This window comes from Pseudomonas sp. BNK-15 (assembly GCF_047456105.1).
Lineage (GTDB): Bacteria > Pseudomonadota > Gammaproteobacteria > Pseudomonadales > Pseudomonadaceae > Aquipseudomonas > Aquipseudomonas putida_E.
Window position 1 is genome coordinate 3,104,925 of the sequence record NZ_CP179898.1, and the last position, 903,226, is coordinate 4,008,150.

772 protein-coding genes, 27 tRNA genes, 3 rRNA genes, 14 pseudogenes and 2 riboswitches (2 of these 818 only partly in view) are annotated in these 903,226 nt (G+C 62.3%); of the genes and pseudogenes, 443 read left to right on the forward strand and 373 right to left on the reverse strand.

Annotated elements, in window-relative coordinates; translation table 11 throughout:
* The 7 genes from ACMGF5_RS14190 to pdxJ form a co-directional block, all read left to right on the forward strand.
* A protein-coding gene (locus ACMGF5_RS14190; RefSeq protein ID WP_196998204.1) for a DegQ family serine endoprotease crosses the window boundary here: on the forward strand, nucleotides 1-858 show its 3' portion. 549 nt of this gene lie to the left of the window's left edge; the window shows 858 of its 1,407 coding nt (coding positions 550-1,407); the start codon falls outside the window, past its left edge; it ends in the stop codon at nucleotides 856-858.
* A gap of 182 nt (nucleotides 859-1,040) precedes the next feature.
* On the forward strand, nucleotides 1,041-2,840 hold the full coding sequence (lepA, locus tag ACMGF5_RS14195) for a translation elongation factor 4 (protein ID WP_046787795.1): 1,800 nt from the start codon (nucleotides 1,041-1,043) through the stop codon (nucleotides 2,838-2,840).
* 5 nt (nucleotides 2,841-2,845) lie between these two features.
* Complete coding sequence (gene lepB, locus ACMGF5_RS14200; RefSeq protein ID WP_115273697.1) at nucleotides 2,846-3,700, forward strand: signal peptidase I; 855 nt, start codon at nucleotides 2,846-2,848, stop codon at nucleotides 3,698-3,700.
* Nucleotides 3,701-3,861: 161 nt separating this feature from the next.
* A complete protein-coding gene (gene rnc / locus ACMGF5_RS14205) occupies nucleotides 3,862-4,551 on the forward strand; it encodes a ribonuclease III (RefSeq protein ID WP_012312992.1) in 690 nt (229 codons plus the stop codon).
* Nucleotides 4,544-5,446: a GTPase Era gene (era, locus tag ACMGF5_RS14210; RefSeq protein ID WP_414156888.1), complete on the forward strand. Its 903-nt coding sequence runs from the start codon at nucleotides 4,544-4,546 to the stop codon at nucleotides 5,444-5,446. Before rnc ends, era begins: the two co-directional genes overlap by 8 nt.
* A 53-nt stretch (nucleotides 5,447-5,499) precedes the next feature.
* On the forward strand, nucleotides 5,500-6,183 hold the full coding sequence (gene recO / locus ACMGF5_RS14215; protein ID WP_012312994.1) for a DNA repair protein RecO: 684 nt from the start codon (nucleotides 5,500-5,502) through the stop codon (nucleotides 6,181-6,183).
* Between the two features lie 61 nt (nucleotides 6,184-6,244).
* Nucleotides 6,245-6,967: a pyridoxine 5'-phosphate synthase gene (gene pdxJ / locus ACMGF5_RS14220; protein ID WP_217433418.1), complete on the forward strand. Its 723-nt coding sequence runs from the start codon at nucleotides 6,245-6,247 to the stop codon at nucleotides 6,965-6,967.
* Nucleotides 6,968-7,066: 99 nt separating this feature from the next.
* Here the strand turns inward: pdxJ and cmoB are convergent, their stop codons facing one another.
* The 7 genes from cmoB to ACMGF5_RS14255 form a co-directional block, all read right to left on the reverse strand.
* Nucleotides 7,067-8,023 carry a tRNA 5-methoxyuridine(34)/uridine 5-oxyacetic acid(34) synthase CmoB gene (gene cmoB / locus ACMGF5_RS14225; RefSeq protein WP_046787790.1) on the reverse strand — a complete coding sequence of 319 codons (957 nt, stop codon included), beginning with the start codon at nucleotides 8,021-8,023 and terminating at the stop codon, nucleotides 7,067-7,069.
* On the reverse strand, nucleotides 8,020-8,763 hold the full coding sequence (gene cmoA / locus ACMGF5_RS14230) for a carboxy-S-adenosyl-L-methionine synthase CmoA (RefSeq protein WP_046787789.1): 744 nt from the start codon (nucleotides 8,761-8,763) through the stop codon (nucleotides 8,020-8,022). Before cmoA ends, cmoB begins: the two co-directional genes overlap by 4 nt.
* An 89-nt stretch (nucleotides 8,764-8,852) precedes the next feature.
* Nucleotides 8,853-9,245 carry a protease inhibitor I42 family protein gene (locus ACMGF5_RS14235; RefSeq protein WP_046787788.1) on the reverse strand — a complete coding sequence of 131 codons (393 nt, stop codon included), beginning with the start codon at nucleotides 9,243-9,245 and terminating at the stop codon, nucleotides 8,853-8,855.
* A gap of 108 nt (nucleotides 9,246-9,353) precedes the next feature.
* Nucleotides 9,354-11,774 (reverse strand): endopeptidase La, encoded by a 2,421-nt coding sequence (gene lon, locus ACMGF5_RS14240; protein WP_046787787.1) that lies wholly within the window; start codon nucleotides 11,772-11,774, stop codon nucleotides 9,354-9,356.
* A 134-nt stretch (nucleotides 11,775-11,908) separates the two neighbouring features.
* Nucleotides 11,909-14,320, reverse strand: a complete 2,412-nt coding sequence (locus ACMGF5_RS14245) for a glucose/quinate/shikimate family membrane-bound PQQ-dependent dehydrogenase (RefSeq protein WP_115273701.1) — start codon at nucleotides 14,318-14,320, stop codon at nucleotides 11,909-11,911.
* 28 nt (nucleotides 14,321-14,348) lie between these two features.
* Nucleotides 14,349-15,695, reverse strand: a complete 1,347-nt coding sequence (locus ACMGF5_RS14250; RefSeq protein ID WP_119688354.1) for a carbohydrate porin — start codon at nucleotides 15,693-15,695, stop codon at nucleotides 14,349-14,351.
* Nucleotides 15,696-15,910: 215 nt separating this feature from the next.
* Nucleotides 15,911-17,962: a TonB-dependent receptor gene (locus ACMGF5_RS14255; RefSeq protein ID WP_414156889.1), complete on the reverse strand. Its 2,052-nt coding sequence runs from the start codon at nucleotides 17,960-17,962 to the stop codon at nucleotides 15,911-15,913.
* A 169-nt stretch (nucleotides 17,963-18,131) separates the two neighbouring features.
* Here ACMGF5_RS14255 and ACMGF5_RS14260 point away from each other — a divergent pair, with 169 nt between their 5' ends.
* Both ACMGF5_RS14260 and ACMGF5_RS14265 read left to right on the forward strand, forming a co-directional pair.
* Nucleotides 18,132-18,353 (forward strand): VF530 family DNA-binding protein, encoded by a 222-nt coding sequence (locus tag ACMGF5_RS14260; protein WP_046787783.1) that lies wholly within the window; start codon nucleotides 18,132-18,134, stop codon nucleotides 18,351-18,353.
* A gap of 1 nt (nucleotide 18,354) precedes the next feature.
* The gene (locus tag ACMGF5_RS14265; protein WP_115273704.1) at nucleotides 18,355-19,035 is read left to right on the forward strand and encodes a Pr6Pr family membrane protein; all 681 of its coding nucleotides are present in this window, start codon (nucleotides 18,355-18,357) and stop codon (nucleotides 19,033-19,035) included.
* A gap of 9 nt (nucleotides 19,036-19,044) precedes the next feature.
* Here ACMGF5_RS14265 and ACMGF5_RS14270 read toward each other — a convergent pair whose 3' ends face one another.
* The 3 genes from ACMGF5_RS14270 to ACMGF5_RS14280 all read right to left on the reverse strand — a co-directional run bounded on the left by ACMGF5_RS14270 (nucleotide 19,045) and on the right by ACMGF5_RS14280 (nucleotide 23,568).
* Nucleotides 19,045-19,803, reverse strand: a complete 759-nt coding sequence (locus ACMGF5_RS14270; RefSeq protein ID WP_115273705.1) for a siderophore-interacting protein — start codon at nucleotides 19,801-19,803, stop codon at nucleotides 19,045-19,047.
* Nucleotides 19,796-20,341, reverse strand: a complete 546-nt coding sequence (locus tag ACMGF5_RS14275) for a PadR family transcriptional regulator (protein WP_039603315.1) — start codon at nucleotides 20,339-20,341, stop codon at nucleotides 19,796-19,798. Before ACMGF5_RS14275 ends, ACMGF5_RS14270 begins: the two co-directional genes overlap by 8 nt.
* An 89-nt stretch (nucleotides 20,342-20,430) precedes the next feature.
* The gene (locus tag ACMGF5_RS14280; RefSeq protein WP_346640828.1) at nucleotides 20,431-23,568 is read right to left on the reverse strand and encodes a transglycosylase domain-containing protein; all 3,138 of its coding nucleotides are present in this window, start codon (nucleotides 23,566-23,568) and stop codon (nucleotides 20,431-20,433) included.
* A 393-nt stretch (nucleotides 23,569-23,961) separates the two neighbouring features.
* Between ACMGF5_RS14280 and ACMGF5_RS14285 the strand changes: the two genes are divergently transcribed.
* On the forward strand, nucleotides 23,962-25,380 hold the full coding sequence (locus tag ACMGF5_RS14285; RefSeq protein ID WP_115273707.1) for an amino acid permease: 1,419 nt from the start codon (nucleotides 23,962-23,964) through the stop codon (nucleotides 25,378-25,380).
* A 99-nt stretch (nucleotides 25,381-25,479) separates the two neighbouring features.
* Here ACMGF5_RS14285 and ACMGF5_RS14290 read toward each other — a convergent pair whose 3' ends face one another.
* Complete coding sequence (locus ACMGF5_RS14290) at nucleotides 25,480-27,099, reverse strand: FMN-binding glutamate synthase family protein (RefSeq protein WP_046787779.1); 1,620 nt, start codon at nucleotides 27,097-27,099, stop codon at nucleotides 25,480-25,482.
* 101 nt (nucleotides 27,100-27,200) lie between these two features.
* Nucleotides 27,201-31,475 (reverse strand): DEAD/DEAH box helicase, encoded by a 4,275-nt coding sequence (locus ACMGF5_RS14295; protein WP_414156890.1) that lies wholly within the window; start codon nucleotides 31,473-31,475, stop codon nucleotides 27,201-27,203.
* A gap of 116 nt (nucleotides 31,476-31,591) precedes the next feature.
* Between ACMGF5_RS14295 and ACMGF5_RS14300 the strand changes: the two genes are divergently transcribed.
* The gene (locus tag ACMGF5_RS14300; RefSeq protein ID WP_115273710.1) at nucleotides 31,592-32,005 is read left to right on the forward strand and encodes an NUDIX hydrolase; all 414 of its coding nucleotides are present in this window, start codon (nucleotides 31,592-31,594) and stop codon (nucleotides 32,003-32,005) included.
* Here ACMGF5_RS14300 and metR read toward each other — a convergent pair.
* Nucleotides 31,989-32,906, reverse strand: a complete 918-nt coding sequence (metR, locus tag ACMGF5_RS14305; protein WP_012313012.1) for a transcriptional regulator MetR — start codon at nucleotides 32,904-32,906, stop codon at nucleotides 31,989-31,991. The two genes, ACMGF5_RS14300 and metR, sit on opposite strands and share 17 nt — an antisense overlap.
* Nucleotides 32,907-33,102: 196 nt before the next feature.
* On the opposite strand from metR, the gene ACMGF5_RS14310 reads away from it, so the two are divergent.
* Nucleotides 33,103-34,098, forward strand: a complete 996-nt coding sequence (locus tag ACMGF5_RS14310; RefSeq protein WP_119688358.1) for an alpha/beta fold hydrolase — start codon at nucleotides 33,103-33,105, stop codon at nucleotides 34,096-34,098.
* 30 nt (nucleotides 34,099-34,128) lie between these two features.
* Here the strand turns inward: ACMGF5_RS14310 and ACMGF5_RS14315 are convergent, their stop codons facing one another.
* The 6 genes from ACMGF5_RS14315 to ACMGF5_RS14340 all read right to left on the reverse strand — a co-directional run bounded on the left by ACMGF5_RS14315 (nucleotide 34,129) and on the right by ACMGF5_RS14340 (nucleotide 40,637).
* Nucleotides 34,129-35,457: a sigma-54-dependent transcriptional regulator gene (locus ACMGF5_RS14315; RefSeq protein ID WP_046787775.1), complete on the reverse strand. Its 1,329-nt coding sequence runs from the start codon at nucleotides 35,455-35,457 to the stop codon at nucleotides 34,129-34,131.
* Nucleotides 35,454-37,358 (reverse strand): sensor histidine kinase, encoded by a 1,905-nt coding sequence (locus tag ACMGF5_RS14320; protein ID WP_046787774.1) that lies wholly within the window; start codon nucleotides 37,356-37,358, stop codon nucleotides 35,454-35,456. The genes ACMGF5_RS14315 and ACMGF5_RS14320 overlap by 4 nt, the downstream gene beginning before the upstream one ends.
* Nucleotides 37,359-37,427: 69 nt before the next feature.
* Nucleotides 37,428-38,162 (reverse strand): amino acid ABC transporter ATP-binding protein, encoded by a 735-nt coding sequence (locus ACMGF5_RS14325; protein WP_174142054.1) that lies wholly within the window; start codon nucleotides 38,160-38,162, stop codon nucleotides 37,428-37,430.
* Nucleotides 38,159-38,830, reverse strand: coding sequence for an amino acid ABC transporter permease (locus ACMGF5_RS14330; protein WP_012313017.1), 672 nt, complete (start codon nucleotides 38,828-38,830; stop codon nucleotides 38,159-38,161). The genes ACMGF5_RS14325 and ACMGF5_RS14330 overlap by 4 nt, the downstream gene beginning before the upstream one ends.
* On the reverse strand, nucleotides 38,831-39,577 hold the full coding sequence (locus tag ACMGF5_RS14335) for an amino acid ABC transporter permease (RefSeq protein WP_046787772.1): 747 nt from the start codon (nucleotides 39,575-39,577) through the stop codon (nucleotides 38,831-38,833).
* Between the two features lie 142 nt (nucleotides 39,578-39,719).
* Nucleotides 39,720-40,637 (reverse strand): glutamate/aspartate ABC transporter substrate-binding protein, encoded by a 918-nt coding sequence (locus tag ACMGF5_RS14340; RefSeq protein WP_414156891.1) that lies wholly within the window; start codon nucleotides 40,635-40,637, stop codon nucleotides 39,720-39,722.
* A gap of 303 nt (nucleotides 40,638-40,940) precedes the next feature.
* On the opposite strand from ACMGF5_RS14340, the gene ACMGF5_RS14345 reads away from it, so the two are divergent.
* A complete protein-coding gene (locus ACMGF5_RS14345) occupies nucleotides 40,941-41,276 on the forward strand; it encodes a hypothetical protein (RefSeq protein WP_414156892.1) in 336 nt (111 codons plus the stop codon).
* 36 nt (nucleotides 41,277-41,312) lie between these two features.
* Here ACMGF5_RS14345 and glpD read toward each other — a convergent pair whose 3' ends face one another.
* The 4 genes from glpD to ACMGF5_RS14365 all read right to left on the reverse strand — a co-directional run bounded on the left by glpD (nucleotide 41,313) and on the right by ACMGF5_RS14365 (nucleotide 46,277).
* A complete protein-coding gene (gene glpD, locus ACMGF5_RS14350; RefSeq protein WP_115273714.1) occupies nucleotides 41,313-42,842 on the reverse strand; it encodes a glycerol-3-phosphate dehydrogenase in 1,530 nt (509 codons plus the stop codon).
* Between the two features lie 173 nt (nucleotides 42,843-43,015).
* Complete coding sequence (gene glpR / locus ACMGF5_RS14355) at nucleotides 43,016-43,771, reverse strand: DNA-binding transcriptional repressor GlpR (RefSeq protein ID WP_115273715.1); 756 nt, start codon at nucleotides 43,769-43,771, stop codon at nucleotides 43,016-43,018.
* A 113-nt stretch (nucleotides 43,772-43,884) separates the two neighbouring features.
* Nucleotides 43,885-45,384, reverse strand: a complete 1,500-nt coding sequence (gene glpK / locus ACMGF5_RS14360) for a glycerol kinase GlpK (protein ID WP_046787768.1) — start codon at nucleotides 45,382-45,384, stop codon at nucleotides 43,885-43,887.
* A gap of 41 nt (nucleotides 45,385-45,425) precedes the next feature.
* Nucleotides 45,426-46,277 carry an MIP/aquaporin family protein gene (locus tag ACMGF5_RS14365; RefSeq protein ID WP_414156893.1) on the reverse strand — a complete coding sequence of 284 codons (852 nt, stop codon included), beginning with the start codon at nucleotides 46,275-46,277 and terminating at the stop codon, nucleotides 45,426-45,428.
* 300 nt (nucleotides 46,278-46,577) lie between these two features.
* Here ACMGF5_RS14365 and ybaK point away from each other — a divergent pair, with 300 nt between their 5' ends.
* A complete protein-coding gene (gene ybaK / locus ACMGF5_RS14370) occupies nucleotides 46,578-47,048 on the forward strand; it encodes a Cys-tRNA(Pro) deacylase (protein ID WP_046787766.1) in 471 nt (156 codons plus the stop codon).
* 38 nt (nucleotides 47,049-47,086) lie between these two features.
* On the opposite strand, the gene ACMGF5_RS14375 is transcribed toward ybaK, so the two are convergent.
* Complete coding sequence (locus tag ACMGF5_RS14375) at nucleotides 47,087-48,196, reverse strand: ABC transporter ATP-binding protein (protein ID WP_046787765.1); 1,110 nt, start codon at nucleotides 48,194-48,196, stop codon at nucleotides 47,087-47,089.
* Nucleotides 48,193-49,113, reverse strand: coding sequence for an ornithine carbamoyltransferase (argF, locus tag ACMGF5_RS14380; RefSeq protein WP_046787764.1), 921 nt, complete (start codon nucleotides 49,111-49,113; stop codon nucleotides 48,193-48,195). Before argF ends, ACMGF5_RS14375 begins: the two co-directional genes overlap by 4 nt.
* Before the next feature lie 362 nt (nucleotides 49,114-49,475).
* On the opposite strand from argF, the gene ACMGF5_RS14385 reads away from it, so the two are divergent.
* Both ACMGF5_RS14385 and grxD read left to right on the forward strand, forming a co-directional pair.
* On the forward strand, nucleotides 49,476-51,584 hold the full coding sequence (locus ACMGF5_RS14385; RefSeq protein ID WP_204919889.1) for a molybdopterin oxidoreductase family protein: 2,109 nt from the start codon (nucleotides 49,476-49,478) through the stop codon (nucleotides 51,582-51,584).
* Nucleotides 51,585-51,675: 91 nt separating this feature from the next.
* Nucleotides 51,676-52,011 carry a Grx4 family monothiol glutaredoxin gene (grxD, locus tag ACMGF5_RS14390; protein ID WP_012313029.1) on the forward strand — a complete coding sequence of 112 codons (336 nt, stop codon included), beginning with the start codon at nucleotides 51,676-51,678 and terminating at the stop codon, nucleotides 52,009-52,011.
* 57 nt (nucleotides 52,012-52,068) lie between these two features.
* Here grxD and bfr read toward each other — a convergent pair whose 3' ends face one another.
* Complete coding sequence (bfr, locus tag ACMGF5_RS14395) at nucleotides 52,069-52,542, reverse strand: bacterioferritin (protein ID WP_046787762.1); 474 nt, start codon at nucleotides 52,540-52,542, stop codon at nucleotides 52,069-52,071.
* Between the two features lie 200 nt (nucleotides 52,543-52,742).
* On the reverse strand, nucleotides 52,743-52,964 hold the full coding sequence (locus ACMGF5_RS14400) for a bacterioferritin-associated ferredoxin (RefSeq protein ID WP_039601808.1): 222 nt from the start codon (nucleotides 52,962-52,964) through the stop codon (nucleotides 52,743-52,745).
* Between the two features lie 213 nt (nucleotides 52,965-53,177).
* On the opposite strand from ACMGF5_RS14400, the gene ACMGF5_RS14405 reads away from it, so the two are divergent.
* Entirely contained in the window at nucleotides 53,178-53,780 is a 603-nt protein-coding gene (locus ACMGF5_RS14405) for a peroxiredoxin (protein WP_012273884.1), read from the forward strand.
* Nucleotides 53,781-53,903: 123 nt separating this feature from the next.
* Here ACMGF5_RS14405 and rnt read toward each other — a convergent pair whose 3' ends face one another.
* Nucleotides 53,904-54,578 (reverse strand): ribonuclease T, encoded by a 675-nt coding sequence (gene rnt / locus ACMGF5_RS14410; RefSeq protein WP_046787761.1) that lies wholly within the window; start codon nucleotides 54,576-54,578, stop codon nucleotides 53,904-53,906.
* Nucleotides 54,575-55,621: a dihydroorotase gene (pyrC, locus tag ACMGF5_RS14415; protein ID WP_046787760.1), complete on the reverse strand. Its 1,047-nt coding sequence runs from the start codon at nucleotides 55,619-55,621 to the stop codon at nucleotides 54,575-54,577. Before pyrC ends, rnt begins: the two co-directional genes overlap by 4 nt.
* 130 nt (nucleotides 55,622-55,751) lie before the next feature.
* On the opposite strand from pyrC, the gene ACMGF5_RS14420 reads away from it, so the two are divergent.
* Together ACMGF5_RS14420 and ACMGF5_RS14425 are read left to right on the forward strand one after the other, a co-directional pair.
* Nucleotides 55,752-56,726 (forward strand): flagellar protein MotY, encoded by a 975-nt coding sequence (locus ACMGF5_RS14420; RefSeq protein WP_046787759.1) that lies wholly within the window; start codon nucleotides 55,752-55,754, stop codon nucleotides 56,724-56,726.
* A gap of 127 nt (nucleotides 56,727-56,853) precedes the next feature.
* Nucleotides 56,854-58,071 (forward strand): argininosuccinate synthase, encoded by a 1,218-nt coding sequence (locus ACMGF5_RS14425; RefSeq protein WP_241804875.1) that lies wholly within the window; start codon nucleotides 56,854-56,856, stop codon nucleotides 58,069-58,071.
* 295 nt (nucleotides 58,072-58,366) lie between these two features.
* Here the strand turns inward: ACMGF5_RS14425 and ACMGF5_RS14430 are convergent, their stop codons facing one another.
* Nucleotides 58,367-58,825, reverse strand: a complete 459-nt coding sequence (locus ACMGF5_RS14430) for a hypothetical protein (protein ID WP_115273718.1) — start codon at nucleotides 58,823-58,825, stop codon at nucleotides 58,367-58,369.
* A gap of 362 nt (nucleotides 58,826-59,187) precedes the next feature.
* On the opposite strand from ACMGF5_RS14430, the gene ACMGF5_RS14435 reads away from it, so the two are divergent.
* Complete coding sequence (locus ACMGF5_RS14435) at nucleotides 59,188-59,814, forward strand: response regulator transcription factor (RefSeq protein ID WP_046787756.1); 627 nt, start codon at nucleotides 59,188-59,190, stop codon at nucleotides 59,812-59,814.
* 45 nt (nucleotides 59,815-59,859) lie between these two features.
* On the opposite strand, the gene ACMGF5_RS14440 is transcribed toward ACMGF5_RS14435, so the two are convergent.
* From ACMGF5_RS14440 to metG, 7 genes are all read right to left on the reverse strand, one after another.
* The gene (locus ACMGF5_RS14440) at nucleotides 59,860-60,036 is read right to left on the reverse strand and encodes a PA3496 family putative envelope integrity protein (RefSeq protein WP_046787755.1); all 177 of its coding nucleotides are present in this window, start codon (nucleotides 60,034-60,036) and stop codon (nucleotides 59,860-59,862) included.
* A 104-nt stretch (nucleotides 60,037-60,140) separates the two neighbouring features.
* Complete coding sequence (gene nth, locus ACMGF5_RS14445) at nucleotides 60,141-60,779, reverse strand: endonuclease III (protein WP_046787754.1); 639 nt, start codon at nucleotides 60,777-60,779, stop codon at nucleotides 60,141-60,143.
* A 4-nt stretch (nucleotides 60,780-60,783) separates the two neighbouring features.
* The gene (locus tag ACMGF5_RS14450; RefSeq protein WP_046787753.1) at nucleotides 60,784-61,308 is read right to left on the reverse strand and encodes an Rnf-Nqr domain containing protein; all 525 of its coding nucleotides are present in this window, start codon (nucleotides 61,306-61,308) and stop codon (nucleotides 60,784-60,786) included.
* Nucleotides 61,301-61,903 (reverse strand): RnfABCDGE type electron transport complex subunit G, encoded by a 603-nt coding sequence (locus ACMGF5_RS14455; RefSeq protein ID WP_046787752.1) that lies wholly within the window; start codon nucleotides 61,901-61,903, stop codon nucleotides 61,301-61,303. The genes ACMGF5_RS14450 and ACMGF5_RS14455 overlap by 8 nt, the downstream gene beginning before the upstream one ends.
* The gene (locus tag ACMGF5_RS14460; RefSeq protein ID WP_414156894.1) at nucleotides 61,900-62,871 is read right to left on the reverse strand and encodes an RnfABCDGE type electron transport complex subunit D; all 972 of its coding nucleotides are present in this window, start codon (nucleotides 62,869-62,871) and stop codon (nucleotides 61,900-61,902) included. The genes ACMGF5_RS14455 and ACMGF5_RS14460 overlap by 4 nt, the downstream gene beginning before the upstream one ends.
* 8 nt (nucleotides 62,872-62,879) lie before the next feature.
* On the reverse strand, nucleotides 62,880-63,428 hold the full coding sequence (locus tag ACMGF5_RS14465; RefSeq protein WP_115273721.1) for an Rnf-Nqr domain containing protein: 549 nt from the start codon (nucleotides 63,426-63,428) through the stop codon (nucleotides 62,880-62,882).
* A gap of 92 nt (nucleotides 63,429-63,520) precedes the next feature.
* On the reverse strand, nucleotides 63,521-65,566 hold the full coding sequence (metG, locus tag ACMGF5_RS14470) for a methionine--tRNA ligase (protein ID WP_115273722.1): 2,046 nt from the start codon (nucleotides 65,564-65,566) through the stop codon (nucleotides 63,521-63,523).
* A gap of 156 nt (nucleotides 65,567-65,722) precedes the next feature.
* On the opposite strand from metG, the gene apbC reads away from it, so the two are divergent.
* A complete protein-coding gene (gene apbC, locus ACMGF5_RS14475) occupies nucleotides 65,723-66,817 on the forward strand; it encodes an iron-sulfur cluster carrier protein ApbC (protein WP_414156895.1) in 1,095 nt (364 codons plus the stop codon).
* Nucleotides 66,818-67,018: 201 nt separating this feature from the next.
* Here the strand turns inward: apbC and ACMGF5_RS14480 are convergent, their stop codons facing one another.
* Nucleotides 67,019-67,228 carry a cold-shock protein gene (locus ACMGF5_RS14480; protein WP_012273869.1) on the reverse strand — a complete coding sequence of 70 codons (210 nt, stop codon included), beginning with the start codon at nucleotides 67,226-67,228 and terminating at the stop codon, nucleotides 67,019-67,021.
* Between the two features lie 330 nt (nucleotides 67,229-67,558).
* Here ACMGF5_RS14480 and dcd point away from each other — a divergent pair, with 330 nt between their 5' ends.
* Both dcd and ACMGF5_RS14490 read left to right on the forward strand, forming a co-directional pair.
* On the forward strand, nucleotides 67,559-68,125 hold the full coding sequence (gene dcd / locus ACMGF5_RS14485) for a dCTP deaminase (protein WP_012313046.1): 567 nt from the start codon (nucleotides 67,559-67,561) through the stop codon (nucleotides 68,123-68,125).
* 98 nt (nucleotides 68,126-68,223) lie between these two features.
* Nucleotides 68,224-68,451, forward strand: a complete 228-nt coding sequence (locus ACMGF5_RS14490; protein ID WP_046787747.1) for a hypothetical protein — start codon at nucleotides 68,224-68,226, stop codon at nucleotides 68,449-68,451.
* 13 nt (nucleotides 68,452-68,464) lie between these two features.
* Here ACMGF5_RS14490 and pdeM read toward each other — a convergent pair whose 3' ends face one another.
* From pdeM to ACMGF5_RS14545, 11 genes are all read right to left on the reverse strand, one after another.
* The gene (gene pdeM / locus ACMGF5_RS14495) at nucleotides 68,465-69,124 is read right to left on the reverse strand and encodes a ligase-associated DNA damage response endonuclease PdeM (protein WP_414156896.1); all 660 of its coding nucleotides are present in this window, start codon (nucleotides 69,122-69,124) and stop codon (nucleotides 68,465-68,467) included.
* Nucleotides 69,121-71,574, reverse strand: coding sequence for a ligase-associated DNA damage response DEXH box helicase (locus tag ACMGF5_RS14500; protein WP_174142049.1), 2,454 nt, complete (start codon nucleotides 71,572-71,574; stop codon nucleotides 69,121-69,123). The genes pdeM and ACMGF5_RS14500 overlap by 4 nt, the downstream gene beginning before the upstream one ends.
* Nucleotides 71,575-71,642: 68 nt before the next feature.
* Complete coding sequence (locus ACMGF5_RS14505; protein ID WP_046787744.1) at nucleotides 71,643-72,758, reverse strand: succinylglutamate desuccinylase/aspartoacylase family protein; 1,116 nt, start codon at nucleotides 72,756-72,758, stop codon at nucleotides 71,643-71,645.
* A gap of 97 nt (nucleotides 72,759-72,855) precedes the next feature.
* Nucleotides 72,856-74,517, reverse strand: a complete 1,662-nt coding sequence (locus ACMGF5_RS14510) for an ATP-dependent DNA ligase (protein WP_174142048.1) — start codon at nucleotides 74,515-74,517, stop codon at nucleotides 72,856-72,858.
* Nucleotides 74,514-75,530: a ligase-associated DNA damage response exonuclease gene (locus ACMGF5_RS14515; RefSeq protein WP_414156897.1), complete on the reverse strand. Its 1,017-nt coding sequence runs from the start codon at nucleotides 75,528-75,530 to the stop codon at nucleotides 74,514-74,516. The genes ACMGF5_RS14510 and ACMGF5_RS14515 overlap by 4 nt, the downstream gene beginning before the upstream one ends.
* A gap of 106 nt (nucleotides 75,531-75,636) precedes the next feature.
* The gene (locus tag ACMGF5_RS14520; RefSeq protein WP_414156898.1) at nucleotides 75,637-75,975 is read right to left on the reverse strand and encodes a hypothetical protein; all 339 of its coding nucleotides are present in this window, start codon (nucleotides 75,973-75,975) and stop codon (nucleotides 75,637-75,639) included.
* 108 nt (nucleotides 75,976-76,083) lie between these two features.
* Entirely contained in the window at nucleotides 76,084-78,525 is a 2,442-nt protein-coding gene (locus tag ACMGF5_RS14525; RefSeq protein ID WP_414156899.1) for a penicillin acylase family protein, read from the reverse strand.
* A gap of 173 nt (nucleotides 78,526-78,698) precedes the next feature.
* A complete protein-coding gene (locus ACMGF5_RS14530; RefSeq protein WP_012313055.1) occupies nucleotides 78,699-78,902 on the reverse strand; it encodes an SEC-C metal-binding domain-containing protein in 204 nt (67 codons plus the stop codon).
* Between the two features lie 7 nt (nucleotides 78,903-78,909).
* Entirely contained in the window at nucleotides 78,910-79,386 is a 477-nt protein-coding gene (locus tag ACMGF5_RS14535; protein WP_414156900.1) for an LEA type 2 family protein, read from the reverse strand.
* A gap of 2 nt (nucleotides 79,387-79,388) precedes the next feature.
* On the reverse strand, nucleotides 79,389-79,865 hold the full coding sequence (locus ACMGF5_RS14540) for a YchJ family protein (RefSeq protein WP_046787738.1): 477 nt from the start codon (nucleotides 79,863-79,865) through the stop codon (nucleotides 79,389-79,391).
* Between the two features lie 3 nt (nucleotides 79,866-79,868).
* A complete protein-coding gene (locus ACMGF5_RS14545; RefSeq protein WP_046787737.1) occupies nucleotides 79,869-80,363 on the reverse strand; it encodes a DUF6231 family protein in 495 nt (164 codons plus the stop codon).
* A 159-nt stretch (nucleotides 80,364-80,522) separates the two neighbouring features.
* On the opposite strand from ACMGF5_RS14545, the gene ACMGF5_RS14550 reads away from it, so the two are divergent.
* From ACMGF5_RS14550 to ACMGF5_RS14560, 3 genes are all read left to right on the forward strand, one after another.
* Entirely contained in the window at nucleotides 80,523-81,215 is a 693-nt protein-coding gene (locus tag ACMGF5_RS14550) for an OmpA family protein (protein ID WP_012313059.1), read from the forward strand.
* Nucleotides 81,216-81,302: 87 nt separating this feature from the next.
* Nucleotides 81,303-82,016 carry an OmpA family protein gene (locus ACMGF5_RS14555; RefSeq protein WP_046787736.1) on the forward strand — a complete coding sequence of 238 codons (714 nt, stop codon included), beginning with the start codon at nucleotides 81,303-81,305 and terminating at the stop codon, nucleotides 82,014-82,016.
* A gap of 19 nt (nucleotides 82,017-82,035) precedes the next feature.
* Complete coding sequence (locus tag ACMGF5_RS14560) at nucleotides 82,036-82,311, forward strand: DUF1145 domain-containing protein (protein ID WP_012313061.1); 276 nt, start codon at nucleotides 82,036-82,038, stop codon at nucleotides 82,309-82,311.
* Nucleotides 82,312-82,327: 16 nt separating this feature from the next.
* On the opposite strand, the gene ACMGF5_RS14565 is transcribed toward ACMGF5_RS14560, so the two are convergent.
* On the reverse strand, nucleotides 82,328-82,792 hold the full coding sequence (locus ACMGF5_RS14565; protein ID WP_046787735.1) for a CopD family protein: 465 nt from the start codon (nucleotides 82,790-82,792) through the stop codon (nucleotides 82,328-82,330).
* A 98-nt stretch (nucleotides 82,793-82,890) separates the two neighbouring features.
* Here ACMGF5_RS14565 and dinG point away from each other — a divergent pair, with 98 nt between their 5' ends.
* The 6 genes from dinG (at nucleotide 82,891) to ACMGF5_RS14595 (ending at nucleotide 91,052) form a co-directional block, all read left to right on the forward strand.
* A complete protein-coding gene (gene dinG, locus ACMGF5_RS14570; RefSeq protein ID WP_115273732.1) occupies nucleotides 82,891-85,035 on the forward strand; it encodes an ATP-dependent DNA helicase DinG in 2,145 nt (714 codons plus the stop codon).
* An 81-nt stretch (nucleotides 85,036-85,116) separates the two neighbouring features.
* Nucleotides 85,117-87,384, forward strand: a complete 2,268-nt coding sequence (locus ACMGF5_RS14575) for a beta-galactosidase (RefSeq protein ID WP_414156901.1) — start codon at nucleotides 85,117-85,119, stop codon at nucleotides 87,382-87,384.
* A gap of 107 nt (nucleotides 87,385-87,491) precedes the next feature.
* Nucleotides 87,492-88,637 carry a serine hydrolase domain-containing protein gene (locus tag ACMGF5_RS14580; protein ID WP_046787732.1) on the forward strand — a complete coding sequence of 382 codons (1,146 nt, stop codon included), beginning with the start codon at nucleotides 87,492-87,494 and terminating at the stop codon, nucleotides 88,635-88,637.
* A 99-nt stretch (nucleotides 88,638-88,736) separates the two neighbouring features.
* Nucleotides 88,737-89,720: an OmpA family protein gene (locus tag ACMGF5_RS14585; RefSeq protein ID WP_174142046.1), complete on the forward strand. Its 984-nt coding sequence runs from the start codon at nucleotides 88,737-88,739 to the stop codon at nucleotides 89,718-89,720.
* 19 nt (nucleotides 89,721-89,739) lie between these two features.
* On the forward strand, nucleotides 89,740-90,387 hold the full coding sequence (pdxH, locus tag ACMGF5_RS14590; RefSeq protein ID WP_414156902.1) for a pyridoxamine 5'-phosphate oxidase: 648 nt from the start codon (nucleotides 89,740-89,742) through the stop codon (nucleotides 90,385-90,387).
* Between the two features lie 200 nt (nucleotides 90,388-90,587).
* Nucleotides 90,588-91,052 carry a glycine zipper 2TM domain-containing protein gene (locus tag ACMGF5_RS14595; RefSeq protein ID WP_012313068.1) on the forward strand — a complete coding sequence of 155 codons (465 nt, stop codon included), beginning with the start codon at nucleotides 90,588-90,590 and terminating at the stop codon, nucleotides 91,050-91,052.
* 77 nt (nucleotides 91,053-91,129) lie between these two features.
* On the opposite strand, the gene ACMGF5_RS14600 is transcribed toward ACMGF5_RS14595, so the two are convergent.
* The 7 genes from ACMGF5_RS14600 to ACMGF5_RS14630 all read right to left on the reverse strand — a co-directional run bounded on the left by ACMGF5_RS14600 (nucleotide 91,130) and on the right by ACMGF5_RS14630 (nucleotide 98,683).
* Nucleotides 91,130-92,737, reverse strand: coding sequence for an NAD(P)/FAD-dependent oxidoreductase (locus ACMGF5_RS14600; protein WP_115273735.1), 1,608 nt, complete (start codon nucleotides 92,735-92,737; stop codon nucleotides 91,130-91,132).
* A 103-nt stretch (nucleotides 92,738-92,840) separates the two neighbouring features.
* Nucleotides 92,841-93,515, reverse strand: a complete 675-nt coding sequence (locus ACMGF5_RS14605; RefSeq protein ID WP_115273736.1) for a COG3650 family protein — start codon at nucleotides 93,513-93,515, stop codon at nucleotides 92,841-92,843.
* 223 nt (nucleotides 93,516-93,738) lie between these two features.
* Nucleotides 93,739-94,440 (reverse strand): ABC transporter ATP-binding protein, encoded by a 702-nt coding sequence (locus ACMGF5_RS14610; protein ID WP_046787727.1) that lies wholly within the window; start codon nucleotides 94,438-94,440, stop codon nucleotides 93,739-93,741.
* Nucleotides 94,441-95,208: a high-affinity branched-chain amino acid ABC transporter ATP-binding protein LivG gene (gene livG, locus ACMGF5_RS14615; RefSeq protein ID WP_039604710.1), complete on the reverse strand. Its 768-nt coding sequence runs from the start codon at nucleotides 95,206-95,208 to the stop codon at nucleotides 94,441-94,443.
* Nucleotides 95,205-96,461 (reverse strand): high-affinity branched-chain amino acid ABC transporter permease LivM, encoded by a 1,257-nt coding sequence (locus ACMGF5_RS14620; RefSeq protein ID WP_125924211.1) that lies wholly within the window; start codon nucleotides 96,459-96,461, stop codon nucleotides 95,205-95,207. Before ACMGF5_RS14620 ends, livG begins: the two co-directional genes overlap by 4 nt.
* The gene (gene livH / locus ACMGF5_RS14625) at nucleotides 96,458-97,381 is read right to left on the reverse strand and encodes a high-affinity branched-chain amino acid ABC transporter permease LivH (protein WP_008097482.1); all 924 of its coding nucleotides are present in this window, start codon (nucleotides 97,379-97,381) and stop codon (nucleotides 96,458-96,460) included. Before livH ends, ACMGF5_RS14620 begins: the two co-directional genes overlap by 4 nt.
* A gap of 186 nt (nucleotides 97,382-97,567) precedes the next feature.
* On the reverse strand, nucleotides 97,568-98,683 hold the full coding sequence (locus tag ACMGF5_RS14630; RefSeq protein ID WP_251961966.1) for a branched-chain amino acid ABC transporter substrate-binding protein: 1,116 nt from the start codon (nucleotides 98,681-98,683) through the stop codon (nucleotides 97,568-97,570).
* A gap of 359 nt (nucleotides 98,684-99,042) precedes the next feature.
* Here ACMGF5_RS14630 and ACMGF5_RS14635 point away from each other — a divergent pair, with 359 nt between their 5' ends.
* The gene (locus ACMGF5_RS14635) at nucleotides 99,043-99,357 is read left to right on the forward strand and encodes a DUF2288 domain-containing protein (protein ID WP_046787726.1); all 315 of its coding nucleotides are present in this window, start codon (nucleotides 99,043-99,045) and stop codon (nucleotides 99,355-99,357) included.
* A gap of 160 nt (nucleotides 99,358-99,517) precedes the next feature.
* Nucleotides 99,518-100,405, forward strand: coding sequence for an NAD(P)-dependent oxidoreductase (locus ACMGF5_RS14640; RefSeq protein WP_174142044.1), 888 nt, complete (start codon nucleotides 99,518-99,520; stop codon nucleotides 100,403-100,405).
* On the opposite strand, the gene ACMGF5_RS14645 is transcribed toward ACMGF5_RS14640, so the two are convergent.
* Nucleotides 100,305-102,569, reverse strand: coding sequence for a putative bifunctional diguanylate cyclase/phosphodiesterase (locus ACMGF5_RS14645; protein WP_414156903.1), 2,265 nt, complete (start codon nucleotides 102,567-102,569; stop codon nucleotides 100,305-100,307). The two genes, ACMGF5_RS14640 and ACMGF5_RS14645, sit on opposite strands and share 101 nt — an antisense overlap.
* Before the next feature lie 201 nt (nucleotides 102,570-102,770).
* Nucleotides 102,771-105,617, reverse strand: a complete 2,847-nt coding sequence (gene rapA, locus ACMGF5_RS14650; RefSeq protein WP_125924208.1) for an RNA polymerase-associated protein RapA — start codon at nucleotides 105,615-105,617, stop codon at nucleotides 102,771-102,773.
* A gap of 130 nt (nucleotides 105,618-105,747) precedes the next feature.
* On the opposite strand from rapA, the gene ACMGF5_RS14655 reads away from it, so the two are divergent.
* The 7 genes from ACMGF5_RS14655 to ACMGF5_RS14685 all read left to right on the forward strand — a co-directional run bounded on the left by ACMGF5_RS14655 (nucleotide 105,748) and on the right by ACMGF5_RS14685 (nucleotide 110,616).
* On the forward strand, nucleotides 105,748-106,443 hold the full coding sequence (locus ACMGF5_RS14655; protein ID WP_414157856.1) for a M949_RS01915 family surface polysaccharide biosynthesis protein: 696 nt from the start codon (nucleotides 105,748-105,750) through the stop codon (nucleotides 106,441-106,443).
* Between the two features lie 108 nt (nucleotides 106,444-106,551).
* The gene (locus tag ACMGF5_RS14660) at nucleotides 106,552-106,881 is read left to right on the forward strand and encodes a hypothetical protein (RefSeq protein WP_046787722.1); all 330 of its coding nucleotides are present in this window, start codon (nucleotides 106,552-106,554) and stop codon (nucleotides 106,879-106,881) included.
* A gap of 78 nt (nucleotides 106,882-106,959) precedes the next feature.
* Nucleotides 106,960-107,121, forward strand: coding sequence for a hypothetical protein (locus ACMGF5_RS14665; protein ID WP_174142042.1), 162 nt, complete (start codon nucleotides 106,960-106,962; stop codon nucleotides 107,119-107,121).
* A gap of 135 nt (nucleotides 107,122-107,256) precedes the next feature.
* Entirely contained in the window at nucleotides 107,257-107,373 is a 117-nt protein-coding gene (gene ccoM, locus ACMGF5_RS14670) for a cytochrome c oxidase subunit CcoM (protein WP_008097462.1), read from the forward strand.
* Between the two features lie 180 nt (nucleotides 107,374-107,553).
* Nucleotides 107,554-109,545, forward strand: a complete 1,992-nt coding sequence (locus ACMGF5_RS14675; RefSeq protein WP_414156904.1) for an FUSC family protein — start codon at nucleotides 107,554-107,556, stop codon at nucleotides 109,543-109,545.
* Nucleotides 109,532-109,738 carry a DUF1656 domain-containing protein gene (locus tag ACMGF5_RS14680; protein WP_414156905.1) on the forward strand — a complete coding sequence of 69 codons (207 nt, stop codon included), beginning with the start codon at nucleotides 109,532-109,534 and terminating at the stop codon, nucleotides 109,736-109,738. Before ACMGF5_RS14675 ends, ACMGF5_RS14680 begins: the two co-directional genes overlap by 14 nt.
* Nucleotides 109,739-109,749: 11 nt before the next feature.
* A complete protein-coding gene (locus tag ACMGF5_RS14685; protein WP_115273742.1) occupies nucleotides 109,750-110,616 on the forward strand; it encodes an HlyD family secretion protein in 867 nt (288 codons plus the stop codon).
* A gap of 49 nt (nucleotides 110,617-110,665) precedes the next feature.
* Here ACMGF5_RS14685 and ACMGF5_RS14690 read toward each other — a convergent pair whose 3' ends face one another.
* Nucleotides 110,666-111,847, reverse strand: a complete 1,182-nt coding sequence (locus tag ACMGF5_RS14690; protein ID WP_115273743.1) for a GAF domain-containing sensor histidine kinase — start codon at nucleotides 111,845-111,847, stop codon at nucleotides 110,666-110,668.
* 185 nt (nucleotides 111,848-112,032) lie between these two features.
* Here ACMGF5_RS14690 and ACMGF5_RS14695 point away from each other — a divergent pair, with 185 nt between their 5' ends.
* On the forward strand, nucleotides 112,033-112,356 hold the full coding sequence (locus ACMGF5_RS14695) for a DUF2025 family protein (RefSeq protein ID WP_115273744.1): 324 nt from the start codon (nucleotides 112,033-112,035) through the stop codon (nucleotides 112,354-112,356).
* 14 nt (nucleotides 112,357-112,370) lie between these two features.
* On the opposite strand, the gene ACMGF5_RS14700 is transcribed toward ACMGF5_RS14695, so the two are convergent.
* The 3 genes from ACMGF5_RS14700 to ACMGF5_RS14710 are packed head-to-tail and all read right to left on the reverse strand — an operon-like array spanning nucleotide 112,371 to nucleotide 114,576.
* Complete coding sequence (locus ACMGF5_RS14700) at nucleotides 112,371-113,456, reverse strand: diguanylate cyclase (protein WP_414156906.1); 1,086 nt, start codon at nucleotides 113,454-113,456, stop codon at nucleotides 112,371-112,373.
* Between the two features lie 48 nt (nucleotides 113,457-113,504).
* Nucleotides 113,505-113,630, reverse strand: coding sequence for a hypothetical protein (locus ACMGF5_RS14705; RefSeq protein WP_414156907.1), 126 nt, complete (start codon nucleotides 113,628-113,630; stop codon nucleotides 113,505-113,507).
* Nucleotides 113,631-113,679: 49 nt separating this feature from the next.
* Nucleotides 113,680-114,576 carry a formate/nitrite transporter family protein gene (locus tag ACMGF5_RS14710; protein ID WP_012313088.1) on the reverse strand — a complete coding sequence of 299 codons (897 nt, stop codon included), beginning with the start codon at nucleotides 114,574-114,576 and terminating at the stop codon, nucleotides 113,680-113,682.
* Between the two features lie 456 nt (nucleotides 114,577-115,032).
* Between ACMGF5_RS14710 and ACMGF5_RS14715 the strand changes: the two genes are divergently transcribed.
* The 11 genes from ACMGF5_RS14715 (at nucleotide 115,033) to ACMGF5_RS14765 (ending at nucleotide 129,954) form a co-directional block, all read left to right on the forward strand.
* Nucleotides 115,033-116,569 (forward strand): 16S ribosomal RNA (locus ACMGF5_RS14715).
* A gap of 318 nt (nucleotides 116,570-116,887) precedes the next feature.
* Nucleotides 116,888-119,779, forward strand: a 23S ribosomal RNA gene (locus ACMGF5_RS14720).
* A gap of 131 nt (nucleotides 119,780-119,910) precedes the next feature.
* Nucleotides 119,911-120,026: ribosomal RNA gene (gene rrf, locus ACMGF5_RS14725) — 5S ribosomal RNA — on the forward strand.
* Together the 16S, 23S and 5S rRNA genes form the textbook arrangement of a ribosomal RNA operon.
* 282 nt (nucleotides 120,027-120,308) lie before the next feature.
* The gene (locus ACMGF5_RS14730; RefSeq protein WP_039604766.1) at nucleotides 120,309-121,952 is read left to right on the forward strand and encodes an acetolactate synthase large subunit; all 1,644 of its coding nucleotides are present in this window, start codon (nucleotides 120,309-120,311) and stop codon (nucleotides 121,950-121,952) included.
* Nucleotides 121,953-122,457: 505 nt separating this feature from the next.
* Nucleotides 122,458-123,354 (forward strand): nitrilase family protein, encoded by an 897-nt coding sequence (locus tag ACMGF5_RS14735; protein WP_414156908.1) that lies wholly within the window; start codon nucleotides 122,458-122,460, stop codon nucleotides 123,352-123,354.
* Between the two features lie 10 nt (nucleotides 123,355-123,364).
* Complete coding sequence (locus ACMGF5_RS14740; RefSeq protein ID WP_414156909.1) at nucleotides 123,365-124,519, forward strand: hypothetical protein; 1,155 nt, start codon at nucleotides 123,365-123,367, stop codon at nucleotides 124,517-124,519.
* Nucleotides 124,516-125,505, forward strand: coding sequence for an asparaginase (locus ACMGF5_RS14745; protein WP_174142613.1), 990 nt, complete (start codon nucleotides 124,516-124,518; stop codon nucleotides 125,503-125,505). Before ACMGF5_RS14740 ends, ACMGF5_RS14745 begins: the two co-directional genes overlap by 4 nt.
* Nucleotides 125,506-125,586: 81 nt before the next feature.
* A complete protein-coding gene (locus ACMGF5_RS14750; protein ID WP_414157857.1) occupies nucleotides 125,587-126,150 on the forward strand; it encodes a UPF0149 family protein in 564 nt (187 codons plus the stop codon).
* A 174-nt stretch (nucleotides 126,151-126,324) separates the two neighbouring features.
* Nucleotides 126,325-126,948, forward strand: coding sequence for a glutathione S-transferase family protein (locus ACMGF5_RS14755; RefSeq protein WP_161872278.1), 624 nt, complete (start codon nucleotides 126,325-126,327; stop codon nucleotides 126,946-126,948).
* Nucleotides 126,949-126,975: 27 nt separating this feature from the next.
* Entirely contained in the window at nucleotides 126,976-129,006 is a 2,031-nt protein-coding gene (locus ACMGF5_RS14760) for a pyridoxamine 5'-phosphate oxidase family protein (RefSeq protein ID WP_414156910.1), read from the forward strand.
* A gap of 51 nt (nucleotides 129,007-129,057) precedes the next feature.
* Nucleotides 129,058-129,954 carry a LysR family transcriptional regulator gene (locus ACMGF5_RS14765; protein ID WP_414156911.1) on the forward strand — a complete coding sequence of 299 codons (897 nt, stop codon included), beginning with the start codon at nucleotides 129,058-129,060 and terminating at the stop codon, nucleotides 129,952-129,954.
* A 2-nt stretch (nucleotides 129,955-129,956) separates the two neighbouring features.
* Here the strand turns inward: ACMGF5_RS14765 and ACMGF5_RS14770 are convergent, their stop codons facing one another.
* From ACMGF5_RS14770 to ACMGF5_RS14805, 8 genes are all read right to left on the reverse strand, one after another.
* Nucleotides 129,957-130,874: an aldose 1-epimerase gene (locus tag ACMGF5_RS14770; RefSeq protein ID WP_414156912.1), complete on the reverse strand. Its 918-nt coding sequence runs from the start codon at nucleotides 130,872-130,874 to the stop codon at nucleotides 129,957-129,959.
* A gap of 24 nt (nucleotides 130,875-130,898) precedes the next feature.
* A complete protein-coding gene (locus ACMGF5_RS14775) occupies nucleotides 130,899-131,819 on the reverse strand; it encodes an EamA family transporter (RefSeq protein WP_115273008.1) in 921 nt (306 codons plus the stop codon).
* Nucleotides 131,820-131,978: 159 nt separating this feature from the next.
* Complete coding sequence (locus ACMGF5_RS14780; RefSeq protein ID WP_046787478.1) at nucleotides 131,979-133,259, reverse strand: TRAP transporter large permease; 1,281 nt, start codon at nucleotides 133,257-133,259, stop codon at nucleotides 131,979-131,981.
* Nucleotides 133,260-133,787 carry a TRAP transporter small permease gene (locus ACMGF5_RS14785; RefSeq protein ID WP_115273007.1) on the reverse strand — a complete coding sequence of 176 codons (528 nt, stop codon included), beginning with the start codon at nucleotides 133,785-133,787 and terminating at the stop codon, nucleotides 133,260-133,262.
* 68 nt (nucleotides 133,788-133,855) lie between these two features.
* Nucleotides 133,856-134,827, reverse strand: a complete 972-nt coding sequence (locus ACMGF5_RS14790) for a TRAP transporter substrate-binding protein (protein WP_012313102.1) — start codon at nucleotides 134,825-134,827, stop codon at nucleotides 133,856-133,858.
* 65 nt (nucleotides 134,828-134,892) lie between these two features.
* Nucleotides 134,893-135,771, reverse strand: coding sequence for a glucurono-1,5-lactonase (locus ACMGF5_RS14795; protein ID WP_046787476.1), 879 nt, complete (start codon nucleotides 135,769-135,771; stop codon nucleotides 134,893-134,895).
* Nucleotides 135,772-135,797: 26 nt separating this feature from the next.
* Complete coding sequence (locus tag ACMGF5_RS14800) at nucleotides 135,798-136,604, reverse strand: NAD-dependent epimerase/dehydratase family protein (RefSeq protein ID WP_119688385.1); 807 nt, start codon at nucleotides 136,602-136,604, stop codon at nucleotides 135,798-135,800.
* A 281-nt stretch (nucleotides 136,605-136,885) separates the two neighbouring features.
* Nucleotides 136,886-138,124 carry an OprD family porin gene (locus tag ACMGF5_RS14805; RefSeq protein ID WP_174142608.1) on the reverse strand — a complete coding sequence of 413 codons (1,239 nt, stop codon included), beginning with the start codon at nucleotides 138,122-138,124 and terminating at the stop codon, nucleotides 136,886-136,888.
* A gap of 438 nt (nucleotides 138,125-138,562) precedes the next feature.
* On the opposite strand from ACMGF5_RS14805, the pseudogene ACMGF5_RS14810 reads away from it, so the two are divergent.
* Nucleotides 138,563-139,216 (forward strand): annotated as a pseudogene (locus tag ACMGF5_RS14810) (type II toxin-antitoxin system HipA family toxin); the annotation flags it as partial.
* Between the two features lie 961 nt (nucleotides 139,217-140,177).
* Here the strand turns inward: ACMGF5_RS14810 and ACMGF5_RS14815 are convergent.
* Complete coding sequence (locus ACMGF5_RS14815) at nucleotides 140,178-141,428, reverse strand: ribonucleotide-diphosphate reductase subunit beta (protein WP_012313106.1); 1,251 nt, start codon at nucleotides 141,426-141,428, stop codon at nucleotides 140,178-140,180.
* Nucleotides 141,429-142,005: 577 nt separating this feature from the next.
* The gene (locus ACMGF5_RS14820; RefSeq protein ID WP_046787472.1) at nucleotides 142,006-144,885 is read right to left on the reverse strand and encodes a ribonucleoside-diphosphate reductase subunit alpha; all 2,880 of its coding nucleotides are present in this window, start codon (nucleotides 144,883-144,885) and stop codon (nucleotides 142,006-142,008) included.
* Nucleotides 144,886-145,565: 680 nt separating this feature from the next.
* Here ACMGF5_RS14820 and ACMGF5_RS14825 point away from each other — a divergent pair.
* Both ACMGF5_RS14825 and ACMGF5_RS14830 read left to right on the forward strand, forming a co-directional pair.
* The gene (locus ACMGF5_RS14825) at nucleotides 145,566-146,264 is read left to right on the forward strand and encodes a response regulator transcription factor (RefSeq protein WP_039604244.1); all 699 of its coding nucleotides are present in this window, start codon (nucleotides 145,566-145,568) and stop codon (nucleotides 146,262-146,264) included.
* On the forward strand, nucleotides 146,261-147,868 hold the full coding sequence (locus ACMGF5_RS14830) for an ATP-binding protein (RefSeq protein WP_119688393.1): 1,608 nt from the start codon (nucleotides 146,261-146,263) through the stop codon (nucleotides 147,866-147,868). The genes ACMGF5_RS14825 and ACMGF5_RS14830 overlap by 4 nt, the downstream gene beginning before the upstream one ends.
* A gap of 3 nt (nucleotides 147,869-147,871) precedes the next feature.
* Here the strand turns inward: ACMGF5_RS14830 and ACMGF5_RS14835 are convergent, their stop codons facing one another.
* Both ACMGF5_RS14835 and ACMGF5_RS14840 read right to left on the reverse strand, forming a co-directional pair.
* Nucleotides 147,872-148,573, reverse strand: coding sequence for a 4'-phosphopantetheinyl transferase family protein (locus ACMGF5_RS14835; protein ID WP_414156913.1), 702 nt, complete (start codon nucleotides 148,571-148,573; stop codon nucleotides 147,872-147,874).
* A 64-nt stretch (nucleotides 148,574-148,637) separates the two neighbouring features.
* Nucleotides 148,638-149,429, reverse strand: a complete 792-nt coding sequence (locus tag ACMGF5_RS14840) for a dienelactone hydrolase family protein (protein ID WP_414156914.1) — start codon at nucleotides 149,427-149,429, stop codon at nucleotides 148,638-148,640.
* Between the two features lie 129 nt (nucleotides 149,430-149,558).
* Here ACMGF5_RS14840 and ACMGF5_RS14845 point away from each other — a divergent pair, with 129 nt between their 5' ends.
* From ACMGF5_RS14845 to ACMGF5_RS14860, 4 genes are all read left to right on the forward strand, one after another.
* The gene (locus tag ACMGF5_RS14845; protein WP_012313112.1) at nucleotides 149,559-150,164 is read left to right on the forward strand and encodes an outer membrane beta-barrel protein; all 606 of its coding nucleotides are present in this window, start codon (nucleotides 149,559-149,561) and stop codon (nucleotides 150,162-150,164) included.
* Nucleotides 150,165-150,313: 149 nt separating this feature from the next.
* On the forward strand, nucleotides 150,314-150,991 hold the full coding sequence (locus ACMGF5_RS14850; RefSeq protein WP_046787467.1) for a response regulator: 678 nt from the start codon (nucleotides 150,314-150,316) through the stop codon (nucleotides 150,989-150,991).
* Complete coding sequence (locus ACMGF5_RS14855; protein ID WP_115272989.1) at nucleotides 150,988-152,334, forward strand: ATP-binding protein; 1,347 nt, start codon at nucleotides 150,988-150,990, stop codon at nucleotides 152,332-152,334. The genes ACMGF5_RS14850 and ACMGF5_RS14855 overlap by 4 nt, the downstream gene beginning before the upstream one ends.
* 323 nt (nucleotides 152,335-152,657) lie before the next feature.
* Nucleotides 152,658-153,980, forward strand: coding sequence for a dicarboxylate/amino acid:cation symporter (locus ACMGF5_RS14860; protein ID WP_046787465.1), 1,323 nt, complete (start codon nucleotides 152,658-152,660; stop codon nucleotides 153,978-153,980).
* A 72-nt stretch (nucleotides 153,981-154,052) separates the two neighbouring features.
* Here the strand turns inward: ACMGF5_RS14860 and ACMGF5_RS14865 are convergent, their stop codons facing one another.
* On the reverse strand, nucleotides 154,053-154,547 hold the full coding sequence (locus tag ACMGF5_RS14865) for a SprT family zinc-dependent metalloprotease (RefSeq protein WP_012313116.1): 495 nt from the start codon (nucleotides 154,545-154,547) through the stop codon (nucleotides 154,053-154,055).
* A 140-nt stretch (nucleotides 154,548-154,687) separates the two neighbouring features.
* The gene (locus tag ACMGF5_RS14870) at nucleotides 154,688-155,287 is read right to left on the reverse strand and encodes a Yip1 family protein (protein ID WP_012313117.1); all 600 of its coding nucleotides are present in this window, start codon (nucleotides 155,285-155,287) and stop codon (nucleotides 154,688-154,690) included.
* A gap of 262 nt (nucleotides 155,288-155,549) precedes the next feature.
* Here ACMGF5_RS14870 and ttcA point away from each other — a divergent pair, with 262 nt between their 5' ends.
* Both ttcA and ACMGF5_RS14880 read left to right on the forward strand, forming a co-directional pair.
* Nucleotides 155,550-156,374, forward strand: a complete 825-nt coding sequence (gene ttcA / locus ACMGF5_RS14875) for a tRNA 2-thiocytidine(32) synthetase TtcA (protein ID WP_046787463.1) — start codon at nucleotides 155,550-155,552, stop codon at nucleotides 156,372-156,374.
* Nucleotides 156,375-156,378: 4 nt separating this feature from the next.
* Nucleotides 156,379-157,050, forward strand: coding sequence for a DNA-3-methyladenine glycosylase I (locus ACMGF5_RS14880; RefSeq protein ID WP_125924970.1), 672 nt, complete (start codon nucleotides 156,379-156,381; stop codon nucleotides 157,048-157,050).
* 32 nt (nucleotides 157,051-157,082) lie between these two features.
* Here ACMGF5_RS14880 and ACMGF5_RS14885 read toward each other — a convergent pair whose 3' ends face one another.
* Genes ACMGF5_RS14885 through arsC form a run of 3 tightly spaced genes read right to left on the reverse strand, consistent with a single transcriptional unit; the run spans nucleotide 157,083 to nucleotide 158,444 of the window.
* Entirely contained in the window at nucleotides 157,083-157,496 is a 414-nt protein-coding gene (locus tag ACMGF5_RS14885) for a DUF2069 domain-containing protein (RefSeq protein ID WP_046787461.1), read from the reverse strand.
* A complete protein-coding gene (gene wrbA / locus ACMGF5_RS14890) occupies nucleotides 157,489-158,094 on the reverse strand; it encodes an NAD(P)H:quinone oxidoreductase (RefSeq protein WP_115272987.1) in 606 nt (201 codons plus the stop codon). Before wrbA ends, ACMGF5_RS14885 begins: the two co-directional genes overlap by 8 nt.
* On the reverse strand, nucleotides 158,091-158,444 hold the full coding sequence (gene arsC, locus ACMGF5_RS14895; protein ID WP_161871763.1) for an arsenate reductase (glutaredoxin): 354 nt from the start codon (nucleotides 158,442-158,444) through the stop codon (nucleotides 158,091-158,093). The genes wrbA and arsC overlap by 4 nt, the downstream gene beginning before the upstream one ends.
* 85 nt (nucleotides 158,445-158,529) lie before the next feature.
* On the opposite strand from arsC, the gene ACMGF5_RS14900 reads away from it, so the two are divergent.
* Nucleotides 158,530-158,994: a TlpA disulfide reductase family protein gene (locus ACMGF5_RS14900; RefSeq protein ID WP_046787458.1), complete on the forward strand. Its 465-nt coding sequence runs from the start codon at nucleotides 158,530-158,532 to the stop codon at nucleotides 158,992-158,994.
* 76 nt (nucleotides 158,995-159,070) lie between these two features.
* On the opposite strand, the gene ACMGF5_RS14905 is transcribed toward ACMGF5_RS14900, so the two are convergent.
* The 4 genes from ACMGF5_RS14905 to ACMGF5_RS14920 all read right to left on the reverse strand — a co-directional run bounded on the left by ACMGF5_RS14905 (nucleotide 159,071) and on the right by ACMGF5_RS14920 (nucleotide 163,845).
* Nucleotides 159,071-159,475: an META domain-containing protein gene (locus ACMGF5_RS14905; RefSeq protein WP_046787457.1), complete on the reverse strand. Its 405-nt coding sequence runs from the start codon at nucleotides 159,473-159,475 to the stop codon at nucleotides 159,071-159,073.
* Nucleotides 159,472-159,909, reverse strand: a complete 438-nt coding sequence (locus tag ACMGF5_RS14910; protein WP_039602107.1) for a hypothetical protein — start codon at nucleotides 159,907-159,909, stop codon at nucleotides 159,472-159,474. Before ACMGF5_RS14910 ends, ACMGF5_RS14905 begins: the two co-directional genes overlap by 4 nt.
* A gap of 31 nt (nucleotides 159,910-159,940) precedes the next feature.
* Nucleotides 159,941-160,930 (reverse strand): 2-hydroxyacid dehydrogenase, encoded by a 990-nt coding sequence (locus tag ACMGF5_RS14915; protein ID WP_204919968.1) that lies wholly within the window; start codon nucleotides 160,928-160,930, stop codon nucleotides 159,941-159,943.
* Between the two features lie 155 nt (nucleotides 160,931-161,085).
* Nucleotides 161,086-163,845 carry a response regulator gene (locus tag ACMGF5_RS14920; RefSeq protein WP_414156915.1) on the reverse strand — a complete coding sequence of 920 codons (2,760 nt, stop codon included), beginning with the start codon at nucleotides 163,843-163,845 and terminating at the stop codon, nucleotides 161,086-161,088.
* A gap of 194 nt (nucleotides 163,846-164,039) precedes the next feature.
* On the opposite strand from ACMGF5_RS14920, the gene ACMGF5_RS14925 reads away from it, so the two are divergent.
* The 7 genes from ACMGF5_RS14925 (at nucleotide 164,040) to ACMGF5_RS14955 (ending at nucleotide 172,325) form a co-directional block, all read left to right on the forward strand.
* Entirely contained in the window at nucleotides 164,040-164,756 is a 717-nt protein-coding gene (locus ACMGF5_RS14925; protein ID WP_115275445.1) for a response regulator transcription factor, read from the forward strand.
* Nucleotides 164,757-164,759: 3 nt separating this feature from the next.
* Nucleotides 164,760-166,151 (forward strand): sensor histidine kinase, encoded by a 1,392-nt coding sequence (locus tag ACMGF5_RS14930; protein WP_204919970.1) that lies wholly within the window; start codon nucleotides 164,760-164,762, stop codon nucleotides 166,149-166,151.
* A gap of 117 nt (nucleotides 166,152-166,268) precedes the next feature.
* The gene (gene cysM / locus ACMGF5_RS14935; RefSeq protein WP_115272981.1) at nucleotides 166,269-167,168 is read left to right on the forward strand and encodes a cysteine synthase CysM; all 900 of its coding nucleotides are present in this window, start codon (nucleotides 166,269-166,271) and stop codon (nucleotides 167,166-167,168) included.
* Nucleotides 167,169-168,527 carry a 23S rRNA (uracil(1939)-C(5))-methyltransferase RlmD gene (gene rlmD, locus ACMGF5_RS14940; RefSeq protein ID WP_414156916.1) on the forward strand — a complete coding sequence of 453 codons (1,359 nt, stop codon included), beginning with the start codon at nucleotides 167,169-167,171 and terminating at the stop codon, nucleotides 168,525-168,527.
* A 95-nt stretch (nucleotides 168,528-168,622) separates the two neighbouring features.
* Nucleotides 168,623-170,863 (forward strand): GTP diphosphokinase, encoded by a 2,241-nt coding sequence (gene relA / locus ACMGF5_RS14945; RefSeq protein ID WP_046787452.1) that lies wholly within the window; start codon nucleotides 168,623-168,625, stop codon nucleotides 170,861-170,863.
* A gap of 62 nt (nucleotides 170,864-170,925) precedes the next feature.
* Nucleotides 170,926-171,759: a nucleoside triphosphate pyrophosphohydrolase gene (mazG, locus tag ACMGF5_RS14950; protein ID WP_012313133.1), complete on the forward strand. Its 834-nt coding sequence runs from the start codon at nucleotides 170,926-170,928 to the stop codon at nucleotides 171,757-171,759.
* A gap of 26 nt (nucleotides 171,760-171,785) precedes the next feature.
* Entirely contained in the window at nucleotides 171,786-172,325 is a 540-nt protein-coding gene (locus ACMGF5_RS14955; protein ID WP_012313134.1) for a DUF2058 domain-containing protein, read from the forward strand.
* 173 nt (nucleotides 172,326-172,498) lie between these two features.
* Here the strand turns inward: ACMGF5_RS14955 and ACMGF5_RS14960 are convergent, their stop codons facing one another.
* The 4 genes from ACMGF5_RS14960 to purM form a co-directional block, all read right to left on the reverse strand.
* Nucleotides 172,499-172,681 carry a hypothetical protein gene (locus tag ACMGF5_RS14960; RefSeq protein WP_119688400.1) on the reverse strand — a complete coding sequence of 61 codons (183 nt, stop codon included), beginning with the start codon at nucleotides 172,679-172,681 and terminating at the stop codon, nucleotides 172,499-172,501.
* Between the two features lie 165 nt (nucleotides 172,682-172,846).
* A complete protein-coding gene (locus ACMGF5_RS14965) occupies nucleotides 172,847-173,557 on the reverse strand; it encodes a DUF3108 domain-containing protein (protein ID WP_012313136.1) in 711 nt (236 codons plus the stop codon).
* Nucleotides 173,558-173,565: 8 nt separating this feature from the next.
* Entirely contained in the window at nucleotides 173,566-174,219 is a 654-nt protein-coding gene (gene purN / locus ACMGF5_RS14970) for a phosphoribosylglycinamide formyltransferase (RefSeq protein ID WP_414156917.1), read from the reverse strand.
* Nucleotides 174,219-175,277 carry a phosphoribosylformylglycinamidine cyclo-ligase gene (gene purM, locus ACMGF5_RS14975; protein WP_125924965.1) on the reverse strand — a complete coding sequence of 353 codons (1,059 nt, stop codon included), beginning with the start codon at nucleotides 175,275-175,277 and terminating at the stop codon, nucleotides 174,219-174,221. Before purM ends, purN begins: the two co-directional genes overlap by 1 nt.
* A gap of 319 nt (nucleotides 175,278-175,596) precedes the next feature.
* Between purM and ACMGF5_RS14980 the strand changes: the two genes are divergently transcribed.
* From ACMGF5_RS14980 to ACMGF5_RS15070, 19 genes are all read left to right on the forward strand, one after another.
* The gene (locus tag ACMGF5_RS14980) at nucleotides 175,597-176,670 is read left to right on the forward strand and encodes a DUF2066 domain-containing protein (protein ID WP_414156918.1); all 1,074 of its coding nucleotides are present in this window, start codon (nucleotides 175,597-175,599) and stop codon (nucleotides 176,668-176,670) included.
* Nucleotides 176,671-176,682: 12 nt separating this feature from the next.
* Nucleotides 176,683-177,756 carry an AI-2E family transporter gene (locus ACMGF5_RS14985; RefSeq protein WP_046787448.1) on the forward strand — a complete coding sequence of 358 codons (1,074 nt, stop codon included), beginning with the start codon at nucleotides 176,683-176,685 and terminating at the stop codon, nucleotides 177,754-177,756.
* Between the two features lie 132 nt (nucleotides 177,757-177,888).
* Entirely contained in the window at nucleotides 177,889-178,596 is a 708-nt protein-coding gene (gene hda, locus ACMGF5_RS14990; protein WP_039601502.1) for a DnaA regulatory inactivator Hda, read from the forward strand.
* Between the two features lie 126 nt (nucleotides 178,597-178,722).
* Nucleotides 178,723-179,367: a C40 family peptidase gene (locus ACMGF5_RS14995; RefSeq protein WP_046787447.1), complete on the forward strand. Its 645-nt coding sequence runs from the start codon at nucleotides 178,723-178,725 to the stop codon at nucleotides 179,365-179,367.
* A 136-nt stretch (nucleotides 179,368-179,503) separates the two neighbouring features.
* Nucleotides 179,504-180,037: a C40 family peptidase gene (locus ACMGF5_RS15000; RefSeq protein ID WP_115272978.1), complete on the forward strand. Its 534-nt coding sequence runs from the start codon at nucleotides 179,504-179,506 to the stop codon at nucleotides 180,035-180,037.
* A 125-nt stretch (nucleotides 180,038-180,162) separates the two neighbouring features.
* Nucleotides 180,163-180,383, forward strand: a riboswitch (cobalamin riboswitch).
* 118 nt (nucleotides 180,384-180,501) lie between these two features.
* Entirely contained in the window at nucleotides 180,502-181,113 is a 612-nt protein-coding gene (gene cobO, locus ACMGF5_RS15005; RefSeq protein ID WP_196997613.1) for a cob(I)yrinic acid a,c-diamide adenosyltransferase, read from the forward strand.
* Nucleotides 181,110-182,405, forward strand: coding sequence for a cobyrinate a,c-diamide synthase (locus ACMGF5_RS15010; RefSeq protein ID WP_414156919.1), 1,296 nt, complete (start codon nucleotides 181,110-181,112; stop codon nucleotides 182,403-182,405). Before cobO ends, ACMGF5_RS15010 begins: the two co-directional genes overlap by 4 nt.
* Entirely contained in the window at nucleotides 182,402-183,052 is a 651-nt protein-coding gene (gene bluB, locus ACMGF5_RS15015) for a 5,6-dimethylbenzimidazole synthase (RefSeq protein WP_125924961.1), read from the forward strand. Before ACMGF5_RS15010 ends, bluB begins: the two co-directional genes overlap by 4 nt.
* Nucleotides 183,049-183,957, forward strand: coding sequence for an adenosylcobinamide-phosphate synthase CbiB (cbiB, locus tag ACMGF5_RS15020; protein ID WP_115272975.1), 909 nt, complete (start codon nucleotides 183,049-183,051; stop codon nucleotides 183,955-183,957). Before bluB ends, cbiB begins: the two co-directional genes overlap by 4 nt.
* Nucleotides 183,950-184,942 carry a threonine-phosphate decarboxylase CobD gene (gene cobD / locus ACMGF5_RS15025; protein WP_346640975.1) on the forward strand — a complete coding sequence of 331 codons (993 nt, stop codon included), beginning with the start codon at nucleotides 183,950-183,952 and terminating at the stop codon, nucleotides 184,940-184,942. The genes cbiB and cobD overlap by 8 nt, the downstream gene beginning before the upstream one ends.
* The gene (locus ACMGF5_RS15030) at nucleotides 184,939-186,393 is read left to right on the forward strand and encodes a cobyric acid synthase (RefSeq protein WP_119688406.1); all 1,455 of its coding nucleotides are present in this window, start codon (nucleotides 184,939-184,941) and stop codon (nucleotides 186,391-186,393) included. The genes cobD and ACMGF5_RS15030 overlap by 4 nt, the downstream gene beginning before the upstream one ends.
* 1 nt (nucleotide 186,394) lies before the next feature.
* Complete coding sequence (cobU, locus tag ACMGF5_RS15035) at nucleotides 186,395-186,916, forward strand: bifunctional adenosylcobinamide kinase/adenosylcobinamide-phosphate guanylyltransferase (protein WP_046787440.1); 522 nt, start codon at nucleotides 186,395-186,397, stop codon at nucleotides 186,914-186,916.
* Nucleotides 186,913-187,968: a nicotinate-nucleotide--dimethylbenzimidazole phosphoribosyltransferase gene (gene cobT / locus ACMGF5_RS15040; protein WP_115272972.1), complete on the forward strand. Its 1,056-nt coding sequence runs from the start codon at nucleotides 186,913-186,915 to the stop codon at nucleotides 187,966-187,968. Before cobU ends, cobT begins: the two co-directional genes overlap by 4 nt.
* Entirely contained in the window at nucleotides 187,965-188,534 is a 570-nt protein-coding gene (gene cobC, locus ACMGF5_RS15045; RefSeq protein WP_046787438.1) for an alpha-ribazole phosphatase family protein, read from the forward strand. The genes cobT and cobC overlap by 4 nt, the downstream gene beginning before the upstream one ends.
* Before the next feature lies 1 nt (nucleotide 188,535).
* Complete coding sequence (locus ACMGF5_RS15050) at nucleotides 188,536-189,270, forward strand: adenosylcobinamide-GDP ribazoletransferase (protein WP_115272971.1); 735 nt, start codon at nucleotides 188,536-188,538, stop codon at nucleotides 189,268-189,270.
* A 63-nt stretch (nucleotides 189,271-189,333) separates the two neighbouring features.
* On the forward strand, nucleotides 189,334-189,738 hold the full coding sequence (locus tag ACMGF5_RS15055) for a MarR family winged helix-turn-helix transcriptional regulator (protein WP_039601514.1): 405 nt from the start codon (nucleotides 189,334-189,336) through the stop codon (nucleotides 189,736-189,738).
* A 62-nt stretch (nucleotides 189,739-189,800) separates the two neighbouring features.
* Complete coding sequence (locus tag ACMGF5_RS15060) at nucleotides 189,801-191,003, forward strand: MFS transporter (RefSeq protein WP_046787435.1); 1,203 nt, start codon at nucleotides 189,801-189,803, stop codon at nucleotides 191,001-191,003.
* Complete coding sequence (locus ACMGF5_RS15065; RefSeq protein ID WP_256345742.1) at nucleotides 191,000-191,122, forward strand: hypothetical protein; 123 nt, start codon at nucleotides 191,000-191,002, stop codon at nucleotides 191,120-191,122. Before ACMGF5_RS15060 ends, ACMGF5_RS15065 begins: the two co-directional genes overlap by 4 nt.
* A 46-nt stretch (nucleotides 191,123-191,168) precedes the next feature.
* On the forward strand, nucleotides 191,169-191,720 hold the full coding sequence (locus tag ACMGF5_RS15070; RefSeq protein ID WP_161871344.1) for a glutathione peroxidase: 552 nt from the start codon (nucleotides 191,169-191,171) through the stop codon (nucleotides 191,718-191,720).
* 197 nt (nucleotides 191,721-191,917) lie between these two features.
* Here the strand turns inward: ACMGF5_RS15070 and ACMGF5_RS15075 are convergent, their stop codons facing one another.
* The 3 genes from ACMGF5_RS15075 to ACMGF5_RS15085 all read right to left on the reverse strand — a co-directional run bounded on the left by ACMGF5_RS15075 (nucleotide 191,918) and on the right by ACMGF5_RS15085 (nucleotide 194,285).
* Nucleotides 191,918-193,183: an OmpP1/FadL family transporter gene (locus ACMGF5_RS15075; RefSeq protein WP_115272967.1), complete on the reverse strand. Its 1,266-nt coding sequence runs from the start codon at nucleotides 193,181-193,183 to the stop codon at nucleotides 191,918-191,920.
* A 146-nt stretch (nucleotides 193,184-193,329) separates the two neighbouring features.
* Entirely contained in the window at nucleotides 193,330-193,812 is a 483-nt protein-coding gene (locus tag ACMGF5_RS15080) for a hypothetical protein (RefSeq protein ID WP_012313161.1), read from the reverse strand.
* A gap of 248 nt (nucleotides 193,813-194,060) precedes the next feature.
* Nucleotides 194,061-194,285, reverse strand: coding sequence for a hypothetical protein (locus tag ACMGF5_RS15085; protein WP_012313162.1), 225 nt, complete (start codon nucleotides 194,283-194,285; stop codon nucleotides 194,061-194,063).
* 953 nt (nucleotides 194,286-195,238) lie between these two features.
* Between ACMGF5_RS15085 and ACMGF5_RS15090 the strand changes: the two are divergent.
* Nucleotides 195,239-195,583 (forward strand): annotated as a pseudogene (locus tag ACMGF5_RS15090) (sel1 repeat family protein); the annotation flags it as partial.
* A 170-nt stretch (nucleotides 195,584-195,753) separates the two neighbouring features.
* Nucleotides 195,754-197,127 (forward strand): DNA recombination protein RmuC, encoded by a 1,374-nt coding sequence (gene rmuC / locus ACMGF5_RS15095; protein WP_414156840.1) that lies wholly within the window; start codon nucleotides 195,754-195,756, stop codon nucleotides 197,125-197,127.
* On the opposite strand, the gene ACMGF5_RS15100 is transcribed toward rmuC, so the two are convergent.
* Both ACMGF5_RS15100 and ACMGF5_RS15105 read right to left on the reverse strand, forming a co-directional pair.
* Complete coding sequence (locus ACMGF5_RS15100) at nucleotides 197,099-200,575, reverse strand: hybrid sensor histidine kinase/response regulator (protein ID WP_125924953.1); 3,477 nt, start codon at nucleotides 200,573-200,575, stop codon at nucleotides 197,099-197,101. The genes rmuC and ACMGF5_RS15100 overlap by 29 nt on opposite strands.
* A 154-nt stretch (nucleotides 200,576-200,729) precedes the next feature.
* Nucleotides 200,730-201,467, reverse strand: coding sequence for a GntR family transcriptional regulator (locus ACMGF5_RS15105; RefSeq protein WP_115272964.1), 738 nt, complete (start codon nucleotides 201,465-201,467; stop codon nucleotides 200,730-200,732).
* A gap of 166 nt (nucleotides 201,468-201,633) precedes the next feature.
* On the opposite strand from ACMGF5_RS15105, the gene ACMGF5_RS15110 reads away from it, so the two are divergent.
* On the forward strand, nucleotides 201,634-202,467 hold the full coding sequence (locus ACMGF5_RS15110) for an amidohydrolase family protein (protein WP_115272963.1): 834 nt from the start codon (nucleotides 201,634-201,636) through the stop codon (nucleotides 202,465-202,467).
* 32 nt (nucleotides 202,468-202,499) lie between these two features.
* Nucleotides 202,500-203,801 carry an SLC13 family permease gene (locus ACMGF5_RS15115; protein ID WP_119688416.1) on the forward strand — a complete coding sequence of 434 codons (1,302 nt, stop codon included), beginning with the start codon at nucleotides 202,500-202,502 and terminating at the stop codon, nucleotides 203,799-203,801.
* A gap of 65 nt (nucleotides 203,802-203,866) precedes the next feature.
* Here the strand turns inward: ACMGF5_RS15115 and ACMGF5_RS15120 are convergent, their stop codons facing one another.
* Both ACMGF5_RS15120 and ACMGF5_RS15125 read right to left on the reverse strand, forming a co-directional pair.
* Nucleotides 203,867-204,730 (reverse strand): methyl-accepting chemotaxis protein, encoded by an 864-nt coding sequence (locus ACMGF5_RS15120; RefSeq protein WP_371926624.1) that lies wholly within the window; start codon nucleotides 204,728-204,730, stop codon nucleotides 203,867-203,869.
* Nucleotides 204,722-205,855: pseudogene (locus ACMGF5_RS15125) on the reverse strand (methyl-accepting chemotaxis protein); the annotation flags it as partial. The pseudogene ACMGF5_RS15125 and the gene ACMGF5_RS15120, both read right to left, overlap by 9 nt.
* 198 nt (nucleotides 205,856-206,053) lie before the next feature.
* Here ACMGF5_RS15125 and ACMGF5_RS15130 point away from each other — a divergent pair.
* The gene (locus ACMGF5_RS15130) at nucleotides 206,054-207,931 is read left to right on the forward strand and encodes a 1-acyl-sn-glycerol-3-phosphate acyltransferase (RefSeq protein WP_346640979.1); all 1,878 of its coding nucleotides are present in this window, start codon (nucleotides 206,054-206,056) and stop codon (nucleotides 207,929-207,931) included.
* 10 nt (nucleotides 207,932-207,941) lie between these two features.
* Here ACMGF5_RS15130 and sugE read toward each other — a convergent pair whose 3' ends face one another.
* Both sugE and rdgC read right to left on the reverse strand, forming a co-directional pair.
* On the reverse strand, nucleotides 207,942-208,259 hold the full coding sequence (gene sugE / locus ACMGF5_RS15135) for a quaternary ammonium compound efflux SMR transporter SugE (protein WP_012313171.1): 318 nt from the start codon (nucleotides 208,257-208,259) through the stop codon (nucleotides 207,942-207,944).
* A gap of 186 nt (nucleotides 208,260-208,445) precedes the next feature.
* A complete protein-coding gene (gene rdgC / locus ACMGF5_RS15140) occupies nucleotides 208,446-209,366 on the reverse strand; it encodes a recombination-associated protein RdgC (protein ID WP_046787424.1) in 921 nt (306 codons plus the stop codon).
* Between the two features lie 215 nt (nucleotides 209,367-209,581).
* Here rdgC and ACMGF5_RS15145 point away from each other — a divergent pair.
* The 4 genes from ACMGF5_RS15145 to ACMGF5_RS15160 all read left to right on the forward strand — a co-directional run bounded on the left by ACMGF5_RS15145 (nucleotide 209,582) and on the right by ACMGF5_RS15160 (nucleotide 210,083).
* A tRNA-Val gene (locus ACMGF5_RS15145) sits at nucleotides 209,582-209,657 on the forward strand.
* 13 nt (nucleotides 209,658-209,670) lie between these two features.
* Nucleotides 209,671-209,747: transfer RNA gene (locus ACMGF5_RS15150), tRNA-Asp, on the forward strand.
* Nucleotides 209,748-209,917: 170 nt separating this feature from the next.
* Nucleotides 209,918-209,993: transfer RNA gene (locus ACMGF5_RS15155), tRNA-Val, on the forward strand.
* A gap of 13 nt (nucleotides 209,994-210,006) precedes the next feature.
* Nucleotides 210,007-210,083: transfer RNA gene (locus ACMGF5_RS15160), tRNA-Asp, on the forward strand.
* An 86-nt stretch (nucleotides 210,084-210,169) separates the two neighbouring features.
* Here the strand turns inward: ACMGF5_RS15160 and map are convergent.
* Nucleotides 210,170-210,946, reverse strand: a complete 777-nt coding sequence (gene map / locus ACMGF5_RS15165; protein ID WP_161871212.1) for a type I methionyl aminopeptidase — start codon at nucleotides 210,944-210,946, stop codon at nucleotides 210,170-210,172.
* A 333-nt stretch (nucleotides 210,947-211,279) separates the two neighbouring features.
* Here map and ACMGF5_RS15170 point away from each other — a divergent pair, with 333 nt between their 5' ends.
* The 4 genes from ACMGF5_RS15170 to pcaQ all read left to right on the forward strand — a co-directional run bounded on the left by ACMGF5_RS15170 (nucleotide 211,280) and on the right by pcaQ (nucleotide 219,657).
* Nucleotides 211,280-215,053 carry a molybdopterin-dependent oxidoreductase gene (locus ACMGF5_RS15170; protein ID WP_414156920.1) on the forward strand — a complete coding sequence of 1,258 codons (3,774 nt, stop codon included), beginning with the start codon at nucleotides 211,280-211,282 and terminating at the stop codon, nucleotides 215,051-215,053.
* 302 nt (nucleotides 215,054-215,355) lie between these two features.
* Nucleotides 215,356-217,908 (forward strand): nitrite reductase large subunit NirB, encoded by a 2,553-nt coding sequence (gene nirB / locus ACMGF5_RS15175; RefSeq protein ID WP_115272958.1) that lies wholly within the window; start codon nucleotides 215,356-215,358, stop codon nucleotides 217,906-217,908.
* Nucleotides 217,908-218,270 (forward strand): nitrite reductase small subunit NirD, encoded by a 363-nt coding sequence (nirD, locus tag ACMGF5_RS15180; protein WP_414156921.1) that lies wholly within the window; start codon nucleotides 217,908-217,910, stop codon nucleotides 218,268-218,270. The genes nirB and nirD overlap by 1 nt, the downstream gene beginning before the upstream one ends.
* Nucleotides 218,271-218,724: 454 nt before the next feature.
* Nucleotides 218,725-219,657, forward strand: a complete 933-nt coding sequence (pcaQ, locus tag ACMGF5_RS15185) for a pca operon transcription factor PcaQ (RefSeq protein WP_414156922.1) — start codon at nucleotides 218,725-218,727, stop codon at nucleotides 219,655-219,657.
* A 63-nt stretch (nucleotides 219,658-219,720) separates the two neighbouring features.
* Here the strand turns inward: pcaQ and ACMGF5_RS15190 are convergent, their stop codons facing one another.
* Nucleotides 219,721-221,043, reverse strand: a complete 1,323-nt coding sequence (locus ACMGF5_RS15190) for a hypothetical protein (RefSeq protein WP_414156923.1) — start codon at nucleotides 221,041-221,043, stop codon at nucleotides 219,721-219,723.
* A 361-nt stretch (nucleotides 221,044-221,404) separates the two neighbouring features.
* Here ACMGF5_RS15190 and ACMGF5_RS15195 point away from each other — a divergent pair, with 361 nt between their 5' ends.
* The 4 genes from ACMGF5_RS15195 (at nucleotide 221,405) to ACMGF5_RS15210 (ending at nucleotide 223,693) form a co-directional block, all read left to right on the forward strand.
* Complete coding sequence (locus ACMGF5_RS15195; RefSeq protein ID WP_012313179.1) at nucleotides 221,405-222,169, forward strand: FKBP-type peptidyl-prolyl cis-trans isomerase; 765 nt, start codon at nucleotides 221,405-221,407, stop codon at nucleotides 222,167-222,169.
* Between the two features lie 279 nt (nucleotides 222,170-222,448).
* Complete coding sequence (locus ACMGF5_RS15200) at nucleotides 222,449-222,889, forward strand: YkvA family protein (RefSeq protein WP_012313180.1); 441 nt, start codon at nucleotides 222,449-222,451, stop codon at nucleotides 222,887-222,889.
* Nucleotides 222,890-222,989: 100 nt separating this feature from the next.
* Complete coding sequence (locus ACMGF5_RS15205; RefSeq protein ID WP_046787417.1) at nucleotides 222,990-223,328, forward strand: helix-turn-helix domain-containing protein; 339 nt, start codon at nucleotides 222,990-222,992, stop codon at nucleotides 223,326-223,328.
* Nucleotides 223,325-223,693: a hypothetical protein gene (locus tag ACMGF5_RS15210; RefSeq protein WP_012313182.1), complete on the forward strand. Its 369-nt coding sequence runs from the start codon at nucleotides 223,325-223,327 to the stop codon at nucleotides 223,691-223,693. Before ACMGF5_RS15205 ends, ACMGF5_RS15210 begins: the two co-directional genes overlap by 4 nt.
* A gap of 111 nt (nucleotides 223,694-223,804) precedes the next feature.
* Here the strand turns inward: ACMGF5_RS15210 and ACMGF5_RS15215 are convergent, their stop codons facing one another.
* On the reverse strand, nucleotides 223,805-225,886 hold the full coding sequence (locus tag ACMGF5_RS15215; RefSeq protein WP_012313183.1) for a carboxy terminal-processing peptidase: 2,082 nt from the start codon (nucleotides 225,884-225,886) through the stop codon (nucleotides 223,805-223,807).
* 142 nt (nucleotides 225,887-226,028) lie between these two features.
* Between ACMGF5_RS15215 and ACMGF5_RS15220 the strand changes: the two genes are divergently transcribed.
* Nucleotides 226,029-226,991, forward strand: coding sequence for an NAD(P)H-quinone oxidoreductase (locus tag ACMGF5_RS15220; protein ID WP_046787416.1), 963 nt, complete (start codon nucleotides 226,029-226,031; stop codon nucleotides 226,989-226,991).
* A 100-nt stretch (nucleotides 226,992-227,091) separates the two neighbouring features.
* On the opposite strand, the gene ACMGF5_RS15225 is transcribed toward ACMGF5_RS15220, so the two are convergent.
* The 6 genes from ACMGF5_RS15225 to ACMGF5_RS15250 all read right to left on the reverse strand — a co-directional run bounded on the left by ACMGF5_RS15225 (nucleotide 227,092) and on the right by ACMGF5_RS15250 (nucleotide 232,362).
* Nucleotides 227,092-227,745: an HAD family hydrolase gene (locus ACMGF5_RS15225; RefSeq protein WP_012313185.1), complete on the reverse strand. Its 654-nt coding sequence runs from the start codon at nucleotides 227,743-227,745 to the stop codon at nucleotides 227,092-227,094.
* Nucleotides 227,746-227,758: 13 nt separating this feature from the next.
* Nucleotides 227,759-228,748: an ABC transporter ATP-binding protein gene (locus ACMGF5_RS15230; protein WP_119688425.1), complete on the reverse strand. Its 990-nt coding sequence runs from the start codon at nucleotides 228,746-228,748 to the stop codon at nucleotides 227,759-227,761.
* Nucleotide 228,749: 1 nt separating this feature from the next.
* Nucleotides 228,750-229,556, reverse strand: coding sequence for an ABC transporter permease (locus tag ACMGF5_RS15235; RefSeq protein WP_046787414.1), 807 nt, complete (start codon nucleotides 229,554-229,556; stop codon nucleotides 228,750-228,752).
* On the reverse strand, nucleotides 229,546-230,385 hold the full coding sequence (locus ACMGF5_RS15240; protein WP_039602573.1) for an ABC transporter permease: 840 nt from the start codon (nucleotides 230,383-230,385) through the stop codon (nucleotides 229,546-229,548). The genes ACMGF5_RS15235 and ACMGF5_RS15240 overlap by 11 nt, the downstream gene beginning before the upstream one ends.
* Entirely contained in the window at nucleotides 230,382-231,188 is an 807-nt protein-coding gene (locus ACMGF5_RS15245) for an alkaline phosphatase family protein (RefSeq protein ID WP_046787413.1), read from the reverse strand. The genes ACMGF5_RS15240 and ACMGF5_RS15245 overlap by 4 nt, the downstream gene beginning before the upstream one ends.
* Before the next feature lie 109 nt (nucleotides 231,189-231,297).
* On the reverse strand, nucleotides 231,298-232,362 hold the full coding sequence (locus ACMGF5_RS15250) for an ABC transporter substrate-binding protein (RefSeq protein WP_414156924.1): 1,065 nt from the start codon (nucleotides 232,360-232,362) through the stop codon (nucleotides 231,298-231,300).
* 341 nt (nucleotides 232,363-232,703) lie between these two features.
* Here ACMGF5_RS15250 and ACMGF5_RS15255 point away from each other — a divergent pair, with 341 nt between their 5' ends.
* Nucleotides 232,704-233,417, forward strand: coding sequence for a UTRA domain-containing protein (locus ACMGF5_RS15255; RefSeq protein WP_046787411.1), 714 nt, complete (start codon nucleotides 232,704-232,706; stop codon nucleotides 233,415-233,417).
* Between the two features lie 15 nt (nucleotides 233,418-233,432).
* Here ACMGF5_RS15255 and ACMGF5_RS15260 read toward each other — a convergent pair whose 3' ends face one another.
* The gene (locus ACMGF5_RS15260) at nucleotides 233,433-235,589 is read right to left on the reverse strand and encodes a mechanosensitive ion channel family protein (RefSeq protein WP_125924314.1); all 2,157 of its coding nucleotides are present in this window, start codon (nucleotides 235,587-235,589) and stop codon (nucleotides 233,433-233,435) included.
* Between the two features lie 44 nt (nucleotides 235,590-235,633).
* On the reverse strand, nucleotides 235,634-235,801 hold the full coding sequence (locus ACMGF5_RS15265) for a hypothetical protein (protein ID WP_012313193.1): 168 nt from the start codon (nucleotides 235,799-235,801) through the stop codon (nucleotides 235,634-235,636).
* Nucleotides 235,802-236,014: 213 nt separating this feature from the next.
* Here ACMGF5_RS15265 and ACMGF5_RS15270 point away from each other — a divergent pair, with 213 nt between their 5' ends.
* Together ACMGF5_RS15270 and ACMGF5_RS15275 are read left to right on the forward strand one after the other, a co-directional pair.
* Nucleotides 236,015-236,446: a hypothetical protein gene (locus ACMGF5_RS15270; protein WP_148708292.1), complete on the forward strand. Its 432-nt coding sequence runs from the start codon at nucleotides 236,015-236,017 to the stop codon at nucleotides 236,444-236,446.
* Nucleotides 236,447-236,498: 52 nt separating this feature from the next.
* Complete coding sequence (locus ACMGF5_RS15275; RefSeq protein ID WP_115272954.1) at nucleotides 236,499-237,236, forward strand: hypothetical protein; 738 nt, start codon at nucleotides 236,499-236,501, stop codon at nucleotides 237,234-237,236.
* Between the two features lie 44 nt (nucleotides 237,237-237,280).
* Here the strand turns inward: ACMGF5_RS15275 and ACMGF5_RS15280 are convergent, their stop codons facing one another.
* The 5 genes from ACMGF5_RS15280 to minC all read right to left on the reverse strand — a co-directional run bounded on the left by ACMGF5_RS15280 (nucleotide 237,281) and on the right by minC (nucleotide 241,394).
* Nucleotides 237,281-238,570 carry a M18 family aminopeptidase gene (locus ACMGF5_RS15280; protein WP_039603106.1) on the reverse strand — a complete coding sequence of 430 codons (1,290 nt, stop codon included), beginning with the start codon at nucleotides 238,568-238,570 and terminating at the stop codon, nucleotides 237,281-237,283.
* 123 nt (nucleotides 238,571-238,693) lie between these two features.
* The gene (locus tag ACMGF5_RS15285; RefSeq protein WP_012313196.1) at nucleotides 238,694-239,329 is read right to left on the reverse strand and encodes an RluA family pseudouridine synthase; all 636 of its coding nucleotides are present in this window, start codon (nucleotides 239,327-239,329) and stop codon (nucleotides 238,694-238,696) included.
* Between the two features lie 141 nt (nucleotides 239,330-239,470).
* Complete coding sequence (minE, locus tag ACMGF5_RS15290; protein WP_012313197.1) at nucleotides 239,471-239,725, reverse strand: cell division topological specificity factor MinE; 255 nt, start codon at nucleotides 239,723-239,725, stop codon at nucleotides 239,471-239,473.
* A 3-nt stretch (nucleotides 239,726-239,728) separates the two neighbouring features.
* Nucleotides 239,729-240,541: a septum site-determining protein MinD gene (minD, locus tag ACMGF5_RS15295; protein ID WP_115272953.1), complete on the reverse strand. Its 813-nt coding sequence runs from the start codon at nucleotides 240,539-240,541 to the stop codon at nucleotides 239,729-239,731.
* A 100-nt stretch (nucleotides 240,542-240,641) separates the two neighbouring features.
* The gene (gene minC, locus ACMGF5_RS15300; RefSeq protein WP_046787408.1) at nucleotides 240,642-241,394 is read right to left on the reverse strand and encodes a septum site-determining protein MinC; all 753 of its coding nucleotides are present in this window, start codon (nucleotides 241,392-241,394) and stop codon (nucleotides 240,642-240,644) included.
* Nucleotides 241,395-241,505: 111 nt separating this feature from the next.
* Between minC and ACMGF5_RS15305 the strand changes: the two genes are divergently transcribed.
* Nucleotides 241,506-242,441 carry a lipid A biosynthesis lauroyl acyltransferase gene (locus ACMGF5_RS15305; RefSeq protein WP_046787407.1) on the forward strand — a complete coding sequence of 312 codons (936 nt, stop codon included), beginning with the start codon at nucleotides 241,506-241,508 and terminating at the stop codon, nucleotides 242,439-242,441.
* Between the two features lie 66 nt (nucleotides 242,442-242,507).
* On the forward strand, nucleotides 242,508-243,656 hold the full coding sequence (locus tag ACMGF5_RS15310) for a patatin-like phospholipase family protein (protein WP_204920141.1): 1,149 nt from the start codon (nucleotides 242,508-242,510) through the stop codon (nucleotides 243,654-243,656).
* Between the two features lie 153 nt (nucleotides 243,657-243,809).
* Here the strand turns inward: ACMGF5_RS15310 and ACMGF5_RS15315 are convergent, their stop codons facing one another.
* A complete protein-coding gene (locus tag ACMGF5_RS15315; protein ID WP_281868134.1) occupies nucleotides 243,810-244,634 on the reverse strand; it encodes a VacJ family lipoprotein in 825 nt (274 codons plus the stop codon).
* On the reverse strand, nucleotides 244,627-245,925 hold the full coding sequence (locus tag ACMGF5_RS15320; RefSeq protein ID WP_039603299.1) for a serine/threonine protein kinase: 1,299 nt from the start codon (nucleotides 245,923-245,925) through the stop codon (nucleotides 244,627-244,629). Before ACMGF5_RS15320 ends, ACMGF5_RS15315 begins: the two co-directional genes overlap by 8 nt.
* 194 nt (nucleotides 245,926-246,119) lie before the next feature.
* Here ACMGF5_RS15320 and ACMGF5_RS15325 point away from each other — a divergent pair, with 194 nt between their 5' ends.
* Nucleotides 246,120-246,488, forward strand: coding sequence for a hypothetical protein (locus ACMGF5_RS15325; RefSeq protein WP_174142142.1), 369 nt, complete (start codon nucleotides 246,120-246,122; stop codon nucleotides 246,486-246,488).
* Between the two features lie 118 nt (nucleotides 246,489-246,606).
* On the opposite strand, the gene ACMGF5_RS15330 is transcribed toward ACMGF5_RS15325, so the two are convergent.
* Nucleotides 246,607-248,172 carry a beta (1-6) glucans synthase gene (locus ACMGF5_RS15330; RefSeq protein WP_414156925.1) on the reverse strand — a complete coding sequence of 522 codons (1,566 nt, stop codon included), beginning with the start codon at nucleotides 248,170-248,172 and terminating at the stop codon, nucleotides 246,607-246,609.
* Between the two features lie 197 nt (nucleotides 248,173-248,369).
* On the opposite strand from ACMGF5_RS15330, the gene ACMGF5_RS15335 reads away from it, so the two are divergent.
* The 9 genes and pseudogenes from ACMGF5_RS15335 to ACMGF5_RS15375 all read left to right on the forward strand — a co-directional run.
* Nucleotides 248,370-249,230, forward strand: a complete 861-nt coding sequence (locus tag ACMGF5_RS15335) for a glycine betaine ABC transporter substrate-binding protein (protein WP_046787404.1) — start codon at nucleotides 248,370-248,372, stop codon at nucleotides 249,228-249,230.
* Nucleotides 249,231-249,474: 244 nt separating this feature from the next.
* Nucleotides 249,475-249,786 carry a DUF485 domain-containing protein gene (locus tag ACMGF5_RS15340; protein ID WP_039604303.1) on the forward strand — a complete coding sequence of 104 codons (312 nt, stop codon included), beginning with the start codon at nucleotides 249,475-249,477 and terminating at the stop codon, nucleotides 249,784-249,786.
* Complete coding sequence (locus ACMGF5_RS15345; protein ID WP_046787403.1) at nucleotides 249,783-251,447, forward strand: cation acetate symporter; 1,665 nt, start codon at nucleotides 249,783-249,785, stop codon at nucleotides 251,445-251,447. The genes ACMGF5_RS15340 and ACMGF5_RS15345 overlap by 4 nt, the downstream gene beginning before the upstream one ends.
* A 193-nt stretch (nucleotides 251,448-251,640) precedes the next feature.
* Entirely contained in the window at nucleotides 251,641-252,120 is a 480-nt protein-coding gene (locus ACMGF5_RS15350; RefSeq protein WP_046787402.1) for a CS1 type fimbrial major subunit, read from the forward strand.
* A gap of 79 nt (nucleotides 252,121-252,199) precedes the next feature.
* On the forward strand, nucleotides 252,200-254,677 hold the full coding sequence (locus ACMGF5_RS15355) for a CS1-pili formation C-terminal domain-containing protein (protein ID WP_414156926.1): 2,478 nt from the start codon (nucleotides 252,200-252,202) through the stop codon (nucleotides 254,675-254,677).
* A gap of 87 nt (nucleotides 254,678-254,764) precedes the next feature.
* A complete protein-coding gene (locus ACMGF5_RS15360; protein ID WP_237860389.1) occupies nucleotides 254,765-255,499 on the forward strand; it encodes a molecular chaperone in 735 nt (244 codons plus the stop codon).
* Nucleotides 255,500-255,504: 5 nt separating this feature from the next.
* Nucleotides 255,505-256,686, forward strand: a complete 1,182-nt coding sequence (locus ACMGF5_RS15365) for a hypothetical protein (protein WP_237860386.1) — start codon at nucleotides 255,505-255,507, stop codon at nucleotides 256,684-256,686.
* 30 nt (nucleotides 256,687-256,716) lie between these two features.
* Nucleotides 256,717-257,343 (forward strand): response regulator transcription factor, encoded by a 627-nt coding sequence (locus ACMGF5_RS15370; RefSeq protein WP_115272946.1) that lies wholly within the window; start codon nucleotides 256,717-256,719, stop codon nucleotides 257,341-257,343.
* A 177-nt stretch (nucleotides 257,344-257,520) separates the two neighbouring features.
* Nucleotides 257,521-260,433 (forward strand): annotated as a pseudogene (locus tag ACMGF5_RS15375) (transporter substrate-binding domain-containing protein); the annotation flags it as partial.
* Nucleotides 260,434-260,517: 84 nt separating this feature from the next.
* Here the strand turns inward: ACMGF5_RS15375 and ACMGF5_RS15380 are convergent.
* Nucleotides 260,518-260,670, reverse strand: a complete 153-nt coding sequence (locus ACMGF5_RS15380) for a DUF3309 family protein (protein WP_003252624.1) — start codon at nucleotides 260,668-260,670, stop codon at nucleotides 260,518-260,520.
* Between the two features lie 206 nt (nucleotides 260,671-260,876).
* On the opposite strand from ACMGF5_RS15380, the gene ACMGF5_RS15385 reads away from it, so the two are divergent.
* Nucleotides 260,877-261,692, forward strand: a complete 816-nt coding sequence (locus ACMGF5_RS15385; protein WP_161872986.1) for an SDR family oxidoreductase — start codon at nucleotides 260,877-260,879, stop codon at nucleotides 261,690-261,692.
* A 120-nt stretch (nucleotides 261,693-261,812) separates the two neighbouring features.
* Nucleotides 261,813-262,001 carry a carbon storage regulator CsrA gene (gene csrA / locus ACMGF5_RS15390; protein ID WP_046787397.1) on the forward strand — a complete coding sequence of 63 codons (189 nt, stop codon included), beginning with the start codon at nucleotides 261,813-261,815 and terminating at the stop codon, nucleotides 261,999-262,001.
* A gap of 54 nt (nucleotides 262,002-262,055) precedes the next feature.
* Here the strand turns inward: csrA and ACMGF5_RS15395 are convergent, their stop codons facing one another.
* The 5 genes from ACMGF5_RS15395 to mnmC form a co-directional block, all read right to left on the reverse strand.
* Nucleotides 262,056-262,283: a YheU family protein gene (locus ACMGF5_RS15395; protein ID WP_039603187.1), complete on the reverse strand. Its 228-nt coding sequence runs from the start codon at nucleotides 262,281-262,283 to the stop codon at nucleotides 262,056-262,058.
* Between the two features lie 61 nt (nucleotides 262,284-262,344).
* Nucleotides 262,345-263,529, reverse strand: a complete 1,185-nt coding sequence (locus ACMGF5_RS15400; RefSeq protein ID WP_046787396.1) for an osmoprotectant NAGGN system M42 family peptidase — start codon at nucleotides 263,527-263,529, stop codon at nucleotides 262,345-262,347.
* 118 nt (nucleotides 263,530-263,647) lie between these two features.
* A complete protein-coding gene (ngg, locus tag ACMGF5_RS15405; RefSeq protein WP_414156927.1) occupies nucleotides 263,648-265,393 on the reverse strand; it encodes an N-acetylglutaminylglutamine synthetase in 1,746 nt (581 codons plus the stop codon).
* Between the two features lie 3 nt (nucleotides 265,394-265,396).
* Nucleotides 265,397-267,184: an N-acetylglutaminylglutamine amidotransferase gene (locus ACMGF5_RS15410; protein WP_414156928.1), complete on the reverse strand. Its 1,788-nt coding sequence runs from the start codon at nucleotides 267,182-267,184 to the stop codon at nucleotides 265,397-265,399.
* Between the two features lie 216 nt (nucleotides 267,185-267,400).
* Nucleotides 267,401-269,374 carry a bifunctional tRNA (5-methylaminomethyl-2-thiouridine)(34)-methyltransferase MnmD/FAD-dependent 5-carboxymethylaminomethyl-2-thiouridine(34) oxidoreductase MnmC gene (gene mnmC / locus ACMGF5_RS15415; protein WP_414156929.1) on the reverse strand — a complete coding sequence of 658 codons (1,974 nt, stop codon included), beginning with the start codon at nucleotides 269,372-269,374 and terminating at the stop codon, nucleotides 267,401-267,403.
* A 156-nt stretch (nucleotides 269,375-269,530) separates the two neighbouring features.
* On the opposite strand from mnmC, the gene pap reads away from it, so the two are divergent.
* On the forward strand, nucleotides 269,531-271,024 hold the full coding sequence (pap, locus tag ACMGF5_RS15420) for a polyphosphate:AMP phosphotransferase (protein WP_046787392.1): 1,494 nt from the start codon (nucleotides 269,531-269,533) through the stop codon (nucleotides 271,022-271,024).
* Nucleotides 271,025-271,143: 119 nt separating this feature from the next.
* Complete coding sequence (locus ACMGF5_RS15425) at nucleotides 271,144-272,106, forward strand: DMT family transporter (RefSeq protein ID WP_414156930.1); 963 nt, start codon at nucleotides 271,144-271,146, stop codon at nucleotides 272,104-272,106.
* A 166-nt stretch (nucleotides 272,107-272,272) separates the two neighbouring features.
* On the opposite strand, the gene ACMGF5_RS15430 is transcribed toward ACMGF5_RS15425, so the two are convergent.
* The gene (locus ACMGF5_RS15430; RefSeq protein WP_046787390.1) at nucleotides 272,273-273,667 is read right to left on the reverse strand and encodes a class II fumarate hydratase; all 1,395 of its coding nucleotides are present in this window, start codon (nucleotides 273,665-273,667) and stop codon (nucleotides 272,273-272,275) included.
* Between the two features lie 155 nt (nucleotides 273,668-273,822).
* Between ACMGF5_RS15430 and ACMGF5_RS15435 the strand changes: the two genes are divergently transcribed.
* The 7 genes from ACMGF5_RS15435 to ACMGF5_RS15465 all read left to right on the forward strand — a co-directional run bounded on the left by ACMGF5_RS15435 (nucleotide 273,823) and on the right by ACMGF5_RS15465 (nucleotide 281,650).
* A complete protein-coding gene (locus tag ACMGF5_RS15435) occupies nucleotides 273,823-274,344 on the forward strand; it encodes a DUF2059 domain-containing protein (RefSeq protein WP_115272938.1) in 522 nt (173 codons plus the stop codon).
* 10 nt (nucleotides 274,345-274,354) lie between these two features.
* Entirely contained in the window at nucleotides 274,355-274,654 is a 300-nt protein-coding gene (locus tag ACMGF5_RS15440; RefSeq protein ID WP_012313276.1) for a BolA family protein, read from the forward strand.
* 203 nt (nucleotides 274,655-274,857) lie between these two features.
* On the forward strand, nucleotides 274,858-275,790 hold the full coding sequence (locus ACMGF5_RS15445; RefSeq protein WP_046787387.1) for a rhodanese-related sulfurtransferase: 933 nt from the start codon (nucleotides 274,858-274,860) through the stop codon (nucleotides 275,788-275,790).
* A 4-nt stretch (nucleotides 275,791-275,794) separates the two neighbouring features.
* Nucleotides 275,795-276,427 carry a DsbA family protein gene (locus ACMGF5_RS15450; protein ID WP_204920188.1) on the forward strand — a complete coding sequence of 211 codons (633 nt, stop codon included), beginning with the start codon at nucleotides 275,795-275,797 and terminating at the stop codon, nucleotides 276,425-276,427.
* Nucleotides 276,420-278,252 carry an ABC transporter ATP-binding protein gene (locus ACMGF5_RS15455; RefSeq protein ID WP_046787386.1) on the forward strand — a complete coding sequence of 611 codons (1,833 nt, stop codon included), beginning with the start codon at nucleotides 276,420-276,422 and terminating at the stop codon, nucleotides 278,250-278,252. Before ACMGF5_RS15450 ends, ACMGF5_RS15455 begins: the two co-directional genes overlap by 8 nt.
* Nucleotides 278,253-278,368: 116 nt before the next feature.
* Nucleotides 278,369-280,825 (forward strand): EAL domain-containing protein, encoded by a 2,457-nt coding sequence (locus ACMGF5_RS15460; protein ID WP_414156931.1) that lies wholly within the window; start codon nucleotides 278,369-278,371, stop codon nucleotides 280,823-280,825.
* 39 nt (nucleotides 280,826-280,864) lie between these two features.
* Nucleotides 280,865-281,650, forward strand: a complete 786-nt coding sequence (locus ACMGF5_RS15465) for a TenA family transcriptional regulator (RefSeq protein ID WP_161872978.1) — start codon at nucleotides 280,865-280,867, stop codon at nucleotides 281,648-281,650.
* Between the two features lie 135 nt (nucleotides 281,651-281,785).
* Here ACMGF5_RS15465 and ACMGF5_RS15470 read toward each other — a convergent pair.
* Nucleotides 281,786-281,944, reverse strand: a pseudogene (locus tag ACMGF5_RS15470) (YciK family oxidoreductase); the annotation flags it as partial.
* 3 nt (nucleotides 281,945-281,947) lie between these two features.
* Between ACMGF5_RS15470 and ACMGF5_RS15475 the strand changes: the two are divergent.
* A pseudogene (locus ACMGF5_RS15475) lies at nucleotides 281,948-282,211 on the forward strand (TenA family transcriptional regulator); the annotation flags it as partial.
* Between the two features lie 135 nt (nucleotides 282,212-282,346).
* Here the strand turns inward: ACMGF5_RS15475 and ACMGF5_RS15480 are convergent.
* Nucleotides 282,347-282,505: pseudogene (locus tag ACMGF5_RS15480) on the reverse strand (YciK family oxidoreductase); the annotation flags it as partial.
* 3 nt (nucleotides 282,506-282,508) lie between these two features.
* On the opposite strand from ACMGF5_RS15480, the pseudogene ACMGF5_RS15485 reads away from it, so the two are divergent.
* Nucleotides 282,509-282,772 (forward strand): annotated as a pseudogene (locus tag ACMGF5_RS15485) (TenA family transcriptional regulator); the annotation flags it as partial.
* Nucleotides 282,773-283,038: 266 nt separating this feature from the next.
* Here the strand turns inward: ACMGF5_RS15485 and ACMGF5_RS15490 are convergent.
* Genes ACMGF5_RS15490 through ubiG form a run of 3 tightly spaced genes read right to left on the reverse strand, consistent with a single transcriptional unit; the run spans nucleotide 283,039 to nucleotide 285,195 of the window.
* Entirely contained in the window at nucleotides 283,039-283,779 is a 741-nt protein-coding gene (locus ACMGF5_RS15490; RefSeq protein ID WP_046787383.1) for a YciK family oxidoreductase, read from the reverse strand.
* 43 nt (nucleotides 283,780-283,822) lie between these two features.
* Nucleotides 283,823-284,494 (reverse strand): N-acetylmuramic acid 6-phosphate phosphatase MupP, encoded by a 672-nt coding sequence (mupP, locus tag ACMGF5_RS15495; RefSeq protein WP_012313283.1) that lies wholly within the window; start codon nucleotides 284,492-284,494, stop codon nucleotides 283,823-283,825.
* Between the two features lie 2 nt (nucleotides 284,495-284,496).
* Nucleotides 284,497-285,195, reverse strand: coding sequence for a bifunctional 2-polyprenyl-6-hydroxyphenol methylase/3-demethylubiquinol 3-O-methyltransferase UbiG (gene ubiG, locus ACMGF5_RS15500; protein WP_046787382.1), 699 nt, complete (start codon nucleotides 285,193-285,195; stop codon nucleotides 284,497-284,499).
* 110 nt (nucleotides 285,196-285,305) lie between these two features.
* Here ubiG and mtnA point away from each other — a divergent pair, with 110 nt between their 5' ends.
* The 24 genes from mtnA to ACMGF5_RS15620 all read left to right on the forward strand — a co-directional run bounded on the left by mtnA (nucleotide 285,306) and on the right by ACMGF5_RS15620 (nucleotide 318,081).
* On the forward strand, nucleotides 285,306-286,382 hold the full coding sequence (gene mtnA / locus ACMGF5_RS15505; protein ID WP_039602966.1) for an S-methyl-5-thioribose-1-phosphate isomerase: 1,077 nt from the start codon (nucleotides 285,306-285,308) through the stop codon (nucleotides 286,380-286,382).
* Nucleotides 286,383-286,696: 314 nt separating this feature from the next.
* Nucleotides 286,697-289,468 (forward strand): DNA gyrase subunit A, encoded by a 2,772-nt coding sequence (gene gyrA / locus ACMGF5_RS15510; RefSeq protein ID WP_404601297.1) that lies wholly within the window; start codon nucleotides 286,697-286,699, stop codon nucleotides 289,466-289,468.
* Between the two features lie 252 nt (nucleotides 289,469-289,720).
* Nucleotides 289,721-290,806: a 3-phosphoserine/phosphohydroxythreonine transaminase gene (gene serC / locus ACMGF5_RS15515; protein WP_039604670.1), complete on the forward strand. Its 1,086-nt coding sequence runs from the start codon at nucleotides 289,721-289,723 to the stop codon at nucleotides 290,804-290,806.
* A complete protein-coding gene (gene pheA / locus ACMGF5_RS15520; protein WP_039604669.1) occupies nucleotides 290,806-291,900 on the forward strand; it encodes a prephenate dehydratase in 1,095 nt (364 codons plus the stop codon). Before serC ends, pheA begins: the two co-directional genes overlap by 1 nt.
* A 1,702-nt stretch (nucleotides 291,901-293,602) precedes the next feature.
* Nucleotides 293,603-295,843: a bifunctional prephenate dehydrogenase/3-phosphoshikimate 1-carboxyvinyltransferase gene (locus ACMGF5_RS15525; RefSeq protein ID WP_196914245.1), complete on the forward strand. Its 2,241-nt coding sequence runs from the start codon at nucleotides 293,603-293,605 to the stop codon at nucleotides 295,841-295,843.
* A complete protein-coding gene (gene cmk / locus ACMGF5_RS15530; RefSeq protein WP_046787379.1) occupies nucleotides 295,840-296,526 on the forward strand; it encodes a (d)CMP kinase in 687 nt (228 codons plus the stop codon). The genes ACMGF5_RS15525 and cmk overlap by 4 nt, the downstream gene beginning before the upstream one ends.
* Nucleotides 296,527-296,649: 123 nt before the next feature.
* Complete coding sequence (rpsA, locus tag ACMGF5_RS15535) at nucleotides 296,650-298,326, forward strand: 30S ribosomal protein S1 (RefSeq protein ID WP_012313291.1); 1,677 nt, start codon at nucleotides 296,650-296,652, stop codon at nucleotides 298,324-298,326.
* A 695-nt stretch (nucleotides 298,327-299,021) separates the two neighbouring features.
* Nucleotides 299,022-299,318, forward strand: a complete 297-nt coding sequence (gene ihfB, locus ACMGF5_RS15540; protein ID WP_012313292.1) for an integration host factor subunit beta — start codon at nucleotides 299,022-299,024, stop codon at nucleotides 299,316-299,318.
* Between the two features lie 20 nt (nucleotides 299,319-299,338).
* A complete protein-coding gene (locus tag ACMGF5_RS15545; protein WP_039601301.1) occupies nucleotides 299,339-299,602 on the forward strand; it encodes a lipopolysaccharide assembly protein LapA domain-containing protein in 264 nt (87 codons plus the stop codon).
* 103 nt (nucleotides 299,603-299,705) lie between these two features.
* Nucleotides 299,706-301,133, forward strand: a complete 1,428-nt coding sequence (locus ACMGF5_RS15550; protein WP_414156932.1) for an MBL fold metallo-hydrolase RNA specificity domain-containing protein — start codon at nucleotides 299,706-299,708, stop codon at nucleotides 301,131-301,133.
* 209 nt (nucleotides 301,134-301,342) lie between these two features.
* Nucleotides 301,343-302,407, forward strand: coding sequence for an LPS O-antigen chain length determinant protein WzzB (locus ACMGF5_RS15555; RefSeq protein WP_414156933.1), 1,065 nt, complete (start codon nucleotides 301,343-301,345; stop codon nucleotides 302,405-302,407).
* Nucleotides 302,408-302,587: 180 nt separating this feature from the next.
* Nucleotides 302,588-303,925, forward strand: a complete 1,338-nt coding sequence (locus ACMGF5_RS15560) for a Wzz/FepE/Etk N-terminal domain-containing protein (protein WP_414156934.1) — start codon at nucleotides 302,588-302,590, stop codon at nucleotides 303,923-303,925.
* 401 nt (nucleotides 303,926-304,326) lie between these two features.
* Nucleotides 304,327-304,926 carry a hypothetical protein gene (locus ACMGF5_RS15565; RefSeq protein WP_414156935.1) on the forward strand — a complete coding sequence of 200 codons (600 nt, stop codon included), beginning with the start codon at nucleotides 304,327-304,329 and terminating at the stop codon, nucleotides 304,924-304,926.
* A gap of 205 nt (nucleotides 304,927-305,131) precedes the next feature.
* Complete coding sequence (locus tag ACMGF5_RS15570; RefSeq protein WP_414156936.1) at nucleotides 305,132-306,403, forward strand: hypothetical protein; 1,272 nt, start codon at nucleotides 305,132-305,134, stop codon at nucleotides 306,401-306,403.
* 91 nt (nucleotides 306,404-306,494) lie between these two features.
* Nucleotides 306,495-307,544: a hypothetical protein gene (locus ACMGF5_RS15575; RefSeq protein ID WP_414156937.1), complete on the forward strand. Its 1,050-nt coding sequence runs from the start codon at nucleotides 306,495-306,497 to the stop codon at nucleotides 307,542-307,544.
* A gap of 394 nt (nucleotides 307,545-307,938) precedes the next feature.
* Nucleotides 307,939-309,261, forward strand: a complete 1,323-nt coding sequence (locus tag ACMGF5_RS15580) for a UDP-glucose dehydrogenase family protein (RefSeq protein WP_414156938.1) — start codon at nucleotides 307,939-307,941, stop codon at nucleotides 309,259-309,261.
* Between the two features lie 25 nt (nucleotides 309,262-309,286).
* Complete coding sequence (locus ACMGF5_RS15585) at nucleotides 309,287-310,342, forward strand: Gfo/Idh/MocA family protein (protein WP_414156939.1); 1,056 nt, start codon at nucleotides 309,287-309,289, stop codon at nucleotides 310,340-310,342.
* The gene (locus tag ACMGF5_RS15590; protein WP_414156940.1) at nucleotides 310,343-310,801 is read left to right on the forward strand and encodes an acyltransferase; all 459 of its coding nucleotides are present in this window, start codon (nucleotides 310,343-310,345) and stop codon (nucleotides 310,799-310,801) included.
* Nucleotides 310,802-310,806: 5 nt separating this feature from the next.
* Complete coding sequence (locus ACMGF5_RS15595) at nucleotides 310,807-311,922, forward strand: DegT/DnrJ/EryC1/StrS family aminotransferase (RefSeq protein WP_414156941.1); 1,116 nt, start codon at nucleotides 310,807-310,809, stop codon at nucleotides 311,920-311,922.
* Nucleotides 311,923-312,167: 245 nt separating this feature from the next.
* Nucleotides 312,168-313,448, forward strand: coding sequence for a glycosyltransferase (locus tag ACMGF5_RS15600; RefSeq protein ID WP_414156942.1), 1,281 nt, complete (start codon nucleotides 312,168-312,170; stop codon nucleotides 313,446-313,448).
* A gap of 19 nt (nucleotides 313,449-313,467) precedes the next feature.
* Nucleotides 313,468-314,064 (forward strand): sugar transferase, encoded by a 597-nt coding sequence (locus ACMGF5_RS15605; RefSeq protein WP_414156943.1) that lies wholly within the window; start codon nucleotides 313,468-313,470, stop codon nucleotides 314,062-314,064.
* Nucleotides 314,061-314,681, forward strand: coding sequence for a NeuD/PglB/VioB family sugar acetyltransferase (locus ACMGF5_RS15610; protein WP_414156944.1), 621 nt, complete (start codon nucleotides 314,061-314,063; stop codon nucleotides 314,679-314,681). Before ACMGF5_RS15605 ends, ACMGF5_RS15610 begins: the two co-directional genes overlap by 4 nt.
* A gap of 82 nt (nucleotides 314,682-314,763) precedes the next feature.
* On the forward strand, nucleotides 314,764-315,942 hold the full coding sequence (locus ACMGF5_RS15615) for a DegT/DnrJ/EryC1/StrS family aminotransferase (protein WP_414156945.1): 1,179 nt from the start codon (nucleotides 314,764-314,766) through the stop codon (nucleotides 315,940-315,942).
* Between the two features lie 141 nt (nucleotides 315,943-316,083).
* Nucleotides 316,084-318,081 (forward strand): polysaccharide biosynthesis protein, encoded by a 1,998-nt coding sequence (locus tag ACMGF5_RS15620; protein WP_204920302.1) that lies wholly within the window; start codon nucleotides 316,084-316,086, stop codon nucleotides 318,079-318,081.
* A gap of 82 nt (nucleotides 318,082-318,163) precedes the next feature.
* Here ACMGF5_RS15620 and ACMGF5_RS15625 read toward each other — a convergent pair whose 3' ends face one another.
* Nucleotides 318,164-318,745, reverse strand: a complete 582-nt coding sequence (locus ACMGF5_RS15625) for a hypothetical protein (protein ID WP_414156946.1) — start codon at nucleotides 318,743-318,745, stop codon at nucleotides 318,164-318,166.
* Between the two features lie 180 nt (nucleotides 318,746-318,925).
* Between ACMGF5_RS15625 and rfbB the strand changes: the two genes are divergently transcribed.
* The 3 genes from rfbB (at nucleotide 318,926) to ACMGF5_RS15640 (ending at nucleotide 321,492) form a co-directional block, all read left to right on the forward strand.
* Entirely contained in the window at nucleotides 318,926-319,996 is a 1,071-nt protein-coding gene (rfbB, locus tag ACMGF5_RS15630) for a dTDP-glucose 4,6-dehydratase (protein ID WP_414156947.1), read from the forward strand.
* A gap of 95 nt (nucleotides 319,997-320,091) precedes the next feature.
* Nucleotides 320,092-320,973: a glucose-1-phosphate thymidylyltransferase RfbA gene (gene rfbA / locus ACMGF5_RS15635; protein ID WP_414157858.1), complete on the forward strand. Its 882-nt coding sequence runs from the start codon at nucleotides 320,092-320,094 to the stop codon at nucleotides 320,971-320,973.
* Between the two features lie 186 nt (nucleotides 320,974-321,159).
* Nucleotides 321,160-321,492, forward strand: coding sequence for a ComEA family DNA-binding protein (locus tag ACMGF5_RS15640; RefSeq protein ID WP_125924347.1), 333 nt, complete (start codon nucleotides 321,160-321,162; stop codon nucleotides 321,490-321,492).
* Nucleotides 321,493-321,543: 51 nt separating this feature from the next.
* Here the strand turns inward: ACMGF5_RS15640 and ACMGF5_RS15645 are convergent, their stop codons facing one another.
* The gene (locus tag ACMGF5_RS15645; RefSeq protein WP_012313328.1) at nucleotides 321,544-321,711 is read right to left on the reverse strand and encodes a DUF2897 family protein; all 168 of its coding nucleotides are present in this window, start codon (nucleotides 321,709-321,711) and stop codon (nucleotides 321,544-321,546) included.
* A 180-nt stretch (nucleotides 321,712-321,891) separates the two neighbouring features.
* Here ACMGF5_RS15645 and pyrF point away from each other — a divergent pair, with 180 nt between their 5' ends.
* A complete protein-coding gene (gene pyrF, locus ACMGF5_RS15650) occupies nucleotides 321,892-322,593 on the forward strand; it encodes an orotidine-5'-phosphate decarboxylase (protein ID WP_125924348.1) in 702 nt (233 codons plus the stop codon).
* 123 nt (nucleotides 322,594-322,716) lie between these two features.
* Nucleotides 322,717-323,913: an O-antigen ligase family protein gene (locus ACMGF5_RS15655; RefSeq protein WP_414156948.1), complete on the forward strand. Its 1,197-nt coding sequence runs from the start codon at nucleotides 322,717-322,719 to the stop codon at nucleotides 323,911-323,913.
* On the opposite strand, the gene ACMGF5_RS15660 is transcribed toward ACMGF5_RS15655, so the two are convergent.
* Complete coding sequence (locus ACMGF5_RS15660) at nucleotides 323,910-324,800, reverse strand: glycosyltransferase family 2 protein (protein WP_414156949.1); 891 nt, start codon at nucleotides 324,798-324,800, stop codon at nucleotides 323,910-323,912. The genes ACMGF5_RS15655 and ACMGF5_RS15660 overlap by 4 nt on opposite strands.
* A 484-nt stretch (nucleotides 324,801-325,284) precedes the next feature.
* Between ACMGF5_RS15660 and ACMGF5_RS15665 the strand changes: the two genes are divergently transcribed.
* Both ACMGF5_RS15665 and ACMGF5_RS15670 read left to right on the forward strand, forming a co-directional pair.
* Nucleotides 325,285-325,566 (forward strand): hypothetical protein, encoded by a 282-nt coding sequence (locus ACMGF5_RS15665; RefSeq protein ID WP_414156950.1) that lies wholly within the window; start codon nucleotides 325,285-325,287, stop codon nucleotides 325,564-325,566.
* 13 nt (nucleotides 325,567-325,579) lie between these two features.
* Nucleotides 325,580-325,843, forward strand: coding sequence for a DUF3077 domain-containing protein (locus ACMGF5_RS15670; protein WP_125924351.1), 264 nt, complete (start codon nucleotides 325,580-325,582; stop codon nucleotides 325,841-325,843).
* Nucleotides 325,844-326,238: 395 nt separating this feature from the next.
* On the opposite strand, the gene ACMGF5_RS15675 is transcribed toward ACMGF5_RS15670, so the two are convergent.
* The 4 genes from ACMGF5_RS15675 to ACMGF5_RS15690 form a co-directional block, all read right to left on the reverse strand.
* Complete coding sequence (locus ACMGF5_RS15675; RefSeq protein ID WP_414157859.1) at nucleotides 326,239-326,892, reverse strand: hypothetical protein; 654 nt, start codon at nucleotides 326,890-326,892, stop codon at nucleotides 326,239-326,241.
* Between the two features lie 262 nt (nucleotides 326,893-327,154).
* Nucleotides 327,155-327,997: a 3-deoxy-8-phosphooctulonate synthase gene (kdsA, locus tag ACMGF5_RS15680; RefSeq protein ID WP_012313334.1), complete on the reverse strand. Its 843-nt coding sequence runs from the start codon at nucleotides 327,995-327,997 to the stop codon at nucleotides 327,155-327,157.
* A 36-nt stretch (nucleotides 327,998-328,033) separates the two neighbouring features.
* Complete coding sequence (locus tag ACMGF5_RS15685) at nucleotides 328,034-328,873, reverse strand: lipopolysaccharide kinase InaA family protein (protein WP_414156951.1); 840 nt, start codon at nucleotides 328,871-328,873, stop codon at nucleotides 328,034-328,036.
* A gap of 135 nt (nucleotides 328,874-329,008) precedes the next feature.
* Nucleotides 329,009-330,010 (reverse strand): NADP-dependent oxidoreductase, encoded by a 1,002-nt coding sequence (locus ACMGF5_RS15690; RefSeq protein ID WP_177010602.1) that lies wholly within the window; start codon nucleotides 330,008-330,010, stop codon nucleotides 329,009-329,011.
* A 337-nt stretch (nucleotides 330,011-330,347) separates the two neighbouring features.
* Here ACMGF5_RS15690 and ACMGF5_RS15695 point away from each other — a divergent pair, with 337 nt between their 5' ends.
* The 4 genes and pseudogenes from ACMGF5_RS15695 (at nucleotide 330,348) to ACMGF5_RS15710 (ending at nucleotide 333,696) form a co-directional block, all read left to right on the forward strand.
* Nucleotides 330,348-331,109, forward strand: coding sequence for an SDR family oxidoreductase (locus ACMGF5_RS15695; protein WP_115272902.1), 762 nt, complete (start codon nucleotides 330,348-330,350; stop codon nucleotides 331,107-331,109).
* Between the two features lie 122 nt (nucleotides 331,110-331,231).
* Nucleotides 331,232-331,513 carry a hypothetical protein gene (locus ACMGF5_RS15700; protein ID WP_012313338.1) on the forward strand — a complete coding sequence of 94 codons (282 nt, stop codon included), beginning with the start codon at nucleotides 331,232-331,234 and terminating at the stop codon, nucleotides 331,511-331,513.
* Between the two features lie 1,097 nt (nucleotides 331,514-332,610).
* Nucleotides 332,611-332,835: pseudogene (locus ACMGF5_RS15705) on the forward strand (HAMP domain-containing protein); the annotation flags it as partial.
* Nucleotides 332,833-333,696 (forward strand): methyl-accepting chemotaxis protein, encoded by an 864-nt coding sequence (locus tag ACMGF5_RS15710; RefSeq protein ID WP_414157860.1) that lies wholly within the window; start codon nucleotides 332,833-332,835, stop codon nucleotides 333,694-333,696. The pseudogene ACMGF5_RS15705 and the gene ACMGF5_RS15710, both read left to right, overlap by 3 nt.
* Nucleotides 333,697-333,819: 123 nt before the next feature.
* Here the strand turns inward: ACMGF5_RS15710 and ACMGF5_RS15715 are convergent, their stop codons facing one another.
* Nucleotides 333,820-335,010 (reverse strand): benzoate/H(+) symporter BenE family transporter, encoded by a 1,191-nt coding sequence (locus ACMGF5_RS15715; RefSeq protein ID WP_414156952.1) that lies wholly within the window; start codon nucleotides 335,008-335,010, stop codon nucleotides 333,820-333,822.
* A 144-nt stretch (nucleotides 335,011-335,154) separates the two neighbouring features.
* On the opposite strand from ACMGF5_RS15715, the gene ACMGF5_RS15720 reads away from it, so the two are divergent.
* Nucleotides 335,155-335,757 carry a glutathione S-transferase family protein gene (locus ACMGF5_RS15720; protein WP_115272899.1) on the forward strand — a complete coding sequence of 201 codons (603 nt, stop codon included), beginning with the start codon at nucleotides 335,155-335,157 and terminating at the stop codon, nucleotides 335,755-335,757.
* Between the two features lie 920 nt (nucleotides 335,758-336,677).
* On the opposite strand, the gene ACMGF5_RS15725 is transcribed toward ACMGF5_RS15720, so the two are convergent.
* From ACMGF5_RS15725 to ACMGF5_RS15745, 5 genes are all read right to left on the reverse strand, one after another.
* Nucleotides 336,678-337,049 carry a glutaredoxin family protein gene (locus ACMGF5_RS15725; RefSeq protein ID WP_115272898.1) on the reverse strand — a complete coding sequence of 124 codons (372 nt, stop codon included), beginning with the start codon at nucleotides 337,047-337,049 and terminating at the stop codon, nucleotides 336,678-336,680.
* 57 nt (nucleotides 337,050-337,106) lie between these two features.
* A complete protein-coding gene (gene folE, locus ACMGF5_RS15730; RefSeq protein ID WP_012313343.1) occupies nucleotides 337,107-337,652 on the reverse strand; it encodes a GTP cyclohydrolase I FolE in 546 nt (181 codons plus the stop codon).
* A gap of 70 nt (nucleotides 337,653-337,722) precedes the next feature.
* Nucleotides 337,723-338,283, reverse strand: a complete 561-nt coding sequence (locus ACMGF5_RS15735; RefSeq protein WP_046786622.1) for a Smr/MutS family protein — start codon at nucleotides 338,281-338,283, stop codon at nucleotides 337,723-337,725.
* A 96-nt stretch (nucleotides 338,284-338,379) separates the two neighbouring features.
* Complete coding sequence (locus tag ACMGF5_RS15740; RefSeq protein ID WP_046786621.1) at nucleotides 338,380-338,700, reverse strand: hypothetical protein; 321 nt, start codon at nucleotides 338,698-338,700, stop codon at nucleotides 338,380-338,382.
* A gap of 89 nt (nucleotides 338,701-338,789) precedes the next feature.
* Nucleotides 338,790-339,380 carry a cysteine hydrolase family protein gene (locus tag ACMGF5_RS15745; RefSeq protein ID WP_012313346.1) on the reverse strand — a complete coding sequence of 197 codons (591 nt, stop codon included), beginning with the start codon at nucleotides 339,378-339,380 and terminating at the stop codon, nucleotides 338,790-338,792.
* Nucleotides 339,381-339,559: 179 nt separating this feature from the next.
* Here ACMGF5_RS15745 and prmB point away from each other — a divergent pair, with 179 nt between their 5' ends.
* Nucleotides 339,560-340,468, forward strand: coding sequence for a 50S ribosomal protein L3 N(5)-glutamine methyltransferase (gene prmB / locus ACMGF5_RS15750; RefSeq protein WP_046786619.1), 909 nt, complete (start codon nucleotides 339,560-339,562; stop codon nucleotides 340,466-340,468).
* A gap of 82 nt (nucleotides 340,469-340,550) precedes the next feature.
* Here prmB and ACMGF5_RS15755 read toward each other — a convergent pair whose 3' ends face one another.
* Nucleotides 340,551-341,339, reverse strand: a complete 789-nt coding sequence (locus ACMGF5_RS15755) for a hypothetical protein (RefSeq protein WP_196997670.1) — start codon at nucleotides 341,337-341,339, stop codon at nucleotides 340,551-340,553.
* An 81-nt stretch (nucleotides 341,340-341,420) separates the two neighbouring features.
* Nucleotides 341,421-342,383, reverse strand: coding sequence for an alpha/beta hydrolase (locus ACMGF5_RS15760; RefSeq protein WP_115272895.1), 963 nt, complete (start codon nucleotides 342,381-342,383; stop codon nucleotides 341,421-341,423).
* A gap of 141 nt (nucleotides 342,384-342,524) precedes the next feature.
* Between ACMGF5_RS15760 and aroC the strand changes: the two genes are divergently transcribed.
* From aroC to ACMGF5_RS15775, 3 genes are all read left to right on the forward strand, one after another.
* The gene (gene aroC, locus ACMGF5_RS15765; protein ID WP_046786616.1) at nucleotides 342,525-343,616 is read left to right on the forward strand and encodes a chorismate synthase; all 1,092 of its coding nucleotides are present in this window, start codon (nucleotides 342,525-342,527) and stop codon (nucleotides 343,614-343,616) included.
* Nucleotides 343,617-343,765: 149 nt separating this feature from the next.
* A complete protein-coding gene (locus tag ACMGF5_RS15770) occupies nucleotides 343,766-344,920 on the forward strand; it encodes an MFS transporter (protein ID WP_046786615.1) in 1,155 nt (384 codons plus the stop codon).
* Nucleotides 344,920-345,456, forward strand: coding sequence for an oxidase (locus tag ACMGF5_RS15775; RefSeq protein ID WP_414156953.1), 537 nt, complete (start codon nucleotides 344,920-344,922; stop codon nucleotides 345,454-345,456). Before ACMGF5_RS15770 ends, ACMGF5_RS15775 begins: the two co-directional genes overlap by 1 nt.
* A gap of 117 nt (nucleotides 345,457-345,573) precedes the next feature.
* Here the strand turns inward: ACMGF5_RS15775 and ACMGF5_RS15780 are convergent, their stop codons facing one another.
* Nucleotides 345,574-345,846 (reverse strand): DUF3509 domain-containing protein, encoded by a 273-nt coding sequence (locus ACMGF5_RS15780; RefSeq protein ID WP_012313353.1) that lies wholly within the window; start codon nucleotides 345,844-345,846, stop codon nucleotides 345,574-345,576.
* A gap of 269 nt (nucleotides 345,847-346,115) precedes the next feature.
* Here ACMGF5_RS15780 and ACMGF5_RS15785 point away from each other — a divergent pair, with 269 nt between their 5' ends.
* Both ACMGF5_RS15785 and ACMGF5_RS15790 read left to right on the forward strand, forming a co-directional pair.
* On the forward strand, nucleotides 346,116-346,640 hold the full coding sequence (locus ACMGF5_RS15785) for an ankyrin repeat domain-containing protein (protein ID WP_119688484.1): 525 nt from the start codon (nucleotides 346,116-346,118) through the stop codon (nucleotides 346,638-346,640).
* Nucleotides 346,641-346,699: 59 nt separating this feature from the next.
* Nucleotides 346,700-347,230: a hypothetical protein gene (locus tag ACMGF5_RS15790; protein WP_115272889.1), complete on the forward strand. Its 531-nt coding sequence runs from the start codon at nucleotides 346,700-346,702 to the stop codon at nucleotides 347,228-347,230.
* Nucleotides 347,231-348,928: 1,698 nt separating this feature from the next.
* On the opposite strand, the gene ACMGF5_RS15795 is transcribed toward ACMGF5_RS15790, so the two are convergent.
* Entirely contained in the window at nucleotides 348,929-349,867 is a 939-nt protein-coding gene (locus tag ACMGF5_RS15795) for a ZIP family metal transporter (protein ID WP_119688487.1), read from the reverse strand.
* A 126-nt stretch (nucleotides 349,868-349,993) separates the two neighbouring features.
* Between ACMGF5_RS15795 and ACMGF5_RS15800 the strand changes: the two genes are divergently transcribed.
* The 4 genes from ACMGF5_RS15800 (at nucleotide 349,994) to ACMGF5_RS15815 (ending at nucleotide 353,321) form a co-directional block, all read left to right on the forward strand.
* Nucleotides 349,994-350,188 (forward strand): PLDc N-terminal domain-containing protein, encoded by a 195-nt coding sequence (locus tag ACMGF5_RS15800; protein WP_039604611.1) that lies wholly within the window; start codon nucleotides 349,994-349,996, stop codon nucleotides 350,186-350,188.
* A gap of 148 nt (nucleotides 350,189-350,336) precedes the next feature.
* On the forward strand, nucleotides 350,337-352,409 hold the full coding sequence (locus ACMGF5_RS15805) for an LTA synthase family protein (RefSeq protein WP_414156954.1): 2,073 nt from the start codon (nucleotides 350,337-350,339) through the stop codon (nucleotides 352,407-352,409).
* Between the two features lie 167 nt (nucleotides 352,410-352,576).
* Nucleotides 352,577-352,813 (forward strand): hypothetical protein, encoded by a 237-nt coding sequence (locus ACMGF5_RS15810; protein WP_115272887.1) that lies wholly within the window; start codon nucleotides 352,577-352,579, stop codon nucleotides 352,811-352,813.
* Nucleotides 352,814-352,988: 175 nt separating this feature from the next.
* On the forward strand, nucleotides 352,989-353,321 hold the full coding sequence (locus tag ACMGF5_RS15815; protein WP_115272886.1) for a ribonuclease E inhibitor RraB: 333 nt from the start codon (nucleotides 352,989-352,991) through the stop codon (nucleotides 353,319-353,321).
* A 58-nt stretch (nucleotides 353,322-353,379) separates the two neighbouring features.
* On the opposite strand, the gene ACMGF5_RS15820 is transcribed toward ACMGF5_RS15815, so the two are convergent.
* Nucleotides 353,380-354,180 carry a cytochrome c gene (locus ACMGF5_RS15820; RefSeq protein ID WP_177011139.1) on the reverse strand — a complete coding sequence of 267 codons (801 nt, stop codon included), beginning with the start codon at nucleotides 354,178-354,180 and terminating at the stop codon, nucleotides 353,380-353,382.
* A gap of 526 nt (nucleotides 354,181-354,706) precedes the next feature.
* Here ACMGF5_RS15820 and ACMGF5_RS15825 point away from each other — a divergent pair.
* Nucleotides 354,707-355,441: an amidotransferase gene (locus ACMGF5_RS15825; protein ID WP_119688488.1), complete on the forward strand. Its 735-nt coding sequence runs from the start codon at nucleotides 354,707-354,709 to the stop codon at nucleotides 355,439-355,441.
* Nucleotides 355,442-355,473: 32 nt separating this feature from the next.
* On the opposite strand, the gene ACMGF5_RS15830 is transcribed toward ACMGF5_RS15825, so the two are convergent.
* From ACMGF5_RS15830 to ACMGF5_RS15840, 3 genes are all read right to left on the reverse strand, one after another.
* The gene (locus ACMGF5_RS15830; RefSeq protein WP_046786610.1) at nucleotides 355,474-356,445 is read right to left on the reverse strand and encodes a magnesium and cobalt transport protein CorA; all 972 of its coding nucleotides are present in this window, start codon (nucleotides 356,443-356,445) and stop codon (nucleotides 355,474-355,476) included.
* A 63-nt stretch (nucleotides 356,446-356,508) separates the two neighbouring features.
* A complete protein-coding gene (locus ACMGF5_RS15835; RefSeq protein ID WP_046786609.1) occupies nucleotides 356,509-357,228 on the reverse strand; it encodes a lysophospholipid acyltransferase family protein in 720 nt (239 codons plus the stop codon).
* A gap of 117 nt (nucleotides 357,229-357,345) precedes the next feature.
* Complete coding sequence (locus ACMGF5_RS15840; protein WP_046786608.1) at nucleotides 357,346-358,035, reverse strand: crotonase/enoyl-CoA hydratase family protein; 690 nt, start codon at nucleotides 358,033-358,035, stop codon at nucleotides 357,346-357,348.
* A 290-nt stretch (nucleotides 358,036-358,325) separates the two neighbouring features.
* On the opposite strand from ACMGF5_RS15840, the gene ACMGF5_RS15845 reads away from it, so the two are divergent.
* A tRNA-Ser gene (locus tag ACMGF5_RS15845) sits at nucleotides 358,326-358,415 on the forward strand.
* Nucleotides 358,416-358,464: 49 nt separating this feature from the next.
* Here the strand turns inward: ACMGF5_RS15845 and ACMGF5_RS15850 are convergent.
* From ACMGF5_RS15850 to ACMGF5_RS15890, 9 genes are all read right to left on the reverse strand, one after another.
* Entirely contained in the window at nucleotides 358,465-359,370 is a 906-nt protein-coding gene (locus ACMGF5_RS15850) for a DUF1932 domain-containing protein (RefSeq protein ID WP_115272884.1), read from the reverse strand.
* A 76-nt stretch (nucleotides 359,371-359,446) separates the two neighbouring features.
* Nucleotides 359,447-360,673: an OprD family porin gene (locus ACMGF5_RS15855; RefSeq protein ID WP_115272883.1), complete on the reverse strand. Its 1,227-nt coding sequence runs from the start codon at nucleotides 360,671-360,673 to the stop codon at nucleotides 359,447-359,449.
* Nucleotides 360,674-360,742: 69 nt separating this feature from the next.
* Nucleotides 360,743-362,059 carry a dicarboxylate/amino acid:cation symporter gene (locus ACMGF5_RS15860; RefSeq protein WP_012313369.1) on the reverse strand — a complete coding sequence of 439 codons (1,317 nt, stop codon included), beginning with the start codon at nucleotides 362,057-362,059 and terminating at the stop codon, nucleotides 360,743-360,745.
* Nucleotides 362,060-362,111: 52 nt separating this feature from the next.
* Nucleotides 362,112-362,975, reverse strand: a complete 864-nt coding sequence (locus tag ACMGF5_RS15865) for an amidohydrolase family protein (protein WP_119688490.1) — start codon at nucleotides 362,973-362,975, stop codon at nucleotides 362,112-362,114.
* A gap of 81 nt (nucleotides 362,976-363,056) precedes the next feature.
* Entirely contained in the window at nucleotides 363,057-363,965 is a 909-nt protein-coding gene (locus ACMGF5_RS15870) for a LysR family transcriptional regulator (protein WP_119689129.1), read from the reverse strand.
* 149 nt (nucleotides 363,966-364,114) lie between these two features.
* A complete protein-coding gene (locus ACMGF5_RS15875) occupies nucleotides 364,115-366,253 on the reverse strand; it encodes a TonB-dependent siderophore receptor (RefSeq protein ID WP_414156955.1) in 2,139 nt (712 codons plus the stop codon).
* Between the two features lie 122 nt (nucleotides 366,254-366,375).
* A complete protein-coding gene (locus ACMGF5_RS15880) occupies nucleotides 366,376-366,756 on the reverse strand; it encodes a hypothetical protein (protein WP_046786606.1) in 381 nt (126 codons plus the stop codon).
* A 95-nt stretch (nucleotides 366,757-366,851) separates the two neighbouring features.
* Nucleotides 366,852-368,045 carry an MFS transporter gene (locus tag ACMGF5_RS15885; protein ID WP_046786605.1) on the reverse strand — a complete coding sequence of 398 codons (1,194 nt, stop codon included), beginning with the start codon at nucleotides 368,043-368,045 and terminating at the stop codon, nucleotides 366,852-366,854.
* Between the two features lie 80 nt (nucleotides 368,046-368,125).
* Nucleotides 368,126-368,875 carry a 3-oxoacyl-ACP reductase family protein gene (locus ACMGF5_RS15890; RefSeq protein ID WP_119688492.1) on the reverse strand — a complete coding sequence of 250 codons (750 nt, stop codon included), beginning with the start codon at nucleotides 368,873-368,875 and terminating at the stop codon, nucleotides 368,126-368,128.
* 117 nt (nucleotides 368,876-368,992) lie between these two features.
* Here ACMGF5_RS15890 and ACMGF5_RS15895 point away from each other — a divergent pair, with 117 nt between their 5' ends.
* Nucleotides 368,993-369,928 carry a LysR family transcriptional regulator gene (locus ACMGF5_RS15895; protein WP_414156956.1) on the forward strand — a complete coding sequence of 312 codons (936 nt, stop codon included), beginning with the start codon at nucleotides 368,993-368,995 and terminating at the stop codon, nucleotides 369,926-369,928.
* Between the two features lie 329 nt (nucleotides 369,929-370,257).
* Here the strand turns inward: ACMGF5_RS15895 and ACMGF5_RS15900 are convergent.
* The 4 genes and pseudogenes from ACMGF5_RS15900 to ACMGF5_RS15915 all read right to left on the reverse strand — a co-directional run.
* A pseudogene (locus tag ACMGF5_RS15900) lies at nucleotides 370,258-370,437 on the reverse strand (GreA/GreB family elongation factor); the annotation flags it as partial.
* Nucleotides 370,438-370,536: 99 nt separating this feature from the next.
* A pseudogene (locus ACMGF5_RS15905) lies at nucleotides 370,537-370,716 on the reverse strand (GreA/GreB family elongation factor); the annotation flags it as partial.
* 99 nt (nucleotides 370,717-370,815) lie between these two features.
* Entirely contained in the window at nucleotides 370,816-371,286 is a 471-nt protein-coding gene (locus ACMGF5_RS15910) for a GreA/GreB family elongation factor (protein WP_115275583.1), read from the reverse strand.
* Between the two features lie 2 nt (nucleotides 371,287-371,288).
* The gene (locus ACMGF5_RS15915; protein ID WP_414156957.1) at nucleotides 371,289-371,681 is read right to left on the reverse strand and encodes a hypothetical protein; all 393 of its coding nucleotides are present in this window, start codon (nucleotides 371,679-371,681) and stop codon (nucleotides 371,289-371,291) included.
* A gap of 130 nt (nucleotides 371,682-371,811) precedes the next feature.
* Between ACMGF5_RS15915 and earP the strand changes: the two genes are divergently transcribed.
* Both earP and efp read left to right on the forward strand, forming a co-directional pair.
* A complete protein-coding gene (gene earP / locus ACMGF5_RS15920) occupies nucleotides 371,812-372,945 on the forward strand; it encodes an elongation factor P maturation arginine rhamnosyltransferase EarP (RefSeq protein WP_414156958.1) in 1,134 nt (377 codons plus the stop codon).
* Between the two features lie 48 nt (nucleotides 372,946-372,993).
* A complete protein-coding gene (gene efp, locus ACMGF5_RS15925) occupies nucleotides 372,994-373,563 on the forward strand; it encodes an elongation factor P (protein ID WP_012271109.1) in 570 nt (189 codons plus the stop codon).
* A gap of 58 nt (nucleotides 373,564-373,621) precedes the next feature.
* Here efp and ACMGF5_RS15930 read toward each other — a convergent pair whose 3' ends face one another.
* From ACMGF5_RS15930 to ACMGF5_RS15940, 3 genes are all read right to left on the reverse strand, one after another.
* Entirely contained in the window at nucleotides 373,622-374,050 is a 429-nt protein-coding gene (locus tag ACMGF5_RS15930; protein ID WP_039605055.1) for an organic hydroperoxide resistance protein, read from the reverse strand.
* A 143-nt stretch (nucleotides 374,051-374,193) separates the two neighbouring features.
* A complete protein-coding gene (locus ACMGF5_RS15935) occupies nucleotides 374,194-374,649 on the reverse strand; it encodes a MarR family winged helix-turn-helix transcriptional regulator (RefSeq protein ID WP_046786599.1) in 456 nt (151 codons plus the stop codon).
* Between the two features lie 55 nt (nucleotides 374,650-374,704).
* A complete protein-coding gene (locus ACMGF5_RS15940) occupies nucleotides 374,705-375,661 on the reverse strand; it encodes a LysR family transcriptional regulator (RefSeq protein WP_237859627.1) in 957 nt (318 codons plus the stop codon).
* Between the two features lie 113 nt (nucleotides 375,662-375,774).
* Here ACMGF5_RS15940 and ACMGF5_RS15945 point away from each other — a divergent pair, with 113 nt between their 5' ends.
* Nucleotides 375,775-376,524, forward strand: coding sequence for a sulfite exporter TauE/SafE family protein (locus ACMGF5_RS15945; RefSeq protein ID WP_237859646.1), 750 nt, complete (start codon nucleotides 375,775-375,777; stop codon nucleotides 376,522-376,524).
* An 18-nt stretch (nucleotides 376,525-376,542) separates the two neighbouring features.
* On the opposite strand, the gene ACMGF5_RS15950 is transcribed toward ACMGF5_RS15945, so the two are convergent.
* Nucleotides 376,543-377,394 (reverse strand): LysR substrate-binding domain-containing protein, encoded by an 852-nt coding sequence (locus ACMGF5_RS15950; protein ID WP_012313384.1) that lies wholly within the window; start codon nucleotides 377,392-377,394, stop codon nucleotides 376,543-376,545.
* 96 nt (nucleotides 377,395-377,490) lie between these two features.
* Between ACMGF5_RS15950 and ACMGF5_RS15955 the strand changes: the two genes are divergently transcribed.
* On the forward strand, nucleotides 377,491-377,709 hold the full coding sequence (locus ACMGF5_RS15955) for a DUF1127 domain-containing protein (protein WP_414156959.1): 219 nt from the start codon (nucleotides 377,491-377,493) through the stop codon (nucleotides 377,707-377,709).
* A gap of 69 nt (nucleotides 377,710-377,778) precedes the next feature.
* On the opposite strand, the gene ACMGF5_RS15960 is transcribed toward ACMGF5_RS15955, so the two are convergent.
* Nucleotides 377,779-379,125, reverse strand: coding sequence for a class II 3-deoxy-7-phosphoheptulonate synthase (locus tag ACMGF5_RS15960; protein ID WP_039603334.1), 1,347 nt, complete (start codon nucleotides 379,123-379,125; stop codon nucleotides 377,779-377,781).
* A 118-nt stretch (nucleotides 379,126-379,243) separates the two neighbouring features.
* On the opposite strand from ACMGF5_RS15960, the gene ACMGF5_RS15965 reads away from it, so the two are divergent.
* Both ACMGF5_RS15965 and ACMGF5_RS15970 read left to right on the forward strand, forming a co-directional pair.
* A complete protein-coding gene (locus ACMGF5_RS15965; RefSeq protein ID WP_161872952.1) occupies nucleotides 379,244-379,999 on the forward strand; it encodes a spermidine synthase in 756 nt (251 codons plus the stop codon).
* 434 nt (nucleotides 380,000-380,433) lie between these two features.
* Nucleotides 380,434-382,147: pseudogene (locus tag ACMGF5_RS15970) on the forward strand (DEAD/DEAH box helicase).
* A gap of 112 nt (nucleotides 382,148-382,259) precedes the next feature.
* Here ACMGF5_RS15970 and ACMGF5_RS15975 read toward each other — a convergent pair.
* The gene (locus ACMGF5_RS15975) at nucleotides 382,260-383,027 is read right to left on the reverse strand and encodes a DODA-type extradiol aromatic ring-opening family dioxygenase (RefSeq protein ID WP_125924371.1); all 768 of its coding nucleotides are present in this window, start codon (nucleotides 383,025-383,027) and stop codon (nucleotides 382,260-382,262) included.
* Between the two features lie 101 nt (nucleotides 383,028-383,128).
* Here ACMGF5_RS15975 and ACMGF5_RS15980 point away from each other — a divergent pair, with 101 nt between their 5' ends.
* Nucleotides 383,129-383,776, forward strand: a complete 648-nt coding sequence (locus tag ACMGF5_RS15980; RefSeq protein WP_414156960.1) for a thiopurine S-methyltransferase — start codon at nucleotides 383,129-383,131, stop codon at nucleotides 383,774-383,776.
* A gap of 144 nt (nucleotides 383,777-383,920) precedes the next feature.
* On the opposite strand, the gene htpX is transcribed toward ACMGF5_RS15980, so the two are convergent.
* Both htpX and ACMGF5_RS15990 read right to left on the reverse strand, forming a co-directional pair.
* Nucleotides 383,921-384,808, reverse strand: a complete 888-nt coding sequence (gene htpX / locus ACMGF5_RS15985; RefSeq protein WP_115275592.1) for a protease HtpX — start codon at nucleotides 384,806-384,808, stop codon at nucleotides 383,921-383,923.
* Nucleotides 384,809-385,097: 289 nt separating this feature from the next.
* Nucleotides 385,098-386,309: a pyridoxal phosphate-dependent aminotransferase gene (locus tag ACMGF5_RS15990; RefSeq protein ID WP_060508805.1), complete on the reverse strand. Its 1,212-nt coding sequence runs from the start codon at nucleotides 386,307-386,309 to the stop codon at nucleotides 385,098-385,100.
* Nucleotides 386,310-386,477: 168 nt separating this feature from the next.
* Here ACMGF5_RS15990 and msrB point away from each other — a divergent pair, with 168 nt between their 5' ends.
* Together msrB and ACMGF5_RS16000 are read left to right on the forward strand one after the other, a co-directional pair.
* The gene (msrB, locus tag ACMGF5_RS15995; protein ID WP_046786590.1) at nucleotides 386,478-386,879 is read left to right on the forward strand and encodes a peptide-methionine (R)-S-oxide reductase MsrB; all 402 of its coding nucleotides are present in this window, start codon (nucleotides 386,478-386,480) and stop codon (nucleotides 386,877-386,879) included.
* Between the two features lie 2 nt (nucleotides 386,880-386,881).
* Nucleotides 386,882-387,370, forward strand: coding sequence for a glutathione peroxidase (locus ACMGF5_RS16000; RefSeq protein ID WP_012313394.1), 489 nt, complete (start codon nucleotides 386,882-386,884; stop codon nucleotides 387,368-387,370).
* On the opposite strand, the gene ACMGF5_RS16005 is transcribed toward ACMGF5_RS16000, so the two are convergent.
* Nucleotides 387,360-389,717 carry a response regulator gene (locus tag ACMGF5_RS16005; RefSeq protein ID WP_196997686.1) on the reverse strand — a complete coding sequence of 786 codons (2,358 nt, stop codon included), beginning with the start codon at nucleotides 389,715-389,717 and terminating at the stop codon, nucleotides 387,360-387,362. The genes ACMGF5_RS16000 and ACMGF5_RS16005 overlap by 11 nt on opposite strands.
* 76 nt (nucleotides 389,718-389,793) lie before the next feature.
* Between ACMGF5_RS16005 and ACMGF5_RS16010 the strand changes: the two genes are divergently transcribed.
* On the forward strand, nucleotides 389,794-390,681 hold the full coding sequence (locus tag ACMGF5_RS16010) for an ATP-binding protein (protein WP_046786587.1): 888 nt from the start codon (nucleotides 389,794-389,796) through the stop codon (nucleotides 390,679-390,681).
* Nucleotides 390,682-391,164, forward strand: coding sequence for a GAF domain-containing protein (locus tag ACMGF5_RS16015; protein WP_115275595.1), 483 nt, complete (start codon nucleotides 390,682-390,684; stop codon nucleotides 391,162-391,164).
* Nucleotides 391,165-391,257: 93 nt separating this feature from the next.
* Here ACMGF5_RS16015 and ACMGF5_RS16020 read toward each other — a convergent pair whose 3' ends face one another.
* Nucleotides 391,258-392,025, reverse strand: coding sequence for a hypothetical protein (locus ACMGF5_RS16020; RefSeq protein WP_046786585.1), 768 nt, complete (start codon nucleotides 392,023-392,025; stop codon nucleotides 391,258-391,260).
* Between the two features lie 318 nt (nucleotides 392,026-392,343).
* Between ACMGF5_RS16020 and ACMGF5_RS16025 the strand changes: the two genes are divergently transcribed.
* From ACMGF5_RS16025 to ACMGF5_RS16045, 5 genes are all read left to right on the forward strand, one after another.
* Nucleotides 392,344-392,419: transfer RNA gene (locus ACMGF5_RS16025), tRNA-Glu, on the forward strand.
* Between the two features lie 2 nt (nucleotides 392,420-392,421).
* Nucleotides 392,422-392,497: transfer RNA gene (locus ACMGF5_RS16030), tRNA-Gly, on the forward strand.
* Nucleotides 392,498-392,588: 91 nt separating this feature from the next.
* Nucleotides 392,589-392,664, forward strand: a tRNA-Glu gene (locus ACMGF5_RS16035).
* A gap of 3 nt (nucleotides 392,665-392,667) precedes the next feature.
* Nucleotides 392,668-392,743: transfer RNA gene (locus tag ACMGF5_RS16040), tRNA-Gly, on the forward strand.
* Between the two features lie 85 nt (nucleotides 392,744-392,828).
* Nucleotides 392,829-392,904: transfer RNA gene (locus ACMGF5_RS16045), tRNA-Gly, on the forward strand.
* Between the two features lie 107 nt (nucleotides 392,905-393,011).
* On the opposite strand, the gene ACMGF5_RS16050 is transcribed toward ACMGF5_RS16045, so the two are convergent.
* The 4 genes from ACMGF5_RS16050 to ACMGF5_RS16065 all read right to left on the reverse strand — a co-directional run bounded on the left by ACMGF5_RS16050 (nucleotide 393,012) and on the right by ACMGF5_RS16065 (nucleotide 402,471).
* Nucleotides 393,012-394,094: a fimbrial protein gene (locus ACMGF5_RS16050; RefSeq protein WP_281868436.1), complete on the reverse strand. Its 1,083-nt coding sequence runs from the start codon at nucleotides 394,092-394,094 to the stop codon at nucleotides 393,012-393,014.
* Nucleotides 394,091-396,670, reverse strand: a complete 2,580-nt coding sequence (locus ACMGF5_RS16055) for a fimbria/pilus outer membrane usher protein (protein WP_115275597.1) — start codon at nucleotides 396,668-396,670, stop codon at nucleotides 394,091-394,093. The genes ACMGF5_RS16050 and ACMGF5_RS16055 overlap by 4 nt, the downstream gene beginning before the upstream one ends.
* 257 nt (nucleotides 396,671-396,927) lie before the next feature.
* Nucleotides 396,928-402,009, reverse strand: coding sequence for an RHS repeat domain-containing protein (locus ACMGF5_RS16060; RefSeq protein WP_414156961.1), 5,082 nt, complete (start codon nucleotides 402,007-402,009; stop codon nucleotides 396,928-396,930).
* A gap of 27 nt (nucleotides 402,010-402,036) precedes the next feature.
* Nucleotides 402,037-402,471, reverse strand: a complete 435-nt coding sequence (locus ACMGF5_RS16065) for a hypothetical protein (protein ID WP_115275599.1) — start codon at nucleotides 402,469-402,471, stop codon at nucleotides 402,037-402,039.
* A 303-nt stretch (nucleotides 402,472-402,774) separates the two neighbouring features.
* Between ACMGF5_RS16065 and ACMGF5_RS16070 the strand changes: the two genes are divergently transcribed.
* Nucleotides 402,775-404,571 carry a hypothetical protein gene (locus tag ACMGF5_RS16070; protein ID WP_414156962.1) on the forward strand — a complete coding sequence of 599 codons (1,797 nt, stop codon included), beginning with the start codon at nucleotides 402,775-402,777 and terminating at the stop codon, nucleotides 404,569-404,571.
* 83 nt (nucleotides 404,572-404,654) lie between these two features.
* Here ACMGF5_RS16070 and ACMGF5_RS16075 read toward each other — a convergent pair whose 3' ends face one another.
* Nucleotides 404,655-405,674, reverse strand: coding sequence for an IS30 family transposase (locus ACMGF5_RS16075; RefSeq protein ID WP_237858433.1), 1,020 nt, complete (start codon nucleotides 405,672-405,674; stop codon nucleotides 404,655-404,657).
* 161 nt (nucleotides 405,675-405,835) lie between these two features.
* Here ACMGF5_RS16075 and ACMGF5_RS16080 point away from each other — a divergent pair, with 161 nt between their 5' ends.
* From ACMGF5_RS16080 to ACMGF5_RS16105, 6 genes are all read left to right on the forward strand, one after another.
* On the forward strand, nucleotides 405,836-408,334 hold the full coding sequence (locus tag ACMGF5_RS16080; RefSeq protein WP_414156963.1) for a hypothetical protein: 2,499 nt from the start codon (nucleotides 405,836-405,838) through the stop codon (nucleotides 408,332-408,334).
* Nucleotides 408,335-408,336: 2 nt separating this feature from the next.
* Nucleotides 408,337-411,153: a hypothetical protein gene (locus ACMGF5_RS16085; protein WP_115275602.1), complete on the forward strand. Its 2,817-nt coding sequence runs from the start codon at nucleotides 408,337-408,339 to the stop codon at nucleotides 411,151-411,153.
* Nucleotides 411,154-411,211: 58 nt separating this feature from the next.
* Entirely contained in the window at nucleotides 411,212-414,928 is a 3,717-nt protein-coding gene (locus ACMGF5_RS16090; protein ID WP_115275603.1) for an RHS repeat domain-containing protein, read from the forward strand.
* A 273-nt stretch (nucleotides 414,929-415,201) separates the two neighbouring features.
* A complete protein-coding gene (locus tag ACMGF5_RS16095) occupies nucleotides 415,202-417,202 on the forward strand; it encodes a hypothetical protein (protein ID WP_115275604.1) in 2,001 nt (666 codons plus the stop codon).
* Between the two features lie 170 nt (nucleotides 417,203-417,372).
* Nucleotides 417,373-419,565 (forward strand): autotransporter outer membrane beta-barrel domain-containing protein, encoded by a 2,193-nt coding sequence (locus tag ACMGF5_RS16100; protein ID WP_204920417.1) that lies wholly within the window; start codon nucleotides 417,373-417,375, stop codon nucleotides 419,563-419,565.
* A gap of 66 nt (nucleotides 419,566-419,631) precedes the next feature.
* Complete coding sequence (locus ACMGF5_RS16105; protein WP_196997696.1) at nucleotides 419,632-421,095, forward strand: hypothetical protein; 1,464 nt, start codon at nucleotides 419,632-419,634, stop codon at nucleotides 421,093-421,095.
* A gap of 14 nt (nucleotides 421,096-421,109) precedes the next feature.
* Here the strand turns inward: ACMGF5_RS16105 and ACMGF5_RS16110 are convergent, their stop codons facing one another.
* The 3 genes from ACMGF5_RS16110 to ACMGF5_RS16120 form a co-directional block, all read right to left on the reverse strand.
* Complete coding sequence (locus ACMGF5_RS16110) at nucleotides 421,110-421,847, reverse strand: molecular chaperone (RefSeq protein ID WP_174141829.1); 738 nt, start codon at nucleotides 421,845-421,847, stop codon at nucleotides 421,110-421,112.
* A gap of 57 nt (nucleotides 421,848-421,904) precedes the next feature.
* Complete coding sequence (locus ACMGF5_RS16115; protein WP_115275608.1) at nucleotides 421,905-422,444, reverse strand: fimbrial protein; 540 nt, start codon at nucleotides 422,442-422,444, stop codon at nucleotides 421,905-421,907.
* Between the two features lie 218 nt (nucleotides 422,445-422,662).
* Complete coding sequence (locus ACMGF5_RS16120; protein WP_115275609.1) at nucleotides 422,663-423,073, reverse strand: PA2817 family protein; 411 nt, start codon at nucleotides 423,071-423,073, stop codon at nucleotides 422,663-422,665.
* A gap of 211 nt (nucleotides 423,074-423,284) precedes the next feature.
* Between ACMGF5_RS16120 and ACMGF5_RS16125 the strand changes: the two genes are divergently transcribed.
* A complete protein-coding gene (locus tag ACMGF5_RS16125) occupies nucleotides 423,285-424,814 on the forward strand; it encodes a hypothetical protein (RefSeq protein WP_119688511.1) in 1,530 nt (509 codons plus the stop codon).
* A 60-nt stretch (nucleotides 424,815-424,874) separates the two neighbouring features.
* Here ACMGF5_RS16125 and ACMGF5_RS16130 read toward each other — a convergent pair whose 3' ends face one another.
* Nucleotides 424,875-427,322, reverse strand: a complete 2,448-nt coding sequence (locus ACMGF5_RS16130) for an acyl-CoA dehydrogenase (protein WP_115275611.1) — start codon at nucleotides 427,320-427,322, stop codon at nucleotides 424,875-424,877.
* Nucleotides 427,323-427,521: 199 nt separating this feature from the next.
* Here ACMGF5_RS16130 and ACMGF5_RS16135 point away from each other — a divergent pair, with 199 nt between their 5' ends.
* From ACMGF5_RS16135 to ACMGF5_RS16145, 3 genes are all read left to right on the forward strand, one after another.
* Entirely contained in the window at nucleotides 427,522-428,145 is a 624-nt protein-coding gene (locus ACMGF5_RS16135; RefSeq protein ID WP_046786572.1) for a glutathione S-transferase, read from the forward strand.
* Nucleotides 428,146-428,277: 132 nt separating this feature from the next.
* Nucleotides 428,278-429,210 (forward strand): ABC transporter ATP-binding protein, encoded by a 933-nt coding sequence (locus ACMGF5_RS16140; RefSeq protein WP_039601023.1) that lies wholly within the window; start codon nucleotides 428,278-428,280, stop codon nucleotides 429,208-429,210.
* Entirely contained in the window at nucleotides 429,207-429,986 is a 780-nt protein-coding gene (locus ACMGF5_RS16145; protein ID WP_012313417.1) for an ABC transporter permease, read from the forward strand. Before ACMGF5_RS16140 ends, ACMGF5_RS16145 begins: the two co-directional genes overlap by 4 nt.
* Here the strand turns inward: ACMGF5_RS16145 and ACMGF5_RS16150 are convergent.
* Nucleotides 429,870-430,496, reverse strand: coding sequence for a DUF2062 domain-containing protein (locus ACMGF5_RS16150; RefSeq protein ID WP_414156964.1), 627 nt, complete (start codon nucleotides 430,494-430,496; stop codon nucleotides 429,870-429,872). The genes ACMGF5_RS16145 and ACMGF5_RS16150 overlap by 117 nt on opposite strands.
* Before the next feature lie 141 nt (nucleotides 430,497-430,637).
* Between ACMGF5_RS16150 and ACMGF5_RS16155 the strand changes: the two genes are divergently transcribed.
* From ACMGF5_RS16155 to murB, 8 genes are all read left to right on the forward strand, one after another.
* A complete protein-coding gene (locus tag ACMGF5_RS16155) occupies nucleotides 430,638-432,851 on the forward strand; it encodes a DNA internalization-related competence protein ComEC/Rec2 (RefSeq protein ID WP_414156965.1) in 2,214 nt (737 codons plus the stop codon).
* Between the two features lie 111 nt (nucleotides 432,852-432,962).
* Nucleotides 432,963-433,598 (forward strand): MotA/TolQ/ExbB proton channel family protein, encoded by a 636-nt coding sequence (locus tag ACMGF5_RS16160; RefSeq protein ID WP_039601022.1) that lies wholly within the window; start codon nucleotides 432,963-432,965, stop codon nucleotides 433,596-433,598.
* Nucleotides 433,595-434,029 carry an ExbD/TolR family protein gene (locus ACMGF5_RS16165; protein WP_012313421.1) on the forward strand — a complete coding sequence of 145 codons (435 nt, stop codon included), beginning with the start codon at nucleotides 433,595-433,597 and terminating at the stop codon, nucleotides 434,027-434,029. The genes ACMGF5_RS16160 and ACMGF5_RS16165 overlap by 4 nt, the downstream gene beginning before the upstream one ends.
* The gene (gene lpxK / locus ACMGF5_RS16170) at nucleotides 434,029-435,039 is read left to right on the forward strand and encodes a tetraacyldisaccharide 4'-kinase (RefSeq protein WP_119688514.1); all 1,011 of its coding nucleotides are present in this window, start codon (nucleotides 434,029-434,031) and stop codon (nucleotides 435,037-435,039) included. The genes ACMGF5_RS16165 and lpxK overlap by 1 nt, the downstream gene beginning before the upstream one ends.
* A gap of 44 nt (nucleotides 435,040-435,083) precedes the next feature.
* On the forward strand, nucleotides 435,084-435,269 hold the full coding sequence (locus ACMGF5_RS16175; protein WP_003247142.1) for a Trm112 family protein: 186 nt from the start codon (nucleotides 435,084-435,086) through the stop codon (nucleotides 435,267-435,269).
* A complete protein-coding gene (kdsB, locus tag ACMGF5_RS16180) occupies nucleotides 435,266-436,030 on the forward strand; it encodes a 3-deoxy-manno-octulosonate cytidylyltransferase (protein WP_046786568.1) in 765 nt (254 codons plus the stop codon). The genes ACMGF5_RS16175 and kdsB overlap by 4 nt, the downstream gene beginning before the upstream one ends.
* Nucleotides 436,030-436,494 (forward strand): low molecular weight protein-tyrosine-phosphatase, encoded by a 465-nt coding sequence (locus ACMGF5_RS16185; protein WP_115275614.1) that lies wholly within the window; start codon nucleotides 436,030-436,032, stop codon nucleotides 436,492-436,494. Before kdsB ends, ACMGF5_RS16185 begins: the two co-directional genes overlap by 1 nt.
* A complete protein-coding gene (gene murB / locus ACMGF5_RS16190; RefSeq protein ID WP_174141824.1) occupies nucleotides 436,491-437,510 on the forward strand; it encodes a UDP-N-acetylmuramate dehydrogenase in 1,020 nt (339 codons plus the stop codon). The genes ACMGF5_RS16185 and murB overlap by 4 nt, the downstream gene beginning before the upstream one ends.
* Nucleotides 437,511-437,591: 81 nt before the next feature.
* Here the strand turns inward: murB and rne are convergent, their stop codons facing one another.
* Nucleotides 437,592-440,804 carry a ribonuclease E gene (gene rne, locus ACMGF5_RS16195; RefSeq protein ID WP_414156966.1) on the reverse strand — a complete coding sequence of 1,071 codons (3,213 nt, stop codon included), beginning with the start codon at nucleotides 440,802-440,804 and terminating at the stop codon, nucleotides 437,592-437,594.
* Between the two features lie 811 nt (nucleotides 440,805-441,615).
* Here rne and rluC point away from each other — a divergent pair.
* Genes rluC through ACMGF5_RS16210 form a run of 3 tightly spaced genes read left to right on the forward strand, consistent with a single transcriptional unit; the run spans nucleotide 441,616 to nucleotide 444,284 of the window.
* Nucleotides 441,616-442,572, forward strand: a complete 957-nt coding sequence (gene rluC / locus ACMGF5_RS16200) for a 23S rRNA pseudouridine(955/2504/2580) synthase RluC (protein WP_115275617.1) — start codon at nucleotides 441,616-441,618, stop codon at nucleotides 442,570-442,572.
* A 3-nt stretch (nucleotides 442,573-442,575) separates the two neighbouring features.
* Nucleotides 442,576-443,256, forward strand: a complete 681-nt coding sequence (locus tag ACMGF5_RS16205; protein ID WP_414156967.1) for an HAD family hydrolase — start codon at nucleotides 442,576-442,578, stop codon at nucleotides 443,254-443,256.
* 2 nt (nucleotides 443,257-443,258) lie between these two features.
* Complete coding sequence (locus tag ACMGF5_RS16210; RefSeq protein WP_046786562.1) at nucleotides 443,259-444,284, forward strand: S49 family peptidase; 1,026 nt, start codon at nucleotides 443,259-443,261, stop codon at nucleotides 444,282-444,284.
* A gap of 78 nt (nucleotides 444,285-444,362) precedes the next feature.
* Here the strand turns inward: ACMGF5_RS16210 and ACMGF5_RS16215 are convergent, their stop codons facing one another.
* Nucleotides 444,363-444,941, reverse strand: a complete 579-nt coding sequence (locus ACMGF5_RS16215; protein WP_115275619.1) for a Maf family protein — start codon at nucleotides 444,939-444,941, stop codon at nucleotides 444,363-444,365.
* 96 nt (nucleotides 444,942-445,037) lie between these two features.
* Between ACMGF5_RS16215 and ACMGF5_RS16220 the strand changes: the two genes are divergently transcribed.
* The 12 genes from ACMGF5_RS16220 (at nucleotide 445,038) to ACMGF5_RS16275 (ending at nucleotide 454,840) form a co-directional block, all read left to right on the forward strand.
* On the forward strand, nucleotides 445,038-445,565 hold the full coding sequence (locus ACMGF5_RS16220; RefSeq protein ID WP_012313431.1) for a YceD family protein: 528 nt from the start codon (nucleotides 445,038-445,040) through the stop codon (nucleotides 445,563-445,565).
* A 13-nt stretch (nucleotides 445,566-445,578) separates the two neighbouring features.
* Nucleotides 445,579-445,761 (forward strand): 50S ribosomal protein L32, encoded by a 183-nt coding sequence (rpmF, locus tag ACMGF5_RS16225; protein WP_010223221.1) that lies wholly within the window; start codon nucleotides 445,579-445,581, stop codon nucleotides 445,759-445,761.
* Nucleotides 445,762-445,764: 3 nt separating this feature from the next.
* A complete protein-coding gene (gene plsX, locus ACMGF5_RS16230) occupies nucleotides 445,765-446,775 on the forward strand; it encodes a phosphate acyltransferase PlsX (protein WP_080952128.1) in 1,011 nt (336 codons plus the stop codon).
* A gap of 127 nt (nucleotides 446,776-446,902) precedes the next feature.
* The gene (gene fabD / locus ACMGF5_RS16235) at nucleotides 446,903-447,841 is read left to right on the forward strand and encodes an ACP S-malonyltransferase (protein ID WP_119688516.1); all 939 of its coding nucleotides are present in this window, start codon (nucleotides 446,903-446,905) and stop codon (nucleotides 447,839-447,841) included.
* Between the two features lie 16 nt (nucleotides 447,842-447,857).
* A complete protein-coding gene (gene fabG / locus ACMGF5_RS16240; protein WP_008096412.1) occupies nucleotides 447,858-448,598 on the forward strand; it encodes a 3-oxoacyl-ACP reductase FabG in 741 nt (246 codons plus the stop codon).
* Between the two features lie 203 nt (nucleotides 448,599-448,801).
* Entirely contained in the window at nucleotides 448,802-449,038 is a 237-nt protein-coding gene (acpP, locus tag ACMGF5_RS16245; RefSeq protein ID WP_039603098.1) for an acyl carrier protein, read from the forward strand.
* A gap of 174 nt (nucleotides 449,039-449,212) precedes the next feature.
* Nucleotides 449,213-450,457 carry a beta-ketoacyl-ACP synthase II gene (gene fabF, locus ACMGF5_RS16250; RefSeq protein ID WP_046786557.1) on the forward strand — a complete coding sequence of 415 codons (1,245 nt, stop codon included), beginning with the start codon at nucleotides 449,213-449,215 and terminating at the stop codon, nucleotides 450,455-450,457.
* A complete protein-coding gene (pabC, locus tag ACMGF5_RS16255; RefSeq protein ID WP_204920468.1) occupies nucleotides 450,457-451,272 on the forward strand; it encodes an aminodeoxychorismate lyase in 816 nt (271 codons plus the stop codon). Before fabF ends, pabC begins: the two co-directional genes overlap by 1 nt.
* A 4-nt stretch (nucleotides 451,273-451,276) precedes the next feature.
* Nucleotides 451,277-452,407, forward strand: a complete 1,131-nt coding sequence (gene mltG, locus ACMGF5_RS16260) for an endolytic transglycosylase MltG (protein WP_046786555.1) — start codon at nucleotides 451,277-451,279, stop codon at nucleotides 452,405-452,407.
* Between the two features lie 9 nt (nucleotides 452,408-452,416).
* Nucleotides 452,417-453,049, forward strand: coding sequence for a dTMP kinase (tmk, locus tag ACMGF5_RS16265; RefSeq protein ID WP_046786554.1), 633 nt, complete (start codon nucleotides 452,417-452,419; stop codon nucleotides 453,047-453,049).
* Entirely contained in the window at nucleotides 453,042-454,028 is a 987-nt protein-coding gene (locus ACMGF5_RS16270; RefSeq protein ID WP_414156968.1) for a DNA polymerase III subunit delta', read from the forward strand. The genes tmk and ACMGF5_RS16270 overlap by 8 nt, the downstream gene beginning before the upstream one ends.
* A gap of 29 nt (nucleotides 454,029-454,057) precedes the next feature.
* Nucleotides 454,058-454,840 (forward strand): TatD family hydrolase, encoded by a 783-nt coding sequence (locus tag ACMGF5_RS16275; protein ID WP_414156051.1) that lies wholly within the window; start codon nucleotides 454,058-454,060, stop codon nucleotides 454,838-454,840.
* A gap of 272 nt (nucleotides 454,841-455,112) precedes the next feature.
* On the opposite strand, the gene ACMGF5_RS16280 is transcribed toward ACMGF5_RS16275, so the two are convergent.
* Nucleotides 455,113-456,246 (reverse strand): aminotransferase class V-fold PLP-dependent enzyme, encoded by a 1,134-nt coding sequence (locus tag ACMGF5_RS16280; RefSeq protein WP_204920472.1) that lies wholly within the window; start codon nucleotides 456,244-456,246, stop codon nucleotides 455,113-455,115.
* Nucleotides 456,247-456,317: 71 nt separating this feature from the next.
* Here ACMGF5_RS16280 and ACMGF5_RS16285 point away from each other — a divergent pair, with 71 nt between their 5' ends.
* The 4 genes from ACMGF5_RS16285 to ACMGF5_RS16300 all read left to right on the forward strand — a co-directional run bounded on the left by ACMGF5_RS16285 (nucleotide 456,318) and on the right by ACMGF5_RS16300 (nucleotide 459,271).
* Complete coding sequence (locus ACMGF5_RS16285; protein ID WP_046786550.1) at nucleotides 456,318-456,953, forward strand: TetR/AcrR family transcriptional regulator; 636 nt, start codon at nucleotides 456,318-456,320, stop codon at nucleotides 456,951-456,953.
* Nucleotides 456,954-457,060: 107 nt separating this feature from the next.
* Nucleotides 457,061-458,029, forward strand: a complete 969-nt coding sequence (locus ACMGF5_RS16290; protein ID WP_414156969.1) for a GTP 3',8-cyclase MoaA — start codon at nucleotides 457,061-457,063, stop codon at nucleotides 458,027-458,029.
* Between the two features lie 65 nt (nucleotides 458,030-458,094).
* Nucleotides 458,095-458,700, forward strand: coding sequence for a DUF4823 domain-containing protein (locus ACMGF5_RS16295; protein ID WP_012313444.1), 606 nt, complete (start codon nucleotides 458,095-458,097; stop codon nucleotides 458,698-458,700).
* Between the two features lie 10 nt (nucleotides 458,701-458,710).
* On the forward strand, nucleotides 458,711-459,271 hold the full coding sequence (locus tag ACMGF5_RS16300; protein WP_046786547.1) for a DUF1285 domain-containing protein: 561 nt from the start codon (nucleotides 458,711-458,713) through the stop codon (nucleotides 459,269-459,271).
* A gap of 61 nt (nucleotides 459,272-459,332) precedes the next feature.
* Here ACMGF5_RS16300 and ACMGF5_RS16305 read toward each other — a convergent pair.
* Both ACMGF5_RS16305 and ACMGF5_RS16310 read right to left on the reverse strand, forming a co-directional pair.
* Nucleotides 459,333-459,408: transfer RNA gene (locus ACMGF5_RS16305), tRNA-Asn, on the reverse strand.
* Between the two features lie 74 nt (nucleotides 459,409-459,482).
* Nucleotides 459,483-460,679 (reverse strand): amino acid aminotransferase, encoded by a 1,197-nt coding sequence (locus tag ACMGF5_RS16310; RefSeq protein ID WP_115275625.1) that lies wholly within the window; start codon nucleotides 460,677-460,679, stop codon nucleotides 459,483-459,485.
* Between the two features lie 287 nt (nucleotides 460,680-460,966).
* Here ACMGF5_RS16310 and uvrB point away from each other — a divergent pair, with 287 nt between their 5' ends.
* The 13 genes from uvrB (at nucleotide 460,967) to ACMGF5_RS16375 (ending at nucleotide 469,244) form a co-directional block, all read left to right on the forward strand.
* Complete coding sequence (gene uvrB / locus ACMGF5_RS16315; protein ID WP_046786546.1) at nucleotides 460,967-462,982, forward strand: excinuclease ABC subunit UvrB; 2,016 nt, start codon at nucleotides 460,967-460,969, stop codon at nucleotides 462,980-462,982.
* 146 nt (nucleotides 462,983-463,128) lie between these two features.
* On the forward strand, nucleotides 463,129-464,610 hold the full coding sequence (gltX, locus tag ACMGF5_RS16320) for a glutamate--tRNA ligase (RefSeq protein ID WP_119688524.1): 1,482 nt from the start codon (nucleotides 463,129-463,131) through the stop codon (nucleotides 464,608-464,610).
* 246 nt (nucleotides 464,611-464,856) lie between these two features.
* Nucleotides 464,857-464,932, forward strand: a tRNA-Ala gene (locus tag ACMGF5_RS16325).
* Nucleotides 464,933-465,004: 72 nt separating this feature from the next.
* Nucleotides 465,005-465,080 (forward strand) — tRNA-Glu (locus tag ACMGF5_RS16330).
* Nucleotides 465,081-465,132: 52 nt separating this feature from the next.
* A tRNA-Ala gene (locus ACMGF5_RS16335) sits at nucleotides 465,133-465,208 on the forward strand.
* A 42-nt stretch (nucleotides 465,209-465,250) separates the two neighbouring features.
* Nucleotides 465,251-465,326: transfer RNA gene (locus ACMGF5_RS16340), tRNA-Glu, on the forward strand.
* Nucleotides 465,327-465,390: 64 nt separating this feature from the next.
* Nucleotides 465,391-465,466, forward strand: a tRNA-Ala gene (locus ACMGF5_RS16345).
* 42 nt (nucleotides 465,467-465,508) lie between these two features.
* A tRNA-Glu gene (locus ACMGF5_RS16350) sits at nucleotides 465,509-465,584 on the forward strand.
* A gap of 169 nt (nucleotides 465,585-465,753) precedes the next feature.
* On the forward strand, nucleotides 465,754-466,293 hold the full coding sequence (locus ACMGF5_RS16355; protein ID WP_115275628.1) for a TetR/AcrR family transcriptional regulator: 540 nt from the start codon (nucleotides 465,754-465,756) through the stop codon (nucleotides 466,291-466,293).
* Between the two features lie 23 nt (nucleotides 466,294-466,316).
* Nucleotides 466,317-467,150 (forward strand): alpha/beta fold hydrolase, encoded by an 834-nt coding sequence (locus ACMGF5_RS16360; RefSeq protein ID WP_119688525.1) that lies wholly within the window; start codon nucleotides 466,317-466,319, stop codon nucleotides 467,148-467,150.
* 43 nt (nucleotides 467,151-467,193) lie between these two features.
* The gene (locus ACMGF5_RS16365; RefSeq protein ID WP_046786542.1) at nucleotides 467,194-467,628 is read left to right on the forward strand and encodes an acyl-CoA thioesterase; all 435 of its coding nucleotides are present in this window, start codon (nucleotides 467,194-467,196) and stop codon (nucleotides 467,626-467,628) included.
* Between the two features lie 51 nt (nucleotides 467,629-467,679).
* On the forward strand, nucleotides 467,680-468,651 hold the full coding sequence (locus tag ACMGF5_RS16370) for a tRNA dihydrouridine synthase (protein WP_046786541.1): 972 nt from the start codon (nucleotides 467,680-467,682) through the stop codon (nucleotides 468,649-468,651).
* Nucleotides 468,652-468,800: 149 nt separating this feature from the next.
* Nucleotides 468,801-469,244, forward strand: coding sequence for an Hsp20 family protein (locus ACMGF5_RS16375; RefSeq protein ID WP_012313453.1), 444 nt, complete (start codon nucleotides 468,801-468,803; stop codon nucleotides 469,242-469,244).
* 119 nt (nucleotides 469,245-469,363) lie between these two features.
* Here the strand turns inward: ACMGF5_RS16375 and ACMGF5_RS16380 are convergent, their stop codons facing one another.
* Entirely contained in the window at nucleotides 469,364-472,660 is a 3,297-nt protein-coding gene (locus tag ACMGF5_RS16380; protein ID WP_115275631.1) for a PAS domain S-box protein, read from the reverse strand.
* Between the two features lie 60 nt (nucleotides 472,661-472,720).
* Nucleotides 472,721-473,599, reverse strand: coding sequence for a LysR family transcriptional regulator (locus tag ACMGF5_RS16385; protein ID WP_414156970.1), 879 nt, complete (start codon nucleotides 473,597-473,599; stop codon nucleotides 472,721-472,723).
* Nucleotides 473,600-473,729: 130 nt separating this feature from the next.
* On the opposite strand from ACMGF5_RS16385, the gene leuC reads away from it, so the two are divergent.
* The 21 genes from leuC to ACMGF5_RS16490 all read left to right on the forward strand — a co-directional run bounded on the left by leuC (nucleotide 473,730) and on the right by ACMGF5_RS16490 (nucleotide 493,737).
* Nucleotides 473,730-475,163: a 3-isopropylmalate dehydratase large subunit gene (gene leuC, locus ACMGF5_RS16390; RefSeq protein ID WP_046786538.1), complete on the forward strand. Its 1,434-nt coding sequence runs from the start codon at nucleotides 473,730-473,732 to the stop codon at nucleotides 475,161-475,163.
* Nucleotides 475,160-475,804, forward strand: a complete 645-nt coding sequence (gene leuD / locus ACMGF5_RS16395) for a 3-isopropylmalate dehydratase small subunit (protein ID WP_414156971.1) — start codon at nucleotides 475,160-475,162, stop codon at nucleotides 475,802-475,804. Before leuC ends, leuD begins: the two co-directional genes overlap by 4 nt.
* 138 nt (nucleotides 475,805-475,942) lie before the next feature.
* On the forward strand, nucleotides 475,943-476,707 hold the full coding sequence (locus tag ACMGF5_RS16400) for a class I SAM-dependent methyltransferase (RefSeq protein WP_125924773.1): 765 nt from the start codon (nucleotides 475,943-475,945) through the stop codon (nucleotides 476,705-476,707).
* A 54-nt stretch (nucleotides 476,708-476,761) separates the two neighbouring features.
* Nucleotides 476,762-477,844 (forward strand): 3-isopropylmalate dehydrogenase, encoded by a 1,083-nt coding sequence (leuB, locus tag ACMGF5_RS16405; protein ID WP_115275634.1) that lies wholly within the window; start codon nucleotides 476,762-476,764, stop codon nucleotides 477,842-477,844.
* A gap of 63 nt (nucleotides 477,845-477,907) precedes the next feature.
* Nucleotides 477,908-479,020: an aspartate-semialdehyde dehydrogenase gene (gene asd / locus ACMGF5_RS16410; protein ID WP_414156972.1), complete on the forward strand. Its 1,113-nt coding sequence runs from the start codon at nucleotides 477,908-477,910 to the stop codon at nucleotides 479,018-479,020.
* A 142-nt stretch (nucleotides 479,021-479,162) separates the two neighbouring features.
* On the forward strand, nucleotides 479,163-480,167 hold the full coding sequence (locus ACMGF5_RS16415) for an aspartate-semialdehyde dehydrogenase (protein ID WP_115275635.1): 1,005 nt from the start codon (nucleotides 479,163-479,165) through the stop codon (nucleotides 480,165-480,167).
* Between the two features lie 70 nt (nucleotides 480,168-480,237).
* Complete coding sequence (locus ACMGF5_RS16420) at nucleotides 480,238-482,922, forward strand: FimV/HubP family polar landmark protein (RefSeq protein WP_414156973.1); 2,685 nt, start codon at nucleotides 480,238-480,240, stop codon at nucleotides 482,920-482,922.
* Between the two features lie 98 nt (nucleotides 482,923-483,020).
* Nucleotides 483,021-483,875 (forward strand): tRNA pseudouridine(38-40) synthase TruA, encoded by an 855-nt coding sequence (truA, locus tag ACMGF5_RS16425; protein ID WP_046786531.1) that lies wholly within the window; start codon nucleotides 483,021-483,023, stop codon nucleotides 483,873-483,875.
* Nucleotides 483,876-483,935: 60 nt separating this feature from the next.
* Nucleotides 483,936-484,556 carry a phosphoribosylanthranilate isomerase gene (locus ACMGF5_RS16430; protein WP_174141813.1) on the forward strand — a complete coding sequence of 207 codons (621 nt, stop codon included), beginning with the start codon at nucleotides 483,936-483,938 and terminating at the stop codon, nucleotides 484,554-484,556.
* A gap of 223 nt (nucleotides 484,557-484,779) precedes the next feature.
* Nucleotides 484,780-485,673, forward strand: a complete 894-nt coding sequence (gene accD, locus ACMGF5_RS16435) for an acetyl-CoA carboxylase, carboxyltransferase subunit beta (protein WP_119688535.1) — start codon at nucleotides 484,780-484,782, stop codon at nucleotides 485,671-485,673.
* The gene (gene folC, locus ACMGF5_RS16440; protein WP_174141812.1) at nucleotides 485,673-486,959 is read left to right on the forward strand and encodes a bifunctional tetrahydrofolate synthase/dihydrofolate synthase; all 1,287 of its coding nucleotides are present in this window, start codon (nucleotides 485,673-485,675) and stop codon (nucleotides 486,957-486,959) included. The genes accD and folC overlap by 1 nt, the downstream gene beginning before the upstream one ends.
* 4 nt (nucleotides 486,960-486,963) lie before the next feature.
* Entirely contained in the window at nucleotides 486,964-487,623 is a 660-nt protein-coding gene (locus ACMGF5_RS16445; RefSeq protein WP_115275640.1) for an SPOR domain-containing protein, read from the forward strand.
* A 117-nt stretch (nucleotides 487,624-487,740) separates the two neighbouring features.
* Nucleotides 487,741-488,298, forward strand: a complete 558-nt coding sequence (locus tag ACMGF5_RS16450) for a CvpA family protein (RefSeq protein WP_012313468.1) — start codon at nucleotides 487,741-487,743, stop codon at nucleotides 488,296-488,298.
* 42 nt (nucleotides 488,299-488,340) lie between these two features.
* A complete protein-coding gene (gene purF, locus ACMGF5_RS16455; RefSeq protein ID WP_046786528.1) occupies nucleotides 488,341-489,846 on the forward strand; it encodes an amidophosphoribosyltransferase in 1,506 nt (501 codons plus the stop codon).
* A 16-nt stretch (nucleotides 489,847-489,862) separates the two neighbouring features.
* Nucleotides 489,863-491,074 carry an O-succinylhomoserine sulfhydrylase gene (locus ACMGF5_RS16460; protein ID WP_414156974.1) on the forward strand — a complete coding sequence of 404 codons (1,212 nt, stop codon included), beginning with the start codon at nucleotides 489,863-489,865 and terminating at the stop codon, nucleotides 491,072-491,074.
* Nucleotides 491,071-491,844: an SDR family oxidoreductase gene (locus tag ACMGF5_RS16465; RefSeq protein ID WP_046786527.1), complete on the forward strand. Its 774-nt coding sequence runs from the start codon at nucleotides 491,071-491,073 to the stop codon at nucleotides 491,842-491,844. Before ACMGF5_RS16460 ends, ACMGF5_RS16465 begins: the two co-directional genes overlap by 4 nt.
* Before the next feature lie 220 nt (nucleotides 491,845-492,064).
* Nucleotides 492,065-492,140 (forward strand) — tRNA-Val (locus ACMGF5_RS16470).
* Nucleotides 492,141-492,220: 80 nt separating this feature from the next.
* Nucleotides 492,221-492,297 (forward strand) — tRNA-Asp (locus ACMGF5_RS16475).
* 101 nt (nucleotides 492,298-492,398) lie between these two features.
* Nucleotides 492,399-492,475 (forward strand) — tRNA-Asp (locus ACMGF5_RS16480).
* A gap of 139 nt (nucleotides 492,476-492,614) precedes the next feature.
* Nucleotides 492,615-492,691, forward strand: a tRNA-Asp gene (locus ACMGF5_RS16485).
* 188 nt (nucleotides 492,692-492,879) lie between these two features.
* Nucleotides 492,880-493,737 carry a DUF2242 domain-containing protein gene (locus ACMGF5_RS16490; protein ID WP_119688538.1) on the forward strand — a complete coding sequence of 286 codons (858 nt, stop codon included), beginning with the start codon at nucleotides 492,880-492,882 and terminating at the stop codon, nucleotides 493,735-493,737.
* 220 nt (nucleotides 493,738-493,957) lie between these two features.
* Here ACMGF5_RS16490 and ACMGF5_RS16495 read toward each other — a convergent pair whose 3' ends face one another.
* From ACMGF5_RS16495 to ACMGF5_RS16505, 3 genes are all read right to left on the reverse strand, one after another.
* On the reverse strand, nucleotides 493,958-495,043 hold the full coding sequence (locus ACMGF5_RS16495; RefSeq protein ID WP_046786525.1) for an AraC family transcriptional regulator: 1,086 nt from the start codon (nucleotides 495,041-495,043) through the stop codon (nucleotides 493,958-493,960).
* A gap of 4 nt (nucleotides 495,044-495,047) precedes the next feature.
* Nucleotides 495,048-496,166: a nitrilase-related carbon-nitrogen hydrolase gene (locus tag ACMGF5_RS16500; protein ID WP_046786699.1), complete on the reverse strand. Its 1,119-nt coding sequence runs from the start codon at nucleotides 496,164-496,166 to the stop codon at nucleotides 495,048-495,050.
* 103 nt (nucleotides 496,167-496,269) lie between these two features.
* The gene (locus tag ACMGF5_RS16505) at nucleotides 496,270-497,586 is read right to left on the reverse strand and encodes a chloride channel protein (RefSeq protein WP_414156975.1); all 1,317 of its coding nucleotides are present in this window, start codon (nucleotides 497,584-497,586) and stop codon (nucleotides 496,270-496,272) included.
* Nucleotides 497,587-497,885: 299 nt separating this feature from the next.
* On the opposite strand from ACMGF5_RS16505, the gene ACMGF5_RS16510 reads away from it, so the two are divergent.
* Complete coding sequence (locus ACMGF5_RS16510) at nucleotides 497,886-499,859, forward strand: BCCT family transporter (protein ID WP_115275644.1); 1,974 nt, start codon at nucleotides 497,886-497,888, stop codon at nucleotides 499,857-499,859.
* Nucleotides 499,860-499,888: 29 nt separating this feature from the next.
* Here ACMGF5_RS16510 and ACMGF5_RS16515 read toward each other — a convergent pair whose 3' ends face one another.
* From ACMGF5_RS16515 to ACMGF5_RS16530, 4 genes are all read right to left on the reverse strand, one after another.
* Nucleotides 499,889-500,305, reverse strand: coding sequence for a DUF1850 domain-containing protein (locus tag ACMGF5_RS16515; RefSeq protein ID WP_414156976.1), 417 nt, complete (start codon nucleotides 500,303-500,305; stop codon nucleotides 499,889-499,891).
* Nucleotides 500,302-502,329, reverse strand: coding sequence for a TRAP transporter permease (locus tag ACMGF5_RS16520; protein ID WP_414156977.1), 2,028 nt, complete (start codon nucleotides 502,327-502,329; stop codon nucleotides 500,302-500,304). Before ACMGF5_RS16520 ends, ACMGF5_RS16515 begins: the two co-directional genes overlap by 4 nt.
* Before the next feature lie 30 nt (nucleotides 502,330-502,359).
* On the reverse strand, nucleotides 502,360-503,310 hold the full coding sequence (locus ACMGF5_RS16525; RefSeq protein WP_046786521.1) for a TAXI family TRAP transporter solute-binding subunit: 951 nt from the start codon (nucleotides 503,308-503,310) through the stop codon (nucleotides 502,360-502,362).
* Between the two features lie 105 nt (nucleotides 503,311-503,415).
* Nucleotides 503,416-504,870 carry a TrkH family potassium uptake protein gene (locus tag ACMGF5_RS16530; RefSeq protein ID WP_115275646.1) on the reverse strand — a complete coding sequence of 485 codons (1,455 nt, stop codon included), beginning with the start codon at nucleotides 504,868-504,870 and terminating at the stop codon, nucleotides 503,416-503,418.
* Nucleotides 504,871-505,118: 248 nt separating this feature from the next.
* On the opposite strand from ACMGF5_RS16530, the gene ACMGF5_RS16535 reads away from it, so the two are divergent.
* Together ACMGF5_RS16535 and ACMGF5_RS16540 are read left to right on the forward strand one after the other, a co-directional pair.
* Nucleotides 505,119-507,155 (forward strand): NADPH-dependent 2,4-dienoyl-CoA reductase, encoded by a 2,037-nt coding sequence (locus ACMGF5_RS16535; RefSeq protein WP_115275647.1) that lies wholly within the window; start codon nucleotides 505,119-505,121, stop codon nucleotides 507,153-507,155.
* A 71-nt stretch (nucleotides 507,156-507,226) separates the two neighbouring features.
* Complete coding sequence (locus tag ACMGF5_RS16540; RefSeq protein ID WP_414156978.1) at nucleotides 507,227-508,126, forward strand: 1-aminocyclopropane-1-carboxylate deaminase/D-cysteine desulfhydrase; 900 nt, start codon at nucleotides 507,227-507,229, stop codon at nucleotides 508,124-508,126.
* Here the strand turns inward: ACMGF5_RS16540 and ACMGF5_RS16545 are convergent.
* The gene (locus ACMGF5_RS16545) at nucleotides 508,117-508,662 is read right to left on the reverse strand and encodes a cytochrome b (protein WP_119688545.1); all 546 of its coding nucleotides are present in this window, start codon (nucleotides 508,660-508,662) and stop codon (nucleotides 508,117-508,119) included. The genes ACMGF5_RS16540 and ACMGF5_RS16545 overlap by 10 nt on opposite strands.
* Before the next feature lie 138 nt (nucleotides 508,663-508,800).
* Nucleotides 508,801-509,829 carry a DUF1853 family protein gene (locus ACMGF5_RS16550; protein ID WP_237859589.1) on the reverse strand — a complete coding sequence of 343 codons (1,029 nt, stop codon included), beginning with the start codon at nucleotides 509,827-509,829 and terminating at the stop codon, nucleotides 508,801-508,803.
* Between ACMGF5_RS16550 and ACMGF5_RS16555 the strand changes: the two genes are divergently transcribed.
* The 10 genes from ACMGF5_RS16555 (at nucleotide 509,828) to ACMGF5_RS16600 (ending at nucleotide 521,524) form a co-directional block, all read left to right on the forward strand.
* Nucleotides 509,828-510,718 carry an NAD(+) kinase gene (locus tag ACMGF5_RS16555; RefSeq protein ID WP_012313480.1) on the forward strand — a complete coding sequence of 297 codons (891 nt, stop codon included), beginning with the start codon at nucleotides 509,828-509,830 and terminating at the stop codon, nucleotides 510,716-510,718. The two genes, ACMGF5_RS16550 and ACMGF5_RS16555, sit on opposite strands and share 2 nt — an antisense overlap.
* Nucleotides 510,718-511,689 (forward strand): metallophosphoesterase, encoded by a 972-nt coding sequence (locus ACMGF5_RS16560; RefSeq protein ID WP_046786515.1) that lies wholly within the window; start codon nucleotides 510,718-510,720, stop codon nucleotides 511,687-511,689. The genes ACMGF5_RS16555 and ACMGF5_RS16560 overlap by 1 nt, the downstream gene beginning before the upstream one ends.
* Nucleotides 511,686-512,564 carry a rhomboid family intramembrane serine protease gene (locus ACMGF5_RS16565; protein WP_346640354.1) on the forward strand — a complete coding sequence of 293 codons (879 nt, stop codon included), beginning with the start codon at nucleotides 511,686-511,688 and terminating at the stop codon, nucleotides 512,562-512,564. The genes ACMGF5_RS16560 and ACMGF5_RS16565 overlap by 4 nt, the downstream gene beginning before the upstream one ends.
* 13 nt (nucleotides 512,565-512,577) lie before the next feature.
* On the forward strand, nucleotides 512,578-512,838 hold the full coding sequence (locus tag ACMGF5_RS16570; RefSeq protein WP_196997725.1) for a YeaC family protein: 261 nt from the start codon (nucleotides 512,578-512,580) through the stop codon (nucleotides 512,836-512,838).
* Nucleotides 512,835-513,665, forward strand: coding sequence for a DUF2797 domain-containing protein (locus tag ACMGF5_RS16575; protein ID WP_042111277.1), 831 nt, complete (start codon nucleotides 512,835-512,837; stop codon nucleotides 513,663-513,665). Before ACMGF5_RS16570 ends, ACMGF5_RS16575 begins: the two co-directional genes overlap by 4 nt.
* A gap of 13 nt (nucleotides 513,666-513,678) precedes the next feature.
* On the forward strand, nucleotides 513,679-516,336 hold the full coding sequence (gene pepN / locus ACMGF5_RS16580; protein WP_115275651.1) for an aminopeptidase N: 2,658 nt from the start codon (nucleotides 513,679-513,681) through the stop codon (nucleotides 516,334-516,336).
* A 249-nt stretch (nucleotides 516,337-516,585) separates the two neighbouring features.
* Entirely contained in the window at nucleotides 516,586-517,626 is a 1,041-nt protein-coding gene (locus tag ACMGF5_RS16585) for a WD40/YVTN/BNR-like repeat-containing protein (RefSeq protein WP_115275652.1), read from the forward strand.
* Nucleotides 517,623-520,019, forward strand: a complete 2,397-nt coding sequence (locus tag ACMGF5_RS16590) for an efflux RND transporter permease subunit (RefSeq protein WP_414156979.1) — start codon at nucleotides 517,623-517,625, stop codon at nucleotides 520,017-520,019. Before ACMGF5_RS16585 ends, ACMGF5_RS16590 begins: the two co-directional genes overlap by 4 nt.
* A gap of 118 nt (nucleotides 520,020-520,137) precedes the next feature.
* On the forward strand, nucleotides 520,138-520,428 hold the full coding sequence (locus ACMGF5_RS16595) for a DUF5629 family protein (RefSeq protein ID WP_080952127.1): 291 nt from the start codon (nucleotides 520,138-520,140) through the stop codon (nucleotides 520,426-520,428).
* Nucleotides 520,394-521,524 (forward strand): lactonase family protein, encoded by a 1,131-nt coding sequence (locus ACMGF5_RS16600; protein ID WP_414156980.1) that lies wholly within the window; start codon nucleotides 520,394-520,396, stop codon nucleotides 521,522-521,524. Before ACMGF5_RS16595 ends, ACMGF5_RS16600 begins: the two co-directional genes overlap by 35 nt.
* An 8-nt stretch (nucleotides 521,525-521,532) precedes the next feature.
* On the opposite strand, the gene ACMGF5_RS16605 is transcribed toward ACMGF5_RS16600, so the two are convergent.
* Genes ACMGF5_RS16605 through ACMGF5_RS16615 form a run of 3 tightly spaced genes read right to left on the reverse strand, consistent with a single transcriptional unit; the run spans nucleotide 521,533 to nucleotide 527,005 of the window.
* Nucleotides 521,533-522,129 (reverse strand): glutathione S-transferase, encoded by a 597-nt coding sequence (locus ACMGF5_RS16605; RefSeq protein WP_414157861.1) that lies wholly within the window; start codon nucleotides 522,127-522,129, stop codon nucleotides 521,533-521,535.
* Nucleotides 522,126-525,770, reverse strand: a complete 3,645-nt coding sequence (locus ACMGF5_RS16610; protein WP_115275440.1) for an AAA family ATPase — start codon at nucleotides 525,768-525,770, stop codon at nucleotides 522,126-522,128. Before ACMGF5_RS16610 ends, ACMGF5_RS16605 begins: the two co-directional genes overlap by 4 nt.
* Nucleotides 525,767-527,005 (reverse strand): exonuclease SbcCD subunit D C-terminal domain-containing protein, encoded by a 1,239-nt coding sequence (locus ACMGF5_RS16615; RefSeq protein ID WP_414157862.1) that lies wholly within the window; start codon nucleotides 527,003-527,005, stop codon nucleotides 525,767-525,769. Before ACMGF5_RS16615 ends, ACMGF5_RS16610 begins: the two co-directional genes overlap by 4 nt.
* A 308-nt stretch (nucleotides 527,006-527,313) precedes the next feature.
* On the opposite strand from ACMGF5_RS16615, the gene ACMGF5_RS16620 reads away from it, so the two are divergent.
* Nucleotides 527,314-527,745 (forward strand): DUF2628 domain-containing protein, encoded by a 432-nt coding sequence (locus ACMGF5_RS16620; RefSeq protein ID WP_046786507.1) that lies wholly within the window; start codon nucleotides 527,314-527,316, stop codon nucleotides 527,743-527,745.
* A gap of 85 nt (nucleotides 527,746-527,830) precedes the next feature.
* Here ACMGF5_RS16620 and ACMGF5_RS16625 read toward each other — a convergent pair whose 3' ends face one another.
* From ACMGF5_RS16625 to ACMGF5_RS16650, 6 genes are read right to left on the reverse strand one after another with little or no spacing between them, the layout of a single operon-like run.
* Nucleotides 527,831-529,456, reverse strand: a complete 1,626-nt coding sequence (locus ACMGF5_RS16625; protein ID WP_281868473.1) for a BatD family protein — start codon at nucleotides 529,454-529,456, stop codon at nucleotides 527,831-527,833.
* Nucleotides 529,453-531,171, reverse strand: a complete 1,719-nt coding sequence (locus ACMGF5_RS16630; RefSeq protein WP_414156981.1) for a vWA domain-containing protein — start codon at nucleotides 531,169-531,171, stop codon at nucleotides 529,453-529,455. Before ACMGF5_RS16630 ends, ACMGF5_RS16625 begins: the two co-directional genes overlap by 4 nt.
* The gene (locus ACMGF5_RS16635) at nucleotides 531,168-532,244 is read right to left on the reverse strand and encodes a vWA domain-containing protein (RefSeq protein ID WP_115275435.1); all 1,077 of its coding nucleotides are present in this window, start codon (nucleotides 532,242-532,244) and stop codon (nucleotides 531,168-531,170) included. The genes ACMGF5_RS16630 and ACMGF5_RS16635 overlap by 4 nt, the downstream gene beginning before the upstream one ends.
* Nucleotides 532,237-532,731, reverse strand: coding sequence for a DUF4381 domain-containing protein (locus ACMGF5_RS16640; protein ID WP_046786503.1), 495 nt, complete (start codon nucleotides 532,729-532,731; stop codon nucleotides 532,237-532,239). Before ACMGF5_RS16640 ends, ACMGF5_RS16635 begins: the two co-directional genes overlap by 8 nt.
* Nucleotides 532,728-533,672: a DUF58 domain-containing protein gene (locus tag ACMGF5_RS16645; protein WP_046786502.1), complete on the reverse strand. Its 945-nt coding sequence runs from the start codon at nucleotides 533,670-533,672 to the stop codon at nucleotides 532,728-532,730. Before ACMGF5_RS16645 ends, ACMGF5_RS16640 begins: the two co-directional genes overlap by 4 nt.
* A gap of 4 nt (nucleotides 533,673-533,676) precedes the next feature.
* Entirely contained in the window at nucleotides 533,677-534,636 is a 960-nt protein-coding gene (locus ACMGF5_RS16650) for an AAA family ATPase (RefSeq protein ID WP_039601915.1), read from the reverse strand.
* 219 nt (nucleotides 534,637-534,855) lie between these two features.
* On the opposite strand from ACMGF5_RS16650, the gene ACMGF5_RS16655 reads away from it, so the two are divergent.
* Entirely contained in the window at nucleotides 534,856-536,163 is a 1,308-nt protein-coding gene (locus ACMGF5_RS16655) for a T6SS phospholipase effector Tle1-like catalytic domain-containing protein (protein ID WP_115275432.1), read from the forward strand.
* A 48-nt stretch (nucleotides 536,164-536,211) separates the two neighbouring features.
* Here ACMGF5_RS16655 and ACMGF5_RS16660 read toward each other — a convergent pair whose 3' ends face one another.
* From ACMGF5_RS16660 to ACMGF5_RS16675, 4 genes are all read right to left on the reverse strand, one after another.
* On the reverse strand, nucleotides 536,212-537,540 hold the full coding sequence (locus ACMGF5_RS16660; RefSeq protein WP_012313502.1) for an MFS transporter: 1,329 nt from the start codon (nucleotides 537,538-537,540) through the stop codon (nucleotides 536,212-536,214).
* 44 nt (nucleotides 537,541-537,584) lie between these two features.
* A complete protein-coding gene (lhgO, locus tag ACMGF5_RS16665; protein WP_115275431.1) occupies nucleotides 537,585-538,778 on the reverse strand; it encodes an L-2-hydroxyglutarate oxidase in 1,194 nt (397 codons plus the stop codon).
* A gap of 104 nt (nucleotides 538,779-538,882) precedes the next feature.
* Nucleotides 538,883-539,593 carry a FadR/GntR family transcriptional regulator gene (locus ACMGF5_RS16670; RefSeq protein WP_012313504.1) on the reverse strand — a complete coding sequence of 237 codons (711 nt, stop codon included), beginning with the start codon at nucleotides 539,591-539,593 and terminating at the stop codon, nucleotides 538,883-538,885.
* A 167-nt stretch (nucleotides 539,594-539,760) separates the two neighbouring features.
* On the reverse strand, nucleotides 539,761-540,114 hold the full coding sequence (locus tag ACMGF5_RS16675) for a hypothetical protein (protein WP_012313505.1): 354 nt from the start codon (nucleotides 540,112-540,114) through the stop codon (nucleotides 539,761-539,763).
* Nucleotides 540,115-540,362: 248 nt separating this feature from the next.
* On the opposite strand from ACMGF5_RS16675, the gene ACMGF5_RS16680 reads away from it, so the two are divergent.
* Nucleotides 540,363-545,228 carry an NAD-glutamate dehydrogenase gene (locus tag ACMGF5_RS16680; protein WP_046786499.1) on the forward strand — a complete coding sequence of 1,622 codons (4,866 nt, stop codon included), beginning with the start codon at nucleotides 540,363-540,365 and terminating at the stop codon, nucleotides 545,226-545,228.
* Between the two features lie 210 nt (nucleotides 545,229-545,438).
* Here ACMGF5_RS16680 and ACMGF5_RS16685 read toward each other — a convergent pair whose 3' ends face one another.
* Nucleotides 545,439-546,257, reverse strand: a complete 819-nt coding sequence (locus ACMGF5_RS16685) for a pyruvate, water dikinase regulatory protein (protein WP_012313507.1) — start codon at nucleotides 546,255-546,257, stop codon at nucleotides 545,439-545,441.
* Nucleotides 546,258-546,432: 175 nt separating this feature from the next.
* On the opposite strand from ACMGF5_RS16685, the gene ppsA reads away from it, so the two are divergent.
* The 8 genes from ppsA (at nucleotide 546,433) to ACMGF5_RS16725 (ending at nucleotide 554,587) form a co-directional block, all read left to right on the forward strand.
* Nucleotides 546,433-548,808 (forward strand): phosphoenolpyruvate synthase, encoded by a 2,376-nt coding sequence (ppsA, locus tag ACMGF5_RS16690; protein WP_177010820.1) that lies wholly within the window; start codon nucleotides 546,433-546,435, stop codon nucleotides 548,806-548,808.
* A 101-nt stretch (nucleotides 548,809-548,909) separates the two neighbouring features.
* Complete coding sequence (locus tag ACMGF5_RS16695) at nucleotides 548,910-549,902, forward strand: alpha/beta fold hydrolase (protein WP_414156982.1); 993 nt, start codon at nucleotides 548,910-548,912, stop codon at nucleotides 549,900-549,902.
* A gap of 139 nt (nucleotides 549,903-550,041) precedes the next feature.
* Nucleotides 550,042-550,533 carry a ribonuclease E activity regulator RraA gene (rraA, locus tag ACMGF5_RS16700; RefSeq protein ID WP_012313510.1) on the forward strand — a complete coding sequence of 164 codons (492 nt, stop codon included), beginning with the start codon at nucleotides 550,042-550,044 and terminating at the stop codon, nucleotides 550,531-550,533.
* Nucleotides 550,534-550,560: 27 nt separating this feature from the next.
* Nucleotides 550,561-551,556, forward strand: coding sequence for a zinc transporter ZntB (locus ACMGF5_RS16705; protein WP_046786497.1), 996 nt, complete (start codon nucleotides 550,561-550,563; stop codon nucleotides 551,554-551,556).
* A 112-nt stretch (nucleotides 551,557-551,668) separates the two neighbouring features.
* Entirely contained in the window at nucleotides 551,669-551,932 is a 264-nt protein-coding gene (locus tag ACMGF5_RS16710) for a CrfX protein (RefSeq protein WP_115275429.1), read from the forward strand.
* A 2-nt stretch (nucleotides 551,933-551,934) separates the two neighbouring features.
* On the forward strand, nucleotides 551,935-552,759 hold the full coding sequence (locus ACMGF5_RS16715; RefSeq protein ID WP_012313513.1) for a mechanosensitive ion channel family protein: 825 nt from the start codon (nucleotides 551,935-551,937) through the stop codon (nucleotides 552,757-552,759).
* Between the two features lie 113 nt (nucleotides 552,760-552,872).
* Nucleotides 552,873-553,439 (forward strand): RNA polymerase sigma factor SigX, encoded by a 567-nt coding sequence (gene sigX / locus ACMGF5_RS16720; RefSeq protein ID WP_039603739.1) that lies wholly within the window; start codon nucleotides 552,873-552,875, stop codon nucleotides 553,437-553,439.
* A 110-nt stretch (nucleotides 553,440-553,549) separates the two neighbouring features.
* On the forward strand, nucleotides 553,550-554,587 hold the full coding sequence (locus tag ACMGF5_RS16725; RefSeq protein WP_039603738.1) for an OmpA family protein: 1,038 nt from the start codon (nucleotides 553,550-553,552) through the stop codon (nucleotides 554,585-554,587).
* A gap of 97 nt (nucleotides 554,588-554,684) precedes the next feature.
* Here ACMGF5_RS16725 and cobA read toward each other — a convergent pair whose 3' ends face one another.
* From cobA to ACMGF5_RS16750, 5 genes are all read right to left on the reverse strand, one after another.
* Entirely contained in the window at nucleotides 554,685-555,425 is a 741-nt protein-coding gene (cobA, locus tag ACMGF5_RS16730; RefSeq protein WP_204920569.1) for a uroporphyrinogen-III C-methyltransferase, read from the reverse strand.
* A 27-nt stretch (nucleotides 555,426-555,452) separates the two neighbouring features.
* Nucleotides 555,453-557,120, reverse strand: coding sequence for a bifunctional protein-serine/threonine kinase/phosphatase (locus tag ACMGF5_RS16735; protein ID WP_119688552.1), 1,668 nt, complete (start codon nucleotides 557,118-557,120; stop codon nucleotides 555,453-555,455).
* Between the two features lie 9 nt (nucleotides 557,121-557,129).
* Nucleotides 557,130-558,341 (reverse strand): nitrate/nitrite transporter, encoded by a 1,212-nt coding sequence (locus tag ACMGF5_RS16740; RefSeq protein WP_046786493.1) that lies wholly within the window; start codon nucleotides 558,339-558,341, stop codon nucleotides 557,130-557,132.
* Between the two features lie 165 nt (nucleotides 558,342-558,506).
* Nucleotides 558,507-559,082 (reverse strand): ANTAR domain-containing response regulator, encoded by a 576-nt coding sequence (locus ACMGF5_RS16745; RefSeq protein WP_039602393.1) that lies wholly within the window; start codon nucleotides 559,080-559,082, stop codon nucleotides 558,507-558,509.
* An 11-nt stretch (nucleotides 559,083-559,093) separates the two neighbouring features.
* Nucleotides 559,094-560,296, reverse strand: a complete 1,203-nt coding sequence (locus ACMGF5_RS16750; protein ID WP_414156983.1) for a CmpA/NrtA family ABC transporter substrate-binding protein — start codon at nucleotides 560,294-560,296, stop codon at nucleotides 559,094-559,096.
* A 128-nt stretch (nucleotides 560,297-560,424) separates the two neighbouring features.
* Here ACMGF5_RS16750 and ACMGF5_RS16755 point away from each other — a divergent pair, with 128 nt between their 5' ends.
* Nucleotides 560,425-561,450 carry a quinone-dependent dihydroorotate dehydrogenase gene (locus tag ACMGF5_RS16755; protein WP_115275426.1) on the forward strand — a complete coding sequence of 342 codons (1,026 nt, stop codon included), beginning with the start codon at nucleotides 560,425-560,427 and terminating at the stop codon, nucleotides 561,448-561,450.
* A gap of 98 nt (nucleotides 561,451-561,548) precedes the next feature.
* On the opposite strand, the gene rmf is transcribed toward ACMGF5_RS16755, so the two are convergent.
* Nucleotides 561,549-561,764, reverse strand: a complete 216-nt coding sequence (rmf, locus tag ACMGF5_RS16760; RefSeq protein WP_003248687.1) for a ribosome modulation factor — start codon at nucleotides 561,762-561,764, stop codon at nucleotides 561,549-561,551.
* 562 nt (nucleotides 561,765-562,326) lie between these two features.
* Between rmf and rlmKL the strand changes: the two genes are divergently transcribed.
* Both rlmKL and ACMGF5_RS16770 read left to right on the forward strand, forming a co-directional pair.
* Nucleotides 562,327-564,519 (forward strand): bifunctional 23S rRNA (guanine(2069)-N(7))-methyltransferase RlmK/23S rRNA (guanine(2445)-N(2))-methyltransferase RlmL, encoded by a 2,193-nt coding sequence (rlmKL, locus tag ACMGF5_RS16765; RefSeq protein ID WP_046786490.1) that lies wholly within the window; start codon nucleotides 562,327-562,329, stop codon nucleotides 564,517-564,519.
* Nucleotides 564,520-564,613: 94 nt separating this feature from the next.
* Nucleotides 564,614-567,004 carry a diguanylate cyclase gene (locus tag ACMGF5_RS16770; protein WP_414156984.1) on the forward strand — a complete coding sequence of 797 codons (2,391 nt, stop codon included), beginning with the start codon at nucleotides 564,614-564,616 and terminating at the stop codon, nucleotides 567,002-567,004.
* Nucleotides 567,005-567,067: 63 nt separating this feature from the next.
* Here the strand turns inward: ACMGF5_RS16770 and dacB are convergent, their stop codons facing one another.
* On the reverse strand, nucleotides 567,068-568,531 hold the full coding sequence (dacB, locus tag ACMGF5_RS16775) for a D-alanyl-D-alanine carboxypeptidase/D-alanyl-D-alanine-endopeptidase (protein ID WP_414156045.1): 1,464 nt from the start codon (nucleotides 568,529-568,531) through the stop codon (nucleotides 567,068-567,070).
* 187 nt (nucleotides 568,532-568,718) lie between these two features.
* On the opposite strand from dacB, the gene ACMGF5_RS16780 reads away from it, so the two are divergent.
* Nucleotides 568,719-569,063 (forward strand): YggL family protein, encoded by a 345-nt coding sequence (locus ACMGF5_RS16780; RefSeq protein WP_012313525.1) that lies wholly within the window; start codon nucleotides 568,719-568,721, stop codon nucleotides 569,061-569,063.
* Nucleotides 569,064-569,102: 39 nt separating this feature from the next.
* On the opposite strand, the gene ACMGF5_RS16785 is transcribed toward ACMGF5_RS16780, so the two are convergent.
* The 6 genes from ACMGF5_RS16785 to ACMGF5_RS16810 form a co-directional block, all read right to left on the reverse strand.
* Complete coding sequence (locus ACMGF5_RS16785) at nucleotides 569,103-572,705, reverse strand: transporter substrate-binding domain-containing protein (protein ID WP_414156985.1); 3,603 nt, start codon at nucleotides 572,703-572,705, stop codon at nucleotides 569,103-569,105.
* Nucleotides 572,706-572,713: 8 nt separating this feature from the next.
* A complete protein-coding gene (locus tag ACMGF5_RS16790) occupies nucleotides 572,714-573,334 on the reverse strand; it encodes a response regulator transcription factor (protein ID WP_046786486.1) in 621 nt (206 codons plus the stop codon).
* A 279-nt stretch (nucleotides 573,335-573,613) separates the two neighbouring features.
* Nucleotides 573,614-574,945 carry a deoxyguanosinetriphosphate triphosphohydrolase gene (locus tag ACMGF5_RS16795; protein WP_046786485.1) on the reverse strand — a complete coding sequence of 444 codons (1,332 nt, stop codon included), beginning with the start codon at nucleotides 574,943-574,945 and terminating at the stop codon, nucleotides 573,614-573,616.
* 162 nt (nucleotides 574,946-575,107) lie between these two features.
* The gene (locus tag ACMGF5_RS16800) at nucleotides 575,108-575,437 is read right to left on the reverse strand and encodes a hypothetical protein (protein WP_046786484.1); all 330 of its coding nucleotides are present in this window, start codon (nucleotides 575,435-575,437) and stop codon (nucleotides 575,108-575,110) included.
* Entirely contained in the window at nucleotides 575,434-575,808 is a 375-nt protein-coding gene (locus tag ACMGF5_RS16805) for a phage holin family protein (protein WP_115275423.1), read from the reverse strand. The genes ACMGF5_RS16800 and ACMGF5_RS16805 overlap by 4 nt, the downstream gene beginning before the upstream one ends.
* Nucleotides 575,809-575,817: 9 nt before the next feature.
* Nucleotides 575,818-576,132 (reverse strand): DUF883 family protein, encoded by a 315-nt coding sequence (locus ACMGF5_RS16810; RefSeq protein WP_012313531.1) that lies wholly within the window; start codon nucleotides 576,130-576,132, stop codon nucleotides 575,818-575,820.
* Between the two features lie 313 nt (nucleotides 576,133-576,445).
* Between ACMGF5_RS16810 and ACMGF5_RS16815 the strand changes: the two genes are divergently transcribed.
* The 5 genes from ACMGF5_RS16815 to ACMGF5_RS16835 all read left to right on the forward strand — a co-directional run bounded on the left by ACMGF5_RS16815 (nucleotide 576,446) and on the right by ACMGF5_RS16835 (nucleotide 579,820).
* Nucleotides 576,446-577,654: an ammonium transporter gene (locus ACMGF5_RS16815; RefSeq protein ID WP_119689136.1), complete on the forward strand. Its 1,209-nt coding sequence runs from the start codon at nucleotides 576,446-576,448 to the stop codon at nucleotides 577,652-577,654.
* Between the two features lie 74 nt (nucleotides 577,655-577,728).
* On the forward strand, nucleotides 577,729-577,968 hold the full coding sequence (locus tag ACMGF5_RS16820) for a glutaredoxin family protein (protein WP_039603811.1): 240 nt from the start codon (nucleotides 577,729-577,731) through the stop codon (nucleotides 577,966-577,968).
* A 104-nt stretch (nucleotides 577,969-578,072) separates the two neighbouring features.
* Complete coding sequence (locus tag ACMGF5_RS16825) at nucleotides 578,073-578,504, forward strand: D-Ala-D-Ala carboxypeptidase family metallohydrolase (protein WP_125924840.1); 432 nt, start codon at nucleotides 578,073-578,075, stop codon at nucleotides 578,502-578,504.
* Nucleotides 578,505-578,575: 71 nt separating this feature from the next.
* A complete protein-coding gene (locus ACMGF5_RS16830) occupies nucleotides 578,576-578,884 on the forward strand; it encodes a hypothetical protein (protein ID WP_039603809.1) in 309 nt (102 codons plus the stop codon).
* 51 nt (nucleotides 578,885-578,935) lie between these two features.
* Nucleotides 578,936-579,820, forward strand: a complete 885-nt coding sequence (locus ACMGF5_RS16835) for a pseudouridine synthase (protein ID WP_046786480.1) — start codon at nucleotides 578,936-578,938, stop codon at nucleotides 579,818-579,820.
* A gap of 40 nt (nucleotides 579,821-579,860) precedes the next feature.
* Here ACMGF5_RS16835 and ACMGF5_RS16840 read toward each other — a convergent pair whose 3' ends face one another.
* Together ACMGF5_RS16840 and acnA are read right to left on the reverse strand one after the other, a co-directional pair.
* Nucleotides 579,861-581,426 carry a methyl-accepting chemotaxis protein gene (locus ACMGF5_RS16840; protein WP_115275420.1) on the reverse strand — a complete coding sequence of 522 codons (1,566 nt, stop codon included), beginning with the start codon at nucleotides 581,424-581,426 and terminating at the stop codon, nucleotides 579,861-579,863.
* Nucleotides 581,427-581,686: 260 nt separating this feature from the next.
* Nucleotides 581,687-584,428: an aconitate hydratase AcnA gene (acnA, locus tag ACMGF5_RS16845; RefSeq protein WP_414156986.1), complete on the reverse strand. Its 2,742-nt coding sequence runs from the start codon at nucleotides 584,426-584,428 to the stop codon at nucleotides 581,687-581,689.
* A 223-nt stretch (nucleotides 584,429-584,651) separates the two neighbouring features.
* Between acnA and rlmM the strand changes: the two genes are divergently transcribed.
* From rlmM to pdxB, 3 genes are all read left to right on the forward strand, one after another.
* Nucleotides 584,652-585,719 carry a 23S rRNA (cytidine(2498)-2'-O)-methyltransferase RlmM gene (gene rlmM, locus ACMGF5_RS16850; protein ID WP_046786477.1) on the forward strand — a complete coding sequence of 356 codons (1,068 nt, stop codon included), beginning with the start codon at nucleotides 584,652-584,654 and terminating at the stop codon, nucleotides 585,717-585,719.
* An 849-nt stretch (nucleotides 585,720-586,568) separates the two neighbouring features.
* A complete protein-coding gene (gene tusA, locus ACMGF5_RS16855) occupies nucleotides 586,569-586,811 on the forward strand; it encodes a sulfurtransferase TusA (RefSeq protein WP_012313540.1) in 243 nt (80 codons plus the stop codon).
* 60 nt (nucleotides 586,812-586,871) lie between these two features.
* A complete protein-coding gene (gene pdxB / locus ACMGF5_RS16860; protein WP_414156987.1) occupies nucleotides 586,872-588,014 on the forward strand; it encodes a 4-phosphoerythronate dehydrogenase PdxB in 1,143 nt (380 codons plus the stop codon).
* Between the two features lie 68 nt (nucleotides 588,015-588,082).
* Here pdxB and ACMGF5_RS16865 read toward each other — a convergent pair whose 3' ends face one another.
* Complete coding sequence (locus ACMGF5_RS16865) at nucleotides 588,083-588,256, reverse strand: PA1571 family protein (RefSeq protein WP_414156988.1); 174 nt, start codon at nucleotides 588,254-588,256, stop codon at nucleotides 588,083-588,085.
* 203 nt (nucleotides 588,257-588,459) lie between these two features.
* On the opposite strand from ACMGF5_RS16865, the gene ACMGF5_RS16870 reads away from it, so the two are divergent.
* The 3 genes and pseudogenes from ACMGF5_RS16870 (at nucleotide 588,460) to ACMGF5_RS16880 (ending at nucleotide 592,030) form a co-directional block, all read left to right on the forward strand.
* Nucleotides 588,460-590,223 carry an ABC transporter transmembrane domain-containing protein gene (locus ACMGF5_RS16870; RefSeq protein WP_414156989.1) on the forward strand — a complete coding sequence of 588 codons (1,764 nt, stop codon included), beginning with the start codon at nucleotides 588,460-588,462 and terminating at the stop codon, nucleotides 590,221-590,223.
* Nucleotides 590,224-590,986: 763 nt separating this feature from the next.
* Nucleotides 590,987-591,145 (forward strand): annotated as a pseudogene (locus tag ACMGF5_RS16875) (HAMP domain-containing protein); the annotation flags it as partial.
* A gap of 171 nt (nucleotides 591,146-591,316) precedes the next feature.
* Nucleotides 591,317-592,030 carry a methyl-accepting chemotaxis protein gene (locus ACMGF5_RS16880; protein ID WP_414157863.1) on the forward strand — a complete coding sequence of 238 codons (714 nt, stop codon included), beginning with the start codon at nucleotides 591,317-591,319 and terminating at the stop codon, nucleotides 592,028-592,030.
* A 53-nt stretch (nucleotides 592,031-592,083) separates the two neighbouring features.
* Here the strand turns inward: ACMGF5_RS16880 and ACMGF5_RS16885 are convergent.
* Together ACMGF5_RS16885 and ACMGF5_RS16890 are read right to left on the reverse strand one after the other, a co-directional pair.
* Nucleotides 592,084-592,160: transfer RNA gene (locus ACMGF5_RS16885), tRNA-Pro, on the reverse strand.
* Nucleotides 592,161-592,242: 82 nt separating this feature from the next.
* Nucleotides 592,243-592,464 carry a YgdI/YgdR family lipoprotein gene (locus tag ACMGF5_RS16890; protein ID WP_046786473.1) on the reverse strand — a complete coding sequence of 74 codons (222 nt, stop codon included), beginning with the start codon at nucleotides 592,462-592,464 and terminating at the stop codon, nucleotides 592,243-592,245.
* A 176-nt stretch (nucleotides 592,465-592,640) separates the two neighbouring features.
* Here ACMGF5_RS16890 and moaB point away from each other — a divergent pair, with 176 nt between their 5' ends.
* Nucleotides 592,641-593,180 (forward strand): molybdenum cofactor biosynthesis protein B, encoded by a 540-nt coding sequence (gene moaB / locus ACMGF5_RS16895; RefSeq protein ID WP_039604205.1) that lies wholly within the window; start codon nucleotides 592,641-592,643, stop codon nucleotides 593,178-593,180.
* Nucleotides 593,164-594,390: a gephyrin-like molybdotransferase Glp gene (gene glp / locus ACMGF5_RS16900; RefSeq protein WP_080952126.1), complete on the forward strand. Its 1,227-nt coding sequence runs from the start codon at nucleotides 593,164-593,166 to the stop codon at nucleotides 594,388-594,390. Before moaB ends, glp begins: the two co-directional genes overlap by 17 nt.
* On the opposite strand, the gene ACMGF5_RS16905 is transcribed toward glp, so the two are convergent.
* Entirely contained in the window at nucleotides 594,379-595,626 is a 1,248-nt protein-coding gene (locus ACMGF5_RS16905; protein WP_115275415.1) for a glycosyltransferase family 4 protein, read from the reverse strand. The two genes, glp and ACMGF5_RS16905, sit on opposite strands and share 12 nt — an antisense overlap.
* Before the next feature lie 457 nt (nucleotides 595,627-596,083).
* Between ACMGF5_RS16905 and yegS the strand changes: the two genes are divergently transcribed.
* The gene (yegS, locus tag ACMGF5_RS16910; RefSeq protein ID WP_217433355.1) at nucleotides 596,084-596,965 is read left to right on the forward strand and encodes a lipid kinase YegS; all 882 of its coding nucleotides are present in this window, start codon (nucleotides 596,084-596,086) and stop codon (nucleotides 596,963-596,965) included.
* Here yegS and ACMGF5_RS16915 read toward each other — a convergent pair.
* From ACMGF5_RS16915 to ACMGF5_RS16925, 3 genes are all read right to left on the reverse strand, one after another.
* Nucleotides 596,949-597,608, reverse strand: coding sequence for a response regulator (locus tag ACMGF5_RS16915; RefSeq protein ID WP_046786470.1), 660 nt, complete (start codon nucleotides 597,606-597,608; stop codon nucleotides 596,949-596,951). The genes yegS and ACMGF5_RS16915 overlap by 17 nt on opposite strands.
* Entirely contained in the window at nucleotides 597,605-598,495 is an 891-nt protein-coding gene (locus ACMGF5_RS16920) for a sensor histidine kinase (protein ID WP_115275414.1), read from the reverse strand. Before ACMGF5_RS16920 ends, ACMGF5_RS16915 begins: the two co-directional genes overlap by 4 nt.
* A 461-nt stretch (nucleotides 598,496-598,956) precedes the next feature.
* Entirely contained in the window at nucleotides 598,957-599,382 is a 426-nt protein-coding gene (locus ACMGF5_RS16925; protein WP_196997744.1) for a hypothetical protein, read from the reverse strand.
* A 354-nt stretch (nucleotides 599,383-599,736) separates the two neighbouring features.
* On the opposite strand from ACMGF5_RS16925, the gene ACMGF5_RS16930 reads away from it, so the two are divergent.
* Nucleotides 599,737-600,672 carry a chemotaxis protein CheV gene (locus ACMGF5_RS16930; protein ID WP_046786468.1) on the forward strand — a complete coding sequence of 312 codons (936 nt, stop codon included), beginning with the start codon at nucleotides 599,737-599,739 and terminating at the stop codon, nucleotides 600,670-600,672.
* A gap of 55 nt (nucleotides 600,673-600,727) precedes the next feature.
* The gene (locus ACMGF5_RS16935) at nucleotides 600,728-601,531 is read left to right on the forward strand and encodes an MOSC domain-containing protein (RefSeq protein WP_161872362.1); all 804 of its coding nucleotides are present in this window, start codon (nucleotides 600,728-600,730) and stop codon (nucleotides 601,529-601,531) included.
* Between the two features lie 54 nt (nucleotides 601,532-601,585).
* Here the strand turns inward: ACMGF5_RS16935 and ACMGF5_RS16940 are convergent, their stop codons facing one another.
* Nucleotides 601,586-603,514 (reverse strand): transglycosylase SLT domain-containing protein, encoded by a 1,929-nt coding sequence (locus tag ACMGF5_RS16940; protein WP_046786466.1) that lies wholly within the window; start codon nucleotides 603,512-603,514, stop codon nucleotides 601,586-601,588.
* 221 nt (nucleotides 603,515-603,735) lie between these two features.
* Here ACMGF5_RS16940 and ACMGF5_RS16945 point away from each other — a divergent pair, with 221 nt between their 5' ends.
* Complete coding sequence (locus ACMGF5_RS16945) at nucleotides 603,736-605,664, forward strand: ATP-binding cassette domain-containing protein (protein ID WP_046786465.1); 1,929 nt, start codon at nucleotides 603,736-603,738, stop codon at nucleotides 605,662-605,664.
* Between the two features lie 88 nt (nucleotides 605,665-605,752).
* Here ACMGF5_RS16945 and ACMGF5_RS16950 read toward each other — a convergent pair whose 3' ends face one another.
* The gene (locus ACMGF5_RS16950) at nucleotides 605,753-606,193 is read right to left on the reverse strand and encodes a universal stress protein (RefSeq protein ID WP_012313557.1); all 441 of its coding nucleotides are present in this window, start codon (nucleotides 606,191-606,193) and stop codon (nucleotides 605,753-605,755) included.
* A 108-nt stretch (nucleotides 606,194-606,301) separates the two neighbouring features.
* On the opposite strand from ACMGF5_RS16950, the gene ACMGF5_RS16955 reads away from it, so the two are divergent.
* The 7 genes from ACMGF5_RS16955 (at nucleotide 606,302) to ACMGF5_RS16985 (ending at nucleotide 614,546) form a co-directional block, all read left to right on the forward strand.
* Entirely contained in the window at nucleotides 606,302-606,739 is a 438-nt protein-coding gene (locus ACMGF5_RS16955) for a hypothetical protein (RefSeq protein WP_039601787.1), read from the forward strand.
* Between the two features lie 486 nt (nucleotides 606,740-607,225).
* Complete coding sequence (gene fadB, locus ACMGF5_RS16960; RefSeq protein ID WP_125923171.1) at nucleotides 607,226-609,373, forward strand: fatty acid oxidation complex subunit alpha FadB; 2,148 nt, start codon at nucleotides 607,226-607,228, stop codon at nucleotides 609,371-609,373.
* 40 nt (nucleotides 609,374-609,413) lie between these two features.
* The gene (gene fadA / locus ACMGF5_RS16965) at nucleotides 609,414-610,589 is read left to right on the forward strand and encodes an acetyl-CoA C-acyltransferase FadA (RefSeq protein ID WP_003248768.1); all 1,176 of its coding nucleotides are present in this window, start codon (nucleotides 609,414-609,416) and stop codon (nucleotides 610,587-610,589) included.
* Nucleotides 610,590-610,669: 80 nt separating this feature from the next.
* Nucleotides 610,670-610,921 (forward strand): DUF1653 domain-containing protein, encoded by a 252-nt coding sequence (locus ACMGF5_RS16970; RefSeq protein ID WP_115275412.1) that lies wholly within the window; start codon nucleotides 610,670-610,672, stop codon nucleotides 610,919-610,921.
* A gap of 100 nt (nucleotides 610,922-611,021) precedes the next feature.
* A complete protein-coding gene (gene topA / locus ACMGF5_RS16975; RefSeq protein ID WP_046786461.1) occupies nucleotides 611,022-613,631 on the forward strand; it encodes a type I DNA topoisomerase in 2,610 nt (869 codons plus the stop codon).
* Between the two features lie 115 nt (nucleotides 613,632-613,746).
* Nucleotides 613,747-614,262, forward strand: coding sequence for a DUF6586 family protein (locus tag ACMGF5_RS16980; RefSeq protein ID WP_119688575.1), 516 nt, complete (start codon nucleotides 613,747-613,749; stop codon nucleotides 614,260-614,262).
* 50 nt (nucleotides 614,263-614,312) lie between these two features.
* Nucleotides 614,313-614,546, forward strand: a complete 234-nt coding sequence (locus tag ACMGF5_RS16985; RefSeq protein WP_003248777.1) for a hypothetical protein — start codon at nucleotides 614,313-614,315, stop codon at nucleotides 614,544-614,546.
* Between the two features lie 38 nt (nucleotides 614,547-614,584).
* Here the strand turns inward: ACMGF5_RS16985 and sulA are convergent, their stop codons facing one another.
* Both sulA and lexA read right to left on the reverse strand, forming a co-directional pair.
* Nucleotides 614,585-615,061: an SOS-induced cell division inhibitor SulA gene (sulA, locus tag ACMGF5_RS16990; protein WP_115275410.1), complete on the reverse strand. Its 477-nt coding sequence runs from the start codon at nucleotides 615,059-615,061 to the stop codon at nucleotides 614,585-614,587.
* 13 nt (nucleotides 615,062-615,074) lie between these two features.
* A complete protein-coding gene (gene lexA, locus ACMGF5_RS16995; protein WP_012313564.1) occupies nucleotides 615,075-615,683 on the reverse strand; it encodes a transcriptional repressor LexA in 609 nt (202 codons plus the stop codon).
* A 220-nt stretch (nucleotides 615,684-615,903) separates the two neighbouring features.
* On the opposite strand from lexA, the gene ACMGF5_RS17000 reads away from it, so the two are divergent.
* From ACMGF5_RS17000 to nagZ, 3 genes are read left to right on the forward strand one after another with little or no spacing between them, the layout of a single operon-like run.
* Entirely contained in the window at nucleotides 615,904-616,611 is a 708-nt protein-coding gene (locus tag ACMGF5_RS17000) for a TetR/AcrR family transcriptional regulator (protein WP_119688577.1), read from the forward strand.
* 40 nt (nucleotides 616,612-616,651) lie between these two features.
* The gene (locus ACMGF5_RS17005) at nucleotides 616,652-617,173 is read left to right on the forward strand and encodes a L,D-transpeptidase (RefSeq protein ID WP_115275409.1); all 522 of its coding nucleotides are present in this window, start codon (nucleotides 616,652-616,654) and stop codon (nucleotides 617,171-617,173) included.
* A 25-nt stretch (nucleotides 617,174-617,198) separates the two neighbouring features.
* Nucleotides 617,199-618,197 carry a beta-N-acetylhexosaminidase gene (nagZ, locus tag ACMGF5_RS17010; protein ID WP_414157864.1) on the forward strand — a complete coding sequence of 333 codons (999 nt, stop codon included), beginning with the start codon at nucleotides 617,199-617,201 and terminating at the stop codon, nucleotides 618,195-618,197.
* 88 nt (nucleotides 618,198-618,285) lie between these two features.
* On the opposite strand, the gene ACMGF5_RS17015 is transcribed toward nagZ, so the two are convergent.
* From ACMGF5_RS17015 to mfd, 3 genes are read right to left on the reverse strand one after another with little or no spacing between them, the layout of a single operon-like run.
* Nucleotides 618,286-621,612 (reverse strand): DEAD/DEAH box helicase, encoded by a 3,327-nt coding sequence (locus tag ACMGF5_RS17015; protein ID WP_115275407.1) that lies wholly within the window; start codon nucleotides 621,610-621,612, stop codon nucleotides 618,286-618,288.
* Between the two features lies 1 nt (nucleotide 621,613).
* A complete protein-coding gene (locus tag ACMGF5_RS17020; protein ID WP_115275406.1) occupies nucleotides 621,614-622,186 on the reverse strand; it encodes a CsiV family protein in 573 nt (190 codons plus the stop codon).
* Nucleotides 622,187-622,195: 9 nt separating this feature from the next.
* A complete protein-coding gene (gene mfd / locus ACMGF5_RS17025) occupies nucleotides 622,196-625,645 on the reverse strand; it encodes a transcription-repair coupling factor (protein ID WP_115275405.1) in 3,450 nt (1,149 codons plus the stop codon).
* A 168-nt stretch (nucleotides 625,646-625,813) separates the two neighbouring features.
* Here mfd and ACMGF5_RS17030 point away from each other — a divergent pair, with 168 nt between their 5' ends.
* The 3 genes from ACMGF5_RS17030 (at nucleotide 625,814) to sthA (ending at nucleotide 630,099) form a co-directional block, all read left to right on the forward strand.
* A complete protein-coding gene (locus tag ACMGF5_RS17030) occupies nucleotides 625,814-627,277 on the forward strand; it encodes a glyceraldehyde-3-phosphate dehydrogenase (protein WP_012313571.1) in 1,464 nt (487 codons plus the stop codon).
* A 224-nt stretch (nucleotides 627,278-627,501) separates the two neighbouring features.
* Nucleotides 627,502-628,500 carry an FAD:protein FMN transferase gene (locus ACMGF5_RS17035; protein WP_204920593.1) on the forward strand — a complete coding sequence of 333 codons (999 nt, stop codon included), beginning with the start codon at nucleotides 627,502-627,504 and terminating at the stop codon, nucleotides 628,498-628,500.
* Between the two features lie 204 nt (nucleotides 628,501-628,704).
* Nucleotides 628,705-630,099 (forward strand): Si-specific NAD(P)(+) transhydrogenase, encoded by a 1,395-nt coding sequence (sthA, locus tag ACMGF5_RS17040; protein ID WP_012313573.1) that lies wholly within the window; start codon nucleotides 628,705-628,707, stop codon nucleotides 630,097-630,099.
* Between the two features lie 48 nt (nucleotides 630,100-630,147).
* Here the strand turns inward: sthA and ACMGF5_RS17045 are convergent, their stop codons facing one another.
* Entirely contained in the window at nucleotides 630,148-630,864 is a 717-nt protein-coding gene (locus ACMGF5_RS17045) for a glycerophosphodiester phosphodiesterase (protein WP_046786451.1), read from the reverse strand.
* Nucleotides 630,865-630,895: 31 nt separating this feature from the next.
* Nucleotides 630,896-631,480 (reverse strand): PilZ domain-containing protein, encoded by a 585-nt coding sequence (locus ACMGF5_RS17050; RefSeq protein WP_115275403.1) that lies wholly within the window; start codon nucleotides 631,478-631,480, stop codon nucleotides 630,896-630,898.
* Nucleotides 631,481-631,573: 93 nt separating this feature from the next.
* Between ACMGF5_RS17050 and ACMGF5_RS17055 the strand changes: the two genes are divergently transcribed.
* Genes ACMGF5_RS17055 through ACMGF5_RS17065 form a run of 3 tightly spaced genes read left to right on the forward strand, consistent with a single transcriptional unit; the run spans nucleotide 631,574 to nucleotide 634,813 of the window.
* A complete protein-coding gene (locus ACMGF5_RS17055; protein WP_115275402.1) occupies nucleotides 631,574-632,824 on the forward strand; it encodes a lipoprotein-releasing ABC transporter permease subunit in 1,251 nt (416 codons plus the stop codon).
* A 7-nt stretch (nucleotides 632,825-632,831) separates the two neighbouring features.
* The gene (gene lolD, locus ACMGF5_RS17060) at nucleotides 632,832-633,515 is read left to right on the forward strand and encodes a lipoprotein-releasing ABC transporter ATP-binding protein LolD (protein ID WP_172655298.1); all 684 of its coding nucleotides are present in this window, start codon (nucleotides 632,832-632,834) and stop codon (nucleotides 633,513-633,515) included.
* Between the two features lie 56 nt (nucleotides 633,516-633,571).
* Entirely contained in the window at nucleotides 633,572-634,813 is a 1,242-nt protein-coding gene (locus ACMGF5_RS17065; protein ID WP_115275401.1) for a lipoprotein-releasing ABC transporter permease subunit, read from the forward strand.
* Between the two features lie 126 nt (nucleotides 634,814-634,939).
* Here ACMGF5_RS17065 and ACMGF5_RS17070 read toward each other — a convergent pair whose 3' ends face one another.
* Nucleotides 634,940-636,277: a heavy metal sensor histidine kinase gene (locus ACMGF5_RS17070; protein WP_281069930.1), complete on the reverse strand. Its 1,338-nt coding sequence runs from the start codon at nucleotides 636,275-636,277 to the stop codon at nucleotides 634,940-634,942.
* Complete coding sequence (gene cinR, locus ACMGF5_RS17075) at nucleotides 636,277-636,957, reverse strand: two-component system response regulator CinR (RefSeq protein ID WP_115275399.1); 681 nt, start codon at nucleotides 636,955-636,957, stop codon at nucleotides 636,277-636,279. Before cinR ends, ACMGF5_RS17070 begins: the two co-directional genes overlap by 1 nt.
* A gap of 153 nt (nucleotides 636,958-637,110) precedes the next feature.
* On the opposite strand from cinR, the gene ACMGF5_RS17080 reads away from it, so the two are divergent.
* Nucleotides 637,111-637,614, forward strand: a complete 504-nt coding sequence (locus tag ACMGF5_RS17080) for a plastocyanin/azurin family copper-binding protein (protein ID WP_046786447.1) — start codon at nucleotides 637,111-637,113, stop codon at nucleotides 637,612-637,614.
* A gap of 68 nt (nucleotides 637,615-637,682) precedes the next feature.
* Complete coding sequence (gene queF, locus ACMGF5_RS17085) at nucleotides 637,683-638,513, forward strand: NADPH-dependent 7-cyano-7-deazaguanine reductase QueF (protein WP_414156990.1); 831 nt, start codon at nucleotides 637,683-637,685, stop codon at nucleotides 638,511-638,513.
* 105 nt (nucleotides 638,514-638,618) lie between these two features.
* On the opposite strand, the gene ACMGF5_RS17090 is transcribed toward queF, so the two are convergent.
* On the reverse strand, nucleotides 638,619-638,882 hold the full coding sequence (locus ACMGF5_RS17090) for a DUF4404 family protein (protein ID WP_012313583.1): 264 nt from the start codon (nucleotides 638,880-638,882) through the stop codon (nucleotides 638,619-638,621).
* Between the two features lie 123 nt (nucleotides 638,883-639,005).
* Nucleotides 639,006-639,569 (reverse strand): hypothetical protein, encoded by a 564-nt coding sequence (locus ACMGF5_RS17095; protein ID WP_046786445.1) that lies wholly within the window; start codon nucleotides 639,567-639,569, stop codon nucleotides 639,006-639,008.
* Nucleotides 639,570-639,757: 188 nt separating this feature from the next.
* Between ACMGF5_RS17095 and ACMGF5_RS17100 the strand changes: the two genes are divergently transcribed.
* Nucleotides 639,758-640,465, forward strand: coding sequence for a VacJ family lipoprotein (locus tag ACMGF5_RS17100; RefSeq protein ID WP_012313585.1), 708 nt, complete (start codon nucleotides 639,758-639,760; stop codon nucleotides 640,463-640,465).
* A 51-nt stretch (nucleotides 640,466-640,516) separates the two neighbouring features.
* On the opposite strand, the gene ACMGF5_RS17105 is transcribed toward ACMGF5_RS17100, so the two are convergent.
* Complete coding sequence (locus ACMGF5_RS17105; RefSeq protein WP_125923182.1) at nucleotides 640,517-640,816, reverse strand: PilZ domain-containing protein; 300 nt, start codon at nucleotides 640,814-640,816, stop codon at nucleotides 640,517-640,519.
* A gap of 269 nt (nucleotides 640,817-641,085) precedes the next feature.
* On the opposite strand from ACMGF5_RS17105, the gene rssB reads away from it, so the two are divergent.
* Both rssB and rssC read left to right on the forward strand, forming a co-directional pair.
* Complete coding sequence (rssB, locus tag ACMGF5_RS17110) at nucleotides 641,086-642,270, forward strand: two-component system response regulator RssB (protein ID WP_039602919.1); 1,185 nt, start codon at nucleotides 641,086-641,088, stop codon at nucleotides 642,268-642,270.
* On the forward strand, nucleotides 642,267-642,749 hold the full coding sequence (gene rssC, locus ACMGF5_RS17115) for an anti-sigma factor antagonist RssC (RefSeq protein WP_039602918.1): 483 nt from the start codon (nucleotides 642,267-642,269) through the stop codon (nucleotides 642,747-642,749). Before rssB ends, rssC begins: the two co-directional genes overlap by 4 nt.
* Nucleotides 642,750-642,816: 67 nt before the next feature.
* Here the strand turns inward: rssC and ACMGF5_RS17120 are convergent, their stop codons facing one another.
* The 3 genes from ACMGF5_RS17120 to dusA all read right to left on the reverse strand — a co-directional run bounded on the left by ACMGF5_RS17120 (nucleotide 642,817) and on the right by dusA (nucleotide 647,003).
* Nucleotides 642,817-644,676 (reverse strand): alkaline phosphatase D family protein, encoded by a 1,860-nt coding sequence (locus ACMGF5_RS17120; RefSeq protein ID WP_414156991.1) that lies wholly within the window; start codon nucleotides 644,674-644,676, stop codon nucleotides 642,817-642,819.
* 144 nt (nucleotides 644,677-644,820) lie between these two features.
* Nucleotides 644,821-645,747 (reverse strand): transaldolase, encoded by a 927-nt coding sequence (gene tal, locus ACMGF5_RS17125; protein WP_046787893.1) that lies wholly within the window; start codon nucleotides 645,745-645,747, stop codon nucleotides 644,821-644,823.
* A gap of 248 nt (nucleotides 645,748-645,995) precedes the next feature.
* Nucleotides 645,996-647,003: a tRNA dihydrouridine(20/20a) synthase DusA gene (dusA, locus tag ACMGF5_RS17130; protein ID WP_046787894.1), complete on the reverse strand. Its 1,008-nt coding sequence runs from the start codon at nucleotides 647,001-647,003 to the stop codon at nucleotides 645,996-645,998.
* A gap of 558 nt (nucleotides 647,004-647,561) precedes the next feature.
* Between dusA and ACMGF5_RS17135 the strand changes: the two genes are divergently transcribed.
* From ACMGF5_RS17135 to ACMGF5_RS17175, 9 genes are all read left to right on the forward strand, one after another.
* Nucleotides 647,562-648,161, forward strand: coding sequence for a DUF2491 family protein (locus ACMGF5_RS17135; protein ID WP_414156992.1), 600 nt, complete (start codon nucleotides 647,562-647,564; stop codon nucleotides 648,159-648,161).
* 12 nt (nucleotides 648,162-648,173) lie between these two features.
* A complete protein-coding gene (locus tag ACMGF5_RS17140; RefSeq protein ID WP_115275394.1) occupies nucleotides 648,174-648,599 on the forward strand; it encodes a DUF350 domain-containing protein in 426 nt (141 codons plus the stop codon).
* Nucleotides 648,600-648,625: 26 nt separating this feature from the next.
* Entirely contained in the window at nucleotides 648,626-649,327 is a 702-nt protein-coding gene (locus tag ACMGF5_RS17145; protein WP_174141772.1) for a DUF1190 domain-containing protein, read from the forward strand.
* Nucleotides 649,328-649,329: 2 nt separating this feature from the next.
* The gene (locus tag ACMGF5_RS17150) at nucleotides 649,330-650,487 is read left to right on the forward strand and encodes a glutathionylspermidine synthase family protein (protein WP_414156993.1); all 1,158 of its coding nucleotides are present in this window, start codon (nucleotides 649,330-649,332) and stop codon (nucleotides 650,485-650,487) included.
* 235 nt (nucleotides 650,488-650,722) lie between these two features.
* On the forward strand, nucleotides 650,723-651,205 hold the full coding sequence (locus tag ACMGF5_RS17155) for a formate dehydrogenase subunit gamma (RefSeq protein WP_046787901.1): 483 nt from the start codon (nucleotides 650,723-650,725) through the stop codon (nucleotides 651,203-651,205).
* A complete protein-coding gene (locus ACMGF5_RS17160) occupies nucleotides 651,199-652,758 on the forward strand; it encodes a formate dehydrogenase beta subunit (RefSeq protein ID WP_414156035.1) in 1,560 nt (519 codons plus the stop codon). Before ACMGF5_RS17155 ends, ACMGF5_RS17160 begins: the two co-directional genes overlap by 7 nt.
* Complete coding sequence (gene fdhF, locus ACMGF5_RS17165; RefSeq protein WP_115275390.1) at nucleotides 652,755-655,634, forward strand: formate dehydrogenase subunit alpha; 2,880 nt, start codon at nucleotides 652,755-652,757, stop codon at nucleotides 655,632-655,634. Before ACMGF5_RS17160 ends, fdhF begins: the two co-directional genes overlap by 4 nt.
* Nucleotides 655,631-655,834, forward strand: coding sequence for a formate dehydrogenase subunit delta (locus tag ACMGF5_RS17170; protein ID WP_046787904.1), 204 nt, complete (start codon nucleotides 655,631-655,633; stop codon nucleotides 655,832-655,834). Before fdhF ends, ACMGF5_RS17170 begins: the two co-directional genes overlap by 4 nt.
* A 193-nt stretch (nucleotides 655,835-656,027) precedes the next feature.
* Nucleotides 656,028-657,845: an ABC transporter ATP-binding protein/permease gene (locus tag ACMGF5_RS17175; protein WP_414156994.1), complete on the forward strand. Its 1,818-nt coding sequence runs from the start codon at nucleotides 656,028-656,030 to the stop codon at nucleotides 657,843-657,845.
* A 16-nt stretch (nucleotides 657,846-657,861) separates the two neighbouring features.
* Here ACMGF5_RS17175 and ACMGF5_RS17180 read toward each other — a convergent pair whose 3' ends face one another.
* The 3 genes from ACMGF5_RS17180 to ACMGF5_RS17190 all read right to left on the reverse strand — a co-directional run bounded on the left by ACMGF5_RS17180 (nucleotide 657,862) and on the right by ACMGF5_RS17190 (nucleotide 661,596).
* Nucleotides 657,862-658,551, reverse strand: coding sequence for an SOS response-associated peptidase family protein (locus tag ACMGF5_RS17180; RefSeq protein WP_115275388.1), 690 nt, complete (start codon nucleotides 658,549-658,551; stop codon nucleotides 657,862-657,864).
* A gap of 315 nt (nucleotides 658,552-658,866) precedes the next feature.
* Nucleotides 658,867-659,733, reverse strand: a complete 867-nt coding sequence (locus tag ACMGF5_RS17185; protein WP_414156995.1) for a copper resistance protein B — start codon at nucleotides 659,731-659,733, stop codon at nucleotides 658,867-658,869.
* Between the two features lie 120 nt (nucleotides 659,734-659,853).
* A complete protein-coding gene (locus ACMGF5_RS17190) occupies nucleotides 659,854-661,596 on the reverse strand; it encodes a copper resistance system multicopper oxidase (protein ID WP_414156996.1) in 1,743 nt (580 codons plus the stop codon).
* A gap of 297 nt (nucleotides 661,597-661,893) precedes the next feature.
* On the opposite strand from ACMGF5_RS17190, the gene dmeF reads away from it, so the two are divergent.
* Nucleotides 661,894-662,889 carry a CDF family Co(II)/Ni(II) efflux transporter DmeF gene (gene dmeF / locus ACMGF5_RS17195; protein WP_414156997.1) on the forward strand — a complete coding sequence of 332 codons (996 nt, stop codon included), beginning with the start codon at nucleotides 661,894-661,896 and terminating at the stop codon, nucleotides 662,887-662,889.
* Here dmeF and ACMGF5_RS17200 read toward each other — a convergent pair.
* The gene (locus ACMGF5_RS17200; protein WP_414156998.1) at nucleotides 662,813-664,096 is read right to left on the reverse strand and encodes an arsenic transporter; all 1,284 of its coding nucleotides are present in this window, start codon (nucleotides 664,094-664,096) and stop codon (nucleotides 662,813-662,815) included. The two genes, dmeF and ACMGF5_RS17200, sit on opposite strands and share 77 nt — an antisense overlap.
* 242 nt (nucleotides 664,097-664,338) lie before the next feature.
* Between ACMGF5_RS17200 and ACMGF5_RS17205 the strand changes: the two genes are divergently transcribed.
* From ACMGF5_RS17205 to ACMGF5_RS17220, 4 genes are all read left to right on the forward strand, one after another.
* Nucleotides 664,339-666,579 carry a TonB-dependent siderophore receptor gene (locus ACMGF5_RS17205; protein ID WP_281868518.1) on the forward strand — a complete coding sequence of 747 codons (2,241 nt, stop codon included), beginning with the start codon at nucleotides 664,339-664,341 and terminating at the stop codon, nucleotides 666,577-666,579.
* Between the two features lie 125 nt (nucleotides 666,580-666,704).
* Entirely contained in the window at nucleotides 666,705-666,992 is a 288-nt protein-coding gene (locus ACMGF5_RS17210; protein WP_174141759.1) for an iron transporter, read from the forward strand.
* Nucleotides 666,989-668,503, forward strand: a complete 1,515-nt coding sequence (locus ACMGF5_RS17215) for a PepSY-associated TM helix domain-containing protein (protein ID WP_119688592.1) — start codon at nucleotides 666,989-666,991, stop codon at nucleotides 668,501-668,503. Before ACMGF5_RS17210 ends, ACMGF5_RS17215 begins: the two co-directional genes overlap by 4 nt.
* Nucleotides 668,500-668,832, forward strand: coding sequence for a DUF3325 domain-containing protein (locus tag ACMGF5_RS17220; RefSeq protein WP_046787912.1), 333 nt, complete (start codon nucleotides 668,500-668,502; stop codon nucleotides 668,830-668,832). The genes ACMGF5_RS17215 and ACMGF5_RS17220 overlap by 4 nt, the downstream gene beginning before the upstream one ends.
* Nucleotides 668,833-668,884: 52 nt before the next feature.
* Here ACMGF5_RS17220 and ACMGF5_RS17225 read toward each other — a convergent pair whose 3' ends face one another.
* Nucleotides 668,885-669,484, reverse strand: a complete 600-nt coding sequence (locus tag ACMGF5_RS17225; RefSeq protein ID WP_125923197.1) for a biliverdin-producing heme oxygenase — start codon at nucleotides 669,482-669,484, stop codon at nucleotides 668,885-668,887.
* Between the two features lie 141 nt (nucleotides 669,485-669,625).
* On the opposite strand from ACMGF5_RS17225, the gene ACMGF5_RS17230 reads away from it, so the two are divergent.
* Entirely contained in the window at nucleotides 669,626-670,165 is a 540-nt protein-coding gene (locus tag ACMGF5_RS17230) for a histidine phosphatase family protein (RefSeq protein ID WP_119688594.1), read from the forward strand.
* Between the two features lie 57 nt (nucleotides 670,166-670,222).
* Here the strand turns inward: ACMGF5_RS17230 and ACMGF5_RS17235 are convergent, their stop codons facing one another.
* From ACMGF5_RS17235 to ACMGF5_RS17245, 3 genes are all read right to left on the reverse strand, one after another.
* Entirely contained in the window at nucleotides 670,223-671,008 is a 786-nt protein-coding gene (locus tag ACMGF5_RS17235) for a sulfite exporter TauE/SafE family protein (RefSeq protein ID WP_012313625.1), read from the reverse strand.
* Nucleotides 671,009-671,169: 161 nt separating this feature from the next.
* Nucleotides 671,170-673,050 carry a methyl-accepting chemotaxis protein McpA gene (mcpA, locus tag ACMGF5_RS17240; protein WP_414156999.1) on the reverse strand — a complete coding sequence of 627 codons (1,881 nt, stop codon included), beginning with the start codon at nucleotides 673,048-673,050 and terminating at the stop codon, nucleotides 671,170-671,172.
* Nucleotides 673,051-673,190: 140 nt separating this feature from the next.
* Entirely contained in the window at nucleotides 673,191-674,069 is an 879-nt protein-coding gene (locus ACMGF5_RS17245) for a LysR family transcriptional regulator (protein WP_414157000.1), read from the reverse strand.
* Nucleotides 674,070-674,170: 101 nt separating this feature from the next.
* Here ACMGF5_RS17245 and ACMGF5_RS17250 point away from each other — a divergent pair, with 101 nt between their 5' ends.
* A complete protein-coding gene (locus ACMGF5_RS17250) occupies nucleotides 674,171-674,599 on the forward strand; it encodes a PACE efflux transporter (RefSeq protein ID WP_012313628.1) in 429 nt (142 codons plus the stop codon).
* A 14-nt stretch (nucleotides 674,600-674,613) separates the two neighbouring features.
* Here ACMGF5_RS17250 and ACMGF5_RS17255 read toward each other — a convergent pair whose 3' ends face one another.
* The 7 genes from ACMGF5_RS17255 to ACMGF5_RS17285 form a co-directional block, all read right to left on the reverse strand.
* Nucleotides 674,614-675,675, reverse strand: a complete 1,062-nt coding sequence (locus ACMGF5_RS17255; protein WP_119688597.1) for a hypothetical protein — start codon at nucleotides 675,673-675,675, stop codon at nucleotides 674,614-674,616.
* 75 nt (nucleotides 675,676-675,750) lie between these two features.
* A complete protein-coding gene (locus tag ACMGF5_RS17260) occupies nucleotides 675,751-676,431 on the reverse strand; it encodes a GntR family transcriptional regulator (protein WP_012313630.1) in 681 nt (226 codons plus the stop codon).
* A 16-nt stretch (nucleotides 676,432-676,447) separates the two neighbouring features.
* A complete protein-coding gene (locus ACMGF5_RS17265) occupies nucleotides 676,448-677,152 on the reverse strand; it encodes a FadR/GntR family transcriptional regulator (RefSeq protein ID WP_115275376.1) in 705 nt (234 codons plus the stop codon).
* Between the two features lie 44 nt (nucleotides 677,153-677,196).
* On the reverse strand, nucleotides 677,197-678,507 hold the full coding sequence (locus tag ACMGF5_RS17270) for a C4-dicarboxylate transporter DctA (protein WP_046787920.1): 1,311 nt from the start codon (nucleotides 678,505-678,507) through the stop codon (nucleotides 677,197-677,199).
* A 288-nt stretch (nucleotides 678,508-678,795) separates the two neighbouring features.
* Nucleotides 678,796-679,281, reverse strand: coding sequence for an Lrp/AsnC family transcriptional regulator (locus ACMGF5_RS17275; RefSeq protein ID WP_251962200.1), 486 nt, complete (start codon nucleotides 679,279-679,281; stop codon nucleotides 678,796-678,798).
* Nucleotides 679,282-679,385: 104 nt separating this feature from the next.
* Entirely contained in the window at nucleotides 679,386-680,450 is a 1,065-nt protein-coding gene (locus ACMGF5_RS17280; RefSeq protein WP_046787922.1) for an ornithine cyclodeaminase, read from the reverse strand.
* Between the two features lie 143 nt (nucleotides 680,451-680,593).
* The gene (locus ACMGF5_RS17285; protein ID WP_414157001.1) at nucleotides 680,594-682,351 is read right to left on the reverse strand and encodes a sigma-54-dependent Fis family transcriptional regulator; all 1,758 of its coding nucleotides are present in this window, start codon (nucleotides 682,349-682,351) and stop codon (nucleotides 680,594-680,596) included.
* A 223-nt stretch (nucleotides 682,352-682,574) separates the two neighbouring features.
* Between ACMGF5_RS17285 and ACMGF5_RS17290 the strand changes: the two genes are divergently transcribed.
* From ACMGF5_RS17290 to ACMGF5_RS17315, 6 genes are read left to right on the forward strand one after another with little or no spacing between them, the layout of a single operon-like run.
* Entirely contained in the window at nucleotides 682,575-683,669 is a 1,095-nt protein-coding gene (locus tag ACMGF5_RS17290; protein ID WP_119688601.1) for an ABC transporter ATP-binding protein, read from the forward strand.
* Nucleotides 683,669-684,766 carry an ABC transporter ATP-binding protein gene (locus tag ACMGF5_RS17295; protein WP_174141615.1) on the forward strand — a complete coding sequence of 366 codons (1,098 nt, stop codon included), beginning with the start codon at nucleotides 683,669-683,671 and terminating at the stop codon, nucleotides 684,764-684,766. Before ACMGF5_RS17290 ends, ACMGF5_RS17295 begins: the two co-directional genes overlap by 1 nt.
* Entirely contained in the window at nucleotides 684,763-685,626 is an 864-nt protein-coding gene (locus ACMGF5_RS17300) for a carbohydrate ABC transporter permease (RefSeq protein ID WP_039603432.1), read from the forward strand. The genes ACMGF5_RS17295 and ACMGF5_RS17300 overlap by 4 nt, the downstream gene beginning before the upstream one ends.
* A 3-nt stretch (nucleotides 685,627-685,629) precedes the next feature.
* Nucleotides 685,630-686,430, forward strand: a complete 801-nt coding sequence (locus ACMGF5_RS17305; RefSeq protein ID WP_237859934.1) for a carbohydrate ABC transporter permease — start codon at nucleotides 685,630-685,632, stop codon at nucleotides 686,428-686,430.
* A gap of 12 nt (nucleotides 686,431-686,442) precedes the next feature.
* On the forward strand, nucleotides 686,443-686,715 hold the full coding sequence (locus ACMGF5_RS17310) for a DUF2160 domain-containing protein (RefSeq protein ID WP_119688603.1): 273 nt from the start codon (nucleotides 686,443-686,445) through the stop codon (nucleotides 686,713-686,715).
* 38 nt (nucleotides 686,716-686,753) lie between these two features.
* A complete protein-coding gene (locus tag ACMGF5_RS17315) occupies nucleotides 686,754-688,493 on the forward strand; it encodes an ABC transporter substrate-binding protein (RefSeq protein WP_119688604.1) in 1,740 nt (579 codons plus the stop codon).
* Nucleotides 688,494-688,591: 98 nt separating this feature from the next.
* On the opposite strand, the gene folD is transcribed toward ACMGF5_RS17315, so the two are convergent.
* Nucleotides 688,592-689,446: a bifunctional methylenetetrahydrofolate dehydrogenase/methenyltetrahydrofolate cyclohydrolase FolD gene (gene folD, locus ACMGF5_RS17320; protein ID WP_039603436.1), complete on the reverse strand. Its 855-nt coding sequence runs from the start codon at nucleotides 689,444-689,446 to the stop codon at nucleotides 688,592-688,594.
* A gap of 259 nt (nucleotides 689,447-689,705) precedes the next feature.
* On the opposite strand from folD, the gene ACMGF5_RS17325 reads away from it, so the two are divergent.
* From ACMGF5_RS17325 to ACMGF5_RS17375, 11 genes are all read left to right on the forward strand, one after another.
* Nucleotides 689,706-689,782, forward strand: a tRNA-Arg gene (locus ACMGF5_RS17325).
* A 42-nt stretch (nucleotides 689,783-689,824) separates the two neighbouring features.
* Nucleotides 689,825-689,900: transfer RNA gene (locus ACMGF5_RS17330), tRNA-His, on the forward strand.
* Nucleotides 689,901-689,954: 54 nt separating this feature from the next.
* Nucleotides 689,955-690,039: transfer RNA gene (locus ACMGF5_RS17335), tRNA-Leu, on the forward strand.
* Between the two features lie 36 nt (nucleotides 690,040-690,075).
* A tRNA-His gene (locus ACMGF5_RS17340) sits at nucleotides 690,076-690,151 on the forward strand.
* Nucleotides 690,152-690,390: 239 nt separating this feature from the next.
* Nucleotides 690,391-690,690 carry a DUF6388 family protein gene (locus ACMGF5_RS17345; RefSeq protein WP_046787928.1) on the forward strand — a complete coding sequence of 100 codons (300 nt, stop codon included), beginning with the start codon at nucleotides 690,391-690,393 and terminating at the stop codon, nucleotides 690,688-690,690.
* A gap of 246 nt (nucleotides 690,691-690,936) precedes the next feature.
* Nucleotides 690,937-692,250: a trigger factor gene (gene tig / locus ACMGF5_RS17350; RefSeq protein ID WP_046787929.1), complete on the forward strand. Its 1,314-nt coding sequence runs from the start codon at nucleotides 690,937-690,939 to the stop codon at nucleotides 692,248-692,250.
* Nucleotides 692,251-692,341: 91 nt separating this feature from the next.
* Nucleotides 692,342-692,983, forward strand: a complete 642-nt coding sequence (gene clpP / locus ACMGF5_RS17355; RefSeq protein ID WP_009683825.1) for an ATP-dependent Clp endopeptidase proteolytic subunit ClpP — start codon at nucleotides 692,342-692,344, stop codon at nucleotides 692,981-692,983.
* Nucleotides 692,984-693,091: 108 nt separating this feature from the next.
* A complete protein-coding gene (clpX, locus tag ACMGF5_RS17360; protein ID WP_012313645.1) occupies nucleotides 693,092-694,375 on the forward strand; it encodes an ATP-dependent Clp protease ATP-binding subunit ClpX in 1,284 nt (427 codons plus the stop codon).
* Nucleotides 694,376-694,531: 156 nt separating this feature from the next.
* Nucleotides 694,532-696,928, forward strand: a complete 2,397-nt coding sequence (gene lon, locus ACMGF5_RS17365; RefSeq protein WP_174141616.1) for an endopeptidase La — start codon at nucleotides 694,532-694,534, stop codon at nucleotides 696,926-696,928.
* 152 nt (nucleotides 696,929-697,080) lie between these two features.
* Nucleotides 697,081-697,353 (forward strand): HU family DNA-binding protein, encoded by a 273-nt coding sequence (locus ACMGF5_RS17370; RefSeq protein WP_012313647.1) that lies wholly within the window; start codon nucleotides 697,081-697,083, stop codon nucleotides 697,351-697,353.
* A gap of 183 nt (nucleotides 697,354-697,536) precedes the next feature.
* Nucleotides 697,537-699,408: a SurA N-terminal domain-containing protein gene (locus ACMGF5_RS17375; protein WP_125923208.1), complete on the forward strand. Its 1,872-nt coding sequence runs from the start codon at nucleotides 697,537-697,539 to the stop codon at nucleotides 699,406-699,408.
* Nucleotides 699,409-699,488: 80 nt separating this feature from the next.
* Here ACMGF5_RS17375 and ACMGF5_RS17380 read toward each other — a convergent pair whose 3' ends face one another.
* Nucleotides 699,489-700,529 (reverse strand): patatin-like phospholipase family protein, encoded by a 1,041-nt coding sequence (locus tag ACMGF5_RS17380; RefSeq protein WP_046787954.1) that lies wholly within the window; start codon nucleotides 700,527-700,529, stop codon nucleotides 699,489-699,491.
* Nucleotides 700,530-700,682: 153 nt separating this feature from the next.
* Here ACMGF5_RS17380 and ACMGF5_RS17385 point away from each other — a divergent pair, with 153 nt between their 5' ends.
* The 3 genes from ACMGF5_RS17385 (at nucleotide 700,683) to ACMGF5_RS17395 (ending at nucleotide 702,629) form a co-directional block, all read left to right on the forward strand.
* The gene (locus tag ACMGF5_RS17385) at nucleotides 700,683-700,961 is read left to right on the forward strand and encodes a hypothetical protein (RefSeq protein WP_012313650.1); all 279 of its coding nucleotides are present in this window, start codon (nucleotides 700,683-700,685) and stop codon (nucleotides 700,959-700,961) included.
* A gap of 14 nt (nucleotides 700,962-700,975) precedes the next feature.
* Complete coding sequence (locus tag ACMGF5_RS17390; RefSeq protein WP_414157002.1) at nucleotides 700,976-701,755, forward strand: CHAD domain-containing protein; 780 nt, start codon at nucleotides 700,976-700,978, stop codon at nucleotides 701,753-701,755.
* Between the two features lie 76 nt (nucleotides 701,756-701,831).
* Entirely contained in the window at nucleotides 701,832-702,629 is a 798-nt protein-coding gene (locus tag ACMGF5_RS17395) for an acyl-CoA thioesterase (RefSeq protein WP_046787934.1), read from the forward strand.
* 3 nt (nucleotides 702,630-702,632) lie between these two features.
* Here the strand turns inward: ACMGF5_RS17395 and ACMGF5_RS17400 are convergent, their stop codons facing one another.
* From ACMGF5_RS17400 to ACMGF5_RS17410, 3 genes are all read right to left on the reverse strand, one after another.
* Nucleotides 702,633-703,001 carry an Mpo1-like protein gene (locus ACMGF5_RS17400; RefSeq protein ID WP_125923210.1) on the reverse strand — a complete coding sequence of 123 codons (369 nt, stop codon included), beginning with the start codon at nucleotides 702,999-703,001 and terminating at the stop codon, nucleotides 702,633-702,635.
* A 75-nt stretch (nucleotides 703,002-703,076) separates the two neighbouring features.
* Nucleotides 703,077-704,555 (reverse strand): methyl-accepting chemotaxis protein, encoded by a 1,479-nt coding sequence (locus tag ACMGF5_RS17405; RefSeq protein WP_196997773.1) that lies wholly within the window; start codon nucleotides 704,553-704,555, stop codon nucleotides 703,077-703,079.
* Nucleotides 704,556-704,670: 115 nt separating this feature from the next.
* The gene (locus ACMGF5_RS17410; protein WP_281868536.1) at nucleotides 704,671-705,468 is read right to left on the reverse strand and encodes a TatD family hydrolase; all 798 of its coding nucleotides are present in this window, start codon (nucleotides 705,466-705,468) and stop codon (nucleotides 704,671-704,673) included.
* Between the two features lie 158 nt (nucleotides 705,469-705,626).
* Here ACMGF5_RS17410 and ACMGF5_RS17415 point away from each other — a divergent pair, with 158 nt between their 5' ends.
* The 4 genes from ACMGF5_RS17415 (at nucleotide 705,627) to greB (ending at nucleotide 708,590) form a co-directional block, all read left to right on the forward strand.
* Complete coding sequence (locus tag ACMGF5_RS17415) at nucleotides 705,627-707,033, forward strand: transglycosylase SLT domain-containing protein (RefSeq protein ID WP_115275364.1); 1,407 nt, start codon at nucleotides 705,627-705,629, stop codon at nucleotides 707,031-707,033.
* Between the two features lie 114 nt (nucleotides 707,034-707,147).
* On the forward strand, nucleotides 707,148-707,582 hold the full coding sequence (locus ACMGF5_RS17420) for a DoxX family protein (protein WP_046787939.1): 435 nt from the start codon (nucleotides 707,148-707,150) through the stop codon (nucleotides 707,580-707,582).
* Between the two features lie 214 nt (nucleotides 707,583-707,796).
* Nucleotides 707,797-708,105, forward strand: a complete 309-nt coding sequence (locus tag ACMGF5_RS17425) for a hypothetical protein (RefSeq protein ID WP_046787940.1) — start codon at nucleotides 707,797-707,799, stop codon at nucleotides 708,103-708,105.
* Nucleotides 708,106-708,116: 11 nt separating this feature from the next.
* A complete protein-coding gene (greB, locus tag ACMGF5_RS17430; protein WP_115275363.1) occupies nucleotides 708,117-708,590 on the forward strand; it encodes a transcription elongation factor GreB in 474 nt (157 codons plus the stop codon).
* 56 nt (nucleotides 708,591-708,646) lie between these two features.
* Here greB and ACMGF5_RS17435 read toward each other — a convergent pair whose 3' ends face one another.
* Nucleotides 708,647-711,154 (reverse strand): FtsX-like permease family protein, encoded by a 2,508-nt coding sequence (locus tag ACMGF5_RS17435; protein WP_119688609.1) that lies wholly within the window; start codon nucleotides 711,152-711,154, stop codon nucleotides 708,647-708,649.
* Nucleotides 711,154-711,837 (reverse strand): ABC transporter ATP-binding protein, encoded by a 684-nt coding sequence (locus ACMGF5_RS17440; protein ID WP_012313661.1) that lies wholly within the window; start codon nucleotides 711,835-711,837, stop codon nucleotides 711,154-711,156. Before ACMGF5_RS17440 ends, ACMGF5_RS17435 begins: the two co-directional genes overlap by 1 nt.
* A gap of 10 nt (nucleotides 711,838-711,847) precedes the next feature.
* Here ACMGF5_RS17440 and ACMGF5_RS17445 point away from each other — a divergent pair, with 10 nt between their 5' ends.
* The 3 genes from ACMGF5_RS17445 to ACMGF5_RS17455 all read left to right on the forward strand — a co-directional run bounded on the left by ACMGF5_RS17445 (nucleotide 711,848) and on the right by ACMGF5_RS17455 (nucleotide 713,902).
* On the forward strand, nucleotides 711,848-712,453 hold the full coding sequence (locus tag ACMGF5_RS17445) for an arylesterase (protein WP_046787322.1): 606 nt from the start codon (nucleotides 711,848-711,850) through the stop codon (nucleotides 712,451-712,453).
* 58 nt (nucleotides 712,454-712,511) lie between these two features.
* Nucleotides 712,512-712,793, forward strand: coding sequence for a hypothetical protein (locus tag ACMGF5_RS17450; protein WP_039601335.1), 282 nt, complete (start codon nucleotides 712,512-712,514; stop codon nucleotides 712,791-712,793).
* Nucleotides 712,794-712,924: 131 nt separating this feature from the next.
* Nucleotides 712,925-713,902 carry a L,D-transpeptidase family protein gene (locus ACMGF5_RS17455; RefSeq protein ID WP_046787321.1) on the forward strand — a complete coding sequence of 326 codons (978 nt, stop codon included), beginning with the start codon at nucleotides 712,925-712,927 and terminating at the stop codon, nucleotides 713,900-713,902.
* Between the two features lie 139 nt (nucleotides 713,903-714,041).
* On the opposite strand, the gene ACMGF5_RS17460 is transcribed toward ACMGF5_RS17455, so the two are convergent.
* The gene (locus ACMGF5_RS17460; protein WP_003250288.1) at nucleotides 714,042-714,293 is read right to left on the reverse strand and encodes an Lpp/OprI family alanine-zipper lipoprotein; all 252 of its coding nucleotides are present in this window, start codon (nucleotides 714,291-714,293) and stop codon (nucleotides 714,042-714,044) included.
* Between the two features lie 517 nt (nucleotides 714,294-714,810).
* Here ACMGF5_RS17460 and ACMGF5_RS17465 point away from each other — a divergent pair.
* Nucleotides 714,811-715,092, forward strand: coding sequence for a GNAT family N-acetyltransferase (locus ACMGF5_RS17465; RefSeq protein ID WP_046787320.1), 282 nt, complete (start codon nucleotides 714,811-714,813; stop codon nucleotides 715,090-715,092).
* A 62-nt stretch (nucleotides 715,093-715,154) separates the two neighbouring features.
* Here ACMGF5_RS17465 and ACMGF5_RS17470 read toward each other — a convergent pair whose 3' ends face one another.
* Nucleotides 715,155-716,231 carry a 3-deoxy-7-phosphoheptulonate synthase gene (locus ACMGF5_RS17470; protein WP_046787319.1) on the reverse strand — a complete coding sequence of 359 codons (1,077 nt, stop codon included), beginning with the start codon at nucleotides 716,229-716,231 and terminating at the stop codon, nucleotides 715,155-715,157.
* 233 nt (nucleotides 716,232-716,464) lie between these two features.
* On the opposite strand from ACMGF5_RS17470, the gene ACMGF5_RS17475 reads away from it, so the two are divergent.
* The 3 genes from ACMGF5_RS17475 (at nucleotide 716,465) to cysB (ending at nucleotide 719,118) form a co-directional block, all read left to right on the forward strand.
* The gene (locus tag ACMGF5_RS17475; RefSeq protein WP_237859941.1) at nucleotides 716,465-717,412 is read left to right on the forward strand and encodes a putative 2-dehydropantoate 2-reductase; all 948 of its coding nucleotides are present in this window, start codon (nucleotides 716,465-716,467) and stop codon (nucleotides 717,410-717,412) included.
* A 104-nt stretch (nucleotides 717,413-717,516) separates the two neighbouring features.
* Entirely contained in the window at nucleotides 717,517-718,014 is a 498-nt protein-coding gene (locus tag ACMGF5_RS17480) for a universal stress protein (RefSeq protein ID WP_012313668.1), read from the forward strand.
* Between the two features lie 129 nt (nucleotides 718,015-718,143).
* Nucleotides 718,144-719,118: an HTH-type transcriptional regulator CysB gene (cysB, locus tag ACMGF5_RS17485; protein WP_119688611.1), complete on the forward strand. Its 975-nt coding sequence runs from the start codon at nucleotides 718,144-718,146 to the stop codon at nucleotides 719,116-719,118.
* Nucleotides 719,119-719,219: 101 nt separating this feature from the next.
* Here the strand turns inward: cysB and ACMGF5_RS17490 are convergent, their stop codons facing one another.
* The 5 genes from ACMGF5_RS17490 to ACMGF5_RS17510 form a co-directional block, all read right to left on the reverse strand.
* Entirely contained in the window at nucleotides 719,220-719,954 is a 735-nt protein-coding gene (locus ACMGF5_RS17490) for a phosphoadenylyl-sulfate reductase (RefSeq protein WP_046787316.1), read from the reverse strand.
* Nucleotides 719,955-720,073: 119 nt separating this feature from the next.
* On the reverse strand, nucleotides 720,074-721,417 hold the full coding sequence (gene pabB, locus ACMGF5_RS17495) for an aminodeoxychorismate synthase component I (protein ID WP_414157003.1): 1,344 nt from the start codon (nucleotides 721,415-721,417) through the stop codon (nucleotides 720,074-720,076).
* Between the two features lie 131 nt (nucleotides 721,418-721,548).
* A complete protein-coding gene (locus ACMGF5_RS17500; RefSeq protein WP_115275358.1) occupies nucleotides 721,549-722,529 on the reverse strand; it encodes an alpha-L-glutamate ligase-like protein in 981 nt (326 codons plus the stop codon).
* Nucleotides 722,529-724,064, reverse strand: a complete 1,536-nt coding sequence (locus tag ACMGF5_RS17505) for an inactive transglutaminase family protein (protein WP_012313673.1) — start codon at nucleotides 724,062-724,064, stop codon at nucleotides 722,529-722,531. Before ACMGF5_RS17505 ends, ACMGF5_RS17500 begins: the two co-directional genes overlap by 1 nt.
* 5 nt (nucleotides 724,065-724,069) lie before the next feature.
* Nucleotides 724,070-724,606 carry an ATP-dependent zinc protease gene (locus ACMGF5_RS17510; protein WP_046787313.1) on the reverse strand — a complete coding sequence of 179 codons (537 nt, stop codon included), beginning with the start codon at nucleotides 724,604-724,606 and terminating at the stop codon, nucleotides 724,070-724,072.
* Nucleotides 724,607-724,900: 294 nt separating this feature from the next.
* Between ACMGF5_RS17510 and ACMGF5_RS17515 the strand changes: the two genes are divergently transcribed.
* The 6 genes from ACMGF5_RS17515 (at nucleotide 724,901) to prpD (ending at nucleotide 733,442) form a co-directional block, all read left to right on the forward strand.
* The gene (locus tag ACMGF5_RS17515) at nucleotides 724,901-725,605 is read left to right on the forward strand and encodes a GntR family transcriptional regulator (protein ID WP_046787312.1); all 705 of its coding nucleotides are present in this window, start codon (nucleotides 724,901-724,903) and stop codon (nucleotides 725,603-725,605) included.
* Between the two features lie 8 nt (nucleotides 725,606-725,613).
* Complete coding sequence (prpB, locus tag ACMGF5_RS17520) at nucleotides 725,614-726,504, forward strand: methylisocitrate lyase (protein WP_012313676.1); 891 nt, start codon at nucleotides 725,614-725,616, stop codon at nucleotides 726,502-726,504.
* Between the two features lie 167 nt (nucleotides 726,505-726,671).
* Nucleotides 726,672-727,799, forward strand: coding sequence for a 2-methylcitrate synthase (prpC, locus tag ACMGF5_RS17525; protein ID WP_119688613.1), 1,128 nt, complete (start codon nucleotides 726,672-726,674; stop codon nucleotides 727,797-727,799).
* Between the two features lie 101 nt (nucleotides 727,800-727,900).
* Nucleotides 727,901-730,489, forward strand: a complete 2,589-nt coding sequence (gene acnD, locus ACMGF5_RS17530; RefSeq protein ID WP_119688614.1) for a Fe/S-dependent 2-methylisocitrate dehydratase AcnD — start codon at nucleotides 727,901-727,903, stop codon at nucleotides 730,487-730,489.
* A gap of 139 nt (nucleotides 730,490-730,628) precedes the next feature.
* Nucleotides 730,629-731,819 carry a 2-methylaconitate cis-trans isomerase PrpF gene (gene prpF, locus ACMGF5_RS17535; protein WP_196914183.1) on the forward strand — a complete coding sequence of 397 codons (1,191 nt, stop codon included), beginning with the start codon at nucleotides 730,629-730,631 and terminating at the stop codon, nucleotides 731,817-731,819.
* Nucleotides 731,820-731,957: 138 nt separating this feature from the next.
* Entirely contained in the window at nucleotides 731,958-733,442 is a 1,485-nt protein-coding gene (gene prpD / locus ACMGF5_RS17540; protein ID WP_115275354.1) for a 2-methylcitrate dehydratase, read from the forward strand.
* A gap of 63 nt (nucleotides 733,443-733,505) precedes the next feature.
* Here the strand turns inward: prpD and acnB are convergent, their stop codons facing one another.
* Nucleotides 733,506-736,115 (reverse strand): bifunctional aconitate hydratase 2/2-methylisocitrate dehydratase, encoded by a 2,610-nt coding sequence (acnB, locus tag ACMGF5_RS17545; RefSeq protein ID WP_046787308.1) that lies wholly within the window; start codon nucleotides 736,113-736,115, stop codon nucleotides 733,506-733,508.
* A gap of 405 nt (nucleotides 736,116-736,520) precedes the next feature.
* Between acnB and ACMGF5_RS17550 the strand changes: the two genes are divergently transcribed.
* Together ACMGF5_RS17550 and ACMGF5_RS17555 are read left to right on the forward strand one after the other, a co-directional pair.
* On the forward strand, nucleotides 736,521-736,988 hold the full coding sequence (locus ACMGF5_RS17550; RefSeq protein WP_046787307.1) for a DUF1289 domain-containing protein: 468 nt from the start codon (nucleotides 736,521-736,523) through the stop codon (nucleotides 736,986-736,988).
* A 67-nt stretch (nucleotides 736,989-737,055) separates the two neighbouring features.
* Complete coding sequence (locus ACMGF5_RS17555; RefSeq protein WP_174141623.1) at nucleotides 737,056-737,817, forward strand: hypothetical protein; 762 nt, start codon at nucleotides 737,056-737,058, stop codon at nucleotides 737,815-737,817.
* 27 nt (nucleotides 737,818-737,844) lie between these two features.
* Here the strand turns inward: ACMGF5_RS17555 and queD are convergent, their stop codons facing one another.
* Together queD and ACMGF5_RS17565 are read right to left on the reverse strand one after the other, a co-directional pair.
* The gene (gene queD, locus ACMGF5_RS17560) at nucleotides 737,845-738,201 is read right to left on the reverse strand and encodes a 6-carboxytetrahydropterin synthase QueD (RefSeq protein ID WP_012313684.1); all 357 of its coding nucleotides are present in this window, start codon (nucleotides 738,199-738,201) and stop codon (nucleotides 737,845-737,847) included.
* Between the two features lie 51 nt (nucleotides 738,202-738,252).
* Nucleotides 738,253-739,332 (reverse strand): hypothetical protein, encoded by a 1,080-nt coding sequence (locus ACMGF5_RS17565; protein WP_196997787.1) that lies wholly within the window; start codon nucleotides 739,330-739,332, stop codon nucleotides 738,253-738,255.
* Between the two features lie 154 nt (nucleotides 739,333-739,486).
* Here ACMGF5_RS17565 and ACMGF5_RS17570 point away from each other — a divergent pair, with 154 nt between their 5' ends.
* The 5 genes from ACMGF5_RS17570 (at nucleotide 739,487) to ACMGF5_RS17590 (ending at nucleotide 743,459) form a co-directional block, all read left to right on the forward strand.
* Nucleotides 739,487-739,795, forward strand: a complete 309-nt coding sequence (locus ACMGF5_RS17570) for a PepSY domain-containing protein (RefSeq protein WP_046787304.1) — start codon at nucleotides 739,487-739,489, stop codon at nucleotides 739,793-739,795.
* On the forward strand, nucleotides 739,795-740,109 hold the full coding sequence (locus ACMGF5_RS17575) for a PepSY domain-containing protein (protein ID WP_119688616.1): 315 nt from the start codon (nucleotides 739,795-739,797) through the stop codon (nucleotides 740,107-740,109). The genes ACMGF5_RS17570 and ACMGF5_RS17575 overlap by 1 nt, the downstream gene beginning before the upstream one ends.
* Nucleotides 740,110-740,778: a response regulator transcription factor gene (locus ACMGF5_RS17580; protein WP_115275350.1), complete on the forward strand. Its 669-nt coding sequence runs from the start codon at nucleotides 740,110-740,112 to the stop codon at nucleotides 740,776-740,778.
* Entirely contained in the window at nucleotides 740,775-742,094 is a 1,320-nt protein-coding gene (locus ACMGF5_RS17585) for a sensor histidine kinase (RefSeq protein WP_115275349.1), read from the forward strand. Before ACMGF5_RS17580 ends, ACMGF5_RS17585 begins: the two co-directional genes overlap by 4 nt.
* Nucleotides 742,095-742,301: 207 nt before the next feature.
* Nucleotides 742,302-743,459 (forward strand): HPP family protein, encoded by a 1,158-nt coding sequence (locus ACMGF5_RS17590; RefSeq protein WP_125923220.1) that lies wholly within the window; start codon nucleotides 742,302-742,304, stop codon nucleotides 743,457-743,459.
* Here ACMGF5_RS17590 and ACMGF5_RS17595 read toward each other — a convergent pair.
* Complete coding sequence (locus ACMGF5_RS17595) at nucleotides 743,433-744,299, reverse strand: LysR family transcriptional regulator (RefSeq protein WP_039602801.1); 867 nt, start codon at nucleotides 744,297-744,299, stop codon at nucleotides 743,433-743,435. The two genes, ACMGF5_RS17590 and ACMGF5_RS17595, sit on opposite strands and share 27 nt — an antisense overlap.
* A 180-nt stretch (nucleotides 744,300-744,479) precedes the next feature.
* On the opposite strand from ACMGF5_RS17595, the gene ACMGF5_RS17600 reads away from it, so the two are divergent.
* Nucleotides 744,480-746,369, forward strand: coding sequence for a propionyl-CoA synthetase (locus ACMGF5_RS17600; RefSeq protein WP_204920601.1), 1,890 nt, complete (start codon nucleotides 744,480-744,482; stop codon nucleotides 746,367-746,369).
* Between the two features lie 34 nt (nucleotides 746,370-746,403).
* On the opposite strand, the gene zapE is transcribed toward ACMGF5_RS17600, so the two are convergent.
* Together zapE and ACMGF5_RS17610 are read right to left on the reverse strand one after the other, a co-directional pair.
* Nucleotides 746,404-747,489, reverse strand: a complete 1,086-nt coding sequence (gene zapE, locus ACMGF5_RS17605) for a cell division protein ZapE (protein ID WP_414157004.1) — start codon at nucleotides 747,487-747,489, stop codon at nucleotides 746,404-746,406.
* Between the two features lie 105 nt (nucleotides 747,490-747,594).
* Nucleotides 747,595-747,837, reverse strand: coding sequence for a hypothetical protein (locus ACMGF5_RS17610; protein ID WP_039602799.1), 243 nt, complete (start codon nucleotides 747,835-747,837; stop codon nucleotides 747,595-747,597).
* Between the two features lie 269 nt (nucleotides 747,838-748,106).
* Between ACMGF5_RS17610 and ACMGF5_RS17615 the strand changes: the two genes are divergently transcribed.
* Nucleotides 748,107-748,181 (forward strand) — tRNA-Gln (locus ACMGF5_RS17615).
* A gap of 124 nt (nucleotides 748,182-748,305) precedes the next feature.
* Here the strand turns inward: ACMGF5_RS17615 and ACMGF5_RS17620 are convergent.
* Genes ACMGF5_RS17620 through ACMGF5_RS17630 form a run of 3 tightly spaced genes read right to left on the reverse strand, consistent with a single transcriptional unit; the run spans nucleotide 748,306 to nucleotide 753,455 of the window.
* A complete protein-coding gene (locus ACMGF5_RS17620) occupies nucleotides 748,306-750,693 on the reverse strand; it encodes a hybrid sensor histidine kinase/response regulator (RefSeq protein ID WP_115275346.1) in 2,388 nt (795 codons plus the stop codon).
* 14 nt (nucleotides 750,694-750,707) lie between these two features.
* A complete protein-coding gene (locus ACMGF5_RS17625; RefSeq protein WP_046787299.1) occupies nucleotides 750,708-751,169 on the reverse strand; it encodes a response regulator in 462 nt (153 codons plus the stop codon).
* 15 nt (nucleotides 751,170-751,184) lie between these two features.
* On the reverse strand, nucleotides 751,185-753,455 hold the full coding sequence (locus tag ACMGF5_RS17630; RefSeq protein WP_414157005.1) for an ATP-binding protein: 2,271 nt from the start codon (nucleotides 753,453-753,455) through the stop codon (nucleotides 751,185-751,187).
* Between the two features lie 264 nt (nucleotides 753,456-753,719).
* On the opposite strand from ACMGF5_RS17630, the gene ACMGF5_RS17635 reads away from it, so the two are divergent.
* The 7 genes from ACMGF5_RS17635 to ACMGF5_RS17665 all read left to right on the forward strand — a co-directional run bounded on the left by ACMGF5_RS17635 (nucleotide 753,720) and on the right by ACMGF5_RS17665 (nucleotide 760,073).
* Nucleotides 753,720-754,247 (forward strand): spore coat U domain-containing protein, encoded by a 528-nt coding sequence (locus tag ACMGF5_RS17635; RefSeq protein WP_119688620.1) that lies wholly within the window; start codon nucleotides 753,720-753,722, stop codon nucleotides 754,245-754,247.
* 29 nt (nucleotides 754,248-754,276) lie between these two features.
* Nucleotides 754,277-754,813 (forward strand): spore coat U domain-containing protein, encoded by a 537-nt coding sequence (locus ACMGF5_RS17640; RefSeq protein ID WP_039602589.1) that lies wholly within the window; start codon nucleotides 754,277-754,279, stop codon nucleotides 754,811-754,813.
* A 19-nt stretch (nucleotides 754,814-754,832) separates the two neighbouring features.
* A complete protein-coding gene (locus tag ACMGF5_RS17645) occupies nucleotides 754,833-755,366 on the forward strand; it encodes a spore coat U domain-containing protein (protein ID WP_414157006.1) in 534 nt (177 codons plus the stop codon).
* Between the two features lie 9 nt (nucleotides 755,367-755,375).
* Nucleotides 755,376-755,879 (forward strand): spore coat U domain-containing protein, encoded by a 504-nt coding sequence (locus tag ACMGF5_RS17650; RefSeq protein ID WP_115275341.1) that lies wholly within the window; start codon nucleotides 755,376-755,378, stop codon nucleotides 755,877-755,879.
* A gap of 43 nt (nucleotides 755,880-755,922) precedes the next feature.
* Nucleotides 755,923-756,699 carry a molecular chaperone gene (locus ACMGF5_RS17655; RefSeq protein ID WP_115275340.1) on the forward strand — a complete coding sequence of 259 codons (777 nt, stop codon included), beginning with the start codon at nucleotides 755,923-755,925 and terminating at the stop codon, nucleotides 756,697-756,699.
* Nucleotides 756,700-756,780: 81 nt separating this feature from the next.
* The gene (locus tag ACMGF5_RS17660; protein WP_414157865.1) at nucleotides 756,781-759,105 is read left to right on the forward strand and encodes a fimbria/pilus outer membrane usher protein; all 2,325 of its coding nucleotides are present in this window, start codon (nucleotides 756,781-756,783) and stop codon (nucleotides 759,103-759,105) included.
* The gene (locus tag ACMGF5_RS17665) at nucleotides 759,102-760,073 is read left to right on the forward strand and encodes a spore coat U domain-containing protein (protein WP_414157007.1); all 972 of its coding nucleotides are present in this window, start codon (nucleotides 759,102-759,104) and stop codon (nucleotides 760,071-760,073) included. Before ACMGF5_RS17660 ends, ACMGF5_RS17665 begins: the two co-directional genes overlap by 4 nt.
* A 58-nt stretch (nucleotides 760,074-760,131) precedes the next feature.
* On the opposite strand, the gene ACMGF5_RS17670 is transcribed toward ACMGF5_RS17665, so the two are convergent.
* Nucleotides 760,132-761,280 carry a M14-type cytosolic carboxypeptidase gene (locus ACMGF5_RS17670; protein WP_161872319.1) on the reverse strand — a complete coding sequence of 383 codons (1,149 nt, stop codon included), beginning with the start codon at nucleotides 761,278-761,280 and terminating at the stop codon, nucleotides 760,132-760,134.
* A 328-nt stretch (nucleotides 761,281-761,608) separates the two neighbouring features.
* Between ACMGF5_RS17670 and ACMGF5_RS17675 the strand changes: the two genes are divergently transcribed.
* The gene (locus tag ACMGF5_RS17675) at nucleotides 761,609-762,784 is read left to right on the forward strand and encodes an MFS transporter (RefSeq protein ID WP_414157866.1); all 1,176 of its coding nucleotides are present in this window, start codon (nucleotides 761,609-761,611) and stop codon (nucleotides 762,782-762,784) included.
* A gap of 43 nt (nucleotides 762,785-762,827) precedes the next feature.
* Here ACMGF5_RS17675 and ACMGF5_RS17680 read toward each other — a convergent pair whose 3' ends face one another.
* Both ACMGF5_RS17680 and ACMGF5_RS17685 read right to left on the reverse strand, forming a co-directional pair.
* A complete protein-coding gene (locus tag ACMGF5_RS17680; protein WP_414157008.1) occupies nucleotides 762,828-763,343 on the reverse strand; it encodes a DUF4880 domain-containing protein in 516 nt (171 codons plus the stop codon).
* A 435-nt stretch (nucleotides 763,344-763,778) separates the two neighbouring features.
* Nucleotides 763,779-764,090, reverse strand: coding sequence for a DUF6124 family protein (locus ACMGF5_RS17685; protein WP_012313708.1), 312 nt, complete (start codon nucleotides 764,088-764,090; stop codon nucleotides 763,779-763,781).
* A 130-nt stretch (nucleotides 764,091-764,220) separates the two neighbouring features.
* Between ACMGF5_RS17685 and ACMGF5_RS17690 the strand changes: the two genes are divergently transcribed.
* Nucleotides 764,221-764,883, forward strand: a complete 663-nt coding sequence (locus tag ACMGF5_RS17690) for a LexA family protein (RefSeq protein WP_115275336.1) — start codon at nucleotides 764,221-764,223, stop codon at nucleotides 764,881-764,883.
* Nucleotides 764,884-764,987: 104 nt separating this feature from the next.
* Here ACMGF5_RS17690 and ACMGF5_RS17695 read toward each other — a convergent pair whose 3' ends face one another.
* Genes ACMGF5_RS17695 through ACMGF5_RS17710 form a run of 4 tightly spaced genes read right to left on the reverse strand, consistent with a single transcriptional unit; the run spans nucleotide 764,988 to nucleotide 770,546 of the window.
* A complete protein-coding gene (locus ACMGF5_RS17695; protein ID WP_414157009.1) occupies nucleotides 764,988-766,940 on the reverse strand; it encodes a biotin carboxylase N-terminal domain-containing protein in 1,953 nt (650 codons plus the stop codon).
* Nucleotides 766,937-767,752: a gamma-carboxygeranoyl-CoA hydratase gene (locus tag ACMGF5_RS17700; protein ID WP_161872316.1), complete on the reverse strand. Its 816-nt coding sequence runs from the start codon at nucleotides 767,750-767,752 to the stop codon at nucleotides 766,937-766,939. Before ACMGF5_RS17700 ends, ACMGF5_RS17695 begins: the two co-directional genes overlap by 4 nt.
* Before the next feature lie 3 nt (nucleotides 767,753-767,755).
* The gene (locus ACMGF5_RS17705; protein ID WP_115275334.1) at nucleotides 767,756-769,363 is read right to left on the reverse strand and encodes a carboxyl transferase domain-containing protein; all 1,608 of its coding nucleotides are present in this window, start codon (nucleotides 769,361-769,363) and stop codon (nucleotides 767,756-767,758) included.
* Between the two features lie 19 nt (nucleotides 769,364-769,382).
* Nucleotides 769,383-770,546 carry an isovaleryl-CoA dehydrogenase gene (locus ACMGF5_RS17710; protein ID WP_012313713.1) on the reverse strand — a complete coding sequence of 388 codons (1,164 nt, stop codon included), beginning with the start codon at nucleotides 770,544-770,546 and terminating at the stop codon, nucleotides 769,383-769,385.
* A 216-nt stretch (nucleotides 770,547-770,762) separates the two neighbouring features.
* Here ACMGF5_RS17710 and ACMGF5_RS17715 point away from each other — a divergent pair, with 216 nt between their 5' ends.
* Nucleotides 770,763-772,445, forward strand: a complete 1,683-nt coding sequence (locus tag ACMGF5_RS17715; protein ID WP_414156027.1) for an AMP-binding protein — start codon at nucleotides 770,763-770,765, stop codon at nucleotides 772,443-772,445.
* 86 nt (nucleotides 772,446-772,531) lie between these two features.
* On the opposite strand, the gene ACMGF5_RS17720 is transcribed toward ACMGF5_RS17715, so the two are convergent.
* Entirely contained in the window at nucleotides 772,532-772,693 is a 162-nt protein-coding gene (locus ACMGF5_RS17720) for a hypothetical protein (protein ID WP_012313715.1), read from the reverse strand.
* A gap of 139 nt (nucleotides 772,694-772,832) precedes the next feature.
* Between ACMGF5_RS17720 and ACMGF5_RS17725 the strand changes: the two genes are divergently transcribed.
* Genes ACMGF5_RS17725 through glgB form a run of 3 tightly spaced genes read left to right on the forward strand, consistent with a single transcriptional unit; the run spans nucleotide 772,833 to nucleotide 780,422 of the window.
* Nucleotides 772,833-774,851, forward strand: coding sequence for an alpha-1,4-glucan--maltose-1-phosphate maltosyltransferase (locus ACMGF5_RS17725; protein WP_414157010.1), 2,019 nt, complete (start codon nucleotides 772,833-772,835; stop codon nucleotides 774,849-774,851).
* Nucleotides 774,852-774,893: 42 nt separating this feature from the next.
* The gene (gene treS, locus ACMGF5_RS17730; RefSeq protein ID WP_281868565.1) at nucleotides 774,894-778,211 is read left to right on the forward strand and encodes a maltose alpha-D-glucosyltransferase; all 3,318 of its coding nucleotides are present in this window, start codon (nucleotides 774,894-774,896) and stop codon (nucleotides 778,209-778,211) included.
* Nucleotides 778,212-780,422, forward strand: coding sequence for a 1,4-alpha-glucan branching protein GlgB (glgB, locus tag ACMGF5_RS17735; RefSeq protein ID WP_414157011.1), 2,211 nt, complete (start codon nucleotides 778,212-778,214; stop codon nucleotides 780,420-780,422). It abuts the gene before it with no gap.
* A 56-nt stretch (nucleotides 780,423-780,478) separates the two neighbouring features.
* On the opposite strand, the pseudogene ACMGF5_RS17740 reads toward glgB, so the two are convergent.
* The 12 genes and pseudogenes from ACMGF5_RS17740 to ACMGF5_RS17795 form a co-directional block, all read right to left on the reverse strand.
* Nucleotides 780,479-781,554 (reverse strand): annotated as a pseudogene (locus ACMGF5_RS17740) (autotransporter domain-containing protein).
* A gap of 418 nt (nucleotides 781,555-781,972) precedes the next feature.
* Nucleotides 781,973-784,126, reverse strand: a complete 2,154-nt coding sequence (gene glgX / locus ACMGF5_RS17745) for a glycogen debranching protein GlgX (protein ID WP_046787286.1) — start codon at nucleotides 784,124-784,126, stop codon at nucleotides 781,973-781,975.
* A 144-nt stretch (nucleotides 784,127-784,270) separates the two neighbouring features.
* On the reverse strand, nucleotides 784,271-784,555 hold the full coding sequence (locus tag ACMGF5_RS17750) for a DUF2934 domain-containing protein (RefSeq protein WP_046787285.1): 285 nt from the start codon (nucleotides 784,553-784,555) through the stop codon (nucleotides 784,271-784,273).
* Between the two features lie 14 nt (nucleotides 784,556-784,569).
* The gene (locus tag ACMGF5_RS17755; RefSeq protein WP_414157012.1) at nucleotides 784,570-787,344 is read right to left on the reverse strand and encodes a malto-oligosyltrehalose synthase; all 2,775 of its coding nucleotides are present in this window, start codon (nucleotides 787,342-787,344) and stop codon (nucleotides 784,570-784,572) included.
* Nucleotides 787,341-789,410: a 4-alpha-glucanotransferase gene (malQ, locus tag ACMGF5_RS17760; RefSeq protein ID WP_414157013.1), complete on the reverse strand. Its 2,070-nt coding sequence runs from the start codon at nucleotides 789,408-789,410 to the stop codon at nucleotides 787,341-787,343. Before malQ ends, ACMGF5_RS17755 begins: the two co-directional genes overlap by 4 nt.
* A complete protein-coding gene (treZ, locus tag ACMGF5_RS17765) occupies nucleotides 789,407-791,149 on the reverse strand; it encodes a malto-oligosyltrehalose trehalohydrolase (protein ID WP_115275325.1) in 1,743 nt (580 codons plus the stop codon). Before treZ ends, malQ begins: the two co-directional genes overlap by 4 nt.
* Nucleotides 791,150-791,163: 14 nt before the next feature.
* Nucleotides 791,164-792,723, reverse strand: coding sequence for a glycogen synthase GlgA (glgA, locus tag ACMGF5_RS17770; RefSeq protein ID WP_115275324.1), 1,560 nt, complete (start codon nucleotides 792,721-792,723; stop codon nucleotides 791,164-791,166).
* A gap of 535 nt (nucleotides 792,724-793,258) precedes the next feature.
* Complete coding sequence (locus ACMGF5_RS17775; protein WP_119689142.1) at nucleotides 793,259-794,089, reverse strand: alpha/beta hydrolase; 831 nt, start codon at nucleotides 794,087-794,089, stop codon at nucleotides 793,259-793,261.
* A 14-nt stretch (nucleotides 794,090-794,103) separates the two neighbouring features.
* A complete protein-coding gene (locus ACMGF5_RS17780; RefSeq protein ID WP_346640193.1) occupies nucleotides 794,104-796,431 on the reverse strand; it encodes a TonB-dependent siderophore receptor in 2,328 nt (775 codons plus the stop codon).
* 65 nt (nucleotides 796,432-796,496) lie between these two features.
* Complete coding sequence (locus tag ACMGF5_RS17785; protein WP_119688635.1) at nucleotides 796,497-797,426, reverse strand: DUF4880 domain-containing protein; 930 nt, start codon at nucleotides 797,424-797,426, stop codon at nucleotides 796,497-796,499.
* A complete protein-coding gene (locus ACMGF5_RS17790) occupies nucleotides 797,423-797,932 on the reverse strand; it encodes a sigma-70 family RNA polymerase sigma factor (RefSeq protein WP_414157014.1) in 510 nt (169 codons plus the stop codon). Before ACMGF5_RS17790 ends, ACMGF5_RS17785 begins: the two co-directional genes overlap by 4 nt.
* Before the next feature lie 127 nt (nucleotides 797,933-798,059).
* Entirely contained in the window at nucleotides 798,060-798,227 is a 168-nt protein-coding gene (locus tag ACMGF5_RS17795; RefSeq protein ID WP_168216561.1) for a DUF6026 family protein, read from the reverse strand.
* A gap of 167 nt (nucleotides 798,228-798,394) precedes the next feature.
* On the opposite strand from ACMGF5_RS17795, the gene gnd reads away from it, so the two are divergent.
* The 4 genes from gnd to ACMGF5_RS17815 all read left to right on the forward strand — a co-directional run bounded on the left by gnd (nucleotide 798,395) and on the right by ACMGF5_RS17815 (nucleotide 803,501).
* Nucleotides 798,395-799,414 (forward strand): phosphogluconate dehydrogenase (NAD(+)-dependent, decarboxylating), encoded by a 1,020-nt coding sequence (gene gnd, locus ACMGF5_RS17800; protein ID WP_323613676.1) that lies wholly within the window; start codon nucleotides 798,395-798,397, stop codon nucleotides 799,412-799,414.
* Nucleotides 799,411-800,916, forward strand: coding sequence for a glucose-6-phosphate dehydrogenase (gene zwf, locus ACMGF5_RS17805; protein WP_115275321.1), 1,506 nt, complete (start codon nucleotides 799,411-799,413; stop codon nucleotides 800,914-800,916). Before gnd ends, zwf begins: the two co-directional genes overlap by 4 nt.
* A 47-nt stretch (nucleotides 800,917-800,963) precedes the next feature.
* Nucleotides 800,964-802,760 (forward strand): glycoside hydrolase family 15 protein, encoded by a 1,797-nt coding sequence (locus ACMGF5_RS17810; protein WP_119688637.1) that lies wholly within the window; start codon nucleotides 800,964-800,966, stop codon nucleotides 802,758-802,760.
* Between the two features lie 120 nt (nucleotides 802,761-802,880).
* Nucleotides 802,881-803,501, forward strand: a complete 621-nt coding sequence (locus ACMGF5_RS17815; RefSeq protein WP_012313733.1) for a TetR/AcrR family transcriptional regulator — start codon at nucleotides 802,881-802,883, stop codon at nucleotides 803,499-803,501.
* A 77-nt stretch (nucleotides 803,502-803,578) separates the two neighbouring features.
* Here the strand turns inward: ACMGF5_RS17815 and preA are convergent, their stop codons facing one another.
* The 3 genes from preA to hydA form a co-directional block, all read right to left on the reverse strand.
* The gene (gene preA, locus ACMGF5_RS17820; protein ID WP_115275318.1) at nucleotides 803,579-804,853 is read right to left on the reverse strand and encodes an NAD-dependent dihydropyrimidine dehydrogenase subunit PreA; all 1,275 of its coding nucleotides are present in this window, start codon (nucleotides 804,851-804,853) and stop codon (nucleotides 803,579-803,581) included.
* Nucleotides 804,854-806,221 (reverse strand): NAD(P)-dependent oxidoreductase, encoded by a 1,368-nt coding sequence (locus tag ACMGF5_RS17825; RefSeq protein WP_119688638.1) that lies wholly within the window; start codon nucleotides 806,219-806,221, stop codon nucleotides 804,854-804,856. It lies immediately after the preceding gene.
* Between the two features lie 164 nt (nucleotides 806,222-806,385).
* Complete coding sequence (gene hydA / locus ACMGF5_RS17830) at nucleotides 806,386-807,825, reverse strand: dihydropyrimidinase (protein WP_414157015.1); 1,440 nt, start codon at nucleotides 807,823-807,825, stop codon at nucleotides 806,386-806,388.
* 616 nt (nucleotides 807,826-808,441) lie between these two features.
* On the opposite strand from hydA, the gene ACMGF5_RS17835 reads away from it, so the two are divergent.
* Together ACMGF5_RS17835 and ACMGF5_RS17840 are read left to right on the forward strand one after the other, a co-directional pair.
* Entirely contained in the window at nucleotides 808,442-809,944 is a 1,503-nt protein-coding gene (locus ACMGF5_RS17835; protein WP_119688639.1) for an NCS1 family nucleobase:cation symporter-1, read from the forward strand.
* Between the two features lie 13 nt (nucleotides 809,945-809,957).
* Nucleotides 809,958-811,241 (forward strand): Zn-dependent hydrolase, encoded by a 1,284-nt coding sequence (locus ACMGF5_RS17840; RefSeq protein ID WP_115275315.1) that lies wholly within the window; start codon nucleotides 809,958-809,960, stop codon nucleotides 811,239-811,241.
* A gap of 76 nt (nucleotides 811,242-811,317) precedes the next feature.
* Here the strand turns inward: ACMGF5_RS17840 and ACMGF5_RS17845 are convergent, their stop codons facing one another.
* Nucleotides 811,318-812,283, reverse strand: a complete 966-nt coding sequence (locus ACMGF5_RS17845; protein WP_046787269.1) for a ribonuclease Z — start codon at nucleotides 812,281-812,283, stop codon at nucleotides 811,318-811,320.
* A 62-nt stretch (nucleotides 812,284-812,345) separates the two neighbouring features.
* Nucleotides 812,346-812,912 (reverse strand): lipocalin family protein, encoded by a 567-nt coding sequence (locus tag ACMGF5_RS17850; RefSeq protein ID WP_080952155.1) that lies wholly within the window; start codon nucleotides 812,910-812,912, stop codon nucleotides 812,346-812,348.
* Nucleotides 812,913-813,118: 206 nt separating this feature from the next.
* Here ACMGF5_RS17850 and ACMGF5_RS17855 point away from each other — a divergent pair, with 206 nt between their 5' ends.
* A complete protein-coding gene (locus ACMGF5_RS17855; protein WP_115275314.1) occupies nucleotides 813,119-813,931 on the forward strand; it encodes a crotonase/enoyl-CoA hydratase family protein in 813 nt (270 codons plus the stop codon).
* A gap of 33 nt (nucleotides 813,932-813,964) precedes the next feature.
* Complete coding sequence (gene nudC, locus ACMGF5_RS17860) at nucleotides 813,965-814,795, forward strand: NAD(+) diphosphatase (RefSeq protein WP_119688642.1); 831 nt, start codon at nucleotides 813,965-813,967, stop codon at nucleotides 814,793-814,795.
* Here nudC and ACMGF5_RS17865 read toward each other — a convergent pair.
* From ACMGF5_RS17865 to yegQ, 9 genes are all read right to left on the reverse strand, one after another.
* Complete coding sequence (locus ACMGF5_RS17865; RefSeq protein ID WP_115275313.1) at nucleotides 814,763-815,542, reverse strand: TSUP family transporter; 780 nt, start codon at nucleotides 815,540-815,542, stop codon at nucleotides 814,763-814,765. The two genes, nudC and ACMGF5_RS17865, sit on opposite strands and share 33 nt — an antisense overlap.
* A gap of 208 nt (nucleotides 815,543-815,750) precedes the next feature.
* Nucleotides 815,751-816,581, reverse strand: a complete 831-nt coding sequence (locus ACMGF5_RS17870) for an alpha/beta fold hydrolase (protein WP_119688643.1) — start codon at nucleotides 816,579-816,581, stop codon at nucleotides 815,751-815,753.
* Between the two features lie 118 nt (nucleotides 816,582-816,699).
* Nucleotides 816,700-818,055, reverse strand: a complete 1,356-nt coding sequence (locus ACMGF5_RS17875) for a glutamine synthetase family protein (RefSeq protein ID WP_281868581.1) — start codon at nucleotides 818,053-818,055, stop codon at nucleotides 816,700-816,702.
* A gap of 9 nt (nucleotides 818,056-818,064) precedes the next feature.
* A complete protein-coding gene (locus ACMGF5_RS17880) occupies nucleotides 818,065-818,616 on the reverse strand; it encodes a helix-turn-helix domain-containing protein (RefSeq protein WP_012313746.1) in 552 nt (183 codons plus the stop codon).
* Nucleotides 818,609-819,898, reverse strand: a complete 1,290-nt coding sequence (locus ACMGF5_RS17885; RefSeq protein ID WP_281868582.1) for an NAD(P)/FAD-dependent oxidoreductase — start codon at nucleotides 819,896-819,898, stop codon at nucleotides 818,609-818,611. Before ACMGF5_RS17885 ends, ACMGF5_RS17880 begins: the two co-directional genes overlap by 8 nt.
* A gap of 252 nt (nucleotides 819,899-820,150) precedes the next feature.
* Entirely contained in the window at nucleotides 820,151-821,149 is a 999-nt protein-coding gene (locus ACMGF5_RS17890; protein ID WP_119688646.1) for an alpha/beta fold hydrolase, read from the reverse strand.
* A 75-nt stretch (nucleotides 821,150-821,224) separates the two neighbouring features.
* Complete coding sequence (locus tag ACMGF5_RS17895) at nucleotides 821,225-821,662, reverse strand: YqaA family protein (protein WP_039604685.1); 438 nt, start codon at nucleotides 821,660-821,662, stop codon at nucleotides 821,225-821,227.
* Nucleotides 821,662-822,090, reverse strand: a complete 429-nt coding sequence (locus ACMGF5_RS17900) for a DUF411 domain-containing protein (RefSeq protein ID WP_115275308.1) — start codon at nucleotides 822,088-822,090, stop codon at nucleotides 821,662-821,664. The genes ACMGF5_RS17895 and ACMGF5_RS17900 overlap by 1 nt, the downstream gene beginning before the upstream one ends.
* A 116-nt stretch (nucleotides 822,091-822,206) precedes the next feature.
* Nucleotides 822,207-823,568, reverse strand: a complete 1,362-nt coding sequence (gene yegQ / locus ACMGF5_RS17905) for a tRNA 5-hydroxyuridine modification protein YegQ (RefSeq protein ID WP_115275307.1) — start codon at nucleotides 823,566-823,568, stop codon at nucleotides 822,207-822,209.
* 128 nt (nucleotides 823,569-823,696) lie between these two features.
* Here yegQ and ACMGF5_RS17910 point away from each other — a divergent pair, with 128 nt between their 5' ends.
* Nucleotides 823,697-824,761 carry an AI-2E family transporter gene (locus ACMGF5_RS17910; protein WP_414157016.1) on the forward strand — a complete coding sequence of 355 codons (1,065 nt, stop codon included), beginning with the start codon at nucleotides 823,697-823,699 and terminating at the stop codon, nucleotides 824,759-824,761.
* A gap of 28 nt (nucleotides 824,762-824,789) precedes the next feature.
* Here ACMGF5_RS17910 and ACMGF5_RS17915 read toward each other — a convergent pair whose 3' ends face one another.
* Complete coding sequence (locus ACMGF5_RS17915) at nucleotides 824,790-826,856, reverse strand: TonB-dependent receptor family protein (protein WP_414157017.1); 2,067 nt, start codon at nucleotides 826,854-826,856, stop codon at nucleotides 824,790-824,792.
* 230 nt (nucleotides 826,857-827,086) lie between these two features.
* Between ACMGF5_RS17915 and ACMGF5_RS17920 the strand changes: the two genes are divergently transcribed.
* Nucleotides 827,087-827,335 (forward strand): response regulator transcription factor, encoded by a 249-nt coding sequence (locus ACMGF5_RS17920; protein ID WP_119688648.1) that lies wholly within the window; start codon nucleotides 827,087-827,089, stop codon nucleotides 827,333-827,335.
* Nucleotides 827,336-827,342: 7 nt separating this feature from the next.
* On the forward strand, nucleotides 827,343-827,705 hold the full coding sequence (locus ACMGF5_RS17925; protein WP_115275305.1) for a hypothetical protein: 363 nt from the start codon (nucleotides 827,343-827,345) through the stop codon (nucleotides 827,703-827,705).
* Here the strand turns inward: ACMGF5_RS17925 and ACMGF5_RS17930 are convergent.
* Nucleotides 827,702-828,088 (reverse strand): helix-turn-helix domain-containing protein, encoded by a 387-nt coding sequence (locus ACMGF5_RS17930; RefSeq protein WP_119688649.1) that lies wholly within the window; start codon nucleotides 828,086-828,088, stop codon nucleotides 827,702-827,704. The two genes, ACMGF5_RS17925 and ACMGF5_RS17930, sit on opposite strands and share 4 nt — an antisense overlap.
* A 201-nt stretch (nucleotides 828,089-828,289) precedes the next feature.
* Between ACMGF5_RS17930 and ACMGF5_RS17935 the strand changes: the two genes are divergently transcribed.
* The gene (locus ACMGF5_RS17935) at nucleotides 828,290-828,565 is read left to right on the forward strand and encodes an ogr/Delta-like zinc finger family protein (protein WP_080952154.1); all 276 of its coding nucleotides are present in this window, start codon (nucleotides 828,290-828,292) and stop codon (nucleotides 828,563-828,565) included.
* Nucleotides 828,566-828,639: 74 nt separating this feature from the next.
* Here the strand turns inward: ACMGF5_RS17935 and nuoN are convergent, their stop codons facing one another.
* The 18 genes from nuoN to ACMGF5_RS18025 all read right to left on the reverse strand — a co-directional run bounded on the left by nuoN (nucleotide 828,640) and on the right by ACMGF5_RS18025 (nucleotide 850,022).
* The gene (gene nuoN, locus ACMGF5_RS17940; protein WP_115275303.1) at nucleotides 828,640-830,109 is read right to left on the reverse strand and encodes an NADH-quinone oxidoreductase subunit NuoN; all 1,470 of its coding nucleotides are present in this window, start codon (nucleotides 830,107-830,109) and stop codon (nucleotides 828,640-828,642) included.
* Between the two features lie 7 nt (nucleotides 830,110-830,116).
* Nucleotides 830,117-831,649 (reverse strand): NADH-quinone oxidoreductase subunit M, encoded by a 1,533-nt coding sequence (nuoM, locus tag ACMGF5_RS17945; protein WP_046787247.1) that lies wholly within the window; start codon nucleotides 831,647-831,649, stop codon nucleotides 830,117-830,119.
* Between the two features lie 40 nt (nucleotides 831,650-831,689).
* Nucleotides 831,690-833,543 (reverse strand): NADH-quinone oxidoreductase subunit L, encoded by a 1,854-nt coding sequence (nuoL, locus tag ACMGF5_RS17950; protein ID WP_046787246.1) that lies wholly within the window; start codon nucleotides 833,541-833,543, stop codon nucleotides 831,690-831,692.
* Nucleotides 833,540-833,848 (reverse strand): NADH-quinone oxidoreductase subunit NuoK, encoded by a 309-nt coding sequence (gene nuoK, locus ACMGF5_RS17955; RefSeq protein WP_003251446.1) that lies wholly within the window; start codon nucleotides 833,846-833,848, stop codon nucleotides 833,540-833,542. Before nuoK ends, nuoL begins: the two co-directional genes overlap by 4 nt.
* 3 nt (nucleotides 833,849-833,851) lie before the next feature.
* Complete coding sequence (nuoJ, locus tag ACMGF5_RS17960) at nucleotides 833,852-834,352, reverse strand: NADH-quinone oxidoreductase subunit J (RefSeq protein ID WP_012313764.1); 501 nt, start codon at nucleotides 834,350-834,352, stop codon at nucleotides 833,852-833,854.
* 10 nt (nucleotides 834,353-834,362) lie between these two features.
* Entirely contained in the window at nucleotides 834,363-834,911 is a 549-nt protein-coding gene (nuoI, locus tag ACMGF5_RS17965; protein WP_003251442.1) for an NADH-quinone oxidoreductase subunit NuoI, read from the reverse strand.
* 11 nt (nucleotides 834,912-834,922) lie between these two features.
* Nucleotides 834,923-835,930: an NADH-quinone oxidoreductase subunit NuoH gene (gene nuoH / locus ACMGF5_RS17970; protein WP_012273297.1), complete on the reverse strand. Its 1,008-nt coding sequence runs from the start codon at nucleotides 835,928-835,930 to the stop codon at nucleotides 834,923-834,925.
* On the reverse strand, nucleotides 835,927-838,641 hold the full coding sequence (gene nuoG, locus ACMGF5_RS17975) for an NADH-quinone oxidoreductase subunit NuoG (protein ID WP_046787245.1): 2,715 nt from the start codon (nucleotides 838,639-838,641) through the stop codon (nucleotides 835,927-835,929). The genes nuoH and nuoG overlap by 4 nt, the downstream gene beginning before the upstream one ends.
* A 132-nt stretch (nucleotides 838,642-838,773) precedes the next feature.
* Nucleotides 838,774-840,135: an NADH-quinone oxidoreductase subunit NuoF gene (gene nuoF / locus ACMGF5_RS17980; RefSeq protein ID WP_039602696.1), complete on the reverse strand. Its 1,362-nt coding sequence runs from the start codon at nucleotides 840,133-840,135 to the stop codon at nucleotides 838,774-838,776.
* Nucleotides 840,132-840,629 carry an NADH-quinone oxidoreductase subunit NuoE gene (nuoE, locus tag ACMGF5_RS17985; RefSeq protein ID WP_012313767.1) on the reverse strand — a complete coding sequence of 166 codons (498 nt, stop codon included), beginning with the start codon at nucleotides 840,627-840,629 and terminating at the stop codon, nucleotides 840,132-840,134. Before nuoE ends, nuoF begins: the two co-directional genes overlap by 4 nt.
* A gap of 2 nt (nucleotides 840,630-840,631) precedes the next feature.
* A complete protein-coding gene (gene nuoC, locus ACMGF5_RS17990) occupies nucleotides 840,632-842,413 on the reverse strand; it encodes an NADH-quinone oxidoreductase subunit C/D (RefSeq protein ID WP_115275302.1) in 1,782 nt (593 codons plus the stop codon).
* 79 nt (nucleotides 842,414-842,492) lie between these two features.
* Nucleotides 842,493-843,170: a NuoB/complex I 20 kDa subunit family protein gene (locus tag ACMGF5_RS17995; protein ID WP_012313769.1), complete on the reverse strand. Its 678-nt coding sequence runs from the start codon at nucleotides 843,168-843,170 to the stop codon at nucleotides 842,493-842,495.
* Between the two features lie 10 nt (nucleotides 843,171-843,180).
* Nucleotides 843,181-843,594 carry an NADH-quinone oxidoreductase subunit A gene (locus tag ACMGF5_RS18000; RefSeq protein ID WP_003251427.1) on the reverse strand — a complete coding sequence of 138 codons (414 nt, stop codon included), beginning with the start codon at nucleotides 843,592-843,594 and terminating at the stop codon, nucleotides 843,181-843,183.
* A gap of 728 nt (nucleotides 843,595-844,322) precedes the next feature.
* Entirely contained in the window at nucleotides 844,323-845,432 is a 1,110-nt protein-coding gene (locus ACMGF5_RS18005; RefSeq protein ID WP_414157018.1) for a hypothetical protein, read from the reverse strand.
* A gap of 163 nt (nucleotides 845,433-845,595) precedes the next feature.
* Nucleotides 845,596-846,060 carry a DUF1348 family protein gene (locus tag ACMGF5_RS18010; protein WP_046787243.1) on the reverse strand — a complete coding sequence of 155 codons (465 nt, stop codon included), beginning with the start codon at nucleotides 846,058-846,060 and terminating at the stop codon, nucleotides 845,596-845,598.
* 124 nt (nucleotides 846,061-846,184) lie between these two features.
* Complete coding sequence (locus tag ACMGF5_RS18015) at nucleotides 846,185-847,366, reverse strand: MFS transporter (protein ID WP_115275301.1); 1,182 nt, start codon at nucleotides 847,364-847,366, stop codon at nucleotides 846,185-846,187.
* Nucleotides 847,367-847,441: 75 nt separating this feature from the next.
* Nucleotides 847,442-848,245: a 2,5-didehydrogluconate reductase DkgB gene (dkgB, locus tag ACMGF5_RS18020; RefSeq protein ID WP_414157019.1), complete on the reverse strand. Its 804-nt coding sequence runs from the start codon at nucleotides 848,243-848,245 to the stop codon at nucleotides 847,442-847,444.
* A gap of 199 nt (nucleotides 848,246-848,444) precedes the next feature.
* A complete protein-coding gene (locus ACMGF5_RS18025) occupies nucleotides 848,445-850,022 on the reverse strand; it encodes a hypothetical protein (protein ID WP_196997824.1) in 1,578 nt (525 codons plus the stop codon).
* A 151-nt stretch (nucleotides 850,023-850,173) separates the two neighbouring features.
* Here ACMGF5_RS18025 and ACMGF5_RS18030 point away from each other — a divergent pair, with 151 nt between their 5' ends.
* Nucleotides 850,174-855,408 carry an NEL-type E3 ubiquitin ligase domain-containing protein gene (locus ACMGF5_RS18030; protein ID WP_414157020.1) on the forward strand — a complete coding sequence of 1,745 codons (5,235 nt, stop codon included), beginning with the start codon at nucleotides 850,174-850,176 and terminating at the stop codon, nucleotides 855,406-855,408.
* Between the two features lie 72 nt (nucleotides 855,409-855,480).
* On the opposite strand, the gene ACMGF5_RS18035 is transcribed toward ACMGF5_RS18030, so the two are convergent.
* Both ACMGF5_RS18035 and ACMGF5_RS18040 read right to left on the reverse strand, forming a co-directional pair.
* Complete coding sequence (locus ACMGF5_RS18035; protein ID WP_115275297.1) at nucleotides 855,481-855,975, reverse strand: DUF934 domain-containing protein; 495 nt, start codon at nucleotides 855,973-855,975, stop codon at nucleotides 855,481-855,483.
* Nucleotides 855,959-857,611, reverse strand: coding sequence for a nitrite/sulfite reductase (locus ACMGF5_RS18040; RefSeq protein WP_414157021.1), 1,653 nt, complete (start codon nucleotides 857,609-857,611; stop codon nucleotides 855,959-855,961). The genes ACMGF5_RS18035 and ACMGF5_RS18040 overlap by 17 nt, the downstream gene beginning before the upstream one ends.
* A 215-nt stretch (nucleotides 857,612-857,826) precedes the next feature.
* Between ACMGF5_RS18040 and ACMGF5_RS18045 the strand changes: the two genes are divergently transcribed.
* Complete coding sequence (locus ACMGF5_RS18045) at nucleotides 857,827-858,903, forward strand: ABC transporter substrate-binding protein (protein WP_414157022.1); 1,077 nt, start codon at nucleotides 857,827-857,829, stop codon at nucleotides 858,901-858,903.
* Nucleotides 858,904-859,169: 266 nt separating this feature from the next.
* Here ACMGF5_RS18045 and ACMGF5_RS18050 read toward each other — a convergent pair whose 3' ends face one another.
* A complete protein-coding gene (locus ACMGF5_RS18050) occupies nucleotides 859,170-859,388 on the reverse strand; it encodes a DUF2970 domain-containing protein (RefSeq protein WP_115275295.1) in 219 nt (72 codons plus the stop codon).
* Nucleotides 859,389-859,465: 77 nt separating this feature from the next.
* On the reverse strand, nucleotides 859,466-863,173 hold the full coding sequence (gene metH / locus ACMGF5_RS18055) for a methionine synthase (RefSeq protein ID WP_414157023.1): 3,708 nt from the start codon (nucleotides 863,171-863,173) through the stop codon (nucleotides 859,466-859,468).
* A gap of 169 nt (nucleotides 863,174-863,342) precedes the next feature.
* Between metH and ACMGF5_RS18060 the strand changes: the two genes are divergently transcribed.
* The 5 genes from ACMGF5_RS18060 (at nucleotide 863,343) to ACMGF5_RS18080 (ending at nucleotide 868,743) form a co-directional block, all read left to right on the forward strand.
* Nucleotides 863,343-865,643 (forward strand): fatty acid cis/trans isomerase, encoded by a 2,301-nt coding sequence (locus ACMGF5_RS18060; RefSeq protein ID WP_414157024.1) that lies wholly within the window; start codon nucleotides 863,343-863,345, stop codon nucleotides 865,641-865,643.
* Between the two features lie 112 nt (nucleotides 865,644-865,755).
* Nucleotides 865,756-866,790, forward strand: coding sequence for an acyltransferase family protein (locus ACMGF5_RS18065; protein ID WP_161871547.1), 1,035 nt, complete (start codon nucleotides 865,756-865,758; stop codon nucleotides 866,788-866,790).
* Nucleotides 866,791-866,848: 58 nt separating this feature from the next.
* Nucleotides 866,849-867,433: a Fe-S biogenesis protein NfuA gene (nfuA, locus tag ACMGF5_RS18070; protein ID WP_012313787.1), complete on the forward strand. Its 585-nt coding sequence runs from the start codon at nucleotides 866,849-866,851 to the stop codon at nucleotides 867,431-867,433.
* 213 nt (nucleotides 867,434-867,646) lie between these two features.
* Nucleotides 867,647-868,255, forward strand: coding sequence for an SCO family protein (locus ACMGF5_RS18075; RefSeq protein WP_012313788.1), 609 nt, complete (start codon nucleotides 867,647-867,649; stop codon nucleotides 868,253-868,255).
* Nucleotides 868,255-868,743 (forward strand): copper chaperone PCu(A)C, encoded by a 489-nt coding sequence (locus tag ACMGF5_RS18080; protein WP_046787231.1) that lies wholly within the window; start codon nucleotides 868,255-868,257, stop codon nucleotides 868,741-868,743. Before ACMGF5_RS18075 ends, ACMGF5_RS18080 begins: the two co-directional genes overlap by 1 nt.
* Nucleotides 868,744-868,776: 33 nt before the next feature.
* Here the strand turns inward: ACMGF5_RS18080 and ACMGF5_RS18085 are convergent, their stop codons facing one another.
* On the reverse strand, nucleotides 868,777-869,004 hold the full coding sequence (locus ACMGF5_RS18085) for a hypothetical protein (protein WP_012313790.1): 228 nt from the start codon (nucleotides 869,002-869,004) through the stop codon (nucleotides 868,777-868,779).
* Nucleotides 869,005-869,453: 449 nt separating this feature from the next.
* On the opposite strand from ACMGF5_RS18085, the gene ACMGF5_RS18090 reads away from it, so the two are divergent.
* The gene (locus tag ACMGF5_RS18090) at nucleotides 869,454-870,668 is read left to right on the forward strand and encodes an MFS transporter (RefSeq protein ID WP_414157025.1); all 1,215 of its coding nucleotides are present in this window, start codon (nucleotides 869,454-869,456) and stop codon (nucleotides 870,666-870,668) included.
* A 133-nt stretch (nucleotides 870,669-870,801) separates the two neighbouring features.
* Here ACMGF5_RS18090 and ACMGF5_RS18095 read toward each other — a convergent pair whose 3' ends face one another.
* The 7 genes from ACMGF5_RS18095 to ACMGF5_RS18125 all read right to left on the reverse strand — a co-directional run bounded on the left by ACMGF5_RS18095 (nucleotide 870,802) and on the right by ACMGF5_RS18125 (nucleotide 876,210).
* Nucleotides 870,802-871,704 (reverse strand): AraC family ligand binding domain-containing protein, encoded by a 903-nt coding sequence (locus ACMGF5_RS18095; RefSeq protein WP_414157026.1) that lies wholly within the window; start codon nucleotides 871,702-871,704, stop codon nucleotides 870,802-870,804.
* Nucleotides 871,701-872,015: an AzlD domain-containing protein gene (locus tag ACMGF5_RS18100; protein ID WP_012313792.1), complete on the reverse strand. Its 315-nt coding sequence runs from the start codon at nucleotides 872,013-872,015 to the stop codon at nucleotides 871,701-871,703. The genes ACMGF5_RS18095 and ACMGF5_RS18100 overlap by 4 nt, the downstream gene beginning before the upstream one ends.
* The gene (locus ACMGF5_RS18105; RefSeq protein WP_046787357.1) at nucleotides 872,012-872,713 is read right to left on the reverse strand and encodes an AzlC family ABC transporter permease; all 702 of its coding nucleotides are present in this window, start codon (nucleotides 872,711-872,713) and stop codon (nucleotides 872,012-872,014) included. Before ACMGF5_RS18105 ends, ACMGF5_RS18100 begins: the two co-directional genes overlap by 4 nt.
* Before the next feature lie 96 nt (nucleotides 872,714-872,809).
* Entirely contained in the window at nucleotides 872,810-873,463 is a 654-nt protein-coding gene (locus ACMGF5_RS18110) for a sel1 repeat family protein (protein WP_217433349.1), read from the reverse strand.
* A 198-nt stretch (nucleotides 873,464-873,661) separates the two neighbouring features.
* On the reverse strand, nucleotides 873,662-874,756 hold the full coding sequence (locus ACMGF5_RS18115) for a hypothetical protein (RefSeq protein ID WP_115275288.1): 1,095 nt from the start codon (nucleotides 874,754-874,756) through the stop codon (nucleotides 873,662-873,664).
* A gap of 42 nt (nucleotides 874,757-874,798) precedes the next feature.
* The gene (locus tag ACMGF5_RS18120) at nucleotides 874,799-875,425 is read right to left on the reverse strand and encodes a LysE family translocator (protein ID WP_039604614.1); all 627 of its coding nucleotides are present in this window, start codon (nucleotides 875,423-875,425) and stop codon (nucleotides 874,799-874,801) included.
* A 2-nt stretch (nucleotides 875,426-875,427) separates the two neighbouring features.
* Nucleotides 875,428-876,210 carry a YqcI/YcgG family protein gene (locus tag ACMGF5_RS18125; RefSeq protein WP_115275287.1) on the reverse strand — a complete coding sequence of 261 codons (783 nt, stop codon included), beginning with the start codon at nucleotides 876,208-876,210 and terminating at the stop codon, nucleotides 875,428-875,430.
* 159 nt (nucleotides 876,211-876,369) lie between these two features.
* On the opposite strand from ACMGF5_RS18125, the gene ACMGF5_RS18130 reads away from it, so the two are divergent.
* From ACMGF5_RS18130 to ACMGF5_RS18140, 3 genes are all read left to right on the forward strand, one after another.
* Complete coding sequence (locus ACMGF5_RS18130; RefSeq protein ID WP_046787225.1) at nucleotides 876,370-877,290, forward strand: LysR substrate-binding domain-containing protein; 921 nt, start codon at nucleotides 876,370-876,372, stop codon at nucleotides 877,288-877,290.
* A gap of 73 nt (nucleotides 877,291-877,363) precedes the next feature.
* On the forward strand, nucleotides 877,364-879,724 hold the full coding sequence (locus ACMGF5_RS18135) for a DNA polymerase II (RefSeq protein WP_414157027.1): 2,361 nt from the start codon (nucleotides 877,364-877,366) through the stop codon (nucleotides 879,722-879,724).
* 246 nt (nucleotides 879,725-879,970) lie between these two features.
* A complete protein-coding gene (locus tag ACMGF5_RS18140; RefSeq protein ID WP_115275285.1) occupies nucleotides 879,971-880,522 on the forward strand; it encodes a DUF4174 domain-containing protein in 552 nt (183 codons plus the stop codon).
* Nucleotides 880,523-880,595: 73 nt separating this feature from the next.
* Here the strand turns inward: ACMGF5_RS18140 and ACMGF5_RS18145 are convergent, their stop codons facing one another.
* The 4 genes from ACMGF5_RS18145 to ACMGF5_RS18160 all read right to left on the reverse strand — a co-directional run bounded on the left by ACMGF5_RS18145 (nucleotide 880,596) and on the right by ACMGF5_RS18160 (nucleotide 883,928).
* Nucleotides 880,596-881,099, reverse strand: coding sequence for a DoxX family protein (locus ACMGF5_RS18145; RefSeq protein ID WP_174141655.1), 504 nt, complete (start codon nucleotides 881,097-881,099; stop codon nucleotides 880,596-880,598).
* A 15-nt stretch (nucleotides 881,100-881,114) separates the two neighbouring features.
* Nucleotides 881,115-881,735: a ferric reductase-like transmembrane domain-containing protein gene (locus ACMGF5_RS18150; protein ID WP_251962221.1), complete on the reverse strand. Its 621-nt coding sequence runs from the start codon at nucleotides 881,733-881,735 to the stop codon at nucleotides 881,115-881,117.
* 169 nt (nucleotides 881,736-881,904) lie between these two features.
* Nucleotides 881,905-883,191, reverse strand: a complete 1,287-nt coding sequence (locus ACMGF5_RS18155) for a sensor histidine kinase (protein WP_046787221.1) — start codon at nucleotides 883,189-883,191, stop codon at nucleotides 881,905-881,907.
* Entirely contained in the window at nucleotides 883,188-883,928 is a 741-nt protein-coding gene (locus tag ACMGF5_RS18160; RefSeq protein WP_039603377.1) for a response regulator, read from the reverse strand. The genes ACMGF5_RS18155 and ACMGF5_RS18160 overlap by 4 nt, the downstream gene beginning before the upstream one ends.
* A 217-nt stretch (nucleotides 883,929-884,145) precedes the next feature.
* On the opposite strand from ACMGF5_RS18160, the gene ACMGF5_RS18165 reads away from it, so the two are divergent.
* Nucleotides 884,146-884,421, forward strand: a complete 276-nt coding sequence (locus ACMGF5_RS18165) for a DUF2790 domain-containing protein (protein WP_115275282.1) — start codon at nucleotides 884,146-884,148, stop codon at nucleotides 884,419-884,421.
* Nucleotides 884,411-884,947: a thioredoxin family protein gene (locus ACMGF5_RS18170; RefSeq protein ID WP_046787219.1), complete on the forward strand. Its 537-nt coding sequence runs from the start codon at nucleotides 884,411-884,413 to the stop codon at nucleotides 884,945-884,947. Before ACMGF5_RS18165 ends, ACMGF5_RS18170 begins: the two co-directional genes overlap by 11 nt.
* A 51-nt stretch (nucleotides 884,948-884,998) precedes the next feature.
* Here the strand turns inward: ACMGF5_RS18170 and ACMGF5_RS18175 are convergent, their stop codons facing one another.
* The 4 genes from ACMGF5_RS18175 to ACMGF5_RS18190 all read right to left on the reverse strand — a co-directional run bounded on the left by ACMGF5_RS18175 (nucleotide 884,999) and on the right by ACMGF5_RS18190 (nucleotide 888,693).
* The gene (locus ACMGF5_RS18175) at nucleotides 884,999-885,847 is read right to left on the reverse strand and encodes a shikimate dehydrogenase (protein ID WP_115275280.1); all 849 of its coding nucleotides are present in this window, start codon (nucleotides 885,845-885,847) and stop codon (nucleotides 884,999-885,001) included.
* Entirely contained in the window at nucleotides 885,844-886,293 is a 450-nt protein-coding gene (gene aroQ / locus ACMGF5_RS18180) for a type II 3-dehydroquinate dehydratase (protein ID WP_046787217.1), read from the reverse strand. Before aroQ ends, ACMGF5_RS18175 begins: the two co-directional genes overlap by 4 nt.
* 186 nt (nucleotides 886,294-886,479) lie before the next feature.
* The gene (locus tag ACMGF5_RS18185; protein ID WP_115275278.1) at nucleotides 886,480-887,817 is read right to left on the reverse strand and encodes an MFS transporter; all 1,338 of its coding nucleotides are present in this window, start codon (nucleotides 887,815-887,817) and stop codon (nucleotides 886,480-886,482) included.
* A 192-nt stretch (nucleotides 887,818-888,009) separates the two neighbouring features.
* Nucleotides 888,010-888,693, reverse strand: coding sequence for a FadR/GntR family transcriptional regulator (locus ACMGF5_RS18190; protein ID WP_046787355.1), 684 nt, complete (start codon nucleotides 888,691-888,693; stop codon nucleotides 888,010-888,012).
* Nucleotides 888,694-888,971: 278 nt separating this feature from the next.
* Between ACMGF5_RS18190 and ACMGF5_RS18195 the strand changes: the two genes are divergently transcribed.
* From ACMGF5_RS18195 to ACMGF5_RS18210, 4 genes are read left to right on the forward strand one after another with little or no spacing between them, the layout of a single operon-like run.
* Entirely contained in the window at nucleotides 888,972-889,757 is a 786-nt protein-coding gene (locus ACMGF5_RS18195; RefSeq protein WP_046787215.1) for a transporter substrate-binding domain-containing protein, read from the forward strand.
* A gap of 22 nt (nucleotides 889,758-889,779) precedes the next feature.
* Nucleotides 889,780-890,445, forward strand: coding sequence for an amino acid ABC transporter permease (locus ACMGF5_RS18200; RefSeq protein ID WP_039604080.1), 666 nt, complete (start codon nucleotides 889,780-889,782; stop codon nucleotides 890,443-890,445).
* Nucleotides 890,446-891,093 (forward strand): amino acid ABC transporter permease, encoded by a 648-nt coding sequence (locus ACMGF5_RS18205; RefSeq protein WP_346640181.1) that lies wholly within the window; start codon nucleotides 890,446-890,448, stop codon nucleotides 891,091-891,093.
* The gene (locus ACMGF5_RS18210) at nucleotides 891,080-891,814 is read left to right on the forward strand and encodes an amino acid ABC transporter ATP-binding protein (RefSeq protein ID WP_115275277.1); all 735 of its coding nucleotides are present in this window, start codon (nucleotides 891,080-891,082) and stop codon (nucleotides 891,812-891,814) included. Before ACMGF5_RS18205 ends, ACMGF5_RS18210 begins: the two co-directional genes overlap by 14 nt.
* 21 nt (nucleotides 891,815-891,835) lie before the next feature.
* Here the strand turns inward: ACMGF5_RS18210 and ACMGF5_RS18215 are convergent, their stop codons facing one another.
* From ACMGF5_RS18215 to ACMGF5_RS18225, 3 genes are all read right to left on the reverse strand, one after another.
* Nucleotides 891,836-892,612, reverse strand: a complete 777-nt coding sequence (locus ACMGF5_RS18215; RefSeq protein ID WP_237860448.1) for a ParA family protein — start codon at nucleotides 892,610-892,612, stop codon at nucleotides 891,836-891,838.
* Nucleotides 892,613-892,708: 96 nt separating this feature from the next.
* Nucleotides 892,709-894,292 carry a sensor domain-containing diguanylate cyclase gene (locus tag ACMGF5_RS18220; RefSeq protein ID WP_046787210.1) on the reverse strand — a complete coding sequence of 528 codons (1,584 nt, stop codon included), beginning with the start codon at nucleotides 894,290-894,292 and terminating at the stop codon, nucleotides 892,709-892,711.
* Between the two features lie 86 nt (nucleotides 894,293-894,378).
* The gene (locus ACMGF5_RS18225) at nucleotides 894,379-894,858 is read right to left on the reverse strand and encodes a hypothetical protein (RefSeq protein ID WP_115275274.1); all 480 of its coding nucleotides are present in this window, start codon (nucleotides 894,856-894,858) and stop codon (nucleotides 894,379-894,381) included.
* A 117-nt stretch (nucleotides 894,859-894,975) separates the two neighbouring features.
* Here ACMGF5_RS18225 and ACMGF5_RS18230 point away from each other — a divergent pair, with 117 nt between their 5' ends.
* The gene (locus tag ACMGF5_RS18230) at nucleotides 894,976-895,476 is read left to right on the forward strand and encodes a GNAT family N-acetyltransferase (protein ID WP_414157028.1); all 501 of its coding nucleotides are present in this window, start codon (nucleotides 894,976-894,978) and stop codon (nucleotides 895,474-895,476) included.
* Between the two features lie 86 nt (nucleotides 895,477-895,562).
* On the opposite strand, the gene ACMGF5_RS18235 is transcribed toward ACMGF5_RS18230, so the two are convergent.
* From ACMGF5_RS18235 to ACMGF5_RS18265, 7 genes are all read right to left on the reverse strand, one after another.
* Nucleotides 895,563-896,900: an OprD family porin gene (locus ACMGF5_RS18235; RefSeq protein WP_414157029.1), complete on the reverse strand. Its 1,338-nt coding sequence runs from the start codon at nucleotides 896,898-896,900 to the stop codon at nucleotides 895,563-895,565.
* Nucleotides 896,897-897,331: a pseudoazurin gene (locus ACMGF5_RS18240; RefSeq protein WP_046787206.1), complete on the reverse strand. Its 435-nt coding sequence runs from the start codon at nucleotides 897,329-897,331 to the stop codon at nucleotides 896,897-896,899. The genes ACMGF5_RS18235 and ACMGF5_RS18240 overlap by 4 nt, the downstream gene beginning before the upstream one ends.
* 16 nt (nucleotides 897,332-897,347) lie before the next feature.
* Nucleotides 897,348-898,136 (reverse strand): ABC transporter ATP-binding protein, encoded by a 789-nt coding sequence (locus ACMGF5_RS18245; protein ID WP_115275270.1) that lies wholly within the window; start codon nucleotides 898,134-898,136, stop codon nucleotides 897,348-897,350.
* Nucleotides 898,133-899,149: a FecCD family ABC transporter permease gene (locus ACMGF5_RS18250; RefSeq protein ID WP_204917605.1), complete on the reverse strand. Its 1,017-nt coding sequence runs from the start codon at nucleotides 899,147-899,149 to the stop codon at nucleotides 898,133-898,135. The genes ACMGF5_RS18245 and ACMGF5_RS18250 overlap by 4 nt, the downstream gene beginning before the upstream one ends.
* Nucleotides 899,149-900,159 (reverse strand): ABC transporter substrate-binding protein, encoded by a 1,011-nt coding sequence (locus ACMGF5_RS18255; RefSeq protein ID WP_414157030.1) that lies wholly within the window; start codon nucleotides 900,157-900,159, stop codon nucleotides 899,149-899,151. The genes ACMGF5_RS18250 and ACMGF5_RS18255 overlap by 1 nt, the downstream gene beginning before the upstream one ends.
* A gap of 110 nt (nucleotides 900,160-900,269) precedes the next feature.
* Nucleotides 900,270-900,468: riboswitch (cobalamin riboswitch) on the reverse strand.
* Between the two features lie 28 nt (nucleotides 900,469-900,496).
* The gene (locus tag ACMGF5_RS18260; protein WP_115275267.1) at nucleotides 900,497-901,663 is read right to left on the reverse strand and encodes a DUF1624 domain-containing protein; all 1,167 of its coding nucleotides are present in this window, start codon (nucleotides 901,661-901,663) and stop codon (nucleotides 900,497-900,499) included.
* Nucleotides 901,664-902,084: 421 nt separating this feature from the next.
* Nucleotides 902,085-903,226, reverse strand: partial view of an ABC transporter ATP-binding protein gene (locus ACMGF5_RS18265; RefSeq protein ID WP_115275266.1) — the 3' portion only. It continues 7 nt past the right edge of the window; the window shows 1,142 of its 1,149 coding nt (coding positions 8-1,149); its start codon lies off the right edge, out of view — the gene reads right to left on this strand; its stop codon occupies nucleotides 902,085-902,087.

A 903,226-nucleotide genomic window follows, 5' to 3' on the forward strand; every position in this document is an offset into this window, starting at 1 on the left:
GCCAAAGGCCGCACCCTGCCCAATGACACCTACGTGCCCTTCATTCAGACCGACGTGGCCATCAACCCAGGCAACTCCGGCGGGCCGCTGTTCAACATGAATGGCGAAGTAGTGGGTATCAACTCGCAGATCTTCACCCGTTCGGGCGGTTTCATGGGCCTGTCGTTCGCCATCCCGATCGATGTCGCGATCGATGTCTCCAACCAGTTGAAGAAGGACGGCAAGGTCAGCCGCGGCTGGCTGGGCGTGGTCATTCAGGAAGTCAACAAGGACCTGGCTGAATCCTTCGGCCTCGACAAGCCGGCCGGTGCCCTGGTGGCGCAGGTGCTTGAAGATGGCCCGGCAGCCAAGAGCGGCCTGCAGGTGGGCGACGTGATCCTGAGCATGAACGGCCAGCCGATCGTCATGTCGGCCGACCTGCCGCATCTGGTAGGCACCCTGAAGGCTGGCGCCAAGGCCAAGCTTGAGATCATCCGTAATGGCAAGCGCCAGAACCTGGATGTGACCATTGGTGCGATGCCTGATGACGATGCCGATATCGGTACTGGTACGGGTGCCGATGGCAGTGCAGAGCGCAGCAGCAACCGCCTGGGTGTTTCCGTCTCTGACCTGACCGCCGAGCAGAAGAAATCGCTGGAGCTCAAGGGTGGCGTCGTCATCAAAGAAGTCCAGGATGGCCCGGCAGCCATGATTGGCCTGCGTCCGGGTGACGTTATCAGCCACTTGAACAACCAGGCGATCGCCTCGGCCAAGCAGTTCACCGAAATTGCCAAGGACCTGCCGAAGAACCGTTCGGTATCCATGCGCGTGCTGCGCCAAGGCCGGGCGAGCTTCATCACCTTCAAGCTTGCTGAATAAGCCGGCTTGCCGGTTGCAAAGGGCAGCTTCGGCTGCCCTTTTTCATGAGAGTTCACAATTCTTGGCGGGAGTCAGCCTGTATCGTGCGTCAGAGGAATCTCCCATATCCCTGCTGGTTGAGGTACAATTCCCGGCTATTTTTCGGCGGGCGTCCGGCTCGCAGCCTTTTCGAGTGTTGACCCGTGAGTGATTTGAGTCATATCCGCAATTTCTCCATCATCGCCCACATCGACCATGGCAAGTCGACGCTGGCCGACCGTTTCATCCAGATGTGCGGTGGCCTGTCGGCACGCGAAATGGAAGCTCAGGTTCTGGATTCCATGGACCTGGAGCGCGAACGCGGGATCACCATCAAGGCCCACAGCGTCACGCTTCACTACAAGGCGCAGGACGGCAAGACCTACCAGCTGAACTTCATCGATACGCCCGGCCACGTCGACTTCACCTATGAAGTCTCGCGTTCGCTGGCGGCCTGCGAAGGTGCGCTGCTGGTGGTGGACGCCGGCCAGGGTGTCGAAGCCCAGTCGGTGGCCAACTGCTACACCGCCATCGAGCAGGGCCTTGAGGTCATGCCGGTCCTGAACAAGATGGACCTGCCTCAGGCCGACCCTGATCGGGTCAAGGACGAGATCGAGAAGATCATCGGCATCGATGCTACCGACGCGGTGGCGTGCAGTGCCAAGAGCGGCATGGGCGTCGACGAGGTGCTCGAGCGCCTGGTCCACACCATTCCCGCGCCTGTGGGCGAGATCGATGCCCCGCTGCAGGCGTTGATCATCGACTCCTGGTTCGACAACTACCTGGGCGTGGTTTCGTTGGTGCGCGTGCGTCAGGGCCGCGTCAAGAAGGGCGACAAGATCCTGGTCAAGTCCACCGGCAAGGTGCACCTGGTCGACAGCGTGGGTGTCTTCACCCCGAAACATACCCAGACCGCTGATCTGAAAGCCGGTGAAGTAGGCTTCATCATTGCCAGCATCAAGGACATCCATGGTGCGCCGGTCGGTGACACCCTGACCTTGTCCTCGACTCCCGAGGTCGAAATGCTGGCCGGTTTCAAGAAGATCCAGCCGCAGGTTTATGCCGGCCTGTTCCCGGTCAGCTCCGACGATTTCGAGGACTTCCGCGACGCCCTGCAGAAGCTGACCCTGAACGACTCGTCGCTGCAATACATGCCCGAAAGCTCCGATGCACTGGGCTTCGGCTTCCGTTGCGGCTTCCTGGGCATGCTGCACATGGAGATCATCCAGGAGCGCCTGGAGCGCGAATACGACCTGGACCTGATCACCACGGCTCCGAGCGTGATCTACGAGCTGGAACTCAAGACCGGCGAAACCATCGTTGTCGACAACCCGTCGAAGCTGCCTGATGTTTCGGCTGTCACGGACTTCCGCGAGCCGATCGTCACCGCGACCATCCTGGTGCCGCAGGAGCATCTGGGCAACGTCATCACCCTGTGCATCGAGAAGCGTGGCGTACAGCGCGACATGCAGTTCCTCGGCAGCCAGGTGCAGGTGCGTTATGACATGCCGATGAACGAAGTGGTGCTGGACTTCTTCGACCGCCTGAAGTCGACCAGCCGCGGCTATGCTTCGCTGGACTATCATTTCGATCGCTACCAGTCGGCCAACCTGGTCAAGCTGGATGTACTGATCAACGGCGACAAGGTCGATGCCCTGGCATTGATCGTGCACCGCGACAACGCGGCCTATAAAGGCCGTGCGTTGACCGAGAAGATGAAGGAACTGATCCCTCGGCAGATGTTCGATGTGGCGATCCAGGCAGCCATTGGCGGCCAGATCATCGCGCGGACAACCGTCAAGGCGCTCAGAAAGAACGTACTGGCCAAGTGCTACGGTGGTGACGTCAGCCGTAAGAAAAAGCTGCTGGAGAAGCAGAAGGCCGGTAAGAAACGCATGAAACAGGTGGGCAACGTGGAGATTCCACAAGAAGCCTTCCTCGCCGTGCTCAGGTTGGATAGCTAGGTCCTATGTCGCTAAATTTCCCGCTGTTGCTAGTCATCGCCGTAGCCGTTTGCGGTCTGTTGGGCTTGATCGACCTGCTGTTCCTGGCCCCGCGCCGGCGGGCGGCTGTCGCCAACTACCAGGGTAGCGTCACCCAGCCAGAAATGGCCGTGGTCGAGCGCCTGAACAAGGAACCGCTGCTGGTCGAGTACGGCAAGTCGTTCTTCCCGGTGCTGTTCATCGTACTGGTGCTGCGCTCGTTCCTGGTAGAGCCGTTCCAGATCCCCTCGGGGTCGATGAAACCGACCCTGGAAGTGGGCGATTTCATCCTGGTGAACAAGTTCTCGTACGGCATTCGCCTGCCGGTGATCGACAAGAAGGTCATCGAGGTGGGTGACCCGCAACGCGGTGATGTGATGGTGTTCCGCTACCCAAGCGACCCGAACGTCAACTACATCAAGCGTGTGGTGGGCCTGCCAGGTGACCAGATCCGCTATACCAGCGACAAGCGGTTGTTCGTCAATGGCCAGCCCATTGCCGAGCAATTGGTCGGTGCCGAGCCCGGCACCCTGGGCAGCGCCGAGCTGTACAAGGAAAAGCTGGGCGAAGCCGAGCACCTGATCCGCAAGGAAATGACCCGTTATCGCATGCCGCCGGACCAGCAGTGGACCGTGCCGGCCGGCCATTACTTCATGATGGGCGACAACCGCGACAACTCCAACGACAGCCGTTACTGGGATGACCCGAACATTCCCAAGGAACTGCACGGCATGGTTCCGGACCGGAACATCGTCGGCAAGGCCTTCGCGGTCTGGATGAGCTGGCCAGAGCCCAAGCTCAGCCACTTGCCCAACCTGTCGCGGGTCGGCCTGATCCATTGATACCCTTCGGCGCTGTCCAGCAGACAGCGCCGAATGCATTTCTGACATAGGCTGTGTTCTCAGGGATCGAGAGATTCGTCGCTCGCCGCGACGGGCCACAGCCAAACAGTCTTTCAGGATGTTGATTTGAACAACGCGTTGAACAACCAACGGGTGGCTGCATGAGTGCTTCCCTTGCCCGTCTCGAGCGCAAGCTCGGTTACACCTTCAAAGACCAGGACCAGATGGTGCTGGCCCTGACCCATCGCAGCTACGCCGGGCGCAACAATGAGCGCCTGGAGTTTCTCGGCGATGCCATTCTGAACTTCGTGGCCGGCGAGGCGCTGTTCGAGCGCTTCCCGCAGGCCCGCGAAGGCCAGCTGTCGCGCTTGCGTGCGCGCTTGGTCAAGGGCGAGACCCTGGCCCGGCTGGCCCGCGGTTTCGACCTGGGTGAGTACCTGCGCCTGGGCTCCGGTGAGCTCAAGAGCGGCGGTTTCCGCCGCGAGTCGATCCTGGCCGATGCCCTCGAAGCCCTGATCGGCGCCATCTACCTTGATGCCGACATGCAGACCGCCCGCGAGCGCGTGCTGGCCTGGCTGACCGACGAGTTCGAAAGCCTGACCCTTGTCGACACCAACAAAGACCCGAAAACCCGCCTGCAGGAGTTTCTGCAGTCGCGTAGCTGTGAGCTGCCTCGCTACGAGGTGGTGGACATCCAGGGCGAACCGCACTGCCGTACCTTCTTCGTCGAATGCGAAGTGGTGCTGCTGAACAACAAGAGCCGTGGCCAGGGCGTGAGCCGGCGTATTGCCGAGCAAGTCGCCGCCGCCGCCGCATTGATCGCCCTGGGCGTGGAGAATGGCAATGACTGAGAACAATCCGACCCGCTGCGGTTACGTGGCCATCGTCGGCCGCCCCAACGTGGGCAAGTCGACCTTGCTCAACCATATCCTCGGCCAGAAGCTGGCGATCACCTCGCGCAAGCCACAGACTACCCGCCACAACATGCTCGGCATCAAGACCGAGGGTGATGTGCAGGCCATCTACGTCGACACCCCCGGCATGCACAAGGCCAACGACAAGGCCTTGAACCGCTACATGAACCGCAATGCCTCGGCGGCCCTGAAGGACGTCGATGTGGTGATTTTCGTGGTCGACCGTACGCGCTGGACCGATGAGGACCAACTGGTGCTCGAACGCGTTCAGTACGTGACCGGCCCGCTGATCATTGCAGTCAACAAAACCGACCGCATGGACGAAAAAGCCGAGCTGATCCCGCACCTGCAGTGGCTGCAGGAGCAACTGCCCAATGCCGAGGTCGTACCCATCTCTGCCCAGCAGGGGCACAATCTGGACGCGCTCGAGGCGCTGATTGCCAAGCACCTGCCGGAGAATGATCACTTCTTCCCGGAAGACCAGATCACCGACCGCAGCAGCCGCTTCCTGGCCGCTGAACTGGTGCGCGAGAAAATCATGCGCCAGCTGGGTGCGGAATTGCCGTACCAGATCACCGTGGAGATCGAGGAGTTCAAGCAGCAGGGCCATGTGCTGCACATCCATGCGTTGATCCTGGTGGAGCGTGACGGCCAGAAGAAGATCATCATTGGCGACAGGGGCGAGCGCATCAAGCGCATTGGCTCCGACGCGCGCAAGGACATGGAAACCCTGTTCGACGCCAAGGTCATGCTCAACCTCTGGGTCAAGGTCAAAGGCGGCTGGTCCGATGACGAGCGTGCACTGCGCTCGCTGGGCTACGGCGACCTGTAACCCCTCCAGCGGCCCGGATCTCTCCGGGCCGCTCTGCTTTCAGGCCACACTTCATGGAACAACCTGTCGGCCAGCCGGCCTACGTGCTGCACAGCCGTGCCTACAAGGAAACCAGCGCGCTGGTGGACTTCTTCACGCCGCAGGGGCGCGTGCGCGCGGTGTTGCGCCGTGCAAGGGGCAAGGGTGGCAGCCTGGTGCGGCCGTTCGTGCCGCTGGAAGTGGAACTGCGCGGCCGCAGTGAGCTAAAAAACGTCGGGCGCCTGGACAGCATGGGCATCGCGGCCTGGCTGCACGGCGACGCACTGTTCAGCGGCCTCTACCTCAATGAACTGCTGATGCGCCTGCTACCTGCCGAGGCACCACAACCGGAATTGTTCGAGCACTACGCCCTGACCTTGCAGGCCCTGGCCGCCGGGCGCCCGCTGGAGCCACTGCTGCGCTCCTTCGAATGGCGCCTGCTGGAAGACCTGGGTTACGCCTTTGCGCTTGACCACGACGTCAGCGACGAGCCGATCGAGGCCGACGGGCTGTACCGCTTGCAGGTCGATGCCGGCCTTGAACGCGTTTACCTGGTTCAGCCTGGCTTGTTCAATGGCGCCGAGCTGTTGGCCCTCGCCCAGGCCGACTGGGATGCACCTGGTGCGCTGCTCGCGGCCAAGCGCCTGATGCGTCAGGCGTTGGCGGTCCATCTGGGGCCAAAACCGCTGGTCAGCCGGGAACTGTTTCGCAAGCGCTGAGCTCGTCGTATGCTGTGGGGCTAAATCTTCAGGAGAGCCTTTCGTGACTCACAGCAACCGCATGCTTCTCGGCGTCAACATCGACCACGTGGCTACCTTGCGCCAGGCCCGCGGCACACGCTATCCGGACCCGGTCAAGGCTGCGCTGGATGCCGAGGAAGCAGGCGCCGATGGCATCACCGTGCACTTGCGCGAAGACCGCCGGCACATCCAGGAGCGCGATGTGGTGCTGCTCAAGGACGTGCTGCAAACCCGCATGAACTTCGAGATGGGCGTCACTGAAGAGATGATGGTGTTCGCCGAAAACATTCGCCCGGCGCATATCTGTCTGGTACCTGAAACACGCCAGGAGCTGACCACCGAGGGCGGCCTCGATGTGGCTGGGCAGGAGGCACGCATCAAGGCTGCGGTAGAGCGCCTGTCGCGCACTGGCGCCGAAGTGTCGCTGTTCATCGACGCCGACGAGCGGCAGATCGAAGCCTCGCGCCGTGTGGGTGCCCCGGCCATCGAGCTGCATACCGGTCGTTATGCCGATGCCCAGACGCCGACTGAGGTGGCTGAGGAGCTCAAACGGATCGTCGACGGCGTCGCTTTTGGCGTCGGTCAGGGGCTGATCGTCAATGCCGGGCATGGCCTGCATTACCACAATGTCGAGGCGGTGGCGGCAATCAAGGGCATCAATGAATTGAACATTGGCCACGCTTTGGTGGCCCATGCACTGTTCGTAGGTTTCAAGGCGGCGGTGGCAGAGATGAAGGCGCTGATCGTCGCAGCTTCGCGCTGATCATCTGCGCTGCGTTATGCAGGCGGCCCATCGCCGGCAAGCCGGCCCCCACAGGTACAGCGCAGGCCTCAAGAGCTGCGCTGTACCTGTGGGGCCTTTTCATTTGCGCGCCAACAGCGTGGCGCGGCGTGGGGCGGGCAACCCCTCGATGGTCTTGCTATGGTCGTTCGGGTCGAGGAAGTCTCCCAGCGACTGGTAGCGCATCCATTCGGTGCTGCGCTGCTCCTCGACGCTGGTCACACTGACATCCACGCAGCGCACATCGCTGAAACCCGCACGGCGCAACCAGCGCTCCAGCGCCGGGACCGACGGCAGATACCAGACATTGCGCATCTGCGCGTAGCGGTCTTCAGGCACCAGTACCTGCTGCTCGTCGCCCTCGACCACTAGCGTCTCCAGTACCAGCTCACCCCCTTTGACCAGGCAGTCCTTGAGCGCCAGCAGGTGCTCGATGGGGGAGCGGCGATGGTAGAACACCCCCATGGAAAACACCGTGTCGAAACCTTCCAGGCTGGCTGGCAGTTCCTCCAGCGCAAACGGCAGGTGCCAGGCCGGCAAGCCGGGCAGGTACCGCTGCACGGCCTGGAACTGGCAGAAGAACAGCCAGTTGGGGTCAACCCCGATGACCATGTCGGCGCCTGCACCGAGCATGCGCCATTGGTAATAGCCGTTGCCGCAACCGACATCGAGCACACGCTTGCCCTGCAGGTCCAGGTGCGGTGCCACGCGCGACCACTTCCAGTCCGAGCGCCACTCAGTGTCGACATGCACGCCGAACAGGTCGAACGGCCCTTTGCGCCAGGGCGACAGGCCCATCAGGGCCTGGCGCATCTGCGCGCGGGTGGCGTCGTCGCAGTCACAGTCCAGACGCAGGCCGTCGGCCAGGTCGATTTCGCTTGGCTGCAGTGCCGGCAGGGCGTCCAGCGCACCGCGCCAGCGCTCGAGGTCGCCGTGGCCTTTCTCCAGCTTGGCTTGAAGTTGTGCTTGCAGGCCTTGCGACCATAAAGCCAGTGGGGTGCCCGCCAGGCGGCGGACGAGGGGGGACAGATCGATCATGGCAGGGCTATCAGCGAGGCGAAATTAAGGCATTGGAACCAAGGCACCACCTTGCTGAAGCCCGCCGCGCGCAGGCGCTCGGTGTGGGTGTGCAGGGTGTCGGGTTTCATCACGTTCTCGATGGCGCTGCGCTTCTGGGCGATTTCCAGTTCGCTGTAGCCATTGGCACGCTTGAAGTCCAGGTGCAGTTCATTGAGTAGGGTCTGCTCCTGGTCATCGGCGAAATGCAGTTTCTCCGAGAGGATCAGCGCGCCACCGGGCAGCAATGCCTGACGGATGCGGCCGAGCAACGCCAGGCGCTGTTCAGGGGCGATGAACTGCAGGGTGAAGTTCATCGCCACCACCGAGGCAGGCTCGAAGGGCAGGGCCAGGATGTCGGCGTCCAGTACCTGAACCGGCAGCAGTTCCTGGAACATCGAGTCCTGCGCGGTGAGGTACTGGCGGCAACGTTCGACCATGGCCGCGGAGTTGTCCACCGCGATCACCCGGCAGCCCTCGCTGCGCACATGGCGGCGCAGCGACTGGGTAACGGCGCCAAGGGACGCGCCGAGGTCATACAGGGCGGTATCGGGCTGGGCGAAGCGCGCCGCGAGCACACCAAGGTTCTCGACGATGGTCGGGTAACCGGGCACCGAGCGCTTGATCATGTCCGGGAACACGCGCACCACGTCTTCGTTGAACACGAAGTCGGGAACTTGCTCCAGAGGCTGGGCGAAAAGGCGGTCGGGTTGTTTGCTCACGGTGAATCCAGGCGGCTGACAATTGGCAGGGCCGGCATTCTAGCCAAACCGCGCCAAGGATGCATGGTCGGCTGACCAGCGCTGTGCGTTCAGTTGACCTGCACCGCGCAGTCGAAGGTCTGTACAGGCCGAACTTCCGGGGCCCAGGGCTGCTGGTAGACCAGCACCAGATGGCCTTCGCCTGCGGCACGGGCTTCGAAGCGCCAGGTGGAAATGCCCGCGCTGCCGACGATGCCGGCTTCCTCGGGGGCGCTGTAGACCTCGGGGCCGAGGCTGCGCAAGATGTTCGAGGCCGGGTTCTGCACCAGCCAGCGGTAGCCGGTGGAGGGGTTGCTGGGCAGGGTCAGGGTGAGCGCCTGGCCGACCTGCATGCGCTTGGGGCATTCGCTCTCAGCGTCCAGTTCGACGGTTTGCCTGGGCTGCTGGGCGCAGGCGGTAAGCAGGACGAGGCTCAGGGGAACGAGCAGACGAGGGACAGTCATGGTAGCTCCAGAGGCTGGCGAAGGCCTGAGGATAACCGATGATAGATGGGTTTTGTGCTATCAGTGCCGCCCTCATCGCCGGCTTGCCGGCGATGAGGGCGTTGCGGGTCAGAACAGCACTTTAGCCACGTCGGCAAAGCGCTTGGCAAAGTGCACGGTCAGCCCTTCACGCAAGTACTCAGGCAATTCTTCGAAGTCCCCGCGGTTGGGCTCGGGCAGGATGAGTTCGAAAATCTTCTGCCGCCGCGCTGCGATGACCTTCTCGCGCACACCACCAATCGGCAGTACCTGGCCGGTGAGGGTCAGCTCGCCGGTCATGGCCACCCCTTTTTTCGGTGCCTGGTCACGGGCCAGCGACAGCAGTGCGCTGGCCATGGTGATACCGGCGCTCGGCCCATCCTTGGGCGTGGCGCCTTCTGGCACGTGCAGGTGAATGAAGGCTTCGTTGAAGAAAGCCGGATCACCACCAAATTGCTTGAGGTTGGAGCTGACGTAGCTGTAGGCGATCTCGGCAGATTCCTTCATCACGTCACCCAGCTTGCCGGTGAGCTTGAAGCCGCGATTGAGCGTGTGGATGCGGGTTGCCTCGATCGGCAATGTCGCGCCACCCATGCTGGTCCAGGCAAGGCCGGTAATCACGCCTTTGCCTGCCAGCACCTGTTCACTGCGGAACACGGGTATGCCGAGTGCGGCCTCCAGGTCCTTGGTGCCGATCTTGAGCTTGGCATCCGGGGCTTCGAGCAGCTTGACCACGGCCTTGCGCACCAGTTTGCCCAGCTGTTTTTCCAGCTGGCGTACGCCGGCTTCGCGGGCATAGCCCTCGATCACGGCGCGCAGGGCGCTATCGCTGATGGCCAGGCTGGTCTTGGCCACGCCGGCCTTTGCCAGCTGTTTGGGCCACAGGTGACGCTTGGCGATGGCCAGTTTCTCTTCGGTGATGTAGCCGGAGAGGCGGATCACTTCCATACGGTCGAGCAGAGGGCCGGGGATCGAGTCCAGCGTGTTGGCGGTACACACGAACAGCACCTTGGACAGGTCCAGGCGCAGGTCCAGGTAATGGTCGAGGAAGTCGACGTTCTGTTCGGGGTCCAGGGTTTCCAGCAGCGCCGAGGCCGGGTCGCCCTGGTAGCTCTGGCCCATCTTGTCGATTTCGTCGAGCATGATCACCGGGTTCATCACCTCGACATCCTTCAGCGCCTGCACCAGCTTGCCTGGTTGGGCGCCGATGTAGGTGCGCCGGTGCCCCTTGATCTCGGCCTCGTCGCGCATGCCGCCGACGCTGAACCGGTAGAACGGGCGCCCAAGCGATTCGGCGATGGACTTGCCGATGCTGGTCTTGCCCACGCCTGGCGGGCCCACCAGCAGCACGATCGAACCACTGATCTCGCCCTTCCAGGCGCCCACGGCGAGGAACTCCAGGATGCGTTCCTTGATGTCATCGAGGCCCGCGTGATGCTGGTCGAGCACCTTGCGCGCATGCTTGAGGTCGAGCTTGTCCTTGCCATATACACCCCAGGGCAGCGCACTGGCCCAATCCAGGTAGTTGCGGGTGACGGCGTATTCGGGGGAGCCGGTTTCAAGAATGGCCAGCTTGGCCATTTCTTCATCGATGCGCTTTTTTGCCTGCTCCGGCAGGGTCTTGCCTTGCAGGCGCTGTTGGAACTGTTCGAGGTCGGCACTGCGGTCGTCCTTGGTCAGGCCAAGCTCCTGCTGGATGACCTTGAGCTGTTCCTTGAGGAAGAATTCGCGCTGGTGCTCGCCGATCTGCCGGTTGACCTCGGCGGAAATCTCATTCTGCAGGCGCGCAACTTCGACCTCTTTGCGCAGCATCGGCAGGACCTTTTCCATACGCTTGAGCATGGGCACGCAATCGAGCACTTCCTGCAACTGGTTGCCGGTGGCCGAGGTAAGTGCGGCGGCAAAGTCGGTCAGTGGCGATGGGTCGTTGGGACTGAAGCGGTTGAGGTAGTTCTTCAGCTCCTCGCTGTACAGCGGGTTGAGCGGCAGCAGTTCCTTGATCGCATTGATCAGGGCCATGCCGTAGGCCTTGACCTCGTCGGTCGGCTCGCTTGGCTGGCGTGGGTATTCGACTTCGACCAGATAGGGCGGGCGATGGTGCTTGAGCCAGGTGCGGATGCGTACACGGGTCAGGCCCTGGGCGACGAACTGCAGCTTGCCGTTTTCGCGGCTGGCATGGTGCACCTTGACCAGGGTGCCGTACTCCGGCAAAGCCGCAGTGTCGAAATGGCGGTGGTCTTCGGGAGGGGTGTCCATGAAGAACAGGGCCAGGCAGTGGTCCGGTGTCTTGGCCACCAGGTCGAGGGTTTCGGCCCAAGGCTCTTCGTTGACGATGACCGGCAGTACTTGTGCTGGGAAGAACGGGCGGTTGTGGATCGGAATCACGTAGACCTTGTCCGGCAATTGCTGGCCGGGCAGGGCGAGGGCGTGGCCGGTTTGGGCCTGACCATCAAGGTGTTCGATTTCGCTGTTTTCGTCGGGTTGTTCCGGAAAATCCTGCTGGTCGCTCATGGGGCACCTGCGTGAATGGCTATGGTGCTTAGATGGGGCGCGGGGGAATGGGTTTCAAGCTTCAAGCTGCAAGCTTCAAGCCGCAAGAAAAAAGCGGGACCTCGCAGGCCCCGCTTTCGCTTGTAGCTTGCCGCTTAGTCGGCGAGTTTGTAAGCGATGATGTAATCGCCCATTTTGGTGCCCAGCGAACCGTGGCCGCCGGCGACGATCAGCACGTACTGCTTGCCGTCCTTGCCGGTGTAGGTCATCGGCGTGGCTTGGCCGCCCGCTGGCAGGCGGGCTTTCCACAGCTCCTTGCCATTGTTCACGTCATAAGCACGCAGGTACTGGTCCAGAGTGCCGCTGAGGAAGCCGACACCACCGGCAGTGACGATCGAGCCGCCCATGCTCGGCACGCCTACCGGCATGCCGATCGGTATCGGCGTGCTGTCACGGGTGGTGCCGTTCTTGCGCTTCCACACCACTTTGTTGGTGAACAGGTCGATGGCCGCCACGTAACCCCAGGCCGGTGCCTGGCACGGCACGCCCAGCGGCGACATGAACGGGTGCATGATCACGGCGTAAGGCGCGCCGGTGTTGGGCTGCACGCCGCTGGTTTCGCTTTCGCGCTTGCTGCCGGCGGCAACCTGTTCGCGCGGCACCATCTTCGACACGAAGGCCATGTAGTTGGGCGAGGTGAACAGCAGTTGGCGCACCGGGTCGACCGAGACGCCGCCCCAGTTGAACACACCCACGTTGCCTGGGTAGACCAGCGAGCCTTGCTCGGACGGCGGGGTGTACTGGCCCTCATAGCGCAGTTCGCGGAACTGGATGCGGCACAGCATCTGGTCGAACGGTGTGGCACCCCACATGGCCTGTTCGGTCAGGTCCGGGCCGAGCAGATTGAGGTCGGAGCGGGCCTGGGTCGGTGCAGTGTGGTCACCCTTGACCGCACCTTGCGGTACCGGGATCTCGCGGATCGGCACGATGGGGGTACCGTCGCGGCGGTCGAGCACGTACAGGCTGCCCTGCTTGGTCGGTACGATGATCGCAGGCTTGACGCCTTCCTTGGTCTTCAGATGAACCAGGGTGGGCTGGCTGCCAACGTCCATGTCCCACAGGTCGTGGTGGGTGAACTGGTAGTTCCAGCGCGCCTTGCCGGTAGCAAGGTCCAGGGCGACCACGCCTGCGCTGTACTTCTCCGCACCCGGGGTACGGTTGGCGCCATACTGGTCGGGTGTCTGGTTGCCCAGCGGCAGGTAGACCATGCCCAGGTCTTCATCGACGCTGGCCAGCGACCACATGTTGGCCGAGTTGCGGCTGTAGGTCTTGCCCGGGGCCAGTGGCTGGGTGTCTTCAGGGTTGTTGCTGTCCCAGTTCCAGACCAGGCGGCCATCGTGCACGTCATAGGCGCGGATCACGCCGGAAGGCTCGTTGGTCGACTCGTTGTCGGTGACATGGCCGCCGATGATGACCAGGCTGCGGGTGACCGCCACCGGCGAGGTGGAGTAATAACCGCCGGCGGTGAACGGGCCGATACCGGTGGTCAGGTCGATCGCGCCCTGGTTGGCGAAGCCTTCGCAGACCTTGCCGTTGTCGGCATTGATGGCGATCAGGCGGGCGTCGGCAGTCGGCAGGTAGAGGCGGCGCGGGCAGGCTTGGGCCACGGCTTGGCCTGCGTCGGAGACTTTCGGTGCCGGGCTGCCGTCGCGGCTGACGTAGTTGTTCTCGTCATAGTACGAAACGCCGCGGCAGGTCATGTGGGCGAAGCCCTTGAACGTACCCACCGGGGTCTTGATCTGCGGGTCGTAGCGCCAGATCTCGGCACCGGTGTCCGGGTCCAGGGCCAGCACCTTGCTGTGGGCGGTGCAGGCATAGAGCATGCCGTTGGCCTTCAGCGGGGTGTTTTCGTTGGTCAACTCGACCGGGTCGTTGTCCGTTGGCAGGTCACCGGTGCGGATGCGCCAGGCTTCTTCCAGGCGGTAGGCATTCTGCGGGGTGATCTGGCGCAGCGGCGAATAACGGTCACCATGCTCGGTGCGGCCATAGGCTTGCCAGTCGCCGTCGGGCATGGCCGGTGCAGCACTGCCCATTTCGCTGTTGTCGCGGCCCAGTTCGCCAAACACTTCGCCCGGGTGGGTGAACTGGCTGCCCAGCGCGCAAGCGCCAGAGGCGATCACGGCAATGCTGAGCAGGGCGGTATTGGCCTTGTTGCCCGGGCCGGTCAGCGGGCGGCGTGCCCAAGGCAGCAGCAGCACAACGCCGATGGCGAACCAGATGGCCAGGCGTGGTACCAGTTGCCACCAGTCCAGGCCCACTTCCAGCAGTGCCCATGCCGTGCTGCCCAGCAGCACCAGGCCGTACAGGCCCAGGGCAAGTCGGCGCTGAGCCAGCAGCAGTGCGCCCGAAACGGCAAAGCCGATACCGGCGATCAGGTAATACAGCGACCCGCCGAGCTGGCTGAGCTTGATGCCGCCCGCCAGCAAGGCCAGGCCCATCAATAGCAGCAGTACGCCCATCAGGCGCGGTAGCCAGCGGCTTCCATTCTTGGCACCGTCAGTGCTCATCGTATGTTCTCCGTTAGGTGAAGGGTTGTCAGAAAGTGCTTTGGATCTTCAGGCCGCCGATCAGGGCGTCGTCCACCTGCGACACCCCGCCCGGATGGCGGATGTACTGCAGGTTCGGGCGCACCGTGAGCCAGTCGGCCAGGTGAATGCCGTAATAGAGTTCAGCGCTGTACTCGGTGTCCTGCACGGGCAGGAAACCCGGATTGTCGTAGTCGTCGAGGCCGGCCGCCTGGTTGGCCAGGCGGGCGTTCTTGCGGTAGGCGGGGTTGACGTGCACGCGGGCGAGGGCGAAACCGATGTCGTCCTTGGCGCGGGCATCGAAGGGGCCCTTGTATACCAGTCCTGCCTGCACATAGTTGTCGATGGCATTGGTCTTCTTGTCGTGCATTGTGGCGTTGGCGAACAGGCTCAGGCCGCGCGACTGGTCAGTGGCCAGCGAGGTAACCTGCTGCTGGGCGCCGATCCACAGGCCGTGCTTGCTCGAACTGCTACGGTAGGTGGCGCCACTGATGGCGGCCGGCTGGCCGTTGCTGTCCTTCAGAACATCCTGTGCCTTGGCATTACTGTAGTAGTACCCGGCGCGATATTCCCCTTTCAGGCCATTGACCCGCGGGCTCCACACCAGTTCGATCGGCATTACCGCACCCTGGGTACCGCTGCCGCTGAGTTTGAAACCGTTGCCGGATTCGAGGTTGGAGGGGTTCTGCTCGAACACCCCGACCTGAGCATAGAGGGCGTCGTTTATGTTGTAGCGCACACGTAGCGCCCACTGGCTGACCGGCCAGTTGTACCAGATGCCCCCGACCCAGTTGCCCACCTGCGAGCCGCAGAAGGCCAGGTTCTGGAAGTCGCAGGGGAAACTGTTGAAGTCCTCGCCTTCACCGAAGCGGCCGAATTTCACGTCCAGGGCGCCATCGAAGTATTTCTGCCTGATCCACATCTGGGTCAGCCGCCAGGTTTCACCTCGGCCCCAGACTTCCTGGGCCGAAGTGAAGCCGCCGACCCGCGGGTCGTTGATGCGGTCGTTGCTGATGTTGTCCCCGTGGCGTTCGGTGATGGTCAGCTGCAGTTCGGTGTCTTGCCAGCCCAGGATCTTTTCCAGGTCCAGGTGGCTGCCAAAGGTGAACTGGTCGCTGTAACGCGCGGTGCGGTCGTGGTCGTAACCGCCGTGTAGGTTGCTGCCCATCTCGCCGGTGTAGCCAAGGGTGAAGTCGTAGCCTTTTTCCAGCAGCTCGCTGCGGGTGCCGCCCCAGTCACCAAGCATCCACGGTGAGTCGCTGGCGAACATTTCACTGGCGCTGGTGGTGGACGAAAAACAGGCGGCCAAGGCAATCAGGGCGGTGCCGGTGTAGCGAATGTTGGGCAGTAAGAACATGAGATAGCGCTATCTTTTGATTGTCGAAAAAACGGCAAACGCACCGATGAGCGAGCTCTTCGATGGAAATGGCGACAGGAAAGGTGAGTGAAGCGATTCAGCTTGCGGCGGGGAGGATATAGGGGAAGTTGTAAGAAAAAAAGACAAATTGTCGCAGTTGATTGTTACGCCCACGGTAACAGTGCGGGAATGGGGCGCACAGCGCCCCTTGAAGATCAGAAGGTCGTGCGCAGGCCTACTTCCACACTACGCCCCGGCGCCGGTGCGATATCGCGCAGAATCGAGCTGGCGTAACGCACGGTCTGATCCGTCAGGTTCTCACCGCGCACGAACGCCAGCCACTGGCTCTGGCCGATATCGAAGCGATAACCCACACTCGCTCCCAGGGTGGTGTAACCATCGGTGCTGGTCTCATTCGCCGGCTTGCGATGCTGCGACGCGGCATGCTGCACATCAACGCGTGCCTGCCAACGGTCCAGCTCCCAGACCAGTCCGCTGTTCAGCCGCAAAGGCGCAATGCGCGGCAGCGGCTCGCCACTGTCGAGGTTCTTGGCCCGGGTGTAGTCGCCCGAAAGCTCGAGGGCGAAACTGCCGTAGCGGTTCTCGACCAACTGCCAGCGATCCTGGGCCTCGATGCCGTAGAAACGCGCCCGCACGCCCTGGTACTGGTACTCAGGGAACCCGCCGTCGTCGTGATCGTGATCGTGGCCATGATCATCGTCGCCATGGTCGTGGTCATGGCCCTCTCGCATGTTGCCCGTGCCGATCAGGCCGATGTAGTTGCGAAAATGGCTGTAGAACACCCCGACGCTGCCCTTGTGGGTGCCATTGTCGAAGCGCAGGGCCAGGTCGGCGGAGATGGCTTTTTCCTTGTTCAGGCTGGCATCACCGACTTCATAAGCCCCGGTGGCGACGTGGGCGCCGTTGGCGTACAGCTCGTAGAAGGTCGGGGCACGTTCGGTGTAACCGACGTTGGCAGCGAGCGCCCAGACCGGGTCGAGTTGGTACACCGCCCCCGAAGACAGGCTCAAGGCATTGAAGCTGCTGGCGCTGTCGGCATCGACGAAGTTTTCGTTGCCTTTGGCATCCGGGTCGACGCGGGTGTGTTCCAGGCGCGCACCCAGGCTCAGGTCGAGGCGCTCGGTGGCCTGCCATTGCTCAAGCATGAACAACGCCAGGCTATCGGTATCGGTGTGCGGCACGAAGGCTTCTTCACCCAGTGCCGAGAATTCATTGCGGCTGACCTGGGCGCCGATCACGCCTTCCAGCGGGCCGATTGGTTGGTGCCTGGCCTCGATACGCGCCTCATAGCCCTTGTTCTTGAAGGTGGTGTGCACTTCGCCTTCTTCGATTTCGCTGTGCTGGTAATCGGTGTAACCGGCATCGACCTTGACCGAGCTGAAGGGACCCTCGAGGTCACGCAGTTCGGAGGCGAAGCCGTAGTGATCCTGCTTCATGTCCAGGCGCACGCCGGACTCGGCCACCGAGCCGTAGTTACTGTCGTAGCGGCTGTAGGACAGGCCCGCATAGCCGTGATCCCAGTGGTAGGACCCGCCCACTGCGCCGCCATCCTGGCGTCCGTCGCTGTTTTCCAGGCGGTGCTTGCTGCCGGGCTCATCAGCGTCGCGCACCTTCGAGCTGCGGGCGTAGCCTGGGATGCGCAGGTCGTTGAACTGGCGGCTGTTGGCATCCAGGTGCAGGGCGAAGGTGCCGTCACCGGCTTCCAGCTTGCCGGCACTGCTGCGCGTGGTATCGGCACCGCCGTAACGCAGTTCGCCGGCACCGTGAATGCCCTCGATGGGCGCGTCGGGGATGCGGTTGTCGAAGGTATTGACCACCCCGCCGATGGCGTTGCCGCCGTAGAGCAAGGCGGCGGGGCCACGGACGATTTCGACGCGCTCGACGGTGACCGGGTCCAGTGGCACGGCATGGTCGTAAGACAGCGCCGAGGCGTCGAGGGCGCCGACGCCGTTACGCAGGATGCGGATACGGTCACCGTCCAGGCCGCGAATCACCGGGCGGCTGGCGCCTGGGCCAAACCAGGTGGAGGCGACACCGGGCTGTTTGTTGAGGGTTTCGCCCAGGCTGCCGTGCTGTTGCTGCAGCAGGTCGTCGCCTTCGAGCACGGTGCTGGGGGCAGCCAGCTCGCGGTTGCCCAGTGGGTTGGCGGTGATGACCTGGGGTTCGAGTTCCACGGCCTGGCTGGGTGATGAAGCGAGCCAGAGGGCGACGGCGAGGGGAGAGAGGCGTAGGGGAGAGTACAACATGGAAAGTGACGGTCCTTGGCAGAGTCTTTTATATTGTTACTGTATAACATCACTATTTCAGCACAGAGGTTTCAGCGTTTGCCAGCGGTTTTTGTATTGACGGTGCCGCGCCCCCTTCATCACTACACTCGTGTAATGTGCGCATCTTTTTATCCGCGGGAGTACTGGCATGAGCACGGCCAACCACAACGCGCTGCACGGCAAGACCCTCGAGCAGATCCTCACCGAGCTGGTGGCGCACTACCAATGGCAGGGCCTGGCCGAGCGCGTGGATGTGCGCTGCTTCAAGAGCAACCCGACCATCAAGTCGAGCCTGACCTTCCTGCGCAAGACGCCCTGGGCCCGGGAAAAAGTCGAGCAGCTCTACGTGAAACTGCAGCGCAACGCCTGAGATGCCGCGTCATCCCTGGCTGACCCTGGCTGCAGTGCTTGGCTGGCTGGGCCTGGCTGTGCAGGTGTACCTGGTGCTGCTGGCGCGCTGGCAGGAAGCGGCGAGCCTGATCGGCGGGCTGATCAATGTGTTCGGCTATTTCACGGTGTTGACCAATACCTTGGTGGCGACGGTGCTCAGCTATGCGGCGTTCGGCAGGGAATCAGGCGCCAAGCGCTTCTTCCTGTCGCCCTCGGTAAGTTCCGCCGTGGCCGCCAGCATCGTGCTGGTGGCGCTGGCCTACAGCGTGTTGCTGCGGCATCTGTGGCAACCCGAGGGGTGGCAATGGCTGGCGGACGAACTGCTGCACGACGTGATGCCGGCACTGTACATTGCGTACTGGTGGTTCGCCGTGCCCAAGGGGCATTTGCGGCTCTGGCACCTGGGGCCGTGGGCGCTGTACCCGGCGGTGTATTTCGGCTACGCACTGTGGCGGGGGAGTGAGATCGGGGTCTACCCGTATCCGTTCATCGACGTTGCAAGCCTTGGCTACGGGCAGGTCATGCTCAATGCCTTGGGCGTACTGGCGGGGTTCTGGGCAATTGCGCTGGTACTGCTTGGGCTCGATCGCTGGCGCGGGCGGCGGCTTGCTCGGCCTGTGCAGGCCCCTTCGCGGGTGAAACCGCGAAAGGACCGGGCCTGACGACGCACATCACTCGTCGTCCGCTGTCCCTTCTGCCCGCCAGTAGGCAGCCGCTTTGAGGGCATCTTCCGGCGCACCTTTCTCCAGCAGCAGCGCCTTGGCCTGCCGGGTCAGCGATTTCTCCAGTGCCACCCAGCTGTACAGCTTGCCCTCAGGCAAGTTCAACCCCTGCACCAGCGCCAGTAAATCCTCATCCCGCTTCACCCAGATGACTTCCACTTCAGCCTTGCTCGGCAGAGGTTGGCGCTCCTGCTCATCCTCGATCTGGATGACCGCCAGCACCCGCCGGCCTGCTGGCAGTTCTTCAAGGCGTCGCCCGATGGCCGGAATGGCTGTTTCGTCACCAATGAGCAGGTAGCTGTCGAAGATATCCGGGACCACCATCGAAGCCCGTGGCCCGGCAATGTTCAGCGTCTGCCCCGGTGCAGCCTGTGCAGCCCAGGTTGATGCAGGGCCATCGCCATGCAGGACGAAATCGATGTCCAGTTCATGATTGACCAGGTCGATGCGCCGCGGCGTGTATTCGCGCATGGTAGGCCGCGCGCCGCCGTCGCGGCCCATATTGCGGGCGTCGATGGCCTGTTGTTGTTCGGCTGTTTCGGCGAACAGCAGCTTGATGTGGTCGTCACTGCCCAGGCTGGTGAAGCCTTCCAGCTCGGCGCCTTTGAGGGTGATGCGGCGCATGCGTGGGGTGAGGTCGGTAACCCGCAGTACCTGCAGGCGGCGCTGGCGGATTTCGTGATTGACGCGGTGGATGGTGTCACTCATGGAGGTTCTCCGTGGCAGGGGCGGCCGGCCCGGCGGCGATGGCCTTGGCAGTGTCGTTGAGCAGGGTGCGGACCCGTTCGATTTCTTCCGCTGTCCAGCGGCCGCTGTGCATGTGCAGGGCATGGCGCAGGTTGCCGACCGCTTCGTGAATTTCTGGCGGGCGGTCGTGGCCACGCAGGGCGCGCTTGCTGACTTCAATGCGCATGCGCACGCCGTCCAGGGCCACGGCTTGATCAGCCAGGGCGGTGCGGCCGGCCTGGGTAATGGCGTAGAGCCGTTTGCTGCCTTGCACCTGGCCGCTGATCAGCTCTGCTTCCTCGAGAAAGTTGAGGGTGGGGTAGATAACCCCGGGGCTGGGCGTGTAGCTGCCATCGAACAAGTTCTCGATCTGGCGGATCAGGTCATAGCCGTGGCCAGGTTGCTCGGCCAGCAGCGACAGCATCAACAGCTTGAGGTCGCCGGGGGCGAATACCCTTGGACCGCGTTCACCCCGGCCGGGGCGGCGTTCGAAGGGGTCGTGGGCGGAATGTTCACGCATGGCAGCGAGGCTCCGTGTGTTTAGATATATCGCAAGATATTACTCAAGATATATCTAAACACAAGCGGTCAAATGCCGATGGTTATCATTTAAATTTTAGATGGGTCACTCGCAAGCATCGCAACCTGCGGCGGTTTGCACGCGTTCGGATTGCCAGGCTCAAGGTACGGCATGAGGATGGGCGCCATCCCCTTGAGCACCTGCACAGGCAGCGCCGAGGTGAACTTGAACGCCTCCGCAGAGCGCCCTGGCACGAAGGCGGTCAGCGTGCCGAAGTGGTTGTCGCCGAGGAAAAACACGAAGGTGGCGGTGCGGTTCAGCGAACGCGAGCCGATCAACCGGCCCCCGGCGCCGAAGCTTTCGATGCGGTTGTCGCCTGTACCGGTCTTGCCGCCCATCACCAGCGGGGTGCCGTCCTGCAGCTTGAAGCTGCCGGAAATACGCCGCGCCGTACCTGCGTCGACCACTTGCGACATGGCGCCTTTGAGTGCCCGGGCCACTTCCACCGGGAGAATTCGCTGGCCACGGTCGGGGTCGCTGTTCAGCCTGGTTTCGTAGGGCGTATCGGCGGCGAAGTGCAGCGTATCGATGCGCAGTGTGGGCAGGCGCACACCGTCGTTCTGAATGATGCCGACCAGCTCGGACAGAGCCGCAGGACGGTCGCCGGAGCTGCCGATGGCGGTGGCCAGTGACGGCACCAGGTGATCGAAGGGGTAACCCACGCTCTTCCAGCGCTGGTGAATATCGAGGAAGGCTTCGATTTCCACCATGGTGCGGATACGGCTGTCCCGGGCACCCTGGTGGCGGCTCTTGAACAGCCAGCCATAGACTTCCTGACGCTCGAAGCGGCTGGCGTTGACCATCTCGGTCAGCGAGGCGCTCGGGTTCCTCAGCAGGTAGCCGAGCAGCCACAGGTCCAGCGGGTGAACCTTGGCGATGTAGCCTTGGTCAGGCAGGTCATATTTGCCGGGGCCGTAGGCCTCGTACATCTCTGCCAGACGGCCATCGGTGAGCCTGTTCAGGGCGACCTTGTTTTCCTTGATATGCGCGCGAACAAATGCATTGAAGGTTTCCTGGCCAGCCGCCGGGAACAGATAGCGGTGTACTGCGGCCAGGCGCTGCGGCGTGACGCGCATGCTGTCGAGGAACGTATCCAGGCGTTGCTGGGAGGTTTTGCGCTGGTACTTCCTCCAGAAGCGCATCAGGTAGCTGGTGCCTTCCTTGTCGGCAAAGCGTGCCAGGTATTCCTGGCGGCGCGGGTCCGAATCGTCCTTGAGCAGCGGCACGCGGTTGAATGGCTGCTGGTAGGTCACGTAGCGCACCAGGTCGCGCATCAGGCGAATGAAGGGCAGGTTGATCGACTCGCGCAGGGCTTCTTTGAGGGTCGGGTTGCGCCTGTTGTCCTCCTTGCGGAAGTTGTTGAACACGTGCATGCCGCCGCCGGTGAAGAACGCTTCGCCGGTGTTGGCCGAGTACTTGCGCTCCAGGGCTGCGTCGAGCATGGCATCCAGGCTCTGGTTCTTGCTGTTCAGCGCCAGCCATTCCAGTGACCATTGGGTGATGCGATCGAGCTCGGCGACCTCGACCTTCTTCAGCTCGGCGGCGGGCATGCCAGCGTACTTGTCGTGCAGTTCGGCGATGATCTGCAGATAGGTGGTGAGCACCCGCAGCTTGGCCGTCGAGCCCAGTTCAAGCTTGCTGCCTTCGTTGATGTCGAAGGGCTGGTCGGTGCTGTCAGTCTGTACCCGCACCCGTGAGCCATCGACGGTGCGTTCGAACAAGGTGAAGCTGTAGCGCACTTGGTCGGTGGTCTTGCTGGTCAGCAGGCGCTCACCGATCAGGCCGATCTGCGCAGCGAATTCAGGGTCGGAGAGGTTCTTCAGGTACTGGCTGACCTGAAGCTGAAGGTCGGCCTGCAAGGTGCTCGTTGCCGAGAGGTCAAGGCGGTCCAGGTCATACAGCGGGCGGTTGAGCATGCCTGACAGGCGGTTGCGAGCCAGGCTGATGCCTTTGTTGGTGATGATCGGAACGATGGTCGGCTGTGCCACCCAGTCGCGGTACAGCGCCTTGCTGGCCAACGCTGCGTCGGCCAGGGCGCGCTCGATGATGCCGTTGGCAGCGAGCACGCGGATGTGCGAATCAGTGAGTTCGGCCAGTTCGACGCGGCCCTTGGTCAGGTAATGCGAGGGGCGGCGCTGGGCGATCATCAACGACAGCACCTGACGCAATGCCAAGCCACGTGCGGCCATGCTTTCGGGGTCTGTCGCGGTCGAGGTGAGGGCCTGGTTGACCTGGTCGAAATCGGCGCCGTACCACACACGCAGGCCTTCGGCCATGCCATGCACTTCACCATGGCCGGGCACCGCCGACAGCGGCACGCTGTTGAGGTAGTCGCGCACGATGCGCTGGCGTGCCTCGGTGGTATCAGGCCCGCCCTGGTAGGCGCGCACGCTGGCGGAAATCATCTGGCGGATCTTCTCGGCACCGGAGACCGTCAGGCCGTCCGGTGAATGGCGGTATTTTTCCAGCTGCGTGGCCAGCGTGCTGCCACCGGCGGACTGGCCGGGCAAGGCCAGGTATTTGGCCACCTGGCTGTAGGCGGCCTTGGCGAAGCGCGGCCAGTCGACTGCCGGGTTGTTTTTCGGGTCCTTGGGGTCCAGCAGGTCGCGGTTTTCGATGAACAGCAGGCTGTTGACCATCACCGGTGGGATTGCGGCGAAGTTCGGATACAGGTATTGCGGGTAGTTGTACTGGTACAGCGTGTCGCCGCGGCAATCGATGATCGACAATCCGGCCTGGATTTTCTCGATGTAGGGCGCGAACAGGCCGTGGTCCACGTAGTTCATCAAGGCAGGCGAAAACCGTACCTGCTCGCTGATCAGGTAGTCGCGCTTGAGCAGGCGCGGCAGGAACTCGCCCAGCGCGCTATAGCCCAGACGTTTGTCGAACGGCCCCTCGCCGGGGTAGACGATGGCGTCACTGGGCCCCGGCTGCAGTGAATAGGTAAGGGTGCTGGCCAGCTTGCTGAACTCGCGGGACTGCAGGTCGGACGTACGGAACTCGTCATAGGCGGCAAAGCCGATGGCGGTGATCGCCACCAGCAGGATCAGCAGGATCAGCCGCCACCAAAGCCGACGCTGACGTGGGGACTTTGGCTGCGGCGTGTCGGCCAGAGGTGTTTCGGGTGCTTCCGTTCTGGATGGTTCCGATTGCCACAGTGCGCCCATAGTCTTCAATCCGGCCAGGTATTTTCGTCTTGCTTGTCTGAAGCTTAGACGTTGAAGGCAGTAGGTGAAAAATTTGTAGAAAGTGCAGAAACCCCATGTGGGATATGCGCCTTTGGTGTGGGTTTCTTCTTACAACCAAGTTGCTAGGGTAGTGGGGGTGAGCCAGGAGGCAGCGGTAGGTCTGCGGGTTTCTCTCCAAATTTTGAGTTATTTATAGTGAAAAGCCCTACAGCGAGCTTCCTATACTGCTCGGCCCCTTCGCCCTGCCGGGCCGCTCTACACCGGCACACGGGCCGGCCCACAAGGCCAGCCTGGCAAGCCAACGCCACGCCTATCGGCATGGCCGGCGCTGCACGAAGGTCAAATCCAATAACAAAATGAGGTTGTATTGCTATGCCCGTCGGCAACCACCCTGCCCATGGCGAGACCGCACAAGGCGGCCCGCTCAAGCGTGAACTGGGCGAACGGCACATCCGTCTGATGGCGCTGGGCGCCTGTATCGGCGTCGGTCTTTTCCTCGGTTCGGCCAAAGCCATTGAGATGGCCGGCCCCGCGATCATGCTTTCCTACATCATCGGTGGCCTGGCGATCCTGGTGATCATGCGTGCCCTCGGCGAGATGGCCGTGCACAACCCTGTCGCCGGTTCGTTCAGCCGCTATGCCCAGGACTACCTTGGCCCGTTGGCGGGCTTTCTGACCGGTTGGAACTACTGGTTCCTGTGGCTGGTGACCTGCGTCGCGGAAATCACCGCCGTGGCCATCTACATGGGCATCTGGTTCCCGGACGTGCCACGCTGGATCTGGGCCCTGGCGGCGCTGGGCAGCATGGGCGCGGTGAACCTGATCGCGGTCAAGGCTTTCGGCGAGTTCGAATTCTGGTTTGCCTTGATCAAGATCGTCACCATCATCGCCATGGTCCTGGGCGGCATCGGCATCATCGCCTTCGGCCTGGGCAACGACGGTGTGGCAGTCGGTATCTCCAACCTGTGGAGCAATGGCGGGTTCATGCCCAATGGCGTGACCGGTGTGCTGATGTCGCTGCAGATGGTGATGTTCGCCTACCTGGGCGTGGAAATGATCGGCCTGACTGCCGGCGAAGCCCGCAACCCGCAAAAAACCATCCCGCAGGCCATTGGCTCGGTGTTCTGGCGCATTCTGCTGTTCTACGTCGGTGCCTTGTTCGTGATCCTGTCGATCTACCCGTGGAATGAAATCGGCAGCCAGGGCAGCCCGTTCGTCATGACCTTCGAGCGCCTGGGTATCAAGACAGCAGCCGGCATCATCAATTTCGTGGTGATCACTGCCGCGCTGTCGTCCTGCAACGGCGGTATCTTCAGCACCGGGCGCATGCTCTACAGCCTGGCGCAAAATGGCCAGGCGCCAGCCGTCTTTGCCCGTACTTCGAAAAACGGCGTGCCACGTAACGCGCTGCTGCTGTCCATCGGTGCCTTGCTGCTGGGGGTGCTGGCCAACTACCTGGTGCCAGAGAAGGTGTTCGTCTGGGTGACGTCGATCGCCACCTTCGGCGCGATCTGGACCTGGGTGATGATCCTGCTGGCGCAGCTCAAGTTCCGCGCCGGGCTGTCGGCCGCCGAGCGCAAGGGCTTGAAGTACCGCATGTGGCTGTGGCCGCTCAGTTCCTACCTGGCGCTGGGCTTCCTGGTGCTGGTGGTTGGCTTGATGGCGTACTTCGAGGATACCCGTGTGGCGCTGTACATTGGCCCGGCGTTCCTGGTGCTGCTGACGGTGCTGTACTACGCGTTCCGCCTGGCGCCGAAAGAACTACAGGGTGTAGCCGGTAACGCTTCCTGATGTGAGATAGCCGTGGCCGCTTTGCGGCCCTTTCGCGACACATCCCGGTAGATGCCGTCTTGTGTCGCGAAAGGGCTGCGCAGCAGCCCCAGGGGTCTATCAGGCCGCCACCTCACTGTGCGGCTCGAAGCTGTCCGCCCGCGCCAGCTGCCACATCCGCGAATAGAACTGCCCGTCCACCTCGCCAGTCAGCAACTCCCCCGGCTTCAAGAACACATGCATCTGCGAGAACAGCTTGATTTCGGTAGCCGACACGCGCCGCACCAAGTGCTTGGCTTCCAGTTGCGCGGGGTGTTCCAGGCCGGCCGCTGCGAGCATTTCTGCCAGGGCGCGCAAGGTGTTGTGGTGGAAGTTCACGACCCGCTGGGCTTTGTCCGGGACCACCAGCGCACGCTGGCGCAACGGGTCTTGTGTGGCCACGCCCGTGGGGCATTTGTTGGTATGGCAACTCTGCGACTGGATGCAGCCGATGGCGAACATGAAGCCGCGAGCAGAGTTGGCCCAGTCGGCACCGATGGCCAGCACGCTGGCGATGTCGAAGGCGCTGACGATCTTGCCGCTGGCGCCAAGCTTGATCTTGTCGCGCAGGTTCAGGCCGACCAGGGTGTTGTGCACGAACAGCAGCCCTTCGCGCAGCGGCACACCGATATGGTCGGTGAACTCCACCGGTGCGGCACCGGTACCACCTTCCTTGCCATCGACCACGATGAAGTCGGGCAGGATGCCTGTTTCCAGCATGGCCTTGGCGATGCCCATGAATTCCCACGGGTGGCCCAGGCAGAACTTGAAGCCCACCGGCTTGCCGCCGGACAGCTCACGGAGACGGGCGATGAACTGCATCATCTCGATGGGTGTGGAGAACGCGCTGTGGCGGGATGGCGAGATGCAGTCCTCACCCATGAGAATGCCGCGGGTCTCGGCGATTTCCCGGGTGACCTTGTGCTTGGGCAGGATGCCGCCGTGGCCGGGCTTGGCGCCCTGGCTCATCTTGATCTCGATCATCCGCACCTGCGGGCTGCGCGCCTGGGCGGCAAAACGCTCGGGGTCGAAGCGCCCGTCCGCTGTGCGGCAGCCGAAGTAGCCGCTGCCCAGTTCCCACACCAGGTCGCCGCCGTGTTCGCGGTGGTAGGGGCTGATGCTGCCTTCGCCGGTGTCATGGTGGAAGTTGCCCAGCTTGGCCCCTTGGTTGAGCGCGCGGATGGCATTGGCACTCAGCGAGCCAAAGCTCATGGCGGAAATGTTGAAGATCGATGCCGAATAGGGCTGGCTGCACTGCGGTCCGCCAATGATGATCCGGAAGCTTGAGGGGTCGGCCAGCGGGGCCGGGCGCATGGAGTGGCCGATGAACTCGAAGCCAGACTCGTACACGTCGATCAGCGTACCGAAGGGCTTGTCCGACGCTTCGTTCTTGGCCCGCGCGTACACCAGCGAGCGCTGGGCGCGGGAGAAGGGCAGGGCATCGCTGTCGGCTTCCAGCAGGTACTGGCGGATCTCCGGGCGAATGCCCTCGACCAGGTAGCGGATGTTGCCCAGTATCGGGTAGTTGCGGCGTACCGCGTGGCGTTGCTGCAGCAGGTCGAACAAACCGATCAGGCTGAGCACGGCCGTAATCAGGGTGAACGGCCACAGCCATTCATGGTTCAGGAACGGCAGGCTCGCCACGGTGAACAGAACACAGGCGGCAAACACGGCATAGCGACTGAGAAGTGACAGGCTCATACGGGGTCCTTACGATGGCGCGGTCAGGCTCAGGGCCTGGGGCAAACCCCGACCATAGCCCGGTTGCGCAGCGCTGAACATGAAAATCGGGGTATCGAAAATCATTCGCGCAGCAGTTTCTGCCGCCACCGTTGCTGCTCTTCATTCGTCGCTTGCACCAGGTAGGCGTAGCGGTTGGCAACTCGCACTGCCACCGGCACGCCATCGCGGTACAACACACGATTGCCACCGGCCGCCGGCACCTTCGCTCCGGGCAGCAGCGACCCGATCAGGTTCAGTGGGTCACTGGCACTGACCACCACCAGCGCGCCCTCCATCTCGCGCCGGCGTACCTGGCGCAGCAGCCCGACCGCTTCGGGCAGGGCGAACTGCTCCCCGGCCAAGCCGGCGATGAAGCGCCCGCCGCGAATCTCGCCGCGCGCCTCAAGCCGGTGGCAGCAGCGCAGCAGCTCACGCCAGGGTGGCAGCACATCACTCTCGCGCTCCAGCAGCCGCCAGCAGATCACGCCATAGCGTCTTAACAGGGTGCGGGCGAGGTGTTCCAACCGTTGCCCGTCGTCCACTTCGGCATTGCCCCTGCGTAACAGCGCCCAGCGCCCGGCGTGCGCCATGCTGGTGGAAATCGGCGCATGGCCGCGCCGGCTGTTGCGCGATGAGCGTTTCGCCGCCGGGGTGATAAGGCTACGCAGCCCGGTAAAGCTGTCGGCACTTGCAAGGCCCGAACCGACCAATTCCTGTAACGCCGTTTCCAGCTCGCTGGGCAACAAGTGGGCTTGCTGGGTCAGTTCGTCGAAGAACAGAGCGCCATGCGCCTGCAATACCTGATGCACACGTTGCGCACGCGGGCTTAGCTCGTCCAGAGCCGGCGCAGGTACAAGGCTGCGCCACAAGCCCAGGTGTTGACGTGGCAACAGCACCAGCGGCGTACTCGCCAGCGTACTGCTCGACACTTTGCCCGCCAGGCGGCTCCAGGCGAACTGCCCGCTACGGCACGCCTCGTCGAGCCAGTGAATGCTGTAGTCCTTGATCCGTGCCGGCAGCAGCTCTGCCTCCCAGGCGCCGGCCGCGGCTGGGAAACCCTGCAACTGCTCAAGCACCTCGGCCACAGCGTGCGGCCCACGCAATTTTTCGTCGGCCGCAAGGTGCTGCCAGTCAAACACAAAGCGCATGAAGTCCTGCAGGCTTACCGGCTCGATCTCCCGGCGCAGGCGTTTGACTGTGTAGCGATGGATACGCGCCAACAGGTGGCGTTCGCACCATTGCCGTTGCACCTCACCTGGGCTGAACTGGCCGCGCAGTACGTAGCCCTCTGCTTCCAGGCGGGCCAGTGCCTGTTCGATGGCTGCCTGCGGCTTGCCCAGTGGTGCCGCGATCTGCGCCAGGGTCAGCGGGCCGTGGCCGCTCAGGCGGGCGCGCAGCAGCTCGCTCAGTGCACTGTCCGGGTCCAGGGCCTGGTCGAAGCCGGGGAGCACGTGGAGGGCGGGCTCCAGACGTGCATCCGGATACAGCGCTTGGAGCAGGCTCAGGCGCTCGCGGGCCAGCCACAGGTGTTCGTCGGGCAAGCGTAGCGCCCGGCCCGCCTTGGCCAGTTGCCTGAGCAGCAAGCCCCAGGTCGGGTTGGCCTGGACTTCGTGCTGGCTGATGGCGCCCAGGGTCATCAAGGCTTCGTGCATTTCGTCGGCGCTGCCGGGTTGCGGCCAGGCCTCTGCCTGGACAGCGCTGATGGCATCGGCGTCCAGCGCGCCCAGGTCGTCGCCACTGTGCACCTCGTTCCAGCGTCGGTTGAGTACCGCCTGGGTTCGGCGCTCCTCCAGCGGTGCATCATCAAGGAAAGCATATGGCCTGGCGTTGAGGATGGCCGAGGCCAGCGGCGAGGGGGCCGGCAGGTCGCGGCTCAGCAAGCGCACCTGGCCACTTTCCATGCGCCTCAACAGTGCCATCCAGCCCTCGCTGTCCATGGCTTCGTGCAGGCAGTCGTCGAGGGTCTGCTCGATCAGCGGGTGATCCGGGATTTGCCGTTCACCGACGATGTTTTCCAGGCAGGCGATCTGGTCGGGGAACACGGCGGCAATCAGGTCTTCGCTTTTCATTCGCTGGATCTGCGGCGCCACCTTGCGTCCCCCGACGTAGCGCGGCAAGGCCATTGCCACTGCCGCGTTCCAACGCCAGCGCACCCCGAACAAGGGCGCATCGAGCAGGGCCTGGATGAGAATGTGCTCGGCGTTGCGGCTGGACAGGTAGCGCCAGACTTCGTCCAGCTCGAAACTGTGGCTGGTCGACAGTGACAGCACGATGGCGTCCTCGCTGGCTGCCGCCTGCAATTCGAAATTGAACGTGCGGCAGAAGCGTTTGCGCAGCGCCAGGCCCCAGGCGCGGTTGATGCGGCTGCCGTAGGGCGAATGGATGATCAACTGGGTGCCACCGGACTCGTCGAAGAAGCGCTCCATCACCAGCGTGTGTTGCGAGGGCAGGGCGCCCAGCACTTCACGGGTACGCCCCAGGTAATCGAGCAGTTGGCTGGCGCAGGCCTCGTCCAGTGCATAAGTACTTTGCAGCCATGACAGCACTGGGGCGAAAGCGCCGTTACTCAGCCCCAGTTGCTCATCGAGACGTGCCTGCAGGCGGGCAACGGCGGCGGACAATTCGTCACTGCGTCCCGGCGCCTCTCCTAGCCAGAACGGAATGGTCGGCGGCAGGCCGTGGGCGTCTTCGACCCTTACCCGGCCGGGTTCCACCCGCAGGATCCGATAGGACGCATTGCCCAACTGAAAGATGTCGCCAGCAATGCTCTCCACGGCAAAGTCTTCGTTGACGCTGCCGATGTTCAGCGCCTGCGGCTCCAGCAGCACAGCGTAGTCGGCGGTCTCGGGGATGGTGCCGCCGCTGGTGAGCGCGGTCAGCTGGCTACCGCGGCGCCCGCGCAAGGTGCCGCTCACCGCGTCGCGGTGCAGGTAGGCGCTGCGAATGCCTTGGCGTCCGTTGTAGCCTTCGGCGAGCATGCTTAGCAGCGCTTGGTAATGCTTGGTGTCCAGCTCGGTGTAGGGCGTTGCCTTGCGCAGGCAGTCGAACAATGCCTGTTCCTGCCACGGCTGGTTGCTGGTTTCGGCGACGATCTGCTGGGCCAGAACGTCCAGTGGCGCATGGGGTATGTGCAACTGCTCGAGCTCGCCCTGTTGCACACAGTCGAGCAGGGCCGTGCACTCGATCAGGTCATCCCGCGAGGTGGCGAACAGGCGCCCTTTGGGGATGCCTTCGACCTGGTGCCCGGAGCGGCCGACCCGCTGCAAGAACGCGGCGATGGAGCCTGGCGAGGCGATCTGGCAAACCAGGTCGACATCACCGATATCGATACCCAGCTCCAGGGAAGCCGTGGCTACCAGCACCTGCAACTGGCCGTTTTTCAGGCGCTGCTCCGCATCCAGGCGCAGCTCCTTGGCCAGGCTGCCGTGGTGTGCGGCCACGGCCTCTTTGCCAAGGCGGTCGCTGAGGTGGCGGGTGAGGCGTTCGGCCAGGCGCCGAGTGTTGACGAATACCAACGTGGTGCGGTGTTCACGGGCCAGAGCTGCCAGGCGATCGTAGACCAGGTTCCACACATCCGTGGCCATGACCGCGCCCAAGGGCACGGGGGGCACTTCAAGGGCAAGGTCGCGCTGGCGGGCGTGGCCGATATCGACGATTGCGCAAGGGCGTTGGTGGCCGGCCAGAAACGCGGCCACGCGCTCCACCGGGCGCTGGGTGGCAGACAACCCTATGCGCCGCAGCCCCCGCCCGGTGAGCGCTTGCAGGCGCTCCAGCGTCAGTGCCAGGTGGGCGCCGCGCTTGTTGCCGGCCAAGGCGTGAATCTCATCGACGATCACCGTGTGCACGCCGCTCAAGCCAGCGCGGCCCGAGGCAGAGCCCATCAGCACGTAGAGCGACTCAGGCGTGGTCACGAGGATGTGCGGGGCCAGTTTGCGCATGGCCGCGCGTTCTTTTTGTGGCGTGTCGCCGGTGCGTACGGCAGTGGTGATGCGCGGCGGCGTCAGCCCCTGGTCTAGCAGTGCCTGGCTGATGCCTTCGAGCGGCGCCTGCAGGTTCAGGCGAATGTCATTGGACAGTGCCTTGAGCGGCGAAACGTACACTACCTGGGTTTGCGCGGGCAGTTCGCCGTTGTGTTCAAGGCCCTCACGGAACAGCTCGTCGAGCACCGCGAGAAAGGCGCTCAAGGTTTTGCCCGAGCCGGTCGGCGCGGCCAGCAGCATCGATTGGCGGGCGTGAATCAACGGCCAGGCGCGGGCCTGGGCGTCGGTGACCGTGGCGAAATGGCGACGGAACCAGGTGCCGATGGCGGGGAGGAACAGCTCAAGCACCGGGTGCTGTTGGGCAGGCAGGTTCATGAGAAGGTTATGGAGGGTCGCTGGCAGATTGGCAAGGGACCGTTCGTCTGTGAAGCCGGCTTGCCGGCGACAGGGCTCCATGGGATCCTCACGGGCTTTTCTGAGTGAGCCTGACCATGCCCAATGTTATCCGCATCGCCGCTGCCCTGTTGATCGACCCACTGGGTCGAACCCTGCTGGTACGCAAACGTGGTACTCAGGCGTTCATGCAGCCTGGGGGCAAGATCGATGCGGGTGAAACGCCGCTGGACGCACTGGTGCGCGAACTGCATGAGGAATTAGGGTTGCGCATTGACCCTGCTCGGGCCATCCCGCTGGGCCGTTTCAGCGCACCGGCCGCCAACGAGCCCGGCTTTGAGGTGCAGGCCGAGCTGTTCCGGGTCGACAGCGCCGAGGCCGTGGTCCCGGCGGCGGAAATCGAGGAAGTGATCTGGCTGGCCGCTGACCAGGCACCGATGCCTGAGCTGGCGCCGCTGACCCGCGACCTGATACTGCCGCTCTACCGCAAGGCTCTCAGCGTACCGCGCTGACCCCATCGAGCGTGGCGAACGAGGTGTCCTTGGCGGTGAGCAGGAAGTCGCGCATGTAGGGAGCGTCGAGCATGTCGGTGCGTACTCCCGCATAGAGTGTGGCGAACAGGCCTTTCTCGCCCAGGCGCTTGCCCTTCACATACCCGCGCGAACTGTACTCATGCAGCGCCCAGTGCGGCATGCCACACACTCCGCGGCCGCTGGCCACCAGTTGCATCATCATCACCGTCAGCTCCGAGGTGCGTACGGCCGCCGGCTCGATGTCGGCTGGTTCCAGGAAGCGGGTGAAGATGTCCAGCCGGTCGCGCTCCACCGGGTAGGTGATCAGCGTCTGGTCGAGCAGGTCCTGGGGCACGATGTAAGGCTTGCTGGCCAGCGGGTGCTGGTTGGCCACGGCGAGCATGGCTTCATAGGTGAACAGCGGCACGTAAGTGATGCCGGCAAGGTCCAGTGGGTCGGAGGTCACTACCAGGTCCAGGTCGCCACGGGCGAGGGCGGGCAGCGGCGCGAATGCGAAGCCCGAAGCCAGGTCCAGCTCCACTTCCGGCCAAGCATCACGGAACTGGTCGATGGTGGGCATCAGCCATTGGAAGCAGCTGTGGCATTCGATGGCCATGTGCAGGCGCCCGGCAGTACCCCCGGCCAGGCGGGCGATGTCACGTTCCGCACCACGCAGCAGCGGCAGGGTGGCATCTGCCAGTTGCAGCAAGCGCAGGCCGGCGCTGGTGAAGCGGATAGGTTTGGTCTTGCGTGCGAACAGCGGCAGGCCCAGGCGTTCTTCAAGCTCCTTGAACTGATGCGACAGCGCCGACTGGGTCAGGTGCAGACGCTCGGCAGCCTCCACCAGGCTATCGGCCTCGCGCAGGGCATGAAGGGTTTTCAGGTGGCGGATCTCCAGCACGGCTGACTCCGAGAGCATAATTTGAGTGAACAGAGAATGAGTTGAGTTTCCCTCATGTTGGTCCCGCTGTCGACTGGACCTTGCGCCGCACCACTGGGCGGGCTTCATCAAACTGTCACGGAACTGTGGCAGCGCGCCCGAACGATTTTCATCAGACTCGCGCTCTACTGGGGATCTGCATTCTGGTGTTTCTTTCATGCGGGCTTTTTTGCTTTTTTTCTTGTTCCTTGTCAGCGTGCCGGCGAGCTTCGCCGATCAGCGTTGTGACACTCAAGTACCGGTCCAACGGGCCGAAGCAGGCGATCTGAGCCTGGTTTACCAAAGTGTCGGCGCGCCACGGGACCCGGCTTTGCTGCTGGTCATGGGCTTGGGTGGGCAACTGATCCACTGGCCGGATGATGTGGTCGAGGCCTTGTGTCGACAAGGCTTTCGGGTCATTCGCTACGACAACCGTGACGTTGGCCTGTCGCGCTGGAACCAACAGCCTCCCTCGGCCAATCTCACGGTCGAGCTGTTGCGCTACAAGTTCGGCCTGCCGGTTGCCGCGCCCTATACGCTGACCGACATGGCGGGTGACGGGCTGCGCCTGATGGACACATTGGGGATTGGTCAATTCCATGTTCTGGGTGTCAGCATGGGTGGGATGATCGCCCAGCACATGGCTGCAATGGCGCCGGAGCGGGTGCGCAGCCTGACACTGGTCATGTCCAGTTCTGGCGCTGCAGGCCTGCCGGCGCCAGCCCCAGCGCTGGTGCAGTTGCTGGCCCGGCGCAGTGCGCCGACTCGGGAAGTGGCCATCGAGCAGCAGGCCGACCTGCTGGCGGCGTTGGGCAGCCCCCAGGTGCATGATGACCGGGCCGCTTTGGTACAGCAGGCCGCGCAGGCCTATGACCGGGCGTTCAACCCTGAAGGTGCCAAGCGTCAGATCATGGCGATCCTGGCCGAGCCAAGCCGGGTAGCGCTGCTCAACCAGCTGCGCGTACCGACATTGGTGGTGCATGGGACGGCTGACCCTTTGTTGCCGGTGATGCATGGGGTGCACCTGGCGGCGCATATCCGCGGTAGCCAGCTGCGGCTGATCCCGGGGTTGGCACATCGGTTCCAGGAGCCCTTCAAGGCACCGTTGCTGGGGGCCGTGCTGCCTTACCTGCAGTCACATCGCGAGGACGTGACACATATTGCCGGGTTATGAAAGTGGCGTAGGCCTTCCTCTCGCAGACGTTCAGCCCAGCCCGTACTTTTTCACTTTGTCGAACAGCGTGGTCTTGGCCATGCCCAGCTCCTGGCTGGCCTGGCTGAGGTTGCCGCCGGTGCGTTGCAGGGCATCGCTGAGCAGATTGCGCTCGAACGCCTCTACCGCTTCGGCAAAGCCCAACCCTTGGCTGGCGCCACCGCTCGGGCCTTTCTTGAACGCTGGCAGGCCCAGGGCATAGCGCTCGGCAACGTTGCGCAGTTCCCGCACATTGCCGGGCCAGTCATGGGCCATCAGGCGCGACAGGGTCTGGCTGTCCAGTGTCGGCATGTCCCGGTCGAAGCGCAGCGCCGACTGCTGCAGGAAGTGTTCGAACAGTTGCAGGATATCTTCACGGCGCTCGCGCAGTGGCGGCAACTCCAGGGTTACCACGTTGAGGCGGTAGTACAGGTCGCTGCGGAACTGCCCACTCTGGCCGAGCTGGTCGAGGTCGGCCTTGGTTGCGGCGATCACCCGGCAGTCCACCGCAATGCTCTGGTTCGAGCCCAGGCGCTCCAGGGTGCGCTCCTGCAGTACCCGCAGCAGTTTGATCTGCAGGTTGATCGGCATGCTCTCGACTTCATCGAGGAACAAGGTACCGCCATTGGCGTGCTCGATCTTGCCGATACGGCGCTTGCCTGCGCCGGTGAAAGCGTTGGCCTCGTGGCCAAAGATTTCGCTCTCGAACAGGTTTTCCGGCAGGCCGCCACAATTGAGCGCCACAAACGGTTGGTTCTGGCGCCGGCTGAAATCGTGCAGGCAACGGGCGACCAGCTCTTTGCCGGTACCGGTCTCGCCTTCGATCAGCACGTTGGCCGAGGTGTCGGCAACGTTAGCGATCAGCTCACGCAATTGCTCCATGGCGGGCGAGCGGCCGATGATGCGGCCTTCCAGGCTGCTCTGTTCGGCCAGTTGGCGGCGCAGGGCCAGCACTTCGCGCGATAGCCCGCGCTGTTCGAGCGCGCGGCGCACCACGTCGACCAGGCGTTCCGGCGAAAAGGGCTTCTCCATGAAGTCGTAGGCACCATTGCGCATGGCGCCGACGGCCATGTCGATATCGCCATGGCCGGTGATCAGTACCACCGGCAGGCTGCGGTCGCGCGCCTTGAGGCGGTTGAGCAGTTCCAGGCCGTCGATGCCCGGCAGGCGGATGTCACTGACGACGATGCCGGCGAAGTCATCACCGATCCGTTCCAGCGCCTGTTCGGCGCTACCGACACCCTCGCAGGCGATGTCTTCCAGGGCCAGCGCCTGCTGGCAGCCGAGCAGCACATGCGGGTCGTCTTCAACGATCAGGACGGTAAGAGGCGCTTGGTTCATGGGAGCTCTGCCGATTCATTAGGGGGGGACACCAGCGGCAGGGCGAGAACGAAGGCCGTTCCGCCACTGACAGGGTGCTCGACGTTGAGGCTGCCCTTGGCGGCGGCGGCAAGGCTCGCCGACAGGGTCAGGCCCAGGCCCAGGCCGTGTTCGCCCGGTTTGGTGGTGAAGAAGGGTTCGAACAGGTGCTTGCGCGCCTCGTCATCGATGCCGTGGCCATTGTCGCGTACCCGCAGGCGGTACTTGTCGCCTTGCAACTCGCCTTCCAGCCAAAGCTCAGGTGCCGGCTGGGCAGCCATGGCGTCCAGGGCATTGCCGATCAGGTTGACCAGAATCTGCTCCAGGCGGGTCTGGTCAATGGCCAGTTGCAGGTCGTCGAACTGGCTGTGCAGCTTCAGGTGGCAGCCACTGATGCGACTGGCCAGCACCTGCAAGGTGGCCTCCACGGCCTTGGCCAGCGATGCCTGGCCGCGGTCGTCACCACGCCGGGCGAACGAACGCAGGCTGGCGGTGATGCGGCCCATGCGGTCGATCAGTTCGTTCATGGTGCGCAGGTTGGTACTGGCGGTGTCCAGCGCGCCGCGTTCGAGAAAGCGCACGGTGTTGCCGGACAGTGTCCGCAGCGCCGCCAGCGGCTGGTTGAGCTCGTGGGCGATGCTGGTGGACATCTGCCCGATGGCTGCCAATTTGCCGGCCTGAACCAGTTCGTCCTGGGCGTGGCGCAGGGTTTGCTCGGCGTGACGGCGTTCACGGATCTGCCCCTTGAGCCTTTCGTTGCTGGCGCGCAGGTCGGCGGTGCGCTCGGCAATGCGCCGCTCCAGCTGGCTGTTGGCTTCTTCGAGCGCTTCGCGTGCAGCCAGGCGGGTGGCGATCACCTTGCGCCGCTCGTTCCAGGCGATACCCAGGATCGCCAGCAGGGCGAACGCCACGCCTACCAGAATGCCTTGCACCATCGATTCGCGGCGCAGGTCCTGCAGGGGAGTGAGCAGGGTGAAATGCCAGGGGGTATCCACCAGGCGCCGGGTTTGCGCCAGGTAGGCCACCTCCTGCGCTTTGCCGTGGGCGGTTTCACTGTTGGCCGGGAAGGTCAGCTTCTCTACGCCATCGGCCAGCGTCTCGCGGGCCAGCGGCTGCAGCTCGTTCAGCGGCCACCAGTAATATTGCAGGCTGCGCGCCAGGCGCTCCTTGATCTGCGGGGTCATGGGGCGCACCGACTTCAGGCGCCGCGCCGGGTCGCTGGAGAGGATGATGATGCCGTTTTCGTCGCTGACGAACGCTTCCAGGCGGGCGCGTTGCCAGCGTTCTTCCAAGGTGTCCAGGCGCACCTTGATCACCGCCACGCCGATGATCTTGCCGTGTTCTTCCAGGCCATGGGCCAGGTAATAGCCGGCCTCGCCGGTGGTGCTGCCAATGCCGTAGAAACGGCCCGGCTCGCCGCGCACGGCGGTCTGGAAATAGGCGCGGAAGGACAGGTCTTCACCGAGGAACGAGTCGGCATCGCGCCAGTTGCTGGTGGCCTGTACCCGGCCATTGGTATCGAGCACGAAGATAGCCCGGCTGCGGCTGCGGCGGTTGAGGCCTTCGAGGTATTCGTTGACGGCCTGGCGTGAGCCGCCGTCTGGGTCGGTGAGCAGGTGCGAGACGCTGTCTTCCAGCTCCAGCAGGCTCGGCAGGTAGGTGTACTTGCTGATTTCGCTCTCGACCGTACGCGCGTGCAACTCCAGCTGGCGCTCGCCGTTTTCACTCAGGGCGCGTATGCCATTGCTTTCGCTGATCAGGTAGCCAGCCAGGCCTAGCCCGACCATCAGCAGGATGATCAGGGGCGGCAGCAGCAATTGGCGGATCAGGCGGGATTTCACGGCAGGCTTGGCAGGGAGAAGTAGCGAGGGGTCGCATTTCATCACAGTGGCCTTGTCACGACCAGCATCCGCTGCCCGGTGGGGCCCGGGGCAGCAGATACTGTGGCCGGCTTAGTGTTGCAGGATCTTGCTGAGGAAGTGCTGGGTGCGTTGGTCGCGGGTACCCTGGTCACCGAAGAACTCTTCCTTGGTGCAGTCTTCGATGATGCAGCCCTTGTCCATGAAGATGACCCGGTTGGCGACCTTGCGGGCGAAGCCCATCTCGTGGGTCACGCACATCATGGTCATGCCTTCGTTGGCCAGCTGCACCATCACATCCAGCACCTCGCTGACCATTTCCGGGTCCAGCGCAGAGGTCGGCTCGTCGAACAGCATGACGATCGGGTCCATGGCCAGGGCGCGGGCGATCGCCACACGTTGCTGCTGGCCACCAGAGAGCTGGCCGGGGTGCTTCTTGGCATGGGCGCTGAGGCCGACCCGTTCGAGCAGGGCCAGGCCCTTCTTGGTGGCCTCCGCTTCGCTGCGGCCCAGTACCTTGCGCTGGGCGATGGTCAGGTTCTCGGTGATGGTCAGGTGCGGGAACAGCTCGAAGTGCTGGAACACCATGCCGACCCGCGAGCGCAATTTGGGCAGGTTGGTCTTGGGGTCGGCAATCGAGGTGCCATCGACCACGATGTCGCCCTTCTGGAACGGCTCCAGGGCGTTGACGCACTTGATCAGCGTGGATTTACCCGAGCCCGAAGGGCCGCACACCACCACCACTTCACCTTTCTTGACCTCGGTGCTGCAGTCGGTCAGTACCTGGAAGTCGCCGTACCACTTGTTGACGTTCTTGATGGAAATCATACGGTGATCCTTTTTTGCAGGCGCTTGACCAGCCACGAAGCGGAGAAGCTGATGAGGAAGTAGACGACCCCGGCGAAGATCAGGAACTCATGGGAGCGCCCGATGATGTCGCCGTTGGAACGTGCCGAGTTGAGGAAGTCCACCAGGCCCACGGTGTAGACCAGCGAGGTGTCCTGGAACAGGATGATGCTCTGCTGCAGCAGCAGCGGGGTCATCTTGCGGAAGGCCTGGGGCAGGATGATCAGGCGCATGGTCTGGGCGTAGTTCATGCCCAGTGCCTGTGCCGCGCCCATCTGGCCTTTGGAGATCGACTGCACGCCGGCGCGGACGATTTCGCAGAAGTACGCGGCCTCGAACATCATGAAGGCGACCACGCAGGAGGTGAAGGCACCCACCGGGGTGTCCTCGCCGGTGATCCAGCGCAGCACGAACGGCACCGCCAGATAGAACCAGGTGATCACCAGCAGCAGCGGGATCGAGCGGAAGTAGTTGACGTAGGCACCGGCGATGTTCGAGAGCAGCTTGTTCGACGACAAGCGCATCAATGCCAGGAGTGTGCCCAGCACGATACCGCCGATCACGCCCATGACCATCAGCTTGAGGGTCATGACCATACCTTCCCAGAGGGCAGGCAGGGCCGGGATGATTTCGCTGAAATCCATTTCCATTTACTTGCCCCCCACGGAAATCAGGCCAGGCACGGCGACTTTCTTCTCGACCAGACGCATGAGCAGCATCAGGCCCATGTTCAGGGTGAAGTAGATCAGCGTAGCCAGGGTGAACGCCTCGAACAGGTTGGCGGAAAACTCAGCGGTCTGCTTGGTCTGTGCCAGCAGCTCCATCAGGCCGATCAGCGAGGCTACCGAAGAGTTCTTGAACACGTTGAGGAACTCGGAGGTGAGCGGCGGAATGATGATCCGGTACGCTTGAGGCAACAGCACGTTGTTGTAGATCTGCGGCAGGCTGAAGCCCATGGCGCGGGCGGCAGCTTCCTGACCGCGCGGCAGTGCCTGGATGCCGGTGCGTACCTGTTCGCAGACGCGGGCAGCGGTGAACAGGCCCAGGCAGATGACCACACTGATCAATGCCGAGGTGGTCGGGTTGAGGTCCTGCTTGAACCATACCTGCAGGCCCTCAGGCAGCAGGTCTGGCACCAGGAAGTACCAGATGAACAGTTGCACCAGCAGCGGCACGTTGCGGAACAGCTCCACGTAGGCGGTTGCGATACCCGATACCAGGCGGTTCGGCACGGTACGCATGACGCCAAGGAGCGAGCCCAGCAGCAGCGCGATGATCCAGGCGGAAATGGCGATGGCGATGGTCCAGCCCAGGCCGGTGATGTACCAGTCCAGATAGGTTTCGCTGCCCACGCCGGTGGACTTGAAGAACACGCCCCAGTCCCAGTTGTAATTCATCGGGATTTCCCCTCAGACGGTTGTTTCACGGGCACCTTCGAGCATCCGGGGGCGCTTGGCGCCCTCGGATGAAAGGTTAGACACTAATGAGTGGCTTGCAGCGTTGATTCGTGCGCTTGCGCACCAGGCCACTAACTGAGGATCAGGATTTCTTCTCGTCTGCGGCCTTGTCGGTCGGCTCAGCGATCAGCTTTTTCAGTTCGTCGCTCATCGGGAACTGAAGGTTCAGGCCTTTTGGCGGAATCGGCTGCTGGAACCACTTGTCGTAGCTCTTGTTGACTTCGCCCGACTTGAAATAGCCCACGATGGCATCGTCGACGGCTTTCTTGAAGGTATCGTCACCCTTGCGCATCATGCAGCCATAGATCTCGTAAGACTGTGGCGTTCCGGTGATGACCCAGTCCGCAGGCTTGCGCGCTTTGGCCATTTCACCGGCCAGCAGAGCGTCGTCCATCATGAAGGCCACGGCACGGTTGCTTTCAAGCATGTTGAAGGCTTCACCGTGGTCCTTGGCGGAAATCACGTTCATCTTCATCTGCTTGTCGGCGTTCATCGCCTTGAGGATGCGCTCGGAGGTGGTGCCGGCGGTGGTCACCACGTTCTTGCCGGCCAGATCCGGGAAGTCTTTATAGGACGGCTGACCATCCTTGACCTTGGTCAGCAGGCGCGTGCCGACTTCGAAGATACCCACCGAGAAGGCGACCTGCTGCTGGCGCTCGACGTTGTTGGTGGTGGAGCCGCATTCCAGGTCGACGGTGCCGTTCTGCACCAGCGGGATACGGGTTTGCGAAGTGACCAGGTTGTAACGGACCTTGATGTCAGTACCCAGTTGTTTCTTCAGGGCTTCGACCACTGCCAGCTGGATGTCATGGGAGTAACCCACGGGTTGCGGCTTGCCAGCCAGGTAGGAAAACGGAATGGAGGAGTCACGGTGCCCCAGGGTGATGGTGCCCGACTCCTTGATCTTCTTCAGGGTGCCGGTCAGCTCCTCGGCCATGGCGGGCGAAGCGATGACTGCAGCCGCGATGGCGGCCCCCAGCAATTGACGAACGATACGCATCAAATTTTCCTCGACGTGTTTGTTTTTTTTATGGAGCCGTTGGCGGACTCTTTCGTTCAACGCATGCAGCATGAAGCGTTGTGCATTCGGCTTCCAAGTGTAGAGCATGACTCGTGCCAAGCTCTCACAATGATCATAACCCCGCGAAAAGCCTGGGCATGAACCCTATATGAAGGTTTTTGCGCAAAGCCACGTGGTCGGAACGCCGAATGAGTGCCTCTATTGCGTTCGGCAATCCGAACGGTGGGCGCCTCGCAGAGTCCGTGGCGTCAGCTTTAAATAACACCCCTGCATGAAAAGCACATGTTGAGCTTGCTGCCTCTTTATCAGGAGCTCACGCGCACACGGATCATGCGGGCGGGCAATACCGTCATCGCCGGTGAAAACATCGACGTGTTAAGCAATGCACTGGCGCAACGAGAGTTTTGGCAAGGGTTTGTGCGCAATCTCAATCCCGAGCGCTTCGAAGCCCTGGCCGCGCCGTATCATGAACAGCTGGAAGCCTATGAGCGTCAGGCTGGCGAGTCGGGTGAGCAGCAGTACCTTGAGCACGCTGCGGCATTGATGGAAGCGCTCAATAGCGAGGAACGGGCCCTTTACCTGGCATTGGCAAATGAGGCGTATGGGCGGGAAGCCTGAGCGTAGGGCGACCGCCATGCGGTCGCCCTACAAGGTTCAGGCGGCGTTGCTGCGTGCGTTGCCCTGTGCCAGGTAGTCAGCCAGTGCGCGCTGTTCACTCTCGCTGGTGAACAGGCCCAGCTTGGTCCTGCGCCAGAGAATATCCTGACTGCTGACGGCCCATTCGGTTTGGCGCAGGTAATCGACTTCACGGGTGAAGAGGCCACCCCCAATCGCTTGGCCCAGATCCTGCGGGCCGCTCACACCTTCCAGCAGTTGCCAGGTGCGGCTGCCGTAGGTTACCGCCCAGCGCTTGGCGATGTCCGGCGCGAGCCATTGATGGCGCGCAAGCAGGTCGTCGACCAGTGCCTGAGGTGTACTCATGTCTTCACCACCTGGCAGTGTGGCGCTGGCTGTCCAGCTTTTGCCCATCTGGGTGAAGAACGGCTTGAGTTCTGCCATGGCCGATTCTGCAAGCTTGCGGTATGTGGTCAGCTTGCCGCCAAACACGGACAGCAACGGCGCCTCGCCTTGGGTCGTGGACAGCGCGAGGGTGTAGTCACGCGTGACTGCGGACGGGTTGTCCGATTCGTCGTTGCACAGCGGCCGCACGCCAGAGTAGGTGTGCAGGATATCGCTGGGGCTCAACTGATGATTGAAGTGTGCGTTGACCACTTTGAGCAGATAGTCGGTTTCCTGCCCGGTGATCGCCACCTTGGCCGGATCGCCGCTGTATTCGCGATCGGTGGTGCCGATCAGGGTGAAGCGGTCCAGGTAGGGGATGCAGAAGACAATGCGTTGGTCCTCGTTCTGCAGGATGTAGGCGTGATCCCCCTCGTACAGGCGCGGCACGATGAGGTGGCTGCCCTGGATCAAGCGTATGCCGTACGGTGCATCGAGTTTGAGGTCATCCTTGATGAACCGGGCGACCCACGGACCGGCGGCGTTGACCAAGGCACGCGCGCGAATCGTCTGCAGGCTGCCGTCGGCATGCTGCAGCTCTACCTGCCACAGGCCATCGACACGTTCTGCGCGCAGGCAGCGGGTGCGGGTATGAATGTGCGCACCTTGCTCGCGTGCAGCCATGGCATTGAGTACTACCAGGCGGGCGTCGTCTACCGCGCAGTCTGCATATTCGAAACCGCGGGTGATGGCCGGCTTGAGCGGGTAGCCCGGGCCAAAGCGCAGGCTGCGCGAGGCGCCCAGGCGCTTGCGCTTGCCCAGGTGATCGTAGAGGAACAGGCCGGCACGGATCATCCAGGCCGGGCGCAGGTGCGGGCGGTGCGGCAGCACGAAGCGCATTGGTTTGACGATGTGCGGTGCCTTGGCCAGTAGCACTTCGCGCTCGGCCAGGGCCTCGCGGACCAGGCGGAATTCATAGTGTTCCAGGTAGCGCAGGCCGCCATGGATCAGCTTGCTGCTGGCCGAGGAGGTGTGCTGGGCCAAGTCGTCCTTTTCGCACAGGAAGACCTTGAGGCCACGCCCGGCGGCGTCGGCAGCAATGCCCACGCCGTTGATGCCACCGCCGATCACGGCAAGATCATAGCAATCGGCAAGTAGGGGCTGGGACGAAACGGGCTGGGACACGGGCAAGGCCTCCTGGGGCTGTTCACATCGAATATGAACATTAATGTTCGTTTCCGAAAATACTAGCGCAACAGAACGGCCATCGCCAGTCAGTGTTTATAGAAAAAACTGATGAGATGACAATAAAATGAACAATATCGAAAATCGCGGGCCCTTCTGGACCCGCTTGCGGTTTAAACCACCTCGAGCCGGATCTTGTACTGGTTGAGCAACTCACCCAGTGCAGGGGATGGCTGCTGGTCGGTCACCAGGCAATCGACCAGGCTGATCGAGCCCAGGCGTACCATGGCGTTACGCCCGAATTTGCTGGAGTCGGCAGCCAGGATGACCTGACGGGCGTTGGCGATGATTGCTTGGGAAACCCGTACTTCCTGGTAGTCGAAGTCCAGCAGGCTGCCGTCTTCATCGATACCGCTGATGCCGACCAAGGCGAAGTCGACCTTGAACTGGCTGATGAAATCGACGCTCGCCTGGCCAACCACGCCCCCGTCACGGCGTACTGTGCCGCCTGCGACCAATACTTCGAAATCATCCTTGGCGGCAAGGATCGCAGCAACGTGCAGGTTGTTGGTGATGACCTTCAGGTGGTTGTGGTTGAGCAGCGCCCGGGCAATCGATTCGGTGGTGGTGCCGATGTTGATGAACAGCGAGGCATGGTCAGGAATTTGCCGGGCCACGGCGTCGGCAATACGCTGTTTTTCGTCGCGCATCTGATCGGCGCGCATGGCGTAAGCAGTGTTCTCGATACTCGAATCATAGGCGGCGCCACCGTGGTAGCGGCGCAGCAGATTGAGCTCGGCGAGCTGGTTGATGTCGCGACGGATGGTTTGCGGGGTGACGACGAACAGCTGCGCCATTTCTTCGATGCTGACGTAGCCGCGTTCGCGCACCAGCTCGAGGATTTGTTGTTGGCGTGGGGGCAGATTCATGGGCGGTCCTTATGGGCTGCCGGACAAATTCTGCAATGATGCCGTAGGAAAGGGACTACGGCCAGTAGGCCGTGGGGTGACGGGGGCCGCGAAGCAGCCCCTGCCCAGGGCGATCAGGCCTCGTGATCTTCCCAGTCGCGGGTACGCTCGACGGCTTTGCGCCAGCCGGCGTACAGTTTTTCCTTCTTCGCTTCATCGAGTTGCGGGCTGAACTCGCGCTCGATGATCGCCTTGTCACGCAACTCGTCCAGGCCACTCCAGAAACCACAGGCCAGGCCCGCCAGGTAAGCGGCGCCAAGGGCAGTGGTTTCGCGCATTTTCGGGCGTTCCACACAGGTGCCGAGAATGTCGGCCTGGAATTGCATGAGGAAATTGTTGGCCACCGCGCCACCGTCGACACGCAACTCGGACAGGCGTTGGCCGCAGTCCTGCTGCATGGCGTCCAGTACGTCGCGGGTCTGGTAGGCGATCGACTCCAGCGCAGCACGGATGATGTGGTCGACTTTCACCCCGCGCGTCAGGCCGAACAGCGCGCCGCGGGCGTAAGGGTCCCAGTACGGTGCGCCCAGGCCGGTGAAGGCGGGCACAAGGTAAACCCCGTTGCTGTCCTTGACCTTGCTGGCGAAGTACTCGGTGTCCAGGGCATCGTTGACGATCTTGAGTTCGTCGCGCAGCCATTGCACGGTGGAACCACCGTTGAACACTGCGCCTTCCAGGGCATAGGCCACTTCGCCACGTGGCCCGCAGGCAATGGTGGTCAGCAGGCCGTGGGAGGAGGTTACGGCTTTGTCGCCCGTGTTCATCAGCAGGAAACAACCCGTGCCATAGGTGTTCTTGGCCTGACCGGGTTCCACGCACATCTGGCCGAACAGCGCGGACTGCTGGTCACCGGCGATACCGGCAATGGCTATGCCGCTCTTGGTGTGGCCGTAGACTTCGGAAGACGGGCGCACCTGGGGCAGCATCTGGCGCGGGATGCCGAGAATGTCGAGCATCGTTTCATCCCACTGCAGGCTGTGGATGTTGAACATCAACGTGCGCGAGGCATTGGTGTAGTCGGTGACATGCACCTTGCCGCCGGAAAACTTCCAGATAAGCCAGGTATCCACGGTACCGAACAACAGTTCGCCGCGTTCGGCCCGCTCACGTACGCCCTCTACATTGTCGAGGATCCACTTGAGCTTGGTGCCGGAGAAGTACGGATCGGTGACCAGGCCGGTGGTTTCGCGAATGTATTGTTCATGCCCGTCGCGCTTGAGTTGTGCGCAGATCTCTGTACTGCGCCGGCACTGCCAGACGATGGCGTTGTACACCGGGCGGCCGGTTTCCTTGTCCCATACCACTGTGGTTTCACGCTGGTTGGTGATGCCCAGTGCGGCGACCTGCGCATGGCTGATGCCGGCCTGTGCCAAGGCTTCGACCATGGTCGCGCTCTGTGTGGCGAAGATCTCCATCGGGTCGTGTTCGACCCAGCCGGCTTGTGGATAATGCTGGGCGAACTCGCGCTGGGAGGTGCCGACCACATTGGCGTCGCGGTCAAAGATGATGGCCCGCGAGCTGGTGGTGCCCTGGTCCAGGGCGATGATGTAGTTCTTGTCCTGGGTATCTGTCATGGTCATAGGCCTTGCAAAATGAGGAAGTCAGGGCGCCAGCATCAGTTGGCTTGAGTATCGCCCTGGCGATTGCCGTTTGTCTCTGGGTTCGCGCTTGGTGCCGTCGGCAGGTTGCGGGCGATCAAGCCACGATAGGTCGCAGCACCCAGGCAAGCGCCGAAGATCGGCGCGAACACCGGAACCAGGAAATAAGGGATATCCCGACCGCCAGTGAAGGCGATTTCGCCCCAGCCGGCCAGGAAGGTCATCAGTTTGGGCCCGAAATCGCGGGCCGGGTTCATCGCAAAGCCGGTCAGCGGGCCCATGGCGCTACCGATCACGGCGATCAACAGGCCGATCAGCAGCGGTGCCATCGCACCACGGGGCAGGCCGTTGTTGTCGTCGGTCAGGGCCATGATGACCGCCATCAGGATTGCAGTGATCACCACTTCGACCAGGAACGCCTGTGCGGTGGAAAGCGAAGGGTGTGGGTAGGTGGAGAACACCGCCGCCAGTTCCAGGCTTTCGCTACTGCCGCGCAGCATGGCATGGGTTTGTTCGAAATCGAAGAACAGGGTGCTGTACAGGGTGTAGACCAGCGCCGCGCCGCAGAAGGCGCCGCAAACCTGGGCCAGCATGTAGAACGGCAGTTTGCGTTTGTCGAAGCTTGCGAACAGGGTAAGGGCGATGCTGACGGCCGGGTTCAGGTGCGCACCTGATATACCGGCGGTGAAGTAGATCGCCATGCTCACGCCGACGCCCCAGATGATGCTGATTTCCCACAGTCCAAAGCTGGCGCCCGCGACCTTGAGGGCGGCGACGCATCCTGTGCCGAAAAAGATGAGCAGCGCCGTGCCGAGGAATTCGGCCAGGCATTGGCTGGACAGCGTAGGTTCGCGTAGAGCAGTCGTCATGTATGACCTCTTTTTTTTTGTTGTGAGGCGCTAAGCGCTCGACAGCAAAGCCCGGCGTCCATCCCCATTGACCCCGGGCGCATGTAGGAATGCACTTAAAAAGTGCACCATTTATTCAGAAACGAAAAAATATAGACAAGAAACGCTTATGTCAAAGGTCGAAAGTGAACGATCGGTCACGATATGAGCGTTGAATGCGGGCGCGAATCCCACGCTAGAGCGGCGTGTCAGCTGTGAACTGGCTGGAGTGTAGGATTTGTCCTAAAGTAGCCGCCGAATTGTCTCGGAGCGGAGCACTGCATGACCCCGGCCCTCGATCTTTTGAAAAAGGCGCGCGCGCAACATCGCGTGCACAGTTATGAACACGATCCAAAGTCGGCGTCTTATGGGCTGGAGGCGGCTGAAAAACTGGGGCTGGAACCGCAGCAGGTGTTCAAGACCTTGTTGGCCTGTAGTGAGAAGGGCGAGTTGCTGGTGGCCGTGGTGCCTGTTGTGGGCACGCTGGACCTCAAGGCGCTTGCCCATGCCGCAGGCGTGAAGAAATGCGAGATGGCCGACCCCGCGGCAGCTCAGCGTGCCACAGGTTACCTGGTGGGCGGAATCAGTCCGCTGGGGCAGAAAAAGCGTCTGCGCACCTTCATCGACGATTCGGCGCAGAACTTTGCCACCATCCATGTCAGTGCCGGGCGACGGGGGTTGGAAGTGGAACTGGCTGCTGCTGTACTGGCCGAGCAGACCCAGGGCACCTTCGCCGGTATCGGTCGGGGTTGAGCTGCGCAGGGGTCGCCTGGCAGCCCCACGTTGCTGAATCAGGTCGCCGAGCTGTAGCGACGCACTCCGTTTTCCTGCCGTGGCAACTGCGCCGCGACACTGCCGGGTACCGGGAACAGCACCAGGTGGTCAGCTTTGACGGTAATGCCGACCTGCTCGCCAATTTGGTGATCGATATGGCTCGGGAAGATCGCTTCCAGCTGGCTGCCTGTCGGCAATTGCAGGCGGTACAGTGTCGATGCGCCCAGGAAACTCTTGCCGACGATGCTTGCGCGCAGTGCGCTGTCGGCGTCAGGGACGATATCGTCAGGGCGCAGCAGCACGTCTACCGAGCTGCCGGGGGCCATGATGTAGGCGCGGTTACCCCGCAGCTCTCCGAGCTCGGTGTTGACTGACTCATGGCTGCTCATCTGGCCACGGATGAAATAACCCTGGCCGATGAAACTGGCGACGAATGGCGTCTGCGGCTCATGGTAGAGGTTGTAGGGCGTGTCCCACTGCTCCAGGCGGCCTTCCTTGAACACGCCCACATGGTCGCTGACCGCGAAGGCTTCTTCTTGGTCATGGGTAACCAGAATCGCGCTGGTACCACGGCTTTTGAGGATGTCACGGACTTCGTGGCTCAGGCGTCGGCGCAATTCGACGTCCAGGTTGGAAAACGGCTCGTCCAGCAGCAGCAATTGCGGCTCTGGGGCCAGCGCCCGGGCCAGGGCCACGCGCTGTTGCTGGCCGCCTGAGAGCTCATGCGGGTACCGCCCGCCGAGGCCACCGAGCTTGACCAGCTCGAGCATTTCTTCGACCACCTGCCCCTGGGATGGGTGCTTGGCGATGCCGAAGGCGATGTTTTGCGCCACGGTCAGGTGCGGGAACAGCGCATAGTCCTGGAACACCATGCCTATGCGGCGCTTCTCCGGGGACAGGGTAAAACCGGCGCGGGAAATGACTTCGCCCGCGAGCTGGATCTCACCTTCGTGTACCGGCTCGAAGCCGGCGATGGCGCGCAGGGTGGTGGTCTTGCCGCAACCCGACGAACCCAGCAGGCAACCGATGTCGCCTGCGTTCAGGTGCAGGTTGAGGTTCTGGACGATGCGCTGGTCGCCGTAGCCGCAGGCGAGGTTGCGCAGGTTGAGCAGTAGGGGTTGACTCATGCGTGGTGGTAAGCCGGTTCGACAAGGAATTCGAGAAGGGCCTTCTGTGCATGCAGGCGGTTTTCAGCCTGGTCCCACGCGACCGAACGGGGGTCGTCGAGCAGGTCATGGCTGATTTCCTCGCCGCGGTGGGCGGGCAGGCAGTGCATGAACAGGGCATCGGGTGCCGCCAGGTCAAGCAGTTCGCGGGTGACCTGGTAAGGCGCGAAATGCGCCAGGCGCCGTGCAGTTTCCTCTTCTTGGCCCATGGAAGTCCAGACATCGGTGGTCACCAGATGCGCGCCACGTACGGCTTCACGTGGATCGCGGATGATCTGCACGCGGTCTGCGCCCAGTGCCATGAAGCGTGGGTCAGGGTCATAACCTTCCGGGCAGGCGATGCGCAGCTGGAAATCGAACTGCCGGGCAGCCTCGATGTACGAGTTGCACATATTGAAACCATCGCCGATCCAGGCCACGGTCTTGCCCTGGATAGCGCCACGGTGCTCGTGGAACGTCTGCATGTCGGCCAGCAATTGGCAGGGGTGCGACTCATCGGAAAGGCCATTGATCAGCGGTACGCGTGAATTGGCGGCGAACTCGGTGAGGGTGCTGTGCGCGTGGGTGCGGATCATCACCGCATCGACCATGCTCGACAGCACGATGGCGCTGTCGCTGATCGGTTCGCCCCGGCCCAGCTGTGTGTCGCGTGGCGACAGGAAGATAGCCTGGCCACCGAGCTGGATCATGCCGGCTTCGAACGACACCCGGGTCCGGGTGGAGGATTTTTCGAAGATCATGCCCAGGACACGGTTTTTCAGCGGTTCGAACAGCACGCCGCGCTTGCGCAGGTCCTTCAGCTCGATGCCTCGGCGGATCACACCGAGCAATTCGTCGGTGGTGAAATCCAGCAGGGAGAGAAAGTGCCTTGCGCTCATGATTGACTACCTTATCTGCAACGGTATGCAGGTCGACCGTATGGTTTTTTTGACAACGGGAGTGACCTGCGGCGTAAGCCGCACGGGGCGGACGAAATAGGGAAAGGCGCAATACTATAATTAAATGTCGCCTAAAACCAAGAGGGGGAACAGCGGCTCTGTTGCAAAGGGTGTCATTACCCCTTGAGCCTGCGCTGTTTTTTATTTGCTACAGAGGTTGTACACGGCTTGCTGGCAATTTGGCAAATGGCTGTCGCAAATCGTGCGCCTGATGTCGGGAGATTCACGCTGCGAAGCGCGCTGGCAGGGTGCAAGGGCAGGGGGCATAGTCGGTTTTCAACAATTGCAAGGCAGAGGCAGCCATGACCAAGACCCTGCATCACCGTGCCTGCCACCTGTGTGAGGCGATCTGCGGGCTGAACATCGAAGTCAGCCATGAAAGCGACGGGGAGGCGCGCATCAGTGCAATCAAGGGCGACCCCCAGGACCCGTTCAGCCGTGGCCACATCTGCCCCAAGGCCGTGGCTTTGCAGGATATCCAGGATGACCCGGACCGCCTGCGCCAACCGCATCGACGGGTGGGTGAGCGATGGCAGGCCATCAGCTGGGAGGAGGCTTTTGCCTTGGCCGCCGATAAGCTGTGGTCGATACAGCAGGCACATGGGCGTAACGCGGTGGCGGTTTACCAGGGTAACCCGAGCGTGCACAACTACGGCTTGATGACCCACAGCAATTACTTCCTGGGGCTGCTCAAGACACGTAACCGTTTTTCCGCCACCTCTGTGGACCAGTTGCCTCAGCACCTGACCAGCTACCTGATGTATGGCCACGGCCTGCTGTTGCCGATCCCGGACATCGATCACACCGATTTCATGCTGATCCTCGGTGGCAATCCTTTGGCCTCCAATGGCAGCATCATGACCGTGCCGGATGTGGAAAAGCGCCTCAAGGCCTTGAAAGCGAGAGGCGGGCAACTGGTTGTGGTGGACCCGCGACGCAGTGAAACTGCCGCCATGGCCGACCGGCACCTGTTCGTGCGCCCCGGCGGCGATGCGGCGCTGCTGTGCGGTTTGCTCAATACCCTCTTCGATGAAGGCCTGGCGCGTGGTTCGCATCTGCCGGTCAATGGCCTGGAGCAGGTGCGCACGGCGATCAAGCCGTTCACCGCCGAGGCCATGAGCGCCCAGTGCGGCATCGATGCTGCCAGCATTCGCCAGTTGGCACGGGATTTCGCCGCTGCCGACAAGGCGGTCTGCTATGGCCGCATGGGCGTGTCGACACAGGCTTTCGGCACCTTGTGCCACTGGCTGGTGCAAGTCATCAATCTGGTAACCGGCAACCTGGATCGTCGAGGCGGTGCGCTGTGCACCGAGCCTGCCGTGGACCTGGTGGCGAGCACCTCGGGCGGGCATTTCAATGCCTGGCAGAGCCGCGTGTCGGGGTTGCCCGAATACGCTGGTGAGCTGCCCGTGGCGGCCCTGGCCGAGGAAATGCTCACGCCCGGCGAGGGGCAGGTGCGGGCCCTGGTGACCGTCGCCGGTAACCCGGTGCTGTCCACCCCCAATGGCAGGCAGTTGGATGCGGCGCTGCAGGGGCTGGAGTTCATGCTCAGCATCGACCTTTACATCAACGAGACGACCCGCCACGCCGACCTGATCCTGCCGTCTACTTCGGCACTGGAAAACGACCATTACGACAGCACCTTCAACCTGCTGGCTGTGCGTAATGTCACCCGCTTCAACCGGGCCATACTGGCCAAGCCTGCAGGCGCCTTGCACGACTGGGAAATTTTCGTTGGCCTGGCGCAAGCCTTTGCCAAGCGTGCAGAACTGGAACTGAAACCGACCATGGCACCTGCGCAGATGATCGACCTGGCGTTGCGCAAGGGCCGCTATGGCGACGAAAGTCCCCGCAAGCTTTCGCTTGAAACGCTTGATCAATACCCTCATGGCCTCGATCTGGGCCCCTTGGGCGCTAATCTGCGAGGGCGCCTGGCGACTGCCAGCAACGCCGTCGAGGCGGCGCCCCAGATTGTGCTGGAGGACTTGCGCCGGTTGGCCGAATGCGTACCGGCAGTAGCGGGTGATTTGCTGCTTATCGGGCGTCGCCATGTACGCAGCAACAACTCGTGGATGCACAACTACCATCGCCTGGTCAAAGGCAAGCCACGCCATCAGTTGTTGATGCATCCGCAGGACATGCGCCAGCGGCAGTTGGAGGATGGCCAGCGGGTACGCATCCGTTCGCGCACCGGTGACCTGGAAGTCGAGGTGCAGGCCTGTGAGGACATCATGCCTGGTGTGGTCAGCCTGCCGCATGGTTTCGGTCATGGCCGCCAGGGCGTCAACCTGCAGATCGCCCAGGCGCAACCCGGCATCAGTGCCAATGACCTGACCGATGAGCGTCTGCGTGACGCTGTTTCCGGGAATGCGGCGCTCAATGGCGTACCCGTGCACGTGAGCGCCGCCTGAGCACCGGCAATGCCGAGCATTAGGCTCAGGTTTCCGATACAATGCGTCACCGTGCCGACCATCGAGTCGGAAAGTTCAGACGAGGTGTTCCATGGATATCATCGAAACGATCAAAGAGCAGATTGCCAACAACACCATTCTGCTTTACATGAAGGGCTCGCCGAATGCCCCGCAATGCGGGTTCTCGGCCAAGGCATCGCAAGCTGTGATGGGTTGTGGCGAAAAGTTTGCTTACGTGGATATCCTGCAGAACCCGGAAATCCGCGCCAACCTGCCTAAATACGCCAACTGGCCGACCTTCCCGCAACTGTGGGTAGCTGGCGAGCTGGTCGGCGGTAGCGACATCATGCTGGAGATGTTCGAGAACGGTGAGCTGCAGACACTGATCAAGGACGCCGCTGCCAAGGCCAAGGCTTCCGAAGCCTGATCTTTCGGCAAGCATAAAAAAACCCGCTCATGGCGGGTTTTTTTATGGGGCCGGAATTTACTCTTCGCCCATCTGCGACTGCAGGTAGTTCTCGATGGTGATCTTGTCGATCAGGCTCAATTGAGTTTCCAGCCAGTCAATGTGTTCTTCCTCGGATTCGAGGATGTCTTCAAGCAGTTCACGCGAGCCGAAGTCACCGACGGTTTCGCAGTGGGCGATGGCGGCTTTGAGATCGACCAGGCCTTTCTGCTCGATCTTCAGATCGCATTCGAGCATTTCCTTGGTGTGCTCGCCGATCAGCAGCTTGCCCAGGTCCTGTACGTTCGGGATGCCTTCTAGGAAGAGAATACGCTTGATCAACTTGTCAGCGTGTTTCATCTCATCGATGGATTCCTTGTACTCGTGCTTGCCGAGCTTGTTCAGGCCCCAATCTTCGTACATGCGTGCGTGCAGGAAGTACTGGTTGATCGCGACCAGCTCGTTTCCGAGGATCTTGTTGAGATGCTGGATGACGCTTACGTCGCCTTTCATTGCGGGTTCCTGCCCTGAGAAGTGTGCCGATACAGGGAAGTTTGAGCCTGATACTTAGGGCTGTCAAACCTAAGTTCTTGAATAATAAGTGAAAATTAATAGGAATAAGAATGTTTGTGAACCGCGTTGGGACGCTAACTTATTGAATTGTAGGCATAAAAAAACCGGACACGAGGTCCGGTTCTTCGAATTGGTCGATATCAGGCGGCAGTAAATTCCACCGGATAGGGCAGGGCGGCTTGCTGGCTCACCTGAAGCTCGGTCAGGGTCTCGCGGACTACCTGCTTGGCCAGGCACGCGCATTTGCCACATTGGCTGGCGACATTGGTCGCGGCTCTGACGTCCTTGTAGCTGCAGCATCCTTCATAGATCGCATCGCGGATCTGTCCGTCGGTCACGCCGACACAAAGACACACATACATAAAGTCGGACCATCGCTGGTTGAGTCGATGGGTGGAGAGTAATGGTAATGAGAATGCTTGTCAAAACACTTTCTGTAAGTGCCGTGCTTGAGCGACCGGCGGTTGGATTCGGCCTGTCACCGGAAGCCGTGTATGATGGTCGGCCTTTGTTGGATGTCGGGCAAGCCCGCCTTGGCCTGGCAAACGGTTCTTCACCCTCATCAGGAGATTGCAATGAGCGTACTCGTTGGCAAAAAAGCCCCCGACTTCACCGTCCCGGCTGTACTGGGCAATGGCGAAATCGTCGACAGCTTCAACCTGGCCTCGGCCATCAAGGGCAAGTACGGCCTGGTGTTCTTCTACCCACTGGACTTCACCTTCGTATGCCCGTCCGAGCTGATCGCCCTGGACAACCGCATTCCGGACTTCCAGGCCCGCAACGTTGAAGTGATCGGCGTTTCGATCGACTCGCACTTCACCCACAACGCCTGGCGTAACACCCCGGTCAACAATGGCGGTATCGGCCAGGTCAAATACACCCTGGCAGCCGACATGACCCACGAAATCTGCAAGGCCTACGACGTCGAGTCCGAAGGCGGCGTGGCTTTCCGTGGTGCCTTCCTGATCGACACCAACGGCGTTGTCCGTTCGCAGATCATCAATGACCTGCCGCTGGGCCGTAACATGGACGAGCTGCTGCGCCTGGTCGATGCCCTGCAATTCCACGAAGAGCACGGTGAAGTCTGCCCGGCCAACTGGAAGAAAGGCGACAAGGGCATGAACGCTTCGCCAGAAGGCGTTGCTGCTTACCTGAGCGAGAACGCTGGCAAGCTGTAATTGCCGAGCGCATAAAAAAACCGGCCTTCGTGGCCGGTTTTTTTTTAGCTGCAAGCTTCAAGCGAAAAGCAGAGCGCATGCGGGCTGCTCTTTCTTGCAGCGTGCAGCTTGCCGCTCTGTGCCTCAATCGTTGAAATCGCGCCAGCCGCCCATCTCTTTCCAGCGGTTGACGATGCCGCAGAAGAGTTCGGCTGTCTTCTCGGTGTCGTAACGTGCCGAGTGCGCCTCACGGCCGTCGAAGTCGATGTCCGCGCTCTGGCAGGCCCTTGCGAGCACGGTCTGGCCGTACGCCAGGCCAGCCAGGGTGGCGGTGTCGAAGCTGGAGAACGGGTGGAACGGGTTGCGCTTCAGATCGTTGCGCGTCACCGCCGCATTCAGGAAACCCAGGTCGAAGCTGCTGTTGTGGCCGACCAGGATCGCCCGCTTGCAGCCGTTGGCCTTCAGTGCCTTGCGCACGCCGCGGAAGATGTCGGTCAGCGCGCTTTCCTCGCTCACCGCCATGCGCAGCGGGTGGTCCAGCTTGATGCCGGTGAACTCCAGTGCGGCAGCCTCGATATTGGCCCCCTCGAACGGCTCCACACGGTAGAAGTAGGTGTGCTCCGGGAACAGGAAGCCCTTCTCGTCCATACCGATGGTCACCGCGGCGATTTCCAGCAGGGCATCGGTGGCGCTGTTGAAACCGCCGGTTTCGACATCCACCACTACCGGCAGGTAGCCACGGAAGCGCTCGGCCATCGGGTGGCGTGAACCGCTGCTGGCCTGGCCGTCCTGCTCGTCTTCGTAGAGGTCTTCGCTCACGCGTTGTCCTCCAGCAGGCGCCAACGCAGTTTTTCACCGGCGCGCAGCGGGATCACGGTCTGCTCGCCAAACGGCAGGCTGTCCGGGGCAGTCCATTCTTCACGGACCAGGGTAATCGTGTCGGTATTTGCCGGCAGGCCGTAGAAGGCCGGACCATGCAGGCTGGCGAAACCTTCCAATTTGTCCAGCGCATTACGCTGTTCGAAGGCTTCGGCGTACATCTCGATGGCCGCATAGGCGGTGTAGCAACCGGCACAACCGCAGGCAGCTTCCTTGGCGTGGCGGGCGTGGGGTGCCGAGTCGGTGCCGAGGAAGAACTTCGGGTTGCCACTGGTGGCCGCGTCCAGCAGCGCCACCTGGTGGGTGTTGCGCTTGAGAATCGGCAGGCAGTAGAAATGTGGCCGAATGCCGCCAACCAGCATGTGGTTGCGGTTGTACAAAAGATGCTGTGCGGTGATGGTCGCACCGACGTTGGCAGGCGCCTCGGTGACGAATTGCGCTGCATCGGCGGTGGTGATGTGTTCGAACACCACTTTCAGCGTGGGGAAGCGCTCGACCAGGCGACGCATGTGTTCGTCGATGAAGCGTTTTTCGCGGTCGAACACGTCGATCTCGCTGCGGGTCACTTCACCATGCACCAGCAACGGCATGCCGACTTCAGCCAGCGCTTCGATGGCCGGGAAGATATTGTCGATGCTGGTCACCCCGGAATCGGAGTTGGTGGTGGCGCCGGCCGGATACAGCTTGGCGGCGTACACGATGCCGCTGGCCTTGGCCGCGCGGATGTCCTCGGGGCTGGTGCGGTCGGTGAGGTACAGCACCATCAACGGCTCGAAGCGGCTACCGGCCGGACGGGCACTGAGGATGCGCTCACGGTAGGCCCCGGCTTCGTCGGCATTGCGTACCGGAGGAACCAGGTTGGGCATGATGATGGCACGGGCGAAAGTACGCGCCACATCGCCAACGGTATGGGGCAGGACGGCACCATCGCGCAGATGGATGTGCCAGTCGTCGGGACGCAGGAGGGTCAGGCGATCGGACATTGGGGATTCCAGGCGGGTCGAACTCAGGCGCCAATGCTACCGGAAAACCCTCGCCCGAGCACGGCTATCAAGTTTTCCGGCAAGCGTCCGATAGCCTGCCTGTAAGCCGTCAGAATTAGTGGAGCCTCCCGTGCGCCAGCGTTACCTAGCCCTGTTGACCCTGTTCGCCAGCCTGCCGGCCGGTGCATTGACCTTCCAGACCCGCATGGAAAACATCGCCTGGAAAGTCGAGGGTGATCAGTTCGAATGCCGCCTGATTCAGCCGATCGATGGTTTCGGCAGTGGTGAGTTCGTGCGCCGGGCGGGGGAGCAGCCAGTGTTCCAGCTGCGTTCTGGCAGTAATGTGCTGGGGGCCGGTTCCGCTACGCTGCTGGCGGCTGCGGCCCCTTGGCAGCCGGGCCGTGGCGATATCAACCTGGGGGCGGTGCGGCTGGCGCGCACTGGGGTGCTGTTCAGTTCATCCCAAGGCCAGGCCAGCCGCTTGATCAATGGCCTGCTCGATGGCCGCAGTACGGTGGTGCGAAGCTATACCGGGGAGGCGGGGCGGCCGATCGAAGTGCGTGTGCTGCCGGTGAGCTTTGCCAAGGCGTGGAGTGATTATCAGGCGTGTGCCGGCAAGATGTTGGCGATGAACTATGACCAGGTGCGCCAGACGCAGGTGGGGTTCCCTGGAGGGGGCATCGACCTGGATGCCGCGGCGCGGGCGCGACTGGATGTGGTCCTGGATTACTTGAAGGCCGATCCGACGGTCAACCATATCGAGCTCAATGGCCACTCCGACAACAGCGGCAATCGCTTGACCAACCGTGATACCTCACGGCGCCGTGCGTTGGCGGTTGCTGATTACTTCAAGGCCCATGGGGTACCGGAGGAGCAGATCACCGTGCGCTTCCATGGCGAACGTTATCCGTTGGTTAAGAACAACAGCGCCGCAAACCGCGCACGCAACCGGCGCGTCAATATCGAACTGGATCGTGTCACGCCGGTCGAGAAACCTGCGGCCCAACCTGTCCAGCATCCGGCCCCAGCGACGGCCCCCGCTACGGCGCCTGCGCCAGGCCCCGCCAGCGCTGCTCCTGTGCCGCCTGCTGCGAAACCTTCCTGACGCTGCAGGGCGTCGCCCCTTTGACAGTTCCTGTCGCTTTGTCGTCAGAAGCTGTCGCCCCACTGTAAATTTATCCGCAACGCCGGTAGAATCGACCCCTTTCCGTACAACCCCGTGGAGTGATGGCATGGCGGACGTAAAAAAGGTCGTACTGGCGTATTCCGGCGGCCTTGATACTTCGGTGATTCTCAAGTGGCTGCAGGATACCTACGACTGCGAAGTGGTGACGTTCACCGCTGACCTGGGTCAGGGCGAAGAAGTCGAGCCGGCTCGCGCCAAAGCCCAGGCAATGGGCGTCAAAGAGATCTATATCGACGACCTGCGCGAAGAGTTCGTGCGTGACTTCGTCTTCCCCATGTTCCGCGCCAACACCGTCTACGAAGGCGAGTACCTGCTGGGTACTTCCATCGCACGTCCGCTGATCGCCAAGCGCCTGATCGAAATCGCCAACGAAACCGGCGCTGACGCCATTTCCCACGGCGCCACCGGCAAAGGCAACGACCAGGTCCGTTTCGAGCTGGGTGCCTATGCACTCAAGCCGGGCGTCAAGGTCATCGCCCCATGGCGCGAGTGGGACCTGCTGTCCCGCGAGAAGCTGATGGACTACGCCGAGAAGCACGGTATCCCGATCGAGCGCCACGGCAAGAAGAAGTCGCCGTACTCGATGGACGCCAACCTGCTGCATATCTCCTACGAAGGCGGTGTTCTGGAAGATACCTGGACCGAGCACGAAGAAGACATGTGGCGCTGGAGCGTCTCGCCGGAGAATGCTCCGGACCAGGCGACCTACCTCGAACTGACCTACCGCAATGGTGACATCGTCGCCATCGATGGCGTCGAGAAGACCCCGGCCACTGTCCTGGCCGACCTGAACCGCATTGGCGGTGCCAATGGTATCGGCCGTCTGGACATCGTCGAAAACCGTTACGTGGGCATGAAGTCGCGCGGCTGCTACGAGACTCCGGGCGGTACCATCATGCTCAAGGCTCACCGTGCAATCGAGTCGATCACTCTCGACCGCGAAGTCGCTCACCTGAAAGACGAGCTGATGCCCAAGTACGCCAGCCTGATCTACACCGGTTACTGGTGGAGCCCGGAGCGTCTGATGCTTCAGCAGATGATCGATGCTTCGCAGGTCAACGTGAACGGTGTTGTGCGCCTGAAGCTGTACAAGGGCAATGTCACCGTGGTCGGCCGCAAGTCCGACGACTCGCTGTTCGATGCCAACATCGCGACTTTCGAAGAAGATGGCGGCGCCTACAACCAGGCCGATGCTGCGGGCTTCATCAAGCTCAATGCACTGCGCATGCGTATCGCTGCCAACAAAGGCCGCGCGTTGCTCTAAGGCTTCAAGCGTATTGCATGAACCCCGGCTTGGGGCTAATGCCAGTCAGTTAGCGTCATTAGGGCTGCTACGCAGCCCATCGCCGGCAAGCCAGCTCCTACAGGTACAGCGCAGACCTCAAGTACTGCGCGGCCCCTGTGGGAGCTGGCTTGCCGGCGATGGGCCGCAAAGCGGCCCCATATGGCTTAACTGACTGGCATTCGGCCCCGGCCGGGGTTTTTGTATGCACTTCCCAATACCCACCTGCCCGACAATCCGTGAAGAAGTTTTCCTCGGCTGCAAGATCGTGTACCGCTCAATTTCTCAGGTGTGTCGCGTTTTCCGGTAACTCACAGACCGACACGCGAAAACACTGCTGCTTGTCCAGATTGCAGTATATCCAGGTGCCCCCTGTAACTTGAGGTTGTGCAAGCGTCCTCAGTACATGTTGCTCGATCATTCTTTGCGCATCAGGGCCCGAGAGCATGACCGTTACAGGTTCTGCTTCGAAAGTTGTCGGTTGCGGCGTACTGGTTGCACCGTCAACGGAAGTACTTTCGGGCTTGTAAAGTGATTTGTAATTGAAGTTGAGTGTCAGGAAAAATAGCCCCGTCAGAAAAAATGGAAAGCCCACTAAAAACCAGGTATAGAGACTCTGACTTTTTTCGCTGAGAAACGGAAGTGTTGCCAGTGCAGAGGCCTCGATGATGCCTGCAAAGATGGCGATGATCGTCATTGGGGCGGTGGGTTGGGCGGTGGGTTGGTTTGCAGCCATGATGTTGGCCTCCTGCGTTTTTGCAATCAATACCCTACCGAGCCGCTCAACCAAATTATGCACCGTTTCCGGGGGGGGAAATTGATCCCGGCATTTCGGAATGTCTGAAACAGGTTTTTATTTTGATGTTGGATTGATTGTTGAATTATGCAGGTTTTCATCTCTGTTTCGAGGAAGAATGCGCTTCTGCGGCTAAACAGGTATTCCTATTGGATGATTAGTTGTGCTTTGTAGGAAAATTCCTAAACCGACGTAAGGTTCATCTATTCATGTGTTTGCGCGGAGAATTGGCGCGCCATAATGCGTGCTGCTCGGTTATGGTGGCGCGTCGTCAAAGCAAATAATGAATGAATGGATATCGCATGAATAAAGTCCTTATCGTGGATGATCATCCTGTCATACGCTTGGCAGTGCGCATGCTGATGGAGCGGCATGGATACGATGTGGTCGCGGAAACCGACAACGGCGTGGCAGCTTTGCAGCTAACCAGGAAGCACCTGCCCGATATCGTGGTGCTGGATATCGGCATTCCCAAGCTCGACGGGTTGGAGGTCATTGCCCGCATGGCCTCGGCAAGCCCGGGCAGCCGGGTGCTGGTGCTTACCTCGCAGGCGCCCGGGCATTTCTCGATGCGTTGCATGCAGGCGGGGGCTTCAGGGTATGTGTGCAAGCAACAGGAGCTCACCGAACTGCTCAGTGCGATCAAGGCCGTGCTGTCTGGTTACAGCTATTTTCCCAACCAGGCATTGCACAAGTCGCGCGGCCGGGTTGGGGGAGCCAGCGAGACGGAGATGGTCGATCGCCTGTCGGCACGGGAAATGATGGTGCTTCAGCAACTTGCCCGGGGCAGGTCCAACAAGGAGATAGCCGACAGCATGTTCCTCAGCAACAAGACGGTCAGTACCTACAAGACCCGTTTGCTGCTCAAGCTCAATGCTCACTCGCTGGTGGACTTGATCGAATTGGCCCGGCGCCATGGCCTGACGTGACCCTGAATACAGATAGCCTCCTTGAGGGAGGCTTTCTCGGTGTCGTTACAGGTCGTAGTCGAAATCGGCGAGTTGCCGTTGCAGGCGCCGCTCTTCGAGGAGGTTGTCAATGGTGCGACGCTTGCTCAGGTTGGTCTTTGCGGTTTCAACCAGAGGTTCGGCGTCGTCTTCAGCTGTGACAAAGTCTTCTTCGATCGACAGTTCGTCTTTATCGGTACTCATGAGTCGCTCCAAGCCAAGGGGCCATTGGCCGTCCTTATAGCGAGAAAGCGAAGTTTGGTAAAAAAGATTTTTTCAATCGGGACGTGCATGAAGTCGCTATCGAATCAATCGTCCGACGTCTTCTGCTTGAACTCGCACAGGTCTTCGATCCGGCAACTGCCGCAACGTGGCTTGCGTGCCTGGCACACGTAACGCCCGTGCAGGATGAGCCAGTGATGGGCATCGAGCAGATAATCCTTGGGTACGAACTTGAGCAGTTTTTTCTCGACTTCCAGCACGGTCTTGCCCGGCGCGATACCGGTGCGATTGCTGACCCTGAAAATATGCGTGTCGACCGCCATGGTGGGCTGGCGGAAGGCTGTATTGAGTACCACGTTGGCGGTCTTGCGGCCAACACCGGGCAGCGCCTCTAGCGCTTCACGGCTTTGCGGAACTTCGCCTCCATGCCGTTCGATCAGCAAGCGGCAGGCTTCGATCACATTCCTGGCCTTGCTGTTATACAGCCCAATGGTCTTGATGTACTCGCTCAGGCCTTCGACCCCCAGTGCGTAGATGGCGTGGGGGGTGTTGGCGACCGGGAACAGGCGGGCAGTGGCCTTGTTGACGCCGACGTCGGTGGACTGTGCAGACAGTGTCACGGCCACGAGTAGTTCGAAAGGGGTGGTGTAAGCCAGCTCTGTCTTGGGGTCGGGATTGTCTTCGTGCAGCCTGCGAAAGATCTCCAGGCGTTTTGCGGCATTCATGGGGTCAACGCTTTCCTTGACGACGTGAGAGGGCGGGGCCCGGGCGTAGACGATTGTACAAGGCCAGCAGCATGCCGAGCAGTATCAGTGCGCCGGGAGCAAGACTGGCCAAGGGTATGCCCAGCCCCTCGGTCAGCCACTGACGGATAACGCCAAGCGACAGGCAGAGGCCCATCAGGCCGGTCATCTGCAGGCAAAGTTGACGCCAGCGGTCCTTGTCTACCAACAGGTGGTCCGTAACCAGGCACTGCAGGCAGATCAGCGCCGGGAAGTAACCCAGCGCCAGGGCAAGCGGCAACGCCCAGGCGCGCAATGCCATCTGCAGGCAACTGACAAGGGCCGCTAGCAGTAGCAGGCTTGCCAGCGTGTACAGCGCACCGCCAAGCCTTGAGCGCACAAGAGTCAGCAGGGCCTGGTGAAGCACCGTCAGCACCAGCATGCTGGTGCCGATGACGGCGGCTTGAGTGAGCGTGCGTGTGGCGCCGAGTACAGGCGCAAGGCCTGCCACCAAAAGCCAGAACCTAGTCATGGGCGAGCGTCCCGAGCAGAAGTGCACGATGCTGGTCGAAGTAGCGCAGGGCATCCTGCTGTGCCTCGATCACCGCACGCGAAGTGACCGTCGCGCCGGCCAGCTGGTCGAAATCACCTTGGTCGCGCTTGAGTGCCCAGCGATCCTCCAGGCGACGGTCGGCAAATTGCGCGAGCCAGTTCACTTGCGGGTCGCTGATGCGTCCTCCGAGCCCCGGGCTTTCCTGATGGTCGATCACTTGTGTGCCGATCAGTCGACCTTGCACGTTTATGGCAATGGTCAAACGGATTGGTGCGGCGTAACCCTGTACCTGGCTAACCAGGACGACGGCTACGGGGGTCGTGCCGCGGTCAGCACGGTAGGCGGCCATTATGCGGCTATGCGGCGGTTGTTCTGCAGGGAGTGGCACCGGGGTGCTCAGTGGCTGATTGTCATAGCTGTGGGGGGGCAGCACCGAGAGAAACCGGCGTGCGTAAAACTGTTGCTCGGCCTCGGCGATGGGGGCGCGGGTCCAGCGCTGCCAGGCCAACGTGCTCGCCAGTGCCAGGCTGCCCACTGCCAGCAGTATCAATGCGCTGCGCACGTGGCGCCTCATGGCCTCACCTGCCGGTACCGCAAGGCAAGGCGGTCCAGCGAGGGTACCGCAAGGTTCATCAGCAGGATGGCGAAAGCGGTACCATCGGGGTAACTGCCCCACGTCCTGATCAGGTAGATCAAAGCCCCTGCGCTCAGCCCGAACAGCAGCCTGGCAACGTCGGTCTTGGGGCCGGAAACAGGTTCCGTGGCAATGAAAAACGCTGCCAGCATGGTCGAGCCGCTGAGCAGGTGTAGCAGTGGTGAGCCGTTGGAGTCCGAGCCGGAGCCATTCCAGGCCAGCAGGCTGAACAGAAACAATCCTGCCAGCAAACCTGCAGGCGCATGCCAACTGAACACCTTGCGCTGCAACAGAAAAAGCCCACCCGACAGGAACGCCAGATTGACCCATTCGATGCCATGGCCGCCAACGTTGCCGAAGCCTGGGTGGCTGGCGAACAGCTCATCGATGGTCAGGCTACGGTTGTGCCTGATGCCGTCGAGTGCGGTGGGTCCAGCCCACGCATCGATCTGCTCGCCATGGGCAAAGACCAACTGCAGACTATCGCTCAAGCCTGGCGCTTGTGCCGGCCAGTGGTTCATCTGCAATGGGAAGCTCAGCAGCACGAAGGCGTACCCAACCATCGCCGGGTTGAACACGTTACGGCCGGCCCCGCCGAAAGCTTGCTTGCCCAGGCCTATGGCAACCCCCGCTGCAATCACCGGCAACCACCACGGCGCCCCGGTGGGCAGGGCGAGGGTCAGGAGCACTGCAGTGACCAAGGCGCTACCATCGCTCAGTGCCGATGTGACCGGTTGGTTGCGCAACGCCAGCGCTGCCGCCTCGCAGCAAACAGCGGTGATCGCGCACAGCCCCAGGCTCCAGAGCAGGCCCCACCCCAGTAGCCAGAACGAAGCCAGCAGGCCAGGCAGGCAGGCCAACAAGACCAGGCCCATGGCTTTGCGCAGGCGTGGGTCAGGTGGTGCCATGGTCGGGCTCATTGCGTGAATATGCCGTTGAGGCCAGAGAACGCCATACCCATCACACTGGCGCCAAGCAGGGCGATGGGTAGGCCGCGCAGTGCGCCTGGCACCTGTGCGTGTTCGCAGCGCTGACGGAGGTCGTCGAACAACGCCAGCGCCAGCCAGAAGCCAAGCCCCGCCAGAACCCCCCAGCTCAGCGTGGCCAGCCATTCGCCCTGTTCACCTATTGCCTGAAGTGTCATGCCCAGTGCCATGACATTCCCCAGTATCGGCCACATGAGGCTCTGCGTGGGCCACTGCGGGCGCAGCCTGGCAAGCGTCTGGGGGATGCCCCACGCGAGTAGCGCCTGCCAGGGCAGCAGCAGGAACATACGCAGGTCCTGCAGTTGCCAAGGCGCCACGATCCAGTGTTCAAGCAGTTGGCCGCCGGTGACTGCCAACATTATCGACAACGCGCAGGCCAGGCCGCACACATGTACGCGCAGCCGGGAGGCAGGCTGTCGGTGCAAAAGCAGGTGGCTGACCAGTGCGGCGCTGATCAGAACCAGGACATAGTCGTTCATGCAAATGACGATAGCCGTGAATCGCCTGCGCTGTCCGGCAATGCGCAAGGAGGATGAAAAAGCCCCGGCGGTGAGGCCGGGGCTGAGGGGGGTTACTTGATACGCTGGCCTGGCTTTGCGCCACTGTCAGGGCTGAGCAGGTAGATTTCTTCACCGCCAGGGCCTGCTGCCATGACCATGCCTTCGGAGACGCCAAAGCGCATTTTCCGTGGCTTGAGGTTGGCAACCATCATGGTCAGGCGGCCTTCGAGCCTGGATGGATCAGGGTAGGCCGACTTGATACCCGAGAACACATTGCGGCGTTCGTCACCGATGTCCAGGGTCAGTTGCAGCAGCTTGTCGGCACCCGGCACCGCTTCGGCCTTGACGATCAGCGCCACGCGCAGGTCGACGGCAGCGAAGGTGTCGAATTCGATCTCTGCCGACAGCGGGTCCTTGGCCAGTTCGCCATTGCCGGCCGGTGCCTGCGCCTGGCCTTCGGCTGCCAGCAGGTCTTCCTTGCTGGCGGCAATCATGGCTTCGACCTTGGCAGGTTCTATGCGGCTCATCAGGGGCTTGAACGGGTTGAGCTTGTGGCTTTCCAGGCGCGACAGGTGGTCGCTCCAGGCCAGTGGCGCGACATTCAGGAATGCCTCGGCGTCGGCAGCCAGCACCGGTAGTACCGGCTTGAGGAAGATCACCAGTTGGCGGAACAGGTTGATGCCCTGGGCACAGATCGCCTGCACTTCGTCCTGCTTGCCTTCCTGTTTGGCCAGCGACCAGGGGGCTTTGTCGGCGATCCAGGCATTGGCACGGTCAGCCAGGGCCATGATCTCGCGCATGGCGCGGCCAAAGTCGCGGGCCTCGTAGGCTTCGGCGATGCCCGGGGCAGCAGCCAGGAATGCCTCGGTCAGCTCCGGGGCTGCGTCGCCGGCAACCATCACGCCGTCATTGCCTTTGTGGATGAAGCCTGCGCAGCGGCTGGCGATGTTGACCACTTTGCCGACCAGGTCTGAGTTGACCTTTTGCACGAAGTCCTCAAGGTTCAGGTCGAGGTCATCGACGCCGCGCCCCAGCTTGGCTGCGTAGTAGTAACGCAGGTATTCGGGCTGCAGGTGATCCAGGTAGGTGCGGGCCTTGATGAAGGTGCCGCGCGATTTCGACATCTTCGCGCCGTTGACGGTCAGGTAGCCGTGCACGTTGACCGCTGTCGGCTTGCGCAGGCCCGCGCCTTCGAGCATGGCTGGCCAGAACAGGGCATGGAAGTTGACGATGTCCTTGCCGATGAAATGGTACAGCTCGGCCTTGGAGTCTTTGTTCCAGAACGCATCGAAGTCCAACTCTGGGCGGCGCGCGCACAGGTTCTTGAAGCTGGCCATGTAGCCGATCGGCGCATCCAGCCAGACGTAGAAGTACTTGCCAGGCTCGCCCGGGATCTCGAAACCGAAGTACGGCGCATCACGCGAGATGTCCCACTCCTGCAGCCCGGAGTCCAGCCATTCGGCGAGCTTGTTGGCCACCGCATCCTGCAAGGTGCCGCTGCGGGTCCACTGCTGCAGCATGGCCTGGAAGTCCGGCAGCTTGAAGAAGAAATGCTGCGAGTCGCGCAGCACCGGGGTGGCACCGGAGATGGCCGACTTGGGGTTTTTCAGTTCGGTCGGCGCGTAGGTGGCGCCGCATTTTTCACAGTTGTCGCCGTACTGGTCGTCAGCCGCACACTTTGGGCAGGTGCCCTTGATGAAACGGTCGGCCAGGAACATGCCCTTTTCAGGGTCGAAGTACTGGGTGACCGAACGGGTGGCAATGTGACCGGCGTCGCGCAGGCGCGAGTAGATCAGGCTGGACAGCTCGCGGTTTTCTTCACTGTGGGTGGAGTGGAAGTTGTCGAAATCCACCAGGAAGTCGGCAAAATCGCTGCTGTGCTCGGCCTGTACATTGGCAATCAGTTGCTCCGGCGTGATGCCTTCCTTTTCGGCGCGCAGCATGATGGCCGAACCGTGGGCGTCATCGGCGCAGACGTAGATGCACTGGTTGCCGCGCATCTTCTGAAAGCGAACCCACATATCCGTCTGGATGTACTCGAGCATATGGCCAAGGTGGATGGACCCATTGGCATAGGGCAGGGCGCTGGTGACGAGAATCTGACGTGGCTCGGACATGGTGGCTCGGCTACTTATCTGGCTCGGGGTAAATTGAAGGTGATCGGCCACTATAAAGGGCTGGCGAATATATTTCACCCCATGGACGCAACGGCTGACGATTGACGGGTTAGGATAGGCGCCTGTTCGATCAATCGTATGCCAATGGGAGCCTCCATGAGTGCCGTCACCCGTGCCGCCGTCGAAGGCGTGCTTCGTCAGTACACCGACCCTTATCTGAACCAGGACCCGGTCAGCGCCGGCTGTGTGCGTGCCATCGACATCCAGGGCGGGCAGGTCGCTGTGCAGCTGCAACTGGGGTATGCCGCCGGCTTGTTCAAAAATGGCTGGGCGCAGGTGCTGCAGACCGCGATCGAGAACCTTGACGGTGTCAGCTCGGCCCAGGTAACGATCGACTGCGTGGTCGCCGCGCACAAGGCGCAGGCTCAGGTGCCGGCCATGGCCAACGTCAAGAACGTCATTGCCGTGGCTTCGGGCAAAGGGGGCGTCGGCAAATCGACCACAGCCGCCAACCTGGCGCTGGCCCTGGCTCGCGAAGGTGCGAGGGTGGGCATTCTCGATGCGGATATCTACGGCCCCAGCCAAGGGGTGATGTTCGGCATCGCCGAAGGTACCCGCCCGCAGATCCGCGAGCAGAAATGGTTTGTACCGATCAAGGCGCACGGCGTGGAGGTCATGTCGATGGCGTTCCTCACCGATGACAACACGCCGATGGTCTGGCGTGGCCCGATGGTTTCCGGCGCGTTGCTGCAGCTGGTGACCCAGACAGCCTGGGATGACCTCGATTACCTGGTGATCGACATGCCCCCGGGGACCGGTGATATCCAGCTGACCCTGGCGCAGAAAGTGCCGGTGGCAGGTTCCGTGATCGTCACCACGCCGCAGGACCTGGCGCTGCTGGATGCCAAGAAAGGTGTGGAGATGTTCCGCAAGGTCAACATCCCGGTGCTTGGCGTGGTGGAGAACATGGCGGTGCACATCTGCTCGAACTGCGGCCATGCCGAACACTTGTTCGGTGAAGGTGGCGGCGAGAAGCTGGCCGCGCAGTATGGTGTCGAGCTATTGGCTTCGCTGCCCTTGTCGATGCTGATCCGTAAGCAGGCTGACAGCGGCAAGCCGACGGCGATTGCCGAGCCGGAAAGCCAGATCGCCATGGTCTACCAGGAGCTCGCCCGTCAGGTGGGTGCGCGGATCGTGCTGCAGGAAGCGGCAGCACCGGCGATGCCGAGCATTACCATCAGCGAGGATTGAATAAGCGGGGGAGCCTGCGCAGCCTGCATGTGGGCGATGATGCAGCTCCAAGGGCGACATGGCCCGCCGCATGAAATGCCGGGGCCGCTTTGCGGCCCTTTACGACCGCTCCGGCGCCCCGGCAAGGCTGCCCCTGCAAACGGCCATAAAAAAACCCGCCAGAAGGCGGGTTTTTTTTGAAAGCGAGGAAGCTAAATCGACTTAGGCGATTTGAACTTCTTCAGCCTGCATGCCTTTCTGGCCGCGGGTAGCGACGAAAGTAACAGCCTGGCCTTCTTTCAGGGTTTTGAAGCCGTCAGCTTGGATGGCTTTGAAGTGTACGAACAGATCGTCACCCGACTGAGGGGTGATGAAGCCGTAGCCTTTCTCGTCGTTGAACCACTTAACAGTACCGTTTTGACGGTTGGACATTTTTCTGTCTCCTTGGACAAAGTTGATAACGGTCAGGAAAAACCCTGCCCGGGACTGAGCGCAAAGAGAGCAGAAAATTCAGCGTTGGGCCGATCAGGATCGTGCATCAAACTAGAGATTCTCGGTGTCACGTGCAGCACAGTGGTGTCACCTTAACCCACTTTCCGCAACCTGCCAATCACCAAGATGGCCTTTGATGAAATTCAGATCGGCGGCGGGCGCCAAGCCCCATCTGACGCGGGATGTGGTATGGAACTTTAACCTGAGCGCCGGGACCGGTAATATGCGCTTCTCGTTTTTTCACCTCGCAACTCTCAGGACACCCCCGCCATGAGCATCAAATCGGACAAGTGGATTCGCCGCATGGCGCAGGAACACGGCATGATCGAACCGTTCGTCGAGCGCCAGGTGCGCGGCGAGCACGACAGCCGGGTGATCTCGTTCGGCGTCTCCAGCTACGGTTACGACGTGCGTTGCGCCGACGAATTCAAGGTGTTCACCAACATCAATTCGGCCACCGTCGACCCGAAAAACTTTGACGCCGGCAGCTTCGTCGACGTCAAGAGCGATGTCTGCATCATCCCGCCGAACTCCTTTGCCCTGGCCCGCACCGTCGAATACTTCCGCATTCCGCGCAACGTCCTGACCATCTGCCTGGGCAAGAGCACCTATGCCCGTTGCGGCATCATCGTCAACGTCACCCCGCTCGAGCCAGAGTGGGAAGGCCACGTGACGCTGGAGTTCTCCAACACCACCACCTTGCCGGCCAAGATCTACGCCAACGAAGGCGTGGCGCAGATGCTTTTCCTCGAATCCGATGAAGAATGCGAAGTGTCGTACAAAGACCGTGGTGGCAAGTATCAGGGCCAGCGCGGCGTCACCCTGCCACGCACCTGAGCCGACGAGCGCGGGGAATTAGTTTTCGCTCGGGTACTCCAAGCTAATGAACAGTGCCGCCATGCATGATGCGTGGCGGCCCTCGTCAGGAGTTGCCCATGAAACTCGATCCCGTAATCAGTGCGAAGCTGGCTGTGCTGCAGCCCAACCAGATCGGCTTGCTGGCATGGTCCCTGCTAGCCCATCCTGCCCCGATGCATCTGGGCGGCGTACCCGGTCAGCCCGACCCGGATACCCCGCAACCGGCCCAACCTGGCGATACGCCGCCCATGGAGCCGGGTGAGCCAACCCTGCCCGACGAACCTCCACCTGCGCCGGTGGCATGAACGCTCGATGAGATCAGACTTGCAGGGCCCAGACTTGATCTGTGCCCGCAAGGTAGATGCGACTCCCTAGGCCGGGCTCGACAGTCCATCCCCCGGTGAATTCACCGAACGCCGGTAGCAGGCTGACCTGCTGGTCCATCAGGAAGCAGGGCAGCCTGAGCCGCTGACGAGCGCGCCCGCGCAAGACGAATACCGGATGCACATGGCCGCACAGCACCGGGTGCTCAGGGTGTGCGACCGGTTCGTGCTGGAGCGCGAACGGTGCCAGCAGCCAAGGGTCTTCCTCCACTTCAATGTCCAGCTGGGCTGGTGGATCGCCGGCATGGCGGTCATGGTTGCCGCGTACCAGCACGATGCGCAAACCGCCGTGCTGTTCTCTCCAGGCCTGTAACTGAGCCATCGTTGCAGGCGCGTGCGCCGTTCGGGCGTGCAGGAAATCGCCAAGAATGATCAATTGTTCGCACTCACAGGCTGCCAGCAGAGCGTCCAGGCGCTTGAGCGTGGTTTGGGTGGTACCGCGCGGCACGGGTTGATGCAGCGCGCGGTAACTGGCGGCTTTGCCGATATGCACGTCAGCGACCAGCAACGCTCGCCGGGCAGGCCAATAGAGCGCGCGGTCCGGCATCAACCACAGTGTTTGCCCGCAATGCTCGATGACCAGGTGCGTACTCATGCCTTCCTGCTCGCTGCTTGTTCAAGGTCCGCGACCATGCGCGCAATGCGATCGGCCAGTTTCTCTGTGGTCAGGGTCTCACGCATGCCTTCGACCAGTAACGTGAAAGCCAGTGGCCCGGGCCGTTGCAATTCACGCACATCCAGGCGCAGCTTGCTCATCCTGGCCAATTGACCTTGCAAGCGTTCGATCTCCAGTTCCTCACGCAGCACCTCATCCCGCGCCTGGCCAAGCAGCAGGTTATCGGCGTCATGCTTGCGAAACACCTCGTAGAACAGCCCGCTGGAAGCCTGGATCTGCCGGGTGCTTTTCTGCGCGCCTGGGTATCCGCCGAACACCAGCCCGGAGATCTGGGCGATTTCGCGAAAACGCCGCAAGGCCATTTCACTGGCGTTCAGGCTAGCCAGTACATCGTCCAGCAAGTGCTCGGTGGACATCGCTGCGGGCAGGTGGCCTGCCCAGTCCACAGGGGCCGGGCTAAGCAGTTCGAAGCCGTAGTCGCTGACGGCAATGGATACCGATAGCGGTTGGTTGCGGCTGACTCGCCAGGCAATCAGGTTGGCCAGACCAAGGTTGGCCATGCGGCCGGCAAACGGGTAGACAAACAGGTGCGAGCCTTGGCGTGTGGCAAGGGTTTCGGCCAGCAGCGTCTGCGTGGTAGGCAAGGCCGACCACTGGCCTTGGAGTGCGAGCAAGGGCCGCACCGTGCGCATTTCTGGATCATCGAAATGGCCGCGGGCTGCGGCGTCGAGTTTCTCCACCAGGGCATCGGCCAGTTCGCTGGACAGCGGCATGCGCCCGCCATTCCAGCGGGCTACGGCGGCTTTACGGGCGGTGCTGCGGCGTACATAAGCGGTCATGTTCTCCACCCTCACAAGCTCGAGTATCCGCCCGGCGAACACCAGGGTATCGCCTGGACGCAGGCGGGCGATGAAGGCTTCCTCGACACTGCCCAGATGCTTTCCGCCGCCGCCTTTGCTCCAATACTTGAGCTGCAGGCTGGCGTCGCTGACGATGGTGCCGATGCCCATGCGGTGGCGCCGCGCCAGGCGCTCGCTGACGACCCGCCATACGCCATCGCTGTGGGCCTCGACGCGCTGGTAATCGGGGTAGGCACTGAGCGAGCTGCCGCCGTGGCAGACGAAGTCCAGTGCCCACTGCCACTGGCTGTCGCGCAGATCGCAAAAAGCCCAGGTGCTACGTACCTCGGCGAGTAGCTCAGCGGGGCGAAAGCCGCAGCCCAACGCCATGCTGACCAGGTGCTGAACCAGTACATCCATGCACAGGCGCGGGGAGCGACGGGCCTCGATATGGCCCGCCGCAAGTGCACTGCGAGCGGCTGCGGCCTCGACCAGCTCCAGGCTGTGAGTCGGCACCAGGGTGACCCGCGACTGGCGCCCCGGGGCGTGCCCGGAGCGCCCGGCCCGTTGCATCAGGCGGGCGACGCCTTTGGCCGAGCCAATTTGCAACACCCGTTCCACGGGCAGAAAGTCCACACCCAGGTCCAGGCTGGAGGTACAGATCACTGCCTTGAGCGTGCCCTGCTTGAGGCTCAGTTCCACCCAGTCGCGGGTAGCGCGGGCCAGCGAGGCGTGGTGCAGGGCAATTTGCCCGGCCCAGTCGGGACGGGCGTCAAGCAGGGCCTGGTACCACAGTTCGGCTTGGGCACGGGTGTTGGTGAAAACCAGGCTGCTGGCGCTGCTGTCGAGCTCCCGGGCAACCTGAGCGAGCATCTTCAGGCCCATGTGCCCGGCCCAGGGAAAGCGTTCGATGGCCTCGGGCAGGAGTGTGTCGACGACCAGGCGCTTGTCCTGGCGGCCCTTTATCAGCTGGCCACCCTTTGGCACCAGTACCTCGAGCGCATGCGGCAGGTTGCCCAGGGTGGCAGACAGCCCCCAGGTCACCAGTTGCGGATGCCAGCGACGCAAGCGTGCCAGGGCCAATTGCAGCTGTACGCCGCGTTTGTTCCCGAGCAGTTCGTGCCATTCATCCACCACCACCATGCGCAGGCTGGCGAAATCATCGCAGGCATTCGCACGCGTCAATAGCAGGGTCAGGCTCTCGGGTGTGGTGATCAATGTACTCGGCAGGCGTCGGGCCTGGCGGGCGCGCTCGGCGCTGCCAGTGTCGCCGCTGCGCACGCCGACACTCCAGTTCAGGCCAAGGTCGTCCAGCGGCGCTTGCAATGCGCGTGCGGTATCGGCCGCCAGCGCGCGCATCGGGGTAATCCACACGACCTGCAATGGCGCCGGCTGACGCCCTGCGCGCGGCTTGGCGAAGGTGCGCAGTGCCGCCAGCCAGAGGGCGTAGGTCTTGCCGGCGCCGGTACTGGCATGCAGCAGCCCCGACTCGCCACGGCCGACTGCGGCCCAGGCTTGGCGCTGGAAGGCGAAGGGCTTCCAGCCGCGCATGCGAAACCAGGCATTGGCAATGTCGGGAGGGCTTGGCATGGGGCCGTCGGGTCCTTCGAAGGTTGTGCTTCTACTGACCACCGGCCCGGCGGTTTGGTTTTACCGGGTCAGTTGGCCAGCAGGTAGCCGCTGCGACACACCTGTTCACCGGCGACATGTGCGATGACCATGCCCGTCGTGGCCATGCGCCGAACGCTGCGGGCATACAGCAGGCCAGGCTGGCGGTTGTGCACGGCAGTCACCCGGTCGCTGAGCGGGTCGATGACTTCAGCGACCAGTTGCCCGGCTTCCAGATACTGACCGGGGCGGGCGTGATACACCAGCAGCCCGCCCAGCGGGGCCGATATCGGCTCGACGGCGGCCAACGGGGTCGCAGCCCGGGGCAGGGGTGGCAAGGGCACTGCAGGGCCTTCGATGACTCCGGCGTGAATCAGGTAATCGAGGATCGCCTGGCAGTCATGGCTGGCCAGGTCATGGCTGACATCGGCCTGGCCGCGCAACTCGACAGTTACCGACACGCTACCCAAAGGGATCGGGAAACGCTTGCCGAAGCGTTGCTGCAACTGCCACCAGACCAGGCTGAAGCATTCGTCGAACGACTGCCCGCCGGAGTCGGTGGCCAGCAAACTGGCCTGCGCACCCAGGTAGCGAGCCAGCGGCTCGACCTGAGGCCAGGCTTCCGGGGTGGTGTAGAGGTGTTCTACCGCCTCGAAGTCGCAGTGCAGGTCCAGGACCAGGTCGGCATCGCAGGCCAGCCGCTGCAGGGTCAGGCGCTGGGACTGCAGGGGGGTGTGTGCCGGGTGTGCATCCAGGCCACGGCGCAGGTACTCACGAATCAAGGCAAGGTTGTGGTCGGCGTCCTGGGTCAGATGGCCCTCCACCTGGTCGCCAATGCTGTCGGAAAGGTCGACGAAGTTGCGGTTGAAGTTCTCGCCGCTCTGTAATTCGAAACGACCCAGTGGTGCGTCCAGCATCACTTGCTCCAGGCCTACCGGGTTGGCCACCGGCACCAGGACGATTTCGCGGCGCAGGCGCCCTTGCTGCTCCAGTTCGGCCAGGCGACGCTTGAGGTGCCAGGCGACCAGCATGCCGGGCAACTCATCGGCATGCAGCGAGGCCTGTATGTACACCTTGGCGCCACCGCGCGGGCCGAAGTGGAAGCTGTGGAGTTGGCGAATGATGCCCGGTACGGGCGAGAGCAGGTCGTGTGTCGAATGGTGCATGGTGGTCCTGGCTGCGTGGCGAAAACGGTCTGCGACACGGGTCGGCACAAAGATAGAAGCATAATTTTAGCCAGTATGCTTCACCGTGCTGCCTTCTTCAGGCCAGCAGTGCCTGCAGGGTCGCCAGGTCATCGGCCTCCTCCACAGGTTTATCCAGGCGCCAGCGCAGCATGCGCGGAAAGCGCACGGCTATACCGCTCTTGTGCCGTTTTGACAGGGCGATGCCCTCGAACCCCAGTTCGAACACCAGGGTTGGCTTGACGCTGCGCACCGGTCCGAAGGTCTCTACCGTGGTCTTGCGAATGATTGCATCGACCTTGCGCATTTCTTCATCGCTCAGGCCCGAGTAGGCTTTGGCAAAAGGTACCAAGGCACGCTCGGGGTCGCCGGGTGGCCCGCTCCAGACCGCGAAGGTGTAGTCACTGTACAGGCTGGCACGCCGGCCGTGGCCGCGCTGGGCATAGATCAGCACGGCATCTACGCTGAACGGGTCGATCTTCCACTTCCACCACACCCCCATGTCCTTGGTCCGGCCCACCCCGTACAACGCATCGCGCTGTTTGAGCATCAGGCCCTCGACGCCCAGGCTGCGCGATCGTTCGCGCTGGATGGCAAGCGCGTGCCAAGTCTGCCCTTCGAGCAGAGGCGAAAGCAGTACCGGGGCCAAGGGATAGCTTTCCACGACACGCTGCAATTGCTGGCGGCGCTCATATTGGGGGCGGCTACGCCAGTCCTCGCCTTGCCATTCCAGCAAATCGTACGCCTGCAATACCACCGGCGCATCGGCCAGCAGCTTCTTGCCCAGCGTCTTGCGGCCAATGCGCTGCTGCAGTAGTGCGAAAGGTTGCACGGCCAGTGCCTGGTCGTTGCCCGAATCAGGCTTCCAGACCAGGATCTCACCGTCGAGCACGACGCCGTCGGGAAGGCTCTGCGCCAGGCTGTGCAGCTCCGGGAAGCGGTCGGTGACCAGTTCTTCGCCGCGTGACCACACCCACACCTGGCCATCGCGCTTGACCACTTGTGCGCGGATGCCATCCCACTTCCACTCGATCTGCCAGGCGCTGGGCGGGCCGAGCAGGGCGTCGAACTGTTCGATGGGGGCCTGCAGGGCATGCGCCAGGAAGAACGGGTATGGTTGGCCACCACGTTGGCTATGTTCGTCGGCCGATTCAGCGGCGATCAGCTTGTGGTAACTGTTGGCTGTCGGGCGATGGCTGATGTCGGTATAGCCCACCAGGCGCTGAGCTATGCGTTTGGCATCCAGCCCCGCCAGCTGCGCCAGTGCCCGGGTGACCAGCAGCTTGGACACGCCCACGCGAAAGCTGCCAGTGATCAGCTTCAGGCACAGCATCAGGCTGGGGCGATCCAACTGTGCCCACAGTGGCGGCAGGCGCTGCTGGACCTCTTCGGCGGGCAGCCCACGCAGTGGCAGCAGATGGGCTTCGACCCAATGGGCCAGCCCGCTCTCGCTACCTTGCTGGTTTTCAGGCAGCAACAAAGAGATGGTTTCCGCCAGGTCGCCCACGGCCTGATAGCTTTCTTCGAACAACCAGCCCGGCAGCCCGGCCAATGCCGTTGCCAGCTCGCGCAGCACCCGGGTGGGCACCAACTGCCGTGGCCGGCCACCGGACAGAAAATAGACAGCCCAGGCGGCGTCCTCGGCGGGGGCTGCGGCAAAGTAGTCGCGCAACGCTTGCAGTTTGGCATTGCTGGAGGTGGTGGCATCCAGGCGCAGGTAGAGCTGGGCAAAGGCCTTCATGCCTCAGCTTCCATTGCTGGAGCGTCGTCCTCGTCACCGTACTCGGTAACGAACGCTCGGGCATCGAGGCCACGTTCGCTGAGGTAGCGTACCAGCACGTTGACCGAGCCGTGGGTGACCATAACCCGCTCGGCGCCGGTCTGTTCGATGGCCCATAGCAGCCCAGGCCAGTCTGCGTGGTCGGAGAGTACGAAACCGCGGTCTACGCCGCGCCGGCGTCGCGTGCCGCGCAGCAGCATCCAGCCACTGGCGAAGGCATCGCTGTAATCACCGAAGCGACGCATCCAACTGCTGCCGGCGGCAGAGGGGGGCGCCAACACGATGGCCTGGCGCATGAGCGGGTCATTACGGGGAATATCACCGGCATAAAGGGTTTGTGGCAGGTGTACACCGCCCTCTCGGTATACCTGGTTCAGCGGCTCTACTGCGCCATGTACCAGGATCGGCCCGATGCTCGGATCCAGGCCATGGAGGATTCGTTGAGCCTTGCCGAACGCATAGCAGAACAGCACGCTGGCCTTGCCCTGCTCGCGATTGGCCCGCCACCATTCATTCACCCCCGCTAATACCTGTGCCTGGCTGGGCCAGCGGTAGATGGGCAGGCCGAAGGTCGACTCGGTGATGAATGTGTGACAGCGCACCGGCTCGAACGGAGCACAGGTGCCATCCGGCTCGACTTTGTAGTCCCCGGAGGCAACCCAGACTTCGCCGTCATGTTCCAGGCGCACCTGTGCCGAGCCCAGTACGTGCCCGGCCGGGTGCAGGCTCAGGGTGACGCCGTGGTGGCGGATACGCTCGCCGTAGGGCAGGGCCAGTAGGTCGATATCCTGGCCCAGGCGGCTGCGCAGTATGCCGGCCCCTGTGGCTGCGGTCAGGTAATGAGTGTTGCCACGACGGGCATGATCGCCATGGCCGTGGGTGATGATGGCGCGCTCCACGGGCCGCCAAGGGTCGATGTAAAAATCACCGGGCGGGCAGTAAAGGCCTTCGGGGCGGGCGATGACGAGGTCCATGGCGATGCCTGGCAAGAGGGCTTACAGGCTCAGAGCATCAGCGGGGCGTGGAAGTTCGCGTGGTGTTGGCAGCCAGCCCTGCACGTCAGGGCTGGCTGCGGGCTATTCAGCGCAGGGCCATTTTCCAGGCCGCGCCTTTGGTCTGCGCCACGCTGATTTTTTCGGCGTAGGCGATGTTCTTGATGAAGCCGCCATGCACCAGCCGTGGGGAGGTATGGAAGTGGTCCCAGGTGGTGGTGCCGTCATGGCTCTGCAGGTCTTGACTGTCGTAAGGGATTTCGAGGGTGACTGGCGACGCGGTTGCTGGCGTCGAGAAATCGCCGTCGATCATGCTGTAGCCTGCCTTGTCGTTACCGGCCCACAGCTGAATGTCAATGGTGCTGCCCTCCGGTACGGCCAGCGATGCAGGCCAGGACACTTCGATCGTGAGGGTTTCTTTGCTCATGCTGAACATCCTTTTTTGATGGGTTGACCGCACTCGCTGTCTGAACGAGCGCGGCAAGAAAGGATGCTAAGCACCGAGGCTTGAGGGATACAGATGGAAACGCTGGGCCTATCGGCCTGGCACCAGGGTCAGCCGCTGGTTGCCATAGGCCCGGGCAAAATGCTGCGGCTGTATTGGCAGGCTCATGAACCGGCCCTTGAACCAGGCATCGAGCCCATCGCTGAAATGGGCACTGGCCGGGTTACCGGATTGTCCGGTGCTGGTCAGTACCTGTAGTGGTTCTGCCTGGCCAAAGTCGACGATCATGCGTGCCGAGGCCGGCAGGCGGGTGTCGAAATCGCTGCCCCACGCATAAGGCGTCAGGGCCAGGGTGCTGAAGTCACCGCCAGCCGCCTGTGGCGATCGGCTGAGCGCATCGCCCAGGCCGTGGTAAGCAGGGGCAGGCCAGCGATATTGGTGCAATTTGCCCCATTGCCAGGCGCGGCGGTCGGCACCCAGCTGGGCTGTACCTGCATCCACGGCAGCGGCCAGGCTGCGGGCCAGGATGGCCGGTTTGTCTTCCTTCTGCGCCGTGGTGCGATCATCCCAGAACGGGCTGTCTTCGCGGCCAAGCAGGTGGTCGGCCTGGGCCGAGTAGGACAGGCGCGCATTGCTGACGAACGCCTGCCAGGCAGTGCCGGATTGCGGGCCGAGGTCGTCGAGGAAGGTCTGGAGCGCCACTTCCTGTAGGAACAGCTCATACAGCGCGGCATCCGCTGATACCGGGCTCAGGCGACCATCGAACGCCTTGAGGCGGGCCAGCGCGTCGCGGGCCTTGTCGCGCTGGGCGGCTGGCAGAGCGTCGATCGCTTGCTTGAGCGGTTGGGCCATGCCAGGGGCGTCGAACATCTGCTTGAGCTTGTCGGCCAGCAGCGTCTGCTGGTCGTTTTGCAGGGCCATCAGGCTGCGGCTGTCGTGACGGCCATTGCCGGCCAGCTGGCCCAGGCGCTCGGCGCGTTCGGGGTAATACCAGGTGTTGGACAGCTGCATGCCGTAGCCGCGTGGCAAGCTGCGCTGGTTGGCATGGGCGATCCAGCCGGCCGGCGGGTCCTGGTCGTAGGGGTGCAGCATCGGGTCGGCGTAACCGTCCCAGTCGTAGCGACCCTCCCAGCCCGGAGATGGCAGCAGGCCCTGGCCCTCACGGCGGTTCGGGTAGCGGCCGCTGACTTGCCAGCCAATGTGCTCAGGTTCGGCAAACACGAAGTTGAGTGCGGCAGCCGCCACGTCGCGGGTGCTGTCAAACGCGCGTTCCACGGTTTGCGCTCGGGTCAGGTCGAACAGCGCATCCAGGCTGCGATCACCCTTGGGCTGCGGCAAGTTAAGGGCCAGCCCAAGGCTGGGGCTGCCGGTCTGGGCGAGCAGGGTACCGTGGCGGGTGTCGTACATCACTTCGCGCAGCGGGCGTTGGCCACGGACGAAGAAGGTTTCGCTGCGTGCGCGAGCGGGCAACCACTTGCCGTCGGCCAGGTAGCTGACCTGGCTGCCCTGATGGCGCAGCCGTTCCAGGTACAGGTCCTGGTTGTCGGCCATCACCGCGCTGCTGCTCCAGGCCAGCTTGCCGTTGTAGCCGGCCAGGACGATGGGCAGGCCCGGCAACGACAGGCCTGCAACCTGGTACTTGCCGGTGTGGATCTGCACCGGGCTCAGGGCCCAGGCTGCGCGGCTGTCGCTTGCCAACAGGCTTTTTCCGCTGCGGCTGCGTTGCGGGCCCAGGGCCAGGTTGGCCGAGCCCGGGCTGCCGAGCAGGTTCAGGTCGGCGAGCTTCTGGCTGGCGGCTGCCAGCGCAGCCAGGCCCGGTAGTTGGCTGCTCAGGTTCAGACCCTTCAGCTTGTCTGCCTCAGCTTCAGCCAGGGGTTCGTCTGGCGCGCCAGGCAGCAGCCAAGGCAGCTTATCGCTGCCGACCTTTTGCGCCAGGGTCAGGGCGCTGAGTTCTTCCTGCAGGTTCACCGACTGGCTGAAGGCATACAGGCTGAAGATCAGCGCCGAATCCTCGGGCTTCCAGTATTCCGGGCGGTAGCCGCTGCTGGCGAGGTTGGCCGGCAGTTTGTCGCGGTAGCGGAACAGGTAGGCATTGACCCCGCGGGCGTAGACTTCGAAGAAGCGCTTGAGCCGGGGCGAAGCATCGGCGTACAGCTGGGTGGCGTTGTGCTTGAGGTTGGCAGCGCGCATCAGGCGGTCGATGTCCAGCGCCTCGCTTCCGGCCAGTTCCGCCAGGCGGCCTTGGGCCAGCAGGCGCATGGCGAGCATTTGCCCGATACGGTCGCCGGCGTGGACGTAGCCGAGGCTGAACAGTGCATCATGGAAGCTGCTGCTTTCGATCAGCGGTGCGCCCATGGCGTTGCGGCGCACCGAAACATTCTGCGCCAGGCCTTTGAGCGGCTGCACGCCGGTGGTCGGTGGCACACTGTCCTGATAGCCGCCCATCTGGCAACCGGCAAGCCCGAGCATGCCGAGCAGCGTGGCAGCGGTGGCGAACCGTGGGCGGAAGGGAGGAAGGACGGGGGCGGCCATGACAAGGGCTCCTGCAAGGCGTGGCGGGGTTCGAATGGCGCTAAGGTAGTGAGCGCGCAGGCGCCGTGCAAGGTGCGGTGAAGCTTTATTTACCAGCGGTCGGTAGCTTCAAGCTGCATGAGGTGCGGGCCTGCATTTTCCTGCAACTTGAAGCTTGCCGCTTTAAGGCTTGATCAGGCCCCGTGGCACTTCTTGAATTTCTTTTCGCTGCCGCACGGGCACGGGTCGTTGCGGCCGACGTCCTTCAATGCATTGCGAACCGGCTCCTGATGGCCGTGATTGCAATGCGGGCCGTGCACATGGCCGTGGTCGTGATCGTGGTGATGATCGTGTCCGTGGTTGCAGTCGGGGCCATGAACATGGGGTTGTTGGGTCATTGCAGGGTCACTCCGGTATGAAATCACCGGGGATTATCTCACCACTGCGCGATAAGTGCAGGTCCCGGTGGATGATCAGCCCGGTCTCGAGTTCGCCTTGCAAGCGGTAGTGCAGCGGCTGCTCGCTCTTGAGCAGTTTGGCCAACGGCTTGAGCTGGCGCCACAGATTGGTCCGCGCAGTGATCTTGAAGGTGCGCCGGGCATGCCCGCCGACACTGCGCCAGACACTGGCCTGATCCTCTACCAGCATCAGGTCGTTGAGCCAGACCGAATAAGCCAGGTTACGAATGAACAGGCGGCTGTCATTGGGGTTGTCGACACGCAGGTGCAAGACGAACTCCTGCTCCAGCAAGCGCGCCTTGACTGTTTCGACCTTGACCAGGTGCACCTGCGGGTCGCGCCAGTCATCGTCACCCCATATCGCGCAACCCGCCGGCAACGTCAGCAGAGCGCTGAGCAGGAACAGGCGGGCCAGGGCGATCACGCTCAGTTACCGACGTAGCCGGCGCAGCATTTCTTGAATTTCTGCCCGCTGTTGCAGGGGCAGGGGTCATTGCGGCCAGCCTTGAGCTCAACGGTCGGGTCGATGAAGTACCAGCGCCCGTCATGCTGCACGAAGGCGGAGCGCTCGCGGTGCTGGTGATCACCCTCCAGATCGTGCCAGCGCGCCGTGAACGTGACAAAGGCATGCTCAGGCTGGCCTCCGAGCACCTCGGCGTTCTCCACCTCCAGGCCAAGCCAGGTGCTCTGGGCGCTCCAGGCCGCAATCGCGTTGCGATCCAGACCCGTCTGCTGGGCTGGCAAGGTGGTGCCTACCAGGTAATCGATCAGGCCGAGCACGTAGGCGCTGTAGCGCGAGCGCATCAGTGCCTGGGCATCCGGTGCCGGGGTGCCGGCGTGGTAGTGCCCGCAGCAGGCGTCCAGCAGGTTACCGCTGCCACAGGGGCAAACCGAGACACTCATTGATCACCACCAGTACTTGCCGAAGTTTTCAGGGTTGGCCCAGAACCTGGCGTTGAGCCAGTCGGGGACCTGCTTGTAGTCATGTAGATCATAGGTGAACAGGCTCAGAACCTGCTCGTCGCGTCGGAATTTCTCGCTGGCCGACAGGGCCAGGGCAAAAAAATCGGTCTCCTGCCAGCCACAGGCGTGCAGGTCGGCCAGCACGGCGACACGGCTGGCGTTGAGGTTGCGGATGCCACCCAGCAGTTCCAGGCCAGCGCGTTTGGGCAAATGTTCCAGGCAGTCCACCAGCAATGCCAGGTCGAAGCGTTGTGCGGCAACATGCGCTGCAAGCGCGCCTGGCTGGCACGTCTCGATCGTCACCTGCGGATGTGCCTGGGCAAACGCCTCCAGGGCAGGAAAACGCGTGCCTACCAGCAGCAGACGTTGCGGGGTGAAGCGCTCCAGCAGGGCCGCCAGGGCCTGCTGGGGTGTGCGTTGGGAAAAACCGTCGGTCATTGCCAATCCTCGTTCAGGTCTTCCAAGACTAACGGGCTGTCGGCCGTGGGCAAAGCGCCGTATGACCGTGTCGTGGCTTATTGCTGGCAGGGATGAGAAGCGCGGTCTTTACTCCCATGGATCGGCCTTATGCCGATTCCCCCTAGGAGAAGCTACGAAATGAGCATAGTACGCACAGCGATACCCCTGGTACTGCTCACCAGTGTGTTGACTGGTTGTGCAGGTTTGCAAAAAACCGACTGGCCGAAGTGCGCTGCCGTCGGGGGTGTGGGCGGCGCTGCCCTGGGCGCCATCGAAAGCTCCAGCTGGGCTGGCTGGGGTGCGTTGCTGGGTGGTGGCCTGGCAGCTGGCTATTGCTGGGCCAACGGTGATGGAGACGAGGATGGTGATGGCGTGCCGGACAGCCGTGACAAGTGCCCAGGTACACCACGTGGTGTGCAGGTCGACGCCAATGGCTGCCCGCCAGAGCCGGCGCCCGTGGTCGAGGAAGTCGTGGTACAGAAGGAGGAAGTCATCGTCATCCGTGACGTGCACTTCGAGTTCGACTCTGCGCGCCTGACCCCAGCCGACAAGGAGCGCCTGAACACCATTTCCACACGCCTGAAGCAGGAAGCGCCGAGCGCTCGTCTGAGCGTCACCGGCCACACCGACAGCGTTGGCTCCGACAGTTACAACCAGAACCTGTCCGAGCGCCGTGCCCACTCGGTGACCGATTACCTGGTCGAGAGCGGTGTACCACGCGCCAGCTTCGTGTCGGTGGTCGGTGCCGGTGAAACCCAGCCTGTAGCGGACAACGCCACAGCCGATGGGCGTTCGATGAACCGTCGCACCGAGATCAAGATCGAGCGCTGACGGCGTGCGCCCGCGCCTTGAGAAGTGGCGCGGGCGCGTCTTTACTCCTGTAGGCCGGTTGCGGCCAACGACACAGGAGCATTCATCATGAGTGTCATGTCAAAGGCGGCGCTGCCGTTGCTGGTGGTTTCCAGTCTGCTGGCAGGCTGCGCCACCCACAGTGACGGCAGTGCGCCCCTCAATCAACGGACCTGGCCCATCTGCAGCCTGCTCGGTGGGCTGGCCGGCGGTGGCCTGGGCGCTATCGAAAGCTCGAGCTGGGCTGCAGGCGCTGGCGCCCTGGGTGCGATCGCCGGCGGCCTGATCTGTTACGCCCAGGATGGGGACGAAGATGAGGATGGCGTCTTCGATCGCCGTGACCGTTGCCCTGACACGCCTGCCGGCACGGCGGTCGACCACATGGGCTGCCCGCTGCCGCAGTATCCGCCCAGCCAACCTGCACCTGAGCCCCAGCCAGAGGTGATCTCCCTCGACGATCAGGGCCAGGTGATGTTCGCATTCGACTCTGCCGACTTGACGGTGGGCAGCCAGCAACGGCTGCAAAGCCTGTTGCCCAGGCTCAGCGAGTTGGGTGTATCGCGGATCAAGGTGGTTGGCCATACCGACAATGTCGGGTCTGACAGTTACAACCAGGCACTCTCTGAGCGGCGCGCGGCCAGCGTCGCACAGTATTTGATCAGCCAGGGCCTGGCACCGCAGAAGGTAACGAGCGAAGGGCGCGGGGCTAGCGAGCCGGTGGCAGAAAACGACACCGAACAAGGCCGTGCGCAAAACCGGCGGGTGGACCTGCACCTGAACTGAGCAGCGATGGGAGCGGCAGATGAAATTCATTCTGGGCGTGGGTAAAACCCTGACCATCGCTTTCTGGGGCGTGGTGCTGTTCAACCAGATGCTGCCACAGCCGCTGCCGTTCAATCTGTTGATCAATGCCGCAGGCATCGCCTTGCTGGGGCTGCACGTTCTGGAAGTGCTGTTCTTCAACGGCAGCTTGCGTGGGCGCAGCCACCGCTGGTTCGATCGTTTGCAGATACTGCTGACGGGCATTTTCCACGTGATGTCCATACCGCGGCAGGCAGAGCTGACGCGCCGTGGCTGACCACGGCGCTGCCTCGCTATGTCGGTAGCCGCGAACTGGCCACCGCCACCACCGCCAGCCCCAGCAGGAGGTTGGCCCCGACCATGCGCCGGATCCGGCCCAGTGCCGCAGCACCTGCGGCCCAGTCTTCGGCCTGCACGGCAGCCTTCAGCTCAGGCAGCAACAGCGCCTGGATACGCATGAACAGCGCGAACATGGCGATCCCGCCCCCCATCATCACCTGTACATACCGGGGGGCTGTCTCGAAACCGTTGAAGCGCATGTGCAACATGCCGATACCACTTATCGCCAGAATGGCTACCGCCAGCCAGACCCATCTGAAGAAACGTCGGAAAACTTCCACCCAGAGCCGAAGCCGGGCTGGCCCCTCAAGGGCTGCAACCGTTGCCGGGCGCAGCACCAGCCAGGCGAAGAACATGCCGCCGACCCACACAAGGGCGGCCAGGACATGCAGTGTGTAGGGGAGGGCAAAGGCAAGCATCCGGATCTCCATGCGGCACAATGGGCAATAGCGGGGTATGATAGCCGCCCCATGCGAAACACTGAAAATATATCCAGCCCTTCGGGCGCCTGCAGACCATGATCAGCAACGAACTCAAAGCCACCATCCAGGGCGCCTACTCGCGTTTTCTCGAAGCCAAGAGCCTCAAGCCGCGTTATGGCCAGCGCCTGATGATCGCCGAAGTGGCCAAGGTACTCGGCGACATCGCCTGCGACGACGAAGGCCGCCGCGCGGGCGAGCCTGCCGTGGTCGCGGTCGAGGCGGGTACCGGTACCGGCAAGACGGTCGCCTATAGCCTGGCCGCAATCCCGGCCGCCAAGGCGGCTGGCAAGCGCCTGGTGATCGCCACCGCGACCGTGGCCCTGCAGGAGCAGATCGTCTTCAAGGACCTGCCCGACCTCATGCGCAGCAGCGGCCTGAACTTCAGCTTCGCCCTGGCCAAGGGCCGCGGCCGCTACCTGTGCCTGTCCAAGCTCGACATCCTGCTGCAGGAGGGCCATGCGCAATCGGCCACTGCCCAGTTGTTCGAGGAAGAGGGCTTTCACATCGAGGTCGACGAGCGCAGCCAGAAGCTGTTCAACAGCATGATCGAGAAGCTCGCCGGCAATCGTTGGGACGGCGACCGTGACAGCTGGCCCGAGGCCCTGGAAGACCAGGACTGGGCGCGGCTGACCACCGACCACAGCCAATGTACCGGCCGCCACTGCCCGAACTTCCAGCAGTGCGTGTTCTACAAGGCCCGCGAAGGCATGGGCAAGGTCGATGTGATCGTCACCAACCACGACATGGTCCTGGCCGACCTGGCCCTGGGTGGCGGCGCGGTGCTGCCTGACCCGCGTGACACGATGTACGTGTTCGACGAAGGCCACCACCTGCCCGACAAGGCCATCGGCCACTTCGCTCACTTTTCCCGTTTGCGCTCCACTGCCGACTGGCTGGAGCAGACCGCCAAGAACCTGACCAAGCTGTTGGCCCAGCACCCGTTGCCGGGCGATCTGGGCAAGCTGATCGAGCAGGTGCCGGAGCTGGCGCGGGAAATCCGCACCCAGCAACAGTTCATGTTCACCTTGTGCGAGCAAGTCGCCGACTTCCGTCCCAGCGAGGACGTGGAGGGGCGTGAGCGCCCGCGCTATCGCTTCGAAGGCGGCGTGGTACCCGAGCAGATCCGCGACGTCGGCATCGAGCTGAAAAAGGGCTTCGCCCGCCTCAACGACCTGTTCACTCGCCTGGCCGACCTGCTCAAGGAAGGCATGGACGGCGAGGTCAACATCGGTATCGCCAGCCATCAGGCCGAAGAGTGGTACCCCTTGTTCGGCAGCCTGGTCACCCGCGCCCAAGGCAACTGGGAGCTGTGGACCGCCTTCACTGCCGAGGACCCGCAAGACAGCCCGCCCATGGCCCGCTGGTTGACCCTGGCCGAAAGCGGCGCGCTGTTCGACATCGAGGTCAACGCCAGCCCCATTCTGGCAGCCGAAATGCTGCGGCGCAGCCTGTGGAGCGTGGCCCATGGCGCGCTGGTAACCTCGGCGACGCTGACCGCGCTGGGCAAGTTCGACCGTTTCCGCATGCGCTCGGGCCTGCCGCGCGATGCGATGACCTGCGTGGTGCCCAGCCCGTTCGTGCATGGCGATGCCGGCCTGCTGCGGGTGCCCGACCTCAAGGCCGACCCGCGCGATGCTGCGGCGCATACCGCTGCGATCATCCGCGAGCTGCCGAACATCGTCGAGGACGCCCGCGGTGCGCTGGTACTGTTCTCCTCGCGCAAACAGATGCAGGAAGTCTTCGACGGCCTGGACCGCGACTGGCGCAAGCTGGTGCTGATTCAGGGCAACCTGTCCAAGCAGGAAACCCTGAACAAGCACAAGGCGCGGGTCGATGATGGCCAGCACAGTGTGCTGTTCGGTCTGGCCAGCTTCGCCGAGGGCGTCGACCTGCCCGGTGCCTACTGCGAGCATGTGGTGATCGCCAAGATCCCCTTCGCCGTGCCTGACGATCCGGTCGAGGCGGCACTGGCCGAGTGGATCGAGGCCCGCGGTGGCAACCCCTTCATGGAAATCGCCGTACCCGATGCATCGTTGAAGCTGATCCAGGCCTGCGGTCGTCTGCTGCGTACCGAGCAGGACCGGGGCGTCATTACCTTGCTTGACCGGCGTCTGGTCACCCAACGCTACGGCAAGGCTATTCTCAATGCGCTGCCGCCCTTCCGGCGGGAGATTTCCTGAAGGCCGGAGCATGATGTGCCGGCCCGTTGTCCACCACTCTGTCGCGGGCCCATGAGGGCCTGGAAGGAGAGCCTGAGCCCTATGATCCGCCGCACCTTGCCTGCTGTTCTCACCCTGTTGTTCAGCGCCTCTGCAATGGCCGGGCAGCAGACGCTGTTCAGCTTCGTGCGCCCGGCTTCGGTCGTCAATGTGGTCACTGAGGGGGCCGGGATGCCGCAGTACAACGCAGAACAGACCGCAGAAGGCGAGGTGTTGCGGCGGGTGGTGTTCAACCCGGTCGAACGGCCGACCCTGCGGCTGAGCCCTCACAGTGGCGCATGGGATTGGTCGGCCGGGCAGTTTCTGACCTTGCGCCTGCAAAGTGCCATGGACTGGGCACTGACCGTCGATGTCACGGTGCTGGGCGGCGATGGCCGTACCCTGACCAGTCGTATCGACCTGCCTGCAGGGCCTGCGCAGACGGTCATGGTGCCGCTCAAGGCCAGTTCCCCCCTGAGCCAGGGCATGCGCGCCGGCCCACCGATGCCCTGGACCCATGAAGGGCAACGGTTGCTGCTGACCAGCAGCGCCGGTGAGGTCGATCTCAAGCAGGTGGTATCTGTCAGCTTGAGCATCCCCGGCCCCAAGGTTGCGCAGAACCTGCTGATCGAGAAGGTCGGTATTCAGGACGACGACCTTGCCTACCAGGCGGCCTACCACGCACTGATCGATGCTTATGGCCAGTCCACGCGCGGCCGCTGGCCCGAAAAGGTGGTCAACGATGAACAACTGAAAGCTGCTGACAACCGCGAGCAGCAACAGCTCAAGGCCTGGCTGGCCGAGCATCACAAGCAACAGCTGGACAGCTACGGCGGCCTGTTGGCGGGGCCGGCGTTCGACGCCACGGGTTTCTTCCGTACGGAAAAACGTGACGGCCGCTGGCACCTGGTAACCCCCGAGGGCCATCCGTTCTACTCGTTGGGCGTCAATGCCGTGGCTGCCGATGGCGGGCGTACCTATGTCGCCGGCCGCGAAGGGATGTTCGGCGTGCTGCCGGGCGAAGGTGACGCGCTTGCCGCCTTTTATGGCGAGGGCAACAACGATGATGGCAATGCATCGTCGCAGGGGCGCAACTTCAAGAAGGGGCGTTGGTTCGACTTCTATGCAGCCAACATCCAGCGCGCCCATGGCAAACCTTGCCCGGCAGGGGAGGAGGGGCAACCTGCCGCGCCCTGCCCGCCCCTTGCGCTGTATAGCGCTCGTTGGCAGGCGCATACGCTCGATCGGTTGCAGGCCTGGGGCTTCAACACCCTGGGCAACTGGAGCGACCCCGAACTCGGCCAGGCCAAACGCATGCCCTATACCCTGCCGCTGTCGATCGTCGGTGACTATGCCAGCATCAGCACAGGCATGGACTGGTGGGGGCGCATGCCCGACCCGTTCGATCCGCGTTTCGCCATGGCCACCGAGCGAGCCGTGGCCATCGCCGCCCGTGACCACCGGGATGATCCCTGGCTGATTGGGTACTTTGCCGATAACGAGCTGGCCTGGGCTGCGCCTGGCAATGACCCCAAGGCCCGTTACGGCCTTGCCTATGGCACCCTGCGTCTGACAACCGATGTGCCGGCCAAGCGTGCCTTCCTCAAGCAACTGCGCGACAAGTACCGTAACCAGCAGGGGCTGTCCAAGGCCTGGGGCATCGACCTGCAAGCCTGGGAATTGATGGAAGACCCAGGCTTCGAGGCGCCGCTGCCCAACCCCGAGCACCCTGAGATCGAACGCGATTACCAGCACTTCCAGCAGGTGTTCGCCGAAACCTATTTCAAGACCATCGCCGATTCGCTGAACTGGCATGCGCCCAACCACCTTTTGCTGGGCGGGCGCTTTGCCGTCAGCACACCCGAAGCGGTCAAGGCCTGCGCCGAGTTCTGCGATGTGCTGAGCTTCAACTTCTATACCCTCAAACCCGATGACGGCTACGACTTCGCCCAGCTGGCGGAGCTGGACAAGCCGGTGCTGGTGTCCGAATTCCAGTTCGGTTCCCGTGACCGTGGGCCTTTCTGGCCGGGGCCGGTGGAAGTGGCGCGTGAAGAGGATCGGGGCCCGGCCTACGGCAACTTCCTCAAGGCGGCACTGGCGCAGCCGATGATCGTCGGCGCTCACTGGTTCCAGTACCTCGACCAGCCTGCCAGCGGGCGTTTGCTCGATGGCGAGAACGGGCACCTAGGGCTGGTGGCGATCACCGATATGCCATATCCGGGTTTTGTCGAGGCGGTGCGCAAGCGTAACCGGCAGGCCGTTGGTCAGTTGAGCAGCCTGTTGCACGAAGGGAGCTCTACCACGGGCGCGCCAACCGACGAGGCGCCCTGAAAAGGGTGCTTTTCTGCGTGATCATCCAGCCTTGCCCAGTAGGCAAAACCGCCAACTACTGAAACAATGCCTCCCTTTTTCAGCAAGGTCGAACGGAGAACAGGCGGGTGCAGATCCAGGGTCACTATGAGCTGAAGTTCGAGGCAGTGCGCGAAGCGTTTGCGGCATTGTTCGATGATCCCCAGGAGCGCGGCGCGGCGCTGTGCATCCAGGTCGGTGGCGAGACTGTAATCGACCTTTGGGCGGGCAGCGCCGACAAAGATGGCCAGCAGGCCTGGCACAGCGATACCATCGCCAATCTGTTCTCCTGCACCAAGACCTTCACTGCCGTCACCGCACTGCAACTGGTCGGTGAGGGCAAGCTGGCGCTGGATGCTCCGGTGGCGCGCTACTGGCCCGAGTTTGCCCAGGCAGGCAAAGAGAGCGTCACCCTGCGCCAGCTGCTCAGCCACAGGGCGGGTTTGCCCGCCATCCGCGAGCTGCTGCCAGCAGAGGCCCTGTATGACTGGCAAACCATGGTCGATGCGCTGGCCGCCGAAACACCTTGGTGGGCGCCGGGTACCGCGCACGGCTATGCCGCCATCACCTACGGCTGGCTGATCGGCGAGCTGATCCGCCGCGCCGATGGCCGTGGCCCAGGGGAGTCGATCGTGGCGCGTACCGCGCGGCCGCTGGGGCTGGACTTCCATGTAGGCCTGGCGGACGAAGAATTCGATCGCGTGGCCCATATCGCACGCGGCAAGGGCAACGCCGGCGATGCTGCCGCCCAGCGCTTGCTGCAGGTGACCATGCGTGAGCCCGAGGCGTTGTCTACCCGTGCGTTCACCAACCCGCCGGCCATCCTCACCAGCACCAACAAGCCTGAGTGGCGCCGCATGCAGCAACCGGCGGCCAACGGTCACGGCAATGCCCGTAGCCTGGCGGGTTTCTATGCCGGCCTGCTCGACGGCAGCTTGCTCGAGTCCGAATTGCTCGATGAACTGACGCGTGAACACAGCATCGGCGAGGATCGTACCCTGCTGACCCAGACCCGTTTCGGCCTTGGCTGCATGCTGGACCAACCCACAGTGGCCAACGCCACCTTCGGCCTGGGTGCGCGGGCCTTTGGGCATCCCGGCGCAGGTGGTTCGGTCGGTTTTGCCGACCCCGAGCACGACGTTGCCTTCGGTTTCGTGGTCAATACCCTTGGCCCTTACGTGCTCATGGACCCAAGAGCCCAGCAACTGGTGCGTGTCCTTGGCACTTGCCTTTGATCGGGTAACGCGGGTATTGCGCAACCCCTTTGACTATCCTCAATGCCAACGCCTCAAGTGTGTGGGCAAAATTTCTTTCTATTTCATGGTGTATCGCTGATGTCTTCACATAAAACCTTAGCTCTCGCCCTGTGCCTGACCGCTATGACCGGCTGCGCCAGCCATTCTCAGGATGCCTCGAAGGGCGGCCTCAGCAGCTGGTGGCCATTCGGTACGGACGAGGTCGCCGAGCAGGAAGTGAAGCAGGCCGTCACCGAAAAAGTCGCCAAGGCCGATGCCAAGTCCGAGAGCGCCAGCCGCTGGTGGTGGCCCTTTGGCGGTGACGACAAGCAGGCCAAGGGCCCGGTTGTACCAAAAATCGACGAAAAGGCCACCCAGGCCTGGCTCGATCAGTACGAGCCAAAACTGCGTGAAGCGATCAAGGACAGCAAACTGGAGCTGGAGCGCCGTGAGAATGTGTTGGTTGTGACCATCCCGGCTGACAGCTCCTACAACCCGGACCGTCCGAACATGCTGTTGCCTATGAGCCTGGGCCCGATTACCCGTGTGGCCAAAGCCGTCGAAGGCGACCCCAAGACTGCCGTGCTGGTGCTGGGCCACGCCGACACCAGCGGCGCTGCTGCTACCAACCAGAAGCTCAGCCTGGAGCGCGCCGCTTCCGTGTCGGCGATCTTCCGTTTGAGCGGCTTGAAGCGTGACCGTCTTTCGCTCAAGGGCATGGGCTCTGAAATGCCGCGCGCGGCCAACGACAGCGTCGAAGGCCGGTCCCTTAACCGCCGCGTGGAGATGCTGCTGACCCCGCAGAACACCATGCTTGCCCTGATGGCCAAATATCAGCGGCCAGCGCCGGCACCGGCCTCGATGGTCGCTGTCCAGGACACCAAGGCACCCGCTACCAAGGCAGCTGTTACCAAACCAGCCGCCAAGGCAGCGGCCAAACCTGCTGCCAAAAAGCCTGCAGCCAAAGCCAAGGCACCTGCTAAAACCACCGCCAAAAAGAAAGCCGCGCCGGCCAAGCCCGCTGCCAAGAAAGCTACGGCCGAGAAAAAAGTAGCCGCCAACAGCCCTGCGAAGACCAACTGATCGTCAAGGAAACGCAGCCATGACCCAATCCCTGGCCGATATGCGCCGCGACTACACCCGTGATGGCCTGGCAGAAGCCCAGGCGCCGGGCGAGCCGTTCGCTCTGTTCCATCAGTGGTTCGCCGATGCGGTAAAGACCGAGCAGGCACCGGTGGAGGCCAATGCCATGACCCTCGCCACGGTTGACGGTGATGGCCGTCCCCATTGCCGCGTTTTGCTGCTCAAGGGGCTCGACGACCGAGGGTTCACCTTCTTCACCAACTACGACAGCGCCAAGGGCCAGCAACTCCGGGCCAACCCCTACGCTGCCATGACCTTCTTCTGGCCGGCGCTGGAGCGTCAGGTGCGCATTGAGGGGCGTGTGGAAAAGGTTACGCCCCAAGAGTCGGATGACTATTACCAGGTCCGCCCGCTGGGGAGCCGCCTTGGGGCCTGGGCGTCACCGCAAAGCCGGGTGATTGCCAGCCGCGAGGCGCTCGAAGGGCTGGTGAAGGCCACTGAGGCCCGGTTCTCCGACACCCAGCCCCACTGCCCCGAGCATTGGGGAGGCTACCGCCTGCTGCCCGAGCGCATCGAGTTCTGGCAAGGGCGGGCGAGCCGGCTGCACGACCGGCTGAACTATCGGTGGGTCGATGGCCAGTGGCAGCGCGAGCGCCTGGCTCCGTGACGTTCATGGGGCTGCGCGGTAGCCCCATGCATGCTGTCACCACTTCAATGCAGTAAACCCTGACTATCCTCTGTCTAGATCTCCAGGCCCGGCTCGGAGACTGTACCGTAGCTGAACGGAAATAATTTTATGGCTTTGCTACCGTGACAGCCGTCGAGGTGCAGCGTCTAATGGACACCTGACTTATGGAGACTTTACCCATGCGTAAATCCGCTTTGCTGGTGGCGACCTTTACCACCATGTCGTTGTTGTTGGGCGGCTGTGCTTCGAGCCTGACCGGCGACAGCTACTCCCGTGATGAGGCCCGTCGCGTGCAGACCGTGCGCATGGGTACTATCGAGTCCCTGCGTCCGGTCAAGATCGAAGGCACCAAAACCCCTATCGGCGGCGGTGCAGGCGCGATTGTCGGTGGTGTTGCCGGCAGTGCCATTGGTGGTGGCCGTGGCAGTATCGTTGCAGCGGTAATCGGTGCCGTGGCCGGTGGCCTGGCGGGTTCCGCTGCCGAGGAAGGCATCACCCGCACCCAAGGTGTCGAAATCACCGTGCGTGAGGACGATGGCAGCATGCGCGCCTACGTTCAGGCCGTGCAGGAGAACGAAATCTTCCGCGTCGGTGAGCGTGTGCGCATCATGACTGTCGACGGTACCAGCCGCGTTACGCACTGACCGCGCCAAAACAAAACCCCGAACTGGCCAGGCCCGTTCGGGGTTTTTTATTTGCCTGCCCTGGCCCTGTCGCCGGCTTACAGCCCGAGCATATCCCGCGCCACGGCTTCGGCAATGCGAATGCCATCAACACCCGCCGAAAGAATGCCCCCGGCGTACCCGGCACCTTCACCTGCAGGGAACAACCCCTTCACGTTCAGGCTCTGGTAATCCTCGCCGCGGGTGATGCGCAGCGGCGAGGAGGTGCGTGTCTCGATGCCAGTCAGCACTGCGTCATGCAGGTTGTAGCCTTTGATCTGTCGATCGAAGGCTGGCAGCGCCTCGCGGATTGCCTCGATGGCGAAATCCGGCAAACTCGGCGCCAGGTCACCCAAGGTCACGCCCGGCTTGTAAGACGGCTCGACGCTACCCAGCGCGGTGGAGGGTTTGCCGGCAACGAAGTCACCCACCAACTGTGCCGGTGCCTGATAGTTGCTCCCGCCCATTACATAAGCGTGCGCCTCCAGGCGCTCCTGCAGCTCGATACCCGCCAGCGGGCCGCCCGGGTAATCGCGCTCAGGGTCGATACCGACCACGATGCCGGAGTTGGCGTTGCGCTCGTTACGCGAATACTGGCTCATGCCATTGGTGACGACGCGGCCTGGTTCGCTGGTGGCAGCGACCACGGTACCGCCGGGGCACATGCAGAAGCTGTATACAGAGCGGCCGTTCTTGGCGTGGTACACCAGCTTGTAGTCAGCGGCACCCAGTTTCGGGTGACCGGCATATTTGCCAAGGCGCGCCTTGTCGATCAGCGTTTGCGGGTGCTCGATACGGAAGCCCACCGAGAAGGGCTTGGCTTCCATGAACACGCCTTTGCCGTGCAGCATGCGGAAGGTGTCACGGGCGCTGTGGCCCAAGGCAAGCACCACGTGGCGCGACTGCAGCTGCTCGCCGCTCTCCAGCACCACGCCGCTCAGTTGGCCATCGTCGATCAGCAGGTCGGTGACTTTTTCCTGGAAGCGCACTTCACCGCCCAGGGCGATGATGTCCTGGCGCATCTGCTCGACCATGCCGGTCAGGCGGAAGGTACCGATGTGCGGCTTGTTGATGTAGAGGATCTCGTCCGGCGCACCGGCCTTGACGAACTCTTCCAGTACCTTGCGGCCATGGTGAAGCGGGTCCTTGATCTGGCTGTACAGCTTGCCGTCGGAGAAGGTCCCGGCACCGCCTTCGCCGAACTGCACGTTGGACTCGGGGTTGAGCACGCTCTTGCGCCACAGGCCCCAGGTGTCCTTGGTGCGCTGGCGCACTTCCTTGCCACGCTCGAGGATGATCGGCTTGAAGCCCATCTGGGCCAGCAGCAGGCCGGCGAAGATACCGCACGGGCCGAAGCCGACCACGACCGGACGCTCCTGCAGGTCGGCAGGGGCGTGGCCAACGTACTTGTAGGTGACATCCGGCGCGACGCTGATGTTGCGATCGTCAGCGAACTTGGCTAGTAGCTCCGCTTCGTTGCTGGCTTCAAGGTCGATGGTGTAGATGAACAGCAATTCGCTGTTCTTCTTGCGCGCATCGTAGCTGCGCTTGAACAGGTTGAAGCTGAGCAGTTGCTCATCGCGGATGCCCAGGCGCTGGACAATGGCTTCGCGCAGCGCTTCGTCGGGATGGTCCAGGGGCAGCTTCAGTTCGGTGATTCGTAGCATGGCAGGGTCCAGTATCCCGGCCATGGTCGGCCGGCGGCTTTACACAAACCGCCAAGTATAAGCTGTTCGCCGCCCTGACTGGCAGGATAAAAGTGCCCGGCGATCAGTTGTCGCGTGCACCGCCGTAGTAGCCGCAGCCCTGCAGGGTCTGGCCATCGATGCTCAGCTCGGCGCGCAGGTGGTGCACGGCACCGGTGGCAGTATCGACGCAACGCTGCGGGGCGACCCACAGTTCCACCTGCTGGCCGTTGGCTTCGCTGCTCAGGGTCAGGCCGCCGCCGGGCACTTCCTCTTCCAGGAAGGGCAGCGGCAATGGCTCCTTGCCAATGCGGTTGAGCACCATGCCTTTGCCACTGGCCTTGATGTCCCACTCAGGCTCATGGCCGCTGGCGCGCAGGGTCAGCTGCTTGAAGTTGGGATCTTCGCAGGCGCGGGTGGACGGGTCCAGGCGGTACAGGCGGCGCACCTCGAGCTGGCCGTCGCTGTTGGCCTGCTTGCTGCCGGTGAGGCGCCCGCGTACATCGGCGAACAGTTTGTCACCGGCGTCGTCTGCCAGGTTGGCGGCTTCCTGCAAAATGCCGGTGCCGGCCACATCCTTGATCACGAAGCGACGGGGTTCATTGCAGGGCTTGAACAGCAACTGGCCGCCCCCGGCGCTCAATTCGCCCTGCATGCGCACAGTGCCGATGTTCGGATCGCTTGGTGGGGCGGCCAGCATCTGGCAGCCGGCGAACAGGGGCAGCAGGGCGGTGAGTAGCAGGGAAGGGGTGAGGCGCATGGGACGGGGCTCCGGGATGCTTGCATGAAGTGCAGGCCACGGTACCCATGCCAGGCGCTGATCACAAGAGAAAGCAATTTGGGGCCGCTTTGCGGCCCATCGCCGGCAAGCCGGCTGCTACAGGAACAGCGCTGACCCTGTAGGCGCTGGCTTGCCGGCGATGGGCTGCGTAGCAGCCCTGATAAAGCTAACTGACTGGCCTGAACCCGAAGCCCTTTGCCAGTCAACCGCCCAGGTAGGCGTCACGCACTTTCGGGTCGGTCAGCAGCGCCTCCCCCGTGCCTTGCATTACAACCCGGCCATTCTCCAGCACATAGGCCCGATCGGCGACCTTCAACGCCTGGTTGGCGTTCTGTTCCACCAGGAACACCGTCACGCCATCGCGGCGCAACTGTTCGATGATGTCGAAGATCTGCTGGATGATGATAGGCGCCAGGCCCAACGAGGGCTCGTCGAGCAGCAGCAGCTTGGGCTTGCTCATCAGCGCCCTGCCGATGGCCAGCATCTGCTGCTCGCCGCCGGACATGGTGCCGCCGCGCTGGAGATAACGCTCTTTCAGCCTCGGGAACAGTTGCAGGACTTTGTCCAGTTGCTCCTGATAGTCGCCTTTGTCGGTGAAGAAGCCGCCCATGGCGAGGTTTTCCTCGACGGTCAGGCGGGCGAACACACGGCGGCCCTCCGGGACCACGGCGATGCTCTTGCGCATGATGTGCGAAGAAGGCTGGCCGACCAGCTCTTCACCCAGGTACTTGATGCTGCCGCTGTGCGCCTGCGGCGAGCCGCACAGGGTCATCAGCAAGGTTGACTTGCCCGCACCGTTGGCACCAATCAGGGTGACGATCTCACCCTGATTGATCTCGACGTTGACGCTGTGCAACGCCTGGATCTTGCCGTAGAAGGTGGAGACGTTCTCGAACTTCAGCATTTACGCTTCCCCCAGGTAGGCTTTGATCACGTCAGGGTTGTCGCGAATTTCCTCCGGTGTGCCGTTTGCCAGGGGCGTGCCCTGGTTGATGACGACGATATGGTCGGAAATGCTCATCACCAGCTTCATGTCGTGTTCGATCAGCAGCACGGTGACGTTGTGCGACTCACGCAGATAGGCGATCAACGCCTTGAGGTCCTCGGTTTCCTTGGGGTTCAGGCCCGCTGCCGGCTCGTCCAGCATGATGATCCGCGGCTGGGTCATCATGCAGCGGGCGATTTCCAGGCGGCGTTGCTGGCCGTAGGCGAGGGTGCCGGCGGTGCGGTTGGCGAACTCGGTCAGGTTGACCTTCTCCAGCCAGTACTGCGCGCGCTCCAAGGCCTCTTTCTCGCTGCGGCGGAAGCTTGGGGTCTTGAACAGGCCGGCGAAGAAGTTGGTGTTGAGGTGGCGGTGCTGGGCGATCAGCAGGTTTTCCAGCGCGGTCATCTCTTTGAACAGGCGCACGTTCTGGAAGGTCCGCACCACGCCCTTGCGGGCGATCTGGTGGCCGGCCAGGCCCTGGATCGGCTGGCCGTCGAGCAGGATGGTGCCGCCGCTGGGCTTGTAGAAGCCGGTGAGGCAGTTGAACACGGTGGTCTTGCCGGCGCCGTTCGGGCCGATCAGCGCCACTACCTGTTTTTCCTTGACGGTCAGGGCCACGCCGTTGACCGCCAACAAGCCGCCGAAGCGCATGCTCAGGCCGCTGACTTGCAGAATTTCGCGGCTCATCGACGCAGCTCCATGTGTGGACGTTGCATAGGCAGCAAGCCTTGCGGACGCCAGATCATCATCAACACCATCAGCGCACCGAACATCAACATCCGGTATTCGCTGAACTCACGCATCAGCTCAGGTAGCAGGATCATCACGATGGCCGCGAGGATCACGCCCAGTTGTGAGCCCATGCCGCCAAGCACGACGATGGCGAGGATGATCGCCGACTCGATGAAGGTGAACGACTCGGGTGTCACCAACCCTTGACGGGCGGCGAAGAAGCTGCCGGCGAAACCGGCGAAGCAGGCGCCCAGGGTGAATGCCGAGAGCTTGATCACAGTCGGGTTCAGGCCTAGCGCGCGGCAGGCGATCTCATCTTCACGCAGCGCCTCCCAGGCGCGCCCGATGGGCATGCGCAGCAGGCGATTGATGACGAACAGCGCCAGCAGTGCCAGCAACAGTGCCACCAGGTAGAGGAAGATGACCTTGTTGATCGAGTTGTACGGCAACCCGAAGTACTCGTGGAAGGTCTGCATCCCCTCGGCAGCACGCCGCTCGAAGGTGAGGCCGAAGAGCTCCGGTTTGGGGATGTTGCTGATGCCGTTGGGGCCGCCGGTCCAGTCGGTCAGGTTTCGCAGGAACAGGCGGATGATCTCGCCGAAGCCCAGGGTCACGATCGCCAGGTAGTCACCGCGCAGGCGCAGCACCGGGAAGCCGAGCAGGAAGCCGAAGGTCGCGGCCATCAGGCCGGCGATCGGCAAGCATACCCAGAAGCTCCAGCCCAGGTAGTGCGACAGCATCGCATAGCTGTAGGCGCCGACAGCGTAGAAGCCGACGTAACCCAGGTCCAGCAGGCCCGCCAGGCCGACCACGATGTTCAGGCCCAGGCCCAGCAACACGTAGATCAGGATCAGCGTGGCGATGTCGACGGCGCCGCGCGAGCCGAAGAACGGCCAGACCAGCGCCACCGCGATCAGCCCGATGATGATCCAGCGCTGTGTCTTGGGCAGGGTCAGGTAATTGCTTACCGCGGGCGAGATCAGCTTGCGATCCGAGCGGCGGCCCATCACCGAGCTCCACTGCCTGTCGAACAGCACGCGCAGGAACATCAGCACCGAGCATGCGGCGATGATGCCGATGGTGAACGAGCCCTGGCTGTGCACCACCAGGCTGATGCCATCGATGCTCAGTTTCAGGCCCAGCACCGGGAAGGCCACGGCCCACACCAGCAAGGCGCTGAAGAACGCTTGTTTGAGATTTCTGTTCATACTTTTTCAACCTCCGGGCGGCCGAGGATGCCGGTCGGCCGGAACAGCAGGACAAGAACCAACAAGCCGAATGCCACCACGTCCTTGTACTGGTCGCCGAAGATGTCAGCGCCAAAGGCTTCGGCCACGCCCAGCACCAGGCCACCGAGCATCGCGCCCGGAATGCTGCCGATGCCACCCAGTACCGCCGCCGTGAAGGCCTTCAGGCCCACCAGGAAACCGGCGTTGGGGTTGATCACGCCGTACTGCATGCTCAGCAGCACAGCCGCCACCGCCGCCAGCGCGGCACCGATGACGAAGGTCAGGGCGATGATGTTGTTGGTGTTGATGCCCAGCAGGTTGGCCATCTTGATGTCCTCGGCGCAGGCGCGGCAGGCGCGCCCCAGGCGAGAGCGGGAGATGAACAGGGTCAGCAGGGTCATGGCCACCAGGGTGACCACGAACACCAGGATCTGCATGTAGCTGATCAGGACTTCTTCAGCACCGCCTGGCCCGAAGGAGAAGCTCCCGGGGATCAGGTTAGGGATGGATTTGTCCTTGGAATCCTGCGACAGCAGCACGGTGTTCTGCAGGAAAATCGACATGCCGATGGCGGAAATCAGCGGGATCAGACGGTTGCTGTTGCGCAGGGGGCGGTAGGCAACCCGTTCGATGCTGTAGCCATAGGCGCTGGTGACGAAGATCGTCGCGACGAAGGCAACGGTCATCAGGATCGGCAGCGAATGGATACCCATCATGGCCAGCCCTGCGAGGGCGATGAAGGCCACATAGGAACCGATCATGTACACCTCGCCATGGGCGAAGTTGATCATGCCAATGATGCCGTACACCATCGTGTAACCGATGGCGATCAAGGCATAGGTGCTGCCGATGGTCAATCCATTAACCAGTTGTTGGAAGAAATGGTAGATCTCAGGCATTACAGCGCTCCTAAAAACCTGATTTGCATTTCGCTGGCGGGGGTAGGCCAGGAAACCGCGAGTGACGGTTTTAAGATTTTCAGGTGAACCGGCCCCCGGATCGCGGGAATCAGGTCCATGAACCTCGTAAAACAAAGCCCACTGCTCGCACAGTGGGCTTTTACGGTCAGCTATTCAGTCACGCAGTTACTGAGGGGAGACTTCGGTCTTCGGCTTGCCGAAGTGCCATTCGTAGACCACGAACTTGAAGTCTTTGAGGTCGCCTTTTTCGTCGTACGACAGCGTGCCGGTCGGGGTCTTGAACGAGCCGGCGTGGATGGCGGCTGCCACCTTGTCGGTGTCTTCGGACTTGGCAGCCTCGATGCCTTTGGCGATCAGCTCCACGGCGGAGTAGGCCGGGAACACGAACGGACCGCTCGGGTCCTTGCCGTCAGCCTTGATGGCATCGACGATGGCCTTGTTCTCAGGGTCGGCGTCGAACGACTTCGGCAGGGTGACCAGCAGGCCTTCGGAGGCGTTCTGGGCGATCTGCGAGATCGAGTCGTTGCCTACGCCTTCTGGCCCCATGAACTTGGCTTTCAGGCCTTTTTCCTGAGCCTGGCGCAGGATCAGGCCCAGCTCTGGGTGGTAGCCGCCGTAGTAGACGAAGTCGACGTTGTTCTGCTTGAGCTTCTGGATGATCGAGGAGAAGTCCTTGTCACCGGCGTTCAGGCCTTCGAAGACGGCAACCTTGGCGCCTTTGCCTTCCAGGGTCTGCTTGACGGCGGTGGCGATGCCTTCACCGTACTGCTGCTTGTCGTGCAGCACTGCAACGACCTTCGGCTTGACGTGGTCGGCGATGTAGTTGCCGGCCGCAGGGCCTTGGGCGCTGTCCAGGCCGATGGTGCGGAAGATCAGCTTGTAACCACGGGCGGTGATTTCCGGGCTGGTGGCGGCCGGGGTGATCATGATCACGCCTTCGTCTTCGTAGATGTCGGACGCTGGCTGGGTGGAGCTGGAGCACAGGTGGCCGATGACGAACTTGACGCCGTCGTTGACCACTTTGTTGGCGACTGCCACGGCCTGTTTAGGGTCGCACGCGTCGTCGTATTCCTTGGCTTCAAGCATTTTGCCATCGACGCCGCCCTTGGCGTTGATGTCCTTGATGGCCTGTTTTGCGCCGATGAACTGCATGTCGCCGTACTGGGTCACAGGACCGGTTTTCGGACCGGCGATGCCGATCTTGATGGTATCGGCGGCAAACGAATGGCTGGCTACCCCGGCCAGTACCATTGCGGCGAACAGCTTGGAAATCTTGATCATAGTGCTCCACTCATTCTGTTGTAATTCTTATAGTCCTGGCGGCCAGGGCTACAGACCGGGCGGGATTTGCGGTATGGCCACGCCACACTGCATGCCCACCTTCCCCCGGAACATGTCCCGGAACTGTACCGGTACAGTGTAGAGCGCTGCCCGAGCGCTTGAAAAGCGGGCGAAAAGCGCCTGTTTCGCGGGTTGTCGCATGATCGACACAAAGATACAGAAAGGCGCCATTACATCGCCTGCATCTTCGGCCCTACCCCACAAGTTCTGGGCCAATCGACCAAATTACATATTTGAAACCGGGTTTTTCTGCAAAAATGCCGGCCTTTTTTATTGGCCGATATTTGCGGTAAAAACCCATGACTGATCAAACAAGCACCCTCTATGCCAAATTGCTCGGCGAGACGGCAACTATCGAGTGGAAGGCATTGGAGCGTTTTTGGGCAAAGGGTGACCTGATTTGGGTCGACCCCAGCCTGGACCTGATAGCGGTTGCCGAAGTGATGGCGCAGAATCGCAGCGAGATGTTCGCCAAGTGGCGTGATGATGGCACCGTGGGCCCTGTCACGGCCGAACAGGCGCTCGACCTGCAAACCCGCGATCCAGAGATATGGGCGGTCGTGGTTTCGCCGTTCATCGTGATTCAGGTGAAGAGCGCCAAATCCGCCGGATGATTTTGGTGCGCGAAAATGCGCAGCCGCCCCATTCTGGTGCTCGATGGCGTTCAGGTGGGGTGGAGGTAGGTAACAATTCGGCGTGGCGGTAACAGTTTACGGGATGCGTAATGGGGCCGTGGTACGGCCCGGATAACTATCGGATTTGCCAGGAGTCGTTATGAGCACTGAACTGCCTTCGCTTGGATTCGCCGGGATTGGTCTGATGGGGCTGCCGATGTGTCGGCGCCTGCTGGCCGCAGGTTACCCGCTGACCGTCTGGAACCGCAGCCCGGAAAAGTGTGCCGAGCTGGTCGCGGCTGGCGCGCAGCTGGCTGCCGACCCTGCCGGGTTGTGCCGGGGCAGCGACATGGTGCTGCTGTGCCTGGCCGATACGGAGGTGGTACGCGAGGTGGTTTTCGGCGAGCAGGGTATCGCCCAGCGTGGGCGTAGCGGGCAACTGCTGGTCGACTTGTCCAGCCTTGAGCCGACCGCTACCCGCGAGATGGCTGCCGAACTGGCCGCCCTGTGTGGCATGGCGTGGCTGGATGCGCCCGTCTCCGGTGGCACGCCGGGCGCCGAGGCCGGCAGCCTGGCGATCATGGTCGGCGGCGAGGCTGCCGACCTGGAACGAGCGCGCCCGGTATTGCTTACCCTTGGCCAGCGGGTCACGCACATGGGCGGGGTGGGGGCGGGGCAGGTGACCAAGGCCTGCAATCAGATGATCGTGGCCTGCAATGCCTTGGTGGTTGCTGAAGTCGTGGCGTTGGCCGAGCAGTCAGGTGTGGACGCAACGCTCATCGCCCAAGCCCTGGCCGGTGGTTTTGCCGACTCCAGGCCGCTGCAGATCCTGGCACCGCAGATGGCCGAAAGCCGTTTCGAACCGGTGAAATGGCATGTGCGCACGCTGCTCAAGGACCTCGACGGTGCGGTCAAGTTCTCCCGCGAACAGGGCACGGCGACCCCCCTCAGTGGCCTCGCCGCGCAATTGATGCGCCTGCACGGTAGCCAGGGTTATCTGCAAAAAGATCCGGCGACCCTGGTAGAGCTGTATCGCAACAAGCGCTGAAGGCTTCTTCCTGGCGGTCGAGCCGCTCCAGGATCGGCCGCAGGTCCGCCAGCGGTACCGGCCGGCTGAGCAGGTAGCCCTGCAGGTAGTCGCAGCCGTTGGCGGCCAGAAACTCATGCTGCTCGACAGTTTCTACACCCTCGCTGACCACCTGAAGATGCAGGGTATGGGCCATTGCGATGATCGCCTGGACGATTTCACGGTCCTTCAGGCTGGCAGGCACGTCCTGAAGAAAGCTACGGTCGATCTTGAGGACGTCCAGAGGTAGGCGCTTGAGGTAAGCCAGTGACGAGTACCCTGTGCCGAAGTCATCGATCGAAAGGCTGACACCTTGGCCACGAATTCGCTTGAGCAGGCTGAGCGTGCGCTGGATGTCACCCATCAGGGCATTCTCGGTGACCTCAAGTTCCAGGTGTCGAGGTGCCAGGCCCGCTTGGAACAGTGCCATTTCCACTTCTTTGGGCAACCCGTCATGGCCCAGCGTCACCGCTGAGCAGTTGACCGTGAGCTTGAGGTCGGCGAAGCCATGGCGATGCAACTGCGCCAGGTCATCACAGGCGTGGCGCAACACCCACAGGTCCAGGTCGACGATCAGGCCGTTGGCTTCGGCAATGCCGATGAACCGGTCCGGGCTCAGCAGCCCATGCTGGGGGTGCTGCCAGCGTACCAGCGCTTCAAGCTTGGCTACCTGTCCGGTACGCAGATCGTAGATGGGCTGGTAATGCACGCGCAGCCCACGCTCTTCAAGCAAGGCGATGCGCAGTTCTTCTTCGAGTTGCAGTTCAAGGGTGGCGCGATTTTTCAGGCCGCTGTTGAAAAAGTGCAGGCTGTTGCGCCCGCTGCCCTTGGATTGATAGAGGGCAAGGTCGGCGTGCTTGAGCAGCTCTTCAGCGGTGAGGCCGTCGTCGGGGTAAATACTGACGCCGATGCTGGTGGTCATGACCATGCGCCGCCCGCCCAGGTCGATGGGGTCCTTCATGCGCTGCATGATGCGCTGCGCCAGATGGCGAGCTTCGTCAGGCCCATTGAGGCTGGTAACCACGCAGAATTCGTCGCCGCCGAAGCGTGCCACCAGGTCGTGGCTGCGTGTGGCCGCTTTGATATGGCTGGCGATCACCTTGAGCAGTTGGTCACCGGCGTCATGGCCGAGGCTGTCGTTGATCCGTTTGAAATGGTCAATGTCGAGAAACATCACCGCCAGGCGGTGCACTTCGGGGTTCTGTTCGGCCAGGCGTTCGGCGAACACCTGGTTGAAGCCCCGACGGTTGACCAGGCTGGTCAGTGCATCGTAGTGAGCGGCTTGCTGCAAAGAAGCGCGGGCCTGGTCCAGTTGGCTGAGCAGCATGTTCACCCTGCGCAGGTCGTGTTCCTTGCTCTGCAGCTTTTTGTCGGCCAGGGCAGCGCTGATGCTGCTTGCGCTGATCAGCAGGGTAATGAAGGCCACGGTCAGGCCCAGTTGCAGGCTGTTGTCAGCAGAGGGCAAGCGCAGGGCGGTGTCGGCAGGAATGACCAGCGTCATCGCGGCCATTGCGGTGAAATGGGTGGCAACGATGCCGCCGGCCATGAGCAGGCTCGCGCCATATTTCAGGGCTTGATGCACAGTGCCGCTGCCGTTGCGGAAGTAGCGGGCCATCAGCAGTGCGGCCAGGCTGGTCAGCAGGGCGATGGCCGTGCTGGCCAGCAACAGCTCGGTTTGGTAGTACTGCTTGGCACCGGTCTGCAGCGCCGCCATGCCGACAAAATGCATGAGGATGATACCCAGGCCGATCAGCATGGCGCTTTGCAGGTAATGCTGCGGCCCCATGCGCTCGCGATCGAGGCTGGTCATCGCCATCCAGGCCACACCCAGTGCAATCAGCAGCGAAAGCCCGGTCAGCGAGGCGTCGTAGTGCATTTCCAGTGGTGCCCTGAACGCCAGCATGCTGATGAAGTGCATCGCCCAGATACCGCCGGCAAGGCAGCAGGCACCCAGCATGCGCCATTGCCTCTGGGCAGCCGGTTGCTCGCTGTGGGATTGGCGCTCGGCCATGTCCAGGGTGGCAAAGCAGGCCGCGCTGGCCACGGCGAAGGCGATCAGGATCAGTAGTGGTTCATGACGGCAGTCGATGACGATGCTACCGCTAGCCGGCACATCGGAGAACAGTTGCAGTCCCAGCCATTCCATTGCTTGCCCCATGGTCGAGTTCGCACTGGTCTCCAATCAACCCCCAAGGAGACTATCCAGAAAGGAGTATAGGAACGGGTGTTTAAACCTTCCGGGGTAATGGCTCTTTGATTGCAACGATTTGGTTATTGGGGTGATAACGCGCGGGTATAAAGGAGAGGGGAGGTGCATGGGCACCTCCCCAATGGCTGCAATCCAGTCTTAGCCAGCCACCAGCACGCGGATCGCCTCCAGGCGCAGTGCGGCCTTTTCGAGCATTGCCAGGCCATCTTCGCGCTGCTTGCGCAGGGCGTCGATTTCGCTGTCGCGTACGCTTGGGTTGACGGCTTTCAGAGCGGTCAGGCGCGCCAGTTCTTCGTCGGCTTCGGCGGCCAAGCGGCGTTGCGCCTCTGCCACACGCTCGACGTGGGTCGGCATGATCTTGGCTTCACCGCCACTGATGCGCTTGGCCAGCACGTCACGCTGGGCCTGTACGAACTTGTTGGCGCTGGCCCGAGGCACGCTTTCGAGCTGCTCGTTGAGCGTTTCGAAGGCCACGCGCGAGGCCAGGTCGTTGCCGTTGGCATCGAGCAGGCAGCGCAGCGCCGCAGGCGGCAGGTAGCGGCCCAGTTGCAGGCTGCGCGGCGCCACCACCTCGCTGACGAACAGCAGTTCAAGCAGCACGGTGCCAGGCTTGAGCGCCTTGTTCTTGATCAGCGCGACGGCGGTGTTGCCCATCGAACCGGACAGTACCAGGTCCATGCCGCCCTGCACCATCGGGTGTTCCCAGGTGAGGAACTGCATGTCTTCGCGCGACAGCGCCTGGCCACGGTCGTAGGTGATGGTGACGCCTTCGTCATCGCCCAGCGGGAAGCTGGCGTCGAGCATCTTCTCGCTCGGCTTGAGGATGAGGGCGTTTTCCGAGTGGTCTTCGCTGTCGATGCCAAAGGCGTCGAACAGGGTTTCCATGTAGATCGGCAGAGCGAACTGGTCGTCCTGTTCAAGGATGTCCTCGACCAGCGCCTGGCCTTCGCCGGCACCGCCGGAGTTGAGCTCCAGCAGGCGGTCGCGGCCGCTGTGCAGTTCTGCTTCCAGGCGTTCACGCTCACCTTTGGCTTCGGCTACCAGGGCATCCCAGGCCTTGCTGTCCCCGCCTTCGAGCATCGGCAGCAGGCGCGGGCCGAACTGGTGCTGCAGGGCGTTGCCGGTCGGGCAGGTGTTGAGGAAGGCGTTGAGTGCTTCGTGGTACCACTGGAACAGGCGCTCTTGCGGGCCTTCCTGCAGGTAGGGGATGTGCAACTGAATGACGTGCTTCTGACCGATCCGGTCAAGGCGGCCGATGCGCTGCTCGAGCAGGTCCGGGTGGGCCGGCAGGTCGAACATCACCAGGTGGTGGGCGAACTGGAAGTTGCGCCCTTCGCTGCCGATCTCGGAGCAGATCAGCACCTGGGCGCCGAACTCTTCGTCGGCGAAATAGGCTGCGGCGCGGTCGCGCTCAAGGATGCTCATGCCTTCATGGAACACCGAGGCCGGAATGCCGGAGCGCACGCGCAGCGCGTCTTCCAGGTCCATGGCGGTTTCGGCGTGGGCGCAGATCACCAGAACCTTGGTGCGCTTGAGCATCTTCAGGGTGTCGATCAGCCAGTCGACGCGAGGGTCGAAACGCCACCAGCGCTCTTCGTCGCTGACTTCACCTTGTGCCTGGAACGCGACTTCCGGGTACAGCTCGGCGTGCTCGCCGGCTGGCAGGTCGCGGTACTGTTCCGGCATTGGCAGCGGGTAAGGGTGCAGTTCGCGCTCCGGGAAACCCTGGATGGCCGCACGGGTGTTGCGGAACAGGACGCGGCCAGTGCCATGGCGGTCGAGCAGCTCGCGGATCAGGCGGGCGCTGGCCTGGCTGTCGCCATCGCTGACTGCAGCCAGCAGGGCTTCGCCCTCGGCACCCAGGAAACCCTGGATGGTGGCGTGGGCCTTGGGTGACAGGCGGCCTTCGTCGAGCAGTTCCTGTACGGCTTCAGCCACCGGGCGATAGTGCTCGCTTTCGGCACGGAAGGCTGCCAGGTCATGGAAGCGATTGGGGTCGAGCAGGCGCAGGCGGGCGAAGTGACTGTCCTGACCAAGCTGCTCGGGGGTGGCGGTGAGCAACAGTACGCCCGGGATGACCTGGGCCAGTTGCTCGACCAGGCTGTATTCGGTACTGGCCTTGTCTTCGTGCCATACCAGGTGGTGGGCTTCATCGACCACCATCAGGTCCCAGCCTGCGGCGAACAGCGCGTCCTGGGCCTTTTCGTCCTCGACCAGCCACTCCAGGGCGACCAGTGCCAACTGGGCGTCCTCGAACGGGTTGCTGGCGTCGCTTTCAATGAAACGTTCGGCGTCGAACAGTGCCACCTGCAGGTTGAAGCGCCGACGCATTTCCACCAGCCATTGGTGCTGGAGGTTTTCCGGTACCAGGATCAGCACGCGGTTGGCACGCCCGGTCAGCAACTGGCGGTGGATCACCAGGCCGGCTTCGATGGTTTTGCCCAGGCCCACTTCGTCGGCCAGCAGTACGCGAGGTGCGCTGCGGTCCGCCACTTCGCGGGCGATGTGCAACTGGTGGGCGATCGGCTGCGCGCGGCAGCCTCCCAGGCCCCACAGCGACGACTGGACCTGCTTGCTGGTGTGCTGCAGCGTGTTGTAGCGCAGGCTGAACCAGGACAGCGGGTCGATCTGACCGGCGAACAGACGGTCGCTGGCCAGGCGGAACTGGATGAAGTTCGACAGCTGGGTTTCCGGCAGGGTGCGCGGCTGGTTCTGGCCGTCGAGGCCGTGGTAGACCATCAGCCCGTCGATGTCCTCGACTTCGCGTACCGTCAGCTTCCAGCCTTCGAAGTGGGTGATCTGGTCACCTGGCGAGAAGCGCACGCGGGTCAGCGGCGCATTGCGCAGGGAATACTGGCGGGTGTCGCCAGTGGCCGGGTAGAGCACGGTCAGCAAGCGGCCATCCTGGGCCAGGATGGTCCCCAGGCCGAGCTCCGCTTCGCTGTCACTGATCCAGCGTTGCCCCGGTTGATACTGCTGCGCCATACTGCCTGAACTCCCGCGATGAAAAGCCGGCTATGTTAACGGATAGGCCCGGCGGACCATAGAGTTGAAGTCCAAGAGTCTAGCTGTTTCATCGCAGAACACCGTCTTGCCGATGAGGGCTACGCACGCCATGCCGCTCAAGCACCGCTGGTTGAACGCCTCTCTGGCCGTGGGCAGCCTCGCGCTGCTGGCCGCTTGCGAGCAGAAAAACTTCGAGAGCCTGCCGGCGATCCCGGTGGAGCAGCTCGAGGTGCTGGGTGTGCAGACGCCGATCAAGAGCGTGCATTTCCGTGACCGTGACGGTGAAGGCCTGCTGGTGCTCAGCCGCAGCGATGGCCAGGCGGTCGATGCCGAGTCCGAGCAGGAAGTGGACAAGGTAGAGCTCAAGGCCACGCTGTACGGGCGAGCCACCGAGGGCGACGGGTTCAAGCCGCGCTGGCAGATCGAGCAGGAAACCACCTGCCCTGGCCTGGACCTCGATGTCGACTTCTACAACGATGTCAGCGATGTAGCTGACCTGAACAAGGACGGCATCGCCGAGGTGACGGTGGCCAGCCATTCGTTCTGTGGCGGCGGCATCGACTCGCATGACATTGCCATCGAGATGCGTGAGGGCCAGGCCAGTTACACCATCACTGGGCAGTCGCTGATCACCCCTGCAGGCGAAGAGCCGATCGGCGGTGAGCGCGAGGACAGTGCCTCGCTGAAGAACGCGGCGCCAGTGCTGCGCGAGCACATGAACGCCGTCTGGCAGCAGGTCTTCAAGCGCCCTTGGAGCGAGGCCAGCCCGCCAAGTGATGACGACCCTGACGACGAAGCTCCATAGCCGCTGTCTATACTGGCATGACGTGGCCGGTTTCGGCCGCATTACCCTATTCGCCGGCCCTCAAGGCGGCTGACAACCGGCCGATACACTGGGCACAGGAGAATTCTCATGCTGCCGCCGATCATTCCGCTCAGTGCCGCCCCAGTGACCTCGCAACAGGACCCGGTCAAGCCGACCCCGGACATCAAGCCCGTGGTCCCCACGCAGCCTGCCTCAGGGGAGAGCGCCATTGACCTCAAGCAGCAACGCGACCCGCAGGAGCAGGTCTTGCTGCTGCGTGAGGAGCAGCGCCGGCAGCAGCGGCGTAATAAACAGGGTGGCGACGAGCGCTACAGTGCCTTGCCGGGTGAAGAAGTCAACGGCGACAACACCGTACCGGTGGCCCCGCTCATGGGCGAGCAGCCGCGCCAGGGCCTGCTGGTCGATATCGAAGTCTAGGCGCCCTGTGCCGCAGGGCTGGTCATGGCCAACGCCTGGCGGCATCATGCAAGTCTCTGTTGATCCTCGAGCCCGCCCATGAGCCAAGACAACCTCATCGACTTCGATGCCGAACGTGCCAAGCGCGTGCACGACCTCAAGGAAAAGCGCCTGAACGAAGTGCGTCAGGCGTTCGAGCAAGCCATGCCGCTGGGCAAGGCGAAGAAAAAGAAGCCCAAGAACAAGCCCAAGAAGCGCTGAAACTTGACGCAGGTCAACCCTGCACCCGCCTCGCGTGCCCGGCTCCGGGCACCATTGACCTCGATCAATTTCCCCGTCCCCCGTATTCGTTACCTTGCATCCATCGGACAACGGCAAACGAATCGGGAGGCCAACATGTTCTTCGACAATGTGGTTATCGCTGGTGTGGTAACGGTCGGGTTGATGTTCGCATTCTTTGCCGGTCTTGGCATTTTCATTTGGAAGGACTCGAACAAGCGCAAGCCGCGCTGACCTTCCAGGTTCACGGGCACGCAAGGCATTTAGGGCGACTTCGGTCGCCCATTTTTTTTTGCCTTGATCGGTTGATATGACAGCGCCTAAAGATGATTAGCTAGCTAATTATTTGTTTCAGCATTATCCTTCCCTTCATTGTCTATCGTTTACCAGATCATCCCCCGCAAGGTCCGTTTCGTGCCCATCACCTTCCAGGCCCTGTTCGCACCCAGCAGCCTCGCCATCAAATTCGCCATCAAAACCCTGCTTGGCGGCGGCCTTGCCCTGTGGCTGGCCATGCGCTGGGGGCTGGAGCAGCCGGCCTGGGCGCTGATGACCGCGTTCATCGTGGCCCAACCCCTGTCTGGCATGGTGATACAGAAGGGCCTTGCTCGCTTGGCCGGGACCTTGGTCGGCACCTTCATGTCAGTGCTGTTCATCGGCCTGTTCGCGCAGACGCCATGGCTTTTTCTCATCACACTGGCGTTGTGGCTGGCCCTGTGTACCGCGGCTTCGACCCAACTGCGAAGCGCCTGGGCTTATGCCTTCGTGCTGGCCGGCTACACCGCAGCGATCATTGCCTTGCCCGCGATCGACAAGCCCCTGCAAGTGTTCGATCAGGCGGTGGCGCGCTGTACCGAGATCTGCCTGGGGATCTTCTGTGCAACGGCCACCAGCGCGTTGCTTTGGCCGATGCGCGTGGAGCAGCAACTTGCCGGGCAGGCGCGCCAGGCCTGGCACAGCGGTTTCCAGACGGCCAGTGCCATGCTTGGCGGTGAAGACCAAGCGCGCCAAGGCCTGCTGGAGATCCTGGGGCGTATCGTTGCCATCGATACCCAGCGCGAACATGCCTGGTTCGAAGGCCCGCGTGGGCGCCAGCGGGCAAGGGCCATTCGTGGCTTGAGCCAGAAACTGATGGTGCTGCTGCGGATCTCACGCTCGGTGCGTCGCCAGTGGCGGCAACTGGATGAACAGCAAACCCTGCGTCTTGGCCCATGGCTGGAAGAAGTGCGCGCCCTGTTGGCCAAGCCCGATCAGCCGAGCCTGTTGTTGTTGTTGCGTCAGCGCATCTGGGACGCCGCGCATGACGAGCAGATCAGCTCTGCCGAGCATTTTTGCCTGGCCCGCATGACCCTGCTACTGGACTACGCCATGGCTGCCACCCAGGCACTCGATGATGTCGAAGTGGGCAGGGCGCCGAAGGATGTGGCGCAGGGGCTGGCAGCCCACCGCGACTGGTCGCTGGCGTTGCTGTTCGGTTCACGCAGTGCGCTGGCATTTTTGGTGATGAGTGGTTTCTGGCTTGCCACCGCCTGGCCCTCTGCGCCCGGTGGCCTGGTGTTGACGTGTGTGGTCTGCAGCCTGTTCGCCAGCCGTGAAAATGGTGCGCAGATCGGCCTGAGCTTCTTGCGTGGCATCCTGCTGGCGATCCCGACGGCATTGCTGGTGGGGCAAATCATCCTGCCGCAGTGGAGCAGTTTTGCAATGCTTTGCCTGGGCATGGGCGTACCTCTGTTCTTTGGGGCTCTGGGTATGGCTCACCCGCGCACCGGAGCCACGGCGACTTCTTATTGCCTGCACTTCATCGTACTGGTGTCGCCGCTCAATGCCATGCAGTTCGGTGTGGCGAGCATGCTCAACAGTGCGCTGGCCATGCTGGTGGGTGTAGGTGCGGCGGTCATGGCGTTTCGCCTGCTGGTGTTCCGCCACCCGGCCTGGCTTGGCCGGCGCCTGCGCGCGGCGACCCAAAGCGACCTGGTGCGCCTGGCCCGGCGCGACCTGCGTGGTGCCGACAGCTGGTTTGGCGGGCGCATGGCCGACCGTCTGATGCAATTGGCACGGCACGCCGGCGAGCTGCCCGAGGCCGAACGCAAGCGTTGGGACGACGGCCTGCATGGCCTGGACATCGGCGACGAACTGCTGCATTTGCGCATGTGCCTGGCAGTCGCCCAGGCGCCGCTGGGTGATGCCGAACGTGAATATCTGCAGCAACTGGAAACAGTCCTGGCCAGCGGGCCGGCAGCCGGACGAGGGCAGCGCCTGGATGCCGCCAGCGAGCGATTCATCGCGGCGCTGCAACGCCTGCCGTCGAGTGACCCGTTACGCCTGGCCGAAGGGGCGGTATTGCAGTTGCAGAAAAGCTGGGGCAAGTGGTGCCGCTGGCAGGAGGAAGCCCATGGGGTTGCGTGAGTGGGCATTGGGCGGCGTGCTGCTCAGCCCTTTTCTGATCTACGTGCTGATGGCCCTGGTGCTTACCGGTTTGTTGCGCTTTGTCGTGCACGCCACGCCGTTGGGGCGCTGGATCTGGCATGAAGCGCTGTTCGACGCAGCGCTGTTCGTTTGTGTGCTGTACCTGGTAGTTCGCCTGCTGGGGCCTTTGTAAGGAGTGATTCGATGCGTGCTGTCGTCCGTACCCTGGTGACCCTCTGCGTGGTCGCCATCGCCGTTCTGGCCGGCTATAAGCTCTGGCAGTACTACATGCTCACCCCATGGACGCGTGATGCACGGGTGCGGGCCGACGTGGTGGTCATCGCGCCCGACGTGTCCGGCTGGGTGCGTGAGCTCAAGGTGCAGGACAACCAGCGGGTCAAGGCTGGCGACCTGTTGATGAGCATAGATCGTGAGCGCTTTCAGGCTGCATTCGATCAGGCCAGCGCGGTGGCAGAAACGCGTACCCAGCAGTTGCACCTGCGCGAGCGCGAAGCTGCGCGGCGCACGGCTCTGGGGCCCGGGGCGATCAGCGCCGAGCTGCGCGAAAACGCGCAAATCAATGCCGCCATTGCCCGTGGTGAGTTGCATGAAGCGCAAGCTCAGTTGCAGGTGGCGAAAATCAACCTTGCGCGCAGCGAGGTGCGAGCCCCCCGCAGTGGGCACATCACAAATTTGCGCCTTGCTCAGGGCAACTATGTGAATGCCGGCCAGTCGGTAATGGCCCTGGTGGATGACTCGACCTTTTTTATCCAGGCCTATTTCGAGGAAACCAAATTGCCGCGCATACGTGTGGGCGATTCGGTGAAGGTCTGGCTGATGGGGGCAGGAGAGGCCATGCAGGGGCATGTGGAAAGCATCAGCCGGGGTATCACCGACAGTAACAGTAACCCGGACAGCCAGTTGTTGCCGGAGGTTGAGCCAACCTTCAACTGGGTAAGGCTGGCCCAGCGGATACCTGTGCGCATCAGGCTGGACGACATTCCCGAAGGCATGAACCTCAGTGCGGGGATGACGGCCAGTGTGCAGGTTCACGAGGATTCGCCCGAGTGATCATGGGCAATGCATGACAGGCTGATTGTCGACGGCCCCGGCATCTGCCTCAGGCATTGGCCGGCAAGTGAAAGCTGAATAGCGTGCCGCGTTGCTCATCGGAGATGACCTCCATGCGTCCGCCATGGGCCAGGGCAATCTGATTGGCTATATAAAGGCCAAGGCCAAGCCCCTGTCTTGGCGCCGCAGACAGAGGCCTGGTGAAGGGCTGGAACAATTGGTTCAGGGTTTGTGGGGCGATGGGGTGCCCGTTGTTGTGCACGCTAAGCACGAACTCCTCATCGGCAATCGCCGCCCTGACCGTCACCGGCCCGTCAGGCGCACCATGGGTCAGCGCGTTGGCGATAAGGTTGGAGAGTAGCTGGGTCACCCGTTCGCGGTCACAGTACAGGCCGCCGATATCACCGACCTGCAGGACGATCTGCCGCTGTGGGTGTACGTGCTGCAGTTCTGCAGCGACATGCATGAGGCCTTCGGACAGGTCCGGGCAGGGCTGCAGGTTCAATGGGATGCCGCTGCCGAGCCGGCCTCGGGCGAAATCCAGCACGTCGCGCACAAGCTGTGAAGCCCGCTGCCCGCAAGTGTGAATGTGGCGGGCGATCGCGCGGTTCTTGTCCTCGTCCAGGCGCTGAGTCAGCAGTTCGGCGCCTGCGGTGATGGCAAACAGCGGATTGCGCAGATCATGGCCTAGCACCGCGATGAACTGTTCGCGCACTTCGGCCATCGCCCGTTCCTCGCGCAGGGCGCTCTCGGTGTGCTGGGCACTCTCCTCACTCTCGATCTGGATGGCCAGCAAGCGTGCGAACGACTCCATCATGGGCTGGATTGATTGGCCTTTGAGCGAGGCCGGATTCGGGTCCAGGGCGCAAATGGTGCCGAAGAAGCGGCCATCTGTGCGGAACACCGGCACGGATATGTAGCTTTCGAAGCGATAGCGCTGCGGCGTTTGGTGCCGGCAGTAGCGTTCATCCTCGCTGGCCTTGTCGATCACGATGGTCTGGTGAGAGCTGCGAATCTCGTGGCACAACGTGGTTGCCACCTCGAGCTCGCCGCCCACCTCAAGGCCAAAGCCCAGGTTGTCGAGTACGGCGCAGGCAGTCCAGTTGCATTCGGTAACCCGTGCCACGGCGGCGAAACGCATGCCGCTGGATTCGCAGATGACCTGAAGGATGGCGGGCACGGCACTGATGCGTCCGATGGTGGCGATATCGGCGCTGATGGCGTTGGTCATGAACGGTCCCAAAATTGGCGACGGAATAGGGTAGCGCATCAGTCTAGCGGGGCGGTTGGGCCAGTGGCGAAAAACCTTGGCAAAACGGCCTGCGATTGAGCTAGGCTGGCCTGGCGCGTCGCCCTGTAGAGGCGACCGTTGCCCGCCTGGCGTGTGTCACTTCCAATCATTTGCGAGGTTTCGACATGGCCATCACATCCCAGGACATCTGCAGTGCTGCCGACCAGCTCAAAGGCTTTGTCGGCTTTCATGGCAAACGCGGCGTCCATATCGTGCGTTTCTCCGAAGACGCGTTCGGTATGGACGTGGCTGACGAGAGCATCATCCCGTGCAGTGAATTCGTCTGGCGGCCGGAACAGGACGCGCGCATGGCGCTGTGTCGGCAGCGCCTGGCGCTGCTGCTGGAGCAGCATGTGGACGATCGGCTGAATATTGGCGAACCGTTGCGCCAGTATCTGCGGCGCACTGACCTGCCGGAAATTCTGGCGCAGCGCTCGTTGCGCTGCTGACAGCGCAACGGCGGTCAGCGAGGATATTCTGCCTGGGATACCGGCTGAAGCGCCGTGGTCTCGTCATGTTCGAAATTGACCTGATCGCGACCGCGTCGCTTGGCGCAATAGAGTGCCTTGTCGGCCTTTTCCAGCCAGTGTTCGGGGGATTGGAGGTCTGCCCGGAAGGCTGACATGCCGATACTCAGGCTGATTTTCAAATGCGGCAGTTGTGGGTCACGGTAGCAAACGATGCGCTCGCGCAGACGCTCCATGGCCTGCCTGGCCTCACTCTCACTGGTATCGGGCAGAATCACGCAAAATTCGTCGCCACCATAGCGCCCCGCCAGGTCGCCCGCCCGCAGGTTGCGTCTGAGCTCATCGCTCATCTTTCGCAGCACGCAATCGCCGACCACGTGGCCGAACGTGTCATTGATGGTCTTGAAATGGTCGATATCGATCAGGGCAATCACTGATGGCATCTGCAAGTTCTGGCAAGCCTGGAAGCGCAGCAGGAGCAGGTCCTTCCAGGCACCGTGATTGAGCAGCCCGGTCAGACTGTCGGTCAGGCTCAGGTCGCGAAGGCGGCGCTTGTGCTCGGCGAGCTTGATCGCCAGGCGGTAACACACCCAGCCCAGGGCCAGTGGATAGAGTGTCAGCATTGGCAGGCAGGCATAGATCTGCAGTGGTGTGGCGTTGAGCTGCAGCCCTGTGCCCAGCAGTGCGCTGGCCAGCAGCATGCCAACCAGTTGCGCCACTAGCCCTCGCATGACCAAGCGCTTGCCGCCAGCGGCCACATTGTTCATGGTCATCATCGAGAGCACAGTGACGCAGGGCAGGGGGTTGAAATGCATGGCTGCGGTCCAGAAACCACCCATCAGTGAATCCAGCAGCAGGTTGCGCTGTTCCGCCTGGTACGGTGCAATCGACCGCCGTGCCCACTGGTAGGCCACATGGGGCCAGAGCAAGCCGTTGAAGAGCAGCAGCAACCATGCCCAGGTTGGGGGCGAAAGTGGCGCGACCGCTGCGGCGACGCTGAACAGGCCAATGCCCAGGCCGATCATGCGCGGCAGGTAGATACGCCTGACGAAAGAAAGTCCCTTGCCGCTGCGGTTGTCCATGATGGTGGTCGTTCTTCTGCTGAGTCGCCGTTTATCGCACAACTCACGTCAATAGTGTTCAACAGTCTGCCATTGACGAAAAATGACCTTGCAAGCCATTTCACGGTTGATGCGGCCCCTATGGGTGACCGCGTGTTTTTTTGTGCCTGGGGGCTTGCCACTCATGATGCTCATGGCGGATTCCATTGGCGGGCCTGAACCTGCTGCGGCGGTGCGCTGAAGGTCATTGCTTGTTGTCCTGCTTGCCGAATGAAGACTTTTTTTCATCCTTTAATAGCTGCGAAGGTGGCTTGCCGCTGTCGCTGCGCACCTGCGCGTGGCTGATCAGCGCGAAAATGAAGCTGCCACCAATGATGTTCCCGGCCAGGGTCGGCAGGGCAAACTCAAGCCAGAAGCTGCGCCAGGTTTCGTCTCCGGCCCAGACCAGATAGGACACCTCGACCGAGCCTACGACGATGTGAGTGAAGTCGCCCAGGGCCATCAGGTAGGTGATCATCAGGATGATCCAGATCTTGGCGTGCTCCATGGACGGGATCATCCACACCATGGTCGCTATCATCCAGCCCGATACAATGCCCTTGGCGAACATCTGGCTGATATCGTTCTCCATCACCTTGCGGCCGATCTCGAGGAAGGCGACATCCGTCTTGCTGTCGAAAATGGGTAGTTCGAGCATGACCCAGGCGACCAGCAAGGTGCCTGCCAGGTTGCCGACCAGCACTACGCCCCACAGCCGCAAAAGGCGCCCGAGGTTGGCGAAGGTCGGCGTTGTCATGATCGGCAGCACCGCTGTGATGGTGTTTTCAGTAAACAGTTGCTGACGCGCCAGGATCACCGCAAGAAAGCCTGCGCTGTAGCCAATGCTGGCGACAACCTGGGCACTCTCACCCTCCGGCAGGCGAGCGTAGAACAGCCCCATGGCCATGAATGAAAGGCCCATGGTCAGGCCTGCTGCCAGGGCCGACCACCACAGCGCCGCGAGGGTGCGCTCCAGTTCCTGGTCGCCCTGGTAGCGAATGATCTCGTGCAGAACCGCCGCCCTCGGGGGTTGGTTATGGCTGACTTCCTTCTCTTCATCAGCCGACAGGCCAGGGGTCTTCTCGCTCTGCGCATCGCTCATGCCATTGCCCTCCACGGAGTGTTTATCTACAGAGCGATGGTTCATGCATTTAGTTGCCGGGCGGCTGCAAAATGCATCTTGAAGTTTTTTAGATCAAGGTGTTGACTCAAATTTCAAACCGCGTATTATTCGCCTCCTCGCAGCGTTGAACGCAACGAGGCAGGCGGTAAGTTGTTGAAGTTCAAGGCTTTTGAAAGAAAGCAGATTCAAAAAAACTTCAAAACAAACGCTTGACAGCAAATGAGGAAAGCGTAGAATGCGCGCCTCGGTTGAGACGAAAAGCTCTTAATCAAACGCTCTTTAACAAATCGAATCAAGCAATTCGTGTGGGTGCTTGTGAGTATGGACTGATAGTCAGAAAGATTATCAGCATCACAAGTGACCATGCGAGAAATCACATAGTCATTTGAGATTGCTGAGCCAAGTTTAGGGTTTCTTAAAAACCCAAGCAGTATTGAACTGAAGAGTTTGATCATGGCTCAGATTGAACGCTGGCGGCAGGCCTAACACATGCAAGTCGAGCGGATGACGGGAGCTTGCTCCTTGATTCAGCGGCGGACGGGTGAGTAATGCCTAGGAATCTGCCTGGTAGTGGGGGACAACGTTTCGAAAGGAACGCTAATACCGCATACGTCCTACGGGAGAAAGCAGGGGACCTTCGGGCCTTGCGCTATCAGATGAGCCTAGGTCGGATTAGCTAGTTGGTGGGGTAATGGCTCACCAAGGCGACGATCCGTAACTGGTCTGAGAGGATGATCAGTCACACTGGAACTGAGACACGGTCCAGACTCCTACGGGAGGCAGCAGTGGGGAATATTGGACAATGGGCGAAAGCCTGATCCAGCCATGCCGCGTGTGTGAAGAAGGTCTTCGGATTGTAAAGCACTTTAAGTTGGGAGGAAGGGCATTAACCTAATACGTTAGTGTTTTGACGTTACCGACAGAATAAGCACCGGCTAACTCTGTGCCAGCAGCCGCGGTAATACAGAGGGTGCAAGCGTTAATCGGAATTACTGGGCGTAAAGCGCGCGTAGGTGGTTTGTTAAGTTGGATGTGAAAGCCCCGGGCTCAACCTGGGAACTGCATCCAAAACTGGCAAGCTAGAGTACAGTAGAGGGTGGTGGAATTTCCTGTGTAGCGGTGAAATGCGTAGATATAGGAAGGAACACCAGTGGCGAAGGCGACCACCTGGACTGATACTGACACTGAGGTGCGAAAGCGTGGGGAGCAAACAGGATTAGATACCCTGGTAGTCCACGCCGTAAACGATGTCAACTAGCCGTTGGAATCCTTGAGATTTTAGTGGCGCAGCTAACGCATTAAGTTGACCGCCTGGGGAGTACGGCCGCAAGGTTAAAACTCAAATGAATTGACGGGGGCCCGCACAAGCGGTGGAGCATGTGGTTTAATTCGAAGCAACGCGAAGAACCTTACCAGGCCTTGACATGCAGAGAACTTTCCAGAGATGGATTGGTGCCTTCGGGAACTCTGACACAGGTGCTGCATGGCTGTCGTCAGCTCGTGTCGTGAGATGTTGGGTTAAGTCCCGTAACGAGCGCAACCCTTGTCCTTAGTTACCAGCACGTTATGGTGGGCACTCTAAGGAGACTGCCGGTGACAAACCGGAGGAAGGTGGGGATGACGTCAAGTCATCATGGCCCTTACGGCCTGGGCTACACACGTGCTACAATGGTCGGTACAGAGGGTTGCCAAGCCGCGAGGTGGAGCTAATCTCACAAAACCGATCGTAGTCCGGATCGCAGTCTGCAACTCGACTGCGTGAAGTCGGAATCGCTAGTAATCGCGAATCAGAATGTCGCGGTGAATACGTTCCCGGGCCTTGTACACACCGCCCGTCACACCATGGGAGTGGGTTGCACCAGAAGTAGCTAGTCTAACCTTCGGGAGGACGGTTACCACGGTGTGATTCATGACTGGGGTGAAGTCGTAACAAGGTAGCCGTAGGGGAACCTGCGGCTGGATCACCTCCTTAATCGACGACATCAGCCTGCTGATGAGCTCCCACACGAATTGCTTGATTCATTGTCGAAGGCGATCAGGACCTAAATATAGGTCCAGCGCTGTTCCTGATCAGAACTCAGAAATGAACATTCGGCTTGAATGTTGATTTCTGACTTTTGTCAGATCGTTCTTTAAAAATTCGGATATGTGATAGAAATAGACTGAACACCAGTTTCACTGCTGGTGGATCAGGCTAAGGTAAAATTTGTGAGTTCTGCTCGAAAGAGCAACATGCGAATTTTCGGCGAATGTCGTCTTCACAGTATAACCAGATTGCTTGGGGTTATATGGTCAAGTGAAGAAGCGCATACGGTGGATGCCTTGGCAGTCAGAGGCGATGAAAGACGTGGTAGCCTGCGATAAGCTTTGGGGAGTCGGCAAACAGACTGTGATCCAGAGATCTCTGAATGGGGGAACCCACTCAGCATAAGCTGAGTATCTTGTACTGAATACATAGGTGCAAGAGGCGAACCAGGGGAACTGAAACATCTAAGTACCCTGAGGAAAAGAAATCAACCGAGATTCCCTTAGTAGTGGCGAGCGAACGGGGACCAGCCCTTAAGTTGGTTTGAGATTAGTGGAACGCTCTGGAAAGTGCGGCCATAGTGGGTGATAGCCCCGTACACGAAAATCTCTTATCAATGAAATCGAGTAGGACGGAGCACGAGAAACTTTGTCTGAACATGGGGGGACCATCCTCCAAGGCTAAATACTACTGACTGACCGATAGTGAACCAGTACCGTGAGGGAAAGGCGAAAAGAACCCCGGAGAGGGGAGTGAAATAGATCCTGAAACCGTATGCGTACAAGCAGTGGGAGCCTACTTTGTTAGGTGACTGCGTACCTTTTGTATAATGGGTCAGCGACTTATATTCAGTGGCGAGCTTAACCGAATAGGGGAGGCGTAGCGAAAGCGAGTCTTAATAGGGCGTTTAGTCGCTGGGTATAGACCCGAAACCGGGCGATCTATCCATGGGCAGGTTGAAGGTTAGGTAACACTGACTGGAGGACCGAACCGACTACCGTTGAAAAGTTAGCGGATGACCTGTGGATCGGAGTGAAAGGCTAATCAAGCTCGGAGATAGCTGGTTCTCCTCGAAAGCTATTTAGGTAGCGCCTCATGTATCACTGTAGGGGGTAGAGCACTGTTTCGGCTAGGGGGTCATCCCGACTTACCAAACCGATGCAAACTCCGAATACCTACAAGTGCCGAGCATGGGAGACACACGGCGGGTGCTAACGTCCGTCGTGAAAAGGGAAACAACCCAGACCGTCAGCTAAGGTCCCAAAGTCATGGTTAAGTGGGAAACGATGTGGGAAGGCTTAGACAGCTAGGAGGTTGGCTTAGAAGCAGCCACCCTTTAAAGAAAGCGTAATAGCTCACTAGTCGAGTCGGCCTGCGCGGAAGATGTAACGGGGCTCAAACCATGCACCGAAGCTACGGGTATCACCTTTGGTGATGCGGTAGAGGAGCGTTCTGTAAGCCTGTGAAGGTGAGTTGAGAAGCTTGCTGGAGGTATCAGAAGTGCGAATGCTGACATGAGTAACGACAATGCGAGTGAAAAACTCGCACGCCGAAAGACCAAGGTTTCCTGCGCAACGTTAATCGACGCAGGGTTAGTCGGTCCCTAAGGCGAGGCTGAAAAGCGTAGTCGATGGAAAACAGGTTAATATTCCTGTACTTCCAGTTATTGCGATGGAGGGACGGAGAAGGCTAGGCCAGCTTGGCGTTGGTTGTCCAAGTTTAAGGTGGTAGGCTGAGATCTTAGGCAAATCCGGGATCTCAAAGCCGAGAGCTGATGACGAGTTGCCTTTAGGCGACGAAGTGGTTGATGCCATGCTTCCAAGAAAAGCTCCTAAGCTTCAGATAACTGGGAACCGTACCCCAAACCGACACAGGTGGTTAGGTAGAGAATACCAAGGCGCTTGAGAGAACTCGGGTGAAGGAACTAGGCAAAATGGCACCGTAACTTCGGGAGAAGGTGCGCCGGTGAGGGTGAAGGACTTGCTCCGTAAGCTCATGCCGGTCGAAGATACCAGGCCGCTGCGACTGTTTATTAAAAACACAGCACTCTGCAAACACGAAAGTGGACGTATAGGGTGTGACGCCTGCCCGGTGCCGGAAGGTTAATTGATGGGGTTAGCGCAAGCGAAGCTCTTGATCGAAGCCCCGGTAAACGGCGGCCGTAACTATAACGGTCCTAAGGTAGCGAAATTCCTTGTCGGGTAAGTTCCGACCTGCACGAATGGCGTAACGATGGCGGCGCTGTCTCCACCCGAGACTCAGTGAAATTGAAATCGCTGTGAAGATGCAGTGTATCCGCGGCTAGACGGAAAGACCCCGTGAACCTTTACTATAGCTTTGCACTGGACTTTGAATTTGCTTGTGTAGGATAGGTGGGAGGCTTTGAAGTGGGGACGCCAGTTCTCATGGAGCCATCCTTGAAATACCACCCTGGCAACTTTGAGGTTCTAACTCAGGTCCGTTATCCGGATCGAGGACAGTGTATGGTGGGTAGTTTGACTGGGGCGGTCTCCTCCCAAAGAGTAACGGAGGAGTACGAAGGTGCGCTCAGACCGGTCGGAAATCGGTCGTAGAGTATAAAGGCAAAAGCGCGCTTGACTGCGAGACAAACACGTCGAGCAGGTACGAAAGTAGGTCTTAGTGATCCGGTGGTTCTGTATGGAAGGGCCATCGCTCAACGGATAAAAGGTACTCCGGGGATAACAGGCTGATACCGCCCAAGAGTTCATATCGACGGCGGTGTTTGGCACCTCGATGTCGGCTCATCACATCCTGGGGCTGAAGCCGGTCCCAAGGGTATGGCTGTTCGCCATTTAAAGTGGTACGCGAGCTGGGTTTAGAACGTCGTGAGACAGTTCGGTCCCTATCTGCCGTGGACGTTTGAGATTTGAGAGGGGCTGCTCCTAGTACGAGAGGACCGGAGTGGACGAACCTCTGGTGTTCCGGTTGTCACGCCAGTGGCATTGCCGGGTAGCTATGTTCGGAAGAGATAACCGCTGAAAGCATCTAAGCGGGAAACTTGCCTCAAGATGAGATCTCACTGGGATCTTGAATCCCCTAAAGGGCCGTCGAAGACTACGACGTTGATAGGTTGGGTGTGTAAGCGCTGTGAGGCGTTGAGCTAACCAATACTAATTGCCCGTGAGGCTTGACCATATAACACCCAAGCAATTTGCTTCTGCAGATTGTGGTGGTGAAGACGAAAGAACCGAAAGTTCGCAACATCACAACTATCGCATATCCGAATTTGCTGGGCTGTCCATCTGGACATTCTGGCTACAGAATTTCTTGACGACCATAGAGCATTGGAACCACCTGATCCCATCCCGAACTCAGTAGTGAAACGATGCATCGCCGATGGTAGTGTGGGGTTTCCCCATGTGAGAGTAGGTCATCGTCAAGATTCATTTCGCAAAACCCCTATCTGCGCGAGCAGGTAGGGGTTTTGTCTTTCCGATATTCGCACACCTTTCTCCAGGCAAAGATGTTTTGTCCCTCTCGCACCTGCGCAAAAGCGCCGAAGGGTGCGACAATTATTCCTGTTCGTTTACGTGACTTTGCCCTGCCCAAGCTGCGTCAAGGCTTAGGTTCGGGGCATCCTCGCGCCCGAACATAGCGATGCCAGCGTGCCGTGCTGCGCATTTCTGGACCTTCACCGTCCTATACAACTGAGGTTACAAGCAAGATGGCCAAGGCCGCCGATGTCGTTGTGCAATGCCTGGAAAACGAAGGTGTCGAGTATGTGTTCGGCATTCCTGGTGAGGAAAACCTCGACCTGCTGGAATCCCTGCGCAAGTCGAAGATCAAGCTGGTACTGACCCGCCACGAGCAGTCTGCGGGCTTCATGGCAGCCACCTATGGCCGCCTGACCGGCAAGACCGGCGTCAGCCTGTCGACCCTGGGCCCTGGCGCGACCAACCTGGTAACCGCCAGTGCGTACGCCTACCTGGGCGGCATGCCGATGATGATGATTACCGGCCAGAAGCCGATCAAGAAGTCCAAGCAGGGCCGCTTCCAGATCATCGATGTGTGCGGCATGATGGACCCCATCACCAAGTACACCCACCAGTTCGCCTCGGCCGACAACATCCCTTCGCGCATGCGTGAAGCGTTCCGCCTGGCCGAAGAAGAAAAACCGGGCGCCGTGCACCTGGAGCTGCCGGAAGACATCGCCGCCGAGCAGACCGATGCCATGCCGATCCCGCGCAGCCTGCACCGCCGTCCGCTGGCCGAGCACGTGGCTATCGAAGCTGCCATCGAGAAACTGCGCACCGCCCGCAGCCCTATCCTGGTGATCGGTGCCGGCGCCAACCGCAAGATGACCGCCAAGGTCCTCAAGCAACTGGTCGATAAGACCGGTATCCCGTTCGTCACCACCCAGCTGGGCAAGGGTGTGGTTGACGAGCGCAGCCCGCGCTTCCTGGGTAATGCTGCGCTGTCGTCCGGTGATTTCGTGCACCGTGCGATCGAAGCGGCTGACCTGATCGTCAACATCGGCCACGATGTGATCGAGAAGCCGCCGTTCTTCATGGTCCGTGGCGGCACCGAAGTCATCCATATCAACTTCCGTTCCGCCGAAGTCGACGCCGTGTACTTCCCGCAGGTTGAAGTGATCGGCGACATCGCCAACGCCGTCTGGCAGATCGCTGAAGGCCTGGGCGACACCTCGCACTGGGACTTCACCCGCCTCATGGCGATTCGTGAAGCCAACGAAGCCCAGATCGCCGAAGGCGGCGACGATGACCGCTTCCCGGTCTACCCTCAGCGCCTGGTTGCCGACATCCGTCGTGTTCTGCCGTCCGAAGGTATCGTCGCCCTGGACAACGGCATCTACAAGATCTGGTTCGCGCGCAACTACAAGGCCCACAAGCCCAACACCGTACTGCTCGATAACGCCCTGGCGACCATGGGCGCCGGCCTGCCGTCGGCCATGGCAGCGCACCTGGTGTACCCGGACCGCCCGGTGATCTCGGTGTGTGGCGATGGTGGTTTCATGATGAACAGCCAGGAGCTGGAAACCGCAGTCCGTCTGGGCATGCACGTTACCGTGGTGATCCTGCGTGACGATGGCTACGGCATGATCCGCTGGAAGCAGGCCAACATGGGCTTCACCGATTTCGGCCTGGACTACGGCAACCCGGACTTCGTCAAGTACGCCGAAGCCTACGGTGCCAATGGCCACCGCGTGGAAAGCGCCGAAGGTTTGCTGCCGCTGCTCGAGCACTGCATCAAGACCCCGGGCGTGCACGTGATCGACTGCCCGGTCGACTACAGCGAGAACGACCGCATCCTCAACAGCGAGCTGCGTGAGCGCGCGCTGGCGGTGTAAGCCTTAAGGCCCGATCGCCGGCAAGCTGTTCCCACGGGAATATCACTGGTCTCTTTGGCCAGTGATTGGCAAGTGGGGCGGTTTGCCGGCGATCAGGCTCTACAGAGCAGGGCCTGCGCTCGTTGGCGCGCATATATTCACCACCGCTCAGATCTCGCTATTCACCATTCAGGTTCTCAAGCCCCATGGAGAACACGAGAACATGACGATTGGATCGTCATACAACCACCCCGCCAAACTGGCCATTGAGCCTCCTTCAACCTCGCAACCTTGGGCTGCGCGCTTCCCGAAACCACCAGACCTTTTGTTTGGATGATCGATTTCACCTTTGATTACCCGCATTATCAGATTCTGTAGGTAATGGAATCCGTGGCTATCAGGTAGATAAGTCTTACCGGAGGTCTTCGTTTTTCCTACAGGTCTGTGGGAGTGCGCTGACTGTCGCTCCCCAGCCTGACCCCGTTTTACTGGCGCTCTTCCACAACAACCAAAAAAGGAAGCCGCCATGTCCGAACTATGCCTCCCCATAAGCCCGGTAAAAATCGCCGTCATTCAGTACGACCCTCAGGTTGGGCTAGACAATCGCGATGGCAACCTGAAACACGGGTTGGCCCTGGCCCGGCGAGCTGCTCGCGAAGGTGCCAACCTGATTGTGCTGCCTGAACTGGCAAACACCGGTTATACCTTTCAGTCGCGTGCCGAAGCCTATGCTCATGCCCAGACGCTACAGGACGGGGCCAGCCTGCAGGCGTGGGCGGACTTTGCGCAGGAACAACAGGTTTATCTGGCCGCAGGCTTCGCGGAACGCGATGGTCTGAAACTCTATGACAGTGCAGTGCTGTTCGGGCCTGAGGGGATGCTTGGGCATTACCGCAAGGCCCACCTGTGGAATCAGGAAAAGCTGTGGTTCACCCCCGGCGACCTGGGCTTCCCAGTCTTCGAAACGCCCATCGGGCGTATAGGTTTGTTGATCTGTTGGGATATCTGGTTTCCCGAGGTCCCACGCCTGATGGCGGCGCAAGGTGCCGACATCCTGTGCAGCCTGAACAACTGGGTATGGACGCCACCACCGCTGTTCGATGCTGCCGGACGTTGCATGGCTTCATACCTCACCATGACGGCAGCACACGTCAACAATGTCTATATCGCCGCCGCCAACCGAATCGGTAGCGAGCGGGGAGGCCGTTTTCTGGGTTGTTCGCTGATCGCCGGGACCAACGGATGGCCCATCGGTGAAACGGCCAGCGCAGATCACGAAACCATCCTCTATGCCGATGTCGATCTCAGCGCAGCCCGTTCGGCGCCAATCTGGAACAGCCTCAACGACTTGCCGCGAGACCGGCGTACAGATCTTTACGACGCCACGCTCGGCTATCGCATGCATGCACCGATGCCACGCTGAGGAGACGGAAATGAAGGTTAAACTCATTTCGCCTCAGCAATTGATCCCAGCATTGATGCTGGCCAGCCTGACAGTATTGCTGGCTGCCAGCCTGGTGCTTGGTCAATGGCCGGATTATGCACAGTTGACCGCGACACTTGATCAGCCACTGAGCCGCCTGCGCTGGATAGTCGCAGACATCAGCGAAGTCACTTTTTACAAGCATGAACTACCCGCCCTCGGCTTGCTGCTCGGCGCTTGCCTGGCGCATTGGGCCTATATCCGTGGCTACCGTTGCCAGGGCTTCGCCATCTGTTATGGCAGTGGCTTGTGGCCCTGGGTTTTCATCAGCTCGCTGCTTGGCTTGCTGCTCAGTCATGCCTTGTGGGGCTGGACCTTGGCCAGTGGCGCCTGGCAACCCACGTTCGTCGCCTTCGTCTCGCTGCCTGCTGCCATGGTTCTGCTGTTTGGTGGCGGCTGGCAGGTGACGATCACCGGTGCGGTGTTGGGCGCACTGCTGGTAGCACCAGCCAGCCTGTTGCTGGTCAATTACCTGTGCTACCCCCTGCAGTTGCCTACCGTGATCGGCAATGTCAGCGGGATGGCTGTAGCAAGCGTGATGGCTTTCATGCTGTGCAGGCGCTTTCCATCGCTGGTCGAGCGCGGCCGCAGGCCCGAGACGTTGCAGGCTGTTGCGCCAAACCCGGACTATGGCGTGGTCTGGTCACTCAGGCGAGTTTTGGCCGATTTCAGCGAAGGGCCATTTTTCGGAAATGAACTGGCCAGTCTGGGGCTCTTGCTGGGTGTGCTGGCCGCCTACATGCTAGCGCCCGCTGCACCCGCCTATGGCTCGCAACTGGTTGTTCAGCTGGTGGCCGGGCAGGGGTTGTCTTCACTGGTTGGTGTAGTGATCTGGCGTCGCCAGTGGCAAGCGCGTGGCTGGTATCCCACCTACATTCCCATTGTGTCGGTTGTTCCTGCCGCGGTGCTGACCCATGGCGGTAGCTGGCAGGTGGTCATGCTCAGCGCAGTATTGGGCGCGCTGATCGCACCGCCGTTGGCTGTGGCCATCAGCCAACGGTTACCGAGCCATATGCATGGCTATATCGGTAACGTTCTATCCATGGCCATCAGTACATTAGGTATCGTGCCGCTGGTCGGGCTTGTTACGGGAGTTGGCGTATGACGGAAGTTGAAAATTTGCCTCGCTTGTCGATTGCCAGCCTGGGAGGAACAGCCAGCATGCAGGCTGATGCATCAGGGCGGGGGGTGACGCCAAGTCTCGACTGTGAGAGGCAATTGGCCTCGTTACCCCACTTGCGCGAGATGGCGCACCTTGAAGTGGCCACGCTGTGCCTGGTCCCTAGTGCCTCACTGAGTTTCGTGATGCTTCTGGATGTGCTGGCCTGGGCTCGCGCTGAAATCGAAGGTGGCTCGCAGGCAGTGATACTCACTCAGGGGACCGATACGCTGGAGGAGACGGCGTACTTTTTCAACCTGCTCTGGCCTTTCGACGCACCGCTGGTGCTTACCGGTGCAATGCGCCCGCCCAGCCAGCCGGGGAGCGATGGGCCGGCCAATCTGCTGGCGGCGACGCAGGTAGCTCTGGCTCACGCTAGCAGGGGAAGAGGTGCGCTGGTAGTGATCAACGACCAGATCCACTGCGCAACACGGGTACGCAAGACTGCCAGCCTGTCGATGGCCGCGTTCGAGTCGCCTGGCAGTGGCCCCGTTGGTGAACTCGTAGAAGGCTTGGCGGTTTATCGTCAACCGCCTTGCCCGCGCAGGGTGCTACCGCTCCCCGAACGCGTCGGGCATCGGGTTGCGCTGCTGGAAGCTTGCCTGGATGCAGATACAACCTTGCTGCAGGCTGTTGCGGCCTTTGGCTTCGAGGGGCTGGTCATATCCGGGTTTGGTGCCGGGCACGTTTCCAGCGTCTGGTCCGATGTGTTGGCTGAGCTGGCGGCGAACCTGCCGGTGATTGTCGCTACCCGCACCGGAAGTGGTACCACCGCTCGGGCCACCTATGGTTTTGCGGGGGCCGAGATCGACTTGCAGTCCAAAGGCGTACACATGGCCGGACAACTCTGCCCGCGCAAGTGTCGAATATTGTTGTGGCTGCTACTCGGCACGGGGCAACAGTCGTCGCTGTGCACCTGGCTACCCCAATAGGGTAACTGCCCGCAGCTCTGTGGCTGTGGGCAGCCCTTGACCCGTCGCTGTGATAGGGTGCACACACTTTTGCTTTTCAGGATGTGCAACCATGCTCCCCCCCTCAGCGAAAAAGAACTCCACCGCCTGGAAGACCTGCTGATCACCTACGGCAACGACTATTCGGTACTCAACCTTGCCGAGCTCAACGGCTTTTTCACCGGCCTGGCCAGCTCGCCGTCGCGGGTCAACCCTGAGCAGTGGTTGCCTGCGGTCGCCGGTGGCAAGGTGCCGAAGTTCAAGAAGCCTGCCCATGAAGAAGCCTATACGGCACTGATGCTGCGCTATGCCCACCAGGTGGCGGAACAGCTTGCGCAGAACGTCGACGGCTTCGAGCCGGTGTTCGAAGAAAGTGAAAGCGAGGAAGGGCCGGCGATCATCATGGAAGAGTGGTGCTTTGGCTACATGCGCGCTACCCAGATCGCACAATGGGGCGACCTTCCGCCCGAGCAGGATCAATTGCTCAAGGCTATTTCGCTGCACGGGCTGGAGGATAACTTCGAGCTGCTCGATACCATGAGTTTCGATGAGCTGCAGGCCTGCGTGCCACATGTGGTCGCAGCGGCGAAGGGCTTGTATCGGTATCAGAAGCAGCAGCGCCACTGACCCGATGGGGCGGGGCCCTTTTGGGTCTGCCCCGCCCACGGGCCTTGGGTACCCAGTGATTATTTCGCATCGCGAAATTATGATCTTCCCCCAGCACTGATTCTGCAATTCAGCGATTCAGCGCAGCATGTGCTCCACCAGCACCACGCCGGTGCCGACCCTGGAGCACAGACCATGATCAAACTCTACAACTTCCCCAAGTCCGGCCATGCCCATCGCATCGAGCTGATGTTGTCGCTGCTGGACCTGCCCACCGAACTGGTGTTCGTGGACCTGGCCAAGGGCGCGCACAAGCAGCCGGAATTCCTCGCCCTCAACCCCCTCGGCCAGGTGCCGGTGATCGATGACAACGGTACTGTCATTGCCGACTCCAACGCCATCCTCGTCTACCTGGCCAGCACGTACGACAAAGCCGGCCATTGGCTGCCCCATGACCCGGTCACCGCTGCCCGTGTGCAACGCTGGTTGTCCACCGCCGCAGGGCCGCTCGCCTTCGGCCCGGCCGCTGCCCGTCTGGTTACAGTGTTTGGCGCCTCATTCAACACCGACGAAGTCATCGGTCGCGCCCACGCCTTGCTCAAGGTGATGGACCGCGAACTGGCCGAGTCGCCATTCCTGGTGGGCGACCAGCCGACCATCGCTGATGTGGCCAACTACTCCTACATCGCCCATGCCCCCGAGGGCAACGTCTCGCTGGAGCCGTACCCCAACGTACGCGCCTGGCTGGCACGCATCGAAGCGCTGCCAGGCTTCGTCGCCATGCCACGTACCGCCGTAGGCCTGCAAGCCAACGCCTGAGCCGCAATCCAACCGAGGAACGCCGCCATGCAACAAACCCCTGACCCTCGACCCTCGCCCTGGCACGTTGGCGAAAAACGGCTGCAGGAGCAGGCCGGTGTGGCGCAGCGCATGGAGGTATTCGGGCAGAAGGTCATCCGTGACTACATGCCCGACCAGCACCGCGAGTTCTACCGGCAACTGCCGTTCCTGGTCGCAGGCGCCGTGGACGCCCAGGGCAAACCGTGGGCGACGCTGCTTGAAGGCCCCGAAGGCTTCGTCAGCTCGCCCGACCCACGGCAATTGCTGATCGACACCCACCTCGCCAGGGACGACCCGGCAACGCCAGGCCTGGGCGCAGGCGGTGCTGTCGGCCTGCTCGGCATCGAGTTGCACAGCCGCCGGCGCAACCGCATCAACGGGCTTATCCAGCAAGGGAGCGGTGGCCCGCTGGCGGTGATGGTGGAGCACGCCTTCGGCAATTGTCCCCAGTACATCCAGTTGCGCGCTTACACGCGTGTCGATGAGCCGCCGCAGGGCAGGCTGGACTCCAGCGTACTGGATACCCACGCAGTGACGATGATCGAGCAGGCAGACACCTTCTTTGTCGCCAGCTACATTGACCACCAAGACGGCCATCGCGCTGTGGATGTCTCGCACCGCGGCGGCCGGGCCGGGTTCGTCAAGGTCGACGGCAACCGCCTGACCATCCCCGACTATGCCGGCAACTTGCACTTCAATACCCTCGGCAACCTGTTGGAAAATCCGCAGGCAGGGTTGTTGTTCGTCGATTTCAGCAACGGCAACGTGCTGCAAGTGACGGGGCGCACCGAGATTTTGCTCGACAGCCCGCTGATCAAAGACTTCGACGGCGCCGAGCGGCTATGGACGCTTCAGGTCGAACACATCGTGCTGCGCCGGGCTGGCGTGTCGCTACGCTGGGCCTTTGAGGAATACGCACCGACCAGCCTGATGACCGGGACCTGGGCCGAGGTCGAGCAGCGCCGGCAGCAGCGCGAGCGGCAGCGCCAATGGCTGGCCTGGCGTGTTGAGCGGGTGGTGCAGGAGAGCCAGGACATCCGCTCGTTCTACCTGGCGGCCGATGTGCCGGTAACCTTTGCTCCAGGCCAGCACATCCCTGTGCGGCTCCCGCTGGGTGGCGACACGCCGTTGATTCGCACCTACAGCCTGTCCTGCGCGCCATCGGACGGCCACCTGCGCATCAGCGTCAAGGCCCAGGGTGCGGCTTCGCGGTATTTGCACGAACAGGTCGGCGTGGGCGACCTGCTCGACGTGCGGCTGCCCATGGGCAGTTTTACCCTGGACGGCGACAGTACAAGGCCCATCGTGCTGATTGGTGCAGGCGTAGGTATTACCCCGCTGATCGCCATGTTGCGCGAGCAGCTGGCCCGGCAGCAGACGCGGCGAATTCACCTGTTCCACGGCGCCCGCCGCCTCGCTGACTTGCCATTTCAGCAGGAACTGGCCGCGTTGTCCGAGCAGGCAGGTGGCCTGTTGAGTGTGCATCGCTCCCTAAGCCAGCCGGAGGACGACGCAGTGCCAGGACGCGACTATGAACATGCCGGGCGCCTGGCGATCGAGCAGGTGAAAGCGAAGCTGGCGCTGGATGACTATGACTTCTACCTGTGTGGGCCGGCCAGCTTTACCCAGGACCTGTATGAAGGGTTACGCGCCATACATGTGCCGGACAAGCGCATTCATGCAGAAGCCTTCGGCCCGTCGACGCTCAGGCGTCATACCGATGACGACCAGCCGACGCTGCAGCAGCCACCGGCTGCCAGCGAGCCAGTGCCTGTGTACTTTGCCAGCTCGGCTAAGGAGGCGCGCTGGGCACCGGGCGGTGGTACCTTGCTCGAACTTGCCGAAGCCCGTGGGTTGTCGCCGGACTTCAGCTGCCGGGGCGGTTCGTGCGGCACCTGCAAGACCAAGGTGGTGAGCGGGCAGGTGCATTACCCGAACCCGCCTGCCCAGATGCCGGAAGCGGGGACAGTGCTGATCTGCTGCGCGGTGCCGGGCAAAGCGCAGGAGGGCGGGCAGGCGCTGGTACTGGATATTTGATGCTGCCTGCAGATAGCAGATAATCTCTACCCACGATACTCAGGAGCCGGCATGGACCAGATTCACCTGATGAAGGTGTTCGTCGCGGTAGGCGAGCTGGAAAGCTTCGCTGCTGCCGCCCGCCGTCTGGACATCTCGCCCGCTGCAGTAACCCGCGCGGTCAGCGCGCTTGAGGACATGCTCGGCGTCAAACTGCTGCTACGTACCACGCGCAGCGTGCGCCTGACCCAGGCGGGTGGCCGCTATCTGGAGGACACCCGCCACATCCTCGCCAGCATCTCTGAGGCCAACGAGGCCGCCGCCGGCATCAACGCCACGCCCAAAGGCGAACTGGCCGTCACCGCGCCCATCCTGTTCGGCAAGAAATTCGTCATGCCGAGCATCGTGCGTTATCTGCAGCAGTACCCCGAGGTGGACGTATCCGCCTACTTCCTCGACCGCATCGTCAACATGGTCGAGGAGGGCATGGACGTTGCGGTGCGTATCGGTCCGCTGCCCGACTCCGGCCTCAAGGCTCTGCGCGTAGGCAGGGTCAGGCGCATGCTCTGCGCCTCGCCTGAATACCTGGCGCGCCATGGTGTGCCGCAGCACCCCTCGGACTTGCCGGCGCATGCGGTGATCGCCACCACCAACCTCTCGCCGCGTGCCGGTTGGCGCTTCGGCGTGACGGACGAACCGACCCTGGTGCGCATCAAGCCCAGGCTCACCGTGACCAGCAACGACGGTGCGATCGCAGCGGCGGTGGGCGGGCTGGGGATTGCCCGGTTGCTGTCCTATCAGGTGGTGGACGAGGTCGCCAGCGGGCAGTTACAGGTGCTACTGGCCGACTATGAGGAAGCCCCATGGCCGATCCATGTGCTGCACCGCGAAAGCAAGCATGGTTCAGCCAAGGTGCGCATGTTCGTCGACCTGCTGGCGCATGAGCTGCGGGCCCAAGGGCTGGACTGAAGTCATCCTGCCTTCGGTTCGCCCGGTTGCGGTTGCTCGCTGACAACCGTCTGGATCGCCTGGTACTCCAGGCTGAACCCCAGGCTCATTTCTTCACCCTGGCGCAACAAGCGCAAACCCGGTTGCCCCGGCAGGTGATGGGCATTGATTGGATGGCTGACCGGTTCAAAGCAGAAGAACGGCTTGTCCTGGGGGCAGAACAGCAAGAAATGCTCGGCACCGCTGGCGCTGCATACCAGTCGATAACCGGCCCCGGGTTGCTCGATCACGCAGTCCCCGGCCCACCCGCCGAACGCATGGTCGACCACGGTGCCCGGCAGGCAGGCCGGTGCATCGAAGCACCAGTCTCGAGGCACCGCTGCCGTGTACGACGGCAACCGCCCCTCTTCGGCCAGCCACACGTGCTGCGCTGCTGCCTGCAGGCGGGTGTCAGGGTAGCGCGGGAAGTAAGGATGCAACCCCAGTCCATACCAGGTAGCGGGCTCATCCAGATGCGTTACCTGCAGGTCAAGCCTCAGGCGGCCTTCATGCAAATGCACATCCAGTACCGCCCGGTAGGCGAACGGCACGCTGCTCTGGAGCGTCAGCCTTGCACTTCGCTCACTGTGATGAGCCACCTGCCAGGCCTGCTGCCAGGCGGTGCCATGAATCGGATACGGGTCGTGTGCGGTGTTGGGCGCCAGGGCCAGCCAACCCTCGGGCCTTGCAAAACCACCCTCGGCAATACGGTTGGACCAGGGCGCCAACGGGTAGCACCCCAGCTGGCGCGGTGTACCGCTGGCCAGCGCTGCCTGATCGGTATGGCGCAACAGCGCCTGCCCGGTCGCCTTCACCTCCCAGTTGATCAGGCTGGCGCCCAGCTCGGGCGCCAGGGTCAGGCGGGTCAGGCGGTCTTGCAGCTGCAGTTCGGTGACAGCCATCAGCGGCTCCTTTCACAAAGCGGGTCAGCTGGCCCGACGGTAGGTCAGCAGCACGATGCCGCACACCACCACGGCGGCGCCGACCAATTGCCAGGTGCCCAGGCGCTGATCCAGCAACGCCCAGCCCAGCAGCAACGTGGCGATGGGCTCGATATTCATCACTGGCGCGTTCTGCGCCATGTTCAGCCGTGGCACACAGACGAACAGCAAGGTGAAGGCCACGCCATACAGCACCACCAGGCTGGCCAAGGCCGTCCAGCCGCTGGCGCTGGCCGGCAGCGACAACCCCGAGGGCATCACCCCGCTGGCCCCCGCCACCAGCATGCTGGCGAACACGATCAGCAGGGTCAGCAAGCTGCGCACCGGGCCGCGAACGGCAGCCAGTTTGTGGTCGGTGATCCACAACGCGCAGGCGAACACGCAGGCGGCGCAGAACGAAAGGCCCACACCCAGTAGCCAGTGCGGGTTGGCCTCACCGTTATCGGCCAGGCGCCCAGGTACATCCAGCGCCAGCACCAGGCCACACAGGATCAGCCCCATGAACAGCACGGTGCGGCCGGTCGGGCGAGCGCCGCCCAGCGCCCAGGTGAGCAGCGCCAGCAGCATCGGAAAGGTGTTGCCTACCAGCAGCGCCAAGGCAACCGGAATGCGCGCCACGGCCGAGTACAGGCACAGGCTCTGGGTAGCGATCAACAGGCCCAACAGCAGTTGCCAGTGCCGCGTGCCAGCCGGCAGGCTCAGCGGTTGGCGCTGCCACAGCACCAGGCTGGCCAGCACCAGGAAGGTGATGCCGGAACGACAGAGGATGGCCAACAGCACGCCGGTGTCGTCATCGAAGGCGATGCGCGCGGCAATGTGGTTGCCGGCGAACGAGCAGGCCAGCAGCGCCAGTAGCGCGACCGCCAGCTTGCGCGGGAAAAGGGAGACAGAAGCAGCGACAGCCATGTGCATGATCCATTTGCAGGTGTGTTCAGGAGGCTGTTGCGCAGCCCATCGCTGGCAAGCCAGCTCCCACGGGTTTTGCATTGGCCTTCAGATCGGCGTTGTCCCAGTGGGAGCCGGCTTGCCGGCGATGGGCCGCCCAGCGGCCCCGGATGAGCGCCGTTACAACACGACGCTCGGCAGCCACAGCGAAATGGCCGGGATATAGGTGACCGCGATGAGCACCAGGAACAGCGCAATGTAGAACGGCAGCAGCGCCTTCACCGTCGATTCGATGCTCACCTTGCCGATGGCCGAACCGACGAACAGCACCGCACCCACCGGTGGTGTGATCAACCCGATGCCCAGGTTCACCAGCATGATCATGCCGAAGTGCACCGGGTCCACACCGATGCCGGTGATCACGGGCAGCAGGATCGGCGTCAGGATCAGGATCAGCGGCGCCATGTCCATCACCGTGCCCAGCAGCAACAGCATGAAGTTGATGCACATCAGGATCACGTAGCGGTTGTCCGACAGGGTCAGGAACACTGTGGTGATCTTCGACGGGATCTGCATCAGCGTCATCACGTAGCCGAAGCTTGCGGCAAAGCCGATCAGGATCATCACGATCGAGATGGTCCGCACCGTACGGTGCATCAGCTTGGGCAGGTCGCGCCACTTGTAGTCGCGGTAGATGAACATGGTCACGAAGAACGACCAGACCACTGCCACGGCCGCTGATTCGGTGGCGGTGAACACGCCCGAGAGAATACCGCCGAGGATGATGACCATCGCCATCAGGCCCCACAGTGCTTCGCCGGCGATTTTCAGTGCCTGGCGCAGCGGGATCACTTCACCTTTGGGGTAGTTGCGCTTCTTGGCGAAGATCAGGCACAGGCCCATCATCACCGCGCTCAGCAGCAAGCCGGGCATGATCCCCGCGATGAACAGCGAGCCGATCGACACTGTGCCGCCCGCCGCCAGCGAGTACAGCACCGAGTTGTGGCTGGGCGGGGTGAGCAGTGCCTGCACCGAGCCGCTGACGGTCACTGCCGTGGAGAACTCGCGCGGGTAGCCCTTGCGCTCCATCTCGGGGATCAGTACCGAGCCTACAGACGCGGTGTCAGCCACCGACGAGCCGGAAATGGCGCCGAAGAAGGTCGAGGCCATGATATTGACCAGCGACAAACCGCCCCGTACGAAGCCCACCAGCACTCCGGCGAAGGCCACCAACCGCCGTGACATGCCACCTTCGGCCATGATTGCGCCAGCCAGCACGAAGAACGGAATGGCCAGCAGTGAAAACTTGTTAACCCCACTGGCGATCTGAATCATCATCGCCTGCAGCGGGATGTCGATCCACCACGCGCCGATCAGCGCCGACAGGCCCAGGGCGAAGGCCACCGGCATGCCGATCAGGATGAGCACGATGAAACTGCCCAACAGAATGAACGCATCCATTTACGCAGCTCCTTCGTTTTCTTCCGCCAGATCGTAACGAACCACCTTGCGGTTGCTCTGATCGCCCAGCAGGAGTTTTTCCAGTACAAAAATCAAGGTCAGCAGACCACCGACCGGGATCGGCGCGTAGGTCATGCCCACCCGTACCCCAGGCAAAGAGGCCAGCGACTGGTTCCACGTGGTGATGCACAGCTTGATGCCGTAGTAGGTCATGAACACGCACACCAGGATCATCAGCACCTGCACCAGCAGTGCAACCAGCTGGCGCTGCAGCGGTGGCAGGCGGTCGGTGATCATCCCTACCGCCATGTGCGCGCCGGCCCGGTAGCTGGCGGCGGCACCGACGAAGGTGAACACCACCATCAGCAGGATCGACACTGGCTCAGGCCAGCTGGAGCCGGTACCCAGCACGTAGCGTGCAAAGATGCCCCAGGGAATGATCAGCGACATGGCCAGGATCGACAGGCCGGCGACCCAGATGCAGCTGCGATAGAGCGTGTCATTCACGCTCAGGAAAAGCGATTTCATAGGCATCACCAAAGCGGCAGGGCGGCGGGCGCCGCACTGCCGCGGTCAAACTTGGAAGGGGGCCGGTATTACTGGACGGCGTCGATACGCTTCATCAGGTCTGCGTACGGCGCACCGTACTTCTCGCGTACCGAAGCGGTAGCCTCGAAGAACGGTTTCTTGTCGACGCTGATGAACTCCACGCCCGCGGCCTTGAGTTTCTCTTCGCTGGCGGCAGTCTTGGCATCCCACAGCGCGCGCTCTTCCATCTGCGCTTCGCGCGCGACCTTCTTCACCAGCGCCTGCTGCTCAGGCGTGAGCTTGTTCCAGGTGGTCTTGGACATCACCACCGGCTCCGGCAGGATCAGATGGCCAGTGAGGGTGAAGTACTTGGCGCTCTGGTAGTGGTTGTGCTCGAGCAGGGTTGGCGGGTTGTTTTCGGCGCCATCGATCACGCCGGTCTGCAGGGCGCTGAAGATCTCGCCGGTGTCCATGGCGATGCCGTTGCCGCCCATGGCGTTCATCATGTCGATGAACAGCGGGTTGCCCTGCACGCGGATCTTCATGCCCTTGAGGTCTTCCAGGCTGCGCACCGGCTTCTTGGTATAGATGCTGCGCGAGCCGCCGTCCATCCACGCCAGGGCCACCAGGTTGAATTCGGAATTGGTGATCTTGTCGAGGATCTCCTGGCCGATATCGCCGTCGATGATCTTGCGCATGTGGTCATGGTCGCGGAACACGAACGGCATGTTGAACACGTTCACGTCCGGCACCACCGGGCCGACGATCCCCAGGCTGACGCGGGTCATCTGCACGGCACCGATCTGCGCCTGCTCGATGACTTCCTTTTCCGAGCCCAGGACGCCGCCGGGGAACATCTTGAAGGTGATCTCGCCATTGCTGGCGGCTTCGATCTTCTTGCCCATGTTCTGCTCGGCGACCACGGTCGGGTAGCCGGCCGGGTGGATCTCGGCGAACTTGATGTCCAGCGCGTGGGCTGGCAGGGAGAGGCTGAAGGCGAACGGGAGTGCAGCAAGAAGCAGCTTGCGTTTGAAAGTCATGATGAAACTCCGTGGTTTTTATTATCCGGTTTCGGGCGTACGAGTGTGGTTGGCAGTACGGGTGTTCAGCCCCGGCAGGCAGGTTCCTCCAGGCCTTTGACGCCGAGTTCGAAGGCAAATACCCCACCAGCCAGCGGCTGGTCGCAGAGGTCGATGCCTGCGGGGCGGATCGAGGTGACGAACAGGGTGTCCAGGTTGGCGCCGCCGAAGGCGCACATCGCCGGCTTTTTCACCGGCACGTTGAGTGAGCGGTCAAGGCGGCCATCCGGCGTGAACCGGTGGATCTGACCGGCATCGTTGCCGCAGATCCAGTAGCAGCCGTCCTGGTCGATGGCAGCGCCGTCCGGGCGACCGGGGAAGGCGCGCATATCGACGAACAGCCGCTTGTTGTGGGGTATGCCACTGTCGATGTCGTAGTCGAACACCCAGATTTTCTGCACGTCGGGGTGCGAGTCCGACAGGTACATGCGTGTGCCGTCGGGGCTGAAGGCCAGGCCATTGGGCACGATCATGCCGTCCTGCTGCAGGTGTAACTGGCCCTCGCCGTCATGCCGGTACAGCGCGCCGACCGTGGCGCCTTGCTGCATGTCCATCAACATGGTGCCGGCCCAAAAGCGGCCCTGGCGATCACAGCGCCCATCGTTGAAACGCATGCCGCTCTGGGCATGGTCGACGGCGCTGAGCAAGTGGCTGGCAAGGCTGCCATCGGCCCTGGTTTCAAGCTGGAAGATGCCGCTTTCCATGCCGGCGATCCAGCCCCGCTCAGTGCGCGCGATGCAGGCGAGCATCTCGTCGCCTTGCCAGGTCTGATGGGCACCATCGGGCTGCCAGCGATGCAGCTGGCGTGCGGGAATGTCGACCCAGTACAGGGCGTGTTCGGTGGGGTGCCACACGGGGCTTTCGCCGGTGCCGTTGCGGGCGTCGACGATCAGTTCGCAGTTCATGGCCGGGCCTCCTGGAGCACTGGGTGTCAGTTGAACGGTCCGGCTACGGCGAAGGCGCCGCCCTGATAGACCATGCTCGGGTCATCGGCGGCAGGTGCCGGCTGGGCCTCTACCACTTCGCGAAACACCTCGGAGGTGTCTTTAGGCTCGTAGCCCAGGTGCGCGGCATAGCGGTTGTCCCACCATACGGTGCGGTTGTTGGAGGCACCGTAGACAATGGTGTGGCCCACGTTGGGGGTGTTCAGCCCACGTTCGATGAGCTGGACCAGGTCGTCGTAGCTCAGCCAGGTGCACAACATGCGTGGGTTCTGTGGCTGGGGGAAGGACGAGCCAATGCGGATGCTGACGGTCTCGATGCCATAGCGGTCGAAGTAAAAGCTGGCCATATCCTCGCCGTAGCATTTGGACAACCCGTAGTAGCTGTCGGGCCGGCGTGGAGCGTGAGCGTCGATGCGCTCGTCCTGGCGGTAGAAACCGATGGTGTGGTTGGAGCTGGCGAAGATGATGCGCTTGACCCCATGCTTGCGCGCCGCCTCGTAAACGTGGAACACACCGCAGATGTTGGGGCCGAGGATGTCCTCGAAGGAGTGCTCGGTGGATACGCCGCCGAAATGGAGGATGGCGTCTACGCCTTCTACCAGTGCGTGGACGGCGGCCTTGTCGGCCAGGTCGCAGGTCACGACCTCTTCATGCGCACCTGCGGCAGGTGCCATCGGGCTGATATCGGAAAGGCGCAGGACCTCGGCGTAGCCTTGCAGGCGTTCGCGAAGGACCTTGCCCAGGCCGCCTGCGGCTCCGGTGAGCAGCAGGCGATTGAGGGGGGTAGTGGTCATGGCCGGCTCTATTTGTTAATTGTTGTAGGTTGTCGTATGACTGTGTTGATTATTGGCAGTGGGGTTGGCAGTTGTCAATGAGGCGTGTGCGGCTTTCGCCTGGTTGGTGGTCAACTGTAGGAGCGGCCTTGTGTCGCGAAAGGGCTGCGCAGCGGCCCCCGGCAATGGGGCCGCCTGCGAAGTTCTGGGGCCGCTGCGCGCCCCTTTCGCGACACAAGGCCGCTCCTACGCCAGGCAATTGCCACACAAGGCCGTTGCCACAGGAAACGCGTTAGCCCGGGTTACAACAGCGACAGCGGGTAATTGAAGATCAACCGGTTCTCATCGAATTCGTTGTTGCTGTAGTCGCGCCGAATCGACGAGTTGCGCCATTTGACGCTCAAATCCTTGAACGCCCCGCTCTGGATCACATAGGCCAGCTCTGTTTCCCGCACCCACTCCTTGCCGTCGGTCACCGCCCCGGTATGCACGTCCTGCCCGCTGATGTAGCGGTTCATCAGCGTCAGCCCCGGCACCCCAACGGTGACGAAGTTGAAGTCATGACGCACCTGCCAGGAGCGCTCGTTGGCATTGTCGAAACTGGAGTTGTAGCTGTCGTTGGCCAAGGTGCCGCCGCTCGTGCCGTTGACCCGCATCCAGGTATCGCCATCGACCTTCTGCAGGCCCACCCAGAACGTGTTGCCGCCATACTTGGCCGAGAACATCCCCGAATACGTCTTGTTGTCCAGTTGCCCGGCCTTTTCGGAGCCGTCTTCGCCACCGTGGAAGTAACCGAGGTTGGCGCCGAAGGTCCAGCTGCCGACCGGCTGGCTGTGGCTCAGTTGCAGGTACTGCTGCTCATAGACGTCCTTGAGCACTGCGTTCCACAGCCCGACCAGCGTGCGGTCCTGGTTGAACTTGTATTCGCCACCGACGAAGTTGAAACGGTCCGAAAGGGCGCCGCCGTAGCTCATGTCGTCCATGCTGGCGTCGTTGCGCGGGCTGTTGCCGCGGAACTGCCCGCCGTACAGCGTCAGCCCGGCGATTTCGTTAGAGGTGACCTGCCCACCGCGGAAGGTCTGAGGCAGCGAGCGGCCATCGTCGGAACGCAGGATCGGCAGCACCGGCATCCACTCGCCGACCTTCAGTTCAGTCTTGGAAATCCGCGCCTTGCCCGCCACCGCCAGGCGCCCGAAGTCATCCGCCGGCTGCCCATCGTCATGGCGCGGCAGTAGGGCGGTGCCATAGGTGCCGCCACCGCCATCGAGCTTCACCGACCACATCCCCAGCACATCCACGCCGAAGCCGATCGGCCCTTCGGTGAACCCAGAGCGTGCATCGAGGATGAAGCTTTGCGTCCACTCCTCGGCCTTGCTTTGCGGGTTACTGGGGTTGGTGAAGTTACGGTTGATATAGAAGTTGCGCAGGCCAAGCGTGGCTTTGGAATCTTCGATGAAGCCTGCGGCCACGCTGGTGCCCGGCAAGCTCCCGATCATGCCGGCGCCCAGCAGGGCAAAAGGAAGGGTCTGGCAGATTTTCATTATTGTTGTGCTCCGCAAAAGGGTGTGGCAGCCCGTCCACCGGGCACGCGCAAGCGGCCTGCGGCAGGGGCGGGTGGGTACGGGCCGGTGAAGGCCGGGTAGGGTGAAACAGGGTTACGGCACTAGGTGGCCGTGCGTGATGCAATGGAGGGCGGTGCGAGTCTTGGGTGTAGCGCGATGGGGGTCGACATGGGGAGATCTTCCACTGACTGTTGTTCTTGTTATGTGTTGTCGTACAACGTCATCGGTTTTTTATCAAGCGACGATGGGGATGTCAACGCTTGCTGGCGCAATGTATTGAAGAAATGGCAGCCTTGAACAGCGCGTTTCAAGCAATGGCCGCTCTAGCCCGGGCTTCGAGATTTCCTTATAGAGGTACTACGACTAAAGTAGCTGAGAGGCGTCTGTTCCGACCCTATTTTCACATACGCTGCGCATGAAGTGCTTAAGGGTGGGGGCGGTGAGTTTCTGCAGAAACTGCTGCTCGTTGGTGGCTCACCTCAAGGTGCAAGGCCGAAGGCCTTGGTCTATCGCGATGACCACACCGGCTCCTTCACCACTGTCGCCAAACCAGGCCTTGAAGCCTGGCTGATCAAATTTCCCGCCAAGGAAGAGCACCCAGAGGTCTGCGCGATAGAAATGGTCTACGCCGAGTGCCTTCGCTTGTGCGGTATAGCGACACCGGACACTGAGCATTTCAGCCTGCCCAATGGGCAAGCGGCCTTTGCCAGCAAGCGTTTCGACCGACAGGGTGGCCTGCGTGTGCCGATGCAAAGCCTTGCCGCATTTACCGGTGCCGATTTCAGATCGCCCGGTGCGCTGGATTACGTCAACTTCCTGCGTGCCACGCACATGTGCACCAATGACGTGCGGGAGAAGGCTCGTGCCTTCGAGCGCGCCGTGTTCAATGTGGCATTCAACAACCGCGACGATCACCCGAAGAACTTCGCTTACCTCATGTCCCGCACTGGCGAGTGGACGCTGGCGCCTGCCTATGATGTGACGTTCTGTGAAGGCCCTGGGGGCTATCACCAGATGGATGTGATGGGGGAGGCTTTGGATATTGGCCGCAAGGAGATGTTGGCCTTGGCCGCTTTCGTCGGCTACCTGAGCCTTACCAGTAACCTGCAATTCAACGGCCCCAGGGGCATCTTTTATTCCACCATCGTCCTGTTGGGTGTGCTCGGCCTGAGCATGTTCGCGCTGGCCCTGTGGCAGAAAACGCTGCGCAAAGCCCGCTATGAGGTCTACGAAAAAGGCATCTGCCAGGTCATCGGCAACGAGCGTGACTACGTGCCCTTCAGCGAGATGAACGACCTGTACCTGTTCGCCTCCGGGCAGACCGCCTTCGCCGGCCTGACCAACAATCTGGCGTATCGGCGCAACGCAAGCGAGCCTTTGCGCCGGGTCAATCCGCACCTCAAGGGCCTGTTCGCCTTTATCGAGCAGGTGCGTGAACACTATCTGAACGAACGGCTACCAGCGGTATTGGCCACGCTTCACAATGGCGGGGCCGTGCAGTTCAACTATCTGGACACCAGCCAGGTATGGGGCAAGCGCCTCCGCGGCGACTTCTTGAACGTCACCACCAAGCCCCTGACTGTCACCCGCGACGCGCTCGAGATCGATGGCCGCAAGGTCTCGTTGAACAGCCTGGGCAATGTCGATCTCAATCAGTGGACCGAGTTGGTCGTTATCAAGGACGAGAGCGGTCAAACACTGCTGTCGACCGTCGGTAACGGGATCATGAGCTTCGACCTGTTCCTCAATACCTTGCACAACCTGCTTGAGGCACCGCAGGCGCAGCCCGACGATGCAGTGATTGCCTGATAATCAGGGAAGGCATCAATAATCATCCTCTGACTCGGTGGTGCAGGGCGCTGGGGAGGTCTAAGGGATGTGCGGTCATATAGCTGTGCATCCTCACGCTGGAGTACACAGATCCAGCGCAGACCTCAAGAACCGCGCATTCCCCAGGCTGCAATCTTTCGCAAGAGCTCTTAGTAAAAAAAGGCTGCCAATTGGCAGCCTTTTCCATGTTCAGCCCGGACAATCAGTCCCAGCTCAACGCCCCACCAGTCTGATACTCGATCACGCGCGTCTCGAAGAAGTTCTTCTCTTTCTTCAAGTCCATGATCTCGCTCATCCACGGGAACGGGTTGGTCGTCCCTGGGTACTCTTCCTTCAAACCAATCTGGGTCAAACGACGGTTGGCGATGAACTTGAGGTAGTCCTCCATCATTGCCGCGTTCATGCCCAGTACGCCGCGTGGCATGGTGTCACGGGCGTATTCGATCTCCAGCTGGGTCCCTTGCAGGATCATCTGGGTCGCTTCTTCCTTCATCGCCGCATCCCACAGGTGCGGGTTCTCGATCTTGATCTGGTTGATCACGTCGATACCGAAGTTCAGGTGCATCGACTCGTCACGCAGGATGTACTGGAACTGTTCGGCAACGCCGGTCATCTTGTTGCGGCGGCCCATGGACAGGATCTGGGTGAAGCCGCAGTAGAAGAAGATGCCTTCCAGCACGCAGTAGTAGGCGATCAGGTTGCGCAGCAGCTCTTTGTCGGTTTCGACGGTGCCGGTGTTGAACTCCGGGTCGGAGATGGCGCGGGTGTACTTCAGGCCCCAGGCGGCTTTCTTCGCGACCGACGGGATCTCGTGGTACATGTTGAAGATCTCGCCTTCATCCATGCCCAGCGACTCGATGCAGTACTGGTAGGCGTGGGTGTGGATCGCCTCTTCGAAAGCCTGGCGCAGGATGTACTGGCGGCACTCCGGGTTGGTGATCAGACGGTACACGGCCAGGGCCAGGTTGTTGGCAACCAGCGAGTCGGCGGTGGAGAAGAAGCCGAGGTTGCGCATCACGATGCGGCGCTCGTCTTCGGTCAGGCCGTCCTGGCTCTTCCACAGGGCGATGTCGGCGGTCATGTTGACCTCTTGCGGCATCCAGTGGTTGGCACAGCCGTCGAGGTACTTCTGCCAGGCCCAGTCGTACTTGAACGGCACCAGCTGGTTGAGGTCGGCGCGGCAGTTGATCATGCGCTTTTCGTCAACGGCGACGCGGGCCGAGGAGCCTTCCAGCTCGGCCAGGCCTTCGGCGATGTCCAGGGCGTCCAGCGCGGCCTTGGCGCGCTTAACTGCGTCGGAGTCGGCGGCGGTGGCAGCACGGGCTTCCAGGGCGGCAGCACCGCCGGCGCTGTCGAGCTTGTCGAGGGTGGCGGCGGCGTTGGCCTGCGCAGGGGTGTTGCCTTTGGCGGCTACTTCGCCGTCTTCTTTGTCGAATTCGTCCCAGCTCAGCATGGTTTGGCTCCTGCTTGAGGGTCGCCCTGGGGCAACCGGTTGGATTTTAAAAATGTGATGCCTGACGCAAGGCCGTAACGGCGAATGGACAGCTCGAGAGGCTGACTCTCGTTACATCTGGATTCGTGCCTGGCCAGGCCTCGGGGAGGGGCCAGGGACTTGAATAGGTGCCCTTTTCAGAGGGGGCGGAGTATACCGGAATTCGCTTTCGATCGGGGTGCGCGTCTTGCGGGCGAGGGTAATTTTTCGACCGGTTTTACGCGCGTCCGTTCACGGTATCTCGTGTCGTCTTTTACGGGAAGGGAGTTTAGCGGCAAATAGCGCGAGGCACTACATGTTGTGGTTTTTTATTTTATCGATACATCATGTTGGGTTGGCGCGTTTTTTGTAGGAGCGGCCTTGTGTCGCGAAAGGGCCGCAAGGCGGCCCCTGGAATCCACTATTTTCACAAGGATTCCGGGACTGCTTTGCAGCCCCTTCGCGACACAAGGCCGCTCCTACAAAAGCTGCGCTTGCGCAGATAAGAAAATGCCGCGAGGAGCACCCGTTGGGGCACCCCTTGCGGCATCAGCAGGCCTTACTGGCAGGCTTCGCAGTCCGGCTCGTCGATCGCGCAAGCCTTCGGCACTGGCGCCGGGCCTGCGGCCTGGGCCGGGGCGCTGTCGCCGCCGCTGGACACGGCGTTGAGCTTGCCGGTGTTGATGGTCGACTTCTCGGTGCTGGTCGCGGCCAGGGCACGGAGGTAGTAGGTGGTTTTCAGGCCACGGTACCAGGCCATGCGGTAGGTCACGTCCAGCTTCTTGCCCGAAGCGCCGGCGATGTACAGGTTCAGCGACTGCGCCTGGTCGATCCACTTCTGACGACGGGAGGCGGCATCGACGATCCACTTGGTCTCGACTTCGAACGCGGTGGCGTACAGGTCTTTGAGCTCCTGCGGAATTCGCTCGATCTGCTGCACCGAACCGTCGTAGTACTTCAGGTCGTTGATCATGACCGAGTCCCACAGGCCGCGGGCTTTCAGGTCGCGCACCAGGTACGGGTTGATCACGGTGAACTCGCCCGACAGGTTCGATTTCACGTACAGGTTCTGGTAGGTCGGCTCGATGGACTGCGACACGCCGGTAATGTTGGCGATGGTCGCGGTCGGCGCGATGGCCATGATGTTCGAGTTACGGATGCCTTTCTGTACGCGGGCACGTACCGGCGCCCAGTCCAGGGTTTCTTCCAGGTTGACGTCGATGTACTTCTGGCCACGGGCCTCGATCAGGATCTGTTGCGAATCCAGCGGCAGGATGCCTTTGGACCACAGCGAACCCTGGAAGGTCTCGTACGCGCCGCGCTCATCGGCCAGGTCGCAGGACGCCTGGATCGCGAAGTAGCTGACCGCTTCCATCGACTTGTCGGCGAACTCCACAGCAGCGTCGGAGCCGTACGGGATGTGCTGCAGGTACAGCGCGTCCTGGAAGCCCATGATGCCCAGGCCGACCGGGCGGTGCTTGAAGTTCGAGTTACGCGCTTGCGGCACCGAGTAGTAGTTGATGTCGATCACGTTGTCGAGCATGCGCACGGCGGTGTTCACGGTGCGTTGCAGCTTGGCGGTGTCCAGCTTGCCGTCGACAATGTGGTTCGGCAGGTTGATCGAGCCCAGGTTGCAGACCGCGATCTCATCCTTGTTGGTGTTCAGGGTGATCTCGGTGCACAGGTTCGAGCTGTGCACCACGCCCACGTGCTGCTGCGGCGAGCGCAGGTTGCACGGGTCTTTGAAGGTCAGCCATGGGTGGCCGGTTTCGAACAGCATCGACAGCATCTTGCGCCACAGGTCTTTGGCCTGGATGGTCTTGAACACCTTGATCTTGTTGTACTCGGTCAGGGCTTCGTAGTACTCGTAGCGCTCTTCGAAGGCCTTGCCGGTCAGGTCGTGCAGGTCTGGCACTTCCGATGGCGAGAACAGGGTCCACTTGCCGTCATCGAAGACGCGCTTCATGAACAGGTCAGGGATCCAGTTGGCGGTGTTCATGTCGTGGGTACGACGACGGTCATCACCGGTGTTCTTGCGCAGCTCGATGAATTCTTCGATGTCCAGGTGCCAGGTTTCCAGGTAGGCGCACACAGCGCCTTTGCGCTTGCCACCCTGGTTCACGGCGACGGCGGTGTCGTTGACCACTTTCAGGAAGGGTACGACGCCCTGGGATTTGCCGTTGGTGCCTTTGATGTAGGAGCCCAGTGCACGCACAGGAGTCCAGTCGTTGCCCAGGCCACCGGCGAATTTCGACAGCATGGCGTTGTCGTGGATCGCGTGGTAGATGCCCGACAGGTCGTCCGGCACGGTGGTCAGGTAGCAGCTCGACAGCTGCGGGCGCAGGGTACCGGCGTTGAACAGGGTCGGGGTCGAGGCCATGTAGTCGAAGGACGACAACAGGTTGTAGAACTCGATCGCACGGGCTTCCTTGTCTTTCTCTTCCAGCGCCAGGCCCATGGCCACACGCATGAAGAACACCTGCGGCAGCTCGAAGCGTACGCCATCCTTGTGGATGAAGTAGCGGTCGTACAGGGTCTGCAGGCCCAGGTAGGTGAACTGCTGGTCGCGCTCGTGGTTGATCGCCTTGCCCAGTTTTTCCAGGTCGAAGGCGGCCAGGGCCGGGTTCAGCAGCTCGAACTCGACACCCTTGGCGATGTAGGCCGGCAGTGCCTTGGCGTACAGGTCGGCCATCTCGTGGTGGGTGGCGCTGTCGGCAACGTTCAGGAAGCCCAGGCCTTCGGCACGCAGGGTGTCCATCAGCAGGCGGGCGGTGACGAACGAGTAGTTCGGCTCGCGCTCTACCAGGGTACGTGCGGTCATCACCAGGGCGGTGTTGACGTCCTTGATGGCCACGCCGTCGTACAGGTTCTTCAGGGTTTCGCGCTGGATCAGGTCGCCATCGACTTCGGCCAGGCCTTCGCAGGCTTCGCTGATGATGGTGTTCAGGCGCGCCATGTCCAGCGGCGCCAGGCTGCCGTCGGCCAGGGTGATGCGGATGCTTGGGTGCGGCTCGACTGCGGCGTCGGTGTTGGCGCGGGTAGCGCGCTCTTTGGCACGCTGGTCGCGGTAGATCACGTAGTCACGGGCGACTTTCTGCTCGCCGGCACGCATCAGGGCCAGTTCGACCTGGTCCTGGATTTCTTCGATGTGGATGGTGCCACCCGATGGCATGCGACGCTTGAACGTGGCGGTGACCTGCTCGGTCAGGCGCGCGACGGTGTCGTGGATGCGCGACGAGGCAGCGGCGGTGCCGCCTTCAACTGCGAGGAACGCCTTGGTGATGGCCACGGTGATCTTGTCGTCGGTGTAAGGGACGACAGTGCCGTTGCGCTTGATCACGCGCAGCTGGCCCGGAGCGGTCGCGGCCAGATCCTGGTTGGAATCGGCGGCCTGCGGCGCCAAAGCCTGCGGGTTCTCGCGAGTTGTGTCGGTTTGCATGGGTGGGTGTCTCCACAGTTTCTATATGTTCAGGCGCCTTTTGGGCGCCCACCGTTCTGTCCACTTGTTCGACGGCCCTGGCGGGGATGCGTCATGCGCGCGCATCCGCCCGCTCGGGCGTACCGACTTCGGGACAGACTCAGGAATAAGGGGCAAAGAACATGCCGCTCCCTGGCCGAAGTCAAAGGCTATGGGGCTAGCCCAAAAGCTGTTGCTCTCCATCTCCGCTGGAGCGATTTGGTTGTTGAAACCACAATAAGTTCAGGCAGAAAAATCGCTTGAATTTGTCTGCTGACTCATGCTTGGCGTTGGTGTGTGAAACCCAACATCTAGTGGTTCGCTGCGCTGGGGATACAAGATAATGCGGTATCGGGGGCTTTGCAAGGCGAGCGCCTGTGGATAAGTTGTGCGTACTTTGTGAGTGAATAGTGGGTATTCGCTGTAGGCCTTGTACCAAGTGGTTTGCAGTATTTTTCTGCGGCTCGTTGCCCCGGTGCAGATTTTTCAGGGCGCGAACCCTAGCACAAAAAACGGTTCAGTCCAGGGGTGTTTCCGCTGAGGTTGGCAGTGCCGGGTGCGGGACGTAGTATCGGCAGGGGATGTTGCCTTTTGGTTAAGGTGGCAATGCCGGCGATGGGGCCGGAACAGGCAACGCAAAAACAACAATCAAGGCAAACGCCATGGACCAACCCGTACCCCGCATCCTGATCGTCGAAGACGACCAGCGCCTCGCCGAGCTCACGGCTGAATACCTGCAGGCCAACGGTTTCGAGGTGGCAGTGGAGGGCGATGGTGCGCGCGCCGCCCGGCGTATCGTCGACAGCCAGCCAGACATGGTCATCCTCGACCTGATGCTGCCCGGTGAAGACGGCCTGAGCATCTGCCGCCGCGTACGTGGCCAGTACGCAGGCCCCATCCTCATGCTCACCGCCCGCAGCGACGAGCTCGACCAGGTCCAGGGCCTGGACCTTGGTGCTGACGATTACGTGTGCAAGCCGGTGCGCCCACGCCTGCTGTTGGCACGCATCCAGGCCCTGCTGCGGCGCAGCGAGCCGGCACAAGGCAAAACCCAGGAGCTGGCCTTTGGTGACCTGCGCATCGACAACCGCCTGCGCGAAGCCCGGCTCGGCGAACAGCTGATCGAACTTACCGGTGCCGAGTTCGACCTGCTCTGGCTGCTGGCCAGCAATGCCGGGCGGGTACTGTCGCGTGAGCAGATCTTCACCGCCTTGCGCGGTGTCGGTTACGACGGCCAGGACCGCTCCATCGACGTGCGCATTTCCAAGATCCGCCCCAAGATCGGCGACGACCCGATCCACCCCCGTCTTATCAAGACCCTGCGCAGCAAGGGCTACCTGTTCGTCGGCGATGCACCATGAACAACTCGATCTTCCTGCGTATTTATGGCGGCATGCTCGCGGTGCTGGTGCTGGTGGCCCTGCTTGGTGTGCTCAGCCTGCACCTGGTCAACGAGGTGCGCGCCGCCCAGCACCGCGAGCGCCTGGCCCAGGGCACGTTCAGCCTGATGGCTGACAACCTGGCCCAGCAGAATGAAACCGAACGCAAACGCTCGTTGTTGATGTGGGAGCGCTTGCTGGGCGTGCCGCTGGACTTGCAACCCCTGTCGGCGCGCACCCTTGATGGCGGCCAGCGCGCGCGGCTCAATCGCGCCCTGGTGGTGGTGCAGAAAACCGGCCCACACGCCGCCCAGGTGCTGCGCAAGGTGGGCCAGGAAGACCTGCTGCTGGTGGCCGAGGTCAAGCAGGTCAGCGAGCAGCTGGCGCGGGCCACGCTCTATCTGCTCGCCGATGAACTGGTGCGCTTCCCGGTCACCGAACAGCAACAGCGCCTGGCGCAGATCAGGCAGAGCAAGGGGTTCGGTTTTGGTATCGCCCTGCAGCGCCTGGAGCGGGTCGGCCTGGACGATGACCAGCGGCGCCGGGTAGAGGAGGGCGACACGGTCATGGCGCTGGGCAAGGATGGCGATTCGATCCGCGTGTTCGCAGGCTTGCCGGGTTCGCCCTGGGTGCTGGAGATTGGCCCGCTGTATCAGCTCAACCCCTATCCGCCGCAATTGCTGGTGTTGATCGCGTTCCTCGGCCTGTGCCTGATTGGCCTGGTGGTCTATCTGCTGGTGCGCCAGCTGGAACGGCGGGTGTCGGGCCTGGAAATGGCCGCCACGCGCATCGCCCAGGGCAGCCTGGAAACCCGTGTGCCCGCCGGCGATGCCGATTCGGTCGGGCGCCTGGCGGCGGCGTTCAACGGCATGGCCGAACACCTGCAGCGTTCGTTGAACATGCAGCGCGAGCTGGTGCGGGCGGTGTCCCATGAGTTGCGCACGCCGGTGGCGCGTTTGCGCTTTGGCCTGGAAATGATTGAAAGCGCACCGACCGAACAGGCCCGGGCCAAGCACCTGGCGGGCATGGACGGCGATATCCAGGACCTGGACAAGCTGGTCGACGAGATGCTGACCTACGCCCGCCTGGAGCAGGGCGCGCCGGCCCTGAAGTTCCAGCGCGTCGACCTGGATGCCTTGCTCGACCGGGTGATCGACGAGCTGGCCCCGCTCAATGCCGGCGTCAGGCTGGTGCGTGGTGCCTGTCAGCTTCAGGATGGCGAAGACGCCTGGGTCGAGGCCGAGCCGCGCTATCTGCATCGCGCGCTGCAGAACCTGGTCAGCAATGCCCTGCGCCATGCCCGGGCTGAAGTACGGCTGAGCTATCAGTTGGGCCAGCAGCGCTGCCGCATCGAAGTGGAAGATGACGGGCCGGGCATCCCCGAAGGTTACTGGGACCGTATCTTCACGCCCTTCACCCGGCTCGACGACAGCCGTACCCGGGCTTCGGGAGGGCATGGCCTGGGCCTGTCGATCGTGCGGCGGATCATCTACTGGCACGCCGGCCGGGCCACGGTAGGGCGCAGTGAAGCGCTGGGCGGTGCCTGCTTCAGCCTCAACTGGCCACGCGAGCAGGCGCCGCTGTAAGGCTTAGACGCTGACCAGGCTGAGCAGATGGCCGTCCTGCAGGCAGAACTGGCCTTCCAGCTCGACGCCATGGCGCCATTCTGGCGACAGGTCGATGAGCAGGCGCAGGCGTGCCAGGCCTTCAGGTGACCACTGCAGCACCTCGGCGTGCTCGAAGTAGAAGCGCTGGCGGGTCAGTGGGTAGAGGGTCTTGAACAGGCTTTCCTTGAGCGAAAAAGTCAGGGTAACCGCCAGCCCCAGCTGGCTGCGGTCCAGGCGCTCGAGCTCTGCCTGGGTGAGGATTTCGCCCATCAGCCGTTCGGCACGCTCGTCGTCCAGCAATGCTTCCTGGTCCAGCCCCAGGCCGCGGCAGCTGTCTTGCGCGGCAACCACGGCCGCAGCCCAGCCTTTGCCGTGGGTGATCGAACCGTGAATGCCAGCGGGCCAGATCGGTGAGCGGTCCTCATGGGTGCCGGGCACATGGTCGCGCCCATCCAGGCGTTGCAGCGCGGCGCGCGCGCACACCCGGCCGGCCAGATACTCGGCCTGGCGCTTGGCCACCGAGCGTTGCAGGCTGGGGCTGGGTTCGATACCGGCACGCTGGAAGTCGTCGGCGGCCAGGCGGCTGGGGTCGAAGGCGCAGCTGACCAGCACCGCGCCAGGCAACGGGCGGGGCAGGGGCCAGTGGTGCTGGAGCGGGGCACAGCAGGAAGGCAATCTGTTCATGGCGGTATTGTGCCAGCCGATGTGGCTGTGTGGGAGATGGGCCGCGAAGCGGCCCCGGCAATCTTCAGTCGAATGCTTTCTTGAAGAACGCCTGCATGTCCGCCCACGAACGCTCGTCTGCGGCCTTGTTGTAGCCAATATCCGGCCCACCATGGGCGCCGTGGCTCAAGCGGTCGGCATCCGGGTTGGTGAAGCCATGCTTGGCGCCGGCAATGCTGACGAACTGATAATTGACCTTGGCCGCATCCATTTCAGCCTTGAACGCGGCGACCTGCTCATCAGTGACCATGCTGTCCGCCGCACCGTGCTCCACCAGGATGTCAGCCCTTACCACGCCAGGCTTGGCCGGCGTCTGGGTGGCCAGCGCACCATGGAAGCTCACCACGCCGTCCAGCTTTTCGCCGCGCCGTGCCGCGTCCAGTACCACCTTGCCGCCGAAGCAGTAACCTACGGCACCCAGTTTGTGCTTGTTGACGTTCGGCTGCTTTTTCAGCAGTTCAAGGCCCGCATCGAAGCGCGCGGCCGCCGCTGCCGGGTCCTTCAGCGCTTGGGCCATGAATGCCTGGGCATCCTGGGGGTGCTCGGTGTGCTTGCCGTCGCCGTACATGTCGATGGCCAACGCTTTGTAGCCCAGTGCCGCCAGGTCACGGGCACGGCGCTTGGCGTAGTCGTTAAGCCCCCACCATTCATGCACCACGACGATGCCCGGGCGTTTGCCCTCCAGCGCATCGTCATAGGCGTAGTAGCCGACCAGGCGGTTGCCATCGTCGTCCTGGTAGGGGATCTCGCGGGTCACTACTGCCGCCTGGGCAAGAGCGGCGCTGCACATCAGGGTCAAAGCCAGCAGGGCACGCATGTTCACTACTCCTTGTTTTGCAAACGTATCGTTCAGCCCAGGTTCAGCCAGGGTTCAGCCGCGGTTCAGGGCGTTCTGCTTACTCTAGCTTCCAGACCGAAACAGCGCATTCAACTGGAGTACAACGCCATGAAAACCTTCAATACCCTGCTGGCCGCCATGGCCGTCTGTGCCGCTGGCATCACCACCGCCCAGGCCGCCGACGACAACTTCGCCAGCCTGACCTACGGCCAGACCAGCGACAAGGTACGCAAGTCCGGGCTGCTGCAACGCAACACCGACCACCTGAACGCCGACGGCATCATCGGCAAGGATGACACCTGGGGCGTGCGCCTGGGCAAGATCAATGATCAGGGTCGCTACTACATGACCTACGACAATGTCTCGGGCGACCACAGCGGCCTGAAGCTGCGCCAGGAGAACCTGCTGGGCAGCTACGACCTGTTCCTGCCGGTAGGCGATACCACCAAACTGTTCGGTGGTGGCAGCCTGGGCATGACCAAGCTGACCCAGGACTCGCCAGGGGCCAGCCGTGATACCGACTATGGCTACGCAGTCGGCCTGCAGGCCGGCGTCATCCAGGAGATCACCGACCGAGCTTCGGTTGAGCTGGGTTACCGTTATCTGCGCACCAATGCAGCGACCGAGGTGGGGGCGAGCGGCGGGCCGAAAGAGGGTACCCTGCGCCTGACCAGCAGTGCTCAGACTTACCTGTCGGCGAACTACAAGTTCTGATCTGCGAGCCGAGTTATCCTCTACTGGCCTCATCGCCGGCAAGCCGGTTTCCACGGGGTCTCCACTGCTTTCAGGCGTGTGGAGTTCACTGTGGGAACCGGCTTGCCGGCGATGAGGCCGGTACAGCCAATACATGAAAGGAGCGTCACATGAAACTGCTGGTGGTCGAGGACGAAGCCCTGTTAAGGCACCACCTCTATACACGCCTGGGCGAAAGCGGCCATGTGGTCCAGGCTGTGGCTGACGCCGAAGAAGCGTTGTACCAGGCCGAACAATTCCACTTCGACCTGGCCGTGATCGACCTCGGCCTGCCCGGCATGAGCGGCCTGGAGCTGATCGGCCGCCTGCGTACCCAGGCCAAGACCTTTCCCATCCTGATTCTCACCGCCCGCGGCAACTGGCAGGACAAGGTCGAAGGCCTGGCCGCCGGTGCCGACGATTACCTGGTCAAGCCCTTCCAGTTCGAAGAGCTTGAGGCACGCCTCAATGCCCTGCTGCGCCGCTCCAGCGGCTTCACCCAGTCGACCATCGCCGCAGGCCCTTTGGTGCTGGACCTCAACCGCAAGCAGGCGACCCTCGATGAGCAGCCGCTGGCGCTGACCGCCTACGAGTACCGCATCCTTGAGTATCTGATGCGTCATCACCAGCAGGTGGTGGCCAAGGAGCGCCTGATGGAACAGTTGTATCCGGGCGATGAGGAGCGTGACCCCAACGTCATCGAGGTGCTGGTCGGCCGTCTGCGTCGCAAGCTCGAAGGTGAGCGCGGGTTCAAGCCGATCGACACTGTGCGTGGGCTCGGCTACCTGTTCACCGAGCGCTGCCGATGATTCGTTCGCTGCGGGTGCGCTTGATGCTCGCGGCAGCGGTGCTGGCAGTGCTGTTCATGCTGGCGCTGCTGCCCGCCCTGCAGAAGGCCTTCAGCCTGGCCTTGCAGGAATCGATCGAACAGCGCCTGGCTTCGGACGTGACCTCGCTGATTTCTTCGGCGCGCATCGAGCATGGCCAGTTGCAGATGCCCGCACTGCTGCCGGACGAGCGTTACAACCTGCCTTATACCGGTTTGCTCGGTTACATCTTCGACCGCGAAGGTAAGCTGGTCTGGCGCTCCCGCGCCACCGCCGACCAGCACATCAACTACCAGCCGCGCTACGATGGGCGCGGCAATGAATTCGCCCGCATGCACCAGGATGACGGCGAGGAATTCTTCGTCTATGACGTCGAAATCAAGCTGTTGGGTGGCCAGAGCGCCGCCTACAGCATCGTTGCCCTGCAGCCGGTGCGCGAGTACCAGCAAACCCTCGATGGTCTGCGTGAAAAGCTCTACTTAGGTTTTGGTGCGGCCCTGCTGGCGTTGCTGGCATTGCTCTGGGCCGGCCTGACCTGGGGCCTGCGTTCGTTGCGCCGGCTGAGCCGCGAGCTGGACGAGGTGGAGGCCGGTGCGCGCGATGGGCTAAGTGCCGAGCACCCGCGTGAGCTGTTACGCCTGACCGGCTCGCTCAACCGCCTGCTGCGCAGCGAGCGGGAACAGCGCCAGCGTTACCGTGACTCGCTGGGTGACCTGGCACACAGCCTCAAGACGCCGTTGGCGGTGCTGCAAGGCGTGGGGGAGAGCATGCAGCAGCGCGTCACCGAGCGCGAGCAGGCGCGGGTACTGCAGAGCCAGATCGAGCGCATGAGCCAGCAGATCGACTACCAGTTGCAGCGCGCCAGCCTGCGCAAGAGCGGCCTGGTGCGCCACAGCGTACAGTTGCTTGCGGTGCTGGACAGCCTGTGCAGCACCCTGGCCAAGGTGTACCGCGACAAGCGCGTCGAAGTGCTGCTTGAGGTGCCGGCGCAGGCACAAGTGCCGATGGAGCAGAGCGCGCTGCTCGAGTTGCTGGGCAACCTCCTGGAAAACGCCTTCCGGCTTAGCCTGGGGCTGGTGCGGGTGAGCTTGCAGGAAGCTCCCGGGCGGCAGACGTTGTGCATCGAAGATGACGGGCCGGGTGTGCCGGCGGATCAGCGTGAGCGGATTCTCGAACGGGGCGAGCGCCTGGACCGCCAGCATCCGGGGCAGGGGATTGGCCTTGCGGTGGTCAAAGATATCGTCGACAGCTATGACGCTGAACTGAGCCTGGGTGATTCGCCGCTGGGCGGGGCGGCATTCCGGATCACCTTTTATCTTGATTGATGTTCAGGCAGCCCCTGCCTCATCGCTCGCAACAAGCAGGGCGGATTCCCGCCAAGGTGCCTGTACAAATCCCGCCATCGGGCGGAAATCCGCCATCCTTTCTCAGGCAATTCGCCCTGTCGTTGGGCATTTTCCTCCAGCAAATACGGCCTTTGCACCCTTCATGGGCGTTTTGGCATCGCCCTTGCTATCTGACTTGGCAGAGGCCTGCCCAGGCAGCTCGAACACAACGACAAATCCCTCCGGGTGCAGGAGGGTTAGCGATTCAGGTGCCCCGACATCCTGGGAAGGGTGAAGCCGGCACACTTGAGGAAAAATTAGCCATGACGACACGTCAGCCGCTGTACAAGTCCCTGTATGTCCAGGTGATCGTTGCCATCACCATCGGCATCCTGCTCGGCCACTTCTATCCAGAAACCGGCGTCGCCCTCAAACCCTTGGGTGATGGTTTCGTCAAACTGATCAAGATGGTCATCGCGCCCATCATCTTCTGTACCGTGGTCAGCGGCATTGCCGGCATGCAGAGCATGAAGTCGGTCGGCAAGACCGGCGGCTACGCGCTTCTGTACTTCGAAATCGTTTCCACCATCGCCCTGATCATCGGCCTTGTCGTCGTCAACGTGGTCAAGCCGGGCGCTGGCATGCACATCGACGTCAGCACCCTGAACGCCAGCAGCGTGGCCGCCTACGCCGCCGCCGGTGCGCAGCAGACCACCATCGGCTTCCTGCTCAACATCATCCCCAATACCGTGGTAGGTGCCTTCGCCAATGGCGACATCCTGCAGGTACTGATGTTCTCGGTGGTCTTCGGCTTCGCCCTGCATCGCCTGGGCAGCTACGGCAAGCCATTGCTGGACCTGATCGATCGCTTTGCCCATGTCATGTTCAACATCATCAACATGATCATGAAGCTGGCCCCCGTCGGTGCCTTCGGTGCCATGGCCTTCACCATCGGCCAGTACGGCGTTGGCTCGCTGGTACAGCTGGGCTACCTGATGGCCTGCTTCTATATCACCTGCCTGCTGTTCGTGCTGGTGGTGCTGGGCGGTATCTGCCGCGCCCACGGCTTCAGCGTGCTCAAGCTGATCCGCTACATCCGTGAAGAGCTGCTGATCGTACTGGGTACCTCGTCCTCGGAATCTGCGCTGCCACGCATGCTGGCCAAGATGGAGCGCCTGGGTGCCAAGAAGTCGGTGGTTGGCCTGGTGATCCCGACCGGTTACTCGTTCAACCTGGACGGTACCTCGATCTACCTGACCATGGCCGCGGTGTTCATCGCCCAGGCCACCGACACCACCATGGACATCACCCACCAGATCACCCTGCTGCTGGTGTTGCTGGTGGCTTCCAAAGGTGCTGCCGGCGTTACCGGTTCGGGCTTCATCGTCCTCGCCGCCACCCTGTCGGCTGTCGGCCACCTGCCGGTTGCCGGCCTGGCGCTGATCCTGGGTATCGACCGCTTCATGTCCGAAGCCCGCGCCCTGACCAACCTGGTGGGCAACGCCGTTGCTACCGTGGTGGTGGCCAAGTGGGTCAAGGAGATGGACAACGACAAGCTGGCGTCGGAGCTGGCCTCCGGTGGTGCGCCGCTGGCTGACACCCGCCCGACCGACGACCTGGGCGTGGCTGAAGGCGTGGCTCGTTGAGCCTGCTGCAGTAAAGCGAAAGGCGACCTTCGGGTCGCCTTTTTTGTGCCTGGTGTATCAGTGCGCTGGCTGTCATTCGACCCGAGTCTCACCGCTGTACACCAGCGTCTCCCTGCACCGCTTGCACAGATACCGCCGCCCCTGCCTCACCAGCTTGTGCCGCTGCGCGGTAAACGCAAACTCACCCTGTGGGCATGGGCAGCGATAGATGTACCGGGTCGCGACCCGCCGCTGCACTTCATAGTTGTGGCAGCGATTGGGCGGCAGTTCATACACCCCGCGCATGATCAACTGCCACTCTTCGCCATGGGCCTGGATGCGGTCCCCGAACAGTTGGTGAGCCACCAGGTGCGCCACTTCATGGGCCACGGTCTGGCGCAGGAAGTCTTCCTGGTTTTCGCGGTACAGCTGCAGGTTGAAGCGCAGCAGGTTCTCGTGCAGGTGGGCGACGCCCGCCTTCTGCCCGCGCAGCTTGAAGCTGACTTCCGGGCGCGGGAAGGGGCGCTTGAAAAAGGTTTCGGCTTGCTGGTAACAGGTTTCGACGCGTTGTTTGAGCAGCTCGGGCATGGCGGGGTAATTCTCCTGACCGGGCATTATGCCGCAAGCACCGGCAGGCTGCCGAGCCCACCGGTCAGCACACAGCCAAAAGCCGCCTTGCGGCGGCCTCCGGTTTGATGCCCCAGTGTTGGATCTAGGTGTTTTCCAAGCTAGTTGGTATAGACGGGCCCCACGCCCAGTCCCCAGATGATCACGGTCGCAGCCATGATCGCTACCAGTACCACCAGGCCCACTGCCAGCACCGAGCTGGAGAACAGGAAGCCTTCATCGGTCGGTATGTTCATGAATGTCGGCAAACCGACGTACAGCAGGTAAACGGTGTAGCAAATGGCCGCAGTCCCCACCAGCATGCCCAGCCACAGGTGCGGGTAAAGCGCTGCCAGGCCGCCGAGGAACAGCGGGGTGGCGGTGTAGGTGGCAAAGGCGATGCATTGCGCCATGGACGGGTTGGCGTCGTAGGTACGTGCCATCCAGTGAATGAAAGCGCCCATTACCGCGACCCCGGCGAGCATCGCCAGGTAGGACATGATGCTCATCCATAGTGCGCTTTCCATCGTCAACATTACCGCTGGCCGGTCGCCGATCACCCAGCCGACCTGGGTAGTGCCAATGAACGCCGAAACGGCGGGTATCGCCGCCAGGATCAGCGTGTGCGTCAGGTACATGTGGCTGATGCTTTCGTCTTCCCCGCGTATCTCCCGCCATTCCTGGTCAGGGTGGGTAAACAGCCCCACAACGTGATGAATCATGCCGGTCACTCCTCTCGTTGTTGCCAATCGCCCCCCAGATGGAGCGCAAGCGGCCCGAGGCCAGGGCACCGATGCAAGCGGTAATGTGGCCTTATGTCGCAGTATAGGAAGCCGTTACCTGCACAAACTGCGCTTTTTAGAGCAAATTGCGCTGTAAGGCGGGCTGCTGATTCCCTTGAAGTCTTTATCGGAATCCCTACAGGTGCGCGTGGTTTGTGCGTAAAATAGCCGGCTTTTGTCACACCTCGCGGATCCAAGCGCTATGGGCACCCTCTCGGTCAACCAGAACAAACTGCAAAAACGCCTGCGTCGTCTCGCCGGCGAAGCCATCACCGACTACAACATGATCGAGGATGGCGACAAGGTCATGGTCTGCCTGTCCGGCGGCAAGGACAGCTACACCATGCTCGACGTTCTGTTGCACCTGCAGAAGGTGGCACCGATCAAGTTCGAGATCGTCGCGGTGAACATGGACCAGAAGCAGCCGGGCTTCCCCGAGCATGTGCTGCCGGCCTACCTGAAAGAGCTGGGCGTCGAGTACCACATCGTCGAGAAGGACACCTACTCGGTGGTCAAGGAGCTGGTGCCCGAGGGCAAGACCACCTGTTCGCTGTGCTCGCGCCTGCGCCGTGGCACCCTGTACACCTTCGCTGACGAAATCGGCGCGACCAAGATGGCCCTTGGGCACCATCGCGACGATATCGTCGAGACCTTCTTCCTCAACATGTTCTTCAACGGCTCGCTCAAGGGCATGCCGCCCAAGCTGCGCGCCGACGACGGCCGTAACGTGGTGATCCGCCCGCTGGCGTACTGCAACGAGAAGGACATCCAGGCCTACTCGGACATGAAGGAATTCCCGATCATCCCGTGCAACCTGTGCGGTTCGCAGGAGAACCTGCAGCGCCAGGTGGTCAAGGACATGCTGGTGGAGTGGGAGCGCAAGCACCCAGGCCGTACCGAGAGCATCTTCCGCGCCCTGCAGAACGTTGCCCCGTCGCAGCTGGCCGACCGCAACCTGTTCGACTTCACCAGCCTCAAGATCGACGAAAGCGCCACCCCGCGTTTTCTCGATGTACTGAACATCTGAGCCCATGCGCGATTACCAGTGGTTGCATGAGTACTGCCTGAACCGCTTCGGCTCGGCCCAGGCCCTGGAGGCCTTCCTGCCGCAGCCGCGCACGCCGGCGCAGCTGCGCGACATCCGCAACGACCGCTACCTGTCGACCCTGGCCTTGCGCGTGTTCCGCGCCGGGCTCAAGCACAGCCTGGTAGATGCCAAATGGCCGGCGTTCGAGCAGGTGTTCTTCGGCTTCGACCCGGAGAAGGTCGTACTGATGGGCGCAGAGCACCTGGAGCGGTTGATGCAGGACGAGCGCATCATCCGCCACCTGGGCAAGCTCAAGAGCGTGCCGCGCAATGCGCAGATGATCCTGGATGTGGCGAAGGAGAAGGGCAGCTTTGGTGCGTTCATCGCCGATTGGCCGGTGACCGATATCGTCGGGTTGTGGAAATACCTGGCCAAGCATGGCAACCAGCTGGGCGGGCTGTCAGCGCCGCGCTTTTTGCGCATGGTTGGCAAGGACACGTTCATCCCCACCGATGACATGGCCGCTGCACTGATTGCCCAGAAGGTGATCGACAAGCAGCCGACCAGCCAGCGCGACCTGGCGCTGGTACAGCAGGCGTTCAACCAGTGGCATGCCGAGAGCGGGCGGCCGCTGTGCCAGTTGTCGGTGATGCTGGCGCATACCGTCAACCATTGAAAAGCCCGGGGCTGCGATAGCAGCCCCCGGAATCAAAGCCCTTCGCCCGCCATGCGCCGTTCATGCTGGAATTTCCAGCGCACGAACAGCAGCCCGCTGACGAACAGCCCAAGGCTCAGCAGCACCTCAACCCAGCCGAACACTGCCCGCGCCGGGTCGAACGCTGCCAGCACCCCTTTGATGAAATAGATATTCACCACAAAGCAGGTCCAGGCATGCGCCCGGGCGCTGCCCAGCAACATGCCTGGCAGCAGCAAAAGCAGTGGCACAAGCTCGATCGCCAGGATCACTTCGACCCGCGCCCCGTGCAGGTTGGCGAACCACAGGTTGTTCACCACCAGCAATGCGATCAGGCCAAAAAAGAACGCCAGGCTCAGGGCGCGTGTGAGGCGCAGGCGCGGTGCCAGCCACTCCAGTTGTGGCAACACCTTCGGCTTCTTAGCCACGCGAGGCCTCCAGGGCCTTGGCCGTGGTTGCCAGGCGTTGGCCCAGGGCGCGGCACAGGGTGATCTCGTGTTGATCCAGCTCGCGCTTGCCGTCTGCGCCGGCATGGTGGCTGGCGCCGTAAGGCGTGCCGCCGCCGCAGGTTTCAAGCAGCGCCGATTCGCTGTAGGGCAGGCCCATCACCAACATGCCGTGGTGCATCAGTGGCAGCATCATCGACAGCAGGGTGGTTTCCTGGCCGCCATGCAGGCTGGCGGTGGAGGTGAAAACGCCAGCCGGCTTGCCGACCAGTTCACCACCCAGCCACAAACTGCTGGTGCCATCGAGGAAGTACTTGAGCGGTGCGGCCATGTTGCCGAAGCGGGTCGGGCTGCCCAGCACCAGGCCTGCGCAGTGGCGCAAGTCGTCCAGGGTGGCGTACAGCGCGCCGCTGGCCGGAATGTCCGGCGCCACGGCTTCGCACTCGGTGGAAATCGCCGGCACCGTGCGCAGGCGCGCTTCCATGCCGGCCAGCTCGATGCCGCGGGCGATATGCCGGGCCATTTCGCTGGTCGAGCCATGGCGGCTGTAATACAGCACCAGGATATAGGGCGCGCTCACGGCAGGATCTCCAGCACTTTCTCAGGTGGCCGGCCAATCACCGCCTTGTCACCGGCAACCAGGATCGGGCGCTCGATGAGCTTAGGGTGCTGCGCCATGGCGTCGATCAGTTGCGCATCGCTCAAGGCCGGGTTGGCCAGCTCGAGTGCCTTGTACTCGTCTTCACCGGTGCGCAGCAGTTGGCGCGGGCCGATGCCCAGCTTGCCGAGCAGAGCCTTGAGGGTGGCAGCGTCGGGCGGGGTGTCGAGGTAGCGCACGATGGTCGGTGCCAGGCCGCGCTGTTCGAGCAGTTCCAGTGCGCCGCGGGATTTCGAGCAGCGCGGGTTATGATAGAGCGTCAAGTCAGTCATGTCGGGTCGCATCCAGCTGGGTGTGGCGGCTATTCTAACCGCAGGAACTGACCCATTCGCTTGAAACTTCGAGAAGGATTGACCCATGGCAAGGCGTTTGGCAGCAGCATTGGCCATTACTGCAGGCCTTTTGCTAGGTGGCTGCGGTGCCGACTACGGCGTGGACCAGCACGGCAACACGGTGAAGGCCGAGCAGATCGACGGGCACTGGCTGGTGCTCAACTATTGGGCTGAATGGTGCGGCCCTTGCCGTACCGAGGTGCCTGAACTGAACACTGCGGCCAAGCAGTGGGCGGCCGATGGCATCAAGGTGGTGGGGGTGAACTTCGATGGCCTGCAGGGGCAGGAGCTGAAGCAGGCGGCCGATACCTTGGGCATCGGCTTTACCGTGCTGGCGCAAGATCCGGCCGAGCGCTATGACCTGCCACGCAGTGAAGCGTTGCCGGTGACCTACATCATCGATGACAAGGGCAAGGTGCGCGAGCAGCTGCTGGGTGAGCAGACCCTGGAAGGGCTGCAAGCCAAGATCAAGGCGCTCAAGGGGGCTTGAAAGCTGCAAGCTGCAAGCTACAAGAAAAAGCTGGCCGTGCACCGATCCGCCTTTTCTTGCAGCTTGCGGCTTGAAGCTAGCCCTCCTCAGGCCAGAACCGCAGCGGCTTGCCCTCGGCCGGCCAGAAGCGCATCTGCTCGATGGGCGATACATCCCAGCGCTGTACCGTCTCCAGCGCCTGCAGGAAGCGCTTTTCCTGTTCCATCAACGCCGGCGCGCACAGCTTGCGGGTCTTGCCGACCTTGCCGAAGCTCAGGTGCTCACCGTCCAGCGTGTACGGTGCAAACCAATGGTTGCAGCCCGCATTGCCATAGGCCCGGCCATCGCTGGCCAGCGTCAGTGTCAGGTGGCTGTAGTCGATCAGCGGCCGTTCGCCGATCCACTCCAGCACATAGCTGCGTTCCAGTTGCAGCTTCGAGGGTTCGGCGGCGCAGCCGAGCAGGCCGGTGGCAATCAGGGCGCCGGTCAGCAGATTCTTCACTCGGCGCTCTCCTGGCAACGCGGGCACACGTGCTTGTCGCCACGGCTGGCCCAGCCCAGCTCGGCGATGCGCGCAGTAGCAGCCGGCTGGCGGGCTTTCTTGCCAAGCTTTGCGTCCACGGCGAACTCGAAGTCCAGCACGGCATCGCAGCTGTCGCATTCAGCCTGCCAGTTAAGGATTTCCAGCTCGTTGAACAGCGGGCCGCTGGCCACGGCCACCCACTGGCCACGCGGGTTGATCAGGTGGCGCACGCTCTCGACGGTCAGGCGCATGGACAAGTCCTTGCTGCCCTTGAGGGTGACCAGCAGGGTGTCGCCCTTGTGCATCGAGCCACCGTTGCCGGTCACCTGGTAGCGGCCCGGTACCAGGGCGCGGCACTCGATCAAGGTGTGTTGCGGGTTGAAAAGGGTGTAGCGGAAATCGTGCTCGACCATGGGTCCTCCAGAAATGCCGCGTATCCTAGCATCAACCTGTGACCAGATTCTGCGCATTACCCGCCGCCCAGCGGTTGATGTTGTCCAGCGTGGTCGCGGCAATGGCGTCCAGCGCTTCGCGGGTCAGGAACGCCTGGTGCGCAGTGACGATCACGTTGGGAAACGTCAGCAGCCGCGCCAGCACATCATCCTGCAACGGCAGGTCGGAACGGTCCTCGAAGAACAGCTGGGCTTCTTCTTCATACACATCCAGCCCCAGGTACCCGAGCTGGCCGCTTTTCAAGGCGTCGATCAGTGCCGGAGTGTCGACCAGCGCACCACGACCGGTGTTGATCAGCATGGCGCCGGGCTGCAACTGGGCCAGGCTTTGCGGGTTGACCAAGTGCCGGGTGTGCTCGGTGAGCGGGCAATGCAGGCTGATGATCCGCGCCTCGCGCAGCAGTTCTGGCAACTCGACGTAGCGTGCCCCCAGCGCCAGCAGCTCAGGGTTGGGGTAGGGGTCGTAAGCCAGCAACTGGCAACCGAAGCCAGCCATGATCCGGGCGAAGGCGGCGCCGATCTGGCCGGTACCGACCACGCCGACGGTCTTGCCGTGCAGGTCGAAGCCGGTCAGGCCATGCAGGGTGAAGTCACCTTCGCGGGTACGGTTGTAGGCCCGGTGCAGGCGCCGGTTGAGCGCCAGGATCAGCGCCACGGCATGTTCGGCCACGGCATGCGGTGAATACGCGGGCACGCGCACCACTGCCAGGCCCAGGGCTTGGGCGGCGGCCAGGTCCACATGGTTGTAGCCGGCCGAACGCAGGGCGATCAGGCGCGTCCCGCCAGCGGCCAGGCGTTGCAGTACCTGCGCGTCGAGCTCATCGTTGATGAACGCGCAGACCACCTCGAAACCCTGAGCCAGGGCTGCGGTGTCGAGGGTCAGGCGGGCGGGCTGGAAGTGCAGCTCCAGGGCGCTATCGCAAGTGGCCCGCGTGAAGCTTTCCTGGTCATAGTGCTGGCTGCTGAACAACAGGGCGCGCATGGTCGGGCTTCCTTTATCGTGGTTGGGGGATTGTAGCCACCCGGGCGTGCAGGGAAGTTGATCTGCACCGGCCTCATCGCCGGCAAGCCGGCTCCCAATTCGCAGCGCTGCTGAACCCTGTGGGAGCCGGCTTGCCGGCGATGAGGCCCTGAAGGTCAGGCGTTCTGGCGTGCCTGCTCCGCCAGCCGGACAATTGCGCCATCCAGCTCGTCGAGCGCCTGCTGGGCTTGCGGATGCTCCTGTTTAAGCAAGGTCTCGCTGCGCTGGCAGGCTGCACGCAACTGCGGCACGCCGCAATAGCGCGAGGCACCGTTGAGCCGATGCACCTGCTCGATCAGTGCGCCGTGATCGTCGCCCTCCCGTGCAGCACGAATGGCTTCACGGTCCGATGCCAGCGATGCCAGCAGCATGGTCAGCATGTCTGCCGCCAGATCCGGCTTGCCTGCCGCCAGGCGCAAGCCTTCCTCAGGGTCGAGCACCGGTAGATCCTGGCCCTCGGCCTGCTGTTCGTCCAGGCGCTCCAGTGGCCCGACACCCAGGCTCAGGCCGGTCCATTTCATCACCACCTGGGCCAGCTGGCGCTCGCTGATCGGTTTGGTCAGGTAGTCGTCCATGCCGCTGTGCAGCAGTGCACGTTTCTCGTTGGCCATGGCGTGAGCGGTAAGGGCGACGATCGGCAGCGGGCTGCCGCTCTGGGTGTTTTCCCACAAGCGGATCTGCTCGGTGCAGGCACGGCCATCCATGCCTGGCATCTGCACGTCCATCAGCACCAGGTCGAAGTGTTCGCTCTGCACCGCCTGCACCGCAGCATGGCCGTTGTCGAGCGCCAGCACATCGGCGCCGAGATCTTCCAGCAGGGTCTGTACCAGCAGCAGGTTGGCCGCATTGTCGTCGACGCAGAGGATTTTCGGCTGGCGCTGGCCGCGCGTTGACGGGGCCGGTTCGCCCCGCGTGCGGCGCGGTTGCAGCAGCTCCAGCAGCAGGCGGCGCAGCTTGCGCGTGCAGGTCGGTTTGGACAGCAGTTGGCCGTGGCCGTTAGGCAGGTGAGGGTGGTACAGCGCTTGCTCGGTAGTCGGGCAAAGTACCACGCAATGGCAGTGGTAGCGCTCCAGTTGCTGGTGGTACTGGCCCAGCTGTTCGGGCGTGAGATTGCCCAGGTTGGCACCCAGCACCGCGAAATCGAAGGGCATCCCAGCCTGCAAGCCAGCCTGTACACCCTGCAGCAATTGCTCATAGGACGCGAACAGGCTGACGCTCAGGCCGCAATCCTGCAACTGGTGCTCCAGGGCCTGGCGTGCCAGGTCATGCCCGTCGACGATCGCCGCGCGCCGCCCCAGCAGCGGCTGCGACGACTGCGCCTCGCTGTCGTCGTGAGCCTTGGGCAGGCTCAGGCTGATCCAGAACTGCGAACCCTCGCCCGGTGTGCTGTCGACCCCGATCTCGCCGCCCATCTGCTCGATCAGGCGCTTGGAGATCACCAGCCCCAGGCCGGTGCCGCCCGGCTGGCGGGCCAGCGAATTGTCGGCCTGGCTGAACGCCTGGAACAACGTGCGCACATCCTGAGGCGACAGGCCAATACCGGTGTCCTGCACGCTGATGCGCAGCTGCGCGCTGTCTTGCTGCTCGTCCTCGAGCATCGCCCGCACGACGATGGTGCCCTCGCGGGTGAACTTGATGGCATTGCTCACCAGGTTGGTGAGGATCTGCTTGAGCCGCAGCGGGTCGCCTACCAGCGATGACGGGGTGTCGCGGTAGATCAGGCTGAGCAGTTCCAGCTGCTTGGCGTGGGCGGCGGGCGCCAGGATGGTGAGGGTGTCCTGGACCAGGTCGCGCAGGTTGAACGGAATGCTGTCGAGCACCAGCTTGCCGGCCTCGATCTTGGAAAAGTCGAGGATCTCGTTGATGATCCCCAACAGGTTGTCGGCCGATTTTTCGATGGTGCCCAGGTAGTCCAGCTGGCGCGGGGTCAGCTCGCTTTTCTGCAGCAGGTGGGTGAAGCCGAGGATACCGTTGAGCGGGGTGCGGATCTCGTGGCTCATGTTGGCCAGGAATTCAGACTTGATGCGGCTCGCCTCCAGGGCCTCCTTGCGCGCCATGTCCAGCTCGATGTTCTGGATCTCGATGGTTTCCAGGTTCTGGCGGACATCCTCGGTGGCCTGATCGATACTGTGCTGCAGCTCTTCATGGGCACTGTGCAGGGTTTCTGCCATGCGGTTGATGCCCCGGGCCAGTTCGTCCAGCTCGTGGCTGCCCATGGCCGGCAGACGTTCTTCGAGGTGGCCGTCCTTGAGCTGGTTGACTGCATGCTTGATGCGCGCGATCGGGTCATTGATGGTGCGGCTCATGCGCATCGCCAACAGGCCGCTGAGCACCAGGCAAGCGAGTATCAGCAGCATGCTGGTGAACAGGTTGCGGTAGCCGCGCAGCAACATGCCGTCGTGCGACAGCTCGATCTCGACCCAACCCAGCAGGCGCTCGGCTTCGGCCGGGACGGCCTCGGTGGCCAGGTCGCGGTGGTGGCCGAACACCGGCATCAGGTAGCGTGTGGCATCGTTGCCGCTGCGCTCCAACAGTTGAGTGCCCGTGCCGCCGCTGGGTGGCCGGTTGATCATGGTGGGGCCGGCGTGGGCCAGGCGGGAGCGGTCCGGGGCGAGGAAGGCCACTGCACGGACGTCGGCTTGCTCAAGGGTTTGCGCGGCAATCCGCTCCAGCTGCGCAGGCGTCTGCCGGGCCATGGCGGGCGCGGCCAGGGGGGCCAGTTGTTCGGCAATCATCTTGCCGCGTTGCAGCAGTTGAGTGCGCAACTGGTCTTGCTGCAGCCACGTGAAATAGCTGCCCAGCACCAGAGCCATCAAGCTGGCAGGCAGCACGGCCAGCAGCAGTACCCGGCTTCTGATTCCCAAACGATCGAGCACACTCGCCTCCTGTGATGTGCCTGGACGCCGTTACCGGGGTAACGGACCAAAGCGGAAAGTTACTCCGCCTGCCTGCCTAATGCACCCTTTATATGGCTGTTTTCACCCAGCCGGCGGGCGTTGATCGCAGGACGGTTGCCTATGGCGTACGCATGCTCAATAATCGCGCAATTGAGAATATGTGGCAGTTGCCAATGAATCCCGTAACTATTAATGCTTCCAGCATCCTCGCCATCGAGGATGATCCGGTGTTGGGTGCCTATCTGCACGAAGAACTGCAGCGAGGCGGCTTTGAGGTGACCTGGTGCCGCAACGGCCTGGAAGGTTTGGAAACCGCTGGTCGCCAAGCCTTCGACGTGGTCCTGATGGATATCCTGCTGCCTGGGCTCAACGGCCTGGACGCCCTGGCCCAGTTGCGTCGACGCAGCGCCACGCCGGTTATCCTGATGTCGGCGTTGGGTGCTGAGGCCGACCGTATCAATGGCTTCCAGCGCGGTGCCGACGACTACCTGCCCAAGCCTTTCAGCATGGTCGAGCTGCAGGTGCGCATCGAGGCCATCCTGCGCCGCGTCGCCCTCGAGCGTCGTCACCAGCCGCCATCGGGTGTTGCCTGTGGCGAGCTGTGGTTCGACGAGACCCTTTGCGATGTCAGCTTCGGCGGCCGCCAGGCAGGCCTTACCCCTAGCGAGTATCGCCTGTTCGAAATCCTCAACCGCAACGTCGACGAGGTGCTGAGCAAGCCTTTTCTCTACCAGCAGGTGCTGCAACGGGGTTATTCGCGGCATGACCGCAGCCTGGACATGCATGTCAGCCAGATCCGCCGCAAGCTCAAGGGCATCGGCTACCAGGACCGGCAGATCCGCACCGTGTGGGGCAAGGGCTACGTGCTCAGTGCCGGCGAAGCGGAGTAGGCCATGCTGGACCGCCACTCGCTGTTCTGGAAGCTGGCCATCCTGCTGGTGGGCTTCTGCCTGCTGATGATCGGCCTGAGTTACACCTGGGGCCGCCATATGGAAACCCAGAATGCCTTTCTCGATGAGCCTGCCCGCCAGGTGCTGCGCAGCTATGCCGGGGAGGCCGAGCAGGCGTGGCGCAGCGGTGGCCGCAGCGGGCTGGACCAATGGGTTGCGGCCATGCACCAGCGTGAACGTGGCTGGATAGGCGTGCTCGACATCAATCTGCAACCGCTCGCCAGCGCCACGCTCGGCCCCGATGTCATGCACCGGCTCACGCGCCTGCGCGGTGTCGACTGGCCCATGAGCCGGCGCAGTACCGACCAGCCCTGGCTGCGCATACCGTTCCCGGGGGCGCCGGAGCATGGCATGCTGGTGATGGAGCTGCCCGAGCGTTTCAACCCTGGCCAGTACCGGGTGCTGTGGCGGGTGTTGACCAACGGTGTCATTCCAGGGTTGTTCACCTTGCTGCTGTGCGTCGGCCTGTACCGCATGCTGATCGTGCCGCTCAACCAGTTGCGCGAGCAGGCCAATGCCTGGCGTGCCGACCAGCTCTCGGCACGGCTGGATTCGCGCACCATCGCCCGGCATGACGAACTGGGCGAGCTGGCCCGTGCCTTCGACCAGATGGCCGAACGGCTGCAGGGCACGGTGGCGATGCAACAGCAGTTGCTACGGGACTTGTCCCATGAAATGCGCACACCGTTGAGCCGCTTGCGCGTGGCCTGCGACGGTGAAACCGACCTGCAGCGCCTGCGCGAGCGGCTGGGGCGCGAGGTGGATTGCATGCAGCAGTTGGTCGAGGACACCTTGCAGCTTGCCTGGCAGGATGCCGAGCGTGCGCCGATGAACCTTGAGCCGATCCAGGTGCAGGCCCTGTGGGACCTGCTGGCAGAGGATGCCAGTTACGAAAGCGGCTGGTCGCCCGAGCGTTTGCGCTGCGAGCTGCCAGTCGACTGCTGGGTGCAGGGCAATCTGAATTATCTGGCCCAGGCCCTGGAAAACATGCTGCGCAACGCCATCCGCCACTCCCCGGAAAACGGCCTGGTGTACTTGGCCGGGCAGCGTGAAGGTGGCTATTGGCACCTGTGGCTGGAAGATCAAGGCGGTGGCGTGGCTAACGAAGATCTGGAGCGAATCTTTGCCCCCTTCACCCGGCTCGATGGCTCGCGCCCCGGTGACGGCGGTTTCGGCCTGGGCCTGAGCATCGCCCGCAGTGCGATCCAGCGCCAGGGCGGAACCCTGTGGGCAGAGAACAGCAAACGCGGCTTGAAGCTCTGCATGCGCTTGCCGCTACACCTGCCCGCCCCCTCGCGGGAACCCCCGCAGCCACAGGCGCTACCTACAGCTTGAAGCTTGAAGTTTGCCGCTTATAGCTTGTAGCTATACCCACCACAGATTGCGTGATATGGCCGCGAACGGTTTGCCGGTATGATAGGCGCCCCTGCCGTCCGGATTGTGAAATACACCATGACCTTGCAGTACCCAACCATCGCCGATTGCGTCGGCAATACGCCCCTGGTTCGCCTGCAGCGCATCGCTGGAGAAACCAGCAATACCCTCCTGCTCAAGCTCGAAGGTAACAATCCGGCAGGCTCCGTGAAGGACCGCCCGGCCCTGTCGATGATCGCCCGCGCCGAACTGCGCGGTCAGATCAAGCCCGGCGACACCCTGATCGAAGCCACCTCCGGCAATACCGGTATTGCCCTGGCCATGGCGGCAGCGATCAAGGGCTACAAGATGATCCTGATCATGCCCGACAACTCCACCGCAGAGCGCAAGGCAGCGATGACCGCCTACGGTGCCGAGTTGATCCTTGTGACCAAGGAAGAGGGGATGGAAGGCGCTCGCGACCTGGCCGAGAAGCTGCAGGCCGAAGGTCGCGGCCTGGTTCTGGACCAGTTCGCCAACGGCGACAACCCGATTGCCCACTACAACAGCACCGGCCCGGAAATCTGGCAGCAGACCCAGGGCACCATCACCCATTTCGTCAGTTCCATGGGCACCACCGGCACCATCATGGGCTGCTCGCAGTACCTCAAGGAGCAGAACCCGGCGGTGCAGATCGTTGGCCTGCAACCGATGGAAGGCTCGGCCATTCCCGGCATCCGCCGCTGGCCCGAGCAGTACCTGCCGAAGATCTTCGATGCCACCCGCGTTGACCGCGTCATGGACATGTCCCAGCACGAAGCTGAGGACACCATGCGCCGCCTTGCCCGTGAAGAGGGCATTTTCTGCGGCGTGTCTTCCGGTGGTGCGGTCGCAGCCATGCTGCGCCTGTCCTGTGAAGTGGAAAACGCGGTAATGGTCGCGATCATTTGCGACCGTGGCGACCGTTACCTGTCCACCGGCCTGTTCGACCCGAGCTAAATGTCCAGAAAGAAAACCAACAGCGGCCTGCGCTTCCAGCCGGCCGGCGGTAACCGCACGCCCCAGGTCCCCGTGGGCAAAAAGCAGCGCCTGGAGATCGAGCGCCTGGCCGGTGACGGCCGTGGCATCGCTTTTTACGACGGGCGCACCTGGTTCGTCAGCGGCGCCCTGGCCGGTGAAGCGGTCGAGGCACGCGTGCTCAATGCCCGTGGCAAGGTAGTCGAGGCGCGCCTGGAGCGTGTGCTGCAGGCCAGCCCCGAGCGCCGCCAGGCGCCGTGCCGCCATTACGAGCGGTGTGGCGGCTGCAACTTGCAGCACCTGCCGCATGAGGCGCAGCTGGCGCTCAAGCAGCGTACCTTGGCCGAGCAGCTGCAACGGGTTGCCGGTGTGCAACCGCAAGAATGGGCGGCGCCATTGAGCGGGCCGGAATTCGGCTATCGGCGGCGGGCGCGCGTGGCGGTGCGCTGGGATGTCAAAGCGCGTCAGCTGGAGGTAGGGTTCCGTGCCGAGGCCAGCCAGGACATCGTCGCCATCGACGACTGCGCTGTGCTGGTACAGCCTTTGCAGTCGATTCTGCGGCATCTGCCGACCGTGCTGCGTTCGTTGGGCAAGCCCCAGGCCATCGGCCACGTCGAGCTGTTCAGCGGCACGGCCCAAGCGCTGCTGGTACGCCACGTGGCGCCGCTGCCGGCCGATGACCTGGCGCGTCTGCAGGCATTCTGCAGCGAGGCCAAGGCGCAGCTGTGGCTGCAGGGTGAAGGTGAACCGGTGCCGGTGGATGCTGGCGCGAAGCTGGGCTTCACCTTGCAACCTTGGCAGTTGGAGCTGGCCTGGCGCCCGGGTGATTTCGTTCAGGTCAACGCGCAGGTCAATACCGCAATGATCGAGCAGGCTCTGGCCTGGCTCGCTCCGCAGGCCGACGAGCGAGTGCTCGACCTGTTCTGTGGCCTGGGCAATTTCGCCCTGCCGCTGGCCCGCCAGGCGCGGGAAGTGGTGGCGGTCGAAGGTGTGCAGGCCATGGTCGATCGGGCTGCGGCCAATGCCCGAGACAACAATGTGCATAACGCACGGTTTTTTCAGGCCGATTTATCCCAGCCTTTGGCAGGCGCCGGATGGGCCGCCGAGGGCTTTTCTGCGGTACTCTTGGATCCACCGCGCGACGGAGCTTTCGAGGTGGTGCAAGGCATCGCACGCCTCAAGGCCAAGCGGCTGGTTTATGTATCATGCAACCCGGCCACGCTGGCGCGAGACGCCCAGGTGCTGGTCGGCCAAGGGTACCGGTTAAAAAGGGCCGGGATTCTCGACATGTTTCCTCAGACGGCGCATGTCGAGGCCATGGCGTTATTCGAAGCGGGCTAGCAGGCTGGCCCCTTGGTGCGGTTCCCATGGACTGGGAGCCGTACGGTGATAGCCAGCGCTCCGAGTGGTGCGCTGTATGGAAAGGTAAAACAAAGATGGTACAGGTGAGAGTGCACCAGCCGGTCAATACGGACGGCAGTATCAATCTCGAAGCATGGCTGGATCATGTGGTGAGCGTCGATTCGGCACTGGATCGCGCGGCACTCGAAGAGGCCTGCGAGTTCACCCAGGAAATCGAGAAAAAGGGCAACCCGGCCAAGCATTCCTGGGCCGATGGTACCTCCAGTTTCCAGGCCGGCCTGGAAATTGCCGAAATCCTCGCCGACCTCAAGCTCGACCAGGATTCGCTGGTGGCGGCGGTGATCTACCGCTCCGTGCGCGAGGGCAAGGTGACCCTGGCCGAGGTCGGGCAGCGTTTTGGCCCGGTAGTGTCCAAGCTGATCGACGGCGTGCTGCGCATGGCTGCCATCAGTGCCAGCCTCAGCCCGCGCCAGTCACTGGTGCTGGGCTCGCAGGCGCAGGTCGAGAACCTGCGCAAGATGCTGGTGGCGATGGTCGACGATGTGCGCGTGGCGCTGATCAAGCTCGCCGAGCGTACCTGCGCGATCCGTGCGGTGAAGTCCGCCGATGACGAGAAGCGTCTGCGTGTGGCGCGTGAGGTGTTCGACATCTATGCGCCGCTGGCCCATCGTCTGGGCATCGGCCACATCAAGTGGGAGCTGGAAGACCTGTCCTTCCGCTACCTGGAACCCGATCAGTACAAGCAGATCGCCAAGCTTTTGCACGAGCGCCGGCTGGACCGTGAGCGCTTCATCAGTGATGTGATGAACCAGTTGCAAAACGAACTGCTGGCCACCGGGGTCAACGCCGACATCAGTGGGCGGGCGAAACACATCTATTCGATCTGGCGCAAGATGCAGCGCAAAGGCCTGGAGTTCAGCCAGATCTACGACGTACGTGCGGTGCGCGTACTGGTACCGGAAGTGCGCGACTGCTATACCGCGCTGGGTATCGTCCACACCTTGTGGCGGCACATTCCCAAAGAGTTCGACGACTACATCGCCAACCCCAAGGAGAACGGCTACCGCTCGCTTCACACCGCCGTGATCGGCCCCGAGGGCAAGGTACTGGAAGTGCAGATCCGTACCCACGGCATGCACGAAGAGGCCGAACTTGGCGTCTGCGCCCACTGGCGCTACAAGGGCACCGACGTCAAGCCCAGCTCCAACCACTACGAAGAAAAGATCTCCTGGCTGCGTCAGGTGCTCGAATGGCATGAGGAACTGGGCGACATCGGTGGCCTGGCCGAGCAGTTGCGGGTCGATATCGAGCCGGACCGGGTCTATGTATTCACCCCCGACGGCCATGCCATCGACCTGCCCAAGGGCGCCACGCCGCTGGACTTCGCCTACCGCGTGCACACCGAGATCGGCCACAACTGCCGTGGCGCCAAGATCAACGGGCGCATCGTGCCGCTCAACTACAGCCTGCAGACCGGCGAGCAGGTGGAGATCATCACCAGCAAGCACGGCAACCCGAGCCGGGACTGGCTGAACTCCAACCTGGGGTACGTCACCACTTCGCGGGCCCGGGCCAAGATCGTCCACTGGTTCAAGCTGCAGGCCCGCGATCAGAACGTCGCCGCCGGCAAGACGTTGCTCGAGCGCGAGCTCAGCCGCCTGGGCCTGCCGCAGGTAGACTTCGAACGCCTGGCCGAGAAGACCAACGTCAAGACCGCCGAGGACATGTTCGCCTCGCTCGGTGCCGGTGACCTGCGCCTGGCGCATTTGGTCAACGCTGCCCAGCAGTTGCTCGAACCCGAGCGTATCGAGCAGATCGAGCTGGTACCGCGCAAGCCTACCGGCCCGCGCACTGGCAAGCGTGGCGACATTCAGATCCAGGGCGTCGGCAACCTGCTCACGCAGATGGCCGGCTGCTGCCAGCCGCTGCCGGGCGATGCCATCGTCGGCTACATCACCCAGGGCCGCGGCGTGAGCATTCACCGCCAGGACTGTGCCTCGGTGCTGCAGTTGGCAGGGCGTGAGCCGGAGCGCATGATCCAGGTCAGTTGGGGGCCGATACCGGTGCAGACCTACCCGGTCGATATCGTTATCCGTGCCTACGACCGCCCAGGTTTGCTGCGTGACGTGTCGCAGGTGCTGCTCAACGAGAAGATCAACGTGCTGGCGGTCAACACCCGCTCGAACAAGGAAGACAACACCGCGCTGATGTCGCTGACCATCGAGATCCCGGGCCTGGATGCGCTGGGGCGTCTGCTGGGCAGGATTTCGCAGTTGCCGAACATCATCGAGACGCGGCGTAATCGTACCCCTTGAAACTGCGGTGGCTTCTTTGTGGGCTCGCCCGCGACGAAGTCACCGCCGAAGGACCTGCTTACATGACCTATTCCCTCGAAGACCTGCTGCACCTCATGGCCCGGCTGCGCGACCCGCAGTACGGTTGCCCGTGGGACCTCAAGCAGAACTACGCCAGCATCGTGGCGCACACCATCGAAGAGGCCTATGAGGTTGCCGACACCATCGAGCGCGGGGATTTCGAGCACCTGCAGGGCGAACTCGGTGATCTGCTGTTCCAGGTGGTCTACTACAGCCAGCTGGCCCGGGAGGAGGGGCGTTTCGAGTTCGACGGTGTGGTCGATGCCATTACCCGCAAGCTGATCCGCCGTCACCCCCATGTATTTCCCACCGGTGAGTTGTACGCACCGCTGGACACGCCCAGCCTGAGCGAGGCCCAGGTCAAGTCACGCTGGGAAGAAATCAAGGCCCAGGAGCGCGCCGAGAAAAGCGAGCCCGAACAGCTGTCGCTGCTCGATGATGTGCCGGCTGCACTGCCTGCCCTGTCGCGGGCGGCCAAACTGCAAAAACGTGCCGCCACCGTCGGTTTCGACTGGCCAGACGCCTTGCCGGTGCTGGACAAGGTCCGCGAGGAGCTCGACGAAGTGCTGCAGGCCATGGCCGACGGTGATGCCGAGGCCCTCGAGGATGAAGTCGGCGACCTGCTGTTCGCCGCCGTCAACCTGGCCCGCCATCTCAAGCAAGACCCGGAAAACGCACTGCGTCGCGCCAACCGCAAGTTCGAACGGCGTTTTCGCTTTATCGAACAGGCATTGCGCGACAGCGGTCGCCCCATCGAATCGTGTAACCTTGACGAACTGGACGCCCTTTGGGGGGAAGCCAAACGTCAGGAAAAGAACCTGCCCAGCTGCGGCTGAGTGGCTGAATAAGTGAGTGAACATCCATGAGTCTTTCCCTTCGCGATCAATTGCTCAAGGCCGGTCTGGTCAACCAGAAGCAGGTCTCTCAGGCCAACAAGGCCCAAAAGAAACAGAAACGCCTGGAGCACAAGGGCCAGGTCGAAGTCGACGATACCCAGCAGCGCCTGGCCAAGGAAGCCATGGCCGAGAAGGCCAAGCGTGACCAGGAACTGAACCGTCAGCAGCAGGAAAAGGCCGAACAGAAGGCCCGTGCCGCGCAGATCAAGCAGTTGATCGAGGCGACTCGCCTGCCCAAGCTCACCACCGAGGACTACTACAACTTCGTCGACGACAAGAAGGTCAAACGCATTGCGGTGAACGCCCTGATGCGCAGCAAGCTGAGCAATGGCGCGCTGGCGATCGTGTCGTTTGGTGGGGGGTACGAAGTCATCCCTCGCGAGGCAGCGGTGAAGATCCAGGAGCGCGACCCCCATCGCATCCTGCTGCTCAACACCCATGTCGAGGAAGCGGATGAGGACGATCCGTACGCTGCGTACAAGATCCCTGACGACTTGATGTGGTAAGCATGAAAAACCCCGCCTAAGCGGTAACGCCTATTGGGGCTGCTTCGCAGCCCCATCGCCGGCAAGCCAGCTCCACAGGAATTTCGCAGTACTTGAGGCCTGCGCGGTACCTGTAGGAGCTGGCTTGCCGGCGATGGGCCGCAAAGCGGCCCCAAATCAAAAGACTGTGTGGGTCATTGCGTAGCGCGCTGGTTTTCCAGCACTTCAAGCTCTGCCCGGTATTGGTGGGCTTCGTGTTCGTTGTGGAACATCCCGACCAATTCACCTTGCTGGTGCACATCCCAGATCCGCACACCTGCGGCCAGGCCTTCGTGGGACATTTTCGATTCGTCGCGTTCGGTTACTTGGACTGTCATCGTTAAACTCCACTGCTCAGTTGGTTGCGACATAATGTCGCGCACTTCTTTTATAGAGTTTGTTAGCAGCCTAAGTAAATAAAATGACCATGAAACAAGTTTCATGTGGCCCAGGCAAAAAGAAGCCCCGCACAGGGCGGGGCTACGGATCTTGCGGGCTGCGGCTTAGTTGCCTTTGACCGACTTGCCGTCGACCGTACCATCCTGCAGCACGATCACATACTCCTTGCCATCGGTCTCGACCTGGCGCAGTTGTACCAGCAGGTAGTCCCAGTCCTTGGCGAACCACAGCTCGGTGATGCGCTTGCTCTGGCTCGGGTCGCGCACGCGCTCGACCTTGACCGCCTCGACCTGGCCAGTCTTGGTGGTGACCTTTTCGGTACCCAGCACGCGGAAATCGTAGGTGTCGATCTCGTCACCATCGACCACCTGGTAGGTCATGCTTTTCTTGCCGGCGGCCACATCGTGCTGCAGCGCCAGCTGATAGGAGGACTTGTCCAGCACGCCGCGGTTGAGCGGCAGGCTGACGGCATCGCCCCGATCGCTGCCGGTGACTTTCTTGCCGTTCCAGTCGAAGGTGAGGTCGACTTTCTTGGCTTTGCCCAGGCCGCCACGCTCGAAGTGATACTTCTGCGGCAGCAGGGTGTCGTTGTCCATGCGCAGGGTGCTTTGCTCGGTCAGGCTGGCGATCATCATGGAAGCCTTGAAATTAAGGTCCCAGGTACCGTTGGCATTTTTGACCAGGCTGCGCTCGGCAGTGCCGCTCATGGGGAGTTGCTTCCAGTCGGCGGTGTAGCTGGCCGAGAAGGGTTTCAAGTCGGCTGCCTGGAGGGGCAGGGCGAGCACGGCGAGAGCCAAGAGCAGGGCGCGACGCATAAATTCTCCTAGGGTCGGATCAAATGGCCACTGGCCGGCAGTGGCTGGCCGTCCAGTAATGCACCCTGTTCGCCCAGGCGCAAGCGCCCCTCGGCAAACCAGTGCACTGCCAGCGGGTAGATCTGGTGTTCCTGTTGGTGTACCCGCTGGGCCAGGCTTTCGGCGCTATCGCCTGACACTACCGGTACCACAGCCTGTACGACCAGAGGGCCGCCATCGAGTTCCTCGGTGACGAAGTGTACGCTGCAGCCGTGCTCGGCGTCGTCTGCCTCCAGGGCCCGTCGGTGAGTATGCAGGCCCTTGTATTTGGGCAGCAGCGACGGGTGGATGTTGAGCAGGCGGCCCTGGTAGTGGCGCACGAAGCCGCCACTGAGGATACGCATGAAGCCGGCCAGCACCACCAGGTCGGGCGCGAAGCCGTCGATGCGCGCCATCAGCGCCGCATCGAAGGCTTCACGGCCGTCGAAGCCGGTGTGGTCCAGTACGGCGGTGGCGATACCCGCCGCCGCCGCGCGTTGCAGGCCGTAGGCGTCAGCGCGGTTGGAAATCACCGCAGCGATGCGTACCGGGCTGTGTTCACCACGGCTGCTGTCGATCAAGGCTTGCAGGTTGCTGCCCGAACCCGACAGCAGTACCACAACATTACAGGGCTTGCTCGGCATCAGTGTGCCTTGAGGTTCTGCAGCTCGACCTGGGCAGCGCCTTCAGCGGCTTGTTCGATGCGGCCGATGACCCAAGGTTGCTCGCCTTCTGCGCGCAGAACATTCAGTGCTGCGTCGACCTGGTCCTGCGCCACGCAGATGACCATGCCCACGCCGCAGTTCAGTACGCGGTGCATCTCGTGCTCATCGACGTTGCCTTTTTCCTGCAGGAAGTCGAATACCGCAGGGCGCTGCCAGCTGGCCACGTCAACCACGGCCTGGGCGTTTTTCGGCAGAACGCGCGGGATGTTGTCCAGCAGGCCGCCACCGGTGATGTGGGCCATGGCCTTGACGGCGCCGGTCTGCTTGATCAGTTGCAGCAGTGGCTTGACGTAGATGCGGGTCGGCGCCATCAGCAGGTCGGTCAGCGGCTTGCCGTCGAGCTGGGTGTTCTCGATGTCGGTTGCCGACACTTCGAGGATCTTGCGGATCAGCGAGTAGCCGTTGGAGTGCGGGCCCGAAGACGGCAGGGCGATCAGCGCGTCGCCGGTAGCGACCTTGGAGCCGTCGATGATCTCGGCCTTTTCCACCACGCCGACGCAGAAGCCGGCCAGGTCGTAGTCTTCGCCTTCGTACATGCCCGGCATTTCGGCGGTTTCGCCGCCAACCAGGGAGCAGCCGGCCAGTTCACAGCCGGCGCCGATGCCGGTGACCACGGTCGCAGCGACGTCGACGTTGAGCTTGCCGGTGGCGTAATAGTCGAGGAAGAACAGCGGCTCGGCGCCGCAGACCACCAGGTCGTTGACGCACATGGCGACCAGGTCCTGGCCGATGCTGTCGTGCTTGTTCAGGTTCAGCGCCAGGCGCAGCTTGGTGCCGACGCCGTCGGTGCCGGAGACCAGCACCGGCTGCTTGTAGCCGGCCGGGATCTCGCAGAGGGCGCCGAAGCCACCCAGGCCACCCATGACTTCAGGGCGTGCGGTGCGTTTTGCCACGCCCTTGATGCGTTCGACCAGTGCTTCGCCGGCGTCGATGTCTACACCGGCGTCCTTGTAGCTCAGGGAGGGTTGCTTGCTCATTGATCCAGGCCTTTAAGAGGGAGGGATTCGTAAAAACGACCGTGACGGCCAAGGCCGGCTGGGGAGCGGCGGCTGCCTGAAACGTCAGAGGTCTGTGAAGGCGCGCGATTTTATCAGGGTTGCCGTGCAGCGGCCATCCTCAGGCCGACGGGCAGGGCAGTAAATTGCTGAAAAAGGCTCGCGGGTGGTTGATGCAGTTCCTTCTGTATAAGCTGCAAGCAGTGAGCCCCAAGCCGCAAGCGAAAGCGTTGGGGTTCTGACTGCTTTTTCTTACAGCTTGAAGCTTGCAGCTTGAAGCTCGACTGGACAGGAATCCTCAATGCGTCTTCTCAATTATCTGTCAGCCGGCTGCCTTGCCTTGGTCAGTATTGCCGCCCAGGCCGAAAACGTTGCCGGGCTCTATCAGGTGCGCGAACCGCTCGAAGGGCAGGGCGCTGAAGCCCGCGCCGCAGCCACCACCAAGGCACTCGATACATTGGTGCTGCGCCTGACCGGCGACCCCAAGGCGCCGCAAAAACCGGCGCTGGCCGAACTGCGCAAGGACCCGCAACAGATCATCAACCAGGTCGGTACCGAGGCCGGCCCGCCTGAGTCGGTGATGGTCGAGTTCGACCCGGGCAGCACCGAGCGGGCCTTGCGCAAGGCCGGGCTGGCGCTGTGGGGCAGCAACCGGCCGTCGATCCTCGGCTGGTGGCTCAACGACAGTGTCGAGGGCAGCAGCCTGGTTGGCGATGGCCAGACCAGCGCCCAGTCGCTGCGCCGTGCCGCCCAGCACCGCGGCCTGCCATTGCGCCTGCCGCTGGCCGACCTGCAGGAACAACTGGTGGCCAACGCCAAGCAGCTCGAAGGCAACGACCCGGCGCCACTGCGCGAAGCTTCCGAGCGTTATGGCGCCGACGCCCTGTTGGCAGTGCACGCGCTTGAAACCGATGGCAAGTGGCAGGGCAAATGGCAGTTGTGGCTGGGCGACAAGCGCGAGGAAGGTAGTGCCGAAGGCGCTGACCAGGCCGCATTGGCCGATGCCGTGATGCTCGCCGTCAGCAACCGCCTGGCGCCACGTTACGTGACCCGGCCAGGTGCCAGCAGCCAGTTGCAAGTGCAGGTGCAAGGCGCGAACCTGCAGCGTTACGCTGAGCTGAACCGCGTTCTCGAACCTTACGGCCCGCGCCTGCAAATGGCCGACGGCAAGACGTTGACCTACGGCGTCACTGCCAACGCTGAGCAGTTGCGCGCGCAGCTGGGCCTGGCCAAGTTGCAGGAAGTCCCGGCTGAGCAGGCGCCTCCCGTCCCGTCCCCGGCAACGCCTGCACCCGCAACCGAGGCTGCGGCAGGGCAACCTGCAACGGCTGCCGTAGCCCCCAAACCGTTCGACGGCCTGCGTTTTCGCTGGTAAGGAAGAGCGACCATGACTGATATGCGCCGTTGGATCTGGCTGGGTGCCGCCCTGCTGATTGCCCTGCTTCTTTATGGCCTGCACAACATCCTCTCACCCTTTTTGGTGGGTATCCTGCTGGCTTATCTGGCCGACCCGCTGGTCGATCGCCTGGAGCGCATGGGGCTGTCGCGGACCTGGGGCGTGGTGGTGGTATTCAGCCTGTTTACCTTGATCCTGCTGGTTCTGCTGCTCATCCTGATCCCGATGCTGGCCAAACAGCTGGTGCGCCTGTACGAACTGACGCCGCAGATGCTCGACTGGTTGCAACATGTGGCGCTGCCCTGGGTACAGAGCCGCCTGGGCCTGGCCGACGGGTTCTGGAAGTTCGACAAGATCAAGGCCGCCGTCAGTGAACACATGGGCCAGACCACCGACATCGTCGGCATGCTGCTGTCCCAGGCCACTGCGTCGAGCCTGGCGCTGCTGGCCTGGCTGGCCAACTTCGTGCTGATCCCGGTGGTGGGCTTCTATCTGTTGCGCGACTGGGACCTGATGATGGCCAAGTTGCGCAGCCTGCTGCCGCGCCAGCGCGAGGCGCAGGTGGTCGGGCTGGCCGCAGAATGCCATGAGGTGCTGGGGGCGTTCGTGCGTGGCCAGTTGATGGTCATGCTGGCGCTCGGCGTGATCTATTCCGCCGGGCTGATGCTGGTGGGGCTGGAGCTGGGGCTGCTGATCGGCATGCTGGCCGGCCTGGCGGCCATCGTGCCCTACATGGGCTTCATCATTGGCATCGGTGCGGCGCTGGTGGCCGGGCTGTTCCAGTTTGGCGGCGATCTGTACCCGATGCTGGGTATCGTTGCAGTGTTCATGGTCGGCCAGGCGCTGGAAGGCATGGTGCTGACACCGTTGCTGGTGGGTGACCGTATCGGCCTGCATCCGGTGGCGGTGATCTTCGCCATCCTGGCCGGGGGCGAACTGTTCGGCTTTACCGGCGTGCTGCTGGCCTTGCCGGTGGCGGCAGTGGTCATGGTGCTGCTGCGCCATGTGCATGACCTGTACAAGGAATCGGACATGTACGCGGGGGAGGTCGACCCTGATCTATAAGCCAGACTGCCTTGCAACTCGTTGATTTTGCTTGTGCTACGTGCCTTCGCGATTGTGCCCCCCGCATTGCGGGTATAGACTTTGCACACCGATCACCCTAGGCCCCCTGTGGTCCCCCGACCGCCCGCGAGCATGAAACCACCGATCCAGTTGCCCCTGGGTGTGCGCCTGCGCGATGACGCCACCTTCATCAACTACTATCCGGGCGCCAATGCAGCGGCATTGGGCTACGTCGAGCGGCTGTGCGAAGCCGACGCCGGCTGGACCGAGAGCCTCATCTACCTGTGGGGCAAGCAGGGTGTCGGCCGTAGCCATCTGTTGCAGGCTGCCACACACCGCTTCCAGCAGCGTGGCGAAGCCGCTGTGTACCTGCCGCTGGCGCAGTTGCTCGACCGGGGCATCGGGTTGCTCGATTACCTGGCGCAGTACGAGCTGGTGTGCATCGACGACTTGCATGTGATTGCCGGCAAGGCGGAGTGGGAAGAGGCGATGTTCCATCTGTTCAACCGCCTGCGCGACAGCGGCCGGCGCCTGCTGCTGGCGGCCTCGGCCTCGCCGCGCGAACTGCCGATCAAGCTGCCCGACCTCAAGTCCCGCCTGACCCTTGCGCTGGTATTCCAGATGCGCGGCCTGTCTGATGAAGACAAGCTGCGCGCCCTGCAATTGCGCGCCTCGCGCCGTGGCCTGCACCTGACCGACGAAGTCGGCCATTTCATCCTTACCCGTGGTACGCGCAGCATGAGTGCGCTGTTCGACCTGCTCGAGCGGCTCGATCAGGCTTCTTTGCAGGCGCAGCGCAAGCTGACCATCCCGTTCCTGAAAGAAACGCTCGGCTGGTAAGCCCTTAAATACGGGGCTTTGAGCGGCAAAACGAAAAAGTCACATCTTTTTCGATAAAATTTGCAAATGGTCCTGATAGAAGGCATAGTTTCCCCCTTCTAAAGGACTACAGACACGGTCGTGCCCATGCTCAAGCGCTTCGCACCCCTCGTGCCCCTCGCACTCGTGACCCTGCTGATTGGCTGCGCGGCCCAAGGCCCTGTTTCCCAGCCCCAGGATCACACCCCGGTCGCCTCCCAGTCGGCGCCCGAGGCCAAGGCTTCGGTATCGTCCGTATTCGGCGAGCAGCAAGAGCTGGCCACTGAAGATGACCTTCAGGCGTTCTCCAGCAACAGCAAGCCTTATCAGTTGCCAGTATTGGCCGACAGCATCCTGGAGCGCGGCATGTCCCTGATCGGTACCCGTTACCGCTTCGGTGGTACCTCGCAGGCGTCCGGTTTCGATTGCAGCGGTTTTATCGGCTACCTGTTCCGCGAAGAGGCCGGCATGAACCTGCCGCGCTCGACCCGCGAAATGATCAAGGTTGATGCGCCCAAAGTTGCCCGCAACAAGCTCAAGCCAGGTGATCTGCTGTTCTTCAGCACCAATGGCCGTGGCCGTGTCAGCCATGCCGGCATCTACTTGGGCGACAACCAGTTCATTCATTCCAGCAGCCGCCGCAGCGGTGGTGTGCGCATCGACAACCTCGGTGATCGCTACTGGAGCAAGACCTTCATCGAAGCCAAGCGCGCCTTGGCCATGGCGCCAGCGAGCAATATCGCACGCAACTGATATCAAAATGATGTACCCTGCCGCGGCGACGATGCTTGAAAAGCTCGTCGCCGTGCGCATTTACAGAATGCGTCTAATCTAAATTCTCAACACTTTTCGGTTGCAGCCCAGCGATCTCAGACAGGATGTTCTGGCCATGGTGATGATGGCGCGCTTCGCATTCCTTTCCTTGGTGGCATTGCTTGCCGCCTGCTCCGGCCGTGCCCCGGCACCGGCGCCTGTGGTACAGCCACAGGTCCCGTACAGCCAACCCATAGCGTCCCCGGTTGCCAACGACGTGCTGATCCGCGCAATCGGCCTGGTGGGTACGCCGTATCGTTGGGGCGGCAACACTCCCGACTCCGGTTTCGATTGCAGTGGCTTGATCAACTACGTCTACCGGGACGCGGCGGGCATCAGCCTGCCTCGCTCCACGCGAGAAATGATCGTCATGCGTGCGCCGACCGTAGACGTTCACTCACTGCAATCGGGCGACCTGGTGTTCTTCGCTACCAGCGGTGGCTCGCAGGTGAGCCACGCCGGCATCTACGTGGGCGAAGGGCGGTTCGTGCATGCTCCGTCCACCGGTGGCACCGTGCGCCTGGACTACCTGTCCAACAGCTACTGGTCCAAAGCCTACCTGCAGGCAAAACGGGTGATTACCCAGGGGCACCTGGCACAGAACCCCTGATGGCGAAACCGGCCACTCGCAAGGTGGCCGATGCGCGCCGCGCGGGCCGCGCTCCCTATCAAGAGCGCCTGAACCCTCAAGCGAAATCCCCGCCCTTCGATTGACGCTCCCGGTGCAACACTCTAACCTTCGCGCGTGTTTCAGGTGCCCTGCCAGCTCGTCTGGGCAGGGTGAAACTGGGAAGCCGGTGTGCGCCTGCAAGGTGCGAGTCCGGCGCTGCCCCCGCAACGGTAGGTGAGTCAAAAGCCGCGCACGGCCACTGGATACCAGTATCCGGGAAGGCGCGCAGGCCCGGGCCAACGCCCGCTCACGAGCCCGGAGACCGGCCTGTCACTGCCAACGGCATCACGGAGGGTGATGCGCGGTGCACCGTGGCATCTGGCCACGGCTCCTGCGCGTTCTCCGTCTGCCCGCCTATCGACCTGTCGCCGTATTTTGCGGGGCGACAGCCTGCGGAGACCCCCATGAGCGAAACCACCGAACGCGACGAACGTCACCTGGCGCGTATGCAGCGCAAGAAGGCGATCATCGACGAGCGCATCGCCAATTCCCCTAACGAGTGCGGCCTGCTGCTGGTGCTGACCGGCAATGGCAAGGGCAAGAGCAGCTCGGCGTTCGGCATGCTCGCACGCGCCCTGGGCCACGGCATGCAGTGTGGTGTGGTGCAGTTCATCAAGGGCCGCAACAGCACCGGCGAGGAGCTGTTCTTCCGGCGCTTCCCCGAGCAGGTGCGCTACCACGTGATGGGCGAAGGCTTTACCTGGGAAACCCAGGACCGCCAGCGCGACATTGCCGCCGCTGAGGCAGCCTGGGCGGTTTCGCGCCAGCTGCTGCAGGACCCGAGCATCCAGTTCGTGGTGCTCGACGAGCTGAACATTGCCCTCAAGCACGGCTACCTTGACCTCGATCAGGTGCTGGGCGATATCCAGGCGCGCCCCCCCATGCAGCATGTGATCGTCACCGGCCGCGCGGCCAAGCCCGAAATGGTCGAGCTGGCCGACACCGTCACCGAGATGGGTATGCTCAAGCATGCCTTCCAGGCCGGTATCCGCGCGCAGAAGGGCGTCGAACTGTGAGTCAGACGCGCCACTGCCCAGCCGTTCTGATCGCAGCACCGGCATCTGGCCAGGGCAAGACCACCGTGACTGCGGCCCTGGCCCGCCTGCACCGCAACCTGGGGCGCAAGGTCCGTGTGTTCAAATGCGGGCCTGATTTTCTCGACCCGATGATCCTCGAGCGTGCCAGTGGGGCGCCGGTGTACCAGCTCGACCTGTGGATGATCGGTGCGCAGGAAAGCCGGCGCCTGCTGTGGGAAGCGGCGGGTGAGGCCGACCTCATCCTGATCGAGGGCGTCATGGGCCTGTTCGACGGCACTCCTTCCAGTGCCGACCTGGCGCGCCACTTCGGCGTGCCGGTTCTTGCCGTGATCGATGGTACGGCCATGGCCCAGACCTTTGGCGCACTGGCCCTGGGGCTGGCGCGCTACCAGGCCGACCTGCCGTTCGCTGGCGTGCTCGCCAACCGTGTCGGCAGCCTGCGCCACGCGCAGTTGCTCGAAGGTAGCCTGACCGAGGGCCTGCGCTGGTACGGCGGGCTGTCGCGCGAGCGCGGTATCGAGCTGCCCAGCCGCCACCTGGGGTTGGTTCAGGCCAGCGAGCTGAATGACCTGGACGCGCGCCTGGACGCCGCCGCCCAAGCACTGGGCAGCAGCTGCGATGCCGCATTGCCGCCGCCGGTAGCATTCGCCGCGCCGGACGTACCGACGTGCAGCGCCTCGCTGGCGGGTGTGCGCATTGGCATCGCCCGGGACGAAGCGTTTGCCTTCACCTACGGCGCCAACCTCGACCTGCTGCGCAACCTGGGCGCACAGCTGGCGTTCTTCTCGCCGCTGCACGACCGCGAGCTGCCCGCCGTGGATAGCCTGTACCTGCCGGGCGGCTACCCTGAGCTGCATCACCATGCGCTGGCCGCCAACGCACCGATGTGCGCCGCGATCCGTGCGCACCACGGCGCAGGCAAGCCGTTGCTGGCCGAGTGCGGTGGCATGCTTTACCTGCTCGATGCCCTGACCGATGTGGCCGGCGAGCGTGCCGCACTGCTTGGCCTGCTGCCCGGCGAGGCGACCATGCAGAAACGCCTGGCGGCGCTGGCCCTGCAGGCTGTGGAACTGCCCGAAGGCACCCTGCGCGGCCACACCTACCACCACTCGCTGACCAGCACCGAACTGCAGCCCATCGCCCGCGGCCAGAGCCCCAACGGCGGGCGCGGCAACGAGGCGGTCTATCGCCTTGGTCGGCTCACGGCATCCTATGTGCACTTCTATTTTCCCTCCAACCCTGAGGCGGCGGCGGTGCTGTTGCGGCCATGAGCGAGCACGCCTTCAGTGATGCCGAACGCGCGGCCGTCTACCGGGCAATCGGCGAGCGCCGCGACATGCGCCACTTCGCCGGCGGCAGCGTTGCGCCTGAAGTGCTCGGCCGCCTGCTCGCTGCCGCGCACCAGGCCCCCAGCGTTGGCCTGATGCAGCCTTGGCGTTTCATTCGCATCAGCCAGGGTGAGCTGCGCGGGCGTATCCAGGCGCTGGTGGAGCAGGAGCGGGTGCGCACGGCCCACGCCTTGGGCGAGCGCACCGACGCATTCATGAAGCTCAAGGTAGAAGGCATCAGCGACTGCGCCGAAGTGTGGGTGGCGGCGTTGATGGACAACCGCGAGCCACACATTTTCGGCCGGCGGACTTTGCCGGAAATGGACCTCGCCTCGCTCGCCTGCGCCATTCAGAACCTGTGGCTGGCGGCCCGCGCCGAAGGGCTGGGGCTGGGCTGGGTCTCGCTGTTCGACCCACAGGCACTGGCCGCGCTGCTGGGGATGCCAGCCGGCGCCAAACCGGTGGCGGTGCTGTGCCTGGGGCCTGTCACCGAGTTCTATCCGGCACCCATGCTGGTGATGGAAAACTGGGCCGAAGAACGGCCCTTGAGCGACATGCTGTATGAAAACCAATGGGGGGAGCGCCCATGAGCGTCGCCTTGCTGACCGTGGCCGGCGTGGCCCTGGATGCGTTGTTCGGCGAGCCGCAGCGGCGCCATCCGCTGGTGGCCTTCGGTAACCTGGCGTCGAGCCTGGAGCAGCGCCTGAATGCCGGCGGGCGCGGTTGGCGCAGCCACGGCGTGAGTGCCTGGTTCCTGGCAGTGGTGCCCTTGACCCTGGTGGCGCTGATCCTCTCCTGGCTGCCCGGCATTGGCTGGCTGGTTGACGTGCTGGCGCTGTATTGCGCGCTGGGCCTGCGCAGCCTTGGCGAGCATGTGCTGCCGGTGGCCAGTGCCTTGCGCCAGGGTGATCTGGAGGAGGCCAGGCGCCGCGTCGGTTACCTGGTCAGCCGCGAGACCCGCGAACTCGATGAGCCGGCCGTGGCCAGGGCCGCAACCGAATCGGTGCTGGAGAACGGCAGCGATGCAGTGTTCGCCGCGCTGTTCTGGTTCATCGTGGCCGGTGCGCCGGGCGTGGTCCTGTACCGCTTGAGCAATACGCTGGATGCCATGTGGGGCTACCGCAATGAACGTTTTGAACGCTTCGGGTGGTGCGCGGCGCGCATCGACGATGTACTCAACTATATTCCCGCAAGGCTGGTGGCATTGACCTACGCCTTGCTCGGCAAGACCCGCCTGGCCCTGGCCTGCTGGCGCAAGCAGGGCCCGTTGTGGGACAGCCCCAACGCCGGGCCGGTGATGGCGGCCGGTGCCGGTGCGCTGGGTGTCGAACTCGGTGGCCCGGCGGTGTATCACGGCGAGCTGCACGAGCGCCCGCGCCTGGGCGAAGGGCCGATGGCCGATGCCGGTGCCATCGAGCGCGGCTGGGCCCTGGTACAGCGTGGCGTGTGGTTGTGGTTGCTGGTGATCTGCGTGGGAGCCTACTGCAATGCTTGAACATGGCGGCCGACTGCTCAGGGCAGTACGGCAATACGGGATTGCACGGGAGGCCTGGCTCGACCTGTCCAGCGGTATTGCGCCGTGGGCTTATCCTGTGCCGGCGATCCCGGCGCACGCCTGGGCGCGACTGCCCGAGACCGAAGACGGCCTCGAAGAGGCGGCCCGCCAGTATTACGGTGTTGGCCAGTTGCTGCCGGTAGCGGGCTCGCAAGCAGCGATCCAGGCCCTGCCGCATCTGCGCCCGAGCGGTCGCGTGGGGGTGCTGTCGCCGTGTTATGCCGAGCATCCGCAGGCCTGGCAACGGGCCGGGCATCAGCTGGTCGAGCTGGATGAAAGCCAGGTCGAGGCGTATCTGGACAGCCTCGATGTGCTGGTGCTGGTCAACCCGAACAACCCGACCGGTCATCGCGTGCCCCCCAACCGCCTGCTTGCATGGCATGCCCGCTTGGCCGAGCGTGGCGGCTGGTTGGTGGTCGATGAAGCCTTCATGGACAACACGCCCGAGCACAGCGTGGTCGGTTGTGCCGACCGCCCCGGGCTGATTGTGCTGCGCTCGTTCGGCAAGTTCTTCGGCCTGGCCGGTGTGCGGCTGGGCTGCGTGGCGGCCGAACTGCCGTTGTTGCAGCGCCTGGCCGAGCTGCTTGGCCCATGGACCGTCAGCGGCCCGACCCGGGTGCTGGCCCAGGCGTGTTTCGCCGACCTGGCAGCCCACCCGCTGCAGATCGAGCGCTGTGCCCACGCCAGCCAACGGCTTGCCACGCTGCTGAAAAGCACCGGCCTTGCGCCCGCGGGTGGTTGCGACCTGTTCCAGTACGTACGCTGCGAGCGCGCAGCGCACCTGCATGACTTTCTCGCCCGCCGCGGCATCCTGGTGCGCCTGTTCGAACAGCCGCCTGCCGTGCGCCTGGGCCTGCCCGCCAGCGCCGCTGAAGAGCAGCGCCTGGCCCAGGCCCTGGCCGATTATCAGAAGGAAACGGCATGACCACCCTCATGGTGCAAGGCACCACCTCCGACGCCGGCAAGAGCACGCTGGTTACCGCCCTGTGCCGTTGGCTGTTGCGCCAGGGGGTGGCCGTGGTGCCGTTCAAACCGCAGAACATGGCCCTCAACAGCGCGGTGACTGCCGATGGCGGTGAGATCGGTCGCGCCCAGGCGGTGCAGGCCCAGGCTTGCCGGCTGGCGCCGCACACCGACATGAACCCGGTGCTGCTCAAGCCCAACAGTGACACCGGCGCCCAGGTCATCATCCATGGCCGCGCGGTCACCAGCATGAACGCGGTGGCCTATCACGACTACAAGGCTATCGCCATGCAGGCGGTGCTGGCCTCCCATCAGCGCCTCAGTGGCGCGTATCCGGTGGTGATGGTCGAAGGTGCGGGCTCGCCTGCCGAGATCAACCTGCGTGCCGGTGACATCGCCAACATGGGTTTTGCCGAAGCGGTCGACTGCCCGGTGATTCTGGTTGCCGACATCAATCGCGGCGGCGTCTTCGCCCACCTGGTCGGTACCCTGGAGCTGCTGTCGCCGACCGAGCAGGCCCGGGTCAAGGGCTTCGTCATCAACCGTTTCCGTGGCGACATCGCCCTGCTGCAGCCAGGCCTGGACTGGCTGGAGCAGCGCACGGGCAAGCCGGTGTTGGGTGTGCTGCCTTATGTCAGCGATCTGCACCTTGAGGCCGAAGACGGCATCGATGTACGCCAGGCGGCCAAGGATGAGCGCGTGCTCAAGGTGATCGTGCCGGTGCTGCCGCGCATCAGCAACCACACCGACTTCGACCCGTTGCGCCTGCACCCCCAGGTGGACCTGCAGTTCATCGGCCCTGGCCAGCCGATTCCGCCTGCCGACCTGATCATCCTGCCTGGCTCCAAAAGCGTGCGTGGCGATCTGGCGCAACTGCGCGAGCGCGGTTGGGACACCGCCATCGCCCGGCACTTGCGCTACGGCGGCAAGCTCATCGGTATCTGTGGCGGCCTGCAGATGCTGGGCCGTGAGGTGCATGATCCGCTCGGCCTCGAGGGGCCTGCCGGGTCCAGCCCGGGGCTGGGCCTGCTCGATTACGCCACGGTGCTTGAGGCCCAGAAGCAACTGCGCAACGTGGCGGGGGCTTTGAGCCTCGAACAGTCGCCCGTGACCGGTTACGAGATCCATGCCGGCGTCACCCAAGGCCCTGCGCTGCAGCGCCCCGCCGTGCAACTGGCCGATGGCCGCAGCGACGGCGCCATCAGTGCCGACGGGCAGATCCTCGCCACGTACCTGCATGGCCTGTTCGAAGGCCGCCAGTCGTGCGCAGCGCTGCTGCGCTGGGCGGGCCTGGCGCACGTGCAGCAGATCGATTATGAGGCCCTGCGCGAGCGGGATATCGAGCGCCTGGCCGACCTGGTGGAAAAGCACCTGGACACCGCGCAGCTGCGAAAACTTTGTGGGGTCGCCTGACATGCGCAACCTGATCCTCGGCGGTGCCCGTTCGGGCAAAAGCCGCCTGGCCGAGCAGTTGGCAGCCGACAGCGGTCTGCCGGTGACCTATATCGCCACCAGCGAACCCCTGGATGGCGAAATGAACGAACGGGTACGCCTGCACCGCCAGCGCCGGCCAAGCGATTGGGCGCTGATCGAAGAGCCGCTCGCCCTGGCAGCCGTGCTGCGCGCCGAAGCTGCCGAAGGGCGCTGCCTGCTGGTGGACTGCCTGACCCTGTGGCTGACCAACCTGCTGATGCTCGATGACGATCAGCGCCTGGCTCAAGAGCGCGATGCACTGCTCGACTGCCTGGTGCAATTGCCCGGCGTGATCATTCTGGTCAGCAATGAAACCGGCCTGGGCGTAGTGCCCATGGGCGAGCTGACCCGGCGCTATGTCGATCTGGCCGGTTGGCTGCACCAGGCCGTCGCCGAACGTTGCCAGCGCGTGGTACTCACCGTCGCCGGCCTACCCCTGATGCTCAAAGGACCTGCTCTATGAACCCGACCTGGTGGCGTGACGCCTGCCAACCTCTCGACACCGCCGCCATGGATCAGGCCCGCGCCCGTCAGCAGCAGCTGACCAAACCTGCCGGGTCGCTCGGCCAGCTGGAAGCCCTGGCAGTGCACCTGGCCGGGCTGCAGGGGGTTGAGCGGCCGAACCTGGATCAGGTGGCCATCACTATTTTTGCCGGTGACCATGGCGTGGTCGAGGAGGGCATTTCGGCCTATCCGCAGGCGGTGACCGGGCAGATGTTGCGCAACTTCGTCGGCGGTGGGGCGGCGATCAGCGTGCTGGCGCGCCAGCTGCAGGCAAGCCTGGAAGTGGTCGACCTCGGCACCATCGACCCGCATCTGGAATTGCCGGGTGTCCGCCACCTGCGCCTGGGGGGCGGTACCGCCAACTTCGCCCGCCAGCCGGCGATGACCGAGGTGCAGCTGCGCTCAGCCCTGCAAGCCGGCCGTGACAGCGTCCTGCGCGCTGCCCAGAGCGGCGCGCAGCTGTTCATCGGTGGCGAGATGGGCATCGGCAATACCACCGCTGCTGCGGCGCTGGCCAGCACCCTGCTGGGCTGCCCGGCGCGCGAACTGAGTGGCCCGGGCACTGGCCTGGACACCGCAGGCGTACGCCACAAGGCTGAAGTGATCGAGCGGGCCCTGGTGCTGCACGGTCTGCGTGCCGACGACCCGCTGCAGGCGCTGGCCTGTGTGGGTGGTTTTGAGATCGCCGCCCTGGCCGGCGCGTACCTGGCCTGTGCACAGCAGGGCATTGCGGTGCTGGTGGACGGTTTCATCTGCAGCGTCGCCGCGCTGGTAGCCGTGCGCCTCAACCCGCAATGCCGGGCTTGGTTGCTGTTTGCCCACCAAGGTGCCGAACCAGGGCACAAGGCGTTGCTCGATGCCTTGCAGGCCGAGCCGCTGCTGGCCCTGGGCCTGCGCCTGGGCGAGGGCAGCGGTGCGGCGCTGGCGGTGCCACTGTTGCGCCTGGCCTGCGTGCTGCACGGGCAGATGGCGACCTTTGCCGAAGCAGCCGTGGCGGACCGCCCGGCATGATCCTCGACCTGCTGCGCCACGGTGAAACCGAGCAGGGTGGCGGCTTGCGCGGCAGCCTGGACGATGCCCTCACCGAGCTGGGCTGGGCGCAGATGCGCAGTGCCGTGGGTGAGTGCGCCCCTTGGGACGTATTGGTCAGCTCACCCTTGCAGCGCTGTGCGCGGTTTGCCGATGAGCTGGGTGAACGGCTGGGTTTGACGGTGCAGCGCGAGGCCGATCTGCAAGAGTTGCATTTCGGTGAGTGGGAAGGGCGCAGCGCCTTGCAGATCATGCAGACGCAAGCGGATGAGCTCGGGCGTTTCTGGGCCGATCCTTACAGTTACACGCCGCCCGCCGGTGAGGCCGTCAGTGCCTTCGCTGAGCGGGTGCTGGGTGCTGTCGCCCGCCTGCACCAGCAGCATGCCGGCAAGCGGGTGTTGCTGGTCACCCACGGTGGCGTCATGCGCCTGCTGCTGGCGCGCGCGCGCGGTTTGCCCAAGGAGCAGTTGCTGCAGGTGGAGGTGGGCCACGGCGCGCTTGTACGTCTGAGCCTGGGCGAAGACGGCCAACTGGCCGAGGTGCACTGAGATGCTGCCTTTATGGATTGCCCTGCAGTTTCTCAGCAGCCTGCCGGTAAGCTTGCCCGGTATGCCCGAACCACGTGAGGTGGGGCGCTCGCTGCTGTGCTATCCGCTGGTCGGTTTGCTGTTCGGTCTGCTGCTGTGGCTTGCCAGCCATCTGTTGCAAGGCGCGCCGGCGCCTTTGCACGCGGCGTTGCTGTTGACGCTGTGGATATTGCTCAGCGGTGCGCTGCACCTGGACGGCCTGGCAGACAGTGCTGACGCGTGGCTGGGTGGGTTCGGCGATCGCGAGCGCACGCTCAAGATCATGAAGGATCCGCGCAGCGGGCCGATTGCCGTGGTCACCCTGGTGCTGGTGTTGTTGCTGAAGTTCTGTGCGCTTTGGGTACTTGTCGAGCGCGGCGCCGGTGCGCTGCTGGTGCTGGCACCTGTGATCGGGCGGGCTGCGATGCTGGGGCTGTTCCTGCGCACGCCGTACGTGCGCCCAGGCGGGCTTGGGCAGGCGCTGGCCGAGCACCTGCCGCGCCAGGCTGCTGGCTGGGTGCTGCTGGGCAGTCTGCTGCTGTGCCTGGTGTTGGGCGGCTGGAGCGCGATCTGGCCGATGGCGCTGGCGCTTGGCGTGTTCTGGTGGTTGCGACGATTGATGTGTCAGCGGTTAGGCGGGACAACCGGCGATACTGCCGGGGCGATGCTGGAGTTGCTGGAGCTCACCGTGGTGTTGGGGCTGGCGTTAGCGACTTGAGTGGCTGCTTGGCACAATTGAAACTTCTTGCAACATCCATAGTGCGGGTATATACACGTAATCATGTTGACCAGTGAATGCATCTGCACGCACCTGCGTCGTGCCGCCCGCGGGGTGAGCCGGCATTACGACGAAGCCCTCGTTGGTTTTGGCATTAATGTCGCCCAGTTTTCCCTGCTGCGCCATCTGCAGCGCCTCGACCGTCCTAGTATCACTGCCTTGGCTGAAGCCATGGGCCTGGAGCGCAGCACCCTGGGCCGCAACGTGCGAGTGTTGGAGGCCGAAGGCTTGGTGGCCTTGGCCGACGGTGACGACCAGCGCAACCGCGTGGTGTTATTGACTGCGGCGGGTGCTGAGCGCTTGCAAGCGGCATACCCTGCCTGGGAACACGCGCAGCGGCTGCTGGTGGAGCAACTGGGCGAAGGGCAGCGTGACGAATTGGTGCGTTTGCTGGGCCAACTGGCCTGATTCATACGATCATAAGCGGGTATATACCCGCATAACCTTGCGATGTGCTGGAGATAACGACAATGACTTCGGTTTGGCGAACCAGCGGGTGGGTACTGGCGGGGGCGGCGTTGATCTTGGCGTTGTCCCTTGGTGTCCGGCACGGCTTCGGCTTGTTCCTGGCGCCGATGAGCGCCGATTTTGGTTGGGGGCGTGAGGTTTTCGCGTTCGCCATCGCCCTGCAGAACCTGATCTGGGGCTTGGCGCAGCCGTTTGCCGGCGCGTTGGCCGACCGCTTGGGCGCGGCGCGGGTGGTCATCATCGGCGGCATTTTGTATGCCGCCGGTTTGCTGCTGATGAGTACGGCCGACTCGGCCTGGTCGCTGTCACTCAGTGCCGGCCTGCTGATCGGTATCGGCCTGTCCGGCACCTCGTTCTCGGTCATTCTGGGCGTGGTTGGCCGGGCGGTACCGGCTGAAAAACGCAGCATGGCCATGGGCATTGCCAGCGCAGCAGGCTCGTTCGGCCAGTTTGCCATGTTGCCCGGCACGCTGGGCCTCATCGAGTGGCTGGGCTGGTCTGCAGCGCTGCTGGTGCTCGGCCTGCTGGTGGCATTGATCGTGCCCTTTGTCGGGCTGCTGCGTGACCGCCCGTTGCCTGCCTACGGTGGCGAACAGACGCTTGGCCAGGCGTTGCATGAAGCCTGCTCGCACTCGGGTTTCTGGCTGCTGGCGCTGGGCTTTTTCGTCTGCGGCTTCCAGGTGGTGTTCATCGGCGTGCACTTGCCGGCCTATCTGGTCGACCAGCACCTGGCGGCAACCACCGGTACCACCGTGCTGGCGCTGGTCGGGCTGTTCAACATCGTAGGTACCTACACGGCGGGCTGGCTGGGTGGGCGCATGTCCAAGCCGCGCCTGCTCACGGCGCTGTACCTGTTGCGCGCGGTGGTGATCGTGCTGTTCCTCTGGGCACCGGTGACCCAGTTCAGCGCCTATCTGTTCGGCATTGCCATGGGCTTGCTGTGGCTATCGACCGTACCGTTGACCAACGGCACCGTGGCCACTGTGTTCGGTGTGCGTAACCTGTCGATGCTGGGTGGCATCGTCTTCCTGTTCCATCAGTTGGGTGCCTTCCTCGGCGGCTGGCTGGGTGGTGTGGTGTATGACCGTACCGGCAACTACGACCTGGTCTGGCAGATCTCGATTCTGCTCAGTCTGCTGGCTGCGGCGCTCAACTGGCCGGTGAGTGAACGCCCGGTCGCCCGTCTGCAGGCTCAGGCGGCATGAACCGCTACCTGGCTTGCGGGTTGCTGGCCCTGGGGGCCGCACTGCTGCTGGTGCTGGCGTGGTGGGGCTGGCATCGGGGCGGCATGGCCCTCATGCAACTGGGCATGGGCGTTTGTTAAGCGCTACTCTGCAAGTTCGAGGATCGTTTTGCAGGGGAGTCTTTTGATGCGTGCATATGGGTTGATGATGCCGTTGCTGGCTATGTTCGCTGCCGGTTCTGCCGGGGCGGCGGATTGCCCGGCATTGCTGCAGGGCAGCCTGCCGGAGTTGCGTGGCAAGGGTCAGGTCGACCTTTGCCAGCGTTTTGGCGGCAAGCCGTTGGTGGTGATCAACACGGCCAGTTATTGCGGGTTTGCGCCGCAGTTCGAGGGGCTCGAGAGTACCTACAAGGAGTACAACGAGCAGGGGTTGGAAATGCTCGGTGTGCCATCCAACGATTTCAAGCAGGAAGACGCCGACAGCGAGAAGACGGCCAAGGTCTGTTATGCCAATTATGGCGTGACGTTCACCATGACCAAGACCCAGTCGGTACGGGGCAAAGATGCGATCCCGCTGTTCGTGGGGCTGGCGGAGCAAAGCAGTGCTCCGAAGTGGAATTTCTACAAGTACGTGGTTGATCGCAAGGGCAAGGTGATTGCCAACTTCTCCAGCCTGACCAAGCCGGATGATCCTGAGTTCAAGGCGGCGATCGAAAAGGCGATTGCATCGCAGCCATAACCCCGCGCTCTTGTTTTTGCTGTCCTTGTGATTTGCAGCCATGGCCGGCAAGCCAGCTCCCACAGGTACAGCGCAGGCCTCAAGAGCTGCGCGGCCCCTGTGGGAGCTGGCTTGCCGGCGATGGGCTGCGTAGCAGCCCTGATAAAGCTAACTGACTGGCATCAGCCACAAGGGCGGCGTTCACACAGCCGTACGTATCAGAAGCGGTAGGTGAGGGAGGCACCCACACCGTGAGCGCTGTTCTCGTACTTGGCCTGGTAGCTGCCTTTGCTGGCGCTGACCTGGTTGACCTTGGTGTCTTCCTCCCACAGGTAGGAGTAGGCAACATCGATGGTCATGTCGTCGTTCGGGCTCCAGCCCGCACCCAGGCTGAACACCTTGCGGTCGCCGGTCGGGATGCGCGGTGAACGGTCGTGGTTGTTGGTTGGCGACTGGTCGACGGTAAAGCCGGTGCGCAGCACCCACTCCTTGTTCACCTTGTAGGACGCGCCAATGGCGTGGGCCCAGGTGTCATGCCAGTTCTGCTCTTCGCTGATGGTCTCGAACGCCGAACCTGCCAGCGGTGCCGGAACATCGTTCTGCACGGTGATGTCTTCCAGGCGGCTCCAGCGGGTCCAGGTGCTGCCCGCGTAGAGGGTCCATTGGTCGTCAAGCTCATGGGTGACCGAAAGGTCGACCGATTCCGGTGTCTTGATCTTCAGGCTGGCGTCGAACTTGTCGCCGTTGAAGGGGCCGATCAGTGGTGTGCTGACACGGGTCTTGCCTTCGAGCTTGTAGTCGACCATGGAGTGATAGGTCAGGCCTACGCGGGTACGGTCGGTGGCCTGCACCAGGATACCGATGTTGTAACCGATGGCGGTATCGTCGCCCTTGATCTTCACTTCACCGTCGTTGCTGCCCGGGGTGAACGGGTTGATCAAGCTCGAGCCCAGTTCGCCCTTGATGCGGTTGATGGTCGGGCCGAAACCAATCGAGACTTTATCGTTGAAGGCGTAGCTGACGGTGGGCTGGAAGGTGATGACTTCGACGTGGCTCTTTTTACCCCAATAGCGCGCGGCATCGTCGCTACCGTAGTCGGTTACCAGGCCAAAAGGTACATAAACGCCGAAACCGACGCTCCAGTGATCATCGATAGGTTTGACGTAGTAACCCATCGGCACGCCGACCACAGGCACCATGTCACCATCGGTTTCCCCCCCGAGGTTGCTTCCAGGGCCCGAGATATCGGTTTTGGCGATGACGGCTGCGCCGCCCACGGTGAATTGTTCGCGCTTGAGGCGTGACATGCCTGCCGGGTTGCCAAACACGGTACTGGCATCTTCGGCAGAAGAAGAACGTCCCGCGAAACCTGTCCCCATGCTGCTGATGCTCTGTTCGTTGAGGGCGAAGCCGGCAGCGAACAGATGGCTGGAAGCGAAAGCCACGGCCAAGCCGAGGGAGGTTTTGAGCATTACTTTTTTCATTATTAGAAACTCCTTGGGATCTCCGGGGCGAAAAGCTACCAACAATTCACGCGCCGCGCCATAGCCTGTATCGCAGGAGATAGAGCGGTTTTGTAGGACAATCCGACCAAAATTCCATTTTTTCCGGCAATGCTGTAGGACGTTTCTTAAGATGCCTGTGGCAATTTCTGAGCAATACACAGATGCCAGGCCTGGGTGAAGTCGCGCAGACGACCTTGGGGGTGAAAAATCTGGCGCCAGATTCGCGCCTGGCCTAGCAGGTCGTCAACGGCAGGCAGGGGCGTTGCTTGTGCTTCGATGAGCATCCAGGCAATGGCGGTGGAGTAGCGCAGGTTGACTGCCAGTTCCAGGTGCGGGCCGCCCAGGAAGGCATGCTGGCTCGCCAGGCCGCGAACCAGGCTGGCCAGCTCAGGGTCACGGGCGAGAAAATCGTCCCAGACCGCCCGATGGCGATGCTCGCCAATACGGTACAGGCCGTGGCCGCGGCGATCATGCAACGCCGAACCGAGTGCCGACTGGCTGGCCGCGATGCCCAGCAAAAGGGCTTCGGCACTGGCGCAATGACGATTGAGGTAGACCAAGGTTGGTCGAATCACATACTGACACAATTCATTCGCCGCAATACCCATGATGCCCTCGAGCAGTAAGGGGCCGACGGGCGTGGGAGCTTGGCAGCTGGTGAGTGATCAGGCCCGCCGGAAGCGGCAAGGACCGCTCGAGTTGAAGTGTAGTGTGATAATCGTGGTGTAAAGGGCTGTTTTTAAATCGATTGCTGCCTGACGTTCGGCGCTATATGCCCTGCGGCAATTAGGCCAAGAACGATCAGGTAGCTTACCGTTTACTGCATTCAACAGCTGAATGCTACGGTATTCGCCGCTCACGCAGTGAGCGACTGGCGCGTCCGGGCAATGACGGCCTGCAGCGGTTCCGAGCGGCTGTACTGTTCTGGGTACAGGCGTTCGGTGTGGCAGGCAACGCCGTGCTCGTCCACCAGGGTGAAGCTGAAGTTGCCCTTGCGTGGGGCAGTGATAAGGCACTTCAACGGCGAGAAGGCCTGGGAAAGGGTGCCAATGGCAGCCTGAATTTGATGATGAGTTTGCATATTGTTGGATGTTCCTGCTTTAAACACGGGGATTATGATCCGTGCATGATAGAAACGTTCCAGTGACGCCTTTATTAAGGGACGAACGAACCTGACTGGAACAGGGCAGCCAGAGGGGGCGCAATCATAAGGTGGGCGCTTGGGCTGACTGGTAGGTACTTCAGAGGGCAGGCAGCATGCCGGGGCCAAGGTTCTAGGCCATCGGTATGGAATCCTGATCAATCTGTCACGTGATTCGTGCTGAACAGCGCAAGGCTGGTGAGTGAATCATCGAAAGGGCCGGTCCTGGTTTCAGCAGTGTTGCTCTTGGGGGGAGCAGGCCTGCAAGGACGTTTCTGGCCAGAATTGACTTTCAGCTTGGTACTAACGAGGGGCACCTTACCGGAAGCTGAGGTGCTTTGCAAGCTTTGTCACAGGTCTTAAGGTAAGCCGAGCAGTATGGCGTTTCTTTTGCGTTGTGTGAAGAGGGGGCAAATGGCGCACAACCGGCTGGATGTACCAAGTTCGTGCATTCAAATGCAGGTTTTCGGTGCACTTGTTCACATTCGAGGCGTGACTTGTAACAGCTCGACAACACCCCCCGCCAAGCCTGCCAATGCCTTGACTGCTACCTTAAGTCAATGAAAAAAAACACTATTTTTAGCTGGTGAAAAAATCGTCAGTTTGACTGAAAGCCCCGTTTCACGCGGGTTTGCGGGGTGGTTTGGGGGGTTGTCCACCGAGTTATCCACAGGAACTGTGGATTGTCCCGAGCGCTTGCTCTAGGACGGGAGTGCCAGCAAATTACAGAACTGTCCGACAATCATCAGGCAGCTGCAGATCCGCCGGCCATCCACTTGGAAACGTCAAGAAAAGATCATCGAAATTTTTTTCCGGGCGCAGAAAATCCTCAGGTCACGATATGAAAAAAAGGGTAGAGTGGCGCGCCTTTCGAATTGCCTTCTCTGTTTGTCATGAAATTTCGCGGTAAATCCCCCACCGAACCCGCTGTCACTTCATCAGCCCCTTCGTCCAAACGCTTTTCACTGAAAGTGGCCCTATGGCTGCTGGACAACCCGCGCCTGGGCGAAAAGCCGCAGGTCAAGCACTTGGCCGGACGCCTGCTCAAACAGCCGGCTCGGGAGGGCGTGGTAGTGGCCCAGAGCCGGTTGGGGCAGATGCTCTGCCGCGATTGCGGCAATTCCCGTGACAGGCGCATCGGTCATGAACTGCTGCGCCAGGCGGCGCGCGCCGGCGACCGCCTTGCGCAACTGGAGTACGCGCGGCTCTGCCAGGCCAGTGAGCCGGGGCAGGCGCAGGAACAAACGGACTGTTAAGCTGCATCTCATTTGCGACAGACTTGTTCGGGGTAAGCATGGCAGTGGATCTGACCAGCATTGTGCTGGGCTTGGTGGCAGGCGCCTTGCCTTGCCTGGTTTGGGTCATGCAGGTGCAGCGCCGTCAGGCTGCCCGCCAAAGCGAGCGGGCCTTGCTCGAAGAACGCCTCAATGGCGCCCTGCTGGCCCAGGCCGGCCTGCAGGCGCAACTGGATGCCAGCCGGGACGAGGTCAGTGACCTCAGCGAAGCCAACACGCTCAAGCAGGCCCAACTGGCCGCCCAGGGCCGCGAACTCGAGCTGCTGCAGATTGACCGCGACAATGCCCGAGACGCTGCCCACGCCTGGCACCTCGAACGCGTCAACCGGGAAGCCGAACAGCGTCGCCTGGAGGCCCAGGCAGCACGCCTGGAAGCTGAGCTGCGTGAGCAGCAGGACAGCCATCAGCAGCGCCTTGAAGACCTGCAGGAAGCCCGCGATACCCTGCGTGCGCAGTTCGCCGACCTGGCCACGAAAATCTTCGACGAACGCGAGCAGCGTTTCGCACAGACCAGCCAGCAGCACTTGGGCCAGTTGCTCGACCCGCTCAAGGAGCGCATCCAGGCCTTCGAAAAGCGTGTCGAGGAGAGCTACCAGCAGGAAGCCCGTGAGCGTTTTTCCCTGGGCAAGGAACTGGAACGCCTGCAGCAACTCAACCTGCGCCTGTCCGACGAAGCCACCAACCTTACCCAGGCGCTCAAGGGCCAGAAAACCCAGGGCAACTGGGGTGAGTTGATTCTCGAGCGTGTGCTCGAGCATGCCGGGCTGGAAAAGGGCCGCGAGTACCAGACCCAGGTCAGCCTCAAGAGCGCCGATGGGGAGCGCTTCCAGCCAGACGTATTGATCATGTTGCCGGGTGACAAGCAGGTGGTGGTCGATGCCAAGGTCAGCCTCACTGCCTACCAGCAGTTTGTCAGCAGCAATGATGAAAGCGCGCTGAAGCAGCACGTACAGTCGCTGCGCAGCCACGTGAAAGGGCTGTCGAGCAAGGACTACAGCCGCCTGGAAGGCCTGCACAGCCTGGATTTCGTGCTGTTGTTCGTGCCCATCGAGGCCGCGTTCTCGGCAGCCCTGCAGGCCGAGCCGAACCTGTTCCAGGAGGCCTTCGACCGGCAGATCGTGATCGTCAGCCCGACCACTTTGCTCGCTACCCTGAGGGTGATCGACAGCTTATGGAAGCAAGAGCGCCAGGGGCAGAATGCCCGCGAGATCGCCGAACGCGCCGGTTGGCTGTATGACAAGTTCGTGCTGTTCATCCAGGACCTTGACGAGCTGGGCAATCGCCTGCAGCAGGTCGACAAGGCCTATGCCGCAGCGCGCAACAAACTCTGTGAAGGGCGTGGCAACCTGGTCAGCCGCAGTGAGCAGCTCAAGCTGCTCGGCGCCCGTGCCAGCAAGAGCCTGCCGGCCGACTTGCTGGAGCGGGCACTGACGGATGAAGCGGTGCCGGACGAGGCGGTTACTGAACCAGGCTCAGATGGCGATTGAGCAGTGCGCGCAAGGCCGCCGGCTTGACCGGCTTGGCCAGGTAATCGAGGCCTGCGGCATGCACCGTGGCCAAGGTTTCCTTGCTGCCGTCGGCGCTGATCACCACCCCAGGCACCGGCTCGCCCAAGCGGGCGCGTAGCCAGCCCATCAGCCCGGTTCCGGTTTCGCCGTCATCCAGGTGATAGTCCACCAGCGCCAGGTGCGGGCGCATGCCCTGCGCCAGCAACGCCTCGCAGTCGGCGCGGTTGCGCGCTGTCCACACCTGGCAGCCCCAGCGGCTGAGCAGGCTGTTCATGCCGATCAGGATGCTGTCTTCGTTGTCGATGCACAGCACCTGCAGCCCGGCCAGCGGCTGGCTGGCTTGCTCCACCGGTGCGCTCGGCGCGGCTACGGCCTGGCGGGCGATCGGTACGTTGACGCGGAACACGGTGCCTTTGCCCGGCCATGAGCGCACCTGCAGCGTGTGGCCGAGCACCCGGCACAGGCCATCGGCAATCGCCAGGCCCAGCCCCAGGCCCTTTTCGGCGCGGGTCTGGTGGCTGTCCAGGCGCTTGAATTCCTGGAAGATGACCTGCAGCTTGTCGTCGGCGATGCCCGGGCCGCGGTCCCACACCTCCAGCCACAGCCGTTCGCCCTGGCGCCGGGCGCCCAGCAGGATCGGGCTCTTGCCGTAGCGCAGGGCGTTGGTAAGGAAGTTCTGCAGCACCCGGCGTAGCAGCCTCATGTCACTGTCGATCCGCAGGCGGCTACCGCGCAAGCGGAACTCCAGCCCCTTCTCGGCGGCCAGGACCTTGAACTCCGCACCCAGCGTGTCGAACAGCTCATTCAGGGCAAACGGCTTGATGTCGGGGGTGATCTTGCCGTTTTCCAGGCGCGAGATATCCAGCAGGTCGCTGATCAGCTCTTCGGCCGAACGCAGCGAGCTGTCCATGTGCTGCACCAACTGTTGGGCCTCGTCGTTCATGCCCCCGGCCTGCTGCGACAAGGCGGCGGAGAACAGCCGCGCGGCGTTGAGCGGTTGCATCAGGTCATGGCTGACCGCCGCCAGGAAGCGGGTCTTGGACTTGCTGACCGCTTCGGCCTGGCTTTTGGCCTCCGACAGGGCCTGGTTGAGTTGCGACAGCTCGTGGGTGCGTTCGGCCACCCGCTGTTCAAGGCGCTCGTTGGCATCGCGCAACGCCTGTTCGGCCTCGCGGAACGGGGTGATGTCGGTGAAGCTCATCACAAAGCCGCCCCCGGGCATCGGGTTGCCGATCAGTTCGATCACCCGGCCATTGGGGAACAGCCGCTCGGACGAATGCGCACGGCCTTGGCGCATCCAGTGCAGGCGCCGCGCCACATGCACCTGTGCCTCGCCCGGGCCGCACAGGCCGCGTTCGGCGTTGTAACGGATGATGTCGGCGATCGGCCGGCCGACGCTGATCAAGCCGTCGGGGTAGTTGAACAGCTCCAGGTAGCGGCGGTTCCAGGCCACCAGGTGCAGGTTCTGGTCGACCACACTGATGCCCTGGTTGATGTTCTCGATGGCGCCTTGCAGCAGCGCGCGGTTGAACTGCAGCACTTCGCTGGCTTCGTCGGCGATCCGCACCACGTCTTCAAGCTGCATGTCGCGGCCTTCGATGGCAGCCTTGACCACGGCGCGGGTCGAGGAGCTGCCGAGCACCCCGGCGAGCAGGCGCTCGGTGTGTTCGATCCAGTCGCCGTCAGCGTTCTGGTTGGGGTTGAAGCCTTTGCCCTGGCGATAGGCAAAGCGGATGAAGCTTTGCCGCGCACGTTCCTCACCGACAAAGCGCGAGGCCAGCGTCAGCAGGTCATCGATCTGCACCGCCAGCAGCGGTTTGCCGTTGGGGCGGGCACTGGTCTGCTGGCCGATGAAGCGCCCGGCCTGCCAGTGCTCCGAGACGCGCGTGCGTGACAGCATCGAGACCCAGGCGAACAAGGTGAAGTTGCCCGCCAGTGACAGCACCACGCCCTGGGTGAGCGGCGTGATCGGCAGGCCCAGCGGGTTGCCGTGCAGCCACGCCAGGCCCGGGAACAGCTGCAGCGACCAGCCCAGGCTGTGGGCGGCGATCGGCAGCACCAGGGTGTAGAACCACAGGAATATACCCGCAGCGAGGCCGGCGAACACGCCACGGCGGTTGGCTTGCTTCCAGTACAGCGCACCGAGCATGGCTGGAGTGAGTTGGGTCACGGCGGCGAAGGCAATCTGGCCGATGGTTGCAAGGCTTGCGGTAGAGCCAAGCAGGCGATAGCTGACATAGGCCAGCAGCAGGATGACCACGATGGTCACCCGGCGCACCGACAGCATCCAGTGGCGGAACACCTCGAAAGGCCGCTCTGCGTTATTGCGGCGCAATAGCCACGGCAGCAGCATGTCGTTGGAGACCATGGTCGACAACGCCACGGCCTCGACGATGACCATGCCGGTGGCGGCCGAGGCACCGCCGATGAAGGCCAGCAAGGCCAGGCTCGGGTGCGCTTCGGCCAACGGCAGGCTGATCACGAAGGAATCGGAAATCACCGTACCTGGCAGCAGCATTTGCCCAGCCAAGGCAATGGGCACCACGAACAGTGCGGCCAGGGCCAGGTACATCGGGAACACCCAGCGCGCCAGGCGCATGTCCTGTGGCTCGATGTTCTCCACCACGGTCACGTGGAACTGCCGGGGCAGGCAGATGATCGCCATCATCGCCACGGCGGTCTGCACCACCATCGATGGCCAGTTGATCGTCTCCTGCCAGTAGCTGTCCAGCAGCACCGACTGGCGTGCCTGGGTGAACAGGTCGTCAAACCCGTCGTACAGGTTGAACACCACGAACACGCCGACGGCGAGGAAGGCCAGCAACTTGATCAGCGACTCGAACGCGATGGCCAGGACCATGCCGCGGTGGTGTTCGGTAACGTCGAGGCTGCGCGTGCCAAAGACGATGGCGAACAGCGCCAGTACCAGCGACACCACCAGCGCGGTGTCCTGTACGCGGGTGCCGGTGGCGTCGGCATTCGCGCCGATCAGCAGGTTGACACCGAGCACGATGCCTTTGAGCTGCAAAGCGATGTAGGGCAGCACCCCGACAAGACAGATCAGCGCCACCACCACGGCCAGGGTCTGCGACTTGCCGTAGCGCGCAGCGATGAAGTCGGCGATCGAGGTGATGTTCTGCTGCTTGCTGATCAGCACCATCTTCTGCAGCACCCAGGGTGCGAAGATCAGCAGCAGGATCGGGCCCAGGTAGATCGGCAGGAACGCCCAAAGCTGCTCGGCCGCCTGGCCGACCGCACCGAAGAAAGTCCAGCTGGTGCAGTACACCGCCAGGGACAGGCTGTACACCCAGGCGCGCAGCCGCGGCGGCAATGGTGTGCTGCGGCGGTCGCCGTAGAAGGCGATGGCGAACATGACGGCCATGTAGGCCAGGGCGACCAGGGCGATCAGCCCGCTGGACAACGACATGAAGACTCCGGAGCAAAAAAAGTAACGCGGTCCCGATCAGTCAGTCTGGCACGCAGGCACAGGTTCGTCAGCGCCGACGATGGTCGCAGTGGCGTGTCGTCGCAGGGCCGGGCACATCAGCCTGTGCCGGTGCCCGGCAATGCCCGCCATCGCCTCAGGAAATGTCGATCTGGTAGCGGAAGCCTTCTGCTGCTGCCTGGGACACGCGGTACTCCAGCGGGTTGCGGTCGTAACCCAGGGCCGTGCGCTGGATTATCACCACGGGCGCACCTTCCTCGATTGCCAGGTGGCGGGCACTGGCGGCATCGGCAGTACCGACTGTCAGTGTTTCCTTGGCCGAGGCTACGCACTGGCCACAGTGGGACTCGTAGAAAGGGTAGAGCAGGTCGCCGAAGGCCTCTGCATCGATATCCAGCAGGGCCATGAAACGCGCAGCCGGTAGCCAGATCTGCTCATGAAACAGCGGGCGGCCATCTACCAGGCGCAGGCGCTCGAGCCAGATGACCTGTTCTGCGTCGCCCAGCCCAAGGGCTTTGCTGACTTCAGCCGGCGGCTCGCGCAACTGCTTTTCCAGTATGCGGCTGATCGGCACCAGGCGCTGGCCGGTCGAATCCACCTGTCGGAAAAACCGAAACAGTGAACCCTCGAAGTCAGGGCGCCGCACGAAGGTGCCGCGGCCCTGGCTGCGCAACAGCAGGCCTTCATTGACCAAGGTGTCGACCGCCTTGCGCACAGTGCCGATGGCGACACCGTAGAGGCGGGTCAGCTCCGTTTCAGTAGGTATCGGTGCACCCGGTAGCCACTGCCCGGCGGCGATCCTGGCGAGGATTTCTTCCCGTACTTGCTGATAAAGCGGTAGGCGCGGGTCTTGTCCGAGTATCCCGTTACTCATTGTGCGAAGGGTCCATGGCTGACGAGTTGGCGCTACTTTACCACCCGGGGCTCGATTGACAGAGTCGGTCGACTGAAGATATGGTCATATATTCATATATATGACTGCATGTTTGTATAAAAACACAGCGCTTCAGCTGCCATAACAATCGACCAGGGTTCGCTTCATGACCAACCCCTATCTGCCCGCCATCACCGGCGTCGATACCCATGCCCATATCTTTCGCCAAGACCTGCCGATGGTGGCCAACCGTCGCTACAGCCCGGACTACGATGCGCTGATCGAGCAGTACCTTGCTCACCTGGATCAGCATGGCCTGTCCCATGGCGTACTGATCCAGCCCAGTTTCCTGGGCACCGACAACAGCTTCATGGTCCAGGCCCTGCGCCGCTTTCCAGAGCGCCTGCGCGCTGTGGCGGTCGTCGATGCGACGGTCAGCGATCAGCAGCTGGATGCGCTGGCTGACGTTGGCGTGGTCGGCATCCGCCTGAACCTGATCGGCAAGCACCTGGCAGACTATGCCGGGCCCGAGTGGACCGCATTGTTCAAACGCCTGGCTGCGCGCAGCTGGCAGGTGGAAATCCAGCGTGGTTTCGATGACCTGGCATTGATCGTGCCGGCGATCCTCGCCTGTGGCGTGGATGTGGTGGTCGATCATTTTGGTCTGCCTGGCGAAGGGATCGACCCGCGAAAGGACAGCCACCGCACTTTCCTTCACCTGCTCAGCGAACCGAAGCTGTGGCTGAAGCTGTCTGCCGGGTATCGCAGCCAGACCGATCTGGCCAAAGCGCAGGTACTTCTGGCGCAGATACGGCAAGCGGCGGGTGGCCTGGAGCGCTTGCTGTGGGGTAGCGACTGGCCCAATACCCAGTTCGAACGCCAGACCAGCTACGCCGATCAGTATGCCTTCTTCGAAGCGCTGCTCCCCGATGTGGGCGAGCGTGCCCAGGTGCTGAGACTCAACCCGGCGAAGCTGTTCGGCTTCGACCGTTCGCGCTGATACTTACACAATAACAACAGGACACTTTCAACATGATGAGCATGCTCGTCGTCGCGGCCATCGTCGTCGCCGTGGCCCTCGGTTACAAGACCAAGATCAACATCGGCCTTTTTGCCATCGCCTTTGCCTATCTGATCGGCTGTTTCGGCATGGGCCTGAGCCCTTCGGAGGTCATCGGCCTGTGGCCGCTCAAGATCTTCTTCGTGATCTTCTCGGTCTGCCTGTTCTACAGCTTCGCCACGGTCAATGGCACCTTGGAGAAGCTGGCCGAGCACCTTATCTACCGCTGCCGGGCAGTGCCGCAGTTGCTGCCGTTCGCCGTGTTCTTCGCCGCCACCGTGATCGCCGCGATGGGGGCGGGGTACTACACCGTGCTGGCGTTCATGGCGCCGATTACCCTGCTGCTGTGCGAGCGTACCCGCATGAGCCTGATCGTCGGCGGCATGGCCGTGAACTATGGCGCGCTCAGCGGGGCCAACTTCATGTCCAGCCAGAGCGGCATCATCTTCCGCGGGCTGATGACCAATGCCGGCGTGAGCGACAACCAGGCTTTCATCAACGCGGCCGGTATCTTCGTCAGCACCTTGGTCATCCCATTGCTGGTGATCGGGGTATTCGTCTTCCTCACCGGCCATGGCCGCGCGTTGAAGGCGTCTGCCATTGCTGTCGAGGCGCCAGCGGCGCTCAACAGCCAGCAGCGAACCACGTTGTGGTTGACCCTGGCGATGATGCTGATGGTGCTGGCTGCGCCGGTGGCCAGCATCGCCCTGCCGGGCAATGCCACGGTAGCCTTCATCAACGCCAAGGTGGATATCGGCCTGATCGCCAGCCTGTTCTCGGTGATCGCCCTGTTGCTCAAGCTCGGTGACGAACGCAAGGCCATGGCGACCGTGCCCTGGGGCACGCTGATCATGATCTGTGGTGTGGGCATGCTGATTTCCGTGGCGATCAAGGCCGGCACCATCGACATTCTCGCCTCCTGGATCGGCACCAGCATCCCGCCAATCATGGTGCCGGTGGTATTCGGTGCGGTGGCGGCATTCATGTCCATCTTCTCCAGCACCTTGGGCGTCGTGACGCCGGCGCTGTTCCCCATGGTGCTGCCGATTGCACAGAACATGGGTATCGAGCCCATGATCCTGTTCATTGCCATCGTTGCGGGTGCCCAAGCCACCTCGATCTCGCCGTTTTCCTCCGGCGGCAGCCTGATTCTGGGCTCCTGCAGCAACGAGAAGAGCCGCGCTTCGTTGTTCCCGCAGTTGCTGTTCAAGGCGGCGCCCATCGGCTTCGTGGCGGCGCTGGCGTTCAATGTGCTGCTGACCTTCGTGCTCTGACGTTCAAAAGCATGAAAAAAAACCGCAGCCTGGCTGCGGTTTTTTCATGCCTGTCGTTGCAGTGACTAGAACCGGAACCGGCTGATCATCTGCTGCAACTGCCCACCCAGGCGCGCCAGCTCGACACTGGAAGCGGACGTCTGCTGGCTGGCCTGCGCCGTCTGCTCGGAAATATCCCTCACTGTCACCACGCTACGGCTGATCTCTTCGGCCACCGCGCTCTGCTGCTCGGAAGCCGCAGCAATCTGCTGGTTCATCGATTGAATCCCCGAAACGCGTTGGGTTATGCCTTCCAGCGCTACCCCGGCTTCACGCACCAGCGCCACGCTGCTCTGGGTCAGGCTCTGGCTTTCGTCCATCAGTTCGCTCACTGAGCGGGTGCCTTCTTCCAGGCTGCCGATGGCCGACTCGATTTCCAGGGTCGACGCCTGGGTACGTTGCGCCAGGCTGCGCACTTCATCGGCCACCACGGCAAAGCCACGGCCAGCCTCACCAGCGCGTGCTGCTTCGATCGCGGCATTGAGCGCCAGCAGGTTGGTCTGCTCCGCCACTGCCTTGATAACGTCCATGACCTTGCCGATACGCTGGCTCTCGTTGCGTAGCGCACCCATGGCTTGGCCAGTGGCGTCCACCTGGTTGGCCAGCCGGCCGATCTGCGCGACGGCGCGGTTGGCCACACTTTCCCCTTCGCGTGCTTCCTCGTCCGTGGCACTGGCGGCCTGCGAGGCCTCACCGGCGTTGCGCGCCACTTCATGCACGGTGGCGGCCATTTCCTGCATGGCCGTGGCAACCTGATCGGTTTCCACTTTCTGGCTGCTGGCGCCGGCGCTGGTCTGCTCGGTGATGGCCGACAGTTCTTCGGTGGCACTGGCAATCTGCGAAATACCGTCGCGCACCTGCGCGATCAAGTCGCGCAGGTTGCCGGTCATGCCCTGCAAGGCATTTTGCAACTGGCCGACTTCGTCGCGGCGGCGGCTGGCCGGTTGCTCGCTGAGGTCTCCGGCGGCTACCTGCTGCATGGCACGCAAGGCCTGCTGCAGCGGCGCGCTGATCTGGCGGGCGATGATGAGCGCGGCGAAGATACCCATGAGCAGCGCCAGCAGCGTGGTGAAGATCTGCAGGTTCTTGGCGAACTGGCTATCACTGACCACCGATACCGCCTGGGCGTCGAGCAGTTCGCCGATCAGGCCTGTGAGCGTGTTTATGTCGCTGGCCATGGCGTTGCGGCACGCGACCAGCTTGCTCACTTCTCCACGGAAAGCTTCGACCGCCTCGGCATAGGCGCGAACCTGTTGGTTCAGGGTGGCGAACTGTGCGTCGAAGCTGCCATTGAAACGCGCCACCAGGCCTGGCAACTCGTTCACCGTGGTGGCGATCTGTGCGTTCATCAGTTTTTCGGTGTCGGCGTTGGTGTTACCGGTGTAGCCGCGTACGTGGTAGCGGAGCAGGATCAGGTTCTCGCGGATCTGGTTGATCGCTTCGCTGCGTACTACACGTTGCTCGGCATCGGGCAGGGCGCGTACCTGGGTGCGAATGGTCTCGATGCTGGCGAACGAACGGGTGGCAAGGGCGCCCATTTCCTTTTGTGCCGCGCGCATTTTCTGGTACGACTGGAAGCTCTGCGCCTGGTTGGCGGCATACCCGCGAAGGGTCTGCTCGGCCTTGTCGATCAGCGCCAGGCTCTGTGGCTTGACCAAGGTCCCGCGCAGCTTCGCCAGCGGCGTCTGGAACGCTTCAAGCGCGCCCTGCAACGCCTTGCCTTCGTTTTCTGCGCCATTGGCGATGGCGTGGCGCAGGCGCGCCTCACGCAGGTCGCCCAAGGCATCGTTGAGGCGCGACACCTCACTGACCACCTCGCTGCGGCGTACCAGGCTGCCCATGCCTTCCCAGCTGATCAGCGACTGGAGCAAGGTCAGGCCCAGCACCAGGCCGAAACCGAGGAAGAGTTTGTGGGCGATCCTGAGGTCGCCTATCCAGGTAAGCATGCTGCTGAGCTCCTTTTCTTGTGCGTTGGAGGAGACCGGAGGTCCGTTCCTTCTGGTAGATACAGTCATCTATATGTTTAATCGGCAGATGTAACAAAATCTGAACACTGATATCAAGAAGATTGGCGTCAAAATGCCATTATGCGGCGCCGCGGGCGCTGTGCCCGACGTGCCTGGCTTGCCAGCAACAGGCGTTCCCGTGCAAATTTGTGGCTTATCGCGGCCTGCGTGCCTCAAATGACAAAAGCCCCTCAGGGAACAAGGACGATGAGTCATTCCTCGCAATTCACCTTGCTCGGCAAGCGGCGCTTCCTGCCGTTTTTCATCACCCAGTCGCTGGGTGCCTTCAACGACAACCTGTTCAAGCAGTCGCTGATCCTGGCGATCCTGTTCAAGCTCAGCCTTGGCGACGGGGACCGCTCGATCTGGGTCAACCTTTGCGCGCTGCTGTTCATCCTGCCGTTCTTCCTGTTTTCGGCACTGGGCGGGCAGTTTGGCGAGAAGTTCGCCAAGGACGCCTTGATCCGCGCGATCAAGCTGGCCGAAATTGCCATCATGGCCATCGGTGCGCTCGGTTTTGTCAGCGATAACCTGCTGCTGATGCTGGTGGCGCTGTTCTGCATGGGCACCCATTCGGCGCTGTTCGGCCCGGTGAAGTATTCGATCCTGCCCCAGGCGCTGCGTGAAGAAGAGTTGGTGGGTGGCAACGGCCTGGTGGAGATGGGCACCTTCCTCGCCATTCTCGCCGGCACCATTGGCGCCGGGGTGATGATGGCCAGCGACAGCTACGCCACGGTGGTGGCGGGCGGGGTGGTGGGCACCGCAGTGCTGGGCTACCTGGCCAGCCGCTGGGTCCCGCGTGCGGCGGCCGTATCACCGCAAATGCCACTGGACTGGAACATCTTCAAGCAGTCGTGGGTGATCCTGCGCATGGGGTTGGGGCAACCGCCCGCGGTGTCGCGTTCGATCGTCGGCAACTCGTGGTTCTGGTTCGTCGGCGCCATCTACCTGACCCAGATCCCGGCCTACGCCAAGGATTGGCTGCATGGTGACGGCACGGTGGTGACCTTGGTGCTGACCCTGTTCTCGGTGGGTATCGCCTTGGGCTCGTTATTGTGTGAGCGGCTCAGTGGGCGCAAGGTCGAGATTGGCCTGGTGCCTTTCGGCTCGTTTGGCCTGACGCTGTTCGGGCTGCTCTGGTGGTGGCACTCCGGTGATGTGCCGGCCGGCGCAGCGCCGCACGACTGGCTGGCACTGCTGGGCATGAGCCAGGCCTGGTGGATCCTGGTGTCGATCGTCGGCCTTGGGGTATTCGGCGGCTTCTATATCGTGCCGCTGTACGCGCTGATCCAGGCGCGCACCGCCGAGGGCCAGCGCGCGCGAGTCATCGCCGCCAACAATATTCTCAATGCCTTGTTCATGGTGGTGTCGGCCATCCTCACCATCGTCCTGCTGGGCCTTGCGGACCTGAGCATCCCGCAGCTGTTCCTGGTGGTGTCGCTGCTCAATATCCTGGTCAACGCTTACATCTTCAGGATCGTGCCCGAGTTCACCATGCGCTTTTTGATCTGGCTGTTGAGCCACTCGATGTACCGCGTGGAGCATCGCGGCCTCGAGCGCATCCCCGACGAAGGCGCAGCGTTGCTGGTGTGCAACCATGTGTCATTCGTGGACGCGCTGCTGCTCGGCGGGGCGATCCGCCGCCCGATCCGGTTCGTGATGTACTACAAGATCTACAACCTGCCGGTGCTCAATTTCGTGTTCCGCACCGCAGGTGCCATCCCGATTGCCGGGCGCAATGAAGACCAGGCCACTTACGAACGCGCGTTCGCCCGTATCGCCGAGTACCTGGCGGCGGGGGAGGTGGTGTGCATTTTCCCGGAAGGCAAGTTGACCGGCGATGGCGAGATCGATGTGTTCCGCGGTGGTGTCAGCCGCATTCTCGAAGAAACGCCGGTGCCGGTGATTCCACTGGCGCTGCAGGGGCTGTGGGGCAGTTTCTTCAGCCGCGATCCGGGCAAGGGGTTCTTCAAGCGCTTGTGGTCGCGGGTGACCATCGTCGCCGGAGCGTCCATCCCGGTGGAGGTGGCGCAGCCTGAGTTGCTGCGTGAGCAGGTCAGCCGCTTGCGCGGCGACCTGCGTTAGGCATAAGCCGTCAGCTGGCGCTGACTTTCAGGCCGATCAGGCCGGTAACGATCAGCGCCACACTGACCAGCCGCACCAGGGCCATGGATTCACCGAACAGGATGATCCCGGCGATCACTGTGCCGACGGCACCCACGCCGGTCCAGATGGCATAGGCGGTGCCCAGCGGCAGCTCTTTCATGGCCAGGCCCAGCAGGCCCAGGCTGATGACCATGGCGCCGACGGTTAGCACGGTGGGAAGCGGGCGGGTGAAACCGTCGGTGTATTTGAGGCCGACAGCCCAGCCGACTTCGAACAGGCCGGCGAAGAACAGGATGATCCAGGACATGAGTGAGTCTCCATCGTTTGAATGATGGGGCCGTCCCCGGAATGGTCACGCGGTGCGTCGTGAGGTCGTCCTCACCGTGGGCATGATAGTGCAGCTGCAAGCTGCAAGCTGCAAGCAGTACGGCGTCGTTTTGGGCGCCGCGGTACCGCTTTTGATTTTTCTTGCAGCTTGCAGCTCCAAGCCGCGTCAGACCCCTTGCGGAATCTCTTCGCCGCCCAGCGCTTCGAACAGCACCGGCAGGAATTCGCTGAAGGTCATCATCATCAGCAGGAAGCTGGCATCGAACTGCTGCGCCGCTTCATCGCCGCCATCCTGTTCGGCCTGCTCCTGCAGCAACTCCTCGAACTTCAGGCGCTTGATCACCATCTTGTCGTCGAGCACGAACGACAGCTTGTCCTGCCAGGCCAGGGCCAGCTGGGTGACCACCTTGCCAGTGCTCAGGTGCAGCTGGATTTCCTCGCCGGTCAGGTCCTGGCGCTTGCAGCGCACGATGCCGCCATCTTCGGCGGTGTCGCGCAACTCGCATTCATCCAGCACATAGAAACCTTCGGCAGCCTGCTGCGACTTGACCCAGTCGGTCATGGTCGCGGCCGGTGCGATCTTGACCGTGGCAGGGCGCACCGGCAGCGAGCCCATCACCTCACGCAGGGTCGACAGCAGGTCTTCGGCGCGCTTGGCGCTGGCCGAGTTGACCAGGATCATGCCCAGGCGCGGGGCGATGGCGGCGAAGATCATCGAGCGGCGGATGAACGCGCGCGGCAGGAAGGCCTGGATGATCTCGTCCTTGATCTGGTCGCGTTCCTTTTTATAGACCTTGCGCATCTGCTCGGTCTCGATCTCTTCGACCTTCTCTTTGACAGCATCGTTTACGACGCTGCTTGGCAGGATGCGTTCTTCCTTGCGCGCGGCAATCAGCAGGAACTCGCCGCTGACGTGCACCAGGGGAGCGTCTTCGCCTTTGCCGAACGGCGCGACGAAACCATAAGTGGTCAGCTCCTGGCTGGCGCAGGGGCGGGCCGGCTTGCTGGCCAGGGCGGCCTCCAGTGCTTCAGCCTCGAACGGGACATCCTGGGTCAGGCGGTAGGTCAGCAGGTTCTTGAACCACATGAGGGTGAGTCTCTCCTTAATGCATAAGGGGGGCATTATTCTCCGTGCAGCCGTTCCAGGCCAGCCCTGTCATCGGGCCAGCAGCCATATAGAGGAAAGAAACCGTAGACGGCGCTAGGTCTTTGAAAGGCCTGAGAATTTTTTTTAGAAAAGTTGAAAAATGTGCTTGCCAGGGTGGCGCTCCCTCCGTAGAATGCGCGCCACACCGAGACGAAGGGTGATTAGCTCAGCCGGGAGAGCATCTGCCTTACAAGCAGAGGGTCGGCGGTTCGATCCCGTCATCACCCACCACTCGATGTATAGCGCAGCGGTAGTTCAGTCGGTTAGAATACCGGCCTGTCACGCCGGGGGTCGCGGGTTCGAGTCCCGTCCGCTGCGCCATATTCCACTTCCAGGGCCCACTGAACACCCGGAAGTAACAAAAGAAGCGACCTTAGGGTCGCTTTTTTTGTTTGTGCTGTTTGAATCTTTTCAATTTTTTTAAAAAAAACAGCCCAACGACTTGCCACGCTTGCGCTTGCTCCGTAGAATGCGCGCCTCACCGAGACGAAGGGTGATTAGCTCAGCCGGGAGAGCATCTGCCTTACAAGCAGAGGGTCGGCGGTTCGATCCCGTCATCACCCACCACTCGATGAATAGCGCAGCGGTAGTTCAGTCGGTTAGAATACCGGCCTGTCACGCCGGGGGTCGCGGGTTCGAGTCCCGTCCGCTGCGCCATATTCCACTTCCAGGGCCCACTGAACACCCGGAAGTAACAAAAAAAGCGACCTTAGGGTCGCTTTTTTTGTGTCTGCGCCGTGCGCTCAGCCCACGTGCTCTTCCTTGCGTAGCGTCAGCACCTCGACCCCATCCTCGGTCACCGCGACGGTATGTTCCCACTGCGCCGACAGCGTGTGGTCACGGGTAATCACCGTCCACCCGTCCTTCAAGGTCCGCGTGCCACGCCCGCCCTGGTTGATCATCGGCTCGATGGTAAACACCATGCCCGGCTTGAGCTTCATGCCCATGCCGCGCTGGCCGTAATGCAGCACCTCTGGCCCTTCATGCATTTGCTGGCCAATGCCATGGCCGCAGTACTCGCGCACCACGTTGTAGCCCGCCGCCTCGGCATGGGCCTGGACGGCGTGGCCGATGTCGCCAAGCGTCGCCCCCGGGCGCACCTGCTCAATCCCCTTCCACAAGGCCTCATAGGTGGTGTCGACCAGGCGCCGTGCCTCATCGCTGACCGGGCCCAGGCAATACATTTTCGACGAGTCGGCGATATAGCCGCCTTGTTCCAGCGTGATGTCGACGTTGATGATCGACCCTTCACTCAACACCTCATCGGCCTTGGGCATGCCGTGGCAGACCACGTGGTCCACCGAGGTATTGAGCGCGTAGGGGAAACCGTACTGGCCCTTGCTCGCCGGGCGCGCCTTGAGGGTGCCGACGATGAAGGCCTCGGCGCGGTCGTTGATCTGCATGGTGGTCACGCCGGGGCGGATGAAGGTATCGAGGTCGGCGAATACCTGGGCCAGTAAACGGCCGGCGTTGCGCATAAGGTCGAGTTGGGCGGGGGTCTTGAGGATCACCTGGGACATGTGGGTGCAAAGTAGCTCTGAGGCGGAAAGCTTTCAGCATAGCGCCATGGGGCGCCCGGCTGCCACCTGATGGTGCGTCGGTCACCGTTTTGGGGCTGCTGTGCAACCGTTAGCGGCACATGGCTAGCGCCTGTAGGGGCGGCCTTGTGTCGCGAAAGGGCCGCAAAGCGGCCCCAGGGCACAGCTGGCCCAACAATTGCTGAAAGACCACCATCAAGGCCGTCAACGTCGACCGCCTTCAACCCTTCACGACAAAGGCGCCGTGTTGCCCTCGCTTGCAAAGCAAGCCGGGGGCAGCCGGCGCCTTTTGCGTTTGCACCAGGAGACCCCCCCATGGCCAGCACCGAAGTACGCAGCGTCTGCCCCTATTGCGGCGTAGGCTGTGGCATCGTCATGAGCGTGGCCGATGGCAAGGTCAGCAAGATCAGCGGTGACAAGCTGCACCCGAGCAACTTCGGCCGCCTCTGCACCAAAGGCCTCACCGCGCACCTGCCCCTGACCGCCGCCGGGCGCATGGAAAGTGCCTTTGTACGCCAGCAACGCGACCATGAACCGGCGCGCAGCAGCATGGACCAGGCCATCGCCCAGGCTGCCGAGCGCCTGCGCGGCATCATCGACCAGCACGGCCCGGACGCCGTAGCGCTTTACGTCTCCGGGCAGATGTCACTGGAGGCCCAGTACCTGGCCAACAAACTGGCCAAGGGCTTTATCCGCACGCGCCATATCGAGTCCAATTCACGCCTGTGCATGGCCAGCGCCGGCAGCGGCTACAAACTCTCGCTGGGGGCCGATGGCCCGCCCGGCAGTTACCAGGACTTCGAGCGTGCCGAGGTGTTCCTGGTGATCGGTGCCAACATGGCCGACTGCCATCCGATCCTCTTCCTGCGCCTGCTCGACCGGGTAAAGGCTGGAGCGAAACTGATCGTTGTCGACCCGCGGCGCACCGCCACCGCCGACAAGGCCGACCTGTTCCTGCAAGTGCGCCCCGGCAGCGACCTGGCCCTGCTCAACGGCCTGCTGCACCTGCTGCACCGCAATGGCCAGACAAACCGCGCCTTCATTGCCCGCCACACCGAGGGCTGGGAAGCGCTGCCAGCCTTCCTCGAGGACTACACGCCTGAACGCGTCGCGGCCATCACCGGCCTTGCAGAAGATGACATCCGCCAGGCTGCCGCGTTGATCGGCAGCGCGGGTGAATGGATGAGCTGCTGGACCATGGGCCTGAACCAGAGCGTGCACGGCACCTGGCATACCAATGCGCTGTGCAACCTGCACCTGGCCACCGGCGCCATCTGCCGCCCCGGCAGTGGCCCGTTCTCGCTGACCGGCCAGCCCAATGCCATGGGTGGCCGTGAGATGGGCTACATGGGGCCGGGACTGCCGGGCCAACGTTCGGCGCTGATCGACGCCGACCGCAGCTTTGTCGAAGCGCAATGGGGCCTGGCACCCGGCAGCCTGCGTGCAGAAAGCGGCGAGGGCACGGTAGCGCTGTTCGAGCAGATGAAAACGGGTGAAGTGAAGGCCTGCTGGATCATCTGCAGCAACCCGGTGGCCAGCGTCGCCAACCGCCAGCAGGTGATCGATGGCCTGCGCCAGGCGCAGCTTGTGATCACCCAGGATGCCTTTCTCGACACCGAAACCAACCCTTACGCCGACATTCTCCTGCCCGCCGCCCTCTGGGCTGAAGGTGAGGGCGTGATGATCAACAGCGAACGCAACCTCACACTGATGCCTCGCGCCGTGGCTGCACCAGGCCAGAGCTTGCCGGACTGGCAGATCATCGCCCGGGTCGCCTGTGCCATGGGTTATGCCGAGGCCTTCGATTACCCCGACGCCGAAGCGGTGTATGACGAAATCCGCCGCTTCCACAACCCGCTCACCGGTTACGACCTGCGTGGGGTCGGCTACCCGCAACTGCGTGACAAGCCGCACCAGTGGCCTTGCGCGCCGGGCCGCGTGGACGACCGCAGCCCCGTGCGTTACATCGAAGAAGGCGCACCCTCGTCCCTTGTGTTCCCCACAGCCAGTGGCAAGGCCCGCTTCTTCGCCCGGCCCTGGCTGCCCGCGTCGGAGTTGCCGGACGCCGATTACCCGCTGGTGCTCAATACCGGCCGCGTGCAACACCAGTGGCACACCCTGACCAAGACCGGCAAGGTACCGGCGCTGAACAGGCTGGAGCCCGGCCCCTTTGTCGAACTCCACCCCGAGGATGCCGCGCGGCTGGGTATCCAGGACAAGGACCAGGTGGCGATCCGCTCGCGCCGTGGCCGGGCCGTGCTGCCGGCGCGTGTCAGCGACCGGGTCATGCCGGGCGATTGCTTCGCGCCGTTCCACTGGAACGATGTGATCGGCGAGCACCTGGCAATCAATGCCGTGACCTGCGATGCGGTCGACCCGCTGTCGCTGCAGCCTGCCCTCAAGCACTGCGCCGTGGCCCTTGAGCGGGTTGCCGGCGAGCGCATCGATGCCCTCGACCTTGGCACCACCACCCTTGCCCCGGAGCCTGCCCGCGTGCTGCTGGCCATGCCCCCCGGCCCGCCCCGACATCAGGTGTTGTGGGCCTCGCAGACCGGCAATGGCGAGGCGCTGGCCGAGCGCTGCGCAGAGCGTTTGCACGGCGCAGGGCTGCAGGTACAGCTCAGTTGCATGGAGGCGGTCAGCCCAAGCCAGCTGCAAGGTGCGGCCAGTGTGCTGCTGATTGCCAGCACCTTCGGCGATGGTGATGCGCCCGACAGCGCCACCGCGTTCTGGCGGGCGCTGCAGGGCGAGGAGGGCGCCCACTGCGCCGAGCTGCCTTATGCCGTGCTGGCCCTGGGCGACTCCAGTTACGCCCAGTTCTGCGGGTTTGGTCGCAAGCTCGACCAGCGCCTGGCCGAACTGGGCGGGCGCCGCCTGCTGCCGCGCGTCGATTGTGAACCGGATTTCGATGAGGCCTTTGCCACCTGGCTCGACGCGCTGTTGCCCGAGCTGGGCAGCGCTGGCGTAGCGCTACCGGTCAACGAGCCCGCACTGGCTGCGCCCTGCAGCAAGCAACGGCCGTGGGCGGCTACCCTGCTGGAAAACAACCTGCTCAGTGGCCCCGGCTCGAGCAAGGAAACCCGCCAGTTGGTGTTCGATATTCAAGGCAGCGGCGTCACCTACGCAGCGGGCGATGCGCTGGGCGTGTGGCCCCGCAACTGCCCGGCGCTGGTGGAGGAATTGCTGGCGCTGATGCAGCAGGACGGCAAGACCCAGGTCCAACTCAAGGGCCAGCCGCCCATGCCGTTGGCCCAGGCACTGGAGTCGCACCTGGAAATTGCCAGGGTCACCCCACAGCAATTGCAGGTGTTCAGCCAGCAGGCTGACGACCTGCGGCACCTGTTGCAGCCTGAACGCAAGGCCGCACTGCAGGATTGGCTGTGGGGCCGGCAGTTGGTCGACGTGCTGCGCGCGTTTGCACAGGACCTGCCGCTGGCAACCTGGCTCGACCTGCTCAAACCCCTGCAACCGCGGCTGTACTCGATCAGCTCAAGCCCATTGGCCCACCCCGGCGAGGTGCATCTGACCGTCTCTACCGTACGTTATGGCCAGCGAAAAGGGGTGTGCTCAAGCTTCCTCGCTGACCGGGGGCAGGCTGCGAAGGTGGCGATCTTCCCCCAGGCGTCCAGGCATTTCCGCCTGCCTGATGACGATGATGTACCGCTGATCATGATTGGCCCCGGTACAGGCATCGCACCGTTTCGTGCGTTCCTCGAAGAGCGCGAGGCGCGGGGTGCAAAAGGGGAAAACTGGCTGTTCTTCGGCGAGCAATATGCAGCCACCGACTTTTATTACCACGCGCAGTTGCAGGCCTGGCAGGCGAGCGGACACCTGCGCCTGGATACGGCGTTTTCCCGCGACCAGGCAGAGAAAATCTATGTGCAGCAGCGGATGCGTGAGCAGGGTGCGCAGGTATGGCAGTGGCTGGAGGCGGGGGCGTACTTCTATGTCTGTGGTGATGCTCAGCGCATGGCCAAGGATGTGGATGCGGTGCTGCGCGAGATCATTGCCGAGCATGGGGGTGTGAATGCCGATGCCTATGTGGAAGGTTTGAGCAAGGCCAAGCGGTATCGGCGGGATGTGTACTGAAATGCTCCAGGATGGGGAGCAACGCACCTTGAATGTGCATGGTTTGGGCTGGCGCTATCGCCGGCAAGCCGGCTCCTGCACGGGCTCCGCTGCTCTCAAGCCCTGTGCTGCAGCTGTGGGCGCCGGCTTGCCGGCGATAGGGCCGGGCCAGGCAACATAACTGGCACATTCCATGCTTTATCTCCAACACAACAAGCCCCACTGATCAACGGCGATCAACCGGGGGCACACCGTGATGAATACAGGCAAAGGCGCCTGGAGCTTCGGCTCCAGGCGCTTTTTTTTTGATCGAGGATCGGCTTATGAAGGCAACAGCGAGCAGCGGGCAACGAGAGCGACTGGTCATCGTCGGCAACGGCATGGTGGGCCACCATTGCGTCGAGCAACTGGTCGAACGCGGCGCGCTGGCGCGCTTCGAGCTGCGTGTGTTCGGCGAGGAGCGCCAGCGCGCCTACGACCGCGTGCACCTGTCTGAATACTTCGGCGGCAGCTGTGCCGAAACCCTGGCGCTGTGCGAGCAGGGCTTCTATGGCGTCAACGGTGTGCACCTGCACCTGGGTGAAGCGGTGCTGCAAATCGACCGCGAGCGCTGTGAAGTGGTTACCGCCGAAGGCCGCTATGGGTATGACCAGCTGATCCTGGCCACCGGTTCCTACCCCTTCGTGCCCCCGATCGAGGGCTCCAGCGGCAACGCGCGCCTGGTCTATCGCACCCTCGACGACCTCGACGCGATACGCGCCGCTGCCGTTGATGCCACCCGTGGCGTGGTGGTTGGCGGCGGACTGCTGGGCCTCGAGGCAGCTAACGCCCTTAAGTCCCTGGGCCTTCAAGCGCATGTGGTGGAGTTCGCCCCGCGGCTGATGCCGGTGCAACTGGATGCTGAAGGCGGCGCCGCGCTCAAGGCGCAGATCGAAGCCCTGGGCGTCGGCGTGCACCTGTCGCGCGCTACCCAGTCGATCAGCGATGGTGAGGCCTACCGCTACCGGATGAATTTCGACGGTGGCGAACACTTGGAAACCGACCTGGTCGTGTTCTCTGCCGGCATCCGCCCGCAGGACGCCCTGGGCCGTGCCTGCGGCCTGGAGATCGCCGCGCGCGGTGGCGTGGTGATCGACAATCACTGCCGCTCCAGCGACCCACGCATCTTCGCCATCGGTGAATGCGCCTCGTGGAACGGCAGCGTGTTCGGCCTGGTTGCTCCGGGCTACAGCATGGCGCGCAACCTGGCGGCGCTGCTGTTGGGCGAGGCGGCCGGGGAATTCACCGGGGCCGACATGTCGACCAAGCTCAAGCTGCTGGGCGTCGATGTCGGCTCCATCGGCGACGCCCATGGCGCCACGCCCGGCTCGCGCAGCTACCGCTTCATCGACGAGGCCAACGCCGCCTATCGCCGGCTGGTGGTCGATGCCAGTGGCAAGCATGTGCTCGGTGCGGTGCTGGTGGGCGACAACAGCTACTACGACACACTGCTGCAATACGCTCAGAACGGCATCGCCCTGCCTGCCGACCCGGCGGCGCTGATCCTGCCGCAAAGCGGTGGCGCACCGGCCCTGGGCGCCGATGCGCTGCCTGACAGCGCGACCATCTGCTCCTGCCACAACGTCAGCAAGGGCGCAGTGTGCGCAGCGATCGACAGTGGTTGCGCCGACCTTGCCGCGGTCAAAGGCTGCACCAAAGCGGCCACCGGCTGTGGCGGCTGCGCGGCGTTGCTCAAGCAAGTGTTCGAGCATGAACTCACCGCCCGTGGCGTGACCGTGGACAAGAGCCTGTGCGAGCATTTCGCCTACACCCGCCAGGAGCTGTACGGGCTGGTGCGGGTGGGTGGCATACGCACCTTCAACGACTTGCTGGCGCGCCATGGCAAGGGCCATGTCGGCTGCGACATCTGCAAGCCGGCGGTGGGCAACATCCTCGCTTCGTGCTGGAACCAGCCGATCATGGACCCTGCGCTGGTGCCACTGCAGGACACCAACGACACCTTCATGGCCAACATGCAGAAAAACGGTACCTACTCGGTGGTGCCGCGCATTCCCGGCGGCGAAATCACCCCGGACAAACTGATCGTGATCGGTCAGGTGGCCAAGAAGTACGACCTTTACACCAAGATCACCGGCGGCCAGCGCATCGACCTGTTCGGCGCCCAGTTGCACGAGCTGCCGCTGATCTGGGGCGAGCTGATCGAGGCCGGCTTCGAGACTGGCCACGCCTATGGCAAATCGACCCGCACGGTGAAGTCCTGCGTAGGCAGCACCTGGTGCCGCTACGGTGTGCAGGACAGCGTCGCCATGGCGCTGCGCCTGGAGGACCGCTACAAGGGCCTGCGCAGCCCGCACAAGCTCAAGTTCGCGGTCTCTGGCTGCACCCGCGAATGTGCCGAGGCGCAAAGCAAGGACATCGGCGTGATCGCCACCGACAAAGGCTGGAACCTTTACGTCTGTGGCAATGGCGGCATGCGCCCACGGCATGCCGAACTGTTCGCTACCGACCTGGACGATGAGACCCTGGTGCGCCTGATCGACCGCGTGCTGATGTTCTACATCCGTACCGCCGACAAGCTGCAGCGCACGTCGGTATGGCGCGAAAGCCTGGACGGCGGCCTGGACTACCTCAAGCAGGTGATCCTCGACGACAGCCTGGGCCTGGCTGCCGAGCTGGAAGCGCAGATGCAGCATGTGGTCGAGCAGTACGAATGCGAATGGGCCAACGCCCTCAACGACCCGGAAAAGCTCAAGCGCTTCCGTACGTTCGTCAACGATCGACGCGCCGACCCGGACGTGCATTTTGTCCGCGAGCGTGAACAGCGTCGCCCCGCTGCACCCCTGCACCTGATCCCTACCGTCGAGGAGGCTGTGTGATGAACCTGTCCAATGCTGCTGTGGCAAAGCAACCCATCTGGCAAGCGGTGTGCAACACCGATGACCTGGTCGCCGACTCTGGTGTGGTGGTGTGGCTCGATGGCACCCAGGTCGCCTTGTTCTACCTGCCTGGGCAGGCGCAGAGCCTGTACGCGGTGGACAACCGCGACCCACGCTCCGGAGCCAACATCATTGGCCGCGGGCTGGTGGGCAGCCTGCAAGGCGAGCTGGTGGTGGCAGCACCGCTGTACAAACAGCACTTCAGCCTGCACAGCGGTGCGTGCCTGGAAGATCCCGGCCAGCGGTTACGTGTGTGGCCGGTACGAATGAACGGGGAGGCGGTGGAAGTGGCGATGGCCTGATCCCGGCTCTTGCCTGTCTCTTGCGCTTGCTCTTGCTTTGCTTTGCTTTTGCTTTTGCTTTTGCTTCTAAGCGCGCGATAGCTCAGGCGCCGCCGATTGCGACTTCAGGAGGCCGAGCGCAGGTCTTGCGAAGGGAGGTGACGGGCATGGATGCCCGTCAAGCGCTGCGGCCCATGGATGGGCCGTCAGCGCGGTCCTCCCGGGAGCAAGGCCGGAGCGAGGGAACCCCGGAGCGCAGCGTAGGGGCCGGATGATGGGAGCCGACGGTTTTGGTTACTTTGGCCACGACCAAAGTAACCCGCCGTAAGGGCGCAAAGGTGAATCAGCGCCTCCATGGCGAATGGATATTCACCCGATCTGAAAGCCGCAAGCCGCAAGCCGCAAGCCGCCAGCCGCCAGCCGCCAGCCGCGCGACCCGGATACGCCACAGGTGGCGATGCGGTAAGCTTGGCGCATGAACCTCGACACCCGCATCAAGTACCGCCACCTGCTGTGCTTCCTGGAGATTGCCCGGCAGGGCAGCCTGGCCAGGGCCGCCGACATTCTGGCGATCAGCCAGCCGGCAATTTCCAAGACCCTCAAGGAGCTTGAAGACCTGCTCGAGACGCGCCTGTTCGAGCGCAGCCGCCAGGGCGTCGAGCTGACCCCGGCCGGCACCCGCTTCATGCATTACGCCGGGCCCAGCGTACAGGCCCTGCGCGACGGCGTGAGCAGCTTGCGCGGTGAAGCGCGGGCGCCGTCGCAGGTGCGCATCGGCGTGCTGTCCACGGTCGAAGGCCAGCTGATGCCCGAGGTGCTGTGCCGCCTGCATCAACGCCATGAAGCGTTGCTGATCAGCGTGGTGACCGGCGCCAGTGCACAGTTGCTCGGCCAGTTGCGCCTGGGCGAACTGGAACTGGTGGTCGGGCGCATGACCGACAGCCCACAGATCCAGGGGTTGTCGTTCGAACACCTGTACAGCGAGTCGATGGCCTTGGTCGTGCGTCCCGGGCACCCCTTGCTGGCCAGTATGCAGGTAGACCGATCACGCGTTGGCCGTTATCCACTGGTGCTCCCACCACCGGGCACTACCATTCGCCAGCACGCCGACAGCCTGTTCGTGCAATGCGGCATTCAACTGCCGGCGCAGCGCCTGGAGACCCTTTCGCTGGCCTTGAGCCGCCGCTACCTGCTGGGCAGTGATGCCGTATGGGTGGCGCCGCGTGATGCGGTGCTGCTTGACCTGCGCCGCGGTGAGTTGGCCGAGCTCGATCTGGGGGTGCGGGAGCCAGGCGGGTCGGTGGGCATCTGCCGCAATGCCGCCTTGGCGCTGAGCCTGCCGGGGCAGTGGGTGTGCGATGTATTGCGGGAAGTGGCGGGGCAATATCGCGAGCGGTTGTACCCGTAAGCTTCGTTGTAGCCGAGCGTTCCTGGCCCAGAAACGCTCGTGTGGTGTACGTCCCAACTGTTATCAAGCGGTTCGCAAGGACACCGCGACCACACAAGGAACAGTGGAACCTCGCGCCTCTTCGTCACGGCCATTGATCAACAAGCGCTTGTTGCCTGGATCGAGCGTGACCGTCGATCCCGATGCATAGAAGCCATCCTCTGGCACTTGAGCGCCGACCTGGCCATAACCGAAGGGAGGGACGAAGCGGGTGTCAAACGTGCCATCCGAGGTCAAGCTAAAGGCAAGCGTATAAGTGTAGAAACTACCGTAGCCGACCAGGCCATCGCCTGTCTCTACTCCCGCATACCAACCGCCCGGTTGGTCAAACACCAGCGCTTCGCCGCCGTTGAACTCTCTGGCCGGCATGCCCGAATAGTCGATTCGGTAAACAGTCGGGTGGCTGATATCTTCATCGAGGTCGTACAGTTCCCCGTAGAAAGTGATTCGTTCCGCGACGGGGTCTACGGAAAAACCGTTATTGATGATCCATGGCGCGGACCAGTGCTGGCCATTGTTGCCAAAGGCATTGTCCACTTTCCCGTCGGTGGTCAAGGCTGTGGTGACGCCATACGCGTCTTCCCCCTGCATCAGATACAAGGCCAATACAAGGTGCTGCGAACCTGAGGGGGGGGTGAAACTGGCAATGCCGTCGATGATGTGTGAGTGGGTATCGGGAATCAGCTTGCTGACATCGAGGATGCCATCAGCGCCAAAATCCAAGCGCAATGCGCCGTCACTGTCCAGCCCGATCACCACCGGTTCGAATTTCTGTGGGCCGCGACGCAAGCCTGTGACGAAAATATGGTCTTTCGCCAAAGCCAGGTGCTCCAGCAGCAGTTCCTCCTTGACCAATGCATGGGTAGCAACGTACCCCTTGCCCTCACCAAACGTCAGATCCGGTTGCCCTTCGGCATTCAGTTTCCAAAGGTGACTGGCTGACTCCCCCTGCACCGGGACAACGATCAGTAAATTACCTGCATCATCTTCTGCGATGCTCTCGGGTGCCTCATAGGCTGCGCTTGCAGTCTTGTTGAAATCGAAAATTCCATCGCCATTGAAGCTGCCATCCAGCTTTCCGTTTTGTTTCAGGCAAGCCACGAAGACCCTGGCGTCCTCAGTGTTCGGGTTGAAGCTTTCACCGATTACATAACTGCGTCCATCGGTGACCATGCTGTTGATGATTGCAGTGCTGTCGGCACGAGACCCGGCGCTTTTTTCAAGGATGTAGGCAATCCCATCGATGCCATAAGCACCATCGATGGGAGCATGTGGCAACTGCATGGATGCTTGGGCCAAGGTTGGGGGCACGCGGGTTGAGCGGGCAGGCTTTCGTGAAGTGTTCATGACTTTTCCTTGGTGATGAGTGACCGCTGGGCATCAAGGCTTCACGCCGTTATCAGCCATCGCGGCTCACTCAGATGCGGCTGGATGCGTTGCAGGGCCATTGGAGGCCAGGCTCGAATCCGGCGCTACTGGCAGAAATGCCAGGGCGGGGCTGGTCGCTGGAAGAGCCAGTTTTGCAGGGGCGCCCGCTGTGCATATGGTCAATACTGGCCAAACGCCCGTAAGGTTGTGTGCAAGCGCGTTGTCGAGTGAACTTACTCCATGAAACCCGCTCTTATGCCGGTAGCCATTGGTAATGGCCGCCTGATAAGCTCGCGGCTTTACCCTGATTGCCCACATGGCGCATGAACAAGGAAATAGCATGAAACAGCATCGTTTGGCGGCTGCGGTTGCCCTGGTAGGCCTGGTACTGGCTGGCTGTGATCAACAGGCCAGCAGCCCCGAGCTGAAAACTCCGGCACAGAAAGCCTCCTACGGTATCGGCCTGAACATGGGCAAGAGCCTGGCTCAGGAAGGCATGGAAGACCTTGATTCCAAAGCCGTCGCCCTCGGCATCGAAGACGCCGTTGGCAAGAAAGAACAGCGCATCAAGGACGAAGAGCTGGTAGAAGCCTTCACCTCGCTGCAGAAGCGCGCCGAGGAGCGTCTGGCCAAGGCCAGCGAAGAAGCCGCCTCCGCCGGCAAGAAGTTCCTCGAAGAAAATGCCAAGAAGCCAGGTGTGGTCACCACCGCCTCGGGCCTGCAGTACGAAGTGGTCAAGAAGGCCGACGGCCCGCAGCCCAAGCCGACCGATGTGGTCACTGTCCACTACGAAGGCAAGCTGATCGATGGCAAGGTGTTCGACAGCTCGGTAGAGCGTGGCAGCCCGATCGACCTGCCGGTCAGCGGTGTCATCCCAGGCTGGGTCGAAGGCCTGCAACTGATGCACGTTGGCGAGAAGTACAAACTGTTCATCCCGGCTGAGCTGGCCTATGGCGCACAGAGCCCAAGCCCGCTGATCCCGGCCAACTCGGTCCTGGTGTTCGACCTGGAACTGATCGCCATCAAAGACCCGGCCCAGCTGCAGGGCGACGCGCCTGAAGCTCAGGCACCTGCCGAAGCTCCGGCTGAAGCACCTGCCAAGTAATACTGGCTGGTAGTGCACAACGCCCCGCTCGCCGGGGCGTTGTCGTTTGTGCATCAGGCATTGGGCCGAACCTCGTGGCCAGGAGATTGTCCGAGAAAGGGCAGTGTGAAGAAGCAGGAGGCTTCTGACGCAAATCGTTTGCGGTTCTGAAACGACTGTGTAAAAAACGCCCGATCTGACCGGGGCCCTTGCTTTACAGGCACCTGCCGTCAGAAACTTCGCCCTGTTCACAAGGTTATCCACAATAAATGTGGATAACCTCTCCCTGCTGGAGGCTACATGAGCGCACCCTGGAATTTCGCCCGCTTCCTGCCCTTGGCCGAGCGCCTGCTTAGCCGTGGCCGCTTGCCGGCTTTGCTGTTCGCCGTGGCCCGCAAAGGGCCACGCCTGGGCCAGTTGCGTGAAGACATCAAGCTGTTGCAGTCGCTGTGCCTTGCCTGGTGGCGTGGCGAGTACCGGGCGATCAGCCCCAAGGCACTGGTGACCATCGTCGCCGGCCTGCTGTACTTCGTCAGCCCCATCGATGCCATCCCCGACTGGCTGCTGGGCGTAGGCTTTCTCGATGATATCGCCGTGCTCGGCTGGGTGCTGAAGACCGTCTCCGATGAGCTGGCGCGTTTCAAGGCCTGGCGCGACAGCCAGGCACCCGAGCGCCTGCGCGTGGTCGAGCGCTTGCCCGACACCCCTGAAGCTTTGCGCCTGGAGCGTAAAACGCACTGAAATCGAGCAGATCCCCACAGACCCCCGGGCTTGGTAATATAATTGGCATAAGGGTTATGCCTACGGATTACATGCGGTAATCCTACGTAAGGGGGTTGTAATGGGTATTCAGGTCATTAGCCGGGACGGTCAGCCCGAGTACGCAGTCGTTCCCTGGGAGCAGTATCAGGCGCTGCTCAAGGCGGCCGGCCAGGCGCCTGCCGAGGCGGTTGGCGAAACCAGCGATCACAGTGCGGCAAGCGCCAGTTTGCCCGCCTTCAGCGAAGTGGCGCAGCTGCGTGAGGCCAAAGGCATCGCACCAGAGCAATTGGCGCGAAATGTGGGGGTAAGCCCCGCCTACCTGGCGATGATCGAGTCGGGTGAACGCCAGCCGGATGCGGCGATCCGCCGTGCCCTGGCCTGGCACTTGGGTGTGGCGGGCTGGAGCGAGCCGTCATGAGCCAGGTCAGGATCAGCCGTCAGCATTGGCAAAGCTTGCTGGATGAGCTTGACCTGGCCCGCCGTCAACGGCATTTGCTGACTTACCGCGCGCTGATCGAGCGTTTGCAATTGCCCAGCCCGGCCATGCAGACGCTGACCGCAGCGCTTGAATACCTGGCGGTGCTCGATGCCCGTGCCGAGCAGCCGCTGCGCAGCTCGCTGGTGATCAGCCAGGGCGCCAGCCGCCTGCCGCGTACCGGCTTCTTCGAATGTGTGGAGCGCCTTGGGCGCTTCTCCGGGCCGGTCGACGGCATGGAGGCTGCGTCGTGGCATGCTTCGGAAGTTGTGCGGGTATTCGAGTACGCCTACCCGGAGATTGCCTGACAGGCCGATAGACCTGCCCCGCCAAGCTTCCACCAACGCCACACTTCGAAAACACAAGGGGCCGGGCACTTACGTGTCCGGCCCCTTGTGTTTCACATCAGCGCTGACTGATTACTGCTTGGCCACCTTGGTGCTGGCACTCAGGTAGTCGATCAGGATGCGACCGGTCTCGGACAGGTAAGCGTCGTCTTCGGGCTTGGTGTTTTCATCCTCGGTCGGCAGGGCGTCCTCGTCCTCTTTCTTCAGTTCCTTCAGCGGCTCTTCACCCTTGGCCTTGCGGCGGATGTTTTCCAGCGCCAGCTGTTTGGCCTCGATCTCATCGTGGCGGGCACGGCGGTCCTGCTCGTTGAGGCTGACGGTCTTCTCGTTCATCAGCTTCTGGGTCAGTGCCAGGCGGTCACGGATATAGGTGAACTCCGCGTCCTTGTCGCTGCGCGCTTCATGCTGGGCCTTGAGCTGCGCCAGGAAGGGCTTGAACGGGTCGGCCGCCGGCTTGACCACCGGGCGGATGGTGTCCCACGGCATGGCCTCGGGCAGGGCGCTTTCACCGATTTCCTTGGTGTCGATGATCGACGGGTAGTCGATGTCCGGCAGTACGCCCTGATGCTGGGTGCTCTGCCCGGACACCCGGTAGAACTTGGCCAGGGTCAGTTTCAGCTCGCCATGGTTGAGCGGCTGGATGGTTTGCACGGTGCCCTTGCCGAAGGTCTGGCCGCCTATGATCAGGGCGCGGTGGTAATCCTGCATGGCGCCGGCGAAGATTTCCGAGGCCGAGGCCGAGAGGCGGTTGACCAGCAGCACCAAGGGGCCTTTGTAGAAGGCGCCTGGGTTTTCGTCTTCTAGCACGTCAACCCGGCCATCGCTGTTGCGAACCAGCACCGTGGGGCCTTTCTCGATGAACAGGCTGGTCAGCTCGGTGGCTTCTTGCAGGGAACCGCCGCCGTTGTTGCGCAGGTCGATGACCACGCCGTCGACTTTTTCCTTTTGCAGTTCGGTGAGCAGCTTTTTCACGTCGCGCGTGGTGCTCTTGTACTCCGGGTCCCCGGCTCGGTAAGCCTTGAAGTCCAGGTAGAAGGCCGGGATTTCAATGATGCCCAGCTTGTAGTCACGGCCAGCCTGCTTGAGCTTGAGCACCGACTTCTTGGCCGCCTGCTCTTCAAGCTTGACCGCCTCGCGGGTGATCGACACCACTTTGCTGGTCTGGTCGCTCGGGGCATTGCTGGCCGGGATGATCTCCAGGCGCACAACCGAGCCTTTCGGGCCACGGATCAGCTTGACCACTTCGTCCAGGCGCCAGCCGACCACGTCGACCATTTCCTTGTTGCCCTGGGCGACGCCGATGATCTTGTCGGCCGGGGCCACCTGCTTGGTCTTGGCCGCAGGGCCTGCAGGCACCAGGCGCACGATCTTGACCTGGTCGTTGTCGCTCTGCAGCACCGCGCCGATGCCTTCGAGCGACAGGCTCATGTTGATGTCGAAGTTTTCGGCGTTGTCAGGCGACAGGTAGTTGGTGTGCGGGTCGTAGGACTGGGCGAAGGTATTGATGTAGGCCTGGAAGATGTCTTCGGCACGGGTCTGGTCCAGGCGCGACAGCTGGTTCTTGTAACGCTTGGTCAGGGTTTCCTGAATCTGCTTGGGCTCTTTGCCGGCGATCTTCTGGCGCAGCACCTCGTCCTTGACGCGCTTGCGCCACAGGTCGTCCAGCTCGGCCTGGTTCTTCAGCCACGGGGCGTCCTTGCGGTCGATCAGCAAGGTTTCCTTGGCGGTGAAGTCCATCTTGTCGACGCCCTTGTTCAGCTCGGCCAGGGCGAAGTCCAGGCGTTGCTTGACGCGGTCCAGGTAGCGCTTGTAGATGGTGAAGCCCGGGTCGAGGTTGCCGCTTTTGAGGAAGTCGTCGAACTGCCTCTTCCACTTGTCGAACTCGGCGATGTCGGCCGCAGTGAAGTAGCTGCGCGCAGGGTCGAGCAGCTTGATATAGCTGTCGTAGATGATCACCGAGCGGGCGTCATCGAGCGGCGGCTTGCTGTAATGGTGGCGTTTGAGCAACTCAACCACGTTTAGGCTGGCGACGATTTCGTCACGGTCCGGCTGCAGGCTGTCCCATTTGTTGGCGGCCGCCGCATTGCCGCCGAGCGTGAGGCTGCCCAGGCCGATCATCAGCGCCAGGGCGGTGCTTGGGAGGAAATGCTTCATGCTGATTCGACGTGGAGGCAATTGATCACGCATAGTAGGCCGTCTTTTCCGTTGCCGGTTCCATGGAGCCGGACAAATACTGCAAAAAGCCAGGGGCGTGGATACCCCAGGCTCAGTCATGTCAATCAACTATGGAGGCACTGTGAAGGCATTGCAAGGCGAAGACGGACATGTGGAGTGGGTCGAGGCCGAGCGCCCGGCCCTGGATGCCGGCCAGGTACGCATCCGCGTGGCTGCGGCGGGCCTGAACCGGGCCGATCTGTTGCAGATGAAGGGCCTTTATCCGCCACCACCCGGTGCCAGCCCGTACATGGGCCTGGAATGCGCCGGGGTAGTGGAAGAAGTGGGGCCAGGCGCCGACTGGCGGGTAGGCGACCGGGTGTGCGCGCTGCTGGCCAGCGGGGCCATGGCCGAGGAAGTGGTGGTCGATGCCCGCCATGTGCTGCCGGTGCCCGAGGGCCTGAGCCTGCACGAGGCAGCAGCGCTGCCCGAGGTCTACGCCACCGCGTGGTTGAACATTTTCCAGCTCGGTGCGGTGAAGGCCGGCGAGAAGGTACTGGTACACGCCGGTGCCAGCGGTGTCGGCTCCGCAGCCATTCAGTTGTGCAAGGCGTTCGGCAACCCGGTGTACGTCAGCGTTGGCTCGCAGGACCGCCTGGCGTACTGCCAGGCCCTGGGCGCGACGGGCGGAGTGGTGCGCAACGAAAACCTGGAAGCGCTGGAGGGCATGGGCCCGTTCGACGTGATTCTCGACCCGGTGGGTGCCAGTTACGGGCAGCTCAACCTCAAGCTGCTGGCACGCGATGGGCGCTGGGTGATCATCGGCCTGATGGGCGGGCGCACGGTTGAACTGGACCTGGCGCAGGTGCTGGGCAAGCGCCTGGAAATCACCGGTTCCACCTTGCGCAACCGTGATGACGGGTTCAAGGCCGAGCTGCTGCGTGAGCTGCAGCAGCAGGTGTGGCCGCTGTTCACCGAAAAGCGCTTGTCGCCACAGCTGGTGGACACCTACCCGGTCGAATTCGCCCAGGCAGCGTATGCCGAGCTTGAGAGCAATCAGGTGTCGGGTAAGCTGGTGATGGTGATCGACGCTAGCCTGGCGTGAGATTGCCGGGGCTGCCTTGCAGCCCATCGCGACACAAGGCCGCTCCTACCGTAGGAGCGGCCTTGTGTCGCGAAAGGGGCGCAAAGCGCCCCCATGGCCCTCAAGACCAGCTCAGTATCGGCCAGCCATTCTTTTCGGCATGCTCGCGCAACACCGCATCCGGGTTCACCACATGCGGATGATCCACCTTGAGCAATAACGGCAGGTCGTTGCGCGAATCGGAATAGAAACTCGCCCCCTCCAGGTTTTCCTGCTCCTGGTCCAGCCACTCCAGCAAGCGGGTGATTTTGCCCTCCCGGTAAGTCAGCACCCCATGGGTCTTCCCGGTATACACCCCGTTCACAGCCTCAAGCTCGATCGCCAGGTACTCGTCCACCCCTAACCGCGCCGCAATTGGCCCGACCAGGTGAGTGCCCGAGGCGGAAATGATCAGGATGCGGTCGCCACGCTTGCGATGCTCGGCGATGCAGCGGCAGGCATCACCGAAAATGATCGGCTCGATGACATCCTCCACCCATGGTTCCACCAGGTGCTCGACCTCTTCCAGCGTACGCCCGGCAATCGGCTCCAGGCTGAAGGCCATGTACTCTTCCATCTGCAGGTGGCCTTTGCCGTAGGCCTCCATCAGGGCATGGTCGCGGCGCAGGAACTCCTTGCCGTCGACCCAGCCCAGCCGCGCCATTTGCTCGCTCCACAGCGACGCGCAGTCGCCATGGATCAGGGTTTCGTCCAGATCGAAAATTGCCAGTGCCATGCGTTGAATCTCCTTAGGCCACTTCCCGTAGCGCCGTGGGGTCGATCGACAAGGATACCCGCTGGCCGTCCGCGTGCAGGTCGGCCGATGAGCGATTGAGCACATCCACCACCAGCTCCACGTCACGAACCCGTACCCGGTAGCGGATCACATTGCCCAGCAGGCTGTGGCTGCGCACTTCGCCGTCCAGTTCGCCATCGCGGCTCAAGGTGATCGACTCGGGGCGAATCGCCAGGCGGCTGGCTACCGGGCGTTGCAGCAGGCGGCTGGCACTGTCCGGGTCGAGCAGGTTGTAGTTGCCGATGAAGCCGGCGGCAAACAGGTCCACCGGGGCCGTGTACAGGGTTTCGGCGTCGCCGCTCTGCACGATGCGCCCCTGGTTCATCAGGAAGATGCGATCAGACATCGTCAGCGCCTCTTCCTGGTCATGGGTAACGAAGATGGTGGTCAGCCCCAGTTCGCGCTGGATGGCGCGGATCTGCTCGCGCAGGTGCTTGCGAATACGCGCATCCAGCGCCGACAGCGGCTCGTCGAGCAGCAGCAGGCGTGGCCGGGTGACCAGCGAGCGGGCCAGGGCCACCCGCTGGCACTGGCCACCGGACAGCTGGTGCGGGTAGCGCCCGGCAAAACTGCCCAGTTCCACCAGTTCCAGCGCCTCGCGCACACGTACCTGAGTGTCACTGGCCTTGACCTTCTGCATGCGCAGGCCAAAGGCGACATTCTGCTCCACGGTCATGTTGGGGAACAGCGCATAGCTCTGGAATACCATGCCGATGCCGCGCTTTTGCGGGCTCAGCGGCACGATGTCCTGGCCGTCGAGCAGGATCTGCCCGCTGTCCACCGGGGTCAGCCCGGCGATGCAGCGCAGCAAGGTGGACTTGCCGCAGCCGGAAGGGCCGAGCAGGGTGACGAACTCGCCGCGTTCGATCTGGCAGTCGATGTTTTCGAACACCGGGGTGCCGCCATAGCGTTTGTGCAGTTTCTGTACGCTGACGAAGCTCATGTCAGGTCTTGTCCTTGTTCAGGCGGTTGGCGACCCAGGTCAGTACCAGCACGAAGGCGAAGTACGAGATCACCAGCGCGCTGTTGAAGTGGCCGCTGCTGTTGCGCATGTTGTTCAGGTACACCTGCAGGGTCTCGTAGCGCGTGCCGACCAGCAGGTTGGCGAACACGAATTCGCCGAACAGGAACGAGAACGACAGCAGCAGCGCCACCATCAGGCCTTTGCGCAGGTTGGGCAGCACCACCAGGAACGCCGCCTGCCAGGTGCTGGCGCCGAGCAGTTGGGCGGCGTCCATCAGGTCGCGCAGGTTGATCGCCTGCAAGTTGTTGGTGATCGCCCGGTACATGAACGGCAGGGCGATGGTGAAGTAGCAGCCGATCAGGATCCACGGCGTGCCGACCATGGCCATCGGCCCGCTGCCGTACAGCTGCAGCAGGCCCACCGAGGACACCACCGGCGGTACCGCGAACGGTAGCAGGATGAGGATGTTCATCAGTGCGTCGAGCCTGGGGAAGTGGTAGTGCACCACGAACAGCAGTGGCAGGATCAGCACCACCGACAGCAGCAGCGCGCCTACGCACACCAGCAGCGACTGGCCGAAGGCCGCCAGAAAGCGTGGCTCGCCCCACAGCGCCACGTACCACTTGAAGGTCAGGCCGCTGGGCAGCAGGCTGGCTGACCAGCTGGTGGCCAGCGAGTAGAGCAGGGTGCCGGCCAGTGGTAGCAGCAGAATGAGAAACAGCAGGTACACCACGGCGCGGTGATAGAGGCTGCCGGCGCTGGGCCTGGTTGAGCGGTTAGCGTGCATGGTAGCTCCGTTTCAGCAGCCATTGATGGACGACCGTGACCACCGTCATCAAGCCCACCAGCACCATGGCCAGCGCGCTGGCCAGGTTGGGGTCCAGGCTGATGTCACCGGCCACCAGGCCGGCGATGCGGATTGGCAGCACGTTGAAGTTGCCGGTGGTCAGCGCATACACCGTGGCATACGCGCCCAGGGCATTGGCCAGCAGAATGACGAAGGTACCGAGCAGGGCCGGGGTCAGCACTGGCAGGCCGATGTGCCGCCAGTATTGCCAGTGGCTGGCGCCCAGCAACGCGGCCGATTCGCGCCAGTCTTCGCGCAGGGCATCGAAGGCCGGGTAGAGCAGCAATACGCCCAGGGGGATCTGGAAGTAGGTGTAGACCAGGATCAGGCCGCTTTTGGAGTAGATGCTGAAGTCTTCCAGCAGGCCAACCTGCTTGAGCAGCAGGGTCAGCGCCCCGTTGAAACCAAGCAGGATGATGAACGCGAAGGCCAGCGGCACGCCGGCGAAATTGCTGGTCATGTTGGCGAAAGCGCTGACGAAGTCGCGCAGGCGCGAATCCACCTGGCGCAGCGAGTAAGCACCGAGGGTGGCGATGATGATGCCGAACAGGCTCGACCAGAAGCTGATTTCCAGGCTGCGTTGCAGTGCCTGCAGGTAGAACTTCGAGGCGAACACCTTGCTGAAGTTGGCCAGCCCCCAGCCCGCTTCCGACTGCACGCTGTTGATGGCCACCCAGGCCAGCGGGGCGATCTGGAAGATGACGAAGAACACAGCGAACGGCAGCAGGCAGAGCAGGGCCAGGTAGCGCCCGCGGGCGCCGGCATTCACTTGAGCAGCTCCCGGCAGACGGTCTTGTCGTGGGCAACGCCCAGCAACTCGCAGATGGTGCCACACAGCTCGGTTTGCAGCGGCTTGGCGGCCGGGTCGAGGCTGAAGGCGTCGCCAAACACGAACAGCGGCACTTCGCGCTCTTCGGCCAGCAGGCCGTTGTGCGAGCGGTCGTTGTTCATGCCGTGGTCGGCGGTGACCAGTACCTGGTAGCCCTCTTCGAGCCAGTGCGGCAGGTAGTCGGCCAAGAGGATGTCGGCGCTGCGCGCAGCGTTGCGGTACTGGCTGCTGTCCAGGCCGTGGCGGTGGCCGGTGTCGTCGATGCTCATCGGGTGCACCAGCAAAAAGTTCGGCGCATGGCGGCGGCGCAGGTACTCGGCGTCGGCCAGCAGGTGCGAGTCGGGGTAGCGGTCGTCCCAATAGAACAGGCCATGCTGGATCGGCAGCTTCGGCGCGTGGGTATGGCGGTCGCGCTGCGGGTCGAAGGGCGAGCGGTTGTACAGCTCGCTCATCCAGTGATAAGCCGCCGCCGCAGTGCCCAGGTTGGCCTCGCGGGCGTAGTGGAACACGCTGCGCTGGTTGGACAGGCGGTTGACGTTGTTGTGCACGATGCCGCTGTCGATCGGCGCCACGCCGGTGAGGATGCACTCGTACAGCGGCCGGGACAGCGACGGCAGCTCGCATTCCACGCGGTACAGCGCGGCACGGTCGGCTTCGACGTAAGCGTGCAGGTGGCCCATGGCGTGATGGGCCACCTGGTGGTTGAGGCCGTCGAGCAGGACCAGGATGACATTGTGTTGCATGGTGGCTCCCAGTGGAGCTGCAAGCTTCAAGCTACAAGCTGCAAGAACGAGCCGGCATGTCGATCACCTGCTTGCACTTGTAGCTTGCAGCTTGCAGCTTGCAGCTTCTTCATTCCATCTCGATGATGACTTGCTCCTGCCACATCTGCGGCAGCTTTTTCGAGGTCGCTTCCCACACTTCGGGTTTCTTGATCGGCTGCGCAGCGCCGTACTGCTCGTTAGGCAGCAGCTTGGCCTGCACGTCCGCGGGCAGTTTCAGGTGCTCGGCGCGGATCGGCCGGGCATGCCCCTTGGCCAGGTTGATCTGCCCGGCATCGCTGAAGATGTACTCACGCGCAAGCTTGGCTGCATTGGGGTTTTTGGCGTACTTGTTGATGATGGTGGTGTAGCCGGAGATGACCGACCCGTCCGAGGGGATCAGCACTTCGAAGCGTTTCGGGTCGATCTGGTCGCGGTAGCTCAGGCCGTTGAAGTCCCACACCACGCCCACTTCGACCTCGCCTTTCTCCAGGGTCTGTATGGTCGGGTTGGCCAGCGACAGGCGCTTCTGTTGGGCCAGCTTGGTGAACAGCTGAAGGCCCGGGGCGACGTTGCTCTCATCGCCCTTGTAGGCGATGGCTGCGGCCAGCACGCCGTTGGCGGCCTGGGCGGCAGTACTGACATCGCCGATGGCGACCTTGTACTTGCCTTTTTCCAGGTCGTGCCAGGTTTTAGGGCGTTCCTCTTCCTTCACCAGGTCCTTGTTGATGATGAAGGCGATGGTACCGGTATAGGCCAGCGCCCAGTGACCATTCTTGTCCTTGGCCCAGCCCGGTACCTGGTCCCAGGTGCTCGGTTTGTACGGCTGGCTCACGCCCTTGGCCACGGCAATCGGGCCGAAGGCGGCACCGACGTCACCGATATCGGCGCTGGCGTTGTCCTTCTCGGCATCGAACTTGGCGATTTCCTGGGCCGAGCTCATGTCGGTGTCGGTGTGCTTGAGGCCGTACTTGCTGGCCAGGTCTTCCCAGGTACCTTTCCAGTTGGCCCAGGCATCGGGCATGCCCACGCTGTTGATCGTGCCTTCTTTGCGGGCAGCGTCTTCCAGGGCCTTGAGGTCGGTGCCGGCGGCCATGGCCGAGGTACACAGGGCCATGGCCGAGCCGAGCAGTGACGCCATGAACAACTTTTTCATCCGAAGCTCCTTTGGGTGGGTGCCTTGCGCGATCGTTGTTATGAGTGAAGCCTTGCTTGGCTAACCTTTGGTCTAGGTCAGCAAACCTTGCGCCAAGGTAGGCCGGTTGCGTGACAATTTGATGTAAGGGAAGGGTTGAACCAGGTGCTGCCGCCTCCTGCGAATACAGCGTAGACCAGATCGCAAGCCCCGATTCATAAGGCTTGGCCCGAATCTGGCAGTGCTCTGATGAAGTGTGTACAGCTGCTTTGTCACAGCATGTTCATCAGCCCTGCCTAGGCTTGCACTATTCTCCAAGTGCCCTGTTCTGGGGCTGGACTAGTCCAGATAGGTAACCCTTGATGCAGTCGACGCCACCGCGTGCGGTAACAGCCATCTGCCATGCCTTGCAGGAGCAGATCGAGCACGGCCTGCTGGCGCCGGGCGGCAAGCTGCCGGCCGAGCGCAAACTCAGCGAGGTGTTCGATACCACGCGTATCACCCTGCGCGAGGCCTTGGTGCAGCTGGAAGCCCAAGGGCTGATCTACCGCGAAGAGCGGCGCGGCTGGTTCGTCGCCCCCGAGCGGCTGACCTACGACCTGATCGAGCGTAGCCACTTTCACGCGATGGTGCGGGACCAGGGGCGGGTGGCCAGTACCGAACTGCTTTCGGCCCGGTTGCAGCCGGCATCGGCGGCCATTTGCGCGCGTCTGCACCTGCCGGCGCTATCCAGCGTGATACGCATCTGCCGGTTGCGGCGTATCGATGGGCGGGCGGTGCTGTATGCCGAGCATTACCTCAACCCGCGTTACTTCCCCGACATCCTCGAACATGACCTGGCGCAGTCGCTGACCGAGATTTATGGGCGGGTCTACGGCATCCGCTACGGGCAGGTGTGCTTTGAAATCCTGCCCACGGCGTTACCCGTGGCTGCGGCCGCAGCCTTGAAGGTATCCACCGGCAGCCCGGGGCTGCATATCACCCGGGTCAACAGTGACCAGCATGGGCACCTGATCGACTGTGACCTTGAGTATTGGCGCCATGATGCGATCCGCATCCGCGCCCAGGCCGGATAGCGGCTGCTGGCGACCCTAATCGGTGGTCCCGCCGGCCTCTGCCATCGCGCCGCCACCCGCCGTCACCACCTGTACCGACAAGCGTGGCATCGCCAGGTCCAGCCCGGCAGCATCCAGCTGGCGCTTCAAGGCCAGGTTGAACGCCCGCGACACTTCCCATTGCTTGATGGGTGCGGTCTTGAAGCGCGCCCGCAGAATCGCCGAACCAGACTCGAAACTTTCCACCCCTTGCAGCTCAAGGGGTGACCAGATATTGCGGCGCATCAGTGGATCGTTGCGCAGTTTCTGCCCCACTTCGCGGATCAGCGTGATGGCCTGGTCGATGTTCATACTGTGCGGGATGGCCACACGGAAGATCGCATAGCCGAACTCGCGCGAGTAATTCTTGATGCTCTTGATCTCGCTGAACGGGATGGTGTGCACGATGCCATCGATGTCGCGCAGGCGCACGGTGCGGATGGTCAGGCCTTCAACGGTGCCCAGGTGGCCACCCACATCGACATAGTCGTCGATGGCCAGGGAGTCTTCGATGATGATGAACAGGCCCGTGATCAGGTCGGCCACCAGCGACTGCGCGCCAAAACCGATGGCCAGGCCGATCACCCCGGCACCGGCCAGCAGCGGCGTGACGTTCATGCCCATGTTGGCCAGGGCGACGATCAGCGCAATGATGAAAATCACCACGAACATCACGTTGCGGATCAGCGGCATCATGGTTTGCGCGCGGGCGTTGGCCAGGCCCCGGCGTGAACGCACCAGGGCGTGGTGCACGGCCGTGTCGGCCAGTATCCACACCAGCCAGGCGACAATCAGCGTGCCGGCCAGGCCCAGCAGGCGCAGGCTGACTTCATGGCCCTCACCTTCGGCGAAGCTGATCATCGACTGGCCCCAAACGCGCAGCCCCAGCTCGATGAACACCAGCCAGATGAACAGGTGCACCAGCACATAACCGAAGTTGCGCAGGCGCTCTGTGTATACCGCTTGCCGCTTGTTGGCGCGCTTGGGGTTGGCGGCGTGGCGGCGCACCAGGCCATTGAGCACCATGCACACCACCACCAGCACCGTGCACATCAGTGACTGGCGCAGCGCGGTGCTGGTGTCGCCGGCCGACACGAAGGTGGCGAACAGCGAGATCGCCACCAGGATCATCGCCGGTATGTACCAGAAGCTGCCAAGGATTTCGATGGTGTCGCTCAGGGTGCGCCGGGTCAGGCGCCGCGACAGTGGCTGGTTGCGGATCAGGTGGGCGATCGGGCGGCGGAAACGCAGGATGAACAGCCCGGTGCACAGCGCGGCGATCACATTGGCCAGGGTGGCCAGGGCGTGCGCCAGGTGTGTACCAAGGGCGACGGTCAGGCGCGGGTCGCTCATCGCTTCGCCAAAGGCGGCGAAGCTGCCGATCAGCCACAGCGGCCGAAATGCCTGGTGGCGCAGGATGTGCAGCGCGCGGTGGCGGTGCGGGCCGTCGAGCAGCGAGAAGGCGATCACGCAGATGGCCGAAAAGCAGGTGCCTACCACCAGCGCATAGGCCAGCACCATGGCCATGGACTTGCCGAGCGAGGAGGGCAGGGCAAAGCTCAGGTACACCGTGAACACCAGCGCCACCAGCCACGGCCCCAGCTTGCGCAGGGCGAAGCGCACCAGGTCCCAGGTGCGCGGGTGCTGTGGCAACTCCTCGGTCAGGCCGAAGCGCACACGCACCCGGTGGCCGATCCAGTTGAATGCATAGGCCAGCAGGCTCCACACGGCGATGATCGCGGCAAAGCCGAACAGGATCGCCGGCCACTGGTGCACGGGCACCACCAGTTCAGCCAGCTCCGCCTGGGCCTGGTCGATTTCCAGCGCCCACCGCTGGAACGGGCTGGCGTCGCCGCTGAACTGCTTCTCGAAATCATGCAGCGCACCGCCGATCAGGCCCAGCACGCCCTGCTCGACGGTGGGTTGCGACTGCTTGGTGGCATCGCGCAGCTTCTTCAGGTCGGCCAGCAGCTTGGCGCGTTGCTGGTCGTTCTCCAGGTTCTTGATCACCTCGTCCAGCGATTTGCCCAAAGGCTCGGTGGCTTCTGGCTGGGCCGGCGCACTGGAGCCAAGCAGGCCAGGCAGGCCGGCGGCCTGTACCGGGGAGATGAACAGAAACAGCAGCAGGGCAAGGCAACGCAGGAGGGCTGGCACCGGGAAATCTACCTCAGGTCAAACGATTGGCCGAGTGTAGAGGTTTATGTGGGGAGTTTCTCCAGGATCTTCCAGCAGGTGAGGCCGAAGATGCCCAAGGTGCCGATCCACATCATCAGCACACCGACGTCGCGCTCACGCAGGCTGAAGCCGATGGTCAGCAGCATCAGGAAACCGAACACGGGGACGAACAGGGACAGGAAAGGGGACATGACGGGCGATCCTTCTGCACGTGCGGGGGGGATGCTTTAAGCATAGTGGCTAGCTGGCGAAGCGGAATGACTTGTATCACATAATGTTTAATCGGTGGGGTTAAAGGTTCATATTTCCTACGCATCTATCAGACCAGTTTCCTACACAGGAATGCATCCCTTGGCCGATATAAGATTCACCACGGTGTGTGGGGATTTTTAGAAGGTTCGACGATGAGTGCAAAATCAGTACGCAACAGTTTATCGTTGTTGGCGGTGGCAGGGTTGAGCATTACTGCCCATGCCGAGAATAACTTGGCAACGGTGATTGTCGATAATAAAACAAGTGCCGCAGCCAGTTACACCTATGAGCACATGTCAGGTACGTCACAGCCGGTCATGGGTGAAGTGAATGCCCGCCAGAACAGAGTGTTTTTAGTTACAAGCTTTGCTGATTCAATTTCGGGCATGCGCTTTGTGTACGCATCCGGTAGTAAAAAGTGTCGTTTCTCCGTATCGCATACTGCGCCACCACCACGCTATATACCCACCTGGAAAAAGGATGCTGTTTCGATCGGGTCATCGCGCGCAACTTGTACGGTGAAGATGGAAAGGATAGGAACGCAAATGCCTTATCACTACACGGTGAGGTTCACTATTCAATGAACCTCGCGGGGCGCCAGTGAAGGTGCCCCTCGATGAGCACCGAGGAACGCCCATGAAAATTTTCAGCGTTAATGCCACGCCTGTCGTACGCCAGGAAAACGTTCTGCTACCGCCCACAAAGTCGGAGGAGGGTACTGCACAACCAGGGTGCAAGGTGAGTTTGTCTGATGAGGCCCTTAACGACGCCAGAAACAAGGACGAGGTTCGAGCACTTCATGCACGGATCTATGGAACACCGTCGCTCGGGGATCGAATCAGTTATAGCTATCGAACACGGGGAGAAGAAAAATTCAAGAATGAACCGCCTCCAGAAAATTACACGCCTGAACAGGCTGAACGCCACCGGCAAGCCCTGGATTATCTGGTAGGTATCGAAAAGCTCTCAGGGGTGGAGACTCAGTTTGAGGAAAACCCGTTTTGGGGGTTGGACCGCGCTCATCTAGTGGCAATCGAGCAGGATGAAAACAGTTATACCGAAGTGGAACGTTATGCGGCAGCTAGAGCAAAAACAGCATTGGACAATATTTTCTTCACACGTCTCAGCGACCATGCCTATAACACAGGCGACCTAAGACCCGTGTTCAAGGGATATCTTGAGTATCTGGATAACTTGACCGACGTCGAACGCCTCAATTTTCCAGCCGATGAACGTGAACGGGTAGCCGGTCTTTTAGCTCGTGCGCAAAGCGAATCTGGCAGCCTCCCCGAAGGCTTCTCCCTCTGGCAATACATGAACTGGGCCCCTGAAGGCCGCCTCGACCTCGAAGCGCTGCTGAACCCCGCGCCTTAGTCGGCAACGCCCGCCCCCACTGAAGGGGCGGGCGTTGCCGGCGGTCAGGGCAGTTCGCGGCTGCGGTAAAACGCGGTCAACACCTTCACCAGGTGCGCCAGATCCTGGCTGCCGCACAGTTCACGTATCGAGTGCATGGCAAAGGTCGGCAGGCCGATATCGACCGTGCGCACGCCCAGGTGGCTGGCAGTGATCGGGCCGATGGTCGAGCCGCAGCCCATGTCGCTGCGCACCACGAAGCTCTGCACCGGCACTTCTTCGGCCATGCACAGGTGGCGGAAGAAGCCGGCAGTTTCGCTGTTGGTAGCGTAGCGCTGGTTGTTGTTGACCTTGATCACCGGCCCGGCGTTGAGCTTGGGCCCGTGGTTGCCGTCATGCTTGTCGGCGTAGTTGGGGTGCACGCCGTGGGCATTGTCGGCCGAGACCATGAGCGAGCGCTGGATGGTGCGCACGTAAGTGTCGCCGTCCGGCAGCAGGCGCTGCAGGGTCTGCTCGAGCATCGGGCCGTCGGCGCCGCAGGCCGAGCAGCTGCCGACTTCTTCGTGGTCGTTGCACACCAGCACGCAGGTTTCGTCACTGTCAGCGGCCAGCAGCGCCTGCAGGCCGGCGTAGCACGACAGCAGGTTGTCCAGGCGCGCCCCGGCGATGAAGTCACCGTTCAGGCCGATCAGTGCGGCGTCTTGGGTGTCGTAGAAGCTCAGCTCGTAGTCCAGCACCACGTCGGCGTTGAGCTGGTGTTCACGGGCAAGCTGCTCGGTGAGCAGGGCGCGGAAGTCGATGCGCTCGTCGCCGGCCACCTGGGCCAGGATTGGTGGCAGTTCGTTCTGCGGGTTGATCTGCCAGCCTTCGTTGGCAGTGCGGTTGAGGTGGATCGCCAGGTTGGGAATGATGGCGATCGGCAGCTTGAAGTCGATCAGCTGGCTTTCGACCTTGCCATCACGCCGGAAGGTCACGCGGCCGGCCAGCGACAGGTCACGGTCGAACCACGGCGCCAGCAGGGCGCCGCCGTACACTTCCACACCCAACTGCAGGAACCCTTGGCGCTGCAGCTCCGGCTGCGGCTTGACCCGCAGGCACGGGCTGTCGGTGTGCGCACCGACCATGCGAATGCCACCCAGCAGCGGCGCTTGCTTGCCCAGGTTGATGGCGATGATCGAAGAATCGTTGCGGGTGACGTAATAGCGGCCGCCAGGCACCGTGGCCCAACTGTCACGCTCGTCCAGGCGCTGGTAGCCGGCCGCTTCGAGGCGCAGGGCCAGGCTGGCGGTGGCGTGGAAGGGCGTAGGGGAGGCCTTGAGAAAATCGATCAGGCCGGTGTTCAGTGCTTCGCGCATAACTCACTCCAATTCGAGCTTCAAGCCGCAAGCTGCAAGCTTCAAGCAAGAGCAGGCCGCGGAGCAAGCTGCAACGCGATCTGTTCTGGCTTTTCTTGCAGCTTGTCGCTTGAAGCTTGCAGCTTAAAAAGGTGCAGGGCACTCGAACTTCAGCCGCTCACCGGAAACCGGGTGGGTGAAGCTCAACATGGCCGCATGCAGGCACAACCGCTCATGTGCCGCCAGCGCCTCGGGGTTGGCATACAAACGGTCACCGAGCAGCGGGTGCCCGATCGACAGCATGTGCACGCGCAACTGGTGCGAACGGCCGGTGATCGGCGTCAGCTCCACCCGGCAGTGGTCGCCGCAACGCTCGAGGATGCGCCAGAAGGTCAGGGCGTGTTTGCCTTGCTCATGGTCCACCACATGGCGGGGCTTGGTGGGCGGGTCGTAGCGCAGGGGCAAATCGATGCTGCCGCTGTCCAGCGCCGGTTGGCCCCAGCACAGTGCGGTGTAGGCCTTCTCGGTCTCGCGGTCGTGGAACTGGCGCGACAGCTCGCGGTGGCTGTCGGCATCGCGGGCCAGCAGGATGATGCCGGAGGTTTCCCAGTCCAGGCGGTGGACGATCAGCGCATCCGGGTAGCCGTTTTCCTGCAGGCGGGTGATCAGGCAGTCCTTGTTGTCATCGGCGCGGCCTGGCACCGACAGCAGCAGGGTCGGCTTGTTGACCACCAGGATGGCGGCGTCTTCATGAAGGATCTGGACGTTCGACAGCGGCATTGCGGGTTCTCGGTCAAATCGGGGAAAACCATTGGGGCCGCGTTGCGGCCCGTTCGCGACACAAGGCCGCTCTCTGTAGGAGCGGCCTTGTGTCGCGAACGGGCTGCAAAGCAGCCCCAATGATCAAGCCCGTTCGCTGTATCAGCGATCGGGCAAGGTGATGTTCAGCTCCAGAATCGAGCAACTGCCCTGGTTTTCCAGTTCGATGTGCACATCATCGCTGCCGATGTTCACATACTTGCGGATCACCTCGAGCAGCTCTTTTTGCAGGGCCGGCAGGTAGTCCGGTTCGCTGCGCTGGCCGCGCTCATGCGCCACGATGATCTGTAGACGCTCTTTCGCCACCGACGCACTGGTCTGTTTCTGTCTGCCACGAAAGAAGTCAAAAAGGTTCATGGTTTATTTGCTCCCGAAAATGCGCTCGAAGAATCCCTTCTTCTGTACATCGATGAAGCGCATCGGCTTCTCTTTGCCCAGCAGGCGGTCGACCGCGTCGCTGTAGGCCTGGCCAGCATCGCTCTGATCATCGAGAATGACCGGGATACCTTGGTTGGACGCCTTGAGTACCGCCTGCGACTCCGGGATCACACCCTTGAGCTTGATCGACAGGATCTCCTCGACGTCGGCCACGCTCAGCATTTCGCCCTTGACGACACGCTCGGGGTGGTAACGGGTGATCAGCAGGTGCTCCTTGATCGGCTCTTCGCCGTTTTCAGAGCGGCGCGACTTGCTCGACAGGATGCCCAGCATACGGTCGGAGTCACGTACCGAAGACACTTCAGGGTTGGTCACGACGATGGCTTCGTCGGCGAAGTACATGGCCAGGTGCGCGCCTTTCTCGATACCCGCCGGCGAGTCGCAGATGACGTACTCGAACTGTGCTTTGAGGTCCATCAGTACCTTTTCGACGCCTTCCTGGGTCAGTGCGTCCTTGTCGCGGGTCTGGCTGGCGGCAAGTACGTACAGGTTCTCAAGGCGCTTGTCCTTGATCAGGGCCTGCTGCAGGTTGGCTTCGCCGTTGACCACGTTGACGAAGTCGTAAACCACGCGGCGCTCGCAGCCCATGATCAGGTCGAGGTTACGCAGGCCCACGTCGAAGTCGACGATGACCGTCTTGTGGCCGCGCAGTGCGAGGCCGGTGCCGATGGCGGCGCTGGTGGTGGTCTTGCCCACACCCCCCTTGCCGGAAGTAACGACGAGAATCTTGGCCAAGGTGTTTCACCCCTAAATAAGTCGGGACAGGCGTCCCAGCAAAATGCAAAAAAACGGCAACAGGTAAAAAAGTTGCTCTAAAAATGACGGCAAGTATCCGTTAAAGACGGGTGATGTTCAACACGTCACCGGACAGGCTGACTTGCACGCCGCCGCCCCACAGCGGGTCGCGGCGCAGGTCCTCGCAGACCTTGTACTGGCCAGCGATGGAGACCATTTCGGCGGTCATCTGCTGGCAGAAGATACGGGCCTTGGTGTTGCCTTTGATGCCGGCCAGGGCGCGGCCGCGCATGGCGCCGTACACATGGATGTTGCCATCGGCCAGAAGTTCCGCACCCGGGCTCACAGACCCTGTGACCACCAGGTCGCCACCCTGAGCATAGATCTGCTGGCCGCCACGTACAGGCGAAGTGATGATCCGGGTCGGGCGGATTTCCGGCTCTGCAGCGGGCGCCGGCGCCGGCTCGGGCTTTTTCACTTCCGGCTCCGGCTCCAGCGGCCGCTCACGGGCGCCGGAGGGCGGCAATACCGGCAGGTCGATGGCGATCGCGGCAGCGATGTCCTCGATGCGGTTGGCACGGATCGCCAGGGTTCGCAGGCCGTGGTGACGGCAGATGCGCATCAGCCCGGGCAGGTCGATCGCCCCTTCGTCGGCCGGCAGCTTGTCCAGCGCCAGCACCAACGGTGTGTTGCTGAAAAAATTGGGGGCTTGGGCCACTTTCGCCGCCAGCTGGCGGTCGAGGGCTTCAAGGTCGTTGCGCCCCAGCTCCAGCACAGTGATGGCGAGCATGCTGCCCTTGAGCTGGAACACGGAGGCGGTGTCGGGTGTGTGGTTTGGGCTCATGGTCTGCATAGACGGCTTGTTGCGGAAAAAGTGCCCTGACTTATAACGATAAGACCGGTTGGCCGCAACCGGCGCCGATCCGATGTAGAATGCTCGGCCTTTGACTTACCGGAAGCTTCAATGGAACGCCCGCGTTTTCGTCCCTATTTCCTTCACCCCAGGTTCTGGGGCCTGTGGCTGGGCCTGGGCCTGCTGTGGCTGGTGGTGCAGTTGCCCTACCGCGCCCTGTTGTGGCTTGGCGCTGCCCTGGGCGCGCTGATGTACCGGGTGGCCGGTGAGCGCCGACGCATCGCTGCACGCAACCTGGAACTGTGTTTCCCCCAGATGTCCGTCGACGAACGGCGCCGTTTGTTGAAGGCGAATTTCGCCTCCACCGGCATCGCCTTCTTCGAAATGGCCATGAGCTGGTGGTGGCCCAAGGCCAGGCTGGCGCGCCTGGCGCACATCGAAGGCCTCGAGCACCTGCAAGCCGCGCAACAGGCCGGGCAGGGCGCGATCCTCATGGCCGTGCATTTCACCACCCTGGAGATCGGCGCCGCGTTGCTGGGCCAGGTGCACACCATCGACGGCATGTACCGCGAGCATGGCAACCCGCTGTTCGACTTCATCCAGCGCAGCGGCCGTGAGCGCCACAACCTCGATTCGCTTGCGGTGGAGCGTGAAGACGTGCGCGGCATGCTCAAACTGCTGCGTGCCGGCCGCGCCATCTGGTATGCGCCCGACCAGGACTACGGCGCCAAGCAAAGCCTGTTCGTGCCGTTGTTCGGCATCCAGGCGGCGACGGTTACCGCCACCACCAAGTTCGCCCGCCTGGGCAAGGCGCAGGTCATTCCCTTCACCCAGAAGCGCCTGGAGGATGGCAGTGGCTATCGCCTGGTGATCCACCCGCCGCTGGAAGGCTTCCCCGGTGAAAGCGAAGAGGCCGATTGCCTGCGCATCAACCAGTGGATCGAAGGCGTGTTGCGCGAGTGCCCGGAGCAGTACCTGTGGGCGCACCGGCGCTTCAAGTCGCGGCCTGAAGGTGCGCCGCGGCTGTATGACAAGAAAAAGCGCTGATCATGTGGGCGCCGGCCTGCCGGCGATGAGGCCAGCACTGGCGGTAAAAGTTCCAGGGAGCAAGACATGGCCCCACCCCCGACTACCGGCCTGATCCTCTCTGGCGGCGGCGCCCGCGCTGCCTACCAGGTCGGCGTTCTGGCCGGCATCGCCGAGCTGCTGCCTGCCGGCGCAGCCAACCCCTTCCCGGTGATCGTCGGTACCTCGGCCGGCGCCATCAATGCCGTGACCCTGGCCAGTGGCGCAATGCGCTTCAGCGAGGCAGTGCAAAGGCTCACCGCCTTCTGGCAGAACCTGGGCAGCCACCTGGTGTTGCGCAGCGACTGGCCCGGTGTAATCCGCCAGGCCAGCCGCTTTGTCGGCCACAACCTGCTGGGGCTGGGTGGCCAGGCACCGGTTGCCCTGCTCGACAGCAGCCCGCTGCGCGGCCTGTTGCAGTCGCACATCGACCTCGATGGCATTACCCATGCTTTGGCCAGCGAGCAGCTGCGCGCGGTGGCGGTAACCGCATTCGGCTACGAGTCTGGCCAGGCGGTGACCTTCTACCAAGGCCGCGGCACCATCGACGCCTGGCTGCGCCACCGCCGGCTCGGTGTGCCCACGCCCTTGACCGTTGACCACCTGCTGGCCAGCTCGGCCATCCCGCTGCTGTTCGCCCCGGTGCGGCTCGGCGATGAGTACTACGGCGACGGCGCGGTTCGCCAGTCGGCGCCGATCAGCCCGGCCCTGCACCTGGGTGCCAGCCGCGTGCTGGTGGTCGGCGTCAGCGGCAACCCGCAGCGGCCAGCGCCGCCGCTGCCGACCCAGCGCGTGTTCAGTGGCCATCAGCCAAGCCTGGCGCAGATCGCCGGGCACATGCTCAACAGCACGTTCATCGACAGCCTGGAAGGCGATATCGAGCTGTTGCAGCGTTTGAACCACCTCAGCCGCCTGCTGCCCGCCCACCTGGATGCGCCACGCCTGGGCCTGGCGCCGATCGAGGTGCTGGTGGTGGCGCCCAGCCAGCCGCTGGACGAAATTGCCGCACGGCATCGGCGCGAGCTGCCGGCAGCGCTGCGCTTGTTCCTGCGCGGGCCGGGGGCGACGCGGACCAGCGGGGCGGGGGTGTTGAGCTACTTGCTGTTCGAAGCCAGCTATTGCAGCGAGCTGATCGAGCTGGGGCGGCGGGATGCGCTGGCCAAGCGGCGGGAGCTTGAGCAGTTTCTGGGGGTGTAACCGAACCTACGCGGCGCGTAGGAGCGGCCTTGTGTCGCGAAAGGGCCGCAAAGCGGCCCCAGGTTTTCAGCGGCGCTGCAACTATCGATGGGGCCGCTGTGCGGCCCTTTCGCGACACGAGGCCGCTCCTACAGCGGTTGTGCAGGCAGCACGTTACTCGGCAATCTGCAGCTTGCGCGACTGGGTATACACATACCGAACCTTCTCGTACTCGAACGGCGAGTTGAGCTGGCCGTAGCGGAATTTGGTGGTGTAGCGCTTGTCCACCGCGCGCAGCAGGAAGATTTCCGGATGATCGGTGCTGACCTCGGCCATGTTCAGGTAATTGATCGCCTGTTCGCCAGCGTAATCCACCACCACCCCGGTGGTATCGCGCAGGTTGGACGGCCCAAGCACCGGCAGCATGATGTACGGCCCATCAGGCACGCCATAGAACCCCAACGTCTGGCCAAAATCCTCGCTCTGGCGCGGCAGGCCCATCTTGGTCGCCGGGTCCCACAGCCCACCCACACCGATGATGGTATTGAACATCAACCGTGCGGTGATCTCTGCCGAACGCTTGGCTTTCAGCTGCAGCACGCTGTTGAACAGGTTCGGCACATCGCCCAGGTTATTGAAGAAATTGCTCACCCCGGTACGCACGAACCTGGGTGTGACGTACTGATAGCCATCCACCAGCGGCAGCAGCACCCACTGGTCCAGGCGGTAGTTGAAGTGGTAGATGCGCCGGTTCAGCGACTCCAGCGGGTCGTATATGTTGAGCGCCGCCAGGGTGGAGCGCTCGAATTCGCGCTGGTCCAGGCCTGGGTTGAATTTCAGTTCGCGCAGCGGGTCGGTGAAACCGTCGGCTTCGGGGGCCAAGGGTTCGGCGGTTACCTGAGGGTCGGACTCGATCACGCTGGTGCGCGGCGCGGTTTCCGCGGCCAGGGCATTGCCGGCAAACAGCAGGGCGGTGGCGAAGAGGAATTTGTTAACCACGGAAGAACTCCAGCATGGCGTCGCTGTTGACGCGGTAGTTGAGGTTGCCGCAATGGCCGCCATGGGGGTAAAGGGTCAGGCGCTCGCCGAACACCTTGCGCAGGAAGCCGATATCGCCCGGGCCGAGGATGACGTCATCGGCATTGTGCATCACGGCGATTTTCGGGCTGTCGCGCAGGTAATCCTCCAGCGCGTACAGGCTCACCTGGTTGACCAGTTGCAGGATGCTGTTGCCGTCGGTGCGGGCGCGCCACATCGGGATCACCTGCTCGGTCATGTAACAGTCGAAGTCGCACTGCAGGGCACGCTTGAAGAACGGCGTAAGGCTGCTGCCCTCGGTGATCGGGTACTTCGGCGGGATGATCAGGCCACGGCGGTTGATCAGGTCCGACGTGAAGGCGATGTCGGCCGCCGAGAAGCGGAACGAGGTGCCGATCAGCATCGCCATCTGTTCGTTGGACAGGTGCTGGCGCGACTGCTGGAAGTCATACAGCAGCGCCTCGTTGAGGTCGATGTAGCCCTTGTCCTGGAAATAGCGGGTGAGCTTTTCCAGCATCAGCTCATAGAACGTGGTGCTGCGGTCGATGCCTTTGACCTGGGTCTGCACCAGTTTGTCGAGGTTGTTGATCGAGGTGTACAGGTTGACCGGCGGGTTGAGCAGCAGCACACGCTTGAAGTTGAAGCTGCGGCGGGTTTCATCCAGGTGGCTGACGAACGCCGCGTCCAGCGCGCCCAGGCTGTAGCCGGTGAGGTAGTACTCGCTGATCGGCAGGCGCGGGTGCTGGGCACGTACGGCTTGCATCACCCGGTACATGTCTTCGGCGTCTTCCCGGCTGATGCCCGGGGTGGCGAAGCGCGAGGCGGCGCTCATGAAGTCGTAGCTGGTCGGCGACGACAGCTGAACCACATGGTAACCGGCCTGGTAGAACAACTTTTTCAGGTATTCGTTGATGGTGCTCGAATACGGCGCGCCGGTGCCGGCGATGATGAAGATCAGCGGCGCTTCATGGTCCTGGCGAGCCAGGCGGTACTTGAGCTTTTTCACTGCCCAGAAATTGTCGGGCAGGGTGAATTCACGCTCCGGGCGCAAATTGAGGCTGTAGTCGCTCTGGTCGATCTCGTCGTCGCTGGGCAGCGTTGGGCGCTGGTCGGGCGGCGTCGTGGCGATCGTCGCCTCGAACGGGTTGGTCAAGGGGAAGCCGTAGGTTGCGGCGTCGATGTCGCGCGCAGAAGCGGCCACAGCCATGAGCAGGCCGCCAAGAAGGGCGGCTAGGCGCCAATATCGAAGCATGTAATCCCCCAGAAAGAACGCGAGCAAGGTACTGCGCTACGCAGGCTAGGACCACAAGTGCCTTGGCAAAGTTGCCAAGTGCGGTGGCCTTTGGTGTGCTTGTTATCTGCAACATAGCTGCAGATTGTGATTTTGCCTTACAACCGGCCTTGGGCGATCATGGATCGTTTCGATTACTGCTATTGGAGAACGGGATGTCTCGTACCTTGCCGGCTGCGCTGCTGTTGCTGTTTCTCGCCTTGTGGCTGGCTGCCAGTTACGGCGTGCGCTACGGGTTGATGGAAGATGCGCAGTGGGTCGGCCTTTGCGCCGTACCGGGTGAGCACTGGCAGTGCCAGGTGCGCTCGATGCTGGGGCTGGGCATTCACTTTCAGGTGATGGCCTGGGCCGGGCTTGCGCTGGCGTTGCTGGCGCAGGTGCTTGGCGGGCGCAGCGGTTGGTGGCTGGCGGTGTTGGCGCTGGTGTTCGGCATCCCGGCGCTGGTGCTGTATACCGCCAGCATTGCTGTATTTGCGGTGGTGCTGGCGGGGTTACGGTTGGTACGGCAAGCGCGTCGCGCCTGACAGGGGCTGCCGTGCAGCCCATTCGCCGGCAAGCCAGCTCCCACAGGAGTTGCACCGTACTTGAGGGCGGCGCTTTACCAGTGGGAGCCGGCTTGCCGGCGATGCAGGCACCTGGGTATCAAGCCTTGCGCACCCGCAAACTCCGCCACAACGCCGCAGCCATCAGCACGCTGACCACTGCCCACCCCCAGGCCTGCTGATTCTCCAGCCCTTCCCGGTACAGCTGCGGCATCACGCCAGCCCCGACGATAAACGCCAGCAACGCCACCTCCGCCCGTGCTGCTACCACCGGGCGCAGCAGGTAAACCAGCGCCGGCAACGCCAACGCCGCGGTAGGGAAACTGCGATAACGCGGGTCGAACACCATCGCCAGCATGCTCACTGCCGCGGCAAAGCCTGCCGCCAGCAATAGCCACCCAGCGCGCGCCTCGAGCCAGGCAAACACACGCTCCCGCCAGCCAGCCCGGCGCGCCAACGCAAGTACCGCATGGGCCAGTACCATCAGGTTCAACCCCGCCAGCAACGCCGCCCACAGCCATTCCCCGGCAAACCTTGCGTGGGTCCGCATCAATTCGCCCCACAGCCCCAGGCAGCCAGCGCCAAACGCCGCCAGCAACGGCAACAGCAAAGCCCCGGTCGCGGTGCCAGGGCGCCCAGCGAACACCAGCATCACTGCCATCAACACCGCGCTTGCCAGCAACCACTGGGGCCAGTAGTGCAGGTTGCTCACAGGGCCCTCGAGTACGCCTTTGTCCTGCCGGTCGGCATCGTACAGGCCCCAGTAGCCGCCCACCGCGCCTTCGCTGACGCGCTTCCACGGCTGGTCGAAGGCTTCGATCAGGTTGTAGTGCCAGCCATTGGCCTCGGCCATGGCGACGAAACCGCGGATGAAGCGTGCCTCGTTGGCCCGGCTGGGCACAGCGGTTTCGCGCTGGCGGCCTTCGCTGGGCCAGCCAGTCTCGCCGATGAAGATATCCTTGGGCGCAAAGCGCGTACCGAACACCCGGCGCACATCAGCGACATGCGCCAGGGCATCGTCGATACCGCGTGGGTCGTCCTCCCAGTAGGGCAACAGGTGAATGGTCAGGAAGTCCACCGCTGGCGCCACCTGCGGGTGCTGCAGCCAGAACTCCCAGACATCGGCATAGGTCACCGGCACCTTGACCTGGCTTTTCACTTTGCCGATCAGCGCGGCCAGGCGCTCGCCCGTCACTTCCTTGCGCAGCAGCGCCTCGTTGCCCACGATCACTGCACTGACCACGTCCGGGTTGGCGTTGGCGGCGGCGATCAGCAAGTCCACTTCCTTGTCGGTATCGGCCGGGTTGGCATTGACCCAAGCCCCGAGCATCACCTTCAGGCCATGCTTGCGCGCCAGTGCCGGAATCGCTTCAAGCCCGGTCATGGAATAGGTGCGGATGCACTGAAATCGTTCGGCCAACAGCGCCAGGTCGGCGTCCATGCGCGCCGGGCGCAAGCGAAAAGGCTGGTCGAAAGGCGACTGGTCCTTGTCGAACGGGGTATAGGAGGCGCACTGCAATTTGTGCGTGGGGCTGGCGGCGTCCGGCAGCAGGATCGGCTTGCCGAGCGAGTACCAGAGCGCCCCAAGCCCTGCAAGGGCAAGCAGGCAGGCGACCAGGTACAGCGGCAGCAACAGGCGGGCAGGGCTGGGCATCAGGCGGTCCATCGTCAGGCGCAAAACGTTAGATAGTAGCCCGGCGCCAATCCTTTGGCATGCAAGGATCGCGCAGAATGGTGCAGGCAGACGCCGCTAATGGCACAGTGCTGTCGCAAAGGCATCGGGTACAGGTCGCAGTGGGAGCAGGTCACGCTTTGTTGCAGGAACATCATGCAATCTCCGAGACCTGACGAGGGGATGCTTTGATGGCAACTTTGAAAAAAATGCGACGACTCCTGGGGGCGGGCACCGCCCTGGTACTGGCCATGAGCGCTGCACAGGCCATGGCCAAAGAAGTGAGCATCGGTTACGTGGATGGCTGGGCCGACAGCGTGGCGACCACCAACGTGGCCGCCGAAGTGATCAAGCAGAAACTCGGCTACGACGTCAAACTGCAGGCTGTTGCCACCGGCATCATGTGGCAGGGTGTGGCCACCGGCAAACTCGACGCCATGCTCTCGGCCTGGCTGCCGGTGACCCACGGTGAGTACTGGACCAAGAACAAGGACAACGTGGTCGATTACGGCGCCAACTTCAAGGATGCCAAGATCGGCCTGATCGTGCCGGAGTACGTCAAGGCCAACAGCATTACCGACCTCAAGACCGACGAAAGCTTCAAGCAGAAGATCGTCGGCATCGACGCAGGCTCCGGGGTGATGCTCAAGACCGACCAGGCCATCAAGGACTACGGCCTTACCGGCTACAAGCTGCAGGCAAGCTCCGGCGCGGCGATGACCGCCGAACTGGGCCGCGCCTACGGCAAGCAGCAGTCCATTGCCGTGACCGGCTGGGTGCCGCACTGGATGTTCGCCAAGTGGAAGCTGAAGTTCCTCGAAGACCCCAAAGGCGTTTATGGTGCCGCCGAGACGGTCAACAGTATCGGCAGCAAGGAACTGGCGACCAAAGCGCCGGAAGTGGCCGAGTTCCTGAAGAAGTTCAGCTGGCAGTCCAAGGACGAGATCGGCGAGGTGATGCTGGCGATTCAGGAAGGCGCCAAGCCTGAGGCAGCGGCGAAGGATTGGGTGGCCAAGCATCCGGACCGAGTCAAGGAGTGGACTGGCAAGTAACGAATCAAACTTTGCGAAGCGGGGCTGCTGTGCAGCCCTTCGCGACACAAGGCCGCTCCTACAGGCGTTATGCGCTGTAGGAGCGGCCTTGTGTCGCGAAAGGGCCGCACAGCGGCCCCGCTTTGTTACCTATTCTGCAAAACACCGTTGCATCTAAGACTAAGGTCGTCTGGTTGGCGTTCAAAGGCAGCATAAAGTGACGGTGTGGGTTCCATCCCCTATCTGTGCTGCTAGGACAAAAACAATGAACGACAGCATTTACCTCTCGATACAAAACAGCCCCCGCTTCAAGGAGCTGGTGACCAAACGCGAACGGTTCGCCTGGATTCTCTCGGCGATCATGCTCGGCCTGTACTGCGCCTTCATCCTCCTGATCGCCTACGGTCCTCATCTGCTGGGCGCCAAGCTCAGCCCTGAGTCGTCGATTACCTGGGGCATCCCCCTGGGCGTCGGCCTGATCATTTCGGCATTCGTCCTGACCGCCATCTACGTGCGCCGCGCCAACGGCGAGTTCGATGAGCTGAACAAGGCCATCCTCAAGGAGGCGCAACAATGATTCGTCACACCAAAGCCTTGGCCGTACTGGCCTGCGGCGTTTTCGCACCCGCCGTGTGGGCAGCCGATGCCCTGACCGGCGAGGTGCAGAAACAGCCGCTGAACGTTGCAGCGATCGCCATGTTCGTGGCCTTCGTCGCCTTCACCTTGGGCATCACCTACTGGGCCTCCAAACGCAATAAGTCGGCAGCCGACTACTACGCTGCCGGCGGCAAGATCACCGGCTTTCAGAACGGCCTGGCGATTGCCGGCGACTACATGTCGGCAGCGTCGTTCCTGGGTATTTCCGCGCTGGTGTTCACCTCTGGCTACGACGGCCTGATCTACTCGATCGGCTTTCTGGTCGGCTGGCCGATCATTCTGTTCCTGATCGCCGAACGCCTGCGCAACCTGGGCAAATACACCTTTGCCGACGTGGCCTCCTACCGCCTGGGGCAAAAGGAAATCCGTACCCTGTCGGCCTCCGGTTCGCTGGTGGTGGTGGCGTTCTACCTGATCGCGCAGATGGTCGGCGCCGGCAAGCTGATCGAGCTGCTGTTCGGCCTGGACTACCATGTGGCGGTGATCCTGGTAGGTATCCTGATGTGCCTGTACGTGCTGTTCGGCGGCATGCTGGCCACCACCTGGGTACAGATCATCAAGGCCGTACTGCTGCTGTCCGGCGCCAGCTTCATGGCACTGATGGTCATGAAGCACGTGGGCTTCGACTTCAACACCCTGTTCTCCGAAGCGATCAAGGTGCACAGCAAGGGTGAGGCGATCATGAGCCCGGGCGGCCTGGTCAAGGACCCAATCTCGGCCTTCTCGCTGGGCCTGGCGCTGATGTTCGGTACCGCCGGCCTGCCGCATATCCTGATGCGCTTCTTCACCGTCAGCGACGCCAAGGAAGCGCGCAAGAGCGTGCTCTACGCCACCGGCTTCATCGGCTACTTCTACATCCTGACCTTCATCATCGGCTTCGGCGCGATCCTGCTGGTCAGCACCAACCCGGACTTCAAGGACGCCGCCGGCGCCCTGCTGGGCGGCAACAACATGGCTGCGGTGCATTTGGCCGATGCCGTGGGTGGCAGCATCTTCCTCGGCTTCATCTCGGCGGTGGCGTTCGCCACCATCCTGGCGGTGGTTGCCGGCCTGACCCTGGCCGGTGCCTCGGCGGTGTCCCACGACCTGTACGCCAGCGTATGGCGCAAGGGCAAGGCCAACGACAAGGACGAGATCCGCGTCTCGAAGATCACCACCATCGCCCTTGGCGTGCTGGCGATCGGCCTGGGTATTCTGTTCGAGAAGCAGAACATCGCCTTCATGGTCGGCCTGGCGTTCTCCATCGCCGCCAGCTGCAACTTCCCGGTACTGCTGCTTTCGATGTACTGGAAGAAGCTGACCACCCGCGGCGCCATGATCGGCGGCTGGCTGGGCCTGGTGAGCGCAGTGACACTGATGATCCTTGGCCCGACCATCTGGGTGCAGATCCTCGGCCACGAGAAGCCGATCTACCCGTACGAGTACCCGGCGCTGTTCTCGATGCTGATTGCCTTCGTCGGTATCTGGTTCTTCTCGGTCACCGACAAGTCCAAGGCGGCTGAAAACGAGCGCGCACTGTTCTTCCCGCAGTTCGTCCGCTCGCAAACTGGCCTGGGGGCCAGCGGGGCGGTTTCGCACTGACATAGAGCGCAAAAAACACAACGCCCCGCCAGTCGGGGCGTTGTGCATTGTGCAGTGTCATTTTGCCTTCGCTCGGAAATTTCCGAAGCTCCCTCGGAAGCTTCCTGATTATCCCGCCCCATGCTTCCCGAATACTTCTCCTCACCCGCCGGGCCAACCCGGCAGGCCTGTTACCTTCAAGGAGAAACCATTCGTGAAACGCACGTTACTCGCCCTTCCCCTGGCCCTGATGTTCGCAGGCGCCGCCCATGCCGTCGACCCGATCGAGAAGCAGGTGCAAATCGTCGCCCAGGTGCCCACCGACGCGTTCTACGTCGAGCCCGTGGGTGGCAACTGGATGAACGACCCGCAGGAAATGGCCTGGAATTCCTTTCAAGGCAAGCTCGACCCGATTCGCAAGCAACTGCAGGTCAAGAGCACCATCGGCCCGATCAGCGCCTACCTGGTATCGCCTGCAGTGATCGCCAACGGCAGCAACAACATTGGCCTGGACGTCACGGTCGGTGACACCGTGTTGCAAACCACCCCGGCCGAAGTGGTCAGTGCCACCCAGGCGGCACCGGGCGCGGTCATCGGTTTCCAGGTCGAGGCCCAGCCGGCGCCAGGCACCGGTTATGAGCCAGGCAGCTACCAGGGCCTGGTCAGCATGATCTTCGAAACCGCCGCCCCTTAAGGCTCCGTTCACCTCCAGTGCCTGCCCGGGCCCTCGCCAACGGCGAGGGGCGGGCAGGTCATGCCTGTAAGCGATACCCATGTCCCGACATTCCTCCTCCGCCGTCTTGCGCTGCTGGCTGCCACTGGCTGCCAGCATGGCCTTGTGGGCCGGCATGAGTCATGGCGCGGCCAGTGCCCTGGGGCCGGTCGCAGGCCTGCCGCGCGAGTTCGAGGCGCATTTCTTCGATGTGCCGTTGGCCGTACGGGTCGACCTGGACGGCCGTTACCTCGGTGATGCCATGGTGGTGCTCAGCCGCGACCAGCAGGTGCAGTTGCTGGAATTCACCGAAACCTTCGACAGCCGCGAGCCCGAGAGCCTGCGACGACGCTGGCGCGAGCGCCTGGCCGATGGCAGGCCCCTGGGCGACTGCCAGGCAGACTGCCCGGAAGGCTTGCGTGCGATTCATTACAGCCTGGCCAACTCGCAGCTGTCGCTGCTGACCGACCGTGCCGAAGTGGCCGCTACTGCCGAACGTTTTCATCGCCTGCCGGAGCAGGGCAGCCACGGCCTGTTGCTGCGCAACCAGCTCAACCTGGTCAATGATGGCGTCGCCACCAGTGGCCGCTACGCCTTGCAGGGCCAGGCCAGTGTCGGCCAGTGGACAGCCTTGGCCGACGGCCAGCTCGACCGCGGCAGCGACAGCCGCGAGGGCACCCGCTACCGGGTCGACCAGCTGTATGGCGAGCGCCTGGTCGAGGACCATTTCTACCGCCTGGGGTACTTCACCCCCAGCGCCCAGGGCCTGACCCGCCAACCCAGGCTGATGGGCGCCAGCCCTGACACGACCCTGGGCCTGATGTTCGGGAGCAGCGACAGCCTGCTCATCGACAGCGCCGCGCCCAGTGCCACGCCCATCCATGTCACACCCAGCCGCCCGGCCGTGGCGCAGATCTACCGCAACGGTGTGCTGATCAACAGCCAGCCGGTGCAGCCAGGGTTGCAGACCCTCGATACCAAGGTGCTGCCCGGCGGCATCTACGAGGTCGAAGTACGTCTGGTCGAGGACGGCCAGGTCAGTTCGCGCAGCCAGGCATTCGTCTACAAGCCCGGCAACTGGCGCAGTACCGACGCACCTTGGCGTTACAACCTGTATGTCGGGCGCCAGAGCAGTGAGCTCAGCAATTGGCAGGCCGTGCATGACGACACCCTGGCGGCGGGCGTGCTGGCCAACTACCTGCTGCACCCAAGGGCAATCGTCGGTGTGTCCGCTCAGCGGCTCGACGATGCCATGCAATACGGCACCTCACTGGACTGGGATGTGCGCGACCGGCTCAAACTCTATGGCAACCTGTTCCAGGCCCAGGGCCATGGCAACGGCTTCGACCTGCAACTGATCCATGCCTACGCGAGCGGCTCGCTGGTCGCAAGCCACAGCCGCACCTGGCTGGCGCAGCCCGGCAGGGACTACCTTGGCAATGCACCTGCACGGCCATTCACCCGGCGCCAGACGCAATCATCGCTGTCCTTGAACCATCGCCTGGACCCTCGCAACACCGCCAGTGTGCGTGTGTCGCACAGCAGTGGCAGTGATGCCGGCACCGGCATCGATCTGGGGTGGGCCTATTACGGGCGTTTGTTTGGCTCTGACGCCAACTGGCGCTTGTCGCTGTTCGATCGCCCGGGCAACAGCGGTACCGGCGATGCGCGCAACCGTGGCATCAACCTGAGCTTGAGCATGAGCCTGGGCGACGGCGGCCGACGTTTGTCCGCCAGCGTAGGCAGCCGCACCTCGCGTGACGGCGGGCGTGACCTCAATACCTCGCTGGGCTATCGGCAGGATGTAGAGATCGGCCCATTGCGCAGCATTGGCGCCACCCTCAGCGCCGACCGCTACGGCACGGGGCTGGGGGCCGATACCCAGTTCGAGAACCCGTTCATGCAAGGTGACGCTTACCTGCAGCGCTCCTCCTACAACGGCGAATTCACCGGTGGCCTGAACCTGCAAAGCCTGCTGGCCGTGGGTGCCGGCAAGGCGGCAGTGAGCGGCCAGCCCCTGGGGCACCAGGCCGCGTTGATCGTCGATGTGGACACCGACATCGACGGCCTCAGGTTGCGTGCCGACGATGCCATGGGCGTCAACCTGCATGCCGGGCGCAACATCATCCCGGTCACCGCCTACAAGCCCGGGCATGTGCAGTTCGATTTCGACGGGAGCGAGGCGACCGCCGCCGTGATACAGCCATCGAGCGTTGACTACCACCTCAACCGCGGGGGCATCGACTACCGCCAGGTTCGTGTACTGCGCACCGTCACCGTGCTGGGGCGCTTGCTCGATGGCCAGGGCCTGCCGTTGCGTGGCGCCCAGGTGATCAACCATGCCAGCCGCAGTGTCAGCGAGGCCGATGGCTTTTTCGCGGTGGAAATGAGCGAAGCGGCACCGACCCTGGAAATTCGCCAGCGCGGGCAACCGCTCTGTCTCGTACGCCTGGACCTGGAAGGCCTGACGCGTGAAGGCGACGTGCTGCTGGCCGGCGACCAACAGTGCCAGCCCGAGATTGCATCGCGATCTTCGTGAGTTTCGGAATTTTCCTACTGCTTTAGCCGTGGCCGACGGGTTGCGCACGGCAATACCCTTAATCAAATCACCAGGGAGCTTCGCCACATGAAAATGCTTTCTCTATCGGCCTTCGTCCTGCTGGCCATGCCACTGGCTGCCGTGGCCACCCCCGAACTGAACGTTGGCGGATTGTACGATTACCTCGACGGTGACAGGAGCACGCTGCTCAAGCGTGTGCGCAACAGCGGCGACAGCACGGCGTTCGTCAAGGTCAGCGTCGCCGAGCTGGTCTATGACGATGCCGGGGTGGCCCACGAAATCGACACCGACGGTCTGGCCCTGGAGCAGCGCGGCCTGGTCGCCAGCCCGGCGCGGTTGATCGTACCGGCGCACGGCATGCAGGCCGTGCGCCTGTTGTACCGTGGCCCGCGGGACCAGGAGCGTTACTTCCGTCTGCGCTTCATGCCAGTGCTGCCGGAATTGGGTGACGGTTTTGCCGTGGACGAACAGGAGGCGGCGCAGTACCGCGACGGCCTCAGGGCGGGGGTAAACCTGCTGGCCGGCTATGGCTCGCTGCTGTTCGTACGGCCGGCGCAGCCGCACTTCAACACGCCGGTGCAACGTGAAAACGGGCAACTGACCGTGGTCAATGAAGGTAACTCCACCGTGGTTCTGGACCACTTCCGTCAATGCCAGGTGGCAGGGGAACAATGTGAGCCCGCGACCAAGCACCACCTGCTGCCAGGCCGGAGCCGGCAGTTCGAGGGGCATGCGCAAAAGGTGCACCAGTTCGAGCTTCATGAAGGGGGTGATCATAAAGTCATGGTGGTCAAGGGGTAAACGTGATGACTCATCTGATTCGATTCTGGCTGGCATGGGGGGTAGCGTGGTGGCTCATGCTGTTGGTCCCGAGTGCCCAGGCGCTCGATGTCACGGTGTCGGCGCAGTATCTGGGCAAAGGGTCGGGGCAATTCGAAAACACGACGCCTCCTGCATTGTTCTGCCGCAGGTTTGCCTATCGCTGTACCAACAATGACGTGGTCGATCTGCCCCTGACCTACACAAAAGAGGTGACTACCGTCTCACCACGGGCAAAGTTTTTCATCCAGATGCCGGGCCGGCGCCAGGTCGATGTCTTCCACGAAGTTACCGGTGAGCCGCACACAGTGTCGTTCGAGTTCACAGGGGTCAGCCAGAAAACGGGGGGCGTGCCCTGGTATGAGAGTCCTACGTACAACGCTGTCGTGCAGGGTGGTTGCACCCGTGTAGCGTCCATCGGCAATCCACCCTGGGTATTCTTCCTCTGGGACATTACCAACCCGACAGCGCCTGCCGGCTGTCACTCATTGAATTCCCGGAATGGGCCTGATTATCACGGGTTCATCGACGTGACTGACATGGGCGTGTCTTACAACCTCCGGATGCCTGCCCCATTTCGCATGAAAACCGGGCTCTATCGAGGAAGCATCAAATACAGCGTTGGCCCTGGCGGCGACTTCGACTTTGGTGATGGCGTTACTGCACTCAATACCAACAGCGTCACAATCAACCTCGTGCTCGACGTCCAGCATGCCTTCTTTTTCGAGTTTCCGCCGGGTACTGACCGCGCCGTGCTGGAGCCTCGCGATGGCTGGCAGCACTGGCTTGCGGGGGGCAGTGTGCCGCAGCGTCTGTATAGAGACTTGCCATTCAGGCTGTCATCCTCTGGCCCGTTCAAGGTTTACAAGCTGTGCCAGTACGATATCGACGCCCGGTGCGCAATCACCAACGACAAGGGCGATCAAGTACCTGTCCTGCTGTCCCTGAGCTTGCCCGCCGGCATCCAGCACCGAGGTCAGATGGTCGAAAGGCTTGCGCTACCGACGGGGCGTGCTCAAGCGCTGCAGTTCGAAGCAGTGCAGCCCACCCTCAACCGCCCTGGCCAGATGCACTTTGAAATAGCCAAGGAGGATGTGCGTCGTATGTTACCTAATACCGGCAGTACCTATACCGGGCTGGCCACCGTGGTGTTCGATGCCGAGTTGTAGGCAGCGAGCAGAATTACAAAGGAGTGCATCATGCCCACAGCGCTGGTGGTCGACGACCACCCATTTATCCGTGCCACGGTCTGCCAGTTGCTGCGCCAGCAGCAGGTCGAAGTGGTTGGCCAGGCCGACAACGGCATCGATGCGGTGCGCCTGGTGCGCGAGCTGGCGCCGGATCTGGTGATCCTCGATATCGCCATGCCTGGCCTGGACGGGCTGGAGGTCATCAGCCGCATCCAGGCCTGCAGCCGTCCGAGCAAGGTCGTGGTGCTGACTTCACAGTTGGCCGTGGCCTACTCGTTGCGCTGCCTGCAGGCGGGGGCAGCCGGCTATGTGGCCAAGACCGATGACCTGGATGAACTGGGCAAGGCGGTACGTGCTGCGCTGTCGGGTTTTACCTACTTCCCCGCAGTGGCCTTGAGCTCGGTGCACAAACAGGACCTGCAGGCCACCGAGCCGCAGTGTATCGCCAGCCTGTCCGACCGTGAGCTGATGGTGTTGCAGTACCTGGCCCGCGGCCTGAGCAACAAAGCCATCGGCGAGGCCATGCTGCTGAGCAACAAGACCATCAGCACCTACAAGACGCGCCTGCTGGAAAAGCTCAGGCTCAACTCGCTGATTGACCTGGCGGATTTCGCTCGCCGCAATCAGCTGATCTGAATTTCGCCCCGCGTGCCCTTACGTGCCTTGCTCCTGGCGTTGCTCTGTTTCGTGCTGACACTGCCAGCGCTGGCCAGGCCGCAGTTGCACGCGCGGGCCACCCTGGACGGGCCCCGCCACGAGCCCAATGAAGCAGGCATACGCTGGTTGTGGGCGCGCCGCTCGCTGCGTTTGGGCGTGCTGGCCCAGGACAACCCGCCCCTCGACATCCTCGGCACCGGCAGCGCCTATGAAGGCATTACCGCTGATTACGCCGGGCTGCTGGGCGAACAGTTGAACCTGCAGGTGCAGGTGCAGGTTTTCGAAGCGTTCGCCGAGGCGCATGCTGCATTGCGTGCAGGCGAGGTCGACCTGCTCGGCTCGGTCACCAGCCGCCAGGCACTGGACGCGGGGTTGCGGCTGTCACGGCCTTACGCCGAGGATTGCCCCTTGCTGCTGGCGCGTGAGGCGCGTGGCCGTGAACGGGTCGATGACACGCACGGCCTCGACCTGGTGATGGTCCAGGGCTACCGCAGCCTGGAGCAGGTTCACGAACGCTACCCTCAGGCACGTGTGCAAACCCACCTTTCTCCGTTCGATGCCCTGGCGACGTTGGCACTCGGGCATGCCGACCTGTACCTGGGCAATGCCTTGGCGGCCCGCTACGCGTTGGGCCGCGGCCAACTTGCCGGTGTCGAGGAAGTCGGCCACGCCGGGCTGCCCCGGCAGGGCATCGGTTTTGCCATGCTCAATGGCGATACGCCCTTGCCGGGGCTGGTCGATGCCGCCCTTGGCAACCTCACCGAGCGCCAGCACCAGCGCATTCGCGAACGGTGGAGCCCACTGGGCGCCGCCGCGCAGCGGCCAGTGCCGCTGCAGTTGAGCGAGGCCGAGCAGCGCTGGTTGCTCGACAATCCACGCGTGCAGGTGGCGATGGACGAGCAGCTGTTGCCGCTGAGCTTTCGCGATGGCAAGGGCCAATGGCGGGGCCTGAGCCTGGATGTGCTGCAACTGATCAGCCGGCGCACCGGGCTGCGTTTCGAGGTGCAGGCTGGCGGCACGCTGCAAGGCATGCTCGAACAACTGCGCGAGGGCGAGGTGCAACTGATTGCCGGCCTGCCGCGCAGCCCAGCCCTGGAGCGCCAGGTGTCCTTCAGCCGTGCTTACCTCAGTGCCTCGCGGGTAATGGTGACGCGCGATGCACCGCAGGCTCCTGGCAACCTCGAGCAACTGGCCGGGCGACCGCTGGCACTGGTGTGGGGCAGTGCCCTGCATGAAATGCTTGGCCAGCATTATCCGCAGGTTGTGCCAATGGCCGTGGCCAGCCCCGTTGAAGCCTTGCGCGCCGTGGCTCGCGGCAAGGCGGCCGCCGCCGTGCTGACCCTCGATGACGCGCGAGCACTGATCGCGCGTGGCTACCCGGGCCAGCTCAAGATCAGCGCCAGCCTGCCGCTGCCGCCCGCGCATTTCGCCCTGGCCAGCGCCCGCGGGGCGGTTGAACTGCAGGGCATACTCGACAAAGCCCTGCTCAGCCTGTCACCGCACGAGATTGACGGCCTGGTGCGTCGCTGGCGCAATCCGATGATCGTCGCTGACGGTGTGTGGCAACGTTACCGCGGCCGTATCCTGCTGGGTTTTGCCACGGCCCTGCTGTTGCTCGGCCTGGCCTTGCTGTGGATCCGCTACCTGCGGCGCCTGCAGGTGCAATTGCGCCGTGCCAAGCGTGAGGCCGATGCCGCAAACCAGGCCAAGACCCAGTTCCTGACCACCATGAGCCACGAGCTTCGCACGCCCTTGCATGCTGTGCAGGGCATGCTTGAACTGGCACGGCGCAAGGCCGAGCGAGGCGAGTTCGACCACCTGGCACTGGAGGTGGCCGACGAAGCGGCGCGTGGCCTGCTGGAACTGATCGGAGACATCCTGGACATCACCCGTATCGAGTCCGGGCACTTGCAGTTTGCTGCCCAGCGGGTGTGCCTGCGCGAGCACGTGGGGCGGGTGCTGCAGTTGTTCGAGCAGCAGGCGCGCAGCAAAGGCCTGGCGTTGCGCCTGGTTACCCAAGGCCAGGTGGATGCCCAGGTCATGCTCGACCCGCTGCGCTTCAAGCAGGTGCTGGCCAACCTGCTGAGCAATGCCATCAAGTTCACCGAACACGGCGAGGTGACGGTGAACCTGTCGGCAACAGCGGTGGACGGCTACCTGGCGGTGGAGCTGACGGTGCGCGATACCGGTGTCGGCATTGCCGCAAGCGAGCTTGCGCACCTGGGGCAACCGTTCCGTCAGGCCAGCAACCAATGCCAGTCACCGCGCTGCAGCGCCGGCCTGGGCCTTGGCATCAGCCGCAGCCTGTGCGAGATGATGGGCGGCAGCCTGCACCTGCACAGCGTGCTGGGGCAGGGCACCGAAGTGAACGTGCGCCTGAGCCTGCCGCAGTTGAGTGCTGCCCAGCAACGGCCGGCGGCCGCTACCGGTGACACTCGTCACCCGCCCCAGCCGCTGCGCCTGCTGGTGGTCGACGACTATCCGGCCAATCGCCTGTTGCTGGTGCAACAGCTCGAATACCTCGGGCATCAGGCGTGCGTTGCCCAGGACGGTACCCAGGCCTTGCGCTTGTGGTTGGGCGAGCACTTCGACGGGGTGATCAGTGACTGCAACATGCCTCGGCTCAACGGCTACGCGCTGGCCCGCGCCATTCGCGAGCACGAGCGGCGCAGCGGCAGGCCCAGGTGCCAGGTGATCGGTTTGACTGCCAGTGCCACACAGGTTGAACGCCGGCGCTGCCGTGCAGCAGGCATGGACGCTTGCCTGTTCAAGCCTGTGGGGCTGGACGGCCTGGTTCGGGCCTTGGCCCGTGCCAGTCCTGCACTGCTGGACCTCGAGCACATCAGGCGGCTGGTGGCCGGCGACGAGGCTGCACTGCGAGCGTTGTTGGCCGACCTTCGTGCCAGCAACCTGCAGGACCTGCAGCTACTTGCGCAGGTGCCGGCCAATGCTGAGGCGCTGGCCATGCTGGCCCATCGGGTAAAGGGAGGCGCCCGGATCGCTCGGGCAAGAGTGATAGTCGACCTGTGCGAGCGGTTGGAGCGCAGATGCCAAGCCAAACCGCCCACACCGGGCGATATCGAGCAGGATGTGGGGGCGCTGCGCGAGGCCATGCTGCAGCTTGAACAGCAACTGGCCTTGCACGCCCCCGGTTCAAATCATGCCGAGCAACAACAACACCAGCAGAATCACCAGCACCACGCCAATGATGCCGGATGGGCCATAGCCCCAGCTGCGCGAGTGTGGGAAGACCGGTAAGCCACCAATCAACAGCAGGATCAGGATGATGATGAGGATCGTGGTCATGACGGAGTCCTTGCGTGGTTAGGGGTCAAGAGCCTCGTACAGCTGGCCTCTTGTTAATTCGGACCGGCGCCGCTTGGCAAAGATTCCATTTGCCTGGTACTGACCGTTTGGTCATGCCCGCCCATTCACTACTCTGATGAACCCTCTCTGGCGCCAACGCCTTGATTAGACTGGGCTGACCACCCACCAGTACAAGGCCTGCCACCATGCACAAACGCATCATGATCACTGGCGCCGGTTCCGGCCTCGGCCGCGAGATCGCCCTGCGCTGGGCGCGCGAGGGCTGGCGCCTGGCGTTGGCCGACGTCAACGAGCCAGGCCTGCGCGAAACCCTGGAGCTTGTGCGCGGTGCCGGCGGCGAGGGCTTCGTCCAGCGCTGCGACGTGCGCGACTACAGCCAGCTGACCGCCCTGGCCCAGGCCTGCGAAGAGAAGTTCGGCGGTATCGATGTGATCGTCAACAACGCCGGTGTCGCCTCGGGCGGCTTCTTCGCCGAGCTGTCGCTGGAAGACTGGGACTGGCAGATCGCGGTCAACCTGATGGGTGTGGTCAAGGGCTGCAAGGCCTTCCTGCCGCTGCTCGAACGCAGCAAGGGGCGCATCATCAATGTGGCGTCGATGGCGGCCCTGATGCAGGGGCCGGGCATGAGCAACTACAACGTTGCCAAGGCCGGTGTGCTGGCGCTGTCGGAGAGCCTGCTGGTAGAGCTGCGCCAGCTGGAAGTGGCTGTGCACGTGGTGTGCCCGTCGTTCTTCCAGACCAACCTGCTCGACTCTTTCCGCGGCCCGAACCCGGCCATGAAGGCCCAGGTGGGCAAACTGCTGGAGGGCTCGCCGATCAGTGCGTCGGACATTGCCGACTACATCCACCAGCAGGTGGAGGCCGGTGAATTCCTGATCCTGCCCCACGAGGCCGGGCGCCAGGCCTGGCAGCTCAAGCAGCAGGCGCCCCAGCGGCTGTATGACGAGATGGCAGAGATGGCGGTGAAAATGCGTGGCAAGGCCCAGGCGCGCGGATTGTAGTACCGTCTGTAGGGCGAATTACCTGCCGATGTAGGCTTGTTCTGAATTGCTGCGAGGGCGTTGAGTCACCGAATATCCCCATGCACTCTCCGGTTTTCCCTGTTGCCGGAGGACCGGAACATGTTGGTCATTGGACGCGTAGTCGGCGAAGTCATCAACATTGGTGACGATATTGAGATCAAGGTGGTGGAAACACGCAATGGCATGGTGCGTTTTGGCGTGAGTGCGCCGCGTGAAGTGTCGGTGCACCGGGCTGAGGTGTACAAGCGGATCAAGGCGGGGGAGAAGCGCAAGGGCAATTCGGCTTGAGGTTGACCTCACCGGCCGCTTCGCGGGTTTGCTCCGCGAAGCGGCCGGTACCGGTCAGTCGAGCAGTTCGCGCGGCACATCATGCTTGGCCAACAGCTGGCACTGTTGGCTTTCCGGGTCGAACAGGATGAACGCCTGGCCCTTGGCCAGCGCCTGGCGCACCCGCAGCACACGGGTTTCCAGCGGCGTGTCATCACCATTGTCGGTGCCGTCGCGGGTGACGAAATCCTCGATCAGGCGCGTCAGGGTTTCGGCTTGCAAGTGTTCGTAGGGGATCAGCATGGGCGGCATTCAGCTTGGTAAAAGAATGCGCCCATGCTACGCCAAACCGGGCCGCTACGGCTCACTCCTTGTTCCCCACCAGGCTGTCGACGGCAGGCACCCGGGTATCGCTCTCCATCTGCGCATCGTGCTCCAACTGGTGGCTGAAGCGCTCCAGTGAGGCATTGGCCGGGTTGGAATCACTTGCGAACACTGGCGGGCTGAGCAGGTAGCCCGACAACAGGCGGCTGAGCGCGGCCAGGCTGTCGATGTGGGTGCGCTCGTAACCATGGGTGGCATCGCAACCGAACGCCACCAGCGCCGTGCGGATATCGTGCCCGGCGGTGACCGCCGAATGGGCATCGCTGAAGTAATAGCGGAACACGTCACGGCGCACCGGCAGCTCCTGGTCGCCGGCCAGTTTCAGCAAGTGGCGTGACAGGTGGTAGTCATAGGGCCCCGACGAGTCCTGCATGGCCACGCTGACGGCGTGTTCGCTCGATGCCTGGCCAGGTGCTACCGGGGCGATGTCGATGCCGACGAACTCGCTGACGTCCCAAGGCAGGGCAGCGGCAGAGCCTGAGCCGGTTTCTTCGGTGATGGTGAACAGCGGGTGGCAGTCGATCATCGGCTGGCGGCCACTTTCCACGACTGCCTTGAGGGCGGCCAGCAGCGCGGCCACGCCGGCTTTGTCGTCCAGATGGCGGGCACTGATATGGCCGCTGTCGGTAAACTCCGGCAGCGGGTCGAATGCCACGAAGTCGCCAATGGCAATCCCCAACGACTCGCAGTCGGCGCGGGTGGTGCAGTAGGCGTCCAGGCGCACTTCTACGTGCTCCCAGCTGACGGGCATCTGGTCGATGGCGGTATTGAAGGCGTGCCCGCTGGCCATCAGCGGCAGCACGCTGCCGCGGAACACGCCGGTATCGGTGAATACACTGACCCGGCTGCCCTCGGCGAAGCGGCTCGACCAGCACCCCACCGGGGCCAGGGCCAGGCGGCCGTTGTCCTGCAATTGGCGCACGCTGGCGCCGATGGTGTCCAGGTGGGCCGAGACGGCGCGGTCTGGGGAGCTTTGCCGGCCCTTGAGGGTGGCGCGGATGGTGCCGCGGCGGGTCAGCTCGAAGGGAATGCCCAGTTCGTCCAGGCGTTCGGCGACATAGCGCACGATGGTGTCGGTGAAGCCGGTCGGGCTGGGGATGGCGAGCATCTCCAGCAGGACGCGCTTGAGGTAGTCAAGGTCCGGCTCGGGGTATCGTTCAGACATGGGTACTCCTCGGGTAAAGCTGTGCTCTGGCGGGCCCTATCGCCGGCAAGCCGGCTCCCACATGGACCGTGATGAGCCTTGTAGGAGCCGGCTTGCCGGCGATAGGGCCGTCATGGATTCACGCCAACGCCCGGCTATGCGGGAACAGCAGGTCGACAAAGCGCTCTGCCGTTGGCTGCGGTTCATGGTTGGCCAAGCCGGCGCGTTCATTGGCCTCGATGATCACGTAGTCCGGCTGTTCGGCATCACGCACCATCAGGTCCAGGCCCACCACTGGAATTTCCAGCGCCCGCGCCGCGCGCACGGCCGCGTCGGCCAACACAGGGTGCAGGCGCTCGGTAACATCCTCCAGCGTGCCGCCGGTGTGCAGGTTGGCGGTGCGGCGCACGGCCAGGCGCTGACCCGCAGGCAGTACGCTGGTGTAGTCGAAACCGGCATCACGCAAGGTGCGCTCGGTCTCGTCGTCCAGCGGAATGCGGCTTTCACCGCCCGTAGCGGCCTGACGGCGGCGGCTTTGGGCCTCGATCAGCTCAAGGATGCTGTGTTTGCCGTCGCCGACCACCTGGGCCGGGTGCCGAATCGCCGCCGCAACCACCTCGAAACCGATCACCACGATGCGCAGGTCATGGCCCGGGTGGAAGCTCTCCAGCAGCACACGGCTGTCGAAACGGCGGGCGTGTTCTATGGCTTGGCTGACTTCCTCGTAAGTGGTCAGGTTCACCGCCACGCCTTGGCCCTGCTCACCGTCCACCGGTTTGACCACCACCGCGCCGTGCTCGTCGAGAAACGCCAGGTTGTCGTCGGCATTGCCGGCCAGTTGCTGCACCGGCACCAGCAGGCCGGCGTTGTGCAAGGCTTGCTGGGTCAGGCGCTTGTCCTGGCAGAGGGTCATGCTGACCGCACTGGTCAGGTCGCTCAGCGACTCGCGGCAACGCACCCGACGCCCGCCCAGGCTGAGGGTGAACAGCCCGCCTGCGGCGTCGTCCACCTGCACCTCGATGCCACGGCGGTAGGCCTCATCGACGATGATCCGTGCATACGGGTTCAGCCCCGCTTCAGGGCCGGGGCCAAGAAACAATTGCTGGTTGATGCCGTTCTTGCGTTTGACCGCAAAGGTCGGCAGGTTGCGGAAACCGAGCTTCTCGTACAGCCGCTTGGCCTGGCGGTTGTCGTGCAGCACCGACAGGTCCAGGTAGGCCAGACCGCGGCTCATGAAGTGCTCGACCAGGTGGCGCACCAGCACCTCACCCACGCCAGGGCGGGTGCAATGCGGGTCCACGGCCAGGCACCACAGGCTGCTGCCGTGCTCAGGGTCATCGAACGCCTTGCTGTGGTTCAGGCCCATGACGCTGCCGATCACCGCGCCGCTGTCTTCGTCCTCGGCCAGCCAGTACACCGGCCCGCCCTGGTGGCGCGGCGTCAGCAGCTCGGGCTGCACCGGGAGCATGCCGCGTGCCTGGTACAGGGTGTTGATGGCCTGCCAGTCGCTGGCGCTTTGTGCGCGGCGGATACGGAAACCGCGAAACACCCGTTGCGCCTGGCGGTAGTCGGTGAACCACAGCCGCAGCGTGTCGGACGGGTCGAGGAACAGCTGCTGCGGTGCCTGCGCCAGCAGCTGTTGCGGGGCCGCCACATACAGCGCGATGTCACGCTCGCCGGGACGTTCCTGCTGCAGCGCCTCGGCCAGGCTGGCCGGGTCCGGGTAGGTGTGGCCTATCAGCAGCCGGCCCCAGCCGCAGTGCAGCGCACGCGGCTGGCTGTGGGGCTCGCTGCCATCGCCGGCCAGGCGCGCCTGCAGGCGCTCGTAGGACGGCGCCTGGCCACGCAGCAGGCGCTGACCGTAGGCGGTTTCATGGGCTTTCATCGGTCAGATTCCTTGTTCGCTGAGCCACAGGTTCAGCGCCGCCAGCTGCCACAGCTTGGAGCCGCGCAGCGGGGTAAGCTGGCCATGCGGGTTGCTCAGCAGGCGGTCTACCATGGCCGGGTTGAACAGCCCGCGGTCCTGGCTGGGGTCGGTGAGCAGTTCGCGTACCCAGTCCAGGGTGGCGCCTTGCAGGTGCTTGAGGCCGGGTACCGGGAAGTAGCCTTTCTTGCGGTCGATCACCTCATGGGGGATCACCCGGCGTGCGGCCTGCTTGAGTACCTGCTTGCCGCCATCGGGCAATTTGAAGCGCGCCGGGATACGTGCCGACAGCTCGACCAGGCGGTAGTCCAGGAACGGCGTACGGGCTTCCAGGCCCCAGGCCATGGTCATGTTGTCGACCCGTTTGACCGGGTCGTCGACCAGCATCACCGTGCTGTCCAGGCGCAGCGCCTTGTCTACTGCCTCGGGCGCGCCCGGGCGGGCGAAGTGTTCGCGCACGAAGTCGCCGGCCACGTCGGTTTCCAGCAGCCACGGCGCTTGCACGGTGTCGCGGTACTCGGCATGGCTGCGGTCGAAGAATGCATCGCGGTAGGCGCCAAAGGCATCCTTGGCGCCGTCCACCTGCGGGTACCAGTGGTAGCCGGCGAACAGCTCGTCGGCACCCTGGCCGCTCTGCACGCCCTTGCAGTGCTTGGCCACTTCGCGTGACAGCAGGTAGAAGGCGATGCAGTCGTGGCTGACCATCGGTTCGCTCATGGCGCGGAACGCGGCCGGCAATTGCTCGATGATTTCGCTTTCGGCGATGCGCAGCTTGTGGTGGCGGGTGCCGTAGTGCTTGGCGATCAGGTCGGAGTACTGGAACTCGTCACCGCGCTCGCCGCCGGCATCCTCGAAGCCGATGGAGAAGGTCGACAGGTCGTCAACGCCCACTTCGCGCAGCAAGCCGACCAACAGGCTGGAGTCGACGCCGCCGGACAGCAGTACGCCTACGTCCACGGCGGCGCGCTGGCGGATGCCGACGGCATCACGGGTGGCATCGAGCACACGGGTGGTCCAGCCTTCCAGGTCCAGGTCGCGCTCGTCCGGGTTGGGGCCGTAATGCAGCTGCCACCAGGTTTGGCGTTCGACTTCACCGTGGCGGTCGACGCGCATCCAGGTGCCGGGTTCGAGCTTTTGCACATTGGCCAGCAAGGTGCGTGGCGCCGGCACCACGGCGTGGAAGTTGAGGTAGTGGTTGAGCGCTACCGGGTCGATCATCGGGTCGATGTCGCCACCTTTGAGCAGCGCTGGCAGGGTCGAGGCAAAGCGCAGGCGCTCGCCGTTGCGCGACAGGTACAAAGGCTTGACGCCCAGGCGGTCGCGGGCCAGGAACAGGCGCTGGTTGTCGCGCTCCCAGATGGCCAGGGCGAACATGCCGTTGAGCTTGGGCAGCAAGGCCGCGCCCCAGGCGTGGTAGCCCTTGAGCAGCACCTCGGTGTCGCCGTCGGACCAGAAGGTGTAGCCCAGGTCCTGAAGCTCTTGGCGCAGTTCAGGGAAGTTGTAGATAGCGCCGTTGAAGGCCAAAGACAGGCCCAGGGTGTTGTCGACCATGGGCTGAGCCGAGCCGTCGGACAGGTCCATGATTTTCAGCCGGCGATGGCCCAGGGCGATCGGGCCCAGGCTATGGAAGCCCCAGGCGTCGGGGCCACGGGGCGCCAGGTGATGGGTCATGCGCTCTACCGCGGCGAGGTCCGCCGGGCGAGGGGCTTGGTCGATGGGGGTGAAACGTAACTCTCCTGCTAATCCGCACATAGGTCCTTACCGGTTTTTCCGTTGGGGAATCAGCGCCCCGGATTAGGGCGCCTGTAAGGAACTGACCTGGGGGATTTGCGAGAGTTTTAGACCAATCCGTTATAAGCAGCACTTTGTAATGCGGCCAATCGCCGGCAAGCCGGCTGCCACAGGGCTCAGCAGCGCTGCGTATCGTGGCAGCCGGCTTGCCGGCGATTGGGCTGCACAGCAGCCCCTTCATTTACCCCGAATCAACTTGCGCAAGCCAAACCGGTTCGGATGGCATGCTTCAGCCACCGCCCGCGGCAGCGGCAATGGCTCGCCACTGACCCACGCCGCAATCAGCTCGCCCGAAAGCGGCGCCGTGATCAGCCCCCGCGACCCATGCCCGCTGTTCACATACAGCCCCTCCAGCCAGGGGCAGGGCACCTCGGGCACCTGCCGCGCGTCCTTGCCCAGGACTGCAAAGGCTTCGGCGAAGGCTGCAGGGTCGGCAACCGGCCCCACGATCGGCAAGTAATCCGGGCTGGTGCAGCGAAATGCCGCGCGCCCCTGCAACTGCTCAGGGGCAAGCGCTGGGACACCCAGGCGCCGGGCCAGGTCGCTGGAGATTTCATCCAGCATGGCCAGGTTGCCCTGGTGCTCGGCCACGGTCGGCGCCAGGTCATCGCTATGGAAGTCGAAGCTGGCCCCCAGCGTGTGCTCCTCACCCCTGGGCGGTGCCACATAGCCCTCGGCGCAGACCACGGTAGCCAGCGCCCGGCTGGCGTCGGTCACCGGCAGGCGGGTGATCTGCCCGCGGATGCGCTTGAGCGGCAACTGCGTACAGGGCCCGAAACGCTTCACGTCAGCCGCCCCGGCCAGCACCACCACTGGCGCGCTGGCCAGCAGCCGGTCGCCGGCCCAGGCTTGCCACAGGCCATCGGCCTTGCGCAGTGCGAGCACATCGTGATGGGCCAGCAGGCGAATGTTACGGTGCTGCAGTTGAGCGTTGCACAGTGCCGGTGGGTGCACCCAGCCGCCTTCGGGATAGAACAACCCGCCGGCAGGCAGTGCGACCCCGGCAATCGCTTCGGCTTCACTGCGCTGCACGGCGCGCAGCAAGCTGCCCTCGAAGGCATCGGCGAGCTTGCCCTGGCGTTCGGCTTCCTTGCTGTCGAAGGCCAGTTGCAAAACCCCGCACGCATCCCAGTCCTGGCCGCGCTGCAGTAGTTCAAGCTGGCGCCGTGTATAGCCGAAGCCGGCCAGGATCATCTGCGACAAAGCCGTGCCGTGCGCGGACAGCTTGAGGTACAGCACGCCCTGGGGGTTGCCTGAGGCTTCGCGGGCCGCTGCGTCGTGACGCTCCAGTACCGTTACCTGCCAGCCGCGTGCGGCCAGGCTGGCAGCGCTGGCGCTGCCAGCGAGCCCTGCGCCGATCACCAGGGCCTCGCGCGGGCCTTCAGGCGCAGTTGGCCGGGCGTACCAGGGCGCCGACATGGGCGCGTTGGGCGTGCCGGTGTACTCACCGCTCATCACCTCCCACTTCTTGCCGATGCCAGGCACCTTCTTCATGGTGAAGCCGGCCTCGATCAAGCTGCGGCGAACCCAGCCGGTGGTGGTGAAGGTGCCCAGTGCGGTGCCGGCATGGGACAACCTGGCCAGTTGCGTGAACAGCTCGGGTGTCCACATGTCGGGGTTCTTCGCCGGGGCAAAACCGTCGAGGAACCACACGTCGATACGCGCGTCCAGCTGCGGCAGCTGCTCCAGCACATCGCCGATCAGCAGGGTAAGGGTGATTCGGCCCTGGTCGAAGGTGAACTGCTGGAAGCCCTGGTGCACCGCGACGTACTGGCGCAAAAAGGGTTCGGTGAACGCCGCCAGCTCCGGCCACAGGCGCATCGCCCGGGCCATGTCGGCATGGCCCAGGGGGTACTTCTCGACGCTGACGAAATGCAGGCGGGCGTCGGCGTGGGCTGTTTCGGCGAACAGCTGCCAGGCGCAGAAAAAATTCATGCCGGTGCCAAAGCCGGTTTCGCCGATCACCAGGCAGGCGTGGGGTGCGAGGTTGGCGAAGCGCTGGCGCAGGCGGGTTTGTTCGAGGAACACATGCTGGGTTTCGGCAATGCCCTCGTTGATGGCGAAGTACACATCGCCGTATTGCCGCGAATGGGGGCGGCCCTGGTCGTCCCAGTCGATCTGGGCATGCTGAAGGAGGGTGGATGCGGGCATGGCTGGTTTCGCTGGAGGTGGGGAGCTGCAAGCGGCAAGCTGCAAGCTGCAAGAAAAAGCAGATGGTGGCACGGCCCGCGTTTTCTTGCAGCTTGAAGCGTGCCGCTTGCCGCCAGGATTCCGCTAATCTTGCTTATCCATTGAAGGAGCCAGTGCATGTTCGAATCCGCCGAAATTGGCCACAGCATCGACGACGATACCTTTGAGGCAGAAGTGCCCGCGCTGCGCGAGGCTTTGCTCGAAGCCCAGTACGAACTCAAGCAGCAGGCGCGCTTCCCGGTGATCGTGCTGATCAATGGCATCGAAGGCGCCGGCAAGGGCGAGACGGTCAAGCTGCTCAACGAGTGGATGGACCCGCGCATGATCGACGTGCTCACCTTCGACCAGCAGACCGACGAAGAGCTGGCCCGCCCGCCCGCCTGGCGCTACTGGCGGGCGCTGCCGCCAAAGGGGCGCATGGGCGTGTTTTTCGGCAACTGGTACAGCCAGATGCTGCAGGGCAGGGTGCACGGGCAGTTCAAGGATGCGGTGCTCGACCAGGCCATCACCGGTGCCGAGCGCCTGGAGCAGATGCTTTGCGACGAAGGTGCGCTGATCATCAAGTTCTGGTTCCACCTGTCCAAGAAACAGATGAAAGCGCGGCTCAAGTCGCTCAAGGACGACCCCTTGCACAGCTGGCGCATCAGCCCGCTGGACTGGCAACAGTCGCAGACCTACGACCGTTTCGTGCGTTTTGGCGAGCGGGTGTTGCGCCGTACCAGCCGTGACTATGCACCGTGGCATGTAGTTGAAGGGGTCGACCCCAACTACCGCAGCCTGGCCGTTGGGCGCATCTTGCTGGAAAGCCTGCAGGCCGCACTGGCCGTCAACCCCAAAGGCAAGCACCAGGGCAACATTGCGCCGCTGGGGCGCAGCATCGATCAGCGCAGCCTGGTCGGCGCGCTGGACATGACCCTGCACCTGGACAAGCAGGACTATCAGGAGCAACTGGTGACCGAGCAGGCTCGCCTGGCCGGCCTGTTGCGCCACAAGCACATGCGCCGGCACTCGCTGGTGGCCGTGTTCGAGGGCAATGATGCAGCAGGCAAGGGCGGGGCGATTCGCCGGGTGGCGGCAGCGCTGGACCCGCGCCAGTACCGTATCGTGCCGATCGCCGCCCCTAGCGAAGATGAGCGTGCGCAGCCGTACCTTTGGCGGTTTTGGCGGCACATTCCGGCACGCGGCAAGTTCACCATCTTCGACCGCTCCTGGTACGGCCGGGTGCTGGTGGAACGCATCGAAGGCTTCTGCACCCCGGCCGACTGGATGCGTGCCTACGGCGAGATCAATGATTTCGAGGAACAGTTGGTGAACGCCGGCGCGGTAGTGGTCAAGTTCTGGCTGGCGATCGACCAGCAAACCCAGCTGGAGCGTTTTGAAGAGCGCGAGCAGATCCCGTTCAAGCGCTACAAGATCACCGAGGACGACTGGCGCAACCGCGACAAGTGGGACCTGTATGTGGATGCAGTGGGGGACATGGTCGACCGCACCAGCACCGAGATCGCGCCATGGACCTTGGTCGAGGCCAATGACAAGCGTTGGGCGCGGGTGAAGGTGTTGCGCACCATCAATGAAGCCCTGGAAGCGGCGTTTGCCAAACACAAGAAATAGTCAGCCGCCATGCCGCAGGGGAATGACCTGATGAATTCTTTTCCCGCCTTTTTTCCCCGTTGGCAGGTAGCAAGCCTTTAGAATCGAGGCACCCTACAACGGGCTCGACCGAGGACTTTATGCACATCACATCCGGACGCCGGAGCTATGGACTGGCCCTGGCGCTTCTGACCGCACTGCTGTGGGGCATCCTGCCAATCAAACTCAAGCAAGTGCTGCAGGTGGTCGACCCGGTGACCGTCACCTGGTTCCGCCTGCTGGTGTCCGGCGGCCTGCTGTTCGCCTGGCTGGCAGCCAAGCGCCGTTTGCCTTCTTTCAGCAAGCTCGGCACCAAAGGCAAAGGCCTGGTGGCCGTGGCCGTATGCGGCCTGATGGGTAACTACGTGCTGTACCTGATCGGCCTCAACCTGCTGAGCCCCGGTACTGCGCAATTGGTGGTGCAGATCGGCCCGGTGCTGCTGCTGGTGGCCAGCGTGTTCGTGTTCAAGGAGCGCTTCAGCCTGGGCCAAGGCCTGGGGCTGCTGGTGCTGCTTGCCGGCTTCGGGCTGTTCTTCAACCAGCGCCTTGAAGAGCTGCTGACCTCGCTGGGCACCTACACCACGGGCGTGCTGACCATCCTGCTGGCCACCAGCATTTGGGTGTTCTATGCCCTGAGCCAGAAGCAGCTGCTGACGGTGTGGCATTCGCAGCAGGTGATGATGGTGATCTACCTGAGCTGCGCCGCGCTGCTGACACCCTGGGTGCACCCGCTGGAGGCGTTGCAGTTGACGCCCCTGCAAGGCTGGCTGCTGCTGGCCTGCTGCCTGAACACGCTGGTGGCCTATGGTGCTTTTGCCGAGGCACTGGCGCACTGGGAGGCATCGCGGGTGAGTGCCACGCTGGCGCTGACGCCACTGGTGACCTTTGTGGCAGTGGCAGTGGCGGCCTGGATGTGGCCGGCGTATGTGCAGGCTGAAGACATCAATGCCCTGGGCTATGTAGGCGCGGTGACGGTGGTGCTGGGGTCGACGCTGGTGGCCCTGGGGCCTTCTTTGGTGGCTGGGTGGCGGGCGAGAAGGGCGCGTTTGGCTCAGGTTGGTTGACAGCCTGTTCCGGCCCTATCGCCGGCAAGCCGGCTCCCACAGGGATCGCGCCAGCTTTTAGAAGTTGAGCAAGACACTCCCTCAGGTCCCCACCAAGCCTGAAGACAGTGGGGTACCGGTGGGAGCCGGCTTGCCGGCGATGGGGCCGCAGCAGCCTACCGATCAATCAGCCCTTGCCACCTGGTGCCAGCATGTTCTCCGGCCGCACCCACTCATCGAACTGCTCATTGGTCAGGTACTTCAACTCCAGCGCCGCCTCGCGCAGGGTCTTGCCCTCGCTGTAGGCCTTCTTGGCAATCTCTGCCGCTTTGTCATAGCCGATATGCGGGTTGAGCGCGGTCACCAGCATCAGCCCGCGCTCCAGGTGCGCCGCCATCTGTTCGGTATCCGGCTCGATCCCGGCCACGCAGTGCTGCTGGAAGTTGCGGCAGCCATCAGCCAGCAGCGTGATCGACTGCAGTAGGTTATGAATGATCACCGGCTTGAACACGTTCAACTGCAGGTGCCCCTGGCTGGCGGCAAAACCGATGGCCGCGTCATTGCCCAATACCTGGCAGGCCAGCATCGACAGCGCTTCGCACTGGGTCGGGTTGACCTTGCCTGGCATGATCGAGCTGCCCGGCTCGTTGGCCGGCAGGCGCACCTCGGCCAACCCGGCGCGGGGCCCGGAGCCGAGCAGGCGCAAGTCATTGGCGATTTTCATCAAGGCCACCGCTAAGGTCTTCAGCGCCCCCGCCAGGCTGGTCAGCGGCTCGTGGCCGGCCAGGGCGGCGAACTTGTTCGGCGCGGTGACGAACGGCAGGCCGGAGAGGGCGGCCAGTTCCGCAGCAATGGCTTCGGCGAAACCCTGCGGGGCATTGAGCCCGGTGCCCACGGCAGTGCCGCCCTGGGCCAGTTCGCACACCGCCGGCAAGGTGGCGCGGATGGCGCGCTGGGCATAGTCGAGCTGGGCCACGAAGGCCGACACCTCCTGGCCGAAGGTGATGGGCGTGGCGTCCATCATGTGCGTGCGGCCAGTCTTTACCAGTTTATGGTGGCGCGCCGACAGCTCGGCCAGCCCCGAAGACAGTTCGGCGATCGCCGGTAGCAGTTGCTCGTGCACGGCCTGTGCCGCAGCGATGTGCATGGCGGTGGGGAAGCAGTCGTTGGAGCTTTGCGAGCGGTTGACATGGTCGTTGGGGTGCACCGGCGCCTTGCCGCCGCGGCCTTTGCCGGCCAGCTCGTTGGCCCGCCCGGCAATCACCTCGTTGACGTTCATGTTGCTCTGCGTGCCGCTGCCGGTCTGCCACACCACCAGCGGGAACTGGTCGTCGTGCTCGCCGTCGAGCACTTCGTCGGCAGCCTGCTCGATCAAGCGGGCGATGTCGGCTGGCAGGTCGCCATTGCGGTCGTTGACCCGTGCTGCGGCTTTTTTGATCAGCGCCAGGGCGTGCAGCACCGGGAGCGGCATGCGTTCCTTGCCAATGGCAAAGTTGATGAGCGAGCGTTGGGTCTGCGCGCCCCAGTAGGCGTGCTCCGGAACTTCGACCGGGCCCAGGCTGTCTGTTTCGATACGGCTCATGCTGCGTTCACTCCCTTGTCAGTCAGAATCAGCAGTTTAGGCCCCCATGCGATCGAGCGGTTCAATCGCTCGTCGTGCCACTTGAGCGCTGCACCCTGGCGGGAGCAGAATGCTCATCTCTGAGGTACCGCCTCCCCCTCCTTGAAGGATATGCAATGACCCGTCTCCGTGCCCTCTGTGCTGCCGTCGCCCTGGCCTGTGCCAGCGGCCAGGTACTCGCTGCCACCGCCAGCCACAACGCTGCCGCCGAGAAATTCCTGACCTTGGCCAACGCTGACAAGCTGGGCACCCCGGTGTACATGCAGGTCCAGCAGATGTTCGCCCAGCGCTTCGCCCAGACCAAAGCCCCGGCCACCAAGCAGTCGGTGCTGGAAAGCTACCAGGCCAAGGCCAACGCCGCGCTGGACAGCGCCATCGGCTGGAACAAGCTCAAGCCGAAGATGGTTGACCTGTACACCCAGACCTTCACCGAGCAGGAGCTCAAGGACCTGGTGAAGTTCTACCAGTCGCCGCTGGGCAAGAAAGTCCTCAGCCAGATGCCCAAGGTCACCCAGCAGTCGGCCCAGCTGACCCAGCAAAGCCTGGAGCCGGCAGTGCCGGTGGTCAACAAGCTGCTCGAAGACATGACCAAAGAGCTTGACCCCAATGCCGGCAAGGCCGCCCCGGCCAAGAAGTGAGTAATACCCGATGACCATGCAGCAACGCATCGAGCAGCAGCTGGCCGCCCTGGCGCCGCAGCACCTTGAAGTGCTCAACGAAAGCCACATGCACAGCCGTGGCCAGGAAACCCACTACAAGGCGGTGATCGTCAGCGAGCAGTTTGCCGGGCTCAACAGCGTCAAGCGCCATCAGAAGGTGTACGCCACCATGGGTGAACTGATGGGCCAGATCCATGCGCTGGCCATCCACACCTATACCAACGAGGAGTGGGCGAAGGTGGGTGTTGCACCTGCGTCGCCGGTGTGTGCAGGTGGCGGCAAGCACTGAATCCTTTTTGGCGTTCTGGTACAATTTGCGACATCCGGGGGGCCGCTTTGCGGCCCTTTCGCGACACAAGGCCGCTCCTACAGGGGTTATGTATTCACCTGTAGGAGCGGCCTTGTGTCGCGAAAGGGGCGCAGAGCGCCCCCCAGCTTTTTGTCAAACCCGGTCCGCCCCTTACGAGGGCAACCACCTGGAGATTCAACGCAATGACCCAACCGATCGTCGTGGCGGCGCTGTACAAGTTCGTCACCCTTGAAGACTACGTAGAGCTGCGCGAGCCCCTGCTCAAGGCCATGCTCGACAATGGCGTCAAAGGCACCCTGCTGCTGGCCAACGAGGGCATCAACGGCACCGTTTCGGCCACCCGCGAAGGCATCGATGGCCTGCTCGCCTGGCTGCGCAGCGACCCGCGCCTGGTCGATGTCGACCACAAGGAATCCTACTGCGACGAGCAGCCGTTCTACCGCACCAAGGTCAAGCTCAAGAAAGAGATCGTCACCCTCGGCGTGCCGGGCGTGGACCCGAACAATGCCGTTGGTACCTACGTCGATCCCAAAGACTGGAATGCCCTGATCAGCGACCCGGAAGTACTGCTGATCGACACCCGCAACGACTACGAAGTGGCCATCGGCACCTTCAAGGGCGCAATCGACCCCAAGACCGAGACCTTCCGCGAGTTCCCCGAGTACATCAAGGCCAACTTCGACCCCAGCAAGCACAAGAAGGTCGCCATGTTCTGCACCGGCGGCATCCGCTGTGAAAAAGCCTCCAGCTACATGCTCGGTGAAGGCTTCGAGGCGGTCTATCATCTTAAGGGCGGCATCCTGAAATACTTCGAGGAAGTACCCCAGGAAGAAAGCCTGTGGGACGGCGACTGCTTTGTCTTCGACAACCGCGTCACGGTGCGCCATGACCTGACCGAAGGCGAGTATGACCAGTGCCATGCCTGCCGCCACCCGGTCAACGCCCAGGACCGCGCGTCCGAGCACTATTCGCCAGGCGTGAGCTGCCCGCACTGCTGGGACAGCCTGAGCGAAAAGACCCGGCGCAGCGCCATCGACCGGCAGAAGCAGATCGAGCTGGCCAAGGCCCGCAACCTGCCGCACCCGATCGGTTACAACTACAAAGCCGAGGCCTGATTGCATGACTGCCCGCCTGCTCTATGTGATGGACCCGATGTGCTCCTGGTGCTGGGGTTTTGCACCGGTGGCCCAGGCCCTTATCGCCCAGGCGCGTGAAGCGGGCGTGGCCACCCGGGTGGTGCCGGGTGGGTTGCGCCGCGGTGCCAGCCCGCTGGACGCCTCGACCCGCAAGTACATCCTCGAGCATTGGCAGGCGGTGGCCGAGGCCACCGGGCAGCCGTTCGCGTTCGAAGGTGCCATGCCCGATGGCTTCGTCTACGACACCGAGCCTGCCTGCCGCGCCCTGGTGGCCGCCCGTGAACTGGACGCCGAGCGCGTCTGGCCGCTGCTGGCACTGATCCAGCGTGGGTTCTACCAGCAGGGCCTGGACGTCACCACCGCGCCGCAGCTGGTCGAGCTGGCCGAGCAGGCCGGGTTCGATCGCACAACCTTCGCCGATGCCCTGCTGCGTGCCGACGTGCGCGCTGCCACTGCAGCCGATTTCAGCTGGGTACAGGACCTGGGGATTGCCGGTTTTCCAACGCTGCTGGCGGAGCGCAACGGCCAGCTCGCCCTGTTGACCAACGGCTATCAGCCGCTGCAAAGCCTGCAGCCCTTGCTTGGCCGCTGGCTACAGCAGGCCGCCTGTGCTTGACCTGCCCGGCTCGCCCGACCCGGTGCCAGGGAAGCCCGCTGCTGTGCCTGACCGGCTGAGCTGGGCGCAAATCCGCCGCTTGGCACTGCACCACAAGAAACACCTCTGGGCCGCCAACCTGGTGGCCGTGCTGGCGGCCTGCTGCAGCGTGCCGATACCATTGCTGCTGCCCCTGCTGGTCGACGAAGTACTGCTGGGCCACGGCGATGGCGCGCTGAAGTTCATGAACCACCTGCTGCCCAGCGGTTGGCAGGTGGCGGCCGGTTATATCGGCCTGATGCTGGTCGTTACCCTGTGCCTGCGCGTGGCCGCGCTGGGCTTCAACGTGGTGCAGGCCAAGCTGTTCGCCGGCCTTGCCAAAGACATCGTCTATCGCCTGCGCATCCGCCTGATCGAGCGGCTCAAGCGTATCTCGCTCAAGGAGTACGAAAGCCTGGGCAGTGGCACCGTGACCACGCACCTGGTCACCGACCTGGAGACCCTCGACAAGTTCGTCGGCGAAACCCTGAGCCGCTTCCTGGTGGCCATGCTGACCCTGACCGGCACGGCGGCGATCCTGATCTGGATGCACTGGCAGCTGGCCTTGCTGATCCTGTTGTTCAACCCGCTGGTGATCTACTTCACCGTGCAGTTGGGCAAGCGCGTCAAACACCTTAAAAAGCTCGAAAACGACAGCACCTCGCGGTTCACCCAGGCGCTGGCCGAAACCCTGGACGCCATCCAGGAAATCCGCGCCAGCAATCGCCAGGGCTACTTCCTCGGCCGCCTGGGCCTGCGCGCCCGCGAAGTGCGCGATTACGCCGTGGATTCGCAATGGAAAAGCGATGCCAGTGGCCGTGCCAGTGGCCTGCTGTTCCAGTTCGGTATCGATATCTTCCGTGCTGCGGCCATGCTCACGGTGCTGTTCTCCGACCTGTCGATCGGGCAGATGCTGGCCGTGTTCAGCTACCTGTGGTTCATGATCGGCCCGGTCGAGCAGTTGCTCAACCTGCAATATGCCTACTATGCCGCAGGCGGCGCCCTGAGCCGGCTCAACGAGTTGCTGGCGCGTGATGACGAGCCGCAATACCCGGCTGCCCGCGACCCGTTCGCCGGCCGTGAAACGGTTGGCATCGAAGTGCGCGACCTGCGCTTCGCCTATGCCGACGAGCCGGTGCTCGAGCACCTGGACCTGTCCATCGCCCCGGGCGAAAAGGTCGCCATCGTCGGCGCCAGTGGCGGCGGCAAAAGTACCCTGGTGCAATTGCTGCTGGGCCTGTACAGCGCCCAGGCCGGGACTATCCGTTTTGGCGGTGCCAGCCTGCAGGAAATCGGCCTGGAGACCTTGCGTGAAAATGTGGCAGTGGTGCTGCAGCACCCGTCACTGTTCAACGACACGGTACGCGCCAACCTGACCATGGGCCGCGACTGCACGGACGAGGCCTGCTGGCAGGCGCTGCGCATCGCCCAGCTGGACGCCACCATTGGCGCCTTGCCGCAAGGGCTGGACAGCGTGGTCGGCCGCTCTGGTGTGCGCCTGTCCGGCGGCCAGCGCCAGCGCCTGGCGATTGCCCGCATGGTCCTGGCCGAGCCGAAGGTGGTAATCCTCGACGAGGCCACCTCGGCGCTGGACGCCGCCACCGAGTACAACCTGCACCAGGCCCTGGCGCGCTTTCTCAGTGGCCGTACCACATTGATCATCGCCCACCGCCTTTCGGCGGTGAAGCAGGCCGACCGTGTGCTGGTGTTCGACGGCGGGCACGTGGCCGAGGATGGCGGCCACCAGCAGTTGATCGCCGAGGGCGGCTTGTATGCCAAGCTGTACGGGCATCTGCAGCAGACCTGACCCAAGCGGCAAGCTTGAAGCTTGCCACTCAAAATTCCCTCCACACAGATGGCAAATGGCCTACGCTGAGCTTGTCTGGTTGGTTCGAGCCTTATCTGCTCTGTGACAGGGACTTCATGAAGGGACATCGCACACTAGAGGCGCCAAGGCTGCTGGGTATCATCTGGCCCTTCATCGCCGTTGTAGTCTTCCAGGTCCTGTTGGGCAGCTTCAGCCTGTACGCGCTGTCGGCTGTGCGTGCCTATGTCGCTGGCGAAAGCCTGTGGTCCAAGGCACAGAAAGACGCCATCTATTACCTGAACCTGTATGCCGATACTGGCGATGAACGCACCTACCAGCGCTATCGTCAGGTCATCACTGTGCCCCACGGTGATCGGCAGATGCGTGAGGTGCTCGACCTGCCTGATCCAGACCTTGATGTCGCGCGCCAGGCCGTTTTGCAAGGCGGCAATCACCCCGACGACGTCGACCGTATCATCTGGTTCTACCGCAATTTCAGCCAGATCAGCTATGTGCAGGCGGCGATCGCCTACTGGAATGTCGGTGACGATTACCTCAAGCAACTGGATGTGCTGGCCAACGAGATGCGCGAGGGTTTTGCCAGCGGCCATGCCGGCCCGCGCCAGGTCAGCCAATGGCGCGCCCGCATCGTCGCCATCAACGAAGGCGTGACCCCGGCAGCCAAAGCCTTCAGCGATGCCCTGGGCGAGGGCTCGCGCATGCTGTTGCGCGTGCTGTTGGTCACCAACCTGCTCACCGCGCTGTTCCTCATCACCTTTGCCTGGCGCCGTTCGAGCAAGCTGCTGGCCCAGCGCCAGGCCTTCGCCAGCGCCCTGCAGGAAGAAAAGGAACGCGCGCAGATTACCCTGCAGGCGATCGGCGATGCTGTGATCACCACCGATGTCGATGGCAGCATCGGCTACATGAACCCGGCGGCCGAGCAACTCACCCATTGGCAGGCAGGCCAGGCCGTGGGGCTGCCGTTGACAGCACTGTTCAGCCTGGTGGACGAGCAGGCCCAGAACGACAGCAGCACCTTGCTCGAACAGGTGCTCAGCGGCAGCCTCAAAGGGGGTGCCGAACATGCACGGTTGATCCAGCGCCTGGATGGCAGCACGGTTTCGATCAACCTGGTGGGTTCGCCCATCATCAACGACGGGCAGGTGGCGGGCATTGTCCTGGTGCTGCATGACATGACCCAGGAGCGCCAGTACATCGCCAACCTGTCCTGGCAGGCTACCCATGACGCCCTGACCGGCCTGGCCAACCGCCGTGAATTCGAGTACCGCCTGGAGCAGGCACTGAACGACCTGGTGCGCCAGGGTGGGCGGCATTCGCTGATGTTCCTTGACCTCGACCAGTTCAAGCTGGTCAACGATACCTGTGGGCATGCCGCCGGTGATGAATTGCTGCGGCACATCTGCGCCGTGCTGCAATCGGTGCTGCGCGAAGGCGACACCCTGGCCCGGCTGGGGGGCGATGAGTTTGGCGTGCTGCTGGAAAACTGCCCGGGCGAACAGGCCGAGCGCATTGCCGAAAGCCTGCGCCAGGCGGTGCAAAGCCTGCACTTCGTATGGAAAGGCAGGCCGTTCGTCACCACCGTGAGTATCGGCCTGGTGCACATGGCGCAAGCCCCGGCCACGCTGGAAGCCTCCCTGCGGGCAGCCGACATGGCGTGCTACATGGCCAAGGAGAAGGGCCGTAACCGCATCCAGGTCTACCATGCCGATGACAGTGAATTGTCGATGCGGTTTGGTGAAATGGCCTGGATACAGCGCCTGCACGTCGCTCTGGAGGAGAACCGCTTCTGCCTGTATGCCCAGGAAATCGCCGCGCTCACCGCGCTTGAAGGGCCAGGCCATGTCGAGATTCTGTTGCGCCTGCAAGACGAAAGCGGCCGCACCATCCTGCCTGACAGCTTCATCCCGGCGGCCGAGCGCTATGGCCTGATGACCGCGATCGACCGCTGGGTGGTGCGCAATGTGTTCCAGGTCATTCGCCAGTGCCTGGATGAGGGGCGCGAGGGCCCGCTGTCGATGTGTGCCATCAACCTGTCGGGGTCGAGTATCGGTGACGACAAGTTCCTGGAGTACCTGCGGCGCCTGTTCGTCGAATATTCGATTCCGCCACGGCTGATCTGCTTCGAGATCACCGAGACCAGTGCCATTGCCAACCTCGGCAGTGCCATCCGGTTCATCAATGAATTGAAAGGGCTGGGTTGCAAGTTCTCGCTGGATGACTTTTGTGCCGGAATGTCGTCATTCGCTTATTTGAAACATTTACCTGTCGACTTCTTGAAGATCGACGGAAGTTTTGTCAAAGATATGCTGGATGATCCGGTCAACCGGGCCATGGTCGAAGTCATCAATCACATCGGCCACGTCATGGGTAAACGGACCATTGCCGAGTTCGTTGAAACTCCGTTGATCGAGCAGGCCTTGCAAGAGATCGGCGTGGACTACGCCCAGGGCTATCTGATCGAACGACCGCAGGTATTCACTTGCGACAGTCTGCAGCGCCAACGGATTGCTGCACGGCCCCTGCTGCATCGGGCGCCTGGAACCTTTCGCTGAAGTAGCGTTGGTAAATCACAGGGATCAAGGAGCTGAAAAGTGATTGATGCATTCGTCCGTATCGGGCCTTTGATGGACCCGGCCAGTTACCCCCAATGGGCCCAGCAACTGATCGAAGATTGCCGCCCGGGCAAGCGTCGGGTGGTGGAGCATGAGTTCTACCAGCGCCTGCGCGATGGCCAGTTGCGCCAAGCCACCATACGCCAGTACCTGATCGGTGGCTGGCCGGTGGTCGAGCAGTTTTCCTTGTACATGGCCCACAACCTGACCAAGACCCGCTATGCCCGCCACCCGGGCGAAGACATGGCGCGACGCTGGCTGATGCGCAATATCCGCGTGGAGCTCCACCATGCCGATTACTGGGTGCACTGGTGCCATGCCCATGGCATTCACCTGCACGAGCTGCAGTCCCAGGAAGTGCCCGCCGAGCTCAATGGGCTAAACGACTGGTGCTGGCGAGTGTGTACCACCGAGTCGCTGGCCATTGCCATGGCGGCTACCAACTATGCCATTGAAGGGGCGACGGGTGAGTGGTCGGCGGTGGTCTGTGCTGAAGACACCTACGCCATGGGCTTCCCGGAGGACCAGCGCAAGCGCGCCATGAAGTGGTTGAAGATGCATGCGCAGTATGACGATGCGCACCCGTGGGAGGCGCTGGAGATCATCTGTACCCTGGCTGGCGAAAACCCGACCCTGGGGTTGCGCAATGAGCTGCGCAAGGCGATCTGCAAAAGTTATGACTGCATGTACCTGTTCCTGGAGCGGTGCATGCAGCTGGAAGGCCGCCAGCAAGGGCGCCTGCGCCCTACCTTGGCTGCGGGCTGAATGCCTGGGGCTGCTTTGCAGCCCTTTCGCGACACAAGGCCGCTCCTACAGATTTGATGCCGGATTCAACGGCACCGCTGTAGGAGCGGCCTTGTGTCGCGAAGGGCCGCAAAGCGGCCCCATCGGTTTCAAGCCCTACTGAGCGTTAAAGGCCTGCCCGTTCACCCCGGTACTGTCCGGCCCCATCAGGTACAGGTACACCGGCATGATCTCTTCAGGCAGCGGGTTGTTCTGCGGGTTCTCGCTCGGGTAGGCCTGGGCCCGCATCGCCGTACGGGTAGCCCCCGGGTTGATACCTACGCCATGGGCTTCCCGGAGGACCAGCGCAAGCGCGCCATGAAGTGGTTGAAGATGCATGCGCAGTATGACGATACGCACCCGTGGGAGGCGCTGGAGATCATCTGTACCCTGGCTGGCGAAAACCCGACCTTGGGGTTGCGCAACGAACTGCGCAAGGCGATCTGCAAAAGTTATGACTGCATGTACCTGTTCCTGGAACGGTGCATGCAGCTGGAGGGCCGCCAGCAAGGGCGCATGCGCCCGACCTTGGCTGCGGGCTGAATGCTTGGGGCTGCTTTGCAGCCCTTTCGCGACACAAGGCCGCTCCTACAGATTTGATGCCGGATTCAACGGCACCGCTGTAGGAGCGGCCTTGTGTCGCGAAGGGCCGCAAAGCGGCCCCATCGGTTTCAAGCCCTACTGAGCGTTAAAGGCCTGCCCATTCACGCCGGTACTGTCCGGCCCCATCAGGTACAGGTACACCGGCATGATCTCTTCAGGCAGCGGGTTGTTCTGCGGGTTCTCGCTCGGGTAGGCCTGGGCCCGCATCGCCGTACGGGTAGCCCCCGGGTTGATACCTACGCCATGGGCTTCCCGGAGGACCAGCGCAAGCGCGCCATGAAGTGGTTGAAGATGCATGCGCAGTATGACGATGCGCACCCATGGGAGGCGTTGGAGATCATCTGTACCCTGGCTGGCGAAAACCCGACCTTGGGGTTGCGCAATGAGCTGCGCAAGGCGATCTGCAAAAGTTATGACTGCATGTACCTGTTCCTGGAACGGTGCATGCAGCTGGAGGGCCGCCAGCAAGGGCGCATGCGCCCGACCTTGGCTGCTGGCTGAATGTCTGGGGCTGCTTTGCAGCCCTTTCGCGACACAAGGCCGCTCCTACAGATTTGATGCCGGATTCAACGGCACCGCTATCCTGTAATCGATGGACTCGCCCTCGCTGCCGTTGGCTTCTTAGAACGCCACCGTGGCACTGTGATGCCTCGGCGGGGGCGAGTCCATCGATTACAGATTTGATGCCGGATTCAACGGTACCGCTATCCTGTAGGAGCGGCCTTGTGTCGCGAAGGGCCGCAAAGCGGCCCCATCGGTTTCAAGCCCTACTGAGCGTTAAAGGCCTGCCCATTCACGCCGGTACTGTCCGGCCCCATCAGGTACAGGTACACCGGCATGATCTCTTCAGGCAGCGGGTTGTTCTGCGGGTTCTCGCTCGGGTAGGCCTGGGCCCGCATCGCCGTACGGGTAGCCCCCGGGTTGATGCTGTTGGAACGCACCGGTGCCACACCTTCCAGTTCGTCTGCCAAAGTCTGCATCAGGCCTTCGGTAGCGAATTTGGACACGCCATAAGCGCCCCAGTAAGCCCGCCCCTTGCGCCCGACGCTGCTGGAGGTGAACACCACCGAGGCGTCCTCCGACAGCTTGAGCAGCGGCAGCAGGGTGCTGGTGAGCATGAACGTGGCATCGACGTTGATGTGCATCACCCGCATGAAGTTGTCGCCCGAGAGCTGCTCCAGCGGCGTGCGCGGGCCGATGATCGAGGCATTGTTGAGCAGCCCGTCCAGGCGGCCGAACTGTTCCTCGACCATCACCGCCAGTTCGTCGTACTGGTGGGGCAGGGCGGTTTCCAGGTTGAACGGGATCACCACCGGCTGCGGGTGGCCGGCGGCCTCGATTTCATCGTAGACCTCGTTCAGGTTGGCTTCGGTCTTGCCCAGCAGCAGCACAGTGGCGCCCAAGGCGGCATAAGCCTTGGCGGCCGCTGCACCGATGCCACGGCCAGCGCCGGTGACCATGATGACGCGGCCCTTGAGCAGGTCGGGGCGGGCGGTATAGTCGAACATGCGTTTGTCCTTGAGTTGAAGCTTGCAGCTTGCCGCTAAAAGATCAGCACCCGCACAGGGCGCTGTCGAGCACCTTGCGCAGTTCCAGCGGGTGGTCCACCACCACGTCGGCGCCCCAGTTGTTCGGGTTGTCTTCTGGGTGAATATAGCCGTAGCGAACGGCCGCCGTGCGCGTGCCGGCATCGCGGCCAGACTCGATGTCGCGCAGGTCGTCGCCGACGAACAGCACGCTGGCCGGGTCCAGGTTCAAGGTCTTGCAGGCCAGGATCAACGGCTCCGGGTCGGGCTTGCTGTTTTTCACGTGATCCGGGCAAATCAGCAGTGCAGAACGCTCGGCCAGGCCAAGGCGCTGCATGATCGGCTCGGCGAAGCGGACCGGCTTGTTGGTCACCACGCCCCACAGCAGGTTGCCCCGCTCGATATCGGCCAGCAGTTCGCCCATGCCGTCGAACAGCTTGCTGTGCACCGCGCAGTCACGCTGGTAGCGCTCGAGGAACTCCAGGCGCAGGGCCTCGAAACCTTCATCCTGCGGGCTCATGGCGAAGGTCGCGGCGACCATCGCCCGCGCGCCGCCGGAAATCACATCGCGGATCAGCTTGTCGTCGATGGCCGGCAGGCCGCGCTCGGCGAGCATGGCCTGGCAAATGGCGATGAAGTCCGGCGCCGTGTCGAGCAGGGTGCCGTCCATGTCAAAAAGTACCGCTCGCAAACGCATGCTCATTCCTCGCGCAGGGTCTGGATCATGTAGTTGACGTCCACATCGCTGCTGAGCTTGTAGTGCTTGGTCAGCGGGTTGTAGGTCAGGCCGATGATGTCCTTGACCTCAAGGCCGGCCACGCGGCTCCAGGCACCCAGCTCGGAAGGGCGGATGAACTTCTTGAAGTCGTGGGTACCGCGCGGCAGCATCTTGAGGATGTATTCGGCGCCGATGATGGCCAGCAGGTAGGCCTTGGGGTTGCGGTTGATGGTCGAGAAGAACACCTGGCCACCCGGCTTGACCATGCGGTAGCAGGCGCGGATGACCGAGGACGGGTCGGGCACGTGCTCGAGCATTTCAAGGCAGGTGACCACATCGAACTGCTCGGGCATCTCTTCAGCCAGGGCCTCGGCGGTGATTTGCCGGTACTCCACCTCCACGCCCGACTCCAGCTGGTGCAGCTGGGCCACGGCCAGGGGCGCTTCGCCCATGTCGATGCCGGTGACGGTGGCGCCGCGCAGGGCCATGGCTTCGCTGAGGATGCCGCCGCCGCAGCCGACGTCCAGCACCTTCTTGCCAGCCAGGCTGACGCGCTCGTCGATCCAGTTGACGCGCAGCGGATTGATGTCGTGCAGCGGCTTGAACTCGCTCTCGCGGTCCCACCAGCGGTGCGCCAAGGCTTCAAACTTGGCGATTTCGGCGTGGTCGACGTTGCTCATTGAACAGTCCTCTGAAACTTCTACGAATTGCGCCGGAGTATACCCGAGCGCCCAAGGCTGTTGGTCGCTATAATCGTCCGCTTTTGATATGCGAAAGTCAGGGAGAGGTGATGCGCGAGCGACTTATGGCGGCGGAGAAGGTGACCGGTATCCGGTGGCACCACGGCGCCTTGCACCTGCTCGACCAGCGCCTGCTGCCTTCGCAAGAACGCTGGCTGGCCTGCGACAATGTTGCGCAGGTGGCGGCGGCGATCCGCGACATGGCTGTGCGGGGTGCGGCGGCCATCGGCATCGCTGCCGCCTATGGCCTGGTGCTGGCCCTGGAAGAGCGCCTGGCTGAGGGCGGCGACTGGGAAATGGACCTGGAAGAGGATTTTCTCAGCCTGGCCGAGGCGCGGCCTACGGCCGCCAACCTGTTCTGGGCGCTCAACCGCATGCGTGAGCGCCTGCAGCGCCTGCGCCCAGGCGAGGATGTGCTGGCCGCGCTGGAGGCCGAGGCCGTGGCCATTCACGAAAGCGACCGTGAGGCCAACCTGACCATGGCCCAGCAAGGCATCGAGCTGATCCGCCGCCACCAGGGCAGCGAGCAGGCCCTGCTGACCTACGGCAACGCCGGTGCCCTGGCCAGTGGCGGCTTCGGTACCGCGTTGGGGGTGATCCGCGCAGGCTTTCTCGAGGGTATGGTCGAGCGCGTCTATGCCGGCGAAACCCGGCCCTGGCTGCAGGGTTCGCGCCTGACCGCCTGGGAGCTGGCCAATGAAGGCATTCCGGTGACCCTGTGCGCCGATTCGGCGCTGGCCCACCTGATGAAAAGCAAGGGCATCACCTGGGTGGTGGTCGGCGCTGATTGCATTGCCGCCAACGGCGACGTGGCGAGCAAGATCGGCACTTACCAGCTGGCAGTGAGCGCCATGCACCATGGCGTGCGGTTCATGGTGGTGGCGCCCAGCACCAGCATCGACCTCAACCTGGCCACAGGTGAAGACATCCCGCTGGAAGAGCGTGATGCCGACGAATTGCTGGATTACGCCGGCACCCGCGTGGCGCCGCAGGTGGAGGTGTTCAATCCGGTGTTCGACGTGACCCCGGCTGACCTGATCGATGTGATCGTGACTGAGAAGGGCGTCGTTGAACGGCCGGATACCGCCAAATTGGCACAATTGATGTGCCGCAAACGCCTGCATTGACCGTTTGGGGTGGGGTGGGAGAGGGAGTGTGTGAGGCCGAGCGCCGGCAATCCGGCATCAGCGCCAATCACGTCAACAATTCCCCCAAAACCCCCTTCCACCCCCTGCGCCATATCTCCCCACCGCTACTGCCTTTGTGATAACATCCGGCAGTTTCCAAGACCGCCCATGACGGCGGCCTTCATTGCGCAGATCCATGGCACAACTCATTGATTTGTCGTAAGTCGTCGCACCCTTATGCGCTGCGGCGGCGAGCTTCGTTCGGCCCTTGATGGAGCTGCGAAGTTTCACCAGAAAAAGGAATCAGGCTTCTCATGGGCGAACTGGCCAAAGAAATCCTCCCGGTCAATATCGAAGACGAACTGAGACAGTCTTACCTCGACTACGCGATGAGCGTGATTGTCGGGCGAGCGCTGCCCGATGCACGTGACGGCTTGAAGCCCGTGCATCGTCGCGTTCTCTTTGCGATGAGCGAACTGGGCAACGACTGGAACAAGCCGTACAAGAAATCCGCCCGTGTGGTCGGTGACGTGATCGGTAAGTACCACCCGCACGGCGACACTGCGGTCTACGACACCATCGTGCGTATGGCCCAGCCATTCTCGCTGCGCTACCTGCTGGTCGACGGCCAGGGCAACTTCGGTTCGGTCGACGGCGACAACGCCGCGGCGATGCGATACACCGAAGTGCGCATGGCCAAGCTGGCCCACGAGCTGCTGGCCGACCTGCACAAGGAAACCGTCGACTGGGTGCCCAACTACGACGGCACCGAGCAGATCCCGGCGGTCATGCCCACCCGCATCCCCAACCTGCTGGTCAACGGTTCCAGCGGTATCGCCGTGGGCATGGCGACCAACATTCCGCCGCACAACCTCGGTGAAGTCATCGACGGCTGCCTGGCGCTGATCGACAACCCGGAAGTCACCGTCGACGAACTGATGCAGTTCATCCCCGGCCCCGACTTCCCGACTGCCGGCATCATCAACGGCCGCCAGGGCATCATCGAGGCGTACCGTACCGGCCGTGGCCGCATCTACATGCGAGCGCGCTCCGAGATCGAAGACATCGACAAGGTCGGTGGCCGCCAGCAGATCGTCGTCACCGAGCTGCCGTACCAGCTGAACAAGGCGCGCCTGATCGAGAAGATCGCCGAGCTGGTCAAAGACAAGAAGATCGAAGGCATCACCGAGCTGCGCGACGAGTCCGACAAGGACGGCATGCGCATCGTCATCGAGCTGCGCCGCGGCGAGGTGCCGGAGGTGGTGCTCAACAACCTCTATCAGCAAACCCAGCTGCAGAGCGTGTTCGGCATCAACGTGGTGGCACTGATCGACGGCCGCCCGCGCGTGCTCAACCTCAAGGACCTGCTCGAAGCGTTCGTCCGCCACCGCCGTGAAGTGGTCACGCGCCGTACCGTGTTCGAGCTGCGCAAGGCCCGTGAACGTGGCCATATCCTTGAAGGCCAGGCGGTCGCGCTGTCCAACATCGACCCGGTCATCGCACTGATCAAGGCCTCGCCGACGCCGTCCGAAGCCCGGGAAGCGCTGATTGCCACTGCCTGGGAATCCAGTGCCGTGCAGGTCATGGTCGAGCGCGCCGGCGCCGATTCCTGCCGCCCTGAAGACCTGCCCGAGCAATACGGCCTGCGCGATGGCAAGTACTACCTGTCGCCGGAACAGGCCCAGGCGATCCTCGACCTGCGCCTGCACCGCCTGACCGGCCTGGAGCACGAGAAGCTGCTGGCCGAGTACCAGGAAATCCTCGAGCAGATCGGCGAACTGATCCGCATCCTCAGCAGCGCCGAGCGCCTGATGGAAGTGATCCGCGAAGAACTCGAAGCGATCCGCGCCGAATACGGCGATGCGCGCCGCACCGAGATTCTCAACGCCAGCCACGACCTCAACTACGGCGACATGATCCCGGAAGAAGAGCGCGTGGTGACCATCTCCCACGGTGGCTATGCCAAGACCCAGCCGTTGTCCGCTTACCAGGCCCAGCGCCGTGGCGGTAAAGGCAAGTCGGCGACCGGCGTGAAGGACGAGGACTACATCGAGCACCTGCTGGTCGCCAACAGCCACGCCACCCTGCTGCTGTTCTCCAGCAAGGGCAAGGTGTACTGGAAGAAGACCTACGAGATCCCTGAGGCATCCCGCGCCGCGCGTGGCCGCCCGCTGGTCAACCTGCTGCCGCTGGAGGAGGGTGAGCGCATCACCGCCATGCTGCAGATCGACCTCGAGGCCCTGCAGCAGAGCGCCGACCCGGATGAAGAGCTGGAAGACGGCGACGAGGGCGTGATCGAAGGCGAAGTGGTCGAAGTAGAAGAAATCGACGAAGAAGAGGGCGACACCCCTGAGTGGGTGGCCGAGCCGACTGGCGCGTACATCTTCATGGCCACCGCTTCCGGTACCGTCAAGAAAACCCCGCTGGTGCAGTTCGCCCGTCCGCGCTCCAATGGCCTGATCGCCTTGAAGCTGAAGGAAGGCGACACCCTGATTGCTGCGGCAATCACCGACGGCGCCAAGGAAGTCATGATGTTCTCCGACGCCGGCAAGGTGATCCGCTTCGCCGAGAGCGTGGTGCGCGAAATGGGCCGTACCGCCCGTGGTGTGCGCGGCATGAAGCTGGGCAAGGGGCAGCAGATCATCTCGATGCTGATCCCGGAGTCTGGTGCGCAGATCCTTACCGCGTCCGAGCGTGGCTTCGGCAAGCGTACCCCGCTGTCCAAGTTCCCGCGCCGCGGCCGTGGTGGCCAGGGCGTGATCGCCATGGGTACCAAGGGGCGCAATGGCCTGCTGATCGGTGCTATCCAGGTGCAGGAAGGTGAAGAGATCATGCTGATCTCCGACCAGGGCACGCTGGTGCGCACACGGGTTGGCGAAGTTTCCAGCTTGAGCCGTAACACTCAGGGCGTGACCCTGATCAAGCTGGCCGCAGACGAAACGCTGGTAGGCCTGGAGCGTATCCAGGAGCCTTCCGAGGAAGAACTCGACGAACTGGTCGGGGCGGACGAGGAGGGCGTGGAGCTCGATGCGCCGGAAGCGGCGGACGATGACAATGCTGGCGCCGAAGAGGCACCGCAAGAGTAAGCAAGCGCAACAACCCGAACGGGGCGACCAAGGTCGCCCCGTTTGACTGATTACAGCAGGCAACAGCAGGACTTGCCTTTTTTTGGGGCGGCCTTGTGTCGTGAAGGGGGCGCCTGGCGGTCCCAGGGTTAAGCAGCGCAATAACTATCGCGGGGGCTGCTGCGCAGCCCTTTCGCGACACGAGGCCGCTCCTACAGGGGTGCGCGGCCTGCAACAAACGATTTTGTTCTATTTGGCAGAGCGAGAGTGGATGTGAGCAAACGAGCCTTTAACTTCTGCGCAGGCCCTGCCGCGCTTCCTGAAGCTGTCCTGCAGCGCGCCCAGGCCGAAATGCTGGACTGGCATGGCAAGGGCTTGTCGGTGATGGAAATGAGCCATCGCAGCGACGATTACGTGGCCATCGCCGAAAAGGCTGAGCAGGACCTGCGTGACCTGCTGTCCGTCCCCTCCAACTACAAAGTCCTGTTCCTGCAGGGCGGCGCCAGCCAGCAGTTCGCCGAAATCCCGCTGAACCTGCTGCCGGAGAACGGCACTGCCGACTACGTCGAAACCGGCATCTGGTCGAAAAAGGCCATTGAAGAAGCGCGCCGTTTCGGCAACGTCAACGTCGCCGCCAGCGCCAAGCCATACGACTACCTGGCCATCCCTGGCCAGAACGAGTGGCAGCTGACCAAGAACGCAGCGTACGTTCACTACGCCTCCAACGAGACCATCGGCGGCCTGCAGTTCGACTGGGTGCCGCAAACCGGTGACGTTCCGCTGGTGGTCGACATGTCCTCCGACATCCTCTCGCGCCCGATCGACGTGTCGCAGTACGGCCTGATCTACGCCGGCGCGCAGAAGAACATCGGCCCGAGCGGCCTGGTGGTGGTGATCGTTCGCGAAGACCTGCTGGGCCACGCCCGCAGCAGCTGCCCGACCATGCTCGACTACAAGGTCTCGGCCGACAACGGTTCGATGTACAACACCCCGGCCACCTATTCCTGGTACCTCTCGGGCCTGGTTTTCGAGTGGCTCAAGGAGCAGGGTGGCGTCGACGCCATGGAGCAACGCAACCGCGCCAAGAAGGACCGCCTGTACGGCTTCATCGACGCCAGCGAGTTCTACACCAACCCGATCAGCCACAACGCCCGTTCGTGGATGAACGTGCCGTTCCGCCTGGCCGATGAGCGCCTGGACAAGGCCTTCCTGGCCGGCGCCGATGCCCGTGGCCTGCTCAACCTCAAGGGCCACCGCTCGGTGGGCGGCATGCGCGCTTCCATCTACAACGCCCTGGGCCTGGACGCTGTCGAGGCGCTGGTGGCCTACATGGCCGAATTCGAGAAGGAGCACGGCTGATGTCCGAACATGAGCTCAAGGCGCTGCGCGTACGCATCGATAGCCTCGACGAGAAAATCCTCGAGCTGATCAGCGACCGCGCCCGCTGCGCCCAGGAAGTGGCCAAGGTCAAGACCGCCTCGCTGGCCGAAGGCGAGCAGCCGGTGTTCTACCGCCCTGAGCGTGAAGCTGCCGTGCTCAAGCGCGTGATGGAGCGCAACAAGGGGCCGCTGGGCAACGAAGAGATGGCGCGGTTGTTCCGCGAAATCATGTCGTCGTGCCTGGCCCTGGAAGAGCCGCTGAAAATCGCCTACCTGGGGCCGGAAGGCACCTTCACCCAGGCCGCGGCCATGAAACACTTCGGCCACGCCGTGATCAGCCGCCCGATGGCTGCCATCGACGAAGTGTTCCGCGAAGTGGCGGCCGGCGCCGTCAATTTCGGCGTGGTGCCGGTGGAAAACTCCACCGAGGGTGCGGTCAGCCACACCCTGGACAGCTTCCTTGAGCACGACATGGTGATCTGTGGCGAAGTCGAGCTGCGCATTCACCATCACCTGCTGGTGGGCGAAAGCACCAAGACCGACAGCATCACCCGCATCTACTCCCACGCCCAGTCGCTGGCCCAGTGCCGCAAATGGCTGGACGCGCACTACCCGAACGTGGAACGCGTGGCGGTGTCGAGCAATGCCGAGGCCGCCAAGCGGGTCAAGGGCGAGTGGAATTCGGCGGCGATCGCCGGCGACATGGCCGCCAACCTGTACGGGTTGACCCGCCTGGCCGAGAAGATCGAAGACCGCCCGGACAACTCCACGCGCTTCTTGATGATCGGCAACCAGGAAGTGCCGCCGACCGGCGACGACAAGACCTCGATCATCGTTTCGATGAGCAACAAGCCAGGTGCCCTGCACGAACTGCTGGTGCCGTTCCACGACAACGGCATCGACCTGACCCGCATCGAGACCCGCCCGTCGCGCAGTGGCAAGTGGACCTACGTGTTCTTCATCGACTTCGTTGGCCACCACCGCGACCCACTGATCAAGGCCGTGCTGGAGAAGATCAGCCAAGAGGCTGTGGCGCTGAAGGTACTGGGCTCGTATCCAAAGGCGGTGCTTTGATTCAAGGTTGTTGGGGGCGCTTTGCGCCCCATCGCGACGCAAGGCCGCTCCTACAGGAGTCTGCAATCCCTTGTAGGAGCGGCCTTGTGTCGCGATGGGCTGCAAAGCAGCCCCCTGCGGTCCCAAAGACTGTCCTGATTTCTGAACAGGGTTCGTACCAGTGGTAAATGCAGCAAAAAACAACCCCGCACCGCTCATCGGCCGCCTCGTCGTCGTAGGCCTGGGGGCAGGGCTCGTATCCAAAGGCGGTGCTTTGATTCAAGGTTGTTGGGGGCGCTTTGCGCCCCATCGCGACGCAAGGTCGCTCCTACAGGCGTCTGCAATCCCTTGTAGGAGCGGCCTTGTGTCGCGACGGGCTGCAAAGCAGCCCCCTGCGGTCCCAAAGACTGTCCTGATTTCTGAACAGGGTTCGTACCAGTGGTAAATGCAGCAAAAAACAACCCCGCACCGCTCATCGGCCGCCTCGTCGTCGTAGGCCTGGGGGCAGGGCTCGTATCCAAAGGCGGTGCTTTGATTCAAGGTTGTTGGGGGCGCTTTGCGCCCCATCGCGACGCAAGGCCGCTCCTACAGGCGTCTGCAATCCCTTGTAGGAGCGGCCTTGTGTCGCGATGGGCTGCAAAGCAGCCCCCTGCGGCCCCAAAGACTGTCCTGATTTCTGAACAGGGTTCGTACCAGTGGTAAATGCAGCAAAAAACAACCCCGCACCGCTCATCGGCCGCCTCGTCGTCGTAGGCCTGGGGGCAGGGCTCGTATCCAAAGGCGGTGCTTTGATTCAAGGTTGTTGGGGGCGCTTTGCGCCCCATCGCGACGCAAGGCCGCTCCTACAGGCGTCTGCAATCCCTTGTAGGAGCGGCCTTGTGTCGCGATGGGCTGCAAAGCAGCCCCCTGCGGTCCCAAAGACTGTCCTGATTTCTGAACAGGGTTCGTACCAGTGGTAAATGCAGCAAAAAACAACCCCGCACTGCTCATCGGCCGCCTCGTCGTCGTAGGCCTGGGGGCAGGGCTCGTATCCAAAGGCGGTGCTTTGATTCAAGGTTGTTGGGGGCGCTTTGCGCCCCATCGCGACGCAAGGCCGCTCCTACAGGAGTCTGCAATCCCTTGTAGGAGCGGCCTTGCGTCGCGATGGGCTGCAAAGCAGCCCCCTGCGGTCCCAAAGACTGTCCTGATTTCTGAACAGGGTTCGAACCAGTGGTAAATGCAGCAAAAAACAACCCCGCACCGCCCATCGGCCGCCTCGTCGTCGTAGGCCTGGGGGCAGGGCTCGTATCCAAAGGCGGTGCTTTGATTCAAGGTTGTTGGGGGCGCTTTGCGCCCCATCGCGACGCAAGGCCGCTCCTACAGGAGTCTGCAATCCCTTGTAGGAGCGGCCTTGTGTCGCGATGGGCTGCAAAGCAGCCCCCTACGGTCCCAAAGACTGTCCTGATTTCTGAACAGGGTTCGTACCAGTGGTAAATGCAGCAAAAAGCAACCCCGCACCGCCCATCGGTCGCCTCGTCGTCGTAGGCCTGGGGGCAGGGCTCGTATCCAAAGGCGGTGCTTTGATTCAAGGTTGTTGGGGGCGCTTTGCGCCCCATCGCGACGCAAGGCCGCTCCTACAGGCGTCTGCAATCCCTTGTAGGAGCGGCCTTGTGTCGCGACGGGCTGCAAAGCAGCCCCCTGCGGTCCCAAAGACTGTCCTGATTTCTGAACAGGGTTCGTACCAGTGGTAAATGCAGCAAACAACAACCCCGCACCGCTCATCGGCCGCCTCGTCGTCGTAGGCCTGGGCCTGATCGGCGGCTCCTTCGCCAAAGGCCTGCGTGAAAGCGGCCTGTGCCGCGAAGTGGTCGGCGTCGACCTGGACGCCCCTTCGCGCAAGCAAGCTGTGGCCCTGGGTGTGGTCGACCGCTGCGAAGAAGACCTCGCCGCCGCCTGTGTCGGCGCCGACGTCATCCAGCTGGCGGTACCGATCCTGGCCATGGAAAAGCTGCTGGCGCGCCTGGCGCAACTGGATTTGGGCAGCGCCGTCATCACCGACGTCGGCAGCGCCAAAGGCAATGTGGTGCGTGCTGCGCGTGAGGTGTTCGGCGACCGCCTGCGCCACTTCGTGCCCGGCCACCCCATCGCCGGCTCCGAGCAGAGCGGGGTAGAGGCCTCCAACGCCACCCTGTTCCGCCGCCACAAGGTCATCCTCACGCCGCTGCCCGAAACCGACCCCGCCGCCCTGGCCCTGGTCGACCGCCTGTGGCGTGCGCTGGAGGCCGATGTGGAGCACATGCCGGTCGAGCGCCACGACGAAGTACTGGCCGCCACCAGCCACCTGCCGCACCTGCTGGCCTTCGGCCTGGTCGATTCATTGGCCAAGCGCAATGAAAACCTTGAGATCTTCCGGTACGCTGCCGGTGGTTTCCGCGATTTCACCAGAATCGCCGGCAGCGATCCGACCATGTGGCATGACATCTTCCTCGCCAACCGCGAGGCTGTCCTGCGCACCCTGGACACTTTTCGCAGCGACCTCGACGCCTTGCGCGACGCGGTCGATGCAGGGGACGGGCACCAGTTGCTGGGTGTATTCACCCGCGCTCGGGTTGCCCGCGAGCATTTCAGTAAAATCTTGGCCCGCCGGGCCTATGTGGACGCTATGAACGCCAACGATCTGATTTTCCTGGCCCAACCGGGTGGCCGCCTGACCGGGCGAATCCGCGTACCGGGCGACAAGTCGATTTCCCACCGTTCGATCATGCTCGGCTCCCTGGCCGAAGGCACGACCGAAGTCGAAGGCTTCCTCGAAGGTGAGGACGCCCTGGCGACCCTTCAGGCTTTCCGTGACATGGGGGTGGTCATCGAAGGCCCGAACCACGGCCGCGTGACCATCCACGGTGTCGGCCTGCACGGCCTCAAGCCACCGCCCGGGCCGATCTACGTGGGCAACTCCGGCACCTCCATGCGCCTGCTCTCGGGCCTGCTGGCCGGCCAGTCGTTCGACGTGACCATGACCGGCGATGCGTCGCTGTCCAAGCGCCCGATGAACCGCGTGGCCAACCCGCTGCGCGAAATGGGCGCGGTGGTCGAAACCGGCCCGGACGGCCGCCCACCACTGACCATCCGTGGTGGCCACACGCTCAAGGCGCTGACCTACACGCTGCCGATGGCCAGTGCCCAGGTCAAATCCTGCCTGCTGCTGGCCGGCCTGTACGCCGAAGGCAAAACCACCGTTACCGAACCTGCGCCCACCCGTGACCACACCGAGCGCATGCTGCGCGGCTTCGGCTATGCGGTGGAGTCCAACGGCCCGGTTGCCTCGCTGCAGTCCGGCGGCAAGCTCACTGCCACCCGCATCGAAGTACCCGCAGACATCTCCTCGGCTGCGTTCTTCCTGGTGGCAGCATCCATTGCCCAGGGCTCGGAGCTGGTGCTCGAGCATGTCGGCATCAACCCGACCCGCACCGGTGTCATCGACATCCTGCGCCTGATGGGCGGCGACATCACCCTGGAAAACCAGCGTGAAGTCGGCGGCGAGCCAGTGGCTGACCTGCGTGTGCGCGGTGCCAAGCTCAAGGGTATCGATATCCCTGAGCACCTGGTGCCGCTGGCCATTGACGAATTCCCGGTGCTGTTCGTGGCCGCTGCCTGTGCCGAAGGGCGTACCGTGCTGCGTGGCGCCGAAGAGCTGCGGGTGAAAGAGTCCGACCGTATCCAGGTAATGGCCGACGGCCTGATCGCCCTGGGCGTGAAGTGCGAGCCAACCCCCGACGGCATCATCATCGACGGCGGCCAGATTGGCGGTGGCGAAGTGCATGGCCACGGCGACCACCGTATCGCCATGGCCTTCAGCGTTGCCTCGCTGCGCGCCAGCGCGCCAATCCGCATCCATGATTGCGCCAACGTCGCCACCTCGTTCCCCAACTTCCTCGCGCTGTGCGCCGAGGTGGGTATCCGCGTGGCAGAAGAGGGCAAGTCGTGAATTTGCAAGCGCCGGTCATCACCATCGATGGCCCGAGCGGCTCGGGCAAGGGCACCGTCGCAGGCCTGTTGGCGCGCGAACTGGGCTGGCGGCTGCTGGATTCCGGCGCGCTTTACCGCCTGCTGGCGTTCAACGCCAGCAACCACGGTGTCGACCTGACCAACGAAGAGCTGCTCAAGGCCCTGGCCGCCCATCTGGATGTGCAGTTCATCGCCGCCGAGCCGGGTAAGCTGCAACAGATCATTCTCGAAGGTGAGGACGTCAGCAATGTCATCCGCACCGAGACGGTCGGTGCCGGGGCGTCGATGGTTGCGTCCCTGCCGGCAGTGCGCGAAGCCCTGCTGCAGCGCCAGCGCGCCTTCCGCGAAGCGCCGGGCCTGATCGCCGATGGCCGCGACATGGGCACCGTGGTGTTCCCGGACGCGCCGCTGAAGGTGTTTTTGACCGCCAGTGCCGAGGAGCGTGCCCGTCGCCGCTACCTGCAGTTGAAGGGCAAAGGCGAAGATGTTAGTCTGTCGAGTCTGCTAGATGAGATTCGTGCGCGCGATGAGCGCGACACCCAGCGCGCAGTGGCCCCGCTCAAGCCGGCGGCCGATGCCATTCAGCTGGACTCCACGGAGCTGTCCATCGAGCAGGTGCTGCACCGTATCAGGAGCGAGCTCGCCCAGCGCGACTTGGTCTGATCGTCAGGAAAGCAGGCAGGGGCACCAGTCAACGTCCTGCCCGCTTTCCTTTACTTAACGAAACCCACATTGTCTGGAGTGTGGCGATGGGCGTCTGTTTCGCCCGAATCTACAGGAATTAAAATGAGCGAAAGCTTTGCAGAACTCTTTGAAGAAAGCCTGAAAACCCTCAATCTTCAGCCGGGTGCGATCATCTCCGGTATCGTTGTCGACATCGACGGCGACTGGGTTACCGTACACGCTGGCCTGAAGTCCGAGGGCGTCATCCCGCTCGAGCAGTTCTACAACGAAGCTGGCGAGCTGACCATCAAGGTCGGTGACGAAGTTCACGTTGCGCTGGACGCGGTCGAAGACGGCTTTGGCGAAACCAAACTGTCCCGTGAAAAAGCCAAGCGCGCCGAGTGCTGGATTGTTCTGGAAGCAGCTTTCGCCGCCGAAGAAGTGGTCAAGGGCGTTATCAACGGTAAGGTTAAGGGCGGCTTCACTGTCGACGTTAACGGCATCCGTGCGTTCCTGCCGGGCTCCCTGGTTGATGTCCGCCCTGTGCGCGACACCACCCACCTGGAAGGCAAAGAGCTGGAATTCAAGGTCATCAAGCTGGACCAGAAGCGCAACAACGTTGTCGTTTCCCGTCGCAGCGTGCTGGAAGCCGAGAACTCCGCCGAGCGCGAAGCCCTGCTGGAAACCCTGCAGGAAGGCCAGCAAGTCAAAGGTATCGTCAAGAACCTCACCGACTACGGCGCATTCGTGGACCTGGGCGGCATCGACGGCCTGCTGCACATCACCGACATGGCCTGGAAGCGCATCAAGCATCCTTCCGAAATCGTTAACGTTGGCGACGAAGTCGACGTACGCGTTCTGAAGTTCGACCGTGAGCGCAACCGCGTTTCGCTGGGTCTGAAGCAGATGGGCGAAGATCCGTGGGTTGCTATCACTGCGCGTTACCCAGAAGGTACCCGCGTACAGGCTCGCGTTACCAACCTGACCGACTACGGCTGCTTCGCTGAGCTGGAAGAAGGCGTTGAAGGCCTGGTACACGTTTCCGAAATGGACTGGACCAACAAGAACATCCACCCGTCGAAAGTCGTTCAGGTTGGCGACGAAGTGGAAGTCATGGTTCTGGACATCGACGAAGAGCGTCGTCGTATCTCCCTGGGCATCAAGCAGTGCAAGTCCAACCCATGGGAAGACTTCTCCGGCCAGTTCAACAAGGGTGACAAGATCACCGGTACCATCAAGTCGATCACCGACTTCGGTATCTTCATCGGCCTGGACGGCGGCATCGACGGCCTGGTTCACCTGTCCGACATCTCCTGGAACGAAACCGGCGAAGAAGCCGTACGTCGTTTCAAGAAGGGCGACGAGCTGGAAACCGTCATCCTGTCGGTTGACCCAGAGCGCGAGCGCATCTCCCTGGGCATCAAGCAGCTGGAAGACGATCCGTTCTCCAACTTCGTTGCTGTCAACGACAAGGGCGCTATCGTCAAGGGCATCGTGAAAGAAGTTGACGCCAAAGGCGCCATCGTCACCCTGGCCGACGACATCGAAGCCACTCTGAAAGCTTCCGAAATCAGCCGTGACCGCGTTGAAGACGCGCGTAACGTTCTGAAGGAAGGCGAAGAGATCGAAGCCAAGATCATCAGCGTTGACCGCAAATCGCGCGTGATCAGCCTGTCGATCAAGTCGAAAGACGACGCTGAAGAGCGTGAAGCCATCCAGAGCCTGAAAAACGCTCCGGAAGCGGCTGCCGATACCACCATGGCTGCGCTGCTGCGCGAAGCAATGGCCAAGCAGAACTAAGTTCTGTTTGATCGGTGTAAAAAAGGGTGGCCTTCGGGCCACCCTTTTTTATGCCCAAAATCTCCCCAAGCCTGACCCTATCCCCTGTAGGAGCCGGCTTGCCGGCGATGGCCTGCAGCGCAGGCCCAACCGCGTCTAAACCGCCGCGCAAAGCATCGCCAATGCATAACCAAGCTCTTTACGGCCAGCATAAAAAAGCCTGCCCTCCAGGCCACCCTTTCTCCCTCCAAAAAATTACCCCAGCCAAACGCGATCCCCGGCGGATCAACTGTCTCACCAATTTCTAAAAGTTAACGCAGCTCCTTGTCAGAGCCACTGTCTTGCTCAACTTCTAAAAGCTGGCACGATCCCTGTGGGAGCCGGCTTGCCGGCGATGGCCTGCAAAGCAGGCCCAACCGAGTCTGCACCTGCGCGCAAAGCATTGGCCAATCCATAGCCAAGCTCTGTATACCCAGCATAAAAAAGCCTACCCTCCAGCCCACCCTTTCCAACCCCAAAAATCCCCCCAGCCTAACGCCATCCCTTGTAGAACCCGGCTCGCCCACGATCCCCCACAAAGCTCCCCCAGCCTTATTTCCCAACACTCCAATCTTGAATTTTTTTATTAAGTCAAGAACCACCCTGTTCAAATCCCTCCCAGCGTGCTACAAACTGATTAAGCAATGATCTAGCTGCTTGATAACGAAGGGAAAAATATGACGAAGTCGGAGCTGATCGAACGTATTGTCACCCATCAAGGGCTGCTCTCGTCCAAGGATGTGGAGCTGGCCATCAAGACCATGCTTGAACAGATGTCCCAATGCCTGGCCACCGGAGATCGCATCGAGATCCGCGGCTTTGGCAGCTTCTCCTTGCACTATCGCGCTCCACGCGTAGGTCGCAACCCCAAGACCGGCCAGTCGGTCGAACTGGAAGGCAAGTTCGTTCCGCACTTCAAGCCTGGCAAAGAGCTGCGTGATCGCGTCAATGAAGAAGAGCACGAGCACCCCTGACCGATGAAGGAGCCAGTCTGATGCGTAACCTCAAGCGCGCCCTGGCGGCGTTGTTCGTGCTGCTGCTGGCGGCGGTGGTGCTGTTCTTCGTGCTGGAGAACCAGCAGGCCGTTGCACTTGTGCTGTTCGGCTGGTCGGCGCCCGAGTTGCCTGTTGCGGTGCCGGTGCTGGCCGCCTTGGTAGTAGGCCTGGCGATTGGCCCGCTGTTGGGCGCCTATGGTGTACAGCGCAGCAAGCGCAAGATTCGCGCCTCGGCCAGGCAGGCAGCGCTGGAAGGTAAGTAAGGAAAATTCCCGCCTTTTTTAGGAAAGGCTCGCCTGTGCACGCGACGGTGTAAGTGAAGTAATACCCGCTTCATTATTCCGGCCCAAACGAGCGTGCAGCAGTATGGAATTTCCCACCCTTTCCCATCACGGTGGCACCCGCGGTGTAACCGGTTCTTGTCACCAGCTTCACATCGACTCAGCCACCAGCCTGCTCGTGGATTGCGGCCTGGAGCAGGGCGCCGACGCCGCCCCGGGTTCAGCCAGCGCATCACTCGGTTTTGATATCCAGGGTATACAAGCCCTGGTGATCACCCACGTACACCTCGACCATGTCGGCCGCATCCCCGCGCTGCTGGCGGCCGGCTTTCGCGGTCCGATCCTCTGCAGCGAACCCTCGGCGAAGCTGTTGCCACTGGTACTGGAAGATGCCTACAGGCTGACCATCAGCAGCGAGCCCGCACAAGTGGCGCGTTACCTCGAGCTAATCGGTGGCCTGGTCGTGTCGATGCCCTTCGGCCAGTGGCACACCGTGGTAAACAAGTCCGGCCTCAGGTGCCAGCTGCGCCTGCAACGCGCCGGGCACCTGCTTGGCTCCGCCTATGTAGAGTGCGATGTAGACGTGGCCGAGCAAAACCACCGCATCGTTTTCTCCGGCGACCTCGGCCCCGAAGGCAACCCGCTGCTACGCCCACTGCAGCCACCCGAGCGTGCAGACTTGCTGGTGCTGGAAAGTACCTACGGCGACCGCCTGCACCCCGACCGCAGCATGCGCGAGCAGCAGTTGGAACAGGTTATTGACCGCGCACTGCAGGACCGCGGCACCATCCTGATTCCCGCGTTCAGCCTGGGCCGTACGCAAGAGTTGCTGTGCGAGCTCGAGGCCATTCTCCACCGCAAGGCACTGCTCGGTGACCCAGCCGTGGTGCCTGGCGATGGCACGTTCGCCTGGTCGCAGCTACCGATCATTCTCGACTCACCCTTGGCTCAGCGCATTACCACCGTCTACCGCCAGCTGCATGACTACTGGAATGACGAAGCCAAGGCGCGGATGAGCGAGGGGCGTGACCCGCTTGGGTTCAACCAGCTGGTGTGCGTCGATACCCATGCCCGCCACCAGCAGGTGGTCAATTACCTGAAAAGCACCGGGCGCCCGGCGATTGTGATTGCCGGTAATGGCATGTGCTCGGGTGGGCGGATCGTCAACTACCTCAAGGCGATGCTTGGTGATCCACGGCATGAGGTGATGTTTGTCGGGTATCAGGCCAGGGGAACACCAGGGGCTGCCATTCAGCGCGAAGCGGGTGCGGAAGGGGCTGTCCAGGTTGAGTTGGATGGGGCTGTATATGAGGTGCGGGCTAAGGTGACGACGTTGGGCGGGTATTCAGGCCATGCGGACCAGGCCGGGTTGGTGAGGTTTGCTATGGCGTGCGCGGCGCGGCGGGTGGTGCTGGTGCATGGGGAGAGGCGGGCGAAGCAGGTGCTGGCTCAGGCCCTGCGGGAAAGGTTTGCTGAGGCTGAAAATGAGGTGAGCGTCACAGTTGCGGGGTAACCATTGGGCGGTGCGCGTGGTGTCTGTCGAAAAGTGAGGAACTTCTGTGAGAAGGTTCCCTCTATTACTGATTAATGCTAAGTAGGTGAGCGTGGCGGGCATGTGGGCAAAATGCCGCTACGCTTGATGCGAGGGGAGCGCCGCTTTCGCGAGCAGGAGCGCTCCCTAGAGATGAAGCAATCAGACGGACCCAAGGAAAAAAAGACTAAATGCGCAATGAACGCGAGCGCCTGAGCGGTAGTGATGAGATTGATCTGATTGAGCTTGTGCAGGGGGTTTGGCGGCAAAAGCTTTGGGTGGGGCTGGTTGCGGTACCGATTATTGCGTTGGGCTTGGCTTACGTGGTGCTGGTTGCGCCAGTGTACGAGGCGAAGCTTTACATACAGCCACCATCTCAGAGTGAGATTGCTCAGCTCAACTACGGTCGGGGTGAGGGCACGGGCCTTGCTCCGCTCAGCGCCAAAGATGTGTACAGCATCTACCTCAAGGCGCTGCAGTCAGAAGCGGTACGCGATAAGTTCTTTCGCAGTGCATTTCTCCCTACGTTGACAGGGGCGGAGCGGAGCGAGTCGCGTGATGCACTGTACGCCCAGTTCAACGGCATGCTTAAAGTGGCCCAAGCTGGAAAGGATACGCCAGACCGCTATGTGCTCACGGCGAACATCGAGGATCCGCGCCTGGCGGCAACGTGGGTGTCGAGCTACGCCGAAATGGCTGCGGAGCGGGCGAAAAATGAGCTCCTGAGTGGTACTCGCAGTGATATATCGATAATGGCGGACAACCTAGACCAGCAAATCCGTGCCTCGCGAGCCAGCGCTGCAAACAAGCGCACCGACCAAATTGCGCAGCTTAAAGAAGCGCTGCGAGTAGCGAGCTCCATTGGGCTTGAAAAGCCACCGATCATCGCCGAAACATTGTCCAACGAGGTGTCTGCTGGAATGAATGGGTCGCTCACCTATATGCGCGGTACCAAGGCGCTGCAAGGTGAAATTGCTAACCTCGAATCCCGTACTTCGGACGATCCGTTCATCCCCAATCTGCGAGAAAGGCAGGAGAAACTGAATTTTCTGCGCAGCCTGAAGATCGATCCATCGTTGGTTGCCATGTATCAGCAGGATGGGGCCGTTTCTCAACCTGATGAGCCAATAAAGCCGCGAAAAGCCCTCATTATTCTGTTGTCGGTGCTGGTGGGCGTTGGTTTGGGTGTGCTGGCGGCTTTAGGCCGTGATCTTTGGGAGAAACGCAAGGCGACGAGTGGAAGGGAACTTCTCTGACCAGAAGGGTCCGCAAGGCGTTGTTGTCGGTTGCGGAAGGTGCAACAATGCCCTTTCGTCGCCGATGACATGGAAAGCTGAACGAGCGAGCACCACCCGCTGATCCGCCCTGCCTGTCTTGGTTATCCCACAGTTAGCATGCAGGCAAGTAATTTGAACAGTGTTGCACGCGTTCCCTCCATGGCCGCTTCAGGCGAGATCGACCTTTTTAGGGTTGCCCGTACAATTTGGCGCAGGCGTATATTTATCGTTGCCCTTGCGGGGGCTTGCGGGCTCATTGGTGCAGTGGCGGCATTTACAATTACGCCTGTTTATGAGACTTCGACCACTTTGAGGCCCGTTGCTCTAAACCAGCTGGACGCATTGAATCGCTCCAAGATCTACTCATTGCCACCAGCAGATGCGCTAAAGCGGGTAGGTGCGACGCTAGAGTCCTATAACGCTCGGTTAGACTTTTTCCGCTCCAAGCCAGATCTGATCAATGCTTTTCAGGATGAGGGGGAAACCGTAGAGCAGGCTTTTGAAAACTTCAATACCGGTGCACTCAGCGTCGCACAATCCGATCTGAAGAAAACCGATCTGCTCAGTGACTTCATCAGTTTAAAAATGCGTTATGAGAAGGGCGTTAACGGCCCCAGTATTCTCAATGACTTTGTCGATTATGCAATAGAGCTAGAGCGAGTTCAGCTTTCCAAAGACATGCAGGTAATTTTAGCCAACCGCTTGTCTGAGATTGATGCTCAATTGAGTTCCGCAATGAAACAGTACCAGGCTGGTAATGAAGGTCGTATAGCGCGACTTGAAGAAAATGATGCGATCAAGCGTGCGCAGCTCAACGATGAGCTGAGGGCTCTGCGTGTCCAACTGAAGCTGCGCCGCGAAGCACGTCTGGCGGAGTTGGAAGAGGCTATAAGTGTAGCTAGAAGCCTTGGGCTGAAGAAGCCGTCCACCCCTTCATTGATGGCTGATGAAGGCGTGGTGAGCGGCAGTGTAATCCGTACCGAAGTAAACGGCAGACAAGTTCCGCTGTATTTCATGGGGACCGAGGTGCTTGATGCTGAGCGCGCGGCTCTTCGAAAGCGCGCTTCGGATGACTTTGTAGAGCCTAGAATCGGTCAGATCCGTAAAGAACTGATCATGCTTTCGACAAACCGCAAGGTGCAGGCAATCAAGGCTCGGGCAAATGAAGAGGCATTTTTGGAAGGTATAGACGCGCTTCGCGCTGAGCGCGCGCGCTTGCAGGCTATTGACACCCAGTTGCAAGGGTTGCATCTGGTCAATGTCGACCAGCGAGCGGTGGCATCTGCTAAGCCGATCAAGCCTCGCAAAGCCGTAATTGTGCTAATGGCATTGGTCGGGGGGCTTTTGCTAGGAATAGTCATAGCCATACTGCGTGGTGCGTTCAAGGACCATTTACTGCAGCTTCGAGTCCTAGAAATTGAGGGTTCTGCGCAGCGTGTTATATCCGATGATCTGCCCCAGCAGAATAGCGTGCGATTAGAAGAAACGCGCGTTTGATCTTTGTCATATAATGCAAAATTACTGGCGCTTAAGTGGCTTCAGCCATCAGGTAAACTACGGTGGATCACTGAAGCCTTACCGCTTATTATTGCATGACCTCTTCTTATGGATGATGCCGAGCGGCCTCGCCGAACGAAAATGCGAGCGGAGGGTGCCCGGCAGCGTCTCAAGCACATCAGGCTGCCGATTAGATTCATTACACGGTGGCTTAATCGGTGCGTCAATCCCCCCGTTAGCTGTGGTCACGGGCAGTAAACTCAAGCTGAGTGGAGACATGCGAATATGAATCGAGTGTTAGAGGAGCTCAGAATCCGACAAAAGTTTCTTGATAACTTGGGCCTCGGTAATGGTGGGGTAACGCAGCGGCTAAGGTACATGGCTATAGGTAGCAAGTCTTCATGAAAAACTATGACTCCAGTAGTGAAGTATGCGCCATCATCTCAGATCTTATGCGCGCCATCAAATACAGGAGTACGTCACAAGTCTCTGCTTGTGACTTCACTGATTCGGTAGGCCATATCGAGAGCATTTCGCTGAAGAGCAAACTTTTCCTGGGCGACGCACTGGTAATTGAGCCTAACCTTTTTATGGTTCAGGATCGCGCCACAACAGGTTCGCCCTTTTTCTTTCCCTCTAAGGCTCTAAGTGAGCATAAACAGAACGTGGTGCTTGGACAAGTACCAATGTTCAAAACGGATGTACAACGTATAAGGCGTTTTACCGAAATCGGACTTCTGGCGCCTTTGAGCTTGAATGGTGAATGGCGGTCTGCCAATGATCAAGTTGAAAATATAGTAAGCCGCACGCCCAATGCACGCTTTTTAGACTTTTCCAACAGCAGTTTCTTCAGTGCAGCTCCTTACGATCAGGGTGTGCTCATTTATCGTGACACGCATCACCTAAATGAACAGGAAGCTAGACGTTATGGGCGTTACGCTGCTGACGAACTACAACGAGCCTTCGCACTTCCTCAGTCCACGGTGAATCTGAAGCAATGAGTTATGAGCTACTACAAGTAGGGTGGTCGATGAGAGAGAGCATGTCGAACATAGCTTTTTGTCGATGTCAGAAGCTTCGATTTGCGCAATTAAGCAAGGAGGACTTGGCAGCATGATTGACTTAGGTAAAAAGACAGAAAGTAAAGTTTACGATTGTTATCTTATTGCCACTGTCCGTCACGCTAATAGCTAAAAGGTCGCGCCAATGTTCAATGACAGATTTATTTTGAATCACACCCTGATAAGACTATTGAATATAGGTATCAGAGGTGGGACGGTATTAGGTCGTTTCGTTCTCATTATTTTCCTCGCGAAAGTTTTACCTGAGGCCGATATGGGGAAGTTCGGTATCTTTGTCGCAACGGTCTTGCTTTGTGTGTTGGTGGTGGGGTTAGAGTTTAATAAGTACATGTATCGCGAGTTGTTTGCAAGTGGCATGGATGTTAGGGCGAAAGTGCTTGGCTCTCATGTAAAGACTATTGTTACTTTGTTTTTTTTAAGTGCACCTTTAATGTATGGTGTGTTTTTTTTCGGGCTTATTGAATCTAGATATGTTGTTTATTTTTATTCGGTTGTTTGTTTTGTTCTGATTTCCATGGAGCTACAGGCGTTGCTGACCGTGCTGGGTAATCAGTTACTATCCAGTATGGTGTATTTTGTGCAGACATCATCTTGGGTTTTTGTAGTGATACCAGTTCTTTATTTATTTCCGGCGTATAGAACGTTGGATTTCATATACATCGCTTGGGGGGTGGGTGCATTTGTTTCAATCTCCATAGCCCTTCTCTTTTTGAGGTATAGTAACATCCTGATAGACTTTAATGGTATGGGGGGCGCCTGGATAGTGCGCGGGCTTAAAAAATGCATAGTATTTTTGCTTTCTTCGCTGATGCTGAAGTTGCTTTTTACAGTTGATAGGTATGCAGTGGAGTATTACTCTACGCCAGAGTTGGTCGGTGTTTATGTATTTTATGTTAGTGTGGTCATGGGTATTTTTAATTTTCTAGAGCCAGCAGTTTTTTCGTTTATCTACCCGAAGCTTCTCAGGTTTTATAAGGAAGGCAATCAGAGCGCATATGCAATTGCGCATCGTGAGCTAGTGTGCGCTACTATTGTCGGAGTGTTTGTTATTGGTGTGTTCCTCTATTTTTCTGTTCCATGTGTCATTGATGTACTGAGTCTAGATGCTTATAGAAGTAACCTTGATAGCCTCTGGCTTTTAATACTTGCTGCTGGCGTTTTTATGCTCGGATATGTGCCTCATTATGTGCTCTTTAGTCGCGGGGACTTTAGTTGGCTATCATACTCTAACGCAGCCGCTCTTTTCGCTTTTTCGTTAGCTATATATTCTCTTTCGACCAGCTCTGTAATTGACTTGCTGGCCGGCAGTTTGTTGGTCGCCTTTTTAGTCGGTGGTGGGGTTAAGTTGTGCGGTGCTTATTTCTTCCAATATAGGCGGCCTCGATATGCGAAGTAAAATTCAAATTTCATACGGGTCCTTGATGTTTGGGGTGTTTGTATTTTTTGCGTACATGCTTGCAAAGGCACCGTTGCTTCTAGGTTCGGACATGGAACTTGATGCTCTCAAACTGTGCTTTCTTATGCTCCCCCTACTTGTATTGATGTTGGCTGCCGGAGCGTTGCTAGCTTTCTGCAAAAAAAACTATGCTTTGTTATTTTTGATTTCGTTTAATGCTTTGTTCTGTTTTAATTTAGTTGCAAGCGATTTTAACAGTTTCGGTTTTTTTAAATATGCATCCCTTTCATTGTTCTTGTCGCTGATAGCGTTGATGTATGGAGTGCTGCCCAAAAGGCACTCTTTGACTCAAGTATTGTTAACATTTGCCTGTCTATTGATACTCTACGGTCTGCTGGCTGTGATGTGGGGGGTAATTAAAGGGCAGCAATTTTCCCTGCGTGGATCAATTGGCATAAATGGTCCTATTGTATTTGGGCAGTTGATGATTACAGCAAGTGTTATATTTTTGTTGTATGGTTATCGCAGGTTCGTACTTGCGGCCATCTCTGCTGGGCTCTCGTTGCTATCGTTCTCCAAAGGTCCTATTGTGGCCGGGCTTTTTGTGTTTTTTTTAAGGCGTAAAGCTTTTGTTATTGTTCTGGGGTTTTTTGTAGGCATAATATTTATGTTTCTACCTCCCGATGTTCTCGATAATAGAATTATCTCATTCTCTAAATCCATAGTATCTTCGGTTGCTAGTGGGGACTATGAGCTCTTATTTAGTGGCGCAAATTATGGCTCCATTGGTGCGCGGTTAGAGCAATATATACTCGCAGGGCGTTTGCTTGGGGAGTTTCCAAGCGGTATTGGTTTTGGGCGATGGTCTGTATATTCTGTTCATGAATATCCTCATAACTTCTTTGTTGAAATCTTGGTTGAGCAGGGTTGGGTGCTTGGTGGATGTTCCCTGCTAATAATTTTGTTGTCATACTTCAAACTTTGCGATAGACGAATTAAGTATTTGTTTTTGATGTTTTTGTTGTTCTCGATGTTTAGTGGTTCTGTGTTGGATAACAAAGGTGTTTACATGGCTGTTTTTCTGGGCTTACTTTATAGGGATGGTTTTTTACTGACGGATGAACAAAAGCCCACTACTTAATTTTATTGCAATAGACTGCAAGCTAGTTTGAGATTTTTAATAAAGTTTGCGTGTGTTGAGGGCTTTTTTAGAGATTCGCTTGAAGAAAATAGCTTCTTTCAGAAATTTACTGTTCTAAAGAAATAGCAGAAAAAGTTGACTGGGTTTTGCGCTAAATATGCATCATAGGGTCTCGAAGGTTCGTGGGTTATAAGTTTTTTAGAGGTGTTGGCTGGGGCGGTTGAGCGTCAGTGGTGCTTGTCTAAGAAGTTCAGTTCGGATACTATTAAGTCAAATGTGCTGTCTGTGATTGGGGGTGCTCGGACAGGTCGGGATGTTGCTGGCCTGTTTAATGCAGGATTGTTTATGACTCATCATTGGCTAACGATTATCGCTGAGTGGTAAGCGGGGTTTTATGAAAGTTACAGTGTTCGGTACGGGTTATGTAGGGTTAGTTCAGGGCGCGATTTTGGCTGACGTTGGCCATCAGGTGGTGTGTCTTGATATTGATAATGATAAAGTCGAAAAGCTTTCTCGTGGTCAGATACCTATATACGAACCTGGTTTAGAATCAATAGTAAAATCTAGTTTGGAATCTGGAAATATTCATTTTACAACAGATTATAAATCAGCGATCGCTCATGGTGATGTGCTGTTCATTGCTGTAGGCACGCCCCCTGATGAAAATGGTTCTGCAGACCTGAAATATGTTTTAGACGTCGCTAGGTCAATTGCTCAAGAAATTGAAGACTATAAAATTATAGTCAATAAGTCGACTGTCCCTGTTGGAACTGCTGATAAGGTTCGGGCGAAAATTGATGAGGTTTTGGCTGAAAGGGCGAAATGCGTTACTTATGATGTTGTCTCGAACCCTGAGTTTTTAAAAGAAGGGTCCGCAGTAAATGACTGCCTGAGGCCTGATCGAATAATTATTGGTACAGACAGTGAGCGCGCTGAGTATGTGATGCGTGAACTTTATGCTCCGTTTAATAGAAATCATGAGAAAATCATCGTGATGGATTCACGTAGCGCTGAGCTCACTAAATATGCTGCTAACTGTATCCTAGCCACCAAGATTAGTTTCATTAATGAAATTGCAAGTTTGGCTGAAAAACTGGGTGCTGATGTAGAGAAAGTTAGAAATGGAATCGGTAGCGACCCACGGATTGGGTACGAATTCATTTATCCAGGTGTTGGGTATGGCGGTTCCTGCTTCCCTAAAGATGTCCAGGCTTTAATCAATACCGCGGACTCCATCGGTTTTGATGCAAAAGTATTGAAGGCTGTTGAAGAAAGAAACAATATTCAGAAAACTGTTATTTTTGACAAGATCTCACGCTGTTTTGGTCGTAATTTGAAGGGTAAAGTTTTTGCTCTCTGGGGTTTGAGTTTTAAACCCAATACCGATGACATGCGTGAAGCGCCGAGTCGGATTCTTATGGAGGCCTTGTGGGAGGCGGGTGCAGTTGTACAGGCTTATGATCCTGCAGCAATGGATGAGACTCGTCGAATTTACCCGAACGTTAATTCGCTAAAACTCTGCACATCGAAGGAGCTGGCACTAGAAGGTGCCGAGGCCCTCGTTATTATCACTGAGTGGAAGAGTTTTCGAGCACCTAACTTTGATCTGATCAAGGCTAGTCTTCGGAAGCCGATAATCTTTGATGGTCGTAATATTTATGATCCCGCTTCCGTGATTAGGGAAGGGTTTGAATATTACTCCATTGGGCGCCCATAAGTATTTCGTTTTAAGGTAGAAAAATATGGTTAAGTTTGCATTGGTTGGATGTGGTCGTATCGCTAAGCGTCATGCCGAATTGCTCGGTGGGGGTATTATTGAGCAGGGTGAGTTAGTAGCGGTTTGCGATGCTGATCTGGAAAAAGCAAAAGTATATGGAGAAAAGTACAGCGTTCCATATTACGCTGATATGCACGAAATGATGAGGTCGGTTGAGGTTGATGTTGTTTCGGTATTGACGGAAAGTGGAAATCACTCAAAAAATGTTATTGCCCTCAGTCAATATGGTAAACATATAGTAGTGGAAAAGCCAATGGCTTTAACGCTTGCAGATGCAGATGCAATGATTGCTGCCTGTGAAGAGGCAGGTGTAAAACTGTTTGTAGTTAAACAAAATCGCTTTAATGTTCCAGTTGTAAAACTTCGAGAAGCATTGGAACAAGGGCGATTTGGTAGATTAGTACTTGGGACCGTACGTGTGCGTTGGTGTCGACCTCAAGCTTATTATAATCAGGATAGTTGGCGTGGTACGTGGGCAATGGATGGTGGAGTCCTTACTAACCAAGCTAGCCATCATGTCGACTTGCTTGAATGGATGATGGGTGAAGTCGAATCTGTATATGCAATGGCGAGTACAGCATTGGTTGATATTGAGGCAGAGGATACGGCTGTTGTAACACTGCGCTTCAAGAACGGCGCACTTGGCGTGATTGAGGCTACTACCGCCACTCGCCCCAGGGATCTTGAAGGGTCGCTGTCAATCGTGGGTGAGCACGGTGCAGTTGAGGTAGGCGGTATTGCTGTCAATGAGATGAAAGCATGGCGGTTCGCTGAAGAGACAGACGATGATCAGCAAGTCATGGAGCGTTACTCTGTAAATCCGCCCAATGTTTATGGTTTTGGTCATCAGGCATACTATGAGCATGTCGTCGATGTTATTGAGAATGGCCAGCCTCAATTGGTAGACGGTCAGGGGGCGCGCAAGAGTCTTGCGCTCATCGTCGCGATTTATGAGTCAATCGAAACTGGCAAGGAAGTATTCCTGAGCAAGTCTACAGGCAAGTGTCGGTTGGGTGCATAAATGAACAATCTGATCGAGAAGTTTTCGGCTGTTCGTGACGTAGACTTTGGTCATGATGTTACTGTAGTACAGCCAGTGAATATCTACGGCTGCAGGATTGGTAGCAATACTTTTGTAGGGCCTTTTGTTGAAATCCAAAAAAGTGTTGTGATTGGTCAGCGTTGCAAAATTCAGTCACATAGCTTCATCTGTGAATTGGTCAGCATTGGCGATGATTGCTTTATCGGCCATGGGGTGATGTTTGTTAACGATTTATTCTCTGCGGGCGGTCCGGCTCGAGGAGATAAAACACTATGGAAAAAAACGCTGATCGGTGACAATGTATCTATAGGGAGTAATGCAACTATACTGCCAGTCAGTATCTGCTCCAATGTCGTGATCGGCGCCGGTGCAGTAGTAACAAAGAATATTGAAAAGCCAGGTGTCTATGCTGGCAATCCTGCTAAGAAAATTAGGTGAGATCAATGGTCAAGTTTTTGGATCTGCACTCGCAATACCTTTCTATTCGCGAAGATATTGATGCTGCAATCGGTGGAGTGCTTGCTAACTCTAGCTTCATTGGTGGGCAGGGGTTAGCTGCTTTCGAGCAAGAGTTTGCCAGTTATTGTGATGCGAATTTCTGCCTCGGTGTTGGTAACGGTACCGACGCACTTGAAATTGCTTTAGAAGCACTTGCATTGCCTGCTGGGAGCGAAGTGCTAGTTCCTGGTAATAGCTTCATCGCGAGTTCTGAAGCCGTAACTCGTTGTGGACACAAAGTCGTCTTTGTTGATAATCACGAAGCGAGCTATGTTCTTGATATTGAGGACGTCCTCCGGAAAATTACGTCGAACACAAAGGCTATCATTGCTGTACATCTCTACGGTCACCCCTGTGACATGAAGCGACTTAAAGAAATAGGTGCTGAAAAAGGCATATACATCATAGAGGACTGTGCCCAAGCACATGGCGCTGAGTTTGAAGGTAAGCGGGTTGGGGGACTTGGTGATATTGCAGCTTTCAGCTTTTACCCAGGTAAAAATCTAGGAGCTTATGGTGACGGCGGTGCCATTGTAACGAATAATGAAGCGCTAGCCATTAAGTGTCGCCAGATCGCAAATCATGGACGTATTGCCAAGTACGATCACGCTTTTGAGGGGCGCAATTCTCGCTTAGACGGACTTCAGGCTGCTGTTTTGAGTGTTAAGCTTAAGCAGCTCGATGCTTGGACTTCTAAGCGTATAGATATCGCTGATCGTTATATGCAAGGGCTTTCAGGGATACCAGGATTAACGCTCCCTGTCCGCCAAGACTGGGCTAAGCAGGTGTACCACTTATTTGTAGTGCGTACGGAACAGCGTGACGAATTAAAGTCGTTCTTGGAAGCGGCTGGTATTGAAACGGGTGTTCATTATCCGAAAGCGTTGCCTAAATTGCAGGCATATAGCTATTTGCAACAAATAGACAGCGCAGCGAATTATTACATTCAGGACTCCACCCTTCTGAGTCTTCCAATTGGGGAACACCTGTCTTTCGAACAGGTTGATGTTGTTATTAGTGCAGTTAAAAGCTTCTTTGAACTCGTTAATGCCAGTGAATAATATTTGCTGTTGTTAGCGTCTTTCGCGGGGTTAATTTTAGCGCGGCTGGATCTGTCATCAACGCTTATGGAGTCATAGGCGTTGTTCGCTTAGAATTAGGTTTTTCTTTTTGTATGATGCGCACGCTTTGCATCAAAATGTGCATCTTTTTGAGTTTACTGTTGACGAGCTATGTGTTGATATTGCTCGAGATACGTGATATTTCATAATTTTTTAATTCATAAAGATAATCTCAGGGTGGAGTCATGAATGTTTGGTTGATCAAGCTTGAGGAGCCGGTTCCGCTGGATGCTGATTATCGGCCTTACCGCATGGGTATGCTTGAGCGCGAATTGGTCTCCAATGGGCATAATGTTGTAAGATGGTGCTCAGATTTAAATCACTTGACTGGCCTCCATCGTTACGGAGTTTCTTGTTCTGTAAAGTATTCCGACAGGCAGCAGTACGAGTTTATAAATAGTGGGGTTAAGTATAAATCTCCTATTTCAATTGGTCGTATAATCGATAATTTTTTAGTAAAACTCAAAATTCAAAAGCGAGCTAGGGAACTAAAGACACCTGACTTGATTGTTTGTAGTATGCCGACTCCCGCGCTTTGTAAATTGGCTGCGATTTTGGCGCGTGAATATGAGATTCCTCTGGTTTTGGACTGTCGCGATTATTGGCCTGAAATAATATTGGCTGAAGCAACAGGTTGGAAGTCTCTCGCCGCCAGGTTGCTAGTTTTCAAGATGCGCCGTGATCTCGTTTTTGCTTGCAAGCAGTCACATTCATTTGTAGGTATCACCGAGTTTTTTACTCGTCATTTATTGAAGTATTCCGGTCGTCCTTCTACATCCTATGATGTGGTGTTTCCTTTAGGTTTCGATTCTGCGGCCGTTATTTGTTCGGAAAAGAATCGCCAAGCAGCATTCGATTTTTGGGCTCGGCATGGGATTGCTTTGGGGCAGGGGCAAAGGGTCGTTTACTTTGCCGGCCGGTTGAATCGTACAGTTTATGACGCTATTCAGCCTGTTGTTGAGGCAGCGGAGAAATTTTCGGAAGTGCATCCCGATATTGTTTTTGTTTTATGCGGATCTGGAAGCTATCAAACGTTAATTAAAGAAAAAATTTCGCGGTTGCCCAATGTTGTTCTCCCGGGCGAGGTAGATGCTACTTTGCTCAAGATATTAAGAGAGCATTCGGTCGCTGCAATACAACCAGTAGCTCGACGGATCGATTATCAGAATTCCTATTCAAATAAATTTTTTGAATATCTGAGTTCTGGTTTGCCAATTTTTTCGTGGCTGGACGGAGTTTCAGGCCAGAAGTTAGTGGCTGAGCAGTGTGGTTATATATATAACAGCTCTGCTGAGTTGGTCGACAAGATGTCTATCTTTTTTAGTGATGATAATCTTCAGGCTGAAATGTCTAGTCGTGCCAAGAAATTATTTGCTCGAGAGTTTGAGGCGAAGGCTGTGTACGGTGATTATGCTCGCCATCTAGAGGCGGTGGTTGAAGAAGGCTTGTCCAGGACTTCTATTTGATGTGGTTAGGGATGCATATATGATTAAGCGTATTTTTGATATTGTCGCTTCTTTTTTTGGTATTTTGATTTTGTCACCAGTTTTGATGTTGGTGGCTTGGGCGGTAAAGAGAAAATTGGGGTCTCCAATCCTATTTCGGCAAGTGCGCCCAGGTGCGCAGGGTGCTCCTTTTGAGATGATTAAGTTCAGAACTATGCTGGACGCTCAAGACCATAAAGGGAAGCCACTTCCAGACGCAGAGAGAATGACAGCTTTTGGAAAGTTTCTTCGTTCAACAAGTTTAGATGAGCTTCCTGAACTGTGGAATGTATTAAAGGGTGAAATGAGTATTGTTGGGCCTCGCCCTTTGTTGATGGAGTATCTTCCTCTTTACAATGAGAGGCAAAATCTGCGACATAAAATTCGGCCCGGTATTACAGGTTGGGCGCAGGTTAATGGGCGTAACGCTTTGAGTTGGGAGGAGAAATTCGAACTCGATGCTTGGTATGTGGAAAATCGTACTTTGTTGTTGGATCTTAAAATAATTGCGCTGACTATAGTCAAGGTATTCAAGAGAGATGGTGTTTCTGCGGATGGAGAAGTTACCATGTCTAAGTTCCAGGGTAACAAAAAATGAGGCGGCTGGCTATACTTGGCGCCAGTGGACATGGAAAAGTAGTTGCTGATACCGCTGAGCTTTGTGGGTGGTCAGATATTTCATTCTTTGATGACTGTTGGCCTACACGGTTGTCGAACGGTAGTTGGAAAATTTCCGGTTCCGGAGACGATCTTCTCAAGCGATTGGGTGAATTTGATGGTGTGGTCGTCGCTATAGGAAATAACAATATACGCGAGGTGAAAATATCCGAACTTCAGAGGCACGGTGCTGTACTGGTCACTCTCATTCACCCTTTTGCTTGCGTTAGTCGCTATGCCGATGTCGGAGTAGCTACTGTCATATTTGCTGGGGCGGTATTGCATGCGGGCGCAGCGGTGGGGGTCGGCTGTATACTAAATACAGGCTGCAGTGTTGATCATGACTGCCTTCTCGGTCACTCGGTTCATATAAGTCCTGGTGCTCGACTTGCGGGCAATGTCAGAGTCGGAGCTCGCTCTTGGGTGGGCATAGGTGCTAGCGTCAGGCAAATGATTACTTTGGGCGATGACGTCGTTGTCGGCGTTGGTGCGGCCGTTGTCGCAGATGTTAGGGCAGGGATTACAGTGATTGGCGTACCCGCTCGCCCCCTAAATTAGTTCCCCAAATCTCTTGGCGTGGTTGTAGACTGTGTCATAACCCTTTCGCGCTCTTGCGAGTCTGATCAATCAGGATCTGTTCATGCTGAATACCCCTTTCTCTCCTTGGCCATCTTTTTCTGAAGAAGAGGCGGACCGCGTACGGGATATCATCTTGTCTAACAAGGTGAATTACTGGACTGGGCAGGAATGCCGTCACTTTGAGCATGAATTTGCAGACTGGGCTGGAGCGAAGCATGCCGTGGCCGTCGCAAATGGTACGGTAGCGCTCGATCTGGCGTTGCATGCGTTGGGCGTTGGTAAGGGTGACGAAGTGATCGTCACCTCTCGTACATTTCTCGCTTCGGTATCAAGTATCGTCAACGCTGGCGCTTGTCCAGTGTTCGCGGATGTGAATGTCGATTCCCAGAATATCGACGCTTACACCATCAAGGCGGTGATTACTCCTCGCACAAAAGCCATTATATGTGTTCACCTCGCAGGATGGCCTTGTGATATGGATCCGATCATGGCGTTGGCGCAAGAGCACGGTATACGTGTTATCGAAGATTGTGCACAAGCGCACGGTGCCCGCTACAAAGGTAGGCCTGTCGGTTCTATTGGCGATATCGGGGCTTGGTCGTTCTGTCAGGATAAGATTATGACCACCGGCGGCGAGGGTGGCATGGTCACCACCAATGATAAAGAATTATGGTCAACAATGTGGTCGTTCAAAGATCATGGTAAGAGCTGGGAAGCGGTCTACGAACGTCAGCATGCCCCCGGATTCCGCTGGCTGCATGAAAGTTTTGGTACCAATTGGAGGATGCTTGAGGTCCAAGGTGGGATCGGTCGGATTCAATTGAAGCGAATGCCAGAGTGGCATCAGTCGCGATTAGAAAATGCTCAGCGCATCTGGGAGTGCGCCAAAGGCCTACCCGGACTTCGGGTTCCTGTTATCCCGGAAGATAATGTACATGCGGCTTACAAATGCTACGTGTTTGTTGAGCCAGGACAGCTTGCTTCAGGTTGGGATAGAGATCGACTACTAAATGAAATAAATTCCCTTGGCGTGCCTTGTTTCTCGGGTTCCTGTTCAGAGGTATATCTTGAGAAAGCATTCGATGACACAGGCTTTAGGCCAGAGAAAAGTCTGCCTGTTGCAAGTCAACTGGGAGAAACTAGCCTCATGTTCTTGGTCCATCCAACGCTGACAGATGCTGAAATCGCGAAGACGTGTGAGGTGCTGACAAGAGTCATGCGCCAAGCAGCAGGCAAATGAAATGCATTACGACCCGTACGCTGGCGCGCGAGTCGTACTCTTTTATGCCTGGTGTTGGTGGGTCAAGTTGCCTTAAGCGGGCACGTATGAAAATGAAACAGGAAGGGATCTGGTTTGGTTCGGAATCAGGAGTGTAAACGGATGACGGATAAGCTGCGCGCGGGAATGCTACTTTTGCCGCGACGCTACAAACGCGCGCTCCAAGTCGTAACCGACGTGTTGTTGGTATGGTTCGCCCTTTGGTTAGCGTTTTTGGTACGTCTTGGCATTGATGAGATTTATCAGCCACTGCGCACACACTATTGGCTTTTTTTAGCCGCGCCAGTCGTCGCCATACCTATCTTTATCCGTTTTGGCATGTACCGTGCTGTCATGCGGTATTTCGGTAATGACGCATTAATTGCTATTGTTAAAGCTGTTTCTTTATCTTCACTGATACTTTCGCTAATCGTTTATTGGCATAGCAATCATACTGCAGTAGTTCCGCGCTCTATCGTTTTCAATTACTGGTGGCTAAGCCTGGTGCTGATCGGTGGTCTTAGATTGATCATGCGGCAGTATTTTTTGGGTGATTGGTTTGCAGCCCGGCAGCATGTACCTTTCACCAATCGCGATAATGGTTTACCGAAAGTTGCGATCTATGGCGCTGGTGCTGCAGGAAATCAGTTAATCGCTGCATTGAGAATTGGGCGCGTTATGCGACCGGTTGCTTTCATTGATGATGATGAAAGTGTTGCGGATCGCGTCATTTCTGGGCTTCAAGTATTTCGTGGAAAAGATATTCAGCGAATGATTGATGTTACCGGTGCTGAAGAGATCTTGCTGGCTATTCCTTCTGCCAGTCGTGCGCGTCGAAGAGAAATACTGGGGCTATTAGAGCACTTCCCACTCCACGTCCGTAGTATCCCTGGGTTCATGGATTTGGCCAGTGGCCGGGTAAAAGTCGATGATATTCAAGAGGTTGATATTGCCGACCTATTGGGCCGTGATGCCGTACCCGCGCAGACTGACTTGCTTGCTCGTTGCGTATCTGGCCAAGTCGTAATGGTAACAGGCGCCGGTGGCTCCATTGGTTCGGAACTATGCCGGCAGATACTCATGCTCGAGCCTAAAACCCTCCTTTTATTCGAGCATAGTGAATTTAATCTTTATAGCATTCATGGGGAACTAGAGCAGCGTATTCGGCGCGAGTCCTTGCCAGTCACGCTGGTCCCATTCCTAGGCTCCATTCGTAATCAGAAGCATTTGGCAGACACCATGAAGATGTGGGGGGTAGACACCGTTTACCACGCTGCCGCCTACAAACATGTCCCAATGGTTGAGCACAACATTGCCGAAGGTGTCCTGAATAACGTGATTGGGACGCTGAATACAGCGCAGGCAGCTCTGCAGTCCAATGTGGCCAATTTCGTACTTATTTCGACCGACAAAGCTGTGCGACCAACCAATGTCATGGGTAGCACAAAAAGGTTGGCTGAACTAGTTCTTCAGGCGTTGAGTAGAGAAGCTGCGCCTGTTTTGTTTGGGGACAGTAGCAAAGTTGCGAGAGTTAATAAAACTCGCTTTACAATGGTACGCTTTGGCAATGTTCTTGGATCTTCAGGGTCGGTGATCCCATTATTTCACAAGCAGATCAAGATGGGCGGGCCATTGACGGTAACTCACCCCAAGATTACCAGATACTTCATGACCATTCCTGAGGCTGCTCAGCTTGTTATTCAGGCTGGCTCGATGGGGCAGGGCGGAGACGTATTCGTATTGGACATGGGCGAGCCTGTAAAAATTGCTTCATTGGCTGAGAAGATGATTCACCTTTCGGGGTTGAGCGTAAGATCTGAAAAAAATCCTCATGGTGACATTGCAATTGAATTTACAGGACTACGACCTGGCGAAAAGCTTTACGAAGAACTTTTGATTGGCGATAACGTTCTGCCAACCCAGCACCCGATGATCATGACAGCCAGCGAGGATTTCTTAGCGTGGGATGCGCTTAGAGATAGCTTGTCTTTGTTGGTTAAAGCAGTTGAAACTGAGGACTTTTCGCGCGTCCGCCAGCTACTTAGAGAGTTGGTTAGTGGTTACACACCCGAAGGGGAGATTGTGGACTGGGTGTATCAGCAGCGGATGAAAGAAATTTAGTTTCTTTCATAGTTCGTCGGCAGTTTTCGAACTGCCGACTGCTTGCCGGTAGAGTAGTATTTTCAATTCGATAGGCTAAGAGTTATAGGCTAGGGCTTTTAGTTGCTGGGGATGTTTGATTTTGGCCTACTTCAGTGCCAATGCTTGAACTTGAGAAAGTTACTGAATAACGGCCCAGATTTGTGGGGTCTCGTGCGAAATCAACAGCGCCGCCCTCTGTGTTCCACTTATAGGCGTCAGCCTCATACGAAGCACCTGACTGTAGTTTTACCCATTGGGTAGCACTAGTGGCAGGCTTACCGAGTTTGTCCGTGAGCATCTCTTTAACTAGATACAAGTTACTAGCATTACCGGTCAACACTAGTTGAATGACAGTGCCATCATTCACCGTAGCGAACAATTTATAGCCCGGTGAAATTGGCAAATATGGCAGCCCTCGCACCTCAAACTCACCCGCTTTGGTGGTAGCGACACGGCAAGGCTCGTCGGGGCGTTCATCTTCCGCTGAACATTCTGGCACCTCGGCCATGAAATTGCCCTGCAGGTCAACACCCAGGAACGCGCTCGGCGCGATCACTCGGTCAGCAACCTGCGTGGATTGCGCCCAGACAGGCGCGGCAGCAAACGCGGCCGCAAGAACGACCGAATGAGAAATATAAGGCATGAACGATCCCTGTGAGCCAAGATGGCTTTTCCTGAGAGGAATTCGTATTTTGCCCCGCCGGCGATGACAGAACAACTGCCAAAAGCGTGAACGGCGTCTTACCGGCACACTCCTGCATCATTCCCGTCTAGAATTGCGGCATCAATCGTCAACCATCAGCCACGAGAAGCGTTCAACCCTATGACAATCCTGGTAACCGGCGGCGCCGGCTTCATTGGTGCGAATTTCGTGCTGGATTGGGTAAGCCAGTTCGGCGAAACCATCGTCAACCTGGACAAGCTGACCTACGCCGGCAACCTGCAGAGCCTGGCCAGCCTGGAGGGCAACCCGCAGCATGTTTTCGTGCACGGTGATATCGGTGACGGCCCGCTGGTACAGCGCCTGCTGGCAGAGCACCGCCCGCGTGCAGTGCTCAACTTCGCCGCCGAGTCGCACGTCGACCGCTCCATTCATGGCCCGCAGGCGTTCGTTGAAACCAACGTTGTAGGCACGTTCCAGCTGCTTGAGGCGGTGCGTGCTTACTGGCAGGGCATGGACGAGGAAGCACGTGCGGCCTTCCGCTTCCTTCATGTTTCAACCGATGAGGTTTATGGCTCGCTGAAAGCCGGTGAGCCTGCCTTTACCGAAACCCATCAGTACCAGCCAAACAGCCCGTACTCCGCAAGCAAGGCGGCCAGCGACCACCTGGTGCGTTCCTATCACCACACCTACGGGCTGCCGGTGCTGACCACCAATTGCTCGAACAATTACGGCCCACTGCATTTCCCCGAGAAGCTGATCCCGCTGATCATCGTCAACGCCCTGGCCGGGAAGGCGCTGCCTGTATACGGCGATGGGCAGCAGATTCGCGACTGGCTTTACGTCAAGGACCACTGCTGCGCCATCCGCCGTGTGCTGGCAGCAGGGCAGGTGGGTGAGGTGTACAACGTCGGTGGCTGGAACGAGATGCCCAACCTGGACATCGTCCATCGCGTTTGTGCGCTACTCGATGAGCTGCGCCCGCGTACCGATGGGCAGCCGTATGCCAGCCAGATCAGCTTTGTCACCGACCGCCCTGGCCACGACCGCCGCTACGCTATCGATGCCCGCAAGCTGGAGCGTGAGCTGGGCTGGAAGCCGGCCGAAACCTTCGAAACGGGCATTCGTAAAACCGTGCAGTGGTACCTGGATAACCAGGCCTGGGTCGAAGGTGTGCAATCGGGCAGCTATCGCGAATGGGTCGAGAAGAATTACACCGGGCGTTCGGTGTAAAGGCGCTGAAAACTGGGTGGCTACCCTATAATGGCAAAAAGATGGCTGGCAACTAGCCATGGACGCCTGACAGAGATTTACAACCTATGAGCACTATCAACCGCAAAGGCATCATTCTGGCTGGGGGCTCGGGCACGCGCCTGCACCCTGCGACGCTGGCGATTTCCAAGCAGTTGCTGCCGGTTTACGACAAACCGATGATTTATTACCCGCTGACCACGCTGATGCTGGCGGGCATTCGCGACATCCTGATCATCTCTACCCCGCAAGACACGCCGCGTTTCGCGCAGCTGCTGGGGGATGGTCACCAGTGGGGCATCAACATTACCTATGCGGTGCAGCCTTCGCCGGACGGCCTGGCACAGGCCTTCATCATTGGCGAAGGCTTCATTGGCAACGACCTTTCGGCGCTGGTGTTGGGAGATAACATCTTCTACGGCCACGACTTCCAGGCCTTGTTGCTCGAAGCCATGGGCCGCCGCGAAGGCGCCAGCGTATTCGCCTACCACGTGACCGACCCTGAACGGTATGGCGTGGTGGAGTTCGACAGCCAGGGCAAGGCCCTGAGCCTGGAAGAAAAGCCGACCCAGCCGAAGTCCAATTACGCCGTGACGGGCCTGTACTTCTACGATCAGGATGTGATCGAGATGGCCAAAGGGCTCAAGCCCTCGCCGCGAGGCGAGCTGGAGATTACCGACCTCAACCGCTTGTACCTTGAGCGTGAGCAGTTGTCGGTGGAAGTGATGGGGCGTGGGTATGCATGGCTCGATACCGGCACCCATGATTCCCTGCTTGAAGCCAGCGGTTACATTGCCACCATCGAGCGCCGCCAGGGCTTGAAGGTCGCCTGCCCAGAAGAAGTGGCTTACCGCCAGCGCTGGATTGATGCAGAGCAGCTGGCCAGGCTGGCCGCGCCGCTTACCAAGAACGGTTACGGGCAGTACCTGCAACGGGTGCTGCGCGACACGATCTTCTGACAGTGAAAGTTCTGTGCACGCCTGCCGTGGGAGCTTTTACCCGGCAGGTGTGCAACATGCTGTGACGTCTAATCTGGTAACCATTCCCTGGCGGCAACCGCTGGGCGAATGGCCTGCGAGCCGCTAGTTTGAGGGGGCAGCCAAGGAGATTGCTGCATTCAAACTCAACTCAAAGGAGTGACCTTCATGCGCAATACCGTTCTCAATTATCTGTTGCTGCCGCTGTTTGCCGGCCTGTCGTTTTCAATCAGCGCGGCGCCTGCTACGGCCACGGTACCGAAGGAACCGGTACCGATGGTTAGCCAGTTGCCGGCCACCTCAGCCAAGCTCAACCTCAATACCGCCGATGCGCTGACCTTGCAGAAGGAGCTGAATGGAATAGGCAAGGCCAAGGCCGAAGCCATTGTGGCTTACCGGGAGGCCCACGGTGCGTTCGCTTCAGTGGATGAACTGCTGGAGATCAAAGGGATTGGCAATGCGTTGATGGAGCGCAATCGGGACAAGTTGGCGGTCGAGTAGGGGAGTAGGCCGGGGCGGCTTGTTGCCTGCCCCGGCGTCACCGCATGCAACCTACCTGTCCTGCGCATCCTTGGCATCCGCCTCGGCATTGCGCTCATGTACCTTCTTCAGTTGCTCATCGGTCAAGGGCAGTTTCTTCGCCGTATCGCGCAACATCATCAACCCGCCCACGATCGAGCCAAGGGCTAAGATGAGTATCAGCCAGGCATACCAGGGCATTGTCGTTCTCCTATGAGCTGTGAGGCTTCGCTTGTACCCGTTTTGAGCGACCGCGTTGCCCGTTGGTTCAATTATAGGAGGGGTGCCCCGCTGGGCCAATTCTAATGGCCTCTGGCCCCCAAGGCGTGGCGACTTCGTTTACAATGCGCGCCGTTTACGAATTACCAAGAGACCCCGACCATGTCCGCCTGCCAGACGCCCCTGATCGTCGCCCTGGATTTCCCCACCCGTGACGCCGCCCTGAAGCTGGCTGACCAGCTCGACCCCGCACTGTGCCGGGTGAAGGTTGGCAAGGAGCTGTTCACCAGCAGCGCTTCGGGCATTGTCGAAACCCTGTGCGCGAAAGGTTTCGAGGTGTTCCTCGACCTCAAATTCCATGACATCCCCAACACCACCGCCATGGCCGTGAAGGCTGCGGCCGAAATGGGCGTTTGGATGGTCAACGTGCACTGCTCCGGTGGCCTGCGCATGATGTCGGCCTGCCGCGAAGTGCTGGCCAAGCGCAGCGGCCCCCAGCCATTGCTGATTGGCGTGACCGTGCTGACCAGCATGGAGCGTGAAGACCTGGCCGGCATCGGCCTGGATGTAGACCCGCAAGAGCAGGTGCTGCGCCTGGCTGCGTTGGCCGAGAAGGCTGGCATGGACGGTTTGGTGTGCTCGGCCTTGGAAGCGCCGGCGTTGAAAACCGCGCACCCATCGCTGCAACTGGTGACACCAGGCATTCGCCCAGCAGGCAGTGCTCAGGATGACCAGCGGCGCATTCTTACCCCGCGCCAGGCGCTGGATGCAGGCTCGGACTACCTCGTGATCGGGCGGCCCATCAGCCAGGCGGCAGACCCGGCAGCAGCATTGGCTGCGGTCGTCGCCGAAATTCGCGGCTGAGATATGAACGAGGGCAGCAATGCTGCTCTCGCTCAAATAACGGCGATTTGTCACGGTTGCAGTCATGACGCAACTGAAATCGCGTAGGACATAGGGAATGAGCCCTCCGCATGAGTATGTTAGATGTCAGTTGATGTTTCGGATCAGAGCCCGGTTCAGCGCTTTGGAAGCCTGATTGGTACTTACCTGCTGCCCGTAGGCTGGTTCATCATTCTTACGGGAATGTTCTGGGCCTGGGACCGCTCTGCTTACCACAAGCTCTTTTATATTTTTCTTGCGGTACCGACGCTTGTGATGTTGATCAAGCAGCGGCATCTGCTGAAACCTCTGGTTTGCAATCCGCTGTTCTTGGCGTTCCTAGTTTTCAGTGGCTACACCCTTCTGAGCATCGCGTGGTCCGACACTGAAAACTCCACCAGCAGCTTGCTGAAGCGCCCGCTTTATATTGCGATGTTGCTACTGGCCGCAGGTATCATCAGCCTGCGCACACCCGGGCAACTGGATCAATGGACGCGCCTGGCCGCTATAGTGGTTGCGGTGGCGGCTGGTTTGTCATTGGCGGTTTATCTCTACCAAACCCCCGTATTGGCAGGCAGGCGCCTGAATGGTTACGGTGCGTTGTATAACCCGTTGCTGACTGCGCATGTATTTGGCGCCTTCGCTGCATTCTGGCTCGCATCGTGGTTCCAGGCTCGTAGTGCGCTCAGCCCATTGCCTTTGGTTTGCCTCGCTGTTCTGGGAATGGCAATCCTGGCGACGGGTTCCCGCACGCCGTTGATCGGCCTGGCAGCAGCCTTGGGTTGGTTGTTGATCGTCGGTGATCGCCGGCGCACCGGGTTGGCATTGACTGTCATCGGTCTTGCAGCGGTCAGTGTGGTACTGCTCTACCCTGAAGCCATTACCCAGCGTGGCGTCTCGCACCGCCCGGCCATCTGGCTGGACTCACTGCGCCAGATCAGCGAACACCCATGGCTGGGCCGCGGCTTCGATTCGCCGATGACAATCATCCTCCCGGGCTTGGGCAAGACGCTTGCAGACCCTCATAACATTGAGCTTGGAGTGCTTTATGCGGGTGGAGTCGTTGGCTTGGCGCTGTGGATGGCGCTTTACGGCTTGGCCATGTACTTCTGCTGGGTGTACCGCAAACACCCAGGCGTGATGATAGCGGCAACCTGGCTGATCTTCGGCTTCGCTTCGGGCCTGACCGAAGGCAGTGCCTTCATGTCGCGCCCGAAGGAGCATTGGTTCCTGATATGGATCCCGATGGCCCTGGTGTACGGCCAATCACTGATCCACTGGAAGCGCAGCCGGTCTGCTTAAGAGCAGACCATCCGCCATATACCGCGCAAGGTCTTGCGGTTCCAGTACTTGAGCGGGATTTGCGAAAGTATTTCCCGGCTCAATGCCTTGTCGCGGTTGGCGTACTTCAGCACCATAGAGTTACGGAACCGCATGCACACCTGCTCATATTGCGGGTGGTCGCTGAACACCGCAAAGGTGCGCAGCACGTTGTCCACCATGAAGCGGCCGTTCTTGAAGGTGTTGGTCGGGTGGTCACGGTACTGCGCCAGTACCTCGCCCAGTACGTCGATGAAATAACCGGCACGTGCGATCGACAGTTCGATATACACGTCTTCCAGGCGGATATCGGCATTGAACCCCCCCACTTTTTCCAGCGCCTCACGGCGCAGCATCAGTGTGGCTGCCATTGGCCCTGGCTTGCGGTCGAGGAACAGGTCGTCGAAGTCCAGGCGGCGGAAGGGCAGGTTGCGGTTGCGTTGCTCGCGTGCACCCATCACGTTGCCATCCTGGTCGATGGTTTCGATGTTGGCCGAGCAGATGCCCACTTCAGGCTTGCCGTTCATGTACTCCACCTGGGTGGCAATACGGTGGGGCAGCATTATGTCGTCTGAACCGAAAGGCACGATCAGGTCGCCCCTGGCGCGTGCTATCGCGTCGTTGAGGGTGCGTGCCAGGCCTTGGTTGGCCTGGAAGCGCAGATCGAAGCCATGCTGTTCCTGAAGCCGCTTGAGCACTGCTGGGCTTTCGTCCTTGGAGCCGTCGTCCACCACCAGAAGCTCGATGTTCTTGTAGGTCTGGTTGATGACGCTGTTGATGCTTGCTTCGATGTAGCGCGCGTGGTTGTAGGACGCGATGATCACTGTCACCAACGGTGTGTCAGCAACGCCGTGATTCTCAGAACACATGTGTAACCCCTAGCTTTGATCCGTTCTTTTGAAGCCTCTATGCAGGCTACCTGCTGGTTTTCTAAAGTGATGGCAATTCAGCATCTTATGCAGGTATTGGCCATTCTAATGGAAGGGGCACTTGAGGGATACGATAGCGTGTTGGGGGCTTATACGTAGGGAGGATCCTGCGATTTGTTCAGAAATTTCCTACGACTCAGGACTGGTGATGCCTAGCCTGAGGAAATACCCTACACGTTCTGTCGACACGCGTCTGATTGTTCCTGGAAACACCGCCCTTTAGGCTTTCTGGGTCGCTGATGTTCAGCGATGCGGGTGTGGAAACCCGGACAATCTTCAAGTGCCTGTCGTAATGGCAGCTGTATACGGGAGGCCGTCAGGCCTACCGGGGTTCCTTGAAGACTCGGTTTTCCACCCCGTGTACAGTTGCCGCCCTTCGTGTGGAAACGGCGGTGGCAACTCCTTTAATCTTCAAGGAATTGCTATGAAAAAAATCGTCCCCGATCCACCCCATAATTTCGACCTTCCATCCGACAAAACCCTCTCCAGCGCCATCAGCGAGCGTATCGTGCCGATCGATCACGTGGTCAAGAACGTCACCCATTACTTGATGCTGGCCTACAACCACTGCCACATGGCCCTCTACGCAATCGAGGATGAGGCCACCCGTGAGTTGATGGTAAACGGGCTGCGGGCCATGCAGATTGCCTGGGGTCAGTCGGATGCGCTGTCGCTGGCCTTGGAACGTACTAACGGCCTGCATTGAGGGGAATACGGCAATGACTACAGACGTTACCCATGTCACAGCAGGTGTGACCACGTTTTTTCAGGGTGAGCACCAGAGCCATCCCTTGTTCCGCATCGAGCCGGGTATACCTTGCCAGGATGCCCGTGAGCAGGCTTCGGAGTTGATGGGGTACGTGCGCGAGCTGACCATCGTTGGGCTGATGGATGAGAAGCCGATGATGATCTGGGCTTCGCATTACCTGAGCGCGATGGCCAAGGCGCTGATGGATGATGCGGAGTTGGGGATGAAAGGCTGAGGTTGGCTTGGCCGTGCTTAGCGCTGGCAAGCGCTTCGCGCGTTTGGCTGATGAATGAAAAGCTGATGCTGATTCGGGCTTGATGCGCTGAGCATCGTGCGGGTATGGCACTTCGTCGTGTTAGACACAAAAGTAAAAGGCTGCAGTTGCGGCCTTTTACTTTTGCTAGGATCGCCCACACCATGAGTGATCGTTGGGCGCGGAGTCACTGATATTCAGCAGTATCACAAAGTCGTTCGCCGCAGCGGCTGCACCGTCTTTTTGATACCACAATCTCCCCTGTAAACGTGCGTTCATACTCCAAGGGTTTATGTTTTAGTATCAGGCACACAATGCGCTTGAGTTTATGAGTTGTGTTTGGCACGTGATGTTCTTTCATCATCAATCCCTGTGATTTAGAAGTCCAGGCGCAGAGCCGTGCGCCAAAAATTCTTTAGCGGAGACTTCCAGTGCTTACGCCAATTGCGTGCCCACCATTCGTCTTCATTCTGAACGGTGTGCTCCAAATCGCTGCCCGTCACGGCGGCGGCGTGCTGTCGGAACATCATGGGGAATACGCAATGCTGGCGAATTTTATGCTTGAACATCACGTCGACAGGTGTGCCGTCGTAGGGCGTTTGCGCCAAAATTTTGCAGCCTTCCCGCGAGAGCACATAAGCGTGCAGTGCAACGACGCGGCCTCGGGCAATGAAGGGGAACCAGGTCAGCCAGGTTCGGCCCATCGAGTAGCCAAGGTGCAAGGCTTCGAAGCGTTGGTTACGCATGAAGCGGTTGACCCAGCGGACATGAGACGCCTTGATTTGATAAGACTTCGCATCATCCTCGAAGATCATTATGCGGTCGTAGCCAAGGTCCAGAGCACGTTGGGCAAGTTGCTGGTGAGACTCATAACAACCCCGCTTGGGGTCACTGTTTTTCTCGACGACATGAAATGAAACATTATTGCCCAGCATCCGGCCAATACTTTCACTAAATAACTTGCGCCGGTCTTCGCGTGTGTCGATGGAAATGCACAGCACTTCATCTACATCAAAGGATATTGTTTTCAAGAAACTCATCGATCCGCTTGCTATTTATACGGGTGGAACGGCTACCTGCCAGCGTCCCGATTACGCGCCATTGCTGCTCGGCAAAACTGTGATAATTCTCCATGATGGCGGGTTGATGTCAATCTCTGCATTTGTGAGATATTTTGGCGGCTACGTCGAGGCGAGCGCTTCGCGTTGGCCGCGCGGACCAAGGCGAAAATACCCAACAAAAAGGGCCGGTACGTGCGCGCGTACCAGCCCTTTCAAATCACGCAAAAACGACTCAACCAATAACCAGCGGCGGGAACGATTTCACCAGGTCATCCAGCGCCTTGATCTGCGCCAGGAACGGCTCCAGCTTGTCCAGCGGCAGGGCGCTTGGGCCGTCGCACTTGGCCTGGTCCGGGTTCGGGTGGGCTTCCAGGAACAGGCCAGCCAGGCCAACGCCCATGCCGGCACGGGCCAGGTCAACCACCTGCTCGCGGCGGCCACCAGAAGCAGCACCCGAAGGGTCACGGTTCTGCAGGGCGTGGGTCACGTCGAAAATGATCGGCAGGTCATCGCAGGTGCGCTTCATCACACCAAAACCCAGCATGTCCACAACCAGGTTGTCGTAGCCCATGCAGGTGCCGCGGTCGCACAGGATCAACTGGTCGTTACCTGCTTCCTTGAACTTCTGCACGATGTTCTGCATCTGCGAAGGGCTCAGGAACTGAGGCTTCTTGATGTTCACCGGTTTGCCAGTCTTGGCCAGCGCCACCACCAGGTCGGTCTGGCGGGCCAGGAAGGCAGGCAGCTGCAGCACGTCGACCACTTCGGCCACTGGCGCGCACTGGTAGATCTCGTGCACGTCGGTGATGATCGGTACGCCGAACTCGGCCTTGACCTTCTCGAAGATGCGCAGGCCTTCTTCCATGCCCGGGCCACGGTAGGAGTGGATCGAGGAGCGGTTGGCCTTGTCGAAGCTGGCCTTGAACACGTAAGGAATGCCCAGCTTCTCGGTTACCCGCACGTATTCGGCGCAGGCGGTAAGGGCCAGGTCCTCGGACTCAAGGACGTTGATGCCGCCGAACAGCACGAACGGGGCGGCATTGGAACATTCGATGTTCTGGGTGATCTTGATCATTTTCTACTCTATGAAGTCTGGGGTAGCCATGGCGCTCTACCAACGACTTTCGAGTACACCGCTGGTGAAGATTTCGCGGCGCTCCAGGCGCCCGATTTCCTCATGCTTGGCAAGCGCGAACACCCGGTTGAAGGCTGCGCGTTGCACATCAGGGAAGTACTCGGCCAGTGCGTATTCTACCGCAGCATCATAGTCCGCTTCGGTTATATAGCGGTAAATTTCTCGGTAGTAGAAAAAGCCGAACTGAAAGCCCAGGGTTTCGCTCATGTAGGCCGTGGGCCCGGAGAAGCTGTTCTCCAGGTCGATGGCCTGCGCTTGTCCTTCTTCCGGGAGCATGACGTTGGCCGCCCACAGGTCCATGTGCGTGACGCCTTGGCAGTGCAGGGCATGCAGCAGTTCGAACGCTGCCGCGATCACCCCGTGCACGGCCTCTGGCTTTTTGCGCACTTTTGCCAGCCCGTCCTCGTGCCCGCTCAGTAATTCTGTGATGAGGAAAAAGTCCTGCATCAGGCCGAACCGGGAGCGGCTGTAGCCATAGCCGACCAGCCTGGGCACCCGCGCACCCCGCCGGGCTGCTTCGCGGGTGTTGATCAGTTCTTCGAGGGACCAGTCATACATGCCGTTGCGCTTGGGCCGGCCACGCTGCATGCGCAGCTTCTTTTTCAGCGAATCGAGCTTTTCGCGTTTGGTGAACAGCAGGCTTTGGGAGCATTCAAGAGGGGCGCTGACCCGTTTGGCACTGGCGCTCTGCTCGATCAGTCGTTCGAAGGCTTGCCGGGTATGCTGGGCAATAGGGGCTTGAAGGTGCAAGGTGGTGTCGCGATGGCGCAGAGTGTGGGGGTATTCGTTTTGCCAGATCTGTGAATCGCCAACCACACCTTCATTCCTTGTAGTATCAAATAGCCATGAATAATGGATCCAATACTACAGTTTTTTCACATTTTTCGTACAGGTTCTTAACGATACTTAACATTGAAATGTGCTAAGGGCCGCGTGAGCGGCCCCTGTATTTCAAACCTTCAACACCAGCTTGCCGAAGTTTTCCCCGCTGAACAGCTTGAGCAGGGTTTCTGGGAACGTCTCCAGCCCCTCCACCACATCCTCCTTGCTCTTGACCTTGCCACTGGCCAGCCAGCCGGCGATTTCCTGCGCGGCCTTGCCGTACTCCTTGGCGTGGTCCATCACCACGAACCCTTCCATGCGCGCACGGTTCACCAGCAGCGCCAGGTAGTTGGCCGGGCCTTTGACTGCTTCCTTGTTGTTGTACTGGCTGATCGCGCCGCAGATCACGATGCGGGCCTTGAAGTTGATGCGGGTGAGCACGGCGTCGAGGATCTCACCACCGACGTTGTCGAAGTACACGTCAACGCCCTTGGGGCATTCGCGCTTCAGGCCGGCAAGTACGTCCTCGGCTTTGTAGTCGATGACGCCGTCGAACCCCAGTTCATCCTTGAGGTACTGGCATTTCTGCGCGCCGCCGGCAATGCCGACGACGCGGCAGCCTTTGATCTTGGCAATCTGGCCGACGATGCTGCCCACGGCGCCGGCAGCACCGGAGATGACCACGGTGTCACCCTCTTTTGGCTGGCCGACGTCGAGCAGGGCGAAGTAGGCGGTCATGCCGGTCATGCCCAGGGCTGAGAGGTAGCGGGGCAGGGGGGCAAGGTTGGGGTCGATCTTGTGCAGGCCCTGGGGTTCGCCGGTGAAGTAGTCCTGCACGCCGAGGGCGCCGCTGACATGGTCGCCGGGTTTGAAGTCGGGGTGGTTGGAGGCCACCACTTCGCCTACGCCCAGCGCGCGCATTACCTGGCCGAGTGCCACGGGCGGGATGTACGACTTGCCTTCATTCATCCAGCCGCGCATGGCTGGGTCCAGCGACAGGTACAGGTTGCGTACCTGGATCTGGCCTTCGGCGGGGGCATCGGCGGGCACTGTCTCGAAGGTGAAATCGTCACGGCGCACGGCGCCGGTCGGGCGTTTGGCCAGCAGGAAGCGGCGGTTGGTCTGGGTCATGGCGGGGTCCTTGTGGGCAGGAGCAGAAGGGTCAATTTAACGTGGTGATGACAACAGGTCTGCAAAATCACTGGTAGGCATGATAGCCCAACCGCTGGCTTGATGATGCTGCCCAGTGGGTTGGCAGGCTGACTAGACTCTGAGCGCAGAAGCCAGAGGCTGCTGCAACCATTTGTGGGAGCCGCGCTTGCCGGCGATGGGCTGTGAGCGGCCCCTTTGTTTCGGGTGTTGAGAAAGGCCTGCAGGCCGGGGCGAGCGCTGCGCGCTCGATCGCCGGCAAGCGCGGCTCCCACATTAAAAAAATTGCGCTTTGTTGCACCCATGATTGGAGCATTCGATGAGCATGACCTTTTCCGGCCAGGTAGCACTGGTCACTGGCGGTGCGGCGGGTATCGGCCGGGCGACGGCTCTGGCGTTTGCCCGTGAGGGGCTCAAGGTGGTGGTGGCCGACCTCGATCCGGTCGGTGGTGAGGGCACCGTGGCGTTGATCAACGAGGCCGGTGGCCAGGCGCTGTTCGTGGCCTGTGACGTGACCCGTGACGCTGATGTGCGCCGGCTGCATGAGCAGGTCATTCAGGCCTACGGTCGCCTGGACTATGCCTACAACAATGCCGGTATCGAAATCGAGCAGGGCCGCCTGGCCGAGGGCAGCGAGGCAGAGTTCGACGCCATCATGGGCGTCAACGTCAAAGGGGTGTGGCTGTGCATGAAGTACCAGCTGCCGCTGTTGCTGGCCCAGGGCGGCGGGGCTATCGTCAATACTGCCTCGGTGGCAGGCTTGGGCGCGGCGCCTAAGATGAGCATCTACAGCGCGTCCAAGCACGCGGTGATCGGCCTGACCAAATCGGCGGCCATCGAATATGCCAAGAAGCGCATCCGGGTGAATGCGGTGTGCCCAGCGGTGATCGATACCGACATGTTCCGCCGCGCCTACGAGGCCGACCCACGCAAGGCCGAGTTCGCCGCCGCGATGCACCCGGTCGGGCGCATCGGCAAGGTCGAGGAAGTCGCCAGTGCGGTGTTGTACCTGTGCAGTGATGGGGCTGCGTTCACTACCGGGCACAGCCTTACGGTGGACGGTGGGGCCACGGCTATTTGACAAGGGGCCCTGTGCCGACGGGACGATGGTACGGAGTTTGATTTCTCTGTGATAGGGTTGGGGCAAGAACTGGATCGTTGGTGACCGGTCTTACGATGAAGTCACTTCATCTAAGGACAGCAATGAAGCATTTAGTTTTGTTCTTGGCCATCGTGGCGATCGCAGGGTGCGCGGCAACTGCCAAGACCGAGATGAGAAAAGGCCGCAAGGGCTTGCATATCAATTGCTCGGGCCTCTCGTCATCGTGGGACAAGTGCTATAGCAAGGCGGCGCAGTCCTGTGGGGCCCGTGGTTACAAAGTTGTCGCCCGCTCGACCAGTGACGATGAGGAGGAAGGGGACTTCCTGTTCGGCATAAACCCTGCGGGTTATACCAGCCGTAGCATGATCGTCATCTGCAAATGATGCTTGGGCGGGTCATTTTCCGGTGACGTGCTCACCGGCCCCGGCCCGTTTGCGCATCAATGTCGCTCATGGGCAGGCTTCCCGCGCTCAGGCCTTTCTTTCACATGCAGGGCGACCTTCAGCAAGCTGATTACGACACGCTCATAGCTATTTGACACTATTGCGCCCTCAAGCCCTTGTGGGTTCAACGCAATCGTTGCCACGCTTGGCCTTTGCAAACTCTGAGAGCAAGGGGGCGGCGTATGGAGGCGAGCAGGCAGGGTTTTCTGGCCAACCTGGGCATGGCCCGCAAGCTGGGCCTGGGCTTTGCCCTGGTATTGCTGCTGACCCTGGCGGTGGCAGCCATCGGCATTGCCGCGCTGTACAGCGTCGGCCAGCATTTCGGTGGCCTGCGCCAGCTGGGCCAGTTCAACACCGACCTGCTCAAACTGCGCCAGCACGAACAGGCCTTTGCCCTGCGCTCCGATATCAAGGAGGCCGAGGCCCTGCGCAGCGGCCTGCACAACCTCAGCGAGCGCGCCCGGAGCCTGCCGGCACTGGCGGCGGCCGAAGCGGACCTGGCGGCGTATGGCCAGGCCTTCGAAGCCTTTGTCGAAGCGGTGCAGGCCAAGGAGCTGGCGCTGGACATGGCCAGTTGGTCGGTCTCCAGCGTGGCCAACAACCTTGACGTATTGCAGGCTGGCCTGGCCGATGACGGCACCTACACGCTCAAGCAGTCACAAGGCCAGCAAGGCGGGGAGTTTTTGGAGCAGGCTGCGCAGGTGAGCCAGGTATCCCGCTTGATGCTGCAGGCCATGGACGAGGCACGCGTGCGCCTGGACCAGAGCCGCAAGGGCGAGGAGGGCGCAGCCGCAGGGCGCATCGCCCAGACAGTTGAGGCGGCAGGGCTGGTCGAGCAGCTCAAGGCGGGGGTCGGCGATGCGGGCTACCAGAGCGTGCTGGGCGAGGTGCAGGGGCATATCGCCAGCTTCTCCGACAAACTCAACGAATACACCGACCTGCTCGGCAAAGAGCAGGGTATCAAGGCGCAACTGCAGGCGCGTGCTGAGCAGGCCACGCAGCGGGTCGATCAGGCCTATGCGGCGGACGAGCAAGCGATGCAGGCTGAGCTGACGCGCAATGCCGTGGCCATCGCCCTGGCTACCGGCCTGGCGCTGCTGGTGGGCGTGCTGGCGGGGTGGTTGATCACGCGGGCGGTGGTCGGCCCGCTCAAACGGGTGATCGGCCGTGCCCAGCGTATCGCTGCCGGGGAGTTGAGCCTGGACGCGGAAGCTACGCGCAACGATGAGGTGGGCCAGTTGATGCAGGCCATGCAGCAGATGGCTGCAGGGCTGTCGGGCATCGTCAGCGGCCTGCAGCAGGGTATCGAGCAACTGGCTGGCAGTGCCCAGGCGCTGTCAGCGGTAACCGAGCAGACCAACCGCGAAGTGGGCAGCCAGAAGGAGGAGACCGAGCAGGTGGCGACCGCCATGCAGCAGATGACCGCCACCGTGCACGATGTGGCGCGCAATGCCGAAGAGGCGGCACTGGCGGCCCGGGCCGCTGACGAGAAGGTCGATTCGGGCCAGGTGGTGGTGCGCCAGAGCATGCAGCGTATCGAGCAATTGGCGGCGGCGGCGGATGCGGCCAGCGCCGGTATCGACAGCCTGAGCGCCGAGATCCACACCATTGGCGATGTGCTGGAAGTGATAAAGAGCGTTGCCGAGCAGACCAACCTGCTGGCGCTCAATGCCGCCATCGAAGCGGCGCGGGCGGGCGAGCAGGGGCGTGGTTTTGCCGTGGTGGCCGATGAGGTGCGCGCGCTGGCCCGGCGTACCCGCCAGTCCACCGAGGAGATCGAGCGGTTGGTTGCCAGCCTGCGCGGTAATGCCCAGCAGTCGGTGGCGCAGATCCGTGGCAGTACCGACCTGGTGCGCCTGGCGGTGGCCGATGCGCTGCAAACCGAAAGCGCCCTGGGCAGTATTGCGGCGGCGGTGTCGTTGATTCAGCAGATGAACCAGCAGATTGCTGCGGCGGCAGAGCAGCAGAGTTCGGTGGCTGAAGAGATCAGCCGCAGTGTCACGCAGATTCGGGGCAGTGCCGACCAGGCGGCGTTGGCAATGCAGGGTAATGCGCAGTCAAGTATCGAGCTGGCGCAGTTGGGCAGTGACCTTAAGGGGATGGTGGGGCATTTCCGTTTGTGAACGTCTGTACCGGCCCTATCGCCGGCAAGCCGGCTCCCACAGGAACCCCACTGATTTCAAGGCATGTGGTGTAACTGTAGGAGCCGGCTTGCCGGCGATGGGGCCGGTACGGCACCCCTTCGGTCAGGCCCTGCGCGGGTTGAGAATCAGCAGGGTCACCACCCCCGCCACAATCCCCCAGAATGCCGACCCGATCGAGAACAAGGTCAAGCCCGACGCCGTCACCATGAAGGTAATCAGCGCTGCCTCCCGCTCGCGCGCCTCGCTCATGGCCACCGTCAGGCCATTCATGATCGAGCCGAACAGCGCCAATGCCGCAATAGACAACACCAGCTCCTTGGGCAGCGCAGCGAACAACGCCGCCAGCGTGGCGCCGAACACCCCGGCAATGCCGTAGAAAATCCCGCACCACACTGCCGCCGTATAGCGCTTGCTTGGGTCTTCATGGGCATGCGGCCCGGTGCAGATCGCTGCGCTGATGGCCGCCAGGTTGACGCCGTGCGAGCCGAACGGGGCCAGCAGCAGTGAGGCAAAGCCGGTGGTGGAGATCAATGGCGAAGCCGGGACCTGATAACCGTCGGCGCGCAACACGGCAACGCCCGGCATGTTTTGCGAGGTCATGGCCACCACGAACAGTGGAATGCCGATGCTGATGGTCGCGGCCAGCGAGAAGCTGGGCGTGGTCCACACCGGTGTGGCCACTTCCAGCCTGAAGCTGCTGAAGTCCAGCAAACCCAGTGCGCCGGACAGCGCTGTGCCCACCAGTAACGCTGCCAGCACGCAGTAGCGCGGCGACAGGCGTTTGACCAGCAGGTAACTGAAGAACATGCCCAGCACCAGCAGCGTGCGGTGCTGCGCTGCGACGAAGATTTCGCTGCCGATCTTGAACAGGATGCCAGCCAGCAATGCCGAGGCCAGTGATGCCGGGATGCGTTTGACCAGGCGTTCGAAGCTGCCGGTCAGGCCGCAGATGAGCACCAGCACGGCACAGGTGATGTAGGCACCGATCGCTTCGCCGTAGCTGACCCCGCCCAGGCTGGTGATCAACAGCGCAGCCCCGGGCGTCGACCAGGCCACGGTGATCGGCGTGCGGTAGCGCAGCGACAGGCCGATGCTGCAGACCGCCATGCCGATGGACAGGGCCCAGATCCACGACGAGATCTGCGCCGTGGAAAGGCCGGCAGCCTGGCCAGCCTGGAACATCAGCACCAGCGAGCTGGTGTAGCCGGTGAGCATGGCGATGAAGCCGGCGACGACGGCCGACGGTGAGCTGTCTGCCAGGGGCCGCAGGCGTGCGGAGGTGGCATCGGTCATGGGGTAAGTCCTTGTCCATGTGTAAGCAGTTTTTTCAGACTAACGCGCGTCGGGTTGATCCTTGCCATACAGCGGGCATTGCTTTTAGCCGTACAGTCGCCAACTATTGGGCACGAATGCGCAACTGCATGGGAGGGAGGGGCGATGTACAAAGTCTATGGCGACTACCAGTCGGGCAACTGTTACAAGGTCAAGCTGATGCTCAGCCTGCTGGACCGCCCTTATGAATGGCATCCGGTGGATATCCTCAAGGGTGGGACCGAAACGCCGGAATTTCTGGCGATGAACCCCAATGGCAAGGTGCCGGTGCTAAAGCTCGAGGACGGCACCTGCCTGTGGGAGTCCAACGCCATTCTCAATTTCCTGGCCGATGGCAGCGAGTACCTGCCCAGCGAGCCGCGTTTGCGTACCCAGGTGCTGCAGTGGCAGTTCTTCGAGCAGTACAGCCATGAGCCGTACATCGCCGTGGCGCGGTTCATCCAGTTTTACCTGGGTTTGCCTGACGAGCGCGTGGACGAATACCGCAAGCTGCACAAGGGCGGCTACAAGGCATTGAGGGTGATGGAGCGGCAGTTGCAGATGACGCCGTACCTGGTGGGCGAGCAATATTCGATTGCCGATGTGGCGTTGTATGCCTACACCCATGTGGCGCATCAGGGTGGGTTCGATCTGGCCGAGTACCCGGGTGTGCGAGCCTGGCTGGCCCGGGTGGCCGCGCATCCTCGGCATGTGCCGATGCTGGGCTGAGCAGGCCTCACAGGTTCCGTAGGAGCGGCCTTGTGTCGCGAAAGGGCTGCGAAGCGGCCCCAGGATATCTGTGGCGCCGCTGATATCCTGGGGCCGCTTTGCGGCCCTTCGCGACACAAGGCCGCTCCTACAGGCGTGAACAGCGACCTTGAGCGCTTCCAGTGTCATCACCACCTGGCTTTGTTCAGCGCGGCCATTTGCACCTTGCTGCGGGTAGGAGCGGCCTTGTGTCGCGAAAGGGCTGCGCAGCAGCCCCAGGATATCTGTGGCGCCGCTGATATCCTGGGGCTGCTGCGCAGCCCTTCGCGACACAAGGCCGCTCCTACAGGCGTGAACAGCGACCTTGAGCGCTTCCAGTGCCATCACCCCCCCGCTTTGTTCAGCGCGGCCACTTGCACCTTGCTGCGGGTAGGAGCGGCCTCGTGTCGCGAAGGGCTGCGCAGCAGCCCCAGGATATCTGTGGCGCCGCTGATATCCTGGGGCCGCTTTGCGGCCCTTCGCGACACAAGGCCGCTCCTACAGGCGTGAACAGCGACCTTGAGCGCTTCCAGTGCCATCACCCCCCGCTTTGTTCAGCGCGGCCACTTGCACCTTGCTGCGGGTAGGAGCGGCCTCGTGTCGCGAAAGGGCCGCAAAGCGGCCCCAGGATATCTGTGGCGCCGCTGATATCCTGGGGCCGCTTTGCGGCCCTTCGCGACACAAGGCCGCTCCTACAGGCGTGAACAGCGACCTTGAGCGCTTCCAGTGTCATCACCACCTGGCTTTGTTCAGCGCGGCCACTTGCACCTTACTGCGGGTAGGAGCGGCCTCGTGTCGCGAAAGGGCTGCGCAGCAGCCCCAGGATATCGGTTGCGCCGCTGATCTCCTGGGGCCGCTTTGCGGCCCTTCGCGACACAAGGCCGCTCCTACAAAAAACCGCCTCAGATACTCGCGAAGCGTTTGTCCAGGTAGGCAATGATTGCCTTGGACTCATACATCCAGGTCACGTTGCCTTGCTCTTCGATGCGCAAGCACGGCACTTTCACTCGGCCGCCACCTTCGAGCAGCGCCTGGCGGTGCTCTGGGTCGTTCTTGGCGTCGCGCAATGCCACTGGCACGTTGAGGCGGTGCAGGGTGCGGCGGGTTTTCACGCAGAACGGGCACGCATGGAACTGGTACAGCGCAAGGCCCTTGGCCTGCTGCTCGACATGCGCCTGGGCCGCGGCATCGCGCTTGCGCTTGGCCGGGCGGCTGATCAGGTCGCCGATCACGATGAGCTGGCCGAGGCCGACCCGCAAGGCTTTGACGATCATCTGCAACTCCTGAAAATAAAAAGCCGACCCTCAGGGCCGGCTCGGGTCACGCGCCGATCATTTGATCAGGCCGAGGAACTCCATGCGCGTGGCCGGGTTGTCGCGGAATTCACCGAGCATCACCGAGGTGAGCATGGTCGAGTTCTGCTTCTCCACACCGCGCATCATCATGCACATGTGCTTGGCTTCGATAACCACCGCCACACCCGCAGCGCCGGTCACCTGTTGCACGGCCTCGGCGATCTGGCGGCTGAGGTTTTCCTGGATCTGCAGGCGGCGGGCGAACATGTCGACGATCCGCGCGACCTTGGACAGGCCCAGTACCTTGCCTTTGGGCAGGTAGGCCACGTGCGCCTTGCCGATAAACGGCAGCATGTGGTGTTCGCACATCGAATACAGCTCGATGTCCCGGACCAGCACCATTTCGCTGTTGTCGGAGGTGAACAGCGCGCCGTTGGTCACTTCTTCCAGCGTCTGCTCGTAACCGCGGCAAAGGTATTTCATGGCCTTTGCAGCCCGCTTGGGCGTGTCGAGCAGGCCCTCACGGGAGACGTCCTCGCCGATCTGGCTGAGGATCTCGGTGTAGTTCTGTTCCAGGGACATGTATCTACCTGTGGGAAAAAATCGCAAAAACGAAGGTTACGGCGGCAAAGCCTGCGCTGCAAGCGCGGCGTTACTCGTCGCGGCCTTCCATCATGGTTCGTTTGAGCATTACGTACACGGCCCCGGTACCGCCGTGGCGGGCCTGGCAGGAGGCGAAACCGAGCACCTGCGGGTGCTGGCGCAGCCAGGTGTTGACGTGGCTCTTGATCATTGGCCGCTTGCCATCCAGGCGTGCGGCCTTGCCATGGGTCACGCGCACGCAGCGTACTTCCAGCTTGGTGGCCTCGGCAATGAAGGCCCACAGGGTTTCGCGGGCCTTCTCGACAGTCATGCCGTGCAGGTCGAGGCTGCCCTCGAAGGCGATCTGGCCGAGCTTGAGCTTGCGCAGCTGGGTTTCCTGCACGCCGTCGCGGCGCCACATCAACTCGTCTTCGGCACCCACGTCGATGACGAACTGGTCGGACAGGCCGTCGATCACCAACGTCTGGTCACTGCGCACGGTCGCGGCCTGGCGCAGGCCGGCCAGCTGCTTGCGGTCAGCCTTGGGTTTGCCGACCTCGGCACGGTCGTGCTTGATCGGCTTGACGCCGCGCACCTCGGCGCTGAACAGGGAAAAATCGTCGTCTTGCATGGTGCCTCCACGTGGGCGGCGTAGTTTACGCGATCAACCCTGTGGCGTCAGCAATGGCCCTGCCGCCGGCAGGGCCAGGGGGCTTCAGCACAGCCTTCAGTCGTGCTTTTTCATCAGGTGCGGCGACATGTTCAGCTCCCGACCGCGGCGCAGGCGAATGCGGCTGCGCCGCCAGAAGCGCACGCCCAGGTACAGGAGCACCAGCCCGACCACGCTAAGGGTAATCGAAAGCGGGCGGTTGGCATTGAGCTCGGCAAAGGCCGGGTAATTACCGAGCAGCCCGGCGACGCCGGCCATGGCCAGCAGCACACCGAACGTGGCCAGCAGCGCCGACAGGCCGGCGGCCAGGCGGGCGCCCCAGTTGCGTGGCTCGCGCTGGCGCAGGCGTTTGGCGTCGAAACTGCCTTTGAGCTTCATTCCGATTTCCTCTGTGGGCATCAGAAATTCGACCGGCAACCGGCCCCCGGGTTCCGCCCGGCTGCCGGGCGGTGGTCAGCTCGCCAGGCTCAGATCAGGCTGGCGGTGGGGGCGACGCAGGCGAAGTTGTCGGCCATCACGGCCATTTCGCACTCGTGAATCTGCGCAGCGGGAATCACGCGGTCTTTCAGGGCCAGGTCGCGGGTCGCCGAAGCGTCTTGCACCAGGGTGCAACGATAACCATAGTCCTTGGCCCGGCGCACGGTGGTGCTGACGCTGGAATGGCTCATGAAACCGCAGACGATCAGGTCCAGGTGCCCCAGCTCCTGCAGGGTTTCGTGCAGCTTGGTGTTCTTGAACGCGTTGGGCATGCGCTTTTCGATGATTATTTCACCGTCGCGTGGCTCCAGCCCCGGGATGAATTCACCGGCAGGGCCTTGTGGGTCGAAGCGACCGCCGACGGTACCGAGGTGACGGACGTGGATGATCGGACGGCCGGCCTTGCGGGCGGCGTCGAGCAACCTGGCGATGTTGGCCACGGCCTCGTCCATGCCCGACAGCGCGAGCGGACCGCTGAGGTACTCTTTTTGCGCATCGATGACGATCAGGCTGGCTTGGCTCAGCTTGGCCGGCGGGTAATCGCGGCCAGTGAGGCGGAACATCGTGGTTGGAACGGACATCAAGGGCTCCTTGGAAGGGCTTTTGTATACCTATTCTCCCTTGCCTTGGCGCCAATGGGAATGGTTGACATCGAAACCGGCGCAGTTACTGGCCTGTGGCTACCCGCTGGGCGATCCGCAGGAACATTTGTGCGGTGCGGGCTGTTAGACTTTTGTCCAGATCTGAATAGGAGTACCCCGTGATCACATCTCGTCTGCGCACCTTGCGCGACCATATCCGCTGGGCGGTCAGCCGCTTCCACGAGCACGAGCTGTTTTTCGGCCACGGTGCCGACAACGCCTGGGATGAAGCCCGCCTGCTGGTGCTGGGCGCCGTGCACCTGCCGTGGGAAATCGCCGACAGCTACCTGGATTGCCAGCTCGAGGACGACGAGCGTGTACGCCTGCAGCACCTGCTCAAGCGCCGTATCGAAGACCGTGTACCCACTGCCTACCTGCTGGGTGAGGCGTGGTTCTGCGGCATGTCGTTCATCGTTGACGAGCGTGTGCTGGTACCGCGTTCGCCAATCGGCGAGCTGATCGAAAAACGCTTCGAGCCATGGCTGGCCAACGAGCCTGCGCGCATTCTCGACCTGTGCACGGGCTCCGGTTGCATCGGTATCGTGGCGGCCGAGGTGTTCCCCGAGGCCGAGGTGGTATTGGCCGACCTGTCCTTCGAAGCGCTCGAAGTGGCCAACCAGAACATCGAACGCCATGGCCTGGACGAGCGGGTATTCACGGTACAGGGTGACGGCTTCGCGGGCCTGCCGGGGCAACGCTTCGACCTGATCCTGTCCAACCCGCCGTATGTCGATGCCGAGGACTTCGGCGACATGCCGGCCGAGTATCACCATGAGCCGGAGATGGGCCTGGCCTGCGGCAACGATGGCCTGGACCTGGTGCGGCGCATGCTGGCCGAGGCGGCCGAGCACCTGACCGAGAAGGGCCTGCTGATTGTCGAGGTGGGCAATAGCCAGGTGCATGTCGAGGCGCTGTACCCGGAGGTCGACTTCGCCTGGCTGGACTTCGAGCGCGGTGGGCATGGGGTGTTCATGCTGACGGCGGAGCAGTGCCGGCAACATCAGGAGCTGTTCAAGGCCCGCGTTTGATTGGGGCTTGATGGGGTGGGGCATGCCTTGCGTTGCACGGTCTCAAAGCCGCTGTAACACCCATGGCATGCGCCCACTTGCTCTAGCGGGTGGCAATCCAGATCAACAACCCAGCCTGGAACACCGCAAACGCCACCAGGCAGGTAATGGTAAAGCGCAGCCCGCTGTCCTCGCGCTGGTACTTGGCCACCCGCTCATCGCGCTCGCGCAGTTGCGCCTCCTTCTCCAGAAGGTTCTGCTCGGCCTGCTGCAGCATCCCGGCCGCCTCGAGCATGGCCACCCGCTGCACCTTCTCACTGTTCCAGCCGCCCTTGAGCTGGCCCACCGTGGCTTCGACCGTGCGGCCTTTGAGGTGCTGCCCGTCGGCGTACTCCACCTCGATGCCGGTCGCGCTCAGGAAGCGGTCACGGCGCAGGCGCGTGTCTTCGTTCAGGGCATCCTTGTTCGGTAGCGCCATGCCTTCGATGTGGTAGTGCGACCACTTGCGCTGCAGCCATTGCACGGCCTGGGCCAGCATGAAACGCCCCAGGCCGCGGTTCAGTGGCTCCAGCTGCAGGCCGCTGTCGCTGCCGATGCTCACCCGCCGCTCAAGGTGGTCGACCCGCACATCCAGCTGGTTCTGCTCTTTGCGCACCTTCTGCCCGGGCAGGCGGATTTCCATGCGCAGCAGGCTGTGCGCCTTGTCGTGGCGCTCGGCATGGCCGAACTCGACGAAACGCAGCGGCCGCGCGCCGCTGTTGCGGTCGGTGGGCAGCGGCGCCAGGCGCAGCAACTGAAAGTGTTCTACTGCCAGGTCAGCCCAGGGCAGCACTGGGCTGTCCGGGGCTTGCGGCTCTTCGGCCGGCTCTACGGCGGCGGGGGCGTCGGTCATCAGGGCGTTCTCACATACAAGCCAATACCGAGCTTATCGGCCGTATCGCCCAGGACCTGAGGCCATTGTGCGGCGATCTCCTCAGGCTGAGGGCAATTGATGAATGAACGTCACCACCCGCTCACCCAGCTCACGGGCCAGCGGCAGTTCAGGGTTCAGGTAGCTGTCGCGCTGCTCGCTCATGGCCTTGGGGCTGATGCGCAGCATGTGGTTCATGCCGTCGATCAGTACCAGTTGGGCATCGGGTTTGGCCGCCTTCAGGCGCTGGGCATCGGCCACATCCACCTGCACGTCGTTGCGGCCCTGGATGATCAGCGCAGGCATGGGCAGGCGGGCGAAGGCCTTGGCCGGGTCCTGCCGGAACAGTGAGATCAGGTAGGGCTGCACGCTGGGGCGGAAGACCTGGCGCAAGGGGGCGGGGACATCCAGGCTGGTCTGCCCGGCCTGCAGGCGGTCGAGCAGGGCGCTGCTGCGGGCCAGTTGCGCGGGCGGCATGCGTTGCGCCAGTTGTTCGCGCAGCACATCGGCGATGGGCCGGCCGCTGCCGGCCAGGGTGATGACGGCGCTGGCGCCGGCCTGTTCGGCGGCCAGGCTGGCAATCAGTGCACCTTCGCTGTGGCCGACCAGTATCAGCGGGCCGAAGCGCGGGTCGGCCTTGAGCTTGCGGCTCCAGGCCACCACGTCGGCGACGTAGCGCTCGACACTGAGGTCGCGCTCATCGGGCGTGGCCGGCAGGCTGGCGGCCACGCCGCGCTTGTCGTAGCGCACGCTGGCAATGCGCTCATTGGCCAGCAGCAGCGCCAGGCGTTTGAGGTTGTCGATACGCCCCGAGGCCGGGTTGTTGCCATCGCGGTCGGTAGGGCCGGAGCCGGCGATGATCAACACCACTGGGGGCGGGGTGGCCTGTTGCGGCAACAGCAGGCTGCCATGCAGCACACCCTGGCCGGTGTCCAGGTCGATAGGGCGTTGCAGGACGGTGGGTGAGGCTGCCTGGGCAAGGCCGGTGCACAGCAGGAGGAAGAAAGCGACGAAGCGCGGCATCAGGCGGTACTACATGGGGAGATGAGCGTTTGACCCAATGTTCATGGGAAGGTTCTGCAGCCCCCCGGAGCGGGCAAGCATTCCTTGTGAAATTTTCCGTATACTGCTCCCCTCGTTCACTTCAGGCAGACTCGCGGAGCGTCCATGTCCGGCAATACCTACGGCAAGCTGTTCACTGTCACCACCGCTGGCGAAAGCCATGGCCCGGCGTTGGTCGCCATTGTCGATGGCTGCCCTCCGGGCCTGGAAATCTCCCTCGCCGACCTGCAACACGACCTCGACCGGCGCAAGCCCGGCACCAGCCGGCACACCACCCAGCGCCAGGAACCGGACGAGGTGGAAATCCTCTCCGGTGTGTTCGAAGGCCGTACCACCGGCTGCTCGATCGGCCTGCTGATCCGCAACACCGACCAGAAGTCCAAGGACTACTCGGCGATCAAGGACCTGTTCCGCCCGGCCCACGCCGACTACACCTACCACCACAAGTACGGCATCCGCGACTACCGCGGCGGTGGCCGCAGCTCGGCCCGCGAAACCGCCATGCGCGTGGCGGCCGGCGCCATCGCCAAGAAGTACCTGGCCACCCAGGGCATCCAGGTGCGCGGCTACATGAGCCAGCTGGGGCCGATCGAAATCCCCTTCAAGACCTGGGATTCGGTGCAGGACAACGCCTTCTTCAGCCCCGACCCGGCCAAGGTGCCGGAGCTTGAGGCCTACATGGACCAGCTGCGCCGCGACCAGGACTCGGTCGGGGCGAAGATCACCGTGGTGGCCGAAGGCGTGATGCCGGGCCTGGGCGAGCCGATCTTCGACCGCCTGGACGCGGAGCTGGCCCATGCGCTGATGAGCATCAACGCGGTCAAGGGTGTTGAAATCGGTGCCGGCTTCGCCAGCATCGCCCAGCGCGGCACCGAGCACCGCGACGAGCTGACCCCCGAAGGCTTCCTCAGCAATAACGCGGGCGGGATCCTGGGCGGTATCAGCTCTGGCCAGCCGATCGTCGCCCACCTGGCGCTCAAGCCGACCTCCAGCATCACCGTGCCGGGCCGCTCCATCGACGTGGACGGCAACCCGGTCGACGTCATCACCAAGGGCCGTCACGACCCGTGCGTTGGCATCCGCGCCACGCCGATCGCTGAAGCGATGATGGCTATCGTGCTGATGGATCACCTGTTGCGTCACCGGGCGCAGAATGCCGAGGTGAAGGTCGCAACGCCGGTTCTGGGCCAGCTCTGATTCGTCAGTACCGGCCCTATCGCCGGCAAGCCGGCTCCCACACGGGCAGCATGGGCGCCGGCTTGAACCGGCTCCACAGGTGCAGTGTAGGAGCCGGCTTGCCGGCGATAGGGCCGGTACAGGCAATACCCCATTCTGGCTGAGCCCTGATGAACCCAATCCCCTACTGGCGCCTGTCCAGCTTCTACCTTTTCTACTTCGCTCTGCTGGGTTCGACAGCCCCGTTCCTGGCCCTGTACTTCGACCACCTCGGCTTCCCCCCGGCGCGTATCGGCGAGCTGGTAGCCATCCCCATGCTGATGCGCTGCATCGCCCCCAACCTGTGGGGCTGGCTGGGTGACCGCAGCGGCCAGCGGCTGCTGATCGTGCGCCTAGGCGCGCTGTGTACCCTGGCGACCTTTTCGCTGATCTTCTTCGGCAAGAGCTACGCCTGGCTGGCGCTGGTAATGGCCCTGCACGCGTTCTTCTGGCACGCGGTACTGCCGCAGTTCGAGGTCATCACCCTGGCCCACCTGCATGGGCAGACGGCGCGCTACAGCCAGGTGCGCCTGTGGGGCTCGATCGGTTTCATCCTCACCGTGGTCGGCCTTGGGCGGTTGTTCGAATGGCTGAGCCTGGATATCTACCCGGTCGCCCTGGTGACCATCATGGCGGGCATCGTCGCGGCCAGCCTGTGGGTGCCCAATGCCCAGCCGGTGGAGCAGGGCGAGCGGCGCGACGCAGGCGGGTTTCTGCGCCAGTTGCGGGCGCCCGGGGTGGTTGCCTTCTACCTGTGCGTGGCCTTGATGCAGCTCAGCCACGGGCCTTACTACACCTTCCTCACGTTGCACCTGGAGCACCTGGGCTACAGCCGCGGCGCCATCGGCCTGTTGTGGGCGCTGGGGGTGGTGGCCGAAGTGCTGATCTTCATGGCCATGAGCCGCATCTTCACGCGCTTCAGCGTGCAGCAGGTGCTGCTGGCCAGCTTCCTGTTGGCCGCCCTGCGCTGGCTGCTCCTGGGCAACCTGGCGGGCGAGCCGGGCGTGCTGATCTTCGCCCAGGTGCTGCACGCCGCCACGTTCGGCTGCTTCCATGCTGCCTCCATCGCGTTCGTCCAGGCCAGTTTCGGCGCCCGTCAGCAAGGCCAGGGCCAGGCATTGTATGCGGCGCTGTCGGGCACCGGCGGTGCGCTGGGGGCGTTGTATTCGGGCTACAGCTGGAAGCTGCTGGGCCCCACCTTCACCTTTGGTATGGCCAGCGCCGCAGCGCTCGCGGCAGCCGTTATCATTGCCACTCGTTTGAAATCGACCAGGACCTGCCGCTGATGAGCATCCTCTGTGTATTCCACCCGTCCAGCCCGGCCTTGCCGAACAAGGTACTGACCCACCACGACGACATCACCGCAACGCTGGCAGAGCAGGGCGTGCGTTTTCACCACGCTGCGCTGGCGCTGCGCATACGGCCGGGCAGCAGCCAGGATGAGGTCATGAGCGCCTGCCGCGAACACCTTGACCGGTTGATGACTGCCCAAGGCTGCGCAGCATTCAGTGTGCTCAACCGCGACGGTGCCGACCCGGCACAGGTCGACCTGCGTGATGAGCATGTGCATGACGTTGATGAAGTGTTTGCCGTGGTCACAGGTCGCGCCCAGGTCGGGCTTCGCCTGGGTGACTATGTGTATGCGCTGGTGTGTGAAAAAGGCGACCAGCTGGTGATCCCGGCAGGGAGCCGGCGCTGGGTGGAGCTGGGGGACAACCCGTTCTGCCTGGCGCTGCGGCTGTATGCCAGCGAGCAGGGCATGCAGGCGCGCTTTACCGGGGATGATACGGCGCGTGCGTACGCCGGGATCGACGAGTTCTAGTGTCCGCTCCGGCCCCTCGCGGGCAAGCCTGTGCCTGCAGGTACCCCGCCATCCCTAAGGGCAATGCAGTACCTGTGGGCGCAGGTTTACCCGCGAAGCGGCCGGTGCAGACAAAACTCAACGGTAGGTCGGCAACGCGAAGCGCTGCTGGCTCTGCAGCATCGAAATCACCGGCAGTTCACTGGCTTGCTCGGCCAGGTCGCGGCGAATGGCGCTGATCGCCCAGGACAGCTGTTCGGCGCTGTGCAGTTGCCCATAGGTCAGCACACGGCGGGTAACCCTGCCATCGGTGGCACGCAGCGTCAGCAGGATGCCGCCATCGGGGCGAGGCTGGGTGGTGACCTGGTAGGCCGAGAACACCGAGACGAACTTTTCCTGAATGAGGTCCATATCAACTCCTGACTGATTTGGTGGGCAGACGTGAGTTGATAGGTGCAGTGAACGTGCCAAAACTTGATTCTAATAAAAAGCCTTTAATTTCAAGGCCTTGAGGTTGCTTCGGGGAGGGTGGTGCCGTGCAGGCTGCATGGTCGTGCATTTTGCACAGTGCATTTTGCACGAGCCGGCCGGTGGCTATCGGCGCTATAGATTCTGAACCTTTGACCTGCCGGGCTTGCCTGACAAACACTTGGGCAATCTTTTCTGCCAGGAGGTTCCAGATGTCTGAACAACAAGCACCCGCCGCCATGACCGATGACGAGACCGCGGCATTTGCCGAGCAGGTCTTCGAGTGTGCCCGCCAGGGGGATGCCACGATGCTCGAGCGTCTTCTGGCCAGTGGCTTGCCAGCCAATCTGCGCAACCACAAAGGCGACACGCTGCTGATGCTGGCCAGCTACCACGGCCACCATGATGCGGTCCGCGTATTGCTGAGCCAGGGTGCCGACCCGCTGGTTGCCAACGACAACGGCCAACTGCCGATCGCCGGTGCGGCGTTCAAGGGTGACCTGGCGATGATCCGGCTGTTGCTGGAAAACGGCGTGCCGGTCGACGCTGCTGCGCAGGACGGGCGTACTGCACTGATGCTGGCGGCGATGTTCAACCGTGTAGAGATTCTCGACTACCTGCTGGCCCAAGGCGCCGACCCGGCGCGCCAGGATGCGCGCGGCGCCACCGCGCTGATGGCGGCGCACACCATGGGCGCAGCCGATACCGCAGCGCGCCTGCAGGCGCTGGCCGGCTAACTGCCTGGGGGCATTTGCGGCTATCCTTGGCGACTTTTCACCCGTCGCAGGCCCCCTTCATGAAAAACCAGTTGCTCGAATTCATCAGCCTCATCGGCGCCGGCTGCATGCGCGATGAAGACATCGAGCGCATCGCCGACGAGGCCGCGCAGGCCTACGCCGACCCCGCCGCCTTCCTCGCCGCCAACCCGGACATCAACTACGACGACAGCTTCCCGATCCCGCTGGGCGAGTGGGTGGTGCTTGGCAGCCTGCCGGACACCGTGGTGTTCCAGGCCGACAGCTATCAAGAGTTGTTCCAGCACATCAGCGATTCGTTCGACAAGAGCGTGCCGTTCACCCTCAAGCCCAAGCAGCTGGCGCGTACCGAGCCGTTGACGGCGCTCAACCGCATCCAGGTGCAGATGGCCGCGCTGAACAAAGAGGCCGGTGGTTATGTGCTGCTCAACTTCAGCCAGTTGCTCGATGATGAGTTGCAGGTGGTGATGGTTGGCAAAAACGACCTGGCGCGTGTGCTGGAGCTGGGTGCTGAACTGGGTATCAAGGTAGAGCCGGCCTTAGAGGCGCTCAAGGTGGCCGTTCACAGCTGAATCGCCCGTAGGAGCGGCCTTGTGTCGCGAAGGGCCGCAAAGCGGCCCCAAGATTCAGCAGCGCAACACAAATTGCTGGGTCTGCTGCGCAGCCCTTTCGCGACACGAGGCCGCTCCTACCTGCAGCAAGGTGCAGATGGCCGCGCTGAACAAAGCCAGGTGGTAATGGCACTGAAAGCGCTCAAGGCAGCTCACACGCCTGTAGGAGCGGCCTTGTGTCGCGAAGGGCCGCAAAGCGGCCCCAAGATTCAGCAGCGCAACACAAATTGCTGGGTCTGCTGCGCAGCCCTTTCGCGACACGAGGCCGCTCCTACCTGCAGCAAGGTGCAGATGGCCGCGCTGAACAAAGCCAGGTGGTAATGGCACTGAAAGCGCTCAAGGCAGCTCACACGCCTGTAGGAGCGGCCTTGTGTCGCGAAAGGGCCGCAAAGCGGCCCCAAGATTCAGCAGCGCAACACAAATTGCTGGGTCTGCTGCGCAGCCCTTTCGCGACACGAGGCCGCTCCTACCTGCAGCAAGGTGCAGATGGCCGCGCTGAACAAAGCCAGGTGGTAATGGCACTGAAAGCGCTCAAGGCAGCTCACACGCCTGTAGGAGCGGCCTTGTGTCGCGAAGGGCCGCAAAGCGGCCCCAAGATTCAGCAGCGCAACACAAATTGCTGGGTCTGCTGCGCAGCCCTTTCGCGACACGAGGCCGCTCCTACCTGCAGCAAGGTGCAGATGGCCGCGCTGAACAAAGCCAGGTGGTAATGGCACTGAAAGCGCTCAAGGCAGCTCACACGCCTGTAGGAGCGGCCTTGTGTCGCGAAAGGGCCGCAAAGCGGCCCCAAGATTCAGCAGCGCAACACAAATTGCTGGGTCTGCTGCGCAGCCCCTTCGCGACACGAGGCCGCTCCTACCTGCAGCAAGGTGCAGATGGCCGCGCTGAACAAAGCCAGGTGGTAATGGCACTGAAAGCGCTCAAGGCAGCTCACACGCCCGTAGGAGCGGCCTTGTGTCGCGAATGGGCCGCAAAGCGGCCCCAAGATTCAGCAGCGCAACACAAATTGCTGGGTCTGCTGCGCAGCCCTTTCGCGACACGAGGCCGCTCCTACCTGCAGCAAGGTGCAGATGGCCGCGCTGAACAAAGCCAGGTGATAATGGCACTGAAAGCGCTCAAGGCAGCTCACACGCCTGTAGGAGCGGCCTTGTGTCGCGAAGGGCCGCAAAGCGGCCCCAAGATTCAGCAGCGCAACACAAATTGCTGGCTCTGCTGCGCAGCCCTTTCGCGACACGAGGCCGCTCCTACCTGCAGCAAGGTGCAGATGGCCGCGCTGAACAAAGCCAGGTGATAATGGCACTGAAAGCGCTCAAGGCAGCTCACACGCCTGTAGGAGCGGCCTTGTGTCGCGAAGGGCTGCAAAGCGGCCCCAAGATTCAGCAGCGCAACACAAATTGCTGGGTCTGCTGCGCAGCCCTTTCGCGACACGAGGCCGCTCCTACCTGCAGCAAGGTGCAGATGGCCGCGCTGAACAAAGCCAGGTGATAATGGCACTGAAAGCGCTCAAGGCAGCTCACACGCCTGTAGGAGCGGCCTTGTGTCGCGAAGGGCCGCAAAGCGGCCCCAAGGTTCAGCAGCGCAACACAAATTGCTGGGTCTGCTGCGCAGCCCTTTCGCGACACGAGGCCGCTCCTACAACAGCGGCGTCGGTAAGTCGTTTCAACCCAGTGCCGTATCCAGAAACATCATCACCGCAAACCCGCCCATCACCCCCAGCGTCGCTGCCGTCTGGTGCCCATTGCGGTGGGTTTCGGGTATCACCTCGTGGGACACCACGAACAGCATCGCCCCCGCCGCCAGCCCCATGCTGATGGGGTAGGCGAGGGCGAAACCAGTGGAAATCCCCAACCCGATCACCGCGCCCAACGGCTCCATCAGGCCCGAGCCAATCGCCACCAGCGCGGCCTTGAAGTTGGACAACCCGGTTGCGCGCAAGGCCAGCGCCACGGCCAGGCCCTCGGGGATGTCCTGAATGGCGATGGCGCTGGTCAGCGGCAGGCCGACATTCATGTCGCCATTGGCAAAGCTCACGCCAATAGCCATGCCCTCGGGCAGGTTGTGCAGGGTGATCGCCAGCACGAACAGCCATACCCGGCTGATGCGCTCGGCCTCAGGGCCGCAGGGGCCGGTGCTTTCGTGTTCGTGCGGGGTGAAGCGGTCAAGCCCGAGCATCAGCAGCACACCCAGGCCCATGCCCAGCACCACAGTAAAAGCGGCGGCCGGGCCGTTGCCGGTAATTTCGCGGGCAGCCTCAAGGCCGGGCAATATCAATGAAAACGAACTGGCGGCCAGCATCATGCCGGCCGCAAAGCCCAGCATCACATCCTGGCTGCGGGCACTGACATCGCGCAGCACAACGGCCAGTACCGCGCCCAAGGCCGTGGCGCCGAAACCGGACAGCCCGCCGAGCAGCGCCAGGTGCAGGCTGTCGGCATGCTCGCCGTTGACGGCGTTCCAGAAACTCGCCGCCAGCAGCACGATGACCGCCAGCAAGCTCACGCCCAGCCCCGCGCTGAGCCACGGGGTATTGACTGCCTGCTGGCGCCAGGCACTCAACAACGAGGGCGAGGCGGGGGTTTGAGTCTGGGCTGGGGGCATGCGAACCTCGGATCTGTGAATGCTTGCAGTCTACCCAGTGACCAGCAGGGCAGGCCAAGGATTCCCTTCTATCGACCTGATAGCTGATTATGCTCAGCCACACTGACTGTCAACGGGGGTTTTGCCATGGGTTCGACGTTCAACGGGCTGGTTGGCCTGATCATTCTGGCGCTGGATATCTGGGCAATCCTCAATGTGATCAAGAGTGGCCGGGAGGTGGGGGTCAAGGTGCTGTGGATACTGCTGATCGCCCTGCTGCCGGTGATCGGCCTGGTGATCTGGGCCATTGCCGGTCCCAGGGGCAATGTGCGGCTTGGATAGGGGCATTTTGCTGGCGCAGACAAAACCAGCAACAGCCCCGTGACAAAATTTTCACATTGGTTTAAACAGAATCCGCACCCGCACAATGCTGCGTTGGTCTAGCGCCGGCGCCATCCCGCAAACACGCAATCCTAGGACCTTCCCATTCATGGCTAACACGGATGCCTTGAAGCAACAGGGCGCGCGAGCCTTCTCGCCGACCTTGAAATCGCACTTGGCCTATACGCTGCTCAGTGCCCTGGTGATCATGCTGATGCTCAGCCTGGTGCGCCTCGCGCTGCTGGTCTACAACAGTGACATGATCGGCGACACCCCTTATTCCACCGTTGCCGAAGGCTTGTTCAACGGTTTGCGCTTCGACCTGCGCGTGGTGGTGTACCTGAGCATCCCGTTGCTGCTGGCAACGCTGAGCCCATGGGCCATGGCCCGGCGTGGCCTGTTCCGCTTCTGGCTGACCATCACCGCGAGCGTGGTGATGTTCCTCGGCCTGATGGAGCTGGACTTCTACCGCGAGTTCCACCAGCGCCTCAACGGCCTGGTCTTCCAGTACATCAAGGAAGACCCGAAAACCGTGATGAGCATGCTCTGGTACGGCTTCCCGGTGGTCCGCTACCTGCTGGCCTGGCTGTTCGGCACCTGGCTGCTGAGCCTGCTGTTCAAGGGCATCGACCGCATCACCCGTGGTGTAGGTGGCAGTGGCGTTACCGTGCAGCGCAGTGTTGCGCCGTGGTACCACCGCCTGGCCGTGTTCATGGTGATCCTGCTGGTGGCTGTGGTTGCCGCCCGTGGCACCCTGCGCCAGGGCCCGCCCATGCGCTGGGGCGATGCCTTCACCACTGATTCCAACTTCGTCAACCAGCTGGGCCTCAACGGTACCCTGACACTGATCGACGCTGCCAAGAGCCGTTTCGGCGAGGACCGTGCCAATATCTGGAAGCCGGTGCTGGAGCAGAACCTGGCCACGCAGACCGTGCGTGAACATCTCCTGACCCCTTACGACACGCTGGTCGATGCCGATGAGGCCGCCGTGCGCCGTGACTTCGTGCCGCCGGCCGAAGGTACCTTGCCGGTCAAGAACGTCGTGGTGATCCTCATGGAGAGCTTCGCCGGCCATTCGGTAGGCGCCCTGGGCAGCCCGAACAACATCACCCCGTACTTCGACAAGCTGGCCAAGGAGGGGCTGTTGTTCGACCGCTTCTTCTCCAACGGCACCCATACCCACCAGGGCATGTTCGCTACCATGGCCTGCTTCCCGAACCTGCCGGGCTTCGAATACCTGATGCAGACCCCGGAAGGCGGCCACAAGCTGTCGGGCTTGCCGGCGCTGCTGAGCGCCCGTGACTACGACGACGTGTACGTCTACAACGGTGATTTCGCCTGGGACAACCAGTCCGGTTTCTTCGGCAACCAGGGCATGACCACCTTCATCGGCCGCAACGACTTCGTCGACCCGGTGTTCTCCGACCCAACCTGGGGCGTTTCCGACCAGGACATGTTCGACCGTGGCAACGAGGAGCTGGCCAAGCACGATGGCAAGAAGCCGATCTACGCGCTGCTGCAGACGCTGTCCAACCACACCCCGTATGCCTTGCCCAAGGACCTGCCGGTCGAGAAGGTCACAGGCCAGGGCCGCCTGGACGAGCACCTGACCGCCATGCGCTACTCCGACTGGGCGCTGGGCCAGTTCTTCGAGAAGGCGCGCAAGGAGCCGTACTTCAAGGACACCCTGTTCGTCATCGTTGGCGACCATGGTTTTGGCAACCACCAGCAGATCACCGAACTGGACCTGGGCCGCTTCAACGTGCCGCTACTGCTGATCGCGCCGGGCATCCAGGAGAAGTTCGGTGCGCTCAACCACACCGTGGGCACCCAGGTCGACATCGTGCCGACCATCATGGGCCGCCTGGGTGGCCAGGCACGGCACCAGTGCTGGGGCCGCGACCTGCTCAACCTGCCTGAGGGCGACCAGGGCATCGGTATGATCAAGCCGTCGGGCAGCGAGCAGATCGTTGGCCTGGTGCAGGGTGACCGCATCCTCATCGAGTCCAAGGACATGACCCCGCGCCTGTACCGCTACCAGCTGGGCAGCGAGTTCAAGGCCGAGCTGATCGAAAGCCCCGACCAGCCGCAAATGCTCAAGCAGCTCGAAGCGTATATCCAGACCGCGACCAAGAGCCTGCTCGACAACACGGCCGGTGTGGTGCACGGTACACCGAAGTAACTGGCAAACAGGGCCGCTTTGCGGCCCATCGCCGGCAAGCCGGCTCCCACAAGATGGCGCCGGCCTGCGGTCACCAGTGGCTGCAACTGACTGAACAAATCGCCCGGCCCACGGTCAAGCATTAACAGGCATCACCCCCGGTGTTCTCTGCTTGAGAGGGCTATTCAATGAAAGAGTGGGAAGTCATCTTTGCCGACCAGAAAGGCGAGCCAACCACGCTGCTGATGCACGGTGAACTGTGCCCCAGCGAGGAAGAGGCGGCCAAGGCCATTCGTTCGCATCTTTTCCCGGTCATGGATGAGCTGGACCTCAACGACTTCCAGGACCGTGCCCTATCCCCCACGGCACGTTGGCTCAAGGAGCAGAACGGCGTAGTCATCACCCGTATCCAGGAATCTTCCTGACCCGCACGGTTGGCGTGGTGCCGCGCAAGGCACTACGCTAGTGGGAGGTGTTGGCCTGTTCTGCGGGGCTGCACCTGTCAATTCGCGTCTTGCATCAGCTCGAACTGCACGGCAATGCCGGCAGGTGCGTAGTGCACGGAAAGTCTATCCATTGCTTTATTCAGGAGGACGATTCATGAGCAGCCAGAACGACGATATCAGCAGCAATGTCCTGCGTCAGATGAAAGCTGGCGGTTTCGACTTCACCCGTATCCACCCCATCGAGTTCTACGCGGTATTTCCAGATGAAGCCGGCGCGCGACGCGCGGCCGGGCAGTTTCGCGGTGAGTCTCTCAATGCTCAGGTGCGAGAACGGGATGATGGTGTGTGGCACCTGGAACTGAGCAAGATCATGTATGCCACCTATGGTGGTATCGGGGACTTCGAAGAGGCCTTCGAGCAGGTCGTGTCACCCTATGGCGGCGAGGTAGAGGGGTGGGGCGTCAAGCAGGAACGGCCGACAGCCTGAACCCCCCTGGGGTTGCCTTGCGGCCCGATCCAATCGCCGGCCAGCCGGCGATTGGCCTTCAAGGCCTACGCTTGGCCATATGCCCCAGGTAAGCCAGCAAGGCATCCAGTTCTTCTTCACTCAAAACACTTTCGGCAAACCCCGGCATGCGCGCCTGTGGCCACTGCCTCAGGCTTTGCGGGTCACGAATGTACTGGCGCAGGAACCCCGGCTGGAAATACTCGGTCGGGTTGTGCGGCATGTTCAGGTCCGGGCCTAACTGGGCATCCCCCGCACCGTTGAGCCGATGACAGGCCAGGCAGTTCTGCTGGAACAGGGCAAAGCCCTGGCGCACCGGGCCTTCGGCCGGCAGCTTCGGGTCAGGGAGCAGCGCCGGGAAGCGTTGTTCCACCGTCGCCAGGCGGCGGATGGTGGCAATCTGGAACGGCCATTGCTCGGGGCGGATGCCGCTTGCCTGCGGGGCGGTCCACACCAGGTAGAACGGCCCGGCGCTTGGCTTGCCGTTGCCCAGTGCCGGCCACGGTGCGGCGGGGTCCTCGATGGCCAGCCAGGCACGTGCCGGGCCCTCCTGCAGCAACGGCGCGGCCGGCATTTCGGCAGCGAAACCGTCCAGCGCCACGGCCTGCAGGTGGTCATCTGCCTTTATGCCTTGCAACAGCGTGGCCAGCGGCACCGCGCGGTAACGCATGGGCCGTTTATAGGACACGTCCTGTTCGATGTTTATTTCGCGTGCTTGCGGCATGCGCAGCAAATCGGCGCTGTCCAGAGTGCGCGACGAGCCGTCGAGTTCCAGGTGCAGTTGGGCCGCCGACAGGGGCAGGCTGAGAAGAAGGGCTAGCAGGGCAAAACCTAGGCGCATGGGCACTCTCCGACCGTCATGGCCGGCAGGTTACCTGTGCGTTGCCCCTTGAGGCCACTGCCATTGTCATCCGAACAAACGTGTCAGGTTCGGCAAGATCAACAGCAACGTCGTGGCGAATAAAATGAGCCCAGCTTGGCGAAGTTTCGATTGTCTGAACATGGCGGACCGCCTTCTTGTTGTTATTCCTGAATACCCGTTGGCTTCCCTGTCGCACTTCGGGTCGATCACCGCAGCGTGCCTGCACGCCTTACCACTTACCTCTTTGTATCGATATACAACCAACAGTAGGGTGAACGTCATCCATGTTTAAGAACCCTTTGTTCTATTAAAGCTGAGAATCGGTTGCTTGATGATATGAGGCAAAAAGCCAGCCATCTGGCACGCTCTGGCTAGACAGTGGCGCAACACCCAGCGCCTACCCGACAAAATGTGACCGTTCGTCAGTGCAGCCTACTTGCTTGTACGTGCCTTTCACGGCAGTCTCTACAGCTGATTCCCACCCACGTCGTTCAGGACTATCCCTATGTCGTTACGCATCTGCATCCTTGAGACCGATGTCCTGCGACCGGAGTTGACCGCGCAGTACCAGGGCTACGGCAGGATGTTCGAGCAGCTCTTCTCGCGGCAGCCGATCGCCGCCGAATTTCGTGTGTACAACGTGATGAACGGCGACTACCCCGCCGACGATGAACGTTTCGATGCCTACCTTGTGACAGGCAGCAAGGCGGACTCGTTCGGTACCGATCCATGGATCCAGACCCTCAAGGCATACCTGCTCAAGCTGTACGAGCGCGGCGAAAAGCTGCTGGGTGTGTGCTTCGGCCACCAGTTGCTGGCGTTGACCCTGGGTGGCAAGGCCGAGCGGGCCGACAAGGGGTGGGGCGTGGGCATCCATCGCTACTCGCTGGCGGCGCATGCGCCGTGGATGGACCCTGAGGTTTCCGAGCTGACCCTGCTGATCAGCCACCAGGACCAGGTGACCGAGCTGCCTGAAGGTGCCACGGTGATCGCCTCGAGCGATTTCTGCCCGAATGCGGCGTATCACATTCGCGATCAGGTGCTGTGCTTCCAGGGGCATCCGGAGTTTGTCCACGACTATTCGCGGGCCTTGCTCGATGCGCGCCAGGAATACCTGGGGGATGAGGTTTACCACAAGGCAGTGGCGAGCCTGGCCACTGAACACCAGGGCGACCTGGTCGGTGAGTGGATGATGCGCTTCATCCAGCAGCCAGCCAAGGCCAGCGACAGCGCTGCCTGAGCCACAGGGGCTGCAACAGCAGCCCCGACACGCTAAAGCCAGCCGGAGCGCTTGAAGCTGGCGAACAGCCCGGTGCATCCCAGCCCGATCACCCCCAGCACCCCGAAATACCCGTAGTGCCAGCCAAGCTCCGGCATGTTCTGGAAGTTCATCCCGTAGATCCCGGCAATCGCCGTGGGGAAGGCCAGAATCGCCGCCCACGCTGCGAACTTGCGCTGCACGATGCTTTGCCGCCGTGACTCCAGCAGCATGCCGATCTCGATGGTCTGGCTGGCGATGTCGCGGATCCCGACCAAGTCTTCCATCTGCCGCGTCACGTGGATCTGCACGTCGCGAAAGTAGGGGCGCATGTTCTTGTCGATGAACGGGAAACTCAGGCGCTGCAGTTCCTCGCTTATCTCCACCATCGGTGCCACATAGCGGCGCAGGCGCAGTATGTCGCGGCGCAGGCTGTGCAGGCGGCGAATGTCGTCTTCGAGCAACGAGCCGGTAAGCACGCTTTGCTCCAGCTCTTCGATCTCGCCATGGATGGCTTCGCTGACCGGTTGGTAGTTTTCGGTGACGAAGTCCAGCAGTGCGTAAAGCACGAAATCTTCGCCGTGCTCCAACAGCAAGGGGCGCGCCTCGCAGCGTTGGCGCACCAGGGCATAGGATTTGGAGTGGCCATTGCGGCAGGTGATGATGTAGCCGTTGCCGGCGAAGATGTGGGTTTCGATGAACTCCAGCTTGCCCTCATGGCGCACGGGCGAATAGGTGACGATGAACAGCGCGTCGCCGAAGGTTTCGAGCTTGGGCCGGCTGTGTTTCTCCAGGGCGTCTTCGATGGCCAGTTCGTGCAGGTTGAACTGGCACTGCAGGTTGGCCAGTTCTTCGGCATTGGGCTCTTCCAGGCCGATCCAGACGAAATGCCCGGGCTTGCGCGCCCACTCGCTGCCCTCGTCGATGCTGATGTTGGTGACTTTTCTGCCGGCGCTGTACACCGCCGATGCCACGACTCGACCCATGGTTATCCACTTGTCCGGTTGCACACGGGTTACAGCTTGGGCTGTATGGGCCTTGAGGGCAACCTAGCGTTTGGCCAGCTCGCCTTCCATGTGGTCGATGCACTGCTGCATCTGCCCGCGGCACTGCTCGATCAAGGCCGGGATGTCCTGCTGGGTCAGCCCTTCAGTAGCGATCGGCGGCAGTGAGCGCACGATCACTGTGCGGCGTCGCCAGCTGTTCAGGCCCAGGCGCCGCGCATAACGGCTGACGCACACCGGCACGATCGGTACGCCCGCCTCGAGGGCCATGTGGAAGGCGCCTTTCTTGAACGCCAGCAACTGGTCTGCGGGGTTGCGCGTGCCTTCCGGGAAAATCCAGATCGAGGTGTCGTCACGCAGGATGCGCGTGGTCACCTGCATGGCCTTGCGCGCCTGGTAAGCGTTCTTGCGGTCCACCAGTACGTTGCCGCCCAGCCAGAACAACTGCCCGAACAGCGGTATCCAGCCGAGGCTTTTCTTGCCGATGGCGACCGTGCGCCGGGGCACCACGTGGCCGAGGATGAACAGGTCGAAGTTGGACTGGTGGTTGGCAATGATCACGCAGCCGGGTGGCTGGTCCCACAGCGGGCCGACTTCGGCCTTGACCTTGATGCGCAGCAGCCAGGTGGCCGGCAGGCTGTATAAGCGGGCGAAGATGCGGCTGTTGTCGCGGTTGAAGGGGCGCAGCAGGCCGATCAGCAGGCCTAAAACCCCGACCAGCAGGAAGTGCAGCGCCAGCAGGAGCATGCGAAGGCAGTAAAGCATGGTACGACTCACACCAGACAGTCGCGGTGCAGTGTACGGCTGTGCACTGGGTTGGGCAAACCTTGGGTTCGCCGTAATGGCCCTCCGGGCGGCGTACCGGCCAGAGGGCCTCCAGGGTCAACCGATCGGGTTCTGGTCCAGCGCGATTGCCTCATCCAGGGCATCGAGCAGGCCCTTGCGCACCTTCAGCTTGGTGTTCTTGTGCGCCAGCATGTTCAGCTTCTTCAATTCACGCGCAGCGGCCAGCGCGGTGTCGAGCAACTGCTCGGCCGGCACCACCTTGTCGAGGAAGCCCGCTTGCATCGCGCCATGTGGGTCGAAGATTTCGGCATTGTTCACCGAACGCTGGAATGCTGCGCGGCTCAGGCGGTCGCGGGCCAGCTCGATGCCGGCGTGGTGCATGGTCATGCCGATCTGCACTTCGTTCAGGCAGATCTTGTAAGGCCCCTCGACGCCGATGCGGTAGTCGGCGGACAACAACAGGAAGGCGCCCTTGGCCACGGCGTTGCCGGGGCAGGCGACAATCACCGGGAACGGGTGAGAGAGCAGGCGCCGGGCCAGGGTGGAGCCGGCGGTGACCAGGCTGATGGCTTCCTTGGGGCCTGCGGTCATCACTTTAAGGTCATAGCCGCCGGACAGGATGCCCGGCTGGCCGGTGATGATGACCACGGCGCGGTCTTCCTTGGCGCGGTCCAGGGCGGCGTTGAAGGCAGTGATGACATCCGGCGAGATGGCGTTGACCTTGCCGTTGTTCAGGGTCAGGGTGGCGATGCCGTCTTCGGCGTGGTAGGTAATCAGCTCGCTCATGACAGAGTCCTTTAGGTGGCGTGGCGATGACGTTACCCAGCGCCGCGGGCCAGGTAAAGCAGCAAGGCTGACCAGCCAGTCAGCGACTGGCCCTCATGCCTTGCGCAATCAGGGCAGGGCGGCCGGGTGCGGTAAAAGCGCTGGCGAGATTGGCGGCTTTGCCTTGGCAGCCTCGGCTTTTCGGTGGCCTGGCTTAAATGCATGAAAAAACTGAAAAAAATGCTTGCCAAAGAAAAGGTCTTCTACTAAATTAGCGCGCCTCGACAGGCTGAATGGCTTGAAGAGAAAACGGTGAAGTGTCCGAGTGGTCGAAGGAGCACGCCTGGAAAGTGTGTATACGAGAAATCGTATCAAGGGTTCAAATCCCTTCTTCACCGCCACATTCTACGAAGAGCCCCCAAGCTGAAAGGTTTGGGGGCTTTTTGTTTTTTACGGGCGCTTGGTGGGCGTGGCCTGTAATTGATCGACTACCTGAGCCCAGTCAAAAGGCAGAAGGTCGGCATATACAAGCCCTGCGTTACGGATTGCTTGTGCAAACGCGCGCTGTGTTGCGGCAGTCGCCAAGCTCATATGCGCATCCACGCCAACGTCAGATACCGTTCGCGCTACTTCCTCCATCTCTTCTGCGCGTCTGAAGCCATGTTCGGCGACCCGGCTGATGAGATAGTGCGCAAGTGTTCCGTCCCAGCCTGAGCCAGGAAAGCTTTCATGCAGTGAAGCGAGTACGAAATCCTCGGCGCCATATTGCCGCGCAGTGGCCATGCATTCTGTTGTCAACGCTTCAAGCCCTTTGATCATTATGCTGCGGCACATCTTGATGGAAGACGCCACACCAATGGTGTTTGCTACGGTTTGAACCTTCAAGCCGAGCCCCTTTAGCGCAGTTTCGAGTTCAAGTGCCCGAGGGCCGCCCAGTAGCATGGGGGTTTTCAAGCGCTGTGGCGGCAGCGGTGCCATGACTGCCGCATCGACATAGTCCACACCATGGTGCGTTGCGGCTTGGTGCGCTGCTTTTTTTGTTGCTGGCGCCACAGAATTCAGATCCATGAAAACTTGCCCGGACCTGAGCTGTGGCATGAGGTGCAGGGCGACCTCAAGGGCGGCACCGGCGGTCACTGCAGACATGACCAGGTCGGCGCCGTCACTGGCATCGATAGCCGAAGCACAAAGCCTGACTCCACATGCCTGTGCCTTTGTCAACAGGGCGCCGCGACAAGCTTCATCTTGCTGAAGCTTGTCGTATACCTGCACATGGACACCCTGGCGGGCGATATCTTGGGCGAGTATCGCACCGGCCTCGCCAAAACCAATCAACCCTAGCGTTTTGATGTACATCACGGGCTCCTCGTAATCGGTTGCCTGAAAAACGGCAACGTTCTGTTCGCAACGTTTCAGGAGAGAAAGAGGCTGTTTACTTGAATGCAAGCGAGTAGTTGAGGATCAAGCGGTTCTCGTCGATGCCACGGTTGATATCGCTTCGGTAAAGGGCGTTACGCCAGCGAATCGAAAGGCCTTTGAAGTGTGGAATCTCGTAGGTCACATCCACGTCGCGCTCCCACTCGCCGCCGCCGCCTCGCTTGTCCAGATGTGCCCCCTGGATGTAGCTGGTATAAAAGCTCAGCCCGTGCACACCCAGGTGACTGAAGTCATAGCCGTAGCGCAACTGCCAACTGCGCTCACCTGCTTCTGCGAAGTCGTGGTATTGAACGTAGTTGGGCAAATACGGGTTATTGATGTAGGGGAAGCCAGTGTCACCTTCCATATGCTGATAGGTGGCAAGCATGCTGTGGCCATTGTCGAGTGTGTAACTGACCAGGGCGGTGTAAGCCTCGTTGTCAACACGACCGGCCTTGGCATTGCCTGCTTCATGGCTGAAGAAAGCCCGCAGGTCCAACTCGAGCCACCCACGGCCAAGCTTTCGGCGCTGGGTCGCGCCGAGAAAGTGCTGCGCGTAAACGTCCTCGAGGCCACCGTGGTAGTAACTGAACGTCAGTGTTGGGTCGGGTTTGTAGCTCGCGCCAGCGTACCGGAAGTGATCACCCACGCCGGCGGTTGAGTAACGGCCGTTTTTTGCCGCCAGCATGATGTGTTGTTGGTCGGTGGAGTCGGGGCTGGTTGTGCGGTTGAATTGGGCCAGGTTGACGGTCAGCCCGTCAATTTCGCTGGAACTGATCTGCGTCCCTTGGAAGGACTGCGGGAAAAGCCGGCTACCATTGAATTGCAAAACCGGTACCTTGGGGAGCGCGATGCCGTAGCGCAGTTCAGTCCTCGATACTTTGACTTTCGCTGCTAAACCGCCCTTGGAGTACTCTTCAACCGCCTCTCCCGATGCAGTAGTTGGCAGAAGCCCGCTTCCCGTCCGATCTGCACTGGAGTCGAGTCGGACGCCGAGATAGCCCAATGCATCCAGGCCAACGCCGATATCTCCTTGGGTAAATCCAGATTCATAGTTGAGCAGAAATCCCTGAGCCCATTCTTCCCGCTTTGATACACCCGTACCGTCGCGAAAGTCTGCGTTGTAATAGAAATTGCGGATATCCAGGCGTACCTTGCTGTCTTCGATAAAGCTGGCGGCCAGCAGGGGTGTGACACACGTCATCCCCGCCAGCGTTACGGCGTAGCGCAGTTTGGAATTCATTATTGTTTTCTCCAGGGCGCAGCAATCCTCGGCCCTGTCGGCAGGGCCGTGGAGGTCAAGCAGTGGGGATCAGTGTTTGGTGGGGTGCAGTTGCTGGTTCAGCTTGCCGCGATCCAGTTCTTTTTCCCAGGCGGATACCACCAGTGCTGCGACACCATTCCCGACGAGGTTGGTCATCGCCAAGCCAGTGCCCATAAAGCGGTGGATGCCCAGGATCAGCACCATTCCCGCAACGGGCACAACGGGCACGACGAGCAAGGTACTGGTCAACATCACGAACGCAGCCCCCGAAACCCCGCTGGCACCTTTTGAACTCAGCATGGCAACAATGATCAAGGTCAGTTGCTGCCCCCACGTAAGTTCAATGTCGAGCGCTTGAGCAATGAACAGAACAGCCATGGTCAAATAGATGTTGGTGCCGTCCAGGTTGAAGGAATAGCCGGTGGGTATCACCAGGCCGACGACCGATTTCGAACAACCGAGTCGTTCCATCTTCTCCATGATTTGGGGGAGCACAACTTCAGATGAGCTGGTGCCCAGTACAATCAGTAGTTCATCCTTGATATACGAGACGAACCGCAGGATGCTGAACCCGCAAAGCCTTGCAACGAAGCCCAACACCAGCACGATGAAGAATATGCAAAGCACGTAGAAGCTTGCGATCAATTTGAGCAGCGGCAGCAGCGATGCGGCGCCATATGTGCCAACGGTAAACGCGATTGCACCAAAGGCGCCGACTGCTGAAAACTTGGCGATGATATGGACAATACCGAAGAACACGCCCGAAACGCCTTCGATCATGGTGTACACCGGCTTACCTTTATCCCCCATCGCGGACAAGGCACAGCCAAAAAGTACTGAAATCAGCAGAATGCACAGGATGTTGCCATCTGCCAGCGCTGAGACGAACGTATTCGGGATGATACTCATCAGGAATTCGACGATACCCAGGTGCTGCGCTTTCTCAGCAAAACCTGTCACTGCAGAGGCATCCAGTGAATCAGGGTTTACGTGAAACCCGGCGCCTGGGTTGAACAGGTGGCCGCCGAGTAACCCTATGACCAGCGAGACGGTGGAAATTATCTCGAAGTAAAGCAGTGCCTTGCCTCCCACACGACCGACCTTTTTCAGGTCTTGCATGCCCGCGATGCCGGTCACTACGGTACAGAACACCACAGGGCCGATGATCATCTTGATAAGCTTGATGAACGCATCACCCAATGGTTTTAGTGAGGCGGCGAAATCTGGCCAGAAATGTCCGACGAGCCCACCCAAGACAATCCCCAGCAAAACCTGGAAATACATCGCTTTATAGAAGGGCTGTCGTGTGCGGGCCGCGGGCTTCAGTTGCGCGGCAGGGTGCGTCGCTTCGGTCGAAGTGTTCATATCGATTCCACTACCTGATTGTTTTTGGAGTTGGTGTGGTCGAGCGCTGAAATCAGCGTCCGTAAAGCTTCAGGGGGTTGTCGATCAGTAGCTTCTGACGTGTCGCTGGGTCCGGGCAGAAGCGGTACATCAGATCGACAAGCCCCCCGTCATTGGGCATGTCCTTGCTGATGTTTGGATGAGGCCAGTCAGTACCCCAGAGCACACGCTCCGGCGCCGTCTCGATAAGCGACATGGCGAAGGGGATAGCATCATCAAAGGGTTTGCGCCCCGCTGAGACCCTTTCGGCGCCACAGACCTTCACCCATGCCAGCGGATTGTCCATCAGCTCAAGCAACGTCCGAAACGGCGCTTGATCGAGGCCGTCCTGAGCCTTGATGCGGCCCATGTGGTCTATTACGAACGGCACCTGGATACGTGCCAAGCGATCGGCATAGGTGACGATGTCCTGAGCATCCAGGTGAAGTACCACATGCCAGCCCAAGGGTTGGATACGTTCCAGTGCCTGGTCGAAAATGGCAAGGTCGGGCGCACCGCCCAGGTGAGCGACGAAATTGAACCGTACTCCCCGAACCCCGCAGGCGTCCATCCGCGCCAACGCCTCGTCAGTCTCGCTGCCGTCGATGATTGCTACGCCTCGATAGCGCCCGGCACTGCGGCCAATTGCATCTAGCATCGCGCGGTTGTCTGAGCCGTGGCAGCTGGCCTGAACAATAACGCCGCGTTCGAAGCCAAGGTGGTCATGAAGTTCGACAAGCTGCGCGAATGCGGCGTCTGGTGGGGTGTAGCTGCGGTCTTCGGCGTAGGGGAATTGCGCCGCTGGCCCAAATACATGGCAGTGAGCATCCCACGAACCAACAGGCAGGGCCTCAACAGGCTTGGTGGGGAATAGGTCGGGTGGCAGGCAGCTTTTCATGGCACGTCTCTATTGGCTGTCGTGGGTAAGTTCTCAGCCATCTTGACGCTCAAGGAGCCATGCAACAATCGACAAGCCCCACTAGCAGTTATGTGGTTTTTGCATGGCTTGATCGCGCATTTGATGTTTGACCACGGCCAAGGTCATCGAAGCCAGGCGTGTCAATGGTCTCTGATTGGTTGTGGCGACGAACAGGTGGGTATTGATAGTGGGCTCGACGATTGGGGCCGCTTGCAAGCCTGGGGGCACATAGGAGCCACTGAGTGCCATTCGTGACAGAACGGCAAAGCCGGCGCCCGCGGCGACCAGGTCTATCAAAGAGGGAATGCCGTCTATTTCCATGTGTACGTTGAGTTCTACATGATGCCGTGCAGCTTCCGATTCGATCAGCCGCCTGAGGGAGTGCGGCTGGCTGGGTATGATCAGTGGGTAGTCACCGAGGGTGGCTAGCGGCACCTCTGGCGCGAGGCTTGCCCCGGCAGCACCAATCAACCAAAGGGGTTCGGATTGAAGGGGCTCAAAATGGAGTTGCGCGTTTTGCGCGGGGTTGTACAGCAGCGCAAAATCCAGGCGGCCCAACAGCAGCCACTCCCTCATGGAGTGGGACAAGCCTTCCTTGATGCCCAGCGAGCACCCGGGAAACGCCTTTTGAAACGCTGTGACAATACCAACGGTATGGCGCCGCGCAATACTAGGGGGGAGGCCGATCACCACCTTGCCAGTCAATGAGTCACGCTGTTCTTGCAAATCCTCGCGGGCGACTTGTACTTGACGCAAGATGCCCTGGCCATGCTCGAAAAGCCGGGTGCCAGCAGGGGTAAGGGTGACGCCTCTACCGTTGCGCAGTAACAGGTGTTGCCCAAGCTCCAGCTCCAACTGGCGCACTTGACGGCTTACGACCGACTGGGACAGGTTCAGTGTCGCCGCCGCCCTGGTGAAGCCACCAAATTCAGCGACGCGTACAAAGCACTCCAGTTGCTTGAGATCCACCCGATACGCCCCCGCATCCAAAACATTATTCTGTTGGATTCATCTTGATTTGCGAAGGGCGAATCTGTTGATCACAGCCATGGGCGGGTGAGTAATGCGTGCTCACCAAGCGGAAGATCCCGCTTTCTGACATACGCCGCCAACGGTGTCTAGAAGCTCACCGAAGCCGACACCCGTGCCGTCCGCGGCGCGCCCTGGAACAGGTAGTTGTCCCCCAGGTAATCCCCCACATCCCGCCAGTAGCGTTTGTCGAACACGTTATCCACGGTAAGGCGCAGCACCGTGTCATAGCCGCCGATGCGCGTGCGATAGCGGCTACCCACGTCAAACACGGTATAGCCGCCCACCTGCACATTCCCCGCCTGGCTCGCATACTTGCTGGCGCTGTAACGTGCCCCGCCCAGCAGGGCCAGGCCCGGCACCGGCAGGCTGTAGTCGGCTTGCAGGGCTGCGCGCAGGCGCGGCACGTTGATCGCCTGATGGTCTTCGTAGGCATCGGTACCGCTGTTCTTCACGCGCGCGCGAATCGCTGCGGCGCTGGCCTGGATTTGCAGGTTCGAGGTCACCCAGCCGCTGGCGCCCAGTTCCAGGCCGATGTTCTTCTGCTGGCCCTGCTGCACGTAGGTGAAGGTGGCGTCGCCTTCAGGGCGGGCGTATTGATAGGCCTGGCGGATCTGGAACAGCGCGGCGCTGAAACTCATGCCCTGCCAGTCGCGTTTGATGCCCAGCTCAAGCTGATGCGACAGGGTAGGGGCGAGGATTTCTGCCGCGTTGCTGGCGTACCATGGCGCGGTACCCCCTGCGGACAGGCCCTTGGAGTAGCTGGCATACACGGTGGTGTCCTGGCGCGGCTTGTAGATCAGCGCGGCATTGGGCAGCAACTGGTATTGCCGGGTATGGCGCCCGGCCAGGCCGGTTTCGTCCCAGGTCTTTTCGTCCAGGCGTACTTCGCGGGCGCCGAGCACGGCCTGCCACTGCTCGCTGAAGGTGATGCGGTCGTTGACGAACAGGCCGTACTGGCGGCTGTCCAGGCGCCGCTCGCTGGCACCGACCGGCAGGTCCGAGGGCGCCACGGCGGGTGCGCCGGTGTAGATGTTGCCGCTACCGACCAGTTGGTTGTAGTAGGGGCGCTGATCCAGCGTGCGGCGTTGTGCGCTGGCACCCACCGTCAGCTCATGGCTCACGCCGAGCGCGTCGAAGTGGCCGTCGAGCATCGCTTGCGCTTCATCGGTGCGGCGGGTGTCGTCAGGGCTGCGGAAGTCGTAGATGCCGTAGTCGCCCTCTGGGCTGAAGTGCGACTGCCAGCCGCCTTCGCTGCCCCAGGCGAACGAGCTGTAGTCATCGATCACCACTTTGCTGCGCGAGGCGCTGAGGGTGCCGCTCCAGGTATCGTTGAAGCGGTACTGGAAACGCCCGCCCAGGTTCAGTGAATCGGTCTGTACCGGCTTGGCCCAGTGCTGGTAGGCCAGGCGGTCATCCGGGTCGATGCCGTGCGGTACTTCGCTGCCGCCAAGCAGTTGATAGCCCGGTACCGAGCGCTGTTCGCGGTGCTGGTACTCGGCATCGAGCTGCAAGGTGGCATCGGGGTTTATCTGCCAGTCGAACGCCAGCGAGGCAAAGTCGCGCTTGCCATCGGCATGGTCGACGTACGAGCGGATATCTTCGTGGGCGAGGTTGGCGCGCAGGCCGAACTGCCGCTCACTGCCAAACCAGCCGCCCAGGTCGGTGGCCAGGTAGCGCTCGCCTTGTTCGTTGGTCGATACCGTTACGCTGCGCACATCCTCGGCGCGCTTGGTCACGTAATTGATCAGCCCGCCAGGCGCCGACACGCCACTGTGCAGGCCCGACAGGCCCTTGAGCAGTTCGACTTGCTGCTTGTTCTCCAGCGCCACGTTCTGCTCGCCGGCGATGGTCTGGCCATTGATGCGGTAGCTGCTGGCGGCATTGAGTTCGAAGCCGCGCACGTTGAAGTTTTCGTAATAGCCGATCGGGGCGTAGCTTTCGCCGACCGAGGCATCGCTTTGCAGCACTTCGCTGAGCTTGCGTACCTGGCGGTCTTCGATCAGTTGCTGGTTGAAAACACTGACTGATGCCGGGGTATCGAGCAGGGGGGCTGCCTGAAACCCGCCTGCCGAGGCTTCGGTTACCTGATAGCCGTCGTTGCCGTAGGTGTCGGAAACCTCTACCGGGGCGAGGGTGACACTGTCTTGAGCCAAACCGTGGGGGCTGTGCAGGGCCAGGCCCAGGCTGAGCAGGCTCAGGGGCAGGCGGGGGTGTGGCAGGGGCATGCTGGGGTCCTTGAGCGGTGAGCACGCACGGGCCCATTCGCGGGTAAGCCCGCGAATGGGCCCGTGCAGTCAAAAAACGCTCATGTTATCAGGCGCGTATCTCCCCGTACGCCTTAAGTTGTTCAATCCCCTGCAGGCGGGTGCCGATGCTGGCGCCAGCTGTCGTCGATCTTGGACCAGGTCTTGCCATCGGTACTGGCCATCAGCTTGCGGCCGTCCTTGAACGTCGCAAGGAAGGTGGCTTCTTCCTCCTTGCCGCCCAGCCATAGCCCGGCCAGCAGGCCAACCGGGCCGGCCACCAGGGCGCCGGCCATGCCCCAGCCCAGCGCGGTACCCAGGCTGCGATTGGATTCCAGGCTGGCCAGGCGCAGGTCGCTGATGCGGGCAAGGGAAATCCGCTCGCCAGGCGAGGGGCTGCGCGGGGTCTTGAGTGTGAGCGATCCATTGCGATACTCGCCTTCACCTTGCAAGAAATCGCCGGATTGCACCGTGAGCCTTGTCATTGAGTCGTCCTGTCAGTAAAGGGGCTTTGATCAATCCCTACTGAAGCGCTGGCGCGACGGGCAAGTCAACGAGCAGGCGACGGAGGGTTGCGGTGTCATGCCGCACAGGCCTTCACGGCGCGCTTGCGCTTGTGCTCGGCCCAACCCCACACCAGCAGCGCCAGCGCCCCGATCAACAGGCCGGCCGTCACGATGCCCATCCATCCCTGGTACTGGAACAACTGTGTGCCCAGCAAGGAGCCTAGTGCCCCTCCGATGAAATAACAGGTGATGTAACCGGCATTGAGGCGGGTACGGGCTTCGGGCCGCAAGGCGATGACCGCATTCTGGTTGCTCACGTGCACCAGTTGCACGGCCAGGTCCAGCACCAGCACCCCGAGCAGCAAGGCCGGCAGGGAGCTTTCGGCGAAACCTAGCGGTACCCACGACAGCAACAGCGCAACAAGGCCCACTGTGGTGCCCAGCGAGCCTCTGCCGCGGTCAGCCAGGCGGCCGGCCCAGTTGGCCGAAAGTGCACCTGCCGCGCCGGCAAGGCCGAACAGGCCGATAACCGCGTCGGAATAGTGGTAGGGCTCACGCGCCAGCAGAAACGCCAGCGGTGTCCAGAACAGCCCGAACAGGCTGAACGCCAGCAACCCCAGCAGCGAGCGCAGGCGCAGCACTGGCTCCTCGATGAACAGGCGGAATACAGAGCCGATCAGTGCGGGGTATTTCAGCCCGGCATGGCTGTGGTGCTGTGGCAGGCTGCGGTACAGGGCAAAGGCGGTGACAGCCATCAGCACCGCAGCCAGCACATAGATGCTGCGCCAGCCACCCAGCTCGGCCATGAAGCCGGCAGCGGTGCGCGCCAGCAGTATGCCCAGCAGCAAGCCGCTCATCAGCGTACCCACCGCGCGCCCGCGCTGATGCGGCTCGCTCAGGGTGGCGGCCATGGGCACGAGGATCTGCGCCACCACCGAGAACAGCCCGGTGAGCGCGGTCCCCAGGATCAGCCAAGGCAAGCTGGGGGCGCAGGCGCTGATCACCAGGCCCAAGGTGGAAATGACCGACATGATCACGATCAGGCGGCGCTGCTCGAACAGGTCGCCCAAAGGCGCCAGCAGCAGAAGGCCCGCGCCATAGCTGAGCTGCGCGGCGATGACGATGCTGCCGGCGCTGGCGGTGCTCAGGCCGAACTGTTCGGCGATGCTGTGCAGCAGTGGCTGCGCGTAGTAGTTGCTGGCCACGGCCAGGCCGGTGGCGGTGGCCATCAGCAGGATCAGGGCGCGGCTCAAGGTTGGGGTGTTCATCAATATCTCGGTGCGGGCAAGGTCAGTGGCGTTCAGTATCTGGGCGGCTCAGGCTGGACGCCAGCGTGCAAACATTTCGATCAGGCTGCAAAGCCGCCGTCGGCGGTAAGGCTCGCTCCGGTGATGTAACCCGCCTCCGGCCCCGCCAGGTACGCCACGAAGCTGGCAATTTCATCTACCTGCCCATAGCGCCCGATTGCCATCAAGGGGATCAGGCTTTCGGCAAACTCGCCGCTGGCCGGGTTCATGTCGGTATCCACCGGCCCTGGCTGCACGTTGTTCACGGTGATGCCCTGTGGCCCCAAGTCGCGTGCCATGCCTTTGGTAAGGCCGACCAATGCCGACTTGCTCATGGCATACGGTGCGCCGCCAGCAAACGGCATGCGCTCGGCATTGGTGCTGCCGATGTTGATGATGCGCCCGCCCTGGCCCATGTAGCGGGCGGCGGCCTGGCTGGCGACGAACACGCTGCGCACGTTGATGGCCAAGGTGCGGTCGAAGTCTGCCAGGTCGAATTCGGTCAGCGGCGCTACCGCCAGTACGCCTGCATTGTTGACCAGGATATCGAGGCGGCCGAAGGCTTTTACGGTGTCGTCCACTGCCAGTTGCACCGCGGCGGCGTCGGCACTGTCTGCGCGCAGGGCCAATGCCTGGCCGCCGGCGGCTATGACCTGTGCCACCAGGTCGTTGGCCGGGCCTTCGGAGTTTGCGTAGGTGAAAGCAACCTGGGCGCCATCACGGGCCAGGCGGCGGACGATGGCGGCACCGATGCCGCGTGAACCGCCCTGGACCAGGGCCACTTTGCCTTCGAGGGTAAGTTGCTGGGACATGCTGATCTCCTGCTGCAAGCAAGGCCGAATGCCTTGGATGGGCGTAGTATCGACCGATGATTACCTGCTGATAAGATGGCAATCACTATTGGCAGAGTAAACCTTTGGTTGGTAATCATGGCCATGGAGTCGTTCAACGCCCTTGAATGTTTTATCCGCAGCGCCGAAGTGGGCAGCTTCGCCGAAGCGGCCCGCCGTTTGAGCATTACCCCTGCGGCGGTGGGCAAGCATGTCGCCCAGCTTGAAGCGCGCCTGGGCGTGCGGCTGTTCCAGCGTAGTACCCGCAAGCTGACCTTGACCGAAGCCGGGCAGCGTTTTTTAGGCGAAGTCAGTGACAGCTTTCGTACCATCCAGTACGCCGTGGCCAACCTGGCCAGCGCCGAAGGCCAGCCGGCCGGGCTGTTGCGGGTGAGCATGGGGACGGTATTCGGCAGGCTATACGTATTGCCGCTGCTGGGTGAATTCTTGCGGCGCTACCCGGCGATCACCCCGGACTGGCATTTCGACAACCGTCAGGTAGACCTGATCGGCCAAGGTTTCGATGCGGCGATTGGCGGCGGGTTCGAGCTACCGCTGGGGGTGGTGGCGCGCCGGCTGACCCCTGCGCATCGGGTGTTGGTGGCAGCCCCTGGGTACTTGAGCCAGCACCCGGTCATTGAAGACCCGAAGGTGCTGGGCCACCATGCCGGCATCTTGATTCGCTCACCGCAGACCGGCCGTGTGCGGTCGTGGCCGTTGACCAGCCGTTGGCAGGCGCAGCAGCCACTGCTATTGCGCCAGGCAATGACCATGAGCGACTCTGATGCAGCGTGCGCCGTAGCCCAGCAGGGGTTGGGCATTGCATTGGTCAGCCTGCCGTTTGCCGTGCCTTACCTGCAGGCGGGCCAACTGCTAAGGGTGTTGCCGGACTGGTATGTGGATGATGGGCATATCAGCTTGTATTACGCCGAGCACAAGCTTCTGCCGGGCAAGACCCGGGCGTTCATCGAGTTCGTGCAGGAGCAGTTCGCTCATGGCGGGTTGGCGCGCAAATTCGATGCGCTTGCCGGTTAGTCGGAGGCTGGCAGGGCCGGCCTCATCGCCGGCAAGCCGGCTCCCACTGGTTTGCGCTGAGCTTGAGAGCAGCGGGGTACCTGTGGGAGATTCTATGGTTATCAGCAAGCCATTTTCGCGCCTTTGGTGACCTATTCGTCCTGATTTTTCATCAGGGCGAATGCCGCTCGTGCGAACTTTCTAGCCAGGATTACCTTTGCGGGGCTTTCCTTTGAGTCTTGCATCGGATTTACCGGCCCTATCGCCGGCAAGCCGGCTCCCACAGGGAACGCGCAGTTCTTGAGGCCTGCACTGTACTTGTGAGCCGGCTTGCCGGCGATGGGGCCGGTTCAGGCAACCTCGATAATGAAGAACAGCTGGGCCCCAAGGCTAACCTCGTCATCGACTTTTTTACCGATCAGTTGCTGGCCTAGCGGTGAGCGCGGGGTAATGACCGTCACCAGTGCGTCTGCCTCGCCAATCTTCAGCCCGGCCGCTTCCGGCCCCAGGAACACCTGCCGCTGAGCCCCGCTTCATCTTCCAGAATCACCAGGCTCCCACAGGTACCCCGCTGCTCTCAAGCTCAGCGCAAAACCAGTGGGAGCCGGCTTGCCGGCGATGGGGCCGGTTCAGGCAACCTCGATAATGAAGAACAGCTGGGCCCCAAGGCTAACCTCGTCATCGACTTTTTTACCGATCAGTTGCTGGCCTAGCGGTGAGCGCGGGGTAATGACCGTCACCAGTGCGTCTGCCTCGCCAATCTTCAGCCCGGCCGCTTCCGGCCCCAGGAACACCTGCCGCTGAGCCCCGCTTCATCTTCCAGAATCACCAGGCTCCCACAGGTACCCCGCTGCTCTCAAGCTCAGCGCAAAACCAGTGGGAGCCGGCTTGCCGGCGATGGGGCCGGTTCAGGCAACCTCGATAATGAAGAACAGCTGGGCCCCAAGGCTAACCTCGTCATCGACTTTTTTACCGATCAGTTGCTGGCCTAGCGGTGAGCGCGGGGTAATGACCGTCACCAGTGCGTCTGCCTCGCCAATCTTCAACCCGGCCGCTTCCGGCCCCAGGAACACCTGCCGCTGAGCCCCCGCTTCATCTTCCAGAATCACCAGGCTGCCGATCTGTATCCCCCGCGCCGGGTCGTAGTCGCGCAGCACCAGTTGCTGGTAGATCAGCAGTGCCTGGCGAATCTCGGCCGTGCGCCGCGCCTGGCCGGTGGCCAGGTACGAGGCCTCCAGGCCAAGGGTGTCGTACTTGTTTTCGGCGATGTTTTCTTCGGCGGTGGCGGTTTCGTAGGCGGTTTGCGCGGCGCGGCGCAATACTTCCATGTCGGTTTCCAGGGCTTCAACGATACGCGTGAGCAGGGCGGCCTTGTTCATGATCAGTAACAGAACTCCAGCACGTTGGCCTGGCTCTTGTCGGTCGGCGCAGTGCGGTTTTGCGACAGCCAGAACTGGCACTTGGGGCTGTTGAGGTTGCCCGGGTTGCCTTGCGCGGCCTCGGCCGCCTGCTGCAGCTCCTGCTTGTGCAGGATGGCCTTGTAACGCTCGAACATCTCGCTTTGCGCATCCGCCGGTTGCGCTGGCGGGGCCGCGGGCCGGGCAAGGGCGGGGGCGACTGCCTGGGCCACTGGCTGCACTTGCTCGGGCCACAGGTGGATGGCCAGCCACAGGCTCAGCGCGATGGCCACGGCACCGAGCCACAGGCCCAACGCCACACACAGGGTCAGTTGCACAGGCTTGAGGGTTATTTGCAGTTCACGGTGGCGGGGCATGGCGGCCTCCTGGCAGGCGTTATGTGGGCCATTGTCGCACGGCATCGGGCGGTTTTTCAGCGTTGGTGCTTTTGTCGGCGACAATTTAACCGCAGAATTCGTGATTTTGCGCAGGGCGAGGGCAGGGCACATGAACGTCACCTGGGACATTTTCTGCAGTGTCGTCGACAACTACGGTGATATCGGCGTGACCTGGCGCCTGGCCCGGCAGCTGGTGGCCGAGCACGGGCTGGCGGTGCGCCTGTGGGTGGACGACCTGGAGGCTTTCGTGCCCCTGTGCCCAGGCGCCGACGCCGGCGCCTCGCGGCAATGGCAGCAGGGCGTCGAAGTGCGCGCCTGGCCTGGCCAGTGGCAGCCGGTCGAGCCCGCCGATGTGGTGATTGGTGCCTTTGCCTGCCAGTTGCCCGCACAGTACGTCGAAGCGATGCGTGCCCGTTCCACGCCGATCCTTTGGCTCAACCTCGACTACCTCAGTGCCGAAGACTGGGTGGAGGGCTGCCACGGCTTGCCGTCGCCGCAGCCCAATGGCCTGCGCAAGGTGTTTTTCTTCCCGGGCTTTACCGAGAAGACTGGCGGGTTGCTGCGCGAGGCTTCGTTGCTGGCGCAGCGGCAGGCTTTCGAGCAATCTGCACAGGCGCGAGCCGCCTTCCTGCAAGGGCTGGGTGTAGACGTGCAGGCCGAGGCGCAACTGGTCTCGCTGTTCGCCTATGAAAACCCGCAACTGGGCAGCTGGCTCGATGCATTGGCCACCGACACCTGCGCCACCCGTCTGCTGGTGCCGCAAGGCCGTATTCTCCCGGACCTGGCCAATTGGCTGGGCGAGCCGGGGCTCAAGGTCGGCGACGTGTTCCAGCGGGGGGCGCTGAGGGTGCAGATCTTGCCGTTCGTCAGCCAGGACGACTATGACCGCCTGCTGTGGAGCTGCGATTTCAATGCCGTGCGCGGCGAAGACTCGTTCGTGCGTGCGCAGTGGGCCGGCCGGCCGATGCTCTGGCACATCTACGTGCAAGAGGAAAACGCCCACTGGGAAAAGCTCGACGCGTTCCTGCACCTTTATCGACAGGGCCTGTCGGACGCTGCCGGCGAGGCAATGGTGGCATTGTGGCGCGCCTGGAACATGAACCACGATATGCACCAGGCCTGGCGAGGGGCCCGTAAATACTGGCCGGAACTGCAGCAGCATGCCCGTGAGTGGGCGGCGCGCCAAGCCGCTCGGCCGGACCTCGCCAAGGCGCTGGTACAGTTTTACCGAAATTGGCTATGATATGCGGCCTCGATTTTTATAAATCCATCCAGATTCGGATACTTCGTAATGAAAACTGGTAAAGAACTGAAACCCGGTACCGTACTGCGGATCGACAACGACCCGTGGCTGGTTCAGAAAGCCGAGTTCACCAAATCGGGTCGCAACAGCGCGATCATGAAGACCAAGCTGAAAAACCTGCTGACCGGCTACAAGACCGAAACCGTTTACGGTGCGGACGACAAGCTGGACGACGTGATCCTGGATCGCAAAGAAGCGACCCTGTCGTTCATCAGCGGTGACTCGTACACCTTCATGGACACCACCGACTACACCATGTATGAACTGAACGCCGAAGACATCGACGCCGTTCTGCCGTACATCGAAGAAGGCATGGAAGACATCTGCGAAGCCGTCTTCTTCGAAGGCCGTCTGGTATCGGTCGAGCTGCCGACCACCATCAGCCGTCAGGTTGTCTACACCGAGAACGCTGCGCGTGGCGACACCTCGGGCAAGGTCATGAAGCCTGCCAAGCTGAAGAACGGTACCGAGATCCAGGTTGCCGACTTCATCCAGATCGACGAGTGGATCGACATCGACACTCGCGACAACAGCTTCAAGGGCCGTTCCAAGAAGTAATTCTTCTTGTGATGTGCACAAAAAACCCGGCCTCGGCCGGGTTTTTTTGTGCCTGTGTTCAGACCGTTACATGCAGCCTTACATCCACATTGCCGCGGGTAGCGTTGGAATAAGGGCACACCTGGTGCGCCTTCTCCACCAGCCCTTCGGCTTCGGCCTGGGCAAGGCCCGGCAGGTTGATGTGCAGGTCGATATCCAGGCCGAAGCCACCGGGGATCTGGCCAATGCCCACCTTGGCGGTGATCGAAGCGTCGCCAGGCAGTTGCTTTTTCTCCTGGCCGGCGACGAATTTCAGTGCGCCGATGAAGCAGGCCGAATAGCCAGCCGCGAACATCTGCTCAGGGTTGGTGCCGTCACCGCCCGCGCCGCCCAGTTCCTTGGGGGTGCTCAGCTTGACTTCCAGCTTGCCGTCGCTGGAGCGGGATTTACCGTCGCGGCCGCCAGTGGAGGTGGCTTCTGCGATGTACAGCGGAGTGACCTTGTGCATATTGAGCCTCGCTAGTGTGCTGTGCGCCCCGTGTGTATGCCGGGTGCATCGGGTGGGTACGGGATTTAAATTAGCGCGCAATTAGTTAGTGCGCAAGATAAATCTTCACCGCTCGTCCGAACGGGCATTGCACAGCATAGCCGTCAGAGGTTCTTTTGCAGGCTGTCGCGCAACTCCAGCAGGTCTGCCTGTAGTTGTTGCAGGCGCTCCAGGCTGCGGCCGCTGGCCTTGAGAATGCACGGCGGCACCTCTTTGGCCTGCTGCTGAAGGGCGCGCCCCTTGTCGGTCAGTTGCACCAGCACCACCCGTTCATCCTCGCGGCTACGGGTTCGCTTGAGCAGGCCTTCGCTTTCCAGCCGCTTGAGCAAGGGAGTGAGGGAGCCTGGGTCGGTGAGCAGGTGCTGGCTGATCTCGCCCACGGTCAGGCCGTCCTGTTCCCACAGTACGAGCATGGCCAGGTACTGCGGGTAGGTAAGGCCCAATGCCTGAAGCAGGGGCTTGTAGACCTTGGTCATCAGCAACGAGGTGGAGTGCAGGGCAAAGCAGACCTGGTTGTCCAGCAGCAGCTCGTCGCAAGAAGCTTGGGTGTCGGCGTTCATGCAGGTCCTTGAATGTGATCAATGGAGAAATCTAGCACGCTGAAGGTTTGCGCGCTCATTGCCATCGCAGCTCACTTCGCAGTGCCAGGTCCCACGGGGGGATCGGGCTGAAGCGGCTCTTGAGGAATTCGAGCAGCAAGCGGCTGCGAGAGTTCGTTTCATGTGCCAGGCGCAGCGCATAAATACCGCTGGTCTCTGCTGCGGGCAGGCCGTTGTCGCAAAAAAGCGGCACCAGTTCGCCACGCAGCAGGTACTCGCTGACCAGCCAGGTCGGTAGGTGGGCAATGCCCAGGCCGGCAAGCGCGCCGAACAGCAGCGTTTCAGCATTGTTGGCGGCCATGCGCATCCGCGAGGGCCGATACAGCCGTGATTGCCCATCGACGTTGAAGCGCCAGGCGAACGGCGGTGCCAGGCCGTCCCAGTCCAGCCCGTCGTGGTCGGGCAATTCGCTGGGGCAGGCGGGTATGCCGCGGCTGGCCAGGTAGGCGGGGCTGGCGCAGGCGACGCGGACCATGTAGGCCAGCGGTGTGGCGACCAGGCGGGTATCGGCCAGAGGGCCTGCACGCAGCACCAGGTCGACCTCGCCCAGGTGGCTGCCGTGCAGGTCGACGAAGCTGTCGATCAGCCGCAGGTGCACATCAAGGCCTGGGTAGGCCACCAGGAAGTCGGCAATGGCCGGGGCCAGGTGGCGGCGGCCGAAGGCGGCAGGGGCGTCGATACGGATCAAGCCCTCCGGAGCACTGCTCAGTGATACGGCCTCGGCGCGGGCCAGGCGCAGTTCCTCGATGATGCGCCGGGCGCGCTCGGCGAAGGCGTTGCCTGCAGGCGTGGCACGCACCGCATGGGTGCTGCGGGTGAACAGGCGGCTGCCCACGGCGCTCTCGAGGCTGTCGATGCGCCGGGCGACGGCGGAGGGGGTGAGTGGATGGCGCCGGGCGGCAGCGGAAAAACTGCCAGTCTCCAGCACATCGAGGAACAGGCTCAGTTGGTCGGTAAGGGTGTCAGGGCTCATGGCTGCCTTGCTTTTGCATTAAACGCACAGCCATTGTGCGTTGCTGTGCGTTTCCCCGCCAGAGCGTAATCGTTAGCATGCTCGCATTGTTGATACAGGCGGATGAGGCACTGATGATCGAGTGGTTGTTGTATATCGTGCTGGGCGCAGCCTTGGGCACCATGGGTGGGTTGTTCGGCATTGGCGGCGGCCTGATCGCCATTCCGGCACTTGGTGTGCTGTTCGGGCTTGATCAGCAGTTGGCCCAAGGCACGGCCTTGGTGATGGTGGTGCCGAACGTGTTGCTGGCCCTGTGGCGTTATCACCAGCGCAACCGCATCGAGTTGCGCCATGCCTTGCCGTTGTCGGTGTGCAGCTTGGTGTTCGCCTGGTTGGGCTCGATCTGGGCAGTGGGTATCGATGCGCAGGCCATGCGCCTGGGCTTTGTCGGCTTTCTGGTGGCGCTGGCCCTGTGGAACGTGGCGCGTTTGTTTATCAAATCCGCCCCGGCAAGCCCGGAGCTGCGCCATCACTGGCCCTGGCTGGGGGTGCTGGGTTGCTTCAGTGGAACCATGGGCGGCTTGTTCGGGGTGGGCGGCGCGGTGGTGGCTACGCCGATCCTGACCAGCGTGTTCGGCGCCACGCAGGTGGTGGCGCAAGGGCTGTCGCTGGCGCTGGCTGCGCCGAGCACCATGGTGACTTTGTTGACCTATGGCGTGCACCACAGTGTCGACTGGGGGGTGGGGATACCGTTGGCGGTAGGCGGCCTGCTGAGTATCAGCTGGGGAGTGCGGCTGGCCCATGCGCTGCCAGAGAAGGTGCTGCGGGCGATGTTCTGTGTATTTTTGGTGGTGTGCGCCGTGATGCTTGGCTTTGAGCTTTAGAGTGGTCTGGCGCACCCATTACTGGAAACCTTCGATGATGTAGTCGGCCATGCAGTCGGTGATCGGTGACTGGCTTTGTGCATTGCGCAGCAGCATCACATTGGCCACCGGCAGCTCAGGCAAGCCGTCCTGTTCGCCCAGGATACGGATATTGCCGCCAATCAGGCTCTGCAACTGCGCCGTCACTGCCAGCCCTGCCGTGACGATGGCAAAGATCGCCGCCAGGCTCGGGCTGGTGTAGGCGATGCGGTAGTCGATGCCTTGGGCCTCCAGGGCATTGCAGGTCCAGGCGCGGCAGAAGCAGTCGGTATTGAACAGTGCCAGCGGCATCGGCCGTTGCTCCTGTGGGCAGAAGCTTTCGGCGGCGGCCCACACCAGGCGTTCCTGGCGTAGCAACTGGCCAACCTCGTTTCCGGGCTCACGGGTGACGATGGTCAGGTCCAGGTCCTGGCGCAGCATCAGGTGTTTAGACGAATCACAATGCACTTCCACCTGCACCAGCGGGTAGGCCTGGGCGAAGCTTGACAGGATGGTCGGCAAGAACCGCATGGCGTAGTCGTCCGGTGTGCCGATGCGCACCAGCCCGACCATGTGCGGCATGCGCAAGGTGTTGAACACTTCGCCATGCAGCTTGAGGATGCGCCGTGCGTAGCCCAGCAGTACTTGGCCCTCGGCGGTCAGGCGCACCTGGCGGCCGTCGCGCTCGAACAGTTGGCGCTGCAGGACGTCTTCCTCTAGGCGTTTCATCTGCATGCTGACGGCCGACTGGGTGCGGTTGACCACTTCGCCGGCGCGGGTGAACCCACCTTGCTCGGCAATGGCGACAAAGGTGCGCAGCACGTCGGCATCGAGGCTTTGATAGTGGGACATTGCATCAATCTCCTAGATGCATGGCATAAGAAACATTCGTTGGATTGATCTTAAGCCCGGGGCGAGACTGAAGCCATCAACACGGAGGGCTTCACGATGAAAGGTCATGTCAGCAGCATTCAGCACTCTGCCTTTTCTCTCAACCACCTGTGGCATGCTGCCGTGCAGCGCCCGGCTCGCTGGTTGGAGCTGTATCGCCAGCGTCGGGAGCTGGCCAGTCTCAGCGATGCGACGTTGCAGGATCTGGGGTTGAGCCGGGCAGATATCCAGCAGGAGGCAGAGCGGCCATTCTGGGATGATCCGCTGCGTAAGTGAGGGGCACGATGCGCCGCGCAGGCGGCGCTCGGTCTTGAGAACGCTGAAGGGCTGCGGCAGGCAGTTACCTCAACGCCGCACCTGCTTGAGCGTTTCGGCAATCAAAAACGCCAGCTCCAGCGACTGGTCGGCGTTCATGCGTGGGTCGCAGTGAGTATGGTAGCGATCCGACAGCCCATCTTCGGTGATCGGCCGTGCGCCACCGATGCACTCGGTAACGTTCTGCCCGGTCATCTCGATGTGAATGCCGCCCGCATGGCTGCCTTCGGCCTGGTGCACCTGGAAGAACTGCTTCACCTCATCGAGAATCTGCGCGAAGTCACGGGTCTTGTAGCCGCTGCTGGCCTTGATGGTATTGCCGTGCATCGGGTCCGAGCTCCACAGCACCTTGCGCCCCTCGCGCTCGACGGTGCGGATCAGCCCTGGCAGGTGCTCACCGACCTTGCCGGCGCCCATGCGCACGATGAGGTTGAGGCGCCCGGGGTCGTTGGCCGGGTTGAGCGTATCGATCAGGCGGATCAGCTCTTCAGGGTTCATGCTCGGGCCGACCTTGACCCCGATCGGGTTGTGCACCCCGCGCAGGAACTCCACATGTGCGCCATCGAGCTGGCGGGTGCGGTCGCCGATCCACAGCATGTGTGCCGAGCAGTCGTAGTAGTCGCCGGTCAGGCTGTCCTGGCGCACGAAGGCTTCTTCGTAGTTCAGCAGCAGTGCCTCGTGGGCGGTGAAAAAGCTGGTTTCGCGCAATTGCGGGGCGCTGTCCAGGCCGCAGGCGCGCATGAAGGCCAGGGTCTCGTCGATGCGGTTGGCCAACTGGTGGTATTTGTCGGCCAGCGCCGAATTGGCGATGAAGTCCAGGTTCCACTTGTGCACCTGGTGCAGGTCGGCGAAACCGCCCTGGGCGAAGGCGCGCAGCAGGTTGAGGCTGGCGGTGGCCTGGTGGTAGGCCTGCAGCAGGCGGTCCGGGTCCGGTACGCGGCTTTTTTCGTCGAAGCCGATACCGTTGACGATGTCGCCGCGGTAGGCCGGCAACGTGACGTTGCCGATGGTTTCGTCACCCGATGAGCGTGGCTTGGCGAACTGGCCGGCCATGCGCCCGACCTTGACCACCGGGCAGCCGGCGGCGAAGGTCATGACGATGGCCATCTGCAGCAACACCTTGAAGGTGTCGCGGATCTTCGCCGCCGAGAACTCGGCGAAGCTTTCGGCGCAGTCGCCGCCCTGCAGCAGGAAGGCGCGGCCTTCGGTGACCTCGGCGAACTGCCGGCGCAGCTCGCGCGCTTCCCCGGCGAACACCAGCGGCGGGTAGCTGGCCAAGGTCTGCTCGACCTTGAGCAGATGCGCGGCATCGGGGTAGGTCGGTTGCTGCTGGATCGGCAGGGCACGCCAGCTGTCAGGGCTCCACGGTTGGTTCATCACAGGCTCGGTCTTGTCGGTTATAGGCTGTCTGCCATGGTAACAGTTGGCGCTGAGCTTGTTGCATCGGGGACGTTGGCGGACAATGCGCGTTTTTGCGCGGGCGGGTGGCAGGTTCATGGCGACGGAGCGGGAAGAACGGCTGTTGGCTCGGGTCGAGGATGCCTTTGGGGTCATCAGCGTGTATGAAGTGGATGATTACCGCTTCCTCGAATTTGGCGATGCCATCGAGCAAAGCTGCGTGTTCACGGCCGACCCCAGCTGGCTGGAGTACGACTATACCCGCGCCATGCTGGTCGGTGCGCTGTGCCACGAACAGCCTGAAAGCGCACTGTTTCTTGGCTTGGGCGCCGGCACCCTGACCCAGGCCTGCATGAAGTTCCTGCCGCTGGAAGACATCGAGGCCATCGAGCTGCGCCCGGATGTACCGCGCCTGGCCATGGAGTACCTGGGCCTGGACGACGACCCGCGCCTGTATGTGCGGGTTGGCGATGCCCTTGAGCTGCTGCCCACGGCGGAGAAAACCGACCTGTTGTTCGTCGACCTGTATACCGACCACGGCCCGGGTGTCGGGCATCTGGCCTGGACCTTTCTGGAAAATTGCCAGAAGCAGCTCAACCCCGGTGGCTGGCTGGTGATCAACCAGTGGGCCGGTGATGACGGCAGGCCGCTGGGCGCGGCGCTGTTGCGCGGGTTGTACCACCGGCATTACTGGGAGCTGCCGGTGAAGGAGGGCAATGTGATCCTGCTGGTGCCGGCGGACCTGGAGCAAACGCTGGACCTGGGTGGGCTCAAGGGCAGGGCTGAAGCCTTGGCGCCACAGCTGGGGTACAGCCTGGAGGGGTTGATCAAGGAAATCCGCCCCGCAACGTGAAGGCCTGGCGCGGGCCCCCGGTAGGAGCGGCCTTGTGTCGCGAAAGGGTGCGAAGCGCCCTCGGGATTTTAGCGTCGCCGCATACATTGCCGGGTCCGCTTTGCGGCCCTTTCGCGACACAAGGCCGCTCCTACCGGGGCCGTGCCAGGCTTTGAGAGATAATCGTTTCAGCTATCGGCCATTGATGGCCTCGTACTGGCCCCAGGCCCGTGAAAATTTTCCACACTTCCCGCTATTAATTCGGGTATAGTACGCGCCGGTCTTTTAGCGGGCCTCAAAATCAGGTGGTGCAAATCCTCCGAGTCCAGCTTCGGCTGCACGTCCGCTAGGCGGACCTTCCCAAGTTTTTCTTTTTCAATCGTTTTCGCAAATCCCCGCCGCCAGAGCTGCCTGGGTGACCATTTGGTCTTTCAAGGCATGTGCAGCTTTGGAGCATGGGTCTTTGCGGATGCACATAGAGGCAGACCCATGACCCAGGAAACCGGCGGATTCGCCGCTCTCGATCTTAATCCGAATATCGTTGCTGCTGTTCTGGCCACCGGCTACGAAGAGCCTTCGGCTATTCAGCATCAATCGATCCCGATCATCCTCGCCGGTCACGACATGATCGGCCAGGCGCAGACTGGCACCGGCAAGACCGCTGCCTTCGCCCTGCCGATCCTCAACAAGATCGACGTGAGCAAGCGCGAACCGCAAGCCCTGATCCTGGCGCCAACCCGTGAGTTGGCGCTGCAAGTAGCCACCGCTTTCGAAACCTACGCCAAGCAGATGCCGGGCGTTAACGTGGTGGCTGTATACGGTGGTGCCCCGATGGGCCCACAGCTGCGTGCCATTCGCAACGGCGCGCAAATCGTCGTGGCCACCCCGGGCCGTCTGTGCGACCACCTGCGTCGCGACGAGAAAGTCCTGTCCACCGTGCAGTACCTGGTGCTGGACGAAGCCGACGAAATGCTCAAGCTGGGCTTCATGGATGACCTCGAAGTGATCTTCGATGCCATTCCGGCCAGCCGTCAGACCGTACTGTTCTCCGCTACCCTGCCGTCGTCGATCCGCTCGATCGCCGAACGTCACCTGCGTGAGCCCAAGCACGTCAAGATCCAGAGCAAGACCCAGACCGTCACCGCGATCGACCAGGCTCACCTGATGGTGCACGCCGACCAGAAGATCCCGGCTGTTCTGCGTTTGCTGGAAGTGGAAGAGTTCGACGCGCTGATCGCCTTCGTGCGTACCAAGCAAGCCACCCTGGACCTGGCCGCCGCGCTGGAAGCCAAAGGCTATAAGGCTGCTGCGCTGAACGGCGACATCGCCCAGAACCAGCGTGAGCGCGTCATCGACTCGCTCAAGGATGGCCGCCTGGACATCGTCGTCGCCACTGACGTCGCTGCCCGTGGTCTGGACGTACCGCGCATCACCCACGTGTTCAACGTGGACATGCCGTACGACCCGGAGTCCTACGTGCACCGTATCGGCCGTACCGGCCGTGCCGGTCGCGAAGGCCGTGCACTGCTGCTGGTCACCCCGCGTGAGCGCCGCATGCTGCAGGTCATCGAGCGCGTTACCGGGCAGAAGGTTGCCGAAGCGCGCCTGCCGAACGCTCAGGCCGTGCTGGATGCGCGCATCAAGAAGCTGACCTCGAGCCTGGCGCCGCTGGTGGCCGAAGCAGAAGCCACCCACGGTGAACTGTTCGACCGCCTGACCGACGCCCTGGGTTGCAGCCCGCGTGCCCTGTCTGCAGCACTGCTGCGCAAGGCCACCAATGGCCAGGCGCTGGACCTGGCAGCGGTAGAGCGCGAGCAGCCGCTGGTACCAAGCTTCGCACCGCGCGGTGAGCGCCCGGAGCGTGGTGACCGTGCCGAGCGTAGCGACCGTGGTGAGCGCGAGCGTCGTGCGCCACTGCCGCTGGCCGAAGGCCGCGTGCGTTGCCGTACCGCGCTGGGTGCCCGTGATGGTATCGCCGCCAAGAACCTGCTGGGTGCGATCCTCAACGAAGGTGGCCTGGCCCGTGATGCGATCGGTCGCATCCAGGTGCGTGACAGCTTCAGCCTGGTCGAGCTGCCGGAAGACGGCCTCGAGCGCCTGCTGACCAAGCTCAAGGACACCCGCGTGGCTGGCAAGCAGCTGAAGCTGCGTCGCTACCGCGAAGATTGATCCTGGTGTAATGAAAAAATCCCCGGCTTAGGTCGGGGATTTTTTTTGCCTGCAGTTTTTGGGGCTGCCATGCAGCCCTTCGCGACGCAAGGCCGCTCCTACGGGCGATTCTTCAGTCGAAGCGATAGATGTCCATACCCAGCGCCCCCAGGGTAAACCCTTGGTGCACGATGCCAAATCTGCCTCCGGCCCCAAGGGCAAAGAACAACGGCAAGAAATGCTCATCACTGGGATGGTTATGCAGCGCAAACGGCGCTTGTTGCTTGAAGTCCAGCAGCGCGGCCTGGTCGTCCTCGCTCAGCTTCTCCACCACCCAGTCACGAAACGCCAGTGCCCAAGGCGCGATCACGTCCGGCCCGGCATGCCAGTCCAGCTCGCCCAGGTTATGGGTGATGCTCCCGGACCCCACCAGCAACACACCCTCGCTGCGCAGCCCGGCCAATGCCTGGCCGACCTTGATTTGCAGCGCCGGCCCCATGTGGCTCGGTAGCGACACCTGAATCAGCGCAATGTTTGCGTCGGGATACATCAACGACATCGGCACCCAGGCCCCATGGTCGAATGGCCGCTGGGCATCCAGGCGAGCCGGCAGGCCGGCGGCGTTCAGCCGCTCGCTGACGTTCGCGGCCAGTTGCGCATGGCCAGGCGCAGGGTATTGGACGGCATACAGCGCTGCAGGAAAGCCGTAGAAGTCATGCCAGGTTTCTGGGTGCGGGTTGCCGGTAACCAGCAGCTCTTGGCTTTCCCAGTGCGCCGAAACCACCACGACCGCCTTCGGGCGTGGCAGGGCATTGGCCAGCCGGGCCAGCGCCGGCCCGCTGGCGCCGGGCTGCAGGGCGAGCATGGGGGAGCCGTGGGAAATGAACAGGCTGGGCAGCATGGTAGGGTCCTGAGGGGTAAGATGCAGTCATCTTCGATCAGTCACCGATCGATATCCAATATAAGATTTTTGCGCAACCGATCTAAAAACCAGGAGGAACTATGGAGCCGGCGTTCTGGCACCGAAAGTGGGCCGATAACCAGATCGGTTTTCACCAGGCTCAAGCCAACCCCTATCTGCAACGCTATTGGCCGGGGCTCGGCCTGGCTGCCGGTAGCCGGGTGCTGGTGCCGCTGTGTGGCAAGAGCCTGGACCTGGCCTGGCTGGCGGGGCAGGGCTATCGCGTGCGGGGTATCGAACTGTCGCGCCGGGCGGTGGAGGACTTTTTCCAGGAGCAGGGGCTGCAGGCGCAGGTCCGGCAACAGGGGGCGTTCGAGGTCTGGTGCAGTGGTGAGGTGGAGCTGTGGTGTGGCGATTTCTTCGCCTTGCGCGCCGAGGATGTGGCCGATTGCATGGGGCTGTATGACCGGGCTGCCCTGATTGCCCTGCCGCCGGCAATGCGTGAGCGTTACATGGGCTTGCTTTCGCGAATGCTGCCTGGGGGTAGTGGGCTTCTGGTGACTTTGGACTACGAGCAGAAACTGTTGGAGGGGCCGCCGTTTTCGGTCGCCGACGAGGAAGTGCGGCGTGGGTTTGCCGGGTGGCAGGTGGAGGAGGTGGAGGCGCAAGACGTGATAGGGGAAAGCCCTAAGTTCTTGCAGGCGGGGGTCAAGCGCCTGGTGGAGCGGGTGTATCGCGTACGGTTCTGATTTGGGTTTGCCTGTGCCGGCCCTATCGCCGGCAAGCCGGCTCCCACAGATACCCCCGCAGTTCTGAGGATTTGTGGCTTACATGTGCGGGCCGGCTGCATGAGAAAGGGCGACCGAAGTCGCCCTTTGTTGTTGCCTGAGCAATCAGCCGCGGCGGCGCAGCGCCTCGATGCGCTCTTCCAGCGGCGGGTGGCTCATCAGCAGGCCGGCCAGGCCGTGCTTGAGGCCGCCATTGATGCCGAAGGCCTTCATGGTGTCGGGCATGTGCACCGGCAGGCCTTGCTCGACGCGCAGGCGCTGCAGGGCGCCGATCATCGCGGCGGTGCCGGCCAGTTGCGCACCGGCTTCGTCGGCGCGGTATTCGCGGCGGCGCGAGAACCACATGACGATCATGCTGGCGAGGATGCCCAGGACCAGCTCGGCGACGATGGTCGCCACGTAGTAGGCAATACCCTGGCCTTCTTCGTTCTTGAAGATCACCTTGTCGACGAAGTTGCCGATGATGCGGGCGAAGAACATCACGAAGGTGTTCACCACGCCCTGCACCAGCGCCAGGGTGACCATGTCACCGTTGGCCACGTGGCCGATCTCGTGGGCCAGCACGGCGCGCACTTCATCAGGCGAGAAGCGCTCCAGCAGGCCCTGGGACACGGCTACCAATGCGTCGTTGCGGTTCCAGCCGGTGGCGAAGGCGTTGGCCTCGTAGGCCGGGAAGATACCCACTTCGGGCATCTTGATGCCGGCTTCGCGGGACAGCTCTTCGACCGTCTGCAGCAGCCACTGCTCGTGGCGGGTACGCGGCTGGGAGATGATCTGGGTGCCGGTGCTCATCTTCGCCATCCACTTGGAGATGAACAGCGAAACGAGGGAGCCGGCGAAGCCGAACACGGCGCAGAAGACCAGCAGGCTGCTGAGGTTGAGGTCAACCCCGTTGGCGGCCATGAACCCGTCGAAGCCGAACAGGCTCAGGGTAATGCTTGCAACCAGCACCACCGCAAGGTTGGTGGCTACAAACAACAGAATGCGCATCATGGTTGTTACGTTCTCCTGACGGATGAGTGTGTTGCGTATGCGGGGTATATAAGGGGCCGGACGCGCTGATTCAATCGGGGGACTATTTCAAACTGTGTACGGCGGAGTATGGCAGAGGATCTGGCGGGGGCTGTGAGCTAGAGCGTTGCAGGATGTAAGAAAGGTTATGTGGGGTTGTAGGGGGCTGCTTTGCAGCCCAATCGCCGGCAAGCCCCCCACAGGTACACCACAGTTCTGAGGACCTGTGCTGTTTTTGTGGGAGCCGGCTTGCCGGCGATGAGGCCGGTACTTACTGCGAATACGTGCGCAGGAAGTTGCCAATCCGGCCAATCGCCGCTTCCAGGTCATCCACCCGCGGCAAGGTCACCACGCGGAAGTGGTCCGGCCACGGCCAGTTGAACGCCGTGCCCTGGACGATCAGCAGTTTTTCCGACAGCAGCAGGTCCAGCGCGAACTTCTCGTCGTTGAGGATCGGGCAGACTTTAGGGTCGATCCGCGGGAAGGCATACAGCGCACCCATCGGCTTGACGCAGCTCACCCCTGGGATGTCATTGAGCAGCTCATAGGTGCGGTTGCGCTGCTCCAGCAGCCGGCCCGGCGGCAGCACCAGGTCATTGATGCTCTGATAGCCGCCCAGCGCAGTCTGGATGGCGTGCTGGGCCGGCACGTTGGCGCACAGGCGCATGTTGGCCAGCATGTCGATGCCTTCGATGTAGCTCTGGGCGTGGTGCTTGGGCCCGGAGATGATCAGCCAGCCGGAGCGGAAGCCCGCTACCCGGTACGACTTGGACAGGCCGTTGAAGGTCAGGCACAGCAGGTCCGGGGCCAGCGACGCGGTGCTGATGTGCACGGCCTCGTCATAGAGGATCTTGTCGTAGATCTCGTCGGAGAACACCACCAGGTTGTGCTGGCGTGCCAGCTCCAGCATGCCCAGCAGCAACGCTTTGGAGTAGACGGCGCCGGTCGGGTTGTTCGGGTTGATGATGACCAGGGCCTTGGTGTTCGGGGTGATCTTGGCCTTGATGTCTTCAAGGTCAGGGAACCAGTCGGCCTGCTCGTCGCACAGGTAATGCACCGGCTTGCCGCCTGCCAGGCTCACCGCGGCGGTCCACAGCGGGTAGTCGGGGGCCGGGATCAGCACTTCGTCGCCGTTGTTGAGCAGTGCCTGCATCGACATGACGATCAGCTCGGAAACACCATTGCCCAGGTAGATGTCCTCGATGGTGACACCCTCGATTTCCTTCTGCTGGCAGTACTGCATCACCGCCTTGCGCGCGCTGAACAGGCCTTTGGAGTCACTGTAGCCCTGGGCGGTGGGCAGGTTGCGGATCACATCCTGGAGGATTTCGTCCGGCGCTTCGAAGCCAAACGGCGCCGGGTTGCCGATGTTCAGCTTGAGGATGCGGTGGCCTTCCTCTTCCAGGCGTTTGGCGTGCTTGAGCACCGGGCCGCGAATGTCGTAGCAGACATTGGCGAGCTTGTTCGATTTGCTGAACTGCATGATGTGATCCCGATTGAGAATACGCGGTGCGCCGCCGTCGAAAGGTTTGAAAGGGCGGGGCGCGGGTGCCAGACTTGAGGCCTTGCACACGAAGCCAACTAATATACGTGCCACCCGCGCTACGGAAAAGACGGCGCGAGGTGAAATTCAGCCTGCCGAGGTCCCTACATGCAAAAGATCGACAAAACCCTTGAACAATGGCGTGCGATGCTCGACCCGGAGCAGTATCAGGTGTGCCGTCTCAAAGGTACCGAGCGGCCGTTTACCGGCAAGTACAACAGCGAAAAGCGTGCGGGTACCTACCATTGCATCTGCTGCGACCTGCCGCTGTTCGATTCGAACACGAAATTCGACTCTGGCTGTGGCTGGCCGAGTTTTTACGCGCCGATCGAAGACAGCGCGATGATCGAGACGCGCGACACCTCCCACGGCATGATCCGCACCGAGGTGACCTGCGCGCAATGTGACGCCCACCTTGGCCATGTGTTCCCTGACGGCCCGCCACCGACCGGCCTGCGTTACTGCATCAACTCGGTGTGCCTGGACTTCAAACCGCGTGACGGAGCCTGACCATGGCTGAATCGATGCTGGACATCCCCTGCGTGACCTTGGCCGGTGAGCGCAAGGTGCTGGGCGACTTTGCGGGCAAGGCGCTGCTGGTGGTCAATACCGCCAGCCAGTGCGGGTTCACCCCGCAGTACAAGGGGCTGGAGCACCTGTGGCAACTTTACCGCGAGCGTGGCCTGGTGGTGCTGGGTTTCCCCTGCAACCAGTTCGGCAAGCAGGAGCCGGGGGAGGCGCGGGAGATCGCGCAGTTCTGCGAGCGTAATTTCGGCGTGAGTTTCCCGCTGTTTCGCAAGGTCGAGGTCAACGGCCCGGGGGCCCACCCGCTGTTCGTCGAGCTCAAGCAGCGTGCGCCAGGCCTGCTCGGGTCGCAGAAGATCAAGTGGAACTTCACCAAGTTTCTGCTCGACCCGGCCAGCGGCAAGGTCACGCGTTATGCGCCAACCACCAAGCCGCAGGCACTCGAGGCCGATATCGAGCGCCTGCTCAGCCGCTAAGGGGCACCCAGTGGTCGATCAGCGCCAGTAGCTCTTCACGCCGGAATGGCTTGGCCAGGTAGTCGTTCATGCCCGCCGCCCGGCAGCGTTCGCGCTCCTCGGGCATGGCGTTGGCGGTCAGGGCGACGATCGGCAGCTCAGGCCAGCGGCCACTCTGGCGGATGCGTCGGCTGGCCTCATAGCCGTCCATCACCGGCATGTTGCAGTCCATCAACACCAGGTCGAAGTCTTCCTGCTCGAGCCATTCCAGCGCCTCGACGCCCTGGGTGGCCACTTGCACCAGGCAGCCGAGCTTGGCCAGCATGCCCTTGGCCACCAGTTGGTTCACCGGGTTGTCCTCCACCAGCAGAATGCGCGCCCGGCCGTCGGTGGCGGTGAGTGCGGGGATGGCCAGCGGGTGTTCGGGTGCATGGCCCTGCAGGGTGCGGCGCAGTGTCTGATACAAGGCATTGCGTGCCAATGGGCGGGCCAGCTGATGCAACGGGGCCAGTTGCGCTGCCTGTTCTGGCGACAGGAAATTGCCGTAGGCCGTCACCAGCAGGATCGGTGCTGTCAGCGCAGGGCGCAGCTGGAACAAGTGGTCCAGGTCGTCGGTGATCAACAGGTCGATGGTACCGCCCGCCAGTGCCTGGGCACTGTCATGCCTTGAGTAGCTCAGGCCCCAGCGCGGCAGCACGTCCTGCAGCAGTTCGCCAAGGCCGCTGGCGGCGTTGCTCAGCGCCACCACGCGGCCCTCCAGGGGCGCAGGTGCAATGGCCTCGGTGTGGGTGGTCAGCGGTAATTCGGCGCTGAAGCAGCTGCCCAAACCTGGTTCGGAGCGGATGTGCAGGTGGCCCTGCATGGCTTTGCACAGGTTGCGGGTCAGTGCCAGGCCCAGGCCCGTGCCGCCGTATTGGCGGGTAATGCCGGCGCCGGCCTGTGTGAACGGCTGGAAGATGCGTGCCTGTGCATCTTCGGCAATGCCGATTCCGGTGTCGCGCACTGCCAGGCGCACGCCGCCGACGATGGTGGTCAGGCACACGTCGACGCGGCCGAACCGGGTGAACTTGAGGGCATTGGACAGCAAATTGCTCACTACCTGGCGTACCCGGGTCGGGTCGCCCAGTACCGAACTTGGGAAGTCACTGGCGATCAGGCAAGTCAGCTCGACGCTTTGCGCGGCGTTCTGCGATAACAGGTTGGCGGTGTCCTCCACCATCGCGCCCAGGTCGAAGGGGATGCGTTCGAGTTCAAGCTGCCCGGCATCGAACTTGGACAGGTCGAGAATATCGTTGAGCAGTTCCACCAGCACCTTGCCCGAGTCGTGGGCAATCGACAGCTGCTGGCGCTGCTCACTCTCCAGCGGGCTGTCCAGGGCCAGGGCGATCATGCCGAGCATGCCGTTGAGCGGGGTGCGAATTTCATGGCTCATGTTGGCCAGGAACGCCGCTCGGGCCTGGGCCATGTCCAGGGCGCGCTGACGGGCTTGCTCCAGCTCCTGGTTGGACTGGCTGAGGCGGCTGTTGCTGGCCTTGAGCTCTTCGGTGCGGGCCGAAACGATGTCTTCCAGCTCGTTGAGGTACTGCGTCAGGCGGTTTTCGGCGGTGCGCCGTTGCTGGATTTCTGTAGCCATGCTGACCAGTTGCTGGTTGGCGACCTTTACCAGCACGCCGATTTCATCGAGTTCGTGGCCGGGAGGGCAATCAAGGCGGGTTTGCCCGGGGTGGCGGGGGTCGCGGCCGCTGAGTGCGCCGATCACTTTCACCAAGGGTTTGGTCAGCATCATGTAGAACAGTGCCAGGAGGATGCCGGTGAGCACCAGGCTGCGGGCAAAGCCGTTGAGCAGCGTGACCCCGGCGCGGTCCAGGAAGCGGCTGCCGAAGGCGAAGGTGTCGACGTCCAGGTACAGCGTGCCGAGGTACTCTTCGGGCATATGGGTAAGGAACAGGCGCTCCTGGAACTGGCGCTGTTCGCCGAACAGAAAATCGCTCAACGGCCGGTAGCTGTCCTGCAGCCGGACGCGTTCGACATCGGCCAGTACGGTTTCGTTGTTGTCGATCAAGCGCGCGCGGAACACGGCCGGTGACTGCAGCAGGCCCCGGGTCAGTTCCAGGGCCAGTTCCGAGTCGATGTTATAGGCGATGCGCGAGGCCGGGTTGTGGCTGATTTGCAGCAATGCTTGCACTTCACGGTTGATGGATGCGTCTTCGCTGGCATAATCGATGCCGATCTGGATGAGACTGAGCAATGTTCCCAGGATGAAGCCGACCAGGACTGTCAACCGGGCTTGCTTGTATGACAGGCGATTGGTGAACTTGATATCCATGAGCCCCGAGCCGGTTTCACGTCCCTTGCGCTGCGCAAGCATAGCCGATCAGCCACGGCTGCTGGTGGGCCTGTCGCACATTCAGCTTCAAATCTCACCTGTCTTGCTAGGAGTCGTCATGGACGCCCGCTTGAATGCTTTTCTGGAACGCGCAGAGTCCGTGCTGGCGCGCCTTGAGCCGCTGTTGCCGGCACCGCGTGCGGACATCGACTGGAACACTACGCTGGCCGCCCGCTGGCAGCGCGATGGCCGTACCGGCTACTTGATGCCGCTGCAAGTGAGCCTGGACATCCGGCTGACCGACCTGATCGGCGTCGACAAGCAACGTGACCAGCTGGGCCGCAATACCCATCAGTTCATCAATGGCCTGCCGGCCAACCATGCGCTGCTGTGGGGATCGCGTGGTACGGGCAAATCGTCGCTGGTGCGCGCGCTGCTGGCCGAGCACGCCGCAGCCGGCCTGCGCCTGATCGAGATCGAGCGTGACCATCTGGCTGATTTGCCGCGTGTGGTCGAGCAACTGCAGAAGCTGCCGCAACGTTTTGTCCTGTTCTGCGACGACCTGTCGTTCGAAGCCGGGGAGGGCGACTACCGGGTGCTCAAGAGCGTGCTCGACGGCTCGCTGGAGCAGGCGCCGGACAACGTGTTGTTGTACGCCACCTCCAACCGCCGCCACCTGGTGCCGGAAAAAGAGAGTGACAACGAAAACTGGAAGCGCGTCGACGGCGAACTGCACCCCAGCGAGGCGGTGGAAGACAAGATCGCCTTGTCCGACCGTTTTGGCCTGTGGCTGTCGTTTTACCCCTTCACCCAGGAGCATTTCCTCGATGTGGTCGAGCACTGGATAGGCCAGCTGGCGCGCTCTGCCGGCCTGGCCTGGCAGCGTGACGAAGCACTCGACATCCTCGCCGTGCGCTGGGCTACCGGCCGCGGCAACCGTAATGGCCGTTGTGCCTACCAGTTCGCCCGTTATTGGGTGGGGCTGCAATTGTTGGAGCAGAAATAAATGATCGACCTCAATGCCAGTGGCGCCGGCCTCGATGGCTACGACCTGCTGGCTGCGCAAGTGCAGGCGCTGTTCGCCGACGAGCGTGACTTCATCGCCAATGCCGCGCAGTTTTCGGCGTTTTTGTACAACCAGGTGGACGACCTGAACTGGGCCGGGTTCTACCTCAACCGTAATGGAGAGCTGGTGCTGGGCCCGTTCCAGGGCCAGGTGGCTTGTGTGCGCATTCCGTTCAGCCGCGGCGTGTGCGGTGCGGCGGCGGCCACTCGGCAGACCCAGCGGGTGGAAGACGTGCACGCCTTCCCGGGGCATATTGCCTGTGACAGCGCATCCAATAGTGAGTTGGTGATTCCGCTGGTGAAGGAGGGCAGGCTGATTGGTGTGCTCGATTTGGACAGCCCGAAGCTGGCGCGCTTCAGTGAAGCGGACCAGCGGGGGTTGGAGCGGCTGGCGGCGGTCTTCCTGGAGTTGACCGACTGCTAGCCTGCGTTATCAGGGCTGCTGCGCAGCCCATCGCCGGCAAGCCGGCTCCTACAGGGGCTGCGCTGTATCTGTGGCTTGCCGGCGTTGTTCACATCAATCGTAGATGACCCGCTTTTTCCAGGTTTCTTCCTGGTCTGTCTTGAGCCCTTGGGTCAGTGCGTTTTCGTCATTCTCGGCCGGCTCCATCTGGTCCAGCACCTGGGCATTGGCCCGGGCCAGCAGTTTCTCCAGGTAGGTCAGCTGCTCTTCATATACCTTGGGTTCAGGCTGTTTGCGCAAATACTGCACACCGCGCTCGAACGCCAGGCGCGCCTGGCCTGGTTGCTCTTGCTGCAACGCCTGCTGGCCCAGGTTGTTGAAGAACTCGATGTGCAGCAGCACCAGCAGGTGGCGAATCTCCTTTACCCAATGCTTGCCCTCGGTCGTTTGCAGGACGTTCTCCTGGGTGGCCTTGACGATCTGCGTGTGTAAAGCCTCCAGCAAGAAGCGCACATCCTTGGCTTTGGCCTCGGTCAGGATCGGGGTGGGCGGGTTGTTCACCGGGATTCGCTCGCCTTGGGCAACCAGGCCTTCCAGTTCGGCGATGCGTGCTTTGAGTTCGGCATTGTTCTTGTCCAGCGCCAGTTGCCGCTGATCGAGGTTGAGCTCCAGGCGCGTGAGCAACAGCTTGAGCGCCGGGGTCATGAACTGGCCGGGGAAGGTCTCGGTGATTTCGCCACAGCGGCGTACGCGGTCGGCGAGTTCGATCTTCAGCCGCGCGCGCTCCAGTTTGCTGTTCTCGACCACGTTGTTGAGGTAGCCGATCACGATCAGCAACGCGATACCCGCAACGATGAGCAGTGTGATCAGAAGTGGTGTCACCGTTAACGCCTCATCAGGAAGTTTTACATTGAGAGTGTAGCGAACAGGCCAGCCAGGGCGCCACGTGACTCTGTGTCGGCTCGTCGCCGGATTTCTCCAGTGATGGCACTTTGCGTTCAGCCCGCCAGAAAATCAACGCCAATCCTTGGGCACGCCTTTCGAGCAGCCTATATAGAGAGCGAAGTCATTGATTTAAATAAATTTCTAGAAAAGGGTTGACGACCTTTCAAGGCATCCATAGAATGCGCGCCACTTGCAGCGTAAAGCACAAAGCGAAACGCGGCAGGAAGTGAAAGCAGGCAGTAATGCTTGTAGCGTGTCCCCTTCGTCTAGTGGCCTAGGACACCGCCCTTTCACGGCGGTAACAGGGGTTCGAGTCCCCTAGGGGACGCCATTGCGGGAATAGCTCAGTTGGTAGAGCACGACCTTGCCAAGGTCGGGGTCGCGAGTTCGAGTCTCGTTTCCCGCTCCAGTTTCTCCTGCAGCGCCTCACGGCGGGGCAGGAAAAGAAAACCCAGGGTGAATCGTGAGGTTCAAATCTGGTGCACTGAAAAGTGTTGTGTGTCCCCTTCGTCTAGTGGCCTAGGACACCGCCCTTTCACGGCGGTAACAGGGGTTCGAGTCCCCTAGGGGACGCCATTTGCGGGAATAGCTCAGTTGGTAGAGCACGACCTTGCCAAGGTCGGGGTCGCGAGTTCGAGTCTCGTTTCCCGCTCCAGTTTAAATACTGTGGCGTCTATGCGGTGCAGTGGTGGTGAAGGTCGTCAAGACGCTTCGCGCCGACAGCGGTAAAGCTTCACAATGCGGGAATAGCTCAGTTGGTAGAGCACGACCTTGCCAAGGTCGGGGTCGCGAGTTCGAGTCTCGTTTCCCGCTCCAAATGTAAGACGAAAAAAGGGACCTCTGGTCCCTTTTTTTGCGTCTGGATTTTTTGCCATGGACGGCGTGAGTACGCCGATGCCCCTGGAGCAGGGGCGATGCCGTGCTCAGCGGTAAGTGATGGTGAAATTCAAGGCGCCTTCGGCCACACCAGGTTTAACCGTTGGGGCGGTCTGAACGTAGCGTGCCTGAAAGTCCAGGCGGGTCAGGCCGACGTCAAGCTCTTTGACCAATTGGTCGGCCTCCAAGGGCATCGGTGAGCCGTCGCCGCGTAGAATCTGGATACCGATGCCTGCAGCATCCGAGGTGGTGGTCAGGCTGAACAGACCTTGGTCGGGGTCAATGGCGCTGGATCCTCGGACACCGTCGAGTTGCAGGTAGATATCTGCGCGTTTGGCGCCCGGCGTACTGTTGTCCTGGCAATCGTTGAGGGTGATATTGAAGGGGGTGGCCGGCGTGTGCGTGCCGACGCCCTTGAAGTCATCTACCTTGTGATCGCCCAGCAGGACGGGGTCGGCACTGACCGCATCGGCTTTGAGGGTGCACTGTGCGCGATTGACCGTCGCTGTTAGCCGATAATCCAGCACCTTGCCCAGGTCGTGGACAAAGCCATGGAACATCTCTCCACTGACCCGCTGCGGGCCTGGGTCAATATCACCGGTCTTGATGAACAGCGCTTGGCCGTTGACCGCGCTCAGTTGCGCGGCGAACACAGTATCTTGGGTCATGGCCCCGGAGTAGGGAATGGCAGTGCCGTCGTCCGGTGTGAAGCTGTTGCTACTAGCGCCATTGTACGGGATGCCCATATCGATGTAGACACCCACGCCCGGGATGTTGGTTTGCAGCACATGGCCATCGACGTTTTTGCCGTCGACCGGTGGCAGGCTGCCGCTGAACAACGGTGCAGTGTTGAGAAGCCTGGCGGTCACCGGGGTGACGGGATTATAGAAGCATTGCAGCGTAGTGCCCTGTTCATTGCGGGCGAACAGGTTGGCTTTGCCGATGAGTGCTCCGACCGGGGCGTCGCGCGGGACCCAGAACGTGCCCAGGTCTTTTTGAAAGGTCAGGTAGGTGGGGCCGCCAGCGGCAAATGCGCAGCTGCCGTGGGCGCTGGTGGACGCCAGGCCGAGCGCCAGGTTGCACAGGATCAAGGCGAGTGGGCGCAGGTGGCTGCGGCAAGATGAGGTCATGAGGTGTGTCCCTGTGGGGCGTTGGCGGAAGCCGGGTCGGTGTCGTCAGCTGAGTGCGGTAGGCAATCGATCGTTTGCATGCGATAGCCGTCGCTGACCGGCATCGTGCGTGCATCCAGCGTCACATGGCATTTCTGGATTTCGATGTCGCCCCAGTGCACCTGCAACTGCTGCTGGCCGGGTTCGGTGGTGGCCAGCAGTGTTTGTCCGGCTTGGCCGACCACACCCAGTGCCTGGCCGTGGGTATCGCTGACCTGAGCGCCGAACGGCAGCGGCCGGCCGTCGGGCTGCTGCAGGGTAAGGACCATGCGCACCACTTTGCGTGCATCGAAACGGGCTTTGATCACTGCGCCCCGGCGAGGCACCACTTGTTGGCTGGCATTGTCGATGACCACTTCGGGTGATAGCTGGTCGGTGTCCAGCACCAGTGAATTGATCCGGTAGGGGTTCAGGTGTGAGACCAGCAGATAGCCCTGCTCATCGGTGCGTGCCGAGGACGCATTCTGCACACCGACGTTGGCGACGTTGGGAACATGGACCAGGGCAGGGTTCTCGCCCAGGTAGCTGCCCAAGGCGATGCCGTCGGCATGTACCAGCAGCGCACCGCTGGCGTTCAGCGACAGGCTGCGTTGGTCGTTTGCTTCGCTGTAACCCACGCCAAAGCTGCCTTGGCTGCCTTGATACGCGAGCGCCACAGCGCCGCTCTGGCGGTTGTTCTGGTCGCTGGCGAGCGAAGCATGGTAGCTGAGACGATCATCCAGCAGGCCGCCCTGCAGGCTCGCCCGCTCGCTGTGCTTGCCGTCGGAATGTTGCAGGCTGAACGAGGCGGTGTGCGGGCGGCGGCCGAAATCAAGCGGCAGGCTCAGGCTTACCCCGAACAAGCGGCTGTTGGTATTGCGCGCGCTAAGCGATTGAGAGGCGAACAGGTTGATCGCCAGTTTGTCCACGCGTGTGTTGTACTGCAGCTGGTACTGGCGGCGCTGATAGTCGCTGCGCCAGTAGTCTTCCTGGGACAGCGTCAGGCTCAGTGAGCTGCTGCGCCCAAGGTTCTGGTACATCGAGGCTTCGACCCGGCTGCGCCGGCTGCCTGCAAACCGAGCATCGGCATAGCGCTGCTGAACGGACTCGTCAAAGTCGCGATAGCCCTCGGTGGAATAGCGGTAGCCTGCAAAGCGCAAGCTGGTGCGGGTCTGGAAGCTCTTGCCATAGCGCAGGCTATAACTTTGCCCCTGGACGCGGCCAAGCGTGCTTCCCAAGTCTGTATTGGCTTGGGTGGCATCCAGTGACAGCGCGCCCAGCTCGCCAAAGTCACGGGCCATGCCCAGTGCTGTGGCGCGGTAATGGTCGCTGGCGAGCACGCCGCCGTAGAGGGTGGTGTTCCAGGCGCCGCCGCGGGCCAGCGTGCCCTGCCAGAAGCGCGGGTTGTCGAGGTGCTTCGCGCCATTGTAGTTGCCGGCTGTGGCGGTGTAGTGCCAGACGCCTTCACGCAACAGGCTGCCCAGCGATGAATAGGGCTGGATGAAACGGCTGACCTGGCCATCGCTTTCCGTGACCACGACTTCCAGCTCACCGTTGCCGGAGCCGACACTCAGGTCATCGATTTCATAGGGCCCGGGCGCGACGTAGGTCGAGTAGATTGCAAACCCGCTGCGCAGCACTTCGACCTTGGCCCGGCTCTGTGCGACACCGCGGATTACCGGAGCGTATTGGCGCATGGTGTCGGACAGCATGCCCTGGTCCGAGGCCAGGCGTGCACCGGAGAAGGCAAAGGTGCGAAATACCTCGCCGCTGGTAAAAGTCTCACCCAGCGTGAGGTTGGCATACAGGCCGGGCAGGTCGCGCTGTGCGTAGGTGTCGGTGCGTGTCCAGCGGCGCAGGCCTTCTTCATTCTCGCGCAAGGCCTGCTGGCTGCGTAGGCGCCAGGGCCCCAGGTTGAGCCCGCTGCTCAGGTAAAGGTCCTGGCTGCTGGAGTTGCGCCCGTCGCGTCTGGTGCTGTGCTGGGCAGACGCCTGGTAGTTGACGAAGGCAGCATTGATCCCAGTATCCCAACGCTCCTGCGGCACGTTGCCCGAGCGGTCCTGGCGCAGGGCGATCTGTGGAATGGACAGCGACAAGCGCAGTTGCGACGGGTCGAAATCGACGCTCGCTTGCGGGATCAGCGCTGGCAGGTCGACACAGCGATCGTCGTCGGGCAGGGGCGTTTCCAGTGCCTGTTCACGCAGGTTCAGAGTGCGCAACAGTTCGCTGGTCAGGCAGGCTTGCAGGCCTGTACCTTGGGTGGCCTCATGGAATTCGATCTCGCGTTCTTCGACGGGCGTGAGGTTGACCAGCAGTGCCACGCGATAGCGCCCTGCTGTCAGCGGCGTCTGGGCCGCCAGTGTCTGCAGCGCGAGCGCACCGGCTTCTGCCGCCTGGCCAGGGGGTTGGCGCATGAAGCCTGCCTGGAACTGTGCAGGAAGGTCGGCGGCAAGAGAGGGGGCGCTCAGCACCAGGGTCAGGCAACCGCCCATCAATGGCGGTTGCAGGGCGAAGCGCAGGCGCGACGGCAGAGGCCTGCGCCGGTCAAATTGGAGCATGGGAGGGTCCTGAACTGCGCTACCGATCAATGCCTGGGCGCGGTCGGTGAGCGATGTGTGGTGCGTGGGTTGAGCAGCGGCGTACCGGCCGCATCAGGGCCTGGGTACAGCGTGTTCGAGGGCGCTAGGTTAGGCTGGCGCGGGGAGGTGGGATGTAGGAAAGGTCTTTGCTTTGCGGTGGAGTCGTCCACGTAATGCAATGAACTCCCGCCGCAATGCGCAGCGGGAGTTCATATCAGTTAACGCTTTTGTTAACTCTATTCGATCCTCCACTCCGTGCCGTTATTTCTCCAGGCTATTTTTTGACCTAGACCTACTAAGGTAAGGTCAGCCGGAATCGGTCTCCATGGACTGGGCGGCACTGATTCGAGAACGGTATTGGAACCGCCACCCTTTTGAGAGTTGTTCGACTGCGGATTCCTGCGAGAGCTTGGAGGGGTATGTGGGGGCGACTGATGGTTTTCATTGGTCTGCGGACCCGGCCCTTCAAAGTTGTCTGGCGAACTTGACGAATTGCGGTGCTGGGGCCCCTGGCTGGACTGCTGGGGCCCCTGGCTGGACATGGGCGGTGGATTTCGCGGCGACTGCTGCGAATTTGTGTTCTTGGGGGGTTGGAAGTCGTCGACATTCTTGAAGAAGGCCTTTTTCGCCGCCTGATAACCGGCCATCGCCTTCGCGGATTGGGCGGCCCTGGCTGTGCGCAGTGCAGCGCGGACGCTATTGATCCCCACACCCCCGACGAAGCCGCCCAGAAAGCTGAGCCCATAGGCGATGTAGCCCAAGTTGGCATTATCGTCGTTGGTCGCCGTCAAGTAGGCTTGAATGCCTAGCGCCGCTGCGTTGGCAGCTACTCCGCCTATTCCTGCAATATAACCGAGGGTGATACCGATGCTCGCCGGTGCCGTCCAAGGCATCGTGATTACTGATACGCCCAGCATCAAAGCGGCGATGCCCACCCCCAACCATGCGCTCCACGGCGTCTTCGGCTTCTCGGGCGGGTCGACATACGAGGGGGGATCGCGATGCGGCGAAACGCCCTCAGAGCGGTGCCCGGTTGGGTCGCGCCAGTTGACTGGGTTGCCCAGGGCATACAGGTAGGGGTTGACTCCCGACTCTTCGGGGCTAAACGAGTCCGGGCTGTGGAAACGCATCAGCGCGGGGTTGTAGGCGCGATAGCCGCTGCCTAACAGGTACCAGCCAAGTACCTCCTCGCGGGCTTCGCCATTGAATGCCAGGAGGCTGCGCATGCCGTTGTCTTCAGGCCGTTCGCCGTAGGCACTATAGTCTGCATGGCGGGTGCCGTCAGCATCGCATTCGCCGATGACGCTGCCGGGCAGGTCGCTTAGCAGCAGTTGCGTGGCGGCGGGATCTGTAGGGTAGCGCTGTACCCCCAAGGGTTGGTTTGCGCCATACAGGTACTGTGTGAGCACACCGTCTTGCGAGGTGCACTGCAGTTGTTGGCCCAGGAAGCGGCGGGCGTCCTGCCGGGTGCCACGGTGCAGCGAGCCCACCAGCACATTATGGCCATCGTACTGGTATTCGACCAGAGGCGTCAGCCCGTCGGCATCCAGCACTCGTTGCAGGCGGCCGAGGGCGTCGTACTCCAGCTTGCGTCCTTGCTCGTCATTGAGCATGTTGCCGAGTTCGTCGTAGTCGAAGGCTTGCTCTTCGGGGTAATCCTCAAGCAGCCGATGCTTGACTCCTGACAGTTTGAAACTGCCATCGGAGGCATAAGTAAAGTCAGCCCTGTCGGTGTTGCCATCGGCAAATACGGTTTGGCAGCGGGTGAGGTTGTCCAGCTCATCGAAGCGGAACAGCTGGCTGCTGATCGGCCGCCCCTTGGCATTGCACGGCAGTGCCTCCCCTTCACAGTAGTGCGCGACCAGGCGGTCGAGCTCATCGTATTCGAAGGTTTCCTTACGTACCTCTTTACCACCGCGTTCCAGGGTGCGGTTTTGCAGCATGTCGTTGTCCAGCCAGGTCAGGGTGATGACCTGTATTTCACTGCCGGTTGCGCTCAGGGTTCGTTTTACCTCGCGTCCCAGCGAGTCATAGTCCTGCGTGCACTGCACATGGCGCTCGGCATTGGCGCTGTCGCGGGTGGTGGTACAGGCGAGCAAACCTTGGCTATTGTATTCGAACGCCGCTTGCAGGGTGCCCTGCTCGATGCTGGTGACCCGGCCCAATGCGTCATGGCCATAGATGCTGTCGTGGACATCGGAGTGCTCGAGGGCCCTGATTTGGCCTTGCAGCGAGTAGCGGTAGTCGCTGCGATGCTTGAGCTGGCCGGCGACCTTCCAGGATTCTGCTGCCAGGTAGCCCTGATCGGAATACTGGTATTCGCGGCTCCCATTGCTGTTGCCAGCAGTGGAAATGTCTGCGCTCAGCGGTTCGTATGCAAAATTGGCTTGCAGAGTGCTGTTGGTCAGTACCTGCTCATCCATTTCGATACTGGCGTTCACGTGAGTGGGTTGCGCGGTCAACTGCGGTAAGTACTGATAGCCGATCACCCGCTTGCGCATGCCCTTGGCGGTGCTCTGGAGGGTGTAGGCGGTGCGTTTTTCCACCAGCTGGGTTGTGCCGTGGTAGGTGTATTCTTCTACCCGCGGGCCTACTTTGAGTTTGGCCAAGCGATCCAGGCCGTCGAACGCTCGCTCGCAAACCGTCTGGCTGTCGCTGGCGCCCGCCTTGCGCACCTGCAGCGAGGTGGTCAGCTCGCCGGTGCTCTGCGGGGCAAAATGACGGATCAGTGCGGTGCCGTCCGGGCGCACGGTCTCGGCCATACGCCCCCAAACGTCGTAGACGTATTCGGTGACGCGTCGTGCTGCCTGGGTGCTGCTCTCAGTGAAACTGAACGTGTCTTTGATACAGCGGCCAAGCCCGTCATACACGAAGTCCGTGCGGCCCGCCTGAATGGCTGGCTGGTCGCCCCGCTCGAGCTGGCGATACTCGAAGACCGGTTTATTGAAGGCATTGAGTTGGCTGACTTGTAGCTGTTGCTTGACCCCCGGTGCATCCGGGCTCTCGCGCCAGCGAGTGACAAGATCGCCACCGTCACCGAAAGGAGTTGCGTGCGTCACCTCCTTGATGCCATCTGGGCGAAGCACCTCGCTGCGCGCGCCCCAGCCGTCGTAACCATAGCTGTAGTTGCGGGTCACATCTGGCGCTAGCGCCTGAGTACCGACGATGTCAGGCGGGTAGTCGTAGAAGGTTTCGCCGATCAGGCGGCCCACCGAGTCATAGCGCTGTTGTGACACAGTGTACTGGAGGCGCTGTTGCGGGTTGCCCGGGGCACTGACCTCACGCTCTTCCCTGATCTGCCGGTTCTGGCCGTCGTAGACGATGCGCGTGAGCACTCCTTTGGCATCGATGACTTCTTCGCAGGTGCGTGTGCGGCCGTCTTCGCTCAGACGCGGATAGGCAAAGCGGCGGGTCGCCTTGTATGCCGGTTCGTCTGGCGCTGTGGTGTGCTCCACGACGCGATTGAGCACATCGTATTGATAGCGGTTGACCACGCCCAGGGTGTCTTGCTCTTCGACCAGTTGGCCACTGAGGATCGACTGTGCCGAACGAGTGGTGGCCTCCAGGGTGCCGCACGGCGCACTGTAGGTCTCCCGGGTCTGCATCCAGGTAGGTTGCCCTGCAGGGTCATTGATCAACTCATAGCGCCAGCGGCGGCCCGCCGAAACACCATTCATGCTGAACTGATGCTGATCGATTCGGCCGTGCAGAAGTGGCTTTTCAGGCATGTTCAAGTAAGTACGATGATTGCTGTGCAACAGCGTCTCATGTTCCTCGCCCTGCTCGGGGGTGACCGCGAAGGTGTCTTCCTGCTCGAGCGCGAGCCAGCCATCAGGCAGCGCGTTGTAAGTGCTCTGGCGCAGGCCGGGCAGCTGCACATAGCGGTAACGATTACGTTTGATCGGGGCTGCTGGCAGCGTGTCATCATCAACCGGGGCCGGGTAGACCGTCTCGCACTTGAGGTTACGCACGAAACCTTCCGGGTCTGCCGGGCAGCCGTCGCTTTGCTCCTTGGGATAGTACTCGCGCACGGTGCGCATGCCGTTGGCCTGAATTTCTTCAACCAGATTGCCGCTGGCGTCATAGCGGGTTAGCTGGGTTTCATCGCGACGGTCTTGCGAGTTGCCTTCCAGGGTGAAGGTCTTGGTGACCTTGTGCGGCAACTGGAAATAATTCGGCTGGTCTGCGAATTGCCGATTGGCCAGTTCGTGATAGGTGGTGCTGACGGTTTCGATGCAGCCTTGCTGGGTGGTGACCTGTTCGGTCATCAGATGGAAACGGTTGAAACTGCGCTTGACGGTGCGCAGTACCTGGCCATCAAGGTAGTGGCTTGCCGTGGATTCGTAGCTGAAGCCGGCCTGTGTCGATTTGTAGAGGTTGTCTTCGCCGCCTTCGGTCCAGGTGACGCCCGCGCCGTTGCCCAGAAAGTTGTTGCTGCTGAAGGTGTAGGTGTTTTTCATGTGGGTTGTTTCATCCAGCGGATCGGGCTGGAGAACATGTTCGGCGGCATAGGGCAGTGTTTGTGCAACCCCGGGAAGCGCGTGGCCGTCTTCCTTGTAAGTCACTGTCTCGACACCACCTACCGGGTTGCTCAAGCGGGTCAGGTAGTACGACCCGCCGATGGCTCGATAGCTGAACTCCCATCTGGCCTGATCGGCACCGGGCAAAGTCATACTGATCAGTTGGTCGCCTTGCAGGCCCAGGCTGAACCGGGCTCGGGCGTCAGTCTCTGGTTGCAGGTCCAGCAATACCTGGTCGTTGCGGCCGTAGTCGATGTTCAGCAGGGTGCGCTGGCTGTCGTCTCGGATCGTCGCCAGGCAAGGCTGGCCATTGACCGGGGTGTAAAGCAGGTCGATACCATGCCCCGAAGGCGCCAGCACTCGAACCGGCAGGGCCACTTCAAAGTTGGGGGCCTGTGGCTCAAGGATCTCGGTGAGCCCAGACTTGTGCGCGATGCGAAAGCGTTTTTTTTCCCCCTCGCTGATATTGCGGAACTGGAAGCTTTCCAGCTTGCGCTCCGTGATAACGGCGGTTTCTCCCGGGCCATTGTCGGCGACATGGAAGCTCTCGCCGGTGTGCAAGTCAAGCATGCCGTTGGGCACGCTGAACCTGGTCAGTTTCAAGCTCCAGCCGATGCCAAAGCCGGTGTTGCGTTCGTTCAGGGGGTTGAAACCCAGTTGCAGGGGCAGGTTGGGGCCGCACAGCGCGTTGGCGTTGAGCTCCGGCAAATCGATACCGAGCGTATATTGGCCGGTGCGTGGATCGACGCTGCCTTGAACGAAACTCATGAAGTTGAACGCATTGGAATGCAAAGACATACCGTGTTCCTCGTGAAACCACTCAGCTCAGCGGGTGGGGGGGGTAGGTGAAGTTACAACGACCACTTTGCCGAGGGTGTCGCGCTTGACTGTACCCGTGCTTTTGCCCTCTACGACGATACCCAAACCCTCTTTGATAAAGTCGTTGGCAATATAGGTGTTGAAGAAATAATCAACATCCTGATTGTTCAAGCGTGCCGTATGGTGCGTGGTTTTCAAGCGCAAACTCCATTCGGGTTCACCCGCCTTCATATTTCTGGAATACAAGGTGATCAGTGATGCAGACGGTATGTCGTCCATTTGAATTTTGCGCGGTGTGCCAAGTCGAGTGTCGCCGCTTGTCAGGTCAAGTGTGAAGGTGCCGCCCTTGGTAATTACAGGGATGTTGAGTGCCCGGGAATCCTGGTCGGGATCGGTAACGATAATGACCCCTGATTGAAGCGGAGTATTTTCATGTGTCATGACAGAAACCTCATTGGTTAAGCGCTTCACTCATCTGGGTGTGAGTCGCCAATGTCAGCGCAGGTTCGCGCGCAGGGCCTGTAAAGCCTGATCAAAGGCTAGGAGAGTTGGCCTTAAGGCGCACCTAGTAGTTTTGCCAGTTGTCCGGCTTATTCAGGGCGGTTTATAACTGAGTTCAGATCAGTCGCAGGCGGTACACGGTGGGCAGGGGGTAACGCCTTCATTATTTATCAACCGTCAACGGCGTTATTCAGCCATTACCACGGTTGGGTATCCACCGTCTTTAATCCGAGGTCGTTAAACATGAGTGCGCAGCACAGAGCATTGCTCGAGGAACCAGAAGTTCCTGATTTGAATGAATATGATGAAGTTGATCTGACGGCATTGGGTGGCCGGAACCTGATGACCTACATTAAATATACCGGTATGCAAGATGGAGACTTTGTTCGGCCCCGTTGGGTGGGTGCCAGCCCGTCCGGCGAGGCGTTTGATGATGTTACAGCGCAGCTTCAAGTTGGCCCGGAGGATGTGGCCAATGGGCTTGAGGTCACTATCCGCAACGACAGGCTCCGTGCCGCCGAAGGGGGTTGGGCGTTCTACTCTTATCAGGTCAACGATGGGCAGGAGTCCCTGCGTAAGTTCTGTTACGTAGGGCTGCGCGCACGGACCGAACCGGAAACCCTTTCGGTGCTGCATGCCTTGCCGTCACATGGCTTGACACTTCAGCCAGGTGCCTTGCCCGCCGGTGGGGCAATTACGATGCTGGTTGCACCGTATCAGGCCATGCAGGTAGATGACACGATCACGCTGCAACTGGTGGGGTATGACGAGGACGGAGTGGAGGATAGCGTTTGGTCGCGTACGCTGACCGTGACAAAAGACCATTTCGACAAGATTCCATTGTCTGCCGATGTGCCCAAAAACTGGTTCGGTTTCTTGGAAAAAGGCTACATGGAAGGCTTCTACCGCATTGACCTGGTGGACGGTGGTAGTGTCGATTCGCCTCTGCAGCGCTGGGAAATCGACTCGAAGGCAACGTTGCCCGACCTGCTCGCTGCCCCGCGCATCGAGGGCCACAGCGAAGGTGACCCTCTGGACCCGACACAGTTTCGCAATGGTTTGGCCATTGCGGCGCCGGCGTATCCAGGTATGCAGGTGTCTGACCATGTTGTCCTGCATTGGCGCAGCCCGGCGGGTGATTTGGTCCAGGCGGCGCGGGTCGATCCCAGCAGCCTGGCTGCCGGCTCGCTTTTTTTTCGAGTGCCCGTCGAGAATGTGATGCAAAACGCCGGTAGCAGTGTGCGATTGAGTTACCTGTATGGACGTAAGGGAGGCAACTTGAGCTCGAGTGAGCTTCAGGTGACTGTGGCATTGATACGGTCGCTGCCTGCCGCCGATGTAAGGGGTGCCATTCCAGAAGGCCCGGCTGATGCTGGCCGCATCCCCGGCCTTGAAGCCAAGGACGGGGTTTACGTCGTAGTGCCTGCAGACACGCTGGCCCCAGGGGAGCTTGCCGAGGTGCACTGGATGGGCCAGTCAGCGCTAGGCCAGTACATAGCCAAGGAGCCGGTCAGCCCGGCCAACCCGCTTCGCTTCTTCATTCCCAAAGACTATGTGCCAGCCAATTTTGGGCGCGGCGAAAAGGACGAGTCCAGGCGCTTTCAGGTGTTTTACCGGCTGATCGGTGCTACCGGCCAAGTCGACTCGGCGCCCTACAACCTTCGGATTACGCCGGTGCCCAGCACCAGCTACCCACAGATTACCTGCACGCAGGCCGATGCAGGTGGGCTCTCTCTGGCGAAGGTACCGGCAGCGGGGGCCGACCTGGCGTTGGGCACTTGGCTGTTCGGTAAGCAGGGCCAATTGCTGACAGTTGCGGTCAGTGGCGTGACCGCGACGGGCGAGGTCGAAGAGGTGATTCTGGACAGCGCTCCTGTCACTGCCGAGCAAGCCGAGAACGGCGTAAGGGCGAAGTTGCCCAAGGCATTTCTGGAAGGGTTGACAATGGGCGAAAGTTTTACCATTTCGCCACGGCTCAGTTTTGACGGCGGCGTTTATTTCACGCCGTTTAGAAGTATCACACTGACGTTGAACCGCTAGAACCAACTGACCGACCGCCCTGTGGCCAACGCATTGCTACTGCGCCATTAAGGGCGGGCGGCCTCAGGTTCCAAGTGCAACACTCAGTTGATAGTGTTGAGCCGATTGGTTGCCAGCAGTTGCAGATGATCCGTCAACACTTCAACAGGGAATTTCCAGCCCAATGTCTGACGAGGTCGGGTGTTGAGCAAGTCGGCAATCTCGTCCAGCCGCTCCTGGCTAACCAGCGACAAATCGGTGCCCTTGGGTAAGTACTGCCGGAGCAGGCCGTTCGTGTTCTCGTTGCTGCCTCTTTGCCAAGGGCTGTGCGGGTCAGCGAAGTAGATCTTCATTCCCGTACGAGCTGTCAGCTCTTGATGCTTGGCCATCTCGCTGCCTTGGTCATGGGTCATGGTTTTCAGCAGCGCCGGTGCCATACGCGAAAGTTCTCGCGTCATCCCCTCTAGCGCGGCGTCTGCGGTGGGCGCATCCAACTTGGCCAGGATCACGAAACGGCTCGTGCGCTCGACCATCGTCGCTACTGCCGAGCGATTGTTCGCGCCCATGATCAGGTCGCTTTCCCAATGACCTGGCACTTGTCGACCTTCGACCTCTTCAGGCCGGTAGCGAATATTCTGTTCAGCTGGATAGCGCTCGCGCCGAGCTGGCGCAGTGCTGCGAGTACGCCGCTTGCTGCCGCCCTGGCGCAGGTAACCAATGAGTTGACGCTTAAGCTCGCCGCGTGGGTATGCATAGATTGTCAGGTAGATCGTTTCGTGACTCACATGCCGCTCAGGATTATCAGGCCAGTAGTCCTTGAGTCTGGCGGCAATTTGCTGAGGAGACCAGCCCTTGGCCAACATGCTGTGTACGACCTGGAACAGTTCAGAACCAGGGGCAAGAAGCTTGCTGCGCCTCGGGACGTGTCTGAGGGCACGGGCTCGAGCACCGGCAGTGCTGGCGTCATAGTGCCCAGGCTGCGACTGGCGCCGCACCTCTCGACTCAGCGTGCTGGGTTGGCGCCCAAGAACTTGGGCGATGGCTCGCAGCGAGGCGCCTTGCATACGCATGATCATTAGCGTTACGCGCTCTTCGATGGTCAAGTGGGTGTAGTGAGTAGTCATGCAGCACCTTACCTCGGGTGTTGCACTTGGTCACTGAGACCGCCGCGTCTGCGGATACCCAACAACGTGCGTCGTACCTGTTTTCTTTAGGCATTTACATGGCCTGAGGACAGGTGTCGCTCGCCTGTTAATGAAGACTCGATTGTCTGGAGATACATTAAATGGCCAAGCCCACACTCGAAGAGTATTTGTCTTACCTGAGCGTCGAACCCCGCACGAAAGGGTGGGGCGCCTTGCTGGTTTATGACCGGTTTAAAACCAACATGCTGTTGGCGCAAGAACATATCGAACGGTTTGATGGCAGTCACTGGTTGAAACCGATCAGCCTGCGGGTGGAAACGGAGGGCGGCAGCTGGACGGATATTTCTGAGTTGACGCTGGACAAGCCCAGCCTGTCGTTCGTCAATTCCAACATCAGTAGTTCGGCTGCCCGTTTAAGCATGCACGTGTCGGGGGGCAAGTTCAAACAACTGCGCAGAACGCCCGGCAGTGGTCAAACAGAACTGGTAGGGCTTTCGCGGCTCGATCCGTTGAGCGCCCCGGCTGTACGCATGAACATCAACCTCAATCAAAGTAATAACGGTACGATCACGGATGAAGGGCGAGTGACCTTGGACCTCTCCCAGGGTTCGGCTTACACCTTCGAAGTGTCGAGTTGGAAAGACTTGAACGAAAAGGTCGGCAGCGCCATTCAGCGCGCCTTCGCAGCGCTACCGGCCGAGGAGCGGGTGTGGGACTTGAACACTCTCAAGCCTGTCGAGGGCGAACTCAAACCCACGTCTTTTGCGGTGCGTACCCATTCGTTGGCCAAGGCTGGGCAATCGATCGTCAGCAGTGATCCGGCTGAGCTGGACGAGGGCGCAGTGGTGGTCGGCGTCGCGTTCAATGGTGCACGGGGGGGCGACTTCCCAACCCGGGACGAGGACATGCCGTACTTGTTGCCGGAGTCGGGTTCCTCGGATCCGTTCACGATGAACCTGCTGGTGGGCAACGATGTCTGGAGCAAACAGGTGCTTGCCCAGATGTTCAAGAAAGTCCCGGGTTATGAAAACGAGCAACCGGAGTATGAGTCGCAGGCGGGTTTCATTACCCAGCTGACTTGGCCGGGGCTCACCCTTACAAGCCCCGAGCAGACACACCGTTTTTCAACGCCTCCTTTGTATGAAGGGTTGGACGGTGCAATTACCGCCAGGCGCATCGATGGCTTCAAAGCATGGCGGTTTGATTTGCTGAGGACCTCGGTGAACATGACGCTTGCTTCAAAGGGCGGCGTTATTGTGCTGGAGTGGAAAGGCCAATGGCCGCCGTCTGAAGATGGCCACCCGGTTCTGGAGTCTGACGAATTTGTCTGGAGAGCCAATGGGGGCAATGGCAGTCTGGCAGTCAAATATCCGGTGGTGATTGACTATACGTGTCGGCAAAACTTTGCACTTGAACTCGAGACCGCTGGCGAGCACAAAGGCCGTGTCAAAGTGGTGAAAAAAGAACAACAGATCGATGTTGCTCTGGCTCAATACGACGGTCGGCAATTCGTGTGGTTGGAAGAAGTATTCAAAACAGCCCAAGACCTTTTCAAAACTTCTTTCAAAAACGCGTTCGATCAGGTGGTTACGGCGGTTGCGTCGGCAGGCGCGTCTATCGATGTGCTGCGGTTGAACGGTTTGCTGTTCCGTGGCGAGCAAATCGCTGAGCCTCGGAACCTGCAGGTACCTGGCGACCTGTCATTGCTGGGTACTTTGGCACCGAAGCTCACCGCATTCGCCGTCGAACCGCTGGAAGCCACGCTTTCTGCGGGCACCACACAGACCTTTAGGCTGGCGCCACTTCCTGGTGCAGCTGTGGCCTGGAGCCTCGATCACCTGCCAGGTGAGTCAGGGGACAAGGGCACCATTGCCAACGGTGTTTACACCGCGCCGGCAAGCGACGCGATCACGGGGACGTCCAAGCGGGTCATCGTTACCGCAACGGCCGGTGATCAGGTCAGCCGGGCGTTGGTGACCGTCGTGCCGCAGGGCGTTTCGGTTTTCCCCTTCATGCTCAGCGGCCAATTCTCTGACCAGTCGCCTGCCAAACCATCCCGTTACGTTGTGGTCGGCGGCAGCCTGGGCGCTCCGTTGAGCTGGGCGATGAAGCCGGGCTCCAAAGGCACCCTGCGGTTACCGGGCGCTGAAGATTCGGACCTGGACATTCCGGTGGACAAGGAAACGCGTATCTACGTCGCCCCAACCAGACAGCCGGGGGCTTCCGGTACAGTCGATTTTCTGATGCAGCTGGACACGGTCACCGTGAGCTCGGGGGCACACACAGAGGCCATGGATGTGGTTATTCCGTGGACAACCACCACTGCCGAGATAAGGGTCACTGCGCAAACGGACAATACCCTCAAACTGGCCTTGTGGGTACAAAGTTGGGACGAGGGCGATGTGGAGATACCGCCTGCGGACACGCAGTGGTTTCTGGTCAAGGGCGAGGGCGATCTGTCAACGACAGGGATCTACACGCCGGGTGCGGAAGGTGACTACATCATCGTTGCCGCGTTTGACAAGACTTCCACGCGGCTCCCTCTATGGGACTACGCAGTGCTGCCCATGCCCTACGAGCAGACCCACATCGAACTGGTCGAACATGTCCAGGTGCACAGCACTCAAAGGAGGAGCTGATCATGGCTGCCAACTCCAAACAAAACCTGCTCGATGAACTGGAAAAAGGGAGTGTGTTGCATGGCTGGGGCGCAATCCTGGCCATCGGGCGTGAGCGCTTCAATCAGTTGCTCCAGACACAATTTGTCGATGCTTTCGCGACGCAGGATTTTACCTTGCCGATCAGCGGCGAGTACTTCATGGAGAATCGTACCGAGAAGGTCGTGTTCGACAACCTCATGCTCGGCCCCCCGCAACTGTCGTTCAAGCATGCCAGCGGTAGAACGGCGCACGTCACCGTCAGCATGGAGTTGATCGCCGGTACCTGCCATGCGATCGCTCAGCATTCCGGGGTGCCAGCCTGGCTGCGTCGAAGTCATGTATTGATGCAGGGCATGGGTTACCAGTTGCAGATGCAGGCGGTGTTGAGGGTGATTCCCATACCCTTTTCCAGCCAGAGCCAGTTGATCCTGGACCTGAGCACTGTCACCGAGCCTACCTGTAATCTGGCCTCGTCCGAGATCGCCAGCCGTGCGATGGGAGACTTCATCAAGCAGCAACTAGATCAGCAACGCACTGAGTGGGTACTGCCTGTGCTGACACTCGACTTGCTGGGTTATGACGCGACGGCGATAGAGAGCTTCGATGTCGTGACCCAGAAAGCACCTGAGGGCGGCGGCAGTGGCGCCTCACCCGAAGACGATGGTGCAGTGCTGCTGTTGATGCAACTGCGCGGCAGTGCTGCCCGGGGGGACGTTCCTTCTGCGCTGCCCTACCTGTTGCCCGCGCTGGATGACGGGGGCGGCAACTACAACGCTGCCTTGCTGGTAGACCGCATGCGGGCGTCACTGTTGAGCCGGCGTGCCGAAAACACGCTGGCGCGGATAATGCTGGTGCAGGCTTATCAGGTGAGCATGGCCGAAGAGCATGTTGCGCATGATGCAATTCTGTTCGGTGACATCGGGGCCACTGCGCAAAGCGCAGACCTGCAACCTGCCCTGAGCAGTGTCGCGGCCTCGCGCCAGGTCAATTACCAACTCAAGGGAACACCCGCCGGTGCATGGTCGGCGCGCAACCTGCTTCATCCGCGAGCCTGCGGTGAGGTCGTCGAAGGCCGCTATACCGCCTCAGCGCTGAACGAGTTCGTCAGCCATCAACAAGTGGTGGTGGTCACTGCACACGTTGCCGGCGAAACGGGCAACAAGACCAGTACGGCCTTGGTGGTCGAGTCCAGCGACCCCTTGGCCATATCACCCAGGGTGGTGCTTTGGGGCGAGGGAGACGCTGCGATCAAGCTGAATGCGTCCCAGAGTGAAGGGGTGCAATGGTCGCTCGAGGGGGGGGAGCATGGCATCTTGCAGCCCGACCCTGCCGACCCGCGCATCGCCCACTTTGTGCCCAAGGACCAGGCGGGGGCGGCCCAGGTCGTGCTGCAGCGTATCAAGGTCAGCTGCGGCGCCGAGAGTGGTTATGCCACTGTGGTGATACTCAACCGTGCCCCAGTGCTGAAGGTTGAACCGTTTCATGTGAGCACGATGCCACCGAGCGGGATGCAGACGTTCACTTTGGCCGACTACCCCGCTGACCGGTGGGTACTGTTCGGTGCCGGCGAGATCGACTCGGCCACCGGCGCGTACACGGCGCCTGAAAGCGACGCGGGCGAAGTCAGCGTGGTCGCCGGTATCGCTGGCATACATTCCGGTTTTGCCGTTATCGAGCACCAGCCTAACAGGCCACAACAAGTGGCCAGCCTGCGGGCGCGCTGGAAGACGCTCAACAGGTTCGAAATTTCGCTCAACAACGCCAACCGCAACCGGGTGCTGGCCAATGGGCTGCAGCAGGTCGGTATCGACATTCTGATCGAAACCAACTCGTTCGAGGGCGATGAGGGTGTGGTCTGGGACCCAGTGAGTGATCTGGAACTCTCGACGCTGGTGATCCTGCATGAGGATGGCACTGAAGTCGATTATCTGAGTCCCGGGTGCGAAGGGCTTGACCCGGACGAAACCGGTTCCCCGAGGAAATGGGCGGTCAGCAAGGTTCGCAATCGCTTCGACTACTTGCCCACCGGCAGCACCCCGGCTGCGCAGGTGCCATTGCGCACGCCCGCTGATGCCAGGCGCACGGTGACTGTCTATGTACATTGCCTGGAGGCGGAAGTCAGTAAGTTCAAGGCCAAGTTCCAGGACCATTCCAATGGCTGGCACTACTCGCAGGAAAAGGACGAAACCAAGGGGGTCGTGCAACTTGAAGGGGTGCGTGTACCGGCACCGAGCATCAGCAACTACTCGATGGTGGCAAAACGTGTGGCCAGCCGAATGGGTTCGGATCACGGCCAGCCGCTGGATACCTTCAACTATTGGCACTACACCACCGATTACTGGGTGATCAGCGCCAGGGACGTGCAGTTTGCCAGCGCTCGTTTCGATCACGCCTCGATGATCAGGTGGGAAAGCGAACTGCTCAAGGAGTCGTATTGCACGTACACCGGCTTCGCCTTCAAGCCACGCCGTTACCCGGGTGCGGTACCTGCGTCTACGGGCATCGAGTATCAGGCTGAGTTGCAGTTGTTGGCGAAAGAGTCCTTGGTGAATTTCAAGGAACTGGATTACGGCTTCAAGGGGCAGGAAGACGTCGCCGAAGGCAGCCTGCTGTTAAGCCTGGATCGGGCGCCCAACCTGAACTACTGGTACGACACAGGCGGCAAGAAATACCGTGAAGTGCTGGACAAGCCATTGTTGTTCACCCTGATCGACAACTTTGGCATTGCGCACCGGCTCAAGGCCACTTTTGGCGGCGGAGCCGATGGCCGAAACACACTGACGCTTGAACTTCAGTAAGTGTTTGTCGCCCCTTGGCGGGGCGACTTTTTTCCGCTATCAGAACGAGTGTGTTCCTATGACGACGCAATCCCTTATTCATTCCAACGCTTTCAATTTTCTCAGCTTCGTGCAGGGGAGTGTCGACCCGCGAACCGGGTTGTATTCACTACTGATAGAGCTGCCCGAGTTGCCTGCCAACCACCTCAGCGGCCCCACGCTGCCACTGCGCCTGGGCTACAACCCGCTGAACAGCCAGGACACCGGATTCGGTGTCGGCTGGAGCCTTAACCTCAGCCAGTTTGTCGTCAGTAGCGGCATGCTCAGCTTGCATACGGGTGAGAGTTTCAAGGTGGCAGACAATGGCCCTGGCGAAAAGGCCGTGATACCTGAACGCAAGATCGACAGTTTTCATTTCGACAACGTCAGCGAGGGAGGGAACAAGTGTTTTCGGATCGCCCACAAGTCCGGCTTGATCGAGCTGCTTGAGCCGCAGGCACCCACATTTGCGGTGGCTTTGCCTGTACGCGTGCTGGCAGCGAGCGGGCACGGCATCAATCTGACCTACCAGGTGGTAAACGGCGAGCCGTGCCTGGCATCCATTACCGATGACACCCAGGTCAACGGTCGCCCGCGCACCTTGCTCAAGATCGATTACAGTAGCCATTCACGGGTGCTGATCGACCTGAACCCTGATTCCGAAGCGTTCGCACGCTACACCCTGGAGCGCACGGGTGATGAGCTGGTCAAGATTGTTTTGCCAACTGCGGACCAGGCACGCTGGGCATTCACTTATCGCCGGGTGGGCGAGTTGCGCTGCCTGACTGATCTGCACACTCCCGTCGGTGCACGCGAAGTCATTGAGTACAAGGATGACGGCCATGCCTTGCCCGGCGGCCAAGGGCGAACGGTGCCGTACGTGCAGCGGCATGTCCTGAGCCCGGGCGGGGGGCAGCCGGATATCGAAACGCGGTATGCCTTCAGTAGCAACAACTTCCTTGGTAATGGCACGGGGGTGGCCTGGGAGGACAACGGGCTGGACAACCTGTACAAGTTCACCGGTTCCAGCTTTGTCTACAGTTCGACTGCGAGTCAGTATCAGGACGGCACCGCGCTGCGTATGACTGAGCGCACATTCAATCGCTTTCACTTGCTGACCTCGCAGGTCACCACCCAGCAAGGCTGCATCGAAACCGTCACAACGACCTATCACGAACGAAGTGACACTGGGTTCGCAGACCAGCCGAACAACTTCCAGTTGCCAAACACGGTGACCTCTGCCTGGTCGTTACAAGGCAACTCCAGGGATCGCCGTACTGAAGTGTCCGCCACGCAATACGACAGTCACGGCAACCTCACCCTGGAGGTGCAGGCCAATGGTGTACAGACACGCTATAGCTATTACCCGGCCGAGGCCAGCGAGGGTTGTCCGAGCGACCCGGAAGGTTTCGTGCGCACCCTTAAATCACAGGTGCTGGTGCCCGCAGCCGACGGTGAGGGGAGGGCAGAGGCGCTGAGCCGAAATTTCACCTATATCGCCTTGGGCGCACTCGATGCTCAGGCCAAGGGCCAGCTTTTGCCAGACAGCGAAACCCAGGTGCGTGTGATTGACGGCACCATCCTCTGCCATACCGGGATTGAGTACGCCGAGGCGCTGGCCGATCCGCTGCTGCATGGCCGGCGCCTGAGCGAGGTGCGGAGCATGGGCGGCAAGCCTACCCGTACCGACTACCGCTATGCCCTACGGGTGGTGAATCAGCACCCGGTAGTGGAGACACAAGCTACGGTGACCGGCTTCGACGGGGCGCAAAAGGTCAATACGCTGCAGTACTCGGAGCTGATCGGCGAGCCCCTGCTCAACTATGATGAAAACCAAGTGCAGATTGCCTACGAGTACGACCAGCTCAGGCGTGTAGTGCTGGAAACGGTGGCTCCGAACATGGAGGAGTTCAAAGCCGCGCGCGCATACAGCTACCAGTTGTCCTCCACGGGAAATCAGGCTGTGCAGGTCATGAAAGATGTCAAAGGGGTTACCACCTGGAGCTACGTAGACGGCCTCAATCGTGTGGTTCGCCAGTTGCGCCAGGACCCTGACTTCGCGCAGACAATGGCCGCCCAGGAGGCGCCACGGTTGAGCTACAGCGCTGCCTACGATGCCTTGGGCAATCTGCTTGAAGAAACCGAATATGAATGGCTGGCGCTGGACGATCTGCCGCTGCGCACCCGCTTCGAATACGACGCCTGGGGGCAGCGCAGCTGTGAAATCGGCCCCGACGGCGTGCGCACCCATGAGCAGATCGACCCGATCGGTACGCCAGAATCGAAAGGGCCGATCCTCACCCAGTGGCGCGAGTCGGCGGACGGCCTGTTGCGCACTGGCAAGACCGTCACCTGGCAGAATCTTTTCGAAAAGCCGGTACGGGTCGAACGTTTGCGCCTGGATGGTACGCGCGAGAGCTTGCACCAGTACTTTTATGACGGCCTTGGGCGCACGGCGCGAGAAATCGACGGCCGCGCCGCCCAGACTGCTTTCGCCTTTGATGAGTTCGACCGCTTGCACACGCATACCCTGGCCGATGGCTCGCAGGTGGTGCGTGAGTATGCTGGTCACAGCGATGAAGACTTGCCGGTGCTGATCAAGGTGCTGCACCCCGATGGCGCTACCCAGAGCGTGCTGGGTGAGCAGGTGTTCGACGGCCTGGGTCGCATGGTCGAATCAATTACCGGCGGTCGCCGGCGCGTGCTGCAGTATGCCGATGGCATGCGTCAGCCTGAATCGGTCATCACACCCAGTGGCCAGAAAATCCGTTACCAATATCTGCCTCAGTTGGGTGAAGAGCCTTTGCAACGGACGGTGATTGACTCGGGGGTCGAGGCTCAATACCAGTATGACAAGCAGAATGCGCGGTTGCTGTACTGCAAGGAGCAGGGCGAGGAGCTTTCGCGTACTTATTTCAGTACCGGCCAGGTACGGTCGGAGACGCGAGTTCAGCAGGGGGCTCGCTACGAGATGGCCTATGTACACAGCCTGGGCGGACGCCTGTTGAGTTACACCGATGTACTCGGGCAGGTTCAGTCTTATACCTACAATTCGCTGGGCCAACTCGAACAAACCAGCCTGGGTACGCTGACCAGTACGTTCACCTATGACTCGCTGGGGCGTAACAGGTCGATCATGACCCAGGCGCGTGATGCCGATGGCAGCGTTCGCAGTTTGCAGACCACCCTTGAGTACGATGAGTTTGAGCGTGAAACGTCGCGCCGCTTTGATTTTGACGATGCGCAACAAGTGCTGGCGCAGGCTTATGATGCGCTCGATGCGATCGTGAGCAAGACGCTCACCGAGGACGGGCGAGTGCTGCGAGAGGAGGCTTACACCTACGACGAGCGTGGCAGATTGACCGATTACATGTGTGAGGGCGAAGACGCATACCTGCCGGTCGACCCCTACGGCAAGAAAATCCAGGCCCAGCGCTTCGATTTCGATGCCTTGGACAATATCTCCCGAGTGCGCACGCGTTTTGACGGTGGCACCCTCGATGCCCGCTATCAGTTCGACAATGAACTGGATCCTGCACAGCTGACTGGTTTCGAAATTCGCGGGCTTGAGGATTCGCCGCTTATTGTCGCGCTCGAGTATGACCTGGACGGCAACCTGGTGCTTGACGAGCAAGGGCGCACGCTTGCGTACGATGCGCTGGGGCGTTTGCAAAGCGTCAACGGGGCGGCCGGTACAGCCAGCGCGAACTATGCGTATGACCCGCTGGATCGCCTGGCGATGCAGGAAACCCTTTGAGCGGTGCGCACGGTGTAACCGGTGTTTCTGGGCTTTGGCGATGCGGTTAGGCGCATATCCGGAGTGATCTGGTGCCCTTGAGATCGAGCGCCGCCCGCGCGGCGCTCGATCTTGTTGATAACTCGATAATTACTCGGCGGTTTAAAAGGCTGATGCAAGAAGTCAACTGTCAGTTCTGCCAGTTGTTCGTGTTGAACAGGGGCCTTTAAATAACGGTATGCAACTCGCTTAGTTTCGGCGTCCTTAACCCTCCAGCGCGACAGGATAAACGTAATGAGCACGTATGAAAAAAGGACCATGACGGCCGAGCAAACCCGCCAGGCCGTGCGTCAGCAGCGGGCGCAGGCTTCTGTGTCCACTGCATTGGAAGCCCCGTTGATCGACCCGAGCCTATTGGCCGATCCCGCTGATAACACGCTGAAAAGCCAAGTGTTGCTCAGCGCTGATGGGGAACTGACAGTCAGCATCCCGGCATGGGACACGTTTGCGCCGCCCGGCTTCGGCGTTTACGACACTTTATATATTTATCATTTAAGTGAGAACGGGGGGCGGGAAGAACTAATCAATAGGGAACTTGACGAAAGTAATAGAGACGAGTTCCCCCTGCCGTATACCGTGCCCAGGGAAAGAGTTGAGGCGTGGGGTGAAGGTACACAGACATTCACTTATGAGGTTTTACCTTACAGTGGGGGCACGAGGCTTCAGGGCGGAAGGCTCGCGCTGATCTTTGACCGCATTGCGCCCAACCGAGGTAACGTCCCGCCCGCTTTTGCGCCGATTGCAGATGTCACCGACGCCAACGTGGCAGATGTTGAGCTGACGTTGGGTTCGTACCCTGATCATGCCGCCGGCGACAAGGTTGCCGTCTACTGGTTGAAGGATGTACCCGAGGACCTCACCGCGGTATTACCTGCCGTGACTGTAGATGTCGGAACGTTACCACAGCAATTGAAGGTGCCCCGAACTGCCATCGAAGCCGCAGGCGATGGTGGCCTTTACGCCCTCTATCTGCTGGTTGACAAGGCCGGCAACATCAGCCGAATCGCCCCTCCTACCGCGGTGGGTGTTGCGCTTGGGCCATTGCCTTCGGGTTTGAAGGCTCCTGAAGTGCCGCTGGCTGGCGATGGAGTGATCGACCAGGAGGATGTGTTCACGGGTGTGTCGGTGCATATCCCGGCATTCGAGCACTTCAAGCCCACAGATGAGTTACAGGTGACCTGGGGCTCCCTCGAACTGGGTTGGCAGCCGATTGGCAACGCGCCATCTTTCCCACTGGCAATCAACCTGTTGCCGCTGCAAGTGTGGGGCGAGTATGCGGCCGCAGGCAGCGGGGCGATGTCGACACCTGTCAGCTATGCACTGCGACGGGGGGCGGTGCCAGCGGGCACCGAGCGGACGGCTGTGGACGTTAACCTTGAACGTATCGGGCCGGTCGATCCAGGCCCAGACCCAACCTGGCCAGACCCGGTCAACCCGAAGTTGGACAACGTCACGGTCAAAGGTGAGGTTTCGGGCAAAAACAATGAACTGACGCCCGACGATCAGTTCAAGCCTGCGACCCTGACGTTCGTGCTCGATAGCACCTTTATCGAGGGCGATAAAATTACCTTCCATTGGGGTGGAACCCATATCACTGAAGCGGATCATGAGGTGCTGGACACCGATCCCGGTGAGCAAGTCACGGCAACGATCCCTTGGGCTTACATCGAAGCCCACAAAAACGGCGTAGTGCCGGTGCATTACAGGATCACTCGGGACGGTGTTCCCAATGCCTCAGTGTCGCCATCGACCGATGTAACCGTAACGGCCATTGTCTTGGTCCCGGACGCCCCTGAGTTTCTTGGTGGCAATACCGAGGCTCCCGTGGGCTGGCTGACCTGCCGATCATTGTATGACCCGGATGACGATAGCGGTGCCGCAGCGGCCATTCGTGTTCAGGTGCCGGACCTGGCGGCATACGGTTTAGTGACGGGTGCCAAAGTTACGATGCATTGGACGGCAGTGCATGGCTTTACCGGTGAAACGCCAATACCGGACATTGACAAGGTCGAGGAAATTACCCTGACAGCGGAAAGTTTGAATGGGTTTGTATGGCGTGTGGAGCCCTATGACACACACATACTGCCCATACCTAACTTCAATGCTGCCCTTAAAGACGGGCGCGCCCGTGTTTGGTACACCTTCGAACTGGACGGTACGACGTACACGTCCGGTACTGAGGAACGCATCATTTCAATGCATCAACTGGGAGCAGCTTGCCCACTCAAACCGTAAGCAGGCAACGCATGAAGATGGCGTCAGCCATCTTCATCTCCCGTCAGATGTCTTTTGCTCAATTGACGAATATTCCTACAGAGGTTTCGGGTAGTGCCACGTAACTTGTACGAAATTTACCCCCTAATCCGTGGGTGATTTCAGTTAATACGACGGAGACCTTTGATTCAATGGCGACTGTGCTTAAAGAACGCTCGTACCCTTCAATGCAGGCGGTGCTCATGTTACCTGTACTCTTGCTGGCTAGCCCGGTTACCGAGGCGTTGACCGTCGTGGAGGGCAAGCGAGCGATCGACGCCACCACGCCGGTCGACAGCTATCAGCTCAACCCTGGCGCCTGGCTTGAGGCGGTCGATGCATCGACCCTGCAGTTGGATATCGGTAGCGGTGCGCAGTTGCAGATGCAACGCAGTAACGTGGATGCGCAAGGCGCTGATGGCATCGCCCTGCGTGGTGGGGCGAGGGTGACCATAGCGGACAACTCGCGTGTGGTCAGTGACCGCTATGGCCTGCGTTTGGAGTCTGACGGCACTGCGGGGGCTTCGGCCACGATCAGCGACAGTCATGTTGAAGGTGCCCGCGGCGGCGCATTGGTGTCATCAGCTGCCACCTTGAGCCTGCAACGCAGCGAGTTGATCGGTACCGGGACCGCTGCGGCAGCGAACATGTTTGGCGGTGCGACACTGACGGCTCAAGACAGCCGCTTGGTAGGTGCGCAAGCTGGGGTGCGTATCTTCTCCGATGCTGCTTTGCCGGGTACAGCCACGCTGAACCTGGTGGGCTCTGATGTGCAAGGGCTGGACGGCTCGGCCATCATTGTCGGCAATCCGTTGCTCGGCCCTGCCAATGGGGTAATAAACGTGGCAGGCGGCTCCACGTTGCGCGGTAGCAACGGTACCCTGCTGGAAGTGGTGGGCCGGTCGACGGCGAGCATGACTGTCGACAACAGCCAACTTGTGGGAGATGTACGCGTCGAAGCCGGCTCCAGTGCCTCGTTGACGCTGGACAACCAGGCCAGCCTGACAGGCCGCCTGGAGAATGTGTCCGGCCTGTCCATTAACGACCAAGCGCGTTGGAACATGGTCGAAGATAGCCAGGTCGGCAGCCTGGCTCTCAATGGCGGCAGTATCAGGTTCGGTGAACCCGACCAGTATCAACGTTTGGCCTTGGGGACTCTGGCAGGCAGCGGAACGTTCATCATGGACAGTGACTTCAGTACTGGCCAGACCGACTTCCTTGATATCACCGGAACTGCCACCGGTAGCCATAGCTTGCTGGTGGGCAGCAGCGGCGCTGATCCCTCGGTTGAAAACCAGCTGCATCTGGTGCACGCCGCGGCGGGTGATGCGCAGTTTTCATTACTCAACGGGCCAGTCGACCTGGGGGCTTTTTCCTATGACCTGGTGCAGCGAGGCAACGACTGGTTCCTCGATGGCTCGCGCAAGGTCATCAGCCCTGGCACTGCTTCTGTGCTGGCTCTGTTCAACACGGCGCCGACTGTGTGGTACGGCGAGCTGACGACGTTGCGTAGCCGCATGGGCGAGTTACGCCTGGATGAGGCAAGTGCCGGTGGCTGGGTTAGAGCCTATGGCAACAAATTCAACGTGTCCGATGCATCGGGTAGCCCTTACCGGCAAGTTCAGCAGGGTTTCTCGTTGGGTGCCGATGCGCCGCTTCCGGTAGGCGATGGCCAATGGTTGATCGGGGTGATGGCGGGCCACAGCGGTTCTGATCTGGACTTGGTCCGGGGCGCCTCGGCAGAGGTCAAGAGCTACTACCTGGGGCTTTATGCAACCTGGCTCGATGCCCAGAGTGGGTACTACCTGGACGGTGTGGTGAAGCTCAACCGTTTTGACAACTCATCAAAAATCGCCTTGAGCGATGGCACGCGGACCAAGGGCGACTACGACAACCTTGGCGTGGGGGCATCCGTGGAGTTTGGTCGGCACCTGGACCTGGGGGCTGGTTACTTCATCGAGCCCTACACGCAATGGTCGGTGGTCAATATCCAGGGCAAGGACTACCAGCTGGACAATGGCTTGCAAGCCCAAGGTGATGATACCCGTTCGCTGCTCGGCAAGGCCGGTGCCACCGTTGGGCGGACCTTCGAACTGGGCGAGGGGCGATTGCTGCAGCCGTATCTGCGCGCAGCCTATGCGCATGAGTTCGTTCAGAACAATCAGGTGAAGGTCAACAATAATCGATTCGACAACGATCTGTCGGGTTCGCGAGGCGAGCTTGGGCTAGGGGTTGCCGCGACCCTTAATGATCGCTTGCAGCTGCATGCAGACTTTGATTATGCCAATGGTGAAAAGATTGAGCAGCCTTGGGGGGCTAACGTCGGGCTGCGTTACAGCTGGTAGGTCGGTCGCAACAGGGAAGGTTCAGCCTTCCCGTTTTTGTGCACGGTAACAAACGTAAGGGGAAGCATGATGCAACGATCAGCGAGAGGCCTGCCCACCGATACGCTCCTCGAACCGCCTGTTTCGCCAGATGTTCTGCCCAATATCCCAGGAGGGCAGGACAACTTGCTGCCCGTATCGGCGCTTGCACGTCCATTGCGGATTGAAGTGCCTATGTGGGACTACTCGAACCCTTCACCCGACTACCCGGAAAAGCTTTTCCTGTATTGGGGCGCGCAGTTGGTCGAGGAGAAAACCTGGTTCGACACCATACCGCCGCAAGACCTGTACGCCGATGTCCCGGTAGCGCTATTGGCTCACGGCCAGGTGCTTGTGACCTACCGCGTCCATGGTTACAACGGAAGTCAGGTGGTGTCTGAGCCGCTGACACTGACGATCGACAAGATCGCGCCGTTGCTGGGGGGCGAGGACGGTGCCTTGATTGTTGAGGAGCAGGTCCTGGACGAGGGCGTTACGGTGAGCTACCTGGAGTCTCATGGTGATCGTTTGTTGGCCACTGTGCCGGGGTACGACAGCCCGGCAGTGGGCGATATGCTGACGTATTACTGGGACCGAGCGCCCTTTGCCAACGAGCAGGTTGCCGAGCTTGAGGTGACAGATCAGAACGTCGGGCAGCCGTTGGTACTCGAATTTCCCGGAGACATGATTCGCGAGCGTGAGGATGGTGCGCGTTATATCCATTATCGGGTACGTGATCGCGCGGGTAATGTCAGTGCACGATCGCAGCCCGTCACACTGGCGGTAACGGCCACGCCGGTGCCCAGGAGCTTGAGCCCGGTGCTGATCGCCCAGGCTGAGGGTTCAGGGCCACAACTGACGCTTGCGCTTGACGACTTTGACGCTCCCTTGTTGATCGAGGTTCCGGCCGAGGTGATGGTGTATCCCGGTGAAACGATCACTGTCGTGTGGGGGGAGCCGGGAAGCGTGGGGCACTATTCAACCCGGACCCCGTACGAGGGGCGCGACCGGCACTTTGAAATTCCGGTGCAGAAGGTTTTGGCGCAAAGCAAGCGGACCCTGCCGGTCATCTACCAAGTCGATGGTGGTGACAGTGCTCTGGACTCTGATCCGGTCAGGTTGGAGGTGAGGGCGATGACGCAAAGGCTGCCTCAGGTAAACCTGGTGGGTGCCGACAGTACAGGCTTTCACTTGGCTTCTGCGCCTGCCCATGTACCGATCAAGCTGGACACGTGGCGGATGATCGCCGAAGGGCAGCGGGTCAGCATCCAGGTGACGGGCGTATTGCAAAGTGGCAATGAGGCGCCCGCCCATGATGCACTTGTCGCACATCCGGTATCGGCTACGCAAGCCAGGCAGGGGATTGGCATGGATAACGCTGTGACGGTGCCAAAAACCTATCTGGCAAGCCTCAGGCTCAATGAACGGTTTACTGTCAGCGTTCAGGTGAGTTTCGATGAGGGCGGCAACTGGGTCCGTTTCCCCTCCATCAACCTTACGTTGCGCGCCTGAGGGTATAGGTTGGCTCACTCTGGTTTCACCGGGCTGGAGCGTTCGGCTGTAATGCCGCTGTAGTCATTGATCGTGGTGAAGTTGACCTGAAGGCCCTGGGTTGTCGGTAACCGCTTCAGCGCATACGTCTGACGGCTCAATGGCAGGGCCATGTCGTGGGCCGTAATGGTTTCACTAAACCCAGCGCCGCTGATGACCAGTCGGTTGAAAGTGAAGTGGTAGGGCGAAGGGTTGTCGACAACCAGGTGCGGTTTGCCGTCTATCAGTTGTACCGACCATGCCAGGTCCTTGAGCCGGTCTTGCGGGCGGTCTTTCAGATGGCTGGGGCGATAGAACAGCTTGATGCGCGTACGCAGGGCAATGTTCAGAATATTTTGCCGGGTATCGGCCGTCGCCTGCGGAATTTCCTGCAAGTTGAAATAGAACAGCGACTCACGGTCTTGCGGCAGGTCATTGGGTAGTGCGTTGATCTGCACTGTCTGCTCATTGCCGGGGTCCAGACGGAACAGCCCAGGCGAGGTTATGAGGGGGACAGCAGTGGTTGCATCGTCGGCTTCGGTATTGACCCAAGCCTGAGCGGCGAACGCCGTTTTCGAAGGGTTTGCGACAATCACTGAGGCGCTGCGTTTGGCGCTCTCATGGACGATACGGGTATGGCTGATGGTAAGTGCCGCATAGGCAATTGGCGTGTTGGCGCCGAGCAGCAGCAGGCAACTGCACACAACAGCCAGGGGGTGACGGAAAAACAGCATGGCGTTGGACCGGGTGTAGTTGGAATCGACTCCAGGTGCAGGCACCTGGAGTGCGTGTCAAGGCAGGTTCACCACGAAAGAAACTTCCGCCTCGGCCAAGCCTTCGCTAACGGTGGCGGCAAAGGATTCATACGCCGCGTAGAACATCAAGTCTGTCGGGCGGGTTTCATACAGGTCGTATTCTTTGGATTCGGCATTGGGGTTGATCTTGGTGCGAGCCTGGTCCTTGATCACAAGACCCAGGCCCGTGGCGCCGCCGCCGCGAATACCGTAGAGGTTTGTGCCCACTACACCGTGCAATGGAGTAAAGGTGATCTTGGTTTTTGCGCCGGGTGCGATGGTGCAAGTAGCGCTAGGCGTTACGCGCAACGCAAATGCCACGTCTGGGGTAACGGTGCCGCTGGCGCTGAAGTACTTGGTGGTGAAGTTGCCGAGCGATACACGAGGGATAACGCTTCCGCCGGGGTTGACCACTTCGATCGGGCAGGTGCCGCCGCCATAGACCGTACCGTAGAAGTTGATCTGGCCGGTTTCGGGGGCTGCGAATACGTTGCTGCTGGCCATTCCCAAGGCAAGCATGAGTAAAGTCTTTTTCATTGGCAGTTCCTTGAATCCTGTTCGTATGTGGGGCAGTCCCGGAATGCTCCCAGACGGCTAAGCGCCTGTTGGGGGGAGCGGCGAACAGGTTAAAGGGGGGGGGATAAGCGGGATGTAGGAATAATTAGCAAGCCTGCATGGATTGCGGGATGGCAGCCGCCGCAAGGCGCGGCGCGTCGGCCTGTCGCGCCCCCCCCTGATGCGGCAGGGCGTATCGCTTAGTGCGCTGATCGTCGATTCGACAGGCTGAGCATTTCTTTGTGTTGATGCCAATCGAATGTTTCGCCCTGTTGTTCGGCTTCGTAGCGCATTTCTTCCAGCTGTTGATACAACTCGAGTTCTTCATCCGGCATGAAGTGCAGGCAATCGCCGCCAAAGAACCAGAGCAGGTCACGGGGTACCAGGTGGGCAATCTGCGGATAGCGCTGGATGACCTGGCAGATCAGATCCTGGCCCAGGTACTGGCTTTGCAGCGGATCGGTTGGCAGATGGGTAAGCAGCTCGTCGAAGCGTTCCAGGAACAGCACGTGGCTTTCTTCGGGAACCTGCTCGCTTTCTCCGAGCGCCACCAGAATGGTACGCAGGTGGTGCAGCAATTGCAGGTGGTGTGCCAGGTAGGATTGGGCCATGAACGTAACTCGATTGCGTAGACAGTGCTGAATCATACGCTCCCGGCCACTTCGTGTCGCGACCGAGCGCACACAGGCTATCTCCTGGCTGGAGGCTGGTTCGGCTCAAACCAGCTTCTGCAAGCGAGTGCACTGTCAACTGCAATTACTGCCAGTTGCCGCTGTACGTTCGGGATGTTCACATGAACCCATTGAAACAGGAGATATTGCAATGGCTGATGGTATACCCGACAGCGCGCAACCCCCGACCCGCGGCGATACGCTGAATACTGTTTTGGTCGACCCGCTCACACTGGTGGTCGGTGTCTTGAGTCGCCAGATCGTCAATGCGTCATGGGTTGACTACGCCCGGCGTAATTCGCGCCGCGTGAGTGAGCAGGTGCAGTACGACCGGATGGTCGAGGGCGCTATATGGCGCGTGGGCACCCTGAGCTTGGGTGCACCATGCGTTACCTACAACGAACAGCACATCACGATAACGAACACCATCGTAAAAGATTCACAGTTTGCTTTGCGCGCGGTGTTGGGGCGTGTTGGGCGACGAGTTCATGAAATGCTGGAAACATTACCGGCTTCGAGAACGGCATTCACAGTCAAGGTGCCACTTGCCAACGGCTACCTGCGTTACAAGTTGCTAGAGGGGTCGTTCCTTCGGCTGCAGTGGTCCGGTGAGGCACTGTTCGAACATACGGACGGTGACTTTAGTTGGGCAGCGCTTACCGAGCACTATAAAGAAACGGCGCGTGTCAACCTGTATGGAGTGTTGCCGCCTATCAGCCCGTTACTGCACGATGTGAAAGGCTCTTTCAAGCTTCGAGAAGCGTCATTGGACCTGACGTTGTCCAGTGGGTCGAGTGAACTTGCGCTGGGGGGGACCAACTCGCTGAGTGCCCCGGAAACGGCGGGGGATGCGGGCGTATTGTCTTTTTTGAGCGTTCTCTTTCCCGAGGTTTTACTGGGGTTGCCTCCGGTTGACAACGCTTGGCTCGCCGGTTTTTGCACACCGCCAGGATCGCTGCGTTTTACCGCCGGGCAATTGATTCCGGAGTTGCTACTGTATTGGGCAATGTACGACGCTAACAGCGTGGCTGACCAATACCGCCATCAGGCACACGTCGAACAACCGCTCGCCATTACCCCACGGCTTCGATTGGTTGGAGTCAGTGATGAGAAACAGGCATTGACGTTGGCGCCAGCCGCGGCAAATGTGCAATGGGCGTTCGAGGGTGCAGCATCAGGGCGCCTGATGAGCGAGAGGGATGAGATGTTTTATTATCCAGCCAGTGCACCTACGCCAGCATTCGCGCTTGACTCCAACAACAAGACCAAACGTGAGGTGGCACTACAATCTGGCCCGCGTACGCTTATCAGTGCAGATGTGATCAAGGCCACGGCAGGTAGTGAAACAGCCATATCCACCTTCGTTACGTTGCACACCATAGAATCCCACTACCTGAAAGCAGAACTGGTAAACAACAAAGTCAGGCTGCTGCTTTTTTATGACAGTTGGGAAGGTGAGGTGGAGGTGCGAGCCGCTGACACTCGATGGACTGTCATTAGTGGCAACGGCACAGTGTCCGCAACGGGTGTTTTTACGCCACATCCGACGGCGCCTTCACCGTTCACGGTGCTATTGGCTGAAGATACTCAAGACCAAGCCCGGTTTCATTATTGGGCCTCGATTGTAATACCCGTGCCAACACTGACTGCCGCCCGCTTCGTTGAGCTGACCAACGGTTGAATGTGGAGTATCGAAGAGCAACCCGAGGCCGGCGGCAGGCCCCGGGCGCTGACATTGACGTTAGCGAATATGCCCTTCAGCGCGCGTAAGCTGCGCTTTTTCAAAGGCATCCACATCGATGACCTGGCGGCGAGCGTGCTGCGCATCGAGCAAACGCTGGCCTTCATGCGGCTGCAGTACGCCAGCATCCACAGCCGCATCGATGGGCGACTCCCCGGGTGCTGGTCGTACGGTACCGTCCTTCACTGACTGGTGCAGCGTTCGTTGCAGTGGCGCGACCTCATCGAGCAGGTCGCTGGCGCGTTGCAACGCAGCCACAGGGTCGCCTTCGGCCTGGGGCCGGAAGCACCCTGCCAGCAATTCTTCCAGCGCTGGGTCGCCTTTGCTTCTGCCAATCAGTTCGGCCACCTGCGCATCCAGTTCGTCGCTCGGCCCGGTATGCCTGCGACCGAACGGGAATACCAGCACCCGCAGGGCGCAGCCGACGAAGCGGTTGGGGAAGTTGTCCAACAGCCGGTCCAGGGCGTTTTCAGCCTGGCCAAGGCTTTCTTCCATGGCCCAGCGCAGCAGGGGGCGCATGTGCTCGGGCGAGCCAAGGTCATGGTAGCGCTTGAGTGCAGCCGAAGACAGGTACAGGTAGCTGAGCACATCGCCGAGCCTTGCACTGAGGCGTTCGCGGCGCTTGAGTGCGCCACCGAGCAGCATCATCGACAGGTCAGCCAGCAAGGCAAAGGCCGCAGCCTGGCGGTTCAGGCTGCGAAAATATCCCTGGCTCAGGGCGTCGCCTGGCACCTTCTCCAGATGACCCAGCCCCAACCCGTGCACCAGTGTGCTCGCCGCGTTACCTGCGGCGAACATGATGTGCTTCATCAGCAGTTCGTCGAACTCCTTCAGGGCCTGGCCGTGGTCCTCGCGGCCTGCCAGGGCCATTTCCTCGAGCACGAACGGGTGACAGCGGATGGCACCCTGCCCAAAGATCATCAGGTTGCGCGAGAGAATGTTCGCGCCTTCGACCGTGATGAAAATCGGCGCCCCTTGCCAGTTGCGCCCCAGGTAGTTGTTCGGGCCCATGATGATGCCCTTGCCGCCATGCACGTCCATGGCGTGCTGAATGCATTCGCGGCCCCGTTCGGTCAGGTGGTACTTGAGGATCGCCGACAGCACCGAAGGCTTTTCGCCCAGGTCCACGGCCTTGGCGGTCAGCAGGCGGGCGCTGTCCATCAGCCAGGCGTTGCCGCCGATGCGCGCCAATGATTCCTGGATGCCTTCGAAAGCCGCCAGTGGCACGTTGAACTGCTCGCGGATGTTGGCGTACTGGCCGGTGACCAGGCTGGTGTATTTGGCAGCACCTGTGCCCACAGCAGGGAGGGAGATGGAGCGGCCCACCGACAGGCAGTTCATCAGCATCATCCAGCCCTTGCCAAGCATGGCCTGGCCGCCGATGAGAAATTCAAGCGGGATGAACACGTCCTTGCCGCTGTTGGGGCCGTTCATGAAGGCCGCGCCCAGTGGCAGGTGGCGTTTGCCGATTTCCACACCGGGGGTGTCGGTGGGTATCAGCGCCAGGCTGATGCCCAGCTCTTCTTCTTCGCCCAGCAGGTGATCCGGGTCGTAGGCCTTGAAGGCCAGGCCGAGCAGGGTGGCGACCGGGCCGAGGGTGATGTAGCGCTTTTCCCAGTTCAGGCGCAGGCCGATGACCTCCTCACCTTGCCATTGGCCTTTGCAGATGACACCGGTATCCGGCATTGCGCCTGCATCGGAGCCGGCCAGGGGGCCAGTGAGCGCGAAGCACGGAATGTCGTCGCCCCGGGCCAGGCGTGGCAGGTAGTGGTTGCGTTGCTCGTCGGTGCCGTAGTGCAGCAACAGCTCAGCCGGGCCGAGGGAATTGGGTACCATCACCGTGGAGGCTAGGTCACCACTGCGCGTGGCGAGCTTCATGGCGACCTGAGAATGAGCGTAAGCGGAGAAACCTTTGCCGCCGTATTCCTTGGGAATGATCAGGGCAAAGAAACCCTGCGATTTGATATGGGCCCAAGCCTCGGGCGGCAGGTCGAGATCCTGACCGATTTGCCAGTCGCTGACCATCGCGCACAGCGCCTCGGTCGGGCCATCGATGAAGGCCTGTTCTTCTTCGGTAAGTGTTGGCGCAGGGTAGTCGAGCAGCGTGCGCCAGTCGGGGCGGCCGCTGAACAACTCGCCGTCCCACCATACGGTGCCGGCGTCGATGGCTTCGCGTTCGGTCTGCGACATGGGCGGCAGGGTGCGCTGGAACCACTTGAACACAGGGCCGGTGAATACCTTGCGCCTCCACTCGGGTAGTAACAGCAGGGCAGCCTTGGCGGCCAGAACCAGCCAGATCAACGCCAGCAGCCAGCCGGGCGCCGAGCTGAAGATGCCCATCAGCAAGGTATAGCCGGCAACGATGGCGAGTATCTGCAGCGGTGGCAGACGCCGGTGGGTGAGGTACGCCGTGCCGATCACCAGGACCAGCAACCACAACAGCAACATAATCCTTCCTCCTTGGAACCAGGGGCTTGGGCCGTCTCACAGAGCTTAGACGCAACACAGTGAACGGCAGTATCAGAACAGTGACAGGGTGTGGCTGTGGGAGTTTCAGCTCATTGTTCGTCTATATCGACCCACTCGCCGATGCAGGCGACAGAGGCCTGGAGTAGACTCACCCCTTCGCATTCATAAGGACGTCGTCATGCTGAAGATCTGGGGTCGCAAGAATTCGAGCAATGTGCGCAAGGCGCTGTGGATCGCCCACGAGCTGGGCCTGGATTTCGAATCCATCGACGCCGGCGGCGCCTTCGGTGTCGTCAACGAGCCGCACTACCGCACCCGCAACCCCAATGGCCTGGTGCCCATGCTCGAAGACGGCGACCTTACCCTGTGGGAGTCCAACACCATCGTGCGCTACCTGTGCGCCGAGTACGGCGCAGAGCAGGGCTGGTACCTGAAAGACCCGCGCCAGCGCGCCTTGGCGGACAAGTGGATGGACTGGACCACCTCGTCCTTTGCAGGGGCGTTCCGCCCGTTGTTCTGGGGCCTGCTGCGCACCCCCGAAGACCAGCGCGACTGGGTCGCGATCAATGCCGCGCACAAACAGTGCGCGCAGTTGCTGTCGATCGCCGATGAAACCCTGGCGCACCAACCGTACCTTTCCGGTGACCAGATCGGCATGGGCGACATCCCACTGGGGAGCTTCGTGTACGCCTGGTTCGAAATGCCCATCGAGCGCCCGGCCATGCCCCACCTGCAAGCCTGGTACGAGCGGCTGAAGCAACGCCCGGCCTACCAGGCGGCGGTGATGACGGCACTGACCTGAACCTGCTTCGATAGTCACTATCAATACACATGACTGTACTTGTGCGGCCAGGCCTTGCACCATGGCCGCACTCACTGCGCCAGTGACTTGCCCTGGCGTGTCCTGACCTTTTCACTCGGTACGTGACCCGCTATGAGTTCTGCCCTGTCCATCCGACAGCTGACCAAAACCTACGGCAACGGCTTCCAGGCCCTCAAAGGCATCGATCTGGACGTCGCCGAAGGTGACTTCTTCGCCCTGCTGGGCCCCAATGGCGCCGGCAAATCCACCACCATCGGCATCCTCTCGACCCTGGTCAACAAGACCAGCGGCACGGTGAACGTGTTTGGCCATGACCTGGATCGCGAACCCTCGGCGCTCAAGCGCTGCCTGGGCGTGGTGCCCCAGGAGTTCAACTTCAACCAGTTCGAGAAAACCTTCGACATCGTCGTGACCCAGGCCGGCTATTACGGCATCCCGCCGAAACTGGCCAAGGAGCGCGCCGAGCAATACCTGACCCAGCTGGGGCTGTGGGACAAGCGTGACGTGCAGTCGCGTTCGTTATCCGGTGGCATGAAGCGCCGCTTGATGATCGCCCGGGCGTTGATCCACGAACCGCGCCTGCTGATCCTCGATGAGCCGACAGCGGGGGTGGATATCGAGCTGCGCCGTTCGATGTGGAGCTTTCTCACCGAGCTCAACCAGAAGGGCATCACCATCATCCTGACCACGCATTACCTGGAGGAGGCCGAGCAGTTGTGCCGCAACATCGGCATCATCGACCACGGCACGATTGTCGAGAACACCAGCATGCGCAAGCTGCTGGGCAAGCTGCATGTCGAGACCTTCGTCCTCGACCTCAGGCAGGACCTGGCCCAGGCGCCCACGCTGCAGGGCTACCCATGCCGCCTGCTGACACCCCACACCCTTGAGGTGCAAGTGGACAAGGACATCGGCATTACCGCGCTGTTCGGCCAGTTGGCCCTGCAGAACATCGAAGTGCAGAGCCTGCGCAACAAGACCAACCGTCTCGAGGAGCTGTTCGTGTCCCTGGTTGAAAAGAACCTGTCGAAGGTGGCCGTATGAGTGTGGAACTGCGCACCAACTGGGTCGCCCTGAACACCATCGTTTACCGCGAAGTGCGGCGCTTCCTGCGTATCTGGCCGCAGACCTTGCTGCCGCCGGCCATCACCATGGTCTTGTACTTCGTCATCTTCGGTAACCTGATCGGCCGGCAGATCGGCGACATGGGCGGCTTCACCTACATGGAGTACATCGTTCCCGGGCTGATCATGATGTCGGTGATCACCAACTCCTACGGCAACGTGGTGTCGAGCTTTTTCGGCAGCAAGTTCCAGCGCTCGATCGAAGAGTTGATGGTGTCGCCGGTATCGCCGCACATCATTCTGGTCGGCTACGTGCTGGGCGGGGTGCTGCGAGGCCTGGCGGTGGGGGTGATCGTGACCATCCTGTCGCTGTTCTTCACCCACCTGCAGGTCCATCACCTGGGCGTGACGGTGGTCGTGGTGTTGCTGACGGCGACCATTTTTTCGCTGCTTGGCTTCGTCAACGCCGTGTTTGCACGCAACTTTGACGATATCTCGATCATCCCGACGTTCGTGCTGACGCCGCTGACCTACCTGGGTGGGGTGTTCTATTCGATCAACCTGCTGCCGCCGTTCTGGCAGACCGTGTCGCTGGCCAACCCGGTGCTGCACATGGTCAACTCGTTCCGCTACGGCATCCTAGGGGTGTCGGATATCAGCATTGGTACGGCGATCACCTTCATGCTGGTCGCCACCGCAGTGCTCTACGCGCTGTGCGTCCGCCTGCTGGTCAGTGGCCGCGGCATGCGCGCCTGAGAACCTGTGCTTGCGCCGGCGCCATTGCCGGCCAATCCACCAGCGCCAGTACAGAAGGGTGGTGAACCAGGCGATGATGCCCAGCACCACACCACACACTACCGAGCCCAGCAGGAACGGCTGCCAGAGCGTTGCCAGCTGGCCGGTGATCCATTCGAAGGTAAGGTCTTCGGGCAGGCTGCGCGGCGGCGTGCCCAGCAACCAGGCGCCGGTCATGTAGGTGACGAAGAACACGGGCGGCATGGTCAGCGGGTTGGTCAGCCACACCAGGCTGACGGCGATCGGCAGGTTGCCACGCACCGGTATCGCCAGCGCTGCCGCCAGCAGCATCTGCATGGGGACGGGAATCAACGCCGCGAACAGGCCCACACCCATGGCCCGGGCCACCGAGTGGCGGTTCAGGTGCCAGAGATTCGGGTCGTGCAGCAACTTGCCGAAAAAGCGTAAGGACTTGTGTTCCCGAATGCTGGTCGGGTCCGGCATGTAGCGTTTGAAAAGGCGGCGCGGCATGTAGGCTCCCCGAGCGGTCATCGGGGAAGTATGCCTTGATTCCATCTCAGCCTCGTTCAGAGTTTGTGACAATTGTTGAGCGAGCCTTGGCGTCATTTCGTCTATGCCTGAGGGGTAACTGCGTTTCTGGAGCTCTAACTCATGCGCACAGGGATGTTTGCGCTGGCGCTCGGGCTGTTGTGCCTGGGCGTTCTCCCCGAGTTGCCATCGGTCGGGTGGCTGTGGCTGCTGTTCGGCGGCGGCCTGGTTTGCCTGGGCACACGGCTGTGGCCGCTGGGCTGCTGCGTGCTGGGTATGTGCTGGGCTTGCTGGTCGGCGCAGCAGGCACTGGATGATCGCCTGGCCCCAGGCCTGGATGGCCGAACGCTGTGGCTGGAGGGCAGGGTGGTCGGCTTGCCGGCCCATACGCTGAGTGGTGTGCGCTTTGAGTTGGAGCAACCTCGCTCGCGCCGCGCTGCGTTGCCCCAGCGCCTGCAATTGCACTGGTTCGATGGCCCGCCGGTGCGGGCTGGCGAGCGCTGGCGCCTGGCCGCTACCTTGCAGCGCCCGGCCGGGCTGCTCAACCCGCATGGTCCGGACCGGGAGGCGCAGTTGTTGGCCAGGCGTATCGGCGCCACTGGTACGGTCAAGGCGGGCCATGTGCTGGACGCCGCGCAGCCGGGTTGGCGTGACGCACTGCGCCAGCGCTTGTTGAGCGTCGCCGCGCATGGCCGGGAAGCGGCCCTTGTCGCATTGGTGCTCGGCGATGGCGCCGGCCTGGCCCGTGAGGACTGGCAAGCGCTGCAGGCCACGGGCACGGTACACCTGTTGGTGATCTCGGGGCAGCACATCGGCCTGGTCGCCGGCCTGCTTTACGCCTTGGTCGCCGGCCTGGCGCGCTGGGGCCTGTGGCCACGGGCGCTACCCTGGTTGCCGTGTGCGTGCGGCCTGGCACTGGGCGCGGCGCTGGCCTATGGCTGGCTGGCCGGTGCGGGGGTGCCGGTGCAGCGCGCCTGCCTGATGCTGGCGGTGGTTCTGCTCTGGCGCCTGCGCTTTCGCCATCTTGGGGCGCTGTTCCCTTTGCTGCTGGCCCTCATCGGGGTGCTGGTCGCCGAGCCGCTGGCGCCGCTGCTGCCAGGGTTCTGGTTGTCGTTTGCGGCGGTGGCGACCCTGGTCTACTGCTTCAGCTCACGTCTGGGCCGCTGGCGGCCCTGGCAAGGATGGACCCGCGCCCAGTGGGTGATCGCCATCGGCTTGCTGCCGGTACTGATCGCCACCGGTTTGCCAGTCAGCCTGAGTGCGCCACTGGCCAACTTGCTGGCAGTGCCCTGGGTCAGCCTTGCGGTATTGCCCTTGGCGCTGCTTGGAACGTTGCTGCTGCCCTTGGCAGGGGTTGGTGAAGGCCTGTTGTGGTTGGCGGGTGGGCTGCTGGATGTCTTGTTCCGGTTGCTGGCTTGGGTGGCGCACTGGCGCCCGGCGTGGATACCGCCTGCTTTGCCGGTCTGGGCCTGGCTGATGGTCTGTTTGGGGGCGTTGCTGGTGCTGCTGCCGTCCGGTGTGCCCCTGCGCAGCCTGGGCGGGGCGATGCTGCTGGCGTTGTGGGTGCCCAGGGAGGCTGTGCCGCAGGGGCAGGTGGAGGTCTGGCAGCTGGATGTCGGGCAGGGCTTGGCGGTACTGCTGCGCACGCAAAACCATAGCCTGCTTTACGACGCCGGCCCGGCGCGGGGCGAGAGCGATCTGGGTGAGCGGGTGGTGTTGCCGACCCTGCACAAGTTGGGCGTAAAGCGCCTGGACATCATGCTGATCAGCCATGCCCATGCCGACCATGCAGGTGGCGCGCCGGCTGTCTACCGTGGGTTGCCGGTGTTGCGTGTGCTGGGCGGCGAAGTGTTGGAGGACCTTGCACTGCAGCCTTGTGCCAGTGATGAGCAGTGGGAATGGGATGGCGTGCGCTTTTCGCTGTGGCATTGGGCCCAAGGGCAGAGCAGCAACGACCGCTCTTGCGTGTTGCTGGTCGAGGCGCAGGGGGAGCGGCTGCTGTTGGCAGGCGATATGGAGGCGGGCGCCGAGCGCGCGTGGTTGGCGGCCCACGCGACGCCACGTATCGATTGGTTGGAATCACCGCACCATGGCAGCCGCAGTTCCTCGACAGAGGCATTCATCCGCGCTACGGCGCCGCGCGGCGTGCTGATTTCACGGGGGCGCAACAACGGTTTTGGGCATCCGCATGTGCAGGTGGTCGAGCGCTATCGGCGGCATGGGATGGCCATTCACGATACGGCGGTGGAGGGGGCGTTGCGGTTGCTGCTGGGCAACCATGGCGAAGTGGAAGGGGTGCGGGCGCAAAAGCGCTTTTGGCGGGGCAGCGCGCCGTGATGGTTGATGAGCCTGCCCTGGGTATAGCCACACAATTCCCTGACCTTCGGCAGATGAGCCCCCCGCGCGCCTATGTTAGAGTGGCGGCCTTTTTCCGAGGGGGCGTTTACTGTGTGGGAATTGGTCAAGTCCGGTGGTTGGATGATGCTGCCGATCATTCTGAGCTCCATCGCTGCCATGGCTATCGTCGTCGAGCGCCTGTGGACCCTGCGCGCCAGCCGCGTTACCCCGCCGCACCTGCTGGGCCAGGTGTGGATGTGGATCAAGGACAAGCAGCTCACCAGTGACAAGCTCAAGGCCCTGCGCGCCGATTCGCCGCTGGGTGAAATCCTCGCTGCGGGCCTGGCCAACTCGCGCCATGGCCGTGAAATCATGAAAGAGTGCATCGAGGAGTCTGCCTCGCGGGTCATTCATGAACTGGAGCGCTACATCAGCACCCTCGGTACCATCGCCGCGATGGCCCCGCTGCTCGGCCTGCTGGGTACCGTGCTGGGCATGATCGATATCTTCAGCGCCTTCATGGGGTCGCAGATGACCGCCAATGCGGCGGTGCTGGCCAGTGGTATCTCCAAGGCCCTTGTCACTACGGCAGCCGGCCTGATGGTCGGCATCCCGGCAGTGTTCTTCCACCGCTTCCTGTTGCGCCGCATCGACGAACTGGTGGTGGGCATGGAGCAGGAGGCGATCAAGCTGGTGGAGGTCATCCAGGGCGACCGCGAAGTCGAAGTGGCCGGAGGCAAGGCGTGAAGTTCCGGCGCAATCGCCAGCGGGAGAACGTCGACATCAACCTGGCGTCGTTGATCGACGTGGTGTTTGTCCTGCTGCTGTTCTTCGTGGTCACCACCACCTTTACCCGTGAGACCCAGCTGCGTGTGGAGCTGCCCGAGGCCGTCAGCGCCGAACAGCCCGTCGCAGACCCGGAAAAGCTGGTGGAGGTCACCATCAGTGCAGACGGCGTGTATTCGGTGAACAATCACCTGTTGCCCAAGAGCGACCTGGCGACCCTGACCGAGGCGATCCAGCGCGAATCGGGCGGTGACAACACGCTGCCGCTGGCCATCAGTGCCGACGGCAAGACCCCGCACCAGGCCGTGATCACTGCGATGGATGCCGCCGGCAAGCTCGGTTTCAGCCAGCTGCGCATGACCACCGTCGAGGCCGCCCAGGGGACACCTTGATGGCGCTCGCTGACCGTCTGCTAGCCGCCTGGTACGCCGGGCACCCGGCCCTTGCCCTGCTGCGCCCGCTCGAGGCGCTTTACCGGCGGGTAGTGACGCGCAAGCGCGCACGGTTTCTCAGTGGCGAAAGCGCCAGCTACCGCGCCCCGGTACCGGTCATCGTGGTGGGCAACATCACCATTGGTGGCACCGGCAAGACGCCGATGATCCTCTGGTTGATCGAGCATTGCCGGCGCCAAGGGCTGAAGGTGGGGGTGGTCAGCCGCGGCTACGGTGCAGAACCGCCTCGCTTGCCCTGGCGTGTCGAAGCCTCGCAGAGTGCCGAGCAGGCCGGCGATGAACCGTTGCTGATCGTTCAGCGCACGGGTGTGCCGCTGATGATCGACCCCGACCGCTCCCGCGCCGTGCAGGCATTGCTGGCCAGCGAGCCGTTGGACCTGATCCTGTGTGACGACGGTATGCAGCACTACCGCCTGGCACGCGACCTGGAACTGGTGCTGATCGACGCTGCGCGTGGCCTGGGCAATGGCCGCTGCTTACCGGCCGGGCCCCTGCGCGAGCCTGCCGAGCGCCTGCAAGAGGCTGATGCGGTGCTGTTCAACGGCGCCAGCGCCGACCGCCCGGAGGGCTTCGCCTTTCGTCTGCAACCCAGTGCGCTGGTCAACCTGCGCAGTGGCGAGCGCCGCGCGCTCGACTTCTTCCCGGCGGGCCAGCGCCTGCATGCGGTAGCCGGTATCGGCAACCCGCAACGTTTCTTCAATACCCTGCTGGGGCTAAACTGGCAGCCGGTGCCGCATCCGTTCGCCGACCACGCCCAGTTCAGCGCTCAGAGCCTGGCTTTCAGCCCGCCACTGCCGTTGGTGATGACCGAGAAGGATGCGGTGAAGTGCCGCGCCTTCGCTGCCGATGACTGGTGGTACCTGGCCGTGGAGGCCCTGCCTACGCCGGCCTTCTGCGACTGGTTCGACAGCCAGCTGCAACGCTTGCTGCCTGGGCATCGAACGCCCTGAGCCCGTTTTTCAATTTCCGGCCATCTGGCCTCAAGGACGCTTCCATGGACACCAAACTGCTCGACATCCTGGCCTGCCCGATCACCAAGGGCCCGCTCAAGCTCAGCGCTGACAAGACCGAGCTGATCAGCAAGGGCGCAGGCCTGGCCTATCCGATTCGCGATGGCATCCCGGTGATGCTGGAAAGCGAGGCGCGTACCCTGACCGACGACGAGCGTCTGGACAAATGAGCTTGAACTTCACCGTGGTCATTCCCGCCCGTCTGCGCTCGACGCGCCTGCCGGGCAAGCCGTTGCTGCTGATCGCCGGCAAGCCGATGGTTCAGCATGTCTGGGAGCAGGCGCGCAAGAGCGGTGCCGGCCGTGTGGTCATCGCCACCGACGACGCCGGTATCGTCGAGGCTTGTCAGGCCTTTGGCGCTGAAGTGCTGATGACCCGCGCCGACCATGAGTCGGGTACCGACCGCCTGGCTGAAGTGGCTGCGCAGCTTGGCTTGCCTGCCGACGCCATCGTGGTCAACGTCCAGGGTGACGAGCCGCTTATTCCGCCGGTGATCATCGATCAGGTCGCAGCCAACCTGGCGGCGCATCCGGAGGCAGGTATTGCGACCCTGGCCGAGCCGATCCACGACCCTGAAACCGTGTTCAACCCCAATGCGGTCAAGGTGGTCAGCGACAAGAACGGCCTGGCCTTGAGCTTCAGCCGTGCGCCGCTGCCGTGGGCGCGTGACGCTTTCGCCAAGGACCGCGATCAACTGCCGCAGGGCGTGCCCTACCGTCGCCATATCGGCATGTACGCCTACCGCGTCGGTTTCCTTCAGGACTTCGTCAGCTGGGGCCCGTGCTGGCTCGAGCAGACCGAGGCGCTTGAGCAGCTGCGTGCGCTGTGGCATGGCGTGCGTATTCACGTGGCGGACGCCATCGAGGCGCCAGCAGTGGGTGTCGATACTGCACAAGACCTCGAGCGCGTTCGGCGCTTGCTGGAGGCCTGATGCGCGTCCTGTTCGTTTGCCTGGGCAATATCTGCCGGTCGCCCACCGCCGAAGGTGTGCTGCGTCATCAGTTGCAGGCCGCAGGCCTGGCTGGGCAGGTTCACGTGGCCTCTGCCGGTACCGGTGACTGGCACGTGGGCAAGGGGCCTGACAGCCGCACCTGCAAGGCCGCCCTGGCGCGGGGCTATGACCTGTCGCGACAGCGTGCCCAGCAAGTCAAGGCTGAGCACTTTGCCGAGTACGACCTGATTCTGGCCATGGATGAAAGCAACCTGGGCCACCTGCGCGCCATGCGTCCGTACAATGCGACTGGCGAGCTGGACCTGTTCCTGCGCCGCTATGAGGCGGCTGTGGATGAAGTGCCGGACCCTTACTACGGCGGTGCAGAGGGCTTCGAGCAGGTGCTGGACCTGATCGAGGCGGCCTGCCGTGAGCTGGTTGTCGAAATCAAGGGGCGGTTATGACGGCGCACTGGCAGGAGCAGGTTTCGCTCAAGCCTTACAACACCTTCGGCATCGATGTTAAAGCCCGCTACTTCGCCCAGGTACATACCGACGATGAGGTGCGCGAGGCCCTGGCGCAAGCGCGCCAGCGAGGGCTTGCGGTGATGGTGATCGGCGGCGGCAGCAACGTGCTGCTGACCCGTGATGTCGACGCGCTGGTGCTGCACATGGCCAGCCGTGGCCGCCACGTCCTTGGCGATGACGCGGGGTGTGTGCTGGTGGAGGCCGAGGCGGGTGAGCCCTGGCATCCCTTCGTGCAATGGTCGTTGCAGCAAGGCCTTTGTGGCCTTGAAAACCTCAGCCTTATCCCGGGCACGGTGGGCGCGGCGCCAATGCAGAATGTGGGTGCCTATGGGGTGGAGATCAAGGATGTGTTCGCTGGCTTGACGGCACTGGACCGGCAGACGGGCGAGCTGCGTGACTTCGGGCTTGAGGAATGCGCCTTCGGTTACCGCGACAGCCTGTTCAAGCGTAACCCTGGGCGTTGGTTGATCCTGCGGGTGCGTTTTGCCCTGAGCCACCAGCTGCAGGCCCATCTGGATTACGGCCCGGTGCGTCAGCGTCTGGCCGAGCAGGGCGTGCAGGAGCCGACGGCGCAGGCGATCAGCGACGCTATTTGCAGCATTCGCCGCGAGAAGCTGCCCGATCCGGCCGAGTTGGGCAATGCCGGCAGCTTTTTCAAGAACCCGGTCGTTGCCGTCGAACAGGTGGCGCGCATCCGCGCTGAGTTTCCAGGTGTGGTGGCTTATCCCCAGGCTGACGGGCAGGTGAAGCTGGCCGCAGGCTGGTTGATCGAGCAGGCCGGCTGGAAGGGTTATCGGGATGGCGATGCCGGCGTACACCGCTTGCAGTCGCTGGTGCTGGTCAATTATGGCCAGGCGAGCGGGGCGCAGTTGCATGGCCTGGCGCAGCGCATCCAGGCGGATATCCTGGCGCGGTTCGGGGTTGAGCTGGAGATGGAGCCCAACCTGTACTGAGGCCGGTGCAGGCACGACAAACGGCCAAGAAAAAGCCCCGCCAGTTCACACTGGCGGGGCTTTTTCATTCAGCCGTGGCTATCAACCGTGATGAGGCTTGTGCTCATCGGCGGTCTCCAGCGCTGGCGTGCCAGCAGCGGCCGCTTCCTGCGCAGCCTTGGCTGCCGCTTCGGCCTCACGCTTGCGACGACGCACTTCGCGTGGGTCGTTAGGGGCGCGGCCGTTAGGCAGCATGACGGTGGCCGCTTCGACCGCTGCCGGTGCTTCTACCGGGGCAGGCTCGGCGACTACAGGTGCTGCTTCAACTACGGTTGCTACAGGCTCGGCAGCCACTTCTGGCTGGGTTTCGACGACAGCAGAAGGCAGCTCGGCAGCCGGCGCTTGTTCAGCGGCGACCTGGGCTTTCTCTGCTTCACCTGCTTCGATGGCCGGTGCTTCGACAGGTGCCTCTACAGGCGCCTCGGCAACCACTACCGGCTCGACCGCAGGGGCCTGTTCGACTACCGGCTCAGGCGCAACTTCAACCACAGGCTCGGCACTGGCTTGGACCGCGGCGACCGGCTCGCTGAGCGGCTGCTCGACCACAGGTGCAATGGCGACTTCCTCGGCCTTGGCGACGGCTTCGACCTGCTCGGCCGGCTGAGCGACTTCGCTGTTGTCGGTGGTCGCGGCTTCGGCACTGGCGCGTTCAGCCTGCTGGTTGGCTTGCGCTTCGGCGCCGGCACTGATGTTGCTGCTGGCGACAGCGGCGGTGACGGCCAGGCCGGCAGCCAGTTCGGCACCCAGCTCGGTGGCCTGGTGCTGTTGCGGTTGCTCGTCGCTGCCTTCTTCCTCGCTGCCTTCGATCAGCTCGCCATTGGCGTTGCGCTGGCGCTCACGACGGTTGCTGCGGCGACGCTGGCCGCGGGAGCGGCGGCGCGGACGCTCGTCATCGGAACCTTCCTGCTCGTCCTGTTGCAGCTCCTCGTTCGGCAGTTGCTCATCGGCGAGCTCGGCAGCCTTCTCGGCAGCCTGCTCAGCTTCACGTGGCTGGCGCTCTTCGCGTGGCGGGCGAGGCTGACGTTCTTCGCGCGGTGCGCGTTCTTCGCGAGGTGCACGCTCTTCACGTGGAGCGCGTTCTTCGCGTGGGGCACGCTCTTCACGAGGCGCACGTTCTTCGCGAGGTGCGCGTTCTTCGCGAGGCGCACGTTCTTCGCGTGGAGCACGCTCTTCACGTGGCTGGCGCTCTTCACGAGCGGCCGGTGCTGCATCCAGAGGCTCACGCAGTTCGCGGACGCGCTCTTCGCGGTTGCCGCGGCGGTCTTCGCGTGGCTGGCGAGGTGCGCGCTCTTCACGAGGTGCGCGCTCTTCACGAGGGGCACGTTCTTCACGAGGGGCGCGCTCTTCACGCGGCTGGCGCTCTTCACGCGGCGCACGCTCGGCGCGCTCTTCACGAGGTTTGCGCTCTTCGTCACGGCGGCCGTTGCGGTTGCGGCTCTGCTGGCGGCCGTTGCGACGCTCCTCGTTACGCTGAGTGCGCTCGGTGGCAGGCTTCTCGGCGGCGACCACCGGGGCGGCGGCAGGCTCTTCCTTGCCGGCGAACAGGCTGACCAGCGACTTCACCAGGCCTTTGAACAGGCTTGGCTCCGGTACGCTGGGTGCCGGGGCTGCCGGTGCGGCAGGCTGCTGTTCTTCGACAGCGCTCGGTACCGGAGCGTTGGCGCGGGCCGGTGCAGTCTTGACCGCTGCTTCCTGGCGCACCAGGGTGCGCGTGGCGGTCGGCTGCGGCGCTTCTTCGGTTTCGGTGGCGGCGATTTCGTAGCTGGACTGGTTGTTCAGCACTTCCGGGTTGTCGTCGCGCAGGCGCTGGACTTCGAAGTGCGGGGTTTCCAGGTGGTCGTTCGGCAGAATGATGATGCGGGCACGGGTGCGCAGTTCGATCTTGGTGATCGAGTTGCGCTTCTCGTTGAGCAGGAAGGCGGCCACCGGAATCGGTACCTGGGCGCGTACTTCGGCAGTACGGTCCTTCAGGGCTTCTTCTTCGATCAGGCGCAGGATGGCCAGGGACAGCGACTCGACATCACGGATGATGCCGGTGCCGGAGCAGCGCGGGCAGACGATGCCGCTGCTTTCGCCCAGCGACGGGCGCAGGCGCTGACGGGACATTTCCAGCAGGCCGAAGCGCGAGATGCGGCCGACCTGCACGCGGGCGCGGTCTGCCTCGAGGGCTTCGCGTACACGCTCTTCGACGGCGCGCTGGTTTTTCGCCGGCGTCATGTCGATGAAGTCGATGACGATCAGGCCGCCGATGTCACGCAGGCGCAGCTGGCGGGCGATTTCCTCGGCCGCTTCCAGGTTGGTCTGCAGGGCGGTTTCCTCGATGTCGCTGCCCTTGGTGGCGCGCGCCGAGTTGATGTCGATGGAAACCAGGGCCTCGGTCGGGTCGATCACGATCGAGCCGCCCGATGGCAGGTCGACGACGCGCTGGAAGGCGGTTTCGATCTGGCTTTCGATCTGGAAGCGGTTGAACAGCGGCACGCTGTCTTCGTACAGCTTGACCTTGCTGGCGTACTGCGGCATCACCTGGCGGATGAAGGTCAGGGCTTCTTCCTGGGCATCGATGCTGTCGATCAGCACTTCGCCGATGTCCTGGCGCAGGTAGTCGCGGATGGCGCGGATGATGACGTTGCTTTCCTGGTAGATCAGGAAGGGCGCAGCGCGATCCAGGGATGCTTCCTTGATGGCGGTCCACAGCTGCAGCAGGTAATCGAGGTCCCACTGCATTTCTTCGCTGCTGCGGCCAAGGCCAGCGGTGCGCACGATCAGGCCCATGTCGCCTGGCACGGTCAGGCCGTTGAGGGCTTCACGCAGTTCGTTGCGCTCTTCGCCTTCGATGCGGCGGGAGATGCCGCCAGCGCGTGGGTTGTTGGGCATCAGCACCAGGTAGCGACCTGCCAGGCTGATGAAGGTGGTCAGGGCGGCGCCTTTGTTGCCGCGCTCTTCCTTCTCGACCTGGACGATGACTTCCTGGCCTTCGCTCAGGACATCCTTGATGTTGACGCGGCCTTCAGGGGCTTTCTTGAAGTACTCGCGGGAGATTTCCTTCAGCGGCAGGAAGCCGTGACGTTCGGAGCCGAAGTCGACGAAGGCGGCTTCGAGGCTGGGCTCGATCCGGGTGATCTTGCCTTTGTAGATGTTGGCCTTTTTCTGCTCACGCGCGCCGGACTCGATGTCCAGGTCGTAGAGACGTTGGCCGTCCACCAGGGCTACACGCAACTCTTCGGGTTGAGTTGCGTTAATCAGCATTCTTTTCATGTTGTACCGTCGGTTTCCGGGCTGCCGGAAACGGCGTTCGGCACACACGACTTCTCATGGTCGGTGCCAAGGTGCGCAAAGGGTGGCCGGGCCACCCCCGTGTCGAGCAACGTTCGGCACCAGCCGGTTTCCCAGCCTGCCGTTGTCGCGACGACGCGTCCTGTTTGCTGCGGTGCCAAGAGGCCCCTGCGGTATCTGCAGAGATATCCGAATCGATATCCGAATCAACCCAGCAGGCCTCGTGCACTCAGTCAGGAGGAGGAATCAACCGTCAGCCGTGGACGCCCATGGGGCATCTGTTCAGGACCTTATCCGCTCGCCGGCCATTCACTGGGCCGGTGGCCGGACGCGGTGCTACACGGTCCGAGGGCTGTGCATCTCCACCCTGCACGTATCCCTGATAATTCGGGTGCTGCCGCGCGCTGAATCCGCAACGGGTTGCATTTTTCGCCAGCGCAGTTTCCGCGCTGACGCCATTCATGTCCAAGGCAGGTATTTCCGAAGCATTCGCCGTGCGTTGCGTGCAAGCGTCGGGGCGGGCAGAGGTGCAGCGAAAAGAAGCGGGTAAGCAGGTGAAACACCGCACTTGTCGTTTTTTTTCGGTCTTCTCTACACAGCGCTGGTGGCGATTCCAGGCAATTCGGTAAACTGGCGAAAACCCCGTAGGACGGCCTCGCGTCCTGCAGAATTGCGTTGGTCAGGGACCGGCCAAGGGCCTGGTTCCGCTGGCCTGCCGCTTTTGGCGGCGTTCGCGACTATAGCAGTAATGATTAAGTGCTTCAATTCCATAAAAAATTGTTATGATCCCTTGATGACGACCAATACCCCTCCGACTTCCGGCGTTCAGCTGATCGAAGTCGCGCCGGAGCTTGCCGGCCAACGCATCGACAATTTCCTCATCACGGCGCTCAAGGGTGTACCCAGAACGCTGGTCTACCGCATCCTGCGCAAAGGCGAGGTTCGGGTCAACAAGGGCCGTGTCAAGCCTGAGTACAAGATCCAGGCGGGTGACATCGTCCGTGTGCCCCCTGTGCGCCTCCCCGAGCGTGACGAGCCGGCCCCGGTTGCCCAGGGGCTGCTGCAGCGCCTGGAAGCTGCCATCGTCTACGAGGACAAGGCGCTGATCGTGATGAACAAGCCGGCCGGTATCGCCGTGCATGGCGGCAGTGGCCTGAGCTTCGGTGTGATCGAGGCGCTGCGCCAGTTGCGCCCCGATGCCAAGGAGCTGGAGCTGGTGCACCGCCTGGACCGCGACACCTCGGGCCTGCTGATGATTGCCAAGAAGCGCAGCATGCTGCGCCACCTGCATGCCGCGCTGCGTGGCGATGGGGTCGACAAGCGCTACATGGCGCTGGTGCGTGGCCACTGGCCTACCTCGAAGAAGCAGGTCAATGCTCCGTTGCTCAAGAGCAACCTGCGTTCGGGCGAGCGTATGGTCGAGGTGAACGAGGAGGGCAAGGAGGCGCTCACCCTGTTCCGTGTGCTTCGCCGTTTCGGCGAGTTCGCCACCATTGTCGAGGCGCGCCCCATCACGGGGCGTACCCATCAGATTCGCGTACATACTCTGCACGCTGGCCACATGATCGCTGGTGACAGCAAGTACGGCGACGAGGATTTCAGCCGCGAAATTCGTGACTTGGGAGGCAAGCGCCTGTTCCTGCACGCCTATGCGCTCACGGTGCCGCTGCCTGATGGTGGTGAGCTCAAGCTCGAAGCGCCTGTGGACGAAGTCTGGGCGAAAACCGTGGAGCGTCTGGGGGCGTCCTGATTCATGAAAAAGTCTTACGAGTTGCTGATCTTCGACTGGGACGGCACCTTGGCCGACTCGATCGGGCGGATCGTCGAGGCGATGAATGCCGCCGCCGAGCGCGCCGGTGAGGCGCCAAGCCCGGAGGAGGCGGTCAAGGGCATCATCGGCCTGGCGCTTGGTGAAGCCATTTCAACCCTCTATCCGCACCTCGATCCTGTGCAGGTCGAAACCTTCCGTCAGCACTATGCCGACATCTATACGGCGCTTGATCAGCAGCCTTCTCCGTTGTTCGAGGGGGTGGTCGAGTCGCTGGATGCCTTCCGGGTCGAGGGTTATCGCCTGGCTGTGGCGACCGGCAAGGCGCGTCGTGGTCTGGACCGGGTGCTCAGGGCCAATGGCTGGGAGCGGTTTTTCGACATCACCCGCGCCGCTGATGAGACCCGTGGCAAGCCGCACCCGCTGATGCTCGAGGAGATTCTAGGGCATTGCGGTGTCGAACCTGGGCGGGCGCTGATGGTCGGAGATTCGGCATTCGATCTGCTGATGGCCAATAACGCCGGTATGCATTCTGCGGCCGTGGGCTATGGTGCCATGTCGCTGCAGGCTTTGGCCGAGTTCGGTCCGCAAGTGTGCATCGATCACTTTTCCCAGCTGCGCGAGTGGCTGGCAGGTTCTGCGCAAATCCAATTCCAAGGTAGGTGAGCATGGTTGACGAGTGGAAAGCACCCGGTTCCGAGACGGAAGAAGAGCGCCTGGCGCGCGAAGACCGTCAAGAGGATGAGCGTGTAGAGCGCAAAAGCTGGAAGCTGCTGGAGAAGACCCTGCTGGCCGGTGTCCAGGAGCAGCGCCGGGCGCGTCGCTGGGGGATCTTCTTCAAGCTGCTGACCTTCGTCTACCTCTTCGGCGTATTGGCCCTGTTCCTGCCTTGGACGGATATGGACAAGGCCGCTTCGCGCAGCACCAGCCATACCGCATTGGTGGAAGTGCGCGGGGTGATCGCCGATCAGGAAGCTGCCAGTGCCGACAATCTGGTCAAGAGCCTGCGCGAGGCGTTCAAGGATCCAAAGACCAAGGCCGTGGTCATGCGTATCAATAGCCCCGGAGGCAGCCCGGTGCAGGCAGGTTATGTCTATGACGAGATTCGCCGGCTGCGCGGTGAGTATCCGGACATCAAGCTGTACGCGGTAATCGCTGACCTGGGTGCGTCGGGTGCCTATTACATTGCCAGTGCGGCGGACGAGATCTATGCCGACAAGGCTAGCCTGGTGGGGTCCATTGGTGTGACGGCGGCCGGGTATGGCTTTGTGGGGTCGATGGAGAAGCTTGGTGTGGAACGGCGCACGTATACCGCCGGTGAGCACAAGGCCTTCCTGGATCCGTTCTCGCCGGAGAAGCCTGAAGAGCGGGCGTTCTGGCAGGGCGTGCTGAATACCACCCATCAGCAGTTCATTGCCATGGTCAAGCAGGGCAGGGGTGATCGCCTGAAAGACAAGGAGCACCCTGAGCTGTTCAGTGGCCTGGTGTGGTCGGGTGAGCAGGCCAAGGCGCTGGGGCTTGTCGATGGCCTGGGCAGTGCGAGCTATGTGGCGCGTGAGATCGTGGGGGAGAAGGAGCTGGTCGACTTCACGGTCGAGGAGTCACCGTTCGATCGCTTCTCCAAGCGCATTGGTGCCAGCGTGGCGGAGAAGTTGGCCATGTACATGGGCTTCCAGGGGCCTGCCTTGCGCTGAGTGCCTGCCTGGCCCCATCGCCGGCAATTGCTGCATAAGGCTTGCGGGTGATGGGGCGCAAGACCGCCTCTGGTGGTCTCAGGGCACTGTCACGCCTTCCGTGCTCAGCATATCCACCAGCCGGATCAACGGCAGCCCGATCAGGCTGGTGGCATCGCACCCGTGGGTGCTCTTGAACAAGCTCACACCCAGCCCCTCGGCCTTGAAGCTGCCTGCGCAATCGAGCGGCTGCTCGGCCGTCACGTAGCGCTCCACGCGCTCCCGGTCCAGTTCCCGCATCGTTACGGTAAACGGCACGCAATCGACCTGGCATTGCCCTGTGGCGGTGTTCAGCAGTGCCACCCCGGTCAGGAAGGTGACGTGCTGTCCGCTGGCCTCCAGCAATTGCTCGCAGGCGCGCTCGAAACTGTGCGGCTTGCCCAGGATCTGCTCGCCCAGTACCGCGACCTGGTCGGAGCCGATGATCAGGTGCTGCGGGTGGCTGCCGGCCAGTGCCTCGGCCTTCTGCCTGGCCAGGCGTCGCACCAGCTCTGTGGCGGGCTCGTCAGCGAGCCGCCGCTCGTCAAGGTCGGGGCTTGCCCAGGTGAAGGGCAGGCGCAGGCGCGCGAGCAGTTCGCGCCGGTAAGGGGAGCTGGAAGCCAGCAACAAAGGCAGCATGGTAGACTCCTGATCAGTTGATCCCGATTCTAACATGCAACATACCGCCGAATTTCCTTTGACAGGTGCAGGGGGCATCCCTAGAATGCTGCGCCTATGTTGAATGACCCGATTCCACCTCACGTTGACCCGCGCAAATTAGCCGATCGTGGCGTAACCCTTAACGGTTCGCTGCAACTCGCTGATTTGGAAAGACTCTGCGACCCGCTTTCCGACAATGTCGGTACGGTGCAGGCGAAGTTCGATTTTGAACGAGATGAACAGCACGTGGTGGTTATCCACAGCGAGCTGGATGTCGAAGTCAAAATGGTTTGCCAGCGTTGTCTTGAGCTGGTCACCCTGCCGATTCACAGCGAATGCACTTACGCTGTGGTGAAGGAGGGTGCGAATACCCAGTCGTTGCCGAAAGGCTATGACGTGCTGGAACTGGGCGAAGATCCTTTGGATCTGCAGGCCTTGATCGAGGAGGAGCTTCTGCTCGCCTTGCCCATCGTGCCTGCTCATCATCCGGAAGAATGCCAGCAGCCGGCGGGCGCAGACGAGCCCGAATCGAGCAAGGACGAGGTATCGCGGTCCAACCCGTTCAGTGTTTTGGCGCAGTTAAAGCGTGACCCAAACGTTTAGGAGTTAATCAATTATGGCTGTTCAGCAGAACAAAAAATCCCGCTCTGCCCGTGACATGCGCCGTTCGCACGACGCTCTGTCGGAAAACGCGCTGTCGGTAGAAAAGACCACCGGTGAAGTACACCTGCGTCACCACGTATCGCCAGAAGGCGTATACCGTGGTCGTAAAGTGATCGACAAGGGCGCTGACGAGTAATCCTTGTCTGCTCAGATCATCGCGATCGACGCAATGGGCGGGGACTTCGGTCCCCGCAGCATTGTCCAGGCTAGCATAGCCTGCCTTTCGGCTACCCCCTCGCTGCACCTGACCCTCGTCGGTCAACCATCCCTCCTAGAAGATCTTGTCAGTGGCCTTGCGGCTGCGGATCGTGCGCGCCTGCAGATTGTCGCTGCCAGTGAGGTGATCGGTATGGACGAGCGGCCATCCCAGGCGCTGCGCGGCAAGCCGGACTCGTCGATGCGCATCGCCCTTGAACTGGTGCGTGATGGCAAGGCCCAGGCCTGCGTCAGTGCCGGCAATACCGGCGCGCTGATGGCGTTGTCGCGCTTGGTGCTCAAGACGCTGCCGGGTATCGATCGGCCTGCCATGGTCGCGGCTATCCCGACTCAGGCGGGGTACTGCCAGTTGCTCGACCTGGGTGCCAATGTCGACTGCAGTGCCGAAAACCTCTACCAGTTCGCTGTAATGGGCTCGGTGGCCGCACAGGCCTTGGGTGTCCAGCGCCCGCGGGTGGCACTGTTGAATATCGGCACCGAGGACATCAAGGGCAATCAGCAGGTCAAGCTGGCTGCCACGCTGTTGCAGAACGCTCGCGGCCTCAATTATGTCGGCTTCGTCGAGGGTGATGGCCTTTATCGGGGGGAGGCGGACGTGGTGGTGTGCGACGGCTTTGTCGGCAATATCCTGCTCAAGTCCAGCGAGGGCCTGGCGACGATGATCGCTGCGCGTATCGAAAAACTGTTCAAGGGTGGCCCGCTGTCACGTGTTGCCGGGGCTGTCGCGATGCCGTTGCTCAAGCGTCTGCAGGCCGACCTAGCGCCGGCGCGGCACAATGGGGCAAGTTTTCTGGGGCTGCAGGGTATCGTCATCAAGAGCCATGGCTCGGCCGGCGTGCAGGGCTTTCAAAGCGCCATCCAGCGTGCGCTGATCGAGATCCAGGAAAACCTCCCGCAGCGCTTGCACGGGCGCCTTGAAGACCTGTTGCCTTAGGCATTTCGCCGATGAAGTGCTTAAATGTGACCGCTTGGTCCGCGTTTCCATCCAAGTTTTCAGTTTCCGCGTCTAGTCTTTGGCTCGGCGCACCCTATCCGACGACAAGATCATAAGGGCTTGTTCAATGTCTGCATCCCTCGCATTCGTCTTCCCCGGTCAAGGTTCCCAGTCGCTGGGCATGCTCAAAGAACTGGGCGCTGAAAAGCCGGTGATCGTTGAGACCTTCAAGGAAGCCTCCGAGGCTCTGGGTTACGACCTGTGGGAGCTGGTCCAGGAAGGCCCGGAAGAGCAACTCAATCAAACCGACAAGACCCAACCGGCCATTCTCACTGCCTCCATCGCCCTGTGGCGCCTGTGGCTGGAGGAGGGTGGCGCGCAGCCGGCCTTCGTGTCGGGCCACAGCCTGGGCGAGTACAGCGCTCTGGTCGCTGCTGGCAGCCTGTCGCTCAAAGACGCCGTCAAGCTGGTCAAGCGCCGTGGCGAACTGATGCAGGAAGCCGTGCCGGCCGGTCATGGCGCCATGGCCGCCATCCTCGGCCTGGGCGACGATGATGTGAAGGCCATTTGCGCCGAAGCGGCCGAAGATGAAGTGGTCAGCGCAGTCAACTTCAACTCGCCGGGCCAGGTGGTCATCGCCGGCAACGTCGCGGCGGTCAATCGTGCCATCGAGCTGTGCAAGGCCAAGGGCGCCAAGCGCGCCTTGCCGCTGCCGGTCAGCGTGCCGTCGCACTGCGCCCTGATGAAGCCGGCTGCCGATCGTTTCGCCGAGCACGTCAATGCTGTCGAATGGAAGGCGCCGCAGATTCCGGTAGTGCAGAACGTTACTGCCGCCGTCGCCGCCGACCTCGACACCCTCAAGCAGGATCTGCTGGCGCAGCTGTATCAGCCGGTTCGCTGGGTTGAATGCGTGCAGGCCCTCGCCGCGAACGGCGCGGTCAACCTGGTCGAATGTGGCCCGGGCAAGGTGCTGGCTGGCCTGAACAAGCGTTGCGCCGACGGTGTGACCACCTACAACCTCAATACCCCCGACGCCGTCGCCGCCACCCGTGCGGCGCTGGCCTGAATTTGGAGAAGCTTGCATGAGCCTGCAAGGTAAAGTTGCACTGGTTACCGGCGCCAGCCGGGGTATCGGCCAGGCCATCGCCCTCGAGCTGGGCCGCCAGGGCGCTACCGTGATCGGTACCGCCACCTCGGCTTCCGGTGCCGAGCGCATCGCTGCCACCCTGAAAGAGCACGGTATCACCGGTACCGGCATGGAGCTGAACGTCACCAGCGCCGAGTCGGTGGAGGCGGTACTGGGTGCCATCGGCGAGCAGTTCGGTGCCCCGGCCATTCTTGTCAACAACGCTGGTATCACCCGCGACAACCTCATGCTGCGCATGAAGGACGACGAGTGGTTCGACGTGATCGACACCAACCTGAACAGCCTCTACCGTTTGTCCAAGGGCGTGCTGCGTGGCATGACCAAGGCGCGTTGGGGTCGTATCATCAGCATCGGCTCGGTCGTCGGTGCCATGGGTAACGCTGGCCAGGCCAACTATGCGGCCGCCAAGGCCGGCCTGGAAGGCTTCAGCCGCGCCCTGGCGCGTGAAGTCGGCTCGCGCGGCATCACCGTCAATTCGGTGACCCCGGGCTTCATCGATACCGACATGACCCGCGAATTGCCAGAAGCGCAGCGCGAAGCCCTGCAGACCCAGATTCCGCTGGGCCGCCTGGGTCAGGCCGAAGAAATCGCCAAGGTGGTTTCCTTCCTGGCATCCGACGGCGCAGCCTATGTCACCGGCGCTACCGTGCCGGTGAACGGCGGGATGTACATGTAACACTGCAACTCAATGTGACGGATTGCTTAAAAAAAGAGTCATACTCCCAGCCTAAAATCCGTTATAAAGCTGCAACCAGATTCCAGGCAGAGGGCAGGGTGACTGAAGCGAAGGTGCGTTCCGCTTGAAAAGCGAACGTCTTTCTATAAAATTGGTCACCGGCCAGCTGCCTGACATATATCCATTAGGAGTGAAAACTAGGTATGAGCACCATCGAAGAACGCGTCAAGAAAATCGTCGCCGAGCAACTGGGCGTCAAGGAAGAGGAAATCAAGAACGAATCTTCTTTCGTTGATGATCTGGGTGCCGACTCGCTTGACACCGTTGAGCTGGTGATGGCTCTGGAAGAGGAATTCGAGACCGAAATCCCTGACGAAGAAGCCGAGAAGATCACTACCGTTCAAGCTGCCATCGACTACGTCAACGCCCACCAGGCTTAAGACGCTGTAGTCGACGCTTCTTGTCGAGAAGAACCGCACTGCCTTTGCCGGCGTGCGGTTTTTTCTTTGCGAAGGTCCTGCAATGATCCGCGGGCTTCGAGAGCCTGTTGCCATTTCATTCCATTGCCTTGAATGCAATGGCAAGAGACTCTGTTATTAGAAAAGGAGAGTACTGTGTCGCGTAGACGCGTCGTGGTCACTGGTATGGGTATGCTGTCGCCACTGGGTACGGATGTACCGAGCACCTGGCAGGGCATTCTGGCTGGCCGCAGTGGCATCGGTCCGATCGAGCATACGGACCTTTCTGCCTACTCCACCCGTTTTGGCGGCTCGGTGAAGGGCTTTGAGGTCGAGCAGTACCTGTCGGCCAAGGAAGCTCGCAAGCTTGACTTGTTCATCCAGTACGGCCTGGCGGCCGGTTTCCAGGCGGTACGCAATGCCGGCCTGGAAGTCACCGACGCCAACCGCGAGCGCATTGGCGTGGCCATGGGCTCTGGGATCGGCGGCCTGACCAATATCGAAGAAACCAGCCGCACCTTGCACGATCAAGGCCCGCGCCGCATTTCGCCGTTCTTCGTGCCAGGCTCGATCATCAACATGATCTCCGGCTTCCTGTCGATCCATCTGGGGTTGCAGGGCCCCAATTATGCCATTGCCACTGCCTGCACCACTGGCACCCACTGCATCGGCATGGCTGCTCGCAACATCGCCTACGGTGAAGCCGACGTGATGATCGCCGGTGGCGCCGAAATGGCCGCTTGCGGCTTGGGCATGGGTGGCTTCGGTGCTTCTCGCGCACTGTCGACCCGCAACGATGAGCCGGCCCGTGCCAGCCGCCCGTGGGACAAGGGGCGTGACGGTTTTGTACTCTCCGACGGCGCCGGTGCGCTGGTGCTCGAAGAGCTGGAGCATGCCCAGGCCCGTGGTGCGACCATCTATGCCGAGCTGGTTGGTTTCGGCATGAGCGGCGACGCTTACCACATGACTTCGCCACCCGACAGTGGCGAAGGCGCTGCGCGCTGCATGGCCAACGCCTTGCGTGATGCTGGCATCCAGCCGGCTGAGGTCAGCTACATCAACGCCCACGGTACCTCGACTCCGGCTGGCGATATCGCTGAAGTCGCGGCGATCAAGCGCGTGTTCGGCGAGCACGCCTACAAGCTGGCTGTCAGCTCGACCAAGTCGATGACCGGTCACCTGCTGGGGGCTGCGGGCGCTGTAGAGGCCATCTTCAGCGTGCTGGCGATCAACAGCCAGATGGCACCGCCAACCATCAACCTCGATGAGCCGGACGAAGGCTGCGACCTCGACTTCGTGCCCCATCAGGCGCGCAGCATGCCGATCGACGTAGTGCTGTCCAACTCGTTCGGCTTTGGTGGCACCAACGGCTCGCTGGTGTTCCGCCGGTTCGCCGGCTGATGCACAGCTGGATCGACGGCCAGCCCGCGACTGCGGTCAACCTGCAGAACCGTGGCCTGGCCTACGGCGATGGTCTGTTCGAGACCATCGCTGTAGGCAGTGGCCGGCCCAGCATGCTGGACGGTCACCTGGCACGTCTGGCCCTGGGCTGCCAGCGCCTGGCAATCGATGCCGACCTGGCGTTGGTGCGCGATGAAATCCTGCGTTATGCCAGCCAGCTGGGTGACGGTGTCGCCAAGCTGATCCTCACCCGGGGCGACAGCCAGCGTGGCTATGCGCCGTTGGCAGGTGCCGCGCCGCGGCGCATCCTGCTGGGCAGCCCGCTGCCCGGCTACCCTGCCGAACATGCCGAACACGGTGTGCGTCTTTTCCCTTGCCAGACCCGGCTTGGGGAACAACCGTTGCTGGCAGGCCTCAAACACCTCAACCGCCTGGAGCAGGTGCTGGCCCGTGCCGAATGGCAGGACAGCGAACATGCCGAAGGCTTGATGTGTGATGGGCAAGGCAGGCTGGTCGAAGGTGTTTACAGCAATCTTTTCCTGGTGCGCGGCGGCGTGTTGCTTACTGCCGAGCTCAGCCGTTGCGGCGTGGCAGGGGTGATGCGCGGTGCGTTGCTGGAACAGGCGCAGGCACTGGCCATTCCGGTGCAGGTGCGTGACCTGCCGTTCGACGAGCTTGCGCTGGCCGATGAGGTATTCATCTGCAACAGCGTTTATGGGGTCTGGCCGGTGCGGGCTTTTGCTGCGCTGAACTGGTCGCCGGGCCCGCTCACCCGTAAACTGCAGGCCTTTGCCCGTACGTTACTGGATACCTGAATTCGTGAGACGCAAAATCCTGCTGCTGCTGGAAATGGGCTTGATCCTGGCCGGCCTGGCATTGGGCTGGTCTGCCTGGAAGGTCAACTCGGTGCTGGAGCAGCCCTTGCGCGTGACGCAGGAGCAACTGCTCGACGTGCCCAGTGGCACCAACCCCAATCGCATGTTCTACCGCATGGAGGGCGAGGGGTTGCTCGATGACGCCTTCTGGTTGCGCCTGTACTGGCGCTTCAACATGGCCGGCACACCCCTGAAAACCGGCGAATATCGCATCACGCCGGGCATGACCGTCGAAGCGTTGTTCGACGCCTGGCGCCGTGCCGATGTGGTGCAGTACAACCTGACCCTGGTGGAGGGTTGGACGTTCCGCCAGGTGCGTTCGGCGATCGCCAGGCACGAGAAGATCAAGCACACCCTCGATGGCCTTACCGACTCCGAAGTCATGGACAAGCTTGGCCACACCGGCGTGTTTCCGGAGGGCCGCTTCTTCCCTGATACCTACCGTTTCGTGCGGGGCATGAGTGACGTCGAGCTGCTGCAGCAGGCCTATATGCGGCTGGACGAAGTGCTGGCCAAAGAGTGGGCCGAGCGCGCCACCGACTTGCCTTATCGTGACCCGTACCAGGCGTTGATCATGGCCTCGTTGGTGGAGAAGGAAACCGGCATCCCCCAGGAGCGCGGGCAAATTGCCGGGGTGTTCGTTCGTCGCCTGCGGCTGGGGATGATGCTGCAGACAGACCCTACGGTCATCTACGGCATGGGCGAACGCTACAACGGCAGAATCACCCGCGCCGACCTGCGTGAGCCAACGCCTTACAACACCTATACCATCTCTGGCCTGCCGCCCACGCCGATCGCCATGGTCGGGCGAGAGGCGATCCACGCTGCGCTCCATCCAGCCGATGGCACCAGCCTGTACTTCGTCGCCCGGGGTGATGGCAGCCATGTGTTCTCCGATGACTTGGACGATCACAATTCTGCAGTGCGCGAGTATCAGCTCAAGCGCCGTGCGGATTACCGGTCAAGCCCCGCTCCCCAAGCGTCGCCAGAGTCTGGCGAACCCTCTGCCCAGGACCCGGCACCGGCCAGCGACCCCGCGCCGGCCGACGCGCCTGCGGCTGACGAACAACATTAAGGACTGCCTGTGAGCGGCTTGTTTATTACCCTGGAAGGCCCCGAAGGCGCGGGCAAAAGTACCAACCGTGATTACCTGGCAGCACGCCTGCGAGAGCAGGGGCTGGATGTGGTGCTTACCCGCGAGCCTGGCGGTACTCCGCTGGCTGAAAAGGTCCGCGAACTGCTGTTGGCACCGAGTGATGAAGTGATGGCTGCCGACACCGAGCTGTTGTTGGTGTTCGCCGCGCGCGCTCAGCATCTGGCGCAGGTGATCCGCCCGGCGCTGGAGCGTGGGGCCGTGGTGCTATGTGATCGTTTCACGGACGCTACCTACGCCTACCAAGGCGGTGGCCGCGGCCTTTCGGTAGAGCGGATCGCCGTGCTCGAGCAGTTCGTTCAAGGCGAGCTGCGCCCCGACCTGACGCTGGTTTTCGACCTGCCGGTGGAAGTAGGGTTGGCCCGTGCTGCCGCCCGTGGGCGGCTGGATCGTTTCGAGCAGGAGGGCCAGGCCTTCTTCGAGGCCGTGCGCCAGGCTTACCTGCAGCGCGCCCGGCGCGAGCCGCAGCGCTACGACCTGCTGGACGCGGCGCAGCCGCTGGAAGCCGTGCAGCGCGCCATTGACGCGCTGTTGCCGGGCATCCTGGAGCGTTGCCGTGGCTGAAGCCTACCCTTGGCAGCAGGCGCTGTGGCAGCAGTTGGCGGGCCGTGCGCAGCATGCCCACGCCTACCTGCTGCACGGGCCGCAGGGTATCGGCAAGCGCGCCTTGGCCGAGCGCCTGATGGCCCGCTTGTTGTGCCAGCAGCCACAGGGGCTTGATGCCTGCGGGCAGTGCAAGTCCTGCTTGCTGCTCAAGGCGGGCAGCCATCCGGACAACTTTGTGCTGGAGCCTGAAGAGGCTGACAAGCCGATCAAGGTCGATCAGGTGCGCGAGCTGGTGTCGTTCGTCGTGCAGACGGCGCAGTTGGGCGGGCGCAAGGTCATCCTGATCGAGCCGGTCGAGGCGATGAACGTCAATGCGTCCAACGCCCTGCTCAAAAGCCTGGAAGAGCCTTCCGGCGACACCGTGCTGCTGCTGGTCAGCCACCAGCCCAGCCGGCTGTTGCCGACCATCAAGAGCCGCTGCCAGCAGGTCAGCTGCCCGCAGCCGAGCCTTGCCCAGAGCCAGGCCTGGCTGGCCACCGCGCTGGCCGGCAGTGACGAGGCCGAGCGTGACGAGCTGCTGACCCTCGCTGCCGGCTCGCCGTTGATGGCGGTGAACCTGCAGGCCCAAGGTGTGCGCGAGCAACGTGCGCTGGTGACCGATGGGGTGAAAAAGCTGCTCAAGCAACAGCAATCACCCAGTCAGCTGGCCGAGGCGTGGAGTGGTGTGCCCTTGTTGCTGCTGTTTGACTGGTTCTTCGACTGGTCGCACCTGATCCTGCGTTATCAATTGACCCAGGACGAGGAGGGGCTAGGCTTGGCCGATATGCGCAAGGTGGTGCAATACCTTGCGCAGAAGAGCCGGCAGGCCAAGGTGCTCGAGGTGCAGGCGTTGATCCTCGAGCAGCGCCAGAAGGTGCTGGGCAAGGCCAACCTCAACCGCGTGCTGCTGCTGGAAGCCTTGTTGGCCCATTGGGTGCAGTTGCCCGGCTCCCGCTGATTTTTCATTTTTCATGTGTGACGTCTCCCATGCTCGTAGATTCTCATTGCCACCTCGACCGTCTTGACCTCAGTGCCCATCAGGGCTCCCTCGATGCCGCCCTGCAGGCGGCCCGCGAGCGCGGGGTCGGGCATTTTCTGTGTATCGGTGTCAGCGCCGAAAATGCCGGGGCAGTGAAGGCGCTGAGCGAGCAGTACGCCGATGTCGATTGCTCGGTGGGCGTGCACCCGCTTGACCTGGCCCCCGGCGAGACCCCAGCGCTGGAATGGCTCCTGCGCGAACTGGCGCACCCGCATGTCGTCGCGATCGGTGAAACCGGGTTGGACTACCACTACGAGCCGGAGGCGGCCGAGCTGCAGCAGGCGTCGTTCCGCCTGCACCTGGAGGCGTCGCGCCAGACCGGCAAGCCGGTGATCGTGCATACGCGAGCAGCCAAAGCCGACACCTTGGCGCTGCTGCGTGAGGCCAGCCTGCCGCAGGCTGGCGTGCTGCATTGCTTCACCGAGGACTGGGAGATGGCCAAGGCGGCCCTGGACCTGGGTTACTACATTTCGCTGTCCGGTATTGTCACCTTCCGCAATGCCGATGCCTTGCGCGAGGTGGCGCGACTGGTGCCGGTCGATCGCTTGCTGGTGGAGACCGACTCGCCGTACCTGGCTCCGATTCCTTACCGTGGCAAGCCGAACCTGCCGCAGTATGTGCGTGAGGTGGCCGAGTACGTGGCTTCCTTGCGCGGCGTCAGCTATGAGCAGTTGGCCGGGCAGACCACCGACAACTTCAAGCGGTTGTTCCCTTTGGCCCGGGTGGCCTGAGCCCGGCGCTGACTCTCAAGGGCGCTGCAAATCTGCCCGTGGCCCCAGCTGCGCCATTGAGGCAAAAAAAACCCGGGTTCTGGGGGAGGAATCCGGGTTAAGACCATTAGGAGTAAAACAAAGGTACGCGGTCCGTGAGCACCTTTATCGACGCGCCACTGGGGGGATGCGCCGCGCCAACACTTCAAGTATTGGTCAGGTTTGGCGCAGTGCCAGTGCCAATTGTTCGTTTTTTAAACAGATTTGGAATACGCCCGGGCCCGCTTCCTTCCTCAGCGCATGGCCAGGCGCCGTACTTGCTGCACAGCTTCGTCGATAAGCCGCTCACTGGTATAGAAGTGCGGCGAAAAGCGCACACCTGGGCCTCGTAGGGCACAGATTGTCCGCTCTGCGGTCAGGCTGCGATGAATGTCTGCGCTGTTCTGGCCGCAAATACTGAATGTGACGATTCCACCCCGTCGCGCCGGGCTATCCGGGCTGTGCAACTGGACCCCGGAAATACCCGCCAGCCCTTGGTGCAACTGCTCGACACGTTGCTGCAATTGCCGGGCAACTTCGTCCATGCCGACTTCCTCGAGCAGCGACAGGCTGGCCTCCAGCGCGCAGGCGCCGAGCATGTTCGGGCTGCCGCATTCGAACCGCCGTGCGCTGCGGGCGGGCTGCCACTGGCGGCGTTCGAAGTCACCCATATTATCCAGCATGTGCCAGCCATAGGCGTTGAGCCTTAGCTGCGGGCGCAGCGCGGCCCTGCAGTAAAATACCCCCAGGCCTTCAGGGCCCAGCATCCATTTGTGGCCGTCAGCCATGGCGAAATCACACTCATAGCGCTGCACGTCGAAAGGCAGGGCGCCAATTTGCTGAATGGCATCGACGCAGAACAGTACCTTGCGTGCCCGGCACCCCTGGCCCAGGCGCGTCAGGTCCAGGCGCAGGCCGCTGCCGAACTGCACGGCGCTGACCGCCAGCAGGCGTGTGCGCCGGTTGCAGGCCGCCAGTAGCGAAGCCTCCGGATCGGCCCCGGCGAGGCTTGCCTGAACCACCTCGACGCCGCGATCGGTCAGCGCCTCCCAGACAACCCGGTTGGAGGGGAACTCCTCGTCGCTGATCACCACCTGGTCGCCGGGCTGCCAGTCCAGGCCGAAAGCTACCAGTGACAGCGCCTCGGAAGTGTTCTTGACCAGCGCGATATCGCCGCGTGAGGGTGCGTTGAGCAGGCGCGCGAGCCGCTCACGCAGGCGTCGCTCGGTGGCCAACCATGCCGGGTAGTCACTGGCGCCCAGGTTCACGTTTTCCCGCGCAAAGCGCGCCACGGCTTCGCTGGCCCTGCGTGGCCAGGGGGCGATGGCCGCATGGTTCAGGTAGCGCAGCCCCGGAGCCTGGTCAAACTCATCGTGAAACATAGACATGGTTGGATGATCCGTGCAATTTGCTGCAAGTTAGGCATAATAAACCGCTTCAATGTCATCCAGTCCTTCCCATGCAGAAAGAACCTCGTAAGGTCCGTGAGTTTCGCCGTCGCGAACAGGAAATCCTCGATACTGCGCTCAAGCTGTTTCTCGAACAGGGTGAAGACAGTGTCACCGTCGAGATGATCGCTGACGCTGTAGGTATCGGCAAAGGTACGATCTACAAGCACTTCAAGTCCAAGGCGGAGATCTACCTGCGCCTGATGCTCGACTACGAGCGTGACCTGAATGCGCTGTTGCATTCGGCCGATGTCGACCGCGACAAGGAGGCGCTGTCGCGCGCCTATTTCGAGTTCCGCATGCGCGACCCGCAGCGTTACCGGTTGTTCGATCGCCTGGAAGAAAAGGTGGTCAAGGGCAACCAGGTGCCGGAGATGGTCGAGGAGCTGCACAGCATCCGTGCCTCCAACTTCGACCGGCTGACCCAGCTGATCAAGGGCCGCATCAGCGAAGGCAAGCTCGAAGACGTGCCGCCATACTTCCATTACTGCGCCGCCTGGGCCTTGGTGCACGGTGCCGTGGCGCTCTACCACTCGCCATTCTGGAGCAATGTGCTCGAGGACCAGGAAGGTTTCTTCCAGTTCCTCATGGACATCGGCGTGCGCATGGGCAACAAGCGCAAGCGTGACCCGGAACCCGCGAACTGAAGCGCTCCGTCCCGGGCGGTTGAATCCGGTGTGGAACGGGGGCTTGCAAAAACCTGAATTTTGAGTCAGGTTTTGCCGGCCCCGTTTCATCCATGCCGGAGTCATTCATGATTGTCGATCGTCAAGGCAGGCGTTTTCGCAACCTGCGCGTCAGCCTGACGGCTGCCTGCAACTATGCCTGCAGCTACTGCGTGCCCAACGGCAAACGCCTGGTTGCGGCGCAGGATGAGCTGTCCGCCGAGGCGCTGGCCCGCGGGGTGGCCTACCTGATCGAGGCAGCCGGTATCGAGCGCCTGCGTATTACCGGCGGTGAGCCACTGGTCAGCCCCAGGCTGGATGCTTTTTTGGCTGCAGTGGCCAAGCTCGAGCTCCAGGACATCACCCTGACCACCAATGGTCAGTTGCTCGGGCGCAAGTTGCCGCAGTTGCAGGCGGCCGGCATCCGTCGTCTGAATGTGTCCCTCGATACGCTCGACCCCCAGGCATTTCGGCGCATCGCCCGTGGTGGCGACCTGGCCAGCGTTCTCGCGGGCATGCAGCAGGCCAGTGCCAGGGGCATGCAGATCAAGGTCAACATGGTACCCATGCGTGGGCAGAACCTGGACCAGGTTGTGCCCATGCTCGACTACTGCCTGGCCCGCGGTTTCGAACTGCGTTTCATCGAACTGATGCGCATGGGCCATCTGGCCCGTGATCACAACGCATTCCTGCAGCAGTTCGTGGGGCTGGACCAACTGCTGGATCTGATTGGCCACGCGCATGCTTTTGAGAGGGCCGATGCGCCGCTGGATGCCACTGCGCTGCGTTACCAGGTGCCGGGCAAGGGCCATTTCGGCGTGATCGCCAACGAGAGCGTACCGTTCTGCCGGAGCTGCTCGCGCCTGCGCCTGTCATCTACCGGCTGGCTGCACGGGTGCCTGTCGTCGAGCAACCGTCACTTTGTCGGCGATCTGCTGGAGCACCCCCGTCATCAGGCGCTCCCAGCCCTGCAGCGGTTGCTGGTCAAGGCGTTGGCCGACAAACAGGCGCTGGCGTTTTCCGGTGACGTGATGGTGATGAAGGTGATTGGCGGCTGATCTGGCGCAAAAGCTGCATCCGCCGGCTATTCGCCGGTTTTTCGTCGCCGGTCACTGGAGGAAAGATGCGTAGCCTGGTCTTGCTGCTGGCGCTTATGGCGCTGGGCGGCTGCATGAATGTCAGCGATATGGGCGAGGGCGTCCGTTACCACATGAGCGATGCCGGCCTGCTGGATCACAGCGACACACGCCGCACGCTGTCGATTCGCCTGCAGCCCGATTCGTTCATCTTCATCGGCCAGGGCGCCTTCATGCCGCCAAGCAAAGGGCCAGTACCGAAGCAGAACGTGGTTGCCGAGGAGGCCTTCAAGAGCTTCGTCGAGTATTTCCCGCTGGTACGGCGCGCCCAGGGCCCGCTGGGCCTCGAAGAGGCCATCGCCGAGGCCCGCTCGGTCGGCGCCGACTATGTGCTGTATACCCGTTTTGCCCGCACCGACGACCGTATCGGCAATGGCGATGAGTGGTATGACGAGCAGGCTGTCGACCGCCTGGGCTGGGACACCGGTGTGGTGCAGATGATGCTGATCGAAACCAGTACCCGCTACCTCATCGACACTGCGCGAATCAAAAGCCGTGGCGGTTTGTTGACGTTCCACGACAATGCTCCGCAGGATTTGCTCGCAGCGCCGATGCGCGAGTACGCTCGTAGCCTTCTGGGCATGAGTGAGTGAGGGCAGGGTGATGACAGATTCCGGCAAGGCCAATGATCTTCTGGCGCAGTTACCCAAGCACAAGGGCCTGCCGCCGGTGCATCTGTGGAATCCGGACTTCTGTGGCGATATCGATATGCGTATTGCCCGTGACGGTACCTGGTACTACCTGGGTACGCCGATCGGGCGCAAGCCGATGGTGCGCTTGTTTTCCACCATCATCCGCCGGGATGGCGACGACTACTTCCTGGTCACACCGGTAGAGAAAGTGGGTATTCGGGTCGACGATGCGCCGTTCGTTGCCGTTGCGCTGGATGTGCGGGGCACGGGCGAGCAGCAGGTGCTGAGTTTTACCAGCAACGTCGAGGATCAGGTAGAGGCCGGGCCGCGCAATCCGCTGCGGGTAGAGGTTGACCCTGTCACTCAGGAGCCTTCGCCTTATGTGCTGATGCGCAACAATCTAGAGGCGTTGATCCACCGCAATGTGTTCTACCAGTTGGTCGAGCTGGCGGTGCCTCGTGAGATCGATGGCGAGCAATGGCTGGGCGTCTGGAGCCATGGGCAGTTCTATCCCATCGGGCGCAACTGCTGAATACCTCGGCGTAGCAATAAAAAAACCTCCAGTGCTTGCGCATCTGGAGGTTTTTGGTATTTGGCTCCGCGACCTGGACTCGAACCAGGGACCCAATGATTAACAGTCATTTGCTCTACCGACTGAGCTATCGCGGAATCTGCGCATATCTTACCGATTGCCAGGGGCAAGTCAACCCGCCCCCAGCGAATCAGCCAGCCAAATCAAGCAGTTACAGCACTTTCACGATGGCCTTGGTGACCACGTGGATGTTGCTCTGGTTGAGTGCGGCCACGGCGATACGGCCGGTGTCCAGTGCATAGATGCCGAACTCGTTCTTAAGGCGTGCCACTTGCTCTACCGTCAGGCCCGAATAGGAGAACATGCCCGCTTGGCGGCCAACGAAGCTGAAGTCGCGCTTGGCGCCGTACTCGGCCAGCAGTTCGACCATCTGCTTGCGCATGCCGTGGATGCGCTGGCGCATTTCACCCAGCTCGGCTTCCCACATCTGGCGCAGTTCGGCGCTGTTGAGTACGGTGGCAACGATGGTTGCGCCGTGGGTCGGCGGGTTGGAGTAGGTGGTGCGGATCACGCGCTTGACCTGCGACAGCACGCGGGTGCTTTCGTCTTTGTTGCCGGTCACGATCGACAGTGCGCCAACGCGCTCGCCGTACAGCGAGAACGACTTGGAGAACGAGCTGGAAACGAAGAAGTCCAGGCCCGACTCGGCGAACAGGCGCACGGCGAAGGCGTCTTCGCCGATGCCCTCGCCAAAGCCCTGGTAGGCCATGTCGAGGAACGGTACGTGGCCCTTGGCCTTGACCACTTCCAGAACGTTTTTCCAGTCGTCCAGGCCCAGGTCGACGCCTGTCGGGTTGTGGCAGCAGGCGTGCAGGACAATGATCGAGCCAGACGGCAGGTTGTTCAGGTCTTCGAGCATGCCGGCGCGGTTGACGTCGTTGCTCGGGGCGTCGTAGTAGCGGTAGTTCTGTACCGGGAAGCCGGCCGTTTCAAACAGGGCGCGGTGGTTTTCCCAGCTCGGGTCGCTGATGGCGACCACGGCATTGGGCGACAGGCGCTTGAGGAAGTCGGCGCCGATCTTCAGTGCACCGGTACCGCCAACGGCCTGCACGGTAACCACGCGGCCAGCGGCCAGCAGTGGCGACTCGGCGCCGAAGATCAGTTTCTGCACGGCCTGGTCGTAGGTGGCGATGCCGTCGATCGGCAGGTAGCCGCGCGAAGCGTGCTGGGCGGCACGCTGGGTTTCGGCTTCGATCACGGCGCGCAGCAGCGGAATGCGGCCTTCCTCATTGCAGTACACGCCCACACCCAGGTTGACCTTGTCGGTACGGGGATCGGCGTTGAATGCTTCGTTGAGGCCCAGAATGGGGTCGCGGGGTGCCAGCTCGACAGCGGAAAACAGGCTCATTGTTACCTTGGCTCTGAATGGAGAGTGATAGGGCGTACACGCTCCAGCCGAATGCACTGAAGCGGTGCACAAACGGGGAGTCAGTATAGTGATACCGACCGGTCACTGCGACAGTGTGGCGCAGCTTTTCCGGCTATTTGCGCAAATTTTTTTCAACCATTGGTCGAATTGCCCGGTCCACCGCAGTGAGCGTTCACACCGCCGCCTTGAATGCGGCCCCAGGCGGGCGCATTTGGGTATAGACTACTGGCTAAATTTACAGTTGCTGCGTTACCGCGAGGTCCGACATGTCCGAGTTCCAGCTCGTCACCCGTTTTCAGCCGGCCGGCGACCAGCCCGAGGCTATCCGCCAGATGGTAGAGGGCATCGAGGCAGGCCTGTCGCACCAGACCCTGCTCGGTGTGACCGGCTCGGGCAAGACCTTCAGCGTTGCCAACGTCATTGCGCAGGTGCAGCGCCCGACCTTGGTGCTGGCGCCCAACAAGACGCTCGCCGCGCAGTTGTATGGCGAGTTCAAGGCGTTCTTCCCGAACAACGCCGTCGAGTATTTCGTTTCCTATTACGACTATTACCAGCCCGAAGCCTACGTGCCTTCCTCGGACACCTTCATCGAGAAGGACGCTTCGATCAACGATCATATCGAGCAGATGCGGCTGTCTGCGACCAAGGCGCTGCTGGAGCGTCGCGATGCGATCATCGTCACCACGGTTTCGTGCATCTACGGCCTGGGCAGCCCCGAGACCTACCTGAAGATGGTCCTGCACGTCGACCGCGGCGACAAGCTTGACCAGCGTGCACTGTTGCGCCGCCTGGCCGATCTGCAGTACACGCGCAACGAGATGGACTTTGCCCGTGCCACCTTCCGGGTGCGTGGTGACGTCATCGATATCTTCCCGGCCGAATCGGACCTCGAAGCCATCCGCATCGAGCTGTTCGACGACGAGGTGGAGAACATCGCTGCGTTCGACCCGCTCACCGGGGAAGTCTTCCGCAAGTTGCCGCGTTTCACCTTCTACCCCAAGAGCCATTACGTTACCCCGCGGGAAACGCTGCTGGAGGCGGTGGAAGGGATCAAGGATGAACTCAAGGGCCGCCTCGAGTACCTGCACAAGGCCAACAAGCTGGTCGAAGCCCAGCGCCTGGAGCAGCGTACCCGGTTCGACCTGGAGATGATTCTCGAACTGGGTTACTGCAACGGCATCGAGAACTACTCGCGCTACCTGTCCGGGCGCCCGGCCGGTGCACCGCCGCCCACCCTCTACGACTACCTGCCGGACGATGCGCTGCTGGTGATCGACGAATCCCACGTCAGCGTTCCGCAGGTCGGGGCGATGTACAAGGGCGACCGCTCGCGCAAGGAAACGCTGGTCGAGTACGGCTTTCGCCTGCCATCGGCGCTGGACAACCGGCCGATGCGCTTCGATGAGTGGGAGTCGGTCAGCCCGCAAACCATCTTTGTCTCGGCAACGCCCGGGCCTTACGAAGCCGAGCACGCCGGGCGGGTGGTCGAGCAGGTGGTGCGCCCGACCGGGTTGGTCGACCCGCAGGTCGAGGTGCGTCCGGCGCTGACCCAGGTCGACGACCTGCTGTCGGAAATCCACAAGCGCGTGGCGCTGGGCGAGCGGGTGCTTGCCACCACGTTGACCAAGCGCATGGCTGAGGATCTCTCCGACTACCTGGCCGATCACGATGTGCGGGTGCGCTACCTGCACTCGGACATCGATACCGTGGAACGGGTCGAAATCATCCGTGACCTGCGCCTGGGCACTTTTGATGTACTGGTGGGCATCAACCTGCTGCGCGAGGGCCTGGACATGCCCGAGGTGTCACTGGTGGCGATCCTGGACGCCGACAAGGAAGGGTTCCTGCGCTCCGAGCGCTCGCTCATCCAGACCATCGGGCGTGCCGCGCGCAACCTCAATGGCCGCGCGATTCTCTATGCCGATCAGATAACCGGCTCCATGCAGCGTGCCATCGATGAAACCGAGCGCCGCCGCGAGAAGCAGATCGCTTTCAACCAGGCCAATGGCATCGTGCCCAAGGGCGTGGTCAAGGACATCACCGATATCATGGAAGGCGCCACCGTGCCGGGGTCGCGTAGCAAGAAGCGCAAGGGCATGGCCAAGGCCGCCGAGGAGAGCGCCCGTTACGAGGCCGAACTGCGCACGCCGGGCGAGATCACCAAGCGCATCAAGCAACTGGAAGAGAAAATGATGCAGTTTGCCCGCGACCTGGAATTCGAGGCGGCGGCGCAGTTGCGCGACGAGATTACCAAGCTGCGCGAGCGGTTGATTACCAGTTGAAGCCTGGTTCGGTCCTTGGGGAGCGGCATGATGTTTGGCGGTCTCCAGGCGTCCGATAGCCCAATAACCCACCTCCCGCGCTGGAGCGCGGTGCCCGCACCCTGCTAACATCGTGCCTTTGTTTCATCTTTCGTTCGAGACCCTCCATGACCACCGTACGCACGCGTATCGCGCCATCGCCCACGGGCGACCCCCATGTCGGCACCGCCTACATCGCCCTGTTCAACTACTGCTTCGCCAAGCAGCATGGCGGTGAGTTCATCCTGCGCATCGAGGACACCGACCAGTTGCGCTCGACCCGCGAGTCGGAGCAGCAGATCTTCGACGCCCTGCGCTGGCTTGGCATCGAATGGAACGAAGGCCCGGATGTGGGCGGCCCGCACGGCCCGTACCGGCAGAGCGAGCGCGGCGAGATCTACGCCCAGTACGCCAAGCAACTGGTCGATGCCGGCCATGCGTTCTACTGCTTCTGCACCGCCGAAGAGCTGGAGCAGATGCGCGCCGAGCAGATGGCCCGTGGCGAAACCCCGCGCTACGATGGCCGCGCGTTGCTGCTGAGCGACGAGCAAGTGCAGCGCCGCCTGGCCGCTGGCGAGCCCCATGTGATCCGCATGAAGGTACCGAGCGAAGGTATCTGCGTGGTTCCGGACATGCTCCGTGGCGATGTCGAGATCCCATGGGACCGCATGGACATGCAGGTGCTGATGAAGAACGACGGCCTGCCGACCTACTTCCTGGCCAACGTGGTCGACGACCACCTGATGGGCATCACCCACGTACTGCGCGGTGAAGAGTGGCTGCCATCGGCACCCAAGCTGATCAAGCTGTACGAATACTTCGGTTGGGAGCAGCCCAAGCTGTGCTACATGCCGCTGCTGCGCAACCCGGACAAGAGCAAGCTCTCCAAGCGCAAGAACCCGACCTCGGTGACCTTCTACGAGCGCATGGGCTTCATGCCTGAGGCCATGCTCAACTACCTCGGCCGCATGGGCTGGTCGATGCCGGACGAGCGCGAGAAGTTCTCCCTGGCCGAAATGGTCGAGCACTTCGACCTGTCGCGTATCTCTCTGGGCGGCCCGATCTTCGACATCGAGAAGCTGTCGTGGCTCAACGGCCAGTGGCTGCGCGAACTGCCGGTGGAAGAATTCGCCGCGCGCGTGCAGAAGTGGGCGTTCAACAGCGACTACATGATGAAAATCGCCCCGCACGTGCAGGGGCGGGTCGAAACCTTCAGCCAGGTTGCTCCGCTGGGTGGTTTCTTCTTCGAGGGCGCGCTCAAGCTCGACGCCAAACTGTTCGAAAGCAAGAAACTCTCCGCCGACCAGGTGCGCCAGGTGATGCAGTTGATCCTGTGGAAACTGGAAAGCCTTCGCCAGTGGGAAAAAGAGCGTATCACCGGCTGCATCCAGGCAGTGGTCGAAGCGCTGGAGCTGAAGCTGCGTGACGCCATGCCGCTGATGTTCGCCGCCATCACCGGCCAGGCCAGCTCGGTGTCGGTGCTCGATGCCATGGAGATCCTCGGCCCTGACCTTACCCGCTATCGCCTGCGCCAAGCCCTGGACCTGCTCGGTGGTGTGTCGAAGAAAGAAAACAAAGAGTGGGAAAAGCTGCTGGCCAACATCGCTTGATGCGGCTTTGACGCGGGGCCATTGCCATCCGGCTATGCCGCTGGCAATGGTTCAAGTGCTCAAAAGCAGAGTGCGCAAATCAGGGCAGGGTGGTAAGTGGTTGTTATCTGTGAAAAAACTTTTGGATATTTTCAAAATTTCGTTTGACAGCCCTGCAATCCGAACTTAATATGCGCCCCGTCCACAGCGATGAACGAAACGAAGCGCCAGGCACCCAGCCGGTGATTCAGTTCAAAGCGACATTGTGGGGCTATAGCTCAGCTGGGAGAGCGCCTGCATGGCATGCAGGAGGTCAGCGGTTCGATCCCGCTTAGCTCCACCAAATTCCGCTTAACAGCTTCGGCTGATAAGCAAGACCGGGTCCAGCAACCGGGTCTTGAAGGTAAGAAGGTTCGTCCCCTTCGTCTAGTGGCCTAGGACACCGCCCTTTCACGGCGGTAACAGGGGTTCGAGTCCCCTAGGGGACGCCAGTTTTGCACAAGCGATGTTCAATGCGTCGCTGGGCCGAGAGGCTAGAAATCCGGGGCTATAGCTCAGCTGGGAGAGCGCCTGCATGGCATGCAGGAGGTCAGCGGTTCGATCCCGCTTAGCTCCACCAATTTAGCCAGGGTTCGCAGCAGCGAATCTTCGCGAAGGTTACGTCCCCTTCGTCTAGTGGCCTAGGACACCGCCCTTTCACGGCGGTAACAGGGGTTCGAGTCCCCTAGGGGACGCCACTTTACCCGCGTTTTGCGGGACTTAAAGAGGCTCATTCGCATATTGGATGAGCCTTTTGTTTTCGGGGCTATAGCTCAGCTGGGAGAGCGCCTGCATGGCATGCAGGAGGTCAGCGGTTCGATCCCGCTTAGCTCCACCAATTTAGCCAGGGTTCGCAGCAGCGGATCTTCGCGAAGGTTATGTCCCCTTCGTCTAGTGGCCTAGGACACCGCCCTTTCACGGCGGTAACAGGGGTTCGAGTCCCCTAGGGGACGCCATTTTTACCCGCGTTTTGCGGGACTTTAAAGGCTCATTCGATTATTGAATGGGCCTTTTGTTTTTTCCCTCCCTGAAAAATGTGCACCGACAGGCGGTGGTCGATTCTGCTTGCCAAAAAATATTATGAGAATAATATTTCGATCATCATATTCTGATCGTGAGCCGGCCATGAGCGACAAGAAGACCAAGACCCGCGAGCGGATCCTTGAGGCTGCGCGAAGCGCGTTGATCCAGCACGGCCCCGCCGAGCCAAGCGTCAGCCAGGTCATGGGTGCTGCAGGGCTTACTGTGGGAGGCTTCTATGCGCACTTCGACAGCAAGGACCAGCTCATGCTCGAGGCATTTCGCCAATTGCTCAGCGAGCGCAGGGCCCTGCTGGCTCACGTTGACCCGAGCCTGGACGGGGAAGGGCGGCGGGCGCTGGTGAGCGCGTTCTACCTGTCGCGCAAGCACCGCGATGCGCAGGTGCATGCCTGCCCGCTGCCCAATTCGATCGGCGAGATGCAGCGCCTGCCAGACGTGTTTCGCGAGGTACTGGCCGAGCACATCGAATTGATGACGGCGGCGATGGTTGACCGCCCTGAAGATGCCGACAAGGCCCTGGCTGATCTGGCCCTGATGATAGGCGGCCTGGCCCTGGCGCGTGCCTTGGGCACGGGCGAGCTTTCTGACCGCATCCTGCGTGCCGCCAAATCGGCGGTTATCTAAGCTTCTGACCCTGGAGCAAGGCGATGACTACCCTGAGCTGGATTCGCGGCGTGAATGGCACCCTGGGGCGTCTGGCCCCCGAGCATGTGGCCGGCAAGATGCGCCGGGCCTTCATGACCCCGCGCAACCTGCCGCCAAGGCAGTGGGAGTTGCCATTGCTGGCGAGCGCCGAGCGCATCACCCTGCGCTTCGGGCTGTCGGCATTGCGTTGGGGGCAAGGCCCGACCGTGTTGCTGATGCACGGCTGGGAAGGGCGTGCGACCCAGTTTGCCGCGTTGATCGAAACCCTGGTAAAGGCCGGGCATACCGTGGTCTCTCTGGAGGGGCCGGCCCATGGCTGTTCGCCTGGGCAGCAAGCGCACGTGGTGCTGTTTGCCCGTGCGCTGCTGGAGGCTGCCGCCGAACTGCCGCCGTTGCGTGCCGTGATAGGCCATTCCATGGGCGGTGCCAGTGTCTTGCTGGCACTGCAGATGGGGCTTCGGGCCGAGGCTGCGGTGAGTATTGCAGCGCCGGCCCAGCTGCTTGGTGTGCTGCGCGGCTTCGCCCGCCACCTTGGCCTGCCGGCGCGAGCCAGGGCCGCGTTCATCCGCAAGGTCGAACAGGACGTCGGCATGCAGATCAACCGCCTGGATGTCAGTGGTTACCAGTTGGAGCTGCCAGGGCTGGTCGTGCATGCCGCCGATGATGCCTTGGTGCCCGCCGGTGAGGCCGAGATCATCCACAAGGCCTGGTTCGACAGCCGCCTGCTGCGGCTGGAGGAGGGTGGCCACCAGCGCGTGCTCGCCGACCCGCGCGTGAGCGAGGCGGTGCTCGAATTACTGGCGCGTGTCAGTGCGCCCGCCCGGCAAAGCGCTTGAACATCCGATACACTCTGCCCGTTCACTGACATTGGGAGCGGGCATGAGTTGGGACCTGGCAACGCCATTCATCATCGACCTGCGCGTCGGCAGCGAGGACATCGACGGCCTCGGGCACGCCAATAACGCGGTCTACGTCACGTGGCTGGAGCGTTGCGCCTGGCGCCACTCCCAGCGCCTGGGGCTGGACCTGGCCGAATACCGGCGCCTGGACCGGGCCATGGCGGTGGTGCGCCATGAAATCGACTACCTCGCTGCAGCCTACGAAGATGACGAGTTGCAACTGGCAACCTGGATCATCGATTGGGATCAGCGCCTGCGCATGTCCCGGCGCTTCCAGCTCAAGCGCCCGCGTGACGGTGTGACGCTGCTGCGCGCGCAGACCACCTTTGCCTGCATCGAGTTGTCCAGTGGCAAACCCAGGCGCATGCCGGCGGAGTTCATCGACGGGTACGGTCCTGCGCTGATCGGCGCCTGAATACCCGGCATTTTTTGGTAGACTGCCGGCTTTTCCCGCCGAGACCTCGAAATGCAAATTGCCCTGGCCCCTATGGAGGGGCTGGTCGACAACATCCTGCGCGACGTTCTGACCCGAGTGGGCGGCATCGATTGGTGCGTCACCGAGTTCATCCGCGTGTGCGACCGCCTGTTGCCTGCTTCTTCCTTCGACAAGCTCGCACCTGAACTGCGTCAGGGCGCGCGCACGGCTGCCGGTGTACCCATGCGTGTGCAGTTACTGGGCTCGGACCCCGTCTGCCTGGCCGAAAACGCTGCGCTGGCCTGTGAGCTGGGGGCGCCGGTGATTGACCTTAATTTCGGTTGCCCGGCCAAGACCGTGAACAAGTCACGCGGCGGCGCAGTGCTGCTCAAGGAGCCCGAACTGCTGCACGCCATCGTGCGTGAAGTGCGGCGCGCAGTGCCGGCGCACATCCCGGTCACCTCCAAGATGCGCCTTGGCTTCGATACCCCGGACGGTGCGCTCGATTGTGCGACCGCGCTGGCTGAGGGCGGCTCGGCGCACCTGGTGGTACATGCACGCACCAAAGTCGAGGGCTATAAGCCGCCAGCGCACTGGGAGTGGGTGGCGCGGGTGCAGGATGTGGTGAAGGTGCCGGTGTTCGCCAACGGTGAGATCTGGACCGTGGACGACTGGCGGCGTTGCCGCGAGGTGAGCGGCGCCGAGGACATCATGCTCGGGCGGGGGCTGGTGTCGCGGCCGGACCTGGCCTTGCAGATTGCGGCTGCGCGGGACGGGCGTGAGTACCAGCCGATGAGTTGGGAGGCGTTGTTGCCTTTGCTGCGCGAGTTCTGGCGCCAGGCCCAGGCCAAGCTGTCGCCGCGCTACGCACCGGGGCGGATGAAGCAGTGGTTGGCGATGCTGACGCGTAGCTACCCCGAGGCGGTGCTGCTGTTTGCCGAGCTGCGCAGGGAAGATGATTGCCAGCGGATCAGCCGGTTACTGGGCGTTGAAGTGCAGGCATTCGAGGAATGTGTCGCGTGATCAGTTCTGCCTGGGGCCGGTAAAGCCGCCGCAAAATTTTTTGTTTTTGCCCCTTGAAAGCCATCTCCTGAGCCCTATTTATTCAGTACGCGATGCCGAAGCCGGGTCGCGTAGTGACTTTACTTGCTGAATCTCAGGAGTTTATGACCATGACTACCGCTTTCTCTCTTGCACCTCTGTTCCGCCATTCCGTTGGCTTCGACCGTTTCAACGACCTGTTCGAGTCTGCGGCACGTAACGAGGCGGGTAGCAGCTACCCTCCCTACAACGTTGAAAAGCATGGCGATGACCACTATCGCATCGTCGTTGCCGCAGCCGGTTTCCAGGAGCAGGACCTCGACCTTCAGGTCGAGAAAGGCGTCCTGACCGTGATCGGCGGCAAACGCGAAAACGGCGCCGCAGAAGTGACCTACCTGCACCAGGGCATCGCCCAGCGCGCGTTCAAGCTGTCGTTCCGCCTGGCGGACCATATCGAGGTCAAATCGGCAGGCCTCGCCAATGGGCTGCTCAGCATTGACTTGCTGCGCATTGTGCCGGAAGAAGCCAAGGCCAAGCGCATCCCGATCAATGGTGACAAACCAGCACTCAACTGAGGCTGGCGGCGTTATCAGGGCTGCTACGCAGCCCATCGCCGGCAAGCCGGCTCCTACCCTGTGGGAGCCGGCTTTCCTGCATTGGGCCGCCTGGCGGCCCCAAATCCCTTTTTCCTTGCTCAGAAATCGGCGGGGGCCTCCAGCAGCATCTGCCGGAACTCCGGTAGCGGCAGCGGCCGGCTGTGCAGGTAACCCTGGTACAGGTGGCACCCCAGCCGCTCCAGAAATTCCAGTTGCTCTGTCAGCTCCACGCCTTCGGCGATCACCGCCAGGTCAAGGCTGCGCGCCATGGCGACGATGGCGCGGACAATCTCGGCGTCATTGGAGTCTTGCGGGGCGTCGCGCACGAAGGTCTGGTCGATCTTCAGCGCGTCCACCGGCAAGCGCTTGAGGTAGGTCAGCGAGGAATAGCCCGTACCGAAATCATCCATGGCGAAGCTCACCCCATAGCGTTTGAGCTCGCGCATCTTGCTGATGGTGTCTTCCAGGTTCTGGATCACGATGCCCTCGGTGATTTCCAGCTTGAGCATGTGCCGCGGCAGACGGTAGTCGTCCAGGCTGCGCAGCACCCGTTGGACGAAGTCGTTCTGGCGGAACTGCCGGGGGCTGATGTTCACGCACAGGCTGAAATCATCGGCATCGATCAACCCGTCTGCGAGCATGCGCGAACAAGCGTCGCAGGCTTCGTCGAGTATCCAGCTGCCAACTTCCAGGATCAGGCCGCTTTCCTCCAGCACCTGGATGAACTGAGCCGGCGGTTGCTGGCCCAATTGCGGGTGATGCCAGCGCAACAGTACCTCGGCCCCGACAATGCGGTTGTCGCGGGCATCCACCTGGGGCTGAAAGTGCAAGGCCAGCTCGCCCCGTGCCAGGGCCAGGCGCAGGTCGCTTTCCATGCGCAAGCGCTCGCTGGCGGCCTTCTGCATGGTGGTATGGAACAGCTGGGTGGTGTTGCGCCCTGAGTCCTTGGCGCGGTACAGGGCGATGTCGGCGCGTTTGAGCAGGTCGGCGGGGGTGGTGCCGTGGTCGGGGATCAGTGCCACGCCGATGCTCGGGGTTACCTGCAGACGCTGGCCGTCCAGCGACATGGGTTCGGCCAGCAGTTCGCGCAGGGTATCGGCCAGCTCCCGAACCTTGTTCTCCACCGCTTCGCGGCTGCCTTCCAGGCCACTGAGCAGTACCACGAATTCATCACCACCCAGGCGTGCCACCGTGTCTTCCAGGCGCACACTGGCTTCCAGGCGGGCGGTGATGATCTTCAGCACCGTGTCGCCCACCGGGTGGCCGAGGGAGTCGTTGATGTGCTTGAAATGGTCCAGGTCGAGGAACAGCAGGGCGCCGCGCAGGTTGTGCCGGCGCAGCAGGGCGATCTGTTGGCTCAGGCGGTCCATCAGCAAGGCGCGGTTGGGCAGGTTGGTCAGCGGGTCGTGGTAGGCCAGGTGGCGGATCTGTGCCTGGGCATTCTTCAACTGGCTGACATCGCGCGCAGTGAGTAACAGGCAATCGGCCTCGTTGAGGCTGATCGGCTCAACCGATACTTCTACAGTGAGAATGTCGCCACGCTTGTTGCGCCCGAGCATCTCCCGGTGGTGTACCCGGCCACGCTCCTTCAGCTCCACCAGCAACGCGTTGCGCTGCTTGTCGTCGGCCCAGATACCCAGCTCGTAGACGCTGCGGCCGATCACTTCGGCGGTGCTGTAGCCGGTCAGCCGGCAGAAGCCATCGTTGACTTCCACATAGCGACCGCTGTGGCGCTCGGTGATGGTGATGGCGTCCGGGCTGGAGTGAAATGCCTTGGCGAACTTCTCTTCACTGGACTTGAGCGCCGCTTCGGCCCGTTGCTGCTGGGTTATATCGCGCAGGGTCGTGACGCTGCAGGGCTGGTTGTCGACGCTGACCAGCCGGCTGGAAATCACACAGGTCAGTGGTGAGCCGTTGCGGTGGTTGACCACCACGGCGACATTGCTCAGGGCCTGTTCGCGGATAACCCGTTCGATGCGGTGGGCGCGTTCGATCGACTCGGCCCACAGGCCGATCTGTTCGGCGGTGCGGCCGATCACCTGTTCGGCGCTCCAGCCAAAGGTCTGGGTGAAGGCCGGGTTGATCTCGATGAACTGGCCAGTGTCCTGGCGGGTTACGCAGATCGGGTCTGGGCTGACCTGGAAAAGGCTGGCGAACTTCTCTTCCGAGGCGCTAAGGCGCAGTTCGCGCTCGACCTGCTCGGTGATGTCCAGAAGGGTGCCAGCCATGCGCAACGGGTTGCCGTGCTCGTCGCGGTACAGGCGAGCGCGGCTTTCGATGTAGCGTGAAGCGCCGTTTTCCAGTTGCACCCGGTAGGTTATCTGGTAGTTGCCTTCTGGGCCTTCGCGCAGGCTGCGGTAAGCCTGGCGCATGCCATCGCGTTCGTCCTGGGGCACGCCTTCGAAAAATGCGTCGAACGATTCGTGAAAGGGTATCGGGTCCAGCCCGTGCAATTGTGCGGCACGGGCCGAGCCATAGAGCATGCCGCTGGGTATGTGCCAGTCCCAGGTGCCCAGTTGCGCCGAGTCCAGGGCCAGGTCAAGGCGTTCCTGGCTATCCTTGAGCGCTTGCTCGGCGCGTTTGCGCTCGGACGTGTCGACGAAGGTGCTGAGCAGGAACGTCACCCCTTCCAGTTCGATGCCCTGGGCGCACAGGATGCCATCGTGGATCTTGCCGCTGCTGGCGCGCAACTGCACTTCCAAGATGGCCGGGCCGCCGCTGGCACGGGTCGCATCCAGTACCAGGTGGCGCTGCTCCGGGGTTGCCCAGAGGCCCAGCTCCAGGGTGGTCTTGCCGATCACTTGGTCACCCGGCCAGCCGAACATGTCTTCGAAATGCTGGTTGACTTCAAAAATCATGCCGTCGTGGTGGCGGGTGAGCAGAATTGCGTTGGGGCTCAGGTGGAACAGGGTGGCAAAGCGTTTCTCCGAGTTGATCAGGGCGGTTTCCCGCTCGCGCTGGCGGGTTATCTCGCGGATTACCCCGATCATCTGAGGCCGGCCCTGGCGATCATGGGTCAGGCTGCCGTTGATTTCCAGCCAGTGCAGGCTGCCATCCGGCCAGCGGATGCGATGGCGCATGGCTTTCTCGGCCGGTTCACCGTTGACCACTGCCTGGAACAGTTGGCGTGTGCGGGCGCGATCTTCTTCCGGCAACAGGTCCAGGTAGTCGATGTCGTTGGGCAAGGGGCGCTGCGGATCGAAACCGAACAGTGCCTGGGTGCCGCGCGACCAGCTGACCCGGCCACTGTCGATGTCCCACAGCCAGGCGCCCAGGCGGGCACCATTGAGCGCAGCCAGCAATTGCGGAGCGTTCTGCCAGGCCAGTTCCGACTCCTGGGGGTCGGCCGCAGGGATGCGCGGCAGGCGCGGAAAGCGGTTTGCTGATTTGGGCATGGATACCAGACCTTTGGCGTTTGACGCGTCCCTGGTTGGAAGTGCAGGGCTGACGACCGGTCAGGCGGCCCCTGCGTGACTGTCGAGCAGGGCCATGAAGGCCCGGGCGGCGTTCGATAGCGTTCGCTCGGTATGCAGTATGTAGCCTAGCTGGCGTGACAGCTGTATGCCGGGCAAAGCGATGGGTGCAACCTGCTCGTCGAGCATGGTGCGCGGTAGCACGCTCCAGGCCAGGCCGATCGAGACCATCATCTTGATGGTTTCCAGGTAGTTGGTGCTCATGGCGATGTTCGGGGCCAGGCCCTGGCTTTCGAACAGGCGCTGGACGATGTGGTGGGTGAAGGTATTGCCGCCGGGGAATACCGCCGGATGGCGGGCAACGTCAGCCAGGCTGACCTGGGTATTGCTGGCCAGCGGGTGCTCGGGGGCGGCGACGAAATCCAGCGCGTCGTCCCAGACGGGCATGGCCTTGATCAGGTGATGGGGCTCTGGTGCCAGGGTGATGACCGCTATCTCGGCGCGGCCATGCAGAACCTCGTCATAGGCCGTCTCTGAATCGAGGAACTGGATATCCAGCGCAACGGCCGGGTACTGGCGAGTGAATGCTCGCAGCAGCGGGGGCAGGCGGTGCAGGCCAATGTGATGGCTGGTGGCGAGGGTCAGGCGACCACTCACCTGCCCGGTCAGGTTGGTCAGCGCACGTCGGGTATCATCGAGGACGTTGAGGATCTGATAGGCGCGCGGCAGCAGGGCGCGGCCGGCTTCGGTCAAGGTCACCTCGCGGCCCAAACGATCGAACAGGCGCACGTCCAGCTGTTGCTCCAGCCCGGCAATGCGCTTGCTGATGGCCGGTTGGGTCAGGTGCAGGCGTTCGCCGGCACCGGAAAAGCTGCCGGTCTCGGCAATGGCAATGAAGGCGCTGAGGTTGGCCAGGTCCATGGTTCGGATTCCTGATGGTTATGCAAAGCATGAAAATTATGAATTTGAGTTATTCAATCTATCGCCATAGCATCGTCCGTACAAGCCAAGGGGTCTTTGGCATAGAAAGACGCTGATGAGGAACAGTCTGATGGCTGGCAAAACGCTCTACGACAAACTCTGGGAAGCCCATGAGGTCAAGCGCCGTGATGACGGCTCGTCCTTGATCTACATCGACCGCCATATCATTCACGAAGTGACCTCGCCCCAGGCCTTTGAAGGCCTGCGCCTGGCCAACCGCAAGCCGTGGCGCATCGATGCCAACATCGCCACCCCGGACCACAACGTGCCGACCACCCCGGAACGCAAGGGCGGGATCGAGGCCATCGTCGACCAGGTGTCGCGCCTGCAGGTGCAGACCCTCGATGAGAACTGTGACGAATACGGCATCGTCGAATTCAAGATGAATGACGTGCGCCAGGGCATCGTCCATGTCATCAGCCCCGAGCAGGGCGCCACCTTGCCCGGCATGACCGTGGTCTGTGGCGACTCGCACACTTCCACCCACGGCGCCTTCGGGGCCTTGGCCCATGGTATCGGCACCTCCGAGGTCGAGCATGTGCTCGCCACCCAGTGCCTGGTCGCCAAAAAGATGAAGAACATGCTGGTGCGCGTCGAGGGCACATTGCCTGCCGGCGTGACGGCCAAGGACATCGTGCTTGCCGTGATCGGCAAGATCGGTACCGCCGGTGGCAACGGCCACGCCATGGAATTTGCTGGCAGCGCCATCCGCGCCCTGTCCATGGAAGGCCGCATGACCATTTGCAACATGTCGATCGAGGCCGGTGCACGGGTTGGCCTGGTTGCGACCGATGCCACCACCATTGCCTACGTCGAAGGCCGCCCTTATGCGCCCAAAGGCGAGCAGTGGGAGCGTGCGGTCGAGGCGTGGAAAGACCTGGTATCCGATGACGATGCGGTATTCGACACCGTGGTCGAGCTCGATGCAGCGCAAATCAAGCCGCAGGTCAGCTGGGGCACGTCGCCCGAGATGGTCCTGGCCGTCGACCAGCGTGTGCCGGACCCTGCCGCCGAAGCCGATCTGGTCAAGCGTGGCTCGATCGAGCGCGCCCTCAAGTACATGGGCCTGAGCGCCAACCAGGCGATCACCGATATCCAACTGGACCGCGTGTTCATTGGCTCCTGCACCAACTCGCGGATCGAAGACCTGCGCGCCGCAGCCGAAATCGCCAAAGGCCGCAAGGTCGCTGCCACCGTCAAACAGGCCATCGTCGTGCCGGGTTCGGGCCTGGTCAAGGCCCAGGCCGAGCGTGAAGGCCTGGACAAGATCTTCCTCGAGGCTGGTTTCGAATGGCGTGAGCCAGGCTGCTCGATGTGCCTGGCGATGAACCCGGACCGCCTGGAAAGCGGCGAGCATTGCGCGTCCACGTCCAACCGCAACTTCGAAGGCCGTCAGGGCGCCGGTGGCCGTACCCATCTGGTCAGCCCGGCCATGGCTGCCGCTGCGGCGGTGACTGGCCACTTCATCGATGTTCGCGAGTTGATCCAAGGGAGCGCAGCATGAAAGCCTTTACCCAGCACACCGGCCTCGTCGCGCCGTTGGACCGTGCCAACGTCGACACCGATCAGATCATTCCCAAGCAGTTCCTCAAGTCGATCAAGCGTACCGGCTTCGGCCCCAACCTGTTCGACGAGTGGCGTTACCTGGACGTCGGCCAGCCTTACCAGGACAACAGCAAGCGCCCGCTGAACAAAGAGTTCGTGCTCAACCACGAGCGCTACCAGGGTGCCAGTGTGTTGCTGGCGCGGGAGAACTTCGGCTGCGGTTCGAGCCGTGAGCACGCCCCTTGGGCGCTGGACGAATACGGCTTCCGCAGCGTGATCGCGCCGAGCTTCGCCGACATCTTCTTCAACAACAGCTTCAAGAACGGCTTGTTGCCGATCATTCTGAGCGATGAGGAAGTCGACGAGCTGTTCAAGCAGGTCGAAGCCAACCCTGGCTACCAGTTGACCATCGACCTGCATGCACAGGCGGTGACTCGTCCGGATGGCAAGGTGCTGCACTTTGAGATCGACGCGTTCCGCAAGCACTGCCTGCTCAATGGCCTGGACGATATCGGCCTGACCTTGCAGGACGGCGAGGCGATCAAGGCGTTTGAAGGCAAACACCGCACCGCACAGCCTTGGCTGTTCCGTGATGCCTGAATGATGTAATCGGGTTTGCTGGCCTCATCGCCGGCAAGCCGGCCCCCACATCGACCCCGCACTGTGCAGTCGCGGTGGGAGCCGGCTTGCCGGCGATAGCGGCCGTAGAGACAACCCAAAATCAAAAGGAATGCGCCCATGACCAGCACCACCCACACCGATGTGGTCCAACGCCAGTTCGGCGAACAGGCCAGTGCCTACCTCAGCAGCGCCGTGCACGCCCAGGGCAGTGAGTTCGCCCTGCTGCAAGCCGAGCTGGCGGGGCAGGGTGCGGCTCGCGTGCTGGACCTGGGCTGTGGTGCCGGTCATGTCAGCTTCCACGTAGCGCCTCTGGTGGCAGAGGTGGTCGCCTACGACCTGTCGCAGTCGATGCTTGACGTGGTTGCCAGCGCCGCCGCCGAGCGCGGCCTGGGCAATATCACCACCGAGCATGGTGCCGCCGAACGCCTGCCGTTCGCCGATGCCTCGTTCGATTACGTCTTCAGCCGCTACTCGGCGCACCACTGGAGCGACCTGGGTGTGGCGTTGCGCGAAGTGCGTCGGGTGTTGAAGCCGGGCGGGGTGGCAGCCTTCATTGACGTGATGTCGCCGGGCAGCCCGTTGCTCGATACCTATTTGCAAACGGTTGAAGTGCTGCGCGACACCAGCCACGTACGCGATTATTCTGCCGCCCAGTGGCAGCGCCAGGTCAGCGAAGCTGGCCTGCATGCCCGCAGCCACACCCGTCAGCGCCTGCGCCTGGAGTGGGCCTCGTGGGTCGAGCGCATGCGCACGCCCGAGCCGCTGCGCGTGGCCATACGCCAGTTGCAGCAAGCCATGGGCGAGGAAGTGCGGCAGTATTACCAGATTGAGGCAGACGGCTCGTTCAGCACCGACGTGATCGTGTTGTGGGCAGAGCGCTGAGTTTTTTACGGTGCGGCCGGGCTGGCCGCACCGCTTGAATGGATAGAGGAAAGCATGAGCAAGCAGATTCTGATTCTCCCAGGTGATGGCATTGGTCCGGAAATCATGGCCGAGGCGGTCAAGGTGCTGGCGCTGGCCAACGACAAGTTCCAGCTCGGCTTGAGCCTCGAGCACGACGTGATCGGCGGTGCTGCCATCGACAAGCACGGCGTGCCGCTGGCCGACGAGACCCTGGAACGTGCGCGCCAGGCCGATGCCGTTCTGTTGGGCGCTGTGGGCGGGCCGAAGTGGGACAAGATCGAGCGGGACATCCGCCCTGAGCGCGGCCTGCTGAAAATCCGCTCGCAGCTGGGCCTGTTCGCCAACCTGCGCCCGGCCATCCTCTACCCGCAACTGGCCGATGCCTCGTCGCTCAAGCCGGAAATCGTCTCGGGCCTGGACATCCTCATCGTCCGTGAGCTGACCGGCGGCATCTACTTCGGTGCCCCGCGTGGCCAGCGTGAACTCGAAGGCGGCGAGCGTCAGGCCTACGACACCCTCCCGTACAGCGAGAGCGAAGTGCGCCGTATCGCCCGCGTCGGCTTCGACATGGCCCGCGTGCGTGGCAAGAAGCTGTGCTCGGTGGACAAGGCCAACGTCCTGGCCTCCAGCCAACTGTGGCGTGAAGTGGTCGAGGACGTGGCCAAGGACTACCCGGACGTAGAACTGAGCCACATGTATGTAGACAACGCCGCCATGCAACTGGTGCGCGCGCCCAAGCAGTTCGACGTGATGGTGACCGACAACATGTTCGGTGACATCCTGTCGGATGAAGCTTCCATGCTGACCGGTTCGATCGGCATGCTGCCTTCGGCGTCGCTCGATGCCAACAACAAGGGCATGTACGAGCCTTGCCACGGCTCGGCGCCGGACATCGCCGGCCAAGGCATTGCCAACCCGCTGGCGACCATTCTGTCGGTGTCGATGATGCTGCGTTACAGCTTCAACCAGCAGGCCGCAGCCGAGGCCATCGAGCAGGCGGTAAGCCAGGTCCTGGACCAGGGCCTGCGTACCGGTGACATCTGGTCGGCCGGTTGCAGCAAGGTAGGTACGCAGGAAATGGGCGACGCAGTAGTCGCAGCGCTGCGGAATCTGTAATCTCTCTGGCCCGCCACCGTTTTTGGTCGGTGGCGGCCCACTTTTAGCAAAGGTGTAGTTGCGATGAAACGTGTAGGTCTGATCGGTTGGCGCGGCATGGTCGGTTCCGTGCTCATGCAGCGGATGCTGGAGGAGCAGGATTTCGACCTTATCGAGCCGGTGTTCTTCACTACCTCCAATGTCGGTGGCCAGGGCCCGAACGTGGGCAAGGATATTGCTCCGCTCGAGGACGCTTATTCGATTGAAGAACTCAAGACCCTCGACGTGATCCTGACCTGTCAGGGCGGCGACTACACCAACGAGGTCTTCCCCAAGCTGCGTGAAGCCGGCTGGCAGGGGTACTGGATCGATGCTGCCTCGTCGCTGCGCATGCAGGACGATGCGGTGATCGTGCTCGACCCGGTCAACCGCAAGGTGATCGACCAGCAGCTCGATGCCGGCACCAAGAACTACATCGGCGGCAACTGCACCGTCAGCCTGATGCTGATGGGCCTTGGCGGCCTGTTCGAAGCGGGCCTGGTCGAGTGGATGAGCGCCATGACCTACCAGGCGGCGTCCGGTGCCGGTGCGCAGAACATGCGTGAGCTGATCAAGCAGATGGGTGCTACCCACGCGGCAGTTGCCGATGACCTGGCCAACCCGGCCAGCGCCATCCTCGACATCGACCGCAAGGTGGCCGAGGCCATGCGCAGCGAGGCCTACCCGGCCGAGAACTTCGGCGTGCCCCTGGCGGGCAGCCTGATCCCATGGATCGACAAGGAGCTGCCGAACGGCCAGAGCCGTGAAGAGTGGAAGGCCCAGGCCGAAACCAACAAGATCCTCGGCCGCTTCAAGAGCCCGATCCCGGTCGATGGCATCTGCGTGCGCATCGGCGCCATGCGCTGCCACAGCCAGGCACTGACCATCAAGCTGAACAAGGACGTGCCGCTGGCCGATATCGAAGGCATGATCAGCCAGCACAACCCGTGGGTGAAGCTGGTGCCGAACCAGCGCGAGATCAGCATGCAGGAGCTGACCCCGACCAACGTCACCGGTACCCTGAACATTCCGGTGGGCCGTTTGCGCAAGCTGAACATGGGCTCGCAGTATCTGGGCGCGTTCACCGTCGGCGATCAGCTGCTGTGGGGTGCTGCCGAGCCGCTGCGCCGCATGCTGCGGATTCTGCTCGAGCGTTGATCGTTCTGCGTTGAACAGAAAACCCGCGCTGGTGACAGCGCGGGTTTTTTTATGGTGCGCGCCCCACAGGGCCAGCACAGACAAAACGGTACAATCCGAGTAAAGTGCCGCCCCCCGCCGTTACAGCAAAAGGATCCTCTCCATGACCCAACCCCTGGACATCGCCGTCGTCGGCGCCACCGGTAGCGTCGGTGAAACCTTGGTACAGATTCTCGAAGAACTGCACTTCCCGGTCGGCACGCTGCACCTGCTGGCCAGCATGGAGTCGGCGGGCAGCAGCGTGATGTTCGCCGGCAAGAAGGTCAAAGTGCGTGAAGTCGACAGTTTCGATTTCACCCAGGTCAAACTGGCCTTCTTCGCCGCCAGCCCGGCCGTCAGCCGTAGCTTTGCCAGCAAGGCCCGTGAGGCCGGCTGCACGGTCATTGACCTGTCTGGCGGCCTGGATGACGCCCTGGCGGTCGTGCCTGAGGCCAACGCCGAGCGCATCGCCGGCCTGGCGTTGCCGGCGTGCATCGCCAGCCCCAGTGCTGCAGCCGTGGCCTTGGCCGTCGCGCTGGCGCCACTGAAGGGGCTGTTGGAGATCGAGCGTGTGCAGGTCATGGCCGCGCTCGCGGTGTCTGCCCAGGGCCGGGAGGCTGTCAACGAACTGGCCCGGCAGACTGCCGAGTTGCTCAACGCCCGCCCGCTGGAGCCGCGTTTCTTCGATCGCCAGGTGGCGTTCAACCTGCTGGCCCAGGTCGGTGCGGCAGACGAACAGGGCCACACCGCGCTCGAACGCCGCCTGGTTGATGAGCTGCCGGTGCTGTTGGGGCAGCCGGAACTGAAGATTTCCGTGACCTGCGTTCAAGTCCCGGTGTTTTTTGGCGATAGCTTCAGTGTGGCGGTACAGAGCCGTAATCCGGTGGATCTTGTTGCGGTCAATGCCGCGCTGGAGGGTGCCGACAGTGTCGAGCTGGTCGAGCGGGATGATTATCCGACCCCGGTAGGGGACGCAGTAGGGCAAGACGTGGTCTATGTTGGTCGTGTACGCCATGGTGTTGACGAAGACCAGCAGCTCAACCTGTGGCTGACCACCGACAACCTGCGCAAGGGCGCTGCGCTCAACGCCGTGCAGGTGGCGCAATTGTTGATTAAACACATAGCGTAAAAGATACTGGCGAGCACTTTTGTCCCGCACCGCATGCGGTTTCGGGACGATTCATACAAGGGATGAGGTCATGCTTCGAATTCGCAAACTGGTTCTGGCCATGGCGGCAGCGTCGGCGCTGTCATCTGGCATGGCGAATGCCCTGGGGTTGGGTGAGCTGACGCTCAAGTCGGCGCAGAACCAGCCGCTGGACGCCGAGATCGAATTGCTCGATGTGCGCGACCTCACCGCTGCCGAAGTGGCACCAAGCCTGGCGCCGCCGGAAGAGTTCAGCAAGGCCGGGGTGGAGTATCCGGGCTACCTTGAGGACCTGAGCTTTACCCCGGTGATCAACCCCAATGGCAAGAGCGTGCTGCGGGTAACCTCCAGTCAGCCGCTGCCGGGCTCGGTGGTCAAGTTTCTGGTCCAGGTGATGTGGCCCCAGGGCCGCCTGCTGCGTGACTACAGTGTGCTGCTCGACCAGGCCAAGGCCCAGGGCGAGCAGCCTGCCGCGGCCAATGTCACCCCGGCGACCAGCAGCGCCGGCAGCTACACCACCAAACGCCGCGATACCCTCTGGCAGATTGCTGCGCGCAATACCCAAAGCGGTGGCTCGGTGCAGCAGACCATGATCGCCATTCAAGCGCTGAACCCGGATGCCTTTATCGGCAACAATATCAACCAGTTGAAGGTTGGCCAGGTGTTGCGCCTGCCCGATCGTCAGCAGGTCCAGAGCATCCCCCAGGCCGAGGCCAATCGCGAAGTGGCCGAACAGTACGCCGCCTGGCGTGAGGGCCGGCGCCTCGGCCCCCGCGCCAGGCAGTTGGACGCCACCCGTCGCGGCGCTGCCGATGCGGCGCCCGAGCGTATCGCCCGGGGCGACAACCTGCGCCTGGTCAGCCCAGGCAACCAGCCTGGCGCTGGCGATGCCAAGGCGCTCAACGACAAGCTGGCCGTGGCCCAGGAGAGCCTGGACACCAGCCGTCGTGACAATGAAGAACTCAAGAGCCGGATGAGCGACCTGCAGAGCCAGCTGGACAAGCTGCAGCGCCTGATTCAGCTCAAGAACGACCAGCTGGCACGCCTGGAGGCACAGGGTGCTGCCGGGGAGCCGGCATCGGCCGCCGCCTTGCCTGGTGAATCGGCCCCGGCGCAGCCTGCAGGCAACGCCCAGGTACCGCCCGCCGAGCCCGTCGTGGCACCGGCGCCGGCTGCCGTCGACACCGCGCCTGGCTCTGCCCCGGCTGGCGAGGATGCCCCAGCCGCCCAGCAGCCGGGCGCGCTGGATGAGATGCTGGGGAATCCGTTGGTGCTGGGCCTGATCGCAGGTTCCGCATTCCTCGTGCTGCTGTTGCTGCTGTTGCTGCTGGCGCGCCGACGCAAAGCCCAGCAGGAGGCCGAAAAGCACCTGCGTATGGCGCGGGCACTGGCCGAGGAGGGCGAGCGTAACCCCGACCTCGACCTGCCTTCGAGCAGCTTCGATGAGCTGGAAGTGTCGGCGCCTGGCGTAACCCTGTCGCCGGCGGTGGTAGCGGCTTCGGCTGCTGCAGCCGTTGCGGCGGAAAAACCCGTAGCCCCAGCCCCCGTTGCCGCGCCATCACCGGCACAGGACCCGAATGCCGAGCTGTTGGCTGAGGTCGAGCAGAGCCTGGCCAGCGGCCGTCTGAACCATGCGGCCGACCTGTTGGAGACGGCCGTCGCTGCGCAACCGGAGCATGATGGCCTGCGGTTGAAGCTGATGGAGGTTTATGCGCGCCAGGGTGACCACAGCGCATTCGTGGAGCAGGAGCGCAAGCTGCCGGGCAGCGAAGAAAATATCGCGCAGGTCAGTCAGCTCAAGGAGCATTACCCGGCCATGCTCGGCATCGCCGCAGCGGGGCTGGGGGCTGCGGCGCTGGCTGCCGAACTGGATGAGCAGTATGTGCAGGATCTGTTGCAGGATGAGGCGCAGCCGCCGGCAGAGGTCGATGCCGAGCCTGAGCCTGACGCTGTTGCTGAGCCTGAGCCTGAGCCTGAACCGCAAGCCGAGGCCGAGGCCGATGCTCAAGCGCCTGCCCTTGATGACAATGGTCTGGACAGTGCCTTCGACCTTGACCTGGGTGACGATCTGCCCCTGAACGACCTTGAACCGCCGATGCTCGATGAAGCGGCGTTGACGGATCTGCAGGTAAATGACGAGCCGCTCGCCGCCGCTGATCCTGCCGTGCAGGAAGCAGATGCCGATGCCGACTTCGAAGCCTTGCTGGCGCAGGCTCAGGCCGAACCGCAGAGCGTCGATGATCTGGCGGACTTCGACCTGGACATGGGTGAGCCGAGCGTTGCCGAACCGGTCGAGGAAGAGCCGGTCGACGTTGCTGCCGAACTGGCCGCTTTCGATTCCATCCCTGAGTTCGACCCGATTTCCGAGCTGGAGCTGCCGGAAGACTTCGACCTGTCGCTGTCGCTGGATGACCAGTCACCGGCTGCCAAGAGCTTTGCTTCGGAGCTGAGCGACGTCAACGCCGAACTGGACAAGCTCTCGCAGAATCTCGAGTCGCCGTCGCTGGCGCCGCACTTCACCGCTGCAGATGCTGCCCAGGAGCCGGAACCTTTGGACGACCTGGACTTCGATTTCTTCTCCGGCAGCGACGAAGTGGCCACCAAGCTCGATCTGGCACGTGCCTATATCGACATGGGCGACCATCAGGGTGCGCGTGACATCCTCGATGAAGTGGTCAAGGATGGCGACGACACCCAGCGTCAGGAAGCCGAAGACATGCTGTCCCGGCTGGTCTGAAGGCCTCACCTGCAGCGTAAAACCAACGGCAGCCCAACAAGGCTGCCGTTGTCGTTATAATCCCCGGCACTTCGTATTGCCCCACAGGTTTCACGCTCTTGGACATCATCGACACCGCTGCCACCGAATCGGCCGCCGAAGGCTTCACCCGCATTGCCCTGGGCGTGGAATACAAGGGTTCGCGCTACCGCGGCTGGCAACGCCAGGCCAGCGGTGTGCCCAGTGTCCAGCAGGCACTGGAGCAAGCCCTGTCGAAAGTGGCCAACGAGCCCATCACGGTGGTCTGCGCCGGGCGTACCGACGCCGGTGTGCATGGGTGTGGGCAGATCGTGCATTTCGATACCCGCGCCAATCGCGACGAACGCGCCTGGACCCTGGGCAGCAACTTCAACCTGCCCCATGACATCAGTGTGGTCTGGTCGCGGCCGATGCCTGCGGATTTCCATGCGCGCTTCAAGGCCACCGCCCGGCGCTACCGTTATGTCATCTACAACGACCCGATCCGCCCGGCACACTTGGCCGAGGAAGTGACCTGGAATCACCGGCCGCTTGATGTAGAACGCATGGCCGATGCTGCGCAGTTCCTGCTGGGTACCCACGACTTCAGTGCCTTTCGCGCCAGCCAGTGCCAGGCCAAGTCGCCGATCAAGCATATCCATCACCTGCGGGTCACCCGTCACGGGCAGATGATCGTGCTGGATGTGCGGGCCACCGCTTTCCTGCACCATATGGTGCGCAACATTGCCGGCGTGCTGATGACCATTGGTGCAGGTGAGCGCCCTGCGGGCTGGGCCCGTGAAGTGCTGGAAGGGCGCAACCGGCGCGAAGGCGGTGTGACGGCCCATCCGTACGGCCTGTACCTGGTGCAGGTAGAGTACCCGGAGGAATTCCAGCTGCCACAGCGTTACATTGGCCCACACTTTCTGACCGGCTACGAGGCGTTGGCCGACTGACGGGCGAAAACGCTTTTGCTACCATCGGGCCTTTCAGTGTTTTCTCAGGGTTTGCAGTCCATGAGCAATGTTCGCAGCAAGATCTGCGGGATTACCCGCATAGAAGACGCGCTGGCCGCCGCCGAGGCGGGGGCCGATGCCATCGGCTTCGTTTTCTATGCCAAAAGCCCGCGCGCCGTCGACGTGCGCCAGGCGCAGGCGATCATGGCCGAGTTGCCACCCTTCGTGACTACGGTCGGCCTGTTCGTCAACGCCTCGCGCTGCGAACTCAACGAGATCCTCGAGGCTGTGCCGCTGGACCTGCTACAGTTCCACGGCGACGAAACCCCGGCTGACTGCGAAGGCTACCACCGCCCCTGGATCAAGGCGCTGCGAGTGCGCCCGGGTGATGACCTGGAGGCTGCCTGCCGGCACTATGCCGGTGCGCGTGGCATCCTGCTCGACACCTATGTTGCCGGCGTACCCGGTGGTACTGGCGAGGCGTTCGACTGGTCGCTGGTGCCTTCACGGCTGAGCAAGCCGATCATTCTCGCCGGAGGCTTGTCGGCCGGCAATGTCGGCCAGGCCATCGCCCAGGTACGGCCGTATGCGGTGGATGTCAGTGGTGGTGTGGAGCAGGCCAAGGGCATAAAGGACGCGGCGAAGATCGAAGCGTTCATGCGCGCGGTGAAACAGGCGTGATGCCAGATGTGACGGCTGGCTGCGCGCCATCGTCCATAGCTATCGCAGCCCTGCGGGGCGGCTGCCGGCATGCCGGTTGGCCAAAGAATACGTTGAAGACGGTGCGGTACGCAGGCAGCCCCTGTGGCCGGTTCGTCATCGTTTGACAGAAGAATTTGAGCTCAAAGGGCAGGGCATGGCCGGCCAGACTGGTCCCCGCCCGCCAATACTGGAGAAATAAAGCATGAGCAACTGGTTAGTCGACAAACTGATCCCTTCGATCATGCGTTCCGAGGTGAAGAAGAGCTCGGTGCCAGAAGGCCTGTGGCACAAGTGCCCAGCCTGTGAGGCCGTGCTGTATCGTCCGGAGCTGGAAAAGACCCTGGATGTCTGCCCCAAGTGCAACCACCACATGCGTATTGGCGCACGCCAGCGCATCGACATCTTCCTCGATGTTGAAGGCCGTGCCGAGCTGGGTGCCGAGCTGGAGCCGGTCGACCGCCTGAAATTCCGCGATGGCAAAAAGTACAAGGACCGCCTGGTCGGTGCCCAGAAGCAGACCGGCGAGAAGGACGCCCTGATCTCCATGAGCGGTACCCTGATGGGCATGCCGATCGTGGTTAGTGCCTTCGAATTTTCCTTCATGGGTGGTTCCATGGGCGCCGTCGTCGGTGAGCGTTTTGTCCGCGCCGCCAACCATGCCCTGGAAAACCGCTGCCCGATGATCTGCTTCTCGGCCTCCGGTGGTGCGCGCATGCAGGAAGCGCTGATCTCGCTGATGCAAATGGCCAAGACCTCGGCCGTGCTGGCCCGCCTGCGCGAAGAGGGTATTCCGTTCATCTCCGTATTGACCGATCCGGTCTACGGCGGTGTTTCCGCCAGTCTGGCGATGCTCGGCGATGTCATTGTCGGTGAGCCGAAGGCGCTGATCGGCTTTGCCGGCCCGCGCGTGATCGAGCAGACCGTGCGCGAAAAGCTGCCTGAGGGCTTCCAGCGCAGCGAGTTCCTGCTGGAGCACGGCGCCATCGACCTGATCATCTCGCGTGGCGAGCTGCGTCCACGCCTGGCGCGTCTGCTGGCGCAGATGACCGGCCAGGAAACTCCCGAGCAGGCACGCGAGGCCGCTGCGGTCGCCTGATGAAAGACAGAACCCTGGGCGAATGGCTCGCCTACCTCGAGCAGTTGCACCCCTCGGCCATCGACATGGGGCTGGAGCGTTCGCAAAAGGTGCTTGCACGATTGGCCCTGGGCAAGCTGGCGCCCCGCGTGGTGACCGTCACCGGCACCAACGGCAAAGGCTCGACCTGTGCCTTCGTGGCGTCGATGCTGCGTGCCCAGGGGCTCAAGGTTGGCGTGTACAGCTCGCCACACCTGTTGCGTTACAACGAACGGGTGCTGATCGATGGCCAGGAGGCCAGTGATGAGCGCCTGTGCGAAGCCTTTGCGGCCGTCGAGGCGGCGCGAGGCGAGATTTCCCTTACCTATTTCGAGATGGGCACCCTGGCGGCATTCTGGCTGTTCTACCAGTCCGGGCTGGATGCCGTGGTGCTTGAAGTAGGCCTGGGTGGTCGTCTGGATACCGTGAACGTCGTCGATGCCGACCTGGCCCTGGTGACCAGTATCGGCGTCGACCATGTCGATTACCTGGGCGATACCCGCGAGTTGGTAGCCTTCGAGAAGGCTGGCATCTTCCGCCCGGGCAAGCCGGCATTGTGCGGTGACCTGGATCCCCCTCGGCCATTGTTGGACAAGGCGCGTGAACTGGCGGCGCCGTTGTTCCTGCGGGGGCGTGACTTCGATCTGACCAGTGCCGATAGTACCTGGCACTGGCGCGGGACAGCAGCAGATGGCGCGGTGGTGGAGCTGTCAGGCCTGCCGCTGCTCGACCTGCCGATGGAGAACGCCACCCTGGCCCTGCAGGCTTATTTGCTGATGGGGCTGCCTTGGGATGCCGGGCAAATTCGTCAGGCGCTGCTCGATACCCGTATCACCGGGCGGCTGGACCGTCGCACGTTCAGTTGGCAAGGCAAGCGCGTGGAGCTGTTGCTGGATGTGGGGCATAACCCCCATGCAGCAGAATACCTGGCGCGTCGCCTGTCAGCGCGACCGCTCAAGGGCCGGCGCCTGGCAGTCTTCGGCCTGCTGGCGGACAAGGACCTGGCAGGCGTCCTGGCGCCGTTGCAGGGCCTGGTCGACGACTGGGCGGTGGCGCCTTTGCAGTCACCGCGCAGCCGTCCGGCCGCCGAACTCGTCGGCGCCTTGACGAACCTCGGCGCGTCGGTGAAGTCTTATTCCAGCGTCGGCGCCGCTCTTGATGGGCAATGCGCTCAGGCGACGGCGGATGACCAGATCCTGCTGTTCGGTTCGTTTTTCTGTGTTGCCGAGGCCCTGGAATGGCTGGGGCAGCAGGCCCTGGAGGGGTGAGTAGATGGCAGTGCTGGATAAAGGGATGAAACAGCGCATGGTGGGTGCGTTGGTGCTGGTGGCGCTGGCGGTGATTTTCTTGCCGATGCTGTTCACCCGCGAGGACGAAATGCGCCAGGTGCGCGTCGAGGCCCCGCAGGCTCCAGCGATGCCGAGCTTGCCTGAAGTCAAGGTAGAGCCGGTTGCAGTGCCCGAGCCGCAACCGCTGCCGCAAGAGCCGCAGCAGGCACCTGTGGTGGTCAATGAGTCCTCGGCCCCGGTGGCCACGCCGAGCCAGCCGATCACGCCTTCGCCGCAAACCCAGGCTCAAGTTCAGCCCAAGCCGCAGGCGCCTGCTCCGGCATCCAAGGCCCAGGTGCAGCCGGCCGCTACGCCTGCGCCAGCAGCAAGCGCTACCGCACCGTCGAAAATCGACGTCAACGGCTTGCCGGTGAGCTGGTCGATCCAGCTGGCCAGCCTGTCCAATCGCGCCGGAGCCGAGAACCTGCAGAAAACCCTGCGCAGCCAGGGTTACAATGCCTACATTCGTTCGGCCGGTGGCATGAATCGGGTGTATGTGGGTCCGCTGATCGAGCGTGCCGAGGCTGAGCGCCTGCGTGATGCAATCAATCGGCAGCAGAAGCTGAAGGGCTTTGTGATCCGTTTCCAGCCAGAACGCGGTTGATTTCAGGGGGCTGCCCTGCAGCCCATCTGCGGGCTGGCCAATCGGCCTGACATTCCGCTTACTCCCGGCCCTTTGCTCTGGTAAAATGCGCCGCCTCAAACGTCTGCAGGCAGCACCGTGGCATTTACCTGGGTTGATTGGGCGATCATCGCGATCATCGCCGTTTCCACACTGATCAGTCTCAAGCGCGGCTTCGTCAAGGAAGCCTTGTCCCTGCTCATCTGGATCATTGCCGGTGCAGTCGCCTGGATGTTCGGTGGGTCGCTCTCGGTGTATCTTGAAAGCTACATCCAGACCCCATCGATGCGCATCATCGCTGGCTGCGCCATTCTTTTCGTCGCCACCCTGCTGGTGGGCGCGATGGTCAATTTCCTGGTCGGTGAGCTGATCCGCGTGACCGGGCTGTCCGGTACCGATCGTTTTCTCGGCATGGCCTTCGGCGCGGCGCGCGGAGCCTTGCTGGTGGTGGTCGCCATCGGCCTGCTCAGCCTGGGGCCGGTGCAGCAGGATACCTGGTGGCAGGAATCTCGCCTGATACCACAGTTTCTATTGGTCGCTGACTGGTCGAAGAACCTGATCCTGGGTTTCACCAGCCAGTGGATGTCCAGTGGGGTGATCAGCACTCCGGCTGATCTCCCGTTCAAGGAACAGTTGCTCGGGCCTGCAAAGCCTTGAGCGCTATTCACTCAAGTTTCATCAAAGTAGGGGTTGCGTCGCATGTGTGGCATCGTCGGTATCGTCGGTAAGTCGAACGTCAATCAGGCGCTGTATGACGCGCTTACGGTCCTCCAGCACCGCGGCCAGGACGCTGCAGGTATCGTGACCAGCCACGACGGCCGGTTGTTCCTGCGCAAGGATAATGGCCTGGTGCGCGATGTCTTCCAGCAGCGCCACATGCAGCGCCTGGTAGGCCATATGGGTATCGGCCACGTCCGTTACCCGACTGCGGGCAGCTCGACCTCGGCCGAAGCCCAGCCGTTCTATGTCAACTCGCCGTACGGCATCACCCTGGCGCACAACGGCAACCTGACCAACGTCGAGCAGTTGGCCAAGGAGATCTACGAGTCCGACCTGCGCCACGTCAACACCAACTCCGACTCGGAAGTGCTGCTGAACGTGTTCGCCCATGAGCTGGCGGTGCGTGGCAAGCTGCAGCCCACCGAAGAAGACGTGTTCGCCGCCGTATCCCACGTGCACAGCCGCTGCGTTGGCGGTTACGCGGTGGTGGCGATGGTTACCGGCTACGGCATTGTCGGCTTCCGTGACCCCAACGGCATTCGCCCGGTGGTGTTCGGCCAGCGTCATACCGACGAAGGCGTTGAATACATGATCGCCTCGGAAAGCGTTGCCCTGGACGTGCTCGGCTTCACCCTGATCCGCGACCTGGCGCCCGGCGAAGCGGTGTACATCACCGAAGAAGGCCAGCTGTACACCAAGCAGTGCGCTCAAAGCCCGAAACTGCAACCGTGCATCTTCGAGCACGTCTACCTGGCCCGTCCGGACTCGATCATGGATGGCGTTTCGGTATACAAGGCGCGCTTGCGCATGGGCGAGAAGCTGGCCGAGAAGATCCAGCGCGAGCGCCCGGACCACGACATCGATGTGGTCATCCCGATCCCTGACACCAGCCGCACCGCCGCCCTGGAGCTGGCCAACCACCTGGGCGTCAAGTTCCGCGAAGGCTTCGTGAAAAACCGCTACATTGGCCGTACCTTCATCATGCCCGGCCAGGCTGCACGCAAGAAATCGGTGCGCCAGAAGCTCAACGCCATCGAGCTGGAATTCCGCGGCAAGAACGTGATGCTGGTCGACGACTCGATCGTACGCGGCACCACCTGCAAGCAGATCATCCAGATGGCCCGCGAAGCCGGCGCGAAAAACGTCTACTTCTGTTCCGCGGCCCCTGCAGTGCGTTACCCCAACGTCTACGGCATCGACATGCCGAGCGCTCACGAACTGATCGCCCACAACCGCACCACCGATCAGGTGGCCGAGTTGATCGGCGCCGACTGGCTGGTCTATCAGGACCTGCCGGACCTGATCGAATCGGTCGGTGGCGGCAAGATCAAGATCGAGCACTTCGATTGCGCGGTGTTCAACGGTGAATACGTCACTGGCGACATCGACGAGGCCTACCTCGACCGCATCGAGCAGGCTCGCAATGACCTGGCCAAGGTGAAGAACCAGGCGGTCAGCGCGATCATCGACCTCTACAACAACTGATTTGGAGAGCGACGGCATGACGGTTCAATGGGATGCCGGGCGACTGGACAGTGACCTCGAGGGTGTCGGCTTCGACACCCTGGCGGTGCGTGCCGGTCAGAACCGTACACCGGAGGCGGAGCACAGCGAAGCGCTGTTCCTGACCTCCAGCTATGTCTTCCGCACGGCCGCTGATGCGGCCGCGCGCTTTGCCGGTGAAACCCCGGGCAACGTCTACTCGCGCTACACCAACCCGACCGTGCGTGCCTTCGAGGAGCGCCTGGCGGCAATGGAAGGTGCCGAGCAGGCCGTGGCCACCTCTACCGGCATGGCGGCGATCCTCGCCGTGGTGATGTCGTTGTGCAGCGCCGGCGACCATGTGCTGGTGTCGCAGAGCGTGTTCGGCTCGACGATCAGCCTGTTCGAGAAGTACTTCAAGCGTTTCGGCGTACAAGTGGACTACGTGCCGCTGGTCGATCTGGCGGGTTGGGACAAGGCCATCAAGGCCAATACCAAGCTGCTGATCCTCGAGTCGCCTTCCAACCCGTTGGCCGAACTGGTGGACATTGCCGCGCTGGCCGAGATTGCCCATGCCCGTGGTGCCATGCTGGTGGTGGACAACTGCTTCAGCACCCCGGCGCTGCAGCAGCCGCTCAAGCTTGGCGCTGACATCGTGTTCCATTCCGCTACCAAGTTCATCGACGGCCAGGGCCGTTGCATGGGCGGTGTTGTGGCCGGGCGCAGCGAGCAGATGAAAGAAGTGGTGGGCTTTTTGCGCACCGCCGGCCCGACCCTCAGCCCGTTCAACGCCTGGATCTTCACCAAAGGCCTGGAAACCCTCAAGCTGCGCATGCGTGCGCACTGCCAGAGCGCTCAGCAACTGGCCGAGTGGCTGGAGCAGCAGGAGGGTATCGAGAAGGTGCATTACGCCGGCTTGCCAAGCCATCCGCAGCACGAACTGGCCAAGCGCCAGATGAGCGGCTTTGGTGCGGTGGTGAGTTTCGAGGTCAAGGGTGGCAAGGAAGGCGCCTGGCGCTTCATCGATGCCACGCGGGTGATCTCGATCACCACCAACCTGGGTGACAGCAAGACCACTATCGCGCACCCGGCCACCACCTCCCACGGCCGCCTGACGCCGCAGGAGCGTGAGGCTGCGGGTATTCGCGACAGCCTGATCCGCGTTGCCGTCGGCCTGGAAGACGTGGCTGACCTGCAAGCCGACCTTGCGCGTGGGCTGGCAGCGCTGTGATCGACTGGAAGGGCGGCGGGCCGGGCCATAACGGCCGGGTAGCCCTGGTAACCGGTGCCGCACGCGGCATCGGCCTGGGCATTGCTGCCTGGTTGATCTGCGAGGGTTGGCAGGTGGTGCTGAGCGACCTGGACCGCCCTCGCGGCGCCAAGGTCGCCAAGGCCCTGGGTGAAAACGCCTGGTTCATCACCATGGACGTAGCCGACGAAGCCCAGGTCAGTGCCGGGGTTTCCGAGGTGTTGGGGCAGTTCGGGCGGCTGGACGCGCTGGTGTGCAACGCGGCCATCGCCAACCCGCATAACCAGACCCTGGAGAGCCTGAGCCTGGCGCAATGGAACCGTGTGCTGGCGGTCAACCTCAGCGGCCCGATGCTGTTGGCCAAGCACTGTGCGCCTTACTTGCGAGCGCACAATGGTGCGATCGTCAATCTGGCCTCGACCCGTGCCCGGCAGTCCGAGCCGGATACCGAGGCCTATGCAGCAAGCAAGGGCGGCCTGGTGGCGTTGACCCATGCCCTGGCCATGAGCCTGGGCCCGGAGATCCGCGTCAATGCTGTGAGCCCGGGCTGGATCGATACGCGCGACCCTGCGCAACGCCGTGCCGAGCCGTTGAGCGATGCCGACCATGCCCAGCATCCGACGGGCAGGGTAGGGACGGTGGAAGACGTGGCGGCCATGGTTGCTTGGCTGTTGTCGCGCCAGGCAGCTTTCGTCACTGGCCAGGAGTTCGTGGTCGATGGCGGCATGACGCGCAAGATGATCTATAGCTGAGCTGCAAGCTGCAAGAGGGGGCCGTGAGGTCCCTTCGTCATTTGCCGGGCTTGGAAATCGGGCCAGCGCCACCTGGCTTTTTCTTGCGGCTTGCAGCTTGAAGCTTGCAACTGCTCTCCCACCCTTTTCAAAAAAAATTCAACGGGGCTATTGACTTAGCATCGGCACCTGCGTAAATTTCGCGGCCTCAGCGAAGCAAACGCAACAAGCAACATCGCGAGGGTGATTAGCTCAGCCGGGAGAGCATCTGCCTTACAAGCAGAGGGTCGGCGGTTCGATCCCGTCATCACCCACCACTTCCTGAGCGTTCCTGGTGCACGATGCTTCGAAAGAGGCAGATGGCCAGAGAGGAACAAGGCCTGATAAGCCACTATGCGCAGCGGTAGTTCAGTCGGTTAGAATACCGGCCTGTCACGCCGGGGGTCGCGGGTTCGAGTCCCGTCCGCTGCGCCATTCTTCAGTAACAGATGGGTGCTTTGCACCGGTCTGAAGCCAAAAGGCAACATTGCCTCAGGCTGATCCCAGTTTCAATCAGGCGCAAGCCTGAACGATACGCAGCGGTAGTTCAGTCGGTTAGAATACCGGCCTGTCACGCCGGGGGTCGCGGGTTCGAGTCCCGTCCGCTGCGCCATCTTCGTTTCGAAGCCCCTTGAACGCTTCGAAGCAGCAAAAAGAGCGATCTTCGTGTCGCTTTTTTTGTGTCCGCCCTGAGGCTTTGTTCGCCGCAAGGGTAGATCACAGTTTCAACCGGGCGAAAGCCCGAGCGATACGCAGCGGTAGTTCAGTCGGTTAGAATACCGGCCTGTCACGCCGGGGGTCGCGGGTTCGAGTCCCGTCCGCTGCGCCATCTTCGCCTCGAAGCCCTTGAACGCTTCGAAGCAAAACGAGAAAGCGACCTTAGGGTCGCTTTTTTCGTTTACGCGCCTGCAAAGTCAACATTTACACGATGCTGACAGACTCTTCACCGTCGAACGGTTTCAGTGCAAGGGTGCTGTGATGCACAATAGGCACCTCTCGACTTACCCGGAATTCGCAATGACCAGATCATCCGTCTTTGGTGCGCTCGGGCTGGCCCTGGTGCTGGCGGGCGTGACCGGTTGCTCCTCGAAAAAAACCGCTATCTATGAGCATGAGAACTTCGATGACTCGGGCACCTTCTCGCGCAGTTTCCCGGTCAGTGAAGCCGGCTCGTGCGAGGCTGCCCGGCGTGCGCTGCTGAGCCAGGGTTACATCATCACCAGCAGCGGCGCCAACCAGATTGCCGGTAACAAAAGCTTCCAGCAGAACAGCGAGAACCACCTGCAGATCAGCTTCAGCGTGACCTGCGCGCCCGACAGCAGTGACGAACAGCGTTCGACCATGTTCGCCAACGCGTTGCAGGACCGCTACGCCCTCAAGAAGTCCAATACGTCCGCCAGCCTCGGCGTGGGTGTGCTGGGTTCTGTTTCGATGCCGATCGGCTCCAGTGACGATTCGATGGTCAAGGTCGCCAGCGAGACTGTGACCGCGCCGCAGTTCTACGAGCGTTACTTTGCTCTGGTCGAAAGCTACTTGCCCAAGCCCAAGCCGAAGAAGGTCAGCAAGGCCAAGGTTGAAGCGCCTGTGCCCAAGGCCGAGAACACAGCGCCTGCATTGGGGTTGCCTGAGCAAGCTTCGCCAGCACCTGTGAGCGCTCCTTTGGCAGAGGCGGCACCTGCTCCTGCGCCAGCAACACCGGCGCCAGCAGAACCAGCACCTGCAGCTGAGGCGGTGGCCCCGGCAAGCGAGGCCCCAGCAGCGCCGGTGGTTGATGACAGCCAGGGTTCGCAACCTGTCGCACCGCCGGCGGCGCCTGCGCCGATTCAGGTGCAGCAGGATGCACAGCCTGCCGAGGCTGAAGCACCCTCACTCTGAATGATCTTCCCTGAACAGGCGTCGACACGGCCAATCATTCGCTGTTACAGATCACCAGACGATAACTTTCTGAACACCTGCTACGTTTACCACTCATAGGCTTGTCATCATTTCTTCATCCAGCCTGCCTAGGTTGGAAGGCATGACCAACGAAGATAAAAGAGTGAAGAGGGCGCAGGGTAATGGATGAATATCAGGAAGAGCTGCTCGAGTACCAAGCCTACGAGCTGGACACCCCGGAACCGGCCGACGACGCCACGGAGCTTTGACCGACCTGCCGCTGACTGCGGCGGAACCCCCCCGGTGTGAGGCCCGTCCAGCGCTTGAATGCGCGCTGGAAGGCCTCGGCCGATGCAAAACCCAACAGGTAGGCAATCTCGCCGAAGGTCAATTCCGTATCGCGGATATAGGCCTCGGCAAGGTCGCGCCGGGTGTCGTTGAGCAAGTCGCGAAAGCGCGTGCCTTCCTCTGCCAGTTTGCGCCGCAAGGTCCAGGCGGGCAGTTGCAGGCGCAGTGCCACTTCTTCCAGGCCGGGCTCACGGCCACCGTTGAGCAGGGGGCCGAGCAAATGGGTGATGCGCTCCCCCAGGCTGCGCACCCGGGTGCGCTGCAGCATGTGCGTTTCACACAGTTGCAGCAGGTGCTGCCAGGTGCTCGGACAATGCTGGGGGTTGGCCAGCTCCAGCGTGGCCCGGCCCAGGCGCAGCCGGTTGCCACTGGCGCCAAACTGCACGGCGGTGCTGCACAATGGCTGGTACTGGGCGGCGTAGCCGGGTGCTTCGAATTCGATCTCCAGGCGCTCGGCCTGTATGGGCGTGTCGGTCAGGGCTGCAAGCTGGGCCAGCCAGCCGGTCAGCAGCGAGTCAACCACGAAACGGTTATAGGCGTTGTAGGGGCTGATTGAATAAAAGCGCAGCCATGCCCCTTGGGCGTCTTCCTGAAAACTCGAATGCCCGCGGTAGTTGGCGGCATACAGCGGCTCGAAACGCAGCAGTGTACGGGCGGCTTCGCCCAACGTAGGCGCCTGCGCGGCTGTGACGCCCGCCAGGCCGGCCTGGGCCAGGCGGCTCAGGCGTCCCATGTGCAGGCCCAAGGCAGGCTCCCCGCACAGCGCGATCGCAGCATGCCCCAGGTGCATGTAACGGGGGATCGACAGCCGTGCGCCGGCTTCGGCCAGGCGTGTCTCATCCAGCCCGTAACGGCGCAGCAGCGGCTGAGGATCGTGACCGAGGCCCTGGATGGCCTCAGCAAGTGGCTGGACGAAACCTACCGAGAGGTCGCCCAGGCGAACGCGGGGACGGGACATACCCCTACAGCCACACGTTCAGCAGGCGTGCGCCCTGGCTGGGAGGGCCTGTAAGCAATTCGCCGCTCTGATGGGCGAAGCCTTGACCGTCGCTGCCCTGGTCCCAGAACTGCCCCCGCATGAATACACTCATGCTGCTGACCCCTTGGCCGGCAGCCTCGGTCAGGCGTTGCCAGGCGGTCTTCTCGCTCACTTCACCGCGCTGCAGGGCAAGCTCGGCCGCCGCATCCTGGTGCCGGTTGCCACGCCATGGCGCTTGCCAGCTGTCTTTGCCGCTCAGGAAAACCGGGTTGGCGATCAGTTGTACCTGTTGGTTCTCCAACTGCTGGTGGTTTTCCGGGTACCAGCTATCGCTGCCGATCAGCACGCCAAGACGCCCGGCCGGGGTTTGCACCACTTGTAGGGGTTGCTTGCGGCCATCATGGATGTAACGCCGTACCTGGCTGTCCGGGAATTGCTGGCGTTGTGGCTGGCCCAGCGGTGAACCATCGCTGGCGAACACCAGGCTGCTGTTGAACAACGGGCCGCCGCCGGTATGCAGCACGCCTTTTTCCACATAGGGGTCAGGCAGCACGATCGAGCCGGCCACCAAGGTCACGCCAAACTCCTTGGCCAGGCTGCCGAACAGCTGCTGGTAGTCGCGGGCCATCTGCTGAGCCTTCATGCGCAAGTGCGCGTCGGCCCGGCGGTCATCGCCGCTGGCCCGCACTATCGCCAGGCCATAGCGCAGCGGGTTGCTCAACTCCAGCCATTGCTCTGCCTCGCGGCTGCGGGTGACCTGGTACAGCTCGTTCTTTTCGCCGCGGGCCCACAGCCAGGTGCCAATGTGCTCCGGCAGCACCACCACCGTGCGCGGGCTGATCAGGCCCTGGGCACGGGCTTGTTGCAGGTAGGCCGAGAGCTTGCGGTGCAGGCGTTGCAGGTTTTGATAGTCGCTTGGGTAAAGCAGGGGCTCGACGCCCAGCAGGTTGCCCTGCTCGCCGGGCACGCCGTGGTTCAACGCCAGTTCGATGCGCAGGTCGGAGAGGTAGTGGCCTTCCGGGCGCTGTTGGGTCCAGAAGCCATAGCCGCACAGGGCGGCGATCATTACCAGCGCCAAGGCGCTTGCCAATAGTTTTCGCATGCCTTTGATTTCGTTGATACTCGCAATGACGAGGCGGTGAACCAAGAAGTCGCTGAGCATTGTGTCACAGTCGTCTTGAGCGTGCCTCGCGCAGCCGTTGATTTCAACTGGATCTGGCAGGTGCAACTTTGTCGATGATCTGCTTTGCCAGGGCGTGGTAGAGGGAAACCGGCGAAATGCAACCGGAGATGCCGGCAGCCATCAATGTCACTGCCAGCATCGGGATGGCCAGGTCCGGACTATGCGTGAGTTCCAGAACGATGACCGATGCAGTCAACGGTGAACGCGTTACGCCTGCCAGGTAGGCGCCCATTCCCAGCAATGCACACGCCTGTGGGTCAACATTGGGGATCAGGCTCAACAGCGGCTGGAATGCCGCGCCGATGCTCAGCGAAGGCGAAAACAGGCCGCCTGGTATGCCGGAGAGGTAAGAGACGACATTGGCCAGAAACTTCCAGAGAAGGAAGCTGGCATCGGTGATCGGTCGGCCTTCGAGCAAGGCACGGGTCTCTTCGTAGCCGGTGCCGAACACATGGTTGCCAGAAACTAGCCCCAGCACTGCCAGCACCAGCCCGCAGATCGCCGCGAACCGCACCGGATAGCGCCCGCGTAGTGTACACAGGCGGCCAAGTACGCCCTTATCGGTAGGCAGCACCAGCCTGGCGTAACACCCACCCAGCACTCCCCCCAACAGCGCGCATGCAGGCACCACACTCCAGCCCCAGCCTACGGGCATCCGCCCGCTTATTTCGCCAAAGTAGGCGTTGTGCCCCATCAGCCCCAGCGTGACCACGCCGCCAATCAGCACCGCCGTCAGCACCAGGCCGCTGAAGCGTTGCTCAAACGTGCGGCTCAGCTCTTCAATGGCAAAGACGACACCGGCCAGCGGGGTGTTGAACGCTGCGGCTATGCCGGCTGCGCCGCCTGCGAGGATCAGGCCGGCAATCGCGCGGCGCCCGTGCAGGCCCAATCGCCGGCCGAAGGTGTAGAGCACGGCAGCGCCGATGTGAACCGTCGGCCCCTCTCGCCCGACCGAACCCCCTACCAGCAGGGCGCCCAACGTCAGGCTCATGCGCGCGGCGGCAACGGGAAGCGAAAGCAGTCGGGCGCGTAGGCGCCGGGATGGCATTTCCAGGGCAGCGATGACTTGAGGGATGCCGCTGCCTTTGGCGTTTTCAAACCAGCGCTGTGTCAAATAGGCCAGAAGGGCGAACCCGAGGGGCGTGATGAGCAGAGGTGACCAGGGCATCCATTCCAGCAGACTTTCGAACGAAGCGAATGCTGCTTCGGCCAGCCAGGCGAACGCCAGTGCGACAAGCCCCACCAGCAGCGCCCCGATCCAGAACGCCAGGCGCTGGCGCCATTCTTGCCAGCGTGAACGGCCGAGAGGGAAGGAAGGCAGGCGGGTACGGTCGGGCATCGTCTAAGCAGTGTCGGAGGGTAAAGCCACGAGTATGACGTTTATTACCGGGGTGGCAAACCCGACAGAGGTGGTATTCAGGCAGGGCGGGCGGGTGCCTGGCGCCTTCGCCCAGTACCGTCCCGCCAGGCTGGCTCGGCATGCGCATCGATTTGAGATTTTTTTCCTCGGGCGTTACGGTTCATGGCTGTTCTAGTGCACAGGCTCGGCAAACGGAGATCTTCCTGGCTGCTAATCTGGGCAGATGTCGTGGTGCCGGGGCACCCTGTGCTCATCGTTTTACAAGGAGAACTGCCGTAATGACAGCAGCCGACAAACCCAGGAGCACGCTCAATCCACCCGTCTTTTACACCAGCGCGATACTCATTTTTCTGCTGGTCTTGTACGCCACGGCATTCCAGGAGCATGCCCAGGCCCTGTTCGAACAAGTCCAGCAATGGATCATCACCAACGCCAGCTGGTTCTACATTCTCACCGTAGCGCTGGTGTTGATCAGCGTGGTGTTTCTGGCCGTCAGCCGCTACGGCGACATCAAGCTGGGGCCTGATCACAGCGAGCCTGATTACCGAAAGAGCAGCTGGTTCGCCATGCTGTTTTCGGCAGGCATGGGCATCGGCCTGATGTTCTTTGGCGTGGCCGAGCCGGTGATGCATTTCACCACACCGCCTGTGGGCGACCCTGGCACAGTCGCCGCGGCTCGCGAAGCCATGAAGATCACATTCTTCCATTGGGGCCTGCATGCCTGGGCGATCTATGCCATCGTCGCGCTCATTCTGGCCTATTTCAGTTTCCGCAATGGCTTGCCACTGACTTTGCGCTCGGCGCTCTATCCGCTGATCGGTGAACGGATATACGGGCCTATCGGGCACGCCGTGGATGTCTTCGCCATCCTCGGCACGGTGTTCGGTGTGGCGACCTCGCTGGGTTATGGGGTACTGCAGATCAACAGCGGTTTCCACCATGTGTTCGGTCTGCCGGTAAACGCCACGGTCCAGGTCATTCTCATCACCGCCACCTGCGCGTTGGCGACGTTGTCGGTGGCCAGCGGGCTGGACAAGGGTATTCGCATCCTTTCCGAGCTCAACCTGAGCCTGGCTGTAATCCTGATGCTGTTCGTGCTGTTGCTGGGGCCCACCGTGTTTCTGCTGCAGGCCTACGTGCAGAATACCGGTGCCTACCTTTCCGACATCGTCAACAAGACCTTCAACCTCTACGCCTATGAACCCACTGACTGGATCGGTGGCTGGACCCTGCTGTACTGGGGCTGGTGGCTGTCCTGGTCGCCCTTTGTAGGCCTGTTCATCGCACGCATTTCCCGAGGGCGGACCATTCGTGAGTTCGTCTGCGGTGTACTGTTCGTACCCGCAGGCTTCACCTTGCTCTGGATGACGGTGTTCGGTGACTCAGCGATACACATGATCCTCAACGAGGGTGTCAAGGACCTGGCCGCTGTGGTCGATCAGGACAGTTCCCTGGCCCTGTTCGCCTTTCTCGAGCACTTCCCGTTCTCCAGTGTCATTTCGTTGATAGCGGTGCTCATGGTGGTGGTGTTCTTCGTCACCTCGGCGGACTCCGGCGCGCTTGTGGTCGATATGCTGGCCTCGTCGGGGCAAGGCCATTCGCCTTTGTGGCAACGCATCTTCTGGTCGGTCAGCATAGGCGCGGTCGCCATTGCGCTGCTGCTGGCCAACGGCCTCAAGGCGCTGCAGACCGCGACCATTGCCAGTGCCTTGCCCTTCGCCGCCATTTTGCTGATCGCGATCTGGGGACTGTTCAGGGCACTCAGCCTCGATGCCACCCGCCGCGGGCTGCGCAACCAGGCATTGCCCGGCCCCCGGCATACGCGCCAGCCCCACGGCGGGTGGCAGCGGCGACTGCGCAATATCGCCATGATGCCGCGGCGGGCCCATGTGTCCCGCTTCATAGCCGAAGTGGTGAAGCCTGCCTGTGAAGAAGTCGCCCTGGAATTGCGCAAGCAGGGCTATGAAGTTGCGGTGAACGAGCGCGAAGATGGGCGCGTGATGCTTGAGCTCTCCCATGCTGGAGAAGGGCGCTTCCTGTATGAGGTACGCCCGCGCGCATTCAACACGCCCAGTTTCGTCATGCAGGATACCGACGAGGGTTCCGATACCCGCAAATACTTCCGTGCTGAAGTCCATCTGCGCGAAGGGGGCCAGGATTACGACATCATGGGATGGAGCCGGGACGATGTGATCGGCGACATTCTCGATCAGTACGAGCGCCACCTGCACTACCTGCACGTCGTCAGCTGATCAGCACTTGCACTGCCCTGTCAGCGCGTTCAGGGCAGTGCTTTGCGCTGATCTGCGGCATCACCCGGTTCGCATGCCCAGAAATCCACGGCAGCAATGGTGTGGGTCGGTGGTCCCAGCCAGTGGGAAAGGGGCTGGCAACCGCCCTTGACGCACAATTGATAGTCGCCGGCCTCCGGCGTGCGTCCGGCATGCAGAGGTTGCAGGGGGGGCAGATGACGATGGTAGTGCCATGCCCCATCACGCAGGCGCGCGTCGTCCGGGATCTCCATGCCGGCACCGCTGCCTCGCACCCGAGCCTCCTGCAGCACGAGGCCTGCGGGTGTCACCTGATAATCCTCCTCCCAGCGGACCTTCTCCACACTGTGCTGCCAGGCCAGGGTAACCTCCTGCAACGGCAGGCTTGCCCAGACCACACCGGCAAGCCCGATGCACAGGCTGGTCATGCAGGTTGCCGCGGCAATGGCCGGCTCCGCCAGTAATGCCAGCCCATGACGGCAATGCCCAGGGCGAAGCCGACCTCGTCGCTGATGGGCAAGGCAAGAATCAGTGCTACGCCAGCCATGAATGCCAACAGCCGTTCCCACCATGGCATGGGCATGCGCCAGTGGCCGGTGGATGCGCATCCCCAGAGTGCCACTGCAAACATGGCCTTGATCAGCATGTACAGCGTTGCGCCGAGGCTGTCGCCTTGCATCATCAACGCCGGGTCATACACCGCCATGAACGGTACGACGAAACCGGCCAATGCAATGCGTACGGCCCAGAAGCTGATCAACAGTCCTTTCTCCTTGGCGATGGGGGCGGCGGCAAAGCAGGCTAATGCCACCGGCGGCGTCAGGTCGGCAAGGATGCCGAAATAAAACACGAACATGTGCGAAACGATCAGCGGCACGCCAAGCTCCAGCAGGGCCGGAGCAGCGATGGAACTGGTGATGATGTAATTGGGAATGGTCGGGATACCCATGCCCAGTACCAGGCAGGTCAACATGGTCAGAAGCAGGGACAGGAACAGGTTTTCGCGGCCCAGGTCGAGAATGTAGCCGGCGAAGGTCGTGGCCAGGCCGGTTAGCGAGGTGACACCGATGATCACCCCGACCAAGGCGCATGCAATACCGACCGGTACCGCATGGCGCGCACCTTCGGCCAGGGCCATGACGCAGGCACGAAGTGTGGCACGGCCACCCTGTATGAACGCGCAGGCGATGGCGAGCGAGGCAATCACCAGCAGGATGACACCGATGCCCATACGGAAGAATCCTGAACAGATGATCCCCAGCGCAACCCAAAAGGCCGCCCGCAGCCATGTCTGTTGCGCCCGCAGGATGATTGCCGAACCAAGAATGACGATGGCAGTCAGTGCCAGGCCGACCATTCCCGAATACAGCGGTGTGCGGCCGGAGAACAACAGGCCGACCAGCACTATCAGAGGGATCAGCAGGAACCAGCGTTGGCGCACTGCATCCCAGGCACTCGGGCATTGCTCGCGGGGTAGCCCATGCAGCTGGCTGCGCCGGGCTTCCAGATGCACCATCCAGTAGACCGAGCCGAAATACAGCAAGGCCGGAATGAGCGCGGCCTTCGCCACTTCGGCATAGGGTACGTTGATGGTCTCGGCCATGATGAACGCCACCGCGCCCATGACCGGTGGCATCAACTGGCTGCCCATGCTTGCGGTCGCCTCCACGCCACCGGCAAATGCCGGCTTGTAGCCGAAGCGCTTCATCAGCGGGATGGTGAACTGCCCGGTGGTGACCACGTTCGCCACCCCTGAGCCGGTGATGGTCCCCATCAGCGCCGAGGAGAATACCGAGACTTTGGCCGGCCCCCCGCTGCGATGGCCGAACAGGCCCATGGCAAAGTCAGTGAACAGCCGGATCATGCCGGCCTGTTCAAGGAACGCACCGAACAGGATGAACAGGTAGATATAGGTCGCCGAAACATAGGTGGGCGTGCCATACAGCCCCTCGGTTCCGAAGGCCAGTTGGTTGACGATCTGATCGAGGCCGTAGCCGCGATGCGCAAGGTCACCGGGCAGGTGCTGGCCGAGCAGCCCGTAGGCCAGAAAAAGAGCGCAAATGATGGGCAGTGCGATGCCCATCACCCGGCGCGCTGCCTCGAACACCAGGCCGATCAGCAGCAGGCCGAACACCAGGTCACTTGTGGTCAGTTCCCCGGAGCGTTGAATCAGCTCCCCTTCGAAGTGCCACTGGTAGGCAGCGGTGGCCATGCCCGCCAGGCCCAGCAGCCAGCCAAGCGGTTGCCACGGCCTGCGATGACCAGCGGATGCGTAGCTCAGGTACACGACCAGCAGCAGGAAACCTACGTGTACTGCCCGCAATACTTGACTGGAAATTAGCGGAAAGGCCGCCGTTGCGATCTGAAAGGTCGAAAATGCCAAGGCCACGGCAAAAAGCGTGGCAGGCCAACGGTCGGTACTGGCTTGCAGACCTTGCCCGGTATCACTCATGTGCCGCTCCCCCATGGGTCGAGTCAATAGTCAGGGGAGCAGGTTTTTCTCCTTGAAGTACCGTTCTGCGCCTGGATGCAGTGGAATGGGCAGGTTTCTGGCGGCATTCTGCGCCTGGATATCGTTTGCTGCCGAGTGGGCAGTGACCAGGCGCGGCAGGTTTTCGAAGATCAGCCGGGTCATGTCGTAGGCCATGTCATCGCTGATATCGGCGCGTGTGACCAGGATGTTGGTGATGGCTGCGGTTGGCACGTCAGCATCCTGGCCATCGTATGTCTTGGCGGGAATGGTCGCGGGTTGATAGGCGCTGTTGCCGATTTTGCTCACGATGGCGGCTGGCACGGGTACGAACACTACCGGCAGGGTAGCGGCCAGGTCACGGATTGCCGCCTGACCGAGCCCGGAAGATTGCAGTGTGGCGTCCAGCTGACGGTTCTTGATCAGCTCTACAGATTCGGCATACGGCAGGTATTCGACCTTGCCCAGGTCCTCATAGCTGAGCCCTGCGGCCTTGAAGATGGCGCGGGCGTTGAGCTCGGTGCCGGACTTCGGCGCACCGACCGAGATACGTTTGCCTTTGAGGTCTTCCAGCGAGGTGATGCCTGACTCCTTGCTGGCGACGATCTGGATGTAGTTGGGGTAGGTGCCGGCGATGGCGCGCAGTTTCTTCAGGGGCGCCTTGAAGCCGGCTTCGGCATCTCCGTTCCAGGCATCCGCCACCGAATCTCCCAGCGCGAACGCCAGTTCGCCACGGCCGGCTTGCAGCAGATTGAGGTTTTCCACCGATGCCTTGGTGGCTTGCACTGAAGTCTTGCTGCCCTCGATGCCATGGCTGTAGATCTGTGATATCCCAACGCCGATGGGATAGTAGACGCCGCTGGTGCCACCTGTGAGGATGTTGATGAAGGTTGGCGCGGCCTGGGCTGTTGCGCAAGCTGCCAGTACGGTGCTGGCCAATGCCAGGCGAAGGGCTCGGTTCATGGGGATATTCTCCGCTTATTGTTCTAGTTCCCTGCGTCAGTAAACCTAGAACGAATAAACGGATCCTGCCCGGATTTATTGCTGCCCCCACTTGCTGCCCTGCAATCAGAACCTCCAGAAGGCAGGCGCGACCAGCACCAGCACGGTGAGAATCTCGAGCCGGCCTAGCAGCATGCCGATGGTCAGTAGCCACTTCGCAGCGTCCGGTAGTGAGCTGAAGTTGCCGGCAGGACCGATCACGCTGCCCAGCCCTGGCCCAACGTTGCATACAGCTGTCGCCGCGCCACTGAGGGCAGTGGTCCAGTCGAGCCCTATCAGGGTCAGCGCCAATGCGATCACTGCAATGGTGACGGAGAAGAAGAAGGAGAACGTCAGCAATGAGCGCACGATTTCTTCATCTATGGGATGGCCATTATACTTTTTCGAGATCATCGCCCGCGGATGAATCAATTGTTTCAAGCTGCTGACCAGCAGCGACGCGGCGACTTGAAAACGGAAAATTTTAAGGCCGCCGGCCGTGGACCCTGAGCATCCACCGACAAAGGTCAGGTAGAAGAACAACAGAACAGCGAAGCTGCCCCACAGTGTGTAATCCCCTACCGCAATGCCCGTGGTGGTGACCACTGAGGTGACATTGACCGCCACGATACGAAAGGCATCCCACCAAGCCAGGTCACTATGCCAGCACAACCAGCTGCCTACTGTGACCCAGACGAAGACCAGAAAGCCGAGAAAGCCACGCACCTGGTGGTCCTTGAACAGGATGCGCCGGTGGCCACGCAAGGTCGCTACATACAGGGCGAAGGGCAGGCTTCCGAGGATCATGATCACTACCGCCACCCAATGCACAGCGGGCTGAGTCCAGTGGCCAAGCGATGCATCGGACGTCGAAAAGCCACCCGTGGAGATCAGCGACATCGAATGATTGATGGCGTCGAAAGGGGTCATGCCGGCGGCCCACAGGGCCAATGTACCGAGTGCTGTCAGCCCCAGGTAGATCACCAGGATCATTTTTGCCGCGACGTGTGAACGGGGCGTCACTTTGTCCGACCAGTCCGAGGACTCGGTCTGGAACAGGCGCATGCCGCCCACGCGCAGCAACGGCAAGATCGCGACGGCCATGCCGATGAAGCCTATGCCTCCAAGCCAGTGCAGCAGCGATCGCCAGATCAGCAGGCCGGGCGATGCGCTGTCCAGGCCGGTAAGTACCGTCGAGCCCGTGGTGGTGATGCCCGACATGGTCTCAAAGAATGCATCTGTGTAGCTGATATGCCGGATGAACACCATGGGCAGGGCTGCGAACGCGCAGACGATGACCCAGCTGGCTGTGGTCAGGAAGTACATGTCTCGGGCCCTTAGCTGCGGCGCATCGGGTATGCCACGAGCCACCAGCACAAGGCCTGCGCACAGGGCTATGAGGCTGGACCAGAGGAAGGCACCGAGGTCGTCGCTAAGGCCATACAGCAGCAGCGTGGCCATGGGGATGACCATGCTGACCGCCAGGGTAATCAGGAATACGCCGATGATGAAGGCGATGAAGCGCAAAGCAGGCAGAGGCATCGAGCAGGCTCACAGGGGCAATGACCGGCAGTATCGACTGCCATTGCATAATGTCGAGTAAAAAAGGCGTAAAAGTGCCGGTGTATCTCACCGCCGGTACTGCAGTTCGCCTGTGCAGGATGATCAGTAAGTTGTCAGTTTCGATCATTGAGCGCATTCAAACGGCTGTTTAATGTCGTTGGCAGATAAACGACGGGGCCCGCCGAGGCGCCCGCATTCCGTGATCACGCCACATGGGGAACCGTTCCATGGCTGCCGACCGCTATCCGCACTTGCTGGCCCCGCTCGACCTGGGCTTCACCACCTTGGCCAACCGCACCCTGATGGGCTCGATGCACACCGGCCTTGAGGAGCGTCCCGGTGGCTTCGAACGCATGGCTGCGTATTTTGCAGAGCGTGCCCGTGGCGGCGTTGGGCTGATGGTCACTGGTGGTATCGCGCCCAACGATGAAGGGGGCGTGTATTCCGGTGCAGCCAAGTTGAGCACCGAGGAGGAGGCTGACAAGCACCGCATCGTCACCGAGGCCGTGCATGCCGCTGGCGGCAAGATTTGCCTGCAGATCCTGCATGCCGGGCGCTATGCCTACAGCCCCCGGCAGGTGGCGCCCAGTGCGATCCAGGCGCCGATCAACCCGTTCAAGCCTAAAGAGCTGGACGAGGCCGGGATCGAGAAGCAGATCGCCGATTTCGTCAATTGTGCCGTGCTGGCACAGCGCGCCGGTTACGACGGCGTCGAAATCATGGGGTCGGAAGGCTACTTCATCAACCAGTTCCTTGCCGCCCACACCAACCACCGTACTGACCGCTGGGGCGGCAGCTATGAAAACCGCATGCGCCTGGCGGTCGAGATCGTCAGCCGGGTGCGCGAGGCCGTGGGGCCGAATTTCATCATCATCTTCCGCCTGTCGATGCTCGACCTGGTCGAGGGCGGCAGCACCTGGGACGAGATCGAGTTGCTGGCCAAAGCCGTCGAACGGGCTGGCGCGACCCTCATCAACACGGGGATCGGCTGGCACGAGGCGCGCATCCCGACCATCGCCACCAAGGTGCCGCGTGCCGCGTTCAGCAAAGTTACCGCCAAGCTGCGCGGGGCGGTGACCATTCCGTTGATCACCACCAACCGCATCAATACCCCCGAAGTGGCTGAAGCCGTACTGGCCGAGGGCGATGCCGACATGGTCTCTATGGCCAGGCCGTTCCTGGCCGACCCGGAGTTCGTCAACAAGGCGGCGCAGGGGCGCGGCGATGAAATCAATACCTGCATCGGCTGTAACCAGGCGTGCCTGGATCATACGTTCGGCGGCAAGCTGACCAGTTGCCTGGTCAACCCGCGGGCCTGCCACGAAACCGAACTCAATTACCTGCCGGTGCACACGGTCAAGCGCATTGCCGTGGTGGGTGCCGGCCCGGCCGGCCTGGCGGCTGCCACCGTGGCCGCAGAGCGCGGCCACGAGGTGACGCTGTTCGATGCAGCCAGCGAAATTGGCGGGCAGTTCAACGTGGCCAAGCGGGTGCCGGGCAAGGAGGAGTTCTTCGAGACCCTGCGCTATTTCGGCAACAAGCTGAAAAGCACGGGTGTCGACCTGCGGTTGAACACCCGGGTCGATGTGCCGGCCCTGCTGGAAGGCGCTTTCGACGAGATCATCCTGGCCACCGGCATCGCGCCGCGTACGCCGGCCATTCCAGGCGTCGAGCATGCCAAAGTGCTCAGCTACCTGGACGTACTGCTCCAGCGCAAGCCAGTGGGTGAGTCGGTTGCGGTGATCGGTGCTGGCGGCATCGGTTTTGACGTCAGCGAATACCTGGTGCATCAGGGCGTGGCCAGCAGCCAGGACCGGGAGGCGTTCTGGAAGGAGTGGGGCATCGACCGCGAGCTGCAGGCGCGAGGCGGCGTGGCGGGCATCAAGCCCGAGCCGCATGCACCGGCACGGCAGGTGTACCTGCTGCAGCGCAAGAAGGCCAAGGTGGGCGATGGCCTGGGCAAGACCACCGGCTGGATCCACCGCACGGGCCTGAAAAACAAGCAGGTACAGATGCTCAACAGCGTCGAGTACCTGAGGATCGACGATGCGGGCCTGCACATCCGCGTAGCTGAAGGTGAGCCGCAGGTACTGGCGGTGGACAACGTGGTGATCTGCGCCGGGCAGGAGCCGCTGCGGGAGCTGCACGAAGGGCTGCTGGCTGCGGGGCAGTCGGTACACCTGATCGGCGGCGCGGATGTGGCGGCCGAGCTGGATGCCAAACGGGCGATCAACCAGGGCTCGCGTCTGGCTGCAGAGCTTTGAGATGGCCGGGGCCGCAAAGCGGCCCCAGGTTTTCACTGGTAGACTGACGGCCTCGCATCTGGCGCTCACACATGTCTACCCGCTTCCATGACCTTCCCCAGGCGCCATTACAGCCCCTCGAACTTGCCTGGCTGAAAAGTGCCAACGTTGAAGCCGCCATCCTGCGCCTGGACCTGATCGACCCTCTGATCAGCGGCAACAAATGGTTCAAGCTGCGCCACCACCTGCTGCACGCCCACGCCTCGGGCGCCGCCGGGCTGATCAGCCTCGGCGGCAATCACTCCAACCACCTCCATGCCCTGGCCGCCGCCGGCAAGCGCTTCGGCTTCGCCACCGCTGGTCTGTTGCGCGGCCATGCCCAGGACACCCCCACGGTGCGTGATCTGCAGGCGTTGGGGATGCAATTGCACTGGCTTGGTTACGCAGGCTACCGTGCCCGTCATGACCCCGGCTTCTGGGCACCTTGGCAAGCGCTGTATCCCGGCTGGCACTGCATCCCCGAAGGCGGTGGCGGGCAGGCTGGTGCCCAGGGGTGTGCCTTGATCGTCGAGCAGGCCAAGGCCCAGTTGGGCACATTGGGTTGGCCGGACTATGACGCCTGGTGGCTGGCCGCTGGCACCGGGACCACGCTGGCTGGCCTGGTACTGGCCGAGGCCGGCGCGCACAGGGTGCATGGCGCCCTGGCAGTGCCCCTGGACCATGGTGTACCCGAGACCATAACGGCGCTGGCCGGTACGGCCGGGTACCAGTTGCACGAGGCCTGCCGAGAGGGTTTTGCCAGGCTCGATGATGAGCTGCAGGCTTTCATCGAACAGGCTGAGGCCAGCACGGGTGTCCCTTTAGAGGCGCTTTACACCGGCAAGGCACTGATGGCCCTGCGTGGGCAGGTCGAGGCCGGGCTGTTCAAGCCCAGCACTCGCCTGATCTTTTTGCACACCGGTGGCCTGCAGGGCCGACGCGGCTACTTGTAAGGCAGCATGCGCAGCAGCGTGTTGTCGCGCACTACATAGTGGTGATAAAGCCCGGCCAGCGCGTGCAGGCCGATCAGCCAGTACCCCCAACTGCCCACGCGTTCATGCCAGCCTTTGATGAACTTGGCCAGGTCCGGATCCGCAGCGATAAGGTGCGGCAACTCCAGGCCATAGAAGGGCACCGGTTTGTCGGCGGCACTGAGGATCAGCCAGCCGGCCAGCGGCAAGCCGATCATCAACAGGTACAGCGCCAGGTGCATCACGTGGGCAAGCCCGGTCTGCCAGGCGGGAGGCTTGGGCACAATGGGCGGCGCAGGGCGGAGCAGGCGCACGGCCAGGCGCAGCCAAACCAGCACGAACACCGTCAGGCCGAGCATGAAGTGCAGGTCCTTCATCAGGTTGCGCTCGGCGCTGTCCTTGGGGAACAGGCCACGCAACTCGATGCAGGCGTAGACAGCGGCCAGCAGCACCAGCATCAGCCAATGCAGGGCGATGGACAGGCGTGCGTAGTGGGGCGCGGGGCTGGATGAAACCATGGGTGGTCCTCGTCATCAGGTCGAAAGTGGCGCTCTTGGCGGCGCTCAGAGGTAACTGTAATCGTTGCTGCAATTAAATCTTTGCGCTGGGTCGGTGAAATTGTGTTTGCGGCCTGCTGCTCTCAATGCCGGGGTGGTTTACCCGCTAAGGTGCAAGTGCGGCCAGCTGTCAGCCACCAGAAACACGCGGTCCACCTCATGCCATTCGCCTTCCGGGCCTGGTTCAAGCCGGACCAGCATCTGCGCCGGTGCTTGCGGGTCAAGCCCCTCAAGCCATTGAGCGAACTGCCGCGCGGTCCACCCTTGATCGGCCTCGAACCTTGCCGGTGCCAGCCAGGCATGGCGGGGCAGGGGCTGCCAGCGTCCCACCTTGGCCAGTGCCCAATCCCGCCGCCGCAACCACCGCCCGCGCAGGTGCAGCGGGTTGGCCCCTGCAGGCGATTCGGCGTGCCCAAACCACGGATAGAACAGATACCCCGCCAGCCACAGGTGTGCCTGTACCTGGCCAATACCAAGCCCGGCCAGCGCCTCACGGCTTTGTGCGTCTGCCGACATGGGCAATTGGTGCCCGGCCAGGTGCGCCAGTTTGGTGCCCAGCCGGTCATGGCAACCCGGCCCGAGCCACTGCGCGGGGTCATGGCCTTGGCCGTCCGTTGGCCCCAGGTAGAGCTTTATGGCCAGCTCCAGATGGTGGGTGCCGTCGGCATCGCGCAGCACAATATCCAACTCGCCCAGCGTGCGCCCACCGGTACGGATCGCCAGGTTGGCCGCCAGCAGCTCGACACCGGGCGCCTGGCCCAGGGCGAACTGCCACAGGCCTTCGTAGTACAGGCCCAGGCGCCGGCTGGTGCTGTTTGCCAGCCACTCACGCAGGGGCTGATCGTCGGCATCCAGCGCCTGTAACCAGTCTTTCAGGCGCTGGGGGTCTACCGCCCAGGTGCTGCCGGCCAGCGGATGGCGCTGGGGGCAGGGCGGTGTGCTCAGCAGCGGTGGCGACAGCAGCGTCCAGGCCAAGTCGCGCACGGCGGCTCGGCGCAATTGGCGAGGCAGGTCGTGGAGTTCGGCGAAAGGCATCATGCTGCGAGCATAGCCGGTTTGCCGCTGCCCGGTCGTTTCGCCCATAATCGCGGCATAGTCACCCGCCGCAGAGCCTTGCAGGAGCCCCATGGAGCAATTTCGCAATATCGGTATCATCGGCCGCCTTGGCAGCTCGCAGGTGCTCGACACCATTCGCCGACTGAAAAAATTCCTCCTCGAGCGCCACCTGCACGTGATCCTCGAGGACACCATTGCCGAAGTGCTGCCTGGCCACGGCCTGCAGACCTCCACGCGCAAGTTGCTGGGCGAAGTATGCGACCTGGTCATCGTCGTCGGCGGTGACGGCAGCCTGCTCGGCGCCGCGCGTGCTCTGGCACGGCACAACATCCCTGTCCTGGGGATCAACCGCGGCAACCTGGGCTTCCTCACCGATATCCGTCCGGACGAGCTGGAAGAAAAGGTCGCCGCAGTGCTTGACGGCCACTACCTGGTGGAAAACCGCTTCCTGCTGCAGGCCGAGGTGCGCCGCCACCACGAGGCCATCGGCCAGGGCGATGCGCTCAACGATGTGGTCCTGCACCCGGGCAAGTCGACGCGGATGATCGAGTTCGAGATCTACATCGACGGCCAGTTCGTCTGCAGCCAGAAGGCCGACGGCCTGATCGTCGCCACCCCCACCGGCTCGACCGCCTACGCGCTGTCGGCCGGCGGCCCGATCATGCACCCCAAGCTCGACGCCATTGTCATTGTGCCCATGTACCCGCACACGCTGTCGGGCCGCCCGATCGTGGTCGACGGCAACAGTGAGCTGAAGATCGTGGTGTCCAAGGACCTGCAGATCTACCCGCAGGTATCCTGTGACGGTCAGAACCACTTCACCTGCGCCCCCGGCGATACCATCACCGTGAGCAAGAAGCCGCAGAAACTGCGCCTGATCCACCCGCTGGGCCACAATTACTACGAGGTTTGCCGCACCAAGCTCGGTTGGGGCAGCCGCCTGGGGGGCAGGGACGACTGATGTTCGATCCGGCGCGAAGTTTCGACATCATCGGTGACGTGCATGGCTGTGCGCTGACCCTCGAACGCCTGCTCGACACCCTCGGCTACAAGCGTGTCGGTGGCGTCTGGTGCCACCCGCGGCGTCAGGCGCTGTTCCTCGGCGACATCGTCGACCGCGGCCCGCGTATCCGCGAGGCGCTGCACATCGTCCACGACATGGTCGAGGCCGGCCAGGCCTTCTGTATCATGGGCAACCACGAATACAACGCCCTGGGCTGGGTAACCCCGGCGCTGCCCGGCAGCGGCAAGGCCTACGTGCGCGAGCACACGCCGCGCCATGCCCGCCTGATCGACGAGACCCTGACCCAGTTCGCCCACCACCCCGGTGACTGGCACGATTTTCTGCAGTGGTTCTACGACATGCCGCTGTTCGTCGACGCCGGGCGGTTCCGCCTGGTGCATGCCTGCTGGGACCCGCGGCTGATCGACCCGCTGCGCCAGCAATACCCCGACGGGCGCATCGACGAACACTTCATCCAGGCCTCGGCCGTGCCCGGCAGCTTCGCCTCCACGGTCTGCAACCGCCTGTTGCGCGGCACCGACATGCGCCTGCCGGACGGCCTGACGTTGACCGGCGGCGATGGCCTGACCCGCGCCTTCTTCCGTACCAAGTTCTGGGAAGAAGACCCGAAGACCTATGGCGACATCGTCTTCCAGCCTGACGCGCTGCCCGATGAGGTGGCCCGCACGCCGCTCAGCCACACCGAGAAAAATGCCTTGCTACGCTATGCCGAAGAGGAGCCGCTGCTGTTCGTCGGCCATTACTGGCGCAGCGGCCGCCCGGCGCCGATCCGCCCCAACCTGGCCTGCCTGGACTACAGTGCGGTGCTGTACGGCAAGCTGGCGGCCTATCGGCTGGATGATGAAACCCGGATCGACCCGCACAAGTTCGTCTGGGTCGACGTCGATCGACCGCAGGCCAATCAATGAATATCGTCGAAGTGATGCGCCTGCCGCTGTCGGTCGACCTCAGCGGCTTCGTGCACCTGCTGCAACGCCTGCAGGTGCCGCACCGGGTCAGCGAAGAAGGCGAAGCCCAGGTCCTCTGGGCACCGGAAACCATGGCTGCGGATGTCCTTGAGCTGTACCAGCGCTACCCAGACGGCAACGCTGATGTCGAGCTTGCGCAGGCCCCTGCGCAAGGCGACTTGCCGGCGAAAGGGCCGACACTGGCCGAGCAGGCGAAAGCCTGCAAGGTCACCGCTGCCGTCCTGTTCCTGTGCCTGATCGTCGCCGGCCTTACCCGCCTGGGCGACAACCTCACCACCATCAGCTGGTTCACCTTCCTCGACTACCGCGTCCAGGGTGAATACCTGCACTTCACGCCGCTGGCCCAGGGCCTTGCCGAAGGCCAATGGTGGCGCGTGGTGTCGCCGATGCTGCTGCACTTCGGCGTACTGCACCTGGCCATGAACGGCATGTGGTACTGGGAACTGGGCAAGCGCATCGAACTGCGCCAGGGCCCTTGGTTGCTGGCTGGCCTGACCTTGCTGTTCAGCCTGGTGTCCAACCTGGCCCAGCACTACACCAGTGGCCCGAGCCTGTTCGGCGGCCTGTCCGGGGTGCTGTACGGCTTGCTCGGCCATGTCTGGCTGTACCAGTGGCTGGCGCCCAACCCACACTTCAGCCTGCCCAAGGGCGTGCTGGTGATGATGCTCATCTGGCTGGTCATCTGCCTGACCGGTGTGGTCGGCCAACTCGGTTTTGGCCAGATCGCTAACGCCGCGCACGTCGGCGGGCTGCTCATCGGATGCCTGACGGGCCTCTTGGGTGGTGCGCTGGCGCGGCGTAAACTGTCCGCTTGATTTAGGAGACGCTATGTCCACGTTCGCGCAAATGATCGAAAACATCACGCCGCAGATCTACGAAAGCCTGAAAACGGCCGTGGAAATCGGCAAATGGTCCGATGGCCGCAAGCTCACCGCCGAGCAGAAGGAGCTGTCGCTGCAGGCGGTGATCGCCTGGGAGATGAAGAACCTGCCAGAAGAGCAGCGTACCGGTTACATGGGGCCCCAGGAGTGCGCGTCGAAGTCTGCGCCGATCCCTAACATTCTGTTCAAGTCGGACTCGGTACATTGATCGAACTCGCTCGTGGCTCTTTGAGCAAGATGGCGGTAAGCCTGGAAGCACCCGTGGTGCAGTACAGCTTTCGCCTGGATGACACGCAGGTGCCGGTCAACCCGCTGATCGGCCAGACCCTGCGCCTGCAATACCTCGGCGCCATTCACTGCAGCCATTGCGGCAAACGCACCAAGACCAGTTTCAGCCAGGGTTACTGCTACCCGTGCATGACCAAGCTGGCCCAGTGCGACGTGTGCATCATGGCGCCGGAACGCTGCCACTACGACGCCGGCACCTGCCGCGAGCCGTCCTGGGGCGAGCAGTTCTGCATGACCGACCACGTGGTCTACCTGGCCAACTCGTCCGGGGTCAAGGTTGGCATCACCCGCGCTACGCAGTTGCCCACCCGCTGGCTTGACCAGGGTGCGAGCCAGGCGTTGCCGATCATGCGCGTGGCGACCCGCCAGCAATCGGGCCTGGTCGAAGACGTATTGCGCAGCCAGGTGCCGGACCGCACCAATTGGCGCGCGCTGCTCAAGGGCGACGCCGAGGTGCTCGACCTGGTGGCCATTCGCGAGCAGATCTTCGATGCCTGCGCCGATGGCCTGCGCGATCTGCAGGCGCGCTTCGGCCTGCAGGCGATCCAGCCGCTGCCCGATGCCGAAGTGGTGCAGATGAAATACCCGGTCCAGGCCTACCCGAAAAAGATCGTCAGCTTCAACCTCGACAAGGACCCGGTGGTGGAAGGCACGCTGCTGGGCATCAAGGGGCAGTACCTGATCTTCGACACCGGCGTGATCAATATTCGCAAGTACACGGCCTACCAGTTGGCCGTGCTCCAGTAAAAAGGACCTGCACATGCGTACCGAACAACCGCAAGTGATCTACCTCAAGGACTACCAGGCGCCCGAGTACCTGATCGACGAGACGCACCTGACCTTCGAGCTGTTCGAGGACCACACGCTGGTCCATGCGCAACTGGTCATGCGCCGCAACCCGGCACGCGGTGCCGGCCTGCCGCCACTGGTGCTCGACGGCCAGCAGCTCGAGCTGCTGCGCGCCTCGCTGGACGATCAGCAACTGCAGGCGAGCGACTACCAGCTCGAAGCCGACAGCCTCACGCTGCACCCCAAGGCCGAGCGTTTCACCCTCGACACCAGCGTGAAGATCCACCCCGAGAGCAACACAGCGCTGGAAGGCCTGTACAAGTCCGGCAAGATGTTCTGCACCCAGTGCGAGGCCGAGGGTTTCCGCAAGATCACTTACTACCTCGACCGCCCGGACGTGATGAGCACCTTCACCACCACGGTGATCGCCGAGCAGCATCGCTACCCGGTGCTGCTGTCCAACGGCAACCCGATCGGCAGCGGGCCGGCTGAAGATGGCCGCCATTGGGCGACCTGGGAAGACCCGTTCATGAAGCCGGCCTACCTGTTCGCGCTGGTGGCCGGTGACCTGTGGTGCGTCGAGGACACGTTCGTGCGCCAGTCCGGCCGCGACGTGACCCTGCGCATCTATGTCGAACCCGAGAACATCGACAAGTGCGACCACGCCATGGTCAGCCTGAAGAAGTCCATGCGCTGGGACGAGGAAGTCTATGGCCGTGAGTACGACCTGGACATCTTCATGATCGTCGCGGTCAACGACTTCAACATGGGCGCCATGGAAAACAAGGGCCTGAACATCTTCAACTCCAGCTGCGTGCTGGCCCGCGCCGAAACCGCCACCGATGCTGCCCACCAGCGTGTCGAAGGCGTGGTCGCCCACGAGTATTTCCACAACTGGTCGGGCAACCGCGTGACCTGCCGCGACTGGTTCCAGTTGTCGCTCAAGGAAGGTTTCACGGTGTTCCGCGACGCCGAATTCAGCGCCGACATGAACTCGCGCACGGTCAAGCGCATCGAGGACGTCGCCTACCTGCGAACCCACCAGTTTGCCGAAGATGCAGGGCCCATGGCCCACCCGGTGCGCCCGGACAGTTTCATCGAGATTTCCAACTTCTACACCCTGACCGTGTACGAGAAGGGCGCCGAAGTGGTGCGCATGGTCCGTACCCTGCTGGGCGCCGAGGGTTTCCGCAAGGGCAGCGACCTGTACTTCGAACGCCATGATGGCCAGGCGGTGACCACCGATGACTTCATCAAAGCCATGGAAGACGCCAACGGCGTCGACCTCACCCAGTTCAAGCGCTGGTACAGCCAGGCCGGCACGCCGCGCCTGGATGTCAGCGAGGTCTACGACGCCACAGCACAAACCTACAGCCTGACCTTCCGCCAGAGCTGCCCGCAGACGCCGGACAAGGCCGAGAAACTGCCGTTCGTGATCCCGGTGGAGCTGGGCCTGCTGGATGCCGAGGGCAACGACCTGCCACTGCGCCTGGCCGGTGAGGCCGCCGCTGTTGGTACTGGCCGCGTACTGTCGGTGACCGAGGCCGAGCAGACGTTCACTTTCGAAGGTATCCAGGCCAAGCCGCTGCCATCGCTGCTGCGCGGCTTCAGTGCGCCGGTGAAGCTGAGCTTCCCGTACGACCGTGACCAGCTGATGTTCCTGATGCAGCACGACAGCGATGGCTTCAACCGCTGGGAAGCGGGTCAGCAACTGTCGGTACAGGTACTGCAGGAGTTGATCGGCCAGCATCAGCGTGGTGAAGCACTGAAACTCGATCAGCGCTTGATCACTGCCCTGGGCACTGTTCTGGCCAACGAGTCGCTGGACGCCGCGATGGTTGCCGAGATGCTGTCGCTGCCGGGCGAAGCCTACCTGACCGAGATCAGCCAGGTGGCTGATGTCGACGCCATCCACACGGCACGCGAATTCGCCCGCCGGCAGATCGCCGAGCAGTTGTTCGATGGCCTGTGGGCGCGCTATCAGGCGCACCGCGAGGTTTCGCGCAACACCGCCTACGTCGCCGCAGCCGAGCACTTCGCCCGTCGCAGCCTGCAGAACATTGCTCTGTCGTACCTGATGCTCAGCGGTAAACCGCAGGTGCTGGCAGCGACCCTTGAGCAATTCGACAACTGCGACAACATGACTGAACGGCTGACGGCGCTGGCCGTGCTGGTCAATTCGCCGTTCGAGGCCGAGCGTGCCAAGGCCCTGGAAACGTTCGCCGAGCACTTCAAGGACAACCCGCTGGTCATGGATCAGTGGTTTAGTGTGCAGGCAGCCAGTGCCTTGCCGGGCGGGCTGGCGCGGGTCAAGGCGCTGATGCAGCACCCGGCGTTCACCCTGAAAAACCCGAACAAGGTGCGTGCGCTGGTCGGTGCGTTTGCCGGACAGAACCTGGTCAACTTCCATGCGGCCGATGGCTCGGGTTATCGCTTCCTGGCGGACCTTGTGATCGAACTGAATGCGCTGAACCCGCAGATCGCTTCGCGTCAACTGGCACCGCTGACCCGCTGGCGCAAGTATGACGACGCGCGCCAGGCGCTGATGAAGGGCGAGCTGGAGCGGATTCTCGCTTCCGGGGCGCTGTCCAGCGATGTGTATGAAGTGGTGAGCAAAAGCCTGGCATAAAGTCTGGGATCTCCCACAGGTAATGCACAAGCCTTCAGGGCGGTGCAGTACCTGTGGGAGTCGGCTTGCCGGCGATTGGGCTGTGCAACAGCCCCTTGTTTCTGGTTAACAAAACATAACGTCCCGCTCGTTGTATTCCCGCAAACATCCCCGCTACGATGGCCCGAAGCTATTGCAGGCCTCTACCACAAGGTTTTCGCAGTACCTGCAAGGCACAGACCCACCAAGAACAACAAACAGGGGACGGTCATGAGGGAGCGGGTAATGACGCAGGCCAGGCGCGGTGCCTGGCCGTTGGCGGCCGGCGCAATGCTGGCGCTGGCACTGGGGATGTGGGCGGGCAGCACGCAAGCCGCCGCTGCCCAGGAGTATTCCACCGAATCGGCAAAGGCCAGCCAGAGCCTGCTGATCGATGCCGCTCATGCTGGCAAGCGCCTGGTGGTAGTGGGCGATCGCGGCCACATTCTGTTCTCCGATGACCAGGGCAAGACCTGGACCCAGGCCCGGGTGCCTACCCGGCAATTGCTCACCGCAGTGTTCTTCGTCGACGACAAGCGTGGCTGGGCAGTCGGGCACGATGCGCAGATCCTCGCCAGCAACGATGGCGGTGCGACCTGGAGCAAGCAGTTCGAAGACCTTGCCCGTGAAGCCCCGTTGCTCGATGTCACTTTCCTCGATGCCCAGCACGGCTTTGCCGTGGGCGCTTACGGCGCACTGCTGGAAACCCGCGATGGCGGCCAGCACTGGCAGGACGTCGCCGAGCGCCTGGACAACCCCGACCAGATGCACCTCAACGGTATTGCCCAGATCAGGGATGCCGGCCTGTTCATCGTCGGCGAGCAGGGCAGCATGTTTCGCTCCAGCGACAGCGGCCAGAGCTGGAGCAAGCTCGATGGCCCCTACGAGGGCTCGCTGTTCGGCGTGATCGGCACCGCCCAGCCGCAGACACTGCTGGCCTACGGCCTGCGCGGCAACCTGTTCCGCTCTACGGACTTTGGTGATAGCTGGCAGCCGATCGAACTCAAGGCCGCGCGCGGCAACCTCGAATTCGGCCTGGCAAGCGCTACGCTTCTGGATGATGGCAGCCTGATACTGGTCGGCAATGGCGGCAGCGTGCTGCGCAGCATTGATGACGGGCAGAGCTTCACTGTCTACAACCGCGCCGACCGCATTGCCCTGGCCGGTGTCAGTGGCCTGGCCAATGGCGGCTTGCTGCTGGTAGGGCAGGGCGGTTTACATCTGGCCACCGGCGAAGGTGCCGACCAGGCAGCCGAGGAGCCTCGCCCATGACCAGCCGAGAGAGCATCATGCAGCCCCACCACCAAGACAAACCCACGCTGCTGGAACGGCTGATCTTCAACAACCGCCCGGTGGTCATCGCCCTGTGCGTGCTGGTGAGCATCTTCCTGTTCTGGCAGGCCGCGCAGATTCGCCCCTCGACCAGTTTCGAGAAGATGATTCCGCTCGAGCATCCGTTCATCGAGCAGATGATGGAGCACCGCAACGACCTGGCCAACCTCGGCAACACCGTGCGCATTTCGGTCGAGGCGGTCAATGGCGACATTTTCGACAAGGATTACATGGAGACCCTGCGCCAGATCCATGACGAGGTGTTCTACATCCCCGGCGTCGACCGCGCGGGCCTTAAGTCGTTGTGGAGCCCCAGCGTGCGCTGGAGTGAAGTCACCGAGGAGGGGTTCTCCGGCGGCGAGGTAATCCCCAATACGTACAACGGTTCGCAAGACAGCCTCGACTCACTGCGCGACAACGTGCTCAAGTCCGGCCAGGTCGGGCGCCTGGTGGGCAACAACTTCAAGTCCAGCATCGTCGATGTACCCTTGCTGGAAAGCTACCCCGATCCGCAGGACCCCGGGAAACAGGTCAAGCTGGACTACCAGCAGTTCTCGCACTTGCTCGAGGAGAAAATTCGCGACAAGTTCCAGGCGCAGAACCCCAATGTGAAGGTGCACATCGTCGGCTTCGCCAAAAAGGTCGGTGACCTGATCGACGGCCTGGTGATGGTGGCGATGTTCTTTGGGGTCGCGCTGGTCATCACCTGGGTGCTGCTCTACTGGTTCACCTGGTGCATCCGCAGCACCATCGCCGTGCTGATCACCACCCTGGTGGCAGTGGTCTGGCAATTGGGCCTGATGCATGTGGTGGGCTTTGGCCTGGACCCTTACTCGATGCTGGTGCCGTTCCTGATCTTTGCTATCGGCATTTCCCATGGGGTGCAGAAGATCAACGGCATCGCCTTGCAGTCCAGTGACGCCGAGAATGCCCTGACCGCTGCCCGGCGCACCTTCCGTCAGCTGTTCCTGCCCGGGATGATCGCGATTCTCGCCGACGCGGTGGGCTTCATTACCCTGCTGATCATCGACATCGGCGTGATCCGCGAGCTGGCCATCGGTGCGTCGATCGGCGTGGCGGTGATCGTCTTCACCAACCTGATCCTGCTGCCGGTAGCCATCTCCTACATCGGCATCAGCAAAAAGGCCATCGAGCGCAGCAAGAAGGACGCCACCCGGGAGCATCCGTTCTGGCGCCTGCTGTCGAACTTCGCCAGCGCCAAGGTGGCACCGGTGTCCATCGCCCTGGCCCTGGTCGCCTTCGCTGGTGGCCTGTGGTACAGCCAGAACCTGAAGATCGGCGACCTCGACCAGGGCGCGCCGGAGCTGCGCCCGGACTCGCGCTACAACCAGGACAACAACTTCATCATCAGCAACTACTCGACCAGCTCCGATGTGCTGGTGGTGATGGTCAAGACGCCGGCGGAGAGCTGCTCGATCCACTCGACCATGGCACCGATCGACGAGCTGATGTGGACCATGGAGAACACCCCCGGCGTGCAGTCGGCGATCTCCCTGGTGACGGTGTCCAAGCAGGTGATCAAGGGCATGAACGAGGGCAGCCTGAAATGGGAAACCCTGTCGCGCAACCCGGACATCCTCAACAACTCCATCGCCCGTGCCGACGGCCTGTACAACGCCGACTGCTCGCTGGCGCCGGTGCTGGTGTTCCTCAACGACCACAAGGCCGAAACCCTGGAACGTGTCACCAGCGCTGCCAAGGCGTTTGCCGAAAGCCATGACAAGGACGGCTTGCAGTTCCTGCTGGCGGCGGGCAACGCCGGGATCGAGGCTGCGACCAACGAGGTGATCAAGTCGGCCGAGCTGACCATCCTGATCCTGGTGTACATCTGTGTGGCGGTGATGTGCCTGATCACCTTCCGCTCCTTTGCTGCCACCCTGTGCATCGTGCTGCCGCTGGTGCTGACCTCGGTACTGGGCAATGCGCTGATGGCCTTCATGGGGATCGGCGTGAAGGTCGCCACCTTGCCGGTGGTGGCGTTGGGCGTGGGTATCGGTGTCGATTATGGCATCTACATCTACAGCCGCCTGGAGAGCTTCCTGCGTGCCGGCCTACCGCTGCAGGAAGCCTATTACCAGACCCTGCGTTCGACCGGCAAGGCGGTACTGTTCACCGGCCTGTGCCTGGCCATCGGCGTGTGCACCTGGATCTTCTCGGCCATCAAGTTCCAGGCCGACATGGGCCTGATGCTGACCTTCATGCTGCTGTGGAACATGTTCGGTGCGCTGTGGCTGCTGCCGGCACTGGCGCGGTTCCTGATCAAGCCCGAGAAGATGGCAGGCAAGCAGGGCGGTTCGATCTTCGCCCATTGAATGGTGGAGGGCCGCTTTGCGGCCCAATCGCCGGTTTGTCGTGGCGACTAACTGCGGCGACTGGGCTGCAAAGCGGCGCGAAGGCTATACTGTCGCCTCTTTTTCAGCTGGTACCTTCATGTCTCCCCTCGCCACCGCCCTCGCATCCTGCGACATGCTACTGATCGATGGCCTGCACGCCTTCGACTTCAACCTCGATGAAACAGGCCTGACGGTCGAATGCATGGACGGCCGCCAACACCGGCGTTGGGCCTTCACTGCCGAACAGGTCGCCGCTGCCATCGGCGCCGGTGACGAGTGGCAACTGCACGATGCCCAGGGCGAGCATCGTCTAGTCTGTATGAGTGCCTTTCGCGCCCCGGATGAAGACGACGATGAACCCGACCTGGACCAGCCTGCTGGCCACTAGCCTCATGAGCCTGACTTTGAATGCCCAGGCCGTCACGCTGCTGGTGGGCAGTTATACCGATGGTGCGAGCCAAGGTATCTACCGTTACCAGTTCGACAGCAAGACTGGCCTCATCGGCCCTGCGCCGCAGCAGGTGGTCAAGAGCGTCAGCCCTTCCTGGCTGGTGCTTTCGGCGGATCAGCGGCAACTGTTCGCGGTCAACGAGGCGCCAAAGGGCCACGCCAGCAGTTTCAGCGTGAGCAGCAAGGGTGAGATCAAGCCGCTGAACCAGGTTGCCACCCGTGGCGACGAACCGACGCATGCCAGCCTCAGCCGCGACCAGCGTTACTTGTTCGTTGCCAACTACGCCGTTGCTCCAGACCCGGGCGGCAGCCTGGTGGTGATACCGGTGGCCAAAGACGGCAAGCTCAAGGATGTGGTGCAGCAGGCCGGACACGCGCCCAGTGGGGTGAACCCCGAGCGCCAGGCCGGTGCCCATGTGCATTCAGTGGTGCTGTCGCCGGACGGTAGTCACCTGTATGCCAGTGACCTGGGGGCCGACAGGGTATTCATCTACCGCTACGACGGCGCCAGCACCGACCGCCCGCTAAGCCCGGCCATCCCCGCATCGGTCGACCTGCCAGCTGGCAGTGGCCCGCGTCACCTGTTGTTCGATGCCAAGGGGCGGCATGCCTATCTGACGCTGGAAATGAGCGCCGAAGTGGTCATGTTCGATGTCGAGGATGCTGCCCTGCGCGAACGCCAGCGCCTGCCGCTGACCGAGCAGCAGGACGCGGCGGCCAAGGCGGCAGGCGGCCTGCACCTCTCGGCGGACGGGCGCTTTCTGTATGTGAGCAACCGCGGCACGGCCAATGAGATCGTTGCATTCAGTGTGGGCGAGGATGATGGGCAGCTGGCCTTCCTGCAGCGTCGATCGGTGGAAGGCGACCACCCGCGGGAGTTTGCCCTGGACCCGAGTGACAATTTCCTGCTGGTGGCCAACCAGAAGAGCAACCAGATCGTGGTCATGCGCCGCGATCCGCGTACGGGCAAGCTGGGTGAGACTGTGCAGACCCTGGCGCAGGACGCACCTTCGGATTTGAAGTTCATCGAGTGACTATCGATTCAGGGGCGCGCCATCACTGCGTTGAATAGCTCAGACGCCAACCATCCCTCCAGCCAGCTGCGCACACGCGGATAGTCCGCCTCGGCGAACCACTGCGGTTCGACCCCGGCAAACTGGCGCATCAGGGGCAGCAGTGCGGCGTCGACCAGGCTTGGATGGTGGGCCAGCAGGTAGGGCCGGCCCTCTAGCAGGTGTTCAAGCGCCGCCAGCCAGGCCTCGGCCTGCTGACGGTAATGTTCGCGTGTGTGCTCGGGGTATCGCTCGGCATATTTGTACAGGTTGACCTGCGCCTTGAATTCGCTGTCGTTGCGGGCAATAAGTCGGTCAGCCTGTCGTGCGGCTGCAGGGTCAGCCTGCAGCCGCCAGTCCTGCGGGTCATTGCGCTCGAGCGCCCAGCGCATGATGTCCAGGCTTTCCTCCAGCACGCCTTCTCCGGTGTCGAGCACCGGCACCGTCGCCTTGGGTGACAAAGCCAGCAACTCGGCCGGCTTGTTCTTCATCGCCACTTCGCGGATGTGTACCTCGCACCCGGCATAGCGCAGTGCCAGGCGCGCACGCATGGCCCATGGGCAACGGCGAAACGAGTAAAGGATCACCCGCATACCTCGACATCACTCAGGCCGTTACCCTGGCGCCGCACCTGGATCTGCACCGGAATGCGTTCGTGCATCTCTTGCACATGGGAGATCACCGCCACCTTGCGGCCCTGTGCCTGAAGGCCGTCGAGGGCGTCCATGGCCAATTGCAGCGACTCGGGGTCGAGGCTGCCGAACCCCTCGTCGATGAACAGCGACTCGATACGCAGGGTGCTCGACGCCATTGACGCCAGGCCCAGGGCCAGGGCCAGCGAGACCAGGAAGGTTTCACCGCCAGACAAGGAGTGCACCGAGCGCAGTTCGTCGCCCATCTCGGTGTCCAGCACCAGCAGCCCCAGGGCGCTGCCGCCACGTTTCAGGCGGTAGCGCCGCGCCAGTTGGCGCAACTGGGCGTTGGCATGGTGCAGCAGCAGGTCAAGGTTGTAGCCCTGGGCGATCTTGCGGAACACATCGCCGGAGGCCGAGCCGATCAGCGCATTCAGGCGTGCCCAGCGCTGCCACTGCTCGCGGGCCTGTTCGATTTCGGCGGCCAGGGCCTGGTGCGCCTGCTGGCGGCGTTGGTCATCGGCCTGTTGCGCGCGCAGTTCGGCGCACTGTTGTTCCTGAACGTTGAGGTGCTGCTGGAGCTCGGCCAGGGTCTGCTCCAGGTCGTCAGCGGGCAGCTCGCCCTGTGTCTGGGCGTTATGCTGCTCAAGCCGCTGCTCACGCTCCTGCAGCAGCACGCGGGCTTGTTCGATGGCTTTCTCTGCGTGCTGCAGCTGCTGGCGCAGGGCCCCAAGTTGCGCATCGTCGATGGCCAGCAGGCGATCGAGGCCACGGTCATCCAGCTCGGGGTGCTCGCTGCGCCACTGGGCGATCGCGCCCTGCAACTGCTGACACTCCTGCTCCAGTGCCTGCTGCCGCTGGGCGTTGGCATCAAGCTCGGCGGCCAGTTTCACGCCCTGGGTCCGCAGGTCCTGCAGGCGCTGCGCGGTGTCGGCATCGGCCGCACGGGCCTGCTCCAGTTGTGCCTCCAGGTGCTGTTGCCAGGCTTCTGCACTGGCATGTTGGCCTAGCAGTTCGGCGAGGTTGGCCTGCGCCTGCTGGCGCTGCTCGACAAGGCTGGCCAGTGTCTGCTGCAACTGCTGCTGCGCCTGCAGGCGTGTCTGCTGCTGGTCGCGCAGCTTGTCCAGCTGTACCTGGCGGGCTTGCTGTTCTTCCTGCTCGTCTTTGCGCTGCTCCAGCTGTTGCAAACGCTGGGCGATCTGCTGATCGAGGCCGAGGAAGGCATTGGCTGGGTCGTCGCTTAGGGCCTTCAGGACATCATCCGGCAGCACACTGGCCAGGTCATTCAGGCCTTGCTGCAACTGCTGTTCGTCGCTGGCCAGAGCCTGGTGTTGGTGGTCCAGGTGGCGCTGGGCCTGCTGTTGCGCTTCATGCGCCGCCTGCAATTGCTGGTTGAGGCGGGCAGCCTCTTTTTGCAAGGCGAGCAGGGCGCTCTGGCGTTTCTCGTCCTTGGCAATTTCATCGTCCAGGCGCTGCAGCTGGTTGGCCAGCCAGGCCGTGCGGGCTTTGTCGTCCTGGGGGGCGAGGGCAGGCCACAGGCTGTGAGCCTGCACCTGCGCAACCAATGGCTGCAATTGCTCGCTCAGTTGTACCTGTTGCTGCTGGTAGTCCTTGAGCTGGGCGTTGACCACGCCAAGCTGGGTGCGCAGTTCCACCAGCTTGCCGTTGAGGGATTCGACCTGCTTCTGCGCCGCGTCCTCTTCGGCCTGGTCATGCCGGCCCAGGCTTTGCAGCAGCGCTTCAGGCTGGTGGAATGGGTGTTCGGCGCTGCCACACACCGGGCAGGGCTCGCCGTCGCGCAACTGGCCACGCAGCTCTTCGACGCTGGTGTTACGCGCCAGGCGCTGGCGCTCCAGCAGTTGGCGGGTGAGGGTGAGCGCCTGCTCGGCGGCCTCAAGCTCGGCCTTGGCTGCAGTCCCTTCGCCGATCAGTTGCTGGCGTTGTTGCATGGCCTGCTGCTGGCGCTCACGTATGGCCTCAAGTTGCTGGCGCAACTCCAGCTCGCGGCCATGCAGGCGCGACAGTGTTTCGACGGCACGCTGCTGTTTGCGATTGTCCTGGAGCATGCCGCCGAGCAGGTCGATCTGCTCGGCCAGCGCCTGTGGTTCGGCCTTGGCTTCGCGGAACAGCAGTTCGTAATGGTCGCGCTGCGCCTGCAACTGCACGTTGGCCTGGCTGGCCTGAGCCTGCAGGCCCGGCAGCTCTTCGCGGCCCTTGCTCAGTCGCCCGCCGATCAGCATCACTTGCTTGAGTTGGGGCAGGTAGGCCTGCCAGGCGTTTGCCAACCCGGCGAGGTGTTGGCTACCGGCCAGTGCCTCATCGATCTGTGCCAGTTGTCGCAGGCTGCGCTGCTGGTTTTCTTCCAGCTGCTGCAGTTGCTGCTGCCCTTCGGCGACGTGCTGGTCGGCCTGCTGGCTGGCCGTGCGTTGCGTTGTCAGCTCATTGTCCAGCCGTGCCAGGCTGTCCTGGCCGGCGAACGCCTGGCGCAGGCGCGGGGTGTTTTCGCTGTGCTGGGCCTGGCTGTCGGCGAGTGCCTGGCGGGCCGCCAGCAGCGCCTGTTGCAGTTCGCCGGTGCGTGTCTGCAGCTCGCCTTGCTGCTGGTGTTGCGCTGCGATCTGCGCAGCCAAGGGCGCCAGTTGCGCGGTCAGTACTTGCTGGCGGTGGAACTGGTGGCGCTGCGGTGCCAGGCGCTCCAGGCGTTGCAGGTCGAGGCGTTGCTCGGCCAGGGCTTGCCAGCCTTGCTCGGCAGCCTGCAAGGCCGCGCTGGCTTCGCTGTGCTGGGCTTGCAGTTGGCGCTGTTCGTTGAGCCAGTTGCGCTGTTGCTCCAATTGGCGCTGCCGCGCCTGGTGGTTCTTGAATTGTTGCTGCGCCTGCTCCAGGCGCTCGTCGAGTTCGGCGCGGGCCTCTGCGACCATCGGTAGCAGGTGGCTGGCACGGTCTTTCAGTGCGTTGTGCGCTTCGCCGGTTTCCCGCGCCTTGGTGAAGGCGCGCTGGCCGAGGCGGGTGTAGATGGCGGTGTTGGTAAGCTTTTCCAGCAGCTCGCTGCGTTCTCTGTCGTCGGCCTTGAGGAAGGCACTGAACTCGCTTTGGGCCAGCATCACCGCGCGGGTGAACTGCTCGAAGTTCAGGCCCAGGCGGGCTTCGATCAGCTGCTTGTATTCGTTCTTGCCGCTGCCCAGCACCTGCTCGCTGTCAAGGTCGTAGAGGCTCTGGCGGCTGAGCTGCAGCTTGCCGTTGGCTTTGTCGCGGGCGCGGTTGGCTTCCCAGCGCGCGCGGTAGCGGTGGCCGTCGATGCCGATGAAATCGACCTCGGCAAAGCCGCTGCCGGTACCGCGGCGCAGCAGGTTGCGCGGGTCGGAGGTGGGGATGTCGCCATCGGCGTCCGGCACCTTGGCTTCGCGGCCGATGGCGTTGAGCCGCGGCACGGTGCCGAACAGGGCCAGGCACAGGGCGTCGAGCAGGGTGCTCTTGCCGGCACCGGTCGGCCCGGTGATGGCGAACAGCCCGGCACTGGCCAGGGGTTCGGCGGTGAAGTCGATGTCGACCGGGCCGGCCAGGGATGCCAGGTTCTTCAGGCGAATGGCGAGAATTTTCATGGCTGTTCCTCTTCCAGCTGAACGTCCTGCAGCAACAGGGCGAAGTCGGCCAGGGCCTGTTCGTCGACGGGGTTGCCATAGGCCTGTTCCCAGGCGCGGCTGAACAGGTCCTGCGGGGTCATCTGCGACAGTTCGACGAACTCAAGATCGCTTTCTTCGTCGTTACCACGGCCAGCATATTCGGCGCCGATGCGGATCAGTCGCACCGCTTTGCCTTCCAATGCGCTTTCGATTTGCTGGCGCAGGTCGGGCTGCGGCTCGTCCAAGAGCACACGCACTTCGAGCCAGGGCTGGCGGTTGGGGTCTTCGAGCAGGTCGATCACCGGCAGCTCGGCAAGTTGCTCCAGCAGTTCGCCCAACGGCGCAGGGCCGATGCGCTGCAGGGCCACGGCGCGCGGCACCGGGCGCGCTTCGACGCTGACCAGTTCAGTGCTCTCGAGCTCGACTTCCAGCACCTGGTGCGGGTAATTGATTTCAGCGAACGACAATGGGATCGGCGAGCCGCTGTAGCGGATGCGGGTTTCGCGGTTGACCTTCTGCGGCTTGTGCAGGTGGCCCAGGGCAACGTAGCTGATGGCCTTGTCGAACAGTTTGGCCGGAAGGGCCTCGGCGTTACCGATGATCAGGCTGCGCTCGGAGTCTTCGGACACCGAGCCACCCACCATATGCGCGTGGCTGATGGCGACCAGCGCCTGGTCCTTCTTGCGTTTTTTCTGCGCGGCAGCGATCAGTTGCTGGTGCACCTGGTTGATGCCCTGCAGGTAGTCGTCGCCCAACTGCGGGCCGGTGACCTCGGCCGGGCGCAGGAAGGGCAGGGCCAGGCACCAGGCCGCCACTTTGCCGCGGCTGTTGGTGAGCGGGATCAGCAGGCGTTCGGCATCCAGCTGGCCTTCGTCGAGCCAGTGCACACGACCCAGCGCGTGGGTGCGCAGGCGGCGCATGAGCGCGGCGGGCAGCTCGATGCGCGAGCCGGAGTCATGGTTGCCGGCGATCATCACGATATCCAGCTTCGGCTGTTGCTCGTGGGCCTGGACGATGAAGTCGTAAAGCCGCTCCTGGGCTTTGACCGGTGGGTTGACCGTGTCGAAGATATCACCGGCGATCAGCAGCGCATCGGGCTGGCGCAAGCGCAGCTGGCCGAGCAGCCAGTCGAGGAAGCAGGCGTGTTCGAAGTCGCGTTCCTGGCCGTGCAGGCTTTGGCCCAGGTGCCAGTCGGAGGTGTGAAACAGACGCATGGATGACCTGTTGGATTGGGACATGAAGGCTTCGGCATCTGGCGTCATGACAGCGCCAAGGTAGCCCTCGAGGGAGGGCGGTATGGTAACTCAAGTGGCTTGGCGATTGTCTGGAGCCGGGCAGTGTTCGATGCGTTGAAAGGGAGGGCAGTGCGCTACAGGGACATTCCATTATGCGAACGGGTCGACATAGTGGCCATTTGCTCGCTTGTTGCCGGCCATCGCCGATGATCTAATCTTCGCCCCGGCCGCGGCGCTTGCGATGCTGCTGGTGTGGGCTACCGGAACCAATTTGAAAAGGAATTTTTATGCAAAGCACGCCACAAATCCAGGCCGATTACGCCAACCTCAAGCCTAAATGGCAGGAGCGTTTCGCTTTCTTCGATCAGCATGGAGGGCCACGTGAAACGAGTTACAAAGCTGCTTTTCGCGCCTTGCCGTTTCGCAAGAAACTGTTGATCAACAACAATTTCCTCGGATTCTTCTTTGGCCCGATCTACTGGTTCGTCCTGGGCATGTGGAAGAAGAACCTGGTCATGCTGGCCATCATTATGGGCATCGGGCTGCTTGAAGGCGTTTACGAGGCTGCCACGGGTAATGCGGTGCCTCGGGCGCTGGACCAGGGCATCAGTGTGGCCTTTGCCGTGCTGTATGGCATGTTGACCAATTATGCCTATTACCTGAAACAGACCAAAGGGGAGCAGGGCTGGAACCCGTTTCAGGGGCATCGGTTCATCTGATCGCTGCCGGTGATCAGCGGGGGAAGGGTCAGGATTGCATCCGGGCTGAGAGGGGCCTGTCTTTAGTGCTGCGCCCCTCTCTCAATCACTTCGGATAAAGCGGCGGCAAGCTCCCCGGCTCACCCGAAGGCAACAACACCTGTTCCGCCGGTGGAATCGTGCCAATCGCCCGCCACAAATCCTCCCCCTGCCAATACTGCCCACTCTCGCTGTAAAGCGCCCCGTTCAACCCATCCAGCGCATCCGACAGCGGCACGAACCGCGCCGCCATCTCCGCCAAGGTCTCCGGCTGCTGCCGCGCCCAGGCGTCGAGGGCCTGGCGGGTGGCCTGTGGGTCGTTGGCCTGGCAGGCGCGCTTGAGGTCGTCCAGCAGGGTGCGTGGGCTTGGGCCGGTCTGCGCGGCGCGCAGTACCGCTGGTTGCGAGCGGGCGCGCCACCACAGGGTAAAACCGAGCGCCGTGGTGAGGGCGAAAATCACGGTGCAGAGTTGCCAAGGCCAGAGCAGATGGCTTGCGCTGCCGGCATCGCCTACCGGGGTGTCGGCGCTCAGGGCAGGGTTGTCCTGCACGTTCAGGTTACGCGCCGGCAGGCTGCTGTGCTCCAGATGGTCCTCGCGGGTATTCCACCAGGTGACTTCCAGCGCCGGCAGGGCAAGTTCGCCGCTGTGGGTGGGCACCAGTGCCTCGCGCTCCTCGCGGTTGGCGGTCATGCCGCGCTCGCTGATTTCGTTGCGCAGCAGCGGTTGGTCCGGGTAGCGGCGCAGCCCGGCGATTTCCGTGGCGGGCAATTGCGGCAACTGGGTGCTGGACAGCCCTTCGGCGCGCAGCGTGATGCTGCGGGTCAGCGAATCGCCTATCTGGGTTTGCTGCCTGCCTGGGTCGGGGTTCCAGTGCTCCTCCAGGGTCAGGCTGCGGGCTGGCAACCACGGTTCGGCCGCGGGCCAGGCGGCGGGGATCGGGCGTACGGTCAGGCGCAGCGGCAGCGACCTGACCTGTACCTGGCGAGCGGTGCGTGCAGCGCCCTCAGGCTGCTGAGCGTTATCGGCGGCGGTGGCGGTGAACGTGAGCGGCGCGATTTCCAGGGTGCCGCTGTGCTGCGGATAGAGTGCGTAGCGTGTCTCGATCACCCCGTGGCGTACGCCGTTGATGTCCTTCTCATAGGTGCGTGAGTCACCCAGCGGCTCGACCTTGGCGTTTTCCAGCTGCAGCGGGCTCAGGCTGCTGTCATCGTACAGCGACACCGAATGGTAGATGCGCAGGGTCAGCACGGCCTGGGCCTGGACATAGACCTCGTTGCTGTCCAGCGTGGCTTCGACGAATATCTGGGACGCAGTATCCGGGCGGCTGGCGTCGGCCTGCAGCACCTGCAGATCGATGGCCTGGCTGTGTGACTGGCCCAGTTGCAGCTCAGGAATACGCAGGCTGCCGCTACGCCTTGGCAGCAGGGTAATGATCCAGCGGGTGCTGGCGCGGGTCTCGCCGTCGAGGGTATGCAGGCTGTTCAACTGGCGCGTGCCGCGCACTTCGAAGTCGCCGTCCAGGGCGCGCAGGTCGGGCTTGCCGAACTGGGTCACATCCTGGCTTTCGAGGGTCAGTTCCAAAGTTTCGCCGGCGCCCAGGCGAGTGCGATCGACGCTGGCCTGCAGGGTCGGCTCGGCCTGGGCCAGAAGGGCCCAGAAGAGGCTGAAGAGAAAGACGCCGAGGCGACTCATCGTGGGGTTTCCTGATGCAATTGCTGTTCATACCAGAATTTGCGGCGTAGCAGCTGCGCCGGGTTGTCGGGGATTTCCCTCAGCCATTGTTCCAGGGCCTGGCGTTGCTCGGCGTCCAGGCTGGTGGAAACCGGCCGCTTGGGCGGCTGGGTGATGCTGTCATCGTCGCCACCCTGGTTTCCGGGAGTGGCCTGGCTGTTGTTGCTGTCTTGGCCGGGCTGTTCGGCGTTGGCCGGTTCATCGTTGCCGGGCGTGCCCTGCGCCGGGCTGCTGGCCGAGCTGCTGTTGCCCTCGGTCTCGCTGCCGGGCGTGCCTTGGGCATCGTCTTTGGCCGGTTGTTCCTCGGCCTGTGCTTCGCGTTGCTGCAACAGCTGCTGGATCAGTGCCTGGTTATCCAGCGCCGGCTTGAAATCGGGCTGGCGCTCGAGGGCTTGCTCATAGGCATCCAGGGCGGCTTCCAGCTCGCCGCTGCGGGCCAGGGCATTGCCTCGATTGTAGTGGGCCGCTGTCGTATTGCCTTGGGCAAAGGCCTTGGCGGCCGCGGCGTAGTCGCCGGCCTGGTACAGCGCCATGCCGCGCCATTGCGGGTCCTGGAAGTGCCGGGCGGCGTCCGCCGGGCGGTTCTGTTCAAGCAGGCGCTGGCCCTGCTGGTCGGGGCGCAACCACAGGTCATTGAACTCCAAGGCCTGGCTTGGCTGCGGCAGGGCCAGCAGCAGCGGCAGGCAGAACAGCCAGCCGCGCCGACCCGCGCAGGCGGCCAGCAGTAACAGGGGGATCAACAGCCAGTAGCCTTGGTCGGCCCAGCTGTCGAGTTGCACGTTCTGGCCGTCATTGCGCAGGATGCGCGGGTTGTCGTACAGGCCCAGGCCACGCAGGTCGAGGTCGTCGATGCGGGCATGACGGTAGCGTCCGCCGGTGCTGTTGATAAACGCCCTGAGGCCGCCGCTGTCCAGGCGCGGTACCAGAATGGCACCTTGCTCGTCCTTGAGGAACTCGCCGTTGGCCTGGCGCACCGGAGCCCCGTCGCTGGTGCCGACTCCGAGCATCAACAGGCTCGGGCCCTGGCGGCCCAGGGCCTGGACGATGCCTTGGCGTTCCGGGCCGCTCAATGCCGAACCGATCAGCAACAGGCGGCCTTGGCCCAGGCCGCTCTGCGCCAGCAGGGCCAGGCCTTTTTGCACGGCCAGGTCGGCGCGTTGGCCGGGCTGCGGCATGATCGAAGGGTCGATGGCCTCGAGCAGGTTGCGCGTGGTGCTCAGGTCGTCGGACAGCGGCACCAAGGTGTGTGCGCTGCCTGCGTAGACGATCAGGGCGGTCTGGCTGTCGCGGCGGTGTTCGAGCAGGTCCAGGACCTTGCGCCGAGCCTGCTGCAGCCGGTTGGGCGGGGTGTCCTCGGCAAGCATCTGCGGCGTCAGTTCGAGCAGGATCACCAGCGGGTCGGCCGGGCGTTGGCGGGATTCCTCCACACGCTGCCAGCTCGGCCCGAGCAGCGCCAGAACGACCAGCAACCAGGCAAGGCCGAGGGCCACCCAGGGCAGTTTGCTGTTGCTGCCACTGCCGCCACCGAGCAGCACCGGGTGGAATGCCTTGGGCAGGATCATCTGCCAGCGCCCGGCGCGCTTGCGCCGGTGCCACAGCTTGAACAGCAGCCAGGCGAGCAGCGGCACTACCAGCAGCCAGAGGGGGCGCAACCATTGCGGCCACAGATCGATCATCGCCGCTTCCTCAAGCGCAGCCGTTTAAGGCGCTCACGCCATTGCGGGTGGGGCTGCAGGAAGCGCGGTTTGCGCAGGCCCCGTTGCAGCAGGTTGTTTGGCCATTGCACCGCCACCACCAGCAGCACGCTGAGCAGTAAGGCCAGGGCCAATGGCCAGGCATACAGGGCCTTGGCCGTGCGCGCCTGGGTCGGCTGCTGGGCGACGGGTTCGAGCTGATCCAGGGTATCGCCGATGGCGTCCAGTTCGGCACCGTCGTGGGCGCGGAAGTACGCGCCGCGGGTCAGCTCGGCGATTTCCTTGAGCGAGGCTTCGTCCAGGTCCAGGCTTGGGTTGAGCCCGAGCAGGCCAGGTGTACCGCTGGCCTCGGGGTTGGCGCCGATGCCGATGGTGTAGATGCGCACGCCTTCCTGGGCGGCCAGGCGGGCGGCGGTCAATGGGTGGATCTGCCCGCCATTGTTGGCGCCGTCGGTAATCAGCACCAGCACGCGGCTTTGCGCAGGGCGCTGGCGCAGGCGTTTGACCGCAAGGCCAATGGCGTCACCGATGGCGGTGTTTTTGCCAGCTATGCCGATTTGCGCTTCGTCGAGGAAGGTACGCACAGTGCGCCGGTCAAAGGTCAGCGGTGCCTGCAGGTAGGCCTGGCTGCCAAACAGAATCAGGCCGACGCGGTCGCCTTCGCGGTCCTGCAGGAAGTCGCCCATCAATGCCTTGACCAGGTCGAGGCGGCTGACTTCGTCGTCCTTCCACTGCATGTCGGGGAAGTCCATGGAGCCGGACACATCCACTGCAACCATCAGGTCACGGCCACTGGCGGCCACCGGTAACGGGTCGCCCAGCCATTGCGGGCGGGCAGCGGCGAGCAACAGCAGCAGCCAGATCACCACGAACGGCGCCTGCTGGCGCCAGGTTGGCAGGTTCAGGCGCGCACGCCGGCCGGCCAGGCCTTCCAGCTCGTGGAGAAAGCCCACCTTGAGCACCGGCTCGCCGCTGTCAGCGGCGGGCAGCACCAGGCGCGCCAGCCACGGCAGCGGCAACAGCACGAAGATCCACGGCCAGGCCAGTTCAAACATGTTTGCGAATCCAGGTTTCGACGGCCTGGCTGAGCCCGACGATGGCCTTGTCGTCGAGCTTGCACTCGGGCTTGTACGCGCCCTCGACCAATACCATCCAGCGGGTCAGGCCGGCGGCCGGGCAGCGGTTGTCGAGGAACGCCAGCCACTGGCGGCCGTTGAGTGTATGGCTGTTGGCCCCGGGGTAATGGTTGCGGCACAGGCGTTTGAGCAAGGCGTTGATCTGCTGCAACCAGGCCCCGGCCGGCGCGCCGTCGTAGGGGCGGGGTAGGCGGGCAAGTTCGGCCAGCGCCTCTAGGCGCACCGGGTCGAGCGGCTGTTCGGCACGCACCACCCGGCGCTTGCCCGGGCGCCAGCGCCGCAGCCGCCACAGGCCCCAGGCCAGCAGTGGCAGCAAGGCGAGCAGCAGCCACCAGCCTGGTGCCGGTGGCCACAGGCCAATCGCCGAGGGTGCGATCAGCGGCTGCAGCTGATCCAGCGGATTCATTTACTGCTCCCAGGGCGCTGGGCATTGAGGTATTCGCGCAACTGCTCGATCATTTCGCTTTGGGTGCTCAGTGGCATCAGCACCACGCGCAGCTTTTGCGCCATCAAGTCCCAGCGTTCGATACGCGCTTCGGCCTGCTGACGGTAGGCCTGGCGCAGGTTGGTGTCCAGCGTGTCTAGCTCCAGCTGCGCACCGCGCTGGGAAAAACGCAGCAGGCCAGCAGCAGGCAAGGCATGGTCGAGCGGGTCGGAAACCGGCATCAGCAGCAGGTCGCAATGGCGCGAGAGCATCGCCAGGTGCTGTTCAGCCTGGGCGCTGAGCGAGCGCTCGTCGCAAATGACGATGGCCAGGCTGCCTGGGCGCAGTACTTCACGTGCGCGGCGCAAAGCCAGGCCCAGGCTGTCAGCGTGGGGCGCGGCTTCGGTGTGCAGCGCCTGGTTGACCTTCGCCATACGGTTGAGCAACTGCAGCAGGCTTTGCTTGCTGCGCCGCGGCTTGATTTCGTGGTGCTCATCATCGCCGAACACCAACCCGCCGATACGGTCGTTGTGGCCCAGCGCAGCCCAACCGAACAGCGCCGCAGCCTGGGCCGCGAGCACTGACTTGAACATCAGCCCCGAGCCGAAGAACAGTCGCTGGCTTTGCTCGACGAGGATGAAGATCGGCCGCTCGCGTTCTTCATGGAACAGCTTGGTATGCGGCTCTTGGGTGCGTGCGGTGACCCGCCAGTCGATGTTGCGTACGTCGTCACCGGCCTGGTAGACGCGCACCTGGTCGAAGTCCACGCCGCGCCCGCGCAGCTTGGAGTGGTGCAGGCCGACCAGCGGGCTGCGCTGGCCAGGCCGGGAGAACAACTGGATCTCGCGCACCCGGTGGCGCATGTCGATCAGCTCGGCGAGGCCGATGCGGATGCCGGGTTCGGCCTGCTGAGCGGTGGGCATGGGCTCAGGCAACGGCGACGACGTCAAGGATGCGCTGGACCACGCGGTCCTGGTCGACCCCTGCCGCTTCGGCTTCGAAGGAGAGGATGATGCGGTGGCGCAGCACGTCGAACAGCACGGCCTGGATATCCTCGGGGCTGACGAAGTCGCGCCCGGCCAGCCAGGCATGCGCCCGCGCACAACGATCCAGAGCGATGGAACCGCGCGGGCTGGCGCCGTAGGCGATCCAGTCGGCCAGCTCGGTATCGAACTTGGCCGGTGTGCGCGTTGCCATGACCAGTTGCACGAGGTATTCCTCCACCGCGTCGGCCATGTACAGGCCAAGGATTTCCTTGCGTGCGGCAAAGATGGCCTGCTGGCTGACACGCCGTTCAGGTTTGACTTCGCCACCCAGCGCTTCACCGCGGGCCTGGGCCAGAATGCGTCGCTCCACCGCCGCATCGGGGAAGCCGATCTTCACGTGCATCAGGAAACGGTCGAGCTGGGCCTCCGGCAGCGGGTAGGTTCCTTCCTGCTCGATCGGGTTTTGCGTGGCCATGACCAGAAACAGCGGCGACAGGTCATAGGTACTGCGCCCGACACTGACCTGGCGTTCGGCCATCGCCTCGAGCAACGCCGACTGCACCTTGGCCGGTGCCCGGTTGATTTCGTCAGCCAGCACCAGGTTGTGGAAGATCGGCCCCTGCTGGAACACGAAGCTGCCGGTTTCCGGGCGGTAGATTTCTGTGCCGGTAATGTCGGCCGGGAGCAGATCAGGGGTGAACTGGATGCGATGGAACTGCGCTTCGACACCTTCGGCCAGCTCTTTGATGGCCTTGGTCTTGGCCAGGCCCGGGGCGCCCTCGACCAGCATGTGGCCGTCGGCCAGCAGCACGATCAACAGCCGCTCGACCAGTTTTTCCTGGCCTAGGATCTGGGAGGAAAGAAAGGTGCGTAGCGCGATCAGCGCTTCACGGTGTTCCATCGGCGGCGGTTCCTGGGATTGGGCCAGGGCGGGCGCGGAGCGCGACGGACCTGGCAGGGGTGGATACTTTAATCTATCCGGGGGGTGGCGACCAATTACGCCCCGGTTTTTTATGCGCATTGAAGCGGTGGAATATCCGCGTGCGTTTCAGGTGTTCTCCGATTCCCGGTGGCGGTGATCTGTCGCTTGCTTGTGCTCTTCGAATCATGAAGGAGCATGATGATGAGCAAGCAGTACGGTATACCTGCCCCGGTCACCCTGCGGGTGGGCGTTTTTTTCGATGGCACCGGCAACAATCAGGGCAACGCTGCACCCTTGGCTTCCACCGGCCGCGCTTGCGCAGGGGGTAGTTACGCCAATGCCCGCAGTAACATTGCCCTGCTGCACGCGCTTTATCCCTCCGGGCCTGTGCAAGGTCAGGTTCATTTCAGCGTTTATGTGGAAGGTATCGGTACAACACACGGTGCGCCTGACTCGTCCTTCGCCCAGGCGACGGGGCGTGGAAGCGCGGGGGTGGCGGCCCGGGTAGATCAGGCGCTGGTGGAGGTTGGCAGGCAGCTGCGCGATTATCGGGCTGAGCATCCGCAGGTTGTACCCAAGTGCATCGAATTCGACCTGTTCGGTTTCAGTCGAGGTGCTGCGGCGGCCAGGCATCTGGCCAATCGGCTGGGCAAGGAGGAGGCGGGCTTGCCGGCTGAGCTGCACGGGCCCCGGGCGATCAATTTCATTGGTCTGTTCGATACGGTGGCGGCAATCGTTGCACCTTTGCAAGGCAGCTTCGACCCTGCCAGCGATCAATACGGCGGTTTGCGTCTCGGGCTGGACACACTTGTCGCCCGGCAGGTGGTGCAACTGGTGGCCGGCGATGAGCAGCGCCACAACTTCCCGCTGGTGCGCAGCGACAACGACATAGTCGTGCCGGGTGTGCACTCGAATATCGGTGGCGGTTATCGTGAGCACATGCGTGAGCAGGTTCTTTTGTGCAAACCGCAGTCGAGCCGGGTCGCGCGGACGACGCCGGCTGAATGCACAAGCGCCCATGCGGCGGTCAATGGGCTGCTGACCTCAACTTTTGCAGGCCTGGTCGATCCGCGGCCAAGGCTGCTCAGCTGGGAGGTGCCGATCGAAGGCAGCCGAGCCAAGCGCGATGACCCGGAAAAGCAGGTGTACGCCGCTGTGTACCGAGAACGTGAAGTCAGTGGCCATCTGTCACGTGTCTACCTCAGCATCATGCGTGAACTGGCCGTGCGCGGTGGCGTACCGCTCGCTCCCTTGGGCTGTGACGATGCGCATCACCTGCCGGCAGAGTTGCTGCCTGTCAGCCGCAAGCTGCATGAGTTTGCCCTCGGGCAATGTGCGCAACTGCGCCTGACGACCCAGGAACGAGCGTTGCTGCAGGCAAAGTATGTACACACATCGGCGCACTGGAACGCCGTGAAAGGGCTGGATAACAGTGCGCTGGATTCGTTTTACATCGACCGGCCGGGCAAGGCGGGCAGGGTGCTGCACAAGAACCCGGTTGGCTGATGCGGGTGCCGGCCTGCCCACCATTATCGATGTGCAGGCCGGCCCGGGTCAGTTTTTCGAACTGGAGTGCTTGCGGCCTTGGTCACACAAGGCAAACACCACCACCAGCACACCGGAAACCGCCAGGATCAAAGCCACGCCGTCGGTGGAGTGGGTCGCCGAGTTCGCCACCAAGGCAAGGCCGCCCAGGGGCGCCAGGCCGCCGGCCACTGCAGTGCCAATCTCGCGCCCGGTGCCGAAACCGGAAGAGCGCGTCTGGGTCGGGAACTGCCGGCTAAGGAACGAGCCCTGGGGGGCGAACATCATTGGCGCGAGGAGGCCGGTGCCGATGGCAATGGCCACATAGATCAGTGTTGGCTCACCGCTGCTCAGCAACTGCAAGAATGGATAAGCAAACAGCGCCGACAGCACGCCGCCGAGCATCAACACGGTCTTGCTGCTCCAGCGGTCGCACAGCCAGCCGAAGAACGGTACGGCAAAGATCGCCACCAGGCTGGCGATGGTCACCGACAGGGAGGTGACATGTGCCTCGACACCTTTGAACTGAGTCAGGTATGCCAGCGAGAACGTCTTGAATATGTAGCTCAGAGCGTTGTAGCCGATGGCCACGAAAAACACCACGGCCAAGCCTTTGAGATCGTTCCTGAACAGCAGTTTCAGCGGTGACTCCTGCGGTTTGGCATCGGCCTTGTCGAGTTCTTTGAAGTCCGGTGTCTCAGGAATGCTCTTACGCACCCAAAGGCCGATCGCCACCAGGGCGATGCTGGCGATGAACGGAATGCGCCAGCCACCGGCGAGGAGAAACTCGTTGCCGTTCATGGTCAGCAGGTAAACGGTTAGCGACGACAGCAGCAAGCCCAGGTTGAGCCCCAGTGCTGGCCAAGCGCCCTGGCTGCCGCGCTTGCCTTCGCTGGCATGTTCGTAGGAGGTGACGGCCGCCCCGGACAGCTCTGCACCGGCGCCCAGGCCCTGGATGATGCGGATCACTACCAGCAGAATCGGTGCCCAGATACCGATCGAGGCGTAGCTGGGGATCAGACCGATCAGCGCGGTGCACACACCCATCATGCAGAACGTGATAACCAGTACATGCTTGCGGCCGAAGCGGTCGCCCAGGTAGCCAAACAGAACCCCGCCGAATGGGCGCGCGACAAAACCGATGGCAAACGTGGAGAACGCCAGCAGTGAAGCCACTGCCGGGTTGCTGGCATCGAAGAAAATCTTCGAGAACACGATCGCCGCCATGGTCGCGTAGAGGTAGAAGTCATACCACTCCAGCATCGAACCGAAGATGGTTGCCGCCGCCACCTTGCGCAGGCGCTTGCGTTTCTGTGCTGGTGTCTCGCTCGCGGCCGGGGCCGCCTCGTGTACCGACATCTGATGTTCCTTATTGTCTTTGTAGTTGGGGTGTGCAGCAGGGTTCAGCTGGCCTTGAGGATCTTTTCAGCGATCATCTGGCCGATGGGGATCGCCGAGGTGGCAGCCGGTGACGGTGCATTGCAGACATGCACCATGCGCGGGGTCTCGGCGAACAGAAAATCGTGGACCAAGGTGCCGTCACGCATCACGGCCTGGGCACGGATGCCTGCCTCGAAGGGCAGCAGGTCGCCGGCCTGCAGCGACGGGCAGTACTTGCGGCACTGCTCCAGGTAGCCGTGCTTGAACAGCGAGTTCTTCATCTCGGTGGTGCCGGAGCCGAGGTTGTTCCAGATCGTTTTCCAGAACCCAGGGAAGCGCACGTACTCGGCCACATCGCGCCAGTTCACCGCGAACTTGCGGTAGTTTTCCCGGCCAAAACCCAGCACGGCGTTGGGGCCGACGGTGACACTGCCGTCGATCATGCGCGTCAGGTGTACACCGAGGAACGGTAGCTGTGGGTCAGGAATCGGGTAGATAAGGTGGTTGACGATCTGGTTCTTGCTGGCTGGCAGGCGATAGTACTCACCGCGGAATGGGATTATCTGGTGGTCGATCTTTACCCCGGCCAGGCGCGCCAGGCGGTCGGATTGCAGGCCGGCGCAGGCGACCAGCTGGCGGGCATGCCAGGTCTGGCTGTGATCGCACACTTCGACATGATCGCCAAACTCGCGGATGGCCTGCACGGTGGTGGCCAGGCGCACTTCGCCGCCGGCCTGCTCGATGACCTTGGCCATGGCATCGCACACCTGCTTGTAGTCGACGATGCCGGTGGCATCGACGAACAGCGCACCAAGGCCTGCGATATTGGGTTCGCGGCGCCTGAGTTCACTGGCGTCCAACCGCTCGACCTTCAGCCCGTTGAGCTGTGAACGCTCGTACAGCGCCTGCATGCGCTGCATTTCCAGCGGGTTGGACGCCACCAGCAGTTTGCCGCAGACATCGAAGGCAATGCCGTGCTCGCGGCAAAAATCCTTGGTCGCCAGGGCTCCACGCTTGCACAACTCGGCCTTGAGGCTACCCGGGGCATAGTAAATGCCCGCATGGATCACCCCACTGTTGTGGCCCGTCTGGTGGCGGCCGAGGCTGGACTCCTTTTCCAGTATCAGCAATGACGCCCCGGGGCGTTGTTGGAGCAGGGCCATCGCGGTGGCCAGGCCGACGATGCCGCCGCCGATGATGCAGTAGTCGTATGTCATGCAGGGGTACCTTGGGATTCTTGTCGGTGGATCTGCTTATCAGGTTGTCAGACTAATGGATGCGTAAAAAAAAGAGCTTGCCGGGTCGCAGCAAGCTCTGGGTATCAGTCGAGTGCAGGTAGTTCTATTTTCAGGCGTTTGGCAGAGGCGCGCAGATGCGCTTCGGCACACGCCGCAGCCCTTTGGCGGTCACCGTCGGCGATGGCCTGATAAAGCGCTTGGTGTTCGCGATTGGCTTCGGCCGAGCCGCCCACCGAATGGGCTGCGGAGTTTTCCCAGGCGGTGCGCCGTGCATTGGCCAACTGGCCGCCGAGAAAGTCATGGAAGGCCACGAAGTAATCGTTCTTGCTGGCTTCGGCGATGGCCCTGTGGAAGGCCACATCAGCTGCCGAGGCAGTGGCGAAGTCGCTGCGTTTGTCGAGCATCTCCTGCAGGGCCTGGGCCATGTTCGCCAGATCGTGTTCGTCACGTCGGCGCGCGGCGATGGCCGCTGCCTGGGTTTCGATCCACAGGCGCATTTCGAACATCTGCACCAGGTCGGGTTTGCGACCGGTACTGCCGGGGAAGCGGAACACCGTGCCCCCGGGGGTTTTCGAGATATAGGAGCCAAGCCCGCGGCGGGCGATCAGCACGCCATCGGCCTTGAGCTGCGCTACCGCTTCGCGCACTACCGAGCGGCTGACGTTCAGTTGTTCAGCCAGTTGCTGTTCAGTGGGCAGGCGCGCTTCGGCGGCCAGGCGACCGGAATCGATTTCTGCACGGATGGCGCTGACAACCCGTTCGACCAGAGTGTCGGGGCGCTGGAGTTCTAGCATGGAAGCGATTGCCTAGTGGTCAGGTTGTCAGACAATGCCTGTAGCGGGTATGGGATGTCAATCGTTTCGATCAGGTGTGCGTTGCCAGGCATGGCCCTCGCACCGGTGAGCCGTCTCGCGCAGAGAAGCCACCGCTCCGCGGTTGGACGGCCGCGTCAGGCAGGCTTTCAGAGCTCGCTGACGAAGGTCCCTGTCCCCTCCAGAATGTTGCGCAAGGTCAGTTCGACCTCTTCCAGGTCAGTCCCTGCCGATGTCAGCACGATCTCCAGCGTTTCGTCACCCTTCAACGCATCTCGATCCCCGGCCGCCACTTCGATCAGCAGGCGCTTTGCGCTCAGGGTCACCTTCAGGCCATCGAGCGTCGACGGTTCATCGTCCAGGGTCAGGTCCACGGTGTCCTCATCCGGGTAGCGGGTGAGCAGGAACATCTGCCCCTTGTCGCTGTGGCAGCACAAGGTCGCCATGTTGTCTTCCTCGTCATCGCAAGGGGTGGCGAACAGCAGGGCGGTGTTGATTTGCATGAAGGCGGCTCGGGTCAATGGAAACGAAAGTGAATTCTGACAGCCTTGGGGGCATCGATAAACGTAAAGTTTCCCCCCTTGACCGAAATTGTCGCAGCGCTGCAAGCGGTAATGACCGATCAGTCGTTAAGCTTCCGCGAGCCCTGAACATTACCGTCCGGCTTGCCACGGGTTGGCTATCGTTGATCCGTGATCGTCGGATGTACGCGACGCTTCAATTATTACAAAGCCCAAGCGGAGTACCACAGATGGCGTTCTTCACCGCAGCCAGCAAAGCCGACTTCCAGCATCAACTGCAAGCGGCCCTGGCGCAGCACATCAGCGAGCAGTCACTGCCACAAGTGGCGCTGTTCGCCGAACAGTTCTTCGGCATCATTTCCATGGACGAGCTCACCCAGCGCAGGCTGTCGGACCTGGCCGGCTGTACCCTTTCCGCCTGGCGCATCATCGAGCGCTTCGACCCCGCGCATCCGCAGGTGCGGGTGTACAACCCCGATTACGAGCGCAATGGCTGGCAGTCGACCCACACCGTGGTCGAGGTGCTGCACGATGACCTGCCGTTCTTGGTGGATTCGGTACGTACCGAGCTCAACCGCCGCGGCTATAGCATTCACACGCTGCAGACCACGGTGCTGAGCGTGCGTCGTGACGCCAAGGGCAATCTGCTCGAACTGTTGCCCAAGGGTACCCAGGGCGAGGGTGTGTGCCATGAATCGCTGATGTACCTGGAGATCGACCGCTGCGCCAACGCTGCCGAATTGACGGTGCTCACCCGCGAAATCGAGCAGGTGCTGGCCGAGGTGCGGGTGGCGGTGGCCGATTTCGAGCCGATGAAAGCCAAGCTGCAGGAAGTCATGGCGCAGGTGGAGCAAACCGCGTTTGCGCCAGCGCACCACGAAAAGGGTGAGGTCAAGGCGTTCCTCGAGTGGCTGCTGGACAACCACTTCACCTTCCTCGGTTATGAAGAATTCACCGTGCAGGCCGACAGCGCCGGCGGCCAGATGGTCTACGACGAGCAGTCGTTCCTGGGCTTGCCGCGCCGCTTGCGTGTGGGCCTGACGCCTGAAGAGCTGCGTATCGAAGACTACGCGGTGGCTTACCTTGCAGAGCCGCTGCTGTTGTCGTTCGCCAAGGCTGCACTGCCCAGCCGGGTCCACCGCCCGGCCTACCCGGATTACGTCTCGATCCGCCAGCTGGACGCCGATGGCAAGGTGCTCAAGGAACACCGCTTCATGGGCCTTTACACCTCGTCGGTGTACGGCGAGAGCGTGCACGCCATTCCATACATCCGGGTCAAGGTCGCCGAGGTCGAGCGCCGCTCCGGCTTCGACGCCAAGGCACACCTGGGCAAGGAGCTGGCCCAGGTACTCGAAGTGCTGCCACGCGACGATCTGTTCCAGACCCCGGTCGACGAGCTGTTCAGCACGGTGATGTCGATCGTGCAGATCCAGGAGCGCAACAAGATCCGTGTGTTCCTGCGCAAGGACCCGTACGGGCGCTTCTGCTACTGCCTGGCCTACGTGCCACGGGAAATCTACTCCACCGAAGTGCGGCAGAAGATCCAGCAGGTGCTGATGGAGCGCCTGAAGGCCAGCGACTGCGAGTTCTGGACGTTCTTCTCCGAATCGGTGCTGGCACGCGTGCAGCTGATTTTGCGCGTCGATCCGAAGAACCGTATCGCCATCGACCCGCAGCAACTGGAAAACGAAGTGATCCAGGCCTGCCGCTCGTGGCATGACGACTACGCCGCGCTGGTGGTGGAGAACTTCGGTGAAGCCCAGGGCACCAATATTCTCGCCGATTTCCCCAAAGGTTTCCCGGCCGGCTACCGTGAGCGCTTTGCCGCCCATTCTGCGGTGGTCGACCTGCAACATGTGCTGGCCTTGTCCGAAAGCAAGCCGCTGGCGATGAGCTTCTACCAGCCGCTGACGCGTCTGGGCGAACGCTTGCTGCACTGCAAGCTGTACCACGCGGACACGCCATTGGCGTTGTCGGACGTGCTGCCGATCCTGGAAAACCTTGGCCTGCGTGTGCTGGGCGAGTTCCCCTATCGCTTGCGCCACGCCAGTGGTCGTGAATACTGGATCCACGATTTCGCCTTCACTTACAGCGAAGGCTTGAGCCTGGACATCCAGCAACTCAACGACGTGCTCCAGGACGCGTTCATCCATATCGTCCAGGGCGATGCCGAGAATGACGCGTTCAACCGCCTGGTGCTCACCGCCGGCCTGCCATGGCGCGACGTGGCGCTGCTGCGCGCCTATGCCCGCTACCTCAAGCAGATCCGCCTGGGCTTCGACCTTGGCTACATCGCCAGCACGCTGAACAACCACACCGACATCGCCCGTGAGCTGACCCGGTTGTTCAAGACCCGCTTCTACCTGGCGCGCAAGCTCACTGCCGATGACCTGGACGACAAGCAGCAACGCCTGGAACAAGCTATCCTCAGCGCCCTGGACGATGTCCAGGTGCTCAACGAGGACCGCATCCTGCGCCGCTACCTGGACCTGATCAAGGCCACCCTGCGCACCAACTTCTACCAGCCTGATGCCAACGGCCAGAGCAAGTCGTACTTCAGCTTCAAGTTCAACCCCAAGCTGATCCCCGAGCTGCCCAAACCGGTACCCAAGTTCGAGATCTTCGTCTATTCGCCAAGGGTCGAGGGTGTGCACCTGCGCTTCGGCAATGTGGCACGCGGTGGCCTGCGCTGGTCGGACCGTGAAGAGGACTTCCGTACCGAGGTGCTTGGGCTGGTCAAAGCCCAGCAGGTGAAGAACTCGGTGATCGTGCCCGTCGGTGCCAAGGGCGGCTTCCTGCCACGGCGTTTGCCGCTGGGCGGCACGCGTGACGAAATCGCCGCCGAAGGCGTGGCCTGCTACCGCATATTCATCTCGGGCCTGCTCGACATTACCGACAACCTCAAGGACGGCGGCGTGGTGCCACCGGCCAACGTGGTGCGTCACGATGACGATGACCCGTACCTGGTGGTGGCGGCCGACAAGGGCACCGCGACCTTCTCCGACATCGCCAACGGCATCGCCATCGATTACGGCTTCTGGCTGGGCGATGCCTTCGCCTCGGGTGGCTCTGCCGGCTACGACCACAAGAAGATGGGCATTACCGCCCGTGGTGCCTGGGTGGGCGTGCAGCGCCACTTCCGCGAGCGCGGCATCAATGTGCAGCAGGACCCGATCACCGTCATCGGCGTCGGTGACATGGCCGGTGACGTGTTCGGCAACGGCCTGCTGATGTCCGACAAGCTGCAACTGGTAGCGGCGTTCAACCACCTGCACATCTTCATCGACCCGAACCCGGACCCGGCCAGCAGCTTCGCCGAGCGCCAGCGGCTGTTCGACTTGCCGCGTTCGGCCTGGAGCGATTACGACACCAGCATCATGTCCGAAGGCGGCGGGATCTTCCCGCGCAGTGCCAAGAGCATCGCCATCACGCCGCAAATGAAGGAACGCTTCGCCATCGAGGCCGACCGGCTGACACCGACCGAGCTGCTGCATGCATTGCTCAAGGCACCGGTAGACCTGCTGTGGAACGGGGGCATCGGTACCTACGTCAAGGCCAGCAGCGAAAGCCACGCCGATGTCGGCGACAAGGCCAATGACGCGTTGCGGGTCAACGGCAACGAACTGCGCTGCAAGGTGGTGGGCGAGGGCGGCAACCTCGGCATGACCCAGCTCGGCCGTGTCGAGTTCGGCCTCAACGGCGGTGCCACCAATACCGACTTCATCGACAACGCCGGTGGGGTGGACTGCTCCGACCACGAGGTCAACATCAAGATCCTGCTCAACGAAGTGGTGCAGGGTGGCGACATGACCGAGAAGCAGCGCAACCAGCTGCTTGGCAGCATGACCGATGAAGTGGGCGGGCTGGTGCTTGGCAACAACTACAAGCAGACCCAGGCGCTTTCGTTGGCGGCGCGTCGCGCCCGCGAGCGGATCGCCGAGTACAAGCGCCTGATGGCCGACCTCGAGAGCCGTGGCAAGCTGGACCGTGCCATCGAGTTCCTGCCGACCGAGGAGCAGTTGGCCGATCGCCTGGCGGCCGGCCAGGGCCTGACCCGTGCCGAGCTGTCAGTGCTGATTTCCTACAGCAAGATCGACCTCAAGGAGCAGTTGCTCAAGTCGCTGGTGCCGGACGATGACTACCTGACCCGCGACATGGAAACCGCCTTCCCGCCGTCGCTGGTCAGCAAGTTCGGCGAAGCCATGCGCCGCCACCGCCTCAAGCGCGAGATCGTCAGTACCCAGATCGCCAACGACCTGGTCAACAACATGGGCATCACCTTCGTCCAGCGGCTGAAAGAGTCGACCGGCATGAGCCCGGCCAATGTTGCCGGGGCCTATGTGATCGTGCGTGACATCTTCCATCTGCCGCACTGGTTCCGCCAGATAGAGGCGTTGGACTACCAGGTGCCGGCGGAAATCCAGCTGACCCTGATGGACGAGCTGATGCGTCTGGGGCGCCGCGCGACCCGCTGGTTCCTGCGCAGCCGGCGCAACGAGCAGGATGCCGGGCGCGACACCGCGCACTTCGGGCCGAAAATCGCCCAGTTGGGGCTCAAGCTCGACGAACTGCTGGAGGGCCCGACCCGCGAACGCTGGATGGTCCGCTATCAGAGCTTCGTCGATGCCGGCGTGCCGGAGTTGCTCGCACGCATGGTGGCAGGCACCAGCCACCTGTACACGTTGCTGCCGATCATCGAGGCGGCAGACGTGACCGGGCATGAGCCGGCCCAGGTGGCCAAGGCGTTCTTCGCCGTGGGCAGTGCGCTGGACTTGACCTGGTACTTGCAGGAAATCAGCAACCTGCCGGTGGAGAACAACTGGCAGGCCCTGGCCCGCGAGGCGTTCCGCGACGATATCGACCTGCAGCAACGGGCCATCACCATCTCGGTGCTGCAGATGGTCGATGCCCCGCAAGACATGGATGCCCGCGTGGCGCTGTGGGCCGAGCAACATCGGGTAATGGTCGAGCGCTGGCGTGCCATGCTCGACGACCTGCGCAATGCGACGGGTACCGACTATGCGATGTACGCGGTGGCCAACCGCGAGCTGGTCGACCTGGCGATGAGCGGGCAGGCGGTGGCGGTGCCGTCCTGATCGGACAGCTGAAATGAAAAAGCCCCGGCAGTGATGCCGGGGCTTTTTCATGCTGGCGCCCGCCTTACGGATGATCGGCCCCCAGGTAGGAGCAGCCTTGTGTCGCGAAAGGGTCGCGTAGCGGCCCCGGCAATATCAGCCTGATGCATGAATTGCGGGGGCGCTGCGCACCCCTTTCGCGACACAAGGCCGCTCCTACGGGGCCGCGTGTTATTTGAACCGCCGCTCCACGCCTTTTTCCACCAGGATTTTTGCCGATATCTCCTCCACCGAAAAATGCGTGGAGTTGATGTTGGGGATGTTCTCCCGCCGGAACAGGCTCTCGACCTCGCGTACCTCGAACTCGCACTGGGCAAAGCTCGAATAACGGCTGTTGGGCTTGCGCTCGTGGCGGATGGCGGTCAGGCGGTCGGGGTCGATGGTCAGGCCGAACAGCTTGTTGTGATGCTTCTTGAGCACCGCCGGCAGCTGCAGGCGCTCCATGTCGTCTTCGGTGAGCGGGTAGTTGGCCGCGCGAATGCCGAACTGCATCGCCATGTACAGGCAGGTCGGGGTCTTGCCGCAACGCGATACGCCGACCAGGATCAGGTCGGCCTTGTCGTAATAATGGGTGCGCGCGCCGTCGTCGTTGTCGAGTGCGAAATTCACCGCCTCGATGCGCTCCATGTAGTTGGAATTACCGCCAATGGAGTGGGACTTGCCGACGGAATACGACGAATGGGCAGTCAATTCCTGCTCGAGCGGGGATAAAAACGTCGAAAAGATGTCGATCATGAAGCCGTTCGACGTCGCCAGGATCTCGCGGATGTCCTGATTGACGATGGTGTCGAAGATGATCGGGCGCATGCCGTCGCGCTCGGCGGCGGCATTGATTTGCTGCACCATCGTGCGCGCCTTGTCCGGCGTGTCGATGTACGGACGGGTGAATTTGTTGAATGGAATGCTATCGAATTGCGCGAGCAGGCTTTGGCCCAGGGTTTCGGCAGTGATGCCGGTGCCATCGGAGATGAAGAACGCGGTTCGTTTCATTTGCGATCTGGGCCTTAAGCTGATGACGTTTCTTGGATATGATAAGTTCGGTTTGCCGAATGCGGCTGTCGGCATTCTCACTTATTTTCCAGGTACAGGCCACAAGCGTCCGGCCCAGTCAAAAGGCAGGCGGGCGCCCTTGAGCTTTTCCAATACAGTTAGTGGAGAGATCACCTTGGTAGAGTACGTAGTTTCCCTCGATAAGCTCGGCGTCCATGATGTGGAGCATGTGGGGGGCAAGAACGCATCCCTGGGCGAGATGATCAGTAACCTCGCCGGTGCCGGCGTGTCGGTGCCGGGCGGCTTTGCCACTACGGCTCAGGCGTACCGTGATTTTCTCGAGCAAAGCGGGCTGAACGACCGCATTCACGCCGCGCTCGACGCGCTGGATGTCGATGATATCAATGCCCTGACCAAGACCGGCGCGCAGATTCGCCAGTGGGTCATGGAGGCCGAGTTCCCGGCTCGACTGGATTCGGAAATTCGTACGGCCTTTGCCGAGATGGCCGCTGGCAACGACAACATGGCCGTCGCCGTGCGTTCCTCGGCCACCGCTGAAGACCTGCCGGATGCCTCTTTTGCCGGCCAGCAGGAAACCTTCCTCAACATCCGTGGCGTCGATAACGTGATCCGCGCGGCCAAGGAAGTGTTCGCCTCGCTGTTCAACGACCGCGCCATCGCCTACCGCGTGCACCAGGGCTTCGACCACAAGCTGGTGGCCCTGTCGGCCGGCGTGCAGCGCATGGTCCGCTCTGAAACCGGCACCGCCGGTGTCATGTTCACCCTCGACACCGAGTCGGGTTTCCGCGATGTGGTATTCATTACCGGCGCCTACGGCCTGGGCGAAACCGTGGTGCAGGGTGCGGTCAACCCTGACGAGTTCTACGTACACAAAAACACCCTGCAGGCCGGCCGCCCGGCCATCCTGCGCCGCAACCTGGGCAGCAAGGCGATCAAGATGATCTACGGCGACGAGGCCAAGGCCGGTCGCTCGGTCAAGACCGTCGAAGTCGACCGTGCCGAACGTGCGCGCTTCTGCCTGACCGACGCCGAGGTCAGCGAGCTGGCCAAGCAGGCCATGATCATCGAGCAGCACTACCAGCGCCCGATGGACATCGAATGGGCCAAGGACGGTGACGACGGCAAGCTCTACATCGTGCAGGCCCGCCCTGAAACCGTGAAAAGCCGCGCCAGCGCCAATGTCATGGAGCGTTACCTGCTCAAGGAGAAGGGCACCGTACTGGTTGAAGGCCGCGCGATCGGCCAGCGCATCGGCGCGGGCAAGGTCCGCGTGATCAAGGACGTGTCCGAGATGGACAAGGTGCAGCCGGGCGACGTGCTGGTCTCCGACATGACCGACCCGGATTGGGAGCCGGTGATGAAGCGCGCCAGCGCCATCGTCACCAACCGCGGTGGGCGTACCTGCCACGCGGCGATCATCGCCCGCGAGCTGGGTATTCCGGCAGTGGTAGGTTGTGGCAACGCCACCCAGCTGCTCAAGGATGGCCAGGGCGTGACCGTGTCCTGCGCCGAAGGCGATACCGGCTTCATTTTTGAAGGTGAACTGGGCTTTGACGTCAAGCAGAACTCGGTCGATGCCATGCCCGACCTGCCGTTCAAGATCATGATGAACGTCGGCAACCCGGACCGCGCCTTCGATTTCGCCCAGCTGCCCAACGCCGGTGTCGGCCTGGCGCGCCTTGAGTTCATCATCAACCGCATGATCGGCGTGCACCCCAAGGCGCTGCTGAACTACGCCGGCCTGCCGCCGGAGCTCAAAGAAAGCGTCGACAAGCGCATCGCCGGCTACAACGACCCGGTCGGCTTCTATGTCGAGAAGCTGGTCGAGGGCATCAGCACCCTGGCGGCGGCCTTCTACCCGAAAAAGGTCATCGTGCGCCTGTCGGACTTCAAGTCCAACGAGTACGCCAACCTGATCGGCGGCAAACTGTACGAGCCGGAAGAAGAAAACCCGATGCTGGGCTTCCGCGGTGCTTCGCGCTATATCAGCGAGTCGTTCCGTGACTGCTTCGAGCTCGAATGCCGTGCACTGAAGCGCGTGCGTAACGAGATGGGCCTGACCAACGTCGAGATCATGGTGCCGTTCGTGCGCACCTTGGGCGAAGCCAGCCAGGTGGTCGACCTGCTGGCCGAAAACGGCCTGGCCCGTGGCGACAATGGCCTGCGCGTGATCATGATGTGCGAGCTGCCGTCCAACGCCATCCTGGCTGAAGAATTCCTCGAGTACTTCGACGGTTTCTCCATCGGTTCCAACGACCTCACCCAGCTGACCCTGGGCCTGGATCGCGACTCGGGCATCATCGCCCACCTGTTCGACGAGCGTAACCCGGCGGTGAAGAAGCTGTTGGCCAATGCCATCCAGGCGTGCAACAAGGCTGGCAAGTACATCGGTATTTGCGGCCAGGGCCCGTCGGACCACCCGGACCTCGCCAAGTGGCTGATGGAGCAAGGCATCGAAAGCGTGTCGCTGAACCCCGACTCGGTACTCGAGACCTGGTTCTTCCTGGCCGAGGGCCAGGGCGCGGCCTGATAGATGAAATGCGGGGGCGCGTCTGGCGTGCCCCCGCCTGGTTTTTTCCAGGGCGAGTTCCAGTGATGGATCCCGCCCTTTTTTGTGCATCAAGCAACCTTATGCAAAGCAGCAGTGTTCTATTCCCCGTGGCCTTGCTCAGTGCCGAGCGCCGCGGTGATCTCAGTGAAGACGTCTACCGGATCAAGGCCGGCAACAGCCCTGACCCCAGCGTCGAACTGGCCGTGACCCGCCTGGGGCTGGCCGACCAGGGTGGCGCCCAAGGCGTGCCGGTTATTCTCCTGCATGGCAGTTTTTCCAATCGGCGTTTCTGGTATTCGCCCAAGGGCATTGGCCTGGGGGCTTACCTGGCACGTGCGGGCTTCGATGTCTGGATCCCGGAAATGCGCGGCCACGGGTTGTCGCCGCGCAACCACAAGTGGCGGCACAACCGGGTCGCTGACTATGCCCGCTATGACTTGCCGCTGATCGCGGCCTTCGTTGAAGAACAGTCCGGTTCAGCCCCCCACTGGATAGGCCATTCGCTTGGCGGTACCACCTTGGCGGCAGCGCTTGGCGGTGGTTTTCTGCAGTCCGGGCAGGTCGCCAGTGCCGCGTTTTTCGGTACCCAGATCAGCCGGGTGTACTGGCCGTTGAAGGTGCCACCCCTGACCTGGGGCGCAAAGCTGCTGCTCAGGCGTTGGGGGCAGATTTCCGGCTCGCGCTTCAAGCGCGGGCCTGAGGATGAGCCGATAGGCCTGGCGCTGGAAAGCATGCGTTGGCACGGCCTGTTTGGCCGTTTTGGTGACGAGGACAGTGACTGGTGGGCGGGGCTTGCCGAGGTGGATGTGCCGGTGCTGGCAGTGGCTGGCGCGGGAGACTTCCAGGACCCGGTGTGGGCTTGTCGCAAGCTGTTCGATCAGTTGGGTGGCGAGCGCAAGCAGTTCCTCAGGCTGGGACGCGAGGAAGGCTTCGAGGCGTTCGGGCATGTCGACATGCTGGTGAGCAAGGCGGCGCAGGCGCAGGTGTGGCCATTGGTGCAACGTTGGTTGCGCCAGCCGTTGCTGCCGGTGCATGGGGCGACCGTGGTTACGGAGCCAGTCACGGTCAGCTGATTTTCTGCTGGGTGTCGTGGCCCGCTTGGGCTACGACAGGCGAAATACAGATGACCGAGCAGTCCCGGATGACTGCGACTGCCTCCCCGGTGTAGCCTTGGCAGACACCCGCTTTCGTTGTGACTGACAGGAGCTTCCCATGCAGCATTACGTAACGCCCGACCTGTGCGACGCCTACCCGGACCTGGTCCAGGTGCTGGAGCCGATGTTCAGCAACTTCGGTGGCCGCGATTCATTTGGTGGCCAGATCGTTACCATCAAGTGCTTCGAGGACAATTCGCGGGTCAAAGAGCAGGTTGAGCTCGACGGCAAGGGCAAGGTTCTGGTGGTCGATGGCGGTGGTTCGCTGCGCTGTGCATTGCTCGGTGACATGCTTGCCGAAAAGGCTGCCAAGAACGGCTGGGAAGGCCTGGTGATCTATGGCTGCGTGCGTGACGTCGATGTGCTGATCCAGACCAGCGTCGGTGTGCAGGCGCTGGCCAGCCATCCGATGAAGACCGACAAGCGCGGTATCGGCGACCTCAATGTGGCTGTGACCTTCGCCGGCGTGACGTTCCGCCCTGGCGAGTATGTGTATGCCGACAACAATGGTGTGATCGTCTCGCCAAGCCCGCTGGAAATGCCGCAGTGATGCGCCGCACGCGCTGATGGAGCTTTGATGTTCGAGGAAGACAACGCGCAGTGGGGGCTGGTGCACGCCCTGGTGCTCGATGGTAAAGGCGGTGCGCGCTCGATCCCCCGGACCGAGCTGGACGATCTGCAGTTGCAGCCACAGCAAAGCCTGTGGCTGCACTGGGATCGCAGTCATCCCCAGACCCGTACCTGGCTGCAGCAAGAGAGCGGCCTGAGTGAGTTCGCCTGCGACCTGCTGCTGGAGGAAAACACCCGTCCGCGCCTGTTGCCGCTGGCCGATGAACAGCTGCTGTTGTTCTTGCGTGGGGTGAACCTCAACCCGGGCGCCGAGCCTGAAGACATGGTATCGGTACGTATTTTCGCCCAGGCGCGGCGGGTCATTTCGCTGCGCTTGCGGCCTTTGCGCGCCAGTGACGAAATTCTCCGTCTGCTGGACGAGGGCAGGGGGCCCAGATCGGCGTCCGAGTTGCTGCTGCTGATGGGCGAATTGCTCACCGAGAAAGTGCAGGGTTTGGTCAACGATCTGTCGGAGCTGGTCGATCTGGAGGAAGAAAAGGTTGAATCCGACGAACGGTACAGCCCTGAGCACGGCAGCTTGCAGCAGATTCGTCGCCGAGCCGCCGGCCTGCGGCGTTTTCTCGCCCCGCAGCGGGAGATCTATGCCCAGCTGTCGCGCAGCCGCTGGAGCTGGTTCGCCGATGCGGACGCAGACTACTGGAACGAGCTGAACAACAGCCTGATCCGCTACCTGGAAGAGCTGGAGCTGGCCCGTGAGCGGGCCGCGCTGGTGCTGGAAAGCGAGGACCGGCGGCGCAGCGAGCGGATGAACCGGACCATGTACCGCTTCGGCATCATCACCTGCATTTTCCTGCCCATGAGCTTCGTCACCGGGTTGCTGGGGATCAATGTCGGCGGCATTCCGGGGGCGGAAAACCCCTATGGTTTCCTGTTTGCCTGTATCGTCGTGCTCGGGCTTGCGGTGGGGCAGTGGTGGCTGTTCCGACGGCTGCGGTGGGTTTGAATGCTTATTGGAATTCACCGGCCCTGTCGCTGGCAAGCCGGCCGCCACATGAGCCGAAGTGTGACCCGGTGTCTGTCGCTCTCGTCTCTGACTGACATTGCGCGAGGTGCACATGCACGATCCGTTTGAACAATCCCTGCGTGACCTGCTCAACGCGTCGCCGTCCGGTGAGGACCGTGACGACGCTGCGTGCCTGGGTCGCGTGCTGAAAACCGCCAACCGCCAGGTTGGCGCCGGTGACCTGTTCAGCCTGCTTGGCCGCTGGAGCCAGGCGCTGCTGATCGCCGTGAACAATGGCTCGGCGCATGTCGCGCCGGTGCGCCGCACTTCTGCCCGTAACGCTGCCGACGGCAGCAAAGCTGATAAGGCCGATTGAATATGGAACTCGATCTCTGGACCCAGAGCCTGGTCACTGCCATGACCGCCCTATGGACCAAGGTGGCGAACTTCATCCCCAACCTGTTCGGCGCGCTGGTCGTGGTGCTGCTCGGTTTCGTGGTGGCCAAGCTGCTCGATACGCTGTTGTCCAAGCTGCTGGCCAAGTTTGGTCTGGATCGCCTGATGGCCGGTACCGGCTTGACCAAAATGCTCAGCCGTGGCGGCATTCAGGTGCCGATCTCGACCTTGATCGGCAAGATCGTCTACTGGTTCGTACTGCTGATTTTCCTGGTCTCTGCTGCCGAATCGCTAGGCCTCGAGCGCGTCTCCGCAACCCTCGACATGCTTGCCCTCTACCTGCCAAAGGTATTTGGTGCGGCCTTGGTGTTGCTGGTTGGCGTGCTGCTGGCGCAAGTGGCCAACGGCCTGGTGCGTGGCGCTGCCGAAGGTATCGGCCTTGAGTATTCCGCAGGCCTTGGGCGCATTACCCAAGGCCTGGTGATCATCATCAGTATTTCGGTGGCGATCAGCCAGCTCGAGGTCAAGACCGACCTGCTCAACCACGTGATCGTGATCGGGCTGATTACCGTTGGTCTGGCCGTTGCGCTTGCGATGGGGCTCGGCAGTCGCGAAATCGCTGGGCAGATTCTGGCCGGTATCTATGTGCGTGAGCTTTACCAGGTCGGCCAGCAGGTGCGGATTGGAGAGGTCGAGGGGCAGATCGAGGAGATCGGCACGGTAAAGACGACGTTGCTGACCGATGATGGCGAACTGGTATCGTTGTCTAATCGTGTGCTGCTCGAGCAACGCGTCAATAGCCGCTAATTGTCCAAAAGCTGTTAATGTATGCCGCCGCAGAAATCCGCCCACGTGGCCGAGCGGCGACATTGACCTGACTGTCGGCCAGATCCGTTTTGAATAAAGTTCATTCGCCGCCCATGCGTTACGACCCGCGCGAGCTCACCGACGAGGAGTTGGTGGCGCGTTCGCATGAGGAGCTGTATCACGTTACCCGCGCCTATGAAGAGCTCATGCGGCGCTACCAGCGGACCCTGTTCAACGTGTGCGCGCGTTATCTGGGGAACGACCGGGATGCTGACGATGTCTGTCAGGAGGTGATGCTCAAGGTGCTTTACGGTCTGAAGAACTTCGAGGGTAAATCCAAGTTCAAGACCTGGCTCTACAGCATTACCTATAACGAGTGCATTACCCAGTACCGCAAGGAGCGCCGCAAACGTCGGTTGATGGATGCCTTGAGTCTTGACCCTGTTGAAGAGGCGTCTGAAGACAAGGCACCCAAACCCGAAGAAAAGGGTGGCCTGGACAAGTGGCTTGTGTATGTGAACCCGATCGACCGGGAAATTCTGGTGCTGCGATTTGTTGCGGAACTGGAATTTCAGGAGATCGCGGATATCATGCACATGGGCCTGAGCGCAACGAAAATGCGCTACAAGCGCGCGCTGGACAAGCTTAGAGAGAAATTTGCAGGTATGGATGAAACTTAGCCCCTTGCGAATATCTCTAACGAATCGGCAAGTTCTGCTAGACTTGCCGTCGAGTTGTCCGCCGGATTTTGGTGGGACTGCTTAACTATCACCAGATGGGGATTTAACGGATGAAATTGAAAAACACCTTGGGCTTGGCCATTGGCTCGCTCGTTGCTGCTACTTCGTTCGGCGTTCTGGCACAAGGCCAAGGCGCTGTCGAAATCGAAGGCAACGTGACCAAGCAGTACTACGACAGCGAGCGTAACTTCCAGAACGACGGCACCAACCCTGGTGTTCGCCTCGGTTACTTCCTGACCGACGACGTCTCCCTGGACCTGGGCTACAACGAGACCCACAACGCTCGTGGCGAAGTCTTCAACAAAGACATCAAAGGTTCCAAAGCCAAGCTCGACGCTACCTACCACTTCGGTACCGTAGGCGACGCGCTGCGTCCGTACGTTTCCGCTGGTTTCGCTCACGAGAGCCTGGGCCAGGCCACTCGTAGCGGCCGTGACCACTCCACCTTCGCCAACGTTGGCGCTGGTGCCAAGTGGTACATCACCGACATGTTCTTCGCCCGTGCCGGCGTAGAAGCCATGTACAACATCGACAACGGCAACACCGAGTGGGGCCCGACCGTTGGTGTGGGTCTGAACTTCGGTGGCAGCGGTGGCAAAGTTGCCCCGGCTCCTGCTCCAGTTGCTGAAGTCTGCTCCGACAGCGACAACGATGGCGTTTGCGACAACGTCGACAAGTGCCCAGACACCCCAGCCAACGTTACCGTTGACGCTGATGGCTGCCCGGCTGTTGCCGAAGTCGTTCGCGTTGAGCTGGACGTCAAGTTCGACTTCGACAAGTCGGTCGTCAAGCCTAACAGCTACGGCGACATCAAGAACCTGGCTGACTTCATGAAGCAGTACCCACAGACCACCACCGTGGTTGAAGGTCACACTGACTCCGTGGGCCCAGACGCTTACAACCAGAAGCTGTCCGAGCGTCGTGCCAACGCCGTCAAAGACGTGCTGACCCAGCAGTACGGTGTTGAGTCGACTCGTGTTGACTCGGTTGGCTACGGCGAAACCCGTCCGGTTGCCGACAACGCCACCGAAGAAGGCCGTGCTGTCAACCGTCGCGTTGAAGCTCAGGTAGAAGCCCAAGCCAAGTAATTGGTTGAAGCTTCACTGAAAAACCCGGCCTCGGCCGGGTTTTTCGTGTCTGGAGCATGTAGTTTCCAGGCAAGGCATTAAGCCGATGAACACCGCGTCATCCGGCTGCCGCCATCCGCTGATGGACCTCCAGGTTCCCTGCCACCTCGCCAATCACCAGGATTGCCGGGCTGCGCAAGCCGAACGCCCGCGCATCCTCCAGCATCCCCCGCAAGTCGCTGCGGCACTCGCGTTGCCCGGGCAGTGACGCATTCTCGATCATCGCCACCGGCATCCCCGGCGCCATGCCGCCGTCCAGCAAGCCCTGGCGAATCTGCTCCAGCCTCGCTACCCCCATGTACACCACCAGGGTCGTGCCACCCTGTGCCAGCGCCGTCCAGTTCAGCTCGCTGTCATCCTGGGTGTGCGCGGTCACCAGTGTCACGCCACGGCTGATCCCGCGTGAGGTAAGCGAAATGCCACACTGGGTCGCGCCTGCCAGGCCTGCAGTAATACCGTTTACCACCTCCACCTCGATGCCATGCCCTTGCAGCCACAAGGCCTCCTCACCGCCACGGCCAAAAATGCACGGGTCGCCGCCTTTGAGCCGCACAACGCAGCGGCCCTGCCGTGCGTGGCGCAGCATCAGGCGCTGAATGAACGCCTGGGGCGTGGAGCGGCAGCCACCCCGTTTGCCCACGGCGATCACCCGTGCCTGCGGGCAGTGTTCCAGCACGGCCGGGTTGACCAGGTCGTCGATCATCACTACATGGGCCTGTTGCAGCGCACGCACGGCTTTCAGGGTGAGCAGTTCGGGGTCACCAGGGCCGGCACCGACCAGCCAGACTTTCGCATTCATCAGGGTTTCCTCATCGGCAAGGCGTGCTCAGCCCTTGAACAGGCTGAACAGCAGTATCAGGTTGAGCAGCAGGGACAGCAGGGCCAGGGTGCGCCAGACCTTCAGTGGCTCCCGTTCAAGCAGTGGGCGTGGATGGCTGTTGAGCGCCTGGCGGTCACCCCGTTCGAGCAGCAGCAACCACTGTTCAGCGGTTTCGAAGCGCTGCGCCGGGTCCGTGGCCACGGCTTGCTGCAGGTTGTGCTGCAGCCATTCCGGCAAGTCGGGGCGATAGCGCGCGGCATTGACCGATTGGCCAAAGCGCGGGCGCTGGAAAGCTTCGACCTCGCCATAGGGGTAATGCCCGGTCAACAGGTGGTAGAGCGTCACACCCACTGCGTAGAGGTCTTGGCGCGGGCTCGGCGGCTGGCCGTCGAAGGCTTCCGGGGCGATGTACGAAGGCGTGCCGGGGAGTTCGTGGCGCGGGTCCTCGGACAGCCCTGGGCAGTACGCCAGGCCGAAGTCCAGCAGGCGCAGTTGGCCGTCTTCGCCCAGGTGCAGGTTGTCGGGCTTGATGTCACGGTGCAGCAAGTTGCGTCGGTGCAGCACACCAACGGCCTGCAGTAACTGGCGGGCCACTTCCAGCCACTGTGCCAGTGGCAACGGGCCCTGCTCGGCCAGCTGGGCGGCCAGGGTTCGGCCGCTGTGTTCGCGCATCACGTAATACAGGTGCTGGCGCTGGCTGGCGGCGTGCAGTTCGGGGAAATGGCGGCCGGCTACGCGGCGCAGGAACCATTCTTCAAGCAACAGCGCCTGGGCAGCGCCCGGCTCTTGTTCGCGTTCCGCGGGCAAGGTTTTCAGTAGCCACGGCTGGCCCTGGCTGTCGCGCACGCGGTACAACAGCGATTGGCGGCTTTGTGCCAGGCGCGCCTCGATCTGCCAGCCATCGATTGCCTGGCCTTCGCGCAGTTCGCGGGGTAAGGGCCATTGCTGCAGTTGAACCAGGGTATCGCCAAGGTTGGCGGTGCCCACGCGCTCGACCCGTACCAGCAGGGCGCTGGCATTGTCCTGGCTGCCATTGTGGTGGGCGCTGGCGACCAGTGTATCGGCGGCCAGTTGCAGGTCGGGCTGCTCGCGCAGTACGGCCTGGATGTGCTGGTCACCCAGGCTGGCCCAGACGCCGTCACTGAGCAACAGGTAGCACTCGCCGGGCTGCAGCTCACCGTCCAGGTAGTCCACCAGCAGGTGCTGGTCCAGGCCCAGTGCGCGTTTGAGCACATGCTGCATGCCGGGTTGGTCCCACACATGGTCTTCACTCAGGCACTGCAGGCGGCCGTCGTGCCAGCGATAGGCGCGGCAGTCGCCGACGTGTGCCAGGGTGAAGCGGCGCCCGCGCAGCACCAGCGCGCTGAGCGTGGTCAGGAGCGGCTGGCTGCCCTGAGCGCGCAGCCAGCGGTTCTGTGCCGACAGCAGGCGGTCCAGTGCCTGCGCCACGCCCCAGGTGGCGGGGGTGGCGTAGTAATCCATGGCCAGGGCCTGCAAGCTGGCACGTGCTGCAAGGCCGCCGTCAGCACATTGGCTGACGCCGTCGGCAAGGGCGAACAGGTAACCCTTGCTGGCGGCAAGCTCCGGCGCCGGGGTGACCAGGCGCAAGGCGTCCTGGTTCTCCTCGCGCGGCCCCGTGGCGCTGGCCTGGGCGAAACTCAGTTGCAGGCTCATCGGTTCGCCTCAGACCCGCGCCGCGGTGACCGCTGCAGAACCCCAGGTGGTGCGCCAGCGCTGCTTGACCCCGTGCAGTCCGAACCAGGCCAGCAGGCCCAGGCTGGCAAACAGCCACAGGCCCATCTGGTAGTCACCGGTGTGCTGCTTGATGGTGCCGAGCCCGGCTGCCAGCAGGAAGCCGCCGATGCCGCCGGCCATGCCGATCAGCCCGGTCATCACGCCGATCTCCTGGCGGAAGCGTTGGGGGACCAGCTGGAACACCGCACCGTTGCCCGCGCCCAGGCCGAGCATGGCGCTGACGAACAACGCCAGGGCCGCTGTGGCGCTGGGCAGGTTGAAGCCGACGGCAGCGATGCAGATGGCGGCCACGCTGTACATGCCAAGCAGGGTGCGGATACCGCCGAAACGGTCGGCCAGGGCGCCGCCCAGCGGGCGCATCAGGCTGCCGGCGAACACGCAGGCGGCGGTGTAGTAGCCTGCCGTGATCGGGCTGAGGCCGTACTGGTCGCTGAAATAGCCGGGCAGGGCGCTGGCCAGGCCGATGAAGCCGCCGAAGGTGACGCTGTAGAAGAACATGAACCACCAGCTGTCACGATCACCCAGCGCCTTGAGGTAGTCGGCCATGGCCTTTGGCTTGGGCCGTTGTGGTGCATTGCGCGCGAGCAGGGCGAACACCACGACCGTCACCAGCAGCGGGATCACGGCGAAACCGAACACGTTGTTCCAGCCAAAGCCTGCGGCCAGCACCGGGGCCAGCAACGCGGCGAAGACGGTGCCGGAGTTGCCCGCGCCAGCGATGCCCATCGCCTTGCCCTGGTGTTGCGGCGGATACCATTGCGAGGCCAGCGGCAGCGACACGGCGAACGAGGCGCCGGCAACACCGAGAAACACACCGAGCAGCAGGGCTTGCTCGTAGGTGTGCACGCCCAGGTACCAGGCACAGGCCAGGGCGACAATCACGATGACCTGGCCGATCAGCCCGGCGGTTTTCGGTGAGAGGCGGTCGACCAGCAGGCCCATGACAAAACGCAGCACGGCACCGGCGAGGATGGGTGTTGCGACCATCAGGCCCCGTTGCTGTGCACTCAGTTGCAGGTCGGTGGCGATCTGTACGGCCAGCGGGCCGAGCAGGTACCACACCATGAAGCTCAGGTCGAAATACAGGAACGCAGCGAACAGCGTGGGCACATGCCCGGATTTCCAGAAGCTGGTACTCATCGAACACCTCACTCGGCAATGCAACGGAAACGAAAAGACGCCGCTACCCGGTCCACTGGCATGGAGGGGTGAGCGACGTCTTTGTCGGGGTTTGTGGGCAACCGCCGTTGGCTACCGGTGCGATATCTTCAGCAAGAGCTGGGCCAACATTGTACGGTCGCCTGCTTACCCCAGCATCTCGTGCATGGCGATGATCTGCTCAGCCACCTGGATCAGCTTCTGCTGGCGGCTCATGGCCTGCCGGCGCATCAGGGTGTACGCCTGTTCTTCGTTGCAGTCTTTCATTTTCATCAGCAGGCCTTTGGCCTGCTCGATGCGCTTGCGCTCGGCCAGTTGCTGGTCGCGGGCCTGCAGCTGGGCCTTGAGCGCCTGGTCGCTCTCGAAGCGGGCCATGGCCACGTCCAGGATTGGCTGCAAGCGGGCGGCGTGGATGCCCTCGACGATGTACGCGCTGACCCCGGCCTGGATCGCCTGGCGCATCACCCCGGGGTCATGCTCGTCGGTGAACAGCACGATCGGCCGCGGCTGGTCGCGGCTCACCATCACCACCTGTTCCATCACGTCACGGTCGGGTGAGTCGGTATCGATCAACACCACGTCCGGGTGCACCATCTCGACGCAGGCGGGCAGGTCGATGGTCAGGTCTGGCGCCTCGATCACCTCGAAGCCGGCTTCGCGCAGTGCAGCCTTGAGGCGGCCGAGCTTGTTCTGGGTATCGTCGATCAGCAGGATGCGCAGCATGTTGGTGACCCTCACAGACCGATACGGGCATCGGGCGTATCGCCCAAGGCGTGCAGGCTGAAGCTGCGTGCGTAGCCGTATGGGTCGCTGCCATCCCAGCGGATACCGTCGATCAGCAGGCTGCTGCGCATGGGCGTGCCAGGGCAAGTCACGCCCAGCGCCTCGGCGGCTTCTTGGTAAAGCGCCAGCTGCTGGACCTGGCGCGCCACGCCGAGGTAGTCGGGATCATCGCGCAGCAGCCCCCAGCGACGGAACTGGGTCATGAACCACATGCCGTCTGACAGGTAAGGCACATTGGCCCGCCCCTGATCGAACAGGCGCAGGGCATGATGGTCCTGCCAGTGGTTGCCAAGGCCGTCCTGATACACCCCGAGCAGCCGCGGTTCGATGTTTTCAATGGGCGTATCCAGGTAGGCGCTGCCGCTGAGCAGTTGCGCGGTGCCGTGGCGATTTTCCTGGCTTTGTTCGATGAAGCGGCTGGCGGCGAGGATCGCTTTGATCAGCGCCCGGGCGCTGTTTGGGTACTGCTCGGCAAAGGCGCGGGCGCAGGCCAGGACCTTTTCCGGGTGGTCGGGCCAGATCGACTGGCTGGTAGCCAAGGTAAAGCCCTGGCCCTGCGCTACGGCGGCGCCTGCCCAGGGTTCGCCGACGCAGAAGCCATCGATCCGGCCAGCCTGGATGTGCGCCATCATTTGCGCCGGTGGCACCACCACGCTATTGACGTCGTGCAGGGGGTGAATGCCTTGGCTCGCCAGCCAGTAATACAGCCACATGGCATGGGTGCCAGTGGGGAATGTCTGGGCGAAGGTCAGTTTTGCACCCTGCTGGTGCACGTGACGTGCCAGTGCTTCAGGTGTGGTCACAGCCTTGCGCTGAAGGGCGGGGGAGAGGTTGATGGCCTGGGCATTCTGGTTCAGCCCCATGAGCACCGCCATGTCGCTGGCCGGCACCCCGCCGATGCCCAGGTGCACGGCATAGACCAGGCCATAGAGGCAATGAGCGGCATCCAGTTCACCGCTGGCCAGTTTGTCGCGCAGGCCGGCCCATGAGCCCTGGCGTTTGAGGTTGAGTGTCAGGCCGTGTTGCTGGGCGAAGCCCTGGGTGGCCGCTACCACAACCGAAGCACAATCGGTCAGGGCCATGAAACCGATATCGAGGCTGGGTTTTTCTGGCGCATCGCTGCCGTTGACCCATGCCAGGGGTGATGTATTCACGTAGATCCTCGCCTGTACTGAATAGGCTGTGTGCAGGCGATGTAGCAACGCATGTGCCAAGGCGCTGTCATGCCGGCCGCACGCTGGCTATAATCGCAACCTCACTCACCCCTGAGCCTTGCCCGCCCATGTATACCCTGGCCCGCCAGCTGCTGTTCAAGCTTTCCCCGGAAACCTCCCATGACCTGTCCCTGGACCTGATCGGCGCCGGTGGCCGCCTCGGGCTCAACGGCGCGCTGTGCAAGCAGCCGGCGGCATTGCCGGTGTCGGTGATGGGCTTGAACTTCGCCAATCCGGTCGGCCTGGCGGCAGGCCTGGACAAGAATGGCGCGGCCATCGATGGCTTTGCCCAGCTGGGCTTCGGTTTTGTCGAGATCGGCACCGTGACCCCGCGAGCGCAGCCGGGCAACCCGAAGCCGCGCTTGTTCCGCCTGCCAGAGGCCACGGCAATCATCAACCGCATGGGCTTCAACAACCTGGGCGTCGATCACTTGCTCGAGCGGGTGCGCGCCGCGCGTTATGACGGTGTGCTGGGCATCAACATCGGCAAGAACTTCGACACCCCGGTAGAGCGCGCGGTCGACGATTACCTGATCTGCCTGAACAAGGTCTATGGCCACGCCAGCTACATCACCGTGAACATCAGCTCGCCCAATACCCCAGGCCTTCGCAGCCTGCAGTTCGGCGATTCGCTCAAGCAGCTGCTCGATGCCCTGGCCGAGCGCCGCGAACAACTGGCCGGCGAGCATGGCAAGCGTGTGCCGCTGGCGATCAAGATCGCGCCGGACATGAGTGATGAAGAAACTGCGCTGGTGGCGGCAACGCTGATGGAATCGGGCATGGATGCGGTGATCGCTACCAACACCACCATGGGCCGTGAAGGTGTGGAAAACCTGCCGTATGGCGGGGAGGCGGGCGGCCTTTCCGGTGCACCGGTACTTGCAAAGAGCACCCATATCGTCAAGGTGCTGTCGGCCGAGCTGGGCGGCAAGATGCCGATTATTGCTGCTGGGGGTATCACCGAAGGCCGGCATGCCGCAGAGAAGATTGCCGCTGGCGCGAGCCTGGTGCAGATCTACTCAGGCTTCATCTATAAAGGGCCGGCGCTGATCCGTGAGGCAGTGGATGCGATCGCCGCAATGCCGCGGGCATGATCACGCAGGCATAAAAAAGGGCCCCGTCAAGGGGCCCCTGGGCCTTAGCCCGCCGCCCGGATGGGGCGTGCATGGTGACTCGAATTCAGTGTCCTCGTTCAGCCAACGGCGTGATTTTCGTTGAGTCTATGGATGCCAGCGGTGCCAGTCATTCCGTCCCAGTTATCACCGCGACCTTCACGCCAGCCGTTGATCCAGGCTTGGCGAACAGAAGGAAGATTGAAGGGGCAAAGTTCGCGGGATTTGCCGGTGACCCCATATTGGTAGCCACGTGAATATGCTCTTTCCAACGGATCACGCTTAAGTCTTCTCATAGGGTGTTGCCCTCACTTGTTGACTGTAATGTCCCGTCGGCCTCTCCGAGGCCGGGCAGAGTCTTTCTGCCGGTTTGCGCCCGCTGCCGGCGTGGCGGGCTGAAAGTGCCACTTCGTTGCGAAGCGGCCTGAGACCAGTTCTAACGAATGCGAGTCACCGAGGGAATGATCGATTTGTCATAAGCACGTAACGTTTCCAAGGGTGAAGGGATAAGTAAATAAATGCGACTCAACCTTGTTTGGCGTTGAGCCCGCTATGGCCGGGGTTTGCTGAACCTTGACGTCATTTCGCCAGCGTTGCGCTGCGATGAAAGAAATATTTGGTAATGCGACGAAGGGTCACATCGACCCTGAAGTCGACAGAAATTTTTTGTACTGCCTGATGATCTAAGCTGTCTCTGCCACTGGCGAGAGCAGATCGATCAGGCGGCCCGGCCCATCAGCTGCTGCATACTGCGCAGGTCAAGGCCACTCGGACGCTTGCTGGAAGGGCGTTCGGGCAAACATCGGCGGGGCGATGCGTCGCTTCGTCACTCAAATAGCCCAAGGCTCTGGAATACACATGTCGGACCGTTTCGAACTTTATCTCACCTGCCCCAAAGGCCTGGAAGGCCTGCTTGCCGAAGAGGCCAAGGGCCTGGGCCTTGACGATGTGCGCGAGCACACCTCGGCCATCCGCGGCGCGGCCGACATGGAAACCGCCTACCGCCTGTGCCTCTGGTCGCGTCTGGCCAACCGCGTGCTGCTGGTGCTCAAGCGCTTCAACATGAAAAATGCCGACGACCTTTACGATGGCGTGAACGCTGTCGACTGGGCCGATCACCTGGCGGCCGACGGTACCCTGGCGGTCGAGTTCAGCGGCCATGGCTCGGGCATCGACAACACCCACTTTGGCGCGCTGAAGGTCAAGGATGCCATCGTCGACAAACTGCGCAATCGTGAAGGTCTGCGCCCATCGGTAGAAAAAGTCGACCCGGACGTGCGTGTTCACCTGCGTCTGGACCGGGGCGAGGCGATTCTTTCGCTCGACCTCTCCGGCCACAGCCTGCACCAGCGCGGCTATCGCCTGCAGCAAGGTGCTGCGCCGCTCAAGGAAAACCTGGCCGCGGCGGTGCTGATCCGTGCCGGCTGGCCACGCATCGCCGCCGAGGGTGGCGCCCTGGCCGACCCGATGTGCGGTGTAGGCACCTTCCTGGTCGAAGCGGCGATGATCGCCGCCGATATGGCACCTAACCTCAAGCGCGAGCGCTGGGGCTTCAGCGCCTGGCTTGGCCATGTGCCGGCCACCTGGCGCAAGGTTCACGAAGAGGCTCAGGCCCGTGCACAGGCCGGCCTGGCCAAACCGCCGCTGTGGATTCGCGGCTACGAGGCAGACCCGCGGCTGATCCAGCCGGGGCGCAACAACGTCGAACGCGCAGGCCTGAGTGAGTGGGTCAAGATCTATCAGGGAGAAGTCGCCAGCTTCGAGCCGCGCCCGGATCAGAACCAGAAGGGCCTGGTCATCAGCAACCCGCCCTACGGCGAACGCCTGGGTGACGAAGCCAGCTTGCTGTACCTCTACCAGAACCTCGGCGAGCGCCTGCGCCAGGCGTGCATGGGCTGGGAAGCTGCAGTGTTCACCGGTGCGCCGGAGCTGGGCAAGCGCATGGGCATCCGTAGCCACAAGCAATATGCGTTCTGGAACGGCGCGCTGCCGTGCAAGCTGCTGCTGTTCAAGGTGCAGCCTGACCAGTTCGTTACCGGTGAACGTCGCGAGGCCCAGGCCGATAGCGGTGATACCCGCCGACCGCTGCCGGTAGCCAGCGAGCCTGCACGCCTGTCCGAAGGCGCTCAGATGTTCGCCAACCGCCTGCACAAGAACCTCAAGCAACTGGGCAAGTGGGCCCGCAAGGAACAGATCGGCTGCTACCGCGTATACGATGCCGATATGCCTGAATATGCCTTGGCGGTCGACCTCTATCAGGATTGGGTACACGTACAGGAATACGCTGCGCCGCGCTCGATCGACCCGGAAAAGGCCCAGGCGCGCCTGCTCGATGCCTTGTCGGCGATCCCCCAGGCGCTGGGCGTCGACCCGCAGCGCGTGGTGCTCAAGCGCCGTGAGCGGCAGAGCGGCACCCGCCAGTATGAGCGCCAGGCCACCGAAGGGCGCTTCCATGAGGTCAGTGAAGGTGGCGTCAAGCTGCTGGTCAACCTCACCGACTACCTCGACACTGGCCTGTTCCTCGACCACCGCCCAATGCGCATGCGCATTCAGCGCGAGGCCGCCGACAAGCGCTTCCTCAACCTGTTCTGTTACACCGCTACGGCCAGCGTGCATGCCGCCAAGGGCGGTGCGCGCAGTACCACCAGCGTCGACCTGTCCAAGACCTACCTGGACTGGGCGCGGCGTAACCTGTCGCTGAACGGCTTCTCCGAGCGCAACCGCCTGGAGCAGGGTGATGTCATGGCCTGGCTGGAAGCCAATCGCGACACTTACGACCTGATCTTCATCGACCCGCCGACCTTCTCCAACTCCAAACGTATGGAAGGCGTGTTCGACGTGCAGCGTGACCACGTGCAACTGCTCGACCTGGCCATGGCGCGCCTGGCGCCCGGTGGTGTGTTGTACTTCTCCAACAACTTCCGCAAGTTCCAGCTCGACGAGCATCTGGCTGCGCGCTACGTGGTAGAGGAAATCACTGCGCAGACACTGGACCCGGACTTCGCCCGCAACAACCGTATCCACCGCGCCTGGCGCCTGCAATTGCGCTAAAGCGACAGGCAACATTGCGTCGCTAATGGCCAATAGCTATAACTCAGCACAGGGCCATGATTTTCGCAGGACGCTGACGTGACGAGATCGATCTATGTCGAAGTATGGCGTGCGTGCGAAGGTGCTGGGCCTGTGCAGCGAGGCGATGGCTGCCTGGGCAGTGGCATTGGTGGCGTTGGTGGCCGGCAGCTTGCTGTCGATTGCCCTGGCGCTGGCCACGCATGCGTTTTACAAGCAGCAGCTGCGCCAGCGCTTCGAGCTGCTGGCCAGCGAGCGCTATAGCCGTATCGCCGAGCGCTTCGACGACCAGGAACAGCGCCTGGACAGCTTGCGGCGCTTTTTCAGCTTCTCCAACGACATCACTCCACGTGAATTCGACGGCTTCGCCCGCCCCCTGCTGCGGCGCACCCAGGCTTACTCCTGGGCGCCGCGGGTCGAGGGCGCGCAGCGGCGCGACTTCGAGCGCAAGGCCAGTGCCGCCTTGGGGCAGGCCTACCTGATCCGTGACCTGGACGAGCGCGGTAATTGGCACCCGGCGCCGCCGCGCGATCACTACTTCCCGGTGCTTTACACCCAGGCAACCCAGATGCAGGGGCAACCCTACGGGCTGGACCTGCGCGGCCAGGCGGTACGTGACCAGGCCCTGATGCGTGCCTTGGAACCCGGCAGCATGGCAGTGTCCGCGCCGCTGGACATGATAAGTGTGGCACCGGGCTACGCCCGCGGGCTGTTGATGGTGGCGCCGGTATTCTACAGCGCGCAGGCCGGCAACCCCGCAGGGTATGTCATGGCGCTGCTGAACGTGCGGCAACTGATCACGGACGGCTTGCCGGCCATTGCCCAGGACAATCTGGTGGTGCGGATCGTCGATCCAAGTGGGCGCAATGGCCATGAGCTGTTGTTCGACTCGCAGAACCCGGCCGCGCCGTTGGCGTTGGTCAGCACGCAGCTGTTGCACCTGGCCGACCATCATTTCCAGCTTGATATCCGCCCAAGCCAGGTGTTCATGCAGGCCAACCGCTCCTCTGCGGCGCTGGCGGTGGGCTTGCTCGGTGGCCTGCTAAGCCTGTTGCTCAGTGCCTTGCTGTACAACCTGTTCAGCCAGCGGCAACGTGCGCTCAGGCTGGTGGAGCAGCGCACCGCTGAGTTGCGCGTCAGTGAGCAGTCGTTGCGCGAGACGCATAATCAGCTGCGCAGTGTGCTCGATGCCGCTACCCAGGTCGCTATCATCGCGACCAGCCTGAAGGGTGTGGTCAGTACTTTCAATGCCGGTGCCGAGCGCATGCTTGGCTACGCGGCCAGCGAAGCGGTCGGGAAACTGCAACTGGAAGACTTGCTTCTGCCAGAGGAGCTCAGCCTTCGAGCCCATGCCTTGGGCCTGCGCTACGGGCGCCACATCGATGGTGGCCAGGCGATGTTCGCCGAGACCATACAAGAGGGTGGCGCGCAGCCAGGCGAGTGGACTTTGGTGCGCAAGGATGGCAGCCAGTTGTTGGCCAACATGCTGGTGACCGCGGTGCTTGACGAGCAGGGGCTATGGGTAGGTTACCTGGCGATTTGCATCGATGTCACCGAGCGCCGTCGGGTGCACGAGGCGTTGGCAATGCGTGATCGGCTGCTGGAGAAGCTCAGTGCCGAGGTGCCGGGCGGCATTTATCAGTATCGCCTCGACGCTAATGGCCACTCGTGTTTCCCCTATGCCAGTCAGGGCCTGTTCGATATCTACGAGGTCGACCTGCAGTTGCTGCGCGAGGACGCCACAGTGGTGTTCGAGCGCATCCATGCCGATGACCTGGAGCGCGTTCAACGCTCCGTGCGCTACTCGGCCGAACACCTGTCCCCTTGGCGTGAAGAGTACCGTGTGTGCCTGCCCAGGGCCGGGTTGCGCTGGGTGCGCGGGGAGGCGACGCCGGAAGTCGGTGAAGACGGTTGCACGCTTTGGCATGGCTACCTGACCGATATTTCCGACCTCAAGGGCGTGGAGGAGGACTTGCGGACCTTATCGGTGACCGATGCTCTGACCGGTATCCACAACCGCCGCTACTTCCAGGAGCGGCTGAAGGCCGAACTGGACCGCGCCCAGCGTGATGATCAGGAACTGGCAGTGATCATGCTCGACATCGACCATTTCAAGAGGATCAACGACCAGTACGGTCATGCCGTGGGGGATCATGTATTGCGCAGCCTCTGCCAGCGTATCGGCCAGCGTCTGCGGCGTACGGACGTATTCTGCCGGCTTGGCGGTGAAGAGTTCATGGTGCTTTGCCCTGGTAGCAATGCTGAGCAGGCGCGGCTCCTGGCGATGGAACTGTGGCAAGGGGTGCGCAATGTGCCTGTCGACGGGGTTGGCAAAGTGACTGCAAGTTTTGGCGTGGCCGGATGGCGCCCGGGGGAGGGGGCCGATGCCTTGTTACTGCGGGCTGATGCCGGCGTCTATGCGGCCAAGCAGGCAGGCAGGGACCGTGTCGAGGCAGAGTTGAGCTGAGCGGGCAGTGCGGGCCTCATCGCCGGCTTGCCGGCGATGAAGTTGGTATTTGCCCAAGTCAGATCATGGGTTGACGCCTACCGTCCGGTTAGCGGCTTTGGGCTGGCGATACAGGTCCAGCAGTACCTGGTCGAGTACCTGCGATGCCCCCCAGGGTTTCGGGTCGTTGAGAATCGCCGCCACTGCCCAGGTATTGCCGTTGCTGTCACGGCTGAAGCCGGCAATGGCGCGCACGGTATTCAGGGTGCCGGTCTTGATGTGGCCTTCACCGGCCAAGGCGGTACGCTTGAGGCGCTTGCGCATGGTGCCGTCCATGCCCACCAACGGCATTGAACTGATGAATTCGGCGGAGTAGGGGCTATTCCACGCCGCCTGCAGCAGTGCGGCCATTTCGCGCGTGCTTACCCGTTCAGCGCGCGACAGGCCAGAGCCGTTTTCCATCACCAGGTGGGGCGCGGTGATACCTTTCTTGGCCATCCACTGGCGAACCACGCGCTGGGCTGCGCGGGCATCGTCGCCATCGGCATCGGTACGGAACTGTGCGCCGAGGCTCAGGAACAGCTGCTGGGCCATCGTGTTGTTGCTGTATTTGTTGATGTCACGGATCACCTCCACCAGGTCGGGCGAGAAGGCCCGTGCCAGCAGGCGAGCGCCCTTGGGTACGTTTTCGATGCGGTCACGGCCCTGAATGCTGCCCCCCAGTTCGTTCCAGATCGCGCGCACGGCACCGGCGGCGTAGGTGGGGTGATCGAGCAGCGCGAGGTACGTCTGCGAGTTGCAGCCATCGCCCAGCTGGCCGCTGACCACGACATTCATGCCATCGGCTTGAGGCACCGGGTTGTAGCGTACATCGCCAGTGCATTTTCTGGAGGCAACTGCCTTGACCTGATTGTCGATGCGAATGCTCGCAATGGGTGGCTCGACGGCGACGGTCACCTTGCCGCCATCGTTGCGGGCGACGAAGCGCAGGGCCTTGAGGTTGACCAGCAAGGAGTCGGGCTTGACCAGGAAGGGCTTGTTCACGTCACCGCCGTCATCATTGAAGTGCGGCAGGTTGGGCTGTACGAAGTGGCTGCGGTCCAGCACCAGGTCACCGGTAATGGTGCGAACGCCGTTGGCGCGCAGGTCACGCATCAGCAGCCATAGCTTCTCCATGTTCAGCTTCGGGTCACCGCCGCCCTTGAGGTACAGGTTGCCGTTGAGCACGCCGTTGCTCAGGGTGCCATCGGTGTAGAACTCGGTCTTCCACTGGAAAGTCGGGCCGAGCAGTTCGAGGGCTGCATAGGTGGTGACCAGCTTCATGGTCGAGGCCGGGTTGACCGAGACATCAGCGTTGAACACGGTCGGCGTGCCGGGGCCATTGAGCGGCAGCATCACCAGCGACAGCGCTGTGTCCTGCAGTTTGCTGGCTTTGAGCGCCTGCTGAACCTTGGGGGGCAGCGTGGTGTTGACGGCTGCGGCCTGGATGGGCAGGGCGAACGGCAGGAGCATGCCGGCGAGAACGAGGGGGCGGAGCGATTTGATCATATGAGATTCATACCCTGCGGACGAGGGAAAAAGACATAGGGGCTGTATGAGATGATCGCCCCTCTACGAAATATAGTGCGCATTATGCCCCAAGCGCCGCGCTCATGCGCCACGTTCGACGGAAAAGCGCCGTTGTACTGCGGAAACTGTTAAAGTGCCGCGCGTTATTACTCAAGAGGATTGTTTCATGGCTACCAACCGTTCCCGTCGTCTGCGCAAGAAGCTGTGCGTTGATGAATTCCAGGAGCTGGGTTTTGAATTGAACCTGGGTTTCAAGGAAGACCTGTCCGACGAAGCCATCGATGCCTTCCTCGACGCCTTCCTGGCAGAAGCCATGGACGCCAACGGCCTGGACTACGTCGGTGGTGATGATTTCGGCCTGGTCTGCCTGGCAGAGCGTGGCTCGGTCAGCGAAGAGCAACGCGCCACTGTCGAAGCCTGGCTCAAAGGCCGTAGCGAACTGACCTCCATCGAAGTCAGCCCGCTCTTGGACGCCTGGTATCCGGAAAAGCCGATCAACCCGGCTTCCTGATGCATGGCTGAAGCGGCGCCCGCTCGGGCGGCCGCTTCATCAAGGCTTGGTCAGTTCTCTGGCCAAGGCTTTCTCTACGCGGCGCATGTGCCGTGCCAAAGCCTGTCGCCGCAGTTTCAGCTGTGATGCGGGCAACCCGCTTTGTTCAAGGGCCTCACAGGCCGCCATCAAGTGCTGCGCCTCCAGCATCCGCGCCGCGCTGAGGATCTTGTGTGCCTGCTCGCCGAAGGCCTCAGCCTCGAGGTCAGGGTCCAGGGCCATGAGTTTTGTCAGGTCCTGCTGCAGGCTCATCAGCAAGGCCTTGAGAAACAGTTCACGGTCGTTGGGGTTGTCGCCAACGATACTGTTCAGACCTTTGATATTGAACGGTACCTTTGTTGCGGCCTGCTCCCGTTTGGGAGCGATATTCGCCAGGCGTTGGCTGAGTGTGCGCAGGCTGATGGGTTTGAGCAGGCAGTCGTCCATGCCGACACTGAGGCATTTTTGCCTGACTTCGGGCTGGGCGTTGGCGGTATAGCCCAGGATCACGCAGTGAGGGCGCCCGTTCTGGCGTTCTTCGGCGCGCACGGCGGCCGCGAGCTGATAGCCGTTCATGTGCGGCATGTTGCAATCGAGGACGATCACGTCGAATTGCCCTTCACGCCATTTTTCCAGGCCTTCGCGGCCATCGCTGGCAGTGGCCTGGCTCAGGCCCAGGTACCCCAGCTGTTGCGCCATCAGCATCAGGTTGGCCGGGTGGTCGTCGATCACCAGCACCTTCAGCCGGGCATCGGGTACATCCATGTCATCGGCTTCCAGCACCTGCGGCGGCAGTGCGTCGACACGTTGCAGCGGTACGCTGAAGCGAACCTGCGTGCCGAAATCCGGCACGCTCTTGATGCTCAGGCTTGCGCCCATCATTTCGCACAGGCTACGGCAGATGGCCAAGCCCAGGCCCGTGCCTGCGCGAGCCCCCTGGCTATGCGGGTTGGCCTGAACGAAGGGGTTGAACAGGCGTTGCAAGTCATCGTCGTGAATGCCAATGCCGGTGTCACGCACTTCCAGGTCAAGGCTTGGGGGCGCTGACGGGGCTTCTTCGCGCAGGCTGAGGCTGATGCGCACCTGGCCCTGCCCGGTGAACTTGATGGCATTGCTGATCAGGTTGGACAGGATCTGCTTGAAACGCAGTGGGTCGAGCAGGACGTGGCAGCGTGCGCTGGAGTCGATGACGACGTCGAAGGCCAGGCCTTTTTGCCGTGCCTGGCCATCGAACACGCGGCTCACCGATTCGACCAGCGCCGCAAGGTCGACAGGCTCGGGCGCAAGGGACAGGTGGCCGGACTCGATGCGCACGATATCCAGGATGTCACCGATCAGGCCCAGCAGGTCCTTTGCCGAATGGTGGGCGACTTCCAGCGAGGTGCGATCGATCTGCCCTTGATGGGCACGCTTGACCGCCAGTTCGAGCATGCCGATGACCGCGTTCATCGGGGTGCGAATCTCATGGCTGATAGTAGCCAGGAAGGTACTCTTGGCGCGGTTGGCATCATCAGCCAGTTGCTTGGCCTCGCGCAGCTCCTGCACCAGCTTGCGCCGCTCGCTGATGTCGATCCAGCCACCGATGATGCCCTGGACTTCACCGAGTGAATCACGGTACGGCAGTATCCAGTGGTAGATCGTGATTTCGCGATCCTTGAGCCGCAAGGGGCGGTCGATGATCAGCGGAACCCCGGCCGCCATCACCTGCAGATAATCGGCATGGATCTGCCGGGTACTTTCCGAACCCGCGAACAGACTGTCTTCCAGGCGCCTGCCTATGACCTCGTCGTGGGTCGCCTGCACCGCTTCCAGATAACTGGCATTGCAGCTTTGCAGGCAGCCCGCCCTGTCCCGCACGTACATGGGGTGCGGCGTGCCATTGAGCAGTGCGCCCATGAACTCCAGCTGATCGTTCAGGGCGCGCTCGGCGTGCTGGCGCTGTTTGATCTGGCGGCGCAACCGGGCGTTCCACAGCAGCGCCGCCAGCAGGAGCAAAGCGGTCCCCAGCAACACTTTCAAGGCAAGGCGCCTGAAGCCTAGCCAATTGCTGTCATCATGCTGGCTGTAACCACTCCAGCGGTTGTTGATCACCCCCAGTTCTTCCGGCGAAATGCTCAGCAGGGCCTTGTCCAGAATCGATGCCAACTCTGTTGCCTGTGCCGAGGTGGCCATGGCGAAGCTCGCAGGATCGGTACCGACCGTGCTGCGGATGACCAGTTTGGCGTTACCTGCTATGGCGTGGTTGGCATCGATCAAGGTCGTGATGACGGCATCGACTGCGCCACTGCTCAACAGTGCCATGGAATAGTAGGGGCTTTCGGTCTCGATCCAGCCGGTTTGCGGATACCGGGTCGCCAGCAGTTCGGACATCTCGCTGTAGCGGGTAATGGCGATGCGGCGGCCCTGCAGTTGTTCCAGTGAAGTGTACTGGGGCGTTTCGGTGCGCGTGACCAGCACATAGGTGCTTTCCAGGTAAGGTCGGCTGAGTTGCAAGTGCTCCTCGCTCATGTCATCCACGGCAAGCGCTGCGATCATGTTCACGCGCCCGTCCTCAAGCCGGGCGATCATCTCGGCAATGCCGTTGGCACGCTGAACGTCGAAGCGCAGCCCTGTGCGCAGGCGGATCAGATCCAGCAGGTCGGCGGTAATCCCGCGAAAATGGCCATTGCCGTCGAAATAGGACAGCGGTGCGGCCGTCTCGTCGATAGCCACCTGCATCACAGGATGGCGGCGCAACCACTGCTCCTCTTCGGCCGTGAGCTGCAGCTTCCGGTCGCTCAACAGTAGGTCGCTGCCGGCGCTCCAGCGTTTGAAGATGCTGGCGCGCACGGCGGCTGGCTGGCGCTCCAGGGCCAGGTTCACCAGGTCCTTGAGATGGGTATCCTGGGCGCGCATTGCAAAACTGAAACCGACGCTCTCATGTTTGCCGAAGCTTGCCATGCGCAGGCGCGGCAGGTGACCGCGGTTGAGCTGATAGTGAGTGGATATGGTATCGCCGATGAATACGTCAGCCTGCCCGAACGCGACGGCATTGAGGGCTTGGGAAGACGAGCCGAAGGCCAGCAGTTCGGCTTGGGGATATAAAGTGCTGACTTCTTCTCGGGGCAGGTAGTGATACAACATGCCCAGACGCATGCCGCCCATGCCGCGATTGAGCGTACGGCGTTCGTCTTCGCGGGTCACCAGCACCGGCTGGTCGACGGCATAAGGGTGCGAAAGCGCCAGGCCTTCGCTCGCTGCTTCATAGCCATTGGCGCTGCCGAGCAAGTCGATATCCCCCTTCTTGAGCGCCTCTACTGCAGCTTGCCGGTTGGGATAGCGCAACACTCGAATCGGCACCTGCAGTACCTTGCCGATCAGGCTGGCATATTCGGCGGTGAGTCCTTGATAGTCGCGCCCGCCACTGGTTATGTCGAAGGGCGGATAATCCGGTGCTGACGTGCCCAGCTTCAGGTATTGCCGGCCCATCAGCCATTCCCTCTGTGGCGCGGTCAGTGGCGGCGTTACCGGTGAGGCAGAGGAGCGGGCAAGAAGGGAATACGGTACCGCCTCAAGCTGAGAAGCCTGCGCTGCGCAGCAGGCCAATGACAGTGCAAGGGCCAGCCAGGCAAGGAGTTGCGCCATTTGACACCTCAGACCAGCGCGTTGCGTTTGGCCATCTCGATAAGGTCGACCAAGGTGTCGACCTGGAGTTTCTGCATCAGGCGCTTCTTGTAAGTGCTGACGGTTTTGTTGCTGAGAAACATGCCTTTGGCAATTTCCTTGTTGCTGCGCCCTTGGGCGAAAAGTTGCAGCACCATGAGTTCGCGATCGTTGACCTGCCGGAAAAGCCTGAGATCGGTGTCTGCTGTTTCGTGGCCCGTGTGGATGGCCTGGCTGGGAAAGTAGTTGTATCCGGCCAGTACCGCCTTGATAGCGCTGAGCAGTTCGCTCAGGTCTTCCTGTTTGCATACATAGCCTGCCGCACCTGAGTGCATGCAGCGCACGGCGAACAGCGCAGGCGATTGCGCGGTCAGGATCAGCACCTTCAGCGGCAAGGCCATGGTTTGAAAGCGCGAGAGGACCTCGAGGCCATCAAGCTTGGGGATGCTGATATCCAGAATCACCAGGTCGGGCATTGTTTCGCGGATCATCTGCATGGCGTCCACGCCATTGTCCGATTCGCCTACGACTTTGTAGTTCTGGTTTTCAAGCAGCATACGGACAGCCAGGCGGATGACCGGGTGGTCATCGACAATAAATACGGAGTGCATGTTCAACTTCCCTGCGGCGGATGACGAGGCAGGGGGCACATTAACCCAGTTGCATCTGACATGGGGTGTGAAGTGTGGCGATTAAACGTATATGGGAAATGGCTTACAGCAGAAAGCAATTAGAGCTACGAAGTGTAATGATTTGATTCAGTGTCAAAGGACTCTTGGTAACTTTTTATTTTGTAAATATTCGTTCTGTTTAACAAGTGGCGGCGGTTGTAGGAAATATCCCTCAATATAATGGGCCGCATGCGCAAAGGCATGCGGCAGTACCCAGGTTCAGGTCGGGCTGGACCGCCCGGTCATCTCGCGGGCCATTTCGCTGGCATAGCTGTCGGTCATGCCGGCGATGAAATCGATCATGCGCAGGTAGGCTTTGTGCAAAGAATCATGCGGGTGTGGGGCGTTGTTACCAATCAGATCGAGTACGCGGCGGCTCTTGAAGGAGGGGGTGCGCCCGCCATGCTGCTCAAGGGCCGCAGCACAGAACGTGTTGAGGAGGATTTCCAGGGTGGTGTAGGCACCGATTTCGTGCAGCGTCTTGCGCTTGTCCTGGAATATCTTGTTGCGTGCCATGTCCTTGGCCTGAAGCACGCAGCGCTTGGCCGGGCCGTGCATGTGCTCGACCAGGTCGCCACTCAACTGCCCGGCAAGCAATGCCTGCTGTTGCTCGACGAAGGCGCTCGCGGCGGCGTTGGTCAGGTGCTCGATGGCCTTGCCACGCAAGATGGCCAGCTTGCGTCGCCGCGAATCTGCAGGGCCAAGCTGGCGATACGTTTCTGGCAAGTCATCGCCTACCAGGTCGAGCAGCAGCGCCTCCACTTCGGCGTATTGCAGCAACTCCATCTCCAGGCCGTCTTCCAGGTCGATCAGGCCGTAGCAGATGTCATCGGCTGCCTCCATCAGGTAGACCAGTGGATGGCGCGCCCAGCGCTGCTCCTCAAGTAACGGCAGGCCGAGCTTGTGCGCGATCTGTTCGAGCAGCGGCAACTCGCTCTGGTAGCAGCCGAACTTATGCTTCTTGTACCCCAGGGCATCAGCGTGCCGGGCGGTCCAAGGGTATTTGAGATAAGTACCGAGGGTCGCGTAGGTCAGCCGGGTACCGCCGTCGAACTGGTGATACTCAAGCTGGGTGAGCACGCGAAACCCTTGGGCGTTGCCTTCGAAGTTGAGGAAGTCGCCGCGCTCGTCATCCGTCATGTCATCCAGCCAGCCGCGCCCTGCAGCCTGCTGGAACCAGTGGCGGATGGCATCTTCGCCTGAGTGGCCGAACGGCGGGTTGCCGATGTCGTGGGCCAGGCAGGCGGACTGCACGATCATGCCCAGATCACTGGGTTCACACCAGTCTGGCAGGCTGTCGCGCAGCGTTTCGCCGACGCGCATGCCCAATGAGCGCCCTACGCAACTTACCTCGAGGGAATGGGTCAGGCGCGTGTGAATATGATCGTTGCTGGAGACGGGGTGGACCTGGGTCTTGCGCCCCAGGCGGCGGAACGCGCCTGAGAAGATGATCCGGTCGTGGTCTTTGTGGAAGGGGCTGCGCCCCAGTTCATCGGGGCTGTACAGGGCTTTGCCCAGGCGCTCGCGGGTGAGCAGGGTGTGCCAGTCCAAGGCTCGCTCTCCTGTAGGTCGAATGGCGTAGCTTCCGGTGTCGCGCAGGGCTATGCAAGCGGAAAATCGATACCGGCCTGATCGTCGGCAAGCCGTCTCTCACAGGTGCTTGCCACGCTTGAAACGCGTGGGTCACCTGCGAGTGAAGACTCTGGAGGTGACTCAGGAGCGCCGCGAGCCTTGCAGATACACCTTCAACAGCGGCAGCAGCGTAGTGCCCAGGCGCACCAGGCGTGACAGGTTGCCGCTGCGCACCCCCTTGCCGGTCAGAAAGCCCAGCGCAACCACCGCACCAATGCCCCATAGGGGAGCGTGTTTGATGCCCAGGCCATCTTGCAATGAGCCGCCCATGCCACGCAGGCGGTGCAGTGGCTGCAGCATTTGCCCGGACTCCTGGCGGATCTGCTGGCGATGCATTTCCATGCGCAGGCGCAGCAGGGCTTTGCGCAGCTCCCGAGGGTTACGCGTATTGGGTAGTTCAGGCAGGCTCATGGCAGCAGGCGCTCCCGGTCCTTGGCAAGTTCTTCGAGGGTGGCGCCAAACGGCGAGGACTCGTCGAATACCGCCGCCCTCAGCCGTAGGCCGCAATACAGCGCAGCCACACCATAAAACACACACAGGCCGATGATCCCTGCCAGGCGGTAGCTGTCCCACAGCAACACCAGCAGCAGGCCCGACAAGGCTGTCAGCAGCAGCAGTGCGAACACCAGCGCCAGGCCAGCGAACAGCAAAAGGCTCAGGGTGCGTCCTTTCTGCTCCTGCAGTTCGATACCGAACAGTTCGATATGGCTGTGCAGCAGCCCCAGTATCGCGGCGCCCAGGCGCCTGCCCGAGGCACCGGTGCCAATGGCGTCATTCTCCATGGAGGCTCCTTAGCGCCGATTGGCCAACAGGCCGATCAGCAGGCCGACACCTGCGGCTATGCCGATGGCCTGCCAAGGGTTTTCCTGAACGTAGTGCTCGGCACTACCCAAGGCCGCCTGGCCACGCTCACGCACCGATTCCTGAGTCAGTTGCAAGGTTTCGCGGGCCTGCGTGAGGCGCTCGTGGATCTGCTCACGCAGCTCATCGGCCTGGTCGCCCGCCAGATTGGCGGTGTCGGCCAGAAGCTTCTCGGTGTCACGGACCAAAGCCTGGAAGTCCGCCATCAATATCTCTTGTGCAGTCTTTGCCGATTTGCTGGCCATGGTGCTCTCCCTGTGTAGGTGTGTAGGTAATTCGAGTTTCGCTGTGCGCTGAAGGTTCACTTCGTCGCTGGTATGGGCCTTGCTAATGAAGATTGCCACAACGCGGGGCGTAGACCGGAGCGATGCGCCGATACAGGGCGTCGACCCCGGCAGATACCGATAAACCTTAACCCAATCCACGACAAACCCAAGAAAAAACCACGCAGGCTTCGCTCGGTTCACCGTACCCGGGCAATGGGCTGGCACCGATCCGGTGCATGGATGCAGGTTCTTGAACTGTCCTGGTGCCTTTTTTCAGTAGGTCTGCCTTTTCATGGACAACATGCACAGCGCCATGGACTCCCTGGTCCACGGTTCCAACACGCTCTTCATCCTCATGGGCGCCATTCTGGTGCTTGCCATGCACGCGGGCTTCGCGTTTCTCGAAGTGGGCACCGTGCGCCACAAGAACCAGGTCAATGCCTTGTCGAAGATACTCAGCGATTTCGCCATCTCGGCGCTGGTGTACTTCTTCATCGGTTACTGGGTTGCCTATGGTGTGAGTTTTCTGCACCCGGCATCCCAGCTGGCCGCCGACCACGGCTATGCCCTGGTCAAATGCTTTTTCCTGTTGACGTTCGCGGCAGCGATACCGGCAATCATCTCCGGGGGTATCGCCGAGCGTGCGCGGTTCGTGCCTCAGCTGTGTGCCACAGCGTTGATCGTAGCCTTCATTTATCCGTTCTTCGAGGGCGTGGTATGGAATGGCAACTTCGGCGCACAGGCATGGCTGCAGGCGCGTTTTGGTGCGCCTTTCCATGACTTTGCAGGGTCTGTGGTGGTGCATGCGATGGGCGGCTGGCTGGCACTGGTGGCAGTGCTGCTGCTGGGTGCACGGCGGGGGCGGTACCGTGATGGTCGGCTGGTGGCCTTCGCTCCGTCGAGCATTCCGTTTCTGGCGCTGGGCTCGTGGATCCTGATCATCGGCTGGTTCGGCTTCAATGTCATGAGCGCGCAGACCTTGCAAGGCGTCAGTGGCCTGGTGGCGATCAATTCGCTGATGGCCATGGTAGGCGGCACCCTGGCAGCGTTGTTGGCCGGGCGTAACGACCCTGGATTTTTGCACAACGGGCCGCTGGCGGGGCTGGTGGCGATCTGTGCAGGTTCGGACCTGATGCATCCGATCGGTGCACTGGCTACTGGCCTGGTGGCCGGTGTTCTGTTCGTGTGGAGCTTCACCGCCGCGCAAAACCGCTGGAAGATCGACGATGTGCTGGGCGTGTGGCCATTGCATGGGCTATGCGGCGTATGGGGCGGGATAGCCTGTGGCATCTTCGGCCAGGCAAGCCTTGGCGGTATGGGGGGCGTCAGCCTGACCAGCCAGTTGATCGGGAGCCTGGCAGGGGTGCTGATCGCGCTGCTTGGGGGCTTTGTCGTGTACGGGCTGATCCGCGCGGTACTCGGCCTGCGCCTGAGCCATGAACAGGAGTTTCAGGGCGCCGACTTGTCGCTGCACCGCATCGGTGCCACCAGCCAGGATTGAACGAGGTCAGGTGCACATGGGGCGGTAGCGACCTAGAATAGGCTTCTCATCCATGCCAAACCGGGTCCCGCCCCATGCTGCCTGAATGCCAACTCTTCGGCACCGTCGGGTGCCACTTGTGTGAAGTGGCCGAAGCCGTTCTCATGCCTTTCGTCGATCATGGCCTGCTGGTCGAACTGGTCGATATCGCCGAGAGCGAGGCGCTGTTCGAGCGCTACGGGCTTATCATTCCCGTGCTGCGTCGTTGCGATACCTCGGCCGAACTGCACTGGCCGTTCGATCCTGAACAGGTTGTAGCCTTTCTCGCGCAATGACAACGGCAGGGGAAGCATCGCCTGCCTGCATGAGCTGAGCTGTTACCCGAAGATGCCGTGCCGGCGACACACGCCGGAACCTCATCATCGTCGAGAATGCAGTCATGTTCATCACACCAAATTTTACCCTGGAAGAGATGATTGTCTCGCAGGTCGCCGCTCGGGAAGGGCTGGACAATACGCCCTCGCAGCAAGTCATCAGCAACCTGCACCTGCTGTGTGAAGCCCTTGAGCAGGTGCGGGCCCTGTTTGGCCTGCCGGTAATCATCAGCAGTGGCTACCGGTCCCCCGCGTTGAACAAGCGTATAGGCGGCTCCCCGCGCAGCCAGCACCTGCACGGCTTGGCTGCGGACTTCGAGATATTCGGCATCAGTAACCGGGAAGTGGTCCGCCGGGTGAGCGCAAGCGCAGTGAATTTCGACCAGATGATTCTCGAGTTCGACAGTTGGGTCCACCTGTCGGTAACGCCGAGCGTCCCGCGCCGTCAAGTGCTGACCATCCGCAGGGGTACAGGCTACCTGCCAGGTTTGCAGTGAGCAGGGGATGAATTGACGGCGGGGTGTGCAAGTTCGTATGCTGTATATAAATACAGTATCGAGGTAAGCCCATGCTCAATGTCGAGCAACTCAAGTACAGCGTCAACCGCATGCCGGTGGAGCGGGTATGTGACGCCGTGCTGGAACTGCGCCTCGAAGGCTTGGTCACCGATGACCGTACGCCGTTCGGCAAGGTTCATTTCAATACCTGCTTCGCCGAGATCGAGGCGCTGTTCCAGCGGGCCGGCTACCATCGAGGGTTGGATGTGGTGGGTTACCAGGGCTTGCTGTATGCGCTCTATGATCCCGGCCGCTGGGAGCCCGTGCAGGTTCTGCGCTGGCTGAAGGCGCGCAGCGAGGCCATGGTCCAGGCTGGTTGAGCTGGCGGGGTTGGGGGATAATGCCCGGCCCTGCCTGCCCCGAGTCTCGCCATGACCACGCCTTTCGACCCCGCCCGCCAGCAAGCCAGCACGGTCTGCCTGCCACCTGGCAACTGGGCGACGGTACTTGATTGCCTGTGCGACCATTTCAAGGCAATCGAGCGTGCGCAGTGGCTTGACCGCTTTGCTCGTGGCCGGGTGCTCAACGCCGAAGGCCAGGCGATCGCTGCCGACCTGCCTTACCGTCGCGGCATGCGCCTGCACTATTTTCGTGAGGTGCCCAACGAGCGGCCGATCCCGGTAGAGGAAGCCATCCTGCATGTGGATGAGCATCTGGTGGTGGCCGACAAACCGCATTTTCTGCCGGTTACGCCAACCGGCGAGTATGTCGAACAGACGTTGCTGCGCCGTTTGATCCGGCGCCTGGATAACCCGCACCTGGTGCCGTTGCACCGCATCGACCGGCATACCGCAGGGCTGGTGTTGTTCTCGGCCAACCCGCAAACCCGCAGCGCGTACCAAAGGCTGTTCCCCGAGCGCCGCATCGACAAACGCTACCACGCCATCGCCCCGGCCTTGCCCCAGCGTGATTTTCCGCTGGTGCATAAAAGCCGTCTGGTGCATGGCGAGCCGTTTTTCCGCATGCATGAGGTACCGGGCGACGATAACAGCGAAACCCTGGCCGAGGTGCTGGAGAAGCAGGGTGAGCTATGGCGCTACGGCCTTTCGCCGGTGACCGGCAAGACGCATCAACTGCGGGTGCACATGGCGGCACTGGGGGCAGGGATCTGTAACGACCCGTTCTATCCTGAGTTGCTCAAGGTAGAAGATGATTACCAGCGGCCATTGAAGCTGCTGGCACACAGCTTGCGCTTTGCCGACCCGTTGACGGGGGAGGAGCGCTATTTCGAGAGTCGTCTGACCCTCGGTTGGTAGTGCCCCTTCGCGGGCAAGGTCGCGAAGGGGCGCTGGGTTGTCAGCGGTTGAACCGCTCCACCAGTGAGTACTGGCCACCGGCGGTGGTGGTCAATGCTTCGCTGAGCAGCGCCGAATGCTGCGCCTGCTCGGCTGTCTGGTCGGCCAGTTCGGCGATCGTGCTGATGTTGCGGCTGATCTCGTCAGCCACGGCAGTCTGCTCTTCAGTGGCGGCAGCGATCTGGGTCGCCATGTCGGTAATGTTGGCCACCGCCTCGCTGATCCCCATCAATGCCTGGTCAGCCTGCATCACTCGTTCTACACCTTCCTGAGCCTGGCGATGGCCAGATTCCATGGTGAGCACGGCGTTGTTGGCTGTCTGTTGCAGTTTGGCAATCAGGCCATGGATCTGCCCTGTGGACTCAGCGGTACGCTGGGCCAGCTGGCGCACTTCGTCGGCCACCACGGCAAAGCCACGGCCCATTTCGCCAGCGCGGGCTGCTTCAATGGCGGCGTTCAGGGCCAGCAGGTTGGTCTGGTCTGCAATGCCCTTGATCACATCGACCACGCCACCGATTTCGTCGCTGTCCTTGGCCAGTTGCGTCACGGTCTCGCCGGTTTCACCCACGGCCGCCGACAGGCGCTCGATGGCGTCGCGGGTTTCACCGGCGATCTGCCGGCCCTGGCTGGTCAGGCGATTGGCTTCCTGTGTGGCATCGGCGGTGCGCTGTACATGGTTGGCCACTTCCTGGGTCGTGGCGGCCATCTGGTTGACGGCGGCGGCAACCTGCTCGGTCTCGACCCGTTGGCGCTCCAGCCCCGAAGAGCTCTGGTGGGCCAGGACGTCGGACTGGCGTGCCTGGTCGCTGAGGTGTTCGGCGCTGTCCTGCAGGCGGGTCAGGCAGGTTTTCATGCGCGCATCCTGGCTGAGCAGGGCCATTTCCAGGCGTGCCTGCACGCCTCGGCTGTCGGTGTACATCTGCGCGATCAGTGGGTCGGAAGTGGTCTGTTCGGCCAGGCGCAGCAGGCGCTTGAGGCCGCGTTGTTGCCAGCTAAGGCCGAGCAGGCCGAGCGGCACCGACAGGCCGGCGGCCAGGGCGAAGCCCCAGGAATGCCCGAGCCAGTTGCCGATCAGGAAACCGATCTGGCTGACCAGGATGAAGGGCAGCCAGTCCTGCAGCACTGGCAGCCACTTGTCACGGCGCGGAACGGCGGGCTTGCCCTGATTCAGGCGCTGGTACAGGGCTTCGGCGCGGCGGATCTGCTCGGCGGTGGGCTTGACCCGCACCGACTCGAAACCGCTCACCTGGTTGTTGTCGAAGATCGGCGTGACGTAGGCGTTGACCCAGTAATGGTCACCCGACTTGCAGCGGTTCTTGACGATGCCCATCCAGGGCTGGCCTTGCTTGAGGGTCTGCCACATGTGAGCGAACACCGCAGGCGGCACATCAGGGTGGCGTACCAGGTTGTGCGGTGCGCCGATCAGCTCCTCGCGCGTGAAGCCGCTGATCTCGACGAACGCATCGTTGCAATAGGTGATCACACCCTTGGCATTGGTGGTCGAGATCAAGCGTTGTTGGGCAGGGAAAGTCCTTTCCCGTTGGGTAATCGGCTGGTTGTTCCGCATGGGCTGAGTAATCCGCAAGGCTTTCGACAGATATCGGCAAGCCAGTACTTTTATTGAATGGATATTTAACTTCGTTGATCTGGCGCAGGAACGGACTGCGGGGATTACGCTAGCAGGCCCGCACGTTCGCGAAAGATGGCGTCACTATTGCAGGTTTATTGCAGGGAGTGACGTGCAGGTCAAATCATGACTCATTGGCTGGCCAAGAGCCAGCCTCCGGCACAAAAAAGGGGCGCTTTTGCGCCCCGGTCAGCTGGCTTTCAGCTGGCGATCAACTGCCTCAACACATAGTGCAAAATCCCGCCGGCTTTGAAGTATTCCACTTCATTGACCGTATCGATCCGGCACAGTACCTCAATGTCTTGCTGCTGCCCGTCCTCACGGGTGATGCGCAGTTGCAGGCTCATGCCTGGCTTCAACTGAACCCCGGCCAACCCCAGTACGTCGATTCGCTCTTTGCCGGTGAGCCCCAGTTGCTTGCGATCGTGCCCGGCTTTGAACTGCAACGGCAGTACGCCCATGCCGACCAGGTTGGAGCGGTGGATGCGCTCGAAACTCTCCGCCAGTACCGCCTTGACCCCCAGCAGGTTGGTGCCTTTGGCTGCCCAGTCGCGGCTGGAGCCGGTGCCATATTCCTGGCCGGCGATCACCACCAGCGGCGTGCCTTCAGCCTGGTAGCGCATGGCCGCGTCGTAGATCGAGAGCTTTTCCCCAGTGGGCACGTACAACGTGTTGCCGCCTTCTTCACCGGCGAGCATCTCGTTGCGGATGCGGATGTTGGCGAAGGTGCCACGCATCATCACCTCATGGTTGCCCCGCCGTGAACCGTATGAGTTGAAGTCGTGAGGTTCGACGCCTTTTTCGCGCAGGTAGCGCCCGGCCGGGCTGTCGGCCTTGATGTTGCCGGCCGGGGAAATGTGGTCGGTAGTCACCGAATCGCCAAGCAGGGCGAGAATGCGCGCACCCTGGATGTTCTCGATCACCGGCAATGGGCCGCCAATGCCGTCGAAGAAGGGAGGGTGCTGGATGTAGGTGGAGTCGTCCTGCCACACGTAAGTGGCCGCCTGCGGCACTTCGATGGCTTGCCACTGGGCGTCACCGGCGAATACCTCGGCGTACTCCTTGTGGAACATCGCCGTGTCGACCTTGGCCACGGCGTCGGCGATTTCCTGCTGGCTGGGCCAGATGTCACGCAGGTACACCGGCTGCCCGTCCTTGCCGGTGCCCAGCGGGTCACGGGTAAGGTCCAGGCGAACGCTGCCGGCCAGGGCGTAGGCCACCACCAGTGGCGGCGAGGCCAGCCAGTTGGTCTTGACCAGCGGGTGCACCCGGCCTTCGAAGTTGCGGTTGCCTGACAGTACCGAGGCGACGGTCAGGTCGGCGCTGCCGATGGCGGTCTCGATGGCTTCGTCCAGTGGACCGGAGTTGCCGATGCAGGTGGTACAGCCGTAGCCGACCAGGTCGAAACCCAGTTGGTCGAGGTAAGGAGTGAGCCCGGCGGCATTGTAATAATCGGTGACCACTTTGGAGCCGGGCGCCAGCGAGCTTTTTACCCATGGCTTGCGCTGCAGCCCTTTCTCCAGGGCCTTTTTCGCCACCAGGCCGGCCGCCATCATCACACTGGGGTTGGAGGTGTTGGTGCAGGAGGTAATTGCGGCGATTACCACGGCACCATCGCGCAGGGTATAGGTCTGGCCTTGGTGGCTGTAGTCGATCTCGCCGGCCTGGTCGGCATTGCCCACTGCCACACCACCACCGCCTTCGCTTTCCAGGCGGCCGACCTCTTTGGCCAGGGGTTTGGGCTGCAGTTCGATGAAGTGGTCGAACGCCTGGCTGACTTGGCCGAGCGCAACGCGGTCCTGGGGGCGTTTTGGCCCGGCCAGGCTAGCTTCGACTTCGCCCATGTCCAAGGCCAGGGTATCGCTGAACAGCGGTTCCTGCCCCGGCAGGCGCCACAGGCCCTGTGCCTTGCAGTACTGTTCGACCAGTTGCACCGTCTGCTGCGGTCTGCCCGAAAGGCGCAAGTAGTCCAAGGTGACCTCATCGACCGGGAAGAAGCCACAGGTCGCGCCGTATTCCGGTGCCATGTTGGCGATGGTGGCGCGGTCGGCCAAGGGCAGGTCGGCCAGGCCATCACCGTAGAACTCGACGAACTTGCCGACCACGCCTTTCTTGCGCAGCATCTGTGTCACGGTGAGTACGAGGTCGGTGGCGGTGATGCCTTCGCGCAGCTTGCCGGTAAGCTTGAAACCGATCACTTCCGGGATCAGCATCGACACCGGCTGGCCGAGCATGGCAGCTTCCGCTTCGATCCCGCCAACGCCCCAGCCGAGCACGCCCAGGCTGTTGATCATGGTGGTGTGCGAATCGGTGCCGACCAAGGTGTCGGGGAACGCATAGGTGCGCCCATCGGCCTCACGGGTCCATACCGTGCGGCCCAGGTACTCCAGGTTGACCTGGTGGCAGATGCCGGTGCCCGGCGGCACTACGCGGAAGTTGTCGAACGCGCTCTGGCCCCAGCGCAGGAAGGCATATCGTTCGCCATTACGCTGCATTTCGATGTCGACGTTTTCACCGAACGCCTGGGGGGTGGCGTAGCGGTCGACCATCACCGAGTGGTCGATCACCAGGTCCACGGGCGACAGCGGGTTGATCCGCTGGGGGTCGCCCCCGGCCTTGGCCATGGCAGCGCGCATGGCCGCCAGGTCGACTACCGCCGGTACGCCGGTGAAATCCTGCATCAATACCCGCGCCGGGCGGTATTGGATCTCGCGATCGGAACGGCGGTCTTGCAGCCAGTCGGCGAGGGCGCGCAGGTCGTCGCTGCTGACCGTCTCGCCATCTTCCCAGCGCAGCAGGTTTTCCAGCAGTACCTTGAGCGACATGGGCAGGCGCTGCAGGTCGCCTAGTTGTCGTGCAGCCTCGGTAAGGCTGAAGTAATGGTAGGTCTGGTCGGCCACCTTGAGGGTCTTGAGGGTTTTCAGGCTATCGAGCGAGGGCATTGCCAACTCCTTATGCACCGGTGCCCGGCATTGGCTGGATGATGCCGGTGTCACCGCTCTGTTTCGGCCCGCACGGTACGGACCTGGCTGAAGAGTCAGGTTAGACCGGTTTGTCTGCCCTGACCCTATTCTGGACCGGCGGGGCATGTCGCAGGTTCCGATCTTCCTTTATCATCGCCGCCCTGCCGGCGCCTGTGGTGCGCCAGCCGTAGTGGAGTGAGAGATGAATACCCTGTTCATGCATTGCCGGCCCGGGTTCGAGGGCGAGGTCTGCGCCGAGATCAGCGAACACGCTGCCCGCCTGGGGGTTGCCGGTTATGCCAAAGGCAAGCCGCAGAGCGCCTGCGCCGAGTTTGTCTGCGCCGAAGCCGAAGGTGCCGAACGGTTGATGGCGCAGCTGCGCTTTGCCCAACTGATCTTCCCGCGCCAGTGGGCGCGTGGCGGCTACATCGAACTGCCTGAGACCGATCGGATCAGCGTGTTGCTCGAGCATCTGGCAACACTGCCGGTGTTTGGCAGCCTGTGGCTGGAGGTGCTGGACAGCAACGACGGTAAGGAGCTGTCGACGTTCTGTCGCAAGTTCGAGGTGCCGCTGCGCAAGGCTTTGGAAAAAGCCGGCCGCTTGGTCGATAACGCCAGCCTGCCTCGCCTGTTGCTGACCTTCATCAGTGGTCGTCGGGTATTCGTTGGCGTTGCCGAGGCGAACAACAGTGCGCTGTGGCCGATGGGAATTCCTCGCTTGAAATTCCCGCGTGAAGCGCCGAGCCGCTCGACCTTGAAGCTTGAAGAGGCCTGGCACCAGTTCATTCCACGGGAGCAGTGGGAGCAGCGGCTGGGCGATGACATGACCGGGGTGGACCTTGGGGCATCGCCGGGTGGCTGGACTTACCAACTGGTGCGCCGTGGCATGCTGGTCACTGCTATCGACAATGGGCCGATGGCAGAGAGTTTGATGGACACCGGGCTGGTTCAGCACCTGATGGCCGACGGCTTCACTTGGCAGCCCAAGCAACCGGTGGACTGGATGGTCTGCGATATCGTCGAGAAGCCGGCGCGCACCACTTCGTTGATCGAGACTTGGTTGGGGGAGGGCTTGTGCCGGGAGGCGGTGGTCAACCTTAAGTTGCCGATGAAGCAGCGATATGCCGAGGTGCGTCGCTTACTGGACCGCATGGAGGCGACCTTCAAGGCGCGCAAGGTCAAGGTGTCGATTGCCTGCAAGCAGCTGTATCACGACCGCGAGGAAGTGACGTGCCATCTGCGCAGGCTGGACCTGAAACCACGAAAGTAAGCCGTTGCCGTTGCCGTTGCCGTTGCCGTTGCCGTTGCCGTTGCCGTTGCCGTTGCCTTGCTTTTGCTTTTAAGCGCGCGATAGTTCAGACGCCGCAGATTGCGACTTCAGGAGGCCGAGCGCAGGTCTTGCGAAGGGAGGTGACGGGCATGGATGCCCGTCAAGCGCTGCGGCCCATGGATGGGCCGTCAGCGCGGTCCTCCCGGGAGCAAGGCCGGAGCGAGGGAACCCCGGAGCGTAGCGTAGGGGCCGGATGATGGGAGCGGGCGGTTTTTGGTTCCTTTTTGCCAAGACAAAAAGGGACCCGCCGTAAGGGCGGAAAGGTGAGTGAGCGCCGCCACGGCAAATGGATATTCACGCTAGCTGAAAGCCAGAAGCCAGAAGCCAGAAGCCAGAAGCCAAAGCTCATGCGGGGGGGTTCATTCATCCGGGCATATCCATTTGCTGTAGCGACGCTCACCCACCTTTCCGCCCTTACGGCGGGTCACTTTTTGGCAAACGCCCCAAAAAGTAACCAAAAAAGGCTGGCTCCTATCATCCGGCCCCTACGCTACGCTTCGGGGTTCCCTCGCTCCGGCCTTGCTCCCGGGAGGACCGCGCTCACGGCCCATCCATGGGCCGAAGCGCTTGACGGGCATCCATGCCCGTCACCTCCCTTCGCAAGACCTGCGCTCGGCCTCCTGAAGTCGCAATCGGCGGTGCCTGGCATACCGCGCACTTAGAAGCAAAAGCAAAAGCAAAAGCAAAAGCAAAGGCAAAGCAAGCTGTGCTTGCGGCGCCGGGCGTGCAGGTGACTATTGGTCCGCGCCACGCTATGCGCCACAATAGCGATCATTTGCGGAGCACCCCATGACTGACTTCACCCCCGACGCCATTCTTGATGCCACCGGCCTGAACTGCCCAGAACCGGTGATGATGCTGCACACCCACGTGCGCAATCTGGCCGCCGGCGGCCTGCTCAAGGTCATCGCTACGGATCCCTCGACCCGGCGCGACATTCCCAAGTTCTGCAACTTCCTTGGCCACGAACTGCTGCAGCAGCAGGAAGAGGCCGGTACCTACCTGTACTGGATTCGCAAGAAAGCCGACTGATCCACGCTGGATCGTGCCGGGCATAGCACCTACACTGCGTTCCCCAGACAGGAGAGCGCCATGCTGATAGTTGCCGACGAGAATATCCCGCTGCTCGATGCCTTCTTCGAAGGTTTCGGCGAGATCCGCCGTTACCCTGGCAGGAGCATGGACGCCGCCAGCGTCAAAGAGGCTGATGTGCTGCTGGTGCGCTCGGTGACCAAGGTCGACCGGCAATTGCTCGAAGGCAGCAAGGTGCGCTTTGTCGGTACCTGCACCATCGGCACCGATCACCTGGACCTGGAGTACTTTGCCCAAGCCGGCATCCACTGGAGCAGCGCGCCGGGCTGCAACGCCCGCGGTGTGGTCGACTACGTGCTGGGCAGCCTGCTGACCCTCGCCGACCTGGACGGTGCAGCGCTGCCCCAGCGCACCTACGGCGTGGTGGGTGCAGGGGAGGTCGGTGGCCGGCTGGTGCGCGTGTTGCACGGCATGGGCTGGAAAGTGCTGGTCTGCGACCCGTTGCGCCAGGCGGCTGAGGGGGGCGATTTCGTCAGCCTGCAAACTGTGCTCGAACAATGCGATGTGATCAGCCTGCATACCCCATTGCAGCGTGGCGGCGAGCACCCGACCTGGCACCTGCTGGGCCAAGCGCAGCTCGCACAGCTGCGCCCTGGCGCATGGCTGATCAACGCCAGCCGTGGGCCGGTGGTGGATAACGTCGCCCTCCGTGAGTTGCTGTTGGACCGTGAAGACGTGCACGCTGTGCTCGATGTATGGGAGGGCGAGCCGCAGGTCGACCTGCAACTGGCCGACCTCTGCACCCTGGCTACGCCGCACATCGCCGGCTACAGCCTGGATGGCCGCCAGCGCGGTACGGCGCAGATCTATCAGGCATTGTGCCGCTTCCTGGGTGAGGCAGAGCGCGTGCAGTTGCAGGATCTGCTGCCCAAACCGCCACTGGCACAGATCGAGTTCGATGGCGAAGCTGACCTTGGCTGGGCCTTGGCGACGTTGTGCCGGGCGGTGTATGACCCGCGCCGCGACGATGCCGATTTCCGTCGCAGCCTGAGCGACGATGCGGCCGAGCAGCGCGCGGCGTTCGACTTGTTGCGCAAACAGTATCCGCCACGCCGTGAAATCGAAGGGTTAGCGGTGCGGTTGCGGGGCGAGGCTCCGCAGTTGGTGCAGATGGTCAATGCCTTGGGTGCAGTGGTCGTTTGACGAGCAGGCAGAACATTCCGGGCTAATAAAAACCCGGCGCCAGCGCCGGGTTTCAAGCAATTCTTCATTCAGCCCTTGCGCACCTTCTTCACCCGGCTTTCCTCGAGGTCCTTGCAGGCCTGCTGGATCATTTGCTCGGTGATCGGTACTTCACGGCCCTGGGCATCGATCATCGATCCGCAGACCTTCGGTTGTGGGGTGCTCTGGGGCTTCTGGGTGTCGCTGCCATGCTGCACGCTCATCTACAGTCTCCTCATCAGGTCCAATATCAAGGTAAACCTGTGCCGTGACTGGCCTGTGACAGCGGCTCTTGGAGGTCACGACAGCTACAGTCCACCAGAAAGTGCGGCAAACCTCCAGAGGCGTTTTAGAACGATGGGCTATAGCCACCGCCATGCTGGATGAGTGGTAGGCTGCTGCTTCATTGACATTGTGGTCCATCGCCATGCCCGAACCGGTTTCTTCACGTCAGCGTCGCGCCTTGTTTCTCTGCTGGCAATTCATGCGCCCATACCGTCGCCAAGCGCTGTTGGCGTTGCTGGCTCTGGTAGTGACCGCCGGCATTACATTGTCCATGGGGCAAGGCATTCGCCTGTTGGTGGACCAGGGGTTCATGACCCGTTCGGCGCACCAGCTCAATCAGACCATCGGCCTGTTCCTGCTGTTGGTGCTGGCGTTGGCGATAGGGACATTCAGCCGCTTCTATCTGGTTTCCTGGATCGGTGAGCGGTGCGTGGCCGATATTCGCCGCGCCGTATTCGATCACCTGATAGGGCTGCACCCTGGCTTTTTCGAAGACAACCGCAGCTCGGAAATCCAGTCCCGGCTGACCGCCGATACCACATTGCTGCAGGCGGTCATCGGCTCATCACTGTCGATGTTCCTGCGCAACGCCCTGATGGTGATCGGCGGTGTCGTGCTGCTTTTCATCACCAACCCCAAACTCACCAGTATCGTCGTGGTGGCCATGCCTTTGGTACTGGCGCCGATCCTGCTGTTTGGCCGGCGCGTGCGCAGCCTGTCGCGCCAGAGCCAGGACCGGGTGGCGGATGTGGGCAGCTATGTGGCCGAGACGCTGGGGCAGATCAAGACCGTGCAGGCCTACAATCACCAGGCATTAGACCGCCAACTGTTCGCTGGAACGGTAGAGGCGGCCTTCGCCGTGGCGCGCCAGCGTATCGCGCAGCGGGCCTGGTTGATCACCCTGGTCATCGTGCTGGTGCTGGGCGCGGTGGGGGTGATGTTGTGGGTCGGCGGCATGGATGTGATCGCCGGGCGCATCTCCGCAGGCGAACTGGCAGCCTTCGTGTTCTACAGCCTGATCGTCGGTAGTGCCTTCGGTACTTTGAGCGAAGTCATCGGCGAACTACAGCGCGCCGCCGGCGCGGCCGAGCGTATCGCCGAACTGCTGGCGGCGCGTAGCAGCATTCTAGAGGCCGAGCAGCCGTTTGCGCTGCATCGCCAGCGCGCTGGTGGGCGTATCGAGCTCAAGAACCTGGTATTTGCTTACCCTTCCAGGCCATCGGTTGCCGCCATCGACAACCTGAGCCTGGTCATCGAGCCAGGCCAGACCGTGGCGCTGGTGGGGCCATCCGGCGCGGGCAAATCGACATTGTTCGACTTGCTGCTGCGCTTCTACGACCCCCAGCAGGGGGGCATCCTTCTGGATAACCAGCCAATCACCAGCCTGGCGTTGGGCGAACTACGCCGCCAGTTCGCCCTGGTAGCGCAGAACCCCTCACTGTTCCGCGGTACGGTCGAGGCCAATATCCGCTATGGGCGCCCGCAGGCGAGCCTGGCCGAGGTCGAAGCGGCGGCGCGTGGCGCACATGCCGATGAGTTCATCCGGCAACTGCCGCAGGGTTACCAGACACCGCTGGGCGAGGGTGGTATTGGCCTGTCGGGCGGGCAGCGGCAACGTCTGGCGATTGCGCGGGCGTTGCTGGTGGATGCGCCGATCCTGCTGCTCGACGAAGCCACCAGCGCCCTCGATGCGCAGAGCGAGCACTTGATCCAGCAGGCGCTGCCGAGCCTGATGGCGGGCCGCACTACGCTGGTCATCGCCCATCGCCTGGCCACGGTGCAGCATGCCGACCGCATCGCGGTCATCGACAAGGGGCGCCTGGTGGCGGTGGGCACCCACCGTGAACTGATCGAAAAGAGCCCGCTGTACGCCAGGCTGGCCTCGCTGCAGTTCAACGCAGGTTGACGCATCGAAGGCTTGTAACATTTTTGTAGCAATTGCTTGAGACTATCCCTTCAACTGTTGCGTAAGTGCTCGACCTGGCTGCTATCGATTGATGGCAGCTTTTTTTTGGCCTGCGAACGAGGACATGGATGTCTGTGGCGGCGCTGCCAGCGGCGCGTTGTTTCCTCATTCCTTGTTCCCGAGATCTGCGATGTTGCGTAAATCCCTCAGAGTACAAATTCTTACCCTGCTCGGCGGCAGCCTGGCGGCGATGCTGCTGATTGCCTTGGTGTGCTTCCAGTTTCTGTCCTCCAGCGTGCGCAGTTATGCCACGCTGGTCGATGGACCACTGCAGGCCTCGCAATCGATCGACGAAGCCAACCTGCAGTTCAAGATCCAGGTGCAGGAGTGGAAGAACGTGCTGCTGCGCGGCCGCCAGCCGGCTGATCTGGAGAAGTACTGGCAGCAGTTCCAGGCCCGTGAACAGCAGGTTCAGCAGTTGCTTGGGCAACTGATCGACAGCAGTGATCAGAAGCTCAAGGAGCCTTTGCAGCAACTGCGTGACAGCCATCGGCAATTGGGTGTGGCCTACGCGCAGGGGCGCCAGGCGTTTCTGGCCGCAGGTGGTGACCCCGTCGCCGGCGATCTGGCGGTCAAAGGTGTCGACCGTGCTGCCAGCGAGCAGATGAGCGCGTTGGTCGAGCAGTTGCGCGCCGACGCCCGTGAGCGCGCCGCCAGCATCAATGCCAGGGCCGAGCGCACGGTATGGCTGGGTATGCTGGTGATGCTCGGGTCGGCACTGCTGGTCGGTTTGCTCAGCCTGTGGCGGGTTAACCGTAGCCTGATCGAGCCGATCAGCCAGTTGATCGAGTACGTAGCGCAATTGAGCCAGGGCCGCTTTGGCGCTCGGGTCGACAGCCGTCGCGAGGATGAACTGGGCCGCCTTGCGCGGGCGGCCAATACCTTGCGTGATTTCCTTGCCGAAACCGTTGGCCGGCTCAAGGACAATGCCCAAGAGCTGGAGGGCGCCAGTGGCCAGCTGCGCAGCATCGCCGGTGACATGGCGCGCGGTACCCATGACCAGTTCCAGCGTACCGATCAGGTGGCCACGGCGATGCACGAGATGTCCGCCACTGCTCAAGAGGTTGCCCGTCACGCCGCCGAAGCCGCGCGCGCGGCCGATGAAGCCGACCACAGTGCCCAGGCTGGCGAGCGGGTAATGCAGCAGACCATCGACATCATTGGCGTGGTCAACCGGGAGATCGCAGGTACTGCGGCGGTAATCCGCGATCTTGAAACTGACAGTTCGCGCATCGGCAAGGTGCTGGAAGTGATCCGTGGTATCGCCGAGCAGACCAACCTGCTGGCGCTCAATGCGGCCATCGAAGCGGCCCGTGCGGGTGAGGCCGGGCGCGGCTTTGCGGTGGTCGCCGACGAGGTGCGCAGCCTGGCTCAGCGCACGGCGGCGTCGATCGCCGAAATCCATCAGATCATCGAGGCGGTACAGTCTGGTGCCTTGGACGCGGTCAAGGCCATCGAAAGCGGGCAGCAGCGCAGCGAGGAGGGGGCCGAGCAGGTGCAGCAGGCTGGGCAGATGCTGCAGCGCATCACCACGGCGGTTGAGGCCATCCGTGACATGAACCGGCAGATCGCCACGGCCGCTGAAGAGCAGACCAGCGTGGCCGAGGACATCTCGCGCAACCTGGTCGAGATTACCCGCATCGCCACAGCCAACCAGGAGGCAGTGCAGCACACCGAGCAGGCAGGCCAGCGCCTGCATGGGCTGTCGGGGCAGTTGGGTGAGGTCACTTCGCGGCTTACCGCGTAGTGCTTATCGCGCATGACAAAAAGCCCGCACAATGGCGGGCTTTTTGAAGGATTTGGTCGGAGAGACAGGATTCGAACCTGCGGCCTTCTCGTCCCGAACGAGACGCGCTACCTGGCTGCGCTACACTCCGATGAACGAAATCCTACTGCATGGTTTTTTCGAACGCAAGCCCTTGTTGTTAAAAGGGCTTAGGCTCAAAACAGGGCGCTCGATCAGAGCTCCTTGACGGTACGAACCTGGTCTTTGTTCAGGCGCGTACGCTTGCCATCAAGTTGCTCGAACTCGTAGAAGCCAGAGTCCTCGTCAAAGGACGGAGTGTCCACAGCCTGGATCTCACGACCGTCGTTCAGGGTGATCACGGTTGGCGAGGCGCAGCCAGCGAGGGCGCCCAGGCCCAGGGCGAGCAGAAAGGCGGGAAGGGTCCGTTTAATCATCGTGTTTCTCCAGTGCGATGGTGCTAGATGACGTTAAGACGCAAGGCGTCTGCGCAAGTTCCTTCTACAGTGCAGCATAGCGCCAATCGCTGAGTATTGACCTGGGTCTGTCAAGGTTGCCGCAGGGCAGCCTGTGATATAAATGCGGCCATCCCTTTCCCCTGCGATGAACACTCATGAAAGCCAAGGCAGATACCCCCTTCGTGGCCCTGAATATTGCCGTGCTGACGGTCAGCGACACCCGTACCTTTGAAACCGACACCTCCGGGCAGATGTTCGTCGACCGCCTGACTGCGGCGGGCCACCAGCTGGCTGAGCGTAAGCTGCTCAAGGACGACCTCTACAAGATCCGCGCCCAGGTTGCCACCTGGATCGCCGATGACCGCGTGCAGGTCGTGTTGATTACCGGTGGCACCGGCTTCACGGGGCGCGACAGTACGCCTGAGGCCGTGGCCTGCCTGCTGGACAAGCAAGTGGAAGGCTTCGGCGAGCTGTTCCGGCAGATCTCCGTTGCCGACATCGGCACGTCGACCGTTCAGTCGCGCGCCTTGGCCGGCCTGGCCAACGGCACGCTGGTGTGCTGCCTGCCGGGCTCGACCAATGCTGTGCGCACTGGCTGGGACGGTATCCTTGCCGAGCAGCTCGATGCCCGCCATCGCCCGTGCAATTTCGTTGCGCACCTGAAGCAGGCAGCGGCTTGTGAAAGCCGTGGCTGAGGCGCCGCAGGCCCGGCCATTGATGCCGGTGGAAGAAGCGCTGGAGCGCCTGCTGGCCTTGGCCGAGGCCGCGCCGATCAAGGACACCGAAACCGTCCCGCTGGCCGAGGCCGAAGGCCGGGTGCTGGCGACCGACCTGGTTGCCTCGCTCGACCTGCCGCCCTGGCCCAACAGTGCCATGGATGGCTACGCACTGCGCCTGGCCGATTGCCAAGGCCAGCCGTTGCCCGTCAGCCAGCGCATTTTTGCCGGGCACGCGCCCGAGCCGTTGCAGCCCGGCACGTGCGCGCGGATCTTCACCGGCGCCCCGCTGCCGGCCGGTGCCGACTGCGTCGAGATGCAGGAAAACACCGAGGTGCTGGAGGATGGCCGGGTGCGTTTCCTCGAACCGATCAAGCCTGAGCAGAATGTCCGTCCCCAAGGCCAGGAAACACGCCAGGGCGAACAGGTGATGGTCGCAGGAACGCGCCTGGGCCCGATCGAACTGGGGTTGGCCGCAACCTTGGGGCATGCTCAACTGCAGGTGGTGCGTCGGGTACGGGTGGCAGTGTTGTCCACCGGCGACGAGCTGGTCGAGCCAGGTTTGCCACTGGGCCCAGGGCAGATCTACAACAGCAACCGCCGCCTGCTGGTCAGTTGGTTGCAACGCCTGGGCTGTGAAGTGCGCGACATGGGCATCCTGCCTGATGACCTGGTGCGGACTCGCCAGTGCCTGGCCAGCCTGGGTGATGTCGACCTGATCCTGTCCACCGGGGGAGTTTCCGTGGGCGAGGCCGATTACCTGGGCGCGGCGCTGCGTGAGGCGGGCGAGCTGGCCTTGTGGAAGCTGGCGATCAAGCCAGGCAAGCCGCTGACATTCGGGCATTATCAAGGTGTGCCGGTGATCGGCCTGCCAGGCAACCCTGCGTCGACGCTGGTGACCTTCGGCCTGCTCACGCGCCCTTACTTGCTGCGCCGCCAAGGGGTTGCCGAAGTCACTCCGCTACGTTTCGACGTGCCTGCGGGTTTCGATTGGCCCAAGGCCGGAACCCGTCGCGAATACCTGCGGGCGCGGATCGACAACGGCCGGGTGCGCATCTACAAGAACCAGAGCTCAGGCGTGTTGCGCAGCGCCGCCTGGGCTGAGGGCTTGGTGGAGGTGCGCGAAGGCAGCACGCCGCAGCAGGGTGACAGCGTACCGTTCATACCGTTGAGCGAACTACTTGGTTGATCGCCCTAGCCACGGGTCTATAGGTTGCGGGGCGGTGGCAGGCGCTGACTGGGTCAGGCGCATGTGCACGTTCTCCAGTTGCTGCGCCGCCACGCTCCAGTCATGACGATGCCGGGCAAACTGGCGGCCGGCCTCGCTCAGTTGGCACATGCGCCAGGGTTGGTTGAGCAGTTGGGTAATCAGCAGTGCCAACTGGTCACCGTCATCGCTGCCCAGGTAATGCTCGCCGTTGTTCACGGCAAGGCCTGAAACGCCCTTGCTGGTGGTGATCACCGGCAGCCCGGCAGCCATGGCTTCGAGAATCTTGACTTTGGAGCCGCCGGCGTATCGCAGAGGGGCGAAGAACAGCGCCGAGCGCCGCTGCAGTTCGCGAAGGTCAGGGCGATAACCCAGCCATTCGATGCGGGGATCGTTCCAGTGCAGCTTCCATGAGGCCGGCATGGCATGCCCGGCTATGGCCAGGCGCACCGCAGGGTTGCTCATCCACACCTGCGGCAGGATTTCTTCCAGCGCCCATTCGATGGCCTCAAGGTTCGCACCGTATTCGAAGTTGCCGACGAACAGCAGTCGCTGACTGTGCAGTGCGGGACATACCTGTTGGTAATACTCGCAATCCACACCGTTGACCACTACGTTCACTGGGCGCCCGCTGATCTGGCTTATCAGTTCGGCGTCATGGGTGCTCACCGCAACCACTTCGGTGGGCTGGCAGAGTACGCGTTGCTCCCAGCGACGATAGCGCCAACGGTCGAACGCATTGAGCGGGCGCAGCCAAAGTGGCAGGCGATCATGGCAGGCGGCGCCCATCACCGATTCGAGTGTGTGTTCGCTGAGCATGTAGGGCAGGCCGCGGGCCTGCAGGGCTTTTTCGAAGGGTTGGAAGCCGTAGCTGTGCTCGATCTGGATGACATCCCAGGGCTCGTCCAGCAACTGCTCGAAGCGGTGGCGCAGGCAGGGCGCCAAGCCATTGATGATTGCCCGCATGGGGTAGTCGATGATCGGTGAGGCCAGCAGGTTGAGCGGGCTGTGCAGCGCCCGGCGGGGTAGCACGATCAGCCGCTCGACCAGTGGCTCCAGCGTTTCGCGGGTGGCATCGTTCAGCGGGACTTTCGACTGCACCAGCAAGGTGATCCGGTGCCCGTGCTGCGCAAGGGCGCGCAGCAGGTGGTATTGCCGGGTCTTGCTGCCGCTGGTGGTTGGCCAGGGTAGGTAGGGCAGCGTCCAGAGTATGCGCATGAACCACAATCCTCGCTAAAGGCTGCAGACAAAAAACGCGCCCGTGGGCAGTCAGCCAATGGCTACAACCGGGACGCGTCCATACATTTGAGTAAAGCCCACGCTATCGTCTTCGCCCAGGTACTCGCTTGTGTCGATCATGCAGGGGATGAGAACGCTCATTTCACAGTCTCGACTCGGGCGCTGCACGTAGCGCTAATGGGCAGCTTGCGAACTGCCAAGGCTCTGGCGGCAAAAAGTCAAAAAACCGACTTGTTTATTGTGCCTTATCGGTTTTGGCCAAATATTTGTCGATCATGCGCCTGATGGCCGAAGCTTTCAATCCTGTTGATGTGGGCCTGACCGGTTTTTGTTCACATGGGTGTCTGGCGTTGGCGCATGATCAGCCGGTGCATGCAGCAATCTGCCTGCGCCTGTGGTCGAGATCTGCAATGAGCGGTCCCTTGGGAGAAGCGTGATGGGTAAGGCAATGGTGATCCTGCACGGCAAGCAGGCGATGAACGAAGATGTGCGCAAGGCCGTCCTCGCCCAGCGTGAGCGGGGCTGGACGCTGGATGTGCGGGTGACCTGGGAAGCAGGTGATGCCCAGCGGCTGGTTGCCGAGGCGCTGGCGGCTGGCTACACCCATGTGGTCGCAGGAGGCGGCGACGGTACTTTGCGCGATGTGGCCGAAGCCATGGGGCAGGCAAATACTCAGGCCAGCCTGGCATTGCTGCCTTTGGGTACCGCCAATGATTTCGCCAAAGCCGCTGGTGTGTCATTGCAGCCGGCTGAGGCGCTGGCGCTGCTGGATATGCCGGCACGGCCAATCGACTTGGGCAAGGTTGGCGACCAGATGTTTCTGAACATGGCCACGGGCGGGTTTGGCAGTCAGGTCACGGCAAACACCTCCGAGGACCTCAAAAAAGTGCTGGGCGCAGCGGCCTACCTGTTCACCGGGCTGTCGCGCTTCAGTGAGTTGCAGGCCGCGTCGGTGGAGCTGAAAGGCCCGGACTTCCACTGGCAGGGTGACTTGCTGGCGCTGGGCATCGGCAATGGCCGCCAGGCAGGTGGCGGTCAGGTATTGTGCGCCGATGCCCTGGTGGATGACGGCCTGCTCGACATCGCTATCCTGCCGGCACCGCAAGAAGTGGTGGGGGCGCTGCGTGAGCTGCTGGCCGGCGAAGGGCTGTTCGTTCGTGCGCGCTTGCCCTGGGTAGAGATCAAGAGCTCTCAAGGCCTGGACATCAACCTCGATGGTGAGCCGTTACAGGCTGACAGCCTGCGCTTCGAGGCCCTGCCTGCGGCGCTGCGCCTGCACCTGCCGCCAAACTCGCCGCTGCTCAGTCATCCAGGCTGATGATTTTCTCGCGCACGGCAAACAGGACCAGCCCGGCGACATCGTAGATCTGCAGGCGTTTCATGATCTGCGAGCGATGGGTTTCCACCGTTTTGATCGAAAGGGCAAGCCCGGCAGCGATTTCGCGAGTGGATTTGCCCCGTACGATCAGGCGCAGGATTTCCAGTTGCCGTGCAGTGAGGTTATGGCGGTCGATGTTTGGCTGCTTGCCCTGCTGCGCACGCATCAGCGCCTGGTTGATCACCGTGTGGGCGATGGCCGGGCTGAGGTAGCGCTCGCCACTGCGTAGTGCGGCCAGTGCCTGCTCCAGCTCCTTTGCGGTGGCGTCTTTGAGCAGGTAGCCGTGGGCGCCGCTTTCCAGGGCGCGCATGATCAGGTCCGGGTCGGTGTGCATGGACAGGATCAGTACTTTGCAGGTGCTGCCAGAGGCGCGCAGCAGGGTGAGGGCATCAAGGCCGCTGGTCGAGCGCATGGAAATGTCGAGCAGCACGATGTCGGGCGCCAGTTGCTGGGCTTGCTCGAGCAGTTGGCCGCCATCGTCGGCTTCGCCGACCACGGTGTAGCCGGGTATGTCAGACACCAGGGCACGGACCCCGGCTCGAATCAGCGAATGGTCATCGACCAGCAGCAGTCTACAGGTCATCGGATAGCAGGTGTCCTGGCGCGTTCATGGGTGCGTGGTGGCCATGGGAACAAGACCTCGATCCGGGTGCCGAGGCCAAGCTGGCTGGTAATTTTCAGTGTGCCCTGGAGCGCTGTGGCACGCTCCTGCATGCCAGCCATGCCGCGCTGGCCTGCCTCAGCCGGATTGGCGGCGGGGATGAAGCCTTGGCCATCGTCCTCTATCGACAAGCTCAGGCCGGTGGGGCTGCGCTGCAGGCGGATGGTCAGGTTGCGCGCCTTGGCATGGCGCAATATGTTGGTGACCGCCTCTTGCGCGATGCGAAAAGCAGCCATGGTCACCTCCTCGCAAATGCCACCCAGCCTTTGATGGCATTCCAGGCTCCAATGCATGTCGGTGCTGCCTAGCGTGCGCACCAGATGGGCACGCAGGCTGGCTTCCAGGCCAAGGCTGACCAACTGCCGGGGATTGAGGATGGCAGAGACGTCACGCACCTTGCTCAGGGTGTCATCGAGTGTGCTGTGCAGGGCGCCGCATTGCGTCTGCAAATCGCTTGGCAGCCGCCGCTGCAACCACTCCAGCTGCAATTTGGCAGCGGTCAGCAGTTGGCCGATGTCGTCATGCAGTTCGCGGCTAAGGTGCTGGCGTTCGCTTTCCTGGACTTTGAGCATGCGATCGGCCAGTTCTGCCGGGCGCAAGCTGATAGACCTGGCACCCTGGCTCAGGTGCCAGCCGACCCCGAACATTGCTATCAGATGCAACAGCATCAGGCTGGCCGGTATGGCATGGCCGCCGGTGAACAGCAGCAGGTTGGCAAACAGCGACGCCACGCACAGCAATGCAGTCGCCCAGCGCAGCACAGTGGCGAGGGAGCGGCAACGCAGAGCATTCTTCAAGCGTGGGAGCATAGAGGGGAAGCCACTGTAACCTTGCTGATGGAGGCCTTGCGCATGTCTTGCCGCAGGCTTTGGCGTGGTGCTTTCAATATTTGCCAAGTGCGCGTTGAGGCGATCCATATACGGGTGACCGGTATTTGTTAGTGCGCATGGTATCACTTCAGGCCGGTTTGGTCGCGAGCGGGGAATGCTTTGAAACCTCAAGGTTTGCGGGGCGATCAGGGGGGAGCGATGCCTGATTTGAGCAGCAAATAGCCACCATCGATTGGCCTGCTCGGTTCAACTTGCGCGAATCCCGGTAGAACAGGGTGTGGCAACTTTCAGCCCTTCACAAGTTGGATCCTGATTCGGTAAAGCACCGTCGCCTTAGTTGCAAACCGTCAATGACTGCTAGTGCGTTTATCTGCGCAAGTTGGGCGACTGGCCATGGGGCCGGCCTGGTGCGTGCCAGCACATTCGCTACGGGTTTCCTGTCAAGGCGCACACGTTTGCGGCAATGGCTGGTCCAGTGCTTTTGCCAGTTCGGCAAGCAAGTTGGTTTGTTCGCTGGCATCAAGGGCGAGCCGCCCGGTGTGCGCATCGACAAGCTCCAGTTGCCAGGCCAGCAGGGTCAGGCAGGCCGCCAATGCAGGCAAAGCATGATTGTGCAGGTGCAACTGCCTGCAGGCTGGAGCGAGCAGTTGCTGCAAGGCAGAGGCGTATTGGGCGACTTCAAGCAGCCCCAGGCCGCTGGCGCGCCGGGCAAGAGTATCGAGGGTGTTGATGAGGCAATGGCAGGCGTCGGGGTCATTGGCGATCAGTTCCAGGTGCTGAAGGCACTCCTGGGACTGGGTCAGCAACACTTGCGCATCCAGCAGAAAGTCCTGCAGGGCGCTGCTGTCGAAAGCTGAACTGTCCATCATGAGGCCCCGGGCCGCAGCGCGGGAGCGGGTGATGGCCAAGCCGTGTCGTTCGCTAGCAAAAGCCTGACTCCATTCATGCAGTGAGAATGGCGTCACATTAATGGCTAAAGGATAGCGCGAACATCAGGTTGCACCCGGTTGACGCTAAGGGTTTCCCTGATATTGCTCTAGGGGGGCGACAGCTGCTCCAGGCAATGGGCCCAAGGCTGACTGGCTGCAGTAAAGCATGATGTTAATGTGATATCAATTGGCCCGCGAAGCATTTTCGCTCAAGGGTCAAGCTGCGTACGCAACCGCCGATATAGGGTGGATGAACTCACATTATTCCGACTTGAGCCTGGGGGTTTTCCAATGGCTGGCATTCTCGACACGGTAGACCAACGAACGCAACTGGTGGGTGAGAACCGCCTGGAAATCCTGATGTTCCGCCTGGCCGGGCGCCAGTTGTTCGCCATCAACGTGTTCAAGGTGCAGGAAGTGCTGCAGTTGCCCAAGTTGACCTTGATGCCGCAGCGCCACGCGTTTGTCTGTGGCGTGGTCAACCTGCGTGGGCAGACCTTGCCGGTCATCGACCTGTCCCAGGCAATCGGCATGCGCCCGCTGCAGCCGGGGCCAGACAGCACCATCATCGTCACCGAGTACAACCGCTCGGTGCAGGCGTTCCTGGTAGGTGGGGTCGATCGCATCGTCAATATGAACTGGGAAGCCATCATGCCGCCGCCTTCCAGTGCCGGCCGTCAGCATTACCTGACGGCAATCACCAAGGTGGACGAAAAGCTGGTGGAGGTCATTGACGTCGAGAAGGTGCTGGCCGAGATCGTGCCTTACAACGCGAAGGTCTCCAACGACAAGCTCGCTGACCCGATATTGGCTCGCGCCCGTGGCCGCGAAGTGCTACTGGTGGATGATTCCAGCGTGGCGCTGGCGCAGCTGCGTGACACCCTTTCGCAACTGGGGATGAAACTGCATGTTGCCAGCGACGGCCTGAAGGCCTTGCGCATGCTCAAGGGCTGGGCCGATGCAGGCGAAGATGTGTGCGAAAAACTGCTGATGGTGTTCACTGACGCGGAAATGCCTGAAATGGACGGTTATCGGCTGACCACCGAAATCCGCAGTGATGCGCGCCTACGCAAGCTGTACGTGGTGTTGCACACCTCGCTGTCAGGCAGCTTCAACGAATCCATGGTCAAGAAAGTCGGCTGCGACAATTTCCTTTCCAAGTTCCAGCCTGATCGTTTGGTCGAAGTGGTCAAGCAGCGTTTGCTACTGGATTCGACCACTGCGTGATCCTTGCGGCTGCCGGGTATAATCTGGCATTTGGCATGGCACGAGGCAGGCAGGGATGTTTCTGAGCGAGCTGTATCGGTATCCGGTGAAGTCGGGGCAGGCGCAATGTCTGCAGTCTTCACTGGTCGATAATCTGGGTTTGTCGGGTGACCGGCGCTGGCTGGTGGTCGAGCAAGACAACGGACGCTTTCTCACCCAGCGCGCCTGGCCGCAGCTCAGCCAGCTCAAGGCTGGCGAAGGGGCGGCAGGTACGCTGCTGCTGGAGGCCCCGGGCCTGCCAGCTCTGCAGGTGGCGGTGCCGCCTGCAGATGACGGCCTGCGCGGTGTGACCATCTGGCGTGACACGTTGCGTGTGCCGGATGCCGGCGATGAGGCCGCAGCCTGGCTATCGCAATTGCTCGGCAAGCCAGTGCGACTGGTCCACTGCCCCGAGCATCGGGCGCGCTACCTGCCCAGCGGTTATGGCTTGAACAGCGACAGGGCGGCTTTCCCCGATGGTTTCCCGTTATTGCTGATTGGCCAGGGGTCGCTGCAGGAGTTGAACCGGCGCATTGGCCGGCCCATGGAGATGCTGCGTTTTCGACCGAACCTGGTGGTGCAGGGTGCAGAGCCGTTTGCCGAAGATGGCTGGAAGCGCATTCGTATTGGCGGGCTTGAGTTTCGCGTGCTCAAGCCGAGCGTGCGGTGCATCTTCACCACGCTGGACCCTGAAACCGGAGAGCGCAGCCCGGACCGGGAGCCGTTGGCCACGCTCAAGACCTTTCGCGAGCGCGAAGGTGACATCCTGTTCGGGCAGAACCTGGCGGTGGATGGCCGTGGTCGGCTTGAGGTGGGGATGGAAGTCGAAGTGCTGGAGTAGTGGTAGCAAGTACCTGCCTCTTCGCGAGCTGGCCCGCGAAGAGGCGGCATTGCTTCACATGTCGTCGAAATACCGCTCGTGCCAATCTACCAACGGCTGGGGTGCATTGAGCTTCTGCCCGTAGATCACCGAGTAAGACAGCACGTTCTGTACATACTGACGCGTCTCGTCGAACGGAATCGACTCCACCCACACGTCAAAGCTTAGGTGCTTGGCACCTTTGAGCCATTGGCGCACGCGCCCGGGGCCGGCGTTGTACGCCGCCGACGCCAGCACCCGATTGCCGTTGAACTGGCCGTGTACCTGACTCAGATAGGCTGCGCCCAGCCGAATGTTCGTGTCCGGGTTGAGCACCTGGCGCGGTGACGCCAGCGGAATGCTGAACTTGCGCGCGGTTTCCTTGGCTGTGGCCGGCATCAACTGCATGAGGCCGCTGGCACCTACACTGGAGCGCGCATCCTCCATGAAGGCACTCTCCTGGCGTGTGATTGCGAACACCCAGCTTGAGTGCAACCCGCGCACCTTGGCTTCACGCACCAGCGTGTCGCGGTGGGCCATCGGGAAGCGGATATCGAGGTCGTCCCAGTACTTGGCCAGGCTGATGGTGCGAATGGCCGGGAAATACCAGCGCAGGTCATAGGCCAGGCGCGCCTGGGCAACCATTTCGTCGCGGCTGAAGTGTCGGCTGACGTGATACCACTCGCGGCGACCGTCGACGATCTGGCCGCGGGCATGGAATTCCAGGGCACGCTGGATTCCAGGAGTGTTACGCACCTTGCTGACCAGTTGCGGGCTCAGCACCAGTGGCCGGTTGTTGAGCTGGTAGGGCGTTTGCGCCCGGTCGGCGGCGAGAAATCCATAGAAGTCCCGTTCGCGTGCCACGTTCCTGTACAGCAGAAGGCTTTGCGGGTTGTTTGGCTGGGCCAGTTCCAGGCTGCGTGCTTGCCAGTATTGCCAGCGGCTGGTACTGGCCAGGTCCTGCGGCAGGCGCTTGGTCAGTTCGTAGGCATCTTCCCAGCGGCCCAGGCGCAGCAGCAGGCGCAGACGCCATTCGCTGACCGTATTGTCCCGCAACTGCGGGTCGTAGCGCGTCATCAGATCAAGGGCACGCGGGTCGTAGCGGCGTGCCAGTGTCAAACCGATTTCGCGGGCGATCGCGACTTTTTCGTCCGAGGAAAAGTGCATGCGCTGTGCATAGTCGTCGAGCAGCGCCATGGCACGCTGCGGGTCCTGGCGAGCCAGGCGGCGCAGGCCCAGGCTGACGACATCGGACATGGCCTCGTTGACCGGTGTGAAGCGCGATGGCTGGTTGAGCAGTTCGGGCTTTTGCGCCACATCGATTAACAGGCGGCCTTGCGGGCCAAGCGTGGTCAGCGATTTGACCAGGCTGTTGGCCAGGGAGTAGTTACGCGCCTGGGCTGCCAGTTTGGCGCGGTTCCAGCGCTTGGCCTCGGTCAGCTGACCTTCGGCGGCCCACATGCCGAACAGGGTGTCGCAGGCGGCCGGTTGCGACTTGCCCACGTTCCACAGCTTTTCGGCGCTGGCATAACCTTCGGCGCGCAGGCCATGGCTCAGCTGGTACTGGCCGTTGAGGCAGTCCAGTTCGGTGAAGTTGAGCTTGGGGTCATAGTATTTGACGAAGGTGTTCCACTCGCCGCGTTCGGCCAGCCAGCGCAGCCAGCGCAGTTTCATCCAGTTGGCCTGGGGAAGGTCGCCATGTTTGGCCAGGAACGCTTCTATTTCCTGGTTGCTGGCGCTTTTCAGCCGAGCGGTCAGTTCGTCGTAGGCCAGGTAGGGCGTCAGCGGGTAGTCGCGCAGGGCCTGGGCATAGCGCAGGTACGGGCCCTTGTCGCCCTTGGCCAATGCACGCTTGGCCTCGTCGTAGTACTGACGCTGCTGGGAGAGGTCGATGGCCTGCGCCGCGCTGGCGGTGGCGGCGGTAAGCAGCAGGCAGGAAGCAATCTGTAACAGGCGGCTGCGCATGATACGTCCGGGCAGTTGAACCATGGGAAAGTGACGGCGGAGCCAGCACTGTTGGAAGCTATTGTTCTAGCTTAGCTGTTTGCCGGCAGCGGGTGAAAGCGCTGTGCTTGTATCAAGGCATTAAGTTCGACCGGATGTCGCAATGCCCTGGCAGCGCGGTCAACTTAATGCCGGAACGGGCCAACTCAGGTAGAATGCGCGCCCGCTTTCTGGAGACGAACATGACCCTGCTCAAATTCAGCGATGTGTCCCTCGCATTCGGCGCGATGCCGCTGCTGGACAAAGTGTCCTGGCAGATCGCCCGTGGCGAGCGGGTGTGCATCATCGGCCGTAACGGCACCGGCAAGTCGAGCATGCTGCGCCTGGTCAAGGGCGAGCAGAAGGGCGACGACGGAGAGATCTGGCGCGCACCTGGCCTGAAGATCGGCGAACTGCCGCAAGAACTGCCAGTGGCTGACGAGCGGACAGTGTTCGACGTGGTGGCCGCAGGCCTGGATGGCGTTGGCGAACTGCTTGCCCAATTCCACCACCTGAGCCAGAACATCCAGGGCGACGATGACCTGGAAAAACTCATGCATGTTCAGCACGAGCTCGAAGCCCGTGACGGCTGGCGCCTGCAGCAGGTGGTGGAGAGCACCTTGAGCCGCCTGCAACTGCCTGCCGACAAAACCCTGGCCGAGCTGTCCGGTGGCTGGCGCCGCCGCGTGCTGCTGGCGCAGGCGCTGGTGTCAGAACCCGATCTGCTGCTGCTCGACGAGCCGACCAACCACCTGGACATCGGTGCCATCGCCTGGCTCGAAGAGGCCCTGCGCGGTTTCAACGGGGCGGTGCTGTTCATTACCCACGACCGTTCCTTCCTGCAGAACCTGGCAACCCGCATCCTTGAACTGGATCGCGGCGGGCTGATCGACTGGAACGGTGACTACGCCAGTTTCCTGGTGCACAAGGAAGCGGCGCTGGCCGCCGAAGAGACGGCCAACGCGCTGTTTGACAAGCGTCTTGCCCAGGAAGAAGTGTGGATTCGCCAGGGCATCAAGGCCCGCCGTACCCGTAACGAAGGCCGCGTGCGCGCACTCAAGGCCTTGCGTGTCGAGCGCAGCGAGCGGCGGGATCGCCAGGGCAAGGCGAACATCCAGATCGAGGCCGCCGAGAAATCCGGCAAGCAGGTGATGGTGCTGGAGAATGTCAGCTTCCACCACGCTGGAGGGCCGATGCTGGTCAAGGACTTCTCCATGGTCCTGCAGCGCCAGGACCGCATCGGCCTGCTGGGCGCCAACGGTACCGGCAAGACCACGCTGCTCAAGCTGATGCTCGGTGACCTGGAGCCTACCTCGGGCAAGGTCGAGCGCGGCACCAAACTGGAAGTCGCCTATTTCGATCAGATGCGCCACCAGCTCGATCTGGAAAAAACCGTGATCGACAACCTGGCCGAGGGCCGCGATTTCATTGAAATCGACGGCCAGAACCGTCACGTGCTCAGCTACCTGGGCGATTTCCTGTTCAGCCCCCAGCGTGCGCGCACGCCGGTCAAGGCGTTGTCGGGCGGTGAGCGTGCGCGCCTGCTGCTGGCCAAGCTGTTCAGCAAACCGGCCAACCTGCTGGTGCTGGACGAACCGACCAACGACCTGGACGTCGAAACCCTCGAGCTGCTTGAAGAGGTGCTGTGCAATTACAAGGGCACCGTGCTGATGGTCAGCCACGACCGGGCCTTCCTCGACAACGTCGTCACCAGCACGCTGGTGTTCGAGGGCGAGGGCAAGGTGCGTGAATATGTTGGCGGCTACGAGGACTGGATCCGCCAGGGCGGTTCGCCGAAGCTGTTGGGCGTGACCGAGAGCAAGGGTGGCAAATCCGAGCTCAACAGTGCGGTGGTGGAGAAGCAGGACGAGCAGGTGGCGCCGGCGCCAGCCGCAGCCGCAGCGGATGCCTCCAAGAAGAAGCTCAGCTACAAACTGCAGCGCGAGCTGGAGATGCTGCCTGGGCAGATCGATGCGGTCGAGCAGCGTATGGCGGCGGCCCAGGAAGAGGTCAACGCGCCGGGCTTCTATCAGCGGCCGATCGAAGAGACCTCGGCGGTGCTGGCCAAGCTGGAGCAGATGCAGGGCGAGCTGGATGCCTTGGTAGAGCGCTGGGCCGAGCTGGAAGGCTAAGTCAGACCCGGCCTCATCGCCGGCAAGCCGGCTCCCCCAGGATCTCTGTGGGAGCCGGCTTGCCGGCGATGAGGCCGGGCAGCCTGGATCATTCTTTCTTCTGCAACCGCACCGCCAGTACATCGCACGGCGCGCCATGCAACACGTCATTGGCCGTTGAGCCCAGCAGCAACGCCAGGCCATGGCGGCCATGGCTGCCAACCACGATCAGGTCGCAGTTCTGCTCCTTGGCCAGCTGGTGGATTTCCTGGCGCGGTTGGCCATAGGTCAGGTGAGAATCACCGCGGTTGATCTCGGGGTATTTGTTGAACAGGCGTTCCATGCGCTCCTTGGCCTGGTCGAACTGTTGCTGTTGCAGTTGCGACAGGTCCATTGGCACGTCACCGCCAAAGGCCATGGCCATGGGTTCGACGATATGCACCAGCGAGACCTTGGCGCCTGTGGGCTCGGCGAGCTTCATGGCTCGCTTGATCACCGGGTCGCACTCTTCGGTGAGGTCGACGGCGACCAGAAGATGTTCGTAAGGCATGAGCTGTACTCCTGACAATCGCGATAGTAGAAGTATGGTCGCTTCGGGCGGGTCTTGCGTGAAACCGAGTAACCCGCTCATTTGCAACGCTTTATGGGATCTACAGATATGACGGTATTGCTGGTGGTGTCAATCCTTGCGCTGATTCTCAGCCCGTTTGCCTGGCTGCGCCAGTCGCGCAAGCAAGGCGAGCAGATGAGCCTGCGCCTGGAGGCGCGGCGCATGGGGCTGGCCATGCAACTGGCACCGCAGCAGTGGCCGCACTGGCTGGAAAAAGAGCCGCCCAGCCCCTGCCCGCAGTACCACCGGGCGCGCCGGCGTGGGCGTGAAGACAGCTGGTGCTACTGGCAGGTCAGCCCTGGTGTGTGGTGGAACCAATGGCGTGAAGTGTGTGAGGAACCGCGTCTGAATGATGTTTTCTCACGGCTGCCGGGGACTGTTTACAAGGTCGAAGCCGACAAGCGCATGCTCGCGCTGTACTGGAGCGAGCGGGGTGACAAATCTGTGTTGCAGGATATTGCCTACGCCTTCGAAACCCTCGCCTGACATCGTTTCAACGACAAAGCGGCAACTTGGCAGGACCCCATCAGGGGCAGATGCCAAGTTGCCGCTTTGTCGTTTCTGCAGAGCAGAAAAGGCCAGGCAGGCCGGGAAATTCTTGAAGCCAGTCGCAGTGTAGCCAACCTGCAGCGGTGTGCATCGAAAAATGCTGCGGTGTACTTCTTGTGGTCAATCGCTGACATGAATGATCAGCAATCACTGTCATCATGATTTATACCCAGACGCTAGAAAATGACCGGAAAGTCGCGTTTCCACCATGCCTGTGAGCATTTGACAACGCCGACCTTTTCGGAGAATGTGTGCATACCCAAATCAAACGGGCGTATGAATTGAGCGTTTGTATGTCACAGCGCTCATCCAGAATCCCGACTAGCGCGCTGACGGGTGTGCCTGGGCAAGAGCAGCGAAGCGCTGCTTTTCCACCAGCGATCGGCGTGTACAGTTCAGCTTCCATATCGTGGAGATCAGTTGATGATTTACGAAGGTAAAGCCATCACGGTTAAGGCTCTTGAAAGCGGCATCGTCGAACTGAAGTTCGACCTCAAGGGTGAGTCCGTCAACAAGTTCAATCGCCTGACCCTGGACGAGCTGCGCCAGGCCGTCGATGCCATAAAGGCCGACGCCTCGGTGAAGGGCGTGATCGTCAGCAGTGGCAAGGACGTGTTCATCGTCGGCGCCGACATCACCGAGTTCGTCGACAACTTCAAGCTGCCCGAGGCCGAACTGGTTGCCGGCAATCTGGAAGCCAACCGCATCTTCAACGCGTTCGAAGACCTCGACGTGCCGACCGTTGCCGCGATCAACGGCATCGCCCTGGGCGGCGGCCTGGAAATGTGCCTGGCGGCCGACTATCGGGTCATGTCCACCTCTGCCAAGATCGGCCTGCCGGAAGTCAAGCTGGGTATCTACCCTGGCTTCGGCGGTACCGTGCGCCTGCCGCGTCTGATCGGCTCGGACAACGCCATCGAGTGGATTGCCGCCGGCAAGGAAAACCGCGCTGAAGACGCCCTGAAAGTCGGTGCGGTCGACGCCGTCGTCGCCCCTGAACTGCTGCAGGCCGGTGCCCTCGACCTGGTCAAGCGCGCCATCAGCGGTGAGCTGGACTACAAGGCCAAGCGCCAGCCCAAGCTGGAAAAGCTCAAGCTCAATGCCATCGAGCAGATGATGGCCTTCGAGACTGCCAAGGGCTTCGTCGCTGGCCAGGCCGGCCCGAACTATCCGGCGCCGGTCGAAGCCATCAAGTCGATCCAGAAGGCCGCCAACTTCGGTCGCGACAAGGCGCTGGAAGTCGAGGCAGCAGGCTTTGCCAAGCTGGCCAAGACTTCGGTTGCCCAAAGCCTGATCGGCCTGTTCCTGAATGATCAGGAGCTCAAGCGCAAAGCCAAGGCCCATGACGAAATCGCTCACGATGTGAAGCAGGCTGCCGTGCTCGGCGCCGGCATCATGGGTGGCGGCATCGCTTACCAGTCGGCGGTCAAGGGCACCCCGATCCTGATGAAGGACATCCGCGAGGAAGCCATCCAGCTGGGCCTGAACGAGGCGTCCAAGCTGCTCGGCAACCGCGTCGAAAAAGGCCGCCTGACTCCGGCGAAGATGGCCGAGGCACTCAATGCCATTCGCCCGACACTGTCCTACGGTGATTTCGCCAACGTCGACATCGTCGTCGAAGCCGTGGTCGAGAACCCGAAGGTCAAGCAGGCAGTGCTGGCTGAAGTGGAAGGCCAGGTGAAAGAGGATGCGATCCTTGCGTCCAACACCTCGACCATCTCCATCAACCTGCTGGCCAAGGCGCTCAAGCGCCCCGAGAACTTCGTCGGCATGCACTTCTTCAACCCGGTGCACATGATGCCGCTGGTCGAAGTCATCCGTGGCGAGAAGTCCAGTGAAGTGGCGGTCGCCACCACCGTGGCCTACGCCAAGAAGATGGGCAAGAACCCGATCGTGGTCAACGATTGCCCGGGCTTCTTGGTCAACCGCGTGCTGTTCCCGTACTTCGGCGGCTTCGCCAAGCTGGTCAGCGCTGGTGTCGACTTCGTGCGCATCGACAAGGTCATGGAGAAGTTCGGCTGGCCGATGGGCCCGGCCTACCTGATGGACGTGGTCGGCATCGACACCGGCCACCACGGCCGCGATGTGATGGCCGAAGGCTTCCCGGACCGCATGAAGGACGAGCGCCGCTCGGCCGTCGACGCCCTGTATGAGGCCAATCGCCTGGGCCAGAAGAACGGCAAGGGTTTCTATGCCTACGAAACCGACAAGCGTGGCAAGCCGAAGAAGGTCTTCGACGCCACCGTGCTCGATGTGCTCAAGCCGATCGTCTTCGAGCAGCGTGAAGTCACCGACGAAGACATCATCAACTGGATGATGGTCCCGCTGTGCCTGGAGACCGTGCGCTGCCTGGAAGACGGCATCGTCGAAACCGCTGCCGAAGCGGACATGGGCCTGGTATACGGCATTGGTTTCCCTCCGTTCCGTGGTGGTGCGCTGCGTTACATCGATTCGATCGGTGTGGCCGAATTCGTTGCCCTGGCTGATCAGTACGCCGATCTGGGGCCGCTGTACCACCCGACCGCGAAGCTGCGCGAAATGGCCAAGAACGGCCAGCGCTTCTTCAGCTGAGCAGCCAACGCCTTTGAGAGAGTAGAGCGAGATTATTGATATGAGCCTCAATCCAAGAGACGTGGTGATTGTCGACTTCGGTCGCACCCCGATGGGCCGCTCCAAGGGTGGCATGCACCGCAACACCCGTGCTGAAGACATGTCTGCGCACCTGATCAGCAAGCTGCTGGAGCGCAACGGCAAGGTCGACCCCAAAGAAGTCGAGGACGTGATCTGGGGCTGCGTCAACCAGACCCTGGAGCAGGGCTGGAACATCGCCCGCATGGCGTCGCTGATGACCCAGATCCCGCACACCTCGGCCGCCCAGACCGTCAGCCGCCTGTGCGGCTCGTCGATGAGCGCGCTGCACACCGCCGCCCAGGCGATCATGACCGGCAACGGCGACGTGTTCGTGGTCGGTGGTGTCGAGCACATGGGGCACGTCAGCATGATGCATGGCGTGGACCCCAACCCGCACCTGTCCTTGCACGCTGCCAAGGCTTCCGGGATGATGGGCCTGACTGCCGAGATGCTCGGCAAGATGCACGGCATCACCCGTGAGCAACAGGACCTGTTCGGCCTGCGTTCGCACCAGCTCGCACACAAGGCGACGGTCGAAGGCAAGTTCAAGGACGAGATCATCCCGATGCAGGGCTATGACGAGAACGGTTTCCTGAAGGTCTTCGACTTCGACGAGACCATTCGCCCGGAAACCACCCTTGAAGGCCTGGCATCGCTCAAGCCTGCGTTCAACCCCAAAGGTGGTACGGTCACAGCCGGTACTTCGTCGCAGATTACCGATGGCGCTTCGTGCATGATCGTCATGTCTGGCCAGCGTGCGATGGACCTCGGTATCCAGCCGTTGGCGGTGATCCGCTCCATGGCAGTGGCTGGTGTGGACCCGGCGATCATGGGCTACGGCCCTGTACCGTCGACCCAGAAAGCCCTGAAGCGTGCCGGGCTGACCATGGCCGATATCGACTTCATCGAGCTCAATGAAGCCTTTGCTGCACAGGCCCTGCCAGTGCTCAAAGATTTGAAAGTGCTCGACAAGATGGATGAGAAGGTTAACCTGCACGGCGGCGCCATTGCCTTGGGTCACCCGTTCGGTTGCTCCGGGGCACGCATTTCCGGCACCCTGCTCAACGTCATGAAGCAAAATGGCGGTACGTTGGGCGTGGCCACCATGTGCGTCGGCCTCGGTCAGGGCATCACCACTGTCTTCGAACGCGTCTGATCGCGTAGCGGGACAGCAGCCGGGGCCTTGTGCCCCGGCTTTTGTTTTTTTACAGAATTTGTTTCAAGAGGGAAGGCGACATGCAGATACAACCAGGCGTATACCGGCATTACAAAGGGCCTGAGTACCGTGTCTTCAGTGTCGCACGGCACTCCGAAAGCGAAGAGTGGATGGTTTTCTACCAATGCCTGTATGGTGACCACAGCTTCTGGGTACGACCACTTTCGATGTTCCAGGAGTCGGTCGAGGTTGACGGCGAGCAGGTGCCACGCTTTGCTTTGGTCAAGGCCGAAGAAGGGTTGCCTGAACGGCTTGGCAAGGCGCACGAGTGAACGACCGCGCTTGACCTCACTCTATTGCCACTATATATAGCGGTGCCGCGTCCGGCACCTGACGCGTTTTTCATCTTCAGATTCAGGAATACTCCGATCCATGGGCAAATCGCTGGTCATTGTGGAATCCCCGGCCAAGGCCAAGACCATCAACAAGTACCTGGGCAACCAGTACGTGGTGAAGTCGAGTATCGGCCACATCCGTGACCTCCCCACCAGCGGTTCGGCCAGCGCCAGCAAAGAGCCGGCCGCCAAGCGTGGCAAGGCTGCGGGTGAGGCGCCGGCCCTGTCGCCGAAAGAGAAGGCCCGTCGCCAGCTGGTGGCGCGCATGGGCGTCGACCCCGAGCACGGCTGGAAGGCCAAGTACGAGATCCTGCCTGGCAAGGAAAAGGTGATCGAAGAGTTGCGCCGCCTGGCCAAGGATGCTGACACCATCTATCTCGCGACCGACTTGGACCGCGAAGGGGAAGCCATCGCCTGGCACCTGCGCGAGGCCATCGGTGGCGACGACACCCGCTACAAGCGTGTGGTGTTCAACGAAATCACCAAAAAAGCCATCCAGGATGCGTTCTCGAAGCCCGGCGAGCTGGATATCGATCGTGTCAATGCCCAGCAGGCGCGCCGTTTCCTTGACCGCGTGGTGGGCTACATGGTCTCGCCACTGCTGTGGGCCAAGATCGCCCGTGGCCTGTCGGCCGGGCGTGTTCAGTCGGTGGCCGTGAAGCTGGTGGTCGAGCGTGAGCGCGAGATCCGTGCCTTCATCCCCGAAGAGTACTGGGAGGTGCACGCCGACCTTGGCACTGCCAAGGACGCCAAGGTGCGTTTCGAGGTGACCCGCGAGAAAGGCGAGGCCTTCAAGCCGCTGAACGAAGCGCAGGCCATGGCTGCACTGAGCAAGCTCAAGGCGTCCAGCTACAGCGTGCTCAAGCGTGAAGACCGCCCGACCAGCAGCAAGCCGTCGGCACCGTTCATCACCTCCACCCTGCAACAGGCTGCAAGCAACCGCCTGGGCTTCGGCGTGAAGAAGACCATGATGATGGCTCAGCGGCTATACGAAGCGGGCTACATCACCTACATGCGTACCGACTCGACCAACCTGTCGGTCGACGCGCTGGACATGGCGCGCAGCTACATCGAGCGTGAGTTCGGCAAGCAGTACCTGCCCGAAGCACCGCTGGTGTACGGCAGCAAAGAAGGCGCTCAGGAGGCCCACGAAGCGATTCGTCCTTCCGACGTCAATACGCACCCAACCAAGCTCAGCGGCATGGAGCGTGACGCCGAGCGCCTGTACGAGCTGATCTGGCGCCAGTTCCTCGCCTGCCAGATGCCGCCTGCGCAGTACCTGTCCACCAGTGTGACCGTGGCTGCCGGTGATTTCGAGCTGCGTGCCAAAGGTCGCATCCTCAAGTTCGACGGTTATACCCGTGTGCTGCCTCAGCAGAGCAAGCCGGGCGAAGATGACGTGTTGCCCGAGATGGTCCAGGGTGAAGCGCTCAAGCTGATCCAGATCGACCCCAGTCAGCACTTCACCAAGCCACCTGCGCGCTTTACCGAAGCCAGCCTGGTCAAGGAAATGGAAAAGCGCGGTATTGGCCGCCCGTCGACCTACGCAGCCATCATTTCCACCATCCAGGATCGCGGTTACGTAACACTGCACAATCGCCGCTTCTACTCCGAGAAGATGGGCGACATCGTTACCGAGCGCTTGTCGGAAAGCTTCGCCAACCTGATGGACTACGGTTTCACCGCCGTCATGGAGGAGAGCCTGGATGACGTGGCGCAGGGCGAGCGTGACTGGAAGAACGTTCTGGACGAGTTCTACGGCGACTTCAGCAAGAAACTGCTGACGGCAGAATCAGCCGAAGGCGGCATGCGTGCCAACCAACCGACCATGACCAACATTCCGTGCAAGGAATGTGGGCGGCCGATGATGATCCGGACTGCCTCCACCGGCGTGTTCCTGGGTTGCTCGGGTTACAGCCTGCCGCCCAAAGAGCGCTGCAAGGCCACGGTCAACCTGGTGCCGGGCGATGAAATCGCTGCGGACGACGAAGGTGAATCGGAGTCGCGCGTGCTGTTGGGCAAGCACCGCTGCCCGATCTGCGCCACGGCCATGGATGCCTACCTGCTCGACGAGAAGCACAAGCTGCATATCTGCGGTAACAACCCTGATTGCGTCGGCTACGAGATCGAAGAGGGCAGTTACCGCATCAAGGGTTACGAAGGGCCGAGCCTGGAGTGTGACAAGTGCGGCAGCGAGATGCAGCTCAAGACCGGCCGGTTCGGCAAGTTCTTCGGTTGCACCAACCCTGCGTGCAAGAACACCCGCAAGCTGCTCAAGAGTGGCGAGGCGGCACCACCGAAGATGGACAAGGTGGACATGCCAGAGCTCAAGTGCGAGAAGGTCGACGACACCTACGTGCTGCGTGACGGTGCTTCTGGGTTGTTCCTGGCAGCCAGCCAGTTCCCCAAGAATCGCGAGACCCGTGCGCCGCTGGTGCTGGAGATCGTGCCGCACAAGCATGAGATCGACCCCAAGTACCACTTCCTGTGCGATGCGCCGCAGAAAGACCCCGAGGGTCGCCCGGCAGTGATCCGCTACAGCCGCAAGACCAAAGAGCAATACGTGCAGTCCGAGGTCGATGGCAAGCCTACCGGGTGGAAGGCGTTCTACGACGGTAATGCCTGGAAGGTTGAAGACAAGCGCTGATCGTTTCAGTGATGTAATTGGGGCCGCTTAGCGGCCCCAATTCATTGGTGACAAGTACACGCCGATCCCTGAAACTGCAGGTATTCGCCTTGCAGCCTTAGGGAGGTCACTCAAGATGGCCCAGGAACTCTACACCCGCACCAACCAGAAGCTCTTCTTCGCCGGCCTTGCCCTTGAGTCCATGGCCAAGGCTGTCGACAGCCAGGCCATGAATGCACAAGGCCTGGTGCAGGCCGAGCGCGAATCTGCGCTGTTCCACCTGTATGGCGCGCTACTGGGCTTGTGTCACGAGATTGGCGGCTTCTACCGCCTGCCGGCCGCGCCCAGTGTCGAGCAATTGCTCGCCGATGACGCCCTGAATGACATCGCCATTCCCGAGGTGGCTGAGTTGCTGGAACTGGCCAGGCAGCGGGAAACCTGGCTGGCACAATTGCTCACCGCTTATGCCGATTTGTTCCGACCACCGGTCGCGAAAAAAACCGCGAAAACCGATGTCACTCAGCCACTCATCCAGGCCGTCAACCTCGACGAACCCGAGCAGGCTGCGCTGTCGCGTGAAGAGCTGGAAAGCTGGCGCAACAACCTCAAAGGCCTGGTGAGACGATTCCGTGACGCGTTGAGTGAGTGCTGATATTCGCCTTGGCTGGTACAATACTGGCCTTTCGCGGAGAACAGCCCTTTATGTCTACGTCTTTTCTAGAAATTGTCGAGTTGCCTGATGGCCGAATCGAACTGCGTCGTGCCGAGGACGAAGGCTCCCTGGTAACCCTGGATTTCTCGGAAGACGCCAAGGTATTCCTGCAGGGGCAACACGTTGAGGTTGCCAAGGCCATGCTGAGCGTGGGCGTGCAGATGGCGGGGCGCCTCATGGATGGCGAACTCGAGCGCGACGAAGGGCCGCGCGTACTTCACTGACACCCAGGTTGTTTCGGGTTACAGGCAAAGCCTGAACATCAGCCGAGGCGGATGTTCAGGCTTTGTGCGTTTCCGGCACTGGCTGCACGCAACAGTTGCTGTCGCGCGGTGGCATTTACGCTGCCAAGCCAGCTGACAACCGTGTGGCTACGGCCAAGGCGCAGGGCGTCACAGGCCAGTTGCAGTGCGCTCTGATTGCCGCGCGGCTGCAGCAGCAGAATGCGCTCGCGGTTGAGGCCGGCATCGCGCAACCAGGCCTGGGTCAGGCTGCCCGGCGGTGCGATAAGCGTCAGCCAGCGGGCCTCTTGCTCTTCGCTCAGTTCGCGTAGCACCGGTGCCAGCAAGGTCTGGCAATGTTCGGGTGCGCCACGCAGGGACAGTTCACTGAACAGGTCCGGTTCGCTGCTCTTGCGCGCCTGCTCGCTGGCCTTCAGGCCTGGCAGTACCGGTTGGGCGAGGAAGGCTTCGAACAAAGGAAGCTGTACCTGCTGTTGTGCTTGGACGAACTGTTGCATGACGCCTCCTGGTTCAGCGGCGAATTACGCCGACACTCAAACCTTCGATCACCATTTCCTGCTCTTTCAGGTCGACTTCGATGGGGGCGAAATCGGGGTTTTCGGCGATCAGCCAGACCTTGCTGCCTTCGCGTTTGAAACGTTTGACGGTCACTTCGTCGCCGATACGGGCGACGACGATCTGCCCGTTACGGGCCTCGCGGCAGGTGTGCACGGCCAGCAGGTCGCCGTCGAAGATGCCGACGTCCTTCATGCTCATGCCGTGTACGCGCAGCAGGTAGTCGGCGCGGGGGTGGAAGAAGGATGGATTGATGTTGCAAGATTGTTCGATGTGCTGCTCGGCAAGGATCGGTGCACCGGCTGCTACCCGGCCGATGATCGGCAGGCCGTTTTCTTCGGCCTTGGCTTCAAAACCGGGGATGCGGATGCCGCGGGATGCGCCTGGGGTCATCTCGATCGCGCCTTTGCGCGCGAGGGCCTTGAGGTGCTCCTCGGCGGCGTTGGGCGACTTGAAGCCCAGCTCCTGAGCGATCTCTGCGCGCGTCGGCGGGAAGCCGTTGTCTTCAAGGCAGCGTTTGATGAAGGCCAGGATTTCGGCTTGGCGGGGCGTCAGTTTCAACATGGCGGGCGCTCTGTCTTTTTATACAGTGACTGGGATTATATACAGTACTGGATGAGCTGCAAGCTCCACGCGACAAGAAAAAGCAGCGCGCACACCTCTTGCGGCTTGCAGCTTGCAGCTCTGGGCTTTCTAATGGCGACCGCACAGTCACCGAGCCTTGACATCCGTAGGCCTGAAACGTATGTTTCAAACACCTGTTTGTCTGTCTGGCGGAGTAGTCATGGCCCAATCGGAAACCGTTGAACGCATTCTCGATGCTGCCGAGCAATTGTTCGCGGAAAGGGGGTTCGCGGAAACCTCGTTGCGGCTGATTACCAGCAAGGCCGGGGTCAACCTGGCGGCGGTCAATTACCATTTCGGCTCCAAGAAGGCGCTGATCCAGGCGGTCTTTTCCCGTTTCCTCGGGCCGTTCTGCGCCAGCCTCGAACGTGAGCTGGAGCGTCGCCAGGCCAAGCCGGAACAAAAGCCCAGCCTCGAAGAACTGCTGGAAATGCTCGTGGAGCAGGCACTGGTGGTGCAGCCACGCAGCAACAACGACCTGTCGATCTTCATGCGCCTGCTGGGCCTGGCCTTCAGCCAGAGCCAGGGGCACCTGCGGCGCTACCTGGAAGACATGTATGGCAAGGTGTTCCGCCGCTACATGTTGCTGGTCAATGAAGCCGCGCCACGCATCCCTGCGCTCGAACTGTTCTGGCGCGTGCACTTCATGCTCGGTGCCGCGGCGTTCAGCATGTCCGGCATCAAGGCATTGCGCGCCATTGCCGAAACCGACTTTGGTATCAACACCTCCATAGAGCAGGTCATGCGCCTGATGGTGCCGTTCCTGGCCGCTGGCATGCGCGCCGACAGCGGTGTCACCGACGAGGCGATGGCCACCGCACAGTTGCGCCCGCGCAGTAAAACCGCCAGCACCACCGCCAAGGCCTGAAGGCTGGGCGGGGCAGGGCGCTTGGGCTAAGCTAGCGCCCATGCCCGACCTCGATCTCCTGCACATTTCCCTCGCTGACCAGCGCCTCTATGGCTTTGCCAATGGGCAGTTGTGCGTGCGCCTGGCGGTGTCGACCGCACGCAATGGCGCCGGTGAGCGCAATGGCTCCGGCTGCACGCCACGCGGCCTGCACCAGGTGCGAGCGAGGATCGGGGCGGGCTTGCCGCTCAATGCCGTGCTGCGTGGGCGGCGCTGGACCGGTGAGGTCTGGTCGCCGGCGTTGCACGCACAGCATCCCGGGCGTGACTGGGTGCTTACCCGCATCCTCTGGCTCAGCGGTTGCGAGGCCGGGGTCAACCGTCTGGGCGCCGTGGACACGTTCCGTCGCTATATCTATCTGCATGGCACGCCCGACACGGAACCCTTGGGCATACCGCTGTCCCATGGCTGCATTCGCCTGCGCAACACCGATCTGCTTGGCCTGTTCGAGCGCGTACCGGCGCATTGCCCGGTGCGTATCGAGGAGGCCGCATGCCCCCAGTGGGCTTCTTTAAGTCTGTAATGAAGGATTGCCTATGACCGTCAGCCTGCAAGGCTCCCTGATGGTGGATATCGCCGGTAAATGGCTGACCGCCGAAGACCGCCAGCTCCTGCGCCAGCCGGAAGTGGCTGGCCTGATCATCTTTGCACGCAACATCGACAGCCCGCGCCAGGTGCGTGAACTGTGCGCGTCCATTCGCGCCATTCGTCCCGATCTGATTCTGGCCGTCGACCAGGAAGGTGGGCGTGTGCAGCGTTTGCGTCAGGGCTTCGTGCGCCTGCCAGCCATGCGCGCGATCGCCGATAACGCCAATGCCGAGTACCTCGCCGAGCAGTGCGGTTGGTTGATGGCCACTGAGGTGCTGGCGGTTGGCCTGGACCTGAGCTTCGCCCCTGTGCTCGACCTGGATCACCAGCGTAGCGCTGTGGTCGGCAGCCGCGCGTTCGAAGGCGACCCGCAACGTGCCACGCAGCTGGCCGGCGCCTTCATCCGCGGGATGAATGCAGCGGGCATGGCTGCCTGTGGCAAGCATTTCCCGGGGCATGGCTGGGCGGAGGCGGACTCCCACGTGGCCATTCCGACGGACGAGCGCAGCCTCGAGCAACTGCGCCAGGCAGATCTGGTGCCGTTCTCCCGCCTCAGCGGGAAGCTGGCGGCAGTGATGCCGGCGCATGTCATCTATCCGCAGGTGGACAACCAGCCGGCCGGGTTCTCGCGCCGTTGGTTGCAGGACATCCTGCGCGGCGAACTGGGCTTTGACGGGGTGATCTTCAGTGACGACCTGTCGATGGCCGGTGCGCATGTGGTCGGCGATGCGGCCAATCGGATCGAGGCGGCGCTGAGTGCGGGTTGTGACATGGGCCTGGTGTGCAATGACCGGGCGGCAGCAGAGCTGGCTTTGAGCGCGGCGCAGCGGCTGAAGGTAAAGCCATCGCCGCGGATTGCACGCATGCGCGGGCAGGGGTTTGCGCGGACCGATTATCGCCAGCAGCCGCGTTGGCTGGAGGCGCTAGCGGCGTTGCGCGAGGCGCAATTGGTCGATTGACTGTGCCGGCCCCCACAGGTATCTCGCTGCTGTCCAAGGCAGTGAAAGTCCTGTGGGGGCTTGCCAGCGAAGTAGCCGGGACTGACTGCTAGCGCGCCCGCTTTCCGGGTAGCGGAGCAAACAACGCTTCGATTTCCTCATCCCCCAGACGCCACTGCCCAGCCTCTGCCCCGTCGAGCAAGCTTGCTGCCAGCGCTGCTTTTTCCTGCTGCAGCTGCTGAATCTTCTCTTCAACGGTACCGCGCGTGATCAGCTTGAACACGAACACCGGCTTGTCCTGGCCGATGCGGTACGCGCGGTCGGTGGCCTGGTTCTCGCTGGCCGGGTTCCACCACGGGTCGAAGTGAATCACGGTGTCGGCAGCCGTCAGGTTCAGCCCCACGCCGCCGGCCTTGAGGCTGATCAGAAACACTTCGCTCTCGCCCTGCTGGAACTGCTGCACCGGTGTGCGCCGGTCACGGGTGTCGCCGGTGAGCAGGCTGTAGCGGATCTTGCGCTTTTCCAGCTCTTGTTCGATCAATGCCAGCATCGAGGTGAACTGCGAGAACAACAGCACCCGGCGCCCTTCGCTGAGCAGTTCTTCGAGCATGTCCAGCAGCGCGCCGAGCTTGCCCTTGTCAGCCTGATTGCCCTTGGTCTCGACCCCTTTGACCAGGCGTAAATCGCAACATACCTGGCGCAGCTTGAGCAGCGCATCGAGGATTACGATCTGGCTGCGTGCCGCGCCATTGCGCGCGATTTCGTCGCGCACTTTCTTGTCCATCGCCACGCGTACGGCCTCGTAGGTATCACGCTGGGCGTCGCTGAGCTCGACCCAATGGACCATTTCGGTCTTGGGAGGCAATTCGGTCGCTACCTGCTCCTTGGTGCGGCGCAGCAGGAACGGGCGGATGCGGGTGACCAGGTGCGCCAGACGTTCCGCGTCGCCATGGCGTTCGATAGGCGTACGGTAATCCTGATTGAAGCGTTTGAGCTCGCCCAGCCAGCCGGGCATGAGAAAGTGGAAGATCGACCACAGCTCGCCCAGGTTGTTTTCCATTGGCGTGCCGGTCAGGCACAGACGCTGGTTGGCCTGCAGCTCGCAGACAGCCTGGGCGGCCTTGCTGGTGCTGCTCTTGATGTTCTGCGCCTCGTCCAGCACCAGTACGCTCCACTGCTGCGCGCGCAGGTGCTCGAGGTCGCGCGGCACCAGGGCGTAGGTGGTCAGTACCAGGTCGTATTCGTGCAGCTTGGCGAAATGCTTGCTGCGGCCGGGGCCGTGCAGGGCCAGGACGCGCAGGTCGGGGGCGAAGCGTTGGGCTTCGTCGAGCCAGTTTGGCACCAGGCTGGTCGGCATCACTGCCAGGGCAGGGTGGGCGAGGCGCCCGTTCTGCTTTTCCAGCAGCAGGTGGGCCAGGGCCTGCAAGGTCTTGCCCAGGCCCATGTCGTCGCCAAGGATGCCGCCGGTGCCCATTTCGCGCAGGGCCTGCAACCAGTTCAGGCCCTGCTGCTGATAGGGGCGCAGGGTGGCGTTGAGCGCTGCGGGCGGCGCGACCTGCAGGTCGCGTGCATCGCGCAGGCGCCGGCCCAGGTCGCGCACATGGGCGCCACCTTCCCAGTGCAGGGGCAAATGTTCGATGTCGTTCAGGCGTGCCGCGTCGGCGCGGTCCATGCGCAGGGTGGGGCCGACGTTGTCCTCGTGCAGGTACAGTTCACCCAGGGTGCCCATGACCGACTTGATTCGCCCGTAGGGCAGGGCGACGCGCAGCGCGGGGGCGTCCAGCCGGCCGCGGTTGAGGTCGATCAGCAGGTGTTCGTCGTCGCTGCGCCGGGCCAGCTCGCTGGGCCGCAGCAACTCGGGGTTGCTGCGCAGCAGCTGCAGCACGATGGGCAGCAGGCTGTGGCGCTGGCCTTCGACGACGATGCCCAGCTCCAGGTCGAACCATTCATGGCCTGGTGCTTCCTCGATGCTGGCGTACCAGTCGTCCACCTCATGCAGGTTGAAGGCGAAGTCGCGGTGGATGTCGACTTCCCAGCCTGCCTCGCGCAGGCGCGGCAGGCCGTCGCGGGCGAAGCGTAGCCAGGCTTCGTCGTCGGGCAGCTGAAGCATCTCGCCCGCGCTGTCTGGCAGCGCCTTGCTTTGCCGGGTGGCGGGCTTGAAGCCCAGCTCGCGCAGTGCCTTGCGCAGTGCCTGCTCGGCCGGGGGCTGGCGGCGGATGCGCTGGCTGGTGGTATCCACCAGTCGGGTCAATGGCTTGTCGTCGCTGCCACTGGCGCGCAGCCCATCGTAGTCGAAGGAAAGGGCGGCGCGGTGTTGCATCTGGCGCTGCATACGCCCGGTCTTGGGCATGTAGGCGCTGAATTCGAGACTGCCAAGGGTCAGCCGGCCCTTGGGCTGGATGTTTTCGATCTGCTCGGTGACCACGGCGGTGGGGGTCGGGACTTGCCGGTTCAAGGCGTTCAGTCGATGACTCAAAGGTACTACCAGGTGTTCAGGTACGGTTGGCGCGCGTGCGAGCTGGCTGGCGATGAAGGGGTCGAGATCATGCTGCAGCTCGCCGGTCTGATGCGAATGCCGGTCGATGTAGTGCAAAGGCTCGATGGGCAGTACCTGCAGCTGCAGGTGCTGGTCATGGTGCCAGGCGCCCCTGTAGCTGCCGTTGTCCAGCCTGACCCAGCGGAACTCGGCATGCAGTTGCGGCCCGGCATGCAAAGGCGTGGGGTCGTCTTCATACAGCAGGCGCCCGGTCGCCAAGGCGTAGCTCAAAAGCTCCGCCCCTTGCTTGCCTTCCAGTTGCGCCACGGGCGTCAGCGTTTTGCTGCGGGCATCGATCAGGCGCAACAGCCGAGCGTCATCTTCCGTAACGTAACGGGGTGTGTAGTAGATCATCTCCGGCATTGAGGTGATGCGGCCGATTTTCAGCGTACCGTCGGTTTGTAGCGTGCCCTTGATCGGCTCGAGCTGAAAGTGTTCGCTATCGCTGTGAATGCGGTAGTAGATGGCCGGACCTTTGCGTGCCGGTTCGCTACTGGCTGCAGCCTTGGAGGGCGATTCGAGCCCCTGCACCCACAGGTTCAGGTCGGGCGGCAGCGACAGCGCGGCTTGCTCCTGAGTTGCGGCTGCCTCAAGGTTTCCACCTTCGAGCTCCAGTTGCAGCAACGCAGCGACGCAGTGCTTGCAATTCAATCCTACCGGGCAGGAGCAGCTCCCAAAGACGCGCAGGTCGCCGTAATTCAACACCAGCTTGATATCCTGATGGTAAATCTGGCCCGCCGAGCCCTCGCACCTCGCCTCGATGGAATGGCCCTGCAGCGAAAGGATTCGCGTTCGTTCCTGCGCTGCATATTTACGGCCTCGGGCCAGTGCGCCCGCGTCGATAAAATCGACCCAGTCCGGATGGGCTCTGAGCAGTTGCCGTGCGTCGCCCTCAGTCACATCACTGCTCCATCATCTCCGGGTCCATCACCGGCATCTTCCGTGTACCTGGCGGGGTGACCTTCAGCAGCACCGCCAGGTGGCCGCCATCAAGGAAGGTCAGCTGGCCGCCCTTGATGGTGCTGTTGCTCTGTTTGAACTGCTCGCTCTTGAGCACATTGCCGTTGCTGTCGAGCTGGTTGACCCAGAAATTGGCCTCCACGGCGATGAAGCGCCCTTCGGTGATGCTCAGGTTGCCTTCGATCGGGAAGTGGCCGAACTGCTCCTGGCCATCACCCAGGGCGATGCGGCTTGGCGTGTCGCCGACCTGCTGCTGCCAGGCCTTGTGCAGCAGCACGGTGTAGTCGGCCGTGGCTTGCAGGCGGGTGGCTTCATCTTCCAGCGCCAGTGGGCGTTCGGCGCTCTTTTCCAGGCGCAGGGCGCCGGCGCTCCAGTCCTCAGGGGCGTACGGGCTGGTGAAGGCCGGCACGCTGTTTTGCCGCACAAGGATCATTTCCACCTGATAAAGACCTTCAGCGAAGGCGGCCGGCGCGAACAGCGCAAGCAACAAGGTCAGGCAACGGATGGCACGCATGGATCTTCCTTAGGCTGTCTGTGGGGTCAGGCGCTCGAACAGCGCCTCCAGAGTGTTGAAGCGTTCGTCGGGCCGTTCCATCGGTACCAGGAAGCGGAACTGGGTTGCGCCTTCGAACTTGTAGCGTTTTGGCTGGCCCTGGATCAGCTTGATCAGGGTCAGCGGGTCGACTGGGGTTTCGGCCTCGAACTCGAGCTTGCCGCCGTTCGGGCCGGCATCGACTTTCTTGATGCCGAGCTTTTCCGCCTGCAGCTTGAGCTGGGTCAGGCGCATCAGGTTCTTGGTCGGCTCGGGCAGCAGGCCGAAGCGGTCGATCATCTCCACCTGCAGGTCCTTGAGGCCCTCTTCGTCAGTCGCCGAGGCGATGCGCTTGTAGAGGATAAGCCGCGCATGCACGTCGGGCAGGTAGTCCTCGGGGATCAGTGCCGGCAGGCGCAGGTTGACTTCCGGGCCGCCGCCCAGCGGCTGTTCCAGGTTCGGCTGGGTGCCCTTGCGAATGGCCTTGACCGCCCGTTCGAGCATTTCCATGTAAAGGGTAAAGCCCACGGCCTGGATCTGCCCGCTCTGGCCTTCGCCCAGCAGCTCGCCGGCGCCGCGGATTTCCAGGTCGTTGGTGGCCAGCACGAAGCCGGCGCCCAGGTCCTGGGTGTTGGCAATGGCTTCCAGGCGTTTCTCGGCGTCGGCGCTCACTTTTTGCCGCGCCGGTGTCAGCAGGTAGGCGTAGGCCTGGTGGTGGCTGCGGCCGACCCGGCCACGCAACTGGTGCAACTGGGCCAGGCCGAACTTGTCGGCGCGCTCGATGACGATGGTGTTGGCGCTGGGCACGTCGATGCCGGTCTCGATGATGGTCGAGGCGATCAGCACGTTGAAGCGCTTGTGGTAGAAGTCGCTCATCACCTGTTCCAGCTCGCGCTCGCGCATCTGCCCATGGCCGATGCCGATACGCGCTTCGGGGACCAGTTCGGCAAGGTCGGCGGCGCATTTTTCGATGGTTTTCACATCGTTGTGCAGGTAGTACACCTGGCCGCCGCGCAGCAGTTCACGCAGCAGCGCTTCTTTCACCGTGCTGTTGTTGTGCTCCATGACGAAGGTGCGCACCGACAGGCGCCGGGCCGGCGGCGTGGCGATGATGGACAGGTCGCGCATGCCGGCCACGGCCATGTTCAGTGTTCGCGGAATCGGTGTCGCGGTCAGGGTGAGGATGTCCACCTCGCTGCGCAGGGCCTTGAGCTGTTCCTTCTGGCGTACGCCAAAGCGGTGCTCTTCGTCGATCACTACCAGGCCCAGGTCCTTGAAGCGCACATCGTCCTGCAGCAGCTTGTGCGTGCCGATCAGGATGTCGATCTTGCCTTCGGCCAGGTCCGCTGCAGCGCTGGCCACTTCCTTGGCCGATTTGAAACGGCTCATCACCTCGACCGTCACCGGCCAGTCTGCGAAGCGGTCGCGGAAGCTGTTGTAGTGCTGCTGTGCAAGCAGGGTGGTAGGCACCAACACCGCTACCTGGCGGCCACTGTGCACGGCGATGAAGGCTGCGCGCATGGCGACCTCGGTCTTGCCGAAGCCGACGTCGCCGCACACCAGGCGGTCCATCGGCTTGGCGGCGAGCATGTCGGCGCGTACCGCTTCGATGGCATTCTGCTGGTCGGGGGTTTCTTCGAAGGGGAAACCTGCGCTGAAGGTGGCATAGTCGGCGGCCGGGTCGGCGAAGGCGTACCCTTTGCGGGCGGCGCGGCGGGCGTAGATGTCGAGCAGCTCGGCGGCCACGTCGCGGACCTGTTCGGCGGCTTTGCGCTTGGCCTTCTGCCAGGCTTCCGAGCCCAGCCGGTGCAGCGGCGCCAGGGCGTCATCGCTGCCGGTGTAGCGGGCAATCAGGTGCAGGTTGGCCACTGGGACGTAGAGCTTGGCGCCCTCGGCGTACTCCAGGGTCAGGAACTCGGCGGCCTGGCCGTCGATCTCCAGCGTGGCCAGGCCCAGGTAGCGACCCACGCCATGGTCGATGTGCACCACCGGGGCGCCTTCGCGCAGCTCGGTAAGGTTCTTGATCACTGCATCATTGGCGGCCTCGCCGCGCTTGTCGCGGCGCCGGCGCTGCATCACGCGCTGGCCGAACAGTGGGCTTTCGGCGACCAGGGCGATGGCAGGGTCTTCGAGCAGCAGGCCTTCGTCCAGCGGGGCGATGGTGATCGCAAGGCGCTGGCTGCCGGTGATGAAGTCAGCCCAGCCCTCGACTGTCTGCGGCCTCAGCTTGAGGCGCTCGAGCAGCTCCAGCAGCACCTCGCGACGGCCCGCCGATTCGGCGGTGAACAACACCCGGCCGCTGAACTGGTCGAGGAAGTCGGACAATGCCGCCAGCGGCTGGTTGGCCTTGGCTTCGATGGCCAGGTTGGGCAGGGTGCGGGCGGGGAAGCGCTCACGGCCGGTACCAGGCTCGACATCATCGGCACTGACCACCACGCGCGGCCACTGCTTGAGCTGGGCGAAGCAGTCTTCCACCGGCAGGAACAGTTCAGAAGGCGGCAGCAATGGGCGGCTCAAGTCGCCGCGGCGGTCTTCGTAGCGCCCGCGCACGTCGTTCCAGAAGTGCTCGGCAGCCTGCTCGACGCCCGGCAGCGAGAACACCTGGGTGTCGCTTGGCAGGTAGTCGAACAGGGTCGAGGTTTCTTCGAAGAACAGCGGCAGGTAGTACTCGATGCCGGCGGGGATGATGCCGCTGGCCAGGTCCTGGAAGATCGCGCTGCGGCGGAAGTCGACATCGAAACGCTCACGGAAGCGTGCCTTGAAGCGCGTCACTTCCTCTTTCTGCATGGGGAATTCGCGTGCCGGCAGCAGGCGGATCGAGTCGACCTTGTCGATCGAGCGCTGGGTCTCCGGGTCGAAGGTGCGCAGGGTCTCGATCTCGTCGTCGAACAGGTCGATGCGGTAGGGCAGCTTGCTGCCCATCGGGAACAGGTCGATCAGCGCGCCGCGTACGGCGAACTCGCCATGTTCGTAGACCGTGTCGACGCAGCGGTAGCCAGTGGCCTCCAGGCGTGAGCGCATCTGCTCTACATCGATGGTCTGGCCGACGTCCAGCACCAGGCTGCTGCCGAGCAGGAAGCGCGTGGGGGCCAGGCGGTGCAGGGCCGTGGTGATCGGCACCACGAGGATGCCATGGCTCAACTCCGGCAGCCGGTAGAGGCTGGCGATGCGCTGGGAAATGATGTCCTGGTGTGGCGAGAACAGGTCGTAGGGCAGGGTTTCCCAGTCTGGGAACGGCAGCACCGGAAGGCCGGGGGCGAAGAAGCGCAGCTCCTGCTCCAGACGGTCGGCAGCCTGGCTGTCGGCGGTCAGCAGCAGGGTGAAGCGGCCAGCACTGCTGGCGGCCTCGGCGATGGCAAGGCTGAGGGCGGCACCGGGCAGGTTGCCCCAGGTTTGTTTGCCGGCCGTGGCCGACATTTGCGGTAGGCGCAGAACTGACACGGGAGATTGCACTCCAAGCGTTGCGGCAAAGAGACCGATTGTACCGGTGCCGGTGCGTGCTGTCAGGCTCGGAAAGGGCATGAGCACGGGCTTTGGCTCCCACGACAGGCGCTCATTGCCGGTTACGCGTTGGGGCGTCATAATGTAGCCCCTTTTTTCTCCCCCTACATGTGGAAGGTTCCCGTGACTCAGAAGCCCGACCAGTGTCTTGGTGAGTGGATCGATCGTGAAGCTCTGGCTGAAGCGATGATCCCGCTTATCGGTCAGCTCTACCGCAACAACAACGTGGTGAGCTCGATCTATGGCCGCAGCCTGATCAACCGTTCGGTTATCTCGATCCTCAAGGCCCACCGCTTTGCGCGTCACCGTCAGACCGACGAAACCGAACTGTCCGTCCACGAGACATTCCCCCTGCTCAAAGCCATGAGCGAGCTGAAACTGGGCGCCGCTTCGGTCGACCTGGGCAAGCTGGCCAACAAGTTCAAGCAGGAAGGCAACGGCAAGACCGCCGAGCAGTTCGTGCGTGAAGAACTGGCCGACGTGGTTGGCCAGCAGAACGCTTCGGCGCGCAAGGGCACCGACGTTGTCCTGTACGGTTTCGGCCGCATCGGCCGCCTGCTGGCGCGCATCCTGATCGAGAAGACCGGTGGTGGCGACGGCCTGCGCCTGCGTGCAATCGTTGTGCGCAAGGGTGCCGAAAACGACCTGGTCAAGCGCGCCAGCCTGCTGCGCCGTGACTCGGTGCACGGCCCGTTCGATGGCACCATCACCATCGACGAAGCCAACAACACCATCACTGCCAACGGCAACCTGATCCAGATCATCTACGCCAAGAGCCCGAGCGAAGTCGACTACACCCAGTACGGCATCGACAACGCCCTGATCGTCGACAACACCGGCGTATGGCGTGATGCCGACGGCCTGGGCCAGCACCTGGCCTGCCCGGGCGCTGCCCGCGTGATCCTCACCGCACCTGGCAAGGGCGCGCTGAAGAACATCGTGCACGGCATCAACCACGGTGACATCACCGCCGAGGACAAGATCATCTCGGCAGCTTCGTGCACCACCAACGCCATCGTGCCGGTGCTCAAGGCCATCAACGACCAGTACGGCATCGTCAATGGTCACGTCGAAACCGTTCACTCGTTCACCAACGACCAGAACCTGATCGACAACTTCCACAAGGGCAGCCGTCGTGGTCGCGCCGCGCCGCTGAACATGGTCATCACCGAAACCGGTGCTGCCACTGCTGCCGCCAAGGCGCTGCCGGTGCTCAAGGGCAAGCTGACCGGCAACGCCATTCGCGTACCGACGCCGAACGTGTCGATGGCCATCCTGAACCTGAACCTGGAAAAGGCCACCAACCGCGAAGAAATCAACGAGTACCTGCGCCAGACCGCCATGCACTCGGAGCTGCACAAGCAGATCGATTACGTCAGCTCGCAGGAAGTGGTTTCCACCGACTTCGTAGGCTCGCGCCACGCGGGTGTGGTTGACGCCGAAGCGACCATCGCCAACGATAACCGCGTTGTCCTGTACGTCTGGTACGACAACGAATTCGGTTACAGCTGCCAGGTGGTTCGCGTGATGGAAGACATGGCTGGTGTGAACCCGCCAGCGTTTCCACGCTAATTCGCTTGTAAGGCAATGAAAAAACGGGAACCTTCGGGTTCCCGTTTTTTATGGCTGCACCGGCCAGCAATTTGTAGGAGCGGCCTTGTGTCGCGAAAGGACCGCAAAGCGGCCCCAGGTCTCAGCTGAGCAACACAAATTGCTGGGGCTGCTGCGCAGCCCTTTCGCGACACAAGGCCGCTCCTACAAGGTCGCGCCGATGCTGGCAACCGAGAACTATACATTTGCGCACAGCCTTCCTGTTCATCCTCATGCTGCTGACCGGCTGCAACCAAGGCCCCACCCTGGAGCGCCTCGGCGGCCCTGCCATGGGCAGCAGCTACAGCGTCCAGTACGTCCGCGAGCCAGGCGGGCCGGCGCCTGTCCAGGTACAGGCGGCAGTGGAAACGATCCTGCAGGGCATAGATCAGCACTACTCGACCTACCGCGGCGACTCTGCGGTGAGCCAGTTCAATCAGCTCCCCGGCAACCAGTGCCTGGCCTTGCCGTCAGACATGCTCGAACTGGTCACCTTCGGCCAGCACTTGGCCGAACAGAGCGATGGTGCCTTTGACCTCACTGTCGAGCCGCTGCTCGACCTCTGGGGTTTCGGCCCCCAGGCCCGCCATGAGCAGGTGCCAGAACCGCAGGCGCTGGCCAATGCCCGCCTGCGTGTGGGCTACCAGCACTTGCGCATCGAGGGCCAGGCATTGTGCAAGGACGCCCCGGTGCAACTGGACTTCAACAGCATCGCCGCTGGCCACGCCGTGGACCTGATTGCTGCACGCCTGCGTGCCATGGGTATCGCCAGCTTCATTGCCGAAGTTACCGGCGAGCTCAAGGCGGTGGGCGGCAAACCCGATGGCAGCCCATGGCGCATCGCCCTGGAATTGCCCCGCGAAGACCGTCAGATCGCCCGCCAGGTAATACCGGTCAACGGCCTGGGTGTATCGACCTCGGGTGACTATCGGCACTATTTCGAGCAGAATGGCCGGCGCTATTCGCACACCTTCGATGCTCGTCTCGGGCGCCCGGTCGATCATGACCTGGCTGCCGTCACCGTGCTTGATGCCTCGGCGCTGCAGGCCGACGGCTACTCGACCCTGTTGCTGATCCTCGGGCCCGAGCGCGGCTGGGATTTTGCCATCGCTCATGACCTGGCGGCGGTATTGGTGACTCGGGCAGAGGGTGGCTTCGTCTCCCGAGCTACGCCCGCTTTCGAGCGGGCGCTCAAAGGCAGGTGAAAGCGCAAGCAGGGACGGTAGCTGCCAGGGAATCGGTGGATGCACATGTAGTGCAGGCAAAATTGGCCTACGACGCGACCAAGGGTTAATGTGCGCGGCGTTCACGCTTGATTAGACTGCACCCGAATTTTCTCATGGCGCCCCGGCGGCATGATCGAGTCCCGCGGCGACCGTGGCCAGCGGGCCAGTTCTGAAGGAGTACGCATGGCTGTCTACAACTACGACGTAGTGGTGTTGGGTTCCGGCCCGGCCGGAGAAGGTGCGGCAATGAACGCCGCCAAAGCAGGGCGCAAGGTGGCGATGGTCGACAGCCGTCGCCAGGTCGGTGGCAACTGCACCCACCTGGGCACCATCCCGTCCAAGGCACTGCGTCACTCGGTGCGGCAGATCATGCAGTTCAACACCAACCCGATGTTCCGAGCCATCGGTGAGCCGCGCTGGTTCTCCTTCCCGGACGTGCTCAAGAGCGCCGAGAAGGTGATTTCCAAGCAGGTCGCTTCGCGTACCGGCTACTACGCCCGCAACCGCGTCGACCTGTTCTTCGGTACCGGCAGCTTCGCCGATGAGCAGACCGTCGAAGTGGTCTGCCCCAATGGCGTGGTGGAAAAGCTCAACGCCAAGCACATCATCATCGCCACCGGCTCGCGTCCGTATCGCCCGGCCGACATCGACTTCCATCACCCGCGTGTCTATGATAGTGACACCATCCTGAGCCTCAGCCACACCCCGCGCAAACTCATCGTTTACGGCGCCGGCGTAATTGGCTGCGAATACGCCTCGATCTTCAGTGGCCTGGGCGTGCTGGTCGAACTGGTCGACAACCGCGGCCAGTTGCTGAGCTTCCTGGATTCGGAAATTTCCCAGGCGCTGAGCTACCACTTCAGCAACAACAACATCACCGTGCGCCACAACGAAGACTACGAGCGGGTCGAGGGCCTGGACAATGGTGTGATCCTGCACCTGAAGTCTGGCAAGAAGATCAAGGCCGACGCCTTGCTGTGGTGCAACGGCCGCACCGGCAATACCGACAAGCTGGGCCTTGAGAACATCGGCATCAAGGTCAACAGCCGTGGCCAGATCGAAGTCGACGAGGCTTACCGCACCAGCGTGCCGAACATCTACGGTGCCGGTGACGTGATCGGCTGGCCGAGCCTGGCCAGTGCCGCCCATGACCAGGGCCGCTCGGCGGCAGGCAGTATCGTCGACAACGGCAGCTGGCGTTTCGTCAACGACGTGCCGACCGGCATCTACACCATTCCGGAGATCAGCTCGATCGGCAAGAACGAGCAGGAGCTGACCCAGGCCAAGGTGCCGTACGAAGTGGGCAAGGCATTCTTCAAGAGCATGGCGCGTGCACAGATCGCCGGCGAGCCGCAAGGCATGCTGAAGATCCTGTTCCACCGCGAGACCCTGGAAATCCTCGGCGTGCATTGCTTCGGCTACCAGGCTTCGGAAATCGTCCACATCGGCCAGGCGGTGATGAACCAGCCGGGCGAACTGAATAACCTGAAGTACTTCGTCAACACCACGTTCAACTACCCGACCATGGCCGAAGCCTATCGGGTAGCTGCCTATGACGGCCTGAACCGGCTTTTTTGAGCGGCTCCGGCCGGTGGCCTGAGCCGGTCGGGGAGACCGATTTCAGCCCTACCCGAGGGTGGTCTTGGCCAAACCGGGAAAGTCTGTAATCAGGCTGTCCACGCCAAAATCAGCGAGCCGGCGCATCAGTGCCGGCTCGTTGACCGTCCACACCGACACATGCAAACCCTGGCCCTGTGCTTTGAGCAGGCGCTCGGGAGTGCACAATGTCCAGTTCAAGGCCAGCAGATCGCAGCCATAGTTCTGCGCGACCTTCAGCGGGTCGAGCCAGGCGTACTCGGCGACCAGGCCGCGCTTCACGTCAGGCACCAGTTCCAGCGCAGCACCCAGTACTTCCCGCGAGCTTGAGGTGATGGTCACCTTGTCCAGCAGGCCGTACTGCTGTGCCAGTTCCCGAATCGCCAGCACCGTGGTGGCGGCACGGGTCCGCGAGGCGCTCTTGACCTCCAGTTGCCAGTGCTCGAAGGGGCATTTTTCGAACAGTTCTTCCAGCCGTGGGATAGGGCAGGGCTGCACATGGCCCGGGCCGCCCTTGCGTGCGTCGTAGGTGACCAGGTCGGCTGCCGGGTGTTCGACCACCTTGCCGCGCCGGCCGGTGGTGCGCTTGAGGGTAGGGTCGTGGATGACCATCAGCTCATTGTCGGCCGACAGGTGCAGGTCCAGTTCGCAGCGGGTCACGCCGTGGGACAGGCACTGACGGAAGCTGTGCAGAGTGTTCTCGGGCGCTTCGCCCTTGGCGCCGCGGTGGCCATAGATGAGGGTCACGTTCGTTCCTTCAGGTCAAAAATGAAAAGGCTCAGGAGGCAGGGTCGCCCTGTTCCAGCTGCTGGCGCCGTTGCTGCTGTTGGCGCTGCAGGATGTAGCGGGCCAGCAACTGGCGCTGGGCATCGGTCATGTCGGTGAATTCGGTGCCGAGTTCGAAGCTGCCATCGGCGCGCGGGTCGCAGTGGGTAACCTTGCCGCGCAGCAGCAGGCCGTGGGCGCGGGGCATCAACACCATCTTCACTTTGACCCGGGTGCCCGGGGCGATTTGCTGGGCTTGTGCGAATTCGATGCCGCCTTCGGAGATGATCACCCGCTGGGGCTGGCCGATCTCGCCGATCAGGGTTTGCGCGACCACCGCGCTGAGCAGGTCCAGGCGCTTGTTCTGCGCCCGCAGGAACGCCGCCAGGGTGCGGTCCTTTTCGCTTAGCTGACGCAACAGGTGCTGGGACTCGAAGTCGGACAGGTGCAGCTCGCTGAGCAGGTTGAACAGTGGTGAATCATCCTGCAACAGTTCTGGCTCAAGGGCTTCGGCCGCGCTCAGGGGGCTGATTTCCAGTGCGATCCGATCTTCGATGCGGTAGTATTCGCGGCGATCTTCTTCGTCTAATGTCGTCATGGCGAACCCATGGTAGCGGCGGTGGTCCGAGTGTAAAGCCGCCGCAGGCGCCTCGCCACAAGGACGTTCCCTTTCATCCGAACAAGCCCCGACATGTTCAGACCTCTTTTCGCATTCATTGGTACGCGCTACACCCGTGCCAAGCGCCGTAATCACTTCGTCTCGTTCATTTCCCTGACCTCGATGATCGGCCTCGCCCTGGGCGTGGTAGTGATGATCGTGGTGCTCTCGGTAATGAACGGTTTCGACCACGAGATGCGTACCCGCGTGCTGGGCATGGTCCCTCACGCCACGCTCGAGAGCGGCCAGCCGATCAACGACTGGCCTGCCCTTGCCCAACAAGTAAAGCAGAATCCGCAGGTGCTGGCCGTTGCGCCCTATACCCAGATGCAGGGCCTGCTGACCCATGATGGCAAGGTGCAGAAGGTGTTGCTCAACGGTATCGACCCAGGCCGCGAGCGTGAGGTGTCGATCATCGACAACTTCATTCAGCAAGGGCGCCTCGACCAGCTGGCGCCGGGTGAGTGGGGCATCATGATCGGTGACAAGGCGGCCGCCAAGCTAGGGGTGGCCATCGGCGACAAGCTGACCTTCGTCGCCCCTGAGGTCAGCGTGACGCCGGCCGGCATGTTCCCGCGCATGAAGCGCTTCACCGTGGTCGGCACCTTCCACGTCGGTGCCGGCGAGATCGACGGTTACCTGGGCCTGACCAACATCGCTGACCTGTCACGCCTGCACCGCTGGAAGCCGGACCAGGTGCAGGGCCTGCGCCTGAAGTTCGACGACCTGTTCCAGGCACCACGCGTGGCCTGGAGCATCGCCCAGCATTTGGGTGAACAGGAGTACTACAGCCGCGACTGGACCCGTACCCACGGCAACCTGTACCAGGCGATCCGCATGGAAAAAGCCATGATCGGCCTGCTGCTGTTGCTGATCGTTGCGGTGGCGGCGTTCAACATCATTTCCACCCTGGTGATGGTGGTCAACGACAAGCGCGGTGACATCGCCATCCTCCGTACCCTGGGCGCCACGCCCGGGCAGATCATGGCCATTTTCATGGTCCAGGGTACGGTGATCGGGGTGATTGGCACCCTGATCGGTGCAGTGGTCGGTATCCTCGCTGCGCTCAACGTCAGCGCGGCGATCGCCGGCATCGAGAAACTGATCGGGCACAAGTTCCTCAACGCTGACGTGTATTTCATCGATTACCTGCCCTCGCAGATCCAGGCCCAGGACGTGTACATGGTCTGCGGTGCGGCGCTGGTCCTGAGTTTCTTCGCCACCCTGTACCCGGCCTGGCGTGCGGCCCGCACCCAGCCTGCAGAGGCGCTACGTTATGAGTGAGTCGCGCATGAGTGATAAAGCCGTTCTGAGTTGCCGCAACCTGGGCAAGTCCTACGACGAGGGCCCGGAGTCGGTACAAGTGTTGGCCGGGCTCAACCTCGAACTGCACGCCGGGGAGCGGGTGGCCATTGTCGGCAGTTCGGGTTCGGGCAAGAGCACCTTGCTCAACCTGCTGGGCGGCCTCGATCGGCCGACCCAGGGCAGCGTCTGGCTGGCCGGCGAAGAGCTGTCGGCGCTTGGCGAGCGCGCCCGCGGCCTGCTGCGCAATCGCGAGCTGGGCTTTGTCTATCAGTTCCACCACCTGCTGCCCGAGTTCACCGCCATGGAGAACGTGTGCATGCCGCTGCTGATCGGCCGCACCGCGATCCCCGAGGCGCGTGAGCGCGCCGAGGCACTGCTCAAGCGTGTCGGCCTGGGCCACCGCCTGCACCACAAGCCGGCCGAGCTGTCCGGTGGTGAGCGTCAGCGGGTGGCCATTGCCCGGGCGCTGGTAAACCGGCCGGGCCTGGTGATGCTCGATGAGCCGACCGGCAACCTCGACCACCACACCGCCCAAGGCATCCAGGAATTGATGCAGGAACTGTCCAGCGCGTCGCGCACGGCATTCCTGGTGGTGACCCACGACCTCAACCTGGCGCGCCAGATGGACCGCGTGCTGAAACTCGACGACGGTCATCTGGTGGCGATCTGAGCCGCTTGCACGGGGTGGCCTGAGCCGCCCCGCAACTTTTTCAGTGGGTGTTTTACATGTTCAGACCCTTGCCCTTGTTCATCGGTGCGCGCTACACCCGTGCCAAGCGCCGCAACCATTTCATCTCGTTCATCTCGATGACTTCGATGATCGGCCTGTCCCTGGGTGTGCTGGCGATGATCGTGGTGCTGTCGGTGATGAATGGCTTCCAGCGCGAAATGAGCTCGCGCATCCTCGGCCTGGTGCCACACGCCAGCATCCTCGGTGTGCAGCCGCTGGACGACTGGCGCAAGGCTGCCGACGCGGCGCTACAGAACCCGGCAGTGATGGCCGCTGCGCCGATCACCGAGATGGAGGGCATGCTCTCCTACAAAGGTGCGATGCAGCCCATCCAGGTCAGCGGTATCGACCCGGCCGAAGAGGGCAAGGTCTCGATCGTCGGTCAGCACATCGTGCAGGGGCGCCTGCAGGCCCTGCAGCCGGGTGAGTATGGGGTGGTGATCGGCGAGCTGACTGCGCGCCGGTTCCGCCTCAATACCGGCGACAAACTGACCCTGATCGTGCCGGAAATCAGCAAGGAGCCGGGCGGCATCACCCCGCGCATGCAGCGCCTGACGGTGGTCGGCATCTTCAAGGTGGGTGCCGAGCTGGACGGTTCGCAGGCTTACATGCACGTGGCCGATGCCGGCGAGATGCAGCGCTGGGCGCCAGGCCAGGTGCAGGGCGTGCGCCTGAAACTGCACGACCTGTATGCCGCACCGCAGGTGTCCAAGGCCATTGCTGCCAGCCTGGGCGATGCCTACCGCGCCGATGACTGGTCGCACACCCAGGGCAGCCTGTTCAGTGCCATGAAGATGGAAAAGACCATGATCGGTCTGCTGCTGCTGATGATCATCGCCGTGGCGGCGTTCAACATCATCGCCACCCTGGTGATGGTGGTGAACGACAAGGGGCCGGACATCGCCATCCTGCGTACCCTGGGCGCCACCCCGGCACAGATCATGGGCACCTTCATGGTCCAGGGCAGCCTGATCGGTATCGTCGGCACATTGATCGGTGGCGTGCTCGGTGTGATTGCTGCGTTCAATGTCAGCCAGATCGTCGGCTGGCTGGAGCGGGCGAGCGGGCAGCACATCTTTACCTCGGATGTGTACTTCATCAGCAGTTTGCCGTCCGAGCTGCAGTGGGGCGATGTGGCGATCATCTGCACCGCCGGGCTGGTGATGAGCTTCCTGGCGACCATCTACCCGGCATACCGCGCTTCGCAGGTGCAGCCGGCGATCGGGCTGGCTGGTTGATTGGTCATTGAGATCATTGGGGGCGCTTTGCGCCCCTTTCGCGACACAAGGCCGCTCCTACAGCGATCACGTCAGCTTTGTGAGCGGCCTTGTGTCGCGAAGGGGCTGCAAATCAGCCCACGCGATCTAAAGCGGCTCGCTGAACTCGATTACAAACCGCGTCCAGCCGTCCTTGCACTGTGCCCGGATGCTCCCGCCATGGGCCTGGATGATCGACCGGGTGATTGCCAGGCCCAGCCCCGCATGTTCGCTACTGCCCTCGCGCCGCGCCGGGTCCACCCGATAAAACCGGTCAAACAGCCTAGGCAATGAAGCAGCTTCGATCGGCATGCCGGTATTGGCCACGCAAACTTTCCCCCCAGGCTCCAGCGTCACGCGTATTTGCCCGCCTGCCGGCGTAAACCGCAGTGCATTGTCGAGCAGGTTGGACAGTGCCCGGCGCAGCATATGCCGGTCGCCCTTCAATGTCGCCTCACCCTCACGCAGCAGCTGCACTTCGTTGTCCTCGGCGAGGGGGGCGTAATACTCCAGCAGCGCGTCCACCTCTTCATGCAACGCCAGCATTGCCTGCCCTGGTGCCAGCAGCCCATGGTCGGCCTTGGCCAGGAAAAGCATGTCGTTGATCATCTGTGCCATCCACTGCAGCTCCTCAAGGTTGCCGTGCAGTGCTTCGCGGTATTCCTCGAGGCTACGGGGGCGGGTGAGGGTGACCTGGGTGTGGGTCAGCAGGTTTGACAGCGGCGTGCGCAGCTCGTGGGCGATATCGGCCGAGAACGCCGACAGGCGCTGGAAGGCGTCGTCCAGGCGCTGCAGCATGGCGTTCACGGTGCTGCCCAGTTCCGCCAGTTCTTCCGGCAGCTGCGCCACCGGCAGGCGGGTGGTCAGCGAGCGCGCCGATACCCCGGCGGCCACCTGGCCCATCTGCCGTAACGGCTTTAGCCCGCGGCGCGCGGCCCAGGCGCCGAGCAGTGCCGTGGCCAGCGCGGACAGGCCGACGGTGAGCCAGATGAGGCGTTGCATGCCCTGCAGAAAGTGCTGGTGATGGGTGATGTCGAGAAACAGCGTCAGTCGGGCGCTGTCGTTCAGTTGCACGGCCAGGCTGCGGTAATCGACACCGTCGGCATGCACCGTTGCCAGTCCTGGGCCGGCCGGCGCGTCTGGCAGCGCGGAGCGGCTGGCGTACCAAGGGCTGCCATCGCTGCCATTGATGCGCAAGGCCAGGTCGGCCTGGTGGCTGAGCTCGTTGCGCAGGGCTGCCAGCTGTGCTTGCAGGTCGGCAGGGCGTTGCAGGCCGGAAAGCCGGGTGCGTAAAAGCGACACGCGTGATTCGAGCAGTTGCTGGTCCAGCTCGACGAAATGTTGCTCGCTGGCGCGGTTGAACAGCAGGCCCGCCCCCAGCGAAACGGCAGCGGTACATGCGGCGAACAACAGGGCCAGGCGGCTGCCAAGGGAAAGCCTGCGCATCAGTCGTGGCGCTCCTCGAGCACATAGCCCATGCCGCGCACGGTGTGAATCAGCTTGTTGCGGTGCGGGTCGTCGATTTTCAGGCGCAGGCGGCGGATGGCGACCTCGATGACGTTGGTGTCGCTGTCGAAATTCATGTCCCAAACCTGCGAGGCGATCAACGATTTGGGCAACACTTCGCCTTGGCGGCGCAGCAGCAATTCAAGCAGGGCGAACTCCTTGGCGGTCAGGTCGATGCGTTGGCCTGCACGCTCTGCCCGGCGACGGAACAAGTCCAGGCGCAGGTCGGCCAAGGTCAGCTGCGTCTCCTGGCTGGGGCTGGCACCGCGGCGTAGCAGGCTGCGCACCCGGGCCAGCAGTTCGGAAAAGGCGAAAGGCTTGACCAGGTAATCGTCGGCACCTAATTCCAGGCCGCGCACGCGGTCCTCCACTGCATCGCGAGCAGTGAGGAACAGCACCGGCGTGTCCAGGCCGGCCTGGCGCACCGCCTGGAGGATCTGCCAGCCGTCGCGGCCTGGGAGCATCACATCAAGGATCAGCAGGTCGTGATCGCCGCTCAGGGCCAGGTGCTGGCCGGTTTCGCCATCAGCGACCAGCTCAGTGGCGAAGCCGGCCTCGCTGAGGCCCTGGCTCAGGTACTGGCCGGTGCGGGCCTGGTCTTCGACGATCAGCAGTTTCATGCGGTGTCCAGAATGGGCGCTGTAATGGCTGAAATGATACGTGACTATCCCGGCCTCCACCCAAGCTGACAAAGTTGTAATCTTGCCGTCAGGTAGCTGCCAGTCAGCCCTTTCTAAAGTGGCCTCATATCCGTTGCAAGTACTGGAGTCATCATGAAACACCTGTTCGTCGCCGCTACGCTTGCCCTGTTGAGCCTGCCCACCCTCGCGGGCACCGGCAAAAGCTTCGCTTTCGGCGAGCCGGCCCCGGCGGCCAAGGCCACGCGCACTGTCGAGGTCGTGCTCAAGGACATCGCCTTCGAGCCCGGGAACCTGCAGGTCAAGGCGGGCGAGACCGTACGGTTTGTCCTGATCAACGAAGGCAAGCTGCCCCATGAGTTCAACCTGGGTGACAAGGCCATGCACGCCCAGCACCAGAAAGAAATGATCGCCATGCAAGGCAAGCTGTTCACCGCCGGCATGAGCCACGAGGGTATGGGCCATGGCCAGATGGACCACGGTGCCCATGGCCATGATGCTGGCAATACGGTGCTGTTGCAGCCCGGCCAGCGCGCCGAGCTGACCTGGACCTTCCGCCAGTCGGCGCCCATCGAATTCGCCTGCAACGTACCTGGGCACTACCAGGCTGGCATGGTCGGGGCATTGACCATCGAGTGACTGGCGCTCCAAGGCGGGATGTAAAACCGGTAGACTAAGGGTATTTCCGAACCTTCAGGTCAGTTTCCATGCATCCCGCCGCCGAACATTCCCCGCTGGGCAAATCCAGCGAATACATTGCCACCTACACGCCTTCGTTGCTATTCCCCATCCCGCGCACGGCCAAGTGGGCCGAACTGGGTGTGACCGCCCAGACCCTGCCTTGGTACGGCGTGGATTACTGGAACTGCTTCGAGCTGTCCTGGCTGTTGCCGTCCGGCAAACCTGTGGTGGCGATAGGGGAGTTCGCCATCCCTGCCGATTCGCCGAACATCATCGAGTCGAAGTCGTTCAAGCTCTACCTGAACTCACTGAACCAGACGGTGTTCGCCACCATTGGCGAGTTGCAGGCATGCCTTGAGAAAGACCTGTCGGCTGCCGCTGGCAAGCCTGTGAGCGTGCAGGTGCGCACGTTGGCAGAAGTGGAGGCGCAAGGTGTGGTTGCGCTGCCGGGGCAATGCATTGATGCATTGGATGTGGCCATCAGCAACTACGAGCAGCCGCAGCCAGAGTTGCTGCGCTGCAACCCCGAGCGGGTGGTGGAGGAAACCCTGCACAGTCACCTGCTCAAGTCGAACTGCCCGGTGACCGGCCAGCCGGACTGGGGCAGTGTTGTGGTTGAGTACAAGGGTAGGGCGCTGGACCATGCCAGCCTGCTGACCTACCTGATCAGCTTCCGCCAGCATGCGGACTTTCATGAGCAGTGCGTGGAGCGGATCTACCTGGATTTGAAGAGCCTGCTGCAGCCGGAGCATCTGACCGTGTACGCGCGTTATGTGCGCCGGGGTGGGCTGGATATCAATCCGTACCGTAGTACTGGGGCGATCAGCCCTGAAAACGTGCGGCTGGTGCGTCAGTAAGGTTAGAGTGATTGGGGCCGCTTCGCGCCCCTTTCGCGACACAAGGCCGCTTCTGTAGGAGCGGCCTTGTGTCGCGAAAGGGGCGCGAAGCGGCCCCAGCTATTACTAAATACCCATACTGTGCAGCGAGTTGGCAATGCTGCGCAGGGTGGCGGTGAGGTCGGGATGGTCGGCCTCGAAACGCTCTATGGCCAGGTTCACACCATCGACCAGGTTGTTGTCTGGCGTAGCTTCCTCAAGCTTCAGTTGCGCCTCGATCTGTCTGGCTTCCTCATGCAGCGCGGCCAGCTCCTCATCCGTAAGCGGTATGTTTCGATCCAGTTGCTCGCGCAAGCTGTTCAGGCGCTCTTGCAATTCGCGGGCAGGCATTGGCTGTTCTCCATCAATGGCTTGGCAAGGCATGGACCTCAGCGAAGCGGCAAAGGTTCGCACCTGTCTTCTAGCGTAATCCACTCGCCGTTGCTTTGCATGATCCGTATCAACGCTGCTGTGTCAGGGTTTTTCGCCTTTGCGCCGGCGCAGGGCGATGTCGGTCAGGCAGGTGTCCAGCGCTTCGAGGTGGTCGATCACCGAGTGCACGCCCAGGCGAAACAGGTCCAGCGTGGCCTTGCCCCGTGCAAGCTCCTGCTCCTGCGGGGTCATGGCTTGCCATTGCTGTGAGCCGAGGTCGCAGGACGGGCTGCAGGCGGCCAGGCCGATGGTCCATAGCCCGGCGTTGAGGCCTGATTGCAACAGCCGCGGCTCGCCGCTGACCAGCACGCAGCCGTCCAGGCGTTGGCTGTCCAGCGCCATCAGTGCCTGCCAGCAGGCGTTGGGCGCGGGCAATCGCACGCCATTGGCGGTGTGCCCCGGCAACCACTCCGGCAGCACGCTGGCCAGGCGTTTGCCCTGGGGGCTGCTAAGGTCATCGAGCCAGATACATGGCACCTGTCGGCGGCGCAGGCCGGCCAGGGTTTCGAGGGCGCCGGGGGCGGGCAAGGGGCTGCCGTTGGCAGCCTGGACCAGGCAACCGCGCAGGCCGAACAGCACAGCGGTGAAGGCAGGTGCATCATGCATGGCAGCGTCCCTAAATACACCGCAGGCTATTGGGCGATTGTTACGTCTCTGTGACTTGTAATAGCTGCTCACAAATATTTAGGAAAAATGTGTAAAGGTGTTTATCAGCTCGCAAGCCTCTATACTGCCGCCTTACCTGCGGCGCATGCGTTGCGCCAGCGGCCGAGAAATTCGATGGAGAAACATCTATGCGTAGGATCGGTGCCGGTGTGATCGAGCGAGTCACCCAGGCCTGTGTCTGTGCCAGCTTGCTGCTGGCACCTGTGGCGGCTACCCAGGCTGCCACCGAGGATGATCCCTGGGAGGCGGTCAACCGGCCGATCTTCCGCTTCAACGATGTCCTCGACACCTATGCCCTCAAGCCATTGGCCCAGGGCTATCAGGCTGTCACCCCCCAGTTCCTCGAAGATGGCATTCACAATATCTTCCGTAACCTGGGCGATGTCACCAACCTGGCCAACAATGTGCTGCAGCTCAAGCCGCATGCGGCGGGTGTTGATACGGCGCGGCTGATCGTCAATACCACCTTCGGCCTGGGCGGCTTCTTCGATGTGGGCACCAAGATGGGCCTGCAGCGCAGCGACGAAGACTTCGGCCAGACGCTCGGTTACTGGGGCTTGCCCAGCGGCCCGTACGTAGTCATTCCGCTGCTGGGCCCGAGCACCGTGCGCGACGGCCTGGCGAAGTACCCGGACGGCTATACCAAGCCGTACCGCTACATCGACCATGTGCCGACCCGCAACTCTATCTTCGCCCTGGATGTGGTCGATACCCGTGCTAGCCTGTTGTCGGCAGAAAAGCTGATTCAGGGCGACAAGTACATCTTCATTCGCAACGCCTACCTGCAGAACCGCGAGTTCAAGGTCAAGGATGGCGAGGTCGAAGACGACTTTTGATTCATGCGTGCACGAAAAAGGCGACCTTCGGGTCGCCTTTTTCGTAACAGATCAATGCATGGCCAGGATGCGCAGGCCAAATTTCTGCTGCCCGCCGGGTTGGTCGGCGATCCAGACTACTTCGGTGCTGGCATGCAGGCCTTTGAGGGCAGGGTGGTCGGAGTCGATCCGTACCTCCAAGGTGTCGCCTACCTGAAAGCGCTGCGGCGCCTGCACCTGCATGCCGCTACTGGACAGGTCCAGGCATACCGCTGCGATCACCTGGCCGGCATGCAGCAGGCTGACTTCGGTGTCGATGCGCATGCGAATGAAGTCGCGTTTCTCACTGTGGTTGGAGGGCGTGTTTGGCATGCTGCATCCTTCTCATCGGGTTGCACAGGTCGCATTCTTATAACTCTCGGTGATTTAGCCTGTAAAGAGCACCAGACTCGACCCATGCATGCTTGAAACGCCTGGCGGATGGGAGTACCGTCTGCGCCTTACACAGTACCTCTGCCGGTTGCCTGGGCCGTGTTCTTGGCCTACAACTCAAGTAGAGTGTTACCACAGAGTATTCCAGCAGTTGGATGTCAGCCTTGCAGACGCCCCTGCACCAACCCAAATCGGCGCCGTTCGCCCACATGCAGAAAATCAGTGCAACGCTGCTGATCATCGATGATGACGACGTGGTCCGTGCGAGCCTCGCCGCCTATCTGGAAGACAGTGGCTTCAGCGTCCTCCAGGCCGGTAATGGCCAGCAGGGGCTCCAGGTCTTTGAAGAACACCAGCCCGACCTCGTGATCTGCGATCTGCGCATGCCGCAGATGGGCGGCCTGGAATTGATCCGCCAGGTCAGTGAGCGCGCGCCGCAGTTGCCGGTGATCGTGGTATCGGGTGCCGGCGTGATGAGCGATGCAGTCGAGGCCTTGCGCCTGGGTGCCGCCGACTACCTGATCAAGCCGCTGGAAGACCTTGCCGTGCTCGAACATTCGGTGCGCCGTGCGCTTGACCGTTCGCGCCTGGTGGTGGAAAACCAGCGTTACCGCGACAAGCTCGAGGCAGCCAACCGGGAACTGGAGGCCAGCCTGCACCTGTTGCAGGAGGACCAGACTGCCGGTCGCCAGGTGCAGATGAACATGCTGCCAGAGAGCCCCTGGGTTGCCGGGGAGTTTGCCTTCGAGCACCAGATCATCCCGTCGCTGTACCTGTCGGGCGACTTCGCCGACTATTTCCGCGTGGATGAGCGGCGCATTGCCTTCTACCTTGCCGACGTCTCCGGGCATGGCGCGTCGTCGGCTTTCGTCACCGTGCTGCTGAAGTTCATGACCACCCGGCTGATGTTCGAATTCAAGCGCAGCAGCAAGCTGCGCGAATTCAAGCCTTCGGAAGTGCTCAGCCACATCAACCGTGGCCTGATCAACTGCAAGCTGGGTAAACACGTGACCATGGTCGGTGGTGTGATCGATGAAGAAACCGGCCTGCTGACTTATGCCGTGGGCGGCCACTTGCCACTGCCGGTGCTGTATACCCCAGGCCAGGCCCGCTACCTGGAAGGCCGCGGCCTTCCGGTGGGCCTGTTCGATGAGGCAACCTACCAGGACCTGGTGATGGAACTGCCACCGCAGTTCAGCCTGACCCTGATGTCAGACGGTATCCTGGATCTTTTGCCAGGGGACACGCTCAAAGATAAAGAGGCCGCCTTGCCGGACATCGTCAAGGCAGCGGGTGGTAGCCTGGATGGGCTGCGCCAACGATTTGGATTGGCTACGCTTGGGGAGATGCCGGATGATATCGCCCTATTGGTGTTAAGCAGGAACCTTCAATGAGTACCGGTAGAATCCAGTTCGCCGAGCAAAGTGGTACCTTCGTGCTGAAATTCGTCGGTGAAGTGCGCCTGACCTTGTGTTCGGCGCTGGATGCGACGATCGAGAAAATCTTCACTGCGCTGAATTTCTCGGCCATCGTCATCGACCTCACCGAAACCGAGAGCATCGATAGCACCACCCTGGGCCTGCTGGCCAAGCTGTCGATCCTGTCGCGGCAAAAGGTCGGCCTGCTGCCGACCGTGGTCACCACCAACCCGGATATTTCGCGCCTGCTGCAATCGATGGGCTTCGATCAGGTGTTCAACATCGTCGATCGCCCGGTGCCGTGCCCGGAATGCCTGACCGACCTGCCATCCCAGGACCAGAACGAAGAGGTGGTGCGCTCCAAGGTGCTGGAGGCGCACAAGATCCTCATGGGCCTGAATGACTCCAACCGTGAAGCGTTCCATGACCTGGTGAACGCGCTGGAGCGGTCCTGATCTACCGCCTCCCTGGGCCTCTTGGCGGTTAAACCCGCGAAGCGGCCCGCAACGGCAAATCTAGCGATTAATCCGGCCGCGCAAACTCCGTAGCTTCACCCCCCTGGGCATCCAACTGAAGCACTCGTGCCGGCCGCCCCTGCTCATCGAAAAACACTTGCCCCAGCCCCGCCCCATTCCACAGACGTTCCCCGGCCTTGCTGTGGCTGGGCGTACGCGGCACCACTTCCATCTCCCGCCGCCGGGTAAACCAGTTCAGCGGCGAGCGCGGTGAATAAAGCCAACGGTTGAGCCGGTCCAGCACGTCCAGCAAGCGGCGGGGAAACTCGTTCTTGATCCCGCTGCTGGTTATCTGCCACAGGTGCGGGCTGCGCTGGCGATGGCGGATCAGCACCTCGTACACGAACGAATAATGCACGTCCCCTGACAGGATCACGTAATGCCCCGGCGTGCGCGAGTGGCGGAAGATATTCAGGATCACCCGGGCGGCACCGCGGTGTGCCATCCAGTTCTCGGCATCCACCAGCAGCGGGTGGCCCAGCCAGCTGAACACTTTCTGTACCGTCTCGATCAGCTTTACCCCGAAGATCGGCGCCGGTGACACGATGATCGCCGAAGGGTGGTCCAGCAACGCTTGCTGCAGTTCGGACAACGCCTCCCAGTCGAGCAGGCCGGAAGGCTTGGCCAGGTCGCTTTCGCTGCGCCAGCGGCGTGTGCGGGTGTCCAGCACCAGCAGGGGCGGGTTGCTGGGCAGGCTGAACTGCCAGCCCTGAAAGCGCAGCAGTTCACCGATCAGATGGTCCTGTTGCTCGCTGTCCAGTTGTGGGCTGGCCAGCGCCTGGCACTGCCCGACCATAGCCTTGCAGCCTTGCGGGTCGTTGCCCCAGGCCTGGCACAGCAGGTAGCCAAGCAGGGCATTGCCGATGATTCGTCGCGAGAATGGGTGGCCGTAGGCTGTTTCTTCCCACTGCGCCGAGAGGTTCCAGTCATCGGTGATGTCGTGGTCGTCGAAGATCATAAGGCAAGGCAAATGCGCCATTACCCGCGCCACCTGGCCCAAGTCGTCGGCGAACGCTTGAATCAGCGGCAGTTCCTTGCGGTAGCGCGCCTGGTGCGGGTCGGCAAGGCCCGCAGGCATGTCGAGTGCGACCAGTTGCCAAGGTGTTGGTGACCAGACCAGCAGGTACATGGCCATGACCTCGGCGAAGGTCACCAGATGGTTGTCGGCATTGCTTGAGGAGAAGATCGGTTTGCGCTTGCCGCCGAAGAATCGCTCACGCAGGGTTTCATTACGTTCCTGGGCAGGCAGCAAGTCGGCGCGGTGGTAATAGCTGGCCGGGTGGTCATAGAGCGACCTGCTGTCGGCCACGACCGCGCCGTCCAAGTGTTCATCGAACAGGCCAAGGCGCTCGATCAGCGAATGAATCGCCCGCAACATCGGCCCTGCGACATCATCGGCATAGACTTGGTCGCCGGTCATCAACAGCACGGCCGGGCGCTCTTCGGGGCGCGTACAGGCCTGCAGCAGCCGGTCGGCGCAAAGCAGGCCATCGGCAGCGGGGTGGTGCGGCTTGCGGCAAGAGCCGTGCAGTAGCTGGTCCAGGCGGCCGCGCAGCACCAGGCTCGGGCGCCGGCGCCCTGGGTAGAGCAGGTGCGGCGCCCAGCCAGCGATACCTTGGCCATTGATCAGCAGGTCGTATTCGAGTTCGACGTTGCTGGGCAGCGGCTGGGCAAAGTGGATGTCCAGCAGGTGGATGAAGGCGTGCTGGCCGATCGGTACGACCTGGCAATCCACCTTGGCCGCGCCGTCCAAGGTGAACTCGGGCTGCAAGGGTTGGCTGCCGACCAGCCAGATGGCCAGGCGCTGAGGCTCCAGGCGGCGCAGTACAGGGCCGGCGAGAACAAGGGGCAAAGGGGAGGAAGTCATGGACAGCTCTGGTGGCTAATCGGCCCATTCGCGTCGAACCGTCGCGAACAGGCCCTTGAATTCAAGACGCTTTTTTGAACGGCTAAAGCAAAGCGGGCGGAAAATGCTGAACATTCACCGCCCGCCTGGCAAACCGGATATGTATCAGGCTTTGTCAGCCATCAGCTTTTCCAGCTTCTCCTGGTCACGGGCGAACTGGCGAATGCCCTCGGCCAGCTTCTCGGTACCCATGGCGTCTTCGTTCATGGCCCAGCGGAACTGGCTTTCGCTGAGCACCTGCTTGGCCTCGCCGGCATTGCCCGGCTTGAGCACCTGGGGCAGCTCGCCCTGATCATCGCTCAGTTGCTGCAGCAGCTCCGGGCTGATGGTCAGGCGATCGCAGCCTGCCAGTTGTTCGATCTGGCCGATATTACGGAAGCTGGCGCCCATGACCACGGTGTTGTAGCCGTTGGCCTTGTAGTAGTTGTAGATGCGCGTGACCGACTGTACGCCCGGGTCTTCGGCACCCACGTACTCCTGACCGGTGCTTTTCTTGTACCAGTCGTAGATACGGCCCACGAACGGCGAAATCAGGAATACACCGGCATCGGCGCAGGCCTGGGCCTGGGCGAAGGAGAACAGCAGAGTCAGGTTGGTCTGGATGCCTTCCTTCTCCAACTGCTCGGCGGCGCGGATGCCTTCCCAGGTGGAGGCCAGCTTGATCAGCACGCGGTCTTTGGAAATGCCGGCGGCCTGGTAAAGCTCGATCAGTTGGCGTGCCTTGCTTAGCAGTGCCGGTTCGTCGAACGACAAACGCGCATCCACTTCGGTGGAGATGCGCCCAGGGATCACTTTCAGAATGCCTGCGCCCACCGCCACGGCGAACTTGTCGCACGCCAGGTCGACATTGCCCTTGGCATCGCTTTTTACCTGCTTTAGCAGGTCGGCATAACCTGGGATGGCGGCAGCTTTTAGCAGCAACGAGGGGTTGGTGGTGGCATCGACCGGCTTGAGGCGGGTGATGGCGTCCAGGTCCCCGGTGTCGGCGACCACGGTGGTGAACTGCTTGAGTTGTTCCAGCTTGGAAGTCATGGCGTGCTCTGTCCTGTGCGATGTTTCGACATTACCCGAGCCCCGACGGCCGCTCAAGGGGCCAGTGGGGCGGTGGCGAATTGTCTGGGGTGATGATTCGAGTCACCAGCCAGCACGAGGTTCCCCACCGCCCTTGAAAGCTTCCCCCACCCTCTGTGGGAGCGGGTTCACCCGCGAAGCAGACGCCACAAGAGCAGTGCGGCCCCTGTGGCAGCCGGCTTTCCGGCGATAGGGCCCGCCAGACCACCTTACCGCCCCTGCAACAACTCCGCCGCTTGGTCAAACACCACCAGCGGCTCCGGCGCCTTGTGAATATCCGCCGACAGCAACTGCCGGAACCGCCGCGCCCCTTTGAAGCCCTGGCCCAACCCTAGAATATGCCGGGTGACGTGATGCATCGCACCGCCACTTTCCATATGCGCCACGATATAGGGCCGCAACTGCGCCATCGCCTCGCTACGGCTGACCACCGGCGCATCACTGCCAAACAGCAGCTGATCCACCTCAGCCAGCACATACGAGTTGTGGTACGCCTCGCGCCCCATCATCACCCCATCGAACGTCTCCAAGTGCATCTGGCACTCGGCCACGGTCTTGATGCCACCGTTGAGCACAATCTCAAGGTCCGGGAAGTCCGCTTTCAACTGCGCGGCCACGTCGTAACGCAGCGGCGGAATCTCACGGTTCTCCTTCGGCGACAACCCCTCCAGAATCGCGATGCGCGCATGCACGGTGAAACTGCGGCACCCGGCGTCACGTACCTGCCCGACGAAGTCGCACAGCTCGGCATAGCTGTCACGGCCATTGATACCAATGCGGTGCTTGACCGTCACCGGCGTCGACACCGCATCACGCATGGCCTTGACGCAATCGGCCACCAGCGCCGGGTGGGCCATCAGGCAAGCGCCGATCATGTTGTTCTGCACCCGGTCGCTCGGGCAGCCGACGTTGAGGTTGACCTCGTCATAGCCCGCTTGTTCGGCCAGGCGCGCACAGGCTGCCAGGTCGGCCGGCACACTACCGCCCAGCTGCAGGGCAAGCGGATGCTCGGACACATCGTGGCGCAGGAAACGGTGCGCGTCGTTGTGCAGCAGGGCGCCAGTGGTGACCATTTCGGTGTAGAGCAGGGTGTGCCTGGAGAGCAGGCGCAGGAAGAACCGGCAGTGGCGGTCGGTCCAGTCCATCATCGGCGCCACGCTGAAGCGGCGGGAAGGCTCAGGGCGCGTGGTTTGTGGGGTTGCGGTATCTAGGGGCATTCAGGTCTACGCACTTTTGTACCAATTTATTCGGGGTTTTGCTGTGAACCAGCCTCATTCACGTGAGTAACGCCGAAAAAAATGGCAAGGAATACAAGCAAGGAACAAGGCCGATGTGGCGGTGAGCTACCCCGTCGATACCAGCCTCATAAAAAGGATGTCCTAGTTTACCAAGAGCGCTGGATGTTCGCCTGTTCATAGGCAAGTGAGGGGCGCGGAAAGCGTGAGTGAACGAGGTGAAAATTCTTTGTCCGTCTTTTCGGGGCGATGGTTTTAACGGTTTCCTACAGATGTGGGATCAGATTTTCCCTCTAGCCTGTAGTCCATTTCTGAATCACCCTTTCCGCGCCCTTGAGCCATTGCGATGGAAAACTGAGCTCCCTAGTCTCGCTGGGCCGCTGCAAAAAACAGCGGCCGGGTCTGCAAGCCCGAACTTGGTTTTGGCCTCAACTATCACCTGCGAAAACCCTCCACAGAGGATCAGCATTGGCCCTGGCAATGAAACCCGCTAATGTGTCGCCCCCCAGCAAGGAAAGCCGCGACCCCAGGGAGTATTCGATGTCGCTTTTACACCAGGCCAGCCTGCCATTTGGCCTGCGCAGTGGCAGCAACTTCACGCCTGCCCATTCACTGAAACCGTTGCTGGACGGCATCTCGGAGCTTCAGGTGCCTGGCCCGGAAGCGGTCTGGGCCATTGGCGAGGTCGACCTCGGCCAATCGGTGCGCCTGTTGCGTTTCTACCAGGACAACGAAGACTACTGGTTGCAGGTGCTGATTAACGGCGCCGTACCGGGCGATATCGTGCTGTTCGGCTACCACAGGGCAGTACCCGTCCATGACCAGGCGCACCTGCAACGCCTGACCGGCAGCGTGCCCAAGGCCGGAATGCCGATCTTCGAGCACGAAGGCAGTTTGTACTCCCGGCAATGGGGCCGCGAAGCGGGGCTCGCCGAATGGGTTGCGCTATGCGAAGCGGTTACCAGCCCCGAGGCACGCTACCGCATCCAGCACCGGTCCATGCTGTATGCCCGTGACACCGGTTTGCCAGGGCGGCGCGAATTTCTGCTGCTCTCGGTCGAAGAAGATGAGCACGGAGCGCTTACCTACACCACCTCGCTGGGTATCACCCTGTTCCCCACGGACTTTCACGTAACCTGACAAGGATCTCCCATGCTCGACGCTTTGCGCCTGTCCCTCAACGCCTCGGCGGTGACTGGCTTCATCCTCTATATCAGTGTGGCCCTGCTGATGTTCTGGCTGTTCCAGTTCATCTATACCCGCCTCACGCCGCACCGCGAGTTCGCCCTGATCCGCGAAAACAACCCGGCGGCCGCTATTGCGCTGGGTGGTTCGCTGATCGGGTTTTCGCTGCCGGCCAGCAACATCATCGCCTACAGCGTCAGCATTCTCGATTTTGTCGCCTGGGTGGTGATCGCAGCTGTGGTGCAGTTGATTGCCTTCGGCCTCACCAGCCTGGTGCTGCGTGGCCTGTCACGGCGCATCGCCCAGGGCGAGATGGCAGCTGCCATCTACGCCGCCAGCGTGGCGATCAGCGTCGGCTTTCTGAACTCGGCCTGCATGACGCCTTCGGCCTGAGCGGGAGGATGCCAATGAAATCGCCGATGAAACGTAGCTCCTTCAAGCTGGTACTGGCCGGTTCGTTACCACTGGCGCTGACGGCCTGTGGTCCGCAGGAACAACTGTATACGGTCAGCCAAAAGGTCAATTACGACACCGTCGCTGCCTGTGTAGATGACAAAGTGCCGAACGCTATCTGCACCGATGCCTTCCAGCAGGCGCAGAGCGACTATCAACGCCAGGCGCCAACGTTCGCGTTCCAGAGCGAGTGTGAGGCGCAGTTCGGTGCAGGCAATTGCCAGGCCACTGTCGGTGGGCGATACATGCCGCTCATGAATGGGTTCGAGTTGGAAAGTGCCGCTGAGGTGACCCAGTCACAACTTGACGCTGGCTACGCTCAGGGCGGGGGCTATGGGCATGTCGCCAGCGCAGCGGTGGCCGGTATCCTGCTCGGGCAGGTGGTCAGCAACAGCGACCGTCGTTTTCGCGCACAGCCTTTGTATGCCAACCGCAATGGAACGCGCCTTGGGCCGCACAATGGGGCCTTGGGTGGAATCCAGCGAGCCAGGGAGGATGAACAAAACAGCAGTGGAGGTTCGTCCGGCGGTGGCGGCGGTGGCGGCAGATGGAGCCGCAAGGAATCTCATCCAGCCTCGTCGGCATCGATCACCCGTGGTGGCTTTGGCAGCCAGGCCACAGCCCGTAGCGGCTGGGGTGGCAAGTCCGGCAGCTTTTTCGGGGGGTGAGCATGCGCAAGGTCGAGCTGGCAGAGCGCCCCGACTGGCGCGCGACTGCCGAGCGTGAGGGGTTCGCCTTCCACACCATCGATGGCGAGCGTTACTGGGACGAGCGCGGTTACTACCAATTCAGCGAAGCCCAGGTGGTGCGCGACCTGCAAGCACCGACCGAAGCGCTGCACGCCATGTGCCTGGAGGCGGTCGGGCGCATCGTCGACAGCGAAGCGCTGATGGCCCGCCTGGCTATCCCGCCGGCCTTCTTCGACCTGGTGCGCAGGTCTTGGAAGCAGGCACAGCCCCACCTGTACGGGCGCTTCGACTTCAGTTACGACGGCAATGGCCCGGCGAAACTCATCGAAGCCAATTACGATACGCCAACCTCACTTTACGAGGCGGCCGCTTTCCAGCTGATCTGGCTGGAGGAGCAGATAGCGCGTGGGCTGCTGCCTGCACACGCCAGCCAGTTCAATACCCTGGCTGAAGACCTGGTGCAGGCGTTTGCCGCTATGCCGGGGCAGGGCGCGTTCTATTTTTCGACCATCTCAGGCTCGCTGGAAGACCGTGGCACCACGGATTTCCTGCGCAGGATGGCCGAGCATGCGGGTGTTCGCACACGGCATATCGACCTGGAAGACATCGGCCTGCACGACAACGGCCGGTTCGTCGACCTGCAGGGCCAGCCCATCCAGCGCCTGTTCAAGCTGCATGCCTGGGAGCATATCTTTCATGAGGACTTCGGCCAGGCGATCACCGGCTGCGACACGCAGTTCGTCGAGCCGCCGTGGAAGGCACTGATCTCCAACAAAGGCATCCTGCCGTTGTTGTGGGAGTGGTTCGAGGGGCATCCGAACCTGCTGCCGGCCTTCGTCGACGACAACCCGCAGGCCCCGGTGCCCAAAGGCTGGGTGCGCAAGCCGTACTTCTCCCGTGAGGGCGCCAACGTGGATATCCGCACCGAGGATGGCCGGCGGGTTTTTGAAGACGGGCCTTATGACGATGCGCCCTATATTCTGCAGGCTTTTGCACCTTTGCCGAAGTTCGCTGACAGTTACACGCTGATTGGTTCGTGGGTGATTGGCGACAAGGCCCCGGGGCTTGGCATTCGTGAAGATGATTCGCTGATCACCAAGGACAGCTCGCGCTTCTTGCCGCATGTGGTATTGGGCTGACCGGCCCTCTGGTCGGTTTCAGGATGCGCCTGGTCGTTCGCGTGCATCCCTTCGGCGCCACAAGTGCCATGCTTGTGGAATGCCCCTGAGCCCAGTGCGCGCAGACGCACGGCCACCGGCAAGGAGGCCACCGACAACCACGCAACCGTGACGTGGGCGGTGTGCCGCAGCAGAACACGCCGGTCACCTGCCCACTACAACAACAGGCGGGGGCCGTGATGCCGAGGTCCGCTGTATGCCTGATCAATTGCCCCACCTGCCCGTGATCCACAGTATCCTGAGTCGCCACCAGGACACCCCCGGCGCGCTCTTGCCGATCCTGCATGCCGTGCAGGAAAGCATTGGTTTCATCCCCGATGCCGCCGTCGCTGACATTGCCCATGCCCTCAACCTCAGCCTGGCCGAGGTGCGCGGGGTAATCAGCTTCTACCACGATTTCCGCACCGCGCCGCCGGCCCGCCATACCCTGCGCCTGTGCCGCGCCGAGTCGTGCCAGAGCCGTGGCAGTGAAGCACTGGCCGCGCAGCTGCGCGAACAGTTGGCGCTGGATGACCATGGCACCAGCGCCGATGGCGCCATCAGCCTGCGCCCGGTGTACTGCCTGGGCGCGTGCGCCTGCTCGCCGGCACTTGAACTCGATGGCCAGGTGCATGCGCGCCTGACCCCTGAGCGCCTGCGCTCGCTGGTCAACGGTTGCCTGGAGGACACAGCATGCTGAAGCTGTTCATCCCCTGCGACTCGGTGGCCCGCGCCGTGGGCGCAGATCAGGTTGTCGAGGCGTTGCAGCGCGAGGCCGAGCAGCGCCAGTTGGCGCTGGACATCCAGCGCACCAGTTCGCGTGGCCTGTATTGGCTCGAACCACTGGTAGAGTGCGAGCGCGCTGGAGGGCGGCAAGGCTTCGGCCCGGTCACCCCTGAGGATGTGCCTGCGCTGCTCGATGCATTGGCGGCAGAACCCGGCAGCCATCCATTGGCGCTCGGGCCGGTGGAAGCGCTCCCTTACCTCAAGACCCAGCAACGTCTGCTGTTCGCCCGCGCCGGCATCACCCGGCCATTGTCGCTGGAGGACTATCGCGCCCACGGCGGCTTTGCCGGCCTTGCGCAAGCCGTTGCGCTGGGCGGCGCCGAAGTGGTCGCCGCCGTGCTCGATTCTGGCCTGCGCGGCCGCGGCGGCGCAGCGTTCCCGGCAGGTATCAAATGGCGCACCGTGCGTGACGCCGGGGCAGGGCAGAAGTATGTGGTGTGCAACGCCGACGAAGGCGACTCGGGTACCTTCGCCGACCGCATGCTGATGGAAGGGGACCCCTTCTTGCTGATCGAAGGCATGATCATCGCCGGCCTCGCGGTGGGTGCCGACAAGGGCTTTATCTACGTGCGCTCGGAATACCCCGACGCCATCCGCGTGCTCGATGAGGCCATCGTCATCGCCCGCGACGCCGGTTATCTGGGTTTCGACGTGGCCGGTAGCGGTCAGGCCTTCGACCTGGAAGTACGCGTGGGCGCGGGTGCCTATATCTGCGGTGAGGAAACCGCGCTGCTCGAATCCATCGAGGGCAAGCGCGGCATCGTCCGTGCCAAGCCACCGCTACCGGCCCTGCAGGGCCTGTTCGGCCTGCCGACGCTGGTGCACAACGTACTCACCCTGGCCTCGGTGCCCACCATCCTGGCCAAGGGCGCAGCGTTCTACCGCGACTTCGGTATGGGCCGTTCGCTGGGCACCATGCCGTTCCAGCTGGCCGGCAACATCCGCCATGGCGGCCTGGTAGAACGTGCCTTCGGCCTGACCCTGCGCGAGCTGGTGGAAGGCTACGGGGGCGGCACCGCCAGCGGCCGGCCGCTCAAGGCTGCCCAGGTCGGTGGCCCGCTGGGTGCCTGGGTGCCGCCCAGTCACTTCGACACCCCCCTGGACTACGAGGCCTTCGCTGCCATGGGCGCGATGCTCGGCCACGGCGGTGTGGTGGTGGCTGACGACACCCTGAACATGGCGAGCATGGCGCGTTTTGCCCTGCAGTTCTGCGCCGAAGAGTCCTGCGGCAAGTGCACGCCCTGCCGCATCGGTTCTATCCGCGGCATGGAGGTGGTCGACCGCCTGATCGCCAGCAGCGACCTCACCGACCGCCATGACCAGGCCCTGCTGCTGCGCGACCTGTGCGACACGATGCAATACGGCTCGCTATGCGCCATGGGCGGCATGACCGCCTATCCGGTGGCCAGCGCCCTGAAGTACTTCCCGGCCGATTTCGGGCTGACCACCACGGAGGCCGCGCAGTGATCAATTACTTCGACCCCGAGACCGATCTGGGCACCCCTGAACGCTACGGCGATGTGCAGATCAGCCTGAACATCGACGGGCGCAGCGTGAGCGTGCCGGCGGGCACCTCAGTGATGCGCGCCGCCGCCCTGCTGGGTACCAGCATCCCCAAGCTGTGCGCCACCGACAGCCTGGAGGCCTTTGGCTCCTGCCGCATGTGCATGGTCGAAATCGACGGCATGCGCGGATACCCGGCGTCCTGCACCACGCCTGTCAGCGAAGGCATGGTGGTGCGCACGCAGACGCCACGCCTGGCCGACCTGCGTCGCAATGTCATGGAGCTGTACATTTCCGACCACCCGCTCGACTGCCTGACCTGCTCGGCCAACGGCAACTGCGAACTGCAGACGGTCGCCGGCCAGGTCGGCCTGCGCGAGGTGCGCTACGGCTATGACGGCGCTAATCATCTGGCTGAGCAGAAGGACGTGTCCAACCCGTACTTCGATTACGAGCCCAGCAAGTGCATCGTCTGCAGCCGCTGCGTGCGTGCCTGTGAGGACATCCAGGGCACCTTCGCCCTGACCATCACCGGGCGCGGCTTCGAGTCGCGGGTGGCGGCAGCCGGTGGTGACAACTTCCTCACCTCCGAATGCGTGTCGTGCGGCGCCTGCGTGCAGGCTTGCCCGACGGCTACCCTGACCGAAAAAAGCCTGGTGCAGAGCGGCCAGCCGGAACGAGCGGTGATCACCACCTGCGCCTACTGCGGCGTGGGCTGCTCGTTCCGTGCGGAAATGAAGGGTGACCAGTTGGTACGCATGGTCCCGGACAAGAACGGCGGCGCCAACCACGGCCATGCCTGCGTCAAGGGCCGCTTCGCCTGGGGCTATGCCACCCACCCTGATCGCATCACCAGACCGATGATCCGCAAGCATGTGGATGACCCGTGGCAGGAAGTCAGCTGGGACGAGGCCGTCACCTACGCGGCCAGCGAGTTCCGGCGCATCCAGCTCAAGTACGGGCGCGACTCCATCGGTGGCATCACCTCCAGCCGTTGCACCAACGAAGAAGCCTACCTGGTGCAAAAGTTGGTGCGCACGGCGTTTGGCAACAATAACGTCGACACCTGCGCGCGGGTTTGCCATTCGCCCACCGGCTATGGCCTCAAGCAGACCCTCGGCGAGTCGGCGGGTACCCAGAGTTTCGATTCGGTGATGCAGGCCGACGTGATCCTGGTGATCGGTGCCAACCCTACCGATGCCCACCCGGTGTTTGGCTCGCAGCTCAAACGCCGCCTGCGCCAGGGGGCGCGGCTGATCGTCATCGACCCGCGGCGCATCGACCTGGTGGATTCGCCCCACGCCCGTGCCGAGTTGCACTTGCAACTGCGCCCTGGTACCAACGTGGCCATGCTCAACGCCTTGGCCCATGTGATCGTTAGCGAGGGGCTGCTGGCCCAGCGCTTCATTGACGAGCGCTGCGAGAGCGAGGCCTTCGCCCGCTGGCGCGACTTCGTCAGCCTCGCGCAAAACGCCCCTGAAGTGCAGGGCCCCGTGTGCGGCGTGCCCGCCGAGCAGATCCGCGCCGCCGCCCGGCTGTATGCCACAGGCGGCAACGCGGCGATCTACTACGGTTTGGGCGTGACTGAACACAGCCAGGGCAGCACGGCGGTGATGGGCATCGCCAACCTGGCCATGGCCACCGGCAATATTGGCCGCGAAGGGGTAGGGGTAAACCCCCTGCGTGGGCAGAACAATGTGCAGGGCTCGTGCGACATGGGGTCGTTCCCGCATGAGTTGCCAGGCTACCGGCATATCTCCAACGAGGCCGTGCGTGCCGAGTTCGAGCAGGCCTGGGGTGTGACTCTGCAGCCCGACCCGGGCCTGCGCATCCCCAACATGTTCGAAGCGGCGCTGGACGGCAGCTTCAAGGCGCTGTACTGCCAGGGTGAGGACATCGCCCAGAGCGACCCCAACACCCAGCACGTCACTGCCGCGCTGCGGGCCATGGAATGCGTGGTGGTGCAGGACATCTTCCTCAACGAGACGGCCAAGTTCGCCCATGTGTTCTTGCCGGGTAGCTCGTTCCTGGAAAAGGACGGCACCTTCACCAACGCCGAGCGCCGTATTTCGCGGGTACGCAAGGTGATGCAGCCGCTGGCCGGCAAGGCTGACTGGGAGGCCACCGTGGCCTTGGCCAATGCCCTGGGCTACCCGATGAGCTACCGCCACCCGTCCGAGATCATGGACGAAATCGCCCGCCTGACACCAACCTTTCACCGCGTCAGCTACGCCGAACTCGACCGCCATGGCAGCCTGCAGTGGCCGTGCAACGACGCAGCGCCCGACGGCACGCCGACTATGCACATCGATCAGTTCGTGCGGGGCAAAGGGCGCTTCATGCTCACCGGCTATGTGCCCACCGACGAGAAGGTCAACAGCCGCTACCCACTGCTGCTGACCACCGGGCGCATTCTCAGCCAGTACAACGTCGGTGCCCAGACCCGGCGCACCGCGAACGTCGCCTGGCATGCTGCCGACTGCCTGGAGCTGCACCCCACCGACGCCGAAAGCCGCGGCATCCATGACGGCGACTGGGTCGGCATCGGCAGCCGCGCCGGGCAGACGGTCCTGCGTGCCAAGGTGAGTGAGCGCGTGGCGCCGGGGGTGGTGTACACCACCTTCCACTTCCCCGAGTCCGGCGCCAACGTGATCACTACCGACAATTCCGACTGGGCCACCAACTGCCCGGAGTACAAGGTCACGGCGGTGGAGGTGGTCAAGGTGTTCCACCCGTCGCAGTGGCAAAAGCGCTACCAGGACTTCAGCGATGAACAGCGGCGCCTGCTCAAGGAGCGCCGCACGGCCGACAAGCCCGAGCAGGCCGAGGTACGCCGATGAGCATCGAAAACCTGGTCAAGATGGCCAACCAGATTGCCCATTACTTCGACAGCGAGCCTGATCATGCGTTGGCGGTGAAAGGGGTGCAGCAGCATTTGCAGAACTTCTGGACCCCGGCGATGCGCAGGCAGTTGGGGGAATGGGCCCAGGCCCATGCAGGGGAGGGTTTGGACCCCAAGGTGGTGGAGGCCTTGGCTTAGCGTTTGTCTGCGCTGCCCCCGTCGCCAGCAAGCGGTGGGACTCCTGGACTGCCCTCGAATCGAGTGCAATTCCTGTGGGGCCGGCTTGCCGGCGATAGGGGCGGTGCCGACAAAATGAAATGTCCGTCATGAATGCCTGACCAAAGCCGGCGCAATGCTACGCTCGCGTAAACACTCGTCACGGATACCCACCATGGACATGAACTGGCACCAGGCCCTGCAAGAGAGCCTGAGCTGGCTTGCAATCGCTTCGTTCATCACCCTGATCGGCTTCACTGCCGCCGCTGCGCTGGCTGTGCGCTACACGCGCTGGGGTAGCCAGTTCTGGCAGCTTGCCGGGCCCTATTTCTCCTTCAGGCGCAGCTGGCGACCGCTGCTGGTGTTTGCCGCACTGCTGGTGCTGACCCTGTTTTCGGTACGCATGAACGTGCTGTTCTCGTTCTGGTACAACGGCTTCTACAGTGCCCTGCAGGCCCTCGACCAAACCGCCTTCTGGTACTTGCTGGGCGTGTTCGCGGTACTGGCCACCCTTCATGTGCTGCGTTCGCTGCTCACCTTCTACGTGACCGAGGCCTTCAGTATCCGCTGGCGGGTCTGGCTGACCGAGCGCCTGACCAACGACTGGCTCCACGGTGACGCCTATTACCGCGGCCAGTTCCTCGCCGAGCCTGTAGACAACCCCGACCAGCGTATCGAACTGGACGTCAACGCCTTCGTCACCAACTCGGTAACCCTGGCGCTGGGCGCGGTCAGCGCGCTGGTGTCGCTGGTGGCGTTCACCGCCATCCTTTGGGGGCTGTCGGCGCCGCTGGCGGTAGCAGGTGTGGAAATCCCCCGGGCCATGGTGTTTGCCGTGTATGTGTATGTGCTGATCGCCACCTGGATCGCCTTCCGCCTCGGGCAGCCGTTGATCCGCCTGAACTTCCTCAACGAAAAACTCACCGCCAACTTCCGTTATGCGCTGATGCGCCTGCGTGAAAACGCTGAGAACATCGCGTTCTACCAGGGCGCGCAAGTGGAGCGGGGGACCTTGCTGGGCCGCTTCGGGGCATTGATCGTCAATGTCTGGGCACTGGTGTTCCGCAACCTGAAGTTCAGCGGTTTCAACCTGGGCGTCAGCCAGGTGGCAGTGGTGTTCCCGTTCATCCTTCAGGCGCCGCGCTTCTTCAGTGGCGCGATCAAGCTGGGCGATGTCATGCAGACCTCCCAAGCGTTTGGCCAAGTGCAGGATGCGTTGTCGTTCTTCCGTGAGTCCTACGACACCTTTGCCCAGTACCGCGCCACGCTCGACCGTCTGACCGGTTTTCTCGATGCCAACCAGCAGGCCAGCACCTTGCCGCGGGTCAGCACCCAGGAACAGGCGCAGGCCCTGGATATCTCGGGTTTGCAGGTGATGCGCCCCGACGGCCACGCGTTGATCGCCGACCTCGACTTGCGCCTGCAGGCCGGCCAGGCGCTGCTGATCAAGGGCCCGTCGGGCAGTGGCAAGACCACCTTGTTGCGCGCCCTGGCAGGGCTGTGGCCTTACGCCGAGGGTGAGGTCAGGCGGCCCACCGGCACCGAGGCGCTGTTCCTCTCGCAGCGCCCGTACCTGCCCCTGGGTGACCTGCGAACCGCCATCGCCTACCCGGCTGACAGCAAGCCGGAGGACGAGGCGCGCATGCAGCAGGCGCTGCGCCAGGTCAATCTGGCCCACCTGGCTGAGCGGCTGGCAGTCAGTTGCGACTGGTCGCATATCCTCTCGGTCGGTGAGCAGCAGCGGCTGGCGTTTGCCCGGGTGCTGTTCAACCGGCCGCAGGTGGTGTTCCTCGACGAGTCCACCTCGGCGATGGATGAAGGCCTGGAGCATGCGTTGTATTCGCTGCTGCGCAATGAAATGCCGCAAACCTTGCTGGTGAGTGTCGGCCATCGCAGTACGTTGGCCGGGTTCCATACCCACCGGCTGGAAGTGGACGGGCAGGGTGGTTGGTCGCTGCTGGAGCAAAAGCCGGAGGTAGCGTTGCAGGTCTAGGAGGCCTGTACCCTGTTCAGGGCTGCATCACGATCAACTGCGCGCCTTCATTACGGACATTCCCTACGGCCTCGCCCACCGCAAACCATTCAAAGGCTTCTACCGGAAGGCACCGCTCGCGTGCCAACCGCTCGGCCTCCTCGGCAGGCACTTCCAGGTCGATCCACGCCCGCGCATCCGCCGGCCCCAGTACCAGTGGCCGGCGGTCATGGATATCGACCATTCCTGCATCACTCGCTGCGGTAATGATCACGAACCCATCCCCTTCGTTCGGCTCCAGCCCTGAACGTACCTGAGCCAGCGCGGCCATGAACATCGGTGCCTGGCTTTTCAGGCGGATGAAGTAGGGCTGCTTGCGCCTGGGGTCGTGCGGGTCGCTCACCCATTCGTACCAGCCGTCGGCCATGACCAGGGCCCGGCCTTGAGGCCAGAGTGCCTTGAAGAAATTGCCGGCGGTCACGGTTTCCACCCGTGCGTTGATCGGCGCAGGCCTCGGGCCCTTGGCCCAGAACGGTGCCCAACCCCAATGGCAGGGGTCGATGCGCAGGCCATCGGCGGTGTTGTGCAAAACCTGTACGCCGCTGCCAGGGGCCACGTTGTAACGGCCAATGGGCACGTTGTCGTAACCGCTGATCACGTCCTGCCCGGCGTCCAGTTCACGCAGGTAATCGGCCTGGCCTTGATACTGGGCGAAGCGTCCGCACATGGCATGTCCCCCACTCGTCGAAATGTCTTACGCCCGATCGACCCTACAACGGCCCCAGTGTTATCTGTTCATTCATACAAATGCCCGCCGTCGGCCGCTGATCACAAGGAGCATTCCATCTCGCTGGTTGCGTTGTTCAACCTGCGTGCGCTGCACAGGTACCTGGTCAGGATAGACGGCGACAGCATGTAGGGTGCCGGCATCTTCAAATACCGACCAGTTCACCAGGCCGATGTAGGGCGCGCCCAGAACTGCCGTGTTACCTAAAGCCCCCGCCGACACCAGCGTTGGAATTGTTCTCTGTATGTCGAGTTCTCAGAACCACATGCGAATGCCGGCAACGAAGCGCGCTTCGTCCACGTTCCCGCCTTCATCACGGATGAAGTCGGCGGTTTTGCCGTAGGAACGACTCCAGGCGATGCCTATGTAGGGGGCAAACTGGCGGACAATTTCGTAGCGTAAGCGAAGTCCGACTTCCGTGTTGGCCAGACCAGTGCCGACCGCGCGTTGTGGATCGTTCTTGCCATAGAAGTTGGCCTCAGCGGTTGGCTGAAGGATCAAGCGATTGGTCAGCAGTATGTCGTACTCACCCTCCAGGCGGACGGCAGTCTGACCGTTCTCACCTATGAAAGCCGTCGCTTGCGCTTCGAAGTCGTACAGCGCCATGCCCTGAATACCGAAGGCTGCCCAGGTCTGGGGCGATTCCGGCTCGAAGTCCTGCCGCAGGCCGGCGACCACGTCCCACCATGGGCTGATCGAGCGGCCGTACAGGAGCTGCAGCTGCGCATCTTCAGTTACCCCGTTGGTGCGCTCGCCCTCCGCGCGAATCCAGAGCCGGTTGACGTCGCCGCCCACCCATCCTGATGCATCCCAGGCAAGCGTGCTGCCTTCATCGGCGTTCTGGTATTCCAGCTGGTCCAGCAAGAAAAACCCGTTGATCCCGCTGTCATCCATTTTGTGCCCGTCAAGCGGGGGAAAGGCAGCCTGGCGGTCGGCGTCGGTCAGCACTGGGATCGGCGTGCGGGCGGTCGAGGCGGGGGTGGCTTTGGGCTGGCTGTGACCCATTGCCGAGTGATCCATCCCGGAATGATCCATTTCAGCGGCGATGCAGGGCGAAACGGCCAGCACGCCAAGAGAAACGGTCAGTGCCAGCAACGATGGTCGTGCAAAGCTATCGGCCATTTTTCCCTGCCTCAGCTATGTCGCTACCCTGTGATTCCAGCATCATGCTGGGATTGATGCCTTCATGGTTCAGGGAAAAGGCGCTTCGCTTCATTGGTTTGCTCATCTCGTCTCTCCTGTTCATTCGTCTACGCGCACTTCTCGGAACATGCCCGTTTCCATGTGGTACATGAGGTGGCAGTGATAGGCCCAACGCCCTAGCGCATCGGCGGTTACCCGATAGCTTCGTTTCGCGCCGGGAGGCATATCGATCGTGTGCTTTCGGACCATGAAGTTGCCATTCTCATCCTCCAGGTCGCTCCACATGCCGTGCAGGTGGATGGGGTGAGTCATCATGGTGTCGTTGACCAAGGTGATGCGCAGGCGCTCGCCGTATTTGAGCCGCAGCGGCTGGGCATCAGAGAACTTGATGCCGTCGAACGACCAGGCGAACTTTTCCATATGGCCGGTGAGGTGCAGTTCGATAGTCCGGCCCGGTTCACGGCCATCCGGGTCGATGAAGGTGCTTCGCAAATCCGAATAAGTGAGCACACGACGGCCATTGTCACGAAGCCCGATTCCTGGGTCGTTCAGCTTGGGCGTCGGGGTCATGGTCTGCATGTCGACCAGCGGGTTGTTTGTTTCCGAGGCGGGATGGCTTTGCATGGCACTGCCAGTCGTCATGCTGCCGTGATTCATGCCGGCCATGCTGTCATGGTCCATACCCGCCATATTGTTGTGCTCCATGCCGGCCATGTTGCCGTGGTCCATCCCCATGTCGCTCATGGAGATCAAAGGCCTTGGGTCTAAAGCAGGCACCGGGCCTTGCATGCCCTCGCGAACAGCCAGGGTGCCTCTGGAATAGCCAGTGCGATCCATGGATTGGGCAAAGAGGGTGTAAGCCTGCTCGTTTTCAGGCTCGACAATGACATCGTAGGTTTCGGCAACCGCGATGCGGAATTCATCGATCGACACAGGCTTGACGTACTGCCCGTCGGCTGCGACGACCGTCATCTTCAAGCCGGGTATACGCACGTCGAAATAGGTCATGGCGGAGCCGTTGATAAAGCGCAGCCGGATTTTCTCGCCTGGCTTGAATATTCCAGTCCAATTGTCATTGGGCGCCTTGCCGTTCATGAGGTAGGTGTAGGTATACCCACTCACGTCAGCAAGATCGGTTGGGCTCATCTTCATCTCAGCCCACATCTTCCGATCGGCTACAGCGCCAGACCAGCCTTTCTCACTCACGTCATCGACGAAATCGCCAACCGTCCGCTTGTGGAAGTTGTAGTAGTCCGACTGTTTCTTGAGCGTGGACATGACCTGCGCCGGATCTGCGTCGGTCCAGTCGCTGAGCATGACGACGTAGTCACGGTCGTAGGTGAAAGGCTCTGGATCCTTCGCATCGATCACCAGCGCACCGTAAACACCGACCTGCTCCTGCAAGCCCGAGTGGCTGTGGTACCAGTAGGTGCCGTTCTGGTGGACCTTGAACCTGTATTCATACATGCCATCCGGGGCGATGCCATGGAAGCTCAGGCCCGGTACGCCGTCCATGTTTGCCGGCAGAATGATCCCGTGCCAGTGGATGGACGTATCCTGTTTCAAGCGATTGCGCACGCGCAGCGTGACTGTGTCGCCCTCTCGCCAGCGAAGAATCGGTCCCGGCAGCGAGCCGTTGATGGCCATTGCCGTACGCGCTGCGCCGGTAATGTTCACCGGGAGCTCACCGATGTACAGGTCAAAATCGGTGCCGGTCAGTACGTTGGGTTGGCCAGGGCTGGTCACGGCCCAGACCGGCGTGCGCCACATGCCCAGCCCACCCAGTAGTCCGGTAGCAGCGAGGCCCGTGACGAATGAGCGTCTCGTGGTTTTGCTTTGCATGCCGTTGCGTCCAGTCAGGTAGATCACTGATATCCAGGCTGCGACTTGGGCAACCATCCCGTTTCAATTGAGCTCTCACTCCGCCTGATAGGCGCTGGTCTCGGGTTCAGGCTAGCTACCGGGCGCTGTCAGCAAGCTGAGCCCGACATTACTTTTCCGTCAGCTTCTGGTTGAGTGCCATTTTTGTTGCACACTGAAGGGCAACCAAGGGGGGAAAGGTCTGACCTAACTGGAGCGCGCACAAAACGTTGAAGACCCATTCGATGCCGATTCGGCGGTATTCAAAGTGAGCAGGCCATGAGCACGACTGATTTCGAACATAGCCACAACTTCTTGGGCACCGCCCACGATGACAATGCCAAACGAACATTGTGGGTAGTGATGCTCACCGTGGTGATGATGGTCGGTGAGATTGCCGCAGGCTATGTCACGGGATCGATGGCGCTTTTGGCAGATGGTTTCCATATGGCAACCCATGCGGGCGCGCTGGGAATTGCCGCTGCGGCCTATGCTTACGCCCGCAAGCATTCGGCAAGTTCCGCCTACAGTTTCGGTACCGGTAAAGTGGGTGACCTCGGAGGGTTCGCTTCTGCGTTGATTCTTGGTCTTGTCTCGTTAGGCATCGGCATCGAGTCGGTTCTGCGGCTATTTCAGCCTACCCAAGTGCAGTTCGGGATGGCGACCCTGATTGCGATCGTCGGTTTGCTGGTCAATATCATCAGCGCCCTTCTTCTGGCCGGCGGCGGTCATGATCACAGCCATTCGCATGGGCATCACACCCATTCGCATGGAGATAACAACTTGCGGTCGGCTTACCTCCATGTGCTCGCCGATGCGGTCACGTCGGTCATGGCGATCGTCGCGCTGCTGGCCGGTAGATACCTTGGCTGGATATGGCTCGACCCGGTCATGGGGATCATTGGCGCTGTTGTGATTGCACGCTGGGCGTGGTTGCTGATGAAGGATACTGCGGCCGTATTGCTTGATAAGACCGATAACCCTGTCGCCGAAGAAATCAGGGAGTTGCTTGGCCAAGCCGGCGATTTTCAGATCACCGACCTGCATGTCTGGAAAGTGGGGCCTCAAGCGCATGCTGCCATCGTCAGTGTGCATGGCCCAGAGCTGCTCTCTGCCGATGACGTTCGGGCTGCGTTGACGCCTGTACATGAGGTCACTCACCTCACGGTCGAATACAGGGCAGTGGCCTGCGGCGTTTTCAAAGGCTCAGGCGCACCGCCAACGCTGCCAAGGTCACCAGCAACACCGGCACCGTCAACAACACCCCAACCTTGAAGTAATACCCCCAGCCGATGGTCACGCCCTTACGCGCCAGCACATGCAGCCACAACAGCGTGGCCAGGCTGCCGATCGGGGTGATCTTCGGCCCCAGGTCGCAGCCGATCACGTTGGCATAGATCATCGCTTCGCGCACCACACCCTGCGCCTCGCTGGCATGAATCGACAGCGCCCCGATCAGCACGCTGGGCATGTTGTTCATGACCGACGACAGCAGCGCCGCAATCAGGCCGGTACCCAGCGAGGCTGCCCATAGCCCGTGCCCGGCCAGCCAGCTCAGCACATTGCCGAGCGAGTCGGTGAGGCCGGCATTGCGCAAGCCGTAGACCACCAGGTACATCCCCAACGAAAACACCACGATCTGCCACGGTGCCTCGCGCAGCACGCGGCGGGTGGAGATCACATGGCCCCGGGCGGCAACGGCGAACAGTACCGCCGCGCAGGTTGCGGCCACGGCACTGACCGGGATGCCCATGGGCTCGAGCACGAACAGGCTGGCCAGCAATGCCAGCAGCACCGCCCAGCCGACACGGAACGTTGCGCGGTCGCGCACGGCCATTGCCGGCACCTTGAGGTCCTCGGTGGCATAGCGCAGCGCAATGTCGCGGCGAAAATACAGCCACAGCACCAGTAGCGTGGCAGCCACTGCTACCAGGTTCACTGGCACCATCACCGAGGCATAGGCGTTGAACCCCAGGTCGAAGTAGTCCGCCGAGACGATGTTCACCAGGTTGGATACCACCAGCGGCAGGCTGGCGGTGTCGGCAATGAAGCCTGCACCCATGACGAAGGCCAGGGTCGCCGCCGGGGAGACGCGCAGCGCCAGCAGCATCGACATGACGATCGGGGTGAGGATCAGCGCCGCGCCGTCATTGGCGAACAGCGCCGATACCGCCGCGCCCAGCAGCACCATGAAGGCGAACAGGCGGCGCCCGTCCCCTCGCGCCCAGCGCGCCACATGCAGCGCCGCCCATTCGAAAAAGCCCGCTTCGTCCAGCAGCAGGCTGATGACGATCAGGGCGATGAAGGTGGCGGTGGCGTTCCAGATGATGGCCCATACCGTGGGGATGTCATGCAGCGATACCACGCCGAACACCAGGGCCAGCAAGGCACCGAGTGTGGCGCTCCAGCCAACGCCGAGGCCTTTGGGCTGCCAGATGACCAGGGTCAGGGTGAACAGGAAGATCAGAGCGGCTGGGAGCATGGAAACGCTGTCTCATCTCAGGGGAGAGGGGCAAAAGTGACTGTACACGGGCTGGCTACGCGTCAGAAAAGTTCCGGTGCAAACATGTAAGTTTCGTAAATAAGATTTAAACCCATTTGAGAATCACTATATTTACCAACCCTGTTGGCCCCCGAACAGTGTTTGCGAGGCCGGTGGGCGCGGGCCTTCCGGCTTCCTGGCAGGGATGTGCCCTTCGCTTACCCATCGCAGGAGATGTGTCAATGCAGTGCAGAACTTCACCCAACAGCCTGGCCCTGGCGTTTGTCGCGTTGGCGTCACCGGCCATGATGGCGACCGCCGCTGAAACAGTGGAGCGCAGCCCTGGTGAGGTGCTGGAAATGCCGGTGGCCGACGACGCACTGGTGATCCAGGACACCCTGGTCACTGCAGAGCGCGAGGCACGTCAGGCGCTGGGTTCGTCGATCATCACTGAAGAAGACATCAAGCGTCGCCCGCCGGCCAACGACCTGTCCGACATCATCCGTCGGGAGCCGGGGGTCAACCTGACTGGCAACAGCGCCAGTGGTGCGCGTGGCAACAACCGGCAGATCGACCTGCGCGGCATGGGCCCGGAGAACACCCTGATCCTCATCGACGGCAAACCGTCCAGCGCGCGCAACGCCGTGCGCTACGGCTGGAACGGCGACCGCGACACCCGCGGCGAAACCAACTGGGTGCCGGCCGAGGCGGTCGAGCGCATCGAAATCCTGCGCGGCCCGGCGGCGGCGCGCTACGGCTCGGGCGCCATGGGCGGGGTGGTGAACATCATCACCAAGCGGCCCACCGAGGCGTTCAAGGGCAGCCTCAACCTGTTCACGCAAATGCCGCAAGACAGTGCCGAGGGTGTCAGCCGTCGTGCCAACTTCAACCTCAGCGGTGGGCTTACCGACAACCTCGGTTTCCGTTTGTACGGTGGCCTGGCCAAGACCGACGCCGACGACCTGGACATCAACGCCGACCACGCCAACAGCGCGCTGGTCGCCGGCCGTGAGGGCGTGCGCAACAAGGACATCAACGGCCTGCTGAGCTGGCGGCTCAACGACGAGCACCGCCTTGAAGCCAGCGCCGGTTACAGCCGCCAGGGCAACCTCTATGCCGGCGATACCATGAACAGCAACGGCGGCAGCAATGTCGACCTGATCTCCAGCCTGTATGGCCACGAGACCAATGTCATGCAGCGCAACACCTATGACCTGACCCACCTTGGCGATTTCAGCTGGGGCACCAGCAAGACCAGCCTGGCTTACGAATACGTACGCAACTGGCGTCTCAACGAAGGCCTGGCCGGTGGCCCGGAGGGTGCGATCAACGACAGCGGTGCAGCCATGTCGCGGCTGCGCAACACTCGCCTGAGCAGCGAGGTGAACCTGCCGTTTGCCATGGGCAGTACTGAACATGTGCTGACCCTGGGCGGCGAGTACCTTTACGAATCGCTCAACGACCAGGGCTCGTTCCGCCCCCAGAGCTTCGACCCCAGCGGCGGTGGCAGTGACGTCATCAGTGGCTTCGACCGCAGCAACTCGAAGATGACCGCCAAGAGCTACGCTTTGTTCGTCGAGGACAACATTGTGCTGGGCGACACCACCGTCACCCCGGGCCTGCGCTTCGACCACCACGAAACCTTTGGCGACAACTTCAGCCCCAGCCTCAACCTGTCGCACAAGCTGACCGATGCGCTGTCGGTCAAGGGCGGTATCGCCCGGGCCTACAAGGTGCCGAACCTGTATCAGTCCAACCCCAACTACCTGCTCTACAGCCGTGGCAACGGTTGCAGTGTGCAGCAGAGCAACTCCGGGGGCTGCTACCTGCAGGGCAATGCCGACCTCAAGCCGGAAATCAGCGTCAACAAGGAAATCGGCCTGTTGTACGACCGCGGCACCTGGCGTACCAGCGCGACGTACTTCCGCAACGATTACAAGAACAAGATCATCGGTGACACCGATGTGCTTTACACCATCAACAGCGGCCGCCGCGTGACCCAGTGGGAGAACGCCGGCGAGGCACGTGTGGAAGGCATCGAGGGCAACCTGTTCGTCGAACTGACCCCGGTACTGGACTGGAACACCAACCTGACCTGGATGCTCGACAACGACAACCGCGAGACGGGCGAGCCGCTGTCGGTGATCCCCGAATACACGGTCAACAGCACCCTGGACTGGCGCGCCACCGACAAGCTTTCGTTCCAGGTGGCCGGAACCTACTACGGCAAGCAGAAGTCGCCGACCTACAACTACCGCACCCAGGAAGACTACGACGCCGAGGCGCAGCAGGATGTCGAGGCTTACGGGCTGGTGGATGTCAGCACCGGGTACAAGTTCAACGCCAACTATGACGTGCGGGTGGGCGTGAACAACGTGTTCGACAAGCAGATCTATCGCGGTGGCAATGCCAGCAGCTCGGGTGCCAACACCTACAACCAGCCGGGACGTGCGGTGTTTGCTTCCTTGAATATCTCGTTCTGATGCAGGGGCCGCGCTGCGGCCCATTCGCGGGGCAAGCCCGCTCCTGCAGATACCCCACGGGCGCAAGCGCAGTGGTGTACCTGGGGAGCGGGCTTGCCTCGATGTGACTACCAGGAAATACCCCAATGAACACTAAGACCGCCTGGTTGCAGATCCTCTCGCGCAGCAGCGCCGCGCTGTTGGGCGGCTACGCGCTTACCTATGCCGCCACCGCCTGCCTGGCGCGGCTGCTGCCCCTGTCACCTGCCGATGCGGTCATCGTCGCGACCCTGCCGGCCTTCATTTTCTACACCGCAGCCATCCTCTGGGCCTTTGCCAGCCGTGACGCGGTGCGCGCCTGGCTACCGCTGGCCCTGGCTGCGCCCCTGGCGTTGATCGGCTTCTGGCCCCAGGCGCTGGAGTGGCTGGCATGAAGAACACCTTCACTCAATCGATGGCCTGGCTGCACACCTGGGGCGGGCTGATCTTCGGCTGGCTGCTGTTCGCCATCTTCGTCACCGGCACCCTGGCGGTGTTCGACAAAGAACTGAACCACTGGATGCAGCCGGAAATCCCGGCCAGTGAAGTGACCCAGGCCGATGCCGCGCGGCGCGCCATTGCCTACCTGCAAGCCCATGAGCCGCAGGCCGGCAACTGGGGCGTCAGCCTGCCCACCGATCGTTCGCCCGGGCTGCGGGTGTCTACCGGTGAGCGGCGCCATGGCGGCGGCGTACAGCTCGACCCGCAGACGGGCGAGGCCATCGAGGTACGCGACAGTGTCGGCGGCAATTTCTTTTTCCGCTTCCATTTCACCCTCGACCTGCCGCGCAACTGGGGCATTTTCGTGGTCGGTGCACTGGCGCTGGTGATGCTGGCGGCGCTTGTCACCGGCATTGTCATCCACAAGAAGATCTTCAAGGAGTTCTTCACTTTCCGGCCGAACAAGGGCCAGCGCTCCTGGCTGGACTTTCACAACGCCAGTGCAGTGCTGTTGCTGCCGTTCCACCTGATGATCACCTACACGGGGCTTGTGATCTTCATGCTCATCTACATTCCTGCAGGTGTCGATGCGCTGTTCGCCGGGGACAACCGGGCCTACTTCAAGGCCCAGGGCAACGCCCGCCTGGAGCAGCCAAGGGGCATGGCCAGGCAGCCCGCGGAGCTGGCCGATGTGGTACCGCTACTGGCCCAGGCGCAGGCACGCTTGGGGCCCATAGCCGGTTTCAATATCCGCAATCCCAACACTGCCGGGGCACGTATCGAGGTCCGCCCTGAACTGGGTAACCGCATCGCCCTGTCCAAGGGGCAGGCCATGGTATTCGATGGTGTAAGCGGCCAGTTGCTCAGCGATGTGACCGAGTGGCGTGCGGCCCCCTTGACCCAGCGGGTCATGGTCGGCCTGCATTTTGCCCAGTTTGGCGGGTACCCGATGCGTTGGTTGTACTTCGTTTGTGGCGTTATCAGCTGCGTGATGATCGCCAGTGGCCTGGTGCTGTTTTGCGTGAAGCGTGGGCGCAAGTACGCCAGCGCGCAGTTGTCGGCGCGGCGTTGGTACCGGGTGGCCGAGGTGTGCAATGTCGGTTTCGTTGCCGGTTTGCTGCTGGCCTGTGCCGGCTTGCTCTGGGCCAGCCGCCTGCTGCCGGTCGAGCTGGTACAGCGCGAAGCCTGGGAGGTGCGGGCGTTCTTTGGTGTATGGCTGCTGGCGCTGTTGCATGCGGGTATCAGGCCTGCGCGCCGGGCGTGGGTGGAGCAGTTGGGACTGACGGCACTGCTGTGCATGGGCCTTGGGCTGTTCGGTGGGCTGGCGGATGCCTTGCGCCTGGGCGTGGCAGCTTGCGCACTGGTGCTGGGGGTATTGCTCGGTGTGGTGGCGTGGCGCGTGCAGAATGCCGAGCCGGCGCCGCTTGCACGCAAGGCAGGGCGCAGCGTGGAGGCAGGCGCATGATGATGCTGATCGCGGGCGGCACGCTGTTCGCCTATGCCGGCATGCTTGGCCTTTGCCAAGGCCTGGAGCGGCACTACAAGCAGGTATGGCAGCGGGCTTGCCCGCGGCCATTGCGCGTGGTGCTGCGTGGCGCTGGCTGGCTGGCACTGATGATCAGCCTGTTGCTCTGTGCCCAGGCCTGGGGCTGGGCCATGGCGCCGGTGGCCTGGTTGGCGATGATGTCGCTGGGGGCAATGCTGCTGGTCGTGCTGTTGCCGTATTGGCCGCGGCTGGCGGTCGGGCTGGCGGGGTTGGTGCCGGGGTGGGTGCTGCTGCAGCTGTTTGCCTGAGCGGGCCCCATCGCCGGCTTGCCGGCGACAGGGTCAGAGCGAGCAGGCCTCTTTAGCCGGGTTTTTGGTTCAGCACGTTGCGTTGCCCAAGCCAGCGCTCGAAGCACTGGAATGTTTCGATGGCCGCCTGCACGGTGGCGGCCTGCGCTGCAGGTGCTGTCGAGGCCTGGCCAAGGCGGTCGAGGAAGCTGCGCCAGTAGTTGCCCGTCCGCGCACCGTATACATCTAAAAAGCCTGTGCCGCTGGCCGGGTCGAGACCCAGGCGTTCGGACATCGCCTTTTTGAGTACCTGGCCGCCCAGGGTCGAGCCTTCCATTACGTACATCACACCCAGCGCGCTTGCCTCATCGTTGATGGCAGGCAGCGCTTGGCACAGGGGCAGGGCATCGATGTCGGCGGCGCTCAGGTGCAAGGCTTGCAGGTCCAGGGTGAGAGCCGGTGTCTTGGCCCTCACGGGTTCCTGATAATCGCCCAGCCGCGCTTCGAGAGGGGCGTGGAACCCGTAATAGGCTTGCAGTAGCCGGCTGTAGGCAGCGGCATCGAAGTGCGCTTGAAAGAACGGCAGGCGGGCTTCGAGTGACTTGTGGCAGTCGCGTGTGCCCTCGCGCAGGGCTAGCAGCAACGGGCTGGGAGAGGAGGAGCTGGCTGGCATTCGGGTCGGCTCTAGTGGCATTTCGCCTAATTTGGACTGGCCATCGTAACGCAGTGTTCCTCCAGGGCTGCGACATTGTTGCGGAAAAAATAACCTCGGCGTGCTAAACCAGTCGGCCGTCCCCTGCGAAGAAGCCGCCTGGTGAAAGCCGTACACCTGACCTTGATCTGTCATGCCCTGACAACGGCCCAGAAGACCGGGCGCTTGCACCGCCCTGACGACGGCATCTTGCCGCTGCACGCCCAGCCGTTCGCCGTGGCACCTGAAACGCGCATGCTGACCGCGCCGGAGCAGCGTGCGAGGGCAACGGCGGCAGGTTTTTCGATGCCGGTGCAGGTCGAGCCAGCGTTGGCCGATTGCGACCTGGGGTGCTGGCACGGGCTGGCATTGAAACAATTGCAGGCTGAGCAACCGCAGGCGCTGGCGTTGTGGCTGGACGACCCGCACAGTGCGCCGCATGGTGGTGAGTCGTTTGCCGAGCTGTGCCAGCGCATGGCGGGGTGGCTGGCGGCATTCGATAAACCGGGCGAGTGGGTGGCGGTGACCCATCCCATGGTGATTCGTGCGGTGCTGGTGCAGGTGCTTGGCTGCCCCCTGGCTGCCCATCGGCAGATTGATGTGCTGCCTTTGTCGCGTGTGCAACTGAGCTTTACCGGGCGATGGCGCTTGCGGCTCGGGTGAGGTGTGGCTTGTGATGGCGTGAGGGCCGGCCAACCCGTCTCACGCCAAACCCTTTCCTCAAAACGCCAGCTTGTACCCGATCAGCAACAGCATCCCCGCCAGGCAGGGCCGCAGCACGCGGTCGGAGATCCGCCCGGTGAGGTGGCTGCCCAGGTAGATGCCGGGCAACGAGCCGAGCAGCAGGTAACCCAGCAGCGACCAGTCCATGTTGCCCATGCCGGCGTGGCCCAGGCCTGCGACCAGGGTCAACGGCACCGCGTGGGCGATCTCGGTGCCCACCAGGCGCCGGGTGACCAGGAACGGGTAAAGCAAAAACAGCGCCACGGTGCCCAGGGCGCCGGCACCGATCGAGGTGAGGGTGACCATGACACCCAGCACCACGCCGGTGAGTACGGTAAGGATGTTTAGGCTACGGTCGCTGAGTTGGTAATGGTCACCGGCATGGCGGTTGGCGAACGCTTGCAGCCGCGACTTGAACAGGATTGCCAGCGCAGTGAGGATCAATACCACCGCCAGGCCCTGCTTGATGATGCCGTTGAGCGCCGAGGTGTCGGTGTGCAGGGTGCTCAGGAACCACAGGGTCAGCGCTGCTGCCGGGACGCTGCCCAGGCTGAGCAGGCCGGTGATTCTCCAGTCGATGTTCTTGTTGCGGCTGTGCACCCACACGCCACTGGCCTTGGTGATGGCGGCGTAGAGCAGGTCGGTGCCGACAGCGGTGGCCGGGCTGATGCCAAACCACAGCAGGATCGGCGTCATCAGCGAACCGCCACCGACGCCGGTCATGCCGACGATGAACCCCACAACCAGCCCGGCTATGGTGAAACCGAAAGAACCTACATCCATACGCTACTCGACTGCCCAGCTTTGCCCGTGATCGGATGGGTGCCAGCATATAGGTAGTTTATATAGCCAAATAGACTTGTTCGTTATTAGGTTATAACTGCCTGAGCTTCAGCGCCGGCACGCTCATCCCCTGCAGAAGGCGAGCGTGCCGGCACATCACCTCAGATGCGGAAGCTGCCCACCAGTTGCTTCAAACGCCCAGCCTGCTGCGCCAGCGCATCGCAATGCTGCAGCGTCTGGTTGAGGTTCTCTACCCCTTGCTGGTTGAGCGCATTGATCTGGGTGATGTCCAGGTTAAGGCTCTCGACCACCGCGGTCTGCTCTTCGGTAGCGGTGGCCACCGACTGGTTCATGCCGTCGATCTCGCCGATGCGCTGGGTCACGCTGGCCAGGCGAACACCGGCCTGGTTGGCGACCTGCACGGTCTGTTCGCTGGACACCTGGCTGGTGTTCATGGTGTGCACCGCCTCACGCGAGCCGACCTGCAGGCTGGTGATCATGCGGTGGATCTCTTCCGCCGATTCCTGGGTGCGGTGCGCCAGGTTGCGAACCTCGTCGGCGACCACGGCAAACCCGCGCCCGGCTTCACCAGCACGGGCCGCTTCGATCGCGGCGTTGAGCGCCAGCAGGTTGGTCTGCTGGGAGATGCCCTTGATCACGTCGAGGATCTTGCCGATTTCGTCGGTGCTGGCATTGAGCGTTTCGATCTGTTCGCAGGATTCGCTGATGCGCTGCGACAGGGCGGTCATGGCGTTGATCGCTTCTTCCACCACTTCGCGCCCGCCATTGGCCTGCTCGCTGGCGCCGCTGGCGTGCTGCGATGCGTCCGCAGCATTGCGTGCGATTTCCTGAGTGGCGGCACCCAGTTGGTTGATGGCCGCAGCGACGCTGTTGGTGCGCATGCTCTGCTCTTCGGAACCGATGATCGAGGCATTGGAGGCGTTGACCACCTTTTCCGACAGGTCGTGCACCAGCCGCGTGGCCGACGACACTTCGCTGATCGAGGTGTGAATGCGTTCTACAAAGTGGTTGAACGAGGTGGCCAGCTCGCCGAACTCATCTTTGCGCTGCACGGCAAGGCGGCGGGTCAGGTCGCCTTCACCTTCGGCGATGTCGCGCATGGCGCGGCCCATGGTGGTCAGCGGGCGCATCAGCACCGGGATCAGCAAGCCCAGCAGCCCGGCGATGGCCGCCACGGCAATGACCATGGCGATGATCGCCGAGGTGCGGAACTGGCCCAATGCGGCGTAGGCCTTTTCCTTGTCGATCGACAGGCCGATATACCACTGGGCAGACGGCAAGCCGGCCACCGGGGCAAAGGAGATCAACCGCTGTTGGCCATCGAGGGTGACATCCTGCATACCGGGCTCCACGCGCAAGCCAGCGCCTGGGTAGATGTCCTTGAGGTTCTTCATCACCTGGTCTTTGTCGGGGCTGACGATCACTTGGCCGCTGCTGTCGGCGAGGAAGGCGTGGCCGATGCCGCCGAAGTCGACCGAGTTGATGATCTGCACCAAGGTATCGAGGGTCAGGTCGCCGCCGACCACTCCGAGCATTTCGCCGTCACGCTTCACCGGCGTGGCGATGGTCACCATCAGGCCACCGACAGCGCCCTGGTAAGGGGCTGTTAGCACGGTCTGCCCGGCGTTTGCGGCGGCGCCGTACCATGGGCGCTGGCGTGGGTCGTAACCGGCCGGCATCTGGGCATTGGGGCGCTGGGTGAACACACCATTGGCCTGGCCCAGGTAGGTGAACAGGAAATTTTGCGTGTAGGAAGGCTGCTCGATCAGCCCGGCCAGGGTATCGCCCGTCCCTTGTTCAGCAATGTCCTGGGCCAGGTTCTCCAGCACCAGGATGCGCCCGCTCATCCAGTTCTGCACGCTGCTGGCAGTCAGCGCACCGGACTGCTGCACCGACGATTCGATGTTCTGGGCGATGATGTTGCGTTGCAGGTAATCGTTGTAGAGCGTGAACAGGGCAAAGGCCAGTACCACGACGCCGCACGCGCTGAGGAGGATCTTGTGGCGAAATTTCAGGTTCATGTTTCGAGACCTTGAGCCATGGAGGGAAGGGCACTGCGCGCTTGTGGCGCGATGGGCCTGTCCACTCTGGTATCGGCAAATCTCATAAAAAATTGAAGCACTTACGTCATCAGGCTGAGGCGATTTCGACGGACGGTGCGCTAGCAGTTGGCTAGCTGTTCGATCAGCAGACGCGCCGCTTGGCGCAGCGGTTGCTGCCTGCGCCAGAAGGCATGAATCGGCAACTGAAGTTCGTTGCGGGTATTGCCAAAACGCAGGCGCACCAGGCGCCCGGCAGCGATCAGCGGCGCCACCCTGGCCAAGGGCAAATCGCCCCAGCCAAGGCCTGCTTCGACCATTTGCACGGCGAAGTCGAAGCTGTCGGTGGACCAGTGCGTGGCGCCGATCAGCGCGCGCGGGTCGGCCAGCGGCAGGTCGCGGCTGCGCACCAGGATCTGGCGCACGTTGATCAGGTCTTCCAGGTAGCGGATGCGCCCGTCGCGCAGTGCCGGGTGCGCCGGTGACAGGGTGGCAACCAGCGATTGCGTACCAATGTGCTGGAACCCCCGGCGGGCATCGACATGCAGGCCGGCGAAGGCCAGGCACAGGTCGGCACGGCCGCTGTCGAGCAACTGCAATGCGTCTTCCTGCGGGGCGCTGAGCAGCTGGATGTCCAGCAGCGGGTAGCGCTCGCCCAGGCTGGCGATGGCGGCAAACAGCGGGCGCTGATCGATATCCGGGACCACGGCGAGGGTCAGGCTGCTTTCCAGCCCTTGCGACAGCTCCAGTGCGTGCACTTGCAGAAGCCCCAGTTGCTCGGCGATCAGCCTGGCGTGTGGCTCTAGGGCCAAAGCCTGGGCGGTAGCGTGAACCTCGCGCGGGCCGCGCTCGAACAGGGGGTAGCCCAGTTCGGCTTCAAGGTTGCCGATGGCCATGCTGACAGCGGATGGTACCCGGCCAAGGGTGCGTGCCGCAGCGGAAAACGAACCCCGGTCGAGCACGGCGAGGAACAGCTGGATGTTGTCGCTGGAAAAGTTCATGTCGGCCTCCTGTCAGTGAATCTGAAAGCTACCGACTTTGCCTGTCAATAAATTTGAAGCATTCTCGCGCCCTTCGCTTGATTCCACATGAGGTAAACCCGGTGCAGGGACTGAAACGCAAACTGGTCTACGTGACTTTCTACGAGCTGATTGGCTTGTGCATGTCGACGCTGGGGCTGGCTTATTTGTCCGATACCCAGGCTTCGCATACTGGGCCGCTGGCGGTGATGATCACCACCATCGCCATGCTCTGGAACCTGATTTACAACAGCCTGTTCGAGTATTGGGAGAGCCGCCAGGCCAAGCGCGGCCGCAGCGTGGCGCGGCGGGTGGTGCATGCTGTCGGTTTCCAGCTGACCCTGGTTGTGTACCTGATCCCGCTGATTGCCTGGTGGCTGGGGATGAGCCTGGTCGAGGCGTTCCTGGTGGACCTTGCCTTTATCATCCTGGTGCCTTGCTACACCTTTGCCTACAACTGGGCGTTCGACCGTATCTTCGGTCTGCCGGCATCGGCCATGGCTACCGCCTGAGGGTGTCGGTACCGCTATGGCGGCAGGCGGATCAACAAGGGCTCCTGCCGCGCAGGTTGTTCCGGTTGCACGGCCGGGTCCACTGGCCGCGGCGCACTGGCCAGCAAACTGTCCTCGACCTGCCCCGACAGGTAGTACACCCCCGCCATGGCGCCGCTCTGGCGGTTCTCCATCAACTCCTGCCATTCCTGATTGAGCGCCACGTTGAGGATCACCCGCAATTGCTCGACCATCTCCGGGTGATCGCGATCGTGGGTGATCATGCCGTAGCCGGCTGCCGCCACCGAGATCATCGCCCCGGCCACCTTGCCCACCGCACTGGCCACGGCACTGGCAATGCCGCGAGGGGCCAGGGTGGCGCCAAGCTTTTCGCTGGCGCGGGTGGCCACCGACGACAGGCCTACGTCGGTTTGCCCCGGGCCCTTGGCCGCTTGCCGGTGCAGGTGGTCGCGCAGGGCGAGCCAGGCGGGTTGCTGGTCGAGCGGCTTGGCCTTGAGCAATTGATAGAGGCTGGCGTTGCGCGCCGGCGGCGGCCCCAGGGCAATGGCCGGGACCCGGTTCAGGCGCTGGCTGAGCTGATCGGGTGGGGCGTTGTAGCGCTGGATGATGGCCGGCAGTTGCTGGCCAAAGAGTTGCAGGTACAACTCGCAGGCGCGGTCGCGGATGACTTCGGGGTTGATCTGCTCGGCCACCGGCTCGATCACCCGGTTCTGGTACTGTTCCTGCAGGTACAGGGCCAGGCGTTTTTCCGCAGGCTCGCGGCCCTCACCGCTGTTGAGCTTGTACCAGGCGACCTTGAGGGTCAGCCATTGCTGGGTCCAGTAACCGGTGAACCAGGGAATGAAGTCGCTTTCGGTACGTTGCTGTACCTGTTCTTTCCATACCCGCATCGAGCGCCGCGCATAGTCGTTGGCCGAGCCTGCGGCGCCTACCGATGCATCGATCAGTTCCTGGTCGATGCGTTGCCAGGCGGCGGGGGTCAGCACGGCGGGCGGCGGCGGGGCAGGCGGGCGCTTGCCGGCGCAGCCGCCGAGGGCCAGCAGAAGGCAGAGCAGCACGAGGATGCGTGGGTTCACACGACCGCCTCCCGGGTTTCGAGGCTGGGTGGTTAACCGAGTATAGGGCCGGTGATCGGCTGCGCATGCGCCCTGTCAGGCGAGGTCGAGTTTTTCTTCCAGGCGGTCCAGATGCTCATCCATCAGTGCAAGCGCCGCTGCCGCGTCACCAGCCTCCACGGCATCGATGATCGCCGCGTGCTCTTGCCAGGCACAGTGGTCGCAGCAGGGCGATTCATAGCGGGCGATGATCAAAGACGTCATCGGCACCAGACCGTTGAGAAAACGTGCCAGCGGTGCATTGGCGGCCACCTGGGCAAGCTTGAGGTGGAACTCGCCGCCCAGGCGGATTGCCGCGCAACGTTCGCCACGCTCGTGGTGCTGGCGCTCGCGCTCTACCAGCGAACGCAATTGGCGGATCTGCGCCGGCCGCGCGCGTTGTGCTGCCAGACTGATCAGGGTGGTTTCGGCCAGGCGTCGGGCGCTGAGTACCTGGCGCGCCTGTTGTGGATCAGGGGCGGCCAGGTGCGCGGTGTGGCTGGGGCGCTGGACCACCACTTGCTGGTCAGAGAGGCGCCCGAGTACCCGGCGGATCACCGTGCGGCTGACGCCAAAGGCGTTGCCCAGTGCCTGCTCGGGCAGCAGGCTGCCGGGCGGCAAGCGCTGCTCGAGAATGGCGTCGAACAGGCGAGGGTAGATCTGCTCGGCCGACAGGCGGGTTTCGCCGGCGGCGAGCAGGGCAGGCAGGTGGGGGGCGGCGTGGGCGCAGGCGGTCATGGTCGCTCTCCTGGGGTCATTGGCGCGGATGGTCATCCGGGATGTTCAGTTCGATGCCCATACGCTGCCCTTCGGCAAGGATGTGCTGGCGCATCTGGGCGCTGGCCTGGGCACTGTTGCGGTCGCGAATGGCGCGTACCACGGCTTCGTTTTCCTTGAGCCGAGCAGCAAGGTGTTCGGGTGAGTTGCGCAGCATGTTGGCGCTTTGCTTGAGGGCATTGCCGGTCTGCTGTACCACGCTCTGGAAAATCGGGTTGGTGGTCAGTGCGAACAGCGCCTCGTGGAAGGCGATATAGGCCTTGGCCCCGGCATCGCTGTCATCGGCATCCAGCGCTTCGCGCATGTCCATCAGGGTCAGGCGTAGCTGACCGATGTCCTGGCTGTTGGCCGATTGCGCCACCAGGCCGACGATGAACGGTTCGAGGGTGTAGCGCAGCTCCAGGACATCGGCCAGGCTCGCTGCAGCGCTGCTGTCGACGCCTGGTTCCAGCACGGCCGGTTCGGCATCCAGCACCAGCACGCCCTTGCCCGGCATGGAGCGCACCAGGCCGAGGGTCTCGAGAACGGTCACGGCTTCGCGCAGGCTGGGGCGGCTGATGCCCAACTGTTCGGCCAGCTCGCGCTGGCCAGGCAGCATGTCGCCGGAGCGCCACTGGCCGCGGGCCAGGGCCTGGCGCAGTTTTTCCACCACTGAGTTGACGACGGTCGATGAGCTGATCACGGTTTTCTCCTGAAAGGGCCGGCGTCAGCGCCGGCCACGTGGGCTCAGAATTCCTGTTGATGGGCGTTGGGCTGCTTGCGCGGTGCATGGGCAAAGCCGGGTTTGCCATCGAGCACGTTCTGCGCACGCTCCAGATCGATGTCTTTTTCCCAGCGGGCAATGGCCACGGTAGCCACGCAGTTGCCGATCAGGTTGGTCAGCGCCCGGCCGATGCCCATGAACCAGTCCACTGCCAGTACCAGTACCAGGCCTACCACCGGGATCGCCGGCACGGCGGTGAGGGTGGCGGCGAGGATCACCAGTGCCGAGCCTGGGATGCCGTGAGCGCCTTTGGACGTCACCAGTGACACCAGCAGGATGGTCAGCAGGTCGGTCATCGCCAGCGGCGTACCGGTGGCGTTGGCGATGAACACGATGGCCAGGGTCAGGTAGATGGAGAAGCCGTCAAGGTTGAACGAGTAGCCGGTCGGGATCACCAGGCCAACGGTGGAGCTGCCAATGCCCAGGTGCTCGAGCTTGCGCATGATCTGCGGCAATACGGCATCGGAGGAAGCGGTGCCCAGGACGATGGTCAACTCTTCGCGCAAGTACTTGATGAAAGGCAGCAACTTGAGCCCCGACACGCGCATCACGGTGCCCAGGATGATCAGCACGAAGCCCGCACAGGTCAGGTAGAACAACGCTACCAGGCCACCCAGGTGCTGCAGCGACTCCAGGCCATATTTGCTGGTGGTGAAGGCGATGGCGCCGAAGACGCCGATCGGCGCCAGGCGCACGATCATGCCCATGATGCGAAAAATCACGTGGCTGAGTTCGTTGATCAACCGCGAAATACCGGCGGCCGAGTCACCCACCAGGTTCAGCGCGCTGCCGAACAGCACCGAGAACAGCAAGACTTGAAGGATGTTGTTGTCGGCGAAGGCGCCCACCACGGAGGTGGGGATCAGGTCCATGAAGAACGCGGTGGCGCCATGGATATGCTGGCCGCGCTCGGCCAGGCCGCTGGCGTCGGCAGCAGAAAGCTGATCCAGGTGGATGTTGGCGCCGCTGCCGATGCCGCTGGTAAAGGCGAACACCAGTCCGATCACCAGGGCGATGGTGGTCAACACTTCAAAGTAGATCACCGATTTCAGGCCGATGCGCCCGACTTTCTTCAGATCGCCGGCACCGGAAATGCCGCTGACCACCACGCAGAAGACGATCAGGCCGATAAGCATCTTGATCAGCTTGATGAAGCCGTCGCCGAGGGGTTTGAGCTGCAGGGAAAGGTCGGGAAAACTGAGGCCGCAGGCGATGCCGAGGGCAAGGCCGAGCACAACTTGCAGGAAGATCGAACGCGAGCACCATTTGAGCATGGGAGTGATCTCTGATCGGTGTCCTTGCTTCGGTGCCGCACGGGGCGAAAGAGCGCAGGACTTATTTATTTTTGTGGTCTTACCGGTTTGTTCAGCGCGAAGTCATAAAAGCGCGAAAAATCCGAATATGCAAGGTTTTTTGGCCTTACCGGTCTGACCAGTTGTGGGGCATTTCGGCTTGCCAGGCTCTAGTTCGGTGCGTGCTGCAGATTGAGGTGATGCGCCGTTGGCCGGCATTTGCCAATACCTGCAGGGTGTTAGCAATCGGCCTGCCAACTTCTTGCCCGATCAGGGCTGCGGGGCGATGCTCTTGACCGAAGCCAGTTCAGGGTGGGCCACCAGCTTGTCGATGTGCAGGGCGTCGTCGTTCATCCAGCTTTCGCTCAGCACCCGATAGTGCTCCATGTCGCGACAGCGCACGCGCAAGCTGTAGTCGAAATGGCCACTGATCAGTTGGCATTCATGAACGTCAGGGCAGGCCAGCATGGTTGCCTCGAACGCCTTTTGTGCGGACCGCCCGCGCAGGTTGGAAAGGGCTACGAGTACCAGCAGTGACAGCCCTGGTGCGAGCTTCTGCGGGTCGATGATTGCGCCATAACCGCGGATCACGCCGCGCCGTTCCAGCTTGCGTACGCGTTCCAGGCAGGGGCGCGGAGTAAGATGCACCAGGGTCGAGAGCTTTTCGAAGGTGATGCGGCCATCGACGCGCAGTATGTCGATGATGGCTTGGTCGATGCGGTCCAGCGGGGCAGAGGTGGCGTCCTTGGTGTCCATGCGCGGTGCTTCTTTTTTCAAGGCGGGGCATGGACAGGTTAGGCGGTTATCGGGTGATCGTCCTCACGCGCCGGCGATTGGGCTGCGCAGCAGCCCAAGGTCCGTCAGGCGCAGGCGCTGTCGGCCCGGTGCACTGAACGAACCGCCACCACCCGAGGCTGCAGCAGTGCATACAAGTCCTTGGGGTTTTCCAGCACCGGCACCAGCCCGATATCCTGGCCGATCCCTAATGTGAGCGCTGTATCGAGCACGTAGCGCAGTGCCGAATAATCTTCCAGCGCAAAACCTACCGAATCGAACAGGGTCACCTGGTCGGCGTTTTCACGGCCCTGAACAAGGCCTGCGACCACCTGCCAGAATGGGAAGACCGGCGAATCGGCCGGCATTTGCTGGATTTCGCCTTCGACCCGGCTTTGCGGCTCGTACTCAACGATCACCCGGGCCCGCTCGACGATGGCGCGGTGCAGCTCGGTCTTGCCCGGGCAGTCGCCGCCCACGGCGTTCAGGTGCACGCCCGGTTCGATCATGTCCGGCGTGAGGATGGTCGCGTAGGTCTTGTCTGCCGTGACCGTGGTGACGATATCGGCACCGCGCACGGCTTCGGCGACGCTGTGGGCGACGCTCACCTTGAGCCCTGGGCGGCCCGCCAGGTTGGCCACCAGCTTCGCCGTGGCTGCAGGGTCGATGTCGAACAGGCGGATCTCGTCGATGCCCAGCAGGGTCTTGAAGGCGATGGCCTGGAATTCGCTTTGCGAACCGTTGCCGATCAGCGCCATGCTGCGGCTGTCTTCACGCGCCAGGTAGCGGGCGGCGAGGGCCGAAGTGGCGGCGGTACGCATCGCTGTGGTCAGGGTCATCTCGCTGAGCAGCAGCGGCGCACCGGAGCCAACGTCGCTCAAGGCGCCAAAGGCCATCACCGTGGGCAGGCCGAGGCGGGTGTTCTTCGGGTGGCCGTTGACATACTTGAAGGCATACCGGCTGGAGTCGGAAACCGGCATCAGTTCGATCACGCCGTCCGCCGAATGATTGGCCAGGCGCGGGCACTTCTCGAAATCGTCCCAGCGCAGGTAGTCCTGACGGATGTACTCGGCCATCTCCACCAGGCAGGTGGCCAGGCCTTTGCGGTTGACCAGGCGGGCGAGGTCTTGCACATCGATGAAACGGGTCATGGCATCTCCCTGCAACTTGCGGGTTGGGCTGTAGGGATATTGTCGGGCGATCAGGGCGGGAATGCCGGCCGAAAAAGGCGGTGCGGGCAGCGGGTCCGGCTGACTTCAGGGCCCGGGCAGCCGAATCGGCTGTCGGCCCCCGGTCATTGCTCGCGAAGGCGTTTATACAGTGTCGTTCGGCTGATCCCCAGGCTCCGGGCCACGGCCGAGAGGTTGCCATTGGCCCGTTTCAGCAGGCTTTGCAGGTCCGCCTCATCGTCACTGCAGTCGCTCGCCACCGCGCATCCTTGTGCTTCAGCCAGAAAGCCGGCGGGCAGATGTTCGACGCCGACCGGCCCATCGCCTGCCAACGCCAGGGCCACCTGCATCACACTCACCAGCTCGCGCACATTGCCCGGCCAGGGGTGGCGATCAAGCAGCTCAAGGATAGGCTGCCCCAAGCGCTGGGGTTGGTGAGGGTCGCGATAACGTGCGTGGATGTGCTCGATCAATGCTCGCCTGTCAGTGCGCTCGCGCAGCGCCGGCAACACGACCGCCATTGCGGCGATGCGGTAGTAGAGGTCCTGGCGAAAGCGCCCCGCACGCACCTCTTCGGCCAGGTCCCGATTGCTTGCCGACACTACGCGGATATTCACCGCTACCGGTTCGCCGCTGCCCAGAGGCTGAATGCTGCGCGATTGCAGCACGCGCAGCAGGCGGGCCTGGGTCGGCAGCGGCATGTCGCCGATTTCGTCGAGGAACAGGATACCCTGGTCGGCCTTGCGGATCAGCCCGGGGTTGCCCTTGTGATGAGCGCCGGTGAAGGCGCCTTTGTCATAACCGAACAACTCCGATTCCACCAGCTCTGCCGGGATCGCCGCACAGTTGACCGCGATCAACGGCTGGCGGGCACGGCTGCTGGCGCGGTGCAGGGTCTGGACGAAGACTTCTTTGCCGACGCCGGTTTCACCCTGGACCAGCAGCGGGATGTCTTTTTCCAGCATCAAGCTGGCCTGGGCCAAGGCCTTTTCCATGCGTGGATCGCCACTGTGAAGTGTTGAGCGTGGGGGGCTTTGCCGGGGTGCTTGCCACTGGCAGTGGAAGCGGTTGCGCCCGGCTGCCTGCAAAGCGAATGGTTGTTGCTGGGGGTGGGCAAGCAACTGGTTGAAGGGGATCTGGAACAGTTGTTCGACGTTCTGCTGCAGCGGGTTGCCGCCCAGCAGGCTGTCGGCTCGATGATTGGCGGCGAGTACCTGGCCACGCTCATCGAATACCAGCAGCCCGGCCCAAGGGCTGTCGAGGTTGTCGCAAGCGCTGTTGAACAGCAACTGCGCGTGCTGCTCGGCATGCTGCGCAAGGATCAGGCGATTCTCCAGGCTTTGGCCCATCATGCGTACCAGGCCGAGGGTCTGGGTGGCTGGCAGGTAGCCGTCGCTGGCCACGTCGAGTACCCCGACCAGTTGCCGCTGGGCATCGTACAGCGGGGCTGCGGCGCTGGACATGTAGCGGTTCTGGCGCAGGAAGTGTTCGTCCTGGCCAACATGGACGGGCTCGGCGCAGACCAGCGCGGTACCCAGCGCATTGGTGCCCACGCCCCGTTCGTGCCAGTGGGCGCCGGCGCTGAAACCGTGCTGGTGCTGGGGGCAGACGAAGCGTCGCGAACCCCAGGTCTCGAGCAGGCAGCCGTTGGCGTCGGCGAGCATCACCAGGTAGCTGGCATTGCCCAGCAGGTGCGCGTACTGCGGCAGCACGCCATCGCGGGTGTGTTGCAACAGTGCCTGGCGCCGCTCCAGCAGGGCGCTGAGTTCGGCCTTGGTCAGGCAATCGAAGTCGGGGGCGCTCTGTGGCTGCAGGCCGTGATCGCGGCAGCGCGCCCAGGAGGCCTGGATCAGTTGGGCATGGGTCGAAGTGGCGGTGGCCATGGGCCTGTCCTGTGTGATTGTTGTTATCAGCCGACCGCTGTTGAGTGTCGTCCACCGTTGTTCATTGTCAAACCCGCCACTGTTCAGGTGTTCAGCGAAAGTGTTCAGTTGTGAATCGCTGCTGGCTTGTCGGCACCGTCAAAGCCGCAGGCCAGAGGGCCAGAGTGGAACTGGCACGGAACTGGCTGTCTGTGCCGGACAACCACAATAACAAGGTCCTGCCATGTCTCTGGTGCTGGAACAGGTCAGCCGCAGCGTCGATAACCAGCCCTGGATCATCGACGCGTCCCTGCAGTTCGAGCCTGGCTCGTTCAACGTGCTGCTTGGCCGGACCCTGGCCGGCAAGACCAGCCTCATGCGCCTGATGGCCGGGCTCGACCGCCCCGACCGTGGCCGCGTGCTGATGGCGGGTGAAGATGTCACTGGCGTGCCGGTGCGCCGGCGCAATGTGTCGATGGTGTATCAGCAGTTCATCAATTACCCGACCCTGAGCGTGTACGAGAACATCGCCTCACCCCTGCGCCAGGCGCGCCTGGCCGAGCCGGACATCCGTCGGCGCGTGCAGGAAACTGCCGAAATGCTGCGTATCGAACCCTACCTGCAACGCTTGCCGTTGGAGCTGTCTGGCGGCCAGCAGCAGCGCACGGCGATGGCCAGGGCGCTGGTCAAGGATGCCGGGTTGATCCTGTTCGATGAGCCGCTGGTCAACCTCGACTACAAGCTGCGCGAAGGGCTGCGCCAGGAGCTGCGCGAGTTGTTCGCCGCGCGCAACTGCATTGCCGTGTATGCCACCACCGAGCCCAACGAAGCGCTGGCACTGGGCGGCACCACCACCCTGGTGCACGAGGGGCGAATCGTCCAGAGCGGGCCGACGGCCGAGGTCTACCAGCGGCCCGGCAGCGTGCTGGCCGCCGAGTTGTTCAGCGAGCCGCCGATCAACCTGATACCGGGGCGTATCAATGGCAATGAGGTGAGCCTGGCTCAGGCCGTGCACTTCGCCCGCAATGTCGACCTGCACCGCCTGGGCGACGGCGTTTACCGCTTTGGCGTGCGCCCCAGCCACCTCACCCTGGTGCCGGCGCACGATGACGACCTGGAACTGGCGGTGCGGGTGGAACTGGCCGAGATCAGCGGTTCCGAGACATTTCTGCACGTGCGTAACGAGCACTGGCCGATGGTCCTGCACCTGCCGGGGGTGCACGAGTATCAGGTGGATACGCCGATCCGTGTCTTCATACCCACCCACAAGCTGTTCGTCTTCGACAGCGCCGGGGCACTGGTACAGGCACCGGGCCTGCGCCAGGCAAGGAGCGCCTGATGGCCGAAATCCGCCTGCGCCAACTGGCGCACAGCTATAGCCGACAACCCGCCACCGAGGGCGACTACGCACTGCATCAACTGGAGCACGTGTGGGAGCAGGGCGGCGCTTATGCGTTGCTCGGGCCTTCCGGGTGTGGCAAGTCGACCTTGCTGAACATCATCTCGGGGCTGCTCACGCCCTCCCATGGCCAGGTGCTGTTCGACGGCAAGCCGGTCAATGACCTTTCGCCGCAGCAGCGCAACATTGCCCAGGTGTTTCAGTTCCCGGTGGTGTACGACACCATGACGGTGTTCGACAACCTGGCGTTCCCTTTGCGCAACCAGGGCCTGGACGAAGCCAGGGTGCGCACGCGGGTCGAGGAAATCGCCGAAGTGCTCGACCTGGGCGCAGTGCTGAAGAAAAAGGCGCGCAACCTCAGCGCCGACGAAAAGCAGAAAGTGTCCATGGGCCGTGGCCTGGTGCGCGATGACGTCTCGGCCATCCTTTTCGACGAGCCGTTGACGGTGATCGACCCGCACCTGAAATGGAAGTTGCGGCGCAAGCTCAAGCAGATCCATGAGCAGTTCAACATCACCATGATCTACGTGACCCACGATCAACTGGAGGCTTCGACCTTCGCCGACAAGATCGCGGTGATGCATGGCGGGCGCATCGTCCAGTTCGGCACCCCGCGTGAGCTGTTCGAGCGGCCACGGCATACCTTTGTCGGCTACTTCATCGGCAGCCCGGGGATGAACCTGATCGACGTGCGCGCCGACGCGGCGGGGGTCGCGTTCGGCGATGTGCACCTGATACTGCCCGACGGCCTGCGCGAACGCTTGGCGGGCACGCGCGGCGGGCGCCTGCAAGTGGGCATTCGCCCGGAGTTCGTGCAACTGTGGGACAGCCCATTCGAGGGCGCCTTGCCTGCGCGAGTGCTGGACGTCGAGGACCTGGGCACCTATCGCATCGTCACCCTGGTGCTTGGCGGCGTGGCGCTCAAGGCGCGCCTGGCAGAAGATCGCCCGGTGCCGGTGGCACATGCCTGGGTCAGCCTGCCGACGCAGTGGCTGCTGCTGTACGTCGACGATCTGCTGCTGGAGGCCGTGCCATGAACAAGGTGCCGAACAACAAGGCCTGGTGGCTGGTGCTGCCGGTGTTCCTGCTGGTGGCGTTCAGTGCCGTGATGCCGATGATGACGGTGGTCAACTATTCGGTGCAGGACATTTTCGACCAGTCCAGCCGCTACTTCGTCGGCGCCGACTGGTACCGCCAGGTGTTGCGCGACCCGGCATTGCACGATGCCTTGCTGCGCCAATTCATCTATTCCGCCTGCGTGCTGCTGATCGAAATTCCGCTGGGCATCGGCATCGCCCTGACCATGCCGACCAAGGGGCGCCTGGCTTCGGTATGCCTGATCGTCATGGCCATCCCGCTGCTGATCCCGTGGAATGTGGTCGGCACCATCTGGCAGATCTTTGGCCGCGCCGATATCGGCCTGCTCGGTGCCACGCTGGCCAAGCTTGGCGTCAGCTACAACTATGCCGGCGACCCGTTCGACGCCTGGCTCACCGTGCTGGTGATGGACGTCTGGCACTGGACATCACTGGTGGCGCTGCTGTGCTACTCGGGCCTGCGCGCCATCCCCGACGTGTACTACCAGGCCGCTCGCATCGACCGGGCATCGGGCTGGGCGGTGTTCCGGCATATCCAGTTGCCCAAGCTCAAGAACGTGCTGCTGATCGCGGTGATGCTGCGCTTCATGGACAGCTTCATGATCTACACCGAGCCGTTCGTGCTCACCGGAGGCGGGCCGGGTAACGCCACTACCTTCCTCAGTCAGACGTTGACCCGCATGGCGGTCGGGCAGTTCGACCTGGGCCCGGCGGCGGCGTTCTCGCTGGTGTATTTCCTGATCATTCTGCTGGTGTCGTGGCTGTTCTATACCGCCATGACCCACGCCGACAAGGACTAGGCCATGAGTACACGCAAGACGCTGGCCCTGCTGCTGTACTTCTTCTTCCTGCTGGTGCCGATCTACTGGCTGCTGAACATGTCGTTCAAGAGCAACACCGAGATACTCGGTGGCCTCGCCCTGTGGCCGCAGGCGTTCACCCTCGACAACTACCGGGTGATCTTCACCGATGCCAGCTGGTACAGCGGCTACATCAACTCGCTGTACTACGTGTGCCTGAACACGCTGATTTCGCTGCTGGTGGCGCTGCCGGCGGCCTATGCCTTCTCGCGCTACCGCTTCCTCGGTGACCGCCACCTGTTCTTCTGGTTGCTGACCAACCGTATGGCCCCACCTGCGGTGTTTCTGCTGCCGTTCTTTCAGCTCTATTCGTCCATCGGCCTGTTCGATACGCACATTGCCGTTGCCCTGGCCCACTGCCTGTTCAACGTGCCGCTGGCAGTGTGGATTCTCGAGGGGTTCATGTCGGGCGTGCCGAAGGAGATTGATGAAACCGCCTACATCGATGGTTACAGCTTCCCGCGTTTCTTCGTGAAAATTTTCATTCCGCTGATCGGCTCCGGCATCGGCGTGACGGCGTTTTTCTGCTTCATGTTTTCCTGGGTCGAACTGTTGCTGGCGCGCACCCTGACTTCGGTGAACGCCAAGCCGATTGCCGCCGTGATGACCCGCACGGTGTCTGCTTCGGGCATCGACTGGGGCGTGCTGGCGGCGGCAGGGGTGTTGACCATCCTGCCAGGCATGCTGGTGATCTGGTTCGTTCGCAACCATGTGGCCAAGGGTTTTGCCCTGGGCCGGGTGTGAGGAGGGCAACGCATGGAGTGGATGGCCTGGACCTTGCCCACGGCGCTGTTCTTCGCCGTCGTCGGCGTACTGCTGCTGTGCATGACCCTGTGCGAACTGCGCCGCCCCTGTGTGGAGCGGCGCGGCTTTCTGCCGATCGTCACCAGCCGTGGCGACCGGTTGTTCATCGGCCTGTTGGTCAGCGCCTACCTGCACTTGCTGGTAGTCGGGGTCAGCGACTGGCCTTTATGGGTGGCCTCGCTGCTGTCGCTGGGCTGGCTCGTGGTGGTGCTGCGCTGGGGCTGAGCGACGGCTCCGGGGAATAACTCAAACGGGAGAGCACAATGTTCCATAACAAACACAACCGGCGACATTTGACCCTGGCCGCGATGCTGGTACTGGCGGGCGTACACGGTGCGGCGTGGGCCGACCAGTACGAGGATGCGGCGTCGAAATGGATCACCAGCGAGTTCAAACCGTCGACCCTGACGCCGGAGCAGCAGTTGGCCGAACTCAAGTGGTTCATCAAGGCCGCCGAGCCGTTTCGCGGGATGAAGATCAATGTGGTGTCGGAAACCATCACCACCCATGAGTACGAGTCCAAGGTGCTGGCCAAGGCCTTCAGCGAGATCACCGGGATCCAGCTGACCCACGACCTGCTGCAGGAAGGCGACGTGGTGGAGAAGCTGCAGACGCAGATGCAGTCGGACAAGAACATCTACGACGGCTGGGTCAACGACTCCGACCTGATCGGTACGCACTTTCGCTACGGCAAGGTGGAGTCGATCACTGATCTGATGGCCAACGAAGGCAAGGACTACACCTCGCCGACCCTGGACCTGAAGGACTTCATTGGCATTTCGTTCACCACCGCGCCGGATGGCAAGGTTTATCAGTTGCCCGACCAGCAGTTCGCCAACCTGTACTGGTTCCGCGCCGACTGGTTCGAGCGGCCCGAGCTCAAGGCCAGGTTCAAGGAAAAGTACGGTTACGAGCTGGGCGTGCCGGTGAACTGGTCCGCCTATGAGGACATCGCCAAATTCTTCACCGAAGACGTCAAGGAAATCGATGGCAAGCGCGTCTATGGCCACATGGACTATGGCAAGAAGGACCCTTCGCTGGGGTGGCGCTTCACCGATGCCTGGTTCTCCATGGCCGGTGGTGGCGACAAAGGGCTGCCCAATGGCTTGCCAGTGGACGAGTGGGGCATCCGCGTGGAGGATTGCCACCCGGTAGGGTCCAGCGTGACCCGTGGCGGCGACACCAATGGCCCGGCGGCCGTCTATGCCACGCAGAAGTACGTCGACTGGATGCGCGCCTATGCGCCCAAGGAAGCGCAAGGCATGACCTTCTCCGAGGCCGGCCCGGTGCCTGCGCAAGGCAACATCGCCCAGCAGATCTTCTGGTACACCGCCTTTACCGCCGACATGACCAAGCCGGGGCTGCCGGTGGTCAACGCTGACGGCACGCCGAAGTGGCGCATGGCGCCCTCGCCCAAGGGGCCATACTGGGAGGAGGGGATGAAGCTGGGCTATCAGGACACCGGCTCCTGGACCTTCTTCAAGTCCACCCCCGAGAAGCAGCGCCTGGCCGCTTGGCTATACGCCCAGTTCGTCACCTCCAAGACCGTGTCGTTGAAAAAGACCATCGTTGGCCTGACGCCGATCCGCGAGTCGGACATCAACTCCCAGGCCATGACCGACCTGGCGCCCAAGCTTGGCGGGCTGGTGGAGTTCTATCGTAGCCCGGCACGGGTGCAATGGACCCCGACCGGGACCAACGTGCCGGACTATCCTCGCCTGGCACAACTGTGGTGGAGCCATATCGCCGAAGTGGCCAGCGGCGAGAAAACGCCGCAAGAAGCGCTGGATGGCTTGGCCCGCGATCAGGACCGCATGATGGAGCGGTTGCAGCGCTCCAATGCCCAGGCCACCTGCGCGCCTAAGCTGAACCCTGAAAAAGACGCACAGTACTGGTTCGACCAGCCGGGGGCGCCAAAACCGAAACTGGCCAACGAGAAGCCCAAGGGCGAGACGGTCAGCTATGACGAGCTGCTGAAATCGTGGGAGGCGGCGCGCAAGTGACCGGCTAGGGACCCAAATGGGTTCATCGTCGGCAAGCTGCTGAATCCAAGGCAAAAAAACGGCACCTGCCAGAGGTGCCGTTTTCATTTCACGCAAGCTTACTTATGCAGCTCTTCTGCCGCATACAGCGTGTTTTCCAGCAGGCAGGCCCGGGTCATCGGCCCTACGCCGCCCGGCACCGGCGTGATCCAGCCCGCGCGGGGCAGGGCGGTCTCGTAGACCACATCGCCGACCAGCTTGCCGTCTTCCTGGCGGTTGATGCCCACGTCGATGACGATGGCGCCTTCCTTGACCCACTCACCCTTGACCAGCCCCGGCTTGCCGGCAGCCACGACCACCAGGTCGGCACGGCCGACATGACCGGCCAGGTCCTTGGTGAAGCGGTGGCAGACGGTCACGGTGCAGCCGGCCAGCAGCAGCTCCATGGCCATCGGGCGGCCAACGATGTTGGAAGCGCCGACGATCACGGCGTCCATGCCGTACAGGTCCTGACCGGTGCTTTCGAGCAGGGTCATGATGCCTTTAGGGGTGCACGGGCGCAGCAGCGGAATACGCTGGGCCAGGCGACCGATGTTATACGGGTGGAAGCCATCGACGTCCTTGTCCGGACGGATGCGCTCGAGCAGCAGCGATGCATCCAGGTGTGCAGGCAGCGGCAGTTGCAGCAGGATGCCGTCCACTGCCGGGTCGTCGTTGAGGCGGTCGATCAGCTCGGTCAGGGCTTGCTGCGTGGTTTCGCTGGGCAGATCGAAGGCCTGCGAAATGAAACCGACCTCTTCGCAGTCCTTGCGCTTGTGCGAGACATAGACTTGGGAGGCGGGGTCGGTGCCGACCAGGATCACCGCCAGGCCCGGCGTGCGCAGGCCTTGCTGGCGACGCTCCTCGACACGTTGAGCGATCTGCTTGCGCAGGTTGGCGGCGATCGCCTTGCCATCGATTAGGTGTGCAGTCATAGACGCGTGATTAACCATCGAGAAAGGAACAATAAAGAGGGCGCATTCTCGCACGACACGGCCCGAGGGCAAAGGCGGGTGGTCGGGCAAATGCCCTAACCCCTTAAATAATTTAAATTTTTTATAGAAAGGTGTTGACGCTTATACGGGTCGCCTATAAGATTCGCCGCACTTGTCGGGCACAGCCTAGCACTGGTTGGCGAAGTCGGGCAGAATGAGTGGTTTTAGTATTGCTCGTTCGGTTAGGCTTTACGCTTATGCGCCCGTAGCTCAGCTGGATAGAGCATCCGCCTTCTAAGCGGATGGTCGCAGGTTCGAGTCCTGCCGGGTGCGCCATTAGGCAGCTTGGGCAAGCAAGTGAGGCAGTAAAGCGATATGGTGGGCGTAGCTCAGTTGGTAGAGCGCCGGATTGTGATTCCGGTTGTCGTGGGTTCGATTCCCATCGTCCACCCCATATTCTTCAGAGGCGCCTTGATTGTAGATCTGGCGCCTTTGTTTTAAGCGTTATGCGGACGTGGTGAAATTGGTAGACACACTGGATTTAGGTTCCAGCGGCGCAAGCTGTAAGAGTTCGAGTCTCTTCGTCCGCACCATGTTTATGTAAGGTTGTACCGTAACACCGCAATATGGTGGGCGTAGCTCAGTTGGTAGAGCGCCGGATTGTGATTCCGGTTGTCGTGGGTTCGATTCCCATCGTCCACCCCATATTTTCGAAGGCGCCTTGATTGTATGATCAGGCGCCTTTGTTGTTTCTGCGTTATGCGTACGAGCGTGTAACTATGCAGCCTCGCCGGCAAGCCGGCTCCTGCAGGGGCGCGCAGTTCTTGAGGCCTGCGCAATACCTCTGACAGCCCTTGCAATCCTCTGGCGACACCCCAATAAAAGCTGATAGATTTCAGTCAGTTGAAATACCGGCTGGATTAGGCCAGCAAAGGATTAATCCAATGATTGCAAAAGAAGCCCGTCAGGCGCTGGCGCTTCAGCGCTTCGCCGAGGCCAATCCGCAACTGCTCGAGGAAATCCGTGGGCTGGATGCGCGCGAACAGGCCCAGCAGATCGAATGGGCGTTCGAGGATGCCGCCGACCAGCAGGGCATCCAGCCTTGGGAGCTGGCGCTGCAGTTGATCGCCGAAAGCCCCGAGCAACTTCAGGCCATGCGCCTGGAGACCCATCGCGAAGTGGCCCAAGCGCTGGGTATGGCTTGGGAAGAGTACTGCCAGTTCAATGAAATCGACCCTGAATAAGGGCGTTTTTGCGGGCTGTAGTTGTTTGACAAAGTATTACGGTTGCGTGCCGCCGACGGCGTTGCGCACCCTGCATATATATAGAGGCCCGGCGATACGCCGTGCGGGCCTTGCAAGCTAATCGACCGGCGTGGTTTCCCGTCGTCCCGGGTGGGGTGACTTCTGGTGCGTGACTCACTAGAATGCTTGCCCTTGATTCTGGAGTCGGGCTAACGCCGGCTAACGTCTGTGCAACGAGGAATATCCATGCAAGTTTCTGTTGAAAACACTTCCGCTCTCGAGCGCCGCATGACCATCGCCGTTCCGGCCGAGCGCGTCGAGAACGAAGTCAACAAGCGTCTGCAGCAGACTGCCAAGCGCGCCAAGGTCGCGGGCTTCCGCCCAGGCAAAGTGCCGATGAGCGTGATCCGCCAGCGTTTCGAAGCCGATGCCCGTCAAGAGGCTTTCGGTGACCTGGTCCAGGCTTCCTTCTACGAAGCCATCGTCGAGCAGAAGCTGAACCCGGCTGGCGCGCCTGCTGTAGAGCCGAAGTCCTTCGAAAAGGGCAAGGACCTGGAGTTCGTCGCCATCTTCGAAGTGTTCCCAGAGTTCGCCGTTGCCGGCCTGGAGTCGATCAGCGTCGAGCGCCTGAGCGCCGAAGTGGCTGATGCCGACCTGGACAACATGCTGGAAGTGCTGCGCAAGCAGAACGTGCGCTTCGAGGCCGTCGAGCGCGCTGCCGAGAAAGACGACCAGGTCAACATCGACTTCGTCGGCAAGATCGACGGTGAAGCCTTCGCCGGTGGTTCGGCCAAGGGTACCCAGCTGGTACTGGGCTCCGGCCGCATGATCCCAGGCTTCGAAGACGGCCTGGTTGGCGCCAAGGCTGGCGAAGAGCGCGTTGTCAACGTGACCTTCCCTGAGGATTACCAGAACCTGGACCTGGCTGGCAAAGCTGCCGAGTTCACCATCACCGTCAACAGCGTTTCGGCACCTCAGCTGCCAGAACTGAACGAAGAGTTCTTCGCCCAGTTCGGCATCAAGGAATCGACCCTGGAAGGCTTCCGCGCCGAAGTTCGCAAGAACATGGAGCGTGAACTGCGTCAGGCGATCAAGACCAAGGTGAAGAACCAGGTCATGGACGGTCTGCTGGCCGCCAACCCGATCGAAGTGCCGAAGGCTCTGCTGGAAAATGAAGTCAACCGCCTGCGCGTCCAGGCTGTTCAGCAGTTCGGTGGCAACATCAAGCCTGAGCAGCTGCCGGCCGAGCTGTTCGAAGAGCAAGCCAAGCGCCGTGTGGTGCTGGGCCTGATCGTCGCCGAAGTGGTCAAGCAGTTCGAACTGAAGCCGGACGAAGGCAAGGTTCGCGAAATGATCGAAGAAATGGCTTCGGCTTACCAGGAGCCTGAGCAGGTCATCGCTTGGTACTACAAAAACGACCAGCAGATGAACGAGGTACGTTCGGTTGTACTGGAAGAACAAGTTGTAGATACTGTTCTGCAGAAAGCGACTGTGACCGACAAATCGGTCTCGTACGAAGAAGCCGTAAAACCAGCGCAGGCTCCTGCCGAAGCTGAGTAAGGCGGCCCTCTCGTAGGAAACCCCCACAAGCCAGCCTTCGCGCTGGCTTGTGCGTATTCAAGCCATGACTATTTGGGAGTGAGCGCAGGACATGTCCCGCAATTCTTATATTCAGCAGAGCTCTGACATCCAGGCCGCAGGCGGCCTGGTCCCGATGGTTATCGAGCAGTCCGCCCGTGGCGAACGTGCCTATGACATCTACTCGCGCCTTTTGAAGGAGCGAGTGATCTTCCTGGTCGGCCCGGTAGAGGACTACATGGCCAACCTGGTAGTGGCGCAGATGCTGTTCCTTGAGGCGGAAAACCCGGACAAGGATATCCATCTTTACATCAACTCCCCAGGCGGCTCGGTAACGGCTGGCATGTCGATCTACGACACCATGCAATTCATCAAGCCGGACGTCTCGACCATCTGCATCGGCCAAGCCTGCAGCATGGGTGCCTTCCTGTTGGCCGCCGGTGCCAAGGGCAAGCGTCACTGCCTGCCTAACTCGCGGGTGATGATTCACCAGCCGCTCGGCGGCTTCCAGGGCCAGGCGACCGATATCGAGATCCATGCCCAGGAAATCCTCAACATCAAAGCGCGTCTGAACGAGCTGCTGGCCTACCACACCGGCCAGGATCTGGAGACCATCAAGCGCGACACCGAACGTGACAATTTCATGAGCGCCTCGCGCGCGGCCGAGTACGGCCTGATCGACTCGGTATACGACAAGCGGCAACTGGCCTCCTGAACCCAGGTGCCAGAGCAGGCAGGCGCCCAAAGCGCCTACCTGCGGACTTGAAAAAGCCCGCAATTGCCTTCATCTTGTGTTGCAAGCCTACCGGATTGGATCGATCGAATGACTGACACCCGTAACGGCGAGGACAGCGGCAAATTGCTTTATTGCTCCTTCTGCGGCAAAAGCCAGCACGAAGTGCGCAAACTGATTGCCGGGCCCTCGGTATTTATCTGCGACGAGTGCGTCGACCTGTGCAACGACATCATCCGAGAGGAGGTGCAGGAAGCCCAGGCCGAAAGCAGCGCGCACAAATTGCCTTCGCCGAAAGAAATCAGCGGCATCCTGGACCAGTATGTGATTGGTCAGGAGCGCGCCAAGAAGGTGCTTTCGGTAGCGGTGTACAACCACTACAAGCGCCTGAACCAGCGTGACAAGAAAGGTGACGAGGTTGAACTCGGCAAGAGCAACATCCTGCTCATCGGGCCTACAGGCTCGGGCAAGACCCTGCTCGCCGAAACCCTGGCTCGCCTGTTGAACGTGCCGTTCACCATTGCTGACGCCACCACCCTGACCGAAGCCGGTTACGTGGGTGAGGACGTCGAGAACATCATTCAGAAACTGCTGCAGAAGTGCGACTACGATGTGGAAAAGGCCCAGATGGGCATTGTTTACATCGACGAGATCGACAAGATTTCGCGCAAGTCGGACAACCCGTCGATCACCCGTGACGTTTCGGGTGAAGGCGTGCAGCAGGCACTGCTCAAGCTGATCGAAGGCACCGTTGCTTCCGTTCCGCCGCAAGGGGGGCGCAAGCACCCGCAACAGGAATTCCTGCAGGTGGATACCCGCAACATCCTGTTCATTTGCGGTGGCGCCTTCTCAGGCCTGGAAAAGGTCATCCAGAACCGCTCCACCAAGGGTGGCATCGGTTTTGGCGCTGAAGTACGCAGCAAGGAAGAGGGCAAGAAGGTTGGCGAGTCGCTGCGTGAAGTCGAGCCGGATGACCTGGTCAAGTTTGGCCTGATCCCCGAGTTCGTCGGCCGTCTGCCGGTTCTGGCAACCCTCGACGAGCTGGACGAGGCTGCGCTGATGCAGATCCTCACTGAGCCGAAGAACGCCCTGACCAAGCAGTACGCCAGGCTGTTCGAGATGGAAAGCGTTGACCTTGAGTTCCGCAGTGATGCGCTCAAGGCCGTCGCACGCAAGGCCCTGGAGCGCAAGACTGGCGCCCGCGGCCTGCGTTCGATCCTCGAGGGCGTTCTGCTCGACACCATGTATGAAATTCCTTCGCAGAAGGAAGTCAGCAAAGTGGTGATCGACGAGAGCGTCATCGAAGGCACTTCGCAGCCGTTGCTGATCTACGAGAACAGCGAGCCGCAAGCCAAGGCCGCACCCGACGCCTGAGTCGGTCAGGTGGCAGCAAGCAAGAAAGGGGCCCATGCGGGCCCCTTTCTGCTTTTCCTGTGCAAGCGCTTGTAATTTCCCAGGCGTGCCCCCACATTAGGTCCAAGCATCATTTCCACCGGTTTCCGGCCATAAGGCCGCTGTAGAGGCGAAATCATGAAGACCACCCTCGACTTGCCTCTTTTGCCATTGCGCGATGTCGTTGTTTATCCGCACATGGTCATCCCACTGTTCGTGGGGCGTGAGAAGTCCATCGAGGCCCTTGAGGCTGCGATGACTGGCGAGAAGCAGATCCTTCTGCTGGCCCAGAAGAACCCCGCCGACGATGATCCGGGCGAAGACGCCCTGTATCGCGTCGGTACCGTCGCTACCGTGCTGCAACTGCTGAAGCTGCCTGATGGCACCGTCAAGGTGCTGGTCGAGGGCGAGCAGCGGGGTGCAGTCGAGCGCTTTACCGAAGTTGAAGGGCACATCCGTGCCGAAGTTTCCCTGATCGACGAAACCGACGCCGCCGAGCGCGAGTCGGAAGTCTTCGTGCGCACGCTGCTGTCGCAGTTCGAGCAGTACGTGCAGTTGGGCAAGAAAGTCCCTGCCGAAGTGCTGTCGTCGCTGAACAGCATCGAGGAGCCTGGGCGCCTGGTCGATACCATGGCCGCACACATGGCCCTGAAGATCGAGCAGAAGCAGGAAATTCTCGAGATCGTCGATCTGTCCACCCGTGTCGAGCATGTGCTTGCGATGCTGGATGCTGAAATCGACCTGCTGCAGGTCGAGAAGCGTATCCGTGGCCGGGTCAAGAAACAGATGGAGCGCAGCCAGCGCGAGTACTACCTGAATGAGCAGATGAAGGCCATTCAGAAAGAGCTCGGCGATGGCGACGAAGGCCACAACGAAGTCGAAGAGCTGAAAAAGCGCATTGAAGCCGCTGGCCTGCCGAAAGATGCCCTGGCCAAGGCTCAGGCGGAGCTGAACAAACTCAAGCAGATGTCGCCGATGTCGGCTGAGGCCACCGTGGTGCGGACCTACCTCGACTGGCTCGTGCAGGTGCCGTGGAAGGCCCAGAGCAAGGTTCGACTGGACTTGTCCAAGGCTGAGGAAATTCTCGATGCCGACCATTATGGCCTTGAAGAGGTCAAGGAACGCATCCTCGAATACCTCGCCGTGCAGAAGCGCGTGAAGAAAATTCGCGGCCCGGTGCTGTGCCTGGTTGGCCCGCCAGGCGTGGGCAAGACCTCGCTGGCCGAGTCGATCGCCGCTGCGACCAACCGCAAGTTCGTGCGCATGGCCTTGGGTGGCGTGCGTGACGAGGCCGAGATTCGCGGCCACCGTCGGACCTACATCGGTTCGATGCCAGGCCGCTTGATCCAGAAGATGACCAAGGTGGGTGTGCGCAACCCGCTGTTCCTGCTCGACGAGATCGACAAGATGGGCAGCGACATGCGTGGCGACCCGGCCTCGGCGCTGCTGGAAGTGCTCGACCCTGAGCAGAACCACAACTTCAACGACCACTATCTGGAGGTCGATTACGACCTCTCTGACGTGATGTTCCTGTGCACCTCGAACTCGATGAACATCCCGCCGGCGCTGCTTGACCGCATGGAAGTCATTCGCCTGCCGGGTTACACCGAGGACGAGAAGATCAACATCGCGGTCAAATACCTGACGCCCAAGCAGGTCAAGGCCAACGGTTTGAAGAATGAAGAGCTCGAGATCGACACCTCGGCGATCCGCGACATCATCCGTTACTACACCCGCGAAGCCGGTGTACGTGGCCTTGAGCGGCAAATTGCCAAGGTTTGCCGCAAGGTCGTCAAGGAACATACCGGCCAGAAGCAGGTCAAGGTCAAGGTCACCAGTGAGCAGCTCGAGCACCTGTTGGGTGTGCGCAAGTTCCGCTACGGCCTGGCCGAGCAGCAGGACCAGATCGGCCAGGTGACCGGCCTTGCCTGGACCCAGGTGGGTGGCGAATTGCTGACCATCGAGTCGGTGGTCATCCCTGGCAAGGGCCAGCTGATCAAGACCGGTTCGCTCGGCGACGTCATGGTCGAGTCGATCACCGCCGCGCAAACCGTAGTCCGCAGCCGCGCCCGCAGCCTGGGGATTGCCGCCGACTTCCATGAGAAGCACGACGTGCACATCCACATGCCCGAGGGTGCTACGCCCAAGGATGGCCCGAGCGCGGGTATCGGCATGTGCACCGCGCTGGTGTCGGCGCTGACGCAGATTCCAGTGCGTGCAGATGTTGCCATGACCGGTGAAATCACCTTGCGGGGGCAGGTATTGGCCATTGGCGGGTTGAAGGAAAAACTGCTGGCGGCACACCGTGGCGGGATCAAGACGGTGATCATTCCAGAGGAGAATGTTCGCGATCTGAAGGAGATTCCGGAAAATATCAAACAGGATCTGCAGATCAAACCGGTCAAATGGATTGACGAAGTCCTGCAAATTGCGCTGCAATACGCCCCGGAGCCCTTGCCAGATGTGGCTCCTGAGATTGTCGCGAAAGATGAAAAGCGCGACGGCGATGCTAAGGAACGAATTAGCACGCATTAGTAGTTTTTGGCTGGGGGGCTTTCCTTGACAGTATTTTCGGGGCCTTGCTATAAAGCGGCACGCTATTGTCACCAGGCCACCCAGCGCACGTTTCATAAGCTTTTCATTACATACTTAGAAACAAACTCAATAGAGAAATAAGGGGACTTAGAGTGAACAAGTCGGAACTGATTGACGCTATCGCCGCATCTGCTGACATCCCGAAAGCTGTAGCCGGCCGCGCGCTGGATGCAGTAATTGACTCCGTGACTGGTGCCCTGAAAGCAGGCGACGACGTCGTTCTGGTTGGCTTCGGTACCTTCTCGGTCAAAGAGCGCGCAGAGCGCGATGGCCGTAACCCGCAAACTGGCAAGACCATCAAGATCGCTGCTGCCAAGGTTCCAGGCTTCAAGGCTGGCAAAGGCCTGAAAGACGCCGTCAACTAAGTCGTCTCTTTCAGCCGGACCCGGCCTGGCCAGGTCCGAGCACGCTGAAGGCGGGTCGCAAACGTTCCCGCCTGACACGTTTGCTAAGAAAAGGCGCATCCTCGGATGCGCCTTTCTTTTATCAGGATTCTACCCACGCTCCGCGGTTGTCGACGCAGTGGTACAGCCGTTTCTGGGGGACGCATGCTGCAAAATATCAGGGACAATTCACAAGGTTGGATTGCCAAGACCATCATCGGCCTCATCGTCGTGCTGATGGCGTTGACGGGCTTCGAGGCCATTTTCCAGGCCGCCAGCCATAGTCAGGACGCCGCCAAGGTGAACGGCCAGACCATCAGCCAGAACGAGCTGAGCCAGGCGGCCGACATGCAGCGCCGCCAGCTGATGCAACAGCTGGGCAAGGATTTCGACCCGGCACTGCTGGACGAGAAATTGCTGCGCGATGCCGCGCTCAAAGGGCTTATCGAACGCAAGCTGCTACTGCAGGGTGCCGAAGATGCCAAGTTCGCCTTCAGTGAGGCCGCGCTGGATCAAGTGATCCTGCAGACGCCGGAATTCCAGGTTGATGGCAAGTTCAACGCTGACCGTTTCGATCAGGTCATCCGCCAGATGGGCTATGGCCGCTTGCAGTTCCGCCAGATGCTCGCCGAAGAAATGCTGATCGGCCAGGTACGCACGGGTATTGCCGGCAGCAGCTTCGTGACCGACCAGCAGGTCGACGCCTTCGCTCGCCTGGAAAACCAGACCCGCGACTTCGCTTCGTTGACCTTCAAGGCCAACCCGGCTGCGGTCAAGGTCAGCGATGACGAGGTCAAGGCCCATTATGAACAGCACGCCAAGGAGTTCATGACGCCGGATCAAGTGGTCATCGACTATGTCGAGCTGAAGAAGTCGGCATTCTTCGATCAGGTGAAGGTTACCGACGACGAGCTCAAGGCCCAGTACGAGAAGGAAATCGCCAACCTGGCCGAACAGCGCCACGCTGCGCACATCCTTGTCGAGGTCAATGACAAGGTCACCGATGCCCAGGCCAAGGCCCGCATCGAAGAGGTCGAGCAACGCCTGGCCAAAGGTGAAGACTTCGCCAAACTGGCCAAGGAGTTCTCCCAGGACCCGGGTTCGGCCAACAGCGGTGGCGACCTTGGCTTCGCCGGCCCGGGGGTGTATGACCCGGTCTTCGAGGACGCGCTGTACAAGCTCGACGATGGCCAGGTGTCTGCACCGGTGCGTACCCAGTTCGGTTATCACCTGATCAAGCTGCTGGGCAAGCAGGCGCCGGAAGTCCCGAGTTTTGCCAGCCTGAAGGACAAGCTCACGCGAGACCTGAAGACTCCGCTGGTCGAGCAGCGCTATGTCGATGCCAGCAAGCAGTTGCAGGATGCTGCCTACGAGGCTGCCGACCTGGCCCAGCCCGCCCAGGACCTGAACCTCAAGGTGCATACGTCGGCGCCATTCGGCCGTGAGGGCGGTGAAGGCATCACGGCCAACCGTGCCGTGGTCCAGGCTGCGTTTTCCGAGGAAGTGCTGGAGGAGGCTGCCAACAGCACCGCCATCGAGCTGGACCCGGAAACCACGGTGGTATTGCGCGTCAAGGAGCACCGCAAGCCGGAGCAGATGCCGCTCGAAGCCGTGGCCAAGAAAATCAGCGAACACCTGGCCAAGGAGAAGGCAACCGCCGAGCTCAAGGCCAAGGCGGACAAGCTGATCGCCGGCCTGCGTGACGGCTCGGTCGCTACCGATACTGCCCAGGAAGGCCAGAGCTGGAAGGCCTACGAAGCAGTCACCCGCAGCCAGGACGGTATCGACCCGGCCGAGTTGCAGGCACTGTTCCGCCTGGCCAAGCCGCAAGCCAAGGGCAAGCCGGTATATGGCAGCGTGGTTCTGGCCGATGGCAGCCTGGTCGTGCTGCAGCTCAAAGGTGTCAACGAAGGTGCCGCCGCCAGCGCTGAAGAGAAGCAGCAGATCCGCCGCTATCTCGCTTCGCGTGCGGGCCAGCAGGACTTTGCGGCATACCGCAAGCAGCTCGAAGGCAGTGCGGACATCACTCGCTACTGAGTGACTGTCTGGTAATGAAACAGGCCGCATGATGCGGCCTGTTTCGTTTCTGTGGCACGGGCGTAAGCGCCGGGTTCGCCTCAGCGCTTTTCCCCCTCATAGTTATCCAGCGTATCCCGCGCAATCTCCCGGCCCAAGGCAATCAGCTCCGGCGCCTTGTAGAACTCGAAGAAGCGGCATACCCGCTTGGGCACGTTGATCAGCACGTCCGGTGGATACCCCGCGATCTTGTATTGCGCCAACGACGTCTGCATCACCTCGAAACTCTGGTTGATCAGGTCCAGCAGCGAAGCTGGCCCCACGTTGTCGACGATGATCGACCCTGTGGCTGATTTTGGGGCGCCCTCGCTCTGCGGTGCCGCCGCCGGTTGCTGCGCTTCGGGGTCGGCCGCATCGGTCAGCCAGGGGTTGGGTGGAATCAGGCCCTCGCCGGTGATCTCCTGCTCGATGCGCATCAGTTCCTCGACGGGCTTGCGCCGAAACGGCATGCGCGACCCCAGCGAATTGATCAGCGCGTCAAAGCGCATCCTGAATGCTGCCGGCCGCTCGATGACAGGCAACTGGTATTGCTTTTGGTTGGTGGAGTTGAGGTTCACCGCAATGATCATGTCGCAGTGGCTGGACACCACCGGCACGATCGGTAGCGGGTTGAGGATGCCGCCGTCGACCAGCATGCGGTTGCCTTGCATTACTGGCGTGAACAGGCTTGGAATTGCCGCCGAAGCGCGCATTGCCTGGTGCAGGCAGCCTTCCTGGAACCAGATCTCCTGCTGGTGGGTCAGGTCGGTGGCCACTGCCGTGTAGGGGATGCGTAATTGCTCGATATTGATTTCGCCAACGATCTTGCGGATTTGCCCAAACACCTTGTCGCCGCGAATGGCACCAAGGCGGAAGCTGACATCGACCAGACGCAGTACGTCCAGGTAATCCAGGCTTTCGATCCAGTTGCGGTATTCATCGAGTTTGCCCGCCGCGTATATGCCCCCGACCACCGCGCCCATCGAGCAACCGGCAATGCAGGCGATCTCGTAGCCGCGCCGTTCGATTTCCTCGATCACGCCGATATGGGCGTAGCCCCGAGCGCCCCCCGATCCCAATACCAGTGCTACACGTTTGCTCATGATCATCCCCGGCTTTTGCATCCATGGTCCTACAATGCACCGAGCGTTGCCTGTGCTTCAATGTAGACTCTAGGCAAAACGTGCCGGGCGCGGCACTTTTCAGGTGCCCACGCGTCGAACAGCCACTCTATTTGAACCTCTGAGGTATTACCGATGAAAGCCTGGATCTGCCTTCCTCTGATTGCCCTGGCCCTTGCCGGCTGTGCGGGCAAGACGGCTTACCGTGACAGCTGCGCGTCGCAGCTCGATGCCGCCTGGAAGGAGCTTGACCTGGCCAAGGCTGAAGGCTTTGCCGGTACTGTCAGCTATTCCAAGGCTTTGTCGCTTTTGACCGGGGCCAAGACCCAGCAGCAGTTCGAAGGCTTCGAAGGTTGCACCAATAAAGCCGAAAAGGCGCGTTTCTACATTCGTGAGTCGCGCGCCGGGCGCTGACCGAGGAGCGCTGTATGTCCAGCATGCTCGACCATGTGGTTGCCCAGGTAGTGGCCTTGCAGGTGCGCCTGCTGAGTTGTCGCGAGCGCCTTGCTGCCGATACCGACAGCGAGGCCTTGCACGATCTGCGCATAGGCCTGAGGCGTTTGCGCAGCCTGTTGCGACCGCTGAGGGGCTTGCCGGGGGTCGAGCAGTTGGAGGACGCTGCGAAAGCCCTTGGTACCTTGACCACGCCGCTACGTGACCGTGAGGTACTGGCGGCCGAGTTGATCAAGCGCGGCGTTGCCCAGGCGGGGCAGCGGCGTCTGCAAGGGCGGGCTGCCACCTTTGCCGGCGTGGCCACCAGCGCGCAGCTGAGCCGTGTACTTGCCATCCTCGATGCCTTCCCGCTGTTCCTGCGCGCAGCGGGCCGTGAAGGGTTGGCCAAGTCACTGCGCAAGCGTGTCGACAAACGCCTGGTCAAGCAATGGCGCAAGCTGCAGGAAGCCTTGCAAGACCCGGCCCACGACCGCCACCGCCTGCGCCTGTTGATCAAACGTGTGCGCTATGGCGACCAGGCCTATCCGCAACTCGATCATGCCGGCAAGCCGCTGCAGCGCATGCTAAAACAAGCCCAGGGCGATTTGGGTAACTGGCATGATCGCTTGCAATGGCTGTTGCAGGCTCAATCGCATGCGGATCTCGCGCCCTGCAAGGTCGATTGGGAGCAGGAGCTGGATGACGCCGAACGCCAGTCCGACGTGACACTGGATGCCTTGCAGGCAGCGCTGCAGCGGCGCAAGCCCGGCAAATGACCGATATGCGGGCTGTTCGACGCAAGGTTGCTCGCTAGTATTGGCTGACACCTTTCGCTGCTGCAGGAGCCGGCCCATGAACTTCAACCAACTGCTCGACGCCGTGCGAGCACACCCCGACGGCGTCAGTGTTCCCCCCAACTGGGCCCAAGGGCGTGCCGCATTCGGTGGCCTGATGGCCGCGATGGTGTATGAGGCCATGCGCCTGAAGCTCGCCGATAGCCGCCCGGTGCGTTCCCTGGCCATCAGTTTCGTCGCCCCCGCCGCTCCCGACGTGCCAACCCGTTTTGAAGTCGAAGTGCTGCGCGAGGGCAAAGCCGTCAGCACCCTGCTTGGTCGAGCGATTCAGGATGGCCAAGTGGTGACCTTGGTACAGGGCAATTTCGGCGCCGGGCGGGCATCGGTGGTGAATGTTCCTGCAGTGCCGGCCATGGAGATGAAGGCGCTTGAGGATGCCGCTCCTGAGCTTCCTTACATCAAAGGCGTCACACCTGAGTTCATGCGCCATGTTGCCCTGCGCTGGGCGGTTGGTGGGTTGCCGTTCAGTGGCAATCAGTCACGGCACATGGGCGGCTGGGTGCGCTTGCGGGATGTTGCCCAGGAGCAGGTCAACGAGGCCCACCTGTTAGCGCTGGTCGATGCCTGGCCGCCCAGCCTCATGCCTTACCTGAAGCAGCCCGCAGCAGGCAGTACGCTGACCTGGACCATCGAATTCATCCAGCCGGTAGCCAGGCTGTCGACGTTGGACTGGTGCCGCTACTGCGTCGAGACGGAACACGCCCGCGATGGTTACGGGCATGCCGCAGCTGCCCTGTGGACGGCTGAAGGTGAGTTGCTGGCATTGAGCCGGCAGACGGTCACAGTGTTCGCTTGAGATTCAACGCCGATGTTTGTGCCGTCCGCGCCAGGCGCGCCACCAGGCACCACTGAGCACAAAACGCGGGAAGGTGATGAATTGCTCGGTCAGCAGGCGCTGCACGGCGTCCTTGCGGTTGGCGAACGGTTCTGGCTGCTCGGCTTCCAGGCGGTGGCCCTGACGCTGCAGGCCCAGGCCGGCGATCAGGGAAATGATGCCGACAGCAATCTGGCCAAGGTCCAGGGCGAACAAGCCTGACAGCACCAGTAGAGCGCCAAGGATGAACAGCGGCACGGCAATCAGGTGCAGCACCAGGTTGGTCGGATGGCGGTGGTTGTGGTGATAGCCGCGCCATTGCCAGGCGGGCAAGTTGGGCAGTCGTTTGCTCATGGGCAGTTCCTCGCGGTCATGCCCAAAGCTTAGTGCGGCCCTGTGTTCACAGCCAATCGAGGCTGGCTATGGTGACTATAGTTTGAGCTGGCCGATGGCCTTGTTCAGCTCGCCGGCCAGGGTCGCCAGTTCGCTGCTGGTGGTGGCCGAATCGACAGTCTGCTGCACGGTTTCCTCCGTGACGTCACGGATGCTGACTACTGCCCGGTTCATTTCTTCCGCCACCTGGCTCTGCTGCTCGGCGGCGACGGCTATCTGGGTGTTGCTCTCGCGCATCTGCGCCACGGCGCCGGTAATTTCGGCGAGCGCTGCGCCGGCTTCCTTGGCCTGGCGCACGCAGTCGTCAGCTTTGTAAGAGCTTTCCTGCATGAACTCCACCGCATCGCGGGTACCGGCCTGCAGGTCGGCCACCATGCCGGTGATCTCGTCGGTGGAGGTTTGCACGCGTTTGGCCAGGCTGCGCACTTCATCGGCGACCACCGCAAAGCCACGGCCCATTTCGCCGGCGCGCGCTGCTTCGATGGCGGCATTGAGCGCCAGCAGGTTGGTCTGTTCGGCAATACTGTGGATGACGTTGACCACGCCATTGATCTTCTGGCTGTCCTCGGCCAGTTGGCGGATCATTTCGGCGGTCTGCTGCACACCGCTGGATAGCCCGGCAATCGAATCCTGCACCCGGTTGACCACATTCTTGCCGCTACCAGCGAGGGTGTCGGCGGTCTGCGACAGGTCGCGGGTGGCACCGGCATGCTGGGCGATATGGTGCACGGTGGCGGACATCTCGTTGATCGCCGTGGCTGCCTGGTCGGTCTCGCTTTGCTGGCCGAGCATGCCGTGGCGAACTTCGTTCATGCTCGTGGCCAGGCGCGCGGCGCCCGAATCGAGTTGCGCGGCTGTGCGTGCCACGGTGCTGACCACGCGGTGGTAGGTCGACTGCATGGCGTTGAACGCGCCTGCCATCTGGCCCACTTCGTCTCCGCAAGCCAGAGGCACGCGGGCCGACAGGTCACCGGTTTTTTCCACGTGCAGCATGACGTCCTTGAGGGTGTTGAGTTGGCTCAGCAGGAAGCGGATCAAAAGTTGCGAGGCGCAGAGCATGGCCAGCATCAGGATCAGCACACAAACCGCGTAGTTGGCAAAACGCTCGAAGAACACCTGGCGCACGCTCGGTGCCTGGGCCAGTACCGCCACCTGCTGGTCGCCATGGCGCAGTACCTGAGCACCCCGCAGCGGGTTGTTACCGAAGAGCCAGGCGGCCGGGAGTGCTACCCAGCCTTGTGCATTACGCAGTGCATCCAGGCTTTGGCCGGCAAAGGTCGGGGTTTGGCCGGGTTGCCAGGTGATCACGTTGGCCTGGCGGGGCAGGGCAAGCCCTTGCGGCCAGGCGGCCAGCAGCTGTGCCTGGGATTGCGCCTGGATCTGCACAGCCTCGGCGCGGGCTCGCTGCTCCAGGTGCACGGCATAAAGCACCAGCATCAAGGTGGTGACAAAGGCCACTGCGTTGACGGCCCAGAACTTGTACTTCAGGGAAATATTGCTAAGCCAGGCACCCATGGGTAGGTCTTCTCTGAGTTGAGCGGAAACATTATTGGCAAGGTGCCATCATTGTGCCCGCTCACGCCTGGGAGGTTTTGACGTGTATCAACAAACCGTTTATGCCCGATCAAGCTCAGGTCAGCTGGAAAAATGCCCGAGCCGTTGCAGTGGTGTGCGCCGCGGTATCTTCAACACGTTCACCTCGGTGCAACGCTACCTCCCGCAGCACCTCTGGCAGAAACGCCGGCTCGTTGCGCCCGCTCTTCGGTTTCGGTCGCAGACTGCGCGGCAGCAGATACGGGGCATCACTCTCCAGCATCAGGCGCCCTTGTGGGATATTGCCCACCAGCGGATGCAGGTGCGTGCCGCGGCGTTCGTCACAAATCCACCCGGTGATGCCGATGTGCAGGTCCATGTCCAGGTAGGCGAACAGTGCGTCGCGCTCGCCGGTGAAGCAATGCACCACGGCGGCTGGCAGGTGGTCGCGGTAGTCCTTCACAATCGCCAGCAAGCGCTCGCTGGCATCACGCTCATGCAGGAACACAGGCAGGCGCAACTCGGCGGCCAGCGCCAATTGAGCTTCCAAGGCTTTTTCCTGGAGTGGGCGAGGGGAGAAGTCGCGGTTGAAGTCCAGCCCGCATTCGCCTACGGCGCGCACACGCGCTTCATTCAGTAACTGGCGCAGTCGTTGGTCGCTGTTGGCGTCCCACGCTTTGGCGTCGTGCGGGTGTACGCCGGCTGTGGCGAACAGGTGCTCGCTTGCGGGGTCCAGCTGCTGGCACAGCTCTAGCGCCTGCTCGCTGACCGCGAGGCTGGTGCCGGTAAGGATCATCTGCACTACGCCGGCTTCGATGGCGCGCTCGACGATGGCGGCCTGCTGGTTGTGGAAACTGCTATTGGTCAGGTTGACGCCGATATCGATCAGTTGCATGGTGCTACCTCGTGCCGCGGGACGGCCAGCATAGCAAAAAGCGCGATTTCCGGGAAAAAGCCAAGAACTTCAGGCTTTTGCGATGGTCTTTTGCCGTCATTTATCACGAGTTGCTCGCACACATGGATGCTGCCCACCGACCTCGGATACGTCTTCGCATGCTGCGATACCTGCTCGCCCTGCTGCTGGCGCTCGGCCTGATGAGCGTCGGTCCCGCCTACGCGCGCCTGCCGGGGCCACAGCAGAACGTGCCGGTGAGCAAGGCCCGTGACCTTGAACAGATCCGCAGCAGCAAGGTGCTGCGGGTACTGGTCAACCAAAGTCGCAACAGTTCCGGTGAGGTCAAGGGCGAGCCCGTCGGCATCGAGTACTACCGCTTGCGTGCGCTTGAGCATTACCTCAACGCCCGGGCCGGCGACGGGCAACAGGTGCGGCTCAAACTCATCCCCAGAGCCAAAGAGCAACTACTCGGGGCCCTGCAGCGCGGTGAGGGCGACCTTGCCGCCCCGGGCGAATTGCTCGACCCGAGCCTGGTCGGTGGCGTGAACAGCAGTGCTCCGGTCCTGGACCAGGTGCCGTTGTGGCTGGTCGGGCGCAAGGGCGAGCGCAGTTTCACCCGCGTCGAGCAGTTGTCCGGGCGCACCGTGGCGTTGACCAGTGCCAGTGCCGCCGGCGCGCTGATCCAGCAGATCAACCAGCACCTGGCGCTGCGCAAGCGCCCGCCCGTCAAGATCGAGTGGGTCGATTCGACCCTGGCGGTGGAGGACGTGCTGGAGATGGTCCAGGCCGGCATCTATCACCTGACCGTGGTGGAGCGGCCGATCGCGCTGCGCTGGGCCCGGGTAATGCCACGCCTGCGCCTGGATAGCCGACTGCAACTGGGCCCGCCGCAAGCCATGCGCTGGTATGTGCGCCGAGATGCGACGCTGCTGCAGGCCACGGTCGATCGTTTTCTGCAGGGCTACCGCGCGCCGGAGAACCAGGACGCTGCCTTCGAGCGCATCTACCGGCGCCAGTACCGCGTGCACAACCCGCTTGCGCGCAAGGACCGTCAGCGCCTGGCTTCTGTGCGCGCGGTGCTGCAGAAACATGGCCAGGCGCAACAGATCGACTGGCTGAACCTTGCTGCGTTGGCCTTCAAGGAGTCGACCCTCAACCCGGCGGCGCGCGGCAGTGGCGGGGCGCATGGCCTGATGCAGATCACTCCTGCAGCTGCCCAACGGGTCGGGGTCAGCAATACCGCAACGGTGGATGGCAATGTCCAGGCCAGCGCCCGTTACCTGGCGTTGATCCGCCGCAAGTTCTTTGCCAGCCCGAAGATCAACGAGCGTGAGCGCATGGCCTTTGTGCTGGCCGCCTACAACCTTGGGCCCGAGCGGGTCCAGGCCATGCGTGTCGAGGCTCGCAAGCGTGGCCTCAATGGCAATCAATGGTTCTTTCAGACTGAACGGGTCGCGATGGAGCAGGTGGGCATGGGGCCGGTGAACTTCGTCAACAGCGTGAACAAGTACTTCCTGGCGTTCAACCGTGAGCGTGCGGTGCTGGAGCGGAGGGGGAATCGCTGATAAATCGATTTATTTGATTGGTATGCTGGGTTTTTTGCGATTTATATATCTCTCATGTCGATTATTATGGCGCCCATCCCAACACAACATCCCAGCTTTCAAGGAAGTCACCCAATGAACAACGCAATCATTAAACTGCTCTCCACCCACGCTGGCCTGGGCCTGAGCGTGGTTCGCATCCTGGTCGGCATCATCTTCATGGCGCACGGTGCGCAGAAACTCTTCGGCCTGTTCGGCGGCTACGGGTTGGAGGGCACCGGCCAGTGGATGGAGAGCATCGGCCTGGCCCCCGGCTACCTGATGGCCCTGCTGTCCGGCAGCGCCGAGTTCTTCGGCGGCCTGGCCCTGGTGATCGGCCTGCTGGCTCGCCCGGCGGCGCTGGCACTGAGCGTAACCCTGGTGGTGGCAATTTTCTCGGTACACATCGGTAACGGCCTGTTCATGTCCAACAATGGCTATGAGTTCGCCCTGGCGTTGCTGGCGGGTACCGTCGCGGTACTGATCGAAGGCGCTGGTCGCTTCTCCGTAGACCGATTGATCGCCCGCTGACAGCTCATGCTGCAGGCCTCAAGTTGATGACTTTCAGCTTGGGGCTTGCAGCTTGCCGCGTGTAGCTCTAGCATACCGCCTGCGCCGATTTAAACAGCTACTTGCGGGGCGCAGGAAAACCCAGCCCCGGGTCATCCGAAATACCGCTAAAGCGCTGGTTCGGTGACGCCTCCCACCGCTGCCCAGCGGGATTTGCGAGGCGGAGAAACACTCCATGAGTTGCCCACGTACCAGTGTCTGCTTGAGCCCACTGCCTGCCAGCCAGGCCACCCGCACACCGCGCATTCTGCTCGGTGGCCAGCATCAGCCTACTCTTTTGCGTCATCTCGAAGGCTTGTCCCGTCGCAAAGGCCAGGCCCGCGCCTTCCTCATCCAGTTTGCCGAAACCGCGTGCCGGCTGGAGCAGTTTGGCAACGACCGCTTCGATCTGGCGGTGATCCAGGCACCTGCCGCGCAGGATGCTGCCGAAGTGATCGGCCACCTCACCCGCATCGCACGCCAGGGCCTGATTACCCGACGCTGAGGAACCCGCTGTTGAGTACCAATATCATCACGACAGAAGGCCATGAAGCTCTGAAGAAAGAGCTGGACCATCTGTGGCGGGTGTATCGCCCGGAAATCACCCAGAAGGTGGCTTGGGCTGCCTCGCTGGGGGATCGCAGCGAGAATGCCGACTACCAGTACAACAAGAAGTTGCTGCGTGAGATCGACCGTCGGGTCCGATACCTGCGCAAGCGCCTCGAAGACGTCAAGGTGGTTGCCTATTCGCCGCAGCAGGAGGGCAAGGTCTTCTTCGGTGCCTGGGTGGAGATCGAAAACGATGACGGCGAAGCCCTGAAGTTTCGCATCGTCGGGTACGACGAGATCTATGGACGCAATGACTATATCTCGATCGATTCGCCCATGGCGCGGGCCCTGCTCAAGAAAGAGGAGGGTGATGAGGTGCTGGTGCATACACCTACTGGCGAAGCGACCTGGTATGTAAGCAGCATAAGTTACGAGCAGTAAGCGTTCAGCTGCAAGCCGAGGCGTATCTGCTCATGCTTGCAGCTTGCAGCTTAAGGCTATCCCTCCCGCAGCACCGCCAACGGGCTGGCATTAAGCGCCCGCCGAGTCCCCAACACACCAGCCCCTCCTACCAGTAGCGCGCCCGCTAGCGGCAGTATCAGCAGCCACGGATGCGGGCCCCACTGCAGGTCGAACGCATAGCGGTAAAGCACCAGGGTAATCAACTCACAGCCTAGCGCTGCCAGGGCGCCACTGGCCGCACCCAGCAGCCCGAACTCGATACGCCGCGCTTTCACCAGCAACGGTCGAGCAGCGCCAAGCGCGCGCAGCAATGCGCCTTGGCGAATGCGTTCATCCAGCGTTGCCTGCAAACCTGCGAACAGCACGGCCAACCCCGCTGCCAGGACGAACAGCAATACATATTCCACCGCCAGGGTAACCTGGGCGAGGATGCTGCGCAGCTGCTCCAGCAAGGCATCGACTTGCAGGATGGTCACCGCCGGGAACGCCCGCGACAGGGCCACCACATCCAGGTCATGACCCGGCGCGAGGTAGAAGCTGGTCAGGTAGGTGGTCGGCAGCCCCTGCAGGGTGCCGGGCTGGAAAATCATGTAGAAGTTCGGCTGGAAGCTGTCCCAGTGCACGCTGCGCAAGCTGCTCACTCGCGCCTGGCGTTGTTCGCCGCCAATGTCGAAGGTCAGCAGGTCGCCCAGTTGCACCTTCAGGCTGGCGGCAAGTTCCGCCTCGACCGAAACGCCGGGGATTTCATCACCAGCCGGTAGCGCCCGCCACCAGTTGCCGGCGGTCAAGGCATTGCCTGCGGGCAGGTCGGCGGCCCAAGTCAAGCTGAGGTCGCGCTGAACGGCGCGCTCGCCGGCGGAATCCTTGCTGACGATCTGTTGCACGGGTTGCTCGTTGATCTGGATCAGCCGGCCAGGCGTCACCGGGTACAGCGGTGCGGAGGCTGCGTTCACCTCGTGCAGGCGCTGGGCAAAAGGCTCACGGTCGTCGGGCAGGATGTTCAGGGCGAAATGGTTGGGTGCGTCCTTGGGCAGTTGTGCCTGCCAGGTGTCGAGCAGCTCGGCGCGCAGCAAAGCGACCAGGGCCATGGCCAGCAGGATCAGGCCAAACGCCAGTGCCTGGCCCGCGGCAGCCATGGGGTGGCGCAGCAACTGGCCCAAGCCCAGGCGCCAGGGCAGCGGGGCGCCTGCCAGCAGTTGCCGCAGGCTACGTAGCCCAAGCAGCAGCAGGCCGCCCAGTGCCAGCGCGGCAAGCAACCCGCCGCCTAGCAGGGCGAAGGTCAGCAGCAGGTCGAGGCTCAGGCGCCACATGATCAGGCCCAGGGCGAACAGGGCGGCGCCGTAGACCAGCCAGCTGCTGGGTGGCACGGGCAGCAGGTCGCGGCGCAGTACACGCAGTGGCGGCACCGTGCCCAGGGCGGCGAGCGGGGGCAGGGCGAAACCGGCCAGTGCGACCAGCCCGGTGGCGATGCCGGCCAATGCCGGGAGGATGCCGCCAGGCGGCACCACGCTCGGCAGCAGGCCGTGCAACAGGCGGAACAGGCCCAGTTGCGCCAGCCAGCCGAGCAAGGCACCGACCAGCGCGGCCAGCAGGCCGAGCATGGCCAGTTGCAGGCAGTACAGGCCCAGCGCTTGGTGGCGGGACAGCCCCAGGCAGCGCAACAGTGCGCTGGCGTCCAGGCGCCGCGCCGCATAGCGGCTGGCCGACAGTGCCACGGCGACGCCTGCCAGCAGCACCGCTACCAGGCTGGCCATGTTCAGGTAGCGTTCGGCCTTGCCCAGGGCACCCCCGATCTGCCGGTTGCCATCGCGGGTGTCGAGCAGGCGCTGGTTCGCCGCCAGGTTCTTCTCCAGCCCCTGGCGGTACTGCGCCAGGGCCTGCGCATCGCCGCGCCACAGCTCACGGTAGCTGACCCGGCTGCCGGGCTGAATGACCCCTGTGGCCTCCAGGTCGGCGAGGTTCATCATCACCCGCGGGGTGAGGCTATAAAAGTTGTTGGCACGGTCCGGTTCGTAGGTCAGTACGCGGCTCATGCGCAGGGTCTTCATGCCGACATCGATGCTGTCGCCGATGCTCAGGCCAAGGGCAGCCAGCAGGCGCGGTTCGACCCAGACCTCGCCCGGCGGCGGGCCGCCACCGGGTGTTTCCATGGCATACGGCGCCGGTGCACTGCGTACCTGGCCACGCAGGGGGTAGGCGCCATCGGCGGCCTTGATGCTCGACAGCTGGATGCCGGCATCACCACCGACCACGCTGGTGAACTCCACCACCCGGGCGTGGCGCAGCCCCAGGGCGGAGCCGGCGTCGACCTGTTCCTGACGCGCCGGCGCACTGCCTTGCAATACCAGGTCGGCGCCAAGGAACTCGCTGGCGCGCAACTGCATGGCGCCATTGAGGCGGGCGCCGAAATAGCCGATGGCGGTGCTGGCGGCAACAGCGACCAGCAGGGCGAAGAACAGCACGCGCACTTCGCTGGCGCGGATGTCGCGCAACAACTGGCGCAGCGCCAGGCCGCACAGGCGGGAAAGCGGCATGTGCTTCATCAGGCCTCCACCGGCGCCACCAGGCGGCCTGCTTCCAGTCGTATCAGGCGCCTGCAGCGGCTGGCCAGGCGCTCGTCATGGGTGACCAGAACCAGGGTGGTGCCGCGCTCCTTGTTCAGGTCGAACAGCAGGTCGCTGATGCGCTCGCCGGTATGGCTGTCGAGGTTGCCGGTAGGTTCGTCAGCGAACAGCACCGCCGGTTGGGCGGCGAAGGCGCGGGCGATCGCCACCCGTTGCTGCTCGCCACCGGACAGCTGGCGTGGCGTGTGGGTCAGGCGCTTGCCCAGACCGACCCGTTCAAGCAAGGTGCGGGCTTGTTCGCGAGCATCGCGACGGCCGTCCAGCTCCAGTGGCAACATGACGTTTTCCAGTGCATTGAGGCTGTCGAGCAGCTGGAACGACTGGAACACAAAGCCGACATGTTCGGCGCGCACCCTGGCGCGTTGGTCTTCGTCCAGTGGGCCCAGGTCGTGTCCGGCGAGTATCACCTTGCCGGCGCTGGGGCGGTCCAGGCCGGCCAGCAGCCCGAGCAGGGTGGATTTGCCCGAGCCCGAGGCGCCGACGATGGCCAGGCTGTCGCCTTGGGCGAGGTCCAGGGACAGTGCGTGCAGGATGGTCAGATCACCTTCCGCACTGGGGACCACTTTGCTAAGGTTCTGCGCAACGAGAATGCTGGGGCCCATGGAGAATCCAATGCGAGTGTGGTGGTTGAGTGCCGGTCTGGCCCTGTATTGCCTGGCCCAGAGCGCGGCGGCGGGAACGTTGCTGGTTGTCGGCGATAGTATCAGCGCCGGTTTTGGCCTGGATACCCGCCAGGGGTGGGTCTCTTTGTTGCAGACCCGGCTCAGGGACGAAGGTTTCGATGATCGGGTGGTCAATGCGTCGATCAGCGGCGACACCAGTGCAGGGGGCCAGGCGCGGCTGCCGGCGCTGCTTGCAGCGCACAAGCCCAGCCTGGTGGTGCTGGAATTGGGCGGCAACGACGGGCTGCGCGGACAGCCTCCAGAGCAATTGCAACAAAATCTTGCCTCGATGATCGAGCGGTCACGCGAGTCCGGGGCCAAAGTGGTGCTGTTGGGCATGCGCCTGCCGCCCAATTACGGGGTGCGCTACACCACGGCGTTCGCCAAGGTTTATGAGCAGTTGGCAGCGCAGAAACAGGTGGCACTGGTGCCGTTTTTCCTCGAGGGCGTAGGGGGTGTGCCGGAGATGATGCAGGCCGATGGCATCCATCCGGCGCAGGGTGCCCAGCAGCGGTTGCTGGAAAATGCCTGGCCGGCGATAAAACCCTTGCTGTGACGCTTTAAACGGGGCCGGCTTTCGGCTAATGTTGCGCCCCCCGTTTCGAGAGCCCCCAATGCCGCGCCCTGCCTGGTCCTTGTATGCCTACCAACTGATCGAGCCCGATGAGCAGCTCGATCTGTTCGCCTGCCAGGAAATCCGCGTCCACCTTGTCGCCCGCCAGCTCGAACTGGGTGTGCCGGTCGACCGAACCCTTTGTGGGGGCTTGCTGCCTGCACAGCCACGGTGGTCCGGCGTGCCGCGTTCGATCTATCGTGACGGCCGCCTGTGCGACCTCTGCCGGGCGATTCTCGACGCCCAGCGCCGCGGCATGCGTCCGGTATGGCCACAGCTTTGACACGGCCCTGGGCCTGAAACTCCGAGCGCCTTTCATCATCTGAAACGCATGGAAACCGCCAGTGGCTCCCGCTTGGCACGGTGCGGGTGTACAATCGATTCTCTTGACCCACCTTTCGAAGGATTTACCGGATGTTGCCGCGCTTTCCCGCCGTCACCCGCTGCCTGACCCTGGCCGGCCTGCTGGCAGCAGGCCCCGCCGTTGCACTGGAGCTGCCGCTGCCGCCTCCGGGAGAAGACGTCGTTGGCCAGGTACAGGTGATCAAGGCCAAGTATGAGGACACCTTTGCCGACATCGGCACTGCCAACGACCTCGGCTACCTGGAGATGATCGCCGCCAACCCGGGTGTCGACCCATGGCTGCCGGGCGCCGGTACCGAGATCATCCTGCCGACCCGCTACGTGCTTCCGCCGGGGCCCCGCGAGGGCGTTGTCATCAACCTTGCTGAATACCGGTTGTACTACTTCCCGAAAGGGCAGAGCGTGGTGTACACCTTCCCGCTGGGGATCGGTCGTGAAGGCTGGGGTTCCCCCATCGCCAACACCAAGATCATTGCCAAAACCCCAAACCCGACCTGGACGCCACCGGCTTCGATCCGTGCTGAGCACGCCGCCGACGGTGACATCCTGCCAACCGTGGTGCCGGCCGGGCCAGACAACCCGCTGGGGCCTTACAAGTTCACCCTGGGCGTGCCGGGTTATCTGATTCACGGTTCGAACAAGAAGTTCGGCATTGGCATGCGCACCAGCCATGGTTGCTTCCGCATGTTCAACAATAATGTGCTGGAGCTGTCGAAGATGGTCCCGGTCGGTACGCCGGTGCGCATCATCAACGAGCCGTACAAGTTCGGAATCAGTGGTGGCAAGGTATACCTCGAGGCGCACACACCGCTGGACGATCACGGCGACCCTTCGGTGGTCGACAAGCACACTGCTGTCATCAACGCACTGCTCAAGCGCGAAGACCTGGCCAACAATGTGCGCATGAACTGGGACATGGTCCGCGACGTGGTCGCTGCCGAAGATGGCATGCCGGTGGAAATTGCCGTGCCCGTCGATAACCAGGGTGCAGCTCCCATGGTGTCGAGCATTCCGCCAGAACTGCAGTAAGCCCTTGAGCGATAGGGCTGAAGCCTGCCCAGGTCAAACGCCTGGGCAGGCTTTTTCATTTGTGCTGTTTGCTTTTGTAGCGGCAATAAAAAAGCCGACCCCACAAGTGGGTCGGCTTCTTAACAATCCGTGAGGACTATTACTTGCGGCTGGCTTTGTCCAGCATACGCAGAGCGCGCTCATTGGCTTCGTCAGCGGTCTGCTGAGCCTTCTGAGCGGCTGCCATTGCATCGTCAGCCTTACGGTAGGCTTCGTCAGCACGGGCCTGAGCGCGAGCTGCTGCGTCTTCAGTCGCAGTCAGACGAGCTTCGGTTTCTTTGGATACGCTGCTGCAACCGGTAGCCAGAACTGCGGCCAGAGCCAGAGCAGAGAATTTCAGAACGTTGTTCATCGTGTTCCCCTTCAAGGACTTTCTATTAAATAGCCATCTCTCAGGAAAGAGAAACTGGCCGGCGTACATAGTACCCATTACTTGTAGTAAGTAAACTGACTCAGCGCAAGAACGGTAAAAAAAATGTTGCCCAAGGGTGCTTGACGAGATTTTCAGGCTTTTTGTGAGCACGCTGTGCAGGCGGCGCAAGCGATTGTTGTATGGGAACTTTTTTGTTGAACTAACGGTGACTTTAAGGGTCGTTGTACGTCTAAAGCCCAAGAGTGTCCGGCTGAGTTTGCAGGTCAGTTCGTACAGGGGTTCGAGCTCATTGCCGTGACTTTTAACCGATGCCACCTTGAGCAATCCGGGGTGTCGCGCCTACTATTTGATGGCCCGGTCCGGCAGAACCATTGCAATCGGCCTGCGGTCCAAGGGGCAAGAGGTGGCATAGGCGCTGCACGCATTGGTTCCTCTGCCGGATACATCACCATCGATTAAGGTAAAGGTCTGCCCAAAAGGCCTGCGAGGAGTAGTGATGAGTGAAGCGCTGACCATCCACCATGACCAGGCCGGTCATCAGTTCGAGACCAACGTGGACGGTCATCGTGCCTACCTGACGTACATGGATCTGGGCAAGCAGACGCTGGATATCTATCGCACTTTCGTCCCCAACGCCTTGCGCGGCCGCGGCATCGCTGCAGCACTGACCGAAAGGGCCTTGGAGTATGCGGACCAGATGGGCTACACGGTGATTCCTTCCTGCTCGTACGTCGAACGCTACATGGAGCGCAAGCAGCGTCATTCGAGTAAAGCCTGAACCTGCTGACTGCACATGCGAAAACGCCGGGCTAAGCCCGGCGTTTCATTTTGTGGCCACGTTCAGCCGCGCTTGCGCTTGGGCAGTACATCCTTGAGCTTGGCGTGCATGCTGCGCAGGGTGTTCTCTGTGGCAGACCAGTCGATGCAGGCGTCGGTGACCGATACGCCGTACTGCAGATCTTCCAGGTTCTTCGGGATCGACTGGGCGCCCCAGTTCAGGTGGCTTTCGACCATCAAGCCAATGATCGACTGGTTGCCTTCGAGGATCTGGTTGGCGACGTTCTCCATGACCAGCGGCTGCAAGGCCGGGTCCTTGTTGGAGTTGGCGTGGCTGCAGTCGACCATGATGTTGGCCTTGATCTTTGCCTTGGCCAGGTCCTGTTCGCACAGGGCGACACTTACCGAATCGTAGTTCGGCTTGCCGTTGCCGCCACGCAGCACTACGTGGCCGTAGGGGTTGCCCTTGGTAGTGACGATGGATACGCCGCCTTCCTGGTTGATGCCCAGGAAACGGTGCGGCTTGGATACCGACTGAAGGGCGTTGATGGCCACGGTCAGGCCGCCATCGGTGCCGTTCTTGAAGCCGACCGCCGAGGACAGGCCCGAGGCCATTTCACGGTGGGTCTGGGATTCGGTGGTGCGCGCGCCAATGGCCGACCAACTGATCAGGTCTTGCAGGTACTGCGGCGAGATCGGGTCGAGCGCTTCGGTGGCGGTTGGCAAGCCCATTTCGGCCAGGTCCAACAGCAGTTGGCGGCCGATGTGCAGGCCGTCCTGGATCTTGAACGAGTCATCCAGATAAGGGTCGTTGATCAGGCCTTTCCAGCCGACCGTGGTGCGCGGCTTCTCGAAGTAAACACGCATTACCAGATACAGCGTGTCGGAAACTTCCTCAGCCAGCACCTTGAGGCGCTCAGCGTATTCGTGAGCGGCCTTGATATCGTGGATCGAGCACGGGCCGACCACTACGAACAGGCGATGGTCTTTCCCGTCGAGGATATTGCGCACCACTTCGCGGCCGGCAGTAACGGTCTGCAAGGCTTTGGCGCTGAGGGGGATTTCCTTCTTGAGCTGATCGGGAGTGATCAAGGTCTCGTTGGAGGCAACGTTAAGGTCGTCGATCGGTAAATCAGCCATCGTGTTACTCGTCAGGTCACGGTGCCGGCCGCCAGCAATCCCCGTGCGGCCCAGCAGCAAGAATGTTCGCAGCGGGGAGCCGAACCTTAGCGCGTTACTGGGGGCGCGACAATGGGCTGCAGTGCGCCTGTGCAGGGTTTTTCCCTGGTGCAACAGGCTTGTCCTGCTATTTGGGTGCGCAAAATGCCTCAACAGGTGTAGAAAAGCACACCGACATTTATCAGGAGATCAGCATGGACCCTCGCAAACCACGCATTGGCATTATTGGCAGTGGTGCCATCGGCGGCTTTTATGGCCTGATGCTGGCGCGGGCCGGGTTTGACGTGCATTTTTTGCTGCGCAGTGAATTTGCGCAGGTTCGGGAGCATGGCCTGAGGCTGGAAAGCGCCGTGCACGGCGACTGGCGCATGCCGGTGCAGGCTTATGCCAGCGCTGCCGACATGCCGCCGTGCGATTGGTTGCTGGTGGGTGCAAAGGCGACCAGCAATGGCGAATTGGCGGCGCTGATTGCGCAGGCATCGGCACCCGATGCCAAGGTGGTGCTGCTGCAGAACGGGTTGGGTGTCGAGGAGCAGTTGCGGCCAGCGTTGCCCGGCAATCTGCACCTGCTCGGTGGCTTGTGCTTTATCTGTGTCAACCGGGTGAGCCCTGGTGTGATACGCCATCAGGCGCTGGGTGCGGTCAACCTGGGCTATCACAGCGGGCCCGCCAGCGACGGGGGGCTGAGCATCGTAGAGGAGGGCGCCAGGCTGTTCCGCGCCGCGGGTATCGACTCCCAAGCCATGGACGACCTCGGTCAGGCTCGCTGGCAGAAGCTAGTGTGGAATGTCCCCTACAACGGCCTTTCGGTGTTGCTTGGTGCCAGTACCTTACCGCTGATGGCAGATGCCGACAGCCGTGAGCTGGTTCGGGCGTTGATGGCTGAGGTGGTCCAGGCGGCCGCCGCCTGTGGTCACGAGTTGCCTGCCGGTTATGCCGAGCACTTGTTCCGGGTCACCGAGCAGATGCCCGACTACTGGCCGAGCATGTACCACGATCACGTCCAGCAGCGACCGCTGGAGCTTCAGGCTATCTATGCCGAGCCTCTGGCCCGGGCGCGCGCTGCGGGGTGCAGCGTGCCGCGCATGCAGATGCTCTACCAGGCACTGGCCTTCGTCGATCGCGCCAATCGCGCCGGCTGAAACCTCTACAGCCCGCATTGGCAGTGCGCCGGGCGGCCGAGCGAGCGCCCGGCGCGCTGCTAAGCTGAAGCTTGCTCTGCCGCCACGGCAGTCGAGGAGGTCGAATGATCCGCTCCATGCTGTACGCCACCGACCTCGGTGTCTACGCCCCTTTTGTCATGCAGCATGCCTTGGCCCTGGCCCGCACGTTCGGCGCGGAACTGTATGTGATTCATGCCGTAGAACCCATGGGGCAGTTCGCCGAATCCCTCCTGCAAAGCTACCTCGATGAGCAGACGCTCGATGCGTTGCATAGCGAGGGCGTCAATACGGTGATGGCCAACATCGAGCAGCGTGTGCTGGAGAACTTTCGCGAGGAGCTGGGTGAGGACGCGGACCTGGCGGTGATCAAGGCGGTCCGGGTGCGCCAGGGTGATCCGGCGCAGGTCATCCTGGAGCAGGCGCAACGTTTGAGCGTGGACTTGCTGATTTTCGGCAGCCACAGCGCCGGTGCTGGGGTAGATGTGCCGATTGGCCGAACGGCTGTGCGCTTGCTGCAGTTGTCTGCGGTGCCGGTGTACATGGTGCCGCTTTCGCAGCATCTCGGCCGTAGGAAAACGTGAAGCTGATGGTGGGCAGTTTCGGAGCGGCATGTAACAAAATAGTTCTAGTTTTATTTCGAGAACCACTAATATAGTTATATCCCGTCGCTGCCTGCTGCCGCTGACTTACCGCTGATTCGAGGGAAACCTATGAAGCTTCAACAACTGCGCTACATCTGGGAAGTGGCGCACCACGACCTCAACGTCTCCGCGACGGCGCAGAGTCTGTACACCTCTCAGCCGGGGATCAGCAAACAAATCCGCCTGCTCGAGGATGAACTGGGTGTTGAAGTCTTTGCCCGCAGCGGCAAGCATCTGACCCGTGTCACTCCGGCAGGTGAGCGCATCATCAACACCGCTGGTGAAATCCTGCGCAAGGTCGAAAGCATCAAGCAGATCGCCCAGGAATTCTCCAACGAGAAGAAGGGTACGCTGTCCATCGCTACCACCCATACCCAGGCTCGCTATGCGCTGCCGCCGATCATCAGTAGCTTCATCAAGCAGTACCCGGAAGTCGCCCTGCATATGCATCAGGGTTCACCCATGCAGATTGCCGAGATGGCTGCGGACGGTACCGTCGACTTTGCCATTGCCACCGAGGCGCTGGAGCTGTTCGGCGACCTGATCATGATGCCGTGCTACAAGTGGAACCGCTGCGTGGTGGTGCCGCAGGGTCACCCGCTGGCCAAATTGCCGAAGCTGACGCTGGAAGCTGTAGCCGAATACCCGATCGTCACCTATGTATTCGGGTTCACTGGCCGCTCCAAGCTGGATGAGGCCTTCAATCACCGCGGCCTGACGCCGAAGGTGGTGTTCACTGCTGCTGACGCCGACGTGATCAAGACTTACGTGCGCTTGGGGCTGGGCGTGGGCATCGTGGCCAAGATGGCGGTGGACAGCAAGCTGGACAGCGACCTGGTGGCGCTTGATGCCAGTGAGCTGTTCGAGGCCAGCATCACCAAGATCGGCTTCCGCCGCGGCACCTTCCTGCGCGGCTTCATGTGCGACTTCATTGAGAAATTTGCGCCGCACCTTACGCGTGAAGTGATGGCCAAGGCGATCCAGTGCCACAACAAGCAGGAACTCGAAGAGCTGTTTGCCGGTGTCGAGTTGCCGGTGCACTGAAAAAGCAGCTTCAAGCTGCAAGCTTCGAGAAAGAGCAGCCCGTGGGGGCTGCTCTTTCTTCTTGGGGCTTGCAGCTTATAGCTTGAGGCTTGCAGCTGCCTTCAGGCCTTGCTGATCAGGTTGCCGGCGTGCAGCCCGCATTCCTTCTGGGTCGACTCTTCCCACCACCAGCGGCCTTCACGTTCGTGCTGGTTCGGCAGTACCGGGCGGGTGCAGGGCTCGCAACCAATGCTGATGAAACCGCGTTCGTGGAGGCTGTTGTACGGTAGCTCGAGCATCCGGATGTAGCCCCAGACTTCCGCGCTGGTCATCTGCGCCAGCGGGTTGAATTTGTACAGGGTGCGTTCCGCTGTGGAGAACGCGCTGTCGATTTCCAGTGCTGCCACCTGGCTGCGGGTGCCTGGGCTCTGGTCGCGGCGCTGGCCGGTGGCCCAGGCGCTGACAGTGGCGAGCTTGCGCCGCAGTGGCTCGATCTTGCGGATGCCACAGCACTCGCCATGGCCGTCCTTGTAGAAACTGAACAGGCCCTTTTCCTGAACGAACGGGTCGAGTTTGGCGCGGTCCGGGCTGAGGATCTCGATCGGCAGGCTGTACTGCTCACGCACCTGGTCGATGAACCGGTAAGTCTCAGGGTGCAGGCGGCCGGTGTCGAGGCTGAACACCTTGACCTGCTTGTTCAGCTTCCAGGCCATGTCGACCAGCACCACGTCCTCGGCACCGCTGAAAGAAATCCACAGGTCGTCGCCGAAGTGCTCGAAGGCGAGCTTGAGAATGTCCTGCGGGGATTTGCTGGCGTAGGTCGCGGCCAGGGCGGCGACGTCGAAGGGTTGGCTCATCAGGCGGTTTCCATCTTGGCTGTGGCGCTGTGCGCTCGTAATGAGGTGATGGTAACAAAAAATGGCAGGCTAGACGCTGTGCCTGCACCGGCCCTGGGCCGGTGCAGGCAAACGCTGGGTCACAGGCTTTGCAAGGTCTCCATCAATACCCGTACCTTGGCGATCGATTCTTCGTATTCCGATTGCCAGTCGGAGTCCGCCACCACCGCGCCGCCGCCCCAGCAGCTGACCTGCCCATCCTTGACCAGCAGGCTGCGAATGGCGATGGAACTGTCCATTTCACCGCGCACATCCACGTACAGCAAGGACCCGCAATACAGCGCGCGGCGGCTGGGCTCCAGCTCGTCGATGATCTGCATGGCGCGAATCTTGGGGGCGCCGGTGATCGAACCGCCTGGGAAGCTGTCGCCGATCAGGTCCAGGGCGTCCTTGTCGGTGGCCAGTTGCCCGGTGACGCTGCTGACCAGATGGTGCACGTTGGGGTAACTTTCCAGGCTGAACAGCTCTGGCACCTTCACCGAACCGACCTGGCAAGTGCGGCCCAGGTCGTTACGCAGCAGGTCCACGATCATCAGGTTTTCCGAGCGGTCCTTGGGGCTGTGGCGCAGCGCCTCGGCATTGCGGGCGTCTTCTGCCGGGTCGGCAGAGCGCGGGCGGGTGCCCTTGATCGGGCGGGTCTCCACTTGCCCCTGGCTGACGCGGATGAAGCGTTCTGGAGAAAAACTCAACAGTGCGCTGCCGTCGGCCAGTTGCTGGTAACCAGAGAACGGCGTCGGGCAGGCCTTGCGCAAGGCCTGGTAGGCGCGCCAGGGGTCGCCCTGGCAAGGTGCGCGGAAGCGTTGGGTCAGGTTGATCTGGTAGCAATCGCCGGCCTGAATGTAGCGCTGTACCTGATCGAATGCTGCCTCGTATTGCCCTGGCTGCAAATCACCCGTCATGGCGGCGAGCAGGCGGAAATCGCCGCTTGCAGCGTTGTCGGTGTCTTCAAACAAGGCGATGAGGCGCTCGCGCTCGTCATCAGCCAGCTGGGGGTGGAACACCAGTTGGCTGGTGCCATGCTGGTGGTCGGTCACCAGCGCCCAGCCATACAACCCAAGCTGGGCGTCGGGCAGGCCGAGGTCATCCGTGGCGAGGCAGGGCAGGTGCTCCAGGCGTCGGCCGAAGTCGTAGCTGAGGTAGCCGATCAGGCCGCCGGCAAATGGCAGCTCGACACCACCTGGCAACCGCGCAGGGCCCAGTTGTTTCAGGCTGGCGCGCAGCCGTTGCAGGAAGGCCCGGCCATCTTCGTCGGGCAGCACCTGCAAGTGTTGCAGCGGCCAGGCGCTGAGCAGGTCGAAGCGGCCGCGCTCGGCGCCTGGGCGGGCGCTGTCGAGCAGGATCGCCCCGGGCGCCTGGCGCAGGCGGGCGAAGTACGCGGCGGGGTCGGGCTGATAGGGCAGGGGGTAGAGCGTACAGGTCGGCATCAGTGTGGACGGCGATGTAAAAGCGAGGAGGGCGATTGTAGACCTGCGCAGGAAATGCGCCTAGCGCCAGTGTGACTTTCAGGCAGTGGGTTGAAGCCATCGCCGGCTTGCCGGCGATGGGGGCAGAGCTATCAGCCCGGATGCACGTGCCCGAACAGGCTTTGCGCGACCCGGACACGCTGTTCGGCATCCTCGGTCACGCCGTCCTTGGCCAGCGCCTCGATGTGCGCCTCGATGGCATGGGTGCGTTGGGTCAGCCCGGTGTCGTTGGCGATCTGGATGTTCAGGCCAGGGCGGGCATTGAGTTCGAGAATCAACGGCCCCTTGTCCTGGTCCAGCACCATGTCCACACCGATGTAGCCCAGGCCGCACAGCTCATAGCAGCCGGCTGCCAGCTTCATGAAGCCGTCCCAGTTCGGCAGCTGTACGCCATCCACCGCATTGGTGGTGTCCGGGTGCTTGCTGATGATGTTGTTCAGCCAGGTACCGCGCAGGGTCACTCCGGTGGCCAGGTCCACACCTACGCCGATGGCGCCCTGGTGCAGGTTGGCCTTGCCGCCGGACTGGCGGGTCGGCAGGCGCAGCATGGCCATTACCGGGTAGCCCATCAGCACGATGATGCGGATGTCCGGCACACCTTCGTAACTGATGCTCTTGAAGATCTGGTCGGGGGTTACCCGGTACTCGATCAGCGCGCGGTCGCGGTGCCCGCCGAGTGAGTACAGGCCGGTCAGGATGCTGGAGACCTGATGCTCGATCTCTTCATGGCTGATGATCTTGCCGGAAACGGTGCGGTAGCGGTCCTCGAAGCGGTCGGCAATCACCAGGATGCCGTCACCGCCGGCCCCCTGGGCCGGCTTGATGACGAAGTCGTTGCGCCCGCCGATGATCTCGTGAAGCTTGTCGATCTGCTTCTCGGTCTCGATGATGCCGTACATTTCAGGCACGTGAATGCCCGCTGCCAGCGCACGCTCCTTGGTGATGATCTTGTCGTCGACGATCGGGTACAGGTTGCGCTTGTTGTACTTGAGCACATAGTCGGCATTGCGCCGGTTGATACCCATGATGCCCCGGGCCTCCAGGGCTTTCCACGTCTTGATCAGGCCAAACATCAGGCGTCAGCCTTCTTCAGGAATGCCTTGAAGCGCACCAGCTCGGTCAGGCGGTAGCCGCGGTAGCGACCCATCGCCAGCATGAAGCCCACCAGGATCAGCAGTACCGCCGGGAAGGTGAAGACGAAGTACACCAGCTCCGGCACCATCATCAGCAGGTGGGCAAGCGACGCTGCGAACAGGGTGCCGATCGCCACTTTCATGGCATGGCCGCCGCCACGTTCTTCCCAGGTGATCGACAGGCGCTCGATGGTCATGGTCAGGATCACCATCGGGAACAGCGCTACCGACAGGCCGCGTTCCAGCCCCAGCTTGTGGCTGAACAGGCTGATGGCGGCAATCAATACCACGACGAAGGTCAGTACCACCGAGAGGCGCGGCAGCATCTGCAGCTTGAGGTGCTCCAGGTAGGAGCGCAGCGACAGGCCCAATGCGGTGATCACGGTGAACAGCACGATGCCGAAGCCCAGCTGGGTCTCGCGGAACGCCAGGGCGATCAGTACCGGTGTGAACGTGCCCAGGGTCTGGATGCCGATCAGGTTGCGCAGGACCAGGATCACCAGCACGCCGATCGGGATCATCACCATGATCATGAAGGTCTGCTGGGTCTGCAGCGGCAGGCCGTACAGCGAGTACTCGAGGAAGTCGGCGTCGGTGTTCTCGTCGGTCAGCTTGGCCAGGCGGATGGCGTTCATCTCGCTGTTGTTCATGCTGAAAGTGACGTTGGCTTTCTTGCCGCCATCGACGGTGACCAGGTTGTCATCACCGGTCCACCACAGCAGGCGGTCGCTGGGCAGGCCCTGCTCACCGGTGTCCGGGTTGAAGTACAGCCAGTCGCTGCCGTTGAAGCTGCGCAGCCAGAGCTCGGGGGACTGCGGCGTATCGGCCACCAGGCGGATGGTATGGACCTTTTCCATCGGTACATGCGCGATCGACAGCAGCAGGTCGATGACCTGGGCCTTCTTCATGGGCGAGGTATCGCCGGCCAGCAGCAGCTTGACGTTGTCGTCGTTGAGGTTGTTCACCCGCTTGATGGTTTCGCTGACGAAGGTCTCGACGTCGGCCGAGTGCTGGCGGATCGGCGCCATCAGGGCTTCGGCGGCGATCTTCTCGGGGCCTTCTACGGCAAGGCTGTCACGGAAGGTCGGGCCTTTGATGGCGGCCTTTTCGCTGCTGTAGCGCTTGGTCAGCACCAGGCGGTAGTAGAGGGTCTGGTTGCCGCTGGCGCGGCGGGCCGACCAGGTTACCTTGCGGTTGCCATCGGCGCGGTTGACGCTGACCCCGTAGTTGTTGGAGATGAAGCTCTCGTTGAGGCTGACATAGTCGCGGTTCAGCGGCGGTACGAACATTTGTACCTTGACCGGGTCCTTGCTGCTGGCGACGAACTCGACCTTGGCGTCGATGTTCCAAAGGTCGTCGGTTTCGTCTTCGGTCACCGGGATGCCGAGGAAGAAGATCTGATAGGCCGTGACCGCCACGCCCAACAGCACCAGTACGGTGATCAGGACTTTCAGATGGAGGGTAAGAGAGCGCATCGGGATTACTCTGCTTTGGGAGCGTCGGTGGCACAGGCAGGTTTGCCGGCCGCGTATTTAAGGCTTGGGTCGACCAGCGCGTCGAAGTGCTTGAGCGCCTCGGAACCGATCAGCAGCGGGAACTGGAACGCGCTGCGGTCGGTGAGGTTGACTTCGATGGTGCGCAGGGCCTGGCCCATGCAGATTTCGAGTTCGATGACCGGGCGGGCGGTATAGGCCTTGCCCGATTCGGCATCATAGTCGCCTGCGCGGCGCTTGATCTTGCTGACCCGCGCCAACGGGCGTTCGATGGGGTGCGAATGGGCGGCATCTATCGCCAGGTAGAAACGCACCCAGCTCTCGCCGTCGCGCTTGAAGCGCTTGATGTCGCGGGCACTCAGGGATGCGGTCTTGGCGCCGGTGTCGAGTTTGGCGGCCACTTCCAGGTCGAGGTCCCCGAGGCGGGCGTATTCGTTAAGACCGTACACGGTCTTGCCCGCCGCCTGGCCAAGGGCCGGCAGCAGGGTGAGGCATGACAGCAATAAAACGGGTGTAAGTCTCATAGTCCTGGCGCGGTGCTGTGCAAGGTTCGGGGCAAGGCGACTGGCAGGTACTGCGCAAGCTTCCTCGGTTCGTCTGTCAACAACATGAATGGATGACAGAAACGCTATCCATACTCCGTTGGAGGCGCGGCATTCTATCACGCCGATGCCTTGGCGCCAGCGCGTCGCGATCTGACAACGCCATCACTCACTAAGTTCGCACTTAGACAATTGTCGACAATGTTCATTTTCTCTTTGACTGAATTGGCTTGTTTCGCTAGTTTCTCCTCAATGGCTTATCAAGGTGTCAACAATATGCTGGACCTCATTACCCCCAGCCCTTCAGCGCCGGATGAAACGGAAACCTTGTCCGAGCATGTCTTCCGGCGCATCCAGGCCGCGATCGTCAAGGGGGAAATAGCCCCGGGCAGCAAAATCTCCGAGCCGGAGCTGGCGCGCACCTATGGCATCAGCCGTGGCCCGCTGCGTGAGGCCATCCATCGTCTGGAGGGCCAGCGCCTGCTGGTGCGTGTGCCACATGTAGGTGCGCGCGTGGTGTCGCTCAACCATGCCGAGCTGATCGAGCTGTACGAAATCCGTGAGTCGCTGGAGGGCATGGCTTGCCGCCTGGCGGCCGAGCGCATGAGCCAAGGCGATATCGACGAGTTGCGCCGGGTGCTGGACACCCACGAACGCGACGCGGCGTTCCAGGCGGGGGTGGGTTACTACCAGCAGGAAGGCGATTACGACTTCCATTACCGGATCATCCAGGGCAGCGGCAACCAGACCCTGGTCAAGATGCTCTGCGGCGAGCTGTACCAGCTGGTGCGCATGTACCGCATCCAGTTTTCCGCCACGCCCAACCGCCCGCGCCAGGCCTTCGCCGAACACCACCGCATCCTCGATGCCATCGCCGATCGTGACGGCGAGCTGGCCGAACTCCTGATGCGCCGCCACATCGGCGCGTCCAAACGCAATATCGAGCGCCACTACCTGGACGCCAACAACAATAGCCTTTGAGGTGAGAAATGACTGTGAAGAGCACCCCTGGTCAGCGTTTTCGCGATGCCGTTGCCGCCGAACATCCACTGCAGGTGGTCGGCGCCATCAACGCCAACCATGCGCTGCTGGCCAAGCGCGCCGGCTTCAAGGCCATCTACCTGTCCGGTGGCGGTGTCGCCGCCGGTTCGCTGGGCTTGCCGGACCTGGGCATCACCGGTCTTGATGACGTGCTGACCGATGTGCGGCGCATCACCGACGTCTGCGACCTGCCATTGCTGGTAGATGTCGACACCGGCTTCGGTGCCTCGGCCTTCAACGTTGCGCGCACGGTGCGTTCGATGAGCAAGTTCGGTGCCGCCGCCATCCATATCGAAGACCAGGTAGGCGCCAAGCGCTGCGGCCACCGGCCGAACAAGGAAATCGTCTCCCAGCAGGAGATGGTCGACCGCATCAAGGCTGCGGTCGATGCCCGTACCGATGACAGCTTCGTGATCATGGCACGTACCGATGCCCTGGCCGTGGAAGGCCTGAACGCAGCGCTCGACCGCGCCGCCGCCTGCATCGAGGCCGGCGCCGACATGATTTTCCCTGAGGCCATTACCGAACTGCAGATGTACAAGACCTTCGCCGACCGGGTGAAGGCGCCGATCCTGGCCAACATCACCGAGTTCGGTGCCACGCCGCTGTTCACCACCCAAGAGCTGGCTGGCGTGGACGTGTCGTTGGTGCTCTACCCGCTGTCGGCGTTCCGCGCCATGAACAAGGCGGCCGAAAATGTCTACACCGCGCTGCGTCGCGACGGCACGCAGAAAAACGTGATCGACACCATGCAGACCCGCATGGAGCTCTACGATGCCATTGGCTACCACGCATTCGAGCAGAGCCTCGATGCGCTGTTTGCGCAGAAAAAAGGTTGAGCCAATGCTGGCCTCATCGCCGGCAAGCCGGCTCCCACAGGTGCAGCACCAGGCTTGAGCCTTGCACAGCTTGTTGTGGGAGCCGGCTTGCCGGCGATAGGGCCGGTACAGGCACTCTGATTTAGCCAGAACGATATCCATAACAAATTCAAGAAAGGAGAAACACCATGGCCGAAGCAAAAGTACTCAGTGGCGCAGGCCTGCGTGGCCAGGTGGCCGGCCAGACCGCTCTGTCGACCGTCGGCCAGGCCGGCGCCGGCCTGACTTACCGGGGTTATGATGTGCGCGACCTGGCAGCAGGCGCCGAATTCGAAGAAGTGGCCTACCTGCTGCTATACGGCGAGTTGCCCAGCAAGGCAGAACTTGCCGATTACAAACACAAGCTCAAGGGCCTGCGCGACCTGCCGCAGGCGCTGAAAGAAGTGCTCGAGCGCATCCCGCGCGACGCGCACCCGATGGACGTCATGCGCACCGGCTGCTCGGTGCTGGGTACGCTGGAGCCGGAGTTGACCTTCGACGCCCAGCACGACAAGACCGACCGCCTGCTGGCGCTGTTCCCGGCGGTGATGTGCTATTGGTACCGCTTCACCCACCATGGCGTACGTATCGACTGCACCAGCGATGAAGACACCCTGGGCGGGCATTTCCTGCACCTGCTGCACGGCAAGAAGCCGAGCGAGTTGCATGTCAAGGTAATGAACGTTTCGCTGATCCTGTATGCAGAGCACGAGTTCAACGCATCGACCTTCACCGCCCGGGTCTGCGCCTCGACGCTATCGGACCTGTACTCCTGCATCACCGCGGCCATCGGCTCGTTGCGCGGCCCACTGCACGGCGGTGCCAACGAGGCGGCGATGGAGCTGATCGAGCGCTTCCAGAACCCGCAGGAAGCCACCGCAGAGTTGCTGCGCATGCTCGAGCGCAAGGACAAGATCATGGGCTTTGGCCATGCCATCTACAAAGAGTCCGATCCGCGCAACGAGGTGATCAAGGATTGGTCGAAGCAGCTGGCCGACGCAGTCGGTGACAAGGTGCTGTTCCCGGTCTCAGAAGCCATCGACAAGACCATGTGGGAGCAGAAGCGTCTGTTCCCCAACGCCGATTTCTACCATGCCTCGGCGTATCACTTCATGGGCATCCCGACCAAGCTGTTCACCCCGATCTTTGTCTGCTCGCGCCTGACCGGCTGGGCAGCGCACGTGTTCGAACAGCGCGCCAACAACCGCATCATCCGCCCGAGCGCCGAGTATGTCGGCGTCGAGCAGCGCCAGTTCGTGCCAATCGAGCAGCGCTGAAACAACAGGCCCTATAGCGACCCTGTGGGAGCTGGCTCCCACAGTGATTGCAGGGCCTGTGCGTTCATCCACGACCGTACCGTGACCGAGCCGATAATTTTATGAACACTGCATACCGCAAAGCCCTGCCAGGTACTGACCTGGACTATTTCGATGCCCGTGCCGCGGTCGAGGCCATCAAGCCCGGTGCCTACGACAACCTGCCTTATACCTCGCGCGTGCTCGCCGAAAACCTGGTGCGCCGCTGCGACCCTGCAACCCTGAACGCCTCGCTCGGCCAGCTGATCGAACGCAAGCGCGACCTCGACTTCCCGTGGTTCCCGGCTCGCGTGGTGTGCCACGACATCCTCGGCCAGACCGCGCTGGTCGACCTCGCCGGCCTGCGTGACGCCATCGCCGAGAAAGGTGGCGACCCGGCGGCAGTCAACCCGGTCGTGCCGGTGCAACTGATCGTCGATCACTCGCTGGCCGTCGAGTGCGGTGGCTTCGACCCGCAGGCCTTTGACAAGAACCGCGCCATCGAAGACCGTCGCAACGAAGACCGCTTCCATTTCATCAACTGGACCAAGAAGGCGTTCAAGAACGTCGATGTGATCCAGCCCGGTAACGGCATCATGCACCAGATCAATCTGGAGAAAATGTCGCCGGTGATCCACAGCGATCGCGGTGTGGCCTACCCGGACACCTGCGTGGGCACCGACAGCCATACCCCGCATGTCGACGCGCTGGGCGTGATCGCCATCGGCGTCGGCGGCCTGGAAGCTGAAAACGTCATGCTGGGCCGGGCCTCGTGGATGCGCCTGCCGGAAATCGTCGGCGTGGAGCTGCGCGGCAAGCTGGCGCCCAACATCACCGCCACCGACCTGGTGCTGGCCTTGACCGAGTTCCTGCGCAAGCAGAAGGTGGTTGGCGCCTACCTTGAGTTCTACGGCGAAGGTGCACGCGCCCTGACCCTCGGCGACCGTGCGACCATCTCCAACATGGCACCGGAATATGGTGCAACCGCTGCAATGTTCGCCATCGACCAGCAAACCATCGACTACCTGAAACTGACCGGCCGTGAAGATCAGCAGGTGAAGCTGGTGGAAACCTACGCCAAGGCCACGGGCTTGTGGGCTGACGCGTTGGCCACGGCCGAATACGAACGCGTGCTGAACTTCGACCTGTCGAGCGTGGTGCGCAACATGGCCGGGCCGTCCAACCCGCATGCCCGTGTTGCCACCAGTGAGCTGGCAGCCAAGGGCATCGCTGGTGCCTGGGACGAGATACCGGGGCAGATGCCTGACGGCGCAGTGATCATCGCTGCGATTACCAGTTGCACCAACACCAGCAACCCGCGCAACGTGATCGCCGCTGGCCTGCTGGCGCGCAATGCCAACAAGCTCGGCCTGGCGCGCAAGCCGTGGGTCAAGTCGTCGCTCGCGCCCGGCTCCAAGGCCGTGCAGCTGTACCTGGAGGAAGCGGGGCTGGAGAAGGAGCTGGAGCAACTGGGCTTCGGTATCGTCGCCTTCGCCTGCACCACCTGCAACGGCATGTCCGGTGCTTTGGACCCGGTGATCCAGCAGGAAATCATCGACCGTGACCTCTACGCGACGGCGGTGCTCTCGGGCAACCGCAACTTCGATGGGCGCATCCACCCGTACGCCAAGCAGGCATTTCTCGCTTCGCCGCCGCTGGTGGTGGCCTATGCCATTGCCGGCACCATCCGCTTCGACATCGAGAAGGATGTACTGGGCGTAGTCGATGGTCAGCAAATCCGCCTCAAGGACATCTGGCCAAGCGACGAAGAGATCGATGCGGTGGTGCGCGCTGCGGTCAAGCCGGAGCAGTTCCGCAAGGTCTACATCCCGATGTTCGCTATCGAGCAAGACCGTGGGCCGAAAGTGGCGCCGCTTTACGAGTGGCGCCCGATGAGTACCTATATCCGCCGCCCGCCCTACTGGGAAGGCGCTCTGGCCGGTGAGCGCACGTTGCGCGGCATGCGTCCGTTGGCGGTGCTGCCCGACAACATCACCACCGACCACCTGTCACCTTCCAATGCCATCCTGCTCGACAGCGCGGCGGGTGAATACCTGGCCAAGATGGGCCTGCCGGAGGAGGACTTCAACTCCTACGCCACGCACCGCGGCGACCACCTGACGGCGCAGCGTGCCACCTTCGCCAACCCCAAGCTGTTCAACGAGATGGTGCGCAAACCCGATGGCAGCGTGCAGCAGGGTTCGCTGGCGCGCCTGGAGCCGGAGGGCAAGGTGACCCGGATGTGGGAAGCCATCGAAACCTACATGCAGCGCAAGCAGCCGCTGATCATCGTTGCCGGTGCCGACTATGGGCAAGGCTCGTCCCGCGACTGGGCGGCCAAGGGCGTGCGGCTGGCGGGCGTCGAGGCGATCGTGGCCGAAGGCTTCGAGCGCATTCACCGCACCAACCTGGTGGGCATGGGCGTGTTGCCGCTCGAATTCCTGCCGGGCACCGACCGCAAGACCCTGGGCCTGGATGGTAGCGAGACCTATGACGTGGCAGGTGAGCGCAAGCCGCGTGCAACCCTGACGCTGGTGGTCACGCGCAGCAATGGCGAACGGGTCGAGGTACCGGTGACCTGCCGGCTCGATACCGCCGAAGAGGTGTCGATCTACGAGGCGGGCGGGGTATTGCAGCGCTTTGCCCAGGATTTCCTCGAAGCTACCGCCTGAGCTTGAAAAGCGGGGCCGCGTTGCGGCCCTTTCGCGACGCAAGGCCGCTCCTACCGGGGCTGTAGGAGCGGCTTTGCGTCGCGAAGGGCTGCAAAGCAGCCCCAAGGGTATTTCGCCGGACTATCAGGACAGCACAACCATGGCACACGCACCACAAATCAAGATCCCCGCCACCTACATCCGCGGCGGCACCAGCAAAGGCGTGTTCTTCCGCCTGCAAGACCTCCCTGAACGAGCCCAAGTCCCAGGGCCGGCCCGTGACGCACTGCTCCTGCGGGTCATCGGTAGCCCCGACCCCTACGCCAAGCAGATCGACGGCATGGGCGGCGCCACCTCAAGCACCAGCAAGACCGTGATCCTTTCACCTAGCACCAAGCCCGAGCACGACGTCGACTACCTGTTCGGCCAGGTAGCCATCGACAAGGCCTTCGTCGACTGGAGCGGCAACTGCGGCAACCTGTCTGCTGCTGTCGGCTCGTTCGCCATCAGCAGTGGCTTGGTCGAGCCGTCGCGCATCCCGCGCAATGGCGTTGCCACCGTGCGTATCTGGCAGGTCAATATCGGCAAGACCATCATCGCTCATGTGCCGATCACCGAGGGCCAAGTGCAGGAAACCGGCGACTTCGAACTCGACGGTGTGACGTTCCCGGCGGCTGAGGTGCAGTTGGAGTTCCTTGAACCGGCGGCCGATGAGGGCGAAGGCGGCGGGGCGATGTTCCCTACCGGCAATCTGGTGGATGACCTGGAGGTGCCCGGTGTCGGTACCTTCAAAGCCACTTTGATCAACGCGGGGATCCCGACCATTTTCGTCAATGCCGACGATGTCGGCTATGCCGGTACCGAGCTGCAGGATGCGATCAACGGCGATGCCCAGGCGCTGACGCGTTTCGAGGCGATCCGTGCCCATGGCGCCGTGCGCATGGGGCTGATCGAGCATGTCGACCAGGCGGCCGGGCGTCAGCACACGCCGAAGGTGGCTTTCGTTGCGCCGCCAAGCACCTACACTGCGTCCAGTGGCAAGGCTGTCGAGGCGGCTGACATCGACCTGCTGGTGCGTGCACTTTCCATGGGCAAGTTGCACCACGCGATGATGGGTACTGCTGCGGTGGCCATCGGTACCGCTGCTGCCATTCCAGGTACGTTGGTCAACCTCGCTGCTGGCGGGGGCGAGCGCAGTGCCGTGCGCTTCGGCCATCCCTCCGGCACTTTGCGGGTCGGGGCTCAGGCCAGCCAGGTGGATGGTGAGTGGACGGTCACCAAGGCAATCATGAGTCGTAGTGCCCGGGTGTTGATGGAAGGCTGGGTAAGGGTGCCTGGCGACAGCTTCTGACGCACCATTGGCGCTTGGCTTTGAATCAGCAGGGCCGCTGCGCGGCCCGTCGCTGGCAATCCGGTTCCTGCATTGACCGTGTGGGAGCCGGTTCACCGGCGATGGGCTGCGTAGCAGCCCCAATCAAAGGAGCTGCAAATGAGCGCCAACGTGGACCTGAACGAGCGTCCTGACTACGACGGGGTGCTGCAAACCCTTGCCGATTACGTTCTCACCTACCGCGTCGAATCCCTCGAGGCGCTGGACACCGCGCGCAATTGCCTGATGGACACCCTGGGCTGCGGCCTGTTGGCCCTGCGCTTTCCAGAGTGCACCAAGCACCTCGGCCCGCTGGTGGAGGGAACAGTGGTGCCCAATGGCGCCCGGGTGCCCGGCACCAGCTACCGGCTCGACCCGGTCAAGGCCGCCTGGGATATCGGCTGCACCGTGCGTTGGCTGGATTACAACGACACCTGGCTTGCCGCCGAGTGGGCCCACCCTTCCGATAACCTTGGGGGGATCCTCGCGGTGGCCGATCACCTGTCGCAAAAACGGGTGGCCAAGGGTGAAGGCCCGTTGCTCATGCGTGAAGTGCTCGAGGCGATGGTCATGGCCCATGAGATCCAGGGTGTGCTGGCGCTGGAAAACGCCTTCAATCGTGTCGGCCTCGACCACGTGCTGTTGGTCAAGGTGGCCTCCACGGCCGTGTGCGCCAAGCTGATGGGGGCCAATCGTGAACAACTGCTGTCGGCCCTGTCCCATGCCTTTGTCGATGGCCAGGCGCTACGCACCTACCGCCATGCACCCAACGCTGGCTCGCGCAAGTCGTGGGCCGCCGGCGATGCTTCGAGCCGTGGTGTGCGCCTGGCCGATATCGCGCTGCGTGGCGAGATGGGGGTACCCGGGGTGCTGACCGCGCCGCAGTGGGGCTTTTATGACGTGTCGTTCAGCCATACCAACAAGGACCTGGCGCTCAAGCCGTCTGCCCAGCAGACGCTGCGGGTACCGCAGGCGTTGGCCAGCTACGTGATGGAGAACGTGTTGTTCAAGGTCAGTTTCCCGGCCGAGTTCCACGCCCAGACCGCCTGCGAAGCCGCGGTCAGCCTGCACCCGCAAGTGCGCAACCGCCTGCACGAAGTCGACCGTATCGTCATCACCACCCAGGAATCGGCCATTCGCATCATCTCCAAGGTCGGCCCGCTGGCCAATGCTGCCGATCGCGACCACTGCCTGCAGTACATGGTGGCGGTGCCGCTTATATTCGGCCATCTGGTGGCCGAGCATTACGAAGATGCCTTCCACGCCGCCCACCCGAGCATCGACCGTCTGCGCGAAAAGATGGAGGTGGTCGAGGACCCTCGTTTCAGCCGTGAATACCTGGAGCCGGACAAGCGCTCGATCGCCAATGGCTTGCAGGTGTTCTTCAAGGATGGCAGCAGTACCGAACAGGTGGTGGTGGAGTACCCGGTCGGGCACCGGCGCCGGCGCGGCGAGGGCATCCCTTTGCTGGAGGCCAAGTTCAGGGACAACCTGGCGACGCGGTTTGCGCCTCAGCGTTGCCTGGAGATTTTCGAGCTGTGCGAGGATCAGCAGCGGCTGGAGGGTGCGGCGGTGCACCGGTTTGTGGATTTGTTCGTGATCTGAGGCGAGCAAAAGCAAAAAACCCCGGCATTGATGCCGGGGTTTTTTCTTGTAGCGTACCGCTGATTACGCTTGAACAACCGGGATCTTGGCGTTGGCCGCAGCTTCGCGGAACTCGGCGATCTGGTCGAAGCTCAGATAGCGGTAAACGTCGGCAGCCATGCTGTCGATGTCTTTCGCGTACTGCATGTACTCCTCGACGGTCGGCAGCTTGCCGATGATCGATGCGACAGCAGCCAGCTCGGCCGATGCCAGGTAGACGTTGGTGGCGTCGCCCAGGCGGTTCGGGAAGTTACGGGTCGACGTGGAGACCACGGTCGAACCGGTCTGCACACGTGCCTGGTTACCCATGCACAGCGAGCAGCCTGGCATTTCCATGCGCGCACCGGCCTTGCCGTAGATGCCGTAGTAGCCTTCTTCGGTCAGCTGGTGGGCGTCCATCTTGGTTGGCGGAGCCAGCCACAGACGAGTCGGAATACCGCCCTTGACCTTCTCCAGCAGCTTGCCGGCAGCGCGGAAGTGACCAATGTTGGTCATGCACGAACCGATGAACACTTCGTCGATCTTCTCGCCCTGTACCGACGACAGCAGGCGGGCGTCGTCCGGGTCGTTCGGCGCGCAGAGCACAGGCTCCTTGACGTCGGCCAGGTCGATTTCGATGATTTCGGCGTATTCGGCATCGGCGTCAGCCGACAGCAGCTCAGGCTTGGCCAGCCAGGCTTCCATGGCCTGGGCGCGACGCTCCAGGGTGCGGGCATCGCCGTAGCCTTCGCCGATCATCCAGCGCAGCAGGGTGATGTTCGACTTCAGGTACTCGGCGATGGCCTTTTCCGGCAGCTTGATGGTGCAGCCGGCAGCGGAACGCTCGGCCGAGGCGTCGGACAGTTCGAACGCTTGCTCGACGGTCAGTTCGTCCAGGCCTTCGATTTCCAGGATGCGGCCGGAGAAGGCGTTTTTCTTGCCTTTCTTCTCGACGGTCAGCAGGCCCTGCTGGATGGCGTAGTAAGGGATGGCATGCACCAGGTCACGCAGGGTGATGCCTGGCTGCAGTTTGCCCTTGAAGCGCACCAGGATCGACTCTGGCATGTCCAGCGGCATGACGCCGGTGGCGGCGGCGAAGGCCACCAGGCCGGAACCGGCCGGGAACGAGATGCCGATCGGGAAACGGGTGTGCGAGTCACCACCGGTACCGACGGTGTCAGGCATCAGCATACGGTTCAGCCAGCTGTGGATGATGCCGTCGCCTGGGCGCAGCGACACGCCGCCACGGGTGCGGATGAAGTCTGGCAGGGTGTGGTGGGTAGTGACGTCGATCGGCTTCGGATAGGCCGCGGTGTGGCAGAACGACTGCATCACCAGGTCAGCGGAGAAGCCCAGGCACGCCAGGTCTTTGAGCTCATCGCGGGTCATCGGGCCAGTGGTGTCCTGGGAGCCGACGGTGGTCATCTTCGGCTCGCAGTAAGCACCTGGGCGCACGCCCTGGCCTTCGGGCAGGCCGCAGGCACGGCCGACCATTTTCTGAGCCAGGGTGAAGCCCTTGCCGGAATCGGCAGGCTGCTCTGGCTTCTTGAACAGGTCGGATGCACCCAGGCCCAGCTCGGTACGGGCTTTTTCGGTCAGGCCACGGCCGACGATCAGCGGGATACGGCCGCCAGCGCGGACTTCATCCAGCAGTACTTCGGTTTTCAGCTCGAAGCTGGTGACCAGCTCGTCGCTGTCGTGACGGCGTACTTCACCTTTGTATGGGTAAACGTCGATGACGTCGCCCATGCCCAGGTTGGTGCAGTCGAATTCGATCGGCAGGGCACCGGCGTCTTCCATGGTGTTGTAGAAGATCGGGGCGATCTTGGTGCCGAAGCAGAAGCCACCGGCGCGCTTGTTCGGCACGTACGGGATGTCGTCGCCGAAGAACCACAGCACCGAGTTGGTGGCGGATTTGCGCGAAGAACCGGTACCGACCACGTCACCGACGTAGGCGACCGGGAAGCCTTTGGCCTTGACCGCTTCGATTTGCGCCAGCGGGCCGACCGAGCCCGGCTGCTGCGGCTCGATGCCGTCGCGGGCCATTTTCAGCATGGCCAGGGCGTGCAGCGGGATGTCAGGGCGCGACCAGGCGTCCGGGGCAGGGGACAGGTCGTCAGTGTTGGTTTCGCCCGGCACTTTGAACACGGTCAGGGTGTACTTGTCGGCGATGGCCGGACGCGAGGTGAACCACTCGCCGGCAGCCCAGGATTCCAGCACGGCCTTGGCGTGAGCGTTGCCCGCCTTGGCTTTTTCGGCCACGTCGTGGAAAGCATCGAACATCAGCAGGGTGTGCTTGAGCTTTTCGGCCGCGACGGCGCCCAGTTCGGCGTCATCCAGCAGCGCGACCAGCGTTTCGATGTTGTAGCCGCCCTGCATGGTGCCCAGCAGCTCGGTGGCGTGCTTGCGGTCGATCAGTGGCGAGTTGGCTTCACCCTTGGCCACGGCAGACAGGAAAGCGGCCTTGACGTAGGCAGCTTCGTCGACTCCTGGTGGAACGCGGTGGGTGATCAGGTCTACGAGGAAGGCTTCTTCGCCGGCCGGCGGGTTTTTCAGCAGCTCGACCAGGCCTGCGGTTTGTTCGGCGTTCAGCGGCTGGGGCACGATACCCAGGGCGGCACGCTCTTCGATGTGTTTGCGGTAGGCTTCAAGCACAGTTATTACCCTCATCAGTGGTCCCTAAAGGGAGTCCGGGACGCTCATCCAGCATTCTCTGCACCCATGCGCCATCACGGCTTCTTGGGCCGCCCAGCCAGGGTCGCAGAGAATCCTTACAGAAGCTGCTTTCAAAGTTTTACGCCTGCAGAACGGGGGCTGATGAGGGCTGGCGCGGGCATGCGAGGGGTGCATGGCCCGGGCCAACGCCGTTCTACCGGATCAACTGTGCTCGTGACGCTTTGAAAACAGCTTCCAACGGACATTGTTGCCTTGAAAAGGCGGGATGATTCTACGGCAAATTGTCGCAGAAGGTAAGGCGGCGAACATGACTTTAACGAGTGACCCTGGTTAGACAAAGGGCTAACATGGGCCTGTGTTCCACCGCCAAGCCGTTGTTTTTCCATGCCCAACCAGTCCATCAAGACCCCTTGCGTCGGCCTTTGCTCCACGGTGTATGGAGACACGGTGTGCCGTGGCTGCAAGCGTTTCCATCACGAAGTCATCCACTGGAACGCTTACGACGACGATCACAAGCGTGCCGTTTTGCTGCGCCTGGAACAGTTGCTGGTACAGGTGATGATGGCCAAGCTGGAAGTGTTCGATACGAACCTGCTGCGTCAGCAGCTGCAGCAGCGCTCCATCCGCTTTGTCGAGCAGCAGTCTGAGTATTGTTGGGCGTATCAGCTGATTGCACGCGGTGCCCGCCTGATTCGCGACCTGGAAGCGTACGGGATGGCGTTGCTGCCCGAGTTTCGGGACTGGGAGCTGCCGCAGTTGCGCGATGCCATCGACCGCGAATTCTTTTTGTTGTCCGAGGCGCATTACCAGCGCTATATCGCGCCGGGGTTCCTGCGTACCGAACTGAGGTAAGCCTTCTTCCTGCCCCCTGCCTTGAAAAGGCGCCACTGTGCGTTTTTATCGAGCGAAAGGAGTACGGATGATGGCGCAGCTGTGTTTTGAACCGCTGCTGAGTTTTACCGCGACATGCCGCTGGCAATTGCTGGATGCACCGTTGCGGGCCGCCCAGATTGACGATGATGATATCACCCGGCCGTTCTGGGTCGAATTCGATGACTGGAACGGTGACGATGGTTGGCTGATGACCAGCCTGGACTATGGCGAGGAAATGTTGCAATCGTTCCTGATTGACTCGCTATGGGGTCGCGAGGCTCGTAAGCGTGCGTTTTGTGACGTTTTCTGGTTTGGTGTCTATCGACTTGCAACAGGCTTCGTTTACGAGATCCGCCCGGCATATGAGGGCAATAATGTCGACCGTTGGCCTTCACTGGAATACTGGCTCGACGTCAGTCGAAACGGTTATCTGGGCTTTTACCCGGCGCGTTCGGATGCCGGTGTGTGCAAGGACGACCCCGCCAGTCTGGCGTTGCGAGACCCCTTCGGGACATCCGTGGTGCTACCCGCCGACCCGCCTGTCGATCTGGAGACGGCACTGTACAAGCTGACCGCCGGGCGGCGAACGCCACTGTGGCATATCCCTGGCCTGGATCCACAGGAGTTGCAAGAAGGGCAAGTGCTGTTGAACCTGAAGCTCTATAGCGCAGACGGTCGGCAAGTGAGGCGACGGGTGGAGCGGGTTGCATACCTCAACAACCGTCGAGGCGACCGTGGCCAGTTCAGCCTGCAGGTGTCTAACCCTTGTGTGCCGCCTCACCCTCGTCCGCTCGTTGCCAAGGCTTGACCCCGTGCTCGTGTAGCGCAGCGCCAGTCAATCGCCGCTGTATTCGCAGCCGCTGGTGCAGGTTTCATGAATACGCACCTTGGACAGCTCCGGCAGCAGCGGCTTGACTTGCTCCCAGATCCACTTGGCGATGACCTCGCTGGTGGGGTTTTCCAGGCCTGGAATATCGTTGAGGTAGTTGTGGTCCAACTGCTCGTAGATCGGCTTGAAGATCGCCTTGATCTCGGAAAAGTCGCGGATCCAGCCGGTATGCGGGTCAAGCGGGCCGGTCAGATGCAGGCCGACCTTGAACGAGTGGCCATGCAGGCGGCCGCATTTGTGCCCGGCCGGGACGTTAGGCAGGCGGTGGGCCGATTCGAAGGTAAATTCCTTAAAGATTTCCACGGTCAGAACTCTGTGTGTATCGAAGATGCGCGCAGTCTACCAGCATGGTCGCTACAAGGCTTGCAGGCGTTCGTGCAGCCGCCCGGTGGCGATCAGCTCCAGCAGTTCGTCACCCAGCCGCTGGCTTTCGGCAATGGCCTGGTACCAGTAGCGTTTGCGGCTGGGTGCATCGCCCATGAAACGCTTGAAGTCGTTGCGGTCGGGCAGCTTGCCGAAGGGCAGTGCGGCCAGGTACTGCGGTGACGGCGTCACCAACAGCACATTGCGCAGGCGCGTGGCATCGCCCTTGCGCCATGGCAGCGCCTTGTCGAACCAGCCAGGCACGACCTTGTCGGTGAAATGCGGGTAAAGCACCAGGTCGTCGCCGCGGTATGGCAGGTCGAGGTGATAGTCGAGCAAACCGCCGTCGCGGTAGGTGCCCGCACCCGCACCGGGGATGTCGCGCACGCCTTCCATGACCATCGGGATCGAGCCGGACGCGAGCAGGGCGTGGCGCAGGTTGCCCTGGCCCAGTGGCAGGTAGCGTGAGGGAAAGTCTGTGAGTTGATCCAGCGGCGGGGCGGCACGCTCATCGTGCAGGATGACCCGTTCGAAATGCCGGCCCAGGCGTGAGCGCCCCAGCAGATTGCTGGCGATCACCGAGCCCAGCCCCATCCCCAACCGGCCGCGGTGGTCGTGGGCAAGATGGCCGTGGCTCTTCACCACCAGGATGTTCAGGCGGTAGTGCGGGTTTGCCAGGATCTGCCCATCGCGCCCTTGCAGCAGGTCGTCGAGCATCTGCTGGCAGCTGCGGCTGATCTGGGCTGCGGTCACACCTTTGGCGAAGTCCTGTTCGGTATACAGTTCACCGAGGCGGCGGATGCCAGCGATCGGGTCATCGAGGCAGGCGCTGGCGAAGCGCCAGGAGCCGATCGATGCACCGATCAATGCCCGTTGGCGGGGCGCCGATGGCAGCCACTCGCCGAACAGCGCCAGGTCCAGCCCCTGAATCCCCAGTGGTTTGGGCCCGCCAGCGGCACCCGGTACCACACCGACATCCGCTGCCTGCAGCCCGCGTTCACGGATCTGCTGCAGGGCACGTTTGCCGGCCTTGAAGGTCAGAGCCGGGTACTTGATATGGATGGCGCTCATGGGCGGCCTCGCAATTCACAGGTGGGCCATTATAGGGAATCGCATGGTGGATGCGCTGCGCTATCATGGCGCCAGCTGTTTTCAGGTTGAGTTAAGGACCGGTGGATAATCTTAACTCCGTAGACAAATTGCACACCTCGATGGAGAGAACCTGATGAAAACCCTGACTGCCTTGTTCACTGCCGCTGCGCTTGCTTTCGGTGCCAACGTCGCCCTGGCCAAGGACGTCCAGCCTGACGAAGTGGTCAAGCTGGTGAATGCCAAGACCATCAAGTCGCTGGATGAGCTCAAGGCCACTGCCGTTGCCAAGCACCCGGGCGCCACCGTCACCGATTCGGAGCTGGAAAACGAATACGGTCGCTACATCTACAAGGTCGAGATGCGTGACACCCAGAACGTCGAATGGGACGTTGACCTGGACGCCAAGACCGGTGAAGTGCTGAAGGACGAACAGGACCGCTGATGATCCACTTGACCCGGTGGGCGCGCTACCTGGCGCTCTCGCTGCTGGCCGTCTGCTCCTTGGCCGTTGCTCGCGACCTGGATCAGGATGAGGCCCTGCAGTTGCGCCAGAAAGGCGTGATTCTGCCGCTCGAGCAATTGCTCGAGACCGCCCTGGGGCGCCACCCCGGGGCGCGGTTGCTGGAGGCGGAGCTGGAAGAAGACGATGATCGCTACGAATACGAAGTCGAGCTGCTGACCACCGACGGCGTGGTGCGCGAGATCAAACTCGATGCCAGCACCGGTGCCCTGCTCAAAGACGAGGAAGACGACTGAATGCGCCTGTTGCTTGTCGAGGACAACGTTCCCCTGGCTGACGAGTTGATTGCCGGCCTGCAGCGCCAGGGCTACGCCGTGGACTGGCTGGCCGACGGCCGGGACGCGGTATATCAGGGCCAGAGCGAACCCTACGACTTGATCATTCTGGACCTCGGCCTGCCGGGGTTGCCGGGGCTGGACGTGCTGGCGCAGTGGCGTGCAGCAGGTCTGGCCACGCCGGTGCTGATTCTGACCGCACGGGGGTCATGGGCCGAGCGCATCGAGGGGTTGAAGGCTGGCGCCGACGACTACATGAGCAAGCCCTTCCACCCTGAAGAGCTGCAGTTGCGCATTCAGGCGCTGCTGCGCCGGGCGAAGGGCCTTGCCAACCAGCCCCGTCTTGAAGCCGCCGGGTTGCACCTGGACGAAAGCCGCCAGTGCGTGAGCCGCGAGGGGGTGGACATCCAGCTGACCGCTGCGGAGTTCCGCCTGTTGCGTTACTTCATGCTGCACCCTCAACAGATCCTCTCCAAGAGCCACCTGGCCGAGCACTTGTACGACGGTGAAACCGAGCGTGACTCCAACGTGCTCGAAGTGCACGTCAACCATTTGCGCCGCAAGCTGGGCCGCAGTGTCATCGAGACCCGCCGCGGGCAAGGCTACATCTACGCCGGGAGCACCGGGTGAAATCGATTCAGGCACGCTTGAGCCTGGGCCTTGTAGCCGTATTGGTGGTGGTCGGGGTGGTGCTTGCGCAGCTTACCTTGTGGTTGTTCGAGGCCGGTTTGCAGCGCTATCTGGAAAACGGCCTGCGCAAGGAAAGCGAGAACCTGCTGGTGGCGCTGGTGCGCGGGCCTTCGGGGTTGCAGTTGGATGAGCGGCGCATTTCCGCCGCCTATCAACGGCCGTTTTCCGGTTACTACTTCCGCATCGATTTCGACAAGGGCACCTGGCGCTCGCGCTCTTTATGGGACCTGGACATGCCGAAACCGGCCGCGCCCGGTCTCTCCGATAGCCACGAGCTGGGCCCGGAAGGCCAGCAGTTGCTTGCGCTGCGTGCCGATTACCGGCGGCTGGGCCAGGACATTTCGATCAGCGTCGCCCAGGATTACTCGCCTGTGCGCGAGGGGTTCCGGCGCCTGCAGCAGATCGGCCTGGGGATGGGCCTGGTGGCGCTGATCCTGGTGCTGGTGCTGCAGCGCATCACCGTCACCCGTTCGTTGCGCCCGCTGGAGCGGGCGCGTCAGCAGATTGCTCAGTTGCAGCAAGGCCAGCGCTCGCAGCTCGATGCCCAAGTGCCCAGCGAACTGGCACCGCTGGTAGGTCAGATCAATCATCTGCTCAGCCATACCGAAGACAGCCTGCGCCGTTCGCGCAACGCGTTGGGCAACCTGGGTCATGCATTGAAGACGCCATTGGCGGTGCTGCTGAGCCTGGCGTCCAGCGAGCGCCTGAATGGCTTGCCCGAAGTGCGTGCGCAACTGCGCGAGCAACTGGAGCAGATCCAGCAGCGCCTGGCACGCGAACTGAACCGGGCGCGCCTGGCCGGGGATGCGCTGCCTGGCGCTCAATTTGACTGCGATACCGAGCTTCCGGGGTTGCTCGCCACCTTGGGAATGATCCATGGCGAAGGCTTGCTGCTCGAGCGCGATGTACCGCCAGGGTTACTGCTGCCTTGGGACCGGGAGGACTTCCTGGAGCTGCTTGGCAACCTGTTGGATAACGCCTGCAAATGGGCTGACAGCGAAGTGCGCCTGGGCATAGCCCCGACCACCGAAGGCTATCAGGTGTGGGTCGACGATGACGGTCCGGGCATACCTGAAAGCCAGCGCCTGCAGGTGCTGGAGCGCGGTTCGCGGCTGGATGAGCAAGTGGATGGGCATGGCCTGGGGCTGGGGATCGTGCGGGATATCGTCGATGCCTGGGGTGGGTCTTTGGCCTTGCTCCAGAGCCCTTTGGGCGGGTTGCGGGTGAGTATCGATTTACCGCGCAAGGTGCGCTGACCCTCTCTGGCCCTGTCGCCGGCAGCAGCACTGCAAAAAAACTGCAGTACAGCCGCATTTTTTTGAATTGGCCCAAGCCCGACACTGGGCGGCACAATCCCCTGACGAAACCCTGCGGTTTCCATCTCTCCACGGACGGAGCCCCTAGGGCCCAGGCCAGTTCGGCTGGGCTTTCTTTTGATCAGAACCACAAACACGATTACTTGAATGACTGCCTTGCGTTCCGAAAGTCGCCTGCAGCGGCTGTTGCCGTCGCCCCTGAATATTCCTCCAAAACAATGGCTGCGTGCCGGCATCGGCGCGCTGCTCGGTTTGTTCCTCGCCGGCTGGTTGACCGGTATGGCCTACGGGCCTGGTATCGCCTTGCACCTGCTGGGCCCTCTTGCGGCTTCGGCAGTGCTGGTGTTCGCCGTGCATTCCGGGCCGTTGGCCCAGCCCTGGCCAGTGCTGGGCAGCTATGCGCTGGCGGGCGCAGTGGGCCTTGCCATGCGCGAGGGGTTCGGCCCCCACCTGTGGGTTGCGGCGGCTGCCTTGGGCATCTCGCTTTTGCTGATGTGCCTGTTGCGCTGCCTGCACCCGCCGGGTGGCGGTGTTGCGGTGAGCGCGGTGCTGGCCGATTCAGGGCTGACGGCGCTGGGCGACCACCTGCTGGAGCCCGTGTTGCTCAACGCGCTGATTCTGGTGACGGTGGCAGTGGTCTACAACCGTTTGACCGGCGTGCATTACCCCAAGGGCGCTGCGCCACGCAAGGACCAGCACCACACCCACGACCCGTTGCCCAGCGAACGGGTCGGGGTCAGTGGTGCGGACCTGGATCAGGCGTTGGAAGAGTTGGGTGAGTTCGTCGACGTCACCCGCGATGAACTGGAGCGCATCATCCTGGCCACCGAGCAGCATGCCCTGCAGCGCAGCCTCGGCGGGATCAGCGCAGCTTCGGTGATGTCCCGCGATGTGCAGTTCGCCGCCCCCGACACCACCCTGGAACAGGCCTGGAAGATGCTCGCCAGTCATCACCTGAAAACCCTGCCGGTGCTGCAAGAGGGCAAGCTGGTGGGTATCGTCAGCCTTAGCGATCTGCTCGGTCCGGCCATGCAACGTGGCCGGTTCAGTTGGCGGGGGCTTTTCGCGGGCAAGGCCGTGCGTATGGAGCAGGTGATGAGCCGGCAGGTCATCAGTGTCAGCAGCCAGCACCCATTGGAACGCCTGCTGCCCCTGCTGTGCGAGCAAGGGCTGCACTGCCTGCCGGTGATCGATGGCGACCAGTTGGTCGGTGTGATCACCCAGACCGACCTGATCGCCGGCCTCAAGCGCCAGCTGCTCAGTGGCGCTGGCAGCGTTTCAGATCAGCGGGTCCCAGCGTTGTGACCAATCGCTGGCGCCGGAGGCCACCAGCCGGCGCAGCACCGCGAAGGCCTGTTGCAGGGCCTCGCTGTCGCGTTTGCGCGGGTAGACAAGGAAGGTCGGGTAGGTGAACTCCGGGGCTTGCGGTACCCGCTCGAATACCCCGCTGTCCAGATACGCCTGCACCACGCGGGTACGGAAATAGCCGCTGCCGCCTTTGTCGAGAATGAACTGCAGGGCCAGCGGCCCGAGGTTGAAGCTCAGCGCCGGTCGCGCGCAGTCGGGCAGGGCGGCGTCGTGCTGGCGGCGGAAGGCCTCGCCCCAGTCGATGTAGATGTACGGGTCGGGTTGCTCGACCCGGCGTATGCGGATCAGCTTCTCTTCCATCAACTGCTCTACCTGCAGGCCCGGGCCGTAGGTGGGCTGATAGACCAGTGCGGCGTCCAGCAGGCCCATCTCTACCTTGCGCAGCAAGGACTCACCGTCGCTGACCTCGCTGCGGATGGCGTGGCTGGGTAATGCGCAGTGCAAGGCGCTGACCCAGTCGAGCAGCATCGGGTTGCCCAGGCTCACTTCTGCCCCTACGTGCAGCACTTGCTGGCAGCCCTCGGGCAGCGGCAGGTCACGGCGCGCCGCCTCCCACGTCTGCACCAGCTGGTTGGCATAGCTGACGAAGGCTTCGCCATCACTGGTCAGGCTGGCGCCGTTGCGGCTACGCACGAACAGCTGGCAGCCCAGTTGCTGCTCAAGGCGCTGCACGCGGGCGGTGATGGCGGTCTGTGACACGAACAGGCGCTCGGCGGCGGCGACGAGGCTGCCGCACCGTACGACTTCCAGAAAGGTTCGGGCCTGCTCGATATCCATGGGCTGCTCTGTGGCGGGAAGGGTTGCCTATTCTAGAGGCTTTGCACCGTTATGGGGCGCTTTCGCCAGCGCTGCAAATCTGCATATGCGTTGTGACTTTAGTCCCATGGCGGCCGGGGCGTGGCGGTCCATACTCAAGGCTCGCCCTTCAATAACAACAAGTACCGGGTTGCCATCAACATGACCTACCAGCACAGCTACGCCCATTCCATTGCCGACCCTGCTGCCTTCTGGGCCGACCAGGCCAAACATCTGGCCTGGTACCGCAAACCTACCCTGACACTGCAGGAAAACCCGGACGGCACCCATCGCTGGTTCGCCGACGGCCGCCTGAACAGCTGCTACCTGGCCCTCGATCGGCAAATCGAGCTGGGCCGTGGCGAGCAGATGGCGTTGATCTACGACTCCCCTGTCACCGGTGTGCAGCAGGCGTTCACCTACAACGAGCTGCGTGACGAGGTGGCGCGCCTGGCCGGGTTGCTGCGCCAGCTGGGGGTGGGCAAAGGCGATGGGGTGGTCATCTACATGCCGATGGTGCCGCAGGCGGCCATGGCCATGCTCGCCTGCGCGCGTATCGGTGCGGTGCACTCGGTGGTGTTCGGTGGCTTTGCAGCCAACGAGCTGGCCCTGCGTATCGATGATGCGCGGCCAACGCTGCTGCTGACGGCGTCCTGCGGCCTGGAATTCGATCGGGTGATCGAGTACAAGCCGCTGGTCGACCGCGCACTGCAACTGGCTCACCATCAGCCGCGCCACGTGCTGGTGCTGCAGCGGCCCCAGGCTCGCGCCCGGTTGCAACCAAACCGCGACCTTGACTGGCAGCAAGCGCTGGTAAATGCCGAGCCGGTGCCTGCGGTCGAGCTGGAGTCGGCAGACCCGCTTTACATCATGTACACCTCCGGTACCACGGGCAAACCCAAGGGCATCGTCCGTGAGAACGGTGGCAACGCGGTCGCCCTCTGTTATGCCATGCGCCACATCTACGGCATGCAGGCCGGTGACGTGTGGTGGGGCATTTCCGATGTGGGCTGGGTGGTCGGTCATTCGCTGATCGTCTATGGGCCACTGATGAGCGGCTGCACCACGGTGTTCTACGAAGGCAAGCCGATCCGCACCCCGGATGCGTCGGCCTATTGGCGCGTGGTCGAGCAGTATGGGGTCAATGCCTTGTTCTGTGCACCGACCGCCATGCGGGCGATCCGCAAGGAGGACCCGGATGGCGAGCTGATCCGCCGGCATGACTTGAGTACGCTGCGCCAGTTGTTCCTGGCCGGGGAAAAGCTCGATTCAAGTACCCACCAATGGCTGGAACGGGTTACCGGCAAGCCGGTGCACGACCATTGGTGGCAGACCGAGACTGGCTGGCCAGTCACCGCGCCATGCGTGGGGCTGGAGGGCAGCGCGGCGCGGCCGGGCTCGAGCAACCGCGCGGTGCCGGGCTATGACGTACGTGTGCTGGATGACGATGGGCAGCTGCTGGGCCCGAACCATCAGGGCGCCATCGTCATCGCCCTGCCGCTGCCGCCCGGTTGCAGCCAGACCTTGTGGGGCGATCATGAGCGCTACCTGCAGGCTTATCTGCAGACTTACCCGGGTTACTACCACACCGGTGATGGTGGCTACCTGGATGACGATGGCTTCGTCTACATCATGGGGCGAACCGATGACGTGATCAACGTCTCTGGCCATCGCCTTTCCACCGGCGAGATGGAGGACTTGGTGGCGTGCCACCCTGCGGTGGCCGAATGCGCGGTAATCGGCGTACATGACGAGATCAAGGGCCAGGTGCCCTTGGCGCTGGTGGTGCTCAAGGACGGTGAGGGTATTACCGAGGCGCAACTGTTAGTGGACTTGGTGGGCAGGGTGCGTGAAGAGATCGGCGCGTTGGCCTGCTTCAATCGGGTGCGCTTGGTGAAACGGCTGCCCAAGACCCGCTCGGGCAAGATCCTGCGGGCGGTGCTGCGCAAGATTGCCGATGGCCAGGCGTATGTGCCGCCCTCGACACTGGATGATCCAGCGGTATTGCGGGAGATTGAAGCGGTGCTGGCGGATCTTCCCAGGGCAGGCTGACCGGGTTGCCTGGCTAGCCTGGGAATGTGAGGGTTCAGCCGCTGGAATCCTCCGGCCCCACCTGATGCAACTGCCCCAGCCGGCTGCGGGTGCGCATCAGGTCGGCAATAGCCCCGCCCAGGCTTTCGCTCAGCGGCCGCTGCCCGATCACCGTTACCTGCCGGTCCTGGTCGTAGAGCACATCCACCAGGTTGACGAAGCGCTGCTGTGCGGCCAATGAGCACTCGCAGAGGTCATCCAGCCCGTCGATGATCCACGCCTCATAGCGCTGGGCAAGCTGCAGATAATCGATCACCGCGGTGGGCTGCTCACACAGGTCGTCAAACGCAAACATCACTTGCCTGTCATCACTGGCAAGCGCGCGAAGATTGCGTTTGTTCACCTCCAGCGTCAGCGGTTGCGCGGCCGGCACTTTCAGCGCCAGGCGCTGGGCCGCATCGCCTGGCCATACATAATGGCCTTGGGTAAAGCGCTGATGTTCACGGTTGGCCGGCAGGCTCCGAAAGTCTGTGTCACCGCCAACTTCAAGTACCTCCATACGGCCATTGATCAGGCGGATCACCGGCAGGAATCGCTCGTGGTACAGCGGGTTGGGCAGCAGCCCCTCGGGTGCGTAGTTCGAGGTCACCAGCAGGAAGATGCCGCGCGCGAACAAGGCATTGAACAGGCGGGTAAGGAGCATGGCATCACCGATGTCATGCACATGGAATTCGTCGAAACACAGCACCTGGCAGTCGCCCAGCAATGCGTCCAGCGTCGCGCCCAGGGCATCGTCAAGCAGCCTGTGACAGTGCATGCCCTGGTGCAGGCGGGCAAAAAAATCATGGAAGTGCAGGCGTTTTTTCGCCTCGATCGGCACTGCCTGGAAGAAACCGTCCAGCAGCCAGCTCTTGCCGCGGCCCACCGAGCCGTACAAGTAAAGGCTGCGTGGTTCGCCGCCTGGCAAGCGGGCAAGCTGCTCGGCCATGGCCTGAATGACCCGGCGCTGGTCCTCGCTGAGCTGATAGCCACGGCTGCGTGCCTTGTCTTCGAACCATGCGAGCAGTTCGCTCTGGCTGGAGGTGGCGGGTCGCAGGCGTTGGCCCAGTTGGCGCAGGGGGGAGGGGATCCAGGCAGACAAAAGCTAAGCTCCTTGGGCACAGGAAGGTCAGCGCGCAGCTTGCCCCAGGTCGGCCCTTTTAACCAATAGAAAAAGTGCGGGGCTTCTATCAGTTGGCCGGATAACTCAAACCTTGCGTTCCAGCTGACGCTCGATCATGTACTTGATGGCCAGCCGGCGCTCCTTGAGGTGGCGCAGGTCGTCGTCCTGAAAGTTACCTGCTGAAATCGCCTCGGCAGCCAGTACCTGGTTGTCGATGTCGACGTACTCGTCGAGCATTCGGTCAAGGGTCTTGTCCTGTTGACGGCGCTGCTGGACGATCTCGCGGGGGTAGTGCAGGTCCTGGTACAGGTCGTGGGAAACGGGCATGGCATCCTCCTTGGTCAATGCAAATGGCTTATCTGATTGGAAGGGCGCGATGCGATTGTGTTGAAGCCAAGCGGATTAAATGCGACGGATGGTCGTTTTGCGGCGTGTGAACGGCCCGCAAAACACTAACCTGCTGTTTTAAAGCATTTTTTTTGCGCAAGGGGCTTCCCAGGTGCAAAGAATGTTGTTAAAGTGCCGCGCATTCCAAGACAACAACCCAGTTGTCACTCAGTTGGAATGGTCAGAGCAGCTAACGCTGCATCCGATACAGGGGCGTCGCCAAGCGGTAAGGCAGCAGGTTTTGATCCTGCCATGCGTTGGTTCGAATCCAGCCGCCCCTGCCATTTTCTCGTTAACATCCATTCCTGATTCAGTGCAGATGACTATCGGCGCTGGTTTTTTCGTTTCTGGCGTTTGCGCAAGCCCATCGCCAGCTGACGACAATGGGCCCTGTCAGCTACAGCGCGATTACCTGTTCACCCGCAGCAGTTCATCCAGCACGCGGGCCAGTTCCTCAGCCTGCACCGGCTTCTGCATCACCAGGCTGTCCGGCAAATCCAGCCCTTCCAGCTCGGCATACCCTGTCAGAAACACCACCGGCAAGCGCGGATGCCGTTCACGTGCGGCCAAAGCCAGTTGGGCACCGTTGAATTCGGGCATGGCAAAGTCGGTCAGCAACAAGTCGATCTCGTCGTCCAGCTGGGCCAATGCCTGTTCGCCGCTGTGTGCCTGGCGTACCTGATAGCCGTACTGGCGCAACACATCGCCGAGCATGTCGCGCACCAGGTGGTCGTCATCCACCAGCAGCACCGTGCGGTCGCGGCCACTGTCGCTGATGGACTGCGACGCAGCCGGGATCACCGGGTCCGCCGCCAGCTCATGCTTCACTGCGGGCAGGTAAACGGCAACCTGGGTGCCATGCCCAGGCGCGGTGTCGATGCGCACACCGCCACCAGACTGCTTGGCAAAGCCGAACACCTGGGCCAGCCCCAGGCCCGAGCCTTTGCCGATGTCCTTGGTGGTGAAGAAGGGTTCGAACACCTTGGCCACCACCTCTTCGCTCATGCCGCAGCCGGTGTCACGGATGCTCAGCATCACATACTCGCCCGGCTCCGGGTCTTCTGGCCGCTGCGGGCGGGCCTTGATCCGGGTATTGCGTGTGGCCAGCGTCAACTGGCCACCGTCGGGCATGGCGTCGCGGGCGTTGATCGCCAGGTTGAGAATGATCATTTCGGTCTGGGTCGGGTCGGTCAGCGCTTGCCACAGGCTGTGGTCCAGGTCCAGGCGCACAGAAATGCTCCCGCCCAAGGTGCGGCGCAGCAATTCCTCCAGGCCGCCCAAGGTGCGGTTGAGGTTCAGCGGTACCGGTTCCAGGCGCTGGCGGCGGGAGAAGGCGAGCAGCTGTGAGGTTAGCTTGGCGCCGCGTTCACCCGCCTCGCGGATATGCGTCAGGCGTTTGCGCGCTTTTTCCAGGTCACCTTTGTCCAGGTCGCGCTCAAGGAAGCTTGAGCCGGTAAGGATGACCGTCAGCAGATTATTGAAGTCGTGTGCAACACCCGCCGTGAGCTGGCCGACCGCCTCCAGCCGTTGCATCTGCTGCAACGCTGCCTCTATGCGCTCGCGCTCGGTGATCTGTTCGCGCAGGCGGTCGTTGGCGTCGGCCAGGCCCATGGCTGCTTCGCGCTCGCTGGTGATGTCGCGGGCTACCACATAGAGCAGCGTGTCTTCCGGTACCACCACCCATGACAGCCAGCGCAACTGGCCGCCTGCATGCTGGATACGGCCGACGAAGCGCGCGCTGGTGCGACCATGGGCGAGGGCGGCGAGTTCGGTCAGCAGCGCTTCCTGGTCCGGTTCGGGCAGCAACTGCAATAACGAGGTCTGGCTCAGGCGTTCGCGCGAGAAACCCAGGCTGGCCTCCCAGGCAGGGTTCAGTGCGACCGGTGTGAGGTCTTTGTTGAGCACCGCGAGCAAGTCCTGGGAAAGCTCCCAGGCCCGGTCACGCTCGCGGGTACGGCGCTCGACCCGCTCGCCGAGCATTTCGTTGAGCTGTTTGAGCGCCTGGGTCGCCAGGCGCTGGGCGTGGATGTCCTGGAGTACGCCCGAAAAGCGTGTGCAGCGGCCATCGACAAACTGGCTCTGACCGCTGCTGAGCAGCCAGCGCGGTTCCAGGCCGTTGGGTTGGGCAATGCGAAATTCGGCCCGGTAAAGCCCGTCGCTGTCCGGGCGCATGGCGTATTCCACCGTTTCGCGCACCCGTTGCACGTCTTCTGGATAGATGCCGGCATAGAAAACGTCAAGGCTCATCTCGGTGTCTACCGGCAGACCGAACAGCGTCTTGCAGCGGTCGTCCCAGATCAGCAGCCCTTCTTCCGGGCGAAAGTCCCAGGTACCCATGCCGGCTGCATCGATGGCAATCCGGGCGCGTGCCTCAAGGTCCGCCAGGGCTTCTTCGGCACGGCGCCGACGCTGACGTTCCTGCACTTCGGTAAGCGCCCTGCGCACTGCCTTGGGCAGCAACGACAGGTTTTTCTTCAGTACATAGTCGGTGGCACCCAGGCGGATCATTTCCACCGCGTGCTCCTCACCGTATATGCCCGACAGGAAGATGAACGGCGTATCCGGCGCCAGGCGCTGGGCGATGGCCAGCACGTCGGTACCGGACGAGCCGGGCAGCACGCAGTCGCAAAGGATCAGGTCATAGCTGGCTTCGTGCAGGGCATGCTCGGCGGCGACATGATCGAACACCAGCTGCGACTGCAGCTGCAGTCCGCTGCGCTCCAGGCTCAGCAAGGTCAGCTCGGCATCCAGCGAGCTGTCTTCGACCATCAGTAATTTGAGCGGCGTTGGCAGCATGTTCGCGGTGGGCCTCAGTTGCTGCCACGCCGGTTAAGGCGTAGCGAGCCAGGTGGTGGTTCGTTGAGCACGGCCCAGAACACGCCGAGGTCGGAAATCGCCGCGACGAACTCCTTGAACTCCACGGGCTTGACCACGTAGGCATTGACCCCCAGTTCATAAGCCCGCAGCAAGTCGGGCTCTTCCCGCGACGAGGTCAGCATCACCGTCGGGATGCTGCGCAGCTCGGGGGTGGCACGCACCTCCCTTAGCACTTCCAGGCCATCGACCTTGGGCAGTTTCAGGTCCAGTAGCAACACGGCGGGGTTGCCGTCGTCGCGCGCGGCATAGGCGTTACGCCGTAGCAGATAGTCGAGGGCATCAGCGCCGTCGCGCAGAACGATGACCTCGTTGGCCAACTGGCTACGCTCCAGGGCCAGGAGCGTCAGCTCCAGGTCCCGGGGGTTGTCTTCTACCAGCAGGATAGGTTTGAGCATGATTGAACCGGTGCCTCAGTTTGTTTCTGGATGACGTGGAAGAGTGAAATGGAAGCTGGCGCCCTGGTCGACCTGGCCTTGGGCCCAGACTCGGCCATCATGGCGCTCGATGATCCGCCGCACGCTGGCCAGACCTATTCCGGTGCCCTCGAAATCCTCCATGCGGTGCAGCCGCTGGAACACCCCGAAGAGTTTGTTGGCATAGGCCATGTCGAAGCCCACGCCATTATCGCGAATATAGACTTCGATTTCCTCCGCGTGCTGGTGTGCGCCGATTTCGATGCGCGCAGGTTCGCGGCCACGGGTGTACTTGATAGCGTTGGCGATCAGATTATGCAGCGCCAGGTTGATGAACGCCGGGTCACCGATCACCTTGGGCAGCGGTGCGACGTCCCAGACGATCTCGCGCCCTTCATAATCGGGCGCCAGTTCCTGGCGGATGGCTTCTACAAGTGCATTGAGGTCGACATCCGACAGGCGTAGGGCCGAGCGGCCCATCTGCGAGAAGTTGAGCAGGTTATCCACCAGGCTGCCGGCGAACTGCGCAGCTTCCTCGATGTGCTTGAGAAAGCGCCGGCCGCGTTCACTCAGGCCCTGGCCTTCGATCTCGCCTAGCAGTTCGGTGTAACCGGCGATATGCCGCAACGGTGCGCGCAGGTCGTGGGACACGCTGTAGCTGAAGGCTTCGAGCTCCTTGTTCGAACGGCGCAGCTCGTTGGCCAGTTGCGCCAGCTCTTCGGCCTTGCGCAGGACAATGCCGAGCACGGCGGTGCGCAGTTCGACCACGCCTTCGATCGTCAGCGGGTCCCATGGCTCGCAGTAGCCGCCCAGCTGTTCCTGCCAGTGTTCGAAGCTGTGCCGCGGGTTCAGCGCGCCCTGCGGGCCTATCTGTTTGTCGGGCCGTCCGGCCCAGTTGACCGTGCGCACCTGCTCGGGGCGGAACCACAGCAGGTAGTGCGAGTGGATCTGAGAAATGGCCACTGCCAGCACGCCACCGGCATGCTCGGCCAGCTCGGGCAGTTCGTCGATGTCGCGGCGCACGTTGTCACAGTGGAACACCGTCTCATCATGGCGCTGGGCCAGCCAGTGCACCAGCGCAGTGACCTGCGCTGCCGGCGGCGTCTGGCCAATCAGGTCGCAGCGCTCGGCGGAAATGACCGCTGCGCCGCTTGCCCCGGCGAAGGCCAGCAGCACCTCGGGCTGCGCGCGCAGGCCCTCGCTGACACTGTCATGGTCGGCCATCGAGGAGATCATGCGTACGATGTGCTGGCGCAGGTCGAGCAGCTTCCGGGTATTGGCGTGGGCCTCACGCGACTCGATCTGCAGCGACAGCACACTGGCCAGCAGCTCGCAGGCTGTGCGGGTGCGCAGGTCGACCGGGCGAGGTTGCTCGTGGTGGCATGACACCAGGCCCCACAATTGCCCATCGACCACGATCGACAGTGACATCGACGCCAGGGTGCCCATGTTGCGCATGTACTGCAGGTGCACCGGCGATACGCTGCGCAACGCGGCGAAGCTCATGTCCAGCGGTTTGCCGGTGCGCGGGTTGGCCGCCGGCACCAGCGGTGAGGCCTGGTAGTCGGCATCTTCGATCACACGAATGCGGTTGACCCGATAGAGCTCGCGGGCCTGGCGGGGAATGTCCGACGCTGGGAAGCACAAACCCAAGTAGCGTGGATAGCCGGCATCAGCCACTTCAGCGAGCACCTGGCCATTGCCCTCTTTATCGAAGCTGTAGGCCTTGACCCGGCCAAAACCGGTGATTCGCTTTATCTGCAATACAGTCTGCTGCAGCAACGCTTCCAGGGTTGCGGCGTTGTTCAGGCTACTGACGAAACCCCGCACCAGGGGGTAATAATCGCCTTGGTCGACCGGGCCGACAGGCTGACGAACGGGCTCGAACTCAGCGATCAGTACCTGATCATGGCGATGGGTCAGCAGGCGCAGCCGGTCGTTGCAGGGTGCCCCATTGCGCAGGAGCACATCGCCGATGTGGAAGGGGAATACATCGTCGCCGGGCAGGCGCTCAAGATGGGAACGCAGATCGAAACTGTCGCTGACCACGTCGGCGAAGGTGCATCCCACCAGCTCAAGGGCGGGCACACCGAGCCAGCGTTCGACATTGTCGCTGGCCTGGAGGATACGCAGGTCCTGTTCATCCAGCACCAGCAGAAAACCATGTGGCTGGATGCTGCCGGGTACCTGGATCGGCTCCTGGGCGCAGCGTTCCACGGCTTCGGCGAGTGCGATGTCGGTGGTCGTCAATGGATACGCTCCTGTCATGTTCGTCCATGCATGGCGCGCATGCGTCTGATGCGGGCTCGGTGGCTGCTGCGCACCGTAACAGAATGCGCACTGCTTTGCCGGCCTATGGCCATTGGAGGTACTGGAGGCGCTTGGGTTCGATGCCAGCCGAAAATTTCTTTGCTGTGACCGGCTAACGGTCTAACCCTTTGTTGTTACTACCAAAGAATGGCGTGGAGTGGGCACAGGCAGGCCACCGGCTGCTACGCTCAGACTCAGGACGGAAAAACTAGGGACGTGTCAGTGAAGGGACGCTTTGTGGCCGCACTGTGGGGCCTGTTGTTGAGTGGCAGTGCCGTGGCAGCGGACTTCCTCGTGGAGGTGCGGGTGCAGGTGCAGCGGGGCTGCATGCTGGTCAGCCAGCAGCGCGAGGCGGGGGCGCAGGACCTCGGTCGGATCGACCTGGGCGCTGCCGCACGTCTGGATGGGCCTGGTGCGCCCTTGAGCGGGGTGCTGCTAAACCAGCGCCCACCGCGACTGGAATGCAACCCCGACACGCCCTACCAGGTACGTGTCGACGGTGGCCTGCACGGTGGTGCCGGTGAACTGCGCTTCTTGGCCAGTAGCGACGCCAGGGCCCGGCCGATTCCCTATCGCCTGTACCGCGACGCGGCCTGGCGCGAGCCTGTGGTCGTGGGCCAGCCCCACGCCGCACGTGTGCCGGACAGCGGTACGGTCGAACTGCCACTGTACGCCCGGATCGACAAGTTGGCCTGGGTGCCGCACGCCGGTACGTATGCCGACTTGCTCAAAGTCACGGTCACCTGGTAGCGAGCCACCATGCACAAGGACGTCACGCCATGAACCGTACATCCATTCTGTTGCTCAGCCTGGGCCCGCTGCTGTTGCCCAGTGGTGGGGCACATGGCACAACCACCGGCTTTATCCAGGCTCGTTTGGTGATCAGCGCAGCGTGCCAGATCAGCAGTGGCGACCAGCCCCCGGCCACGCTCGGCAACCCGGGGCTGATGGACTTCGGCGAGCGTGGTCCGAACTGGGACCAGCCGCTGCGCAGCCGGGTTGACGAGGCAGGCGGCGAGGGCAGCTTGCAGATCAGCTGCACGCCCCAGGTCAGGGCCTTCAATGTGCGCATCAACGGCGGCCTCAATGGCAGCGATGGCGTACGGCGGCTCAGCAATGGCCGTGAAATGATCCCTTATCAATTGGCGCTCGACCCAGGCGGCAATAGCCGTTATGGCATCGGCCAGGCGCGTGCCTTCACCATCAGCAGCACCGAACAGATTCCGATTCCCATCTTCGGCGTAGTGGTAGCGCAACCGCGTGCGCTGCCGGCCGGGCTGTACCGCGACACGCTTAGAGTGACTCTGGACTGGTAATTCACGCAAGGAGACCCCGATGCGAACGAACCTCACCCACTGGATGCTCGCTGGCCTTGGCCTGGCGATGGCATGCCACGCCCAGGCCGCTACGGTGACCGGGACCATCAGCTCCACCCTGACATTGACGTCGGCGTGCCAGGTCAATGGCACCACAGGCACCTCGGGGTTGAACTTCGGTACCCTCAGCTTCGGCACCCAAGAGGCGCTGTTCACCACCGCCAACGGTGAGGTGCTCGGTGGCGGCGGCGGTGCGATGAGCATCCTCTGCTCCGCAGGTACGGTGCCAGCCATTCGCGTGCGAGCGGGGGCCAACGACGGTGCATCGGATGGCGGCACCCGGGCGCTGGCAGACGGCAACGGCAACTTCGTGCCTTACGACTTCTATACCGACACCGGGCGCACCCAACTGTTGGACATCGACGGCACCATCACGCTGCCGATCAGCACCGGGGTTGCTCAGACCGTCAACCTCTACGGTCAGGCACGCGGCAAGGCGGGGCTGCCGGCAGGGGTATACACCGATACGGTGGCCGTCGAGCTGTCGTTCTGAGCCGCGGCCATGCGCTATTGGCTGGGTGGCTGCCTTGCAGGCCTGGGTGCGCTGCTGGCGACGCCACTGGATGCCGCAACCAGCAGCACCTTCCAGGTCACGGCGACGATCACCGCAGGCTGCCTGGTGGTGGGCGGCGTCACCCAGTATGGCGTGCTCGACTACGGGACGCAGTCGGCCTTGTCGACCGGGGTCCTCAGTACCTCATTGGGGGGCGCCACAGTGACCTTCCAGTGCACGCCCGGCGTGAGCCTGAGCATGAGCCTGGACGGTGGCCAGAACGTGGTGACCGGCACGCGCTTCCTCAAACGCAGCGGCGGCACGCAGCTGCTGGCCTACCAACTGTACCAGGACGCGGCCTACAGCCAGAGCATCGCAGTGGGCCAGAGCGTGACGCTGAACAACAGCGACCCGACGACGATCAAGCTGTCGGTGTATGGCCGCACGCAGCTCACCGGCCTTGTGCCGGCCGGGACTTACACCGACGTCGTGCAAGTGACGGTGACCTGGTGAAACACCGGGGCCCCTGACAATAAAATAAATCAAGGAGAGCGGTATGCGGGCAAGCGCGAAGTGGGCGCGGGGTTTGATCGGGTCATTGCTGCTGGCGAGCTTGCCGGCGGGGGCTGCCACCTCGGTGCTGATCTGGCCGATAGACCCGGTGCTGGAGGCTGACCAGAAGGCCGGCGCGCTGTGGCTGGAGAACCGTGGCAGCGCTCCGGCGAGCCTACAGGTGCGGGTTTTCGCCTGGCGTCAGGGCGACATGCAGGAGCAGTTCCAGGCCCAGCGGGAGATCATCGGCAGCCCGCCGGTAGCCACCATCGCCCCCGGCCAGAAACAACTGATCCGCCTGACCCGCACTGGCAGCTCACCGGCCGGCCAGGAGCAGGCTTACCGCATCATCATCGACGAAATTCCCTCGCCACTGCCCTCGGACAACGCCAGTCAGGGCGCTACCGCAGCCATCCGCCTGCAGATGCGCTACTCGGTACCGTTGTTCGTCTATGGCGAAGGCTTGTGGGGCAAGCCGGACCCGGAGGGCAAGCGCAGCGCCAGCGGCGTAGGCAAGCCGCAACTGAGCTGGCGGCCGGTGACGGTGCAGGGCAAACCCTATGTAGAACTGCGCAACACCGGCCCGGTGCATGCCCGGCTGACCGATGTGGTGGTGCAGCAGGGCGGCCAGGCAAGGCCACTGGCCGAGGGGCTGCTTGGGTATGTATTGCCCGGGGCCAGCATGCGCTGGCCGGCACCGGTTGCACCGAACAGCAGTGGCGTACTCAAGGGCAGGGTGAACGGTCAGGAGGTGGCCGAAGCGATCCGCCAAGGGCAATGAAACCACTATTGAATGAATGTCAGGGGCCAGGGAGGACCCGGCGATGGTCGGAATGCGTGTGTGAAATGGCTGTCGCAGGCGATGCGCCGCTGGTGCCTGGGGCTCGCGGTAATCGGCCCCGGCCTGGTGGTGGCCGACGAGCTGCCGCCGCCGCCCACCGAGGCCGCCGCCATTGCCGACGCCACACTGTATCTGGACCTGCTGGTGAACCAGGTGCCCAGGGCTGAGCTGGTGCCGGTGCAGCAGCGCGCCGGCGGGCTGTTCCTCGACAGCCAGGTGCTGCGCGCTGCCGGCATCGCCCTGCCGGGCAATCCGCAAGGCGAGGTGGCCCTGGATACCGTCGCGGGCCTGCACAGCGACTACGACAGCCAGAACCAGCGCCTGCTGCTGCAAGTGCCACCGGCCTGGCTCCCGGACCAGCAAGTCGGCGACCGTAACCTGTACCCGGCCAGCGATGCGCGCAGCAGTTTCGGCGCGTTGTTCAACTACGACCTGTACCTCAACGACACCGACGAGGGTGGCACTTACCTGGCTGCGTGGAATGAGCTGCGCCTGTTCGACAGCTGGGGCACCTTTGCCAGCACCGGCCAGTGGCGGCAGTCGTTCAACGGCGCCGCGGCCGACGACAGCCGCCAGGGTTTCCTGCGCTACGACACCACCTGGCGCTTCACCGACGAGCAGCGCCTGCTGACTTACGAAGCGGGCGACTTCGTCACCGGTGCGTTGCCCTGGACCAGTTCGGTGCGGGTAGGCGGCCTGCAGTTGTCGCGTGACTTTGCCGCCCGCCCTGACCTGGTCACTTATCCGTTGCCTGCTTTCGCGGGAGAGGCGGCGGTGCCGACCTCACTGGACCTGTTCATCAACGGCTACAAGTCCAGCACCGCCGAGTTGCAGCCAGGCCCCTACACCCTGACCAACGTGCCGTTCATCAACGGTGCCGGCGAGGCCGTGGTTGTTACCACCGATGCACTTGGGCGCCAGGTGTCCACCACGTTGCCGTTCTACGTCACCAGCAGCCTGCTGCAAAAAGGCCTTTCGGATTTCTCGATGGCCGCCGGCAGCCTGCGCCGAGACTATGCAGTGCGCGACTTCAGCTACGGGCCTGGTGTCGCCTCGGCCAGCCTGCGCCATGGCCTCAGCGATTTCTTTACCCTCGAAAGCCATATCGAAACCGCAGAATCGTTGCTGCTTGGCGGTTTGGGCGCGAATGTGCGCCTAGGCACGTTCGGTGTACTGAACGCTGCAATGGCGCAGAGCGAGTACGACGGCGAAAAGGGCCACCAGGTCGCCCTCGGCTATCAGTACAACAGCCAGCGCCTCGGTTTCAGCTATCAGCGCTTGCAGCGCCATGGTCATTACGCCGACCTGAGCCGGGTCGACAGCCCGGACATGCAATTGAGCCAGCGCAGCGAACAGGTCACCCTGAGCCTGAACCTCGACCGCTTCGGCAGCCTCGGCGCGGGCTACTTCGATGTGCGCGCCGGTGACGGCTCGCGCACCCGGCTGATCAACCTGAGCTGGAGCAAACCGCTGTGGGGCAACAGCAGTGTCTACCTGTCGGCCAACCGTGAGGTCGGCGACAGCCAGTGGGCGGTGCAGGCACAGTGGGTGATCCCGATCGACTTCAGCGGTACCCTTGCCGTGAGCATGGAACGCAGCAAGGAAGGCGAGGACCTGCAGCGGGTCAACTACAGCCGCGCGGTACCGGTGGGCGGCGGTGTTGGCTACAACCTTGGCTACGCCACCGCAGGTGATCGCGATGCCTACCGCCAGGCCGACGCCACCTGGCGCCTGCAGTCGGTGCAATTGCAGGCCGGCGTGTACGGCAGCAGCGGCGAAATGACCCGCTGGGCCGATGCCAGCGGCTCGCTGGTGTGGATGGACGCCGGGGTGTTTGCCGCCAACCGTATCGACGATGCCTTTGTGGTGGTCAGCACCGGCGGCTATGCCGATGTGCCCGTGCGTTACGAAAATCAGGAGATCGGCCGTACCGACCGCAACGGCCATTTGCTGGTGCCGTACAGCAGCGGCTACTACCGCGGCAAGTACGAGATCGACCCCATGGACCTGCCGCCCGATGTGCTCGCGGCGCAGGTGGAGCAGCGGGTAGCGGTGCGCCGTGGCAGCGGCTACTTGCTGGAGTTTCCGCTCAAGCGCGTGCTGGCGGCCAGCATCGAGCTGGTAGATGGCAACCAGCAGCCGCTCAAGCTGGGCAGTACGGTCAGCCACCGTGAAAGTGGCAGCCAGGCGGTGGTGGGTTGGGACGGGCTGGTGTATTTGGAGAACCTCTCAGCGCACAACCAGCTGCAGGTCGTGCTGGAGGGAGGAGAGCAGTGCCAGGTCGAGTTCGACTTGCCGCAGGCAGAAGGCTCGATCCCGTTGATCGGCCCGTTGGTGTGCCGATGAGGAGGGTATTGCGCGGCCTGTTGATCGCAATGCTATGGCTGCCGGTGGGTTCGGTCTGGGCGTTATGCTCGTCCGTCGCGCCCGCGCCAGCGGCGTTCGGTACCGTCAACTCAACGCTGGTGCGCACCGCCATCCAGAGTGCTTCCACCACCAATGCGGGTTTGCAGTGCACCGGTTCGTTGTTGTCCCTGCTGGTGAGCAGTGACCACTTCTATCTCACCATCACCTCAGCTACCAGCGGGCTGGTGGGACCGAGCGGGGATGTCATCCCTTATACGATCTATGCCAATAATACGACCAGCTACCCCATCACTCGCGGCGCGCAGTTCGATTTCGCCCGCAATGGCCTGATCGACGCCCTGGGCCTGCTCAATGGCAATTCCCCGAAGTCTGTGCCGCTGTATCTGAAAACGTCGGTTGGCGCCAACGTGGCCGCCGGCGTCTATACCGAGACGCTGAACCTTGCCTGGGTCTGGAACTATTGCTCGGGCATTGGCCTGGGCAATCTGTGCCTGGGGCGCGACACGGGCGCGGGGAACCAGACCCTCACGGTGACCCTGACGGTAAGTAATGATTGCCAGATCACAACGCCCACCATCAGCTTTGGCAGCGCACCGGTAGTGGCGGGGTTCGGCACGGTGAACCAGAGCGTGAACCTGTCCTGCACCAAGGGCAGTAGCTACACGGTCGGGCTGGATGACGGGCAGAACGCATCTGGCGGGCGTCGGAGGATGAAGTCTGCTGCCAACGACTACCTGGCCTACGACATCTTCAAGAGCGCGGGCGCGGTACGTTGGGGAGCAGTGGGTGGCGCGCGGCGTTCCAGCAGCGATGCCAATATCAACCCCGGGGCGGGGACTGGCACCGGTAGCCAGGTGTTCAACTACAACGCCAAGGTCTATACCGACCAGGCGACACCGCCGGCGGCGACCTATACCGACAATGTGATACTCGATGTGCAGTTTTGACCGGGTATGCCTGCGCCGGCCTCTTCGCGGGCTTGCCCCGCGAGAAGGCCGGCACTGATCAGCGCAAATCGTCAGCCATCTTCAGCAAGGTCTCCAGCACCGCCCCTGCCAATGCCTTGGACCGCTCTCCCGACCAGCCGGTCACCGGGTTGGGCGCATCGTCATGGTCCTTGAACGGCATCTCAAGGGTCAGCGACAGGCAGTCGTACGCCATGCCCACCGCATTGCACGCCAGTGTCGTATTGGCCTGCCCCGGCTCATCGCGGGTATAGCCATACTTGGTCTGGAAGTCAGGCGTAACGCTGCACAAGGTGCTGCGGAACTGCTCCTCAAGCTTGGCCAGGCGTGGCGTGTACCCCGGGTTACCCTCACACGCTGCGGTGAACACGTGCGGGATTTCTTCATCCCCATGCACATCGATGAACGCATCCACCCCGTACTGCTTCATCTGCGCCTGGGCAAAGAACACCTCCGGGCTAGCCTCGACGCTGGCATCCTGCCAGGCCCGGTTGAGGTCCTGGCCTTTGAAGTTGGTGCGCAGGTGGCCGAGGAAGGCGCCATCCGGGTTCATGTTTGCGATCAGGTACAGGTCAGCCTTGGCCAGCAATTGCTGGACGACGGCGTCATTGGCTTGAAGACGGTCGATCACCCCCTCCATGAACCACTCGGCCATGTGCTCGCCCGGGTGCTGCTGGGCGATCAGCCATAGCTTGCGTTTGCCTGCGGCCCCGTCGCCTGCGCGCAACAGCGGAATGTCGCGGCCCTGCACGCTGCGGCCATGGGCCAGCAGTTCGACACCGGGAATCTGCTGGGCACGCTCGATCAACTGGTTGTGGCGCGCACGTGGGTAGGGCTCGAAGTAGGCGAACCAGATCTGCTCCTGCTCGGCTTTCACTTCGAAGGCCAGTGCCTTGCCATCGAACTGGCTGGGCACACGGAACCAGGTTTGCTGGTCGTACGACGCCACGGCGTTGTAGCCGGCCCAGGCGTTCTTGTAGGAAGACTCGCTGGCGTTGTCCAGGCTGAAGCGATGGACCTGACCGGGCGTGAGGCCGCTGACCTTGAAGTGGAACCACTGGAAGTGGCCGCTGTGGGTGTCCGGGCGAATGGCCAGGTGGACCTGGGCAGGGTTACTGGCATCCAGGACCTGGATGTTGCCGGAATCGAAAGCGCAGTCGATCTGCAGAGGGGACAGCGTCACGGTCATTGGCGTGGCTCCTTGGGCTTTGTTGTGGGGGTACTGTACACCCCTCGTGGGGGAGGCTGTGTACAAAAAACATCACCCTCAATGATTTCCTATTGTTGGGAAGTTAATTGCAGGCTGATTAAGCAGTTGATAGATCGAACTGGAATGGGCGGGTCAGGACGGACTAGTACGATGTTGGGTTCAAGAATCCTACACGTTTTTAGGGTATTTCATTCAGTAATCCCGCTTGTGTGTATTGCCTGTGTGGGTTCGTATATGCATTGAAAAAATAGTGGAACGGTTAGGCGTGTTGGTCAGCGCCCTGTCGTCAGTAACCGGAGTGGGTGGCGTGCCTGCAAAAACTTCTTCCCTGTCGATTTTGCTCATTCTTATCAGTCTGCTGGGTGTATTCCCACTCGACGTCATTTTGCCTTCTGTTCCGCAGATGGCTGAGTATTTTGCAGTCGATACAAAGCGCATTGCCTATTCAGTGAGTTTATTTGCGCTGGGTGTGGCTTTATCCCAAGCGGTGATCGGCCCGCTTTCCGATTGTGTGGGAAGAAAACGCTTGCTGATCGCTGGGCTCTTGGTAGGCATCGCAGGGGCAATCGGCTGCATGCGCACCACTCACTATGAGACCTTCATGGTGTTTCGCCTGTTGCAGGCCATGGGCTGTGGCTGTTTCGTACTAAGCCAAGCGCTGGTGCAGGATAGTTACAGTGGCCAGCAGCGCAATGCGATGCGAATTCTTCTGACCAGTGCAAGCGGCGTCTTTATCGCGTTGTCGCCGTTAGCAGGCAGCGTGCTTCAGCAATATTGGGGGTGGCAGGGGAGTTTTCAGGCGTTTGTCATGCTGGCAGTGTTGGTACTCTTACTTTGTTTGATGTTATTGAATGAAAGTGGAGGCTCCCGCTATCGGGGAGGTTTTTTGCATGGCTATTGCCAGATTCTGAAAGATAGAAAGTTTCTTGTTTATTCGCTATTTTCCTGTTTGGCATTTTCTTGTCATTTTTCATTTGTTGTTGTGTCCCCCTTGTTGCTCATGGGCCCGCTAGGGTTGACGGAGTTCGCCTTCTCCATGGTGTTGCTCTTCTACGGATTGGCTTACATGGTCGGCGGTGTCATTGCCAATTCGCTGAATCGAAGTCTGAGTACACAGGTGCAGATTGGTTGTGGATTTGCACTGATAGGAACCGCTGGCGTAGCCCTGCATCTTGCCATTTCAAGCGGTGAACTGGTGCTCATCAATCTGGTGTTGCCATTAACGTTATGCACAATCGGCACGACGATCGTCCGCCCGGCTGCAACCACTTACGCACTCAGTCGGTATCCCGATCGCGCAGGGGCTGCTGCCTCGGTCAGCAACACTCTGCTCTTTGCGTGTGGTGGGTGCGTTAGCCTGCTGGTGGCGTCCTCAGGCGAGGAGAGTTTGGCAATGGGCCTGGCAGCGATTTTTATAGCCTCTTGCCTGTCAGGCTGGTTGCTACTTGCCTACGTGTCCGGGCCATTCGGACATCAGGCTTGATTTGGCAGAAATACCGGCTTTGCGTCCTGCCGACCCAGGCGGCTTACGCCCAGTAGCCAAACAGCACCAGCACCGCCACGCCTAGCCCTACCGCAATCGAACACCCACCCAACGAAATCGCCGCTCGCCCTTGCCGATACCAGCCATCGTGCCCCAGCTCCCTCGCTGGGGCGAGCAGGCTGCGCCAGCGCAGTTCGGTGTCATGGAAGGCTTGCAGGTGCGCTGCATCGGCGTCCAGCCAGCGTCGAAAATCAATGCGCTCGCAGGCGGTGGCCTCAGGGCTCTGCAGCCGTACATACCATTGGCTGGCAACGCTGGCCACAGCATCACCGTGCGGGCGGGCCGTTTGCAGAGCCTGGTTCATGTGCCGTTCGATGCTCAGCAAGGGCAAGTCGAGGCGCCTGGCGATGCTGGCGAAGTCCAGCTGGTCCAGGCGGTTGAGCAGGAACACTTGCTGAACGCGGCGTGGCAAGCGCTTGAGCCCGTGCAGCAGGGCATCCTCGGCGTCGTGGCCGGTAGCGGGCGTTGGGTGCTCAAAAGGCAGCAGCAGGCGGCTCATGGTCAGCTCCTTGCTCAAGAGTTGGGGTGGGGGCATCTTCCGTGATGCGAAACCAGATTAGTAGAAACGAGATTGATTCTCAAGTGCTGATTCCGCAAAGTTTTGTAATGAGCGTTCACGCCCTGAAACACTTTTGCTATCATCGCGGCCATCAACGATCTTCATTAGCCTGAAGAGCCAAAAAAAAGACCCGGCAAAAAGCCGGGTCAAAAACCGTGATTAGCCTGATGAGGAGATAATCTGAGAGCGACCTAAGCTCCAGGTTATCCAGCAGATCTCGCGATCAGCTGAGTGCAATAATAATCGTTATCATTTGGCAGTCAAATGATTTTTCACGTGTTCGCTGAAAAATATTGACCGAAGCACTTCCTGGGTCCCGGCAATCGGGGCCTTTGCCGTACCCGGCCACCACGTCTCTCCCTTTTTCGAACCTGTCTACCGACCGCCCTGTAGGGTGCGCTTGTGCTCCAAGAGCGCCCTGGCCATGTCCATCATGTGCATCAGTGCAAAGGTCAGCTCGCGGTGGCTGCCTTCCTGATGGGTGGCGGTTTCATGGGCGGTGGCGGCCGCGCAGCGCAGCAGCGCGATGGCGTGCTCCTGGGCCTGGTCTGCGGTGACGCCTTCGTGGAGTGTCCAGATCTTGTTGTCGATGCTGGGGCGCGGCGGGTTGGGGTTGAGGTAGTAGTCGAGGGCGCGGCGGGCTGCTTCGCTGTCGAGTTCTGTTTCGTCGTTTTTCGGTGGTTTCATCGCGATACCTTCTGATTTCCCTTCAAACACAATGAAATCAGAGCATAGGTCAATCTGTACTATTAATCCTGTCACAAATAATTCAGAGTGTGTATTGAAGCGGCTAATACAGTCCGTATTGTTGCCGCTCATGGAAAACTGGAACGCATTTCTCAAGCGCTACAAGCGCGAACATAATCTCAGCCAGCTCAAGCTGGCCGAACGTCTGGGCATGACTCAGGGCGGCGTGGGCCATTGGCTGCGTGGGACGCGGCGGCCAACGCTGATCACCATCAACGAGAAACTGGAAAAGCTCGGGTTGGTGTACCTGGAGGCCCAGGTCATGGTGGTTGAACGTGAGGTCAATGATCTCACGCGTGAATCCAGGGGCACCTACGGCCCCGCACGGCCTTTGTCGGTTGAGGCGCTGCGTTATGCAAGCTTCCGTTTCCCTGTGCTGAGCTGGGCTGATCTGCAGGGGCCTTTACCTGAAAAGAGCGACCTGCACGAACAGACTGACTATATGCCGGCGGGTAATGCATTTTGGCTGGCAGTGGAAAACGACTCGATGAACGCCGCCAGTGGCAAGAGCGTGCCGGAAGGTATGCGTATCCTGATCGATACGGGGCTCGAGGCGCAGCCGGGCAAGTTGGTGATTGCCAGGCAGCCGGGGCGCTTGGCGGTCTTGCGGCAATTGATCGAAGAGGGTGGGGAGCGGATGCTCAAGCCCCTGAATACCCGTTATCCGACGGTTTTGTGTGAGCCAGGGTGTGAGTTTCTCGGGGTGGTTGTGCGGGTGCACGGCACCTTCTAGATTGCCGGGGCTGCTGTGCAGCCCAATCGCCGGCAAGCCGGCTCCCACCGGGATTGCGCTGGCCATGTGTTAACGCAATTCTTGTGAGAGCCGGCTTGCTTGCATCACTCCACCAGTTCGACCAGCACTGTTCCTTCGCTGACCATATCCCCTTCCTGGCAAAACAACGCCTTCACCGTCCCGCCCTGCGGAGCGCGGATGCTGTGTTCCATTTTCATCGCCTCCAGCACCACCAGCGCAGTCCCTGCTTCCACCGCCTGGCCCGGCTCCACCAGTACCCGCACGATGCTGCCATTCATGGGCGCGCCCAGCCCGCCCTGATGGCTGTGGCTGGCTTCGGCCTCAGCGATCGGGTCAAAGGCCTCGATGGCATGCATTTCACCATCCCAGCGCAGGTATAGCGTGCCACCGCGGCGCACTGCCAGGTAACGCCTGCGCACGCCGCCTTGATCATGCCCGAGCTGTTCGCCGTCCAGCTGCCAGGCCAAAGTAGCACCGTGCTCAAGGGTAACTGCCTGGCTTTCGCCGCCGCTGCGTAAATGCAGGCTGCTGTGCGCTGGCAGGCCCAGGCGCAAACCCGTGCGCTCAGCCCAGGGGGAGCGTTCATCGTCGTCACGCTGATGCGGCGCCTGGCCCTGCAGCCAGGCTTCCCCTGCGGCTTGCCAGAAGCCTGCGGGCAATGGCTGCGGTACCGGCAGCAGTACCTCCTGATGACGTGGAATAAAGCCTGTATCCAGCTCGGCCGCCGCGAATGCGGGATGGGCGAGGATGCGGCGCAGGAAGGCAATGTTGGTCTTCAGCCCGCCGATGGCGAACTCGTCCAGCATCGCCAGCAAGCGCAGGCGTGCCTGTTCACGGTTTTCGCCCCAGGCGATCAGCTTGCCCAGCATGGGGTCATAAAAGGATGAGACCTGGTCTCCCTCGCTTACCCCGCTGTCCACCCGGCGACCTTCGCCTGGTGCCGACTCGCGGTACAGCGTCAGGGTGCCTGTGGCCGGCAGAAACTCATTGGCCGGGTCTTCGGCATACAGGCGCACCTCGATGGCATGGCCGATCAGCGGCACCTGCGCCTGGGTAATCGGCAGCGGCTCGCCGCAGGCGACGCGGATCTGCCAGGCCACCAGGTCCAGGCCGGTGATAGCTTCGGTCACCGGGTGCTCTACCTGCAGGCGGGTATTCATCTCCATGAAGAAGAACTCGCCACGGGCATCGAGCAGAAACTCCACGGTGCCGGCACCGACATAACCGATGGCCTGGGCGGCGCGCACCGCCGCTTCGCCCATGGCCCGCCGCAATTCAGGGGAGAGCCCCGGCGCAGGCGCTTCCTCGACCACTTTCTGATGGCGGCGCTGGATCGAGCAGTCGCGCTCATTAAGGTACAGGCAGTTGCCGTGCTGATCGGCGAACACCTGGATCTCGACGTGGCGGGGCTTGAGCACGTACTTTTCCACCAGCATGCGCGCATCGCCGAACGACGACTGCGCTTCACGCTGGGCCGAGGCGAAGGCATCGGCCAGCTGGCTTTCTTCCTCCACCACTTTCATGCCCTTGCCGCCGCCCCCGGCGCTGGCCTTGAGCAGCACCGGGTAGCCGATGCGCTCGGCGGCGGCGCGGAAGGTTTCCAGGTCCTGGGCGTCGCCGTGGTAACCCGGCACCAGCGGTACGCCGGCCGCTTCCATCAGCGCCTTGGCTGCCGATTTGCTGCCCATTGCATCAATGGCGCTGGCCGGCGGGCCAAGGAAAATCAGCCCGGCGTCCTCGATGGCTCGGGCAAACCCTGCGTTTTCCGAAAGAAAGCCGTAGCCTGGGTGAATGGCCTGGGCGCCGCTGGCTTTGGCCGCAGCGAGCAATTTGTCGATCACCAGGTAACTGTCAGCGGCTTTGCTGCCACCCAGGTCGACACGGATATCCGCTTCGCGGCTGTGGCGGGCATCGCGGTCGGTGGCGCTGTGCACGGCCACGGTGGTCAGGCCCATGGCCTTGGCGGTGCGCATCACCCGGCAGGCGATTTCGCCACGGTTGGCGACCAGCAGCGTGGTCAATGGCGGGCGGCTCATGGGCGCGGCTCCTTGTTGGGCTCGGTTTGCCAGGCGGGGCGACGTTTTTCCAGGAAGGCGCGCAGGCCCTCCTGGCCTTCGGCGCTGACACGGATACGGGCAATGGCGTTTTCACAGTAGCGGCGCAGGGCAGGGCTGAGCTCACCGTCATCGACTTCGCGCAGCAGGTCCTTGGTGGCGCGCAGTGCCTGCGGGCTGTTTTGCAAGAGGTTGTCCACCCAGGCCTGTACCTGCACTTGCAGCTCACTGGCCGGGTACACCTCTGCCAACAGCCCCAGTTCCCGGGCCCGTACGCCGCTGAAGCGTTCGGCGGTCAGGGCATAACGGCGCGCGGTACGCTCACCGATGGCCTTGACCACGAACGGGCTGATCACCGCCGGGGCCAGGCCAATGCGCACTTCGGACAGGCACAGCTGTGCATCCTCGGCGCCGATGGCCATGTCGCAGCAACTGATCAACCCCAGGGCGCCGCCAAAGGCCGCGCCTTGCACCACGGCCAGGGTGGGTACCTTCAAGCGGTGCAGGGCGTACATCAGTTCGCCCAGTTCACGGGCGTCATCGAGGTTGGTGTTGAAGTCCAGCTGTGCCGATTGCTGCATCCACGCCAGGTCTGCGCCGGCGCTGAAATGGCGGCCACGGCCGCGCAGCAGCATGAAGCGCAGGCTGGCGTCGTCGGCCAGCTGGCCGAGGGCGACGATCAGCTCGCGGATCATCTGTGCATTGAAGGCGTTGTTCTTGTCCTCGCGGCTCAGCCACAGGGTGGCGAAGCCGCGCGGGTCGCGGATTACTTCGAGGGTGCTGAAATCGCTCATGGGTCACATCCGGAAAATGCCGAAGCGGCTCTGTTCGATTGGTGCGTTCAGCGCGGCGGACAACGCCAGGCCTAGCACGTCGCGGGTCTGCGCCGGGTCGATGACGCCGTCGTCCCATAGCCGGGCGCTGGAATAGTAGGGGTGACCCTGGTGTTCGTACTGGTCGAGAATGGGCTGCTTGAGCCTGGCCTCATCCTCGGCGCTGAAGGCCTGGCCGCTGCGTTCGCTCTGCTCGCGCTTGACCTGGGCCAGCACCCCGGCGGCCTGTTCGGCCCCCATCACGCCAATCCGCGCATTGGGCCACATCCACAGGAAGCGCGGATCATAGGCGCGGCCACACATGCCGTAGTTGCCAGCGCCAAAGCTGCCACCGATGATCACCGTGAACTTCGGCACCTGGGCGCAGGCCACGGCGGTGACCAGCTTGGCGCCGTGCTTGGCGATGCCGCCTTCTTCGTATTTCTTGCCGACCATGAAGCCGGTGATGTTCTGCAGGAACAGCAGCGGGATGCCGCGTTGGCAGGCCAGTTCGATGAAGTGCGCGCCTTTTTGCGCGGCTTCGGCGAACAGGATGCCGTTGTTGGCCAGTATCGCCACCGGGTAGCCGTGCAGGTGGGCAAAGCCGCACACCAGTGTGGTGCCGAACAGTGCCTTGAATTCATCGAAACCCGACCCGTCGACCAGACGCGCAATCACCTCACGCACATCGAACGGTTGCTTGGCGTCAGCCGGCACCACGCCGTACAGCTCTTGGGCGGGATACAGCGGCGCAACCGGCGCCTGGCGTTGCAGCTTGCCGAGCTTGTGCCAGTTGAGGTTGGCCACGCTGCGCCGGGCCAGGGCCAGGGCGTGTTCATCATTGTCGGCATAGTGGTCAGCCACGCCGCTGGTGCGGCAATGCACATCGGCACCGCCGAGGTCTTCGGCGCTCACCACCTCACCCGTGGCGGCTTTCACCAGTGGCGGGCCCGCCAGGAAGATGGTCGCCTGCTGGCGGACCATGATCGCTTCGTCGGCCATGGCCGGCACATAGGCGCCGCCTGCGGTGCACGAGCCCATGACCACGGCGATCTGCGGGATGCCCAGCGCGCTCATGTTGGCCTGGTTGAAGAAGATCCGCCCGAAATGTTCGCGGTCGGGGAACACTTCATCTTGGCGCGGCAGGTTGGCGCCGCCCGAGTCCACCAGGTAGATGCACGGCAGACGGTTCTGCTGGGCGATGGTTTGCGCACGCAGGTGCTTTTTGACCGTCAGCGGATAGTACGAACCGCCTTTCACTGTGGCGTCGTTGGCCACGATCATGCATTCCACGCCCTCGACGCGGCCGATGCCCGCGATGACGCCGGCAGCGGGCACGTCTTCGCCGTACACCTCATGGGCGGCCAGCTGGCCGATTTCGAGAAATGGCGAGCCCGGGTCCAGCAGGCGATCGATACGCTCACGCGGTAGCAGTTTGCCTCGGGAGGTGTGCCGTTCTTGGGCCTTGGGCCCGCCGCCTTGGGCAATGTGGGCGAGCAGGCCGCGCAGGGCCTGGACCTGTTCGAGCATGGCCGCGCTGTTGCCGGCGAATTCCGCCGAACGCGGGTTGATCTGGGTGTGCAAGGTAGCCATGTGCGCCCGTCCCTTGTGCTCAGCGGGTTTCGTTGAACAGTTCGCGGCCGATCAGCATCCGGCGGATTTCGCTGGTGCCGGCGCCGATCTCGTACAGCTTGGCGTCGCGCAGCAAGCGGCCCGCCGGGAATTCATTGATGTAGCCGTTGCCGCCGAGAATCTGGATCGCTTCCAGGGCCATCTGCGTGGCGCGCTCCGCGGTGTACAGGATCACCCCGGCGGCGTCCTTGCGTGTGGTCTCGCCACGGTCGCAGGCCTGGGCCACGGCGTACAGGTAGGCGCGGCTGGCGTTCAGTTGGGTGTACATGTCGGCGATCTTGCCCTGTATCAACTGGAACTCGCCGATGCTCTGGCCGAACTGCTTGCGGTCGTGGATGTACGGGACCACCAGGTCCATGCAGCTTTGCATGATGCCGGTGGGGCCACCGGAGAGCACCACGCGCTCGTAGTCCAGGCCGCTCATCAGTACGCGCACGCCGCCGTTGAGCTGGCCGAGGATGTTTTCTTCCGGCACTTCGACGTCATCGAAAAACAGCTCGCAGGTGTTGGAGCCGCGCATGCCCAGCTTGTCGAACTTGTTGCTGCGGCTGAAGCCTTGCCAGTCGCGCTCGACGATGAACGCTGTGATGCCGTGGGCGCCCTTGTCCAGGTCGGTCTTGGCGTAGATCACGTAGGTGTTGGCATCCGGGCCGTTGGTGATCCAGGTCTTGCTGCCGTTGAGCACGTAGCGGTCGCCGCGCTTTTCGGCGCGCAGTTTCATCGACACCACGTCGGAGCCGGCGTTTGGCTCGCTCATGGCCAGCGCGCCGATGTGTTCACCGCTGATCAGCTTTGGCAGGTACTTGAGCTTCTGCTCATGGGTGCCGTTGCGGTTGATCTGGTTGACGCACAGGTTGGAGTGGGCGCCGTAGGACAGCGCCACCGAGGCTGAGCCACGGCTGATTTCTTCCATCGACACCACGTGGGCCAGGTAGCCCAGGCCGGCGCCGCCGTATTCTTCCGGTACCGTGATGCCCAGCAGGCCCATGTCGCCAAACTTGCGCCACATGTCGGCAGGGAACAGGTTGTCGTGGTCGATCTGTGCGGCGCGTGGCGCCAGCTCGGCGGCGACGAAGGTGCGCACCTGGTCACGGAGCATGTCGATGGTTTCGCCCAGGGCGAAGTTCAGGGAGGGGTAATGCATGGGGCACCTTCTTGTTCTTGAAATTAGGAAACACCGTAGCTCAGCAAGCGGTAGCCATTGGCTATGAGCGCTATGTCGTTTTCACCTTTACGTTAACGTAAACCTGCGATCCGTCGGTGTCAATCCGGTCATCACCTTTACGTAAACGTAAATCTGCGCCACAGTATTTGTCGCTTGCTTGAGCCGTGCCCAGAACAACCACAAGAAGGGACACCCATGAGTCAACCCAGCTACACCCAAGGTCGTCAGGACCTACCCTTGCTGACCCTGACCATTGGCCAGGCCTTCGATGCGACCGTGGCCCGTTACGCCGATGGCGAAGCGTTGGTGGTGCGCCAGCAGGGCCTGCGTTTCACCTGGCAGCAGTTGGCCGAACAGGTCGATGTCCATGCCCGGGCGTTGATGGCCCTGGGTGTCGACAGGGGGGACCGGGTCGGCATCTGGTCACCCAACTGCGCCCAGTGGTGCATCCTGCAGCTGGCCAGCGCCAAGGTCGGTGCGATTCTGGTCAATATCAACCCGGCCTACCGGGTGGGCGAGCTGGAGTACGTGTTGCGCCAGTCCGGCTGCCGCTGGCTGGTGTGCGCCGATGCCTTCAAGACGTCCGATTACCATGCCATGGTCAAGGAGCTGATACCGGGGCTGGCTGCAGTGCTGCCCGGTGACTTGGCCAGCGAGCGCCTGCCCGAGCTGCGCGGGGTGATCAGCCTGGCCGGCAACCCGCCCCCAGGTTTTCTGGCGTGGCATGCGCTGGGCGAGCGGGCAGGGGAGACGGCTGTTGAGGCTTATCAGGCTCGCCAGCGCAGCCTGCAGTTCGATCAGCCGGTGAACATCCAGTACACCTCCGGCACCACTGGCGCGCCCAAGGGGGCGACGCTCAGTCATTACAACATCCTCAACAACGGTTTCATGGTTGGCGAAAGTCTGGGCCTGACCAGCACCGACCGCATGGTGATCCCGGTACCGCTGTACCACTGCTTTGGCATGGTCATGGCCAACCTTGGTTGCATCACCCATGGCAGCACCATGATCTACCCCAGCGACGCCTTCGATGCCGAGCTCACTCTGCGTGCGGTCGCCGAAGAGCGCGCCAGCATCCTCTATGGCGTGCCGACCATGTTCATCGCCATGCTCGACCATCCGTCGCGCCAGCACCTGGACCTTTCGACCCTGCGCAGCGGCATCATGGCCGGTGCCACCTGCCCGATCGAGGTCATGCGCCGGGTCATCGACCAACTGCACATGGCCCAGGTGCAAATTGCCTATGGCATGACCGAAACCAGCCCGGTGTCCCTGCAGACCGGCCCCGACGATGACCTGGAGCTGCGCGTGACCACGGTTGGCCGCACCCAGCCCCAGCTGGAGACCAAACTGGTGGATGCCGACGGCTGCATCGTGCCCAGGGGCGAGATCGGCGAATTGTGCACCCGTGGCTACAGCGTGATGCTCGGTTACTGGGATAACCCGCAGGCCACGGCGGATGCCATCGATCCTGCAGGGTGGATGCACTCGGGCGACCTGGCGGTGATGGATGAAGATGGCCATGTGCGCATCGTCGGGCGCAACAAGGACATGATCATTCGCGGTGGCGAAAACATTTATCCGCGCGAGCTCGAGGAGTTCTTCTATACCCACCCTGCAGTGGCGGACGCCCAGGTGATCGGCATCCCGTGCGATAGGTATGGCGAGGAAGTGGTGGCCTGGATCAAGTTGCATCCCGGCCACAGCGCAACGGCTGAAGAGTTGCAGGGCTGGTGCAAGGCGCGCATCGCGCACTACAAGGTGCCACGGCACTTCTGTTTCGTTGACGAGTTTCCCATGACGGTGACCGGCAAGGTGCAGAAGTTCAAGATGCGCGAAATCAGCGCGGCCTCGCTTTCAGCAGTACCGGCTGGGTAATTCAGCCAGGGCGCTGGCCGCGCCGAGTGATACCCGTGCACGGCCGGCAGCACCGTTGCAGGTGCATCGCTTTCCCTCGTCTATCCTTAAGCCTTCACCGGTGGCTCCTGGCTCGGCGGGTCGCCGACCGTCGGCGGCTCGGTCGGCTTGATCGGCAGCTCGTCCGGGTCCTCTTCCGGCACGGGCGGCGGCAGGCTCGGGTCGTCGATGTTGGGGTCGGGTGTCTCTGGTGGAATGGGAATGTTCATGGCCTGACCTCGCAGGGTGAATGAGAGGGTGGTGCAGGCTTTGATACGTGGCTGCGCCGTTTGCTCAATTTTTTTGAACCCCCTGCGTGGACGATGGCTCTGAACCCTTACCGCCAATGCCAACAGGGAGCCAGGACCGATGTCGCGCAACGAGCCCTTCGAAAGCGTACCGATGGCGAACGATCACCCCGACCAGGCCATCAGCCTGTCCCAGGCGCTGCTGGCGCCGCGCATCGTGATCGAGGATACCCAGCCCGCACTTGACGGTGGCGGTTTCGCCGTCAAGGCCATCAGCGGCCTGCCGGTTGCAGTCAGCAGCAAGGTCTACAGCGATGGCCACGATCGCCTGGCTGTGATGTTCAAATGGCGGCAGGCCCATGGCCGGCGCTGGCACTGCGTGCCCATGCATTCGCCGGGCAACGACCTGTGGCTGGCCGAATTCACCCCTACCGAACTCGGCCCGCACCTGTTCAGTATCGAGGCCTGGATCGATCCGTTCGCCACGTATTGCCACGACCTGGAGAAGAAGTTCCACGCCGGCGTCGACGTGAAGCTGGAACTGGAAGAGGGCCGCCAGCTGCTCGGCAAAGGCGCAGAGCGCAGCGAGGGCGAACTGCGCAAGCAGATCGAGGCACTGCAGGCTCAGTTGCCCACGTTGGCCCAGGCTGACCAGGTGGCGCTGCTGCTGGATGCGCAGGCGTCGCGCCTGATGACCGAGGCCGAGCACCGCAGCTACCTCACCTGCAGCCGCGAGTTCCCGGTCGATGTCGACCGCCCGGCCGCGCAGTTCGCCAGCTGGTATGAGCTGTTCCCGCGTTCGATCACCGACAGCCCTGAGCGCCACGGTACCTTCAACGACGTTCACGAGCGTTTGCCGATGATTCGTGACATGGGCTTTGACGTGCTGTATTTCCCGCCCATTCATCCGATCGGCAAGCAGCACCGCAAGGGCCGCAACAATGCCTTGCGTGCTGAGCCCAACGACCCGGGCAGCCCCTACGCCATCGGCAGCCCCGAGGGCGGGCACGATGCCATACACCCGCAGCTGGGCACCCGGGAGGACTTCCGCCGCCTAGTGGCCGCCGCCGCCGAGCACGGGCTGGAGATCGCCCTGGACTTCGCCATCCAGTGCTCCCAGGACCACCCGTGGCTCAAGGAACATCCCGGCTGGTTCAGCTGGCGCCCCGACGGCACCATCCGCTATGCCGAAAACCCGCCGAAGAAGTACCAGGACATCGTCAACGTCGATTTCTACGCCGCTGACGCCGTGCCGTCGCTGTGGCTGGCCCTGCGCGATGTGGTGGTGGGCTGGGTCGAGGAGGGGGTAAAGACCTTCCGCGTCGACAACCCGCACACCAAACCGCTGCCGTTCTGGCAATGGTTGATCGCCAATGTGCGCAGCCAGTACCCGGACGTGATCTTCCTGGCTGAAGCCTTCACCAAACCGGCGATGATGGCGCGCCTGGGCAAGGTGGGTTACGCCCAGAGCTACACCTATTTCACCTGGCGCAATACCAAACAGGAACTGCGCGAGTATTTCGAGCAGCTCAATCAGCCGCCCTGGAGCCTGTGCTACCGGCCCAACTTCTTCGTCAACACGCCGGACATCAACCCGTTCTTCCTGCACACCAGCGGCCGTGCGGGGTTTCTGATCCGCGCCGCGCTGGCGACCATGGGGTCGGGGCTGTGGGGCATGTACTCGGGCTTCGAGCTGTGCGAAGGCACACCCCTGCCGGGCAAGGAAGAGTACCTGGATTCGGAGAAGTACGAGATCCGCCCGCGCGATTTTACCCAGCCCGGCAACATCATTGCCGAAATCGCCCAACTCAATCGCATCCGCCGGCAGAACCGCGCCCTGCAGACGCACCTGGGCGTGGCGTTCTTCAACTGCTGGAACGACAACATCCTGTATTTCGCCAAGCGCACGCCCGAGCGCGACAACTACATCCTGATAGCGGTCAGCCTCGACCCGCACAACGCCCAGGAGGCCAGCTTCGAACTGCCGCTGTGGGAGCTGGGGCTGGACGATGACGCCGACACCCTGGGCGAAGACCTGATGAACGGCCACCGCTGGACCTGGCATGGCAAGACCCAATGGATGCGTATCGAACCGTGGCATCAGCCATTTGGTATCTGGCGCATAGAAAAGGCCCGATAAGCCCCTGGGCGGTGCTGAACCCGCAATTGAAAGGAGTCGCACATGGCCAAGCGTTCCCGCCCGGCAGCCTTCCTCGACGACCCGCTGTGGTACAAGGATGCCGTGATCTACCAGTTGCACATCAAGTCGTTCTTCGATGCCAACAACGACGGTATAGGTGACTTCGCCGGCCTGATCAGCAAGCTCGACTACATCGCCGATCTTGGCGTCAACACCCTCTGGCTGTTGCCGTTCTACCCCTCGCCACGGCGCGACGACGGTTATGACATCGCTGAATACAAAGCCGTACATCCCGACTACGGCAGCATGGCCGATGCCAAGCGTTTCATCGCCGAGGCGCACAAGCGCGGGTTGCGGGTGATTACCGAGCTGGTCATCAACCACACCAGCGACCAGCACCCCTGGTTCCAGCGCGCCCGCCATGCCAAGCGCGGCAGCAAGGCCCGCGACTTCTACGTGTGGTCGGATGACGACCAGCAATACGACGGTACGCGGATCATCTTCCTCGACACCGAGAAGTCCAACTGGACCTGGGACCCGGTGGCCGGCCAGTACTTCTGGCACCGCTTCTACTCGCACCAGCCGGACCTGAATTTCGACAACCCGCAAGTGCTCAAGGCCGTGATCGGGGTGATGCGCTTCTGGCTGGACCTGGGCGTCGACGGCTTGCGCCTGGACGCCATCCCCTACCTCATCGAGCGCGATGGTACCAACAACGAGAACCTCCCCGAGACCCACAAGGTGCTCAAGGCGATTCGTGCCGAGATCGATGCCAATTACCCCGACCGCATGCTGCTCGCCGAGGCCAATCAGTGGCCCGAGGACACGCGCCCGTACTTTGGCGAAGGCGATGGCGACGAGTGCCACATGGCCTTCCACTTCCCGCTGATGCCGCGCATGTACATGGCTTTGGCCATGGAAGACCGCTTCCCTATCACCGACATACTGCGCCAGACCCCGGAAATCCCGGCCAATTGCCAGTGGGCCATCTTCCTGCGCAACCACGATGAGCTGACCCTGGAGATGGTCACCGACCGCGAGCGCGACTACCTGTGGAACTACTACGCCCAAGACCGTCGCGCGCGCATCAACCTGGGTATTCGCCGCCGCCTGGCGCCGTTGCTGCAACGCGACCGCCGGCGCATCGAGCTGCTCACCAGCCTGCTGCTGTCGATGCCCGGCACGCCGACCCTGTACTACGGTGACGAACTGGGCATGGGCGACAACATCTACCTGGGCGACCGTGACGGTGTGCGTACCCCCATGCAGTGGTCGCCGGACCGCAACGGCGGTTTCTCCAAGGCCGACCCGCAGCGCCTGGTACTGCCGCCGATCATGGACCCGCTGTACGGCTACCAGACTGTCAACGTCGAGGCGCAGGCCCACGACCCGCATTCGCTGCTCAACTGGAACCGCCGCCTGCTGGCGGTGCGCAACCAGCAGAAAGCCTTCGGCCGCGGCACCTTGCGTACGCTCACCCCGAGCAATCGCCGCATCCTGGCGTACATCCGCGAGTACACCGATGCCGAGGGCAACAGCGAAGTCATTCTGTGTGTTGCCAATGTGTCGCGTGCGGCGCAGGCCGCAGAACTTGAATTGTCCCAGTACGCCGACAAGGTGCCAGTGGAGATGCTCGGCGGCAGCGCCTTCCCGCCGATCGGCCAGCTGCCGTTCCTGCTGACGTTGCCGCCTTATGCCTTCTACTGGTTCTTGCTGGCAGCGCACGACCGCATGCCCAGCTGGCATGTTCAAGCTACCGAGGGGTTGCCGGAATTGACTACGCTAGTGCTGCGCAAACGCATGGAAGAGCTGCTCGAAACGCCTTCGAGCGATACATTGCAAGGCGCGATTCTGCCGCAATACCTGCCCAAACGGCGCTGGTTCGCCGGCAAGGAAGGGCCTGTCGACCAGGTGCGCCTGTGTTACGGCGTGCGCTTGGGCACCGCCACGACACCCGTGCTGCTCAGCGAAATCGAAGTGCTGGGCGATGGCGTGGCCAACCGTTACCAGTTGCCGTTCGGGCTGCTGCCTGAAGACCAGATCAGCAGCGCGTTGCCGCAACAACTGGCGCTGTCGCGGGTACGCCGTGGCCGTCAGGTGGGCCTGATCACCGATGCCTTTGTGCTCGAACCCTTTATTCGCGCTGTGCTGCGCGCCTGCCAGGACGGCCTGCGCCTGCCCTGTGGCAATGGCCAGGGCGAGCTGCGCTTCCACTGCACCGAACCGCTGGCCAGCCTGGGCCTCGATGAAGACAGCGCTGTGCGCTACCTGAGCGCCGAGCAGTCCAACAGTTCGGTAGTGGTGGGCGATCGCGTGGTGCTCAAGCTGATCCGCCGGGTCAACCCGGGGGTTCACCCGGAGCTGGAAATGAGCGCCTACCTCACCGCCGCCGGGTTCGCCAATATCTCGCCACTGCTGGCCTGGGTCAGCCGGGTGGATGAAATGGACGCACCGCACCTGCTGATGATCGCCCAGGGTTATCTGAGTAACCAGGGCGACGCCTGGGCCTGGACCCAGAACACGCTGGAGCGGGCCATCCGCGACGAGATGGAGCCATCCAGCAACGATGGTGAAGCGCATACCGACGCACTGGCCGAGCTCAACGGTTTTGCTGCCTTGCTTGGCCAGCGTCTGGGCGAGATGCATCTGTTGCTGGCCGCCCCGACCGACGACCCCGCCTTCCGGCCGCGCAGCAGCGATGGCGAAGACAGCGAGCGCTGGGCACAACAGATCAGCAGCGAGCTCTGCCATGCCCTGGACTTGCTGGCGCAGCACCGCGACAACCTGGACAACGACAGCCAGGCGTTGGTCGACGACCTGCAACAGCAACGGGAAGGCCTTGCCCAGCACATCGCAAACCTGGCCAGGCAGGCCCAGGGTGGCCTGCTGATGCGGGTTCACGGCGACCTGCACCTGGGTCAGGTGCTGGTGGTGCAAGGGGATGCCTACCTCATCGATTTCGAAGGCGAGCCTTCGCGTGCGCTGCAAGAGCGGCGGGCCAAGCACAGCCCGTACAAGGATGTCAGCGGCGTGTTGCGATCCTTCGACTATGCTGCTGCGATGATCCTGCGCAGCGCCTCGGCGGTAGACGCTTCCGAGGCGGCACGGCAGGCTCGTCAGCGGGTCGCCCGGCAGTACCTGCACCAGTCGCGCCATGCCTTCGTCGAAGCCTACGGCCTGGCCACCGCCGCCATGCCTCACGCCTGGCAACAGGCCGAGGGCGAACGCGCCGCACTGGAACTGTTCTGCTTGGAAAAGGCCGCCTACGAGATTACTTATGAAGCCGAAAACCGGCCAAGTTGGCTGGCCGTGCCTTTGCATGGCTTGCATGGATTGATCAGTACCTGGGGAGAGTCATAGATGAATGCAACCACGCGTGATAACGGTGGCCTTCGGCAGCGGGAGCTCGATGCCCTTGCCCGCGCCGAGCACGCCGATCCTTTTGCAGTACTTGGCCCCCATGGCGATGGCGCGGGCGGGCTGTGGGTCCGCGCTTTTCTGCCAGCTGCCCTGAGCGCCCGGGTGCTGGCCCGCGATGACGGGCGTGTGCTTGCTGACATGCAGCAGGGCAGCCTGCCCGGGTTGTTTACCGCGCACCTGGATGATGCACAGCCGTACCTGTTGCAGATCGGCTGGGCCGGTGGCGAGCAGGTGACCGAAGACCCGTATAGCTTCGGCCCGCAATTGGGCGACATGGACCTGCACCTGTTTGCCGAGGGCAACCACCGCGACCTGTCCGGGCGCTTCGGCGCCCAGCCCATTGAGGTCGACGGCGTTGATGGCGTGTGCTTTTCGGTATGGGCGCCCAATGCGCGGCGCGTGTCGGTGGTGGGCGACTTCAACAATTGGGACGGCCGTCGTCACCCGATGCGCCTACGGCACAGTGCCGGGGTGTGGGAACTGTTCGTGCCGCGCCTGGGCGTAGGCGAAACCTACAAATTCGAGGTGCTGGGCAAGGAGGGCGTGCTGCCGCTGAAGGCCGACCCGCTTGCCCGCGCCACTGAGCTGCCGCCCAGCACCGCATCGAAGGTGGCCGGCGAACTCAGCCATTCATGGCAAGACCAGGAGTGGATGGAACACCGCGCCCAGCGCCATGCCTACAGTGCGCCGCTGTCGATTTATGAACTGCACCCAGGCTCCTGGCAGTGCGAGCTGGATGACTTGGGTGAAGTGTCGCGCTTCTACAATTGGCGCGAGCTGGCCGAGCGCCTTGTGCCCTACGTGCAGAAGCTCAACTTCACCCACATCGAGTTGCTGCCGATCATGGAGCATCCGTTCGGTGGCTCATGGGGCTACCAGCCCTTGTCGATGTTCGCGCCGACCTCGCGCTACGGCACGCCAGAAGACTTTGCCGCGTTCATCGACGCCTGCCACCAGGGCGGTATCGGTGTAATCCTCGACTGGGTGCCGGCGCATTTCCCTACGGACGAGCATGGCCTGGCGCGCTTCGACGGCACCGCTCTTTACGAGTACGACAACCCCCTGGAGGGCTTCCACCAGGACTGGAACACGTTGATCTACAACCTGGGCCGCAACGAAGTACGCGGTTTCATGCTGGCTTCGGCACTGCACTGGCTCAAGCACTTCCATATCGATGGCCTGCGGGTCGATGCGGTGGCCTCGATGCTGTACCGCGACTATTCGCGCAAGGCTGGCGAATGGGTGCCCAACCGCCATGGTGGGCGCGAGAACCTGGAGGCCATCGATTTCATCCGCCACCTCAACGGTGTGGCCGCCCATGAAGCGCCGGGCGCGCTGATCATCGCCGAAGAATCCACCGCCTGGCCGGGTGTCAGCCAGCCCACCCAGCAAGGTGGCCTGGGCTTCGCCTACAAGTGGAACATGGGCTGGATGCACGACACCCTGCACTACATCCAGAACGACCCGGTGCACCGCAGCTATCACCACAACGAGATGAGCTTCGGCCTGATCTATGCCTATTCCGAACATTTCATCCTGCCCATTTCCCACGATGAAGTGGTGCACGGCAAGCATTCGCTGATCGACAAGATGCCCGGTGATCGTTGGCAGAAGTTCGCCAACCTGCGGGCTTACCTGACCTTCATGTGGACTCACCCGGGCAAGAAGCTGTTGTTCATGGGCTGTGAGTTCGGCCAATGGCGGGAATGGAACCATGACCACCAGTTGGACTGGTACCTGCTGCAGTACCCCGAGCACCAGGGCGTGCAACGCCTGGTGGGTGACCTGAACCGGCTGTACCGTGAACTGCCGGCATTGCATGAGCAAGATTGCCAGCCGCAAGGTTTCCAGTGGCTGATCGGTGATGACGCGCAAAACTGTGTGTATGCCTGGCTGCGCTGGAGCAGCAACGGTGAGCCATTGCTGGTGGTGGCCAACTTCACCCCGGTACCGCGCGAGGGGTATCGGATTGGTGTGCCGTTCGGTGAGCGCTGGCAAGAGCTGCTCAACAGCGACGCCGAGCTGTATGCCGGGTCGAATGTGGGCAACCTGGGCGCGGTGGAGAGTGACGAGGTCGCCAGCCACGGGCAACCGCTGTCGCTGGCCCTGAACCTGCCGCCGCTGGGTGTACTGGTGATGAAACCCGCCTGATCCTTGGGCCTGAGTTGGCCTCTTGGCGGGCTTGTCCCGCGAAGAGGCCACACTGATCACCAGCGCATCCTGACCCCTAGGCTGCCGATCAACCCATTCAGATCGTTGTCATCCACGTCACTGCTGTAATCGGCGCTGACAAACAACGCCATGGAAGGTGTCACCCGCGCCACCAGGCCCAACCCCAGTTCCACCGTGGTCGAATAGCGCGAGCCGGATATCTTGTCGACCTGGTCCAGCTTGACCTCGTCGGCATCGCTGAAGTCATACCAGACGTTGGTCCGCACATAGGGTTCGATGGGCATGCCCCGCACTTCGTAGCGCCCGGACAACTTGGCACCGACCCGGCCGCTCCAGGTTGGCTGGCTGTCGAACGCCTGCAGCGTCTCTTCCTGCACCTGGTTGCCAGGGAAGAACTGCTGGTTGATCAACTGTGCCTGTGGTTCGATCACCCAACTGCCACCCAGGCGGATCGGGTACCCCCCCTCCACGGAAAACGTCATCGCATGGCCGCTGTCGTTCACCCGCTGGCCCGTCTCGCCCCGGCCCAGCACATCGATGCGCGTGCCCATGGCTACAGCGTCCACGTGCCAGCCCTGATCATGGGTCATGCTCCAGTACACCCCCAGGCTCTCGCCGCTGAGGTTCACTGCATTGCGCTGCTTGTCGCCGAGCATCACACGGCTGCCCTTCAAGCTGCTTTGCAGATTGTTATGCCCCACGAAAATGCCCGCGCGGTGCACATTGCCGCCGCTGGTTTCACGCACGAACAGGTCCGGGCCAATCGTCAGTTGCTGGCTGGGTGCTTCCAGCTGCTCGGGGGCCTGCGCACCCGGGCGAGGTGTGCCTGGGAAAAACTGCGCCCATTGGCTGGCTATCAGGTCGGGCGCCAGCGGGCCATGGCGTTCGGCCATCTTGTTGCTGAAGGCTGTCAGTGTACCCAGGCTCAGGCCGCTGGCGCTGACGGGGTCAAGCGACAGCTGAGCCATTGCCGGCTGCTGCAGGAACAGGGGGAGCTGGGGTCGTCCAGCAATGGGGAGGCGAAGGTTTCCACCGGGGTTGCCAGAAGCATCGACGTGGAAACCGCGTAGAAAATACGGTCGAAGCGCAACGGGTTCGAGGTGCTTTTCATGGCGGATCTCCTGTGTTTTTGTTGTACAGCCCAAGGACCTGGCCTGTTGTCACGAGCTGTACGGCTAAACACAGGGCGACCCAAACCAGTACGCCAGCTTTCTCAAGCACGCACGAAGGCGCGAGCTAAAGGCCCGGCGCAATTTTTTTACGACTAGATAATCTTTAGCTAAGGAGAGGTAAGGGCTTGCGTCAAGAAAGTGTTAAACAGGCGGGGAGCTTCAGGGCGCAGAGTTAACATCATGATTTCTGGCGAAAACACTACGCGCATAGCGGCGTTCGCTATTTCCTGCACCCTGGCTATGCCGAAACATTGCTAGCGCCGCTGTTACGCCGGGTGCGAGCCGTGCGTCCAAGGTGGCCAGGCGCAGCCGGCCCTGAGATCCGTTCGGTCCAGGGCCGGTTGAGCCAACCCCGGTTCAGTCCTCCTCGCGCTGCAGCACCATCAGCAGCAACGAGCGCCCCTGGACCTGGAACGTGCTGTCGAATGGCAAGTGTTGCCCTTTGCGCAGTTCCGGCCGGTCGGTGTCCACCAGGCAGCTCCAGTAGTCACCGTCCGGTACCGTCGGCAGCAGGAACGGCACCACATCGTGGTGCGCATTGACGATCAGCAGCACCGTCGCCTCCGAACCCGGCCGGGCGATGCCGCTGACCTGGGCGCGGCCGTCGATCAGCATGCCCAGGCAGCGCCCATGCGGGTCTTCCCACTGCTCCACACTCATCTCGCTGCCGTCGGGCGCCAGCCAGGTCACGTCCTTGACCCCGATCGCCTCGTTGTAGTCGCCGACCAGAAAGCGTGAGCGGCGCAGCACCGGGTAGGCCAGGCGCAGGCGGGTCAGGCGCTTGACGAAGGCCAGCAGGCCTTTGCCTTCTTCGTCCAGGTCCCAGTTGACCCAGCCGATCTCGCTGTCCTGGCAGTAGGCATTGTTGTTGCCGTGCTGGGTGCGGCTGAACTCGTCGCCAGCGACGATCATAGGGGTGCCTTGGGCCAGCAGCAGGGTGGCGAAGAAGTTGCGCATCTGGCGCATGCGCAGGGCATTGATTTCAGGGTCGTCGGTGGGCCCTTCCGCGCCGCAGTTCCACGACAGGTTGTTGTCGGTACCGTCCTGGTTGTTCTCGTCGTTGTCTTCGTTGTGTTTGCCGTTGTACGACACCAGGTCGCGCAGGGTGAAACCGTCGTGGGCTGTGACGAAGTTGACCGAGGCATAAGGGCGCCGGCCGCGGTTGTTGAACATGTCGCCCGAGGCGGTCATGCGCGAGGCGAAGTCGGCCAGCTGGCCTTCGTCGCCTTTCCAGAACGCGCGCACGGTGTCGCGGAAGCGGTCGTTCCATTCCGCCCAGCCCGGTGCGAAGTTGCCCACCTGATAGCCGCCTGGGCCGCAGTCCCATGGCTCGGCGATCAGCTTGACCTGGCTGAGCATCGGGTCCTGACGACAGGCGACGAGGAACCCGTGGCGTTCGCTGTAGCCGTCGTGGTAACGGCCCAGGATGGTCGCCAGGTCGAAGCGGAAGCCGTCCACGTGCATCTCGCCAGCCCAGTAGCGCAGCGAGTCGGTCACCAGTTGCAGCACGCACGGGTGGCTGAGGTCCAGGGTGTTGCCGGTGCCGGAATCGTTGATGTAATAGCGTTTGTCATCGGGCATCAGCCGGTAGTACGAGGCATTGTCGATACCGCGCATGGACAGCGTCGGGCCACGCTCGTTGCCCTCGGCGGTGTGGTTGTAGACCACATCGAGGATCACTTCGAGGCCGGCGTCGTGCAGGTGCGCGACCATTTCCTTGAACTCGGCGATCTTGCCGCTGGCCAGGTAGCGCGGGTGCGGGGCGAAGAAGGCGATGCTGTTGTAGCCCCAGTAATTGTTCAGGCCTTTGTCCAGCAGGTGCTGGTCATTGACGAAAGCGTGGATCGGCAACAGTTCGATGCTTGAAACGCCAAGGTCCTTGATGTGCTTGAGCAACTCGTCGTTGGCAAGGCCGGCGAACGTGCCGCGCAGTTTTTCCGGCACGGCAGGGTGGCGCATGCTGATGCCGCGGGCATGCGCTTCATAGAGGATGGTGCGCTCCCAAGGGATCTGTACGCGCTGGTCGCGGCCCCAGGTGAAGGCCGGGTCGATGACTTTGCATTTGGGTACGAAGGGCGCGCTGTCGCGCTCGTCGAACGACAGGTCGCCGTCGGGATGGCCGATGGTGTAGCCGAACAGTGCCTCGGACCATTTCAGGCTGCCGACCAGTTGCTTGGCGTAGGGGTCGATCAACAGTTTGTTGGGGTTGAAGCGGTGGCCGTTCTCGGGCTCGTAGGGGCCGTAGACACGGTAGCCGTATACCAGGCCTGGGTGGGCGTCAGGCAGGTAGCCGTGGTAGATCTCGTCGGTGTACTCCGGCAGCTCGATGCGCTCGAGTTCCTGCTCGCCTGTGGAGTCGAACAGGCACAGCTCGACCTTGGTGGCGTTGGCTGAGAACAGGGCGAAGTTGACCCCCAGCCCATCCCAGGTGGCGCCGAGCGGGAAGGGCATGCCCTCGCGCAGGCGGGATGGTGCGATGGAGCGGGTTTTCTTGGGAATGCGGGGGCTCATGGCGGTCCTCGGATGGCCGTAGGGAAGGGGGCGGATGGTCCTTCAGTCGCGGCCCCATCGCCGGCAAGCCGGCTGCCACCGCAATCCCAGGGTCTTTGAGATCTTTGTGGGAGCCGGCTTGCCGGCGATAGGGCCGGGACCGGCTTAGCCAGCAGCCGGCTTCTTCACCGTTTTGGGCTTTTTCGCAGCGGCCGGTTTCACCCCTGGCAGCGCCGCAGCCTTGGGCTCGGCAGGTGCTTTTGGCGCCGCCGCGACCTTGGGCTTGGCGGCGGCCTTCTTGCGCGGCGCAGCCTTTGGCGCCAGCGCCTCGGCCTCGGCCAGCTTGCGGGCCATGTCCCAGTGGCGCTCTTCCTCGCCTACAGGCTTACCTTCAGACTCCCAGATCTGGTAGGCAAATTCGCGAATACGTTTTTCATCGACACTCATCATGACGCTCCTGATGCTCAAGATTGTTGTATCAACACGTTGACCGGAAATTCCGACAGCACGGCGCTCAACATCAGCTCCTTTGAAGGGCTGACCACCGCACTTGGGAAAAGTCCCATCGAGTTGGCAGGCGACAAGGCAAACGGCAGAATCACCCGGGTGTCGTCCCAGTTCTGTGCCGGGATCAACGGTGTAGCAGCGCCGCCCAACAGGCCGCTGGCCAGGCGCGGGGCGACGACGATGGCGCGGTGTTCCTCACCCAGCCGGGCAAAGGCCACGACCTTGTCGGCATGGCGCCCCTGCACGTTCAGCGGCAGGTAGGCACCGCGGCGGAACAGCTCGGCGTGGGCCTGCCGGCAATCCAGCAGCCGCGCCAGCAGCGCCTGCTTGATGCGGCCGTCGCGCCAGTGTGCCAGCAGCTCTGCCACGGGCAGGGCGTCGTCCAGCGTGCGACGCCTGCAAGCGTAGTCCACGGGGCGGCGGTTGTCGGGGTCGACCAGGCTGAAATCCCAGTACTCATTGCCCTGGTAAAGGTCTGGCACGCCGGGCACGGTGCTACGCAGCAAGGCCTGGACCAGGCCATTGAGGGCGCCGGGGGTGGCGATCGACTGCGCCGCGTCGGCCAGGGACTGGCGTAACTGCTGGTTCTCGCGGCCGAGTAACAGGCCATCGACATAGGCGGCGCAGGCGGCCTCGTAGGCTTCGTTCGGCGCGTTCCAGCTGCTGCGCAGCTTGGCTTCGCGCAGCGCCTTCTGCTGCCATTGGCGGATGCGCCCGGCATAGTGCTGCAGGGCGTTATCGTCGTGCAGGTCAAGGTCCAGGGGCCAACTGCCCAACAGCGTCTGCAACAGCAGCAACTCGTCGCCCGGGCTCGGCGCAACGCCGTCGTCCAGCTGTTCACGCAGCGGAGCAGCCAGCTCGCGCCAGTGCTCCACGCGGCTGGCGAACCAGGGGCCGCGTTCGCTCAGCACGGCCAGCCGCGCGCGGGTGTCTTCGCCGCGTTTGTGGTCATGGGTGGCGGTGGCCAGCAGGTTGTCGGGGAAGTCGCGCAGGCGGCGCTGGGCCTCGTTGTGGAAGTGTTCGGGGCCGGCACTGAAGCGCTCGGCCTCGAAGCCTACGTCATTGCGCGACAGCAGGCGGGCCGAGCGATAGAAGGTGGTGTCCTCCACGGCTTTGGCGGCGCTGGGCGCGGTGAGCTGTTGAAAGCGCACGCAGGCATGGCGCAGGTGCTTGCGCGGCCGGCCGGGGGGCAGTGCGCGCCATGCCTGGCCGCCGAGCCATTGTTCAAGCTGCTCGAGCAGCGGCCAATCGGCTTCGCTGAGGTCGTGGCGGGCATTGGCCAAGGCCTGCTGGAAGAATTTCTCGTCTTCGGCCGGGCGGCCGCAGGCATTGAAATACGTGCGGTACACCGGGTAGTGGGCAACCAGCGCCTGCAACGCGCGGCGGATCGCCCCAAGGGTCAGGTCGCGGGTCATCAAGTCGTCGCGCGCGACGTGCAGCAGCGCCTGGGCCACCGACTCGCAGTCGCCGGCCAGGCTGGCATTGAGCACCAGATGCCGGGCCTGGCGGACTTCCTCCGGAAAGTCCGGGCGCTCGCTGACAGTGGCCCACAGCTCGGTCAACGGCGCTTCGCCGGCGGGGTCGTGCTGCAGCAGCGAGACCTGGTTCATGAACTCGTAGCCGGTGGTACCGTCGGTGAGCCAGTCGCGATGCAGGTGTTCATCGGTGCCGAGAATCTTCTCGACGTAGATCGGGAAATGCTCAAGCGCCGCATTGAGGGGGCGCCTGGCAAGCAGACCGTCGACCCGCCGGCGCAGCTTGCGGCAATAGCCGCGTGGGTCGGCCAGGCCGTCGATATGATCGATACGCAGGCCATCGACCAACCCTCGCTCAATCAGCTCGAACAGCTTGGCATGGGTCGCCTCGAATACCACCGAGCGCTCTACGCGCAGACCGCCCAGCTCGTTGATGTCGAAGAAACGCCGCCAGTTGATGTCGTCGGCGGCAGTGCGCCAGCTGGCCAGGCGGTAGGTTTGGCGTTCCAGCAGCAGGTGCAGGCGCTTGAAGCCGCTTTCGGTGCGGCTGTCGAAGGCGAGCAGTGCAGACTGCAGGTCGGCGCCCTCGCGCACCAGGCGGGCCAGTTCGGCTTGCACCGGCAAAGCCGCTGCCAGCGGGTCGGCTGTATCGTTCAGTGCGGTGAAGTGCTCGGCCAGGCGCTGCAGGGCACGCTCGGGGCTCAGGGAAAGAATCCAGCCATAGTCAACCGGGCAGATCGGGAAGCGGTGCTCGTAATGGGCCACCTGCAGCACGCCGTGTTGCTGGTCAAACTCCAGCGGAATTTCGCCATTTTTCAGCGCTGCGCCATAGTCGCAGCCCAAAAACGGCAGCAACAGCTGGCCGGCCAGCAGGGGGTCGCTGGAGTGCCACTGGATATCGAAGAACTCGGCGTAGGGGCTGCGCCGCCCCCACGCCAGCAAGCTTTGCCACCAGGGGTTATCGGCGCCGCCGACAGCCATGTGGTTGGAGACGGTGTCCAGGATCAGGCCCATGCCGTGCTGGCGCAAGGCGGCCACGAGCCGCTCCAGGGCGCCCTCGCCACCGAGCTCCGGGTTGACCTGGGTTGGGTCGACCACATCGTAACCGTGGCGCGAGCCGGCGCGGGCCTTGAGGATCGGCGAGGCATACAGGTGGCTGATGCCCAACTGGGCAAAGTAGGGCACCAGCGGCAGTGCATGGTCGAGGGTGAAATCGCTGTGCAACTGCAGACGCAGTGTGGCGGACAACGGCTTCATCGGTCACGCTCCCAGGCTTGTTCGCGGGCCTGGGCCAACAGCTCCAGGCGGCGCGCGGCATCTTCATCGTCGAGCAGTTCGCGCACTGGGGGCGTGAATCGCCGGCGCCAGTTGGGGTGGCCTTCGGTCGTGCCGGGGAGGTTGGGTTGCTCTTCACTGCCGAGCAGGTCTTCGAGCGGGATCAGCACCAGCGGTGCGCGGGTGTGACCAACGTAACGGATGGCAGCATCGATCAAGTGGTCGTTGTCCTTTAGTGGGCCGTAATTGGCTTGCAGGGTGCGGCGCAGGCCGTCACGCTCTTTCTGTCGCGCCTGGCGCCAGTGCAGCTCGGTGGCGTCATCGATCAGTTGCAGGCGCTGGCTCCAGTCGATGTCGCGGCTTTGCAGCCAGCCGGCCAAGGGCGCCAGGTCGTGGGTGCCGGTGGTGGCCAAGGCTTTGTCCGGCCAGTCGAGAATCGGCGTGAAGTGGCCGGGCTGGGCCTGCTCGAAAGGCAGCACGCGCATGCCCAGCACGGCCTTGTCCGCCAGTTGTTCGCGCAGGCCTTCAGGCACGGTGCCCAGGTCTTCACCAAGGATGATTGCCTGGTGCCGCACCGACTCCAGGGCCAGCAGGCGCAGCAGGTCCTCCAGCGGATACTGCAGGTAGGCCCCTTCGTCGGGCTTGCAGCCACGGGGGATCAGCCACAGGCGGCGCAGGCCCATCACATGGTCGATGCGCAGGCCGCCGGCATGGGCCAGGTTGGCCCGCAGCATTTCGATGAAGGCGCGGTAGCCATTGCGTTTGAGGCCTTCGGGCGAGAACGCGCAGATGCCCCAGTCCTGTCCGCTGCGGTTGAGGATGTCCGGCGGGGCGCCAACCTTCAGGTTGGCCAGCAACTCGTCCTGGCGGCTCCAGGCCTGGCTGCCGGCACCGTCGGCGCCCACCGCCAGGTCGGCGATCAGGCCGACCGCCATGCCGTTGCCACGGGCGGCTTCCTGCGCGCGCTGCAGGCTGCGCTCGGTCAGCCACTGGCAGAACGCATGGAACTCGACCTTGGCGGGATACGCGCTGGCGAAGGCCTCCACTTCTGGGTGATAGGGGTCGTGCCAGGCGCTCGGCCAGTTGCGCCAGTCGGCGCCCAGGCCGTCGTCCACGGCTTGTGCCTGCAGCACTTCAAAGCGGCAGTGGTGCTCCAGCGCCTGGCCACCGGCCTCGCGGAAGCTCTCGAAGTCTTTGCGCAGGGGGTGATCAGCCTGGATGAAATTCTGGTACAGGGCGTCGAGCAGGCGCAGGCGGGCGTCGGCGGCGCGTGGCCAGTCGACCAGCGGGCGTTGCTCGAGGTCTTCCAGGGTTTGCTCCAGGCCACAGGCCACGACGGCCATGCGCACGGCACGTTCACCGAGCACGGCAGCGGGGCTGGCATACAAGGGGTTGAGCAGCAGGCGGCTGGAGGGTGAGTAGGGGCTGTAGTGTTGCTGGTCGAACGCCGACAGGGCGTGGATCGGGCTGATGGCGAGGGCGTCGGCACCACGCTCTGCGGCGCTGCGCGCCAGTTGCTCCAGGGCCAGGCAGTCGCCGTAGCCGCCATCACCTGGGCGGCGCAGGCTGTAAAGCTGCACCGCAATGCCCCAGCAGCGCGGTGGCGGCTGTTCGACAGCGTCCTCCAGGCTGTGGCAACGCAGCGGCGCCACGGCCACTGTGAAAGTACGGCCATCGATATCGACGCGGTGATAGCCCAAGGGCAATGCGCCAGGCAGTTGTGCCTGGTTGTCGAGGGTCAGGTCGAGCTGGCTGTGGTCTTCCAGGGTGCAGCGGGCGGCGCTGCCTGCGCTGAAGTAGCGCGCCAGTGCCAGTGGCCGGCCCAGGTCGGCAGTCAATAGCGGCGGTAAGTGTTCGCTGTCTTCGGCGGCGTCCACGGCGCGCAGGCTGTCCTGGAGGGCGCGGTCGTCACTGGCCGGGTGGCCAAGCGCTTCAAGGACCTTGCGCAGCACGTCGTCGCTGACCTGTTGTGGCCTGTTGTTGGCGTCGATCCAGTCGCGGGCCAGCCCTACGCGGGCGGCCAGGCGGTGTAATGCAGTTTCACTCATGGGCGCTCCTGGCCAGGTGCAAGCAGGCTGACCACGCAGCTGTACGCAGACAGTGCGGTGTCGGGGTGCGTGGTATCGCTACTGTCGAACAGGCGGTGTTCGGCTGCGGGCAGTTCGACCGGCTGTGGCGTGGCGGCCAGGTTCAGGTCGATGCGCAGGGTGTTGCCATTGCCCAGGCGCCAGCGTGCGGTCAGTGCCTTGTCGCCCAGCACGTCGGTGCCCAGCGCACGGCTGCCAGGCAGGTACGGTATGACATGGCGCCGGCGCAGCTCGAGCAGTTGCTGATAAAGGCCGTGCCAGCCGGCGATGACTTCCTGACGCTGTGGCCGTGAGGCCTGGAATGTCTGCTCGGCATTGGGGTCGGGGATGCGCTCGCGCTGCTCGGGATCGGCAAACGCGGTGAAGTGGGCGAATTCGCCACGCCGACCTTCGCGCACGGCATCGGCCAGCTCGTCATGGAAGTCGGTGAAGAACAGAAACGGCCGGCAACTGCCATCCTCGTCACCCATGAACAACAGCGGGATCATCGGCGACAGCAGCAACAGGCCGGTAGCGGCGCGCAGGGCAGGGACCGGGCACAGGCGTGTCAGGCGTTCGCCCAGGGCGCGGTTGCCGATCTGGTCGTGGTTTTGCAGAAACAGTACGAACGAGCTGGGCTCAAGGTGGCCACTTGGTTCGCCGCGCGGGTGGCCATGGCGGTTGGCCTGGCCCTGGAACACGAACCCTTCGGACAGGCAGCGGGCCAGCTTGTTGATCGGCAGGTCCTGGTAGTCGGCGTAGTACCCTTCGGTTTCACCCGTGAGTAGCACGTGCAGCGCATTGTGGCCATCGTCGTTCCACTGGGCGTCGAAGCCCTGTTCCAGCAGGAACGCCTGATTGTGCTCATTCTCCAGCATCAGCCACACCTGGCGGCCAGGCTCCACCGCAGCGCGTACCCGTTGCGCCAGCTCGACCAGGAAGTCGGGCTGGTCGATGGCATGCACTGCATCCAGGCGCAGGCCGTCGCAGCGGTAGTCGCACAGCCACATCAGAGCGTTCTGGATGAAGAACTCACGCACCTCTGGCCGGCGGAAGTCGATGGCTGCGCCCCAGGGCGTCTGCCGGTCCTCACGGAAGAACGGGCTGGCGTACTGGTGCAGGTAGTTGCCGTGCGGCCCAAAGTGGTTGTAGACCACGTCCACCACTACCATCAGGCCCTGGCCGTGGGCGTTATCGACCAGCGCGCACAATTGCTCAGGGCTGCCATAGCTGTGTTGCGGCGCGAATGGCAGCACGCCGTCGTAGCCCCAGTTACGCTCGCCAGGGAACTGCCCCAGCGGCATCAGCTCGATGGCGCTGATGCCAAGCTCTGCCAGGCGCGGCAGATGCCGGGCGACCCCAGGGTAGCCCTCGAGCACGCCGACGTGCAGTTCCTGAATCACCGCTTCGTGCCAAGGGCGGCCTCGCCAGGGGTGTTGCCAGGCGTAAGCCTGGGTATCGACCACCTGGCTCGGGCCCTGCACGCCTTCGGGCTGGTAGCGCGAAGCCGGGTCGGCCACCCGCAGCTCGCCGTCGATGCGATAGTGGTAACGGTCACCGGCCTGGCACGGGGCAACGCCGGTATACCAGCCATCTGCGTCGGGCAGCAGCTCGATCGGCGGCTGCTGCTCCAGTTCCAAGCTCACGCTGCGCGCATCCGGCGCCCATAGGGCGAAGCGCGCCGACGTGGCGTCCAGTAGGTGTGCGCCATGCCTGTGCATCTTCGATTCCCCGCTCAGTAGTGGCTCAACTGTGCCTGTTTGACCAGGTCCTCGTAGAGGCGGGCGTAGGGTTCGACCGCCTGGCACCAGTTGAACGGCTGGGTCATCGACAGGCAGCGCATGGCGTTGAGCAGGTTTTTCTTGCCGTAGACATAGAAGGCACGGCTCAGCGCTTCGCGGTAACTCTCCACGGTCGACTCATCGAACAGGAAACCGGTGACGCCATTCTCGATCGTGTCGGCCAGGCCTCCGGTGTTGCGCGCTACGGGCAGTGAGCCAAAACGCTGCGCATACATCTGGCTCAGGCCGCAGGGCTCGTAGCGTGATGGCATCAGCAGGAAGTCGCTGCCGGCGAACATCCGCCGCGCATCGGTTTCGTTGAAGCCGATACGCACGCCGATGCGGCCGGGATGGCGCAGGGCCAGCTCGCGCATGGCCTGCTCTTCTTCAGGCTCGCCACGGCCGATGATCGCGATCTGCCCGCCCTGTTCGACGATGTAGTCGGCCACGCCCAAGGTTAGGTCCAGGCCTTTCTGGAACACCAGCCGCGAGACTACGGCGAACAGTGGCCCTTCGCTTGGCTCGAGTTCGAACAGGCGGCGGACTGCTTCGGCATTGCGCGCCTTGCCATCCCAGTCGTTGATGCTGAAGTTGTGCTGCAGATGCTGGTCGGTGGCCGAATCCCAGCTTTCGTCGATGCCATTGGGGATGCCGCCGAGCAGGCCTTGCTGGGCCTTGCTGGCGAGGAAGCCATCCAGGCCGCAGCCGAATTCCGGCGTGGTGATTTCGCGGGCGTAAGTGGCACTGACGGTGGTGATGTGGCTGGAGTAGGCCAGGCCGGCCTTGAGGAAGGACAGCTTGCCGTAGAACTCCATGCCTTCCTGCTGCATGGCATGGTCAGGGATCGCCAGCTCCGGGCTGCAGGCGCGGCTGTACACACCTTGGTAGGCCAGGTTGTGAATGGTGAACAAGGTCGGGGTGCTCAGGCCGCGCCAGTGCATGTAGGCCGGGGCCAGGCCTGCGGGCCAGTCATGGGCGTGCACCACTTCGGGCTTCCAGTGGATCTTGCCTTCACCGGCGGCAATCTCGGCCGCGGCAAGGCCAAGGCGGGCGAAGCGGATGTGGTTGTCGGGCCAGTCGCGACCGTTGTTGGCACCATAGGGTGTGCCGTCGCGCTGGTACAGTTCAGGGCAGATCAGCACGTAGATGACCAAGCCGTCCGCCATGTCCATGCGGCCGATCTTGCACGGCGGCAGGGCCGCATGGCCGCCGAGTTCGCCGACGATATGAATGGGGTTGTCGCTTTCCATCACCTGGCTGTAGCCGGGGATCAGCACACGGACATCGTGCAGGTGCGCCAATGCCCGCGGCAGTGCTGCCGAAACGTCACCCAGGCCCCCGGTCTTGATCAGGTCGGCAATTTCGGAGGTGACGAACAGGATCTTGCGTTTGTTGGGGTTGTGCTGGCGCTGGGCGCCGGGTGCCTTGACTGTCGTGGCGAAATCCGGGGTGAGCGGTTCGCGGTTTTCCGGTTTGAATGAATCTACGTGAGGTTCGACAGCGGCACTGATCATACTTCTCTCCGTCCCTATGGTGTGGCCGAGTGCTGGCACCCGTTTGCTTTATTTCGTGCTGGTTATCTCTGTTTCGTGTCTTCGTAGTGCGGTCCTTGCCCCAAGGTCGTGCGCGCAGGCACGGCGCGATCGGCATTCCCGCCGAAAGCGTTTGGTCTGGAAGGAGTGAGCGGGCTGCAGCGAGGGGTATCCCATTGCTTTGGCCTACTTAAAGTTCCTGACCCGTCGCCTTTTGCAAAAGTTCGACTTTTTTCATGTCGCCTCTTCCCTGAGCAAATCGCGGGCCGAAAGCTGAGTGTAGGAGACCGGAAGTAAAAAAGGTGACCCACTGGTCACTTTCGTTATGACGCGAGATAGACGCAAACGTTGGCGTGTGTCATCGCTTTGAGAAGGGGTGTTCCAAGAGAGGGCGCAGGCAAATTTCGGGGGGCCATTTTGTGGCGAAAAAGGGTGTATGCACCGTTAGGGTGCATGGTGGGGCTTACCCATTTTGGCCTTCTCGCAGGTCGATCTGCGAAAAGGCCGACACCTGCAGCTAGAACCTGCGGGTACTGATCAATTCATCCAGGACCCGTGTCGGCACCCTGAACGGCACCGACATGTGATCTTCTCCAGCCTCGAGCTGGAAATCACTGCGCAGCCCGTACTGCGACAGTGCCTCCAGGCGCAATTGCAGGGCCCGGGCATCCTGAATCTCCTGGGGCATCTCGCGGTCACCGATCAACAGCGTAAGGCTGCTATGGGTCAGGTCCAGTTGCCCGGCGTGGGCACGCTGCGTGAATGTCCGCTCATGGGCCATCAGGTAGCGGTCACGCCACCACAGGCTCGGGCTGATGGCGATCACGTGCTGGAACAGTTGCGGTCGGGTAAACAGCGCATACACGCCGAACATGCCACCGAACGAATGCCCGACCAGGCTGCGCTGGTCCTGATCGACCTTGAAACGGGCATTGACCTTTGGCATCAGGCGTTTTTCGATGAAGTCCAGGAACAGGTCCTGGCCACCTTGGGGTGGTTTGTTGCGCTCGGCAGGTTGCGGTGGCGACAGGTCGAAGGCGCGGCGTTCGAAGTCCAGTGGGGTGTCGCTGGGGTAGCCGATGGCGACCAGTATCGCGCCGCGCAGCCGGTCCTGAGCGCGCTTGGCGGCATGAAACGCCGGGAAGTAGGCGTTGCCGTCAAGCAGGTAGATCACCGGGTAGCCGCCGGTCCAGGGCACATCGCCCTCCGGCAGGCTGATCATGATCCGGTATTCGCGGCCCTCGGCACTTTTCATCGACCATTGCTCGGTGCCGTCCAGCGTTACCGGCGCGGCGTGGGCCAGGCTGGCAAGCAGTGCAGTGCCCAGCCAGATCATCAATGTGCGCATGTTCATCCCCCCCTTTACCAGCGATAACTCAGGCTGGTGACCACGCTGCGCGCTTCACCCCGGTAGCAGTAGCCCTGCTGGCAGTTGATATAGCGTTTGTCGAACAGGTTGCGCGCATTGAGCGCCAGGCGAACGCCGTCCAGGCCGCCGCCGAAGTCGTAGTGCACGCCGGCATCGACCAGTGTGTAGCCTTCGTTCTTCACGGTGTTCTGTGCATCGCCGTAGTTGCTGCCGGTGTAGCGGGCACCGCCAGAGACGCCTACGCCCATCGGCAGGCGGTAGTCGAGCCAGACAGAAGCAAGGTGGCGGGGAACGTCCAGTGGCTGCTTGCCTTCATTGCCATCGTTGCTTTCAGTCACTTCGGGGTCGTTGAAGCTGTAGCTGGCGGTCATCTTCAGCCGGTCGCTGAGGTCGGAAACGGCTTCCAGTTCCAAGCCCTTGGAGACCTGCTCGCCAGTGGCGATACTGTTGATCGGGTTGGCCAGGTCGCGGGTCAGCACGTTCTTCTGGGTCAGGTGGTACAGCGAGGCGGTGAGCATCGTTGCGCTGCCTGGTGGCTGGTACTTCAAGCCCACTTCGTATTGTTCGCCTTCGGTGGGTTTGTAGGCACCGCTGCCACTCTGTGGCTGGAACGAGGTGGCGTAGCTGGCGTAGGGTGCCAGGCCGTTGTCGAACAGGTAGAGCGCGCCGACCGAGCCAGTGGTGGCTGAGTCACTGGTCTTGCGGTTGATGCCGCTGAGGTTGTCGCTGCGCCGCACGTGCACGAAGTCGCGGCGCAAGCCGGCCGAAAGCCGCCAGCGGTCGAGGTCGATCTGGTCCTGCAGGTACAGGCCGGTGCGTTGCTCCAGGCCATCTTCGTCCGCCAGCGGCGTACCCGGTTTGGCCACCGGTTGGTGGTAGTCGGGCGCGAAGCGGTCGATCGACGGCGCCGGGCCGCTGGCATACGACAATGAGGTGTCGATCCAGCCGTAGTCCACGCCGGTCAGCAAGGTGTGGTGCAGGGTACCTGTTGCAAAGCGGCTGACCAGGCGCGTGTCGGCCGAGACACTCGACATGTCTTCGTACACACCGATGGCATCGCGATCGAGGATGTGCCCCTCGCGCTCCTGATAGGGTTGCAGGTACTGGTTGGTGGTATCGACCTGGCCGTAACGCAGGTTCTGCTGGAAGCTGAAGGTGTCGTTGAAGGTGTGCTCGAATTCGTAGCCGAAGGTCCATTGGCGCTGTTGCAGCTTGTCGAAGTACTCGTCACCCTGCCAGAAATCGGTCAGGTGCTCGCCCTGCTGGTAGAGCATCGGTGAGGCGGCTGTCTCGCGTTCCTGGTATTGCGCCAGCAGTGTCAGGCTGGTGTCTGGGTCGATCTGCCAGGTCAGCGAGGGTGCGATCAGGCGCACGTCGTTGTTCAACTGCTCGATATAGTTTTCGGCATCGCGGTACACACCCACAACGCGGTATAGCAGGTCGCCGGACTCGTTCAGCTTGCCACCCAGGTCGAATTGCCCTTGTTGGTGGTTGTAGTTGCCCGACTGGATCTGTACTTCGTTTTTTACCTGCAGGCCAGGGCGTTTGCTGACCCGGTTGACCATGCCGCCGGGGCTGATCTGCCCGTACATCACCGACGACGGGCCTTTGAGCACTTCGATGCGTTCCAGGTTGTAGGCTTCGGTCTGGTACAGCGACAACCAGCCGCTGCCGGGTTGGCGCAGGCCATCGAGAAAGTCCGCGCCCATGGTGGTTTCGAAGCCACGGATGCTGATCATGTCGAAACGTGGGTCCAGGCCTGATGCGCCTACCCGTACACCGGCAGTGTAGGCCACGGCATCCTCGACGCGGTCGACCTTGCGGTCGGCGATCTGCTCGGCGGTGACCACGCTGATGCTCTGCGCGGTTTCCAGGATGGGCCGGTCGGTCTTGGTGGCGCTGCTGGCGTTGCTGGCGAAGTAGCCCTCGACGGGCGCGAAGGCGCTTTGCGAGGCGGTTGCGTCGATGCTGATCGGCTCCAGCTGCAGGCTGGCGTCGCCCTGGCCTGGCAGCACGACATAGCCGGCGCTGGACTTGTGCAGTTGCAGGCCACTGCCACTGAGCAGTTGGTTCAGCCCGTCTTCCAGCGGGCCGCCACCGGCCAGCCCTGGGCTGTTCAGGCCGCGCACGGCCTCCGGCGAGAAGGACAGGGTGATCCCGGCACGTTCAGCGAAGGTGCTCAGCGCCTGCCCCAAGGGGCCTGCCGGGATGCTCGGCGCGGTCGCTGTGGCGGCCAGCGCACCGCCGGCGTGCAGGGCCAACGCAAGGTACACGGCACGTGACAAGGTTCGGGAGCAGCGGGGCGGTCGGGCAGGCAGCATGAAGCGATCCATTCGAGGAGGTGATCATCCCTAACCGGATGAGCGCGTGAAGTCCGACAGTTTTTTCATGCCTGGGATGAAATACGCACCCACCAGCGTGTGCGTTGGTCGATACGCACAGGCAGCAGGTGGGCGATGTTGTCCAGCAGTGCCCCCGGCTGGTCGAGGTGGAACACGCCCGACAGGCGCAGGTCGGCCACTGCCGGGTCGCAGCGCAGCCAGCCACGGCGGTAGCGAGCGGCCTCGGCGAGGAAGTCGGCCAGGGGTATATCGTTGACGATCAGCAGGCCGCGGCTCCAGGCGAACGGATCCAGGGCGCCGCCGCCCAGAGGCGCCAGTCGCGAGGGGTAGAGCGCAAGGCCGCTGCCAGCCTGCACCCGCTGCGAGCCCGCAGCGGCAGTCACCAGCACTTCACCGCGTTCGACGTGCAACTCGCTGTAACCATCGCGCTCGCGCAGCACGGCGCGCGCCTGGTGGCCTTGGCAAACGCCCTGCTGGCAGCGCACGCGCCAGTCGGCGCCATCGACCAGCATTTCGCCACTGCGCAGGCGGATTTCCCTGCCATGCAGGTCAACGGCGCTGTCAGTGTTCAATTGCAACTCAAGGTCGCCGTTCAGGCGCAACTGCCGCTGTTCGCCGACACCGGTGGTCAAGTCACTGCGCCACGCGGTGGGCGCAGTGCCGATCAGCAGCGTGGCGCCGCCCGCTGTCAGGCCCAGGCCCAGCAGCTTGAGGGTGCGGCGGCGGCTCAGGTCGACGTCGGCCTGGCGCAGCACGGCAGCCGTGCAAGTGGCATCGGGCAGGTGCCCGTTGTGGAAGTGCCCGCTGACCTGCTGCATGCGCTGCCAGGCCAGGTCATGCCGTGTATCACGCAGCCGCCAGGCATTGAACTGGCTGAACACCTCGACATTGCCCGGGCTGGCCCGCAAGCGCATCTGCCACTCGATGGCCGTACGCACGATGGCTTCAGGCAGCCGCTCTGGCGCGGCGGTCACTCGAAGCACAGCCGGTAGCAGTGCAGCAACGCGTTGGCTACGTGGCGCTCTACCGTGCGGCTGGAAACCCCCAGCCGTTCGGCTATTTGCGCATGGGTCAGGCCGCCCAGCTGGTACAGCAGGAAGGCGTCGCGCACGGTGGGTTTGAGGCCATCGAGCAATTGCGCGATGCGCTCAAGGCACTGCATGGCCTCGTGGCGCACGTGCGGGGAGGGGTAGCAGGCCTCGGGCAACTGCGCCAAGGTTTGCAGGTAGGCGCGCTGCAGTGCATCGCGCCGCCAATGGTCGACCACAAGGCCGCGGGCGATGCGTACCAGCAGAGCGCGGGGCGCCTGGGTACTGATCGGCTGGTTGCGCACCAACAGGCGTACGAACGTGTCCTGGGCCAGGTCTGCGGCCTGTTGCGAGCAGCCCAGCGAACGCTTCAGCCAGCTGTGCAGCCAGCCGCGCTGGGTGTCGTACAGGACCTCAAGCGGAATGATCGCATCCGTTTCATGCACTGCCATGCAACGCCCCGGGCCAGGTGAATGGAGAAAGCGCGCACGATAAACGCGAATCGTTCCCAATTCAAACTTTTTTCTGTGGGGGCCAGCAGTGTGGGAGCGTTAACGCTCCCACCAGGGGGAGAATGAATCAGAGGCTTACAGGTTCATCGCCGGAGCGCGCCCGCTCCAGCTGCATGTGCAACTGAGCGACTTGCTGGCGCAGTTGGTCGCGTTCGTCCTTCAATTTACGCAGCTCATCACGGCGCACGGAGACATAGAGGGTCTGGGTTGGAGTGGCAGGCATCAAGGTACCCATGTAAACACCTCGCGGTTTTGGCTGGTGACAATCAAAGCGTAGTCGCTTCACGCGGCGGGCATTCTGAATTCTTTCACTGCTCATTGGAACTTTTTTGTTTAACGTTGTCTCGCCGTTCGTCGCTGAACCCTCGGGCGGTGTGCTGGACTAATCTGAAACGCTGGACTGTGTTGTCATTCATTTTTCAAGGGGAGCATCGGCTCATGCAACTGGGAATCGTCGGGCTGGGCCGCATGGGCGGCAATATTGCAAGGCGGCTGATGCGCGCCGGGCACCGCACGGTCGTGCACGACCGTAACCGTGATGCAGTCGTCGGGCTGGAAGGCGAGGGCGCCCAAGGGGCTCACGACCTTGGCGCGCTGGTGCAGAAGCTCAAGGCGCCGCGGGCGGTATGGGTAATGCTGCCGGCGGGCGAACCTACCGAGCAGACCATCGCGCAGCTGGCCGAACTGCTGGAACCGGGCGATGCGATCATCGACGGTGGCAACACCTTCTACAAGGACGACATGCGCCGCGCCGCCGAGCTGGCCAAGCGCGGGCTGCATTACCTGGACGTCGGTACCTCTGGCGGTGTGTGGGGCCTGGACCGTGGCTACTGCATGATGATCGGCGGTGAGAAGGACGTGTTCGAGCGCCTGGAGCCTTTGTTCAAGGCGCTGGCCCCGGGCGTTGGCGACATTCCGCGCACCCAGGGGCGCGAAGGTGAGCACGACCGCGCCGAACATGGCTACATCCATGCAGGCCCGCCCGGCGCCGGGCACTACGTGAAGATGGTGCACAACGGCATCGAATACGGGTTGATGCAGGCCTACGCGGAAGGCTTTGACCTGCTGCGCAGCAAAGGCGGCGATGAGCTACCGCAAGAACAGCGCTTCGACCTGAACGTCGCCGAAATCGCCGAGGTATGGCGCCGTGGCAGCGTGGTCACCTCCTGGCTGCTCGACCTCACCGCCGATGCCCTGGTGGCCGACCCGCACCTGGCGCAGTTCAGCGGCTCGGTATCGGACAGTGGCGAAGGCCGCTGGACGATCGACGCAGCAGTCGAGCAGGCCGTGCCGGTACCTGTCCTGTCCAGTGCGTTGTTCGCCCGGTTCCGCTCACGCCAGCAGCAGGGCACCTACGGCGACAAGGTCCTCTCGGCCATGCGCCTGGGCTTCGGTGGCCACGTCGAGAAGAAAGGCCAATGACCCGACAGACCACTCCTGCAGCCGGCCCTTGTACCTTGTTCCTGTTCGGTGCCAACGGTGACCTGGTCAAGCGCCTGCTGATGCCGGCGCTGTACAACCTGGGCCGGGACGGCCTGCTCGACCGCAACCTGCGCATCGTTGGTGTGGACCATAATGCCGCCACTGCCGATGAATTCGCCGAACGCCTGCACGCGTTCATGCGTGAACGCGACAAGGGCGGCGAGGGCGCAGCCAAGTGCCTGGACGAAAAACTTTGGGCGCGCCTGGCCAAGCGCCTGGACTACCAGACCGGCGACTTCCTGGACCCGGCCACCTATACCGCGCTGGCCAAGCGCATCGACAAGACCAGCCATGGCAACGCCATTTTCTACCTGGCTACCTCGCCACGCTTTTTCCCCGAGGTTGCCCAGCGCCTGGGGGATGCCGGTTTGCTCGACGAGTCTGGCGGGGGCTATCGCCGGGTCGTGGTGGAAAAGCCCTTCGGCACCGACCTGGCCAGTGCCGAGGCGCTCAATGCCTGCCTGCTCAAAGTGATGAGCGAGCGGCAGATTTACCGCATCGACCATTATCTGGGCAAGGAGACGGTGCAGAACATCCTGGTCAGCCGTTTTTCCAATGGCTTGTTCGAGTCGTTCTGGAACAACCACTACATCGACCATGTGCAGATCACGGCCGCCGAAACGGTGGGCGTCGAGACTCGCGGTGGGTTCTATGACCACACCGGTGCCTTGCGCGACATGGTGCCCAACCACCTGTTCCAGTTGCTGGCGATGGTTGCCATGGAACCGCCTGCAGCCTTTGGCGCAGATGCCGTGCGCGGCGAAAAAGCCAAGGTGATCGGCGCTATCCGTCCCTGGTCGACGAAGATGGCCCTGAAGAACTCCGTGCGCGGCCAGTACACCGCGGGCAAGCAGGGCCGCAAGCGCCTGGCCGGGTATCGCCAGGAGGACAGGGTGGCGGCCGACAGCCAGACCGAAACCTACGTGGCCCTGAAGGTGATGATCGACAACTGGCGCTGGGCCGGCGTGCCGTTCTACCTGCGTACCGGCAAACGCATGAGCGTGCGCGACACCGAAATTGCCATCTGCTTCAAGCCTGCGCCCTACGCGCAGTTTCGCGAATCGGAGCTGGAGCGGCCCAAGCCCAACTACCTGAAGATCCAGATCCAGCCCAACGAAGGCATGTGGTTCGACCTGCAAGCCAAGCGCCCGGGCCCGGAACTGGTGATGGAAAACGTCGAGCTGGGGTTCGCCTACAAGGACTTCTTCAAGATGACCCCGGCCACGGGGTACGAGACCTTGATCTACGACTGCCTGACCGGCGACCAGACCTTGTTCCAGCGTGCCGACAACATCGAGAACGGCTGGCGTGCGGTGCAGCCGTTTCTGGATGCCTGGGCGCAGGACGGCGAGGTGCATGAGTACCCGGCGGGCGAGGATGGGCCAGCGGCCGGCAATGAGTTGCTGGCCCGTGACAAGCGCGAGTGGCACCGGTTGGGATGATCGCACGGCCCACTGTGTGGGCCAGACAGTTGCATTAAGGAGATCCAATGCCTGCCCACATCGAAGACTATGCGCTGCTCGGCAACTGCCGCAGCGCCGCCCTGGTCAGCCGTGACGGTTCCATCGACTGGCTGTGCCTGCCACGCTTCGATGCCCCCGCCGTGTTCGCGGCGCTGCTGGGCAATGAAGAAAACGGTCGCTGGCGCCTGGCCCCCAGCGACTCCATCGAGCATGTCAGCCGGCGCTACCAGCAAGATACCCTGGTGCTGGAAACCACCTGGGTGACTGCCAGCGGCCGCGCCCGTGTGCTGGACTTCATGCCGCTGGACGACGTCAATTCGGTCGTGCGCATCGTCGATGGCATTGCCGGCGAAACCAACTTTGAAATGGACCTGGTGATGCGCTTCGACTACGGGCGCAGCGTACCCTGGGTGGAAAAGCTCGACCCGCTGACCCTGAGCGCCGTCGCCGGCCCCGACCGGCTGATCCTGTGCAGCACGGTGGCCTCGCACGCCCGCGACCACCACACTGTCGCGCGCTTTCGGGTGTGCGCCGGTGAGCGCCAGGTGTTCAGCCTGCGCCATCAACCTTCGCACCTGCCGGTACAGCCCGACTGCGATATCGAACATGCCCTGGCGCATACCGTCAGCCAGTGGCAGGCCTTTGCCGCCCGCTGCCCGGATGTCGGCCCTTACAGCGCGAGCGTGCGCCGTTCATTGCTCACCCTCAAGGCCATGACGTATGCCCCTACCGGCGGCATCGTTGCGGCCGTCACCACCTCGCTGCCCGAAAGCATCGGCCACGAGCGCAACTGGGACTATCGCTTCTGCTGGCTGCGCGATGCCACTATGACCCTGCTGGCGTTCATGAACCTGGGTTACTTCGACGAAGCGCAGGCCTGGCGTGAGTGGCTGCTGCGTTCGGTGGCCGGCAACCCGGAGCAGATGCAGATCATGTACGGCCTGGCAGGGGAGCGAGACCTGCAGGAATACACCCTGCCGTGGCTGGCCGGGTATGAGCACTCGCAGCCGGTGCGGGTGGGCAACGCTGCCGCTCAACAGCGGCAGCTGGACATCTACGGCGAGGTCGCCGACGCCATGGCCCAGGCGATAAAGGGCGGGTTGCCCAGGCACCCACGCAGTGCGGCGATCTCCCGCCTGATCATGCCCTACCTGGAGCGCATCTGGCGTGAGCCGGACGAAGGCATCTGGGAGGTGCGTGGTGGCAGGCAGCACTTCGTGCATTCCAAGGTCATGGCCTGGGTCGCATTCGACCGCGCGGCGGGGTTGGCTGAGACCACCGAGGAGGGCAGCGAGCGCGGGCAGTATTACCGGCAGGTGGCAGATGAAATCCGCCGCGAGGTGTGTGAGCAGGGGCTCGATGCCAAAGGCCTGCATTTCGTCCAGGCCTATGGCTCGAGCGAAATGGACGCCAGCCTGCTGCAGATCGCCCTCACCGGGTTCCTGCCGGCCCAGGATGAGCGGTTTCTGCGCACGCTCGAACAGATCGAGCAGCGCCTGCTGAAAAACGGTTTGCTGATGCGCTATGACAGTGACCGCTGCAGTGACGGCCTGACGCCGGGTGAAGGGACGTTCCTGGTCTGTTCGTTCTGGTTGGCCGATGTGTATGTGCTGTTGGGGCGCCAGGGCGAGGCGCAGGCGCTGTACGAGAAGCTGACCGGGCTGTGCAATGACGTGGGTTTGCTGGCCGAGCAGTACGACCCGGCAGGCAAGCGCATGCTGGGCAACTTCCCCCAGGCGTTCAGCCACATCGGCATCATCAACACGGCGCTGAACCTGCACCGGGCGCAGTGCCCGGCAAGGGATCGGGCCCAGTGTGGTTGAAGGGCATGGCTACTCGTATTCAGCGAAATGACCGGAGTAGACTAGTGCCAAGAGCAATCGACAAGGAATACGCATGAGCGTTCGTCGCCATGAGCTGGCAGCCAGGGCATCGCAATTCTGATGGCCAACCACAAGATCGAAATTCGCCGTCGCAATATCGAGAAGATCCTCGTGGCCGCAGAAAAGGTGTTCGCCGAGAAGGGCTACGGCGCAACGTCCATGGGTGACATCGCCGAACAGGCCGAGCTGCCGCGCTCCAACCTGCATTACTACTTCAGTACCAAGGATGAGCTGTTCCGCGCAGTGCTGCAGGACCTGCTGGATGTGTGGAAGCAGGACGCGCTGTGCTTCGAGAACTTCGACGACCCCCGGGTGGTGCTGACCAGCTACATTCGCGCCAAGATGGGCCATTCGCGCTCACGCCCGCTGGGCTCGAAGATCTGGGCCGAAGAGATGCTGCATGGCGCGCCGCTGCTTGGGGTGAGCCTGGATGACAGCCTGGTGCCCTGGGCGAAGCTGAAGGTAGACAAGATTCGCCGCTGGGTGGAGGAGGGGCGCATCCTGCCGGTGGAGCCTTCGGCGCTGCTGTACATGATCTGGGCTTCGACCCAGCACTATGCCGACTTCGGCTACCAGGTGGCTGTGCTCAATGGCGGAGAACCGCTGTCGGACCTGGCGTTCGAGAGTGCGGTACAGACGGTGACGAGTGTGATCCTGCGCGGTATCGGCCTGGAGCCTTGATAAGTGCATCGCGGGTCGTGTAGGAGCGGCCTTGTGTCGCGAAAGGGCCGCAAAGCGGCCCCAGCGATTCCCAGGCGTCAGCTCGCCTCGCGGTAGGGGTTGCGCGGGTCCTGCGTCCAGTTCAGGTATGGCTTGCCGGTATCCTGCGCCACCATCTCGATGCAATCTTCCACCGGGCAGGTGATCTGGCACAGGTTGCAGCCCACACATTCGTCTTCGATCACGCTGTAGGCATGGGTCCCGTCAGCCTTCAGCGTACTGGCAATGGCCTGGTGCGAGGTGTCCTCACAGGCGATATGGCAGCGCCCGCAACCGATGCAGGCATCCTGGTCGATGTGCGCCACCGATTTGTAGTTGATGTCCAGGTACTTCCAGTCGGTGGTGTGCGCCACGGCCTGGCCGCGGAATGCTTCAAGGTTCTGGTGCCCGTGCTGGTCCATCCAGCGCGCCAAACCGTCCTGCATGTCTTCGACAATACGAAAACCGTGCAGCATCGCCGCAGTGCACACCTGCACCGCGCCACTGCCCAAGGCAATGAACTCGGCCGCATCACGCCAGTTGCCGATACCCCCGATGCCACAGATCGGTAGCCCGCGCGTTTGCGGGTCGCGGGCAATCTCGGCGACCATGTTCAGGGCGATGGGTTTGACCGCCGAGCCGCAGTAGCCACCGTGGGTGCTCTGATCGCCGACGATCGGGTGGGCGACCATGCGGTCCAGGTCGACGCTGGTGATGGAGTTGATGGTGTTGATCAGCGACACGGCATCGGCGCCACCGCGATGTGCCGCACGCGCCGACTGGCGGATGTCGGTGATGTTGGGCGTGAGCTTGACGATCACCGGCAACGCGCAGTGCGTCTTGCACCAGCGGGTGACCATTTCCACATACTCCGGCACCTGGCCGACCGCCGCGCCCATGCCGCGCTCGGGCATGCCATGCGGGCAGCCGAAGTTCAGTTCGATACCGTCGGCACCGGTGGCTTCCACCAGCGGCAGGATGAATTTCCATGATTCTTCAATGCACGGCACCATCAGCGAGACGATCAGCGCACGGTCTGGCCAGTCCTTCTTCACCTGGGTGATTTCGCGCAGGTTGATTTCCAGCGAGCGGTCGGTGATCAGCTCGATGTTGTTGATGCCCTGCACCAGCCGGTTGGCGCCGTAATGCGCCGAGTAGCGCGACGACACGTTGACCGCTGCCGGGTCCTCGCCCAGGGTCTTCCAGACCACGCCGCCCCAGCCGGCTTCGAAGGCGCGGACCACGTTGTAGGCTTTGTCGGTTGGCGGTGCGGAGGCCAGCCAGAAGGGGTTGGGCGCCTTGATGCCGGCGAACACGATAGACAAGTCGGCCATTTATGCAGCCTCCACATTGAGCATGAGTTGGGCATGGATAGCTTCGGCGGCCAGCTTGCCATGTTGCACGGCCTGGACGGTGAGGTCCTGGCCCAGGGCGGTACAGTCGCCACCGGCGTAGACGCCCGGCAGGCTGGTGCGCATGCCCTCGTCGACGCGAATGCGCTCGCCGTCGCGGGCCAGTTGCGCAGCCAGCGGGTCGTTAAGGCTTTGTTCGTCGAAGCGTTGGCCGATGGCTTTGAAGATGGCATCGGCGGCCAGCTCGAAGGTCTCACCGGTGTCGCGCAGGCGGCCATCGGCCAGTTCGGTGCGGGCGAAGCGCATGCCCCGCACGCGGTTGTCGTCGTCCAGCAGCACGGCGTCGGGGCGCGCCCAGGTGTGCAGACGCACCTGGTTGGCCTTGGCGATGTCCTGCTCGTGGCCGGTGGCGCCCATGTCGGCGTAGCCGCGGCGGTATACCAGGTTGACATCGCGGGCACCCAGGCGGCTCATCTGTACGGCCATGTCGATGGCGGTGTTGCCTGCGCCGATCACTAGGCAACGCTCTGCCAACGGCAGTTGCGAAAGATCATCCGCCTGGCGTAGCTCACGGATGTAGTCGGTGGCGGCGAGCATGCCGGGCACCTCTTCGCCAGGCAGGCCGAGCTGGCGTATGGCGTTCAGGCCAAGGCCGAGGAATACCGCGTCGTACTGATCACGCAGCTCTGCCAGGCTCAGGTTGTCGCCCAGGCGGTGGCCGTGGCGCATTTCGATACCGCCGATACCGAGCAGGAATTCCACTTCGCGCTGGGCATAGTCGTCCACCAGCTTGTAGCGGGCGATGCCGTACTCGTTCAGGCCGCCGGCCTTGTCGCAGGCCTCGAACACCACCACCTCGTGGCCATGCATGGCCAGGCGATGTGCGCAGGACAACCCGGCGGGGCCTGCGCCGACCACGGCGATGCGTTTGCCGGTGGCTGGCGAGCGTTTGAACGGGTGCTCGGTGAAACCGGCATTGTCCAGGGCATAGCGCTGTAGCTGGCCAATCAGTACCGGTGCGCATTCCTGGGCGTTGTTGCGCACGCAAGCCTGCTGGCAAAGGATCTCGGTAGGGCACACGCGGGCGCAGCTGCCGCCCAGGATGTTGGCCGAAAGGATGCGCTCGGCGGCACCTTGCAGGTTCTCGTCGCTGATACGGTGAATGAACGAGGGGATGTCAATTTCGCTCGGGCATGCGTTCACGCAGGGCGCGTCGTAGCAATACAGGCAGCGGGCGCTTTCCACTGCGGCCTGGCGGGCGGTGAGGGGTGGCGCGAGGTCACTGAATTGCTCGGCCAGCTGGTCGGCGCCGGCCCGGGGGCGCGGCAAGTGGTTCAGGGCATCGATCACGGTTGTAGCCTCTCTTTTTTTTAGGGCTTGGGCGGGGGGGGGGCGCCATGCGCCCCAATCGCCGGCAAGCCGGCTCCCACAGGTACAGTGATGTCCCTGGGAGTGATGCCGCCCCTGTAGGAGCTGGCTTGCCGGCGATGGGCTGCGCAGCAGCCCCAACAGCTTCAGCGCTGGACGGGTATCGGGCGCTGCTGCTCGGCGCGGCGGCCCAGGACCTCGTACACCGAGGGATACGCCGGGCGCTCCACGTAACGCCCCGCGCCAGGCTCGGCACGCAGGTCGCCATCGGCCCAGACCACGCGGCCCTGGCTGATGGTGTGGCTGGGAATACCGCGCACGGTGCGGCCTTCGAAGATGTTGAAGTCAACACGCTGGTGGTGGGTTTGCGCGCTGATGGTGCGCGTGCCCTGTGGGTCCCACAGCACCAGGTCGGCATCGGCGCCGACGCGGATGGCGCCCTTGCGCGGAAACAGGTTGAAGATCTTCGCGGTGTTGGTGGAGGTCAGCGCGACGAATTCATGCATCGACAGCCGCCCACTGTTGACGCCAGCGTCCCACAACACCGCCATGCGGTCTTCGATGCCGGCAGTGCCGTTGGGGATGCGGCTGAAGTCGTTGCGGCCCATGGCTTTCTGCTCGGCGCAGAAGCAGCAGTGGTCGGTGGCCGTGGTGTGCAGGTTGCCCGATTGCAGGCCGCGCCACAGGGCTTCTTGATGCTCGCGCGGGCGGAAGGGTGGGCTCATGACATAGCCTGCGGCGGTGGCCCAGTCCGGGTCGAGGTAGACGCTGTCGTCGATCAGCAGGTGCCCGGGCAGCACTTCACCGTAGACCGGCTGGCCCTTGGCCCGGGCATAGGTGATTTCGTCCAGCGCTTCACGGCTGGAGATGTGTACCACGTACAACGGCGTACCAATGGTTTCGGCGATGCGGATGGCGCGGCTGGCAGCCTCGCCTTCGACTTGCGAAGGGCGCGACAGCGGGTGCGCCTCGGGGCCGGTCAGGCCTTGGGCGAGCAGTTTTTGCTGCAGGTGGTAGACCAGCTCGCCGTTCTCGGCGTGCACGGTGGGGACCGCGCCCAGTTGCAGGCAACGCTCGAAGCTGGCGACCAGGGTGTCGTCGGCCGCCATGATCGCATTCTTGTAGGCCATGAAGTGCTTGAAGCTGTTCACGCCATGTTGGGTGACCAGCTCGCCCATTTCTTCGGCGACCTGCTCGCTCCACCAGGTGATGGCAACGTGAAAGCCGTAATCGGACGCGCTCTTTTGCGCCCAGCCGCGCCAGGTGTGAAAGGCCTCCAGCAGCGATTGCTGCGGGTTGGGGATGACGAAGTCGATGATCGAAGTGGTGCCGCCGGCCAGCCCTGCGGCTGTGCCGCTGAAGAAGTCCTCGCTGGCCACTGTACCCATGAAGGGCAACTGCATGTGGGTGTGCGGGTCGATGCCGCCGGGCATCAGGTACTGGCCGCTGCCGTCAAGGATCTCGCAGTCGGTAGGGGCTTGCAGGTCTTTGCCAATGGCGCGGATCTGGCCATCGACACACAGGACATCAGCGGGGTAGCTCTCGTCGTGGGTGACCACGGTGGCGCCACGGATCAACAGGGACATGCCGTCTTCCTCGCAGGCTGACCGGTCTGTGCCGGTTCTTCAATTGTTATGCGCCAGTGGCTGGAGGATGAATTTCAATCCTGTCAGGCCTGACAAGAATGGAATTTAGATGCTCATTGTGGATTGTTCAAGAAAATAATTTATGAGCTTATAACTTCTATAACTAATTGTTTTTTAACGATTAATTTCAATAATCACCAAAATGGTGAGGCCTTTCACCATTTTGACGCACTTGACAAGAAGCCAAATTGGTCAAGATTTTCCATGCAAAATCAGCTGCTTGAAACCTGGCCGGGAGGCGCAAGGCGCGCCACTGAAAAACCAGGCTGCACCAGTTTGAAACCTGATGCAGGGGCCAGGGCCGGCCCATGGCGCTGACAGCGGCAGGCGAAGGCATGACCGTGCCATCGCGGCAAGCGGATCAATGCCTTGCAGATCAGTTGATTACCTGCGGTCGGCGGCGGCCGGCCGGGCAGCCGAAGGCCAGCCCGGCACGTATTTTGAGTACGGCCACAACCGCCAGGCCGGACCGCAGGAGCAGTACTGGTGGTGTATGTACTCCGGCCATCGCGTTAGCCCGATGAGCAGACAATTAGAAAAATCTGGAGAAGGCCCCATGCAACAGAGCAGATCGCAAGTGATCGAGCAGGATGGCCTGTTCGAGCTGTCCGCAGGCAGTGACGTACTCGACAGCCCGCGCTACAACCACGACATCGCGCCCACAAAAGTGCACCAGCGCACCTGGAACACATGGCACATCACCGCATTGTGGGTGGGCATGTCCATCTGCGTGCCCACCTACACCCTGGGCGGCGTGCTCACGGCCTACTTTGGCCTGAGCGTGGGCGAGGCGTTGCTGGCGATCCTGCTGGCCAACCTCATCGTGCTGATCCCGCTCACCCTCAACGCCTTCCCCGGCACCAAGTACGGCATTCCCTTCCCTGTGTTGCTGCGTTCATCGTTCGGTATCTTCGGCTCCAACGTACCGTGCCTGATACGCGCGGTGGTTGCCTGTGGCTGGTTCGGCATCCAGACGATGTTCGGCGGCTTGGCCATTCACCTGTTCCTGGGCTCGATCTTCGATGACTGGAAAGCGCTCGGTGGCACCGGTGAAGTGATCGGCTTCATGGTGTTCTGGGCCCTCAACCTGTGGGTGGTGTTGCGCGGCGCCGAATCGATCAAATGGCTCGAAACCCTGTCGGCGCCGCTGTTGGTGGCGGTCGGCTTCGGCCTGCTGTTCTGGGCGTTGCCGCACATGTCGATGACCGAGCTGCTGGCCCAGCCGCCCAAGCGCCCGGAAGGGGCGAGCGTAGTGAGCTATTTCTGCGCCGGGCTTACCGCGATGGTCGGTTTCTGGGCCACTTTATCGCTGAACATTCCGGATTTCAGCCGCTACGCCAAGAGCCAGAAAGACCAGATCCTCGGGCAGATCTTCGGCCTGCCACTGACCATGTTCCTGTTCGCCTCCCTGGGCGTGGTGATGACCGCCGCCTCGGCGTCGCTGGTGGGTGAAACGGTGTCCGACCCGGTGAGCCTGATCGGCAAGATCCAGAGCCCGGGCTGGGTGGCACTGGCCATGGCGCTGATCGTCATCGCTACGCTGTCGACCAACACCGCGGCCAACATCGTCTCGCCGACCAACGACTTTCAGAACATTGCCCCGCGCCTGATCGGGCGTACACGTGCCGTGTGGCTGACAGGTTTCATCGGCCTGGCGCTGATGAGCCACGAGCTGCTGAAAAAACTCGGCTGGATCGTTTCCGACATCAGCCTGGAGAGTGTCTATTCCAACTGGCTGCTGGGGTACTCCAGCCTGCTTGGGCCGATTGCCGGGATCATGGTGGTGGACTACTTCCTGATCCGTCGGCAGAAGCTGGATCTGGCCGGCCTGTACCGTGATGACGTTTACCCGGCCTGGAACTGGGCAGGGTTTGCTGCCTTTGCGCTACCTGTGGCACTGACCGTGATGGCCATTGGTAACAGCAGTTTCAGCTGGTTCTACGACTATGGCTGGTTCACCGGGTCGCTGCTTGGCGGGGCGTTGTACTACGCCCTGGGCGGCTTGGCGGTGCGTGGGCCAGTGCAGCCTGTGATCAATGCAGACAACAAAAACGCCTGAGGAGGCCTGACCCATGACCGCAGCCCAACAAGCCCTGCTATCGACTGAACGCCACGTTAACAGTGACCGCCTGTGGCAATCGCTGATGGACCTCGCCCGCCTCGGGGCCACACCCAAGGGTGGTGTCTGCCGCCTGGCGCTGACCGACCTCGACCGCCAGGCCCGCGACCTGTTCGTCGAGTGGTGCGAGGCGGCCGGTTGCAGCGTCAGTGTCGATGCCGTCGGCAACATCTTTGCCCGCCGCCCTGGGCGCAATCCCAAGCTGCCACCGGTGATGACCGGCAGCCACATCGACACCCAGCCCACCGGGGGCAAGTTCGATGGCTGTTTCGGGGTGATGGCGGGCCTTGAGGTGATACGCACCCTCAATGACCTGGGCATCGAGACCGAAGCACCGCTGGAAGTGGTGGTATGGACCAACGAGGAAGGCTCGCGCTTTGCGCCCTGCATGATGGGCTCGGGGGTGTTTGCCGGCAAATTCACCCTGGAGGAAACCCTGGCCAAGCGTGACGCCCAGGGCGTGAGCATGGGCGAGGCGTTGACTGCCATCGGCTACGCCGGCCAGCGGGCAGTGCTTGGCCACCCGGTAGGCGCGTATTTCGAAGCCCATATCGAGCAGGGACCGATCCTTGAAGACCAGGCCAAGACCATCGGTGTGGTGCTTGGGGCGCTGGGGCAGAAGTGGTTCGACCTGACCTTGCGCGGCGTTGAAGCCCATGCCGGCCCTACGCCGATGCACCTGCGCAAGGATGCACTGGTCGGCGCTGCGGCGGTGGTGGAGGCGGTCAACCGGGCGGCGCTGGGCCATCAACCGCATGCCTGTGGCACGGTCGGTTGCCTGCAGGCCTACCCGGGTTCACGCAACGTGATCCCGGGCGAAGTGCGCATGACCCTGGACTTTCGTCACCTCGAAGGTGAGCGGCTGGACGCGATGATCGCCGACGTGCGGGCAGTGATTGAAGCCACCTGTGACAAGCACGGGCTGAGCCATGAACTGGTCCCCACGGCCGACTTCCCAGCGCTGTACTTTGACCGCAGTTGCGTCGATGCCGTGCGCGATGCTGCGCAGACCTTGGGCCTGCCGCACATGGATATCGTCAGCGGGGCAGGGCATGACGCGATCTTCCTGGCCGAGTTGGGGCCGGCGGGGATGATCTTCGTGCCTTGTGAAAACGGCATCAGCCACAACGAAATCGAGAACGCCACCCCGCAAGACCTGGCAGCGGGCTGTGCGGTGTTGCTGCGGGCCATGCTGGCGGCGTCGGAGGCGATCGCCAGCGGGCGGCTGGCGGCTTGATGCCTGAGCGTCCCATCGCCGGCCCGCAGATCACAAAACCGATGGAGAACAGCGCGATCATGTCGCTTGGGATTTGCTAGGTACCCGTGACGCGGCCCAGGCACCCATCGCGCCCGATATGGTAACGCTGCAGGTCCTGGGCCAGGGTCAGGTTGCCGCTGTAATGGGCCTGCGCCTCTTCCCTTACCTCGTCGATGCATGGGCTGCGCCGAGGGTCCGGCTGATAGCGGGCACTGAAGTGCGTCAGCACCAGGTTGCGCACACCGGCCGTTTCGGCGAAGCGCGCCACCGCTGCGGCACTGCTGTGGCCGAAGCTGACACCTGTGCGGGCGATGATCGGTTGTGTGAATGTCGCTTCGTGCACCAGTACATCAACGTCTTTTGCCGCCTCGGCCAAGAGGTCGGGGTTGTCATTGTCGCCGCAGACGATCACCCGCCGTGCCGGCCGCGAGGCGCGCAGGTAGTCGCGGCCATGCAGCACGTGCCCGGCATGCTCCACCGTGAGGCCCTTGGCAAGGTCGCCCCACAGCGGGCCGCGCGGGATACCTTCGGCAGCCAGGCGCTGCACGTCAAGGCGCGGCTCGGGGTTGAGCTCGGTGAACACGAAAGCGACGCTGGGCACCCGGTGCGATAGCTGTACGGTGCTGACGGCAAGGGTATCGCTGCGCCATTCGCCCAGTTGCTCGACCGCCAGCAACCGCAGTTCGAACGCCAGGAAGGTATCACTGGCAGCCAGGCTCAGGCGCACCCAGTCGTGCAAGGCGGCCGGCAGCACCAGGTCCAGCGGCGCCGTGCGCCCGCTCATGCCGGCGCTGGCCAGCAGGCCTGGCAGGCCGAAGCAATGGTCGCCGTGCACATGGGTAATGAAGATGGCGCGCAGGTCGCGGACCGACAATGGGGTATGCAGCAGTTGATGCTGGGTACCTTCGCCGCAATCGACCAGGTACCAGTGGCTGCCGCTGGCTTCTATCACGGCGGTGGCGCTGACGTTGCGCGCCTTGGTGGGCACCCCGGCCGAGGTGCCCAGAAACAGCAGGTCCAATGACTGACTCCAAGTTTGATTAGGCGCTCACCCTGGCCCGAGCGAACCAGGGCGTCGATGAATCAGGGTTTTACTGCATCATCGCCCTGCCGCCAGATCAGCTCGCTGGTGTCATAACCCTGTTTCTGGGCAATGGCCAGCATCTGTTCGCGGGTCTGGTCGTTGATGACCGGGGTGCGTGACAGCAGCCACAGGTATTCGCGGTTGGGGTGCCCGACCAGCGCTACGCGATAGTCCTTGTCGTGATACAGCACCCAGTATTCACCCTTGGTCAAGCCTGGCGCCAGGCGGCTGAACCAGTTGTCGAAGGTGACCCACAGCTTGTCGGTCTTGCCCGGCTGCTGCGCCTCGGCGATGCCCTTGGCCTCGTTCCATTGGCCGTCCTTTTCCTTGCAGCGGTTGGTCACATCGATGCGACCGTCTTCGCGCAAGCCATAGTTGGCTTCGGACTGCACGCAGTTGCGCTGGAAGAACATCGGCAAGCGCGCCTGCTCGTACCAGGTGCCCTGGTAGCGCTGCAGGTCGACCTGCTGTGTGGCCGGTGGCGCACGATGCTCATCGCTCGAACCGGCGCAGCCCGCCAGGGCCAGTGTCATGCAGGAAACAATCAGGGCTGTACGCATCGCCATGGCAAACCTCTTGGGAAGGGATGAAGAGCTTACCTGTGTTTCGATGCGTGTGCGGGGCAAAAGTTGTATGGGTTTTTTTGTGCAGGGCAAACCTCTGTCGCAGGCGCCTGAGCAACCCGGGCAAGTCCCGCTTTTGGCACAAGTACGGCAACCAGGCTGGGTTAACATCCGCGCAGTGAACCTTTATCCCCGCAGGAGTGCAGCCCGTGACCGAGTACAGCGCATTCAAGGTCGAACTGACCGACAACATCGCCCATGTGCAGATCAACCGCCCTGAGAAGATCAACGCCATGAATGCTGCCTTCTGGGAAGAGATCGTCGATATCTTCCAGTGGGTCGACGACACCGATGCGGTGCGCGCCGTGGTCATCAGCGGCGCGGGCAAGCATTTTTCCTCGGGTATCGACTTGATGATGCTGGCCTCGCTGGCCGGCCAGATGGGCAAGGACGTTGGCCGCAACGCGCGCCTGCTGCGCCGTACCATCCTGCGCCTGCAGGCCTCCTTCAATGCCGTGGACAACTGCCGCAAGCCCGTGCTGGCGGCCATCCAGGGCTACTGCATTGGCGGTGCCATCGACCTGGTGTCGGCCTGCGACATGCGCTATTGCAGCACGGACGCGCAGTTCTCGATCAAGGAAATCGACATGGGCATGGCCGCAGACGTCGGCACCCTGCAACGTTTGCCACGTATCATCGGCGACGGCATCATGCGCGAGCTGGCCTTCACCGGGCGTAACGTTGCGGCCGACGAGGCGCTGCGCATCGGCCTGGTCAACCGGGTCTATGATGATCATGCTGCATTGCTCGACGGGGTCTTTGCCATTGCCCGCGAGATTGCCGCAAAATCACCGATCGCTGTAGCGGGCACCAAGGAGATGCTCAGCTACATGCGTGACCATCGCATCGATGATGGCCTGGAGTACATCGCCACCTGGAACGCCGCCATGCTGCAGTCCGAAGATTTGCGCGTGGCTGTGGCGGCGCACATGAGCAAACAGAAACCGACGTTCGCCGACTGACCGGGCCGGGGGACGCAGTAAAGGAACCCCGACATGTCAGCACGCTGGACTAGCGCAGTACTCGACCCGCAGATCACCGGGGGCTGGGCTGTCGCCCGCAGCCCGGAAGGGTTTTTGGTGGACGCCAATGGCGCGCTGTTCCCCCGCGACTGGCTCAAGCGCCAGGACCTGGATGTGCTGGCCGAGCACGGCATCGGCCATTTCGACGGCGAGCCGGTGTTCCTGCTGGAGCTGCGCAGCGCCGCCGAGGTGCCCGGTTGCGGCTGGCGCGGCTTGCGGGCATTCATGCTCGAAGGTGATTTCGATCTTTATAAAGTGCTTGGCTACGCCGCGCAGATCGGCACCTGGGCGCGTGAGCACCGTTTCTGTGGCAGCTGCGGCCAACCGATGATGCAGATCCGCTGGGAGCGGGCGATGTACTGCCAGCCCTGCGACCTGCGCAGCTACCCACGCATTTCGCCGAGCATGATCGTGCTGGTGACCCGTGGCGACGAAATCCTGCTGGCCCGGTCGCCGCGCTTCGTCACTGGCGTTTACAGCACCCTTGCAGGCTTTGCCGAACCAGGCGAATCGGCCGAGGACTGCCTGGTGCGCGAAGTGCGCGAAGAAGTGGCGGTGGAGGTGCGCAACATCCAGTACGTCGGCAGCCAGTGCTGGCCGTTCCCGCATTCGATGATGCTGGGCTTCCACGCCGAGTATGCCGGCGGCGAGATCGTCATGCAGCCGGACGAGATCGAAGACGCCAGGTGGTTCAACGTGCACGACCTTCCACCGCTGCCAGCCGGGCGCTCCATCGCCCGGTACCTGATCGATCTGTATGTCGCCAGGCGTTCAGGCCTGCCCGAACCAGTGTTGCCACGCTAGGCGCACGGTCAGCGCCAGCACCACGGTGATGAACACCGGGCGGATGAACTTGCTGCCGCCGCTGATCGCCGTGCGTGCGCCGAAGAACGCACCCACCATCACCGAAAGGCCCATGCACAGGCCGACGACGTAATCCACCTGCCCGGAAATGATGAACACCGTCAGCGCCGCGATGTTGCTGACGAAGTTCATGCTGCGCGCCACGCCGCTGGCGCGGACCAGGTCGATGGGGTAGAGCAGCAGCGTGCTCACGGTCCAGAAAGCACCGGTGCCGGGCCCGGCCACGCCATCGTAGAAGCCCAGGGTGAAGCCCTGCGGGAACTGCCACTTCTTCTTGATCGGGGCATCGGCATCCAGCGGCGCTTTGGGCGTACCCCCGAACAGCAGGTAGATGCCGCAGGCGAAGACGATCACCGGCAGCATCTTGTTCAGCCATTCGGCCGGCATGTAGTGGGCGACGACCGCGCCGATCAGCGCGCCGACCAGGGTGGCGAACAAGGCCGGGCGCCATTGCGCCGGGTGGAACAGCTTGCGTTTGTAGTAGGTGAAACCGGCGGTGGCCGAGCCGAAGGTCGAGCTGAGCTTGTTGGTGCCCAGCACCAGGTGTGGCGGCATCCCGGCGGTGAGCAGTGCCGGGGTGGTGAGCAGGCCACCGCCGCCAGCGATGGCGTCGATGAACCCGGCGACGAAGGCGACCAGGGCGAGGATCAGCAGGGTGAGTGGTTCTACGGTGAGTTCGAAGGGCATGGGTGTCTGGCAGGCAGGAGGCAGGCAGGGTGCGGCAAACTGCCGCGCTAGAAGGGCACCATGGTAATCCCGGGCGGGATGCGTTGCCAGTGCCGGCCTCTTCGCTTGGCAAGCCCGCCCTCACAGGTTTTGCACAGTACTCAAGACCGGTGATAGTCCTGAGGGAGCAACTGTCTTGCCGGCGATGAGGCCAGCGCGGAAGATCACGTCAGCTTCGGATAAAGGCCAGCAAGTCCGCATTGATCACATCGGCATGGGTTGTCGGCATACCGTGCGGGAAGCCCTTGTAGGTCTTCAATGTGCCGTTGGGCAGCAGCTTGGCCGACAGCGGGCCGGAATTTTCATAGGGAACGATCTGGTCATCATCACCATGCATCACCAGCACGGGCTGCTGGATCTTCTTCAGGTCTTCGGTGAAGTCAGTCTGGGAAAACGCCACGATCCCGTCGTAGTGCGCTTTGGCGCTGCCGATCATGCCTTGGCGCCACCAATTGGCAATGACCCCCTCGGCCGGCTCGGCACCGGGCCGGTTATAGCCATAGAACGGGCCGGTCGGCACATCGCGGTAAAACTGTGCCCGGTTACTCGCCACCTGTGCCTGGAACCCGTCGAAAACCGACTTGGGCAAGCCGCCGGGGTTGTCTGGCGTTTGCACCATCAAGGGCGGCACGGCGGCGATCAGCACCGCTTTGGCCACCTTGTCGCCTGGGTAGCGGGCCATGTAGCGCACCACTTCGCCGCCTCCGGTGGAGTGACCGACATGCACCGCACCCTGAATACCCAGGTGCTCGACCACGGCGGCCACGTCATCAGCGTAGTGGTCCATGTCATGGCCGTCCCATACCTGGCTGGAGCGGCCGTGGCCACGGCGGTCGTGGGCGACCACTCGAAAACCTTGGCCAAGGAAGAACAACAGCTGCGCGTCCCAGTCGTCTGCGCTGAGCGGCCAGCCGTGATGGAAGTGGATGACCGGCGCATCGCGCGGGCCCCAGTCCTTGTAGAAGATCTGAACGCCATCCTTCGTGGTGACGTAGCTCATGGTCGTGTCTCCTCTGTGCAGGGGGATTGCCGAGTGAGCTATTCAGAATAGGAGAGTTTTCTGTCTTGTCAGTACCGGCCTCTTCGCCGGCAAGCCGGCGATGAGGCCAGTATCTGTTTCAAAGGAACCACCGGTACTCGCGGGCACTCACCTCCTGCATGAACGCCAGGTGGTCCTGGCGCTTGTTCTCGCAATACACCATCACGAACTCTTCCCCCAGCCCTTCATTTACGGCCGGGTGCCCACGCATGGCTGCGACTGCGCTGGGCATGTCCTTGGGAAAGTCGACCCCGCTGGCGCGATCGTCATTGAGCGGCGCAATTGGCTCCAGCGCGGCATCCAGCCCGTGCTCCATACCGCACAAGATGGCCGCTAGCACCAGATACGGGTTGGCATCTGCCCCCGCCAGGCGGTGCTCGATACGCACATTGCAAGCATCCGACTCGGGGATGCGCAGGCACGCATCACGGTCCTCGAAGCCCCAGCTGGCGCGGCTGGCGGCATTGACCATGGCGCCGTACCGGCGAAACGCATTGTGGTTGGCGGCGAATATCGGCATGCAGTGCGGCAGCAAGGCCAGGCAACCGGCCACTGCATGGCGTAGCGGGCGCTGCTGGTCGGCCGCCAGCAGGTTGTTGCCGGCCTTGTCGTACAGGCTGACATGCACGTGCATACCGCTGCCTGGCGCCTGCAGGTAGGGTTTGCTCATGAACGAGGCGCGCAGCCCGTGCTTGAGCGCCACGCCACGCGTGCTGCGGCAGAACAGGGCGGCCCAGTCGGCGGCACGCAGGCCGTCGTCGCAGTGGCCGAAGTTGATCTCGAACTGGCCAGGGCCGAGCTCGGCGGTGATGACGTTGGCGTCGACCCCTTGCGCGTTGGCGGTTTCGACCATGTCGCGCAGCACGTCGCTGAACCGCGACAGCCGTTCGATGTGCATGTTGGGCTGGTCGTCCGCGTCATCGCTGAACGGGTCGTGGGGGAACTGCGGCAGCCCCTGCTTGAGTGCCCGGTCGAACAGGTAGAACTCCAGCTCGAACGCCACCACCGGGCGAATGCCGCGCCGTTCCAGGCGCTGCAGCACGCGGGCGAGCACCTCCCTGGGCTCGAACTCGATGGGTGAGGCGGTGCCGTCGGAGCTGATCAGCATCTGGCCCAGCGGTTCGCGCTCCCAGCTGACCGGCTTGAGTGTGCCGGGCACCAGGCGCCGCAGGGCGTCCGGGTCGCCGTCGTTGAAGCAGTAGTCGCCAATCGGGAACAGCCCGCCTTGCACGCCCAGCAGCACGCAGTTCTGCGGGAGTTTCAGCGGGCTGCCGGCGGCAACCTTTTCGAGCATGTCGATGGGGTAGCGTTTGCCGTAGAAATGCCCGGGGATGTCCAGGCTCAGCAGGTCGACGTGGCGTACTTCGGGGTAACGGGCACGGAAGGCGCGCACTTCACTGAGCAGATCGGCAAAGCCTGTCGTTGTCGTTGTCATGCTGTGCTCTCATCGGAAGACCCAGAGGACACGGGTCGTCTGGTCGGTCAGGTTGGCGTAGCGGAAATGGCTGTGCGCAGGGAGCTGGAAGCTGTCGTTGGGGCCGAGTGTGACGGCGTCCGGGTGGCCATCCAGCCACAGGGTCAGCGCGCCTTCGAGAACGAAACCGCCTTGCTCGGCGCTGTCGTCCAGGTGCCCCTCGCCACTGCTGGCGCCGGGTGCCAGGTGGCTTTCGAGCATCGCAAAGCTGCCGTTGAGGGTTGGCGAGACCAGCACATCGCTGATGCCTTCGGCGTAGTAGATCGTGCGCCGTTCACCGGGGCGGGTGACCCAGTCGAGTTCGCGCGGTTGGCTGGCCTGGTAGAAATAGGTGGTGGGCACGTGTAGCGCTTCGCTGATCGCAGTGAGGTCGGCCACGGTCGGCTGCGACAGGCCGCGCTCGACCTGGGACAGAAAGCCCAGCGAACGCTTGACCTTGATCGCCAACTCGCCGAGGGTCAGCCCGCGGTGCTTGCGCAGGCCACGAATCAGCAGGGCCAGGCCCTGGGCGTCTTCAGACATGATCGCGCATCCGGTACCAGGCCTTGGCTGCGGCCTCCAGCGGGGCAGCCAACAGGTCACCCCCCAGGAAACGGCCATTGTCGATGCCTTGGTACAACGCCAGCAGGTCATCTTCGCCCAGGATCGCGTCGCTGACCGCGCGCGCCGCTGCCAGGGTTGGCAGCACGCCATGGCCGGAAAAGCCCTGCAGCCAGTAGCGCTGGCCGTCGCGGCCGATGTCCGGGGTGCGCTGGATGCTGCAGTCGATATGCCCGCCCCAGGCATAGTCGATGGCAACGCCCACCAGTTGTGGGAACACACGCTCAAGGTAGGGGCGGGTGGCGCTGGCCACGTCCTTGGGAATGCCGCCCAGGTAGGTGCAGCCGCCGCCGAACAGCAGGCGGTGGTCCGGGGTGAGGCGGAAATAGTCCGGTACGAACTGGTTGTCGATCACGCAACTGTTGCGTGGTAGCAGCGACCGGGCGAAATCCGCGTCCAGTGGCGTGGTGGCCACTTGATAGGAGCCCACCGGCAGCAGCCGGCGCGACAGGTTGCGGTCAAGGCGGTCGATGTAGGCGTTGCAAGCCAGCACCAGCACCTCGCCGTGCACTTCGCCATGGTCGGTGCGGGCGATATAGCCATTGGCGCTCTGCTGGTAGTCGAGTACCTGGCTTTGCTCGAAGATCTGCCCGCCGGCAGCCTCGATCGCGCTGGCCAAGCCCTGGGCCAGTTTCAGCGGGTTGAGGTGCGCGCCCTTGGCGTCGTACAGGGCAGCCTGGTAGCGCGGGCTGTCGATCCACTGGGGCAACTCGTCACGGCCGATCAGGCGCAGGGCCTGGTAGCCCCATTTCTGTTCGGCATCAAGCAGGGCTTGTTCCAGCATTTTCACCCGGCGTGGCAGCACCGAGGTCCAGAGGCTACCGGCCCGGTAATCGATATCGAAGCCGTGCCGCTGCGGCAGTTCACGCATTTCGTCGGCAGCCCAGCACATGCTGTCCCACAGGCGTCGGCTGCGTTCCACGCCCAAGGCTTTCTCGATGGGCGGCATGTCGCACGACCAGCCCAGCAGCGCCTGGCCACCGTTGCGACCGGATGCGGCCCAGGCCACCCGGCTGGCTTCCAGCAGGGTCACACGCTTACCCGCCAGGGCCAGGCGCAGGGCAGTGTGCAGGCCGCTGAAGCCGGCGCCGATGATGATCACGTCGGTGTCGTGCCGGCCTTGCAGGGTAGGGCGCAGGGGAATGCTGGCAGGGTAGGTGCGGGCGTAATAACTGGCGACGTGCTGGGCGGATTGCTTGAACATGCCTTGGCCTCATGAAATTTTTTATGATTATTTTCATGAAAATTTAGCAGGGAATTTTCATTGCGCCAGTCGATGAACCGCACCCACCAGGCAAGGCATGGTAACCATCGCCTATCATCAGTGGCGCGCTGCAACAAATGCGCGGGGGTGCCCGCGATGCGCCGCGACGGCTGCGTTCAATCCAAAGGGCGCAGCAAATGCCCGTGGCATGCCCCCGGCAGCCCCCGACACCCAATGCGCCCCATCATATCCTCAGCGCCCAAGCCACTCGATCAGGGTGTTGTTGAAGCGCCGTGGCTCCTCGATCTGCGGCGCGTGCCCCATGCCCTCGAAGGTCACCAGTTCGCCTTGTGGAATCAGCTTGGCCACGTGCGGCCCCAGCTCCTTGTACTTGCCCAGCCGCGCCTTGACCTCGGGCGGTGCGATGTCACTGCCAATGGCCGTGCTGTCCTGGTCGCCGATCAGCAGCAGGGTTGGCATCTTCAAGTCTTTGAACTCGTGGTACACCGGCTGGGTGAAGATCATGTCGTAGATCAGTGCCGAGTTCCACGCCACGGCTTCATGCCCAGGGCCCTTGTTCAGCCCCGCCAGCATCTGTACCCAACGCTCGTACTCAGGTTTCCAGCGCCCGGCGTAATAGGTCTTGCGCTCGTATTCACGCACGCCGTCGGCATCGAGCTTGAGTTCGCGGGCATACCACTGGTCCACCGTGCGGTAGGGCACGCCGAGGGCCTTCCAGTCTTCCAGGCCGATCGGGTTGACCATGGCCAGGCGCTCGACCTGTTGCGGGTACATCAACGCGTAACGGGTGGCGAGCATGCCGCCGGTGGAATGGCCGAGGATGATCGCTTGCTTGACGCCTAACTGCTCCAGCAGGGCATGGGTGTTGCTGGCCAACTGATGGAAGCTGTATTGGTAATACCCTGGCTTGCTTGAAGTGCAGAAGCCGACCTGGTCGGGCGCGATGACTCGGTAACCGGCCTGGCTCAACGCATCGATGGTGGTTTCCCAGGTGGCAGCGCAGAAGTTCTTGCCATGCATCAGCACCACGCTATGGCCGTTGGCCTGGCCTTTGGCAGGCACGTCCATGTAGCCCATCTGCAGGCTCTGCCCCTGGGACTGGAAGTCGAAATGCTTGAGGGGGTGGGGGTAGCTGAAGCCTTCGAGCTGCTTGCCGTAGGTGGGTGATTCGGCGGCGATGGCGGGGGCGCCGATGAGGCAGGCAAAGGCCAGGGCGGTTGCGCGTAGCATGGGGGCACTCCGTGTAGGACCATGTAGGAATTGGCGACTTTAGCAGCCGCACAGGCACCTTAAACGTTAAAGGTGTTACCAGGCATGAAACCAACCCAGGGTAATCACGGCTACGACCATGTAACGCCCGCCCTTTGCCAGCGTGACCAGCAGCACGAAACGCCAGAACGGCTCACGCATGATCCCGGCAATCAGGGTCAACGGGTCGCCGATCACTGGCATCCAGCTCAGCAGCAACGACCATTGCCCCCAGCGCTGATAGCGTTGCTGGGCGCGTTCGAGTTGACGGGCGCTGAACGGGAACCAGCGCTTGTCGCGCAGGTGTTCGATGGCCCGGCCCAGCAACCAGTTGACCACCGAACCGAGCACGTTGCCCAGGGTGGCGACCAGCAACAGGGTCAGCCAGGCGTCGGGTTGACGCAGCAGCAGGCCCACCAGTACCGCCTCCGATTGTAGCGGCAGCAATGTGGCGGCGCCAAAGGCGCTGAGAAACAGCGCCCAGAGGCTCAGCATCAGTAGTTGGCGACTACGGTGTCCTGGCCATCCCGGGTTACCCCGATGACTTGATAGGCGTCCTTGCGATCACCCATTTCCATGCCTGGCGAACCCACCGGCATGCCAGGCACGGCCAGGCCCTTGAGGTCGTTGCGCTTGGCCAGCAGGCGCACCTGCTCGGCCGGGACGTGGCCTTCGACGAACTTGCCGTCGATCACCCCGGTGTGGCATGAAGCCAGCCGCGGCGCCACGCCGAGCCGCTGCTTGACGGCGCTCATGTTCGGCTCGACGTGGTCGTTGACGGTAAAGCCATTGTCACGAAGGTGGCTGATCCAGGCCTTGCAGCAGCCACAGTTGGGGTCGCGGTAGACGTCGATGGTCTCGCCAGCCTGTGCCAGGCCGGTGATGGCCAGCAGGCCGAGTGCGATCAGGTGTTTATGCAGCATGGTCGAACGACTCCTATGGGTAGGCAGGCGCCCCGCCCGCCATGCAAATGAGCTGCAGGATAGCGCAGGCGGCTTGCAGGCGCGATGTGCGCTGGCATGCTATCGGCCAGCAACTGTCAGCTGGCTGAACTGGACATTACACCTTTGTCAGCCAGTTCGTCCTGGCACAGGTCGCGCATCAGCAAGCCGTATTCCAGCGCTACCTGCTCCGGGATCGGCAGGTAGACCACATGGCCGTCCCCGGGCGCCACGTCGATGGCCTGCTGCTGACGACCGTACAGGTTGTGCAGGTCGAAATGATAGTTGCCGCGCGGGGTCATCAGCTCCAGATGATCGCCTACTGCGAAGCGGTTCTTCACCTTGACCTCGGCCAGGCCGTCCACCCGTGCACCGGTCAGTTCGCCGACGAACTGCTGGCGCTCGGACAGCGAATTGCCCCGCTGGTAGTTCTGGTACTCGTCATGCACATGGCGGCGCAGGAAACCCTCGGTGTAGCCACGTTGGGCCAGCGATTCGAGGTTGTCCATCAGGGCCCTGTCGAAGGGGCGCCCGGCAGCGGCATCGTCAATGGCCTGGCGGTACGACTGCACCGCACGGGCGCAGTAGAAGTGCGACTTGGTGCGGCCCTCGATCTTGAGGGAGTGCACACCCATGGCCGCCAGCCGCTCGACGTGCTGGATGGCGCGAAGGTCCTTGGCATTCATGATGTAAGTGCCGTGTTCATCTTCGAAGGCGGGCATTTCTGTACCGGGGCGATTGCTTTCGTGCAGCAGGAACACCTGATCGGTCGGTGCGCCCAGGCCCAGCGTCGGCTCGACCTCGCGCACGATGTCGCCGGCAGCGTTTTCGGTAGCGGGAGTCGCGTTGTACTTCCAGCGGCAGGCGTTGGTACAGGTGCCCTGGTTGGCATCACGCTTGTTGAGGTAACCCGACAGCAGGCAGCGCCCAGAGTACGCCATGCACAGGGCGCCATGGACGAACACTTCCAGTTCCATGTCAGGCACGTGCTGGCGGATTTCGCCGATCTCTTCGAGCGACAGTTCCCGCGACAGGATCACCCGGCTCAGGCCAAGTTGCTGCCAGAACTGCACGCTGGCCCAGTTGACCGTATTGGCCTGTACTGAGAGGTGCACTGGCATCTGCGGGAAGTGCTGGCGCACCAGCATGATCAGGCCGGGATCGGACATGATCAGCGCATCGGGCGCCATGTCGATCACCGGCGCCAGGTCCTTGAGAAAGGTCTTGAGCTTGGCGTTGTGCGGCGCGATGTTCACCACCACGTAAAAGCGCTTGCCCTGTGCATGGGCCTCCTGGATGCCCAGCGCCAGGTTGGCATGGTCGAATTCGTTGTTGCGCACCCGCAGGCTGTAGCGGGGCTGGCCGGCGTAGACCGCGTCGGCGCCGTAGGCGAATGCATAGCGCATGGTCTTGAGGGTGCCGGCAGGGGCCAGCAGTTCAGGCTTGGCGGGGATGTTCATGTGCGCACCGGGCAAAGGCGCGGATGCTAAGGCCGGCCTGCGTTGCGCGTATTGATTTGAATCAAGGTGGGCATGGCACTTTTACCAAAGTGGTGTGCACTAATGTTCAGCACTCACGAGGAACCGCCATGAACCAAACCGCTTTGCAGAACAAGGCCCTGGCAGTATTGCTGGCGCTGGTGACCATTGCCTTCGGCTGGATCCTGCTGCCGTACTATGGCGCCATCTTCTGGGCGGTGATCCTCGGCATCCTGTTCGCGCCGCTGCAGCGAAACCTGCTGATGCGCTTTGGCAGGCGGCGTAACCTGGCGGCGGCGACCACCTTGCTGATTTGCCTGTTGGTGGCCATCTTGCCAGTGATCATCACCAGCGCCTTGTTGGTGCAGGAGGGCGCCACCCTTTATCAGCGCATCGAGAGCGGGCAACTGGATATCGCCGGCTATGTCGAGCGCGGCATGAACATGCTGCCGCCTTTCATGCAGCACAGCCTGGACAGCATGGGCATGGGCAACCTGGAGGGGCTGCGCGACAAGATCACCAAATGGGCCACTCAGGGCAGCGAGATGCTGGCCACCCAGGCCTTCAGTTTCGGCCAGGGCACCTTCGAGTTTCTGATCAGTTTCGGCATCATGCTTTACCTGCTGTTCTTCTTTCTGCGTGAGGGCGCGGACGTGGCGCGGCGGGTACGCCTGGCCGTGCCGCTGCCAGAGCACCAGAAGCGCCGCCTGCAGTTGAAGTTCAACCGTGTGGTGCGCGCTACGGTGAAGGGCAATGTGCTGGTGGCGATCACCCAAGGCGCCTTGGGTGGTTTCATCTTCTGGGTGCTGGATATTCCCAGCGCGCTGGTCTGGGCGGTGATGATGGCGTTTCTGTCACTGCTGCCGGCAGTGGGCGCGGGGATCATCTGGGCGCCGGTGGCGGCGTATTTCCTGTTGACCGGGGCGATCTTGCAAGGGGTGATCCTGACCGCGTTTGGCGTGCTGGTGATTGGCCTGGTGGACAACCTGCTGCGGCCGATCCTGGTGGGCAAGGATACGCGGATGCCCGACTACCTGATCCTGGTGTCCACCTTGGGTGGGTTGGCCGTATTCGGGCTCAACGGGTTTGTGATCGGGCCGCTGATCGCGGCGCTGTTCATGTCGAGCTGGGGCATTTTCGCCGCGACCAAGCCGCAGGTGCAGTTGCCTCAATAGGGGGCTGCTGCGCAGCCCAGGCAGCGCTTCAACGGAAACTGTATGAAACCCCGGCGTATACGCCAAACCCTTCCCCTGGCGTCGACCGGGCAATGTCTTGCCCTGCATCGTCGTACCCCGGCGTTACCGTCGCCGCATAGCGCTTGTTGGTCAGGTTGCGCAGGTCCAGCCAGGTCTGCCAGTCCTGTTTCGGCGAGTCCCAGCCCAGGCGCGCACCGAGCAGGGCGTAGGCGTCGGCGTGGTAACTGTTGGCGTAATCGACTTGCACCTTGGACGCCATCTGCGTGTTGACCCCGGCATGGAAGCCGCTTGGCCAGTCGTAGCGCAGTTCGGCCTGGTAGTAATGCATGGGAATGCCAGGCAGGCGGTTGTCGCCGAAGGTGTCATCGTCCCGGTAGTGGAAATCACTGAACGTGTAGGCCTGGCGCAAGCTGAGCTTGCCAGTGCCAGGGTGCTCCCAGAGGGTGCTGTCCAGGCCGGCTTCGACGCCCTGGTGCACGGTGGCGCTGGCATTGACCTCCTTGGCCGGGAGGCCTGCCTCGATTTCAACGGCCAACAGTTCATGGCGCACTTGCGAGTAGTACCAGGCCAGGTCCCAACGGCCCAGGGCCGAATCGCCGCGCGCGCCCAGTTCCAGCGTGGTGGCTGTCTGGTTTTGCAGTTCGATCGGCTGCGTGGCGACCGTGGAGCTCCAGATCAGTGACCATGGGTGGGGTGGCTCGACGGACCGGCTCAGGTTGCCATACACCTGCAGTTGCGGGTTGATGTCGTAGCGCAGGCCCAGGCGCGGTGCGTAGTCCCAGTCATGCTGGCTGACCTTGCCACCGTTCTGTGGATAGGTGACTGCGCTTTCACGGCGGGTATAGATCATCGCCAAGCCAGTGGTCAGCCACAGGTCTGGGATCAGCTCCAGATCGTTGCCGACATGCAGGACAGTATCCGACCCCTGATAGCTGAAGTCGCGGCTGCGTGCGCCGAAGTTGTCGCCAGTGGTACGGGCAAACTGCGAGGCGCCGCTGTTGGGCAGGTGCTTGGTGGTTCGCCAGCCCACGGTGGTGTTGCTCTGATGGCCCAGCAAGGTGTCGCGGCGCATGTAGTTCAGGGTGCCGCTGACATCGGTGTAGGCGACCTTCAGGCGCATCGGGCCTTCGCGCAGGTCCATGGGGAAGTCGTGGTACACCAGCCCGGCTTCCACCCGGGCATCGTCCTCAAGGTAGAAGGTGGTCTTGTTGGCCACCCAGGTACTGCCCGGTTGCGGCCGGCTGTCGTCGCGCGCCAGGTAGGCGGCGTTTGCGGCACGCGGGTCGTGCTTGATCTGGTCCTTGGTCAGGCGCCCGGCCAACTCATTCTCGGTTTCCCGGTAGCGCAGGTAGAAGCGCGTTTCCAGGTTGGGGTTGAAACGATAACCCACGTTGGCGGCGATGCCTTTGGCGCTGCCGCTGCTGTGCGCCTGGTAGCCGTCGTATTCCGAATCGGTGAGGGCCACGTAGTAGTCGAGGTTGCCCAATACCTGACCCGAGCTGACGTGCCTGTGCTGATAGCCGCGGCTGCCGGCCTCGTACCGCACCTGCAATGGCGCGGCGTCGTAACCGGTAGGCGTCACATAGTTGATTGCGCCACCCAGTGCCAGCGCGCCCTGATCGAAACCGTTGGCCCCTCTCAGCACTTCGGCGCGGCTCAGCCACAGCGGCTCGAACAGCTCGTAAGGTGTACCGCCCGGGCCGGTCAGCGGCAGGCCGTCGAACATCGTGTACACCCCTGAACCGTGGGCTCCGGGCGCACGGTTGATGCCTGACCCGCGGATGGACAGCTTGATGCCATCGTTACCTGCAGACTGTGCGAACACCCCAGGCTGGTAGGCCAGCACGTCCTGGTTGCTGGCCACCCGTCCTAGCCCCACACGCTGCATGTCCACCAGGTTGCTGGCGCCGGGTACTGCCTGCAGGCGCGCGCGGGCGTCTTCCAGTTCGCTATGTGCTTCGTCACTGATCAGCACTTCGCCCAGTTCGACCGCAGGTGCAGCTGACGCGTGCTGGGCGACTGTGAAAAGGGCCACAAGGCCAAGGCAAGGTGAGGGGGGCAACACGGGGCGCATCGTACAACTCCAGGTGAAAAGGGCAGGCAACGGCGTTGTGACGAGCGAAACGCCGTGCAGAGCACGGAGAGTTTCACTTAATTGAAAGCAGCCATTTGAGGACGGGTGTGTAGGACGGCGATTTACAAACCGTATGAATGGAACACGTGTTTTGGGATTCGTAAGGTGGAGTCCTACCGCGTCAGCCTGATAGCTGACGTGAACTGGCGATGATTTTTTGGAGTTCGGTGATGAGTGCCAACACGCAACAGATCGAAGATAGCCATGCGGATACGCCTATTCGCCTGACCCCCAGAGAGCAGCAGGTATTGCTGTGGTGTGCCTATGGCAAGAGTTCGTGGGAAATCGGTCGGATCCTGCAGTGCCAGGAGTCGACGGTAAATTTCCATGTGGGCAACATCATGCGCAAATTCGATGTATCCACGCGGGTCGCCGCCGTGATCAAGGCCATTCGCTACGGCATGCTTGCAGAGCAGTGAGGCACTCATGAATGAAGTCGCATTGATTGATGGTGCCCTGTCCTGCGTTGTTGAGTGGCTCGAGCGCGACGGGCGGGTGCTTTTCGGTGCAGTGTTGGGCGCTTTATTGGTCAGCGCGGCACGTGATCGGCTGGTCATCGTTTCGCGCAAGCGGCTTACGTTGGGCAAGCAAGCCTTGCTGGCCCTTCTCACCGTTGGCGTGGGCTACCTGTTCGAGCCGCTGTTGCAAGCTTTGGCCCCCATGCTTTCCCGGGGCATGGCTGCTTTCGTGGCGGCGGTCGTGGTGGTCCCGATCAGCCTCAAGGTCATGGTGTGGCTGGACTCGGTGGACCTTCGTGAAATCGTGCAGCGTTGGCGCCGTCGCAGTTAGCCTTCGGAGGTATCCGGCACACGGTAGGCGAGTGCATCCAGTTTCTTCTCCAGCTCCTGGATGCGCTGTTTGTCCTTGATGTACAGCAGCGTGGCCTCGCGGTCGGCGAATGAAAGGCTGCGCAAACGTTCGAGGATGTCATCTTCCCAGCTTTCACCTGTGTGCAAGGTACGCTCGCGCTCACCCATCAGCAGCCAGTCCAGCGAGCAGGCATGCTGCCGGGCCATATCTACGCATAATGAGTATGGAATGCTCTCGCGTACCTTCCAGCTGCTCAGTGTCTGCGGGCTTATACCAAGCGCTCGGGCCAGCTGAGCGTCGCTTTCGGACTGGGTAAGTTGCTTGAGGCGGGCCAGCACCGAGGCGAAAAAACGGCTACTCATAACAGATATCCATTGCTGGTTTAATGACATTCCCTGGGCTTAAACTACTCGTTATGAATAATAACCCTGCAATATGAGGAACTTTATCGGCATGAACAGCAGTTTGATGAAAAGCCTTTCTTATACAGTAGGCAATACTGACACAAATGGACGATCAACCTTACAGCTTCTGCCATTGCTCGGCCTTAACAGGTATCTACCGTGAGTACTTACAAACTGGTCTGCCCTCACTGCCATAGCCGGATGCGCATACGCACCAGCGAAGGTCGCCATATTTTCCTTAGAGTGGCCTATTTGCAATGCACCACGGAGGCGTGTGGTTGGTCGGTGAGGGCCGAGTTCGAAATGACCCATGAACTGTCACCCAGTGGAATGCCTAATCCGGATGTGTACTTGCCATCGGCCAGCAGTGATTTACGCAGGACGGCACTGCGCCGCAGTGACGATGTTGCGTCAGGCAGGCAAGCGGAACGGTAGCGTAGCCGGCACGGTTTGCAGCACAGATAAAAAAACACCCCGCATGAGCGGGGTGTTTGCTATTGCCTGTTCGATCAGCCGATCAGTTGCAGGCCAGCCTGCTGGACCATTTCCAGCAACGGCTGCGGGTAGACACCCAGTACGAAGGCGAGAATGGCGATCGCCAGCAGCATGACGCCGCCAGTGCGCTGTTCCCACTTCAGCGGCGCATCGTGGCGGCGCAGGTTCGGCTCGACCAGGTACAGGGTGACCATCACGCGCAGGTAGTAGTAAACGCCGATGGCGCTACCGATCACCAGGGCACCGACCAGCCACCACAGGTGCGACTCGACGCCAGTGGCGATGATGTAGAACTTGCCGATGAAGCCAGCGGTCAGCGGGATACCGGCCAGCGACAACATCATCACGGTCAGCACTGCCGTCAGGTACGGGCGGCGCCAGAACAGGCCGCGGTACTCGTACAGGGCATCGGCGTCACGGCCGCCGTAAGGCGAGGACATCAGGGTGATGACACCGAACGCACCCAGGCTGGTGATCACGTAGGTGACCAGGTACACGCCCATCGCTTCCATGGCCAGGCCCTTGCTGGCGATCAGGGCGATGAGCAGGTAGCCGAAGTGGGCGATGGACGAGTAACCGAGCAGACGCTTGAGGTTGCTCTGGGTCAGCGCCAGCAGGTTACCGACCAGGATCGAGGCGACCGCGATCACCGCCAGAACGGTGCTCAGCACGCCGCTGCTGGCAGCAGGGGAGAGCATGAACAGGCGTACGACCACGGCGAACACCGCGACCTTGCTCGCGGTGGCCAGGAACGCGGCGACTGGCGCCGGGGCGCCTTCGTAGACGTCCGGGGTCCACAGGTGGAAAGGTACCAGCGACAGCTTGAAGGCCAGGCCGACCAGCATCATGCCCAGGCCCAGCTGAGCGACCAGGCTTGGCATGCTGGTGGCGGCCAGGGCTTTGCCGATCTGGTCGAAGCTCAGGCTACCGGCATCGGCATACAGCAGGGCCATGCCGAACAGCAGGAAGGCCGAGCCTGCGGCCGACAGCACCATGTACTTGATGCCGGCTTCCAGCGAACGCTTGTTGAAGAAGGCGTACGCCACCAGGCCATAGACCGGCACCGACAGCAGCTCTAGCCCGATGAACAGGCCGGCCAGGTGGTTGGCGCTGACCAGCACCAGGCCACCGAGGGCCGACATCAACAGCAGCAGGTAGAGTTCTTCACGGTTGCCGGGGAAGCCCTTGGAGCCTTCACCGAGATAGGCGTGAGCCAGTGTGACGCAGGCCAGCGTGGCCACCAGTACGATGGCCATGTACAGGCAGGCGAACTTGTCGATGGTGATTAGCGAAGTGACCGCCAGCGGCGCGACCTTCAGCGCCGGCAGGATCGACAGCAGGGCCAGGTTCAGGCCCACGGTGGACAACAGGAAGGTCTGCGAGTGGTTGCGCTTCCAGGCGATCGCCAGCATCACCACCACCGTGGTGATGGTGGTGATCAGCATCGGCGCCAATGCGATGAAGTGTTGAGTGGTGAATTCCATAGCGCTCTTACCGGGCCGAAGCGAGTTGAGTGAAAGCGGAGCCAAGCCACTGCTGCACACCGCTCATGGTGGCGGCAGAAGTGTCGAGGAACGGCTGCGGGTACACACCAAGCACGATCAGCAGCACCGCAAGGCCCAGCACCATGATCAGCTCGCGGCCGTCCATACCGGCCAGCACGGTGTCGCTCTTGCTTGGACCGAAGTAGGCACGGTGGATCATGATCAGCGAGTAGACCGAGCCGAAGACCAGGCCGGTGGTTGCGATCACGGTGATCCATGGCACGCTGGCGAAGCTGCCGATCAGGATCAGGAACTCGCCGACGAAGTTGCCGGTGCCTGGCAGGCCCAGCGATGCAGCGGCGAAGAACAGGCTGATGGCGGGCAGGTAGGCAATGCGGTGCCACAGACCACCCATCTGACGCATGTCACGGGTGTGCAGGCGCTCGTACAGCTGGCCGGACAGGATGAACAGCGCGGCAGCCGACAGGCCGTGGGCCAGCATCTGGATCACCGCGCCTTGCAGGGCCTGCTGGCTGCCGGAGTAGATGCCGATCAGCACGAAGCCCATGTGCGAGACGCTGGAGAAGGCGATCAGGCGCTTGATGTCGGTTTGCGCGAAGGCCAGGAAGGCACCGTAGAAGATACCGATCAGGCCCAGGGTCATGGCGATCGGGGCAAACTCGGCCGAGGCGTTCGGGAACAGCGGCAGGGCGAAGCGCAGCAGGCCATAGGCCGCGGTTTTCAGCAAGATGCCCGCCAGGTCCACGGAACCTGCGGTCGGTGCCTGGGCGTGCGCATCAGGCAGCCAGGAGTGGAACGGCACCACCGGCAGCTTCACCGCGAAGGCGATGAAGAAGCCCAGCATCAGCAGGTATTCGACGCCAGCCGGCAGTTCGGCCTTGAGCAGGTCGCTGTAGTTGAAGGTGAGCACGCCGGTGGTGTTGTAGTTGACCAGCACCAGGCCAAGGATCGCCACCAGCATGATCAGGCCGCTGGCCTGGGTGAAGATGAAGAACTTGGTGGCGGCGTAGATCCGGGTCTTCTTGCCGTCTGCCGAGCTGTGACCCCAGAGCGCGATGAGGAAATACATCGGCACCAGCATCATTTCCCAGAAGAAGAAGAACAGGAACAGGTCCAGGGCCAGGAATACACCGACCACGCCGCCCAGGATCCACATCAGGTTGAGGTGGAAGAAGCCGACGTGGCGCTGGATTTCTTTCCAGGAGCACAGCACCGAGAGCACACCGAGCAGGCCGGTGAGCAGGATCATCAGCAGCGACAGGCCATCGAGGGCCAGGTGGATGCTGATGCCGAAGCGCTTGATCCACTCGACTTTGTATTCGAGTGCCCAGGCAGGTTCGGCGCCCGGTGCAGGGGCCAGGGTGTAGTCGCCGGTGCCCCACAGCCACAGGCCGATGCCGAGCAGCAGGGACATGGTCAGCAGCGCGATCCAGCGCGGCAGGGTGGAGCCGAAGCGCTCACCCAGCCAGCACAGGAAGCCGCCGATGAAAGGGATCAGGATCAGCCAAGGCAAAATCATGACGGGTTGGTTTCCTTTGGCAAAGTCGCAAGATTCATAGTCATACCGCAGCCACTACCACAGCGCCGAGTACCAGCACGGCGCCGACGGCGATCGAGGCGGTGTACCAGCGCAGCTGGCCGGTCTCGGTCTTGCTCATGGCGACGTGGCCGCCACGGGCCATCCGAGGGATCAGGCCGATGCTGCGGTCAACCGGGTCCTTGCGCAGGATGTGGCTGATCAGCAGGTAAGGTTTGACGAAGAGCTTGTCGTAGATCCAGTCGAAGCCCCAGGCGGCGAACCACCAGGCCGAAAGGACGCGGCCGATGCTGCTGTTGGCGACGGCGCTGGCGAAGCGGCGCTTGCCCAGGAACAGCAGGGCCGACAGCAGGATACCGGCGATGGCGATGGCGCCCGAGGCGATCTCCAGCGAGTGCTTGGCTTCACCGCCGGCATGGCCGGCGCTTTCAGGCAGCACGCCTGCCAGCGGTGGGTGGATCCAGGCGCCGACGAAGGTCGACAGCACGATCAGCACGCCCAGCGGCAGCCAGTGGCTGATGCCGTGGCCGGCGTGGGCTTGGGTCTTGGCTTCGCCGTGGAAGGCGATGAAGATCAGGCGGAAGGTGTACAGCGAGGTCATGAACGCACCGACCAGGCCGGCGTACAGCAGGCCGGTATTGCCGCTGGCGAAGGCTTCCCAGAGGATCTCGTCCTTGGAGTAGAAGCCTACGGTCAGGATCGGCAGGGCGGCCAGGGCGGCACCACCGACCACGAAGCTGGCGTAGGCCAGCGGCAGTTTCTTCCACAGGCCGCCCATCTTGAAGATGTTCTGCTCGTGGTGGCAGGCAACGATCACCGCACCCGAAGCAAGGAACAGCAGGGCCTTGAAGAAGGCGTGGGTCATCAGGTGGAAGATTGCCGCGTCCCAGGCACCCACGCCCAGCGCCAGGAACATGTAGCCGATCTGGCTCATGGTCGAGTAGGCGAGGATACGTTTGATGTCGGTCTGCACCAGCGCGGCGAAACCGGCCAGCACCAGGGTCACGCCACCGACCACACCGACCAGGTGCAGGATGTCCGGGGCCAGCAGGAACAGGCCGTTGGTACGGGCGATCAAGTACACGCCTGCGGTCACCATGGTGGCGGCGTGGATCAGTGCCGAAACCGGGGTAGGGCCTGCCATCGCATCGGCCAGCCAGGTCTGCAGCGGCAGCTGGGCCGATTTACCGACCGCGCCACCCAGCAGCATCAGGGTTGCCAGGACCATCCAGGTGTCGCCCGCCTGGAATTTCTGCGGTGCCAACACCAGCAGCTCCTGCACGTTCAGGGTGCCGAGCTGGACGAACAGGATGAACAGGCCGATGGCCAGGAACACGTCGCCGATACGGGTGACGATGAAAGCCTTGAGTGCTGCATTACCGTTGTTGCGGTTGCTGTAGTAGAAACCGATCAACAGGTAAGAGCACAGGCCCACCCCTTCCCAGCCGAAGTAGATGAACAGCAGGTTATCGCCCAGGATCAGGAACAGCATGCTGGCGATGAACAGGTTGGTGTACGAGAAGAAGCGCGAGTAACCGGCTTCGCCACGCATGTACCAGGAGGCGAACAGATGGATCAGGAAGCCTACGCCGGTGACCACGCCAAGCATGGTGACCGACAGGCCGTCCAGGTACAGGGTGAAGTTCGGCGCGAAGCCGTCCACCGACATCCACTGCCACAACAGCTGGCTGTACGCGCCGCCTTCAGGCGGGGCGACATTGAATTGCCAGATGACGTAGGCCGCCACGGCGGCCGAGAGGCCGACCGAGCCGACGCCGATCAGGGCGGACAGGTTCTCCGAGAACCGCCCGCGCGAGAACGACAGCAGCAAAAAGCCGATCAGGGGGAAGACGAAAGTCAGGAAGAGAAGGTTCATCCGCGCATCTCACTGGCAGCATCGATGTCGAGAGTGTGGAAGCGGCGATACAGCTGCAGCAGGATCGCCAGGCCGATACTGGCCTCGGCGGCTGCCAGGCTGATCACCAGAATGAACATCACCTGGCCGTCGGGCTGGACCCAACGGGCACCGGCGACGACGAACGCCAGGGCAGAGGCGTTCATCATGACTTCCAGGCTCATGAGCACGAAGAGGATGTTGCGGCGGACCATCAGGCCAACCAGACCTAAGCAGAACAGGATGCCGGCGACCGCCAGACCATGCTCGAGAGGGATAGCACCCATGATTTACTCCTTCGCCTCGTTGCGGCCCAGGTGGAAGGCGGTGACGGCTGCGGCGAGCAGCAGCATCGAGGCCAGTTCGACCACCAGCAGGTACGGGCCGAACAGGCTGATGCCCACTTCTTTCGGGCCCACGGTGGTGCCGCTGATGCCGGCACCGCTCGGGGTGACGAACAGCACGTACAGCAGCTCAAGCAGCAGCAGGGTGCCGAGTATCACCGGCCCTGCCCATATGCCGGGCTTGAGCCAGCCGCGTTCCTGGGCGACCGAGGCCGGCCCCAGGTTGAGCATCATCACCACGAAGACGAACAGCACCATGATGGCGCCGGCGTAGGCGATCACTTCCAGGGCGCCGGCGAACGGCGCACCCAGGGCGAAGAAGATCATTGCCACGGAAATCAGCGAAATGATCAGGTAGAGCAGGGCGTGCACGGGGTTGGTGCCAGTGACCACCCGAAGGGTGGAGACCACGGCGATCCCGGATGCGAAGTAGAAAGCGAATTCCATCTTTCTGTCCTTATGGGAGCAAGCTCTTCACGTTGATCGGCTCGGCTTCGTTCTGCGCAGAGCCTTTCGGCTTGCCAGCGATCGCCATACCCGCAACACGGTAGAAGTTGTAGTCAGGGTTCTTGCCGGGGCCGGAGATCAGCAGATCTTCTTTCTCGTACACCAGGTCCTGACGCTTGAACTCGGCCATTTCGAAATCCGGAGTCAGCTGGATTGCGGTGGTCGGGCACGCCTCCTCGCACAGGCCGCAGAAAATGCAGCGCGAGAAGTTGATGCGGAAGAACTCCGGGTACCAGCGGCCGTCCTCGGTCTCGGCCTTCTGCAGCGAGATGCAGCCGACCGGGCAGGCCACCGCGCAGAGGTTGCACGCTACACAGCGCTCCTCGCCGTCGGGGTCGCGAGTGAGGACGATACGGCCGCGGTAGCGCGGCGGCAGGTACACGGGTTCTTCGGGGTACTGCAGGGTGTCGCGCTTGCGGAACCCGTGGGAGAACACCATTGCCAGGCTGCGCAGCTGAGTGCCGGTGCCCTTAACGATGTCGCCGATATATTTGAACATGGGTCAAATCCTCACTGGGCCGCGACGGCTGGCGTGTTGTAAAGCACGATCGCAGCGGTCACCAGCAAATTGATCAGGGTCAGCGGCAGGCAGAACTTCCAGCTGAAGTCCATCACCTGGTCATAGCGTGGGCGCGGGATCGAAGCGCGCAGCAAGATGAACAGCATGATGAAGAACGCGGTTTTCAGCGCGAACCACAGGAACGGCACTTGCGGCAGGATGCCGAACGGGCCGTGCCAGCCACCGAAGAACAGGGTCACCAGCAGCGCCGAGATGAGGATGATGCCGATGTACTCACCGACGAAGAACATGCCCCATTTCATGCCGGCATACTCGATGTGGTAGCCGTCGGCCAGTTCCTGTTCCGCTTCTGGCTGGTCGAAGGGGTGACGGTGAGTCACGGCAACGCCGGCGATGAAGAAGGTGCAGAAGCCGAAGAACTGCGGAATGATGAACCACAGGTTCTGGGCCTGGTATTCAACGATGTCACGCATGTTGAACGAGCCCACCTGTACCACCACGCCCATCAGCGCCAGGCCCAGGAACACTTCGTACGACACGGTCTGTGCCGAGGCGCGCAAGCTGCCCAGCAGGGCATACTTGTTGTTCGACGACCAGCCGGCAAACAGCACGGCGTAGACCGACAGACCGGCCATGGCGAAGAAGAACAGCAGGCCGATGTTCAGGTCGGCAACGCCCCAGCCCGGCGTGATCGGGATGATCGAGAAGCCGATCAGCAGCGCGCTCATGGCCACGACCGGCGCCAGGGTGAAAATCATCTTGTCGACGAAGGGCGGGTTCCAGTCTTCTTTGAAGAACATCTTCAGCATGTCGGCGGCGATCTGGAACATGCCGAACGGGCCGACGCGGTTAGGACCGTAGCGGTCCTGCCACCAGCCCAGCAGGCGGCGCTCGACGAAGCTGAGCAGGGCGCCGCAGACCACTACGGCCAGCAGCACCACGATAGCCTTGACGACCTGGATGATCACATCGATCACTTCGGGGGTGAACCAGCTCATTGTGCTGCCTCCTGCAGACCTTCGACGGATGCACCGAAGATGGCCGGCGGGATGCCGGCCAGGCCTTTGGGCAGCGCGACCAGGCCAGCGCCCAGTTCTTCATTGATGCGCAGCGGCAGGCGCAGGGCCACACCGGCCACGTTCAGGCTCAGCAGCGCGCCTTCGTTGACGCCCAGGCGGTCGGCCTCGGACTTGGCCAGTGCCACGTAGGCGGCAGGGATGCGCTCTTGAACCGGTGCAGCGCGCGAAGAGCTTTCTTCGCTGCCGAACAGATGGAAGAACGGTACTGCGGTCCAGGTGCCACGGGCCGGGTTGAAGGCGCCCGGAATGGTGTTGAACCAGGTCAGGCGATCGCCTTGCGATTCGATCAGGCGCACGCCCGGGTCACCGGCACGCAGGTGGCCACCGACCTCGTCCTGGAACTTGTTCCAGGCTTGCGGCGAGTTCCAGCCCGGCGACCAGGCGAACGGCACCTGCTGGCGCGGTTCGGCGGAGCCCGAGTAGCCTTCCATGGAGAAGGCGAACGCGGTGTCCTTGTCCTGCGGGGTGCGTGGCTCGTGCACGCTGATGTTGGCGCGCATCGCGGTACGGCCGGAGTAGCGCAGCGGCTCACGGGCCAGCTTCATGCCCTTGATGCGGAACGCTGCAGAAGGCGCCGCGTTGACGATGCCGGCCAGTTGCGGGGCTGCTTCGGCGCAGGCGCTGGTGACGTGGTCCAGCTGGGTCCAGTCGACCGGCTTGTTCAGCAGGGTGGCACGCAGGGCGTGCATCCAGCGCCAGCCTTCGTGGACCAGGATGCTGCTGTCCAGGTACTGCGGGTCGAACACCTGGAAGAAGCGCTGGGCACGGCCTTCCTGGCTGACCAGGGTACCGTCGCCTTCGGCGAACGAGGCCGCCGGCAGCACCAGGTGGGCACGCTCCAGGGTGGCTGTGTTGGAGTGGTCGGCGACGATCACGACCTTCGCAGCTGCCAGGGCGGCATCGACCTTGGCGGCCGGTACGCGGGTGTACAGGTCGTTTTCCAGCACCACGATGGCGTCGGCCTTGCCGCTGATGACCGCATCCAGCGCGGCATCGGCGGACTCGCCACCGAGCATGGCCAGGCCGAGGCTGTTGGCCTCAGGTACCACCAGGCTCAGCGAGCCGTTTTTCTCGCGCAGCTTCAGGGCCTTGGCGATGTTGGCGGCAGCCTCGATCAGCGCCGGGTCGGCCAGCGAAGTACCGGCAACCACCAGCGGACGCTTGGCGGCGACCAGGGCGTCGGCGATGCGCTTGGCCAGGGCCAGGGCTTCGTCGTCCAGGCCTGCAACGGCCGGGGCACTCGGGTCGATGGCGTGGGCCACAGCGAAACCGATGCGGGCCAGGTCGGCGGGGGCGGCGTGCACGCATTCTTCGGCAACGTCGTCCAGCTTGGTTTCAGCCAGGCTGGCGATGAACAGCGGGTACAGCGCGTGCTGGCCGATGTTCTTCACCGCGGCGTCGAGCCAGGGCTGCACTTTCATGGCCTCGGCCATGGCTTCAGCCTTGCCTTTGGTGGCCTGGCGCACGGCCAGGGCAACGCGGGCGGCGGTCTGGGTCAGGTCTTCGCCGAGCACGAACACCGCGTCGTGGTCTTCGATGTCGCGCAGGGTCGGCACTGGCAGCGGGCTGTTGTTCAGCACGTCCAGGGCCAGACGTACGCGGGCCAGCTCACCGGCTTCCATACCCGAGTAAAAGTAGTCGGCACCGACCAGCTCGCGCAGGCCGTAGTTGCTTTCCAGGCTGGCGCGGGGCGAGCCGATACCTACGATGGTACGGCCGCGCAGCAGGTCGGCGGCCTTGTCCAGGGCGGCGTCCAGGCCCAGTTTGGTGCCATCGGCCAGGCGTGGCTGGCGTGGGCGGTCGGTGCGGTTGACGTAGCCGTAACCGAAGCGGCCACGGTCGCACAGGAAGTACTGGTTGACCGAACCGTTGAAACGGTTTTCGATCCGGCGCAGCTCGCCGTAGCGCTCGCCCGGGCTGATGTTGCAGCCGCTGGAGCAGCCGTGGCAGATGCTCGGGGCAAACTGCATGTCCCACTTACGGTTGTAGCGCTCGGAGTGGGTCTTGTCGGTGAACACGCCGGTCGGGCAGACCTCGGTCAGGTTGCCGGAGAATTCGCTTTCCAGCACGCCGTCTTCAACGCGGCCGAAGTACACGTTGTCGTGGGCGCCATAGACACCCAGGTCGGTGCCGCCTGCGTAGTCCTTGTAGTAGCGCACGCAGCGGTAGCAGGCGATGCAGCGGTTCATCTCGTGAGCGATGAACGGGCCGAGGTCCTGGTTCTGGTGGGTACGCTTGGTGAAACGGTAGCGGCGCTCGTTGTGGCCGGTCATTACCGTCATGTCCTGCAGGTGGCAGTGGCCGCCTTCCTCGCACACCGGGCAGTCGTGCGGGTGGTTGGTCATCAGCCATTCGACGACGCTGGCGCGAAATGCCTTGGATTCGTCATCGTCGATGGAAATCCAGGTGCCGTCGGAGGCAGGGGTCATGCAGGACATGACGATACGACCACGGGTGTCGTTCTCGTCGGTGTACTGCTTGACCGCACACTGCCGACAGGCGCCAACGCTTCCAAGCGCCGGGTGCCAGCAGAAATAGGGGATGTCGAGGCCGAGCGACAGACACGCCTGTAACAGGTTGTCTGCACCGTTGACTTCGAGCGCTTTGCCGTCTACGTGGATAGTGGCCATTGTTCAAAGTTCTTCGTTGGCCCGCGTGAGCGGGCGTGGCTAATGGAAATCTGTAAGCCTGCGGCCTGCCGCGAATCGTTCGGGCCGGCCTGCAGGCTGGCGGGTGGCACGGACCACCCGCGTTCTATCTTTTTATGCGCCGACTACAATCGGCTTTGCCAGGTTCGGGCGCAGGGTGCCAGCGCTTTCAGGCGCCACACCGGCCTCGAACTCCGAGCGGAAATATTTGATGGCACTGCCCAGCGGCTCGACGGCACCGGGTGCGTGAGCGCAGAAGGTACGGCCTGGGCCGAGGAAGTTGACCAGACCCAGCAGGGTCTCGATGTCTTCGGCACGGCCCTGGCCGTTTTCCAGGGAGCGCAGCATCTTCACGCTCCACGGCAGGCCGTCCCGGCAGGGGGTGCACCAGCCGCACGATTCGCGGGCGAAGAACTCTTCCATGTTGCGCAGCAGCGAAACCATGTTGACGCTGTCGTCGACCGCCATGGCAAGGCCCGTACCCATGCGGGTGCCGACCTTGGCGATGCCGCCGGCGTACATCTGCGCGTCGAGGTGCTCGGGCAGCAGGAAGCCGGTACCGGCGCCGCCTGGCTGCCAGCACTTGAGCTTGAAGCCGTCGCGCATGCCGCCGGCGTAGTCTTCGAACAGCTCACGGGCGGTCACGCCGAACGGCAGCTCCCACAGCCCCGGGTTCTTCACCTTGCCGGAGAAGCCCATCAGCTTGGTGCCGTGGTCCTCGCTGCCTTCGCGGGCCAGCGACTTGTACCAGTCGTTGCCGTTGGCGACGATGGCCGGCACGTTGCACAGGGTCTCGACGTTGTTCACGCACGTCGGCTTGCCCCACACACCCACGGCGGCAGGGAAGGGCGGCTTGGAGCGCGGGTTGGCGCGGCGGCCTTCCAGCGAGTTGATCAGTGCGGTTTCTTCACCGCAGATGTAGCGCCCGGCACCGGTGTGCACGAACAGCTCGAAGTCGAAGCCCGAGCCGAGGATGTTCTTGCCCAGCAGGCCGGCAGCCTTGGCTTCATCGATGGCGCGGTTGAGGTTCTTCGCCGCAGTGGTGTACTCGCCACGCAGGAAGATGTAACCGCGGTAGGCCTTCAGGGCGCGGGCGCTGATCAGCATGCCCTCGACCAGCAGATGGGGCTGTTGCTCCATCAGCATGCGGTCCTTCCAGGTGTTGGGCTCCATTTCGTCCGCGTTGCACAACAGGTAGCGGATGTTCATGGATTCGTCTTTGGGCATCAGGCCCCACTTCACGCCAGTGGGGAAGCCCGCGCCGCCACGGCCCTTGAGGCCGGAGTCCTTGACGCTCTGCACGATGTCGTCGGCGGACATTTCTGCCAGTGCCTTGCGGGCGGCAGCGTAGCCGTTCTTGGCCTGGTACTCGTCGAGCCATACCGGCTCGCCGTCGTCACGCAGGCGCCAGGTCAGCGGGTGAGTTTCGGCCGAACGCGCGATGCGGTTGGCCGGGCCGAAGGAAGTGATGGTCATACGTAACCCTCCAGCAGCTTGGAAACGCCAGCAGGCTGCACGTCGCCAAAGGTATCGTCATCGATCATCAGCGCCGGGGCCTTGTCGCAGTTGCCCAGGCAGCACACCGGCAGCAGGGTGAAACGACCGTCCGCGGTGGTCTGGCCCAGGCCGATGCCCAGTTCGCTCTGGATCTGGCTGACCACCGACTCGTGGCCGCCGATGTAGCAGACCATGCTGTCGCACACACGAATGATGTGGCGGCCGACAGGCTGGCGGAAAATCTGGCTGTAGAAGGTGGCCACGCCCTCGACGTCGCTGGCAGGGATGCCGAGCACTTCGCCGATGGCGTAGATGGCGCCGTCCGGCACCCAGCCGCGTTCCTTCTGGACGATCTTCAGGGCTTCGATGGACGCCGCGCGCGGGTCCTCGTAGTGGTGCATCTCGTGCTCGATGGCCGAGCGCTCGGTTTCGCTCAGGGCGAAACGGTCTGTCTGGATAAGCGTGCTGTTCATGCTTAGCGGTCCACGTCAGCCATAACGAAGTCGATACTGCCCAGGTACGCGATGAGGTCGGCGACCATGCTGCCTTTGATCACCGAAGGGATCTGCTGCAGGTGCGGGTAGCTCGGGGTACGGATCCGGGTGCGGTAGCTCATGGTGCCGCCATCGCTCGTCAGGTAGTAACTGTTGATGCCCTTGGTCGCTTCGATCATCTGGAACGACTCGTTGGCCGGCATGACCGGGCCCCACGAGACTTGCAGGAAGTGCGTGATCAAGGTTTCGATGTGCTGCAGGGTGCGCTCTTTCGGCGGCGGCGTGGTCAGCGGGTGATCCGCCTTGTACGGGCCTTCCGGCATGTTGCGCAGGCACTGGTCGATGATGCGGATACTCTGGCGCATCTCCTCGACACGGACCATGCAGCGATCGTAGGCATCGCCGTTGTGGGCCAGCGGCACTTCGAACTCGAAGTTCTCGTAGCCGGAGTACGGGCGCGCTTTACGCAGGTCGAAGTCGCAGCCGGTGGCGCGCAGGCCGGCACCGGTGGTGCCCCATTCCAGCGCTTCTTTGGTGTTGTATGCAGCCACGCCGATGGTACGGCCCTTGAGGATGCTGTTCTGCAGGGCGGCCTTGGTGTATTCGTCCAGGCGCTTGGGCAGCCAGTCGACGAAGTCCTTGACCAGCTTGTCCCAGCCACGCGGCAGGTCGTGAGCGACGCCGCCGATGCGGTACCAGGCCGGGTGCAGGCGGAAACCGGTGATCGCTTCGATCACGGTGTAGGCGCGCTGGCGGTCGGTGAAGGTGAAGAACACCGGAGTCATGGCGCCGACGTCCTGGATGTAGGTACCCAGGAACAGCAGGTGGCTGGTAATGCGGAAGAACTCGGCGAGCATGATGCGAATCACGTCGACCTTCTGCGGCACCTGAATACCTGCCAGCTTTTCTACCGCCATTACGTACGGCAGGTTGTTCATCACCCCGCCCAGGTAGTCGATACGGTCGGTGTAGGGGATGAAGCTGTGCCAGGACTGGCGCTCGGCCATCTTCTCGGCACCACGGTGGTGGTAGCCGATGTCCGGTACGCAGTCGACGATCTCCTCGCCGTCCAGCTGCAGGACGATACGGAACGCACCGTGGGCAGACGGGTGGTTGGGGCCCAGGTTGAGGAACATGTAGTCCTCGTTGGCGCCCTGACGCTTCATGCCCCAGGCTTCCGGGTTGAAGCGTGCCGATTCCTCTTCAAGCTGCTGCTTGGCCAGGGTCAGGCTGTAGGGGTCGAACTCGGTGGCGCGGGCCGGGTAGTCCTTGCGCAGCGGGTGGCCTTCCCAGGTCGGCGGCATCATGATGCGGCTCAGGTGTGGGTGGCCGGCAAAGTCGATGCCGAACATGTCCCAGACTTCGCGCTCGTACCAGTTGGCGTTTGGCCAGATGCCGGTCACGGTCGGCAGGTTCAGGTCGCCTTCGCTGAGCGACACCTTGATCATCACGTCGCTGTTACGCTCGACCGACATCAGGTGGTAGAACACACTGAAATCGGCGGCAGGCAGGCCGCGACGCTGTGTGCGCAGGCGTTCGTCGACACCGTGCAGGTCGTACAGCATGCTGTATGGCTTGGTGACGCCGCGCAGGAAGCTGAGCACCTCTTTGAGCTGGGCGCGCTTGACCCACAGCACGGGCATGCCGGTGCGGGTTTCCTGGGCGACGAATGCTTCGGCGCCAAAACGGTTGTGCAGTTCGACGACCACATCCTGGTCGTCAGCCTTGTAAGGCGGAATGAAAATAGCGTTGTCCGCTGTCATGGTCTCGGTCGCTTTGGGTCAACGTTAAGAATGAAGCCAGGCCGCCGGCTCCTTCGGGAGCGGGCGGCAGGTCGCTGGATCAGACTTCGTCGGGGCTGCGCAGGTTGGTTACGGCAATGCGCTGCTCACGACGCAGGTCTTTCTGGGCTGGCATCTCGGCACGGTAAATACCTTGATCACCAACGACCCAGGAAAGCGGGCGTCGTTCTTGGCCGATCGACTCCTGCAGCAGCATCAAGCCTTGCAGGAAAGCTTCAGGGCGTGGCGGGCAGCCAGGCACATAGACGTCCACAGGGAGGAACTTGTCGACCCCCTGAACGACCGAGTAGATGTCGTACATGCCGCCGGAGTTGGCGCACGAGCCCATGGAGATGACCCATTTGGGTTCGAGCATCTGCTCATACAGGCGCTGGATGATCGGCGCCATCTTGATGAAGCAGGTACCGGCGATGACCATGAAGTCGGCCTGACGCGGCGAGGCCCGGATGACTTCGGCGCCGAAGCGGGCGATGTCGTGGGGCGCCGTGAAGGCCGTGGTCATTTCCACGTAACAGCAGGACAGGCCGAAGTTGTACGGCCAGAGGGAGTTCTTGCGCCCCCAGTTGACCGCGCCACGCAGCACATCTTCGAGTTTCCCCATGTAGATGTTCTTGTGGACCTGGTCCTCTAGCAGCTGGTCGGTAACGGTTTCCCGTTCGCCGACCGGGTACTGCTCGTTGGGCGCATCCGGATCGATTCTGGTGAGATTGTATTGCATTGCCAAAGCCTCATTGTTTCAGCTTCGCTTGCCGCTTGCGGCGACCTTCGGGAGCCCAATCAAGTGCCCCGACGCGCCAAAGGTAGACAAGACCTGCCAACAGAATTGCTATGAAAACGAGCGCTTCGACGAATCCGGTCCAGCCGCTTTCGCGGACGGACACAGACCATGCAAAGAGAAAGAGGGCTTCGATATCGAAGATCACGAACAGCATCGCGACCAGATAGAATTTGGCGGAAAGGCGCAGGCGGGCGCTGCCGACGGGCAGCATGCCGGATTCGAAGGGTTCGTTCTTGGCGCGGCCCCAGGCCTTGCTACCGAGCAGGCTGGACAGGCCGAGCATGAAGGCGCACAGGCCGACGACACCCAGGAGGAAGATGGCAAAGCCCCAGTTGTGGGCGATGAGTCCTGCCGAATCGGACATGCTAGAGATCCTTATACAGAGACCCAGCTCTGCAGTCTGAAATAAGTAGAGCGGCGACGTGGTGTCGCAGGTGCAGTGACCAAATGTCGCAGCTGAATCAATCGCGCTGATTTTATGGGTAAACCCGGTGCAAGTAAAATTTCTGTCGCAAATTTATTCGTAGGATTAAGAACAAAATCCGCTCGTAACTGGCTGAAAGCCTTGAAATTCGGGCATTGCGTGCGTTTTTGTCAATTATGTTTCTTGCAAAGAGTAACGAAGTGCAACTTTAGTAATGATAATTAATAGCATTTGTTCTGGTGCTTTTGATTGACTGTTCCGTGGCTTGTAAAGCTCGTCTGGCAATTTCCCTCTGCTTGCAAATGCGAAAGACTCGTGTTCTAGCAGCTTGCGGTGCGGCTTGTGCCGCTCTGGGTCAATACTTTATCGATTTAGCGATGACCGGCTGATGAGCGGGTGGGGCAGGCGGCTCGACAGTACCAGGAGGCAGGCGCCGGGTGCAGGCAGCCTGCCACACGCCAGGGCGCGTCAGCGCATGGCACTGATGGCCAGGCGTACTGCTGCGCTGTCGCAAGCGTAGACCTTATTTTGCGGTTTGTGCTGATGCCTTTGGCGCTTGAGGGCGCCGTTGGAGGCATAGCGAATGGAATGCGGCGCCCGCCCACATCGTCAAGGGCGTGAAAACCTCAAAAAAGGCCTCCCGGCGTCAGGGTAGGCCAAGGGTGGGTTTACGGGAAAATGATCTTGCTGTAGGCAAACTCATTATCACCCCGTTTGATGCCTGCCTCGGAGGTTGTCACCTCAACGCGGTCATCGTCGTGAACAACGATGATCTGGTGCGCATCCAGGACCTCTACACCTTCGGGCTTGTTGCTGAACACCAGCGCACTGCCGTCTTCGCGTGTCAGAAGTTTGGGCGTGCCCGGCTTCCCCGCTGTGAACGGTACGGCCCATAGAAAACCACCTATTTCAGTGGATTTTTTGCCCGCAGCATCAACGGATTGCTGCTCGAAGCTGGTCACCGCGTAGAGTCTGTCTTTGTTGAACCGGTCATACTCGATACCTGATAGCCCGAGTGTCTTGCCTTGCGCCTGGAGGTTGAAGTTCTGGATGGTTTTGAACGCCTCCACAAGCTCCATGGTTCCATTATTGAACTTCACATGCGCTGAAATAAGTAGAAAGCCGAAATACGAGTCAGCACTGCTGTTTCCCTGTTTGCGAATGCCGATGATCAGTTGGCCATCTGCCGCTTTTTCGTGCGCCGGTTCGCTCGGCGCCATGGTAATGCCTTCGATTTGAAAGTAAGGCGCACCAATGGCTTCGCTGATCTGTTTGCGCAGTCTAATTGAGCTTGTTACCCCGCCTCGTGATGAGGGCGACAAGGGTTTTGCAGCTTCAGGATCGTCCACGGGCCAGTACAAGAGGGTGCTGAGTGTGTCAGCACGTGGATCTTGTTGGGTACCGGCTTTGTTGAAGGCGGTACTGGCGATGATGTATCGGCCATCCAGCGTCTTCGTCAGCGCCTCGTATTTATCGGCTTCTTTTAACGCATCCCCAGGCAGCACCGCAGGCTCACCACTGATTTTGCCCTGCTCAAGGTCAAGCGTGAACAGGGCCGGCCCCCCCGTGGCAGGCAAGCGTTTGTCGTTGGCCAAGAGCAGTTTTCCATTGCTCTCAACCACTGTCGATACTTCACAGTTGACGGAGGTTTCAGGGGTAAAACACGCTGCAGTGTGATGTTCGACGGTTGCAATGCGTCCTGGCAGTTCAGCTGCCGGTGCGTGGGGCGCTGCGCCGGCGAGGCCGGCAACCAGCATGATAATTGCTCGCTTTTCCATGGGCACTGTCCTTGTGGGAGTGGGAACGTTGCGCAGAAAAGCGTAATGGGAGGGAGAGAAGCCGGAAACTGGCATTTTTGGCAGTAGCCGTTCGACATGATCCACACGCGGACGACCTGATGTCATTGCCAGCAGGCGCATCGACCCTCTGCCCCCAAGGCGGTCAGAGCCCCAGTTCGCTGAGCCCCGGATGGTCGTCCGGGCGACGTCCCAAGGGCCAGCGGAACTTGCGGTCCGCTTCGGCGATAGGCTGCTCGTTGATGCTCGAGTGGCGATTGTGCATCAGGCCATCGGCGGCGAATTCCCAGTTTTCGTTGCCATAGGCACGGAACCACTGACCGCTGTCGTCGTGGTATTCGTAGGCATAGCGCACCGCAATGCGGTTGTCGGTGAATGCCCACAACTCCTTGATCAGTCGGTACTCCAGTTCATGGTTCCACTTGCGGGCCAGAAAGGCTTGGACCTCGGCACGGCCCCGCGGGAACTCGACACGGTTACGCCATACGGTATCGGGGGTGTATGCCAGCGATACCTTGGCCGCGTCACGGCTGTTCCAGCCATCCTCGGCCAGGCGGACTTTTTCGATGGCGCTTTCGCGGGTAAAGGGAGGCAATGGAGGGCGGGACATGGGGGGGCTCCTTGGCGGTGGTTGGCGTAGAGGAGAGTACTGCTGTAGCGGCATTGGGGGGAATGGCTGCAACGGGCACTTCATAATTGCGCCCGTTGCAAGAGTGCAGCGCTTGCGCCAGCGGCTAAACCGCGGCGCCCAAGGCCTTGTCGACAGCCTTGCCGCGCCCGCCCAGCCATACCAGCACCAGGGCCGCCGCCGCCAGCACGCCGCCGGCCATGGGCACTGCGGCATAGCCCAGGTCCAGGCTGATCACCGTGCCACCCAGTGCCGCGCCAACGGCATTGCCAAGGTTGAATGCGCCGACGTTGATTGACGATGCAAGCCCTGGTGCCTCGATGGCGGCAGTCATGACGCGCATCTGCAAGGGCGGCACCACGGCGAAGGTGAACACGCCCCAGACCAGCAGCGCGACGGCCGCACCAATGTGGCTGCCCAGTAGCAGCGGCATCAGCAACATGATCAGCGCCAGAGCACCGAGGAAGATGCGCGCAGCGCCGTCCAGCGACCAGTCGGCCAGGCGCCCACCCAGGCTGTTGCCCAAGGTGAAACCGACACCGATCAGCACCAAGCCGAGGGTGATGAAGCTGTTTGAAGCGCCGGTCAGTTCCGCCAGCACCGGCGCTACGTAGGTGTACAGGGTGAACATGGCACCGGCGCCAAGCACGGTGGTAGCCATCGCCAGCAGCACGCTGGGGCGGGCGATGACCGCCAGCTCTTTGCGCACGTGGGGCACGCTGCCACGCTCACCTTTGGGCAGCGCGTACCACAGGGCGGCCATGGCCAACAGGCCGAGTACTGCAGTACCGGCAAAGGCCATGCGCCAGCCGACCTGCTGGCCGACCCAGGTCGCCGCAGGTACGCCGCCGATATTGGCGATGGTCAGGCCCATGAACATCGTTGCCACGGCACTGGCCTGTTTGTCCTTGGGGACCACGCTGGCGGCGACCACTGCGCCCAGGCCGAAGAAGGCACCGTGGTTGAGGCTGGTGACCAGCCGCGAGGCGAGCAAGGTGTAGTAGTCCGGGGAGAGTGCCGAGAGCAGGTTGCCGAGGGTGAAGATGGCCATCAGCGCCATCAGTGCGGCGCGTTTGCCAAAGCGGCTGAACAGCAGGGTCATGATCGGCGCACCGACCATCACGCCGATGGCATAGGCGGTAATCAGCATGCCCGCGCTGGGGATGCTCACATCGACGCCTTGCGCGATTACCGGCAGCAGGCCCATGGGCGTGAATTCGGTGGTACCGATGCCGAAGGCGCCGATAGCCAGGGCAAACAAAACCCGTTTTGGGGAAAGCGTGCTCATCAGGAGCTCCGGTTCAAAGGTCAATGAGCAGTGGTACCGGCCAGGAACAGGCCGGTACCGACATGCAGCGGGTAATCAGTCCCAGGCGGGCGCCAGGCCATCCGGGCTGACTTCACGGCCATTGCGCTCGAGCGAGGCGATGAGCGCCATGTCGTCGGCATCCAGTCTCAGGCTGCAGGCGAGCAGGTTGCTGGCCAGGTTCTCGCGCTTGGTGGAGGAGGGGATCACTGCGTATCCCTGCTGCATGGCCCAGGCCAGGGCCACCTGGGCGACCGTGGCCTTGTGCTTGGCGGCGATCTCGGCCAGCACCGGGTCCTTCAGCACTTTGCCGTAGGCCAGGGTCATGTACGAGGTGAGGGTGATGCCCTGATCCTTGAGGTAGGCAGCCAGTTTGGCGTTTTGCAGGTAGGGGCTGAGCTCGACCTGGTTGGTGGCGATTTCGTCTTTGCCGACCACCTCGATGGCTTGGCGGGTGAGTTCGATATTGAAGTTTGACACGCCGATCTGACGGGTCAGGCCGAGTTTTTTGGCTTCGGCCAAAGCTGTCATGTACTCGGCCAGTTCGATGCCCTTGCCTGGGGCTGGCCAGTGGATCAGCAGCAGGTCGACGTAGTCGGTACGCAGCTTGGCCAGGCTCTCGCGCAAGCTTTGGGCAAGCTTGTCTGCGCCATGGTTGTCGACCCAGATCTTGGTGGTGATGAACAGCTCGCTGCGCGGTACGCCGCTTTCGGCAATGGCCTGGCCTACGTCGGCTTCGTTCTTGTAGATCTGCGCGGTGTCGATGGCGCGGTAGCCCAGCGCCAGGGCGGACTTTACCGAGTCGATGACGGCCTGGCCGGTGAGGCGGTAGGTGCCAAGGCCGAAGGATGGAATGCTCATGGGGCTGCTCCTGCTGAGTGATTGAGGTTGAACCAGAGCTTGGGCGCCCTGCTGCCGACCTCGTTCGAATGGGGAGCAGTGTGCAAGTTTTGCAGGGTTTGATTAAGACGGCACAACGCCAAGGTCTTTTGACCAGAAATCACGAGTCATCCCTGGGCTCGTGATTCGAACGCCGTGAATAAGCCCTGTCAGTCTCGACTCACGTGGTGATCTGCCCAGGAGCCGACTGCAGTCGCCACAGATGGCCCATGCCAGCCACTTGCTCTTGCAGCGTAGAGGCCAGCCCTGCACGCCGCGCAGCCCGATCCTGGCTGAGCATCTCGTCAAGCATGTCCAGCAGTTCGCGAGACTGGGCGGCCGCTGCGCTATGGGTCGTATCGTCCTGCAGCACGCCCTCCTGATAGGTGCGCACGCGCTCTTTCTGGCTGGCCTCTTGAGTCGCGGTCGCCTCGACCAGGGCGTTGTCGGCAAACGCCAGGCGAGTGCTGCTGCGGGATTGGTCGTCGATCGTGTGATAGCTGTAGTTCTGCGTTTTGTTGTCGCGGGTCAGGGTCAGGCCGACGAGCGGGTTCAAGCCTTCATGCCAGGCGGCTTTCATGCTTGCCTGTTGCGCCTGCTCCACGGTCAGGGTCGCTGCCGGGCCTTGCAGAGTGGTCGATTGCGAAACCTTGTAGTCGAAGTGGTCCACTTCTTCAGGCCGCATCGGATTGATCTTCTGTTCGGTCTGCGTGATCGAGGCATCGAAGTCGGCCAGGCCGCTCAACAGCAGGCGGCTGGCCGTGTTCGGCGCCAGGTCATGGCCTGCAGGGCGCTTGCTGGTATCGTCCACGCTGTTGAGCTGGCTGAAGGCATCCTTGAACAGTGCCATCAGTTGCGCGTCACCATGGCCGCGCTTTTGTGCGGCGTCGAACTGGGTCAGGTAATTGGCCACAGCTGCCTGACGCTGAGCCTGGCTGCCCAGCAGCGCGCCGCCCTGGGTGTCGAGGTTCATCCTGACCGTGCCGTTGGCGCCTTGCAGTGTGAGGTTGCGGGAATCTTCGTTCAGTTGCAGGTCGAAGGTTTGCTGGTCGCCGCCGGCATTCTGCAATTTGGCATTCAACTGCAAGCCGGTGAACAGCGCCGGGTCGAGCTTGACCAGTGCGCCCAGCTGCAGGCTGGGTGGTTCCTGGGTCAGCCCGTTGAGGGCAGCCTGGAAGCTGTTCGCAAGCGCTGCCAAGCCTTTGAGCTCGTCAGTGGTCAACGTACCGCCTTGCACGTCGGCATCCACGGCCAGGCCGTTGGTGCTGCTGTAGAGCCCCACCGTCACGGTGGCGCCTGAGCCGGTAGTGAGGTTGAAGCTGACGCTGCTGGTGGCGTGTTCGCGCAACCTGGCCTGCTGCATGGCCAGCAGCAACGGGTCGGTTGTCGCGCCATCATCGATCGCCAGCCCGGATTGCGAGATACGCTGGCCACCGCTGGCCGCCAGTTGCTCCAACAGGGCAGCGCCAAGCCCTTGGAAGCGCGCTGCTGGGGAGGAAGCCTGAATGGCGCTCAGCATGTACATGCTGAGTTTGTCGATGCCGTCCTGCTCCCACACATACTGTGTCTGCGCTTTACCGAGGGTACCTTTGGCCGTGTAGGTCTGGGTGTCGACGCGGCTTTCTTGCTGGCCAAGGCTTACCGCCGTGCTCGGGGATGTCATCGGCGCTTCTGTCGGCAGGGTGGCTGGTACCTGAGGTGCACGGTGGGTGATGTGGGCGACAGGGGTCAGGCGCACCACTGAGGTGATCGGGTTCATCGCCAGCTTCCTTTCTGGTCAGCAGTTGTAACTGTTATCGGCAGGGCTTGTGCAAACGTGAACGTCTGTCACGTAGGCAGGTTGCAATAGTTAACGCAAAAGCCTCGTCACGCGGTGGTGCAATCGCTGTTTTGCGCCCTAGGAGCCCGCGATGCCCAGTCAGCCGTTCACTGATGACTCCACCAATGCCTTGATTGCCAGTCGCTTGCCCGCCTGGCTGACCGAACTTGCGTCCGACACCCTCAACAGCTTGCTCCAGAGCCAGCAGCGACAACAGCAGCTACAGCATCAGTTGCACGAATGGCTGGCGCGGATCACCCCACTCGATGCATTTGCCGAGCCGCTGCTGCGAGAAGCTCTGCAGGCGGAACATCAACTTGGTGTCGATGTGCGTCGGGCCACGCTGCGGCGCAGAACCCTGCAGCGATATCCCTCGCATGTTGCGCAAGTGCCGGATGGGGTCAAAGAGCAGATCTACCAGCACAGCCTGCTGCAATCGGCGTTGCATAACTTTACCGAAGGTGAAACGTTCGCCACCAGCATCATGCAGGGCACTGCGGTGCTGGATGCATCAGGGAATGCTTGCGCGCTCTCGCCCAAAGCATTCTTTGCCCTGTGCCGCTCGCTCGACCTGGGGGGGCGTTACCAGGCGTACCTGCGCGCGCAGTTGACGCCCGGTGGTGAAGCGGGGAAACAACTGAGCACGCTGATCGAGGCAGGTTATCGCACGAGTCTCGAGGCGGCGCTGAGGCTGGCACTGGTCAATGGTGAAATAGCAAGGCATGCCTATGAACACTGTGCCCCGCTGATTGACTTGATCTCAGCTACACCCCCCTCCATCTCTGGGCTGCGGCCCATGCAACTGCGTGTGTTCGGCCGGCTGGTGCGGGGCGCGGTGGCGTTCGAGATAACCCATCAGCGCGCGACCGGTGACGAGTTCGAGGGCATATTGTGCTGGATCCCTGATGATCCTCAAGGCCCGCTGACCTGGTATACCTCTTGGGCATCGCTGTTCATGACGTTGGGTAAACAGTTCCGTTTGCCCGGTTACGTCGAATTCTTCGAACGCTTTATCGGTGAGCGTGACCGGAGTGCCTACACCCGTGCCTTGACCCAGGCGCTGAGTGATACTGCCGAGAATGTGCCGGTCCAGCTCGATGGTCGTTACGAGCCTATCGAGCAGCCGTTGTTCGAATACCTGCGCCGCCAACTGATCGACACCCTTTTGGACAATGCCAAAGTGCACGCCATACCCACTGCCGAAGTGGACGCGCAGCAGCGCGACAGGCGCCTGCATTTCTACCTGAGCTTTGCCATCGATGCGTTGGGCCTGGCGAGCTTCGCGCTACCTGCACTGGCTTTGCCATTGCTGGGGATCACCGCGTTGCAGGTGGCTGACGACGTGTACGAGGGCTATGCCGATTGGCGCTTGGGGGACCGCCAGAGCGCGCTGGAGCACTTGTATTGCGTAGCGCAAACCGTGGCTATGACAGCAGTCAATGCCGGCGCAGGCGCGGCTTCGCACCGCCTGGTGGAGGATGCTCGCGTCGCAGATCTAGTGCCGGTCTACACGGATGAACATACATTGAAGTTGAGTGACCCCAGGCTGCCAGGCTATGCCGTCCGAGACCGAGGAGCAGTCGGTGAGTTGATCAGTCTGCAAGGTGCAGAGTATGTGCGTACACCCTTGGCCAGCCATTTGACCTACCTGGAAGCTCAAACGCAGCAGCGTCGCATCCGCCATCCCGTGCGTCCCAATGCTTATGCGCCGCTGCTCGAGGGCAACGAGGGCGCTTGCTGGCAGCATGAACTGGAGACGCCCCAGGAATGGCACGCCAGCGCTGAGCTGTTTCAGGACCTCGACGCGGGCTGGGGGCACCTCGATGAGCAGGCCATACACGCGGTGATGCGGGCAACGGGGTTCAACCAGGACCAACTGCGCCGTTTGCATGTGGAACAGGCACAGGCGCCGGCGCGCTTGCACGATGCGGTGCAGAGGCAGCAGTTGCACGCTCAGCGGCCAGAGCTGAACGGGGAGGCCTTCGAGCGGCAGCTGCAGGCTCAGCAGCCCATGCCCGGCGAAGCCGAAACCCTGCTTCGCCGGGACTTTCCCGGCCTGTCGGTAATGGGTGCGCGTGAGATCATCGAACATGCGCCCGAGGACCAGGTGGAGCATATGCTCGCGCACCAGCGTGTGCCGTTGGCCTTGGCCGAGCAGGCGCGCTGGTACGTGCGCGATACGCGCCTGGACCGCGCTTGTGCGGGCCTGCTTCAAACCGCAGCAATCAATCGTGATACCGAGCAACTGGCATTGGGCATGATCGCCGAGCGCGCACCGTGGCGAGGAGTGCGCATCGAGCTGCGCGGTGACACGCTGTCGGGTGAAATGACTGCGTCGGCCGGAGCGCAAGCGGCCAGCGAGGTACGCACCGTGCTTCGAACGGCCCAGGGGTATCAGGCGCTGGATGCGCGCGCAAACCCGTTGCCATTGGCCAGAGCTGACGACAGCCTGTTCCAGGCCCTGTTGCTGCAGCTCGATCCCTGGCAGAAACGAATGTTGGGCGATGCCAGCGACGCCCCCGAAACACTGGCCCAGGCCATGTCGCAATGGGCCAGCGAAGAACGCGAGCTCGCCGCTTCACTGTTGCGCATGGCGCCAGTCGGCCTTGGTTTCAGGCCGCCGGTACGGCTGGGCGACGGGCGCCTGGGTTACCCCTTGAGTGGCCGTGGCGAAAGCAGCAATCGCGCATTGCGTCGGGGTATTCAACGGCTGTTCCCCGATTTCGACGAAAGCGCGATGGAGCAGTTTGAGCAGAACGCCCGCACGCTTGGGCTGACACCTTGGAATCACTACCTGCGCCTGTGTGAAGAGCTGCGAACGCTTGATCAGGCGTTGGGGCTGTGGCGTCGGCAATCGTCGGGGCCGATTCAGTTGATCCGGCGGGCGCGCATGGCACGGCGGATTCGTCACGCCTGGCAACGTCGCACTCACGACACTGACGGCCATCCTGCGTTGATTCTGGAGGGTTCACGCCTGGGTAGTCTGCCCGAACTGCCGGAGCGCGTTCACTTCGACCATGTGACTTCCCTGGTACTGCGCAATCTTGATCTGACGGCGCTCAGCGAGGGCTTGCTCGCCCGCTTTCCCAATGTACGGCGCCTGGACTTGTCCTCCAACCGGCTGACCTCGATACCGGATACCAGTGCTCTGGCACAGCTGGAACAGCTCGATTTGCGTAACAATCGCATCGTCGACATCAGTGAAGCGCAGGCCGGCTGGTTACGCGCCAACCCCGGCTGCGCAAGCTTGCAGGGCAATCCGCTATCACCGGTTGCACTCGAGCGGCTGGCGATCGAGCCTGAAGCGATCGGCCAGCAGGGCGCAGAGGGCATTGCCCCGTGGCTCGAAGGGCTGACCGAGCGCGAGGCTGCGCCGCGTCGCAGGTACTGGCAGGCGCTGGCGCAAGAGCCAGGCTGCGAAGAGTTCTTTGCTTTTCTCACAGCGTTGCTGCAGACCGAAAAATTTGCTCTTGAAACCGAAGACATGCGGCGTCGTGTGGGTGAGCTGCTTTATGCCATGTACAACCATGCTCATATTCGACGGGCGGTATTCCATCAGGCAGCGGTACCAGGCGCAGGCGCCGACCTCGATGCCTTGATCGTCCACCTGCAGGTGGCGTTGCGCACCGATGGCGTGCGCGGTAGGCAAGTCGAGCAAGCGCTGCGCAGCCTGGGCCGTGAGTTGTTCAGGCTTGATCAGGTGAACCGCTTCGCTGAGCGGTACATCGAAAGCCTGAGCCAGCGCTCGGTGCCCTTCAAGCCAAGTGAGATTTACCTGGCCTTCCGGGTACAGCTTGCAGAGTCGCTGGGTATCTACGGCCAACCGACCTATCTGAGTTTCAAGCATGTCGCCAACGTGACGCCGGACCAACTGGTCGCAGCCGAGGCCGCGGTGTACGAGGCCGAAACAGCTGAGGCGCTGAGCCAGTTCCTGGCTCAGCAGGCATTCTGGCAGGATCATGTACGGCTCGCGTACGCCGATCAGTTCGCGGCCATACGGCAAGCCTACACAGAACGGCAAGCCGCACTAGCGGCCAATGGCGAGCAAGAGCAGGCACCGAGCAATGCAGGCGCTGGAATTGCAGAGCAGCGCACGCAGGAGGAGGTCGCGTTGACGCTGGCGCTGGCCCGCGGCAACTACCGGACGTGGTATCGACTCGAGCTACCTCATGGTCCTGGCTCGCGCGCGTTTGCCCATCTGTCGAGGCGTCTGGACAGTAGCCTGGCGATGTGGTGCGGGGAGCCTGGCGACCCGGAATATCTGGCGCGGTCCTATCTGGCGGGTGTCCTGCGCCATTTCTGGCAGTCGGATTACAGCAATGATGTCCCGCCCCGGCGTTCGAGCAGCGAAGGGTGGACCGTCAGTTCTTTACCCGTGCTGCCCCCAGGCATCATGTTTGAACAAATACGTGACCTGTCAGTGTGCAACCATCAGATTACGGTTATCGAGGCTGATTTCCTGCGTCGTTTTCCCAATCTGGAAACAGTCGACTTCTCTGGCAATTGCTTGCGAACGCTTGATGGGCTTGAGCACTTGCCGCGGGTGCGCACATTGAACCTTGGCGGCAACATGCTCGAAACGGTGCCGGGGTTGCAGTACTTGAGCGAATTGAACGCTCTGGACCTCAGTGGCAATCAACTTGCCGATCTACCGGCTGGCATCGAGCAGTTGACCGAACTGACCCATCTGGACCTCTCCTTCAACCAGATCGCTGCGCTTGATGGGCGGATTGGGCAACTGGCAAGCCTTGAAAGCTTGCAATTGAGCGGTAATCTCCTGAGTGCGTTGCCGGACAGTATTGGCAACCTTGTGCAACTGAGCACTCTCGATGTCGCAGTGAACCGCTTGCTCACTGTCCCGGCACAGTTGAATCTTCTGGGCAGGTTGACCCAGCTCTTCATGCAGAACAATCTCATAACACTCGACGCGCAAAGCCAGTTGCGGCTGGAATGGTTCTCCAGGCTGGAGGTGCTAAACCTTGACGCTAACCCATTAGGGGTAGCGCCACAGTTGCGCTACAACGTTCACCTGCAGTACGTGTCGTTGCGTGCCACGGGCCTTCGCAGTTTTCCTCTGGCGTTGCTGCAGCGCCAGCCAAACCTGGTCGTAGACTTGCGTGGCAACCGGATCGTGACATTGAGCGAGGAGGCGTTGAGCTGGGTCGAAGCGCACCCGCACACGGTCAACCTCGAACAGAACCAGCTGAGTGAGGCGGTCATGGAGCGCGTGCGTGAAGCAATGGCTCGGCTGCGGGCAGAACGGGACGGGGCTGCAGAACTGGATCCCTGGGGAGTAAGCAGAAGGCCCATTGACCGCAGGGGTTGAAAAGCCGTGCAGCGAGGTGGCTGCATGAACTGGAGCATGGCCCACCGTGCGGTGGGCCATGCCGGGAGACGATCAACGGCGGCGGAACAGCGGTAGCGGCTCGTCGGTGGCGGCCTGGTAGGTCACCGAGAAGTCCTTCAGCCCTTGCAGGGCATCTTCCGGGTCCTTGTCGGCACGGATGGCGAAGGCATCGAAACCGCAGCGGGCCAGGTAGAACAACTGGTCACGCAGTACGTCGCCAATGGCGCGCAGCTCGCCCTTGAACTGGTAGCGGTCGCGCAGCAGGCGCGCATTGGAGTAGTTGCGCCCATCGGTGAAGGCCGGGAAGTTCAGGGCGATGACCTGAAAGTACTGCACGTCATCACCGATCTCTTCCGCTTGTTCATCGCTGTCCAGCCACACGCCCAGGCCACCGTCGCGAGCCTTGAGCATATGGGCATGGTCACGCCACAGTTGCAGCGGGACGATGTAGTCGTCGCAGTTGGTCAGTTCGTCGATCGTGGTTTCCTTGGGCAGCAGGTGCCAGGTTTCGTCGACGATCTGGTTGTTCTTAATGATTCGCTGCATAGACGCGTTCCTTGAAAGGGTCGATGCCGATACGCTGGTAGGTGTCGATGAAGCGCTCTTCCTCGGTACGTTGCTCCACGTACACGGCGATCAGCTTCTCGATCACGTCGGCCATGTCGTCCTGGGCGAAGGACGGGCCAAGGATCTTGCCCAGGCTCGCGTCGCGCGCGGCGTTGCCGCCCAGGGACACCTGGTAGAACTCCTCGCCCTTCTTGTCCACGCCGAGGATGCCGATGTGGCCGACGTGGTGGTGGCCGCAGGCATTCATGCAGCCGGAGATGTTCAGGTCGATCTCGCCGATGTCGAACAGGTAGTCCAGGTCGTCGAAGCGGCGCTGGATGGATTCGGCGATCGGGATCGACTTGGCGTTGGCCAGCGAGCAGTAGTCACCGCCAGGGCAGCAGATGATATCGGTCAGCAGGCCGATGTTCGGCGTGGCGAAACCTCCTTCGCGCAGCTCCAGCCACAGGGCGTGCAGCTGACGCTGCTCGACGTCGGCGAGGATGATGTTCTGCTCGTGCGAGGTGCGCAGGAAGCCGAAGCTGTAGCGCTGTGCCAGGTCCGCCACGGCGTCCAGCTGCTTGTCGGTCAGGTCGCCCGGGGCAACGCCGGTGGGCTTGAGCGACAGGGTCACGGCCACGTAGCCAGGGCGCTTGTGGGCGCGGGTGTTGCGCGAGCGCCAGCGGGCGAAGCCTGGGTATTCGGCGTCCTGGGCGCTGTAGTCGACGTTGTCCAGGGCCAGGTAGTCCGGGTCGATGAAGTGGCGCGAAACACGCTGTACTTCTTCTTCGGTCAGGGTGGTGCTGCCGCCACGCAGGTGGGCCATTTCGGCCTCGACCTTCTCGGCGAACACTTCCGGGGTCAGGGCCTTGACCAGGATCTTGATCCGCGCCTTGTACTTGTTGTCACGACGGCCGTAACGGTTGTACACACGCAGGATGGCGTCCAGATAGCTGATCAGGTCTTGCCACGGCAGGAATTCGTTGATGAACGAACCGACCACCGGAGTACGGCCCAGGCCGCCACCGACCAGCACGCGGAAGCCCAGCTCACCGGCGGCGTTGCGCACCGGCTCCAGGCCGATGTCGTGCACTTCGATGGCCGCGCGGTCTTCTTTCGAGCCGTTGATCGCGATCTTGAACTTGCGCGGCAGGTAGGCGAATTCCGGGTGGAAGGTGGTCCACTGGCGGACGATCTCGCACCAGGGGCGCGGGTCGACGATTTCGTCTGCGGCAACACCGGCGAACTGGTCGGTGGTGGTGTTGCGCAGGCAGTTGCCGCTGGTCTGGATCGCGTGCATCTGCACGGTGGCCAGTTCGGCAAGGATGTCCGGGATGTCTTCAAGTGCCGGCCAGTTGTACTGCACGTTCTGGCGGGTGGAGATGTGGGCATAGCCCTTGTCGTAATCGCGGGCGATCTTGGCCAGTGTGCGAACCTGGCGGGCGTTCAGCTGGCCGTAGGGCACGGCGACGCGCAGCATCGGGGCGAAACGCTGGATATAGAGGCCGTTCTGCAGGCGCAGAGGGCGGAATTCTTCTTCGCTCAGCTCACCGGCCAGGTAGCGGCGGGTCTGATCACGGAACTGCTTGACGCGGTCCTCGATGATCCGCTGATCGTACTCGTCGTATACGTACATAAAAGTCCTGTCTCAGGCTGCATGCAGCTATTCGCGCGCACGGCCGCGCACTCCGGTTCGGAGCGGGGAAACGATATCAGGTTGCGTTTATGCGCTAAAGTGATGTTTTTGCATATGAAAAGAACCAAACGAACTAAGTGAGATTGACTGGCGTTTATCCGTCACTCAGCGCCGCAGGTTTATACTCGCGGGTTTGTTGGTAAGGATGTAACCGCATGCTCAAGGCATTGTGCTACAGCTTGTGCCTGAGCCTGCCGCTGGCAGCCAGCGTTCAGGCCGCTTCGGTGGTTTTCCTCAATCCGGGCCTACCCGCAGAGACGTTCTGGGTCAGTTACTCGCGCTTCATGCAAGCGGCGGCTGATGACCTGGGCATGGCGCTGCAGGTGCAATACAGCGCCCGTAATCCCGAGCGCGCCCTGAGCCAGGCCCGGGCGGTGCTCAAGGGCCCGCAGCGCCCGGAATACCTCGTGCTGGTCAACGAGCGGTACGTTGCGCCGCAGATCATTCGCCTGGCGCAAGGTAGCGGGGTCAAGCTGTTACTGGTCAACAACGGGCTGACTGCCAGCCAGGCGAGCAGCATTCAAGCCCAGCCCGCAAAGTACGGCGCTTTGTTAGGGGCCTTGACGGCCAATGACGAGCAGGCCGGTTACCAGATGCTGCACCAGATGGTCGCTTTGCTACCGCCCAGTAACGAGCCGGTGGACCTGGTGGCTTTCGCCGGGCTCAAGACCACGCCCGCCTCGCAGTTGCGTGAAGAAGGCATGCGTCGCGCCTTGGCCGACTTCCCTCGGGTGCGCCTGCGGCAGATGGTTTACGGTGGCTGGAACCGCCAGCGCGCCTTTGAACAGGCGCAGCAGTTGCAGCAGCGCTACCCGGATATCAAGCTGGTGTGGTCGGCCAACGACGAAATGGCCTTTGGCGCCATGCGCGCGTTCGAGGCTGCGGGGCGCAAGCCTGGGCAAGATGTAGTGTTCAGCGCCGTCAACAGCTCCCCCGAGGCCTTGAGAGCGCGTATCGAAGGGCGCCTGGGGGTGCTGATGGGTGGGCATTTCAGTCTCGGCGGCTGGGCCATGGTCATGCTGCATGACGATGCCTATGGTGTGGATATCGCACGGGATGGTCAGCGCGACCATGTGATGCCGGTTTTGCAGTCGATCGATCCAGACAAGGCAAAGCGTTGGCTCAAGCTGGCGGAACAGGACGACTATGGTGTCGACTTCCAGCGTTTCAGCGCCCAAGGACGCCCGCCGACTTACCGGTATCCCTTCCTGACGTCACCTGTCGACTACTGAAAAACCCTGCTTGAGAGAAGGGCATTGCTCGTCTTAACTGCTGGTTGTGAAGTGCATTCCCATAACCACTACAAGAGGCAATGCAATGGGAAATACAACCAAGGTCCGCAAAGCTGACAGCAGCGTCGATGCCTGGGCGATCCTCTGCCTGATCGTCCTGGTGGTGGTCACTGCCGTGTACTGGGTCAGCCACCAATAGCCTCAGCTCCAGGCCGTGATGCAACTTGAGCCGCCCGCGCAAGGGAATTACGCGGGCGGGTTGCGTTTCAGTGGGCGGTCAGGTGCAGCGCCAGTCGTACCAGGCCGATCAGGATCAGGATGAACACCAAGGTGAACAGTGCGCCCAGCGCGATGAAGTGGCTGGCCTTGCCATGGGTAAAGTCGCGCGCGCGGTTCTTGCCGCTCTGCACACCCAGCGCGGCGGCCAGGATGCTGTGCAGCATCTGCCAGAAGGTAGGGGGTTTGCCTTGACTGGAATCGTCCATGCTGGCTCCTTGGATATTCAGAGGCAATCAGGGACAGTGTAGATGGCAAATGGGGCCGCAAAGCGGCCCCACGAACGTCAGCTGTCGTACCCCAGGTTCGGTGCCAGCCAGCGCTCGCTGACGCTGACATCCTGGCCCTTGCGTGCGCTGTAGCTGTCGATCTGGTCCTTGTCGACCTTGCCCACGGCAAAGTACTGCGCTTTCGGGTGAGCAAAGTACCAGCCGCTGACCGCCGCAGCCGGGAACATGGCGAAGTGCTCGGTGAGGAACACGCCGCTGGGGCCGGTTTCACCAATGGCTGTGCCGTCGAGCAGGCGGAACAGCGTTTCTTTTTCGGTATGGTCCGGGCAGGCCGGGTAGCCTGGGGCAGGGCGGATGCCGCTGTACTGTTCCTTGATCAGTGCCTCGTTGTCCAGGTGCTCGTCGCGCGCATAACCCCAGTGCTCTTTACGCACCTGCTCGTGCAGCCACTCGGCGCAGGCCTCGGCCAGGCGGTCGGCGAGGGCCTTGACCATGATCGAGCTGTAGTCGTCGCCCTTGTCCTGGTAAGCCTTGGCCACTTCCTCGGCACCAATGCCGGCGGTGGTGATGAAGCCACCCATGTAGTCGGTGACGCCGCTGTCTTTGGGCGCGACAAAGTCGGCCAGGGAGAAGTTCGGCTTGCCATCGGGCTTGATGGTCTGCTGGCGCAGGTGGTGCAAGGTGGCCAGGGGCTGACCGTTGTCGTCGTAGACCTGAATGTCGTCATCGGCAACCTGGTTGGCTGGCCAGAAGCCGAACACGGCGCGCGCACTGATCAGCTTCTCGTCGATCAGTTTGTCGAGCATCTCGCGGGCATCCTTGTACAGCGAGGTTGCCGCTTCACCCACCACTTCATCGGTGAGGATGCGTGGGAACTTGCCGGCCAGGTCCCAGGAAATGAAGAACGGCGTCCAGTCGATGTACTCGGCCAGGGTGCGCAGGTCGATGTTGTCCAGCACCTTGACGCCTGTGAAGGCAGGGACCGCCGGCTGATAAGCGGCCCAGTCGTATTTCGGCTTGGCCGCCACGGCCTGCGCGTAGCTCAGGCGCTCGGTGCGGGCACTGCGGTTGGCAGTGCGTTCACGCACTTCGATGTAGTCCAGGCGGGTTTTTTCAACGAAGCCGGGCTTGAGTTCCTTGGACAGCAACTGGGTGGCCACACCTACCGCGCGGGAGGCGTCGGTCACATAGATCACCGCATCGTTGCTGTACTTGGGCTCGATCTTGACTGCGGTATGGGCCTTGGACGTGGTGGCGCCGCCGATCATCAACGGCAGCTCGAAGCCCTGGCGCTGCATTTCCCGGGCAACATGAACCATCTCGTCCAGCGACGGGGTGATCAGGCCGGACAAACCGATGATGTCGCACTTCTCGTCGCGGGCGGTCTGCAGGATCTTCTCTGCCGGTACCATCACGCCGAGGTCGACGATGTCATAGCCGTTGCAGCCCAGGACCACGCCGACAATGTTCTTGCCGATGTCGTGCACGTCGCCCTTGACCGTCGCCATGAGAATCTTGCCCTTGGCTTCGGGCTTGTCGCCTTTTTCGGCCTCGATGAACGGGATCAGGTGGGCCACGGCCTGCTTCATCACCCGCGCCGACTTGACCACCTGCGGCAGGAACATCTTGCCGGCGCCGAACAGGTCGCCAACCACGTTCATGCCGCTCATCAGCGGCCCTTCGATGACTTCGATCGGGCGCGCACATTGCTGGCGGCACTCCTCGGTGTCTTCGACGATGTGTGCGGTGATGCCTTTGACCAGCGCATGTTCCAGGCGCTTGCCGACCGGCAGTGAGCGCCAGGCTTCGTTCTCTACTTCCTTGGTGGCGCCGCCGCCTTTGTAGTCGTCGGCGATGGCCAGCAATGCATCGGTACCTTCGGGGGTGCGGTTGAGCACCACGTCCTCGACCCGCTCGCGCAGCTCGGCCGGGATCTCGTCGTAGATTTCCAGCTGGCCGGCGTTGACGATACCCATCGTCAGCCCGTTGCGGATGGCGTGGAACAGGAACACCGAGTGGATCGCCTCGCGCACCGGGTTGTTGCCGCGGAACGAGAACGACACGTTGGACACGCCGCCCGAGCTCAGCGCATGTGGCAGGTGGTCACGGATGTAGGCGCAGGCCTCGATGAAGTCCACGGCATAGTTGTTGTGCTCTTCGATGCCGGTAGCGACGGCGAAGATGTTCGGGTCGAAAATGATGTCTTCCGGCGGGAAGCCGACTTCATTGACCAGGATGTCGTAGCTGCGCTGGCAGATTTCCTTCTTGCGCGCGGCGGTGTCGGCCTGGCCGACCTCGTCGAAGGCCATCACCACCACGGCCGCGCCGTAGCGTTTGCACAGGCGGGCGTGGTGCTTGAATTGCTCGACGCCTTCTTTCATGGAGATCGAGTTGACGATGCCCTTGCCCTGGATGCATTTGAGGCCAGCCTCGATCACTTCCCATTTCGACGAGTCGATCATGATCGGCACGCGAGAGATGTCCGGCTCGCCTGCAATCATGTTGAGGAAACGGACCATGGCGGCCTGGGAGTCGAGCATCCCTTCGTCCATGTTGATGTCGATTACCTGAGCACCGGCCTCTACCTGCTGCAGGGCGACCTCCAGCGCTTCGGTGTAATTCTCTTCGCGGATCAGCCGGGCGAACTTGGCGGAGCCGGTGATGTTGGTGCGCTCACCGACGTTGACGAACAGCGACTGGCGGTCGATGGTGAACGGTTCCAGGCCCGACAGCCGGCAGGCCTTGGCGATTTTCGGGATCTGGCGCGGCTTGTATTTGGCCACGGCCTGGGCGATGGCCTGGATGTGCCCGGGCGTGGTACCGCAGCAACCGCCGATGATGTTGAGGAAACCACTGGCCGCGAACTCTTCGACCACGGCAGCCATCTCGGCCGGGGTTTCGTCGTACTCGCCGAAGGCGTTCGGCAGGCCGGCATTGGGGTGGGCGGAAACGTGGGTGTCGGCCTTGGTCGACAGCTCTTCAAGGTAAGGGCGCAGGTCCTTCGCGCCCAGCGCGCAGTTCAGGCCGACGGAAATCGGCTTGGCATGGCGTACCGAGTTCCAGAACGCTTCGGTGGTCTGGCCGGACAAGGTACGGCCCGAGGCATCGGTGATGGTGCCGGAGATCATGATCGGCAGTTCGATGCCGTCATCTTCGAACACCTGCTGCACGGCGAAGATCGCCGCCTTGGCGTTGAGCGTGTCGAAGATGGTCTCGATGAGGATCAGGTCGGCGCCACCCTCGATCAGCCCGCGGGTCGCCTCGATGTAGTTTTCCACCAGTTCGTCGAAGGTGACGTTACGGTAGCCGGGGTCGTTGACGTCCGGGGAGATCGAGCAGGTGCGGCTGGTCGGGCCGAGCACGCCGGCAACGAAGCGCGGCTTGTCCGGCGTCTCCAGGGTCTTGGCGTCCGCCACCTGGCGGGCGATGCGCGCGCCCTGGACGTTCAGCTCGTAGACCAGCGACTCCATGCCGTAGTCGGCCTGGGAAATCTGCGTGGCGTTGAAGGTGTTGGTTTCGAGAATATCGGCGCCGGCGTCCAGGTACGCCTTCTCGATGGCAGCGATGACATCGGGGCGGCTGAGCAGCAGCAGGTCGTTGTTACCTTTTACATCGCTTGGCCAATCGGCGAAGCGCGTGCCACGATAGTCGTGTTCCTCGAGGCGGTAACTCTGGATCATAGTACCCATGCCGCCGTCGAGGATCAGAATGCGCTCATTGAGTGCGTGCTGGAGTGCTTGGAGACGAGCGCTGCGGTCGGACATAGGAACTACCTGGTCGGGCGAATATCAGAAGGTGCGGAATCATAACAAAGCTGCGCGGTTTTTAGGCGCATTGGCCATTCGCATGAATTTCGTTCATGTTGCGCCGTGAAGCACCCATGGTCGACCAGGCAAACGTGATGGCTTTTCTAGAACCCAGGACTTTCGGCACATGGTGCATCGTTTTCTTGTCGGCGCTTTCGCGCTGCTGCTCAGCAGCGTCGCGCTCGCACAAGCCCCCCAATCGAGCGCGGTAATTTCCTACACCCGGGACATTCAACCGATTTTCACCGAGAAGTGCGTGGCCTGCCATGCCTGCAACGACGCCGCCTGCCAGCTGAAGCTGGAGAGCCCCGAAGGCGCAGTGCGTGGTGCAACCAAGGTACCGGTGTACCAAGGTGAAAGGAGCAAGGCAGTCCCGACCACGCGGCTGTTCTACGATGCGCACAGCGAAGAGCAGTGGCGCAAGAAGGGCTTCTATTCCGTGCTCGACGGCCAGGGCAGCCAGGCCGCATTGATGGCACGCATGCTGGAGCTGGGGCACAAGGCGCCGCTTACCCCCAACGCCAAGCTGCCCGACGATATCGTCCTGGGGCTCGCGCGCAACAACATGTGCCCGTTGCCCCATGAGTTCGATGCCTATGCCGGCGCCCACCCCAAAGAGGGTATGCCGCTGGCGGTCACTGGCCTGACCGATAAGGAATACCAGACCCTGCAGGGTTGGCTGGCTGCAGGTGCGCCGGTCGAGTATGAGCCCATTCAACCCAGCGCGGCCGAGGCGAAACAGATCGCCGACTGGGAAGAACTGCTCAATCGACCGGGCTCTACCGAGGCCTTGGTCGGGCGCTGGCTGTACGAGCATCTGTTCCTGGCGCACATCCATTTCGTCGGCGGCGAGCAGGGCCACTTCTTCCAATGGGTGCGCTCGCGCACGCCCAGCGGCCAGCCGGTCGACCTGATTGCCACGCGCCGCCCCAACGACCCGCCGGGTACCGACTTTTATTACCGGTTGATTCCGGTGCAGGGTGTGATCGTGCATAAAACCCACATCACCTACCCGATGGGGCCGCAAAAGCTCAAGCGCGTGAAGCAGCTGTTCTATGCCGGTGACTGGCACGCCAGCGCGCTGCCGGGGTATGGGCCGCGCCACCGCGCCAACCCGTTCGAGACCTTCGAGGCGATCCCGGCGGTGGCGCGCTACCAGTTCATGCTGGATAACGCCGAGTACTTCGTCCGCACCTTCATCCGCGGGCCGGTGTGCCGTGGGCAGATCGCTACCGATGTGATCCGCGATAACTTCTGGGCGCTGTTCCAGGAACCGGCGCACGACCGCTACATCACCGATGCTGCGTACCGTGGCCAGGCTACACCGTTGCTCGCCATGCCGGGCCAGATCGATGACGTGGGCAGTGTGCTCAACCTCTGGCATGCTTACCGTGACAAGCGCAACGAGTATGAAAAACTGCGTCGCGACGCCTACGCCGAAATGCCGGCGCCGGGCTGGTCGACCCTGTGGGCCGGCAACGACAATGCGCTGCTCAGCATCTTCCGCCACTTCGACAGCGCTTCGGTGACCAAGGGCCTGGTCGGCGATGTGCCGCTGACGGTGTGGCTGTTCGACTACCCGCTATTCGAACGCACCTATTACCAGCTGGCGGTCAACTTCGATGTATTCGGCAATGTCTCGCACCAGTTGCAGACGCGGCTGTACTTCGACCTGATCCGCAATGGTGCCGAGGTCAACTTCCTGCGCCTGATGCCAGCGGACCAGCGTGGTGCAATTCTCAGCGACTGGTACCAGAACAGCGGCAAAGTGAAGATGTGGCTCGACTATGAAGACATCGACACTGACACGCCGAGCGGCATCAGGCTCGACCTACGCGACCCCAAGCGCGACTTCGGCCTCAAGCTGCTGCAGCGCACCGGCAGCCTGAACGCTGCGCCCGACCCGATCAACCGCTGCCAGGGTGCTTACTGCTCGCGGCCGCAGATGAATGAAGAATTCCGTAACGTCGAGCAGTCGCTCAGCCGTCTCGTATCACGCCCGGCCGCAGGCCTTAAGGTGATCAACCAGTTGCCTGAAGCCACCCTGCTGCGCATCGAAGGGCAAGGCGGCCAGCGTCAGGTCTACAGCCTGCTGCGCAACCGTGCACACAGCAATGTCGCGTTCCTGCTGGGCGAGGCCGCGCGCTACCAGCCGGGGCTCGATACCCTGACCTTGTACCCCGGGGTGCTCAGCAGTTACCCGAACTTCATCTTCAACATCCCGGCGGCGGATGTGCCGGAGTTCGTCGAAGACATGGAATACGCGCGCGACGATGCCGCCAGGTTTGAACGTATCGTCATGCGCTGGGGCGTGCGCCGCAGCCACCCGCAGTTCTGGCGTTACTTCCACGACCTGAGCACCTATATCAAGGAAACCCAGCCGTTGGAGTCCGGGGTGCTGGACATGAACCGCTACGAGAACCTCTGATCGGTTGCGCTGACCTTTCCGGCACACCTGCGGTCGGAAAGGTTGGGTGGTCCGGGGCTGCCAGGCAGCCCCACTGTGGCCTCAATGCACCAAGGCAATCGCAGGGTGATCCATGCTGTATTCGCTTCAGGCACTGCGGGCGTTCGCCGCCTGGGTGGTGGTCTGCCACCATTTCATGCAGATCTTTTTCGACTTCCATGCCACTGGCCCCATCGGCCAACTGCTCACTGACCGCGGCGCCGTGGGCGTCGACATCTTCTTCGTCATCAGCGGGCTGGTAATCTACCTTTCGACCCGAGACAAGCCCGTTGAGCCGCGTCGGTTCCTGCTCAACCGCGCGTTGCGCATCGTCCCTGCCTACTGGTTCTACACCCTGTTGATGGCGCTACTGCTGCTGGCCTTCAGCCAATGGATGCCACACCAGGCATTCACCTGGCATCACCTGCTGCTCTCGATGCTGTTCATTCCGGCAGAGAACCCCGGTGGCTACGGCCTGTACCCGACCTTGAACGTTGGCTGGACGCTGAACTTCGAGATGTTCTTCTACCTTTTGTTTGGCCTGGCATTCCTTGTCCGGCAGCGCCACCAGTTGCTGCTGGTGACCGCTGCACTGCTGCTGGTCAGCGAAGTGCTGGGCCGCCTTGGTGTGCTCAGCCGCTTCTACAACAACGGCATCATCTACGAATTTCTGCTCGGTATCGGCATCGGTGTGCTGTACCGCCGCGGCCTGGTGCGCGAGGGGTTGTGGTTGCCGCTGGCGGTGCTGGGCGTGGCGGGCTACGCGATCTACCACTTGGACGCGTCCCAACGGCTCTTGCATTGGGGCCTTCCCGGTGCACTGATAGTGCTGGCATTTGTAGCGCTTGAGCCGTACTTCCAGGGCAACCGGCTGCTCAAGGCATTGGGGGACTGCTCGTACTCGGTGTACCTGATCCACGTGCTGGTGCTGTATGCGGGCTGGTTCGCCAGCCAGCGCCTGCACTTGAACCCCTACCTGGTCTTTGCGCTGTGCGTGCCGTCCATTGGACTAATGTCGTGGTTCAGCTACCAGTGGCTGGAACGGGGCCTGTACCGGCGGATGCAGGCGTGGCTGGCGGCACCGCGGGAGCAAACGCCGGCGTTTGCTCTTTCCCGAGTCAAATGCTAGGACTTTGTTCGAAGGCCAGCTTGGCGTACACTTGGCCGCAAGTCTGTGAGGAACTTCCATGAGCGCTATAACCATTACCGACGCCGCCCATGATTACCTGGCCGATCTGCTTTCCAAGCAGAACACGCCTGGCATCGGCATCCGCGTTTTCATCACCCAGCCGGGCACCCAGTACGCCGAAACCTGCATTGCCTACTGCAAGCCGGGCGAAGAAAAGCCTGACGACACCGCCGTGGGTCTGAAGAGCTTCACTGCCTACCTGGATGCCGTCAGCGTGCCGTTTCTGGAAGACGCGCTGGTCGACTACGCCACCGACCGCATGGGCGGCCAGCTGACCATCAAGGCGCCGAACGCCAAAGTACCGATGGTCAACGAAGACAGCCCGATCAACGAGCGTATCAACTACTACCTGCAGACCGAGATCAACCCAGGTCTGGCCAGCCACGGTGGCCAGGTCAGCCTGGTGGATGTGGTCGACGACGGCATTGCCGTGTTGCAGTTCGGTGGTGGTTGCCAAGGCTGCGGTCAGGCCGACGTAACCCTGAAGGACGGCATCGAGCGGACCCTGCTCGAACGCATTCCGGAGCTCAAGGGCGTGCGGGATGTGACTGACCACACCCAGAAAGAAAACGCGTACTACTGATCGGTAGTTCGGCGACCGGCTGGCCACAAGCTCCTAGCAACAAACTGTTACGGATTCAACCCCTGCGACAACAGGCCGCAGCCCGTGTTTAAAGGGCTGCAAGCCATCACCGCCTTGGTCGGGTAGAAGCGCTTGGGGCGTCATGCCAGAATGCCCCGGTTTTTCGGCCGGCCCGTCCCGAGGGTCGGCACCTTCCCTTTAAAGGATGGTTCCATGAATGATCTGTTGACCCGGCGCGCAGTCGTCGCCGGGATGGGCGTTCTCGGGCTCGGCCTGCTGGCAGGCTGCAACCCGGCCCGAGGGCTCGAGTTCAAGTACGGCAAGAACATGAGCAACGAAATCCTGGGGCGCAAGTTCCGTCTCAAGGATACCAAGGGCAACGACGTCACCCTGTCGAGCTTCTACGGCAGCATGCCGATGATCTTCTTCGGGTTCACCCAGTGCCCGGCAGTCTGCCCGACCACCCTGGCGCGAGCGGCGCAAATCCGCAAGCAGCTCCGGGGCCGCGACCGCGATCTGTTCCAGGTGGTGTTCATCACCCTGGACCCTGAGCGCGACACCCCCGAAGTGCTCGACGCCTACGTCAAGGCCTTCGACCCCTCGTTCATGGCCCTGACTGGCACCCCGGAGGAAATCGCCGAGGTGGCCAAGGAGTTCAAGGTGTTCTACGAGAAGGTCCCGGCCGGTGATACCTACACCATCTCACATTCGTCCACCAGCTACGTCTACGACACGCGTGGCACCCTGCGCCTGAGCCTGGGCCATTCCCTGAACGCCAAGGAATGCGCCGAGGACCTGGTCACCCTGATGGAGATCTGCTAATGGCTGTTTCACTGCACCCGTTCAAGCGCGGCCTGGCCGCTATTGCCCTGCTGGGCCTGGCGCTGCCGGCTTTGGCCCAGACCACCGTCAGTGATGCCTGGGTACGTGCCAGCGTACCGCACCAGCAGTCCACCGGTGCGTTCATGACCCTGACTGCCAGCAGCGACAGCAAGCTGATAGGGGTGGCATCGCCTGTGGCCAAGACTGTGCAAGTGCATGAGATGACCATGAACGGTGATGTGATGGGCATGAAACAGGTCGAGGCCGTGCAGCTGCCAGCCGGCAAGCCGGTAAGCCTGGACCCCAATGGCTATCACGTGATGTTGATGGGCCTGACGCAGCAGGTGAAGGAGGGTGACAAAGTCCCGCTGACCCTGACCGTGGAAGATGCCAAGGGTGGCAAGGAAACCTTGGAAGTGCAGGCAGAGGTACGGGCGCTCAACGCCGAGATGGGCGGTGGGCACGACCACATGCACATGAAGCACTGATTGACCCGGGGCCGCTAAGCGGCCCCACTTCATTCAGCTGCGAAAACGCGGCAGCGGCCTTTCCAGGGTCAGCGAGGTCAAGGTCTTGCGGACCTGGGCTTCGTCGGCCTCCAGGGCCTTGAGGCTTGCGCGGATCTTGCCAGCGGCGGGCACGTCACCCTGCCGGTCGATCCAGTCGGCGATCTCTTTGCAGGCACTGCTCAGGCAGGCCTGGCGCTGGTTCATCAACGATATGAGGGTGGTGAGCTCTCTTTCGGACATGGCAGGATCCTCCAATTCAGCCTTGTCAGTGTAGCAGAGGGCTGGCCAGGCACTTACTGACTTTTCAAGGCGCAGCAGACGCTGCTCTCACGGCGTAGTAACAACTCGTTACTTATAAACAGAATGTTTAAAGTCGATGCCTTTGTCTGCCTAAGATTCAAGGTGCGGCATCTGAAATTAATCTGCTGAAGCGTTCTACTGGGGGAGTCTGCCAGTTGTGGGAATGCCGAAGTTAAAAATGGCTACTAGTAGGAATGTTCCTATGTGCTGAGTTGTGTGTGCGCGGAGGAGGGGTGTTGTTACAACTTTCGGGTTGAGCGTGATGCTGGACGAGTTTTAGATTGGTTTTGCCCAAATTGCGCAGGGTAATTTCAATAATCTGAAGTGCCTAGGCGTAATATTACCAAGTAGGAATTGACCTATGCTGCTGGCTGAGGGAATCACGAAATATGCGGGCGCTGAGTGTTGATCGCGGGACGCGTTCTCTAGCGTTCGGTTATTGTTTTTCCAAGTGTGGTGAATTTGCCTTCGAAGCTGCATTTGCCGTGGCCATCGTATCAATGACCGAGGCGGATCTGCTTTTGATTGGCATCGCTTATTTCTTTCGCTACTTGCCCAGCATGCTGTTTTCACCTTTAGGTGGCTGGCTGGCGGACAATGTCAACAGGAAACGAACGTTGTTTGCTGTCGAGGCGACTAAAGGCCTCCTAGCACTTGCCTTCTTTACCTTATTCAGCTTTTTCACACCGGTATTGTCCGTCTTGGTCGGCCTTGCGATGGTCATGACGGCATTCGAATGTCTGTATGTACCTACGTTTCGAGCGTATTTTCCAGACCTTGTCGGAAAGGACCAACTCGCCTCGGTGAACAGCGGTATTCAGGTGATCGAGGATGCAGCCTCGATTATCGGGCCGCTGGTTTTCTCGGCATGTGTGTTACTGCTGTCTCGCGAAGCAACCTTCTTGTTCTCTGCGGCGTGCCTGGTGTTGTCGGTCATTTCCATCGCTACCCTGGGGCCTGCCAGGCAGGGCGTCCGGCAGGCATTCGATGGGCGCGCCATAGTGCGGGATACGGCGCGCAGTGTAAGTCAGCTCAGGGTCAGCAATGCGCCTTTGTTTGCTGTTATTGGCTGTACCACCCTCTGTGCGATGTTTGCCACGTCGGTGATTCGCTTCATCCTTCCGGCTTCGGTGCTGGAGCACTTTGCCTCAGAGGCAGCGGTTGGCTATGTTTTCTCACTGCTTGCGGCAGGCACCGTATTGGGTGGCGTGCTCTACACACGCTTCAACCCATGGACAACTGCACGCTTGGTACTGCGTTACTGGGCGCTGTATGGGGCACTGTTTTTTGCTGCGGCAGTGGCATTGCACTTCAACAAGTGGCTGTTCCTCCTGATTTTGTTCCTGGTCGGTTTCATTGGTGCATTTGTCGATATCGCGATCGTCACCAACATCCAGTGCTTGTCGAGTGAGCATGAAGTTGGCAGGAATTTTTCCCTCTATTACTTCACTGCCGTCATTGGTGATGCCGTATCGGGGCTGATTGCCAGCCTGGTCTTCGTGCTTGCGGGGCCAGCGACCTTCATATGGATGACGCTCATGCTGTGTATCGCGCCAGTACGCTGGAACCTGAAAGAAAGTGCGCATGACAGCGACAATCGATGATGCAATGCAAGCCAGTGTGCGTGGGGCGTTGGCGCATAACGCTTGGATCCTGTGGGGCACCCGGCAGGAACAACTGATGAAGGGCGGTTAGGCCAGCGGCAAGGACGGCCAGTGCGTGTGGCCGGTATTGCCGTCAGGATTCGACGAAAAGATCCGGATCCTTTGCAACTGGAGCTGGCGTTGTGAGCCGGTGGGAAGGCACGACCGCGTGAACGCATGCTTGTCGATAGGCCCCTGGCGTCACGCCATAGGCCTGTTTGAATTGCCGGCTTAAGTGGCTCTGGTCAGCGAAGCCCAGGTTGAAAGCCACGTCGGTCGCAGTCACGCCGCTCTTGAGCATTTCCCGGGCACGGGCCAGGCGCCGTTGCTTCAGCCAGGCATGCGGCGGCAGGCCGGTGGCCTGGCGGAACACCCGGGCGAAATGGAACGGCGATAGATTAACCGCGCCCGCCAGTGCTTCGAGCGATGGCGGTTCTGCCAGTTGGCTCTCCAGCAGCTCGCGGGCGCGGGCTACGGCCAGTGGTTCGTGGCCAGGGGGCGCGGGTTCAGCGCATTGCCCGTGTCGTTGTACCAAGGCCAGGACCGCCTGGCGCCAAGCGGTCTGTTGCTGCAGGGCACTGGCGCTGGCTTCGGACAGCTGATGCAGCTTGCTGAAGGCCATGGCCAGGGCCGGGTCCTGGATCACGCTGTCCTTGAAGCAGGGCATGCCGTGGCGGCCCAGTTCCAGCTCGTCGAGCACGCCGGTCACCCGTTCATGCTCCGGATAAAACCCGCGGTAGCGCCAGCCAGCCTCATGGGCTGTGGCGCCGGTATGCAGTTCGTCCGGGTTGATCAGCACCATGCTGCCCACGGGCGCCAGGTGCTCGCTGCCGCGGTGCCAGAAGCGCTGGGCACCCGACTCGATCACGGTGAACACGTAACCCTCGTGAACATGTGGGGCGAAGCGTTGCTGAATGTAGCGCGCATGCAGCATCTCGACATCGCCCAGCGCGGGCGCCTGCCAAAGGTGGGTTTGTTCGCGCAGGGGCGTGCTCATGTCAGCCAGCTGCGCAGCAGGAAGAAGATAAACATGCTCACCAGCATGCTCAGCAATACACTGCGGGTCAACAACACCAGAACGATGGCCACTACAGCCCCCAGCAGGTAGGGGTTGAGCGGGCTCAGGTCCAACTGGTGGCCGGGCAGGAAGACGATAGGCCCGCAAATGGCGGTGAGCATGCCCGGCACGGCAAAACCCAGAAACTGCCGGGCATTGGAGCTCAGGCGCAGCGGTAGGCGCGGTTCCAGGAAAGCGTAGCGATTGAGGAACACTACGGCGCCCATGGCAAAGATCAGTAGCCAGGTCATGCGCGGCCTCCGGAAAATTTCTGGCAGACAAATCCGGCAGCCATGCCCAGCAGGCCAGCGGCCACCAACGCGGTTTCCCAGTGCCAGTAGCTGAAAAGCACTGAACAGAACAGCGACACCGCCACGCACACTACCGTGGCGAGGTTGCGCACCAGTGGGGCGATCAGGGCGACAAAGGTGGCGACAATGGAAAAATCCAGGCCCAACTGGTCCAGGTGCGGGATGTTCTGGCCCAGCACGATCCCGGCCAGGGTGAACAGGTTCCAGGCCACGTAGAAGGTCAGGCCGACACCTAGCGCGTACCAGCGGTTGAATTGCTGTTGGTCATAGTGGCTGGTCAACGCGAAGAACTCATCGGTCAACAGGAAACCCAGGCCCAGGCGCCAGCGCAGCGGCTGGTTCGACAGCACCGGGCGCATCGACAAGCCGTAAAGCAGATGCTGCGAGGTGAGCAGCAGTGTGGTCAGCAAAATCGACAGCAGGTTGGCGCCGCCCTTGAGCATGCCGATGGCTACCAGTTGCGCGGCGCCAGCGAACACGATCGCCGACAAGCCCTGACCCTCCCAGGCACTGAGGTTGGCCTCGATGGCCATCGAGCCTGCAAGCAGGCCCCAAGGGGCAACGGCCAGCGATAACGGAACAATGGCGATGGCGCCGTGCAGAAAAGCTTGGCGGGCAATAGGCGGACTGCTTTGCATGATGGCTGCAACACTGTTGTTCGGCAGCGCAGCATGCCAGAGGGCGGGGCAGGTGGCTTGAACGATCTTGCTGGTTTGCCACTGCCAGAACAACGTTCAACGCTGGCTGGTCAACCGCCGTTGTGCTGCTGCGCAACCATTGATTTCCACCGCCTTTTGCAGCAAGTCCCGGCGGTGCTGCGGATCGAGGTCGCCCAGCAACCGATACACCTCGGCCTGATAGTCGCGTTGACGCCCCCACTGCATTTCCAGCCCTTGTGGCTGGCTGCGGCTGCAAGCCAGCCGAGTGGCCGGTTGCGGGTAGTAGGGCGCATACAGCGTGGCCATGCCCGGGATCGCTTCGAGCGCTTGGCGGTAACGGGGGCTGGCGTTATAAGGTGGGCACCAGGTGGCGATCGCCGTCGCGGGTGGGGCAAAGCCCTGTTGTAGGCTGGCCTCGAGCAAGGGGCACGCAGCATCAGGGATTTGCGCCGCTGGCAGGTAGGTCGTGTAGTACAGCGCCAGGCGGTATTGGGCCACGGGATGGCCGAGTTCCACTGACTTTTCAAGCAGGGCTACCGCAGTTGGAAGCGTACGGGCCATGGCCTGGCCCTGGCGTTTGAGTTCCGGATCGCCGCCAATGGCAGTGCGCAGCGTGTTGGCGTTATCGTCCTGGTTATCGGCCTGCTCCAGCAATGGCAGGGCTTGGCGATAAAGCAGGTCGGCATGCGGGTCGATACGCACGTCGAGCGCTTGTGCGGCAAACGGCATCAGCGAGATGAGTAGTGCGGGCACGCGGGCGAAACCACTCACAGGCAGGCCTCACTGGCACCACAGCCCGGATAAGTGGAAAGGTACTGGTAGACGGCTCGGGTGTTCATGACAAGTACACGTTCGCCTCTGGCGTATCGGAACGACGGCCTATTCTAGCCAACCGGAAGCCCCGACCGAAAGGGCAACGCACATTTGTCAGACGAGCTTGATCGGTGTGACCTTGCGTTGAGCATGTTTTTCCTGGGCCAGGCCCAGTTTGGCGGTGATCACCTTGGCCAGCGCATTGTTGCCCAAATCGTTCAGGTGCAAGCGATCAATGAACAGCTCGGCCCCGAATACAGGGGAGCTGCTGAGCATGCTGTTCATGTCGTAACACGGCACCGGATCTGCCTGGCTCTTGATGCGCCTGAAGAAGGCCATGTGCAGTTGACTGTCGAAGGCGCCTTCAAGCAGTCGGTCGAAGTTGGTCGGTTGCTGTTCCAATGCCGACAGCATGGCTCGCTCTCCGGCAGGCAGCGTTTCACGGCACCATGGCAGCAGCGGTTGAAGAATGAAGGTAAGGGTGGCGTGGCTGTCGGCAAGCATGCGTTCCCACTGGCGCAAGGTGCGGCCAATGCTGTCGGCAGCATGCGCCAGGCGCTTCTGCGGGGCGGACAAGGGCCAGGCGGGAACCGGCGTGGGCCGGCGCGGGGCCAAGGCCTGGCCGAGGCGTTGCCACAGTGAGTCCCGGCGTGCCGGGCCGGTAGGCAGCATGCCTTCGTTGAAACTGTTGAGGTATTGCTGATAGGCCTTGGCGTGCAGTGCAGCGTGTGGGCCGCCCAGCACCTCACCCAGGCCCTCGTGGGCCAAGGTATTGATCCCGCTGAGCACCACCACGTGGCCGACTTCGCCAAAACGGTGCTGATGGGTGAGAAACAGCAGCAGTTCCTGGCTGGCATTGAGCCCACAGCCAGCCAGGCTCAACCACACTTCCCCGGTGAGCATCGACAGCTGTGATGCCACCGTATTCTCATCGGAACTGGCACCGATGCCCAATGCGGTCGAACCGCCGACGAGCAAGTTGACACGGCCGGTGCTGCCATACTCGGCGGCCGAGAATCGCTTGCCGGCGCAATGGCTGTAGCGCAAACCGAGCGCATCGGTGTTGATGGTGCCGGAACGGTAGCCGCTTTCGTGCACGTGCAGGGTGTGCGGGGCACGGCGGCTGCCCAGTTGCAGGAAGCGCTGGTAGTCGAGCGACAGTGGCGCAGGGAGGCCCGGGCCGAATGTTGCGGTATTGGACGGGCTCATGGGCGCTCCTTGTTGTCCGGCGTGGCGTCTCGCACCGAGGCGTCAGCCCGCCAGCTCTTTGATGTTGTAGGCCAGGCCGCCGACGGCGATCAGCAACAGGGCAACCCCCGAGGCCAGCGAAATCATCCGGTTGCTACGCTGCGAGGCGATCTTGCCGATGGCAAAGATGTAAAGGCTGAGCACGGCGAAGTCGATGGCTACCCACAGCAGGGACAGCACCATCATGCTTTTGCCGAACGATTCGGTGATCTGGATGAACTGTGGGAAGAAGGCGATGAAGAAGATGATGTCCTTGGGGTTGGAAATACCGACCATGAAGCCTTGCCACAAACCGCCACGCCCGGCTTTGGGCGTTTGCGCCAGCGTCTCGCAGGCAGGCGCCTGCAGGCATTCGCGCAGGGTGCCTACGGCGATGTAGCCGATGAACAGGCAGCCGAGCAGGCTCATGCCGCTGAGCCAGGCCTTGTCGATGGCTGCACTGGTGAGGATGACCCAGGCCGCGGCGCCGATCAGTACCAGGGAAGCCCAGTTGGTGCCCACGGCGGTGAACATGGCCTTGCGCGAGCCAGAGGCTGCGGCGGTGTTGACGATCAATGCCACCACCGGGCCTGGTGTGGCGATCAGCAGCAGTACGGTCAGGGCGTAGGTAGCGGTCAGTGCGGTATTCACGGTCAGTTCTCGATCTGGGTGTCGGTTGTTGCGTGGACGTGGGCATGAAAGGGGCAGCGCGACGGGTTGAGCGAGCCTGCTTCCTGCAGTTGGTATTGCTTCCATTCGAAGTTGTCGGCCTGGCCGAAGAAGCCCAGGCTGTCGGGCATCACGCCGTCGTTGTAGTGCTGCACGCGTTCGCGGATGCGTGCACGAATGCGCTTGCCGCTCTCGGTGCCGGCATTGGCCACTTCGTCGAAGTTTTCCCGCGGGTTGATGACGAAGGTGATGTGATTGCCCAGGTTGCGACTTTTCATTTGATGGTGGCCGGGAAAGTTCATGTTGATGAACAGTGCCATGCCGGCGTAGCAGAACGACCAGCCACTGTCGTGTGGGTCGGCCGGGATCGCTTGCGGCCACGGGTGCGGGTCACGGGCATGGACGCCGCGCAGCACCTTCCAGGCCAGCGCCTGCTGTTCGGCCAGGCTGCTGTCGGCGGCCGTTTCGAGGAACACCACCAGTGGGCTGCCAATGCGTTGCTTGACCGGCACCGTTGCTATGGTGCGCACGTATTCGGCCAAGCCTTGTGCGATGTCATCGGCGAGCTGTTCGGCGCGGGCGAAAAGGATGTGGCAGGATTCACCGGCCACCGCCTTGCGCCCGAACAGGCACGGAAAGTCAGGGTTTGCGAGGATGTTGCGAAAGTGCTGTATGGTTTTGTGCGTCCAGTGATGCGTGTTCCGGACATGTTCAGCGGCCAGCTCTAGCGCATCCAGGCGATAGCAGTTTCCATAACCCGTAAACATGATTTCCCCAGGCGTGAATTAGCAGAAAGTTCAAGACACATGCAGGCAGGTTATTGGCTTATCTTGGTTGTTTACCTGCATTTTCTGAGGCGTACCTTACGTTGTAAAACGCGTGGTACTATGACCTACTATTAGTCTCACTCATGCTTCGGGGGAGTCATGTCGGAACGGATCCAGGCGTTGCACGCTCTGCGTGCCTTCGAGGTCGCCTCACGTTACGGGTCGTTCACCCGCGCGGCCGAAGAGCTGGCACTGACCCAAGGCGCCGTCAGCCACCACATCAAGACCCTCGAGGGCCTGTTCGGCTGCGACCTTTTCGAGCGACGGGGGCCCAAGTTGAGCCTCACCGAACATGGGCGCCTGCTGGCCCAGGAGCTCAAGGTCGGCTTCAAGATCATCGAAAACGCCTGTGCACTGCTGCGCCAGGACCGCTACGGCCTGCGCTTGAAGGCGCCCTCGACGCTGACAGTTCGCTGGTTGTTGCGGGCGCTGGATGCCTTCAAGAAAGTCGATGACAGCTGCAGCGTGCAATTGTCGAGCGTCTGGATGGACATCGACACGGTGGACTTTTACTCCGAGCCCTACGATTGCGCCTTCCTCTTGTCCAACGGCCGGTTTGCCGCCGACATCGAGAGTTTCAAGCTGTTCGACGAATGGCTGATTCCGGTGTGCCACCCGGACTACATGGCGCATGAGCAGCCGGCACTGGGTGACCTGCGCCAGTGTGAACTGCTGCATCCTTCGTCGGATCGGCGCGACTGGCGGCGCTGGCTGGCGCGCATGGATGCCCTGGACATCAGCATCGATCAGGGCCAGGTGTTCGACACCCTCGATCAGGGCATTTCTGCGGCCCAGCAGGGCTTGGGGATTTCCGTGGTCGACCTGGTGCTGGCCAGTGCCGACCTGACCGCAGGGCGCCTGGTCACCCCGTTCAAGCATGCAGTGGCGACCGGAGACGGGTATTACATGACCTGGCTCAAGTCCAGCCCCAAGGCGCGGCAGATGCACAAGCTGCGCGATTTTCTGCTGGGGCAGGTGCCGCCATTGGCCTACAAGGACATCAACTACCTGTATGGCTGATTGCCCGCACAGGCCCCCCGCGCAAGGGTAGAATCGTCGCATCCGACCTATCCGTCGCACCGAGGACAACGCAGTGGAGTTGCAGCAGGGCTTTGTCCTGACCCGGCATTGGCATGACACGCCCCAAGGCACCTGCGTGGAGTTCTGGCTGGCCACCGACCAGGGGCCGCGGCTGTTGCGCCTGGCCCCGCAGGAGTCGGTGGCGTTCATCCTGCAGGCGCAGGTCGAGCATGCGCGGCTGTTGCTGGCGGGCGAGGCCGGTGTCGAAATCAGGCCCCTGCGCCTGCAGGATTTCCAACATCGTCCGGTGCTGGGCGTGTATTGCCGTCAGCACCGGCAACTCATGCAACTGGAACAGCGCTTGCGCGGTGCCGGCGTCGAGGTGTTCGAAGCTGATATCCGCCCCCCCGAACGCTACCTGATGGAGCGCTTCATCACCGCCGCCGTGCAGTTTACCGGCCAGCCTGATGCCCAGGGTGTCATCTGCGAGGCTCAGCTCAAACCCTTGGCGCACTACCGCCCGCCGCTGCGCCTGGTATCGCTGGACATCGAGACCAGCGAGCGCGGCGAGTTGTACAGCATTGCGCTGGAAGGCTGCGGCCAGCGGCAGGTGTTCATGCTAGGGCCCGCCAATGGCCAGCCCGACGCCGTGGATTTCGACCTGCACTACTGCGACGACCGGGCGGCACTGCTCGACTGCCTGAACCAGTGGATGGCCAGGCATGATCCGGATGCGATCATCGGCTGGAACCTGGTGCAATTTGACCTGCGCCTGTTGCATGAGCACGCCAAGCTGCTTCAGGTGCCGTTGAACCTGGGGCGTAACGGTGCGCCCATGACTGTGCGCGCCCACGCCAACCGTAGCCATGTGTTCGCCGATGCGCCCGGCCGCTTGTTGATCGACGGCATCGAAGCGCTGCGCTCTGCCACTTGGAGCTTCCCTTCGTTCAGCCTGGAAAACGTCGCTCAGACCTTGCTGGGGGAAGGCAAGGCGATCGACACGCCTTACCAGCGCATGGACGAGATCAACCGCATGTTCGCCGAGGACAAGCCGTCGTTGGCGCGTTACAACCTCAAGGACTGCGAGCTGGTGACGCGTATTTTTGCGCATACCCGGCTGCTGGAGTTTCTGCTGGAGCGCTCATCGGTGACCGGGCTGGCGGTAGACCGCAGCGGTGGCTCGGTGGCAGCGTTCTGTCACCTGTATATCCCGCAGATGCATCGGCTGGGCTTCGTCGCGCCCAATCTGGGCAGTCGCCCGGATGAAGCCAGCCCGGGTGGTTTTGTCATGGACTCGCGCCCGGGGCTCTATGACTCGGTGCTGGTGCTCGACTACAAAAGCCTGTACCCCTCGATCATCCGTACTTTCCTGATCGACCCGGTAGGCCTGGTTGAAGGCCTGCGCCAGCCGGATGACACGCACTCCGTCGAAGGCTTTCGCGGCGGGCGTTTCTCGCGCAGCCGGCATTGCCTGCCCGCGATCGTCGAACGGGTCTGGCAGGGCAGGGAGGAGGCCAAGCGTGAAGGCAACGCGCCGCTATCGCAGGCACTCAAGATCATCATGAATGCGTTTTACGGGGTGCTCGGCTCAAGCGGTTGCCGCTTCTTCGACCCGCGCCTGGCGTCTTCGATCACGATGCGCGGGCACCAGATCATGCGCCAGACCCGCGCGCTGATCGAGGCACGAGGTTACGACGTTATCTACGGCGACACCGATTCCACCTTCGTCTGGCTCAAGGGTGCACAGGGTGAAGAGGCGGCGGCGCGCACCGGCCACGCGCTGGTGGCCGAGGTCAACCTGTGGTGGCAGCAGCACCTGCGTGAAACCTGGGGCCTGGAAAGCGCGCTGGAGTTGCAGTTCGAGACCCATTATCGGCGGTTTCTGATGCCGACCATCCGCGGCGCCGACGAGGGCAGCAAGAAGCGGTACGCCGGCCTGGTTCAGCGCGCCGACGGCAGCGAGGACATTGTGTACAAAGGCCTGGAGTCGGTGCGCACCGATTGGTCGCCCTTGGCCAGGCAGTTCCAGCAGGCGTTATATGGGCGAATCTTCCGTGGCGAGCCGTACCGTGACTATGTACGCGGGTTCGTCCAGCAGACCCTGGCCGGTGAGCTGGATGAGCTGCTGATCTACCGCAAACGCCTGCGCCGCCCGTTGGCCGACTACCTGCGCAATGTCCCGCCACATGTACGCGCAGCACGCCTGGCCGATGAGTACAACAGCCGCCTGGGGCGTGCCCGGCAATATCAGAATGGCGGCTGGATCAGTTACGTGATCACCACAGCCGGCCCTGAACCCATGGAAAACCTGCAGTCGCCGATCGACTACGACCACTACCTCAGCCGCCAGTTACAGCCTGTGGCCGATGCCATCCTGCCCTTTGTCGGTGATGACTTTGCGGCGTTGACCGACCGTCAGCTGTTGCTGTTCTGAGTGCCGGCTCAAGCGCCCCCTTCAGGCGAGCGAGAAGGAGCGCAGGTTGCCGTTAGTGGCTTTGGGCTATGCTGAGTTTGGGTATCGGCCGTTTCCGAAAAGGCTGCCATCCTGGTATCGGTCACCATTGGAAACCGCCAGTTACTTTTCCCTGGCCCTCTGATGTTCGAAGTGGTTTAGGCTCCGGGTCGGATTTTTCTCCGTGATCTGTAGTCACTGTTTTATCGAGACAATAAGGAGATGCGTATGCTCGTCCGGTCACTGACCCTCGCCACCCTGCTCGCCGTCACTGGCCCTCTGTTCGCCGCCGACAGCGACGCTCCGCTGGCCAAGGAACTGGGCAAGGCACGACCATTGGTGATCATTGCCCCCAGTTCCGCCGACCCGACCTTGCGGGGGTTGAACGATGCCTTGAAAGACCCTGCCACCCAGGCTGCGTTCAAGGAGCGTGGCCTGGTGATCTACAGCGTCGCCAACATGATGGGCAAGCGGGAGGACAAGAACCTCGAGCAGCAGACCACCATGGCGCTGATACGTGAGCTCAAGCTCGGCGCCAGCAAGGGCACCAAGGTCATCCTGGTGGGTAAAGACGGTGAGCGGCACATGCTCAAGGATGACGAAACAGGTGAAAAGATCGACCCGCAGGCCATCATCAAAGCCGTCGATGAGCTGCCGGCCAGCGAAAAGGCCGTGACTGCACCGGAGCCTGTCGCTGCGGCAGCAGAGCCCAAGGCCAAGGACAGCAAGCCCGCCAAACCGGCCAAGCCGGCAGCGCCGCCCAAGCCACTGGAAGACTGACGTCAGCTACGCGTATCACCCCTGGTAGGACAGCAAAGGGCTCGTGGGCTGTACGCTCCGGGCCCTTTGCATTTCATGCTGTTCGGGCCTGGACCGTGATGTGCCGTTTGATCCAGTGATCAATGCTTAGCTTCCCGGCACCTTTGAGCAGCAATGGCAGCAGTGCAACCAGGTAGATCAGGGGCAGCTTGTAGTTGCCGAACCCTAGATCGGTGATGGCGTAACCCTTCGCCAATTCTGCCAGGTCCGACCAGTGCGCAGGCCAGTGCACCGCTGCGATCGCTACGACGGTTACCACCGCCAGCCCCGCCGCCGCCAGCCGTGTGCCAAGGCCCAGTAGCAGTAGCAGCGGCAGGACCAGTTCAGCCCACATCGACAGTTGCCAGTTCAACTCCGCTGGCAGCAGGCTGAAGGGCAGTGGGAAGCTCCCCTGTATATCGCCGAACCAGTTGCTGCCGTTGAATTTCTCCAGGCCGGATTCGAAGAACTCCCAGGCCAGAAACATCCGCAATGGCAAATCAGCGCCCCAATCTGCGAGACGGTCGAGGGGAGTCAGGGTGCGAGTCAGCGTGGTCATGGTCTGTTCTCTTCTTCAGGAAAGGGCCGTGGCGTTACGACGCTTGTACAGCGCCAGCTTGGCGGTGAGCTTGAGGGCGATGGCGGTGAACATCAGGGCAAAGGCCAGCGGATACCAGCCACCCATGGGAATGCGGTTGTAGAACGACAGGCAGAACACGCCGGCCAACACCCACATGCCGGTGCTGTGCAAGGCTTTCCAGGCACGGCCGCCGAGCAGGCGCATGCTCGGCTTGAAGGAGGTAAGGGCCAGCAACAGCAGGAACAGGTAGCCGATGCTGCCTGGCAGGCTGGAGGTAGCGGTGCGGCCGGCCCAGAACAACTCGGGAAAGTGCTGGGCGTAGCGGTAGATCAGCAGGCCGTGCACGGTGTGCGAAAAGGCAAAAGCCAGCCCCAGGAAGCGCCGCTCGCGCAAAACGCGACGGCTGCTTGGGCCGGGCAGCAAGGCCACCAGCGTCGAGGCCAGGAACGTCATCAGGAACAGGGCGAAGGAACTGCGTGCGGTAGCGCGGATAGCGCTGCGCAGGCCATCGGAACCGAGCGGGTGGCTGGCCAGGACCACGGCGGTCATGAGCAGAGTAAGGCCGGCCAGGACGGTGAACAGTTTCCAGCCGGAGGGAAGGGCGATGGCTCTCATCGAAGAGGCTCCCGGTGTGTCAAAGTGTGACCGGGAGTGTGGCGGTACGGCGTATCTGCAGTGTGTCGGCGCAGGCTGTATTGTGTATCGGAATGTAGTGACAGGTGGTGTAGGCCAATTTCACCCGTGCAGGCGCGGCGCGCAGCACCGCGTCAAGGACGGCAGCGTTTCACTTCAGCTCGATTTGTGCGCACAGGCCTCCGCCCTGGCGATTGCTGAGGACCAATTGCCCGCCCATGGCCTGCATCAGTTGGTGGGCGATTGCCAGGCCCAGGCCGGTGCCCCCGGTACTGCGGTTGCGCGAGCTTTCCACCCGATAGAAGGGTTTGAGCACTTCGCCGAGCTCTTGCTGGGGGATGCCAGGGCCTTCGTCCAGCACGCGGATCACGATACGTCCCTGCTCACGGCTGACCTCCAGTTGCGCCTTGCCGGCGAACTTCAGGGCATTGTCCAGCAGGTTGACCAACACCCTGCGCAGCGCATGCGGGCGCGTTTCCAGCAAACTGCCGGTACTGCCGTGGCGCTCGACCTGCGCGCCGCTGTCCTGGTAATCGAACACCACGCTGTCGAGGAACGCGTCGAGGTTGATGCGGCAGGGCGGCTCGGTGTTGATATCCATGCTGCGGGCATAGGCTACGCCTTCGCGGACCAAGTGCTCCATGGCATCCAGGTCATGCCACAACTTGTCCTTCTCGACTCCCTCGTCCATTACCTCGACCCGGAGTTTCATACGCGTGATCGGGGTTTGCAGGTCATGGGAAATCGCTGCCAGCAACTGCATGCGTTCCTTGAGGTAGGCAGCGATGCGCGCCTGCAAGGCGTTGAAGGCGACGGCGGCGAATTTCACTTCGCGCGGGCCGCTTTCGTCCAGCAACATGCCGGGCTTGTCCGGGTCGAGGTCGTCAAGCGCCTTGACCAGGCGTGTCAGCGGGCCGATGGCCAGGCGCACGGCCAGCCAGGTACAGAACAGCAGCACGGCAAGCTGAATGAGCAGCACCAGCGGCAGCCAAGTGGCGATCGGCACGGGGGCCGGGGTGACATCGATGGTCAGCGGGGCGCCGTCAGCCAGACGCAGGTGGGCCTGGAAGTGTGCGTTCGGGCCAGGTATCTCCTGGAAGGTCAGGCGATACTGGCTACCGATGGCCTTGACGATCGAGTCGGCGGCCATGGGCGGGTCGTCGCTTGGCATCGCCGCACCCGTTACGCCAGCGTCCAGCCGATAGCGGTAGGTGCGCCGCTCCAGGCGGGGCAGCCAGGCCGGGCGTTCAGCGGCGGGCAGGCGGTCGAGGATGGCCACCGAAGTGGCGACGTCCTGTTCCAGATTGCTGAGCATCATCGAGCGGCTGCTGATATAGCGCTCATAGGCCTGCAGGCTGAACGACAGCCCGTAGGCCAGCACCAGCCCGGTGATGAAGATCAGTGCCAGGCGCGAGGCGAGGGTGCGCGGCCACTTCATGATGGCGACTCGAGCAGTTGCACTGGCAGCGAGAACACATAACCTTCGCTGCGCACCGTCTTGATGCAGCTGGGCTCGCGCGCGTCGTCGCCCAGGCGCTGGCGCAGGCGGCTGACCAGCAGGTCAATGGAACGATCGAAGATATCGGCCTCGCGGCCCTGGGTCAGGTTGAGCAACTGTTCGCGGCTGAGCACCCGTTGTGGGTGGTCGAGGAACACGCGCAACAGGCGGTATTCGGCGCCACTGAGGGCCACCAGCGTGCCTTCGCTGTCGAGCAGGTGGCGCGCGGTGGTATCCAGACGCCACTGGCCGAAACGGATCAGGCGGCCGCTTTCGCTGATGGTCAGGTTGGGCGGCAGCATGCGTGTGCGGCGCAGCACGGCATTGATGCGGGCCAGCAGTTCACGGGCTGAGAATGGCTTGGTCAGGTAGTCATCGGCGCCCATCTCCAGGCCGATGATGCGGTCGGTCTCGTCGTTGCGTGCGGTCAGCATCAGCACAGGCGTATTGCGGTGCTTGCCGGCGCGCAGTTCGCGGCACAGCAGCAGGCCGTCATCGCCCGGCATCATGATGTCGAGGACGATCAGGTCGACGCTGTTGGCTTCGAGGAAGGCGCGCATCTGCCGGCCGTCGGCGACGATGCTGGTGCGCAGGCCGTTCTTCTTCAGGTAATTGCCGACCAGTTCGCGGATTTCGCGGTCGTCGTCGACGATCAGGATGTGATCGACATGTTCCATCGGTGGGGTCCTGTGCAAGGGGAATGGGCGCAGTGTACCGAGCAGGTATGAGCTTGCCTGCAGAGGTTTGTATTGCAGTGTATCTGGTGGCGCATCAGATACAGCAGGAGGCAGGGCGCAGGGTCAGGCGACACATGCCCGATACCTGGCGAGCGTGAAATGGCTCTCACCGGGGAACACAACTCCCCACCCTCAGAAGATCCACAGGAGAGATGCCATGAACATGAAAACCCTCGCCAGCGCCAGCCTGTTCGCCGTGCTCAGCCTCGGCACCCTGGCTGCCCAGGCATCCACGCAGCCGATGGAGGATGCCAGCGTCATGCAATACCGCTACGGCGACCGGCTGGATATACAGAAAGTGCTGTCGGTGAAGGATGATCAAAGCGATGCCTGTGGCCTGGTCAACACCCGCATGGATTACATCAACTCCCAAGGCCAGCGCCAGAGTGTGCAGTACCGCACCTATGCCACGAGCGGTTGCCATGACAACTGAGCGCCGCTTGTTGTTGAAAGTGGGCGGCGTCGCCTTGGCGCTCTTGGGCCTGGGCCTTGCCGGCCACCTGGCAGCCCGCGACAGTTATGGCGCGATGCCATCGCTGTCCGGGGCCAGTGAGTGGATCAACTCGCCAGCGCTGGATACCAAGGGGCTAAAGGGCAAGGTAGTGCTGGTGGACTTCTGGACGTGGGACTGCATCAACTGCCAGCGCAGCCTGCCGCACGTCAACGACTGGGCCCGGCGGTACGCCGATCAGGGGCTGGTGGTGGTGGGCGTGCACACGCCGGAGTACGACTACGAGCATGATGTCAGCCAGTTGAAACGCAAGGTGGCCAGCCTGGGGATCGCTTACCCGGTGGCGGTGGACAACGATTATCGGGTTTGGAATACCTGGGGTAATCAGTTCTGGCCAGCGCACTACTTTGTCGATCGCCAGGGCCAAGTGCGGCATGCGCACTTTGGTGAAGGTGACTACGACGGGCAGGAGAAGGTGATAAAGGCGTTGCTGGATGAAAAAGGCTGAGGTGTTTACCGTTCCTTTCGCGAGTAAACCCGCGAAAGGAACGGCACGGGCTCAACCGAAGCTGGCGAAATGCGCCTGCATGCGCTCGGCATTGGCCTGGCGGCCACTGAACAGTTCGAACGCTTTCACCGCCTGGAACACAGCCATGTTGCTGCCATCCAGGGTCCGGCAGCCCAGTGCCCGTGCCGCGCGCAGCAGCTCGGTTTCCAGCGGGAAATAGATGATCTCCGCCACCCACAGCCGGGCATGCAGCAGCTCGACCGGCAGCGGTGTGCCCGGCAGTTTGGCCATGCCGACCGGCGTGGTGTTGACCAGCCCGTCCGCTTCGGCAATCTCAGCCGCCAGGTCCGTGCCCACAATGGCTCTGCCTGCGCCGAAATGGCCGTTGAGGTTGTCGACCAGCGCCTGGGCACGCGCTGCATCGACTTCGAACAGCACCAGCCGCTCGACCCCTTCGCCCAGTAATGCATGGGCCACTGCCGAGCCAGCACCGCCGGCACCCATCTGCACCACCTGCCGGCGCGCGACGTCGGGCAGGCCGCGGCGCAAGCCCTCGGCGAAGCCCAGGCAGTCGGTGTTATGGCCTACACGCTTGCCGTCCTTGAGGACCACGGTGTTGACCGCACCGATACCCCTGGCCTCATCGGACAGCTCGTCGAGCAGCGGCAGGATCGCCTGCTTGAACGGGTAGGTGATATTGAGCCCGGTGAAGCCTGTGTGCTGGGCCGCTTCGAGCAATTGCGCCAAGGCGCTGTCTTCCAGTTGCAACTGGTCGGCGTCTATCAGGCGGTAGAGGTAGCGTAAGTCCTGCGCATCGCCTTCATGTTCATGCAGGGCAGGGGTGCGCGACAGTTGAATACCACGGCCGATCAGGCCGGCAAGGATGGCCGGCTGAGTCATGCTGCCTGCTCCTGGAGCATTTCGGCGAAGTGCGCCAGAGCCATGCGGTAGCCGTGGCTGCCCAGGCCGCAGATCACACCAACCGCGATCGACGAGACGAACGACAGGTGGCGGAACGGCTCGCGCTTGTGCACGTTGGAGAGGTGCACTTCGATCACTGGCACCTCGCTGGCGACCAGCGCGTCGCGGATGGCCACCGAGGTGTGGGTCCAGGCACCGGGGTTGATCACGATACCGGCGCAGCGACCACGGGCAGCGTGGATCCAGTCGATCAGGTCGCCTTCGTGGTTGGTCTGGCGAAATTCGATATCCAGGCCGTGGGCCTGCGCGGTGTCTGCGCAGCTCTGAGCCAGGTCAGCAAGGGTTTCACGGCCGTACTGGGCAGGCTCGCGGGTACCCAGCATGTTCAAGTTGGGGCCGTTGAGCACGAGGATAAGGGGCTTCATGGCGGGCATCACTTTGTTGTTGTTGAATGCCCGTATGTTTGTACCACCTGGTTAGTTTCGTCAATTGGGTTGGCTGTCGCATAGTGGAAAGTGGGCGATTATCGGACCCGGAGTATCGCGTTCTCAACGCGGGTATGCCCTTTGAAGCGCCTTTTGTTGCGAAAGGGCTGCAATGCAGCCCCACTCTCAAACGGTGCTGGCGGCCGCGCGACCCACTTCATCCCCGGCTGTTTCTTCATGCAACGATATTCGCGAGGTTTCTGGCAGCGCCAGCCCACCCACCAGCGCCACCAGTGCGATGACCACCAGGTAGAACGCTGGCGCCAGGCTGCTGCCGGTCTGTCCGATCAGCCAGGTCGCCACCAGCGGTGCGGTGCCGCCAAACAGCGTATAGGCCACGTTGTAGGTAATCGCCGATGCGGTGTAGCGCGTACGGGTCGGGAAACTCTCCGAGAGCAACGCGGCGGTCACCACACCACTGCAAAGTGCCCCCACCGCCAACAGGATGACCCCCACCAGCGCAGCCGTCACCGACCCGGAACTGGCCAGCCAATAAGCCGGGAATACACAGACCATTACCCACAGGCAGGTGAAACCAATGGTCTTGCGCCGCCCGACCCGGTCCGAGAACGCGCCGGCCAGCGGACAACCGATGGCGGCGAACACCAGCGCTACCGTGGTCACCAACAGCGACTGGGCGCGTGTCAGGTTGCCGACCATTTGCAGGTAGGTGGCGAAGTAGGTAGTGAACATGTAGAACGACAACGCTGTAAGCGAGATGAAGGCACCCAGATTGCGGATGGCCCGGCCGTGGTTACGCAACGTGTCCTTGAGCGGCGAATGCTCATGGGTCTTGCCTTGAGCGATGGCCTCGCGAAATGCCGGGGTTTCCTCCATGCGCCAGCGCAGGTAAAGGCCCACCAGGCCCAGCGGCGCCGCCACCAGGAACGGTATGCGCCAGCCCCAGGCCGCCATTGCTTCGGCCGACAGGCTTGCCTCAAGGCCGTAGGCGATCACCGCCGCACAGGCGAAGGCAGAGAAGGTCGACACGGGCACGAAGCTGCCATAGAAGGCCCGCTTGTTTTGCGGTGCGTGCTCCATCAGGTACGCACAGGCACCTGCATACTCACCGCCTGCGGAGAACCCCTGCAGGCAGCGCGCAAGGGTCAGTAGCGCGGGGGCGGCAAGGCCGATGCTGGCGTAGGTCGGCAGCAGGCCGATCAGTGTGGTGGAGCCGGCCATCAGCAGGATGGTCAGTGACAGGATGCGTTTGCGTCCCAGCCGGTCACCCAGCGCCCCGAACACGATCCCGCCCAGTGGCCGCAAGGCGAAGGCCACGGCGAAAACGGCAAAGGTCTTCAGCAAGGCCACGCTGGCATCGCCGCTGGCGAAGAACTGGCTGGCGATGATCGTTGCGAGAAAGCCGTAGACGGCAAAGTCGAACCATTCGACGAAATTGCCGATGGCCGAGGCGGCGATGACCCGGCGCAGAGTGGCGGGGGATACCTCGTGAGATGCGGACATAGAGAAACGCTCCGGTTTCAAAGGCAGCCTGGCGGATTAGCGAAGCGGTCTGGCCGCTTCGTCGTTGTTGTTGCAGGCAGTAAACCGGCGCGGTAGCGAGGGCGCTTCTTCGAGGGCGACGCCCAGATATCTGTTTTGACCGCGTGCGCCCATTCGTGGCCAAGCCGCGGTCAGCCCGGCAATGAGTGGGTGTTATACCGAAAACACCACCCCGGTACGCGAAGCCGCGTTGCGAATATGCTCCTGCATCGCCTTCTGCGCCGCCGCCTGTGAACGGCGAGCCAGGGCGCGCAGGATCTTGCGGTGCTCCTGCCAGGTTTCCATCGCCCGTTCCGGGCGGATGAAGGGCAGCTTCTGGCTTTCCAGGAATATCTCCTGGCTGGCGGTGATCACCTGCAGCATGGCGTGGTTGCCGCAGGCTTGCAGCAACTGCTGGTGAAAGGCGAAATCCAGCCGTGCGGCGGCTTCGAAGCGGCCCGCGCGCAACTCCTGATGCATCGCCTCTACATTGACTTCCAGGCGATCGATGTCGTCCGCAGTCAGTGCCAGTGCCGCCTGCCCGGCAGCGAAACCTTCCAAGGCGTAACGCAGCTGGAAGGTGTCGCTTGCAGAGACCTGTTCGGCATACGGCCAGGCAAATGCCGAAGGCGCTGGCGCCTGCACGAACACACCCTTGCCCGGCTGCACGCTCACCAACCCCAGAGCGCTGAGGGAGGACAGTGCTTCTCGCAGAGAGGCCCTGCTGACCCCCAACTGCTCGGCAAGGTCGCGCTGCGAGGGCAGGGCATCGCCGGGCTGATAGCCGCCGTCTTCGATCAATTTGCGGATGCCTTGCAGGGCCTGTTCGGGGACGGCGCGGGGTAGGGTGTCGAGCATGCTGTTCAGACCGGTCGGAGGGCGATGACCTTGGCTTTTTACGGCCATTGTCAGGCGCTTGCAAGCATTGCTCCGCGCTGATGCAGGCAAATGCGGCCTTGCACAAAAGCGGGGCGTGACGGCGGCGGGGTAAGCGGGCAGGCAAGCAACTGTTCAGACCAGTAAGACCGTTCAGCTCAGGGCTTGCGCACGTCAAGCCGGTGCCAGCACGGACGTTGGCATGGCCCGTGCACTGGCCAGCCAGCACTCTTTTCCCTGGTTACCTGCGAGGCCACACCATGAAGACATTCCGCACCTTGTTCCTGGCCAGCCTGTTCTGCAGCAGCGCCCTTGTGCTGCCAACCGCCCAGGCTGATGCCCTGGCCGACATCAGCGCCCGTGGCGTGCTCAAGGTGGCAGTGCCCCAGGACTTCCCGCCTTTCGGCTCGGTCGGGCCAGACCTCAAACCCCGTGGCCTGGACATCGACACTGCACAACTGCTGGCAGACAAGCTGGGTGTGAAGCTGGCCCTGACCCCGGTAAACAGCACCAACCGCATACCGTTCCTCACCACAGGCAAGGTCGACCTGGTGATTTCCAGCCTCGGCAAGAACCCGGAGCGTGCGGCAGTGATCGATTTCTCCCGGCCCTATGCGCCGTTCTACCTGGCCGTATTCGGCCCGGCCGAGGTGGACATCGCGGGCATCGACGCCGTCGCTGGCAAGACCATCAGCGTCACCCGTGGCTCGATCGAGGACATGGAACTGAGCGCCGTAGCGCCAAAGGGGGCGGTGATCAAGCGCTTTGAAGACAACAACTCGACCATCGCCGCCTACCTCTCTGGCCAGGTCGAACTGATCGCCAGCGGTAGCGTGGTAATGGCCGCCATTGCCCAGAAGAACCCGGCCAAGGTGCCGGTGGTCAAGGTCAAGCTCAAGGACTCGCCGGTTTATGTGGGCCTGGCCAAGAACGAGCCGGCGCTGCTGGACAAAGTCAATGCCACGCTCGAAGCCGCCAAGGCCGACGGCAGCCTCAACCGCAATGCCGAAAAATGGCTGAAGCAGCCGCTGCCGGCCGACCTCTGAGCTGTACCCGGAGTTTGCCACCATGGCCTATGAATTCGACTTCGCCCCCGTGCTGGCCCAGGCCCCCCTGTTGCTCAAGGGCGCCTGGTTCACCCTGCAGCTGACGGTGGTCGGCACCTTGCTGGGCGTGGCCATCGGCGTGCTCGGCGCGGGGGTTCGCGCCTGGCGTGTGCGCCCCTTCGACATGCTGTTTGGCCTGTACGTGGAACTGATCCGTAACACGCCCTTCATCGTCCAGCTGTTCTTCATCTTCTTCGGCCTGCCGGCGCTGGGCATTCGCCTGACCGAGTGGCAGGCGGCGGTGCTGGCGATGGTGATCAACCTGGGTGCCTACTCCACCGAGATCATCAGGGCGGGCATCCAGGCCATTCCCAAAGGCCAGCTGGAAGCGGCAGCAGCCTTGGCCATGAGCCGCTTCGAGGCGTTTCGCCATGTGGTGTTGCAGCCTGCCCTGGCCAAGGTATGGCCGGCACTGACGAGCCAGATCGTGATCGTCATGCTCGGCTCGGCGGTGTGTTCGCAAATCGCCACCGAGGAGCTGTCGTTCGCCGCCAACTTCATCCAGTCGCGCAATTTCCGTGCATTTGAAACCTACCTGCTGACCACCGTGCTGTACCTGATCATGGCCATCGCCTTGCGCCAGTTGCTGGCATGGGTTGGGCAACGTCTGCTGATGGGGAGACGCTGAATGGACTTCACCTTCTGGGACATCCTGCGCAACCTGCTGATCGGCCTGCAATGGACCATGCTGTTGTCGCTGGTGGCCTTCTTCTTCGGTGGCCTGGCCGGGCTGCTGGTGCTGGTCGCGCGCATTGCTCAATGGCCGTGGCTGCGTGGCCTGGCGCGGGGCTACATCGAGCTGTTTCAGGGCACGCCATTGCTGATGCAACTGTTCATGGTGTTTTTCGGCATTGCCTTGTTCGGCCTGGATGTGTCTGCCTGGATGGCGGCTGCCATCGCCCTGACCCTGTTCACCAGTGCGTTTCTCGCAGAGATCTGGCGCGGCTGCGTTGAGTCCATTCCAAACGGCCAGTGGGAAGCGTCCGGCAGCCTGGCGCTGAGCCGCATGGAGCAGCTGCGCCACGTGATCCTGCCACAGGCGTTGCGCATTGCCGTGGCACCGACCGTGGGCTTTTCGGTGCAGGTGGTCAAAGGCACGGCGGTCACCTCGATCATCGGTTTCACCGAGTTGACCAAGACCGGCGGCATGCTGGCCAACGCCACCTTCGAGCCGTTCATGGTCTACGGCCTGGTTGCGCTGGGCTATTTCATCCTCTGTTACCCGCTCTCGCTGAGCGCCCGTTATCTGGAAAGGAGGCTGCATGCCCCTGCTTAGAGTGTCCGCGCTGCACAAATACTACGGCGACAACCATGTACTCAAAGGCGTTGACCTGAGCATCGAAGAGGGCGAGGTGGTAGCGATCATCGGCCGCAGCGGTTCGGGCAAAAGTACCTTGTTGCGCACGCTCAACGGCCTTGAGTCGATCAGCGATGGCGTGATCGAAGTGGACGGTGAATACCTCGATGCCGGCCGCGCCGACTTGCGCGCGCTGCGCCAGAAAGTGGGCATGGTGTTCCAGCAGTTCAACCTGTTCCCACACCTGAGCGTGGGCGAGAACGTGATGCTCGCGCCGCAGGTGGTGAAGAAGGCCAGCAAGGCCCAGGCGCGCCAGCTGGCTGAGCAGATGCTGGCGCGGGTGGGCCTGGCGGAAAAGTTCGATGCCTACCCCGACCGGCTTTCCGGAGGCCAGCAACAGCGGGTGGCGATCGCGAGGGCGCTGGCCATGTCGCCCAAGGTGCTGCTGTGCGACGAGATCACCTCGGCGCTCGACCCCGAACTGGTCAACGAGGTGTTGGGCGTGGTGCGCCAGCTGGCCAGCGAAGGCATGACCCTGATCATGGTCACCCATGAGATGCGCTTTGCCCGCGAAGTGGGCGATAAACTGGTGTTCATGCACCATGGCAAGGTGCATGAAGTGGGTAACCCGCGTGAAGTGTTCGCTGCACCGAAAACGGCCGAGCTGGCCAATTTCATAGGCTCAGTGGTATCGGCCTGAGCCTGCATCATTGAGTGCAGCTCAGGCGGCCCGCTCCAGCACATCGAGCAGGTCGACGAACTCCATCGCCAGTTTGTGCCGCGGCGCCAGGTGTACCAGCGGTACCGACGCCAGGTGCGACTCTCGCATCTTGATCGAGCTGCTCAAGTACACCGGCAGCACGGGCATGCCCTCGCTGCGCAGTTGGTCAACCAACGTCTTGTGCAACGCGGTGCGGCCGGCGAACTGGTTGACCACGACGCCTTCCACTTGCAGCGCCGGGTTGTGGTCCAGGCGCAGCTCCTCGACCTCGGCCATGACACTGTGCAGCGCCTGGCGCGAGAAGCTGTCGCAGTCGAACGGGATCAACAGGCGCTCAGCCGCCACCAAGGCGCTGAAGGTATAGAAGTTGAGCGCAGGTGGGGTGTCGATGTAGATCCGTTCGTAGTCCTCGTCCAGCTCCAGCAACAGCTTGCGCAGCTTGTTGATCTTGAACTTGCTCTCAAGCTTGCTCTGCAAGTCGCTGAGGTCGGGGCTGGCGGTCACCATGTGCAGGTTGCGGTAGCGGGTTTCGGTGATGGCCACCCGGTGCTTCTTGCCAGCAGCGGTGACGGGCGACAGCGTCTGGCGAAAAAAGTCGGCGATGCCGGCGGGGATGGCGTCGTTGGTGAGGCCAGTGAGGTAGTAGGTGGCGTTGGCCTGTGGGTCGAGGTCGACCAGCAACGTGCGATAACCCTCCGCGGCACTGGCGGCGGCAAGGTTGCAGGCGATGCTTGACTTGCCCACGCCACCTTTCTGATTGAAAACCACACGACGCATGAGACGCTCATCCATGAAGAAGGGAAATGTCAGGTTGGGGTCAATCCTATGACCAATACACGACAGTTTTATGACAATACTTGTTACATCTTTCCTTCAGTGCCCGCCAGCTTCGCTGCACACCTGATTTCGCCCTCCGCGCTTGGCCCGGTACAACGCGCTATCCGCCTGGCTGAGCGCTGCACCCGGCTCGCGATCCTGCTTGGCGTGCCAATGCGCCACCCCCAGTGAGATGGTCACAGCGCCTACCGGTTCTATCGCGGTGTCCTGCACCATCACGCGCAGTCGCTGCGCCACCGTTGTCGCGACTACCAGGCCGGCCCCCGGCAGCAGCATCAGGAACTCCTCCCCACCGGTCCGGCACAGTAGGTCACCTTCACGGCAACAGCCGCGCATGATTGCGGCCAGGCGCTGTAGTACCTGGTCCCCGACATCATGCCCATGCCCATCGTTGATCCGTTTGAAGTGGTCGATATCCAGCACGATGACCGAAAACGCGCGGCCTTCGGCCTCCAGCAGCGACAGCTTGAACTCCAGGCTGCGGCGGTTGCCCAGGCCGGTCAGCGGATCGGTCTGGGCATCGCGGTTGAGCCGGCCGATGCGCTCTTGCAAGAGGTTCAGGCCGAACAGCATGGCCCGCTTTAGTTCCGCAGCCTCGAAGTACCAGGCATGTACCCTGTGCAGCCGTTCGGCGTTGCCGGTGCGGTCCATGGTGCGGGCGCCGGCGGCCAGTTGCCAAAGTGGCCTGGCGATGGTCAACGCCAGCCACCACAGCAGCAGGCTGCCCACCAGTGCCAGGGGGGCCGAGATGCCCATGACAGTGAGAATCAGATGACTCAACGGCGCCACCGTTTGCGCCAGCGGTTGTTGCGCCACCACGCCCCAACCGGTACTGGGCACTGTGGCGAAGCCCGCCAGCATGGCTACCCCTTGGCTATTGATGACCTGCCGCGTGCCGTGCTGCAGTTCGGTCAGCTGGTCGATCAGGGTATTGCCTTCGACCACGCTGCCTACCCGTTCGGCATTGGGGTGATAGAGCAGGCGGCGGTTGCGATCGACCACATAGAGGTAGGAGCCGTCCTTGTAGAAATGCTCGCCCAGCAGGCTGTTGAGTATGTTGCGTTCGCGCAGGTACAGGCTGCCGCCGACATAGCCCAGGTAGCGGCCGTTGGCATCGAAGATCGGCTGCGACAGCGCCACCACCAGGTTGTTGGCCGCCGACAGGTAGGGCGTCGACACCAGGGGCCGGCGCTCGCGCAATGCCTCTTCAGTACCGGGCGTCTGTACCTTGCGGCCAAGGTAATGGCGCAGCGCAGCGGGTGAAATCGCCCTCACGATACCTTCGGCATCGACCACGAAGGTGGAGTTGAAGGCCATGCTCTGGCGCAGCAACCGTGTGGTTTCTGCTTCCAGCGCAGCGCCGTCGGCCAGTTGCCGCCCCTGCACACTGGCGCTGAATGACAGCTGTTGCAAGGCAGTGGCGATGAAGGTTTCGGTGATTGCCGCCAGCTTCGCCGCATATACCCGGTTGGCCTCCAGGGCGTTATCGATCAGCAACTGGCGCTGCACCCGGTAGCTGGCGAAGTAGCTGGCACAGAGCATCACCAGGGCTGTGAGTGTGCAAAGGCTGAGGATCAGCGTGCGCAAGTCCAGGCGCAGTCCATGCTTGGCGTGTGGCAATCCAGACCTCACTGACGCAAAAGAAATAACCTTACTCGTTATGGGCTTGCACCGCTACGGGAGGGATGTGGGGCTGTCGCAATCGTTCAGGAACCGGCGTTTTCCAATGCGTCCAGCTCGTCCTGCACCCGTTGCAGGCGCTGCGCTGCGAGTGCCTGGGCCTTTTCATCGCGTGCTGTCTCGCGCATCAGCCGGGTAAGTTTCGCGCTCAGTTGCTGGCCGTCCTCGGTCTGCTCCAAGGCCTTGGCCTTTGCCGGGTCCCGAGTCACCTCGACGATAGTGGCGAACTCGGCGTCGCTGAAGTTCTTTTCGCTGTAGAGCTTGAACAGGTCCTGGCGCTGATCCTCGACCGTGAGGTGCTTGCGCAGCACGCTGCGGATTGTTTCTTCGTCGAGTTGCGGGTGGCTGCGGGTCAGCAGCAACGCCATGCGGTCGATGTTGTGCTCATAGGCCTCCTGCAAGGGCAGGCTGGCCACGATCTGCTCTTCTCGAGTCGGTTTCTGGTCGCAGGCGGTGAGGGCAGCGGCGAACAGCAGGGGCAGCAACAACTTGCAGAGGCGGGGCATGGGCTGGCCTTGGGCGCGTTTCAGGCCGGGGATTATAGCGAGGTCGGGCCGACCATGCATTGCGCCGTCCGATGCTGTAGGGTAGAAACACGTTCCCCAGGCCATCGCTTCAACCCCATGCCCGACTGGACCTTGCAATCACCCGGCCGTGACGCCATCGATGAAGTCGTTGCCTTCGTCGACAGTGCCCGACGCGAGCTGTTCCCCATGCTCGCCCATTCGCCTTTGCCCAAAGACCTGGCCCATTTCGAGGCGACTTACCTGGATGGCGACGGGCACTTTCTGGAAGCCCGTGATCGTGGCACGTTGATCGCAGTCATTGGCTACCTGCCCTATGACCATCGCTTCCACCAGCTCGACTACCACGGCAAACGCGTCGTCGAAATCGTGCGCCTGTTCGTGCTCCCCGAATACCGGCGCAACGGCCTGGCCGCGGCATTGTTCCAGGCCTTGCGTGAGCACGCCGTCGAGGCAGGCGTTGAGTGTCTGTACATGCACACCCATCCGTTTCTGGCAGGGGCGATCCGGTTCTGGGAGCGGCAGGGCTTCACGGTGATCAACGTAGAGGATGACCCGGTGTGGCGGACTACGCACATGGAGCAGTACCAGGTCATTTAGGAACTTTCCTGCTTTGCAGTGACGAGGGTGGATACCCGCAACGCCAAGGGCCTCATCAAACCGGCGCACAAGGAGGATGAAACCACTCAGAGCCCGCCCGACAACGGCCACTCCACGGCCAGGCGGATCTGGTTGCCGTCCAGTTCCGCCTGCGCCGTATCCCCGCGGTGCACATTGTGCCTCAGTGAAAACGCCGTGCCCTTGGCCTTGCCACTCTGTACCACATACCGCGCCTCAAGGTCTCTCTCCCAGTGTTTGCCACCCTTGCCATAGCCCAGGTACGCATACCCGCCGTTGGGGTCCACGTGCGTGCCATCGATATCGAACCCGCGCACATACAGCGCCGTCAGGTTCAACCCCGGCACCCCATAAGCGCCCATGTTCAGGTCATAGCGCGCTTGCCAGGACTTTTCGTTGGGTGCGTTGAAGTCAGACATCTGCACGGCGTTGGCAATATAGATTGCACCGCGGGTCACGTAGTCGAACGGCGTGTTGCCATCCACCTGCTGCCAGCCCAGGCTGAAAGCATGGGGGCCATGGCTATAGCGCGAGACCAGGCTCCAGGTGGTGTTGTCGATGCGCCCGGACAGCGCTTTGCCGGTGTCGGTGGTGCGGTACAGGTTGAGGTCCAGGCTCAGGCTGCGCCGGTCATCCAGTGCATGGGTGAGGGTGCTGCCCAGGTAGTGCTGGTTCCAGGTGTCTTCATAGCGGGAGGTGTACAGGCTGGCGCTCAAGGCAGCGCTGGGGTTCCACACCGCACCGGCGAGGTCGAAGCTGTTGCCCTGGCGGGCGTTGGAGTAGTTCACCACGAAGCCCTGGTCATGGCTTGAAGCATTGCGGTCGGTGCTTTCGTTGAAGTGCCCGGCAACCAGCCTGAACTTGTCGATCTCGTTGCTGGTGAGGAAAAAACCGGTGGCGGTTTCGGGTAGCAGGCGGCTGTCGGAAGAGCTGAATACCGGCGTTTTCACTCGCTGCTCACCATAGGAAAGCACTGTATCGGACAGGCGAAGCTTCAGAGCCGCACCGCCGCGGCTGTATTCGTTTTTAGGGTGGCCATCGTTGTCCACACCGAGCAGGCGAGCCTTGCCGGTTCGACCTCCACCGCTGTCGAGTTGTACGCCCAGGTAGGCATGGGCATCGACGCCAACACCGATCAGGCCCTGGGTAAAACCGGACTGGAATGTACCCATCAAACCGTAGGCCCATTCCTCGGCCAGGCCATTGCGTTCGCTGCGCGGTTTGTAGGCATTGCGGGCGGCACTGTTACGCCCGCCATGCTTGTAGTCACGCTGGTCGTAGACCGTGCGGTTGAGGATGCTCCAGCTGCTGTCTTCGACCAAGCCGTTGCTCTGCGACTGTGCGGATTCAGCCAGCGCCAAGGGCGTCAGGCCCAGCAGCGGCAGGGCCAGAAGCAAACGGTTCATTGGCCGGCCTCCAACTGCTGCAGTTGGGCTGCCAGGCGCGCACGTGCCCGCGCAGGCAAAGCCGCTGGCAACTCGGCCAAGCCGGTATCGCCCACCTGGATCAGCATCACCATGCCCATGGCCAGGTGTGGGATGCACTGGATGCCGTACACCCCAGGCACCGTAAAGGTCTGCTCGAAGGGCTGGTTCAGCTTGCTCTTGAACGCCTCGGCACCTACCGGCAGCAACCCGGGCAGGCTGGCCGCGTTGTGGCCGCTCTGGGTCGGCACGAAACGTACCGTATCACCCGGTGCGATACGCAGGTGGTCGGGCTCGTAGACCATGGCACCGGCCGCGCCGCGGGTGAGCATCTTCACTTCGTGCACGTCGGCCAGCGCGGCGAAAGGTAGCAGAGCGTTGGCGAGCAGCAGGACGGTAGTGCGCAACAGCATGCGGGAGCTTCCTGGTTCAGGGGGCGCGAAAGCGCAGGATGCGCGCGCCGTCGAAGGGGTCGGTGAGGTAGTGGGCATGTACGCCGAAGGTGCTCAGCAAACGCTCGGGGGTCAGTACCTCCAGCGGCTTGCCGAGGGCCACCAGACGGCCGTGTTCGAGCACCGCCACGCGGTCGCAGGTCAGCGCCTGGTTCAGGTCGTGCAGGGCCACCAGGGTGGTTACCGGCAGCGCCTGTACCTGTTGCAACAGGCTCAGCTGGTGCTGGATGTCGAGGTGGTTGGTCGGCTCATCGAGCAGCAATACCTGCGGGCGCTGGGCAAGAGCGCGGGCAATGTGTACGCGCTGGCGTTCGCCACCGGACAGCGAGCTCCAGATGCGCGTGCGCAGGTGCGAGGCATCGAGGTCGGCCAGGGCCTGCTCGACGACCGCGCGATCCTCCTGGGAAAACGGCGCCAGGGCGGACAACCAAGGGGTACGCCCTAGCGCCACGGCGTCGAACACGCTGATGGCGTCGAGGGTGTCGGCCTGTTGCTCGACCAGCGCCAGGGCCTGGGCGATGCGCCTGCGCGGCAGGCGCGCAAGCGGCTCGCCGAGCAATTGCACGCTGCCGCTATGCGGCGTGCGCAGCCCGGCCAGCAGTTTGAGCAGGGAGGATTTGCCGGAGCCATTCGGGCCAACGATACCGAGGGTTTCACCTGCGGCGATCGTCAGGTTGATATCGCGCAGCACGGGGTTGCCCGACAGTTGCAAACCCAAGCCCTGGCAGGCGAGCGGGGCGACCTTTGGGGGTGTCATGGCCGTCATGCGCGCCCCCTGCGGCTGACCAGGATCAACGCAAACACAGGTGCGCCGATCAGCGCTGTGACCACGCCCACTGGAATTACCTGGCCGGGGATCAGCGTGCGCGAAAGCATGTCCGCAGCGATCAGGAACAGCGCACCGCCCAGGGCGCTGGCCGGCAGCAGGCGGCTGTGGCCTGGGCCGAGCAACAGGCGCAGGGCATGCGGGATGACCAGCCCGACAAAACCGATGGCGCCGACGATGGACACCATCACCGCCGTCACCAGCGCCGCGCAACTGATCAGCAGCAACTGGCTGCGCCGCACTGCAATGCCCAGCGACGCCGCCGAATCGGTACCGAAGGTGAAAGCGTCCAGTGTGCGCCGGTGCCATAGGCACACCACCAGCCCGAACAGCGCCACCGGCAGCGCCAGCCATACTGACGGCCAGCGCACGCCACTGAGGTTGCCCAGCAGCCAGAACAGGATGCCGCGAGCCTGTTCGGCCGTGGCCGATTTGGTGATCAGAAACGCCGTCAGGGCGTTGAACAGTTGCGAGCCGGCAATCCCTGCCAGGATCACTTGGGCGTTGTTGCTGCTCGGGCCGGCTGCGCGGGCCAGCACCAGGACCAGGGCGAAGGCCGCGACGGCGCCGACAAAGGCGCCGCCCGACATGCTCAGGGCAACACTGCCCAGGCCCAGCAGGCCTACCAGCACGGCGCCGGTCGAAGCCCCGGCCGACAGGCCCAGCAAATAGGGTTCGGCCAGCGGGTTGCGCAGCAGCGCCTGCAGGATCACCCCACAGGTCGCCAGCCCTGCGCCACAGGCTGCGGCGACCAGCGTGCGGGTCAGGCGGTAGTTCCAGACGATACCGGCGTCGATCGGGTCGACCGGGTAACCGGCCTGCCACAGGTGGTTGGCCAGTACCTGGTACACCACGCTGGGTGACACGGTGGTCTCGCCAATGGCGGTGCCGGCAAGCAGCGCGCCGAGCAGGGCAACCAGGGCCAGGGCGCAGCAGGGCAGCTTACGGTTCATCACGGCGCCGCTTTACCGCTGGCGAAGGCTGCCGACAGGGTCTGCAGGCCCCGGAACAGGCGGATACCGGCCTGCATGGCATCGGCGTCGAGGATGATGATGCGGTTGTTCTTCACGGCATCCATGTGCTGGGTTACCGGGTCGCTGCGCAGGAATTCGAGCTTCTTCTGGTAGTCGTCGGCCGGAAAGCGGCGGCGATCCATGCGGGCGATGATCAGCCACGTAGGGTTGGCCTTGGCGATGGTTTCCCAGCCCACCGTGGGCCACTCTTCGGTGGACTCGACCACGTTGCGTACACCCAGGGTGCGCAGCATGAAGTCCGCCACGCCCTGGCGGCCCGCAACGTAGGGGTCGATGTCGAGGTCGGCGCTGGAGAACCAGAACAGTGCCGAAGTCTGGCTCAGGTCTTTGCCGGCCAGTTGTTGCCTGGCGCTGTCCAGGCGCGCCTTGAGGTCGCTGTTCAGTGCCACGCCGCGGTCCTGGACGTCGAAGATTTCCGCCAGCTGGCTGACGCTCTTGTAGATGCTCTGGACCTGAAACGCCTGTAGTCGCGTGCCATCGGCCCCCACCAGGTTGTCCTTGCCTTCGCAGTCCGAGGGCAGCAGATAGGTGGGGATCTTCAGTTCGTTGAACTGCTCACGGGTCGCGACCACGCCCTGGGCGCCGACCATCCACTCGAACTGCACCGCCACCAACTCTGGTCGCTTGCCCACCACTGCTTCGAAGCTCGGGTCCTTGTCGGCCAGGCGCGGCACCTTGTCGTTCTGCGCCTTGTATTCGGGCAAGACGTTGTTGAACCACAGCGATGTGCCGGCCAGTTTGTCGCCCAACCCCAGCGCGTAGAGGATTTCGGTGCCGGCCTGGCCGATGGTGACTGCGCGCTCGGGGGCGTGGGTGAAGGTCTGCGGCATGCCGCAGTTGTCCACGGTCAGCGGGTAGTGCGTGGCGGCGGCCTGGGCAGCGCCGGTGAGGCTCAAGCCGGCGAGCAGGGTGGCGAAACGGGACAGCATGCGGGGCGATCTCCTATCGGACAGTTCACGGAAGGAACGCACGGACAGGCATCGCCGCGCCCCTGCAGGCGACAGGGGCAACTCTGATGGCCAATCCCGGACACCCCGCCGGTTGGTGAATGTAAGCCGGCAGGTCTCCTGACTGGTGCGTCATCACCCGGCTCCGGCCTTCCCGGATCGGCTGATCCAGTGGCATCGATGGAGCGGGCTCGGCACCTACAGTTGCGGGGGCAGTTCCGTTTGGCGCGCCTGGGCGGCCTGGGATTCCCTATTATTTCCGTGGTGGAAACCGGCGGCCCGCATGGTAGACCATCAGGCAGCCGGTGAAAACGCTAAATCAGAAGTACTTGAGCCAGGTGATGTCGCGTCGGCGCGCCTTTAGCCTGGCGAACCAGCGCACCGGCAGGTACAGCGCCATGGCCAGCAGCACAGCACCCAGCCACACCGCGCCAATGCCGTCAAAACCGAAGTAGTCGCCGTGATTGCGGCCGAACAGGGCGACGCTGGCCAGGTACATCAGTTTCAACACGTACAGGTGCAGCAGATAGAAGAACATCGGTGCCGCGCCAAACACCGCCAGGGCACCGATCCAGCGGGCTTGCCCTGCGCGCTCAAAGGCGCGCAGCAACAGCAGGCCGCAGCCCAGGGTCAGGGCCAGGAACAACAACGAAGGCGGGTATTTGGTGATGTTGAAGAAACTCATCACGGTCTGGGTAAGCGTCGGGTAGCCGCTCCACGGCGCTTCGCCGTAGCCATTGAGCATGCGCAGCGCCATGAAGCCGAGCAGGGCGATGACCCCTGCCAGCAGCAGGCGGTACTGACGCTGGCCGGCATCGCTGCCACGGGCGAACCAAGGGCCCAGGCCATAGCCCAAGGCAATGACGCCGATCCACGGCAGTACCGGGTAGGAGGTGCGCAGGCGCAGGCTTTCAGAGAGCTCCAGCCAGCCACGGTCATGCAGGATCGCCCACGGCACATGCATCGCCGACTCAGCGCCAAAGTGCAGGCTGTCGAGCAGGTTGTGCCCGGCGATGATCACTGCGCCCAGCACAACCAGCGCCGGGCGCGGCAGCCATACCAGCAGCGACAGGGCGATCATGCTGACGCCGATTGCCCAGATCACCTGCAGGTAGATGACACTGGGCGGCAGCTGGAAGGTCCAGGCGAAATTCACCAGGGTGAACTCCAGCACCACCAGGAACAGGCCGCGCTTGAACAGGAACGCCGAGACATCGCTGCGGCCCTGATACTTCTCGCCGTACAGCCACGCTGACAGGCCAGTGAGCAGTACGAACACTGGTGCACATAGGTGGGCCAGGGTGCGGCTGAAGAACAGGGACGGGTCGGTGGCGTCGATGCTCATCGGGTCGCTGACCTGGCGGTGCAGGAAAAATGTCTCGCGGACGTGGTCGAGCAGCATGAACAGGATCACCAGGCCGCGCAGGGCATCGATGCTCTGCAGGCGCTGGGTGAGCTGGGTGGGGGTGGCGGCGGCACTTGTCATGGAGGGGTCGCAGGCAGGAATGGATGTCAAATGAAACGTTATCTTATAACTATTTCATTTGTGCCGGGTAGTGGTTTTTGCAGTGGCGGTTCAGCCGTCATCGCCGGCAAGCCAGCTCCTACTGGGTTTGCGCTGAGCTCGAGAGCAGCGGGGTCCCTGTGTGGCCGGCTTGCCGGCGATGAGGCCAATACAGTCAGCTCAAATCAGAAGCTGTAAGCCACCGTCGCCAAGTGCGACTGCGGCACGCAGTCGCCTCCAGGTACAAACACCACGGGCTTGAGAGGGCAGCGCCGGACTTGTCGTGGCCCCCGACGCACCGGCTCCCGTTTCACCCCGCGCGCGGCGGCGCAGGATGCCTGAAACTGGCGCGCGTATGACTATTGGGCGGGATGCGCGTCAACCATTTACCTGCTGCTGCTGCTCAGTGCGCGCCGGCCGACTTGCTCAGGTCGCTTTGCGCCCATTCGGTGTAGATGCAGGCATCTGCAACCGCCCAGCGGACCTTCACGGTGTCTCCGGGCTGCATGGACATACCCGCAGCCGACAGTGCTTTCACGGTCAGTTCAGTACCGCCCGGGGTCATTACATGGCAGGTCTGGCTTTCGCCGAGGAACAGCACTTCGCCAACCTTGGCAAGCACTTCGTTCCAGCCCGCTGGCAACGGCTCGCGTGCAGCCTGGTCGGCGGTGAGTGCCAGGGCCTTTTCCGGGCGTACCATGATCAGCGCATCTTGGCCTGCCGCCAGGCCAGGCGTCAGGCGGATCGCCACTGGCTGGCCTTCGAAACTGCCGGCACCGTTGCTGCTGGCCGTGATGCGCAGGAAGTTGGAGTTGCCCAGGAACGAGGCGACAAAGGCGTTGGGCGGGTTCTGGTAGAGGTCATAGCCGGTGCCCAGGCCGACGATCTTGCCGTGGCTGAAGATGGCGATGCGCTGGGACAGGCGCATGGCTTCTTCCTGGTCGTGGGTGACGTAGACGATGGTGATGCCCAGCCGGCGGTGCAGCTGGCGCAGTTCATCCTGCAGGTCTTCGCGCAGTTTCTTGTCCAGCGCGCCGAGTGGCTCGTCCATCAGCAGGATGCGTGGTTCGTACACCAGGGCGCGGGCAATCGCCACACGCTGTTGCTGGCCGCCCGACATCTGCGAGGGTTTGCGGTGGGCGAACGCCTCCAGTTGTACCAGCTTGAGCATGGCGTCGACCCGCTTCTTGGTTTCTGCCGCGCCGAGCTTGCGGATGGCCAAGGGGAAGGCGATGTTGTCACGCACATTCAGGTGCGGGAACAGCGAGTAACGCTGGAACACCATGCCGATGTCGCGCTTGTGCGGTGGCACATTCACCAGCGACTGGCCCTCGACCAGAATCTCGCCGCTGCTGGGCGTCTCGAACCCGGCCAGCATCGACAGGGTGGTGGACTTGCCCGAGCCGCTGGAGCCGAGGAAGGTGAGAAACTCGCCGTCCTGGATTTCCAGGTCGAGATTATCCACGGCGGTGAAGTCACCGTAATGCTTGTTCAGGCCGCGCAGGCTGACCAGGGTCTTGTTGTGCGCGTTGTCTTTGATCACTG

Excerpts from the sequence above, each read along its gene's own strand:
- lepB (WP_115273697.1), top strand. The coding sequence starts at position 2,846 with ATGTCGCTAAATTTCCCGCTGTTGCTAGTCATCGCCGTAGCCGTTTGC.
- rnc (WP_012312992.1), top strand. The coding sequence starts at position 3,862 with ATGAGTGCTTCCCTTGCCCGTCTCGAGCGCAAGCTCGGTTACACCTTC.
- era (WP_414156888.1), top strand. The coding sequence starts at position 4,544 with ATGACTGAGAACAATCCGACCCGCTGCGGTTACGTGGCCATCGTCGGC.
- recO (WP_012312994.1), top strand. The coding sequence starts at position 5,500 with ATGGAACAACCTGTCGGCCAGCCGGCCTACGTGCTGCACAGCCGTGCC.
- pdxJ (WP_217433418.1), top strand. The coding sequence starts at position 6,245 with ATGCTTCTCGGCGTCAACATCGACCACGTGGCTACCTTGCGCCAGGCC.
- cmoB (WP_046787790.1), bottom strand. The coding sequence starts at position 8,023 with ATGATCGATCTGTCCCCCCTCGTCCGCCGCCTGGCGGGCACCCCACTG.
- ACMGF5_RS14235 (WP_046787788.1), bottom strand. The coding sequence starts at position 9,245 with ATGACTGTCCCTCGTCTGCTCGTTCCCCTGAGCCTCGTCCTGCTTACC.
- lon (WP_046787787.1), bottom strand. The coding sequence starts at position 11,774 with ATGAGCGACCAGCAGGATTTTCCGGAACAACCCGACGAAAACAGCGAA.
- ACMGF5_RS14245 (WP_115273701.1), bottom strand. The coding sequence starts at position 14,320 with ATGAGCACTGACGGTGCCAAGAATGGAAGCCGCTGGCTACCGCGCCTG.
- ACMGF5_RS14250 (WP_119688354.1), bottom strand. The coding sequence starts at position 15,695 with ATGTTCTTACTGCCCAACATTCGCTACACCGGCACCGCCCTGATTGCC.
- ACMGF5_RS14255 (WP_414156889.1), bottom strand. The coding sequence starts at position 17,962 with ATGTTGTACTCTCCCCTACGCCTCTCTCCCCTCGCCGTCGCCCTCTGG.
- ACMGF5_RS14260 (WP_046787783.1), top strand. The coding sequence starts at position 18,132 with ATGAGCACGGCCAACCACAACGCGCTGCACGGCAAGACCCTCGAGCAG.
- ACMGF5_RS14265 (WP_115273704.1), top strand. The coding sequence starts at position 18,355 with ATGCCGCGTCATCCCTGGCTGACCCTGGCTGCAGTGCTTGGCTGGCTG.
- ACMGF5_RS14270 (WP_115273705.1), bottom strand. The coding sequence starts at position 19,803 with ATGAGTGACACCATCCACCGCGTCAATCACGAAATCCGCCAGCGCCGC.
- ACMGF5_RS14275 (WP_039603315.1), bottom strand. The coding sequence starts at position 20,341 with ATGCGTGAACATTCCGCCCACGACCCCTTCGAACGCCGCCCCGGCCGG.
- ACMGF5_RS14280 (WP_346640828.1), bottom strand. The coding sequence starts at position 23,568 with ATGGGCGCACTGTGGCAATCGGAACCATCCAGAACGGAAGCACCCGAA.
- ACMGF5_RS14285 (WP_115273707.1), top strand. The coding sequence starts at position 23,962 with ATGCCCGTCGGCAACCACCCTGCCCATGGCGAGACCGCACAAGGCGGC.
- ACMGF5_RS14290 (WP_046787779.1), bottom strand. The coding sequence starts at position 27,099 with ATGAGCCTGTCACTTCTCAGTCGCTATGCCGTGTTTGCCGCCTGTGTT.
- ACMGF5_RS14295 (WP_414156890.1), bottom strand. The coding sequence starts at position 31,475 with ATGAACCTGCCTGCCCAACAGCACCCGGTGCTTGAGCTGTTCCTCCCC.
- ACMGF5_RS14300 (WP_115273710.1), top strand. The coding sequence starts at position 31,592 with ATGCCCAATGTTATCCGCATCGCCGCTGCCCTGTTGATCGACCCACTG.
- ACMGF5_RS14310 (WP_119688358.1), top strand. The coding sequence starts at position 33,103 with ATGCGGGCTTTTTTGCTTTTTTTCTTGTTCCTTGTCAGCGTGCCGGCG.
- ACMGF5_RS14315 (WP_046787775.1), bottom strand. The coding sequence starts at position 35,457 with ATGAACCAAGCGCCTCTTACCGTCCTGATCGTTGAAGACGACCCGCAT.
- ACMGF5_RS14320 (WP_046787774.1), bottom strand. The coding sequence starts at position 37,358 with ATGAAATGCGACCCCTCGCTACTTCTCCCTGCCAAGCCTGCCGTGAAA.
- ACMGF5_RS14325 (WP_174142054.1), bottom strand. The coding sequence starts at position 38,162 with ATGATTTCCATCAAGAACGTCAACAAGTGGTACGGCGACTTCCAGGTA.
- ACMGF5_RS14330 (WP_012313017.1), bottom strand. The coding sequence starts at position 38,830 with ATGGAAATGGATTTCAGCGAAATCATCCCGGCCCTGCCTGCCCTCTGG.
- ACMGF5_RS14335 (WP_046787772.1), bottom strand. The coding sequence starts at position 39,577 with ATGAATTACAACTGGGACTGGGGCGTGTTCTTCAAGTCCACCGGCGTG.
- ACMGF5_RS14340 (WP_414156891.1), bottom strand. The coding sequence starts at position 40,637 with ATGCGTATCGTTCGTCAATTGCTGGGGGCCGCCATCGCGGCTGCAGTC.
- ACMGF5_RS14345 (WP_414156892.1), top strand. The coding sequence starts at position 40,941 with ATGTTGAGCTTGCTGCCTCTTTATCAGGAGCTCACGCGCACACGGATC.
- glpR (WP_115273715.1), bottom strand. The coding sequence starts at position 43,771 with ATGAATCTGCCCCCACGCCAACAACAAATCCTCGAGCTGGTGCGCGAA.
- glpK (WP_046787768.1), bottom strand. The coding sequence starts at position 45,384 with ATGACAGATACCCAGGACAAGAACTACATCATCGCCCTGGACCAGGGC.
- ACMGF5_RS14365 (WP_414156893.1), bottom strand. The coding sequence starts at position 46,277 with ATGACGACTGCTCTACGCGAACCTACGCTGTCCAGCCAATGCCTGGCC.
- ybaK (WP_046787766.1), top strand. The coding sequence starts at position 46,578 with ATGACCCCGGCCCTCGATCTTTTGAAAAAGGCGCGCGCGCAACATCGC.
- ACMGF5_RS14375 (WP_046787765.1), bottom strand. The coding sequence starts at position 48,196 with ATGAGTCAACCCCTACTGCTCAACCTGCGCAACCTCGCCTGCGGCTAC.
- argF (WP_046787764.1), bottom strand. The coding sequence starts at position 49,113 with ATGAGCGCAAGGCACTTTCTCTCCCTGCTGGATTTCACCACCGACGAA.
- ACMGF5_RS14385 (WP_204919889.1), top strand. The coding sequence starts at position 49,476 with ATGACCAAGACCCTGCATCACCGTGCCTGCCACCTGTGTGAGGCGATC.
- grxD (WP_012313029.1), top strand. The coding sequence starts at position 51,676 with ATGGATATCATCGAAACGATCAAAGAGCAGATTGCCAACAACACCATT.
- bfr (WP_046787762.1), bottom strand. The coding sequence starts at position 52,542 with ATGAAAGGCGACGTAAGCGTCATCCAGCATCTCAACAAGATCCTCGGA.
- ACMGF5_RS14400 (WP_039601808.1), bottom strand. The coding sequence starts at position 52,964 with ATGTATGTGTGTCTTTGTGTCGGCGTGACCGACGGACAGATCCGCGAT.
- ACMGF5_RS14405 (WP_012273884.1), top strand. The coding sequence starts at position 53,178 with ATGAGCGTACTCGTTGGCAAAAAAGCCCCCGACTTCACCGTCCCGGCT.
- pyrC (WP_046787760.1), bottom strand. The coding sequence starts at position 55,621 with ATGTCCGATCGCCTGACCCTCCTGCGTCCCGACGACTGGCACATCCAT.
- ACMGF5_RS14425 (WP_241804875.1), top strand. The coding sequence starts at position 56,854 with ATGGCGGACGTAAAAAAGGTCGTACTGGCGTATTCCGGCGGCCTTGAT.
- ACMGF5_RS14430 (WP_115273718.1), bottom strand. The coding sequence starts at position 58,825 with ATGGCTGCAAACCAACCCACCGCCCAACCCACCGCCCCAATGACGATC.
- ACMGF5_RS14435 (WP_046787756.1), top strand. The coding sequence starts at position 59,188 with ATGAATAAAGTCCTTATCGTGGATGATCATCCTGTCATACGCTTGGCA.
- ACMGF5_RS14440 (WP_046787755.1), bottom strand. The coding sequence starts at position 60,036 with ATGAGTACCGATAAAGACGAACTGTCGATCGAAGAAGACTTTGTCACA.
- nth (WP_046787754.1), bottom strand. The coding sequence starts at position 60,779 with ATGAATGCCGCAAAACGCCTGGAGATCTTTCGCAGGCTGCACGAAGAC.
- ACMGF5_RS14450 (WP_046787753.1), bottom strand. The coding sequence starts at position 61,308 with ATGACTAGGTTCTGGCTTTTGGTGGCAGGCCTTGCGCCTGTACTCGGC.
- ACMGF5_RS14455 (WP_046787752.1), bottom strand. The coding sequence starts at position 61,903 with ATGAGGCGCCACGTGCGCAGCGCATTGATACTGCTGGCAGTGGGCAGC.
- ACMGF5_RS14460 (WP_414156894.1), bottom strand. The coding sequence starts at position 62,871 with ATGGCACCACCTGACCCACGCCTGCGCAAAGCCATGGGCCTGGTCTTG.
- ACMGF5_RS14465 (WP_115273721.1), bottom strand. The coding sequence starts at position 63,428 with ATGAACGACTATGTCCTGGTTCTGATCAGCGCCGCACTGGTCAGCCAC.
- metG (WP_115273722.1), bottom strand. The coding sequence starts at position 65,566 with ATGTCCGAGCCACGTCAGATTCTCGTCACCAGCGCCCTGCCCTATGCC.
- apbC (WP_414156895.1), top strand. The coding sequence starts at position 65,723 with ATGAGTGCCGTCACCCGTGCCGCCGTCGAAGGCGTGCTTCGTCAGTAC.
- ACMGF5_RS14480 (WP_012273869.1), bottom strand. The coding sequence starts at position 67,228 with ATGTCCAACCGTCAAAACGGTACTGTTAAGTGGTTCAACGACGAGAAA.
- dcd (WP_012313046.1), top strand. The coding sequence starts at position 67,559 with ATGAGCATCAAATCGGACAAGTGGATTCGCCGCATGGCGCAGGAACAC.
- ACMGF5_RS14490 (WP_046787747.1), top strand. The coding sequence starts at position 68,224 with ATGAAACTCGATCCCGTAATCAGTGCGAAGCTGGCTGTGCTGCAGCCC.
- pdeM (WP_414156896.1), bottom strand. The coding sequence starts at position 69,124 with ATGAGTACGCACCTGGTCATCGAGCATTGCGGGCAAACACTGTGGTTG.
- ACMGF5_RS14500 (WP_174142049.1), bottom strand. The coding sequence starts at position 71,574 with ATGCCAAGCCCTCCCGACATTGCCAATGCCTGGTTTCGCATGCGCGGC.
- ACMGF5_RS14505 (WP_046787744.1), bottom strand. The coding sequence starts at position 72,758 with ATGCACCATTCGACACACGACCTGCTCTCGCCCGTACCGGGCATCATT.
- ACMGF5_RS14510 (WP_174142048.1), bottom strand. The coding sequence starts at position 74,517 with ATGAAGGCCTTTGCCCAGCTCTACCTGCGCCTGGATGCCACCACCTCC.
- ACMGF5_RS14515 (WP_414156897.1), bottom strand. The coding sequence starts at position 75,530 with ATGGACCTCGTCATCGCCCGCCCCGAAGGCCTTTACTGCCCGCCCGGT.
- ACMGF5_RS14520 (WP_414156898.1), bottom strand. The coding sequence starts at position 75,975 with ATGAGCAAAGAAACCCTCACGATCGAAGTGTCCTGGCCTGCATCGCTG.
- ACMGF5_RS14525 (WP_414156899.1), bottom strand. The coding sequence starts at position 78,525 with ATGGCCGCCCCCGTCCTTCCTCCCTTCCGCCCACGGTTCGCCACCGCT.
- ACMGF5_RS14530 (WP_012313055.1), bottom strand. The coding sequence starts at position 78,902 with ATGACCCAACAACCCCATGTTCATGGCCCCGACTGCAACCACGGACAC.
- ACMGF5_RS14540 (WP_046787738.1), bottom strand. The coding sequence starts at position 79,865 with ATGAGTGTCTCGGTTTGCCCCTGTGGCAGCGGTAACCTGCTGGACGCC.
- ACMGF5_RS14545 (WP_046787737.1), bottom strand. The coding sequence starts at position 80,363 with ATGACCGACGGTTTTTCCCAACGCACACCCCAGCAGGCCCTGGCGGCC.
- ACMGF5_RS14550 (WP_012313059.1), top strand. The coding sequence starts at position 80,523 with ATGAGCATAGTACGCACAGCGATACCCCTGGTACTGCTCACCAGTGTG.
- ACMGF5_RS14555 (WP_046787736.1), top strand. The coding sequence starts at position 81,303 with ATGAGTGTCATGTCAAAGGCGGCGCTGCCGTTGCTGGTGGTTTCCAGT.
- ACMGF5_RS14560 (WP_012313061.1), top strand. The coding sequence starts at position 82,036 with ATGAAATTCATTCTGGGCGTGGGTAAAACCCTGACCATCGCTTTCTGG.
- ACMGF5_RS14565 (WP_046787735.1), bottom strand. The coding sequence starts at position 82,792 with ATGCTTGCCTTTGCCCTCCCCTACACACTGCATGTCCTGGCCGCCCTT.
- dinG (WP_115273732.1), top strand. The coding sequence starts at position 82,891 with ATGATCAGCAACGAACTCAAAGCCACCATCCAGGGCGCCTACTCGCGT.
- ACMGF5_RS14575 (WP_414156901.1), top strand. The coding sequence starts at position 85,117 with ATGATCCGCCGCACCTTGCCTGCTGTTCTCACCCTGTTGTTCAGCGCC.
- ACMGF5_RS14585 (WP_174142046.1), top strand. The coding sequence starts at position 88,737 with ATGTCTTCACATAAAACCTTAGCTCTCGCCCTGTGCCTGACCGCTATG.
- pdxH (WP_414156902.1), top strand. The coding sequence starts at position 89,740 with ATGACCCAATCCCTGGCCGATATGCGCCGCGACTACACCCGTGATGGC.
- ACMGF5_RS14595 (WP_012313068.1), top strand. The coding sequence starts at position 90,588 with ATGCGTAAATCCGCTTTGCTGGTGGCGACCTTTACCACCATGTCGTTG.
- ACMGF5_RS14600 (WP_115273735.1), bottom strand. The coding sequence starts at position 92,737 with ATGCTACGAATCACCGAACTGAAGCTGCCCCTGGACCATCCCGACGAA.
- ACMGF5_RS14605 (WP_115273736.1), bottom strand. The coding sequence starts at position 93,515 with ATGCGCCTCACCCCTTCCCTGCTACTCACCGCCCTGCTGCCCCTGTTC.
- ACMGF5_RS14610 (WP_046787727.1), bottom strand. The coding sequence starts at position 94,440 with ATGCTGAAGTTCGAGAACGTCTCCACCTTCTACGGCAAGATCCAGGCG.
- livG (WP_039604710.1), bottom strand. The coding sequence starts at position 95,208 with ATGAGCCGCGAAATTCTGCAAGTCAGCGGCCTGAGCATGCGCTTCGGC.
- ACMGF5_RS14620 (WP_125924211.1), bottom strand. The coding sequence starts at position 96,461 with ATGAACAGAAATCTCAAACAAGCGTTCTTCAGCGCCTTGCTGGTGTGG.
- livH (WP_008097482.1), bottom strand. The coding sequence starts at position 97,381 with ATGCCTGAGATCTACCATTTCTTCCAACAACTGGTTAATGGATTGACC.
- ACMGF5_RS14630 (WP_251961966.1), bottom strand. The coding sequence starts at position 98,683 with ATGATCAAGATTTCCAAGCTGTTCGCCGCAATGGTACTGGCCGGGGTA.
- ACMGF5_RS14635 (WP_046787726.1), top strand. The coding sequence starts at position 99,043 with ATGACTGATCAAACAAGCACCCTCTATGCCAAATTGCTCGGCGAGACG.
- ACMGF5_RS14640 (WP_174142044.1), top strand. The coding sequence starts at position 99,518 with ATGAGCACTGAACTGCCTTCGCTTGGATTCGCCGGGATTGGTCTGATG.
- ACMGF5_RS14645 (WP_414156903.1), bottom strand. The coding sequence starts at position 102,569 with ATGGAATGGCTGGGACTGCAACTGTTCTCCGATGTGCCGGCTAGCGGT.
- rapA (WP_125924208.1), bottom strand. The coding sequence starts at position 105,617 with ATGGCGCAGCAGTATCAACCGGGGCAACGCTGGATCAGTGACAGCGAA.
- ACMGF5_RS14655 (WP_414157856.1), top strand. The coding sequence starts at position 105,748 with ATGCCGCTCAAGCACCGCTGGTTGAACGCCTCTCTGGCCGTGGGCAGC.
- ACMGF5_RS14660 (WP_046787722.1), top strand. The coding sequence starts at position 106,552 with ATGCTGCCGCCGATCATTCCGCTCAGTGCCGCCCCAGTGACCTCGCAA.
- ACMGF5_RS14665 (WP_174142042.1), top strand. The coding sequence starts at position 106,960 with ATGAGCCAAGACAACCTCATCGACTTCGATGCCGAACGTGCCAAGCGC.
- ccoM (WP_008097462.1), top strand. The coding sequence starts at position 107,257 with ATGTTCTTCGACAATGTGGTTATCGCTGGTGTGGTAACGGTCGGGTTG.
- ACMGF5_RS14680 (WP_414156905.1), top strand. The coding sequence starts at position 109,532 with ATGGGGTTGCGTGAGTGGGCATTGGGCGGCGTGCTGCTCAGCCCTTTT.
- ACMGF5_RS14685 (WP_115273742.1), top strand. The coding sequence starts at position 109,750 with ATGCGTGCTGTCGTCCGTACCCTGGTGACCCTCTGCGTGGTCGCCATC.
- ACMGF5_RS14690 (WP_115273743.1), bottom strand. The coding sequence starts at position 111,847 with ATGACCAACGCCATCAGCGCCGATATCGCCACCATCGGACGCATCAGT.
- ACMGF5_RS14695 (WP_115273744.1), top strand. The coding sequence starts at position 112,033 with ATGGCCATCACATCCCAGGACATCTGCAGTGCTGCCGACCAGCTCAAA.
- ACMGF5_RS14700 (WP_414156906.1), bottom strand. The coding sequence starts at position 113,456 with ATGGACAACCGCAGCGGCAAGGGACTTTCTTTCGTCAGGCGTATCTAC.
- ACMGF5_RS14705 (WP_414156907.1), bottom strand. The coding sequence starts at position 113,630 with ATGAGCATCATGAGTGGCAAGCCCCCAGGCACAAAAAAACACGCGGTC.
- ACMGF5_RS14710 (WP_012313088.1), bottom strand. The coding sequence starts at position 114,576 with ATGAGCGATGCGCAGAGCGAGAAGACCCCTGGCCTGTCGGCTGATGAA.
- ACMGF5_RS14730 (WP_039604766.1), top strand. The coding sequence starts at position 120,309 with ATGGCCAAGGCCGCCGATGTCGTTGTGCAATGCCTGGAAAACGAAGGT.
- ACMGF5_RS14735 (WP_414156908.1), top strand. The coding sequence starts at position 122,458 with ATGTCCGAACTATGCCTCCCCATAAGCCCGGTAAAAATCGCCGTCATT.
- ACMGF5_RS14740 (WP_414156909.1), top strand. The coding sequence starts at position 123,365 with ATGAAGGTTAAACTCATTTCGCCTCAGCAATTGATCCCAGCATTGATG.
- ACMGF5_RS14745 (WP_174142613.1), top strand. The coding sequence starts at position 124,516 with ATGACGGAAGTTGAAAATTTGCCTCGCTTGTCGATTGCCAGCCTGGGA.
- ACMGF5_RS14750 (WP_414157857.1), top strand. The coding sequence starts at position 125,587 with ATGTGCAACCATGCTCCCCCCCTCAGCGAAAAAGAACTCCACCGCCTG.
- ACMGF5_RS14755 (WP_161872278.1), top strand. The coding sequence starts at position 126,325 with ATGATCAAACTCTACAACTTCCCCAAGTCCGGCCATGCCCATCGCATC.
- ACMGF5_RS14760 (WP_414156910.1), top strand. The coding sequence starts at position 126,976 with ATGCAACAAACCCCTGACCCTCGACCCTCGCCCTGGCACGTTGGCGAA.
- ACMGF5_RS14765 (WP_414156911.1), top strand. The coding sequence starts at position 129,058 with ATGGACCAGATTCACCTGATGAAGGTGTTCGTCGCGGTAGGCGAGCTG.
- ACMGF5_RS14770 (WP_414156912.1), bottom strand. The coding sequence starts at position 130,874 with ATGGCTGTCACCGAACTGCAGCTGCAAGACCGCCTGACCCGCCTGACC.
- ACMGF5_RS14775 (WP_115273008.1), bottom strand. The coding sequence starts at position 131,819 with ATGGCTGTCGCTGCTTCTGTCTCCCTTTTCCCGCGCAAGCTGGCGGTC.
- ACMGF5_RS14780 (WP_046787478.1), bottom strand. The coding sequence starts at position 133,259 with ATGGATGCGTTCATTCTGTTGGGCAGTTTCATCGTGCTCATCCTGATC.
- ACMGF5_RS14785 (WP_115273007.1), bottom strand. The coding sequence starts at position 133,787 with ATGAAATCGCTTTTCCTGAGCGTGAATGACACGCTCTATCGCAGCTGC.
- ACMGF5_RS14790 (WP_012313102.1), bottom strand. The coding sequence starts at position 134,827 with ATGACTTTCAAACGCAAGCTGCTTCTTGCTGCACTCCCGTTCGCCTTC.
- ACMGF5_RS14795 (WP_046787476.1), bottom strand. The coding sequence starts at position 135,771 with ATGAACTGCGAACTGATCGTCGACGCCCGCAACGGCACCGGCGAAAGC.
- ACMGF5_RS14800 (WP_119688385.1), bottom strand. The coding sequence starts at position 136,604 with ATGACCACTACCCCCCTCAATCGCCTGCTGCTCACCGGAGCCGCAGGC.
- ACMGF5_RS14805 (WP_174142608.1), bottom strand. The coding sequence starts at position 138,124 with ATGAAAATCTGCCAGACCCTTCCTTTTGCCCTGCTGGGCGCCGGCATG.
- ACMGF5_RS14815 (WP_012313106.1), bottom strand. The coding sequence starts at position 141,428 with ATGCTGAGCTGGGACGAATTCGACAAAGAAGACGGCGAAGTAGCCGCC.
- ACMGF5_RS14820 (WP_046787472.1), bottom strand. The coding sequence starts at position 144,885 with ATGCAAACCGACACAACTCGCGAGAACCCGCAGGCTTTGGCGCCGCAG.
- ACMGF5_RS14825 (WP_039604244.1), top strand. The coding sequence starts at position 145,566 with ATGGACCAACCCGTACCCCGCATCCTGATCGTCGAAGACGACCAGCGC.
- ACMGF5_RS14830 (WP_119688393.1), top strand. The coding sequence starts at position 146,261 with ATGAACAACTCGATCTTCCTGCGTATTTATGGCGGCATGCTCGCGGTG.
- ACMGF5_RS14835 (WP_414156913.1), bottom strand. The coding sequence starts at position 148,573 with ATGAACAGATTGCCTTCCTGCTGTGCCCCGCTCCAGCACCACTGGCCC.
- ACMGF5_RS14840 (WP_414156914.1), bottom strand. The coding sequence starts at position 149,429 with ATGCGTGCCCTGCTGGCTTTGACCCTGATGTGCAGCGCCGCTCTTGCC.
- ACMGF5_RS14845 (WP_012313112.1), top strand. The coding sequence starts at position 149,559 with ATGAAAACCTTCAATACCCTGCTGGCCGCCATGGCCGTCTGTGCCGCT.
- ACMGF5_RS14850 (WP_046787467.1), top strand. The coding sequence starts at position 150,314 with ATGAAACTGCTGGTGGTCGAGGACGAAGCCCTGTTAAGGCACCACCTC.
- ACMGF5_RS14855 (WP_115272989.1), top strand. The coding sequence starts at position 150,988 with ATGATTCGTTCGCTGCGGGTGCGCTTGATGCTCGCGGCAGCGGTGCTG.
- ACMGF5_RS14860 (WP_046787465.1), top strand. The coding sequence starts at position 152,658 with ATGACGACACGTCAGCCGCTGTACAAGTCCCTGTATGTCCAGGTGATC.
- ACMGF5_RS14865 (WP_012313116.1), bottom strand. The coding sequence starts at position 154,547 with ATGCCCGAGCTGCTCAAACAACGCGTCGAAACCTGTTACCAGCAAGCC.
- ACMGF5_RS14870 (WP_012313117.1), bottom strand. The coding sequence starts at position 155,287 with ATGATTCATCACGTTGTGGGGCTGTTTACCCACCCTGACCAGGAATGG.
- ttcA (WP_046787463.1), top strand. The coding sequence starts at position 155,550 with ATGGGCACCCTCTCGGTCAACCAGAACAAACTGCAAAAACGCCTGCGT.
- ACMGF5_RS14880 (WP_125924970.1), top strand. The coding sequence starts at position 156,379 with ATGCGCGATTACCAGTGGTTGCATGAGTACTGCCTGAACCGCTTCGGC.
- arsC (WP_161871763.1), bottom strand. The coding sequence starts at position 158,444 with ATGACTGACTTGACGCTCTATCATAACCCGCGCTGCTCGAAATCCCGC.
- ACMGF5_RS14900 (WP_046787458.1), top strand. The coding sequence starts at position 158,530 with ATGGCAAGGCGTTTGGCAGCAGCATTGGCCATTACTGCAGGCCTTTTG.
- ACMGF5_RS14910 (WP_039602107.1), bottom strand. The coding sequence starts at position 159,909 with ATGGTCGAGCACGATTTCCGCTACACCCTTTTCAACCCGCAACACACC.
- ACMGF5_RS14915 (WP_204919968.1), bottom strand. The coding sequence starts at position 160,930 with ATGCGCGCCCTGTTGTTCAGCAGCCAGCACTATGACCAGGAAAGCTTC.
- ACMGF5_RS14925 (WP_115275445.1), top strand. The coding sequence starts at position 164,040 with ATGAATCCCGTAACTATTAATGCTTCCAGCATCCTCGCCATCGAGGAT.
- ACMGF5_RS14930 (WP_204919970.1), top strand. The coding sequence starts at position 164,760 with ATGCTGGACCGCCACTCGCTGTTCTGGAAGCTGGCCATCCTGCTGGTG.
- cysM (WP_115272981.1), top strand. The coding sequence starts at position 166,269 with ATGACCTTGCAGTACCCAACCATCGCCGATTGCGTCGGCAATACGCCC.
- rlmD (WP_414156916.1), top strand. The coding sequence starts at position 167,169 with ATGTCCAGAAAGAAAACCAACAGCGGCCTGCGCTTCCAGCCGGCCGGC.
- relA (WP_046787452.1), top strand. The coding sequence starts at position 168,623 with ATGGTACAGGTGAGAGTGCACCAGCCGGTCAATACGGACGGCAGTATC.
- mazG (WP_012313133.1), top strand. The coding sequence starts at position 170,926 with ATGACCTATTCCCTCGAAGACCTGCTGCACCTCATGGCCCGGCTGCGC.
- ACMGF5_RS14955 (WP_012313134.1), top strand. The coding sequence starts at position 171,786 with ATGAGTCTTTCCCTTCGCGATCAATTGCTCAAGGCCGGTCTGGTCAAC.
- ACMGF5_RS14960 (WP_119688400.1), bottom strand. The coding sequence starts at position 172,681 with ATGACAGTCCAAGTAACCGAACGCGACGAATCGAAAATGTCCCACGAA.
- ACMGF5_RS14965 (WP_012313136.1), bottom strand. The coding sequence starts at position 173,557 with ATGCGTCGCGCCCTGCTCTTGGCTCTCGCCGTGCTCGCCCTGCCCCTC.
- purN (WP_414156917.1), bottom strand. The coding sequence starts at position 174,219 with ATGCCGAGCAAGCCCTGTAATGTTGTGGTACTGCTGTCGGGTTCGGGC.
- purM (WP_125924965.1), bottom strand. The coding sequence starts at position 175,277 with ATGAGCAAGCAACCCTCCCTGAGCTACAAGGACGCCGGTGTAGACATC.
- ACMGF5_RS14980 (WP_414156918.1), top strand. The coding sequence starts at position 175,597 with ATGCGTCTTCTCAATTATCTGTCAGCCGGCTGCCTTGCCTTGGTCAGT.
- ACMGF5_RS14985 (WP_046787448.1), top strand. The coding sequence starts at position 176,683 with ATGACTGATATGCGCCGTTGGATCTGGCTGGGTGCCGCCCTGCTGATT.
- hda (WP_039601502.1), top strand. The coding sequence starts at position 177,889 with ATGAAACCACCGATCCAGTTGCCCCTGGGTGTGCGCCTGCGCGATGAC.
- ACMGF5_RS14995 (WP_046787447.1), top strand. The coding sequence starts at position 178,723 with ATGCTCAAGCGCTTCGCACCCCTCGTGCCCCTCGCACTCGTGACCCTG.
- ACMGF5_RS15000 (WP_115272978.1), top strand. The coding sequence starts at position 179,504 with ATGGTGATGATGGCGCGCTTCGCATTCCTTTCCTTGGTGGCATTGCTT.
- cobO (WP_196997613.1), top strand. The coding sequence starts at position 180,502 with ATGAGCGAAACCACCGAACGCGACGAACGTCACCTGGCGCGTATGCAG.
- bluB (WP_125924961.1), top strand. The coding sequence starts at position 182,402 with ATGAGCGAGCACGCCTTCAGTGATGCCGAACGCGCGGCCGTCTACCGG.
- cbiB (WP_115272975.1), top strand. The coding sequence starts at position 183,049 with ATGAGCGTCGCCTTGCTGACCGTGGCCGGCGTGGCCCTGGATGCGTTG.
- cobD (WP_346640975.1), top strand. The coding sequence starts at position 183,950 with ATGCTTGAACATGGCGGCCGACTGCTCAGGGCAGTACGGCAATACGGG.
- ACMGF5_RS15030 (WP_119688406.1), top strand. The coding sequence starts at position 184,939 with ATGACCACCCTCATGGTGCAAGGCACCACCTCCGACGCCGGCAAGAGC.
- cobU (WP_046787440.1), top strand. The coding sequence starts at position 186,395 with ATGCGCAACCTGATCCTCGGCGGTGCCCGTTCGGGCAAAAGCCGCCTG.
- cobT (WP_115272972.1), top strand. The coding sequence starts at position 186,913 with ATGAACCCGACCTGGTGGCGTGACGCCTGCCAACCTCTCGACACCGCC.
- cobC (WP_046787438.1), top strand. The coding sequence starts at position 187,965 with ATGATCCTCGACCTGCTGCGCCACGGTGAAACCGAGCAGGGTGGCGGC.
- ACMGF5_RS15050 (WP_115272971.1), top strand. The coding sequence starts at position 188,536 with ATGCTGCCTTTATGGATTGCCCTGCAGTTTCTCAGCAGCCTGCCGGTA.
- ACMGF5_RS15055 (WP_039601514.1), top strand. The coding sequence starts at position 189,334 with ATGTTGACCAGTGAATGCATCTGCACGCACCTGCGTCGTGCCGCCCGC.
- ACMGF5_RS15060 (WP_046787435.1), top strand. The coding sequence starts at position 189,801 with ATGACTTCGGTTTGGCGAACCAGCGGGTGGGTACTGGCGGGGGCGGCG.
- ACMGF5_RS15065 (WP_256345742.1), top strand. The coding sequence starts at position 191,000 with ATGAACCGCTACCTGGCTTGCGGGTTGCTGGCCCTGGGGGCCGCACTG.
- ACMGF5_RS15070 (WP_161871344.1), top strand. The coding sequence starts at position 191,169 with ATGCGTGCATATGGGTTGATGATGCCGTTGCTGGCTATGTTCGCTGCC.
- ACMGF5_RS15075 (WP_115272967.1), bottom strand. The coding sequence starts at position 193,183 with ATGAAAAAAGTAATGCTCAAAACCTCCCTCGGCTTGGCCGTGGCTTTC.
- ACMGF5_RS15080 (WP_012313161.1), bottom strand. The coding sequence starts at position 193,812 with ATGGGTATTGCGGCGAATGAATTGTGTCAGTATGTGATTCGACCAACC.
- ACMGF5_RS15085 (WP_012313162.1), bottom strand. The coding sequence starts at position 194,285 with ATGCAAACTCATCATCAAATTCAGGCTGCCATTGGCACCCTTTCCCAG.
- ACMGF5_RS15100 (WP_125924953.1), bottom strand. The coding sequence starts at position 200,575 with ATGTCGTTGTCCAGCGGGCTGATCGCCCTGGTCGCCCTGGCCTACATG.
- ACMGF5_RS15105 (WP_115272964.1), bottom strand. The coding sequence starts at position 201,467 with ATGAGTAACGGGATACTCGGACAAGACCCGCGCCTACCGCTTTATCAG.
- ACMGF5_RS15110 (WP_115272963.1), top strand. The coding sequence starts at position 201,634 with ATGACCAACCCCTATCTGCCCGCCATCACCGGCGTCGATACCCATGCC.
- ACMGF5_RS15115 (WP_119688416.1), top strand. The coding sequence starts at position 202,500 with ATGATGAGCATGCTCGTCGTCGCGGCCATCGTCGTCGCCGTGGCCCTC.
- ACMGF5_RS15120 (WP_371926624.1), bottom strand. The coding sequence starts at position 204,730 with ATGACCGGCAACCTGCGCGACTTGATCGCGCAGGTGCGCGACGGTATT.
- ACMGF5_RS15130 (WP_346640979.1), top strand. The coding sequence starts at position 206,054 with ATGAGTCATTCCTCGCAATTCACCTTGCTCGGCAAGCGGCGCTTCCTG.
- sugE (WP_012313171.1), bottom strand. The coding sequence starts at position 208,259 with ATGTCCTGGATCATCCTGTTCTTCGCCGGCCTGTTCGAAGTCGGCTGG.
- rdgC (WP_046787424.1), bottom strand. The coding sequence starts at position 209,366 with ATGTGGTTCAAGAACCTGCTGACCTACCGCCTGACCCAGGATGTCCCG.
- map (WP_161871212.1), bottom strand. The coding sequence starts at position 210,946 with ATGTCCCAGGTGATCCTCAAGACCCCCGCCCAACTCGACCTTATGCGC.
- ACMGF5_RS15170 (WP_414156920.1), top strand. The coding sequence starts at position 211,280 with ATGGCCAGCACCGAAGTACGCAGCGTCTGCCCCTATTGCGGCGTAGGC.
- nirB (WP_115272958.1), top strand. The coding sequence starts at position 215,356 with ATGAAGGCAACAGCGAGCAGCGGGCAACGAGAGCGACTGGTCATCGTC.
- nirD (WP_414156921.1), top strand. The coding sequence starts at position 217,908 with ATGAACCTGTCCAATGCTGCTGTGGCAAAGCAACCCATCTGGCAAGCG.
- pcaQ (WP_414156922.1), top strand. The coding sequence starts at position 218,725 with ATGAACCTCGACACCCGCATCAAGTACCGCCACCTGCTGTGCTTCCTG.
- ACMGF5_RS15190 (WP_414156923.1), bottom strand. The coding sequence starts at position 221,043 with ATGAACACTTCACGAAAGCCTGCCCGCTCAACCCGCGTGCCCCCAACC.
- ACMGF5_RS15195 (WP_012313179.1), top strand. The coding sequence starts at position 221,405 with ATGAAACAGCATCGTTTGGCGGCTGCGGTTGCCCTGGTAGGCCTGGTA.
- ACMGF5_RS15200 (WP_012313180.1), top strand. The coding sequence starts at position 222,449 with ATGAGCGCACCCTGGAATTTCGCCCGCTTCCTGCCCTTGGCCGAGCGC.
- ACMGF5_RS15205 (WP_046787417.1), top strand. The coding sequence starts at position 222,990 with ATGGGTATTCAGGTCATTAGCCGGGACGGTCAGCCCGAGTACGCAGTC.
- ACMGF5_RS15210 (WP_012313182.1), top strand. The coding sequence starts at position 223,325 with ATGAGCCAGGTCAGGATCAGCCGTCAGCATTGGCAAAGCTTGCTGGAT.
- ACMGF5_RS15215 (WP_012313183.1), bottom strand. The coding sequence starts at position 225,886 with ATGAAGCATTTCCTCCCAAGCACCGCCCTGGCGCTGATGATCGGCCTG.
- ACMGF5_RS15225 (WP_012313185.1), bottom strand. The coding sequence starts at position 227,745 with ATGGCACTGGCAATTTTCGATCTGGACGAAACCCTGATCCATGGCGAC.
- ACMGF5_RS15230 (WP_119688425.1), bottom strand. The coding sequence starts at position 228,748 with ATGAGCTTCGTCAGCGTACAGAAACTGCACAAACGCTATGGCGGCACC.
- ACMGF5_RS15235 (WP_046787414.1), bottom strand. The coding sequence starts at position 229,556 with ATGCACGCTAACCGCTCAACCAGGCCCAGCGCCGGCAGCCTCTATCAC.
- ACMGF5_RS15245 (WP_046787413.1), bottom strand. The coding sequence starts at position 231,188 with ATGCAACACAATGTCATCCTGGTCCTGCTCGACGGCCTCAACCACCAG.
- ACMGF5_RS15250 (WP_414156924.1), bottom strand. The coding sequence starts at position 232,362 with ATGAAAAAGTTGTTCATGGCGTCACTGCTCGGCTCGGCCATGGCCCTG.
- ACMGF5_RS15255 (WP_046787411.1), top strand. The coding sequence starts at position 232,704 with ATGCAGTCGACGCCACCGCGTGCGGTAACAGCCATCTGCCATGCCTTG.
- ACMGF5_RS15265 (WP_012313193.1), bottom strand. The coding sequence starts at position 235,801 with ATGTCCCCTTTCCTGTCCCTGTTCGTCCCCGTGTTCGGTTTCCTGATG.
- ACMGF5_RS15270 (WP_148708292.1), top strand. The coding sequence starts at position 236,015 with ATGAGTGCAAAATCAGTACGCAACAGTTTATCGTTGTTGGCGGTGGCA.
- ACMGF5_RS15275 (WP_115272954.1), top strand. The coding sequence starts at position 236,499 with ATGAAAATTTTCAGCGTTAATGCCACGCCTGTCGTACGCCAGGAAAAC.
- ACMGF5_RS15280 (WP_039603106.1), bottom strand. The coding sequence starts at position 238,570 with ATGCGCGAAGCACTGAACACCGGCCTGATCGATTTTCTCAAGGCCTCC.
- ACMGF5_RS15285 (WP_012313196.1), bottom strand. The coding sequence starts at position 239,329 with ATGCCGCTGTCGAACGTCCAGATCCTTCATGAAGACGCCGCCATCCTG.
- minE (WP_012313197.1), bottom strand. The coding sequence starts at position 239,725 with ATGAACCTTTTTGACTTCTTTCGTGGCAGACAGAAACAGACCAGTGCG.
- minC (WP_046787408.1), bottom strand. The coding sequence starts at position 241,394 with ATGCAGACCATGAGCCCAAACCACACACCCGACACCGCCTCCGTGTTC.
- ACMGF5_RS15305 (WP_046787407.1), top strand. The coding sequence starts at position 241,506 with ATGGAACGCCCGCGTTTTCGTCCCTATTTCCTTCACCCCAGGTTCTGG.
- ACMGF5_RS15310 (WP_204920141.1), top strand. The coding sequence starts at position 242,508 with ATGGCCCCACCCCCGACTACCGGCCTGATCCTCTCTGGCGGCGGCGCC.
- ACMGF5_RS15320 (WP_039603299.1), bottom strand. The coding sequence starts at position 245,925 with ATGCTTCGATATTGGCGCCTAGCCGCCCTTCTTGGCGGCCTGCTCATG.
- ACMGF5_RS15325 (WP_174142142.1), top strand. The coding sequence starts at position 246,120 with ATGTCTCGTACCTTGCCGGCTGCGCTGCTGTTGCTGTTTCTCGCCTTG.
- ACMGF5_RS15330 (WP_414156925.1), bottom strand. The coding sequence starts at position 248,172 with ATGGACCGCCTGATGCCCAGCCCTGCCCGCCTGTTGCTGCCGCTGTAC.
- ACMGF5_RS15335 (WP_046787404.1), top strand. The coding sequence starts at position 248,370 with ATGGCAACTTTGAAAAAAATGCGACGACTCCTGGGGGCGGGCACCGCC.
- ACMGF5_RS15340 (WP_039604303.1), top strand. The coding sequence starts at position 249,475 with ATGAACGACAGCATTTACCTCTCGATACAAAACAGCCCCCGCTTCAAG.
- ACMGF5_RS15345 (WP_046787403.1), top strand. The coding sequence starts at position 249,783 with ATGATTCGTCACACCAAAGCCTTGGCCGTACTGGCCTGCGGCGTTTTC.
- ACMGF5_RS15355 (WP_414156926.1), top strand. The coding sequence starts at position 252,200 with ATGTCCCGACATTCCTCCTCCGCCGTCTTGCGCTGCTGGCTGCCACTG.
- ACMGF5_RS15360 (WP_237860389.1), top strand. The coding sequence starts at position 254,765 with ATGAAAATGCTTTCTCTATCGGCCTTCGTCCTGCTGGCCATGCCACTG.
- ACMGF5_RS15365 (WP_237860386.1), top strand. The coding sequence starts at position 255,505 with ATGACTCATCTGATTCGATTCTGGCTGGCATGGGGGGTAGCGTGGTGG.
- ACMGF5_RS15370 (WP_115272946.1), top strand. The coding sequence starts at position 256,717 with ATGCCCACAGCGCTGGTGGTCGACGACCACCCATTTATCCGTGCCACG.
- ACMGF5_RS15380 (WP_003252624.1), bottom strand. The coding sequence starts at position 260,670 with ATGACCACGATCCTCATCATCATCCTGATCCTGCTGTTGATTGGTGGC.
- ACMGF5_RS15385 (WP_161872986.1), top strand. The coding sequence starts at position 260,877 with ATGCACAAACGCATCATGATCACTGGCGCCGGTTCCGGCCTCGGCCGC.
- csrA (WP_046787397.1), top strand. The coding sequence starts at position 261,813 with ATGTTGGTCATTGGACGCGTAGTCGGCGAAGTCATCAACATTGGTGAC.
- ACMGF5_RS15395 (WP_039603187.1), bottom strand. The coding sequence starts at position 262,283 with ATGCTGATCCCCTACGAACACTTGCAAGCCGAAACCCTGACGCGCCTG.
- ACMGF5_RS15400 (WP_046787396.1), bottom strand. The coding sequence starts at position 263,529 with ATGTCTGAACGATACCCCGAGCCGGACCTTGACTACCTCAAGCGCGTC.
- ngg (WP_414156927.1), bottom strand. The coding sequence starts at position 265,393 with ATGAAAGCCCATGAAACCGCCTACGGTCAGCGCCTGCTGCGTGGCCAG.
- ACMGF5_RS15410 (WP_414156928.1), bottom strand. The coding sequence starts at position 267,184 with ATGTGCGGATTAGCAGGAGAGTTACGTTTCACCCCCATCGACCAAGCC.
- mnmC (WP_414156929.1), bottom strand. The coding sequence starts at position 269,374 with ATGCCCGCATCCACCCTCCTTCAGCATGCCCAGATCGACTGGGACGAC.
- pap (WP_046787392.1), top strand. The coding sequence starts at position 269,531 with ATGTTCGAATCCGCCGAAATTGGCCACAGCATCGACGACGATACCTTT.
- ACMGF5_RS15425 (WP_414156930.1), top strand. The coding sequence starts at position 271,144 with ATGCACATCACATCCGGACGCCGGAGCTATGGACTGGCCCTGGCGCTT.
- ACMGF5_RS15430 (WP_046787390.1), bottom strand. The coding sequence starts at position 273,667 with ATGAGCCGTATCGAAACAGACAGCCTGGGCCCGGTCGAAGTTCCGGAG.
- ACMGF5_RS15435 (WP_115272938.1), top strand. The coding sequence starts at position 273,823 with ATGACCCGTCTCCGTGCCCTCTGTGCTGCCGTCGCCCTGGCCTGTGCC.
- ACMGF5_RS15440 (WP_012313276.1), top strand. The coding sequence starts at position 274,355 with ATGACCATGCAGCAACGCATCGAGCAGCAGCTGGCCGCCCTGGCGCCG.
- ACMGF5_RS15445 (WP_046787387.1), top strand. The coding sequence starts at position 274,858 with ATGACCCAACCGATCGTCGTGGCGGCGCTGTACAAGTTCGTCACCCTT.
- ACMGF5_RS15450 (WP_204920188.1), top strand. The coding sequence starts at position 275,795 with ATGACTGCCCGCCTGCTCTATGTGATGGACCCGATGTGCTCCTGGTGC.
- ACMGF5_RS15460 (WP_414156931.1), top strand. The coding sequence starts at position 278,369 with ATGAAGGGACATCGCACACTAGAGGCGCCAAGGCTGCTGGGTATCATC.
- ACMGF5_RS15490 (WP_046787383.1), bottom strand. The coding sequence starts at position 283,779 with ATGTTCGACTATACCGCCCGCCCCGACCTGCTCAAGGGCCGCGTCATC.
- mupP (WP_012313283.1), bottom strand. The coding sequence starts at position 284,494 with ATGCGTTTGCGAGCGGTACTTTTTGACATGGACGGCACCCTGCTCGAC.
- ubiG (WP_046787382.1), bottom strand. The coding sequence starts at position 285,195 with ATGAGCAACGTCGACCACGCCGAAATCGCCAAGTTTGAAGCCTTGGCG.
- mtnA (WP_039602966.1), top strand. The coding sequence starts at position 285,306 with ATGCGCGAGCGACTTATGGCGGCGGAGAAGGTGACCGGTATCCGGTGG.
- gyrA (WP_404601297.1), top strand. The coding sequence starts at position 286,697 with ATGGGCGAACTGGCCAAAGAAATCCTCCCGGTCAATATCGAAGACGAA.
- pheA (WP_039604669.1), top strand. The coding sequence starts at position 290,806 with ATGTCCGAACATGAGCTCAAGGCGCTGCGCGTACGCATCGATAGCCTC.
- rpsA (WP_012313291.1), top strand. The coding sequence starts at position 296,650 with ATGAGCGAAAGCTTTGCAGAACTCTTTGAAGAAAGCCTGAAAACCCTC.
- ihfB (WP_012313292.1), top strand. The coding sequence starts at position 299,022 with ATGACGAAGTCGGAGCTGATCGAACGTATTGTCACCCATCAAGGGCTG.
- ACMGF5_RS15545 (WP_039601301.1), top strand. The coding sequence starts at position 299,339 with ATGCGTAACCTCAAGCGCGCCCTGGCGGCGTTGTTCGTGCTGCTGCTG.
- ACMGF5_RS15550 (WP_414156932.1), top strand. The coding sequence starts at position 299,706 with ATGGAATTTCCCACCCTTTCCCATCACGGTGGCACCCGCGGTGTAACC.
- ACMGF5_RS15555 (WP_414156933.1), top strand. The coding sequence starts at position 301,343 with ATGCGCAATGAACGCGAGCGCCTGAGCGGTAGTGATGAGATTGATCTG.
- ACMGF5_RS15560 (WP_414156934.1), top strand. The coding sequence starts at position 302,588 with ATGGCCGCTTCAGGCGAGATCGACCTTTTTAGGGTTGCCCGTACAATT.
- ACMGF5_RS15565 (WP_414156935.1), top strand. The coding sequence starts at position 304,327 with ATGAAAAACTATGACTCCAGTAGTGAAGTATGCGCCATCATCTCAGAT.
- ACMGF5_RS15570 (WP_414156936.1), top strand. The coding sequence starts at position 305,132 with ATGTTCAATGACAGATTTATTTTGAATCACACCCTGATAAGACTATTG.
- ACMGF5_RS15575 (WP_414156937.1), top strand. The coding sequence starts at position 306,495 with ATGGAACTTGATGCTCTCAAACTGTGCTTTCTTATGCTCCCCCTACTT.
- ACMGF5_RS15580 (WP_414156938.1), top strand. The coding sequence starts at position 307,939 with ATGAAAGTTACAGTGTTCGGTACGGGTTATGTAGGGTTAGTTCAGGGC.
- ACMGF5_RS15585 (WP_414156939.1), top strand. The coding sequence starts at position 309,287 with ATGGTTAAGTTTGCATTGGTTGGATGTGGTCGTATCGCTAAGCGTCAT.
- ACMGF5_RS15590 (WP_414156940.1), top strand. The coding sequence starts at position 310,343 with ATGAACAATCTGATCGAGAAGTTTTCGGCTGTTCGTGACGTAGACTTT.
- ACMGF5_RS15595 (WP_414156941.1), top strand. The coding sequence starts at position 310,807 with ATGGTCAAGTTTTTGGATCTGCACTCGCAATACCTTTCTATTCGCGAA.
- ACMGF5_RS15600 (WP_414156942.1), top strand. The coding sequence starts at position 312,168 with ATGAATGTTTGGTTGATCAAGCTTGAGGAGCCGGTTCCGCTGGATGCT.
- ACMGF5_RS15605 (WP_414156943.1), top strand. The coding sequence starts at position 313,468 with ATGATTAAGCGTATTTTTGATATTGTCGCTTCTTTTTTTGGTATTTTG.
- ACMGF5_RS15610 (WP_414156944.1), top strand. The coding sequence starts at position 314,061 with ATGAGGCGGCTGGCTATACTTGGCGCCAGTGGACATGGAAAAGTAGTT.
- ACMGF5_RS15615 (WP_414156945.1), top strand. The coding sequence starts at position 314,764 with ATGCTGAATACCCCTTTCTCTCCTTGGCCATCTTTTTCTGAAGAAGAG.
- ACMGF5_RS15620 (WP_204920302.1), top strand. The coding sequence starts at position 316,084 with ATGACGGATAAGCTGCGCGCGGGAATGCTACTTTTGCCGCGACGCTAC.
- ACMGF5_RS15625 (WP_414156946.1), bottom strand. The coding sequence starts at position 318,745 with ATGCCTTATATTTCTCATTCGGTCGTTCTTGCGGCCGCGTTTGCTGCC.
- rfbB (WP_414156947.1), top strand. The coding sequence starts at position 318,926 with ATGACAATCCTGGTAACCGGCGGCGCCGGCTTCATTGGTGCGAATTTC.
- ACMGF5_RS15640 (WP_125924347.1), top strand. The coding sequence starts at position 321,160 with ATGCGCAATACCGTTCTCAATTATCTGTTGCTGCCGCTGTTTGCCGGC.
- ACMGF5_RS15645 (WP_012313328.1), bottom strand. The coding sequence starts at position 321,711 with ATGCCCTGGTATGCCTGGCTGATACTCATCTTAGCCCTTGGCTCGATC.
- pyrF (WP_125924348.1), top strand. The coding sequence starts at position 321,892 with ATGTCCGCCTGCCAGACGCCCCTGATCGTCGCCCTGGATTTCCCCACC.
- ACMGF5_RS15655 (WP_414156948.1), top strand. The coding sequence starts at position 322,717 with ATGTCAGTTGATGTTTCGGATCAGAGCCCGGTTCAGCGCTTTGGAAGC.
- ACMGF5_RS15660 (WP_414156949.1), bottom strand. The coding sequence starts at position 324,800 with ATGTGTTCTGAGAATCACGGCGTTGCTGACACACCGTTGGTGACAGTG.
- ACMGF5_RS15665 (WP_414156950.1), top strand. The coding sequence starts at position 325,285 with ATGAAAAAAATCGTCCCCGATCCACCCCATAATTTCGACCTTCCATCC.
- ACMGF5_RS15670 (WP_125924351.1), top strand. The coding sequence starts at position 325,580 with ATGACTACAGACGTTACCCATGTCACAGCAGGTGTGACCACGTTTTTT.
- kdsA (WP_012313334.1), bottom strand. The coding sequence starts at position 327,997 with ATGATCAAGATCACCCAGAACATCGAATGTTCCAATGCCGCCCCGTTC.
- ACMGF5_RS15690 (WP_177010602.1), bottom strand. The coding sequence starts at position 330,010 with ATGACCCAGACCAACCGCCGCTTCCTGCTGGCCAAACGCCCGACCGGC.
- ACMGF5_RS15695 (WP_115272902.1), top strand. The coding sequence starts at position 330,348 with ATGAGCATGACCTTTTCCGGCCAGGTAGCACTGGTCACTGGCGGTGCG.
- ACMGF5_RS15700 (WP_012313338.1), top strand. The coding sequence starts at position 331,232 with ATGAAGCATTTAGTTTTGTTCTTGGCCATCGTGGCGATCGCAGGGTGC.
- ACMGF5_RS15710 (WP_414157860.1), top strand. The coding sequence starts at position 332,833 with ATGGCTGCAGGGCTGTCGGGCATCGTCAGCGGCCTGCAGCAGGGTATC.
- ACMGF5_RS15715 (WP_414156952.1), bottom strand. The coding sequence starts at position 335,010 with ATGACCGATGCCACCTCCGCACGCCTGCGGCCCCTGGCAGACAGCTCA.
- ACMGF5_RS15720 (WP_115272899.1), top strand. The coding sequence starts at position 335,155 with ATGTACAAAGTCTATGGCGACTACCAGTCGGGCAACTGTTACAAGGTC.
- ACMGF5_RS15725 (WP_115272898.1), bottom strand. The coding sequence starts at position 337,049 with ATGATCGTCAAAGCCTTGCGGGTCGGCCTCGGCCAGCTCATCGTGATC.
- folE (WP_012313343.1), bottom strand. The coding sequence starts at position 337,652 with ATGTCCCTGGAACAGAACTACACCGAGATCCTCAGCCAGATCGGCGAG.
- ACMGF5_RS15735 (WP_046786622.1), bottom strand. The coding sequence starts at position 338,283 with ATGCAAGACGACGATTTTTCCCTGTTCAGCGCCGAGGTGCGCGGCGTC.
- ACMGF5_RS15740 (WP_046786621.1), bottom strand. The coding sequence starts at position 338,700 with ATGAAGCTCAAAGGCAGTTTCGACGCCAAACGCCTGCGCCAGCGCGAG.
- ACMGF5_RS15745 (WP_012313346.1), bottom strand. The coding sequence starts at position 339,380 with ATGTCCGTTCCAACCACGATGTTCCGCCTCACTGGCCGCGATTACCCG.
- ACMGF5_RS15755 (WP_196997670.1), bottom strand. The coding sequence starts at position 341,339 with ATGACCGACGCCCCCGCCGCCGTAGAGCCGGCCGAAGAGCCGCAAGCC.
- aroC (WP_046786616.1), top strand. The coding sequence starts at position 342,525 with ATGTCCGGCAATACCTACGGCAAGCTGTTCACTGTCACCACCGCTGGC.
- ACMGF5_RS15770 (WP_046786615.1), top strand. The coding sequence starts at position 343,766 with ATGAACCCAATCCCCTACTGGCGCCTGTCCAGCTTCTACCTTTTCTAC.
- ACMGF5_RS15775 (WP_414156953.1), top strand. The coding sequence starts at position 344,920 with ATGAGCATCCTCTGTGTATTCCACCCGTCCAGCCCGGCCTTGCCGAAC.
- ACMGF5_RS15780 (WP_012313353.1), bottom strand. The coding sequence starts at position 345,846 with ATGGACCTCATTCAGGAAAAGTTCGTCTCGGTGTTCTCGGCCTACCAG.
- ACMGF5_RS15785 (WP_119688484.1), top strand. The coding sequence starts at position 346,116 with ATGTCTGAACAACAAGCACCCGCCGCCATGACCGATGACGAGACCGCG.
- ACMGF5_RS15790 (WP_115272889.1), top strand. The coding sequence starts at position 346,700 with ATGAAAAACCAGTTGCTCGAATTCATCAGCCTCATCGGCGCCGGCTGC.
- ACMGF5_RS15795 (WP_119688487.1), bottom strand. The coding sequence starts at position 349,867 with ATGCCCCCAGCCCAGACTCAAACCCCCGCCTCGCCCTCGTTGTTGAGT.
- ACMGF5_RS15800 (WP_039604611.1), top strand. The coding sequence starts at position 349,994 with ATGGGTTCGACGTTCAACGGGCTGGTTGGCCTGATCATTCTGGCGCTG.
- ACMGF5_RS15805 (WP_414156954.1), top strand. The coding sequence starts at position 350,337 with ATGGCTAACACGGATGCCTTGAAGCAACAGGGCGCGCGAGCCTTCTCG.
- ACMGF5_RS15810 (WP_115272887.1), top strand. The coding sequence starts at position 352,577 with ATGAAAGAGTGGGAAGTCATCTTTGCCGACCAGAAAGGCGAGCCAACC.
- ACMGF5_RS15815 (WP_115272886.1), top strand. The coding sequence starts at position 352,989 with ATGAGCAGCCAGAACGACGATATCAGCAGCAATGTCCTGCGTCAGATG.
- ACMGF5_RS15820 (WP_177011139.1), bottom strand. The coding sequence starts at position 354,180 with ATGCGCCTAGGTTTTGCCCTGCTAGCCCTTCTTCTCAGCCTGCCCCTG.
- ACMGF5_RS15825 (WP_119688488.1), top strand. The coding sequence starts at position 354,707 with ATGTCGTTACGCATCTGCATCCTTGAGACCGATGTCCTGCGACCGGAG.
- ACMGF5_RS15830 (WP_046786610.1), bottom strand. The coding sequence starts at position 356,445 with ATGGGTCGAGTCGTGGCATCGGCGGTGTACAGCGCCGGCAGAAAAGTC.
- ACMGF5_RS15835 (WP_046786609.1), bottom strand. The coding sequence starts at position 357,228 with ATGCTTTACTGCCTTCGCATGCTCCTGCTGGCGCTGCACTTCCTGCTG.
- ACMGF5_RS15840 (WP_046786608.1), bottom strand. The coding sequence starts at position 358,035 with ATGAGCGAGCTGATTACCTACCACGCCGAAGACGGCATCGCCACCCTG.
- ACMGF5_RS15850 (WP_115272884.1), bottom strand. The coding sequence starts at position 359,370 with ATGTACATCAAAACGCTAGGGTTGATTGGTTTTGGCGAGGCCGGTGCG.
- ACMGF5_RS15855 (WP_115272883.1), bottom strand. The coding sequence starts at position 360,673 with ATGAATTCCAAACTGCGCTACGCCGTAACGCTGGCGGGGATGACGTGT.
- ACMGF5_RS15860 (WP_012313369.1), bottom strand. The coding sequence starts at position 362,059 with ATGAACACTTCGACCGAAGCGACGCACCCTGCCGCGCAACTGAAGCCC.
- ACMGF5_RS15865 (WP_119688490.1), bottom strand. The coding sequence starts at position 362,975 with ATGAAAAGCTGCCTGCCACCCGACCTATTCCCCACCAAGCCTGTTGAG.
- ACMGF5_RS15875 (WP_414156955.1), bottom strand. The coding sequence starts at position 366,253 with ATGCCCCTGCCACACCCCCGCCTGCCCCTGAGCCTGCTCAGCCTGGGC.
- ACMGF5_RS15880 (WP_046786606.1), bottom strand. The coding sequence starts at position 366,756 with ATGACAAGGCTCACGGTGCAATCCGGCGATTTCTTGCAAGGTGAAGGC.
- ACMGF5_RS15885 (WP_046786605.1), bottom strand. The coding sequence starts at position 368,045 with ATGAACACCCCAACCTTGAGCCGCGCCCTGATCCTGCTGATGGCCACC.
- ACMGF5_RS15890 (WP_119688492.1), bottom strand. The coding sequence starts at position 368,875 with ATGTCCCAGCAACTTACCCTCGAAGGCAAAGTGGCCCTGGTCCAGGGC.
- ACMGF5_RS15895 (WP_414156956.1), top strand. The coding sequence starts at position 368,993 with ATGGCCATGGAGTCGTTCAACGCCCTTGAATGTTTTATCCGCAGCGCC.
- ACMGF5_RS15910 (WP_115275583.1), bottom strand. The coding sequence starts at position 371,286 with ATGAACAAGGCCGCCCTGCTCACGCGTATCGTTGAAGCCCTGGAAACC.
- ACMGF5_RS15915 (WP_414156957.1), bottom strand. The coding sequence starts at position 371,681 with ATGCCCCGCCACCGTGAACTGCAAATAACCCTCAAGCCTGTGCAACTG.
- earP (WP_414156958.1), top strand. The coding sequence starts at position 371,812 with ATGAACGTCACCTGGGACATTTTCTGCAGTGTCGTCGACAACTACGGT.
- efp (WP_012271109.1), top strand. The coding sequence starts at position 372,994 with ATGAAAACTGGTAAAGAACTGAAACCCGGTACCGTACTGCGGATCGAC.
- ACMGF5_RS15930 (WP_039605055.1), bottom strand. The coding sequence starts at position 374,050 with ATGCACAAGGTCACTCCGCTGTACATCGCAGAAGCCACCTCCACTGGC.
- ACMGF5_RS15935 (WP_046786599.1), bottom strand. The coding sequence starts at position 374,649 with ATGAACGCCGACACCCAAGCTTCTTGCGACGAGCTGCTGCTGGACAAC.
- ACMGF5_RS15940 (WP_237859627.1), bottom strand. The coding sequence starts at position 375,661 with ATGAGCCCTGACACCCTTACCGACCAACTGAGCCTGTTCCTCGATGTG.
- ACMGF5_RS15945 (WP_237859646.1), top strand. The coding sequence starts at position 375,775 with ATGATCGAGTGGTTGTTGTATATCGTGCTGGGCGCAGCCTTGGGCACC.
- ACMGF5_RS15950 (WP_012313384.1), bottom strand. The coding sequence starts at position 377,394 with ATGTCCCACTATCAAAGCCTCGATGCCGACGTGCTGCGCACCTTTGTC.
- ACMGF5_RS15955 (WP_414156959.1), top strand. The coding sequence starts at position 377,491 with ATGAAAGGTCATGTCAGCAGCATTCAGCACTCTGCCTTTTCTCTCAAC.
- ACMGF5_RS15960 (WP_039603334.1), bottom strand. The coding sequence starts at position 379,125 with ATGAACCAACCGTGGAGCCCTGACAGCTGGCGTGCCCTGCCGATCCAG.
- ACMGF5_RS15965 (WP_161872952.1), top strand. The coding sequence starts at position 379,244 with ATGGCGACGGAGCGGGAAGAACGGCTGTTGGCTCGGGTCGAGGATGCC.
- ACMGF5_RS15975 (WP_125924371.1), bottom strand. The coding sequence starts at position 383,027 with ATGCTGCCCAGCCTGTTCATTTCCCACGGCTCCCCCATGCTCGCCCTG.
- ACMGF5_RS15980 (WP_414156960.1), top strand. The coding sequence starts at position 383,129 with ATGGAGCCGGCGTTCTGGCACCGAAAGTGGGCCGATAACCAGATCGGT.
- htpX (WP_115275592.1), bottom strand. The coding sequence starts at position 384,808 with ATGATGCGCATTCTGTTGTTTGTAGCCACCAACCTTGCGGTGGTGCTG.
- ACMGF5_RS15990 (WP_060508805.1), bottom strand. The coding sequence starts at position 386,309 with ATGCAGTTCAGCAAATCGAACAAGCTCGCCAATGTCTGCTACGACATT.
- msrB (WP_046786590.1), top strand. The coding sequence starts at position 386,478 with ATGCAAAAGATCGACAAAACCCTTGAACAATGGCGTGCGATGCTCGAC.
- ACMGF5_RS16000 (WP_012313394.1), top strand. The coding sequence starts at position 386,882 with ATGGCTGAATCGATGCTGGACATCCCCTGCGTGACCTTGGCCGGTGAG.
- ACMGF5_RS16005 (WP_196997686.1), bottom strand. The coding sequence starts at position 389,717 with ATGCTTGCGCAGCGCAAGGGACGTGAAACCGGCTCGGGGCTCATGGAT.
- ACMGF5_RS16010 (WP_046786587.1), top strand. The coding sequence starts at position 389,794 with ATGGACGCCCGCTTGAATGCTTTTCTGGAACGCGCAGAGTCCGTGCTG.
- ACMGF5_RS16015 (WP_115275595.1), top strand. The coding sequence starts at position 390,682 with ATGATCGACCTCAATGCCAGTGGCGCCGGCCTCGATGGCTACGACCTG.
- ACMGF5_RS16050 (WP_281868436.1), bottom strand. The coding sequence starts at position 394,094 with ATGACCTCATCTTGCCGCAGCCACCTGCGCCCACTCGCCTTGATCCTG.
- ACMGF5_RS16055 (WP_115275597.1), bottom strand. The coding sequence starts at position 396,670 with ATGCTCCAATTTGACCGGCGCAGGCCTCTGCCGTCGCGCCTGCGCTTC.
- ACMGF5_RS16060 (WP_414156961.1), bottom strand. The coding sequence starts at position 402,009 with ATGTCTTTGCATTCCAATGCGTTCAACTTCATGAGTTTCGTTCAAGGC.
- ACMGF5_RS16065 (WP_115275599.1), bottom strand. The coding sequence starts at position 402,471 with ATGACACATGAAAATACTCCGCTTCAATCAGGGGTCATTATCGTTACC.
- ACMGF5_RS16070 (WP_414156962.1), top strand. The coding sequence starts at position 402,775 with ATGAGTGCGCAGCACAGAGCATTGCTCGAGGAACCAGAAGTTCCTGAT.
- ACMGF5_RS16075 (WP_237858433.1), bottom strand. The coding sequence starts at position 405,674 with ATGACTACTCACTACACCCACTTGACCATCGAAGAGCGCGTAACGCTA.
- ACMGF5_RS16080 (WP_414156963.1), top strand. The coding sequence starts at position 405,836 with ATGGCCAAGCCCACACTCGAAGAGTATTTGTCTTACCTGAGCGTCGAA.
- ACMGF5_RS16085 (WP_115275602.1), top strand. The coding sequence starts at position 408,337 with ATGGCTGCCAACTCCAAACAAAACCTGCTCGATGAACTGGAAAAAGGG.
- ACMGF5_RS16090 (WP_115275603.1), top strand. The coding sequence starts at position 411,212 with ATGACGACGCAATCCCTTATTCATTCCAACGCTTTCAATTTTCTCAGC.
- ACMGF5_RS16095 (WP_115275604.1), top strand. The coding sequence starts at position 415,202 with ATGAGCACGTATGAAAAAAGGACCATGACGGCCGAGCAAACCCGCCAG.
- ACMGF5_RS16100 (WP_204920417.1), top strand. The coding sequence starts at position 417,373 with ATGGCGACTGTGCTTAAAGAACGCTCGTACCCTTCAATGCAGGCGGTG.
- ACMGF5_RS16105 (WP_196997696.1), top strand. The coding sequence starts at position 419,632 with ATGATGCAACGATCAGCGAGAGGCCTGCCCACCGATACGCTCCTCGAA.
- ACMGF5_RS16110 (WP_174141829.1), bottom strand. The coding sequence starts at position 421,847 with ATGCTGTTTTTCCGTCACCCCCTGGCTGTTGTGTGCAGTTGCCTGCTG.
- ACMGF5_RS16115 (WP_115275608.1), bottom strand. The coding sequence starts at position 422,444 with ATGAAAAAGACTTTACTCATGCTTGCCTTGGGAATGGCCAGCAGCAAC.
- ACMGF5_RS16120 (WP_115275609.1), bottom strand. The coding sequence starts at position 423,073 with ATGGCCCAATCCTACCTGGCACACCACCTGCAATTGCTGCACCACCTG.
- ACMGF5_RS16125 (WP_119688511.1), top strand. The coding sequence starts at position 423,285 with ATGGCTGATGGTATACCCGACAGCGCGCAACCCCCGACCCGCGGCGAT.
- ACMGF5_RS16130 (WP_115275611.1), bottom strand. The coding sequence starts at position 427,322 with ATGTTGCTGTTGTGGTTGCTGGTCCTGGTGATCGGCACGGCGTACCTC.
- ACMGF5_RS16135 (WP_046786572.1), top strand. The coding sequence starts at position 427,522 with ATGCTGAAGATCTGGGGTCGCAAGAATTCGAGCAATGTGCGCAAGGCG.
- ACMGF5_RS16140 (WP_039601023.1), top strand. The coding sequence starts at position 428,278 with ATGAGTTCTGCCCTGTCCATCCGACAGCTGACCAAAACCTACGGCAAC.
- ACMGF5_RS16145 (WP_012313417.1), top strand. The coding sequence starts at position 429,207 with ATGAGTGTGGAACTGCGCACCAACTGGGTCGCCCTGAACACCATCGTT.
- ACMGF5_RS16150 (WP_414156964.1), bottom strand. The coding sequence starts at position 430,496 with ATGCCGCGCCGCCTTTTCAAACGCTACATGCCGGACCCGACCAGCATT.
- ACMGF5_RS16155 (WP_414156965.1), top strand. The coding sequence starts at position 430,638 with ATGCGCACAGGGATGTTTGCGCTGGCGCTCGGGCTGTTGTGCCTGGGC.
- lpxK (WP_119688514.1), top strand. The coding sequence starts at position 434,029 with ATGGCGCTCGCTGACCGTCTGCTAGCCGCCTGGTACGCCGGGCACCCG.
- ACMGF5_RS16175 (WP_003247142.1), top strand. The coding sequence starts at position 435,084 with ATGGACACCAAACTGCTCGACATCCTGGCCTGCCCGATCACCAAGGGC.
- kdsB (WP_046786568.1), top strand. The coding sequence starts at position 435,266 with ATGAGCTTGAACTTCACCGTGGTCATTCCCGCCCGTCTGCGCTCGACG.
- ACMGF5_RS16185 (WP_115275614.1), top strand. The coding sequence starts at position 436,030 with ATGCGCGTCCTGTTCGTTTGCCTGGGCAATATCTGCCGGTCGCCCACC.
- murB (WP_174141824.1), top strand. The coding sequence starts at position 436,491 with ATGACGGCGCACTGGCAGGAGCAGGTTTCGCTCAAGCCTTACAACACC.
- rne (WP_414156966.1), bottom strand. The coding sequence starts at position 440,804 with ATGAAAAGAATGCTGATTAACGCAACTCAACCCGAAGAGTTGCGTGTA.
- rluC (WP_115275617.1), top strand. The coding sequence starts at position 441,616 with ATGACGACCAATACCCCTCCGACTTCCGGCGTTCAGCTGATCGAAGTC.
- ACMGF5_RS16205 (WP_414156967.1), top strand. The coding sequence starts at position 442,576 with ATGAAAAAGTCTTACGAGTTGCTGATCTTCGACTGGGACGGCACCTTG.
- ACMGF5_RS16210 (WP_046786562.1), top strand. The coding sequence starts at position 443,259 with ATGGTTGACGAGTGGAAAGCACCCGGTTCCGAGACGGAAGAAGAGCGC.
- ACMGF5_RS16215 (WP_115275619.1), bottom strand. The coding sequence starts at position 444,941 with ATGCTGCCTTTGTTGCTGGCTTCCAGCTCCCCTTACCGGCGCGAACTG.
- ACMGF5_RS16220 (WP_012313431.1), top strand. The coding sequence starts at position 445,038 with ATGTTGAATGACCCGATTCCACCTCACGTTGACCCGCGCAAATTAGCC.
- rpmF (WP_010223221.1), top strand. The coding sequence starts at position 445,579 with ATGGCTGTTCAGCAGAACAAAAAATCCCGCTCTGCCCGTGACATGCGC.
- fabD (WP_119688516.1), top strand. The coding sequence starts at position 446,903 with ATGTCTGCATCCCTCGCATTCGTCTTCCCCGGTCAAGGTTCCCAGTCG.
- fabG (WP_008096412.1), top strand. The coding sequence starts at position 447,858 with ATGAGCCTGCAAGGTAAAGTTGCACTGGTTACCGGCGCCAGCCGGGGT.
- acpP (WP_039603098.1), top strand. The coding sequence starts at position 448,802 with ATGAGCACCATCGAAGAACGCGTCAAGAAAATCGTCGCCGAGCAACTG.
- pabC (WP_204920468.1), top strand. The coding sequence starts at position 450,457 with ATGCACAGCTGGATCGACGGCCAGCCCGCGACTGCGGTCAACCTGCAG.
- ACMGF5_RS16275 (WP_414156051.1), top strand. The coding sequence starts at position 454,058 with ATGCTCGTAGATTCTCATTGCCACCTCGACCGTCTTGACCTCAGTGCC.
- ACMGF5_RS16280 (WP_204920472.1), bottom strand. The coding sequence starts at position 456,246 with ATGTCTATGTTTCACGATGAGTTTGACCAGGCTCCGGGGCTGCGCTAC.
- ACMGF5_RS16285 (WP_046786550.1), top strand. The coding sequence starts at position 456,318 with ATGCAGAAAGAACCTCGTAAGGTCCGTGAGTTTCGCCGTCGCGAACAG.
- ACMGF5_RS16290 (WP_414156969.1), top strand. The coding sequence starts at position 457,061 with ATGATTGTCGATCGTCAAGGCAGGCGTTTTCGCAACCTGCGCGTCAGC.
- ACMGF5_RS16295 (WP_012313444.1), top strand. The coding sequence starts at position 458,095 with ATGCGTAGCCTGGTCTTGCTGCTGGCGCTTATGGCGCTGGGCGGCTGC.
- ACMGF5_RS16300 (WP_046786547.1), top strand. The coding sequence starts at position 458,711 with ATGACAGATTCCGGCAAGGCCAATGATCTTCTGGCGCAGTTACCCAAG.
- ACMGF5_RS16310 (WP_115275625.1), bottom strand. The coding sequence starts at position 460,679 with ATGAGCCTGTTTTCCGCTGTCGAGCTGGCACCCCGCGACCCCATTCTG.
- uvrB (WP_046786546.1), top strand. The coding sequence starts at position 460,967 with ATGTCCGAGTTCCAGCTCGTCACCCGTTTTCAGCCGGCCGGCGACCAG.
- gltX (WP_119688524.1), top strand. The coding sequence starts at position 463,129 with ATGACCACCGTACGCACGCGTATCGCGCCATCGCCCACGGGCGACCCC.
- ACMGF5_RS16355 (WP_115275628.1), top strand. The coding sequence starts at position 465,754 with ATGAGCGACAAGAAGACCAAGACCCGCGAGCGGATCCTTGAGGCTGCG.
- ACMGF5_RS16360 (WP_119688525.1), top strand. The coding sequence starts at position 466,317 with ATGACTACCCTGAGCTGGATTCGCGGCGTGAATGGCACCCTGGGGCGT.
- ACMGF5_RS16365 (WP_046786542.1), top strand. The coding sequence starts at position 467,194 with ATGAGTTGGGACCTGGCAACGCCATTCATCATCGACCTGCGCGTCGGC.
- ACMGF5_RS16370 (WP_046786541.1), top strand. The coding sequence starts at position 467,680 with ATGCAAATTGCCCTGGCCCCTATGGAGGGGCTGGTCGACAACATCCTG.
- ACMGF5_RS16375 (WP_012313453.1), top strand. The coding sequence starts at position 468,801 with ATGACTACCGCTTTCTCTCTTGCACCTCTGTTCCGCCATTCCGTTGGC.
- ACMGF5_RS16380 (WP_115275631.1), bottom strand. The coding sequence starts at position 472,660 with ATGCCCAAATCAGCAAACCGCTTTCCGCGCCTGCCGCGCATCCCTGCG.
- ACMGF5_RS16385 (WP_414156970.1), bottom strand. The coding sequence starts at position 473,599 with ATGGACCTGGCCAACCTCAGCGCCTTCATTGCCATTGCCGAGACCGGC.
- leuC (WP_046786538.1), top strand. The coding sequence starts at position 473,730 with ATGGCTGGCAAAACGCTCTACGACAAACTCTGGGAAGCCCATGAGGTC.
- leuD (WP_414156971.1), top strand. The coding sequence starts at position 475,160 with ATGAAAGCCTTTACCCAGCACACCGGCCTCGTCGCGCCGTTGGACCGT.
- ACMGF5_RS16400 (WP_125924773.1), top strand. The coding sequence starts at position 475,943 with ATGACCAGCACCACCCACACCGATGTGGTCCAACGCCAGTTCGGCGAA.
- leuB (WP_115275634.1), top strand. The coding sequence starts at position 476,762 with ATGAGCAAGCAGATTCTGATTCTCCCAGGTGATGGCATTGGTCCGGAA.
- asd (WP_414156972.1), top strand. The coding sequence starts at position 477,908 with ATGAAACGTGTAGGTCTGATCGGTTGGCGCGGCATGGTCGGTTCCGTG.
- ACMGF5_RS16415 (WP_115275635.1), top strand. The coding sequence starts at position 479,163 with ATGACCCAACCCCTGGACATCGCCGTCGTCGGCGCCACCGGTAGCGTC.
- ACMGF5_RS16420 (WP_414156973.1), top strand. The coding sequence starts at position 480,238 with ATGCTTCGAATTCGCAAACTGGTTCTGGCCATGGCGGCAGCGTCGGCG.
- ACMGF5_RS16430 (WP_174141813.1), top strand. The coding sequence starts at position 483,936 with ATGAGCAATGTTCGCAGCAAGATCTGCGGGATTACCCGCATAGAAGAC.
- accD (WP_119688535.1), top strand. The coding sequence starts at position 484,780 with ATGAGCAACTGGTTAGTCGACAAACTGATCCCTTCGATCATGCGTTCC.
- folC (WP_174141812.1), top strand. The coding sequence starts at position 485,673 with ATGAAAGACAGAACCCTGGGCGAATGGCTCGCCTACCTCGAGCAGTTG.
- ACMGF5_RS16445 (WP_115275640.1), top strand. The coding sequence starts at position 486,964 with ATGGCAGTGCTGGATAAAGGGATGAAACAGCGCATGGTGGGTGCGTTG.
- purF (WP_046786528.1), top strand. The coding sequence starts at position 488,341 with ATGTGTGGCATCGTCGGTATCGTCGGTAAGTCGAACGTCAATCAGGCG.
- ACMGF5_RS16460 (WP_414156974.1), top strand. The coding sequence starts at position 489,863 with ATGACGGTTCAATGGGATGCCGGGCGACTGGACAGTGACCTCGAGGGT.
- ACMGF5_RS16490 (WP_119688538.1), top strand. The coding sequence starts at position 492,880 with ATGACCAGATCATCCGTCTTTGGTGCGCTCGGGCTGGCCCTGGTGCTG.
- ACMGF5_RS16495 (WP_046786525.1), bottom strand. The coding sequence starts at position 495,043 with ATGTCCCGTCCCCGCGTTCGCCTGGGCGACCTCTCGGTAGGTTTCGTC.
- ACMGF5_RS16500 (WP_046786699.1), bottom strand. The coding sequence starts at position 496,166 with ATGCGAAAACTATTGGCAAGCGCCTTGGCGCTGGTAATGATCGCCGCC.
- ACMGF5_RS16505 (WP_414156975.1), bottom strand. The coding sequence starts at position 497,586 with ATGCCCGACCGTACCCGCCTGCCTTCCTTCCCTCTCGGCCGTTCACGC.
- ACMGF5_RS16510 (WP_115275644.1), top strand. The coding sequence starts at position 497,886 with ATGACAGCAGCCGACAAACCCAGGAGCACGCTCAATCCACCCGTCTTT.
- ACMGF5_RS16515 (WP_414156976.1), bottom strand. The coding sequence starts at position 500,305 with ATGACCAGCCTGTGCATCGGGCTTGCCGGTGTGGTCTGGGCAAGCCTG.
- ACMGF5_RS16520 (WP_414156977.1), bottom strand. The coding sequence starts at position 502,329 with ATGAGTGATACCGGGCAAGGTCTGCAAGCCAGTACCGACCGTTGGCCT.
- ACMGF5_RS16525 (WP_046786521.1), bottom strand. The coding sequence starts at position 503,310 with ATGAACCGAGCCCTTCGCCTGGCATTGGCCAGCACCGTACTGGCAGCT.
- ACMGF5_RS16530 (WP_115275646.1), bottom strand. The coding sequence starts at position 504,870 with ATGCCTCTGCCTGCTTTGCGCTTCATCGCCTTCATCATCGGCGTATTC.
- ACMGF5_RS16535 (WP_115275647.1), top strand. The coding sequence starts at position 505,119 with ATGGCTGCCGACCGCTATCCGCACTTGCTGGCCCCGCTCGACCTGGGC.
- ACMGF5_RS16540 (WP_414156978.1), top strand. The coding sequence starts at position 507,227 with ATGTCTACCCGCTTCCATGACCTTCCCCAGGCGCCATTACAGCCCCTC.
- ACMGF5_RS16545 (WP_119688545.1), bottom strand. The coding sequence starts at position 508,662 with ATGGTTTCATCCAGCCCCGCGCCCCACTACGCACGCCTGTCCATCGCC.
- ACMGF5_RS16555 (WP_012313480.1), top strand. The coding sequence starts at position 509,828 with ATGGAGCAATTTCGCAATATCGGTATCATCGGCCGCCTTGGCAGCTCG.
- ACMGF5_RS16550 (WP_237859589.1), bottom strand. The coding sequence starts at position 509,829 with ATGGGGCTCCTGCAAGGCTCTGCGGCGGGTGACTATGCCGCGATTATG.
- ACMGF5_RS16560 (WP_046786515.1), top strand. The coding sequence starts at position 510,718 with ATGTTCGATCCGGCGCGAAGTTTCGACATCATCGGTGACGTGCATGGC.
- ACMGF5_RS16565 (WP_346640354.1), top strand. The coding sequence starts at position 511,686 with ATGAATATCGTCGAAGTGATGCGCCTGCCGCTGTCGGTCGACCTCAGC.
- ACMGF5_RS16570 (WP_196997725.1), top strand. The coding sequence starts at position 512,578 with ATGTCCACGTTCGCGCAAATGATCGAAAACATCACGCCGCAGATCTAC.
- pepN (WP_115275651.1), top strand. The coding sequence starts at position 513,679 with ATGCGTACCGAACAACCGCAAGTGATCTACCTCAAGGACTACCAGGCG.
- ACMGF5_RS16585 (WP_115275652.1), top strand. The coding sequence starts at position 516,586 with ATGAGGGAGCGGGTAATGACGCAGGCCAGGCGCGGTGCCTGGCCGTTG.
- ACMGF5_RS16590 (WP_414156979.1), top strand. The coding sequence starts at position 517,623 with ATGACCAGCCGAGAGAGCATCATGCAGCCCCACCACCAAGACAAACCC.
- ACMGF5_RS16595 (WP_080952127.1), top strand. The coding sequence starts at position 520,138 with ATGTCTCCCCTCGCCACCGCCCTCGCATCCTGCGACATGCTACTGATC.
- ACMGF5_RS16600 (WP_414156980.1), top strand. The coding sequence starts at position 520,394 with ATGAACCCGACCTGGACCAGCCTGCTGGCCACTAGCCTCATGAGCCTG.
- ACMGF5_RS16610 (WP_115275440.1), bottom strand. The coding sequence starts at position 525,770 with ATGAAAATTCTCGCCATTCGCCTGAAGAACCTGGCATCCCTGGCCGGC.
- ACMGF5_RS16615 (WP_414157862.1), bottom strand. The coding sequence starts at position 527,005 with ATGCGTCTGTTTCACACCTCCGACTGGCACCTGGGCCAAAGCCTGCAC.
- ACMGF5_RS16620 (WP_046786507.1), top strand. The coding sequence starts at position 527,314 with ATGCAAAGCACGCCACAAATCCAGGCCGATTACGCCAACCTCAAGCCT.
- ACMGF5_RS16625 (WP_281868473.1), bottom strand. The coding sequence starts at position 529,456 with ATGAGTCGCCTCGGCGTCTTTCTCTTCAGCCTCTTCTGGGCCCTTCTG.
- ACMGF5_RS16630 (WP_414156981.1), bottom strand. The coding sequence starts at position 531,171 with ATGATCGATCTGTGGCCGCAATGGTTGCGCCCCCTCTGGCTGCTGGTA.
- ACMGF5_RS16635 (WP_115275435.1), bottom strand. The coding sequence starts at position 532,244 with ATGTTTGAACTGGCCTGGCCGTGGATCTTCGTGCTGTTGCCGCTGCCG.
- ACMGF5_RS16640 (WP_046786503.1), bottom strand. The coding sequence starts at position 532,731 with ATGAATCCGCTGGATCAGCTGCAGCCGCTGATCGCACCCTCGGCGATT.
- ACMGF5_RS16645 (WP_046786502.1), bottom strand. The coding sequence starts at position 533,672 with ATGCCCACCGCTCAGCAGGCCGAACCCGGCATCCGCATCGGCCTCGCC.
- ACMGF5_RS16650 (WP_039601915.1), bottom strand. The coding sequence starts at position 534,636 with ATGGAACACCGTGAAGCGCTGATCGCGCTACGCACCTTTCTTTCCTCC.
- ACMGF5_RS16655 (WP_115275432.1), top strand. The coding sequence starts at position 534,856 with ATGATGAGCAAGCAGTACGGTATACCTGCCCCGGTCACCCTGCGGGTG.
- ACMGF5_RS16660 (WP_012313502.1), bottom strand. The coding sequence starts at position 537,540 with ATGTCGGTACACGAGGCGGCCCCGGCCGCGAGCGAGACACCAGCACAG.
- lhgO (WP_115275431.1), bottom strand. The coding sequence starts at position 538,778 with ATGACATACGACTACTGCATCATCGGCGGCGGCATCGTCGGCCTGGCC.
- ACMGF5_RS16670 (WP_012313504.1), bottom strand. The coding sequence starts at position 539,593 with ATGCTAGAACTCCAGCGCCCCGACACTCTGGTCGAACGGGTTGTCAGC.
- ACMGF5_RS16675 (WP_012313505.1), bottom strand. The coding sequence starts at position 540,114 with ATGCAAATCAACACCGCCCTGCTGTTCGCCACCCCTTGCGATGACGAG.
- ACMGF5_RS16680 (WP_046786499.1), top strand. The coding sequence starts at position 540,363 with ATGGCGTTCTTCACCGCAGCCAGCAAAGCCGACTTCCAGCATCAACTG.
- ACMGF5_RS16685 (WP_012313507.1), bottom strand. The coding sequence starts at position 546,257 with ATGAAACGAACCGCGTTCTTCATCTCCGATGGCACCGGCATCACTGCC.
- ACMGF5_RS16695 (WP_414156982.1), top strand. The coding sequence starts at position 548,910 with ATGCAAAGCAGCAGTGTTCTATTCCCCGTGGCCTTGCTCAGTGCCGAG.
- rraA (WP_012313510.1), top strand. The coding sequence starts at position 550,042 with ATGCAGCATTACGTAACGCCCGACCTGTGCGACGCCTACCCGGACCTG.
- ACMGF5_RS16705 (WP_046786497.1), top strand. The coding sequence starts at position 550,561 with ATGTTCGAGGAAGACAACGCGCAGTGGGGGCTGGTGCACGCCCTGGTG.
- ACMGF5_RS16710 (WP_115275429.1), top strand. The coding sequence starts at position 551,669 with ATGCACGATCCGTTTGAACAATCCCTGCGTGACCTGCTCAACGCGTCG.
- ACMGF5_RS16715 (WP_012313513.1), top strand. The coding sequence starts at position 551,935 with ATGGAACTCGATCTCTGGACCCAGAGCCTGGTCACTGCCATGACCGCC.
- sigX (WP_039603739.1), top strand. The coding sequence starts at position 552,873 with ATGCGTTACGACCCGCGCGAGCTCACCGACGAGGAGTTGGTGGCGCGT.
- ACMGF5_RS16725 (WP_039603738.1), top strand. The coding sequence starts at position 553,550 with ATGAAATTGAAAAACACCTTGGGCTTGGCCATTGGCTCGCTCGTTGCT.
- cobA (WP_204920569.1), bottom strand. The coding sequence starts at position 555,425 with ATGAATGCGAAAGTCTGGCTGGTCGGTGCCGGCCCTGGTGACCCCGAA.
- ACMGF5_RS16735 (WP_119688552.1), bottom strand. The coding sequence starts at position 557,120 with ATGAGCCTGCAACTGAGTTTCGCCCAGGCCAGCGCCACGGGGCCGCGC.
- ACMGF5_RS16740 (WP_046786493.1), bottom strand. The coding sequence starts at position 558,341 with ATGAGTACCAGCTTCTGGAAATCCGGGCATGTGCCCACGCTGTTCGCT.
- ACMGF5_RS16745 (WP_039602393.1), bottom strand. The coding sequence starts at position 559,082 with ATGCTGCGCATCCTGCTGATCGACGATACCCAGAACAAGCTCGGCCGC.
- ACMGF5_RS16755 (WP_115275426.1), top strand. The coding sequence starts at position 560,425 with ATGTATACCCTGGCCCGCCAGCTGCTGTTCAAGCTTTCCCCGGAAACC.
- rmf (WP_003248687.1), bottom strand. The coding sequence starts at position 561,764 with ATGAGAAGACTTAAGCGTGATCCGTTGGAAAGAGCATATTCACGTGGC.
- rlmKL (WP_046786490.1), top strand. The coding sequence starts at position 562,327 with ATGTCGGACCGTTTCGAACTTTATCTCACCTGCCCCAAAGGCCTGGAA.
- ACMGF5_RS16770 (WP_414156984.1), top strand. The coding sequence starts at position 564,614 with ATGTCGAAGTATGGCGTGCGTGCGAAGGTGCTGGGCCTGTGCAGCGAG.
- dacB (WP_414156045.1), bottom strand. The coding sequence starts at position 568,531 with ATGATCAAATCGCTCCGCCCCCTCGTTCTCGCCGGCATGCTCCTGCCG.
- ACMGF5_RS16780 (WP_012313525.1), top strand. The coding sequence starts at position 568,719 with ATGGCTACCAACCGTTCCCGTCGTCTGCGCAAGAAGCTGTGCGTTGAT.
- ACMGF5_RS16785 (WP_414156985.1), bottom strand. The coding sequence starts at position 572,705 with ATGGCGCAACTCCTTGCCTGGCTGGCCCTTGCACTGTCATTGGCCTGC.
- ACMGF5_RS16790 (WP_046786486.1), bottom strand. The coding sequence starts at position 573,334 with ATGCACTCCGTATTTATTGTCGATGACCACCCGGTCATCCGCCTGGCT.
- ACMGF5_RS16800 (WP_046786484.1), bottom strand. The coding sequence starts at position 575,437 with ATGAGCCTGCCTGAACTACCCAATACGCGTAACCCTCGGGAGCTGCGC.
- ACMGF5_RS16805 (WP_115275423.1), bottom strand. The coding sequence starts at position 575,808 with ATGGAGAATGACGCCATTGGCACCGGTGCCTCGGGCAGGCGCCTGGGC.
- ACMGF5_RS16810 (WP_012313531.1), bottom strand. The coding sequence starts at position 576,132 with ATGGCCAGCAAATCGGCAAAGACTGCACAAGAGATATTGATGGCGGAC.
- ACMGF5_RS16815 (WP_119689136.1), top strand. The coding sequence starts at position 576,446 with ATGGACAACATGCACAGCGCCATGGACTCCCTGGTCCACGGTTCCAAC.
- ACMGF5_RS16820 (WP_039603811.1), top strand. The coding sequence starts at position 577,729 with ATGCTGCCTGAATGCCAACTCTTCGGCACCGTCGGGTGCCACTTGTGT.
- ACMGF5_RS16825 (WP_125924840.1), top strand. The coding sequence starts at position 578,073 with ATGTTCATCACACCAAATTTTACCCTGGAAGAGATGATTGTCTCGCAG.
- ACMGF5_RS16830 (WP_039603809.1), top strand. The coding sequence starts at position 578,576 with ATGCTCAATGTCGAGCAACTCAAGTACAGCGTCAACCGCATGCCGGTG.
- ACMGF5_RS16835 (WP_046786480.1), top strand. The coding sequence starts at position 578,936 with ATGACCACGCCTTTCGACCCCGCCCGCCAGCAAGCCAGCACGGTCTGC.
- ACMGF5_RS16840 (WP_115275420.1), bottom strand. The coding sequence starts at position 581,426 with ATGCGGAACAACCAGCCGATTACCCAACGGGAAAGGACTTTCCCTGCC.
- acnA (WP_414156986.1), bottom strand. The coding sequence starts at position 584,428 with ATGCCCTCGCTCGATAGCCTGAAAACCCTCAAGACCCTCAAGGTGGCC.
- rlmM (WP_046786477.1), top strand. The coding sequence starts at position 584,652 with ATGAATACCCTGTTCATGCATTGCCGGCCCGGGTTCGAGGGCGAGGTC.
- tusA (WP_012313540.1), top strand. The coding sequence starts at position 586,569 with ATGACTGACTTCACCCCCGACGCCATTCTTGATGCCACCGGCCTGAAC.
- pdxB (WP_414156987.1), top strand. The coding sequence starts at position 586,872 with ATGCTGATAGTTGCCGACGAGAATATCCCGCTGCTCGATGCCTTCTTC.
- ACMGF5_RS16865 (WP_414156988.1), bottom strand. The coding sequence starts at position 588,256 with ATGAGCGTGCAGCATGGCAGCGACACCCAGAAGCCCCAGAGCACCCCA.
- ACMGF5_RS16870 (WP_414156989.1), top strand. The coding sequence starts at position 588,460 with ATGCCCGAACCGGTTTCTTCACGTCAGCGTCGCGCCTTGTTTCTCTGC.
- ACMGF5_RS16880 (WP_414157863.1), top strand. The coding sequence starts at position 591,317 with ATGCACGAGATGTCCGCCACTGCTCAAGAGGTTGCCCGTCACGCCGCC.
- ACMGF5_RS16890 (WP_046786473.1), bottom strand. The coding sequence starts at position 592,464 with ATGATTAAACGGACCCTTCCCGCCTTTCTGCTCGCCCTGGGCCTGGGC.
- moaB (WP_039604205.1), top strand. The coding sequence starts at position 592,641 with ATGAAAGCCAAGGCAGATACCCCCTTCGTGGCCCTGAATATTGCCGTG.
- ACMGF5_RS16905 (WP_115275415.1), bottom strand. The coding sequence starts at position 595,626 with ATGCGCATACTCTGGACGCTGCCCTACCTACCCTGGCCAACCACCAGC.
- yegS (WP_217433355.1), top strand. The coding sequence starts at position 596,084 with ATGGGTAAGGCAATGGTGATCCTGCACGGCAAGCAGGCGATGAACGAA.
- ACMGF5_RS16915 (WP_046786470.1), bottom strand. The coding sequence starts at position 597,608 with ATGACCTGTAGACTGCTGCTGGTCGATGACCATTCGCTGATTCGAGCC.
- ACMGF5_RS16920 (WP_115275414.1), bottom strand. The coding sequence starts at position 598,495 with ATGCTCCCACGCTTGAAGAATGCTCTGCGTTGCCGCTCCCTCGCCACT.
- ACMGF5_RS16925 (WP_196997744.1), bottom strand. The coding sequence starts at position 599,382 with ATGGACAGTTCAGCTTTCGACAGCAGCGCCCTGCAGGACTTTCTGCTG.
- ACMGF5_RS16930 (WP_046786468.1), top strand. The coding sequence starts at position 599,737 with ATGGCTGGCATTCTCGACACGGTAGACCAACGAACGCAACTGGTGGGT.
- ACMGF5_RS16935 (WP_161872362.1), top strand. The coding sequence starts at position 600,728 with ATGTTTCTGAGCGAGCTGTATCGGTATCCGGTGAAGTCGGGGCAGGCG.
- ACMGF5_RS16940 (WP_046786466.1), bottom strand. The coding sequence starts at position 603,514 with ATGCGCAGCCGCCTGTTACAGATTGCTTCCTGCCTGCTGCTTACCGCC.
- ACMGF5_RS16945 (WP_046786465.1), top strand. The coding sequence starts at position 603,736 with ATGACCCTGCTCAAATTCAGCGATGTGTCCCTCGCATTCGGCGCGATG.
- ACMGF5_RS16950 (WP_012313557.1), bottom strand. The coding sequence starts at position 606,193 with ATGCCTTACGAACATCTTCTGGTCGCCGTCGACCTCACCGAAGAGTGC.
- ACMGF5_RS16955 (WP_039601787.1), top strand. The coding sequence starts at position 606,302 with ATGACGGTATTGCTGGTGGTGTCAATCCTTGCGCTGATTCTCAGCCCG.
- fadB (WP_125923171.1), top strand. The coding sequence starts at position 607,226 with ATGATTTACGAAGGTAAAGCCATCACGGTTAAGGCTCTTGAAAGCGGC.
- fadA (WP_003248768.1), top strand. The coding sequence starts at position 609,414 with ATGAGCCTCAATCCAAGAGACGTGGTGATTGTCGACTTCGGTCGCACC.
- ACMGF5_RS16970 (WP_115275412.1), top strand. The coding sequence starts at position 610,670 with ATGCAGATACAACCAGGCGTATACCGGCATTACAAAGGGCCTGAGTAC.
- topA (WP_046786461.1), top strand. The coding sequence starts at position 611,022 with ATGGGCAAATCGCTGGTCATTGTGGAATCCCCGGCCAAGGCCAAGACC.
- ACMGF5_RS16980 (WP_119688575.1), top strand. The coding sequence starts at position 613,747 with ATGGCCCAGGAACTCTACACCCGCACCAACCAGAAGCTCTTCTTCGCC.
- ACMGF5_RS16985 (WP_003248777.1), top strand. The coding sequence starts at position 614,313 with ATGTCTACGTCTTTTCTAGAAATTGTCGAGTTGCCTGATGGCCGAATC.
- sulA (WP_115275410.1), bottom strand. The coding sequence starts at position 615,061 with ATGCAACAGTTCGTCCAAGCACAACAGCAGGTACAGCTTCCTTTGTTC.
- lexA (WP_012313564.1), bottom strand. The coding sequence starts at position 615,683 with ATGTTGAAACTGACGCCCCGCCAAGCCGAAATCCTGGCCTTCATCAAA.
- ACMGF5_RS17000 (WP_119688577.1), top strand. The coding sequence starts at position 615,904 with ATGGCCCAATCGGAAACCGTTGAACGCATTCTCGATGCTGCCGAGCAA.
- ACMGF5_RS17005 (WP_115275409.1), top strand. The coding sequence starts at position 616,652 with ATGCCCGACCTCGATCTCCTGCACATTTCCCTCGCTGACCAGCGCCTC.
- ACMGF5_RS17020 (WP_115275406.1), bottom strand. The coding sequence starts at position 622,186 with ATGCGTGCCATCCGTTGCCTGACCTTGTTGCTTGCGCTGTTCGCGCCG.
- ACMGF5_RS17030 (WP_012313571.1), top strand. The coding sequence starts at position 625,814 with ATGTGGAAGGTTCCCGTGACTCAGAAGCCCGACCAGTGTCTTGGTGAG.
- sthA (WP_012313573.1), top strand. The coding sequence starts at position 628,705 with ATGGCTGTCTACAACTACGACGTAGTGGTGTTGGGTTCCGGCCCGGCC.
- ACMGF5_RS17050 (WP_115275403.1), bottom strand. The coding sequence starts at position 631,480 with ATGACGACATTAGACGAAGAAGATCGCCGCGAATACTACCGCATCGAA.
- ACMGF5_RS17055 (WP_115275402.1), top strand. The coding sequence starts at position 631,574 with ATGTTCAGACCTCTTTTCGCATTCATTGGTACGCGCTACACCCGTGCC.
- lolD (WP_172655298.1), top strand. The coding sequence starts at position 632,832 with ATGAGTGATAAAGCCGTTCTGAGTTGCCGCAACCTGGGCAAGTCCTAC.
- ACMGF5_RS17065 (WP_115275401.1), top strand. The coding sequence starts at position 633,572 with ATGTTCAGACCCTTGCCCTTGTTCATCGGTGCGCGCTACACCCGTGCC.
- ACMGF5_RS17070 (WP_281069930.1), bottom strand. The coding sequence starts at position 636,277 with ATGCGCAGGCTTTCCCTTGGCAGCCGCCTGGCCCTGTTGTTCGCCGCA.
- cinR (WP_115275399.1), bottom strand. The coding sequence starts at position 636,957 with ATGAAACTGCTGATCGTCGAAGACCAGGCCCGCACCGGCCAGTACCTG.
- ACMGF5_RS17080 (WP_046786447.1), top strand. The coding sequence starts at position 637,111 with ATGAAACACCTGTTCGTCGCCGCTACGCTTGCCCTGTTGAGCCTGCCC.
- queF (WP_414156990.1), top strand. The coding sequence starts at position 637,683 with ATGCATCCCGCCGCCGAACATTCCCCGCTGGGCAAATCCAGCGAATAC.
- ACMGF5_RS17090 (WP_012313583.1), bottom strand. The coding sequence starts at position 638,882 with ATGCCTGCCCGCGAATTGCAAGAGCGCCTGAACAGCTTGCGCGAGCAA.
- ACMGF5_RS17095 (WP_046786445.1), bottom strand. The coding sequence starts at position 639,569 with ATGCATGATGCACCTGCCTTCACCGCTGTGCTGTTCGGCCTGCGCGGT.
- ACMGF5_RS17100 (WP_012313585.1), top strand. The coding sequence starts at position 639,758 with ATGCGTAGGATCGGTGCCGGTGTGATCGAGCGAGTCACCCAGGCCTGT.
- ACMGF5_RS17105 (WP_125923182.1), bottom strand. The coding sequence starts at position 640,816 with ATGCCAAACACGCCCTCCAACCACAGTGAGAAACGCGACTTCATTCGC.
- rssB (WP_039602919.1), top strand. The coding sequence starts at position 641,086 with ATGCAGAAAATCAGTGCAACGCTGCTGATCATCGATGATGACGACGTG.
- rssC (WP_039602918.1), top strand. The coding sequence starts at position 642,267 with ATGAGTACCGGTAGAATCCAGTTCGCCGAGCAAAGTGGTACCTTCGTG.
- ACMGF5_RS17120 (WP_414156991.1), bottom strand. The coding sequence starts at position 644,676 with ATGACTTCCTCCCCTTTGCCCCTTGTTCTCGCCGGCCCTGTACTGCGC.
- tal (WP_046787893.1), bottom strand. The coding sequence starts at position 645,747 with ATGACTTCCAAGCTGGAACAACTCAAGCAGTTCACCACCGTGGTCGCC.
- dusA (WP_046787894.1), bottom strand. The coding sequence starts at position 647,003 with ATGCCCCTAGATACCGCAACCCCACAAACCACGCGCCCTGAGCCTTCC.
- ACMGF5_RS17135 (WP_414156992.1), top strand. The coding sequence starts at position 647,562 with ATGTCGCTTTTACACCAGGCCAGCCTGCCATTTGGCCTGCGCAGTGGC.
- ACMGF5_RS17140 (WP_115275394.1), top strand. The coding sequence starts at position 648,174 with ATGCTCGACGCTTTGCGCCTGTCCCTCAACGCCTCGGCGGTGACTGGC.
- ACMGF5_RS17145 (WP_174141772.1), top strand. The coding sequence starts at position 648,626 with ATGAAACGTAGCTCCTTCAAGCTGGTACTGGCCGGTTCGTTACCACTG.
- ACMGF5_RS17150 (WP_414156993.1), top strand. The coding sequence starts at position 649,330 with ATGCGCAAGGTCGAGCTGGCAGAGCGCCCCGACTGGCGCGCGACTGCC.
- ACMGF5_RS17155 (WP_046787901.1), top strand. The coding sequence starts at position 650,723 with ATGCCTGATCAATTGCCCCACCTGCCCGTGATCCACAGTATCCTGAGT.
- ACMGF5_RS17160 (WP_414156035.1), top strand. The coding sequence starts at position 651,199 with ATGCTGAAGCTGTTCATCCCCTGCGACTCGGTGGCCCGCGCCGTGGGC.
- ACMGF5_RS17170 (WP_046787904.1), top strand. The coding sequence starts at position 655,631 with ATGAGCATCGAAAACCTGGTCAAGATGGCCAACCAGATTGCCCATTAC.
- ACMGF5_RS17175 (WP_414156994.1), top strand. The coding sequence starts at position 656,028 with ATGGACATGAACTGGCACCAGGCCCTGCAAGAGAGCCTGAGCTGGCTT.
- ACMGF5_RS17180 (WP_115275388.1), bottom strand. The coding sequence starts at position 658,551 with ATGTGCGGACGCTTCGCCCAGTATCAAGGCCAGGCCGATTACCTGCGT.
- ACMGF5_RS17185 (WP_414156995.1), bottom strand. The coding sequence starts at position 659,733 with ATGGCCGATAGCTTTGCACGACCATCGTTGCTGGCACTGACCGTTTCT.
- ACMGF5_RS17190 (WP_414156996.1), bottom strand. The coding sequence starts at position 661,596 with ATGCAAAGCAAAACCACGAGACGCTCATTCGTCACGGGCCTCGCTGCT.
- dmeF (WP_414156997.1), top strand. The coding sequence starts at position 661,894 with ATGAGCACGACTGATTTCGAACATAGCCACAACTTCTTGGGCACCGCC.
- ACMGF5_RS17200 (WP_414156998.1), bottom strand. The coding sequence starts at position 664,096 with ATGCTCCCAGCCGCTCTGATCTTCCTGTTCACCCTGACCCTGGTCATC.
- ACMGF5_RS17205 (WP_281868518.1), top strand. The coding sequence starts at position 664,339 with ATGCAGTGCAGAACTTCACCCAACAGCCTGGCCCTGGCGTTTGTCGCG.
- ACMGF5_RS17210 (WP_174141759.1), top strand. The coding sequence starts at position 666,705 with ATGAACACTAAGACCGCCTGGTTGCAGATCCTCTCGCGCAGCAGCGCC.
- ACMGF5_RS17215 (WP_119688592.1), top strand. The coding sequence starts at position 666,989 with ATGAAGAACACCTTCACTCAATCGATGGCCTGGCTGCACACCTGGGGC.
- ACMGF5_RS17220 (WP_046787912.1), top strand. The coding sequence starts at position 668,500 with ATGATGATGCTGATCGCGGGCGGCACGCTGTTCGCCTATGCCGGCATG.
- ACMGF5_RS17225 (WP_125923197.1), bottom strand. The coding sequence starts at position 669,484 with ATGCCAGCCAGCTCCTCCTCTCCCAGCCCGTTGCTGCTAGCCCTGCGC.
- ACMGF5_RS17235 (WP_012313625.1), bottom strand. The coding sequence starts at position 671,008 with ATGGATGTAGGTTCTTTCGGTTTCACCATAGCCGGGCTGGTTGTGGGG.
- mcpA (WP_414156999.1), bottom strand. The coding sequence starts at position 673,050 with ATGAACCTGAAATTTCGCCACAAGATCCTCCTCAGCGCGTGCGGCGTC.
- ACMGF5_RS17245 (WP_414157000.1), bottom strand. The coding sequence starts at position 674,069 with ATGAACTTTTCCAGCGACAACATCCAGCTGTTCCTCGCCGTGCTCGAC.
- ACMGF5_RS17260 (WP_012313630.1), bottom strand. The coding sequence starts at position 676,431 with ATGACCGCCTGCGCCCACGCCGCCCCCCACCTGCCTGCCCTGCTCGCC.
- ACMGF5_RS17270 (WP_046787920.1), bottom strand. The coding sequence starts at position 678,507 with ATGCTCAAATGGTGCTCGCGTTCGATCTTCCTGCAAGTTGTGCTCGGC.
- ACMGF5_RS17275 (WP_251962200.1), bottom strand. The coding sequence starts at position 679,281 with ATGGACACCAAGGACGCCACCTCTGCCCCGCTGGACCGCATCGACCAA.
- ACMGF5_RS17280 (WP_046787922.1), bottom strand. The coding sequence starts at position 680,450 with ATGACCCGTTTCATCGATGTGCAAGACCTCGCCCGCCTGGTCAACCGC.
- ACMGF5_RS17285 (WP_414157001.1), bottom strand. The coding sequence starts at position 682,351 with ATGGCCACCGCCACTTCGACCCATGCCCAACTGATCCAGGCCTCCTGG.
- ACMGF5_RS17290 (WP_119688601.1), top strand. The coding sequence starts at position 682,575 with ATGTCTCTGGTGCTGGAACAGGTCAGCCGCAGCGTCGATAACCAGCCC.
- ACMGF5_RS17295 (WP_174141615.1), top strand. The coding sequence starts at position 683,669 with ATGGCCGAAATCCGCCTGCGCCAACTGGCGCACAGCTATAGCCGACAA.
- ACMGF5_RS17300 (WP_039603432.1), top strand. The coding sequence starts at position 684,763 with ATGAACAAGGTGCCGAACAACAAGGCCTGGTGGCTGGTGCTGCCGGTG.
- ACMGF5_RS17305 (WP_237859934.1), top strand. The coding sequence starts at position 685,630 with ATGAGTACACGCAAGACGCTGGCCCTGCTGCTGTACTTCTTCTTCCTG.
- ACMGF5_RS17310 (WP_119688603.1), top strand. The coding sequence starts at position 686,443 with ATGGAGTGGATGGCCTGGACCTTGCCCACGGCGCTGTTCTTCGCCGTC.
- ACMGF5_RS17315 (WP_119688604.1), top strand. The coding sequence starts at position 686,754 with ATGTTCCATAACAAACACAACCGGCGACATTTGACCCTGGCCGCGATG.
- folD (WP_039603436.1), bottom strand. The coding sequence starts at position 689,446 with ATGACTGCACACCTAATCGATGGCAAGGCGATCGCCGCCAACCTGCGC.
- ACMGF5_RS17345 (WP_046787928.1), top strand. The coding sequence starts at position 690,391 with ATGATTGCAAAAGAAGCCCGTCAGGCGCTGGCGCTTCAGCGCTTCGCC.
- tig (WP_046787929.1), top strand. The coding sequence starts at position 690,937 with ATGCAAGTTTCTGTTGAAAACACTTCCGCTCTCGAGCGCCGCATGACC.
- clpP (WP_009683825.1), top strand. The coding sequence starts at position 692,342 with ATGTCCCGCAATTCTTATATTCAGCAGAGCTCTGACATCCAGGCCGCA.
- clpX (WP_012313645.1), top strand. The coding sequence starts at position 693,092 with ATGACTGACACCCGTAACGGCGAGGACAGCGGCAAATTGCTTTATTGC.
- lon (WP_174141616.1), top strand. The coding sequence starts at position 694,532 with ATGAAGACCACCCTCGACTTGCCTCTTTTGCCATTGCGCGATGTCGTT.
- ACMGF5_RS17375 (WP_125923208.1), top strand. The coding sequence starts at position 697,537 with ATGCTGCAAAATATCAGGGACAATTCACAAGGTTGGATTGCCAAGACC.
- ACMGF5_RS17380 (WP_046787954.1), bottom strand. The coding sequence starts at position 700,529 with ATGAGCAAACGTGTAGCACTGGTATTGGGATCGGGGGGCGCTCGGGGC.
- ACMGF5_RS17385 (WP_012313650.1), top strand. The coding sequence starts at position 700,683 with ATGAAAGCCTGGATCTGCCTTCCTCTGATTGCCCTGGCCCTTGCCGGC.
- ACMGF5_RS17390 (WP_414157002.1), top strand. The coding sequence starts at position 700,976 with ATGTCCAGCATGCTCGACCATGTGGTTGCCCAGGTAGTGGCCTTGCAG.
- ACMGF5_RS17395 (WP_046787934.1), top strand. The coding sequence starts at position 701,832 with ATGAACTTCAACCAACTGCTCGACGCCGTGCGAGCACACCCCGACGGC.
- ACMGF5_RS17400 (WP_125923210.1), bottom strand. The coding sequence starts at position 703,001 with ATGAGCAAACGACTGCCCAACTTGCCCGCCTGGCAATGGCGCGGCTAT.
- ACMGF5_RS17405 (WP_196997773.1), bottom strand. The coding sequence starts at position 704,555 with ATGGGTGCCTGGCTTAGCAATATTTCCCTGAAGTACAAGTTCTGGGCC.
- ACMGF5_RS17410 (WP_281868536.1), bottom strand. The coding sequence starts at position 705,468 with ATGCAACTGATCGATATCGGCGTCAACCTGACCAATAGCAGTTTCCAC.
- ACMGF5_RS17415 (WP_115275364.1), top strand. The coding sequence starts at position 705,627 with ATGCTGCGATACCTGCTCGCCCTGCTGCTGGCGCTCGGCCTGATGAGC.
- ACMGF5_RS17420 (WP_046787939.1), top strand. The coding sequence starts at position 707,148 with ATGAACAACGCAATCATTAAACTGCTCTCCACCCACGCTGGCCTGGGC.
- ACMGF5_RS17425 (WP_046787940.1), top strand. The coding sequence starts at position 707,797 with ATGAGTTGCCCACGTACCAGTGTCTGCTTGAGCCCACTGCCTGCCAGC.
- ACMGF5_RS17435 (WP_119688609.1), bottom strand. The coding sequence starts at position 711,154 with ATGAAGCACATGCCGCTTTCCCGCCTGTGCGGCCTGGCGCTGCGCCAG.
- ACMGF5_RS17440 (WP_012313661.1), bottom strand. The coding sequence starts at position 711,837 with ATGGGCCCCAGCATTCTCGTTGCGCAGAACCTTAGCAAAGTGGTCCCC.
- ACMGF5_RS17445 (WP_046787322.1), top strand. The coding sequence starts at position 711,848 with ATGCGAGTGTGGTGGTTGAGTGCCGGTCTGGCCCTGTATTGCCTGGCC.
- ACMGF5_RS17450 (WP_039601335.1), top strand. The coding sequence starts at position 712,512 with ATGCCGCGCCCTGCCTGGTCCTTGTATGCCTACCAACTGATCGAGCCC.
- ACMGF5_RS17455 (WP_046787321.1), top strand. The coding sequence starts at position 712,925 with ATGTTGCCGCGCTTTCCCGCCGTCACCCGCTGCCTGACCCTGGCCGGC.
- ACMGF5_RS17460 (WP_003250288.1), bottom strand. The coding sequence starts at position 714,293 with ATGAACAACGTTCTGAAATTCTCTGCTCTGGCTCTGGCCGCAGTTCTG.
- ACMGF5_RS17465 (WP_046787320.1), top strand. The coding sequence starts at position 714,811 with ATGAGTGAAGCGCTGACCATCCACCATGACCAGGCCGGTCATCAGTTC.
- ACMGF5_RS17470 (WP_046787319.1), bottom strand. The coding sequence starts at position 716,231 with ATGGCTGATTTACCGATCGACGACCTTAACGTTGCCTCCAACGAGACC.
- ACMGF5_RS17475 (WP_237859941.1), top strand. The coding sequence starts at position 716,465 with ATGGACCCTCGCAAACCACGCATTGGCATTATTGGCAGTGGTGCCATC.
- ACMGF5_RS17480 (WP_012313668.1), top strand. The coding sequence starts at position 717,517 with ATGATCCGCTCCATGCTGTACGCCACCGACCTCGGTGTCTACGCCCCT.
- cysB (WP_119688611.1), top strand. The coding sequence starts at position 718,144 with ATGAAGCTTCAACAACTGCGCTACATCTGGGAAGTGGCGCACCACGAC.
- ACMGF5_RS17490 (WP_046787316.1), bottom strand. The coding sequence starts at position 719,954 with ATGAGCCAACCCTTCGACGTCGCCGCCCTGGCCGCGACCTACGCCAGC.
- pabB (WP_414157003.1), bottom strand. The coding sequence starts at position 721,417 with ATGCCGACCTGTACGCTCTACCCCCTGCCCTATCAGCCCGACCCCGCC.
- ACMGF5_RS17500 (WP_115275358.1), bottom strand. The coding sequence starts at position 722,529 with ATGTTTGGCCTGATCAAGACGTGGAAAGCCCTGGAGGCCCGGGGCATC.
- ACMGF5_RS17505 (WP_012313673.1), bottom strand. The coding sequence starts at position 724,064 with ATGCGCTCTCTTACCCTCCATCTGAAAGTCCTGATCACCGTACTGGTG.
- ACMGF5_RS17510 (WP_046787313.1), bottom strand. The coding sequence starts at position 724,606 with ATGAGACTTACACCCGTTTTATTGCTGTCATGCCTCACCCTGCTGCCG.
- ACMGF5_RS17515 (WP_046787312.1), top strand. The coding sequence starts at position 724,901 with ATGCTGGACCTCATTACCCCCAGCCCTTCAGCGCCGGATGAAACGGAA.
- prpB (WP_012313676.1), top strand. The coding sequence starts at position 725,614 with ATGACTGTGAAGAGCACCCCTGGTCAGCGTTTTCGCGATGCCGTTGCC.
- prpC (WP_119688613.1), top strand. The coding sequence starts at position 726,672 with ATGGCCGAAGCAAAAGTACTCAGTGGCGCAGGCCTGCGTGGCCAGGTG.
- acnD (WP_119688614.1), top strand. The coding sequence starts at position 727,901 with ATGAACACTGCATACCGCAAAGCCCTGCCAGGTACTGACCTGGACTAT.
- prpF (WP_196914183.1), top strand. The coding sequence starts at position 730,629 with ATGGCACACGCACCACAAATCAAGATCCCCGCCACCTACATCCGCGGC.
- prpD (WP_115275354.1), top strand. The coding sequence starts at position 731,958 with ATGAGCGCCAACGTGGACCTGAACGAGCGTCCTGACTACGACGGGGTG.
- ACMGF5_RS17550 (WP_046787307.1), top strand. The coding sequence starts at position 736,521 with ATGCCCAACCAGTCCATCAAGACCCCTTGCGTCGGCCTTTGCTCCACG.
- ACMGF5_RS17555 (WP_174141623.1), top strand. The coding sequence starts at position 737,056 with ATGATGGCGCAGCTGTGTTTTGAACCGCTGCTGAGTTTTACCGCGACA.
- ACMGF5_RS17565 (WP_196997787.1), bottom strand. The coding sequence starts at position 739,332 with ATGAGCGCCATCCATATCAAGTACCCGGCTCTGACCTTCAAGGCCGGC.
- ACMGF5_RS17570 (WP_046787304.1), top strand. The coding sequence starts at position 739,487 with ATGAAAACCCTGACTGCCTTGTTCACTGCCGCTGCGCTTGCTTTCGGT.
- ACMGF5_RS17575 (WP_119688616.1), top strand. The coding sequence starts at position 739,795 with ATGATCCACTTGACCCGGTGGGCGCGCTACCTGGCGCTCTCGCTGCTG.
- ACMGF5_RS17580 (WP_115275350.1), top strand. The coding sequence starts at position 740,110 with ATGCGCCTGTTGCTTGTCGAGGACAACGTTCCCCTGGCTGACGAGTTG.
- ACMGF5_RS17590 (WP_125923220.1), top strand. The coding sequence starts at position 742,302 with ATGACTGCCTTGCGTTCCGAAAGTCGCCTGCAGCGGCTGTTGCCGTCG.
- ACMGF5_RS17595 (WP_039602801.1), bottom strand. The coding sequence starts at position 744,299 with ATGGATATCGAGCAGGCCCGAACCTTTCTGGAAGTCGTACGGTGCGGC.
- ACMGF5_RS17600 (WP_204920601.1), top strand. The coding sequence starts at position 744,480 with ATGACCTACCAGCACAGCTACGCCCATTCCATTGCCGACCCTGCTGCC.
- ACMGF5_RS17610 (WP_039602799.1), bottom strand. The coding sequence starts at position 747,837 with ATGCCCGTTTCCCACGACCTGTACCAGGACCTGCACTACCCCCGCGAG.
- ACMGF5_RS17620 (WP_115275346.1), bottom strand. The coding sequence starts at position 750,693 with ATGCTGCCAACGCCGCTCAAATTACTGATGGTCGAAGACAGCTCGCTG.
- ACMGF5_RS17625 (WP_046787299.1), bottom strand. The coding sequence starts at position 751,169 with ATGCTCAAACCTATCCTGCTGGTAGAAGACAACCCCCGGGACCTGGAG.
- ACMGF5_RS17630 (WP_414157005.1), bottom strand. The coding sequence starts at position 753,455 with ATGACAGGAGCGTATCCATTGACGACCACCGACATCGCACTCGCCGAA.
- ACMGF5_RS17640 (WP_039602589.1), top strand. The coding sequence starts at position 754,277 with ATGAACCGTACATCCATTCTGTTGCTCAGCCTGGGCCCGCTGCTGTTG.
- ACMGF5_RS17645 (WP_414157006.1), top strand. The coding sequence starts at position 754,833 with ATGCGAACGAACCTCACCCACTGGATGCTCGCTGGCCTTGGCCTGGCG.
- ACMGF5_RS17650 (WP_115275341.1), top strand. The coding sequence starts at position 755,376 with ATGCGCTATTGGCTGGGTGGCTGCCTTGCAGGCCTGGGTGCGCTGCTG.
- ACMGF5_RS17655 (WP_115275340.1), top strand. The coding sequence starts at position 755,923 with ATGCGGGCAAGCGCGAAGTGGGCGCGGGGTTTGATCGGGTCATTGCTG.
- ACMGF5_RS17660 (WP_414157865.1), top strand. The coding sequence starts at position 756,781 with ATGCGCCGCTGGTGCCTGGGGCTCGCGGTAATCGGCCCCGGCCTGGTG.
- ACMGF5_RS17665 (WP_414157007.1), top strand. The coding sequence starts at position 759,102 with ATGAGGAGGGTATTGCGCGGCCTGTTGATCGCAATGCTATGGCTGCCG.
- ACMGF5_RS17670 (WP_161872319.1), bottom strand. The coding sequence starts at position 761,280 with ATGACCGTGACGCTGTCCCCTCTGCAGATCGACTGCGCTTTCGATTCC.
- ACMGF5_RS17680 (WP_414157008.1), bottom strand. The coding sequence starts at position 763,343 with ATGAGCCGCCTGCTGCTGCCTTTTGAGCACCCAACGCCCGCTACCGGC.
- ACMGF5_RS17685 (WP_012313708.1), bottom strand. The coding sequence starts at position 764,090 with ATGAAACCACCGAAAAACGACGAAACAGAACTCGACAGCGAAGCAGCC.
- ACMGF5_RS17690 (WP_115275336.1), top strand. The coding sequence starts at position 764,221 with ATGGAAAACTGGAACGCATTTCTCAAGCGCTACAAGCGCGAACATAAT.
- ACMGF5_RS17695 (WP_414157009.1), bottom strand. The coding sequence starts at position 766,940 with ATGAGCCGCCCGCCATTGACCACGCTGCTGGTCGCCAACCGTGGCGAA.
- ACMGF5_RS17700 (WP_161872316.1), bottom strand. The coding sequence starts at position 767,752 with ATGAGCGATTTCAGCACCCTCGAAGTAATCCGCGACCCGCGCGGCTTC.
- ACMGF5_RS17705 (WP_115275334.1), bottom strand. The coding sequence starts at position 769,363 with ATGGCTACCTTGCACACCCAGATCAACCCGCGTTCGGCGGAATTCGCC.
- ACMGF5_RS17710 (WP_012313713.1), bottom strand. The coding sequence starts at position 770,546 with ATGCATTACCCCTCCCTGAACTTCGCCCTGGGCGAAACCATCGACATG.
- ACMGF5_RS17715 (WP_414156027.1), top strand. The coding sequence starts at position 770,763 with ATGAGTCAACCCAGCTACACCCAAGGTCGTCAGGACCTACCCTTGCTG.
- ACMGF5_RS17720 (WP_012313715.1), bottom strand. The coding sequence starts at position 772,693 with ATGAACATTCCCATTCCACCAGAGACACCCGACCCCAACATCGACGAC.
- ACMGF5_RS17725 (WP_414157010.1), top strand. The coding sequence starts at position 772,833 with ATGTCGCGCAACGAGCCCTTCGAAAGCGTACCGATGGCGAACGATCAC.
- treS (WP_281868565.1), top strand. The coding sequence starts at position 774,894 with ATGGCCAAGCGTTCCCGCCCGGCAGCCTTCCTCGACGACCCGCTGTGG.
- glgB (WP_414157011.1), top strand. The coding sequence starts at position 778,212 with ATGAATGCAACCACGCGTGATAACGGTGGCCTTCGGCAGCGGGAGCTC.
- glgX (WP_046787286.1), bottom strand. The coding sequence starts at position 784,126 with ATGAGCCCCCGCATTCCCAAGAAAACCCGCTCCATCGCACCATCCCGC.
- ACMGF5_RS17750 (WP_046787285.1), bottom strand. The coding sequence starts at position 784,555 with ATGATGAGTGTCGATGAAAAACGTATTCGCGAATTTGCCTACCAGATC.
- ACMGF5_RS17755 (WP_414157012.1), bottom strand. The coding sequence starts at position 787,344 with ATGAAGCCGTTGTCCGCCACACTGCGTCTGCAGTTGCACAGCGATTTC.
- malQ (WP_414157013.1), bottom strand. The coding sequence starts at position 789,410 with ATGAGTGAAACTGCATTACACCGCCTGGCCGCCCGCGTAGGGCTGGCC.
- treZ (WP_115275325.1), bottom strand. The coding sequence starts at position 791,149 with ATGCACAGGCATGGCGCACACCTACTGGACGCCACGTCGGCGCGCTTC.
- glgA (WP_115275324.1), bottom strand. The coding sequence starts at position 792,723 with ATGATCAGTGCCGCTGTCGAACCTCACGTAGATTCATTCAAACCGGAA.
- ACMGF5_RS17775 (WP_119689142.1), bottom strand. The coding sequence starts at position 794,089 with ATGCGCACATTGATGATCTGGCTGGGCACTGCACTGCTTGCCAGCCTG.
- ACMGF5_RS17780 (WP_346640193.1), bottom strand. The coding sequence starts at position 796,431 with ATGCTGCCTGCCCGACCGCCCCGCTGCTCCCGAACCTTGTCACGTGCC.
- ACMGF5_RS17790 (WP_414157014.1), bottom strand. The coding sequence starts at position 797,932 with ATGGCAGTGCATGAAACGGATGCGATCATTCCGCTTGAGGTCCTGTAC.
- ACMGF5_RS17795 (WP_168216561.1), bottom strand. The coding sequence starts at position 798,227 with ATGGGTACCTTGATGCCTGCCACTCCAACCCAGACCCTCTATGTCTCC.
- zwf (WP_115275321.1), top strand. The coding sequence starts at position 799,411 with ATGACCCGACAGACCACTCCTGCAGCCGGCCCTTGTACCTTGTTCCTG.
- ACMGF5_RS17810 (WP_119688637.1), top strand. The coding sequence starts at position 800,964 with ATGCCTGCCCACATCGAAGACTATGCGCTGCTCGGCAACTGCCGCAGC.
- ACMGF5_RS17815 (WP_012313733.1), top strand. The coding sequence starts at position 802,881 with ATGGCCAACCACAAGATCGAAATTCGCCGTCGCAATATCGAGAAGATC.
- preA (WP_115275318.1), bottom strand. The coding sequence starts at position 804,853 with ATGGCCGACTTGTCTATCGTGTTCGCCGGCATCAAGGCGCCCAACCCC.
- hydA (WP_414157015.1), bottom strand. The coding sequence starts at position 807,825 with ATGTCCCTGTTGATCCGTGGCGCCACCGTGGTCACCCACGACGAGAGC.
- ACMGF5_RS17835 (WP_119688639.1), top strand. The coding sequence starts at position 808,442 with ATGCAACAGAGCAGATCGCAAGTGATCGAGCAGGATGGCCTGTTCGAG.
- ACMGF5_RS17840 (WP_115275315.1), top strand. The coding sequence starts at position 809,958 with ATGACCGCAGCCCAACAAGCCCTGCTATCGACTGAACGCCACGTTAAC.
- ACMGF5_RS17850 (WP_080952155.1), bottom strand. The coding sequence starts at position 812,912 with ATGGCGATGCGTACAGCCCTGATTGTTTCCTGCATGACACTGGCCCTG.
- nudC (WP_119688642.1), top strand. The coding sequence starts at position 813,965 with ATGTCAGCACGCTGGACTAGCGCAGTACTCGACCCGCAGATCACCGGG.
- ACMGF5_RS17865 (WP_115275313.1), bottom strand. The coding sequence starts at position 815,542 with ATGCCCTTCGAACTCACCGTAGAACCACTCACCCTGCTGATCCTCGCC.
- ACMGF5_RS17870 (WP_119688643.1), bottom strand. The coding sequence starts at position 816,581 with ATGAGCTACGTCACCACGAAGGATGGCGTTCAGATCTTCTACAAGGAC.
- ACMGF5_RS17875 (WP_281868581.1), bottom strand. The coding sequence starts at position 818,055 with ATGACAACGACAACGACAGGCTTTGCCGATCTGCTCAGTGAAGTGCGC.
- ACMGF5_RS17880 (WP_012313746.1), bottom strand. The coding sequence starts at position 818,616 with ATGTCTGAAGACGCCCAGGGCCTGGCCCTGCTGATTCGTGGCCTGCGC.
- ACMGF5_RS17885 (WP_281868582.1), bottom strand. The coding sequence starts at position 819,898 with ATGTTCAAGCAATCCGCCCAGCACGTCGCCAGTTATTACGCCCGCACC.
- ACMGF5_RS17890 (WP_119688646.1), bottom strand. The coding sequence starts at position 821,149 with ATGCTACGCGCAACCGCCCTGGCCTTTGCCTGCCTCATCGGCGCCCCC.
- ACMGF5_RS17895 (WP_039604685.1), bottom strand. The coding sequence starts at position 821,662 with ATGCTGAGCCTCTGGGCGCTGTTTCTCAGCGCCTTTGGCGCCGCCACA.
- ACMGF5_RS17900 (WP_115275308.1), bottom strand. The coding sequence starts at position 822,090 with ATGCTGCATAAACACCTGATCGCACTCGGCCTGCTGGCCATCACCGGC.
- yegQ (WP_115275307.1), bottom strand. The coding sequence starts at position 823,568 with ATGAACATCCCCGCCAAGCCTGAACTGCTGGCCCCTGCCGGCACCCTC.
- ACMGF5_RS17910 (WP_414157016.1), top strand. The coding sequence starts at position 823,697 with ATGAACCAAACCGCTTTGCAGAACAAGGCCCTGGCAGTATTGCTGGCG.
- ACMGF5_RS17915 (WP_414157017.1), bottom strand. The coding sequence starts at position 826,856 with ATGCGCCCCGTGTTGCCCCCCTCACCTTGCCTTGGCCTTGTGGCCCTT.
- ACMGF5_RS17920 (WP_119688648.1), top strand. The coding sequence starts at position 827,087 with ATGAGTGCCAACACGCAACAGATCGAAGATAGCCATGCGGATACGCCT.
- ACMGF5_RS17925 (WP_115275305.1), top strand. The coding sequence starts at position 827,343 with ATGAATGAAGTCGCATTGATTGATGGTGCCCTGTCCTGCGTTGTTGAG.
- ACMGF5_RS17930 (WP_119688649.1), bottom strand. The coding sequence starts at position 828,088 with ATGAGTAGCCGTTTTTTCGCCTCGGTGCTGGCCCGCCTCAAGCAACTT.
- nuoN (WP_115275303.1), bottom strand. The coding sequence starts at position 830,109 with ATGGAATTCACCACTCAACACTTCATCGCATTGGCGCCGATGCTGATC.
- nuoM (WP_046787247.1), bottom strand. The coding sequence starts at position 831,649 with ATGATTTTGCCTTGGCTGATCCTGATCCCTTTCATCGGCGGCTTCCTG.
- nuoL (WP_046787246.1), bottom strand. The coding sequence starts at position 833,543 with ATGAACCTTCTCTTCCTGACTTTCGTCTTCCCCCTGATCGGCTTTTTG.
- nuoK (WP_003251446.1), bottom strand. The coding sequence starts at position 833,848 with ATGGGTGCTATCCCTCTCGAGCATGGTCTGGCGGTCGCCGGCATCCTG.
- nuoJ (WP_012313764.1), bottom strand. The coding sequence starts at position 834,352 with ATGGAATTCGCTTTCTACTTCGCATCCGGGATCGCCGTGGTCTCCACC.
- nuoI (WP_003251442.1), bottom strand. The coding sequence starts at position 834,911 with ATGTTCAAATATATCGGCGACATCGTTAAGGGCACCGGCACTCAGCTG.
- nuoH (WP_012273297.1), bottom strand. The coding sequence starts at position 835,930 with ATGAGCTGGTTCACCCCCGAAGTGATCGATGTGATCATCCAGGTCGTC.
- nuoG (WP_046787245.1), bottom strand. The coding sequence starts at position 838,641 with ATGGCCACTATCCACGTAGACGGCAAAGCGCTCGAAGTCAACGGTGCA.
- nuoF (WP_039602696.1), bottom strand. The coding sequence starts at position 840,135 with ATGACCATCACTTCCTTCGGCCCGGCCAACCGCATCGCGCGTTCGGCC.
- nuoE (WP_012313767.1), bottom strand. The coding sequence starts at position 840,629 with ATGAACAGCACGCTTATCCAGACAGACCGTTTCGCCCTGAGCGAAACC.
- nuoC (WP_115275302.1), bottom strand. The coding sequence starts at position 842,413 with ATGACAGCGGACAACGCTATTTTCATTCCGCCTTACAAGGCTGACGAC.
- ACMGF5_RS17995 (WP_012313769.1), bottom strand. The coding sequence starts at position 843,170 with ATGCAATACAATCTCACCAGAATCGATCCGGATGCGCCCAACGAGCAG.
- ACMGF5_RS18000 (WP_003251427.1), bottom strand. The coding sequence starts at position 843,594 with ATGTCCGATTCGGCAGGACTCATCGCCCACAACTGGGGCTTTGCCATC.
- ACMGF5_RS18005 (WP_414157018.1), bottom strand. The coding sequence starts at position 845,432 with ATGGAAAAGCGAGCAATTATCATGCTGGTTGCCGGCCTCGCCGGCGCA.
- ACMGF5_RS18010 (WP_046787243.1), bottom strand. The coding sequence starts at position 846,060 with ATGTCCCGCCCTCCATTGCCTCCCTTTACCCGCGAAAGCGCCATCGAA.
- ACMGF5_RS18015 (WP_115275301.1), bottom strand. The coding sequence starts at position 847,366 with ATGAGCACGCTTTCCCCAAAACGGGTTTTGTTTGCCCTGGCTATCGGC.
- dkgB (WP_414157019.1), bottom strand. The coding sequence starts at position 848,245 with ATGAGCATTCCATCCTTCGGCCTTGGCACCTACCGCCTCACCGGCCAG.
- ACMGF5_RS18025 (WP_196997824.1), bottom strand. The coding sequence starts at position 850,022 with ATGAACCCGATCACCTCAGTGGTGCGCCTGACCCCTGTCGCCCACATC.
- ACMGF5_RS18030 (WP_414157020.1), top strand. The coding sequence starts at position 850,174 with ATGCCCAGTCAGCCGTTCACTGATGACTCCACCAATGCCTTGATTGCC.
- ACMGF5_RS18035 (WP_115275297.1), bottom strand. The coding sequence starts at position 855,975 with ATGCAGCGAATCATTAAGAACAACCAGATCGTCGACGAAACCTGGCAC.
- ACMGF5_RS18040 (WP_414157021.1), bottom strand. The coding sequence starts at position 857,611 with ATGTACGTATACGACGAGTACGATCAGCGGATCATCGAGGACCGCGTC.
- ACMGF5_RS18045 (WP_414157022.1), top strand. The coding sequence starts at position 857,827 with ATGCTCAAGGCATTGTGCTACAGCTTGTGCCTGAGCCTGCCGCTGGCA.
- ACMGF5_RS18050 (WP_115275295.1), bottom strand. The coding sequence starts at position 859,388 with ATGGACGATTCCAGTCAAGGCAAACCCCCTACCTTCTGGCAGATGCTG.
- metH (WP_414157023.1), bottom strand. The coding sequence starts at position 863,173 with ATGTCCGACCGCAGCGCTCGTCTCCAAGCACTCCAGCACGCACTCAAT.
- ACMGF5_RS18060 (WP_414157024.1), top strand. The coding sequence starts at position 863,343 with ATGGTGCATCGTTTTCTTGTCGGCGCTTTCGCGCTGCTGCTCAGCAGC.
- ACMGF5_RS18065 (WP_161871547.1), top strand. The coding sequence starts at position 865,756 with ATGCTGTATTCGCTTCAGGCACTGCGGGCGTTCGCCGCCTGGGTGGTG.
- nfuA (WP_012313787.1), top strand. The coding sequence starts at position 866,849 with ATGAGCGCTATAACCATTACCGACGCCGCCCATGATTACCTGGCCGAT.
- ACMGF5_RS18075 (WP_012313788.1), top strand. The coding sequence starts at position 867,647 with ATGAATGATCTGTTGACCCGGCGCGCAGTCGTCGCCGGGATGGGCGTT.
- ACMGF5_RS18080 (WP_046787231.1), top strand. The coding sequence starts at position 868,255 with ATGGCTGTTTCACTGCACCCGTTCAAGCGCGGCCTGGCCGCTATTGCC.
- ACMGF5_RS18085 (WP_012313790.1), bottom strand. The coding sequence starts at position 869,004 with ATGTCCGAAAGAGAGCTCACCACCCTCATATCGTTGATGAACCAGCGC.
- ACMGF5_RS18090 (WP_414157025.1), top strand. The coding sequence starts at position 869,454 with ATGCGGGCGCTGAGTGTTGATCGCGGGACGCGTTCTCTAGCGTTCGGT.
- ACMGF5_RS18095 (WP_414157026.1), bottom strand. The coding sequence starts at position 871,704 with ATGAGCACGCCCCTGCGCGAACAAACCCACCTTTGGCAGGCGCCCGCG.
- ACMGF5_RS18100 (WP_012313792.1), bottom strand. The coding sequence starts at position 872,015 with ATGACCTGGCTACTGATCTTTGCCATGGGCGCCGTAGTGTTCCTCAAT.
- ACMGF5_RS18105 (WP_046787357.1), bottom strand. The coding sequence starts at position 872,713 with ATGCAAAGCAGTCCGCCTATTGCCCGCCAAGCTTTTCTGCACGGCGCC.
- ACMGF5_RS18110 (WP_217433349.1), bottom strand. The coding sequence starts at position 873,463 with ATGCCGTTTGCCGCACAAGCGCTCGACGTGCGTATCGACCCGCATGCC.
- ACMGF5_RS18115 (WP_115275288.1), bottom strand. The coding sequence starts at position 874,756 with ATGAGCCCGTCCAATACCGCAACATTCGGCCCGGGCCTCCCTGCGCCA.
- ACMGF5_RS18125 (WP_115275287.1), bottom strand. The coding sequence starts at position 876,210 with ATGTTTACGGGTTATGGAAACTGCTATCGCCTGGATGCGCTAGAGCTG.
- ACMGF5_RS18130 (WP_046787225.1), top strand. The coding sequence starts at position 876,370 with ATGTCGGAACGGATCCAGGCGTTGCACGCTCTGCGTGCCTTCGAGGTC.
- ACMGF5_RS18140 (WP_115275285.1), top strand. The coding sequence starts at position 879,971 with ATGCTCGTCCGGTCACTGACCCTCGCCACCCTGCTCGCCGTCACTGGC.
- ACMGF5_RS18145 (WP_174141655.1), bottom strand. The coding sequence starts at position 881,099 with ATGACCACGCTGACTCGCACCCTGACTCCCCTCGACCGTCTCGCAGAT.
- ACMGF5_RS18150 (WP_251962221.1), bottom strand. The coding sequence starts at position 881,735 with ATGAGAGCCATCGCCCTTCCCTCCGGCTGGAAACTGTTCACCGTCCTG.
- ACMGF5_RS18155 (WP_046787221.1), bottom strand. The coding sequence starts at position 883,191 with ATGAAGTGGCCGCGCACCCTCGCCTCGCGCCTGGCACTGATCTTCATC.
- ACMGF5_RS18160 (WP_039603377.1), bottom strand. The coding sequence starts at position 883,928 with ATGGAACATGTCGATCACATCCTGATCGTCGACGACGACCGCGAAATC.
- ACMGF5_RS18165 (WP_115275282.1), top strand. The coding sequence starts at position 884,146 with ATGAACATGAAAACCCTCGCCAGCGCCAGCCTGTTCGCCGTGCTCAGC.
- ACMGF5_RS18170 (WP_046787219.1), top strand. The coding sequence starts at position 884,411 with ATGACAACTGAGCGCCGCTTGTTGTTGAAAGTGGGCGGCGTCGCCTTG.
- ACMGF5_RS18175 (WP_115275280.1), bottom strand. The coding sequence starts at position 885,847 with ATGACTCAGCCGGCCATCCTTGCCGGCCTGATCGGCCGTGGTATTCAA.
- aroQ (WP_046787217.1), bottom strand. The coding sequence starts at position 886,293 with ATGAAGCCCCTTATCCTCGTGCTCAACGGCCCCAACTTGAACATGCTG.
- ACMGF5_RS18185 (WP_115275278.1), bottom strand. The coding sequence starts at position 887,817 with ATGTCCGCATCTCACGAGGTATCCCCCGCCACTCTGCGCCGGGTCATC.
- ACMGF5_RS18190 (WP_046787355.1), bottom strand. The coding sequence starts at position 888,693 with ATGCTCGACACCCTACCCCGCGCCGTCCCCGAACAGGCCCTGCAAGGC.
- ACMGF5_RS18195 (WP_046787215.1), top strand. The coding sequence starts at position 888,972 with ATGAAGACATTCCGCACCTTGTTCCTGGCCAGCCTGTTCTGCAGCAGC.
- ACMGF5_RS18200 (WP_039604080.1), top strand. The coding sequence starts at position 889,780 with ATGGCCTATGAATTCGACTTCGCCCCCGTGCTGGCCCAGGCCCCCCTG.
- ACMGF5_RS18205 (WP_346640181.1), top strand. The coding sequence starts at position 890,446 with ATGGACTTCACCTTCTGGGACATCCTGCGCAACCTGCTGATCGGCCTG.
- ACMGF5_RS18210 (WP_115275277.1), top strand. The coding sequence starts at position 891,080 with ATGCCCCTGCTTAGAGTGTCCGCGCTGCACAAATACTACGGCGACAAC.
- ACMGF5_RS18215 (WP_237860448.1), bottom strand. The coding sequence starts at position 892,612 with ATGCGTCGTGTGGTTTTCAATCAGAAAGGTGGCGTGGGCAAGTCAAGC.
- ACMGF5_RS18225 (WP_115275274.1), bottom strand. The coding sequence starts at position 894,858 with ATGCCCCGCCTCTGCAAGTTGTTGCTGCCCCTGCTGTTCGCCGCTGCC.
- ACMGF5_RS18230 (WP_414157028.1), top strand. The coding sequence starts at position 894,976 with ATGCCCGACTGGACCTTGCAATCACCCGGCCGTGACGCCATCGATGAA.
- ACMGF5_RS18235 (WP_414157029.1), bottom strand. The coding sequence starts at position 896,900 with ATGAACCGTTTGCTTCTGGCCCTGCCGCTGCTGGGCCTGACGCCCTTG.
- ACMGF5_RS18240 (WP_046787206.1), bottom strand. The coding sequence starts at position 897,331 with ATGCTGTTGCGCACTACCGTCCTGCTGCTCGCCAACGCTCTGCTACCT.
- ACMGF5_RS18245 (WP_115275270.1), bottom strand. The coding sequence starts at position 898,136 with ATGACGGCCATGACACCCCCAAAGGTCGCCCCGCTCGCCTGCCAGGGC.
- ACMGF5_RS18250 (WP_204917605.1), bottom strand. The coding sequence starts at position 899,149 with ATGAACCGTAAGCTGCCCTGCTGCGCCCTGGCCCTGGTTGCCCTGCTC.
- ACMGF5_RS18255 (WP_414157030.1), bottom strand. The coding sequence starts at position 900,159 with ATGCTGTCCCGTTTCGCCACCCTGCTCGCCGGCTTGAGCCTCACCGGC.
- ACMGF5_RS18260 (WP_115275267.1), bottom strand. The coding sequence starts at position 901,663 with ATGACAAGTGCCGCCGCCACCCCCACCCAGCTCACCCAGCGCCTGCAG.